The following is a 922,746-nucleotide window of genomic DNA, read 5'->3' on the forward strand; positions in this document are numbered from 1 at the left end:
TTCGTGTAAGATCTTCGCTTTCGGCTTGCTAAATAACCTAGACAAAGAAGCGACACTAGCCTGCTTTGGCCGTTTTTATCGTGAAGATGTATTGCAGCATCCAGAGAATAGCGATCACCAGAATATTCGTAATTTTATGGTAACAGGGTGGGATGGTATTAAGTTTGAAGCACCCGCTTTAACCGCTAAATAAACACCAGTCAGAAAACGCAGAACAGTAAGCCAGTCGTATTATGCGACTGGCTTTTTTTCTAGACATTTTCGGCACAAACACAGCTGGTTGGCGCTTGGCTTGGGTAAATCACGGGTTTCAATAGTAAAGCACCAACAGGTTTCTTTGCCTGCGGCGATATCACAATGGGCTTGAGTCCCGCACTCAGGACAATTGTGCGTTGAATCTTCCCCTGCGATTTGTTCGATAATCGTATCTCGTTGGAGATCGGTTTTGTCTTTCCATTGGATGATTTCATCCATCGTTCGGTGACAACCAGAGCATATTCCGGCGTTATTTTTACATGCTGCTCGACAAGGTGACTTCATTGCTTTCTCGTTCTCATTTTTTATGCCGCGTACTCTAGCACAAAGCGAGTCAAAGCCGCCAAAATAAACGTGAGTGCGATTTGCTGGTGAGGAGAGGGCGGCAGTGATATTCTTGGACGAGTTACCTCAAATCTTTGTCACTTATGTTAGAAAAAGAAAACCTCATTAAACTCGCTAGAATGCAAATGCCATTTGGGAAATATGCAGGGCGAGTGTTAATCGACCTACCTGAAGAATACTTACTGTGGTTCGATAAAAAGGGCTGGCCAAGCGGCGAACTAGGGGATTTGCTCAAGCTGTGTTTAGCGCTCAAAATTGAAGGCTTAGATAGTGTCGTGAAGCCTTTGAAGCGTATGTAACTAGCCACAGAAACTCCCACTTTTAATGAAAAGACTTATTATGAATTTTGATATCGATGCACTGAAACACCACCAATTGGTCGAAGATGGTAAATTAGAGGGATGTTACATTCATCAGCCAGCTCAAGGTAGCCAGCAAGATGACAAAGCTGTTTTGGCAGAGCGCCAAGCGTTGGAAAAAATGGGGTATAAGGTAATACAGGTGAAAGCTAAAGGCGGGACAACAACGTTTGCCGAGGCGATGCAAAAGCTTGCGAAGGAAACTGGTCACCTGCCTAAGGAGTAAGTGAGTGTAACCTGCCACAGCCTCCCTAGTTATTCCACGATACCATGTGTTTTCATCAAAAGAGCCAGACCGTTAGGCTGACTCTTTTTTGCTCCAAACCCGTTGAGAGCTTAAACATTTATCGTATCAATAAAGTCCGTCAGTAGAGAAACCAGTTAGTTGCATAAATAACGAGAAGGACTAGAAGACCTAGAAGGAATGGGAAGGTTAGCATCATTGCGAACTTTTTCTTGAAGCTTGGTTTATCGAATACCACGCCTTCGGCTTCCCTTACTCTTCGCTCTTCATCAAAATGCCATTTAATAGCTAAGTAAGCTCCAATACCTAATACAATAAGCTTAAAAGCTCCAGCAAAGTACGGAAAGAAGTTAGCCCAACTGTCGTTCATTATCCATCTCTCTCAAATTAAATATGGGCTTTACGGTAGCAGAATCCAAGGCTCATGTTTAGTGCGCTCCCAAAGTCAGGTGCCCTGACTGGCACAAGCCTACTGATACTGCTAACTGTCCACAACTCTCTTTGCAATATCCTTGGTTATTAATGATTTAATAGAAAAGGACTCGAACATTTATATCCAGAGGCGTGTCGGTATGGTTTGTAACGTTTTTACCCCATTCCAATTTAGCTCGTTTGATCGTCTCTTTGCCTAATAGTTCCCATTTATAATGATCTTGCGTGGTTCAAGGCCCATTTCATCCAATGTTACCGTTGCCAGCCCATCAACATGTGCAGTATAGGGTCTGAGTTTTGAGTGGATACAACCTTCTCGGATTAGCCACTATATCGTTCACGATGATCAACAGCCAAGGTCAGGTCACGCGTTTGTCTCACAGCCTAAAATTGCAAGTGAGAACCGCGGTCACAGTAAAGAATTTGTTTTGAATCATCTTGGGTTTGCCATCATGCCAAGATTTATGATGGAGAAAGAGTTAGCTCGATGAGATCAAGTTCGCATCCTATTTGATGTACACGACTTGGAGAACCCGACTTATGCGGTGTACTAATAGAAAGCTTCGATGCCGCTTCGAGTTGAGTTCTTGAAGAAAAAGGCCGGTGCGTTTGAATAGCATCGAACGCCACCTATTAAACTCAGTATTCCCAAAGCAAAGCCCACCGACAAGTGGGCTTTGTTCTCTTTCAATAACGAAAATAATAACTAGTAGCTCGCTTGAATGCTGACACCGCTATAGTTTGAGTAACCTTGAATCATGACGTGGTAACGTCCACTTTGTGTCGCGCTGACCGTACATGTTTCATTGTTACCGTATTTGAAAGGTCGGCAGTCCCATGCGTTCAGTGCTGGTTTTGCACCAAAACGGAGATACAGGTCCGCATCACCGCTGCCACCATACATTTGTACGGTTAAGCGCTGCCCAGCTTCTACATCAACATAGTAATACGCGACTTGACCGGTTGAGCCACTTAAACCGCTCACTGGCACACCCGAGGTTAACTTACCTTCTGGATCCGGTGTTGGATCTGGGCCACCACAGTCTTGGCCACAATCAGCATCCGTTAAGCTATAAAGTAGCTTGTTCACGCTGCCTCTTGTGTCCGTCACCTTTCCGCTAGTTGCGCGACTAACGATCAAGGCCTCTACTTGGCTTGGAGATAACGAACTGTTTTCTTGAAGATACAGTGCTGCTACACCCGCTACATGTGGCGTCGCCATCGATGTACCACTAATGGTTTTGTAACCACCGTCATACCACGCAGATTTGATTTGTGAGCCTGGCGCAAACACATCCACACAACTGCCCCAGTTTGAAAAACTCGAACGTGCATCCGTGCTGGTGGTCGAGCCGACAGTTACACCAGTAGCAACGCGCGCTGGAGAGTAGTTACACGCATCGGCATTGGAGTTACCTGCTGCAAGCATAAAGCTGACACCTGACTGAACCGCACTTTGCACCGCGCTATCGAGAGCTACAGATTGACCGCCACCTAAACTCATATTGGCAACTGAAGGTCCGGAAGCGTTCGCAGCCACCCAATCCACACCGGCGATAACACCAGACGTAGACCCCGATCCGCTACAGCTCAATACTCTCACGCCGACAAGGTTGACGTTTTTCGCAACACCATACAAGCTGCCGCCAATGGTGCCCGCCACGTGTGTGCCGTGTCCATTACAGTCACTTGCATCTGCATCGTTATCGACAAAGTCATACCCTGAGACCGAGCGCCCACCAAACTCAACGTGTGCATTGCTCACACCAGTATCGATAACATAAGCCGTTACACCAGTTCCATCAAAGTTGGCACTGTAGTTGTTATCGAGTGGCAAGTTACGTTGGTCGATTCGGTCTAATCCCCAAATGGCATTGGTCTGATTTGCGTCTGCCGAGACTATTGGGTCAAGTGATAGGATTCTGTCTTGCTCAATGTAGTCCACACGAGGATCAGAACGCAGATCTTTCAGTTGCTCAGGACTCAAGTTAGCGACAAATCCACTTATCGAGTGGTCAAAAACCGACTCCACTTGTATCGAATACAAACCAGACATGCGGTCTACAGACTGTTGCGTGAATTGCTCGAATTCTGTTGAGTTGCTCGCCATCATTTGCGGTTGTTGAAATACCACTATGTAGCGATCTGCAATGGCGATGTCGTCCGGTGCAAGCATCAAAGTGGCAGGCAATGTGTCGGGAGCTTGTTGTAACTCTGCACTGTCCGCAATCTCATTGGGTTGCGAAAAAGCGAGAGAAGAATGAAAACAGAGCGCGGAGGTGATACAACAACTTAGTAGTTTCTTTAACATAAAATGTTCCTTGAAATCATAGTCTTGTTGATTTTACCTAGTACCAAACTGTCAACACGAAAACACAGACAATCAGCGTAGTACGCTCAATACGTGCTGCAGTGACGTTACACAAATCAAACTAGACAATGAGTAACCATATGCATAATTGATAATAATTCGCATACTCAGAAACATGATCAATAACTAAGCTTTATTGAAATTGAAATGCAAAGATTCATTTAGATTTAGAGCAAAATCCCTAAAATAGAATAATTCTACACACCTAGCTTATTGCCTGTTATATGCACTATTCTTACCGATAATTTACGCAATAAAAACCTAACTATCCTTTCATTGGTCATGACTCAAATTGGTTGATAGATGTTAATATAGCCACCTGGTTTCTGATGTTTTTTAACTCATGGCTACTATCTAAGTTCAATGTCGTTTCTGTAATAAAACAGAGCCCGTCCGTGAACATGGAAAAGGGCATTCTGGCTTTCCTCGTTTCAGGTGTATCGAATGTCGAAAGGGCTTTCAACTCGATTAAGTTTACGAAGCCCGCAAGCCAGATGTAAAAGAAAAAATTGTCGATATGTCAATGAATAGCTCTGGAGTTAGGGAAACAGCACAAGTGTTGAATGTCGCATACAACACGGTATTGAGCACTTTAAAAAATCTCGCCAAGGTAAGTAACCTCAATACCTTTCGATAGAGCAAATATCAGACTAATTTGTAAACTTGAAAGGCTAGCTGCATTGGTTGAGGAATATGAGGAAAACACTTCCCCATTTAAGAACTGCAACACACCTTTGCCCCAAAGTGAGTTGCGACCAAAATCTAAGTGGACGAAACATACTAATTAACTTCCTGCTAACAAAAAGTCCGTCATTGCAAAAAAATTGTTCTGATTTGCTGTATCTCCAAGCTAAATTGAATATTAAAACAGGCCCAGATAGATGGCTCACTTTAAATTTTCTAGTCGTTATTCATGTCTTTGACGTTAAATATTGCGTTATCACTTCCGCCTTTTCTCAAAAGATTACCGTCCTTTAAGTATAAATTATAAGTAATAGATTGTTTATATTGTGACTGGAAATTGCTCTAACTTATTTTTTATGTAAGAGATTGTTATGGGCTTTAATTAATTCACTAACAAATAATAAGACGTTACGGCTAGTAAATGAAAAAATCGACTCAAGAAACTATACAGAAAATAAAGGAAAGTTATATCAACTATCGGAGTGTATTTATTCCAGGAACACAATTATTAAATATTTTGGTAGAGCTTGGGGCAAATCCAGCTCATGTGGAGGAAATGAAAGTAATTAGTGAGCAGCTATTTAATGATCCAACGTTGGCATTTAGACGTTCAAGAAATGGAAGGTTTTGCTATAACTTGGAAAAGCAATGTTGTTATCGAACAGAGTTTCAACCATTTGTTCTATCTTTTGATGAGGACTTTGTTCGCCATGATTCGGGGGATATTAGACATTTTCGAGGCTTAAATGACCGACTACAACATAATTCTATCTTCCAATCTTTACTCTTATTTAAGCACCTTGTTTGCCATGATGTCGCAACGGCTCCACGAAAGTATTTGAACTACGATTCTCCAAATTGGGTGTCGACAGTTTTCCATCTGCGTACAGTTACTTCTCCAAGCTTGGTCGGTGAGCCTGCTCTAGAGGGAGTACATACTGATGGTGTTGACCACACAATGACAACATTATTGGGGGCACAAAAATATGACAGACCATAGCGCCAAAACCTTTATTCATCATATGAAAGAAAAAAACGTATTAAAATGGCACGAAGCTGATCCGACATTTATATTGGATGAGAAACAACATTTGAACTTCCTTGATACTTTGTTGATTTGCGATAATGAGAGAAAACATAGCTTGACGGCAGTAGAAGCATCCAATCCTGCTAAAGATGCAACAAGAGATATGTTGATTTTTTTCACTCGGAAACCAGCATTGGAGGGGCACGTCTCATTTCCTTATGATTCTTTAAAAGCGCATCCAGACTACCCGATAAGCTTTAATCTTAACGTTTAAGCTGATGAGTTTGATTATGAATAAGTTAGCTCCTTTCCTATTTCTTTTTATCTGGAGTAGTGGTGCGGTGGTGGTTAAGTTCGGGCTTCAATACGCATCAGTTTGGAGCTTCCTAGCAGCCCGATCTTTGGTTTCCATGTGTTGCTTAATAATGTTGTTTTGGCTTTACTCTTACCGTAAACCATCATTGATTCGTAGCCCTTCAAAAGCTGAGCTACGAAGAATTTTGGTGGTAGGGGCACTTCTTCAAGTTTGTTATCTGTCATTTTATTTTTTGGCGATTGATACCGGAATTTCTCCGGGGTTGGTGACACTAATTCTGGGCTTACAACCGCTGCTAACCCCATTTTTATGTAAGCAACAAGTCAGTCGTCGTCAATTGGCACTTTTGCTGTTGGGTTTTCTCGGGTTAGTGATTTCGATTTATGGCGCGAAAGACCTCACGCAATTAGCGGCATATGGAGTGGTATTTGGCATTGCTGCTCTTTTTTCTATAACGTTTGGTACGGTGTTGCAAGCGAGTATTGTCAGTCATGTGTTATTGAGTGCAATGTGCCAGAGTGTACTAGCTACCCCCATTCTTATGGGGATCAACGTTCTGGTTGGGGGGAGTATTATTTGGACGCCAGGATTTTTGATATCACTTGTTTGGATGTCTGTGGGGGTTTCAGTAGGGGCATTGTTGTTGCTGATGCACATGACCAAGCAAGATGGGGCATCATCAGTTAGCGTGTTATTTTATGCGATACCGTTATTGGCATATTTTTTTGATTATGCGCTATTTGGCACTCAAATCAGTCTGCTCACTATAGTCGGGATGTTTGTTGTTGCGTTGGCCATTGTCTTCTATCGTCGTTTTCCTGCTGAAAAAGTTCAACGCTTGGCACGATAATGTTTCGGTGATTGAGAAAAATGATTACTGAAGCAACGGGTGAATGAAGACTGACAAGTGAAGCCCACTTTCTCTGAAATTATTGATATTGGCAGGTCAGTATTGTTGAGCAATACTCTAGCATTCTCCATGCGTAATTTCGTAAGATACTTGAAAGGCGTCTGCCCCATATTTTTTCGAAAAACCACTTTGAATTGTGTGTGGCTTAAGCATGCTACTGCCGACAAGTCTTCAATAGAGTAGTTCTTGGATAAATCTTGATTGATATACTGGATGACTTTTTTGATCCGATAATCGATTTTATTCCCGAGATCTTGTTTAGCAAGGATAGCGAATAGTAGTGACAAAATAGATTCTTCTAATTCTTCGATAGAATCCACCTCAAGTTGTTTTTCAACATATCGAACAAACGTATTGGCTGACTCATCAAGCCGGATAACGGTACTTTGAATGTGACTTAGAAAGTCGGGAAGTTCATAAATATCGATGACTAGAAATCGGAAATCTTCTCGTGCTTTAAATTCATGGTAGCAACCGGATCTAATGATTATGCAGTCACCATAAGCGGTAGTACAAACTTCTCCATCTAAGATTAAATCAATGTACCCTTTGGTAGGGAGCACGATTTGATGATATTTGTGAGAATGTCCTTTCGAGTACTTGTTATAAGTTCTCATGGTTATTTTTGAACTCATTATTTTCCTTAAATAACATGCAGATAGGGCTTGTTGGCGTTGTTTTTAGTATATGATGATAGCAATAACTCTTTGATCTGAAGAGATTGGGTGCTTTATGGACTGTAACTCAGTATTGCCCCAAACAGTGTTAAGTCAGTTAATGATCATTAAAGCGGTTTCTATTAGTTTCCCTCAATTTATCTAATAACAACCAATACCAAGGATAAGTTTTGTCCCAATAGTATCCTTATGTGTCCTTTAAGCCACTTTTGAGCGTCTATCCTATTGCATAAAATGACTCCATTACAGCAAAGCACAGCAATACTGGAGCACAATTATGAAAATCACACAAATTCGCAATGCAACACAAATCATCGATTATGCAGGTAAAACATTTCTTATTGACCCAATGTTAGCGCCAAAAGGCACTTACCCTGGATTTGAAGGAACAGCAAATTCACACTTACGCAATCCAACAGTTGAATTGCCTTTGCCTATTGAAAGCATCATCAATGTGGACGCAGTTTTGCTAACTCATACTCACCCAGACCACTGGGATGAAACAGCAGTAAATGTGATACCTAAAGATAAATTGATTTTTGTACAACACGAAGGTGATGAAGCTATTCTTCTATCACAAGGTTTTACCAACGTTAAAATTTTCTCTGAAGAGACTGAATATCACGGTATTTCATTTACACGTACAGTCTGCCAGCATGGCCCAGAAGCTGCTTTCCAGCATGAACAAATGGCAGAAATTTTGGGTGAAGTGACGGGCGTTATCTTCTCTCATGCCGATGAAGAAAAATTGTACGTGGTTGGTGATACGATTTGGATCCCAAGTGTAGAAGAAACCATGAAAAAAGAACAACCTGGTGTCGTTATTCTCAATACTGGCTGGGCGCATGTACTGGGCTTTGGACCTATTATCATGGGTAAAGAAGATGTACTAAAAACACACCAAGTACTTCCTAAAGCAAAAATCGTTGCGACTCATATGGGCGCAGTTAACCATGTATTGGTAACGACTCAAGAAATGCGCGAATACGCAGTTGCAAATATGATTAGCGATTTTGTGTTTGTTCCAGAAGATGGTGAAACAGTAACACTTTAGTTTGATGTTAGGAGTATGCTGGTAATGACATCTGAGACAAATATTGAGCTAGTGAAGTCTTTCTACAGGGCTATAGAGGGCAATGATTATGATGCAGTAGCTTCAATGTGCCATGAGCAATTTACTTTCTACTCACAAGTAGATACACCATTAGATATCAACGGTTTCCTTACTCAGGAAAAGGGAAATATGGACGGTTTTCCTGGCTTTGTTTTCCGTATACATGACATCTTCGCTCATGATGATAAAGTAGCTTGTTATATGATATTTGAAGGCGTTCATTCGGCACCTATGCATAATTTGAAGCCAACAGGGAAGAAGGTTCGATTTTCATTGATGATGCAGCTAAAGATTAAAGACGGCAAAATCATCGAAAAACGAGCGCACTTCAATGAGGTTGATATTATGAAGCAACTACAGAGTTAGAGTTGATAACGGCACAGAGTGATTCATTGACATTGCTCTGTGCATTTTACTTTGGAAATGAACTATGTATCTCAATGAAAACCATAAAATTCCTTCCGTTGCTGTTGTTGTTTTCAATCGCTTTAGCCCGTTTCATATTTCTGTCCCTAGCATTGTGTTTGGAAGAGATACCCTTAATGAAGCTTTTTTCGAGCTTAAATTTGTCGCTGGAGAGGAAGGACCGATTTTATCTGATATCGGTATGGAAATTCATACCGAGGCGCAGCTTGATTTCTTAGAGTATTGCGACATCATCGTTGTACCTTATTGGAGAACAATTGACGAGCGCCCTAATGAAAAGTTGCTCAATGCTCTCTGTCGTGCTCATGCCCGAGGCGCATTGGTTGTCGGTTTATGTCTTGGTGGTTATGTTCTCGCTTATGCTGGCTTATTAGCGGGGAAACGAGCTGCGACACATTGGGAATTAGAACAGGATTTTAGTCAACGCTTTCCAGAAGTTTCGCTCGATACGAATGCCTTATATGTTGAAGATAGCGGGGTGATAACCTCAGCAGGTACTGCCGCAGGTATCGATTGCTGTCTGTATGTTTTCCGAAAATACTACAGCAGTACGATTGCGAACCGAGTAGCAAGAAGAATGGTTGTGCCTCCATACAGAGATGGTGGGCAAGCTCAGTTTATCGATCAACCTATACCTGTGACGACATCTGATTCACGTATCAATGCATTAATGGACAATATCAGGCGTGATATCAATCAAAAATATTCACTGGATGAGCTAGCAGATTCAGTGATGATGTCCCGCCGAACTTTTACGAGAAAATTTAATAGAGCTACAGGTATGTCATTTGGAGAATGGCTGACGGCTGAGCGACTAAACTTGGCTCAGGATCTACTTGAATCTACAGATTTGTCTATTGAACAGATTGTTGCAAAAACAGGGTTTAGCTCAGTTCTCATTTTCAGAGATAAATTTAAAGAGCGTTATGAGGTAACCCCTAACCGATGGAGGAAAACGTTCCACCAACAGCCTTAGACAAATATTCAGCGTTCCAACTAAGGTTTGCCATACATTTCCTCATGTCAATTCCGATTATTAGGGAGGTTAGCGTAGCTCATTAATGTCCAACGGCTTGCTGACGGGGTAGATCATCGTAACGCAGAACTGCCCCAAAACCATTTAGATCTTATGCCCATTACACCTTCTGAAAATTGTACATGCCCCAGTTTTTATAATGAGTCAGAAATAGAAGGACATTGAATGTGAAAGGCTGCTAGCTAGACACATATAGTCATCACGCTATCGAGTCGCGACGGCATTGTCCTGGTGTTACGCCAAATCTTTTCTTGAAAATCTTGCATAGATAGCTGATGTCCCGAACGCCCACTTCATCTCCAAGTTGGGCAAGGTCATGATTAGAATGCTTCAATCGCCAGTAAACATGTTGTAAACGTAACTCTTGCCAATAATGACGCGCTGAGATGCTGAGCTTTTGCTGAAATAAGCGGTCTAATTGTCGTCGACTAATCCCGATGAGCGCAGCAACCTGTTCTACGCTTATTCTCTGTTCTAAGTTTTCTTGCATCAAAGAAATCGCTCTGTCCATATGACGATTCCCGTATAGTCTTTGCTCTGACGACTTCAGGCGGTGTTGCATACTGCGATTTTCATCAACCAGCATATCCGCTAGCCCTTTTTCTGCCTTCGTTTGCCCGACATGCTTTTGCAAAATTGCCACCGCAAGGTCGATAGTGGCACTTCGGCCAGTGCAACTGATTAGCTTTTTATCAAAATGATAAAGCTGTTCATCTCTTACGATCACTTTAGGGTAGGTTGCTTTGAACTCACTATGATGCCGCCAATGAACCACAGTTTGATGACGGTTAAGTAGCCCTAACTCAGCTAAAGTAAAGCAAGCGTTATCAATGCTGACGATTGGTATTCCATTGGCAACGACATTTCGAACAAAAGAGCGGTAATAAGCGGCTTGCTGCTGAGATTCAGATGCAGTGCGGCTACCAAAGAAAACCACATAGTCAAAATCCGCAGGTTTAACGTCACTAAAATCGATATCTACTCTAATGGGGATCCCACTACTAGAAATGACTAATCCTTTGTTGTGCGACAAAACTTTCCATGAGCAATATCGTTGTTGACTGTGATCCGCTTCATCTGCCGAGAATCGGAGCTTATCTAAGAAGCCACCAAACGGAAGCATGTTGAAGTTATTTAGAGGTATCAATAAAAATCGGACACCATTATTTTCATTCATTTGTATTGAACCTTTGTCTAAATATTCATGTTTTACGTCCAGAATATACCATAGATAAATTGAGAACTGAGAGATACTAATCTCCCTTGAGTTCTCAATTTTCTGGTTGGTTATGACGTTTGAAATTTGGTGTGTCTTTGCTTTGTCTGCACTGGGTCTTGCTTGTGTTCCCGGTCCTAACTCGCTTTTAGCTCTTAGCCACGGTGCACGATATGGCTATAAGAAGACAATTTGGACAATATGCGGTGGCGTGAGTGGCTTTTTCATCTTGATTACGGTAGCTATGCTGGGGTTAGGTACCATCCTAGAAGCAAAACCTGAGTTGATGATTGGTCTTCAATGGTTGGGGGCTTTATATCTTGCATGGCTGGGTTTCAAACTGTTCTTCGCGTCTGCAATTAGTATTGAGCAAACAACAACTGTAGTGTCTGTTTTGCCTAAAGAACTATTTAAGCAAGGTTATTTCGCTGCTTTGTCTAACCCGAAAGTCTTACTATTTTTCACTGCTTTTTTAGCTCAGTTTATTAACCCCAACGAGGGGTTTATCCCCCAATTTCTGGTGATAACATTCAGCTTTCTTTGTATTGAATTCGCCGTAGAGTATATCGTGGCCAGATTGGCTGATAAGGTTAAAACAGTGCTTTTAGCCAATGGGCGAATTTTCAATCAATGTTGTGGTACAGTTTTTTTGCTGTTAGCTGCGGTAGCTGTTGTAAAAAGCCTAGTCTAACTGAATAACTAAGCTGTTCTTTGGGACCTTAATATTGGGGGGAATGCGCTTACTTAAATCGTAACACCTTTGCCTGCTTCTCTTTCTGTCTGACTATACTTCCCACTAACAGGTATATTAGGCAATGACCATATCGGGCTGTGGCAGCAGTACTTTGCCCAAATTCATATTATCCGAAGTTGATGACTTCGAGCATTAGCTCTAACACATCCATGTCCAAAAGCTTGCTGGCTCAGCTCAAAGCAGACACTTGCTTTGGGTTACTCGACTCCAAGTAACTTTATTGCTATGTTTCGCAAAATATATGGAGAATCTCCTGCGCGTTATTTTTCCAGATGCCGTGCAGAGTAATGTATTGATCGGCTGGGGTAAAAATGAAAACCAAAATAATAATGTCGTTTCTACTCGCTTCATTGTGTGTCAGTGTCAGCGCCAGTACGAATGAGCCGAAATACCATTCTGCGCTAACAATCAAAACGGTATTCAGTGAAGACAGAGATAAGCCAGTAGAAGTCTATTATTGGTATCCCACAACGAACGGAAAAACCAACTTCACGTTTGGTATGGGTAACATTTTTAAATCAGTCGAAACGCAGTTAGATGCCCCGTTAGCAAGTGGAAAATTTCCCGTTGTGCTTTTGTCGCAGGGCGGAACACGGTCAGCATTTTCCCATAGTGGTTGGATAGCTTCAGGCCTAGCGAAACAAGGTTATGTCGTTGTTGCACCAAAGCCTCCTGCACCAAACGAAATCAATGCAGAAATGGCTGTTGATGAAATCACATTCAGAACCAGTGATTTGGTGCTCGGGCTGAATGAGTTAAGTTCGGTCGGGATACTGTCCGGAGGTGTAGATACTGATGAAGTGCAGGGGGTCGGCTTTTTTCTGGGTGGCACATCTATGCTGATGCTCTCCGGAGCGCAAATAAGCCCGGAAAAATATCGAACATCATGTCACGACGCCACCAATGTAGACTGTCATTGGTTACGTGAAAATAACGTTGATATTACCAGCATCCCAGATCAAAAATTCCCCCGATTTCAGTCTGAAAACAAACTGAAATCGGTCGTCGTTGTCAACCCTGAGCTAACGAAAACTTTTGTCCCTGAAACTCTGGCCTTGATGAACAATGCTATCACCGTGGTGACGCTTTCTGATCGGCTACATCCCGCACTGACACCAGCCGAATCACTTGTTGCTCTTCCCAATGTGACATTTCAAGAGATCCCCAGTGCGAGTCAGTTTAGTGCGTTCGCAGAATGTACTGAGCGTGGCATTAAAATTCTCGCATCAGAAGGGGAGGAAGCACTTTGCCAGGAGCGTGACGAGGTTTCCAGAAAGGACAATCACCAGCAAATTTTGGATGTAATTCTGGCTGGTTTAACAAAGTCATAAGAATAACAACAATGCGGAGCTTTCTTACACATTGTGTGCCTGGACCTGCAAAGCGAGAAGTAAGTTTTTCAGGCTTGTCCCCACAACATATTGCAAGACATACTGATGACTGTATTACTTGCCCTAATTAAGTACTTGTCCCAGCATTTTAAAACTTAGAAGAACACACAAAATACCAACGATTTTCTTAAGAACTTTATTTGGGAAATACTCTGCGCAACGCACTCCGAGGCTAGTAGTTAAGTAGCTGCTAATGGAGAAGCTGATCATTGCAGGAAGGTATATGTATCCTAATACTAAGTTGTTCCAATCTGTATTTTCCCATCCGTTTAACATGTAACCGAGGCTTCCTGATAGCGCTACAGGGAAACCTATCGCAGCAGAGGTGCCAATAGCTCGTTTTACCTCAAAATTTTGCTGGACAAGATAGGGGATGATCAGCCCCGCACCGCTTATAGAGACAAGTGCTGATACAGAGCCAATCACCGAGCCTACAGTCATATTACCGATAGCCCCGTGTGGGTTCGGGTTGTACTCATTTTCAGTGTTGAGAAACATCTTATAAGCTACATACAACATGAATACGCTGAAAAACCCTGCCAGATAGATCCCCTGTAGATACGATGCTACGAATGTGGCGCAAAATGTTCCGACTAGAACTCCGCTCAACATTTTTACTACCATTGTCCAGTCTACATTCTCTTTTTTGTAGTGAGCGCGCATGCTGCCTAATGTTGTAATAATCATCGAAGCCATTGATGTCCCTAAGGCAAGGTGGACAACTTCTGTATCAGCTATTCCCTGTAGTGAAAACAGAAACGCAAAAATAGGGACGGCCATTCCACCACCACCCACACCAACGAGTCCAGCGAGAAAGCCAATGCCCAAGCCTGCTGTAATGTAATAGATAATAAAGATAGGTTCGTTCATGATGGTTCTGCCTTCGATAAAAATGGTCGTTGTTAAAATGTTACTCGAACGCTAACTTGCTATGGTAACGTTAAGAGGACAGAAAATAATGAATAATGGCCAAAATGGAATTGAGTAAATAAAGTGACAAACTCTGATTACAGCGAATGGAAAAATGGCGCCGCACTGATCGCTAAGGAGTGGCAGCATGAAAGGAGCGACTTCAACAATTTGGATCAACGGCCACATAATTGGCACAGTCATCATCGAGGCCAGTTACTGTGTATAGATGAAGGGCTAATTCAGGTCAAAACCGATGAAGGAACGTGGATACTACCACCTCACCGAGCTGGTTGGATCCCCCCGGGTGCGATGCACAGTGTTTATTTTTGTGGTTCTCTGAAAGGTCGTTCATTACTGTTTACTCCAGAGAGTTGTGAGCGGTTTCCAATGAGACCTTGTGTGATCCAAATGAGCGATGTGTTGAAAGCCCTATCGGTTAGAGCATCGATATGGAGCAAAACAGACGATCTATCCATACAGTTTTTACGTATTCTTGCCGTAATATCCGATGAAATCGTCAATAGCCCTCATGAGTCACTCCACATCCCACTGCCCAGAGATCCGAGACTGCAAAAAGTTACTCAAGCGATTTTAATAGACCCAAACAGCAAACATTCTGTGGAGCATTGGGCAAAGATCGGGGCAGTCTCATCTCGGACATTAAGACGATTGATTCGAAGTGAGTTAAACATGAGTTTTAGTGAATGGCGGCAACAAGCACTGCTAATACATTCGTTAGAAATGATGGCTCGCGGAGAGTCCGTAGGAGCGGTTGCACATGCTTTGGGTTATTCGACGCCCAGTAACTTTATCGCTATGTTTCGTCGGGTCTATGGCGATTCACCCACGCGTTACTTTTCGAGTCGTGGCATATAGTTGCCAAGAGCTTACCTAAATTAGGTTCGTTTTTATGTACTGAGGTTTTGCATACATTTACTCACCCAACATAAGCAAGTGCTTCTAGCTTCTTTCTGCCCAAATGAGCTGAAATCAATTTCGAAGTGGATAATAGATTTCAAGATTTCAAGATTTTAAAATATTTAATCTAATGGAAGGCAAGACCACATTCCTACGGTTATTGACAACATAAAGGGGGGAGAATGTTCATTCCTTTGCTTTAAATGTACTTCAAAATTACCCGTTCAACTTGTGCCATACAGGCTCTTTATCGTCTCCCTCAACCACACGATTTTAGGGTTTTGGTTATTGCGCTTGTGCCAAATCATAGTAAATGGAATCAGTAGCTTGTGCTGATAATCTTCCGCAATGGGGATAGGCAACGCTATTAAGTTGGGGTGAAGCTGTTCGCAGTATCGCTGACAATATTTTGGTGCTGTGGTTAACATTTGATGATCGGGCTTTTCTGCAACAAATAAAGCTTGCTCGAAACTCGCCATCGTTAGGCTAACGTTTCGAGTGTGTCCCTGCTCAGCCAAGATCTCATCCAATGCCCAACTGTCATTTTTCTCCCATGCTACATTGATGTGGGCATAGCTTAAGAAAGTATCTAAATTCCACTTTTGCTTGAGTGCAGGATGATCCTTGCGGACATACACCATAGGTAAATCCGAGAACAGCACTTCGAAATTAATAAAATACGGGAGCAGTTCTAACGACTCTTTGGAGCGAGGATGGCTTTCACGGCCAGTAAAACCAATATCCACTTCACCGCTGGTAATGGCATCTAACGAGTCGTAATCCCAGTTATGGAACTTTACCGTTGAGTCTGGGTAAAAATCATGGATTCGTTTGGTCAGTTCATCCGCCATGATGAGTGACAATGGCGACTCTACTCCAAGATGAAATTTAACCCCGCTTGGCGCATCATCACCTCGGTGTGAAACAATCTGGTTACCGATCTGCATCCAGTCTGAAAAAAGCACTTGCACGTTTGTCGCGAGATTTGTTGGCTTTAGGCCTTGCGGCGTATTCACAAAAAGCGGGTCATCAAACCAAGCGCGCAATTTGCCTAAAGACTTACTCACGGTTGAGGGAGTTACATTAAGTTTTTTCGCCGTTTTAGTAACACTCTGCTCTTGCAGTAGCAATTGCAGAGTGAGCAGTAAATTAAGATCAAGTCGGGCAAGAGATTTCTTCATGAGGCTCACTAACGTTCTGATTTGGAAATAATAATATTATGGAGAGTCCAATAACGCCACTAGCAACCAACGCTATCATTAACATCATCACGGCCGACACACCTAACGTCGCCATCAACCAAATGTAAAGTGCAGACCAAGAAACCTGACCTATGCCAAGCATAGAGCTTGCAAGTCCAGCTTTGCGTGAGAACTGGCTTAACGCTTGACTCATCGCCACACCAAACCCCATTGGAAAACTCATGCTGAGCAGAGTGAATCCTACCATATAAAGTGTCGGACTATCGCTATTCAAGTGAGCCGCGAGAATAACGATAGCCGACAGAAAATTGGTCATTTGTGCAGCGAACATCAATGTGGTTTGTTTGAAGCAAGAAAGAGCAAATGGAACTGAAAACGATGTCGTCATACCTACCATCGCGAGTAGTGCCATCGTTGTTGAATATTCGCCTCGAGTAAAACCAATTGAATCCATTATTATCATTGGTGACGTATTTACATAAGAGAGAATCGCTGTGACGCCTAAAGATGTATAAATAACGCGCGATATGAAAAAGCGGTTAGATAGTGATTCGTTCGAAGCTTCACTCACATTTAAAGTTGTGCGCTTGGTTTTAGGCAAGGTTTCTTTTAAGACAAAGCAAGCAATTAAGCTTATCGTAATACCCATCATCGCCATGGCAGTGAATAACACGGGCCACGGAAACTTGATCATAATCAGATTGCCGATCACGGGGGCAAGTACTGGGATAGAACAGATAATTCCATTAAGCATCGATAGAACCTTAGCTCGCTTTGGGTCATCTAAAGTGTCGCGCAAAATGGCAAAGGCCACTACATAGCAACATGCGGCACCTACGCCTTGGAAAAAGCGCATTATTAGGAAGCTATTACTGGTCTCAGCAGAGCCCGCGAACATTGATGCAAGGGTAAAAATCACTGCACCGCAAATGGCAACAGGTTTGCGTCCAAAACAATCAGCAGCTCGCCCAACAAAAACCATCGTCGATGCTAGACCAGCGAGGTAAATAGAAAAGGCAATATGAAGTTGTGATTCGCTCGCAGACAGGTCATTGGCGATTTGTGGTAAAGCAACCAAGTAGAGATCTATTGCCGTAGGATAAAGCAACACAAAGGCGAAGCTACATATCAGATATCGGGGTAAATTAATTTGTTCCATTACTACCTCGTGAAGAAATTGGGCTTACGAGGATGATATGCAACATTACTCATCTTGGCGCGTTACCTTTCTGACAACAGGTATTTCCATATACGACATCAGCAACGATTGTGGCTACAGCAGTCAAACGTACACTGAGAAGAACCTGGTATCGGGCGAAAGTAATCTATACAACCGAGTCCACAACATTAGCTAAATAGATAACGATGGACATTGGTGAGCTGGAGTTTTCTCAAACTATATTAAGCTCTCAACACCGAAGGTTTAGATAGTATGATTAAGCCTTTCAAGCGGAGTTGGTCTGTCTCTGCAACCTTAATTTTTCCAAGATACAATGTGTTTTGGCTTTACAGGAGTCAGACTGGCCTGGCTCCTTTTTCCAGTGTTCGTCGCGAACGCTACCATCGTGAGGGTTATAGAAACCATTAACTCATTTTAGTGAAAGGAAATTCCTGCTCCCTACAGTGCTTCTCTCACCAGTCTTCTGTTTGGCTCATTATCTCTAACATCCAGACGTGAAATAGCATAAGATACACGGCCTTTACTAGCACTGAGCCACTCATCGTAATGACAGATAAAACACAGCAAGCGACATTTGCCGATCTTGGCCTGATTCCAACCTTAGTCGAGCGACTAGAAGCGTTAGAATACAGCCAACCGACGCCCATTCAATCTCATACCATTCCTTATATCCTTGAAGGGAAAGACATTGTTGGCGGTGCCAATACGGGCTCTGGTAAAACCGCTGCGTTTTCGCTGCCAATTCTGCAAAAAATTGTTCAGCAAGACGAAACAAATCATCGCCGTGGTAACTTCGTTTCTCACCTGATTTTAGTACCAACTCGTGAGTTGGCATCACAGGTGGCATACAACGTCAAATCTTACTCATACCACCTTAGAGATAAGATCAAAACGGTTGCCGTATTTGGTGGTGTATCGGTGAACCCACAAATGCTGGCGCTTCGTGGTGGCTGTGACATTATCGTAGCTACGCCGGGTCGATTACTTGATCTGGTATCCAGTAACGCGATTAAGTTGGACCAAGTAAAAACGCTCGTGCTTGATGAAGCTGACCGTATGTTGAGCCTCGGATTTACCGAAGAACTCAATAAGATTCTTGCGTTACTGCCAGAGAAGAAACAGACGCTGCTATTTTCTGCTACTTTCCCTGATAAAGTCACGACGCTGTCTCAGCACTTGCTCCGCGACTCTGTTGAAGTTCAGTTGCAGAGCGCAGAAGCCAGCACTTTGGTGCAACGCGTGTTTAGTGTAAATAAAGGTGAGAAAACGGCGGTACTTGCGCACTTAATCAAACAGCATCAGTGGCGACAGACTTTGATTTTTGTGAATGCTAAGAATGCCTGTAACCATTTAGCTCAAAAGCTGTCAAAACGCGGTATTACTGCTGAAGTTTTCCATGGTGATAAAGGGCAGGGCGCTCGTACTCGTGTACTTGACGGTTTTAAGTCTGGCGAGATTCAAGTTCTTATTGCCACCGATATCGCAGCACGTGGCCTTGATATTGAAAAGCTGCCAGTGGTGATTAACTTCGATCTTCCGCGTAGTCCTGCTGACTATATGCATCGAATCGGTCGCAGTGGTCGTGCTGGTGAAGTGGGTCTAGGGCTATCCCTTATCGATTACGATGACTATCACCATTTCAAAGTGATAGAAAAGAAAAATAAGTTCCAACTTGAACGCGAGCAGGTAGTAGGTTTTGAAGTGGAAGACGATCAGAGTGAAGCCTACTTTTTACCAATGAAGCCGCGAGCAAAGCCGGCAGGTACGGGTAAAAAGAAGAAAAAGTGCAATCAATAGAAAACGTAAACTACATGTGAGTTTACTTATGGGAGGCGCTGGAGAAGGGGGCGCACTAGCTTGAGTATTTTCTTCTAGCCATTTCTTTAAAGAACAATAGAGCCTTGCTGGAGCTACCAGTAGGGCTCTATTGCTTTTCCAGGTTATGTACTATCGGCGCGTCGGACGTCCACGAGGTGAGCGTTTTTTAAATGCGGATGCAGCTTTAGCTTGTGACTTGAGGATAGAGTCAACGGTTAGCGGCATTGGCTCTTTAGGTTCAAGACCATGCGGGAACGTACGAGCTCTCGGTGGTAAATCATATTCTTCTTCACTTGCGCGTGGCATGCGCTTAAAGCGATAAAGGTAAAAGTTTTCTAATTTTTCTCTCGCCCATTCGGTCTTCTTTAAATACTTCACACTACTTGCAATCGAAGGCTTAGTGTTAAAGCAATTAAAGCGCATTGCTGTATCTAGAATGTCCCAGCCATAAAAATCCACCAACTCTTGCAACATTGTCTCTAGCTTTAACCCGTGTAGTGGGTTGTTCCGTTGCAGTTCGATTCTTTCTTCGTCAGTCATCATTTTAGGGGCCTTACTCATCAAAGGGTGGAGTTTAGCAAAGTATACATTACAGAGATATCTATAGTTAGGCAGCGATGGTTTGGGTTGCAACTCGATTTGATGTTGTTAGTGCGTACTTGCATGAGCAAAATTAACCAATTACCTGTGTGAATTCAGACATGTTTTTCTACCTTGAAAAGCACAGGTGGAGTTGCGACTGTTCCTCTTTTTGAATTGCTGTTCAAAAACTCTCACTAAAGATCAGCGTACTCTAATGCAATGTTAAATCTTTGTGTAATAAGTGAGATTTTTGTTGTTCTTTTACTAATGTCTAATATTCCTACCGATAGCAATACATGCTTAATAGGTTCAAATCAAAAATTAGCCATACCACTTTCTTGGTCTGGCCTCGATGTTTGATGTGGGTGTTGTCTCGTATTGGTCTGTATACCAAGCGAAACTCTAGTTGACATAGTTCAACGTTGAAATATAACAAAGGATAGCTCAATGTCTGACTCAAGTAAGACCTTTTACAGGGATGTGCGCAAAAAACCGCATGAATTTGAAAGTCGTGAAGACTTTCTAAACCATGATTTAACCATCATGAGCTTTCGTCGCTGGGGTATTCATTTGCCATCACGTGATTACAGTATTGAAATCGAAGACTGGGTGCCTGCATTAGCCGCAACCATTGGTAAAGTGGTGATGGTCACCGCCATGGTTGCTGCCTTTGCTGCTCAGTTCGGTTTATCTCCGGAGTTCGTTGCAGAAAACGTGCGTTACGAATTGCTTATCGCGGGTGCTCTGTTCGTTATTTTGTTTTCTGCCATCCTAAACCCGAACGCAAACCTAGCCGGTACCCACGGCCCAATGATACCGCTGATTCCCATGATTGCTGCCGCAGGAGGGCATCCTCTGGCGCTTGGCTTGATGGTATGTGCTTTTGGCTTAATTCTCGCTTTGACTAAAGGCGGTTCTAAACTCATGACCTTGACTGGCATTGGGGTTCGAGGAGGGTTATTGATCTACCTAGGCGCTGTTGGGTTGCTCGGACAGATTAATAAGACTGAGGCGTGGGCTGCAAGTACAGACCAAGGTTACATTTCGTTTGTGGTCATTGGTCTAACGGTTATGGTTTATGCCTACCTAGCTAAGATCAACAAGCGTTGGTTGGCAATCCCTCTGTGCTCTGCACTCGCGGGTATTGTTGCTTATTTGATGGGCGCTGAGTTTGCTTTTACCACAGAACCGGGCTTGCCTAATTTCAGTCCATTCTATTGGTGGGGTGAAGATACAGGCTGGCAGCTAGGCTGGCCAACCCTAGAGCACTTTATTGCCGTGACTCCATTTGCTCTGCTGGCAGTCGCTATGTGGTCCCCTGATTATCTTGGCCATCGTGTGTTTCAAGAACTTAACTACCCGAAAGAAGCGAAAGGCGTACTCATGGATGTCGACGACACGATGGTCGGAGCGTCTGTTCGTCAGGGGGTTGGCTCACTATTAGGTGGCGGAAATCTAGCTTCTTCTTGGGGAACGTACATGATTCCAGCCGCAATTGCTAAACGTCCTATTCCAGGTGGCGCACTGTTAACGGGTTTCATGTGTATTGCCGCCGCGGTAATTGGTTACCCTATGGATCTAGCGATGTGGGAACCTGTTCTGCGCGTTGCTTTGATTGTCGGTGTATTCTTACCACTTCTTGAAGCGGGTATGCAGATGATCCACAAGCATAAAGATTCACTCAGTGCAGGTATCTGTATTTTTGCCTGTGCATTCGTTAATCCAGTCTTTGGCTGGGCAATCACTATGCTACTGGATAACCTTGGACTTATCGGCGACCATGAGCGTGCCAACGAACTCTCGAGAAAAGATAAATACCTGATTCCTGGCACTGCATTTATCGTCTGTGCAGGCTCCCTTGCTGTCGTTGGTCAGCTTCCGGGCATTCCTGCTCTGATCGGTTAATCGAATTACGCTCTAAAGGCATAGTTGGAGTGGTGAGTGATAGGGCTTTCTCAAGCTATGCCTATTTCCCAAAAGTAAAAGATTTGGACTGTGTAGTTAAGCCTTTAAAGAGCATGTAGGGGAAATAAGGCGCAAACAAAAAGCTACCTAGCAATAGGTAGCTTTTTGTATAGACAGTTAGCCTACCAAACGGGGACTAAACAATTGATTCAATGCCGTATTTTGCGCCGTAGTGTTCAACGACAAAATCAATGTCTTTGTCACCGCGACCGGATAAGTTGATAAGAATTGAGCCAGTTTCTCCTTGCTTCGCGAGTTTAATCGCGTAAGCGACAGCGTGTGAAGATTCAATCGCTGGAATAATCCCCTCTTCGCGAGACAGTTCAAAGAAGGCATCAATCGCTTCGTCATCGGTGATTGAGCCGTAATTGACACGGCCAATGTCTTTTAAGTAACTATGCTGAGGCCCAACCGATGGGTAATCTAAGCCACTTGCTACAGAGTACACTTCTTGAGGTTCGCCTTGCTCATCTTTGAGCATGTAAGACTTAAATCCGTGCATAATACCTGGCTCACCAAGTGTGAGTGTTGCAGCATGCTCGCCAACCTTTTGCAAAGAGCGGCCCGCTGGCTCGACGCCGTGAATGGCGACTTGTTCATCGTCTAAGAAAGCAGTAAATAGCCCCATCGCGTTAGAACCACCTCCAACGCATGCGACGAGATTATTGGGTAACTTGCCTGTCATTTCTTTGAATTGAACACGTGCTTCGTTACCGATAATTGATTGGAAATCTCGTACCATTTTAGGGAATGGGTGAGGGCCAACGACAGAGCCTATCGCATAAAGTTGTGTGTCAGGATCTTTTAGGTAGGCTTCGAAGGCAGAATCAACCGCTTCTTTGAGAGTCTTACGCCCGTGAGTAGCAGGGATGACATTGGCACCAAGGATTCTCATACGGACGACATTCGGGTGCTCTTTGGCAATATCAACTTCACCCATGTAAATATCGCACTTCAAGCCAACCAGTGCGGCGGCTGTCGCAAGCGCGACACCATGTTGTCCTGCGCCAGTTTCAGCAATCAGTTTCTTCTTACCCATCTTTTTAGCGAGAATGGCTTCTCCTAAGCAGTGGTTAATTTTATGTGCGCCTGTATGGTTTAAGTCCTCGCGTTTTAGGTAGATGTCTGCTCCGTATTTCTTAGACAAGTTTTCTGCATGGAAGATTGGGCTAGGTCGTCCAACAAAGTGCTTATACAGGCGAGCAAGCTCCGCTTTAAATTCAGGATCTTTGCTGCATTCCTCATAAGCTGCGTTGATGTCACGCATGATTTGTTCAAGCTCCGGCGGCACGAAGCTACCACCGTATTCACCAAAGTATCCTTCTTCATTGGGCATGGTGAGATCAAACGAGTTTTTCATTATTTACATCCTAGTTAACGAAAGTATTGATACTTTTATACCCAAAATTTAGAAGTGGTTGTGTGATCAGTTGCTTAAATCAGAATTCGCGATCTAGTGAACTAGTTAAAAAGTACAATTTGTGTGGTTGGTAACGGGTTGGGTACAACATAAGGTGGGGTTTAAGAGGCGCAAAAAAGCCCCGAGAGATCCTAGGCTGTCATAAGAACCTCTCGAGGCAAACAGAGTGTTGGAAATACACTCTGCGATGGTGTCTGGAAACAAAAGTTAGATTCGTTTCCTTTGCCAGATATTAGGGTTTTAGAATGAGCTGATGTCAGCGAAATGTCACAAGTTAATCGCGGTATCTAAAGCTTATTTTTTATTTTTGAACAATGGGTTAGAAAATAGACTACAACAGACTAACCTACCGTGTGTTCTGCATCTTTTAAATTGAACATGATCTTTCTTTGTTTCGAATCGACGTCTTTAACCAACACGTGCACTTTAGTCCCTAAAGTAAACGTGGTGCTCTGGCTGGAAATTTTTTGTTTGACTGCATCAAATTCGAACTTACCATTTTGAAAACTTGATAAAGGAATGAGACCTTCGATTCGGTTTTCCTCTAACTCAACAAATACCCCGAAGTGTGTGACTCCAGACACCGTCCCCATGAAGTGTTGCCCGATAAATGGCTTCATGTAATGACATTTCAGTGCTGACTCAACCTCTCGACTCACTTCATCTGCCTGACGAGATTGATGCGAACAGTGCACGCTCAGTTGCTCGATTACTTTTGCATCGTAAGGGTAGTTGTTCGCAGCACCTGTCAATTGACGAATAGGTTTTAGTTTCATGAGCAGACTGCGTAGCTTGCCTGTTTTTTGCTCTCGAAGTTTAGCGCGAATGGCGCGGTGAACGAGTAAGTCTGGGTAACGACGAATTGGCGAAGTAAAGTGTGCGTATGCGTCATAGGCTAAACCGAAGTGACCCATATTCTTCGGCGAATACTCGGCTTGACTCTGAGAACGTAGCAGTAGGGTACGAATCACATCACACTCATCTAAATCTCGTACTTGTTCCAGTAATGCGTTGTAGTCATGAGAAGTTGGTTTATCACCACCCGCAAGCGTTAGCCCTTTGTCTGCAAGCATCATTCTTAATGAAGACAGTTTTTTCATCTGAGGACCAGAGTGCACGCGGTATAAGCTCGGTATTTTTTGTTGCTGCAAAAATTGAGCGGTGGCAACGTTGGCACACAGCATGAATTCTTCGATCATTCGGTGGGCATCATTTCGAACTACAGGAACGATGGACGCGATTTTCTTTTTATTGTTTAACGTGAATGAAAGCTCTTGCGTGTCAAAATCAATGGCACCACGGACTTGACGTTGACCAGATAGGTTCAAATACAAGCGATGGAGATTCACCAGATGCTGTTTAATGTTTTGTTTTGGGTTCTTACCTTGGTATTTTTTTGCTTCCGTTGATTGGGAAACAATGCGGTAAGCTTCGTTATAAGTTAAACGAGCATGCGAGTGAATGATCCCTTCAGAAAACTCTGAATCTAGCATGTTACCTTCGTCGTCAAAGGTCATCTCACATACCATAACCAATCTGTCTTCATTCGGGTTAAGCGAGCACAAACCGTTAGATAATGTTTCTGGTAGCATTGGTACAACGTATCCGGGGAAGTAAACGGACGTTGCACGAGATTGCGCCTCAAGATCTAAATGGTCGTTTGGCTGAACGTAGTGAGATACGTCTGCAATCGCAACGAATAACTTCCAATGCCCATTGTCCATTTGGTATGCGTAAACGGCATCATCAAAGTCTTTCGCGTCGTCCCCGTCGATAGTGACGAACGGTAAATCTCGATAATCCACTCGTGACGTTTTGTCTTTTTCTTCTACGTGATTGCCAAATGCGGAAGCAGCGTGAAGAACTTCATCATCCCAATGGTCATTGATGCCATGTCGACGTAACGCCAATTTAACTTCAATCCCTGCTTCTCCCGGACGCCCTAATACTTCAGCCACTTCAACTGTTGTTGATTGTCTGTGATCTGGATAGGCCGTGACTTTACAATGAACGAGTTTACCGGCATTTTTGGCGATAAGATCATTTGGTGTGACATGAATGGTTTGAGTCAGTTTCGTGCTTTCTGGCACTAGATAGAAGTTCGAACCTTTTCTCTTTAACAAGCCCACGATGTGGGTTGTTTTTCGTTCCACTATTTTGATGAAACGATGATTTGAGCGTCCTTGATGCTGAGCATTGCCTTTCAGAACCAGTACGATATCGCCATCAAACACATGAGTAAGTTGGTGTTTAGGTAAGAAAAGGTCTTTTTCATTACTGTCGTAAGTGACAAAACCAAAGCCGTCTGCGTGAATGCTGACCTTTCCAGAAACCAAAGCGGTTTGATCGACTTTTTTATAACCACGGCGATGCGTGAAAATCAACTGGCCATCGCGCTCCATAGCGCGTAAACGTTTTTTTAAAGCGTCTTTTTGTGGTTTCTCATCTAAGCCAGTAGAGCGAGAAATTTGCTCGTGACTTAAGTGATTTTTGACTTTATCGAATAGGCTAAGGATAACGTCTCGGCTAGGGATTATTTGCTCGTAATTATTAGAATTTATTGATTGTGCGGATATATTTAATTTCATTTTTTTCTCTTATATTCGCCAATCGCTTTTATTTTATAAACTTTATTTATATGAGCAAAGCATGAGGCGAAGTGATTCAGATATGAATCAGATTAATTTAATTCCAAACTGGAATTGCAAGGTAGGTAGTGTGATTACCTAAAGATGTATACCAAAGTGACTTTATTGAAAGTGATTAATGACGGTGTGGGAGAGGTAAGTGATTTGGGTATATAAACTTAGATAGAGAATAGTAAGGGCGGCAATAAGTGGAAGGGGATTGTGGCACCAACAACGTTGATGCCACACAAAGAATTACAGTGCTGTTACTTCAGCAGCTTGTAAACCTTTGTTACCTTGTTCAACAACGAACGATACTTTTTGGCCTTCAGTAAGAGTTTTGAAGCCTTCAGAAACAATAGAACGGAAGTGAACGAATACGTCATCACCGCCATTGTCTTGAGAAATAAAACCAAAACCTTTAGTTTCGTTGAACCATTTTACTGAACCAGTTAATTTATTAGACATAGATACCTCTATATTTGATTGTTTTAAATATTGAATTTTTAGCTAATATCAAGTGCTACTATATGATTTTAGAGATAACTATTTTGTCGCAGGAACGTAAACGAGGAATTCGATGTGGAACTGAGAGAAACTTTGATCTTTAATTACATTAATAGCTCTTTCCGTAAGAGCTGATGTGCAGTATACCGACAAAATTAATAAAGGCTAGCCTTTTCTTTTTTTATTTTTTAAGTACACCAAGCGCATTGCTTTCAAAGCATACGCTTGGTGTATAAGATGGCATGGTGTTATAGATGGTGCTGAGAGCTTAGTGTTTTCTGGTTGGGCCGTTACGAACGATGTCTTTACCATTGTCATATACGTGCTGCGAAACCCAGCGGCCAAGGAGCAATTGGTGCTTTTCTCCTAATACGGCAACAAATGGACGGCCATCGGTATTAGAGGTGGCTAGCGCAACGCCAGTGACACCTTCAAGACCCAGAGCGCCGCTTTCTACTAAATGCAGAAATGCCTCTAACTCTTCAATCGTTTCGATTACATGGTTATCAATATTCATTGTATTCAATCTCTTCGAATTGCATTGCGGTCGCGTACTCTACCTAAGTTAAGCGTGGAAACCAAGTTTCTGCGTGAGTCATGTAATGAGAGAGCCTAGCCCTGCCACTAATCATCGATAGTTAGTCTCCATAGTCCGGAACTTGTGTAGATTCAATAAAGGTGACAACCCTCGCTGGTTAGACATGAGTCACATAATGTTGTCTGGTTTATGTCAACAATACTTTTGCTATTGGATGGGGTGAAGGGGAGTGCAATAATTTGTGAAACTCTCTTTTCCTAAAGGCTGTTATGAAGAAAGTCCTGATTACCGGTTTTGAACCTTTTGGTGGTGACGCCATTAACCCCGCCTTAGAAGCGGTGAAGCGATTAGAGGCTGCGGCAATAGAAGATGCCATGATCGTTACTTGCCCAGTTCCTGTGATTCGGCATGAGTCAGTGAATACCGTTATTGATCCAATAGAAGCGCACCAGCCAGATTGTGTGATTACCGTTGGGCAAGCGGCCGGACGTGGCGTGATCACCCCAGAGCGTGTCGCAATTAATGTGGATGATTTTCGTATTCCAGATAACGCTGGTCATCAGCCGATTGATGAACCTGTAGTGGCTGATGGCCCAGATGCTTACTTCTCGACGCTGCCGATAAAGCGTATTGTTCAAACGCTGCAAAAGCAGGGGATATCTAGCCAGATTTCCAACAGTGCCGGAACATTTGTATGTAACCACCTTTTTTATGGCATCCAACATTATCTAAAAGACAAACCTATTCGTCATGGGTTTGTTCATATCCCATTATTGCCAGAACAAGCAGCAAATGGCAGTCAGCCTTCCATGTCTCTGGAGATGATAGTCGAAGGGCTAAGGCTGGTGGCTCAAGTTTGTATTGCCAATGAAAACGACATATTGGTCAGCGGCGGGTCGATTTGCTAATAAGTGTTTTACAGTCCACTAAGTGTCTGAAAGCTAGTAATAAGTTCATCGTTTGATGTTGTAATAAATGTTAGCTTTGTCAAATTTCACAAGTAGCGAAAGGAGTAGCATTGAATAGTCAGGTTGGATGTTGTTCAAACTGGCATTCCCCTAATACAGGAGGTATTAGGGGCTACCCTTACGAAAGGCGAGTTATCATGAAAAGCAACAAAAGTAAGTCTATCGCACTTATCTCTGTCGTTGTTTTCGCATTGGCTATCGCTGCGCTTAAATTCGAAAACACACTCGGAGTTCTTCCCATCGTAGTCGCTATTATCGCGTTTTTTACCTGCGTCATTTACACCAGTATGTATCTTTCTGATATGAAGCGCTCAGAGTTGATAAGTCACTCTGATCATTCTCAAAAAATGTGTACCCACGCATCACGCAATGAGTTTGATGAGCGCGATAAAAAGCGTTGAAGCGAGTCACATTCTCCGTATACTTTGCTGGAGCATTAATGCACTAACGTGTCGGAGATAAGCATGTCAAATCGAGTACCAACCAACATACTGACCGGATTTTTGGGTGTCGGTAAAACGACCACGATTTTAAATCTACTGAAGAACAAACCGGAAAACGAAAACTGGGCGGTTTTGGTTAATGAATTTGGTGAGATTGGCATCGACGGTGCATTGATGACAGACCAAGGTGCGCTTATTAAAGAAGTGCCGGGTGGCTGTATGTGTTGCACGGCGGGTGTGCCGATGTCGGTCGGTATTACCGCGTTACTGCGCCAAAAACCGGACCGTTTATTGATTGAGCCGACAGGCCTTGGTCATCCAAAACAGGTTATCGCGACGCTTACCTCAGAACAGTATGAACCTTACGTTGATCTAAAAGCGACGATCGCTCTGGTTGATCCGCGTAACTTAAGTGATGAAAAATATCTTTCTAACCAAAATTTCGTGGACCAGTTAGACAGCGCAGATGTGGTTATAGGCAGTAAGGTTGACCTTTGTACCAGTCACGACATTGATGTGTTTAATGACTGGGTGACGGACCAATCTCCCTCAAAAGTATTCAGTAAGCTTATTCATGACGGTGAGTTACCGATAGAAGTCTTGGATATCGAACGGGTTTACGGCAGCGCTTCTTCCCATATCGAGTCACATCATCATGACCATGCTCACCAAGAGCCTCAATTCCAGTTGCCGCCAGGTGAAGCCTTTGTGCGCAAAGAGAACAAAGGGCAAGGGTATTTTAGCTGCGGGTGGTTGTTTGGGGCAGAGTACACGTTTGATTTTGATAAACTTTTCTCAATGCTTTCGGACTTAACGGCGGAACGCGTTAAAGCGGTGGTCAACACGGATCAGGGGTGCTTCGCGTTTAATGTTGCCAACCGAGTCGTGTCGGTGAATGAAATCAGCTTAGAAGGGTTTGAATCACGATTAGAAGTGATAGATTCTCAGCTGTTGCCATGGGATGAACTTGAGCAAATTCTCCTTCAGTTGTCTGGCATCAAGCGTTAAATCGAACAAATGTTAAACGGAAACGGTGAACCAGCAATCTGTCTGCGTTCGCCGTTTTTGCTTTTGTAGCGTTTCAATGAGAAAAGTGAGATAAATCACTCAAATTCGGGTATAGTGCACGGCTAAATTTTTAAAGCTATTTTTAGTGGTTTGTTTAAGGAATACGCTCAATGTCATTTTCATCTCAAGGTTTTGCGCCAGAAGTGGTTAAAGCACTGGCAGAATGCGGTTATGAAAAGTTAACGCCAATTCAACAGAAGGCGATTCCAATGGCTCGCAAAGGCCATGATATTTTCGCTACAGCACAAACAGGTACTGGTAAAACGGCTGCGTTTTCTCTGCCTATGATTCAGCAGTTGTTAGACAGTAACCGTAGCGCTTCTCGTAAGACTGCTCGTGCACTTATCTTGGCTCCAACTCGCGAGCTTGCTGAACAAATTGCTGACAACATCAAAGCTTACACGAAGTACACCAATCTGTCGGTGGCGGCGATTTTCGGTGGCCGTAAAATGTCTTCTCAGGTTGCGGCACTGGAAAATGGTGTTGATATCCTTGTGGCTACACCTGGTCGATTGGAAGAGCACATCGAACAAGGTAATGTCTCTGTGGCACACTTAGAGTTTTTGGTGTTTGATGAAGCAGACCGTATCTTGGATATGGGCTTTATTCATGCAGTTCGTAAGATCATGCTGGATGTGGATACAGATCCGCAAATCATGATGTTTTCGGCAACGACTTCAAGCCAGCTAAATCTGTTAGCGAAAGACATTCTGCGTAAACCAAAACGTATCGAAGTAGAGCGTGCAAATACTACGGCACAGACAGTTGCTCACGTGCTATATCCAGTTGATCAAGAGCGAAAAACGGAACTGCTTTCAGAGCTAATTGGTCGCAAAAACTGGAAACAAGTGTTGGTATTTGTGAACTACAAAGAGACCGCAAACGAAGTGGTAAAAGAGCTGAAACTTGATGGTATCAAAGCGGTGGTTTGTCATGGTGATCGTGCTCAAAGTGCTCGTCGTCGTGCGCTAGAAGAGTTCAAGTCCGGTAAAGCACGTGTCATGGTGGCTACCGATGTCGCTGCTCGAGGTCTAGATATTGAAGACTTACCTCACGTTGTGAACTATGACATGCCTTTCCTAGCGGAAGATTACGTTCACCGAATTGGCCGTACGGGTCGTGCAGGTAAACAAGGCCATGCCGTTTCATTTGTAAACCGAGATGAAGAGCTCACGGTGGTTCAGGTTGAAAATCTAATCCAGCAACGCATTCGCCGTATTGAGCTTGCAGGCTATGAACCAAAGCAGCGTGAGTCTTACATTGAAAAGCTGCACTCAAAACCAGCATTTAAGAATCGTCAAGGTCGTCGTAATAATCCGAACCAGTCGGCAACAGACCAAGGGTCGGCAGAGCGTCGTCTTGCTATGGTGAAGCGCCTGAAAGCGCGTCGTGGCGCAAAGTAAATTACATCAGTTTGTGATGAAAAGAGCCCCTCAATTGAGGGGCTCTTTTTGTTTGCCGTTTCGCGTTAATTTAGGCCAAGCATATTGGGTTCACCACGATAAATAATGCGATCGTTTCCTCGGTGAATACCAAACGTAACAATGACGGGTGGGTTTTCCTCTTCACTTGTAGAGCTATCCCAGTCGTATTTTAGCCAAGGGATGTGATTGCCTGAGCTGTCTAAATCTAGGTGGAATTGTATTTGCTCGCGCGCTGAGTCAATTTGGCTTGCAACGATATCGGTCATCCTGCCAATACTCATCGTTCCAACGCCAGAAAGCAGGGCGTTGTTTGCTGGCGCATGCGACCAAATTGGCGTGCTGAAGTAATATTCACCATTCGCCGTTGTTGAGCTGTCATCGAAGTTAGTCGTAAATCGGCCGTCTTGCCAAATTTCCACATCAAGTGGCACTTTGATCATCATGCCTTGGTTGCCACCCACATCTTGAAAGTTCAAACGACCGAATCGAATGTCCGGTTGTTGAGTGAGCATTTCGCTGTTATCAAAGAAATTTACCTCATCAACGGCTTTAGTCGTGACTATACCTATTTTGCTGCTGTCACTGTTAGTCCCATTATTAAATGGACCATCAGGGTATTGTTTATCTGTCGTGTTCTTTTTCCAACATGGGCTATTGTTACAAGTCGCATTGGTCGAGGGCTTCTCGATAACAAACGTTCCAACACTCGCGCTACCCAGTAGTTTCCAGTCTACCTTCTTAGGCTTAGGCGGCAAAAACCGTTCGGAGTATGAGCTTAGTTCGCCTAAGTCGAAATGTTGTTGAAGGTTAGATGAAAAGTGGACGTAGTTCTTCACGTTTTCCTTATTCGCATTGAGTGCGACAACATCGTAAGTGACTTTCTCAAAAGGTTGATTCATGTAAGCAAAAGTTTGGCCATGTGGGTAGTGCCATTCTTGGTCTTGCACTTGAAAATATTTTGGGTAAAAACGACCGACGTAACGATAGCCTTCGTTCACAGTCATACCTAGATATTTACTTGCTAAGTTTGCTTTTACTCTCAAGCTCCCGACTTCTTCCCAATATAATCCATTAAAGACGAATTGATCATTCTTGGCTGAATTATGCGCCTGAGCCAGTGAGTCACTACTTTTTAGCAATTTCGAGGTTTGGTTCGCTGTCTCTGATGGCGTATGTTGCTCACTCGACAAGACAACCGATGCTGCTGGAGCGCCATCAAGCATAAAATTACGGGTGATAGAGGCATCACAATAACGTGCTGATTCAACAGGACCACTTACAGAGCCGTCAGTTTGCCAAATGATCGGCTTCACTGTTAGAGAGAAAAGTTCTCCGGCAGCAAGAAACCCTTCTCCTTGTTCAGAGGTACCAGAAGGCAAAGCACGTTGGTTGTCACAGATAGCCAGTGTCCATGGCCGCGAGTACACATTAAATGTTCCTTTCACTTCCACTTTGCCTTCTTCAGGGCACTCTTCAAATCCCTCACATTCAAAATGATCGGACAATGTCACTTCAAATATGCCGGACTCGTTCGTGATAAGACCATGTTCAGACAAGCCGTCTTTAAATTCCGCTGAATAGCTAAAGTTTCCTTCACTTCCTCCTAATGGTTGAACCAATGGATGAAAAATCTTAGGAGTACCATTGTAGTTGCTTGCGACTACAGATTCGCCGGTGGAAGCACAAGCAAGCAATCGCGTATGCACGTTTTCTGGTTTACCTGCAATAACGCGTATTTCATTTAAAGTGGCGCTTTTCGTCTTTGAGTAGGCCTCAAACATAAATGGCGTAAACATAAAGCTAACCGTTTGATGCTTGCTGGTGTCTTCTGCCATAGTGAAAGTCAGCGTGTAGTTCGTATCTAACGCGATGGTATCAATATCGTTCGGGACCACTCGAACAACGAGCTCACCATTGTCGTCAGACATAAATTGGTTTGCTTTTAATATCTGCTGACCTTTGACCACCTCTAAAGTGAACAAGTCAGGGTGTGATAGGGCTGCACTGACTTCTGCGCTTACAACTTCTCCATTATTGGTTGTCATTGCTGTAAATTGCGGAAGATCGTCGCCGCACATCAGTGCCATGTCGTCCGATGGTGTGACGCTTAGGTCGAAGTCGTTCTCTGATGGAGGTTGCATGCTGCAATTCGGAACATCTTGAGGGGTGATCGGACAGACCTGAGAGGAGTAGTGACAATCGGTGTCGCCCAGTCCACAGTATTGCGTGTATTTGTTGTCTTGTGCTTTCGTTTGTGCACTTCCTGGCGTTTGTTGGATTTCACCACAAACTTGACTTGGCTGATTTGGAGCGTTATTGAAGTTCAATGTTTGGAAGTATTTAATTGCTGTAGTAGAGCCATAGAACGAACCGTTCAATGCGGCAGATGCTCCTTTAGTCTGAGTAGTGCCGTAAACCGCCATGTCATCAATAAGCAGAGAACTGTGCGCCACAATGTCACCGACGACGAAATGTCGTTGGAAAGGGTTCTTCGTCTTGAGATGCAATTGATGGCCTTTTGATTCAATGGTGCCACAAACGTTAGCGTTGAATATATCGGTCGTACTGTGAGTCAAAATGTCACCAATAATGGTGTTGTACTCACCATCAATATGAAGGGCCTCTCCTGTTAGCTCTATATCCCCATCGATGAGAACGTTATTCAGCTTTGTTGGGTAAGCCGATAGAAGATCACCATAGATAACCGTGTGCTTGTTTTGGTAATCGTCAATGCTTGAAGCTTTCTCATTGTTAACCGTTAATCCGGTTGCGAGTGCGTGTAGAGAGATACGCTTATTGAGTTCACCAATCGTATTGTTCCCCTCTAACACAATGCCATGAGCTGCTTCTAGCGTTATCTCTTTTTCCGGTAATGAGGAGACAATTTTGTCACCTGCGGGTAGGACTAGTTTCCCTGTACAGTGATAAGTCGTACCATCACTTCCGATACTAAAGCTCTTGTGTGAGCAAAGTTGACCTAACTCAGATAGATCTTTGACGTCATAAGTGGTGGCGTGTGAGGCTAGCGGTAAAACAAGAACCGCAGCGAAAATACTGCAAAGACGCATCATCAAATGTCCTAAAAAAGTGGAACAAGATGGCATCAAGCGAGCGTGAGCAAGTGCTCACAGAAGTTGAAATGTCGGCGGTGTTTTTGGTTTTTAATCCGCTTACTTATTGAACTTTGGCTATTTTTATTTCGTATGTCATACCAAAGCATAGTGGTGTTATTAGAACGTAAGTATGTGATTAGTTCAATAGCTAAGTGTGACATGAGTCGCTTTATTCATGTAACTATTTGTTGGTAAAAGATAATAATTAACCATGTTGGTTCAGAATCAGTAGCTTGAGCGTCCTGATTCTGAACCGAACTTAATCCTAGGCTGCGTGAACAATGAGTGGGGCCATTTGATATAACTCTTCTAGTATGGCTTTCGTTTGTCTCGAATAGACCAGACGATCGCGATCGCCAACGAGTTGAATGGCTCTGACTTTACCTGCAACCAGGCATTGCCTAATGGTGCGTAGAACCATTTGGATATCAATTTCTGAGGTACCATCAAGGCTGTTTTTGGTTTTTAAGGAGCCAAGGTCGATACTGAGGATTATTTGGTCGCAATGGTCGAGGTAATTGCCGATCAACTGCTTTACATTATTGCGATGACGAAAAGAAAACTCTTTATCGGTTACCCAGTCACAACCTTGATCCTCCGCGTATTCCCACGTTTCTTGCTTTGTATCTTGTTCGCTAACACCAGCAAAAAATAATCGCACGTTTTGATAGCGAGAAAGAGCAAAATGGAATGCGGAGCCTAAACGTGGTTCAAGTGTCGGCTTCAAGTTCATGTCATGTCCAATATTTACCACACCCACTTCGTCTCGATAAGACACGACCACAGGCAACATTGACAAGATTGCCTCGGTACAGTTGGTCACTAAAACGGGAATAGAATGACGAGAAAGCGAAAGACTTAACGCTTCCTGAAACTCGCCATTTTCCAGCTTGTCGTGGTTGAAGTGACCAAAGTTTTCAGCGGTTTCATGATCATGCTGTTGGTATAGCCAATCACTAGCATTTTCCAAACTTTGATCAGCTAATTCAAACGCGCCCTTAGACATGGGTGGCAAATACTCACACACTGTCATAAAAGAAAAAGGGTAATGCTGCGGCTGTTTCACGGTGTGGTGGAGTTTATAGCGTTTGAAAAAGCTTAACATGATGAATTACCTTTCTGGTGGTAGTGCCCTTGCCGCTTGCAACACATGCAAAATAATGCGCTGCTTATCCTTTTCGACTCGGTGGGCCGGAGCCATCACCGAGACCGCGCCGATCAGTTTGCTTCCTTTCATCACTGGTGCACTGATGCCAGAAACACCCGGGTCAATTTCAGAAGTACTGACGGCATATCCGTGTTTACGGATGGTTGTGAGCTCTTGTTCCCATTCGTCTCGTCGGTGATCTTGATTAAAGTATCTCAAGATTTTCTCGCATCGACTTTGAGGCATAAAAGCGAGCATCACTTTAGATGAGGCACCACGTAGCAGAGGTTGACTTTGACCCTGGACGAAGCTGCAACGTAGCGCCTGCATACTTTCTTTTTGTCTGACACAAAGCGCGCGATACCCTGCAGGTACCATATAAGCGGCCATTTCCCCTGTTTGTTGTACCAACCGAGCCAGTATGGTTTCGACCATATCTAACCCATGCTGTGCGGTCTCATAGCTATGCATGAGCAGCAATGCTGCCGGGCCAACGACAAATGTCTTGTCGTGTACGCTTTCTTCAATCAAGTTCCACTCTTTGAGCAGCTTCAAGTGTCGGTAGAGACTGCTCAAAGGAACGTTCAATTGCTCGCTTAGCGTTTTCGCAGAGACTGGGAATGGACTAACTGCAACTTGCATTAACAACTGCAGTGCTTTTTCGTTTACCTGGTTCGCATTAGCTTTGTTTGTCGTCATGAGAGTGTTGTAACGTGTTATATGAATTACGACAAATATAATTCTTAATCACTGAGAAAAGAAAAATAATTTTAATGGGTAATTCTCGCAGGGTGAGAATTTGACGACTGAGGGCTTACCTTGGTACCGATGGGCTCAAAAATGATGTCGTATTGACGTCTCAGGTTTGAGTCGTTTGATGCTAAATTGGAACAAGAGGGATTAAGACATTGTTTAGTTTGCGGTATTACTAAGTGTTTCGCATACTGAGTTAATCTAAATAAATAATATTATAAACGAGAGTTGCTAGTGGGTATCAGAATCCAGATACCATCTCAGTAAATCGGTTTTATAAAAGGTTACTTTTATATGCTGAATAAGGCGCTTTTTAAAAAAGCCATCATTTTTTTGTTGCCCATTCCTTTGATTGTTGGCGAGGTCTTGTATTTAGCTCGTGAAAGCGTGCAAAACAACCTCAATCATCTATTAGAAAAAAACGTTCAAATCACAGACGAAATTTTATTCCAAATAGAGACCGAAAACCGCACGGCTTTGTTGCATCCTAGACGATGTGAAGAGCTTCAGCAAAACTTGATGTTTGAACGAGATATCGAAGAAATGCTGATTGTAAAAGATGGGATCATTACGTGTTCTTCTAAACTGGGCGTAATTTCTAAGCCGTTAGCCGAGCACATTACATTTCCTGAGGGACAAGCGTTAGCACTGGGAAACGTGGATAGCGTATATGACCAATTTTTGCTCGTCGTGACCGAAGGAGAGCACGGTTATCAAGCGGTGACGATTATTGATCATGACTACTTTAATGCGAAGATAGGATTTAATAACGATTTACGTTTAAAACGCTCTGCCTTATTTATCCATGACCAAGTTGCACCTGAAGAAGCGTTGAGAACGGGAAGTAATCCTATTGGCATCAAATCGTCGCAAATGTTTGAGTATGAAGCTTTGAGTGAAGCTAGCGATCTGTTCGTCAAACAGAGAACACTTTCCTATTTTTTGTATTCAATTCCAATCATTTTTGTTATCTATCTTTGCTTATATGCGTTAAATAAATTTATCGATCCTCATCGAAGCTTGGTTCTGGATTTAAAGAAAGCCATAAAGAAAGGCGAGTTGACTCTGTATTACCAGCCCCAGATTAACGTCGATACTGGTCAACTATTTGGTTTTGAAGCCCTAGTGCGATGGGAACATCAGAATAAAGGGTTCATTTCTCCTGATGAGTTTGTGCCAGCGGCGGAGCAAAGTGGATTGGTCTTTTTGCTCACGGATTACGTTCTCGATAAAGCGGCAGAAGACTTTAGTAAATTAGACTTTAATCAGTCTGTTCACCTTGGTATTAATGTGCCGCCCGGTTACTTAGTTGGGCCAAACGCGATTAGAAAGATTCAACTCATTGATAGGAAGTTAAGTCGAAATAACGTCTCATTAGGCATAGAGATAACAGAGCGTCAACTCATTGATGCTGAAGCCAGAAAGTGCATCGCAGCACTGCGAGTACATGGCATTGATGTGTTAATCGACGATTTTGGTACCGGTCAAACCTCGCTGGCGTTTCTGCAGCACATGCGTATTGATTACCTAAAAATTGATAAATGTTTTGTCGAAACTATTGGCATACCTAGCCTTAGTGCTTCTGTTTTAAAAGCTATTGTTCACTTTGCGGAAGAGCTAAAAGTACAACTCATCGCTGAAGGTGTAGAAACAACGGCGCAAGCCGACCATTTGAAAAAGATGGGAGTGCGATATCATCAAGGATATTTTTACTCCAAGCCTTTACCTTATGATCAACTTGCTCAGCGAAGTCATTATGATTGGTAAACGTTAGCCCGATAACATTGGTTATTGTCATCAAAAACAAACTCTAGCTCATTCTTGATGCTATCCAAGCGGTCTTCTTGGTAATGAGATACATACAATAGCTGGCTTAAATTCTCTCGGGCGATGAGCTCAAGTGTATTCTTAACTAAACGCCTGCCAAGAAAATCCAACCCTTGATATGGCTCGTCCAAAATCAGTAATGTTGGTTGTTTAACGATGGCTCTTGCAATCAACAACAGGCGCTGCTGACCGTACTCTAATTGCTTGAATGAGGTTTTTCGGTATTGGCTCATATGTAGGATGTCGAGCCATTCGTTTGCGATGTCCACTTCTTTACGAGTGGGTTGGTTATACAACCCTATGGAGTCGTAAAAACCGGACAAAATCACGTCTAGCGCACTGCAGTTAACTCGGTATTGAAGGTGTAACGCTGAAGATACCATGCCTATGTGCTGCTTAATTTCCCAGATTGTCTCGCCAGACCCTCGCTTTTTACCAAAGATATCAATGTCATTGCTGTAGCACTGAGGATGATCACCAAAGATTAACCCAAGCAAGGTGCTCTTCCCACAGCCATTTGGGCCTTTGACCTGCCAATGCTGACCTTTGTCTATTCGCCAGTTTAAGTCAGTAAAGATCTTCTTATCAGTGTATTCAACAGACCCATTTGTTAGTTCAAATATTGGGTTGTCGAAGTGTGTCGAGTGCTGATGCTGACGTATCAAGTTCATCATTTCTTCACTCTGTTGCTCGGACTGAGATTTAAGCTGTCCAATGATTGGATGATTATCCCAACTGGATTTATCCATTGTACTGTCCAGCTTTCCTGCACTGAAAAGCGCAACGCGATCAATCCACTCAGGCATATCAGACTCGCGAGAGAAGGTGACCAGTAGCTGTACGGTTTGAGAAAGCGAGTGTAAATAGTGAGCGAGAGCTGCTCGATGGGCAATATCTAAACCAGTAAATGGGTTATCTAGCAGTAACAAATCAGGCTGTGTTGCTAAAGCGCGAGCTAACATCACTCGTCTTGTTTCCCCTGTAGAGAGAACACGAAAGCCACTGTGTTTAAGGTGAGTTAGGTCGAGATCGGTAATCAGCTGATCTATTAAATTAGCGTCTTGGCTGCGCTCCTGAATGAGTGAGTAAACGGTACTGCCTTGATCGATACGATCAAGAAAGTCTGTATCGTCCTTTTCTAATTCTCTTTCCAGTAATCGCTGTTGCTCTGATAGCGACACTTGAGCAACGGACAGCCCATCAAGCTCAAGTTTCCCGCTTATTGGTGAAAGTTCACCACAAATAAGGTCTCCAAGTAGAGAACCAATATCCCCATCCGCGCTGAATATTCCCCAAGATTGCTGAGTGTCTATTTTCCAATCGTCAATAAATAGGTGAGCCGTGTTCCCTTGAGCGGCAAGCTGACTAAAACAAATAGTCATATGTTTGTCTTCCTTGTTTTCGTTGTAATCGTTTATTTATAACAATTTACGAACTCAGTAAGGAAGCGCTTTTGTGTATTAATTTTAATCAATGCAGCATCTTGTGCGCACTCAAGGGTAGTGCTATTTGAGAGTGAAACCGCCACTATGTTTGCAGGTAATAAATTGACCTATCAGTAATTTTATTGAATTTTACAATGAGCTTATCATTATGTGCATAAATGTTATGCTGCTACACTCATACTTGCCGTTTATTTAATTAATCAATGTAAGGACACATGTTTATGAGTGAAACGGAATATGATTACCCTTCGAGTTACAGCCTAGTTTCTATCACCGATACGTCCAGCTATATCAAATATGCCAGTGAAAACTTTAATGAAGTCGCGGGGTTTGGTGATGGTGAACTTATCGGTAAGCCTCACAATGTTGTACGCCACCCCGACATGCCGAAACAGGCTTTTAAAGATTTATGGACGCACCTAAAAGCCGGAAAACACTGGATGGGAATGGTGAAAAACCGACGTAAAAACGGAGGGTATTATTGGGTTGATGCGTTTGCTTCTCCTATCAAATCCAATGGTGAAGTTGTTGAGTACCAATCGGTTCGATTTAAACCTGAGCGTATACACGTTCAACGAGCGGAAAAAGCGTATTCAAAACTTCGGAATAACGGTAAACCATTGCAAATGTATCTTCCCCGTACGCGTTTGTGGATGAGATCAGCCTTCTTTCTTTTCATTTCCAACCTTCTTGGCTTGCTAACTCTACAAATGAATCAATCACCAGCGGTGGCCTTTGGCATCGCTGCATTACTTTCCGTTTTCTCAATTTATGTATTAACAAGGCCAGTTGAAAAGCTTGCTAGACAGGCTAGGCAAGACTTCAATAATCCGCTAATGGAGTATATTTATTGCGGAAAAATTAACGATCTGGCTGAAATTGAGCTGGGTATGAAGATGCGTAAGCAATTTGCAGATGCGCTATTAGGGCGAGTCGGGGTGTCTGTAAAAGACTCTTGCGAAGAAACGCGTGCAAGTGCCAACAGTGCTGCGACTAATAGCCAGCAAGTGACGGAAAACTTGAGTGCACAGAAAGTAGAGATCGACTCGGTCGCTACAGCGGTCAACGAGATGCAAGCCTCATCATCTGAGATATCAAATAATGCTCAAGCGACTGCCGATGCTACGCTAGAAGCGCAGAACACGATGACAGATAGCCGTAGCGTTATCGATAATGTTAACCACTCGGTACTAGAGCTGGTGGATGAGCTCGGCGAAATCTCTAAAGTGGTCATGCGTTTGAACCAACAAACCGAGCAAATAGGAACCGTTGTTGAAGTGATCAATGATATTGCTGAACAAACCAACTTATTAGCGTTGAATGCAGCAATTGAAGCGGCGAGGGCAGGCGAACAAGGGAGAGGGTTTGCAGTCGTTGCGGATGAAGTGAGAACCCTTGCTAAAAGAACACAGGAATCGACAACAGAAATTAAAGCGGCCATTGAAGGGATTCAAAAGGGCAGTAAATCAGCGGTTTCTGCGCTAGAGAAAGGCAATGAAATGTCGACCGGAACGGTAACATTATTAGGCACGGCTTTAGAGAGCATCCAACAGCTGCAATCTCTCGTTCAGGATGTAGTCGAGCGAAATCAACAAATTGCGGTAGCGATAGAAGAACAGGTTTACGTAACGGATGAGATTAACGAAAACATCCAGTCGCTTAACTTAAAGTACAGTGAATCGTATGATCTGATGACAGAAACGAATCAGATGAACTCTAAAGTGCAAAGTTGTACCAATGACCTATCTGAAATGATTAAGAAGTTTGCTTAAACACTAGAAAATAGAAATAAAGAGCCCGCTAATTTTTAGCGGGCTCTTTATTGGAATGTGGTGAAGTTCTGGGGCCGTATACGACTAGGGGTTCGAACCTCCGTCATTTTACAAGCACTAAAACGACGAAAGCTCGCAATAAATGCGAGCTTTCTAAATAAGTGGCGGAGAGATAGGGATTTGAACCCTAGATACGCTATTAACGTATGCCGGTTTTCAAGACCGGTGCTTTCAACCACTCAGCCATCTCTCCGTTGCGGAACGTATAATAGGGAGCATAGTCCGACTTGTAAAGTGCTGAATTATAATAGAAGTACTGTTTGCTCGTTTTATAGTCGCTGATGTGATGTTAAACAGTTTGAAAATGGGGTAAAAAGAGACAAATAGTAGCAATTTATAGAGTTTTTACTTTATCTTGGCGCAAGTCAATAAAATGGTGTTTTATTGTTATCTTCATGATATTTAAGAAATAACTTGCTTTTAGGGTACATGTGTTCGCCCGAAAGTATTTGCAAGACTTTGTGAACTAATTCAAAATTAACTGGTATAGCCAGTTGTGCTTAAATTTTTTAAGGGTGTTTATGAAGGTCACAAATCTATTTAAAGACAAAGTTGATGCGATTTCTGCTCATCAATCCGAGTTTATGAATTGGATGTCTCCAACGTTACGCGATTATTGGAGTGACTTTTTGGGAAAAGCTCAGAATAGCTTTCTTTTCTCAAAAGTTCGTGATCACCAACAGCCAGCTGTTAACGAAGAGGTTGCGCCTCAACCTACACCAATCGTAATGGCACCTGAGGCTCAAAAGCTGTATGACGAGTTAAGTGAAAAAATTGGTGAAGTGATTCACATTGGTGACTGGGTGCATGTATCTCAAGAACGTATCAATCAATTTGGTGCGGTAACGGAAGACATGCAGTGGATTCACACAGATCCAGAACGTGCGTCAGTTGAATCTCCATTTAAGACAACCATCGCTCATGGCTTTTTAACATTAGCATTGTTGCCTAAATTGACTGACTCAGTGGACCCTGATAAGCCAATGTTCCCAACAGCCAAAATGGTCGTTAACTTAGGCTTAAACCAAGTTCGTTTCCCTTACCCTGTTAAAGCAGGAAACAATGTTCGTGCTGTCAGCACGTTAACAAAAGTAACGCCGATCAAAAAAGGTTTGGAGATCGAGCGTGAAATTAAAGTGGAAATCGAAGGTATTCGTCGACCTGGTGCTGTTGTCGTTTCTGTTATTCAACTGCATTTCTAATTCCAGAGCCAGATAGAAAACACATAAAAAGAGAGCATTAATATGCTCTCTTTTTGGTTTTATTGATTAAAGCTTTTTACTGGAGTGTAACCGTAATCAGCAATCGCTTTTTGTCCTTGTTCTGAGCGAAGGAAGGTGACGAACCCTTTACCTGGTTCGCTAATCTTATTGACTTTGTAGAGTACTAGGAATGGCCGCGCCAAGTTATACTTGTGATTGCTAATGTTTGCCGAAGTTGGGTCAATACCATCTAATTGAATCGCTTTTATTGAGCGATCTACTGATCCCACAGAAATAAAACCAATTGCACGAGTATTATGGTTCACGATGGTTTTTACCATGCTGTTGCTATTTACAACCAAGTTGTTCGGGCTGATATCTGAGACGAGGCGATCATTTACGATTTTGGTTAGTCCTAGCAGACTTTCAAAACTGTAGCGTGAGCCTGAAGACGCCTCTCTAGTGACAACAGCGATAGGTTGATCTGCACCACCAACCTCTTTCCAATTCTTGATTTTACCTTTGTAGATATCAAATAGTTGTTGTTGAGAAAGGTTTTTTACAGAGTTTGTACGGTTTACAACAACAGCTAGGCCATCATAAGCGATAGGATATACGTTGAGATCTTCACCTTTTTCGCTTTCTGTCAGATAGCGAGAGCTCATCCCAATCTCGGCTACGCCTTTATTAACCATTGTGATACCCGCACTAGAACCAATACCTTGAACTGCAATGTAATCGTCCGGGTGTGTTTTGTTGTATTCCTCTGCAAGTACATCCATTACGCGAGCAACCGAGGTTGATCCAGATATATTAATTTCTTTTGCAATGGCGGGGAGGGAGACTGCTATGGCCAATAACGTCGCCACAGTAAAACGTAACATATTAAACTCCATATACGGTATAAAGCAGCGTTTATGATATTGCGTTCAGGTTACACTTTTGTGAACTGTCAGGTCTAAACAAGGGAATTCTTTCTAACCAAGAGGTGATGTAGGTAGCGTTTCCAAGCAAAGTGAGATGATAATCTGAGGAAATGAGAATATAGCCACCCTTTGTTTGAGGTAGGCAGATAATCAGCATCGGTGGTGGTGTAAAGGTTATATACTAGGATCGACAGCTCTAACTATCATCCATCGGGAGAACGTTGATGTCAGTGTCCCAAATGGCGACAAGTCGTTTATACAAATCAGTTCAATCGCTCTGCTCTGCGCGTAATGCTAACCTGCCTGTCGAGCAGGGTAAGTGCCTATATGAACCAGTGGAGAATGGTGTCGAGCTTCATAGAGCGCATTTTCTTCTTGATTCACAGCACAGCGAATATACCTCTCCCGTCGCGAAGATTGTGTTTGATGAGGGCAATCAGCTTTGGTATTTCTACGTCCCAACGTACCGCAACGAATTATTAAGGTGGATACCTTATAAGCCACTTCCATACAGCCAAACGCTTGAAGAACTACTCACCGAATTGGAAAGCGATCCTCAAGCGTGTTTTTGGGAATAGGGAACGCTCCAATTCTAACAGCTGCCAATGTCGCCATAATTTATGCTTTGGATTTAACGACTTGGTTTCTAAAGTCTTTCGGTGTCATGTTGTAAACCGATTTAAATGCGGTACTGAAATGCGCAGCACTTTTAAATCCGGATTCAAACGCTATTTCTGTTATAGATTTTTCTGACATGCGCAGCTGGGTTGCGGCGAAGTTGATCCGCTTCACTTTTAATATCTGTGAAAATGAAAGATCCTCTGCGGCGAGGCGGCGTTTTAAGGTCGCAATAGACATGCTCATATGAGCCGCTAAGCCTTCCAGAGTGATATCTTTCTCGATATTGTTCTCAATATACTTGATGGCCTTTTGAGAGTCGCTTAGGCTGCTCGCATCATCTATGATTGATAGGATGTTTGGCTCTACCTCCACCATTAACGACAGCAGTGCCATTGCGATATGACCTTGTGTGTAGTCTGGAGCATTGCGACTCGCTAAGTTGACCAATGTGTCTTTTAGTTGTGCTACTTCGCTGCTGGTTTGCGCTGAAAAAGGATAGAAGCGCCTTTCTTCCGTCTTGGAGCGTAGCATTGGGTGTGCTTTTTTAAAGTCACAGAATAGATTTGGGTTGAAGACTAGAGCCAGTGCTTTAAAGCCATCTTCACTAGGAATGGCTTCTGCGCTGCTCAAATCAGAGGAGTTGTAGAGAGTAAAATCTCCTGCTTTAAGTTCAAACTGTTCACCATTTGGTTGATGAACTAATAGGGCACCTTCTTCAACAACATATAAGCCATTATGTGTTGCGGTGTAACGCTCACTTTTGCGCGCAGTGAAGTGATTAAAGCGAATGATCTCAATGTTCGGCATATTCGTTCTTATCATTTTTACATAACAAATAAAAAAGGCGCTCAATAGAGCGCCTTTTAACTTCATTCGGTATTATTCACTTACAGTCTGTTCTGCTTGTGCTGCTGGTTGTTCAGCAAATACCTGGGTTGGCTTTGCAACTAAACTGCGGTTCTCTTGGTTTACGTCCGCAAGGACAATTTCCAATGTATCACCAAGTTTGTATACGACCTCTTTATCGATAGAGATGGTACCGTTGTCGCCATTGCACTCAATTCTTTCTTTATTATCAAGAATTAGTGCACCAGGAATAAAGGCTGCTGCGCCATTTTCGAGAAGTCGGACACGTGCACCTGCACGATTAATATCGAAAATCTCACCTGTGAAACAAGTTTTCTTGTTCGGCTCATCAGCAAGCGTACGTGCATATAACCAATCTGAGACATTTCGCTCAGCAATTTTATGATGTTTACGGTGCAGAGCTAGTTCTTCACCGACTTGATCATCAGGTTTTTGCACTGGCTCTTTGCCTAGGATGACGGCCTTCAACATGCGATGGTTGATCATATCGCCGTACTTACGAATTGGTGATGTCCAAGTCGCATAGATATCCAGCCCCATAGCGTAATGAGGAAGAGGCTGATTACCTACTTCACTGTAGGCTTGGAACTTACGAATACGATTATCAAGGTAAGAGGTTTCTTGCGCAGCCAACCAGCGACGCAATGCAGCAAAGCCTTCTAGTGTGGTAATTGACTCTGCTGTGAATTCCAGTTCACCTTCTGGGTTGACAAGTTGAACCACTTCTTCAACCTTCTCAGTCTTAATGCCAGCGTGAGTATTGAAAACACCTGTTTCAAATTTATCGCGCAGTGTACGACCAGCACAGATGTTTGCGGTAATCATTGACTCTTCAACCAAGCGATTTGCACTGCGGCGCATATCTGCATGGATAGCAACCACATCGTTGTCTTCACTCAGCTCAAAACGGTAGTCAGGGCGGTCTGGGAAGACCACTGCGTTTTTCTCACGCCATTCTGCGCGAGCAAGGGAAAAGTCGTAAAGGTCACGAACGATCGTCGCGATCTCTTCAGATGGTTGCCATGCTTCTGAGCTGCCGTTTTCTAGCCAATCAGACACATGATCGTATGCTAAGCGTGCGTGTGATTTGATGTTTGCTGCAAAGAACTTGATATCGTCGCCAATTACGCCGTCTTTATTTACTGTTACGGTACAGCAAATAGCAGGGCGGATTTCGCCTTCAATCAGAGAGCATAGGTTGTCTGCTAGATCGCGAGGCAGCATTGGAATATTGCGGCCCGGAAGATAAATAGTATAGCCACGTTCACGTGCTACTTTATCCATTTCATCTTCTGGTGTGATGTAGGCGGTTGGATCTGCGATAGCGATAGTCAGTTCGAAATCGCCAGATTCGGTTTTCTTCGCGTACAGCGCATCGTCCATATCTTTGGTTGATTCACCGTCGATAGTCACGAAAGGAACGTGTGTCATGTCTACGCGTTCTAGATCGGCGTCGTCTTTTAGTTCCCAGTTCTCGATGCCTGCTGGCTCAGAGTTTGGTAGATCGTTTTGAGCAAGCGTTACCCACCAAGGTGCAATTTTGTCGTTCGCGTCTGTGATTTTTTCAGAAATTTCTACGAAGAAAGAGTTATCGCCTTTTAGAGGGTGGCGAATAAGATGTGCGACAACCCAATCTCCCTCAGCGAACTCGTCAGGTTTTAGACCTTTCTTTAGTTTCGCTTTAAGAGAAAGCTTTTTAAGCTGCGGGTGATCAGGTGCTACGTTTAGCTTGCCTTTGAACATTTTGACTCGACCAATAAAGCGAGTCACGGCTTGTTCTAACAGCTCTTGTGGCTCTGCAACTTCGCGTTCATTTTCTGTGCGGATAATGGCGACGACTTTGTCACCGTGCATGCACTTTTTCATGTACGCAGGTGGGATGAAGAAGCTAGTCTTGCTGTCCACTTCCAAAAAGCCAAAGCCTTTATCTGTGGCTTTTATTGAGCCTTCTTTTTTCGGCAGGTTTTCTTGGATTTGCTGCTTAAGCTGAGCGAGTAGTGGGTTATCTTGAAACATCTTTTCTTAAATTACCTATGGAGTTGGGCACACTATAATCATTGCGAGCTATTATTACTACCTGTGGAGCGCAATTTCGCCGTGAATTTTGCTGATCGAATTGCTGGAAATCGGCTTAAATATTGATGAAAAACTCATCTGCGAGCTGCGCAAATCTACGGGGAATGGTGGGGCTGGTGGAAAAATATGCTAAAAATGCCATTATTGAGAATAAATTGTGATGTAATTCAATTTTTTCTGGCTTTTTTTATGCTTTTAAGGAATAATCCGCCTCCCTTAGTTGTCCCTAATGGCTTATCGCGGTTGTGTACTGTGCTGTGTTCCTGTCTGAATGGAATCAGTAACTGGATGAATCAGTATCGAATTGGAAGAGCATATGGGACTGTTTTTTTGTTTAATTAAGTAGGATCCCAATGCAAGATTCTGTTATTCAATTCAGCGATTTATCTCTGAATGATTCTATCCTTTCTGCTCTAGACGGAATGGGTTTCGTGTCACCAACTCCAATTCAGGCTGCGGCAATCCCACACCTGTTGGAAGGTGCTGACGCGCTGGGTAAAGCTCAAACAGGTACAGGTAAAACGGCAGCGTTCTCTCTGCCTCTTCTAAATAAGATCGATCTCAACCAACGTAAACCACAAGCTATCGTTCTTGCGCCAACGCGTGAGTTAGCGATTCAGGTTGCGGCTGAAATGAAAAACCTTGGTAAGAACATCAAGGGTCTTAAAGTTTTAGAGATTTACGGTGGTGCTTCTATCGTAGATCAGATGCGTGCTCTTAAGAGTGGTGCACAAGTTATTGTTGGTACTCCAGGTCGTGTACAAGACCTTATCAACCGTGAACGTCTACACCTAGATGAAGTAAACACGTTTGTACTAGACGAAGCTGACGAAATGCTAAACATGGGTTTCGTTGATGACGTTACTGCGATCATGGAACATGCACCAGAGTCTGCTCAACGCGTTCTATTCTCTGCAACAATGCCTCCGATGCTTAAGAAAATCGTTGAGCGTTTCCTACGTGAGCCTGTAATGGTTGACGTTGCTGGTAAGAACCACACTGTAGACAAAGTTCAACAGCAGTTCTGGGTAGTGAAGGGTGTAGAGAAAGATGAAGCGATGTCTCGTCTTCTTGAAACAGAAGAAACTGATGCATCAATCGTCTTCGTACGTACTCGTCAAGACACTGAGCGTCTAGCTGATTGGCTATCTGCACGTGGCTTTAAAGCGGCTGCTCTGCACGGTGACATTCCTCAGTCTCTACGTGAGCGTACTGTTGATCACATCAAACAAGGTGTTATCGACATCCTAGTTGCAACTGACGTTGTGGCACGTGGCCTTGACGTTCCACGTATTACGCACGTATTCAACTACGACATCCCATTCGATGTTGAGTCTTACATCCACCGTATCGGTCGTACTGGCCGTGCTGGACGTAAAGGTAAAGCGATCCTTCTTGTTCGCACTAACCAAATCCGTATGCTTCGCACTATCGAGCGCGTAACTAAGTCATCTATGGAAGAAATTCAACTTCCTCTACGTGACCAAGTTGCTGAAGCTCGTCTAGCTAAACTAGGTGCTGAGCTTGAAGCAGAGAAAGAGCACAAAGCACTAGACAAATTTGCTGAGCTGGTAGAGAAACTACAAACTTCTCTAGACATCGACCCAGCAACGCTTGCTGCTATGCTTCTTAAGCGCCAGCAAGGTAAACGTCCTCTGTTCTACATTGGCGAAGACCCAATGGTTGAAGCGATTGAGCGTGATAAGCAACGTCGTAAAGAGCGCCGTGAAGGTGGTCGTGACGGCGGTCGTAACTTCAACAACCAAGATTGGGATACTTACCAGCTTCAAGTTGGTCGCGAGCAAGGTGTTCAAGTTAAAGACATCGTTGGTGCTCTAGCGAACGAACTAGGTCTAGGTAAAGGCTCTATCGGTGCGATCAAGCTAGCACAAGGCCACACATTCGTTCAGCTACCAAAAGCAATGACTTCTGAAGCTGCGGGCAAGCTAAGCAAACTACGCATCCGTCAACAAGATGTTGGTGCTGTAGTATGTGACTTCGATGACTTCCGAGAGTCTCGTGGTGGTCGCCGTGACGGTGGTCGTCGCGATGGCGGTCGTCGTGATGGCGGCGGTTACCGTGGCAACCGCGAAGGCGGCAACCGTGGTGGTGATCGTCGTGAAGGCGGTCGTCGCGAAGGTGGCTTCCGTGGTAACCGTGACGGCAACCGCGATGGTAACCGTGAAGGTGGCGAACGTCGCTTCGATCGTAACCGTGGTGGTGATCACCGTGGTAACCACCGTGGTGAGCGTGGTCACGGCCGTGGTCGTCGCACTCAAGAAGCATAATCACGAATCAGTGATCAGAGCAATTGATTAAATTGCCGCAAGAATTGAAAGCCGAGCGAAATGCTCGGCTTTTTTATGCGCGTCGAATACGGCTTTGTTTTTCATCGTGCTCATTTACCCAGGTTATTACTTCGTTTAAGGGTAGGGCTGGGCAGAACAAGTAGCCCTGAATGATGTCGCAGCCACGACTGCGTAAAAAATGCAGTGTATCCATGTCTTGAACGCCTTCTGCGACGACTGAATACCCTAGACCATGCGCTAACGCTATTGTGTTCTCAACGATAGAGCGGGTGCCCTCTGTCCGGCTTGCGGTACAAAGAAATGATCGGTCGATTTTAATTTGATCAACTGGGAGATCTCTCAAAAGCGACAGAGATGAATACCCGGTGCCAAAGTCGTCCAAGCTGATCTTAATACCCAATCCTTTGATTTGGTGAATTAGGGGGTTGAGCTCAACAACTCTATCAATCGCCATCGTTTCAGTAATCTCTAAGCTTATAAGGTCAGCAAATTGAGGGTTTACTTTGAGCAGTGTTTCCAAGCGGTTGAACAATAAATTAGACGAGAGATCTTTTGCAGATAAGTTAACGTGGACAGGAAGCTTGATGTCTTTTTCTATAAAGGTCTGGAGATCTTTTTCAACTTGGTTGAGGACCCACATGGTGATGTTGTGCACTTGATTACTTCGCTCCGCGATGGGGATGAAGTCGTTAGGCGAAATCGTTTTACCATTTTCATCATGCCAACGGATCACGGCTTCAAAGCCGACAGCTAAGTTAGTATGTGCGTCAATCAACGGTTGGTAGTACAGCTGGAACTCCTCTTTTTCCAGCGCACATTGAATACGAGAAGAGATTTCGAGCTGGTACTTGGCCCCGACGTTCATGTCCTCATTATAAAATGCAAAGAGGTTGCCATTTCGTTTGGCGTGATACATGGCAATGTCCGCATGCTTTATCAATAGATCATTGGATAGAGCGTCATAAGGGTAGGTACTGACACCGAAAACAACGCGGGAAGAGACTTGAAACTCATCTAAATGGAAGCGATTAGACAGTGCCGAATCTAACTCTTCGATGAGACTTTTGCCTGTTTCCTCGCATGCTGACGAGGTGAGGATGACAAATTCATCGCCACCAACGCGGAAAATTTTGTCACTGCCTTTAAGTTTCTCTTGGAGACGTTGCCCAATTTGAATCAGCAGTTGGTCTCCACAAAAGTGTCCCATAGCATCGTTGACTTGTTTAAAGTTAACGACATCGAAAAGGATCACTGAGAAAGGGTCTCCAGACTGTATTCTATCTTCGATTAACTCAAAGCAGTATTTACGGTTAGGGAGTCCAGTAAGTGCGTCGTGAACGGCATTACGCTTCTCTTTTTCAGCAACGGTATGAAGTTCTAGTATGGAGTCGTTGCTCCATTTGATAACCAGCACCACAAAAATGCTGCCACCGAATAGAATAAGAGAAACTCCGGTTTCCAAGAGGGAAGCGATAGGTTTTTGCATTATAGCGTGTAAAAAAGCGGCATACGCAAAAATGAAACAGCTGATTAACAACAATAGGAAAGTCCACCCGGGTACATCAGTTCTCGAGCAGATGTTTTTTGTCATCTGCCATCCCCAGCAGAGCAAAATCAAACCTAAGATCACTAATAGAAATGCAATAGTGGGCACATTATTACCCCGATTTATTGATTGGTTTATTATTTTTGTTCACCCAATAAACAACGTAGCTCATATCTCTGAATTTGTACAAATTGACCTATTCATAAATTATGTTTAACAAGTCATATTTTTTAGTCTTCAAATAAAATCAAAACTTGCTACAGATCAACAAAATTTGTTCAATCAAATCGCTTTTACTAAAAGATTGTTGAAAGATTAAAAAATTATTGAATAATAGAGGGGCAAACAAGAAGTACGCAGCGCACAAGCGCTATTACAACCTCTGCTCTACAACAGGATAACTATTTCATGTCTAATTCGTTTGTACTGGTGATCAACTCTGGTAGCTCTTCATTAAAATTTGCTGTTATTGATTCTGAAACCGGTGAAGCTTTGGTATCAGGTATTGGTGAGTGTTTTGGCCTACCTGAAGCTGAAATCAGTTGGAAATATCAGGGAGAAAAAACCGTTGAAGCAATTCCTGCTGGCGGTAACCATCATCAGTACGCTGTTGAGCGAGTGGTAAAACTACTCGAGACTTTGGGTTTGAGCTCAAAATTTGTAGCTGTAGGCCACCGCATTGTTGCTGGTGGCGAAACCTTTAAAGGCACAGTAAAAGTCGATGAAAAAGTTATTCAAGAAGTTGAGCGTCTTGCTGAGCTAGCGCCACTTCATAACAAAGCGAATGCAGAAGGCATGCGAGCAGCAATGGCAGCATTCCCTTCACTGCCTCAATTCGCTGTGTTTGATACTGCTTTCCACCAAACAATGCCTGCAAAAGCGTTTATGTACGCGCTTCCTTACGAGCTTTACGAAGAGCATAAAGTGCGTCGTTACGGTGCTCACGGCACAAGCCACTACTACGTAAGCCGTGAAGCAGCGAAAATGCTAGATAAACCGGTTGAAGAAAGCAGCTTTATCACCGTGCACTTAGGTAACGGTGCATCAGTGAGTGCGGTTAAAAATGGCGAATGTGTTGATACAAGTATGGGTTTGACGCCGCTAGCTGGCCTAATGATGGGCACTCGTTGTGGTGACCTCGACCCAAGTGTTATCGAGTTCCTTTTCCGTAAAGGTTGGGAAAAAGACGAAGTGTTCGAGATGATGAACAAGAAGTCAGGCTTCTTAGGTGTATCCGGTGTAACAAGTGACGCACGTGGTGTACTAGAAGCCATGGAAGCGGGTAACTCACGTGCGAAGTTGGCATTTGAAATCTTCACTTACCGCGTTGCGAAATACATTACTTCTTACCTAGCTGCTCTGGACTCATTAGACGGCATCATCTTCACTGGTGGTATTGGTGAAAACTCACTACCAATTCGTCGTGAAATCTTGAAAAACCTAAAACTGCTAGGTTTTGTTGAAGATGAGAAAGGCAACGAAGATGCAAGATTTGGCAACGCAGGTGTTATTGCAACATCTGAGTTGCTCGGTGCGAAAGCACTAGTTATTCCTACCAATGAAGAGTGGGTAATTGCTCAACAGTCGGTGGAACTGCTGTAAAACGGCAAAAATTTTGGGAACTAAGTCAAAGCCCTTTCCTTTATGGAAAGGGCTTTTTTTGATCCAAATACATCCTTTCTCCATACAACTATCCGCATTAATACAGATCTCTAATAGCTGCCAATTGCCTTAATATTGATAAATATATAAACAACTTGGGCGGTGAAGAAATTCCAGTATACTGCGCTTAAGTCATACCAAAGAAAAATAGCCTTATGTCATGTCGGTATCTCAGCTCGGAGACAGGAGTTGCGTTTGAAGAACGATCAAACGAAATCGTATCTGTGCAGGCTATTGGGCATATAAATAATAAACCGTTGACTAGTTCGAAGATTAGTTAAATGAGAGAAAGTCATGTTTTTTAATAAGTCGCTTCAGCAAGAAAACCAACGATTAAAGCAGGATCTGCAACGCTTGCAGCAAATCCAACACAGTTTAGATGAAGAAATGCTTCGCTTAACGCTGGATAAGAAAGGCTGCATTACCTCTGTAAATACAAAACTTCAGCAACAACTCTTTTTCACTGATGCGGATATTTTAGCGAAACCGATTACCGAGTTGGTGCCATCAAATTCGCGCAATACAGAGCACTTTCATCGAATGAAGAGAGCCGTTCAAGACAAAGTATTTTGGAATGGCGCGATGCAAGTACTTAAAGGCAACGGCGAAGAAGCGTGGTTACGAACGGTTATCCAGCCTGTTTTAAACGAACATCAAGAAGTCGAAAGCTTTTTTGTGTTTGCTTCTGAGCTTACGCGAACGATCAAAGCATCGCGTGAGCAAGAGGACATGCTGAATGCGTTGAGCCGTTCTATGGCGGTTATTGAGTTCACGTTAGATGGTAATGTATTAAAGGCCAATGATAATTTCCTTAGTACGATGGGTTATACACTGGATCAAATTAAAGGGAAGCATCATCGTATGTTCTGCGATCAGGAAGAGGCTGGTTCTGAAGCTTATCGCGAGTTCTGGCAACGTTTGGCAAAAGGACAGTTTGCTTCAGACCGATTTAAGCGAGTTAACCGTTACGGTGAAGAGGTATGGTTAGAAGCCTCCTATAATCCTATCCATAACGATAGAGGAGAGCTCTACAAGGTCGTCAAGTTCGCGACCGACATCACCCAGCAGGTGATGCAAGAGCAGCAAATGGCTCAGGCTGCGCAATTGGCTAATGAAGTTTCTCAAGAGACCGGAACACAAACACTGCAAGGTCAGCAAGTGATAGGTTCGACGCTAGAAAAGGTGCAAACACTGTCTGACCAGATGCAGCAAGCGAATACGGCCATTGACGAGCTCAAAGCGCACTCATCACGCATTAGTGAACTGGTTAATAGCATCAGTGGTATTGCAGACCAAACTAACTTACTAGCGTTAAATGCGGCGATAGAAGCAGCTCGCGCGGGTGAGCATGGTAGAGGCTTTGCCGTTGTTGCTGACGAGGTCAGACAGCTTGCCACAAGAACCAATGCGACCACTGATGAAATTGTCACAATGGTAACTGAAAACTTAGAGCGAACCGATAATGCTGTCCAACTGATCGCCAAATGCCAAAAAGAAGCACTAGATACGCTAGAACTTTCAGAAAAAGCGGGGAATGTGATGAACGAAATACAAGATGGCGCTAGCCGTGTCGTAGAGGCTGTGGAGCAATTTAACCGCTCATTGTAGTGGGTTCTTCATGCTATCAATGGCTTTTTTCAGTTCCGATATAATCAACTTGTTTACTACTGCTGCTCATCGCCAATAAAGCGCTTTTTTTTGGTGATGAGAAAGCCAATTATTTCCCTCCTTAATATTTCGTATTTCTATCTTAACGTGTCGCTATTTTACAACACTGTTAATAAAAAGTAGCGTAATTTAATCTCCTGTTAACTTGGTTGCGAATCACAGTTGGGGGAGACCTACTTGGACTTACTAAATTTCACCATAGATAACTTAGCGCTGCTAGGTACGCTTACCATGGAGCACATCTCTTTGGTCGCTCTGGCTGTTGGGCTTGCCATCCTAACTGGCGTACCTATCGGCATTCTTATCACACAAAATGAGCGCGTTGCGAAAGTGGTGCTTTACATAGCATCCATCATTATCACCATTCCTTCAATCGCACTGTTTGGTTTGATGATTCCTCTCTTATCGACCATTGGTCATGGGATTGGCTACGTGCCCGCCGTGATTACCGTACTGCTTTATTCTCAGCTGCCTATTATTCGCAACACTTATACCGCCATTCACAACGTAGAACCGTCACTCCGAGAGGCTGCTCGCGGCATCGGGATGACGCCTTTTCAGCGTTTGAAAATGGTGGAAATTCCATTGGCGATTCCGGTGATTATGGCGGGTGTGAGAACGGCAGTAGTAATGAATATTGGCGTTATGGCGATCGCCGCGTATATCGGAGCAGGAGGGTTGGGCGTGTTTATCAGCCGCGGCATCTCGCAAAGTGATCCTCGACAACTGATCGTTGGTGCCATCGCCGTCAGCCTTCTGGCTATCATCGCGGATTATGGATTGATTCGACTACAAAAAAGATTAACGCCACCGGGCCTGACTGCAGCTCGATAAAGGACAAATAATAGGGACATTCAAATGATCAAAATTGACAAGCTAACCAAAATTTTTGAAACGCCTAATGGCCCGGTGACTGCCGCAGATCACATTGAGATGGAAGTTCCCAGTGGTGAAATTTGTGTGTTACTTGGCCCATCCGGTTGTGGCAAAACCACCACGCTGAAAATGGTCAACCGAATTATTCCCGCGACATCGGGCAAGATCTATCTTGGTGGTGAAGATACTTCTGGGATGGATACAGTCACTCTGCGCCGCAATATCGGTTATGTTATTCAGCAAATTGGGTTATTTCCCAACATGACGATCGGCGAAAACATCGCGGTGGTTCCCAAGTTATTAGGATGGGATAAGGCAAGGTACATGACGCGTGCAAAAGAGCTATTGGAGATGGTTGCTCTTGATCCTAGTGTCTTCCTTAATCGTTATCCAAATGAGTTGTCTGGCGGACAGCAGCAACGAATTGGTGTTGCCCGAGCTCTGGCTGCGGATCCTCCCGTCATGCTGATGGATGAACCATTTGGCGCGATTGACCCGATCAACCGTGAAGTAATCCAGGATGAGTTCCTTAAAATGCAGCAAGAGCTCAACAAGACCATCATGTTTGTCAGTCATGACATTGATGAAGCGGTCAAAATGGCCGATAGAATTGCGATTTTCCGTGATGGTCACCTGGTTCAGTACGATACGCCTGACGATTTGCTCGCACACCCGAAAGATGATTTCGTGAAAAACTTTGTCGGAGATGATCGCGCACTTAAACGTCTACGCTTAGTGACGGCTGAGTCCGTCATGCAGACCACTTTTGCGTACGTGAAACCTAACGATACGCTTGCCGACGCTCTAACCAAAATTGACGCGTATGGGTATCGCGACGCCGTGATATTAGTGAATGACCAACACCAACCTATCGGCTATGTGCCAAAAGCTACCGCAATCAATATGAAGGGGTACTGCGGCGAACATTATGTCGGCCTGAAAACAATCGCCCGAACCACGGATGATCTGCGTAAAGTCGCGTCGAAGATGTTCACGCACGACATTGTTTGGATGCCGTGTGTTGACGAGAATGGCCGCTTAGTGGGCGAAGTCACACAGCGCGGCATTACCCATTATCTAGGCGCAACTTATCAGCGCGATACCTCTCTTAGTGAGCCACAGCCATTGCATCAGGCTAAGGAGGCATCGTGACCAATCAGCTAAAACAAACCTACTATTTCGTTTTATTGGCGTGTGTCTTTGCGTTGGGTATTTATTTACAAGGCGCGGGTACGATCGATGATTTCCTCTACTACCAAGAAGACATTGTTTATTTGACGGTTCAGCACATTGAACTGGTGCTGCTGTCTGGTGGATTGGCGATCCTAATCGCTATTCCCGTCGGCGTATTGCTCAGCCGTCCTCGTTTTCAGAAAGTCGCAGAATCGGCGATGCAGGTTTTGAATGTGGGGACCACGATTCCTACTTTAGCTATTCTTGCGCTGGCAATGAGCTTTCTTGGCATTGGCACCGTGCCTGCGGTATTTGGGCTGACGATTGCCTCGTTGTTGCCGATTGTCAGAAACACCTACATCGGGCTGAAAGAAGTGCCCGCTCATTTAAAAGAAGCGGCGTCAGGCATTGGTATGACCGAGTTACAAATGTTATTTCAGGTTGAAATTCCTAATGCACTGTTCGTCATTTTTGCCGGTATCCGCACGGCGTTAGCTGTCAACGTGGGCACCGTTCCACTGGCCTTCTTAATTGGTGGCGGTGGGTTAGGGGAGCTCATTTTTACCGGTATTGATCTGGATGAACCCATCATGATGCTGGCAGGCGCTATTCCTACAGCGATGCTGGCTATCGCTATCGACAGTGTGGTAGGAGCCGTTTCTTATGTCACTGTACCTAAAGGCTGTAACCCTATTAGAGCTAGACAATAACAATCCTAAAAATTGAACACAGACAGGAGTCAAACATGTTGAAGCAAATTACTCGCCGCTTGCTGGCCGTTGGTGTACTGCTTTCAAGTTTTCACGCATCTGCGGAAATCGTCGTAGGTGGTAAAAACTTTACAGAACAACAGCTTTTAACGGAAATCACGTCTCAATATTTAACCAAAAAAGGCTACGACGTTGATAAACGTTCGGGCATGGGCAGTGCGGTTTTGCGTAAAGCGCAAGAAAACGGCCAGATTGATCTTTATTGGGAATACACGGGCACATCACTGATCATTTACAACAAAGTCAAAGACAAGCTCCCAGCAGAGCAAGTGTATCAACGCGTTAAGGAACTCGATGCGAAGAAAGGTCTAGTTTGGCTTAACCCTTCAAAAGCGAACAACACCTACGCGCTCGCTATGCGCAGTGACGATGCGAAACAACGTGGCATTTCAACCTTATCCGACTTCGCCGAGCAAATGCGCCAAGACCCGCCAATGACCATCGCTTTGAATGCGGAATTCTATGCACGAAAAGATGGCTTCCGACCTTTACAGAAAACCTACAAATTCAAAGCTTCACGTGACCAAGTGAAACGCATGGATACTGGGTTAACTTATGATGCGCTAAAAGGGAAAGAAGTCGATGCTGCGCTTGTATTTGCAACAGATGGTCGTATCAAAGCATTCGGTTTTACCGTTTTAACGGATGACAAACAGTTTTTCCCTGATTACGCGATCACACCTGTGGTTCGCCAAGAAACGCTAGATGCGAACCCAGAGCTTGCCGAGCAAATGAACGCGCTTTCTGCGGCGATCGATGGCGATACGATGTCGACTTTGAATCAACAAGTTGATGTGGAGCGACGTTCGATCTCAGAAGTCGCAAGCCAGTTCCTATCTGAGCATAACTTGGGGTAATACCATGACTATCCTGCAAGTCAGTGTGGCCCAAATCAACGCCCAGTTAGGCGAGGTGAATGCCAATCTGAATACTCATCAGGATTACATAAAGCAAGCTGCGGCCTTGGGGTCGCAGCTATTGCTATTTCCTGAACTCTCCTTGACCGGATACCAGCTCCAATCTTCTGTGCGTGAAGTTGCCATGAAGCGTGATGATGCTCGGCTTAAAGAGCTTGCGCAACTTGCACCTCACATGTCCGTGATTGTCGGCTTTGTTGAACAGGCCGCTCCGGGAGAGTACTACAACGCGATGGCTTGGTTGCTCGGTGGTACGGTGGTTGCTGTGCATCGCAAAATCAATTTACCAACCTATGGTGGGCTTGAAGAGGGCAAGTGGTTTCATTCGGGAGACGCAACCACCAGCGTGTCTCTTGATGATAATTGGCGAGGCTCGGTTTTAATTTGCGCCGATTTATGGAATCCACCTTTGGTTCATTGCGCGCTACTCGATAAGCCTGAAATCTTGCTCGCGCCGATCAACTCGGCCAGCAGTATTGTCAGTAAAGACTTTTCCAATGAAGACAACTGGTTAGTTAACGTTAAATTCTATGCGGTGCTCTACGGAACCCCAGTTTTGATGGCCAACCGTTACGGGCCAGAGGGCGAAGCGTGGTTTTGGGGAGGAAGCTGTATTTTGTCTGCAACGGGTGAGCTATTGGCGCAGGCAGAAGACGGTGAAACCTTGATAACTGCGACCTTGTCATTGGACGATATTGATAAAGCCAGATTCGAGCTGCCTACCATGCGAGACAGCAATACACCATTGATCACAACGCTATTGTCGAAGGCAAAACGCTAAAACTGGAGCAGTAGATGATGCAATCTATTCATCGATTTATTCACGAATTAACCTTTGAACAGCTTCCTGCTGACGTTATTGAACAAGCGAAATATTGCGTCTTGGATTTGTTAGGTGTCGCCGCAGCTGCTAAAGCGACGCAGCTGCAAAACATGGTAGCCAAACTCGCGCAGAAGCAGTTTGCCGGTGATACGCCGATGCTGTTTTCTGATCACACGGCTAGTGGTTGTGGGGCAACTCTATATGGCGGCATGTTGATTGACAGTATGGACGCGCACGACGGCCAAGTCCTGACGAAAGGTCATGTCGGCGTCGCTGTTTTGCCGGGGCTGCTCGCCAGTATGCATGATTCAGCAGTTACGGGAGAAGAGTTATTAACGTCCCTTGTCATTGGCTACGAAATAGCAACTCGCGCCGGAATCGCGCTGCATCAAACCGCTTGTGATTATCATACTTCTGGTGCTTGGAATGCGTTGGGCGTCGCTGCGGTGTCTGCAAGAAGAAAAGACTTAACGGAGGCACAAACAGAGCATGCGCTCGGCATTGCTGAGTTTTATGGTCCACGCAGCCAAATGATGCGTTGTATTGAACATCCAACCATGCTCAAAGACGGCTCTGGCTGGGGAGCAATGGCGGGCTTTGCCAGTGCAGAGCTGGCAGAAGAAGGATTTACTGGCGCGCCAGCCGTGACTCTGCTGGACCAACAAACTCACGCTTTGTGGGCAGATTTAGGGCAGCGCTGGTATATTCTGGAGCAATACTTTAAACCGTATCCGGTTTGTCGTTGGGCTCAACCCGCGGTTGAAGCGGTGAGAGCGCTGCAACAAGAAAATAAACTAAAACCTGATGAGATTGAACTTATCGAAGTTCACAGCTTTCACCAGGCGGTGTGCCTGCATACCAAGCGCCCTGAGACAACCGAGCAGGCTCAGTACAGTTTGCCATTTTCAGTCGCGAGTGTGGTCATGGATAATACGGTCACGGTAGAAGCCGTTACCAAAGGACTGAAAGATCCTGCTCGCTTGGCAATTACGGAGCGGATGAAGTTAATTGAAGAGCCTGCTTACAATGATAAGTTTCCAGCCGAACGCTGGGCGCATGTCGTGGTGACGTTGAAAAATGGCGACAAACTGACTTCGCCTCCCTGTATTGCGCGAGGTAATCCTGAAAATCCTCTCAGTCGAGACGAGATGCAAGGTAAGTTTCGCACTTTGGCAGAGAAAGAATTGTCCGCTTCGCGCGTGTCAGCGATAGAAGAGGGCTGTTTGCAACTTGATAAAGCCAGTAAAGAGCAGGTACTTGCTTGGCTATCACTGCTTTACCAAGGCACTTTGTCTGATAAGCCGTCTGACACATCACGATGAGATCGAACTTCTTTTCTCTTACTCAATCTTAAGCTAAACGTCGCTCTTCACGCGGCGTTTTTTCATAGCGTTTTTTGTAGCAGCGCGCAAAATACGATGTAGAACTGAACCCACAAGCGGTGCTGATTTGAGTGATGGACAGCATGGTTTGCAACAACAAATGTTGAGCGCGTTCTAAGCGCAATTGAAGGTAGTAATTGCCTGGTTTGTCTTGCAAGTATTGCAAAAATAATCTTTCCATCTGCCTGACCGATAATCCTACTTGTTCGCCAATTTCATAGCACTTTAGCGGCTCTTCCATGTTGGCTTCCATGATCTCTACAGCGTCGAGCAGGCGCGGGTGGCGGATGTTGTGCTTACGAATTAACGACATCCGCTGTTTATCATGCGCTGGTCGAATCGCAGGGTGAATGCATTGCTCAGCCACTTGATTCGCCAAGTCGCTCCCATGTTGGTTTGTAATTAAATGAAGCATCATATCCAAACCGGCTAAGCCGCCCGAACAAGTTGGTGTGCGTGGGTCGAATTCGTACAACTCACTGGTCACGTTAATGTTTGGAAACTCCTCTGCCAGGCTGTTGGCGGACTCCCAATGCACGGTACACGTTTTGTTTTTTAACAGGCCAGCTTTTGCTAACAACACGCTGCCTGTCGAAGTCGAGCCCACGGCGATGCCTTGACGAAGCGCCTGTTTTAACCACTGATTCACCGAGCCACTCGCAGCAGCAACATGGGCGCCAATACCTGCCACAACCAGCAGCAAGTCTAAATGAGCAATGTTGTTGATTGACTGTGTTGGCGAGAATGAAACGCCATTACTGGCCGATACTTCTTTATCTTCGAATCCATAAATATCCCACTGATACAAATCGCAACCAGCGAGGCGGTTGGCCATTCGAAGAGGTTCGATAACCGCCGAAAAAGAGAGCATCGAAAAATCAGGAATAAGGAAAAAACCAATGCGATACGTGTGTGTCGTTTTCATTCTCTGTGGTCACCAAGTGGGCAGTTCATCTATGTCGTATTTCTGGATAAGAATGTCGCAATTGTTAAATTATTGATATCAAAATTCGAACATGATGTGACTTAAGACAAGGAGTTCTTTGTCGAGCATACACATTCATTTGGACGAGATAATTATGATTGAACAAAAAGCCCCAGTAATTAGTGATGGTCTACGCCTTGATGGCGCTTTCTTTACTGACGAGAACGTTAACAACCCAGACTTACCGATCGTTATTGTCTGCTCAGGCTTTACTGGGCAAAAAAATATTCACCCAGAGCGTTACGCGAGAGCCTTAACTGCGAAGGGCTTTACGGTATTCGGATTTGACTACCGTGGCTTTGGTGAATCTGAGGGCATTCGTGAGCGAGTTATTTTGGATGAACAAGTACGCGACATCGCGAACGCGGTTGCGGTTGTGAAACAGCGCGCTGACGAGGAAGGCCGCAAAGTCGTACTGGCTGGCTGGGGCATGGCGGGGGGATTAATTCTTGATGCTTACAGAGTTTGCCAAGATGCGATTGATGGCCTTATCTCCATGAACGGCTTTTATGATGCGGTACGTGTTCAGGTTGCTCAACGTGGCGAGCACGGCTGGAAAGCGTTCCGTCAATTTATGTTAGAAGAGCGTACACGTCTTGCTCTTGGTGGAGAAAAGCAGGGGATTGATCCATTTGAAATCTACCCGCTTGATCCAGTAAGCCGCGAATATGTATTCACTGAACTGGTCAAAGCGCCGGGCTACGGCGTGACATCTGATCTGGATTTTGCGGATTCTCTCATCAATTTCAAACCGGAAGCTCTACTGGACGAGCGATTTGCAGACGCGCCAATCTTGATTGCGCACGGTGCAGAAAACGACCTTCACCCAGTGACCGAAGCAAAGTCGCTGTACGCGAAATACCCTGGGCCGAAATCTCTATTCTTACTGCCTGAAGGTGGTCACACCGAGTGGATGTTGGACGACGATCCTAAGTTTATTCAGTTCTCTGGCGTGATCGCGAACTGGTTGAGTGAGAACTTCAGTTAAGTCTTCAAGAGGTGCTTTCGTTGATGGCACCTCTACCTTTCTGACAGGATGATTTTCGATGAGCATAATTCCATTTTGTGAAGCGGCTGACCCATTTGTAAATAAACCAACAATCGCGATTGCTGAAGGCGCGGTTGATTGTCACGCCCACGTTTTTTCTTCACGTTATCCGTACTGTGAAACGCGAACCTACACGCCACCCGATGCCAGCGTCGGCGCGTACCTGCATTTGCACCAGCAATTAAACATCCGTCATGGCGTGCTGGTTCAGCCGAGTGTGTATGGCAATGACAACCAGTTGCATCTTGATACATTACGGTATTTACGCCAACAAGGTTACGACTACAAAGGCGTCGCGGTCGTGGATGCGGATGTGTCCGAGCAAACGCTGGATGAGCTACAAGAAGCCGGATTTTGTGGGGTGCGGATGAATTTGCTGTTTAAAGGTGGTATTGAGTGGCGTGATGTTGAACGTTTAGCGGCTCGCCTTGCAGAGCGACACTGGCACCTTCAATGCTTAATTGATGTTTCGCAGTTTGATGACTTATATCACCGATTAAGGGCTTTACCCGTGCCCGTCGTGATTGATCATATTGGACATATGCCAACAAACAAGCTGATTTCTCATCCTGGTTTTCAAACCTTATTGAAGCTTAAGGCCGAAGGGAAAGTGTGGACAAAATTGTCGGCACCGTATCGTTTGTCGCCTCAATCACCGCCTTATGATGACGTTTCTCCATTTGCTCAAGCTTTGTTAGAAGCGAATGAAGAGCAATGCGTCTGGGGATCGGATTGGCCTCACCCATGTTTTGCTGCTGAGATGCCAAATGATGGCCAGTTGTTAGATACCTTGTGGCACTGGACGCAAGATACGACACTGTTTAGTAAGATTCTGGTCGATAACCCCAAGCGCCTCTACCGCTTTTAACTCCACATTCATGTTATGAACCTAAAAAGACAACCGTAAGGCACTGATTCAAATTATGCTTCCTGCACTTCCGCTACAGGTTTCCTCTGATCCTGTGGTTATCAAGTTCTTTAACACCCTTAAACAGCTTGGTTTCAAGGGGGATACTGATGCTCGTTATACCACTCGATTGAGCATGGCGACTGACAACAGCGTCTACCAGCAACTTCCTTTGTCGGTCGTTTTTCCTGCCAACCATCATGATGTGGTAATACTTGGCAAGGTCAGTGCACATGATGAATTTAAGCACCTGACCTTTTCGCCCAGAGGAGGCGGAACGGGCACCAACGGACAATCATTGAACTCGGGGATCGTGGTTGATCTGTCTCGCTACATGAATCGAGTGTTAGAGATTAACGAGCAGGAAGGCTGGGTGAGAGTGGAGACTGGGATAGTCAAAGATCAACTCAACGACATCGTTCGCCCTTATGGTTATTTCTTCTCTCCAGATCTATCGACCAGCAATCGCGCAACATTGGGTGGGATGATTAATACCGATGCATCAGGCCAAGGCTCTTTGCAATATGGTAAAACCTCGGATCATGTGTTGGCGCTCAAAGCGGTATTGGCGGATGGTTCGGTGCTCGATACCGAAGCAATTCAACAAAACAAATGGTTAAACAGTGATGTAGTATCGCGAGCGTTAAAAATTACGGAGAAAGTTTGTCGAGACAAGCGTCAACAGATTCTGGATAAGTTTCCTCCTCTGAACCGATTTCATACTGGTTATGACCTAAAAAACGCCATCAACGACAAGAGTGAAGCGTTTGACGTCACGAGAATATTATGTGGCTCTGAAGGTACGTTAGCTTTTATCACTGAAGCTAAGCTCAATCTTACGCGAATACCTACCACGCGACTATTAGTGAACGTTAAATACGATAGTTTTGACTCTGCGCTACGAAATGCGTCCTTGATGGTCGAAGCAGAGGCTCTATCGGTTGAGACAGTTGATGCAAAAGTGCTCAATCTTGCAAGAGGAGACATTGTCTGGCACTCGGTAAAACACGCGATCTCAGATGTGCAGGGCAAAGAGATGCAAGGGATTAACTTTGTCGAGTTCGCAGGCAGTCACAGCGATGATATTGAAGATAAAGTTGAACGCTTACTTTCAATTCTCGATAAAGAAATGGCTCACCGACGCAGTGGTATCATCGGGTATCAAGTCTGTCGCGAACCCCAAGACATCCAGGCCATTTATGGCATGCGCAAGAAAGCGGTTGGGCTGCTTGGCGCGACCAAAGGTCAGGCAAAGCCCATTGCATTTGCGGAAGATACCTGTGTGCCGCCTGAAAATTTAGCGGACTTTATCGCGGAATTTCGTACGTTGCTAGACCGCAATAACCTGCATTATGGCATGTTTGGGCATGTGGATGCTGGCGTCCTTCACGTGCGTCCAGCGCTCGATATGTGTGACCCTGAGCAAGAAGCGTTGATGCATCAACTGTCCGATGATGTGGTCGCGCTGGTGGCAAAATACAATGGTTTAATGTGGGGAGAGCACGGTAAAGGATATCGCTCAGAATATGGACCTGCCTTCTTTGGTGATGAGCTCTTTATTGAATTAAGGCGTATTAAAGCGGCGTTTGACCCCGACAATAAAATGAACCCGGGCAAGATTTGCACGCCACTGAATAGCGACGCTGAAATGGTAAAAGTCACAGCGACTAAGCGTGGCTACTATGATCGTCAGATCCCCGTAGAAGTCCGAGAGTCGCTTAAGCCCGTGCTGTCTTGCAATGGCAATGGGCTGTGTTTTAATTACGATGCTGATAGCCCAATGTGTCCATCATTTAAAGTAACAGCCGATCGTCGCCACTCTCCGAAAGGGAGGGCAGGGATAATGCGTGAATGGCTGCGTCGTCTTAATGACAGTGGCTTCGATTTGCTCGCTAACGAACAGCAACTTCTCAATCAAACGTTATCGGTTAAGCTTTTGGCTCAGAAGCTGAGTCAACTGATATCTCGCCCCGCATCTGATGACCTATCGCATGAAGTTTATGAGGTGATGAGCGGTTGTCTAGCGTGCAAAGCGTGTGCGAGTCAGTGCCCTGTTAAAGTTGATGTACCTGATTTTAGAGCGCGTTTTTTAAACCTCTATCACTCTCGTTATCGCAGACCGCTGCGCGACTATCTGGTGTCGAATATTGAGCAACTGTTGCCGATTATGGCAAAAGCTCCCAAGTTGGTTAATCAAATTGCATCTAGTAGGCCTGTTACGCAAGTATTAGAGACATCCATCGGTTTTGTTGATTCGCCAGTGCTATCGATCCCTACGTTGCAAAGTCGATGTCAGGCACTTGGAGTGAGCCCGTTCGACTTTGCGTATCTAGAATCGCTTTCCCCAGAAGTGAAGCAAAATTACGTCTTGATTGTTCAAGATCCATTTACCAGCTTTTATGAAGCCGAGTTGGTTGCGGACTTTATTCAGTTATTGCAGCGGTTAGGGAAACACCCTGTTGTTCTGCCTTTCAAACCTAATGGGAAAGCTCAACATGTAAAAGGTTTCCTTAAGAAATTCGCCAGAAATGCACAAAACACCTCGGACTTTCTCAACCAAGTTGCTGATCTTGAAATTCCTATGATCGGTATCGATGCAGCCTTAGTGCTTTGTTATCGTGATGAATACCATCAGGTTCTAAAAGAAAAGCGAGGCGAATTTACAGTTTATACGGCTCATGAATGGCTGGTGGATACACTCGATGAATGGCCAGCTGTAAGCACATCAGATGAAGAGCCTTGGTATTTGATGGCGCATTGCACAGAAAAGACAAAAATACCGCTGACTGAGAAATCTTGGCAGTCTATTTTTTATCACTTTGGTTTAAAGCTGCATGTGATACCTACGGGATGTTGCGGTATGGCAGGGACATTCGGCCATGAAGTGGATAAGAAAAGTACGTCTGAAGCTATTTATCAGCTGAGTTGGAAACCGAATATAAAGAACCTGCCCACTGAGCGTGTGTTAGCCACGGGGTATTCCTGCCGCAGTCAAGTTAAGCGTTTTGAAGGGGAGGTAGTTCGACATCCGGTCCAAGTTTTAGCCAGTTTGTTTAATGCATAAGATGCTTAGGCAATTTAGTATACGAAAACGCTTGCCTTAAGACTTTGCCTGCCTTTAATGTATCCGACCGCAGAACTTCAATCTGCTTAACAACATAGGAGAGAGTCGGGCTTTCACTTCCGCTCGACAGAAACTCCTTTCAAATTGATACAACAGCGCAGCAAACTTCCCTTGCTGCGATACTGTGTTCCATATTTTGTGAGTACTTATGTTTAACTCAGAACGCAAAGCGACGGTTATTCTGGTTGCGACAACGATGATCGCGGCACTTGGTTGGATCTTTTCTAAGGAAACAATACAGGGTTTACCACCTTTCGGCTTTATCGGGGCGCGATTTACTATTGCATCACTCTGCCTGCTGCCGTTGTGCTATCGACCTTTGTTGAAAGCGAATTTGAGAGATGTGCTTTCTGCTGGTGGTGTCGGGCTACTGTTAGGTAGTGCCGTTATGACATGGATTTACGCCATCTCCATCAGCGACACGCTTGGGGAAGGCGCATTTATCATGAGTCTCTCCATGCTATTTGTGCCTATTGTTGCGTGGGTTATGTTTCGTCAACGACCACAACGAATTTTCTGGCTTTCTTTGCCTATCGCGGTATTAGGGCTCGCCTGTCTCTCTTTAGTTGGCGGTTGGAAGCAATCGGCCAGTCAATTTTGGTTTCTTGGGGCGGCACTTGTTCTTGCGCTTCATTTTAATGTGAACAGTAAATACTCTCAAAAATTACCTGTGTTGCTGCTTACTTGCGTGCAGCTTTTTTCTGCTGGTTGTTTAGGTTTGTTGGTTTCTTTCTTTATGGAGTCTTTTCCGGCAGAGGTTGACTCCTCCATTTGGTGGTGGTTCGCGTTGAGCACCTTGCTAGCGACGAGCTTGCGTTACGTAATGCAAACCATGGGGCAAAAATTTGTTCAGGCAGGTAATGCTGCCTTGATCATGATATTAGAGCCAGTTTGGACCGTCATTCTGAGCGTGCTGTGGTATGGCGAAGTGCTAACGGCAAATAAGCTAGTAGGCTGTGTGCTTATCTTATTTTCTCTTATTATTTACCGTACTGGCGGGCGATTTCGTTTGTCTATCCCTAGGTAGCTTCAAGAAATGTGGGTAGGGAACAATTTAGGAGTGAAGCATGGCCAATACTGAGCATAAGGAATCACTAGACTTTTTAGATATTTTAAGTGTCTGTTTATACCGTTTAGGAATTAGCGTATTTGCCTTTGGACTTATCGCGATGACGATATCGGGTTTGCACCTTATTGAAGGTTCGGCATTTTATGATCGAAATGTGTTGCTGCTCATCGCCATTGCAGGTGTATTAACTGCAGCAAATATCCATGTCTACAGTAAAACTGTGCGTACTGTCATTAGCTGGTCAACTTGGGTGGGACTGCTCTTCATGGTGAGCGATCCAGACTTATCCCGCGTGTGGCTTTCTCTTGGTTTTGTCTTTGTCACTTTTTCCGGTGTGGCGCTGAAAGAGTCCTTTTGTTTTAAAGTTCCAGGCTTGAAAGCGGTGCCAGTGCTACTTGCCATCGCAACCTTTGCGTTTTGTTTCGAAATACTGACGGTAGCGAATATTGCAACAGGGTTGTCTGGCTTAATTATGGGTTTCCTGTCTATATCAAAGTGGCGGATGCCACTTCATTTTGATATTGGTATTAAAGCAAACTACGAGGTTTAATAAACGTCTTATGTTAGAGATGTCATACGGTTACGCAAAGCTAGCGATACTTTTGACGTGGGTTCTCGATTAAGCTCTTCGCTGATCATCCAGCCAGCTTTTGCTAACAGCTCCAAGTCGATCCCCGTTTCGATCCCTAATCCTTGGCATAAATACAGTACATCCTCCGTCGCGACATTCCCCGAGGCCCCATGAGCGTATGGGCATCCACCCAGCCCAGCTACACTACTGTCGATGGTATTGATGCCCATACTTAATGCTTGATGAATATTGGCGAGCGCTTGTCCCCATGTATCGTGGAAATGGACAGCAAGCAGGGGGAGAGGTGTAACCAACATGACGGCCTCCAGCATGGCTGCAATTCGATTTGGCGTGCCTGTGCCGATTGTATCGCCTAGGGATACTTCATAGCACCCTAAATCGATGAGCGATTTGGTCACGCTCGCCACCTGTTTAGGGGCTGTTGGACCGTCGTAAGGGCAATCTGCAACGCAGGATAGATAACCTCGAACAGGGATGCTGTGTTTGGTGGCTAATCGCATTACAGGCTCGAAGCGAGTTAAACTTTCTGCAATCGAGCAATTGATATTGTGTTGGCTGAATCCTTCTGATGATGAAGTGAAAATTGCGACCTGATTGGCACCAGCCTCCAAGGCTTGTTCGAAGCCTTTTAGGTTTGGTGTCAGGGCAGAATAAGTAACATGATTTCGCCTTGTTATTGCTTTCATGACCTCTGTTGAGTCCGCCATTTGTGGCACCCATTTGGGCGAAACAAAAGAGCCCGCCTCAATATACGTTAGCCCAGTATCAGAGAGTAAGTTGATCAACCGGATTTTAGTCTGGGTCGCAACAGGAGATTCATTTTGCAATCCATCTCGTGGACCTACTTCGACAATATTTACTTTGGAAGGCAGCATTACTTGTCCTGTGATTTGGTTACCCAACTTGGGCTTCGTTTTTCAAGAAACGCTTGCAAGCCATCTTGGCCTTGTGGCGATACCCTAATGTCCGCAATGAGCTTGCTAGTATAGTGAATCAGTTGTTGATCGATGGGGTTTTGATGACATTGGTGACAGAGCGTTTTCGCTTTGCGCATCGCATCTGGGCTATTAAGTAGTAACGTCTTGATCACGCTATCGACCGCACTTTCAAGTTGTTTGGCTTCTTTCACTTCGTGCACAATACCAAACCGTTCGGCATCCTCGGCTGAAATGACTTCACCACTTAAGATATAGCGTCTAGCTTGTCGATTCCCCATCGCGCGCATGACGTAAGGCGCAATGGTTGCCGGAACTAAACCAAGCTTAACTTCACTTAAGCAAAAGTTAGCACATTGGCTCGCGATGGCGATATCACTGCAACAAATCAATCCCAGCGCGCCGCCGTAAGCGGAGCCTTGTACAACCGCGATGGTGGGTTGAGGGAACGAATCTAGTGTTTCCATGAGTCTTGCCAAGTTTTGGGCATCAACGAAATTATCTTGCCTCGTGCTGTCGGCCATCGACTGCATCCAATTCAGGTCGGCCCCGGATGAAAAGTGCTTGCCGTTACTTTTTAATACCAAGCATCGCACATCCGTTCGTAAAGCGAGATAATCTAGACGGTGGATCAGCAAGTCGATCGTACAAGCGTCAAAAGCATTGTGCTTGGCTGTTCTGTTTAGAGTGATGGTCGCTACGCCATTGTCATCGACATGCCAAAGAACATCATCTTGTCTTTGGGCGTTGGGAATAATGCTTGGTTGCATTTCCTGCATACTTACTTCCTTAATTTATCTCTGGATATTTACATTCTGAAGACGCCAAACTCGCTATCAGGAATGGGGGCATTTAATGCTGCCGTTAGCGCTTGACTCAACACCTGACGCGTTTGTTTGGGGTCAATAATTCCGTCATCCCATAGCCGAGCGCTCGCAAAATAGGGATGTCCTTGTGTTTCATACAAGTCTATGATTGATTCTCTAAAAATATGTTCTTCTTGCTCTGACCATGCTTCTCCCTGGCGTTCCTTCGCGTCTTTTCGAACTTGTGTTAAGACGCCTGCCGCTTGTTCTCCGCCCATCACAGAAATACGAGCGTTCGGCCACATCCACATCATGGTTGGATCATAAGCTCGGCCGCACATGCCATAATTGCCAGCGCCGTACGACCCACCGATGATCACGGTAAACTTCGGTACGTCAGCACAAGCGACGGCCATCACCAGCTTGGCGCCATGTTTTGCGATGCCTTCTTCTTCCACCTTTTTCCCGACCATAAATCCCGTAATGTTTTGGAGAAAGAGAAGCGGTGTTTTCCGTTTGGCGCAAAGTTCAATAAAGTGCGCGCCTTTTTGTGCCGATTCAGAAAACAAAATGCCGTTGTTTGCCACAATGCCGATCAAGTGTCCGTGAACGCGAGCAAAGCCACACACTAACGTTCTGCCGTACAAGGCTTTGAATTCGTCGAAATCAGAATCATCGACAATGCGGGCGATGATTTCTCGGACGTCGAATGATAGTCGTAAGTTGGCATTCACGATTCCGTAGATTTCTTCTGCATCGTAGCGGGGAGGTAGCACGGTGTTTTCCGGCTTAATCGGTTTTGCTCTATTGGCATTGGTAATGGCTTCTCGGGCGAGCATTAGGGCATGCTCATCATTTTCAGCGTAATAATCAGCAACACCAGATTTGCGGCAATGTACGTCTGCACCGCCGAGCTCTTCACCCGTCACGACTTCGCCAGTGGCCGCTTTAACTAGAGGCGGTCCCGCCAAAAATATGGTGCCTTGCTCTTTGACCATAATGGACACATCCGCCATGGCAGGAACATATGCGCCCCCAGCAGTGCAAAGCCCCATCACAACAGCTACCTGAGGGATGCCTTTTGCTGACATCCTCGCTTGGTTAAAGAAAATGCGACCAAAGTGTTCTTTGTCGGGGAAGACGTCGGACTGATGAGGGAGATTTGCGCCACCGGAGTCCACCAAGTACACGCAGGGGAGTTGGCAACGTTGGGCTATCTCTTGCGCTCTAAGGTGTTTTTTTACCGTGAGTGGGTAGTAGGTTCCGCCTTTTACCGAAGCATCGTTGGCGATGACCATACATTGAATCCCCGCTATGAAACCAATGCCGGCGATAACGCCAGCGCAGGGGATGGATTCGTCATACACTTGCCAGGCGGCAAACTGGCTGATTTCAAGAAAGTCAGTGTTGTCATCAAGCAAGCGCGCGATGCGTTCTCGGGCGGGGAGTTTTCCTTTTTGCCTCTGGTGCTGAATGGCTTTTTCACCGCCTCCCTGTTTGATTGTCTCGATGTGTTGATTCAGTTGAGTGACCAACGTTTCCATCGCAGCTTTATTGGAAAGAAATAACTCGTCAGTTGGCTTAGTTTTACTTTTGATAATGGCCATAATGACTTCCTTGTCGTATGTTCCTTTAGCGAGATTCTTCGAACAGTTCTCGGCCTATTAACATGCGGCGAATCTCTGAGGTACCCGCGCCGATTTCATAAAGCTTTGCATCACGTAGCAAACGACCAGCAGGGTATTCATTGATGTAGCCATTCCCACCGAGCAACTGTATTGCATCAAGTGCCATTTGTGTGGCGAGTTCTGCACTGTACAGAATCGCTCCTGCGGCATCTTTGCGTGTTGCGTTACCTCGATCACAAGCCGCTGCGACGGTATATACATACGCTTTTGCTGCACTCATTCGAGAGTACATATCGGCGATCTTGCCCTGAACTAACTGAAACTCGCCAATGGATTTTCCAAACTGCTTTCGTTCATGTATGTACGGGACCACAATGTCCATGCAAGCTTGCATTATCCCGAGTGGTCCGGCAGCGAGGACGACGCGCTCGTAATCCAGCCCACTCATTAACACCTCGACGCCTTGATTCAGATCGCCAAGAATATTCTCTTTCGGCACTACGCAATTGTTAAATACAAGTTCGCAAGTGTTCGAGCCCCTCATGCCTAGTTTGTCCAGCTTTTGAGCATGGCTGAAACCTTCGATGTTGCGTTCAACAATGAATGCGGTAATACCTCGTGAACCTGCATTGACATCCGTTTTAGCGTAAAGCACCACTATGTCAGCGTCGGGACCGTTGGTGATCCACATTTTGTTGCCATTCAGTACAAAATAGTCGCCCTTGTTCTCCGCTTTCAGTTGCATGCTTATCACGTCTGAACCGGCATTGGGCTCACTCATAGCTAGGGCGCCAACGTGCGTACCGTCGATGAGTTTGGGAAGGTATTTCTTGCGTTGAGAAGGCGTGCCATTGCGAAAAATCTGATTGACGCACAGATTAGAATGAGCGCCGTAGCTTAAAGCGACGGAGGCAGAGGCTCGGCTGATCTCTTCCATCGCCACAACGTGAGCAAGGTATCCCATGCCTGCACCACCAAGTTCTTCATCGACGGTGACACCGAGCAGCCCCATTTCTCCAAACAAAGGCCACAAATGGTTCGGAAACTGGTTATCGCGGTCTATATCTGCGGCGATGGGAGCAATATGTTCCGTAGCAAAGGCATTAACGTGGTCTCGGAGCATATCGATGGTATCACCAAGTCCGAAATTGAGTGGGGCGTAGGTGCTTTTCATAACGTCTCCCGATATCAGAGGTAAGGTGGAAAAGCCGATTGCGGTGTCGCTATTTGAGTATAGCGGTTATGTCTCTTTGCTTTTGAGTGTTTGAATACAGCGTTCTTTAGCGGCATTCAACTCTGCCATTACGACGCTGATGTCATTGAGTTGCTGTTGTAGGACGGCTTGTTTATCTTCAATGATATTGAGCATTTTCAATAACTGTCCTTCGGTTTGTTGCATGTCATAGAGCTCGAAAAGTTCACGAATTTCTGCCAGTGAAAAACCGAGCCGTTTCCCTCTTAAAATCAGTTTGAGACGAATTTTATCTCTGCGTTGATAAACGCGCATGTTGCCTTTTCGCTCTGGTTCAATCAGACCTACGTCCTCATAAAACCGGATACTGCGAGTGGTAATATCAAACTCCTTGGCGAGGTCACTGATCTTGTATTTTTCCATAACATACTTACCTCGAATAAAAATCCAGTTTCTGGAAATCGAACCTTCAACGGAAAGGCCGAACGCAAATTTTGAAAGATAAACGCCTACTTGGTGTGTTTTTTCATCTCATTGTAAAGGCTAGTGCTATGCTTACGTAAACGTCAAGAAATCGCAGTATGAAAGTTTGTCAGTGAGAAAGGGCGACAAAGACTGGCGTAGCACTTGGTAAGCAATGTCATGCAAGGGCGTCATCAGTCAGTCTAGTGTTCACATATACCTCAAGGGAATGCGAATCATGGAAAAAGACATCTGGATTGTCAGCGCGAAGAGAACGCCGATCGGGCGCTTTCAAGGAAAGTTGCAAACTTACTCCGCTCCCCAATTAGGTGCACTAGCGATAAAGGCTGCGACGCATGAAGTGAATGTGACATCTGTAGATGAAGTTTTCATGGGATGTGTGCTCCCTGCGGGTTGTGGGCAAGCCCCGGCGAGACAAGCGGCAATTGGTGCGGATTTACCCATGAATGTAGGGTGTACGACTATCAATAAAGTGTGTGGTTCCGGCATGAAGAGCGTCATGTTGGCGCACGATCTTATCAAAGCTGGAACGATTCGAACGGCCATTGCTGGTGGTATGGAGAGTATGACCAATGCGCCGTATTTATTGAAAGAGGCGAGAAAGGGAATGCGCATGGGCCACCAGTCGACGTATGACCACATGTTTCTCGATGGATTGCAAGATGCGTACGAAGGGCACTTAATGGGTGTTTATGCTCAGCACGTCGCAGACAGGCTTAAGTTTACCAGAGAGCAAATGGACGAATGGGCAGTGATGTCGGCAAAACGTGCGTTGGAAGCTCAAGAGCGAGGCTTATTTTCCGACGAGCTCTCACCGATTGAACTCAACACCAAGTCTGAACAAGGAACGCTGGATTACGATGAGCACCCGCGCTCGAATGATCTGGATAAAATCCCTCAACTCAAACCTGCATTCGATAAAAAAGGCACGGTGACCGCGGCTAATTCGAGTGCGATTTCCGATGGCGCTGCAGCGCTTGTTCTAATGGATGAAGAGACTGCGATCCACCAAGGTCTTGAGCCACACGCCGTTATCAAGTCTCACGCCACACACGCCAGAAAACCTGCTGAATATACTTTGGCTCCCGTTTATGCGATTGAACAGTTGTTGTCCCAATTGGATTGGTCAATTGACGAAGTGGATCTGTGGGAGATAAATGAAGCCTTTGCTGTCGTGACACAAATCGCGGTAGCAGAACTTGGGCTTGATATGAGTAAAGTCAATATTAAAGGCGGAGCGTGTGCACTGGGGCATCCGATAGGCGCAAGTGGCGCTCGAATTCTGGTGACATTGATTCATAGTTTGCGTCAGCTACAAGCTTTAGGTACCGACGGTGATCTAGACGCCAAAAAAGTGATGCGAGGCGTTGCGTCACTTTGTATCGGTGGTGGAGAGGCAACGGCGATAGGCATTGAAATACCGCTTTAATTGAAATCAGAAAGGAGTAAATGATGACTCGTTTAGTTCCCTTGTTTATTGGTGGAGAGTTTCGTGAATCTCAAACTTCGGATTGGGTTGAGGTGACCAATCCTGCCACTAATGATGTCATTGCGTACGTTCCCTGCTCAACGGATCACGAGATGGAAGCCGCCATTGATAATGCGAAAGAGACATTCCAATCCTGGAAGGAAGTGGCAGTATCCGAGCGTGCCAGAGTCATGCTTCGTTATCAGCACCTTCTCAAAGAACATCATGATGAGCTTGCCACACTGCTTTCTCATGAAACGGGTAAGATTTTAGCGGATGCTAAAGGCGATGTGTGGCGAGGTATAGAGGTTGTTGAGCAGGCTGCAAACATTGCCAGCAATATGATGGGCGAAACCGTCGAAAATGTTGCCACGGATATTGATAGTTACTCAATGATTCAGCCCCTAGGTGTGTGTTGCGGCATTACGCCGTTTAACTTTCCTGCCATGATTCCGTTGTGGATGTTCCCAATCGCTATCGCGGCGGGCAATACGTTTGTGCTCAAACCTTCCGAACAAGTGCCGTTGACTTCTATCCGTCTAGCCGAACTATTTGAGCAAGCTGGCGCGCCGAAAGGAGTGTTGCAAATCGTTCACGGTTGCAAAGACCAAGTCGACTTCCTACTGGCTCATCCTGACATTCGAGCGGTGTCATTTGTTGGCTCGGTTCCTGTTGCCCGTTATATCTACACCACGGGTACGAAACACTTTAAACGCGTTCAAGCTTTTGCTGGTGCTAAAAATCACATGGTGATCATGCCTGACGCGAACAAGGAACAAGTGGTGAATAACCTAGTGGGGTCCTCCGTTGGAGCGGCGGGGCAGCGTTGTATGGCGATTTCTGTTGCGGTATTTGTCGGCGATTCAAAACAATGGATTACAGACCTCAAGCAGGCGATGGCGAAAGTCCACCCAGGGCCTTGGGACGATGGGCAGGCTGCTTATGGCCCACTGATCAGTGAGCAAGCTAAACAACGCGTATTGGACCTAATTGAAGATGGCAAACAACAAGGCGCAGTGTGTGAACTGGATGGCAGTCAGTGTGAAGTGGAAGGCTTTCCCGATGGAAACTGGATTGGCCCAACCTTGTTTAGCGGTGTAACAGCGAATATGTCGATTTACACGCAAGAGATATTTGGCCCCGTTTTGGTTTGCATGGAAGCGGATACGTTACAAGAGGCCATTGAGTTAGTGAATCGCAACCCATACGGGAACGGCACTTCCATTTTTACGGCTAATGGCGCTGCTGCAAGAAAATATCAGCATGACATTCAAGTCGGTCAAGTGGGGATCAATGTGCCAATTCCAGTCCCTTTGCCATTTTTCTCTTTTACAGGCTGGAGAGGCAGTTTCTATGGCGATTTGCATGCGTATGGTAAACAAGCGGTACGTTTTTATACCGAGACTAAAACGGTGACGGCACGTTGGTTTGATGACGATATTCCAACGGGGCCTAATTTGACCATCCAACTGCGCTGAGTGAATAGAAGGAGCTTTTATGGACTTTGAACTTAATGAAGATCAACGTGCATTTGCCGATACCGCTCAGCAATTTGCCGATGAGCGTTTAGCACCGATGGCGGTGGATTGGGATGAAAAACAGATCTTCCCCAAAGACGTATTGAGAGAGGCGGGAGAACTGGGGTTTCTCAGCCTCTACACTCCAGAAGCGCAAGGTGGCCTAGGGCTGAGTCGCTTGGATGCTTCAATTATCTTTGAACAACTGGCCATGGGATGTACGTCCACTACGGCGTTTATGACGATTCACAACATGGTCAGTTGGATGATAGCCAGTTTTGCTACCGATGGAGCCAAAACGCAGTTCTGTCCGAAGTTAGTTACGGGGGAGTGGTTAGGCTCCTATTGCTTAACCGAGCCCAACGCAGGATCAGACGCCGCTGCACTGACCACTTCCGCTACAAAAAAGGGAGATAAGTATGTGCTCAACGGTGGCAAAACCTTTATATCTGGCGCAGGAGAGACAGATGTTTTGGTCGTGATGGCGAGAACCGGAGAAGCGGGTGCCAAAGGCGTGTCTGCATTTGTTGTTCCTGCTCAAACAGATGGTATCAGCTATGGGCGCAAAGAACCCAAAATGGGTTGGAACAGCCAACCAACACGAGCGGTTACTTTTGAAAATGTCGTTATTCCAGCTAGCCATTTACTGGGCGAAGAAGGGCAAGGTTTTGTCTTTGCGATGAAAGGGCTTGATGGAGGGCGTATAAATATTGCGACCTGCTCCGTCGGTACGGCGCAACAGGCCCTTAATCAGGCGGCACGGTATATTCAAGAACGTAAGCAGTTCGGCAAGCCGCTTGCGCAGTTTCAAGCCTTACAATTCAAATTGGCAGACATGGCGACAGAGCTAGTGGCTGCGCGGCAGTTGGTGCGCTATGCCGCCAGTAAGCTCGACCGAAATGACCCGGATGCCACGGCTTATTGCGCGATGGCAAAACGGTTCGCAACCGATGTAGGCTTTCAGGTTTGCGACCAAGCGCTGCAGCTTTATGGCGGCTATGGTTACATCAAAGAGTATCCAATGGAGCGTCATTTCAGAGATGTGCGTGTGCATCAAATTCTGGAGGGAACGAACGAAATTATGCGCTTGATCATCGCGCGCCGTTTGCTCTCTGAGGAATCGGCCTTGCTGTAGCGAAGTATTGGATTTGCTCATTGAGAAAGGATTCAGATATGCCATTAACCCAAGAAGCCATTCAACATACGATCACTAATCACGTTGCGGTGGTGACAATGAACAACCCGCCAGCCAATACGTGGACAGCAGAGAGTCTCAAGGCACTGAAATCGCTGATACTCACACTTAACAATGATAAGCAGGTCTACGCACTGGTTTTAACCGGCAGTGGAGAAAAGTTTTTCTCTGCAGGTGCGGATCTCAAGCTATTTTCTGATGGTGACAAAGCGGTTGCGTTAGACATGGCGCGATGCTTTGGTGAAGCTTTTGAAACGCTCTCGGAATTCCGTGGTGTTTCCATTGCCGCCATTAATGGTTACGCCATGGGCGGAGGTTTAGAAGTGGCATTAGCTTGTGATATTCGAGTAGTTGAAGAGCAAGCGGTACTTGCTTTACCTGAAGCCAAAGTCGGACTTTTGCCCTGCGCTGGCGGTACCCAAAACCTCACAGCGTTAGTAGGAGAAGGCTGGGCAAAGCGCATCATTTTATGTGGAGAACAAGTTAGCGCTGACAAAGCAAAAGAACTAGGCTTGGCTGAGGAGTTGGTTCCCAAAGGCGAAGCGTTAAGTAAAGCGTTGGAGCTTGCTGAATCTGTTGCGAACCAGTCACCATCTTCTGTCGCCGCATGTAAGGCGCTCATTCAAAATATGCGCTCTGCGCCACTTAAGCACGGCTTAATGAAAGAGCGAGAGTTGTTTCTGAATCTTTTTGATACGGAAGATCAAGTTGAGGGTGTTCGCGCCTTTTTAGAAAAACGCCCACCGCAATGGAAAAACCGATAGGAGGCCACATGGCAGGGATGGGAACCATCAGTGAAATAGAGTGCTTAGATGGCGTGCACCGCATTGGTATCGCAACGTTAGACAACACCGCTTCATTGAATGCATTGACGTATGACATGTTAGTCCAACTTAACGATCAGCTTATCAAGTGGCAAGACGATCCGCATGTGACTTGTGTGGTACTCACTGGCGCTGGTGAAAAAGCATTCTGCGCTGGTGGCGATGTTCGAGCTATGTATCACGTCATGCATAACGAGAGTAAAGAAAAAATCGTAGAGTTCTGTACGGACTATTTCTCGTTGGAGTATGGGTGTGACTATCTTATCCACACTTACAACAAACCTATTATCGGCTGGGGAGAAGGTATTGTCATGGGTGGTGGGATGGGGCTTTTTATGGGAACCAGCCATAAAGTTGTGACAACAACATCACGCCTTGCTATGCCAGAAATCAATATCGGACTGTATCCTGATGTGGGAGGTACGTGGTTTTTAAGCCAGATAGATCCGCAAGTGGGTTTATTCCTCGGATTGACAGGTTCCATGGTGAATTCAAGTGACGCTGTCACTATTGGTTTGGCCGATTGGTTACTGTTGGAAGAGCAGTATCCCACCTTACTGGATGAGCTAAAGCGGCTCCAGTGGGGCAAAGAAGATGCGAAAGAGTTGGTAACTGCGCTACTACAATTAATGGAAGAACAGGTTATTGATAGCAAACCAACCACGCAAATTTGTCCATACTTAGATCAGATAGAGGAAGCGTGCAAAGGCTTTGATCTTAATGCAATAGCACAGCGAATCATGGCTATCGAAGGGAACAGTCAGTGGATAGAAAACGCGAAACAAACGTTCGCCGCGGGCAGTCCGATCACCGCACATATTTGCTTCAGACAAGTGAAAGAATACCACAGCTTACCACTTGCAGATTGCTTCCGCTTGGAGCTGAGTTTATCGGTTCGCAGCGCCTTATTAGGTGAGTTTAAAGAGGGCGTCCGTTCTCGGCTTATTGACCGGGATGGCGAACCTAACTGGATGTTTAACAGTGTCAGTGAAGTCGATGAAGATGTCATCGATACCTTGTTTACCTCACTTTGGCCGGATGACGAACATCCGCTTGCTGATTTGGGTGAACAAACACTAGGTCAATAAGGAGAATGATCATGAGTACCATCGCATTTATCGGTTTAGGAAGAATGGGGCATCCGATGGCGCAAAACTTATTAGCGTCTGGATTTAACGTGCAAGTATTTGATGTCGATAGCGAAGCGGCAAAGCAACTTGCACCTTTTGGTGCGGTGGTGGCGAGCTCTATTGAGGAAGTCGTGGATGGTGCAAGCACAGTCATCACGATGCTACCAGCAGGTTCTCACGTTCGTTCCGTGTATCTTGGTGACTTACACGGCGGCGTAGGTGTCCTCAATCTTGTCTCGCCAAGTACCTTGATGATTGATTGTTCAACCATTGATCCGGACTCTGCGCGATTAGTCGCCAATGAAGCGGCAAATAAACGCGTGCTGTTTGTCGACGCGCCCGTTTCGGGTGGTGTTGCCGGCGCTAAAGCGGCGACATTAACCTTTATTGTTGGTGGCTCGGATGAAGCATTTTCTAAAGCCAATGCCATTTTGCAGTACATGGGGAAAAATGTTTTCCATGCCGGTAAAGCGGGCGATGGTCAAATGGCGAAAATCTGTAACAACCTTATGCTTGGCATTTTAATGTCTGGTACGTGCGAGGCGCTAAATCTAGGTATCGATCATGGGCTCGATCCCAAAGTGTTATCAAACATCATGCTGCAAAGCTCTGGCCGAAATTGGGCATTGGAGCTTTACAATCCTTGCCCAGGAGTGATGGACAGTGCACCAGCCAGCAACGATTACCAACCGGGCTTTATGAGCAAACTCATGTTGAAAGATCTCGGTTTGGGGTTAGATGCGGCGTTACAAACACACTCTTCGGTTCCGATGGGCTCACTGGCGCGTAATTTATATTCTTTCCACAACGCGAGCGGCCACGGTGAGCTCGACTTCTCAAGCTTGTTTGAGTTTTACAAGAGTAAGAAGGGCTAGACTGAGTTTTGCTACAAAGCCGTCTGAAATGGTGAAGTAAAACTCATCATTTCGGACCACCGAAACAGGCTTGAAATAGGGAACATTATTAGCGACGGAGTGCAGTAACTATGGATATTAAAAATAGTGTCATTGCCATTACAGGTGCAGGGCAGGGACTTGGGCAAATGATGGCAATTACGCTTGCTCAAGCCGGTGCAGATTTAGCGTTATTAGATGTAAACGCTAGCGGCTTAATGGAAACACAAGAGCAGTGCCGAATGCTGAGCGCAAAAGCGTTGACTTATCAAGTGGATGTAACGAGCGAAATCGATGTTGAAAACACGTTTGAAGCGGTTATCCAAGATTTTGGCCAACTCAATGGGCTAGTCAATAACGCTGGCGTGCTAAGGGATGGGTTACTTGTAAAATCAAAAGACGGCGTGATCAGTAAGATGTCTTTGGATCAATTCAATTTGGTCATGAACGTCAACGTTACGGGGACATTTTTGTGTGGGCGTGAAGCTGCCGTCAAGATGATTGAGAGCGGTTCACAAGGCGTTATCATCAATATTTCTAGTGTCGCGAGAGCAGGGAATATCGGTCAAACCAATTATTCTGCATCTAAAGCGGCGGTCGCAACCATGGCGACAACGTGGGCCCGTGAGTTAGCAAGATACGGTATCCGCGCGGCGGCGATTGCACCAGGTGTGGTACATACCGCGATGGCAGAGCAAATGAAACCAGAAGCCATAGAACGGCTAGAAAAGATGATCCCAATTGGAAGGATGGGTGAAACAAGTGAAATCGCGCATGCAGTAAAATACATTCTTGAGAGTGATTACTTTACTGGCAGAGTTTTAGAAGTGGATGGAGGCATTCGTATGTAAAAGCTCTAGGGTTAGGTCCCACAGACCGGAATGACAAGCTTCTTTCCCTTTCAACATTTCCTATTTTTCCGAGAGCCAGTTCTGGGTAACGTAAGTGTTTATTACTCATATTTGGATTCGCCCTGCGAATGGTTTGCCAAAAGTAAATAATGAGAAGTAAATACCACTCAAATACTAAGTGAAATCATTAATTTGATATTGATCGCAATTTTCCACTTTTAATTTCCCCTTCGTACTCAAGCTATCTATGTAAATGCAGTTGATAGTCAGTCTCATCAAAATTAATTTGCAACTGTCTGTTTCAAAAGACATTAACTTTGAAGCACGTGAAGTTCGTGTTGAGGTTAATGTCCTATTGAAAGAGTGTGAGTTCCATTAATGGAAGGTTAGTTTCCAGTTGTGGCTAATGAGCTTTAACTTTTTACTCCTCATAATGCGCCAAATGTAACATTGTGTTTCAAAGTGTAACAATAAACTCACGCTAATAGTGTGGTTTTGATCTCCACTCAATTCCGTTTTGTTTCGCTCTGATCCCGACGTTACTCATGCTCAACACATAAACATTCTAATGACTATAACAACTGGTTCTTAGCTTGATACCAATCGTAGCAAGTAATTGTTCATTCTAGCTGGTTAAGATGCTTGATAACGGCGCTGAAAAATTTGTAAGTAGAATCACTACTTATCAAAATTTTTGCCTTTTTATCAAACATTTCCCCTGCGCTGTTTCTGAGCTCTTATTTACTGTGATTGGCATTTGTTTTGAAACCAGACAACCATCGAGAAAGTTAATGGAAGCCTCAAGATATAAACGCATCTTGTCGAGGGGAAGTTTGGCGTCCGTCATACTTATGCTCTCAGGATGTAATTCAGCTTTACTTGACCCCAAAGGTGCCATTGGTGTGCAGGAAAAAGAGCTAATTATTACTGCTCTTTTGCTGATGTTGATCGTTGTAATCCCTGTGATTCTAATGACGATTTACTTCGCTTACCGATACCGCGCCTCTAACACTGAAGAAGAGTACGCTCCCGAGTGGTCACACTCGACCAAAATCGAAGTGGTGGTATGGACAATTCCAATCATCATCATTGCGATTCTTGCGACGATCACATGGCGTTCGACTCATGAACTAGAGCCCTCCAAACCATTGGAAAGTGATGTTAAACCAATGACCATCGAAGTGGTGTCACTCGATTGGAAATGGTTGTTCATCTATCCAGAAGAAAACATTGCGACGGTGAACTATGTGGCGTTCCCGAAAGACGTGCCAGTGCAGTTCAAACTGACTTCGGACAACATCATGAACGCGTTTTTCATCCCTCGCTTAGGTACACAGATCTACGCGATGCCAGGCATGGTTACCAAGCTCAACCTGATAGCGAACCACGAAGGTGACTACAAGGGTTTTGCATCGAACTACAGCGGCGAAGGCTTTTCGCAAATGAAGTTCACAGCTTCAGCAATGTCTGATCGTGCTGCGTTCCTAAATTGGGTGCAGAAAGTGAAGGCGAGCCCTGATCGTATTGAAGATTGGGAGCAATACAGCTCACTGGCAGCGCCAAGTATCGCAGAGCCAGTCACTTTGTTCTCTAGCGTTCCTCCGTTCTTGTTCACCGACGTTGTGACTCAGCATCCTGGTTCAATGAACTGTTTGCCTGAAAACCAAGGATAATCGTAATGTTTGGAAGATTAACTCTTGATTCAGTTCCATTCCACGAACCTATTATCGTCATCACCTTAGCGGTTGTGGCGCTGGTTGGTTTAGCCGTAGTTTACGCGGTAACTAAAGCCGGAAAGTGGCAATATTTGTGGAATGAATGGTTTACTTCAGTAGACCATAAAAAACTTGGCTTCATGTACATCGCAGTAGCGATGGTGATGCTTGTTCGTGGTTTTGCTGACGCAGTCATGATGCGTAGTCAGCAACTCCTTTCTTCTGCGGGTGAAGCAGGTTACTTGCCACCGCATCACTACGATCAAATTTTTACTGCCCATGGCGTGATCATGATCTTCTTCGTAGCGATGCCATTGGTTATTGGTCTGATGAACATCATCGTGCCATTACAGATTGGTGCGCGTGACGTAGCTTTCCCGTATCTGAATAACTTGAGCTTTTGGCTGTTTGTTGTTGGTGTCATTCTAACAAACATGTCTCTCGGCTTAGGTGAATTTGGTCGCACCGGCTGGCTAGCGTATCCGCCGCTTTCAGGTATTGAGGCCAGCCCAGGAGTCGGGGTCGACTATTGGATTTGGGCGCTGCAGATATCAGGTGTCGGTACGACGTTAACAGGCGTGAACTTCTTCGCGACCATTTTGCGTATGCGTACACCGTCTATGCCAATGATGAAGATGCCAGTTTTCACTTGGGCGTCTCTGTGTGCAAACATTTTGATCATCATTTCATTCCCAATCCTAACGGTGACTATCGCTCTGCTAACGCTGGATAGATACCTAGGCATGCACTTCTTTACCAATGATCTTGGCGGCAACGTAATGATGTACGTCAACCTGATTTGGGCTTGGGGCCACCCAGAAGTGTACATTTTGATCTTGCCAATTTTTGGTGTGTTCTCAGAGGTCACCGCAACCTTCTCACGTAAAAAGTTGTTCGGTTACACATCGCTAGTTTGGGCTACCGTAGTTATCACGATTCTTGCGTTTGTCGTTTGGCTACACCACTTCTTTACGATGGGATCTGGCGCGAACGTAAATGCCTTCTTCGGTATTGCCACGATGATTATTTCTATCCCAACAGGGGTGAAGATCTTCAACTGGCTATTCACCATGTACAAAGGCCGCATCCGCTTTACGACGCCAATGATGTGGACGGTGGGCTTCCTGATCACCTTTACTGTTGGTGGTATGACAGGCGTACTAATGGCTGTTCCGGGCGCAGATTTTGTTCTGCATAACTCAGTATTCCTGATTGCTCACTTCCACAACGTTATCATCGGTGGTGTGGTGTTTGGATGTTTCGCTGCGATCACTTACTGGTTCCCGAAAGCGACAGGTTTCACCATGAATGAAACTTGGGGCAAACGTGCGTTCTATCTTTGGATTATTGGTTTCTTAATGGCGTTCCTACCGCTTTACGCGCTGGGCTTTATGGGTATGACTCGTCGTTTAAGCCAAGACATCAACCCTGAATACTTCCCACTGTTATCGATTGCCGCAGCAGGTACGGTTGTGATTGCGCTGGGCGTATTGTCTCAGTTCATCCAAATTTACGTGAGTATCCGTGACCGCGAGCAAAACCGTGACCTAACTGGTGATCCGTGGGGGGGGCGTACTCTTGAGTGGGCAACATCGTCTCCACCGCCGTTCTACAACTTTGCACACCTACCAAAAGGTGATGTGCTGGATGCCTTCTGGTACCAGAAACAAAGTGGCGAGTTCGATCCAACTAAAGAAGTGGAATACGAACGTATTCATATGCCAAAAAACACGGCAACAGGCATCTACGTGTCGGCTTGGTCGCTCCTATTTGGCTTCGGCATGATTTGGTACATCTGGTGGCTAGCGGCGGCAAGTTTGGTCGGTATTATCGTGACGTGTATTCAGCACAGCTACAACGATGACGTGGATTACTACGTGGAAGTTGAAGAGATCAAAGCAATTGAGGCCGAACGTCGAGCTCAGCTTGAAGAAGCGAAGAAAAACTCAGTGAAAGACAGCGAAAGTAAAGATGATCTGGAGGTGACGTATGCAAACTAATATCGCAGCACATCACGACCATGATCACCACCATGACACGAATGGCAACAAGCTATTTGGCTTTTGGGTTTACCTGATGAGTGACTGCGTACTGTTTGCGACCTTGTTCGCGACTTACGCCGTGCTGTCGAGCAATTCAATTGCGGGCCCAACAGGTAAAGACATTTTCGAACTCCCATTCGTTTTTGTCGAAACCATGCTGCTGCTGTTTAGCAGTATCACATTTGGTTTTGGCATTATCGCGATGAAGCGCAACAACGTTGCTGGTCTCAAACGTTGGATGTTAGCCACGTTCGCGCTTGGTCTTGGCTTTATCTGTATGGAGGTCTATGAGTTCCATCACCTGATTGAAGAAGGCTATGGCCCACAAACAAGTGCATTCCTGTCGGCATTCTTTACTTTGGTTGGTACGCACGGCCTGCACGTAACCTTTGGTCTGATTTGGTTAGCGGTAGCGTACCATCAACTGTCGACGAAAGGTCTGAACGACAATATGGCAATGCGCTTTAACTGCTTAAGCCTATTCTGGCACTTTCTAGATATCGTCTGGATTTGTGTCTTTACCATCGTTTACTTACTGGGGGTAATGTAATGGATCAACATGTAGAAACCAGTGCGTCAGATTACGTGAAAGGCTTCATTGCCTCACTGATTCTGACGGTAATTCCGTTCTACTTTGTTTGGACGAAATCATTACCAGATACAACGACCTATGCGATTCTATTTGGATGTGCATTAGTGCAGATATTTGTTCACTTTAAATACTTCTTGCACATGGAAACAAAAACATCCGACGGACGTTGGAACCTTGTATCACTGATGTTTACCGCCATTGTTGTACTTATCCTTATCGCTGGCTCGGTATGGATCATCTACAACATGAACGTCAACATGAAGTTGTAGGCCAAGGTATGCTGAAAAGTTATTTGTCTATCACCAAACCGGGCATTATTTTCGGCAACCTGATTTCTGTTGCGGCGGGGTTCTTCCTCGCCGCAAAAACAGAACCAGCTAGTCTAATGTTGTTCGTTACAACGTTAGTTGGTGTGGGGTTAGTCATCGCTTCAGGTTGTGTGGTGAATAATATTTTCGATCGTGATATCGACCAAAAGATGGCACGTACACGAAATCGTGAAACAGTGAAAGGTAACATCAATATCGATATTGCGTTTGTTTATGCGCTTGCTTTATTGCTGGTAGGCACCGCACTGTTATTTATCCGAGTGAACCCACTATCCGCTGTCGTCGTGTTGCTTGGCTACGTGTATTACGTGTTCTTTTACACGATGTGGTACAAACGTAACTCGGTGTATGGAACCTTAGTGGGAAGTATTTCAGGCGCAGTTCCGCCATTGGTGGGTTACTTGGCGGTAACAAACTTCATTAGCTTGGAAGCGATTTTACTCTTTACCATGTTCTGTCTCTGGCAAATGCCGCACTCGTATGCCATTGCCATGTTCCGGATGCAAGACTACCGAGAAGCCGGGATTCCCGTATTACCAGTTAAAGAGGGCATTCATAAAGCGCATCGACACATGAAAGCGTATGTCGTGGCGTTTGGGGCCGTATCGTTGGGGTTATTTTTACTTGGTGAAGCCGGGTATGAATACTTAGCGGTTGCAGCGGTCGTTTGCTTTATGTGGACGAAAGTGACCTTTCGCAGCATTGATGACAGCAACTACATCGCTTGGTCAAAGTCGGTGTTTAAAGTCTCACTGCTAGTGGTGATGGGGATCAGTGGTGTACTAGGATTAGAGCTTATTCCGTTGCCGTTTATTTATTGAGTTTGAAATTCTTTAATATCACTTCCATGTAGCTCCCATTCTGAGAGCTACATGCTTTGCTAGACTCGAATTCATGCCTAAAAGAGATAATATGATTATCCCTTTTTACTATGGTCTTGGTTCATGTTTCGTCGTTTTACTCTTCTTTCAATTGTTGCAATTTCTTCATGCGTATTAGCCCAAGTTCCGTCCTCGGTTAGCTCCGTGGAAACTTATCGTATTGGAGATACTCTTGTTAGGCTTATTATCCACAACATGGAGATTAATCCAGTGATTGAAGTCGATACAATTAATCGTTCAGATTATGAAATAAATGATGTATTTCGAGTTTCCTCCATTTCTCTAGATAATGAAAAACTGGATTTCAACCAGAGTGCTGGCGTTTTTGTAGAAGAATATGGAGTGCGTGATAATAAAGTATTTTTCGTGCTTGATTACTTTTACCTACATGGGGGAGGAAGCGTTCTTGTGGATTGTGAAGTCTCATTCGAAAAAGAGAAGATCTTACCCCCAGAATGTAGAGTGAAGGTAAACTGAGAAATCGGCCGAGTTGCTTTGCTTACAAGCTTATCTCACTAAACCTTAATCCAGATTAAAGTTTTGCCACCCACGAGGCATTAAGGTGCGCCTGTAGTTTGCAGGTCTCACGGATTCAGAGAAGGAACAGCCATACGTTGTGTATCGCTGTTCCTTTTTTGTTCTTGGTTACTTGGGAAAAGATAGAACCATAAAGACAACATTGAGAGGACTGGTTTTGAGCATTTTGTTTTCCGAAGCCCGCATTGGCAACATGACCCTAAAGAACCGTTTTGTGCGCAGCGCAACGTGGGAGAACATGGCGACCGAAGATGGCCACATGACGGATAAGCTTTACGATATTTACGAAGAGTTGGCGAAAGGTGAAGTGGGTCTAATTGTTACCGGTTATGCCAATATCGTGGAAGAAGAGAAACCCAACGCTGGGATGATGGGGATCTACAACGACTCTTTTATTGAAGAATACAAAAAGCTAACAGAGCTAGTACATCAACACGATTCTAAAATCGTAATGCAAATTGCTTACGGTGGAACCAAAACCACCTACAGCGTCGGTGAGCGTGTCATCTTCGCTCCGAGTGACGTGCCTGAGCGTGGCACGAATACGCAAGGCAAAGCGATGACTAAGGACGAGATCGATTACATCGTAAAGGCATTCGCATTGGCGAGTAAACGTGCTCAAGACGCTGGTTTTGACGGCGTAGAAATTCATGCGGCACACACTTACTTAATTAACCAGTTTTTAAGCCCGTACTATAATCGTCGCGAAGACGAATACGGTGGTAGATTAGAAAATCGCATGCGTTTCCTTTTAGAAATTTTTTCTGAAACCAGAAAGCTGGTTGGGAATACTTTCCCAATCCTTGTGAAGCTTACCGCGACAGAATTCTTTGACGGCGGTTTAACGTTCGATGAAACTCGCGTCGTTTGTAAGAAACTCGAAGAAGTGGGCGTTGATGCGATCATCGTGTCTGGCAATATTCACGGCAAAGCAAACGAGCTTGTTGGTGAAACGTTCGATGGTTACACACTACAAGAAGAAGGCTATTTTCACGAATATGGACATGTGATCAGTCAAGATGTGAGCGTCCCGGTGATTACTGTCGGCGGATTGAGTGACATTGATGCGATTGAGAAAATTGCAGAAAACACAGATATCCAATTTTTCGCTGTGTCACGTCCTTTATTGGCTGAGCCTCAGTTAATAAAGCGCTGGAAAGAGGGTAACCGAGCACCAGTGGATTGCGAGCGTTGCTCAAAATGCCGAACCAAACGTGGTAACTTTTGCGTGGTGTATAAGAACCGAAATCGTCGTAAATAACCCACCTTAAGTGGCGGTATGTCATTGATAAATAGCGCAATAGTCTTCTAAAACACTAAGAAGGCTATTCAATTTAATTCAATATCACTGCCTCTAACGGCTATTCACTATTCGCAGTCCGAAATATTTTTATAATCCTATTTAATTGATAAATAAAGGTAATATAATTAATTATTAAAAATATTAATTATAAGACAAAGTTTCATATCTGAAACTAAATTGCATTCTAAACTTACAATGAACTTATTAATAATTAGGTGCGAGTGTCACGCAGGGTAAAGAATACAGAAGGTGCTTTGAGGTGCGGTATCATTGCGATAACTATCTGATTTTTATAACTGTGTTTCAGCTTTATCGAACCCAAAAGAGTAAGGGAATTTGTGACCCTACGGTATCGTTACTGTGGGGCCTTGTTTATTTTCTGAAAATAGCTACTCAAACGTCACGTTTAATTGTGAGGGACTTGTATTAGCTTGTCGTTGCATTGTGCTTTGCAAGCCTCATGTAAAACGTGAGAGGCAACTAATATGAATAGTCTAGAAAATGCAACCATTGAACACTTCAAAAATCAATTTCAGGGTGATGTTGTTTTGCCCGGAGATCCTACGTACGACGAAGTTCGTCAAATCTGGAATGGCATGATAGATCGCAGTCCCGGTGTTATCGCTCGCTGCAAGTCTGCCGATGATGTCGTGATGGCGGTTAACTTTGCTCGGGATAACAATCAGCTACTTTCGGTCCGAGGTGGTGGGCATAATATTGCGGGCAATGCGGTTTGCGATCATGGTGTGATGATCGACTTGTCGCTTTTGAATCATGTTCAAGTGGATGAAAGCGAAAGAAGGGCTTTCGTTGAACCTGGCTGTACGTTGGCTGATGTCGATGAGGCCACACAAAAATATGGATTAGCAACGCCTGTCGGCATTAATTCAACCACGGGAATTGCGGGGTTAACGCTTGGTGGTGGTTTTGGTTGGTTGAGCCGAAAATATGGTATGACGATAGACAACTTGGTCTCTGCAAATGTCGTAACTGCAGATGGTCGTCAACTGCTCGCGAATGAGACAGAAAATGCCGATTTGTTCTGGGCGTTACGTGGGGGCGGCGGTAACTTTGGTATCGTTACGCGTTTTGAATTCCAGCTACATCCTGTCGGTCCAGAGGTGTTAAGTGGTCTCATTGTCTTTCCATTTGAGCAAGCGAAATCCATTATCACCCAGTTTGCGAAATTTACTGAGTCGGCCCCTGATGACCTAAGTGTCTGGATGGTGAGTCGGAAAGCGCCGCCACTCCCATTCTTACCTGAAAGCGTTCACGGTAAAGAAGTAGTTGTACTCGCGATATGTTATGCGGGTGACCCGGCTGAAGGTGAGAAGTTAATTGCACCGTTGAGAGAGTTTGGTGATGCGCATGGTGAGCACGTTGGTGTACAGCCATTTGCGGCGTGGCAGCAAGCGTTTGATCCATTGCTTACTCCGGGCGCACGTAACTATTGGAAATCGCACAATTTTAACTCGCTAAGCGAAGGTGTGATTGATGCAGCGATAGAATACGCAGGTAAGTTACCATCGCCTCAGTGTGAGATTTTTATCGCCTCTCTTGGCTGCGCTGCCTCTAGACCTGAGCCCGAGTCTATGGCTTATTCTAGCCGTGATGCAAACTATGTATTAAATGTGCATGGAAGATGGGATTTAGCAGAAGATGATGAAGCTTGCATCAGCTGGGCAAGGGAATTTTTTGCCAAGACTAAGCCCTATGCAAGTGGCGGAGCGTATATCAATTTCCTTACACAAGACGAAGCTGAACGTACAGAGTCTGCCTACGGTCCAACCTTTGCGCGTTTACAAGCAGTGAAGAAGAAGTTTGATCCAAATAACTTGTTCAGAATGAATCAGAATATCAAGCCAGAATAAGTGCAATAAGAGCGTCGTCATTTCATATGACCGGATCTGTCACTTAATATCAAATAACAGTGGCTCTAAAATCTAATGGAGCCACTGTTAGCTAAAACCTTCGAACTACGTCTCTTCATCTTGATAGTTTAGATAACGTACACACAAATCATGAAACGCTTTTGCTTGAGGCGAGATCGTGCGGTCAGTCAACGTAAAGATACCAATTTGCCTTTCAAGGGGTGGATCGATAAGCGGGATCCAAACCAAGCGTGTTTCATTGGTTGGGAAAGCAAGCTTCGGTAGGGTCGTGACACCAATCCCAAGTTCTAAGACAGAAAACAGCGAAGTGATATTCTCGACCGAATAGAGCGCTTGCTCACTCAGCGCTCTGGCTGGGGTTGGATCGAGAAGCGTACAGGTGCCGTTACGAATAAAAGGCTGTTCGAGCAAAGTTTGCCACTCGATTCCCTCTGTTTGATTGGCAATAGGGTTATCTTTTAAACACACCACGCCAATGGGGTCGGACAACAGCGGCGTAAAGTCAATGCCGCCCTCATCAAGGTGAGAGGGGTTACCGAGCGCCAAGTCGACTTCACCGGAGAGTAAGCGAGCCTCGACGCCCGCCGCGTTATCATCGATCAAGCTTACTTCTACATTTGGATACTGCTCGCAAAAGGCACCCAACACGCTCGGGATGAGTTTCGCTGCAACAGAAGGAACGCTCGCAATTCGCACTCTCCCTTGCTGTCCGGCCGCGGCAGCTTTGAGATCGTTGTCCAGCGCACTGTAGATATTGAGAAACTGAACCACCTTGGGCAAACAAATCTCACCAAAAGGCGTTAATTTGGTTTTGTTGCCGGGTTCAAACAGCGTTTGTCCTAGCATTCTCTCTAGCTCTTTTATCGACGTGGAGAGCGCAGCCTGAGATCGATTTGCACGATGTGAAGCGGCTCGAAACCCACCTTCCTCGACTACCATCACAAAATGCATTAATTGTTGAAGCTTAATACTCATCCCTAATGCCTCTTAATCCCTTTATTTACGTTATTCTCAATGAGGTGATAAGTTTTATTTATCAAATGTAAAAAATTTACCGTTAGATTTATCGCCTGTCAATGTGCATCATTTAACCATATTGAAACAAAGCTGTTACAAAGGTTGAAAGGCACGTGAATACTCCTACTAAAAAACACCCAGTTAAAACCAGTCTATTTGCTTCTAAAGCGCCGCTTGAATGGGCGATTGTTAACAATGGAACTCTGTATACGGCTCAAATTCCTATTGATGACACAGGCGCGGTTGTGGAAGGCGGCATCGAAGCACAAACACGTCAAACCTTTAACAATCTCATTCACACCCTGGAGTGTGCAGGGGAGTCTTTGGACTCTGTATTGCAGGTCCTGATTTACGTGACCGACAGAGAATACTTAAAAACCGTTAACCAAGTGTACGCGGAATATTTTGAAGCGCCGTACCCAAATCGCGCCGCCATGGTGGTTGCAGGGTTAGCACGAGAAGAAATGTTGGTGGAGTTTGTCGTCTACGCGTCGGCAAGCCAACCAGAATAAATCCAACAAGAATAATTGAGATCAGTGAGTGGGTGGCTTGCCATCACAAATCGGAAGAACAAGGAAAGAACCATGACTTTTATTAACAATGTTCAAGCAGAAAAATCCCTCTATATAGCAGGTGAATGGCAATCTGGCATGGACACCATCGCCAATATTAACCCTTCTGATATCAGCGAAAACATTGGCGATTTCGCACAAGCGAGTGTGTCGCAAGTAGAGCAAGCGATTCAAGCGGCTAAATCAGCGCAGCTAGAGTGGGAAAAAACACCAATCGAGCGCAAACAAGCAGTGCTGCAAGCGATTGGTGACGAGCTCATTGCACGATGTGACGAATTGGGCACCTTGCTTTCGCGTGAAGAAGGCAAGCCATTTGCTGAAGGTCGAGGTGAGATTTACCGTGCCGGCCAATTCTTCCAATACTTTGCTGCTGAGGTACTGCGTCAAATTGGCGATAACGCTGCTTCCGTCCGTCCAGGTGTCTCCGTTGAAGTTACTCGCGAAGCCGTCGGCGTTATCGCCATTATCTCTCCTTGGAACTTCCCAACAGCAACAGCGGCTTGGAAAATCGCGCCAGCACTTGCGTTTGGCAACAGTGTCGTCTGGAAGCCTGCCAACCTAACTCCAGCAAGTGCCGTTGCACTGACTGAGATTATCCATCGCCAAGGTTTACCTGCTGGCACGTTTAACCTCGTTTTGGGTAGCGGTTCGCAAGTTGGTAATACCCTTATCAATTCGAAAGATGTGAACGGCGTGAGCTTCACTGGCTCTGTGGACACAGGCCGTAAAGTAGCGGCGGCAACGGCACCAAACTTTGTGCGTTGTCAGCTAGAAATGGGCAGCAAAAACGCGCTCGTAGTGGCAGATGATGCAGATATTCAAATTGCCGTTGAAGCCACAATCGCAGGCTCATTCTCGGGTGCGGGTCAAAAGTGCACCGCGTCTTCTCGTCTTGTGGTTATGGACGGAATTCACGACGCGTATGTTGAAGCGCTAATCAAACGCATGAGCGAACTTAAAGTGGGTCACGCACTGGAAGAGGGCGTATTCATGGGTCCTGTTGTTGATGGTAACCAGCTGAATGCGAACTTTGAGTGGATCGAAAACGCTCGCCAAGCGGGCGCAGAGCTGGCTTTTGGTGGCGAGCGTCTGAGCCTAGAGCATGACGGGTACTACATGTCACCGACACTGTTCTTGAACACACAAAACAGTTGGGAAGTGAACCAAGAAGAAGTTTTTGCACCAATGGCCAGCGTGATTCGCGTTTCTGATCTCGACGAAGCGATTGCGGTGGCGAACGACACGCGCTTCGGCCTGACAGGTGGCATTATCACGCAAAGCCTGCGCAACAGTGCGATCTTTAAACAGCAAGTTCAAACGGGCTGCGTCATGGTGAACTTGCCGACAGCGGGCACGGATTATCACGTTCCGTTTGGTGGCCGCAAAGAGTCAAGCTTTGGTCCTCGTGAGCAAGGTCAGTACGCAAAAGAGTTTTACACCGTGGTGAAAACCGCTTATCAGCGCCCTTACTAAGAAGAGCTGGGTAGCTGCTGGTGTCAGCTACCCACACTGAAAGGCTAAGAAATTGTTTTTTAAGGAGTGGTTATGTACCAACAACGGATTGTGATTGACGGATTGCAGTACTGCAATTGGGATCGAGAGTACTTCCAAACGCTTAAGGCGAGTGGCATTACCGCCGTTCATGCCACCATCGTTTACCATGAAAATGCACGCGAAACCTTAACGCGTTTTGCTGAGTGGAACCTACGCTTCGAGCAAAATGCTGATCTCATCATGCCTATCTACTCAATGGCGGATGTAGAAAAAGCCAAAGCTGAAGGCAAAGTCGGCATCTTCTTCGGCGCGCAGAACTGTTCACCCATCGATGATGAAATAGGCCTGATTGAAGTGATGCGCCGCCAAGGTCTGCTGATCATGCAACTGACCTACAACAACCAAAGCTTGCTAGCGACTGGTTGTTACGAACAAAACGACTCCGGCGTGACTCGCTTTGGTAAGCAAGCGATTGAAGAGATGAACCGAGTTGGGATGATCATTGACATGTCCCACAGCGCAGAGCGTTCAACGTTGGAAGCCATCGACCTTTCTTCGCGTCCAATTTGTATCAGCCATGCCAACCCGACGTTTGCGCATGATGCACTGCGTAACAAATCCAATACGGTGATCAAAGCGCTGACTGAGCGCGGTGGCTTGATTGGGTTCAGCTTATACCCGTTCCATTTGCCAAATGGCAGCCAGTGCACGTTGGATGATTTCTGCCAGATGGTCGCGAAAACCGCAGACATGTTTGGTGTCGACCATCTAGGCATTGGTAGCGATCTGTGCTTAAACCAACCACAACAAGTGTTGGAGTGGATGCGCAACGGTCGTTGGTCAAAAGCAATGGATTACGGTGAAGGTTCAGCAAGTAACTCGGGCTGGCCGGATGCGCTGCCATGGTTCTGCGGCAGTGCAGGAATGGAGAACATCTATAACGGATTAATGCGTCATGGATTCAGTGAATCCGAGGCAGCAAAAATATTGGGTGAAAACTGGTTCAACTTCCTCAAAGAAGGATTAGAGCCTATTTCATAGTACTCCCAAAATTAGGAACCGCCTGCCTACATAACAACAATACGGCAGGCGTAAAACTCACATTTGTAGCCAGTCTTTGGCAGCTGCAAAGAACCTCTGGAGCCAGAGTATGTCTGATTTAACCAATAGCATGAAAGCTTCCACGATGAGCGTGTCATCGGGCAAGTCAAAAGCAACACACAACACATCAACAACGGAAAACACGACGGACAAATTGGGACTGAATAACCCGGCCTTTTGGTATAGCGGTGGTTTTATCGCGTTGTTCGTTGCTATTGCACTTTATGACGGCGAGTTGTTATCTACGATCGTTAACGCCGGCTTTGGCTGGGCAGTTCAGGTGTTTGGTCCTTACTGGCAGTTACTGCTGCTTCTCACTTTTCTTATTGGTCTTGGCTTGGCTGCAGGGCGAACAGGCAAGGTGATGTTGGGCGGGATTGCAAAACCAGAAATGGATTCTTTCCGCTGGATGGCGATTATTTTCTGTACCTTATTGGCTGGTGGTGGTGTTTTCTGGGCCGCGGCTGAGCCTATCGCGCATTACGTTAGCCCACCCCCGTTGTACGGCGCGCAAGATAACCCGCAGCAAGGTGCGGTGAATGCGTTGTCGCAATCCTTTATGCACTGGGGCTTTCTGGCTTGGGCGATTGTAGGTAGCTTAACTTCCATCGTGGTGATGCACCTGCATTACGACAAAGGCTTACCGCTAAAACCCCGTATTTTGCTTTATCCAGTCTTGGGCGAACGAGCGCTTAAAGGCCAGCTCGGTGCATTGATTGACGCATGCTGCATTATCGCGGTAGCCGCGGGCACCATTGGTCCAATTGGGTTTCTGGGCTTGCAGGTTAGCTACGCGTTAAATGCATTGTTTGATATTCCTGATGGCTTTACCACTCAGCTTATCATCATCTTGTTTGCGATTGCGCTTTACACCTTGTCAGCACTCAGTGGATTAAGCCGAGGCATGCAACTGCTTAGTCGTTACAACGTGATTCTGGCAATGGCATTGATGGTTTACATCCTGTTTTTTGGTCCTACGAATTTTATCTTTAACGGATACATTCAAGGTGTCGGAAGCATGTTGGATAACTTTATCCCAATGGCGACCTATCGCGGTGACGAAGGTTGGCTAAGTTGGTGGACAGTGTTTTTCTGGGGCTGGTTCCTTGGTTATGGTCCGATGATGGCAATCTTTATTGCGCGTATTTCCCGTGGTCGCACTATTCGCCAAGTTATTTCCACCATCAGCATTGTGGCTCCGCTCACCACCTGTTTTTGGTTCACGATTGTAGGCGGCTCTGGCCTAGCGTTTGAAATTACTGAACCGGGTAGTGTGAGTGCGGCGTTTGAAGGCTTTAACTTGCCAGGTGCTTTGCTTGCGGTGACTCAGCAACTACCAATGCCAATGCTGACTTCAATTCTATTTCTGATTTTAACCACGATCTTCATCGTCACGACGGGCGACTCAATGACCTACACCATCAGTGTTGTGATCAGTGGTGAAACGGAGCCGAATGCGATCATCCGTACCTTCTGGGGCGTAATGATGGGTGTGACAGCTCTGATCCTGATTTCGCTTGGCTCTGGCGGCATCTCTGCACTGCAATCTTTCATTGTGATTACCGCGGTTCCGGTTTCGCTGATTCTGTTGCCGTCACTTTGGAATGCACCGCAAATCGCAATCAAAATGGCGAAAGAGCAAGGGCTATAACAAGTATCTAATTCAAACAACGTGGAGCTTGTGCGGGTGTTTTCCTCCTGCATCCGCACAAACCCTAGTATTCTTACAATAACAAATAGGTGGTGAGCAAAATGGATGCACATCGTTCTACTTATACGGAAGCAACTATGCGCGATGCAGCGATTGTCATGGCAGCCGAAAGGCTTGGCGCAATGCACCAAAACCGAATCAGCTTTGTTCGTAGTCTGATTCGTAATATGGCAAGCCAAAACTGGCAAGTAACCAAGCATGAGTGGCAACTTTGTCCGCGTGGTTATGGTCACGTTATTTACAAGTTGACCACGCCAGAGCACGTTTATCATTTGGTGGTGTTCTGTGATGAAATTGCTGATGACGAGCGTAATGACCGCGTCATTGCTGAAAAGTGGGACGTCACATTCGCACTGGTTCAAGGCGATGTTGATGTTACTTTGTTGGAAAGATTGCGAGCAAATGTACCGCTGCAAGAAGCGGGACGTAATCCAAACAACGTACTTGTTCTGGCTCGCGCAAACAAAAGCGTGCGTGTGTTTGAACACATTGTTAGCGCACTTTCTCAAGGCAAGCAGCCCGAGCCAAAAGAGCTGGCGGAAGTGGGTTATATCCTGCGTACCACAGCTGTGTATGGGAACGGCAAGTTTGGCATCGCCGATTTCAAACTGCTAGAGAACAACTCAGATTTCAGTCAGTCTTTTAGTGCGCAAATGTGTGCCGTATATATGTTGCGTGAATTCAGCCTAGACTGGGTACACTACCTGGCACTTCAGCAAGGAGGCGACAACGCGGTGGTTTTGCATCGTGGCTTGCAGCGCTACCTTGGTGTCGGCAATGCTACGGGCTTAGGCATGGCTCCATACTTGATTAATCACCCGTGCATCGTTGACCAATGGATGACCTCTCGCGAGCGTGCGGTAGCGCGAGTCTTTGCGATGCCGTGTGAAGCTTCATTCCATGCTCATTTGCAAGGATTACTGCAAAAAGCACAGCGTCATCTAGAGCAAGTCATCACCATCAATGAACATCAAGACAGGCTCAATCATCAAGCGACAGCAGACATCAAACAACTGCTATCGGAGCTAACAACGTTAATGGCATCACATCCGAACTGGGCGAGTTTGGTCGAGCATAAGAAAACAATGAGTGTGGAAGCCCAAGAAATCCTCACCTCTTGCTTGATTGAACTCTACCCATCTTTGGTGGACGAATTTGCTAGCCAAATGAATACGGATGAAACGTTATCGATTCCTGGCGGGAAAAAGATCCAAGACTTACTGGAAGTGTTGCAAAAAAAATACCGCTGGGCGATTGATGCGGATTACTCACTGGCCGAGAACAACTACTGGTTCTGGTATCGCTCGCAAGACAAAGAAGAGCCAAGGCTTGGTGTTCGTGGGGAGGAAGCAGGAGAAGAAAAAGAGCTGCCGCTTGATATCGGCAGACAAGTGAATCGCTTGTACCACGCCTTGCTTGGTTGTGATGAAGAAATGTCCGTAGCAGAGTTTCTGTTGCAAAATCCAACTTACCGTTCGATCACACGTCGCGTATGGACGTTAGGCAACCGAGCAATGGGGGATATTCAAATGAACGTGCTGCGTAAAGATGCGTTACCAATGCACTTATTGCGCTGTAAGTTGGCGATCTTTGGTGCGACTAAGTTTGATCCTCGCTCGGATCGTTGGGTTCGAGTAACTTTCTTCCAAGGTGCGCCGCTGTTAGATGAAATTCACGATCCTAAGCTGGCGGACACATGGATTTTCCCGAGCATGCCGGAACGAGAAGAAATTGCGCAAAGTGACAATCAAAAAATCAACGGAGGATTTGCATTATGATCGTCTCTCACAACGAATTGGTGGCCGCGGTTAATAAGGCATTTCTTGGCATGCGCCGTCACTGTGGTGAGGCGGATGTCATTGCGAACATGGTGGCGGACTTGCAAATGGTTGGCTTGCACGGGGTGCGTCACTTTAATAACGCCAGCCTGTTTCTTGGGTTAGATTCGGACTGCGCCGTATCGGTGACCAACAGCACGCCATCGAGTATCGAGATGGATTTACACAATGGCAGTGTGGCGTGCCACTTACCCGCCGTGTTGGATTTCGCACTTGAGAAAATGATCAACAGTAAGTCGATTACTATCACGTTGAAACAGTGTCATAACCGTTGGCTAGGTTTTAGTGAGTTGTTGAAGCTCTCTGCAAAAGGCATTGCGTGCCGTGCACAATGGGTCAATGGCTCTAGTCCCAAGCGAACGCTTTATGTGTTAAACCGTGGACGAATCGCGCCAGAAGTCTTTTTCTCGGATCAGTTTGATGGGCATGATACGGATTTGCACAGTATGGTTATCGAACTCTCTGTGAACGATTTCGATATCGAGAAAAGCGCACAAGGATACATCATTCACATTGAAGGCGATGAGTTAAGCAACACGCAACAAGCCTCTTGGCAAAATGGTATTTTTGTCGAAGACCAAGAGTGGGAAACACTGAAACAAACCGCAACCGCGTTGCTGGTGGAGAACAGTGAGCGTTCCATGCAGGGCGCTGGTGGTGTGGTTTAAGCTCTGAAGGGACGGTGATTCCAAGTTTCAAGTGATGAAGGCTGCGGTTTAGCGGCCTTTTTTGTGCGCGATGTTCGGTCACTTCTTAGGTTCTAAGGCTATGATTATCGTTAAATACCAAGTAGAGCGACATAGGGAAGAAAAATGGACCTGCAAGAGAACAAAAGAAATGCCATTGCGTTTTACGAAACCGCCTATCGAGGTAATCCAAAAAAGGCAGTTGAAGACTACGTTGGCGATGAGTACATTCAGCACAATCCATTAGTTGGAAATGGCCCTGAGGCTTTTATCGAGTATTTTGAGCGGATGCAAAACGAGTATCCCAATAAAGACATTACGTTTGTGCGAGCTATTGCTGAAGGGAATCTGGTGGCACTACACACTCACCAAACATGGCCTAATGATATTGAATACGTGACGATGGATTTCTTTCGTTTTGATCATAATGGGAAAATCGTCGAACATTGGGACGCTCTGCAAGAGATTCCTAAAGAAACATTGAATGGTCACACCATGTATTAACGAATCGTTGATTAGTCTCCCATGCCGTTTATTCAAACGGTATGGGAGGTTAAATGATTTGTGGCACTTTAAGTATTAATCATCAAAGCGCTTTTTCGATTCTCACCGCTACGTCTTCAGATACCCAACCTTTCCACAAGTCAGGGTAGGTATTAAAGAAGTAAAACATCGCTTCTTCACCATCTGCGTAGTTATCTTCCATCCAGGCCAGCATTTCACTCATTTGCTCGTTGGTAAATCCGCGTTTCTGCAAGTACGCGAATGCTTGGGGTTCTTTGTTCGCAAATGCCTCAGTTGTTACTGTGCGAACTGGAGAAGGTGGGTACATTGTTACTTTGGGAGAAGTACAATCAGGCTGGGTGGTACAGTTGCGATACTCTTCCAGATCCGTTCCGCTACCAAAATCCACTTTGACCATATCATACTTGCCCAATACGGGTGTTGGTGACCAGTAGTAACCAAACCAAGGCATTTTGCGATCATAGGCTTTGGCGATGGTGCCAGCTAATGCTGCGCCAGAGCCTGGGTCAACCATCTCAAAGCCGTGCTCACTTAACCCTAATGCATTAAACAAGTGACCGGAGGTGATTTGGCATGTCCAACCAGCAGGGCAGCTATAAAAGGCGAACTTGTCATCATCCTCAGGGTGTTCAAACAGCTTGGCGTGTTTAATGACGCCTTCTATCGTCGCGAGCTCTGGATACTGTTTTACCAGATAGGCGGGAACCCAAAACCCTTCTTCACCGCCATTGACAAGCGATTCACCAGCGATGCGCAAGCGTTTATCCGCAATGCCTTTATCAAGCGCTTCTTTAATGCCGTTTGTCCATAACTCTGGCGCAACGTCAGGTTGTCCCTTTTCAATCATAGAGGTGCCCGTAGGAACGCTATCACCAGGGATCAATTCCGCATCGCACTGGTAGCCTTCATTTAAGACAAATTGGTCGATGTGCGCCATTAAGCTGGCCGAATTCCAATTCATATCCGCGATGGTTATTTTTCCACATTCATCTGCATTTGCATGAGTTGATAATGCCGATAGCAGCAGAACAGAGAGCATTGAAGGTGTCGTCTTCATGTGACTGAATTTCCTTGTCGTTGTCATTTACTTCAGTATATACATCGGTTTATAAAGATTCAGTGAACAAGGTTTTTTCAGTGACGTTAAGCATAAAAACGGCGATTTATGAAGCGTTTAGTGAGAGTGGTAGAAAGGGAGTTAATACAGCAAGAACACCCCTTCGTAGCCGCCGATCTCAATGTGAGAAACATAGTCGCCGATGTTACCGTCTTGATCTACAGGTCGCATAGGCTCTGGAAGTGCGATAGTTATCTTCGGTGAGGAGAAATAATCGATATTCTTGCCAAAGAAATCAGTCCGATACAGCACTCGGCCTTTGGTGAATTCGCGGGCTAACACCATCTCCGTAGGGCCATGCATCACTACCGTATCTTCTGAGCGATACGCAAAGTACGTATGGGTTGGTAGCAAATCGATAGCGCCATTAGGCAAGTCAGGATGAGCCACTTTGTTCATAGAAGCATCTCCAATCACCGTGTAATCGGCGGAATAGGGCGTGCTGGTGGAGATCATTAGCGGAGTCGCCTGATACCCATCTGGGATTTGATTGGCTGGCGTACCTAAATCGATGGCAAGCAAGGTGCTAGGTTGATAAGCAATATTCTTTGGTACGCCTGCCTTCCAGAAGTTGTTACCGGTGGTGTTATTGCTTCCATATACGTAACCATTATTCCACTGACTAAAGTAACTGTGCTCAGGGTGATAGTTTAAGTAGAACACCGCTAGTGCAGAATATTGGTCCTGCTTCCAATTGTTTTGTGTGTTACCAAAGTATTGAACGCGACCATAACGCGTTGTTGCTTGATAAATCACTTTCTGGCCAACTTTGGCGAGAGCAGAGTTATCCCAAAACTTAGCCAAGCCAGCATAGCCACTAAAGCCGGTAGAAGGGAAAAGGTAGTGCTCGCGCAAGTACAAGGAGCCAGCGTTAACCAAGTGGTTTTGCCCATTACGACCGAATAAGTTGGCCGTGCCTATGTTGAGGCCAATTAACGCATCCGCATCCAGCGTCGCCAATTTGTTTAAGAACGCCGAGAATTGCGCTTTGTATGCATCATCAGCGGCTTGGCTTCCCGCCACCAAACCAAGCTCATCCACCGTACCACCGGAATAAACGTAGAACTGATTTTCTCCGAGTAACTTATTCGTATCGTCGTTGTACGCACCGTTTAAACCTTGTTTCGCCCATTCAGCTTGGTAATAGTGGTGTATTGCGTTGGCAAGATCGGGATTGCCGAGGTTGGTTAATGCCCAAGAAGAGGTTTGATTCCACATGCGACCAAATGGAATAACGCGTGACTCCCAACGAAATCGTGCGGTTGCATTCTTATTTGAGCGGCTCTTGAACTCTTGCCAAGAAAGATAATTATCTTGGTTTCGATCGGCTGATTCGTCAAAACCTCGAATTTGTCGCCAGCGCTGAATGGTTTGACCTTCAGGTGTCTCCGTTGGTGCTCCTGAGACATTGGCGACAGGGAAGCTATCTTTGAGTTGAATGTTTTCGAGGCGTGGGCGGTTTTCTATGTTGTCGTCATGCCAAGTAATTTTCGCAACGTAAAGGCGGCCGCCGTCGCGTAAAAAAGTGGACCCAAAATACTGACCGCCACCATAGGTTTGTCCGCTACCATCGTGTGTCGTAGCGCGAACCCAATCCGAAGGAACAGACCAGTTTACCGTTTGGTTTTTAGTCATGTTCTCAGTCTTGTCTTTTCTAATTGCGAAGCTTTTCCATTCTGTTACCAGACCAAACGAATCGATGGCAGAAGGGTATTCAATTATGAAGTTGCCACCTTGAGCAAACTGGGAAAACGTAAGGGTTAAGCGGTCGAACTTCTCTGAGTGATAAACATAGAGGGCACCACCATTATTCGCCTGAACGAATACATCAGCATCCCATGGCGGTGGTTGATATAGCCAAAAACCGGCGTGGTCAGCACTAGCCGTATAACCAACAATCATCGGTTTTCGATTGAGCAGAGTATTCTCGCCATGGCTTGAGTCGACTTCAGCTAGGACAGTGTCTTCCGAAAAATGAAGAAAAAAGTCCTCATAATCGATGTTATTTATTTCTGCTTGGTTACGTATATCGTTTTCCAGCCAACCTGAGTTAAGTTCCAGCTTTTGGTTGTACATGTAACCAAGCGCTTTTACACGCTCGTTATCACTCTTATTTTCGTAAGCTCCAAACACGATATCGGCATTATCCAACTCCCATTCAAGTGCAGCCGCAGCAGAGATAGGCTTATCTTGAAGATCAATACCCTGTTCATGCAATCCAGGTAACACGATTGCTGTTCTACTCCAAACGCCGGGTACAGAAAGCAAGCTCAGAGAAGCGAGTGTAACGAGAGAAAAACAATGCGACTTCAACATGGAGTTATCCCATTAATACTTAGATGACTCAAATTAAGAGTCAGATACAAAGAGAAATTATAGTCCATTCGCGAAGTCGTAATCTGGCCCCTACCATAGAGGACTTTACAGGAAAACTAACAGGGGATGCTGTGCAAAAATGAGCGGGTGTGCTTGGAATAGAGTATCCTCATCGACTCAAAACTTCCTCTACACGTCAGCACAAAAGTAACCACCATTTTAACCTTGTTTCGGTCGTCACCATGTCGTTGGATTTTCTTCAACAAATTCAGTTAAAACTCACTCTTCAAACCAGTCAGATACTCTGTCTTGGTGGTTTCTGATCATACAAAAAATTAACAAATTAAATTTTTATACATTTTTATTGCATAAAAAGTCCAGTTGAGTAATATAAATACCAAGTGACAATTAATGCGGTATGTCAGCATGACTATTCAGGTAAGCGGAATCAATAAATCCTACGGTGAGACACAAGTGCTTCACGATGTCAGCTTTAAGTGTGAAAGCGGCGAAACACTGGTGTTACTTGGTCCAAGTGGTGCAGGTAAGAGCTCTCTACTGCGTGTTCTTAACCTTCTTGAAGGGGCGGATAACGGCAAGTTAAACATCACAAATGATGTTTTTGACTTCTCTACTGAAATCAAAGAGAAACAAGGTTTAGCACTTCGTCGTAAAGTAGGTATGGTGTTCCAACAGTACAACTTATGGCCGCACATGACAGTGATGGAGAACCTGATTGAGGCTCCGGTAAAAGTATCTGGCATGGATAAAGAAGAAGCGAAGAACCAAGCAATGCAAATTCTCGCAACACTTCATTTGGCAGACAAAGCGGATGCGTGGCCGATGCTGCTTTCTGGTGGTCAGCAACAACGTGTGGCGATTGCTCGTGCATTGATGATGAAACCGGAAGTCTTGCTTTTTGATGAACCGACCGCTGCGCTTGATCCGGAAATTACTAACCAAGTCGTTAAGATTATTAAAGATTTAAGCGAAACTGGCATCACCCAAGTCGTAGTAACGCATGAGGTCGATTTTGCTAAAAAAATCGCTAGCCACGTACTGTATCTAGAAAAAGGACACATCGTCGAGCACGGCACAAATGATTCGTTTTCTAACCCGCAAACCGCCCAGTTTGCTGACTACCTAAATCACTAAATTACGTTTTTAACGTTCAGTCTATTTAACAGATAAGCTCGGCTGTCATTGCGAGTGTCAGCCCACTAAGTACACACGGAGTATTGCAATGAAAAAGATTCTACTAGCTTCACTAATCGGCCTCTCTTCTGCAACTATGGCAGCAAACGCAGCAGCACAAGAAGAGATCAAATTCGCGATGGAAGCGACGTACGCACCATTCGAATACATGGATGAAAATAACCAAATCCAAGGTTTTGACGTGGATCTGGCGAACGCACTATGTAAAGAAATGGAAGCCAAATGTACCTTCCATAACCAATCTTTTGACAGCCTGATCCCTGCATTAAAATTCAAACGTTACGATGCGGCTATCTCTGCAATGGATATTACTGAGGCGCGTTTGGAGCAAGTGAATTTCACGAATGCATACTATGAAAACTCAGCAGCGTTTGTTTCTATCAAAGAAAAAGTTGCTGATCAAAAAGCACTAGAAGGTAAGCGCGTTGGTGTTCAAAACGGTTCAACACACCAAAGTTACCTGATTGAGCAAATGCCGGGCGTAACCGCGGTTCCTTACTCTAGCTACCAAGACGCATTCATCGATATGAAGAACGGTCGTATTGATTCTGTATTCGGCGATACAGCTGTCGTAGCTGAATGGTTCAAGAAAGAAGACAATCTAGCATACGTGGGCGAGCACGTAACCAACCCTAAATACTTCGGTAACGGTTTCGGTATCGCAGTAAACAAAGGTAACGACGAGCTAGTGAACAAGCTGAACACGGCACTGAAAACAGTGAAAGCGAACGGCGAATACGACGTAATCTACAACAAGTACTTCGGTAAGTAATATGGCACTAACGGGTTACTCTTTATCGCTTGTTCAAGCTAGTTGGATGACTGTCCAGCTAGCCTTCACAAGCCTCTTAGTCGGTTTGATTCTGGCAGTGGTATTCGCCAGTGGTGAAATGTCTCGCCGCGTTTTCGTTAAATGGCCAATGACGGCGTTTGTGACGATTGTACGTGGCTTGCCAGAAATCCTTGTCGTGTTGTTCATCTATTTTGGTTCGACGCAGGTTCTGTTTTTAATCACCGGCGACTTTATTGAAGTTAGCCCGTTCTTGTCTGGCGTGGTGGCGTTGTCATTGATCTTCGCTTCCTACGCTTCTCAAACTCTACGTGGCGCATTAAAAGCCGTTGGAAGAGGGCAGAGAGAAGCAGCAAGTGCACTCGGCATCAGTCAAGCACACGCTTTCGTTCGCATTGTTTTGCCACAAGCAGTAAGACACGCGCTACCAGGTTTAACTAACCAATGGTTGGTTCTGTTGAAAGATACCGCATTAGTATCACTGATTGGCGTAACGGATTTGTTGAAACAAGCGCAGCTAACGTCTGCTGCGACGCATGAAGCGTTTACATGGTACGCAACCGCTGCGGCGATTTACCTAGGCATCACTTTGATTACACAACGTGCCGTCAAACTGATTGATAAGAAGTTCTCAATTCAAGGCATGAGCATGGGACAGGAGGCAACCGCATGAACGAACAACACGTTTGGCAAATGCTGAATGGCTTGGGCACTAGCCTCCAATTGACCGCCGCTTCCTTGGTTGTGGGCTGTCTCTTAGCTCTGATGATGACGCTGACTCTGATCCTACGTACTCCGGGTTTGCATTGGGTAAGCCGTGGCATCATCACCTTGTTTACTGGTACGCCTTTGTTGGTACAGATCTTCTTGGTTTACTACGGTCCGGGTCAGTTTGATGTAGTGAGAGAAAGTGTTTTTTGGACATGGTTAAGCCAACCTTGGTTCTGTGCGATGTTAGCGTTAGCGCTTAATACCGCGGCGTACAGCACTCAGCTGTTTAAAGGCGCGTTTAACGCGATTCCTTCTGGTCAATGGCAAGCGTGTCGTGCTCTAGGGATGAACAAAACCGCAACGCTAAAAGTGCTGCTGCCATACGCTATTCGTCGTGCCGTTCCGGCTTATTCGAACGAAGTGATTTTAGTCTTCAAAGGTACTTCACTAGCAAGCACGATTACGATCATGGATCTGATGGGTTACGCGCAGCGCATTAACGCACAAACTTACGATACGTTGACGGTATTTGGTATTGCAGGCGCATTTTATTTAACCGTAAATGGTTTGCTCACTCTTATCTTCCGTCAGGTAGAGAAGAAAGCACTAGCCTTTGAAGCCGTTTAATTATTAGTAGCTAATTTGTAAATGCCTCTGTTCAGCGTTGCCCTGAACAGAGGCATGTTTGTTGTAGTGTACTGCTACGCTGGAAAAATCATCAAGAATCACCAAACTTAAGTAAGGTAAACAATCACTGGTGATGATATGGAACGTCGACACTTCTTAGCTTTATGGTCGCTAATATTTGCGCCTTCGCTAAAATCCGCTAGCCCAATGAAGCCGACACCGCCTCAAACGGAAGGGCCATTTTATCCCGTGGTTCCAGTGCCACTTCGTCAAAATTTGATTTTGCAGTCGAAAGGTCTTATTGGTGAGCCTATTTTTCTTCAGGGTAAGGTAATGGATACAGCAGGAAACCCATTGTCTGAAATGAAAATAGAAATATGGCAATGTGATGGACAAGGCATCTATGATCACCCGAATCAACCTAACAATAATAAGTTTGATCCTCACTTTGCAGGCTTTGGTGCAGTTTTAACTGACGAAGATGGGAATTACCTTTTTCAAACGTTATTTCCGGTTCCATATAGCTCTCGACCTCCCCACATCCACGTAAAATTGTGGCGTGGAGAGAAAGAGCTGTTAACGACTCAGCTTTATTTGAAAGGGCGAACTGGTAACGAGTGGTGGGGCGGAAAAGCCCGTGATTATTTGCAGTTTGAGCCTGTCAACATTGATGGTCGTGTGGTCGGTGAGTTCAATTTTGTGCTCGCTTAGTGCGATTAAGCGTTATTTTGAAAACTCACATCGTAGATTACAAAAGTAATTAGCAAACAGAAGCTTCTAACAGATTAGTCTTGTCCGGCTCTGACTCTTAGTTTGTAGAAATCACTGTACCCAGATTTACGGAGTTGAACACCGCTTACACCTTTCGCTCTGGTGATTTTTTCTTGCCCCCAGAACAATGGTAAGATTGTTGTATCAGCTCTGAGCTCCGAGAGTATTCCCTCCAAACGTTTTTCAGGCGTGGGATCTGAGACTGCATCGTGTACGTGATTAACATGCTGTTCAAATTCATCAGAGTGAAGAGCAAATCGAATACCTGTACCTGTTAATAGCCACTCATAAATTCCATAGGTTAAAGGTGGCTCAATGACATCTTCGACAAAGAGCAAGTCGGCTTGTTCTTTTACAAGTTGAGGATTACTAGCGTCAGTTAGCTCCACAAATTCTACATGCAACCCAGTTTGACGGATTAAATCTACGATCCATTGGTTCGCTTTACTTAAATAATCAATCGTCCACTTTGGATGGGTTATGACTAACGTTCCCTCAAGCTGAGGAATATTCTCGTTGTGAGAGCTATCATCGAGAATGTGCATCGTTTCCAAGCCATTCGCTTTGGCAAATTCAAATCTACGACTCTCGATAAAAGAAAATAGGCGCTGCCAAGTTTGCTCGCTTAGTGAGCACTCGGCGCGACGGTTACGTGCTAGAAAAGAAAATGCCTGAATCATATAACATTCGGTATCGTCAGTTTCCTGATTATAACTGATGTATTGATCCAGCTCAGTCCCCTGATGAGAGAGCGTGATTTGCTCCAATAATGCCTTTTTTGCGAAATAGTTATGATGTTTTTTCAGTACTATTTTGTCGGTATCCCAATGCCTAAGTACAAACGGGCCAGTACCTATTGTGATACTGCGACCTTTAAAGCTCTTCTGACGTCGAGTAGTGATAGACGCATTTGCGGTTGCTAAGCAGTAAATGAATAAGTTATTAGGCTGCTTTAAGTCAATACGTATAGCTTGTTTGGCATTATCGAAGCTGATACGAGTGACTTGCTGAAGTAATTTTTGGACGGGACCATCTGTTGTAATGAGCTTATTTAAAGAGTGTACGACATCTTCTGCTTGTAATGTTAGCCCATCGTGACAGCAGATATCAGGGCGGAGCCAAATATATATACAACTGCCTTCATTTTTGTACTCACAAGCGAGGTGATTTTTTAATTGACCGTAGTGATCGACGGTAAATAGGGTGTCATACAAGCTGCGTATTACCTGCAGTTCTGAAAAGCGATAAGTCAGTGAAGGGGTTAGCTCATCTACCCAAGGATACTGGCTGACGATGAGTGTATTTGAATCTTTGTTTTCTTCTGAAACTTCTGCGAGTGCTTGGCTAAGTGCGCTTACAGCAGTGCTACGGTAATGCTCAAGTAACCTCGAGATGACGTCAAAGCTACCATTGTTGATTTCATTACGAATCGTAAAGTAGAGGGCTTGATGTATTGTTACCGTCACTTTTAGTGTGCTGGCTTTCCCACGGCCACGACCTGGCTCCCAGTGGATCCAATTGTAGCTGTCAAGTATTCTCAGTATATTAGATATATTGCGTCTAGAAGTTGAAAAAACCAGTTCTAAATCGTCGAGGTTTACCTGATACGTTTGAGAGTGTTTGTAATGTTTTAATAACTGGCTCAATCTACGAAGACATGTTTCTGTCATGTTTTATTATGTTTCCTCAATAGATGATTGATTTATTAAAGCTATATAATAAATTGATTTCATATTGTGGTGAAGAAAGGTGATTGCTTAAACCTCTCAGTGTTATTGATTGGCTTATCTTCTTCCCATTTAAAAGTATTGGTGGTTTTCATTTTGACTCTAATATATTACTACTAATATAGAGTAAAGGCTCACTTTTTAATTTTTACTATAATATTAGTGAGTTATGATTAATGTTAGTGTTTGTTTTATTAGTTGTGTCTAATTAGTTAGGCGTAATGACATGAAAATACCCCCACTCATCTATGCAAATAAGCAGGGGTATAAGTTTATTTTACTTCTGGGAAGGTAGTGAATATCGTCCACTCATCTTTAACCATCCCTTGCTGGCCGACAACAGTGGCAGTAACGCGGCGGTTTAATGCGTGGCTGACACGATCCATACCCGGCTCTGCTAACTGTGTGTCGCCAAAAGCAATAATTGCGAGGCGGTCACCCGGGATTCCTTTTTTTATCAATAGATTGCGTACATTCTCTGCACGATGGCGAGATAGGTTTAAATTGTATTCTGCGCGTCCTACCTTACTTGCGTATCCTTGTATCTCTATAGAAGTGGTTGGATACTTTTTAAGAAATGCAGCCAACTCATCTATCTTGTTTTTAAAAATTTGGTTAATAAGAGCAGAGTCATTATCAAACAAAATCTTAAGTTGGTATTGCTCTTCTTTATGCAAATAGGTTTCACAGCCATCATTGTCCACTTCTGCCCCTATTGGAGTGCCTGCGCAAAGATCACGAGCGTTTATCACACCATCTTTGTCCAAGTCGTTTAGGTCAGCAATCTGATTCGCCTTTGGTATAGGAATGTACGTCAGCTCATCTTGTGCGTACGCACTATGATGACTAATTATGATTAAAGCCAGAGTGATTAGAAGGTTCTTTTTCATTGTATTTAGTACTCCACCGATTGAGTCCACGCTTCCGGTATGTCGACGCGCAATGCGTCTAAAAGCTGCCCGGTTGAAGTCAGGGTCCGATATTGTGCGTATTGCTGTGCAAATTGTGTTTCTAAGTAGTTTTTGCGTGATTCAAACAACTCGTTTTCAGTGTTCAGCAGATCAAGTAGGGTGCGCTTTCCAATACGATATTGTTTTTGGTATGCAATAACGGTGTTTGACATGGAATCAACGTGTTGTATTAAAAAAGACTTTTGTTGTTTAGTCAGCTCAAGAGCGCTCCAAGAAAGGCGGAGCTCTTGCTCCACACTTCGGTATGCTCGCTCTCTGAGGTCTTTCGCTTTATTGAGTTGGTAGGCCATACTGTCACTGTTTGCAGAGTCTCGGCCACCGTTGTAAAGGTTGTATCGGACATGGAGCATTGCTTGTGTTTCAGAGTTGAGACCATTTACTCCTCCTACATCATCGTTCCAGCTTTGTTTCGCTTCAAATGAGATGACTGGGAAATAGTTTGCATCCGCTTGTTTATATTGGAACCTGGCAGAATCGACATCTGCGAGTGCTATTTTTATGACAGGATGATTGTCAAAAGCCTGCGATTGGGCCTCGTCTAGAGAATTGGGGATAAAGTTCTGGTCTGCGTGCGGAAAAATAAGGTTAGTTGGTGCCTCACCAACTAAGCGAAAGAATGCTGTTTGAGCGTCTTTATGGTTATTTTGTGCAGCTAAAACATTACTTTGAGCTTTTGCTAAACGAGCTTTAACCTGGTTAAGGTCGGCAACTGAGCCAATTCCTGACTCTGTACGCTTTTTAATATCAGTATAAATTCGCTTATGTGTGTTTAGGTTGCTAGTGGAAAGCGCAGTCAGCTTTTGTGTTTTTACTACATCCAAATAAGCTTTGATGACTTCTAACGCAACATTTTGGGCATCTGCAAGTAACTGATAACGCACAGACTCTGCATCTGCAGAGGTACGATCAATGTCATATAGGGTTTTTGAACCATCCCAGATCAACTGGGTAAGAGTAATTGCCATATCTTTGCGGGTCATCTCGGTATCACTCTTACCAGTAGAGTCGGAAGGGTGAATGCTCTCGTAACCGATACCCGCGTCAATATCGAGACTAGGTTTATATGCTCCACGTGATTTATCGATAATATAACGACTACTCATATACTCGTTAAACGCACTTTTGATATCAGGGTTCGTTGCAAATGTTGTCGCTATTGCTTGTTCTAAAGTTTGTGCGCTAGAAACCAGTGGTATTAGCAAACCAAAACACGCGATACTAATATTACTTAGCTTCACTAAAATCTCTCCAAATAATTTAACGCCAGTTATTTTTCAAAAATAAATATTAAAGATTACTAATATTACCCAAGGCAAACGTTTCCTTTTGCTTGCTTTTTTGGAATGTAAGCTGCTATTTCAATGAAAATTTAATGGCAAGTTTAAAGAATATTAAAAATAGGTCGCATAACATATGTTTTTACGGTGCAAAATAAAACAAATTTAAAACATGAAAATTATTGATAGGATAATTGCGTGTTTTAGATGGGTTAATTGATGCTAGCTTACGCCCAATTGTGTATATCGCTTCTTGAAAATAAGTCTTATTACTTTCTTAGTTTTATGGACTTTGAGATTTTTGTATTTACTAAATGAGGTATAAGCTCTTGGTTGGACCATCAAAATTAACCGCACAAACCTATGTTGTAATCGGCCTAGATGGTCAAATTAAAGCTTTTGCGTCTAAAGAAAACTTGTTACCGGGAGAAGTGGTCGTTGAATTAGTAGAGGGGAAGATCCAACCTCAGCATGTATATATTGCTGACACAGAAGGTGAAGCTCAAACTGATTCTACCGACAAGCTTGCGAAAATATTAGAGGCCATCGAAAAAGGACAAGACCCGAGCGAACTAGGTGATGAATATGCTACTGAAGCTGGTGAAGTTACGGGTTCAAGTTTGACGGCCTCTGGCACTGTTGAACGAACGGGGGCAGAAGTACTAGCAAGTACTTTTTTTGAAACCGCCGGCGTGATGACAGAGCAAAGTACAACGCTATTTAATATTTCTCGATTCACAACCTCAGAGCTTGGTGAAACTGAAGCGTTGATTGATGGTGAAGATAGAGGTGCCGTTCAAGAAGACGTGACGCTTGGAACTTCTGGCAACCTCAGTGTTACTGATCCAAATACAGGTGAAGCGTTATTCCAATCACAGAGTGAGGTTCAAGATAGTTATTGGGGCGTCTTCTCAATTGATGCTTTCGGTAACTGGAATTATCAGCTGAATAATGAGCACGAAGAAGTGCAGGCTTTGGATCATGACAGTGACCCAGTCATCAGAAGTATTACCGTTTTATCTGTAGATGGCACTGAGCATGAAGTTGTGATCTCTATTACGGGCACCGAAGACACGCCCATTGTTGACGGTACGTTTACCGGCAAGGTGACCGAAGGCAACCTCGGTGATGTCGCGACCGCAACAGGCACCATTGCTATTACTGATGTTGATAATGGCGATGAGCCAGAGTTCAGCAACACTACCGTTACAGGCACCTACGGTGAGTTGGTATTGGTGGATGGAAAGTGGACGTATACGCTGGACCAAAGCCAGGTTCAGCAGTTGGACGAGGGTGAGCAGGTGCAAGATACCATCACTCTCACGGCGACCGATGGCACCCAACAAAAGATCGTGATTGATATTACGGGCACCGAAGACATGCCAGCCGTGACGGGCACGTTCACCGGCAAGGTGACCGAAGGCAATCTCGGTGATGTCGCGACCGCAACAGGCACCATCACCATCTCTGATGTTGATAATGGTGACGATTCGATTTTTGCAAACACCACCGTTACGGGCACCTATGGTGAGCTAGCATTGGTGGACGGGAAGTGGACGTATACGCTGGACCAAAGCCAGGTCCAACAGTTGGACGAGGGTGACCGGGTGCAAGACACCATCACTCTCACGGCGACCGATGGGACCCAACAAAACATCGTGATTGATATTACGGGCACCGAAGACGCGCCAGTCGTGACGGGCACGTTCACGGGGTCGGTGACCGAAGGTAATCTCGGTGATGTCGCGACCGCAACAGGCACCATCACCATCTCTGATGTTGATAACGGCGACGATCCGATTTTTACAAACACCACCGTTACGGGCACCTATGGTGAGCTAGCATTGGTGGATGGGAAGTGGACGTATACGCTGGACCAAAGCCAGGTTCAACAGCTGGACGAGGGTGAGCAGGTGCAAGACACCATCACCCTGACGGCAACCGATGGCACCCAACAAAAGATCGTGATTGATATTACGGGCACCGAAGACACGCCTATTGTTGACGGTACGTTTACTGGCAAGGTGAGCGAAGGCAACCTCGGTGATGTCGCGACCGCAACAGGCACCATCACTATCTCTGATGTTGATAATGGCGATGAGCCAGTGTTCAGCAACACTACAGCGACGGGCACCTATGGTGAGCTGGTATTGATGGATGGGCAGTGGACGTACACGCTGGACCAAAGTCTGGTTCAAGAGTTAGATGAGGGTGAGCAGGTGCAAGACACCATCACTCTCACGGCGACCGATGGCACCCAACAAAGCATCGTGATTGATATTACGGGCACCGAAGACACGCCCATTGTTGACGGTATGTTTACCGGCAAGGTGAGCGAAGGCAATCTCGGTGATGTCGCGACCGCAACAGGCACTATTACTATTTCTGATGTTGATAATAGTGACGATCCGATTTTAGCAAACACCACCGTTACGGGCACCTATGGTGAGTTGGTATTGGTGGATGGGAAGTGGACGTATACGCTGGACCAAAGCCAGGTTCAACAGCTGGACGAGGGTGATCAGGTACAAGACACCATTACCCTGACGGCAACCGATGGCACCCAACAAAACATCGTGATTGATATTACGGGCACCGAAGACACGCCAGTCGTGGCGGGTACGTTCACCGGCAAGGTGACCGAAGGCAACCTCGGTGATGTCGCGACCGCAACAGGCACCATTGCTATTACTGATGTTGATAATGGCTATGAGCCAGAGTTCAGCAACACTACCGTTACGGGCACCTACGGTGAGCTGGTATTGGTGGATGGGAAGTGGACGTATACGCTAGACCAAAGCCAGGTTCAACAGTTGGACGAGGGTGACCAGGTGCAAGACATCATCACCCTGACGGCAACCGATGGCACCCAACAAAACATCGTGATTGATATTACGGGCACCGAAGACGCGCCAGTCGTGACGGGTAAGTTCACCGGCAAGGTGACCGAAGGCAACCTCGGTGATGTCGCGACCGCAACAGGCACCATTGCTATTACTGATGTTGATAATGGCGATGAGCCAGAGTTCAGCAACACTACCGTTACGGGCACCTACGGTGAGCTAGTATTGGTGGATGGGAAGTGGACGTATACGCTAGACCAAAGCCAGGTTCAGCAGTTGGACGAGGGTGACCAGGTGCAAGACACGATCACTCTTACGGCAACCGACGGTACCCAACAAAACATCGTGATTGATATTACGGGCACCGAAGACGCGCCAGTCGTGACGGGCACGTTCACCGGTAAGGTGACTGAAGGCAATCTCGGTGATGTCGCGACCGCAACAGGCACCATTACTATTTCTGATGTTGATAATGGCGATGAGCCAGAGTTCAGCAACACTACCGTTACGGGCACCTACGGTGAGCTAGTATTGGTGGATGGGAAGTGGACGTATACGCTAGACCAAAGCCAGGTTCAACAGTTGGACGAGGGTGACCAGGTGCAAGACACGATCACTCTTACGGCAACCGACGGTACCCAACAAAAGATCGTGATTGATATTACGGGCACTAATGATGTTCCTGAATTTGTTAGTGGGAGTAATGACAACTTTGGTCTGGATGCCCAAGGTAAAACCGACATCGATAGTTACCAGTTTAGCGTTGATGAAAACAGTCAATCGGGTGTAATTGGAAAAGTAAATGCATTCGATGTCGATCAGGACAGTCAGATTACGTATCACTTAAACGGTCATAGCGAACTGTTTGAAATCAACAGTCTTACTGGTGAGATCAGTGTCAAAAATAGTGCAAATCTGGACCATGAATCTATCGATAACTACCAGCTAGAAGTGGAAGCTCGTGACCAGTTTGGCGGTAAAGACACCGCTCAGGTCGAAGTGTTGGTTCGCGATATTAATGAAGCCCCTATTGCTGAAGATGATAAGGGCATTGAAAAAACAACCAAGACAATTGACCAGAGCAACTGGGATGATAGCACTGATATCACAGTCGATTACTATGTGATTGATACTCGATCTGGAAACAAGGTTTCTGATGCATCGAAAGCTGATTATGTTGGTGACGGCGACCACAAATATGGCGTTAGTTCTGCGCTAGACAGCGGCTCTGACCGGGTTCAAGATGGTCAGATTCGATATGATGATGCAACTGGACAAAGTGAAGCAATGCGCTTCTCCTTCGCTAATGGTCAGGTTGCCGATCATGCTGAAGTTGAAGTGAAAAACCTATGGACAGACACTTCGAACGGTAGCTGGGAGCCTGGTATTGAGCGCGGTGTTTGGAAGGCTTACTACAAAGGTGACTTGGTTGCGACAGGTGTGTTTGAAGGTACCCGTGGTGGTAATCAAGTAGTCAACATCAATGCAGATGGGCGTTTCTTCGATAGTATTGAAATGTCTACTACCAGCTATAAAGACGGTGTCATTGATCCTAAAGGCTCAGAGTACTTTATTACTCAGGTATCAGCGGACCTGACGACCTTTGATGAAGCTTACCAGACCAACGGCTCAGGCACTTTAGAGCTGGATGTTCTAGCGAATGACAGCGACCCGGATGGTGACGCTCTGACTATTATCGACTATCCATCAGAAAGTTTCCTCAGTCTGCAAGATGGTAAATTGGTCTTTGATGCGGCCAAGTACCTAGAGTCACTGCCAGCTGATCAACAAACCCTGAAAACGGGTGAAGTGAAAGGTTATACTTTCGAATACACTATCCGTGATGACGACGGCCTGACTGATAAAGCAGAAGTTACCGTTAGTGTGATGGGTGAGCCTATGTCGCTCAGTGATGCACACGCAGCATTGGATGAATCTCAAGTTGGCACGGATACTGGCGTACATGCTGAAGGCAACTTTATCGCAAACCTCGGGTCTGCAACGGAGGCTGAATATCACTTCAACGCCGAGCAAAACCTAGGTGGTTTCACCAGCGATGGTAAAGAGGTCGTGTTTGAAGTGAGTGCAGATCAGAGCACTCTAACTGGTTATACTGGAACAGGTGCCGACCGCATCAAAGTGGTTCAAGCCAACATAGATAGCAAAACGGGTCATTTCACAGTTGATCAACATATGCCTCTTGATCATGCGGAGCAGGGGGCGGACATGCTGGATATCCGCGCTAGCGTCGAGGTGGATGCCGGAGGTCAGTCTGAGAGTGCCACCTTGCATCTGAATGTAACGGATTCATTACCGTCATCGTCTTCAGCTCACTACGAAATAAATGATGTTGATTCACAAAGTAATAGTGTTGTGATTGCACTTGATGCGTCAGAATCAATGCTCGACTGGGTAACAGATGCAGACGGACAATATGTTACTCGCTGGCAACTTGCTCAAGACTCCATTAAGTCAATGTTTGAGCAATACCAAGATTTGGGTCCAGTAAGTTTTAGAATTGCAACTTACAGCGGACAACCATCTGGCCAGATTTCTGAGTGGCTAGATTCTGCCGAGGCCATTGATGCCTTTATCTCTGGTATACATCCCTATGCATCGACGCCATATAACCAGGCCGTTGACCAAATAAATGAAATACTTAGTGACCCAGAAGATGACGCATTGCTTAGTAATACCGATACCCAGCTTTACTTTATCTCAGATGGTCGACCTTCCGATTTTACCTATTGGACAAATCAAACAAACGTGGGAGAAATTCAAACCCGTGAAAACTTGATTAAGTGGTCAACATCAGATGATTTTGAAAGTGAACAGCGTTATCAGGACATAGTGAATGGTCGGGTTCAGCCTACTTCTGAAGAAGAGGGCATCATTCTGCAAAATGCGATGGAAAATAGCATCAGCAGTAGCGGTCAGGATGTTGAAAATATCTGGTCTGTTGGTATTGGTAATGGAGCGTCTCTGGAACATCTGGAGTCGATCGCGACAGATAAAGGCAGTGCTATTGTCGTTGTAGATGATTCTCAGATTGGGGATTTGCTTAGCAAAACGGTCTCAGGCCAGTTGCAAGGCAACCTTCTGGATGACAATGGCGGTGATGCTCAGTGGGTAGATCACATCACTATCGATGGCGAGATATATTACTACAACAAAGTAAACGGTGATGTCACTAACAGCGATGGCACGAAAATATCGGACCATTCTCTGGCGCAAATTGATACCAACCACGGCAAGCTGACCATTAACTTTGAAAATGGTCACTACGACTATCAAGCGAGCAATGTTGTAGGTCATCAACAAGAGAAGCTTGACGTTACGGTTATCGATGCTGACGGTGATACTACAAATAGCGAAGTTACCATTGATATCCGAGATCGCGCACCAGAATTCATCAGTGTCGGTGATACAGACCAAACCCATGGCACCGATGCCAACGGTATGCCAACAGAAGATACAGCAAGCTTTGACGTCGCTGAGCAAGAAGTTGGGGTATTAGTCGGCCAGGTGGAAGCGTTTGATCCGGATGGCAGTGACACCATAAAGTATGAATTGAGTGGTGGTGATGCTGATCTATTCCGTGTTGACTCTAATAGTGGTGAGATTTGGCTGAAAGATGGTGTAAAACTGGATCACTCGACTCAGCAAACGTATCAGTTGGAAGTGTCTGCAAGCGATGGTGTGGATACCGATACAACTCAGGTTATCCTGAATGTCACTGAGAACCATGCCCCAACCTCATCTCCAGTTCAGGGCTTTGCTCAGATGGAAGACTTACCGATCAATAAAGTGACGGTAGTGTTCGACCACTCGAACAGCATGACCCGCACCTTTGACGGTGAAAATACCGTGGGTCGTGAGGCAACCTCACCGAAAACTGAATCGAGAGCTTACAAAGCAGCAGCAGCGTTACATTCCATGGTTGAAAACATGATTGCCGATGGAGGAGAATCAAATACCTATATCCGCCTGGTACGTTTCGACGGAGATACATCCACACATAGCTGGCTGACCTTGAGTGAAGTTGAGTTGATGACACGCCCACCAGAGATGAATGGCCGTGATCCAAACGATTTAAGTTTCCAAAATGAAGTGTCAGAATATGTGCGCAACTGGTGTGACGTAGAATACGGTACCAATACGGATTACGATAAAGCTTTAGAGGCTGTAATGGAGCCTGGTGAGGCAAGTAATGCCGTTTACCCTTGGCAGGATGGTTGGGACTATTTCGGTCCAGAAAAACCGTCTGAGAGTAAGGACACCATATTCTTTATCTCAGATGGCGAACCCAACCCTAGCGAGGGCGCTGTTACTTCTCCTGATCTAGCCGAGCGCTGGGAAGATTACAAACAGACTCATGACGCCAAGGTATATGGGATTGGTATTGCTCTCTCTGATAATGTCAAAGCAGCAGAGGCTCTAGATGAGCTTAGCGACAAAGTGGTGTTTATCGACTCAGGTGAAGACTTGGGGCAGTACCTAAACCAGTTCTCTCCCGATCCAATTGCCGGTGAGTTACTGGCGGGAAGCCAGGACGCTGATGGTGATAGCATGACCGTTTCTTTGGCAGAAGGCGATTTCACTCTGTTGGGCGCAGAACTGCACGGTGTAAGCGTAAATCAGCCGTTAGTTTCTTCATCCAGTGAAGTAGATGGTCAGCTTCATATCCAGACAGCGTTTGGCACCTTGGAAGTGTCATCCAATGGCAGTTATAGCTTTACTCAAAGCGATGAGCTTACTCTACAGGGTGACCAGCAGGCGGATATGCATTTCTTGTTTAAAGTGTCTGATGGTAAAGGTGGCATAAGTGAAAACGTCTTTACACTTACATTGAACGATTCTGGCACCGATATTGCCCAAACTGAGCGCCATGCGTCGGTGGGAGATGAGTTTGCGAATAGTATCACTGGTGGCGAAAGCATTGATATTTTGCTAGGACAAGCAGGTGAAGATACGTTGAGTGGTGGCGCAGGCGATGACATTCTGGTTGGTGGGCTTGGAAACGATATCCTGACGGGAGGTCTAGGCAGTGACATCTTGACAGGTGGAGAGGGTATTGACACCTTCACCTTTACTCAAGAATCACTGGACATGACGTCATCAAGAGATGTGATTAAAGACTTTAGGCTGGATGAAGACAAGTTGGATTTGAGTGACATTCTTGAGTTTGTCGGTGACGACACAACGGATATGGATAACTTGTTGGAACACGTAAGCGCAGACTACGATAGTGCCCAAGATACTCTGAATTTGACGATTACTGGAGAAGGCAGCAACACAATGTCAGTGGCATTAGAGAACTTTGATTTATCAGGGTTGGAGCTAGGGTCGTCAGCGACATCTCATGAAATTGTTGATCAGCTGTTCCATCACCAAGTTTTTAACGTGGATTAGTATTACCTGAAGATAAAGTTATTTTAGTAAACAGCACCTGATTGAATCATCAGGTGCTGTTTTTCTTTTCTGCTGTTGTTAGTTACCGACTTTTTGCCTAACCACTTCAAAAATTGGCAGTAGTAAATGCACTGCTTCGCACTTTAAGTGGTTCTTTGGTTACATGTTTTGATAGCTTGGTCCGCCACCGCCTTCTGGCGCTTTCCATGTGATGTTTTGTGAAGGATCTTTGATGTCACAGGTTTTGCAATGCACGCAGTTGGCGGCATTTATCTGAAACTTCAACTTACTCTCAACTTCCACCACTTCGTAAACCCCAGCGGGGCAATAGCGCTGACTCGGTTCGTCATACATACCCAAATTCACATCAATTGGAATGTGAGGATAAGTCAGAACAAGGTGGCAAGGTTGGTTCTCTTCGTGCTGTGTTCCCGACAAAAATACCGACGAAGGCTTATCAAAACTGATTTCACCATCTGGATTTGGGTATGTAATTGGTTGGCACTCTTGTTTAGGTTTTAACTGCTCATGATCGTACGAATAGTCCTTGACAGTCCAAGGTAACGGCTTCTTAACCAGTGGTTGCCATAGATTATGCTCAAAGGTCGAAAGTGCACCGCCCAGTATGCTGCCAAACTTGTGGATGTTCGCACCAAAGTTACGTGTTTCGGTGAGCTCGTCATACAACCATGATGATTCAAACAATGACTGGTAGTCTGGCTCAGAAGCCCCAGTTTGTAGGGCAGTATGTACCGCTTCTGCAGCAATGATTCCGGACTTCATGGCTGTGTGGCTGCCTTTAATTTTAGCGACATTCAAAGTGCCTGCATCACAACCAATCAATAAACCGCCGGGGAATTGCTGTTTCGGCAGGGAAGAAAGCCCACCTTTTGCAATGGCTCTTGCACCATATGCGATACGTTGGGCACCTTTTAGGTGCTGCTCGATAGCTGGATGATGCTTAAAGCGTTGAAACTCGTCAAACGGGCTTAAGTAAGGGTTGCTGTAGTTTAAATCTACGATCAAACCGACCGCGATTTGGTTGTTCTCCATGTGATATAGAAAACCGCCGCCAGTGGTATTTGTCTCGCTCAAAGGCCAGCCAGCGGAGTGGATAACACTGCCAGATACATCCTTGCTGTCAGTGGGTAATTCCCATATCTCTTTTAGGCCAAGCGCGTAGTGCTGAGGTTGCTTGCCTGCGTCTAGGTCGAACCTTTGAATAAGTTCTTTACCCAGATGTCCGCGACAACCTTCAGCAAAAAGGGTGTATTTTGCCTTTAGCTCGATACCTGGCTCAAAGTTAGGTTTGGCTTGGCCGTTCTTATCTAGTCCCATATCGCTCGTATTAATGCCTGTCACGGCGCCAGTCTGATCATAATTGATGTTTGCAGCGGCAAAGCCAGGAAAAACTTCCACCCCAAGACTTTCTGCTTGGTTAGCGAGCCAACGGCAAAGGTTGGCAAGACTAATTACATAATTATTTTCGCCATTTATCATTGGACGTGGCGTAAGGAAATGAGGGACGCGAATATGGTTTTGCTCAGTAGTAAGATAAAGGAAATGGTCTTGCTGAACTGAGGCTGATAGCGGGGCATCCATTTCTTTCCAATCGGGGAAAAGTTCATCCAAGGCACTAGTTTCAAAAACAGCGCCAGATAAAATATGTGCGCCCACTTCTGAGCCTTTTTCTACAACGCAAATTGAAAGTGCGTCACCTTCACTGTCTTGGTTGAGTTGAGCTAGGCGACAAGCGGCACTTAAGCCCGCAGGTCCGGCTCCCACGATCACGACATCAAACTCCATGCATTCTCGTTCCATCTATCTGCTTCCTTTCTATTATCGTCATCTGCGTGACAGGTTTTTGGTTTCTATACAGAAAACTATAGCTCAGTTGACGTTAACGTGAAGTGAACTAAGCTCAAGTAATGGATCTGACGTGTTATATGAGGCATGACCATGGACGACCGACCATTAGCAACACTTGTCATTGCGGAACATGACAACCAGTCCTTGGCTGTAGGGACGCTGTGTGCAATTAAAGCGGCATTTGATATCAAGGATGGTGATAAATCGCTTCCTGTGTCTGTATTGCTTATTGGTTATCAGTGCCAATCGGTTTTGGATGAGTTGAAGTGTGTTAAGGGCGTTGCAGAAATTATCTGGGTTGACGCGAAGGAATACGAGCATGGGTTAGCGGAAAACATTGCGCCTTTGATTTCACGAGTAGCCAGAGATTACTCGCATATTCTTGCTCCTGCTAGTACGTTTGGTAAGAATGTGATGCCTCGCGTGGCGGCGTTGCTCGATGTAGGGCAACTTTCGGACGTGATGACAATCGAGTCTATCGATACGGTGATTCGTCCAATTTATGCCGGGAATGCATTGGCGAGAGTCACGTCGAACGACCTCTATAAAGTGATGACCATACGAATTACGGCTTTTGATGCCGTAGAGCTGTTAGACACGCCAGTTGTCCCTAAGGTTACTCAAGTCGATACGGTTGTTATCAACAAACTTAGTGAGTTTATTTCGCAGCAAACGCCAGAAAGTGAGCGACCAGAATTGCCAGCGGCTAGAGTGGTGGTATCGGGTGGTCGTGCATTCGGGAGTAAAGAGAAGTTTGCTTTAGTCGAACAATTGGCTGACAAGCTAGGTGGAGCGGTAGGCGCCTCCCGAGCGGCGGTCGATGCGGGGTATGTGTCTAATGACCATCAAGTCGGGCAAACCGGTAAAATTGTTGCACCTGAATTATACATTGCCGTCGGAATTTCTGGTGCTATTCAACATTTAGCGGGAATGAAAGACTCAAAGGTGATTGTCGCAATTAACAGCGATCCCGATGCGCCTATTTTTGACATCGCTGACTATGGGTTGGTCGGCGATTTATTTGAGGTGATGCCGGAGTTGCTAGAGAAGTTGTAGATATAATCTGTTCTCTCAAACAAAAGGCTTCCGAGCTGGAAGCCTTTATCATTTGGTTTTTACCAGTTACTTTTCGCTCGGGCGTTGAAGGTGTTCTGCAAGCACTTTAGTAAACCTTGCTGCTTCACCACCAGTACAAGCGCGATGATCAAACGTTACGGATAGCGGCATTGCTTTCACCGAAATTGCTTGACCATTTCTTATCACCACTCGGTCGAGTATTCGACCAGCACCAACAATAGCGACTTGCGGAGGTGTGACGACAGGTGTCGCGTAAATGCCGGCAATCGCTCCGAAGTTGGAAAGCGTAATCGTCGCGTGCTGTAATTGCTCTCGACCGATTTTTCTCTCTCTGATCCCTTCAACAGTTTGATCGAGCCAACGACGAACATCTTGTGGCTCGTATTCATCTGCGTGGCGCAATACGGGTACGTACAAGCCATGACGGCTATCTACAGCAATACCAAGGTTAACTGTATTGTGTACGCAACGCGTCATGGTTTCTGCATCAAACCAAGCATTTAAAGCGGGCTCTTCCTGACACGCATGAACAATCGCTTGAACCAGACGGATACTGATGTCTTCGTTCGGCAGCCAGTCTTCCAGCAACGCTTCTTCTGTAATGGTCACGGCAGCAACGTGCTCGTGTGACTCAGTCATCGACGACACCATGGTGCGTCGAGCACCTTTCAATACTTCTGTGCCCGGACGCTGTTTTCCGGCTTCGTCGTAAATGTCGGCATCAACGATAAGACCGTTTGGACCACTGCCTGACACGAGATTAAGATCTACCCCAAGTTTTTGTGCCAATAGACGAGCCGACGGTAGAGCAGTAACTAGATTACTCTCTGTCGTGTTGTGATTGCCTCCAATCCAGAAGTCATCGACGTTAACGTGATGCGCTTGATGAGAAACGTTGCCGACAACGGTCGCGGCGTCAGCAGTCTCTTTTTTCTCTACCGTAGCCCCGCGCTCTGCGCCAGTTTCGTCAATTTCGAGTAGCAATGCGCCAATATTGACGATATCACCTTCTTCCCCATGGCGGCTGACTACACGACCTGAGTAAGGGGCGGGAACGTCGACCGTCGCTTTTGCTGTCTCGACAGTTAAGATCACTTGATCCAACTTAACCATGTCACCGACATTAACGTGCCATTTTACAATTTCTGATTCAGCGAGGCCTTCGCCGAGATCGGGTAAGTTAAACGTCTTCATTTCCAATCCTCCACGAGTTCGCGCGCTGCGGTCACAATGTCTTCTTCCTGAACCATGAAATAATCTTCGTTACGGTAATAAGGCATAATGGTGTCCATTCCAGTTACTCGTTTAGGTGGGGCTTTTAGTAAGCACATGGCGTGTTCGGCTGTTCGAGCTAAAAGCTCAGAGCCCACACCACAAGTTTTACTCGCTTCATGAACAACGAGTAAACGTCCGGTTTTTTCTAGTGAGCTGAAAATCGTCGCGGTATCAATTGGCTTAATGCTCGCCAAATCAATCACCTCGACTTCAATCCCTTGACTAGATAAGGTCTGTGCGGCTTGAAGTGACTCTACGACGCATGCGCCCCAAGTAACAAGCGTGATATCGCGCCCCTTACGTAAGGTGAAGCAGGTGTCGAGTGGAAGTGCTTCGCCGTTATCAACGACTTCAGATTTTACGGTTCGATAAATGCGTTTCGGTTCGAAGAACATGACAGGATCATTACTTCGAATCGCGGCGAGAAGCAGGCCGTATGCGCGTTGAGGTGAAGAAGGAATCACTACTTTAAAGCCAGCAGTGTGCGCAAATAGCGCCTCTACACTTTCTGAGTGGTGCTCTGGAGCGTGAATACCGCCACCAAATGGCGCACGAAAAACCGCAGGGCAAGTGAGGCGACCGCGAGTTCGGTTACGCATGCGTGCCGCGTGGCACATTAAGTGCTCCATTGCAGGAAAAACGAAACCTTGAAATTGAAATTCGGCGACAGGTCGTAATCCTTGCGTTGCCATACCGACCGCAACACCGCCGATTAACGCTTCAGCGAGGGGCGTATCGATCACTCGTTTGAGACCAAACTCTTGTTTGAGCCCTACGGTGGCACGGAATACGCCACCATTATCACCTACGTCCTCACCTAACACGACAACATTTTGGTCTTGTTGCATTTCGTGGTGCAGAGCGAGGTTTACTGCTTCAACTAACGTTAGCTCAGCCATGTTTGCCTCCCTGCATTCGCATTGCTTTGTTGATGAGCTCATCTCTTTGAGCGTGAAGCTCTTGGGGAAGCGATTCATACAAATAATCGAACCCAGTTTCTGGTGCTTGTGACGGTAAGCTGAGGTAGCGTTCAACTGCCAGTTCCACTTGTTCCTTGCAGTATTCTAGCCATTGTTGCTCTTGTTCATCGCTCCAAGCACCTTGATTAAGGAGATACGTTTTAAGACGTGCTATAGGTTCGTATTGCCATGCGGTTTGAACATCGTCCTCTTTACGATAACGAGTCGCATCATCGGCAGTAGTGTGGTCACTTAATCGGTAACTGACCGCTTCGATGAGTGTTGCGCCTTTCCCTTTTCTCGCTCTCTCAAGTGCGGTCTTGGTTGCATCATAAACGGCGACGACATCGTTACCATCTACCGTAATGCCCGGTATACCAGCGCCTTGCGCTTTTTCTGATAAGAAATCGGCAGCACATTGAAGGCTACGCGGCACTGAAATTGCCCACTGGTTGTTATTCACAACGAAAACAAGTGGAATATTCCAAGCTCCCGCACAGTTTATTGACTCTAGAAAATCCCCTTTGGATGTACCGCCATCGCCACACATGACTAGCGCAGCTTCATGGTTACCTTGAATTTTCAGTGCGGAAGCGACCCCGACAGCGTGCGTACATTGCGTCGCAATGGGAACACAGAATGGAAGATCTCGGCTAGGAATTGGGCTGCCCTCAGGAGCAAAATCACTACCGCGCTCATCACCGCCCCAGTATTGAAGATTCTTCTCCATGCCAATACCACGACACCACATTGCAGGCATATCGCGATAATAAGGGACAAATACATCATCGGCTTTCAGTGCTCTGCCGACCGCAATGCCGATGGCTTCAGCACCTAGGTGCGAAGGGTAGGTCCCTAACTTGCCGGTGCGTTGCAACGCAACGGCTTTGTTGTCGTAAGTGCGAGTTAATACCATGTCTCGGTAAAACCCGACCAAAGTTTCAGTGTCAGCCCAGTTGGGTAGTTGGCCGACTAGGTCCCCATGATGGTCGATAAACCGATGCATGGGTAATGCCTGAACGTTCATCTCAAGCTCCTTTTGACGCTGCGTGTCTTTTGGACTGCAGCTGTTCATATCAAACCAGAGTTTGTATGGGTACTCAAACTCTGATATCAGCGCAAAGGCCATACCTAAGGTTGCTTGTGTTTTCTATAGCTGTAGGCATCTGTACGTCCTTTAAACTATTTTCCGATAACACCGCTGCGGCTATTTCATCGCAAGACACAGAGAAACATTTTTTCTGCATCTAACCCTCTAACTAAATCGTGGTATAGCCAGATACAATAAGTGTAAACAAATTGTTAAATTGTGCTTCATTTTGACTTTTGACCAGTAGTAAAGTTTTGCTTACACCCTGATTTTGTAGAGTAATATGCTGATTTTTAATTGCTGGAATTTTTAAACTCGAATTTAATTGCTATTGAATGAAACATATTTGCAACAAAATTTGGCTGTAAAATTTGACAAAGTGAGTCATTATTAATGAATCAACTCAAGTAGTTGTTATGTGTTGTATTGAGATTTTTTGTTGTGCCCGAAACTCCGGCCTTATGAGAATACATAACTTCTTCCCAACAGAGTGGAATCAGGGTAGGGTGACGGCATTACAAATGTATACCCTCGGCGGTCCTTGAGCTTATCAACAGTAGATGGTGCTCAAGTCGAAGTGATTATGGAGAAATTATGTATCACGCTCATGTTTATTTTCCTTTAAGAGAACAAGATAAAGCGCAAGCCTTGAACGAGATCATCCGTCAAGAGCGTCAAGATGTGCTGCGTGTGTTTCCTTTGGTTGGAAGATTGGTTGGCCCACATAAAATGCCGATGTTTGAAATTCACCTAGAGTCATTGAGTGAAGAGTTTTTGGCTTGGCTCGATACGATTCGAGGTGATTTTTCTGTGCTTATCCATCCTGTGAGTGAAGAAGAGTTGCTCGATCATACGGAACGCGCGATTTGGCTGGGTAGAGAGATTGGTGTATTTGAAGAGAAGCTAGAGAAATAGCTGTTCCTCCCGCATGTATGACCGCTTTGAATGCTTCTCCCCTCATCGCGGTCACCGTAGCAAGTTAGCGTTTTCATGTTCGTTAATAAGTCGCGGTTTCCTTTTCTCCATTCTGCAGGCCCTGTTTTTGTGTGCTAAACCTACAAGTAGGTTTTTGAGCTTAAGCATCAGTGAGACCATGTTTCTGTTTAGCATGTCGTTAAATAAGTTTTGGCAGCAATAAAATAATAAGTTCAGATAAATGAAATAGGTATAGCAGGGAAGTGCAGTTTACGACCCCAACGCCATTGGCAGTGGATCCGATAATTTCTGAGGGGGAAGGGTATGTTTTCGATACTCTTGGTCATACTTTCACTGTATATATTTTGGTTGTTGTTTCGCAACGGACCTGCATTCGCCGAGCGCGTCGCTCATCAAAAACGTAACTGGGTTGGACCTACAGCCAACAAAGAAGAATGGCGAGGATATTGTACGGATGTATTTCAGCCGTTCAGTTCTCAAACGACTTTTTACGCCATCGCTTATTTTGCGAATTATATTGCAGCAGCAAACGCGATATCTTGGTCAACAGTATATGAAGGGGATTACCCGATCATCATAAGCCGATTTGGTAGCTACTTTATTTTAAATACTCACGATTCACTAGTGGTTGCAGGGTTTATTGCGCTTGCTTTCTTTATCATCAATTGGCAGCTTGCCATGCACTGTTCTGGTATTCTTAGTCAGTATCTAGTGCGGATTCTTATTATCAATCGAACTCGCTTTGTTGCGATTAGCTTAGTGTTTTGCAGTTACTTTGCGTATCTCTTGACAGTTGGTATTTTCTGGTTGTTCCATGACGGTTATTCGATCTGGCACGGGTTAACGCTTACTCCTGTATTCTTATTATTAGCGTTATTGGTTGCGGTTTTTTTGCCATCTATGAAAAAAGAGAGCAATAAACCTTAGATAGACTTGCCACGTTAAATTACACACGATTTTAGGATAGTAATTCCTATGCCATTAAGTTAGCATTGCCGGCTTTTTAACGGTCTACAGGCCCTTATTAGTGGGAGGAACTATGTTTATCGGCTTTGACTATGGCACTGCAAACTGTTCAGTGGCAAAAATGGAATCGGGTGAGCCAGTAATGCTTAACCTAGAAGGGAACAGTCCATTTATTCCTTCCACCCTTGCTGCACCGACTCGTGAATCGGTATCCGAGCACTTATTTCGCCATCGAGATATTAAACCATTAGATCAAGTTGGTGAGCAGGTTTTACGCCGGGCAATCAATTTAAACCGAGAAGAAAGTATTGATCTCGAATCTGACGACATTGCATTTGGTCAGGCGGCGCTTAATCTCTATTTGGAAGATCCTCGTGATATCTATTACGTAAAGTCGCCGAAGTCTTTTCTTGGCGCTTCTGGCTTGCGTGACGTGCAATTGGCTTTCTTCGAAGATCTTGTCTGCGCGATGATGGACAATATTAAGTCGCAAGCCGAAAACGATGCGCAGCAAAGTATTACCGATGCTGTTATCGGCCGGCCAATTAACTTCCATGGGCGTGGCGGTGAAACGGCTAACATTCAGGCTGAACGCATTTTGTTGCGGGCAGCGAAACGTGCGGGCTTCCAAAATGTGGAGTTTCAGTTTGAGCCTGTCGCGGCGGGCCTAGAGTATGAAGCGACACTCAGCGAAGACAAAACCATTCTAGTGGTCGATATTGGCGGTGGTACAACGGACTGCTCGTTGATTCAAATGGGGCCGTCTTGGCGTGGCAAAGCGGATAGGACCGCAAGCTTGTTAGCTCATAGTGGCCAGCGCGTCGGCGGGAATGATCTTGATATCGCGTTAGCATTTAAGCAGCTCATGTTCCCGTTTGGCATGGAAAGCAAAATGGAGTCAGGTATTGTGATGCCGACCACCCAATTCTGGAACCCGATAGCAATCAACAATGTAGAAGCGCAGAGTGATTTCTATTCTCGAGAGAATCTATCCGCGTTGAAGTTGCTTCAAAAGCAGGCTCAAGAGCCAGAAAAGCTTGCTCGTTTGCTAGAGGTGTATCATGAGTCTTTAGGCTACAACATTGTTCGCCGTGCCGAAGAAGCGAAAGTGGCGCTTTCAGAACAAGCTTCTTACCGAACTTGCATCAACTTACTGTCAGAACTGATTGAAGTCGATGTGCAACGAGACGAAATGATCGAAGCGATTCAGTCGCCGAAGAATAAAATGACGGCGTTGGTGACAGAAGCGCTAGCGCAAGCTGGGGTAAAACCCGATGCTATCTTTATGACTGGTGGTTCGGCACGCTCGCCAATCTTGCGCGATGCGGTGCAAACCGTACTGCCAAATATTCCGGTTGTCAGTGGAAATTATTTTGGCTCGGTAACTGCTGGCCTAGCTCGTTGGGCTGAGGTCTGTTTCAAGTAGAAAGAAAACTAATTGCGCTATGGGCATTGTTACCAAATTTATGACTTCGTCTCGCGAAGCGCTGCTATTATTCTGAAGAATCGGGTTATGATCTATCGGAATAATGATTTCTATTAAGCTGAAATAAAAATGCCCGCTAAATCAGCGGGCATTTTTGTTTACGTCATTAATGGTGCATGTGTTTTTCCATGTGACCTTGTTTTTCAACCGCCATTTCTACTTCCACTTTACCCGCGTTTTTGAATGTTAACGTCATCGGGAAGCGGTCACCTTCTTTGAGCGCTTGTGTTGGATTGAAAATCATTAAATGGAAGCTGCCTGGCTTAAACAACACTGAGTCATTGGCGGGAACGCGCACTTCGTCAATCTTAATCATTTTCATCACACCATCTTCTTTCTTATGCGTGTGAATTTCGACATGTCCTGCGATTGGGCTTTCTGCTGCGATCAATGCATCTTCACTGTCACCGTGGTTGGTTAATTGAAAAAAACCACCGATAACAGGTGCGTTTGGTGGCGCTTCGCGGCTCCATGGATGGTCGATATGAATTTTTCCTGCTTCATAATCGTGCGCTAAACTCAGTGGGCTAGCGATGACAGCAATAAGCGCGATAGCGGCGGTTTTTAATGATTTAAGCATGTGTTTTTCCTTTTGAATGAATAGCTTCTCTGAATGGACAACAAACAGAGTCATCGTTATTTTTGAATAAAGTTGTCAATGATTAGATGCCTGTTAGGCAGGAAAAACACTCGGCGGAGAATGCTTAGGCGCGATATGTTTGTAAACGAGCTTATCGCATTTTGAAAATCGGTAAAGCGTCAGAACTTTCTTGACTCGGCGTAGCCAATGGATGGTAGTCAGGTATAGCCCAATCGAAACCAAAAGAAAGAATTGAACCGCTTGAAGAAGCGGACACTCAAACTGAAAGCCTTCATGTAAATTAAGATCTTGAATGAGCGTAGAAGAAGGTTGAGCGTTAGCTTCAATCAGCGTATTGATATCCACCCATTTGAAACCATCTGCGGTACACAGTAAGACCTTTTCACTTTGAACTTTGTTAAGCCAGGTTGTGCTGTGAACTTGTGTTGGGTTAAGAGTCGCTGTGGACGCTAAATACAACTGAAACAACACCGCGATAATAACCGCAATAGCGTGCAAGCGGTGGTGTTTATGCTGTATTAGAGTGTTTTCCATACAATTGAGTGCTTATCTTCTTCGGCGCGGGATACTAACAAATTAACCAAACAATGTAATTATCAGTTTACTAAAAGGTGATGCAAGTGTGCATTATTTGTTTTATTGCCTATTTTTAACGCTTTAATAGCTTGGCTCTTTACGATTTAAAGCAACGTGTTACGGCAGATGGCATGTCTTGATTAGGCTGGAATTCATAACCTCCAATTCAGCTTGTCTGTCTTGCCTAGTCGCTTTTGAAGATATTGAATAAATCTCTCTTATATGTCACTGAAGCTTCGGTTAGTGGGTGTCGTGGTGGTGTTTTTACGTGCTAGATTTGGCTGATATCGATTCAAAGTGCACACCGAATCTTCACTTGTTTTCCATTAACGGAATTATGACAGTAATTTAATAAAGGATACGGTATTCTGCGCTCCTTTGTACATGCCAGAACGTCCGTCCTACTTAGTCGGAGGGGCGATTAATCTTAAGAAATTTCTCAAATGAAATACGAACAACAGATTGGATATCGATACCCTAAAGGTCGATTTGCCATGGTGAGTGTATACGCATTCACTGGTGCTGCGATTTTAGCATCGACTATTTTTTCTCTATTGCTGTTTTTGTCGATCGACGAAAACCCGATGATGCAAACCTTATTTGGTGGTTTAGCGATTATTTTTGAAGCAGGTAAGTTCTACGCTTGGTATGAATACGGTGAGCGCCGAGCCCATCGCAACTATACAGGGGCGGCAACCGCTCTCGTGTTTTATTTAGTCTTAGCTGCGATCTCCATTGGCGGTAGTATTGGTGGCATTAACAGTGCAACAAACAGCGCACAAAGCCATATTTCGCTAGAGCAGGCGAAAGTGGAAGCGTTTAATCGCCAAATTGCGGCAATCGATAAACAGATTGAGCTCAACAATATGGCAGCGCAGAAATACATCGAGATGGAGCGTATCGCGACCGGTGTAACTCGCATTCAGGAGCAAAACAAAACCTTACGCGAAGAGCAGCAACGCTTGGCTATGGAACGTGATAGTTTGCCACCAGTCACGCAAGGCTCAGTGATTGGTTTGATTGATAGCCTAGCCAACGCATTTGGTACCACCTCTCAGCAAGCTCAGCTTGGCTTAGTGGTATTTCTTTCGATTCTGTTGGATTTCTTTGCTGCATTTTTTGTCGGCCTGATTGGTGAAGAGCAACGGTTCAGACATTTCTATCGCCGAAATGAGGGCATAATACTGAAAACGGTTCGCGATATCGATCCAGAGCCAGCGGGATATCTTCCTCATATCAAAGAGGAGGAAGAGCAAGAAATACCAGTAACGCCGGAGCCTGAAGAGCCAAAAGAACCGAAAACTCTGTTAGAGCAAGTGAGCGATGCACTTAAAACGCATCAAATTACGTGCACAAAAAAAGCCGTTGCCAAACAATTTAGGCTATCTGCGGAAGAGGTAGACAAGGTGTTTGAGGAATTGGCAGAGCTCGGTTTAGTGGGTAAAAAAGCCAACCACCATTATCATTGGATAGGTCAGACAGAGACAGCATAATTGGTTATCAATTAGAGATCGAAAAGAGCGTCAATCGGCGCTCTTTTTTACTGTAAGGTTTCGCTACTAAAGTGAGCCAAAAGAAGAGAGAGGATTTAAAAATAGAAAAACAAAAAAGTGCCACCGAAGTGACACTTTTTCTTTAGCGTAGAAGGGATCAGTTGTCGTAAACGTCCAACTCAACTTCAAGGGCAATATTTTGGTCGTTGATGATTACACCATCGACTTCGACACGAGCACCATTTAGGTTAAGTTCTTCGATGCCTTGGAAGCGTGTGTGTACATCAATCACAACGGTAGTGTTGTTTAGCAATTGATCTGCGTCGTTTTCGCAACTCTCGATGTTAAATGTTCTTGCTTCAGCATCGTAGTTTGATACGTATCCTTCACATTCAAATTCTTTACCTTGCCATTGGTTGTTATCGTCAAAGTCTGGTTGCTCAAACTCAATAACGGTAGCGATGCGTTTGCCATTTTTCATGACAGACGTTACTTCCACTTCTTGGCCTTGTTTTAGGTTCGCTTTGCTGCCATCTTCAAATCGTGTTGCGTTATCGATGAAGAATGCACCTCGGTAGTTTAATGAAAACTCACTGTAATCATTTGCAACCCAAGTCACGATGCCTTCCACATCGCTGTCATTGCTTATGACGTCGTAGCCTTCAACTTCTACCTCATTTGCCATGAAGATGCCGTTTTGCATTTCACCTTCTACTTCCACCCATTGGCCGATGCTAAGTTGGCTAATGTTGTCGTAAGATACGGTTATATTTGTACCAAGCTCAAACGTGCTAGCATTTTCATCGATACTAGTAATGCGACCTTCCAGTTCGTAGTAGCTTCCAAGGGCTGGGTAATCGTTATCTACGTCGATTTCGACCACAGACAACACTCGATAACCCGCATCAGCAGTCGGCAAGGATGACACCATCACCCAGTCGTTGATCTCTATATCATCACTTAAACCGTCAAACTGCAGATCTACGCCGTTTACCGTAAATGTTTTCTTCACATAATCAATTGCTGTAACACGTCCGGTAATGGTTGGCTCAAGTGTTACTAAGAAGCCATCGTCAGACGCTTTACGAACATCTGTTCCTACTTGAACCATCATTTTTGGTTCTACATCGGCCAATTGCATTGATGTATCGCCATAAACCACCCCAGACACATGGTATGTATATCCATTGACGGTTAACGTGTTTTCTTCAGCGTTGACCGCTTCAACAGAGCCAATCGCTACACTTGGTTTCACTACTGGTTGAGTTGGTGTGCTATCGCTACCACCTGAACCACCACAACCAGACAATGCCAAACCTACTACAGAAATAAGAGCGAGTTTTTTCATTGTATTAACCTCAATTTACGAGCTAGTTTAGGAAATTGCCTGTATCTTATTGGGCATATCGTGAAGAGATCGTGAAGAAATGTGATTTTTATGAAAATTTTAATTGTAGATGACAACCACAATGTCTCGGAGACGATTGCGGACTATCTTGAGCTTGAAGGCATGATTATCGATTGTGCGTATCATGGTGAGGCCGCACTGAAGCTAATCGAGGATAATCATTACGATGTAATCATCATGGATATCATGATGCCTAAGCTCGATGGCATTAGTACGGTACAGAAACTTCGACAAGATCAGCTCTGTGGAACGCCAATCCTCTTCCTAACCGCAAAAGATACGTTAGATGACAAAATCGCGGCATTTAAAGCGGGAGGCGATGACTATTTAATGAAGCCATTTGCGATGGAAGAGCTTAGTTTGCGTGTTCATGCTTTGGCTAATCGCGGTCCAAGGCAAGATATTGGCACGCTCAAGTTTGCGGACATTTGTTTAGATGCGCGCACAGGCAAAGTGACGAGAAAAGACAAAGAAATTAAGCTGAGCCGAATTCAAACCAAGATTTTAAAGTTACTTCTCCAACGTGCTCCAGCATCGGTTTCGCGCACAGAAGTGATCGATAGTGTGTGGGGAGACGAACCACCCGGAAGTGATGCACTTCGTAGCCATATTTATGGTTTAAGAACCGCGTTAGACAAAGGTTTTGAAGAATCACGATTAGAGACTATTCATGGACAAGGTTACCGACTTAAAGCATAACGAATATCCAAGTATTTATCGCAAGATCCGTTGGGGTTTTGGGGTGATGACGCTTGTGATGTTTACTCTTTTTTGGTCGCTGATTTATGTGGCAGAAAACAAACTTGAAGTGCTGAGTTTACATCACTGGCTTGATACTGAAGCTGCGCTTTATAGTGAGAATTTCGAGAAACAGGGCTGGGATGCGCCATTGCCAAACGTATTGGAGTTCAACTCATATTGGAGTGAAGCACCGACACCGGATTGGTTGCTCTCTTTTACTTCGCCCGGTTTTTACGAATATCTGCTTGGTGAAGAAGACAAACACTTTGTCGTATTGAAACACCCCTCAGGGAAGGGGCTTATGTACATTGTGTTTCAAGATGACTCCGATGATTACCTCGACGAATACGAAAGCTCGCTGCATCAGTTTACGCTACTGCTCGGTGGCTTATTTTCATTTGTTATGGTCGGGTATGGCATTTATATGGTGCGAATATTGTCTCGACCACTAGCGCAAATCGAAGACAAAATCAGCCAAATGTCACCGGATCAACCCGCTTTCCAAGTTGAAACCAAGTTCAGCGAGACACGCCAAATAGAGCAAACTTTGCTGGATAATAAAAACGATATCGCGGGCTATTTCAAACGAGAACAAGAATTTAGTCGTTTTGCATCGCATGAGTTGAGAACGCCAATCATGGTGATCAAAGGCTCAACAGACATTCTAACGCGTATCCCAGAACAACCTCGAGTCGCGCAAAAAGCCATCGCGAGAATGCAGTCAGCTTGTGAAGACATGCGCGTACTGACAGAAGCGTTTCTCTTGCTCGGTAAAGAGAAAATAGAGCCTCAGCATTACGGAGAGCATCAGCTTCTCACTTGTTTACAAAAACAGTTGGAAGAGCTAGCTCCTTTATTTGCCAAGCAAGATTCGAATTACGCTTTGCACGAGCAACATAGTGGTGTAGTGACGGCTCCAGAGAGTTTTGTGACCATTGTTATCAACAATCTGATTAAAAACGCCTTTAGCTATAGTGTAGGGGATATTGAAATTGAGTTGAAAGGTCATGCTCTTAAGATCCTGAATCGTCACGATGGTAACGAGACGTACAACGCCGGCTACGGTTGTGGGCTTGTTATCGTACAACGCATATGTGAACGGATGGGATGGGCGTTAATACTGGACGATGATGGTGTTCGATTTAGTGCGAAAGTGGAATTCTGTTCCTAGCTTTGTGCGTCTAACCCACAGTCAAACAAGAAAAAACTGGAATTTGAATTAGACTGAAGTTAGTGACGCGGAAACTTGAGGAACCGTTATGCTTTCTTATCAGGTCAGCAGAAGTATTGAAATTAATAAGAATCAAAGCGAGATTATTGGCTATCTCAAGGATTTTAATAACTGGCCTGATTGGTCACCTTGGATCATTCTTGAACCGAGTTGCGAGCTGACATTCAGCGATAATCAAGGTCACGTTGGAGCCGGTTACCAATGGAATGGTCAGCGTATTGGGACTGGTGCCATCGTATTGGAAAGCACTCAAGAACATCGGTTAGATATGGAGCTTCATTTCTTTCGTCCAATCAAGAGTCACGGAAAGGTGACTCTAATAGTGACGCCGTCACAAGATGGTTGTTTAGTCGAATGGCAAATGCAATCACGCGTTCCTTGGTATCTGTTCTTTTTGAAAAGTATGTTTAAGTCGATGATAGAGATGGATTATCAACGTGGGCTACGCATGCTTAAAAGCAAACTTGAAACCGGGCAAGTGCTCTCAGACTTGGTTGAAATTGGTAATCGAACCCTGCCTCAGGTTCACTACATCGGAATAAAAGGCGAGGCCACCATTCCAGAATTAGGCCCGGTAATAGAAGAACAAGTTCACAAGTTAAAGCAGATAGTTGATGACAAGGGCTTATCTGTGAACGGCGAGTTATTTTGTTATTACCAGTCGATGGATATGCAGAAAGGCACGTTTGAGTTTATCACTTGCTTGCCACTTGATAGCGCAGTAACTGCGCCAGAGGGAGCGGTTTCCGGTACCATACCTGAGAGTGAAACATTCGTCGTCGAGCACCGTGGGGAATATCAGTTTTTGGGAAATGCGTGGGCTTTAGCGATGAACTTGGTTCGTCAGAGTGGTATGAAAGCCAAAACCAGTCCATTAGGGATTGAGCGCTACTTAGATAACCCGCAAGAAACCACGCAGGATAAACTAAGAACCGAAGTTATTTTATTTAAGAAATGACAGGCGTTGCCGGACACGCTCCCCTAAATATCATGCTAGTTCCGTAGTAATCTACAAAAGAAAAAGAGGGTTTCTATACCCACCTATAAAAATGCCTCAGCAATTGCCGAGGCATGGTTTTATCAGCCAACTTCTCTTGCTAGAGAATTATTGTGCACGGTACTTACCGCTGTTTAGTTCAATTTTAGACGCTTTTACCCGGCTGTCTGCGTTTAGATAGTCGCTAATGCTCAGTAGATCTTGATCTTGAGATGCTTTTAACACCGCAGATTCTCCCTCTGCGAAGACAACTTCCAGCTTTAGCTCTTTGGCGACCGCTTTCGCTTCGTTAGGGTTGTTTACCGTGATGTAAACCAGTCCAGTGGCCTTGGATACATTGCTAAATGCATTCTTAAACACTTCATCACCGGCTTGAAGCTTTACTTCTTCGGATAGGCTCCTAGCTGTACCCGTTTGCACCTTGCGATAATCTTGGCCATTAATCTCAACAGCTTCTGAAGGCACAAACAGTTCAGGTGCGGGTTGTTGAGAGAGTTGTTGCTCAGCGTATGCGCTAGCCGTCATCATAGAAAGAGCCAGCATAGAAAATGATATGTATTTCATGTAATTGACTCCTTAGTGTCCAAAGATGCGCATCGACCAGTTCTTAATAACACCTGGCTGAGCGTTGTTTGCCATCGGAACGTCATAGATGGTTGAAGAGTTAAAATATGCAATGTAAGAAAAGACTTCGTCGCCATTCGTATCGATTGCTCGTAATGTCCATTCGCCTTTTGCATCTTCGCCATAGAACTGGTTAGACAACATTAGTTGGTCTTTGTAGCCAGTAATCGTTGGGTCAAGAGATTGACCAACAAGACCATTACGTGGTGTTTGCAAAACGGAACGAGTCCCTGATGGCGAAACGAGCTCGATAGCTAAGTCGGGCAGGCGAGAGTGGTCTAATGTCAATTTCACTTGAACGGATTCTACCTTCAGATCATCGGCAATAGCGATACTTGATGAACCGCCAGCCAGACTCGCATCGGGTACACTGACTTCTTTAGCATTATTAACCCAAGGCGTAATAACTTGAGGCGGTAAAACACGATTTGTCATGCGAGCACGTTGCATTGCTTCATCCAAATCGACAGCGCCGAAGCCATAAAAAGTATGGAAATCTACGCCTGCAGCGTTTTTCTGCCAAGGAGAAATAGCCTCGTAGCTAACCTGTTCACCTTTGTGGTTAGTAAATTCAAGTTGTACGCCTGGATGCGTTTTATCCGTTACTTTTGCTGTTTCTGCTAGTAAAGCACGTACATCACGAGCAGAAAGTGCATGATTTGTGGACATGATTGCCGCGATGGCACCGGACGTGTTTGGCGCAGCCGACGAGGTTCCGTTCATTGTACTGGTATAGTTACAGTTCGGGTCTAGTTCCGTACCGCCGTGTAAGCCATTGATACCAAGTCCGTCGCCGGTATTTTGCCCTTCTTCACAACCCATCAAATCGGTGGTGACCATGGCAGGGAAGTCTTGCCCATATTCACCTGCTGGTGCGGCAACCCATACGTTAGATCCCACCGATGAGTAACTCGCTCGCGTGCCATCCGCACGTAGTGCACTGGTGATTAAATTAAAATAGTTGGCGTTGTCATAAGACTGAGCGGAGTTGTGCATCGGCAAGCCTTGGTTGTCTCCACCAGCGAAGAAGTTACTTGGTAATACGAAGAATCTTCCCGCATTGAAATAGCGATAACCATTGCCGGCTGACTTAACAAATACAGCACCGCGTCCCCATGAGTTACTCTCGCTGACATTTTTTATCACGTCCATTTCAAGTTTAAGTTGAGGATCGCTTTCATCAAAAGTTATTGGGTTGATCGGGCTGAAACCATAGCTTTGGTTAAATACACGAACATCGCGTGTGGCCGGGTCCATGCCGTGAGAGATTAGCCAGCCTTCTAATGTCTGGTTGGCTAACCAGTTAAAACCAATAAGAGAAGAGTGAGAAGCAACACCGCGTCCACCTTCACCATTGTTGCCGACTGCGCTGATCAAACCGGCTACAGCAGTGCCGTGACCATTGGTATCAACCGGATAACTTAATGGGAAAGAAGAGTCTTCGACGAAGTTTCTGCTACCTGTAACTATATTACCTGCAAGATCTGGGTGATCGATCTGCACTCCAGAGTCAATGACCGCGACTTTTACACCGATACCCGCAATACCCATTGCTTGAGTGAGCTTGGTGTTTAGGTCGTTCCCAGCAACAGCTGGGTTAGCTGCAAAAGCAGTTTGCCCTGTGTTGTCTAAGTGCCATTGTTCAGAATAGAGTGGATCAAACGCCGAGACGGCAGGTGCAATGCCTACTGCCAACATAGCAGCAAATAGGCGGTTAATGCGTATTTCCATTTTTGACCTCATGTCTTTGTTTGGAATTTTTTAGCTCCTGTTTCATATTCCTCTAACAGGAATAAACAAAGCTAACGACAAAGAATAAGGACGAAAACCATTTACAACTTGTTTACATAAAAAGTTCGACGAACAACATGAGTCAGTGTTAATTCACTGAAACTATAGGGTTTTTTAATGTCGAATAGCGCACGCATGAAAAGTAAAAAGCAGAAAATACGGTCGTACTGTCTGCTTTGAGAGGAAGGATTACTTAGTTGAAGCGGGTTGAATTGTCGCCATTGGTTTCTTCGGTTTGGCCTTTTCTTTGGGTAACACGTTATCAATCCACTTTTTGATGTATAGCTTATTGAACTCACTATCACACCACTTCTTGTTTAAACCACGTCGGTTAAACTCAGCGCCAATCGCAACTTTGGTTTGGTTGGTTGCACGGTTGTAGTAGAGGGTCTCGCACAACTGAGTGTTACTCATTTGCTGGGCATATACGTTAACACTGCTGCTGCGCATTCCCAGTTGAGAGGCTTGATGGTTACTACACGCAGTGAGAAGTGCAGGCGCAAAAATAGCGATGGTTAGGATTTTTTTCATTTTGCTCTTATGACGTCGGGTGAATAACGAAGCGATTTCTTCCTGCTTGCTTTGCGTCATACAAAGCTTGATCTGCGAAGAAAAACCATTGATCCCATTCTTGTTGAATAGTTTTTACGGACAGTCTGTCGACAGCCCCGAGAGAAATTGTCGCGTTTAATGACTTAGAGTCAACCACTAGTGGCGTGTTTTCCACGATATATCTCAATCGATCCAAGAAATTAGCGCAATCTTCAGTTCTGTTTACTTCAAATAATAAGACAAACTCCTCTCCACCCCAACGGATGAGTAGGTCCCCAGAGCGAGTCGATTCATTAAATAACCTGGCAATATGAATTAACATCTTGTCGCCAATATCATGCCCATATTCATCGTTAAACGTTTTAAAATGATCGATATCTAATACGGCTAAGGCAAACGTTCTATCTGGGCTTCTACGAGCCATTTTATCCAGCCAAATGGGAAGGTAGCGACGGTTGTGCAATTGAGTTAATGGATCGGTAGTATTTTCTTGAGTGAGTGCTTTATTAATACGCCTAACGCGTAGTACGTAACGAAAGCCAACGACACCAATCGCTGCGATAGCGATAAAGTAGAACATTTCTCTATAGCGTTGTGAACGCAGCTCTGAAGCTTGCAACGCATTTTTCGTTTCTAGTAGCTTGAGTTCTTTCTGGGCTAACTTAGCTTCGAGGTCAAACTTAATGTTAATCATCTCTTCGCCGTGAATATGATGAGAAAATTCAGCTTCTAGCTCTCTTAATTGAGTTAAGTAACGAAAAGCCGCTTCAAAATTATTAAGGGTTTGATTCGCGTTTACTAGGACCGACAGCATATCAATGCGCTGTCGTATTTCTAGCTCATCGGTTGATTTAGTTTGCTCAAGTACGTTGATAGCTGTCGAAATAGCTTTATCGTATTGTTCATCTGCGAGGTATGCTTCTGCATATGCTTCATAACAAGGCATTTTCTTCGCCTCTACGTTTCCCGTGATAGGGAGAGCTACGCAACGCTGTGCAACCATCAACGCTTCATCAATTTTCCCTATCGAACTTAACATTTGTGAGAAGCTTGATAATGAATAGTGTTTGATGACGTCTGACCCCGTTTGCATTGAGAGTCGGATCGCTTCATTAAAATAGTATTCTGCCTTTTCGCTATCTCCACTGCTTAAGTGAACAATACTTAAGTTTGCGTAGATAACCCCAATGAAAAGGCTATTGTCATATTGATATTCGCTGTTTAAATAGGTATCGAGTGCTTGCGTAAGGTAGCTACTGGCGCGAGCCCAATCGGATGCATCGATATAGACGGTACCGATGTTATTCAGCGTCATGGCAACTTGCATTTCAAACACGGTTCTCTCTAGCAACTCATAGGCGGTTCGGTAATACTTGAGTCCGCTACGTAGTTGATTCCGTGAAACCTCTAAGTTCCCTAGCCAGCGATATGCTCTTCCTTCTAGCGCTAAATAGCCGAGATCGCGGGCTTCAGCGATGATGTCATGGAGTACAAGTTCTGCATTCCAATTGTCGTCTAGTTCAATCATGGTTACCGCTTTATTAAGCTGTGCTTCAGCGACTACCCACGGTAAATTATGCTCTGTCCCAAACTCAATTAAATCAGGCATATCTTTGGGCAGCGGAACGCCTTCGTAGCGCTTTAGGTATAGGCGCGCAAAGTAATAAAGCGCAAGAGATTCCGCTGACGCATTCTGTGGCGCAACTAATTCATCTTCTTCAATTGAGCGCGGCTTACCCATTGAACGAAAATAGAGATTGAGCATGGAGCTGCTTTGAGGAGAAATGTGTTCTTCCAGATAGCTCTGTTTTTCTGTGTTGGCAAGTACATGGGTTGGATGGAAGAAGAATCCAAGTACTGAGAACAGCGCGCAAGTTAGCGTTTTAATCGGAAAGTGCATGAGCTTATTAATAAAATGTGATCTCGTTTAACCCTAATACTAGGTAAGTCTATCACTTCTTATTGGCTAAGTGCGGATGGATTCCGAGTTACAAACGGCTTGTGAAGAAAGTTTCGCGAAAGGTGAGGCTAATATTATGATTTATAATGATAAATCTGTTCAAAAGTGGAAAGATTGATTTAACGACAAGATAAACAGTGCGACGAATCTAGTGTGTCGAACATTGTTAGTGGTGTAAGTTTCATCATTTAGTCGGTGCGATTCGCATCTCGAAAGATGGCTGGTTCGCTAAAAAATTATCTTTCTGTCATAAATATTTAATGTTTGTATGGGTTGTTAAAAAACTCGATATTAGACATAGTGTTATTAAGCCAATAAAAAATGGCTTTTATAATAAACAGGAGATTAACTATGCATAATGAAATGATTCAACCTTCACACTTCGGTATTATTGGCCGCACTTGTATCGCTTCAGTACTTATGATTGCGGGCGTTTTTGCTCTTATCTAAGAGTCAATGGTAACGATGGCTACCCGCTTAAGAGTAAGAAAATTCAGGGAATCACCTTAATCTCGTATAAGGTATTCCCCTGAAAATCCAACCTAATAACTACTTTTTAGCTGAAGAAGCTAAAAATCAATGCACTTACCGCTACAATGCCCGCAGTTAAAACAAAGTAAGTTGAGCCATTCCCACGATATTGTTTCAATGCATCGATTTTGTATACCGCTAACATTGGCATAATAAATAAGATCATCGCGATAACAGGCCCTGACAACGCTTCCATCATACCAAGAATGCTTGGGTTCATGATCGCTGCTGCCCAGATTGAAAAGAAAAGTACTGCAACGCTGATACGATCAACTCGCTTTTCAGACAGTTTAGAGTGTTTGGTAATTAAACCATTTAAGCTTTCGCGTGCACCTAAAAAGTGCCCAAGAAAAGAGGAAGTGATAGCAACAAAAGCCACCAAAGGACCAAGCGTTGCGATAAATGGGTTGTCTGTTGCATTGGCTAAATAAGACAGCACCGACACGTTTTGTTCTTTAGCTTGAGCCAATTGCTCTGGTGACAGCGCTAATACACACGAAAAGACAAAAATAAGCACAAACGCAATTAACATGATGCTAGTGCGTCGAAGAATTATTTCGGATTTCGCATCCGCTTGATCGCCATAATGGCGACGTTGCACATTTGCAAAGCTTGAAATCGCAGCCGCGTGACTAAACGAGAAAATAACCACAGGAACCGCTAACCACATAGTGCTAGCAAAAGCAGACGCTTCAGGGGCGTCCATGATTGGCATGGTCCAGTTTGGTATCAAGTAAAATGAAAGAAAGGCAAGAATAGCCACTAATGGGTAAACCATAATGGCAAAAGCCCGTAGCATGACTTTTTCGCCCGCCATCATAATGGCAATTAATGCAAACACTAGTGCACCTGAAAGCAGAGGGCGAGGCAAAGAAGCCATATCAGCTTGGTTAACCATAAAACTGTCTACGGTATTGGTAATACCGACACCGTAAATTAACAGGATCGGGAAGATCGAAAGAAAATACAGCAGTGAAATAGAGCGACCCGCTTTTGCGCCAAAGTGCTCTTCTACTACATCAGTAAAGTCTGCATTTTTGATCTTGGAAGACAGTACAAAGCGAGCTAAACCACGGTGGGCAAGATAAGTCATTGGGAAAGCAAGCACAGCCATTGCGACTAACGGCCAAAACCCGCCAATACCAAGGTTGATCGGCAGAAATAGAATGCCTGCACCAACGGCTGTTCCAAACAGACTAAGGACCCAATGTGTATCGTGTTTTGACCAAGATGTTGTTGTGTTTAATTCACTGGAATTTAACGTATTTCGAGATTCTTTCACTTAAAACTCGCTTTTATAAAAATAATAATGCGGAGAATGGTATAGGTTTTGGTGTTTGTTATCACATCGGAAGTGTGGTGAATCATGCTGAAGATAAGGGGTGGTTGTAACTTATCAAACTATGAATTTTTTTAAAAACTAGAATTTTAATCTGATATTTGAGTGGTTAATTGGTGTTATATTTCAAATTTTTACTAATAGGTGGTTTTTGATTTCGTGGTTAAAACTTAATCATGGATGTATATGCTAAAGAAGCGTGCTCTTACTTAATGAGCCATGGTGCATATTGGAGGGCTAGCAAGTGGCAGGTCTATGAGTCCTGCATTTAGATGAGCTTTAGGTATATACTGCCGCCACAAATGTTAAAGGAGGAATCATTGAATGGACATTCTGTCTGCACATAAAGACGACTTATTGGCTGTGTATACGCTTGAAAATACTTTATTTGGAGAACATGCCTATCCTCAATTTTTCTTTCGGCAAGCTTTTGATTGTTGGGGGGAAAGCTTACTAGTGGCGAAAGAGGGGGAGCAAGTCGCAGGGTATATTTTGCTGACGACAAGCACAAATGCACAGCAATATTGGATCATGTCACTGGCTGTCGATACTCAACATCGTGGTAAGGGTATTGCGCGTTCTCTGATTGAAAGTGCCATCGCGCCGTTGAAGTTGGGCTCAAGTGTGAAGTTGACGGTCGATCCGAATAATCAGCCTGCATTGTCTTTGTACCTGTCCCTTGGCTTCAAAGTCTTAAAAGAAGAAGCGCATTATTTCGGTGACGAAGAGTCTAGATTGGTCATGGAATTAGTAAAGTAACCCTGCACGATAATGAACGAAACTTGCACCCAATCAGTGCGCGGTATTACTTTGCAATAGTTGTTTACATTCTAACGTTTTGTAAATTAAAGATTTTCAATCTTGGCACCTCGTTTGCTTTGAGATAAATGTTCATCGTTAACTCGATGCGCCGCTCTCTATAGCAGGCGAGAGCGGGATAGGGTATTACTTTTGAAAATGTACTAACAGCGTTAAAGGCATTGCTGCCTCTCTCGATTCGGGAGAGGCTTTTTTTTTGCCTGTAATTTAGGATTAGTCGCGCAGGAGGCGTTATGTCACAAGGGTGTAGAAAGACAACTTGTCCGTATTGCGGAGTAGGCTGCGGAATTGAAATCAGCAATAACAAGATTATTGGAGATGCGCTTCATCCGGCCAATTCCGGTTCACTGTGTGTAAAGGGTGTCGCATTAGCAGAAAGCTTAAAAATGCCTTCAAGGTTGCTCTACCCCAAGCTAAGGGAAAAAGAAGTGTCATGGCATTCGGTCACAGACTTAATTGCACAAGAGAGCCATCAAGCGAAAGCGGAGTTTGGACCAGATTCTGTCGCGATGTATGTTTCAGGGCAGTTGCTTACTGAAGATTACTACGTCGCGAACAAACTCATGAAAGGTTACGTGGGTAGCGCGAACATCGATACCAATTCCCGTTTATGCATGTCTTCGGCGGTTGCTGCTCACGTACGCGCATTTGGCGAAGATGTGGTTCCTGTCAATTACGACGATATTGATAATACCGAGCTGTTGATCATCTGCGGTGCGAATACCGCTTGGACGCATCCCGTGTTATTCCGTCGTGTTCAGCAAGCGCGAGAGAATAATCCAAACCTTAAATTAGTGGTTATTGACCCGCGTGAAACGGTCACCGCGCAGCAAGCGGATTTGCATCTACCGATTAAAAACGATGGGGATGTGTCACTTTTTAATGGGCTGCTCAAGTTTATTATCGAGCAGCAATGTATTGATTCTGAATACATAAATTCCCATACCGACGGGTTTGATGCGCTTGCAGAAGAAGTTTCTGATTTGCGTTACGATGTCACTAATTTAACGTATTCCATTGGTATTTCAGAAGAAAAACTCACGACATTCTTCCAATGGTTCGCACAAAGCCCAACCGCAATCACGCTGTTTTGCCAAGGGGTTAACCAAGCCGAAAATGGTGTCGATAAAGGCAATGCAATCATTAATGCACACTTGGCGACAGGTAAAATTGCTAAGTCAGGTTGTGGGCCGTTTTCTATTACAGGTCAGCCGAATGCGATGGGTGGGCGAGAAGTCGGTGGTTTGGCAAACCAACTAGCGGTTCATCGCGCTTTTGACGCAGATTCTATAAAGCAAGTCCAAGCGTTTTGGGATTCACCCGAAATTGCCACTAAGCCTGGATTAAAAGCCGTCGAGCTGTTTGAGGCGGTAGAACGTGGTGAGATTAAAGTTCTGTGGATCATGGCAACCAATCCCGTGGTTTCTTTGCCTGATAATCAGATGGTTAAGCGCGCGTTAGAGGCTTGTCCTTTTGTGATTGTGTCTGATATTACCGCGGAGTCGGACGTTGCTAAATATGCAGATGTTCTACTGCCAGCAGCTGGTTGGGGTGAAAAGCAAGGGATGGTGACTAACTCTGAACGTAGAATGTCTCGTCAACGTCAGTTTCAAGTACCACCTGGTGAAGCAAAACCAGATTGGTGGGCGATAAGCCAAGTCGGGCAAGCTTTGTGTACATTGGAAAAGACACAAAATGGCTTTGCGTTTACTTCTGAGCGGGCGGTATTCAGGGAATATGCGGCGATGACAGGCATGAATGCTGATTCGCCATTGAAGCTCAACCTATCTGAATACGCGAACTTAACTGAGCAAGAATACGAAGAGTGGGTGCCGACACAATGGGGAGGGGAGCGCCCTTTTGCTGATGGAATCTATTCGCACCCAGATGGTAAAGCGCGTTTTGTCGTCACCAGCGAATTACCTCAACGCTTAGAGAGAACAAAAGGCTGGTGGCTCAATACGGGCAGGCAACGTGACCAATGGCATACCATGACGCGTACAGGGCATATCGCACACCTAGCCGCCTCTGAGTTAGAGCCAACCGTGTACATGAATACACTCTCCGCCACTCAAAATCGCTTAAAAGCAGGACAACTCACCAAGCTGTTTCAGTCTACTTCAAACACCGGTATTTATGCCAAAGTTGCCATTGATGAAGGTTTAGGTTTTCAGGAGCTGTTTATGTCAATGCACTGGGCGGGCCGATATGGCGGAGAAAGCAGTGTTAACGCGATAATAAACAGCGCAAAAGACCCTATTTCTGGGCAACCTGCGTTTAAGTCGTCTTATGTTGAAGTGCAAGACGCAGCGGTAAAAACCTACGGTATGTTCATCGGGACACAGTTTGATTCCGGCAAGTTTCTCTACAGCGCATTTCAAGCAGAAAGTAATTTAGGCATCTGGCGCTTCGCACACGATAAACGACCAAAAAAGCAGAGTTTTTGTCGAACGGAAAAGAGCCGCAGGATCACGATTGATATTGCCCAAGGTTGGCTAGCAGTGGATTACGAACTTGTTGGAGACGTTCGTATCATTCGTTCTGTTTTGGTGGTGTCTAGTGAACCGATTCAAACCGACTACACCAACTTTACGCACTTGATTGGCAAGCCGATGGAGTTATCGCAACTGCTTACCATCACTCAATCGCAAAGCAGCGCCAAACTGGTTTGTAGTTGTTTCCGTGTCACCGATAAACAAATACATGACGCGATGGAGAAACAAGACTGCACTTCACTGACCCAACTTCAAAACAAACTCAAATGCGGTACCAACTGTGGCTCATGCGTCTCTCAAATCAAACAAATGGTCGACAGCCATCAGCATCAAAAGGGCAAACAGCAAGCGAGCCAGCAAAGTCTGGCGATGCAAATAAAGTAAATCATAAAGAGGATAAGCACATGGAAGCGCCTTATCAAAAGTCTTGGTTTAAGAAAGGACAAGCGAGTCAGAATCAAGAACGCTCGTCTCGCTTTTCTAAGCATGACCAAGCACATGACCAAGCAAGCAAACTGAACCAACTTCTAGAAAATCACTCCGCAGATCTAGATGCGAACCACAAAGGTTTTGTCTCGATTGTCGGAGCAGGACCGCACGATCCAGACTTGTTAACCGTGAAGGCAGTGAAAGCGATTGTATCGGCAGAGGTATTGCTATACGACCGTTTGGTTAACAAAGATATTTTGGAGTTGGCTTCGCCACAAGCCGATTGGATTTACGTGGGCAAACGATGCGGACAACCTAGTATTGGTCAGGAAGAAATCTGTAATTTGTTGGTGTCGCTCGCTCTACAAGGAAAGCGAGTTGTGCGCTTAAAAGGGGGAGATCCTTTTGTATTTGGTCGTGGAGGCGAAGAAGCATTAGCACTCGTCAAACACTCTATCGCTTACGAAGTCATCCCCGGTATTACTGCAGCGATTGGTTGTTCGGCCAACAGCTTGATTCCGCTGACTCATCGTGGCGTTGCTCGCAGCGTTACCTTTGTTACAGGGCAAGTGGTAACAGGCGCATTTGAAGCGTGGAGCCAATTGATGCAAAGCGGACAAACATTGGTGTTCTACATGGGATTAGAAAAATCGGCAGACATACAAATCGATTTAATCGACGCTGGTTTGAGAGAAGATTTCCCTGTCGCGATCATCACTCATGGTTGCAGCCCTCAGCAACAAGTTCATGTTACCCAACTCAATCAGCTCAATGAGTTATCGATTACACTTAAAGGCGTGAGCCCAGCATTGATTGTGATGGGAGAAGTTGTCAAACTGCGCGAACAACTAATAGAAACCGTACAGTCAGTGACGGAATACGAGGGAATATGAGCAGCATTTTGGAATGTATCAGAACAGTCGGTCGTGGCGAGCGTGGTAGAAAACCACTGAACTTTGACCAAGCGTTTCGAGTTATGGATGAATACCTAAACGGTGAGTGCGGCGATGATCAGATGGCGATGTTATTGATGCTGATCCGCGTACAAAACGAGACTCAACAAGAAATCGCTGGCTTTGCGAAAGCATTCCAATCCCGCATGCCTGCTATTGGTGCAGACATCGACTGGCCATGTTACGCAGGCAAACGTGAAGCGGCAGGTCAGCCTTGGCACCTGTTGGCAGCGAAGATCCTTGCCGATAATGGTCATAAAGTGCTGATGCATGGTTATCACGACCGTCAATCTGGACGTTTACACGCCGAAGATTACCTCGACAAGTTTGCTATCGAGAAAGCGGAATCAGCAGAAGACGCAAAGCGTGTGTTAGAAACACAAAACATCGTTTATCTACCGCTGAGTGCGTTTGCTCCACAAGCAGAAACCATGATCGGTTGGAAGAATCGTTATGGGCTTAGAACGCCGATTAATACCGTGGTTCGTGCATTGAATCCGGGGCAGGCCACGGTTGGTATTCGTGGTAGCTTCCATCCTGGATTCCAACAACTTCATGCTGAAGTTGAATATGAAATCGGTCAAACCGCTCACGCCGTTGTGTCATTCAAAGGACAATCGGGTGAGTCAGAATACAACCCGAAAGTAAGTCAAACTGTTTGGCTAAGCCAAACAAGCGGCGTGACATCGCACTACTGGACGGAGCAAATGCTGTCTGAGGTGCCAATGCCTACGAACTGTCCGTTTGGGACGTCAGAAGATGACATGAACCAAATGGCGAATACGGTTTTGGCAACGATGACAGTTGTGCTCTTTGCTCAAGTGCACGATAGGGAACAGGCCTTTGAACGTGCGTTTGCTTATTGGGAAAACTATTGTTGTGGCAGTTAATCCTGTGACGAGCTAACCGCGAAACGTTGTTGGATCGGAATCCTTTATCTATTGTTTGTGTAAGCTTGTCAGTGATGTATTTATCACTTGAAGTGTCTCACAACTGGTTGGGGCAAACATCAGTGAGGCCTGATGAGTTTACTTTTCGATAAGAAATGAGGACAAGGATAATGGTTCTAAAGCACTCAAATTCTAACAACAAGGCGTCACATCCCATTCCACAAGAAGCTTTCGATTGGTATGACGAATACGCACATGGCAAAATCTCTCGTCGAGAGTTTCTCAACCGTCTTGGTGGCCTCGCTGTTTTAGGTTTTAGTATGACGGCCCTGGTTGATGCTCTGACTCCAAATTATGCACTCGCAGAGCAAGTTTCCTTTAATGATCCTGAGATCAAAGCAACCTATGAAACCTTTGCTTCGCCCAATGGACATGGGGAAGGTCGCGGCTATTTGGTTGTGCCACAAAAGAAGACCTTAAAATCGCCGACAGTGTTGGTGATTCATGAAAATCGAGGTCTAAACCCATACATCAAAGATGTCGCCAGACGACTCGCGAAAGACGGCTTTATTGCTTTCGCTCCTGACGCGCTTTATCCACTCGGTGGCTATCCGGGGAACGATGATGAAGGTCGCGCCATGCAGAAAGAGATGGACAGAGCCAAGATCGAACAAGATTTTATTGCTGCTGCTAATTTCATTAAACACTACGAGGGTGGGAACGGTAAATTAGGCGCTGTTGGGTTCTGTTTCGGTGGATACATCGTTAATATGCTTGCAGCGGTAATGCCAGAAGAGCTGGATGCAGGTGTGCCTTTCTACGGAACACCGGCGGCGCAAGAGATTCAAAAGCAGGTCAAAGGGCCGTTGATGATTCACTTCGCAGGGCTCGATAAGCGCGTCAACGACACATGGCCTGCCTATGAGCAGCAATTGATCGCGAACGATGCGCAATATCAGGCGTTAATGTATGAAAACGTCAACCATGGCTTCCATAACGACTCAACGGCTCGCTACGCACCAGAAGAAGCGGCGTTCGCGTGGGAACGCACACTAGGTTTCTTCAAAGAACATCTCGCCTCTAGTTAAAACGCTTCAACTTTAATTGGCACATTCCTTGTTATGTCTCTCTTAGTGAGTGAGATATAAACAAGGAATGTGCATGACTCAATCAACGTCAAAAACACCCATCATAGTATGCTGTGATAGCCTCCAAGAGCAGGCTCGACTGTCCGGCTTGTTGAGCAAAGATTACGACAACATAGTTGGCTGCCAATTGGCACAACTAGAAACTTTGATGCAGCGAGAACCATCGGCACGCGTTGTTGTTGGATGGCAGCAGCCGACGGCGGAACTGCGTTTGATTGTCGATTTCTGTCGCAGAAAATCGGCACCACTCCTTATCGTGCTGAAGCAACTATCATCCAATGATATCAATCGGTTATCAGAAAAAATGGATTATGTTCTCATGCCACATGATAGTGAGTTTGCACTTCAACCCTGGATTGAACATGCGACATTAGTGAGAGCGAAATTCGAAAGTATGCAATCGGAAATTGAATCGCTGACCCATAAGATTGAAGAGCGCAAGCTGGTGGAAAAAGCCAAAGGTCTGCTGATGAAGATGCACAGCGTTGATGAAGATCAGGCTTATAAAGCGCTTAGAAATTCAGCCATGCAATCGAGCCAAACGCTCTCACAAGTGGCGAAGAATCTGATTACGGCATTGCAGTTAATGGATTAACTTCTCTACTACTTTGGGGTTATGGCAGAAATTCTACCGTGGTGCGTGTTGCACTAACAGCAAGCAAAAACAGTTGCTTGGTTACGAGGGTAGACTCTAATGTGCTGTATTTAAAGTAGAAAATAAGTTGGCACAGTACTTGGATTAGTTAAAACGGGTTTATTGTTGAATCGCTTATCTCAATTATCAACGGCGGTAATTGTAGACTTAGCAACGGCGCTACTGCTCTTCGGAGTAGTGGCGCTTTTTTTATGGGAGCAAACCAATGAAATGGAGTTCGATGCTGAAAGTGTCAGCAATTTCGTTATCGGTATTCACCACGGTCAGCGTAAAGGCAGAGTTGGGTGAGCCAGAAATTGAAGACCTGAAGTTTGGTTTTATTAAGTTAACCGATATGGCACCGCTGGCGGTTGCTTATGAGAAAGGCTTTTTTGAAGACGAAGGCTTGTACGTCACTTTAGAAGCGCAAGCAAACTGGAAGGTGCTTTTAGACCGAGTCATTGATGGTGAGCTTGCTGGCGCGCACATGCTTGCTGGTCAGCCATTGGGCGCAACGATTGGTGTCGGCACAAAAGCAGAAGTGATTACCGCGTTCAGTATGGATTTGAACGGCAACGCAATTACGGTTTCCAATGACACTTGGGAACAGATGAAGCAGTACATTCCAAAGCAACCAGATGGCAAACCAGTTCACCCAATCAAAGCGGATGCACTTAAGCCTGTGGTCGACAGCTATCTGGATAAAGGCAAACCGTTCAACATGGGCATGGTGTTCCCTGTATCGACACACAACTATGAGTTGCGTTACTGGTTAGCGGCAGGCGGGATTCATCCAGGCTTTTACGCACCAGACTCAGGCGATAACAGTGGCCAGTTGGACGCTGACGTTCTTTTGAGTGTTACACCGCCACCACAAATGCCAGCAACAATGGAAGCGGGCACGATCAAAGGGTACTGCGTAGGCGAACCATGGAACCAACAAGCCGTATTCAAAGGCATTGGCACACCAGTCGTGACCGATTACGAGATCTGGAAGAACAACCCAGAGAAAGTGTTTGGTGTTTCCAAAGCTTGGGCTGAGAAGTATCCAAACACACACATTCGCGTAGTGAAAGCCTTGATTCGAGCGGCACATTGGTTGGATGAAAATGACAATGCCAACCGCCAAGAAGCAGTGAAGATGCTATCAAAAAGCGAATACGTTGGAGCCGATGCCGAAGTTATCGCCAACTCAATGACCGGCACGTTTGAATACGAGAAAGGCGACAAACGAGACGTACCAGATTTCAACGTGTTCTTCCGTCATAACGCCACTTATCCGTATTACAGCGATGCGATTTGGTATCTGACTCAAATGCGTCGCTGGGGGCAAATCTCAAGCGAGAAATCCGATGATTGGTACATGGATGTGGCGAAAGAGGTGTACCGTCCAGATATCTACCAACAAGCAGCTCAAGCGCTAATTGAAGATGGTGTGTTGAGCAAAAAAGACTTCCCAGATTTCAGCGCTGAAGATGGTTTCCGTGCGCCACAAACACACTTTATCGACAACATCGTTTATGACGGTCGTGAGCCAAATAAATATCTAGAGAAGTTCTCTATCGGGCTTAAAGGAAAAGACAAGGTTTAACCATAACGATAAACGCCACAGGCGAGGGGATTCGCTTGTGGCAACAAGGATGTAAATTTCTTAGGAGTGAGTATGTCTAGTAACGTCATTTCCCTTTTTCCTGCTAAGCAGGTAGTGAACCGAAGTCGGTTGGTGCTTTTACCCGTCATTGGTTTGCTGATCTTTTTGGCAATGTGGCACTTAGCGGCGAGAGAAGTGCAAACCTCATTAGGTACGCTACCGGGACCAGTGCAAACTTTTCAGCAGTTCAGCAACCTTGTCGATGATCATTGGCAAGAGCGAGAGAAGGAACAAGCGTTTATCGAGCGTCAGGAAAAGCGCAATGCTGCGAAGTTAGCCAAGAATCCAGATGCGGAAGTGAAGATTCGTCCTTACACAGGTAAGCCTACGTTCTTCGACCAAATTGTGACGAGCTTAGTGACTGTGACAGCGGGCTTTTTGCTGGCGACGGTTATCGCGATTCCACTTGGCATCGTGCTTGGTCTTAATCAAGGGCTGTATCAAGCCTTTAACCCAATCATTCAACTGCTCAAGCCCGTATCACCTTTAGCTTGGCTACCCATCGTTACCATGGTGGTGAGTGCCACTTATGTGAGTGATGACCCGATGTTTGCTAAGTCGTTCATTAACTCTCTGATCACAGTGGCGCTGTGTAGCTTATGGCCGACGCTGATTAATACCGCAGTGGGTGTAACGAGCGTTGATAAAGACTTAATCAACGTGAGTAAAGTGCTTCAACTTTCGTGGTGGCAGCACATCCGCACCATCGTATTACCTTCTGCTATTCCAATGATCTTCACCGGTTTACGTCTCTCTTTAGGTATCGCTTGGATGGTATTGATTGCAGCAGAGATGCTCGCGCAGAACCCTGGGTTAGGCAAGTTTGTTTGGGATGAGTTCCAGAACGGAAGTTCAGCATCATTGGGTCGTATTATGGTCGCCGTCATCACAATCGGCTTTATTGGATTGATGCTCGATAGAGGCATGTTGCAACTTCAAAAGTGGCTGTCTTGGAATAAACAGCAAGCGTTGAGATAAGGGAAAAGATCATGGAAAAAGCATTATTAGATCTAACGCGTTTAGGGATGCGATTCCCAACGCCAGATGGCGAGTTCATCGCGCTTAAGAACGTCGATTTACAAATCAATAAAGGCGAGTTTGTATCCCTAATTGGTCACTCTGGCTGCGGCAAATCAACGGTATTGAACTTAGTTGCAGGGCTACACATGCCAACAGACGGCGGCGTGATCGTCGATGGGCGAGAAGTAGCTGGACCGGGACCCGACCGCGCAGTGGTGTTCCAAAACCATTCATTGTTGCCTTGGCTCACCGTATATCAAAACGTTGAGCTCGCAGTGAAACAAATTGCTGGAAAAAAGGGCAAAGCGTGGATTCAGGAGCAAGTGAATCACTATTTGGAGTTGATTCAAATGCAGCATGCCGCGCACAAAAAGCCGGATGAAATCTCGGGCGGTATGAAGCAGCGAGTCGGCATCGCAAGAGCACTGGCACTTCAACCAAAGGTTTTGCTGATGGATGAACCATTTGGTGCGTTGGATGCGTTAACACGTGCGCACTTACAGGATGCACTGATGAAGATTCAAGCCGAGCTAAACAACACCGTCATCATGATTACTCACGATGTGGATGAAGCGGTGCTGCTATCTGACAAAATCGTGATGATGACTAACGGACCGGCGGCAACTATTGGTGAAGTGTTAGAAGTGAATCTACCTCGCCCTCGTGAGCGTGTCGCACTGGCGGATGATGCGCAGTATCAGAAGTGTCGACAAGCGGTGCTGAAGTTCCTTTACGAGAAGCAATCCAAAGTCGAGATTCCTGCTTCGAAAGCAGACAAACCCAAAACCGCAGCGCAAACGGCATAAGGAGGCAGCGATGAACAGTCCTTTAACGATTCCAGTAAAGAACGCATTGAGTCACATCGTTGTGGTAGGCAACGGTATGGTCGGGCAACACCTCGTCGAGCAATTAGTGCAGAAAAACGCGCATTTGGAGCGCCGAATTACCGTTATTGGTGCAGAGCGTTTTATCGCGTATGACCGTGTACAACTCTCTTCTTTATTTGCGGGTAAGTCCCATGATGATTTGATGCTGAGTAACCAAGAATGGTACGACATGCATGGCATCCAACTAGTACTTGGCAGCCAAGTAACAGGCATCGACAGAGAGCAAAAGCGTATTCTGCTTGATGGTGAAGATGTGCTGGGTTACGACCAACTTGTGCTCGCGACCGGTTCCTACCCATTTGTGCCGCCAATTGAAGGTAAAGACCGCGACAACGTGTTTGTCTACCGTACGCTTGATGACCTTTCACAAATCAAAAAAGCATGTGAAGACGCAAAAACAGGCGCAGTAATTGGCGGTGGCTTATTGGGTTTAGAGGCGGCAAATGCACTCAAACTATTGGGGCTAGAAACTCACGTTATTGAATTTGCGCATCGTCTGATGCCCGTACAGTTAGATGATGGTGCTGGCTTAGTGCTGAAAGAGAAGATTGAAGCGCTAGGGCTAACAGTACACACCTCAACGGGTACGGAACGAATCTGCGATGGTGAAACGGCTAAGCATCGTATGGTGTTTAAAGACAAAGATCCTCTCGAAGTTGATGTGATAGTCTTCTCCGCAGGCATTCGCCCTCAAGATGAGTTGGCAAGGCTGGCTGAGCTAGAAGTAGGTGAGCGAGGTGGCATTGTGATTAACAACCAATGCCAAACCAGCGATGAGAATATTTACGCGATTGGCGAATGTGCCCTTTGGGAGCAGAAGATCTTTGGTTTAGTCGCACCCGGTTACACCATGGCGAGAACCACCGCCGATGTCTTGACTGGGATGCCGAGCGAAGGTTTTAAAGGTGCAGACATGAGCACTAAACTCAAGCTGCTTGGAGTGGATGTGGCGTCTATCGGCGATGCACAAATGCAAACCGAAGGCGCACAAGAAATGGTATTGCAAGATGCGGTTGCAGGCATCTACAAAAAGCTGGTGGTTGATGCGAGTGGCACTCAATTGCTTGGTGCGATTCTCGTTGGTGACAACAGTGACTACGATGCGCTTTTGCAGTGTTATTTGAACAAAACGGTCCTGCCAGACCACGCCGCGAACCTGCTGTTTGATACCGGAATGCTGGATGGAGAGATGCCAGACAGCGCCATTATCTGTTCTTGTCACAACGTCACAAAAGGCGACTTAGTTGCCGAGATTCAAGCTGGCACTACCAACCTGACGGACCTTAAAACTAGCACCAAAGCCGGTACTGGCTGTGGTGGCTGTAGCAATATGGTGAAGTCGGTATTGGATACTCAACTGGCAGCCATGGGGGTAGAGGTTAACAACCACCTGTGTGAGCACTTTGAGTTAAGTCGCCAAGAGGTGTTCCATATTTGCCAAGTGGAACAAATCAAAGACTTCGACACCTTAATTGCACTGCATGGTAAAGGGCATGGGTGTGACATTTGTAAGCCGACAGCAGCATCTGTGTTTGCTTCTTTGTGGAATGAACACATCATGGAGCCTCAGCATCAATCTCTGCAAGATTCTAATGATGCCTTTATGGCGAACCTGCAAAAAGATGGCTCTTACTCGATTGTGCCTCGTGTTCCGGGCGGTGAAATCACACCAGACAAACTCATCGTGCTTGGCGAAGTTGCTCAGCAATACGATCTGTACACCAAGATAACTGGCGGTCAGCGAGTGGATTTATTTGGTGCGCAGTTAGAGCAGCTTCCTGAAATTTGGCAAACCTTGATTGATGCTGGTTTTGAAACAGGGCACGCCTACGGGAAGTCGGTGCGCACCGTGAAATCTTGCGTCGGTTCTACGTGGTGTCGCTATGGTGTTGATGACTCGGTCGGATTAGCCATTGAGTTAGAGAACCGCTACAAAGGATTGCGAGCGCCCCATAAGCTTAAGTTTGCCGTATCGGGCTGTACTCGCGAGTGTGCAGAAGCGCAAAGTAAAGACATTGGGGTGATCGCCACTGAAAACGGCTGGAACTTATATGTGTGCGGTAATGGCGGCATGAGACCACGACACGCTGATTTGTTTGCATCCGACTTATCCAAATCAGAGTTGATCATCATGATTGACCGAGTATTGATGTTCTACGTCAGCACAGCTGATCGCTTGCAGCGTACGTCAGTGTGGATGGAGAACATGGAAGGGGGCTTAAATTACCTTAAACAAGTTATTCTGGATGACTCTCTCAACCTATGTGATTCTTTGGATGAACAAATGGCACGAGTCGTAGATACCTATCAATGTGAGTGGAAGAGTACGTTGGATAATCCTCAAAAATTGCAACGCTTCCGTCCTTTCTTGAACAGCACGTCGGGCAGCAAAGTCTTGCCGTACCAACGTGTGCGCGGTCAGCGTATTCCAGTGAAACAGGAGGTGTAAATGGCAGCTTTAACCAAAGTGAAATTGTGTCAGCTTGATGACTTAATGCCGTTCATCGGTGCCACTGTGTTAATCGAAGGCGAGCATGTCGCGTTATTCTACATTCCTGATAGCGGTGTTTACGCCGTTCAAGATTGGGATCCAATAGGTAAGGCTTATGTGATGAGTCGAGGGATTGTCGGTGACATCGATGGTGAGATGTGTGTTGCATCACCACTGTACAAACAGCACTTCAGTTTAAAGAGTGGGCAGTGTTTGGAAGACGAAGCGCACTGTCTAAAAACGTGGCGAGTAACGGTCGACGATAATCAGGTTTGTTACTTACTCGAAGAATGATCCTCGAAGTTCTTTAGTTTGCTCGATATGAGTGAATTCTTAGCGTAAGAGATAAGCGAATAAAGCTCCAGAGGCAGCACAGTAAGGCTCTGGAGCTTTTTGCTATTTGGAAGGATTCACTTGTAATTCGGTATAGCCAGTCGAGTCGTCCATCGCTCTAGTGAACTCAAGTTCAGGATAAGAATGGATGATCAATTCTGCGGTAGTATCAATCACTGTGCCTTCCAGCAAATGTCCACCCCAAACTCGCCCTTCACGATCAGACACCGAGATATGAACGTGTTGATGTTCAGGCGTTAGGGTTCCCATCACAGAGACAATTTCAAATGGCTCTTGTTTGGTTAACGTACTCTCTGCACTAGCTAAACGAAGGTTGAGGTCAGAGACACAACCAACGCATGAGGCAATCGAACCCGCTTTAATGCTGTGCTCCTCGACCAATTTCGCAAGGCTCAGCTTTAAGTCCATGCCTTTGGTAAGGCGTACCGCTATCACTTCAATCGACATGTTACTTCCTAATCAAAACCAGCAAGCAGGATAGCGCCGTATCCAAGTCAGCATAACGTTTGGCTTTGCCAAGTACGCGCATACCTTGCATGTTGTTGAGAACAAAACGAGCGAGCTCTTCTGGTTTCAGCGTTTTTGGCACTAAGGTTTCTTTTTGCGCATTGGTCAGCGCATCCGCAATGATGTCGATAAGATGGTCAAATAAGAAATGCCCTTTACGCAGTACGTCATCGTCTTCACCTGCATGCTCAATCAATGCATTTTGAATAAAACACCCACAGTTGCGTTTGCGCTGCAGCTCAGCAAAAGATTTAAGGAACGATTCTAACTCTGGTAGAGACGCGTTGTCTTTTTCCAAATCATTCAATGACGGTAGCGAGACCTTTTTCAAGTAAGTATCGAGCGCTTCGTAGTAAAGCTGTTGCTTGTCACCATAGGTGTTGTAAAGACTGAAGCGGTTGATGTTCAACTCGTCGGTGAGATCAGAAATGGATGTATTAGCGAAACCTTTGCGCCAAAAAACGTCCATAGCGACTAATAGTTTTTCTTCTCGATCGAAGTTGGCTTTTCTTGCCATATGTGTACCTACCTGAGCGGTTTTTCTCAAACCATTCCTAAACTTATTGAACAACTTTTGGGAAATGAAGTTCTTGACTGATCGTTTATAAACTGGCTACAGTATATCCTAACCAATCGGTTAGAAAAAGAAGAAAGGATATAAAATGAAGCTCTACGAAACCGCGATAACTCCAAGTTGTAAGCGAGTTAGCATTTTTTTAAAGGAAATTGGTGGCGATGTTGAACGCATCGCTTTAAATGTGCGTGACGGCGAAAATCTAGCGGAAGATTTCAAGAAAAAAAGCGTCAATGGAAAAGTGCCATTGCTTGAGCTTGAAGATGGCACGACGATTTGTGAGAGCGTCGCAATTTGTCGTTATCTGGATGAAGCGTTTGAAAATAATTTAGCTCTGTTTGGGGCAAACCAACTTGAGCGCGCGCAAGTGGAAATGTGGCATCGCGTGGTGGAGTTTCAAGGTCTGTATGCTGCTTTTCAAGCATTTAGAAACATCACAGCTATCTATGAAGATAGAGAGCGTTGTGTTAAAGAGTGGGGTGAAGAGTCCAAGCAACGCGTGCAAGAGTTTTTACCGTTGTTAGATAAGCGACTTGGTGAAAGCGAGTTCATTGCCGCTGACCATTTTACTATCGTCGATATTACAGGCTTTATTTTGATTGGTTTTGCAATTAAAGGCCTAGAAATCGATGTGCTTACTACTGCACCAAACATTGCGCGTTGGTATGAGCAAGTTTCAGCTAGGCCTGCATTTCTAAGTTGATGTACCAGCAGCGAGTAGATCATTGCCCGCTGCTATTGCCTTTCGAATTCACAAGGATATTCAAATTCTTCAGCTTTTTTCTTATTTTGTCTCCTATCGCCTATAATTGGAAAAACAACCTCAATGGGCTTCAATGCGTTTTAGAGCCTAGCGCTCTTAGTCTGTAGACGTTCTTTTCATAGTGGGAAGTCTATTAATAGACAAGGAGAGGTCATGCGTATTCAAGTTAAAACTATCAATAATGTTCTTATTGCTCTTTTAATGGTTTCGGTCTTTGGTCTCGTCGCGCTGTACCTCAATAACACACAGCAGAATGAACAGATTGAAAAACTGCAAAGTCAGTTAATAGAGAAAGAGCATCAGATATTAATCTCCAATGAGGCGCTGTCTTACACTCGATATCAACACCAGTTATTAGCTGAAGATTATAGTCGTTTTAGAAATGAGCAATCAGTGACTAGTGTTCTGCGTTAGCGTACCCGACTATCGTCTTAAGGAGGCGAATGAAATCCATTCTTTTGGTCGATGACAGTAAAACAGTACTACTTTATATCAGCAGTGCATTAGAAAAGCAGGGCTATGAAGTTATTGCTGTTGAAGACGGACAATCCGCACTTGAAGTGCTGACTTATCGCAAAGATATTCAGTTTGTACTTAGTGACTTAATGATGCCTGGCATTAATGGTATTGAGCTGTGTCGGCAATTAAAATCGCAAGTTAGCGAACGTTACATTTTCTTTGTTTTATTGTCCTCTAGAAATGACCAAAGCTCGATCGTGAAAGGCATCGATGCTGGCGCAGATGACTTTGTGGATAAGAAAACGTCTGTAGAGGAGCTTCAGGCCAGAATCCGTGCGGGGTTTCGTACTTTAGAACTGCACAACAAACTCGTTGAGAGAAATAAAGAGCTAGATGCGGCCTATCAAACAATCCACCAAGACCTACAGTCTGCTAGTCATCTGATGGAGCAACTACTCCCCGCTGAATCAACTATTCAGAATGTAAATTTTAGCTATGTCTACAAACCATGCTCCCAGATTGGTGGTGATATGTTGGGGTATTTTGAGCTTGATGAACAACATGTCGCATTTTATGTTTTCGATGTTTCAGGTCATGGTGTTTCGTCTGCTTTGATGGCTTTTTCTATCCAACAGACGTTATCTCAAAATCTGGGACCTGATTCGATAACCATGGAGCTAAGAGATGGCGACTACTGTATCAGTGAACCAGCAACCGTTATTGATCGGCTAAACCGACGGTATCAGCAAACTAGGAACAGTCAGCTTTATTTCACCATGGTTTATGCCATTCTTAATACAGAATCAGGACAACTTCGCTATTGTACTGCTGGTCATCCTAAGTTCCTTGTTTGGCGAGCGAGCACCGAAACTACAGAGTTGGCGGGTGAAGACAACTTTATGATTGGCGCTTTGCAGCCGATGGAGTACGTTGATAATCAAATTATTCTGAGTGAGGGGGATGTAGTATGGCTTTATTCGGATGGTTTGATAGAAGCGAGGCGAGGCGAGGCGATGTTTTCAGTACAAAGGTTGGCATCAAGTATAAAAGCTGTTTGTACTTCGCAATTAGAAGCAGAAGTGCAGGCTAGATGTGTCTTTGAACAAGTACAATCGTGGCAGAACAAAGATGAGTTTGATGATGATGCGAGTCTTTTACAAGTAAGGTGGCGTGGCTGATAGCCTAGGGATAAAGGAAAAGAATGTTCCAGAGCGAGTTTAAACGAACTTACGGTGGATCCCTTACTCGCTCTCGAAGTGCGAGCAAAGAGGTTGCTAAGTTTTTAATGGATAATCAAGTATCGTTAAGTACGGCTCAGTCGTTGGAGCTTTGTGTTGTTGAGCTTATGAACAATGCTTACATCCATTCTTACAGTGAAATTGAAGGCAAGCCGATAGACGTGGAGTGTAGGATTAGATGTGACCCAATGTCAGATTTCATTGAACTTAGGGTTTCTGACTACGGAGCGTCAATCAATGAAATGACATTCAACCAACATAAAAATAAACAGATTGAGGCTCCTAACTTAATGGATGATGATAGTTGGTCTGCTTCAGGTCGTGGACTGATGTTAGTCGCTCAATTATCTGATCAGTTCAAGTTAGAAAAAGAGATTGGAAAAAACACGTTTGTTTTAGTGAAGAGGAACGGCGAAAAACTAACAACCAAGCAAGATTTATTCACCCCACCTGGTCCCTAGCGTTAATCTGACGGTTACGTTGTATGTTATTGTTATTTTGTATTTGTGGTTGGTGCAGGTGACAATAATGCTTCCAACTCTTCTGGTGTCAGTATATCACTGATGTTTAGCATATTGCTCTCATCATCTAACGCCATCTTTGTACGACTAAGCAAGTACCTCTTTTGAGTTGGCGTTAAGTCTTTGAGAGACTCAATCAGCTCCTTGAAATTGCTATTGTTCATTGCCATATTTCCCCCAGTTAAGCCTTAATTTGTTTTATTGCATATTCTTCAAGTAAGCAAAGATTTGTTGATTAATGGCAGCTAGCTCTTTAGTAACTATAGCTATATCTGAGCTATCTGGCTCGTTATCGTTTCTTGTTTCTGCTTCTATTTTTGTGAAAACAATGACAGCGGTTTCTTCACCAAAGCTTTCTAGAATGCCCTTTAGACTGTGAGCCAATAAGTAGAGTTCCGGCCAACATTTGTTTGCGTACAACTCATTGATACGCTGTATGTCATTGGCGTGGTCTTCTAAGTATGTGGAAAAAACGGTGACGATAAGATCTACGTCGTTCTCCATGTATTTATTGAGAACATCAAAATTAATCATGTTTACCTCTGACTAACCGCGAGGTAGAAAAATGTATCGGATAGGAAGGTTGAAGTGGGGGGAGTTGAGCGCTGAACAGTGTGCTTATCACTTGAGCTAGACTCATAAAAACAAAGTTATTGTTCGGTACACTTTGACTTATATACAAGTGTCTATGATCTAATCTTTTGTGCAAAGCATTTTGCACTCGTGTCGTGGCAACACAAGTTACGTGATAGTGGGTTCCAAATAAAATGCTGGGTTGGGAACAGTCTTGTCTACCTAGTTTAAAGTAATCATCAAACAAGTAAGCCAAGTGCTCGCCAACTTTGACTATTCCTTCAGTCAAGGTTAACTCTCCTAATTGAGTACAAATACAAGCTAGCAACCTAGTTGCATAATGGCAAGTAGCTTGACGCAAAAAAGGGGCCTTGCGCCCCTTTTGTACAATTAGCTTTGCTTGGAGTCCTGTTCTACCTGCCTCATTAACTCGTTCGCCTTCTTCATTGCACGTCTTGCGCTTGTGGTCCTTCTCTTATTGAGTAGTATGTCGGAGAAGCGCAGGTATTTATCTGCAGTTTTGAATCTCAAATCGTTAATATCTTGAAAACCGATAGGAAAGTTCTTCGAAAACTGATCAACATCTTTCACTAAGTTATCGAGGTGAGTTGTTGTTCTTGCCTTTTCTAGGCGGTAATAGAAGTTTTCAAATTCCTCTTGGAACAAAATTCGAGCAGCCTCGTCCGGAAATGGTAGAGGATCCTTAGAGTCTAGCGCGGTCTCATACAGTTTCATTTCGAGAACTGCATCTTTCATCGCGTTGCTTATTTTTAAGTTGTTTTGATGCTCTTCAACGTTTGAGAAGAAAGTATTCCCAACCTTAATTAGCGCAACAAGTGCTGCAGCATCTTTATTTTTGAGTGCTTCAGTTAGGTGTTTACCAAAAACATCGCTAGATAATGAGCTTGGTGTAAATGGGTAATCCTGATGAATTTGATTTAACTCATCTTTCAGTTCATAGATGGACTTACTGTCTTCTTCTTTACTGTATCGAGACTTTTCCAGTTGGCTATTGATTTGTCTGGCTATCGAAAGCAATGTTGAGTGCTTGCTTGATTGAATATCTAACGCCAGAACTTCAATTTTATGTGAGTCAGGGTAGTAGGCTTTTGCTTTGTTTAGTACAGACTCGATTTCATCATAATTTGGATAGCTGTTAGCATCAGAATTCAGAACCTGATCAATCTCAGATTCAAACTCACTTAGAAGGTAGCTCTTGTGCTGTCGTAGTAAGCCAGCTTTAATCACCGGGTGTAAGTTTTTCTCACTATTAATCAGTGACAAGCTTTTTTCTGGCGGTGTATCAAGCAACCATTCCTGCCCATTAATCTGATCATTTTGCTTGTTAATAGCTATTTCTAAATCAGAGATGGTTTCTTGTTGTTGTTGATAGCCAAATACGATTCCGGTAACCAATAGTACGCTTGCAGCTACACCGCCAACGATAGGCCAATATCGCATGTTCAACTTTTGTTTTAACTGCTCTGGGGTAAGGTCTTTAGGGATGAGGCCAGTTGAAAACACGCGTGCAAAGATAGGCCACTTAGATGCTGGCATATTAGCAGGTTTCGAGACCTTCACTTTCTTTTTGAGAGCTTCATTAACAGGAGTTCTTGAATAAGGATGCTTGCAACTCAATAACTCGTAAGCTATACAAAATAGCGCAAACATATCGTCGCTTAAGTTTGGCTCTTTACCCGACAACAAGTTGAGCGATGCGTAGTTTGGAGTATAACCAAGAGTCTCCACATTTTCGGATTTACGTTTAGCTGCGTATTGATCTTGCTTTAATTGATGAGTTTTAGATACACCAAAGTCGAGTAATTTAACATTACCTTCAGACGTTAAAATGACGTTAGCGGGCTTTAAATCGGCATGCACGACACCAAGTGAATGGGCGTAAGACAGGGCGTCAAGTACCTGATTTAGAATCGATAAAGTTGCATTAAACTTCAGCCCATGCGGCCTAGATCGTTGTATTAAATTCTCTAATGTTTCCCCATTAATATATTCCATCACTAAGAAATATATTTCGCCATCGACACCAAAATCAAAAACCCTAATAATATTAGGGTGACTTAATCTTTGTGTTTGCTGAGCTTCACGTATCAACATGCGTGCAGTCTCTGGCTGAGATGCAAACTCTTTTTGTAAAATTTTTAATGCTACGTAAGGGGTTTCTGAACCTGAAGATTCTAATATCTTATCTTTTGCCAAATAAACATCACAAAGTCCGCCATGGCCAAGAACCGACTCGATTTCATATCGATTTTTGACAGTTGTGCCTATTAAATTTTCATTAATAACATCTTTGTCATTATTTGATGTGTTATTTTTATTGTTTATTTTCTTATTAACTAACGGAGTGTTTTCTTTTTGAGACAGTTTTGTATTTGTTTCATTTTTATTTTGAACGGAGCCTTCATTGCTAGCAACTTTATTTGATTGAATTGCATTGTCTCGTTTTTGAGTCTTTACAATTTTAGTTTTGTCTCCGCTATCTTTATTATTTATAGAATTGTTTTTATTGCTGTCTTCCATCACAAGAACTCCGTATAAATGATGGGGGAATATATACCTTTCTGCTCAATGAAAAGTCATTATGTTAGAATTTCTCGGCCAAACTAACATTCGTTTTTTTATTGATGAAAGTCTAAGTGTCAAAAATTTGAACTTGGTTGGATAATTAAAATTGTTGAACAATACGTGATTGCTTTGATAAAAAAATGATTCATTATTCCGTGCATGATTTTCAATGGCAGATTTAAGGTTTTTATTAATCTTACTGTTAATAAGAAAGTGACTAATAATAAAATTAAAAATAATATTTAGCAGGTCTTTGGCGAGGTTTACATGAAGTTGGTTTTAACCATAACAAGTTTTCACAAATTTACTCCAGAGATTGAGAGTGAGTTTGTGTTTGAATCAAGTGATGAGCATGCCAAAGTTACATTTGGTCGGTCTGAACAATGTGATTGGACACTGCCAGACCCTGAAAGAGTAGTATCCGGAACTCACGGAGAGCTCATCAAGTTTGGTGATAAATACTTGATAAAAGACTTATCAACTAATGGCACGTTTGTTAATAACGCTGTGACACCTGTGGGCCAAGGAAATGAGATTGCACTAAGTGACGACGATACGGTTAGTTTAGGGGATTACCAAATTTCAGTAAGTATTCAAACTAGCACTGAGGCATTCAATAATCAGGAAAGTAACTTTCGTTCCAGTTCAGAACCTGAAGCATTCTCGAGTTCATCTGAAGCAGAGTTTGTAGACCTCGGCCTTAGTGCCAGTGAGCTTTTGAATGAGAGTGTTCCTTCGGACTTTCAACTAGATATTGGCTTAGTCGATGATTTTATTGATATCCCCAAACCAGAAAAACAGAGTGTAGATCCTACACCTGTACCGGAAACCCCACGACAGCTAGAACGTCAATCAACTCCCAAATTTGATAGTAAAGGGAGCGAGCTTGCGGCGTTCATTAAAGGAGCGGGTATTGATCCAACGATGATTCCCAGCGATAACAGAGAGCAATGGTTTGAACAACTGGGGGAATCATTTTCTTTGATGTTAGTTGGTTTAATGGAAACGCTGCACAATCGAGCGGTATTTAAACAAACAAATCGACTTAGTCATACTGCGTTTCGGAAGTCAGAAAATAATCCTCTGAAGTTCTCTGCGAATTTAGAAGATGCAATTCATAACTTATATAACCGTCAAACTGCAAGTTTCCTAAAACCAAGTGCAGCCATTAAAGAAGCGTTTAGTGATATAGAAAATCATGAACAAGCGTTAATGAAAGGTGTTGAGGGTACGGTTTCAAGTGTTATGTCGCTTGTTGAGCCTACGTCGATATACTCAGAAGCTTTAGCTAAAGACACGGTTATTAATAAGGTTATTCCAGCAAGAAAATATGCTCAAAGTTGGAAGCGGTTTGAGGATATTCATGAAAAGCTATCCGATGACATTATCAATAAAGAATCTCCATTTTATTTAGAAGATTTCGCTAAACACTATGAGTTAGCATTAAAAAATAAAAGCTAGGAAATAGGGTGATGAAAAGAGTTTATCAGTACATTTTGTTATTAATTTCAATGGTTTTATTTGGATGCTCAGCAGCCAATTTAGTTGTTGACCCATATTCAGATTTAGAAATAACAGCAAATCACAATATTAACCCTGACTCCAATGGTAGGCCATCCCCTGTAGTCGTGTATGTTTTTGAATTAACATCAAATACCCTTTTTGAAAGTCAGGATTTTTTTTCAATTTATGAAGAAAGTGAAAAAGTCTTAGGCCCTGATTTAGTGAATAAATATGAAATATCATTAACTCCAGGTCAGAAAGAAACATATCAGGCAAGTATGTCTCCAAAGACTGAATACTTAGGCATTGTCGCAGCGTTTCGAGATATTGAAAATTCAAATTGGCGACAAGTCATTGAAGTGGATAAGACCGGTTACAACACCTATCAAATTCTGTTAGAAGATCTGTCTTTGGTCGTAAAATAACGTTTAGTTGGCTAATTATAAATGACGCAATACTCCAAGACGGCTTGGTGCGAAGGGATGTTTTTACGTCCCCAGCACTTTCAACAACATGAACGCGCAACCTCTCAAGAATTCAAAGGCTTACATCAGTTTGGTGGGGCTTATAATTGGGGGGTTTGGAAATGTCGAGTAAAAGAACATGCATTAAAAGATGGTCTGATTGAATTAGATCACTTTGAGGCAGTTTTGCCAGATATGACTCTGGTTAATACCTTAACAGCCAGCGATTCGGTTGTGCCTTTATTTATTGATAAAGACGTAGAAAATACGTTAGTAAAAATCACTCTTCCCCTTTCAAATGTCAAAGGTAAAAATGTTTCTGATGTAAGTGAGGCGATCGTTTCTCGTTATGTACTTAAAGACGTTGACGTTATAGATAATCTCACTGGGCAGGATGAAGAAACGATTCAAGTCGCAGCCCTAAACCTGGAACTGAAAGCCAGCAATGACAAATTAGCGGGTTATGTTGAGTTACCGATTTTGAAAATAAAAGAGGTAACGGCAGAAGGCGAAGTAATACTAGACGATTCGTATGTTCCACCGCTTATCAATTTACTTAGCGACAAAGTTATGTCGGCTTACTTGCGTAACGTTATTGCGATGACAAAGATGCGTGCCGACGTTATTGCGCAGCGATTGATTAAGGGCAAAGCCGCATCTGCATCTGCTGTTGATTTCATCATGCTACAAATGTTGAACAGGTATGAGGCGATGTTAAAGCACTTTAGTGACCTAGACAGGCTACATCCATTGGAATTAGCGACGACCCTGAAAGGTTATATTGGTGAATTAGCTACGTTTTCTGACAAAACCAAGAGGATGCCAAGCTTACTTGCATACGATCACTTAGATGTATCAAGTGTTTATAGCGAATTGAATCAAGTTCTGAGTCAATATCTGAGCGTTGTCCTTGATCAAACAGCAAGCAAACTTCCTTTGGAGCCACGACAATATGGAATTCAAGTGACGCCACTTCCAGATAAGCGTTTACTTGAATCATGCCAGTTTGTGCTTGCAGTCAAAGCTGATACGACAACAGATGAAATCAGACGTTTAGTCCCGGCGCAGCTCAAGTTTGGACCAGCGGAGCAGATTCGTGATCTGATCAACAATCAGATTAATGGCATAAACGTAGCGCCATTGAGTGTAGTACCGAGGCAGATCCCTTACCAAACGGGTTATGTCTACTTCGAAGTAGTCAAGAAAGGCCCGTTTTGGATGAGGCTGAAAGACAGTGGTGGTATTGCGCTGCATTTATCGGGGCATTTTCCGAATGCTGACCTTGAGCTGTGGAGTATTAGTCAATAGGTGTGCTCAGTATGGAACAAACGATCGTAAAACCAACACCGGGTGGAAGAGCGCCCGCACCGAAACCACAATCAGAAAAGTCAGCAGATAATACGGTAGTTATCTCAAAAAGTCCTGAATTGGTGAATAACGATTCAGTGGTCGCTTATGGGAACAACCCTTTATTGGCAGAAGCGAATGGTCTTTTATCCATTATTGGTCAAATTCGAGCGACAGCGACTCATTCTGACCCGTTGTTTCTAAAAGAGACGTTGGCACAAAAACTTAGAGATTATGAGAACCGACTACGTCACCACGACGTTGATTTGGACACTATTGATACGGCTCGTTACTGTTTGTGTTGCTCGTTAGATGAAGCGGTGCTCAATACTAATTGGGGGGGGCATTCATTTTGGAGCCATGACTCATTGCTTAGTTCTTTCTATGCCAGCAGCCAGGGTGGGGAAGCGTTCTTTAAGTACCTTGATAAGTGCATGGCGCAACCAGATACAAATTTAGATTTGCTTGAATTGATGTACGTGTGCCTATCGCTTGGATTTCTCGGCCAATATCGTTTGGAAAAAAACGGACTGGAGTCTCACCGAAAACTGAGAAGGCAGATTATCGCTATTCTTAAGTCTTACGGAAGAGGGATACCTCAAGAGCTAAGCAATAGTATCGAACAACACATTTTGAATGGCTCTAAGGCTTCCGACAGAGTTCCTCTCTGGGTTGTGTGCTCCGTAACGGCTGCATTATTGGTTTGTATATTTATGTATTTTAGCTATGAGCTAAACAAGGCTTCCAACCGCACCTTTTCTCAATTAGTCAATTTGGTTCAACCGCAACAGCTTAACCAAGATACAACGTCAGAATCAAAATCAGCGCCAATTTCAGAAAGGATCTCTATGTATCTGGCAACCGAGATCGGGAAGGGGCTAATTAACGTCGAGCCGTTGCAAGACAGGGTAAGAATTTCGTTAAAATCGCAAGATCTATTTGAATCAGGTAGTGCTGATGTTGTTGCGTATATCCAACCCGTAATTTCTAAACTCGCTAGAACGTTGGAGTCGACCCAAGGCAAGATCATTGTAACAGGTCATACCGATGATAGGCCAATTTTCACCAGTAAATATCCTTCGAACTGGCATCTATCATTAGCTCGAGCTACTGCTATGTCTGAACAACTTATCTCGAATAGCACACTAGAAGGTCGAGTCATACCAGAAGGGCTGGGTGATGCAAGACCATTGGTTGAAAACAATAGTGACGAAAACCGAGCTATTAACCGTCGAATTGAAATCGACCTCCTTGTCGCGAATTAATAACAGGTAGATAGAGATGCGTATTAAAGAAATTGGCAGAATATTTACTCAAAGGTGGTTTCTCGGTCTTATCGGTGTCGCTGCTTGTTCAATTTTTATTTGGGTTGTTGGTCCACTTATCACGATAGCGGGATATGAGCCGCTAAAGAGCGACTTCCAACGACTCGTCACGATTTTGGTGCTGGTGTTTGTGTGGGCTTTATTCAACGTGACTAAGCAGCACAAGCAAAAAGTTAAAGAAGACGAAAGTATTCAAACGTTACTTGAGGTTGATAGTCAGTCAGATAAAGAAGCGGCGAGTGAAATTGACTTAGTGCGCGAGCGTATTGAGCAAGCTGTCAAAGTAGTAACGAAAACACATAAAGGAAAGCGAAGCTTATATGACTTGCCTTGGTATGTGTTGATCGGCCCTCCAGGGACAGGAAAAACAACAGTGTTAAAGCAGTCAGGGCTGGAGTTTCCGTTAGCGGATAGCCTTGGTTCTGACTCTATTGCTGGTGTCGGTGGAACTCGTCATTGTGATTGGTGGTTTGCAAATAAAGCAGTGCTGATTGATACGGCCGGTCGATACACGACACAAGACAGTCAAGAAAAGGTCGACTCTAAAGCATGGCACGGCTTCTTAGGGTTGTTGAAAAAATATAGAACGCAAAGGCCAATTAATGGTGCAATTGTCACGATCAGTTTAGCCAGTGTGATGTCGCAGACAAGAACCGAGCGAAGCCTTCATGCCCGAGCTATCAAGTCGCGCCTTCAAGAACTGAAGAATCAGTTAGGGATGCAATTTCCTATTTACGTACTACTGACCAAAATGGATTTAGTTGCGGGTTTCAATGAGTTCTTCTCTGATCTAAGTAAGGAAGAGCGTGAGGAATTGTTCGGTTTCATGTTTCCGCGTGAAGTGGCTGATGAAAGAGGGGTTATTTCTTTATTCAATAAAGAATTTCATGGCATGTTGGAGCGCCTTGATGCGCGAATGCTGAGAATCCTTGAAACTGAAGATGATTTAGAGAAGCGAGCACTTATTTTTGAATTTCCTAAACAGCTAAGGGTATTGCAAGCTAACCTTGATGAATTTTTAGCGGAAATATTTGCACAAAATAGTTTTGAAGAGCCAGCCTTGATTCGTGGTGTGTTTATGTTGAGCTCGGTCCAAGAAGGCTTACCAGTCGATAAGTTAATGAATGAATCGACCAATGGACTTGGACTAAATCGCCTCGCTCTAGCAAAAAGCCCAACAGGATCTCATAGTTATTTCGTGAAGAACTTGTTTGATAAGGTTATTTTCAAGGAACAACTGTTAGGAACGGTTAATCGTCACTATCAAAAGCAGTCAGGGTGGATGCGCCGAGGTGTTTACATTGGCTGTGCTTCTCTACTGCTAGGTGCGTCTGCACTTTGGCTTATGAGCTACAAGTGGAATTCTCAGTTGATTGTCGATACCAATGAGCAAGCCGGCCATATTGAAGCAATGATTGGTGCTGAGAGCCTAGATTTTGAGGCGGATATTATCTCAGCCGTAGAGACATTAGACCGATTGATGACGCTTCCTCTAGGAAAGCAAAGCAACTACGGCGATGCTGATTCCGTAAAAAGGTTTGGTCTCTATCAAGGAGATAAAGTCTCACAGGCGGCAAACAATGCATATTCTGATGCGTTGACCCAATATTACGCTCCCTTGCTTCTTGATAGCTTGGTGACGGAAATGGAAAGTAATCAACAGCATCGAGAGTATTTGTATGAAACGTTGAAAACTTATTTGATGTTATTTAATCCAGACAAATACCAACAAGATGAAGTGTTGGCTTGGTTTAACTTCTATTTTGAACGTCAATATCCGGGTGAACTAAATATAGACTTAAGAAAAGGTCTGTTACAGCACACTCAAAATTTATTAGAGAATAATGGACAAGGCTTTTCTTATAATACTGCTGCCGTGACTAATGCTCGCGAGGTTTTGACACAAATGTCTCTACCAGAACGTGCTTATCAGCGAATGAAGATACAATTTTCGAAGAGTCATGTTCCTTCATTTCGTTTGACTGATGTCTTGGGGCCTAAAGGGCTTGAGCAGTTTGAACGAGCGAGTGGAAAGCCGTTATCACAAGGCATTTCGGGCTTTTATACGTACAATGGCTTTCATAGCATTTTTCAGATTCAGATTAACCGTACAGTAAAAAGTCTAATGGAAGAGAACTGGGTTTATGGTGACGATCTTAAGGCTCATGAAATTGATCAAGATAGCGCTATTCAAGGAGTCCAATCTCGATACTATCAAGATTATGTGAATGAATGGAAAACTCTGATCGAAGATATTCAACTTAAGCAGGCTCCGAGCCTAGAGCTTGCAACAGAACAAGCTAGAGTTCTATCTGGAGTTGAAAGGCCAATCGAATCGTTGTTGAGGGCAATCCAAAAAGAAGTTGGTTTGTCGAAAGTATCATTATCAGAAAATCAGAAGGCCGCTTCTGAAGTCGCTGGTAAGGTTGCCAAAGTTAAATTTTCGAATACGGCAGATAGACTAGACATGTACTTGCCTGAAGAAAATGGTTTCAATGTTGCACTGCCAGGTAAAGAAGTCGAATCTCATTTTTCGGAGATATTACGTCTCGGCGAACAAGACTTTGATGATATTCAACAAGCTATGGTTAACTTGCGCTCGTACTTAAGCGATTTATCAAGCTCAGGTAATAATCAGAAAATTGCTTACAAAAGTATTTTAGATGGGACCGTTACACAAGATGTGGCTGCTTCCTTTGCTCGCGCTAAAGAACTTTTGCCTAGGCCATTTAATCAATGGCTAGGTGAACTTTCTCAAGAGTCAGTTAAGTTTGCGGAGAGCGGGTCGAAAGATCATCTAAATCAGCTTTGGGTTACGCAAGTGGTGCGCCCTTATCAGCGGACTATTGCGGGTAGATACCCATTCGAGCCAAATGCGAGCAGAGAAGTAAGGCTGAAGGACTTCAAACGTTTCTTTGGTTATGGAGGTACGCTTGACTCATTCTTCCAAGAGTATCTTGAACCGTTTGTCGATACGTCGAAAAGTCGTTGGCGATTAGAAAAGGAAATTGGAGTTCGTCCAGAAACGCTGATGGTCTTTCAAAGAGCGAAGCGTATCAGGCAGTCTTTCTTTGAATCTGATAATTCATTGCGCGTAGAGTTCGGTATGAAACCAGTGTATCTGGATCAGCACATTACTCGGTTTGTTCTAGAGCTAGGTAAGCAAGATTTGGTTTATAAGCATGGACCAGCACGAGCTAAATCCTTGAGCTGGCCTGCGGGTCAAGACCAGACTCGAATAGTGTTCACACCACCAGAATCTAAACGCGAAATTGCGCATACCTATGAAGGTGAGTGGGGCATATTCAAGCTTTTAGATCAATCACTTAAAGCAAGACCAGAATCACGTAAAGACAACATAGTTATGATTGATTTAAAGGGAAATAAGGTGCAACTAGAGCTTATTCCGTCTAGTGCTATTAATCCGTTTTGGTCAAATGAAATGGAGAGGTTCAGATGTCCACGAACCTTGTAACATCAGCCTGGGGTTATATCGGTAAAATGCCTGCAAAAGGAGACTTTGTGAAAGATGGCTTATCACAAGATTTTTCAGAGCGCTGGCATGACTGGCAGCAGGCTGTTATTGCAGTCAGCAGAGAACAATTGGGTGAAAGTTGGAATGAGCACTTTTTAACCGCGCCTGTGTGGCACTTTGCTCTGGATGTTAGTTACTTAGAAGACTCGACATACATTGGTAGCATGATTCCTAGTGTAGATGCATGCGGTAGATACTTTTTCTTTACTATAGCTCGTGCCGTAAAAGGTGAAGCAGCGCAATATTGGGGGGACAAAGCTTGGACCGAGGACAGTGCATCTCTTGCCCTAGCAGTACTTGAGGACGACTTTGTATTTGATGTTTGGCATAAGAGCATGGAAGAAAAAAACGATTTAGTGGCGAATGTAAAAAGTGAAGTGCGGCCTCTTAAGTTTCTTTATCAAAGCCAAATATCTACGATTTTTCATGATCAAGGTGGAGCAGATCAAAGCGCACTTTTGAATTACCTTATTAAAGAAAAATTGAGTAAGCCATGCTTTTGGTGGACTGAAGGCTCGACTCTAGTTGAACCATGTATGTTTATGACCAGCGGTTTCCCTTCTATTGGTCAATTTTCTGCCATGCTTGATGGCGGTTGGAAAAAGTGGAATTGGTAGGATAGAAGAATGAATTGGAACTATTTTACCTTTGCTAAATCGCACGCAGGAAAAGTACGCCCTTATAACGAGGATGCTCTTTTAGATATGACAGAGCAGCATATTTGGGTTGTAGCCGATGGAATGGGTGGGCATAGTGCTGGCGACATAGCAAGCCAGATGCTAGTGGATAGAATCGCGCGCCATATGCAGGATGTCCCAAATACCAATATCGATGATATCCGGAGTGTGGTTCAAGCCGCGAATTTAGAAATTTATCAATACGCACAAAATCACTTAGACGGTAAAACGATGGGAACAACTCTCGTTTTGTTGTTTATCCAGGACGGGTATTACCACTGTCTTTGGGTCGGTGATAGCCGAATTTACCAGCTTAGAAATGGTCATTTTTCTCAAAAAACACGCGATCATAGTCAAGTTATGGATTTAGTCGATCAAGGGTTATTGGCATTTGAAGATGCTGAGTCACATCCTCTCGCAAATGTTATTACCAGAGCTGTTGGGGTAGATGAGAGTATCACTATTGATCAAGTTTCAGGACAGTTGGCTGATGGAGATCAATTTCTTCTGTGTAGTGATGGGCTTTCTAAAGAATTAACGAGTGATGAAATTCACCGGACATTGTATGCGGACTCAGTAAATCAAGCAGGATTAGCACTCATGCATTCGGCGTTAGTGAGGGGTGCAAGTGATAACGTTACTTGTGCGTTAGTCAAAGTTCGCCAAGCGCAGACGGAATTTGAAGCAGTAACGAGAGAAGACGCGACGATCCCCGTTTTTCTTAGAGGGAGGTCTTATGAATAGTGAGATGTTCGATTGGTATGAACAAGCGTTGACTCCTATATCTCAAGAGAATCCTACAGGTGTTGACCCTAGAGAAGATGTATCGCCACAGTCTGCTTATTACCGATTAAAAGATCAGCGTATGGCTGCGCGAAATGCAGAGCGCAATGCACTTATAGAAGAAGAAAGTATTTATACCCACAGTAACTTATGGCGGGTATTTATAGAAGAAGTACCAGAGATACTTACGAATCAATCTAAAGATTTAGAGTTTGTTGCTTGGCTTATAGAGGCTCTAACTCGATTGTATGGTTTTCGCGGTATGGGCGTTGGGTACAAACTCGCTACTGAGTTCATCGAGAAATTTTGGGATGATCTCTATCCAATGCCTGATGAGGATGGCATTGAAACAAGAATATCGGCGATTACTGGCCTCAATGGTATCGATAGCGAAGGAACACTTATTTTCCCTATTGCTTGTATCCCGCTTACTGACATAGGCGTTGAGCAAGCGTATGCCTACTGGGAATATCAGCAAGCTATTGAGCTGGAGCGTTTAGATGAAGATAAGCGCCGAAATCGAGTCGATCTTGGCGCTACAGAGCTGTCTGATATTACAACTACAGTTAAATCTACCTCTGATGCCTTTTATCGTGAGCTAATCGCTGATCTGGAGTTCGCCACAGAGTCATTTAATGAGTTCAGTCAGCGATTAGATGAAGCGGTAGGTGATGTCACTCCTAGCTCTTATATATCAAAAAGGCTTGAATCAATACACTCGGCATTAAAGCATCTCCTTGGAGAGCGTTTTAATCAACCACAAGCTGTGTTTGAAGAACTGGAGGAGGTGGATGAATCTTCTTCTTCGGAACAACAAGTGAGTTCACAAAGTTCTGATGCACTATTAGCGACAAACATGAAATCACGAGAGCAGGCGATTAGACAATTGCAGCAAGTGGCTGATTTCTTCAGAGAGAGTGAGCCTCACTCACCAGTTTCTTACTCCATCGAACAGATCATTCGTTGGTGTGGAATGCCTCTGCCGGAGTTACTGGCGGAACTTATCTCCGACGGAGATGCAAAGAAAAGCTACTTCCGTTTGGTTGGCATAGCAGAACAAAATGAAAATTAATAAAGGGAGAATGGTATGACGAGTATCCACTCGAAACTGTCACGAGTACGGAAGCCTCGTGTCCACATTACCTATGATGTTGAAACTGAAGGTACAACTCTTAAGAAAGAGCTACCTTTTGTTGTAGGTGTAATGGGTGACTTCGCTGGTCAAAACACTGAAGCGTTGAAGCCTTTGAAAGACCGCCGTTTTATTCAGATCGATCGAGACAACTTCGATGATGTGCTCAAAAAGATGAACCCATCGGTTAAGTTCAAAGTTGCGAACAAGCTTGCGAACGACGATTCACAGTTTGAGGTGGATTTGAACTTTAAATCAATGCAAGACTTTGAGCCCGCTGCGATCGTAAATCAAGTTGATCCACTGCGCCAACTGATGGAAACGCGTAATAAACTGCGTGATTTGATGACAAAAGTTGACCGTTCTGAAGAGCTTGAAAACATCTTAGAGGATGTTTTGAACAACACAGACAATCTGGCAAAACTTGCGGGCGAGTTAGATCTTGGCAAGCAAGCGAAGTCAGACAGTACTGAAGGAGCGGAATAATGACGACTGAAGCTGAAAAGCAGTTAGATCCAACTGTTAATGAACAAACAACTTCATTTTTAGATCAAGCTATTGGTGCAACTAAGCAGACAGAAGCCTCTCGTGCTGAAGAGCTAATTAAAACGCTCACTGAAGAAGCGATGAAAGGGACGGTTACTTGGAACAAAAACCTAACGGTAACTTTTCGTGAAGCGATTAATTTACTTGATAAACAGATTTCTGATCAGTTGTCTGAAGTAATGCATCATCCTGAATTACAGAAACTTGAAGGTTCTTGGCGTGGTTTAAATTATCTAGTGATGAACTCAGAGACGAGCTCTACTCTGAAAATTCGCATGATGAGTATGACCAAGAAAGAGTTACATAAAGACTTGAGTAAAGCGGTTGAATTTGACCAAAGCCAGATCTTTAAGAAAGTTTACGAGTCTGAGTTTGGCAGTGCAGGTGGTGAACCTTATGGTGCATTAATTGGTGACTATGAGTTTACCAACCACCCAGAGGATATTGAGTCGCTGCGCCTAATGTCAAATGTAGCCGCTTCAGGCTTCTCCCCATTCTTGTCCGCGGCCTCACCAGCACTATTTGGTTTTGATGAGTGGACTGAACTGTCAAAACCACGCGATCTAGACAAGGTCTTTGAGTCGTTAGAATACGCTCAATGGCGTTCGTTCCGTGAGAGTGCTGATTCACGTTTTGTTAGCCTGACTATGCCGAAAGTTCTGGCTCGTTTGCCATACGGACAAGCCACTGCTCCAGTTGAGGAATTTGGATTTGAAGAGTTCGAAGTAGACCCAGTGTCAGGTATTGCTGTCAATGCTGAGCATAATGACTACTGTTGGATGAACTCTTCGTATGTTCTTGGTGTTAAGTTAACAGACGCCTTCTCAAAATATGGATTCTGTACAGCTATCCGTGGTGCAGAAGGTGGTGGTCGAGTGGATAATTTGCCAACACATTTCTTCATGAGTGATGATGGCGATCCTGATATGAAGTGTCCAACAGAGATTGGTATTACCGACCGACGTGAGGCAGAGCTGGGTAAACTTGGTTTCTTACCGCTTTGTCACTACAAAAACACCAACTATGCGGTTTTCTTTGGTGCGCAAACCTGTCAAAAACCGGCGAACCACGAATCTCCAGAAGCAACGGCTAATGCGGCGATTTCAGCACGTCTACCTTACATGATGGCGACATCTCGTTTTGCGCATTATTTGAAGGTAATGGCTCGAGATAAAATCGGTAGCTTTATGGAAGCAGAAGACGTTGAGTCTTGGTTGAACCGCTGGATTCTAGGCTATGTAAATGCTTCAGAGGGTGGTGGTCAAGAGATCCGAGCGAAATACCCTCTAGCAGATGCTCGTGTCCAGGTTAAGGAAATCCCTGGCGCACCAGGTTCTTACAATGCTGTAGCATGGCTTAAGCCTTGGCTGCAAATGGAAGAATTGACGACATCTTTGCGACTTGTTGCAAAGATCCCTCAGTCGGGTGGATAAGAAATGAATTGGCTGGTCGTAAGGCCAGCCATACCAAATCGTTATGTTCTAGATGGAAATAGCAGTGTCACTTAACTTTCGCGATCCCAGTAAGCTAAAGCATGAATTCAGCACAGGAGGCCATGCTGAGCTTGATAGCCCGTGGTTGACTCGATTCAATGAATCTTCTGATCTTGTAGAGGCAGCTCGAATTTGGCTAGAAGGTACGCGTTCAAGAGATTTGGACAGTTTTCGTCATAGTGTGATGAACACGATAAACCGAATTGATGAGCTATTAGAATCTCAATTAAACGAAATAATACATCATCCTGAGTTTCAACAACTCGAAAGAGGTTGGATCGGCGTGAGGTATTTATGCGAACAGGTCGACACTCGCTCATCAGACTCCGTCAAAGTCAAGGTGTTGGCGGCAACATGGAATGAAGTCAGTAAAGATGCACTAAAAGCCATCGAGTTTGACCAATCAGCACTATTTAAGCTGCTCTATCAAAATGAATATGGCATGGCCGGGGGAGAACCCTTTGGCGTGGTAGTTGGCGATTATCAACTTCGTTGTGATGCGAGTAAAAATTATTTTGATAGAGATCTGTCTGTGCTCAGCAAGATCTCTCAGTCTGCAGCGGCAGCATTCAGCCCGTTCATTATGTCAGCATCGCCGGAGATGTTTGGTGTTGACAGTTTTTCACAGCTCTCTGCGATAAGAGATATTGCGGCCCAATTTGAACAGGCAGATTACGCAAAATGGCGCAGTTTGAGAGACAACGATGATACCAAATTTATTGGCCTGACTGCGCCGAATGTTTTATTCCGTCAGCCATATAAAAGTGATGGTTCGCGCAACGATCAGTTCGACTTTCAAGAGCATGTCTACGACTCTAATCGCGATTTGCTATGGGGGAGTAGCGCGTATTGTTTTGCGGCCGTATCAATTAGAGCGTTTCAGGAGCATGGGTGGTTTACGCACATGCGAGGCATTAAGCAAGGGGATTATAGTCAGGGTATTATCGTCGCTCCTACTAGGAACAAAATGCGTGTTAATGGCAAGAATGACCGTGAAAGATGTCCTTTAAACTTAAAGATCTCTGAGAGAAAAGAACAAGAGTTGTCTGAATGCGGTTTCATTTCTATTTCTCCTGTACCTGAAACCGATATGGTAGGGATGACCTCGAATGTATCTCTCTACAAGCCTAAGCAATATGCAGAAAAACACATTTCAACGAATGCAAAGCTCACGTCGATGTTGCAATACACGTTGTGTGTGTCGCGAGTCGCACATTATCTCAAGGTTATGGGGCGTGACAAGATTGGTGGGTATCAAGATGCAGAAAGCCTAGAGCGGGACTTTCAACGATGGTTGCATCAGTACACTACCGCGTCGGATGAAGCATCTGATGAACTTAGGGCGAAGTACCCCTTAAATGAAGCGAAAATTACGGTTCGAGAGAAAAGAGAAACTCCAGGACACTATTACTCTGTTATCCATTTGCGACCGCACTTCCAGCTCGATCAAATGGTATCTAGCATTAAATTAATTACTGAATTATCACCAGAGCACTTGGTGTAAGGAAATAACAATGACCCAATGGAAAAATGCTTTGTCCCAAGGCCAATTGCAACAAGCTCTAAAGCTATTAATTGATGAAATTAAAGCGGCGCCTAAAGATGCAAGCTTGAGAAGCTCGTTCATTGAGCTGCTTTGCATTGATGGAGACTTCGAGCGTGCGGATGAGCAACTTATGCAATCGATCAAATTGTTTCCTGAGTATCTACCTGGTGCAAGTCAGTTGCGACATTTAGTGAAAGCGGCCCAGGCTAGAAAAGATTTTATCGACGGTGCGGCTAGTGCCAAGGTATTAGGTGACGAGGAATTCACTAAAGAGCTTGTTCGCTTTAACCTCGCTCTCAAAAATCAAGACTATGCAGAAGCGTCACACTTAGCGCATAGCATTGAAGAGCATCGTACTATTAAGGGCTTTAACATAAACGGTACAAACTATGAAGATGCTAGGGATATTGATGATCGTTTAGGTGGTTACATTGAACTGTTTTCCACCGCGGGTAACTATTTTCTTGTTCCAATTTCTAGCATTCAAGCGCTAGAAATAAAAGCGCCCACCTCTTTATTAGAAAGTATTTGGCGACCTGTAGAGTTTGATATTGACGGACTTGGCGAAGGAGAAGGCCATATGCCATTGACCTATGTTGACTCAGAAACTGACGCACAAAAGCTAGGTCGAGAAACAGATTGGAAACAGCTTGGTGAGCAAGAATCCTTCGTGGGTTTAGGCCAAAAATGTTGGCTAGTTGGTGATTCAGCCCTCCCAATCTGTGACTTGACTACATTGTTAGAGTCGAAACAAATAGCGTAACAATAACATGTCTTTAACCGTTTCTCTGCTGGACAAATTGATGGATAGTGATCCTTCAACTAGAGATGAAAAAGACTTCCCTACGAGCCAACAACAGATGTTGAACAGCTTGCTTAGAGATCTGGAGTCTATGTTAAATAGTCGTATCGGATGGAAAAACATTCCTGATGACCTTTTAGAGGTTCGCTATTCAATATTGAATTATGGTCTGCCAGATTTTTCCTCGATGCCTTATAGCAGCCAAGAGGGGCAGAATCAGCTTTGTGACATTGTTCATGATGCAATTAAAGAGTTCGAGCCTAGGTTAAGGAATCCTTATGTCCAGATTTCGGACGAGAAAAACGCTATTGATAGGGTGTTGAGGTTACAAATTAGCGCCACTTGCTTAATCGATAACAGCATTCATGAAGTGCGATTCAATTCTGAAGTAGAGCCGGTAAATTTAGGTATGAAACTGAGTAGAGCGAAATGAGTGAAGAGTTTCTCAAATACTATAATCGCGAGTTAGCTTATTTACGTCACAAAGGACAAGAGTTTGGGGAGCAGTATCCTAAGATCGCTGCGAGACTCCGTATCAATGAGGAGCAGGTTGACGACCCACATGTAGAAAGATTGCTAGAAGGCTGTGCATTTCTAACGGCAAGGATTAGACAAAGTTTAGACAATAGTTATCCTCAGTTCACTGAATCTTTGATGGGGCAGTTATATCCGGATTTTCACGCACCAATTCCATCAATGTCCGTCATTAAGATGAACTGCTCTAGCTCCACTTCCTCTTTTTTTGACGTAGAAGAAGGTGAGCGAGTCGTTATCGGTGCTCCTGGATACCACGAATGCGAGTTTAGAACGTGTTATCCGGTCAGAATGTACCCTGTTGATGTGACCTCTGGCGCTTTCAAAAACGCACCGCTTAAGTCGGTGGGCTCCCAATGGGAAAGCCATGCTCATTCAGTTTTGAAAATCCAGCTCACCGCCCTAGATGAAGAGACATCTCTGAGTGAAATGGGATTAGAACGGTTGCGCTTTTATTTAAACGGGCAATCTCAGTTGACGTTTAAACTTTACCAAATGCTATTTCAAAATCTAATTGGTTTATCTGTCGTTGCGGGTGGCAAAGAAGTTCGGTCTTTAACGAAAAGGCATCTTATTGAAGTGGGATTTTCAGAAGATGAGAAGGTTGTTCCATACAGTAAGAGAAGCTTTTCGGGAGCAAGATTACTTGTTGAGTATCTGCACTTTCCTGAGAAGTTCATGTTCTTTGATATCACTGAACTCGGATTATCAGAGCTAGCTCTTGGAGAGCAAGCTGAACTGTATTTTTACTTTGATACCAATGATGATTGGCTTCCTAAGCAAGTGGATGAAGAGAGCTTGATGGTTGGTTGTGTGCCAGTCGTCAACTTATTTAAAAGTGTTATGGAGCCCAAGCGTATTCTACCAACCGAGTACGATTACCACTTATCACCGCAATACCAGGAAGCCGAGAGTAACGAGGTTGTCTCTATTTCTGACGTAACATTGAGAAACTGGAACAAAACGTATCACAACCTGCCATGTTATCACGCTGGTGAGCACACGCATTATATGAACGCCAGTGAAATTTATTGGTTGATGAGACGTGAGGATAAAAACTGGGCTGGTGGATACGATGAGCCGGGCAGGGAAACTTACATTTCTTTTGTTGATAAAAGGCATCAATTGTTCAGTCCGGAGAGCCGAGAAAACTGGTTAATGTACGTTGAAGCTGAGTGCTGCAATCGTAATTTAGCGCAGAAGCTTCCATTTGGAGGCGGTCTTCCAAAAGTCTCTTTGCCGGAAGTAAATGACAACTTCGAGTCAGTTCGTTGTTTAGTTTCTATATCAGAAACCCTCCGGCCAGAAATGGATGAAAGTACACGATGGCAGCTAACTAAGCTTCTAACTTTAAACCACTTTACCGAAGAAGATGGATTAACAACTTTGAAGCAAACTCTGAATCTCTACGCGTTTTCTGGGACCGCAGAAACGAAAGCGGTAATTGATGCTTTAGCGAAGCTAGAGTTCGAGCCGACTACAGGTAGAGTCAGTCAGAAAGGTAAAGTTGGTTTTGCGCACGGTATAAAAATCATTTTGACGGTTTCTGATCAAATTTTACCTAAAGAGCAAATCTTCCTCCTAGGTAGTGTGCTATCCGTTTACTTTGCACAATATGCTGAAATTAACATTTTTACGCAGCTAGAAATAAGACTTAAGTCAACGGGAAAGCCCTTCCACTTATGGCCTGCATTAACTGGCGATAAGGTGTTGCTATGAGCGCGGAGCAATTTTATCGAGATCTAAAGCAACATCCGTTGTTTGAAGCAATTCACCTTATCGAACACGAGATTTTGCAAGCCGAGGCACAAATAGGGACAGATGCTCTACCGAAGCATGAAAAACTAAACTTAAAGGTCAATCCATCGTTAGGTTTTGAAAATGCGCAGCTTTGCGATCTAAAACATATTGATAGCCACAAGCTAGCACTTGAAACCAATTTAATAGGCCTAACGGGTGAGCAGGGGGTGCTTCCTCAGCACTATAGCGAGTTAGCTTTGCATCGTCAAAAAGAAGGCGATACGGCAATGGTGGACTTCTACGATATTTTTAACCATCGTTTACTGTCTCTTTACTATCGATGCTGGCAACTGAGTCAATTGACCGTTCAGTCTCGTGCTCATGCACAGGGATTACGTTCACCTTTAGAAGATTGTAAGTCGGCATTAACTGGCCAGGGTAGTTCGTTGTCCCTGCATTATGGTGGTGTTTTTGCTTCACCGACGAGAAGCAAAGCTGGACTAAAAAGTGTTCTTGAATGTTTATCTGGATGCCAAGTAAAGATTCATGAGTTTCAAGGGCAGTGGCTACATCTTGCAAAAGAAGAGCAAACACGTCTTTCATCTCGAACTATGCCTGAAGGGCAGTTTGCTCAACTTGGTTCCGGAGCATCCTTAGGCTCGAAAGCTTGGAATATAAACGCAGGAACAACGATCGAGTTTCTGCCAAAGCACAAAGATCTGGTTAGTAAATTACTGCCTAACCATCCAAATGTAGAAATTATTAAACGTGCGGCTTATGAATTTATTGGTAAGCATAAGCAAGTGAAATGGCAGCTCACCACCAAACATAGTTTATTACCTCAAGTTTGTTTATCAAAAAAACATGGTCAGTTAGGTGTTGGTTCTGTACTTAAAAAACATAAACGCACAAAAGATCGAACCATAACAATTACTATTTAAAGGAAACATAATGGCTTCACTCTCACTTTCAGCGTTGGTCGAAAGATTGTCTCCTCAGGCTAAGGAAACACTTGAACAAGCAGCTGCGATGGCAAGCTCTCGAACCCATCACAGTATTGAAATGTCTCACTGGTTAATGACGATTATTCAACATCCTGTCGATATTTATTCAGAAGTTTTCGACGAATTTGATGTCGATAAAATCAAGGTTGAAACTGATCTTCAAAAGACACTTGAAAAATACAAAACGGGATGTCAATCGGTCCCAGGTCTTTCAGCTCACACAGTGACTGTGATGCAAAATGCTTTGCTATCGGCAACGATTGAATTCAATCAGGAGCAGTTGGATTGCATTCATCTTTTATTTGCCTACTTGTCCGATAATACGTTAGTCAACATGGCTGGTTCGATTAGCCCTGAGCTAAACAAGATAGAACCATCTCGGTTATTGAACTTTAAAGAAAGTAATACGCGTCAACCAGGTTCGAATGACCTAGGGAAATCAAACGCGAATTCTGCGCTGAATCAATTTACAACAGATCTTACTGAGCAGGCTAGGGAAGGTAAGATAGATCCGGTTATTGGTAGAGACAATGAAATCCGTTTAATGATCGACATCTTATTAAGACGTCGACAAAACAACCCGATTCTAACTGGTGAAGCTGGCGTTGGAAAAACAGCCGTTGTTGAAGGCTTGGCGCAAAAGATTATTGATGGCGATGTACCTCCTGCTCTACAAAATGTAGCGATTAAGTCTTTGGATCTGGCGTTATTGCAAGCTGGTGCTGGCATGAAAGGTGAGTTTGAAAACAGACTTAAAAACCTTGTGAAAGAAGTTAACGACGCACCACAACCCATTATTTTGTTTATCGATGAAGCACATGGTCTGATTGGTGGTGGGGGACAAGCAGGACAAGGTGATGCAGCGAATATTCTAAAGCCAGCGTTAGCGAGAGGTGAACTCAGAACGATCGCAGCAACAACTTGGGCAGAATATAAAAAGTATTTTGAAAAAGACGCGGCTCTTACCAGACGCTTTCAAGTAGTGAAGGTCGACGAGCCAGCGCCGGAGCTAGCGATCGAGATGTTACGTGGTTTACTTGACGTAATGGCACAACACCATGACGTCCACATCACTAGCCAGGCCCTCAATGCTGCCGTTCAACTCTCAGCTCGATACATTAATGGCCGACAACTGCCAGATAAGGCTGTGTCTGTTTTAGACACAGCCTGCTCGCGAGTCGCGTTAAGTCAATCGTCTACACCGGGAGGTCTAGATGCGAAAAGGAATAAACTAAAAGCTAAGCAAGCTGAGTATGAGCACCTAAGCCAAGAAAGTCAGCTAGGAGCACCTCTTGATATGCAGTTGCAAGATATCAGAAAAGAGATTGATGTTCTATCTATTGAAATAGTTGAACTAGAGATGCTGTGGGAGAAAGAAAAAGAGTGGGTAAGTGAAGCTAAGTCACTTAGAGCTCAAATAATCAAGGAGGGTTCTGAGACTGCTAGGGACAAGTTACAAGAGCTCGAAAGTAGCCTCTCCGCTAACTCGCAGCCATTAGTATTTTCGCATGTCAATGAAGCGCTTATTGCAGAAGTAATTTCAGATTGGACCGGGATACCACTGGGCAAACTTCAGGATGATGAAATCCAAGCTGTACTGAGTTTGAAAGAGAGTTTGTGTAAACGAGTTGTCGGACAGGATCACGCTTTGGAAGTCATGTCTGAAGTGATAAAAACTGCCAGTGCACAGCTCACGGATGAGACACGACCAAATGGTGTATTTCTTCTCACGGGACCAAGTGGAGTGGGTAAAACTGAATCTGCTTTAGCTATTGCAGAGAAAGTGTACGGCAGTGAAGAGAATGTCACAACTATCAATATGTCCGAGTTTAAAGAAGAGCACAAAGTTTCCTTATTATTAGGCTCGCCTCCAGGTTATGTTGGGTATGGCGAAGGTGGTGTACTTACTGAAGCCGTCAGACGCAAACCTTATAGTGTGATTCTCTTGGATGAAATGGAAAAAGCACACCCTGGAGTTCAAGATATTTTTTATCAGGTATTCGATAAAGGCTCAATTAAAGATGGTGAAGGTCGCGATATAGATTTTAAAAACACTATTATTATTATGACCGCGAATACAGGGACCGAAACGACGATGTCTTTGTATTCTGATCCTGATTTATCTCCAGAACCTTCAGCACTAAAAGATGCTTTGCGTGACGATTTGTTGGTTGACTTTAAACCTGCATTTTTAGGACGTGTTAATGTATTACCTTATTTGCCTCTATCAAGAGAAGTATTGATAGAAATAACAAAATTAAAATTAGCCAAAGTTACGAATCGCATTCGTAAAAATTACGGCGCTGACCTATTTTTTGATGAAGAACTAATTAATGATATTGTAGACAATAGTAATGAGTCGGGGAGCGGTGCACGTGTGGTACAGACAACCATAGAAAACACATTACTTCCTAAGATTTCTCATGAAATATTGCATGCAATTCTTAATGATAAGACGTTTGATGAAATTATTGTTAAAGGTACAACTAGTGGACTTGATGTCTCAATAGTTTAACATCCTTTACACTCTCAATAATAATTGGGAGTTGGTTCATATTAACTATTATTTTTTATAAAAAACGCTTAAATTAAGTCTTATTTAAAGATATAACAGGGCGTATTTAAAATGAAGTTTTTGATACATTAATCACTAATTATCATCAAACGTCAGATAATTAAATTACTACGATATATGTCAATTAATAATGCTATAGGAGATTAGCATGCAGTCTAATACGTATCTTAAATACGCAGATATTAAGGGTGAGGCAACTGCCGAGCAATATAAAGATTTGATTACACTACTATCTGTAGATTGGAGTGTAGGTCGTGAGATCTCATCATACACTGGTACAGCGATGGACCGTGAAGCGAGCGCTACTCGTCTATATGATTTGACTATCACTAAACTTCAAGACCGTTCTTCTCCTGACTTATTTAAAGAAGCGACAATTGGTAAAGGTAAACCTGCGGTTTTCCATATTACTAAGCAGGGTGAGAAAGTTGAAGAAATCATGAAGATCGAACTGACTGATGCGATGATTTCTAACTACTCAGTTTCTATCCAGGATGATCGTCCAGTTGAAACCATCACTATTTCTTACACTGAAATGATGATGACAGTGACTCCTACTGACGATAAAAACAACACTTCTGCGCCATTGGTATACGGCTACAGCGGTGTTAAAGGTCAACAAATGTAATTTTTATGCGGGGGAATATTCCCCCGCATTTTTTGAAAGAAGTATTTAATGAAAAGAGCAACTCAAGATAACAATTTCATCCGAATTTCCTCTCCATTCGGAAAAGATGCCATCATACTAAACTCATTTGAGTATAGAGAAGAGATCTCAGAACTTTTTTCATTGCGTGCTAAAGCTTACTTTAATGATCAACGAAGTGAGTTAAACGAAATAATTGGTAAAGAAGTAACAATTACCCTTGAAAATAGTGAGGATGTTTCTTCAAAACCTCGTTATATACATGGCTATGTATCTGCTGCAAGATTGGAAGGGCAACGAGTTTCTAATGCTCATAATGGTGAGAATTATAAAAATATAGAGTTATTAATAGAGCCTAAATTACGTTTCGCCGATTATAGAAAAAATTGCAGAATATTTCAGCATAAAGATATAAAAGAAATTATCTCCGAAGTACTCTCGGAGCATAGTGTCGCCTTTAGTTTTGAGTTAACTAAGTCGTACCCTAAATACACATACAAAGTGCAATATGAAGAGTCAGACCTTGAATTTGTCCGACGCTTATTGTCAGAAGAAGGGCTATCGTTCTGTTTCACACACACTAAGTCTGTCCACACGCTTAAGATTTTTGACGACATCAGTTTCTATAAGCCGGGTACAGAGTTTTTAGTCGATTTTGATACAGGTACGGCTAAGTCTAGCCATATTTCTTCTTGGCATGAAACCCAAGTTTTGACGACTAAAGCAAGCCAAAAGTCTGGCTATAACATGCTTAAGCCTTCGTCTAATCCTAAAAATACTGCCAAGGGTGAAAGTGATTTTTTTACCGTGCCTGAAAGCGAGTATTTTGAATACATGGGTGAAACGGAAAGTGATGACCAATACGCACTTAGAAACACGCACGCTATAGAAGCACTACAGCAAAACGCATATCTGTGCCGTGGCGAGGCAACGTGTCGAACGTTCAGTGTGGGAAAGTGCTTTAAGTTTAAAAAGCATGAAGATAAGTCTCGAGTCGGCAAAGAATACGTACTGTCCTCCGTTTTTTTATCTGCGGCTGTTTATAATCAGACTGGTCAAGGTGGCACTGCTGCGCAAGGTGTTAAAGTATCATTTAGTTGTGTTGACTCAAAAACAATCCTTCGCCCTTCAGTGAACTATCCGAAACCTCAGATGAAAGGTTTGCAAACCGCAGTGGTAACGGGAAACAAAGATGGCGAAATTTACATAGACAAACACGGTCGTATTAAAGTTCAGTTTCACTGGGATCGTGTTGGTAAATACGATGTAAACAGCTCATGTTGGATTCGTGTTGCGCAAAATATCGCGGGTAACGGATGGGGCTCGGTGTTTCATCCTAGAGTAGGACAAGAGGTCATCGTCGAGTTTGTCAATGGCGATCCTGACCAGCCAATTGTTACGGGGTCACTGTACAATGGTAGTCAACTCCCTCCCTACACGTTACCAGAGCAAAGCTCTCAAAGTGGTTATAAATCGCGTTCTGTACAAAAAGGCACATCTAATTTTAATGAGTTGCGCTTTGATGACAAACCCGGTGAAGAACACATCTATCTTCATGCCGAAAAACTTTTCCAAATGCTAGTTGAAGACTGTGTTGATATTGCCGTTGAAAACAGTAAAACCGAAAAAGTGACGAATGATGTCAATCAAGAGATTGGCAAGAATGCGACCTTGAAAGTAGGTAAAAACTTTTCTAATGAAACGGGTGAAGTGTTGTCTTTTAATGCAGGAAAGAGTATCGAGATCAAAGTCGGTGGCGCTTCGATTCAGATGTCTAGTTCCGGAGAAATCAACATCAAAGGCAATAAAATATCTATTAACGGCTCTGCTATCGCTCTTAAAGCTGGGCAAATTTCATTGAACTAAGGTGATTTAAAGTGGGTAAACCAGCCGCGATATTGGGCAGCTTTCATCTTTGTCCTAAAAAAACAGGAAAAATTCCTCATGTAGGTGGCCCCGTCGTAGTTGGCTCGCCAAACGTGACAATTGGCGGCATTCCAGCGGCTAGGCAGGGAGATAAGCTTATCTGTATAGGTCCTCCGGATAGCATCTCAGCAGGCTCTTCTAGCGTTACAATCAACGGTAAGCCAGCTGCAAGGGTCGGGGATTCAACGTCTCATGGTGGTAAAATTCTGTCTGGCATGCCTACGGTTTTAATCGGAGGCTAGATGCCACTCGCATTTCAAACTCATCTTCTTGCTATTAATGGCAGGCCATACACTGTTCGTGAGATAGCTAACGAATGTTTTAGATTGCCCGCAGAAACACCAAGATCCTATCCTGATCAATCACTGTATGAGCAGATATTAAATCTTGTGCGCTCTAAGCGCGAGATACTGGAGCAAAGTGATATCAAAGGGAATATCTGCGTTCTTTTACCGTCTTCGGTAGATAAAAGCTTGCTTAAGGCATTGATAAACGAGTTTTCTCTTATCCTTGGTAACTCTGCCAATAGAGAAATTTATTTTTATCCTTATGGTCAAGCGGCGTTCTTGATGGCGCTAAATCGGATAAACCGTGAAGTTAACGAAACACAAGCAACTTGGATACTGGCTATAGAAATTGCTCGCGATGCAGAAGAGCATGCCAAATCTCAAAACTCGATCATTTTGACGAAGTGCTTTTTTCAACAGTCCGGCCTTGTTACTGATGATGTTAGAATTGATTTAGATACCAAACAACAAAGCATTGCTGTCGATAAAGTGTTTAAACAACTTGGAGTAGGGTGTGATCACTCACTTAGTGAGTTGCATTTATCCGTTGATGGAGATGAGCCTCGATGGTTAAATGCTATGCAATTCTTGTCTCCCTGGGTGACCGATCAAACTCAGTATCAATTTATTGATGTTAAACTAGGAGGGCTGGGCGCATGCGGAGGTGTTTTAAAAGTGTTAATGATTGAGGAGCATCAAAGAAGCAGCCTCAACTCAGACTTCCACGTTTTGCAAGCTGATATCGAGCCAGATGGTTATACGGTGGGAGTTCTATACAATTGGCATAACGAGTAGTTCTTGAGCTAGTTTGTCCCTTCTAAACGTTGGTTTTTAATGGTTTAAATGTGACGGTTTTTTTATTCGAGACCATCGCTTAATGTTGCTTAAAAGGTGTTTATACAACGTTCTTCTCGCTTTCCGGTGAAATAGTGAACCATAGAACATAAACTACATGAAAAGCTGTTCGACTCAAGATATCCTAACCCAAATTAAATATATTGAGCTTTGGTTTGTGCCAGATTCAGCCAGTCGCGTAATACTCTGATGTTTACACGGCTGAAATTCGGATTCTTGCAGGAGCAAACCTAGCTTAAAGATTTGGCGGAAAGTGAATTCGAATGAAGTTTATCCACACCTCAGATTGGCATCTTGGTCGACAATTCCACAATGTATCACTACTCGAAGATCAACAAGCAGTACTCGAACAACTGATTAACTATATTGAACACAATCCCGTCGATGTCGTTGTAGTGGCGGGAGATATTTATGACCGTTCGGTGCCACCAACGGTTGCAATAGAACTGCTAAATCGAGTCGTGAAGCGTATTTGTACTGAACTGAAAACACCGATGATATTGATATCTGGCAACCATGATGGTGCAGAACGATTAGGTTTTGGCTCAGAGCAAATGAAAAATGCAGGCCTTCATATTGTTAGTAACTTTGAAGATATGCTAACTCCCATCATCATAAAAACGGACTCTGCGGGTGAGGTAGCGTTTTATGGCATGCCTTATAACGACCCTGAACAGGTCAGATTTGCCTACAAAACCTCGGTATCAACTCATGATGAGGCACATCAACTGCTTGTAGAGCAAATAAGAGAGCATTTCATTTCAGAGCAAAGGCGTGTTCTCGTTAGCCACTGTTTTGTTGATGGTGCTATTGAGTCTGACTCTGAACGACCACTATCTATTGGTGGCTCTGATCGCGTAAGTCATGAGCATTTCTTAGATTTCGACTACGTCGCACTTGGTCATTTACATCAGCCTCAAAAGAAAGGCGCAGAGCATATCCGTTATTCTGGTTCGCTCATGAAGTACAGTTTTGGTGAACAGAACCAGAAGAAAGGCTTCACGTTAGTCGAACTAGACAAGAAAGGATTTGTCTCTGCTAAACATATTGAGCTAATTGCCCCTCATGAAATGCGCATTGTTGAGGGAGAGCTAGATAAAGTCATAGAGCAGGGCAAGACTGACCCTAAAAATGAAGATTATTTGTTAGTTCGTTTGATGGATAAACATGCGATTTTAAATCCAATGGAAAAGCTTCGTTCGGTGTATCCAAACGTTTTACATCTTGAGAAACCGGGTATGTTAATTGGGGTAGAGCAGGAAATGGCGCAAGCAAAGTTGGCCCGAAGCGAAATTGATATGTTCCGAGACTTTTTTATTGAGGCACAAGATAGTCAATTATCCCAAGAGCAAGAACAAGCCGTTACTGACATTATTAAGCAATTATCACAGCAATATAGGGACCAAAGATGAAACCAATCAAACTTACCATGCAAGCCTTTGGTCCGTTTGCAAAAACCGAAGTCATTGACTTTGAAAAGCTTGGCCGCAACCCTCTGTTTTTGATTAATGGTCCTACAGGCTCAGGTAAAACGTCGATCTTAGATGCCATTTGCTTTGCCCTTTACGGTGAAACTACCGGTAATGAGCGGCAAGGCATCCAGATGCGATGTGACTTATCGGCGCAAGACTTACCAACCGAAGTCGTTCTAGAATTTTCGTTACATGGCAAACAATACCGAGTTGTGCGATCTCCAGAGCAGGAAGCACCCAAAGCGCGTGGCGAAGGGATGACGGTAAAAAAGCACACTGCGGCTCTTTATGAACTCGGCGAGACCGAAAAGCTCATCACTAGCAAGACGACTCAAGTTAAAACAGAAGTGAGCAATATTATTGGTTTGAATGAAACGCAATTTCGCCAAGTAATGGTATTGCCTCAAGGGAAATTCCGGGAGCTGTTGCTTGCTAGTTCTAAAGAGCGCGAAGAAATTTTTGGTCAGCTCTTTCAAACGGACATATATAAAAAAATTGAGTACGCGCTCAAGGATAAAGCGAGCGCAATCAGTAAAGCGAAAGATGAATTTGATAATCAAATTCGAGGCGCTTTACAAGTTGCAGGAGTGAGTTCAGAGCAGGAATTATTACACCAGCTCGAACAAGCAGCTGAGCAGCTAGAGGTCGATAGAAAGAATGAACAAGCTTCGTTAGATAAGCTAAATGTTGCTAAATCTGAATTACAAAAAGCGGAAACTATTAATGGAGAGTTTTCGAAACGAGAGCAAGCAGAAAACGCACTCAAGCTGCATCTAGAACATTCAGACTCGATAAAAGCTCGTCAACAGCAATTAGAAAACGCTAAAAATGCCAATAAGATAGAATTACCCTACGTTTCATTACAGAATGCAAAAGCTCAAACTCAAGAGCTCAGACAAAAAATAGTTGCCTTGAAAGAGAGTCTTGATAAAGCCAATGCTGTTACGAAAGAAAAAGAAAACTTGCAGCAAAGTGCAAAAGAAGCCGCGGCAAAAGTCCCACAGTTAACGCAACTGCAGTATCAACTTGAAAGCATGAAAGACAAGTTGGTTGAAAAAGCCAACTTGGAAAGAAAAATAACGGCAGGTCATCAACAAAAACAACAAGTTGAAGCAACGTTAAAACAGTACATAGAGCTGAAAGACAAGTTAGCGTTTCAGGCGCAACAGGGCCAGAAAGATCTAGAGCAAGCCCGAGTAGATGTTGCGCTTGTTGGAAGCATCGATGCGGAAATAAAACAAAAACAACGACTACTACAGGATCTACAAAAGCTGCATGGTCTTACTTTGGAGCTCTCTAAACTCACGGCGTTAACCGTAAGCAAGCAGCAGTCATTACAGGAAGCCAGTCAGCGCTATATGCAGTGTCAACACGCCGCTGATACGATAGAGCTTAAGTGGCATAATGCTCAAGCGGCAGTATTAGCGCAGCGACTAAAGGCAGGTGAAGCATGTCCGGTATGTGGCAGCCAAGCGCATCCTAACCCTGCGACGTTTGTTGAAGAAGTCGTTACAAAAGAGCAAGTTCAGGCTGCCAGAGTGAAAGAAAGAGAAGCTCAAACCTCACTGAACCAGCTAAGTAATCAGCTAGAACAACATAACGTTGTCATTATTCAGCATCAGAATCAAATCGACCAGTTGAAAGAAGAGCTTGGTGAGCATGCAGCATCTGAGATCTCGACGGTTCAAACTGAGTTGCAGGCGCTTAATGATCAACTTCTACGTCTACAATCTATTGATATTGAAAAGCTAGAAAAGAACGTTGAACAGCTTAATCAACGCTGCTTAGTGGGTGAAAATAAAATTCATGAGCTGCAGAATCAAATGGCGGCAAATGAATCAACCGTTCAAGCAAACCAAGAACAATTGACTCAGTTACAAGCTTCTATTGATCCGAAATACAGTTCCGTTGGCGCGCTTGAGCTCGAAATTACGCTGACAAAAGAGCAAATTCTGACCTTGAATACAGGTTTAGAAAAGGCGCAAAACGCTTTGCAGCAAGCGGTATTAGCGCAATCGAATGCTGAAAGTCAGTTAGTGACGAACAAGCAGTGGCTATCTGAGTCAGAACAAAAGCTTAGCCAAGCAGAATTAGCGTGGAATGAGGCATTACAGGCGAGTAAATTTGAGGATGAAAGCTGTTATCTAAATAGCAGAGTGACAGATGATGAGCTTCAAGCGTGGCAGAAAGAAATAGACAACTTCAAACAGACACAAACCAAGCTTGAACAAACACTACATGATTTAAACCATGCATTGAAAGCGCTTGAAAGACCGGACTTGGATTCGCTTAACGACAGCTTAACCACTCTGCAGGCGCAGTATATTGAAATAAGGAATCAGCTCGATACCACGCGCTCAACCTTTGAGCGAATTGAAAAAGTTCGTAAAGATATTGCTACGCTGCATGAGAAAAATAGCAAGTTAGAAGAAGAGTACAAAGTGTTTGGTACGTTATACGACGTTGCCAGCGGTAAAACAGGCAGCAGGGTTAGCCTGCATCGCTTTGTTCTTGGTGTACTGTTGGATGATGTTTTAATTCAGGCCTCTCAACGTTTAAGCCTCATGAGTAAAGGGCGCTATATTCTTGCTCGAAAAACAGAGGGCTTCAAAGGCGCTGCGGGTCGCGGCTTAGATTTAATGGTTGAAGATGGCTACACAGGAAAAACACGTGATGCTGCGACACTTTCCGGTGGTGAATCGTTTATGGCAGCGCTTGCTTTGGCGCTTGGCTTGTCGGATGTTGTGCAATCCTATAGTGGTGGTATCCGTTTAGACACTTTATTCATTGATGAGGGGTTCGGTAGTTTAGACCCAGAATCTTTGGATCTCGCGATTCAAACGCTAGTGGATTTACAACAGACTGGACGCATGATCGGTGTTATTTCTCACGTTTCTGAGTTAAAAGAACAAATGGCGCAGAGGATTGATGTTGAACCATCAAGAGTCGGTTCAACGGTGTCGATTAAATCTCTATGTCGTTTCGCTGTCTAATTCAGTGACTACTGTTAGATCAAAAAGCCCCTATTGTTAGGGGCTTTCTTACTAAGTCGCTACTGTTCGCAAAAGTGGCCTTCTTTTGGCGATTGGGTAATCGCATACTCACCATCTAGGTTGCGATAAACAACCGTATTCCAAATAGAGCCATCATCCAATTCAAACTCAATGGCATAGTTGACGCCGCTAACGATTTGCGCGTGAACGTTCAGTATTTGTTTGAACGACGCTATTGTGTCCATTCTTTTCAAAACAAAAGCCATTGCCTTTTGTGCATCAGGGGTAGCATTAAACTCATTCCACCCACCTGGCATGTTTCCTTGTGTATTACATACATCTGCCGAGGTTGTTAATTGTGTCGCTTGGCTTGGGTTTTCCTGCTGGCAACCTGCAAGCAATACCAAAAGTGCACAAACTGACACTGTTTTTAATTTCATAACAATAACCTCTGTCTATATCGCGACGTATTATAGGAGGGTGATATGACAGCGTATGTCTATATTGTGCAAAGTTTCAATATGCATACGGTTAAATGCTGACAAAATATACAAGTATGACCAACTTGTAAGTAAAACATGAACAATATTGTTAGGGAATTGCTGACATAACGAGGTTTTGGTGTTCAGCATGCTATTGATAATGAAGAACTGTGATGTGTAGCTACGTACCTTTTGGACAGTGGTGCGACTTAGTGATCGATTTGCTACCTTCTACAGTAAAATCAATCACTAAATCAAATTTAGGTGTTGTATGAAATCGCTAAAAACATTATTACTTTTATCACTTGTTACTTTATTTGGCTGTACCTCTAAACCTGATGGGGTGGAGCCAGTTAACAATTTTGATTTAGAGCCTTATCTAGGCAAGTGGTACGAAATCGCACGGCTCGATCATTCGTTTGAGCGTGGTCTATCCAACGTTACGGCCGAGTATCGGTTTCGCGAGGATGGTGGGGTTAAGGTGACAAACCGCGGATATTCAGAAGAAGATCAACAATGGTCCGAAGCTGAAGGTAAAGCTTATTTTGTTGAAGACGAAACGGTTGGGCACTTAAAAGTCTCCTTTTTTGGGCCAATCTATTCTTCTTACATTGTGTTTGAGCTAGGTGAAAACTATGACTATGCGTTTGTCTCCGGTTACAACCACGACTACTTGTGGCTATTGTCTAGAACACCCAACGTTGATGAGAAAATCCTGGAGCGTTTTAAGCAGGTTGCTAAAGAGAAAGGTTTCGCGTTAGATGAGCTAATTCTCGTTGATCAAGAGAGTGGACGACAGTTTTAAGTTCATCAATGTGACTTCTAAAATCAACAGAAGCGAAGTTTCTGTCTAGCGGTTTTGAGTTTTGCTTGGAATATTTTTGTTACCTTGTAACTTAATGTGATCAAAAATATAGCCCCATCATTTGTGATTACTCGTGATGGGGCTTATATAAATTTGAGTGAGCGTCGAAAGGTTGATTTATCGACAAACGGTTATGGTTTACTTAATCAAACGAACGATCAGAGAGCCAGGCGCCCGAATAGATTCCACATTGTGGCTGAGCACTGTACCACTTGTAGGGGCGGTGTAGCGCTCAACTTCAGTGCCAAAGCTGTCGTATTGAATCGCAACCAGTTGGCCTTGCTCGACAAAATCCATCAAACCGACATGAGGTAGTACAAAGCCGCCATGTGTCGCTTTCACACTGACGATCTCGTTTCCTTCCAAGCATGAAGTGATAGGCTCTATCTCACCTTCTACGACGTTATGCTGCTTCAACACATTAAAAATGCCTGATACGGTTCGACTAATGAGTTTTTGCTCTGTGTAGCGCCCCATACCCACTTCAACCGTAATGCTTGGGACACCATGGTTATTCCAAACTGTTTCAAGGACGCCAGCATCTCCGGGATCATTTAAAATCGCATCAGGATTAATGAGACGAGCCATTTCTAATGATTGCTCAATTCGGAAGTCTGCAAACACGTATAGTGGGTAGGCCGCACCACTGGTTTGAGTGTGAAGGTCAATGGCTAAATCAGCATTTGGCTTGAGCAGATCATTCCACAATGCATATAAGTAGCGTTGTGCCTCATTGCCGTTTTGGTCACCAGGGAAAAAGCGGTTTAAGTTTGCAGGAGACGCATCCGGGTCTGCGGAATAGAAATCGCGGCTGTGGTTTAGCATACCTGGCATGTTAATGGTTGGAACAATAGTGACAGTACCAGCGACTTCAGTGCCAATGAGTTCTCTAGCGGTCTTCTGCGCTGCTAACACACCATTATATTCATCACCATGAACCCCTGCGGTGATCATGATTTTCTTGCCAGGTTTTTCACCTTTGAATACCAAAACAGGAAGATGTTGCCACTGAGAGATCGCGTTGGTCGCGATGCGGAACCAAAACTTATGCTCACCCGGACCTAGGTCTGCTACATTGAGAGATTGAATCACTTGATGACCTTGAATCATGTCATCGAGAAGTTGTGTTGCCATTAAAGTTACCACTCCAAAACCATAAGCCAATCTAAAACCTTAACGTCGCCATACGAAGAGTATTAATAAGGCGAGAACGTGTCTCGCCTTAGTGCCAATTGATTTCGTTTTACGCAAACCCCATCATATGAGCTGCGATAACGACGACACTCGACAGGGTAAAGAGTAATAGGATAAATCGCCAGCAGAATTTTGCCCAATCACCCCAGTCGATGCGGCAAACACCAAGCGTTGCCATCAAGGATGCTGAAGTAGGGACGATAACGTTGGTAAAGCCATCTCCAAGTTGGAATGACAAAACGGCAACTTGGCGCGTGACACCTGCAATATCCGCCAATGGTGCTAATAAAGGCATCGTCAGTGCCGCTTGTCCAGATCCGGAAGTAACGAAGAAGTTGAAGATAGATTGGAATACATACATTAACCATGCCGCAGCTACGTCAGGAAGCCCACTGATCACGCCGCCAGCACTGTTCAGAATAGAATTCAGTACACTCGCTTCATCAGTCGTACCGCCACCTAGGATAAGTAACACACCTTTCGCACAACCAACCAATAGAGCAGGAGCAAGCATAATAGCCGCCCCCTCCTTAAACGCATCGGCTGCGCAGTTGAGCGTCATACCGTTTAAGCGAAAAATCGTACCGATGATCGCGACAACAAAGCCCATAGTGAAGAATTGAGAAGCGATTTCTGGGATGTACCATGCGTTAGCGACCACGCCCCAAACAACCCATACTGTGGTCGCGATGACCGTAAGAATGACGAGTGTATCGCCGATATTCCAACGAGACTCTTGATTGCCAAGCTCTTGCTGACGGAAGTATTTGTCTGTGCGGTGACTGTAAGAAAGTTCTGGGTTTGACTTCACGCGAGCGGCGTAGATCATGGTGAAGGCGATACCGATTAACGTAAAGCCAGCCCATAACCCCATGCGCACAGTCATGCCGGATAAAACAGGTACACCCGCAATGCCTTGTGCAATAGCGACGGAGAAAGGGTTCATCCAAGAAGTAGCGAAGCCAATTTGAGTCGCAACATAGGTCACCATTACCGTAGTGATACCATCATAACCAAGGCGAACCATAAGCGGAGCGATAATAATCGCAAATGCTACGGCTTCTTCACCCATACCAAATACCGCACCGCCCAGAGAGAACAGCAAAAATAGCACTGGAATGAATAGCGCTTCGTTACCTTTGGTCTTATCGATAAGGCGCAAGATACCGTTGTCGATGGTGCCTGTTCGCATTACAACGCCGAAAGCACCACCGATAACCAACATGAACATAATCACGCCGATCGCGCTGCCCCATTTAGAGCCTGAAACTAGCCCTTCGAAAGGGAAGTTCATGAGACCAATGCCACCACCAGAAGCAAACAGGCCAACCTTGTTGTAAACCAATTCACCGTTTTCGTCGGTTGCATAAGAGAAAGAAGATGGATCGATAACCGTGCGAGTTTTTTCTGCACCATCGACCATATAAGTCACTTGCTGACTGTCAAAATGGCCAGCAGGAATTAAGTAGGTAAGAATCGCAGCGAGAATACCAACAATGAAGATCAAAATGAGGGTATCTGGCATCTGCCATGATTTGGGTGTAGCAACCGAGTCCGTTGGTTGCGCATGTGTGTGAGACATAACTTACTTCACGTTAAATTCAATGAAGCATGAAATATCAGTAAAACAGAATAAAAAGTCAATATTAATGGAAATATTGAACTATAAATTCATCAAATATTTGAAGTGAAGTCATTGTGATTATTTTACAAGCAAAGTTTGGTTAAATGTTTTGGCTCGGGTCGAGGGCTCACAAGCTCTTGTTGTGAGCCGAGATAAATAAATCATTTGTCTTGCGTCTGTTCTGCATAAAATGCAGCGACATCACGAAGATCCTCATCATTTAACATTCTTAATTGTGCGCCCATCATTTCGGCAAGCGGCCCTTTACGTTCGCCTGCTTGGTAAGACTTCATCGCATCGTATAGATACTGGGCATTTTGACCTGCAAGATTTGGATAGGCATCATTACCTGCGACGCCTGTTGCACCATGACAATAGACGCAGCTAGGGGATTTGATTTTACCTTTATCAGCGTCTCCAAAAGGCGCGGCATGGCTAGCGGAAGAGAAAATAAGAGAAGTTAGAAGTACAAATCTGAACATGAAGATTGTCTATTCGCTAAAAAGTCATATCGATACAATAAAGCTTCCCCTTAGGGGAAGCTCAATGATCAAAATCAAACTAAAGCAGAGATTTAATGCTTGATAAGAAATTGTCGATATCTTGCGCTGAAATGTCTTTATGAGTCACGAAACGAATAGGGTTTCCAGGTGTTATCGTGATATTTTGTTCCTTCAGTTTCGCAGCGATACTTACTATGTCCACTTGAGGATCAAGCTTCGCGAACACGATGTTCGTTTGAACAAAATCAGGGTTGACTGAAAAACCAGGCAGTTCTGCTAAACTTTCTGCTAAATTTTTTGCGTTGATATGATCTTGTTTTAGCTGTTCCACTTGTTCAGTAAGGGCAAGTTTGCCTGCTGCGGCAAGAATACCCGCTTGACGCATACCACCGCCGACCATCTTTCTTAAGCGACGTGCTTTTGCGATGTACTCTTTGCTACCAAGCAGTAACGAACCAACAGGGGCAGCCAAACCTTTCGACAGACAAATCGTCATTGAATCAAAATACTGACCGATTTCTTTTACCGGAACATCTAAAGCAACCGCTGCATTGAATACTCTTGCGCCATCTAGATGCATCTGCAAGTTATGTTTATTCACGAAGTCACGTGCTTCTGCTAAATAAGACAGAGGTAATACTTTACCATTAATCGTGTTTTCTAAGCTGAGCAGCTTGGTACGAGCAAAGTGACAATCATCTGGCTTAATCGCCGCTGCCAGTCTATCAAATGGGAGTGTGCCATCTGAGTTATTTTCGACTGGTTGAGGTTGAATTGACCCAAGTACTGCTGCGCCGCCAGCTTCGTACTTGTAGTTATGTGCTTGCTGCCCACACAGATATTCATCTCCGCGTTCACAATGCGCCATTAGGCCGAGCAGATTGGCTTGCGTGCCTGAAGTGGTAAACAAAGCCGCTTCGAATCCTGCAAGCTCTGCGGTAAACTCCTCAAGCTCATTGACCGTAGGGTCATCACCATAAACATCATCCCCAACGGGGGCCTTAAACATGGCCTCTCGCATGGCTTGGGTAGGCTGTGTAACGGTATCTGATCGAAAATCCATGAATGTCTCCTTGGTCAAAGTCCTAAATATATCCGCAAAGGCGCGCTTTGCTTAAACAAGCGATCGTTTTGGCATCGGTAATTGTGCCATCAATAATCTTGTCTTCGAGTTGTTGGAGTGACAAGGTAACAACCTCAATCACTTCATCTTCATCACATTCGTAACGGTTGGTTTGGCTGAGCTTCTCAGCAACAAATAGGTACTGTATCTCATCACAAAATCCGGCAAGGGGAGTGACTTGGCCGAGAGAGGTGAATTTTTCTGCACTATAGCCCGTTTCTTCTTCTAGCTCTCTTTTCGCGCAGCAGAGAGGGTCTTCATTGCCTTCTCTTGTACCAGCAGGAAGCTCCAAAAGCCATTTATTAAGTGAAGGGCGAAATTGATGGACAAGGACTATCTCTCCTTCCGTTGTAATCGGGAGAATCACCGCAGCGCCCGGGTGATGGATTGTGGTGTGCGTAATTGCCTGTCCTGTAGGAAGCATAACCTCTTCTTCAATCAGAGAAATTTGCTTCCATTTATGAATTATTTTGCTCATGCAGTTATTAACCCTAGCTGTTACCGCATTTTGACGTTTTTCGACATTAACCACAAATGGTGGGAAACAAAAGCAAAAAATGTTGCAACACGACGAAAGCGTTTGCACTTTCAGTGAGCTGTGTCTCATAAATGGAAACTTTGATTGCTTGCTAAAGAAGGGGGTAAGCATCTGCTATAAGGGGAATTCAACAAAATACATTTGTAACAAAGTTATAACAAGTGTATAAAAATGTTAACGCAATACCAGTTCAGCAGCCGGAGAACGTATGACACAAACCTTATTTGCCTCAAATGCCGAAAAAGCGCTTCTCTCAGAACGCATCAACAAGTTGGCTAAAGCGTTAACGGATGGCGTTTATGAACGCGAACATACCATCAAGCTCTGCCTCCTTGCGGCACTTGCTGGTGAAAGTGTTTTTCTTTTAGGCCCACCTGGCATTGCAAAAAGCTTAATTGCCAAGCGACTTATCCAAGCGTTCGATAATAGCAGTTACTTTGAATACCTGATGACTCGATTCTCAACACCTGAAGAAGTTTTTGGGCCACTGAGTATTCAAGAACTCAAAGATAACGGTCGTTATGTTCGCTTAACTAAAGGGTATTTGCCAACCGCACAAGTCGTATTTTTAGATGAAATCTGGAAGGCGGGCCCCGCCATTCTGAATACATTGCTGACAGTGGTCAATGAGAAAACGTTCAAAAATGGCAGCGATATTGAGCGTGTGCCAATGCGTTTGTTGGTATCGGCTTCCAATGAACTGCCAGATGAAGACAGCGGTTTGGATGCACTTTACGATCGCATGTTGGTGCGTGTGTTTGTGAATCGAATTCAGAATAAACAAAACTTTAAGTCGATGTTGACGGTAGGCACGTCACAAGAGGCACAAGTGCCAGAAGGGCTAGCAATAACAGATGAAGAATATCATCAATGGCAACAGCAGCTCGACAAGCTGACGTTAACCGATAATGCATTCGAGAAGCTTTTCCAGCTTAAAACGATGTTAGAAAGCAAAGTCGAAGCTCAGTTTGGCGATGTCGCTAATACCGACATGTATGTGTCTGACCGCCGCTGGAAGAAAGCCGTGAAGTTGTTAAAAGCGAGCGCGTTTTTTAATGGTCGCGATGAAATCAATCCGCTTGACCTTCTACTGTTGCAAGATTGCTTATGGAACAGTCCTGAATCGCGAGATGTGGTACGTGAAGTGGTTCAAGAGTTCGCCTTAAAACATGCATTTGATCAACAAGACGCGGAGCAGGAAATCGAGTATTGCCGTGAGTCTTTGGTTGATGTTCAACATGAACTTGAAGATGCCTACCGCATGACGTTAACGTCTGAAGCGGCAACGGGTATTTTGCGCAAAGAAACCATGCGCTTTGATACCTCTAAAGCCAAGATGTACAAAGTTGGCGCAGCCGTTAACTTAGTTAAATTGGTTGTCTTGCAAAGCAACATGTCGGTTTCAGAATCAGAGAAAGGCGATAGCCGCTGGGTTTACGTGCCAAAAGATGAACTAGACCGAGTCATCAAAGAAGGACACGGTGATGTGTATGGCTACGTCAATCAAAACACCAACATGTGTCGTTTACGATTTGATGTTGATGCCGCAAATAACCTAGTTATTCGTGATATCGCAAACCGAGGCATTCTGGTGAGCTTAGTGACTCAAGAGGGTTTGGATGTAGAGCTTTACCAAAAGTGGTTAACGCAGGGTGAAAAAGCCGTAAATCAACTCAGTGAAGCAGAGCACCATATGCGCAAGGTAAAAGCGAATTTCCATGATGCGCTTCCGCATAGCTTTGTTGATCCTGAGCTACCACGCCTAATGGAGTCGAGTCTTCAGCAGGTCAGTCAGAGACTTGAGTCTATCCAAGCTGAAAGCGAGAAAGTTATCCAACGCTTTAAAAACTTACATCAGTTTTTCTCATAAGGAGACGACATGCTAGGTGCAGACGGACTTAACCTCGCGCTGATGGTAGCCGACTCTGGCATCATCGATAGCGCAGTTAATGATTTAATGGCGCGTTCACAAGTCATGATGATGGCGGAAAACCGAGGCGTTAAATCTTCAGTCAAAGGCCACTTATTAAAGTGGCGAGGCAGTGTTAAAAAACGGATTACCAAGGTATGTGAGACAGAGCGTTTCCAACAAGAGCTGTCTTTATATCAAGAGGTCATTCACTGGGATGAAGAGGCGTTTTTCGAAAACATCGAAGATGTGATTAAAAAGCTTGAGTGGCACTCCGCTTTTTATATGCAGGCTCGCCGAATGATGGAGAAGAACAAGGGGATGAATAATCCCATGTTCCCACATTACTTCTGTGATCAATGGTACCAAAGCCTAGCCGATGCGATTAAGCAAGCGCAAGTAAGCGAGCTTGAGGCCAATAAAGAGAAAGTGCTGAATGACCTGTATCAGCGTATGGAGACCATGCGTAATATGGATAAGGTCACGGAGTCGGGTGATGCTGAAAGTGTCGGGCGTTTATGGGATATGGCATCTGCCAAGTTGAGCAAAACTGACTTAACAGTGATGAAACGCCATGCGGAGTTTCTGAAGAAGCACCAAGGCTTGCAAGAAATAGCCGAGCAACTTGGCCGTATGGCGGGGCAAGTGAATGATCCCGAACTTAACCGCGCGCCTACTGAAGAGCTACAAATGATCGAAGAGAAGAGTGATGAAGCGACAGATGATATTGTCGGCATTCACGAAAGCGATGATTTAAATAAGCTACTTCCCAACGAAACGATGTTTTTGGCGTATCCTGAACTCGAGGTCGTGTTCTATAAACACTTAGTCGATAAACGACTTATGAACTACCGTACACAGGGCAAATCGCGCACGTTACGTAAAGTTAAAGCTCACCGACCTGACAACAAAGCGGTAGATATCGAAAAAGGACCGTTTATTGTGTGTGTGGACGCGTCCGGCTCAATGAGCGGGTTTCCTGAGCAATGCGCCAAAGCCATGGCTTATGCGCTGATGCAAATTGCATTAGCGGAGCAACGTGATTGCTATGTCATTATTTTTTCGACGGAACACATTACGTACGAGCTAACCAAACAAGATGGTCTGCGCGAGGCGGCGGACTTTTTAACTTATAGCTTCCATGGTGGTACAGACTTAGAGCCAACTTTGATCAAATCTATCGACTTGATGAGCGGTGATAAGTACAAAAATGCCGATATGGTGGTCATTTCCGACTTTATCGCGCCAAAACAACAAGACGAGTTGCTTGCCAAAGTGGATGCGCTTAAAGCGAAGAAAAACCGTTTTCACGCGATCAGCCTATCTAAATACGGAAACCCGGCATTGATGTCGATGTTTGATCACACGTGGTCTTATCATCCTAATGTTGTGGGCAGGTTGCTTAAACGGGTCGGTAATTACTAAGTGACATTGAAATTCTATTGAGTAAAACGTACAGGAAGCTAGATTTATATTGCTTCGTTTTAAGCCGATAAGATCGAACTTTGGTCTAATTGGCTTAAAAGAAATCAAACAAACAGAAAATGAAAGATTTTTGTTTGACTATCTTCTCTCAATCCGTAAAGTAGCCACCAACGCAACGGGGAAGAGCCCTGAAGCGAAGTAAAAAAGGCGCCTTGGCAGAGTGGCTATGCAGCGGATTGCAAATCCGTGGACCTCGGTTCGACTCCGGGAGGCGCCTCCATTATTCTTTTGAGAGTGAATGGCTTTCGAGAATCAATGCGACACTAGCTCAGTTGGTAGAGCGCAACCTTGCCAAGGTTGAGGTCACGAGTTCGAACCTCGTGTGTCGCTCCAAATTATTCAGATATGGCAATTGCGGTATCTCGATGCCAAGTGCATCAACTTAAAACCAGCGAAAGCTGGTTTTTTTGTATCTGAATATTGATAAATTTACGCCATCTCAATTTCTTGAACTGTGGGTATAATCCTTGTTTCTGTCACCAGTTATGTTGTTAAGTGTGACCCGATATTTCGCAGATTGACCAATATCCGTTTACAATGTCGGTCTCCAAAGGATTTGACGAAGACGCATGAGAAATACCGACGATTACATCATTTTCTATCACCTGATCGAGCAAGGCTCATTCAGTGCTGCAGCAAGACACATGTCATTGACCAAATCGGTTGTCAGTAAACGCATCGCGAAGCTTGAGCAAGAGCTTGGTGTACAGCTTCTTTACCGAACAACGCGAACGTTAATGTTGACGGAGGCAGGGCGAGCGTTCTTTACTCATGCAAAAGCCGTTTATCAAGCGGTGGCAACGGCAGAAGAATCCATTGTGGGGTTAGGTGAGAATTTATCTGGAAACATTAAAGTTTCTGTACCCACTATCTCTGGTGAGTTAATTCTTCCTAAAGTGATCAATGAGTTTAATCAGAAATATCCTGATATCAATATCGATATGGATCTAGATAATCGTTTTGTCGATATCGTGAATGAACGCTTTGATTTGGCCATTCGAACGGGAGTGTTGCCAGATTCTAGCCTAATCGCAAGAAAGCTGGTGGATGCCAATTGGATTGTTTGTGCGTCACCCCAATACCTTGCTAAACATGGCATTCCTAAGCAACCTCAAGCCTTGGATAAACACAATTGTTTAGTCTATTCCTACCAAGAAACCGGAGCGCGTGAGTGGGCGTTTAAAGAGGGAGACGAGGTATATCAAATCACCGTCGACGGTAACCTCTGTACCAATAACTCTTCGGTATTGAGAAACGTCGCACTGTTGGGGCAGGGAATCATCTATGTGCCACGTGTCTTGGTTTATGAAGACTTAAAGCAAGGCCGCCTGATTCAACTGTTCAAAGACGAAACCGCCAAATGTTTGGGTATTTATGCAGTGTATCCTTACACTCGTCAACAACCAGAAAAAATTAAGATCTTCATTGATCATCTATACACCAGCTTTCAAAGTCAAAATCATCGATTTTAAGACAATAACTCAACACCAATCGTTATGTTGGTGTTGAGTTATTGTTTCCATCTTCATTTCTAATAATTCTTATAAATTTAGAAGCTTAAGCTTTCTCCTTGTTTTATCACTAATATTGATAACAAGATGCTGCGCACAACTGTTAACAAATGGTTTTGCTATTGTTTCTTTTAAGAAACGGTCTGTTTCTTGCGTTAAATTTTCCGAATGTGAAAGATAAGTGACAGAAAAATAAAAGAATTATTTTGTTTGTTGTCTATTGGTTAAGTGTTGCTCGCCTGCCTGACATAGACGCCGAGAAATGGACTGCTTATAGTGGCTCAAACGCCCATTACCGTCACTAAACGGTGATGTGAGCGAAGTACAATAACTAGAGATACGGATATGAAACAAAAGCAGCTGATTGACGAATTTAAAACTATCGTTGGGGAAGAAAATGTCCTAACCGACGAGGTTAAAACAAAATACTACCGCTCGGGTTTTCGCTCAGGTAGTGGCACTGCGCTTGCTATCGTGTTTCCTAATACTCTTGTAGAACAATGGAAGATCATTAAACAGTGCGTTGAAGCAAACTGCATTATTATTATGCAGGCTGCCAAAACAGGTTTAACAGAAGGCTCAGCTCCAAGTGGTAATGATTATGACCGTGATGTGGTTGTGATCAATATTACCAAAATCAAGAAGATTCACTTATTAGATGGCGGTAAGCAGGCAGTATGCTTGCCAGGTGCAAGTTTGCACTCATTGGAAAAAGAATTGAAGGCGGTGAACCGAGCGCCGCACTCTATCATCGGTTCTTCATCATTAGGTGCCACTGTGGTTGGTGGTATCGCCAATAACTCAGGCGGTGCGTTAGTCAAGCGTGGTCCTGCTTACACCGAACTGGCGATCTATGCGCAGGTCGATAAACAAGGCCAATTACACCTGGTTAACCACCTTGGTATTGAAGGTTTAGGTGAAACGCCAGAAGAAATTCTGACAAACCTGCAAGAAGGAAACTTTGACCCAGCGAAGATCATTCATGACGGGCGAATGGCATCAGACAAAGAATACGATGAACGTGTTCGAGACGTGACTTCTGACATTCCTTCTCGCTTTAATGCCGATGAACGTCGATTATTTGAAGCCAGTGGCTGCGCTGGTAAATTGGGTGTTTTCGCCGTTCGAGTTGATAGCTACCCAGTACCCGAAAAAGAGCAGGTTTTTTACCTTGGCACCAATGATCCTGCGAAACTGACGAAGCTGCGAAAAGATTTCTTATCTACGTTTGAGAACTTGCCTGAGATGGGAGAATACTTGCATCGAGATATCTTCAACATGGCAGAGAGGTACGGCAAAGATGTCTTCTTATCCATCGACTTATTAGGCACAGATAAGCTGCCAAAAATGTTTGCACTTAAAGCTAAAGTAGAAAATTTCTTAGAGCGCGTCCCGTTTGTTAGTAAATACCTGCCGGATACCATTTTGTACTACGCGAGTAAGTTGTTCCCACAACATTTACCAGAACGAATGCTGGATTTCCGTGACAAGTATGAGCATCACCTGGTATTGAAAATGAGTGATGGTGGTATTGCTGAAGCGCAAAAATACCTCAAAGAAGTTTGGGCTGTTGAAGATGACTGTGATTTCTTCGAGTGTACGCCGGAAGAGGGTAAAAAAGCTTATTTACATCGCTTTGCAGCAGCAGGTGCAGCAATTCGTTACGAGACGATTCACCGAAAAGACGTAGAAGACATCGTTGCACTTGATATCGCTTTGCGACGTAATGATGAAGAGTGGCTAGAAACTTTACCAGAAGAGGTGAGTAAGAACCTTGTTCAAGCGCTCTATTATGGTCACTTTATGTGTTATGTATTCCATCAAGATTACATTTTCAAAAAAGGGACCGACACGAAGTTGATGAAAAAGCTGATGCTAGAACACCTCAATAGCCGTGGTGCTAAATACCCAGCAGAACATAATGTGGGTCACTTGTACGAAGCTGAAAATTCGCTGCAGAAGTTTTACCACGAGCTAGATCCAACCAACACCTTTAACCCTGGTATTGGCAAAATGGACAAATACAAGCGCAATTGTAACTGCTGTGCGTAATTTGCTATCTCACTGTGATTAATATCGTTGATCATCGTTAAAATAATGAGCATAAGATAAGCCCTGATGACACTCGTGACATCAGGGCTTCGTGTTTTGGGGCTTTTTATTGATGACTGGTATCGGCGTTGAAACAACGGTTAAATAGCGCGTACCGCGGCGGCTGCGATGATGCCAGCTGCAATTGCAGGCAGAGGCTTTTTCACGATGAACATGACGACAGCAGTAGAAAAAAGTGCTGCTCTAGCACCGTAATCACCCTCAACCGCTAGTGGGGCTAAAAGGGCAACCAATACGGAACCTGACATCGCAGTGATGAAACGTTGAACCCGCTCGCTAATTGGAATAAATGACATAACATACACTCCGCCCCAGCGGGTTATGAGCGTGACTAACGCCATAGCGATGATGATAAGCAGTGTGCCACCTACGCTCGTTTCGATGTTCATGCTTTTTTCTCCTTCCAACAAGCACCTAAGACTCCACCAGTAATAGCGCCAACCACTACGTGGCTATTCTCTGGTAAATACCAGTACGCCAACATAGAAGAGGCTGCTGCTGTGGCCCAAATCGCAAAGATTCTTAAGTCTTTCGGCCCTGCCACCACCATAGACAGCAGGAAGCATCCCATAACCATATCGAGTCCGAGGCTCACCGGGTCTTTGATTGCGTTACCAAAATAAATGCCGATCCAGGTGCCAACAATCCAAAACGACCACATCGCTAAGCCGCCACCAACAAGCAAGCCAAAACCTGGTTCTTTTCTACCAAATGCATTGAGTGCCATTGCCCAGTTCGCGTCTGATGCTACTAGCATTACACCGTAACGTTTTTTCGGCGGGAGTTGTCGTAACCATGGATAAAGCGTAGCGCCCATCAAGAGGTGACGAGCATTAATAGCAAATACAGTAATAAGCACTGGAATCAGAGGTACTTCTGCTCCCCACATTTCTAGCGTGGCAAATTGTGAAGCACCGGCGAAGACCAGTGTGCTCATCAACATAGTGGGAAATACATCTAGTCCAGTTTGTACGGCGGCAACACCGAATGCGAGGCCAAATATGACCACAAACATGGACAGAGGTAAAAGTTGGGTGAAACCGTTCCACACGTCGACCCGAGTAAATTCGTGCAACTCAGATGAGGAACGCTGAAGATGTTGAGTATTTTCTGTCATAGAGATACCTAGCCAGCAGGCAAAAAGGGCAGTGCCATATGAATGCGTTTGTTATTCTTTTGTAAACTTCATGTTTAACATCAATTGAAAGGGCTTTCAAACACTAAGTGCTATATAAAAAACAAGTATACCTGAACGATTTTAAGATGAAGGGGTTAGAGGATTTGTCACTTGCTAGGGCTCAAGGAAAGTAACGCAACGCAAATAGCAAACTCTGTTCAATTGAGAAGAGCACGGATTGTTACAGATTAGTATATAAGTAGGAAAGCGAGCACGAGGCTCGCTTTTTCGTTCTGTTACGAACAACTGAAAGGGTTTATTTTACGTAGACACGAGGGTTCGCAGCACCCCAAACCGTGTATAGTTCTGGGAAGATGACCTCTGCATGTTTTTCCATTTCTGCTGCCGAAATCGTTTTGCCTTGCTGAGAGCCAAACAGTACAACTTCAGAACCAGGCTCAACATCTTTGATACCTGTAATATCAACCATAGTGGTGTTCATTGAAGCAACACCCGCCACTTTTGCTCGTTGGCCATTGATCAGTACTTCTGCCGTATTGCCCATTTTTCGTGGGTAGCCATCAGAGTAACCAACAGGAATGTTCGCCATTAGGCTTTCTTTGCTCGTTTTGTAGCTGCTGTCGTAACCGACAGTGCTATTTTTTGGCAGATGGTGAACGGATGCCACGCGTGTTTTGAAAGACACGATAGAAGGGTACTCAGGGTTGGTTGGCAGATCACCGTATAAAACGCCACCAGGACGAACCATATCAAGCTGTGCTTCAGGAACATTAAGTGCAGTGTAAGAGTTGGCCACGTGCAGCAAAATATCTTCGCGTTTTAGGCCCGCTTCTTTAATCAGCCATGCAGAGCTGTCTTTGAACGAAGATAACTTTTGACGAACTTCGTCTGCATTGTAGTTAGGGAAATGAGTCATGATGCCAACAATATTAACGCCAGCTTGTTGAGCGATTTCTAGCGCTTCTTGCTTGCCCGCTTTTGTTGTCATATCAACGCCATTTCGTCCCATACCACCGTCGTTAAGAGCAAGGTGAACTTTGATTTCTTTACCCGCTTTCTCTGCTAGCTTAGACAGTACTTTGGCTTGCTCTGCAGTGCCAATCAGCTCTTCAATATTTAAGTCGATTGCAGCTTCGATCTCGCCAATATCCGCCGAACGTACACGCATAAGTTGACCTTTAAAGCCACTGTCACGAACGGTCTGTGCTTCAGCGTTACTTGCAACGGCAACGCAAGGAATTTGTTGTTCGATAATGGTTGGCATCAGGCCCGCGATGCCATTACCGTATGCGTCGGCTTTCATCACGGCGCAGATTTTCGTTTTGCCATCCATGTGCGATTTAAACTGCTCAATATTATCGCGGAACTGACCTAAGTTTATTTCCAGCCAAGCGTTAGCGCCTTGAACTTGCTCTGCTTTTACTACAGTGTTGCTAATTTGAAGAGGGGCAGCAGTAGCTTGCATCGCAGGAGCAACGGTTGCAGCAGCGATAGTCAGTGATAGTAAGGTTTTATTTAAGCGCATAAAGTCTCCGTACGCGTTTTTTGTATTGGTTATGTTATTGAGTACTTGGGGAAAGTACCTGACGAAGTAAAACGCTCCAAGTAGTGCTTTGGAGCGTTTTTGAAGATCATGATTCAATATACCTCAGTGATTGCACTCAATTTGTGCAAATCGAGGTTGATTCAATATCAACTAAGGTATCCACTGAGTTTAACTCAGTTTAAAGCGGCTCATTACATCTTTAAGAGAAATTGACAGCTGGCTTAGCTCACGACAAGCCTGTGCGGTTTGCTCTGAGCCCTGTGATACTTCTTGAGATGCCAAGTGTATGTTTTCAATGCTGCGGTTAAGCTCTTCTGCAACAGAGTCTTGCTGGTTACAAGCCGTGGCGATTTGGGTGCCCATGTCTGAGATATCAGAAATCGAGTGTTCAATGTCGCTCATCAGCTGTTTTGATTGAATGCCTTGCTCTGCACATTCTGAGATACTGGTTCTAGAAAGTTCTGTCGCAGATTTCGCGTCTTTTGCAAGCGATTGTAGCTGTTCAATGATCGACGTAATTTCGCTAGTTGAATCTTGCGTACGGCCTGCAAGCGTTCGAACCTCGTCCGCAACCACGGCAAAACCGCGACCAGACTCACCAGCACGCGCAGCTTCAATGGCTGCATTAAGAGCAAGTAGGTTGGTTTGATCGGCAATGTCACGGATAACATCAACAATAACGTTAATTTTATTCGATTGCTGTTCAAGCTCTGCCACAGTATCGCCCGCAGCACCAATTACGTTTGAAACTTCATGAATCGCGTCAACCATGCCTTGCGTTTCACGAACACCGTGTTGTGTACGACGGTTTGCTTCGTTAGCTTGGTTCGCTGAATCTTCAGTATTACGTGCAACATCGGCTACTGCTGCTTTCATTTCTGTCATTGCCGTAGCAATGTGTGTGATTTGCAGTTGTTGATCTTTCATACCAGACGCAGAAATATCAGAGATTTGATTCATCTCTTCTACTGCACTGCTTAACTGTGTGACCGCAGCAATCACGTTGTCGATAACTTGGCGCAAATCATCTTGCATCTTAGTGGTCGCATCTGCCAGCTCACCTAGCTCGTCATTGCCGATGGCTTTACGATCGATGTCGTTTGATAGGTCACCTGTTGCGATGGCATTTGCTTGCTCGACAACAAGTTTTAGTGGGCCACAAATAAGGCGTGTCAGCACGTACGTCATGCCTACCATGATAAGCAGAATAATCACGTTGCTTGCAATTGACGAGTTACTCAATCCATTTACAGAAGAAAGAATATGAGTTTTGTTACTGTCCATAGCATTTTTAAGTAGACGGATCAGTTCACCGAGCTCAGAGTCAACCGCTTCGAAAGCAGGTAAAGAGTTCGCCAAAATAGGGTGGGCCTTGCTTTTGTCGTTGGCTAGCATCGCTTCGTTGTACTGATCCATAGTGACCAAGTACTTTTTCCACTGACGCATAAGGCGCTGGTAAGTTTGTTGCTCTTCTCCAGGCCAAATCGTTTCACCGTAAGAATCGAGCTCTTTGCTGATCTTTTCACGTTCGCGAATGTTGCTGGCAATTTTGTTTCTGATTTGGTCTGCGTCTTCATAAGTGTATGTCGCAAACTGAGCACGGCGCCAACGAGACAAGTGATCTCGGATCGAATCTACTCTTTCCATAGCAGGAAGCGTATCATCGGTATAGTTTAAAAGCTCAGATTTAATGCTTTTGAGCTCTGTAGATAAAAACACGCCAAACGCAATGTTGACGATGGCAATGAGTAAAAACGATAGCGATATCTTTTTCGCTATAGAAAGATTCTTGATAGACATTAGTGATATACCTTGTTTTTCTTATGGTGTGTCGCCAAAGTAAACCACGTCCTTATATGTGATATATGTCCATTAAATTACTGCAACGAGTGTAAGCTATCATTATTTATTGATATTTTCGATAATGAATTGAGCTTTTTTTGAAAATAAAAAATGTCAATGATTTTATAAAGGTACGACCACATTCGATGCAAAGTTATCGGTAACAAAATATGATATTTCGTGTGAAATAGTGCCAAGAGTAGGGACTCCAATTGTTACAGATGTTACCGAGCTGAAGAGAGTGGTGACTACGATCCGCGTTAGTCAGGCGTTTACAAGCTAAGCAGTTACGGGCATCAACATGTGTGTGATTTAAAGTTGATGAAAGCTAACGAGTGTTTCTTGGCCTAATTGAATGCCAATTGTACCGTCTGGATCGCTTTTTAAGCACTTAAATCAAAAAGATAAAATTTATTGTTGACCAGATAAATTAATCCGTTAAAGTACGCCTCGTTCTCACGGCAAAGGTCGCTGAGACAGATGGTGTCTAACCCATCGCATGATTGCGTTGCCCTGGTGGTGGAATTGGTAGACACAAGGGATTTAAAATCCCTCGGCGTTCGCGCTGTGCCGGTTCAAGTCCGGCCCGGGGCACCATCAAAATCTTTGGTAACAGAGATATAAAAATCAGAAAGGCGCCTTGGCAGAGTGGCTATGCAGCGGATTGCAAATCCGTGGACCTCGGTTCGACTCCGGGAGGCGCCTCCACTATTTCGAAAGCCAGTCTTAAATGACTGGCTTTCTTCGTTTTAAATCCATCATTCTATACTCGTTCACTCTTCTCTAAATTCCTCCCATGTTTTGATCACCATTCAATATTTTCAATGCGCTAGTTATTGATTTTATAAATGTTAAATAACTCAATAATTGTATAGGGTGATTGGTGCTAATTTCTCTTCGATTGTAATCCGAACTTTTTGTATCACAGGCAGCAACTTGGCTAGCGTGACCGTTGGCAATGCTTGGTGTGTATGAGCAGAAAAGAGGATTTTAGTCCTTAACGTGAGAGAAAAATAATGAAAACATTTAAATTAAAACGCACTATTTTACCTTTAACCTTGTTGCTAAGTTCATCTGCATTGGCTGCTGAGAATGGCACAATGATGCAGTATTTCCATTGGTATGTGCCTAACGATGGCACACTGTGGACTCAAGTGGAAAATAACGCTCCAACGCTAGCAGAAAACGGATTCACAGCGCTCTGGCTACCACCTGCATACAAAGGAGCGGGTGGCAGTAATGATGTCGGCTACGGCGTTTATGACATGTACGACTTGGGAGAGTTTGATCAAAAAGGATCAGTGCGCACCAAATACGGCACCAAAGATCAGTATCTTAGCGCTATCAATGCCGCTCACAATAACAATATCCAGGTTTATGGTGACGTGGTGTTTAACCACCGTGGTGGTGCAGATGGGAAATCTTGGGTTGATACTAAGCGGGTAGATTGGAACAACCGCAACATTGAACTTGGTGATAAATGGATTGAAGCGTGGGTGGAGTTTGATTTCCCTGGACGCAACGACAAGTACTCTAACTTCCATTGGACTTGGTACCATTTTGATGGCGTGGACTGGGACGATGCAGGTAAAGAAAAAGCCATTTTTAAATTCAAAGGTGAAGGTAAGGCATGGGATTGGGAAGTCAGTTCTGAAAAGGGGAATTACGACTACCTTATGTATGCTGACTTAGACATGGATCATCCTGAAGTTAAACAAGAACTGAAAGATTGGGGTGAGTGGTACATCAACATGACTGGTGTTGATGGCTTTAGAATGGATGCGGTGAAGCACATCAAATACCAATATCTTCAAGAATGGATTGATCACCTACGTTGGAAAACAGGGAAAGAACTATTCACGGTCGGAGAGTACTGGAACTACGATGTGAATCAGCTGCATAACTTTATCACCAAAACTTCTGGCAGCATGTCTCTGTTCGACGCACCGCTACATATGAACTTCTACAATGCGTCTAAATCGGGTGGTAGCTACGATATGCGTCAAATCATGGATGGTACGCTGATGAAGGACAATCCAGTCAAAGCGGTAACCTTAGTAGAAAACCATGATACTCAACCTTTGCAGGCGTTGGAGTCGACGGTTGATTGGTGGTTTAAGCCGCTCGCTTACGCGTTTATCTTATTGCGTGAAGAAGGTTATCCATCCGTGTTTTATGCAGATTACTACGGCGCGCAGTACAGTGATAAAGGGCATGACATCAATATGGTCAAAGTGCCTTACATCGAAGAGCTCGTAACACTGCGTAAAGACTATGCGTATGGCAAACAACATTCTTATCTCGACCATTGGGATGTAATTGGCTGGACTCGCGAGGGCGATGCAGAACATCCACATTCAATGGCAGTGATCATGAGTGATGGACCAGGTGGCTCGAAGTGGATGTTTACGGGCAAGCCAAGTACACGCTATGTCGACAAGTTGGGCATCCGAACTGAAGACATTTGGACAGATGCGAACGGGTGGGCTGAGTTCCCTGTAAATGGTGGATCTGTCTCGGTTTGGGTTAGCTTTGAGTAATCCATTCTTGTGATTTTGATACAGAACAGGCAAATTTTGATGAAACTTTGCAGTGAATCAATACGTTATTTGATATTCATATAACAAATGAGTAACTTATATTTGAGCATTATCTAGAGGAAGATGAAGAATGGAATCTATTGCTGATGTATTGGTTGTGGCTATTGTGTTCGGTGCCATATTTGGGGGCGGGATAATTAAGTTAATCTTGAATCATCGTAAAGAAGTAAGAGCTTTGGAGATATCTGAACGTAATACGATGAGCCAAGAAGAACAAGATAACCTTAACAAGCAAATTGGTGATTTGAAGCGACGCGTTGAAGTGTTAGAGCGCATAGTCACAGATAGCAAATATCAACTTGAAAAAGAAATTGCCTCTCTGTAATTCACCACAAAAACGTAAAGCCGGCTGAGTCCGGCTTTTTAGTGCCTGTACATCATAGTTTTAGGGTACTCAGCTCAGCGTTCGTCAAAGAAGTCTTTATCGCGGATGTATTTACTCATAAAGTGATAAGAGAATGGTCGCATCAACCAACTAAATAGAGAACGTCCAAGTCGAATGAACGTTGGCGTATTCTCGTATATTCTCCCGTTATACAACCATAACATTTTGCCTACATGCCAATAGAGAAAAGGCACTGGCGGCATGAATGTCACGATGTCGATGTCGCAACAAATCCGGTAAGTTTTGTGCCCCAAACGGTAGCGTTTTTTAAAGGTCCAATCTCCAACTGCGGGCTGACCGAAAGTCACGACGCGTTTAATGCTCTTTGGGTATTTTTTCTCAATATAGTCGGCAAAAACACTGCCAATCGCGCCACCTGAAGAGTGACCAGTAATGGTGATTCTTTTTCCCCTAAGAATGAGCGGTACAACGATACCTTCGAGGCGCTCGATCACGGTCAACCCCAACCGATCTTCATTTCGGCTCGGTAAACTTTCTTGAAACAGAAGATGATAGAAACCCGCGTGAATGCGGTAATTCAGTCCCAACCGTCGACAACTTCTCGTCCACATCGCGAAGTTTAACGACCAATCACTGATACTGTGTGAGCCTTTAATCACTACGACCACTTCACTCTGTTTTTTACTCCAGAGCACACGAATCATAATCTTACCGTGTTCATTTCTAATGACTCGTTGCCCATTAGGATCGAATCCGTATTGAGTTTGTCTGAAGACGCGAGGATAGGCGAGATTACAGAGTACGGCATAGCGCTCATATTGGTATCGTTTTAATGGTTTCACGTTATCTTTCTTTATGGAGCCTAACGACTGACTGTAATTAATGAATATTAAAAATACGTGAACCTAGGTTAGTGCTGGTAGAGGCTTTGTGTGTTGGTATCGTGGATGAAAGCCTCAAATTGGTCTAAGTGCGTTAAGATGGTCTGGCGCGAAGTATCGTGATGTTCACTAAGCACGTTAAGCAGCTTTTTCAGGGTCTTACGATCTTTTTTATTGAGGTTTACTGCTTCTTTGAGCTGTGTAAAAAATTCAATTTGACTTGAAGTGTCGTTAAAATCACCGAGCTTGTCTTGTAATAGTTTTAATTGTTTCACGTTGTTTTTGTGCTGTGGGGAAGGGTAGAGTGCGGAAAACCCTTCTAGCAAATAACGCAGCGCTTTGCACTTTATCCTCATCGAATGAATCACGTTGTCACAACTTTTGTCCGAGATCTTGCGCCGTGTTTTGTCGACCTTTTTAAATTGTTCGGAGACTTTTTGGCTTGCGAAGAGTAACGCTGGTACGTTGTTATCCACTCGTTCGTGTTGTGTACTTCGCAGCAGACTATTCCTGACCAAAGTGCAGTGTATAGTGTATTCTTTTGTCGCTAGCCAACGCGCAACTTTTGCCTGTTCGTAAGCACGTTCGGATTCTATAAAGCCAAAAAGCGGCTCAAGAGAGGGTTTGTGGTTTGGGAGCATTTCAATGTATTGGTTTTTGTCCAAGATAAATACGTCCAAATCACGCAGCTTATTTGTTTTCTTCATCATTATTTTTAAATGAGGTTTCAAAATACGCTGTTCAAAAGGAGGTATCAGTTCGCGAAGTAGCAAGCATAGTGAGCGTATGCGCCTCAGTGTGACGCGATACTGGTGTGTATATTCAGGATCCAAGTCTTGGACGATCCCCTGTTCCAGAGAGCGTGCATAATCAAATTCAGTAAGTAAGAAGTGGGGCACTACGAAGTCGAGTTCGGAATCAGTATGTAGCGGTAATTGAAATGATGACTTTCGAAACATGATGAGCGCTTATTTGTCCCCTGTAGTACGAGTTAAGTTTATACCCATACTGCCAATTTGTGCGACTTGTCGATTCCTCATTGACATGAAGTGATGAAGCAAAGTAAACGAGAGCAAAGCATGCTGATGTTCTTGTGAGCAAAATGATCGCCCTTTGTTCGTTTGAGTTGGCTTTTTAACCATTTGAATAAAAAAGACTAATTTTTTGTTGACCAGATAAATTAATCCGTTAAAGTACGCCTCGTTCTCACGGCTAAGGCCGCTGAGACAGATGGTGTCTAACCCATCGCATGATTGCGTTGCCCTGGTGGTGGAATTGGTAGACACAAGGGATTTAAAATCCCTCGGCGTTCGCGCTGTGCCGGTTCAAGTCCGGCCCGGGGCACCATCAAAATCTTTGGTAACAGAGATATAAAAATCAGAAAGGCGCCTTGGCAGAGTGGCTATGCAGCGGATTGCAAATCCGTGGACCTCGGTTCGACTCCGGGAGGCGCCTCCACTATTTCTAAAAACCGGCCTTGTGCCGGTTTTTTACTATCTGGTATTGTCAAACTATTCTAATACACATTTATTATTGAATAATTAATTTTTGTACAAATACCAACCTCAATTATCAGTTAATCACCCTTTAACTGGTTTTCCTGAATTGCTATTTATAGCGTTATATTATCAATGTGATTTTAGTTCAATATTGAAAATAAAGTTGCGCATATATCCTGCTTGTTTCTCTATATGTCTTTAGTTGATATTGCACTGTATCGCTCAGTCTGTCTTTTAATCGAGTATAAAACTAGGTGAGCAAAAAAATTTTCACCACTTTAATTTAACGTAAATTTAACAATTAAAGGTGAATAATATTACTCATGAGTTGTTGAGGTATATTATTAGAATGACTCGTTATTAAGTTAATGAATTTAAAGGTTATAACTTTATGCGATGAAATTGAGGTTGTTTTAGCTCAATTTCTAATTTTTTGATTTTTAATGATTTAAATTGGCTGTAGTGCAAGTGATTTATTAAAGTCATTGTTGAATACAAAGGTTGTTCATATAAAACAATCATAAGGTTATTTTAAGTAACTGACAAAAATGGATAAATTTATTATTACATAAACTTAACCTAAATCACTTAGCTCTCTGGTTGAATTTTGACCGGTTGCTTTGCTATGATTCCGGCTCTTATATTTTTGGTGGTTATATTTTTATAACCATGTTGATGTATATAGGAACATATTTAGCTTTATAGGCTAGGGCATTTTATTGCCTAAAATTTATATTATTTTACCCTGCCATTTCTGCTTATATTGGCGGGAAGGTGAACTAGTTATTAATTTAAAATTAGGTGAAGCAGTGATAAAAAATATTAAAATAAATAGAACAATCCTAAATAAAGGGTTGTCATTTTTATTAGTAATATTCGCTTGTTTACAGAGCATCCATTACGCCAGTGCAGCAGGAAGTACGACGGGACAGCAAAATACATTGGTTATCCTGCTGAACTTCAAAGAAAACCCAAATGAGCAGCCATTAACTTTGTCAGAGGCAAATAATCTAATCTTTGGCACAGTGAATGACTTCTACCGTGAAAGCTCTTTTGATCAAATGTGGCTGTCTGGGAAAGTCGTAGGTTGGTTTAATTTGCCGTTGTCTAATCAGGTTTGTGATTTTACCGCTGTTCAAGATGCAGCGGATCAAGAAGCCATCGCTGCGGGAGTGAAGCTTGAAGAGTACGATCGTATTGTTTACTTGATGACAAAAACGGCATGTGGTGTCGCTGGATCGGCAACTATTGATGGCATGCCTTCACGCGCGCACATCAATGGTGATTTTTCTCCGATGAATATCGCTCATGAGCTTGGACATAACTTTGGTTTGCATCACTCTCGTGCTCTTGATTGTGGCGAGCATACGCTTTCAGACAACTGTACGTTGCGTGAATACGGTGATACCTATGATGTAATGGGTGGTCCAGACATCGGCTATTTGAATACTTTCCAGCGCGAGCGACTAGGATGGCTAGAGGGAGAGCACGCTTCAAAGACACTGGAAGTTACTCAAAATGGTACTTACTCCATCGCGAATTACGAGACGACTAGTGATCAGCCAGTTACGATAAAAGTACCTCGTGGTACTGATCCTTCTACAGGTGCAAAAAAATGGTTTTACATTGAATACCGCCAGTCTATTGGGTTTGACGACTTTTTAGATGCTCGTTCTTACTCGTTCTATCGTGGGGACGTTACGGATGGCATCATCATTCGAAGCGCTGTAGAAGGCGATGGCCGCAGCAGTAATCTGCTTCACTTTAAAACTGATTCTGAATATCGTGCGGTTTTTGGCCGAAATGACTGGTTTGACCCATCTATGCCGGTCGGTAGTAGCTATACTGACCCAGACTCAGGTGTAACATTGAGTTTGGTGAGTGCAGCGAACGGCATCGCCGAAGTAAGCGTTGTCTTTGATGGCTCTGAAAACGGTAATATCGGGACTTGTACTGTTAATGCTCCATCAGTGACTGCGAAAGCTGCAACAAACAACTCGGTTGCAGCCGGCGATGAGGTTCAATATCAGGTCACTATTAGCAACAAAGATAGTGCAGATTGTTCTGCGAGCAGTTTTTCTGTAAACGCGTCAGTGCCAACTGGTTGGAAAGCAAGCAGCAATGCAATCACGCTAGCAGCAGGTGAAACCGGACAAGTAATGATATCAGTCGTATCTTCGGTGGACGCTAGTGATAAAGACTATGCTTTGAAGATGATCGTGACGCACGGAGAAGACTCAAGTCTGCAAACCGCAGCATCCGTGAATTACTCTGTAACCAATGAAATCTCGCCATCACCAGAGCTCGTTGCTGTTGATGATCAGGTGACTATGTCTTCGAAACAGTCGGTGATTATCGATGTGATGGCAAACGATGTTGTTGGAGAGCAAAACTCTGCAAGCGTGGTTTCTTTTACTAGACCAAGCAAGGGGCGACTAGAGCTGTTATCAGATGGCACCCTGCGTTACACACCTGAGAAGAAATTCAAAAATAACGACAGCTTTACCTATACCATAGGTGATGGTCAAAGCAGCTCGACCGCTCAGGTCTCAGTGAAGTTAGAGTCCTCATCCGGTGGCGATTCTGGCAACTCTGGTAACAATGGGAAAGGTAAGAATAAATAGAACGATAACGATATAGTTCGAAAGAAAACGCCTGGCGAGTTAACGTCAGGCGTTGTTTTATTAAGTTGTAAGAGACTTTATTCAGGGCAGCTAACTGGCTCTGGACAAGTTGGACATAGCGTACATTCTGCAGACGCTGTTATCGCTTCTACGACAACATTACCGAAGATAGTTTCACCACTCGCATCCACAGTATCTGTAAACGCTCTGACTTCTTCACCCGGTAATGGAAGGCCTTCACCATCTCCTGGGATTGGCTCGTAGTTACCAGTAAAGTCGTAACACTCAGCAGGCGCAAGCATACCAACCTGGATTGGATTCGAGTCTTTGTTGTCGATTACGACAATGCCGTCAATGGTGACATTGGAGGTATTACATACACTACCACTGTAATTGACTTGAAGACCGTATTCATTAATACCAGTATCTTCAAATCGATTCACGACGACGACACTACAGTCTTTCTCTAGAGACAATGAACCAGGGATGTTTTGGCTTGGGCATTCCCAATCTGCGTTGTCAGAAACCGCAACACCACCACCAGTTTCAAGTGCTGCGCTTACTTCTGCATAGTTAGTGATACCGTTTTGGTCAATAATAAACGAACCATTAAACTCTTGCGTTTGTCCAACGGCGAGCATCGCTAAATTGAACACATGGTCACCAGCAGCCATATCGTTGTCAACGGCTGTAGTGTCTGTTGCCACAACATCATACAATGCAAAGTCACCGGTGTTTTCTACAGTGAGTTTATAGTTGTATTTCAAAGTGTTACCATTGACAACATCACCAAATGTACAAGTTTTAGTGATTTTAATGTCTGGTACGCCTGGTGTGTAACAGAATGAAATATGACTTAAGCCATAGTATCTACCGTTTTTACCCACAGGTGCATGTAGTAAGGCATCATCTTGATACAATAATCCATCTGTAAAGTAGTTATATAGGTTTCCGTCAGGACCACCTTTCACAAAGATAGCTTGCATAATCACAGGGCTATCACCTTGATCCCAACTGAAGGTTTTTGCCCCAGGTTGTTGATCAATAACCACTTCAAGCATGCCATCACCGAAAGTGCCGTCTGTAACTGGCTCAAGCTTGTATTCTATCAAACCATCGATCCCTGGAAGTAATTGTTGACAGGTGTTATTCCCTTCAACAAATATTGGTTGCACGCCTCGGCTTGAAGGGTCGCCAGCGGATGCGTAAACAATTTGAGAGCTCAGCACTAAGCTAACCGCTATGACCCAAGTAAACAGCTTAAACATGCTGCTGATATTGATCGCTGTAAGTATATTCTGGCTACATAAAGTGGAACAACGGTAACTCTTACTGCCCCACCAAGAGTTAAATATGGTTTTCATAAAACCTCCTTGTGTAAGTGGGCTCGCTACGTCCTTGAGCCCACATACGTGATAGTTTTCTCACAGAGTTAAACTGCGCCAGTTGACTAGCATAGAGTGTTCCATGTTTAACCTTTTGTATTTGTTGATTATTTTTTATTTTTGTACAGAGGGGTGAACAGTTTGTTTATATTTTCATAAATGATTGAGCTAAAACTTATTCGCTAAACGACTGAATATGTTTTAGTTAAATGAGTATTCAATTAGATGTGTAAAGGATGTAACACTATGCAAACAGGTGTTACACATCACCTTCACATTAGTTGGGGCAGGTGAGTAAGCGTCTATTTCATATTCATAGTGGACAGTTTCAATACCGTCGCTTTTGTGCATCTGTCACAGGTGTAAACAATAAAGTGTCAATCTGTAACATTATCCTAGAACACGTATATATCTTTGTTATCGTAGGTTTTTTGTCTCTTTTGTTTTCTTTCTCTTTCTTTAAAATTGAACACTCTGTTCATTCTCTTCGCTGTTGAAAATATTTAGTTTAATAAAATCATAACCTTAAGTGGTGGCATGCTCTATGCGTTATACGAGCTCGAAACGAAAGTTGTATCTCGCTTTCACTTTTTCTTAAAAGGCAATTAATGACATAGGGACCTTCGTCTAGCTTTAGAAGCGTTCTAAGGAGTAGGTTATGAATTCTTGTAAGTCAGGTATCTGGCATACGATGAAGAGCTTTCTTTATGCAATATTTACAAGCTTGCTAATAGGTAGCTCTGCATTTGCAACACCAACAGATGGCGTGTTTGAGTTAGAAGCAAATGCTAATGCGATAGATGACTCTGGAGTAGGTGCTCCAGATGACTGGTCAACGCCGCCAAACATCGGCGGAGCACAAGTATTTAGCTTTGAAAATGACACGGCAACACCGGATACAATATTTACTGGTGGTAATAAAGACATCAAAGACATACCAGAACTCGGTTGGAAGACTGGTACGGTACTTGATAAAGGGGACATTCTTCATGCGTATGCGGCAGCATATATTATCGACAATGATCTAGTACTCACCTTTGGTGCAGACCGTTTCGGTAACAGCGGTGATGCCTTCTTAGGTTTTTGGTTTTATCAAGACTCAGTGGGTCTGAACCCTGACGGTACATTCACGGGTCAACATATTGCTGGCGACCTTTTGATTCAGGTGAATTATTTGCAAGGGGCAAACGATGGCCCTGAAATTTTGGTTCTTGAATGGGACACAACTTGTGCTAAAGCTGCTAACAATGATCCACAAGATGGTCAGTGTGCTGCGACAAACTTACGTTTGAAAGTTAAGACAAATGCACTGTGTTCACCAGGCGCGCAAGATGTGTGTGCTTCAACCAATACAACTGACTCACCTGCACCATGGGCGTATACGCCAAAAAGTGGTGTCGAAAATGTCTTCCCTCCAGAAACCTTCTTTGAAGGTGGTGTAAACCTTACTGAACTTCTACAAACAGACACCTGTTTTAGCTCATTTGCAGCCGAAACAAGAGCATCAAGCAGTATTACCGCTCAGTTGAAAGACTTTGTGGTTGGTGACTTTGAGTTGTGTAGTGTTGATATCACTAAAACATGTAATCAAGCGGTCGTGAATGAAACAGAAGATGGTTACGTTTACTCATACAGCGGCGACGTGATTAATGATGGTGTCGGTACGCTCTACGATGTTGTTGTAGAGGATTTAGAAGCAGGTACTACACATAGCTTAGGTGCCATTGCTTCAGGTGACAGTGCTTCATACAGCGGCAGTTTTGAAAGTACAAGCAATGGTCTAACTAATACGGTGAAAGTCACAGCAGCTGCGACTCCGGGTGGCCAAGCGACCATTAGTGATACCGCAAGTGATCCATGTGAGTCATTGAGCTTGTCTCCAATGATTAGTGTAACGAAATCATGTGAAAGCGGCTTCAAGCTTACTGAAAATGGTATCATTGCTGAAGTGAGCTTCTCGGGAATGGTATGTAACACAACGCCTGGACTTACTTTAGTGAATGTTTCTGTTGTGGATGACTCAGGTACGCCTGAGGATGCTTCTGATGACGTGACAGTAGTGGATAATATCGAACTCGCTTCGGATCAATGTCAGTCTTATACTGGTAGTTATATCCCAACGGCATTTAGCAATGCAGAAACGCAATCTTTCCGTGATACTGTGACAGCGGTTGGTTTCTTGAAAATCGATAATACTCAAGCGACGAATACAGCTTCTGCAGACTGTGACATTTGTCCTGCACCAAGCAACTAATTGACGTCTTGTGAATAAAAAGCCTGGAGTATTCTCCAGGCTTTTTCATATGAGTTTCGTGATTTAGTTCGGTTTCCCTTTACCGTTTCCACCACCATTCCCACCAGAAGTCGATTGTAAGGTGATGCTAATCGTCGCGGTTGAAGAAGACTGACCGTCACTGATCGTATAAGTAAATGAATCATTATTCTTAAACTTCTTCGAAGGTGTGTATTCAATGGAGCCATCACTCAGTACACGGGCGCTGCCTTTGTTTGGCTTAGCGACCGTAATGGCAAGAGAGGTCGATTGTTCAAACGAGTCATTATTTAACTGCTGGATGCGAACGACGGATTTATCACTGATCGTTACGCTATCATTCACAGCCTCAAGTGGTGACGTCGACTCAGACAACACTGTGTAAGATAGCTCGGTTTTGGCTGATTGTTCATTTTCAGCATCTATAACGTCAACGGTCATGCTGTAAGAGTTCGGTTGAGCATCGCTGTTTGACGTAACCATGACCGTCGTTTCTGCACTCATGCCGGAAGGAACCGTCAAGGCGCTTGCGTCATAATTCCATCCGTCAGGAACGCTTAAAGCCGTTGTATAGGTCGCGTCTGCACATTCTGTATTGTTCTGGTTCGTCACTTTAAGATTATACGCCAACGTTTCTCCGGCATTAGCATCAGAACCTGATAGTGGGGTTAGAGAGAGTAGAGGCGATGTCGCAACGCATTGCCCGGATTCACCACCAAATATGACACTGACCTGTGCGTTTTGACCATTAGCACTTTCCAAAGTAATCGACACGCCTGTTTTTGGATCGGTGAACGTTCCACCAATTGGAAGAGCAGGGTCTTCCCAGTCATTACTCCCAAATAATTGTTTGAAAGTGGAGTCAGGCTTCATGTGTAGCAAGCGGCTACTTTTAAGATCACCGTCTGTCGCTAGGCGCACAACTACACCTTCTGTCACATCTTGGCGGTATACAATGTACGAGCGGTCACGTAAAAAGCTGTCGTAGCCAAGAGCTTGTCGATATTCAACGTAAAACCATTGGCGCTGACCTGTAATTGGATCGGTACCTCTTGGGATCTTTAAAACTTTTGATGAAGTACTTTCAAAGTCTTCATAGGCATCAATAGAGTAAACACCATCACTAGAAATGATTTGAGCAGGGGAGGTCTGCCACCCTAAGTTTTCCAATTGGAAGGCGCTAAAGTAACCCATATCGTAGTTACCCATTGTATCGTAGCTATCACCGTACTCTATGACACGGCAATCACCAGCTAACGTACCGTCTTTACAGTCGAGTGCGGAAGCGTGATGCAATCCAAAATTATGTCCTAATTCATGGGCGATAACTCGAGGCTCGAAAACCGCATTTATTGACGCTCTAGAGGGAGTTACTCCTTGACTACCAGAGCCTTCTGATGCACATCCAGTTTTGGTTGTTAAGTAGATAAAACGGTCATAGTTTGATAGTTGATATCCCGCAGTTTCAGCCATTTTGTTGGCTTCCGCTGCTACAGCATCATCATCGCAAATTTGGTTTGATATCGGTAAGGTGAATGTTCCAGCAACATCACCAGATAGCCAAAGTTGCCCCTGGGACATTTGCGAATAGAAGTCGCTAACGGTATTAAAAACAACATGATGGGCGTCTTCTTTAGAGATCGGGATCTCTTGAGGGTTTTCTTGGAAATTGACGAGTACAACTAATGTTTTTTGTTCACCACTAGCCACTTGCTCAGCATAAGCCTCTGATGAAAAAGAATATGCTGACACGAGGGTTACAAAGCCAAGAGCTAGCAAGCGTAAATTTGACGCAACAAAGCCCAATTGAGGGAGGATGACCTTCTTCAATTTATATACCTACTTAATATTTTGATATTAAATGAAATTACAAATTCATAATGTTTTAAATAAAATAAATACCGAGCTCTACCCAAATAGAACCAGTAATTATCAAGTGTGCATTATGTTTTATAAAGTTTGTTTTATATTTGTGTGTGTTTATTACTTTTAAACACGAGGCGAGATATTAGCAGAAGGGGTGGTTAAAATTCAACCATGCATTTCGGTTTTTATAAGTTTATGAATTATAATGTTTAACTACTTTTTACTGGTGGTTTTTATAAAAATAATAAGAAATAATATTGTATGCAACAAAAGCAGTTACAAAGACAGTAATAATATTACACCGTGTAGTATGCAACACTCTTAATTGTTTGTTATTTCTTTTGTTTCCTATATAAATGACTTATTAAAAATAAGACGCTATCAATTCCATAGAGAAAATTGTCAAATTAAAGAAATATTAATTTCAAAAAACAAGAGACTTATTATATCTGGATATAGGCAACGCCATTTTTGCCATTTTTCTTTATCTCATACATTGCATGATCGGCTTTTTGATAAACTTCATTAAACTGTTGTTTTCCTTTATCAAATAGACAAACACCGATGCTCATTCCAATCGTTACTTTATTTAAGTCCTGATTTATCGCAGGAATGATGGAACTTAAGAGTCGATCACAAAGTTGAGATATTTCTTCTTGATTTGAATAAGAGCTTAAAACGACAAACTCATCTCCTCCTATGCGTCCGACTTGAGACTTGCTTGGCGCAAGCTCTGTTAAGCTATTGGCGATATTAATGAGGAGAGTATCACCAGTATGATGGCCTAGCTGGTCGTTAACTGCTTTAAAATTATCTATATCAACAAACACTAAGGCAGACTGCTGAGACGGCTTGGTTTGAGGTTGATGATTAAAGTTTTCCTCAATTGCTTTTCTATTTAACAATCCGGTCAATGGATCACTCGAAGCTAAATTAGCCAGTTGCTGCTCATATCGCTTTTCTTTTGTAATATCGATATGAGTGCCCATCATGCGTAGTGGTTCGCCATCAGAACCATACTCGACGATGCGCCCTCGATCGTAGACCCAACTATCACTGCCGTCTTTATGAATCATGCGATGAACTACCTCATAAAGGTCGGTTTTGCCAGCTAGGTGATCTTCAAATGCACCCACCGCAAGATCATAATCTTCAGGGTGGAGATTGTTTTTCCACGTTTCAACCGTCGCGGTTAACTCATGGGGCTGATAACCTAGCATTTTGCCCCACTGCATATTGAATATCGTCAAAGTACCTGAAGGAATATGCTGCTCCCACAAACACAGTCCATTACTGTCGAGTGCAGCATTCAACTTTTCTTGTAGTCGCGCATTCTTCCGCTTCAGCTCTTCATTTTCTTTTTCTAAGCAGGCAATTCGAGTTAGATATTCTTCCATTTTGCGTATAATTTACGTCGTTTTCGGAGCGACAATATACGAAAAATACTTTGCAATTTCTATGATTGAGCTTGGAGATATAAGTATTGAATATGCGGTAAATAATAAAGAATCGGTGATGTCACTTAAGAGCAGCAAAGTAAATGCTTGGAAAAACAAAGAGGGAAATAGGGGATAAGCGAGGGGCTCTCCTGGTGCAAAGTCATAAATGAGGCCTTTGCACCGGGACTACTGAGGGTTAGCGGTTTAGTGCACCACAACGCTCAGGCTGGTAGGTGATATCGACAATTTCAATTGTCTTCACTTGATTATTTGGCATTGGCCATTCAAGTTTTTGACCAACAGACAAACCGATCAGTGCGCTGCCTACGGGCGCAAAAATGGAAATATCATCACTGCTTTTCAGCTCAGATGGGTAAACCAGTGTCTTTGTCATGGTTCTATCTTCACCTGCAAATTTAAACTCTACAGTTGAGTTCATCGTGACCACATTATCTGGCATTTGTTCTGGCTCAAGAACCGTCGCACGGTCTAGCTCTGCTTCTAGCTCAACAAGCTCCGCCGCGATGTTTGGCATTTTATCCAACAAAGCCGTGATTCGGTTCATATCTAAGCTTGAAATGTAGATAGAATTGTTTTCTGACATTTTATGACTCCCAAATAAAAGGCCGCCTCACAAACATGGGACGGCACTCTATATGTCAATTACGGTATCAATCATATGGATTTTATTCCATATGAACTAAATCAGATTCTAGTCTTTATAGTGCGACTTAGCTAGTAAAAGATTTTTGTTGTGAGACTTGATTTTTCTAAAACTTTCAGTCACTTCAGTTGTTCACCTTTAATAGCCTTGAAACGGCTAGGTTAAAACGAATGCTTTGTTTTTAAACAAAGCAGGGTTTATCGTTAGCGTGGTTTAACTCGACAATCATTGCCATTCTGTAAAAGCCAAAACTGTATAGTCCTTTGTGAGCATGACTGCGGTTATCTCATTTTGTAAAAACTACCAACATCCGTTAATAAATTACCTTTTATTCTTCAATATCAAGATAAAAACGTTCATCTACCCCTTTAGGGTAGTTTGAAATTGTAATTGATTTACATCATGTATTAATTTTCTTTCACAATTAACAATGAGCTCAGTGATAAGAACCTAACCCTTAGGAATTATAATGAGCAAGTTGAAGCTAGTAGTCATCGGTAACGGTATGGTAGGGCACCGTTATATTGAAGACTTAGTCGAGAAAGCTGATATCTCTAATATGGAGATTACCGTTTTCTGTGAAGAACCTCGTGTCGCATACGACCGTGTGCACCTTTCCTCTTACTTTTCTCACCATACTGCAGATGAACTTTCTTTAGTGAAAGAAGGCTTCTACGAGAAACACGGTATTAACATGCTGATCGGTGAACGTGCGATTAACATTAACCGTGAAAACCGCATTATTTATTCAAGCACTGGTCGCGAAGTTCAATACGACAAGCTGATTCTTGCTACAGGCTCATTCCCATTTGTCCCGCCTATCAAAGGTCATGAAAGCAAAGACTGTTTTGTTTACCGCACGATCGAAGATCTAAAAGCGATTGAAGCGTGTGCGAAAAACAGCAAATCAGGCGTGGTTATCGGTGGTGGTCTTCTAGGTCTTGAAGCGGCAGGCGCACTAAAAGCATTGGGTGTAGAAACACACGTTGTTGAGTTCGCACCAAAGCTGATGGCTGAGCAACTTGACCTTGCTGGTGGTAACCAACTTCGTCAAAAAATTGAGCGTATGGGCGTGAACGTTCACACCAGCAAAAATACGCTAGAGATTGCAGCAGAAGGTAAAAATGCTCGCAACGTTATGCGTTTTGCTGACGGCACTGAGTTAGAAACAGACTTCATTGTATTTTCAGCGGGTATTCGCCCACAAGACAAACTGGCTCGTCAAATGGAGCTAGAAGTTGGCCCTCGTGGCGGTGTTGCCATCAACGACCATTGCCAGACTTCTGATGAGAACATCTACGCGATTGGTGAGTGTGCGTCTTGGAACGACATGTTCTACGGTCTTGTTGCTCCGGGTTACAAGATGGCGACGGTTGCCGTTGATCACCTACTAGGTAACACAGAAAGCAAATTCGAAGGCGCTGATATGTCTGCGAAGCTAAAACTGCTTGGTGTGAAAGTCGGCTCTATCGGTGATGCGAACGGTCGCACTGAAGGTTGTAAGAGTTACGTTTACCAGAACGAAGAGCAAGAAGTTTACAAACGTCTTATCGTTTCTGAAGACAACAAGAAACTGCTCGGTGCGGTATTGGTGGGTGATACGTCTGACTACGGCGATCTGCTTCAATTGATGTTGAACGAAATCGACCTACCAGAACACCCAGATGCGTTGATCCTTCCTGCACACGCAGGTGCTGAGAAACCAGCACTCGGTGCGGATGCACTACCAGAAAGCGCAGTGATCTGTTCATGTTTCGACGTAACCAAAGGCAAGATCGCTCAAGCGGTTGCTGATGGTCACCACACATTGGGTGACATCAAAGCAGTGACTGGCGCAGGTACAGGCTGTGGTGGCTGTATTCCTCTAGTGACCTCTGTTCTAAATGCTGAGCTTGCTAAATCGGGTATCGAAGTGAAGAACGACGTGTGTGAGCACTTTGCATACTCACGCCAAGAGTTGTTCCACTTAATCCGCATTGAAGAGATCAAAACGTTTGATGAGCTTCTAGAGAAATACGGTAAAGGTTACGGCTGTGAAGTTTGTAAACCATTGGCTGGTTCGATCTTAGCTTCTTGCTGGGGCGAGCACATTCTTAAGCCACAACTGGTTAAGCTGCACGACACGAACGACAACTTCCTAGGTAACATCCAAAAAGACGGTACTTACTCTGTGATCCCACGTATGGCGGGTGGTGAAGTAACGCCTCAAGCACTGGGTGCGCTAGCGAACGTTGCTGCTGAATACAACCTGTACACCAAAGTCACCGGTGCTCAACGTATTGGTCTGTTTGGTGCTCAAAAAGACGATCTTCCAGAGATCTGGCGCAAGCTTATCGACGCTGGTTTCGAAACAGGTCAAGCGTACGCAAAAGCACTTCGTATGGCGAAGACATGTGTTGGCTCAACATGGTGTCGTTACGGCGTTCAAGACTCTGTTGGTCTAGGTTCTTACATCGAGAACCGTTACAAAGGCATCCGTACTCCTCATAAGATGAAGTTCGGTGTTTCTGGCTGTACTCGTGAGTGTGCGGAAGCACAAGGTAAAGACCTTGGTATCATCGCGACTGACGCAGGTTGGAACATGTACGTTTGTGGTAACGGCGGCATGAAACCTCGTCACGCAGACCTACTAGCCAGCGACCTAGATAAAGAAACGCTAATCAAGTATATCGACCGCTTCATGATGTTCTACATCCGTACTGCTGCGCCACTACAACGTACATCGGTTTGGATGGAAAACATGGAAGGTGGCGTTGACTACCTACGCGAAGTGATTGTTGAAGACAAACTTGGCATTAACGCTCAACTAGAAGCAGACGTAGCGAAGCTTGTAGACGAGTACGAATGTGAGTGGACTGCAACCATCAATGACGAATCACAACTGACTCGTTTCGCACACTTCATCAACTCTGACAAGCGCGATGACAATGTCGTGTTTGTTCAAGAGCGCGAACAGCATCGTCCAGCGACCTTCACGGAGAAACATCCTGAAGCGAAAGGCGACATCCTACACGTAGCTATCACTGAAGCATAAGGGAAGGTTGAACATGTCATTTGAAAAGATTTGCCAAATCAACGACATCGTACCGGGCACTGGCGTTTGTGCACTGGTTGATGGTCAGCAAGTTGCGGTATTCCGCCCAACACAAGCAGAAGAAGTGCTGGCGATCAGCAACACAGACCCGTTCTTCCAATCAAACGTGCTTTCTCGCGGTTTGATTTGTGAGCACCAAGGCGAACTTTGGGTAGCAAGCCCACTTAAGAAGCAACGCTTTAACCTGACAACAGGTGCTTGTATGGAAGACGAGCGTTTTAACGTGAAAGCGTACAAAACGCGTGTAACCAACGGTGAAGTAGAAATTTCTGTATAAGCTTGGTTCGCACTCCCTCCTCCTTAAGGGGAGGGAATGCACTGAGTACTTAGATTCAATAGACAAAGGCTTTCCAAGCGTCATCTTGGGGGAACAGGGAAGCGAGATGATGTCGACAGCAGTGGGTGTCAACGGGAAGCCTTTCTCTATTCAATCTTTAACTTTTTAACTTTCAATTTTGAATAAGGACACATTCATGTCTACAGACTTTAAACCTGCTGAATTCGTGCAAACCATGATCAACGTGGGTGAAGCGAAAATTAATACCAGCACTCGAGATCTTCTACTTCGTGGCACGATGGCAGGCGTTATTCTGTCTCTTGCAGTGGTGGTTGCTATTACCGCGATTGTACAAACGGGCATTGGCCTTGTGGGGGCGCTTGTTTTCCCTGTGGGCTTTGTGATTCTCAGTGTGATGGGTTACGACCTTGTCACAGGTGTTTTTGGTCTTGCTCCTTTGGCTAAGTTTGCTAACCGTCCGGGTATCACTTGGGGTCGTATTTTCCGTTGCTGGGGATTGGTAGGTTTGGGTAACCTGATTGGTTCTCTAATAGTGGCTTACCTAGTGGCTATCTCTCTAACCGGTAACTTCTCTCTAGAATTGAATGCGGTAGCGAAGAAGTTTGTCGCTGTATCGACTGCCCGTAGCCTTGGTTTCGAAAACATGGGCATGGACGGATGGATCACGTGTTTTGTTCGCGCTATCTTCTGTAACCTAATGGTGTGCCTAGGCGTGATCGGCAACATGACGGCACGTTCAGTATCTGGTCGTGTAGCGATGATGTGGTTCCCAATCTTCATCTTCTTCGCGCTAGTATTCGAGCACACAGTAGTAAACATGTTCCTATTCCCACTGGGTATGATCTTAGGTGCGGATTTTGGTATCGCGACTTGGTTGAACTTCAATCTTATCCCAACCATCTTAGGTAACATCGTTGGTGGTCTCGTAATGACTTGTCTGCCACTGTATCTAACTCATGCGAAAACAGCGCCTTCTATCAACGTAGTTGAAGAAGAAGTAAAAGCAGAACCTGCAATCGCAAAATAAACTGCTTTTATCTGGCCCTAGCTATGGTAGGTAGGGCTACTCAACTCATTTAACTTTCAATAGATATTGTATTGATTTGGCTATAAAAAGTAATAACTCCTTGGAGTAGTTTGAACCTTAAGTTAATAACGTGAGTGTTACTCTTTATATCCAAATTTCCGATAGGCGTTGATATGACTACTGCGAACTCATCTTTAAACAGCGGCTTTGTTTCTCTAGTAGGTGCGGGGCCGGGCGATCCAGAATTGCTGACAGTCAAAGGTTTGAAAGCGATTCAAGCGGCTGAAGTTGTGGTGTATGACCGATTGGTGTCGAAAGACATTCTTGAACTGGCTCACGCATCTGCTGAGATGATCTATGTCGGGAAAAAGCTCGATTTTCACTGTGTACCTCAAGATCAAATAAACCAAATCTTGGTACAAAAAGCACAAGAAGGTAAACGCGTTGTGCGCCTAAAAGGTGGTGATTCTTTCATCTTTGGACGCGGCGGTGAAGAGTTAGAAGAGCTTGCAGAATATGGCATCAAATACGAAGTGGTGCCAGGGATCACCGCGGCGGCGGGTGCAACAGCTTACGCGGGTATTCCATTAACGCATCGCGACCACGCGCAAAGCGTTCAATTTATTACAGGTCACGTGCAAAAAGACGGTCGCGAAATTGAGTGGCATTCGTTAGCGCAATCTAACAACACACTTGTGTTCTACATGGGTTTGAAGCAAAGCGGTCACATCATGGATAACCTGATCACTCATGGATTAGATCCAGAGATGTCATGCGCCATTATTGAAAATGGTACGCGTCCAGAGCAGCGCGTGTTCCAAGGAAAACTGAACGAACTTTCTGAAATGGCTGAGAAGGCGATCAGTCCAGCATTGATCGTCGTTGGCTGCGTGACTCAGTTGCACAACAAACTAGACTGGTTTAGAAAATAAGTTCATCTAATGGTTAGATTTTGCAGGGGCTATGACGTCTCTGCATTTCTTGCTTACGCATTGGCATTTGATCAATCAAGTTGTTGATAAAAGGCCAATCCGTTTCTGCGCCCCATCGGTATTTCTCTTGGCCATCTTTACCCAGTAAAATTGCGGTATGTGAGCCTTTTTCAATTTCATACAGCTTGGCAAGCATTTTCAAATCAAATTCTTCTTTGAGCCAAGCTGGAGACGTATAGCCTTGTTCTGTAATGACTAATGTGACCACGTCTCTGTCTTCCAACTCGCACTCATTCATGAGTGTTTCTAGTAAGAACTGTTTAACGTATTCATCGTTTTCTGGAGCGAAGTAAAGCACACTCCGATGCGGCCAGTACTTTGAATGTGCTGGATAACCGAATGCTGTCGATGACAAGATACAAGAAAGTAGTATCACTAGTAACTTTCCGCCCATGACAGTTCCCCTAGAAACCCAAATACCGTTTATACGTTAAGTTTAGTGGAATTGGCTCATTGTGCTTTTTCCAAAACTGGCATAGGGTAGGCAGCAAATAAATTGAGCGTAGAAATAGATGAATTCGGAAAGAAAACAAAAAATCGCCATTTTGGTTGATGTACAGAATGTGTATTACACCTGTCGCGAAGCGTATCGCAGTAATTTTGATTACAACCAGTTTTGGTATGTTGCGACGCAAGGGAAAGAGGTGGTGAGTGCTCGTGCTTATGCCATCGCGAGTAACGATCCAAAACAGCGTCAGTTTCATCACATTTTACGCGGTGTTGGGTTTGAGGTAATGCTTAAACCCTATATTCAGCGTCGTGACGGCAGCTCGAAAGGCGACTGGGATGTCGGTATTACTCTTGATGCGATTGAAATTGCTCCCGAAGTTGAGGAAGTGATTCTCGTTTCTGGAGATGGGGACTTTAGTCTTCTGGTGGAACGAATTCAGCAGCGCTTCAATAAAACGGTGACCGTTTATGGTGTGCCTAAGCTAACATCCCAAACTCTGATTGATTGTGCAGATAACTTTGTCGCGATTGATGATGACTTCTTACTGTAATCACTAACGTGACAAAGAAAAGGCGAGTCATTCAGGCTGTACGCTAACGTACAATGACTCGCCTCTAATTTATTGTTGATTTGGCTAATTATGAAGGAATGATCATTTGTCCTAACAAGTAGCCCAGACAGCAAGCACCAATCACACCAATCAAACCTACCGACATAAATGAGTGGTTGAAGTACCACTTACCAATCTTAGTGGTACCTGACGTATCGAAGTTCACTGTCGCGATATCTGAAGGGTAGTTCGGAATAAAGAAGTAACCGTATACCGCAGGCATTAGGCCGATAAGCAGTGCCGGATCCAGACCCAAGCCAAGACCAACAGGTAGCATCATACGAGCCGTTGCTGCTTGAGAGTTCACCACAACCGATACAATGAACAACGCAAGCGCGAACGTCCAAGGGTAGTTGGTTACCATCTCAACGATGCCAGATTTGAACTGAGGCATTGCGTATTGGAAGTAAGTATCTGACATCCAGGCGATACCGAAGATAGCAATGGCAGCCACCATACCTGATTTGAATACTACGCCGTTTGGTACGTCACGTGGGTCAGTTTTGGTTGCAAGCAAAATGATACCGCCGAAGCAGAGCATCATCATTTGAATCACAACGGCCATGCTGATTGGTTTCGCGCCATCCACGATGGTACGAATGTCCGGCCACATCGCGATAACGACGATAACCAAGATAGACGCGATGAACAGCAACACAGAGTTACGAGCACTTGTTGGTAGCACTTCATCAAGAGACGTTGCAGTGGTGTTGAGGATCTTTTCACGCCACACCGGATCTTTTAAACGCTCTTGGTATTCTTCATCGTCTTCCAGTTCTTTACCGCGTTTTAGGCTGTAAAGTGACATCAGCAACGTACCGAATAGCGTCGCTGGAACAGTAACGAGCAAAATAGAAAGCAGAGTGATCTCGTGCTGAATATCAGAGAGTTGTGCCAAGTAGTAAACAACTGCCGCTGAAATTGGAGAGGCCGTAATCGCGATTTGCGAAGCGACGGAAGCGGCTGCCATTGGACGTTCCGGACGAATGCCGTTTTTCAGTGCAACGTCGCCAATGATTGGCATGATGGAGTAAACCGCGTGACCTGTGCCGAGCAAGAAGGTCATAAAGTAAGTAACAAAAGGAGCGATCAGGGTGACGCGTTTTGGGTTCTTACGAAGCACACGTTCGGCAACTTGCAGCATGTATTTCAAACCACCAGCCGCTTCAAGAATGGATGCACATGTTACCACTGCTAAGATGATCAACATAACGGTGACAGGAGGGGAGGTTGGCGGCATCTTAAAGATGAAGACTTCAATCACCAAACCAATACCAGATACGACCCCAAGGCCTATACCACCATAACGTGAGCCGATATACAGCATCACGAGCAAAAATAGAAACTCAAGATACAACATGTGGATTTCCTTATTCAAAACAGGGGGCTATATAGCCAAATTACTTAATTACATTGTCCCGATATTCAGAAAGAAAATACTTCATGTTGTTCACACTCCTTTGGATAAGAAACAGCAATATTCAATTATTGGCAATAACTCACGCTACACAGGGAAACTGTTAACACAGTTTTATCAGGGTGTTTTTATGCTGTGTATTTTTGCGATCATGTCAGCGCTAAATGCGAAGAGGTTTAAGAGTTTGTTGCTATTCATCGCATACGTAACCAGACCTTACGGGCGCAAAGAGCTTGAAAATAGAGACAGAGACCACAGATGAGAATAGGTTCTTGTTATGTGAACACAAAAGATAATAGTTTGCATTGCGATTAGTGCTTGGGTATAAAGGTGTCAGAATGACTACACCAACAATAAACCATCATGTCTGAGCAATTTTTCCCGCAACTATTTCAAACTTCGAGTGAGATTACGCCTTACCTTCACGGTGATATTGGCGAAATAGGGCAAGAAGTTATTCATATCGAAAATGATATCAATCCGATCATTCAAGGCCTTTACCAACAGTTGTCTGAGGCTCATCCGGAAGCGGGAAAAGCGTATTGGTTGACGAGAACGTGGGATTTGTTGTGTTGGCAGCCTGTTTATGTTGCGTTCATTTCTATTTACGGTTTCCACACGTTGCCAAACATTCGTGAGATGGCGCAGCACCTCAAGCCTTGTTTTGTGTCTGGATATCGATTCGCTGACGAAACACATATACATGGTAAGCCAGAAGAATTAATAAAAGAGGCCGGACGTCAAATTCGAGAGTTGTTCGATTTCTACCAACAAGAAATGAGTCAATGGACGCGCATTCGCCCAGGTTTCACTCATCAATTGATGTCGGATGGGATCATGGCTTGTTTGATTCGTCTTCAACAGCGTTTTCCGCAAATGACCAACACGACATTGCGTGAGCATGCCATATTGTGGTTACAGGCATTGGGTTTAGATGCCAACAGTAGTCATTCACTTTATGAGACGTCACTGGATCAGCCGCTAAAATTGGTCAGAAAAAGCTGTTGTTTAGTCTATAAGTGTGAAGGCAGAAAGCTTTGTGAAGATTGTCCTCGTTTAGAAAAAAATCGACAACTTATGAGCAAGCACAATCCTAATTAACATTTGGTTAACTTATGTAACAGTGCTCGATTTGAGAGTGAGAATAAGTATCATTGCATGCTCTTGTTGACAACAAAAAGATAAATACAATGATAAAAAGGACGTTTTCTCTTAATCTCATCGTACTTGCGATGAGCAGTGGATACGCAGTTAGCTCAATAGCTGCGGAAGAACTTCAACAAACATCAACACCAAGTGATGAACAAATGGTGGTCGTGGGCAGTGTGATGCCGAAATCGATCTCTGATATTCCAGGAACGGTTTGGTTTGTAGGGCAAGAGGAAATTGCTCAGCAATATCGCGCGGGCAAGACACTTGGTGACATTCTTTCTGCAACCATCCCTTCTCTAGACGTTGGTACGGGTGGTCGAACTAACTACGGCCAGAACCTGCGTGGCAGAGCGATGTTGGTGATGATTGATGGTGTCTCACTGCAGTCTTCTCGCCCAATTAGTCGTCAGCTTGATGCAATTGACCCATTCAACATCGAGCGAATTGAAGTACTATCTGGTGCAACCTCCATTTATGGGGCTGGCGCTACAGGTGGTGTTATCAACATTATCACCAAGAAAGCGTATTCGGATGCATTGTCATTTGAATCGTACGTGAGTGGCACTACAGGTTTTAACAGTAGCGACGATTTTGATTACAAATTAGCCCAGTCTATTTCCGGTGGTAACGATCGAGTTGCCGCTAGGGGTTCGGTTGTGTACACCGAGACACAAGGTGCATTTGACGCAAATGGCGACATTGTCACCCCAGATATTTCCCAAGGTTCTCTGCAATACAACTCGACGCTTGATGTGATGGGATCGACAGAGATTCAAATCTCCGATGCCAGCAAGTTAAACCTTGTCGCACAATACTATGACAGCCAGCAAGATTCGCCATACGGCTTGTACATTGTTAACAATAAATTTGTTGATGTACGAGAGGGATTCGATTCCGATCGTGAACACGGTACAGAGCGAGTTCTCTTAAGTGCGAACTACGCTCACGACAGCGTATTCGGCCATCAACTGATTGGCGAGTTGTCTTACCGAAGTGAAGACCAAACGTTTACTCCTTATTACCAAGGTGCTTCTCAGCAAAAGACAGAGGTTTTTGCTGGACGTTTGGCACTGGCAAAAAACTGGGAATCATTCAACCTTGTTTATGGTGTTGATACGTATTTAGACCGTTTTGAGAGCAATCAAGCTCTGTTCGATCCAAGCATTGCAAACAACTCTGGAAACTTGATTAATAAAACGTACGCCGAAGTTGGTCGTTACCCAGGTGTAGATGTAACGTCTTACGCAATGTTTGTTCAAGGTGACTATCAAATTAATCAAGAATGGTCCGTTCAAGCAGGCTACCGCTATCAATACATGGACAACAAGATTGATGACTTTGTTGCCTATAGCGTACAAAAGAAGATTGCCTCGGGTAAGGGCGTATCAGCGGATGCGGTACCAGGTGGCAGCACCGACTATTCTGTAAGTCTGTTTAATTTGGGCACCATTTATCAGCTTAATGATGAATCTCAACTTTGGGCAAATTTCTCCCAAGGTTTCGAACTTGCTGATCCTGCGAAGTACTATGGTCAAGGCAGCTATGATGCTGTAGATGCAAACGGTCACTATGCGTTGAACAACAGCATTAACGTGTCTGACTCAAAAATGTCAGGTATTAAAACGGACAGCTATGAGATCGGTTACCGTCTTGATACCAACTCTCTTGCGCTTCAGGCGGCAGGCTATTACTCGCTTTCAGACAACTCCATCAAGTATGATAGAAAAACGTTGTTGATTACGAATGTTGACGACGAGCAGCGTGTTTACGGTGCAGAAGCAAACATCAATTACTGGGTGACTCGCGATATCCTGTTAGGGGCATCAGGACACTACGTAGTTTCTGAGCTGAAAACCGATGGTAAATGGGAAGATTTGAGCGCAGGTAAAGCCAGTACGTCTAAGGCTAATGCATGGGCTGCATACTACCAAGATTCGTACTCGATTCGTCTACAAAGTCAGACGATGTTTGATTACGAAGATGACGCCAACAATAAGTTGGAGGGCTACACCACGTTTGATCTTCTGGGTAATGTAACACTACCTGTTGGGCAGTTAGGCTTTGGTATTCAAAACCTATTTGACGAAGACTACACAACCGCTTGGGGTCAACGTGCGCAGATTCTTTATGCGGCACACTACGATGCAGCAGCTTACGACTACAAAGGAAGAGGTCGCACATTCACACTGAACTACAGTGTTGAATATTAAAGTCAATTCTCTCCGTACAACAAACAAAAAAGCCGCATAAAGCGGCTTTTCTTTTAAGCTTGATCTGTCGGCACTGTGCCTACAACATTTTCCGTGCTTTCCGAAGCTTGGTTTTGCTCTTCAGCTTCCATTTTTGCACGTTCAGCTTTGGAGATATAACGCGGCTTATTGCTCTTATGTAGCTTAGCGTTATGCTTCTTCTGCTTTGCTTTTAAGATCTGATTGATTTTCTTCTTGCGGTTCATGGTGGTGGTCCTTTAATTTAGCGGGGCAGGATAGTTATTTTTTTATCAAGTTACAACTAAATAAGCCCTTACGTCGGTCGCAAGATTCAAGTACGTTTCTATGTCCAATCATCTCTCGCGTTTTAATGGAGTCAAAATGAAAACACTGATCACTGAACGTTTGATATTACGTCTTGTGAGTGTAGATGATGCACCATTCATATTAGAACTTTATAACCACCCAGACTTTTACCGTTTTGTCGGAGATAAACAAATTCGTACTGAATATGAAGCGGCGCGTTATATAAAAGAAAACATGCTACGCATGCAAAAAGTTAAAGGTGTGAGTTTACTCGTAGTAGAGAAAAAAGACGATGGACAACCGATCGGTATTTGTGGGCTAGTTAAACGTGACACATTGCAACACTACGATCTTGGGTATGGTTTTTTACCTTCTGCTTATGGTTGCGGCTACGGAGTCGAGTCGGCAACCGCGGTGCTGGAATATGCTCGAGAGAGAATGAAACTCGATAAGTTGGCTGCCATCACCAACAATGACAATATTCGTAGTATAAGTTTGCTCAAAAAACTGGGCTTTGAGTTTGAACGAGTTGAGCAGCAATACGATAATGGTCGAACGTTAGAACTTTACACAATGACGTTGTGATTTTTGGAAGATCATGAGCGATATTTTACTTGGCAAGCTCGCCACTGAATTTAAGACGGTAAAAGCCATGGTAGAGGTTTACTGTCACGATCACCATGGAACAAAAAGTGACTTGTGCTCAGAATGTCGTGAGCTGCTTGAATACGCAGAAGTTCGTCTTGACCGCTGTCCTTATGGAGAGAATAAACCTACGTGTAACAAGTGTCCGATTCACTGTTATAAACCGGACCCGAAAGAGCAAATGCGTTTGGTGATGCGTTACTCTGGCCCCAGAATGCTACTGAAACATCCCATCTTGGCGGTTCGTCATTTACTTCATGAAAAGCGCACAGTACCGGAAAAACCTGCAGCGAACGCGTCAAACCGTCACAAACGTTTATCTAAACAAAAAAGCGAAGAATAAAAACGAGGGCGACATGCCCTCGTTTTCGTTGAGTAGAAGTTGCGTGGTTAGAGGCCAGCGGCCATACGCTGCTTAGTTTTGCTCGCTGCAAGTAGCATGTATACGCCAGTCGCAACCAAAGCGGCAAACAAGTAGCCTAGTAAGCCATGTTCTTGGCCCATAAATTTATCAGCCACAACCGGGCCAGCAACAGAGCCAATGCTGTAGCTGAACAGCATGACTTGTGTGGCAGAGACAATAAAGCGCTCATCAAGTCCTTCACAACCTAAGTTGATCGCAATTGGGTACAAGGCAAAAGTAGCTGCACCTAAAAAGAATAAAGCAGCAGCTAATACCACGGCTGACGATGAAATAAAGGTCAAACCGATCGAAAAAATACCCAAAATACAGAAGAACGCCATTAGCACTGTGCGGCTCATGTATTTGTTCAATGTGGTCACCATTGGTTGAACCAACATGCCACCTAGGATCACTAGTGCCATCAATGTACCAATGTCTTGATGGTTGATTTTACGGTTAGTGAGCTCAACAGGCATTAATCCGTATATCGCGCCTAAGGTCAAACCTGATACAACACAACCAATAATTGCAGCATGGTTTAGCTTGGCGATTTGCTTAAATGACAAAGCGGTTGATTCATGGCTGTTTGGTTGTTCACACTCAATAAACATCAGCACCAACATCGCCATTAGGATCAGAGTTGTGATTGCAATGAACGGAACACCGCCACTTACGCCAAGTACACCAATGCCAAATTGGCCTAATGCAGAACCGCCATAAAGCGATAGCATGTACAAGCTCAAACGTTTTGCACGTGATGCTTCGTCGCCAGACATTAGCCAAGATTCAACAATGACAAAAACGCCCGCAACGGCAATACCTGCGATAAAACGAGCAGCAAGCCACACTAACCCATTAGCAAAAACGGGTAGCGTGACAATCGTTAGCGAGAATGCCGCTAAGCAGCCAATAAACGCTTTACGGTGACCCACTTGACGCACGACACGTTCAATAAACATCGCGCCGACCAATAAGCCGCCATAAAAAACACTCGCCAACCAACTCGCATAATCTGCTGAGATGTTGTATTCACCGAGCATGAGAGGGATCAAGCTCATTAAATAGCCCGAAGCCACCGCATAAAGAGACAGTGCGACGACTGGAACTGTAACTCGTGGTGATGCTGCAGGAACGACTGTGTTTTCCACTGTTTTGCGCCTATAAGTTAAATGAAATCTATGGGTTATTCGGCGCGAATATGAGGCTAATAGTTAGGCAAGTAAAATGATTAATTTAAGTCGTTTCGACAAATAATATTTGTTAAATAGATAGGTCGATAAGTTGCATAAAAACGCCAACCTACCAGTAAGATTGGCGTGGAGAATTACTTATTAAGTGCTTGATTTAACCATTGATCAAACTGACTTTTCGGTAGCGCACCATTGATCATATCAACACGTTGACCGTTCTTGAAAACCATGATGGTAGGAATGCTTCGAATGCCAAATTGTGCAGCGAGCGCTTGTTGTGCTTCTGTATCAATCTTTACAAAACGAGCCGTTCCTGCTTGTTCATGAGCGACATCCGAGAAAACAGGGGCAAAACCGACGCACGGATTACACCAAGGGGCCCAAAAGTCGACGACAACAGGCGTATCACTTTGTAATAGAGCAGAAAAGTTATCTTGCGTTCCTTCGACAGGCGCGCCATCAAAAAGTGCACTTTTACATTTACCGCAAGTTGCAGACTCTGCAACACGCTCATTGGGGACACGATTCAGACCGCCGCATGAAGGGCAGCGAGTTTTAAACGATGACATGACTTCTTCCTTTATTACGTATTGATGAAAACATGACTTACCAGTCAGCCTCATTATTTGTATACTTATTTTTTAACCTGCCGAAATAACGCAGAGCAGGTTTGTATTTGAGCCTAAGGTTCTAAGAAATTTTATTAAAATACAACAATAAATAGGTCTGCGATGACAAATTACTACGCTGAAATTACAGGTTGGGGGAAATGTGTTCCTCCTGCCGTGCTCTCTAACGATGATCTTAGCACTTTCCTTGATACTTCAGATGAGTGGATTCGTACCCGCACCGGTATCGAAAACCGCCGTATTAGCCATGTAAATACTTCAGACATGGCAACCGTTGCTGCCAAACACGCTTTGGCGCGCGCGGGCGTTGACGCAAGCGGCGTTGATTTAATCATTGTGGCGACTTGTTCTCCGGATTCACTTATTCCAAACATCGCATCTAAAATACAGCAGAACTTGGGCATTCGTTCTGCGGCGGCCTTTGATTTAAATGCCGCATGTACGGGATTTGTCTACGGCCTTGAAACGGGCACACGTTTGATTCAATCAGGTAACTATCGCAACGCAATCATTATTGGCGCGGAAAGATTGTCTTTCTACATCGATTGGGCCATGCGAGATACCGCAGTTCTATTTGGTGATGGCGCGGGCGCCGTTGTGTTATCAAGAACAGAAAAAGAAACGGGTCTATTGCAATCTCAAATTGGTTGTGACGCTAAAGGTCGCGATATTCTATCCGTGCCAAAGTTTGGTACTTGTATGGACCGTTTTGCGGAAGACAACGGTTACTGGGATTTCAACTTCGTAGGACAAGAAATTTTCAAACGTGCGGTAAAAGGCATGGGGCTAGCTGCGAAAACCGTGCTTAAAGCATCACAGTTAACTACCGACCAAATCGACGTTGTTATTCCCCATCAAGCGAATATTCGTATTATTCAAACCCTATGTGACCTATCTGGGATCCCACACGACAAAGCGTTTGTGAACATCCAAAACTACGGTAATACTTCTGCAGCGACGGTGCCAATTGCATTATGTGAAGCGGTAGAGCAAGGCCGAGTTAACCCAGGTGATAACATGCTTCTTGCTGCGTTTGGTGCAGGTTTGACATGGGGTGCGGCAGTATTGAAATGGGGTGACCGCGTAACGCCAATTGGTGAAAGTGATGCGGCTCTGCCTGAATGTGAGCAATCCGCGCTAGAATTGCTTGAGCGTGCCATTAAGCTGTGTAACGAGCGCCGTCGCGACGAAGCGTAACGGACACTCAGCAGAAATGATATTGAAAAGGGAGCGCAAATGCTCCCTTTTTCATGACACGTTAATTAAGAGCTCATTAAAGCAGCTTAAGCCATAAAGCCAAGGTTTGAGCTAGCAAAATTGCGGATATTCGGGAACACGTATTCCAGTGCCGCGTTATCACTCACGCCCATCCATTGCGCGAGGGTTGATCCCACTTGATCGGCTGCAATTTTGGGGATAAGTCGACCTTGAGAATAGTCATCGTTTCCACCCAATACTAGTTCAGGCCATGTACCGATAGGTCGCTGACCATTCACTGCGCCTCCAATCAATAGTTGATGACCACCCCAACCGTGATCGGTGCCGTTACCGTTGCTTGTCATCCGTCGACCAAAGTCAGACATTGTAAAAGAGGTGACTTGCTTGTTTAGCCCCAACCGCGCAATCGCACGATACATTGCTAAGAGGTTAGTTGCTAGATCTTCGAGTAGTACGGGGTGTCGAACTAATTGAGAATCGTGTAGGTCGTAGCCAGAGTGTTTAACGAAGAAGACTTGTCGTTGTTGCTTTAACACATCTTGGCTTGCGATCAATTTATAGACGGTTTGCATCTGCTTGCCGAGTGTTGATGAGGTGAACAGCGGCGCGTCATCAATATGATTGAGTTGCTTGCTTAGCACACGGCTCATCATCATCGACTCATCAACCATCAAATTAAAGTGACCACTAAACGGATTCTCTGTTTGATGAGAAAGCAGTTGGTCATAGATCCCCTTGTATAGCGAGTTATCAATCGCGGTAAGCTGAACCGCACGGTCTTTTTTCAGCACGGTTTGGCGGTGTTCCATCGCGCGTAACCAAAGCGAGTTCCCGTGCACACTGTATAGCGGGGTTATTTCTGATTCAGAAGTTAATACGTCCAACATTCTTCCTGCCCAACCCAAGTTGCTAGATTCTTGCATACCACCAAGTAACCAAGCGTCAGTTTGTGAATTGTGGGAAAACAGTTGCTCGGGAAGTGACGCTTCACCTAGCTCAATCGCTTGTTTTGTAACGGGATGGTTGAGAATGCCGCTATTGAGCACGATATTGGCATCGCCTTGTTCGAAAATTGAAGACAGCGCCTTTAGTTTGGGGTGTAAGCCAAGTTCTACCAGATTATCCGAGCTATCGGCGGTACGCAAATTGATAGGGAGTATGTCGTCTTTGGCGACAGAAAGAGCCCCTCTGACTTTGGCATATTGGTTATAGTGCGCGTCAGACAACGGCAGTACAGTGTTGAACGCATCGTTTCCACCTGCTAAATAGACACATATTAATGCTCGAAAGTCATTGGATGGCGCCGCGAGAGAATAACCCGGTAGACCAAGCGAAGCTAAAGCGCCCATCGATGCAGTGCTTTTTATAAAATGTCGTCTTGAAATATCCATAATCCACTCCTAATCCTGAATATAGAATTCATCGCCGGAAATGGCGGTAAAAATCACCAAGGCGAGCTTTGTTGTTGGCACATAGTCCTCACGATATTCATCTAACACGGTGAGCATGAGTTTTTTTAATTCCGCCGAGGCCGTTCCAGCAAAGAAGCGTGCGTTAACCAGCTCGACTAAGGCATCGTGATCATCCAAAAGAAGATAAAACTCGCCGAGATCGAGAGTGTAGGAATCACCGCCGCCTCTGCGAGTGCTGGTCAACATATAGTTGACCAAATCGGTATAAACGGACCAGTTCAGTAGCTCATACTCAGGAGAGCTAATACCAGACTCCGTAAACTCGTTAGATGGTTGGTACTCAGGAGAGTAAAAATTAAATACGGAAGGAGAACGAAGAGGTCCTTGATTGGCGATATTCATCATCGTAGTGGCGTCTTCGTAACGTGTAGATTTGATTGTAAAACCCGCTGCTCGATGAAAATTAGTTAGGACCAGTATTGGCTCTTTCACTTTTATTGGCGGGGTATCTGTCATGCCTAGAGCCTCAGAATCGAGCAAGATGGCATGAATGACCGCGTTTAAATCTCCTTTTTCTCCTTTGCCATTGTTATTGAATACCGAAGCAACACGTGCGATGTACTCCGGACTTGGATTCGAAGTTACAAAACGTTGGATAAGTAGCTTAGAAACAAACGGCGCCATGTTTGGATGAGACATCAAAATATCGATCACTTTTGAAAGCTCTTCTTGCGCAGTTAAACCAGCAGGAATTGTGTTACCAAGCAATCGTTTCTCGCCACCATCGTGTCGGTGGCTGATGACTCGCATCGGTTCGACAAACGCTAAATCGGCATTTTTCCACCCAGTTAATGCTCGAGCGAGCTCTTGAATATCCGTTTGGGTATATGTGGGGATAGGCTTACCCGTTTTACGATCAAGCTTTTTACTGCCATCGATATTCAGTTCATACAAGCCTAGGGTGAACAACTGCATCAACTCTCGAGCGAAGTTCTCATCAGGTAATGCACCCGTCGTGTTGTTCTCTTTTGCGCTACCGAGCATGGACAAATAGCTGCCCATAACAGGATGAATGGAAACGTCATATAATAAATCTCGGTAGTTGCCAAAAGCGTTAGCAATCAATACATCATAGTAGTCGACTAGACCTGTGGGCTTACTGGAAAGAACACCGCCATAGCGAGAGACCACTAAGATCTGGCTTAATGCATACGCCATGCGTTGTCTGAGTTGATCATCAGCAGTAATAACAATTTGATACCAAGCATTTTCGCGATTGGATTGTGCGCCTTTGGAAAAAGGTGTCCGATAGAGCGGTTGATGATAGGTGGCAGGAAGGTAGATTTGTTGAGATATCCAACTTTCCATCCCGACTTCTTCTACCTCATCAATTAATGTTGGTGTTGGCCCAAAAGTGCTCTGATAGAGGAAACGCGCAACGGTTTGATCGGAGGGCGTTAGTTCCATTTCTGCTGGTACTGAAGGGACGTAACTTAGTAATAAGATAATCAACCCTAGTACCCAACAAGAGATTTCATTTTGTTTCTGACGTCTCATAGTTAACTCGCTTACCCGAGGGAACGACTTAAATCCATTTAACGGGAGTGATTAAGCTCATTTGAGCTAAATAATAAATTTAGAAAAATCAAGCAGCTGCAGGAACGAGTATAGTCTCTATAAGTGACTAACAAAAAACTCAATCTATGAATTTGGTACTTTAGTGCTAGATGTTTTTGATATTTATTTAGGTAACGTACTGATATTTAATATTGCGTGAGAATAGGGTCAAACAGTGATATAGCGAGGAATGTGTGGTGATACTGCAATAATGCGGTCAACGTGAGAGTGGTGTAATCATTAAGTCTACAATACAACTTAAACTAATTTATGAGCTAATAAATAAAGTTGCTTTATTGGCACAAGAGAAAACCGCATGGGTGTTCTCTTGTACAAAGTAAAAGGATTATTTTCTAGCAAGTTTATGGTGAGCTCGGGAGAAGTGATCGGCACAAAATGCGCCGACAATTGAGAGTTCACCGGCCAGACAAAGCGCGGCCGCGACTTCGGCTAAGGCTTTCGCATTGCCGTTGCCGTGCAAACCCAAAATATCCAAACATGCCTTTTGCGTTGGAAGGCCAGTGCCCCCGCCAACCGTGCCAACCATGATGTTTGGCAAGGTCACGCACGCGTACAAGTTGCCTTGAGCGTCCACATCCATACGAGTGATACCAATGGCAGACTCTGCAACGCAAGCGGCATCTTGACCACAAGCAATGTACAGCGCGGCAAGGGCATTCGCGTAATGCGCGTTGACGCCAATCGTCCCGCTGAGTAAACCACCCACCGTGGTCATTTTGCCAAATTGAACCATAGACTCTGGCGTTGTATGTAGATATTTTTCCACCAACTCTGCAGGAATGGTCACTTCGGCGGATACTTTCTTACCGCGTACCGAGCGCAGCGTGTGCGCGTTTGGTTTTTTGTCGCCTGATAAGTTGCCATCCAAGAATGCTTGAGTTGGTTTGATTGGGCTGGTCGCCAAAATATGATGGAACACTTCGTTTGTTGCGATGGTCACCATGTTTTGTCCGGAAGCGTCACCTGTCACGTATTCAAAGACCAAATAAACGTGGTTTCCTTCGATATTTACATTGATGTCTTTGAGTTTGCCATGTGAGGTGGTGGATTCCGCTATTTGACGAAATGCGTCAAACTGGGTCACAACCCAACTGACGAACTGGCCAGCGTTGGCAAGGTTATTAAAGGCGAACACTGGTGTTCGGCTCACCCCTTCACTCAGCAACAATGCGCTCGCGCCACCAGCGGCGGTAATAAGATTTGCGCCACGGTTGTAGGAAGCGACTAACGCGGCTTCTGTCGTTGCGAGCGGAACCAAAAAGTCATCGTTCGCATACAAACCGTTGACGCGTAAAGGACCTGCGATGCCGACCGGCACATTGACAGTACCAATGAAGTGCTCGATGTTGTTGGAGTAAGCGTCGCAATGTGACTGCGTGAAAGGATCAAGAAGATGATCTTTATTGGTCACGTGTTCCAATACTTGCCAACGGCGCGCCAAATGCTTATCCGATAGACCAGGGCTTAAGCAGAGACGTTTCTCTGGCTTGTGAAACTTCGGTTCTAATGCCGATTGAATCTTACTGCTGGTTTCGATATCGGAAAGGGCGGAGCTTTGAACAGGGTTATCTTGGTTTAACTTCGGCATACAAACGTTAACTGAAAAATCGAACCAGAGATTGTAGTGATTGAGGCTTTGATTACAACGTTGATTATACGTTTTGCAACAAATACCACTGTGTGAGCGCCTTTGTTATCCAAGTAATTTGATATTGGAGCGGCGAATTTACCGGAAATAAATGAGTTTTGACAATGAATGTTGCAGTAAATGGCAGAGCCGGGAGGTTATGGCTCTTAGATAAATTGGACTGTGAGTGTTTGGAGTCGACAAGGGATAAGCATGATTGCCTTAAAAGCGGACTGGCTCAATCTATGAAAGGAATAAATTGTCTAACCCAGTCCCTTGGGTCAGACGCTAGTTTGAATCAGTTGTTCACAAACTAGTTGAAGGCGCGAGCCACACGTCCCGCACTTTGAATGCGATAATGGCCAACGTAAGCAGGAACAAATACAGATTGTCCTTTCGCTGCGGTTAACGTCTCACCGTTATCACTGATGAGTGTCAGGTCGGCATCAATCGCCATCAAAATCTCTGCGCTGTTTGCCTCAACCACTTCATTGTTCGGTTGGTTTAGAATGCAGAAACTAAAGTCTGCCACTGGAACGGGGTAAAGGTTTTGGCAACCATCGGCATTGGGTTCTAGAACAAGGCTGTTAAACGGCTTAGGCACAAAGTCTGTGCATTTAACCAGTTCTTCAACATCCATATGTTTCGGCGTGAGTCCTGCACGCAAAACGTTATCTGAGTTCGCCATGATCTCTAATCCCGTTCCTTTAATGTAAGCGTGTGGCGTTCTTGCGCTCAGGAACATCGCTTCGCCAGGTTGCAGCGTGATGACATTCAACAGCAATGGCGCAAATAAGCCGACATCGCCGGGGTATTGAGTGGATAGATCCAAGATGAGCTGGTAAACGTCGCTGTCAGTGCCTTGTTCCGATTGACGTGAAGTGTGGGCAAGAAGTTGTTTCAGTGCTCGCTCTTTTGTTTCGCCTTCCATGGTCAGAATGTGCACAAAGAAATCTCGTAAACCTTGTGAGTTGATTTCGCGTTTGAATGTGTCAAGAGGCGCGCGTAGCTCATCGATATCGCAAAGGCTAAATGCCTCAATAATCTCGGAATACGAGCGAAAACCGTTCATGGCTTGGTAACTTGTCAACGCGTACACCAACTCAGGTTTGTGGTTTGGATCCTTGTAGTTACGATGGCTCGCGTTTAGTGGAATGCCAGCACTTTGCTCTTTTTCGAAACCTATTTCGGCATCTTGTTTGCTTGGGTGAACTTGAATCGACAGTGCATGTTCGGCCGCTAAGATCTTAAACAGAAAGGGCAGGTCGCCAAATTTCGCTGCGGTTTCTGCTGATAAGTAAGCGGGTTGGTTTTGTTTGATCAGTTCAGACAAAGGCAGCGTGTTTTGCTCCACCTGAACTTCAGAGCAGCCGTTTGGGTGAGTACCCATCCATACTTCTGCTTGAGGCTCATTCGTTTCGTTAGAAAAGCCAAACAAATCGTGAATAGAAGAGGTGCTTCCCCAAGCGTAGTTTTGGATTTTGTTGTTCATTTGAAAGAAGCTATGCGATGAAATAGTGTTCAAATTCATGAATTTTTCCCATAGTTAACCCTCCGAACTGAATCGGAAGAAAAATTGAGCAGAGATACGTTAAATAAGGAGGGCGAGCGCGGTTAGGTCACTCGCCAATTTGCCCGAAAGGCGATAAGTCGATTTACAACCGAGGTTTTGGTTCGAGTGGTTTTCGTGATGGTTGCGCTTGCAAAAATGGCAGCAATAAAAGGCCAATGACGGCTGCACAAACTGAAATGGTGATGAAGAAACCCGTCCAATGATATTCTTCAAGAATTAACGCCAGTGGATAACCAGACAATGCTGCGCCCATGTAGGCGAACAAGCCCACGAATCCTGTCGCCGCGCCGGCAGAATCTTTGTGAGAGCACTCCGCCGCTGCCATACCGATCAGCATTTGTGGCCCAAAGACAAAGAAGCCGATGGAGAACAATCCCGCCGCTTGGAATGCAAAGTTGGTCAGGGGCATCAGCCAAAGCGCAGAGACAGATAAGAAAATCCCAATCGCGAACAGCAAGTTCATTGGCCCACGGTTACCGCCAAAGAGTTTGTCTGAGCCCCAACCCGCAACCAATGAACCAACAAAACCACCGATTTCAAACATCGATAGAGCAGCGTTGGCGTTAATCAGGCTATAGTGATGCTGCTCTGTTAAGTACAGGTTTCCCCAGTCGTTTATTGCGGTTCGGACGATGTAAACCAACACATAACTGAACGCGAGCAGCCAGATGTATTTGTTGTTAAATACGTACGATTTCAGAATTTCGCGGTAGGTGAGGCCACGTCCGTAATTTTCTTGCGCAAGTTCTAGTGCGTCGTTGCGCCATTGTCCGACACTTGGTAAGCCCATTGTTGTGGGTTTGTCGCGCAATCGCCAACAAACGAATAGACCGAGTAATACCCCGATGATGCCGGGTAGAATAAAGCCTTCACGCCAGCTGTAGTGCAACGTTAAATAGCCCACCCAAATAGGGATCAGCGCGCCACCAACGTTGTGTGCGGTGTTCCAAATCGCCCATAAGAAGCCACGCTCGGAGCGTGAATACCAAGTAGTTAACAGCTTGGAGCATGAAGGCCAGCCCCAGCCTTGGAACCAGGCGTTTAAGATCCACAGAGTAATGAAAGCCGCGAGTGAGCTAGAAAAACCGAACGCGATGTTGACCAGACCTGTCGCAATCAAGCCTAGCCCCATGAAATAACGAGGGTTAGAGCGATCTGAAATCGTGCCAGAAATAAACTTCGAGCAGCCGTAGGTGATGTAGAAAAGCGTACCGATTAGACCCAAATCGCCCTTATCTAAGCCAAGGTCGGTAATCATCGCTGGTGCGGCGTAGTTAAAGGTCTTACGGGTAAAGTAGAAACCTGCGTAGCCGATGTACATCCCCAACATAATGTGCAAACGCCAATGGCGGTAACGCTGGTCGATTTGCTCGTTGCTCAGACTCGGTTGAGTAAATTTAGGTGAACGTAAAAATCCAAACATCTTGAGTTACACCTTAGGTAAAGTAATGCTGATTTGTGTGCCGATCACTTGATCGCTGGTGGAGTAGATAACCATTTTTCCACCTAACGCGTGCACACGCTCTTGCATGCCGCGAACGCCCATGCCTTTCATGCTGTCCTGAACTTTGAAGCCGACACCATCATCGTGAATCATTAGTGACACCGCCGTTTCTCCGATCGTCAGTTCAATACTGATCAACTGCGCTTCTGCATATTTGGCGGCGTTATTCAATGACTCTTGGCATAAACGGAATAGGGTGACTTTGAGCGTGTCACTCAAGCTGGTGTAATCGCCTTGCCAGTTCAGTTGAACAGTCGTTCCGTGATTGGCGAATTCCATCTCTCGCGTCAGTTGCTCGACGGATTCTTTCAAGTCCAAATCATCCAGCATTTTTGGTCTTAGCTTGCTTAACAGTCGCTTAGTGGTGTCGTACACGTTGAGGGAAAGCCCTTCGATCATGTCGGCGCAACCCACGCTTGTTTCTGCGTTATTTACCCGCTTAATGATGTTGGCTTGTGTGCGGATCGCCGTGATGTTCTGGCCGATTTCGTCATGTAGCTCGCGCGCAATATCGCGTCTTACCGATTCTTCCGCTTTGATAAGCTGGCGAGACAAATTCTGATTGCGTGCAAGTTCGCCGCGCAGTTTGTGATTGAGGTCTTTTTGTTTCTGAACCCCTAAACCGAGCATAATGCCAGTGATGGTTTGCGCTGAGAGAGATAATAACAAATCGGTGATTTCTAGATTCGACACCCCGCTACGAGCCGCAATCAGCGCGATACTGTTAAGCATGGTGGCGAGTAGGGCACCTTGCCAGCCGTAACGCAGAGCAAGCACGATGATTGGAATCGCCATACAAAATGGCGCAAATCGTTTTAGCTCTTCAGGCAAACTGGTTTGCACCAAAATACTGCCGATCAAAAGCAGCGCATAAAGCACGATATGACGCACCTGAAATACAACGGCATTACTAAGTAGGAGAGAGCTAAGCGGAGACCAACGACTTTGGAACAAATAACTCCATAACAAGTAGCACATAGGCACCACGAGCAAGCCTCCAGAAATGCTAGCCAGCCATACCATGTAAACCGAAGGAACGTGAAAACCAACGGCCATCACATTAATAAACGCGCTAATAATAATGACTGCGCTCATCACGGCTAAATGGCGGTTTTGGTCTCCGTAGTAATATTTTTTCGCAATCAGAGTGACCGGGATACTGGCAATACTCGCAATCAGCACGGTAAGCCACTGCGGTTGACCCAGTAACATCGCAAGTGCGATGGAAAGCCCCCACTCCGAAAGGTAAATCGTCGGCCAATAAGCGGTGCGAGTGTGCAGGGCGACACCTAATCGTAAAGCGAAAGGAAACAATAAGATCGCTAGTTCTGGATCATTGACAAAGTAATAGGCAATCACCCATAAGCAGAACCAGGCGCAAGCCATAACAAAAAGTCCGCAAATGGTGGTAACAGCATAAGCTCGCATTAAAAGGACTCTTGAGAAAATAGTTTGGCGAGCTCAACGTTGTTTTTCACACCGAGTTTGTCGATGGCATTCGCTCGATGAACGTGTACGGTCTTGTGGCTCAAGCCAAGCTCTGCCGCGACGGATTTTACATCCAGCCCTTTGGCTAAAAGCTGGCAAACTTCATTTTCGCGTCTTGTTAGTTGGCAAAGCGATGCAGCTTTGTCACTTGGTGTTGCCAGTTTGATGGCAATGTCGGAGGTAAGATAGCAGCCGCCAGACGCACTGGTTCTCACGGCTTGAATAAGTTCGTCTGGGCTACAGCGTTTGCTTAGATAGCCTTTTGCACCAAGTTTTAGTGATTTTTCCACCATTGCAGGGGAGTCGTGCACGCTTAGCATGACACAGGCAATGCCAGTTGGAATTTCGCTCAGTAAGTTTAATCCGCTCTCATCGGGCATGGAAATATCTAGGATGACGACGTGTGGGTGTACCGCAGGCAAGCCTGTGCGTGCTTCGGCGACAGAACCAAATTCACCAACAACGGTAATATCACTTTCTAAATTTAATAATTGTGCGAAACCAGAACGCACGATGACGTGATCATCAACTAGAGCAACATGAATCATCATTACAACCAAATAGAGCAGACAACAAACAACAATAAGCCCCAAAACGGAGCTAATAGAAAAACCTTTAATGATACTGAATTGATCAACTCATTTTAATGATCTTGCGCGCTTTACCGAAGTAAAGCGCGCAGAGAAGTTAGGCTTGGTTTTGTGCAAGTTGAAGCTTCTTCGCGTGTCGAATCTTCTTCTCTTCCGCGATAGCAACGAAAGCAAGCAAAACAATACAAATCATGGCGGAGGTATCTAGGGCTGCGAAGGTACCTTTCCAGCCTGTTAGACCGAAGATTGGTGTACCGTCTGCAATCATACCGAGACCAAGTTTCGCGAAGCTGTCACCGATTAGGTAAGCGAATGTACCTTTCACACCGTCAGCCACACTGATTGCTTTTTTAGGAACAAAACCAACCGCTGCAACACCGATAAGAAGTTGCGGACCAAACACCAAGAAACCAAGTACGAATAGAGACGACAAGTACATGAATTCATTTGTTGCATGTTGGTAGAACTCAAGCGATACGATGATCAAACCAAGAGACACACAAGCAACCAATGCGCGGCGACCGTTTGCTAAGTCAGATAAGTAACCCCACATCAAAGTACCGACAAGCGCACCGACTTCGAACAGAGTAAAGCCAGAGATTGCCGTTTCTTTTGACAGACCAAGCTCTTGGTACGCGTATACCGTTGACCATTGGTCGATACCAATACGCACGATGTAAAGGAAGATGTTGGCAAAGCAAAGTAGCCAGATAACTTTGTTTTTAAGAACGTATTCAACAAAGATTTCTTTTTTGGTCATCTGGTTTTCTTCAGCAGCGGTGTCTTCTTCACTCACTGCTTCATCGAAAAGTTCTTCTACTTTACCTAGACCGTAAGCTTCTGGAGAGTCGCTACCAAAGCGCATACCGATAAAGCCAACGATGATCGCGATGATAGAAGGGAACACGAACATGCCGATTACGTGGCCGTCGAATAGGTAGTTAGCACCGAAAAGAGCAACACCCGCTGCGCCCGCACCACCAACGTTGTGTGACATGTTCCACAAGCCTAGGTAAGAGCCGCGCTTGTTACGAGGTGTCCATTTTGTAATGGTTGAGTAACTAGAAGGGCCACCAGTACTTTGGAAGAAACCACTCAGAGCGTAGAAAGCCACCATCAAGAACAGGCTTGCACTACCGCCGCCCATGCTGAAGCTGAAACCAAGCATTGCAAGACCAGAAAGGATCAGCATAAAAGGGAGGAATTGCTTGGTGTTCTTACCGTCAGCGTAGTAAGACACAACGGTTTTACCGATGCCGTATGTGATGGAGAAGCCAAGGCCAATAAGACCTAGGTCTGTCATGCTCAAACCGTAAGTTGAGATCATGTCGTTTTGCGCGACATTGAAGTTCTTACGAATCAAGTACATGGTTAGGTAGCCGATGAATACGACCAAGTAAGATTGGATGAACGGTTTAAACCACATCTTTCTTCTAACTTCGACAGGAAGATCGAGGGTCGGCTTCCGCACCTGTTCGAGGAATTTTAACATGATGAACTCTCTTGTAATTGTTTTAGAAACACAACGGAGACCGTTATGCGCTCTTGTTACCTTTGACTGAGCGGAATTCTAGAGAGTGGTTTTGTGAGGCACATGAGATGGTTGCCTAGATCGGCTAGGAAAAATTCCTAGAAATGCCTAGGAAGGCGGAAAAGCGTGAAAAGAGTCACACAAAATCCTTACTAATTTATGGGTTTTTGACAGGGTTCTTATCGGATTGGAAAGCGTTAAAATGCAAGCAGGTTAATATACGCAAGCTTAGTGCTGGCAAGGGGGGAGCACGTTTGGTTGGAGAGAATAGTGGCTGGTCGCTAAGTATCAATTGGGAATCAGAAGCAAACAACAGAGGCCCAGAGGTCTCTGTTAGAAATATTAGGAATTCGGCTAAGTTGACGTGTTAAGGCGCAGGGCTGTATAGACGCGGCGAGCCGTGTTTTGGTAAGTGAATTAGGTTCAAATGGTTTCTTCTTGCCCATTCGACGGTTAACGCTGTAGGCGCAGATAAGCAAACCAGAGTGGGGATTCGCGCGCGAACGGCTTTGTGGATCAACTCCAAGCTGCAACGGCTTGTCATGATTGCGAAGCCACTTTGAGGCTCGATGTGATTGTTGGCCAATGCGCCAATCAACTTATCTAGCGCGTTGTGACGGCCGATGTCCTCTCGGCACAACTTGATGTTGCCTTGTGAATCTGCAAATAAAGCGGCGTGTAACGCGCCAGATTCACGTGCGGCTTCTTGATGCAGTGCGACTTTGTCTCGCAGCCCTTCAAATACATCGGAGCGCGGAGGAAGAGACGGTGTCAGCGGCGCCAAATCAGGCAAAGCTTGTTCCAGAGCCTCGACACCACAAATGCCGCATCCGGTTGTGCCAGCAAGATTTCGGCGTTGTGTTTTTAACGCCCAGAAAGCGCGGTTGCTGATTTCCACTTCCGCATAGTGAGATTCGTGATCGCCGCCAATTTCAATGTCTTTAATCTCTTTGAAATCGTGGACGATGCCTGTGCTTAGGCTAAATCCTTTCACGAAGTCTTCCAGATGGCCTGGCGTCACCATCATGACCGCTTGGCTAATGCCGTTGTAGCTGATAGCTAAGGCGGATTCACTCGCCAGCGACATTTGTTGCACTGGGCGGCCATCAATCAATTCTCGGTAATTGAACGCACTTGGTTGAGGTGGTGCTTGATTGAAATCGGACAGTTCAAAATAAGATTGAGTAGTACATCTCATGAAATCACCTCATAAGCCGTTGTGTATGCCAAAAATTGACGTGTGGGTTGTTGTTATCGATTGAATATGCTTTTTGCTTCTGCGAAGCACTGATCGGTTAGCGCGGAGAAGGGTTCTTGTTTTCGCTTTAACAAACCTAGCGGGGCGTGAACGGCGGCTTCTTCGATAGGAATAATGCGAAGCGTATCGTTCAACTCTTCCAATCCACAATTCAGCGGCATAATGGCGCAACAAAGGCCACTGGTTACTGCTTGGATCAAGTGAAAGGTGGAGTTACTTTCAATGACGGTTTGTGGAACTAGCCCTTTACTCACAAAGCTAAGATCAATCGAGTGGCGATAGTGCATGCCCTTCGAAAGCAGCCCTAGCGGAATGTTATTGAGTGACTCCCACAACACTTCAGATTCGGCAAAATCAAAATGACGCTCATCGAATAAAACGCCAAGTTTGGTCGAATCTAGCTCGATAACATCGAAGTAAGCGGTGTTGACTTGATCGACATAACACATCCCCAAATCAAGCTGATTGCGATTGAGTTGGTCTATGATCTGTTCGGTCGTCATGGAGAGTATTTGAAAGCGTAACTCAGGGAACTGTTGAGCTAATGGTTTGAGCAATTGCATCGGGTTTTGGCTGGCGAGTGGCACCATTCCAAGCCGAAGTGAACCAACCAACTGACCACGGCAGTTGGCGGCTTCGGCTTGCAATCCATCATGAGCGGCTAATACGGTTTTTGCCCAAGCTAAAATGCGTTCTCCGGCTTCAGTAAATCCTTCAAATCGTTGACTTCTCTGGATTAATTCGAGGTCGAGTTCTTCCTCTAAGCTTCGGATTCTCATGGACAAGGTAGGCTGCGTAATGTGGCACAATGCGGCGGCTTGACCAAAGTGTTTGGTCTGTTCAAGTGCGATGAGATATTTCAGTTGTTTGATATCCATAATGGATTGTTCACCTTACGTTGTGAGTCACATGTACGGAGAACTCCCTAAAAAAGGGCACAGCACTACCGTACTTTTTAAGCGCTGGAGCGTTTTAACTGGGAAATGGAAAACCAAAACCAAGTCAAGAATAAAACCACACTCAAAATTGATCTGAATCAAGGCTATTCCTGATATTAATTAGGGTCAAATTTAAAGTATCTATAGTGTGATAGATACTATCTATTATCAAGAATGCCGATTTTATTGAGTTCGTTAAGCTAACTAGGTGGAATCGAATGGGGAAACGATTAACCTCATAAACTGTATTGATTAAAAATGTGATGAGCGTCAGTGGAAAAATTCGTCATAGATTTTGTTTATCACTCGGTCAGGATTATCAATTGGATGCATATTAAATAACGACTTAATCTTTGATTTAGATCAAGGCGCAACAATGCGAATTGAATCTAACAGTCTTAGAAACAGTAGGCGGGTATCCGATATCAAGAATCTAGATAAGTAAACGCTCGGACAAGCGAGAGCATGTTGAGTGGTTACTTATTTGGATTAAAAAATACATGGATTAGAAACTAAGCCCTTCAATACTTCCGCATTATCTCAATAAATAACGCGCTTGTTTTCACGGGCACCCTGCTTGCTGGTATATCTGCGAGGAGTAAAGTCGTGAGCCAAAAAGAACAAATAAAAGCATACAAAGGTCCAGCTGGTGGTTGGGGTGCACTGAAAGCCGTAACCAGAAGTTGGTGGGGCAGTGAAAATGCAGTTAAAAACATTCGCACTATGCTCAAAACCAACCAAAATGGCGGTTTCGACTGTCCGGGATGTGCATGGGGTGAGTCGCCAGATAGTGGTAAAGTCAATTTCTGTGAGAATGGCGCGAAAGCAGTAAACTGGGAAGCGACCAATCGTCTGGTTGATCCTGAGTTTTTTGCCAATCACAGCGTTTCTTCTCTCTCAACGCAAACCGATTACTGGTTGGAATACCAAGGCCGTATCACGCACCCAATGCGATATGATGCTGAATCTGATCACTATGTGCCAGTCTCTTGGGATGAGGCTTTTGCACTTGTCGCGAAACATCTCAATCAATTGGATTCACCGCATCAAGCGGAGTTTTATACCTCTGGTCGTGCAAGCAACGAAGCGGCGTTTTTGTATCAGCTATTTGTCCGTGCATTCGGTACCAACAACTTCCCAGATTGTTCCAACATGTGTCACGAAGCCAGTGCAATCGGGATGAAAGACACCATTGGTGTTGGTAAAGGCACAGTGATCTTTGATGATTTTGAAGAAGCCGACGCGATTTTCGTGATTGGTCAAAACCCGGGCACGAACCACCCACGAATGCTTGAACCTCTGCGCGAAGCGGTAAAACGTGGCGCACAGGTTATCTGTCTAAACCCGCTGAAAGAGCGCGGATTAGAGCGTTTCCAAAACCCACAAATGCCGATTGAGATGTTGAGTAACGGCTCAGAGCCTACAAACACGGCGTACCTGCGTCCTGCTTTAGGTGGAGACATGGCAGTGTTTCGTGGCATCGCGAAGTTCTTGCTGCAATGGGAACGCGAGGCATTGCAAAACGGCGGCAAAGCGGTATTTGACCGTGAATTCATCAAGCAACACACGATAGGTATTGATGAGTATTTGGCTGAAGTGGACGCAACCTCTTGGGAACACATCGCGGAACAATCGGGTCTTGATTTAAGTGAAATCGAGATGGTGGCGAGCATGTATCGACGTGCAGAACGTGTGATCATGTGTTGGGCAATGGGGTTGACTCAGCATCGTCACTCTGTGCCAACCATTAAAGAAGTCGCAAACGTGCAAATGTTACGAGGTAACGTTGGTAAGCCGGGCGCGGGTCTTTCACCAGTGCGTGGTCACAGTAACGTTCAGGGCGACCGTACGATGGGCATTGATGAAAAACCTTCAGATCTGTTGTTGGATCGCATTGAAAGTCGATTTAACTTTGCCGTCCCGCGTGGTGAAGGCCACAACACTGTGCAAGCCATTAAAGCGATGGAAGAAGGGCAAGCGAAAGTATTTATCGGTTTGGGCGGTAACTTTGCACAAGCAACGCCAGACACAGAACGTACGCACAACGCGATGCGAAACTGTAATTTAACCGTACACATTTCGACGAAGTTAAATCGTTCTCACCTTGTCACAGGTAAAGATGCGCTTATTCTTCCATGCTTAGGCCGTACTGAGATTGATCAGCAAGCGACGGGCCCACAAGGTGTGACGGTTGAAGATACTTTCAGCATGGTACATATCTCATTTGGTCAGCTAAAACCGCGTTCGGAGCATTTGCGTTCAGAACCAGCGATTATTGCCGGTATTGCCAATGCGACACTCAGGGTAAAACCAATTGATTGGTTGTGGGCGATTGAAGATTACGACCGTATTCGCGATTTGATTGCCGACACGATTCCGGGCTTTACCGACTTTAACCATAAGCTTAAACACCCGGGTGGATTCCACTTGGTAAACCCAGCTGCCGAGCGTCGATGGAATACACCAAGCGGCAAAGCACAGTTCAGCTCTAGTGAGTTGCCGAAACAGTTGATCAGCGAAGCGATACTCGAAAAAGGCCAAAAGCCAGATTTGATCTTGCAAACCATGCGCTCACACGACCAATACAATACGACACTTTACGGCTTAAATGATCGTTATCGTGGTGTATTTGGTGTGCGCGAAGTACTGTTTATCAATGAAGCGGATATTCGTAAACTCGGATTTGAACCGGGCGATAAAGTGGACATGGTGTCATTATGGGAAGATGGCGTAGAGCGTCGCGTGAGCGGATTTACGCTTGTTGCCTATGATGTGCCAGCAGGTCAGGCGGCGGCTTACTATCCAGAAACGAACCCATTGGTTCCTTTAGATAGTTATGGGGATAGAACGTTTACGCCAACCTCTAAGTTTATTGCGATCAAATTGGAAAAATCGACATCCGATAAGATCGCTTTGGTGGAAGCAGAATAGTTCCCAAACCAGTACAACGACATTCCAGATAAGCAAACGGCTGATATCAATTATCAGCCGTTTTTAATTGCTCACTTTGCCTTGAGATCATTTCGTCGAAGGCGCGTAAGGGCTGAATTTAAATAGTTATTTTCGTTAATAACGGGGTTATTGGATAGCACTCTAAAAGGCAGCAATTAAGGCGCATTGGTCCAGCTTGTGTATAATAGTAATGAAATTAGGCTATTAGACGTATAACCTGACGGATGTCTGTATTTGAGCCGAAATCTAAGCTGATGAAACTAACAAGAAGATAGATGACCTTGAAAAGTATAATTAAATTAACGTTAAGCCACTTAGTGGCTGTTGCGATTGGTATTGCGATAGGTATCTATACTTTACCGATTCTTATTGCACCGCCTGCGCCGACCGATGAGCAAGTTTCTGAGAGCATGCAAGGTGCAGAATACAGTGCAGTTGTCACGAGGGACCTCAAAGATAGCGACGCTTTTCATTGGGGAGAAGGTGAAATTCATTTGAGTTCCCAAGCTATTACGCTGGTAGGAAAACTCGCTCCCGGGCCTGACTATAAACTCTATTTATCTCCTAAATTTGTCGAGACTGAACAAGCGTTTAATGACCTTAAATCTGAGATGAGCTTGGTTGGTGATGTCAAAACATTCAATAACTTCGTTGTTGAGGTTCCTCAAGGGATTTCCATTTCTGAATATAATACTGTTGTTGTTTGGTGTGAAACATTCGGTGAGTTCATTACTTCGGCAAAATACCAATAAATCCCATCAGGAGAAAAAGTGGTTTCTTCTTAGTTAATAAAGGTTTACTGCTCACACAACAGGTGCAATACATTACGTGGTACAAATGCACTAAGTGCTGCTAATGGTTCTACAGTGGTTGATAGAACTTAAGGATATTTTGTGGAAGTTAAAATTTTTCAGGTCGACTCGTTTACATCAGATGTATTCAAAGGCAATCCTGCAGGTGTGTGTATCACAGAATCAAGCCTTGATGAGGAAATGATGTTGGCCATAGCGGCAGAGATGTCGCTATCTGAAACCGCGTTTCTGTCATTAAACACAATGCAACTTCGTTGGTTTACACCTGAAACGGAAGTCGCTTTGTGTGGACATGGCACATTGGCCACGGTGCACGTGCTGAGAGAGCAAGGGTTATATAGTACAGGTGATACCATTGAGTTTGGCACGCTATCCGGCGTTTTAACTGCACAACTTGATCATGACGACATTCATTTGGTGTTTCCTGCCCCTCTTTTAGATATGCGAGCAAGTATTAACACAGATTTGCTTCACGGCTTAGGGCTCGATGTGGCTGATGTAATTGCTTATGGTCAGTTTGATAATAAGCAGTTGATCGTCATCAATTATGAGTCTTTGATAGAGCAACTCGAACCTGATTTTAGTGCGTTACTTAAACAAAAAGGTCGTGGAGTTGTTATCACTGCTCAATCAAGCACTGACGCTGATTTTGTCTCTCGTTACTTTGCCCCTTGGGTGGGTGTTGATGAGGACCCAGTAACAGGTTCTGCTCATTGCGCTTTATGTGTTTACTGGGCCAAAGAGCTCGGTAAAGCGCAATTAAAAGGCTTCCAAGCATCCAAGAGAAGTGGAGTTGTTTATACAGAACTATTGAGTCCGGAATACGTTAAGCTTTCTGGAAGTGCGGTAACAATGTTGCGAGGAGATATGAGAATCGCGTAGTCGTCCTTTTTGGTTCTCGTTTTTTTTGATCGCAGGTTTATCCAGTTTTCACTAGTGACAAAGCTAGAAAGCTGTCTATCCACGTGGTTGATTTTGTTTGTAAAAGCACCCCTCCCATAGTGGTGTATAACGATTGGAGAGTTATATGAAAACTATCGGTCTTCTAGGCGGCATGAGTTGGGAGTCGACGCTTAGTTATTACAAATTGATCAACGAAGGGGTCAAAGAGGCGTTAGGTGGCCTAAATTCCGCAAAAGTTTGTATGTATAGCGTGAATTTTTCAGAGATAGAGAAACTTCAACACCAAGGTAAATGGGAAGAAACGGCAAGTATTCTATCTGATGCTGCATCTTCAATAGAAAAAGGGGGCGCTGATTTTATTCTTATTTGTACGAACACAATGCACAAAGTTGCTCCTCAAATTGAAGCCAGCATTAATATCCCCATACTACATATCGCAGACGCGACTGCTGAGTTACTTCGTGAGAAAGAGGTTCAAAAGGTCGGACTCCTAGGTACTCAATTCACAATGGAGCAAGACTTTTACAAAGGACGGCTTTCCGACCTCTATGGGCTGGATGTCATAACTCCTGCTCAAGATGATCGCTCTATAGTGCATAACATTATTTATAAAGAGTTATGCCAAGGTGAAATCAAAGAGGAATCGAGAACGATATACCTGAAAATCATTGAAAAACTAAAAGAGCAGGGAGCTGAAGCTGTGATTCTCGGGTGCACTGAAATTGCCTTACTTGTAAACCAAAGTCACACCGATGTTACGCTACTTGATACCACTTCTATCCATGCTCAAGCGGCAGTCCGTTTGGCGATAGAAGGTTAATGAGTTAGATTTGAGTCCATGTAAATAAACAAAAGAGAAAACCAATCCCTCGGTTTTCTCTGTTTTTATTATCCCGTTATAAGCGCGAGAATTTGAGTGTTCTGTATCCACCAATCAAGTTACGAGCTTTGTAACCATTGTTGACCAGTTGACGGTATGCCACGTTACCGCGCAAGCCTACTTGACAGTAAATCACAATCTCTTTGTCTTTTGGTAGTTCACCCATACGATGGCGTAGCTGATCAACCGGAATGTTGATTGCCCCTTCAAGATAACCAACAGACTCCAATTCACCCGGGTTACGGACGTCGAGGAGAATTTTATCTTCAGTCAGGTTGTCGATTTCATCGTAATGAATCGCCGCTGCGTCACCTTTGATGATGTTATTTGCCACAAACGCCGCTTGGTTGATCACATCTTTTGCACTGCCGTAAGGTGGCGCGTAAGTCAGTTCAAGATGCTGCAGTTGTTCAACCGTCATGCCAGCACGTTGTGCAACAGCCATAACGTCAATACGTTTGTCGATACCGTCTTTACCAACTGCTTGAGCACCTAAAATCTTGCCTGATTTTGGATCGAACAACATTTTGAACGACACCACTTCTGCACCAGGGTAGTAGCTCGCGTGGCTTGCGGTATGCACGTACACTTTTTCGTATTCAACGCCAGCGCGTTTCAATTGTTTCTCATTTTTACCTGTTGAAGCCACAGCAAGGTCGAAGATCTTACAAATCGCAGTACCTTGTGTACCTTGGTAAGTTTCTTTGCGACCTAGCATGTTATCGGCAGCCATACGACCTTGACGGTTTGCCGGGCCTGCAAGTGGCACTAGAGTTTGCTCGCCAGTCACGAAGTCTTTCTCTTCTATCGCGTCGCCGACAGCGTAGATCGAAGGATCGCTGGTTTGCATGTATTCGTTTGTGTAAATACCGCCTAGCGCGCCAATTTGAAGGCCAGCTTCTTGCGCCAGTTTTGTCTCAGGACGTACACCGATTGCCATGATCAGAATATCGGTAGTGAGTTTTTCACCGTTGTTCAGTGTTAACTCCAATTCACCTTCTAGGTGTTGGTGTTTCTCACTCTCACCAGAGTCGAAACTTGCAACGTGTTCGTTAGGTACGAATTTCACAGATTCAAGCGCGACGCCAAGTTTGAGGTCGACACCTTTGTCACGAATTTCTGCATGAGCAAAACCTGCCATTTCACGGTCTACTGGCGTCATGACTTGGTCTGCCATTTCGATCAGAGAGGTTTTAATGCCAAGTTGGTGGAAGGCTTCCATCATTTCTAAACCGATGAAACCGCCGCCAACAACTGTCGCATGCTCTGGCTTGTTCATTTGGATCGTTTCGATGATGCGATCCATATCTGGAATGTTACGTAGCGAGTGGGTGAGCGGGTTATCGAGACCTGGGATTGGCGGAACAATAGGGCCTGCACCTGGGCTAAGCAGTAGGAAGTCGTATGATTCTACGTATTCAGACTCATCCAACAGGTTTTTGATCGTAACGGTTTTGTCCTGTCGGTTAATAGAAACTACTTCATTCATCACGCGAACATCAACGTTAAAACGTGCTAAAAAGCTTTCTGGCGTTTGTAGTAGTAACTTACTGCGTTCTTGGATATCGCCGCCGATGTGATAAGGCAAGCCACAGTTGGCAAAAGTAAATTGTATGATAAGCTGCATAATCAAAAAGCATATTGAGAATCAAACATGAGCAAATACCACCTTTATCATCGTGTTAGTAAAGCCGTTCAAAGTGAACAAGGGCATGGTATTGATCGTCAGCAGCAAGGCAGTGAAATCTGGATTGAAAACCACAATAAGAAAAGAGTTGATGAGGGGTTACCAAGCTACAGCCGTGGACAAATTTATGAAGATAGAGGGCGCAGTGGGTATACATCAGCCAACTTAAAAAAAGGTGAGCTTGGTCAGCTAATGAATGACATTGAACGTGGCTTTATAGCAAAAGGTGACATTATTGTTATTGAGCTAATAGATAGATTTAGCCGAGCGAAGCCTGATTTTGTACGTAAACAGTTCGAAAAAATCCTTACAGCAGGTGTGAAAATAGCAATTACAAAATGGGATATTGTTTTTGAAGAGGATATGCAAGGGATTGAAGGAGTAAGTGCAAGAGTTTTGCTTGAGATTAGCATCTACCTTGCAAACCAAGAGTCGTCTCAGAAAAGTGCAAGGATTCGAGCAAGCAATAAAACCATGAAAGATAAGGGAATGAAGCACATAGCTAAAACTCCTATCTGGCTGGCTCGTTCACCTGACCGAAAGGGTCATGAAGTTATTCCTCAAAATGCAGAGATTATTCAGAAGATCTTTGAGCTGAAATTGGAGCGTGGATGGGGCGCTTTACGAATTATGAATGAGTTGAGAGAGTTAGAGGCGAAAGGCAACCTAAAAGGTTTTGTTTCAGTGGATGAAAAACCAAATTTAATTTTAGCCAGATATACATACAATGATGAGGGGGAGTTAGTTCAAGGGGCGTTGAATTCTCCTCTTGCTGAATCCACGGTTAATGCAATTTTGCGAAATAAGAATGTGATCGGCTCATTGAATGATCAACCAATTTACTACCCGCCAATTGTAGACGAAGCTGTATATTATGCAGTGCAAAAAACGTTTGATACCAGCACTGGTGGCGGAGGTAGCGGTCAATTCAATAATGTGTTTCGTAATATTGGAGTATGTGGTTGGCCTGACGAACGGGGTAACAAGTGTGGATACTCGTTGGCGTATGAACGAAGAACAGGAACTAAACCGCCCAAAGGAATGTATCTCAAGTGCAATAACAAGAGAAAACGTCATCGTTGCAAAGCGAAAAACGTCAACTATTTTCAAGCTCAAAACACAGTATATGCTGTATTAAAAGAGATCAAATATGAAGTGGGCAGCTCGATTGATATTTCAGCATTAGAAGCGAAAAGAGATGAAAAAATCAAACAATTAGATACTGTTAGGGAATATATGATCAAGTTCCCTTCAGATCCGAGCTGGGAAAAGGATTACGAAGAGTTGCTTGCCAAGGAAGCTTTTATCACCGAAGAAATAGAAAATGCAAAAGCAAGAGTAACAGGGACATTAAAAGACCTAAACTTAGACCTCAGTAGATCCGAAGACAGATTCAGATTTAATCAAATAATGAAAGATTATAAAATTAGAGTTGTCTTTTGCGAAATGCAGATGGTGGTTAAGATCGGGGTTTGGCACGATTTTGAAATCAGAATCCCGCATGACTATACGGAAAGAGATGTTAGCAAGTTTGTTGTAAATGTAAAAGATAACATGAAAGGCGTTGTATTGAGAAAGGGAAAAATTCCATCGCTGTTGCTATCTTCGGGAAAGCTGTAGCGTTTGAACGGTCAGGTCGTAAATTTATCTAATCTTTTATAATTAAAAGGAAATACTGAAAACAATAGAGTGTTTCAGTTACGTCTGTTTTAATATGAGTTGTTACTGTATTGAGATTTCGTGAAAGTAGCGGAAATCCTGTCTCATTTTAGTTTTATTAAACAAATTGAGTCAGTGTTCAGGGTTTTCTAGAACAGAATGAGAACTTTATTTAAAACCCGTTTAGTCAGAGTATCGTGTAAAGGTTCGTAATGTATCAAGTAATTAAAAACCCAGAAAAAAATCTAGTGGATATTCTGGTTAGTGAAAGCAATTCCAGTGCTGAAAGAGTGATTAAGTACTGTAAAAATCGCTTGATAGAAACAACAGAAAAGAACCTCGAAAAAGTAATAGATATGCACTTAGCAAAATCGAAAACCATAGGTTGCATTTATATTCCGTTTGCTAGTAAAAATGCAGAAAACCTAGCTTTGATATGTGTTAAACGTCATATATTAATTGCCGATGCGAAAACTGAAGAAAGAGTGACTTTTCAATCGAAAGATTTTCCCCAAGTAGCTTACCCTCTCGCCGTTTATCAAAAATTTCCTCATTCAAAAACCCTAAAGAAATATCTCTTTGAGGCTACGCGCAGCAAACTCAATTTATCTCAGAGAGAGCAAGCTATCTCATTTCTAGCAGATAGACTTGAGGAAACACCTCAAGAAATCCAATCATTTATTCATACATCACCATGTCCAATAAGAAAAGTCGTCAAGGAAACAGTCTCAATTAATACTGATATTGCTATTGATTCCGTAGTTTATCTACATATGGGCCCCTTCTGGCATGACAATCGAAGCGTATATGTTGTTCGTGCGGGTACTGGGGTCGGTAAAACTCACCAGGCATTAAGGATGTGTAAACGAGAAAAAACAAAAGGGAGAAAGACTGCAATCATTAGTAACTTGGTTAGTGTCGTAAAGCAACATAAACCTGAAAAGATCAAGGCAGCATTTTACGACGAGGCTATGCATGAAATAGAAAATGCTGATCATTTCAGTCTAACCATTAATGCGTTAGTGAACGACTTTCACTATTACAAGGTCGCTCAATCTGACACAATAGTGATTGATGAGAGTGAGAAAGTCCTTCAAGCGTTGTTTGATCCGAACGTCACTTACATACCGCTATCAGACAAAAAAATTATTCGCAAACGTCTCGCTGATCTACTTCAAAATAAATCGAAGAAATTAATATTTATGGATGCAGATGCCAGTGATGCTGTTACCAGTGCTTATGTTCGTGAGTATCGAAATGAGAATGAAGAAGAAGTTATAACGGTAAACTTTCCTACCACTGCTTATAACAAGATCGAGGCGTATATTGATGAACTGACGTTAGTCCAAGCAGATCTAGTTGCAAATAAATTGCTTAGTTCGAATAGGCAGTTTATTGCGTGCGATAGCCGAAAACTGATTGAACACCTGCTGAGAGAAAGCGGCTACATCGATAACAAAGGCTATGCTTGCCCAAAATCTGCACTAAAAGCAGGAATTTTGGTCGTCCATAGCAAGGTAAAAGAGTTTGAAGAGCAAGCTGCTTTTTTAGAAAAGCCTAATCAAGAAATAAGCAAATATCGAACGGTTATTGTTAGCCCAAGTTTGCGTGAAGGCTTTGATATAAGAACTCGTTACTGTGATGAAGTGATCGTACTAAGTCGTAATGTTTTACAGCCGTTACAGCTTGTTCAGTTGGCTAGGCGATTAAGAAAAGCCACTAAGATCCGATTTGCAGTGTCGCATAGTCTCGACTTCAAATATGACACATCAAAGTTGCGCTTTGAGCCTCAGGGTGATGAAGCGCTAGCTGAAAGGTTGGAGAGAGAGTTTGATAAGCGTGAAACACTACTAAAATTAAATCAACCACTAGCTTTGCAGGAGACACTAAAAGAGCTTGGTTTTGACTTAACTGTGCAACCGATCTCGTTACTTGACGTAAGTCATGTGAGCCAAAGTTCTATTAGCACGGCTAAAGAGCGATTAGAAGAAATTCCCAAATCGAGAATTTTGTCACAAGCGGAGTATTATCAGCTAAGTAGAAGCTCTGCACTAACAATTGCCGATGAAATGGCAATTGAGCGGTGGAGAATCGCAGATATGCTTAATATTTCTGTTGAAGATGTGACAAAAGATGTGGTTGGCTTCCATGATCAATTTGAATTTAAAGCGTCACAAGCATTTCTTCGTGCTGCACAGGGAAAATCAGCAAAAGATAGCCTTGAATCAAAGTTAGCTATTGTCGTATCTGCCGTAGGAGTAGAGGGGCTAAGAGTAGACGGTACATTTGAAATAGCAGACTCACTAAAAGTATATAACAGCATCATTACACATAAGGAGCTACTTAAAGGAACCTTCGACAAGAAGTACTCTGTAAAGTTCGATAGTATGGAAGTTACTGAATCAAAAAATTCTGCAACTACTCGCTTAAATGATCTGCTTAAACGCTTGGGTATCGAAAAAGGTAAACCTATCGGTAATAAGAAAAACCGACGCAGACCATACCAATTTAACTCATTGGCTAAAGCAGCGTTAACTAAGTCGGAAAGTGACCGATAGAAAATAAAATGGGTCACTAAGTTCAATTTTATTATAAATAAATACTAACTTTGTGATCTGGTTGGGTGTCGAAACTTTATAAGCAGACCATAGAGAAAGCACACTGCTAAGCAGTGTGCATTTTCTAATTTTCAGCTTAATCTATAGGATGCATTACGAATCTTAACTATGCTAATCAGGTATATATTTTCTAGCTAAGTTGAAGCTTTGCAAAAACCAAAAGGATTAAACCTTGTATACTCCGACTGACTAATACTGGCTATCTCGACTTAAAATTTTTTGCAGAACTTGATCTGTATAGCGGCTTCTATATACCTATGAGCTATACCGTTATTTATGTCAGAAATAATCAACATTGGTTGCTACTTCAGCTCGAAGGGGAAGAGCTTCAGGACTTAATTTTAAATGAAATACTCGACCGTAAGGATTATAAGAGCTGAGAGTCGTATGGTTATAGTTTTCTAAAGAAAAACGACTTAGCATTTGTCTCACCATTTTAACTACTTACATATACTCTGGTGACTAAATCAAGGGGGTTATCGTTGTCGGTGGTCTTATATGGGAAAGTAAAATGGCTGTTGTGTATGATCACAGGTAATTATAATCGGTCAATAACTTTAACGATATTGACCAACCAGCTCGGCTACCAAATACATAATCAACCAAAGTGATTTACTTTACTTATATTTGAAAAATCATTGACTTTTTATATATAAGTAATTAATGTAATTCATAAGTTAGCTGGCAATTGGTCTCCTATCGCTAACTAGACACTAAATGTATCGTTCTGATATCGGTGTCCTCAATAGATAATAACAGTATTAAGAAAAATAAAATTGCTTAAAGCAAAGTTTAAACTTACTTAATTCTAACTCTCTATGGAGGACATTATGTACAATTGTGATACTACTGACTTCGATCAATCTAATCATCCTTTAACTTCATCAAAACTTCATTTACACATATCTAATATTATTAATAATATCGGTGTTGTTAACAATATTAATCGTAAAGAATATATATGTGACATTCCATTAATTAAATCAGTGCAACTGGCACTATTAAATAGAAAGCCAGACATGTATTTAGATTGGGATATTAGTTACAGCCTCTCAAAATACAACTCAAACATAACTGAATATACTGAGTTAGAAAGCTATATTAGGCAAGTCTATCTTGGTACGGATTTTATGTACTTTCTCGAAAGTGATCTTAGCGGGGAACTTTCTGCTCTAAATGAGATTAAGCATATTTTGTTATTTCACGGTAACAATCTAATAGTCGATAATGACTGTTTTTCTGCGTTTAAGTTCAGGTTAATCACCAAGAGTGGTTCTCATTTGTCTTGCTTATTCATAAATAGAACATCTGATTTACAAAGTCATCATGTTAAAGGTGTAGATTATATTTTCTGCCAAGTTGATGATTTTCTTATACCTTTGTCAGAAGAAATAACTAAGTGGGAATATAAGCCACATCTAAAAGTTGTCACAATTGCCACATTAGTTTTGTGGCACGAGAAGAAGCTGTTTTACTAGGGAAGGGAGACTATATGATTAGATATTCTGAAACGTACTGCTTTGGTGCGCTTAGATTTGTTTATCAACTCACACCGATAGAGAGGATGTTACTGAGACAGAACCCGAGAGGTTCTCAGTTTAATAAAGAATTGATTGAATGTTGTTTAATGATAGTTGATGGAAGAACTAAGGTGTCGGATATGAGAATAAATGATGAGTATTTGCAGAAACTTTTTGAGCGATTTAGTAAGAAGCCTGTAAGTACTGAAATTGGTAACTATATAATTGACCAGGATAATGGGCGGTGCATCACGATTGATTACGATGTATATCAATTACATTTTCAAGATATAAAAACTGATTTTAATTACCAGAACCGAAACATGAGTCACGGTACTACATTATTAAACGTCAATATACCTTCGTACGGTGTCATGTCAAAGTTGAAAGTGAATGATAAGTTAGAGATGATCCCACACAACGCTGCGTCATTAGCAGTCACGTTTTCGAAATCAAAACCCTCTTGGATTTTGAAAAGTTTCGATGCAATCAGATTTTCAAATTCAGAAAAAAGTAGCGCTCTTATAGCTAAATTCCTGACTGCTGATGGTTGTGAGACTAGATTTATTTTTAGCATTTATGCATCTCACGTTAAGAGTAATCGAGAAAACTTGGATGTAATATGCTTAATCGATGACCGTGAATACGAGGTTTGTATTCACAAACAAAAGCAAATGAACGCAATCTCAATAATTGATTTGTTAGTTTAAAGGGAGCTTATTGCTTAATGTAGACAGGGCAGTATGATTCATCATACTGCTTTTTCTAGAGATGCGTTGTTCCCGAGAATCGTGGTGTTGTTCATGACTTCCTCGACTGATCTTGAGCGAAGCTTTTCCACTAATACGCTCAATGCTCATGCTTTTATTATACATAAATGCAGTGAAAATGAGATTTTGGAATTTTATTTGTTTTATAAAATGGTTTTTTCTGTTGACTTTGTATTGGATGTAGTGGTAGCTTTTATAGCGTTCCACTGAGGAAGCTCTATGGACTCAATAATAATATAACAACTTAGATAATAAAATAATACGTTTGATGTGTATTTCTATAAAAGTACTTGAAACAGCATCTAAAGATACGTGCCAAAATGACTAAAAATTAGTCAGAAAGTTTGGTGTTTGAACTAAGTTATCAAACTCAATAATGAGTTTATATTATTAATGGAGTCCATCATGGATATTTTTAACACAGAAAAACAGTTCACTTCTTTCTTCCTAGATCTTGATGGGGAGAAATTGAATTCTCTTTTAGAGTCCTCCAACGCCCATCTCATAGTTACGTCTTGCGACGGTACTCCACTCCTAGATGATGTATCAGGTCAATATCAGATAAGACTCTTTGTCGATTTAGAACTAGTTGCTATTTGTAATGCTGATGAGTGCTACGGTATTAGCGACTTAGAGCTACATCCGTCTTTTGCTAATCATAGGCAACTTATAACCCAACTTTTTTCTGGGTATTTGCTTGCTCCAGAGTTTTTGTTCGAAATCAGTGAATTTAATGCTATCTCATTGATAGTACGACAAGCATTGCGAGATGGTCAATACGCAGTTCACACTCTTAATGGTGATGAAGTTCTTCTTCTACACGATTATGGAGACATCGCTGCGTTGAGTTTTTCCGCCGAAGACCAAAAGGTATCATTTACATCTGAATTAGTCATTGGCAACGCAATTTATAGTGACAAACTAACCTCTGAAATAATCGATTCGTTTGGTGCCAAGGTTCAAGTACTGACCAAGCAAGTTAAAGCAGACCTTGTAGAAAAGGTTAAGACTCTGAATGAAGATCTTCGCTTCAATCGTGTTCCTCGTGCCATGTTGATGACTAAAGAACCGTTATTTGTATCGTCAATTCTCAAAGAAGGTCAGGTATAAGATGGTGATCAACGAGCAAAAACTTACTCTAGTGAGAGGTATCCCAGGCTCTGGGAAGTCAACGCACGCTAAGACTTTAGATGCAAAGTTGGTTGAGGCTGATCAGTTTTTCATCGATAAAGATGGTCGATATCAACACGATAGTACTTACATTAAGGATGCTCATAACTGGTGCAAGCTTGAAACTAAGCGTCTCTTGAAAGCTGGTTTCAATGTTGTTGTTGCAAACACGTTTGTGAAAAACTGGGAAATGAAATTTTATCAAAACCTAGCGAATGACATGGGACTAGCTTTTGAGGTCATTGAAATGAAGGGGAGTTATCAGAATATACATGGTGTTCCTGATTCAGTGGTTGCTCGTATGGCTTCTCAGTTTGAAACGCTTGACTCAAGCTTTGGAACTACAAAAAGAGGTTACGCAGCATGAGTAAGATTGAAGTAAGATTTAGTAACATTGAAAAAATGAATACGAAAGCTACGAAGCATTGGTATGGGCGAGTGTTGAGAGTGATGCTATCAAGTGGGAAGGTGAGCTTTCGGTTCAGTTAGTGGATGGTGAGTTTGATTGTTACTGTCAAATTCATTCTTGCGATATCAGTCATGATGACTGCCTTTGGAGTAATTACAAAGATACAGATGAATTAGGTATCTTTGAGGAAGACCTAATGAGCAGATTCTTTGAAGAGGTGGTCGCTGAAGCCGAGCAAGGCTTTTCTGAAGAATGTACCCTTGATGTACTGTTAGAGGAACGTTGTGGGTTGAAACTAAATGAATCTTCTACAAGTGCTGTTGGCTGTGGAGTCGTGGGCGGTTTCCATTTAGAAAAATACACCGAAGTCAATGGAGATAAGGTTGTGCTCGTAGCAATCGACTTTGAAGCAAACGGCGATCTCATGATCAATCGTACCAAAGTGTTTGATAGCGAGAAAGAATACGACGAATATGTAGAGGAGTGTAGTGAAATTAACGGACGTCAGCTATTTTGGAATGATGGGAATTTTGCACTACAGATGTATAAGAAAATGGTTGATTGTGAGTACGATTGATTCATTTCGCTAAGCTAATTAGATGAGATACAGAAGCGATCAAAATGATCGCTTCTTTTTGTTCTTTTTGTAGGTTAGCTTAACTAACCCCAAGCGCTTTGTACACTGCGTCGATGGGGTCACTGTAAAAGCTTACTTGGAATTTAGTAAACGTTTCAGCTGGAACTGTCGGTATATCGCTAGCAGATGACATTGGGATTAGGATCTTAGTCGCTCCAGCCTCAAGAGCGACTTGCATAGAACCAGCTAAATCCTGCACAGGATTTAGTACTCCACCTAGTGTCATAGTGCCGAGGACGACCATTGATTCCTGCATCGGCTTACCCAATAGGATAGAGCAGTTTGCTATCAGTGATGCAAGGCTAGAGCTGTGTGAATTACCAGACATTTGCAAGTCAACAAAGTGTAAGTGGAACTCATGATCAGAATACTGACTATTAGCCGCGATTCGTGACAAATTACCTTTGAAATACTCAAATCCCACTTTCACTTGCTCTTTTGCTTCGGTATCTGATCCTAAACCTGAAGTGGTTAGCTTACCATGGCCCGCCGTTTTTTGAGTTTCAATTCGGAATACGCCGAGCTTGCCAGCAGTACCAGGGCTAACGAAGTGAACAACGCCAGCATTAGGCATGCCTGGTGGGATAATCTGCGAACCACCTTGCTCTGGAACGTTTACAAAGAACTCTTCAAGCGACTCATTATCGATGTAAGAGAAGTTGACATCGAAGAACTCCATCCCACCAATTTTTTTGAGCTGTTCTTTCACTCGACGTCGCACTTCAAGGGCATACGTCAAACATGTACGTACGTCTTCTTTAGAGTACTCGCCATGAGGTACTAGAAGTTTTAATAGACCTGATGTTGTTCTACGAACGGCTATTACGTCACGTTGATTTAGGTTATTACCCAACTTAAAGAACTTATCGATAGCATCCGCAAAGCCATGTTTTCGCATCTCTCGCATGTACTCTGCGAGATAATCTGTGATTAAACCATAACGGTTGGTAAAGAACTCTGGTCTCATCTTAGGGATTTCCCAACCAGGAATATAGGCATGGAAGCGGTCAAAGAATGCTGAGTCAATCATCTCGGTAGGGAAAGGGGCCAGTAAGTGACTGGTTTTAACTAAAGTCTCAACGCTTTGGTCGATGTTGCCCACAAAAACCATAGAAGCTTTTGCCTCAATAGAGTCACGACCACGACTAAATGATCCTGAAGCCATATAGTCTTTCATGATCTGCACGCCATCTTTGTCTTTAAAACGAATCCCAGCGACTTCGTCAAAAGCGACGATATCCCACATGCCAACAAGACCGACTTGGCGGCTCGACATATTGTAGAAAAGGTTTGCCACCGTAGTTTGACCACCAGAAACGAGTAGGGAGTTTGGAGAACATTCTTTATATACGTGCGACTTACCCGTACCGCGAGGGCCAAGCTCACACACGTTGTAGTTGTTTTCGACAAAAGGAATCATTCGAGCAAGAATATGCCATTTTGCGCGTTGCTCTAAGTTAGTAGGCTCCATACCGATAGAACGAAGGAGCAAATCGAGCCATTGATCCATGGTAAAGTTACGTCGAGCATTAAACACTTCATCCATATTCATAGAAGGCATTTGAATTGCTTTTAGTCCCAGAACAGAAAATGGCGAGGTTTTCTGACCTTCTTCAAAGAAGTAGCTCAACGTTACGATACACCAGATCCCTCCAGTTAAGAGCTTTTCATTCTCTTTGACCATACTTGCAGGGATAACGGCATCTTTAATACCAAGGTTAGATAGGCTAGCCTCATATACGTCTTTCTTTTGGTTGAGCTTAACCGATATCTTATCAATGACTTTATGTGTACCGCGTTCACGTATGAGAGATTTAACTTTTTCAGCTTCATCAGGTCGAACGTAGTTATCCGTTAAGATTTTCTTAACGCGTCCCATTCCTGCTTCGATAAGATCGTCATCGGTTGCCGAACAGTACATACCAAGCAGATATTCAAGGACGTAAACGGGGACGTTTGCCCCTTCTTTAAGCTGTTTCGTTAAGTCTTTGCGAACAACGCGCCCTTTGAACTCAGTGGTCATGAGATCGTCTAAGTCGACATCTCGAACATCTTTGATTTCTTGTGCAATGACCTCTTCCTGAGAAAGGGGGCTTTCATCAGGTTGTGGAGACGTGTCATTTTCTTCATTGTCAAAATGATGGTAGTGATGAACTTCCGTTGCTTTACTATCGTTGTTATCGTCAATCATGAATAGGTTCCGTTAAAAAAGATCATCAAAATCGTCTTGGATTGCTAAGTCGATTGTTACCGAATGAGTTGCGTAGCGATCACCCTGCTCACTATCCCACATGATTAGTTTATATGGGGTAGTTCTATCGAAGTTGCTGCCGTTTAGCGTCAGTATCGCATTGCGTTTGCGTTCATCAGAATTTAAGGCTGAAGAGTCAAACAGTATCTGTGCTTTGTTTGAAACAACTGTGCCTTCAGGGTCTTCTATCCAAATATTTAGGTTACGTTCTTTAAATTGTTCGCCAACGGCATTTGTTTGTAAAAACTCAATTTTCTCACTAAGTGTAACAATACGAAGCCCATTACTAAGTGGCACTACACCTACTTTTTGTTTTGCGGTTGTCTTTTGCTTGGTCGTTTTCAAGTGCTCAATACGAAGAACTGGAACACAAATCTCTTGTGGCATTATTCCACCGTGAATGAACTTAGCACCACCCACAAAGTTAAAGCGGTTTGAGCCACGAGGAACAATAAACTCGGCTTGGTCACCATTGGCAGACAACTTAGCCGTTACGGCCATGTCACCTTTCCAGTAAAAACTGTCTTCTGGAAGCTTCTGTCCGATGAGGTAGCGCTTTTTAGCTTCAACTGTGCCATGTGGCTTTACTGATAGTGCCGTCTTATCAGATTCAACAACATCACTAGATTTAAACAAAAATCCGTGGTCGGCAGTCACAAGGATACGATTACCGTTTAGTTTATTAATAACTCTTTCTACTAGTAATCTCACTTGCTCAATTCCATCTGCACAAGCATCAAATGTCTGGTTTTCTGTTGCGGCTTTATCGCCGATTGCATCAATCTGGTCGTGGTAAATATAAACAACACGAGCGTCTGAAACAGCTTTACGTCCTTCCTCATTTGTCCAATTGAGCACATCGGATGCTTTCACTGCCATCCCGTGATACTTCTCAAGGATAGCGTTGCGATTATCCAGACCATGTACACTCATCCCATCAGCTTTGTATTTAATATCCTTACCAATATGGGCAGTGAGTTCTTGGTGGGGAAGAAGCGATGCCATTCCAAGCTGGGTATAGCTAGGAACCACACCAAGCTGAGATTTAATGACAGACTTAAACCGTTTTTCTTTGTTTATTTTTTCATGTATTTCATGGGCAACTTCATAACGAAGAGCGTCACTGACAATGACAAATACACGTTTGATCTGGCTTGATTGGAATATACGTTCCACTTCATTCTTGTAGAAATCGTATTGGTTAAAGACGCCACTAATCTTCCATGTATCTAGTAGGTTTTCTTGATCGACATGTTTGCCCCAGGCGATCGCCAAATCGTGTAAGTACCAGTTGACATATAAGTCTTCGATATCTTCAACAAGTTTTAGCTTCTTCAAAATATCTGAGCCTTGATGGGCAACATGGCTCGCATTTTCAAAGAAGCTTCGGTAAGTGGTATCGAAAAGGAAAAGCTCTTGCTCATAAGCCCTGTAAAGTTCTTTTGCTGAGCTGAAATCAAATCCATCAATATACTTAGCTCGTAAGGTATAGAACTGCTTAGCCGATTTGATAGCTAAATATACATTCTTATATTTAGTATCCACAAATTCAGGCTTAACGTGGCACCAATGCGTAGTAAGCCTATGTGATACAAGGCTGTTTATCTCTTCGCTACTTAACGATGAGATGTTGTTGACGAGTAAGATAGATAATTGTTTATCTGCAAACTCAAAGGTCTCAACAAGTTTTAGCTTTTTCGGGGTATCAATAAGTCTTAACTTGTCGGAAATCTCATAATCCCGCTCTATCTGACGAGCAAGGCGATTGTAGTTATCTTGATGAATGCGGCTTTCTCTTAGTTGAATAACGAAGCTAACAACTTGAGCACGTCTGCCTGAATTCATACCAACACGTTCTGCCGTGTACCCAGCTTCAAGCTGTTCTTGTGTTGGCATTGGTAATAGGTGTGTTGTAAAACGAGTAACTACTTCGTCGGCATTTGAGCAACCACCATTGATTAGTGACTGATAGCATTCTGTAAAAAGAAGCTTTACAGCTAATTCTTGAATCGATGGCGTTTTAGCATTTTCATCTTTTATTTCAACGATATAACCTAATTCTTCATAAGCAAACCTCCAAAATGGTTCGCTTAAATTGAATTTATCAAGTTCGGTTAACAGTTCTTTGGATTCAAAATCGTCAGCTAGTTCAGCGAGTAAAGCTTGTAAAATAGTAACAAACGTTGGCGTTTCGATTTTTAAAGTCGCGGCAATAAGTGCTAACTCTAGCTCCCTTTCGTTAGCTGAAGGTGGAAGGATCTTCTTCAATCGAGTAACACGCTGTTTATTGCCGAAAAAGGTTTTGTACTTGGCAATGACAGGTCGAAACTCCATGTTCATGCCAATATCATTCAGGATCATAGAGCTACTATCGGCATAAAACTCTTGTGCATAAAGTCGAACGTCATATAACCAGTCGCGTGTTGGTTCGTTAGGTGCTTTATTGCTATAAAGCAGAAAAGCCGTCTCTGGTTCTAGCAGTTCAATACGGTGTTTAACTTCGAGGTGTGACAACGTATCTAGATAGATTATTTTCGTACTTTCGTAAGATGAGTCTAGAGAAAGCGATCCGATAAGGTCGTTGAACTCATTGTCCGTGTCCTGCCAAAAGACAAGTCTGCTTTTTTCAAATTTGGCTATTAGCCCGCTAGTGATCTGGTCAATATTCATTGTTGTTTTGCATCGCCTAAATGTTGGCTGTGAAAAAGTGCTAACTGTTTGGGAGTTTAACACTTTATGAAGCAAAAATCGCTGAGAGCTGAAGGGGTAAAGTGAGAGATTGGTGCTTGTGTAACTGTTGTTTACGTTGAGGCTAAACAAGCACCAAATTGCTCGATTAACTCGCCAACTCCAAACATGGACTGACAAGTTGCTGGAGTAGAGCATTGTTGTTGCTAGAGTCAAATAGAGCTTTCAAGTCATTCTTTTTATCGTGGAAGGTTAATGCTATAGGGTTTACATCTCCACGGATCGTTGCTTTTGCTTTTGAGTTACACCAGTTTCTGTATTGCTGTAGCGTGTGGTTGTAGCGCTTTGTATTTTCTCGCATAAGATGTTCGGATAATTTAAATTTACCATAACGGTCACAAAGCTGACTTTCTAGATAGATTGCCTTTGGCATTATATCCAGAACCATGGTGATGAAATCTAGCATTTGATCGAGGTGACGATCGGTAAGCTGATCTGCAAACGAGATAAGGTTATCAATCAATGATAGAACCTCGTTTCTCTCAATAGAAAGTTGAGAGATAAGGTTTACGGCGATATCTTGGGTTTCAGAAACCAAAGATTTATCCAACAAAAGAACCCTTGTAGACTCTATCGCTCCAAAATACTTAGATAATTTTTCCATGTAAAACAATATATTTTGAGCGCTAATATCTGAAGAAATTAGATCCATTGTCTCTTGAAGCTTGTCTATTTTTCTTGCCAAATACATTGTTTGAACAACGATAGCACCAACAATAATAGTTGTAGACAGTCCAATAGCCGCCATTTGAGTAGCATGGCTTGCTTGTATTAGCTTACTGATCTCATTTAATTTTTCAGGATCGAATGCAACTTCTTTTAGCGGCATATGCTGCACGATCCCAGATTTTTCAGCCAGTTCTGTCCAGTAGGCGACCCCATCTCTTAGAGTTATTTTTCCGTTTTGTAGGCCTTCAAGGACTTCGGGGTAAACTTTTTCCCAGTCAAAAGTAAATATAGTTTCCATTAGAAAATAGGCTCCTCTCCATTGAGCATTTGCTGGCGCATTGCTGCAACTTGTACGACAGCGGGCAGGGTTACTCTAAAAGCTGGTCCACTAATAGCTGGTACAGTTAAAAGCACAGTAATTGCTATACCTATAGGCCCAGCTAAAACACCGATAGCACGCGCTAAACCAGCGTTGGCTGCTATGGTTAAGCCTCTTCCAAGCAGCGCTTTAGCTACTGCATTAGCAACAATCATAGCAACCTGATAGGACATAAATCCTCCCATTCGAATGGCTGCGATGATTGCAGTCAAGGCGGCACTGCTTGTTAATGACGCATCGATTTTTAACTCTTTTCGTAACTCCTCTCGCTCAGCTTCAGACATTTTTTCCCAGGAATCCGCAAATAGCTTTGCTAGAAGAGCCTGCTCAATATCAACAGCCTCAGCTTTGTAGTCTGTTTTGATGCTAAGTTTCTTGCAAACATCAATAAGAATTTCCTTATATTCAACCCCTGAACGTCTGAATAAATTAACCAACGTATCACCGCCAAAATGCTGTAGCTCACCAGCAATTTGCTGCCACACTTGTCGGTAATCGCCTTTCGCAGCTTGGAACTGCTTGTCTCCTGTTAACGTTTCGGTGTAGCGAGTTTTTCCATCTTTGTCAGTGGTAAGATAGTTAACTAAAACACCTAACATATCGTTATCTGCATAACGTAGAAGCTCTAAATCTTTATCTTGTTTGTATGTATTGCTCATTTTCTTTCTTCTAGATATTGCAAGTGAGTGCCGAGTGTATACCGTTCTTGGCTACAACTTATTGTTGCTTGGGGGATATTTTTAAGTCGTCATAAATTTAAAAGCAACCTTAGCTGCTCTTTTAAAGGTTTTAACAACAGCCAATTTTCCATCTAGAGCCACAGTTTGAGCAAGGTTGGTAGAACAAATGTTCGTCCCACTGTTCGTCAGTCATGGTCTGCTTTAGGTACGGATTTCTGTCGTTAAACTCTTTGAGAAGCTCTCCAGGGACAAGGTTCCATGCATTCGGAAGGTGAGTAACATTAGACCTTACTGCAACACCTCGATGTTCACCTTGCCCCTTCAGTACTTTTTTCCTTGCGTACCTACCGAGGTATCTTTTGTCGCTTGAAGTGCGAACTCTAAGTCGAAAATTTGTTGTGAGACTGAATGCTTTAAGTCATTCGCTTTTGCACTGACAGTTACTATGTAGTTTTCGTCTATTTCCAGAAGTACATCTATTCTTTCCTTCATTGGCGGAAAGTCTGGGTTAACAGGAACGCTAAGATTTGCATAGGTTGTACGTCGATCACTTGCTGCTGATTTTCCAACCATTTGAGGTCGCTTAAACGTTAACAATGCTTTGCCGTCTCGAGGATCTGCGCAATATAGCCCCTGAGTGATTGATTTGGTGTTTCCACGTTTTGGTAGGTCAGTACCTTCTGGAATAAGCGACAGCAGGGAGTTGCGAGCTTCAACCAATTCGAAAGGTTTGGCAAGAGTCAAGCCTAAGTCATTTTTTGCTATCCAAGCTGCACCTTCTGAGATAATTCGATCGCCTTTTGGTGATACTTCCAATACAGCGACCCCAAATATTTCTCGCAATTGTTGCTCAATAATAGGCATATTAACCATGCCACCCGTAGCTAAGCAGAGAGCGATAGTTTGATGATCCATATCCGCCTGTTCAGCACTTAAGAGTGTCTCAATCTCACTAATTCCTTGTGATACAATTGTGCTGGATATGCGGTCAAGTGTTTCTTTTGTTAGCTCAAATTCAATTTCAGATTCTTCTTCTGAGTCAGCACTATAGTAGTCAGGAACGAAGATGATGTCTTTTGAACGCTTTGATAAAGTTATCTTCGCCTTTTCACACTGTTCAAGAAGCTTGGCTTTCATACCTGGGTGACGAGGTTTTTTTGTTTCTTCAGTCCAACCAAATTTAAGTGCGTGCTGCTCTTCTACAAAGTTAAGGATTGCGTCATCTAGGTAATCTCCGCCTACTTTATTGTTACCACGGTTCATCACCTGCACAATCGTACCACTGCGTATTTGACAGAGTGTTAGATCGAGAGTACCGCCACCCCAATCAAAAACGAGTACCGTTTTCCCTTCATCTCTGAGCATCGCATTCTGGGGGTCTTCCTGATCTTGATAATAGCCATAGAGGGCAGCTAACGGTTCATGGACAAAACAGTCAACATTAATTCCCGCATCTAAAAGGGCTTCTCGCAGTGCATGTCTTGACCTGCCATCCATCGCAACTGGTATTGTTACCACGGCAGTAGATAGATCTGCAATTTCACTCGCATCATCTTCCTCTGCGTGTTCGACTAGAAACCTCATTAAATCCGCAACAACATCTTTCGGGTGTTTGATCTCACCCCCAACAGGAATATGATCTCCGCCGATGAACTTTTTGGGGCCGCGAATTGTATTACCAAATACCCCGATACCACTGTCTTCAAGCTTTTTCTTTGCTTTTGCACCACATACAACTTTCCCGTTATCATAAGAGACAACTGATGGGTGAGGGCGGTTTCTATCAGTAAATGACTTAACCATCCCTTCTTTAGTTACTACGGAAATTAAACTGTTTGTCGTACCAAAATCGATGCCTATTTTTTGAACCATCTAAGTTCCTCCTCAACGCGTTCGATCATCACATCTAAGTTATGCAGTGCCACATGTACTTTAGGGGCTTCGCGGTCCAGAGCTTTGTAAGAGTTTTCCAGCGTAGATAACACTTCTTCTTCTAAAAAGTTCAGTGCTTTTGCTTTTGCTTTAGAAGTGTCATCTTTAAGGTGAACTTTCTGAGCTTTTAGCGACTGCTCACTTTCAGAGTGCTGTTCCTTTAGAGATAAAATCTCTTCACTGAGCTGTTTAATAAGGTTGTCTTTCTTCAAACTATCTGTTTTCAAGCTTTCAATCTGCTCTAAAAGTTTACCGTGCCTTTCTTGCAAATCAGAATTCGTTCTCTTGAGGTTAGTGCTTTCACTTTGAGCAGCTTCTTGTCGAGCTTTAAAGAACGAGATAGTAGAGGAGAAGTCCTTTAGTAAGGAGCTATTAGTCTGTGAAGCTAAGAAATACACCATCCCCGTGGTTGCTTGCTTATCCACTTCTAGATTTACATGTTTTTCGATGTCATCAGGAACACGTGTAGCCAACAATCGAGTAAAGCTGTTGAGAGAAGTATCTATATCAGCTTTACCTGTTTCAAATGCCCATATGTGAGCGATAGCTAGAATGTTCGCCTCTAAGTTACGCTTTTGAGAGGGTTTGTAGTTCTCACCTTTGTATATTTCAAATCGATCTTGCAGTACTTTAACTAGTCGAGCTAAGTAGCCAGAGTTAGTCTGGGATATGTCTTTTAGCAAGAAAATATTTGTATCTGAAGTTGGGTTGAGAAACGTAATGTTATTAATGACATGACACGTAAATTCTAGGACTTCTTTTCGAACCTCAGGATGTCGAGCCTTTTCACTTGCGACTAGTAGTGAAAGAAGTGTTTTAAGTTCACAGTCGGATTTTAATACTATTTTGCTCAGAGATTCTCTCTCATTAGTGGACAGCTTTGTAGATATTGGCAAATCAACCAAAGAGTTGACGTGAGAAGCCAATAATTTTATTGGTTTCATCTTATCAGTCTTTTTATCAATCACTGGACTAAATAGGTTCTCTATCAGTCCTCTGAGGCTACTGAAGTTGATAACCTGTTTTTTTGATTTTAGTGAAAGAGTGTTACTCATAGTCAGTTTCTTCTATAAAATTAAGGTTGAATGTATCGACCGATGCAAGCCGTTTTATCAATAGCTTTATAATTGTCTTATGCCCAGTGTTGTATGCTTTTTTAACTAATAGGAATTGTAGTTTTTGTCGATCATTTAAGCTTATGTTGCGTCTAGGGAGTCGATCTAAGAACTCTTGGATTGAGTCAACAGAATGTTCATCAAAATTATTTATAACATCATCGACAAGCAAGGCTGTCATACGATCAACAGGTAATTTCTTAGTGGTTTCTTGCAAACCTTTATCAACGTATAAGGAGCTATCATTCAAAAACAGCGCCATTGCTTGTTTTAGAAAAGGAACAGATTCTAATCCAGTTGTACCAAATTGATTTTGGTTGAAATCAATGACACTTTGAATGGCTCTCGAAAGGGGGGTGTTGAACTGTTGTAGTTTAGATCTTGCTTGGTTGAAGCGTTTATCAAAATCCTCGAATGTTAACACTTGGGCTTTGCCATCCTTGGCCATGATGCCTTGTAAGTACTTTACAATTCCGTCAACGTATTCGACAGTAGTATTAAAATCAGCACAGGATTTGACGAATTGTGTTACAAGTTCTTCAGTAAAATCATCCCTACTGAGAATTACCCAGAATAAGTTGTCGACTTGTTCTAATTCATTTGAATCAGCTACATCGATATCGATCTTAAATTCTCTAGTCACACCTTGGTTAACCGCTCGTACTTCGAAAAAGTATTTATGTTTAGAAGAGAGCAATTCAGGTGCGACATCAATATCAATAGCTTCTCCATTGATAAAGATCTGATCGCAATACGTCAACTCGATATCCTCGGGAGAGAGTTTCGTATGTATAACAAGTCGAGTAGAGCCAACAGCCTTTTGGAAGATATGTAGTTGAGGGTTTTTGCTTGGATGCTCATCCCATTCATGGCTAACCCTAAGATGATCGGTAGCGAAGGTTGCACTACAAAAACGGCAAGCATACAAGGCAGTATTGGGAGTAAAAGGGATACTGGTATCTGGTGTTGGTACGGAACCTCCACTATTACCAGGGTCGATAAAATTTGTGTAGTAGTTGCTCATAAATCACCTGTGAAACACCCTTTGTGAAAGGGCTGAACACTTGCTGATACTGAGGGAGATATCCCTAACAGTACTATCTAGCCCGAAGCGAGAATGTCTATTAATCTGTTTTTGTCACTAGAATAAGGCACAGTCATCAGACTGTGCTAGCTCTAACTAAATGACTCTTAACCTTCAACTTGTATGTCAATGACTTGCTGGATCAGCTGGATGGCGTAGGGGATATCTGATAAATCAGTGATTTTATATTCCACATCACCATTGCCCCAACGACCAAGATTAGTCACGTCTCGGCATAGTTTCTTTGGATCATGAATCTCAGTGAACTTACAGTTGAGAGATAACCTTAGTCCAGAAGCCTGAGGGACAACATCGACAAAGTTGGTATCCAGTTTGAAAGCGACATAAAGCTTCAAAAACTCTTGCTTCACATTTTCGTCGAGCGACATTACTTTTTGGCTAAACACTTGGAATAGTTCTTTTGAAGAGCCAACAGCAATGTAAGGATGATCTGCAATTGTGTAAGCGGTTTTCTCGGATGGCTGGGTTTGGTATTTCTCTAAAATTTCAGCACTTAAGTTCGGGTAACGCCATACCGTCTGCATTTTGTCCGCGAGTAATTTAGAGCGAGCTTGAATTGATTCTTTGTTCCAAGTGTCATGATCTCTCAGGCTTTGATTCAATGTTAATGGACTGCTTGCGAAACCGCCTTCCATATCACGCTTTTCAGTAAAGAATCGGTCACTTAGCTCAGAGTTGTAACCTGTTAGCGTGAGATTACCAATAGTATGAACGTACTCCTCTTGGATTGATTGCCAATCATCACCAAGCGCAATTTGCCACTGAGAAGACAGGTTTTTGTTCTGAGGTAATACGTGCTCAATAGTGTAATTTTCAACGCTTATGCGCTCTTTCTTATCGTAGTTCTCTAAGCGACGCAGCCAATAGGCTCTGCTGCGAACGTTGTACATATCTTTGTGCTGTAGGCAGCGATTTAATTCAGAATCTGACGGGAAACGACGATAAGAACTTAAACTAATAAGCTCAGCCTTAAAGCTTTCCAAATAGCTGGATTTACGAATGGAGCGAGCGAAGCTAGCGAATGTTTTGTTAAGCGAGTTGGTTGGAATATCGCATACATAACGTCGGAACACATAGCTCTCAATCAGGCGCACACACTCAATGAACTCATCGAGCGTTAAAATCTGGCTATCGTAGTCATGATACAGCTCTAGTATCAAAGGATAAGATACATCGACTTTATATGCGTTTAGGTCTTGAAAGGCTTCTAGCAATTTTTGCTCTTTTTCCTGTTCTAAAGAAAAAGCGATATAGAATTGAGCGTGTTTGCGTACATCTGCCACGACATCTTCTATATCAAGATGTGAGCTACTGACGTATTTCTTGAATGCTTCGTAAACATCATTGATTCTTGGCGGCTTGTTAGTCTTAAGCGTTAAATAATCGCGCATGAACTGATTAAACAACCAACTGTACTCGCCATTTCCAAAGTCGCTTTCCATTGGGAACCAGTATCGCTCATAGAGGGTGTTTTGCTGTTTTGGTTCAAGCCCCATGAGTACGAAGTTACGGATAAGATCCGCTTGGCTTAAATCCAGACCTGTTGAGTTGAGGCTTTCAAATATAAGCTGGGGGTTGTCTCTCTCGCGATCTAAAGCGATATCGACAATAAGTAGTTTTTGCAGGCCAAGGTAGATTTCTGATACTTTCTCGTTACCAAGGCGACTCAACTTGTCTTTGAAGAATTGGTAGTTTTGAATAACACGAGACGTTGCATCATCATCGTGTTTGGTTTCATTATCGATAATGGCTCTTAGCTCTTTGTCATCAGCTTTTGTGAGCAGGAGCTTGTAATAAAGATCACCATCTTCAGCATCATTACAAAGGTAATATTTCTTCAGCTTCTTAGCATTTGTACCTTCAATGACGGATGTATTGTCTGCACTACGAGCATTCAGTTCTGAAACTAATGCAGCGATTAAGAGTGTCGTAGAGGTCAGTCTCTGTTGTCCATCAATAACTAACAACTGAGGGACATCACTATGGCTGTATAAACCTCGTTCCACATAGACTACAGACCCTATGAAATGAGCTTCAAGGTCAGTCGTACTCGCACGAACGATATCTTTCCATAGTTGCTCACATTGTTCCTGAGTCCAGCTATATTGGCGCTGGTAAATAGGAATGATGAACTGAGCTGATTTTTGTAGGAATTTAAATAACTTACTTTCTGTTGCCTTCATAGTTTACCAACTGAGTTTTTAGATATTGTCATTATTGTTAGTACTGTAGAAAAAGAGCAGCCATAAGGCTGCTCTATACTTCTGTTACTTGATTACTTCTGGGTTTTTACCGTGAATAGCTTTCACATCAGCGAGTAGGTTACCGAACTTGCCGTAGTTAACCTTAACGCCGTCATCGAGGTCTAGGCTGATCTTCATTTCAGCTAAGTGCTTTAGCTCTTCATCGAAAGTGACCAGTTCAGCTTGCTTCTTCTCAATCGTTTTCAGCTCTTTGTCGATCGCGCGTAGTTCTGCACCAGAGGCTGTTGCTTTAGAGTCTTCAAGAATGTTCTTGCGGCTCTCAAGTTTACCCATAAGTGGTGTGACATATTCCGTGCGCATACGTGATAGCGTACCTTCGTTGTAGCGGTGTAGGTATACCAAACACTCGAATGCCTTTGCTTTACCTGAGCTAAACAGCCAGTAAATAGGGCGCTTCTTGTAAGTCTTCAAATGATCTTTGTAGAACTGCGTAGAGAAGTAACGACGAATAGTATCGATCGAACTTTCACCTTTTTTAGCTTTGATTGCATCAAGGCATAAGCTTTCTGCTACAAAGTCTAAGTTTTCTTGTAGGTGCTCGTCACCCCATACGGTTTTCACAAACTCACGGAAGCGTGTAGTAGCATCATCTTCAAATACCCAATCTTCGTCTGCTAGAGGTACAATGCCGTCATCATCAGCAGGGAAGGTTTGGTATGCTCCTTCAGCGATAAGCTCTTTGAAGCCTTTATTGTCTGAGTGTGCGTAGACTAAGCCTTCGCGATCTAGCGAGTAGCGTCCCATCATAGCTCCGACTGAATAGGAAATCAGATCGCGTAGTATATGTGATTGGAACATTGTGTCGCTATTTGTGGTTTTATTGAAGCGATAAAATGGGCTGCACAGCAATGAAACGTTAGAAGGGGCGACAGTTTCTTTTCCTGTCTTTAACCCATATATTTCTGAAAAATGAATGTTGTTCTGTGTTTCAAGTGCCGCCGCTTTTTCAATGCTCTGAGTGCATTCTGCTTGAAATTTTTTATATGCAATTGAGATGAGACTATCATTTGAACAATTGTTACATACAAGCGGATTTCTTTTGTATTCCCATGACTGCTCCATGCTGTCCCAATCACCTTTGTAAATATCGATTAGCTCCTGAATGAGTTTTTGATTTCCTTTACCTTTTAACGGCAATTTTTTAATTTCCCCAACACCGTAGTGAAGAGACGGGGCAATAACATTTAGGATTGACTGAGCAACACTTGAGTTAAGAAATCCTATTAAACTCATTTTGTCAATATCCTCTGCGAAGACACACATCCCAACACTAGAGAACAAATGTCCACATCCAAAGCTTCTAGCGCCAAATTCGCTACTAGAAATATCTGACCAAGTTATGCCTTCACGGAAAAAGTAGTCTAGACTGACCAGATATCTTGACCAGTGACCTCCATTATTCTTCTGTGTGGCTACAATTTTTACTTCCTCACCATCATTTAGCCAGTTAACAACATCTTCGTTGTTTCCATACCATTTCCTAAAGCGTCCCCCATTATTATATGGGAACCATTTTTTTTGAGATTTAATAGCATCATCTCGACTTTCTGAATCAAAAGAAACTTTAGAAAGAGAGACTTCATGCCAGTTACGAACAAATTGTGCATTATCACCTGTACCCATTCCCTTTCTGGCAGTACATATATCTTCTATTGTTGGTGTATTAACGAATGCATTTTTTGTTTCTTTTGGTATCCAATAAGCAATAGGGTTGCCAGGGATTTTTTTGAAATCATCTTGTTTGGTATTAGTGAATAGATTTTGCTTCGCCAAAAGGGCTTGTTTCTTCTCTGCTTCTTTTCCATCAATTAAACGCAAAAAGGATGGTCTAAACCCATCAATATGTTTTTTATTGATAACCCATGCGGTAGTTTGTACTACTTCGCCAGAGATCTGCCCAAATGCACGAGCACCAAGATGTGCCATCGTAATAATGGTTTTGGTTTCAAGTATTGACTCGCGCATTTGTTCAAAACTAGATAGAAACATCCAAGATTGCATATTGATTTGTGCGTTATAACCATCTTCCTTTAGAAAGTTGAAAACGCGTTCCATGAAAATAGCAAAAAGGTCGGATTTAGAGTTAGGGTAGGATTTCTTAGCAAAGTCTTTCAAAGCGGCATTCATGCCTTTTGAACCCATATATGGTGGGTTTGCTACCGCTACATCGTATTTAATAGCTAAAACAATAGCTTGCTCCACAATAGGCAATAATGTTTGTGCTGCTTCTTTTGCCGTTGGTTCATTACCTAGTTCTTTCTCAGCTAGTTTTTCTTGCAACTTAGTCAGAGATTCTAGGTATTGGCTATCAATTTCTACCAATGAGCCTAAGTTTTTGGCATCAATAAATTGCTCTTTTAGGTAGCGAAGCAAATCGAGATAAACTTTGTTTTCTGTTGATGGTTCTGCCAGATCTAGCTGCGGTTCTGAAAATAGGTCTCCCATTGAACCTGTTTGCTTGTTGCCATCAAAATCCAAATCTGCCCAAAGCTGATTAATATTCAGGTTTTCAGTCGATTGAACGGAGTGGATGTTAAGCTTGATATCACGTGTGAAAATGCGCTTATCATCTTCGCGAGCTTTCATTAACACAGCAAACGCAGCCATCTGTGCCGCGCGATCATCAATATCTAGACCATAGATGTTCTTGGTCAGAATTAGTTCTGGGATCTCACGCAGGCGATAACCACGTTCAAGGTAGATTTCACGCAGCACGTCATATACTTCAACCAAGATGTGTCCACTACCACAAGCAGGATCAAGTACTTTGATTTCTTCAGGGTCAATACTGGTTGGTGTAATGGCTTTTAGTTGTTGAATTACATCATCACTTTGTTCGGCAGGAGTGATGTAATACTCCATCTTGTCTTTCAGCTCAGAGTCAGGGTAGGTCGCTAGCCACTGACGACCTAGTGAGTTTTGAACTAGGTACTTAACAATCCAGTTGGGTGTAAATAGCTGGGTGGCTGCTGGAATATCTTCGCGTTTAACCACTTTACCGATTACAGCGTCTTTGTGTTCAGAGATGTAGAACTGGTAAAGCCAACCGATAACTTCAATCTCTCGCCAATTATCTTCAGGGATATCGTTAACCAAATCCTTTAAGATTGAATCGGTTTTAGTGAGGTTATCTGGCAGCAGTAGCTCGGTTGCGTCATCCAGCTTTTCAAACATGAATGGCATGGCTTCGCTTAGCTGGTGACACTGAGCTAGAAGAAGAGTGCGGTATAGCTCTTCTTCTTTGTTACCATCAAGCACCATGTCAATGATCTGGTCTTTGTTCAATCCAAGCTCATCAGCTACGTCAGCCGCTGAGTTTAAGATCTCAAAGCCTTCACCAAACTTAGCGCCTTCGGCTTTGCTTAACACACGAAAACCGTGGTCTAGGTATTCGTTAACTTCCATATAGCGGATAGCCGTTAGACGGTTAAACCATGTAAAGGCTGTTTCGTTGATAAACTGGTTAAAGCCGTCTTTGTGTACGAACTTACCATTATGTGTGCCTAACGCTTTAATACGTTGTACTAGTTGGTTACGTTGCTGACCTTGCTTGCGAGTGTAAACTTCTTTCTCGATAATCGCGCTATCACCGTCAATCGTGATCTCGCTAATTCGGTCTTCGAAAATACCGAGCTTTGCTGCTCTGCTCTTTACTGCGTCCATAAAAGCAATACGAGCTTTTGGTGCATAAGCTTTAAGTTTATTGGTGTTCATTGAATACTCATTTCATTCGTTTAGAAATCCACGCTCAAAGAGCGTGGTTCACTATTTATCTTTATGGTTCAGCTAGGTCTTTCTCTATGTGAGAGACGCTGTTACTTACTTGATTCGAACTTTATGGTTCGAAGCAATTAAATCGGAAAGTTGAGTTTTCAATGCCGCTAAGTAGTTTTCTAGCTCTTCTTCCGTTTCTAAGTAAGTGGTATCGCCTAGCTCTTGGAAAACGGCCCCAGCTTTAATCGTCACCACTTTTTTCGCTTTAGGTTTTGTGACTACAGGTTCCGCTACTTTTAATGGCTCTTTGGTTGCGTTCATTGTTGCAGAAGATGGGCCATAACCATTAGAGTCGTTAGGTTCTAGCTCTAATGTGCCGTTACCACCTTGGAAGTCATTGCCTGTACTAGTTTCAGCTTCTTGCTTGCGGCGTTCGGCTTCTAGTGCTGCTTGGTGTTCAGCCGCTTTAATTTGCTGGTCGATAAACGCATTAATGATTTCTTCAGCTTGCTCTACTAAACTCTCTGAATTTCTAAGCTCTTCGTTGATTTCAGCAATGCTAGTAAGGTGATCTAAGCGTTTTAGAGACAGTTGTAACGGGCGAAGCGCATCATTACTGATGGTATCTGGTGCTTTAGCCTCGCTAACGTGTTGTTGAACGTCATCAATTGCAGCCTCTAGTTTGCTAGCCACCTCTTTACGGCGAGCTACCAGCATCTCATCGTTTACCGCTCTTACCGTTTCGATTAAGCCTTGCACTTGGCGGATCTTTCCGTAAGGACGCTCATCGTTATATATGGCTTCTAGTTTCTCTAATGCATTATTGGCAACTTCAGACGTTTTAAGTAGGTGACGGTTTTTCGCGAACTCGATACTCAAGGCATTCGCCAAGCTTTGCCATGTTGAGAATTGTTTTTCATAGAAGACTTCAAGCTCTTCATAATCCTCTTCAAATTTTTCTAAATCAGAACCTTGACGTAAGAATTCATCAATGAACTTATAGCTTCCTTGCTGCTCGACAAGAGATGAAATCGAGATAATGCCATCTTCGATTTCAGTTTTGCCTGGGAACTTACCTGTGGTTGATTTCGCTTTAAAATCTTTGAGCTTTGCGAGCATGCTTTTTAAAAGCTGAAGTGCTTGTTCATGAAGATCTTTTTCGGTTGTCGGTGCATTCTTATGGAATACAGACTTGTACAGCTTGGCTGCTTTCTTCAGGTTTGCTTCTGATTGTTGCTGAATGCGTCGGATTCGTAAGTTGGCACGCTTGGAATTTTTGTCTAAATGCTCAAAAGCACTACGCAACGGCACATCTTGCTGATTCGCTTGAAGCGTAATTTTGTTTGCGACGGCTAGGCGAGCAATCATCAGGATGATTTCGTAATCATTCCAACCGAATGGGCGGCGAGAAAACTTCTTCACCAAGTCACCAGCGGTCAGAGGACGCCCGTATTCATCACTGATTGAGATGTGTTGCTCTAGCTCGAACAGAGCGCGAGGGTTTGCTTCAACATCTGACAAATCAATATTCAATTGGCTCAAGTCGTCAACGATAAGAGTTTGCTGAATTTGTTGACGAATATCACCAGAATAGGGCGTCACATACTTAAGTTTACTGAAGGTGTCTTCGATAACCTGGCGGTATGCGTTGTCGATGATAGCAGTGGCTGTTGCACCTTTAGTTTTATAGCTTTGCCCTAACAAGTAAAAGTCTGATTGCTTAATAACATCTTCTAGCTCAGAGACAATCTGCTTACGTCTTGCACTGTTCTCCGCTGCTTTCGCTCGGATAAGTAGTTCCATATCTGCATCACGACCTGCATTACGTTTTGTGTACTTAGCGGTACGAATGTAGGTTCGTAGTTCCCCAAATAGACGCGCCTTGTCTTGTAGTTTAATTAAGATGGCATCTTTAGATTCATTACCGCAGACGGCATCGGTCATAGCGTCATAGCTAGCGTCAATTGGCGAAACAATCTTTAAGTGCAGATCGTTGTCAATTGAGCCTTTCTCGAACGGTTGACCATTGCAGTAGCGTGAAACTGGGAAATCTTGTTTGTTCTCAGGATAGCGATAGGTTTTGCTGCTGCGTAAAATCTCTTCAAATAGGATTTTACTTAGCTCCGCTGTTTCATCGGACGTTTCGATCTCTGTGTTTTGGATCTCTTTTTCGATTTCTTTTTCTTCGTTTGTTAAGAAGATGTACTCGTCTCCTTGACGAGCAATAAGAAGGTTATTTTCCAATGCGTCCAAGCTTTCAGTAATATCAATACGAAGTTGGCGTTTGTCTTGGTCGACTTCCGAGATACAAAGCGTCACGATGTTGTCGATGGTAGATTTCATCTCGTCTACGTAACGGATCATAAATAGCGTTTGTAAAACTTGAACCGAGAAATCGGAAATAGAGCTTTTCTCTGCCGCGTGGTTAATGTCACGCACTACAGCAGTATCAAGGAATTTCTTAATTGAAGGATAAAAACTATAAAGCGGGATTAAACGGCCTATCTCATCAGTAACGAACTGATTGGTTGCTGTTTGAAATGCTTCGATGAGAGAACGTTCACCTTTTGCTAGGTGAGTACCCGCAGCCCCAGCTTGGGAGATACCAGAAAATACTTTTTGGATTAGGTTGTACTGGTACGGTGCAAACGGGTAGCTCGATACGAAGTTGTTTGTACCTGTGAAGTTAGAAAACTCAGCCTTATTGGTTTTCTCAAAGCTAAGCTGACTTCGAATGATGTCGCCTTTTTCATTATACAAGGCTGTTAGTGCAGTTTGCGCAGGCTCTGTTTTAGCGAGTAGACGTTTCTCAATAACCTCGTTGACGTTTGAGCTTGAGAGCGAGATTCGATCAAAGCGTTGTTGGATCCGAGAAAAGTCATTTTTACGAGAACCTTGTTGCATTTGACCTAAAACAGTGTCCATGTCTTCTTGTGATGTCACTACCACCCATGCACGACCTTCACAGATTGTGCCTAAATTTTCTGTAATAGTTTGCAGCTTCAACATCATTTGAGCGTTTTGACCAATGTATTGACCAATCTCATCCACAAAGAAGCTGATGCGGCGTTCAGGACTACCATCAAGGTATTGCTTAACCCATTTACAGAAATTTTGAATGTCTAAGCTGAAGTTGTTTTCAAGTCGCTCGATAGCTTGGCGCCCCGCTTCTTCGGACTGGCCTGTTACTTTTGCAAATGCTTCAGCGAGATCGTCACGGTAAAAGTCATAAGAGTCACGCTCTTCTAACCATGATGAACCCGATAGCTCTTCAAAAGCTTGATGGAATTCTTGCAGTTTGCCACGCGCATCAAGGTCACGCTCTAGGTCAGCGATGTGTGCATGGTCGCCCGAGTAGCCCATTTTCTCATTAAAGACTTTTAGAAATACTTTTAAGATCGCATCTTCTTTGTCATCGGTGTCAGCGCGGCTATCAATGTTAAAGAGGATAACGTTGTTCTCTTTCTGGATCGCTCGACGCATATCGCCTAACAGCATTTGGTCTTCTGCTAGTTTGTCCTCAAAGAAATCAATGGCTCGCTTTGTTACGCCATCATTAGATGTCTCAACGTTTTTGAGCAAGTACGACATGATTTTAATGAAGTGAGATTTACCCGAGCCAAAGAAGCCTGATACCCAGATGCCAGATTTACCCGTTTCAGACGCCTTTTTAGGGTCATCAACAGACGGCATGTAGTATTTGAAGAATTGTTCAATGTGACCTTTAAGTTCAGCGGTGATGACATACTCATCAAGTTCGACGAAGACGGTTTCGTTTCCGACTTGGTCGGCTTTAACGACGCCGTTGATAGGGCGTGAGATATCTTTTTTAAATAGCTGCTTTAACTGCATGGTAATTCCTAGCTAACTTTCTCAATTTGTTAATGAGAATATTTCGATTCAGTATTTACTTGTTTAGCGTACGTTTTTATTAGTAACTGCATTTTCTTAGCAGCTACCTTTTCTTAACCGTCACTATGGTGCGCTATGCCAACTTAAAGGCTCGGTAATAGTTGTTTGATTCGATTCGACCAAATGGTTTAAGTGAAGCGCCATCGTATTCACCAGGGTAGAACATAACCGTCGGAACCTGGCCTACTTTAGCGTGCAACGCATTGAGTAGTCCGTGACCTCGGACAATCGGCCAAACACTTCCCATTCCGTGAAGCATGATAAAGTCACAATTTTCTATATTTGCTTCTTTCACTATGAACTCTGCAACGCGGTTTTGCTCCAATGGCCCTTTGAGAGCTTTAAACAGAGCTTCATCACCTTTGGCAAACTGCATTTTGAATGACTTATCCAATAATCGCCGTGATTCTAGTAGTTTGATGATCATTTCAAACAGGTTAATGCTGGCGAATGTATAACCACGATTTAGCAGCTTTTTTTCTAGTAGTTCGATATGCTCGCGAACCGCTAGTTCATGTTCAGGTTTGTAGTCGAAAATGTAAAAACCAATCTCACCCCCGAGTTCTTTGTTTTGAAGGAATTCGTCGCTCTCTAAACGAGATTGGATGTTATCTAGACGCTGTTGTAGCTGGAGCATTAGTAGATCTCCATAGCTTGGATGATATCGTCTCTATCCATCTCAACGAGTAGATCACGAACATCAGGAGTTATATAAATATTGGTGAGTACTTTTGTTTTTGTGCTTTCCAAGAAACCGCCATCAGTCATGACTTTAAAAGCAACTTGAGCAATTTTGTAGGTTGAGGATTCAGACATATCGGCAAAGTCAGGGTATATGCGACACTTATCTTCCCAGAAGTACTCCCAATCTTTCATGTCTATGTTTTCGCGGTACATACGTTTAGCGTCCATCACAACAGTGCGCATGAAGTCTGCAAGCAGTGGAGAGTTCATTAAGGTTGCAGCCATCATTAACTGCGCCGCTTCCTCGTGGTTAGCATTAACAAGTGCTGATAGGAATTTGTTCCCCAGATTTGCGATACGTTTTTTGATTGTAGCCGCGTTACGCTTTGCTGAAGCTGGCGAACGCTTTTGCAGAATGTTTTGTTCAACAATGGCTTCATCCCATTGTTCTTTATTTGGTTCAGAAAGGAGTAACTCAGCAATTAGCTGAGCTTCATTAATCATTAGGCTGCCACCAATTAGGTCGCCAAGGTATTTCTTATGTTCGCTCATCTTCACGTCCTATTTAATGCTGTTTGTCGGGACTGAGTGTTCTGCTGCGGGGTCGGTATAACCTGATGCAAGGTGCAAGTTTTCAACACCATATAAAGTCGGTCGGTTTGCTAACCAAAGTTGATGTTCGGGTGTTGTTTGTGTTGCATTTTCAGAGCAATCGACATTCCAACGACGCAGTAAATAACCAGTTAAAGCTGCACGAACTTCGATTGATAATTTTCCATTCTTCATAGAGTAATCAAGCTCAATCGCTTTTGGGTATTGTACGTTATTCGGGTGTGGTACTAGCTCTAATGGTACGAACCTCATCCATTGTTTATCAGCCAGCATGGTTTGAGTCTGAAGTACGGTGTTGTCCGATAGTTCAGCTTTGGTAATTCGAGAAATAACAAAGTCGCGGAATTCCTTACTCTGACAATCGTATGCACGAATATGCCAGCGTAGTCCGTTATCGACGATAGAGTGGGGGATAACAATTCGGGTGCTTTCGCCACTTCTTAGGGATACATAGCGAATTTTCACACCTTTGCTGTTTAACGCGGCTTGAGTTAGTACAGCTACGATGCTGGTGTCAGGCGCGTTAAGTTGGCTCGGTACTTCAAATGGTATGCCTAACCCATTGATGACGCTGTCTTCCCCTGAAAGTTGGTTTGCAAGCTTTCCGAGCGTGTCGTTTGTGTTGTGGTTAAACAGTGGGACAAATGCTTTTGTTTGAAAATACCGTTTCTCAGCATTGTCGTAGGTAAGGTTGTGGGCTGCTAGCTCTTTGTATAAGTTGATATCGCGAGTCGCGTTGGATAGCCCCATTTTAAAATGTTCTACAACTTCGGAACGCGTAAAGTGACCAACAAACATCAACTTAAAGTCAATGAAAGCAAGCCTTTGTTTTTGTGCGTAGTTGAGATTATCCATGGATTTCATACTATTTTTAATTTGGGCATAGTATGAACCATTTTGGGTTAGACTTCAATTTGAGATATGACTCAGGCAGACATAACTCATTAAAACTAATCCATGCACTTTTCTCAATATTATATCAGCATAGATAGTGAGATTATCGCTGAATCGCTGAGCAGATAGAAGAGGCTGTATGGCTCTGCCATACAGTATTCCTAATGTTTAGTGTTCACTTAATTGACCCTTTCACATCAAAGGGTTCCGAAAATGTGCCTGCCCGTTTGGAGAAATGAATCACACATGTACGGTGTTGTATTTGATGGATTGATTCAAATCATTAAAAATGGAACAAATGTTCCTGAGTGGAATTAACTCTCCATAAGTTCAAGGTTTTACTTGATTCTTTGTGAAAAAAATCAATGGTTTAATATTTTTATGTAATGGCATGCTAATTGTATCTAATTACTAGAAAAACAAACGAGGATAGGCAATGGCATTACTACATTATGCAAATTTAGAAGAACATCGGCCAGATATACTCCTTCAAAAAACATTTAATGGCTTGGAGGATTTTTACAAATATCTAGACACCACAAAAAGATATTTAGAAAGTTCAGGAGCGGTCAAACGCCTTCGCTGGGAGGTTGTCGACAGGGAGGTTATTCCTGTTGGAGAGCGAAAGGATGTGAAGGGAGTCTGGATACAGCTATTGGAAGTAGATAGTTCTACTCAAGAGTCAGTATTTAAGTCATTTCTTGATGAAAGTAACGAAGATATCTACGAGGCAGATAATGCAAATTGGAGATTTGTTGGCAGCCCCGCAATTGATTGCCCTGCCTGCAAAGACCGTAGTGGCAAGCCTAAAATGGCGTATCAAACAGAGGAACATGCATTAGAAGTCGCTTCATACTCGAAAAGGTCGTTAAAAGTCTATGAGTGTGAGCAAGGGTATGGTTGGCACTTAACCAAGCACTTTGATGCTGATCGAGTCTGGTTTGATAATAGAAATAAGATTTCCATTCTAGATAGAGAGCCAGAATCTGAGCAATTGTTAGTCAATAAAATGCCAAGTAAGGAATTTATTGTACTACGTCCAAATACATATACGCTTCGGTGCCAGATAAATGCGATACAGGCTTTGCAGAGTTCACCAAGCATTTTCCATCGACCTCTATTAAGGTTGTTTGAATCAAATGATCATGCTAGATGGGATAAATTCCCAAACTTAGAACAGTCTGATTTTGCAGCACTTTTCGAAGAGTTTTTAAATGTAGGCAGTAACCAAACTGCCCGAGTTGATAAATGGTATGTACTAACGGATGAAAGCCGACCTGGTACGCTTGAACAACGAAAATTCGTAGAAATTTCGCTGAACACACCTGATTTTGCATTTATGGAGGGACCTCCTGGTTCAGGTAAAACGACCGCGATATTAGAGCTTATCATTCAACTTATCTTGCGAGGTAAGCGAATCTTATTGTGTGCCTCAACTCATGTGGCCGTCGACAATGTGCTTGAGAGAATAATTGAAGAAGATAGCACAGTTCGAGATGCGATTATTGCTCTGCGAATCGGTGATAAATCGAATATTTCAGAGAAGGTTAAACCTTACCAGCTAGAAAAATTTCTCTCTACCGAAAGAAAACGGCTCTTGTCTGAACTTCATAAGGTTTCAACGTTAACGGAAGCTCAACAACAGCTCATGGTTGAACTTAATCGTGGTAACAACACTATTGAGCGAATGGCGTTGGAGTCTGCAAATCTTATTTGTGGCACGACCATCGGTATCTTAAAACATCCAGATATTAAGAATACTGACACGCCAACCGCTCAATTTGATTACATGATCATTGATGAGGCATCCAAGACCACCTTCCAAGAGTTTTTGGTACCAGCACTCTTGGCAAAGAGGTGGATTTTGGTCGGCGACAAAAAACAACTATCACCCTACGTCGATGATGAATCAACGGCGGTAAATATTGCTCCATGTTTGCCTGAAGTATATAAGCGTGAAGCATGTCTTGATGTATTTAGTGCCTCAGGTCAAGTAAGTCCTGCTCGAAGGCGAGTTTCATCCATTGTGTTAAATGGCAGCAATATCGTACAAAATTTTTATAAGAGGCAAGGGGAGGAAAATGGTGTTTTGGTAGCTACGCCAGGGGGAGATAGCAAAAGTATTCCTTATTCATCGTTGATTGTCGGAGACCAACAATTTTTAGCTGAACATCAGGAAGTTATGCCTTTGGATATTATGCGCATTCGAGGCAACCTGAAAAGTATCCCGCCTTCTGTTGTGTATCGGAAAAGAGCAATTGAGTATAAAAATCGCCATCAACACAGTAGTGACAGCAATTGGGAAAATGAGATTGCTTGGCGCATGGCTAGACAGTATGAGCAAAGGCTAAACAAAGATACCTCTGATGAAAGAATAACGACTTCAGAAAAGTTATCTCGTCAGGTAGAGGCTCTATTGCCCTTCGATGGTAAACGCGGAAAAGATTCTGTTATTGATCAAATCAACAGAGTAAAAAAAGTGGCTCTTCCTTCTATATTGGAATCTCTTCAGTCTGGTTTTCAAAGGTCGAAGCGTCAGCGGCATGGTACGGCGCTCTCTGATGGCCTACCTGATGATGTACTTAGTCAGAGATCTATAACACTAATTTATCAACATAGGATGCACCCTGACATAGCGAGTTTTTCTCACAACAGGATCTATAACCAAGATGCGTTATACACGCCAGAAGAAATGATCGAAAAAAGAGCATGGAGTTATAGACCAGACAGAAAACGCTCGGTATGGGTTGATGTACAAGGAGGACGTACGACAAGTGGTAATAGAAACCCTAAGGAAGCTGAACAACTTATAGCTGAACTAACTAACTTTGAGAAATGGGCTGTCAAAAGTCCAAAGGAAGATGGCAAACCATGGGAAGTGGCTGTGTTGTCCTTTTATCGAGGCCAGGAACGCGAACTTAGGAATCGCTTGAGAACATGGGCGATGAACCCGAGAGCATACCGTCATTTTACTAAAGATGATAAACGCTCTCCATTTATCGATGTTCAAGTCTGTACAGTCGATAAATTCCAAGGTCACGAGGCGGACCTAGTGTTACTGAGCTTTGTGAATTCACATGCTACGAGCTTTCTCGAAAGCCCAAATAGACTCAATGTTGCAGTTACGCGGGCAAAGTACGCACAAGTAATATTTGGAAACCGAAATGCAATGAAAAAGGCATCTGGCGTATTAGCGCATTTAGCGGAAGATACGGATTGGTCACGTACCATCGAGGTGGTGGAATGAAAATAATGAAAAACGACCTGATTCTCGAAAGGGAAATTCAACTAGAAACATGGGTTGTCTCCGCAACGATATCCAAAGCAGAAAAACGCCCTGAATATGATTTGATTTTGCAATGTATTCGAGATGGTGTTTGTACTGAAGAACAGGTCGCACAACACCTTTTGTTTGATGATCGAGCACGTTTGGGGATTGCGCAGCGCATGCTCAACAGAGCAATAGACTTAAATTTGGCTTTCAAAAAACGTGGGAAATACGCACTAACGGATGAAGGTTATGAGGCTATCAAAGAGCAACGAATTTTCGTTCCCGAAGAGGGGGTTTGGAAGATTACTTTTAGTAATGATCCATTGTTGCCGTTTCCCATTATGGCTATTGAAAAACACGCAGAGCCAAAGGCCATGGATGAAGCATTGCGTCGTAACAAGCACGAAACTGACAAGAGAATAGCCAATTTTAAAAAAATTCCTCATTGGATTAAAAATCGAGTACAGGACGAAGTCGGGCAGCCATGTACTGGAGGAGAAATAATTCATATTGGTGAAATCAAGTTGAAGGGGGAAACGGTTGACTCTCCATTCAAACTGTCAGTTAAGTGGAATGTGACTAAACAGTCGTTGACGTTGTACAAAGATAGTAAAGAAGTAAGTAAGTTCAAAGCTCCAAATAGATATTTAGACGAAGTTTGGTATGAACTGTTGCTAGGTGGTCGGAAAATTGACTCTTGGAGAAACGATACAGCCGAGTTCGAAGAATATTTCGATGATGTCCCTGACAGTTCTAAAAGCACAATGCGAATAAACATTGAATTTCCAAGGCCATCTCTAAATGGATTAAATCGGTTTAATTCTGTTATAGCAAAGGGAGTTCGGCTAAGACCAAAAACTGAAGTATGTGCGCAACGATGGTCTGAATGGTTACTGCTTTCATACATTGATAACTATGCGACAGTCGAAAAGTATGAAAAGTGGCTGGAGAAAGCGAAAATGCCTTTCAAAGACTTTGAAATTAATCTTCCTTCCAGGGATGAATTGGCAAACAGTGTAATCCTAGATCCGAAAGCACGCTCAAAGAGGGATTGGCATATCGTGGCTGCGGCAGATTGGGGATTATAAAAGATGAATAATATTCAAAAATATGCAAAGTACTTTAGCAAAACCGTCGACCAGTCAAATACTCGATTACCTCCAGTATGGTGTCATAACGGAGTTTCTAAGCGAGAGGCCGTGGCAGAGACTCAGAGTGATTTGTTTATCTCTGGGAAAAAACGAGAGCTAGCTAGTTACGTTGTTGACCTGATAAATAATGCCCGAGAATCCGTTGTATTAAGCAGCTTTTTGTTAGCGGATACCATTATAGAGGACGCGATTTTTGACGCAACGGAAAGAGGCGTACGTGTCTATTTGATGCTTGCTTGTGAAACGAGATTAGAAGGTGACGTCCCTGACGATGATTTTGGGAAAGATTGCTTACTTCAACATACCAAAATGCTAAAACGACTAGGTGGTAGAGTTGTGGTTCGCTCCGCACCTCATTTCCACTCTAAGATAGTTTTAGTCGATGCATTACCAGGTAACACATCGCACATTGCTAAAGGGGTATTGTTGACTGCTAATCTAACCCGCGAAGCATTTGAAAGAAATGAAGAGCTAGCGGTTTGTCTTTCATCTGAAGAGGTACAGGAAACTGTGAAGCTCTTGAAATGGGCGATGTTTGAGTACGCTGAACATGAGATGTTGGATAATTCCGAATTCTCTGCAACTAGTACGCAAAACGTCATAGCCTTTCCCAATGACCTCAAACGAATAGTTTGTACCACCAATAGTCAGCATTCTTTGAAAGCGCACGTACTGAAGTTGATTAATGAAAGTTCCCAGGAGTTGATGATTTCAAGTTTTGGTTGGCAGAAAGACCACGAAGTGATTGATGCAATTTGTGAGAAAGCCAAGCAGGGCGTTAAAGTTACTATCCTATCGCGGGTAAGACCAAGCTCAATGCCTTCTCTTATCAAATTGGCTGAAGCAGGTGCAGAGGTGTTTGGATTTAAGTGGTTGCATGCGAAAGCTATTTGGAATGAACATAATCATGGGATGATTATGTCGGCTAACTTACAGGAGCACGGACTTGATACAGGTTTTGAGGTAGGAGTGACATTAGACGGTGAACGAGCAAAGCTTATTAATCAATGTTTAGTCGGTCTATTGGGGAACTCAAACAGTGATATCAGGAAGTTGCTACTTAACAGTATGCTTTCTTCCCATGCGGGTGAAATACAGTATTGGCAAGATGGGCGGTTACAGTCTTTAGTGATATCGAGTACAGAAATCAAAGAGATCCCATCATTAACTGCTGAATGCTTGACGGACTTAGAACTAGAACCCGAGTTTCCTGTGACTAACTGGAAAAGTAGTCCTAGTTGCCTTGTCGAGTATAAATGGCAGGTTTTGCCTCCAGAGCTACCAGTAAATTGTAAGGAAGTGCTTTGGGAGGAGAAACAAGAAATCTCACATGAGAATGAAGAACAAGTAAGCACTAAAGCTAATCGCAAAAAGAAAAAGCCAAAGATGAAAGTCATCAAACACTCATACGAACCAAAAGTTTATCAAGTTGGAAATCGTAAGCTAATAGCTATATCTCAAAGCGACGATTTAGCGGGTGCTATTCGACTTAAAACGGAAAGCTTTCCTACGGCTAGTATTGTGTTAAAAAAGGCGGGCTAAGTAAATGGAGAAGGAGCATGTACTTCTATGCTGGCAAGCAGTTAGAGCTGGTGATGATGTTTTAATTAATGCTGTCAAGAAGTTGGAATCAAAGCTTCGTACTCGGATTGACAGGATCATGCTCCTTCAACAGGAGGAACAACAGCTCAACATAGATGACGATCTTAGCAAACGAGTCAATTCCGAGTTAATTGAACTTTCTGACCCGACCGAGCATAGTCTGGTATATCAGAAAATCGTGGAGCAAGTTTTACCTAAAATTAAAGGGATTACGAATCTTCATATCAATGTTTCCCCAGGTACGCCAGCAATGCATTCTGTCTGGCTAATATTGCATGCTGGTGGACGCTTTCCGCCAACGACAAAACTCTGGTCTACACAACGAAACCCTAAAACTAAACGAACCAGTCTCAAACCAGTTAATTTCAATATTTCGACTTACATGGCTGAGATTAGGGAGCAATCTTATACGACGCCAAATATGGCTATCTATGAAGTAGAGCCAGTCTCAAAAGACAGACGGGAAGCCTTTGAGCAGTTAAAGCGTTTTACCTCAATTCCACATGTACCATTACTGGTTCTTGGGGAGCGAGGTACGGGGAAAACGCGGCTAATAGAAACTTTTGTTAAAGCTACCAAGCAAAAAGAAGTTGTTACCATTGCATGCGGTGGCCTTGATTCATCTGTAGCGGAGAGCCTTATATTCGGACATACAAAAGGAGCTTTTACTGGAGCAACCTCCGATAGAGAAGGGATTCTTAAGTCAGCAGATGGAAAGGTTCTATTTTTAGATGAGATACAAGATTTACCACAAACAGTTCAGCGTAAGCTAGTGAGAGTTTTACAGGATTATCAACATCGTTATAGACCAATAGGAGCGGATAAAGAAGAAACATCAAGCTTCGAATTGATTTGTGCTTCAAATAAGAATTGCTCGGAGTTAGCAGGTGTGTTGGATGCCGATTTTCTAGATCGTATATCTATGCTAAAGGTAACTATACCAGCATTGCGCAACTGTAGGCAGGATCTAAAAAATGACTGGCAGCAGGTATGGGATGAGCTTAATGTAAATAATCTGTACTCAAAAATAGCGCCAATGAGTTCAGACCTTGAAGAGATATTCCAAACAGATGCGTTGCCTGGAAATATAAGAGATCTTCAGAAGCTAGCAGTTTTGATCATGGCCTATTGGGATGAATCAGATGCTCAAAAATGCATAAGTGTCGGTATCAAACTGTGGGAAACAGACAGAAGTTGCTTTGTTAGACCTCCTTTTAACGATGACTCGTCCTTGAGCAGAGATGAACACCTAAGCCGCTTTAAGTCGGACTTGGCTATTTGGGCAAAAGATAGGTTTGGAACATGGAAGCAGGCGGCTGAGCATTTAGATTGTTCAGACAGGATATTGCGCGATGATGCGAAAGTCTCAAGTTAAAACTTCAATGAATGGAAAGTGATGTGAAAGATACAGATAAGATCGGCCTATTTATCGATGCAGATAACGCACCAGCCACTAAAATCGATAAGATCCTATCCGAGTTAGCTCGTTATGGTGTAGTTAATATTAGGAAGGCATATGGGAACTGGAAGAGTCAAAACTTGAAGGCGTGGGAGGATGTTTTACATGAGCACGCTATTCAGCCAGTCCAGCAATTTGATCTAGTAAAAGGGAAAAACGCGACAGATATGGCACTCGTTATAGATGTGATGGATATACTCTATACCAAGGATATAGATGTCATTTGTTTGGTGTCGTCAGATTGTGATTTCACTCCACTAGTAACGAGATCACTAGCTGATGGTAAAATAGTTGTTGGCTTTGGAGAGCGAAAAGCCCCATTACCTTTCGTAAATAGTTGTTCTAAGTTTCTTTACTTAGATAAAGAGGCTGATACCCATTCTCAACCGAAAGTGACGGTCGATACGACTTTAAAAGGTGATACAAGGCTTATCAATTTGTTAAGGCAAGCGATAGAAGCGACAGAGGGAGATAATGGCTGGGCAAAGCTTGGACCTATCGGAAACCATATTTCGAATCACGCATCTTTTGATCAAAGAAATTATGGATTTAAGAAACTGAGTGATTTGTTTGCTGCTATCGATCTGTTTGATATGAAAAAAACGAATGGTTCTATCATTTGGGTACGCGATAAGAAAAGAACCAAGAAAAATGAAATTCAGATTTAAAAGCACAAGCAGTGCGCTAAAGCTGCTGGAACTGCTCTCTACACTCCTAAATAGTGTAAGCAGTATGGTAAAACCATACTGCGTCTCTAGGGTAGGCTACAGATAAGCAGTGTAGCTACCATATATAATATTAGGGTTACCCATACGTGTTCTGCGAGCTATAGTGATCCATTCACGTGATGATTTTTAAAGCTATACGTACTTAACAGAAATCAAGGGAACCTTTCGGTACTCTTAACAAGTAGTGAAATTACAGGTATTTGTTGCTACCCTGATCATATATACACTACGTTAATCAGTACTTTCGTCTAATCAAAGTTGGCTTACGATGAGAAACCCAAGCGCACATTTATCTGGAATGTTGAAGCTCATTCCTGCATCAAAAAATACGTTAGCTCCTGTTTTTGAAGCAATAACCAACTCATTGGAGTCAATTCTTGAAAGAAAAAGTGAAGAAAAGCAAGTTATTAGCATTACTTTTCGTTTTAATGATATTGATGAAGAACAGAAAAAACTTGAACAGATCGTAATTTCAGATACAGGAGCAGGTTTTAACTCAGCATCTTTTGAAAGATTCGGTTCTCTACTTGATAAATCGAAAGGCTACCACAACCGAGGTACTGGGCGTTTGCAGCTCCTACATCGCTTTTCTCACGTTAGCGTTGTGAGTCAATATTTTGAAAATAATGAACATTTTCTGAGGGCTTTCAAGAGCAGTAGTGATAATTTTATTTTCGATGACCGCTTTGAACCCACAGACTCGGATGAAGTACTGACAACAATCACTTTGCAGGGGTTTCAACCACAGAAGAGAGATTCAGCGTTCTTTAGCGCATTGAGTTTAAAAAAATTTGTATCGCTGATCCAGTCTCAATATGCTTTACGTGTTTATCTGGAAAAGCAAAAAGGTATGACTTTTCCAGATCTTAAACTTCAGTTTGAATACTCGGTAGCCTCAGATTTAGAGTGTGTAACTCTCACTCCAGATGACTTCCCTGAACCTAGTGACTCAGGTCAATTCTCAATCAATTATTGCTACCCTAAAGAAGCACATAAGGCTAAAAATGGTATCGAATGGGTGCGAGATACGAGCAAAGAACCTGAGCGTTTCAGTTGGTTAGTTTTTGAGTTTGATGCCGAGTCAATTGAAAGTCACGGGGCATTTCTCTGTAGTAAAGATATCCCAGTTGAACATATTAAAAACTCAGTTATCAATAATGCCAACTCATTGAGTGGAAAAAGAAAGTTGTAGCATTTTATGGAAACTATTTAGATATATCAGACAACGTTAATGATGCAGTAGACTCGTTTAAGATTAAATCGAAATCAGAGGTTAAGGAAATATCATCAGGTTTATTTGGTGATGATTCGTATGTGTATCTGGATGACATTAAGAAGCAAGCAAGCGTCCAACTAGAGAGCATTTACGAAGAGCTGATTGATGCAAAAGAGGCAACAACCAAGAGAGTGATGCGACTTGCCCGTGAGCTTGGTTTATCAGCCAAAGTCGCAGAACTGGCTAAAGGGAAAGTAAAGCTAAATGCCTCTGATGAAAGTATTACTAATGTACTACATATTGAGTTAGCAAAAATTATTGCGGATAAAAGCAATAAAGCAAGATGTATTGTTAAACAGCTCGACCGACTAAATCCAGCATCAGAGGATTATCAAGTTAAGATAGCTGAGAAATCTAAAGAGCTATCGTTGCTTGTTGATGAACAAAACAAAGAAGAGCTTTCAAAATACGTCGTGCGAAGAGAGCTAGTAGCAAAACTGCTAGATAAGATCGTATCTAACGATCTTGAAGCTCAAAAAATAGATATACCCAAAGGAAAAAAGAGAGACAAGGAAGGGATAATCCACGATTTGTTTTTTAAAAGAAAAACAAAGGGTGATATCAATGATCTTTGGGTGCTCGATGAAGAGTTTTTGTACTACCAAGGTTTCTCAGAAATGGAGCTGAGTAAAATGACTTTACCTGATGGTAGACCATTACTCCGAGAGGATGCATACGAGGCGATGGCAGAGTTTGGGTTCAGGCCAAATCAGAGACCTGACGTCTATTTGTATGCAGGGGAGGGTAAATGTATTTTACTTGAGTTTAAAGCACAAGATGTTGAGTTGTCAGCATATTTGCAACAAATGCCAGACTACTGCAATTTATTGGCTAATTATGCCAACGTGCCGTTAGAGAAGTTCTACTGTTACTTAATCGGTGAAAAAATATCACCAATCTCATCTTTGAATGAATACGAACAGTCCGTTTCTGGTAGTTGGTATAGGGACTCTATACCTGTAAGAAGTGCCGATTATAGGATCAGACAGACTATTGCCAATATCCGAATGGAGATTCTGACACTATCTGATATTTCTCAGCGAGCTAAGATGAGAAACCAGAGTTTTGCAGAGAAACTGGGCTTGCAAGATATGCTGTCTGACCCTTCTGATAGTTAACGCAAAGTAATTATTAGACTAGAGCTTGTGATGTACAAACCCTTCGGCGATCGATTACTGATTCCCATGCATGGGAATGAACTAGCTAGTTTCGATTATTATTCTTAAAAACGGAAGCGACCTCAAATGACTCTGCGTAAAAGTAAAAATTTCCACATACTGAGTTGTTATATCTAACTACTACAACTAGATTTTAGATCTTATACTGTTGCAAAACTACCGTTTACTTAATGTATGTCTTTGCAGTTGATCAAGGAGCGGAGGCGAACCAATTTTGTACATGGTCAACTCAGTTTAAAGAACTGTTGGAGCTGTTCCCTTTTCGGAAACAAACATGTATGGCTCATTTGCAATTTTGGCTCTATACATCGCCTTATCCGCTAACTCTATTAGTGTAGATAAACTACTTGAATCATCTGGGTATATACCGATACCGATGCTAGCTCTAGTGGTTATTTCATGACAGAGTGTACTTACGTACACTGGGGTTGAAATTAGCTGATTAAGTTTATTCGCTATCGACTTTGCTTCCGAAGTTTTGTCTGTAGTTTACAGAGAATAATGTAGGTGTTTTACATAAGGGGACTGACGTACAAAACTTTGTTTTCAACCGTTTAGACTACCTATTGTGGAAGCGTCTATCAGACAATGAGTCATTTGATGGTATAAGTAAAAAAGAACTTGGAAAACACTTTGAGGATTTCCAATTTTCATTCCGAACCTCTGTTGAACATTACTTTCCACAAACCGATCCATCGGGCGCAAGTAAGATGGAAGACGTTGATCGCTTCGGCAATCTTTGTCTTATTTCGCCAAGCAGTAACTCAAGGCTTAGTAATTACTCTCCGAAAGATAAGAAGACGTTCTATCAAGAGAACAATCGTGCAGAGAGCTTAAAGCAAGCAATTATGATGAGCTACCATAAGTGGGGTCCTGATGGAGTAGGGCGAGAAAATATCCTTAACCATGAAACTAATATGATCAAGACTCTGTGTAATCAGTAGTGTAAGTTGTAAGAGCTAATCTTGAATAAATAAAGTTAAGCGGACTTCGTAACTCTGACTCGGTTCCGCTTCCATATAAGTTAATTCAATGTTTTACTTGTACTAAATGAAAAAAGATAACTCGAATTGCTCTTATTCCGTGCTGGCAACTAGGAAGGAATCCTTCGTAGTTGCTTAAATCACCTTTGCCCCATTGTGTGTTTGAGCAAGTTGGGAAAGATGGAGGCTAATGGTCTTTTCCCATACTTGTCTTCATGTCTTGAGTTTTTCTGCGGAATTAGGGAGCATTCAGTCGTCGGATTAAAAAAGCATTACAAGCGACAATTAACTGGTATAGTCTGGTAGGTTATACCAAAAACAACTCTCGCAATCAGGATCTGTGCAGTTCAATATATGTTCGCGTCGTTCTTCTTCATATCTAGCGTTGTATTCCTCTACTTGATTGGCTTCATATTCTTTGATTTCTTTGGTGACAACTCTATAGCGAGTCTCGTACAAAAGTTCGCCGCCAACTTGCTCCCCTTCAGACGAGTAACCTACCGCTGTAGACTCTTCATGCTCGTATGACTCTACTGAAGTCTGTACGCAATCTACAACAGCAACCTGCTTTGCTTTTCGCATTGCTTCAGGGAACGTCTTCGATGATAGGCTCGTGAAGCCGTAACGCGTTTGAAGTTCGTGGACTCCCATACTTAGAATTTCAGGTTTCTTCACCGCAGTACCTCTTTCTCAACTCCATTTAGTGATTGGTAATATTGACATTCCTGACCCTATTCTTTAACTGTTTATGCCCTAATCAAGTAAGTTATCATAATCAGTAAATTGATTCTCATTTTTAATGTTTGAATTACAATACAGTTATAAGTGATTAATTCGTTGGAGAATACCAGTTTGAATCAATATTTAACTTCATTGCTCAATGCTATAGCTATCGATATAGAACACTTACAGCGTGAGTTCCTGAGCAGTAGCGAACTAGATTACCTCAACAGAACATTAAAATCGGGTAAAGATTTAGAACTTGATTTTCTTACTAGCGAGCATGGCGATAATTTGGAGTGTTTACTGCATTTCTTTACATGCCATAAAGACATAATTATTGAGATTATGCATGGAAATGCTCAAGACGAAATGTTTACTGAACTGTACACTTCAGATGTAATTTCAGGTGGTTATGATTGTTTTCGCTTTGATCTATCTAAATTCCCACAAACCTATACTCCGACTAATCAAGTCATTACATTATACAGAATAGGTAGGGAGACAGAATGTGTGGATGACCTAGGGTGTTCATGGGCAAAAAGCATTGAAGGTCTGAACGCTTATTGTGATGCATCGGGCATATCCAAAGCTATGCTTGAATCCAGACCAATCTTCGTTGCGACTATAGATGACTGCCAAGTGTTATTTCAAGGTAAAAGTATTGAAGATGAATTGGTACTAAAACACGATTTCACGCACCGTAGTTTAGATGGCGTTAGCGATTCATTGCGAAACAAAATTGGCAGATAACGCAGGAAAAACCTAACGTGTTTATGCCCAAATCTGAGCTAGCTCAAACGCCATTGAGGTAAGCTATTACACCTTGGTGTTGACAAATTACAAGTCTTGCCAGTTTTGAAATTTCATACGACCTGTGAGGCTTTTGTTACCAGCACAAGTAGCTTGGTTCTAATCCCGACACATGCGTTGACGGTACCTCAAGAAAGTCGTCAATGCCATCAGAGGCTTCCAGATCAGGATTAGCATTTAACAACCCAGCTATGGAACAAAAGCAAGTTGTGGAGGCTACTGTAAGGCCATTGACACACTTATTATCCACCTGATACCTTACAGGCTAGGTTTGACGCCACCTAGACCTGACTCGTGGTCAAGGCGCTTTCTACTTAACTAATGAATCAGTGCTCATTGGGAATAGTGCGTGAGAGTCACATTGCATGTCTTTAGCCCAATAAACGAGGATTGATGTATGTCTAAAAAAACAAGTATCCAGTTTACCCTTCACAGCTTAAACAGCTTAAAGAATCAGCTAAACAGTTCGCAGTTCTGATTTCTGATGAATCAGAAACTTCTCTAATTTCAGCTTTCAAGAGAAATGATTGGCTTTCTCACGCTTTAGGCCATAAAGGCCATAGTGACCTCACCTTTTCGCAAAGTCTTGTCATGCCTCCGATACTGCTGAAGAGCTATATTTGTTCTGTGATGATGATCAACTTCAAACTGCGATTATTGACATTTTTTCTTCAAAGCTTCCTGATGTACCTAGAGAGGTTATCGAAAGTGCAGCATTTCAAATGAAAATGGATGAGTATTTCAGAATGTTAAATACCCCGCATACAGAAGAAGAAAGCGAAGCTCTATCAAAACTTGGTGGTTACAGTATGGACGATACGTACTATGGATAGGCTTAGAGGGGATGGAGACGTCCCCTCTTTTCAATTAATCGGTGTATAGTATTACTCAGGGACAAAAGCGCCATAGAACACCCGCTCTAAAATTCGCTCATCGCCCGTTAATGGCTGTACCTGTAGTGTGGTACAGCGATGCTAGAAGGGAGGTGCGTCCATCACATCAAAGCCACCATCATACACACCAAAGCCTACCTTCTAAAGGTAGTTCGGAAACATAAAGCAGTTTGGATTTAAAGAAATCTCTGTTTTAATCCATCGTTACTGAATTCTAAGAAGGAGCCTAAAGTGGAGGAATTTGTTCGGTATATTGATAAGCTAAACTCTGAAGACAGAATGAACTTGTTTCATGTAGTAAATGCCAGCCTTGGTAAAAAAGAGTGTGAGCTAACTCTATCTATCAAATCGCCAGAACCAGAGTTATCTAGCGATTGGTTGATTTCGTGCAGGGACTGCTTGAAGGTGAACATAGATAGAACGAAGCTGCCAGCCCATGAGATCACAATCAAATATGGGATAATACTAATCGGAAGCTCTTATATAACAGGCTCTTGTTTTAAAGCTGTAAAGCTACACACATCCCACATGTGATTGGTCAGCTCTCACACCGCTTGCAATGAGAGAAAATACTCGGATAACCCTATCCGAAACTGTCGAGTCGAATTCGCCGCATTTTTGTAAATACTGCCTTTAGCGTCCAACTCCATAGCAATGCACTTTTTCCAGTAAGTTAGTTCCAGTTATTTAGTTAGCTGAAGCAGATTTGTATTGGTCGTTAAGCTCTTTCATTATCTCTGTGTCACCGCTTCTGTCAGGGTGATACGCAAGAGATAAGCTCTTGTATGCTTTTTTGAGTTGTTCTTCTGTCTTGAATGGAGTGAAGAAGTTGAAACCTTTGCTTGGTTCAGTAACCGTAACAGTTGTAGTAGGTCTATCCTTTAGCTCTTGCTTCAGGTCTACGACACTCGGTGATTTAGTCCACTCGGGGACAAAAGCGAGTTAGAACTACTAACTTAGAATGTGAAACATCTTAGACGATATAGCAGCACTTGAACCAGTGCCGCTAACAAAACAAGCGTAAGCTGAGACTACGCCAGAAACGTTATCCCCATCTACGCTCTGCAACAGTGGCTAAATCATATTCTGATTCATTATCTAAAAACCTCAATCTGCCAAAGTCTTTACACAATGTATCTATAAAAACACCACTTTCTAACACAGTCTCTAGAGGCACAGGAACTATTTTATCGTTGGGAACATTACTTAGGGCCAACTTATAACGTTCATAAGAATGACGTTCCTCGTCGCTCAAAGATGACTTCGATTTATGCTCAAAAACTCGGCCATACAGCCAGAATTTGATATTGCCGAGAGAAAACTCGATAAGTGGTTCTCCGAAGCTTGTTCCATCTTTTCTATCATCAGCCTTAAGCATCGAATGAACCGTTAGTACCAAAGCTACACTGTACGATTTACCAGTCACCTCAATTTCGGGATATCCAATCTCACATTTATGATCAGTATCAGATAATTCATACAACTTGTCTTTTCTAATTCTTGCGGCATCGATGCTTTCTTCCCGCAAATAAGGGTGAGAATGAGCGGTTCCTATATATTGATACTGGTCTCCGAACACTTTCGCGATGTCTTTTTTAATCAAAAGAGATTCAGAGCTAAATTCAACTGAAGAGCGCTTTCGCTTTGCAGACGTCTCTACAGAGACATGATTTATCGTACATTTAAATGGATGTGTTTTGTTCACGTACCCCCAAAGGTGAGCGGCGGTTTCTACAGAAATACTCTTGCTGCCCTGATGTTTTACAGCATAAGCTTCTAAACCAGCCATGATTAGCTCAAATATCGCACTTTTGCTGACTGAAATTGTCGCGGTCATTTTTTCTTTGTTCCTTTTATTGACAATTATTTGCTTAATTTTGATTAGAGATAAGACACACAAGAGTTATTGGGCGAACTCGACATGTTCTTTCAGTTTGTTTTTATAGCGCTCATAAAGCGAATCCCATACATCTTCACTTACCATGTCTAGTGGTACGTATTCTTCAAAAATGACACCACTCTCATCAGGGTAGGCAAGCTCGGTATACGCATAACGTGGGCCATCTGCATAAAGCGCTTCCCAACATTCGATGCATTCATCTTTAAACCATTCTTTTTTGATTGGCGCAGGGGTGTTATTCAGAAGATGAATTAAGTTCTTAGAATCAAAGAAACTATGCTCTTCACTTTTGACATTAAACAGGTAGCTAGAAAATAAATCGATGGCTCTTCCGTCCCATAATCTGTAGCGGTGGTAGTGAGACGTATAACGCTCCTTTACTCGATCGAGAAGGTGACGTTCACATAAAGCTCTTAAGTCGTTGTTCCTCAATGTTGGGACTTCTGGAATTGGTTCAACGTCATAAAAGCGTCTATGGCCAAACAAGTAGCGTTGAGTCAGCTTTGCGGCGATGGAATCAACGGAACCTTTAAGTGCAATGTCATTGCATGGCAGTTTTTGGGAAGAGTCTGCAATTTTGTTGGCCAGCGCCTTAACAATGTCTGTAGTGGTTGATTTGACTTTCTCAACCAATTTTATACTTAAATAGCCTTGAGCTGAGATTTTTAAAATTCCCTTTTGTGCAGGAATATAACGTGGAGAGGAAAGCGTGAGTGCTGTTGCGGTGTCTAGTGATTTAAAGGTCGCTTGCTGGTCTAAGTCAACTTTTAGGTAATCACAGAACACTGCCAACTGCTCTTTAAAGTCGTTCAGTAGCTCAAGTCTTTCGTTTTCTAGTTCTTGAAGCTCTTCTTTCGAAGCATCTTGATAATCCATAACTGACATATTATTCTCCTCATAATGCATTCAGTCGCATCAATATATACTCCCTTCAAAGAAAAATCTGATGATTTTGACGGAAACTCAAGTCGTTAGAGTGAACATGGCGTTGTTGCCTAAATCAGTTGAACCTTTTTGGAGTTCTGCGATCTTATCCCTTGTGATGGTTAGAGCGGTGATGACATAGGGGGGTTATCATTGACTTCCACTTTAGTGGGGGGATTGGTTCGGTCAGAATACATCAAGTAATGAATAGAAGGTTATTTAGAGCATCGACTCTAACTCACTTTTGTCCAGTTGTGAGCTACGATACCAGCAGGTTGATTTGTACGATCTAGCCATAACTTTTCAGAGTTAATATGACGATCAGATGTCTAATTGTATTCCCATGCATGGGAATGGGGTAGCTTGCTTAAAATAAGCGGCACTTTATTTCGTTGAACATGCTGATTTTGTTGATTCTCATGAGTGGGAATGGCTTTATTCACCATTTCTCTTCGATCCCACTGTAGGCTTTCAGTTCGATACTTTCTCCTTTCGGCACTATATGCATTTCCAGATTTAGCGATGATAAGATGCGAAATAGCGTCTGAATCCTGGTGGTCTCTGGATTAATCTCAAACTTGGAAATAGTGTCTTGTTTTAGACCCACGGGGTCGGCAGCCTTAGCTTGCGACAGGTTCTTGTGTTTTCTTTCGTCACGCAGATGTATTGCTAACTGCCTAGATGATGTTATCAACATAACAATTCCTCGTATCTACCCACGATAGAGGGTAGTTTGTGCTTTACCCGCAGTCAAGGGTAAAAAGGAAAAACAGCCCCATCGGGGCTGTTGGTTCTATTCTACTTTTTGTTTGAGTTCTTCGATTTTTCTTCTTATTGCTACTGCTTTTGTATCAGTTTTTGATGAGTCACGGTCACGAAGCTTTAGAGGGGTTAGCTTAGAAAAGACTTTAACGAATCTCATAAGGCTAGCTTTGTCTTCAAGGTTAAACTTACGCTTACTGCGCATATGCTCAACAGATTCTTTATCATCTTCTTTAAAGAGAAACTCGTTATAGTAAGTATCAGGCATTCTTGCAGCTCTGAGTCTGTTTTTCACTCGGTACAAAGCCTGATGGATTTCTTGTGCTTCAAGAACATCAATCTCATCTTCACCCTCTAGCTCGTCAAAAGCATCTGATGCTTGATGTATCAATGCAGCAATCTTGCAGACTTGCTCTTCTTTTGAATTAATAACAACGCTTTGCTTTTCATGCAGTTCTTCTTTTCTGTACTTCTTGTATAGTGCATTTGCGGGTTTGAAGTGAGACATAATTTCTTCAAAGTTGTGCTCAGTGATTTCGTACTTTCCAGATTTCGCTTCTTCAGTGCCATATTTGGCAATGAGGTGTTTTATAGAACGCGGAGAGGAGGGGGCAGTGATCGGTAGCTTTATTAATGTTATATGTGTTGCGTTGCCGCTACCATTTATTAACTCAGGATCTCGGACAATAATGTAAAGTATCTTGCCGCTTTTGTTTTTTTGAAATCGCGGTAGGGGAGATTTCTTTTGTTTTGGTGTTACTGTAACGTTATCAGTTAATTCATTATTTATTTTTTTAAAAATACTCATATTATTATCTTTTTATTATTATTTTTATATTTTAATTATAACATTTAAATTTATAATATAAACTATAATGTTATTGTTTGTATTAAATTCTTCAGTTGGTTTTTTTATTTTTAAATGATGGTGGGTTTTTCTATTTATATTACAAAAATAAAAATATAGCTTCAGCCCTCTTTTTTAAATTAATATGTATTTTCAGCGATATCTTTTGGTTTCTTCTTGATGTTGCGTCTTCTGTTCTGCTTTTTGTTGTCAGCAAAGATACCTTCGTTTTTATATGTTTTTTCTATTTGTTCAATGGCTTGGTTAATTGCCAGGTCTTGATCTTCATGCGCCGCGACAGGGGTTATTTTCAATTCCCAATGATTTTTTTTGTTCAGTTCGAAGAGGATTAGAAGCAGATGATAGAAGAATTTACTTAGCGTCTTAGATGCTGAGTATATGCCTTTTTCTTGTTCGTAAATTGCGTGAACGAAAGCTTTGTCGCGTTTGTTGATGCGCTTGCCGTGATATAACCAGAAAGCGATAGCATCCTCTACCTCTCTTTGATACTGCTTTCTGCATGAGATAATGAAGCAGTTAAGCATGTGCTTATCCCATTCTTCGGCTTGCTTCTTTACCTTATCAGCATGTGCTTCAGCGTCTTTTCTTACTGTTTCAAATCTTTGCTCTGCAAAATCTTTTTGCGATTCAAACATTTCTCTAAGGTCATAATTTTCAATTTGTGACTCATCATAACTACTTATAATGTTTGCATCACTTGTTAGAATTCCTGATTTTATCAAGCCGCCTAGCGTAAACTTGTTCCCGCTTCTAAGCTTTGATGCAGGTATGATGAAGTCATTGTATTTGTAAACAAGACCGATGAATTTTTCGTTGTTTCTGTCTTCTTTAAGTATTATCTCAACGCCGTTCCGTAGCAGTGCTATTTGATAAAGATCCAAGCTCGCTTTACTAGTGTGCTCATCGTTTACACCTAGTTTCGTTAGATTATTTGCCCTGGCTTGCACTAGCATCGGTAGCTCTTTAATGCTTGATTCAACTAAGCGTCTCATCATCAACTTCACTGAGTGAGAGTACATGTCAGAAGTGACTGCTTCACCTTTTGCTAGTACTGATGCTGAGTTTTCTAGCTGCCTTAATCCGTACTCTTTTTCTTGTTCGCGCATGATTTCTTGTGCAGCTTCAACAGACATCCAGTTGCTGATGGCTTTGTTTGTTTCCAAGTCTTGTGTTGATACTGTTATGTGTACGTGCTGAGAATCAGTATCTTCGTGTCTAAATGCGATGTAGCGTGCGTTTTTGTAACCCAGGCGGTTCATTGTCTTTCTAACTGTTTTACGCCATTGCTTGTCTGTAAGTCGCTCTCTTTCGTCTATAGAGATGACGAAGTGGCGAAAAGGGTGTTTGACGTGGGGATTATGTTTGTAGCTGCTTTGTAGTTCAGTTATAGCATCGTGCCAGTCCGCACCTGTAGCCAGTTCGCCCATCTCAACAGGGATAGAGTCTATTTCGTTAGCGCAGATGAAAAAGGAATGTCCTTCACTTGCTTGAGCATGTTTTGTTTTACCTGCGCCATATTTCACCAGGTTGTCGGCGTCTTTTTGTTTAGCGCCATATTCGACAAGATTCTGTGCGTCCCTAGCTGTCTGTTGACTTCTTGTGCATTCTAATTCTGTAAATATCATTTTATTGTCTCTTTATTATTATTGTGAGTGAGAAAGTAATAAGAAAGGGTAGATAAACCCGCCTTAAAAATAAGGCGAGAATTCAGGCTTTATAATTCAGCTTCTTCTAGTATCTTTTGTTTGCATATCTCATCTAACTGACGCGAAGATAAGTATTTTAAAGCTAGTACCTTGGCTGTTGCTGATGAGTGAGAATCTATGGCTAGCTTGCGTGTAGCATCAACGCTCTTCTTAAGCTCTTTAATGCATTTACTTAGTTTAGCTAATTTAGCGCTGTCAGCATCTTCAATGTCTTCTGCAAGCACCTGCAATGCTTTTGATAGCTCTTTAGTTTCTTTAAAGTACTGTAAATACGCTTCGTCATTGCTCGGGCGCGGCTCGATTTGGTTTGAGATAATGTCCCTCAGAAAAGCAGCATCAGAGCGGTAGTTGTAACTATTTTTGCACGCTGTAAAGCGTCTTTTGGTTTCTTTAGTTACATGTGTTTTTATTGCTACATTATATAAGTCTTCAGTTTCTTTACGCTCTTCTTTGAAGCCGTTTTCGACTGCATTCAGGATGTTATGCGAGTCAGCAACAGCATTTTCGTCATAGTTATCTGGATTATTTTTAACGTAAATACTTTTTACTATGAAGTTGCAAAAATGCGCATGAGAACTAAATGTAATTTTTGATGTGTTTGAAAATTGCGGAAGTAAAGATAGTACAATAAATTGTAACTCTTCTAGGCTGTAATCTGTCTGCTCGATAAGCGCTCTTAGTTTATCTATATTTTCTCTTTTTGTGTTAACTACTACTTCTCTTATTATTTTATTTAAGTCTTCTTTTTCTGAAATCTTCATTTTATTATTTCTTTTTTTATTATTATTTTATTTTTATTATCTAGAAAGCAACAGCGTGCGACTTAGCGATAACTGCGAAGCATGTTAGCGCAACCGACTAGCAGGAGGCTAAAGCTACAAACGACCAAATTGGAACAAATTGGGAAGAGCAGTATCCGCTTGTTAATTTCTTTTTTCTTATATTATAACCATAAATACTATGAAATTATAATTTATTTTTATTCTTTACTTTATATAACCAGGTTTAATTTGTTGGTTGTTTTAAAAGCTATCGCACTAATAAATATAAATATTTAGATTATTTAAAATGATAAAAGGTGATTTGTTTTAAATTTTAAAATAACAAAGTAAATACTATTTATATTTTTCATGCACTATTTATTATGCTATTTATTTTTTGTAAATTAAATTACCTTTCTTATGGGTGTCTATATTTTATGGTTTAACTTTTGGTTGAATGTAGGTATAAAAACCATAATTTTTAATGTTACCTTGATAAGATAATAATAAGTTTATTAACCGAGGGCTAATATGTTATTGGTTTGTTTATATGTTAAATCGTCTGTGTTGTTGGAGTTCTTTTCCTTATTGTAAACTTTTCTCGTTTAGACACATACATAGAAGAATCAGCCAGTTCAATCATATCCTGACTGGTTTTAGTTGGGTTATCAGAGTGCTTGTCGTATAAATAATATCCTGTTGAAACTGTAACTTTGATTTTTTGTGCATTGAAGCTCAGTGGGTTGGTTTGTTTAAGTAATTCATCTAGTGCCAAGCACCATTCATGTACTTGACTTTCTGTGTAATTTGGTAAGATCGCAATAAATTCGTCTCCTCCTAGACGGGATATGCAGTGTGCAGGCTTTTCTAATAATTTTAAAGTTGAACCAAAGAGTTTCAACGCCTCATCACCTAAGATATGACCACCATAATCATTGATTAATTTTAAATTATCCATATCCATAAATACTACAGCTATAGTATGAATCTCATTGTTTTTCAAAGACGAATCTATAGCGTTCAGGGCAGCTTCACGGCTCTTAAGCTTTGTTAGATAATCATGATTAAGTCGTGATTCAAGTTGCGTGATTTTTTGCATAAGTTCTTTGTTTTTTTGCTCTAAATGAAAAATCGTTTCTTGCAGCGTTTTCTCGTAGCGAGAGTTAACTCTGTCTTCGTGTCTCTCAATAGAATCAAATACCATCATTCACCCAACATCAGTTTTAACACAGGCGTTGAGAATACATAGTACTACGTCGTAATGTGTCGTATTTGTTTTGCTTATTATCCAACAGAAGTATCAATAACAGATTTTAATTTGCATAGAGAGCTGATCTAAACCTGAGCTATGTGGAGGTGATTCTTATTGTAATCCATATCGAGATATTGATTTGCGTTCATGTGACTTTTTCTGTCTTCGTTTGTTGACCATTACGCCTAATGATAGTTCAAGAGGTGAATTCGCTTGTGGTTTAATAACGTATTGATACGTGTTGAATACTGAAGAATAGACAGTTTATCTGCTTAGAAAGGGCGATATCTTTTAGGGGAACTTTATCAACCTTGAGCTTGTCATCTGCGGCCAGTACTTTGGGTGGAGAGCAATCTTCGGGGCTTCAGCATCTAGCAGTTTCTCAACCAGTAACTTTTTGAGTCTGGCATTTCTTCTTTTAGTGTTTTTAGATGAGCTTCAGAGGGCATCCAGTGCAGCGTATATAAACCATCCTAGATTCAAAGCTTGCCGCAAAGCGCTCGGGCTGAAATACCTTCTTTCGCTCCCTCTAAAATGGCAATGGTTTGCTTTTCATTGAGCGTTTTTTTTTGGATATATGCACATTGCTCGATATTAACTGAATTAGATTAAGGGGACCTAGCCAGGTTATATACGACACATTATGTCAGAAGTTGATGTACTCTTCATTTTGTTGAATTGCTAGGCGAAGTGACGAACTCATAGTTGCATAAAAAGAACAAAAAGCGTATTAATATTTAGAATTATAAATAAAAAAATCAATGTGTTGTATGAAATTTATCCGTTTCACGCGTAGTGTTCACGAACCTCACAATGAGTCGGATATCTTTTGAATCATCATATTCTATACAAGTTGGATCAGATGGCTAAGCGAGCAAGCACCCAAGAATCTTTAGTAATTGCGTTTGAAATTTTGAAACGTATTCCTAAATTTCATCAAACTACAGCAAAAGAACTACATGAACAACTGTGTCAAATAGGTTTAGTACGTGATTTGCGAAGTGTCCAACGGACGTTGGAGATGCTTTGCGAACATTTTGATATTGTGCGCGATGATCGTAGTAAGCCATATGGTTATCGGTGGGATAGAAACAGTGAAAGTCTGGCGTTACAAAACCTAACACCTCAAGAAGCGCTACTGTTGGCATTGTCCCAAGAGTATTTGACGCATCTTCTACCTGCTAACTTACTTTCGTCACTTGATGGGTTCTTCCAAGAAGCTAAATACCAACTTAATCCTAGCTTAATCAATAGTAAGGAGCGTCAGTGGTTAAAAAAGGTTGCTGTTGTTAGTGAAACTCAACCTTTACTTCCACCTAAAATTGACTCTTGTGTTTTTCAAGAAATTAGCAACGCGCTTTATCATAATCGTCTATTAAACATCGAGTACTATAATGCTCGACAAGAACATAAGTCAGGAATAGTGATGCCCTTGGGGTTAGCGCAACAAGGGCATAGACTTTACCTTGTTTGTCGTTTTGATGGATATGATAATGAGCGTAGTTTAGCCATTCATAGAATTACAAAAGCAGCTAGTTCGACGTTCACATTTGAGCGCCCCAAAACATTCAAGCTAAGTCAGTATGATGCTGATGGCAGGTTTCGTTTTGGTGAAGGGGAGAAGTGCTCTCTGTCGTTCTCTATCACAAAGGAAGCTGGTTTCCATCTTACCGAAACACCATTGTCAACAGATCAAACTATTACTGAGTCAGACAAACATTATAACGTGTTTGCGACAGTAGTTCGTTCTAAGCAACTCCAGCATTGGTTAGATGGCTTCAAAGAAAATATTTGGGATGTGAATTTGGCAAGCATTGAAAATTAACATGTTATCCCAGAGCCTAAGCCTTATAAAAACTGCGCAATAGCAGATGATTAGGTTTCGTTTTTAAAAACAACAATGTAAGAGTCGAAGCTTATCAATAGGCGGAATTGTTAAGTATTAGAAAAGAGAACAATATGTATACTAAACTAATATCTAAATGGAAAATTCCATCTGAATTGTCAGAAAAAGTCGGATTATTCGTGGAACCCAACAAAACATTTGACACTATTCTAGCGAGAGATGTGGAGCTGTTTAAAAAAGAAGCTAGTTCGTTTAGTCCTATACTTGAGCTACTAAATAGTTGCTATAGCACAGTTCAGAATGTCTTGTCAGCAGAACGTTGGGTCAGTTTAGATAATGAAATATATTTTGATAAGCGGGTAGTTGGCTTTTGGTTGATTAAGTCGCAGCCGAATTGCTTTAAAGATTATCACTCAGGAACAGAGTTAAGTTATGTCGAAGATGATATAAATAATATAATCCTTGATCCAGTTAATGAATGGTCAATTCCAAATTTAGCTGAACTAGACTCTTTGACTGAGTTAAGTAATGCTCCATTTAATACGTATAGTAAGCGACCTTTAAACTACCAGCATGCACTTTTTGATTACAATGATCTAGTGACTGGTTTTCATTTTGATAAAGAAAAAAGACATGATTGTTCCACTGGTAAAGCTTTACCATTTTTATCTTCAGATTTGAAAGAGATGTCAGATAGAGATCTGTTTATAGAAATTCTCCAGCGCGGTTTTAGGCTAGTAGAGCTAAAAAATAACGAAGATTATGAAACGCTATTAAAAATTTTCCATCTTGGGGATAAGAGCCTTTTCAACAAATATACAAATATTGCTGATGAAGTAATAGACAGAGCAGTAACACAGAAGGTAGTTAATTCGCTTCTTATTGAAGATACAATACGGGCCGATATTAGCCCTTACCATAAGAAAATCCTTGATGATACCGAGTTGGGTCATTGGTCATTGTGGCAAGATGAGCTAGATACTGATGCTTCTATTAACATCGATCTACCAACCAAACTCGTTGCACGAGATCCAAAGACAAGCATCAATGATGGTGTGGTATCAATTGACTTCGGTACAAAAAGCACAGTTGTTGTATATCAGAAAGATAACGTCAACATTCACCCGATGCGTATTGGTACTGGTGACCTTAGTAAAGAGATTGCTTCTCATCACTATGAAAACCCAACCATCATGGAGTTTATCAATCTAGAGTCATTTACGAGTGCCTATAATGCTAAAGCAAACAAACCTTATACTCGTTGGAAAGATCTAACAATATCTCACACTGCACAAAACTCAATGCAAGGTAGTGAGTCAAGCAAATTCAACACTTTCTTAGATGAAATTAAGCAGTGGGCGGGTGATAAAAACAGAAAACTTAAGATCGTAGGTCAGAATGGAAAGGTTATCGATTTACCTCCATTTCTTGAGTTAAAAGATGATGATTTCAACCCAATTGAAATCTATGCCTATTACTTAGGTTTGTATATTAACAACCTCAATAACGGTATCTTCATGAATTACATTCTCTCTTTCCCTGTTACGTATGAAATGCCAATCCGTGACAAGATTATCGAGAGTTTTGAAAAAGGTCTTAAGAAGTCGCTTCCTGCTGAACTTGGCGAAGGAACGATTAACCAGATCACTGTGACCAAAGGTGCAAGTGAACCTGCTGCTTATGCATTGACTGCTTTACAACAGTACGGTTTTGATCCAGAAGGTGATGAGCGTGTGTTCTATGGCGTATTTGATTTCGGTGGTGGCACGACAGACTTTGATTTTGGCATCTACAGCGAACCAACAGATCGCAAAGATAAAAGACGCTTTGACTACGTGATTGAACACTTTGGTGCGGGTGGTGACAAGTTCTTAGGAGGAGAAAACCTATTGGAGCTTCTTGCTTTTGAAGTATTTAAAAAGAGCAAGAACACTCTGTTTGAAAAAGGCATTCAGTTTGAAAAACATCCAGAAAGAGATGCGTTTGCAGGGAGTGAGCAGCTCCTCAGTAATTCTCAAGAAGCAAGAAGGAATACCAAGCAGCTTTGTATTGCTTTACGTCCATTCTGGGAAGAGCATGAGGACTTTTCATACGGTTCGTCTGGTAAGCTTTCGGTGACGTTGACAGACATTAATGGTGTCCAGCACGCTGCTATTGATCTAGACTTCGATGAAGAAGAGCTGAATAAAATCCTGTCGGATCGTATTGAACGAGGGGTTGAGAATTTCTTTGATGCGTTACGTTTGGCATTTAGCAACAGCCGTTTATCTCTAGCAGATATCAGTAGCGTAAAAATCTTCCTTGCTGGTAACTCTAGTCAGTCAAGCTTTGTAAATACTCTATTTGAAAAACATATAGCCTTGCAGCACCAAGAGATGGGGATGTCTGAAGGTGAAAGCCGTTTTGAGTTGTTTGCTCCTTTAGGGGCTGATAAGAATGATGTTGAAAAACCTACAGGTAAAACAGGCGTGGCGTTTGGTCTAATTGAGTCTCGAGACGGTGGAAGAATTAAAGTTGTAGACCATAACATTGCTGATGAAGATGTACGCTTCAAATACTACTTGGGTGAGAGCCGAAAGAAGAAGTTCAAACCGCTAATTGATAGAGAAGTGAAGTTTAACCAGTGGAATGACTTTATTGATGCCTACTATGACACGTTTGAAATCTTCTTTACCGATCAGCCAAGTGCAAGTACAGGTCAGGTTTCGATTGGTGATAGCAGTATTAAGAAGAAAGTGGTTAAGCTTGATATAACGGATGAGGATGCACTGGTTTACATTCGAGTCGTGTCGCCAACTGCAATTGAGTACGTTGTCGCAAATGAAGAAGATATTGCAAACGAGCAGTACCTAAATGAAATTCAACGTATTGAGCTATAAGGTAAGAAGATGATTGTTCCTCCAACCCTGATCCCAAGTATTATTACAACAATTACTAAAATTGCATCTAGCATTGGTCCCATGATTGCCAAGTATGCTCCGATGGTCATTGAGATTGTTGGTAAAAACTTGCCAAAAGTTGTCAATACAGTAGAGGCCATCAGCCTGGTGGCTGATGTATTTAAACCTAACGAAAGTGCTGACGAACTTGGCGCAAAGGCAATGGTAGCGGAAAAAACACCAGAAGATTTCGAACAGATTAATGATTACATCGATTATTTGCGAAATAATGTAGAAATTGATGAAGAAAACCTTAGCACTGATCCTGTTGATGTAATAACACGTCAAGCTGTTGGTGTTGCAATTGCCGTAAAAGGTATAGGACAAGCTTTGGAAGCAGATGTTTCGATTCCATTCTTAAACGCTATCAGTGAGCATGATATCGATCCTACAGTCGTCGTTGCCCTTGTGAAATCTTATGAATCAAGTGGTTTAAATTCAGATGATGTTCAAAAGTATTTAGGTGATTCTTTGAGTATTGAGGACACTCACCGACATAGTAATGTATTCGTTAATGCTTATCAGACTGCCAATCCGACGATGAGTGTGGAAGAAGCAGAAGACGCTGTAATGGATTTACGCTAAGGATTTATGATGTCAGACAAAGCGTTAGCAGAACTAATTCGAACAGCAGAGCATAAAGTTGAATCCAGAGAATACTTAGAGAAGCCAACCTGGCTTAATGACCATGACTTTACTTTATATCACATAAAAGAAGTCACCTTTGATGAAGACTCACCGAGAAAAGAAGCGTTTGAGAATGTATTGAGTTCACTTAGCATTGAAGGGGTTATATTCATCTATGTGCTATTAAGTGATGGTAAAAAGGTCAATTTCTTATTTGGTATAGCTAAGGATAAAAAATACAAAGGTGAATTAGTTCTTGATGTTGATGATATAGGCGAATCAATTCTAAAGCCCTCACTCGAAGGTAACTTTAGAGGTAGTGTTGTAAGGCGCCTAGATAAAGTAGAGCGTGTCGTGGTAAAAAGCACCATAGAGTCATATGCTCATATAGCAAAGTTAGACGGCGTACCGAGTGTTCATGAAGACAATGAACAATTCCAAGGCGTTGACCGCCTAGTTGACATTATGAATGGTAATAATTTCTGCTTGATGGTGATGGCAGATCCTCTATCTCTACGAGAAATCAATCAGATAGAGAGCCAGTTATATAGTATTTACAACAAGCTTTTGCCTCTATCGAAAAAAAGTGTTCAGGATGGAGATAGTTTTTCAACGACTCAAGGCACGTCGGAAGGGTCAACTGACACTACATCAACAGGGGAAAATGACGGAATTAGTATTACTAAGAATACAGGGAAATCAGTAACAATAACTACTGGAACAAGCAAAACTGGCAGTAGCGAGCAAACCTCACAAAGCGCTGCTGAAATTGACCATCATAAACATGAAAATGGTTCTGAAGCGAAAACTAAAGGGACTACGACTTCAAAATCAATTGCTAAAAATGTGGGTAGCAATACATCAAATCAAAAAGGCAGGTCATCAAGTGAGTCACGAGAGTATGGTGATAAATCAATACAAGAATGGCTTGCCTATATTGATGAGGTATTATTGAAACGCGTACAGGTTGGAAAAAATAAAGGTCTTTATTTATCGAATGTTTATCTTTTTTCTGACTCGGTAGCAAGTGTACTAAAACTTGGGAATACAGCTCGATCTATATTTTCTGGTGAGGACATAAATAAATCACCTTTAACGTTTAAGAGCGTAGCCAATCCAAATGAGCTAAATGCGGTAAAGAATTTCCAATTCCCCATGCTTAAAAGAAATTATAAGGATTCGCTTGATGGAAGTATTAGTAATGAACAGCAACTAGATTTACTTTTTTCTAGAAAGCCATTTAATCGTTATTTGTGTAACTGGTTATCGACTAATGAGCTGAGTGTCGTTGCAGGTTTGCCCCAAAAAGAGGTAGTCGGCTTAACACTAAAAGAAGAAGTCGAATTTGGTTTGAACGTGAGTTCAGAGATCGAAGAGGAGAACCAACTCTATCTAGGTAATCTAGTGAAAAGTGGTTTACACCAAAATATCGACGTCAATATAGACAAGAGAGATCTTGATAAGCACACCTTTATCGCTGGAGTTACGGGTAGTGGTAAGACAACGACTTGTCATCGTATACTTGAATCAGCAAAAATGCCATTCCTTGTAATCGAACCTGCAAAAACAGAGTATCGGGTATTAACCAAGAAGAACAAAGACATTCTTATTTTTACTCTTGGTAACGATAATGTTGCTCCCTTCAGGCTGAATCCTTTTGAGTTTCTCCCTCACGAAAACATTACTTCTCGTGTTGATATGATCAAAGCAAGTATCGAATCTGCTTTTGATATGGAAGCGGCAATACCTCAGTTAATAGAAGCTGCAATCTATAGATGCTACGAGAATAAAGGTTGGAATATTGCGACGTCTAAGAACAAGCGATTTGATGATCCGTTCGCACCAGGTGTTTATGCGTTCCCTACCTTGAGTGAACTGATGGCTATGACTGAACAAGTTGTGGTGGATCAGGGATTTGATGACAGGCTGAAACAAGATTATATCGGCTCAATTAAGGCTAGATTACAAGGTCTACTTATTGGTTCAAAAGGGCTAATGCTAGATACCCCTCGTTCTATCAACTTTAAAGATCTAGCGACTAAAAGTGTGATTTTAGAGCTTGAAGAGATCCGTAACCCAAGTGAAAAGTCATTAATTATGGGCTTTGTTCTCGCAAACCTAAATGAAGCAATTCGAGCTAATTATTATGAATATCAGAGTCAAGGTAAGAAGTTCCGTCACATAACACTCATCGAAGAGGCACACCGATTGCTATCTAAGTTTGAACCAGGTGATAGTCAGAATAAAAAGCAAGGTGTGGAAACGTTTGCTGATATGTTGGCAGAAGTTCGTAAATACGGTGAGTCACTCATTATCGTTGACCAAATTCCGAATAAACTCACACCAGAAGTGTTAAAGAATACCAATACAAAGATCATTCATAAGCTTTTCGCAAAAGATGACAAAGAAGCGGTAGGTAACACGATGGCTCTTTCTGATGAGCAGAAAGATTTTTTATCCAACCTTGAACCTGGCCGAGTGATTTTATCCAGTTCAGGCATGAGTAAACCGCTTCAAGTTCAGATCAAAGAACTTGCTAGTAAAACCAACGAAATAGACGTGTCTCCTAGTGACATTCGTCAACTTGCTCTTGCTTACTATGCTAAGAATTATAAGTCAGGTTTAATTCAGGGCTTAGAGCTATTAGATGAGCAGCCATCTAGAGATGACGTGGGTAAGTTTCTTCATGGTGAAATTGCAGACGCGTGGTATGACTCGTTAGGTAAAGAAAAAGATAAACGCAGACTTATTCAATGTTTGGATAAATTTGGATGGGAGTTTATGTATCAATATATTTCTTTATGTTGCTACAACCCAAGTAGTGCAAAAGATAAAGAGACCCGAGAAGCTACATTGTATGACTTCCTCTCATACTTAAATGAAGATAGCGAAACTCGTATTTCAATGCATCAGCGAGATGAATTCAGAAAAGACATCAAAGTGAGAGGTTAGGAATTATGGGGTTTTGGAGTAGCGTTAGCAGTTTTGTAAGTAGTGCTTGTAGTGTAATTGGTGGTGCTGTATCGAAAATAGGTTCAGAGATTGTCAAGGTTGCGACATCTATTACTAGCCTCGGGGTCAGCCTCGCTGAAAAAGTAGGAGAGGCGATAAAAAGCGTGGGTATTTCTCTAGGTATTATCCGTCCTGAAGAGAGTATGGAAGAACTTGGTGAGAAAGCGATGTTGAGTGAGAAGACACCCAATGACTTCGACTCAATAAGTGAATATATCGACCATTTAAGAAATGATGTGGTGATTGACAAAGAAAAACTCGACAGCCTTAGTGATGCTGAAAAATTAGCGAGATCATCTATTGGTGCTTCTATCACATTAGAAGGTATTAATGAAAAACTTAATACTGTTGTAAGTCCATCATTTATGGCAACAGTTGCCGCACAAGATTTAGAAGCGAAAAAAATTATTGGCATGATTAAGGCTTACAAAGAGAAAAACCTTAATACAGATGATTACAGCTTGTATTTAAAAGATGAGTTGAGCATTGATGAGAGCCATAAACACGGTAGCGCTCTAGTGGAGGCATATCAAAAGCTTGAGCCAGAATTGACTACTGAGCAAATCGAAGACAAGGTTATGGAGTTAAAATCTTAAATGTCTGATTTTATTATTCAGGCAAAGAAGAATCGAGTTAAAGCAAACCGAGTTATTGGCGGTGAGCTTGAATTAATTCTATTTGCTGGTGAAATGGCAGTTCCTCAAGAAAACTTCTGGGAGATTTTCAAGAAGAAGATTGAGTACGTTGATGGTGAAACCTTAGCTTTGGTGATTGTTTCGGACGATAACGACTTCCAGGTTGATTCTGATATAAGCATTGCAGAGAGCTTTGTTAGTTCTGTGAAAGAGATTAGTTGGTTAACAGAAGAGTTGAGCTTTTCAGGGGCTGTTATAACAAGTTATCCCCAAATTGAAACTCTAACTGCGTATACAGCATCTTATGTTTCGCTTGTAGCATCTGACATTGAAGCAGATGACATTGAAGCAGATGACTCAGTGGAGAGTGAGAAATTATCAGTTGGAACTAGCCTCCAAGCTTTTTATCGAAAAAAAACCAAAGAATACGGACGTAGGTAAGTGCTATGGATATTAATATTCAAGCCCTGTTAAAGGCTCTGGAAGACGAAACAGTGCGAGCAAAGGTACGTGAGATAGTTGTTGAAAAAAATGATTGCGTAGAGCCACCGTCAGAAAAAGAGCAAGTATCCAGGTTTGATGATTCTGAATTAGAGTGTGCGAAAGCGAGCCTACAAAAGGTTGAGAGTGAGAACGAAGATTTGAAGCAATTTATTGATAAGTTAAAGTCTTTGCTTTGTATGGAGAAAGAAGCTAAAGAAAAGGCTGGAGTTAGGGTTGGGCAACTTTCTGAACAAAATGGGGATAAGGATCTGTTGGTTGTGAAACTACAGGCTGATCTTAAACTACTAGCAGAGACGAAGAATCAGTTACAGAATGATGTGACCGAGTTAAACCAGAAGCTTGAGTATTACAGAAATAATTTCCGTGATGATCTACAAGTTCTTGAGTTATATAGCCGATTGTCAGAGCAAACACTTCAGTCTTTATCTGGAATCTTTAAAGATACAACAGTTCAAGGTTTGATTTCTTGTGGGATTCAAGAGAAAAATATTTCTAATCTATGGGATTATGCGAAGAGTGAAACAGTCAACGGAAATAATGGTGATATAGCTAATGTGATTTCGCTATTCAATCTGTTATTTAAGCGTTTTACCTTAGCTTATCCTATGTTCGCACTTCAAGAGGTTAGCTCTGGGGACTCGTTTGACACTCAGTGTCACATAAAACATAGCTCTAGCCACAACACAAGTGGCTCTATCACCCAGATCATGCTTCATGGTTACGTTAATACCAAAACAGGTAAAGTTATTAAACCATCTGTCGTGAAGTTGTAGCTTTAGCTGGATGTTCAGAAATAGAAAAGCGACATTCATAGAATGTCGCTTCGATCTATATTATTGCTCAGTAATAAAAGGATAAACAGGGTCACCCCATAGCTCACTACTACCATCCATCATAATCTTGATGATAACTGGTAGAACCTTTTCCAAGAGCACGGTGCAATCTCTTAATTGCTGTCTATTCGCAGAGCTGCTATAAGTCGCACCACCGTGAATTATTTGATTACGCAGCGTGTAAAGGCGTGAGAATACGATAGAAAGCACTGACGCTGTGTTGTTATGCCCAAGTGCTGTATTAGCTGCGACCTTAGCTTTACTGCGAGCTTCTTTCCATTCTTGTTCACTAATGCGTCCCGCATGGTAGCTCCAATAGCTTTCAAGAATAAACTCGTTATCGAGCAGTGCTCGTATTACACCTGAGTAGTTTTGCCAGACAATTTCAGCTAACAAGTTATCAGAATCTAGTTCAACAAGGCGACATAAAAACTCTTGGTACAAGCCACGCTCACCGTAGTTTGCTTTTTGTTCAAAATCTTGAGCGTAAGCAGAGTTGAAAGCTATCCAAAGGAAAGTAAATGTAGAATCATCATCTTCACATGCTTCCGCTTTCTTTAGCCAACTTAGAGAGCGATGCACACGAGTAGAAAGTGATTGCGAATAGCTATTTCGCTCACGACGGTGACGTTCTTTTAACGTATTAAAAGTAAGCATTTGTTCCTCTTAATTTTTTGTTTTTATTTTTCTCGAAGGCCAAAATCAGAAATTTAATCAAATTGCGTAAATCCAATTGGATTGGTAAAAACTGAGCTTAACAAGATTTTTTACTGACTTAAGCACTCTGCTCAATGATAACTTACAAATAGAATATATAGCTTGGTTAAGTTCAAAAAGTTAATTGTTTTGAACTCTATCTCTTGAATTTACAGAGTAGAGGTGGATCTCCTATTTATTAATAGGTCGTTAATTGCACAATTGTAAATAAATACATGTGACAAGGTAACATATCAAAAGAGTAGTTTTAATAACTGGTAAGTAAATTAGGGCGATACTTATAGTAAAATTTGGTAGATAGTCGTATGCTATTTTAACTGTAGTGTTGCTTGGTATTATAGAGAAAGCCGAGGCTTACTCGGCTTTCTACATTTCTAATTATAAATGAGCGAATTTATATGTTCTATAACCGCCAATCAAGTTACGAGCTTTAAAGCCTGAGTTCACTAATTGACGGTACGCGACGTTACCACGTAACCCAACTTGGCAATAAATCACGATTTCTTTGTCTTTTGGAAGTTCGTCCATACGATGACGTAATTGGTCGACAGGAATGTTGATTGCATCTTTAATAAAACCAACGTTTTCAAGTTCACCTGGGTTACGTACATCAAGTAGCACCTGGTCTTCGGTTAAGGAATCCATTTCATCATAGTGAATTGCTGTCGCATCCCCTTTGATGATGTTATTTGCGACAAATGCAGCTTGGTTTATTACGTCTTTTGCACTGCCGTAAGGGGGCGCGTAAGTCAACTCTAGATGTTGTAGCTGTTCAACCGTCATACCTGCACGCTGAGCAACAGCCATAACGTCGATACGCTTATCGATACCGTCTTTACCAACTGCTTGAGCACCTAAAATCTTGCCTGATTTCGGATCGAACAACATTTTGAATGAAACAATTTCAGCGCCAGGGTAGTAACTCGCGTGGCTTGCGGTGTGTACGTAAACTTTTTCGTATTCAATGCCTGAGCGTTTTAGCTGTTTCTCATTTTTACCCGTTGAAGCCACAGCAAGGTCAAAGATCTTACAAATCGCCGTACCTTGTGTACCTTGATAAGTCTCGCTACGACCAAGCATGTTATCGGCTGCCATACGACCTTGACGGTTGGCTGGACCCGCTAGAGGAACAAGTGTCTGCTCGCCAGTGACAAAATCTTTTTCTTCAACTGCATCACCAACAGCGTAAATTGAAGGATCGCTGGTTTGCATGTATTCATTAGTGTAGATACCACCAAGCGTCCCAATTTCTAATCCCGCTTCTTTTGCTAATTTAGTTTCTGGGCGAACACCAATAGCCATAATCAGGATATCGGTGGTTAGTTTTTCACCGTTATTAAGCGTAAGCTCCAATTCACCTTCTAAGTGTTGATGTTTCTCACTCTCACCTGCATCTATGCTAGCCACATGTTCATTTGGAATAAATTGTACAGACTCAAGAGCAACGCCCAATTTAAGGTCGATCCCTTTTTCACGGATTTCTGCGTGAGCAAAACCTGCCATTTCACGGTCAACAGGTGTCATGACTTGCTCTGCCATTTCAAGCAAAGTGGTTTTAATACCCAGTTGATGGAAGGCTTCCATTACTTCTAAACCAATGAAACCGCCACCTACAACCGTGGCGTGCTCTGGTTTGTTCATCTGGATCGTTTTAATGATGCGATCCATATCAGGGATATTACGTAGTGAGTGAGTCAACGGATTATCCAGACCAGGAATTGGTGGAACGATAGGGCCTGCACCTGGGCTAAGTAATAGGAAGTCGTATGTTTCTTCATATTCTGAGCCATCAAGAAGATTTTTTACTGTCACTGTTTTGTCTTGACGGTTTATCGATATCACTTCATTCATTACACGAACATCAACGTTGAAACGCGCTAAAAAGCTTTCTGGTGTTTGTAGCAATAATTTACTGCGATCTTTGATGTCGCCACCGATGTGATAGGGAAGGCCACAGTTAGCAAAAGACACGAAACTACCTCGTTCGAACATAATAATTTCTGCATTTTCACTTAAACGACGAGCGCGGGCTGCTGCTGATGCACCGCCAGCCACACCACCGACAATGAGAATTTTGGTCATATAGACACTCCAACTTAGCGAGTAAAAAACAAACAATAACACACTCAAAAACAAGTGAATTTTTGTTTGTTTTTAAGATGTTAATAAGAGCAATGTAAAACTATTTTAAATGTCGTCCATCATCTAGTTGACTAATGAAACAAACGGGCCACGTTCAAACATGATGATTTCGGCATCTTCGCTTAGACGACGAGCACGCGCCGCCGCAGATGCACCACCTGCAACACCACCGACGATTAAGATCTTAGTCATTTTTAACTCCAAGTTTTAGGGCGAACTGACCTTTCACGAATAGCCAGTGTGAAAGGTCACTACGCTCTAGATTATCTAAAACCAAATTTCTTTAAAAAATAAGCAGCAGGGCAGATTCCCGTGTAAGCACTTTGAATAAGATTAACGCCGATAAACACGGTGAACCAAATGAAGTTACTGTGAACGAACACGGTTAGTATGACCGAGATCAATACCATCGTGCCTGCAAAAATTCGTACTGCATTTTCTAACGTCATAACTCTTCTCCTTCGTACTCTCAAACTGAGAACGCCATCCTTTGATATTCATCACTATAATTATCTAAATTAGAAATGTCTAATGTTAATTTATCTAAATTTACAATTGCTAATTTAGCGTTGACTAAATGTTTTGTTTTAGTAATATCTAATTTAGTTTTTAATGTAGAGGTGAGTCATGAGCTATACAGATATGGATGTAGCAGCAATGAAAGGCAATGCCAATGAAGCTGCTGATCTCCTAAAAGTAATGGCACATCCGGAAAGGCTAATGGTGTTGTGCCAACTGACCCAAGGTGAGGTTGGTGTTGGGGAGCTGCAAAAGAACTCGTTCCTTAGCCAATCCGCCTTTTCACAGCACTTGACGGTGCTTCGCAAACACAAATTGATCAAGGCTCGTAAGGCATCACAGCAAGTGTTTTATTCGTTGTCAGAACCGAGAGTTGAGTCATTAATCAAGGCGCTTCATAGCGTTTTCTGTAACTAATTCGTAGCTAAGATTTTAGAGGTAAATAATGTTAAACGTTATTCCATGGGAATCGTTGTTTGGTGGCATTTTGTTAGGGATCTCCGCCACTATATTGTTGTTGGTTAACGGGAAAATTGCCGGAATCAGTGGAATTATGAATGGCATTATGTCACCGAAAAAAGGCGATTATTCGTGGCGATTGCTTTTTGCGGTTGGAATGATAGCTGGTGGCTTGATTAGCGTTCTGATGTTGGGCGTTGCGGTTCCTAGTACCGCGAACCTTTCTTTAGGGATGGTGATTGCCGCTGGTTTATTGGTAGGAATCGGAACCAGACTGGGTAACGGATGTACTAGTGGACACGGCATTTGTGGCATGGGCCGTTTGTCTAAGCGCTCTATTGTGGCGACCTGTGTATTTATGGCTGTCGCTGGCCTAACGGTATTCGTTCGACTTCACCTAGTTTAAGAGAGATTCCATGAACAAGACTATTTTTCGTTTTTCTGCTCTTTTGAGCGGTGTGTTATTCGGTATGGGCATGGCGGTGTCTGGTATGATCGACCCAGCTAAAGTCATTGGATTTTTAGATATTTCTGGCAGTTGGGATCCAAGTTTGGCTTTTGTGATGGGCGGCGCACTCGCGGTATTCATGCCAAGCTATTTTTTAATCATCAAGCCGAGAAAACAATCAGTTAGCGGTGAAGCGTTTTGCACACCAACCAATAAGAACATCGACGGACGTTTGTTATCTGGTGCGGCCATCTTTGGTTTAGGTTGGGGTTTGGCAGGTATTTGCCCTGGCCCTGCGGTTGCGAGTCTGGCATTAGGCAACGTGAGCATTGTAGTGTTCTTCTTTGCGATGTTAGTTGGATCTCTGTTCGCGAAAGCGATCATTACTAACCGTAACGCGAAGAAGATGAAAACCGCGAACGCGTAAACAATCAATCTGATATGGAGGGGAAAGGATGCCCGACAAACTAAAGCGAAGTTTTGTTCAATCTGTGATGAACAGCTTTTTCCCTCCGATCATGATCTTACTCGCGCTTGTGGTCGGTGCTGCGGCCTTGTGGTTGACCCCGAAAGAGGAAGACCCGCAAATCGTTGTGCCGATGGCAGATGTATTGGTTTCGGCTCCCGGACTCAGCGCTTCTCAAGTCGAAAATCAAATCACTGAACCATTAGAAAAGCTTGTTAGCCAAATTGACGGTGTGGAATATGTTTATTCCTCGTCCATGGAAGGTGCTGCGCAAGTCATCGTTCGTTTCTATGTCGGCGAAAACCGCGAAGATGCTCTGGTTAAGCTTTACAACAAACTCTATTCCAATCAAGACAAAGTTCCTCCTTCTGTCACTAACTGGCTTGTAAAGCCTGTTGAAATCGATGATGTAGCCATTGTTGTTGCCGCAATTTATTCCACCGATCCAGACATTCTCGATCGCCATCAGTTGAGACGTATTGCAGACCAAGCCACGTTAGGCATTAAATCATTGGATGCCACCAACAAGGTGGAAGTGATTGGCGGTGAGCCGAGAAAAATCCAGATAGAGCTTGATTCTGTTGCGATGGCAAACTTCAAAGTAACCATCGATGACCTCGAACAAGCCATTCAGCTCAGTAATAGTAAAACTCAAGGCAAGAACGTTCGCGTAAACGGGCAAAATTACACATTGGAATCGGGACGGTTTCTGACTAACGCCGAAGAGGTTGGCGATCTTGTTATCGCGGTGCTCAATGGTAAACCCGTTTATTTGAAAGATGTCGCGCGTATTTACGACGGTGAAGGTGAGGCAACATCCGATACTTGGTATCGCGATAAAAACCACGATGAAGCATACCCAGCGGTGTTCATTTCTGTCGCTAAACAAAAAGGCTCGAACGCGGTTAACGTCGCTCAGTCTGTTCGGGATAAACTGGCGGCGCTTCAATCCGAGCAATTTCCTCCACAAGTGCAAGTTGCAGTCATTCGTGATTATGGCGAAACGGCGAATGCGAAAGTAAACAACTTGGTATCAAGCCTTGGTATTTCGATTCTAACTGTCGTGGTGTTTGTCGGTTTGTTCTTGAACTGGCGAAGCGCATTGGTGGTTGGTATCGCGATTCCGATTAGCTATGGTGCCGCGCTCGGGATGGACTTGGCATTTGGCTATTCCATCAACCGAGTCACACTCTTTGCGTTGATTTTGGCGCTAGGTTTGATCGTGGACGATCCGATCGCCAGTATCGACAACATTGAACGCTACCTCAAACGCAAAAATCTAACACGAACCAATGCGATTGTTCTCGCCATGGCAGAAATTCGTAGCGCCTTGTTAATGTCGACGGTCGCAATCGTGATCGTGTTTACGCCGATGTTTTTTATCACTGGGATGATGGGGCCTTACATGGCGCCACTGGCGTTCAACGTTCCGATCAGCGTTATCTTTAGTACCGTTGTCGCGTTTATGATCACGCCTTGGCTTGCCAAGAAGCTACTCAAAGGTGCTGAGGAAAACGGCCACTATGACATCCAATCTTCGCCGATGTATCGTTTGTATCGTGGTGTGTTGATTCCGCTACTTGAAAGTCGCAATAAAGCATGGCTTTTCCTTGGTTTGGTTGCCTTGTTGTTCGTCTTGGCAGCATTGTTGCCAGCACTTCGCTTAGTTCCACTCAAGTTGCTGCCTTATGACAATAAAAATGAGTTCCAATTGGTATTAAACATGCCAGAGTCTTCAAGCTTTGTGGATACCTCCAACGCGCTGTCGAGCTTTACGGACTATTTAATGACGGTGCCGGAAGTGACAAGTGTGTCGGGCTTTGCAGGCACCGCTTCCCCAATGGATTTCAACGGCATGGTGCGCCACTACTTTATGCGTAGCGAACCATACCAAGGCGAGCTTCGAGTCGTTCTTGCAGAGAAGAATCGCCGCGCAATGCAATCACACGAGTTGGTGACACGACTCAGGGCGGATTTAGAGCAGATTGCAGATAAGTTTGACGCTGACGTGCAGCTAGTCGAAGTGCCGCCAGGCCCGCCTGTAATCGCCACCATTACAGCAGAAGTTTACGGTGACGAAGCGACGTCTTATGAAGATCTGATGAGCCAAGCAGAAAAAGTCGCGGATAGGCTTCGCAAAGAACAGTTGGTTTCTGAGGTGGATACCAGCATCCAAGGTGATTTAGAAACGTGGCAATTCATCGTTGATCAAGACAAAGCGGCACTGTCCGGTGTTTCTGTTGCTGATATCAATAACACGCTTATTACCGCCGCGAACGCTAAAGTGCTCGGTTATATCGCCGATCCGAGAGAAGTTGATCCACTACCTATCGAAGTGCAGCTCCGACGCGAAGACAGAGATAACCTGAATCAACTAGAGCAGCTTTATGTGCGAGGCCGTCCGGGCATTGCAAAAGTAGAATCCAATGGGGCGGTTGTGGATGCTCCTCAGCCTATCGTGCAGTTGTCTGAACTTGGCCATTTTGTAAAACGCGCAGCGGACAAACCGATTTTCCACAAAAACCTCAAGCCTGTTGTGTATGTCTACGGCGAGGTAGTTGGACGTGTTCCGGGTGAAGTGATTGCCGATGTGATGGCTGACCAAGATACAATTCACGAGGAAGAGGCGCATCGTCACTGGCAAGATCGCACGTACTTGAGCAATGGCGCTGGTGTCACTTGGAGCGTGCCAGACAACATCGAGGTGGTTTGGAGTGGCGAGGGGGAATGGAAAATCACAGTAGACGTATTCCGAGATTTAGGCATTGCTTATGGCGCTGCGCTGCTTGGCGTATTTGTGGTGATGTTGATTCAAACTGGTTTACCTGCGGTATCGGGCATCATCATGCTGGCGATACCTCTGACCGTGATTGGGATTATGCCGGGGTTCTGGATTTTGAATGTGTTAAGCAGTGATATCGGTAATTACCCGAACCCGGCTCTGTTCACGGCGACCGCGATGATCGGCATGATTGCGCTAGCAGGGATTGTGGTGCGTAACTCTCTCGTTTTGATTGAATTTGTTCAGCAATCGTTGGCTGAAGGTCGTAGCCTACATGATGCGTTGATTGAATCTGGTGTTGTTCGTATGCGGCCAATATTGCTGACCGCGGGTACAACGTTACTGGGTAACGTCGTGATTACGTTAGACCCAATTTTTAACGGTTTGGCTTGGGCAATCATATTCGGTATTGCCGCCTCAACCATCTTTACGCTGCTTGTGGTTCCGGTGGTTTACAACCTTGCATACCAAAACACCAAAGGACATGGATTACCTCAGATGGAGGAAGAGCAATGAAATTAGATACCAAATGGTTAGGCGTGATTCTGTTTGCCATACTCGTGCTTCTTTTTCTCTATATGGCTGGATTTTTTACCGAAAAGTTGCCGACAGAACATGACGCGAAAACCAACCAGGTTGATGTAAATAACGCAGAGACACATCAACTGATGTTAACCAGCGAATCGGTTGTTCGAGAGTTTCCGGGCGTCGTCGTTGCAGAGCAGCACGCCGATATCGCGGCACGGTTAACGGCATCGGTGATGGAGGTATTGGTGAAGGTTGGCGATAGAGTGAAGCAAGGAGACGTGTTGGCGCGGCTAGAAAGCGATGATCTCGACGCCCGAGTTCGTCAAAGTGAGCAGGCTTTATCCTCTGCACAAGCGCAGCTCAATGCGGCGAGAAAGGAGTTTTCTCGTGTCAGAGCGCTTTTAAACAAAAAACTGATCCCTCAATCGCAATTTGACCAAGCGGAAAGTGCGTTGCAAACCGCACAAGCCAACTTCAATAAAGCGCAAGCGGCGGTCTCTGAGGCGGAAACGACCTTTGGCTACAGCATCATTACTGCACCGTTTGATGGTTTGATCACGCAAAAGCCCATCAACAAAGGTGATACCGCGACGCCGGGGGCTTTGCTTTTATCAATGTACAATCCAAACTCGTTGGAAATAGAGGTGAACTTTGCTGAGTCTGTCATGCCTTATGTGACTTACGATAAAGAAGTGGACGTTGTTTTTCCGTCTTACAACCTCAACGCGCAAGCGGCAGTAAAAGAAGTGACGCCGTCGGCAGATGCCAACTCGCGTAGTTATACCGTAAAGCTTCAATTCGAGCCGCCAACGGCTATCTATCCAGGTACATACGCCAAAGTCGCGTTGACCTTGACCGACGATGTTGTACTTCGCGTGCCAAAAGAGGCGGTTTACCAAGTTGGCCAATTGGACTACGTAAAAGTGGTGCAAGACAGCGGTGAGGTAGAAACTCGGCTTATTCAGCTTGGAGAGTTGGGGAGAGTGCGAACGGGGTTGAAGCAAGGTGACGTAGTGCTGCTGAATCCAAGAGCGCTTTGATAGAACGGTTTCTCTTGTTAACTAGTTAAACGTCTATCTAGCAAACAACATAAAATAGCCCAGCAACATGCTGGGCTATTTTGTTCGTTTAGTTAAGCGTTACCGTTGCGTTTATAGGGCAATGGTCACTCAGTTTGTAATCCAAAACATCTTGTGAGCTGAACAGCGTTTGATGCGCGTTTTTCGCTTTTATTTGCGGGCTCACAATAATGTGATCAATCAAAGAGCGGAATTGGTGTGTTTTGCTTGGGTTCTTATTTGAGCGAACCTTGCAATCGGCTTGGGTATCTCGCGTTACCAATTGTGCATCGTTACCGAGCGTCATGATCGCCCACAACCAATCACGTTGATACGACAAGTTGTGATTGAAATCGCCCATTACAGCGTACTGCTCTTTTTTCTTTTCTCTCTCGCTCATCCATTTCGCAAGTGCTTCTCCTTGTTGACTCAGTGTCTGGCAATCACGACTGTTTTTGTACGCTCCGCTGCATCCTGCTTTTAGATGCACAGAGAGCAGGTGAAGCTCGTCCTTTTGGCTTGGGTTAACGACGATGTAACTGGCAAAGCGCAACTTGCTATTACCACGCGTGATTGAGAAGTCTGCTGGGTCAGACACTTCAATGTCTTTGCGCACAGCAAAACCAGTGTACTGATTGGTATCAGAAAACTGAAGGTGCTTATTGTTTGATTGAGCTCGATCAGAGAGATAAATCGCGTAGCCATCGCCTACAGCTTTTTGAACTGCGGCTTTGGAGTCGACCTCCTGAAAGGCGATGATGTCGGCTTGAGTTTTATCCACATATTGGTTGAGTTTGACGAAATCGTCACTGGTTCTCGAAACCTTACCTCCATTTATAGACAGCCATTCTATATTCCAACTGGTTAAGTTGATGGAGTTTTGAGCAAGTGACGTTGAACTAAAAATTAATAAGGCAGTAACAAATAGTGATCGCATATTGGCTTGTTTCACTCCTGGTTTTTAGCGTATTCCTTTCCAACCTTTATTCTATAAGACATCCCAAAAAAGCAAGTAGATTTAGTTCCAATTTTGCAATTTTCACGGTTTTCTTCGCAACTGAGATCAGTACCAATAAGATCGATTTGTTCTTGTCCGCTAGCCGATCTTTATTGATCAAAATCAATGTTTTCAAGTGGTGCTTTTCGTTAAATACGCCACAATATATTGTGTTAGCAGAATAAAAAATAACCCCATATAGTGTGTTTGTGGATAACTCTGTGAGTATGCTGGGGTAAGGAGAAGAAAGTGAAACCAATCGTAATCAAGCGTGACGGCTCAAGAGCTCCGTTCAACAGGGATCGTATCCAAGCAGCAGTTGAAGCGGCAGCGGAAAACAAAGATAAAGATGTCGCCATTTATGCTCTTAATGTCGCTCTTGCTGTCGAGTTACAGCTAAAAGATCACGATGAAGTTCACATCCATGAGATTCAAGACTTAGTCGAGAATGAGCTCATGCAAGGTCCTTACAAAGCCCTAGCACGTTCTTACATTGAATATCGCCATGACCGCGACATCGCGCGTGAAAAGCAAAGTGCACTAACTCGTGAAATCGAAGGCTTGATTGAAGAAAGTAACCTTGATTTGATCAACGAAAACGCGAATAAAGACGGCAAAGTTATCCCAACTCAGCGTGACCTTTTAGCGGGTATCGTGGCGAAGCACTACGCGAAAACGCACATCCTGCCTCGTGATGTGGTTCAAGCACACGAAGTGGGTGACATTCACTACCACGATCTGGATTACGCGCCTTTCTTCCCGATGTTTAACTGTATGCTTATCGATTTGAAAGGCATGCTAACGCACGGCTTCAAAATGGGTAATGCAGAAATCGACACGCCTAAATCGATTTCAACTGCGACTGCCGTAACGGCGCAAATTATTGCTCAAGTAGCTAGCCATATTTATGGCGGTACGACAATCAACCGTATCGACGAAGTGCTTGCTCCGTACGTTATGACAAGCTACGAGAAACATCTAGAGATCGCGAAAGAGTGGAACATTGCCGAGCCAGAAGAGTTCGCTAAAGCGCGCACTGAGAAAGAGTGTTACGACGCATTCCAATCGCTAGAGTACGAAGTAAACACACTGCACACGGCAAATGGTCAAACGCCATTCGTTACATTTGGTTTTGGTCTTGGTACAAGCTGGGCGTCTCGTCTTATTCAGCAATCGATTTTGAAAAACCGTATTGCAGGTCTAGGTAAGAACCGTAAAACAGCGGTATTCCCTAAACTTGTATTCGGCATCAAAGATGGCTTAAACCACAAATCAGAAGATCCAAACTACGACATTAAGAAGCTTGCACTTGAGTGTGCTTCAAAACGTATGTACCCAGACATTCTTAACTACGACAAAGTCGTGGAAGTAACGGGTTCATTCAAAACACCGATGGGTTGTCGTAGCTTCCTAGGTACTTACGAAGAGAATGGCGAACTTATCCATGAAGGTCGTAACAACCTTGGTGTAGTTAGCTTGAACTTGCCACGTATCGCGCTTCGCGCAAAAGGCAGCGAAGCGAAGTTCTATGAACTGCTTGATGATCGTCTACGTCTTGCTCGTAAAGCACTAGAAACACGTATTTCTCGTCTAGAGAACGTAAAAGCGCGCGTTGCACCAATTCTATATATGGAAGGTGCATGTGGTGTGCGCTTGAAAGCAGACGATTCGATTGCAGAAATCTTCAAAAACGGCCGTGCATCAATTTCTCTAGGCTACATTGGCGTGCATGAAACTATCAACGCGTTGTTTGGTACTGAAGCGCACGTTTACGATGATGCCGTATTGCGTGAAAAAGCGGTCGCGATCATCAAACATCTAAAAGATGCGGTGAATCAATGGGCTGACGAAACTGGCTATGGCTTTAGCTTGTACGCAACACCAAGTGAAAACCTATGTAGTCGTTTCTGCCGCATCGACACCAAAGAGTTTGGTTTGATTGAAGGCGTAACAGACAAAGGTTACTACACCAACAGCTTCCACTTGGATGTTGAGAAGAAGGTTAACCCTTACGACAAGATCGACTTCGAGATGCCTTACCCAGAAATCTCAAGCGGTGGCTTCATCTGTTACGGTGAATTCCCGAACATGCAACGTAACGTAGAAGCGCTAGAAAACGTGTGGGACTACAGTTACACCCGCGTTCCTTACTACGGAACCAACACTCCGATTGATGAGTGTTACGAATGTGGTTACACCGGCGAGTTTGAATGTACAAGCAAAGGCTTTACTTGCCCGAGTTGTGGCAACCACGATTCAACCAAAGTATCGGTGACACGTCGCGTATGTGGCTACTTGGGCAGCCCAGACGCACGTCCGTTTAACTTCGGCAAACAAGAAGAAGTTAAACGTCGAGTGAAACACCTATAAGGTTAATTACCACTCGATTCAACACTTTGAAAATCAACCTGCTTTAGGTTGATTTTCTTTTTCGCGATAACAAAGAGACGCATTATGAACTACCACCAATATTATCCAATTGACGTTGTTAACGGACCGGGTACGCGCTGCACATTGTTTGTGTCGGGGTGCGTACATCAGTGTCGTGGCTGTTACAACAAGTCGACGCAACGCTTGGATTCGGGTGTGTTGTTCACGCAAGAAGCGGAAGATAAGATCATCAATGACTTGAATGACACGCGCATTAAACGTCGCGGTTTGTCGTTGTCGGGCGGAGATCCGCTTCATCCTGCTAATGTACCTCATATTTTAAAGATCGTGAAAAGGGTGAGAGAAGAGTGTCCCGGTAAAGACATCTGGGTTTGGACAGGCTACACGCTGGCTGAACTGGATGACGCGCAAAGAGAAGTGGTGCAATACATCGATGTTTTGATTGATGGTAAGTTTGAACAAGACAAGAAAGACCTCAATCTCGAATGGCGTGGTAGTTCAAACCAAATCATTCATCGCTTTACAGACATCTAACCAAGTATTCTCCAAACATAAAAAGGGCTCACGCGTGCATAACGGGTGAGCCCTTTTGGTGTGAGTTCGTCAGTGCATTTACAGTTACGCTGTCACCGTTTGGTCATCTTCGACCATATTGTTTATCCAACGTTTAGATTGGATACGATAAGTCGTCAGTACGCCTTTCACAAATTCTTCAGCTAGCAGAGACATCAAGACAAAATGCAAAGGCAACCCGAGTACCATACCAGTGTAATAGGTAAGGGGAATGCCAATAGCCCACTGACCGAACGTATCAATAAAAATGCTGTAGCGAATATCCGCACCACTCTTTAGTACGCCGCCAATCCCTACCATGTTAAACACTCTCAAAATCATACCCAGCGCCATGACTAAGCATACGTTGAGTGCCATTTCTGCATCGGTTAATGGGCTAAGTACCAATAGATGATGAATCAAAGGCGAGCTCAACCACACTAGGAAAAACAGTAAGGTGGCTAAGATTGCGCTGGTTAACACATACCACCACGCCGTTTTCTCGACCCGATCATAATGTTTTGCGCCAATATCATTCCCAAGAAGGACGGATGCAGCGACCGCAAATCCCATAAAGGTTGAAATCAGTACACCTTCAATTGGCGACAAGAATGAGATGATCGCAAGTTCTGAAACGCCCAATTGACCATAGATGATGCTGTAAACGATCAGTCCACCAGTCCAGAGCGCATCGTGGACCAACATGGGTAGAGAAACCTTAAAGTATTTTTGACGATACTGCTTTAAACGGCCTTGCGCCCAATCGAATTTGGTCGGAATCAGGTACGCATAGCGTTTACAGAAAAAGTAAATCAACACTGCCGTTTGGAAAAATCGAGAAACAAAGCTGCCAACGGCTGCACCAAATACGCCCCATTGAGGGAAGCCGAATAAACCGAAAATCAAAACATAATTAAGCACGACGTTCACGACAATCGCGGAGATACTAACGTTGGTTGCCAGTTTGGTTTGGCCTAAGGAGCGCAATACCGCTTCAATAGGTACCACTATCGCCGTTGCAATGAGACTAAAGCCCGTAACCACAAGATAATCACGTGCATAAGTGACGTATTCGGGATCGTCTGACATGAAAGAGACGATCTCTTTATCAAAAATCGCATAAAGAACAATAAACGGCAGCGTCACTAAAATGGAAATAAACCAAGATTGCGCCAATGTTCTGCGGATTCCTGCCAGGTTCCCTGAGCCGTAATATTGAGAAGCCAGCACCGTTACTGCACCGCAAAGACCGAAAATGACTGCAAGGTTAAAGAAAAAAATGCGATTTCCGACACCGACTGCAGCCGTTGCGGATTCGCCGAGTTGGCTCACCATGAAAATATCCACGACGCCGAGTAACGCAAAAAGCATGGATTGAAGTGAAACAGGAAGGCCAATCGCAATCAGCTTTTGCCAAAATGCTTTATCGATGTATTCGCGTGTTAAGAGCATCGCATTTCTCCTTAAAGATTAATGCGAGTAGTTTATCCCTATGATTTGGCGGTGTATTTTTCAAAGGCATCCAAAACCTTTGTAAAACTCTCCACTAGTGTATATGTGAGCCAATAAATCATGGAAGATAAACAAGAACGCTACGCGATTTCAGAAAAAACCTATCAAGAGTTTATTGATCACAGTCGAGTACTGGCATTGGAGGAGAGAGGCATTGTGCAGTGCGGAATTGCAACCTGTCGTGACTTCTTCTCTGTTTATCGTAAAAACCAAAAAAAACACATGCTGCTTTACACCGTGCGCGGTAAAGGTTGGTTAGAAAGTGGGGCGTGTCGATATGATTTGGAGCCTGGCTCGTTGATCACGGTGCCTGCAGGTGTTGAAAACGGTTTTGGTATGGAAGAGGAACCCTGGCAGATCGCATGGCTTTTTCTTACTCCTGATAGAGCATGGCCAATGATAGAGAGTAATATTAGTTACCAGCTCACATCTGCACCTGAGGTGATGTATGCGTGTATCCAAACGTTGTTACGCAGTATTAATCTTCCTATTGATTATGGTGGTGCGGTTGGTGCACATAGCGTGGCTCAGTTAGAGCTGATGTTAAACATGCCGCCCTCAGAGTCGATATCACGCAGCCAATTGAGGCTTCGGCGCGTATTCGATCTTGTCCAGCGTCAGCTGCATAAGGATTGGAGTGTCGAGCAAGTGGCAGCTTTATATCCATGTTCGGAGCCACATTTGCACCGTCTGACTCAAAAGCAGTTTGGTCGAAGCCCGATGGCACATTTAACACGTATGCGCATGGAATACGCTGCTAGGCTACTTCGTTCAACAGAATGGCCGATTCAACATATTGGAGAGATAGTCGGATATCCAACTAGTGCCAACTTTAGTACACGTTTTAAAGCGTGGTCGAGCATGACGCCAAGAGAATTTAGGAAAAATGGAAGAGTGGATTGGTATATTGAGGAGTGAATCGTTCTTTTTATAACCGATAGAGCGCACAAAACTTATCGTAACCCAGAATTTTGTTCTCTAATTGATGAAATAAGTGAAAAATCATTTCGCCATTTTTTGCGATGGTGTTAACGTGAGGTTCGGTACTTGAATTTCAAAGGGTTATGACTTTCATGTTTTCTAATCTCCCAACTCCCGTATTAGATCCTATTTTATCTCTATCCGTTGCATACCGTAACGATGACCGTCCAAACAAGGTTGACCTTGGTATTGGCGTCTATAAGAACAGCGCAGGCGAAACGCCGATCATGAAAGCCATTCAAATGGCGCAGGATGTCGTTGTTGAAACTCAAAAAACCAAATCGTACGTTGGTCTTGCGGGTTGCGAAGAATTTAATAAAAGCATGATCGATTTGCTACTGACGGGAACGTCAGCAATGGATCGTGTTGCTGCCATTCAAACGCCAGGTGCAAGTGGTGCGCTGCGTATGTTAGGTGACCTAATGAAGGTCGCACAGCCAGATACGACGGTTTGGATTTCAAACCCTAGCTACGTAAACCATAAACCAGTGATGGAAGCGGCAGGTCTTAAAGTTAAGTTCTACCATTACTTTTCTCCAGAAACGAAACAAGTAGACACTGCAAAAATGATGGATGATCTTGCGAAAGCAGGACCTTCCGATGTTGTATTGCTGCATGGTTGTTGTCATAACCCAACAGGCGCAGATATCGATTTTTCTGCTTGGCAAGCCATTACGGAATTGTCACAGAAGAACGGTTTCACCCCATTTGTTGATATTGCCTACCAAGGCTTTGGTGATGGCTTAGAGGAAGACGCAAAAGGGCTTCGCTTCATGGCAGATAACGTTGAAGAGATGTTAATAACGACGTCATGTTCGAAGAACTTTGGCCTATATCGCGAGCGCACAGGTGCGGCGATTGTCGTTGGTAAGAACATGCAAGACGTGGCCAACGCAAAAGGCAAGCTACTTACGTTAGCGCGTTCTACTTACACGATGCCACCCGATCATGGAGCGGCTTTGGTTAAGACGATTCTTCAAGATGACAACCTGACTTCCGTTTGGAAGCAAGAGTTGAGTGAAATGCAACATCGTTTGGTTAGTCTTCGTCAAAGTTTGTGTAACGAATTGAGAAACAACCATAATACCGATCAATTTGACTTCATTGAGGGTCACAAAGGCATGTTTACTGTGCTAGGCTTTAGTGAAAACCAAATGGCGCAACTGCGTGAAGATTATGGCATTTATGGTGTTGGCGATGGTCGAATTAACATCGCTGGACTTACCGAAACTCATATTCCATACGTAGCGGACGCAATTAAGAAAGTATCTCAAGCTTAATTGGAGTGTGGATGAAAAACTGGAAACTGATTCTGCCGCTTATGATGAGCGGCAGTTTAATTGCTTGTACGTCAACTCAAACGACGCCGGAACCTGCTGAGCCTGAGTCGCCGAAGGTCGAAGAACCTGTCAAAGTAGAGCCAGAAGTGAAACCAGAGGTTGATCCAACGCCTGAGGTTGAGCCTAAGCCTGAAGTAAAACCTGAGAAAAAGCCAGAGCCAAAACCGACAAAACCAGCCAAAGTGACAAAGACACCAGACGGCATGTTGATTCTTGGCTCTGAAGAGTGGGTTTACGTTCCTGAAATTGATCAAACCTTCAAAGCTAGGGTTGATACAGGGGCGACAACATCATCAATTAGCGCGACAGACATTGTTCCGTTTGAGCGTGATGGTAAAGATTGGGTTCAGTTTAAGATCGACTTGGGCGATAAAGAAACTAAAGAGTTTAAAGTACCTGTAGAGCGCTGGGCTAAAATCAAGCAGTCATCGTCAGAAGAGGTGGATAAACGAGCGGTAGTAAAAGCGTATATTACCGTCGGTGACCACAAAGAAAAGACAGAGTTTACGTTAGCTGAACGCGGGCATATGAAGTTTCCAATTTTACTTGGTCGAAGCTTCTTTAGAGATATCGCCGTTGTGGATGTATCGAAAAAGTATGTCCAAGATAAACCTAAAAAATCCGGCAAAAATTAAAGCCTTGTTACTAGTTCCTGCTAACAATCGGTACTTAACAAAAATGGCCTCCGAAACCGGAGGCCATTTTTATTGAATCACACACTTATTAATGCAACTGCTTAGTTACTTAATTAAAATGCAAAACGAGCAGACATCACAATTTGTTGGCCATAGACACCATTATTTTTGAAATCCGCGCCAAGTGATAGTTGCTGAGTAGAGTGGAATCTTGCGCCAAAATTATAAACGGTATTGGAATCGTCGTTATCCATTATTTGACCGATACGGGCATGTAGCTCAACATTTTGCATGAACCAAATACGAGTACCAATATTCACCTCAGTGCGCCACTCGTCACCCACTTTATCACTGCCGTTTTCTTTAATGTTGTGTACCAACATTTGGCCATAAATATCTGCAAATTGGCCTGCTGGGCCGTTAAAGCCAATACCACCAGCAATGTCCCAGTCTCCGCTGAATTCACTGTCTGCGCGAGCAATGAAGTGGGTGTTTTCCGTAAAGTAGGTATTGAACTCGCCACCAAATGTACCAGGGCTAGTGCCCATGCGAAATTCCATCGTGTTGTAGTTGAAATTATTTGCATGTGCGGAAAGTGGCAAAACAGCGCACAAACCAAAGGCTGCAACCTTTAGAGCTTTACCTAGCATGGTGTCTCCGGGCAAGATGATTAAAATGAACAAAAAAATGGTCTGCAAAAAGCAGACCAAGATTGATAAAGCTATCATTTTAAGTGCTTGCCGTCACCATTTAGCTGTAATGGTTACCACATCATGCTGATATCCAAAGCAATCGGGGGTTGTTTTACATGATCACCAGTTGCTCGACTTCAATTTCTGGCTTATTTCCGCCTTCAAATTCACCAAACAGACGGACTTTAGTCGTGTGATCAATCGGAGTGTTTAGCTGAATATCGTCATCGAATTCCACCATCACTTCACCGGAACCGTCGCTAAAGACAAACTTATCCGCACGAACTTGACGTAATAAGTTACCTTCAACGACTACATCTTTTTCAGTAAACATATTGGAGTCGTTTAGCAAGGCGTCCAATTTTTCCACAGTGACAGGACCATTAAACTGCAAGTTTGATTGGTTTTTAGCGTGATCTTTCGCGAATGCGATAGAAGGAGCAATAACTAAGGCGGCGATTGTTGCGATAATTGTATTCTTTTTCATGTTACATCCTCATCGGTTTGTTTTGATGGGTTCATTAAAACAGAGCTTGTTTGAACCAATGATGATTTCAACATTCATATTCTATTCATTTGCTTGAGTAAGTGGGGACGATGACGTTATGATTGTTCATCTTCCTCTATTCCTTACAAATGTTCATGAAATCAGCGATCCCATCTTTAATGGTTCAAGGCACCACTTCGGATGCCGGAAAAAGTGTCCTTGTGGCAGGTTTATGCCGTGTATTAGCGAGAAAAGGGATAAACGTTGCCCCATTTAAGCCACAAAACATGGCACTAAATAGTGCGGTAACCAAAGATGGCGGTGAAATAGGTCGAGCTCAGGCAGTTCAGGCACAGGCGTGTAATATTGAGCCAACCGTACATATGAACCCGGTTTTAATTAAACCTAACAGTGATACAGGTGCTCAGATCATTTTGCAGGGCAAGGCGCTTTCAAATATGGATGCGGCTGGCTTTCATGATTACAAGAAAGTTGCGATGGATACGGTGTTAGATTCCTTCTCTCGTCTGACTCAAGAATTTGATTCGATCATGATCGAGGGTGCAGGGAGTCCTGCTGAAATCAATTTACGTGAAGGCGATATCGCGAACATGGGTTTTGCGGAGGCCGCTGATGTTCCGGTGATCATTGTTGCTGATATTGATCGTGGTGGTGTGTTTGCACATTTGTACGGAACACTCGCGTTACTTTCTGGATCTGAACAAGCGCGAGTAAAAGGATTTGTTATCAACCGTTTTCGAGGTGATATTCGTTTATTGCAATCGGGCCTCGAATGGCTAGAAGAAAAAACAGGCAAACCTGTACTCGGCGTGCTTCCTTTTCTTCATGGTTTGAATTTAGAAGCAGAAGACGCGATCACCGCGCAGCAAGAGTTGCACTCTGAGGTAAAACTGAATGTCGTTGTGCCTGTTTTAACCCGGATTAGTAATCATACTGATTTTGATGTGTTGCGATTGAATCCCGACATCAATCTACGTTATGTAGGCAAAGGCGAGAAAATAGATAAAGCCGACCTTGTTATTTTGCCTGGGACCAAATCAGTTAGAGACGACTTAGAGTATCTAAGAAGCCAAGGGTGGGATAAAGATATCTTACGTCATATTCGTCTTGGTGGAAAAGTGATTGGTATCTGCGGTGGCTACCAGATGCTTGGAAACTTGATTGATGACCCAAATGGCGTCGAAGGCCAGCCGGGTCAAAGCGAAGGGCTTGGCTTACTAGACATCACCACGACGCTAACTAACAGCAAACAGCTTACAAATACACAAGCGCAGCTTTCTCTTAATGGCAAAACAGCCAATGTAAAGGGTTATGAAATCCACGTAGGACAAAGTGAAGTGCAGGGCGTTCAACCTCTTACATTGAGTACCGGTGAAGCAGAGGGGGCTATCAGCAAGTGTGGCCAAATCATGGGAACCTACCTTCACGGGTTCTTTGATGAGGCAGATGTCTTAAGCCTGGTGTCAGAATGGGTAAACGGCACTCAAATCAAACAACAAGACTTTGAAGAGTTAAAGGAGCAAGGAATTAATCGTATTGCAGATGCGATAGAACAACATATGAACCTTGATTTTTTGTTTAAATAGCACATTAACTGATTGAACTTTATACCCAAATAACCAGTTCTTTCGCTTGCCTTGTATTGGAGTTTCTCTATGAAAGCATGGAAAACGCATGCTTGCCTCGCGGCAATATTAAGCATTTCATTTTCAGCTAACGCAGCTACGAACCTCAAAGTGTATGCGGCGTCTTCGATGACGAATGCGATCGACGAAATCGCACAAAACTTTGAAGAAAAGTATGACGTTTCTATCACTCCCGTTTATGGTGGTTCTTCTTCTATCGCTCGGCAAATTATCAACGGCGCACCAGCGGATATATTCATTTCTGCGAATACTAAATGGATGGATTATTTGGTCGATAAAGACGTTATTTCTCGTGACAATGTCACAAGCTTAGTGCGCAATAGCTTAGTGTTGATTGCTCCTCAGTCTTCAGAATTAACCTCATTTAACTTCTCTGATGCAACAGCATGGGAAAAGGCATTGTATGGAAATCGCCTTGCGTTAGGCAATCCGACGTCAGTGCCTGCTGGTATGTATGCGAAAGAATCACTGACTACACTGGGTGTATGGAAAGAGATTCAAACTCAAATCGCACCAGCAAAGAATGTGCGCCTAGCTTTGGCGTTGGTTGAACGTGGAGAAGCACCTTTAGGCGTGGTCTACAAAACCGATGCGCAGTTAACCGACAAAGTCAAAATTGTCGGTGAATTTTCGAGTGATACGCATGCGGCTATTGTTTATCCGGCTGCAGTTGTGAATGATTCTACTGAGTCCGAGCAGTTCTTCCAGTACCTAAAATCGGACGAAGCCGCACGCGTTTTTGCTCAATATGGCTTTCAGCAATAAACCGGCTTTCAATTATAGGAACGAAGCGTGACAGAACTGGAATACCAAGCCTTAATGTTAAGCCTCAAAGTGGGCGCGTACGCAGTACTTTGGCTCATTCCTCTCGGCGTTTTTCTTGCTTGGCTACTTTCTCGAAAAACGTTCTTCGGTAAATCGATTCTAGATAGCTTAATTCATTTACCACTGGTATTGCCGCCAGTGGTTATCGGCTATTTGTTGTTGGTTTCTCTAGGGCGGCAAGGGTTTCTTGGCAAGTGGCTTTATGAACATGTAGGGCTAGTCTTTAGCTTTAATTGGAAAGGAGCAGTAGTCGCTTGTATTGTGGTGGCCTTGCCTTTGATGGTTCGGTCTGTGCGGTTAAGTTTAGAGAACGTCGACCCAAAACTGGAACATGCCGCTTCAACGTTAGGCGCTTCTCCTTTAAAAGTTTTTCTCACCATTACGTTACCACTGACCATTCCCGGAATTATTACTGGGACGATGCTGTCCTTTGCTCGTAGTCTTGGTGAATTCGGGGCGACTATCAGTTTCGTCTCTAACATTCCGGGAGAGACCCAAACGATTCCACTGGCAATGTACAACTTTATTGAAACGCCAGGTGCGGAAATGCAGGCGGCTCGCCTATGTATCATTTCTGTCGCGCTAGCTTTGTCTACATTAATGATCTCTGAATGGCTAAATCGCAAAGCGGCAAGTCGATTGGGTGCGAAGTAATGACGATTAAAGTTCAATTTAAACAAATGCTTGGTGATACTGATTTCGATATTAAACTTGAGTTACCTTGTAACGGAATTAGCGCTTTGTTTGGGCGATCTGGTGCGGGAAAAACCACGTTAATTAATATCATCAGCGGATTAGTTGCACCAAAGCAGGGACATGTTGCGATTGGTGATCACGTTTTGTTTGATAGTGAAATGGGGATCAACTTACCAACACACAAGCGCGGCATTGGTTACGTGTTTCAGGACTCGCGTTTATTTCCTCACTATTCGGTTCAAGGCAACTTGTTGTATGGCGTTAAAGAAAAAGATGACGAGTACTTTGATGCAGTCACCGAACTCTTGTCTATCAAACCGTTACTAAAGCGCTTCCCGATCTCACTGTCTGGTGGTGAAAAGCAACGTGTTGCGATTGCGCGCGCATTACTATCAAAACCCAACTTGCTTTTGATGGATGAACCACTTGCGTCGCTTGATATGCCGAGAAAACGTGAGGTGATGCCATTTCTGGAGGAATTGTCGGATAAGGTTAATATTCCGATTATCTATGTCACGCATAGCCTGCAGGAGATCTTAAGGCTCGCTCAACACCTCGCTATTATCGATCAAGGTAGAATTACGAGTTCAGGTAAGCTTGAAGACGTGTGGGCTTCTCATGCGATGCGTCCATGGCAGTCTTTCTCGGATCAAAGCAGCTTATTTGAAGGCCGAATTGCTGAGCATCATGAGCGCTATGCGCTGACTTGTGTCAGCCTTGCACCTAATGCATCACTATGGGTGCAAAAGATTGATGGTGAGCCAGAGACGCCAATTCGCTTACAAGTGCGTGCCAACGACGTTTCTATTACGCTAGAGCAACCTAAGGCGACTTCTATTCGAAATATCCTGCCTGCGACTGTCGATTCAATCGAGGTGTTTAACGCGGCTGATGATAAACAGAGTATTAATGTATCGCTAAAGCTAGATGAGGGATGTTATTTGTGGGCAACGATAACACCTTGGGCGCTTGATGATCTCGACTTAAAGGCAGGTGATAGTGTATTCGCACAAATTAAAGGTGTCAGTGTCACGCAGAAAGACGTGGCATTAGCGCCGCATTAATCATTTAAAGCTACGCACGCTTAATGATCAAAAAAGGCCGCAAACGCGGCCTTTATTTTGTCGGAAAAACGTTATTTTGCGAACACTTCTTTGAATTCGCGTTTAAGAAGTGGGTCGCGACGTGCTTTCTTAAGTTGCTTAACCATGTCTTTCACGCAGTTGTGAAGCACATTATCAAGTAATTGAGCGCGGTATTCTTCTTTATCTTCATCTGTCATGTTTTCTGGCAGATGAAGAGTAGGGAATTCTTCCATCACGTTGATACCAGCAAATGCTTGGCCAACAGAAACTAGAGCATGAAATTGCTCGAAGTTATCTAGAATGTTCTGAGCACTTGCAGGCATTTCGTCCCAAGACTCACGCACTGCTTCTTCAGACACTTCATGGATAGAGGTAACCATTTCGAACATTTGCTCTGGAACTTCGTCAAACTCAATAACTTTACGTAGTTCAGGAGAAATGGTTGCTAGATCGATTTTTTTGCTTTCGCTGTTAGTTGCTTCTGACATGGTGTGTCTCTCATTACAAAAAGGCGGGAATATTAATACCAAATGCATCAAATAGCTATACCCATGTGTCCGTAAGATGACCAAAATACCTGAGTTTGTTGAACTAACGTTCGTTGGTCATGTTTTGGTAGGGCAATTCTCAGTGTAATCGTTATAGACAATTGATTCCGTGATATTTAAACAAAAATATAGCACTTAATTATGAGTCGAATGCAACAACTCTATGAGTATGGTATATGTTTAATAAAGACAAAATAAGAAATGGAACGCGTTATGCAACCGACAGGGACATCAATGCGAATCCTCCTGGTTGACGATGTTCAGCTAGACAGGATGCAGTTGGCTATTCGTCTTAAGCAACTTGGACATATTGTAAAAGCGGTGGGTAGTGGGCTAGAAGCACTAAACACCTACGAGAGTTTTGATCCTGAACTGGTATTACTCGATATATCGATGCCAGATATGAACGGTTTTGAAGTCTCTCTTCATATCAGAGAAACCTTTCCCGACTGGATCCCAATAATTTTCCTGAGCAGTCACGAAGAGCCAGAAATGATTGCAAAAGCCATAGAGGCCGGCGGTGATGATTATTTAATTAAACCCGTAGATAAACTCGTACTGAACTCTAAGCTTATCGCAATGCAGCGTATTGCCCATATGAGACGAGAGCTTAAACAAGCGACAGCTCAATTGGAGAAAGTGAATCAACTTTTGACCCAGCAAGCGAATGAAGATGGCTTAACCAAACTCTATAACCGTCGTTATATCGATCATAAGTTAGAATCGATGGTTGCATGGCATGGCCGTCACAACATGCCAATGGCTTTGATTTTATTGGACGTCGATTTTTTCAAACCGTTTAATGATAATTACGGTCATATAGAAGGAGATCGTTGCTTGCAAGCCATTGCGAACCAACTTAAAGCAACATTTTGTCGCTCTGGCGAATACGTAGGGCGTTATGGCGGAGAAGAGTTTGTGGTGTTACTGGGTTGCACAGACGCCCAAACCGCAGAGAGAGAAGCAGAACGTATACAAGAGGCCATGTATTTTCTGGATTACCCACATGAGTATTCTAGTGTGTCTAGTAGGGTGACAGTGTCACAAGGTGTTTTTGTTTTTCAACCGACGGGAAAAGAGCAGCAGTCTGATTTGTATGCGACGGTGGATAGAGCGCTGTATACCTCAAAATCTTTAGGAAGAAATACACATACGGTGGTAAATGCAAGTTGAAACAAGCTGTTATCAATAGTTACGCCTTAGCTACACTGTCACTTTTTTCATTATGTTCTAAGGCTAATTCGATTCAAGATCAGATACAAAAAGAGTATGAAAGGAACTTTGCTATTGGGATCGTTCTGTCAGATAGCGATGTCTTTACGGTAGGATTTCATGATTTCGATCCGAACGAATACTTCAACATAGATAACGAAGACATTGGTACTCAAGATTCGGTTGATCTCAGAAAGAAGATCGCTGTATCAACGCTACCATTTAGTTTTGATTTGTTTGAACAAGAGGGAATACAAACTCACTATCTATTAAATGGCCGAGTTTATGCCTTAAGTACAGAGCAAGATGTGTATGTAGACCAAAAAGGACAGATTCCAGATAAAAGTAAAGAGTTAGTCATGGGCGGATATATTGAGTTTGCTGGAGAAAAACACCTCACAGACAAACTAACGCTTAGTGGCGCAATCGGCTCACACTTAATGTACTATCAAAACGATTATAGTTATCGTAGTAATGCACTGAATGACCTAAAACCATTTCTAGAAGGTGTATACCTAAACACCAGTGCTTGGGCCGTTGTTGGAGAAGTCAACACAAAGCTCAAATACCTAGAGCATGAATCGTGGGGGAAATGGTACCTCTGGTCGGCTCCTCACTATTTTTATGGCACTGGCTGGGGTAAAGCAAATAATGGTGATATTGGCAATCCGGAAGGCTGGTATTGGGTCAATGGAATAAAGGTGTTTTATGATTTTACCCACATTGGAGATACTGTGCAGTCAGTGTATTCGAGCTTCAATCGAGTTGATATTGGTGGTGATACAAGAAAACCCATGAATACTGTACACTACTACGAAGCCAGTGTTGGATGGTTAATGACACCACCATTTGACTCCGATTGGATAGATAATATCGGGATCGGATTAACGATCAATTATGGCAGTGCGTTAAAAGGAGGAAGCTTAGTCTTGTTCTTTAATCAAGATTAGTCAGCTAACTTTCGCTCAGGGGTATTAATGAAGCCTCACGCAATTGCGTCCAGCTTTTTTCGCTTTGTAAAGCGCTTCGTCCGCTAACTTAATCACGTCCTGAGGTGCTTGCCCGTTTTTGCTGTCGGCCGCTCCGAAACTTGCGGTAACAAAGACCGACTTTCTCCTCGAACTGTCGTTACCACGCTTTTTTTGACCTTGTTTATGGTTATCTGGGCGGGATTCTTCATCACGTAAAATCATCTCATACTCTGCAATGGATTTACGTGCTTCTTCTAAAAACTCTTTACACTCATCTGCGTACTTGCCTTTAAAGACGATGGTAAATTCTTCTCCGCCAAATCGATATACTTTTGCGCCACCGGGAGTTTTAGTTAGACGCGAAGCGACCATTTTTAATACGTCATCACCCGTATCGTGACCGTAGGTATCGTTAAACTTTTTAAAGTGGTCAACATCAAGCATTGCGATCGTGAACTTTTTGCCCATGTGTTTTAAGTCAAGGTCGAGTGCGCGCCTACTCGGGATCCGCGTTAAGCTATCTGTGAAAGCCAATTGATGGCTGGCAGAGGCAGCATAAATAATGATAAGCAATCCCGTTAGGGTAAACATGGTGCTAGATATGTATTGCACATCAAAGAAAATGAACGTCGCGGACGCCAGCACCATTGCAGAGTAGGTCATAGCATGGATGATTTCATTCTTCTTTAAAACAAGAATTCCGAGGAAGCAGACAATACCCACACAATATAAAACTAGAATAAAAGGCAGTTTAGAAACCGTAGGTACGATAAATAAAATGCCGCTTGTCCATTGTTCAAACCCACCTTCAACGTAATACGCTAACGTAAGGTAAGACCAAAGAACGAACATCGTTAACATCAAGAGGTAAGTAAACATGGCTCTTGAGTCGAAACCGTCTTTACTAAACAAAAATACCGCAAGAAAAGAAACAGGAAGTAGCGTGGCTAAAATGGTCAACTCAAGTAAGGCTGTACCACTTTGAAGTGGGACTTGTAGCCTGTGCTGTATCACGAAATAGGCCAGTAACATCGCTAAGCACACCATTGACTCCCGACCTTGCTTAAATGAATAGCAAAGGAGCAGTGCACAGCCTAACAGTATGTACGGCAAATTTGCGGCAATACCCCAGTTTGACTGAGTCATCTGAATGATGTTGTTCATGCTCGAACTCACTAATCCCAGCAACATAAATGGGAAAAGGAATCGAAAGCCTGATGAAGTCATTGATGATGAGGACATCTATTACAAATTGCCTGAAAATAGTTGATTATATAATTGGTTAGGTTAAGCGTTTCATCAATATAGATATTAATCTGCTATCGATTTTCATGCTTCGAGAACTAGCAAGAATACGTCTATTTGCTCATTTTCCCAAGTATTTTGGGAGACATTACGACAAAAAGAGAGAGATTGATTAAATTAAGAGCAATCAATAAGTTGTTATAAACAAGTCGTTGCTATACTTGTTTTCATAGAACAAGGGAGATTTGCCAATGCAGATAAGTTCAGATGTGCATAACTACATGGAAACACTTGTTGGACAAGTGCTCAGTTTGCCTCAGTTTGTAGAGCAGTATAACAACGAGCAGCTCGCAGATATTGCGTGCCTTGCACTTATTCAGCTTAAACCTGTCTATATTCGTCATGATATTGATTTTCTATCTTCGCTTCCGGAACAAAAGCTCACCCAATTTAAGCAAAGTGCAGATATCGCGGTGAAAAACGCGGCAGAAATGGTGAAAGAAGACCGGCGTAAAAACCGAGATCATGATGTACCTGTAATTTTTACCCATACCAGTTATGATGAAGACAAAGAATTGGACTGGTATGAAAAACCAATCCTCAATGTCAATATTAAGTGATACAAGCTTAATCTATCGATGAGCTTACCCAAGGAGGAACCGTGGGATTTTTTTCGCGTTTGTTTGGTGGTAGTGAAAAGACTGCTGAAGTAAAAACTGTGGAACCAGTTGAGTACAAAGGTTTCTTTATTTATCAAGAGAGCCTTTCAGAGGGTGGGCAATACCGCATTGCTGGTCGAATAGAAAAGCAATACGACGATGAAGTGAAAACGCATCGATTTATTCGTTCAGACTTGCTCGGCTCGGAACAAGATGCCAATGAACTTATGTTGAAGAAATCTCAAATGTTTATCGATCAAATGGGCGATAAAATCTTCGACTAACAATTCACCGCAACTTGATTCCAATCATCTTAAAAAGAGCCATTAGTGTATATGCTGATGGCTCTTTCTTTTTTAGAGCTTAAATGTTTGTTAAGTCAGCATTTAATTATGATCTGGTTAGACCTCAGTCTAGTAAGGCATGGCGTTGTTATTTTTCGTGCTCAGAGCGACAATCATTCATTACTTAGCGTTATATGTAATGAAATTTAGTATTTAAATTACAAAACACTTGAAGTAATGAGACGCGTTCGATACAAACAGAATAATAACAGGGCTGTTAGTCAAGGTGTTATTGTGCAAATGGGTGGCCCCAAACACCATCTTTCGTTTGCAATTGTCTTGCGTGGTAAACAGATAGAAATAAAAAAGAGTTAGAGTAGAGCGACGCTCTGTTTTGGGACTAATTTATTGATATGTATACAAGGAGTATGCGTTTTGCAAATCGGTGTACCTAAAGAGATACTTGCGGGTGAATCGCGAGTAGCTGCATCGCCGAAGTCGGTTGAGCAGTTAATAAAGTTGGGATTCGATATCGCGATTGAATCCCAAGCGGGGGTGCTTGCGAGTTTCGATGATGCTGCTTATGAAGCTGCTGGTGCGAAAATCGTTTCTAGTGAAGAAGTTTGGGCATCTGGTCTTATTCTAAAAGTTAATGCGCCAATCGTAGATGAAGAACAAGGCATTGACGAAATCGCACTACTACAAGATGGTGCAACACTTGTTAGCTTTATTTGGCCTGCTCAAAACGCAGAGTTGATGGAACAACTTTCAAGTAAGAACATTAACGTTCTTGCCATGGATTCCGTTCCTCGTATCTCTCGTGCACAAGCCTTAGACGCGCTCTCTTCGATGGCTAACATCGCTGGGTATCGTGCGGTTGTTGAAGCAGCTCATGAGTTTGGTCGTTTCTTTACAGGTCAAATCACGGCTGCCGGTAAAGTACCACCAGCGAAAGTATTGGTCGCTGGTGCGGGTGTGGCTGGTTTGGCTGCAATCGGTGCTGCGGGTAGCCTAGGGGCTATTGTTCGTGCATTTGACGTTCGCCCAGAAGTAAAAGAACAAGTTGAGTCCATGGGAGCAGAGTTCCTGACCGTGGATTTCCAAGAAGACTCTGGTTCTGGTGACGGCTACGCAAAAGAAATGTCCGATGACTTCAACAAAAAAGCGGCAGAGTTATATGCAGAGCAAGCTAAAGATGTTGATATCATTATTACAACGGCACTAATCCCTGGCAAACCTGCTCCGAAGCTGATCACCAAGGAAATGGTCGACAGCATGAAAGCGGGCAGTGTTATTGTTGACTTGGCAGCTGCTAATGGCGGTAACTGTGAATACACAGTGAAAGACCAAGTTATCATGACAGATAATGGCGTAAAAATTGTTGGTTACACTGACATGGTCGGCCGTTTGCCAACGCAATCTTCTCAACTTTACGCGACAAACCTTGTTAACCTTCTAAAACTGCTGTGTAAAGAAAAAGACGGTAACATCAATATTGATTTCGAAGATGTTGTTATCCGTGGTGTCACCGTGGTTAAAGAAGGTGAAATTACATGGCCTGCACCACCAATTCAGGTTTCCGCTCAGCCGCAAGTGAAACAAGAGCAACCTGCGAAACCAGAGCCTAAAGTAGAAGAACCTACCTCTCCAACGAAGAAAATTATTGGTGTAGCCGCGGCAGTAGGTGCTTTTGCTTGGATTGCATCGGTTGCGCCGGCAGCGTTCCTTTCTCACTTTACTGTATTTGTTTTAGCTTGTGTTGTCGGCTACTACGTGGTTTGGAATGTTACCCATGCACTTCATACTCCGCTTATGTCGGTAACGAATGCTATCTCCGGCATTATTGTGGTTGGTGCATTACTGCAAATTGGGCAAGGTAATGGGGTCGTTTCATTCCTATCCTTTATTGCTGTATTGATCGCCAGCATCAATATCTTCGGTGGTTTCACCGTCACCAAGCGTATGCTTGAAATGTTCCGCAAAGATAAATAGGAGTTACAATGTCTGCAGGATTAGTACAAGCAGCTTACATTGTTGCTGCATTATTTTTCATCATGAGTTTGGCGGGGCTTTCAAAGCAAGAGTCCGCTCGTAATGGTAACTACTATGGTATCGTAGGTATGACGATCGCGCTGATCGCGACGATCTTCAGCCCTGATGCTCAAGGCTTTGGGTGGATAATTATTGCGATGGCGATAGGTGGGGCGATCGGTATTTTCTATGCGAAGAAAGTAGAAATGACCGAAATGCCAGAACTGGTTGCGATACTGCACAGCTTTGTAGGTTTAGCTGCGGTTTTAGTTGGCTACAACAGTTACCTTGATGCGCCAGAAGCAGCAACTCATGCTGAACATGTTATCCACCTTGTAGAAGTATTCTTGGGTGTTTTCATTGGTGCCGTAACCTTCACGGGTTCAATTGTTGCATTTGGTAAGTTACGTGGTGTGATTTCTTCTTCGCCGCTTAACCTTCCTCACAAGCACAAAATGAACCTTGCAGCGGTTGTGATTTCTACGCTTCTTATGATCTACTTCGTAAAAGCAGATGGCAGCATGTTCGCTCTGATTGTGATGACACTGATTGCGTTCGCGTTCGGTTACCACTTAGTTGCTTCAATTGGTGGTGCTGATATGCCAGTTGTCGTTTCAATGCTGAACTCATATTCAGGTTGGGCAGCAGCAGCAGCAGGTTTCATGCTCGCAAATGATCTATTAATCGTAACAGGTGCGTTGGTTGGTTCTTCAGGTGCGATTCTTTCTTACATCATGTGTAAAGCCATGAACCGTTCGTTTATCAGTGTTATTGCTGGTGGCTTTGGTCAAGAGATTGTAATTTCAGGTGACGAAGAGCAGGGCGAACACCGCGAAACAACGGCAGAAGAAGTCGCTGAAATGCTGAAGAACTCAAAATCAGTAATCATCACTCCAGGATATGGTATGGCTGTAGCGCAAGCGCAGTATCCAGTGCATGAAATTACTGACGTACTTCGTTCAAAAGGTATTGAGGTTCGCTTTGGTATTCACCCAGTAGCAGGTCGTCTTCCGGGACATATGAACGTGTTACTTGCTGAAGCGAAAGTACCGTATGATATCGTTCTTGAAATGGATGAAATCAATGATGATTTCGCTGAAACCGATACAGTACTGGTTATCGGCGCTAACGATACGGTAAACCCAGCAGCTCTTGAAGATCCGAACAGCCCGATTGCTGGTATGCCTGTACTGGAGGTTTGGAACGCGAAAAATGTAGTGGTATTCAAGCGTTCAATGAATACTGGTTACGCAGGTGTACAGAACCCACTGTTCTTCAAAGAAAATACATCAATGCTATTTGGTGATGCGAAGGAAAGTGTTGAGTCTATTTTTAAAGCACTCTAACCATTCTTGATTTAAAACTATACAGGGTCAGCAATCGCTGGCCCTTTTTTGTTCCGTTTCAATGTTATAGTAATGCAAATCCTTCTGTTAGCAGATGTCAATTGCTTGTAGATTGATGTATAGTTTTGGCTAATGTAACAAGTGACGGTAACAGTTTGATTAAAAAGTTTTTGCTCGGTTTTGCAACTGTATTGCCGCTTTTTTCGGCACCTGCATTTTCCGATTCACTACCAGAAAGAATAGATACGTTTACAGAGCTATTTAATTATGAAGTAGCTCTTAAATCGTATGATATTCGTATTCTGCAATCAAATTATCCTACCAAGTTACTTGCGCCAGATTCGCTTCTGCCGCAAACGTCTGACTATCCGTTAAAAGATATACAACAGCTTTACAGCTTAGCGAATACTTGTCGTGGTAAATTGCCACTAAGTCCTTTAATTACTGAGCCGTTAGTATTTACAAGAGCTATCTGTAAAGGGACGCAACTGACACCACGTTGGTTCTCGCGTAGTGGCCTCATTCACCCTGGTGGTGGGACTTATGCTGCACGCTATGTGGATAAGTATCCAGAACTCAAACCCAAGCTTGCTCAATACATGCATATTAAAGAGCGTGACAATGAGGAAGGGGATGAGTTGTTAGAAAGCTTGAAAAACATGGACGACGACGCCATTAATGCTTTGATTGCAGGCGCGAGCATGTTTATCGAAGGTAACGAACTTTGGTTACGACGTGGTGACCGTTACTTTGTCTTCGAGAAAGATATCTGGGAAGAAAACGTCGCTAATGCGGGTCTGTCGTACGCTCTAGCGTCTCAAAGCAAAAGTTGCTTTGTTAAACGAGGCAATATTTGTTGGGATGTAGAAGATCACTCACAAGTTTTGCGGATCAGTATGATCATACTGGTAATCGCAAATATTCTTCTAGTGATTGGTTGGGCTGTATACCGCTGGAATAGTAAGCGAGAAGAGCTCCGTAGTAGAATGCTTGTGTTGCAAATTTTAACGCATGAGCTCAGAACACCGATTGCATCTCTATCACTGACGGTTGAGGGCTTTCGCCGAGAGTTCGAGCATCTACCTGAAAGCGTATATGACGAGTTTCGCAGATTGTGTGAAGATACACGTCGTTTGCGTCAATTGGCAGAAGCGAGTAAAGATTATTTGCAATCTGATAACCAAATGCTTGCAACAGACTGGGTTCCGTCTGTCGCAGACTGGTTAGAATTTAAGATCGAAGAAGAATTTGATAGTGCCGTGCTTTTCAACATCAATGAAGATGTGGCTGCTAAAGTTAATGTGTACTGGTTAGGAACTTGTATCGATAACTTGCTTCGTAATGCGCTTAAGTACGGTATTGCACCAGTTGAATTGGATGTTTCAACTAGTGAAGAAAAAATAGTATTCCAAGTCCGAGATGCTGGTGGCCTAACGGCTAAAGATTGGGCTAATTTGAAGAAACCGTTCGTCAGTAAGAGCGGGTTAGGACTTGGGTTAACAATCGTTGAATCTATGGTAGGCCGCATGGGCGGAAAAATGTCCCTTATGGGACCACCTACAACCTTTATATTGGAGATACCTTGTGAAACAGACACTGCTTCTCGTTGAGGACGATAAAAACTTGGCTGATGGCCTGTTAGTAAGCCTGGAACAAGCAGGATATGAGTGTTTACATGTGGAACGTATTGCAGACGTAGAACCACAATGGAAAAAAGCTGACTTGGTTATTCTCGATCGCCAACTCCCAGATGGTGACTCTGTACAATGTCTCCCAGAATGGAAACAGATTAAAGACGTACCAGTTATCTTGCTAACGGCACTTGTTACCGTAAAAGATAAAGTTGCAGGCCTTGATTCCGGCGCGAACGACTACTTAACGAAGCCTTTTGCTGAAGCGGAACTCTTTGCGAGAATCCGTGCACAGCTACGAGCACCGGATTCAGCAGAGCAAAGCAGCGCTGATAAAGTGATCACAAAAGACTTAGAAATTGATCGTTCAACTCGTGAAGTTACCTATAAAGATGAGCTAATTACGTTAACTCGTACAGAGTTTGATCTACTGCTATTTTTAGCGTCGAACTTAGGTCGCGTGTTTACTCGTGATGAGCTACTTGACCACGTTTGGGGTTATAATCACTTCCCAACAACACGTACTGTGGATACGCACGTATTGCAGCTTCGTCAAAAACTGCCAGGACTGGAAATTGAAACACTTCGCGGTGTTGGCTATAAGATGAAAGCATAAGTCATAATGAAAACACTACTCCCCGTAGTTCTCTCATTAGCGTTAGTGAAACCAGTCCATGCAATGGACTGGTTTCAAACCAACACGCCTTTAACGCAGGCACATCAACACTTACTTGAAGATGATCTTGCCGGTATGTTCAACTCTCTTGTTGAACTGTGGCAAACGGAACCAAGTAAAGATTTGACTCCTCATCTCAATGACCTTCTTGGTCAGTCACTATCTAAAAACTGTGGCAAGTCTCTCACTGGTGTAACGCTACCTGAATGGATAAGTGGCGTGAACGTTATTCGTCAGACCATCCAAAGCCCTGGGCGTGATACATTTAGGTTAGTGATCAAGCTAAGAGCTACAACTGACATCGAAAATATTTCATTTAATCGATGGGTGGATGATTCTATATCCGCAGACAGTTCATTCAGTTATGAAGAACAGCCGAGCGGTACGGAATTAGCCAATGAGCGTAGTTATTCGAAACGCTATAACCTCACGGGTAAGCTTGAAGCAGGCTTGTATCACTTAACTATTGTTTCTAAAGATAAACAAGAGTATCGAACTTGGGTAATATTAGGAGATTCCAATTCTTCGCAATATGTTCGTTGGACATCTAAAGAGAATTGGAAAGTAGAAAAGAGCGCACTTCGTAATCCCCATTGTCCATTACCGCAACTTGAAGTTGGTTTATATGACTACATTGATGGTCAATACGAGCAAATGTGGAAAAAGACTTACGAGTCTAACTATCCCAATTCACTAGAGCTTGCGGGCGTCCCAAATGATAGATACGTGCTAGCAGTGAGTATCAACAGTCGTCGTTGGCAGGGCGATATAATTGTTGAGCAAGCTCAAACTATTAGCCGAACCTATGATCTTTCCCAAGAAGAATAGTTAAAGAAATACCATTTGTGCCGATAAAGGTTCAGGAAGAACCAAAATCACAAGTGTAGTATGAAAACCAAATATAAAATTCTAGCCACCTCTGTTGCCACCACACTTTTCGCAAACTTTGCTTCGGCTGCCACTTATGCGATAGAAGCTCGTAGCGATGCGATGGGTGGTGTTGGTACGGTATCAGCAACTTATCTGACTGCTCCTTTTTTCAACCCCGCACTTACTGCAATTTATCGCCGAAACGATGATGCAGGAATGATCGTGCCAAGTTTTGGTGGCAACTACGATGATCAATATGATCTTGTCGATGAAATCGAACGCATCAGCAAATTGACCGATGTCGATGAAATCAAAAAATCGATGAATGCCATAGATGGAAAAAAAACTGACTTTGATCTTGGTGGCGTTGTCGCTATAGGTATTCCTAATAAATTTTTATCTGCAACTGCATACGGTAAGTTATACACTGAATCATTCGTACAACCAAAAGTAGATACGTCAGGTACTAATCCGTTAGACGATAGCTACGTACAAGGTGTTTCTATTGGTGTTGCTGAAGCAGGTGTATCACTTGCTAAATACACCAACTTTATGAATCAACACCTTTCATTTGGTGTTACGCCTAAACTTCAGCGTATTTATACGTACTCTTACGCCACGAGTTTTCAGAATTTCGATACCAAAGACTTACGTGAACATGAGACAGCGGAAACGATGTTTAACTTGGATGCGGGCGCGCTTTGGTTCTTTGGCCCATATCGTGTCGGTATTTCAGCAAAAAACTTGATCGGAAGAGACGTTAAAACAAAATCGTTCATGTATGGCAGTGATACGATAAAATCATACGAATACAGCATGCGTCCCGTATATACGGTCGGGGCAGGGGTTGTTGCCGATTACTTTACTATGAGTGTCGACTACGATCTTAATGAAGAAAAACGTTTTTCATCCTTCGATGATAATACACAAATGATTCGAGCTGGTATTGAATTTGATATCTTGCGTCAACTGGCATTGCGAGCGGGTTATATGAAAAACTTAGCTCGAAGTAGCGACGAAGGTACCATTACTGCAGGTATTGGACTGTCTCCACTTAAGTTGATCGAATTAGATATTGCTGCTCAGTACACGAACGAGAACGCAATGGGGGCATCCATTAATTTCCTTGCGACCTATTAATTGAATCGTTATAGTCTGCTCCTCAAAATGAGGAGCTTTTTTATGTTTGACGATTTACCCCCTCTATCTCACCAAGAGCAACAACAAGCTGTAGAGAGAATTCAAGAATTGATGGCGAAGGGCACAAGTACAGCAGAAGCCATCAAAATTGTTGCCGAACAGATTCGATCTGAGTACGCAGAAAAACAACAGCAACAAAACTAATTAATTCATATCAGGGCTTTGGCCCTGTTTTTTTTGGTCTCATATTATCCTCAAATATTTTCACACCTTAACGTAGTTACGTCGTAACGTTATTTCTATACCTTTCAATTTATTCAACTTCCTCTATTCTGTACTAAGCAATTGGTAAAACTTTACTTATTTAAGTTAACCCTGATGCGTTCTGGCTTGAACGAATATGGGGTGAAATGCTATTTTTTAAATTAAAATTAATAAATTCAGTAACTTGTGTTGGTTTTTTGTCTTGTGGTTATGTTTCGAACATCTTTTTGTGTAATTAAATTACAAGATGATGATTGGGTATACTTTCAAGTAGAGGATTATGCTGTAAAGATAAAAAAGACACGTTGTAACAGAGAAATAAAATCTGAATATAGTTATATAGTTGACGTTATATAGACAGTAAGTGCTCGCAGACGTATGTCGGTCTTAGGTTGAACATAGGAGTGTTGGACTCTGTTTTAACTCTAAATCTTGTCTTTAATTCAGTGTTGTCTATGAAAATAATTCTTAATCTTGATCGATGGATTACACGAAGAAATTACTTATTGCCAAGTGGTTTTACTAAACTAGGCGACGTTGTAATTAGGAATATAAAACAAGCTGCAATAGAAATTGGCAGGGTTTAGAAGCGTCGTGACGGCGTAACGTGGGTTTGTTTGCGTTAGTTACATAGTTATGTACATCTTAAGGAGGGAGAACAAAATGGGCCACATATCAATAACTGGTTCCTAAGTCACTAGTTGACTTCACGAGCCTTCAATGGCTATTAGATAGTTGATCGCTCGGCTGTTTCCACATTCTTATATCAAACTCCCATATTTTCATGAAATATGAGTTTAGACATTGCATTCGCTCTTAGTGAACTAGACTTACTATAAGCACATGAAAACTAACTAGGAGAGAAAGAATGAGTTACAAGCACGTTTTAGTCGCTGTTGATTTATCTCAATCTAGCCAAGTCGTTATCGAAAAAGCAATAACTCAAGCAAAGAACTCGAACGCCAAACTTTCATTCGTTTATGTGGATGTTGATCGTGTGATCATGGAGCCGAAAGAAGAACAAAAGTTGCAAAAGGAGCTACAAGAACTCGCTGATAAATGCCTATATCCAGTACACGAGACGATGGCAGTTATCGGCGACCTGCATATCAAATTGTCGGGAATCGTAAAAAAAGAGGGAATAGACCTCGTAGTCTGCGGTCATCATCATAATTTATTGAGCCGTTTCTTTTCATCGGTACCAAAGGTAGCGAATGAGGTTGAAGCGGATTTATTGATTGTTTACTTGGATGAGTAACAGTAACGCAGGTTTGTGCCACATCTTCTGTAATCCCGTTTTTCGTACATTAAAAAGCCGAACGTTTGTGTTCGGCTTTACGTATGATTGACGACAAAATAATTAACCAGGAATGGCAGAAGCCTCTTGGGATAAAATAGATGCAGACTCTGCGTTTGACTGCAAATCAAAATGCACGTTAACTTGCACACCTTCTCGCTCAAAAGTGACATCATCAAAATCGGTCATAGCGATTTTGAATCCATTTCTAGCAAAAAAGCCAGTCACCATAGTTCGCTGCTTAATTTCTAGTGCAGACGCGAGTAGCTTATCCATGGCATTCTCCTTGGTTATTGTGGGGATATGGGTAGAAGATACACGCAGAACGGTATGAAATCAATTTAATATAAAGATGCTTTCGATTAAATTTTTAATGTAAGTCAATCTATCGTTTAACCCACGTGATTTATTCCACGCAAAGCCTTGATAATGAAACGGTATAGCATCTCATGTTGTGATAACAAGCATAAAGTTGGGGATTTTCATAAATGCCTAACGAGGCTCTTTGAAACAATACGTTACAAAGCTTCTCGCTAGACCTCATGAGTTATCAAAGGAAAATTATAAATCTGAAAAGCCATCCTAAAGTGATTCATTTTTCAATATTTTTGATAACTCAGACCTAATAAAAGTAGATATTTCAGCTAGCTTTCTTGGTAAAGGGTTTTGATAAGGGTAGGCGATATACATGGAGCGTTCTATATCAAAATTTTGTGAAATTTGGATATTGTTGTCTATATGGTTACCTTTTACAAGATAATTTGGGATGACGCCAACCCCAACCCCCTCAGAGACAAAGTTTATTAAAATAGAGGTGTTATCAACTTCGATAACGTCAGTATACTGCTTTTTAATTGATTCCTTATTCGAGTGATTCTTGTAGATTAATAGCGTGTTGTTATTGGCATTGTTAACTGTAGATATTAAAACATCGTTATAATCACCGATTTTATGTGCAATCAGAGTGTCATCAATAATGTTATTAAGCCTAATCGCTAAATCTACACTGCTTTCTAATAAATTCTCAACATTGTTACTTGATGATATTTCAAAGTTCACTGCTGGATATCGTTCTTGTAAGCCTTTAAGAACAGAGCCAAAAATAGAAGAGGCTATAGAGTTGGGCATTGTAATTTTAAACTTTCCATTAATGCATTCACTCAACGAGCTAGCTCTGTAATTTAACTCCTGCAAGCTCTCTAACGTTTTGATGGCAAGCTCTCTAATGCTTTCACCATGATCAGTTAAAACGAGTTTTCTTGTTGTCCTGTGGACGAGTGTTACACCAAGTTGTTTTTCTAATGCCGCTAACTGCCTGCTGACTTGAGCTTTCGACTTTCCAAGTTCTTTTGATGCCTCTGTAAGAGAGAGGTGTTTACAAATGGCTGCAAAGCAGACCAGCTCATTGTTCATCAATTCCATGATTGTTACCTTTTTGCAACTCTGAGTCACGTTGTCTTTTAACGGGAGGGAAAGTATAACTTGCATCAACGGAGGGGGACAATGATATTTAAAAGCCGTCATGAAATAATGGCAGACTACTATCTTAATAAAACCATATTGGATATTAAGTTAAACAAATATCCTGAAGAAATTAACTCAATCGACTTAAATAACGAAACGGAAAATTTAAAAATAAAAGTTCTCTCTCGTGAAATTACTAAGTTAGATTCAGGTAATTTAATTGTCGATTGCGCATCATTGATAATGACTCATTCAATATCGACAAAAGCAATAATAAAGATCGAACTTGAAAATAATTCTTTAAATTATAAAGTTAAAAATGTGAGAATATTTAAATATGAAGACTGTAATACAAAATTCGAAAAGATCTGTTTATCAGAAAGGTACATTGTATAAAATAATAAATAATATTAGTGCTTTGTATACAAAATCGTTAGTAAAATTATTTGGTGAAGAGTTGAGAATCCATCATTGCAAAAATAAAATTAATGTAAGAACCACTAGTGAGTTGAGTGAACATATGAAGAAAGATCTAGGTATAGATTGAAAAGTAGAGAGTTTACGTTCCTATAAAGCTAATGTAATACTTACACTTTTGGGATGAACAATACGTGCCCATAAGTGAGAACATTGAATTTTCTCATCCTTTCGATAGCTTAAAACATAAGTTATCGAAAGGATATAATGAGATTTGAAGACAAAGGCTTTAAGCAATCGTTAGGTTGCTTATCTGATATAACTTAAACACTAGCTCATGCCCAGCAGAGTTAGTATCGAACTTCAAGAACGCCAGCCAAAGATCTTGTTAACTCAGAAAGTTGGAGAGAAATAATGGAATATCCAATCCAACTGTTCGGTTACTTGAATGAGCAAGATGCAGAACCAACGTGCATGGTGTCGAACGTAACCCAAGATACAGTGCAGGAACTTAATCAGCTACACGGTTTTAAAGTTGATGACTGGTTCTTATCAAGTGGCCGCTGCGGTGAAATCGAAGTTCATGGCCTATACAAGACAGCCGATGAAGCCTGAAAGGCCGCAACAGCCAAATACGGTGTAACCAAGCTGACATCGCCACTGCTAATCTTCTAACTCTTAAGTTCGTATTATGTATATTATGTTAAATTTAGTATGCTCGTACGCCAAATGTTGCCAATGAGCTCTCCTATCCCCTGTGGATTTGAAATTTAAGGTCTCTAGCATAACCATTAAACATAATGGCTATTTACCATAAAATAGCTAATATCGATCTATCAATCTGCGATTGCTTGTTCTTCAATTAGCGTATTACTTACTAAAATAAAAAATGGCGTCTATTTTTAGACGCCATTCTGAGTTTTCCTGAATATAAATTAACCACCGGCTAATTTGACTGTCATGCCTTTCTTTTCAAGATGCGCTTTGATCTTGTCTCTAGCATCACCTTGAATTTCGATATTGCCATCTTTTACCGAGCCACCACAGCCGCAGACTTTTTTGAGTTCTGCAGCCAATAATTTTAAAGGTGCATCATCCAAGTCTAAACCTGTCACGATGCATACACCTTTACCTTTACGTCCTTTCGTTTGGCGCTGAATTCGTACAATACCGTCGCCTTTGGGGCGAGATGTTTTTTCTTCTTCCGGCTTAATTCGACCGGTTTCTGTTGAATATACCAAAGTCATTCTATTGTTTCTTTTGTTGTTGAGCTTGCATCGCTTTTTGCTTTGCAACTAAATAAGCTTCGATATGACGTTGAATAGCAGTTTTACTACCCTTAATCAGTTTACCATTAAACATACAGTACCAAGAGTTGGGCTGACCTGTATCATTTTGAATCGTATAACCGTTAAAGACTTCTGATTTTGCACCACCAACTTGCTGCGCTCTTTGTCCAAGGGCGGCAAACTCTTTGGGATCAATAATTGATGCGGTGTCGCACCACCAATCAATGCTTTTCTTTACCGCCGTCAAACTGCCTTGTAAGACGTGGTTCTTGATTTTAACCTTCCAAATACTGCCATCTGGTCCGCCTGACTGCAGGTTAAAACCTCTATAGTTTGAAATCGCCATACCACTGAGTCATCTGTTTAATGCGTTGATATAATCATAATTGCTACTGAGCAATATTCAAATACGGCTTGAATAAACCTTGCTCTAGAAAACAATTTCTATCATAAAACGCGCCTCGATAACGTTAATCACTTTGCACTGTTTATACAATCTTCCAAGAACTCATGGAATTTGTGCCCGTTATTTTGAAGCATTTTAGGGAACATCGAGATCGGAGTCATACCTGGGAATGTGTTTACTTCGTTTAAGTAAATCTCATCATCTTCCGTTAAGAAAAAGTCGATACGAGACAAATGGCGAAGATTCATTTGCTTAAATACCCTTTCAGATGCGTGCTGAATTGCATCTAATTGTGCTTGGGTTAGATTCTTCGCTTCAACTTCGGTGAGCGAGTGACTTGAACTGCTGTACTTTTCATCGTACGAGTAAAAAGCACCGTCAGGTGCAATAACCTCGCCTGGCTTCGTTATGTGCAGCTGGCCATTCATCTCATATGCAGCAACTTCAAGCTCTCGTGGTTTTACTGATTTTTCAACCAACACTTGGTCAGAAAACCCAAACGCATCATTTACTGCATTGGAAAGTTTATCTTTTTCTGTGACGCTGTAACATCCAACAGATGACCCTTGACGAGCGGCTTTGACAAAGACTTTTCCCCACTTTTCAAATGCTTTATGAGCTTGAGTATGAGCTTCTTCATCGTTGCGCGTTAAGAATAAGTATGGCGTATTGGGAATACCGATAGCGTCGTACCAAAGCTTAGATGTGATTTTATTGAAACTATTGCTACTCGCTTCTGGCCCGCAGCCAAGATAAGGAATACCTGCGATTTCAAACAGAGATTGAATGTCGCCTGTCTCGCCTGGAAAACCATGTATACAAGGCACAATGAAATCGATGGTTTGATTAGATTCACTTGAGCACAACTGCTTGGTATTGAGATCCAAGTAAACCAACTCACCTTGGTTGGTCATCCAACCTTCGTTTTTTATTTCTACGCGTGTAACGTGAACGTCTTCAATAAGATTTAATTGTTGTTCGACAAAGTTTGCAGACAATAATGAAATCTCGTGCTCAGAAGAGCCGCCGCCGCATAGTAGAAGAATATTTTTAATCATGAATCAATCTTTCCGTGACCTACAAAAGATACTATTTATTATGATAAACCTTTGAAGTGTGACGTACAGTAATTTTAGTGTGAGGAATTTTGTTCGAGTAGGATTTGAACAAATAAATAAGGGAGCTATTCGCTCCCTTATTTGATGTGTTAGTTTAATTTGTTAAGCGTTGGGTAAGCTGAGTTTTTAATGGCGTCAATGCTTTTAACAAATGGTCTTAACTGCTGAAATTGAGCAGGCAAAGTCGAAATCGCTTGCTTGGCTTCCGCGCTTGTTGCGTAGTCTCCGTATAAAACTGAGAACCACTTAGTACCGTTGACGACTTTATAGTTTTCCCAAATCGGCTGACCGTTTTGTGGTAGTTTATTTGCAAACTGATCGACTTTCGCTTGGCTACCCACAGCGGCGACTTGAATGGTATAGCCAAATCGTTGAATGCCAGCTTGCTTTTTACTCGGTGGTACGATCTTAACTGGCTTCGCCTGCTCTTTTGGCGTTAGCTTGACTACTTTCTTCTCTTCAGGCTTTGCCGTCATTTTCACAACAGTTGGTTGTACGTCTTTTTCTACTACAGCGTTTTCAGACGCCATAATTGGCTTAGAGATACGATCTGATTTGTAGTCCTCTCGATAACTTTCAGAAGTTACGTCTGTGATGTAAGTTTCAGATGCACAAGCAGAAAGCAGGACTGACAAGCCGATGATTGCGATTTTTTTCATGAAGTAACAAATGCTCTGGATAAATATTACGATAAATCATGCCGATAGCAGGGCCGTTTATCAAGCATCAAATACAATAATCTGTGATTTTGATGTGATGAATAACACAAACTCCATAAGCATCGCCCACATTTTATGCAATGTCTGGTCTGAAGGCGTTTTATCAATAAATTATTCGTTTATGATTGATATGAAACCGATAGGCAAACGTTACTTGCAAACGGCTAGGAGTCAGCATGAATAAACTACATAAACTCTTTAAACCCAACTCTGTGGCCGTTATTGGTGCATCTCAAAAAGCATTGCGAGCAGGGCATGTCGTTATGCGTAACCTTCTACAAAGTGGATTTGGTGGCGCGATTATGCCAGTAACGCCGCGATACAAAGCGGTATCCGGAGTTATAGCCTACCCGGATGTGGCTTCCCTACCCTATACGCCAGATATTGCGATTTTATGTACGAACGTTTCACGTAATGAGCAACTGCTTAAAGAGTTAGATGAGAGAGGCACGCCGTTTGCGATTGTTATCTCTGATGACGCTCAGCCTTTAAATATTTCATCATTGAATATTCGAGTTTTAGGACCGAACAGCTTAGGTATTATCTTGCCTTGGCACAATTTTAACTGCACGTTTTCTCCTGTTGCGGCTAAGCCCGGAAAAATTGCGTTCATCTCACAATCTGCGGCGGTTTGTACCACAGTGTTAGACTGGGCAAATGATAAGAATATTGGCTTTTCTTCGTTCATTTCGATTGGACGCGGACAGGATATCGATTTTGCAGATTTGCTTGATTACTTAAGTATGGATGGGAATACGGAAGCTATTCTGCTTTATGTGGATAACATCCAGGATGCTCGACGATTTATGTCTGCTGCGCGAGCTGCTTCACGTAACCGCCGTATATTGGTATTAAAAGCGGGCCGCTCTAAAGAGATGAATACTTTCGAACAGCAAGATGGTGATACGCTTGATGTAATTTACGATTCTGCCATCCGTCGAACTGGTATGTTACGAGTCAGCAATACGCATGAGCTCTTTGCTGCGGTAGAAACACTCACGCATTCTGTGCCACTTCGTGGGGAGCGTTTAGCGATCATCACCAATGGCGGCGGCCCTGCAGTTATGTCCGTTGATACTTTGATTGAACGTGGTGGCCAGCTCGCAACACTTGATGACGCTGCCATTGAGCAATTACAAACAGTACTCCCGTCCAACTGGCGCACTCGAAATCCGATTGATCTTTCTGGTGACGCAACAAAAAAACGCTACATTGATACCATTAACGCACTGATGAATAACGACTGTGCAGATGCGATCTTGATAATGCATAGTCCTTCTGCGGTTTCCGACCCTCTTGAAACTGCTCAAGCTGTTATTGAGGCGATCAAGGCTCACCCTCGGCATAAGCATTTTAATATCTTGACCAACTGGTCAGGTGAACAAACGTCGAGAGAGGCACGACTGGCCTTTACTCAAGCTGGCATTCCAACCTATCGAACGCCGGAAAGTGCGGTCGTTGCATACATGCACTTGGTTGAGTATCGACGAAACCAGAAGCAATTAATGGAAACGCCAACGACGGCTGAGCCATTGCACTCTGGAAGTGTGAGTTCTGCAAAAGAATGGGTAAATGAACGACTACTGGATAAAAATACAGTCACCTTGGATACGCATCAAACCAGCCCATTATTTAAGCTGTTCGGGTTTAATGTTCTGCCAACATGGATTGCATCTGACGAAATTGAAGCCGTGCATATGGCAGAAAATATCGGATACCCTGTTGCGGTTAAGTTGCGATCTCCAGACATTCCTCATAAATCGGATGTACACGGTGTCGCCCTGAATTTAAGAAACAGTCGAGAAGTTTCCAACGCAGCGCTATCCATTCTAGATACCGTAAAGCTCAGTTACCCTTCTGCCAATGTACACGGTCTGTTGGTACAAGGTATGGCAAAGCTCGGCAGCGCTGAAGAGCTACGGATTAGTATTGCAGTAGATAAGGTCTTTGGACCTGTGATCTTGCTTGGTCAAGGCGGCTCGGAGTGGAATATCGCCCAAGATGCCGTCGCTGCACTTCCTCCTTTGAACATGACGCTTGCACGCTACCTTGTCGTTGTTGCTTTAAAGTCTGGAAAGATTCGCCTGCAGAAACACAAAGATGCGCTCGATATTAGTGAGTTGTCGAAATTCTTAGTTCGTATCTCCCAAATGGCGGTTGAGTTGCCAGAAATACAAAGACTGGATATCCATCCAGTATTGGTGTCGGGAAGCGATTTAACTATCCTCGATGCGGACATCACACTGTGTAAATACGAGGGAGATGCGCAAAAACGTCTGGCGATTCGTCCTTTCCCGGCAGAATTTGTCGAAACTGTAACGCTTCGAGATGGCCAACCTATCCTGCTTCGCCCTATCCTGCCTGAAGATGAGCCGCTGCATGCTCAATTCATTAATAGCGTATCGAAAGAAGATCTGTATAAGCGTTTCTTTTCTGAGGTTGGTGAGTTCAACCATGAGGCTTTGGCAAACTTCACTCAAATCGACTATGACCGCGAAATGGCGTTTGTTGCGGTAGCGTTTAATACCGACGGACCGTCTATCATAGGCGTAGCCCGCGCATTGATTACCCCAGATAATAGTGATGCTGAGTTTGCTATTTTGGTTCGTTCAGATTTGAAAGGAAAAGGCTTAGGTAAAGTGCTGATGCAGAAAATTATCAGCTATTGCAAGATTAAAGGCACAAAGCAAATGTCTGGAATGACCATGCCTACAAACAGAGGGATGTTGATGTTAGCGCAAAACCTGGGATTTGAAGTCGATGTTCAGTTTGCCGATGGTACGGCAGATATGGTGCTTCCTTTAAATTGAAAAATAAAGCATTAGCGATAACTTTACTTCTTAGATTCGATAAGCAATGGGAACCTAAGAAGTAAAAGTTACGTTGTTACTTTAGTTTCCAATTCTTTTTCAAGTATTGAATACACCAGGATTTCGCCTCACCCATGGTATTTCGGCGCCATGCTAAGATAATATCCATCGGTTGCTCTTCTGTACCTTCGATTCGCTTCAATACGCCACTATCAATCAAAGGTTGTGCAATTTGGCTTGGTAACGTACCAATGCCTAAACCTGCAGTGAGCGCATCTACTTTTGCCGTAAAGTTGGTGACGGTCAAGCGAGGCTGTTTTTGAATGATATTAATTGAGAGCGCAGGTTGTTCGCGTGCGGTATCTGCAATAGCAATGATCCGATATTTTTCTCGGGCTGCTTCATCAAACTTACCACTACGCTTGTGCACATAGTGATCAGCTGCCGCTACCCAAAACATGCTCATTTTACCAATTTTTTCTGATTTGACTTCTTGAGGAAGTGTATCCAGTGATGGGCAAATCAGTAAATCCGCTCTACCTGTATTCAGAGATTCCCAGCTACCAGCCAAGATCTCTTCTTGCAGTCTGACTCGTGTTGAGCTTACTTCAGCCAATGCATCAACCATAGGGAAGAAATTGGATATAGGAATAATGCCATCAAAGGCAATGGTAATATCCAGTTCCCAGCCATTCGCCAATAACGTTGCATCATTCACTAACTTTTCACTGGCTTGTAAAATGGCTCGTCCTCTTTCAAGGATGAGCTTTCCTGCTTCAGTAAAATGGGCTTTGTGACCAGAGCGATCGAAGATAATGATGTCTAAGTCTTGCTCGAGTTTCTGGATCTGATAACTCAGTGATGACGGGGCTCTATCTAACTCATTCGCAGCAGCTGCAAAACTCCCTCTTCGGTCAATGGCATCCAGAATATGGAGCGCTTCTAACGTAATTGGACTCTGCACATGGCCTCTCTTAATGTGATTTTTGTCACATTGATTGTATTTGGATGATCTTATCAAGAACTAACGTTAAACAATATAACACACTGATAACTAAAGACTAGAAATGCTCATAACCTAAGAGTTCTACTCAAGATAAAAACACAAATAACAATGGTAATGATAGTAATTATTATTTAGATCTATTAATATCCCGTTTGTTGTTACCTATTATGGATCTAAGGTATTGAAGCCAATGTATAAAAAAACCATTTTGTCAGCCTCTATTCTGATTGCACTATCCCAAGGTGCCTACGCTGAAGATCATTCAACCTTCAATGAAGTGGTCGTGACTGCGACTCGTACTAATAGCCAAATCGAAGACACTGCTGCTTCTGTTGCGGTCGTTACTGATAAGAACATCGAAGAAAGCATGGTCACTGGCTTAGATGACCTCTTTGAGTACACGCCAGGAGTCACGGTTAAGACAAACTCTCGCCAAGGTGTCCAGAGTATCAATATCCGTGGTATCGAAGGCAATCGAATTAAAGTTCTTGTGGACGGCGTATCTCAAGGTAACCAGTTCGAATCAGGGAATACGTTCATTAACTCTGCTCGCGTTAACGTGGATACCGACCTAATAAAAGCGGTTGAAATTGTAAAAGGTGCAGCATCGTCTCTACATGGTTCTGACGCAATTGGTGGCATTGTTGCATTTGAAACTAAAGATCCGGCTGATTTCCTTAAGGGTCGTAACTTTGGTGGCCATGCGAAGTTCAACTACTCTTCCGAAGACAATACATTCAGTGAATCTGTGGCATTAGCGCACAAAACTGGCGACTTGGAATCTTTACTTGCTTATACGCGTCGCGACGGCAATGAACTGGATAACTTTGGAGATCTAGCAGATGCAGATACAGAAGCGAACAACTTACTGGTTAAGCTTCAGTACCAACTCAATGATGCACATCGTGTTGAGTTCAATGGGAATTATATTCACAACAAAGGCAACGGAAAGCAGTCTTACAACGGTTATACTAATGCAACAAGTGAAGATGTAACAGAACAATATCAAGTTGGTATAAAACATATTTGGGAGATGCAAACGGCCGTAGCGGACTCCCTTACCTGGCAACTAGATTGGCTTAGCAAAGAAGAAAACGGCATTACTGATCGTGTTAAAGGTCAGAATAACCAACGTAAAGACTACATCTACGAGGATGAAGGCTACCAGTTTGATTCTCAGTTCGACAAATATCTCATGCTTGGTAGTACAGAGCATTACTTTGTGTACGGTGCATCCTTCAGTGATAAAGACATTAAGAACGTTAACAAAGAGTACAACAGTGCAAGCGGAAACAAAGAAATTTTCTATATCCCTTCTGCGAGCGAGCGTCGTTACGGGCTCTTTTTACAAGACGAAATTACGGTAGGTAACTTTACGATTACCCCGGGCGTACGGTGGGATGCATTTGAAACCGATCCAGGTGACACAAGCAGCAACCCAAGTGGTAACGCGGCTAGCGACTACAAAAAGTTTTCTGATTCTGCATTTACAGGCCGCTTAGGTTCTGTTTATAAGCTTAATGAACAACATCGTTTATTCGCGCAAATCAGCCAAGGTTTCCGTGCTCCAGATTTCCAAGAGTTGTACTACTCCTTCGGCAACCCAATGCATGGCTATATTTTTAAGCCAAATCCTGATTTAAAAGCAGAAGACAGCATTTCGTACGAATTTGGTTGGCGACATAATAATGACATTTCTAGCAGTGAAGTGTCAGTTTTCTACAGCGATTACGACAACTTCATCGAACGTAAAACCGTCTCTGGCACTTGGACTCCTGTGACTGACCCTGCGATTCTGCAGTACGTAAATATTGGCAAAGCGACAATTAAAGGTATTGAGTTTTCAAACCAACTTTCGTGGAACAAGTTCATGCCAATCGAAGGCTTTAGCTCTCGTTTAGCAGCGGCGTATACGGAAGGTGAAGATGGAAACAATAATCCACTAAACAGTGTTAACCCTTGGAACCTTGTCGCTGGCTTTAATTACGATTCAGAACAAAACTGGGGAACCACGTTAACCATTAACTACACCGCATCTAAAGATAAAAGCGACATAAATGACGATAAAGTATTGCCTATCTCCGCAGCTACGGTTGTAGATGTCACCGCGTACTACAAACCTATTAAAGACCTTACGTTGCGAGCAGGTCTGTTCAACGTGACAGATGAAGAGTACTACAATTGGAATGATGTGCGTGACCTTCAGACAGAAAACAAAGATCTGACTCAAGCTGGGCGGAACTGGTCAATTACAGCTAAATACGAGTTCTAAACCTTAAAAACACAAAAGCCAGCGTAATGCTGGCTTTTTTTATGGCTTTCATTTCAAAAATGTAAAGAAAAGTATGAAAAATGAAAGTTTACTGTTTTGCCATCTCTTTTTTCACCATTACTGCTGCTGCAATGATAAAAGTGATGATCAGACCGAGTTCCATGAACTACCCCAATAGCTATGAGAAAATTTATAACCCAAATTAAGAGTCGGACATAGTTTAACAGCTCTATATAGACTTGCTACCTTTTAACCAGTAATTTACGATTTTTTCCGATTTGGATCAAAAAAGACGCAATTATGCGTCTTTTTGTTATTATTATGTAAATCAAAATTAGGCGTCTGGGTAACCTTGAGGGTTGTTAGATTGCCAACGCCATGTATCACCAGTCATTTCTTCTAGAGTGCGAGACGCTTTCCAACCTAACTCATTCATTGCTTTTGATGGATCAGCCCAGCACTCCGCAATATCGCCTGGACGACGTTCAACAAGTTGGTATGGAACATTTTTACCACTTGCGGTTTCAAATGCTTTCACCATTTCAAGCACACTGTAGCCATTGCCAGTGCCAAGGTTGTAGACATGAAGCCCAGCTTTGTTACCTACTTTTTCCAAAGCAGCGACGTGACCATCGGATAAGTCCATCACATGAATGTAGTCACGCACGCCGGTGCCATCTTTCGTTGGGTAGTCGCTACCGAATACAGAGAGGAACTCTCGGCGGCCCACCGCAACTTGAGAAACAAACGGCATTAGGTTATTTGGAATACCTTGAGGATCTTCACCTAACTCACCTGTTGGATGTGAACCTACAGGGTTAAAGTAACGAAGAAGTGTGATGCTCCAATCTGGATTCGCCTTTTGGAAGTCTGTTAAACACTCTTCCACCATTAATTTACTGCGTCCGTAAGGGTTAGTTGCGCTAGTTGGAAAGTCTTCTGTGATTGGAACAGAAGCAGGATCGCCATAGACAGTTGCTGAGGAGCTAAATACCAACGATTTAACTCCAGCTTCGCGCATTGCATCAACCAATACCAAAGTGCCATTCACATTGTTGTCATAATACTCTAGAGGTTTTGCTACGGACTCACCGACGGCCTTTAAACCTGCAAAATGGATAACCGCTTCTATATCGTTCGATTTTAGAACCTCTACCATTGTCGATTTATCTCTGATATCGGCTTGGATGAAGGTTGGCTTTACGCCACATACCTTTTCAATGCGCTCTAAGACCGTAGACTTACTGTTGTACAGGTTATCTAGAATCACTGGCGTCATACCAGCTTCGATCATTTGAATACATGTATGGCTACCGATATAGCCCATACCACCCGTAACAAGTACTTTCATTTTATCATTCCTTCTGACGCGAATGGGTTTAGTTTAAAGCTTTGACGTTACGATTTAAACTGTCTCCTGCAATTCACATCCCATTAATATTGCTTGGCCTTTTCCGGCTTTTTTAGCTTGATACATTGCAGTATCTGCACTTTTTAACACTCGAGTGGCATCTCGCTCATTAACACCGACCAATTTTACGCCGATGCTAACGCCAACCTTGAGCGAGTTACCTTTGTACTCGATTGGTGTGCATACGCTTTCGAGCAGTTGTTCTGCAATTCGGGTGACGACTTTTTGGTTGGCAGGATTAACCAACATGACAAATTCATCACCCGAAAGTCTTGCGATTAAATCACTATGTCGAGTCGCAGATGTTAGACGCTCGGCTACTTTTTTCAGAACTTCATCACCTGCGTCATGTCCATAGGTATCATTAACCTCTTTAAAACCATCGAGATCGAGGTAAAGCACCGCAAATTCGTCACGTAAGTATCCCGACCGTTGTACTAATTCTTCCAACTCTAAATGGAACTTGGAGCGATTCGCTAACCCCGTTAGTGCATCGTGATGAGCTAAGTACTCAAGTCGTTCCATCTCTTTTGCACCAGAAAGATCGGTAAGAACAATGACTAGGTCGTAGAACCCATTGTCTTCACACTTAACGATACGATTAACCCTTGCAAACATCGGCACAAACTGGCCAAGATGGTTCTGTTCAATAACTTCCCCTTGCCATACCCCGTAGTTTTCTATCGATTCAATGATGCTAGGCATCATTTCCTGCAACTTGCGCCACTTAAGTGTTTGGATAAATGACTTCCCAATAAGCTGATCCATCTCTAGTCCAACTAACTTAGTGACCGCAGGGTTAGCCATTGTGATAACACCTCGATGATTAAGAACGATGAGGCCATCTTGGCTGCTCTCAAAAACACGCCCCGCAACACGCTGCCTGCTCATGGCCTCTTCAATTTCGGTGATATCTTGAATCGAAAACAATAAGTGTCCATGTGTGGACAAACGACGACTGGTTAAACTCAACTGCTGTTCGTTGTCTGCATTTTTGAGGTGAATGTCATCGCATTCTAACCCCCTACTTAGGATTTGGCTCAGCTCATTCGGTGTTTTCGTTTTAATTAGATCACGGATATTGGCATGCTCAAGTTCCTCTGACTTTTTTTGAAATATCTGCCGAGTCGCAGTATTACAGTAAATAACACGCCCGAAGTTGTCGGTAATAACTAATGCATGTTGAATAGATTCAATGACTTCTTCTGAAAACGCCCGCTTTTGTTCTAACATTTCTAATGAATGTTGCCGCTGTTTCTCGCGTGTTGTTAACTTGTTCATCATTTGATTGAAGGAATGTGCGAGTTCTCCAATTTCATCCTTGGAGTAATAGCGAACTTGAGTATCCGTATTTTGTCCGTGTGTCACACTCTCTATCGTATGACTCAGTTCTATAACAGGTTTGAGAACAAGCCTATCGATACTTATGTAAAAGATAGTGCCACCAGCGAACAGCAACAGAAGAAGTACAGCACCATCTCGAAGTAAAGATTGTTGGGCTTCTATGATTGGACGATGGGAAAGCGTAACCCTCATACTGCCAATGACACGACCATCGTGAATAATTGGCTCTAGAACATAAAGAAATTTGGCAGATAAGGCATAACCTAGCGCGTGTAACTTGCTTCTTTCAGTTTGATTAGGGACGGGAGCTGATACCCCACCTCCTTCAAGAACAACGAAAGGTTGATCATCTTGGTCGTAAAGTTTGACCCGCGTAACATTCGGCTGGTTTAAAAAGTTGATGAGAGTAGTTTGAGCTTTTTGCTTGTTCTTTGTCGTTAGCGCATCTTTAATTGAGAAAGAAACATTGTTAATCAACTTTCTCGTTTGTTCGACCAACTCATGCTTAGACGATTGGTATGCAGTATACGAGGTATAACCTTTTGAGATAACAAAGATAGCCGTTATAAAGACCAAAATTGGCCAAATAAGCTTTGCTCGTAATGACATATGTATTCCTGTCGCAGACAACCACTAAAAATGACAGAAGCGTTGTTATGCAATCTATTACCCATTAAGGGCGACAAGATTAACACGATGCCAATGCAAAATAACCTTAAATTCTCAAAAATTGGATGGAAAAGGAACGAAATACCTTAAAATTCGGATCAACTCAAATAACGGCAACATCTTTATGGACTAAAGTGATCTTTTTCGTCAGCCATCAGATCATAAACCTCGCTTTCATGATAGAAGAATGAAGTGAGTCACTGAACCTAGATGCATTTTCCTGCATCGTGAACCCATTGCTTGTGTAGAAATAAAACGTATGACATTGAATAAACAGCAACTTACATTGAACTGTGACATGGGTGAGAGCTTTGGCTCTTGGATTATGGGGGCAGACGAAGATGTTATGCCTCATGTTGATATGGCAAACATCGCGTGCGGTTTTCATGCTTCCGATCCTAATGTCATGCACGACACTATCGCTCTCGCCAACGACAACGATGTTGATATTGGAGCACACCCGGGCTACGCCGACCTCCAAGGCTTCGGCAGGCGCAGTATAAACATGACGGGTGATGAAATTACTAACATGGTTATATACCAAGCAGGCGCTTTACAGGCACTTTGTCGGGCTCAATACACAGATATCAGCTATATAAAGCCTCATGGCGCGTTATACAACGACATGATGAAAAGTGATGCGATATTTAGATCAGTCGTAAAGGCGGCAGCTTTATTCAAAGTGCCGTTAATGATTCTAGCGTCACAGGAAAACGAAAAATACTTAGAAATCGCAGATGATTACGACGTTCCCTTGCTGTTTGAAGCATTTGCAGACCGTTTGTATCAAGATGACGGATTACTTACACCTAGGACACAGCCTAATGCCGTGTTGAAGAATGAGCATGCGATACTTGAGCAAGTCCGTACGTTAGCAGATTCTGGGCGTGTCAAAACCGCTTCTGGCGGCTACATTTTACTGGAAGCCGATACGATTTGTGTTCATGGTGACAATGAAGAGTCGATCGCTCTGATCCAAAAGATCCGTCAAAGCCTATACGCGGGAGGAAATTAATGCATAAAGAGAAATTTAGTATCTCTTTGATCTCCGAGTGCAGTATTTTCATTAAGTTTGACGAGAGTATCTCTGAAAATGCGGTCGGAGAACTTGCTCGCAACATCAAAGACACTTTAGCGTCAATCATTATGAACGTAGTCCCATCCTATCAAACCATCCTGATTGATTACTTGCCTTTTCGAATCAATGAAAAAGATTTAGTGCATAAACTGCATCAAATGATCCGTCAGTTTGATACTCAATCGCTCAGCCTTGTTCAACCTAACCACATCACTATTCCCGTATACTACTCCGAAGAAACCGCGCTAGATTTGTCCCGCTTTCAAGATCGTGGACTATCATTAGACGCGCTCATTTCTTTACATACTCAGGCCGAGTATGCGGTTTCAGCGATTGGTTTTGCTCCAGGTTTTGCATTCCTCTCCGATGCCGATACTCAATTACATATGCCAAGGTTAGCTACACCAAGAACGCGAGTACCAGCCGGAAGCGTGGGAATCGCAGACTCTAAAACGGCCGTCTATCCATCAGATAGTCCTGGCGGATGGAACATTATCGGTAGAAGCCCGCTTCCCCTTTTCTCTGATACGCCACCTTTTATACCGTTTGAAGTAGGTGACAAGGTCACGTTTAGTGCCATTTCCAAACAAAAGTTTATCGAGTTAGGAGGTGTTCTATGAGTTACGCTGGATTGCTGGTGGAAAAGTCAGGGCCACTTTCTTTGATTCAAGACTTTGGTCGTTTTGGCTTAGCGCATATTGGCGTGACTCAAGGTGGCCCCGTAGATGATTACGCCTACAGTTGGGCAAACCATTTACTTGGGAACGTAGTCAATTGTGCTGCGATTGAAATTACTTTGGGTAACGCTTGCTTTGTCGCACTACATAACTGCCATCTTGCAATATGTGGTGGTGATTTGAATGCAAAAGTAGATGGTGAGCCTATCTCAAATTGGTCTGACTTTATATTGAAGAAGGGGCAGAAGCTGCAGTTCGGAGTCGCAAAAAATGGACTTCGATCCTATCTTGCGGTTAAAGGTGGGTTCGATATTGCTCAGCACTTAGGAAGTGCCTCTACAGTCACGAGAGAATTTCTTGGTGGTTATGACTCAAATGGTGGCGCTTTAAAAGCAGGCGATATTCTTCCCTTTTTTCCTCATAACTTACCGAAACACAAACCAAGGCTGATGACATTTCGCTTTAAGCCGGATTACAACTTACCTATCAAGCTGAGAGTGATTGAAGGCTATCAAAATGAGGACTTTGATGAAGACGCTCGCCAAGCCTTTTATAGCAACGCATTCACCATATCCCCTGATTCAAATCGTATGGGCTATCGTCTTGAAGGAAACAAAATCAAACCGCCTTACGAAGGCGTACTGTCGGAAGGAATTGCGCTAGGATCGATTCAAGTTCCTAACGATGGTAATCCCATTGTGTTGCTCAACGACCATCAAACCATCGGTGGCTATCCTAAGTTTGGCTGTGTAGCACGTATTGACCTGCCAAGGTTGGCACAGGCGAAACCCGGGCAAAAAGTGAATTTTGTGAAAGGAGATAGACAAGGCTTGCAAGAAGTATGGTGCCAATGGGCTCAGTTTTTTGGATATTAATACAACCTCTGAGCCCATACGTAACTATTATGCCGGCATCCCATAACGCTCTGCTAACGCTTGCGGATAGTCTCGCTCTTGCGTGAGTTTAATCGCGTACTGCTCAATTTCTTGCTCAGACCAATGCACAGCGACTGGATGTTGGGATTCCACGTTTTGGTTAGGTTCGATATCAAACCAGAACTGAAGCATTTTTTGCGCTGCGAGTAGTGTTGATGACGCTTTTACCACTTCTATTCGTGCGTAATGGTTGTCTTCAAAGGTCACGTCGGCTGCCCTGAGTACCGGATCCGTTCCAGGAATTTGCTGGGCACCAAACAGGGCTTTTCCCCCTTTGATAGCAGAGTGATAGTCGGGAATGAACTGCGCCATGTGTTTGATAGCATTATTGGTTCGTTCTTCTAAGACTTCTTCTCGCCAACCGTTACGTATCTTTGAGAGTAAAGGAACTGGCAGTTCGGGCTGAGCCGAGGACGGCGTACTCTCAACTAAGCCATCTTCAAATAGCGTAATGCCTTTCGTCATGCCGTGAAGCTGAAAATAACCATCACCATAGGGGGTCAGTTGAGCCATTCCTTTATCAGTTCCACGCGGTCCATGGAAAATAACTTCTGGCCACAGTTGTTGGCAGTCTGCCCACTTGGTTACATAAGCGGCTTTAAACTCAACTAACCTATCACGCTTGGCACCGATGGTATTGTCAATGGATCCTGTTTCAAAACCACATGCATTGACCAAGTAGTCACATGTCATAAGATAATCAATGCCATCTCGTTCGTAACCAAGTTGCCAGTGATTACCCATCCAGTCCGCTTGTTTGAGCGTTGCTTGTGTGCATACTGAGGCGTTTGGCAGAGCGTTCAACGTTAAGTTGGCAATTGCGGCAAGGCGGAAAACACTCCAGCCATATTCCTGAACCGCCACAACTGGGTACTTTAGCGCTTCTAGATCAGCATGTTGAGCAAAAGGAATACACCACTCATCAAAGGTTGCAGGGTGACTTGGTTGAGTACATTGTGCGAGTGCTTCTAGATCCTCTTTTGAATACAATTTGTAGTATTCGCTTGGCTCGCCGAGCACTTTGTTGCTTTGATCTTTATCAACGAGCGTTTGATACGCATTTTTCACCACCTCTAGTCGAGGAATAAGTGCGGATGGGTCTCCACCATCAGAATAAGGAACTGCAATGATCGTCGGGCGAATATTCAGTGAAAGCGGATATAGGCGAACGGTATCAATGGATTGTGCTAACAAATCTAAACATTGTTGCTCAGAAATCTCTCGATATAAGTTGCCACCTGCATGTAAATGGCAAATGGGCGGACCATTTACCAGTGATACGCCCTTCTCTATTACGGAAACTTTAAAACCCAGCTCCGCAAAATGAATTGCTGCTGTTGCACCTGCGACACCGCCACCAACAACAGCGATGTGCTTATCTTTGTAATTTGGAAACTCAGACTTCATTGCTTCACTAAAAATTTTATAAGGAAAATTCTTTACTAACGGTGGATTCTACTCGTGTTTGGGCTTGATTAAAATCACAAAAAGTTCATGGGTTTGCGAAATATCCAACTGCGCCTTTATGGTGCGTTAAAGTAGAAAAAAATTGCAAAAAAAGTACTTGACGACATGGTTAGGAAGACACTTTTTTGTGCCTATGTGAATAACAATTTCACTGTAAGACCCATGGCGCAAAGCCTGCAGAAACACCCCACTTTTTACCCCATTTAGTTATCCCAAAAGTTATCCACTGTTTTTGTGGATAACTAAAATAAAAGTGTCATGGAGTGTTCCACATTTAATAACATTTGTAGTGATTAAGTGTTTACTGGCGTTAACAATCTTTTCAACAAACTCATTACGACAAGTGCCAACGTAACAAATGTTGCCAGTGGTAAAGCTATCCACAATTCGGGGTGAATTTGTGCGTTCAGATCGAAGCCATATGTCATTACCGCGGCCACACAAACTTCCGCAGCGAATACCGCAACACCGCTAGCTATCAACGCCATAATGCCGTATTCGGCCCACAGAGTCGTATTGATCCGTTTTTTACTTGAACCTAATGTGCGATACAAGCGGATCTCCTGCTGACGTTGGGATAAGCTTAATCTCAATAGCGTAAAGATAAGTAGCAACCCCGCAACCACGCCTAAAAGAGCAAGAATAGTGATTGCCGATACGATTTGTTGAATCAAGTCCTGGATTTTTTCGCCCATGGTACGAATATCTAAAACAGATACCGTTGGGTGAGATCGAGACATAGACGTTAATAGTGCTTCGTTCCCTTCATCAATTCTATAACTGATGAGGTAAGAACCCGGTAGATTAGCCATAACGTCGGATGAGAAAATAAAGTAAAAGTTAGGCTTCATATCACGCCATTCAACATAACGAATGGTATCTACTACCGCATCGTAGTTCTGGCTATTAATAACAAAGCGCAGTTTGTCACCAAGTTCGATGTCCAAGTCATTTGCTACATCGGCTTCTACGGAGACACTCCCCTTATTTGTCCATTCACCCGCAAGCACATCATTATACTCTGGCAGGCTGTCTCCCCACGTAAGGTTCAATTCACGACGTATTGCGTCAGAGCCTTCTCCTTCGTATTCAATCTCTTTGACGTTTTGACCATTAATCTCTGTCAATCGACCTCGAATAATTGGATAAGCTTGTGACCGTGTAACCCCATTTTTATCTAAGGTTTCTAGGTAGCTATCGAGTTCGTAATCACCAATATTTAATGCGAAGACATTTGGCGCGTCTGCAGGTAAGGTTCTCTCCCAATCCGCGAGAATATCGCTGCGCACAAGCCAGATAATAGATAGCAGCATCAAAGACAATGCCAAAGCACCAAACTGCAGGCCACTGGTTACTGGCGTGCGGTTGATACGACTCAACGCAAGCTTCATGGCAGGTTGTGTTGAAATACGCGCAAACAATTTTGTGAGTGCGACGCTCACTGCAGCAAGCACAACAAACAGTACTGCAATACCCATAAGAACAATCCAAACTAAGGTATTATCAGCATAAAGCAAAAGTAATGGAACAACGGGGACTAGAACGAGCAACATTCGCTTCCAAGAACGTTGTGCTTTGCCCTGCTGTAGCACTTCTAAGGCTGGAGTTTTAATCAAACCCAACAATGGTATGCCAAGGGCAGGAACGGTGATCAGGACCGCTGAGATAAACGACACTAGATATGGAGTGACGCCGTAACTAGGTAGTGGCTCTGGTAATAAGTCTTTGAGTGGAATGCGCAATAAGTACTCCAGCCCACTCCCCAACAATAACCCAACGACACTGGCGCTAATGAGCAGGATTGTGACTTGAATAAACAGCCATTTTTCAATCCATCGTCGACTTGCGCCAAGGCTTTTTAGCATCGCAATGGTTTGTGTTCGACTATTCACATAGTTTTGGCAAGTAAGAACCAATGTTGTCGCCGCCATAATGATGACAATCGCTACGGTCAACGACAGATACTGCGTCGTACGTTCAAAAACCTCATTGCTACGACTGGCAGTATCTTGCGTGCGCCAGCGATCACTAGGAGAAAGAACAGTATCTTCTTGCAGGCCTTTTAGCGTTTTATCATCGACTTGTAGAAACAGACGGTATTGAACTCGACTCCCGACTTGAATCGCTCCCGTTTTCTCAACGTCTTTTTGATGAATGTATGCAGAAGGCATTTGTTGAAATGGGTTAAAGCTTAATCCAGGTTCCATCAGCACTGCACCTGAAACCGTAAAATCGGCATCGCCTATAGTGACGCTGTCACCCGACTTGACGTCTAGTTGAGCCATAATCCGCTCATCAAGCCAGAGTTGGTTCTCTTTAACGCGACCGGATGGGTTGTTGTCTAGTACCAGTTCTCCCATTAAAGGGTAATTGTCGTCCACTGCCCTTACGGAAATCAACTGCATACCATTGTCGCTAAATGCCATCGTGGCAAATCGTGTCATCGTCGAACGTTCTAGGTTTTCAGTCGAGGCTAACAACGTGTCAGGTATAGGATTAGCAGACACAAACACCGCATCCGCTGTCAATGCATCCTTCCCCTGTTTGACGATCACCTGCTCCATTCGCTCCGCTAATGCAGAAAGCGCAAAGATGCTCGCAATCACAAGAATAAGAGCAACGCTAATAGGCCAAAGGTTCCCCTGTCTTATTTCGCCGAAACTCCAACGTATTAGGCTTTTGTTTGACGAGTGTTTTATTGCACTGCTTCTTTCTGTCGATGTTGCTTCGCTTGATGATACTGCAGACATTACACCTCCTCCTTAAGCTCACCCGCTTCCATACGATAAATACGGTCACATCGACTTGCTAGGTGACCATCGTGTGTAACTAATATCAGCGTTGTTCCATGCTGCTCATTAAGATCGAATAGCAGCTCAATCACTTTGTCTGCGGTTTGATGGTCAAGATTGCCGGTAGGCTCGTCTGCGAACAACAGTTCAGGCTGTGTCATAAAGGCACGTGCTAGCGCGACACGTTGTTGTTCACCACCAGATAATTGACTTGGAAGATGATCGACACGTTTTTCCAATCCAACAGCGGTTAATAATTCGGCTGCTCTTGCTTCATCTTCGGCTTCACCACGTAAAAGACAAGGAAGCGTAACATTGCGTAATGCACTCAAGCTCGGGATTAATAAGAAACTTTGGAAAACAAAACCTAGAGAGGCAGCGCGAATTTTTGCGCGAGCTTCATCGTCAAGTTTTGATAACTCATGACCTAACAAGGTAATTTCACCTGATGTTGGTGTATCAAGGCCAGCTAACAACGTCATCAACGTTGACTTGCCCGCACCGGAAGTACCGACGATGGCGATTTTTTCTCCTTTCCTGATGTCAACATTTACATCTTTGAGGATTGTTAATTGCTCTTGATTAGTAGAGACTTGTTTAGAAACCAAATTGGCTTGAACAATAGGTGCATTAAGTACAGGTGTTTGCATGATTCGTATACTTTCCTTAGTTCTATTTTTTTGTTTTTCCGCTACTGCACATGCGAGCGAAAAGCTACTTGTCTTAGGTGATAGCCTGAGCGCGGGCTATCAGATGCCGATCGAAAAGAGTTGGCCTAGCTTACTCCCTGATGCGTTGTCAGAACATGGTCAAGATGTAACAGTTATTAATGCCAGCATTTCTGGCGATACCACGGGCAACGGCTTAGCTCGATTACCACAGCTACTAACCCAACACAGCCCTGATATGGTGCTCATTGAGTTAGGTGCCAACGATGGCCTAAGAGGTTTCCCTCCTAAACTTATTACGTCGAATCTCTCAAAAATGATTACCATGATAAAAGATTCAGGTGCGGACGTTGTCATGATGCAAATTCGAGTGCCACCTAATTATGGTAAGCGCTATAGCGATATGTTTTACGATATCTACCCTAAGCTTGCACAACATCAACAAGTTACCTTGATGCCATTCTTCTTGGAGCATGTGGTCATCAAACCCGAGTGGATGATGGATGATGGCCTTCACCCAAAGCCTGATGCACAGCCTTGGATTGCTGACTTTGTTGCTCAAGAATTAATTAAACATCTCTAATTTTAATGGTCTAGCTCAATAAGTTTTACTTAACTTTACGTTAATCTATTTTCAATTCCACTCATCGAGGATAGATAACAACATGCGAATAGACCCTTTAATTCAAGGTGTTGTTGCTCGCTCTGCTCACCCATACGGGTGTCATGCATCCATTAAAGAGCAAATTGAATACGTAAAACATGCCCCGCAGATCAAAAGCGGTCCAAAACGGGTTTTGATTATTGGTGCTTCCTCTGGTTTCGGGTTAGCGGCTCGTATTGCCCTCACCTTCGGAGGTGCTAAAGCTGATACCATTGGTGTCTCCTTCGAGCGCGGGCCTTCAGATAAAGGCGTTGGAAGTGCGGGTTGGTATAACAACATTTTTTTTAAACAAGAAGCAAATCACGCGGGGCGTACCGCCATCAATATTGTTGGTGACGCATTCTCTGACTCTGTCCGCAATCAGGTGATTGAAGCCATTGAAACGTACTTTGAAGGTGAAGTTGATTTAGTCATCTATAGCTTAGCGACGGGTGTTCGACCTAAACCAGAGTCTGATGAGTTTTGGCGCAGCGTCATTAAGCCTATTGGTGAGCCTGTCACTGGCGCTTCAATTATGCTGGAAAACGATCAGTGGGTAGAAACCACTTTAACTCCCGCAACAGAGGAAGAGGCCGAAGCCACTATCAAAGTGATGGGCGGTGAAGACTGGGAAAGCTGGATTGATACACTGATTAATAATGACTCGATTGCACAAGGCTGCAAAACCATCGCGTTTTCTTACATGGGACCAGACGTTACGCACCCTATCTATCTCGATGGTACGTTGGGCCGAGCGAAAATCGATTTACACCAAACAAGTCACTCGTTGAACCTAAAACTTGCCAACTTTGACGGCGGTGCTTATGCGACAGTGTGTAAGGCGTTGGTGACGAAAGCCAGTGTGTTCATTCCTGCGCTAAGTCCCTACCTATTAGCGCTTTATCGAGTGATGAAGGAAAAAGGAACTCACGAACGTTGTATTGAACAAATGCAGCGACTGTTTACCACTAAATTGTACGATCAAGATAAAGTGCCTGTTGACGGCGAACGCTTAATCCGAATAGACGACTTAGAGCTTGACCCGCAAGTACAACAAGAAGTCCATGCTCTTTTAGAGCAAATGAACGCCAATAACTTTAAAGAGATTGGTGATTACCAAGGCTTTAAAGATGAGTTTATGAAGCTAAATGGCTTTAACTTTGAAGACGTCGACTATTCGCAAGACATTTCTATTGAGTCGCTAAAATCGCTTAAACCTTAATGCTTGTTATCTGTTTCAAGTATGAGATATGTGATAACTATTCCTAGTCCTGAACACTTTTCAGGACTTTTTTTTGTTTCAAGCCCCAGCCACCCTATACTTAATTAAAAACCGAGAACAAGATAGAGCAGTCTACATTTTAAATTCACAGGAAGTGAAACCACGTAAAGGATGACCTATATGGGGAGATTGCAAACATTAGATTATGAAATCCCTGAGTCTATGCAAAAAAGTTGGCAGGAAATCGTCAACTTACTGGCTCAAATAACGCACGTACCCACCACATTAATCATGCGTATCCATCCAGATCGTATTGAAGTCAACACATCCAGTGAAACTCAAGCTAACCCCTATCGTACCGGCGATGCTGAACTGCTCGGCAACGGTTTGTATTGTGAGCATGTCATTGAGCATAAGAGCGAACTCATGGTTCCTAATGCGCTCGAGGATGAAGAATGGTGCAATAACCCTGACATCAAACTAGGCATGATATCTTATTGCGGTTTACCGTTATTCTGGCCAAACGGAGAGACGTTTGGAACTATCTGCATGCTTGATTCCAAGAAGAATGAATACAGCGACACTTACCGCCAATTGCTCGGAACTTTCAAAGACTCAATCGAAGCGCAGCTCTCCGTCGTGTATCAGCAACACAAACTCCAGCGTCTTAATAATGAACTCAAAAATAGAGTTGAGAACCGTACTACGGACCTAGCGCAGTTGAGTTACTCCCTAACAAAAGAGATTGATCGTCGTAAGGCCGCAGAAAAACAAGTGAGCTACCAAAAAACACACGATCAGGGAACCGGATTCTTAAACCGCGCAGCACTGGAAAGTGTTGTCGGAGAGACACTCAGAATGTTGGATCATAGCCAGCAATCACTGCTCGTGATAAACATTGGCTTTAGTAACGCTCGCAGTATCCAAACCCGCTATGGCTTTGAGGCCTTTGACGAGATATTAAAAGAATTTCGGTATCGCCTTGGTAAACGAGAATCGAGTTATTTTGTTACCGGGAGGCCGAGCTCGAATGACCTTGTATTACTCATTTGGGGCAACGATATTGATATGAAATTGCGTAAGCTACTGGATGATATCACCAATATTGGCTTGGGAAGCTTTTATATAAAAGACACAGAGGTTCACCTCAACTCTTATATTGGTGTTGTACAAGCCCACCAAACCAGCAATGCCAAACAACTTCTTCAAAATGCATGCTATGCCATGCTGCTGTGTAAAGAGTCTGGCGAAGCGTATAGTTATTTTTGTGAAAGTCATTCGAATGAGCTAAACAACCACAATCAATTGGAAAGCTACTTGTTGCAAGCGGTAAGAAATGACGACCTGATGCTGTACTTTCAGCCCAAAGTTCATCCCCATACTCACAAATGGATTGGCGCAGAAGCATTGCTGCGCTGGAGACACCCAATACTGGGAGACGTCTCTAACGAAGCATTAATACATATGGCCGAACAAAACGGACTTATTTTTGAAGTTGGCTCTTTTGTTCTTCGTACCGCGATAGACAAAGCTAAACAGTGGTCGGAGTTAATTGATAATTTCAAAATTGCCGTTAACGTATCTCCAATTCAATTACAAAACGTGAACTTTGCGGAGCAAGTGCAACACCTACTCGAATCCTTTCACTTACCAGCACATTTTCTCGAACTCGAGGTGACCGAGAGCGCTTTAATTGCCGATGAAATCGTAGCACGCACAACTCTAAACAAATTGCACGAACTAGGTGTGACGTTGTCACTAGATGACTTCGGTACAGGGTACGCCTCTTTCAGCTATTTGAAGAAATACCCATTTGATGCCATCAAGATTGATAAGAGCTTTGTCCAGCAAATGGAAAAGTCGGACGATGATCGTGCGATCATTTGCTCTATCATACACATAGCTAAAAAACTGGACCTCCAAGTGGTTATTGAGGGCATTGAATCCCCCCAACAAGAGCAGTTTCTTATTGGTGAGGGATGTGATATTGGGCAAGGCTTTCTCTATGGTAAACCGATGCCTTGTAATGAATTTGAGCAAAGTTTGTTTAATCAGCGTCTTTCAGGCGGACAATACGCCTACTCTTCCTAAGCATTCTCTTTACTAAGGTGGCGGTGGTTTCTATAATCGCCGCCCGCTTCTATTAAAAGGCCAATATCTTCATGGATCAGTTGACTGCCACGCTTAAGAAAATTGAAAAGCAGAACTACCGCGCTTATCAGCAAATCAAAGGTCAATACGACTTCACTGATTTCACTTTGTTCATCGATCACGTACAAGGAGATCCGTATGCTTCCGCGTCACGTTTTCGTGCAACTCGCGCCTGGTCCTTGACTGGTCTGGAATGGTTAAAAGACGAGTCCCCTGCTTTTCAACGAGCAGCACGTGATTTTATTGCGCGCAGTTTTGAGCTGTTTGCTAAACAAGAAAACTCCGTATCCATTTCATTGAATGGCCAAACTGTGTTGGATAGCACCGCAGTATTGTTTACCGAGGAAGGTATTGAACTGCGTTTTCGAGTTAACTTGCCTGCTGAAGGTCGTTCAGTGTTGGGGAAAAAAGCCAACAACATACTGACTTTCCATTTGCCTAAGTTTATCCGTCGAGCGACCTTAGAACGTGAACTCGACAAAACAGCATTGATTGAGCATTGCCAAGTTGTTGAAGACCAAGATGCCCTGCGTGCACAGTTGGAAGCCAATAACCTAGTTGCGTTTGTCGCAAATGGCAGCATTCTCCCTCGAATTGCCGGTAACTGTGATCTCCCAATGAAAGAGGCGGTTGAATTCAAAGCCCCTGAATCGCTGCAAGTGACTTTACATGCGCCAAACAAAGGCCATGTCACGGGATTAGGGATTCCAAAGGGCATTACTCTTATCGTAGGTGGCGGTTTCCACGGTAAATCTACCTTACTGAATGCGATTGAGCGTTCGATTTACGATCATATTCCAGGAGATGGTCGTGAATACATCGTAGCTGATGACAAAGCAATGAAGATCCGCGCCGAAGATGGTCGATGCGTGCATCATTTGAACCTGTCGAATTACATCAACCATTTGCCAATGGGTAAAGATACAGCGGACTTTTCGACTCAAGATGCATCAGGCTCAACATCACAAGCCGCTTGGCTTCAAGAGTCTATTGAAGCGGGTGCGAGCACGTTATTGATTGATGAAGACACTTCTGCGACGAACTTCATGATTCGAGATGAACGTATGCAGGCATTGGTGGCAAAAGGTGATGAACCAATTACCCCTCTTGTCGATCGCATTGGTCAATTGCGAGATGATCTCGATATCTCTACCATTATCGTTATGGGTGGTTCAGGCGACTACTTAGACGTTGCCGACACAGTCATTCAGATGCACGACTACCAAGCGGTTGATGTGACAGAAAAAGCGAAAGAAGTGATCGCTCAGCACCCAACTCAACGTCATAACGAATCGGAAGAACGCTTACAAACCTTCCCGCCTCGCGCCCTGAATCGCGTTGCTTTGATGAATATTCTCACTGACGGTAAATTCCGTGTGAATGCGAAAGGCAAAGAGTCACTTCGATTTGGCAAAGAGTTTACTGACCTTAGCGCTTTGGAACAGATTGAGTCCGCTGATGAAGTCAACACGATTGGCTGGTTATGGTTCCAAATCGCTCAGCTTCCAGGCTGGTGTAATCATCCAGCGAAGGAAATTGAAGAAATGCTGTCTGGTGAGTGGCATGCATCGCTCCCTAAGCAAGGAGACTTAGCCAAACCACGCACACTAGACGTAATGGCTGCGCTTAACCGCATGAGAAAATCTCAGTTTAAGCCATCATGCTAGTTTTGATACGCTGATTGAGACAATCCAATGAAAAAAGGCAGCTAATAGTTAGCTGCCTTCCTTTATCTTTATTCATACCGAATCATTCGTTTCTCAGTACATTCCACGCTTCACAAAGAATTCTAAACCTTTCTGCATCACCATTCTCTCTATCTGGGTGCCAACGAAGCGCGAGTTTTCGCCACTGCTTTCTAATTTCTGCGGGTGTTGCATCAGGGTTAAGCTCAAACAGTGACAGTGCCTTTGTCTTATCTACACTTGCAACAGACGAACCACCAATGAATTTTTGATAAGTGGTCCAAAACTCATTCAACAATCGACGCACTTCATCTTCGTCCGCTTCGTAGTTGCGCCAATCCAGATAATATTCACGCAAAGGGTCGTTAATATCAACGATATGCCTCGAAGCTTCTAACGAAGACATCAGCTGGATATTCATCGCTTCAACTTGCAGCCAGGCATCTGGGTAAAGCGTTTCTTGCAGTTGGTATAGCGCGTTCATGATTAAGAAATTTCGTTTGAATAAATCCTTATCAGGAGAATCATCCAATTTCGAAATGTAGCCCTGTTCACTCAACTTGCTTGCTAAGGTGTGAACTTTCCAATCGGAAGGCTGCTTTCTAAGAATTTCTAGCATTGGCCAAAGCAACGGGTTTTCTATTGCGTGAGTCTCAATACTACTGACCGTGCGTTGTCCTTCCATTCATCCTCTCTGTTTTTAATATTGAAGCATCACACTAATCTCAGAGAAAGCTGCTCATCTGTACTGGTAAAAATGCTTGCTGACGCGTGTTTCAGGCCTAATTTCTGTGGCACCGAATGAAGCGAGGGTATCATTTTGTACCATAAACAACAAAAGGCCGATAGTCATCAACCATCGGCCTTTGTAAGGAGATCACGTAAAGGTTAAATAACCCCTAGTTCACGTAAACGTTCCATAAGGTAGCTATGTGCGGTGTAGCGCTCAGACAAAACTACTTCTGGTTTTGGATGCAAGAACAACGGCAATGAAATACGCGACTTTTCTTGACGGCCACCCGTTGGGTTAATTACCCGGTGAGTCGTTGAAGGAAAGTAACCGCCCGACGCTTCTTGAAGCATATCACCAATGTTGATGATTAAGTTTCCGAAGTCACATGGTACATCTATCCAATCACCTTCTTTGCTCTTTACCTGTAGTCCAGGCTCATTAGCAGCAGGCAAAACCGTTAACAGGTTAATGTCTTCATGCGCAGCAGCACGAATAGCGCCAGGCTCTTCTTCGCCTGTCATCGGTGGGTAGTGAAGAACGCGTAGTAATGTTTTGTCGCTGTTATTGATCATTTCTGACAACGCGATAGAGAACTTCTCTTGAACGTCCTTAGGTGCGCACGCTTCAACCCAGCCTAATAGCTCCTGAGCAAATGCATTCGCACGCTCGTAGTACTCTAAGATTTCAGCTTTAAGTTGCTCTGGGATCTGACCCCAAGGGTAAACATGAAAGTACTCTTTGATGTCTTTCACTTTGTGCCCTTTCGCTACTTCAGACACAGAAGGTGGAAAATAGCCATCTTGGGTGTCTACGTTAAAGTGAAAATCATTCTTTTGATCTGAACAGAAAAACTCATGCCAGTTTTTGTAAATTGACTCTACAAGCTCTTGTGGAATCGGGTGGTTTTTCAACACACCGAACCCTGTTTCGCGCAGAGAGGTAACGAACTGTTGAGCAGCATCGTCAGCAAGATAATCGACAGTTTCCAGTTTCATGGCTTTACTTCTTTTTTATTAGACTGAATCACGGATTCTATGGATGGCCATGTTGTAAATCAAACTTTAATGAAAGGTGCACGCGCAAACGTTTTAATGTTGAGCAGCTTGGCAATAAATCAACATTTTCAGTGATCAAAAACACCATCAAAATAACAATTGCACACCGTTCAATTAAGTGTAATCATTACCCAAGTCTATGGAGTCCCACTGTAAGATAAATTGAAGGATCAAGTAACTCTATGAAAAGCACCTCGACACTCTTAGGATTGACGATTTTTTATGCCATCGTGTTTTTATTTTCTGCGTTAGAACCTAACTCACGTGCCGTTTGGTTTGCAGAGATTATCCCAGCAATTGGTATTCTTGTTGCTATTTGGGTAATCTCGATTCGCTATCAATTCAGTAATACGGCTTACTTTTTAATGTTCATCTGGCTCTGTTTGCACACTATCGGAGCGAAATATACGTTTTCCGAAGTACCATTTGACTGGTTTAACGACATGATTGGTTCAGATAGAAACAACTTTGATCGCGTTGCGCACTTTTCGATTGGCCTTTATGCGTATCCGATAGCTGAATACTTGATACACAAGAACAAGTTCAACAAAACGTTCTCTTGCTGGTTTGCTTTGTTTGCGATCATGTCGCTTGCAGCAGGCTATGAGATTATCGAATGGTGGTATGCAGAATTGGCTGGCGGCGATGAAGGAATCGCCTTTCTGGGCTCGCAAGGTGACATATGGGACGCCCAGAAAGATATGTTGTGCGACACCGTTGGTGCAGCGTTGTCGCTGTTTTTAATGTCGGCTCAGCGTCGATTCTCTCAGCCACTCTAAATAAGGGTTAAACCCATCAACAATTGGAACCTGTACGATCTGTGCTACTTCATATTCGTGCAGGTTTTCTATTTTCTCTTCCACCAATTCATAGAGCTCTCGGCGAGTTTTGATCACCAGCAACCATTCGTTGTCAGTACAAATCTCCCCTTTCCACACATAGTGACTTTCAATAGGCATCGTTTGAATACACGCGGCTAATTGGGCATCTAGCAAACCTTTAATGATCTGATCTCGATTTTTTTCGTTGCTGGTTGTGCTTAACACCATGCAGTAGTCATGTTTTATACTCATTTTCTAGCCCTTCATTATTTCATTGTCACTTTGCCGCCAATCATTTTGTAAGCGGGCGTTCCTCTCACTAGGGTATCTCTTGCAAACTCTTGCCTGCAACTGGGACAGATGCATGGGGTTTGTGTGAAATCGTCAACAATGCGCTCTTTGAAGCACTTGACCAGTGCGCCTTTTCCGCCTTTACGGTACTTGAATAGTTGAGTTTTACACTTTGAGCAATAGATATCGACGGTTTTCGTCGGCTGTTTCTTATTCGGTTTCGCCATGATTATTTTCTATATCAGGTTTTACCCATACGTTATTAAAGTCAAACCAACCTAAGGCATTACACTTTGCATTTTGTAAGGCACCGCTGTGGTCTTTATTGACACCCAACCAGCAGTGAAACATCGGAATCACCTGACAACTTTTTACCAACTGACGTCCTAACTCACGTGCAGGGAAGTCTGGATAAACACCAGCACGCCACTGATCAACGAGCTTAGCCCATTCGCTAAAATCGTAACCAGAACTGAACTTTTCAATATCACTATAGTCTAGAAGCCACCCTGCCAAAGCATCATTTCGGTTCGTTGCAATGCCCATGGCTTTCACCCAAATATCCACTTCCTCCGGTGCGGGCGGTTGAGAATCATAACGAATAAACTCGACCTCTATACCGTGCGGTTTTAAGAGTGTCTTGATAGCCTTGGCAACTACTGGAAACATCGGATGCTTTTTCTGATACGCCACGTAAATCAACTTATCAGCCTGCGGCACGGTTCCCGCCTCTGCTGGCCTAAGGTCAATCCAACCTGGCTTAAGGCCAAAGGCTTGCAATACTCCCAGTTCCATCACTTTATCCTGAGGAACATGAGCATAAATTTGGTGACTGTTGAGAGTTTGTGATAGGAATTCTGCCCAGCGAGGGTCTTTTGCAATCCCGGTGTTTTTGTTTAGTAATAGGAATGTACAGCCAGGATCAAGCTCGACCTCATCAGATGAACCTTGTTTATCCATCTTTGGCTTAGACAAGCTTGGATAGACCATTGAAGAGTACGCTTCATCAATTACCCACACCTCAACTTGGTCCAGTAAGGGACGAAAGCCAAAGTAGCCATCAAAAGCAGTCAAAATGAGACGCTTATCATCATTCATTTTAACTTGGAACGGCCCAGTCCCTATTGGTTGTCTATCGAAGTTTTCTGAACGCAAAGCGCTTGGTAGCAAAATTTTTGCTTGCGACTCACTCAGCGCCAAAGGCAGGTAGCGATCAGGACGGACGAGTTCAATATCGACGGTCCATTCCTGTGGTGAAGATACCTTTTTTATATGAGAAAACAGGTTCAGGCTACTTAGTGCAAGCACACTTTCAAGTACACAACTGGTTGATAAGGGTTCACCATTATGAAAACGCACCCCACGACGAAGATAAAAACGCCAGTGCGTATCAGAAATGGCTTCCCATGTGTGGGCTAAATCTGGCTGAAGTTGTTCATTTTCATCAAGGCGAGTTAGCCCGCTAAAAATTTGTCTGGCGATGTGCTGTTCTGAACGCCGCATCGGTTTCTGTGGGTTTAACATCGCCAATGGTCGATAATATGGCAAACGTACCACCTGTTCGCCCTGCCGATGCTGAAGCCCTAAATAACCCTGAATAACCTGCGTTAATCGAGCCGCGTCGTTATCAAGCGCATCTAGAGCCTGGCCAATTTTCCCTTCGTCAAGATAACGTCTGGCGAGGTTTTCACTGACATCGCTACGATTACGTTTGAAAACGAGTTTTGAGAGTTTTCCTCGACCCGCCGCTGGATGCCATTCAATCCAGCCCTCCTCTTCTAATTTATTGAGAACAATACGGGCATTGCGACGTGTACAAAACAGCGCTTCGGTAATGTCTTCTAGCTGAACGTCCGTATCGTGACCGGCGAATTTTTCAAACAGTGTTTCGAACTGAACACGTAAACGAGGGCTACTCATAAAGAGGAAATTCTTATCTTATTGTTGATAAGCTAAGTTTCCTCATTTTTATCAAAAAGTGCAAACGTCACGCAGTAAATTATTGAATATCGATGCCAATTTCTCGTGCAAGATCGGCAAGTTGTTCCTCATTATCCAGCTTGATAGACCATTTACACTCTGCACCATGAGATAAAACAACGTTCGCTCCTCTACCCAGTAACTGGATAGAATCGGTTTGCGCTTGTAAGGTTACCATTGCACTGCCGGAGAGCTTAATCACGATTTCACGCTGGGTAGCAATGATTTTTCCTAATGAAAACTCAATCACCATCTTGCTTTATACCGACTTCGTTTTATGTTGCTTCACTGCGATAGTTAAGCGACTGGTACACACTAATCGGCCTCGTTCATCAGTTATGTCGATTTGCCACACTTGTGTTGAAACGCCAAGGTGTACGGGTTTTGCCGTACCAATCACATGACCACTTCGCATTGCACGTACATGGTTCGCGTTGATATCCAAACCGACACAGCAACTCCCCTCATCAACAGAGAAATTCGCAGCTAAAGAGCCTAATGTTTCTGCGAGTACAACAGAAGCGCCACCATGAAGCATTCCTAAAGGTTGATGAGTAAAACTACATACAGGCATGGTTGCTGTAAGGGAGTCATCCGTGAAATCTGTGTATTCAATTTGTAGATGCTCGATCAGGGTATTTTTTGATGTAGCATTCAGAATCTCTATGCTAACGGGCTTTTTCCATATACTCATTGTTTTACTCTTAATTTCACAAATTGGTTTGTCGGATTGTAACGATTTATTAGAGAGCTAGCATAGACTTTACTTAGGTCTAACTTCAAGGTGTAACATCTTGGCCTCCTTGCCAGTTGATGAATAATTTGATCCATGCATCGTGTTACTATTTGGGTATATACTATTGCTTCAAAACAAAAATAATTTAGATGGAGCCTATTATGAAGGTATGGATGAAAGCCTCTGCTCTTTTAACTATCGCGGGTTTAACGGCATGTAGCGCATCACCGACTGGCCGTAACCAGATCCTGATGTTTTCAGATCAGGAAATGTCATCGCTTGGCGCTAAATCTTTCGAACAAATGAAGAAAGATATCCCAATCAGCAAAGATCGCAAAACGAATGCCTACGTTCAATGCGTTGCCAAACACATCACTGACACCATTCCCGCTCAATCTGGATTTAAAGACTGGGAAGTCGTTGTTTTTGATAGTGAACAAGTCAATGCGTTTGCTCTACCAGGTGGGAAGATCGGCGTGTATACCGGGCTTTTAGATGTCGCGAAAAACCAAGATCAGTTGGCAACAGTCATTGGTCACGAAGTCGCTCACGTCCTCGCTGACCACAGTAATGAACGTCTCTCACAAAGTCAGTTAGCAAATGCAGGGTTGTCTCTAGCAAACGTTGCCATTGGAGCTTCCGAGTACAAACAGTATCAACAAATGACGATGGCGGCACTTGGTGTCGGTGTTCAATACGGTGTTATTTTACCATACGGTCGTACTCAGGAATCCGAGGCTGATATTGTCGGGCTGGAATTCATGGCAAAAGCAGGTTTCGACCCACGTCAAAGTGTCGATTTATGGAAAAATATGAGTGCTGCATCAGGTGGTTCTCAACCGCCTGAATTCTTCTCAACTCACCCATCGCACAGTACGCGTATTAAAGATTTACAAGCAACCATAAATAAGTTGCCTGCGTATAAGGCGAAAGCGCCAAAATGTGGCTAAACTTCTGCTACCAGTGTCTATTTTTCGCAAAAAAGCTCCCTAGGGAGCTTTTTTAATGGGTACAAGGAATAGTTTAAGTACCCAGTATCTGTAGTGGCAAGCTCAACAGGCTATCTCCAAGGGTAGCAAAATACCAAATGATAGCGACAAAACCACCGACAGAAACCAAGTACCAAGCAAGTGAGAAGAGTTGTCCGTAACGGGTTAACGGCAATAAATGACTATGATGTCGACCTCTCCATTCCATGACCACTTCTAGCATCCCCATTAACAATAAAAACCCTAGCAATGTCAGCCCGAAAGAATAGCTGATAAAAATACCCAACAAGGCAGCAGCTATACTGCCGACTAATCCAACCCGAGTGTTCATTGAGAAGGTAATGCTTTTGAGTACATGACCACCATCTAGTGGCAGAATAGGCAACAGATTAAACAGGTTTAGTAACGCGTTAAACACTGCTAGGCCAGCGAAGAGCACCTCTCCAGTCATCCAATAAAGCAAAGTAAACGCGATGCTAAGAACTAAACCAAAAAATGGTCCCATAATCGAGATAACCACATCTTGCCAGCGTGTGTTGATCTTTTCATCACTCAGCGCTAAACCGCCAAGAAATGGAATCAAATAGATGCCCTTGGTCTTCATTCCAAAGTACTTCATCGCTCTAATATGGCCATACTCATGGAAAACTAAACAAGCGATCAAAGCTAACGCGAACTCGATAGAAAATAGCCAAGAATATGCAGCAAGACTTGCAGATGCTAGCGCCACTTTGATGACTTTCGCACTCTTGAGTGCTTTCATTCCAAGCGATACTAGCCCTATCACACTTAAACGCTTTTCCGTTGGCGGCTCAACTTCTGGTACTTGGCGTTCGATGTCTTTTTCATTTCGGCAACCTTCGCTAATAAGCTCATCGTTAATTGTGACCTTGTAACTCAATTCAAACGGTTGCCATGTTAATGAACACTCCAAATGGCATACCAGGACTTCCTCCCCTGCAGAGAGTCTAAACTGGTGAAGACAAGTGTCTGCAACATTATCACTGGCATCTATTTGGGACACCAAGGTGTTATCCCAATATAACTGCTGCCAACCAGCCATCGATCCTTCGAGCCTTAACGAACGACCTAAAAATTCAACATTCAGTAATTCCAACACGATTCCTATTGCGTCTATTGAATAACAACAAAGCGAGGCGCGAATTATGCCTGCTAAGTACAGAAACGGCAAAGCCCGCTATCTCTCGGTTTGAATGCCATTTAACCATAAAGCCCGTAAAACAATTCTGGTCGTACCATTCTCTTAAAAAATATAACGATAATACATGCCCTTACGAATCACCGTTTGACCTATGCATCATATTTAAAACGCAAAATACGCTCAAACTTTGACAAGTTATTAAACATACAATTAACATTACATTTACATCACAGTTGTATTTCACGTATTAACAACTGGTGTAAGTATCACACAACAATTACAAGGACTTCGGTCCAACACTATGACACCCTAGGAGGGTCAAGGATGAACAAGAAGCACTGCTCTCTGCTTACAATTTCGATATTGTTTGCGTGTAATGCCCATTCAGCGGGCTTCCAGGTAGCTGAGCATTCAGCATCTGGTCTTGGTCGAGCATTTTCAGGTGAAGGAGCGGTCGCAGACAATGCCAGCGTTCTTGCACGAAACCCAGCAGCGATGACTCTTTTCAAAGAAGCTCAATTCTCGGGCGCGTTATCTATCATCGATCCTGAAGTCGATGTGTATGACACGGTTAACAAAGAACATGCGAAAGATGTTGCCCCTTTACAAGTCGTGCCAGCGGGTTATTACATCAGCCCTATCAACGATAACTGGGCTTGGGGTATCGGTATGTTCACCACATACGGTGTTGCTACTGATTATCCAGATGATATTTCTGCGGGTGACATGGCGGGTGACACTTCCCTACTTTCAGTAAACATTAATCCTAATGTCGCTTACCGTATTAACGAGTCTTTCAGTGTCGGTGGCGGTATCAACCTAGTGTACGCGGAAGCGGAGCTGACTCGTCACAAAGGCGCACTCGCCCGTATTTTAGGTGGTAATAAGTCCGATAACCTTGTCGGCATGGAAGGCGAAACTTTTGCTTGGGGTTGGAATATTGGCGCTTTGTACGAGCTAAATGAAAACAACCGTTTTGGCTTTGGTTACCGTTCTAAAGTTGATCTAGATTTTGACGACGGTGAGTTTAGTAGTTACGACTCAGGCCGAGCTCCATCACCAAAAGTGGATGGCCGTTTAAAAATCTCTCTCCCTTCAATTATCGAATTATCGGCTTTCCATCAACTGAATGAACAATGGGCAGTACATTACGGCTGGCAACAGACCGATTGGAGCACATTTAAAGAACTGAAAGCGACGAGTCCTCAATGTAATGATGGAACTGCTGGTCAATGTTTCTACAAACCAGAGAAATACGAAGACAACAATCGTTATTCTATTGGTGCCACTTACACCCTCAATGCGGATTGGACATTTCGTGCGGGCTTTGCATACGACGAACAAGCAGGTGAAGCCACATTGAGCATCCCTGACAGTGACCGTTTTTGGTACAGCGCGGGCCTAACTTACGCAATGAATGAGAATTTAACTTTCGATGCAGGCTTTGCACTTGTTAAGAGTAAATCAGGCTCTTTCACCGAGACAAATGCTCAGGATGAAGAGATCAAGTTCGACTCTGAAGGTACTGCTTACATCAGCGCGGTACAGATGAACTACACCTTCAAATAATGGGATTACGGAGTAAACCAATGAAACACACGTTTAAATTATCAATGCTTTGTTCTGCAATCCTTCTTGCTGGTTGTGGTGATAATACATCAAGCTCTGGTACTTCCGACAAAGTTCAATTTGAAGATGAAGTCCAAGCACTGCTCGACCGTGGAACATCTATCAGCTTTACGCTTCAAGGGGCGAATGCGGATGTACCTGCGCCCTCTTACTTATTAATGGACACAACAGATGGCACGCTTGGTCTGCCAACTGACGGTGATGATGCCTTAACCAACCCTAGAGCCTCGATGAATACGATGGATGGATGGTCAACGTCTATGCCAATCGTTCTGAACTTTAAAGGCGATGGTTTTGCAACGGGTATGCTGCCGTCTGGTATTAAAGTCATCAAGATTAATCAACGTTTGACCGAGTGGGATGGTAAGTCTAACCCAATCGAAGAAGTTCTCGTTCAGAACCAAGACTACGTTGTTCAAGCAAAAGGCAACTCTCTATATATCCAGTTCATGGATGCGCTTGATGAGTCAAGCGAGTACATTTTTGCAGTAACACAAGATGTTACTGACGTGAATGGTGAGCCAATCGGTACATCAGCCAGTTACGCGACAGGTAAATCGAAAGAAATCGTTTATGAAACTGGTGCTCTTGCTTCTATTCAAGCGGTGACACAAGCGGTGGAAGGCATTTTTGGTCTAGCTCAAGTTAACCCTGACGACATCGTTTACTCCTCCTGGTTCAGCACTCAGTCTGTAGGTGACACTTTGGCGGCGGTTAAAGGTGTAACTGCAACCGGTTTTTCAACGGGTGCAAATACATTAAACGCGGTTTACAAAAACGATGCGAACGAAGGTTCAGTAGATTTATCAACAGCCTACACAATGACACTTGGTGCAACCCAAGACTTTAGCACTGCGCTAGACTCTGACGATGACTTTAGTAAGTACGTTAGTGACCTAGACGCAGCTAAAACGGCAATTAAAGGCCTTTATGCGAAGTCAGGTGCCGATGTAAATGTGACTCAAGGTGTGGTCAGACTGCCTCATTATCTAGAAAAAGGGGCAAACTGGAACATGCAGCCAATGGTATCTGCGATGCCAAGCCTAGCGAAGCTAAGTGCAGCACTGGCGGATCCGAACGAGCAAGCGAACATGGTTCAGCAGCTATCAACCGGCGTTTTCGCAAATAACCCTGTTGACGTGACAAAGCTTGCAACCGATCCTACAGAGCAGCTAAAACTGGTGGGTGCTAAACTCACATTAAGCGATGGTACCCAACTCGACAGTGAACGTATTGTGACTCGCTACTCCCCAGTTCCAGTCGTTAAATCGGTAGAAGATGTCGAAGTACTTGTCTTCACACCTAAATCTGGTGTCGCGACCGACGTTGTGATTTATCAACACGGCATCACTTCAGCAAAAGAGAATGCGTACGCGTTCGCGTTCAATATGGTAAAAGCAGGTGTGGCTGTTATCGCAATTGACTTACCTATTCATGGCACACGTAGTTTAGATGAACAACGTTCCGCAAATGCAAATGTACTGGCTTACCTAAATCTTTCCAACTTAGCCGTTGCGCGTGACAATCTACGTCAAAGTGTACTGGATGTATTGGGTTTGCGCGCTAGCTTGGTAGTATCGGCGCAAGGCGGTCTTTTAGCTGGAGGTCCTCTGCAAGGCTTCAACCCAATGACGGGTTCAAAAGTCAAAATGCTAGGTCATTCACTTGGCGGTATTGTGGCTACATCTGCCGTCGCAGCAGCAAATAACACGCTAGGCAGCCCTACTGCGGATGCGCTGTACACCTTTAGCTCTGCATCAGTACAGAACTCTGGTGGTCAAATTGGTAATTTGTTACTAGGTTCAGACAATTACGGCCCTCAGATCAAACATAACCTCGCTTATGCAGCATCAAAAGACTATGCGAATTACGCTGATGCATCATGTGCGGATCTAGAAGATAAAACATGTTACGAAGCATTTGAGGCTGCGGCAACGGAAGCTCAAGTAGCAGCTTTAGAAGCAGGTTTCTCACAATTTATCTATGCAGCACAAACAACGCTAGATACAGTCGACCCGTTCACAAACGCCTCAGATTTGGTCGCTTCTGGTTCACTAACTACACCATTCTTGATGACCGAGGTTGAGGGTGATAGCACAGTGCCAAACAGCGTTCCAAATGCACCATTCGCGGGTACTGAACCACTTGCAACTAAGCTGAGGTTGAAAACGGTGAACAGCTCAGATACGGCTGTGAATGCGACTGCAAGCTTTGTTCAGTTTAATGCAACTGCATCACACAGTACCTTTGCCTCACCAAATGGCACACTTTCTGATATTGACCATCACGTTGAGATGCAAATGGAAAACACAGACTTCTTAATGGATGACACTTTAACGGGTGTGACTAATACTTCCGTTCTGAAGTAATCGTATCACCTTTCTTACCAAAGCCCAGTTTCGACTGGGCTTTTTCGTTCTCTATCATAAAAACCGTCCCGTATATCCTTTGCTATAGTTAAATCGGTGTCGTACCTAACTTACTTGTTTGAAAGGAAAACCCTATGCGCATATTCACTATAATGGCCACAGCTTTACTTCTTGCTGCATGCGGAAGTAGTCAATATCTTATGTCGACAAATGAAGGAAAAATTATTACTTCTTACGGTAAACCAGACCTTAACGAAGAAACGGGTATGTACGAGTATGAAGACATGGATGGGAAAGAAATGAGCATTTCAAAAGATCAAGTTGTGCAGATTATTGAACGCTAGCAATATGCCCTCTATATTTTTAGAGGGCTCTGCCCACACTTCTGAGCGCAGTTAATACTCCCAACGAACCTCTAACTTCCTCAAGAAATGAAGCAACCAATTCATCATTCAAAACAATCAATGCATTTTCTTATATACAGGTATTATTTGTTTAGCGAATATTTTACATCTTCACACTAATCAGGTTGGAATATTGTAAAATCTCGGCTTTAATTCGCTAACACCCTTTTATTTCTCAGGATAAAGTGGATAATACCGCCACAAAATAACATTACTAAGGTGAGTCCTTATGTCTATTGAAGCTACTCTGCTTGCGCGCTGCGAGTCAAAATGTGAACTGTGTTCTTCTGAATCTCAACTAACAGCATACGCTGTCCCACCTCACGGTAACGTGACCGTTGATACTGCTATCATGGTTTGTGATAAGTGTCTGGGTGAGATCGATGAGCCAAAAGACATTAACCACTGGCGTTGTCTAAACGAAAGCATGTGGAGCCAGGTTCCTGCAGTACAAGTGACAGCATGGCGCCAACTCACTCGCCTAAACTCTGAAAGCTGGGCTCAAGATGCTCTTGACATGATGTACATGGAAGAAGAGCAAATGAACTGGGCGATGAAGGGTATGTCTGATGATGACAAAACGCTGGATTGCAACGGCACTGAACTTAAGAAAGGTGACGATGTAACGGTAATCAAAGACCTACCAGTTAAAGGCACTAACCAAGTAATCAAACAAGGCACAGTGATCCGTGGTATCAGCCTTGGTGATGATCCGAAACTAGTTTCGGGCAAGGCAAATGGCGGTCAGTCAATGTACGTGATCGCAGAATACTGCCGTAAGAAGTAATATCGTATTACTCTACAAGTCAAAACGGGGCACTATTAGTGCCCCGTTTTCATTTCTAATGAACACCAATTTGGAATAAGCTCCTCTACTCCGGTATTGACTCTGTATAGAGTTCTAGCTCCGTTATTCGCGTTTGAGCAGCTAAAAAAATACCGGCTTATAAGCCGGTATTTTCATTCATTATTTCAAGATTAACGGTACATACCGATATCTTTTTGAATGTGAGCTGACAAATCTTCCGCATAGTAACTGCGTGGTGCAGTATTATCTACGAATAGAATGTCTAGTAAGTGAGCAATCAGTCCTTTGAAGTTAACCGCGTAGGTTTTCTTATCCATAGAGGTTGGTAAAGCTACATTTGTCATTTGCATTGCTTGTGCCATGATTGCCTCTCTTTAAAGCAGTAGTCTGTTTTGTTGGTTGTATATTAGTCAGTTTCTTATTGTTTAAGAAATGACAAATTTTACCTATTCGAATTAGATTATCTAATAAAACAAGTCCATTACAAACATCAAAAATACAAATGAATAATAACAGCATAAATAGTCATAAACTGTTTAATTATGTTGAATAACTTAACGTTACCTGCATAAAGTCATCTCAACTAACAACATATTCTTAACATTAAGTTTCGTTATTTATTTTATTTTTAGCGCTTTACTTATATTTTTTGATTAGTAATTTTAACGCTAGAGCGACTGTTCGACTTATTTTTGAGGAGCGATGCCACAACCGCTGATGTCATCACAACGATTAAGAATGTGAGTGACCACGTTGTCGGAATCTCATACTCTGTTCCCACCAATAACATCTTTACACCGATAAACATCATGATCACCGATAATGCTGGTTTTAAGTACACAAACTTGTCTAACATCGCTTGCAGAACAAAGTACAAAGATCGCAAACCCAACAGTGCAAACACGTTCGCGGCTAAGACTAAAAATGGCTCTCGTGTTACCGCGAATATGGCAGGTATAGAATCCAGTGCAAACATTACATCCATCACTGCAATTACACCGACTACGATCAGCATTGGTGTTGCCACCCACTTACCAGCTTGCTTTAAGATTAAGTGATTCCCTTGGTAATCATCCGTAACTGGCAATATTTTGCGAATAAACTGCTCAGGATATGGGTTAACCTCTTCTGCTTCACCTTTGTCGCGAGCAAGCTTAATACCTGTCCAAATAAGGAATGCGGCAAAGAGGTACAATACCCAGTGGTACTGCGCAAGTAACTGAGCACCAACCGCAATCATGATAGCCCGTAGAACTAACGCACCAATCACGCCCCAAAGCAGCGCTCGCGGACGCAAATGCTCCGGCACACTGTATTGTGCAAAGATGATGGCAAACACAAACAAGTTATCCACGCTTAGCGACTTCTCTAGTAAGTAGCCTGTTAAGAATGAAACCGTTGCTTTATCGTTCGTATAAGTGCTGTGCGGTGCGTAAAAGTCCCAGAATAAATAGATAGAACCTGCAAAAACAAAGGCAAGTAAGAACCAGAAAACACTCCAAAGGATGGCTTTTTTCATCGTTATAACGCCACCACGCGTTTGATAGATATCAAGCGTAACAAGAACAAGCGTAAAAAGACCAAAAGCACCATACATCGATAATGATTCTTGAAGTGGTGCCGATTGGCTCAATTGGGTGGTACTTTCGATAAGAGACATGCTTCCTCCCATGGCGGAAGGACATGAGTTTGGTGACCTTCCGCAGACAATAACAACAAGCAGTCACATAGTAATCATGTGCTGCCAGTCAATGAATGCGTTGGTCTCGTTGAAGTGTCGGCGTGGATGAATCACGCAACACCTTTACTTACCGGATAAGCTGATGCTTAACGAGATGACGATAAGTAAACTTGCGCTAACTACTCCCCAAACGCCGCAATGATAACGCCGAATGTAACGCTTTCCAACAAAAAAACTTTGTCTAATCGAAATAAAATTCTTATTAAAAATCAGAAAGAAATATAAAAACAAAGGAATTGGTTCAACCGCGTGAACTTTTGTTATTAGATGTAAAGATCAGAAAGTGACTCAAGGTGATACATTTAGGAGTCAGAGCGTTGTCTTTGAGAACATAGACACAAAAAAGGAGCATAACTGCTCCTTTCCTAACTTCCGTGTTATTAGCAATTCAAAAACCACTCAAAGGTACAAAGTAAACTAACGTTGACCAAATTGCGACCCAAGCAACCACCACTGCCGTATCTGTCCAATCTTTATTCCACATACTGCCACCCTCATCATCGCATGTAGCAATTGAAGGACAGCAAAATCGATACCAATATCTACTATCTGTGTTGCTGTGTATAAAGTTTGTGACTTTGATTCAAGCAGTTTGGCTCATCGGTCAGAAGTTCAATAAAACAGTCTGCCATGGATAAGTTGGTTACACGCCCCTCGCCTTTCATCTCCAGTAGCGCATCGTAACCTTCTTTCCCTTTCATGGTATAAGCGGAGGAAGTGCCTCGATACCAGGTGTCGTCTTGAATGTCGACCCATTGTTGACCATCAAAAATTGCTAATGACTGAATTCTTTCACCTTTAGGGGCATCAGCTCGGTACTCAAAGTTTAAATTGTAAGTGTATGGATAACTGCCAGAGCCAGTACCTTCCACATCATTGTTGAGTGCATTGTTTATGGCGCCTTCAAGTGCTCGGCGAATAGCACTGCCTTTTACGTCGTAAAAGCCGATCGGAACGGCAAAAGGCAACAACCGTCCGGCAATATCTGCCACTGTGATGTTGCCAGGATTCAATGATGTTCGCACGCCACCCGCATTATGAATCGCAAATTGAACCTCATGCCCGCGTTTATTTAGGCTGTACAAAAATGAACGAGCAACAGAAGAAGCCAGCTCGCTCTCACCAAACTCATCTGGGATTCGCACATGACGCTTTTTGGTGTCAATACTAGCAATGACTTGTGACTGTAACTGTCTTACCCGAGGGATGTATTTATCATTTAAGATCGCTTGCGTCTCTGGATGTTTCTTACAGACCACCACATTAGGTTGACCATGGATAAAGTCACACGCGGTTTCGAATACGCCTTGGTCAAGCTGTTGATTTAGTGTCGAGTCCCAAAAAATACGTCGGCCAAGTAACAGTTCATTTTGACCACTCAGCATGGTTGCTTTGCCGTTTTCATCAAATTCAATGACGCAGTGCCCCATGGTCAAAGCATGAAAGCCCGCTTGCACAACGTAGGTATCTTTTACTTTGACACCATAAGGGTCATCTTGCCCTAAACCTATTGATGAGAAATCGCCTTGCAGTCGGTGGCTATGTCCACCAACAATAATACCAATCCCCTCAACTTGTTCAGCCAACTCTAAATCGCCTTCATAACCTAAGTGGCTTAGAAGAATGATATTTTTAATACCAGAGTAGTGAATTTGTTTTACGGTCGCCTTAGCGGTTTCAATTGCAGACTTAAATGGCGTATCTACATCTGGGTTCGCGATATCGCTCATTTTATCAATGGATAATCCGAAAATCGCAACCTGCTCACCATGAAACTCTTTGACGATGTATTGTGCGCTTTGTGTCTCCGTTTGATAGCTATACACATTGTTGCTATCGCTGACTCGGTGAGGCTTTTGAAGCGATTCATTTGATAGATCCCAGTTACCAGCAAGCAATGGAAACTGAGTGCGTTGACAGAATAAGGCAACAGGTTCATTACCCATATCCAATTCATGGTTGCCTAACGCCATCGCATCAATCTTTAACGCATTCAACAAATCGGCGTTGGCTTTACCTTTAAATAATGAGAAATAAAGTGTGCCTTGGAAACAGTCTCCAGCATGGAGAAATAACATCCCATGCCCTTGACGTTGCGCGTCGTCTCGTAGCTGCTCTACTCGGGTTGCGATGCGAGAAAACCCGCCAGCACTCACGTATGGCTCTAGCGTGAGTTCTTTGTTGATCTTAAGCTTTAACTGTAATGACGTTGGCTCAAAGTAGGAATGTGTGTCATTGATGTGTGCCAGTTTGATTCTCACTGGCTTATGATTGTTATTCATCTTCATCTTCTCTCTTTTCATTCCTTATAATAATAAGAAGTGAATCATGACAGAATCATGAATTTTATGAAACTGTGATTTTTTGATTTCATGTTTAAGTGATCACGATGCTATCTACACTACTTTTGAAAGCAAGCGTCGCTTGTTGCGGTCTCTATTCAGTAAGGGGCTCTCGTAATTTTGTGAACTGAGCTTAACTCCAATGTTTCGAATTAATATATGCTTAGGAGTAGCAAAATAACTCTCTATAATTCAAATAATTGCAAGGAGGATTGAGATGAGACTAGAACGCATCGAAATCTCCGGGTTTAGAGGCATCAAACGCCTTTCACTCTCTTTTGACGAACTCACTACGCTCATCGGTGAGAACACGTGGGGCAAATCATCATTGCTCGATGCCCTTTCTATCGCGCTACCTGCTAATGGCTCATTATATCAATTCGAACTAAAAGATTTTCACGTTGATTACTCAATTTCTCATCCACAAACCCAACACTTGCAGATCATTGTTTGCTTTAAAGCACAAGACAAGAACGAAGTAAAAGCTGGGCGTTATCGACGGATAAAACCTGCATGGTGCACAAACGAGGATGGTGAGCAGGTCATTTACTATCGAATTAGTGCGTCTCGCGACGAGTATGATATTAAAACTGAATACGCATTTTTGGATCATAACGGCAAGCCGAAGAAACTGCACCACTCTGAGAAACTCGCTGTAGAGTTGATGACTCTTCACCCTGTTATCCGCCTACGAGACTCCCGACGCTTCCCAGATTTAAACCACGTCAACGGCGACAGCAAAAATGCTCGGATTGAAAAACGAATCAACAACACCTGCCGACGGCTATTGGCGATGCCTGGGCACGTAAACAAGGGTGAGATTCGCAGTAGTCTCGATTCAATGCAAACACTTGTCGAACACTATTTTGCGTTCCGCAGCGTCAGCAAAGGTAACCCACGAAAACCTCGTGATGGTCTTTTTTATACGAGCCCTTCCTCTGATAAAGGATTAAGTCAATTCCTTAAGGAAACAAATGACAAACAAAGCCGCTTGCTTTTAATGGGGCTTCTCAATGCTTACCTTCAAGCAAAAGGCCCTACCGATTTAAGACGCTGCGCAAGACCGATACTGATCATCGAAGACCCGGAAGGCCGACTACATCCGACTCATCTCGCTAGAGCGTGGTCATTATTGCAGTTGTTGCCAATGCAAAAGATTTTAACTACCAACAGCGGTACGTTACTTGGCTCGGTTCCACTTTATTCAATCCGACGTTTGATTCGCTTGTCAGACCGAACCATTGCCAAAAGTTTAAACTCTGCCAAGTTTGGTAGAGATGAGTTACGCCGAATTGGTTTCCACATTCGTTTTCATCGCTCAGGGGCGTTGTTTGCGCGGTGTTGGTTGCTCGTAGAGGGCGAAACTGAAGTTTGGTTATTTCATGAACTGGCTCGTCAATGCGGATATGACTTAGCTGCGGAAGGAGTTCAAATCGTTGAATTTGCACAGTCAGGACTGAAGTCACTGATCAAAGTAGCAAAAGAGTTCGGTATCGACTGGCATGTTGTTACCGATGGTGACCCGGCAGGTAAAAAGTACGCGCATGCCGTGAGAGCGCAACTCGATCATGATCAGGAAAGGCATAGACTTACAGAGTTACCTGATCGAGATATCGAACATTTTCTATATAATCATGGGTTTGAACTTTTCTTTAAGGACATCATCAAAGTTCCTCATGATCACCCTATCCCAGCTAAAAAAGTAGTAAACCGTGTTTTGAAAAAGCATGCAAAACCGGACTTAGCTTTGGCCATTGTCTCCCACTGTGAAGAGAGAGGTATGGAGTGCATTCCTGTACTTCTGCGTTGGACACTTAAGCGCGTTGTCACCATGGCAAACGGCAATACATGAGTTAGAATATTTCACACTCACACCTTGCCTTGTAATACAAAAAAAGCACACCAAATTGGTGTGCTTGTATCAAACATCATTAATTTTGATTAAAGGTATTGAGAGGGATAAAACTCAATACACAGTGGATACAAATAAGATCGGGGGTTCACTACTGTGCTTGCTCAGCAAGCGTAGAAGAAGTAGTGCTTGATTTCGTATGCAACCAAAGTCCAGTCGCTTTCATTAGATAACCAAACACACCACCTAGCAGCAAAGATGGAATGACAAGTTGCCAGTTTCCATCAGCGGCAAATGTTGCGCAGGAACCAATAAAAGTGCCTGGAATGTACGCGAGCCAAGCCTGTTTCGCTTGAATACACATGAAAAATGCCACAATAGCGGTAATCACATAACCGATAATTTCCAAACCAACGTAAGTTGAACCGTGGATAATTACCATTGCCCAGAATACACCCGTCATATTAGTGATTAAGCTGATACCAAGTCCTTTCAATCCGCTAGTTGGCGCAGCAAAGTAGCTCGTGCAACCTAAAAAACCAGCCCAAGAAAGCAAACCTAAAGAAATGGCGATCCAACCCCATACGCCAGATAAAATTCCAGTAGTGATAGAGATAGCTAAAAGTGTCGTCATGGTAGTCGTACCTGCTTGGCTATTATCGTACCCATATGGCTCAATAACTGCCTTCATACATTGAAATCAAGGACACATGTTAGATACATCAGCCTTGTTTATCGGTGATAATGATCACAATAAGGTTATAACAATTTCATGACTTGCACTAAAAGTTTGACGCAACCGATAAATCAACAGATTTAGGGAATGAGTATTTCTAGTGCTAGGTAAAAAAGGATGTGTGTTGGATAGTTCCAATAGGTCACTCCAGCAAGCTTTAACGAGACTAGGAAGCTAATATCGGCGTGCAGAATCATGGATCACCAAGTGAGTGCATAAAAGCTCCTGAATCACGCTTGTTCTTCGAAGTTCAGTATACTGTACATAGAAATATGCCACTCCCAATTAAGCGAGTGGCATTGCTGTACTTCTAGAGCTTATTTGAGTGGTAACTTACAATACCGAAGGCTTACCTTTCATCATTCGCAGACCTTCTCGTTTAATGCAGTCGACTAGTGGGTTTTCTGCCATATCAGCTCGCCATATAAATGACAGTGTCCTTTCCATTTTTAGCTCGGGCACATTTAACGCAACAAGATGACCCGCTTCTATATATCGCTCTACATCTAAATACGGTAAACAAGTAAGGTACTGGCCGTTAGCAACTAAGCTGCGTAACACCGGAACGTGCTCGTACTCTCGCCACACATCCAAATCTTCAATTAGATGATGAATAGAGCTATCAAATGTTTTTCGTGTGCCAGAGCCATGCTCTCTCAACACCCACTTCGCTTGTTCTAACTGCGCGAGGCTTACAGATTGATTGCGAGCAAAAGGATGATGAGATGCAGCGACAACAGTAAGATGGTCTCGGCACCAGATTTCTTGGTGCAAACGGTTATCGTCACAACGCCCCTCGATAATCCCTAAGTCATATTTATAATCTAATACGCCATCAATAACCCCTTTTGTACTCTGCACACCAAGGGAAATACGCATTTCTGGAAAGTCATTATCAATGATACTGATAAGGTCTGGAACCAGATGCTCTGCCGGAGTTTGACTCGCACCCATGCGAATCTCACCGCTTAACAAATGTTGCTCATAAAAGCCCATTTCAATCTGCAGTGCGTCTTGTAATAAGCGTTTTGCTTTTGGTCGTAGCCACATACCCCAATGGGTTAACGCCATTTGCTTGCCCTGCCTCTCAAATAAAGGCCTGCCAAGCATTTTTTCTAATTGCGCAAGCGACATACTTGTCGCTGATTGTGTCAAAGCCAGTTTCTCTGCGGCCTGGCTTACACTGCCGGTATCTGCAACTGCGTCAAAAACCGCTAATTGCTTAAGTGAGTAGCGCAAAGTGTCCTCCATTATTGGTGAGTATTTTTCATACCCTCACAATCGTTAAAAACATGCCCCAATAAGCAATAGAGTTCATTTTACCTAGCCGCATAAAGTTATCAATTAATTTGATGAGGTTTCTAAATATTATCAATTTTACCTACCAAACCCTTCTCCTTATTCTGACTGTGCGGTTCGGGAACACCGCAAGCCTCAATGACTTTGAGACTGAAGTCATTGAGGCTTCTAAATAAAAACAACAATTTCATTTTTGAGTTAATAACCAAGGAATTTTTATGCGATTACAAATTAAGGAGTCAATATGGCGGTGACCAGCTCTCAAAATCACCAGTACTTTTCTCCAAAAGAAATGATGGCTGAAGCGGAAAAATTTGCGTTAAGTAAAGCAAACAAAACCAGCAGTATGACACTGAGTCTTGCCATCATGGCGGGCGCGTTCATTGGATTGGCGTTCTTGTTTTACATCACGGTGACTACTGGCAGCGCTGGCGCTGGTTGGGGCTTAAGCCGTCTTGCTGGCGGATTAGCATTTAGTATGGGCTTGATCCTCATCGTGATCTGCGGTGGTGAACTATTTACCAGCTCAGTTCTTTCCAGTATCTCATGGGCCAATAAGCAAATCTCGTTCGGAAAAATGCTTTCTATTTGGGGCAAGGTTTACGTTGGCAACTTCATTGGTGCGATGTTCCTACTTGCGCTAGTTACTGCAGCTGCTCTTTATCAAATGGATAGCGGTCAATGGGGGTTAAATGCGCTTAACATCGCGCAGCACAAGCTTCATCACACTCTCATTCAAGCGTTTGCGCTCGGTATCCTTTGTAACCTATTGGTCTGCCTCGCGATTTGGTTAACGTTTAGCTCTGCAAATGCAATGACAAAAGCAGCAATGACAATTATGCCTGTGGCCATGTTTGTCAGCAGTGGTTTTGAACACTGTGTCGCGAACATGTTTATGGTTCCACTTGGCATTGTTATCGCGAACTTTGCACCTGAGTCTTTTTGGGCCTCCGTCGGTGTGCCCGCTTCACAGTACGCAGACTTAAATATTGGCCACTTTATTACCGCTAACTTAATTCCTGTCACGCTTGGCAATATCGTCGGCGGAGCGGTTTTAGTTGGTCTTGCAAACTGGTGTATTTTTCGCCGACCAGAACTAAAAGCAGCGAATATCTCTTCTATCACAACGACTACAACACTCTCGTCAGTTAAGGATTTCACCATGAAAAATGCATCTTTTGTTAAAGACATTATGAACCCAAAACCAGTTACCATCAGTGCAGAAACACCGATAGCAATCGCACTGGATGTGCTACTTGATAACAACGTAACTAGCGCACCTGTTGTAGACGTACAAAATCGATTGGTTGGCTTCTTCTCTGCTCACGATGTGATGGTAGAGCTATGGTGTGAGGACTACATTCCGGTGAAAGACCAAAAAGTCGTCGACATCATGAGCCGCGATGTTGTCGCAATTGATGCTGGTGATCGTCTCGTTGATGTTGTCGAGTTCCTATGTATCGATAAAGAGCAGTTGTACCCAACGAGCAGCATGGGCATCGCCACTCGCATGACGTCTTTATCTTTAGAAGAACGCGCAAAAAGCATCAAAGTGAGCAAGCCACAAGTACTTCCTGTACTTGAAAATGGCCAGATGGTCGGTGTTGTTACTCGTACTGAAGTATTAAAAGCACTACGCCCGATTTTTGGTGAGCGTTTAAACCTAGTAGAAAAAAACGAGTTAGAAACAGCGTAATTCATTAAACGCTTGCAACGTCTGTTGGCTTTCAATCGCTGGCACTAACTGGCTTGCCAATGTTGTCGATTGTGATTGAGGTAATAAAAAAGCGCTCTTTCGTTGAAGAGCGCTTTTACTGTATCTAAAAGAAGTTCGTTACTTCTTAACGCCTTCGATATGAAGTTCCATATCAACATAGCTTGAAGCACCCATTACTGGGATATCAAAGTCAGCAAGCTCAAGGCGAGTGTTACCAACGAAGCCAGCGCGCTCACCACCCCATGGGTCACTACCTGCGCCAACAAATTCAGCTTCGATAGTAATAGGCTTAGTAACACCGTGTAGCGTTAGATCACCAGTTACATCTAGCTTGCCATTGCCTTTATCAACCACTTTTGTGCTTTTAAAGGTCGCTTCGCTGTATTTGCCAGCATCAATGAAATCACCACTACGAATGTGCTTGTCACGTTCAGCGTGGTTGGAGTCTAAGCTAGTTGTATCAACAACAACATTCACTTTTGAATCAGCAATGTTGTTCTCATCAAAAGAAAAGTCACCAGAAAATGTATTGAAACGACCTTTGATGAAGCTGTAACCCAAGTGACTAACTTTAAAGTTAATTGAAGCGTGAGCACCTTTGGTATCGATGACATAATCTGCAGCTTGCGCACCAAATGGTAGTGCCATAGCGATAGCTAATCCTGTAGCGAAGAGTGACTTTTTCATTTTGAAGCTCCTAACATTTTTCTTAATGTGTTGTCTTTATCGATAAAGTGGTGTTTTAGCGCAGCAATAGCGTGCAAACCTGCTATCAGGATGACGGCCCAAGCTGCGTAGAAGTGAATTTCACCCGCTATGTCTGATTGTCCTGGGAATAACTCTCCCGCTCCTGGCACGGTAAACCAATTAAACACTTCGATACCGCGTCCATCAGACGTTGAAATGAGGTAACCTGAAACAAAGATGGTGACCAATAGTAGGTACATAACACCATGCGCCGCTTTAGCAGCAAGCACTTCGTAAGGTTTGCCTTCTACCTTTGGTGACGACGTAACATGTTTCCATACAATGCGTGCCAAAGTTAAAATAGCGAGTAAAATACCGACAGAGCGATGGTAATGTGGCGCAGTTCGATACCATTCGCTGTAATAGCTAAGGTCGACCATCCACAAACCCACTGCAAATAGACCAATAATGCACAGCGCAGATAACCAGTGCATCACGCGTGCAGTAAGGTTGTAATTCTTTACCAGTGTATCCATCTCAAGTTCCTAGATATATTCCTAAGTTAATGTTGAGCAAGAAACACTACATTAACCTATTTACGTCATATGAAACAGATTATTTACCATCATTTACATCCAGCCAATGGCACCGTATCTATCAAGTTGTTCGAATTTTTTGAAGGAACTTTAAATCGTTTATAAAACTGAAACTTACAGCTTAACTTCTTGTTCTATCTCATACAGCTCTTCGGACACTTCTAACATTCTACGTTCAACCAGTGATTTTGCATCTTCCACCCCCTTGTTGTAATAAATTGGCCCTAGTTTTTCTGTAATGAAATCAATAAGAAATTCACTATCGAACTGGCCAATCTCAACATCTAGTTCGTCCTGCATATAATCTTGAATGGCGGTTGCCAGCGTTTCTTTTTGCGCACGTTCTAACTTTATCATCTTTGCCCTTTTTCAGAATTTTGTTCTATGTGTGCTTCTATCGTCTTGCTCTCTTAAAGAGTAGGCGCGATCATTTGTGAGAAATTTGGTGTTTAGATCAAGAAGTTGCCGAAGTAAATTAGTCTATTCTCAAAAGACTATGCTAACCTTTTGCAGTTCGTTTTGTTAATTATTAAGGGATATTCTTTGCTACTCGACCTAGTGATTCAAAGTGTTAATGATTTTCAAGACGACTGTCTTAAGCTGTGTGAAAAGCATTACCCTGCGGTACATAACCAAGGCATGAGTGAGCATCATCTTGGTCTCGCGTTTTCAAGACGAATGGAACACACTTTCCGTCACTTCGGATACAACAGTGTGGTAAAACCAATTGAAGTTTTAAATACGCCGGATCTGCCTCATCACTATCGTATTTCATCTGAAATAGGCACGGTTTGGGTCCTGAGTCACCATATGGTCAGTGCGGGAAAATCTTGTCGAGAAAACTTACTCTCATCAATTACAGAATGGCAAAGCGAATATGGTTATGCACTGCAACCGAATGATCTACTCTTTTTAGTTTGTGATCATTGGATCAGTCGCAGCAAAACGAGCCGAGAGTTGCTTCATTGGTGGATGGGTGAACTGCCCGATCAGATCAACGAATACACGGAGCAAGGCATCACGCTGTACACCAGCGAATCGCAGCTCACGCAATCGTTAGACACTCGATTTGGCATTAGCCCTTGTTACATTAAGTTTGGTCATCCTTTGCGTCGCTCGAACAAACAACAGTTGGTCAGAAAATACTTACAACTGTATGCAGTACTACAATGGTAACATCAAATTGCATTAGGAAGATTGTCAGTCATTTCATCAATTTGTTTGATATCACTCGACAAATCTAATCATCTCTTACCATCATTCTTGCTTGAGTTCATGAGCCCACTTAGATTCACTGCCAATGAAATAAAAAATTAGCGCGATAGCGCTGATGTAGAAGCATTGATTTAGGTTGTCGTAACAATGATGAGCACCTCGCAACTTCTTAGTTGCATCCGCAAACAAGCCGACGGGCAATATATTGCGAAATACGCAAAGCTCACTCTTCGAAGTGTCTTTCAACCTATATATAAAAAAGATATTTCTATCGTTGGACTTGAGGCACTAGTAAGAATTACCAATGCTAATGGTGCCATGATCAGGCCAGATCAGTTTTTCCAATCAAAAATCATTGCCGCTCAAGACCTACTCAATGTTGAACGCTTAAGTCGCCTAATTCATATCAAAAACTTTGCCCAATCTCACTTTCACAATAAACACCTGTTTCTTAATGTATTACCAGAAGCAGCAAAAATACTAGCCAGAGACATCACGTACAATAGGCTGCTAAAACAAACCATTTATCAATCTCATTTAGTAAATGAACAAATCGTCATGGAGTTGCTTGAGTTGAACGTAGAAGACGAGTCCTCGTTGTCGCAAGCAGCTCGTGAATTAAACCAAGGCGGGTTTAAATTGGCGATCGACGATTATGGCGTCAATGCCTCAACAATTGAACGAGTGAAAGGCGTTCGTCCAGACATAATAAAGATGGATCGCTCGTTAATGCTGAGATACGAAAATGGTGACTGGAAAGCTCTAGTCGATGCATTATCACTAGCAAGAACGTTGCGCTCTAAAACCGTTATCGAAGGAATTGAAACCGAGCGTCAACTTAACTTAATGAAAAAACTCGGTTTCGATATGTATCAAGGATACCTACTCGCTATCCCGCAAACGTTAGACGTTTATGAAGAGGCAAAAACAGCCTGACTATGTAAGAACAAAAGTTTGTGCGGTTTAGCGAGAGTTACGTGATTTACCACGGCTCTTATGAATCGCTAATTTTGCTTTTAGCTTACGCTTCTCTGATGAACGGCTTCGACGGCGTCCACTACCATTTTTCTCAGGCTCGACTTCTTCTATAAGGCTTGGCTCGAAGCCTGCCAACCATTCTTGCGGTAGGCGTTGATCAAGCAAATTCTCGATAGCATGCAATAAATATTCTTCATCCCGACTCATTAGAGACACAGCTAACCCCGACTTTCCTGCACGGCCAGTACGGCCTATACGGTGGACATAATCTTCGGCTTTAAATGGCATATCAAAGTTCACCACTTGCTCTAACTCTTGAATATCCAGTCCTCGTGCTGCTACATCTGTCGCAATCAACGCACGCACCTTACCTTGTTTGAACTCATCCAACGCTCTTTGACGCGCACCCTGTGACTTATCCCCGTTAATTGAAACCGCTTTTATGCCATCTAACTTAAGCTCTTTTGCTAGCTCATCGCTACCTTGCTTAGTTTTTGTAAATACAAGCACTTGCTGCCAATTGCGCGAGCCAATCAAGTACGCCAATAATTCACGTTTACGCTTTTTGTCTACCGGATAAACCATCTGTTTTACCGTTTCAGCCGTCGTGTTTGCTGGTGACACTTCAACTTCAACCGGCGATTCCATGAGTTTGTACGCAATAGTCTTGATTCGCTTTTCAAATGTCGCAGAGAACAACAGGATCTGTTTTTCGGCGGGTAAACGTCGGAAGATGCGTTGCAAGTCAGGCCAGAATCCCATATCTAACATACGGTCGGCTTCGTCTAGAACGAGCATACTGGTTTTGGAGATGTTTACGTTGCCATTAAACAGATGATCCAAAAGGCGGCCTGGTGTTGCAATCAAAATATCAACGCCCTCTTCTAACTTCCTCTTTTGTACGCCAATGCTTGTACCACCATAAACACACACAATGCGAAGTTCGGTTTGTGCAGAGTACTGATTCAAATTATCAAATACCTGCTGCGCAAGCTCGCGTGTTGGAACCAAAACCAATGCTTGAGGCGTGCCGTTGAGTTTCTTTTGCTGAACGGTTTGTATAATAGGTAAACCAAACGCAGCCGTTTTCCCCGTACCAGTTTGTGCAGCAGCAAGTAAGTTCTTTCCTTCAAGGACATGTGGAATAGACTTTTCTTGCACTGGTGTTGGCGTCACGATATTTAGATTGCTTAGCGTCTCGATTAGCTTTTGTTCAATGCCTAAGTCAGCAAAATTAACAGACATGTGTAACCTCATTATTTTTGGAGCGCAGAGTTTACCAGAGCCCCAATAGCCATACTACTTTTCTATCTCATTGGGCTGAATCAATAAGCTGTTGCTGAAAATCATACGACTGGCGTAAAACGTCTCGATAGAGTGTCGAGAACTTCTCTTCCAATACTGTGTAATCACTCTCAATCACTTTAAATGTTGTAGTAAGGTCAGCCATTCTCGGGCTTCTTTGCGACATTCGATGTAATGCAAATTCGATACTATCCAGGTCTTGGTATGACTGAAGCCATCGACCGTGCCACATCCGGCTGTGGAGCACCAAAAAACGCGGCGGCAAATGTTCATTAACGTCACGGTTTACTCGCTCGTATGCCGAGTCGACAAAGTGTTCGAGAGATACGGCATAAAAGTCGTCCCAGTGTTTTGCAAGACAATGGTCCCAGAACATATCGAGAGCGATAGGGGCAAAGCGCCGCGCAGTACCTTTGAAGTGAGGTTTGCATTCGTTAACAATAGGATGGTGATCGGTAATGCGGTCAACAAATCTATGTAATTTAATGCCGTTCGAGATATCACGTTCATACAGCTTGCTTGGATCTCCTTTTACGAAGTCTCCAAGCAAGTTTCCCAATAAATGGCTGTTACAGTGGTCTGCGATATGCAGGTGGGCTAGAAAGTTCATCCGACGCCAGTTTTGGCCTTTAAGGCTTGGTGTGACATGAACCTAGTATAACGTCAATTACGACGAGATGAGAGTGTTCCGCTATTCGGCTTCGTTTTCTGAGCCAACGTATTCCGACAAGATAATGCCAATTTCAAGCGCATCTAGCAGCTCTAGGCTCTCATCGTTTTGGTATTGGTCGCTCATTGTGACCTCCTTTATTTTAAGCTCTCTTGCTTGTACTTGCTGACGGCTTGGCCTTGCCATTTCCACGTCAACAACTCCTTTTTATAGTCTTTATATGACACATTCATGACAGCGAGAAGTAAAGATTTAAAAACCTATGAGCAGAATCAAAAGTAAACGTTTGCAACCAGATTTCATATCTACTTAGCACTTCAGAGAAATAGCTCTTTTATCAATATTTATGTCAATTTAAAGATATAACATACCGTTATAGGCGTCCTTAGATCTCATTTCTTAAACTAAATTTAGTTTTCGTTACATATTTTGCTGATTAACTTCGCATATTTTGTTTCGATATAGCAATAGATTTGGTCAATATCTTTTATCTCTAATGGAGCTTTAAATGAGAGAAGTTGAGTTTAGAACGATAGACAGGCTGTTTATCAAGATGTCTATCAACGACAAAATGTGGGTTATATTCCTGCTGTTTTTAGTAGCCCTCACTTCTGTGGCTGGAAGCCGCTACTTCAATGAAATACAACAATTTAAACAACAAGCGATTTCTGCTAGCGAAGCGAAACTTTCTGGTATTGTTGACGCTCAACCAGGTCATGTTCCACAAATTGACGGCGTATCGAAATCAAGTCGCGTAAGCGAGAGCTCTTTTGTTGATGGCTCTGTCACCGCTTATGCAAAGTTGCATTCTGGCGAAGTGATTAAGTTGACTCAAAACGTATCCGCGCAATACGAATCTGCAAAGTCGTCAGCCTTAACCTCTCTGTTACTCAGCTTTTTATGGGTTGTTCCTTTTGCCCTTTTCTCTTACTGGGTTGCGACCTTTATAGGAGGCGCCCTGTGGGTTTTATATACGACAACCGAAAAAATTGGTGAAGGTGATTTAACCTCTCGCCTTGGTTTTCATCCTGGCCGAGACGAGTTTGGCACCATTGGTTGCGCGTTAGATAAATCTATGGACACCTTAAGTGAACTGGTTAACAGTGTGAAAAATAATGCGGCTACATTGAGTGAGACATCTTCTGCATTCGAAAAAGATATGCAGTTGAGCGAAACGCAGATATCTCATCAATATCAAACACTCGATTCCGTCGCGACAGCAATGGAAGAAATGACAGCCTCTGCAAAAGAAGTATCCAGCATTTCCCAACAAGCGACGATGCAATCCGATCAGGATGCTCAAAAGATCGAGCTAAGCAGAAATCGCGTGCAAAATGTGATTGGAGAAATTGAGACGTTATCCAGCTATATTGAACAGGCTTCCACCTCAGTAACCAATTTAAATGAAAACACGACGCAGATTAATGACGTTATCACAACGATCAATGCCATTTCAGAACAAACCAACCTATTGGCTCTGAATGCGGCAATTGAAGCAGCACGCGCTGGTGAACAAGGTCGTGGATTTGCTGTGGTTGCTGATGAGGTGCGTACATTGGCAAGCCGAACTCAACAGGCAACAGTAGAAATTCAAGCCATGATTGAGAAACTACAAACCGAGAGCCAGAACATTGCTTCAATCACTGACCGAACCGTTCAACAAGCGCAAACCAGTAGCCAGCTTATTGATGAAATTGGTCATGATGTGACGTCTATTGCTGAATCCGCACGCTCATTGATGGACATGAGTATCCAAATTTCCACCTCAGCAGAAGAACAAAGCGCAGTCGCCAACGATATTGCATCTGAGCTTTCAGAAATTCGCAGCCAGTCGAGCACAATCAGAGAAGTTGCAGAGCAATCTACCGTAGGGGTAGCTAATCTCACTCAGGCGTCAGTGTCTCTTGGTGAGGTATTACAACGCTACCGCACAGCATAACTTTGCAGCATTTATGATCAACAAGGGCTCCTCAGGAGCCCTTTTCTTTAAACCGTTTTCAGCCGTTATCGTCGATATTTTCTACTACACACAAGTGGATATTTGAAGTGAATCTCAAGTTCTCGCTGTACCTGATGAAATAATGTTCATAAACAAAGCGTTCCGCTATGCTTAATCCTGCCAATTCCAATTTGCTGCTGGAAAACAATATGAATAATTACAAAGATACAAAAGACATCGAAAACCTAAGTTGCCCTCTCTGCCAGGGGGATGAATATCTCATTTCATCGGATGGAGAGAAATTCACATGCGCTGCTTGCGGATTTCATACAAAAAGCTTCTCATCCATCCAATGCCTACATCAAACCCCTTACCTACAGTCCAAACTTAAACATATCCATAGCTTAAGTACGGTGTGCCATTAAGAGATTAAACAGAGCAGCTAAATAGCTGCTCTTTTAATTCATCTAAATGTTGAATGCGAATTACGCGTTCATCATCAACACGATTGATTGCCTCACCATTAAATAGCTGTACGGTTTTAATGCCAGCATTTAATCCCGCTTCTACGCCTTTAGGTGTGTCATCAATATAAAGGCAGTCGCTCGGTAAAAAGCCCATGCTCATTGCACTGTACATAATTAAGTCAGGTTCAGGCTTCCAACTATTCGCATCGAATGCAGAGAACACTTTCCCCTGGAAAGCATCGAGCAATCCTGTTAACTCCAATGCGTATTCTATTTTATCTTTCGGCCCATTGGACGCGACACAATATTCGATATTATGCGAATCTAAAAACTGAATTAATCGCTTTGCGCCATCCATCGGCTGTAAGTGGCGAACAAAAAGAGACTGGACTTCTTCACGGTATTGCGGCTCTAAGACATCAATAGGGACTTTGATATCTTTCAGCTCTTTAGTATCTAAAAGGATGTCAGCGAGCTTTCCTCCTTTAAAATGAGAAACGCACTCTTCCATCGTTAATTCTGCGCCATGCAGGTTAAATACATTGACGAGAGCTTGGCAACACAATCGTTCACTATCGACCAACGTACCATCACAATCAAATATCACGCACTTAATATTGGTAATTGCCATAGCCATCTCCAGACATCTTAAAGGCTAATGCCCTAGCTGATTTTAAAAATGTTGGCTTAATCTTATTTAAGTTTGGGATTGTTGAAACGACGAGCTTGGCATTTCATGGAAATAGAGGGGAGCAATTACAGTTTTTCTAAGCAAGATCACCTATCGTCATCTTGCTTTGCTTTTTATGCATTTGAGTGCGCAAATTGGCTTTCAATAATCACCGAATCTAAAAGCTTGTGTTCGGTACTTAGTCTTTTAGCAAGATCCGCCACAAACGAACTCTTGTATTTTGATTCAGAAACCGCGACATCAGAGATAAGCGTGTTTCCTTCAAGGTGGCTAATAATAGCGGCACCAATTGGAGCTCCAGATTTAAAACCAACATATAATTCAAAATCTGGCGTTAGAATTATCTGAGTGAGATATTCCACAATCATATCTTTATCGTACTGTTGATCCCAACGCTGAGACTGCAGGACAGAAAACATGATAGTAAGTCGGTGAAAATCGACCAGAAAAATATCGTCAGAGCTAAATTCAGAATTACTCTCAAGTAGCGTGTCTTTGTCGACCACTTGATAGGTTGCTTGTTCTAGTGCTTTGAAATAGACATCACGCCCTTTCAGACTCTCTGGTGTTGGAAATTCAACTTCAACCAGATCATACAGCCATGTATTTTTACGCTCGATACTGGCTAACTGTTGTTCATTCATTTTGATACCTTAGTTGCAAAACGAAATGTGCAGAGTGTTTCATTCTCACATAGAGTGAAGCTTAGACAGAGCGACAAGCGATATAAAGTCAAACATATTGGGAGAAAGTATGGTCACTCTAACTCATCATTTCGTTTAGAGCAGTACATTAGCATGAAGCCCACAACAAACCTAGCGTACGTAGACCTTTCCTTGGCTAAATTTTGTTTTAGTTGCAAACCTCTGATAGATTTCATCAATATCTTTCCTAGTTAAGGACAAAAATAATGAAAAAGATGCTGTTAAGTGCATTGCTTGCTACTACGCTGGTTGGTTGTTCAGATAACGATGTTGCTGATGTAGGACTCGGTTGGTTTACTTTGAAAGACATCAAAGTAGGTGAATTAAAAGACGAGGTAGTCACGGGGGTAACGTGTCATATAGCTTCTATCGAAGCCGATTTTAGTTTAGCGGATCCAAGTGACAGCTCAATATCATGTCGTCAGACTGGCGAAATCACGCCGGAAATGATTGCAAAAATAGATAAAAGTAAGTCTGGCGAAATTGTATTTAAGAAGTCAAAAAGTATTTTCTTCAAAACAATGAAGGTTCGCCGAATTTATGATGCAGACAACCAAACCTTACTCTACCTGTCTTACACAACAAAAGAGACAGACGGTAGCTTTAAGCACAGCCTATCGACGGTTCCACTTTGGGGCACCAAGGCTTACGTTGAGCCAACAGAAGTGAAAAAGTAACGCAGCTAATTTTGGGTAGCTCCAAGCTCGTTGTTAAAGAGAATAACCGATCAACGACCAATTGCAGTACTATAAGCATCAGTAATTTAGGCTATCTTGGTCGCAATTTCTCCAGCTCGCTGATTTTTTCAGCGGGCAAACTTCTTTGTAATAAAAGGCCACGATTTTCATTTTTTTGTGATACAATCCCGCCTCTTTTTTTCTCACTCAAGAACAAGCATGAAGTTTCCTGGTCAGCGTAAATCTAAACACTACTTCCCAACTCACGCTCGAGATCCATTAGTAAACCAAATCCGACAAGCGCCTAAGCTATATCGCCCAACTATTGTTGGTGTCGGTCAAACCATCGTAGATATCGAAGCGCGTGTAGATGATGCGTTTTTAGAAAAATACAACCTAAGTAAAGGACATTCACTCGTTCTTGAAGAAAGCAAAGCAGATGCACTTTACGAAGAACTGGTTGAGCAAGGCCTGATCACACACCAATACCCAGGTGACACGATTGGCAACACGCTCCACAATTACTCAGTATTGGCGGATAGCAAATCCGTTTTGCTCGGTGTGATGTCCAAGAACATTCAAGTTGGTTCTTTTGCTTACCGCTACCTTTGCCGCACCTCTTCACGCATGAACCTCAACCACCTACAAACGGTAGATGGTCCTATTGGTCGTTGTTATACCCTGATTTCTCAAGATGGCGAACGCACATTTGCTATCAATGAAGGTCACATGAACCAACTACTTCCGGAAAGCATTCCTGAAGAGATCTTTGAGAAAGCATCAGCTCTGGTTGTTTCTTCTTACCTAATGCGCGGTAAAGAAGAGGATCCAATGCCGAAAGCGGTACAAAAAGCGATCGACTTTGCCAAAAAGCACGATGTCCCTGTTGTACTGACTTTAGGCACAAAGTACGTTATCGAAGGTAACGCGCAATGGTGGCAAGAGTACATTCGCGAGAACATATCTGTTGTTGCAATGAATGAAGAAGAAGGCGCCGCATTAACAGGCGAGACAGAGCCGCTTGCGGCTGCTGATAAAGCACTTGAGTGGGTCGATCTTGTTCTATGTACTGCAGGGCCAAATGGCCTATACATGGCAGGTTACACCGACGAAAAAGTAAAACGAGAAACCACACACGACATTCTTGAAGGTTCAATTGAAGCCTTTAACCAATACGAATTTAGTCGTGCGATGCGTAAAGGAGATTGTGAGAAGCCAATGAAGGTATACTCTTACATTGGTCCTTACCTAGGTGGTCCACTAGAGATTAAGAACACCAACGGCGCAGGTGATGCGGCGCTTTCTGCTTTACTGCATGATATGGCTGCAAACTCTTTCCATCAAAAAGAAGTGCCTAACTCAGAAAAGCACGAAGTACGCTGTTTGACTTACTCATCACTTTCTCAGATCTGTAAATATGCAAACCGAGTAAGCTATGAAGTGTTGACGCAACACTCTCCTCGCCTATCGCGAGCACTTCCTGAACGAGAAGATAGCTTAGAAGAAACTTACTGGGATCGTTAAGATCACAGCTTTAAAGCTAAAAATACATCAAGGTCACCATTTGGTGGCCTTTTTGTTTTGATCTGGCGCAGTAAATAGTAGATTTTGTTAGTATGTAGCACAGTATAGAGCAGTAAACTCTTTACATACCGAATCGAAACCGTACTATCACCGAGCAAACGTTTGCCCAACAATAATACTTGCTCCAACTCAGATTGTTTTTCAACACTACCTGCGAGTCACTTTAGGGATTATCCATGCAGTCAGATATTGAAATTTGCCGAAACACACCACTTTCTTCTATTGATGTTATTGCGGAAAAAGTAGGGTTACTACCCGAAGAATATGACACTCACGGGAAGCACAAAGCCAAAGTCCATCCAAAATGTTTGGAGCGGCTAAAAGAGAATGATAACGGTAAGCTTGTGCTTGTTACTGCGATCACTCCTACCCCACTTGGCGAAGGAAAAACCGTTACAACTGTCGGACTGGCGCAAGGTTTAGCTAAGCTTAGACAATCCGTTATCGCATGTATTAGACAACCTTCTATGGGGCCTGTATTCGGTATTAAAGGCGGTGCTGCTGGCGGTGGTTATTCCCAAGTTGCTCCAATGGAAGAACTGAACTTACACCTTACTGGTGACATCCATGCGGTGACGGCGGCGCATAATCTAGCTTCAGCCGCGCTTGATGCTCGCTTGTATCATGAACAACGCGAAGGCTATGATGCCTTTGAAGCACGTACTGGATTAAAGGCACTTAAAATCGATACGGCAAGCATTACTTGGAAACGAGTAATGGACCATAATGATCGCGCACTACGTAAAGTCAAAATTGGGTTAAATGAGCCAGGAAAAGTCATCAATGGATACGAACGCGACGAAGGGTTCGATATTTCTGCCGCGTCTGAGTTAATGGCTATCATTGCACTGGCTAAAGATTTGAAAGATTTACGTCAGCGTATTGGGAAAATTGTCGTAGCGTACGATTTGAACGGAAACCCGGTAACCACTGAGGATCTGCAAGTTGCAGGAGCAATGGCAGTGACATTAAAAGAGGCCATTGCACCGACACTGATGCAAACTCTGGAAGGTGTTCCTACGTTGATTCACGCAGGCCCGTTTGCAAACATCGCCCATGGAAATTCATCTATTATTGCCGACGATATCGCGCTAAAACTATCAAGTTACACTGTAACAGAGGCGGGGTTTGGTTCGGACATGGGATTTGAGAAAGCGTGTAACATTAAAGCTGCCGCCGCCAGCAAGGCGCCAGATTGTGTAGTGATAGTAGCGACATTACGCGGCCTCAAAGCAAATTCTGGACACTACGATTTACGACCAGGTATGGCCATTCCAGATTCCATTTTTAATCCAGACCAAGAAGCATTGGAAGCGGGATTTGAAAACTTAAAATGGCACATTAATAACGTCCATAAATATGGCATTCCAGCTGTTGTCGCTATTAACCAGTTTCCGCAAGATTGTGAGAAAGAGCTTAAAATACTTAAAGAGCTGGTTCAGAAATTTAATCCGGAAGTTAAAGTCGCTATCAGCACCGCTTTTGCTCAAGGCGGGCAAGGCACAACTCAGTTAGCTCAACATGTTATTGACGTTTGTACCCAGCCTACAGAGTTTCGTCCCTTATACAATAAAGAACAATCGTTACACGAAAAACTTATGGCTGTGTGTGAAGCTGGCTATGGTGCCGCCAATATAGAAATGAGTTCCCTTGCTACTGAACAGCTCAACCATTTTGAAAATCTAGGTTTTAACAACTTAGCGGTTTGCATAGCGAAAACCCCACTATCAATAACAACAGATTCCGCTGTCAAAGGCGCGCCGACAGGTTTTACAGTCCCTATCCGCGAGTTACGTCTGTGTGCTGGCGCTGGGTTTGTATATGCGTTATCAGGCACGGTGATGACGATGCCAGGTTTGCCTGATAAACCTGCATTTATGAATTTAGACCTTGATGATGAAGGAAATATCATCGGTCTCTCTTAGTGTAACGTCAACGTATAGTTGACTATAAAGGAAGCACGTTTAAAGAGTGAGTGGTTTACTTCTATATCCACTCACTTTGAACAGATGAAGAGGCGTGCTTGATTATCTTTATCTTACTGTTTTATCCTCACTTTACATTGTAAATCCATACTTATTTTCTCCCCTTCCCTATAATCTTGCGCCAATTTGATGCACGGCCTACTTAGCACTTCACTAATGTGGTGCAATTACCTTGCGATGAACTTTTAACCCCTTTGATTTTTAAAGAGATATTCTATGGCTCGAATCTTGTACTAAAGTTTGCAGTAGTAAACACATCAGCACATGCACTTTCAAAACCTCTGCGCTGTACACCACTTCCTCCTGGTTAGCACCGTTTTGATGCATGCAAAAAAGGGAAAGGGAATAATATGGAAGACGCACTCGCCGTAATTTTAGCTGGGGGGATGGGGTCTAGGCTCAGCCCACTCACCGATGATAGAACCAAGCCAGCAGTACCTTTTGGCGGAAAGTATAGAATTATAGATTTCACACTAACCAACTGTTTACACTCAGGTTTACGTAAAATCCTTGTTTTGACCCAATACAAATCTCATTCACTTCAAAAACACTTGCGAGATGGTTGGTCAATATTCAATCCAGAGCTTGGCGAGTACATTACTGCGGTTCCACCTCAAATGCGCAAAGGTGGTGCATGGTATGAAGGAACCGCTGATGCTATTTATCACAACATGTGGTTACTATCGCGCAATGACGCGAAGTATGTGGTTGTGTTATCCGGCGATCATATCTATCGAATGGACTACGCCGCGATGCTTGAAGAGCATAAAGAGAAAGGTGCTAAGCTCACCGTTGCCTGTATGGATGTTCCCGTAGAGGATGCTTCAGCATTCGGGGTAATGGGCACCGCAGAAAACGGGCGAGTTACTTCATTTATAGAAAAACCAGAATGCCCACCTACCCTTCCAGGAAGCAAAACCAGAAGCCTCGTTTCCATGGGGATCTATATCTTTGATATGGATGTTTTAAAAGAAGCACTCGAAGACGACTCAAAACTCGATTCATCAAGTCATGACTTCGGAAAAGACATCATACCTAAGCTGATTGATACGGAATCCGTTTATGCTTATCAATTTTGTGGCAGTAAAGGGCGCGTTGATAAGGATTGCTACTGGCGCGACGTGGGTACCATTGATTCCTTCTATGAAGCGAATATGGATCTGCTAGAGCCAGTACCACCAATGAACCTATATCAATCCAATTGGGCGATTCGTACTTACGAGCCGCAGTTTCCACCAGCTCGTACCGTATCGTCAGCCACGGGCAATGAAGGTATTTTTATTAACTCCATCATTGCTACCGGTGTCATCAATTCTGGAGGCTCAGTACAGCATTCCATTATTTCCTCTAACGTACGCATTCAAGACAGTGCCACGGTAGTCGATTCCATCATTTTTGATGACGTAGAGGTCGGAGAAGGAAGTCAGTTGGTCAACTGCATAGTTGATAAACATGTTCGTATTCCGCCACATACTCAAATTGGCATCAACAAACTAGAAGATGCGAAGCGATTTAAAATCTCAGACAAAGGTATTGTCGTCATACCCGAAAGTTATCAATTCGATTAAACGACAAACCATCGCAACAAAAAAGCGCACGATCATCATCGTGCGCTTTTGTTTAAGAGCCTATTAACGTTAGGCTATAACAGTTAATCAAAAACGATTAGATGTTACATACCGTTGACCAACTACCATCTGTGCCCGGCTCAGCCGCTGTCCACCAATTCGCTTGGTAAACCACACCGTTGTGGATGATCTTATCACCCTGGTTTGCGTGGCTTGGGTTACCAGCCCAATCCGTTTGTGGTAAAGCTGGGTATGTCACTAAACCTGTCGTATCACACGTACCTGGTTCAGTAGTACCACCATCACCCGAGCCTGCATTTAGGTCGCCAATTGGCAGTTCTGGCTGTTCAAACTTGAACGCAAACTCTTTACCACCAGAAATCACTGAGTAGTTAGCCGGACCAGAGATTGGTAGGTAGTAAACCATATCAAGCTCGTAAGTACCGCCCGCTGGTAAATCTTTCCAAGCAGGTAGAGAGAACGATACGCGGTGCATTACGCCATCTAAGCCACCGATGTTGTTTGCTCGAGTATGTCCAGAAGCAATGACTTTCAAACCGCCACCAGATTGATCTTTCGCGTTATCAGGAGCTGATACTGGGATATCAAACTGGAATTCAGTACCACCAGGGATCGCTTGACCAGTGTTGTTCGTAAACGTGATCTTCGGATTAATTGGGTAGTTTTGGTCGCCAACCTTAAAGCCGCCAACGCTGACTGCAATGTCTACCGCTTCTGTTGGTGTCGGACCCGTCGCGACTTTATTACCGTACGGTGTTGCAGACTTAAACTTGTCGTAGATAGCTTTGGTCATAGTGTTACCCATGTGGTACTCACCATTACCAGCCGCACAAGCTTGTTCAGTTGCATCTACTGCCGTACGATTACCATTTGCATCCAGTACGTAACAGTTGTAGTCACCTGCCAGTTCCCAGAACATAATACCGCCGATTTCTTTATCGATAACGTAATCAGCTTTCACTTCGATAGAAGCTTTATCTTCCGTAGACAGGAACACGCTCTTCTCTGCGTTCCACAACCAAGGCGCTACAGCAACGCTATCGTAATGACGAGTATATGTACCAACAAGCTTATCTGAAGGATCGTTAACTGGATCCAGACCGTACGCGGCTGCGTAAGAGCCCCAGATACCATTTTCTAGGTTCTTCGCATGCCACATTGGGTTAGAGCCAGCGCCCATTTCGTTGCCTTTAGGGTCGGTATCGTGCCACATGTTGTCGATACCAATAGCACCGTGACCACAGTTGTTCTTCTCCCCTTCACCGGTACCTGGTTGACACTCAGCTTGGTTTGGCAGTGCAGCTCGGCCCCACAGACCATTTTCACCACCAGTAACACCTTGCCAACCACGGGTGTAGTAAGGAACACCGATGTTGATACGACCTGCTGGCATAGAACCACGGAAATAGTGGTAAGCCCAGTCTGTGTTCAAGTAACCGATACCACCGTATGCAGCAGTGCCGTATACGTTCCACTGCGCTAGCTCCGAGTCTTTACCTGTATCGAATAATGCTGCGTTGTGACCAACGTGATCATTCCAAGCCCCATGCAAGTCGTAAGACATGATGTTTACGTAGTCTAGGTACTTAGTTACATCGAAGGTTTCCATACCACGCAGTAGGTAACCTGAAGATGGTGCTGCGATAGTCAGCATATAATGAATGCCATCTTGCGCGGATGCCGCGTCAAGTTTCTCACGCAATACTTTCATCAGCTCTTGGTAAGACGCCCATAGATACTGACGACGTGGTTCCATGAAGTCTTTGTCGTAAGGGTTACCAGCACCAGCCATTGATGTCGGGTATTCATAGTCGATATCCAGGCCATCGAACTTGTACTGACGCATCATTTCAACGGCTGAAGTTGCGAACTTCTCGATGCCAGCATGGTTAATAGAACCGTCCGCATTCGTCGTCATGGTGTAGAAACCACCATCAGCTACACGATTGCCGTTCGTATCGAAGTGACCGCCCGTTTCAGCCCAACCACCGATAGAGATTAACGTTTTAACATCATGTATTTGCTTGTAAGTCGCGAGCGCACCAAAGTGACCTTTGAAGCCAAGAGCAGGATCTACCTCAACGCCAGGCCAAGTTTTACCCGTAGCAGGGTTGTTAGGGTCATTAACGTCACCAACGTTTACTTTACCATCAGAACCAATGCTCACAAACGCGTAGTTAATGTGAGTAAGTTGCTCCCAAGGAATATCTTTAACAAGGTAAGTAGATTGAGGGTCCTCACCTGCGCGCCAGCTAGTAAAGTAACCAATCACACGACGTGGGTGATCGGCGCCCATTTTCTCGCGACCTTCTTCGTCATAAATAGAACAGTAAGGAACGTCTACACCCGTTGTTTGATACAAGCCATCAGGGCGACAGTTAGATGTCACCGCGCCACCGTTTACCGTTAACGTCGCAAGTGCAGAATCTGCTGTTGCTCCGGCATCATCGGTTGCTCTCGCATAAACACTTAGCGAACCAGCTTGTGAAGGCGTTACATCAAGCGTGTATGGCGCAGTTGTTGCGGTGCCAGCAAGGACACCCGCCACATAGAAATCAACTTTAGCAACGGTGCCATCCGCATCTGCGGCATTCGCAGTCAGTGTGACGGAACCACCCAAGTCAATAGAAGTCGCAGAAAGTGCAACATCCACTGTCGGCGCTTCGTTACCAGGTTGTGCCGGTGCCACAGTTAACGTCACAGCGCTTGCTGTGCTTACTGCACCTGCATCATCATACGCCTTAGTAGAGAATTCGTGCTGGCCTTCAGTCGCTGTCCATGACGCAGCATAAGGCGCAGACGTTGCCTGACCAACTAATACGCCATCAACAAAGAATTCTACTTTGCTAACAGTACCATCGGTATCAGCTGCATCTGCAGCTAGGTTAACAACATCCCCTGCAGTCACAGAAGCCGACGCAGAAGGCGATGTTAGAGTAACAGTCGGGACTTCATTCTGAGGTGGATCAATCGGTCCAGTGCCATCACATGCGCCAAGTGTTTCCCACTCGCCCCACTCACCAGATTGCGCTGGGTTACTGTTTTGCGTCCAGTAACGTGCTTTGTAAGCATTACCTTCATGTTGAACTTGGTCACCACCGTTATAAACTTTTGATGATTGCCAAGTTTCTAGAGGGGCACAGTCAACCGCTGCGTAGCTATTGAAGGCCATAAGACAAGAAGCGGTGAGAGTGCTTAGTGTGAACACGCTTTTCACTGCGTTGCCGTTTTTAAGGTGCATAATCGCTCTTCCTTAAGTTATTGTTAAAACAATACTAAATGCGCTAAGCAAAGCGCACTTATACTTTTATTTCGACGTAAAATAACTTAAGTACAAGTTGGTGATTTCACACTATCTATTTACGAGTTTTCCACACCGCCTCGCAACAATCCACTAAATGCTTGCAACAACGTACCTATTATTTGGCACCAGTAACTAATTTTATAAATCAAATAAATATGTCACTCGCAAATTAATAAAAAAGGCAAAAAAAGTCGTTATTTTGAAATAAAGATCACTAAGCCTTTGTTGACCTTGGTGTTTCATTAAAATGTCGCTTGTACTCGCGACTAAACTGTGATGGGCTCGTGTACCCGACCATTCTCGCGGCATCATTAACACGTCGCCCCTCCAACTGGATTAACTCGCGCGCTTTATTAAGTCGAACTTTCTTAATGTATTGCAACGGAGATTCAAGCGTGACATTGCGAAATGCTTGATGGAAAGCAGACACACTCATGTTGGCTTCTTCAGCCAATGTTTGTACGCTCAACTGTTCATGATACGCTTGATGAACACGATTCAATGCTTTGGCCACTCTAGCGTAAGAGCCTTCTTGGTGTGCTAAGTCAAATAAAACATACCCTTCTTTGCTTACCAAAGTGCGATAAACAATTTCCTCAAGAAGTAGATCACCGAGCATGACAACATCAAGCTCATTACACAACGCGCTCATTAGTCGCTTGCATGCATCCAGCATACCTTCGCTCATGCGTACCGATTTAAGGCCGCAACGGGTAGCATCCAGACACTTATTACTGAATTTCTCAGCCTCAAGTTTTTTAACGAGCTTATGAAGAAGCGTTGGCGAAATATCTATCGAGATGCCAAGTAAAGGCTCATTGTTTGTCGCAAACGCTTCGCACTCCAGGGGCATGGGAACTCCTACGACAAGGTAATCATCGGGCCCATATTGGACAGGTGTATCACCAATATGAATGTTCTTATGTCCTTGACCTAAAACAATAATGCCAGACTGATAGACAAACGGCTGTCGATGATTTCCTTTGCTACTGCGATAAAACCATACGCCATCTATTGCGGTTTTCTTCATACCTTCTAAGTCATGCAGTCCCTGCTTTTCAACATATTGCTGCATGATATCTGCGAGAGTGTGCATTAGAGCGCTCCATCAATGACCAACGAGTTTGGTCTCTATTATTATTGTGAGCACTATACTTCCTCTCAACTTTAACTTTCTAGTTCAAGAGCATTAATTTTGTAGAAATAGGCAAATTATTTGCAGAAATCGACCTGTTAACGAACGTTAATCAGGACTAATATGCACGTATTCAATCTCCTTTACTGGAAGCAAGAGGGCTAATAATGAACTTTTCTTATGTAAACCCAACCAAGATTTTCTTTGGTCAAAAACAAATCGCTGCAATCAAAGAAGCTATCCCATCCGACCAAAAAGTTTTAGTGGTATACGGCGGTGGCTCAATTAAAAAAAATGGCGTGTACGACCAAGTCTCAGAAGCACTAGAGGGACATGAATGGCTAGAGTTTTCTGGTGTTGAACCCAACCCAACCAAAGAAACGCTCGATAAAGCGGTCGCAATGGTAAAAGAACATGGTGTTGACTTTATTCTTGCTGTAGGTGGTGGTTCAGTCATTGATGGCTCTAAATACGTAGCAGCAGCATCTAAGTATGATGGTGATGGCTGGGATATCATGATTGGTAAACACCAAGTCACTGAAGCGACGCCTCTAGCTGCAATTTTGACATTGCCAGCAACAGGCTCAGAGTCAAACATGGGCGCAGTTATCACTAAAAAAGAAACTCAAGACAAACTTCCGTTCATGTCTCCAGCAGTACAGCCTAAATTTGCTGTGTTAGACCCGGATGTAATGAAAACATTGCCAGAACGCCAGTTGATCAACGGCATTGTTGACGCGTGGGTGCACGTATGTGAGCAATACTTGACGCTTCCTACCGGCGCAATGGTTCAAGATGGTTATGCAGAAACACTGCTGAAAACCTTAAAAACACTCGGAGAACAGTTTGCCGAGCGAGACGACGATATGTGGCGCGCAAACCTAATGTGGTCTGCTAACCAAGCATTGAACGGGTTAATTGGTAGTGGCGTTCCACAAGACTGGGCGACACATATGATCGGCCATGAATTAACGGCTCTATGGGGCGTCGATCACGCACGTTCTCTTGCAATCGTCCAACCATCGCTACTTCGCAACCAAATGCAATTTAAACGTCCTAAACTAGAGCAAATGGGTCGCAACGTATTTGGACTTGAAGCTGGAGACGACCTTGCTGAACGTACCATCGAAGCGATCGAAGCGTTTTATCATCAACTTGATGTCGCAACTAAGCTAGAAAACTATGATGAAAGTCGTGAACAAGCGATCGATGCCATCATCGAACAACTCAATAAACACGGAATGACCGTTCTCGGTGAAAACCAGGCGATTACTCTTGAACGTAGTCGTGAAATTTTAGAACTCGCTGTTGCCTAACAGCAAAAACAGTTCACTGCCCTTTCTAGGGTTTAACGGTATTGTGACTTAACGGTCACAATACCGTTTTTTTATGCTATTTTGTAAGCTTCATCACGTTCAAATTCGGGAACTCCTCAAAATAACGATTAATCCCTACAAACTCATTGATCGTGTAGGTCAGTAAAGAGACAACTGTCCAGCTTTACACAAACAAAAAATAAAATTGAATTCAAAGGTCTAACTTACTCATTTAATGGACCTTTTATTTGTTGTAGTTATCCACTACATTAGCTTGTCTGTTCGAGAATCCATTTTATGTGGCTAGTTGTTGTCGTATTAGCATTCATACATATCATCAGTATCCGTAAAGGTCCTAAGTGGGTCTTCTACGTATCCAAACCATTACCAGTGCTCTGTATGTTAGGGATTTTAATCCAGTCTCCTGCCTATCATATGCCATACACGCGTTGGATTTTGGTTGGCTTATCGCTCTCGTTGCTTGGTGATCTACTATTAATGCTCCCTAGAGATAAGTTTATTACCGGATTAGTGCTCTTCTGCTCTGCCCATCTTTCCTATAGCTACGGTTTTACCATCATGTCCGCTTGGCATTTTACGCCTTGGCTCCCTATTGCTTTATTTGGACTCGGTGTATGTTTCTATTGGTTGTTTCGACCGGACCTTGGTCAAGAAAAGCTCCCGGTTGCCAGCTACATATTGGTATTGATGACCATGTGTTGGGCTGCTATCGAGTATTATTTGAGTGGAAAAACACAATCGTCCTCATTTGCAGTGCTCGGAAGCTTTATCTTCATCGTTTCTGGTACCGTCTTAGCTTTTGAACGCTTCGGGGGACGATCCGTATTTTCCCGACAAGTCGTCATGGTGACCTACTATTCCGCACAAACATTGATGGTAATGTCCGTTGTTGCCATCGTTGTTCGTTATCCGTATCTCAGTTGAACTGACTTATTAGTAATAGCTTTTGTGCCTAATTCTTAAAACATTACTTTATCAAACACTAAAGTGAGCAGGTTCTTAATCTTAGAACCTGAATATAAGCTTGTTCTTAATGAAATAATGCGTACAACTTGCTATTGTAGAAGGATATTTTTCCTTTATAGCGTGCCCCTTTGAAAGAGAACACTCCTGTTGTTGAATTTAGCAACGTAAACAAGTGGTATGGCGATTACCACGCTCTAAAAGATATCAACTTCTCCGTGCATTCTGGCGAGATCGTCGTGGTGTGTGGCCCTTCTGGTTCAGGAAAATCAACGCTCATTCGTTGCATCAACCATCTTGAATCGATTCAAGAAGGCCAACTTCATGTATTCGACCAGCCTTCTCACGCAAAATCTCTCAAGCCCGGTAAAATCGGAATGGTGTTCCAGCACTTCCACCTTTTTCCTCATTTGACTGTACTGGAAAACCTCACCTTAGCGCCTATTCGCACACTCAAATTGTCAAAACAAGAAGCTGAAAAACGCGCACGACATTACCTAAAGCGAGTCAACATTGAAGAGCAAGCGAGTAAATACCCTATCCAGCTTTCTGGCGGTCAGCAGCAACGCGTCGCGATTGCCCGCTCCTTATGTATGGAACCGGACTTGCTCCTGTTTGACGAACCAACTTCGGCACTTGATCCGGAAATGATCAATGAAGTGTTGGATGTCATGGTTGAGCTAGCACAAAGCGGAATGACGATGATTTGCGTCACGCACGAAATGGGATTTGCCAAAAAAGTAGCGAACCGCGTGGTATTTATGGATGAAGGCCAAATCGTGGAAATGAACTCACCGATCGCCTTATTTGAGACACCACAGCATCCACGAACCCAAGCATTTTTGAACCAAATTTTAAGTTACTGATGATAGTTCGCGTAATCAAACCTGTGCTTCAAGCTTTACTACAAATGACGCTCCTCTTCATCGCGATTGTGTGGGTGTTAGACTCTGGTGCCAACGCTATGGGGTATCAATGGCAATGGGAGCGCGTACCTGATTACATCGCTTTTTATGAAGATGGCGAATGGTGGCCGGCAGAACTTATTGATGGGCTGTTGGTCACGCTTAACATCTCGGCCATTAGTCTATTCTTCACCTTAGTGTTGGGGTTGGTCACCGCGTTACTAAGGCTTAGCGATTCGAAAGTCGGCAATGTTATTGGCACCACTTATGTCGAGGTAATACGTAACACGCCGTTGTTGGTGCAAATCTATTTGCTCTACTTCGTGTTTGGCCCCGTGATTGGTTTGGACCGATTCAGCACCGCCGTTTTGGCTTTGTCCCTTTTCCAAGGTGCTTACACTGCAGAAATATTCCGCGCAGGTTTAAACAGTATTCCTAAAGGGCAATTCGAAGCAGCACAAACACTCGGGTTATCACCGTTTTACACTTACAAAGACGTGATTTTGCCTCAGGTTTTACAGCGCACATTACCGCCATTGACCAATGAAGTGGTTTCTTTGATCAAAAACTCTTCCATTGTAAGCGTGATGGCGATTTTTGATTTAACAACACAGGCACGCAACATCGTCTCTGAGACGGCGATGCCGTTTGAAATTTGGTTTACCGTGGCAGCAATTTATCTTGCTCTCACTCTATCACTTTCTGGCTTGTCTGCATGGCTAGAACACAAACTCGGAGCCAGTTGGCGCAAATTATAGGGAGATAACATGAAGTTATTCAAAGCGACCATTATTGCATTATTAGGGCTAGCCATCGCTATGCCTACAATCGCGAAAGAAGATGTTGCCACACCCAATGTAGATCAAATCAAAGAACGAGGCACTTTGCGCGTTGGTATGTCAACATTTGTCCCTTGGGCAATGCGCAACAAGCAAGGTGAGTTAATCGGTTTTGAAATCGATGTTGCCAAACGCTTAGCAGAAGATTCAGGTTTGAAAGTGGAATTTGTACCGACCGCGTGGGATGGCATTATTCCCGCACTACTGGCGAAAAAGTTCGACGTGATCATCGGTGGCATGTCGGTCACGCCCGAGCGTTCCAAAAGCGTGCTGTTTACTGAACCCTATTCACACTCCGGTGTTCAAGTAGCAGCAAATAAAGAGCTGGCTTCTGGTTTTAGCGAATTCTCCGATTTTGACTCACGACGCGTAAAAATTGCGGCTCGGCGCGGCGCATTCACCGTTCAAGTCGCCAGAGAAACCTTCCCGAAAGCGAAGATTCTGCAATTTGATGACGATGTGCAAGCGTTCCAAGAGGTGCTGAATGGTAACGCCCATGCGGTTATTGCTTCTAGCCCAAAACCAGAACATGAGACAGTGAAACACAGCGACAAGCTATTCCTTCCATTCTCTGAGCGACTATCAAAAGGTAACGAAGCCTTTGCTGTTCGCTTGGGGGAAGAAGATAAAAAAGCCTTTTTCAATAAATGGATTGAAGCAAGAACCCAAGATGGATGGTTAAAACAGCGTTATGAATACTGGTTCTCGACATTAGATTGGCAAGATCAAGTCGCGCAAGGCCAGTAATCTAAATGGCTCGTGGTCTTCGCGAACCTATACTTTCCAATCATCCATTTTACTTTTTCATCATCTATCGGAGTCAAATTTTTGGGCGAACAAACCACCACTCGCACAGTATCCACTAATTCCAACACAGGTTCCTTTCTATCGCGGTTAAACACGCTAGATTGGTTACTGCTTATTATCTGGGGTATTGGTGGCGTTTGGCTGTACCATCGGTCCGCTGTTGGTGTGCATTATTTGTGGCAGTGGAAAGAGGCGCTTGAATTACTTTTCACGCCTAGAGCAGATGGTGGTTTGCCCTACTTCTTCCAAGGTTTGATTTCGACGTTAAGGCTCAGTATTTGGGGCATCAGCTTCGCGTTAGTGCTTGGCACTTTGTTAGGCTTAGCACGCATCTCTCGCTCCGTTTGGTTGCGCACACCTGCAAACACATTTATCCAGTTGGTAAGAAACATCCCACCGTTGGTTTTTGTTTTTATTTTCTACTTTTTCATTTCTAACCAGTTGATCCCGTTACTCGGTTTGGAAGATCTTCTACGAAACTATAACGGCGAACCAAATGCGCTACAGAGCTTTCTTTTTGGGCCTTATAACCTGTGGGAAAATCTTGCCTCTGGCGTGTTATGCGTCGGCCTACTCTCTTCTGCCTACGTTGCAGAAGTGGTGCGTGCAGGTTTACAAAGTATCGACCAAGGACAGTGGGAAGCGGCAGATTCATTGGGCTTGTCTCGGTGGGTGAAATACCGATTCGTTATCGCGCCGCAAGTGCTCAAAGTCATCACCCCAGCACTTGCAGGTCAAACCATCTCTCTAGTGAAAGACACCTCTATCGTTTCACTGATCTCGATACAAGAAATGACGTTTGTTGGTACCGAAATGGCAAATTCATCAGGGTATATCTTTGAAATTTGGCTCATTGTCGGCCTTGCTTACTTTTTGATTTGTTTCGGGTTGTCACTTACTTTTCGCTACATTGAAGCAAAATCGGAATCCATTTCAAATTAACTCAACCGTATATGTAATTAGACACATTTGAATCTTCAAATCAGAATTGCATCCTGTTACATTGAAAAGATGCTAAATTTTCGGCGTTTTTCATGGAGTTAAAGAATCAATCGGACTACGAGCGATACATTAAGCAAGATAATCTTGGTGAATATTACGTAGTTCTCAATCAATTCACTTTTCACAGTGTTTATCAGCCGATTTTTGATAAGCACCAGCGTATTATTGGAATGGAAGCTCTACTGCGAATTCGTGGCATTGATGGTTCGTTAATTCGTCCTGATGTATTTCTGGCCAACAATGGCCTCGATCCCTACTTTCGATTGTGTGTTGAGTTTTTATCCAGAGCAATGCACATTCGAAATTTTGCACGCTGTTTCGCAGGAACGCCTATCAAACTGTTTCTCAATGTCATGCCTCAAACCCTACTCACCCTAACCAAAGACATGGGCTTTAAAGACAACGGCCTGCTTTACAAGCGCCTTTCCGAACTTGGTATGAGCCCATCAGACGTGGTGTTTGAAGTAGTCGAAGAGTCATGCGGTGATACTGATTTACTGATCAAAGCCGTGCAGTTAATGAGAGCGAATGGCTTTATCTTTGCTATCGATGATTTTGGCGCTCAACATTCTGATATCGCACGTGTTCAGCAGCTCTGCCCTGACATCATAAAAATCGATCGCTCCTATCTACTTGATTACTGCGCCGGAGAAACCTTTTCCATACATAGCGCCGTTGAGCTCGCGGCTCATATGGGAGCAAAAGTGATCATAGAAGGGGTAGAAGAAGACGTGCAGCTGCAAGCGATGTATCAACTTGATTTGGATTATTACCAAGGCTTTTACTTAGGTAAGCCTTGCGCCATTCATCACTGGACCGATAGCCTAAACATTGAGACGACAGTGCATTGACACTACCCCCTTACGATACAGTAAAACCAAAAAAGCGCCGATATATACTCGGCGCTTTTGGGTTTTGCTTGGCGATGACATGCCTAGCTAGGTATTAATTTGCTTAGAAAAAGTCAATAGAGTTACGTCCGCTCTTCGGATCACGAGTCGCTTGCGGCTTTTCAGCTTTCTTACCTTTCTTCGCCGATTGCGACAGCGAGTTTTGTTGTGCTTTGCGCTCTTTATGCGCTGCTTTTCGGCCTGTTGACTTAGGTCCAGAGCCTTTAGCTGGCTTGCTTTGGCGAGATTTCTCTTTACGTGCAGATTGCGCTTCTTTCTTCGCTTTCTTTTCCGCTTTTTGCTCTGCCGTTTCAGGTTCAGTTACTGGCGCATCGCAAACCACAACATAATATTCCTGGTTAAACTCAAAAAAGTCACCATCATACATCTTGCGGCGCTTACGTGTTTCTAGCTCACCATTCACCGCGACGTAACCTTCTTCGATGATATGCTTTGCTTCGCCGCCACCGCTGACCAAGTTCGCGATTTTAAAAAGCTTGTACAGTTCGATCGGATGCGCATCAACGTCGATGCCAATCGCTTCGATCTCAATCTCTTCGCCTTCTAAATACTCTTCGTGGTCGTAATCTTGGGTCATGTTACTTACTCTTACTATTTGATGCCCTGAAGTTTAAACGCAATGCTTAAAAATAGAAACCTCTGCCGATGCTCAATCACCGATTAGCCTTGGCATTTGAGTACCTCTTAACCCATTTAACTTGCTGCTCGTTAGCTTGTATGTCGAGGCTTGGTTCAAACGAAGCTGCAATTACGCAGTCTGAAGGTATATACTCTTCAAGTTATTGTTGAAAAGAGCGAATACTTTGTCTCAACCAAGCAGAATTACCTTTGTCACGGCTAACTTGTTTAATTTTGTCGCACCTCCTGATGCCTACTATGATTTCGAAAACATCTACTCGTTAGAGCAATGGCAAGACAAACTTGCTTGGACGCAACGCCAAATTGAAAAACTCGAAGCTGACGTGATTGGCTTACAAGAGGTGTTCAGTATTGAGCAAACTCGCGCATTCTTTTCAACCTTCGGCTACCCCTACTTTGTGACCGTTGACACCCCACATGTTGAGGATGAGTACATTTACTCAAGCCCTGTTGTGGCAATCGCATCTCGGTTTCCAATAGAAAAAGTACAAGCGGTAGAGTTTGACTTAGCAACGCTTGAGCCTTTTGGAGTGAATATTGCTCCAGAGTTCAGTCGCAAACCTATCTATGCGCAAGTGATACATCCTGTACTCGGCCATATCGCCGTTTACGTAACGCACTTAAAATCTCAACGCCCAGCCGACTCAGAACAACCAGAAACGTCTAGCACGATTATTGGGCGCTGGTTATCCACCCAGCAAAGAGGTTGGGAAGCTGCGATGTTAAGAGACGCGATGCAAAAAAGGTATAGAAAGGAGCCAATGCCAACGGTGTTAATGGGTGATATGAATCAACCTATCACTCCAACCAGTGTTAATAGCGCATTGGTATCTAATACTAGTGACAGCGTCACTGAATTGCAACTCAAAGATGGATGGTCATTACAAAGTGACGCTCTGAAGGATGAACGCCCCGCTACGCATTATCATTTTTCCACTGGGAATGTGCTCGACTATATCTTGCTCTCTCAAGAGTTTGACACCTTATCAGATATATCGGTTGCCGAGGTTGTTGACTATCAGGTGTCTAACCAACATCTGATCAACCCGATTTATGACAGCGATAAAAACGCCAGCGACCACGCATTTGTGGCGCTGACGGCTGAAGTAAAGCTTTGAGCAACCTATTTAGTGACGTTTAACGATTTTACGTGGAATCAACTCAACGCCCGGTTTATAACGTTTGGCGGAAGCGTTGAGCGCTAACTCCATTGCGCTGTCCGCGATCAACTCAAATTGTTGAGGTAAAGAGTTGATTTTCACTGGCAAGAAGTCCAGCAGTCGATTATCACCAAACGTCGCTAGGCGAACTTTGCTCATGAGTTCTGGCTTTTCGAGCATCACATCCAACACACCTTCTAACAGTGTGTATGACGTTGTGACAATGGCATCTGGCAGCTCGTTCTCTGCTAGCCATCTCTCTAAGACTTTCTTGCCTTCTTCTCGGGAGAAGTGTTGTCCATAACCCACTGTTGCCGTTTTGCCACCTTGTTGAGAAGCGGATATAAAACCGAGCTCACGCTCTTTTGAAACTTGAAGGTCTTGCAACGCTCCAATCAAGCCTATGGACTTTATATCCTCGGACAGCACTGACTGAGTGAGTTCAAGTGCGGCGTCAAAATCTTCGCTGATGACACAACAAAAGTGCTCATCATCCATTGGGCGGTCTAGCGCGATAACTGGCGTACCAGAATTTTGCAACTTAAGATAATACTCGTTTGCAGTGGGCATACCACTTGCCACAAATAACGCATCAATGCGACGACTGACTAACGCTTCCGCCACCTTTTGCTCTGTATCAGGATCATCATCAGAGCAGCCAATTAAAATTTGGTACCCCGCTTTACGCGAGTTTTGTTCAATCAGTTTTGCAAGACGCGCATAACTGGTGTTCTCTAAGTCTGGGATGATAAGCCCAAATGAGCGTGAATTACCTGCTCGCAAAGAAGACGCCGCATGATCTGGCTTATAATTGTATTCCTCTACAACGGCCATCACTTTCTTCTGAGTCTTCTCGCTGATGCGGTATTTCTGCGCTTTTCCGTTAATCACATAGCTTGCAGTTGTCTTAGAAACACCCGCTAATTTGGCTATTTCATCCAGTGTCATATTCTAAACCTTATTCTGTGCGCGCGATCATATTAATACATCAACGATCTTTCGATAAGTTGAATTATAAGCTGAACCGATTCAGTATAAAAGCTGAAAGGATTCAGCAAAACTTAAAAATTGACGTAAATCACCTGAATACACAACAAACCAATTTGTAGGCTAGGCTATAGGACAGCGGCAAAGACTCGTTTGTTAACGTCAGTTTTTAAAATAGTTTTTCTGAGTCTTTTAAAAAATTCACCAATAAGCTGAATCGATTTAGCTTGAAAAATAGAATGGTTTGAGGAGTGATAAGCGCTCAGCAGAAGCAGCGTTCAACTTCTCACACAGAATACATTTTTAAATTTTTAAATTGATACCTTAAGGCTGGAGAAGCACCATGCTTAAGCTAAATAAGAACGACATTACCCTCTCGCAATCAGCGACAGATAAGTTTGCAGCAATCAAGAATATTGCGCAAAGCCTGACAGACAAAGGCCTTGTTGAACAAGGTTATGTGGAAGGCATGCTAAACCGTGAAAACCAAAACTCTACGTTTTTGGGGAACGGTATTGCCATCCCGCACGGCACGACTGACACTCGCTCAATGGTGAAAACAACGGGTGTTGCTGTGCACCACTTTCCACAAGGTGTCGACTGGGGTGATGGTAACACGGTATTCGTCGCTATCGGCATTGCAGCTAAATCTGATGAGCACCTTGGCATTCTTAAACAGCTAACGAAAGTGCTAGGCGCTGACGGCGTAGAAGAACGCCTACGTAATGCAAAAAATGAAGACGAGATTATTGCCCTGCTCCACGGTGATGTTCAGCTTGAAGCAGACTTTGACGCTTCTTTAATTCAACTTATGTTCCCTGCGAGCGATATGCTACAAATGAGTGCTGTTGCTGGTGGTCTTTTGAAAAACACGGGCTGTGCTGATAACGAGTTCGTCGCAGATCTCGTTACCAAAACACCAACTCACTTAGGTAATGGCCTTTGGTTAATTGGCAGTGACAAACATGTCACTCGCACAGGCGTGTCATTTGTCTCGACGGCAAACGACTGCGAATATGAAGGTCAAAAAGTGCGTGCACTTGTCGCGTTTGCGGCATGTAACAATGCTCACCAGCCTATCCTAAAAACGCTTTCTAATATCGTGTTTAACAATGAGCACGGCAAGCTTTTAGATGCATCAGTAGAACAGATTCTTGCTTTGTTTAAAGGTGAAGAAGTCACAGCCGCATCCTCAGAAGAAGGCAATACCGCTGTATTTAAAATCAAAAACTCTCATGGTTTACATGCTCGTCCGGGTGCAATGTTAGTGGCGGAAGCGAAAAAATTTGAATCCACTATTCGCGTTGCCAACCTAGACGGTGATGGCAAAACAGTAAACGCGAAGAGCCTAATGAAAGTCATTGCGCTTGGCGTTAAGCACGGTCACCAACTTCAATTTACTGCGGAAGGCCCTGATGCACCGCAAGCCTTGGAGTCTATCGGGAATGCTATCGCTTCTGGCCTTGGTGAAGGTTAAGGAGCCGATATGACGAACAAAACAAGTAAAGTTGTCACTATTACGCTCAACCCGGCATTAGATTTAACAGGTTCAGTAAATGAGCTAAACGTTGGTTCCGTGAGCCTAGTGCAGCAAAGCAATCTCCATGCTGCAGGTAAAGGTGTCAACGTAGCAAAAGTGTTGAGCGATTTAGGCGCAGATGTCACGGTTACCGGCTTTCTTGGTAAAGATAACCCTGAGCTATTCCATCAGCTTTTCAATGACATCGGCGTTAAGAATGAGTTTGTAGAAGTACAAGGTGCCACTCGTATCAACGTCAAGCTCGTTGAGGCTAGTGGCAACGTTAGTGACATTAACTTCCCTGGTGTTCAAGTAACGGCTGACGAAATTGCTCGCTTTGAGGAGACGCTATTCCGTCTCGCAGAGACTCACGATTACTTTGTGCTTGCGGGTAGCTTACCTGGAGGCGTAACCGCCGAACAATGTGCTGCGTGGATAAAAGCACTGCATCAACAAGGCAAAAAGGTGTTGTTCGACAGCAGTAAAGCCGCATTGAAATCAGGTATTGAGGCTCACCCATGGTTGATTAAGCCTAACGATGAAGAACTTGGTGATTTTGTTGGCGAACACCTAGAAACACCAGAACAATGCCAAGCCGCCGCGCAAACACTGAGTGACAAAGGCATCGAGAACATTGTTGTGTCGATGGGCGCTGACGGTGTGATGTGGCTAAACCAAGGCAAATGGCTTCGTGCACAACCCCCTCGAATGAATGTGGTAAGCACCGTTGGCGCAGGCGATACGCTAGTTGCTGGCTTGTGTTGGGGCCACATGCAACTGATGCCGAAAAACGATTTATTGCGCTTCGCTACAGCACTTTCTGCCTTGGCAGTTAGTCAAGTCGGCGTAGGGCTAACCAGTCAGGAAGAACTGGAGAACATCAAGCAGCAAACTGAAGTTAGCGAGCTTTACCCTATTACAAACTTAGAACAAAACTAAGGAACAGAAGGTTATCGTATGAATATTGCCATTATTACTGCCTGTCCGAGCGGTGTTGCAAATAGCATCCTTGCGGCAGGGTTACTAGAACAAGCAGCCGCAAAATTAACCTGGAATGCAAAAATCGAATGTCAATCAAGTGTGGTTGAACCTACACTGCTGACGGAAGCTGACGTTGAACAAGCAGAAGTCATTATCATTGCGGCAAATACTAGCGTGGATACTTCTCGTTTCGTAGGGAAAAAGGTTTACCAAGCGGAAATCAGCGAAGTAGCAAAAGACGCAACTACGTTTCTCCAGCAAGCGGTTGAAAACGCCACTTTACTTGAAAAAGCAACCACACTTGCAGCCCCTAGCACTGCTGAAGCAACATCAGCAGCGAAGAAAATTGTCGCAATCACCGCTTGTCCTACTGGCGTTGCGCATACCTTTATGGCAGCAGAAGCGCTAGAAGAAGAAGGCAAATGCCGTGGCCATCAAATCAAGGTGGAAACTCGTGGTTCAGTTGGTGCGAAAAACCAACTGACAGATCAAGACATCGCAGACGCTGATCTAGTGATCATTGCTGCAGATATCGAAGTGCCACTTGATCGCTTCAACGGCAAAAAGATGTACCGCACGAAAACAGGCCCAGCTCTGAAGAAAACAGCCGAAGAGATGGACAAAGCATTCGAGCAAGCCACGATTTACCAACATTCAGGTTCTGCAAATTCTGCTTCGGCAGCAGACGAGAAGAAAGGCGCTTACAAACACTTGATGACAGGGGTATCGCACATGCTGCCTGTGGTTGTCGCTGGTGGTTTGATCATCGCCCTATCGTTCGTGTTTGGTATTGAAGCATTTAAAGAAGAAGGCACGCTAGCAGCAGCGTTGATGAACATTGGTGGTGGCTCTGCATTCGCATTGATGATTCCTGTTCTTGCGGGTTACATCGCGTTCTCGATTGCTGACCGTCCGGGTCTGGCTCCTGGTCTTGTTGGCGGTATGCTAGCAAGTTCAACGGGTGCTGGTTTCCTAGGAGGTATCGCAGCTGGCTTCATTGCCGGTTACGCGGCGAAGCTCCTTGCGGACAAAGTAAAACTCCCACAATCGATGGAAGCGCTTAAACCAATTCTGATCATTCCATTTGTGGCAACACTGTTCACAGGCCTTGTGATGATCTACATCGTAGGTGGCCCAGTTTCAGGCATCATGAACGGCCTGACTGACTTCCTAAACAACATGGGATCTGACAGTGCAGTTCTGCTAGGTATTATCCTTGGTGCGATGATGTGTTTCGACCTAGGTGGCCCAGTAAACAAAGCCGCTTACGCATTTGGCGTCGGTCTATTGGCTTCGCAAACTTACGCGCCAATGGCAGCAATCATGGCTGCTGGTATGGTTCCTGCGCTAGGTATGGGTTTAGCGACCTTCATTGCGAAGAACAAATTTGAACAAAATGAACGTGAGGCTGGTAAAGCATCATTTGTATTGGGCCTGTGTTTCATCTCTGAAGGTGCTATTCCATTTGCCGCGAAAGATCCAATGCGTGTGATTCCATCTTGTATGGCAGGTGGCGCGCTTACTGGTGCCCTATCAATGCTGTTCGGTGCAAAATTAATGGCACCACACGGCGGTCTGTTCGTACTGTTAATCCCTAACGCCATTTCACCAGTGTTAATGTACTTAGTGGCTATCGCAGCTGGTACAGCAGTAACTGGCTTTACTTACGCTTTCTTAAAAAGCAAAGCAGAAGCCAAACAAGAAGTCGCGGCATAAACAGAATTACACCGCTTAACAATGCCACCCTCGAATTTGGCATTCAGCACCTCCCTTTAATTCCGGTTAAGGGAGGTGTTTTTTATTCCGCAGCCGGAACGGCAACAATGTCTACTTCCCCACTGTTCATATCCACGGTAGCTTTATAAGTACTATGCGGATCACCGTAATGTTTAAAGGTGAAGTGGTATACATTGGCCGGCGTCCACAAAGTTTTCGAATCAGCGGGCATAATGTCATAGCCATCTTGCTGATAAAGCTCTGTCGCCATTACATTCGCAATTGCCGCCTGCTGGTTTGAGTCACGATCCACCTTTGGCTCCAAAGAAGGGTTACTCGGGTAAGATTCACCGTTGTAACTCATGAGTCGATATGAGCCATTACTCCAAACGATGAAATCTTGCCAGCCATTGCTGTAACTATCTGCAAGTACAATAGGCGTGCGAGTGACAGATATTCGATTGATAACGTTCCCCTCGTTATCAAACATATAAGCTGCACAACCACCGCTGCCACAGAAATAACGGTCTTGTAGCAATACAATGTGTTCTGCATTGCCATCGCTGTTTAAGTCGGCGCTACCCGATATATAACGTAGATTGTCTTGTTCGAGTGAAAGCCCTTCAGGCGCTAAAACCTTGTTATCAATCCAGTTGGAGATGACTTCAGTGCTAACGCTGTTGATTTTAGGAACGGCTTGCTTAGCCTCTTCTGTAGTCATACTGTCTGTCGTAGTACAGCCGACCAAGGTGAAAGAACCGACGAAGAAGAGTCCGTGTAATACGCGCTTGTTCATGTTATCTCGCTCTTTGATCTATCGTTCCATCAGTATACGCATGATTTGCATTGCATTCGTAAGAAAATCATTAGAATCAAGTAAATGAATGGGTTGGTGTACATTGGTAAGATCAAAAAAGCCCTGAAGAAAACCTTCAGGGCTAGGCAGGAAGCTGGCAAATAGCCAGGAGTCCCTATGCAGTGGTCGGTTTTACCCTAAACAGAATCGCAAACATCACTGGCACTACAATCAGTGTCAGTACTGTAGCAAAACCAAGACCTGCCATAATCGTTATTGCCATCGATCCAAAGAAGGCATCGAAGACGAGTGGAATCATCCCCAAGATGGTCGTCAGAGCAGCCATACTTACCGGACGAACACGACTGATCGCACTATCGACAATCGCGAGGTAAGGCTCTTTCCCTGATTCCAACTCAAGGTTAATTTGATCAAGCAACACAATACCGTTTTTCAAAATCATCCCACTTAGGCTCAGCAAACCAAGGAATGCTGTAAAGCTGAACGGCATATTCGTGGTGAGCAAACCAAAGGCAACACCAATGATCGCCAACGGCACGGTGAACCAAATGACCAACGGCTTTTTAATTGAGTTAAACAGCAAAATAGTAATGATGAACATCAACAAGTAACCCATCGGCAACGAACCAAACAGACCTTCTTGCGCATCTTTCGATGATTCATACTCACCACCCCATGTGATTTCGTAACCTTCTGGAATATGCAGTGCCATCACTTTAGGCTGCACACGCGCAAACAAGCTTGCCGCCGTGTCGTCGCTCAACACATCGTGGTCAGCGAGCACAGTTAACGTGCGCTTGCGGTCACGACGCTGAATTAGCGGCTCGCTCCAATCCAATTTAACGCCATCAATCACTTGGTCGACCGGAATGTACGTTTGCAGTGATGGGCTCCAAATGGTCACGTTTTGTAGTGATTCAAAGTCCACGCGTTCTTCTTCAGGAAGGCGCGTCATAATTGGCAACGTGTGTGTACCATCACGTAAGTAACCCAACGTGCTACCACCAAACGCCATTTGCAGTGTGCTTGAAAGATCTTCTTTCGAAATGCCCAAGCGACGAGCTTTAGACTCATTGAAAACAGGCACAAGCTCCTTAGTACGCTCTCGCCAATCGTGACGAATGTTTCGGGCACCAGGGTCGGTATGAAGGATGTCTTCAACTTGCACCGCTAAATCACGTAAAACTTGTGGATCGGGACCAGTAATACGCGCTTCGATCTTAGACGCTGGTGAAGGGCCAAATTCCATCAATTTAAATTGAAATGTCGGTGCATCAAACGTCTTCGCAAGGTTAGCATCTAACTTGTGCAACAAACCGAACATGCTCTCACGATCAGTGGCGCGAACTTGGAACTGGGCGTACGCTTCGTAACTTTTCTCTGGCTGATACGTAAGAGCAAAACGCTGCAAACCCTGCCCAATTGAAGCAGAAACAAAGTCAATATCGTCTTGCTGACGAATGTAGCTTTCCACTTCTTCGGCTTTTTTGATCGTTTCGCGGATATCCGTACCTTCTGGCATCCACATATCAACGTAAAACATCGGCGTGTTCGATGGTGGGAAGAACTGCTGTTTTACATTACCAAATGCCACGACAGCACCCACTAATAGCGCGACCATGCCAGCAACCGTTAGCCAACGGAATCGCAGTGCGAATTTTAGCGATGCGCCAAATACAACAAACAGCCAACCTTTATAGGGATCTTCTTCGTTGGTATCTTGGCCCCTGTCCTCTTCTTTCAACAATAGATCTGCGAGGAATGGCGTCAGCGTAATAGCGGTAATCCAGCTCAAAAATAGTGAGAAACACAGCACCCAGAATAGAGAGCCCATGAACTCACCCGTTGCATCTTGCGACAAACCGATAGGTGCAAAAGCCGTAATCGCAATGATGGTTGCGCCAAGCAAAGGCCACTGTGTTTGCTTTACAATATCGACGGCCGCTTGAACTTTAGTGCGCCCTTTTTTTAGGCCAACCAAGATGCCTTCCACGACCACAATCGCGTTATCAACCAGCATGCCCAGAGCAATAATTAACGCGCCAAGAGAAATACGGTGCAGCTCAATATTGTTGTAATTCATCAATATGAAGGTACCGAACACCGTCAATAACAGCACGACGCCAATGATGACACCACTGCGTAAGCCCATCGTAAACAGCAGAACGATGATAACGATCGCCACTGCCTCTGCTAGGCTAATTACGAACGCTTTAACGGACTCATCCACTTCATTGGCTTGGTTGTAAAAGTAGTTCATATCGATGCCAGCAGGCTTGATAGACTCAAGGCTCGCAAGCTCCGCATCCAAACGTTCGCCAACCTCAACCACGTTCACACCTGACGCAAACGAGATACCGATATTAATCGCTTTTTGACCGTTAAAGAGTACGACGTTGCTTGGCTTCTCTTGGATACCACGAGAAATCGTTGCTACGTCTTTTAGACGAATTAGGTTCCCAGTGTCACGACCATGAATGATCAAGTTTTCTAGCGCTTCTACGGTGTTTAAGGTACCACTTGGACGAATGACAAGGCTTTCGCCATTGACCATCACTTCCCCTGCTGAAACCACATTATTTTGTTGGTTCAACAAGCTCGCAACCACATTCATGTCTAAGTTCAGCGCGGCAAGGCGGTCAAGAGAGATCTCAACAAACAGCATTTCTTGCTGATCGCCCGTGATATCCACTTTTCCTACGCCATCAACCAGCTCGATTTCACGAGTCAGGTAATCAGCATAGCGTTTTAGCTCGACATAATCGTAGTCATCGCCAGTGAGCATCAGCATCACGCCATAAACGTCACCGAAATCATCAATGATCTGCAAAGATTGTACGCCCTGAGGCAAAGTTGGTCGCAAGTCATTAATTTTACGGCGCATTTCATCCCAAATTTGCGGCAGTTCATCAGGACCATAGTCCATTTCCATACTGACCGTGATTTGAGACATACCATCAGAAGACGTAGAGGTAATTTTGTCTATATAAGGGAGTTTTCGAATCTCTTTTTCTAAAGGATACGTCAGCTCTTCTTCAACCTCTTTCGACGTCGCGCCAGGGTATGTTGAAATGATCATGGCATCTTTAATCGTAAATGCCGGGTCTTCTAGTCGTCCAAGCTCCAAAAACGACGTTAAACCACCAACAGCAAGGATAATAATAAACAACCAGCTGATGACTTTATTTTTTATTGAGTACTCAGCAATGTTCATTATTGTTTATTCTCCACAACATCCACATGTTTCCCTTCACGTAATTTACGTAGGTTTGAATTAATCAGAACGTCGCCTTGCTTAACTCCTGACGACACAATGGCTCCGTTGCCATTCACTTGGGAAATCATCACAGGCACCCGGGTGACAACGTCACCCTCTTTTTTCCATACAAAGAACTCATTCTCTTCGCTGCCCGCTTGAAGCGCCGTCACTGGAATACTGTAACCATCGATGGAGGTAATCCCCGCTTTCACCATATCGACCAGAACACTGACGCTGGTTCCCGGCAATATCTCTGGTTTTGGCTGTGGCATCGTCAAATACATTTCGTAAGTTTGAGTTTCGGAGTTAGGCTCACTTGTGTGCTCTAAATAGTCCAAAGCAAATGTGTCATTAATGCCGGAGAAGGTTGCTCTAGGCTTGTAACTCATGTTGTCTGAATTTGGGTCCACCATAGCGAGAACATTATCGGAAAGCTCAATGCGCACGTACACCAAATCGTTTTGGTATAGGTTCAACACCGGCTCTCCAACTGCCACACGTTCAAAACGCTCTTTGAAAACGTCCGACACTTTACCGGCAAACGGGGCGAATAAACGGGTGTAGTTCAATTGATTGGTGGCGTTATAGAAATTAGCCTCTGCCAACTCTTTATTAGCCGTTAGCTCATCAAGCTCGGCTTTTGAGATCATCTGACGTGCGTGTAGGTCTTCGCCGCGTTTGAGCTGACGAATCGCCAGTGTATATTGCGCTTCTGCGTCATTTACGGCTTGCTTTTCTTTGCTGTCATCCAGCTTTGCGATCATTTGGCCTTGCTTAACAACGTCGCCCGCTTTCACCAACACGTGTTGAATTTCTCCCGCGCGGCGGAATGCCATAGGCGTTTGCTCTGCTGGTACAACTATTCCTTTAAAAGCTCGATATTGGCTTTGTACCGGCGCATCCACAGAGATAGTCGACACAAAAAGCGGCTGCTCGACAACAGCTTGGTTTTCATTTTTGCAACCCGTTAAAACTGCAAGCGCAATTGCAGAGATCGTAAATAGAGATCGTTTCATTAAATGCCTCCCTCACGAACCCAAGCTTTCACGACTTGTCCTTCGACCAGTCGCTCAACGCCAGCAACAACAACGTAATCATTGTTATCAAGCCCTGCTTTCACACCTCCAGAGGCATCAAGAGACACTGTGACTTTATTAACTTGCTGTGTGTTTCTGTCCATTACCCACACTTCGCCTTGCGTCTCTTTTTTGTTTACCCAAGCGGATTGAGGCAACGTCATCGCGTCCGATAGATGTTGTTTAGCTATGTGCACCTGCCCTGTCATACCTGTTAGCAAATTGCGATCTTCTGGTCGAGTGATGGTTACGATCGCCTCATAACTGTTGGTATCGATATTTGGCTGAGTCGAAATTTCTTTAAATTTTCCAGGGATACGTTTTCCTGGCTCGCTATCCATCGTCACCCACATATCGGAGTTTTGCAGTGACTCAAGTGATACGGATTCCGCATAACTGACTGGCAGTGTGAACGACACATCTAAGGTCGTGTTATCGATAAGATTCAGGATTTCTTGCTTCTCTGCGACCACTTGAAACGGGTTAACGTAGGTGTATGACACGATGCCATCAAAAGGTGCGTGAATCTTGGTATAACTCAAATCTGTTTTGGCTTGTTCGTAGTTTGCCAATGCCGCTTTATATTGAGTTTCTTTCTGGTCGTACTCATCTGTACTAATCAGCTTTTTTCCATAAAGGTTTTTCGCGCGCTCCCATTGCGTTTTTGCTAACGCGAATTGTGCTTGAGAGGCGTCTAACGCAAGCTGAAGATCTTTAGGGTCTAACGTTGCAAGCACTTCACCTTTTTTTACCTCTTGGCCCATGCGAACAAGTAATTCATCTACCTCACCACCAACCTGAAAAGAAAGCTGTGCGCGATGTGTCGCATCAATACGCGCTAAAAAGGCATGCGAGTCTTCAACTTCTAGATCTTTCACCGCCAGTAATTTTACAGGTTTGATTAAAGGTTCAGACGGCTCGGAAATGGCTTTGTTACACCCAGTTAGCATGCCAGAGAGACTTAATGTCACCACAGCACCAACTAAAGTGCGCTTTAAATATTGTTTTCGCACCCGCTTTCTCCGTAGGTTTTATTTATTACACAGTCGTGCAGTATATGCAGAATTTGAAATCGATCAAGATATTTTCCAGGTGGAAAGCAAATTAATTAGTCAAAGCGTCCTGTTTCTGGTAAAAGTAAGCGCGTTGATCAATATTCGGGAAAATTCGAACTATGAATGAAAGAAAGCAGGGGCGTAGAAGTGCTGAAGCCGCAGAACAAACTAAGTGTCTGATCCTTAAGGTGGCAGCAGATATGTTTTGTGAACTTGGTTACGAGCGTGTCTCACTGCGCAATATCAGTGAAAAGGCTGGTGTTTCACATAGTTTGATCCGTCACCACTTCGGCAGCAAAGAAAAGATTTGGCAAGCGGTTAGCGACGCGATGGATGAATTCATGCAGTGCTATATGGCCGAATTAATCAATGAGATGCCAGAGAACACACCTTCGAATAGAAAAATTTATCTGTTCATGGTTCGCATGCTGGCATTTGCGCTCGTTAATCCTCACCCAGTACAGATGATCGCTGATGCTATTCGCCAAGGCGATGATGGTGCCCTGCTGCAGTATTTCTTAAAGTCAAAAGATGAGTTTGCTGCGATATTTACCGGAATTTTTGAGCAGTACAACAGTGAAAACCCTAACGCCCAATTTGATCAGTGGGAATCAAAGTGGCAGATGTTGATTTTTGCACATGGTGCAATCAGTCTTACTCCGATGATGCAAGAGACATGGCCTGACATCGCTGATAATCGCGAAAAAATGCTGATCAAACATTGGGAGTTGTTCAATACGATCATGGCGTCTCAGTTTGGGATTGCAAAAGAAGACATGATTCATCCGGAAAAACTTGAAGATATCGTTATCGACATGTGTTGTACAATCGACAAAGCGGTCGGATAAGGCTGCAGAAACTACGATAACTTCCAAGCGTATAAATAAAACCGATATACATAAAAATGCCGAGCTAGAAAGCTCGGCATTTTTGCTTGTTTCTTGCCTCGCGAATACGCGAAGAATGACAATAATGGGTAACCTAACCGCGGTAGTAACGTTGCGGTACAAACGGCATTTTCTCAACCGTCATTGGTAGCATTTTACCGCGTACTTCAGCGAACAATTCGGTACCAATCGCAGCAAGATCAGCACGCACATAACCCATTGAGACAGGCTTACCTGCATTTGGACCCGCAGTGCCGCTGGTGACAACGCCAATTTTAACGCCATCAGCATCAAACAATTCCGCGCCTTCACGGACTGGTGCTTTAGTTTGGCCGACCAAACCGACACGCTTGCGCGCCACATCTTTGGTCTCGATCTGCTTAAGAATAATATCCGCACCTGGGAAACCACCTTCACGTTCACCGCCGATACGACGAACCTTTTGGATGCCCCATAACAAGCTTGCTTCTACAGGCGTAGTTGTTGTGTCTAGGTCATGACCGTATAGGCAAAGACCACACTCAAGACGAAGTGAATCACGAGCACCAAGGCCAATCCATTCAACTTCCTCTTCCGCGGTCAGTTTACGTGCGAGTTCTTCTGCCTTGTCAGCAGGAACCGAGATCTCGTAACCATCTTCGCCAGTGTAGCCACTACGAGAAACAATGCATTCGGCGCTTAAAATATCGACTTTACGAATATCCATGAACAGCATGTCAGAAACTTCTGGGGCAAAACGCGCCAATACAGCTGCCGCTTTAGGGCCTTGGATCGCAAGCAGAGCACGGTCTTCAATAATTTCTAACTCAACACCAGATGGCAAATGCGATTGTAGGTGTGCAATGTCTTGTTCTTTGCATGCCGCGTTCACAACCACAAAAAGATGATCGCCTAGGTTCGCTACCATCAAGTCATCCATGATGCCGCCCTCTTCATTAGTGAAGAACGCATAACGCTGTTTACCAGACTCAAGATCCACAATATCTACTGGCACTAATGTTTCTAGGAACGCAGCTGCACCGTCACCAATTAGGCGAAGTTGTCCCATATGAGAAACATCAAACAGACCTGCCGCATCACGAGTGTGTAAGTGTTCCTTTTTTACGCCTAGAGGATACTGAACAGGCATATCGTAACCCGCGAACGGGACCATTTTGGCACCAACTTCAACGTGAAGTGCGTGTAGTGGTGTTTTCAGTAGTTCTTGAGTCATTTTCGTCTCCATTTAGATAGACCCGAGAATGCTATCGGCATTCGATGTGTTTCCAATAATAAACACGGCTCATTCTATTTTGCACGAACAAGACGTAGATCGACTTGCAAAAGTGTGACTCTTAACATTTTAATCACAACAAATCGTACAAAAAAAAGCGCTTTAATGAGTGTGTTCTCATCAAAAAAGCGCCTTTTCATCATAACGACCACCAACAGCAATCGTTTGCTTTCACTATAGGAAATTTACAATTATTTATCACTATTTGGCTGTCACCCACAAAATGTGCGCATCTTCCTCGCTAACACTGGTCAACATATGTCCCATGTTCGCATCGTAATAGACGCTGTCGCCCTCGCTTAGAACCACAGGTTCGTAGAACTCAGAATAGAACATGACCTCACCAGATAAGATAAGCAGAAATTCTTCGCCATCATGACGAACCCAGTCTTTGTATTCATCAAAACTGCGAGCACGAATTTGGCTCTTAAACGGCATCATTTTCTTATTGGAAAGTTGAGTAGCGAGCAGTTCATGTTCATAGGTTTGCGTTGGGTGTGGTTTGCCTTCATTCTTCTTGGTAACATCCCTACGCCCTGTCGCAACCTTTTTTCTAGGTGGCTCAAAGAGTTGCGGCATATCAATTTGTAAGCCAAGCGCCAATTTTTGCATTGCTTGAAATGTCGGAGAAATCTGCTCATTTTCTATTTTACTCAGTGTAGAACGAGCAAGCCCTGTTCGCTGACTGGCTTCTTCTAGTGTAATACCAAGTTTTGAGCGGATATCCTTGATACGCTGACCCAGCTTTAATGGCTCGATATTTTGATCATTTTGCTCTTTCGCTAACGTCATCGATGGGTATTCATCGTAAATACTTTCTGCCATAAATCCCTCTATAGATATCCTTATTTTTGTCCTACTAGCATTGTGCATGAAGCACATAGTGGATAAAAGTCCACCAAGTGAATTAAACCGTGCTCTTGTTAACAAATTTTGAAATCTTGTTTCCTATAGGAAATTTTTGGTTGATTGTTCCCGCCGCAGGCGCTATGTTACCAACTTGTTAGATGTAGAGATGCATATTTCCGTAAGAGATTGGTAAAGGAAACACGCAATCCGACGGAGTTTTTGCCCACATTTAGGGCCGGATGTTCACTCTGTTCTGCTATGCAGTTCAGCTGTTTTGAGGACAAATGAACCACAACCGCAAATCATAATTCATCTATTGCGGGTTCATTTTAAGATTTGGAAGGTCAACTACCATGAATAAGAGTTACCCTAACCACAGCTTGGAAAACTTTTTCTCTACCAACCTCTCTGCGACAGATGATGCTGTCTTTGCTGGAATTCAGGCGGAATCCGCTCGCCAAAACGAACAAATCGAACTTATCGCTTCTGAGAACATTGTTTCTAAAGCGGTAATGCAAGCTCAAGGCACATGCCTAACAAACAAATACGCTGAAGGTTATCCAGGTCGTCGTTACTACGGTGGTTGTGAGCACGTAGATACAGTGGAAGCCATTGCCATCGAACGCGCGAAAAAACTTTTTAATTGCGAATACGCAAACGTTCAACCTCACTCAGGCGCTCAAGCAAATGGTGCGGTGAAACTGGCTCTTCTTCAACCAGGTGACACCATTCTTGGCATGTCTTTGGACGCTGGTGGCCACCTAACACACGGTGCACGCCCAGCACTTTCTGGTAAATGGTTTAACGCAGTTCAATACGGCGTTGATCGCGAAACACTAGAAATCAACTACGACCACGTTCGTGCACTTGCAGTAGAGCACAAACCAAAGATGATCATCGCGGGTGGCAGTGCTATTCCACGCGTTATCGATTTTGCTAAGTTCCGTGAAATCGCTGACGAAGTTGGCGCAATTCTTATGGTCGATATGGCGCACATTGCTGGCCTTATCGCAACAGGTGCACACCCTAGCCCATTGCCACATGCGCATGTTGTGACAACCACAACACACAAAACATTGCGTGGCCCTCGCGGCGGTATGATCCTGACTAACCACGAAGACATCATTAAGAAAATCAACTCGGCCGTATTCCCTGGCCTACAAGGCGGCCCACTGATGCACGTTATCGCAGCAAAAGCGGTTGCATTTGGAGAAGCGCTTGGCCCTGAATTTAAAACTTATATTGATTCGGTGATCAATAACGCAAAAGTCCTAGCGGAAGTATTGCAAACTCGCGGTTGCGACATCGTAACTGGTGGCACAGACACGCACCTAATGCTGGTTGACCTTCGCCCTAAGGGCTTGAAAGGCAACAAAGCAGAAGAAGCTCTAGAACGTGCTGGGATCACATGTAACAAAAATGGCATCCCATTCGATACAGAGAAGCCTATGATTACATCGGGCATCCGTTTAGGAACGCCTGCGGGTACAAGCCGCGGCTTTGGCGCTGAAGAATTCAAACTCATCGGTAATTGGATAGGTGACGTGCTGGATGGTTTGGTGAACAACCCAGAAGGTGACGCAGACGTTGAAAAACGCGTTCGCAAAGAAGTAAAAGAACTTTGCAGTCGCTTCCCTCTTTACCAATAAACGATTTTTTAAAAATCACAATAATTCCTGACAAGTTATTTGGAGATTAAGCAATGGACAAAACACTGAAGTTTACAGATAGCCACGAGTGGGTACGTGACAACGGTGACGGCACAGTAACACTTGGTATTTCTGAGCATGCGCAAGAAATGTTGGGTGACGTAGTATTCGTTGACCTACCAGACGTAGAAGACGAAGTAGAAGCAGGTGAAAGCTTCTCTTTGGTTGAGTCTGTAAAAGCAGCGTCAGATATCTACTCTCCTGTTACCGGTGAAATCGTAGAAATCAACGAAGAACTAGAAGACAGCCCAGAGCTAATCAACGAAGAACCGTACGAAGGTGGTTGGATTGTGAAAGTGAAGCTTTCAAACCCATCTGAGTTGGATGACTTAAAAGACGCGGAAGAATACCTAAACTCTATCGAAGAAGAGTAATTAGGATGTGACGAAAGCTGTTCCCTAGCCTGTTTAGAGAGCAGCTTTTTTTCTAGGTTCGGACGTATAATTAAATGTGTCACTAACGACCATTTCCGTTACCCGAGCCAAGGAGTAGGTAAAGGACAATGACTGAATTACTTCAAAGCCTCAGCACACAAAATGAGTTCGTTGGACGCCACAACGGACCAAGCAAATCAGACCAACAAAAAATGTTGGATGCCATCAACGCGGTAAGCCTTGACGCCCTCATCGAAGAAACTGTGCCTGCACAAATTCGCCTAGAGCAACCAATGACGTTGGCAGAAGCGAAAAGCGAAGCAGACATGCTAGTGACGATGAAGCAGTTTGCTAAACAAAACCAAATTAAACGTACATTCATTGGCCAGGGCTACTACAACACGTTTACTCCAAACGTCATTCTACGTAACGTGCTAGAAAACCCTGGCTGGTATACTGCTTACACACCTTACCAACCTGAAATTTCTCAAGGTCGCTTGGAAGCCCTTTTAAACTTCCAACAAATGATCATCGACCTAACTGGTATGGAAATCGCGAACGCCTCATTGCTAGACGAAGCAACAGCGGCAGCAGAAGCAATGACTCTGTGTAAGCGCGCAGGTAAGAGCAAGAGTAACGTATTCTTTGTGGCTGACGATGTTCACCCACAAACGCTAGAAGTAGTAAAAACTCGTGCAAAATTCATCGGCTTTGAAGTTCTGGTTGGTTCGCTAGAATCCCTACCAGAGCAAGACGTGTTCGGCGCTTTAGTTCAATACCCAAGCACAACAGGTGAAGTTCGTGACCTAACGGACATCATCGCAAAAGCGCAAGCAAACAAAACGCTTGTCACTGTTGCGACTGACCTGCTTGCTTCTACCCTATTGAAGCCTGCTGGTGAAATGGGCGCAGACGTAGCAATCGGTTCTGCACAACGTTTTGGCGTTCCTATGGGTTACGGCGGTCCACACGCGGCATTCATGGCAACGCGTGACAAACACAAGCGTACCATGCCAGGTCGTGTTATCGGTGTTTCTATCGATACTAACGGTAACCAAGCACTGCGCATGGCAATGCAAACTCGTGAGCAGCATATCCGCCGCGAAAAAGCGACATCGAACATCTGTACCGCTCAAGCATTGCTAGCTAACATGGCGTCTTTCTACGCGGTTTACCACGGCGCAGAAGGTCTACGCACTATTGCTCGCCGTACACACCATATGACTGCGATTATCGCCGCTGGCCTAACCAAAGGTGGCTTTGAACTTGCTCATAACAGCTTCTTCGATACCATCACGATCAACACAGGTTCAAAAACAGAAGAGCTTTACGCAAAAGCACTTTCAGCAGACATCAACCTACGTCTACTACCAGGCAAGCTAGGTATTAGCTGTGACGAAACAACCACGGTCGCTGATGTAGAAGCACTATTTGCAGTCTTTGGTGTAAAAGAAGACGTAGCAGCACTATCGACGGAAATCGCAGGCAACGAGTTTGCGGCAATTCCAGAAGCGCTACGCCGCACAACAGAATACCTGACTCACCCTGTATTCAATACGCACCATAGCGAAACGCAAATGATGCGTTACCTGAAACAGCTAGAGAACAAAGACTTCTCGCTAACGCATGGCATGATCCCACTAGGCAGCTGTACGATGAAGCTGAACGCAGCAGCAGAGATGATCCCAATCACTTGGCCTGAGTTTGGTTCTATCCACCCATTCGCGCCAGCAGAACAAGCGGCGGGCTATGCAGCACTAGCGAAAGATCTAAAAGAGAAGCTTTGTGAGATCACAGGCTACGACGCATTCTCACTTCAGCCAAACTCTGGTGCATCTGGTGAGTATGCAGGTCTTATCGCGATTCAACGCTACCACGAAAGCCGTGGCGAAGGTCACCGCAACGTATGTTTGATCCCAAGCTCTGCGCACGGTACTAACCCTGCGACAGCATCTATGGTGTCAATGAAAGTTGTCGTGGTTAAGTGTGATGAAGAAGGCAACATCGACATCGACGACCTAGCAGCGAAAATCGAGAAGCACAAAGATAACCTATCAAGCATTATGATCACTTACCCTTCTACGCACGGCGTTTACGAAGAGAAAGTGAAAGAAGTGTGTGAAATGGTTCATGCCGCTGGCGGTCAGGTTTACCTAGACGGCGCGAATATGAACGCGCAGGTTGGTCTAACATCACCAGGCTTTATTGGTTCAGACGTTTCTCACCTAAACCTACACAAAACCTTCTGCATCCCGCACGGTGGTGGCGGTCCGGGTATGGGTCCTATCGGTGTGAAATCTCACCTAGCGCCTTTCCTACCAGGCCATATTGAAGACGGCGTAGAAGGCGAAGATTTTGCAGTATCAGCAGCAGATATGGGTAGCGCTTCTATCCTACCGATCTCTTGGGCTTACATCGCAATGATGGGCGAAGCAGGCCTAACAGATGCAACAAAAGTAGCAATTCTGAACGCAAACTACGTGATGGAAACACTTCGCCAACACTACCCTGTTCTTTATCGTGGCAAAAATGGTCGTGTAGCGCACGAATGTATTATCGACATCCGTCCACTGAAAGAAGAAACAGGCATCAGCGAAGAAGACATTGCGAAGCGTCTAATGGACTACGGTTTCCACGCACCAACTATGTCGTTCCCTGTAGCGGGCACGCTAATGGTTGAGCCAACGGAATCGGAAGATCTAGAAGAGCTAGACCGCTTCTGTGATGCGATGATCGCTATCCGCGAAGAAATGGAAAAAGTGAAAAACGGTGAATGGCCACTGGATAACAACCCACTTGTTAACGCACCACACACGCAAGTTGACCTTTCTGCTGAAGAGTGGGACCGTCCTTACTCTCGCGAGCTTGGCTGCTTCCCTTCTAAAGCGACCAAATCTTGGAAGTACTGGCCAACAGTAAACCGCGTAGATAACGTATACGGCGACCGTAACCTAATCTGCTCGTGCCCAAGCATCGATAACTACGAAGATTAATTTTTGTAGTCTCTAAATCGACAAAGGCGAACCGTTTGGTTCGCCTTTTTTATATGGGCAGCTAAGCCACCATTCCCTTCATTCTTTTAGAACTTGAACTGTATTAGTACACGTATGAGTAGTGACTGCTGTGTGAACTATGCGAACGGTGTGAGCTATGGCTGGAGTGAGAACGGTGGCTGTAATGTGCCGCTAGTAGGTTCTCACCTTCAGTCGGAGCTAGGTTGATCACACGCGCTTGGCCGTCTACTTGTAGAGTAGATAGGATAGAACTAGCTTCAGTGATTGGCGTACTCGCTGGCGCTGCTGCTGCACCAAAAGATAGTGTAGCTGCTAGAACGCTGGTAACTAGAGTTTTGATTTTATGAATAGGTGATTTATCACCACTTTTCTTTAGAGATGGTAGTTTCATTATGCCTCCACTGGCACGATATTAATTGTATCTGTTAACAAGAACTTTTCGTTCGTTGATGAGAAGAAACCGGCACATTCCAGCTTCATACTGCACAACTCACAAGATGGGTGGTACGCAGTTTTGAAATCACTAATACTTTGACGGCAATGATTCCAAATTGATGGATCGACAAGGCAAAACGGTAGGTTGAAGACAGACACGTTCATACCAAACAGAGTGAGCATCCCAACCACACGGGATAGCTTTGCTTTATACTCAACCGGATCGATCCACAAATCTTTGTAGTTCATCTTCGCAAAACCCATGTTCTCCATCCCCATTAGGGCTACGTGGTTCACGAATGGTAAGTTGCGATGAATAAACTCAACTAATAGGTCCAACTCTTCTACAGTATGTTTGTGAAGAACGACGCGCAATTCTACTTCGATGCCTTGGCGCTTACACTCATAAATACCATTGATAGTTTGCTCAAATGCGCCTTTGGCTTGAACAATGTAATCGTGGATATCTGAAGTTGCGCCGAACAGCGGGATACCTACGAACAACTTCTTAGTCGTAGCGCCCAGCTCTTTCGTGTAGTCGCGGTAAGCAAAGAAACGGCCATTTGATAGCAGTTGGATAACTGTTTCGGGAAATTTCTCTGATGCTTTGCTAATCACCTCGATCAAGCCTTCGCGAATCATTGTCGGCTCACCGCCAGTGATCCCAAGTGATTCTGGTGCATCGCATTCACGAATCAGAGATATAATCTCTAACAAGTAATCAGTACAGTGCTCAATTGAGACCGGCTTAGGTGGTTGCGGACACATGACACAATAGTTATTACACGCGTCCGTAACGAACAGCGCATTGTTGCCCGACTCTGGGTTAAACATCACGCGGATTTTACCACTTGGTGCGATCTGCAGTACTGAACCTTCTACCAAGTAATCGTAATCAATCTTTACCACAGGTAAACTTACTTCGCCTACTGGTTGTTTGGTAACAATAAGGGAAGCCTTCTCCAACATCGTTTGATCTAGCTCACCACCTTTGTAGTAGTACAGTACGTTTTTGCCCTGATAATCGTCAGACCATGAGCATACAGCTAAACCTAGTTGTTCGCCCTGGATACCAGTCGTCTCCGACTTCAGCGCTACTTTGAACTTTTCCACAATTAACCTCGCATCCAACGCAACATGATTGCTTTTGTTTCTGCATCACCATTCAGCCACAAGTTAATAATGTGCTGGATGATAGCTTTGTTACGGTAGCAATATGAATCAGTTGGACGGTGGCCAACCACATCACCTTGAGTCTGCAGGCGACGAACCGGCTCCGAACCACAAAATGGTGCGTATGCACAATCGCTACAAGCCGGCAATGCTTCGTTCAAAGCTGCTGACGCGATTAGTTGCATTGGCTCACCAAAGAACAACTGCTCGTAGCTATCTGTCAATACATTGCCTAAGCAGAAAGTATCATCGCCAGTTTCGGCCATCATGCGGGATTCATCGCTTGGGTAAACCTTACCGTTGTAGTTGTACAGCGTTACGTTGAAGCCGGTTCCTGTTGGGCTCTGCAGATCAACAAACCCAATGCTCCAAGGTGTCATAAGCTTGCGCAGAATTAGACCAGCGAAACACTCTTCAAAAGGAATGCCTTTCTTATTTATTTCAATGACACAATCCAACATTTCCTTGTAGAACTGTAGGAATTCATCTGTTGTGTAGCCGATCTTACGCGCGGCTTTCTCCGCGAAACCGTACGGGTTAAGTTCACGGATAAAGACTTGGTGTAGGCCTTGGCGAACGTACTCGTCAATAATCTCTTTCGGGTAATTGAGTGATTCTTTGGTTGTCGTCATAAGTGCAGACAAGCGAAGTTCACCATACATCTCACGAACCATATCAAAGCTACGGATCACTTTTTCGTAGCTATTGCCGCCCGACGTAGGACGGTTCAGGTTGTGTAGCGCAGCATGACCATCAAGGGAAGTAGAGATTTCTACGTTATGCTCTTTGAAGAATTCAAGGTCTTCGCGAGTAACGTTCGTAAGATTCGTGCAGATAACAAATACGATTTCTTTACCTACGTGCTCATTCTTTTCTTTCGCCAGTAGTACCGCTTTCTTAACCTGGTTTAAAGCTAGTAGAGATTCACCGCCTTGGAATTCCATAGTGACGGACATAGATGGACTCTGCAGCATGATGTCGATAGAGCGTTCGAGAACTTCATCGCTCATGTCGTAGCAACCTTTGTCCGCATTCTCTGTCTTACGGCTAACCTGGCAGTAAGAACAGCTATGGTTACAACGTAGCGTCATACAGAAGATGTGAAGTTTGCTGAAACCGACAATAAAGTCTTTCTTGGTCTTTAGCTTAGATGCCAAGATTTCCATACCTAGCGTTATGTCACCGCTGTAAATGAAGTGCTTCGATTTCAGTTCGCGGTAAAGCTTTGATGTTGGGACCAGTTGGTTATTAACCAATGCTTGTAACGCTTCGTTGCTTAGGAGCATCCATTCACCAAAGTCATTACTGATAAGGTGCTCTTCTTCCGAGAAGCGTGATAGCTTGAAAGGCATCAAGCGGTAACTTTCCGCATCAGTGAATTCGGATAATGGTAAGAACTTAGCCATGATCGATACTTAACTTTTTAATAGCCGTAGCTTGTAGAACGTAGTTAAGAAAAGAACCAATTACTTGTTGCTTCTCTTCAGGGCCGTATTCCTGGTTCACTTTGAAATCAAGAGATACAGTGCCTTGGTTTTTCTGCACATCAACCTTAGTGTGCTCTTTAAATGCTTTGCGTGCGTCGCTGATAGCTGACATGTCGCAAGTTGTCAAAGATAGTGTGAAACTCATAACTAACCTTTTTGAGCCAAGATGTTTAGCGGATCATCTTTGTACTTATAATTAACGCCAGGTACTTGAGTTGGTTTGTTATCGATGCCCTTAGCTGCTTCAGCAAACGCAGCGGATACGATAGCTTCACGAATAGCTCCAGTTTCTTTTAGAACGATCTGGCGAACTGCTTGGTCACAAACTTCATTCATGAAGCGACCACACGTAGCAACCACATCATCTGCAGATGGATTACGGTTATCAGCAAAAGCGATGTTCACTTCGTAGTTCTCACCGTTTTCACCAATATATACGTAGAATTCGCCAGTGAAGTCATACGCTACTTTTAGCAATGCTTCAATTGGGTATGCAGTTTTGGAAAGAGTAACTTTGCCAGCTACACCTAGGTCATTGTGAAGAGTTGTAATATTCATTAGTAAAGTCTTACATGTTAAAAATCGGTCGGATTATGTACAGCGCAACGACAATTTAGAGTTCACCTCTGAGCTAATTCCACCTTAGATTCCTTTGTCATCCAACCTAAAAAATCCAACCGTAAATATCGACGCGGAAACTATCATTAACACCCTAATATTAAATTGATTGATATAAAATGATGTGGCTATGCTCCCTTTAATTGTGGGTCACATTTAACCGTAGAGGCTAATCAACTAAGTTTGCTAAGTAGTGATTCACAATAATCCGCACACCATACAGATAAGTTTTAGAATCTTCAAAAACGATATTTAATTGATTGCATAGATATTTTTATTCGTCTTCTTTATGAATTCTTACTTGACATCATTTCAATGACTTCCTAAATATTTGCTCTTTTATGTAAGATCCTGACGCGTGGTAAGTAGATTCCTAGTCTCGCTTACCCTGCTGGAATGCCCCAACTGAAACATCGAGTGTAGTGATTCAGACCTTGAGTCTGAATTAGGGCTACCCCATGAATACCAAATCCTAAGATCAAAAAAGGCGAACCACTTGGCTCGCCTTTTTTGATCTTAGGATTTTTAGCTCGCTTCCGATGCCGCGTGCTGCTCTACCATAAACGCGATCACTTCTTCGTTTAAGCAGGATTTGCTGATGTATTGGCGCTGTTTACCAAGATGAAGGATAAAGCCCAAATCAGTTTGTTCCAGTTGGTCGATTTCATTCCAAGCGAGGCTGCGGTCAACTTTACCGCTTTTGTAGCGCACGCCATCTGCATTCACTTCAAAAACCACTTTACTGCCGCGACTTGAGCTGATGGTTTGACGCCACAGCCACCAAGTTCTTTTGAAGTAAACGCTGCACGCTTCAATCACACTCAATACGATAAAGAACCAACCGACATAACCGTTAGGTAGCAGTTCAAACTCTAACAAGACCACACCAAAGACAAGAAATAGTATCCCTTTTAGATACGCTTGTGGGAACTTCGTTGGCTGGCTAGTTTGATCATAACACTCAGCAAAGAAAGGTTTGTCGAGTATGTATTCTGTAGTGAATTCGAAATCTTTAGACATGTATGGTTACTTCAAGGCTTCTGTAAATGAGTAATCTTGGTTGCACTCTCACAACGCCTGCATTGTAGCGCTTCTCGGGATTTATCTTTAGTCCTTTTGATTCTGTTTTGTAAATCAATGATACCGCCACGCAAAAAAGACCTCGGTGCACTCGCCAAGATCAAACAAGGCGAACCATTTGGCTCGCCTTGTTAATTAATGGCCTGTGTTAAGTAATGACCTATGTGACTTCTTGAGTTTTCTACTTTAGAGGGTCGTTGTCTGGCAATGCACTGTGTATCCATACTGCCAGTCGGTGTTTGATGCTTGCGCCGTCTAGCTTACTTTCCGGTAGTGGCGTTATCTGTTTTGCATCGACCAAGAATAGGTAAATCGCTTTTACTCTCAGAGGTTGTGGTGACTGTGGAAGGTCAAAACCTTGTAGTTTCGCCATCTTCCCACCAATCTCTAGTGCCTTCTTGACCAGTTTGTCTTCATTGTGAAGCTTGGAGCTTTTTGACATTGATAAATCCTCTTCTTCGCTTCGGCTAAGAATACATGAAGTGTCGCCAATAACGTGTTATAAAACTCTCATATTGATTACGTAGCGTCGATTTTTTGGAATCTACATCGACAAAGATATACCAATTGGTTCGCCTTTCTTTTTCTGTCGCTTTCGATAATACTCTTGCGCAATATTACTCAGCTGGAAAATTTTATGCCTCAAGCAAACTCTGTGGTCGTACTCGACTTTGAAACCACAGGTCTCTCTCCTACTTTAGGTGATCGCGCAATAGAAATTGGTGCAGTAAAGTTAGTCGATGGCGAGGTTGTCGATAGTTTTCAGCAACTCATGAATCCCGGCTTCAGAGTGAGTTCTTTCATTGAGAACTACACCGGCATTACTAACAATATGTTGCGATCGGCACCAAGCTGCGAAGAGGTAATGGCGTCATTTAGTGAGTTCATTGCAGGCGAAAACCTTATCGCTCACAACGCGTCCTTCGATAAACGATTTTTAGATGCAGAGCTTGAACGAATCAACTGTAGTTATTCGGGTGAGTTTGCTTGCTCCTTACTGGTAGCAAGACGGCTCATTCAAGATGCCCCATCACACAAGCTAGGTGAACTTGTTCGCTATAAAAATATCGACAACGACGGTGTTTTCCACCGTGCACTAGCCGATGCGCAAATGACAGCCAAGCTTTGGCTCTTAATGGTCGAAGGGATAGAAAACTCAGGTATCGTTAAGCCAAGTTTTCAGTTGATGCAAACGGTTAGTAAAACAGCAAAAGGAAAAGTCGACCAGCTACTCGCCAAAAGCCGTGCTTAACCCCCTCCTAGCTAAAAGCTGATTCTCGTCTCTTAGACGTTTAAGTGATTTTCGATGCGATATTGGCTATCCCAGTGAACTTCCTAATCTGAATGCGGCAGTTCGCTGGTCTCACCAACCAAACTGGCTTACTATGCCAGGTACCTAAAACGCTTTGTGAGTCACTCATGAGCCGAAAAAATAACAAAAATCTCAGCATTCTTCTTAAACTCAACACCTTTATTGCACCTTATAAATGGCGGGTTGCGGCGGCTTTGGTTGCCCTTGTCGCGACGGCAAGTTTGACGTTATCCGTTGGCTATGGAGTACGTATTCTTATCGACCAAGGCTTTGCTCAGCAATCATTGCAAGAGCTTACCAATGCGATTCAGTTTATTGTCGGTGTCACATTGTGTATTGCCATTGGGACCTTCTTTCGCTTTTACCTTGTCTCTTCCGTAGGTGAGCGCGTCAGTGCGGATATTCGCCTTTCAGTGTTTAACCATGTGATTACGCTGCATCCGAGCTATTTTGAGACCAACAGTAGCGGCGATATTATGTCGCGCCTGACTACCGATACCACGTTGCTGCAAAGCATTATTGGTTCATCGTTCTCGATGGCGATGCGTAGCGCTTTGATGTGCTTTGGGGCCATCATAATGTTGTTTGCCACCAACGTTAAGCTCACGCTGATTGTGCTTGCTTCTGTGCCTTTGGTTTTGGTTCCGATTTTGTTTTATGGACGACGCGTGCGTGCGCTCTCTCGCCAAAGTCAAGACTCAATGGCCGATGTCGGCAGCTACGCAGGTGAAGCGATAGAACATATTAAAACCGTGCAAAGTTTTAGCTCAGAGCCGTACGAACGAGCGGCTTTCGCTATCGAGGTGGAAAAAGCGTATGAAGTGGGCAGACAGAGAGTAAAACAACGCGCAATCCTGATATCAGGCGTTATTGTGATTGTGTTCAGCGCAATTGCAGGCATGCTTTGGGTTGGCGGCAGCGATGTGATTCACGGAAAGATGTCTGCGGGAGACCTAGCAGCGTTTGTGTTTTACGCCATTATGGTTGCCTCATCGACTGCAACCATTTCCGAAGTCATGGGTGAACTGCAAAGAGCCGCAGGTGCTACCGAGCGACTGATTGAGATTCTTCAAGTAGACAGCGATATTAAAGCGCCAAGCAACTATTTGCCTGTCCGTCCGGACATACCTGCTGAGGTTAACTTTAATTCGGTGAGTTTCAACTACCCTTCTCGCCCAAATCAACCAGCTATCAAAGAATTAAATCTAACCGCAGAACAAGGCAAAGTATTGGCGTTGGTTGGCCCTTCTGGTGCAGGTAAAACAACACTATTCGAATTGCTGCAACGCTTTTATGACCCACAACAGGGGCAAGTGTTGTTTGGTGGCGAAGATATTCGACAGTTCGACCCAAAAGAGCTTCGACGCCAAATGGCACTCGTACCACAACAGCCAGCGCTGTTTAGCCATGATGTGTTCCACAATATTCGCTACGGCAATCCAGAAGCCACGGATGAACAAGTCATCGAAGCCGCCAAAAAAGCTCATGCCCATGAGTTTATTGAGAAGCTTCCCGAAGGCTATCACAGCTTTTTAGGCGAGCGCGGCGTTAGACTATCAGGTGGTCAAAAGCAGCGCATTGCGATTGCCCGCGCGATTCTAAAAGATCCAAAAATCTTACTACTAGACGAAGCTACCAGCGCCCTTGATAGTGAAAGTGAACATCACGTTCAGCAAGCACTTGAAGCACTGATGAAAGGACGCACAACACTTATCATTGCTCATCGTCTTTCAACTATCCAGCATGCGGATAAAATTGCGGTGCTCGACAATGGCGAGTTAGTCGATGTTGGTAACCACCAATCATTAATGCAAAGCTGTGAGTTGTATCAGCGACTTGTGGCATTGCAATTTAAGCACTTAGAGTAATGCCTAGTTAAGCCCTCAAGAATAAGCAAAAACGGACCAAGTGATTTAATGCCAATAGCTTAACGATGTTTTTGTGTCATTCCAGCGAGCCTTGGCGAGACTAGGAATCTAATAGCAACGTGCTGAGGAGTGGTTAAAGAGACAATTTTGACCATAAAGAGCTAGGATAGAAGATCCTATATCACGCACCTTCGCCGCTGTACAAGATAACGAAATACAAAAAGATGCCACTCGTAGTTAAACGAGCGGCATTAAACCAAGTGGTTCTCGTTTTAATACAGGAACTCCGGTAAGAATCCAGTAACCAGCGTACTCTCCCTTCAACTAGAAACACTCATCCCCAAGTACCATATAAAATCCAATCAACTTCATTTGTAACAAGTTAGGTTTCAAAAATAGGAAATCACCACTGTAAAAATTCACCGCGTTTTGTCTTGCTGCCTATGGTTACAATGTTCGTTAAATCAATGCCTTTAAACCAAGTTACAAGTAAGTGGCACCGAGATGAACAGTGAAGCGAAACAACTTTTTTATCATTTATGTCAGCAATACGATGCGCTTTCTCAAGAACTAGAGTCTCGCGCGTTTCCTGAGTTTTCCGAGACCATCACTCATCCGCTTGGACACTGCTTTGTCCGTTGCCCTGTTGGCAGTCAGCGCTTTTCCATTGTTGCAGTCAACTTTGCGCCCTCCGTTCGCGGGCAAGGTGTGCTTACTGCATTTATCGACTACATTAAAAGCCATCCATATCATTACCAAGGTGTTGAGGTTGCAATCATTGAAAACAAGAACTTAGCTAAACGACTTTTGTCTCTTGGCTGGAAGTACAAGTCCCTGTTTGGCAAAATTTTCTTCGCCAGCAAGCCGACCCTAGTGAAGGACTTTCAGTCCGCGTAATAGTTATTACGGCACCGCATCGGTATCCAAAGTAAAACCATCACTCAAAATCTGTAAGCATATTGAGAAAAGCTTGGCGGTCTTCCGCTGTACTACCCCGATGAGCAGTGTATTCGACGTGTTCATCCGCGCTGGCTTTTGGGGATAGATTGATGCCCCACAGCGCATTAATTTGGTTTGGCACGATGGAGTAACGCACATCAACAATTCGCATTTCGTCATCCGGGTCTTGCACTACAAAACCATTTGAAAACCAGCGGAAACGTTCAATATCTTTCGCTTGTTGCGATTGCGGGTCGAGCCATGGAAATTGTGTTTTCACATTGAGCTTTGGTGTGGATTCACCAGGATAGATTTTTATTGAGCGCCCCACTCTTACTGCATCCACATAGTAGTTATCTTCCGTTTCATAAATCACTTTCCAGACCAAAAGATTGCCGAAGGTTGGTTTTGCTTTTAGCTGCACAGCACTGTGCTGTCGCTCTTGGACGATTTTCCACCCGGCAGCTTCTGCTCTATCTCGTTGAATAACCCCAAGAGTCAGATAAGCCAGAGACCATAGAAATGCGATACGCGCATAACTTCGATTTCGCTTCAGTGCGGCAAAGAAAAGCAGGATCAAAATAGGAAGTGAGAAAGCGGGGTCGATAACCGAGATCGTGTTCCAGGCATAGCGTGTGTTGCTTATCGGCCAAAAAAGCTGAGTCCCATAGCTGGTGCAAGCATCTAACAGCGCATGGGTGCTAGAACCAAGGGCACAATAAAACCAACTCTGTTGAAAGTTTAGCTCTCGTCTTTTTGCAAACAACGGATACAGCACTAAAGTACAGAGAAAACTGCCAAAAGGGATAAACAACAATGAATGGGTAAAGTGTCGGTGATATTCCAAAAACAGCAATGGGTCAGTTGATGAACGGATAAGTACGTCCAAATCCGGCGCCATCCCTGAAACCACACCTAACACGCCAGCTGCCACAATGTGCCGCTTGTTACTCGCAGACTGTGGCAAAGCAGCGCCCAGTAAACCTTGCGTTAACGGGTCCATTATTTACGCCCGCAACGAAAATGTAGCCGAGATAGAAGGCATATGCGCTTCAAAATAGGCTCAAATTTAAAAACCAGAACGTTCTCCGACATAAATTATCCGTATTTAAGTGGATTGGAAGACACACCTTAATGACGCAGTAAAGTGTTCGAAAACAAATACTTTGGTTTTAGTGTAAGAAGGAATCGCCCTATTCGCTAGTGAGAAGCGAACCTAAAGCGAGGATAGTGGTGTACGTCAAAAGTCCAAAACTGCGGATTTTACAGATGCAAAAATAAAACAAGGCGAACCGGATGGCTCGCCTTGTTTACTGAACGATTAACGACAAAAACCTTAGTCTTGAGGGTTTTCTTTCGCGTTGATTTCAGCGTAAGTGTGCAGAAGTTCCGTCAATGTTTTTACCCAATCAAAAACATCCGAAGGTGTATTTTCGAGTAGCTTTTCCACTAGTGCACAGTGTGTTTCTAACGTGATCGCCTCTTCCAAATGGAATGAAATCGCATAGAAATGCCAAAGAACCAGTCGCGTCATTCGCTCGCTATTTTGCTTCGCATTGTCTGAGTCATCAAACGCTTGTTGAATTTCACTCAGTGCGATTGCTGTCATGCGTAACATGGCATCAAGACGTGCAGACAACATACGGTCTTCGCTATCCACTTCTTCTTGATCGAAAGTAAATAGCTCATTCATCACGTCTTCAGGCACCATTTTACTGATCATGCGAGCACTAAACTCTTCCAGTTCATGACGAGGCATGGTTACAAGACAATCGAAGGTGTAATCACGAAGCATAAAATCACTCTAGGTTGGAAATCAATTTCAGCCACGCATTCTAAATACTGAAATCTCAATTGCCAGCGTTTATTTCTATTGGGCTACCGAAAAACTACAGAACACCGTTGATCGCAATACCAACACCAATACGCTGCTGATTATGATCATAGTCAATCAAGCTCTTACCATACCCCGTCGAGTACTGTGCGTATCCCTGAAGTTTGCCCCAGATCGGAAATGACACCCCTAATTCGGCAAAGCCTTTATGCGTTTGGAAGTTCTGGCGGCCTAAGAAGGTAAACTCATAACCATTCCATTTGTACGCACTCGATAGCTCAAAGTGCCCCATGTAATCTTCGATATCCGGGTTATCATCACCTTTAGGATCATTCGGAGATGTTTTTTCATCCTCAGGTATACGCCACCACGGTTGAAGAGAAACCGCAAAATTGTCTTTCGCAAAGGTTAAGTTGGCGTAAACACGATTCCAACTGCGCGATAACTCTTGTCTCTGCCCATTCGACTCATGTTCAATACCAAAACCTAACCAAGTCGAACCATCAAGTGGCTTCCAGTCTGTCGGGGTATAATAAAAAAGCTCAGGACGATAATTGGTTTCACGAAATGGACGCGATGCTGCTCCTGTGTACACTTGCCAAAATGACTTTAGCGTCATACCAAAGAACAAACCATCCCCATCAAACAACAAATCGTCGTAGTTCATTGGCACTTTAAAACTAATTTGGAACTCCGCTTCTTCCTTACGCAACTCATCTCCGTACTTAGTGTCCGCATAAGCACGCTTATTTACGCGATCACTGTAAGTGAACGGCAAGATGTAGTTAACACGATGCGCCACCAAACTAAATGGTTCAAAGGCGTTTTCTCGTTCTGATTCCAAACGCTTGTCGACCAAGCTTTCCTGAAGCTCCTCAGGTTCTTCAATTTCTGGATCAGCGGGCACTGTACTTGTTACTGCATCGAGCTCACACTGCGCGCGAATGCTCTTTATGGTTTCCTCACCTTTGCTTTGCTTAATTTTGTCTAGCAAACATAAATCATAAGCACTGGCTGTTTCTCCCATCGCAACTGGCGCTGCCAATAAGCTCAGTATTGATATCCCTGCCACTTTTGAAGCCATCTGAAACCCTTAATATTCTTTATGTCAAACCAGATAATTTTAATTTTTCTTGGAAAACCGCTTGCCATTCTGGCGTTAAGGCAATGTTAAATGTTCGCCGACTTTACGTCTTGGATAAATACGACAGACCTCAAACATATCGGCCCACTATGAGTAACGCGCCAAAAACGACCAAGAGTTGAGCATCATAAATAAAAACAAAAAAGACTCGTTTGCATGATGCTCATATTCCCTATGCAAAATACTGGCTCGCCACTTTGATTGCAAACCCGGCTATGAATAAACCCAAGCCGTAAGCCAAATGCGCCAATGTGCTAAGAAAACGGGCTTTCCAAGGTGTTGGGGTTTTACTGGCAGCAAAACCAAATCCTAGACAAGGTTGAATGACAAAAAATGGGAAGACCAACGTTACCACACCAGTGACTAAGCCGGGCACTAGACTAGGCTCTACCAACCAATGATGCCCAAAAGCAGCAATGTGAGCCAAAGCGAAAACAACACCAATGGCATAGTGCAAAAACCAACCGAGTGCTTTTTCTCCCGACATCGGGTCTGTTGCCATAATTGGCGCATGCATAAGCCTTCCTTTGGGCATGTACAAAACCCAGCGCGCAACCAATGCATAGTTTAATGAGGGAATACCAAACACTCTCCTTTGTATCCAAGCCCATAAATCCATTATCAAAGTCGCACCAATCCCTATTAGCGCCGCTTGTAATCCTGTTAAAAACAGCATTTTTCGCTCCTCAAGTTTTTGATTTGTTAAGGTCTTAGTTGCATGCTACAACTTAAAGCCAACTTGAAGTCAATGAGGAATAATATGGATATTGCAGAAGTGGTTAAAAAATCAGGATTGCCGACCTCAACGCTCAGATACTACGAACAATTGGGGTTAATTCGCTCGATAGGAAGGAATGGATTGAGACGTCAATATTTGCCAGAGGTACTCAATAAACTCAACTTAATTAGTTTAGGGCGTATCGCTGGAATATCACTTAACGAAATGGCAGAAATGTTGAATCACTCAGAAGGTTCAAAACCATACATTGATCGTGACTTACTGGCGAAAAAGGCGCTTGAAATTGATGAGCAAATAAAACGTTTGAAAGCGGTTCGAGACAGCCTAAACCATGTTGCTTCCTGCCCTCATGAGTCACATATGGACTGTTCTTCATTTCAGCGGCTTATGAAGGTCGTAAAGCGTTATGTCCCCCACAAAGCGAGATAAAACACTCTACTTATTCTTGATTTAAAAGGAAGCAACTCGCGGTTGTGAGTTACTTCCTTTCATATTACTTAGCTTGCGCTTTTACGTACTTCTTCACTTTTTTCATCGCCATTTTTTGCTTTAGCGGTGAAAGATAATCAATGAACAAGTTACCAGATAAGTGGTCGATTTCGTGCTGCATCACAATCGCTAAAAACTCATCGCTCTCGATTGTCATCGGGTTACCATCACGGTCCAATGCAGACACAACAACTGATGTGTAACGCTCTACATCGGCGTAGTATTCGGGAACAGATAGGCACCCTTCTTGACCAAGCGCTTTGTTTTCTCCGCTCACAACTTCTGGGTTGACTAAGATTAAAGGATCATTGCGTTCGTCAGAGATATCGATGACAACAACCGCCTCTTTTCTACCAACTTGGGTTGAAGCTAAACCGATGCCATTGCCCGTTGCGTAAAGTGTTTCTAGCATATCGTCGATCAACGTTTGTACTGTCGATACATCAGTGACTTTTTCTGCTTTTACTTTAAGTCTTGGGTCTGGAATGGAGAGAATTTCGAGGACTGCCATACTTACCTTTCGTTATCTGTAAATCGTAATTTCCGGCGAATTATACACACGTTTCGGCAGACATAAACATGTTGAGTTTTCGTGGAAAGACCGTTTCGTCTAAAACATTCGATTTTGCTTGAGACCAAAGAGGCAAAAAGAAAGAGAAAACAATAACGCCAGCACGATATGGCTGGCGTCTTTTTTACGTATCTATCTTTAAGCGTTCGTTATTTGTGAGTTACGCACTCTTTTGCGCTTTTAGCAAAACCTTAATCGCCATTTTTTCACCACTCTTGAAAATAAAGTACCCGAGACAAACGGTTATTAACGTTAATACAACGATAATAATACTGAACCAGCCTAGTTCCGCTATCAGTTCAAATATAGAGATGCCCAAAAACATTAAGATGAGAGAAAACACCACTAAGCTCGATAAATTCCAAAGCAGCACTGAATACCATCTCGTTGTCGAAGGCATTATATTCCCTGTTTTATAGCCAAAATAATATCCTACACTCATCGCTGGTATTAACGTCCCAAGAAAGCCGACACCGTTCATTTCCATTCCAGAAATGTACTCAATAATAAATAGCAGTATGGCCAAACAAACTGATGCTAAACACAAAAGCGACGTTACAAAGAGCACCGAGGGAGCGTTGTTTTCTGTTGAGTAATTATTTTTCGATTCCACTTTCATTTCCTTCCATTTATTTGAATAAAATAAGCGTGTTAGATCATGCTTCCGCTTGGACAACCTAGAGAAACAACACCGCCATAACTCGTTGTGGGTGTAGCTACCATGACTAAATCAACAGGAAGAAACACAACGTCCGTTGCTAACGACAAAGGGATGTCAATCAATGAAAGTGGGTATAACGCGATGGAAGTAATATCAGATCTTAAATAGCAAGGTTGTCGTGCGACTGATAACGCTGTGCCTGAAAACGGCTTTCCGTATCCGCCACCAGCATGCGCATCTATAGACGAACACCCCACCATTAAAGATGCTGACACCACAAGAAATACAACTTGTAGCTTTTTAAATATATTTATTTTCATTTAACCTAGATTCCAACTAACTATTATTTTTTAAAACTAAACCCTCTCTCAAATTGTATATTCAATGAATTTACTCATATGGGCCTAGTGCAACCATGTTAATACGTTCTATGTATTAGAAACAATTCATTTATTTCCAATAGCACCCGTGAGTTCATGCGACGTGACTAGAATCGCACTTAATTTTTTATGCAAGCACCAAGTTAAGCTCAACCTATTCGTTTTCCCGTTGGAGTCGCGTACCTTTCATCTGATGTAAAAAAGCCGCCAGAACCATTTGGCTCTGGCGGCTTTTGTTTTTATCGAAAACTCGATTACTGCTGTAGCTTCGCTTTGGCTTCTACTACTTTGGAGAAGTCTAGGCCCAGCTCTTCCACTGCTTCTTTAATCAGTACAGGGTTTTGCATTACCTGCGCCATTAACGCTTGAAGCTGATCTTGTGGCAGACCTAGTTGGCTGATAGTTGCCATTGCAGCCAGAGGGTTTTGAGTTAACGCCTGAAATAGCTCGTTGATTTGCTCGTCGCTAATATTGTTTTCTTTCAACATCGCAAGAATCGGGTTCATCAAATTACCTTTAAATACTATGTAAAACAGACCCGCAGTTTACCATTGGGTTTTGTTAGTTTGCACGCAGACTTTAACCACCACACCACCATCGACCAAGTTATGGTCGAATATTGGTGAACGTTGCGGTAGTGACTCCATCACTTTGCGATGAAAGCGCTTTTATATCCGCGTTAAAGTAATATGGATTAAGTGGTATTTTACTCTCGGCTGGTCGCGCGTAGTAAAGCTTAGCGGGCTGTTTTGCCATTTGTTGCGCGTACAAATACCCGACCAACGCATGTTCAAACTGGTGGCAACCATTTCCCCAATGGAACGCTTTGGTTGATTTAGGATTCAGACCAACACCTCCGTATTGATGATCCACCCACACGTCCATAAAGGTGGGTAACGTGTATTGCAACGTTTCTTTCATCGAATCATCGACAAGAGAAACCGTCATCGCCGCTTGATCGAGTTCTGCCCATTCCCAAGACGAGCTATAGTGTTTGTGCGGTCTTGATTGCCAAGCAGGAATGCTCTCTTGCGTCCATTTACTCTGCCATTCTGGCGAGAAGAACGCTTTGACTTGCTCAAAGTTTTGCTGGTATTGCGCTTGTTTAAGCGTATGTTTCATTCCTTTGAAACCAAACTCTGTCCAATTGGAATTCTCCAACAACTGACCAGTGAGATACGTCATCCAATACGCTTTGATGGTGTGTCCAAAATCATTGTGCTTCGCATCTGGCATCATTACCGCTTTGTGGTGTATCGCGCCATAAAAACGCTGCTCTTTGCCGGAGTGGTAGTTATCTAGCATCACTTGCGTCAACCACTCCAGATCTTGTTTCCACTTGGCTTGCGCTGTTTCTGGTAAAAGTCGCGCCGTTAACAACAGGTAGCCATTAATTTGGTCAAGTTGAGCGACTAACTCTTGCTGCTTCTCACTTTCTCCATCACCATCTTTCAAAACCCACACCAGACCGCGATCATCGCTTCGTCGGTATTGTTTAAATATAAACGCTTGTTGGTCGATAAGTGCTTGTTCAACCTTTGGATCTTGCGTCAAGTAGTAGTACATCGCCAAGCCCACCAAGGCGTAAGCTTGGTCTTGAGAAGTTCGCTGTTGCCACTCCATCCCCGGTTTTCCACTACGCGTAAAGCTCACGAAGCCACCGTTTTTCTCATCTCGTAGATGATCAATCAGGTAATAAGCCCCTTTCTTGGCTAGCTCCAATGCTTGTTTGTCACCCGTAAGATGAAAAAGCACGCCATAAGCGTAAGTTTGACGCGATTTCATGCGTGTGTATTCGCGATCGAAGTGCGGGCTAATCCACCCTTTGTTTAATTCTTCACACGGCTTTTGTGGGTCGAGAATGACACCGTTATCACAACGAAATGTCGGAAAATTCCCCGCAGGTTGCCCATGCGCACTTTCCATCATCCAATATGGAGCTAGGCCCTTTGTCACATGGTTTAACCAATCATCCCCCGAAGGCAGGTCCACATCAGCAAAGCTGTTCATGCTCGTCGTTGCGAGCAATAAGGTAAGATATTTAAAAGACATAATACTCAATTAAGTTATTGAATTTTATCCAGTATAAATAACTCCCTTTACACATATTGTCGTCGTGGTCACAATCGCCTTACGCATTTGTTTGCATTATTCATCTGTCTGCCTTATTCGATGACTGAGTCGAGAATAAACGCCACTCTGTCTTCGACTGACATTTTGGGCACTTCGATCAATTGATAACCGAACTTGTGGTATGCATCGACCATCTGTTGATACGTGGCGACCGCTTCAGAAAAATCTTGTTTTCGCTCTTCATCGTTACTGAATATCGATGCCCACGGTGGAAAAATGAATACTTGAGGATGATAACGAAGCGTCTGGCAATGCGTGATGAGCTCATGCGAGATTGGCAGTTGTTCCAACTTGCTGTAGCCATATACGTCCACAATACTGCGATCAAAAAACACCTCCGCTTGGTGCACATTGAAAGCTCGGTAATTGCCCACTTCTTCTTTTGTCATTTCGTCTCTAAAGGCTTGTTTGTCATTCCAAGGTAATGCTGAACCGTGATTCGCAACCTGCATTTGTATCACGTGACGACCGGTTTCTGGCGCGCAGATAAAGCCTTGTGTTTTTAGTTGTTCGATAACCGAGGTTTTTCCTGCACCGGGACCACCAGTGAATACGATGAGTTTGTTCAAAATCTTTTCCTTATTTTTTGTTTGAGTGAAGTAATGCGTGTACAGCCAAGAAAATTGGCATGGCATTTGGCACGCCAGCGTTAAGCGAGATCGGCAGTCGAAAGTTTTGGGATAGAAATGAGCAGTGAAAAATATTGATGAAATGAAAGCTTAAACGGCGTGTTCAGTGTTTATAAAAACGGAGGAATTTTGAGCGAATCAAACTTGCCCAAAATATTGGGTTGGGAAATGGAGAGATTGGATCATCAGGTTAACGCGTCAATTGGCTTTCTATATCAAGAAGATGGCACCTAAGCCTAAGAACGCAAAGAAACCGACGACATCGGTAACGGTTGTCAATACTACCGAGCCAGCCACGGCAGGGTCAATGTTAAACTTCTTCAACGTGAATGGTATCAGCGTACCCGATGCCGCAGCCGCCAGACTATTGAGAAAAATTGCGCAGCAGATAATAAGCGCCAATGGCCAAGAGTCAAACACCATGTAGACGACACCCGCGATGACTAATCCCATGATCAAGCCATTAATGGTGGCGATTTTTAATTCCTTATTCACCAATAGCTTCAAGTTACTTTGGTGCAAGTGGTTCAATGCGATACCCCGAATGGCCACCGCTAAGGTTTGGCTACCTGCGATGCCGCCCATACTCGCCACGACGGGCATTAAGATCGCAAGCGCAACGACTTGCTCGACCACATTATCAAAAATACCAATGATGGCAGAGGCAACAAAAGCGGTCAGCAAGTTAATCACCAACCAAAGTGCTCTTAGCCTTGTCGCCACAGTTAATGGTGTGAACAAATCCTCTTCGCTTCGTACGTTTTCTGCCACTACAGCTTGTAAGCTGAGTTCACGCAAAGTAATCGCGATGGTCGCCATCGACAAAACACCCATAATTTTGCCACCAGCCATGATAGGAAACCAATGCGCGCCACCATCAATCGAGACCTGTTTACTGACGCTTTGAATCGTTTGGATATCTTCCAGAATTGGCGTGACCACGGTCAAGTCTGTGAGTTTGGTATGGTTCTCATGCAGCAACAGGGTTTGAGGTTCTATCGTCCCAATAACGCCTCCGACATCGCGCACAATGATCAATCGCACCGGGCTTTGTCCACGTTTTAACAACTCGGTTTTGATGCCTCCTACGCTGTTTTTAGGATTTGCGACCAAAAAATTCGGCTCGGCATATCTCCCCACTTTGTTATCTTCATACGACAGCGCTTGTTGAATGTGCGCGACCGACTCTTCACTTTGGTCGATAAGGTACTCATCCACAAACTCAGTCGGCAGAAAGTCTGCAAAGATGATCAGTTCCGAATCCGTGATGTACGCTAAGCGTTCATGTTGCAGCTCTTTGTTGAGTGATTGATGAATGTGCTTGGCAGTGTCGTATCGCAGCAAATTTAATACCGTCCAGTACTTCTCTGGCGGCACCGCTTCTATCACGCGTTTACGATAAGCAATGTTGACCGACTCCAAAATGTTCGCGATTTGCGCTTCCTGATAGTCTTTCAAAAAACTGAGGTCTTCGGTCGACTCTATCGCTTTAATGATCTCGGCAAGCAAATGAGGCACTTTGCGATTAATTTGTAATTGGCTGGAATCTATCATCATTGTCACCGATTTCCTTGGGCATCACGTTAGTGTCAACACGATGTCTATTACCTAAAGGCATGAGATCCTGATGTTAAAATTCTAGGCAATGGCGCGCACAATTGCGGAATTTATATTTTGCTCGCAGAAACAGAACGTCTTTGCATAAGGGGATGGTATAAACTTTTAGTGTGCATTAGGCGCATTTGCCTCGTTTGATAATGGAGTAATCAATGGCACCAGTATTTTTTCTGACTCAGCAAGCCGCCTTACCAAGTCGTAAGGTGCTTCGTAAAGTGATTCAGTTTGCGACAGCACTGGCTCAACCCATCGTGGTATTGGTGGAAGATCACCGCCGGAGTGAAGATCACGCGTTCGCGCATTTCCTTAGTTTCAACTCTGACCATATAGAAAAGAGACAAGCTGAGTTTGAAGCTTGGACATCAAAATTTAAAGACTTCGTTATCGAACTTTGTGAAGAAGAGGAAGTTGAAACGCCAACACTCTCTTACGAGCATTTCAAAGGGAGTCATTGGATTGTTCAAGTCGCGAAACGGCTTGTCGACGACACAGATTTACTGCTCGTGGGGCATTTTAACAAGCACGACATTCAAACCTTACTCACCGAGCTAGCAAAAAACGATTGTGATTTATTGCTATTAAGTGAGCGTTCATGGCCTTCTCACGCCAACATGCTTTGCGCGATAGATCCGCTTCATCGCGGAGATGCAAAGTCAGTCGTAGATAAAGCCATCGTATCGCGAGGCTCAAAGCTAGAAAAAACCTTGAGCGGAAAAATGACGTTAGTTTACTGCCGCTACGTTGCGCCTTATCTATCTCGCTATCGTGCAGAGATTTTGAGCAACCAAAAAGCAGGCATTACGGACTTTATTACTGCGCAAAAGTTAACACGAGTACCACTACTGCTGCCAGAAGGAAACCCTGAAACGGCGTTACCAAAAGTAGTTAAGCAATCACAAGCGGCAATTCTGATTATGGGCGCGTGTAAGCGAAGCATGTCATCCCAATTTTGGTCTGGCAGCACTGTAGACACGTTACTTGATCAACCGCCTTGTGACCTACTGTTGGTCAATAGCACGAAGGATTGATCAGACTTCCCCATTCCGCCGCATCTTAAATAATATCACGCGCAGTTATTGGCTCTTCATGGTCTCTAACTGCGCGGCTTCATGTTCCGCGTTCAAGGCTTGTTTCTGCTGCTGTTTAACCTCATCCCAACTGCGTCCCGATTCAATCGCAGATACACGCTGCTCGTATTTAGTGCAGGCTCTTTCGAGTACTTTCTCAGGATCTATGCCCTTTTCTCTTTCCAACGCTTTTAATACATTAAGATAGTTCCACAACACATCGCCTAACTCGTCTTCCAAATGACAAAGGCGATCCTCACGAATCTCTTCACGGACTTCATCGACTTCTTTGCCAATGGCCTCCAGATAAGTCTCTACGCCTTTAAACCAAGTGTTGGTTTGGTCATATTGAGATTTTCTCGTCGCAATTGCGTACAGCTCATCAAATTTCTTCATTATCTCTCCGTAGAACGAGTTTTTATTTACGCCTCTTTAGGGCGAATAAACTTCCCTTTTGCCGTCACTCTAACTTCATTATTGACCAGTAATTGAGCCACCAGTTGATATATACCGCGGCGTTCACCTTCACAGTGTGCAGTAATCGTGACGTGCTCATCTAACTCAATAGGTGCATGGTAGCGCACATCCAACTGCGCGGTAAGGGCTTGAATGTCTTTAAATAACAAACAGTGCGTCATTGCACCATCGAGCAGCGAACTCGCAATGCCACCATGCAACAGGTCGGTGTAACCTTGATGACGCGGTAAAACGTGAAACTCTCCGACAACAGAACCATCGGCTAAACACTGGTAGTTCACAGCCAAAGAGTTCGGATTCGCATCGATTGAAGAACAAACCGCACATTGATAATGAGATTCGTGAGTGGAATGAAAGTGACTGTTTGCGGACATGTTAAGTACTCAGCTTGTAAAAAGAGTAATTAGCATATGCCAATTATCAAAAAGAAACGGCGAGTAATCTTTGTTTGCACGTTGTAGGGCCAACAACCTCATTATCCATAACGTTAAATAATCATTTTCATAATTAACGATAATTTCCAGTTTATTTAGACTGGCGATAAGGTTTGCATCGTGATTACGCAACGTTATGAAAGGCGACTTATGAAGTTTCTCCACACGATGATCCGTGTTGTTGACCTAGACAAATCTATCGAATTTTATACAAACGTTCTGGGTATGAGCGTTTTGGATCGTTTTGAAAACCAAGAATACCGTTACTCACTGGTGTTTGTTGGTAGCCCTGATCAACCAGATGGCGCGACCATCGAGCTAACTTATAACTGGGATACCGGCAGTTACGACTTAGGTAACGCATTCGGACACATGGCGCTTGGGTGTGAAGACATTTACGCAGCTTGCGAAAAAATCAAAGCGCTTGGTGGCAACGTCACTCGCGAACCCGGTCCAATGAAAGGAGGAGAAACACACATCGCCTTCATTAAAGATCCCGACGGCTACCCAATCGAACTGATCCAAACTAAACAATAACGAGGTTTCCTATGACAGACGCATTATTTCAACCGATTCAACTTGGCTCTCTCTCATTAAAAAACCGCATCGTTATGCCTCCGATGACGCGCTCTCGAGCCTCTCAACCGGGTAATGTCGCTAACGACATGATGGCGACCTACTACGCTCAACGCGCCGAAGCGGGATTAATCGTTGCAGAAGGCACGCAAATTTCACCAATGGGTCAAGGCTATGCGTGGACTCCGGGTATTTATAGCCCAGAGCAAATTGCTGGCTGGAAAAAAGTAACTGATGCAGTGCACGAGAAAGGCGGCGTTATCTTCGCGCAATTATGGCACGTTGGTCGTGTGACTCATCCTGACAACATCGGCGGCGAGCAACCTATTTCTTCTTCTGCGCTCAAAGCAGAAAACGTGAAAGTATTTATCGACAATGGCACAGACGAACCTGGCTTTGTCGACGTGGTTGAGCCGCGTGAGATGACCAAACAAGACATCAAGAATGTTATTGAAGAATACCGCCAAGCCGCATTAAACGCGATAAAAGCTGGGTTTGATGGTGTCGAACTTCACGCAGCAAATGGCTACTTGGTTAACCAGTTTATCGATTCTGAAGCGAACAACCGCACCGATGAATACGGCGGCTCAATTGAAAACCGTCTGCGTTTTCTTGGTGAAGTGGTCGAAGCAATGACGCAAGCCATTGGCGCAGAGCGTGTTGGTGTTCGCCTTGCACCATTCACTTCGTTAAACGGCACCGTTGATAGCACACCTGTCGACACCTACACCGCTGCTGCTGAGCTGCTTGATAAACTCAATGTAGTTTACATTCACATTGCAGAAGTGGATTGGGACGACGCGCCAGACACTCCGCACGACTTTAAAACCGCAGTTCGTGAGGCGTATAAAGGCAAACTGATCTATGCCGGTCGTTACAACGCAGAAAAGGCGCAACACGAGATTGAAAGTGGTTTAGCCGACATGATCGGTTTTGGTCGTCCGTTTGTTGCAAACCCAGACTTACCAAGCCGCATCAAGCACGGCTATCCGCTGGCAGAACATGACCCTGCCACATTGTTCGGCGGCGGTAAAAAAGGCTTGGTGGACTACCCTGCATATCACGCGGGTTAATTTATCTGCGTAAAGCTGATTCGCAACTCGCGACAAACCAATAGCTAACCCAAAAGAACCTTGCTCTTCCCCCTGTGACGCCAAGATGCAGGGTTCTTTTTTGGGCAAGCCACCAAGAATTAACGTCTTTGACAAGATGTACAACCTCGGCACGCAGAGCGCGTCGTTTTACTTAGTAACCTGCGTTGTACTTTACAGTAGGCATTTTTGAGTGCGCGGCGGCCTGAAAACCAATCATCCGGTTTAGTGAGGATTAAGTAGCCGTTAAACCTCTTAACCAACTCGGTTCGGTTGTTTTCGATAAATCGGCTATCAAACTCGATTTCGAAGTAATCCAACGCTTCTTCGATACAAGTAAAGCTGGCGATTTTTTCCTGAATCGTATTCTCTGTCATTGTTTCTTTAGCGTTATCATTTTCAATGAAGTCTAAGAGCCTCGCGCTTTACGTTCTTTGATTTAGCGCTTCTTAACATCACTCTTTCTGGGATTTCCATATTGAAATTCAATTTGGGAATTCGCTATTCCCCCAGCCTTTTAATTTTGACAATCACCTTAAGAAACTGATTTAAAACAATATTATTTCTGGTTCATATTTTGCTCTACTTCGTTAAACGGAATGTTGGAGGGACACGATATGACTTATAGAGCGGAAGTAGACGGATTAAGGGCGATTGCTGTCACGTTGGTGATTTTGTTTCATGCAGGAGTTGAGCAGTTCGCTGGTGGCTTTATTGGCGTCGACGTATTTTTTGTTATCAGCGGCTATTTGATCACCACCATCGTGATTAACGATTTGGAAAACCAGAAGTTCAGCCTCGGTGATTTTTATGAGCGACGCATTCGCCGCATACTTCCCCTGTTACTGGTAGTGATTGCCGTCAGCTATTTGATGTCTTGGTGGCTATTTTTGCCACAAGCACACAAAGATGTTGGTCAGTTCGCAGTATCTTCTATTCTTTCTTCATCCAACATTCTTCTGTATTTAAAAGGCCACAATTACTTCGGTTTAGAAGATCAAGCCAATCCGCTGTTTCACACTTGGAGCTTGGGCGTTGAAGAACAATACTACATTGTCATTCCTTTGCTACTCATGCTACTCGCTCGTGGCAAAAACGCGTTTTTCCTGACTTTTTTTGTCGCGGTATTTGCGCTGAGTTTGATGACTATTGTCTATGCGAGCAACGATCCTGATTTCGCCTTCTACATGATCTTCTCTCGTGCTTGGGAACTGGCAACCGGTTCATTACTCGCATTAGTGATGAGAAAAGTCCAAGTTCAATCTAACGATACTCTAGCAACCATTGGCATCGTTTTGATATTGGCTTCCGCGCTTTTGTTTGAAAAATCGCAAGATGGCGCGGGTATCACTTTGCTGGTGCCGGTCATCGGTAGCGCGTTAGTGATTTTGTTTGCCTCTAAAGACAATGTCTGCGGTAAATTACTGAGCCTAAAATGGGTCGTGTTTGTCGGCTTAATCAGCTACAGCTTGTACTTGTGGCACATTCCATTATTTGTCTTTTACCGCTACGTGTTGGACGCAACACAAGACGTCAATATCCCACTTTACGTTGTCACTCTGTTTGTACTTTCTTACTTCACTTGGCGCTTTATTGAAAAGCCGTTCCGTAGCCGAAAAGCCATGAGCATGCGCACTGTGTCCGCGGTTATTGTGTTGTTGACGTTGCCCTTGCTAACGTTCGGCGTTATCGGTCATCAAAACGGTGGTTTTCCAGAAAGAAGCGCATTTTTCGAAGCCATGCGCGTTAATAACGGTTACGGTTTAAATTGCAACGGCAACACTGACGTTAACGATGTGTGCTCGTCTGCGCCGCAGCCCACCATCGCTGTGTTAGGCAATAGTCACAGCATGGTTTACGTGAAGCGTCTGTCCGAAGTAACACCAACTGGCGTGGTGCAACTTACTCAAGATTCCTGTGCAGTAGGTTATGTCGACATCATCAAAGATGCTGGATCAATTTCTTGCCGACAGTTCTTCAAACAGGCAGTCGATACTATTTTGCGTACCCCTTCTATTCGTCGCGTCGTTATCTCTTCTAATTTCAATAAAGAGCTTTCACAAGCCGATTATGAGGCATCATTAACTGGATTGTTGAATGAACTGGAAGGGAAAGAAGTGGTCGTTTTCGGCCCAACGCCTTCTGCACCTTTTGCGGTAGGAGAATGCCTCTGGAAAGCGCGTTTGTTTGGCGAGACGGAAGAGTCCGCCTGCGATTTTTCTCCTAAACAACATCACCCTCAAAACGTGGCGAAGTTAGTGAACTACTTTGAGCAATTTGAGCATGTTGAGTTTGTCGACTTGACCGAGGCCATTTGCAGAAATGGTGTATGTCGAATGAAAGTTGGTGCGAACAACGCCATGTATACCGATGACAGCCATTTATCTTACAAAGGTGCTGAGTTGGTGCTTGGGCATTACCACAGCAGTACGAATGAAGCTCAACAGTTCACTTACGACCGACAATAACCAAGAGAATAAACTTTTATGCTTCAGCGCTTATCTCAGGTAAGCGCTGAATATTTTAAAGCGAGAGAAAGCCAGCGCGTTTATTTGAAAATACGTGGATCAAACGCGAAATCGAGCTTTTCGGCTTTCTTGATGATCTCTTTCATTTTGGGATGATTTGGGTTCACCACGTAGTTTTTATCACGAGGTGAAATCGTTGAAGGCACTTGCAGTGCGGCAAACTCGGGATGAGGATCATTTAGAAACTGGTCACCAATGTACTGTGTAGACTCGCTCGCCGGTATTGCTCGCCACGTCACTGGGAGATCTTCTTCATCTAAGGTGGCGATGAGGTATTCTGGCATTTCAATACGATATAAATCGTACAGTTTGGTGATAGCTGGATCGTTATTTACGTGAACAAACACCTCCAACGAGCAGAGGGATTCCGATTCAGAGAAGTAGAGGGCTTCGGTTCCTTTTGAGTTCCATCGCCCTCCAAATAACTTTGCGCCAACTGGGCTGAATGGCGTGTCAGCGAATTTCTTTTGTGTGAGACGATAGAGCTTCATATTACGAGAACACCCCGTGCTCTAAACGGCCGATCAAATCTTTGACGATTTCAAAATCCACCGTGGTCGAGACCATGTCTAGCGGCCTTTTTCCACCTAAGCCGTACACATTCTCTCTCATCCATTTTAACGCGCGCTCTTCGTCGTCAAACAACTCTGTCGCGAGTTTCAATAACATCGCTAATCGATAGATTGCATCACTCTCTTGAGTATTAAAACGCTCATCATTTTTAAGACGACGCTTAATTGTACTAACAGGAATCAGTGTCACATGTTGGAATTCACTTTGAGAAAGCTTTACTCGATCAATAATATTCCGGTATACCTTGGGCTCAAAGCCTTTGTGAACCGCATCAATACGACCCGTTTCAGCATCTTCAATACCTAACATAAGCCAGAAATTGGCTTTATGAGATTGTTTCGGCTTAAAGCTTTTTAATGCTGCAGTTGCCATATCAAGCTCCTATGGTTCATATGGTCTAGTTATTATGGCTCAAATGAGCTTAACTTTCAATCAAAGTAACAATCAAAGTAAAAAGACAGGTAAAGAAAAAGGCGAGCTTTGCGCCCGCCTCTCTTACTTATTCATCAACTTTGTTTACGCATCTACCGATGTGCATCGTTTCACTTATTACAAGTCAAAACGGTCGGCGTTCATGACTTTCGTCCATGCAGCGATGAAGTCGTGGATGAATTTTTCCTGATTATCATCTTGCGCATACACTTCTGCGTATGAACGTAGAATCGAGTTTGAACCAAAGACAAGATCCACTCGAGTCGCCGTCCATTTCACTTGGTCTGTTTTACGATCACGAATTTCGTACTGATTAGCACTTACCGGTTGCCACGTATATGACATGTCAGTAAGGTTCACGAAGAAATCATTCGACAAAGTGCCGACTCGGTCAGTAAATACGCCCTCTTTTCCACCGCCGTAGTTACTGCCTAAAACGCGCATACCACCGATGAGTACCGTCATTTCTGGTGCTGTCAAACCCATAAGCTGCGCTCGGTCGAGCAACAACTCTTCCGGCTTAACCGCGTAGTCTTTCTTCAACCAATTTCGGAAACCGTCAGCAACAGGCTCAAGAACTTCGAACGATTCAACATCCGTCATCTCTTGAGTGGCATCACCTCGGCCTGGCGCGAATGGTACGGAAACATCATGACCTGCGGCACGCGCAGCCAGTTCAATACCTACGTTACCAGCAAGCACGATAGCGTCAGCAGCACTACAGCCCTCTTCTGCTGCTATTTTTTCTAGCACAGCAAGAACACGACTTAGACGCTCTGGCTCGTTTCCTTGCCAATCTTTTTGCGGAGCCAAACGAATTCTCGCACCATTTGCGCCACCTCGGCGGTCAGAGCCACGGTAAGTACGCGCACTATCCCAAGCCGTGCTTACTAGCTCGCTAATGGATAGGCCACTTGCTTCGATTTTTGTTTTCACTAAATCGACATCGTAGTCTGTCTTACCTGCAGGCGTTGGGTCTTGCCAAATAAGATCTTCGCTTGGCACATCAGGTCCGAAATAACATGATTTTGGTCCTAGATCGCGGTGTGTCAACTTAAACCAGGCACGAGCAAAGACGTCATCAAAGTACGCTGGGTCATTTTGGAACTTTTCTGCAATCTTGCGATATTCAGGGTCCATTTTGAGCGCCATATCGGCGTCAGTCATGATTGGATTGTAGCGCTTAGAGCCGTCTTCAACATCGACAGGCTTGTCTTCTTCTTCAATGTCGATTGGCTCCCACTGCCATGCACCTGCTGGGCTCTTCTTCAGTTCCCAATCGTACTTAAATAGTAGGTGGAAGTATCCGTAGTCCCATTGTGTAGGGTGTGTCGTCCAAGCACCTTCAATGCCGCTCGTTACCGTGTCACGGCCAATGCCACGTGTTTTGTGATTAATCCAGCCAAGACCTTGTTCATGAACGTCTGCTGCTTCGGGCTCTGGACCAAGGTTTGCGGCATCACCATTACCATGACACTTACCGACCGTGTGACCACCCGCTGTGAGCGCGACAGTTTCTTCATCGTTCATTGCCATTCGCGCAAAGGTCACGCGCATGTCATGTGCGGTTTTGAGAGGATCTGGGTTCCCGTCCACCCCTTCTGGGTTGACATAGATAAGCCCCATCATTACTGCAGCAAGTGGATTTTCTAAATCTCGCTCACCAGAATAGCGGCTGTTATCAGCGTCACTTGTGGCTAACCATTCTTGCTCGGACCCCCAGTAGGTGTCTTTTTCGGGATGCCAAATGTCTTCTCGCCCAAAGCCAAAACCAAAGGTCTTAAAGCCCATGGATTCATACGCCATGTTACCGGCAAGGACAATCAGATCGGCCCAACTTAATTTGTTGCCATATTTTTTCTTGATGGGCCATAAAAGGCGGCGAGCCTTATCGAGGTTTGCGTTATCTGGCCAAGAGTTGAGAGGAGCAAAACGCTGGTTGCCTGTCGCAGCGCCGCCACGTCCATCCGCGATACGATAACTACCCGCTGCGTGCCATGCCATTCGGATCATTAAACCGCCGTAATGTCCCCAGTCGGCAGGCCACCAGTCTTGGCTATCAGTCATTAACTCTTTTAAGTCTTTTTTAAGTGCTTCGACATCTAGCTTTTTCAGTTCTTCTTTGTAATTAAAGTCCTGACCAAATGGGTTGGTTTTGGAGTCGTGTTGATGCAGGATGTCTAAGTTTAAGGCATTCGGCCACCAATCCATCACCGACTTATCTGTAGATGTTTGCCCACCATGCATAACTGGACATTTACCTACCGAACCGCCGTTTGTGTTGCTCATATAATGCTCCTTCGTATCGTGGTTGTGGTAACCACTCTTTGTTATTCAATAAATCGAATATCCACCTCAAACAGCGTAGTTCATACACTGAATTTTTAGTTAACGCCAAGTCAAAATTTCCATATCTCGGCTAATAAATAATTGTTATCAAACATGTACCTATATGCAGAAAATATGGATAGAGATCAGTTTAAGTCCATACCTGAATACTTGATTCCAGACAGCCTCGCCATGTTGTGATCCCAGGTCGCTAAATCATGGCGACTAAATTCATTCAGAGCGTGGTGACCACATGCCCTTGCCATAACTTGCATGAGCTCGACCGAGGATTCGAAGAAATTTTTCAGTTGCTGAGATGATTTTTCGATATCGAGACGCTGCCTCAAATCGGCATTTTGCGTTGCGATCCCCGCAGGGCAATTATTGGTGTTACAAATCCTGGCCGCGACGCAACCGATCGATTGCATCGCACTGTTTGCTATCGCCACTCCGTCTGCACCAAGTGCCAACGCTTTGACAAAATCCATAGGAACTCGCAACCCACCAGTGATGATTAATGTGACGCGGTCACTTGCGCCTTTTTCATCTAAGTACTTACGCGCACGAGCTAACGCAGGAATGGTTGGCACGCTAATATGATCACGGAACATAGTTGGCGCCGCGCCCGTGCCACCACCGCGACCATCTAAGATGATGTAATCGGCACCCGCATCGAGCGCAAATTGTATGTCTTGCTCAATATGGTTTGCACTGAGTTTAAAGCCAATTGGAATGCCGCCCGTGATGCCACGGACTCTGTCAGCAAACTTTCTGAAATCGTGAGTAGTATGAAGATCTTTAAATGTTGGCGGTGAGATCGCTGGTTGCCCTTCGGGGATACCTCTCACCTGAGAGATCTTACCCACATTTTTATTTGCTGGAAGATGACCTCCCGTGCCTGTTTTGGCGCCCTGCCCACCTTTAAAATGAAAAGCCTGAACATTAAGAAGCTTAGATTCATCGTAGCCAAACTGAGCACTGGCAAGCTCATAGAAATACCGCGAATTTGCAGCTTGTTCTTCAGGTAACATCCCCCCTTCACCGGAGCAAATCCCAGTCCCTGCCAACTCAGCACCTTTTGCTAGCGCAATTTTCGCCTCTTCCGAAAGTGCGCCAAAACTCATGTCCGATACCAATAAAGGGATAGCAAGTTTGAGCGGCTTACGCGCGTTTGGCCCCACAATCAACTCAGTTGATACGGGAACGTCTTCCAACAACGGTTGTGTCGCCATTTGCGCCACCATGATTTGTATAGCATCCCAATGTGGTAGCAAATGCCTAGGAACCCCCATTGCAGCCATCGGACCATGATGATCGAGTTTAGAGAGCCCTTCTCTCGCTAACTGGTGGATAAACTCTAGGGTTGGTTCTTCTTGAGTAGCGGACGCCGTCGGTTTGTCACTTTTCTCTTGTTTTTTCTCAGGGCCTTCTTTGCCGACTTGCTCAGAAGAAAAACGCTTATGTGTTCCATCACAAAATGGGGCATTAGAGGTATGCTTGCACTGGCAGAGATACGCCTCTTCATCTTTTTCCGCAGTAAAGCTCATTGGCTTTAAGCCTGTTCCCGAATGCGACCCATCGCAATAAGGTTGATTTTTAGAACGTCCACATCGGCAAAAGTAATATTCTTGCCCTTCGGTTAGATTCACTTTAATCGGCTTATTATCGGCGATGATTGGCTTGCTCATGTTGCCCCCTGTTTATTATTGTTAACCACGCTTTCTCGCTGGCTTGCAATAAGCGTAGAACAGGAGCGGAAAGAGCGTCAGCGAAACCAGAGTAAAATACGCGATTGTCGCTTGCCTCACCTATACTCTTTATGGGTCTCATACACGTGGAGGCTATATGACGATTGCAACCCGATTAGATGAATATTTGACTGAGCATAACATTCACTTTCAAACCGTGAATCACAGCCACAGTCATAGCTCGCTACAAAGTGGTGTTGCCGCAGGTGTGCCTTTAATGAATATCGCAAAAGGCGTCATTCTTGAGGATCATGAAGGGCATCATATGATGGCAGTCTTACCTGCCAACAACAAAATCAGTTTGTCGAGATTAAACGATGAATTTAACGCTACTTTCCACTTGGTGAAAGAGCGTATGGTTTACCGACTCTTCACTGATTGTGAGCACGGCGCGATTCCACCGATTGGTAGTCCTTACCACATGTCGACCGTTTGTGATGAAAGATTAGCAAACTTGGAACATGTCTATCTTGAAGCCGGCGATCATGAAACTCTGATTAAGCTAGATAGAAAGGCATTTAAAGAGCTAATGAACGACTGCAAATACTTAAGATTCAGCAGTGAAGTTCTGCATTAAACTTCCAAAAATCTGTCGACATTTCGTGAAAAAGGCTCTTTCAAAAAGAGCCTTTCTTTCTCTATTGGCAGCGCGTGGTGGAAACTTCCCGACCTTAGGTAATCCGCAATTCAGAACACATAGAAACAAAAAACGCCCGTTTGAGCGGTTTTTAACAATCCAACCACTATCGAACAAAAATCTTTTGAATCGCTTTTATCGCCATAGCTCTGCGACGCATTAATGCCCCCGTCCTTGGTAGCCATTTCGGCGTGTGGAGTACGGTTTTCGCGTGGCTAAAGGTTCTGAATCCTTCCACTCCGTGATAATGACCAATGCCTGATTCACCAACGCCACCGAAAGGCGCATCTTCAGCGCCAACGTGTAATACCGTGTCGTTAATGCCGACGCCGCCACTGTGTGTGTTGCGTACAATATGTCTGATGGTCGATTTGTTGTCCGACATAACATACAGCGCAAGTGGTCGCTGGTGCTGATTAATGTAGTCAATCGCTTCATCTACCGCTTTGTAAGGCTTGATGGGTAGAAATGGCCCAAATATTTCCTCTTGCATGATGCGCATATCTGTCGACACGTCTGTGATCAAATGAGGATACAAAAGCCTTTCCTGTTGAGGTGACGCTTCAACAGTATGGATGCTTGCGCCCTGAGCTTTGGCGTCCTCAAGTAGCGCAGTCAAACGATCATACTGTCGTTGATTAATAATATGGGTCAGCTTTTGATTCTTGTTGGATTTCAAATAGAGTTTTTCAAAACGTTTTAAGAACAGCGTAATGAACTCTTCGACGCGTTCTTGTGGTACAAACGCGTAATCTGGCGCCACACAAATCTGGCCTGCATTGATGCATTTACCAAACAAAATCGCATCAACGGTTTTCTTCATGTCTGCATCTTCTGCAATGATCACCGGAGATTTTCCACCCAGCTCTAACGTCACTGGAGTCAGGTTATCTGCCGCTGCTTTTGCCACAGCGCGACCAACATTTGTCGAGCCTGTAAACAAAAGATGATCGAATGGCAGTTGACTGAAGGATTGGGCAACGTCCGCTTCACCTTCAAATACTTCGACATATTCAGACAACTCGCGACAAATATTGACGATGACTTTATTGGTTTTGGGCGTAAATTCGCTGAGCTTCATCATCACACGGTTACCTGCGGCCAAAGCAGTAACTAAAGGCGCAAGGCTCAAAATGACAGGAAAATTCCACGGCGAAATGATCCCGACCACGCCGAGTGGCTGATACTGAACAGTCACTTTCGACGGAGCAAGCAACAGACCGGATTCACGCTTACTTGGTTTGCACCACTTTTTTAGCTGCTTGATGGTGTAATTGATGTGCGAGACCGTCGGCAAAACGTCGGTCATGGCGGTATCAAATTCGGAACGATAACCAAAATCGTCACTCAGCGCTTCCACCAATGCTTGTTTATTCGCTATCAGAGCTTGTTTTAGCAAGACAAGGCGCTGCTTACGCTCATCCAAACTAGGATAAGGTTCGGCGGCATACGCCGCTTTTAAGCGATCAAGGCTTTGTTGTAACAGGTTGTCCACTTCAACCTCTGCGATTGCGTTCATGATGCTTCTCCTAACCTAGTTTCAACCAATGACGCTCCAAATTAACACGAGCGCAACAATGTTACTATTGTAGCGCTCGCGAAATTAGAGTTCGAACTCTGATTAAAATATCAGTGGGTTTGGAGCTAAGTCAGACGCAACTCATAAATGCCGAGCCGTTGAGAGCGGTCAAGCGTCTCGAACTCGTGATCAACATATTCTTTTAATGTGGCACCAGCACGCTCAGCAATACTGATACTGGCGATGTTGTCTTCCATACAGTGGAATTGGATGAATTGCGCGTGCCCTTTCTGCTTCAAAAAAGGAATCAACACCGCGAGTACTTGGTCGATCACTCGGTGTCCTCGCCCATTGTTGGCAAGCCAATAGCCAATCTCAGTGACGCGTGTGTGCGAATCCACACCTTTAATGCCAATAACACCCGTAAACTGCCCATCAAAATAAATAGCGCACCAGTGGGCATCTAACGCTTTGCTGTTCACGCGCTGAGATATGTAGTTCACCGCTTCTCTGCGGTTGGTCACAAAGTCCGTCCAAGGCAAATAGCCAGAGAGGCTGTTTCGATACGTGTTCACCACTTCCAGTAAAACGGTCGCATGTTTGGTGGTGAGAGGCTCAATTGAGACCCTTTCTGAAACAGAAAAACTGGCCTGCATGCTATTTCCTTGATACGCCTTTGGGCACATGACCTCATCCATCCACTTTATCCCTTTTTTCAGTAAACACTACTCACAAATCCTACCGCCTCATTGCGCTGAGAACAAACTTCCATATTCGTTATGTCAAACGTGCTTAAAAGGATGGCTATCTCGTCTAGTCTGTTTGTTCAATTAACGTAAATGGCGTCAACGACTCCACATCCACGTAATGCCTCCACACATGTTCGTAAAGGTGGTGTTGATTTGCAAACGGAGCTAGTCGTTTTGCTTCTTCAAGCGTACACCAACAATACTCTGTGTGTTCTTCGTTAAGTACAACCGATTGGTTAGGTGGACAAAACATTACGAAGCATGGAATAACCATGATGCGGTTATTTTTTGCTTCGTAGAACTGTTCTAGAAAGTCTGCAGTATGTAACTCAACATCGTCAATTTGCGTCTCCTCTTTCAGTTCTCTGAGAATAGTTTGCCATCCGGTTTCACCGGCCTCTACACCACCAGCAACATGGCACCAATAACCACCTTTAACACGTTTGAGCAACAGCATTTTATCGACGCCATCAATTTTAGAAATGACAACGCCAGAAGTATGCGTAGCTTGAACTGGGATCATGTATGCTCCTTAAATATCTAGATATTTCCTAGATGCGCTCCATGCGCGAATGAAAGATAGGGTTGCTTGAGAACCCATAGTCTACTGCTTATTCTCACTCTCGGCAGACGTGTTTAAATATCACGGATCATTTTGTGAGCTGAGTATGCTAAAGTGCGATCTGTCGCAACAAATGAGCAGTAAAATGTCTAATTCATTCAACACTCTGGTTCCCATTGGTGTGCGCTTTATGGTGCTCTCCGCATTCGGTTTCGCGCTAATGTCTGCCACAGTAAAGCATGTCAGTCTTCATGGTATCCCTGTATTTGAGATTGTTGCAGCGAGGGCACTCGTCTCACTTGTTATCAGCTATTTAGATGTTAAGCGAAAACGAATTTCTGTATGGGGCAATAATAAGCCATTACTGTTTGCGCGTGGCGCAGTGGGCACCATGGCATTGATGTGCGTATATTATTCGGTGACTACCTTACCTTTGGCAGAAGCGACCATATTCCAATACATTCACCCAGTATTTACTGCGCTCCTAGCCGTCTTTTTCTTGAAGGAACGCATTCAACCATCGACGTTCCTTTGTATTGCCTTGTGCTTACTCGGCATCTATATAATGGTAAGTCCAGAAACCGGACAAGAAGCAGAACGCACTTTACCTATGTTTAGCGTAATGATTGCAATCTTGGGCGCATTTGGTAGCTCAATTGCTTATGTCATTGTTAGAAAACTTAGCCAAACTGAAGATAGTTCAGTGATCATTTTCTATTTCCCTCTGGTTGCTCTGCCCGCTTCACTCTTACTGATTGGCGATGATTTTGTTATGCCCGACCTGTATCTGACTTTCATGTTGGTTTTGGTTGGTGTATTCACCCAAGTTGGGCAATTGGGATTAACCAAAGCAATGCAAACTCAGCAAGCGGGCAAAGCGTCTGCTTACTCGTATATTCAGATCGTATTTTCTGTGTTGTTAGGCATCATTTTCTTCGGCGAAATCCCGCTCATCTGGACGTACATCGGTGGTGCACTAATTGTAGCGGGCGCACTCATTAACGTATTTGGCCACCATTTGCGATTGCCATTTGTTAAGCGCAGCGCTTAACCCTTCAGCCCCAAAGCGAGATAACACTAAAACGTAAAAAGCCAGAGTCGACTCTGGCTTTCTTTTTATGTTTAACCTGACGTTAAGCGGATAATTTTAATCCAGCGATACCAGCTACAATAAGCAATAAACTCAGCAATTTTATCAGCGTCGCGGGCTCGTTAAATATGTAGATACTGACGATTGCTGTTCCAATCGCTCCTATACCTACCCAAACGCCGTAAGCGATACCGAGAGGTAGCGTCCTTAATGCAATTCCAAGTAACCAAAAGCTCAACACCATAAACGTAACGGTAAAGCCAGATGCCGCCAATTTGGTAAAACCTTGTGAGTATTTTAGTCCGACAGCCCATGCCACTTCGCATAAGCCAGCAATGAAGAGAATTCCCCAAGCCATGTCATATTTCCCAACGAGATGGGGTCGTCCCCGAGAAAAGATAGAGCGGTGAGGTCGTCCTCACTTCTTTGTGACTCGCTATTATATACAGAAAATTGAACGTAAAAAAATAAGGCCCTGATATTTCAGGGCCTATTTACATAAAAATCGCTAGGGCTTAGCGATGATGAATACGGTACCATCCGTCAACGTAAAGCTAACCTCACTGGTTTTCTTTCCGATACCGGATAAACTGCACTCGTTATCGTTATCACACGGCGTATTTGAAATAACATTCCACACGCCATTCATCAAGCCAGAACCAGTAATAATCGCCGTCCATGTTTTACCATTGTTGATCGATTGTGTAGTAACTTCATCAGATGGTGGTGGCGCTTCTTGTCCTACATAACTTGCTTCCACATTCAAGTTACTGTAGCTGCTGTAAGCGTACACACCAATGTGCCACGTTCCTTCATTCGGAGAAGTAATACTACATGCTTCATTACTGTTGCTACTGTATGAGCGACAATCGTAGCTGGTTAAACTTGGTTCACTTCCCAGCTTAACGTAAAGATCCGCATCGCCGTTTGCTCCCGATGTGGTAACAATAAAGTCTGAACTGTTGGTAGGCACATCAATCGTAAAACAATGCCACTCACCAGTAGATGAAGAGTCTATGTTGCTGGAAACACCATTGTTTAGGGCGATAGCCTCACACGTGCTAGATGGTGGCTCGACGACTCCGCCATCAACTGAAACACCGACCTGAGCAAAAGCGTCGGCTACATCATTCGCCGCCACGTTTAAGCTTTGGGCGGCGGCCAATACACCCGCAGCTGCAGAGTCAAACGTTTCGCTTGGCGTCCAGTAGTTCTGGTTAGCGTACGCAAAAACCTCGAACGCTTGTCGCGTTCCCCAATTGTACTCAACCGCCAATAGATAAAACGCTTTGTTAAACACACCACTTGAATAATGCACATCCATGCCACTCACATACTGAGATGCGTGATCAATTGAACGACCATCAAGGGGCGGATTATCCATATAACGCAACGCCGCATTGGCAGCCTTTCTAATATCGTACCCAACTTTCCAATCGTTAGAACCACGTGAATAGAATTCAGCCGCCTCACCTGCCATATCTGAGAAAGCCTCATTGATTCCGCCAGATTGCTCTGAATAAATCAGATCAGAGTTTTGTTCTGTAAATCCATGGCTAACTTCGTGCGCTGAGACATCTAAACTCACTAAAGGATAGAAATAACTCGCACCGTCGCCAAAAGTCATACTCGAGCCATTCCAAAAGGCGTTTTCATAGCGTTTTCGGTAATGCACTCGCATTTGAAGCTGAAACGTTAAGGGAGCGGTATTTAGCCAATCTTTGTACATGTCGTATACCACTTTGCCAAAGTAATGCGCATCGTTTAACGGGCTGTACGCTCCATTAATTTCTTTAACACTATTGGTTGGACAAACGAACGTATGTGTATTGCCAGACGTCCTACCATTCAAGTTGATGGTTTTGACCACGCCAGGAATATCCATCAAACACGTATCACCGGATTGCTGGACTAATAGAGACTCAAAGTCCACACCATAATGATAACGACCAATTTTTTGGTTTCCTCCCGGACCATTCGCTTCTACGTGCGCTAACCCTTCATATTGCAGCAAAATGTTTCCTGTTTTAGCATCAACAAGAAAGGTGGGACGCGTAGGCTTACCACCATGCTCATTATCAGCAAAAAACTGGACAATATAAGCTAAGTGCGCCACGTCACTTTTATCGACATAAATACGCAAACCTTGGCGCTGATTATCTATTTGGTATCCGTTTTCACGGTACGACTTTTGCGTTGAAGACATTACTTGAGAAAGCGACAATCTAGGCACCATATCATTGATATCTCGGGCAATATCCTTTACGAGAGTGCCGTTGATGTGCTTGATTTGGCCCTGTTTATCACGATGTACGACAATTTGCTTGCCCCAAATCGGGACGCCTTTAAACATCTGCTGATAACGACTATGCGTACCGCCGTTTTTACCTTTGTTAGTTTTCAGCTTTTGTACACGATTTCCATTTTGTAAACCTAACACACGATCTATATTTTGTGCGGCTGCAAGGTTGCGTTTTTCTAAAGCAACAACAAGACCATGGTTTTGCTCTAGCCGTTCGGACTGAGCGGCGGATAAAGATGTTGAAAAAAAAAGTGGTGAAGCAAGTATTGCCGTGACAAATAGCCTGCTCTGATAGTTTGATACTGAACCCATCGGTTAGCCCCCTATTTTGCATCAATAGCAAAGCCAAACTGACCAGTTCTTATTTGTTTGTTTCTCACCCGAAAGTAAAGTCAAACTTATCGTAATCATCCCGCTCATTGATTTTAGCACACACAATCATACAGCTTATGTTTTAGTGCCATTTCATCTATTAAAAGCGACACCGTTTTTTAACAATTTGCATATAACCTTTTGGTGTTGAAAGTGTTGCGTTTATTGCACAAATCACACAAAAACTAATTGAACATGTAAATATGAAAACGTTTGTGTGATTGATATCGCTTAAAACAATTACTGATGACTTTAATATTCAGCAGAATCAATTATAAGGTATGACGTACCCATGAAAACAATCAAAACCTCTATCGCTCTCCTGGTTGGCGCCGCTCTATTATCTGGATGTAATGACGACACTGAATACGTCAATGTTCAGCCTAAAGAAGTAAAAATAGCGACTTACAACCTCTCTTTTGACCGTGCAACTTTTGAAGCTTTAGTGAGTGAAATGCAAATTGAACCAGCGCAGCAAACTGTATTGGTTACTTCCTATTTAGACGGTTCTATCGCCGCTGAAGACAAAAACACTGCGGAAAAAGTCATTCAAATTCGTAACGTTGCAGCGATTATTCAGAAGAATCGTCCTGATGTCCTTATGATGGCGGAATACAACAACGACGGAACAGGCGAAAACAAAGCAGCCATTGAAGGCTTCCAGAAGAACTACCTGTCTGTCGCGCAAAGCATCAATGGTGCAGGCGGTGAAGCGAACCTTGAACCTATCGAATATCCTTACGCGGAGTCTTACTCTACCAACACAGGTTTGCTAAGCGAGTTTGACCTCGACAACAATGGAACAGCAGGTCAAATGCCGGGCGATGCATGGGGCTTTGGCATGTACCACGGTCAATATGCCTTTGCCCTAATGTCTAAATACAAGATTGATACGGCAAATACGCGTACGTTCCAAGCGTTTAAATGGAAAGATATGGAAGGTGCGAAGATTCCAACCATTACTATCTGTGACGGCTCACAAAAGATTCCAGATGGCATGAAGTGTGGTGATGAGTGGTACTCTGCAGAAGAATGGGATCAAGTACGCCTATCTTCTAAAAACCACGTAGATGCACCAATTATCATTCCGACTCGCAATGGCGAGGAAGTTGTGCATCTACTGATGTCGCACCCTACTCCACCAGTATTCGATCCAGGTAAAAACAAAGCGCAAAACGCAGCCGAAGTAGAGTTCTGGCATCACTACATTCAAGGTAAAGACTATTTCTACGACGATGCAGGTAAGAAAGGCGGCTTATCGAGCGGGGCTAAATTCGTAATGATGGGCGATCAAAACCTTGATCCCGTGGCCGGTGACGGTATTAGCTCTGTAATGCAAGAACTGCATAATGATCCATTGGTTAACCAAACCGTGATGAATGGCGAGCTTTATCCAACAAGCTTTGGGGCAGCCGAACACGCTGTTGACCGCAGCTCCACTCACCCATATCCAAATCGCATCACTTCGACGTTTGGCTTGGGTGTCGATTATGCCTTGCCTTCTGCAAACCTAAATGTGGTGGACTCTGGTGTATACTGGTCAGCTTCTTATGAAGAAGGTCGTAAGCTATTTAACGATGCGCGTATCGGCAAGTATGGTGATGGCAAAGATGTGTCTTCCGACCATCGCATGATCTGGATTAAAGCACAGTTCTAAACTGTGTCATTTAAATAAAAAAAAGCCAACCACAAGGATTCGTGATTGGCTGTATATATTTGTGAACAAAGTGGTTCACTAACAACGTCAGTTGGCTAGGTGACCCTCGGCTTAGAAAGGGTCACTCATACTAAAGCATGAGACGTGCCAACTTTGTAGCGCACAAAAACAGGTTGTTATTTAATCACTTTCATTAAAACTTCACCAATAGCCACTGTTTGCTCACGCAATGAATTGCAATTTGCAAATTATAATTGGCATTTCGCAATAAACCCTACCATTAACTTTTGTTCTATGGCTTCCTAGCCAAATCACGTGCGAGGATTAATGCGAGTCCGAATACTTGCAAGAAGAGCCCGATATTCTTGTACCAAGCGATCTTTTCATCTTGCTTTGCCATTACCTCATTGAGCTCTACATTCTCAATGTAATAGTCATCAATGCGATCTCTATACGAAGCTTGTGCTTGGTTTATCTTTGACATTAGCTGAGGGAGTTTATCTATTTGTATTTCATCCGATTCGTGATGAGTCCAAGAGGATAAGTGCCCTTCCAATATCTGTTCTATCTCCGAAGGTATCGCTGCGCTCTGACCTATGTGCAAGTGAAGCAGCAACGCCTCTCTTTTTCTTTCTAGAGTTTCAACGCTATTCCACGCGAGTTGGATGGAATACAAGTTTTCCGCCTTTTGCTCTGCGAGTTGCGAATACTGTTTGCCAAGCCTATCAAGGACCAAGCTAGTAAGAACGATCGCGCCAATATTCAGTACTAACCCAATCAGAACGAGTACCCATGGCGGCGGGATATAGCTACGAAGACTTACCATAACTTATCGTACGGAAGATAAATCATATTCAGCACAACCAGAGAAAGTATCACTAGGAATGTCACCTGCATGCCCCTAACACGCCTTTTTAAGTCCTCTTTCAATATACCTCTAGCATGGATAATCCGACCGATCACGAAAATAATGCCTGTGAGATGTATCCAGGTTGGATAAGCGCTATTGAATTCTAATAGTGCCATTAGAATCAGAGTAATGGGGATATATTCTGTCGCGTTACTCTGTGCACTACGAGCGATTTGGAGAGCCTCTACTCCTCCGTCAGCATAAGCAACCTGATTTAAGCGACGCTGCTTAATCACTTGAACGGCCAACCAAATAATCAGTATTGCAAGAATGCTAGCGTATAGAGCTGTGATCATATGTCGTCCTTTTTGATCCGGTTTTCATTATATAGCGTGTCACTTGGCTATAAATATAGCGGTATCCTAATGATAATGCGTCAATTAACCTCAAATTATGATTTGACTCGAATATAAGAAAACGAGCAAGAGAATACTTTATGGAACTAAAAACGCCCTCGAGTAGAGGGCGTGAGAGTGAAATCGTGAATATTCATGAATGGTGCACTATAAAGGATGATTGGCCAGCTTTTTACGCTTGTGCCCTTTGACAATACTTTCAAAGATTGTAAATAACAACCCCACCCAAATAAAGGCAAAGGTCACTGCTTTAACTTCATCAAACAGTTCACCGAAAAACATGACAGCCAAAACAAACTGCAAGCTTGGTTCAATGTATTGCATTAAACCAACTGTCGATAAGTTTGTTATACGTATCGCGATAGAATAAAAAATCAGTGGTAAAAGCGTGATCGGTGCGCTGCCAAAGTACAAAAGCAATGTTGTGATATCTACACCTGAAGCCAACTCACCCACTGTCCATTGTTTGTAGAACAAATACGCCACGGCAACTGGAGTCAATAGCAGAGCCTCAACAAATAAGGTGGTGCTCCAGTCGTATGTTATCTTCTTCTTGTACAACCCATACAAAGCAAAGAACAACCCCATCGTTAGTGCGATAACAGGCAACTGGCCATAATGAATCACTTGATACATCACGCCAATTGTTGCTAGCATAATTGCGATGAGCTTGCCTTTTGAAAGCTTATCTCCAAGAATAAACACGCCTAATGCCACTGACACTAACGGTCCAATAAAAAAGCCTAAGCTTGCATCAATGACTCGATGGTGAGTCAAGGCCCAAGTGAACGCACTCCATGAAATACACATCAAACTGCTCGCGACAAACGTGTACCACAAAGATTTTTTGTCACACCAGATTTCTTTCCAACTCGGTCCTCGACGGGTTATACCAAGCACAATTAAAAAACCGACAGGAACTGAGCCGATGATTCGCCATGCCAGCAACTCATCCATTGAAGCATTCGGTAAATAACGATAATAAATGGGCAGCAGCCCCCAAATTACAAAGGAGAATGCTGCCATAAAAGTGCCATAACGAGTGTTATTCATAAAACTATCGCTCATCTAAACGAATAAGTCAGCGCAAACAAATCGCGCTATGCATGATAAAAGGAACGCGATATCCCTGTGAATTTAAGATGCTGAGGGCATTATTGGTTCAACGCTTGTACTACTGCTGTAAACCCACTCACAAAACACAACATAAGTGCTCCAAACCGAATTTTTTCTTTTGGTAACGATTGGGTGGTTTTCATCGCGAGCCAATACCCAAGTGCTGCCGCAGGTAATAGCGGAATAGTAATCACCAAATGGTGTAATGTGAAGAAACCAGCGGGAATTTGAACAACGAGCGAAATGATGGAACTGAAAACAAAAAATGCCGACAGGTTACCGCGTAACTGATTTGCTTCTTGATGTTGCAACAACAACGCCATCGGTGGGCCTCCAATCGCCGAACTGGTACCAAACAATCCAGAAAAGAATCCTGCTAATGTCATACGCGCTGGTGTGGGTTCAACCCGAAACGGTAAAACACTCACCACAACCGCGAATAACACCAAAAAACCAATCCAAAGTGTAAGAGCTTGAGTCGAGACAAAAAAAAGTAGCAAGCCGCCCGCGACCGATCCGGGCACACGCCCAATCAATGCCATTTTTAAACCGCCGATTTCAACACTACTGCGGTGCTTCATCGCATTCATCAACGAAATAAATAACGCGACTAAACAGATTGGTGCAGGCACATACTCCGGCGCCCAAAGAATCAGTAAAGGTGCGGCAACAATTGCCAAGCCAAAGCCTATTGCGGTTTGTACATAAGAGCCAAGAAATATTAGCCCTATCGCAAGCAAGTTTATCGAATCGAATTCCATTTAGATTATTCTTATATTTGAAAGCCAAACACGAAACCAAAGCACATTCGCACGATGAATGCATCGAGTGTGTTGTGATATGAATCTCGCGTAGCATTCATCAAAGTGAACAAAAAGACAATCCATTTGTGCGGTTTGCCATCACTTCTTTTCGTCTTTCATTCAGCCGATGTTCGCGTATGCTTATATCTAGGCGAATTCATGCTCGACTGTTCATGCAGCATTTCTTCCACGGAATTAATGACTGCTCAAAAACGGCCGCATTAGATCTTTGCCCCCTCCTCCCGCTCTATGTAGGCGTAGCCGATTCTCACTACGTCGGTATAGCACTTTATGACTCATCGCTTTATACTATTGATCATTTTGTCATTACCGTGCTTATTTACACAACAACAAGTGTACGGTCAGTGTTACTTTTTCTACCTTTAACTTGCTATGAAAATAATATGAGAAAACAAACTGGATTTACTCTAATAGAGTTAGTCGTAGTTATTGTCGTGCTTGGCATTCTTGCTGTCACTGCCGCACCACGCTTTTTAAACCTTCAAAGTGATGCGCGTGAAGCGCGTTTAGAAGGCATGAAGGGCGCAATTGCATCAGCGCTTGGTGTCGGTTATGGGAAAATGCCGATTGCAGGGTTGGAGAGCAAATCTTACGTTTCAAACTTCGTAGACAGTGCTTTAATGGCCGATTTACCATTTGACGGTTGTAATATTGGTGGTTCAAAACGCTGTGTTTTCTTATATGGGTATCCTGATTCTGATAGCGAGTCGATGAAATTGCTTGTGCAAGGGCTGAACGAAGAAGGCTCAGATTGGAAAACATTTCATCACCCAGCGGGTTCAACAACACGAGAAATGGTCATTGCAGCAGTAGACGAAAAAAGAGCAAGCCTGACACAATGCGGGATTTTATATGGACCACCGCAGGCTCCAAACGAAAGTTACACCTTAAAAATTCTTCCATGCCCACAATAAGATAAGGCTGCCCATCGGCAGCCTTATTTTTAATCTTATCGGGTTTGTTTACGCAAAGTTAAATACGTATTTATCCATCATATTCACCATACGGCCAATCTCTGGCTTGGTAATCGTATCATTTGCGCCAAGAGACAGTGCTTTGGCTCGGTTATCCTCACTCATCAATGATGAGAACATAATGATCGGCATTTCATGAAACGCTTCAGTATCGCGTAGTCTCTTCACTAAGTGCATACCATCCATTCGAGGCATTTCTACGTCCGTAACCACCGCATCTAACAGCTCTTTAACTGGCAAGTTTTCTTCTTTCGCGACCTCGATTAAGCTCATTAATTTCTCATGAGCCTCACCACCGTCTTTACAAGTGATCACATTGTAACCTGAAGAAGCTAATGTATCTTGAATCAAAGAGCGAATAAATGCTGAGTCATCCACCACCATGATCGTTTTAGCATTACGCTTACCCACCATTCTCTGGTTTAGATCTACCGACTTATCTCCTTTCACATCGTATTTTTCCATACTCAGCTCTGGGTTAATATCCGCGATGATTTTTTCAAAGTCGAGAATCATGATCAGGTTGCCTTCTTTGCGAACAACGGCCACTACACAATCTTGTTCGCCCGCTTCCAAAAACTGACTTGGTGATTCCACATCATTCCAAGAGATACGATGAATACGTGAAATACTATCAATCAGAAAGCCATTGGTCATTTTGTTGAAATCAGTAACGATAACAAACTTACGCTCTAGCTCCTGGCGTGTTGGTACACCTAACCAACCAGCTAAATCTACTAAAGGCGTCAATACATCTCTGGACGAAAACACCCCGATCATGTGAGGTTGTGCGTTTGGATAATCGGTTGTCTCTGGTACGCGAATCACTTCTCGTACTTTCGCAACGTTGATGCCGTAATAACAAGTTTTTGTGCTGCCATCCGGCAATGTTTTTTCTAAATGAAACTCGATGATTTCAAGCTCATTGGTACCACTTTCTGTCAAAATGGTGCTGGTTACGTTACTCATAAAGCCAATTATCCAACCAAAATACGCATCAGAAAAAGTTTGATGCAAACGCCATGAGAAGCCATTCTCAGGCTAAAAATCCAAGCATCCTTTTTAGTCGTTACAACAAAGTTTGTAAACCACCAAAAGGACGGCCAACGCACATTTCCATATCAAACTGTGAAAAAATGTCTCATTTTTGAACAGGATAACATGAGTTAACTTAGTGCGACCTTACCTTCCCACTTTTAGCGGCCATTTCGATAAAAAGTTTAGGGTTAATATTGATGTTTTTCGTTGGCCTATCACTATTCCCACACATATGAAATCCCTCGTGTATTGGCGTATTCGGCAGTATCTTATTCAATTGTGCTCAGTGAATTTCAATTATAGAAAATGTCATTTTCCTTTCCATCAGCAAGGTTTTTCCTACAATCCCTCTTAATACAATCATATTGCGTTGGGCGGTATGACAGTTCGGATAGTAGTGAGGCTCCATTTGAATAATGTTCTTATCATTGATGACCAACCACTTTACAGCGAAGCACTGACTTCTCTTGTTGAGAGCGTAATCAACACAGCCGAAGTCATTCAGTCGAAAGACAGCGCAGAAGTAATGGACTTAGTTCGAAATACAAAAATTGATTTTATTATTCTAGACGTTGTCCTTGGTGATCGAGATGGTATGCGTTTGGCGAAGAATATTTTAGCAACGGGCTATCAAGGTAAATTACTTTTCATTTCTTCACGCGACTATTCCAGCCTTTCTAAAGCGGCTTACGAGATGGGAGCTCATGGTTTCTTGAATAAAAACGAGACAAAAGAAGCGATTGCTGACGCGATTGTGAGTGTCTCACGTGGGTACTCTATGTTTAAGTCTACTCACGCTCCTTCTACTGGTGATGTCACGCTATCCAATCGCGAAGCCATGGTGTTCCACTACTTAGCTCAGGGCTATTCAAATAAACGTATTTCAGAACAACTATCGCTCAGCGCTAAAACCATCAGCACTTACAAAACTCGTATTTTGAAAAAATACCATGCAGATTCATTGATTGAATTACTGCATACGATCCCAAGCGCTGAAAACATTCAATGCGATCGTTAGTTCTTCATATATTTTGCAATGGCATCGGTTAATATCTGGTGCATTGCGTCGTGACGATGGCTTTGCTTCATCTGAATTACAACCTTTGGCCAGCCGTTGGGGTAATAAGATTCAGGAATACGAATAAAACGGTATCCTTCGATTGGCGCCTGATACTCCAGAAAAACCGTCGCCGCCTTTTTTTGTTTGAGCAGCTTTAGCACACTGCTCACGTTATCTAGCGCTGCAATTCGATTGATCACCATACCGTGATTCTCCATTGCTCGTTTTGCAAGCTGCTCTTTCTCTTTCCAACCGATAATTTCAAGCATAATAAATGGCAGTTTGGCAGCCTCTTCAAGAGTGGTGATCCCAAGCTCTTCCGGAACAACAACCACAGCAGGCGCGTAGCCAATAAATTTCTGATGGATAGATTTTGGCAATTCATCATTGAAGTAATGAAGCTGGGCATCCACTTTGCCTAAAAGGATTTCGTCCACCGTATATTCCGTGATGGTTGCGACAGTAATATGAGCTTTAGGAAACAGCGTCATTAAATCCATCGCCAACAAGTGTCCAAATGAGTACTGAGCCGTTTGGGGTAAACAGACCGTTATATCCTTACTGTATTTTTCTGGTTTGAATTCTGATCGAACTAAGCATGTTTCTAAGTTATCTAATGCATCTGCTATTTTGGGTAACTGACGCATCAGAAAGTTGGTGGGTTCTAAATGATGTGGGTGACGAATGAATAGTTCATCACCAAGCTGGATGCGTAAGCGAGCAAGATATTTACTGATCGACGCCTCACTCTTGCCCAAGGCTTTCGCTACGGGTTTAAGCTGACGATGCTTTTCTAGCAGAACCAGTATTTTTAATAGGTTTAGATCAAGGTCTTTGTTCACGATACAGTACCAGTTGGGTCTTATGCTAATCAGCAATCAAAGGAGCATTATGCATTGCTCGACTAATATAAAAGACCAAGGGTACTGCTTGGTCAAATTTATCAAACAGTTATGTCATGGTTATGTATTGTTGTCCTCAAACACGCTGTTTTTTCATTTCATATAACTTTTCATCTGCTCTCACGATCACCTCTTGCAGCGTTTCATCCTCTTCGCGCACAGCAACACCAGTACTAACGCTGATCTATATATCTAATGTATTTAAACGATTGTGTTTAACAACGCCACGGAGCTTTTTCGCTAACATGGAAGCTTTGCTCATGCTGCATCCGGGCAAAATAATCATATTTGATAGAAATTACTATTTTTACAATCATAGCTTACCCCCATGTAAGTTTGCCTTATATCTAAGTACTTCTCATAGTAGAGGTAAGCCATTATCCTAGTTTCTGTATTAAAAATTAAGACATTTAAAGCATTTATTGAGTCATATAGTTCCTTGCCATCAACGCCAGACTCCTTATAACATTTTTTATATATATATGCTCTTTGTAAAGCTCATCCGCAACTAGTTTATTTTCCAGCCTATCTAATTTGAAATTATATTCCAGTATTTTTGTTGCATACTTTACATAGCGAGAAACAAATTCTTTATCAACCTCGCTTACCGAAAGATAACCGATAGCTTTGTCAACGTCATCACGAATACTATTTCTATCTAAGTCTATCCCGACTAAAGAATCTGACGTATCCTTAATTATACGTGTGTTATATACATATACCTCCAGTTGTTCACTCATACTTAGATTTTCTACTTTACTATAAGAATAATAAGAGTTTCCTAAAAACAAAATTAGCATTTGTAAAACATACTTAAGCTTCATTTATCAATCCGAAAATATTGTAAAAAATGTTCTATATCTAAAAATTAATCCATGTAATATTAAAGTATGATTTATACTCACCACATTAAATTACCTTCAATTCAAATAAGAAAACTTTGAGCCCAGAATAGGGCTCATATTTAATATATCGCTAGTATTTATCGCTCTACCCACTCTAAGCTTTGTTTATAATTTTTAGTATTTCCAACCTATTTCGACGCCATATAAAAATCAGCAAAGACGTTTAAACACCACATAAAATTGAGCACATAAATATTAAAATCACGACAGCAACTAGTGGATTGCACATTACTCTATAGTCAGTACAACTCGACGGTTACAGCCAGATACTTTGTTTTCATTTACCTTACAAATCGGCGCAGACTCACCGAATGCTTTTTCAACAATCCTGTTGCCTAGACCTAACCCTTGTTTCAGGTATGTTGTTGCGGCATTCGCGCGACGAGCAGACAAGCCTTTGTTATAAGCTTGAGAACCGACCTCATCAGTATGCCCTTCAACAAGAACATGAGTACCCTCGTCAACCAGTTGCAAGTATTGTGAAATCGCCTGTTTGTGAGTATCTGTTAAACGGTATTTATCAGTATCATAGTTGAGGAACAACGACATCGAGTTCTTATCAAAGGTGCAGCTGTCGGTGGCATTCCCCCCCTCAACCTTAACTACTCTTTTATCCTGTACAATAGAACGTTCTTCATTTACCGTCACCGCTAACTTACCAACAACCTGAGTGACTTTGGTTTCGGAACTTTTAAGAATTTTAGAGCTCACGTAGTTTTCATCATGATTAATACAATTAGCGAGTGCGACATTTGAGGTAAAAATAATCGCGATTGATAATAATTTTTTCATTTTAATCTTTTAATCGTCCTGTCTCTTCGTTAATCAGATTTAATATATATTTGTAGACATCTTTACCATTTTTTGCGTGATAAATATTTTTCTCGCCAACACAATCACCGAACCCATCGTCTTTTTGTACGTTGTAGTTAACACCTATAACGCCCATAGTGACTTTTGTTTTTTCACCTTCTAATTTCGCGTGTTCACTTTGAAACTTATTTTCTTTGCTAGAAATTCTTTTCTTGAGCTGTTCACAAAGGTTGTGTTCACGCACTAATGACTTCAAGAACTTGTCGTAAACTTGTTGATACTGAATATAACCGTAACTGTCTCGATAACTTTTTGTGACTACATCGTATTTGTTTCTATACGTACTATTTCTATGGAGATGGTCAGGGAATCGTACGTCTGTATCTGCACCATCAGAAAGGAAGATAAACACCTGTTCCGGGTTACGATCTTCTTTCTTCACTTTGTCCGCTTCTTTCGCTGCTGCAATCAAGCCTAACCAAGAGTCGGTACCGCCCCCTCTTGCAGGCATTATCTTGTTGGAATTCAATATATTGATAAAGTCCTGATAGTTGTCTGTTATTGAAATATCTCGTGCCTGATTATAATAACTAGAGTGGTACACGTTTTGTTCATCCACAGACTGGTCAAACATATCATCGACAATGCTTTGGAAAGATGCTTCTGTGTGAGAAAACTCACTTGCATAGTCGTAGAATTTTAGTCTGCGATCCCTTTTATCGTATTTCACGTTGTAGGCGTTGTAAGTCAACAAGGCAACGCGACTCTTCTTATTCTCACCGGTTTTGAAGTCCTTCAAATCTTCGACAACCTTGGTGATCGTTTCCTTCACCACCTGCATCTGAGTTTTGTTGTTTTGCCCATACCACAGGTTACTCATCGATTGACTGGTATCCAGTATGAAGTAGATATCCACCGGTTGAGGTAAGTATTTCCGGGTGATCGAGTCGCCAGACACTTTGAATTTTGGCTCTACGCCGATTTCATTATGTGGAATCCATGAATCATGCTCAGAGGTGGCAACCACGGTGAAGTCTGCAAATGGCGATAACTCATTGGCTTTCTGAACACAACCGTCTTTGTACTCACACTTCTTGGTCGATACATTGATCTGAATGTCGCTAATATTGTCGGTAATATATAAGTCAACAATTCTCTGCGCATAGTCTTTGTCTTCTTGATTGTCTTTGCCCGGACTTGCAATCAAGGCAAGACTTGCAACTTCAGCCGCCTCTTCTATTTTTGAGTGCGCAAGCAAACGTTGCGTATAGCCAACAGAAAACGAGAAAGTGATGATTAATATAGGGAGAAACGAAAGAAATATGATCCCAGCAACCCCTTTTTGCTTAGTGAAGCGATTCATATTAAATCCTTGCAAATGAATAGGAACTGGTCACTACTTTGATCGGCTCACCGCTCATAAGACCGATAATGTTAAACGGCGTTTTGTAGCAAAGAGACACGTGATAAAGAGGAAGGCGTCGGTTCTGCGTGGTCAAAGGCAATAGTTTTGTTGCTTTTTCCAACGTAATGTCCTCTAGATCCGGAAAATTACACCCCGCCGTCATGCCCTTTAAGGCGGTGGTTCTAACAAGCTTCTTATCTTTATCAATCAAAGATAGCTCTAAGACTCGCATCCCCAGCTCATTTTCGTCAAAATCTGGTAGTGTGCGTTTCAACATGCCTTTCGCCATATCGAACGAATTGTTCATGTGTGTCTCGCACTGCTTACCTCCTGCGCCGCAAATATCAAGTTCATTGGCAAACAACTGTCGGCGTTCACTAATAACACTGACGATCGAATACACCACCCTATCCAACTGCCCTTTTTTATTAACGGCGATGGTGTAGTTGATATGCATGGCAATAATGGAGCCAAAAAAGAGTAAGACCAATGCAAGTTCAACAATAAAAGCACCGGTTTGCTTTGACTTAGTTACCACAACTGATCTCCTCTCCTAACTTGAACGTGCAGCGCTCGTACTCCTGAACCGCGACCATCTCACGACTAATGTTCATGCTTGGCATAACAAAGTTAAACAGAGGCTGATAGGTGAAGCTCAATTGGTATATGGCAATTGGCATGTTGACAGAGTTTTCAGCAGTGTCGCCTTTCTTGATGTTTGGGCATTCACTCAACGCTTTTCCAGTGCGATTACAATGGATAAAGTCAGTTAGGTTTTTAAAGTAATAAACCGATGCCGAAACCGTTGAGTGATCAACAACTTTTGACCATAGTGCACCACCACTTGATTCAAGCTTGGTTTTTATTACGTCTTGGTAGTCGACTTTTTCAGTACTGTGAGAGCTGCCTTGCTTTTTACTGCTCATCACTGCTGTGGTTAATGCATGATCCGTCACGCCCATTGAGTACGTTAAAACCGACAAGTCAAACCAAGTAAACAGAACCATTAGTAAAACTGGCAAGCCCATTGCGGTCTCAACCGTCAAACTTCCCTTTTGAAACTTGATCATAACTCGACGTACCTTTTCTTCGTGTAATCAACAACAAAGGCACCTTTGATATCCATATTTTCAAGAAATTTCTTTGCGTCATTGATATCACTGAACTCACCAATGCAGTAACGCTTCCATAAGCCGTGCGTGTAGGAATACACACTTCCATAATTGCCTTTCAGATAGTTTAAGTAATCCGAAGGAATCACCTTATAGGTTGCCAAAACTTGAATTCGGTAAATTGAAGGTGCTTTAGGGCGTAAGTTTTTTGGATCTAGAACTGAGCGTGCTACGTACTTTGGTTTCAAATCGACTGATTTCGTTTCCATTTCCATATTTTTCTTTTCCTTTACTTTAGCGACCTGCTTTGGTGGAACTGTTTTCGTTACTTTTTTAGGAAGCGGTTTAACGCTCTGCATGAGTTTTTTCAGTTTGACTCGCGCTTCCTGTTCGCTGCTGTCGTGCTTTAACACTTCCAGTGCCACGTCAGGTCGGTGTGAGCGAGTCGAAGCTAATAGTAGATTTGAGCGGACTTTTTCATCGTTCGGATTAGCCGCAAACAAGCTGTAGAGCAGTTCCATCGCAGGTTCCGGACGACCTTGCAACATCATCACGACGGCAATATTGTTATTCGCTTCTCGGTCCGATGCGCCGTTTTTCTTGCTGTCGTTGAAGTTGACGATTGCACCGTTGTAATCTTTCTTACGCGCTAAAATCTTGCCTTTCAAAAGATAATAATTACCCTTCGGACCACCGTTTTCTAAATAGTCATCTAGATAGCGTTCACTTGCGTCATAATTACGTTTTAGATATTCCAACTTAGCTAAGATGTAAATAATCTCTGGATCTTCGAGGTCTTTCTTCTCAAGAGTATTTATGTATAACTCGGCAGACTTTTGGTCTTTATTATCGAGGTATAAATTGATCAGTTTTATCTTATAGCTTGGAACTTCAACCAAATTTGCTTTATAAAACTCGATCAGTTGTTCAGTTTGTCCAGCATTAGTTAGTAGTTTTTCTTTGGTTACTAATTCCTGATTGATGGTTGAACAACCACTTAAAAGCAGTAAAACAAAAAGGGAAATATAGTTTTTTACATTCATTATCCTAGCATCCTCATTATCCCTGGCGCTGCGATTAGAACAACAATAGGAACCATGATAAAAGCGATCATTGGTATGGACATTTTTGCCCCCATCTTTCCTATTTTTTCTTCCAAATCGAGCATGTTTATTTCTCGAATATCAGAAGCGAGGGAAGCTAATACCGCACCTACTGATGAGCCGTACTTCAAGCTTTGAGTAAGAGTCATGACAAAGCTTTGCGCTTCTGTGGTTGGAACCAGATCATAGAACTCAGTAAGCGCTCGATCCAAACCAACAATTTTGGCTCGTTCTGACGTTTTTTTAACAACATAAGCCAGGTTTTCATCGACTGTTTTTAGCTCGTTCGACAGATATTCCAAGCTCGCTTCGAGCGTCATCCCGGTATGCACACACACGTTCATTAAGTCGAGCAAGAAAGGCAGTCGACTACTGACGTGACGAACGTTCGCATTCCCTTTCGATGAAATGTACATATCTGGCGCAATCAAACACACAAGCATCGAAAGCGAGAATGAAATAAACGCAGATGAAAACTCCATATCTCCCTGCATGTAAGAATAACCAATAAATGCTAAGCAAAATAACAGTGGTATAACCTTCAGCAGGTAATAAGCTTGCGCAATAAAATCACTATGAATCCCTGCTCTAACTAAGTTGTTTTTCGTTTCTTCTTTATTAAAAGACAGGCGCGAAAGTTGTACTGCCAACTTATCCGAAAAAGGCGTCTTTTCTTGGGTTGAGTCAATGATCTTCTTTGTCGAAATATTCGCTTTGGTTTTATCAAACACTTTTAACGAGTAATACGCGACAGATAGTGAAATAAACAACCCTAATGCTAAAAAGATTAATTTTATATCGACCACTACTTCACCCCTCTTAATATCATGTAGATAAAGAAGAATCCGATAGCTTCACTGATCAACACGTAATAGAAAATAGGCTTCCCACCATCTTCAAACATCACGAAGTTATAATTTTCAGGGCTGGTTACTTTCAAAATCATGATAAAGATTACCGGCAGAGCCGCGATGATTTTTGCTGAAGCACGCGCCTCTGACGTCAGTGCGTTTTTCTTCTTCTCGATTGCCCTTGCTTCAAACATGATTCGGTTGATGCGGTTAATGACATCTTTTAGTTGGCCACCTCGACTCAAGTTGATTCGAATCGTCGCCGCAAAGAAAAAGTACTCAACATAAGGGAACGACGCAGCACTGCGCGCCAATACATCATCTGGGTCTTCACCGATAAGAAGGCGCTCTGACATCTTCTTGAACTCTTCGCCTACTTCATTATCAAGCTGAGTGCCCACGTATTCGAACGCATGGACAATACTTTGACCCGAGGAGAGCGCACCAGAAAGAATGTTCAGCGCATCCGGGAAGTTATCCTTGAATCGCTGCGCTTGGATGCCACTAAGTTTGAGAATAAACATCACAAACAATATTGGCTCCAAAGCAAGCAACACTTTCCAATACTCAAACATGAAGAACCAATCGTTAACGAAGTAAACCGCTAATGAAGATCCCGCGAAAAAGCCAATCAATTTGATTCCTGCATTAGGACTCAACAGCTTTTTCAACTGCTTAAATTTATCCTTAATCTTTTTTCGGTAGCTGATATCAAAGCTTTCTGAATCGATAACCGCTCGAGAGCCAGAAACGCCCTCGAACGTATTAGATTGCTCAATGATCGATGTGATTTCTTTCTGTTTTTTCGAATGCCCAATAAACAGAAACAACGCAACTACAACCCATAGCAAAATGACAATCAACATCATGAGAACAGCTCCTGCAGCGCCCCATCCAAGCCAAAGAACTTCGCTCGCTCATAAATTACAGAGCGCTTAGAAAGACCTGGTGTTCGAAATTCGCCTGAGATTTTGCCTTCATCACCCATTCCGTTGTTTTCAAACCGGAAGATATCTTCCATAACAACGTTGTCACCTTCGAGACCAACAATTTCACTGATAAACAAGATCTTACGACTACCATCATGGAGTCGTCGTACTTGGACTATCAGGTCAACCGCACTCACGATGGTTCGACGAATCGCCTCAAGCGGTAGACTGGCTGTCGCCATCATTACCATACTCTCCACACGAGCAATCGCATCACGAGGGGTGTTCGCGTGGAGCGTAGACATTGAGCCATCGTGACCAGTGTTCATTGCTTGAAGCATTTCAAACGCTTCACCACCACGACACTCACCAACAATGATTCTATCTGGTCGCATACGCAGAGCGTTGATTACCAAATCTCGCGCAGTGATTTCACCCGTCCCTTCAACGCTTGCTTGACGAGTTTCCAATCGAACAATGTGTGGTTGTTGCAACTGAAGTTCGGCCGCATCTTCAATGGTAACGATACGTTCACCACTACCAATGAAACCGGACAATGCGTTCAACAAGGTTGTTTTACCTGAACCCGTACCCCCAGAGATAAGGATGTTGCACTTACAATGGCTGGCAATCGAAAGCAGCTTTGCCATTTCAACCGATAGCGCGCCAAACTGAACCAAGTTTTCCAGCTTGATTTTTTGCTCTTTGAACTTACGAATAGAAATGGATGTCCCATCGATTGCAAGAGGCGGAATAACAATGTTTACACGGCTTCCATCTTCCAAACGAGCATCACAAAGCGGTTTCGATTCATCAATTCGACGCCCCACATTTGACGCAATACGCTTAGCAATGGTGTTGAGCTGTTTCTCGTTGACGAACTGAATTGGTGACTTTTCTACCTTACCGTTCAATTCGATAAAGATGTCTGAGGGACCATTGATCATGATGTCCGAGATTTCATCGTTATCAACCAACGCTTGAAGGGGTCCAAGACCTTTCAACTCGTCAAGCAGTGCTTTAACCAGCTCTAAACGCTTTAAGCTACTGATTTGAAGTTGCTTCTTCTCAATAAGAATATTAACGGAGTCTTTTAGTTGGCTCTCAAGCTCTAACGGTTCAACGTCAACTAACGAGGCTGCATCTAAAGCGTCAAAGATTTCGTCCCGGATCTCGATATAAACTTCTTTCAAGTGATTCATTTCTTAAACCACGCGAACTTTTTCTGTACTTTGACTTTTTTACCCGTCAACGAATTCACAATATTGGCAATGGCAGCTGCAAACTTAAGCTTTGCCGTATTTTGAATGCCTTGTTGAATAATGAGCTTCTCTAGATTGGCTTCATAAGCAAAATCAATCGCGTCTTTGGCTTTGATTTTCTCTTTCGCCCCTTGAAGCGGCATCATGTAGTCCTTCTGAGATCGCGTCATCGAGAAAATCACTCGATGCTCAGACTTACCCAGCTTCTTCTTGATTGAGTGGTACGCTCTTAGTGAGGCCACAGAAGGTTCACAAACAATAAAAATACGGTTGTATCGGTCACTGATGTCTTCTGCTGTCAACTCATCAATCGCACTGAGCGGCATGGAATCAATGATAAAGTTGTATTGATCAACCAGTTCATTAGAGATGCGAAACAACGAATCTACATGATCGCTCAAGCAAGCAACGTTCTTTTCTAATGTGAGGAAGTTGAGCTTATCTTTAACGGGTTTTACATAGCTTCCAGCAATCGCGGCATCCAGTTCAGACTGGTTCAAATCAATGCTGTTTTGCTGCGCTTTTAGCCCTTTTAAGCCTAGAAATATGTCTGAGTTTAGTGCGATGGTGTCATGCTCAACAAGCAAGGTTTTTAAATTAGCTTGTTGACTCAAACTGTGTGAAAGAAAGGCACTGATCGTGGACACGCCCACCCCACCTTTGCTACCAAGCATTAAGACTCGCTTGGCAATGCGAGACTTCTTCTTAACTGTTGGTGAGAATGTCGCAGCACTTGACTCTTTAAGCGCCCCTAACAAACCATCGAGTTCAGGGTCCCAAAGAATGTAGTTGGCACCCAATGACAAGACTTTATCTCGCATCAGTATTGAGTCCATGTTACTCACTACAATAAGAGAAATGCTGACGTCTAATCTTGAAGAGATCTCCGCAACTTCTGAAATCAACTCGCCACATGCTCTTAAGTCAAGAATGACATGTTTTATTTCAGCGTTAGTTTTATGCCAACTTTCGTCATCAATATCGTCGACTTTTAAAGGTGAAGCGAAACCTTCGATTGCGTAGAGCTCGTCGATTGCTTGAAGAAAAGCCAAATCATCTGAAACAACCAGATCAATGGTCTTGTTCTTCTTATCTTTGCTTGATGAAGTCGTTTTGAATAGGTTATCTAAATCCATTTTTTACTCCGCCACAGGATTCGTCATACTCAAGCGTCTGTTGTATTCCAAGCTGCACCCAAATGGATGATGTTTAAGGGTGTTGAATGAAACAGCATCACAAGTTTGCTCTTGCATCTTGTGGTATTTCGCAACGATTTTTACGCCTTTGCTTTCGCTGTTTGCGTTTAGGGTATAACGCAACTTGTTTACGCCTTTGGCTTTGATTTCTTTCACAAAGCCATCAACAAACTGACTTTCTTTGGCGTCGTAATTGATTGCAAATGTCGACTTTGGATACTGAAGATTAATTTGATTGACGAAGTTAACTGACTTATCCATCGCCACTTCTTTGTTTGTGACTCGAAACTCAAAGGTTTCTACAATTGTGTCTACGGTTGTTTTGTTTGGTGTTACCGATACCGAGCAACCCGAGAGTAATACAGAAACCACCAACAATAGGTTTGCCTTCATTAGTTAAAGCCTCCCGCCTTTATCGTATTTTCCAGCTCTTCGTCATCAACATTTGAAAGATCAAGTTTCAACAAACGCTCAAGATCACTCGTTCGTTTGAACTTCGGCAGTTTGATATCGGTTTCTTTAACAGGATCGACGAGGTTAACTGTCGCTACGATAATCAGCTCAGTCTTTCTTCTTTCAGTATTGGTTTTACTAAACAGTGCACCCAAAATCGGGATATCACCCAGGTAAGGGATTTTGGCTAATGATTCCTGTTCTTCTGATGTCAACAGACCCGCTAGAACAAAGCTTTGACCATCTTTCAATTGCACGGTCGTTTGGGCTTTGCGAGTCCTCAAAGAAGGCACACTGATGAGTCCAGAGTTCACACCATTGGTCTTATCAATAGAGCTCACTTCCGGCAGCAGTCACAAACGAATATTTTCAGAGTCTGTTACTTTAGCAACCATCGACAGCTTTACGCCGTACTCTTTGTAAGTAACAGAGATACCATCGTTATCGCGAACTGTAATAGGGATTTCACCACCGACTAGAAAGCTTGCGGACTCACCGGAAATCACTGATAAATTTGGTTCGGCAAGCACTTGTCCAATGCTGTCATTACCACTCGCTGAAATAACCGCAACGATATCCTCAGCAGTAAAATCTAAAATTTTATTGACGAACTGACCAGCACCACCAATGGACTTACCGTTTGTTTCAGCGTATGAAACCCCTAGCTCGGTCAAGAATGAACTTGAAACTTCTGCAACCGTCAGCTTTACGTTGATTTGATCAGTCGTGAGAACTTTCAGGTTGTTGATGATGTCTTCAAACACATAAGTCGCTGTGTAGTCGAGAGCATCGCCAGCTTCTCCGTTTGCATTAGTGAGCTCAAAAGTGTTCCTTTGTTTGCTCTTTTTCAGCATTTCACCTACGTGGCGATACACCTTGTTTTTGATTTCTTCGCTGCTCACGACACCATCAATGACAACCTGCTCACCAATATTGGTCAGCTTAATGTCTTCATCGGGATACCTTGCAATAAGCGTTTGTTTTAAAAGCCTTAAGCTTTTATTTACTACCACTTCTGCGTTGTAAATTTCGTTTCCTGCTCGGTCGTACGCGATAATGGAAGTGGCGCCACGGCCAATACCGTAAATCACCAATTTCCCGTTTGCGATGACCTTGTAATCCGCAATTTGGGTATCTGCGACAAACACGGTATCAATGTTGCGTTTTACATTAATCGTCTTCGCTGCACCTTTATCAAGGCTTAATAGATCCCCAGCTGACGCGGAAACCGGGAGAAGCAAAACCAATCCCAGCGTGACTGATAATATATTTTTATTGAACACCCTTAATTCCCTCTCAGCTGTCGAACGCCAAATCGATGCTCAATCAAATCGCTACTTTTTACAGATAAGTATTTATGAACCATCTTTGCTGGAACCAGAGTTATGGCTCCAATTTTCTGTGCCATTTCAAGCTTAAGTACCTGTTTAACGGTCAACGCGATAATCAAGCCATATTCTTCATTTGACGAATCATCATCTTCAGAAACGTTCATCGATTGCAAAACCAAAGCCCCGTCAATGATGACGTTGCTCGTTAAGCTATCGATATCGGAATAGCCACTTTCTAATAAATTAGATTGAGATGAGGTTGTGGCAACAAAACTGACGCGATCGCCAGGTTGAATTGGTAGCGCTTCTACAATGCTACTGCCTTGCGACAAGTAGTAGTAAGGCACTTGGTCTTTTTTAAGTGAAAGATACATGTAATCTTTTTCACCAGGATTAGAAACCAAGTCTGGTGTTAATTGCATACCTTCATTGACGTCTTTCGCCCATAGAGCACCTGAATCAATCTTGATACTCGCGTAAGGAACGTATGAATGCTGTTTTGCTTCCGACTCGGGAAACTCACGAATATCTATTGCATCGGTGTTAACCGGCTCAGCTTTGTTTACAGCTCGATTAACGAATGCGACCTCTACAAACACTTCATTTTCGACCACTGCCACTGGCTCAGGCTGATCAAAAAAATCGCTGACGTAGAAAAAAGCCAAAAACATAGTGATGGCAACAAATACAAAAACTAATGCTCTACTCATAGAATAAAAACCTTAAAAGAGAGGGTTTCCCCTCTCTAAATTTATAACTGGTTAACTTATCCTTGTTTACCGTCAGCTTTATTGCCAGAGCCAGAACCTCCAGCAGAGTTAGCACTTTCCATTGAAGTGGAAATTTTGCCCATCGCATCATTTAACGTTGTTTTCAAAGTGCCATCTTTGAATACAAATAGAATAATTGAAGACATTGCTACAGCGATGATTGCGTATTCCACAGCAGTGACACCACGTTTGTCAGAATTAAATTTATGGCGGATATTACGAAGTTTATTATTGATATTTAAAAGCATGTTTACCTCTATTTCCCTTGAATTAATCACTCGTTTCGTGAACGAATAAAATTTACATCAACAGAAACAATCACACCAATTAAGCTTTTTTATTTACATATAAGATGTTGTTATAAAATCAATGAAATCCATTACATAAATTTTTATTATCGAAAACAATTTGAATTTATAAGTGAAAAATTTAAAATAGGAAAATGAATTATATAAATTTTGCTTTGTGGCTAACTTGCCTGGTCAACGTCTTACTCATATTCTATGACGATATTCGTTATAGAATTGTGAAACATCGATTTCTTCTTATTATCTTTATTACTTCACTACTTAGCTTGTTGTTTACTCCAGAACCACTAGCTCAACTCACAGTGAGTATCTCTGTTTTTATTTGTTTCTTTATACTTTGGTTGATAAACATTGTAGGAGGCGGAGATGTAAAACTCATTGGCACACTTTTCTTAGGAGTGAATGATGAATATATGTTAGCTGCAATAGTAACTATAGGATTACTGGGTGGGATTCAAATATTGGTTATGTGGTTAATGTCTGTTTATCGTAAAAAAATACCTTTTGAGAATGGCATCCCTTACACAATACCAATTGGTATAAGTGGGCTCTTTTTCTTCTACATGTCATTAATTTAAGCATTATTAAAACAAACGCCATGTCTATTTATTCAATAGGCATGGCGTTTTTCTACATCACTTCACAACTGGTTAGTAACCGACCCGTAGGTGGTCTACCAACCACGCCTTTAGAAGTCAGTCGGAATGTTTCGGTAATCAAACTTCTCAAACGTTCTTGGTCGATTTTCTTCGCAGCAGAATCATTACACCATACGTACATCTCAATGTACTTGGATAGCGGATACTGGCTACACTTGTAATCGCCCAGTGTCCAACTAGGACAGATAACAAAAGTATTTTCCGCTTGCAGTTCATTGATCATCAATCGAGACGAAGAAGTAGTAAGCCAATGTTTTACTCTAGAAGTATCCACACCAGAAGAGTCAAGCAATACCTCAGCATCTCGCCTAGTCAAAGTATTACAAAAGACGATTCGCTCAGGGTAGCATTCCTCAGGTTTGACTGCACAGCCGCAAGCCAAAATGTATTGCTCTCTATTTAGTGGGAAAACGCGACCTTCCACGGATGTGGTGTCACCAATAGCGAAGACTAAATCGTGGTTATCTTTATCAACACAATTCATGTCGCTATAACTTGTAATAGCTAACTCGACGTCGTTATACACTCTAAAAGAGCTAATTACCTTCGCTACCAATTCAGGAGCAAATGAATCAGATATCGCAATAGAATACCGTTCAAACATATCTACTTGAGCCAATTCGTCAAATAATTGGTCATATAAAGACATTGTTCTGTCTGTATAACTAAGTAATATTTGTCCATGTTTAGTCAGATTGAATCCATCTTTTCGATCGAAGACTTCAGCCCCTATAGTACATTCAAGTTTTTTAATATGTTGTGAAACGGCTGGTTGGGTTAAATATAGACTTTCTGCTGCCGCAGTAAAACTTCTATGCCTTGCAACATGTGAAAAAGTGCGCAAGTACTTTACATCGATGGTACGTTTATTTGCTTTCATTTTAATAACACCAAGACCCAATAATTTCCGATAGTTATAATTTTTATAAATCCATAAAGCTACAGATGAAGCTAGTTAATAAATAGCTCCCCTCTATAACTCTGTCTCTTATTTTACGTCTAAGCATTAAACAGTTGTATAAGAAACCAGTTTCTTATTAACTAAGTTTTACACTGATCCGAAAAGACAAAAAACATTGCAAACACATGTTTTAATTATTATTTTACACTGAAAAATAATTGATTTAAAAAAGGTAAATTTATAATATTGTGTCTTAATCACCCCCTTTATAAGGTCTAAATCCCCCTTTTATTTTAAGTAATCACTTAATAATATTCATATTGTTTTATTTCATAACAAACTATATACATTATATGAACGACAATATTATTAATAGAAATTAAGTAATTATAAGAATACGTATATATAAGTATAAGTTACCGTTATTAATAATTAATTCAAGACTAACTCATTTATACTCGAACGAAAATAGCAAACGTTTGCCATTTTCGTTCGAACTATAATATGGATTTAAAACGAATGTAAATATGACTATTCAATTAATAATGTTGTATAGATCATAATTCTGGCCATGAGATATGCTTATCATTAAACTTTAATTTGGTTTCTTTTACGGTATTCAAGTGGAGAACAATCATTTTCTCGTTTGAATATCTGCCTGAAAAACTGTGTATCAACATAACCAGATCGACTTGCCACTTCATCAATTGACAATTTTGTTGACCTCAACAGTTCTTTTGCAAAAGATAAACGCCCTAACTGAATAAACTTTAACGGACTGATGGATGTCGCCTCTTTAAATCGGCGTTTTAACTGCCGTTCTGATAAGCAAGCTTCATTCGCTAAATCACTGATAGAAACGATGTCTAGATCCGTGGTGAGAATCCATTTTTGGATTTTTAGAATCAGCTCATCTCTGTGTTGCATGTAACGGAAAACATCACAGTATGAATGAGAGTTTCCACTGCTCTCTATTGTACTTAAAAACTGGTTACCAAGGTTTCGAGTGTGCTTTCCAAAATACTCTTCTACTATTTCCAGCATCACACTTGAGTGAGAGTAAGGTCCAGACGAAAGATAGACGTTTCCGTCAATGAGTGCTTTCTGCTCAGTCATGAGCATTATCTCAGGGAACAGTTCGCCAAAGAGGTGGGCGAAGTAAGAATGCATTACAGCTTTGTTTTGCTGCAAAAGACCGGCTTTCGCGACGACAAAAATACCAGTGTCAATTGCAACTATTTTGCTGCCTTTTAGGTGTAACTCTCTGATCCAATCGAACAATGCAGGATCGATCTTATCTAACGACTCTAAAGGATCGCCAATTGAGCCAATGATTAATATGTTTGTAAAATCAAATGATTGCCATTGTGCGGTTGGTTGAACGCTGATCCCCCCTCGACCAATTAACGGCCGATTGTTTGGCGTAACGACGTGTGTCATGAAACCTTGGAACTCTGCAAATTCAGCTGCTGTTTCCAAGATCTCTAATGAGCTTATTATTGATGCAAAATACCTCCCTGTCGGAGCAAGCGCTACGACACGGAGGTTTTTCTTATTGGTTTCCTTCAATCTTCATTCATCCTGCGAATACAAGGCGATGAATTATAATATTTTTCTACCAAATATCATTTCTTATTACGAATATATACAAATTATTAACCTTTGTTCTTAGACTAATCAGGATCATACACAGAATGACCCACAGCCCCATAGAGCCACCTTCTTCACTCTTGCCAGGATCATTTTCCACAACAACTTCTTGCTTAACAACCATAGCAACGTTCTTAGTAATAATTGCACCATCATTGTCGTTTACCGTCACTTCAAACGTCAGCTTTTCACTTTTCTCACTCACTTTTGGTAACGTCACTTCTACACTTATCGTGTCCGTGGTGGCAAACTGGGCTTTAGTCCCAGAAACTTGACGCCATTTGAATGAATGATTGGTTGAATCAACGTCTTTTAAGCCAAGTACAGATAGTGTGACTTTTTCATTTGATAGGCCTTCTTTACGACTCGCTTCGATAGAAAAGATCGGCTCATCATTAACCGCTTCGACCGAAATTACAGCCATAGCTGTATTAGATTCACGTCCGTTCTCTTTAACAATAGAAAACTCAAACTGGTCATTACCAAAGTAGTTTTCCTTGCTTTGGTAGATATTCCCATCAATCTTGCCGTGCATCGGCGGCTTTTTAATGACGATGGTGTCCCCTTTCTCTAGTCCTTGTTGCTGACGTAAGTTAAGTTCCAGTGGCGTATCTTCTAGCGCTTTGTATTGAAGACTATTGGCGGTGATTACTGGAGAATTGATCGTGATGACCACCTCACCTTCTGCTGTCGTCCCAAAATCGTCAGACACTTGATACTTCATTACTGCTCGTTGTTCTGGAATGTCCGAAACAGGAACAGAATAGTGGATTTTTTGTCCTGAGATTTCAGCGCTACCAATCGAAGGCTTTGATGTGATCTTGTCTAGCTTCAGTGTGCTATTCGCATCTGATGAGTGGTCATTCGCCAGTACATCAATCGTAATACTTTCACCGCTTAATACGGTGACGGAATCCGTTTCAACCGTAATACTAGGTTTCGCCTGAGGTTTTTCTAACAAAGCAGCAAAAGGATAGTTACGGCCACGCCCTTCGCTTAATCCGCTCGTCTTGTACGAGCTGGCATTTCCATAGAACTGCTTCTTTTTCTCTCCGTTAGACAAATAAGCGTCCAAGAATGAATAGCTGTATTCTGGCTTAGCGTTTTCTAGCTCAATGACCAACAACTGCTCACCTTCATCGATATCAAATGGCGATGCAAACATAACTCGACCACCAAACGTAGGAATCACCCCCGATGACACTTCAACTTGAGTGTCAACGTTAATAGCAGCATTCCCCCAACGGTTTGTAGTCAGGTCATATTTAAACATGCGATAACGCATCTCGGAGTTTGGTAGGATTGGCTTAGCAAATAAGTAGAAACCAACCAAAGATTGGTAACCGTCGTTGTTTTCTAACCCAAACCCTATCGTATTGTTGCGGCTGTCTTCATACACGTACGTTCTTGAAAGTGACGTTATCCAAGCCGATTTATTCGTCGATGAAGGAATAGATGCTCGTAACGTGCCGCTTTGATCTGTACTGGCGATATCATTAATCGAGATATTGGTTTCCCGGCCACCGGTGATGAGTTTTAAAGAAGGAGTTGTATCGTCCGAAATAGTGACCACATTGCTTGAGCCCGGGAACACATCACCTTGATCTGACCAACCACGAGTTTGTAGTTCATCCAGACCGTCCGCTTGGAATACCTGAACTTGCATTGGCCCTGTGTCATTGAAACGGTTGTCGATACTTACGGCCGTGATCAAAAGACCTTCACCTGACAACGCACGGTCGTATTCCGTTTTTCTTCTGTTTTCGAAGTAAGCTCTTGGACCTTGCTGTTTCAAGTACGGATCGAGATACACCACACCCTCGCCTTGACGAGTCTCGATCGTGCTAGAACCAGACGCTTCAATCACTTTCGGCTTGATGAAACCAGCAGCTTCCTTACTCCATGCCAACATATTGACCGGCGTTTCCCCTGCATACGTATCACCTTGTTTACTTGCCCAACTTCCGCCACCCATTAATCCCCATTGGCCAACAGAGCCGGAATGTTTGTAGGAGTACAAATCAGGTAGACCAAGCATCAAGTGTCCAAGTTCATGGGCAATCACGCCCATCGTAGATTGATGGTCACCTTGGAAGTCAGCAAACAAGCAGTAATCTCGAATGGTCTTTCCATCGATCTCAATCGCATTATGACTATAACGATGAGGCCAAATGTACGGCGTATTTACTGAACCGGCAGATTTATCATACCCCGCAAATACAAACATCACAGACAATTCGTCAGGCGTGATTTTGTCGTCGTTATTCAAATCGTAAGTAGACAAATCCACATAACGGTCTAACTTGTCGTAAGCGGCTTTAAAGGCTTCATTTAACTTACTGTCACAAGTCGCATCATTTTTTGAGTGGCAGTTCGGATGAGCGATATCCAACGTAAGGTCGATAACACCATCGTTCGCCGTACCTTCCGTTTCTTTCGCAGGCTCTACGATGTAACGTCCGTAGCTATTCTTACTGAAGTAGTCTTTTACACTTTGCTGATTATCACCAAAAATCACGTTGGTGAAGTCATTCACAAAGTCTTGGTTGTTAAAGCTCACCTGAACAACGAGCAAAGGTTGGTGCGTGGGCTCATTTGTTGCGTTTAGTGCCCGAATGGGAGTTTGCTCAAGATATGGCTCATTCATTGGATAAACGTGCTCAGAAGGCAATAAAGAAGACGTCGGGGTGACGCGTTCTTTTAACAGCTCTCTGACTGCTTGTGGCATTTCTAATTTGGCTTCAACCCCAAGAGAAGTGACGACAAAACGCCCATCAACAATTTCATGATTACCATAAAACCACCCTGTCTCTTCATCGTAGACATAAATAATGCCTTCTCTATCTTGATACCAGAAAGATTCTTGATCGCCATAAAGTTTTAATTCTTTCTTTGAACCATCATTTAACTGAAATTGATGCCAAGTTGGCGCAGGCAGCGTATTGGCATGAGCAAAGGAAACCATCAAAGTGCTGATGATTGGAAAATATATTTTTTTCATATACCCGTCGACTAAAATAAAAACCAAGCGTTATGTATATCAAAATCAATTTTTCCTTCCCAATTAACATTTCTACTGAATTTATAAATAATAGTTATTTGTTCAATATCACATAAAAATAGGCGTGTTGAGCATAATACATTTTTATCTAGCCATTAAATTCTATTATTTAACTATGCATCAGTAAAAATATATATTTGACGCCCATTTCAAATACAATACTAATTCTATGAAAAATATTAAAACTGCATGTCTTCTATTATCCATGCTTGGTGTTTTAACTGGATGTGGTGGTGATGATTCTTCCGGTGGAGTCAAGACTGTTCCCGTCGCTGGCGTAGATTCTGGCAACAAAAACGATGACAACGCTGACGTAGATTCAACTGTGGATGACGATACAGATACAGATACAGATGATGACAGTACCGTCGATGATGATTCCACGAAAGACGACGATACGACTGACGATGACACCGTGGTAGATGACGATACCGAGCTTTTCCCACACAAAGGAAAATGTACTGTTGAAGATTTTACGGTTGACCGAGTCAATATCGAATCAAGAGTCGCAAACAGTGACTACGAGTGCATGAGAACGTGGTTTTCTCCATCGTTAGAGCAAGCAGACGTCGTTTTCAGTACCATGAGCGTGAGTCGAATTACTGGCGGATTAAAAAATGCAATTGAAGCTTATAAAGGAACAAAAGAGCAAGCTCAGCAAATATACTATTTAGGTGAGTTCATTAAGGCAGCTTACAAAAACCGACACGATACCTTTGCTAAAAAGTTGCAACCTTTCCCATCCGAATTAAGCGTAAATATTGCCAATACCATTCAACAATTTTTGCGCTCGCCATACGCTCTAACTAGCGGCCGCGAACAGCAAGAAGCGCTCGCATCCATGTTGATTGTTGTTGATAGTATTCGTCAACTCGCCATCGCCGCACCCGATGTTTTCGCTATTCTTGATAGCTTTTCAGCGGATAAAAGCGACAGCTATTACTACCGTAAAGCCATCAACAATATCTTTGTCGCTATGGCTGGGCACTCACAAACCAAAGCGTTTTACGATGTGATTGAATCTGACTCAAGTTATATCCATCGTTTGAGTGGTTTTATTACCAACAACGAATGGGCGATAGGCACGGATTCTGAACAACTACTTGGCAATGCCGCGCGAGAGCTCGCTAGGCTGGTAAAAACTGAAGATACAGAGACCAAAAAAGTCGTTGTCGACACTTTAGATTCTTTGTTAAAGCGCTACCCGCTAGGCGGTAAGTCAGACAGAATTTGGGTTGGCATCGCCGAAATGGTTGACGCTTATGCATCAGATTATCTTGAGCAGCTAGGGCTAAGTAACTCAAAATCTGTATTAAAGCAGCGAATAATGACATTCAGTTATGATTGTCGCGGACCCGCGAGAATTCTTGCTCAAGAGATGACAGAAGCTCAAGCAATAACAAGCTGCGAAACATTAAACCTCAAAGAAGATGACTTCCACCAAACTGTTAATACCGGATATCAGCCTGTCGCTGATGATCATAGCGATAGTGTCGATGTTATTGTTTTTAAAACCAAAAGTGACTACTCGACCTACTCCAGCTTCCTTTTTGATAACACAACCAACAACGGCGGGCAGTTCCTTGAGCGAGACCCATCAAAACAAGGAAATGTACCTCGATTCGTCGCTTATCAAAACGGATGGGACGACGACTTTTCGATTCTAAACTTAGAGCACGAATATGTGCATTATTTAGACGGTCGATTCAACCAATACGGTGACTTTCATGACACAATGCGAGAAGGCAGTATCGTGTGGTGGTTGGAAGGTTTTGCTGAATACATGTATTACAAAGAGAGCTACAATGCTGCTCTAGTACTTGGCAAAGAAAAGACGCACACATTGGCAGACGTGTTCAGTACAAATTACAGCGACGGTTTAAACCGTGTGTACCGCTGGGGCTACTTAGCTGTGCGCTTCATGATAGAGAAGCATCCTGAAGACGTTACTGAACTGTTAGGTTACTCGCGTACCGGCCAATACAAAGAGTGGGTAAAACTGCTTGAACGATTAGGGCCTGCTTACAATACCGAGTTTCATTCGTGGCTGGATGAGGTGACGAAAGACATTGACGATTCGGATATTTCTCAGCCAAAACCGAAAGAGAAGCCTAAGAAAATCGAACTCAATACCAGCATCCAAGTAAGCAGTAAAAAGTTCTCTGAAACGCTCTTCTTTGTCGATGTTTCAGAAAGTTATAATCAACTAGAAGTGTCTATCTCCGGCACTGGTGATGCCGATCTATACGCTTGTTACGACAAAGTATGCCACTACTTCGAGTACGAATGGTCGAACTACACCCATGGCAGTAACGAAACGATTTCAATCCCAAAAAATGAAGACGGGTCGATCAAAATGGGACAATACTATTTCAGCATCAGTGGTCGTGAAGAATTCGACGTAGAACTCTCTGTTGTTGCGAAATAAATTTCTATCATCGTTCATTAGGCACCTGTTTTCTCGATGGTGCTTAATGAACATTAAATATTATTTATAAAGGTATTATAATTCTTAATTTCCTGACGTAATAACTTTAGATATAGAATATGAAACGATGTTTAAGTGTAAGTCAAACATAGTAATAGTAAACGGATAAAGTGGATAATATGAAAAGGAATATGCCTTACCTACCTAGCTTTAAATTGACTGACTTTGATATAAAAACGTTAGTACAACCTATCCTCTGTCCTAGAAGCCAAGAAATTCAATATTACGAAATTTTGTCTAAGATAAGCACTTTTGATAAAAGCAACATAAACAACGATGTATTCTTTTCCATTATAGACAACACGTTTATTCAAACTCTCGCTTTACAACAAATTCGATTTTCTCTTGAAAAATACCCTCACCAACTACACTCTTTTAATATTAAACTCTCTTGTTTAGCTGACGAAGATTTTGTCCGTGAGCTTTTAAGCTTCAATGGTGCTAAGTTTGCTCTTGAGATAAGCGAGCTTGATTGTTATACCGAATCAAAAGAAATACGCGAAAACTTGTCAGTGTTACAAGCGAACAATATCGAGATTTGGCTGGATGACTATCACCGTAACAACAAGCTGGCTAACATGTCACTTGGCAAAATACTTTGGGATCGTATCAAGATTGACAAAAGCTTTCTAAAACACGCCGACCAAGAGTCTATACAAGCACTAGAGTACTTCTTAGCCCCTTTCTGCTTACACGGATTGATCTTCGAGGGTGCTGAGTACATCGAACATCATAAGATGTTAAAGACAAGCCACTCATTAACTCAAGGTTATTATTACTTTAGACCGTCCCCATTAAACTCTCTCGATTCAAAACCGTGCGCTTCCGACTCCGGAAAGCTCTCGTATGTAGGATAGACAAAGAGCCCAAAACTTTCAATATAGAGGTCGCACAGGAATCAAACCTTGCATAAACACTGAACTTAAAACGTCTGAACAATGCAACCAACTGATAAATAAAAGCTTAACACTAGATATAATGACTAAAAAACGTGTTTATGAGTAGCTAAAGATAGCTAGGAAAATTTAGAGCTGATGCTTTAAAACAAGCTCTGTAAAATTGTTGATATTTAGACTTTAAAGCTTGCCTAATCACATTCTAAAAGTAGCTCTAATACTCTCCCATTTACCTTACAACTATCCGAACAGGTAGTAAGAATAATGAAACCACTCTCCTTCCAGAGTGTGCCTTATATAAAGACCAAACTGGTTATGTACTTCTTAATTAAAAATAAAGAACTAGAAAACTTTGCCAAAGTAGGACTCTCTTGTCTCTATCGATAGGGCCCTTTTAATTTTTATGCAATAAATTAGATTAGCGCTTTTTTGAGTATAGGCGGGATACGGCTTCATCTTTATAGGCGTGATGTTGCCCAGCAAGCACCTTACAGAAACTGTCTAATGCGTTATTGAATGTTGCCTCGGACTTATCTTCAGCCCATTCGCCAATTTTAGAGAGCAGATCGGATTTGAGTGTTTTCATATCCTTCGAGTCTTCAGCCATCTTGGTGAGCTCTTTTGCCGCATTGCTAGAAGGCACAATCAGTTTATTGAATACCTTCTCCAAACCTTTGTGGTGATTATCGCAATAACGTTGCCAAAGCTGTGGCTCTTGCCCCACTGACCAGCCCAGCCGTTAAACTTGGTTTGTAAGTAGGTTAACGTGTCATCACCTAACCACTCAGATAAATGCGTATTAGAAGAAACACTCACACCACCACCAAACTTAACAGCACCTGCAGTCACGGAACCTTTGCCACCTAGTGAGCTGGATTCCGTCGCGCGAATGTATTGAATATGGAATTTATTGTCTTCCCCTTTCACCATGTTTAACTCAAGTTGAGCACCGAGTCCAAGTGCACCTTCCAGCCCTAAAGTCGCGTCACTTGGCAACTGAGCTTCGATGGAATTTCTCGAAAGAAACTGACTAAGCGCCTCCCCTAAAACCGCACGAGCAAAGGTTTTCTTCGCACCTTGTGTTCCCTCTTTTGATGACGGCTCACCTAGCGGGATATTGGCAGTGAAGGCGACATTAAGGTATTCACCATCATTGTCGGGGTTGATGTCTCCTACAATATTGTTGTATTTGACGACCATTCCAACATCTTTGCTCACACCCGGAACTTGCACAGATACATTACCACTCAGTTGTACGTTGGTGCTTTGCGCCCCCGACACTAGCGTTAGCTGTTTTTCAATGTCTCGCTTTTGGTCAAGGTTCATCTGAGGGTTACTATAAGCACGGTCGATCTCGGTAAGGAATTGGCAAAAACCTGCTTCGTCTTTATTAAGATAAGGCACCTCTCCCTCAGAGAAGCTCGCCAAGTAAGCTTGGGTTAACGCGACATGACTACAGATCACCGCGCGTAAATACTCTCCTCGACCAACAGCACCGCGGTCACTTTCCATACCATGCTTAATAACGCCCATTTGCTTATCCGCATCGCGGCTTTTTTTCGAATCCTTCTGGTTAACGAGGATTGAATAGCTCTCGTACTCTTTGTACAAAGTGGTAATGACGTCTTTGATCTCAGCACGCTTTGCTTTCAAGACATCAGCATTGAGTTCGCCGGTTTTGGGGTTTTGAGCCGTTGGATCTGCTTTTACCTTTTGGGCAAGGTCACTGACCTCCAACGCCGTTTCTTTCATCCACTCTAAACCTTGTGAACCGCTTAGAGTCTGGCGACTGCCAAGAAATTCAGCGTCTTTTGCATATCCTTCAAACGGTACTGAAACAGTAAAATAGTCCGGATTACGAGCCATAAGTCGGACAGGTTGCTGACGCAGTTGTTGGAGCAAATCGGTATGCTTAGTGAAGTAAGTCTCGGTTATCGACGCAGAGCCACCACCGCTGATTTTAGAAAGATCTTTTATCCCTACACCAGCACCGCCAGAAAGACTTCCAGCAAAGGCTTCTGCTCTCACCGGAGCATCGTACTTTCTGCCTTTTACTTCTATTTTGTCGCCTTGTCCTAAGATCCCTTGCTGACGTAAGTCTTGCTGTAGTTTGTGGTTGTTTGCGACAACACATTCAAGTAATCGGTCAGCTTTACGAGCTTGATGGATACCGCCTAAATTGGTCAGTTTCTTAACACCACTTCCTGCAAGCATCGCGACCATATCATTGGCATGATAATCCACAAACGACTTAAGATTCGGGAAGCTTTGTGCTGCGCCCAGCCCCAAATTACCACCAACATGAACGTCTACAGGTACTTCGCCTCCACCCGCTGAGGCATTAGCACCAAGAGAGAAGTTATGCTTCGCGCGAATTTTTGTGTCATCACCACCAAACACTTTGAAGTCGTATTTGAGCTCAACGGTTACCGATGCGGCCTCAAGATTAAACAGACCAAGCGCAGGACCTATCTCAAAAGAGGTCGATACGGCTGACTCCGTGCCGCCTTTAGTTAATCCACTGAACTGCTCGGTTAATTGCTGTTTGAATTGATCACGTAGCTGCTCTAGCCCTCCGCTGCGTAACTGTTCTGCTAGTCCGGCAATTCGAGTGTGCTCTGGAGACCCCTTTTCCAAGTTTTCGCATATCTTTGCCAGCGCTTGATAAGCATTACTGTAATTTTCTGCGGTCTTGTCGCTCTTTAGTGTGGACACCGCATCACGGGCAGTATTGACACTTTCAGACACAGGAAGACGATCCAGCGCTTTAAGTAATAGCGAACTATCGCCAGTTTTAAATACGTTACCAAGCGCCGCGTTGGCAAACAGTTGTAGATTGCTAGAAGAAGAACCTAGATACGTTTCTAAATGTCCTGCCGCAGCAAGCACCTTTCCAAACTCTCGGTTAGATAAGGTATCGCTCTTCTCTTTTAGATAAGGCGTTTCCAATAAAGCCGTTTGGACAGACTGGGGAAAATTAGTGAAGATTTCCCGTTGACTTTGGCTAAACAAGGCTTCAACGCGGTGCGCAGATGATAAGCTAGCTTTGCCACTTAGCTGTGGATTGCTCGCTACATTTAGCGCCAACGGACTGGTGTTGTTAGTAACTTCCACTTCCTGTACAGGTTTAGTATCAAGAGAACGATCAACGAAAGACGTATTCACTGAAGTCATGGCATCACTCCTAAACAAATAAAGAACTGCGAGGAGAAGAGAAGCCACTCATATCCTGCGCATCAACTGTCGCTGGCTCCGCCTCTAATAACTTTTGCTGCCAGTAGCTAGCAGCATCGACAAACCCGGAAAGAAGTTCAGAAAAACGAAGTTTGTCTTGGTGACTCACAGACATAGCGAGCAAAACACGCTTCTCATCGAGCAATGAGAGCGTTGCACCATTGGTTGAATTCCAGAGACAGTTCCCTTCAAGAAGCCCCCGCATTTGCCTTTCTTCTATCAGCTCTCCAACCAAGGCATAAATAACAAGTTCATTTACGCGAAGTTCGAAATTGACTATCATTTTAGGCTCTTCAAACATTACCGCTGTTAATGAGAATTCGTCGAAAGAGACTGGCTGACCTACTGTGTCACCGAGCACTTTCTCCCACTGCGTTTTTTCCATAACAACTCCAAACTTTTCCGAGAGAGGTTCTGACGCCACGGTTAACAAAATACAGTTTGTTATTATGGCCTCGTTTTTAACTCATGTTAAAACTCTCAGAAAAAGGGCGTTATCAGTAACAGACTTTTTTTTTATCAGTACTCGGCGAAATTTTTTAGGCGTTAAGTTTAGAGCTCTATTTTCTCTTCGATATTTTTTAAATCGGCTTACACTAGTATTTAAGGTAACTTACTACTTTATTAATCCTTTATAATAAATATATTTACAGTATGATTACCTTGCCCAAAAAGCATTCCTATAGGAATTTATAATATAAGATATAAAAATGTTATTTATGATGGTCATTTATAAACAACATCAAGCTAACCCACCTAAAACATCAAAAATTAAGAAATTAATAGTCACTTCAAATTGAATCGATATTAGGAGTTCCCTTCGTTAATATGGATACATGATAACGATAGAGTACATATAACTTTATAGGTATTCGGAATAATTCGTTCTACAACTGTGAAATAATTACACTTGATGCATTTAAGTTTTCATCATGATATAAACATGCCTATTTTTTACGCTCACAACACCAATTACTCTGAACTTCAATAGTGCATTTACGCATCATTTTTCGTTGTTAGCAATAGAACTAGAAAGGTTGGTTTAGTAGTTATCAACATTTTAGTACCCAAAATAAAATGTTAAGATGGTCACATCGGTGCTGTTGTAGCTACAAGTGAAGAATAAAATACATTTGGTACCCCACTTGATGCCACACCAGCTTAGCCATAAAAACTAAAGGTATATTTTTCAAATGGTTAATAACTCAATCCAGTGGTTTCCTGGCCACATGCACAAAGCACGTAAAGAGATCGAAGAAGCAATCCCACAAGTGGATGTGATCATCGAAGTACTGGATGCTCGTATTCCTTTCAGTAGTGAAAACCCTTTGATTTCTCAAATCCGTGGTGACAAGCCGGTCGTTAAAGTCTTGAATAAGCGTGATTTGGCCGATCCTGAGTTAACTCAATTATGGATTGAGCACTTGGAGCAAGAGCAACACGTAAAAGCAATGGCGATCACGACGTCAGAACCGCAAGAAGTGCATCGAATCATGGAGCTTTGCCGTAAACTTGCCCCACACCGTGAAGAGATCGGTAAAAACATTCGTACCATGATCATGGGGATCCCAAACGTTGGGAAATCGACAATCATCAATACTCTAGCTGGTCGAACGATCGCGGTGACTGGTAACCAGCCCGCGGTAACACGTCGTCAGCAGCGCATCAACCTGCAAAATGGCATCGTTTTATCCGATACTCCAGGGATTCTGTGGCCAAAAGTGGAAAACCCACACAGTGGCTTCCGTTTAGCTGCTACAGGCGCTGTAAAAGATACTGCGATGGAATACGACGAGGTTGCGTTTTACACCATTGAGTACCTAGCAGCCCACTATGCAGACAAGCTTAAAGAGCGTTACCAAATCGAAGAGCTTCCTGAATCAGATATCGAGATCATGGAAGAAATTGGTCGCCGCCGTGGCGCACTACGCGCAGGTGGACGTGTGGACTTGCACAAAGTATCAGAGATTTTGTTGCACGAACTTCGCCAAGGCACACTAGGCCAAATTACACTAGAGCGCCCAGAAATGATCACTCAAGAGCTGATTGAAGTCGAGATTGAAACTGCTCGTAAAGAAGAAGAAAAAGCGAAGCGTAAAGAAGAGCGCCGCAAGCGCTATCTACGTAATAAGCGATAAACTGATATTATCTTTTCCCAATTATATTTTAAGGCGCGATTTTCGCGCCTTTTTTGTTATCTAATGCGCCCATTTTTTCACTTTTCAAACTTTATATTCCTCATACAAAATCCAGATATGAAGCACGAAAAAAACACCGCAAAATCGCCGTATAAACTTTAAGCACAAACTAGTTTAGACCCCGGGCCCCTATAGAGTTACAGCCACCATCCAACCCTCAAATGTCGAGTTTGCAAGGGTCTGCAAACTTATGCAACCTGGTTAGTGACACTCTCCCCAAAATCCGCAATATGAATAAGTGTCAGCGCTGGCGTTTTTCCATATGAAGAAGAGATTTATTATGAGTGAAACTATACAAAGCAAACCACTTCCTTCCTTTATTGAGGAACGCCTAGATTTTCATATTCAAGATCTAATTGAACCGAACGAGAACAAGAAACACCTTGTTCTTGGTAAACGTCCACCGTGTAATGCCGTTGTTATGCAAAGCAATGATTACCTTGCACTGTCCCATAACAAGGAGATTCAAAACGCGCATCGTGATGCGATTTCTCAACACGATGACAACGTCGTGATGTCCGCGATTTTCTTGCAAGATGATGAATCAAAACCTGCATTTGAAACTCAACTAGCCAGTTTTGTCGGCATGCCTAGCTGTCTGCTTTCTCAATCAGGATGGGCTGCGAATGTCGGTTTATTACAGACTATTTGTGCACCGAACATACCTGTGTATATCGACTTCTTTGCGCATATGTCTTTATGGGAAGGTGCACGTATCGCAGGAGCACAAATTCATCCGTTCATGCATAACAACACCAACCACTTGCGAAAACAGATTTCACGCCATGGTTCGGGAATTATTGTTGTGGATTCGGTTTACAGCACTATCGGAACCATTGCTCCTCTACGTGATATCTACGAAATAGCACAAGAGTTTGACTGCGGCTTAGTTGTGGATGAATCGCACTCGTTAGGTACGCACGGTACGCAAGGCGCTGGGCTACTGCAAGAGCTGGATTTGACTCATATGGTGGATTTTGTAACCGTAAGTCTTGCAAAGACATTTGCTTATCGTGCTGGCGCAATTTTAGGTGCAGAAAAGCTGGCTAAGACGCTTCCATTTGTCGCGTATCCTGCCATTTTCAGCTCCACCGTGTTACCGCAAGAAATTATTCGGTTAGAAAAAACACTAGACGTCATAAAAAAAGCCGATGACAAGCGGGAGATTTTGTTTAAAAGAGCGAAGTCTCTAGCCGTTGGTTTAAAACGTATTGGGTTTACTATTCGCAGTGAGTCGCAAATTATCGCGCTAGAATGCGGCAACGAAAGAAACACTGAGCGAGTTCGCGACTTTCTAGAAGAAAGGAATGTCTTTGGTGCAGTTTTCTGTCGCCCTGCAACAGGAAGAAACAAGAACATCATTCGTTTTTCTGTCAATGCGGACATGACTGCCGCCGAAGTCGATCACGTTCTTTCCGCCTGCCAAGAAGCGTTTGTTCATCCCGATCTAGAGTTTGTATAAGCTAGAGTGTAGGTAAAAATAAAGAGCTCAGCAGTTTTGCTGAGCTCTTTATCCGTATTCGCGTTATGATCAACTCGTCTCAAGATAACACAGTTACGAGTGATTAAATCCAGTTTGCGATTTTGTCGAATAAGCGATTTTTATCCGCTGGTTTTACGATAAAGTCAGACATGCCAGAAGAGCCTATTTTGTCCAGCGTAACAGGTGAGCTATCCCCAGTATGCGCAATAATAGGTACCGACGCATAGTTTTTATCCGAGCTTCGAATTCGCCTTGAAGCTTCTACACCATCCATGATGGGCATCTCGATATCCATAAGAATGAGGTCAACGTTCTCTTGCTCTAATGTATCCAGTGCTTGCTGCCCGTCTTCTTTCTGAATCACTTCAAAGCCCTGCTTTTCGAGTAACATCGCGGTAAATTTTCGCAAAGATTCGTTATCATCCACGACCATAATTGTCCGCTTATTTGACGTATCCAAAGCCACTGAGGCCGTTGGTGTCGACACATAGCTTGAGTCATACAAGAGACGGTCAATGGTTGGCTTAGTATTCAATAACCAGGCTTGAGTCTCGACCCAAATAGGCTCATATGCCGCTTTGCGTGCTCTCTGTGTCGGGTGATGCTCAAAAAGATAAACGATACGAGCTTCCGTGAAAGACAGAAGAGATTCTAATCTATCTAATTGGTTTGCTCTTGCGTCCAAGCTCTCAAGATCGATAAAAATCAGGTCGAATTCGAACTCATACTCTTTCTTTTTGAGCACTTGATTAACATCTAAGATCGTTGATTCAAAACCCATAAAACGGCTAATGTCCGTCACTTTCGACACAAGAATATCTTGATTAGTCACCGTTAGGATGGTTTTGAGTTTGGTCAAATCGTTTTTAATTTCAGTCACGATATCAGATGTGATCGGCGGGAAAGTTAACGTGAACTGAGACCACTCACCTAGCTGAGACTGGCATTCAATGTTACCTCCAAAAGAACGCATCACTTTTTTACAAAATGGCAAACCCAAACCATAGCTGCCTGACTTACCAGTTGTGTAAAAGTCCTGAAATATATTACGTAGGACATCAGGAGCAATACCAGCACCATTATCGGTTACAACGATTTGGTTTGAGTGCTCCGTGCTCGTCATGGACACATGTATGTGGAAATCTTCAGATGTGCGATGATGGAAGGCGTTCTTGAAAAGGTTATACATAACGTATTTGAGTAAGGTATCGCTACCAAGAAAATCAAACTCACTTCTCGCATCGAGGGATATAGCAAAGCGATCCGTCGCACGCTTATAACTAAAGCTTTCAATCGCTTTTTCAATCACAGAGTGAGCAGAATGCTTTTGAAAACTGGATCGCGAGACACGGTTTTCATCTATCGATGTCAGAAGTAAATCTATCGTCTCGTTGCCCGACTGGATGATGTTCATCGCATCCTCACTAACTTCGCGCAGCAGGGTGACATCCTCTCTGCTCATCAGATATTGGTCTTTCTCGGCTTCTTTTTTACTGGGTAAGACTGATTGGATAACATCGATTGACGTACAAAGGCCACTTAAAGGGTTACGCATTTCATGCGCAATTCCGGCCCCGAATGACTTGGCCAACGACACTTTCGCTTCGTGCTCTACTTGGTTCCGAAAGTAGAATAAATTGCCAAATACATAAATAAAGAGAAAGATTGGCACATGCGTCCAGTCCATTGTTAAATCGAGATGAAACCCTTTCGCCACCCAAGCAAAGAACGTCGCTAAACCTATTCCGGCAAAAGTTTGAGCGAACATAACTCTTGTGACATGAACCAATAGAATGTGCAAGAAAATCGCGGACATAAAGGACATGACCCAAACATTGGACCAGTCATTCATCAATAACATATAGAAAAAGAAAAACGGTAAGCAGATCGTTATCGTCACTTGGTAGTAAATATGGATATATTTTCGCCACGTTGACGACAGGCGATTTCTAAAAATGATGCCAAAGAACAATAGTGAACAAAACAATCTGAGCGGCAAGTTTTCATAAGCCTGTGGGAAAACAAAATCCCAAACAAAGTAGTACAGCGGAAAGCCAAGAAACCCCATCCAACCAACGAGAGTCAGGTTGGGTTCTGCATATTGATAAACCTTACGTATCGAGTCCATATTATCTATTTTGCCTACTCCGCCTGACGTCCCAATAGTGTGATTTGCATTCATTCTTATCGTTTTATTATTAAGTAATTATATATTACTTAACGCTTATAAGCAGCGCGAAATGGCGCAAATATTTCGCGACGCTTGTCTTTAATTTCAATCTTTTAAGATAGAGAGACTTGATTTACAACCAAATAAATGAAGTTGCATATAGTTTAGTGTAATTTTGCGATAATCGCGTTGTATCCTAAGGGATGTTAATCTCATATACGTTCGAGACATTTAAACCGCGCCTTTGGCTCGAACTTCCAAAGATTTAACGACAGCGCTCACTGTGGATGTAACGCGGTGATGAACAATTGGCTTGGGGTGTGTTATGGAACCTTTACAAATAAAAAACGTAATTTTTGATGTGGGAAATGTATTAGTACGCTGGTCTCCGGTAGAGATTGTTCGCTTAACATTTGGTCACTCAGTAGAAGCGGAAAAAATGGCCCAGTTGCTGTTTTCATCACAAATCTGGAAAGACTTAAACAAAGGAATCATTTCCGAAGAGGAAGCCAAACTTTGCTATCAACGTGAGCACAAAGTGACAGCGGAAGAAATGGACCGCTTTTTTTACTACGTCAAACATACACAAATATTACTTTACGGCAGTGTCGAACTGCTAAAAAGAGTAAAAAGTGCAGGATATCGCGTTTATGCGCTCACAGACAACGTCAACGAAATTGTCGAGCATCTTCGTGCTACCTATGAGTTCTGGCCGCTGTTTGATGGTGCAATCATCTCTTCTGAAGTGCAGTTACTAAAGCCACAACCTGAGATCTACCAAGCCCTACTTTCAACGTATCAGCTTCAGGCTGAGGAAACGGTATTTCTTGATGATATGCCATACAACGTCGAAGGGGCCCGAGCGGTAGGCATGGAAGCCATTCAATTTGAAAATGCTCAGCAATGCGAGTCAGAGCTAAAAGCCATGGGGCTTTGCTTTTAAGTCGCCCACTGAAACACAAAACTTTAGGACAGGCACAAAAAAGAGCAGCGTTGATGCTGCTCTTATTGCTAAGCTAAAACGCCAGACTAGGAGTAAATAACGTTTTCTTCTATCCCACTAACTAATGACTGAGCATTCTTCCAACGGAATACCTTCTCCAATACTTCTGTACCACCTGGCGCACGCCAAGTTCGCTCTTGACATTCTTGACCTCCAATATGGCGGTAGAATTCAATTGCAGAAATGTTTTGCGATACGACTTCTAGATAAAGACCAGTGTCTTTAAAGTACTGTTGCTGCCATTCTGCGACAGCAAGTAATAGCTGCTTGCCAATACCACGACCACGGTAACTGTCATCAACATGCAGTGCGTCAATAAAGGTTCCACGCTCGAAGTCATGGTTGCCAAACACACAAACGAAGCCGAGCAACAAACCACCCTCTTCCGCCAAGACAATGTGCTGGTTGAATGGTGGGTTGGTCAGACGGGTTTGCCAGATCAGTAGTTTGTCGTCAATCGCCTCTTTATCAAGATAGTTATCACTAAGAATGCCACGGTAATGACGCTTCCAACTATCCGCATGAAGATGCGCAATGCGCTCGTAGTCCTTATATTCCGCTAATCGTAAATCCATTACGTATTCCTATTTTCTTACATTTTTTGCTTCTTTATAGAGTCTCGGCATATTCCACCTTTATAACACTTGTTTCTTGGCAGATTTTATACACCTTAAGCCAGAGCTCATTTTTTAATACTACTCATTATTCAATTAAAAGCAAAATATCCCATCAAGTTCCTTAATGTACATCCAAAGGAACAGTCACATTTGTCTAACTTTAATTTGACTTACACATGTACGCTGATATTCTGGCGAACAACTGTTAGCTCAAAGTTAGGAATACACCTGTGACTCAAAACAAACCACCCATTATCTGGTTGAATACATTGATATTTTCTTCCAGTTTTGTTCTGACTTTTATTGTAATGCCTTGGTATGCATATCATTTTGGACTGGGTTGGGAGCATCTAGTTTGGGGAGTGATGGCATTCAGTTTTACGAATCTTTCTATTACCGCAGGCTATCACCGACTCTGGAGCCACAAAACATACGAAGCTCATCCAATTTTACGTGCTATTTTTGCGATTGGAGGAGCATTTTCTTTGCAAAATAGTGCATTACACTGGTCTTCTGATCATCGTGTACACCACAAGCATGTCGACAATAACGACAAAGATCCTTACTCAGCGAAACGTGGCTTTTGGTATTCTCACATTGGCTGGATGTTACGCGACTACAACAAATCGCAGGAAAACGAATACACCAACTGCCGCGATTTAAAGCGTGACAAAATCGTCATGTGGCAACATAAGTACTATGTTCCACTTGCTCTACTCACCAATATTGGCTTTCCGGTCGCTCTTGGTATTATCTACGGCGATATTTGGGGTATGTTATTAGTAGTTGGTGCCGCTCGACTCTTTATGAGCCACCACACGACCTTTTTCATTAACTCACTTGCGCATGTTTGGGGAAAACAGACTTTCACGGACAAAAACACCGCTCGCGACAACGGCGTGTTAGCCTTTTTCACATTTGGTGAGGGCTACCACAATTTCCATCATATCTTCGAGAATGACTATCGTAATGGTGTGTATTGGTGGCATTACGACCCAACCAAGTGGTTAATTAAGTCATGCTCTTGGCTAGGACTGACATCTAAATTACGCACAACGCCAACATTTAGAATAGAAAAAGCTCGCGCAACTCAACTCTTGAAGAAAGCAAAAGAAAAACTGGGAGCAAAACCGAATACGCAGACGATTCTCGATCAGTTACAACACGAGTTTGATGCGCTAGTTCATCACATGCAGGAATATTATGAGATGCGAAAGGAAGTGCTCGGTGCAAAAACAGCCAGTGTGGTAAAAAAATACGAGTGCTCTGTGACAAAGATAAAGTATCAGCAAATCAAAGCGGAGTTCGAACGGCAACAACGCAGTTGGAACATCATGGTGCGCCGATACGCTTAACTTAACCCATCCTTACGATTTAGCTTCGCTTCGGCGAAGCTTTTTTGTTGCAAGGATTATTACCCTCTCCCAACTCACTGAGTTGTTTCTTTTTCTCATTTTGAATCAATTCCCTCACTATTTATTCAAATTTCTGGTCATATTTTCCTTCCTGCAAACAGCTTCAAACCAGCACATAACACTTAGAAAACCAAATTCCAACAATACAATCTAACGAAATTAATTATTAAATTATTATTTGTCTCAGATCATGCAAGCCCCATATTTATCTCGTGCCACAGTTAAGAATTCTGTAAATTCCTTGTCATAAACTGAAACAGTTTCTTTCTTTTTTTCATAACATTCGGAGATCCCTATGTTAGAGCTCTTAATTGGCTTAGTTGTCACCATTGCTGTGGGTTACTTTATCGTCAAAGGCTATAAAGCAGCGGGCGTGTTACTGACGGCTGGTATTGCTTTACTTCTTATGACTGGCGTATTGGGGCATGACGTGCTGCCCTCAAAAATCACCTCAACCGGTAACATGGTGACAGACGCGCTAGAATACGTGAAATACATGCTACAATACCGCGGCGGCGGCCTTGGTATGCAAATCATGTTGCTATGTGGCTTCGCTTCCTATATGACTCACATCGGCGCGAATAACGTTGTAGTAAAACAGTTCTCTAAACCGCTTTCTGTTATCAAGTCTCCTTATGTCCTTTTGGTAGCGGCTTACATTGTGGCGTGTTTGATGTCTCTTGCGGTAAGTTCTGCAACTGGCCTTGGCGTACTATTAATGGCGACATTGTTCCCAATGATGGTCGCAATGGGGATCTCTCGTCCAGCAGCGGTTGCAGTTTGTGCCTCTCCTGCGGCAATCATTCTTTCTCCAACCTCTGGTGATGTGGTGATCGCCGCCGAAAAATCTGGCTTGGCGCTTGATGTGTTTGCGGTACAAACAGTGTTGCCTGTTTCTATCTGCGCAATCATCGTGATGGCTGCCGCGGCTTTCTTCTGGAACAAATACTTAGATAAGAAAGAAAATACGCCAATGGAAAAAATTGACGTATCAGAGATCAAAGCCGATGCACCAGCGTTTTATGCGGCACTGCCATTTCTACCTATCATCGGCGTGTTCCTATTAAACGGTCGTACCATTCCAGGACTTAGCCTAGACATTTACACTATTGTGGTCGGTTCGATTTTCCTTGGCGCTCTGATCCATTACGTTGTAAATAAGTTTGATGGTAAGAAATCACTGGAAGATTTAGATTCTTGTTACGCTGGCATGGCTGACGCGTTCAAAGGCGTTGTGATGCTTTTGGTTGCAGCGGGGGTTTTTGCGCAAGGTCTAATGTCTATCGGCGCTATCGATAACCTGATTCACCTTGCAGACAATGCAGGTGCAGGCGGTGTTGCTTTAATGCTTATCCTTACTGCATTGACAGTTGCAGCAGCAATTGCAACGGGGTCTGGTAACGCGCCTTTCTATGCATTTGTAGAGTTGGCACCATCTTTGGCTGCTAAAATGGGACTAAACCCAGCGTTCCTAATTATCCCGATGCTTCAAGCATCAAACCTAGGTCGTACTATCTCACCAGTGTCTGGCGTAATCGTTGCGACATCCGGTATGGCGAACATCAGCCCGTTTGAGGTTGTAAAACGAACATCTGTTCCGGTTCTTGCTGGTCTTATCACAGTTATAATTGGTACTATGGTGCTTGTTCCAATGAGTGCCTAACGGCATCGCCAATATTGCTTATCGACAAGGCCCGGCTTCTAGCTGGGCCTATTTCTTTCATCTCTCCAGTGCCATTATTCTTTCTGTATTGCTTTGTAAATGCATTTTAATTGTTACTCAACTCGTGACATATTTCTCGGTTATTACATCGCTTCTTCAGAAGCATTTGCTTAATATCTCAACAGTTTATATAAGAACTGAATACATTAAGAAAATGGGATTTATTATGACTGCATTTATTGTCTTTATCGTTATTGTCCTGCTCATTGTGGTGTACGCCGTCAGTATCTACAACAAGCTCGTTACTCTACAAAACCGTTTCAAAAACAGCTTCGCTCAAATAGAAGTTCAATTAAAACGTCGATACGATTTGATTCCGAACTTAGTTAATACTGCAAAAGGCTATATGGAACACGAAAAAGAAACATTTGAACGTGTCATCCAAGCTCGTAATCAAGCAATTGCTGGCCTGAAAGCAGCCAGTGACGCGCCTGGTAGTGATGCGGCAATTAGCCAACTAAACCAAGCAGAAGGCATGCTGCAAAGTGCGTTGGGCAAACTTAATGTGGTAGTGGAAGCCTACCCTGAGCTTAAAGCGAATGAAACCATGAGTCAGCTTCAAGAAGAATTAACCAGCACTGAGAACAAAGTTGCGTTTGCTCGCCAAGCATTTAATGATGCGGTAACCAGCTACAACACATACAAACAAACGTTCCCGCCAGTATTGTTTTCCAACGCATTCGGATTCCAAGATGGCAAACTGTTAGAGTTTTCTGACAGTGCTGAAATACAAGCTGCCCCGAAGGTTGAGTTCTAATGGATTTCTTTGACCATCAAGATACCGCGCGTCAACGCACTGGGCTTTTGGTGTTCCTGTTTTCCTTAGCAGTTGTCACCATCACTGGTTTGGTAAGCGTATTATCGATTGGTATCTATTACGGAGTAACAGGCGAAAGTTTTGATCAAGAAACCGCACTTACCTACGTCTTGTTGTGCTTTGCTGGTGTATTGCTGGTTGTTGCAATAAGTTCAATGGTTCGCTTATCCGCCCTTACCTCCAATGGAGGCCGAGGGGTTGCTGAGAGCATAGGTGGCAAGCTGATTTCCTCAAACACCTTAGATGCAAAACATAGACAACTGCTCAACGTTGTGGAAGAGATGGCAATTGCATCTGGTATTCCGGTTCCTCCCGTCTATGTGATGCAGGAAGAGCGTGGTATCAATGCTTTCGCAGCAGGCATGAGCATTGATGATGCCGTCATCGGCGTCACACAAGGCGCACTGGATAGCTTCACGCGAGATGAACTACAAGGTGTCATTGCTCATGAATTCAGCCATATCTTAAACGGAGATATGCGTTTGAATACGCGTCTTATCGGCGTACTGTTTGGCATCACTTGCATTGCACATTTTGGACACTTGGTCTTAGATAACACTCATCATACGAGTCGCGTATCGAGAAGTTCTTCCGATTCCAATAAAGGCTTTGCGGTTATCATGCTGATTGCGATTATCTGTTTGGTTCTAGGCTGGATTGGCACCTTGTTTGGCTCGATGATCAAAGCCGCAATCTCTCGTCAACGTGAATTTCTCGCTGATGCCAGTGCCGTTCAATTTACTCGAAACGATCAAGGCATTGCTGGTGCACTCAAGAAAATTGGTAGTCATATGGCGGGTTCTTCATTGAATACAAAAGCAAGCGATGAGATGAGCCATATGATGTTTGGTCAAAGCAAACTCTCCGGCTTTTCTGGCCTATTTGCTACTCACCCTCCACTAGAAGAACGGATTCGCCGAATTGAACCTGGCTGGGATGGAAGTTTTTCTCAAAGTTCGCATCGTCCAACGACAAGCTTTGAGAATGATAACGTTAGTGGATTCACATCAGGGACATCGACACAACCGGAGAAACCAACCACCGCAGAACTCAGCGAAGTAGGTCAACAACTACTTAACCAACTTCCTTCCGAACTTGTCGACATCGCTCGTGAACCATACAGTGCGCGCTTTATTGCTTTTGCCTTGATATTTGATGGCAGTGAACTCCAGCGAGAGATGATAAAAAGTCATATCCCAAAGGTGTCTCAAGCACAATTATTACCATGGCTGGATTATGATTTGCCTCTTCATCTACGCTTTCCATTACTCGAACTCTCCATCCCTGCCTTGAAATCGCTGAGTGAGGGTCAGAAAAACAGACTGTGCCAGGTGCTACGTGAACTCTCTCAAACTGATGACCACTACTCACTCGCAGAATGGTGTGTCATCAACTTATTGGAGAAACAACTACTCGAATCGTATGGATGTACAAAACAGATCCAGTCTTTAAAGCAATTAAAAGAGAGTGTGTTTTGGCTACTGCGCGAATTGGCTTGGGTTAGTCACTCTCAACCGGAAGACGCTCAACGTGCATTTAGCAGCGCCCTAACCTGTTTGGGCTTTAATGATGCAGAGTTACAACCCGCAAATAAGAACTGGGGCCTAAATCGCGCCGCTTTAGAGCTCCTACTACAGCTCAAACCGAAAAGTCGTCGCTTGTTCGTAAAAGCGTGTCGATTAGCGATTGAATCGGATGGAAAGGTTACCGTTGCGGAAGGAGAACTCTATAGAGTAATCGCCTGCTTCTTAGAAGTTCCAGAGCCGCCACTAACAGTATCAGTCAATACAGGACAAACCCTACCGAGCCAAACACAACAAGCTAACTGACTTAGCTTTAAACAAAAACGCCAGCACTTTTGCTGGCGTTTTTTCATTATGTGTTCTTATTTGACGATTTACGCTGACTTAAATCGATCAGGGATCTTAGTAATACTCTCTCGATAACTAAACCATAAGTAGGTCACGGCGAGGGAGAAGAATAAATACGAAAGTGCGAAGACGATTGGAGATGTAATTAATTCAGCCGACATTCCCCACATCACACCAACAACCGTTATCGTCAACTTAGAAAGCATGCCGCAAATTAGTAAGAATAAAGCAAGCTGCGGAAAGCGCGAGCTACGGAATGCAAAGAAATAACAGCTCCCTACCGCTAGAGAAGCAATAGATAGACCCAACATAAATGAATGGATGTGGTCTGCAGATGCGACACCAGCAGATACCGAAGCCATGAGTAATAGGAACAGTTTCATAAGTCACCTCACAACAAGTCTAAAAAAGCATCCCTTCATAAATGAAATCTCATTTTTCGCTATATTCTGCTCCTATAATCTGCAATTACAAGTGACTTTTTTGTTCACTTAATGCACAAAAAACCTAATCAGCTCTAGTTATTACAAAAGGTTAACAATTTAAATTTAAGAAACCCTTTACATCCAATACTTACAGCGACAAGACGATATTTCAGTCATTTTTGTTACAGGGAGTTAACACGGTAACATTTTGAAATTTTTTATATGAAATGTGAGCTGTGCACCCAACTGCGCACTGAATTCTCTGTTTTGACTAGTTCCTCGTTCCTCACAACAAAAATCATCACTTTTTGATAACACTCCAACCACATACAAAACCATGAATTCACATCCGCTTTTAATGTTTCAAATTATTTTATCAGTAACGGCAAAAAGAGATTCCAATCACATATTTATTGGTTATAATCCGCGCTCATTGCGTTAATCGTTGAAAAACGCAAACTAATTTTGAGAAAAAACATCTTTAAACCAACCCTCTTTGCGGCATTGCCAACAAGAGGAAAAACTGAGAATGAAAATGAGCAAGATTGATAAAGCTATGCGCATCCTGTTAGCAGGGTTCTGTATCAACCTTTGTCTTGGCATCCTGTATGCTTGGAGTGTATTCAACAAGGCACTGGTAACTGAATCAGGCTGGAGTGCTGCAGAAGCTTCTGCACCTTACGCAACTGCAACCATCACTTTCTCTATCTGTCTTCTTGTTGCAGGTATTCTTCAAGACCGCATGGGTCCGCGTATGATCCTTATCCTAGGTACTGTTCTTACAGGTCTAGGCATGATCGCATCTGGCTTTGTTGACACTCCACTCATGCTGAACATTACCTTCGGTGTGATCACAGGTGCAGGTATCGGTTTTGGCTACGCATGCCTATCACCTTCTGCAATGAAATGGTTCCACGCTTCGAAGAAAGGCATGGTTAACGGCATTATTGCGGCTGGTTTTGGTCTAGCGGCTATCTACCTAGCACCAGTAACATCATCATTGATCGACAGCATGGGCATTCAAACGAGCTTTATGGTTCTTGGTGTTGGTATCCTGGCAATTGCAGTTCCTCTTGCAGCAACCATCAATAACCCACCAGCAGACTACACACCTGCAGAGCCTAAAGTAAAAGAAGGTCAAGCACCTAAAGCGGTTAAAAAGTCAGATGACCTAACTTGGAAAGCAATGCTGAAGACGCCACAGTTCTACTCTCTATGGATCATGTACGCATTCGCAGCTTCTGTTGGTCTAATGATCATCGGTAACATCACGACCATCGCAAGCGTTCAAGCAAACTTACCAAACGCCGTTTACCTAGCGTCTATTCTTGCTGTATTTAACTCAGGCGGCCGTGTTGCTGCGGGTATGCTTGCAGATAAAATCGGCGGTGTTCGTACACTCCTACTTGCGTTCGTCCTACAAGGCGTAAACATGGTGCTGTTCGCAACGTTCGACTCTGAGTTCACTCTGATCATTGGTACTGCGATCGCAGCGGTAGGTTACGGTACACTTCTAGCGGTATTCCCTACTCTAACGGCCGAGTTCTACGGTTTGAAAAACTACGGTACTAACTACGGTGTGCTTTACACTGCATGGGGTATCGGTGGTGCAATCGGCGCAGCAGTTGTTGGCTTCTCTATGACGAACGGCGAAGGCTACACCTTGGCTTACACTATTTCTTCAGCAATGATGGCAGTATGTATCGTACTTGCGTTCATCACTAAGCCACTGTCTGAAGCGAAAGTAGCGCACCTAAAAAACGCATAATTGCGAATTGATTTGATAGCGAAAAGGCTTAACCTATGGGTTAAGCCTTTTTTGTTATCGGTCGTTTATGGAAAGCCCTATCGAACTTGCACCAGACTACTATCTAGAAAACTTCTTTAAGCTGACTCACCACGCAGTAACCTGGTACAGCGATTTACTGGCCGAGGAAGAACACGCTTGGCTTCGCTCGTTTAATTCTTTGAGCAAACACGCCCAGTGCCTGTTGGTGCGTTTATACAGCCGAAAAGGGTGTTGGTTTCGAAGTGATAAGCTGAGTTATCAAGAAATACCTTCAATCGATGAAGCACTGGCAGAATTGAGTCAACATGAGTTTGTGGTCCTTTCCCCAACACTCGCTCATCAAGAGTTAGCGTCTAACTTACTGACGAAACCGGAGATCTCTGCACTTTACCCAGAGCTACCGAAGTCATTAAAGAAAGATGCCCTTGTAGAGCGTTTAAGCAACACGGAATTTGATCGTTTTGAGCAGCTTGAGTTTACGATCATCAAACTCAATTCAGCTCACATGATCGACGTGTTACTCACCCTGTTTTTTGCCAACACCCATCAAGACTTAAGTCAGTTTGTGCTTGATGACTTAGGTCTACATCAGTTCGAGCAATACCAATTGAGTAAAGTGCGCCGTTTCTTTGATTCACGTGAGCAAATAGACCGCTTAATTGAACTGAGCCAACTGGCCAACCTGTACTGGCAATTTGATCGAAAAGACAAAACGAACCTCGACTTATTAATTGAGGCAATGCCTCAGCCCGTTAATCACCATTACGTAGATCGTAAGCGTGAGCACATGTTGAATGACATAGCACGTGATTACGAACGGCTTAATGATCTAGAGACCGCCCTATCTCTATTTAGCCAAACTCAGCTCGCTCCGAGCCGAGAACGACGTGCACGTATCTATGACAAACTAAACCAAGATGATTTATTTAGTGACATTGTCACAGAGATGCTACAGTCGCCAATTGATGTGTCTGAGCTCGAAGTCGCACAAAAACTTGAGCAACGGTTGAAGCGAAAACAAGGCGCGAAAGTACCAAGAGTAGCGAAGCCACTCTGCTCCGAATACCATATTGAACTGGATTTATCTCAACAACGAGTAGAACTTGCCAGTAAAGCGTATTTTGAGTCCTTAGGCTGGACAGTATTTTACGCCGAAAATGCACTGCTTAATGCATTACTTGGCCTCACTTTTTGGGATGCGATTTTTGCTCCTATTGAAGGGGCATTCATTAACGCTTATCAACACCGTCCTTTAGATTTATATCACTCGGATTTTGTTACCAAGCGCCAAGCTTTGATATACACCGCTTTTGCCGAACTAGAAGCGGGCAACACCCAGACGTTATTGACAAAATACGATGAGAAGTTTGGCATTAGTAATCCATTTGTACATTGGAATTTAATAAGTAAAGAGCTACTCGAAACAGCGCTCAACACTATCCCAACCAATATGCTGATGGCGCTGTTCAAAATACAATTGAGCGACCTTAAGCTTTACCGTAATGGGATGCCGGATCTCATTGCTTTTAAAGAAAATGAGTTCGAATGGATTGAAGTGAAAGGCCCTGGCGATAAAATCCAGGATAACCAATGGCGTTGGATCAAAGAGTTTACTCGCCTTAATGTCCCGTTTGCGGTGTGTTACGTCGCAGCAACTTAACTTACTCTATATAAAGAGCTTGGTGTTTGTTCACTCAAACCGCCCCTCGTTATCTCCCCTTGTTCTTTTTTCTAAACATTTTTTCGTTTCTTCACGATCGCTTCACGCTTCTTCACACAAAATGCGCTTCTACTCACTAAGTTGATTTGAAGAGGCAAAATAAAATGAACAAAACACTTCTTGCGTTACTTGTTACCTGCTCAGTTTCGGTATCTGCGGCTCCTTATGTAGGTCTGGAATATGGACTAGGCACCACTGACCATGATTTGGAACCTCACTTTTCAACTGACAACGTAACACTCAACCCTGAGCTTGAAGACGGTATTTTCTCAGGTTTTGTCGGTTACGCATTCAATGACAACTGGGCGCTAGAGTTGGGCTACAGCCAATTTGACCTTGATGATAATCGTTCAAAGAACCTTGGTATCAAACAAATTGATGGCAAAGATTACCATCATGAAATGGATTGGGATGCGTCAATCAAAGCCAAGCAAGTGTCGCTGTCTCCAGTGTTTAGTTATGCATTAAATGACAAATGGACAACAAAATTCAAAGCGGGTCTAACGCACACGGAATACAACGCCAAGGTTTCTAAACATCAAGAATATGAGCTTGTCGCGAATGATGATGTAGAAATGAACAACACGCTTTTCCACAACACGGAGAAAAACAACGAGCTAGGCGCAATGTTCTCAGTGGGTGCGGAATACCGAATTTTCCCGCAGCTCACCATAGGTGCAAACGCAAAATATCAACTAGACCGATACGCGAACACTGCATCCTTTAACGTAGGCACAACTTACTACTTCTAATTTAAGGAGACGATAATGAAAAAAATGATTTTAGCATCCATGTTTGCCCTACTTTCAAGCTCAGCTTTCGCCGCGTTTAATGGTCCAGAAATAAGCGTAATTAATTCGGTGAAAGAGGCGCACAACGCAACCGACGACAGCGCAGTCATGTTAACCGGGCACATTGTTCAATCTCTTGGTAACGAGACTTACTTGTTCAAAGATGAGACTGGTGAAATCGAAGTGGAAATCGACAATGAAGATTGGATGGGACTAGACGTTGGTCCAAACGATAAAGTGACGATTCGAGGCGAAGTTGACTCAGAGTGGACAACCAAGCAGATCGACGTAGAGACCATTCAAAAGCTTTAATTCGCCTGACACCTCAACACAAACAACACAGCCACATATTGGAGGCTGTGTTGTTTATGGGCCGTGAAACTACTCGTTTAGCTGACCAAGCAAGGACAATCTTGAGGCAAGACTAATCGTATACTCTTAGGCTGAACATCAAACCGTATTGTTCTCGAATGATATGGTTCACCATCTAAATTAAGCGGTAGTGGATTTGGGAAGTCTATCTCCAACCAGCTTGCTCTTGTGTGTTTTACAAACTCACCTTTCTCGCTAGGATTATTGATCTCTTCGATAACTTTCGGCAGCTCATGAGGCAAGAATGGACGCACCAGTGTTAGATCCATCAAGCCATCATTAATCATCGCTTTCGACGCTAACTCTTGCCCACCTCCAGCTAAGCGACCATTGCAAAAAGCGCCAAGCAACATTTCTCCCTGATAAGCCCCGCCTTCAATTTTTATTGTTCCGTCATAAGGTTTAAAGCCGAGCGCTTTTACAACACCGGTTAGTGTATAAGCGCCGCCACCAAGAAAGTTTTTAAGTTCAACAGGCGTTTCTGCCGTAACTTCTGCGCCAAACCCAGCTGTTGCCACGTTAATAAAGTAGCGATCGTTAGCCTTGACACAATCGACCAAAGCAGACTGCCCTTCTACGGCGAGAGATAAAGACGCCTTGATAGAAGCTGGCACTTGAATCGCGGTGGCAAAATCATTTGCGGTACCAAGAGGGATAATGGCTAACTCAGGGCGTTTTTCTTCTTCAATTTGGATAATCGCAGAAGCCGCCTCATTGACGGTCCCATCGCCACCAGCGACAACAATACGTTCAATCCCTTCATCAACCGCTTCTTTCACCAAGCGCGGCATGTCTTGAGATTCCCAAGTCACTCGCACTTGCACATCGACGCCCTTGTCTCTCATTTTCATGATTGCATCTCTTAACTCTGGGTTCCCAGCTTTTTTGCCGTTAAGGATGGCACGTATTGTCTTCTTCATTGCACTTCCTATTGGTTGATGGTTTTCCCTGCTTGTTTAATCTGTGATCGCAACCATTGATGGGCACTGTCGTTTGTCCGACTAGGATGCCATATTGTGCAGAGCTCATAGGTTTGTTCATCAAATGGCATAGATAAAGATTTAACATGATAGGTGTGGTTGAACAAGTTGATCATCGACTCGGGCATTAAACCAATATATTCACTACCGCAGATAACAGGTAGCATTTCCAACACGCCAGAAGCTCGATACTTTATCTTTCTTTTGTCCAAGTCGACAATATCATCGGCGTTTAACAAGCTCTTACGACTCTGCCACTGCGAAACCACCACATGTTCTTCTTCAAAAAATTGTTCAGCCGTAATCTCGTCCTTTAAGCGTGGGTGCTCCTCGCTAGACACCACCACCAAGCGCTCAGTAAGTACAGTTTCAACTTTTAAAACTGTTCTTGCTCTTGGCGCGATATCAATGATCAAGTCGTAACGTTGCAAACGCAGATCGCTTTCAAAATCTTCCGTAAAGAGTGGATGAACCTCTAAAGCAATATGTGGTGCTAACTCACTGATCTGTTTCATAACTTGAGGGAGCAACTCAAAACTTGCAACAGAGACACAAGCAATGGAAAACACTCGATTCGACACTTTAGGGTCAAATTCGCTAGAAGCCGTCAGAGTTGAAGTAAAGTTTTGCACCGAAGTAAGCAGCGCAGGGTAAATATCCATAGCAAAAGAGGTAGGTTCTACTCCCTTGGTACAGCGATGAAATAAAGGTTCGTCATAAATATCACGAAGACGTGCCAACGCTTTGCTGACTGCGGGCTGCGTGATACTGAGACGTGCTGCCGCTTTAGATAAATTCCCCTCTTCATAGATGGCAATAAAGATGGGGATAAGATTCAGATCGGTCGGTTTCATGCTATTAAATTTTTCGAAAATCACTTTTTCTATTTTAATCTAACAGCATGATAGTTAACGTAACCAAGTACAAGAAATGGGCGGTAAGACCTGTTTTAATGAGTTTTAACTCAATTTTGACGTACTCCATTCACCGCATAAGTGAGCAGCTAGCGTGCAAGCCAAAGCTTACATTAAGATTTGCCTAAATATGGGGTAAGAAACTCGCAGACTTCCTCGCCGCATAAACCAATTTCCACCTCAATACCCGCTTGTTCTAGAATCTCGATTCCTCGACCACTGTTGCGCGGATCTGGGTCCAACATGGCTACGACGACTTTGCCAATACCGGATTTTACTAATGTCACCGCGCACGCTGGCGTGCGACCAACAAACGAACACGGTTCGAGCGTAACGTATGCCGTCACCGATTCTAACGAGCCTTGATATGCATTCAGTGCTTCTACTTCCGCGTGATTGCCACCAATAGCTTGAGTATGACCTTCTGAAACGATTTGATTGTCTTTCACTAACACGCAGCCAACCGGCGGGTTGGGTTGACATTCAGGAAGCGCATTTTTGGACACTTCCAATGCGCGGCGCATAAACTCTTGGCTCATTTGAAATCTATTCTCTAATAAAAACGAGGCGCTATATTAGCGCCCCGCTTTATTCATTGCCATCTCTTCCAATGACTTTGTCCAGTTCTGGTAACGCTCGCGGTATACGGAATTTAAAGCGTTGTTGTTTGGTCTGGATCTTGCGCCACATCGACTTCATTAAATGAGCGCTATTTTCGCCATTTTGCATTCGCGACGCACTTTTTTGCCACGATTTACTCGTATCGGCTTTGGTCATTTCCAGCACTGCCGTATTTAAACGCAATTGTTTGTACAATACGGCCCTTGCTTCAGACCAGCGTTTAGCCTTTAACAAACGGTGGAACGTCAACCATGCTGGTGTCGGTCTGTTGCGGTAGTAACGTTTAATGGCTACCAATGAAATAATCACAAAACCCAGCAATACAAGCGTGGATACAATCCATGCAAAGTACGTTTTGATGAAGGATTTCAACGTGTGCTTCGCAACAAATGTTTTGCCCTCTAACACCACCGTTTCCACTTGTTGAGTCTTACTGTTCCACCAACGGAACTCATAATCTGGCAGAGTTAATTCACCACCTTGTTGAATCACGTACACGCTCTCTTCTGTGCGTGTTGACTGGTAATCACCACGTGTTTGCGTATCTGTAAGACGGTGCGGTTGAGGATACGCTTGGTAACGGGTTGTTGATTCTCCTTTCAACAAGTCTGGTAGCAACACAGATAGCGAATCATGAGCCAAAATGGTGATTTTACGCGTGATTGCATCCCCAACTTTAAGTGACTCAGTGGAGGTTTCCCACTCTTGTTTTACGTCTACGTGCGTTGCAGAAAACCAAGGAGTGTCACCGCTCAACAATCCCGATGGCAAGACAGTTTTGAACTTAATCGGCTGCGTGTAAAGGGTGCCTGACACCTTCTCGCCGTCCGGCGCTGACACCTGAACGCCCACTGCGACAGGTGGAATCACAAAATCACCAGATGCTTGTGGATACAAAGTCACTTCCCAGCGTTGACGCGACCAAGTTTGTCCGCCCTTGTGCTCCGTGAAGTTAGTGGCTAACTGATTACGCTGTTTGGCGATAACATTGGGCATTTCAATACTGCCAATTCGCGTCCCACCCGTAAACCAGCGCGGCGTTGCCACTTCGATGGTTAAAATGACTTGCTCGTTGACACTAAAACTTGGCGTTTTACGCTTTTCTCCAGCCGTTGGTTGTTGACCGACCCACGCTTGCAACTCAACACCATGATTGCGTTGAAGATCGTAAATATCCTGAGCGAAAACGTGACGACTTACGAACAGACTCAAACAAACCACTAACCATGCCACTATCCTTGCAGGAAGTGCAAAAGAGGTCACGCGATGGGCATTCATCATCATTGGGCAGCCTCCTCTGTATTGTGTTCCGTTGTCGTAGTTGAGCTACCCGTTGTTGGCGAGCGTAATTGAATTTGAAATTTAGCGCGTAAGAAATACTTCGGATCCGCTTCGACTCGCTTTAGCCACTTGTCGGCTAATTCTTGGCTACCTAAGATGTCGTCTGCGCTTAACGTCTCTTTAATCATCAACTCTGCTGACGTTTGTTCATCCGCTCCTTCTGCGGTTTGAGGGTTGTCGCCTAGCTCGGTTGACGCCTCTTGCTCTGTTCCTGCTTGACTCTCACTCATCTGATTTATCTCATCGACGATGCCAGCAATCACTTTCAAGTTGTGCTCAACATCAGGTCTTAACGACTCGCTCAACGTTGGCTTACTGGCTAGGGATTTTAACAAGTCACGAGCAGCCAAATATTCACGCTGACGCGCCAATGCGCTCGCCGCATTGTAAAGACCGTAATCTCTAACCTCTTCGGACGGGTCGTTTTGCATTTCCAAAAACGCACTGTGCGCGAGCTCAAACTCGCTAGCGTAGTAGTACGCCGTGCCTTTGCGTAATGGATCGACAAAGTGTTTTGCAGCTTCTAAATACGCTTGTTGGTTGAACAAACGCTGCCCTTGTTGGTCTGGCGTCAGCCACAAATCCCACCACCATTGCGCCACCTTGTCGAAGGTCGTCACTTTTTGCACAACTTGTGGCTGCTCGGCTTTAACAGAAACGTTCTCCGCCATTGCACTGGTCGGCATCAATAGTGTACCGCTCACCATTGCAATCACGCACCACTGCACTAACCACCCTTTTCTAAACCACAGCATCATGATCAACGCGATTGGGAACAGCAGTTGATAACCCATGTCTTTCCAAGGCATTGAAGATTCGCCATTAAGCTGCATATTGCGCTCAACGTATTGATTCAGTTGTTCGATATCACTGTTATCGACCGTCACTTCCACCAATCGACCGTTGGTCTGGCTGGCCAGTTTTTGCAGAGAATCCAAATCCATCGGGTTGTTACTCACGATATCTGTATTCCCCGCAGCAAGAATTAACAGTTGATAAGGTTTACCTGCAAAATACGCTTGGTATTGCTTAATCGTGGCCGGGTTCACGCCATCGCTCACCAACAAAACGGTGGAGCCTGGTTGACCTTGCAATTGTTGATCAATTAACGGCAAGGCTTTTTCAGCAAGCTTACCTTGCACGGGCATGATTTCTGGCGTAATGGCCGCCAAGAATGGGTCAAATACTTTGCTGTCTTGAGTCACAGGCATCGCCACATGAGCACTGCCCGCAAACACGACTAAACCCGTTTTTCCGCCTTTTCGCGCAACTAACAAATCGCGTATTTTCTGTTTGGAACGCTCAAGGCGGCTTGGTGGGAGATCTTTTTGCAGCATCGAGTCGCTATTATCAAGCACCACAAGCAGAGAGGCTTTATCTTCACCAAAGGGAGAAGATTCACGTTGCCACGTTGGGCCTGCACAAATCACAATGGCGATTAGCACAATCAGCATCAAGAGCTTAAGCGGCAGTTGCTTACGCCAACCTCGCTCGCCTATCGTCAAAGCATTGCGTAAATGTTCGGGCAGAATATCCTTCCAGCTTGGTTTGCTTTCTTCTCGCCAGCGCAACCACACCAAGAAAAACATAGGGATCAAAGCCAGTAACCACAGCGGTCGGATAAAATGAAACTGCGTAAAGAATTGCGTCCAACTAAGAGAATCAAACATCGCTCTCTCCTAATGATGATCGTGTTGCAGCCCTTCTTTTGAGTGTCGCGACGCTGAACGCGAGTAAATGCATGATGACCACTAACGCCATCAAGTAATGGTGAAGACTTTGTTTCGGCCGGTATGTGGTGCTTTCGTAAAGTTGAGGTTCCAGTTTGCCAATCTCGTCGTAGGCAGCCGACAGTTCATCACGGTTGAGTGCTTCAAACGCTTCACCGCCGGATTCTTTCGCAATGCGATGAATCGTGTCCATATCCAACGCGGTTTCACCTATCGTTTCAGGATCGCCCATCGCAATCACGTGTACTCGCACGCCTTTGGCTTTCGCAACTTTCGCCGCATCAATCGGTTCGACAAAGCTGCCCGTGTCGTTACCATCGGTTAATACAATCGCGACTTTTTCACGGTTTTGATCTTGTTCTAAAGCACCACGCGACTTATCGCTTTGCTCAAAAACTTTAATCGCTAAGCCAATCGCATCACCAAGATGGGTACTCTGCCCTGCCATCGCCACATCGGTTTGATTAAGCAGTTCGAGCCACACTTTTTGGTCAGCGGTAAATGGCGTTGGCACAAAAGCGGCATCACCAAAAAGAACCAAGCCTAATCGGTCACCTTTACGAGACTGAACAAACTCCGTCAGCACTTCTTTCGCCGCATCAAGGCGAGAAATTTTTTCGCCCGTACGAGAGGTGAAATCAGGCTCAGCCATGGAACCAGAAAGATCCACCACGACCATCACATCGCGCCCTAAACTCTCGCGTACTTGAGGCTCGCCTAGCACGGTGGGTTTGGCCATCGCACACACCACCAAAAGCCATGAGAGAATTAACGTTGCTCGTTGCCACCAGCTTGGGGTTAACTGGCTTGCACCCTCTAATGGCGTCTCGCCAATCGCTTCCACAAGCTGACTAAAAAACGGCACTTTGATCGCCATTTGCTTAGTGCGATATGCAGGCACCAAGTAGTACACCACCAATGGCAGCGGCAAAATCAGAAACCACATTGGGTGAGCAAATTCAAAACCAGACAAACCAGTTAGCGATACAAGAAGATCATTCATGTTGACCTCCCTGATTTGCTTTGCGTTTCAATAGTGGTGATTTCTTTGCCGCGCTTTTTTGAGCATCACAACGGTGTTCACTCACCCAGTTTTTCGCACGAGCAATAAGCGTTAATCGCTCTTCGTTGGTTAGCATAACGCTTGGGTCAACAATACTTTGTAACCAGCGCTTTGAAAGCTCATCGTTAAAGACCACTTGCGAGTTTGCTTGAGAATCTCCGGTTTGCGGATATAGCGCATCAAGCTTGCGCAAAAAGGCAGTATCAAACAATTTCGCGTTACGGCTATCAACATGAATCAGCACAATTTTAAGCACAGAGAACAATGCTTTAGGCATGCCTTTGTCGCTCGGTTTGATTTGCGAAATCGTCAACAGAGCTTCTTGTCGGTAGCGGTTACACCACCACTGTTGAGCCAAACGATACGCGACATACACCAATGCAATGAGCGCAACCGCCGCTAAAATCTTCCAGCCAATAGTTTGCGGATACCAACTCACGCTTGGTGGCACGGCCACATCATGTAGGTCTCTGAGTATGTAGGTACTCGGAGGCGTAGGAAGACCACTCATTTAACGCCCTCCTACCAGTTTTTGGAATTGTTTAATGTGCTCACCTGTCGTATCGAGTTCGATGTGCGGAAGGTGTTTCATCGCCATAAGTTGAGAGAGTGATTGACGCTGTAAGCTAGTTCGAGCCTCAAGCTTTGCGCTCGCGGCTTCTACCTTTGCTTTGCTGTCTAAATTGAGTTGATACTGCCCATCACCAACCACCCATTTCGATTTTGCCAAATCGTCTGGTAGTGCTTGTTCTAATGGGTCACTGACCATCACTGCGAGAACATCGTTGTGCTGTTGTAGCTGTTTAAGGTGGTCAAGATGGTGCTCCTCGCAGTCGCTCCAGTCGCTGATAAAAATCAAAGTGGATTGTTTGAGCTTCATGCGTTTAATGAGCTCAATCCATTGACTGAACGTCACTTTTTCGGAATTGCGGGAGTCCACATTGAGCGATTGATTGGCTTTAGCGAGACGCTTAAGTTGAGCCAGAAGATCGTTTTGCGAACGCTGCGCCTTGCTGTGAAACAACGCCTGTTGGGATGCGATGACAAAACCAACTCGGTCGCCATCTTTTAATACTCGCCACCCACACATCGCTGCGATCTCTGCCGCGACAACCGATTTCATTACTTGCGTCGAAGCAAAAAACATTGTGCTTCTCTGGTCGACACACACGATTACGTTGCGATCTTTTTCTTCTGTATAACTGCGTACGTGCGGCTTACCTGTACGCATCGTAACTTTCCAATCCAGGTTACGAATGTCGTCACCCAATTGATAATGGCGCAGCTCTTCGAAGTTCAATCCACGACCACGAAACAGCGAATTGTGGCGGCCTGAGAGTACGCTACCCGCTTTTAGGTGAGGAAGTAAACTGAATGATTCTGCTTGTGCTTGCAAGCGTACTAAGCGAGCGTAATCGCAGTACAAACGGGGATCCATCCCCTGTGATTTTGGCGCAAGAGTTGGCTTAGCCATAATGCCTCCCGCTTACCCAATTTCTACACAATCTAGCAGCTCTTGCACGACGCGTTGGTGATCGACCCCGTCTGCTAGTGCATCGTAGGTCAAAGAAAAACGGTGGCCCAGTACAGACGGAACCATGGCTCGCACATCGTCAGGAGTGACATGGTCACGTCCTTGCATCCACGCATACGCACGAGCGCATTTGTCTAGTGCGATGGAAGCACGAGGACTAGAGCCAATCTCAATCCATTTTGCTAAGTTTGAATCGGCATAACGCTCTGGCTTACGAGTCGCCATCACTAACGCAACGATGTAGTTTTCCACTAGGTCTGATACCACGATGTTTGGTAACTGACGACGCGCTTCTAGCACCACGTCTGGCTCGATGTGTTTTGGCGTAACAATTTCGCTGCTGGTTTCCGCACCCAATTCTTCACTGCGCACCAAACGAATGATGTCACGTTCGGCTTCATCTTCTGGGTAATCGACGGTAACCTTCATGATAAAACGGTCCATTTGTGCTTCTGGCAGCGGATACGTGCCCTCTTGCTCTACAGGGTTTTGCGTAGCAAGCACCATAAATAAGTCCGGCAATACGTGAGTTTTATCGCCTACCGTGATTGTGCCTTCGGCCATGGCTTCAAGCAGTGCCGCTTGTACTTTGGCTGGTGCACGGTTGACCTCATCGGCAAGCACTATGCTGTTAAAAATTGGCCCTGGCTGAAAATGGAGTTGCGGCTTGCCATCCAACTCTTGATAAACCTCGGTTCCCGTCACGTCCGATGGCAAAAGATCTGGCGTAAACTGGATTCGACCAAAACTGGTGTTTAACAAGTTGGCCAACGATTTTACAGAACGTGTTTTTGCCGTTCCCGGCAAACCTTCTAGAAGAATGTGCCCGTTCGTTAATAACCCGATGACTAAAGCTCGAACCACGTGGCTTTGTCCAATGACGCTTTTTTCTGTTTGTTCGATGAGTTCTTTTATCGCTTGTTGTGCGTGGTTCATAAGGTACCTTTTCAGTGGTTTAAGCCGTCTTTTCAATAGTTAAGTATAAGAACAAATGAAATAACTTAAGGTTATATTCACTATGTTATCTTTGCGGTTCTTCAGATTGGAGAAGCTGTGCAAGACCAACCAACATCGGTAACGCGTAATCAAAGAACATTTTGATTCCCGAACACAGATAGTTTAGTCCAGCCTCGCCATTCGGCGTTTTGATCAGACGGTTTTTCGGACACTCGCCCCAGCAATAAGTCAAGTAGGGACACTGCTTACAATACGCCGGCAAAGATTCGCGTTTTGCCATGCCAAAGGTGTATTGTCGTGTAGAGAAGGCCATATCATTCAATGAGTGTTCATGAATGTTGGCGAGTTTGTATTCTGGGTACACATAGTGGTCGCAACTGAACACGTCGCCATTGTGCTCAATCGCCAAGCCTTTGCCACAAAACTCAGCTGTCACGCAAAGCTGAGACGGTTTCCCCATTACTTGCGCTACCGCGGTTTCAAACAGGTTAACCAGTACACGGCCAAGATCGTTATTCACCCACTCTTCAAAGGTGGTCATTAAAAAGCGTCCCCAGTCTTCAGGATCGACCGACCAATCCGTCACTACAGACATTGGATGACCCGGTTTCGCCAGATCACTGCCTTTGGTTGGGATCATCTGTTCGTTCCAAAACTGCGGTGCGGTTGTTTGGAAGTCGTTCGCTTCAACCACCGGTGCAAACTGAATGTATGTCACACCCAATTCTTGGGTTAAAAATCGATACACTTCGAGCGGGTATTTCGCATTGTGTCGATTCACCGTCACCAACGCGTTGAATTTCACGCCATGCGCTTTGAGCTTATCTACCGCTTTCATAACCAGATCAAACGTCGGCTTACCGCTGCGGGTTTTGCGATATTTGTCGTGCAGCTCTCGTGGCCCATCAATCGACAAGCCAACTAGGAAGTTGTGCTCTTTTAAAAACGCACACCACTCATCGTTTAGCAAAATGCCGTTGGTCTGAAGGTCGTTTTCAATGCGAACGCCTTTCGGCTGATGTTTCCTTTGCAGAGCTACAACATTGCGGAAATAGTCCAACCCAAGTAGCGTTGGCTCCCCGCCCTGCCATGAGAATACAATTTCTTCGCCATCCTGACTTTCGATGTAGCTTTTCACGAACGCTTCCAATGTTGCGTCGTCCATTTTGGGCTGCTTTTCTTGGTGCAGTAGATTTTCTTTATGCAGATAAAAGCAGTACTGACAATCGATATTGCATTTTGCTCCGCCTGGCTTTGCCATCACATGGAATCGACGGTCGTACGCACCCGGAACCGTTGCTTTAGACGCCGTTTTAAGAGGAACAATAGGCATGGTAGTAGAATGGCGAGGGGAAATCTTACTCATACGTTTCTCACTATTTAATATACCCAAATAACCTCGTAATCACATTTCAGCAGGAATTGAAGCTATTTGGGTATATAGCGCTCCGAAAAGCGCTATATAATATTAATTACTTAGAAGACTTAGGTACGAACGAACCTGCTTCCATACGAGGTGGGAATTCTTTGAATGTACCCATCACTTCTTTCACTGTATCCATCGCTGGCATCATTAAGAATGAACGCTCGTACATCCAACGAGAGTAACCCATACCTTGGTCACCACGTTCGAATGGGTCGATACTCAAGTCGAAGATCAATGGAACACGAAGTTTAGTAAACGGCTTGCGCCATACATCCATGCCTGTTTCATTCTCTTGAATCATAAAGTGGAACTTGTACTTTCCTTGGCGTAATGCCACAAGATCACCGTCATCGCTCCAGTAAACGAATTCGTTACGAGCAGATTTGTCTGACTTACCCGTTAGATATGGCAGTTGGTTGTAACCATCTAGGTGAACTTTATAGTCCATATCACCAACTTTCTTACCTTTTAGTAATTCATCTTTAACTTTGGTGTCACCCGCTGCAGCAACCAATGTCGGGAAGAAATCCTCTAATGACATCATGCCGTTGAACGTTTTACCTGCTTCGATGTTTCCAGGCCATTTAATCAACATCGGCACACGGAAACTGCCTTCCCAGCCAGTGTTTTTCTCAGAGCGGAATGGTGTCATCCCTGCATCAGGCCACAAATCAACCATAGGGCCGTTGTCAGTGGTGTAAACAATGATTGTATTGTCATCCACACCCAACTCTTTGATCTTGTTAAGTAGTTGACCAATTTGATCATCGTGCTGCTTAACACCATCCGCGTAGAAACCAGCGCCTGTTTTACCTTGGTATTCTTCAGGAACATGCGTGAAGTTGTGCATGCGAGTGGTGTTAAACCAAGTAAAGAACGGCTTATCCGCTTTTACTTGTTTTTCTATGAAGGTTTCCGCGGCATCAAGGAATTCACCGTCAACATTTTCCATACGCTTACGCGTAAGTGGACCGGTATCTTCAATTTTGCCGTCAGCGTAAGAGTGGATTACGCCACGAGGGCCAAATTTCTTCTTGAACTCTGGATCTTTAGGATAATCCACGTTCTCTGGCTCTTCTTCCGCGTTCAAGTGATATAGGTTGCCGAAAAACTCATCAAAACCGTGGTTGGTAGGAAGGTGTTCGTCTCGGTCGCCTAAATGGTTCTTACCAAATTGTCCGGTTGCATAACCCATTTGCTTAAGCACGGTTGCAATCGTTGGATCTTTTTCCGAGATACCTTGCGGAGCGCCTGGTAAGCCCACTTTTGATAGACCAGTACGTTTTGGCATTTGACCAGTAATGAATGCAGAACGACCTGCTGTCGAACTTTGCTGTGCGTAGAAGTTAGTGAACTTCGCACCTTCTTTAGCAATGCTATCGATGTTCGGCGTGTTGTACGCCATCATGCCTTGGTTGTAGGTACTAAGGTTCCAGTAACCAACATCATCACCAAAGATGACAAGAATGTTGGGTTTGTCCGCTGCGTGTGCAACTGCAGATGCAGCGCCTAATGCTAACGTACATGCGTTAAGTACGAGTTTTTTACTGCTCGTTTTGGTCGCATTTTTCATATTATCTCCAAGAGTTCGCTAGTGCGTAAAAATGGTATTCGCTTTTCAATACCATTGTTGATATAAGATAAAGCACTAATTTCAGGCGATAAATGCAGTCAGAATTAGTTAACCTATAAATTAAATTTATGAGTAACGTTATGGACTTGAATTTGATCCAAACTTTTCTTGTTGTCGCGGAGTTCCAATCTTATACGAAAGCCGCGGAACAATTGGGGCTGACACAACCCGCTGTGAGCGCTGCAATAAAGCGTTTAGAACAAGTGGTCGATAAGCAATTATTTGTCAAAAAAGGGCGAGGTATAGCACTAACATCCACCGCCTATCAACTGCTACCACAATTCCAGCAAGCGGTTAATATCATTGACAATGCGATATCCGATAAGAATCATTTTGAAGTGTGTTGTTCCGAAATTTTATTGCACATTATGGACCCGATAAAGAACACTATTTTTTATGAATCGCCTCCTGAAAAGTTCTTATTATTTGAGCTTCTAAGACAACAAAAAGTCGATCTTGTCATTGATACTGTTATCACAAAAGATGCCGCATTTATTATTGAAGATGCCTACGAAGAAGAGGCGGTGATTATCTGTCGTGAGAATCATCCCCGCGTGCAAGGCTCGCTCTCAAAAGAGCAGTTTTATGAGGAAACTCACTGTTTGTTTTCAGGGAAATGGAACAACATGAGCGGTTTTGAACAGCTATCCCAAGAAACTATTCAAGAGAGAAAAGTCGATTTGATCACATCTTCGCTTGCTGGTATGGCGTTGTACGTCGCGCAACGCGATTGTTTAGGCTTAGTGTCTCAATCTTTTGCAAACAAATGGAGTAAAGCCCTTAAGCTTCAAGTTCTGCAATGCCCTATTTCTATATGCGCTATCCCTTACAAGTTTGTTTACCATAAGCGAGAGATGAACAACCCTGCTCATATTGCGCTACGTGAAAAAATTAAAGCGAACTTAACGGCAGCCCACTACGAGCCAGTTTCCTTGTAGGCCTTGTTGATTCGCATTTTCTTTGCCATTCGTTGCTCTGAAAGCTTTTATTAGACGGAAAAAAGAGGCTCATATGAGCCTCTTTTCTATATGGTTGCATCGTATTGCTTACGTAGCACTAGCCTACTTATTTGGGTTCTCTTTTAATTTCTCCATCACCTGATCGAGCGAGAAGCTTGCCGCTTTTTGCCTTGGTGGGAACTCTTTAAATGTTTCGAGGAATCTGCCTACGTAAGCTTGTGCAGGAACAAGCATGTAAGCACGGTCTAGCATCCAATCATAGTAGGTGTTGGAAGTGATATCTGCCACTTCGTAAGGATCCATACGTAAATTGAAGATCTTAGGAACTCGAAGTGTAGTGAATGGTTCCGCCCAAATGCGCAGCGTACCTTTTGCTCGTTGCTCCATGAAAACCAGTTTCCACTTGTTATAACGAAGTGCGGTTAAGTCTCCATCATCCGAGAAGTAAAAAATCTCTTCACGCGGTGCTTTCTCTTCTTTGCCAGTTAAATATGGCAGGAAGTTGTAACCATCGAGATGCACTTTGAATTTCTTACCATTCGCACTATAGCCTTTGAGTAATTTCTCTTTGATACTGTCATCACCCGCGGCAGCAACGAAAGTTGGCATCCAGTCCATATGGTGCATGATATCATTCGAGACAGAGCCAGCTTTAATTTTACCCGGCCAACGTACCATCGCAGGGACTCGATACGCACCTTCCCAGTTGGTATTTTTCTCTCCACGGAATGGCGTTGTACCTGCATCTGGCCATGAGTTCATGTGTGGACCATTATCGGTTGAATAAAAGACTATCGTGTTGTCTTTTATGCCCAAATCGTCCACTTTTTTCAGTAGTTGGCCGACATGATTATCATGCTCGACCATGCCATCTGCATACTCACTGATGCCTGTTTTTCCCGAATTCTCTTCTTTCACGTGGGTGCGGAAATGCATACGCGTTGCGTTCCACCAAACGAAGAAAGGTTTTTCAGCTTTGACGGCACGATCCATAAAATCGAGAGCCGCATCCAACGTCTCTTCATCCACGGTTTCCATACGCTTGCGAGTCAGAGGCCCAGTGTCCTCGATTTTGCCGTCAGCGTACGAGCGAATAACGCCTCGTGGACCAAACTTTTTACGAAACTCTGGATCTTTAGGGTAATCGACGTTTTCTGGTTCTTCCTCGGCGTTCAAGTGATAAAGGTTGCCAAAAAATTCATCGAAGCCGTGGTTAGTAGGCAAGTGTTCGTCTTTGTCGCCTAAATGATTTTTACCAAATTGACCCGTCATATAGCCCATCGGCTTCAACATTTCGGCAATGGTGGCATCTTCTTCCTTCAAGCCAAGATCCGCGCCAGGAAGCCCTACTTTACTTAAACCCGTTCTAAGGACGGTCTGGCCTGTGATAAAAGTAGAACGGCCCGCAGTACAAGATTGTTCACCGTAATAATCCGTGAACATCATGCCCTCTTTCGCGATGCTGTCTATGTTTGGTGTTTTGTATCCCATCAAGCCGAAGGTGTAAGCACTGAGATTGGACTGGCCAATATCATCACCCCAAATGACGAGAATGTTAGGTTTCTCTGCCGCGATACTGCTACTTGTCGCGCCAATTAAGGCGGCGGCAAGAATCGCTAATCGACGTTTTACGCCATATTTCGCTGTCATATAAACCTCTGTGTGTATTAGAAAAGAGCTTCCTGCAACAGAATGTATAGTCTAGAAATAGTGGATAAGCGAATCTTAGAAATAAGAACTTTAGATACATTAACAGCTGCTCTAGTCCCCAAAATAGCTGATTATTTGCTTTAGAAATTGTGGTAATACCTATTGATTTGGCGATTTAAATTGGTGCTCTTTCCGTTGTAGAGTTATTTCTTCCATATCAGAATTTTGATATGACTCAGACATATTGCATTACAAATAAAATACAGCATTGATTTCACGCCAACATTAATGATAATGGTTTTTACTATCATTAATAATTAAAATGCCAATATGTTTGAGTCTAACCTTTCGTCTGCTCCTAAGACGGCAGCTTCCGATAACGGTCTCAATAATGAATATGAGCTCGTACTGGACAAGCACAGCCATACTGTGATGATAAATCGTCCGCCAGACAAAAAGTTAGTTCAGCTTACAAGCGTTCAATTCGAGCTGCTCCGTACTCTGACTCATTATCAAGATCAAGTGCTTAGCAAACCTTTCCTTTATGAAACGGTATTGAAGCGCACGTTCTCAGAGCATGACCGCGCACTCGATATGCACATTAGTAGAATAAGAAAACGACTGGTTAGCGAAGGGATTAACGCGGATCGAATTCAGACCGTTCATCGACAAGGTTATGTATTTAAGCATGCGAAAAAGTAAAGAAATCGCGGCGAATTGCTCCAACTTTTGGTAATTGACCGCTTATTTTGCTTTAATTAATGCAAATTCTAATCACGTAAAATAACTCAATGAATTTGCGCTTAATTTTTATACTTTGCATTGCTACATTGTTTGCTGGCTGTGCAACCTATGCGGGCCTTAACTATGACCAACTGTTTGGTCCACAGCTCGTTCGTGAACGTACGGCGGACGTGGCTACACCTCAAGCAAACTTCTTCCAAAGCGAAGTCAAACCCATTATGGATAACCGCTGTGTCGTCTGTCATGCGTGCTACGATGCACCATGTCAGCTTAAGCTTTCTTCCGTTGAGGGTATTGACCGTGGCGCGAGCAAAGCACTGGTATATGAAGGAACAAGACTTACTGCCGCCGCGCCAACACGCTTATTCGAAGATGCAGAAACAACCCAAGAGTGGCGCGATGCGGGTTTTCATCCGGTACTTAACGAACGTGATCAGAGCATGGCGGCCAACATTGATGCAGGCCTCATTGCACGTTTGCTACAACAAAAAGAACGCCACCCGCTGCCTGATCAAGTCCAGTTAGAAGGTTTTGATTTTTCGATAGACCGAGAACAAACCTGTCCAACAATTGAAGAGTACGAACAGTACGAAAAAGATAACCCAACCTGGGGAATGCCTTTTGGTATGCCAAACCTATCAAACAGTGAATACCACACACTGATGACTTGGCTGGAAAACGGCGCGATAATGAACGTTCACCAACCAATTAGTGAACAAGAGCAAGCTCAAATTGACAAGTATGAAACTTTGCTCAATCGCGCTGATCTAAAAAATCAACTGATGGCTCGCTATATTTACGAGCATTTGTTTTTGTCTCACCTCTACTTTTCAGAACTCACTGAAGATCCTCGATTTTTTACGTTAGTTCGTTCTTCTACTCCACCGGGGCAACCAGTAAAACGTATTTCAACACGTCGCCCGTACGATGATCCCGGGGTTGAGCGCGTGTTTTATCGAATTATTCCAGAACAAGGGACGATTGTAGATAAAACGCACATGCCGTTCGCGTTAAACAAGCAACGTATTGAAAACTGGAACACATGGTTTATCGATGCTGATTACACGGTTAATCAACTACCGAGTTATGAACCTGAAGTTGCTGCAAACCCGATGACATCATTTATCGATCTTCCGGTTAAATCACGCTTCAAGTTTATGTTGGACAATGCGCAAAACACGATCATGGCTTACATTAAAGGGCCTGTTTGTCGTGGCCAACTTGCACTGAATGTTATCAATGATCGCTTTTGGATATTCTTTCTAGATCCAGATAAAGCAGATATCCCTGAAGTAAATGAGTTTTACCGATCTCAGGCTGATAACCTAAGACTGCCAGCAGAGCAGGAAAGCAACACGCTGCCTGTTACCAACTGGGTTAAATACGCGCGTCAGCAAGCTCGCTACCTAGAAGCCAAGTCTGAATTTACCAATAACTGGTTTAAGGAAGGCGAAAACCTATCCACCGACGTAATTTGGGACGGTAATGGCACCAACCACAATGCGGCATTAACGATTTTCCGCCACTTTGACAGCGCGTCTGTCGTACAAGGGTTAGTTGGCGAGCAGCCGAAAACGGTATGGATTCTTGACTACGCGTTACTAGAACGCATCCACTATTTGCTCGTTGCTGGGTTTGATGTGTATGGCAACTTCGGCCACCAACTCATGACACGAATGTTCATGGACTTCTTGCGTCTGGAAGGCGAAAGTAACTTTATCTCGTTGCTGCCAACCGACATGCGTCATGAACTGCAATCAAGCTGGTATAAAGATCAAAGTCCACAGTTAAGTGACTTTTTACAACGCAACGTGAAGCCATTTAACCAACCAACCAGCGTCGAGTTCAAAACTGACGATCCAAAAACAGAGTTAGTCGAGTTGCTTAGAGAACGAGTTTCAGATGTTCTTCTTCCGCGCTACGAGGTTAAAGATACTGAGCTTTCTGCTCAAAGTGAACAACAGCTCCAACGTATTGGCCAAGTTCGTGGAGAAGGCCTGAAAACCGTTCCGCAAATCACCATGCTTATGGTGAGAAGCCAGTCTGGAAAAGATGAGTTATTCACCCTACTTCACAATAATGCACACACGAATATTTCTAGCTTGTTTGATGAAGAAAGCAACCGCGACTTTGCTAACGATGATATGACCATCGTACGTGGCGTTGTTGGGAGCTACCCAGCGGCATTTTTCTCGATCAACGAAAATCAAGTAAAAGAATTTGTCGATCAATTTAGTGCCATCCAAAATGAATCCGATTACGTTAAGTTGTTGGATAATTTTGCGATTCGCAGAAGCTCAGAAAAATTCTGGCCGTTTAGCGATCGTCTGCACAATTGGTACCGTACAAAACAACCGATCGAATTTGGATTACTTGACTATAATCGTTTTGAGAATCGATGATGATTTAAGGGGGTTCTCATGGGTATCCGAGATAACATTGCCGCTCTTGAACAACAGATTTACGTTGCTTGTTCTGAGGGAGACTACGAAACGGTCAACATGCTTGAGCATCAACTCGAATACTTGCGTGGCAAAGTGGAGCATCCTTTTGATGACGACCCTTATGCCCTAGACACTCGATTCGAGTGGGAAGATGACATGACCGAATAGAAAAAACCTCCGGCTTGCCGGAGGTTTTTGTTTTTGGGATGCAATTGATTTACTTCGCCATCAACTCATCAAGAGCTTGAATTGATTCAGACACTTGAGACGCCAATTGATCTTTAGTCGCCATATAGGTATCTAAAGGTTGAGGCGCAGCTTCAATTGCTTGGCAAGAGTTCATTAATGCCGTAAGCCCTAAACTCCCTGCGCTGCCTTTTAGTTTGTGAGCAAGGTTCTTCACTTCTTTACTGTCATTACCACCAGCAGACGCTTGCAGCTTGCTTAGTACATCGGCACTGGTCGTTCTAAACAGATTAATGATGTGCAACATCTTCTCTCTGCCCAAGATTTTCATATCGGACTCAATCACGCTCGGGTTAATGATGACCACATCTGATTCCTCTGTTTTAGGGACTTGAACAACCTTTGATTGTATCGCTTGTTCTTGAGGCGAAGTTTGATCAAACGGGGTACAGTCGGCATTTTGTGGCAATAACAACGGTTTTCCATCCAGCACATCCTGAATCAATGCCGCTAGTGCTTCTTTTGCCAATGGTTTAGGTAAATACCCGTCAAAACCTGCAGCTAAATAGCGCTCAACTTCTTCGGCAAAAACGTGCGCAGACACTGCGATCATAGGCGTAGCAGCAAGGGCTTTATTGGCTGGTTTGTTACATTCAATTTGTTTTAAACGTTGGATTAACTCGGTTCCATCACAGTCTGGCAAGTTGATGTCGACTAAAGCGATATCAAAATCCTGCGTGCTGATCAGTTGCTCTGCCTGTGAACCGTTTTCTGCCATCACGACCTGGTGGCCCATGCTTTCTAAAAAGCCTTCCGCAACCACTCGGTTTACTTCATTGTCTTCTACCAACAAGACTTTCGCTTTCACTTTGCAGCGCGCGGTTGCCACTGCACCGGTTTCAACAGGCTCACTTTCCTCTAATGGAATGGAGAACCAGAATCGACTGCCATGTCCTTCTTCAGAATCGACTTCTAAAATACCGCCCATCGCTTCAATGATTCGTTTACTGATGGCAAGGCCAAGCCCCGTTCCTCCAGTTTGACTCATCCCACCTTCGGCTTGCGTGAAGGCATCAAACAACGTTCTCTGATCTTTTTTGGCAATACCTATCCCGGTATCTGATACTTCGAATAGGACTTGCGACTCATCCTCTGGGTTGAGGCTCACATAGATATCAATTTCACCTTCGTCAGTAAATTTAATCGCGTTTCCGACGAGGTTGTTCAGAACCTGACTGATTCTGGTGACATCCCCTTTCCAATAGCGACTTACATCACTTTCAATATGATAGGAAAACAACAGCTTCTTCTCTTGAGCTCGGCTGTTCATTAACTGGAAAGTGTCTTCAACCATTTGGTGTAAATCGAAGCCCATGTGGCGAATCTCTAAATGCCCTGCTTCAATCTTGGAGTAGTCCAGCACATCATTCAGAATCGCGAGCAACGTTTTACCACTGCGGTTGATGATTTCCGCATAACGCTTTTGAATAGGGTTGAGGCCTGAATCAATCAACAAACGTGCCGTTCCGAGCACTCCATTCATCGGCGTTCTGATCTCATGGCTCATGGTCGCCAAGAATGCTGATTTAGCTCGACTCGCTTGCTCTGCTTGCTTACGAGCTTTCGCGTGATTCAAAACCTCTTCATTCAAACGGCGGTTCGCTTGTTTTAACTGTGAAGTGCGTTGCTCAACGAGCTCTTCCAAATGCTCTTTGTGCTCTTCGAGCTCACGCTTGGCTTGAGCTTCTCCCTCTGCGACCACTTTTAGCGCTTGCGCTGTATTTCGAGCCGTGATGATAGCTTGCCCCATATGCGCTAGCTCATCTTTGCCTTTTACCTCCAGCTCGACGGCTAAGTTACCCTGCGCCACAGAAAGCAGCGCGGCAGAGTACTCTGCCAATCGCTTAACCACAGAAAGGTATACAACACGCCATAAAATCAGCACCAACACAATCAAACCAACAATTGAAATCACCGTTAGAGACCACTGAGCGAATTTCAGCGTGCTCGTCAATTCATCCACAGCGACGGTTGTTGTTTTGTTTGAATCATCAACCAATTTGTTTACGGTACCATTCAGCTCCGAAAACAATTCCAGTGTCTTTTGCATCAGTTGTTGAGATTGTTCGTTATTCTCATACTGCTGCATCAAAATAGTGAACACGACCTGACGCTTACCGAGCTCTGTTAGTAGTTGGCTCATTTGTTTAGAGCGAGTGGGATCTTCTACGGCAAGCACACGGCGCTTCATGATTTTGAGATTACTTTCAAAATCACTTTGCACCTGCTGGATTCGCTCAATATTGGTTAATGTGCGAGCTTCTTCAATTTGATTCAGCATTTTAAAAGCCAATAAGTGCAGCTCATGCAATCGCTCTGTCAGATCTAGATCCACTTCCACCAGCGCATCTAGTGCCTGATAAACTTGCGATTTTTTATTCGATTCTAATAAGTCATAGATATGTGTGACGTTAGCAACGGCAATGGTGCTCGTGTTCTGAACTTGCGTGCGAGTTAGCTGTTCCAACTCTTCACTCAGTAAGCGCATCTCTTCGACACGAGTATCAATCTCTTTTGCCAGCCACAGCTTTCTTTCAACCGAAACACCAAGTTCTGCCAAGTTGTCGATAACGTTCTGGACGTTATTCTCGAGATCTTCTAGCAATTGAGAATCAAACGACTCACTCCCCAGCTCTTTGATATGAGTAAGCAATGATTCGAGCTGTTCGAAAAGCACACGCCCAGACTCTTTTCTTTCCTGCTCGTTTCTTGCGTTCGATAACAGTTGTACAGACGAAATGATGCGAGTACTCAACTCAGAGACTTGCCTCGCTTCAATCATGGCGGGAATTGCAGAATCCACGACATTTCTTTCCGTCTTGGCAACTAAAGAAAATCCAGACACACCAATAAGTGCCGATAATATAACCAGCATTGCCATCGCAATGAAAGACAACAAGAGTTTACGACCGATGCTTGCGGTTGCTAGCAACATATTTTCATGACCTTAATGTTCGTGTTCAGCGACATATTACGTTATATTTTGCAGTGTTTACTTAATCTATGCCAACGAACTTCATTTCATGGTTAAAAATCAACACGCATTTCGCACAATTTTCAAACATTCTGCAGTCACATTAGCCCTTGTCGCTTCTTTACCAGTGGTTGCAGCAGAAAAAGTATGTGCCATTTACCCTCACCTAAAGGATTCATACTGGTTATCAGTAAACTATGGAATGGTGTCCGAAGCGAAAAAAGAAGGCGTCGAGCTGAGAGTCCTTGAAGCGGGTGGCTACCCAAACAAAACGCGTCAAGAGCAACAACTCGCACTGTGCAGCCAATGGGGAGCAGATGCGATTGTCCTTGGGACCGTGGACCCACAAGCCTATGAACATTCGCTTAAGAATTGGGTCGGAAACATTCCTGTCTTTGCTACTGTGAACCAACTCGATCTGGATGAAGAGCAAAGTGAGCTGTTAAAAGGTACGGTCGGTGTTGACTGGCACTGGATGGGATACGAAGCAGGAAAATATCTCGCTGCTCGCCATCCAAAGGGATCAGGAAAAACAAACATTGCCTTGCTTTTGGGGCCGCGTACTCGTGGAGGTACGAAGCCCGTGACTGCCGGATTTTATGAAGCGATCCAAGGAAGTGATATCAACATCGTTAACTCGTTTTGGGCAGACAACGACAAAGAGTTACAGCGTAACTTGGTTCAACGTGTGATTGATATGGGAAATATAGATTATATCGTTGGCAGCGCGGTTGCGATTGAAGCCGCTATCAGTGAACTGCGTAGCGCAGGCAAAGCTGATGAGATCGGTTTGGTTTCTGTGTACTTAAGTCACGGTGTTTACCGAGGCCTATTGCGTAACAAAGTGCTCTTCGCACCAACAGATAAAATGGTGCAGCAAGGCAGGCTTTCCGTCATGCAAGCAGCGCATTACTTAAGGGGCAAAGAGTATGACAAACATGCCTCACCAACGATCAAACCACTGACTCCGAAGACACTTCATGACGATACGATCGAAGAATCGTTATCTCCGTCAGAATATAGGCCGACATTCCGTATTAAGGCTGTTGATTGAAAGACAAAAAACGTGTTCTATTAAATAACAACAATTTTAAAATCATACAAACGGAAACATCTTGATGCAAAAAACCATTCGTACCATGCCAACCCACAAACATGTGGCTTTGGTTGCCCATGACAACTGCAAACCTGAGCTACTTCGCTGGGTAAAAGAAAACAAAGAAAAACTGCAGAGTCACTTTCTTTACGCGACTGGCACAACCGGACACATGTTGAGCAAAGAAACTGGACTGGCGATTAAGAGCATGATCAGTGGCCCAATGGGCGGTGACCAACAACTTGGCGCGCTCATTTCAGAAGGTAAGATCGACGTTCTCGTTTTCTTCTGGGATCCGCTAAACGCCGTACCTCACGACCCAGACGTTAAAGCGCTTCTTCGTATTGCTAGCGTTTGGAATATTCCTGTGGCAACGAACCGAGCCACCGCTAAGTTCTTGTTTAACTCCCCTCTTCTTGAACAAGAAGTGGATATTGAAGTACCGGATTACGAAGCGTATCTTGCTGAACGCATGTAAGCTTTGATGCCAACCGAATAACGTAAAGGCGATACTGAGTATCGCCTTTATTATTTCTAAAATTCAGAACTCTGCCTTCAACGCGAAGTGATGATCGGATAATCACCATTGACGAGCTCTTGAACAAATGCGGACCCAGCGCCAGTGTGCGTAATCCAAACTTTCTCTTTCGCACGCGTAATCGCCACGTAAAACAGCCTGCGCTCTTCTGCGTGAGGGAATTTGTCTTTGGGCTCGGTCAATGCGCCATCAATGTGAATTTGCTTCTTCTTCGCAGGGAATTGCCCCTCATCCACAGAAAGAATAATGACAAAATCAGCCTCTCGCCCTTTACTCGCATGGCAAGTCATAAAACGAATATCGAGATTAGGAAAACGTCGCAACCAATCGTCATACAAGTCGGGCTTATGATAATGATTACGTCCTAACAATAAGACTGACTTGGTTTGCTTGGCTTGTTGATTCAATTGATCCAAGATCTTTTCAACTTGGTTACTCGGTGCGGTATGCACACTCTTCTGCTTACGTTGCTTGTGGCTATTTAGTGTTTTCGGCAATTGCGATGGGTTTTGCTGAACAAAAGTGTTTGCCACATCACCAATCTGATTGTTGAAACGATAAGTCGTATCTAGATGATGAACGGTAGAGTGAGCAAAGCGCTCTTTAAACCCAGTGATAAGATCGACGTCCGCACCAGCAAACTGATAGATGGCCTGCCAGTCATCACCAACCGCAAACAACGTCGCACCCGCTTGTTTCTGTGTGGATTCACACAGTGCTTCAATCAGTGCTAAACGGTCTGGAGAGATATCTTGGTACTCATCGACCATAATGAAGCGCCATGGGGAGACAAATTTCCCTTTATTTACATAATCTGTTGCACGACTGATCATGGTAGGGAAATCCACTTGATTGCTTTCTTTAAGCATTTTCTGCCACGCCGTAAAACATGGCCAACACAAGGCGAGTTCGCTGTTTAAACGAGTATAGTCTTGGTGATTTACCAACTTTTCTTGCACTTGCTTTTTGGTTAGCCCTACTGCAGCTAAGTGAGACAACTGAGAGTCTAGCCACGCGATCAGTTTTGGGTTTTCTGAGTGACTTCCTAACTCATCGTCCCCTTTTAAATAGGCAATCGGCCATTTGTCTAAATGTTTTTGCCAACGTTTAAAGTTAGTAGGCGTCATCCAATGCTTTTTCAGCCAATCTACACACCATGCTGTTCGCTGGTTGTCATCTAACGCCAACGGACTGATCTCAACAGGCTGTTGCTCAACTTGATTGAGTATATATAAGCCTAGTTGATGGAACGTATTCACACGCACACCGTCTGCGGCCATGCCTACTTTATCCACTAAACGCTCTTTCATTTCAGTCGCGGCATCACGACCGAAAGCCAGCATAAGCAACTCTTCTGCTTGAGCCTGGTGGCTTTGCAACAAGTATGCAACTCGAGCCGTTAAAACACTGGTTTTGCCAGAGCCTGCGCCAGCAAGGACTAAGTTGTGATCATCGTTGAGCAACACAGCATATTGCTGGGATAAGTTTAAAGGCGAAGATTCTATGCGATTAAACAGCACTTCCCAATTCGGACGTTCTTCCTCAAGCCAATCACGATTACGCTCACCAAGCGTCGCAGACGTATCAATAAGCCAAGGTTCTATTTCCGCCATGCGATTCGGCATCCGCATTTTGGCTTCTTCTAGAGTGGTTTTCATTTCGCTTAACTCTTGGTTAAGACTTTCCACCCAGGAGACCACTTGAGAGTGCGATAGATAGGCAGGAACATGCTTAAGTTTGTAGAGCTCTTCTTCCCACTTAGGTAGATACTCAGCCAGTTTTCGGCACTGAGTATTGTGCCATTCTTGATACTGACGAACAGCTTCAAGAGCAAACTTACGGCATTGTGGCCACGGTAGCCCTTGTACTAGCCAGCTTTGTTGTTTGCCTTCGTGCTCATGAGCAAAAAACTGCAAAGAGCTCCATAACAACCCACGCTTTACGCTAACTTTGCCATTCCAGATCGTAAAAGGAATATGTTCTTCACTGCCTATTGAGCTTAATAAAACACTGTTCTCTTTTATTTCGACGTGATGGTACTCATTTTGAATAAAAAACTGTGCTTTGCTAGTGGCAGTGAGCTGCATGAAACGTGCGCCTTTTAATTTAGAAGTTGTCGATTTATATCATTTTAAGGCGCCAAATTGTAGCAATGGCGAGCACCTAAGTAAGCATCTTCTTTTATTCTTTAATAAAATTCACATTACTGTCGATTTAGTAACCTAAAGCTCATTCTATTTGAAGCTGACTTTACAATTATAGACACATTGCATGGCTGCTTTAGTATAAGTCAATGACATCCCTGTTGATTTTATCAGCAACAACGAATTTTTCTTAAAGTAAATCATAAACGCGCTATAGTGGTTTTGGTAGTATTCCCCCGTTCTTCATCGGAAACATAAGGCGCATTGTGCAAGCAACTTCTAAATTTCGGCTCTATTGGGCAAACAAGACCATAAATTACAGCGTTCTTATCCTAATCACCTTACTGGGTGTGGTTATCCCGACTTGGTACTTCGAGCAAAATACGCTGATCACGCCGCTAATATTGGGCGTTATTGCTGCTGCTTTGGCAGAGAGTGATGACAGCTTCACTGGGCGCATCAAAGCGCTGATTCTGACCTTTCTCTGTTTTGCGCTCGCCGCTTTCTCAATTGAAATCTTGTTCGACACCCCTTGGGCATTTGCATTAGGGTTATTTATCTCAACCTTTGGTTTTATCATTCTTGGGGCGATAGGTCCTAAATATGCGAGCATTGCTTTTGGCTCTTTGCTGATCGCCATTTACACCATGCTTGGCGCACATGAGAGTACCAACATTTGGTTTCAGCCACTGCTGCTTTTAACTGGTGCGGCTTGGTATTACTTCATGTCGATGATTTGGCAGATATTTTGGCCTCTTCAGCCTGTGCAACAAAGCTTAGCCAATGTGTTCTTCCAAATGGCAAATTATCTCGATGCGAAAGCCAAGCTTTTTCACCCTGTCACCAACCTAACGCCACAGCCACTTCGGATTGAAGCCGCAAAGTGCAACGCAGCGACGGTAATGGCGCTAAACGCTTGCAAAGCCACATTACTAAACCGCTCGAAACGCGGCCACATTGATGGCCCTAGTGACCGATTCTTAAATATCTACTTCATCGCTCAAGACATCCACGAACGAGTCAGCTCTAGCCATTACCGCTATCAAGATTTAGCAACTGAATTTGAACGTTCTGATGTGCTGTTTCGCTTTAAATATCTTTTGGAATCTCAAGCCCAAGCGTGTCGTGATATTGCATTAGCGATTCAGCTAGGGAATGAATACTCACATACCGATCAGTCCATCTTGGCCTTAGCTGAAGTGCAAAATTCACTTGCTTACTTAGAAGAACAAAAGCAAGGACACTGGAAACGTCTGCTAATGCAGTTAACATATTTATTCAATAACTTAGCGACGGTAGAAAAGCAACTGAATAACATTAACAACCCAGATGTTGAGGGCCTAGAGGAAGATACGCTCGCCGATACTAACCCGCACACATTAAAAGCCATGTGGCAGCGTATATCCGCGAATTTACACAAAGATTCGATGCTGTTTCGACACGCATTGCGTATGTCGATTGCCTTGACGATTGGTTATGGAATCATTCAAGTATTCAACATCGACCGAGGTTACTGGATACTCTTAACCACTCTCTTCGTGTGTCAGCCAAACTACAGTGCAACGCGTCAAAAGCTGACAGCGCGAGTCATAGGCACATTAGCCGGTTTGTTAATTGGCGTACCATTACTGACTTTCTTCCCTTCTCAAGAAAGCCAGTTAGTATTCATCGTTATTTCTGGCGTGATGTTTTTCGCCTTTCGGATGAACAATTACGGATATGCAACTGGTTTTATCACACTACTGGTCCTCTTCTTATTCAACCAGTTAGGTGAAGGTTACGCGGTTGTGCTTCCTCGACTGGCCGATACCCTCATCGGGTGTGTGCTTGCTGTAGGAGCCGTACTGGTTATTTTGCCAGATTGGCAATCGAGAAGGCTGCACAAAGTCATGTCGGATGCGATAGATGCTAACAAACAGTATCTCGATCAGATCATTGGTCAGTATCGAATTGGTAAAAAGGACAACTTGAGCTATCGCATTGCTCGTCGTCAGGCCCATAACAGTGATGCCTCACTTTCTTCTGCCATAAGTACAATGCTTGCGGAACCTGGTAAATATCGTGCTGCCGTTGATGAGAGCTTCCGCTTCTTAACGTTAAATCACGCAATGCTGAACTATATTTCTGCTCTTGGTGCGCACCGAACTCGCATTGAAGATGAGTCAATTCATAAGCTCGTTTTAGATGCGCACCGCTGTATTCATCAGCATTTAGACGTTCTCCATAAACAGCTTCACCAGCATTGCGAAGAGTGCGATTTATCTAATATTGACGACGCAGGACTTGAGCAACGCTTAAATGAGTGGCGAGATGAAGATGATAGTTCCGCTCGCATGGTATTGCAGCAACTTCACCTTATCTATCGCATGCTCCCAGAGCTACATTCACTCGCCAGTAAGTTTGCAGTGAGGGTTAACTAGTAACACACGGATAGAAAAGGGAAGCGGATTGTCGCTTCCTTTTTTCTTTCTACTTTTCTATCTACCCCAAAGTGGGTAATTATGTACCTTCATAGGAAAAATCTGACGTATCACTTAACGCACCTTGACAATATTCGGACAAAAAGCAATCGATCAAATTCTAATCTATCTAGGTTGAATAAATATGTTGTATCCAAAGGACGAAGAATTTCGGGAAATGAAGGATAAACCGAATTACAACGAGGGTATTGAGATGAACGCACAACAATTTAATGAACTTAAACAAAAGCTCAGCGATTTAACGGCGAGTCAGTTGAAATCATTACAGGGTGAGATAAGCGTAAAGTTAAACAAAACGCAAAACCCAGTACTTTCTGTTGAAGAGCGAGAAATGCTTTCTAAACTGTTTGCTTAATCAAATCATTGATATAAAACACTTGAACGTTTTATAAACTCCACCTATGCTCTCATTAGCATAGTATTGGGAGTGGTGATATGCCTGTATCAGGAATTCAATCTGGGCACCAAATTGTTCAGATGTCACAGCAGATGGCTGAAAAAGCCGCGCATGGCATTAATGATAATTTAGGTAAAGTGAAAGAAGAGATCGCTTCTCACAACATCGATTTGGCTAAAGTGGCAGATGTCGCAATAACCGCTTCAACTCCTAGCCTCCCCTCTCAAAAAGTTGAATCACTCATCAACCTTACGCAAGCTGCAGGTTACAACCGAGTGGGTGCGTCCGTCATTGAGAAAAACAATGAAGTCATTGGCAGCTTACTCGATATTCACGTCTAAAACTTCTTAGTTCCGACCTGTCACTACAAATCCGTAACAAGCCCTCTTTTGCTACCTAATGTTGTGCTATTTCGATTCAATAAGTCTCGATAAAAACCAATAACTCCCAATAAAAACGGACGCCTTGTTAAAGCCGCCCGTTTTATGTTGAATCCAAATTTATCCGTTATCAATAACACCGTGATTCAGCAATGACTCTACAATCTCATTGGAGCTAAGACCGTTGAAGTCTATCGATGTACCTAAGTTTTCCACCACAATGGTTTGCTGGACATTTGCATCCGTCGTAATGTTCAGAGAAACATTTTCTGTTGATGCGTCGTAATCGGCTTGAATGTGCGCAAGTAAATCATCAATACCCGCCGTTGGGTCATTCAAATCAGCGATCACGTCTTTGAGGTCAATGGTGTCCTCATTGACGCTAAAGTCAGTGATGGTGTCAATCGCACCATTATCCACCGTGTCTTCTGTCCATTTAAAGATATCGCTACCCGCACCACCAGTCAGAATATCAGAGCCTAGTCCGCCAATAAGCACGTCATCTCCATCTCCTCCTAGGATATAATCATCTCCCGTACCTGCTGCTAAAGTAATGCCTGCATCACTACCAATAAGATAGCTGTCTTCACTTTCAGCAGACTGATCAATATCTTGACTATTTAGCGTAACGTTTAGATTAATATCTAATGGCGTTGAATACGCTTGGTCACCATTTGATGCAGTAGAAACCGCAGTCAATGTAATATCGTAATCTCCCGGGATCGCATTATTGATGTGTAGCGTATCAATTTCATCTTCTGGAACAGTCCATGTTGTACCATCAAAGCTAATATTCGATGTTGTAGCTTCACTCGTGATCGTAGCTCCTCTTGGCACGCCTGTGAGCTCTAAGGCCAGTACTTCATCGACATCGGTCAACGCAGCCATAATACCCACCAGCGCGATGCCTTGACGGCTTGCACTTTGACTCGCACTAATTCTTTGAATGTAACTAAAGTTCTGATCAATGGCCAAGTTTGGTACGTCAGCGACAGGCGTTACGTTAATATCAAACGTTTCTGATGTTTGTAGTGAGGTACCCGTTAAGTTGTCATAGAAGATACCATTGTCATCAGCGGTAACGGTAAGCGCAATAGAATTGCTGTTCACATCACTGGCATCAATAAATACACCGACATCCGGATCCGTCGAAGCGAAAAGACTATTAAGCTGAGACAAAGTCCCCATCAGTATAGTTTCACCTGCTAAACCAACGCCTTGAGTAATGCCACTCCCCGCCGGGACAACGACACTTATATCACCCTCATCGATGCTGAGTGACACCGTCATGATTTCATTCTCATGAACACCTGCAAAATCAACATCGGTGATTTCGATACCTGAGATTTTTTGATCCGATGACTCCACAATCGTATTTGTGACCATTGAGCCATCAATCTCCGGAGCATCGTTAATCGCCTGCACTGTCATCACGGCTGAGCCACTGACGGTCTTCGGATCCGAGACGCCATTGGTCATGCCATCATCCGTAATATCGTAATTAAAGCTTACATCCCCGTAAAAATCAGGAGCAGGTTCAAAGCTCCACTCCGTTGAGCTCAGTTGAGTAAGCGTCCCTGCTGCAGGGTCGACAAGCGTAACATTGCTAACGGTTAAATTGTCCGACTCAATATCAACCGCATTAACCAGCAAGTCTGCTGCGGTAACAATAACAGCGCCGCTATCTTCATCAATACTTGTCAACGTCACTTCAGATGTTGTGGGCGCATCGTTCACCTCTGTGACTTCAATTACAAATTGGCTGCTATTTGAATTGAGTGTTTCATCGACACCGCTAATCACAATCCCTTCGTTGCCTTGGTCATCGACAGAGATGTCGACATTGACGTTACCAAAGAAGTTAAGCGCTGGGTTAAACTCCACTAAACCATCAGCGATAGCGGCGTTAAGGTCAGATACGGTTCCTTTCAGTTCAATTGAACCCGTGCCGTCTCCAGAAACCGTCAATCCGTAATTGGCAATAATCGATGGATTGAGCGCCAAGTAACCGCTATCGACAGCAATATTCAAGACATACTCTGCGGTAGGATCATCAAGTACCGCATCCACATCCGAAATACCAAATGTATCCAGCAGGATAGCGTTGTCTTCTGGTGTTTCAACGTCAATGACATTCGCGAACTCCGGTCGATCATTCACCGCTTCAACATCAACAGCTACGTCAAACTCCTCGGCTGAACCTAAACTTTGGCGACCATCGAGCCCGGTATCAACCGCTTGCACTTTGAAATGCAGTGACCCACCCCATGAGTTATCGTTGCGATCACCAGAATTAAAGACCACTTGATCCAAATCTTGAGCATCGATTTCTAATACGAAGACGCCATTTCCTTGGTCAGTAAACACCGTTCCATCAGGTAATGAAACACTCGCCCCATCAGGGACATTTGAAATCTCAACTCTCAGCGTCTCTGGATCATTTTCCTGGTAGGTTGCGCCATCTCCGATGGACTCTTTGTTATCAACCACTAACGCATTAACGTTGATAACAATATCTTCTCCCTCATTCCCCGCAGCTGAAGTATCGGGATTCACATCAACATCATCGCCAATAGGATTCACAACCAGCGTAAAGTTATTAGTTCGCTCAGTTGGTACTTGTAACAATTCTTCTTGGATGAACACGGTAATGCCAATCTCTGCCTCGCCACTGAAGTTTTTCGGCGGTTTGATTTGGATGTCACTCAAATCAACGGATGTCTGAGTAAGGTCTTTTAGCTGAATACTCCATTCTCCTCCGCCGTTGTTCTTAACAACATAATCAGAGGAATTGGATTGCACGACAAAATCATCAGGGATCCCTGTTAACTTGAGTGAAACGAAACTTTCAGAGCCATCATTATCGTTTAAGCTGATCGAAACCCCAGAGCCTGATTGATTCAACGAAATTAAAGTATCTTCGTCACCAACCACGGTAATTGGCTTCGTAGGATCGGCACCTGTAATCGTAATATCGTCCACCACTGGCGTAACTTCGAATGTCACGTCATCAGTAAAAGTTCTTATATCGATATTATCGCCAGGGTTATTTAGGATAGACTGATCAAATACAGCCTCGTCCGTGATCTCTCCTTCAATATTAATCTTGACGGTGTTTTGTCCCCCACCTACGGGATAATTTTCTTTCGGCTTAAACAGAACATTATCAAGCGCACCCGCTAAAATCTCAGCTTCATTAAACTCAATACTTGTCCCTAAGCTATTGCCATTTGCGTCAACAAACTCCCCCAGTGTTGTGTCATCGAGTGCTAACTTAATATTCGTTAGCGTTTCCTGACCACCTTGGATATTGTTATAACGGTCGGCAAAATCGACATTCAGATTAAGCTGGATTAAACCATCTTCATAACCCACACCATCCGCCGTTGGTACATCGTTATTGAGGTCATCAACGGGTTGTTTGTTCGCGTCTAAACCGAGAGTACCTGTGATATCCACTGTCACATTTGGTGTAACATCACCATCTAATGGCTGATCACCCGCCGAACTCGGAACATCTGCAATCGGTAAAACCTGAACTGGAATTCGCACGTTGTTTTCTTTTTCGTCGCCAGACTCTGTGTCTTTGGTGACAAACCTCACAGGCAATTCGAAATCACCAGCGTAATCTTCAGCCAAGTGCATCGTTAAACCGTCCAAACCTGTGATATTGCCACTAGCATCAATATCTGCTTGGAAAACGTATTTACCATTGACAAAATCGATATCAGTGCCTGTTATCACCAAGCCTGGAGGAATACCGGGTGCAGATGGATCAATAACAACAGTCAAAACATCTTCCACACCATCCGCATTAATCGCATCGACTTTCGACGTCAATTGAGTGCCAAGGTCGATCGCATTATCTTCCGATGCTTCAATTTGGACGTCATCAGCCACCTGAATTTCAGCTGCAACACTTGTTTGCGGCGTGAGAACCGTCGGAAACTCAAGTGTCACGTCAGTTTCTCTTACTACTGTTGCGTCTTTTTCAACGGCATCTTCACCTAAATCGTTGACCTCGGCATAGATGGTTAACCCAATTTGAGATAGACCGCCGTTGTCACCATCATCGCTGTCGTCGTTTGGCGTTAAATCAAGACCCGAAGGCGCTTTAATCGAGAAGTTTTCTTCGTCAATGACTGTCCATCGACCGCCGCCTTCGTTCAATGCACCAACAATGACCAATTGATTGAGAATCTCAGGGTCGACATTGTGGAACTGAACAACAAGCTGAGTCACCACTTCATCTGAAGAGGCGTCAAACTCTTGGTATTTGATGATATTCGCACCAGACTCCCCACCCGTTGAAGTATTGATCGTAAAATCAATGTTCCCTTGACCGTCTGACTTCACGATGTCAGTGACAACGCCAGTGCTTTCAGTAACAAGCAAACGTGTCTGGGCGTCTAGCGATCCTGTTGTATTTTCTGGCTCAACGATTGGATTGACTTGGACATGCACCATGCCATTGATGGTTTTTTCTGCAATTCCCTGCCCTGGATTAGAAGCATCGACATATTCGTGGTCAATCTCTTTCACCGTCACCGTAGTATTCAAATCAAAGTCAGTACTAGAGTCTTGCTCTAATTGCACCTGGACATACCCGCTTTGAGAGATTCGAGCAGAAAAGTCTTGCTCCGACTCGTTCGCTAGTGGCGAAAGTGTTAATGTTCCAGAAACCAATGTTTGTGCTACGCCATCGACATAAACCGTGCTGCCTGGAGGAAATCCAGAAATCGTCACATCACTAAAGAACTCGTCTGTATCAGGGCTTTGAGCCAACGTTGGCTTCCAATCAATATTAAAGCGTGTATCTTCATCACCTTCTGATTGAACCGTGTAGTTATCTTGCGCATCAATGACAGGAGCGACAATAATTCGGATCTCACCCGATGAGGTTCGACTGTGACCATCATTCTCTGTGACGATCGTCGTGGCTGTAATATGAATGTTCTCCGTCGATGACGCTTCCGGTTTAATAACAATTCCAGAATTAATATTCGCCGTGGTGATGTTGGCCTCATAGATTGGCTGATTTTGCGCGTCATAACCCACAAAAGTCAGATCGACGGATGCACCATCGCTATCAAATACCTCGACACCTGCCGGAATATTGGACAGCAAAACCGTAACCGACTCTGAGTGGTCATTCGGGTTATCTGGTAACTCACCAGAGATGACACTAAAGCCCAACTCTACTTGACCATTCTCATCGATATTAGTCTCAATACCTCTTGCATTGCCGTCATTAAACTCATGCCAGATCCCTGATTTATCATTCAGCTCAATAAATGGTATGTCAGCTACGCCTTTCACACCGACGATCACTGTTTTGCTGCCTAGTGACAAAATATTTTCGGCAACCCCATTAGATAACGATGCCGTGTCTTTGACGATACCTTCAACGTTGAAAGTAAAGTCATCATTGCTGTGCAACGGAGGAAGCACTTCGACGTTGGCTAACTCAGATTCTGGCACTTCGTAATAGAGTACATTGCCGCTTGAATCGGTCACTTCTACGATTTGGCTTGGGTTTGCTGAATCAAGCCACACTAACGTAACGCCATCAATTGAGAAGTCAGAAATACGCACAAACAGTGCTTCAGAACCATCTAAATCCGCAGACGGCTTTATGGTAATCACTTCACTTAACTGAAGTGGATCATGATCCGTGACAGGATTGACGGTGTCTTGAGTTCGAGCGTTATCCTCAAAGACATTGATTCGGTTGACTGTAAAACTACCTGGGTCCGCGATTGGGTTAACATCAATGATGATAGTTTCTGTCTCTGAACGTGCCGTTTCCTTCCCTGATAACGGATTATTGTTTTCTGTTGTAATCGCGGTTACATCAATCTTGATTTCGCCCGAGAAATTATCGATTGGGTCAATTTGAACGTCACCAATTCGGCTGGCATCTACGAGATAAACACCACCAGTTTGTGGAATCGCACTACCACCCGAATATACTAACTCTGCGTTACCTTCCCCTTGTGTAAAGACGAGCTCGTACACTATATCTTCAGGATTACTAGTATCCTGAGTTTCCGCCGTGATATTAAGTGCGACGTTGTTTCCGTCTTCATCGACAGAATAGTTAAACTCGCTGCTCGTCGTCCAAGTCGCAATATCTGCAACGGCAGCAACTTCAATGTCTAAACGACCATTAATCGTATGATCTGGCGTACCATTGTTAAGAATTTCCACACGGATACGAGGATCGATACCAGAAGCATCGGTTGATGTATGACGATCTGGTACGAAGTACAAGTTATCTAACGAGACAAGCTCACCACTAAATGATTGCTCGACATTCGAGGCATCGAGAACAACCGTATCGCCTACTGGTGTCAGTTCAATGAAGTTACCGCTGCCATCTCGGTAATAGAAAGTACCGTTGTGCGTGCTTGCATCTCGAATCGTGATGTCACCTAAGCTTTCGTTACGATCGATATCATGCAAATCGATAACCAAATTGACTTTCGCCGGCGTCACATCCAGCGTCGACAAGTTATCCTGAGTATTTGCAGAGTCAACGCCCACAACGACGCCATCACGCCCTTGGTCCTCGAACGCAGTAACGGTAGACGTGTCAATTTGCGCATTACGGTCTCTTATCGAGATATCCACATCGGCATCAGCAATGTCGCCATCACCATCGGTTGCAACAACGTTGATGGTGAAATCAATCGAGTCGGTTTCTGTATGGTCAAGATCGTCATTCGGACGGAATGACACACGGCCATCAGTTCGAACAACCAAACGACCGATTTCAGTATCCACTCCGTCAAGAACCTTGTGAACGTACACAACTTGGTCACTGCCGTTCAAATCGACAGAATCAGAATCAACACCGTTTTGCTTAAAGTAAATGCCTAAATCATCAGCCGAAAATGAAGTCACTTGTGCGCCGTCAGCACCAAGATCGTCATCACCTTCTACAGGGTCTTGGAATAAGTGAACCGTGCGGCTGCCTTGCCCCTCAACACGCGAAATAGATGCATCGTACAAGGTTGGAACATCATCGGTGATCGTCACTGGTAAGTTAATACCTGCCGTATCGCCATCGACATCGGTCGCAAAGACTGGAAGATCGAGTATGAGAGTATCTTCGCCTTGGGTTGAGTGGTCTAGCGCCCCCTCGAGTGTAAACTTGTAAGAGCCGTCAGCGTTCAAAACTAGCGTGAATACTGAGTTTCCATCCGGAGTCTGCCCTTGATAAGTGTAGTTGTTGTTGCTTACCGCGGTTTGAACTAACGTCACCGCAAGACCACCTGAAGTGACTCCCGGGATCGGGTTAGATGTCAGGTCCAGTTGGTAAGAGACAACGGTATCTGCCCCTTCCATCGTATCGAAATTACCCGTTGCTTCAAGGCTGTCTTTGTTGGTTGCCTGAGAGCCATTGGTGAGGTCGTCCTCATCAACAGCCAAAGCATCTGCTGATTTAATTTCGGGAATGTCATCAACCACGGTAATTGGAAGATTCAGTGATGATGACGTGTCACCATCAAAATCTGTGACTGTAATTGGGATATCAATGACAAGGTTGTTTTCACCTTGAACAGCGTCATGGTCGATTGGTCCCAACAGTTCAAATTGGTAACTGTCGTTATTCGCATCAAGAGACAGCGTGAAGATCTTGGTTGAGGTGCCCGTAATCACTGCTTCATAACCGGTTACGCCACCAACAGTACTCACCAAGTTAAGCTCAATGTTTTGACCGTTGGAAGTTAACCCTGACACAACAGAATTAAGGTCAGAAACTTGATAGCTGACAATCTCATCCGCCCCATCAACGACTTCAAATCCACCAGTTAATACCGTTGAATCGCTACTCGTCGTATCAGAGCCACCAGCAAGGTCATCTTCATCAACGGTTTGCTGGCTGGAGTCTGTCACTTTCACAATCGTTGGAACATCGTCCACCACTGTTATCGGCAAGGTGATATTATTGGACACATCGCCATCAAAATCGGTCGCGTTGACTGGGAAGTTGATGACTAACGAGTTTTCATCGTTACCCGCAGGATGATCAAGTGCACCCAACAGTTCAAAATCGTAGCTGTCTGCTGAACCATTTAGCGTCAGTTTAAAGACGGTATCCGTCGTACCTTGAACATAGGCTCGGTACTCAATCACACCATTTGAATTTGAGAACTCAACCAATTCAAGCGGCTGACCACCTGAGGTAAGGCCAGAAACAGGCGATGTTAAGCTGTCCAATTGGAAGCTAACTATAGTATCAGCACCATCGGTAACCTCAAAATTGCCACCAATGATATTGGATTCTGGCGTGTCGTCCGAACCTTGGCTTGGAATATCATCCTCATCCACAGACAAGGTACTACCAGAGCTAATAGCATCAATGGTTGGCTTGTCATCTACGATGGTCACTGGCAAGGTAGCAGTGATGGTATCGTTGTCGCCATCTGTAATCTTCACAGGTAGATTCAACAAAATCTCATCAGAGTTAACCGCGTGATCTAACTGACCAGATAACTCAAAGTCGTATTTACCATCTTGATGAAGTGTCAACGTGAACACCGTCACTCCACCCGGAGTTTGCCCTACGTAAACAAGTGCGTCAGCAGTTGAGGCACCAACGTCTTGAGAAAGTGTTACCTCTTCTCCACCCGATTTCAGATTCGGGATAGGATTTGAGCTCAGATCCAATTCGAACGCATCAATACCATCTGCGCTAGTAACGTCAAATTCACCTGATACCGTTAATGGCTCTTTAGTGCCATCAGAACCAAGAGGTAAGTCATCTTCGTCGACACGTAGACTTTCAATATTGGTAACAACTGGAACATCGTCCACAACGGTAATTGGCAATGTGAAGGCTGGTGAAGTATCACCATCATTATCTGTCGCCGTCACAGGGAGGTTAATAACAATCTCGTTTTGCTGATTACCATCTGGATGATCAAGCGGCTTCTGTAAATCGAATTCGTAGGTGTTGTTCGTTGCATCCAACGTCAGTTCGAACACCACTTCAGCAGGATTGCCAGCGACACCTTGGTAGACGTTCACGCCGTTTACGCTAGAAGACAGAACTAAGGTTATAGCTTCACCATCTGAAGTCAGTGACGTAACAGGCGTGGTCAGGTCACTGAGCTGAATAGAAGCAACTTGGTCAGCACCTTCGGTGATATCAAAAGTACCTGAAATAACAGTATCTTCTGCACTTGCAGCATCCGTACCTGCTGGTAGGTCATCTTCATCAACGGTTTGTTCGCTGCCAGCTAGCAAACCATCGATGGTCGGAACATCGTCCACAACTGTAATTGGTAGGGTGATGTTGTTCGACACGTCTCCATCAAAGTCCGTCGCGTTTATCGGCAAATTGATGATCAGTTCATTTTGGCCATCAGCATTTGGATGATCGAGAGGAGCAAGCAAGTCGAACGTGTAACTATCATCAGAGGCATCGAGGGTCACTCGGAATACTGGTGTCGTCGTGCCATCAATACGTGCTTCGTAAACTGAAACACCACCTGCGTTTGATACTTCAACCATAACCAATGATTGACCACCAGAGGCCAGGCCTTGTACTGGCGTCGTTAGGTCAGAAACGCCGTACTCCACAATGCCATCAGAGCCATCAGTCGCGATGAAGTTACCGGCAATGCTGTTCGCCTGCGTACCATCAGATCCCACTGTTGGGATATCGTCCTCGTCAACCGTTTGCACACTTGTTGCTTCGATGCCACCAAGTGTCGGCTTGTCATCAACGATCTTGACAGGAATTGTCTCAGCTGACGTGTCACCATCAAAGTCGGTCGCAACAATTGGGAAGTTGAGCGTTAACTCATCGCTATCAACAGCATGATCAATTGGCCCTTCTAGCGTGAAGTTGTAAGAGCCATCAGTATTCACCGTCAGCGTAAAGACTGCTTCTGTGCCTGCCGTTGCTTTGTAGGTAAAGCTGCCGTCGCCATTTGCGGTTTCAGTCAGCGTGACCGCCACGCCTTGTGATGTCAGACCATCCACTGGTGTTGCGGAAGCGTCGAGCTGATAGCTTACCACTCGGTCCGAGCCTTGTGTGGTGGTGAAGTTGCCATCGATTGAAATCGGGTCAGTTTGGTCTGAGCCAATCGTGCCTAAATCATCTTCATCAACGGTAATCGCATCGACATCAGTAATAGTCGGCTTGTCATCGACGATGGTGACTGGGATCGTTTCTGTGGTGGTATCACCATCAAAATCTGTCGCGATGATTGGGAAGTTCAGCGTCAGCTCATCACTACCTGTTGCATGGTCAATTGGACCTTCAAGCGTGAAGTTGTAACTGCCGTCGCTGTTCACCGTCAAGGTAAATACGGCTTCTGATCCTGCGGTAGCGGTATAGGTGAAACTGCCATCCGCATTCGCGCTTTCCGTCATTGTCACCACTACCCCGTGTGAGGTTAAGCCATTAATAGGGTTAGAGGACGCGTCTAACTGATAACGCACAACATGATCAGAACCCATCGTGACAAAGTGACCATCAATCGACACGGACTCGTTTTGATCAGAGCCAATCGTAGCCAAGTCATCTTCATCCACGCTGATCGCATCAACATTAGTGATGCTTGGCTGATCATCAACAATAGTGACAGGCAGTATTTTAGTTGAAGTGTCGCCATCAAAGTCTGTTGCGATAATCGGGAAATCGATTTGTAGGCTGTCGCTATTCATCGCATGGTCTAGTGGACCTAGCAGAGTAAAGGTGTAGCTGCCATCTGGCTTCAGCACTAATTCAAATACGGCATTGCCATCTGCTGTGGCAGTGTAAGTAAAGCTACCATCACCGTTTGCCGTCTCAGCAAGCACGACAGGCTCACCATGAGAGGTCAACCCTGCTACTGGATCCGCGGTTGCATCAAGCTGGTATTTAACAACGCTGTCCGAGCCTTCTGTCGTACTAAACGAACCAGACATAAACGCATCATCGTTTTGGTCTGAGCCAATTGTGGCGAGATCATCTTCGTCTACTGTCAGTGGAACAACGTTGTCGATGCTTGGAACGTCATCAGTAATGGTTACAGGAATGGTCGCAGTAGTCGTATCACCATCAAAATCCATCGCAATGATTGGGAAGTTCAGTACTAACTCATCGCTGTTTAACGCGTGATCTACCGGCCCTTCCAGACGGAAGTTGTATGTACCGTCTGCATTCACATTCATGGTGAAGACAGGGTTACCATCCGCGGTAGCAACGTAAGTAAAGCTGCCATCGGCATTCGCAGTCTCTACCAAGGTAACAGGCTCACCTTGCGAAGTTAACCCCGAAACAGGATCAGCCGTTGAGTCAAGTTGGTAGCTCACCACACGGTCTGACCCTTGAGTGGTCGTGAACGCACCTTCTACATAAACAGCGTCGCTTTGGTCTGAGCCAATACCTGAGAGATCATCTTCATCCACAGCCAGCGGCACGACGTTATCGATGACTGGTGCATCATCCGTGATCGTGACTGGAATAGTTGCCGTGGCCGTATCACCATCAAAATCGGTGGCAATAATCGGGAAATCAATGGTTAGACTGTCGCTGTTGGCCGCATGGTCGATTGGTCCTTGAAGCGTAAAGTCGTACGTACCATCCGTTGCGACGTTTAGGGTAAAAATAGGATTACCATCTGCGGTCGCGACATAGGTAAAGCTGCCGTCACCATTAGCCGTTTCGACCAAGGTAATCGCCTCACCTTGAGACGTCAGGCCCGCGACAGGATCAGAGGTTGAATCCAGTTGGTAGCTCACCACTCGGTCAGAGCCTTGTGTGGTGGTAAACGCGCCTTTAACGAACAGATCGCCGCCTGGGTCGGAACCTACAACGTTAAGGTCATCCTCATCAACATTCAGCGCATCAACCGCTGTAATAGTCGGTACATCATCAACAATCGTGACTGGAATGATTTCAGTTACTGTGTCGCCATCAAAGTCGGTAGCTATAATTGGGAAGTTCAGTGTCAACTCATCACTATCAACCGCGTGATCAATTGGCCCTTCTAGCGTGAAGTTGTAAGAGCCATCAGTATCTACTGTCAGAGTAAATACTGGGTTGCCACCCGCTGTCGCTTCATAAGTGAAACTGCCGTCAGCGTTTGCGATTTCTGTCAGTGTGACAGCCACGCCTTGCGACGTTAAACCGTCAACCGGTGTTGCAGAAGCATCAAGTTGGTAACTCACCACTCGGTCAGAGCCTTGTGTGGTAGTAAAGTTGCCATCAATAGAAATTGGATTGCTTTGGTCTGAGCCAATTGACGCTAGATCATCTTCATCAACCGTAATGGCATCCACGTCAGTAATAACTGGCTTGTCGTCCACGATCGTCACTGGGATCGTGGCGTTTGTGGTATCGCCATCAAAGTCTGTTGCGATGATTGGGAAGTTCAGCGTTAACTCATCGCTATCTACCGCGTGGTCGATTGGCCCTTCAAGCGTGAAGTTATAAGAGCCATCGGTATTCACTGTCAGCGTAAAGACCGCTTCAGTCCCCGCTGTCGCCTCGTAAGTAAAGCTGCCATCGCCGTTTGCGGTTTCAGTCAGCGTGACCGCCACGCCTTGTGATGTAAGGCCATCAACTGGTGTTGCAGAAGCGTCGAGCTGATAGCTCACCACTCGGTCAGAGCCTTGTGTGGTAGTGAAGGTGCCATCAATTGAAATCGGGTCAGTCTGGTCTGAGCCAATTGTTGCTAAGTCATCTTCATCAACGGTAATTGCATCGACATCGATAATGGTTGGCTTATCATCCACGATGGTAACTGGCAACACGATTTGGCTTGTATCACCATCGAAGTCTGTCGCAATAACGCTAAAATCAAGGGTTAAGCTGTCGCTATCTGCCGCATAGTCGATTGGACCTTGCAGCTCAAAACTGTACGAGCCGTCGGTATTCAAAATCAATGTGAAGACTGCACTGCCATTTGCCGTTGCGCTGTAGGTATAGCTGCCGTCTGCATTTTGAGTTTCGGCAATGGAGACGGTTTGACCTTGAGATTGCAGGCCATTTAAAGGATCAGCGTTTACATCCAACTGATACTGTACAACGCTATCAGAGCCCTGAGTTGTCGTGAACTGACCTTCAACCAACGTTGGCTGTGATTGGTCAGAGCCTACCGAACTTAAGTCATCTTCATCGATGGTAAGAGCAACAACGTCGTTAATGGTTGGCACATCATCAGTAATAGTTACCGGTAGAACAAGTGAACTGGTGTCACCGTCAAAGTCCGTTGCGACAATATTGAAGTCTAAAGTTAAGCTATCGCTACCCACAGCATGATCGATTGGACCTTCAAGGGTAAATGAATAAGAACCATCAGGGTTCACTTGTAAGGTGAAGATAGCGTCCCCTTCTGCCGTTGCAGAATAGGTAAAGCTGCCATCTGAGTTGGCTGTTTCCGTCAGAGAAATAGATCGACCCTGTGATTCCAACCCATTGAGTGGATCAGTGCCGCTCTCTAATTGATAACTTACAACACGGTCTGAGCCCTGAGTCGTCGTGAAGCTACCTTGCGCGAGCACAGAGTCGCTTTGATCGGAGCCGATGCTTGATAAATCGTCTTCATCGACGGCCAGCGCATCAACGCCATCAATCGAAGGAACGTCATCTTGAACCTGAATGACAATTTGCGCCGCTTCTGGTGTGTTCGAACCTTCGGTAATCGAGGAGCGGTCGCCATCCGCATCTACCGCGTAAACTGGCAGTGAGAAAGTTAGCGCATCATCATTAGCACCCGTATGGTCGAGTTGTTCATACAAGTTGAATTGATATTCGCCCAATGCAGGGGCATCGATCGCCACATCAAATACGGTAATACGCACGCCATCCAGTTCGATGAAGCCTTCGTAAGTGCGCACGCCGTTACTCTCGGACGCGAGTTCCAGTTGAACAACCTGCCCTTGAGATTGGAGTTCTCCACCAACGTTAAACTCTGTAGGTTCCAACTCATAGTGGTCAATGATATCACTACCGACCGATGTCGTGATCGACCCAGAGCCACTTGTTACTACCGCGCCTTCCTGTGAACCCTGGTCAACCCCCGCCTCGTCTAAAGACAATCCCGTCACGTTTTCAATCACCGGGTTATCGCCATCAAGGATGGTCATCGTAAACGTGTTACTTGCCGTATCTTGGTCGAAATCGACGATTGTGGTTGGCAAAGAGAGCTCAATCGTATCTTCACCGTTTGTTTGTTCTAACGGCTTAAATTGCTCAAATTGGTAGGTACCATCAGTATTCAGACTGATGGTTAAAACGGTTTCATTAGAGCCTGCAATGGACAGGGTGATAGTGCTGCCGTCTTCAGAGAGTACCGCCTCTGTTGCCTGATTATCACTCAATAGGCCATCAAATTGACTAAGTCCTTCTTGATTAAATGTGACCGTTGCCAATTGATCACTACCAATATCAACAAAGGTGCCAGTAATCGGAGTAGAAGAAGATTCAACGTTTTCGAAAGTAACGTTTTGCGGCGCCGGATCATCGCCATCAATAACGGTTGTCGTGAAATCGATAGGTGCTTGAATACTGTTACCACCAATATCTGCGCCTGTAATGTCAAAAGCGATATTGATTTGATCACCGGAGATGGAAACTTGACCATCAGCAACAGAAGCGACATGGTCAATGCCCTGGCTAATCGTGGTAACGACCTCTAACTCTAAATCACGGCCTAAAGATGTCGCTTCGATCTCTATACGAAGCACTTCGTTACCTTCTTGAGTGCCGATAATGACATTTTGCGCTTCGTCATAAACGAACGCCACTGGCTGACCAGCAGAGGTAATATCACTATTTAGCTCGGTTAACAGAGACTCTAATGAGGACGTTTCAGGTACAAATGAAGCGGTATCAAGTGCGAGATCCCCTGCTTCAACCAGCACACTAGAAGAAATGGTTTGCGGATAGCTTGATAGAGAAATTGAGCCTTCTGTTACGCTAGATTGCAATGATTGTCCGCCATCGGCAAAGATAGTGACATCTAAATCATCAGCTTCATCGCGTTCTTCTACACCGCTACGAGTCGCTGACGTCTCAAAAAAGGTGGAGGCAAGTACTTCCGGATTATTATATTCAACGGTCACATAGCCAGCATTGGCTGAGCCTTCAGCGCCAGCACCAGCAGCCGTTGCTTCCAAAATAGCAGTCGGGTCAGCACCATCTAAAATGGCCTGTTGGATAGCCGCGACATCATTAGCGTCAAAGTTAGCACCTTCGATAGATGTTGGATCGAAAGTAACCTGGCCATTCACTGGAGATTGCAGCAAGGTTTCTGGTTGTTCAAAAGAAGGTTCTGGAAGGCACGCGACACAATTAGCATCAACCAGATACAGCTCATTATGTATCTGTACATCAAGAGAAGCGTTATTTTCAGTAATGATCACTTCGCCAGATATTAACTCATCCCCCGCTTTTATAGACCTGACTTTTCCATCCAGACCTAAAACCAAGACTTCACCTTTGACAGCATTTACAATCGCGTTCTGCGGCACGGTTTGCGTACTCATCTGACCTCCGCTAATGGCCTACGTTTCCCATTAACCTTTTTAGATAGTTTTTAAATGATTTAGTGCGGCATACTGCACACCTTTAGACGATTAGACTAAGTATCAACTCATTAAACAATCGATAAATGGCGCACTAATGAGCAAAGTAAGTAAAACTTACTAGTAGTCACAGAAATGTGACACATGTCCTAACGCCGCAATATCGATTAATTATATGAAATTGATATCTTATTCCGTATAAGTGTAGTAGTTTTAAAAAAGAAGATAGATGAAAACGCTCAGCTAAACGCCAAACTACCGGTTGCAATCAATAATGGAAGAAAAGCAATAAGAATGTTGTATACACCTGAACGTGATGACAACTTAATCAATATTGGTGACGAGAAAAACGTGACGATTAAATATTGAATGACATAAATCGTTGGACAAAATATAACCATGAAAATGTGGCTCACAATATGAATTCCCGAGCACCACGAATTCGGCTTTGTCCTGATATACAGTAAAAAAAATACGAGCAAGCTAATAAGAAAATACATAAACATTACACTTGAAAATAATTATCATTTTCAATCATATGTAAATATTCCCCCACTTTCAATGATGTGAGAGCTATTAATACCATCGTTATTATCAATCAACACAATAAGTAAAATTATCAGTAATTCCCGTCCTAAACGTTTGCGTAATCGCTAACCTTCTCTTAACCTTGATTTGAGGCTTTTATCACGGTTTTTCCATTGATATAGTGCGTCCATACAACAAAAAAAGACCATTCGAGGCATGGAGCTTCCTCATTAATCTCAAGATGAGAAGAATTGGTACCGACAAAATTCGGCAGATTTTAAGAGGGTCAAAAAATGGACATGAATATGGTTGAGATTTTAGGTTATGCAGCTTCAATCATGGTCGCAATTTCGCTAACTATGAAAGATATTGTTAAGCTTCGTATCCTTAACTTTATTGGTTGTGCGCTATTTACTGCTTACGGACTAATGATTGATTCTTGGCCTGTAGTATTAACTAACGGCTTTATTGCTTGCGTGAATATCTACTTCCTAGCAAAAATGCAACAGGAAAAAAAAAGCCTAGAATCTAGAGCCTAAAAAGCAATAGCATTCGAACAATAAAAGCCCGCGAATGATAAGATCGCGGGCTTTTTGCTTTTAATGCGCTCTCATTTTCTGCACATTCATCAATAGCTCTAGCGAACCCAGTTAAGTGCTAATGTTTCTCTACGAGAGAACATGTCTACATGCGATGAGATTATCGCCTTCACTGTGCTCAGTTTCTCTTCGGAATCCGCCTCACAAATAATGGTCAAGCTAGACTCGCAAAGAGCAAACTCCGCTTTTCCCGTCGGGAATGTCACCAAACCGCTGTTTTCATTCCAAGTAGCAGGAACCTTTCGTCCAAAATGCCGACAAAGTGTCACTAAGTATTTGTCAGCGTGTTCGCTATCTATTCGGGTGCTTTCTTTAATCATGAATTTACTCGTGTTTTGAAGCGCCCCCTCTCGGGAGCCCTATTAGAATTGATAAGCAGCAGAAAGTTTGAAGTTGCGACCCGGCTCGTAGTCATCAAGCGTGAAGCCACGTGCCGTACCCGAACGAGACGCATGAGAGCTGTATAACTCGTCAAATACATTATCAATACCAAAGGTCACCGACAGTCCATCAATATCAGACGGCACCCATTGAGCATATAGATTATGTACATCATAACTTGCTTTCTTTGGCTGACCATCAAAGACGTTGTCTTCCTCTAGAACAAACATTGAGTTCCACCCGAAGATCGTTTCTAAAGCGTCTGACTGGTAATCCAAAGTTAGAGCAATACTATCACCCATATCAATGCTACGCCCATTACCCCCAGCAACAGGGCCACCGGTATTCTTGTTTTTGGTGTCCGACTTAGAGTAAGAAAGTTTGCTGTTAAACTTGTCGTAGCCATAAGAAGCACTTGCCTCAAAGCCTTTAATCTCAACATCACCTAAGTTGTAAATCAGGTAAGTTTGAGTCGCGTTTTGGTACTGGTCTGCAATGTAATCATCAATTTCCGTTTGGAATGCCGTAATATTCGCTCCAAAGAAATGCTTATCAAAGGTTTTATCAAAACGGACACCACCCTGTGTGTTCAACCCCGTTTCTGGCTTTAGTCCATCCTCTAAAAATGCAACGTCTTGGTAAGCAATAAAGGTTTCCATCAGCTCAGGGCCTTTGAATAGAGAGCGTGCGCTCGCAAACAACGTCCAATCCTGGGTGACTGCCCATTCTGCTGCTAGGGCCCAGGTCACATCATCATAATTACTCGTCCCCGTTTCAGCTTCACGTTTGTAATCATCAAAACGCATACCTGCGGTAACAAAGAAAGCATCAGAGAAGAAGAACTGGTCTTCTACAAACAATGCGGTTGAAATGGCCGATTCATCCATGAACTTACGACTACCGTAGTAACTTGAAGATGTCTTATCCATGTAGTCGAAACCATAGGTGATTCGATTATCAAACTCACCTAACATAACATCCGACTGGAACTTACCATTCAAACCAAAGTTTTGGTTTTTAGCGGTGTTCTTCGATAAACGGTTCGAAGGCCAGCGAGGAGCCATAACGCTCTCATCCCGTTTAATTTCTGTCTCGGTATTATAAAGTGTGACGTTACCTTTATGCTGTTCGCCTCGCAGCTCGTAACTCAAGGTAACGGTATCTCGGTCATAATCCGTAGGAATAAGTAACGTGCTCGATAAGCCATTGTTCGCACTACCCGACATATCAGGACGCGGACTGTAATCACCACTGTCTCGGTACATGTCATAAGAGAGCTCAAAACGATGGATGTCGTTTAGTTCATACCCCAACTTAGCCAGAATGTTGTAAACATCACCCGCAGCGCCATAGGTTTTGTTGCCGTCACCATCTTCGAAGTCATCACGCGTAACGTAATGGCCATAAACCATCGCATCAATGTTTTCGGACAAAAGCCCGTACAGTGTCAACGAGCCTTGTTGGTTGTCGTTGGATGCATAACCGCCATAAACACGAGCGCCAAACGTTTCATCGTAACGAAGTAAATCGCGAGCGTCTTTCGTTTCAAAATAAACCGAGCCGCCTAAGCCATTTTGAGTCACAGAGTTATTACCTACCTGGATATCGGCAGATTTGAGAATGTCAGGGTTTAGAGTTAAGTTCCCAATGTGATGGAACATGCTCGCATGCTGAGAAGCACCATCAAGACGAATGTCCAAATCGGTTTCGCTCAAACCACGAATGGTAATACGTTGATTCACAGAGTGTGTTCCACCAACATCCACACCGGGAATATCGCGCAGTAAATCAGACATATGATCCGCTTGCTTCAGTGACATGTCGTCCGCAAACATCGACTCAGTATTGCTAGAAACTTTTGTTCCCCATACAACGACTTCTTCAAAATGTGACTCGGTATCTTGAGCTAAAACAGGGTTTGATAGCGCCATTCCCACTGCAAGGCAAAGGCTTGAAAGCTTGATAGATGAACAAGCAGGGCTTTCCATAACTTCATTCCTAAATATTAATGATAATAATTCTCAGGCATAATAAGCATGAGTTTTATAAATACAAAGGCGATTTGATTATGCGAAATCGCACAAGTGTTATGAGGAAGTGTCAAATGCAGGAAGTCACACCAAAACGAACTAGAATTGCCAAGATCGCTTTAACCCAAAAACTGGAAGCCACAGGAAAGCAGTGGATCGTCACTCAAGGTCAACCTTGTCAAACTCAACTGGCAGAAGGCAAATTCCTATCATATCAGTACAATGATCAAATCTTTGTTCATGGAGGACGTTGCCTAGAGCTTGTTGATTCACATATTGTTTCTACTGCACACGCCTCACTGTTGGTCACTATTCTTTTAGAAGGTAAGCTCTCGTTTGGCTATGACGATTTGCAATTTGATTTAGACGCAAGCGACGGCCCTAAAGGTGTTGTGGTGAACCTACTCAAACCTGCAAACTTTCGTCGTTCACTGCTCAAAGATAACGTCATTAATAAGATCAACATATTGGTTAAGCCCCAGTGGCTAGAGGCTCGCCTTGACCAAACCTGTCGTCATCGGTCCTTTTTTAACTCTCATCAGGCGTTTCATCCTCTAGAGCTTAACCAGGCGTTATGCGAACTGGCTGAAACGCTGACAAGCCGAGAAACACCACAAGAATTCCAAGATAAGTTGGAAGTTGAAAGCTTGATCTATCAAATTTTGCATCAAGCGACTGAGCAAATCCCCAAAAACTTCAGTGCTAATAAAAATAACCATGAACGGCACACAGATGGTCGAATAGAGGATATTGTTAGCTATATAGAAACTCACCTTGAGCAAGAACTAGGCTTAGAAAAGTTGGCAAGCGTGTTTTCAATGAGCGTTTCAAACCTGCAGCGCCGATTTAAACAATCACTGAATATGACCGTAAATGGTTATATTCGCTTTCGTCGCCTTGAGATTGCGAGGCAACACTTGGAACGTGGCCTAGTGACGATCACGGAAGCGGCTTATGAAGCCGGATACCACCACCCTTCCAACTTCACCTGCGCTTTCAAAAAGGTATTTGGTGTACCACCGCATGAAGTGATAAAAGAGTAAAGAGGCCCCAGGTAACTGACTGTTATTTAGGAGTGTCTTATCCACAACATCGGTATATACTCGCCTTAAACGTTATGGAGGTTGAACATGAATATTGGTGCTGTCGCAAAGCTTACTGGGCTTTCATCTAAGTCGATTCGATTGTATGAAGACAAAGGGATCATATCTCCACCAGCGCGCAGCGACTCTGGCTATCGCGAATATTCAGATAATCATATTCAAGAGCTTAACTTAGTATCACGCGCAAAAAACGCTGGCTTTTCACTGCAAGAATGCAAAGAGTTTGTGCAGCTTGCCCATAATCCCAACCGAAAAAGCAGCGAAGTAAAAGCAAGAACCATGGATAAGCTGAGAGAGGTTGAAGAAAAAATCGCGCACCTTATGGAGATCAAAACGCAACTTGAAGGTTGGGTTTCTTCTTGTCCGGGAGACGCTGAAAGCCGATGTCCAATCATAGACGAGCTCACCAAGTAAACTCGCCTATCTATCCTCATTGAGGAATCGCTTTCATTAAGCCCTGAGGTTGGATTAATGGTAAGTACACATGCGCTTGCCGTTTAATTCGATAATATTAAACGGCGTTTCGTAGATATCCTCTAGCGTAGACGCCTGAATCACCTCCTCCACCGCACCACTTGCCACAACTTTGCCTTGCTTAAGCGCCAATATGACATCCGAGTAGCACGCTGCGAAATTAATATCATGAATTACCACCACCATGGCTTTGTTCATGTCATGAGCTAACCGCTGCACGACTTTCATGATCTGAAGAGAGTGTTTGATATCTAGATTGTTAAGTGGTTCATCAAGAAAAACGTAGTCTGTATCTTGTGCAATCACCATGGCAATAAACGCAAGCTGTCGCTGACCACCACTTAATTCATCCAAATATTTGTCTTGTATACCTTGTAAATCTAGATAATCGATCGCTTGTTCAATCACCGCATGATCTTCTTTGGTCAGATTTCCTTTGGAGTATGGGAAACGGCCAAAAGAGACCAACTCTTTAACGGTAAATCGCATGGTAATAGAGTTGGCTTGACGAAGTACTGCCAGCTTTTTCGCTAACTCTTTAGTGTCCCATTCCGCAATTTCCTTGCAATCAATGATAACACTACCACCATCCCGCTCCGTTAAGCGCGAAGCCATAGATAACAGCGTGCTCTTTCCCGCGCCATTCGGGCCAATAATGGACGTCACTTTGCCCTTTTCAAACTGAGTATTGGCCTCATCAACCACTTTATTTGAACCGAAGGCCTTCGTTAATTTGTCTATCACTATCATATTTATACAACTTTGTTTTTCAGTAGTAGGTATAAGAAATACGCACCACCAATAAAGTTAATAACGACACTCAACGTCGTCTCAAAACTGAACACGTTCTCGATAATCCATTGCCCAGCCAGTAACGAGCTGATGGAGAGAAACGAACAACCAACCAGTAGCGTTTTGTGTTGGTAACTTCGGAACATTTCTCGGCTTAAGTTGGTCACCAGCAAACCAAAGAACATAATTGGTCCCACTAGAGCCGTAGAAATAGCAATCAGAACCGCCGAGATAATGAATACATTTCGCGTCACCTTAGGTACGTCGACGCCCAAACTTTTCGCATTGTCTTGGTCGAGCCAAAACACATCTAAAGTGCGATGCATACTAAATAGCAACCAACATGCAAACATCAAAGTTGGTGCACTAAAGTAAACCAAATTCACTTTGACATTATTAAAGCTGGCGTAAAGTTTCGATTGAACGATTGCAAACGTATTTGGGTCCATCAGCAAAGAGAAAAATGACGCCGCATTGGAAAATAGCTGACCAAAGATCAAGCCGACCAATAGCAACGTAATCAAGTTCTTGCTTCCTTTAGAAAAGTAAAAACCAAACAACAATAACGAAAACGACACCATTACAATTACGGCAATCGTGAAATTGACGTACAAGTTAAGAACTAAAGTACTCAAACCACCAAAAATCAGCACGATCAAAATTTGCGTCAACACATACAGCGCATCAAACCCCATGATACTTGGCGTTAAAATTCGGTTGTGCGTAATGGTTTGAAATACAAGTGAAGACTGAGCAATAGCCACACCCGCTAGCACTATCGCCAATACTTTAGGAACTCTACGAGATAAAAAATACTGGTAGTTGTCAGCCGTTAGCCCAATACCAATAAACAAACATGCAAAAAGTACCGCAATGCCACCTAGCAGTAGGATTTTCGTTGAATCACGCATGTTGCTTACCTCGCAACAACATCGCGATGAATACCACACCACCCAATATGCTGATCACGATAGAGATTGGCATTTCATGAGGGAAGATAATCAAACGACTCACCAAGTCGCAACACAGCACTAAAGTCGCCCCATACATGGCCGTAAGCGGAATGTTCTTTTTGAGGTTATCACCATAAAAGTGACTAACGAGGTTCGGCACAATCAGACCAAGGAATGGCAGCTGCCCCACAATCATCACGACACTTGCTGACATGATTGACACCAATAGAACGCCAATCGTGACAACCTGCTGATAATTTAACCCCAAGTTAACCGCGAAATCTTTTCCGATACCCACGGCTGAAATCCGTGCGGCAAAAAGATAGCTGAGAATAGCCATTGGTACCGCGATGTACAGCAGTTCAAAATCACCACGCAAGATGTTGGCGAAGTTTGCAACTGTCCAAGCATTCAGACTTTGAAGTGCATCGTATTTGTAAGCGATAAACGTGGTCATGGATTGGATGACATTGCCGAAAATAATTCCGACAAGTGGCACAAAGACCACACTCTTAAATTGAATGCGTTGAATAAAGAAAATAAATGCTAACGTCCCGAACACCGAGATACCAAAGACAAGCCATAGGTGGTTGTCGTTTCCAAAGAAAACCACGCTCAGTACGTAGCCCAGCATGGCGCATTCGATCGTACCGGTTGTAGAAGGTGCAGCAAATCGGTTCTGGCTGATTTGCTGCATGACAAGACCCGCAATACTCAAGCCAGCACCAGCGAGTAATATGGCAAATAAACGTGGTATACGGCTGGTAAAGAAAAGCTCCAACGCTTTCTCATCACCCGAAAATAACTGTTGGGGCGTCATGTTTGCCACCCCAACAAACAACGAAACCGTGCTTAAAACCACAAGGGTTAGCAATAACTTTTTCAAAGTTAACCTCTGCTATCTTGGATTACAGTTCAACGGTTTGCTTGATCTCACTGACCATTTTTTCTGTTGCAGTCACACCAGACATCGACAAGTACCACGCGTCCACATCTAAATAAGTGATTTTGTGATTCTTATATGCCGCGGTTGCTTTGACTAAGTCATTATCCATGGACTTACGAATATCGTTATCTGGCGTGCCTTTTAGCGAATTGCGGTCAACTACGAGTATATTTTTCGGGTTAGCTTCACGAATAAATTCATAAGAAATAACATCTCCGTGAGTGCCCGTTTTCACGTGTTCAACCGTTTCCAAGAAACCGAAATCGTTATAAATCACACCAAATCGTGATTGAGCACCAAACGCACTGATGTTGTCACCCATGCTTAAAATCGTTAACGCATCATTGTTATTTGATTGGTTGTAGTCACGGATTGCTTTGAATTGAGCATCTAGCGCTTCAATTTTCTGCTCTACTTTTTCTTCGATATTGAAGATTTTACCAATATTGCGCCACTGTGCTTGCGTACCTTCCCAGTAACCTTGATTCTCTTTCGCAGCAAAAACGACCGTAGGAGCAATTTCACTCAGCTCTTCATATTTCGCAGACGCTCGCGGACCAACCAATATCAAATCTGGTTTTTGCATGTAAATGGTTTCAAAGTCAGGTTCAAACAAACTACCCGCAGAGGTGTAGTTATCTTTGCTGTATTTTGAAAGGTAGCTAGGCAGATTAGAAGAGTTAGAGACTGCAACAGGATCGATACCAAAGTTGTCCAGCGCATCTAGCGGTCCAAAGCCAATCACAACCACGCGTTCTGGTGATTGTTCTAGCTCGGTTTGCCCCATGTAATGGTCAATCACAACCTTAGCAGCGAAAGAAGGAGAAACAGTAAATAGCGACAGCATAGCCGCACCGACGAATTTTTTCATTTTGTTAAGCCTTAATGAGATCTATTATCATGCGCGTTCGCAATATAACGTTACTCTTTACTGCATTCAACAAAATTTAAGGTACTTTACATTAGTTACGCTTATTCGAGCTCCAACTATATCAAAGACTTATAAAAACCATTCATTGCAATATCTAGGTGTATCATTCATGCGCTTCGATAAATGCTTTGAGTGCAAGCTCATCAATAATCTCCAACCCGTTTTCCGTTTTTGCAATCAATCCCTTTTCAATCAAATCTTTAACTGCACGTCGATAAACACGACCAGAAGTACCAAATCGCTCAGCTTCTTGATTCACTTTGTCAAAGCCACCGAGCAATGTGTTGGTTTGATTACGGACGAAAAGATCATACGCAATATTATAAGTAATGGGATGCAATAACCGATTGGTATAGATATCCATAGAGTCTTGATAATCTTCGGCCAACGCTGAAGCAAAGAACACCATCATTTCTGGATGCTTTTGTAGCGCTTCAGTTAGTTTTTGGATGCAGATGACATCAACCTGCATGTGCTCGTCTGCAATCACGTTCCATTGGCAAGGAGTCTGAGTGAAGTACTCCATTTCACCATAGATATGGTAGTCGCAGTTTGCCTCTCCTAATTGAAAGCGTCGCCCATTCGCGGCCAATATGCTCATTGAAACTCGACCTACCGGCACAACATATAAGTACTGAAGTTGCTCACCTTGACGGAGAATTTCTTCCCCAGCATCAAAGTAACGCGTACTAATTTGACACTGATAGATCATCTCACGAAAGGCAACGCTCTTTTTTTCAAGGTATGTTTTGAAGCGGCCAGTTGGATACGGGCTGATTTTCATTCTCTGTTCTCTCAGAAAAGTTACTGATAACTATCTCAGATGGATTGTACCCCGTAACACCAAATAAAAAAGCGACAGTGGCCTGTCGCTTTACATTCATTGATTTATAAGAGTTACTGAAGTTAGTACGGACTATCTCTGAGCAATCAGCGCTTCTAACGCCGTCATTGCAGCAAGCTTCTCACCTTGCATCATTACTTTCGCTTCATCAACGTACTGGCCAACCCCTTCTTTCACATCTTGTTGATACAAAACGACATTATTTAAGATCGAAGCCACATGAAGGCCACGTAACCGGCCAACGGCAAGCAAAGCTGAGGTTTCCATATCAGCACCTAAGACGCCCTTCTTGTTCCAGTATTGGCATATCGCATCTTCGTCATCGGTATAGAAACTGTCGTGAGAACGTACCACACCAAAATGATAACGTGCCTCTTGTACTGACAGGTAACGCTCAACTTCCTTTAATAAGGAAAAACTTGCGTACGCCGGATAAGCCGAATCCACATACGCTTTGGAGCCGCCTTCATCTCTTACCGCACCTTCGGCAATGATTAGCTCGCCAAGCTGAATGCCTGATTGCATCGCACCTGCCGATCCAACACGTACTACATGAGTTACGCCGCACTGTTTTAGCTCTTCTACCGCAATGATCATTGATGGCGCGCCGATGCCTGTGCTGCATACTGAAACAGGCTGGTCCTTGTATTTGCCAGTAAAAACACGGTACTCGCGATTTTCCGAGATCATTTCTGCATCATCCAATAATGCGGCAATACGATTAGCTCGGTCTGGCTCACCACATACAATGACGAGAGGAGCGACTTGTGTTTCATCAACACCAATATGAGGTTGTTTCGCCATTTTTCGTTCCTTAAGCTGCAGCTTGAGCTAAGGTTTTATCGCCATTGCGCTTGGCGCTACGGGCCCATTCACGCGTACCATTGGCAGCAATGAACATCAAAATCGCATACTGAACAGACATCGCATAAACACCCTGTGTCGCGTAGATGCCAACACTGATGATGTTAATCACAACCCAAAGAATCCAGTTTTCCACATATTTACGTGTCATCAGAATTTGTGCAACAACAGAAAGTACTGTCATGGTTGCATCCCAAAACGGGAACGCATCAGGTTCAAGTACCGGATCAGCCAAACCTGCACCAAAGAGATTCAAGCTATCAACAGCAATGTTTGCTAATGCAAAGAAAAAAGGGTCGATGTAGATGGTTAACAACGCGATAGACACAACGCTAATAGAAGCAGTGGCGATGAGTTTCTGTTTGTTTAACCAGCGTACTTCCAGCGTTTCACCTTCCGCGTTTGGACGAGTCCACGCATACCAACCGTAAATGTTCGCACAGAAGAAAAACAGTTGAAGAAGTAATAATCCGTATAACTGAATTTGGAAAAAGATAACGGCAAAAAGAGTGACATTCAGCAAACCGAATAAGTAGTTGATGGTTTTTTCTTGGCTAGCAAACCAAATGCAAAGCAATCCAAAAACCGTACCGAAAGCTTCGATCCAACTCATTGCGTAACCGCCGCCTATTGGAATGTTAACCAGGGTGTTGTTTATATCGAGTAAGGCAAGTAGGTCCATGTCGATGTCCTTTATTATTTTGTTTGGGAATATGCCTATATTAGGGCGTGACACCTAACAAAAAGGAGGACATTTGTCCCCCTCTTGATGCACTCGATCATAATTCAGTTCAATATTTGCTTGAAAGCAATAAATGACTCAATTGAACCGCTTGGAAATTAACACGCCTAAGAATCCAAACCTAAATAGCGCTTTTTGAATGCGGAAGCTGATGCAAATAAAGCTGACGCCAGAAGTGTAATAACAAACCCAATGGCGTACTCGAATGCTTCATTCACCAAGAGCTGATAACAGCTCACAAAAAAAATCAGTATGACCGCAATAACATTAACTCGGTGAAACCAAGGATGCTTTACGGAGAACTTAGCGTAACCTTTTGATAACATTTAACTAATCCGCCAGACAACAATTAATATTTTTATTTATAATCAATGGTGATAGTAAGGCTTTATAGTATAAAGAGAAACGACTTTTTTGATTTTTTAGCTCAACATCACAGGTCATCTAGTGCTGCTTGACTTTAATATCTTGACACTTTTTCGTTCAACTAAGGTAGGTTCTAATTGCACGACTTGCGCTTCTGTTGATTTATCATCCAATTTTCGGACAAGCGTTTCCACGGCAGCTTGCCCAAGACGGTATTTAGGCTGGTGAATTGTGGTGAGTGATGGCGACATGAACTTCGCGATATGTATGTCATCGTAACCGATGATTGAAATCTGTTCCGGGACTTTAATATTGAGCTCATTTGCGGCGTTAATCACCCCCATCGCCATCATATCATTGGAAACGAAAATCGAGCTGGGTAAGGTGCCTCGCTGCGCCATTTTCATAAATGCTTGGTATCCGCCTTCACATTCGAAGTCCGATTCAATGATCCAGTTGGCATTAAATTCCAAGCCAGCTTCGTTCATCGCACGTTTGTAACCTTCGTATCGCATTTGTGCTTGGTGTTTAATCAAAGGGCCGGTGATACATCCTATTTCTGTGTGGCCGCAATCAATCAGGTATTTCGCCGCTAGGTAACCGCCACGAAGCGAGTTATCTTGAATTTTGTCGCTCGTAAACAGCATCGGCCCCCAATCCATCACCACGACAGGGATATCAGGATAACGCTCAAATACATCGATACGCTCCCCTTCTAGCGAGGAGCACATCAAGATCAAACCATCGACACGCTTTTGCAAAAGCGTATTAATGGATTGGCGCATGCGTTCATTATCACCTTCTGTGTTACATAGAATGAGACTATAGCCTTTGTGATAGCAACTGCGTTCGACGCCTTTTACTACTTCGCCAAAGAATGGGTTGGTTGAAGTTGTCACTAGCATACCAATGGTTTTGGTACGATTGACTTTGAGGCTACGCGCCAAAGCAGATGGCGCATAGTAGTTGAGCTCTTTTGCGGCATTATTGACGCGTTCGGAGATCTCTTCACTCACAAAACGCGTCTTGTTAATAACATGGCTCACTGTTGAAGTGGAAACCCCTGCCAGTTTTGCGATGTCTTTCATCGTCGCCATGTTATTACTCCTAATTAATGAGGCGTTTAAGCCCTATTGTGCTGCGAGAAACGCGTCCACCTCTTCGCGAGTTGGGATCGACGTCTGAGCGCCAAAGCGGGTCACAGAAATTGCAGCCGCCGCATGTGCAAACTTAATTGCTGATTCTAAAGGTAAATCCTCTAACAGGCCAGTGACGAATGCCCCATTAAACGTATCTCCTGCCGCGGTGGTATCGGTCGCTTCGACACGGAAACCGGGGATAATTTCACCTCGACCATTTTGGCTCAACCAAACGCCTTTTGCACCGAGAGTGATCATGACAATTTCGATACCTTTGCTATGAAGCACATTCGCCGCTTCTTGCGCGCTGTCATTATCCGTTACCGTTACCCCCGTCAACACTTCAGCTTCGGTTTCATTTGGTGTGATGACATCAATACAAGCAAGCAGTTCGTCTGACAGTTCACGAGCAGGGGCAGGGTTTAAAATGACGTTAGTTTTTGCATCTTTCGCCACTCGCGCGGCTTTCTCAATGCCGCACATCGGCGTTTCCAATTGCATCAGCAGGTAATCCGCTTGGCGAATGCGATCTAAATCTGGCTCAATCGCTTCTGCTGTCAATTTGGCATTCGCTTCTGCTGAAATACAAATGCTGTTTTCACCACTATCCGACACTTGAATCATCGCAATGCCAGTTGGGCAGTTTGGTTGCATCTTCACACCTGTGATTTCGATGCCGTCCATATTGAAGTTTTCACGAATATTGATGCCGAACGAGTCATCGCCTACACAAGCAATAAAGCCAATATCAGCCTTGAGTCGAGCTGCAGCAACAGCTTGGTTGGCACCTTTGCCACCTGGGATAACTTGATAGTTGCGACCATGTAGCGTTTCGCCAGGGCGAGGGAAAGAAGGCACTTGAAGAACATGGTCAGCGTTTACACTACCTAACACCACTAACTTATTCATACGGTTATCCTCGGTTCTGAATGAACCCTTTTTTTGAAAAACTATTTTGGAAAATACATTAGATGACTTTAACTTCTCTTCCTAACGAAGGAGTCACGATAAAAAGTCAAAGGCATCTATACCCTGCATTTTTAAGTCTCTTGGGTATGTTTGCCCTCTCCTCCTCAACGACAGATATAAACGGAGGAGAGAGCAAAAATTAGGACGCTTTATTGAACGTCAAACTTATTTAGTCACTACTTTTAGTGGCACCGGAATGTATTCTTCTACTTTTTCACCTTTCAAGACTTTGTCAGCCGTTTCAACACCTAAAGCACCAATAAGATCTGGTTGCTGTGCGATGGTTGCTGCTAGCTTGCCACGGTTAACTGCGGCAATGCCGTCTTCCGTGCCATCAAAACCAACGATAAGGACGTCTTTGCCAGAAGCTTGAACGGCGCGAAGTGCACCTAGCGCCATTTCATCATTCTGTGCGAACACCGCTTGTACATCAGGGTTAGCCGCGAGTAGGTTTTCCATCACGTTTAGGCCTTTAGTACGGTCAAAGTCTGCTGGCTGGCTGGCAAGAAGATCCATATCGCTGCCCTTCACGGCATTCATGAAACCTTCACCACGCTCGCGCGCCGCCGATGTGCCCGCAATACCTTCAAGCTGAATTACTTTTGCTTTTTCGCCAACTTTTTCCATGATGTAGTGGCCTGCCATTTCACCACCGATCACGTTGTCGGACGCGATGTGGCTCACGACTTCACCACGGCTTGCGCCACGGTCTAGTGTCAATACAGGGATCTTAGAACGGTTCGCCATACGAATCGCATTAGACACAGCATCAGAATCCGTTGGGTTGATAAGAATTGCTTTTACACCGCGAATACTTAAATCCTCGATGTTCGACAGCTCTTTGCTCGGGTCATTTTGCGAGTCCAGTACAATTAAGTCGTACCCCAATTCTTTCGCTTTAGCTTCCGCACCGTCTTTCATCGTTACGAAGAACGGGTTGTTTAGCGTCGAAACCACAATCGCCATCGTATCTTGGGCTTGTGCCGCTACTGATACAGTGGAAGAAAGAAGTGCAGCAGAGATAAGAGTTGCAAGTTTTTTCATCGTTCTAGTCCTTTGTGTAGGGTGAGCCAGCACACGCCCACTGGCTCGGTTTGTATTCAGGATTTAATGGTTATGGATTATTTGTTTTTGTTGTCTACCAGTACTGCGAGCAAGATAACCACTGCTTTGGCAATCATTTGGTAGTAAGAGGAAACGTCTAGTAGGTTAAGAGCGTTGTTTAAGAAACCGATGATCAGCGCACCAATTAGCGTACCCATGATGCGGCCTTTACCGCCCATCAAGCTGGTACCCCCAAGTACAACCGCAGCAATCGCATCTAACTCGTAACCCATACCCGCTGTTGGCTGCGCCGAAGACAGACGAGAAGTCACGATGATGCCTGCAAGCGCTGCCAGCATACCGCAGATGGCGTACACACCAATCTTCACTCGGTCTACATTGATACCAGATAGACGAGTCGCTGATTCGTTGCCACCTAGTGCATAAACGTAGCGACCAAAGCGAGTGTGGTTAAGTAGGTACCAAGCCGCAGCGAATACAACTACCATCAACCAAACAGGTACTGGAATACCTAGCGCGTAGCCGGTACCAAACCATGCAAACGCATCAGCTGTGTCAGTAAAACCTGTCGAGATTGGACGACCTTCGGTGTACACCATAGTCACACCGCGTAGTAACGTCATGGTAACCAGCGTAGCGATAAAGGCCTGTACTTTGCCCTTCGCAATGATGATGCCGCTAATTGCACCTAACGCCGCACCTGCGACTAAAGCAGTCGGAACCGCCACCAGCACCGGGACTTCAAGCGCAATCATGCTTGCCGCAAAGGCACCACATAGCGCCAGTACGGAACCAACACTCAAGTCGATGCCTGCGGTTAAAATAACCAGTGTCATACCTACCGCGATAATGGCATTCACGGAGGTTTGACGAAGAATGTTGAGAATGTTGTCGACCGTAAAGAAGTTCGGGTTCAAAAATGACACAACAACAATCAAAAAAATCAGTGCTATCAGTGATTTTTGCTCAATCAACCACTCTTTTGTGAACAACTTCTTGTTGCTAGCTTCGGTTGGTTTGCTCATGGTATTAGTACTCATGCTGCTTCCTCATTGATCTTTTTGCCTACGGCACAGGCGAGTAATTTTTCTTGATCGGCGTCTTTCGCATCGAATTCGCCAGTAATACGACCTTCATGCATAACCAGAATGCGGTCACTCATACCGAGCACTTCTGGCATCTCGGAAGACACCAAGATGATGCTCATGCCTTCGGCTTTGAACTTGTTGATGAGTTGATAAATTTCTTTTTTCGCACCGACATCGACGCCACGTGTTGGCTCATCGAGAATCAGAACTTTAGGTTTGGTCATTAACCCTTTCGCGATCGCCACTTTTTGCTGGTTACCGCCGGATAAGTTACCAATGATTTGGTCGCGCGTAGGGGTTTTGATATTAAATAGCTTGATAAAATCTTCCACGGCAATCACTTCGTCGCTATGTTGGATTTGGAAGCCTTTAGTCAACTGATTGAGTGAACAAAGTGACATATTCTCCTTAACCGAGAGACCTAACACCAAGCCATCGCCTTTGCGGTCTTCAGAGATATAAGCGATGCCATTTGCTAAGCCATCTTGTGGGCTAACCGGGTTAATGGTTTTGTTATCGAGGTTGATAACACCATGTTCAATTGGCAACGCGCCATAAATTACTTTCATCAGTTCGGTGCGGCCTGCCCCCATCAAACCAGAAATACCCAAAATTTCACCGCGTTTCAGCGTGAAGCTCACATCGTGAACGCCAGAGCCAGTCAGGCCAATCACTTCAAGGCAAGTTTCGCCATGTCGCACATCAATACGTGGGTATTGCTCTTCTAACTTACGACCAACCATCATTTCGATCAGGCCGTCTTCATCAGTGTCGGACACCTTGCACTCACCGATAAATTTACCGTCACGAAGCACCGTAATATCGTCACAGATTTCAAAGATTTCTTTAAGACGGTGTGAGATATAAACAATGCCGCAGCCCTGCTCTCGAAGCTCGTTGATCACTTTAAATAGTGACTCCGTCTCGGTATCAGTCAGCGCGTCAGTTGGCTCATCCATAATGATGACTTTCGATTCAAACGAAAGCGCTTTCGCGATCTCCACCATCTGCTGTTCACCTAGGCTCAAATCACCAAGCAACGTTTTCGATGAGTGCTTTACGTTAAGGCGTTGAAGCAACTTGTCTGCTTCTTCATACATCTTGCCCCACTGAATACGCCCCATCGTGCCGGTAAATTCACGACCTAGATAGATGTTTTCAGCAATCGTTAATTCAGGGATCAAGTTCAATTCTTGGTGAATGATGCTGATGCCCGCTTCCTGAGAGTCACGCGGCCCTTTAAACGCGGCAGGTTGGCCTTGATATTGGATGCTACCCGCATCCATGTGATAGATGCCAGTCAGCACCTTCATCAATGTTGACTTGCCTGCTCCATTTTCTCCCATGAGCGCCATGACACGGCCTGGGTAAACATTCAGGCTCGCTTTGTCCAGTGCTTTTACGCCCGGGAACGCTTTCTCAATGTCGCTCAGTTGTAGAATGGCTTGAGTCATAATCTGTCCTCAATATCTCTGGCTTAAAAAACCACGCCCGCTTGAAAGATAACGTTCGCGTATGGCGAGCATTCGCCAGTTCGAACGACAGCGCGGCTTTGTGCCGTGCGTGCTTTAAATGCTTCATGTGACACGTAGCTGATCTCGATAGATTTACCCGTTTCTTCGCTCTCTTTGCTCAGTTCGTTAAGCAATGCTTGATGCAAAACAGGGCTTACATCAGAAAACTCTTCCGCAATGATGACCCCTTCGATTTGCGACTCAGATAGAATCACGCGAACAGTATCAAGAAAACTTGGTACGCCATGCGTTAGCGCCAAATCAATTCGCTGTACATGCTCAGGGATTGGCAGGCCAGCGTCACATATCGTGATCTCATCGGTGTGGCCTAGCGTCGCCACCAAGTAAGAAATATCTGAGTTAATTAGGGTACTTTTTTTCATCTCATCGACCTTTCGGTTACACGTTCATACAACCATGAGCGCCTGTTTTAAAGTGTTTTCGTTATTAACAGAAAACTCATCGAAACGTTTCGATGAAATAATAATTCGTTGTGGTAATTTGACCAGAGTGAGATCGATAAGGTGTGAGAATGATCCGTAATTAGCGGGTCATCGAATAGTAAAAAGGTACATGAGTCACACTTTACCATCGAAACGTTTCGATGACAGGCTTTATCTACACTTGAAGTGAGGTTTTTAAAGACAGTTGAAAAAGAGATACGTCCCATTACTGAGAAACACTCTAGTTAATGAGATGGAAACCTTACACATCATCACAGTTCTTGGATGGTTGTCTGATTTTGGAGAACGCTCACCTTACAATCTGGTTACAATTTGCAAAACACATCATCCGTTCAGTACCTTATATGGTATGCGACGTTTGTAGGGACACAAACGGAAACTAAAAGCCATAATGAAGTTAAGCAATCGAGTCATCTTGCTTGTCGCGCCAGTGATCTTATTAAGCGCGCTGGTATCAAGTTATATTATTTACAGCATTCAAAAAGTAACGCTCATCAAGCGAGAAGACAGCTATATCCAATTGCAAATGGAAAAGCTCGCTGGGCAGTTCCGACAAGCCAACATATTCCTCAATAGTTATGCATACACATTAAGCAAAAGTGATGTATTGCAAGACTACTTGGTGAATCATAGCAATCCGTATCGTGAGCGCGTGTTATTTAACCGACTCGATGAAACCGCAGATGTGTTAAGCCATGGCTATACAGGCGATGCAAGCATGGCGATTCTCGACGGGAAACAAAACCTTCTTTATTACACAGAAAATAAATACTACGAATCTTCAGGTGTAGTCGACCCTAAGGTATTGGATTACATCTCGCGAAGCTTTAGTACGAGAGAAGCGTTTAACCATACTGGCTTTATTTACAATTCCAGCGGGCAAAGTATTCTTCTGCAATACGAACTCATCGACAAACGAACAGGGACACAACCTCTAAGTTTTGATCCGCAAAATGTCTTTTTCGTGGTGGTATCGGTATCGCTCGAAGCCTTCAATGAAATCAAGCACGAAATCGAGTTCGACACGCATAGCGTGATAACTTTTGCCGACAAGCCTATTTATCTCGATATTCCTCTCGCTCAGACGATTGAACTATTGCCACACTTTTATGCGGTACTCTCCCCCGCTGAATATTTGATGTGGAATAAAGTCGATAAAGTGTGGCTAGAACTGGCCCTTTCCTTTGGTGTGGCGGCGTTTTGCACCATCACCTTAATTGTTTTGGTTTTGTATCGTTATGTATTACACCCCGTTTCTCGCCTCGATAAACAGCTACAAGAGCTGGAAACAAATCAACGCGGCAACATTGAAAAGCTAGAAACAAACGATGAAATAGGACGCTTATCCTCACGCTTTTTTGATATGTATGAAGAGCTCAACGTCATATATAAGAAGACAAAACGCCTGGCTGAAACGGATCACCTAACGCAACTCGCTAATCGCCATCGTTTCCATGAACTTGCAACTCGTGAACTCGTCTCCCCTTCGCAGCATTTGTGGGTCATTTATGTCGATCTCGATAACTTTAAGTACGTTAATGACAAATACGGGCATGAACTGGGAGACAACTTATTAAAGGTGTTTTCATCACACATCAAAAATGTCTGTCAAAAATTCTCGCACGACTACGATAGTCCCTGTTTTGCAGCAAGATTGTCTGGTGACGAATTTGCTATTTTATTGAGCTCAAATCAGGATGCACAACGCCTACCCGACTTGCTGGCCTCAGAGTTGCTAAAACCGATTAGCAATCTCAGTCCATCTTGGAGCAATTCATTCCCCGTGACTGCGAGCGTAGGTATCGCTCAGTACCCTCAAGACGGTACAGACGTCGCGAAATTACTCTCCAGTGCCGATGCGGCAATGTATCAAGCCAAACGAGCCGGGAAAAACCAGTACGCTTATTACTCAGCAGCTCTCAATGTTGAGTCTCAAAGACGCAGTCAGCTTGAGCGAGCGCTCAGAAAAAGCAACGTGGAAGAAGAGTTCCATCTCGTTTTTCAACCCTATATGAATAATCGGGACAACGAGATTGAAGGACTAGAGGTATTATTGCGCTGGGAAGCGGAAGGCATTGGTCCCGTGCCTCCGAAAGAGTTTATCCCAATCGCGGAACAGGCGGGCTTATTTGATAAAATTGATCGCTGGGTTTTCGCCAACGCTACAGCGGAATATCACCAATTAAGAAATATTTTTGGCAAAGACATTGTCCTTTCGATCAACCTCTCTTCAGCAGAGCTTAACTCCATCGAAATGGCGAATTATATTCATGACCAAGCAAGCAAAAACGGTGTGAAACCAGAATGTATTGAATTAGAAATAACAGAAACCTTTGCCGCAGAACAACAAGGTACAGCATTACTTGATGAGCTGTCGAAGCGTGGCTATCGTCTCGCCATTGATGACTTTGGCTCTGGCTATACATCGCTGACTCAACTTGTTCAATATCCAGTTCAAAAGATCAAGTTTGACCGAGAGTTCCTCGTTACATTGATGAAAACCAACAACGGTCATGTGATCAAACCCATCATCGATCTATGCCACGCTCAAAATAAAACGGTCACCGCAGAAGGTATTGAGCACAATGTTATGCATGAATGGTTATCGGCCTACCGCTGTGACTATATGCAAGGCTATTTATTTGGTAAGCCAATGAGTAAGGAACAACTGAATTTGTGGTGGCAATCCGCAAATGACGATAGCCGCTTCGATGGTTCCATAGTTGGTTCAATTACTGTTCAAGGGACATCTTATTAAAGATTAAGTACAGAAGCCATGTATGTGGCTGCTGTACTTATATAATATAGAAACAAGACCTTACCCCTAGTTTCAATAATATAAGCAACCACATAAGTTCGTACGTTAATTTTTGGCATTATTTTTCGATGAAAGCTCTCAGTTATTTAAATATTTAATCAAAACGATAGAATTAATTTCTGGTAAGTTTAGTTCAGACTTTTATGTATTTAATTGAAAACATGAGGAAATAAGTAAAAGCTGACAAAACTTACTTTTGTACTGCTGATCACCGGCTTAGATGATTAGTGTAGAAGCTCATTTGTCGGCTCCACTTAGACTTAGCTTTATCACTTGTGAACAGGAAATGCCCTTCTTCTCGGTATTTCTCTACCTTTCTTATCCATCTTGTTGTTTACCCACTCACTTAAAATGCACTAACACACATAACGAGTTGACGTTACGATTTGTTACGAGTCAAATCACAAATCTAAACGCAGGCTGAATAGACGCACAAAAGACAAACACATTGAAATAAAAAGAGTTTCTAATCTAGAAAAAATAAAACGTCGTTTTTATAAATTCGCCATCTCACAAATATCCTTAAACACAGTTTTATTAATTACGCATATCAGATATTATTTATGCCGAAGTTTATCGAAACAATCGATTAACTTCATAATTTATTTTAGTTTCAAACAGTTAGTTTTTAACTTGAAAACTTATCGTTAACCCAATATTAAGTACCTAAGCGTACAATAAGAAACATTGGGAATAGAATTATATTGATGTGCATGTTGTTTTAACGAATGCATGAAGCAATCGGTAAATTTGTAACACCATAGAGTTTTATTTAGCCAAGATGAAAAAGTTAATTTTATTATTTATATGGACATTTCTGTCTGCCTCTCCTTTTGCCTTTGCAAAACAAGCAGATAACGAAGTCAAAAGTCACATACCACAGAATCAAATTGAACAAGTGTTCAAACAAGCAAAGTTAGATGGCGTAGTAGACTTTAAATTGTTTCGTGACGCTTATATCGCGTACCAAAAAACACCCGATAGAAAGAAATCAGTACTAACCATCATCGACTATAGTAAACCATCGACTGAAAAACGCTTTTATGTGGTTGATTTAGATAAAAAGAAGCTTATCTACAATACTTATGTTTCTCACGGTGTGAACAGTGGAAAGAAAACAGCGACGCAGTTTTCAAATGTGGTGAACTCGCGTAAAACATCGCTGGGTACGTTTTTGACTGACACTACCTACTACGGCTCAAATGGCTATTCACTTCGATTAGATGGTCTAAGCTCAGGGTTGAACGATAAAGCTCGCGAGCGTTATATCGTTGTGCACGGTGCCGACTATGCTAACCCTTCTTTTATCAAGAAGAATGGTTACCTTGGGCGCAGTTGGGGTTGCCCTGCACTGCCAAAGAAGTTGTCTCGTGAGATCATTGACACCATAAAAGGCGGCAGTGTTATTTACGCAAGCGCATAACACGGTGCAAATTATGTGGGGAAGAATGCTCTATTTCTTCCCCAACAAATAATCGGATTGACTCAAGCTTCCTTGTCTCATGACTCTCTTTACCTGTTTCTCCAGTTTTCGCTTGCTTCAACGCTAAAATTATTTAGGTATTAGCTTATACCCAAATAACATCAGAAAACTCTGTTCATCCCTCTTCCATCTCGTTAGTATACGCTGAGTTGGTCAGACACCGATTTTCATTGTTATCATAGTGTCACTAAGATTCCGTAGTCATAGTGATAGTCTATGACGTTATATGTTTAGGGTTACTTCTTGCGTTATCTACACCGTATATTATTGATGCTTTCATTGTCCCTATTTTCAGGGTTCATCGCTGCCTCATATGCGCATACGTATCACCACGCTAAACATTACACCTCTGAACGCTTGCTTAAACTCGCGCAACAAGACGACTTTGAACTAGCACACAGCGAATTCCATACATTTGCCTCTCCAAGTTCTTGGGGCTCAGAAGGTTATTATCTGCACATAAAGCGCGAGTTGTTAGCGCTGGTTTCCTGCCGCCGAACATCCGCCACTGATGGTGTTTTATCATCTGATTTTACTCCTGATTACTTTTTACTTGTTGCTTTCGCTTCCCCACCACTATTGGAATTGGCAAAACAAGCATCTCGCTTACCTCTTGATGGTTACGGCGGGCTGATGAGTAAACGCTCTCTCTATCGACTTTCAGGAAGAAAAGAAGCCAATTTAATGTACGTCTTTACTCATGGTCGCAACGCCTTCCCTGTTGTTTAACTTTTTATGACATACAGAGAACACGGAAATGTAACGATGAGAACCAATACGCTCATTGTTACTAGAACCAATTTGAGGTCCATATAATGACAAAATTCGCTACGACTATCGCACTAGCATTACTATTTGCAACGGGCTCAGCCTTCGCTAACACAGAAGCAAAGCCAGAAGAAATGAGCAATGAGACTCTGCTAGAGTGTGCCAATGTTTCTAATGCACGTATTGCGGTTCCTGAACACAGAGCGATGTTCAGACACTACCTAATGTCTGAAAGAAACTATAGTTTCAGCCAGTTATCTTCTGCTGAGCTTGAATTTAAAGCAGCAGATAAGAATGAATCCGAAGTAGAAACTATCTACAAGTCTCAGTGTAAAGAGGTTGGCGAGTACCTATATAGCATTGGCTATTAAACTCGAAACCCTAACGACACTCAAAAAGAAAGGCGCACACATTGCGCCTTTCTTTTTACTGATAAAAACCAGCCGATTAGATGTCTAATCTGTATACAAGCTTAAAAGTGCAAATCAAAGTAAACTTACTGAGAAAACTCTGACACATCCTTGGATTTACAGAACGCTCGACGTGCTTTAACAAACAAGAAACTAAGCACCCCAATCACAAGAGTAATTATTGGGGCCGCCATTAATAGCATTGTGATCGCTTTGCTCATATTCTCTGGTAGCAAAGGAAGCAATAAACCAAAACCGCATAATATCAGCGTCCATAAAATCGCACTCAACCACGCAAAGTAATGGAATTTACTAATACGTTTCACTCGCAACCCCATCATTAATGGCAATAGGGAACGAACAACCGGAATAAACCGCGCACAAAAAAGCGCGATCAATCCATGTTTACTGAGCAATACGTCGACCTGTTCCAAACGCTTTTGAGGAACCGCGCTTACCCAGCCTTGAACCTTAGGTAAGCGATTTAGCCACTTGCCTTGTAAGTAAGCCGCCCAACTTCCCAATCCCGCACTAACAGCTATCACCAACATGATCATTATTGGATCAAGGACACCAACCGCCGCCAGCGTACCGGATAATACGACGACACTGTCGCATGGGAATGGCGCAGCAGGAATAAAACCACTTTCCAAAAAGATAAGCGCAGCAACAACAAAATAAACCAATCCTGCACCGCCTGGCGCCATTAACGCCGTGAAATCTTGATGCCAAAAGGCACTCAAGACCTGAATTATCGAATCAAACATAAACCGCTCCTAAGCATAACTAACCAAAAATTGTAAAAACATGGAATGTGTTAGCGAGCATGTATAAAGCGGTATATGAGATTCGATTCTTTCCTCGCACCGATTCTGTATTTAGAATGAGTAAAAATACTTTCAACACAACGACCTAAAGCCTCATTGCCGATGCGTTTTAGCAGCCCCATCGAGTGAATTGCCGAACGATGTATCCACCATACTACAGCAAGCGTTTCAAACCATTCGAGTTCTACATCGTCGTTCGAGCTCGTTTCCTTAGAATGGCTAACCCTCAATATATTCCGGCTGTTTAAACTCGGATAGTCTTGTTGTATTGGAGAGACAGGGTGTTCTGAAAAGTGCTTCGACTTAGCGTCAACAGCAATATTCTGGTTATGAAAGGAAAGAAAATTTGGGTATGAGTGCGCCAGACTCATGCTCGGAGCCAACAAGCAGAAAAGTAGTCCGAGTAAAGCAATCAGAGTCGTACGCACAAAGGTAACCAAAACCAAAATAGTAAGTTCTTTTAACTCTGTGCGTAACGATTGGCAATTAGTATTCTTAATCGTTAAGAATACTAATTATTTTTCACCGTAAGGGTAGTTTTCAAACATTTTCGCAATTTCTTCTTCAATCAGAGACTCTCTTTTCTCAGAGCTCATAGACTCAGATAGTTTCCTGCTTGAAACACCTTTCCACACAACCTGATTAGCCTTTGCATCAACAAGTTCTACCACCAGTTTGCCATACTTACGTTCTTTGTATCGTTCCGGGCTTGAAGTGATCACGCCAAAGCTATTCCAACCATAACCGAAACTCACCGAAGACCCAGAAGAGACAAGCTCGGACTCTTCGACGATATCATGATGAACGTAAAGGTCCCCACCACTATTCACTTTAATTAAGCCCTTGTCTTCAAGCTGTTCAGCCAATCCTTGTTCAATACGTCGACCATCAATACTCGTAGGGGCTTCTGCTTGGGCACCGAAATCAAACGTTCTGTAAGCTGAAAAATCGGCTTGCTTATCGACATCCGTCGTTACGGTTGTACAAGCCGATACGAGCATCATCACCGCCCCTAATATCAAACCTTTCCACATGTTAAATCTCCTTTGGTTAAGCTGACTGTTTCAGCGGAATTACGCTAGTGCTATACATACGCTTCAGCAGTAAAAAGTAATCATTTCAATATCTAGTCTTGACCATGAAACCTGACTGTTCAATAAACGCGATTAACCTTTACACTGACAATCTTGAATATCATCAATGCCTAAACGCTAGTAGACAGTGTGTTTGCCCCTAATTAGCAGCCATCGATTTTAGAAGCGGAATCGCTGACCCTCCTGAAAAACAGAGACAATGGACACTTTAACACCAAGACGCTACTTTTTTAGGCACCTGACAAACAATTGATGAGAAAAGACTTTTCTTTTTCGTTCAGTGTGGCATATTAACTGAGTCCTATCGATGCGCGGGCATCGTATAATGGCTATTACCTCAGCCTTCCAAGCTGATGATGCGGGTTCGATTCCCGCTGCCCGCTCCAATCTCTTTTATCTCAATCTACTCAAAAGAATCCGATGGCGGAGCAAATAGACAGCGCCAACGTTGTTTCCACGTTAAATTTGGTCGTGTTACGTCATAAAACATGTCTTTCCATTCTGCAAACGTCACACGAATGGGATTAAAGCTGTTTACCGGTTTAGAAATTCCATACCTAACGGTTTCCACTTCTGGTTCAAACGTTCCAAACATCCGATCCCAGATAATCAACACTCCCGCGTAATTTTTGTCGATGTACTGACGGTTTATACCATGATGAACACGATGATGAGATGGCGTATTAAATACCCACTCTAGCGGTCCAAGCGAGCGAATTGATTGAGTATGAACAAAAAACTGTAAGCCCAGATTAAACAGCACAACGAAGACGACCCACTTGGGATCAAAGCCAATAATCACCAAAGGCAACCAGAAAATCCACATTCCCGCTAACGGATACATCAAGCTTTGACGAAACGCGGTGCTGAAATTCATTCTCTCCGAGCTGTGATGGACCACGTGCGCAGCCCACATCCAACGAATACGGTGGCTAGCTCGATGAAACCAGTAATAGAAAAAGTCTTGCAGAACGACAAGTAGCAAAAACGCTGAAACGCTCATTTCGATATCAAACAATCGCCAATCAAACCACCACAAATATAACTGAGCAATCAGTAAACCCGTGAGTATGTCTGTCGCTTGGTGTAAGCCCGCAAGTACAAAATTACATACAACTTCCGGAATATAATACATCGCGCTTTCAGGTAAACGTCCCCTTCGTTGTCCAAACCAGTACTCTGCAACCATACATAAAAAGAAAACTGGCGCCAAAATCATCAGAAGTAATTCAGGGCGTTCCATCAACTGTGTCCAATCCATTGTGTTTCTACCATTTTGCATAGTGATCTTCAGTAAGACCTATGACTTCTTCTAACTGATGTTTGATACCATTCCCATCAACGATGTAGCCAGAGAAATAGCCGATATATTGACGAAAATTGCTTTTGAGAAACCAAAAGTTCTTCTTTTCTGAACGTCGGTTTAAAGGCGTGAACACTAGGTCAATCCGTTTATCTTCCGACGTGATATGCCATCTTTGTCCTTCATCATTTCGTGAAAATTGAAACTGAACAGACTGTAAAAAATGCCGTTCACCATTAATCCAGAATACATTTTCACAGTAGCCCGTTTCATTGACGCCTGCAGCTAAGTTCAGCCCCAATCGTCTGCCGCTTTCAAAGCAATTAATACTCGCCCACCGCCAGCTTGTCTCCCGTCGCATGTACCCAGCGGAAAAGTCGTAACCAGCAGCCACTTCTGAGAGATCTTGTTCCTTTCCTAATATGAATAAATTGCCATCTACCGTTAACGCATTGTGCTTCTGCGTATAAGTCCAACCCGCATAACCGGTTGGCGTACATAACATTAATGGCAAACTCATACTTTCTGGACGTAAGTAGAGATCAGCATTGACAGACTTTGTCACAAAGTGGACGTGCCAAATACCATTCTGAATAGAAAACTGAATACTTTTGTCAGCAAGATGGGCATGACTAGACCAACTGGAAGGCTGAGTTTGATAATCAATATTAAAAGGCTTTAACCACTGCTGCTCCACTAACTCATTATTTTGAATGTCAAACAGATAGCAAAAACCAGATGCTAAATACCTAATATCCGCAATCGCAACCCCAATCACGTAGTTAGGTGTGACCAAATTAACGAACTGAAACTGCTTATAATCACAGTAACGGCGCCACTTAGACGCTGGCTTATCCATCTCATCAAGGTAGGTAAACTTATCTAACTGTAAAGATGTGGGAATCCCATCAAGATGGCCAAACACTGGTAGACCGTCTTGCTGAATAAACGAGTCCAGAGTCTTAAGCTCATGCATATTTTTATCTTTTTCGAGTCAACACGCTCAAATGTTAACACCGAGTTAACAAAAACAGTTTGCGTGACAGCACAACAATATCGACTAATTTGGCTTCTGCTCGCTATATGTGAAACCGATCACTCAACCATCCAATCATGTCACTCACTTAATCTTCCTCATCAATACGACCAGAAGTTGGAAATTGAGCGTTCTCATCCGCAGGAAAGACCATTATAGCCATTGAGAATTAGTCAAAATCACTATTTAATGGGAATAAATTCATATAAACTGATTGCTTATTCATATCAAGGAAGAGATCTATGTCACACATACACGATACTATTGTTGCGTTGCAACACAGTAGCCCGGCTCAAAAAGAGTTTTACCAAGCCGTAGAAGAAGTATTAACTTCTCTCGCTCCTGTCATAGAAAGCAATAATAAATATAAAGAACAAGCGATTATCCAAAGAATCGTAGAACCAGAACGTCAAATCATGTTTCGAGTTCCTTGGGTCGATGACGCAGGGAATGTGCAAGTAAACAAAGGCTACCGCGTCGAGTTTAACTCCGCGTTAGGTCCATACAAAGGCGGACTGAGGTTCCATCATTCAGTGAACGCGAGCATCATAAAGTTCCTCGGCTTTGAACAGATTTTTAAAAACGCGCTTACTGGCCTTCCAATTGGTGGCGGAAAAGGCGGTTCAAATTTCGATCCTAAAGGAAAATCTGACGGTGAAATCATGCGATTTTGCCAATCATTTATGAACGAGTTATACCGCCACATTGGTCCTGTTACCGATGTTCCTGCTGGCGATATCGGCGTCGGTGCGCGTGAAATTGGTTATATGTTTGGTCAATATAAGCGATTGACGGGCCGCTACGAAGGGGTACTTACAGGCAAGAGCCTTCTTTGGGGGGGCTCACTTGTTAGGAAAGAAGCAACGGGATATGGAACCGTATATTTTGCGGAATGCATGCTCAATGACCGTAATGATTCACTCAAAGGCAAAACTTGCCTCGTTTCTGGCGCAGGTAACGTCGCTATCTATGCAATTGAAAAGCTATACCACATGGGAGCAACCCCAGTAACATGCAGCGATTCTAGAGGCACGATCTATCATGAGCACGGTATTGACCTGCAGCTCCTCAAGCAACTTAAAGAAGTGAAAAGAGCAAGTTTAGAAGAGTATTTAGACACTTACCCTGAAGCAGAGTATACGCCGTTGGGTGACTATCCTAATGAAGGGCATGCTGTATGGCGATATCAAGCTGACGCCGCATTCCCTTGCGCGACCCAAAATGAACTAACGTCAAACGATGCTCTTGCTCTTATCGATAATGGGTGTGTTTTGATTAGTGAAGGCGCAAACATGCCAACCACTCGTGATGCGGCCAATATCATCGTGGATTCCGAAATGGCTTATGGGCCAGCGAAAGCAGCCAATGCAGGCGGCGTTGCAACCAGTCAGCTTGAAATGGCACAAAATGCCAGCATGCAAAACTGGACCTTTGAGCAAGTCGATAGCCAGTTACAGACCATCATGAAAAACATCTTTATTAATGCAAACGAAACCAGTCGAGAGTTTGGTCAACCTGGTAATTTAGTTTTAGGCGCAAACATTGCCGGCTTTAGAAGAGTCGCTGATGCGATGATCGAGCAAGGCATCGTTTAGTTCACAATAGCCAGCAGCCTGACTGCTGGCTTAACACTATTCGGCGATACACTGCGCTTTGACAAAGAGCTTCATTTAATCTGCAATAAGCGTCGTCACTTCAGTTTTAACCGAATTGGCGATAAAACAATTCTCATGAGCCATGTGGTGCATTTTTTCTAATTGAGATCGTGTCGGTTGATTATCACCAGCAAATGTTATCTTAGGGTTTAGTGTTACCTTAGACACCCATTCTTTTCCATTTTCACCTTTTTTCAGCTCCCCTACTGCTTCATCTAGGTAGCGATCCACAACGTAACGTCGTTTCGCCGCAATAGAAAGAAAAACAAGCATGTGACAACTGGAAAGTGCCGCAACAAATGCTTCTTCCGGATCAACGTTTTCTTCTACAGATAATGGCAACGGCACTACGTGTGGAGATGGTGACGCAGGGACTTGCAACCCGCCATCAAACTTCCAAATGTGCGCCCGACTATACTGGTTATCACTGAATACTTCGTCAGCTTCGCGATGCCATTCGATTAAAGCGGAATGCTTACTCATTCTAACTCCCTGATTTTCTCATTGACGAATCAACACATCCATTCACGTCATAGTAAACCATAACGAAACAAGGTAAGGAACGCATGAACTCAGAGAGGTTACAAAATTTGTTGAGGATCGACGTTTTTTTTCTGTATGTCATCCAGAAGTCGATTAGCCTGATGGATGTTAACTTGTAATCGGTTGATTAGCATCTGTAACCGCTCAATTTCAGGAGTTTGCTTCGCTTTGAGCGTGTTTTCTAGCGCCTCCGTTTGTCCAGCTAAAATCGGCAAACCAAGGTTCAATGCCATACCTTTTGTTTTATGTAACGTGTCTTCTAGAGACGCGAAATCTTCAGCCATAAAATAATCAATAAGTTCATCAACCGATGATTCAAAATCGACAATAATACTTTTTAGTAGCTCATCTATCGCTTCCGGCGCTTCTTGCAAAGAAATGAGCATCTCTGAACTGGATAACTCTTCTTCTGTCAGCCGTAACTTCTCTATTGGCTTGCGCTGCAACTGAAGAACGTTGTTGTCATTCGTTAATGGTAAATTCTCTTTTGGTTCGAGCCTCGCAGCAAACTGTTTAAGAGCGTCCGAAAAGCTCTCTTGCTGTAGCGGTTTTGTAAGCACATGATCCGCTCCGGCTTCAATAAAGCTATCATGCGCCTCACGAAAGACATCTGCCGTATACGCAAAGAGTAATGTTTTGATACCTAACTCTTTTCGAATCACACGCGTCGCCTCAACACCATTCATCTCAGGCATGTGATTGTCCATCAAAATCAGATCATATTCATTATCTCTCGCCTTTTTAACCGCCACCAATCCGTTTTCAGAAACATCCACCTCATGTCCCAACTTTTCGCAAAACCCTTTCGCCACAATGGCGTTCACTCGATTATCTTCAGCAAGCAATATCTGTAAATTGTGTGTTTTCTTGCGAGTTTTTGGAGGCTCTTGTGCCTTTGGAAGTTCGCATTCAACCCAAGGAATGGGCAGTTCGACGATGAATTGACTTCCGACGCCCTCCACACTTTTCAATGTAATCTTGCCATCCATCAAGCCAGTTAATTTTTTAACTATTGCCAAACCAAGCCCTGTGCCTCCAAATTTTCGGGTAGTTGAAGAATCGGCTTGCTCAAACAAATTGAAAACATGTTCTTGCTTGTCTAGCGCGATACCAATACCAGTATCACTCACAATCATCACCAAGCACTGATTTACCTTATCAAGTTCCGTTCTGATTAACACATGCCCTTCACTGGTAAACTTCACGGCGTTGCCAGCAAGATTAAACAAGATCTGTCGTAAACGTGCGCAGTCTCCGGTAAATTCAACGTATTCAGGCACTTCATTTTCCACGATCAATTCGATATTTTTTTCATCGATGAGCGGTTTTATTGCGCTACACACAGGAGAAATGACTTGGTCTAAATTGAACTTAGCCTGCTCAAATTCCAGTTTGTTTTCTTCAACTTTAGAGAAATCCAAAATATCGTTAAGAATCGTCATCAAGTGTTGGCCAGAATCAAGAATGACTTTCACGTACTCTTTAGTCGTCGGCTCTTTGGTTTCCTCTGCAATCATTTGAGAAAGGCCTAATACACCATTCATCGGCGTTCTTAATTCGTGACTCATTGCGGCGAGAAAACTTGATTTGGCTTTTGCTGCTCGCTCGGCTTTATTTCGAGCCTCCTCGATTTCGAGGTTCAATTGTTTCAAGTTGTACATTCGATATTGCGACTGATACAAAAATGCACTGACTAACAACATCACGGCAATAAAAACAAACAACCAAGTGAAACGCGCTTCACTTTGGGCAATATTGAGTAGCCGATGCTCCGCATCCTCGATAAAAACAAAGTATCCATGATCAAGCAGTTCATTCGTGAGTAGTTCTATCCTTTTATCGCTCGCTTGAAGCCGATCTAAGAAATTGGCTTCACTTTCACTCTCAACTACGTTTTGTGTCAAAAGCAGTTGGTTGAGAAACTCAAAATAGTGATGCCCACTCAACGTCTTTCCGGTATCGGTAGAAATATCTTGCTGATATAAGTTGAATAGCATTAATAACGCGTATTGATTCTCTACCTGAACGCCAATCAACATATCGAGCTTCAGCGTTGTATCAAGCACACGGTTTTTGAATAGATTGAGCGTATCCTCAACTTTTTTATGATTGGGCGTCACAGGGAACCAAACTGACTCCCTTGATGAATTTAGCAAGTTCTCAGCTGCGACTTCTATATCTACTAAAGATGTCGTCAGTTCATAATTCTTCCTATCTTCAACCGCATATCGATTCACGATAACATCGCGCTCTTCAATCAACTTGTGCCCAATATCCGTCAACTCCGCGTGGAATTCTTGTGCACTTTTTGAATTCACATGTGACATATACGCCAATACACAACACGTCAGCATGGCAATAAAAAAGCAGAGATTAACCAGTTTGAATTTACTCATTTTCCAACACCTCTAAAATCACGGGTCTGGGTGCTGTCAAGGACTGTAAGAACGCTTCAATATCAGCGACACTTTCATCGCTTATCGTAATTCCGAGCTGCGTTTTCGCCATAATCTGTATCGCCTCAGATAACTGGTCAACTCGTCCGTTATGAAAATAAGGGCTTGTTAGGGCGACATTACGTAAACTGGCGACTCTAAAATAGAATTGTTCTTCACTTTCCGTCGTAATCAGGTGCCGTCCCGAATCCTCTACTACTGGCTTATCTTTGAAATAGGCGAACCTTTGTATCATCGCTCCGCCAATATTTTTGCCCTGATGACACTGTACGCAACCTGAAGACTGAAATGTTTTCCACCCCCTAATTTGCTGCTCACTGAGGACATGGGTGTAACCCAGTAAGTAGGCATCGAATGGTGCACCTGGAGTTTGGAGCCCTTCGACAAACTCCACAATGGCGGACTTAATATTGTTAATATTAATCGGTAGCTCACCATCACGACTAAATAGCGCTTGATAACGTTCGCTTCCTTTCACGTACTGCTCTATTGTTTGCCAGTTTGAGTCCATTTCTATTGGATTGTGGATTGGCCCATCAATCTGAGCCATCAAAGTGTTTTCGGTACCATCCCATAAAAAACGATAATTTAACGCTGCATTAAACACTGTGATGGAATTTCGAGTTCCATCACCTTTCACTCCTGTAGAGACGGGGGTATTTTCAGCGCCATTGGTTTGCAAGTTGTGGCACGTCGCACAACTGATGCTACCGTTTGAAGATAGCTGAGGATCACGAAAGAGATGCCAGCCAATTCTCGCCAGCTTAATATCTACGACAGGGTCACCTTCTATCGGCTGAACTAACGAAATATCACCTAGCACCTTAGCATTTCTTGCGATTGTTGCTTGGCTCAAAATGAGTGCCACAACAACTAATGTGATTATGCTGAATTGCCTCATCAACTGCATACCTTACACTTGCCATTAGTATGAAGTTAGTTGCATTTTTAGATTTTTTCCATTAATGGAAAACGGTTACCAGAGCTGCACGCGGAGGGACTTTTATTTAAAGCTCACATAAGGAGCAAATGACGAAGGCGAGTAACGAAGAATTGACTCGCTTCGTGGAGTTATGTGTGCATATTTTAGCTTATAGAAGCCAGCAACCTTTGAACCCAAGTAATCTCACCATAGGAGATGAGATCGAAGATAGTAAAGAAAATGGCACAGATAATGGCCAGTTTGACCAAGCGTTGAACAATAAACATCATAATTACCCATCATTTTTTCGCAGTTTACTATTACAAAAGAACTTTAGATACAGAAGAAAAGCACTAGTTACACTAATAGACTGTTTTATAAAAAGATTTATACCTTTACTAGCTGCACGATTAAACCGTAATTTGAATGCGCGGTACGTTATTGAGCATTTTAATTGCAAACACGAAAATCTAGTAATTAGGGCAAACGTTTCACTTACCATATCAGCTCAGCAAATCCTTCATTTTATCTCTATAATTTGAATCTATATCAACAATTTCTGTTAGAACATGTCGTACACTTTCAGTGAATTAACATCTATAACTATTTTTTAATGAAAACACTTCGCTTGTTTAACTTGAATCTTCGCTATAAAACCGCCCTATACTTTTCATTAGGACTGCTGGGCATGGTCATCAGCTTCCTTTTTATTAGCCGTTATTTTTTCCTGTATAGCTTAGATGAGCTCGAAGACATGGAAATTAACCATGCGAATCAGCAAGCACTCGCTGTCATCGACATGATGGTGAGCCAGCAAGAAAGCGCCTCATACGACTGGGCGTACTGGGACGAAACGTACGATCTGTTTGTTGATCGTGATATTGCGAAATATACCGAGCGAAACCTTTACACAGAGAGCATTGATGCGTTAAACCTCGATATGATGGCGTTTATCACGACTAATGGGCAAACCCTGCTCTCCTTAACTCGTGAGGATAACCCCGACACTTCTTCAGAACTCACCGCTAAAATGGCGAATCAACCTACTCTTCAAGATTACATCAAGTCCATGAATCACAAGCTTGATATCCATAGAGAGAGCATCTCAGGGTTGTTTAAAATCAACGATACTATTTGGGGTCTTAGCCTCAGCCCAGTTAGAAACAGTGAAGGCGACCGCCCTTCTAACGGATGGATGCTTTGGGGAAGAAACCTATCTTTGCGCTTTCCTGGAGACTTTAAATCCATTTTAACTGCGGAAAACTCATTAGAGACGCAGATGGTAAGTGGATCAGACAGTAGTGAGATGCGGGATATAGAGAAGACCTCGCGGTCAATAACAAAATGGGCCTCACTCTCTGATTTATCTGGTGAACCAATCGCATGGCTAAAAACGAAAACACAGCGAGAGCATTATGCGAAAGGTAATACGCTATTCATGTATCTGTTTGCAACAGTTGGCGTTGTAGCATCAATCATCGCTGCCGGCACCTACATCACGTTTAAAAATAAGGTCGCCACTCGCTTTAATCATTTTGCTGAAGGAATAAGCGAAATCGCCTCTCAATACCAGCTTGAAGGCTTGCACTCTGTAAAAGTAGACGAATTAGAGTTAGCGACAAAACTGGTACAAAAGCTCTCTAAAAATACATCGTTAACCCAACTGCAATTGAAAGACTCGATGGAAAAGTTTGGTGCTCTGTACCATAGCTCCTCACTAGGCATGCTAATTGTTATCGATCGTAAAATTGTCGATGTCAACCAACGCGCGTTAGGTCTGTTGAGCTACAGCAAATCGCAATTGATAGATCGTCCTCTAGACACCTTGTGCCCATCGGAGGACGATGAATGTCGAGTTGACGCCATGTTCAGAGAGCTGAAAAACGGTAAAACACAATTCGAAGCGCAGGTGCTCGATAGCAATACAGAAGAAATCGACTGTTTGATAGAAGCCACGCTCATTCAACATCATGGTCAAAGTGCACTGATGTTATTGCTTCAGGATATGAGAGAGACAAAACAGCAAGCAGAAATGATCCAAAAACTCACCGACTTTGATCCGGTATCCGGTTTCTGTAACCGTCCTGTCATTCTCAATGCTCTGCACGAACTCGTAGAGACACGGCCAAACCATTTTTCGTTTGTGTACATTAACAGTAAGACCCTCAAACAAATTGCAGGGGTATACGGTCACCTCATTTTTGATGAAGTGATTCAATACATCGCATCCGCTATACGCGAGCAATTAGGGGCATTCCAAATAGGCCGAATTAGTGAGCATGAATTTATCGTTTTGATTCCAGATATCGAGCACCACCAAAAAGCGATAGATGCTACCAATCGATTACTGAATCATTTGTCACATAAGGTCCAGCTCTCCGGGATCATGATGTCATTAGACAGCAAAGCGGTGATGATGGACCTAAACATTACTCACCAATCTGTCGAGCATTTGCTGCTTGCAGCACGTTTCTCATCACAATCCGCTAAGGGTCGTCACTCTCACGAAGTATTAGTCATTGATGAAGAACTATCAGAGCAAGCGGAAACGTCTATGGTGATCAATCGCGATTTAGAAAATGCCATTAGACAAGATGCGATTAAACCTTTTTTCCAGCCTATCGTGGATGCTAAAACCACTGAAGTCATTAGCTTTGAAGCACTTGCTCGTTGGCAACATCCAACATTAGGGATGATTTCACCAGAAGTATTTATTCCGATGGCAGAACAAGGAAAACTTATCGTCGAATTGGGAGAGTCCATTCTCAAACAATCGTGCGAATTTATCAGTCGGCTCAATGGAGTTCGTCATGCGCAAGGTCTGTCGATGTTAAGCGTGCATGTGAACTTAAGCGCGCAGCACTTTTATCATTCAGGACTGATGCCCTACCTAAAAAAAGTGATGGCTCAATACAACCTCTCTGCGGGCCAGCTTGTGCTTGAAATTACCGAAAGTATGTTGATGGGCGGAGAAATAGAATCAATCCAAAGCATTCAAGACATCAAGCGACTTGGTGTTGGACTCGCTTTGGATGATTTTGGTACTGGATACGCATCATTCAGTAGTGTATGTAATTTTCCATTGGATATTGTGAAGCTGGATAAATCTTATATCGACGAGATTGAAACCAATGACAGAGCGAAAACACTGGTAAGAAACATTGCCAACATGTCTCAAGAGTTAGGCTTAACTATTGTCGCCGAAGGTGTTGAAACCGCGAGCCAAGTACGCAAGCTTAAAGTTTGGAATATTGATGAGTTGCAAGGTTTTTACTTCCACAAACCGATGCCTGCCGAGCAAGCACTCGTTCAATTTTCTCGCCACATAAACAGTTAGTCTCTCTCCTCTAAGACACATTAGGAAGGCAAAGTGATTACCGTCACTTTGCCTTTTTGTTGAACCTTTTCACACCAGACGCCCCACGATTCGTGACTACCGATATTCATATTAAGGCCCGTAGCCTCAGATATGCCATGATAAATGCTGATATGACTAATTCGAGTGATCAATTACTTATTTGCACTAGTATTACTGCGTATATACTTGAATTAGGTTTTCAAAAAGTCCCTGTGACCGCACAAGGAGGACTGCATGAAGCGACTATGGATATGGGTCTTACCTTTACTTTTGTTTGCTAGTCAAGCACTGGCCAATACTGTCTGGATTGTTCCCGTCAAAGGCGCTATCGGTCCTGCTACCAGCGACTACTTGTCTCGTGAGATAGAAGAGGCACAACTCAACGGTGTCAGTTTAGTGATCTTAGAGATGGACACTCCTGGCGGCTTAGACAGCGCAATGAGAGATATTATTCACGCGATTACCACCTCCTCCACTCCAGTTGCGACTTGGGTTGGCCCGTCAGGCTCAAGAGCGGCTAGCGCAGGGACATACATTTTACTCGCCAGCCACGTTGCTGCCATGGCTGAAGCCACCAACCTTGGCGCGGCAACACCCGTCGCGTTAGGTGGTGCTCCTCAGCCCCCTTCATCGGATGATGGCAAAGATCAAAACGCGGAAGAAACGTCAGAAGGAACCAACGAAAGTTCAGAGAAAGTTCCCGCGAAAACCGCGATGGAGAAAAAGGTGATTAATGATGCTAGAGCCTATATTAAAGGCTTAGCAAAGCTTCATGGCCGAAATGCAGATTGGGCAGAGAAAGCAGTGAGCGAAGCAGCGAGTTTGGACGCCACAGAGGCATTGGAGTTAAACGTTATTGATTATATAGCCAACTCACCAGAGGATTTAGTCAAAGCCATTGATGGACAAACTGTTAAAGTTAACAATCGTGATGTGACATTGTCACTAAAAGATCCCGTATGGATTGAAAGAACACCCGATTGGCGAGCAGAAATGCTAGCCGTTATCACAAACCCAAACGTCGCCTACATCCTGATGCTCATTGGTATCTACGGTTTGCTTCTTGAGTTTTACAACCCAGGCATTGGCTTACCCGGCGTGTTGGGTGGTATTTGTTTGCTCCTCGCCATGTATGCATTACAAATGATGCCTGTGAACTACGCTGGGCTTGGTCTGCTGTTACTCGGAATTGCACTGATGATCGCGGAAGCATTCAGTCCGAGCTTTGGCATTTTGGGCTTAGGTGGTGTTGTCGCCTTTGTGCTCGGTTCCATATTCCTAATGGACAGTGAGTTGCCAGGATTTCAGATCGCCCTTCCTTTAATTTTCGGTATTTCTATCTTTTCTGTCGCGCTGATCGTGTTGACGGTCGGCCTGCTGCTCAAAATACGCCGACGACGTGTGACAACAGGTTTAGAAACTTACCCTGGGAAAATCGCTGTCGTGAGCGATGACTTTATCGATGGCGAAGGGCGCGTTCAACTCGATGGTGCGCTATGGCGAGCCAAAACCAAAGACCATCAACAACTCAAACAAGGTGATCATGTCACCATTGTGAATGTGAAAGGGCTGACCTTAACCGTGATGCCTGATGACCGCCAAAATAAATAGGAGGCGCTTTATGATGCTCTATACTGTTGCGGTGATCGTGGTGCTGTTGTTCGCACTTGCGACCCAAATGTTTAAGGTTTTGAGAGAATATGAACGTGGGGTTGTATTCTTTCTTGGTCGCTTTCAAGAAGTAAAAGGCCCTGGCTTAATCATTCTTATCCCATTTATCCAACAAATGGTACGGGTGGATTTACGTACTGTCGTTTTGGATGTGCCGACACAAGACTTGATAACCAAAGATAACGTGTCTGTGCGCGTCAATGCGGTTGTTTATTTTCGCGTAGTCGATCCTCAAATGGCAATTAACAACATTGAAAGTTACAGCGATGCCACCAGCCAGTTAGCGCAAACCACGCTGCGATCAGTATTAGGCCAGCATGAACTGGATGAATTACTTTCAGAGCGCGAGCGTCTCAATAAGGATTTACAATCCATCCTCGATCAACAGACTGATGACTGGGGCATCAAGATTGCCACGGTTGAAGTCAAACATGTTGATTTAAATGACAGCATGGTCAGAGCGCTAGCGCGTCAGGCTGAGGCAGAACGTAACCGTCGTGCGAAAATCATTCACGCTACCGGTGAGTTAGAAGCTTCTAATAAATTAAAAGAGGCAGCTCAAATGCTCAACGAAGCGCCGAATGCGCTGCAATTGCGTTACATGCAGACACTCACGGAAATCACGACAGACAAAACATCGACTATTATCTTCCCTATGCCGATCAACCTTGTCGAAGCCGTCAGTGATATCGCCGAAGCGGTAAAAAAGAATAAAGAGACACAAGACAAATAAAAGCCATACTCAAGGAAGTAAGCTGTTTAACGTTACTTCCTTGCTTTAACTTGCTTGTTTTCGAAGAGCATTTAGTTTCTCTTTTAGTGTTTGGAGCACTCCCGCTTCATTACCGACAAACCTGTGTTAAAACAAGCTCTCCACGCAGTTTCGACATCATCGTCGTATTCAAAATCACACTCTTGAACCGTTTCGATAAGGCTTTCAAACCAAACATCAATATCCTGTGGTTCAATGCCAATATCGGAACTCGCATGCTTCTTACCATATTTCTCCACCATCTTGTGCGCCTCGTTAGAGGTATCGGCCATCATAAAAAACACGATAGATCCTCTAAGCATTCGCACCTGTTGGTGCATGTCGACACCATCAAACTTTTGTCTAAAGCTTGTACTTTTTGACCATAAATTCTTGTAAAACAAGTCGAAAAAGCCTTGGTTCGCGATACAACGTTCATAACTATCGTTGAAAACTTGAATCACGTTCATGTTGCTCTCCATCACTCTCTTAATATGAGTGTAATTTAATAATCATCAAAAGCATCTAAATAATGATGCCTAACCCTATGAAGCACGCCAATTTTCAATAAAAAGTAAAAAGTGATTCAAATAAACGCCCTCTTATCAATGAAAAAATATCCCGTATTATAAATCCATATTCGAGGTACGCATGGTTGTCGATGCTAAGCGCATCCTCATTTGTCACAAAAATAAAAAGGATACAAACGTGTCTCATCAAATCATTACTGATCTAAACAGCCGCTACACTGCTAAAAAATACGACGAAACTAAACGCGTTTCTCAAGAAGATATGGCAATCATCAAAGAAGCACTCCGTCTTTCAGCGTCTTCGATTAACTCGCAACCTTGGAAATTCATCGTGATTGAAAGTGATGAGGCCAAGCAACGTTTCCACGATACATTTGCAAATATGCACCAATTTAACCAGCCACATGCTAAAGCCGCGTCACATACGATTCTGTTTGCGTACGATCCAAACTTCACCAAAGAGAAGTTCGCGAAACGTGTGGATGCCGAAGTAACGTCTGGCCACCTACCGGCGGAAATGTACAACAACTTTATGGGCGCCTACGCTTTTGCCGATGCAAATACGGATGAAAATGGCTTTAACGGAAACTGGACAAAAGCACAAGTCTATTTAGCGCTAGGCAATCTACTACACACCTTGGCTCGTCTGGGTATTGACTCAACGCCGATGGAAGGTGTAGATCCAACACTGATTGGAGAAGTATTCAAAGAAGAATTAGAAGGCCATGTCTGTGAAGTTGCACTGGCGATTGGCTACCACAAAGACGGGGAAGATTATAATCATGGCCTACCAAAAGCTCGCCTTGCGATGGATGATGTAATTACGACTCTATAGTCGACCGTTTCCTTAGCTTAACTACTTAACTCATTGTTTAAACCAAAAAGAGCCGCACTAATGTGCGGCTCTTTTTTAGCTTGGCTTCAACTCTACTCTAACTTTATGCCACTTGATCAGACTTAAAGTTACCAAGCAATGCATCGTAAAGCTCGTTGTCGCTTAACACACCAACTAACTGGTTGTCCTCCACCATAAGCAGAGGCTGATTGCTGCGCTGCTTAAGCTCAATCGCTTCTCGCATACTGATTTCCGGGCTAACCTGAACCAGAGAGTTTTCGTTTACCTCATCAAGGTTCGAAGAATCACTCTTCCATTGAACCAACGACTTATCTGTATCCGCTAAGCTTAAGCCTTTGCTCTCTTGGGTCACCCAAATACCTTTGTCAGGGCAAATCAGAACACGCTCATCTTCACGAACTAAGTCGTCACGCATCAAAGAGCGTCCCTTAAGTACGTTCAATGGATTAGTGTGGGCAACAAAGTCAGCCACATAATCGTTTTCTGGAGCAAGAATGATCTGTTCTGGCTTGCCGTGTTGAATCAACTTTCCTGATTCCATAATGGCGATGTTATTACCGATTTTTAGCGCTTCATCCAAGTCGTGACTCACAAAAAGAATGGTTTTGTTTAGCTTTTCTTGAAGCAGAATCAATTCATCTTGAAGCTGAGCACGAATCAATGGGTCAAGCGCTGAAAACGGCTCATCCATTAACAAGATATCTGTGTCCATCGCGAACGCTCGCGCTAGGCCAACACGCTGCTGCATACCACCAGAGAGCTCGTGCGGGAATTTCGTTTCCCACTCAGACAAACCGACCATTTCGAGCTGTTCATGCGCTTTTTTACGGCGCTCTGCTTTGCCAATGCCTTGCATTTCTAGACCAAACGCAACGTTATCTAATACTGTTAACCATGGCATCAATGCAAACTTCTGAAACACCATGGATACGCGGTGAGTACGAAGGTGGCGCAACTTCTGTTCGTCACAGTTAGAGAGCTCAACCATGTCGTCGCCGTCTTTAATTTTCAGAGAGCCACGAGAAATTTCGTTCAACCCGTTAACTGTTCGCAGCAAACTTGATTTACCCGAGCCTGAAAGCCCCATCAAAACACAGATCTCACCCTGTTTCACGTTCAGCGAAACATTATCAACCCCAACCACTTGGCCAGTTTCGTCGATGATTTCTTGTCGAGACTTGCCTTGGTCTAGTAGTGCTAACGCTTGTGACTGCTGCTGACCAAAAACCACATCAAGATTTTGAATAGTAATAGCGTCCATGATTAAGCCTCCTTCTGGTTTGGTGCTTTACACAAGCGGTCAAGAATGATGGCGACGAGTACAATCGCTAAACCCGCTTCAAAACCTTGCGAGATGTTTACGGTATTCAGTGCACGTACGACTGGCTTACCAAGTCCATCAGCACCAACAAGTGCCGCTATGACCACCATAGAGAGAGACAACATAATACATTGCGTAACACCGGCCATAATACTTGGTAATGCCGCAGGTAACTCTACCTTAAACAGCAGCTTCATGCGGCTTGCACCAAATGCTTTGCCCGCTTCAAGTAGCTCCTCCGGCACTTTAATAATACCGAGGTACGTCAATCGAATTGGCGCTGCGATAGCGAAAATGATGGTCGAGATTAGGCCTGGGACAATACCTAAGCCAAACAGAACCAAAGTTGGAATTAGGTAAACGAATGTCGGTACGGTCTGCATCAAATCGAGGATTGGTCGCAACAAGGTGTATAACCAAGGACGGTGTGCCGCCATAATGCCCAACGGCACGCCAATTAATACGGAAATCGTTGTCGCTGCAAACACAAGGACAAAGGTTTCCAGCATTTCTTGCCAGTAACCAAGGTTGAGAATTGCGAGCAAGGCCAACACGATGAATACAACAAGCGGAATGCTGCGGTGTAAGAACCAAGCAATTGCCGCCGTCATAATGATTGGCGCTGCAGGTGGCATCCATTTAAAAATGTCCACCACGAAAAGAATGATCGTTTCAAGTGTAATAGAGATTGCATCGAAGAAACCCGATGCATTGATGGTTAACCAATCGACGCCAGTTTCCATCCATTGGCCCAACGGTAGTTTGTTGTCCGTAATAAAATTCAAAATAAAACCTTTGTGTTAATGAAGCGGGCATGACTGCCCACTTTCTTTTTCAAAAAAACGCGCTTAAAAACTGCTTAATTAAGCGTTAGTTTTTAAATAGTTTGTAATTGCTGTTACTGCGTCTTGACCATCCACCGTCTTAACGCCCTCTAGCCACGCTTCAATTTGTTCTTGGTTTGCGTTCAACCATGCTTGCGCTGCTTTCGACGGTTTCTGCTTCTGGTTGAGAATCGCTTCCATCAATTCGTTTTCCATTTCTAGGTTGAATTCTAGGTTTTTCACTAGCTGACCTACATTTGGACACTCAGCAAGGTAGTTTTTACGTACGTTTGTGTAGACATTCGCGCCGCCGTAGTTAGGGCCGAAGAAGTCGTCACCACCCGCTAGGTATTCCATTTCAACGTTGCTGTTCATTGGGTGCGGGGCCCAACCTAGGTACACAATCCATTGGTTGCGGCGCGCAGCACGTGATACTTGAGACACCATGCCAGCTTCGCTGGATTCGACTAGGCTGAAGTCTTTTAGGCCGAATGCGTTGCTATCAATCATTGACTGAATTAAGCGGTTACCATCGTTACCTGGTTCAATGCCGTAAATGCGGTCTTTAAATTTGTCGGCATGTTTTACTAGGTCAGCGAAGTTGGTCACGCCTGCGTCATAAACGTATTTTGGAACCGCGAGTGTGTATTTTGCGCCGACGAGGTTCGCTCGTACGGTTTCAACGGTACCTGCATCACGGTATTTCGCGATGTCACCTTCCATTGTTGGCATCCAGTTACCTAGGAAAATGTCGATATCGCCATTGGCCATAGAAGAGTAAGTAACGGGTACCGATAGTAGATCGGTCTTCGTTTTGTACCCCAACCCTTTTAGCAGCTCAGATGTCACGGCGGTGGTCGCCGTAATGTCGGTCCAACCTACATCTGCAAAACGTACCGTTTCACATTGGTTGGCATAAGCGCCTGTTGCTAAAGTACTTAGTGCGATTGTTGAGAAGATTTTTGTCATCTTAGACATATTGAATTCCTTGTAATGATTACTGACTTTTTTCGTTTTTATGAGATCGAATCGAGATCTCTTTTTGGCGGATGCATTCGTTGCATCTCTTGCCAGTTCGGTGCAATCCAAACTGGTGCGTTGTTCGACGTTTCCAGGGCGTTATCCAAAATCATGTCCGCGGCGCGTTCTGCCACCATAATAGTTGGCGCATTTAAATTACCGTTCGGAATGGTTGGGAAAATAGAAGAGTCCACCACACGCAAGCCTTGAATACCGCGCACTTGGCATCGCTCATTCAAAACCGCTAATGGGTCATTGTCTGCGCCCATTTTGCAGGTACAAGATGGATGGTAAGCACTCTCGACATTCTGCTTCACCCATTCATCAATTTGTTCATCCGTTGTGATATTCAGACCCGGCTGGATCTCATCACCACGAAACTCATCCATGGCTGGCTGATTGAGGATCTCGCGAGTAAGGCGAATACAATCACGCCAATCCTGCTTATCTTGTTCAGTGGAAATGTAGTTAAACTCAATCTTCGGCTTATCATTCGGATTCGCAGATACAACTTCGACCGAGCCGCGACTTTCGGGCTTGTTAGGTCCAACGTGCACTTGGAAACCATGACCGTCAAAAGCAGCTTGTCCGTCATAACGCATTGCCGCTGGCAAAAAGTGATATTGAATATTTGGCCACTTTAATCCCTCACGAGAACGGATAAACGCACATGATTCAAAGTGGTTAGTAGCCCCAAGGCCTTTGCGAGTTAATATCCACTCAGTGCCAATCAAGCCCTTGCTCACCAAACCTAATTTGCTGTTGAGCGTGATAGGTTGCTTACAGTGATATTGGAAGTACACTTCTAAGTGATCTTGCAGGTTTTTACCTACCCCTTCCAACGGATGTTTCACCTCAATGCCCGCTTTTTCTAATACTGCTGTCGGGCCAATGCCTGAAAGTTGTAGTAGCTGCACAGAGCCTACCGAGCCAGCACTCGAAATCACTTCATGATTCGCAAAACATTGCTGAACTGAACCTGACTTTTCGAATTCAACACCAACCGCTTTCTTGCCTTCTGCGCCTGTTTCTTCTAGTAAAACGCGATGAACCGTCACTCGCTTCATTAGGGTGAAGTTTTTGCGTTTTTTAGCACGGCTTAAGTATGCATTAGAGGTTGAAGCGCGTACGCCTTTGTCAACGGTCATGTGCATTGGGCCAAAGCCTTCTTGCTGATAACCGTTGTAATCTTTTGTTTCTGGGTAGCCCGCTTCTTTGCCTGCATCAATAAAAGCTTGGTACAGCGGATTGAGCTTCATATCGTTGCCATTACATGTGCCGACTGGGCCATTATCGCCTCGGTATTCATCTGCGCCACCGACCCAAGACTCTGCCTTACGGAAATAAGGCAAACACGATTGATAATTCCAGCCTTTCGCGCCTTCCTCTTCCCACTGGTCAAAGTCACAAGCGTGTCCACGAACGTAAACCATGCCGTTGATAGACGAACTACCGCCAAGAACTTTCCCGCGAGGACAATGAAGTTGGCGACCATCCAACCCTTGCTCTTCAACCGTCTCAAACTGCCACGCGTATTTTTCAGTGTTCATCGGGTAAGAAAGCGCCGTCGGCATTTGGATAAAAATACTTTTATCCGACCCACCCGCTTCGAGTAATAGGACCGAATATTGACCACTTTCACTTAAGCGATCCGCTAACACACAGCCGGCCGAACCCGCACCGACGATGATATAATCGTAGTGTTGTTGCATTTGATTCTCCTAGGAGTTAATACCAATCACAGTAGATAAGTGAACGAAATTAGCGTAGGAAAAATGCTTGAGAACAAGGCGGAAATTTTCGATAAGTAGTTAGCCTACAATCAAAATTGACAACGCAGTTATCGAGCATTTTAACAAGCTAAAGTGGTCAGTTATCTACTACGATTGGTATCATTTGTAAGGGCTTTCGAAGTCGCTTAGCTGAACCAGAATACTCTTCGTTTGCGTGTAATGTTTAAGGGTTTCGACACCGTTTTCACGGCCAACACCTGATTGTTTGTAGCCACCAACTGGCATTTCCGCAGGTGAGTCACCCCAAGTGTTCACCCAACAAATACCAGCTTGAATTTGATGGATCACACGGTGGGCACGAGATAGGTTTTGAGTAAATACACCTGCCGCTAAGCCATAATCTGTGCCATTTGCACGCGCAATCACTTCCGACTCATCGCGGAATTTCAGCACTGACATTACCGGGCCAAAGATTTCTTGTTGAACGTGGCTCATGTCATCATCGCAATCGACAAATACGGTTGGAGCAACAAAGTTACCATTGGCTAGGCCATTGTCTGTTACTTTGTAGCCGCCAGTCAGTAACGTCGCGCCACTCGCTTTCGCAGCTTCAATCGCTCCTAGTACTTTCGATTCATGATCTTTAGAGATCAGCGCGCCAATTTGCGTGTTCTCATCAAGCGGATCGCCGACAACTAACAACTCAGTGCGAGCTTTAAGTTGTGCGATGAAGTCATCATAAATACCTTCATGAACAAACACGCGTGTACCGTGCGTACAAACTTCACCTTGCGTGTAGAAGTTCGCCACCATGGCCGCAGAAACGGCATCGTTTAACTTTGCATCATCAAAAATAATCAGTGGAGACTTACCACCCAGCTCCATCGTTACTTGTTTTAGTGTCTTAGCGCTGTCACTCATGACGACTTTACCGGTGCCTGATTCGCCCGTGAACGATACTTTTGCGATGTCAGGATGCGCCGTTAGCATCTGCCCTACTCGGTAATCCCCTTGTACGACATTAAATACGCCATCTGGCATGCCCGCTTCTGAATAAATTTCTGCTAGCTTAAGCGCTGTTAATGGTGTTTCTTCTGATGGTTTGAAGATCATAGCGTTGCCCGCAGCCAGTGCTGGCGCCGATTTCCACATCGCAATTTGGATTGGATAATTCCAAGCGCCAATACCTGCACAAATGCCCAATGGCTCGCGACGTGTGTAGAAAAACTGGTCTTCGCTGAGTGGCTGCTGCTCACCTTGCAAGCTTGGAGCAAGACCCGCATAGTACTCAAGAACATCGGCACCTGTTGTTATATCAACCGCGATAGCTTCTTGAATTGGCTTACCAGTATCTGCCACTTCTAATGCAGCCAGCTCGTCATTACGCTCACGTAAAATGGCAACGGCTTTGTGTAAAATACGGCTACGCTCGATCGCAGTCATTGCTGACCATGCAGCAAAACCTTTCTTTGCCGACTCAATCGCCGCTTCGAGATCGTCTTGGTTCGCTTGTTTAATGTTGGCCAATGGCTCACCATTCGCCGGATTGTAAGTGGTGAAGTGCTCATCTGAACACCCGTTGTACATCGCACCATTGATATAGTGTGCTTTCATTTCCATTTTGAAGACCTGTGACTTTTATATTTTTTCAGAATAAAACGTAAGTTGTTTGTCGAGATAGTCGTTGATGATGATTCTCGCTCTTTCTGCATCAATACCTTGCGGGTTGAGCGTTCCGCGCAGCCAAATACCATCGATAAGTGACGCAATACCATGAGCAACCAATTCGGCCTGCTCTGCATTTAATAATGCTTTGAGTTCTTTTCTTAGGTGGGACAATAAACGTCGTTCATTGACACGCTGCAAACGCTTAAGCTGCTCGTCATGCATTGAGTACGACCAGAACGCTAGCCAAGTCTTCGCAACTTGGTTTTCTGCCTGATAGCCGACAAAGTTACCGTCAATGATGGCATTAATTCTCTGATGATGAGCATCGCTTGGCAGCTCACGCAACTTCTGCGTGATGGTGGACGAAAGCTGACGCAAGATTTCGCGCATCGTTTCCTCCAGCAATCCGTGCTTACCACCGAAATAGTGGTTGATAATCCCCGTTGATACTCCGGCTTCTTTGCTGATCAACGAAATACTCGCAGCGTGTAAACCGACTCTATCAATCACTGACATTGTCGCTTTCACCAGCTGTGGTTTTCTGATTTCAGGCATCCCCACCTTTGGCATTTTGCGTCCTTGTTATTTTTAATTGAACGGTTAGTTAAATATAAAATGCCTGAAAATTAGTTCGAACTCAAATCATTTTTTAAGAAAAAGGTTATTAACAAAGGAAGGAAAGTTGATGGTGTACGCAAATTTTCATGCGATAACTTGTCGTAAAAGTCAAAGATGCGTTTAAAAATCCAAACAAAAACACAAACAAACCAATAACTTATTGAAGTGTCAATTTTTAACACACCTTTCAGAGAATTGTTTTTCGTGCCACAAAAATCCACACCAGAAAAATTTTACATCGACCACTAATCATTTCACCTGTATCGGCTTTGTTTGTATAAAAAACAGACATACTCGTTTGTTATAGCTTCGTATACACAAGTGACATTAGTACTTTGAAAATGGGGGAGATAAAACGAGTAGAAAATACTGAACGCTATGAGTATGTAATTCGATACTCTTAAGCGATTTTGAAGTAACCAGTAGGAAGGATGAGTTCAGGCTCACCGTTTGATGAGCCTGCATTCTTGATTTTATTAGGTCAGCTTGCGCCCTTTCACGCAGTTACGTCCATCCGCTTTAGCTTGATAAAGTAATTTGTCCGCCTGATCACAGAGTGATTTAAAATTCATCTCGCTATCTTCAGTCGTCACAACACCAAAACTACAGGTCACTCTCACTTCTTCATTTTGTTCCGTGACGAACCCATGTAAGGATAAAGCGCTACGTAATCGTTCAGCGGTAATGAGAGAGTCTTCATGATCGGTATTGGGCATCACAACAACAAACTCCTCACCACCAAAGCGTGCAACAATGTCATTTTCACGCACCGTCTCTTCTAGCACTTTGGCAACGCCTGTTAGTACGGCATCACCGAACACATGTCCATAGGTATCATTTACCTGTTTAAAATAATCTACATCGATTAGTGCTACACTTACCGGCCCCGACTGCGGCTTCTTTGGCACCATTTTCTGTTTATCGAGTTTGCTATCCACCCATTTGTTTAAAGCTAGGTAGCCGTACTTAACTTGCTCGACTTGCTCAGACACAAAATGCTGCACCTTTTCTTGCTTAGATTGAGGCGTCGGCTTTTCTTTGCGTTCACGTTTCGTCTCTACGGGTTTAGTGAACCAATCTTCTAAAAAACGGCGATTGAATAACCCTGTCAACGTATCTGTCTTTGCTAGGCGGCGCATTCTTAAACGTGATCGATTCACAACAAGGAATACCACTGCCATCAAAAAGAGAACACCAATGAGTGCTAGTAGCGCTTCACCCAATAGATAAAAGGTACGACGATTATTTTCCAGTTCCATACGCTGCAACACGTTGTTCCAGTTGAGATCTTCGTTCTCATATTCAAGTCTTTCTAGCTCAAATAGCGTCTGTTGACGCTCAAGATTTTCAACTTCTCTTTGGTTGCTAAATTGGATGAATTTATCGTGATAGTTGCCGTAAGTTTTATACGCTAGTTTAAAGTCATTGCTTCCCGCGTAGGCCACGGCTGCCACTTTTAATAGTTCCATTTGCTGTTGCTTAACATATCGGCTCTCGATAATTTCCGGCAACATAGGCGCGATCATCGCTAGAAGTGTCTCAAACTGCTTCTGTTCTAGCATATATTCGGCTTGCAACAGCTTAAATGTCGCTAAGTAGGCGCTAGAGGTTTCTCTATATTGTAAGTTCTCCGCCAACTTTAAGTGGCGAACCATCTTATTTTCTTGGTTCGTCTCACGGTATAAAGCAGCAAGCTCGAGGTTAACTCGAAACCTAAAGCGCCCGTCACCGATGATTTGCGCGAGCTTTAGCGCTCTCTGATACGATACAATCGCCTCTTCGTATTGGAACTGTGCCTTATGAAGCTTTGCTATCGTTAAGACGCTCAGCAGCTCATTGAACGACATGCGTCTATCCCTAAAATAACGGTACGCTTGTTCCAACAATGCTTCTGAACGGTCATAGCCCTGAATTTTGACCAGTACGTCACCAAGCTCTAGCGCCGCCCGTTCGACCAATCCTTGAACGCCAGAGGACTCAGCCGCATCCATTGACGACATAATTGCGGCATAGGATTTTTTAAACTCGCCCTGCTCATCGTAGTAACGTCCTTTTAGTAACAGGATCTCCGACTCGAGCTGCTTATCGCCATTTTCACGCGATGTTTCCAACAAACTATCCAACGAAGAAAGCGCGGTATCGATATCGCTCTTTCCGACCATAGTTCGCATCTGAATCAACTTAAATAAGAGGTACTCATGGCTTTGTGGACGCACAAGTTCCAACCCTTTTTGTGCAACGTTTTGGCTCTCTTCCGCGCGCCCAAGTAGCTCTAGAACCGTGGACTTTGCAAGCCAATAACGTACCAGTAGCTCTGTTGGTTGATTTTGTAGTAGAGAGTCTTCTTCTAACGCCTCAATCAAAGCCAAAGAGCTCTGAGGTAATGCGTAAATTTGATTTTCAATGCCTTCTAGCGACTGTAAAAACTTACCTTCTTGTTCAACCTTTTCTGCGGATGCCTGAATAGAAAGACACAGACACCCCAATAGTAGTGGCATCGTCCTAAGCGAATGAAATAGTGACATTATTGCTCTTCCCTAATGGGTAGTTACTTCAGTGTAATAGAGAATTCTGGTTATTTTATTATTAAGGTAGCTGAAGGTTATTCAGCCAGCCTCATATTCCCATGTATTTTGCGCTGAATAATAAATCACCATCTTTAGATGTCGAAATGGTTTTCGGTCACAATATAATCAATAAGAGTATTTTTCATACCCCAAGAAGCAAAATCTCATCGATGAGACAAAAAATTGTCTTGATTGTGAATTAATGCATTTACATAAAAATTAACACGAGAGCACTTATTCACACCAAAATACAAAAGAGTTGTAAATGTAATCGGTACAGCAGCCGTTACTAAAACATCCATTAATAATTATCGATAGAAACAATATAAGAAAGGAGGAAGGAAGCGGACAATCAAGCTCGCTCCCCTTTTTAATATGAGGAGGGGCTACATTCGCATTCCGCCATCGACTTCGAATACTCTTCCAGTCACGAACTCGTTGGTTAACACATATTTGATGGTCGATGAAATTTCGTCCGCAAGCCCTAAGCGTCCCACAGGAATCATTTTCACTAAACGCTCCATCGCTTCAGGTTTTATTTGGTCCGTCATGGCAGTCTTGATGACACCCGGAGCAATCGCTACTGAGCGAATTCCGAAACGCCCTAACTCTTTCGCCCACACCGTCGCCATGGTGGCTACCGCCGCTTTGGATGCAGAATAGTTAGTTTGACCAATATTCCCCGCACGCGCGACGCTAGATATGTTGATCAGAACGCCTTTGCTATCGGTGTTCAGCATTACCTTGCTTGCTTCGCGGCCACACAGAAAAGTACCTGTCACATTCACATCCATAACAGACTGAAATTGTTCCAGCGACATCGCATTAACCTGACCATCTTTAACTTTGATGAACATACCATCGCGCATAATGCCTGCGTTATTGATCACGCCATTGAGCTGTTTGAAATCCGCTTCAATTTGCGTAAAAGCAGCGCACACTTCTTGTTCTTCCGTCACGTTCGCTACATAAAAACGAGTGGTGACGCCGAAAGATTCACACTCCGCTTTCGTTTCAGCCAGTTGGTCTGAATTGAGGTCGATAAGCGCAAGGTGAACACCGCTTTCCGCTAGCGACAGCGCCATTTGTTTACCAAGCCCCTGCCCGGCCCCCGTGATCGCAATAACCTTATTTGCTAGATCCATAAGCACTCCTTAGGCCTGATTTTGCTTTTGGTAGAACTCAAACAAGCTTGAAAAATCTTTTTGTCCGTTGCCCTGACCGTTGTGAAAATTAAACAGGTTACGAGCCAAGCTGCCCATTGGCGTTGATGTTTGACTGGCAACCGCCGCTTCCATCGCAAGACCGAGATCTTTCGCCATTAACTGGCTCATAAAGCCGCCCTGATAACCATTGCTTGCAGGCGTATTTTCCATCACACCCGGGCACGGGTTGTAAAGCTCTAGCGCCCAGTTACGGCCTGAACTTTGCAGCATGATGTCTGACAACACTTTGGGATCAAGTCCGTTTTCCATGCCTAAATTGAGTGCTTCACAAGTGCCGCTCATCAAAATGCCCAACATCATGTTATTGCAGATCTTCGCCACCTGACCGGCTCCGGCATCACCTGCATGGAAAATGTTTTTACCCATGTGGCTAAGCACCACCTTGGCTTGAACAAAGTTCTCTTGTGAGCCGCCAACAATGAAAGTCAACGTACCTGCCGCTGCGCCCGCAACGCCACCAGATACCGGTGCATCAACAAAGCTGATGCCAAGCTGCAGCGCCTTTTCGCCAACCAAACGAGCGGTCGCTGGATCGATGGTCGAAGAGTCGATTAGCAGCGTTCCAGAATCTACGCTATCTAATATCCCGTCTTGACCAAGATAAACACTTTGAACGTGTTGGCTAGCAGGTAGCATGGTGACCACCACGCTCGCACCTTGAACGGCTTGTTTTACCGAATCTGCACTCGACGCACCAAGTGCGGTAAGTTCTGCTACAGCGTTTGGATTCAAATCATACACTTCGACGTTCAAGCCCGCTGTGAGTAGGTTCTTAGCCATAGGCGCGCCCATGTTGCCAAGGCCAATAAATGCAATTTTATCCATGTCGTATTTCTTCCTTGTCTAAAGTGCCACAGTGGTAACCGAGGATGCGGTCAGTGGGTATTCTGCTGAATCAATTGGCGCGAAGAAGCGTTCCAAAACTTGTGGCGTTACGTCAGAAACCGTGCGATGTTGCCAAGTCGGTTGATTGGTTTTATCGATAATCAGCGCACGAACCCCTTCTCTAAAATCACCTTCTAAGCCGCAACGTAACGTCAGATTAAATTCCATATCAAAACACGCTTTCAAAGAGAGGTTTTGATACTGCGTTAGCTGCTGATAAGTGATATTGAGCGACAACGGACTGCCATAATTCAATGCTTTTTGCGCATTGATGAACCACTTATCATCAACGTCGGCACTGCTGATTGCGCGAACAATCGAATCTAAATCACCCGAACAAAGCTGCTCAATCAATCCCGCATATGGCATCAACATCCCTTCGCTTGGCTCGTCCACTTGTACCGAACGTAGCGTAGTGGCGATTTTTTCGTTGATGTTCGCTTCACCTTTCCAACTTACCGATGCGAGCAGATCCAACAGTGCTTGTTTGCTTTCTGGCTTTGCAATCCATTGGCTTAACCCCAACGCTTTCATGTCTGTCGCGTTGATTTGGCAAGCCGTCAAACTCAGGAAAAGTGCCAAGTGTTTTGACAGCTGATTTAGGAAGTACGTCGCGCCTACGTCTGGGTAGAGGCCAATTTTTATTTCTGGCATCGCAAAGCGTGTGGTCGTTTCTGCAACGCGATGGCTGGCGCCCATAAATAAGCCCACACCGCCGCCCATCAGATAACCATGCCCCCACGCGATGATCGGTTTTGGATAAGTGTGAATAAGATGATCACAGCGATATTCGAGGTCAAAGAAGGTTTCCATCGCTGAAAACGCAGAATCAAAGTCTTGCTCTTTGTTTTCAAGTGCACGGTAGATCGCTTGAATATCACCACCAGCACAAAACGCTTTTTCACCTTGAGCATGCAAGAATACCGCGACGACGCTGTCGTCCGTTTGCCATTCATTAAGCTGTTTGTACAACTTCTCAATCATCACGTAACTCAACGCGTTGAGAGCTACTGGATTATCAAGCTCCAGCACACCAATAACAGATCCATCAGCGCACTTAAGCTTTGAAACATTTACTGTACCTGTCATTTGGCCTCCGCTAGCTGTTTGTCCATTGTGGCTTGCGCTTTTGCAAGAACGCATTCACACCCTCAGTCTGATCTTGTGTATTGAACAGCTGTAAAAACAGTTCACGCTCTAAAACCAATCCAGCTGCGTGAGTTTGGCTGCGTCGACCTTGAATGAGCGTTTTGCACGCAGAAATGGATTTCGGTGATTGGCCCGCAACACGCTGTGCTAGCTCCATAGCCGCTTCGAGTGCTTGACCTTTCGCCACCACCTCTTCGACTAAACCAATTTTTTCCGCTCGCTCGGCCGTCACTCGTTCGCCACATAGAATCATACGCTTCGCCCAACCTTCACCTACCAACGCGGTCAGGTTTTGTGTCCCTCCCGCACACGGCAACAAACCTACCGATGCTTCAGGAAGTGCCATTTGTACTTGTTCTTCTGCGATACGAATGTCACACGCCATCGCCACTTCCAGACCGCCGCCCATCGCATAGCCATTAATCGCTGCGATAGAAACCCCATCGAATGCAGAAAGCGCTTCAAACGCTTCACCAAATGCGAACGCCATGTCTGCTGCTTGTGATTTATCACCCGATGCAAAGTTATTAAGATCTGCTCCAGCAGAGAAGAACTTCTCGCCTTCGCCTGTTAAAACCAACGCATAAATAGAGCGATCATTGCTGAGTTCAATCGCCAACTCTTTGAGCTGATTTAGGGATTCAAGCGTCCAAGTGTTCGCTGGCGGATTACTAATCGTGAGCTTGGCAATATGCGCTTCGCGCTCTAATTTGATTTGTGCCGTCATAATCTTTCAGTCCTTTTTAATTTCTTTAGGTAAGGCTGTGTCTCGCTGACTAAAGCAGCTCAACGCCTTCCGTTAGTAATCGTCTTGCGACGATCAGACGCATGATTTCGTTGGTACCTTCAAGGATTTGGTGAACACGAACGTCTCGGAAATGGCGCTCGACTGGATATTCTTTGATGTAGCCATAGCCACCGTGAATTTGCAGCGCCTGATCGCAGACTTTAAAGCCCACATCAGTAGCAAAGCGTTTTGCCATGGCACAGTACGCACTTTTTTCTGCGTGCTGGGCATCGAGTTTAGCGGCAGCGAGTCGCACCATTTGACGCGCAGCGACCAGCTCAGTCGCCATATCAGCAAGCTTGAACTGCAACGCTTGAAATTGCGCCAGTGAACGGCCGAACTGTTTGCGTTCGTTCATGTATTGCTTGGCTTCGTTCAGTGCTTGTTGCGCAGTACCGACGGAACAAGTAGCGATATTGATTCGACCACCATCAAGGCCAAGCATGGCGAACTTAAAGCCTTCTCCCTCTTCACCCAACAGATAGTCAGCCGGAACGCGGACATTTTCGAAGGTGATCATGCGCGTTGGTTGGCAGTTCCAACCCATTTTGGCTTCTTTCTTACCGTAGCTAATGCCTTCGCAATCAGCAGGAACGACGAACGCAGAAACGCCTCCCGCTCCTTCGCCGCACGAACGCGCCATCACGACGAGAACATCTGTATCACCCGCGCCAGAGATAAACACTTTTGCGCCATTGAGGACAAACTCATCGCCGTCACGCACTGCACTGGTCGTCAGTGAAGCGGCGTCAGAGCCTGCATTGGGCTCGGTTAAACAGTAGGAAGCGAGCTTTTCACCCGAAATTAGATCCGCGCTAAATTGCTGCGCCACTTCCGCTTTGGCAAAGCTGGTGATCATCCACGTCGCCATGTTGTGAATGGTCATAAACGCAGTAGTCGCGGTACAACCCATAGCCAACTGCTCGAAAATGATCGCCGCATCCAAACGAGACAATCCCAAACCACCATGCTCTGGCGGCGTATAGATGCTCAGAAAGCCAAGTTCACCAGCTTGACGCAGTACATCTTTAGGGAAATGATGGTTTTCATCCCACTCGGCCGCGTGCGGCGCTAACATTTGGTCTGCAAACTGCTTTGCTACTTCGGCGAACGCGAGTTGATCTTCGTTTAATTCAAAATCCATCTTGAAGTCCTAAGGTCTAATTCGTTGCATTTTTATCCGAGCCAAGCCCTCTAAAAGGAAGAAGGGCTTGGCTAGAGGTGTCGCTAATCCATTAATTAGCTAAGTTGAATAGTCATGTTTGGACCGCTTGGAATGTCATCTTCAAACCAACGCGCGGTGACAGTTTTCGTCTCGGTGTAGAAGCGAACCGCCTGTTTTCCATAAGCATGCAAATCGCCATAGAAGCTGCCTTTCCAACCCGTGAATGAGAAGAACGGCAATGGCACAGGAATCGGCACGTTGATGCCTACGTTACCCACTTCGATATTGTGCTGATACTTTCTCGCAGCTGCGCCGTTCGCCGTAAAAATAGACGTACCATTACCAAAGCGGTTTGCATTGATCAGTTCAATCGCTTCATCTAGGTCATCCACTTCCATAGTTAACAGTACAGGCCCGAAAATTTCTTCCTGATAAATCGACATATCGGTTGTAACATTGGTAAACAGCGTTGGCCCCACCCAGTTACCGTTCGGGAAGCCAGGTACTTGGCAATCTGTCCCGTCCAGAACACAATTCGCGCCAGACGCTTTGCCTTCATTAATCAGATTCACCACACGCTGTTTCGCTTGAGGGCTAATCAGCGGACCATAACCGGCGGTTTTATCATCCCACGCGCCAGGTTGAACCTGAGCTAACGCTTCTTTAAGCTCTGGAATCCATTCTTTGGTTTTTCCGACAAACACCGCAACCGAAATCGCCATACAGCGTTGGCCTGCGGCACCGACTGACGCGCCAACTAGGTTATTGATGACTTGCTGCTTGTTTGCATCTGGCATGATGACCATGTGGTTCTTAGCACCTGCAAATGACTGCACGCGTTTCAGGTTGTCTGTACCTGTTTTGTAGATGTACTCACCAACGGGCACTGAGCCGACAAAAGAGATCGCACGAACGACTGGATCAGTCAGAATGCGATCGACTTGCTCTTTGGTGCCGTGAACAATTTGCAAAACACCTTTTGGTGCACCTGCTTGTTCAAACAGCTCCGCCAGTTTCATTGCCGTTCGTGGCACTTGCTCTGACGGCTTCAAAATAAAGGTGTTGCCACAAGCGATCGCCATTGGGAACATCCACAATGGAATCATCGCAGGAAAGTTAAACGGTGTGATGCCAGCACAAACACCGAGCGGTTGAATGTAAGAGTAACCATCAATATTGGTTGCGACATTCTCAACCGTTTCACCCATCATTGAGCTACAAATGTTTGCAGCTTGCTCTACCACTTCAATTCCGCGCCAAATGTCGCCTTTCGCATCAGCGAGGGTTTTGCCTGTCTCACTTGAAAGCAGTATCGCCAACTCATCGTGTTGCTCTTTTAGCAAGTGTTGGTAGCGTAGCATCAATCTCGCACGCTCCGGAGCGGCAACTTCTTTCCAACGCCTAAACATCTCTGTTGCGCTGGCGATCGCCGCATTCATTTCCGATTCGGTGGCACAAGGCACTTGCGCAATCACTTCGTTGGTTGCCGGGTTGGTTACATCTAGCCATTGTTTTGAGTCGGAGATGGCAAATTCACCACCGATATACTGCTTTACTTGTTCTGTCATGATGACATCCTTGTATTTTTCAGCTTGTTACTGACTACTGTTATGTAAGTGAAACTTTGTTGAGAATGAATTAGCAGATTTCAATCGCGATGGCGGTAGCCTCGCCGCCACCAATACAAAGCGATGCAACGCCACGTTTACCGCCTGTTTGTTTAAGAGCGTGAATCAAAGTCACGAGGATTCGGTTACCACTCGCACCAATTGGGTGGCCTAAAGCACAAGCACCGCCGCGAGGGTTCACTTTGCTCTCGTCCAGTTCGAGTGTCTTCACCGCGTATTGAGTGACAACAGCAAAGGCTTCATTGATTTCCCAAATGTCCACGTCTGATTTGTCCCAGCCCGTTTTTTCCAGCAGCGTTTCAATCGCGAAGACGGGTGCGATGGTGAACTCATCAGGCTGTCTTGCATGCGTGCTGTACGCGACAATTTTCGCTAGTGGTTGAAGGTTTTCCTGACGGCCAAATTCACTATCGACCAATACCATTGCCGATGCACCATCAGAAATAGAACTGGAATTTGCTGCCGTTACGCCGCCATCTTTGGCAAACGCAGGTCGTAAGGTGGGAATTTTATTGACGTCGAGTTTGCTCGGTTGCTCATCGTCTACCACCAAGGTTTCGTCGCGTCGACTTTTTACGTTAACAGGCACGATCTCTTCTTTGAACAAACCTTGTTCGATTGCTTGCTGCGCACGAGTCACCGACTGCTGCGCCCAGATATCCATACTTTCACGGCTGAACTGATACTTTTGCGCGGTTTGTTCGGCAAAGACACCCATCAATTCGCCTTGGTAGGCATCCTGCAAACCGTCATAAAACATATGATCAAGCACTTGCTCATGGCCTAAGCGGAAACCATCACGCGCTTTCTTAAGTAGATAAGGAGAAGAGGACATGTTTTCCATACCGCCAGCGATAACCGCGTGCGCGTTACCAGATTGAATAAGATCATGTGCCAGCATGACGGTTTTCATACCCGAACCACAGACTTTATTCAGTGTCGTACAACCGATCGATTGTGGCATTTCTGCTTTAAGACTTGCTTGTCTTGCTGGCGCTTGCCCCACGCCAGCAGGTAAAACGCATCCCATTAATACTTCGTCTATTTTTTGCACATCGAGTTGGCTTTCGGCTAGTGCCCCTTGGATGGCCTTCGCACCGAGTTCCGTGACATCTGTTGAAGCTAATGCACCTTGAAAAGAGCCGATAGGCGTTCGCTTGGCGGCAACAATCCATGTTTCATCTTTCATTCCATTAACCTTTTGTTGACGTTTACGTCATAACTATACTAACATTTACGTTAACGTCAAGTTTGCGGTTATTGTTTGTTCGAGTGATTCTTTTATTTCGAGTAAATGCGAGTGATATCAAGGCTCAAGAGTGGATGTTGTTTATTTACTTTAACGTTAACGAATTGTATATTCGTATGAATGTTATACGAAAGTCGTAAGGTTAAGGAATGAACACATTTAAGATCAGCGAGCTCGCGAAAGAGTTCGACATTACTACCCGAAGTATTCGCTTCTACGAAGATTTAGGTCTCCTAACTCCGGAACGTAAAGGCAACACACGAATCTACAATGGTCGCGATCGAATTCGACTAAAACTGATTTTGCGAGGTAAGCGATTGGGCTTTTCTCTTGCAGATATCAAAGAGTTATTTGAACTCTACGATACCGATCAAAGTACTGAGCAGTTGAACTATATGATTCGGTTGATCGAAGAGAAGAAGGCAGCATTGCAACAGCAAGCAAACGACATTCAAGCGGTAATGATGGAGTTAAATGCTGCGCAGTTGCGATGCCAAAACACACTGAGATCCATGAAAGGCGAAAAAGTCACCTAACACCTCAACTCTGGGATGTAGGTGACGTAAAGGCAAGGACACGCAATGAAATCTACCTACTCTTCCCTGAACTTTGTTTATGACGAAAATACCGATTTACTTCGCGAGCAAATCAATAGTTTTGCTGCAAGAGAAATTGCGCCGCTAGCGCAATCTATCGACCAATCTAACGACTTTCCAAACCATCTTTGGTCCAAACTGGGTGACATGGGTCTTTTAGGTGTGACCACCAGCGAAGAGTTTGGTGGTGCGAACATGGGTTATCTCGCCCACGTTATCGCTATGGAAGAAATCAGTCGAGCATCCGCTTCGGTTGCGTTAAGTTACGGCGCTCACTCCAATCTTTGTGTCAACCAAATCCACCGCAACGGCACACAAGCACAAAAAGAAAAATACCTACCAAAACTCATCTCCGGTGAACATATCGGTGCCCTTGCCATGAGTGAACCCGGTGCAGGCTCAGATGTGGTCTCTATGCAGCTTAAAGCGGAACGTAAAGGCGATATATTCCTGCTAAATGGCAACAAAATGTGGATCACTAACGGTCCGGATGCACATACCTATGTTGTCTACGCCAAAACCGATCCAAGCCAGCATTCTAAAGGCATCACGGCCTTTATTGTAGAACGTGGATACCCGGGATTCACTCAAGCGCAAAAGCTCGACAAACTAGGCATGCGCGGTTCGAACACTTGTGAATTGGTATTCGAAAACTGCGAAGTCCCTGCTGAAAACATTCTTGGTGAAGAAAACCAAGGCGTGAAAGTGTTGATGAGCGGTTTGGACTACGAACGCGTTGTGCTTGCCGGCGGCCCGCTTGGCATTATGCAGGCATGTATGGATATCGTTGTGCCATATATCCACGACCGTAAACAGTTCGGCAAATCCATTGGCGAATTCCAGCTTGTGCAAGCGAAAATCGCGGATATGTACACACAAATGAATGCTGCTAAAGCCTACGTATATGCTGTGGCAGCCGCTTGTGATCGCGGTGAAACCACACGTAAAGACTCCGCTGGTGCGATTCTCTACAGCGCGGAACTGGCAACCAAAATGGCATTAGATGCCATTCAGTTACTTGGCGGTAATGGCTATATCAATGAGTTTGATACTGGTCGTTTACTACGCGATGCCAAGCTGTATGAAATTGGGGCCGGCACTTCAGAAATTCGCCGCATGCTTATTGGTCGCGAATTGTTTAACGAAAGCGCCTAATCATCATACCTAGGCGTTCTAACTCGAAACAACTTCCTTATTCAACCTAAATAAAGACGGGGGTTGTCACCCGTCTACCGAATGGAGATCGGCTATTTATGGCTTGTTTGACGACCAAAATTAATACCCATTCAGAGCAGTATCAGGAAAACTACCGCTCTATGGCGTCGCTTGTAGATCAACTCTATACTGTGACTGAACAAATCGAAGATGGCGGCGGTGAGAAAGCCCGCGAGCATCAGCAGAAGAAAGGTAAACTTCCGGTTCGTGAGCGCATTCTTGCCCTACTCGACCCCGGTTCATCTTTTTTAGAAATCGGTCAGTTTGCAGGTTGGGATGTGTATCCAGATTACGTTCCATGTGCGGGCGTAGTAGCGGGTGTTGGTGTGATTGACGGCACCGAATGCATGATCGTCGCCAACGACGTAACGGTAAAAGGCGGCAGTTACTACCCGCTCACGGTTAAAAAGCACTTACGCGCACAGGAAATCGCAGAGAAGTGTCAGTTGCCGTGTGTTTACTTAGTCGACTCTGGCGGTGCTAACCTACCCCGTCAAGATGAAGTCTTCCCTGATAAAGACCATTTTGGTCGTATTTTCTACAACCAAGCCCGTATGTCGGCCAAAGGCATTCCACAAATTGCGGTGGTCATGGGGCTATGTACCGCTGGCGGCGCTTATGTTCCTGCGATGTGCGACGTATCCATCATAGTCAAAGAACAAGGCACGATTTTTTTGGCAGGTCCACCTCTGGTAAAAGCAGCGACAGGTGAAGAAGTCAGCGCGGAAGATCTTGGTGGCGCAGACGTTCACTGCCGTACGTCTGGCGTAGCCGATTACTATGCTGAAAATGATCACCACGCGTTAGAACTGGCAAGACAAGCTGTCTCTCAAATCAACCACTTGAAACCCGTCCAACTCAAGCAAAAAGCGCCACAGGAACCACGCTTTACTGCGCAAGAGCTGTACGGCATCGTCGGAACCGATCTTAAAAAGCCGTTTGATGTCAAAGAGGTCATTGCCCGAATTGTTGATGATTCACAATTTGATGAATTTAAAGCCTTGTTCGGTGAAACCTTGGTCTGTGGCTTTGCTCATATTCACGGAATGCCGATTGGCATTGTCGCTAACAACGGCATTCTATTTTCGGAATCGGCGCAGAAAGGTGCGCATTTTATTGAGCTGTGCGCACAGCGCAAAATTCCTCTGCTATTTTTGCAGAACATCACTGGCTTTATGGTCGGCCAGAAGTACGAAGCCGAAGGCATCGCCAAGCATGGCGCGAAAATGGTGACCGCTGTTGCGTGTGCAGACGTACCGAAGTTTACCGTGGTTATAGGTGGATCGTATGGTGCAGGTAACTACGGTATGTGTGGTCGCGCTTATGATCCAACCATGATGTGGATGTGGCCAAATGCACGTATTTCCGTAATGGGTGGAGAGCAAGCGGCTGGCGTGATGGCACAAGTAACCCGCGATATTAAAACGCGTAAAGGAGAAAGCTGGAGCACTGAAGAAGAAGAAGCGTTTAAGCGTCCTATCGCGCAGCAGTACCAGACTCAAAGCCATGCGTATTACGCCAGTGCTCGCCTGTGGGACGATGGCATTATTGATCCTGCAAAAACACGTGATGTTGTCGGCATTGCTCTGTCTGCGGCGCTTAATGCGCCAATACCAGACAGCAAATTTGGCATCTTCCGTATGTAGTCGGATGCAAGGCAAACCTTAACTCCTCGCAAATACCGATGTTCGTAAAGTATATGGTTAGCGAGTATTGGAATAGAGACTGAAATGTCAGACAAAGGAAGTCACATGACCGGACTACTGCTTGAAAAAGACAGCAATGGCGTTACTTGGTTGAGCCTGAATCGGCCAGAGAAACACAACGCGTTTAATGATGAATTAATTGCTTCACTTATCGAAACCTTGGAAAAACTTGAGAGAGACGACTCTCTACGTGCATTGGTACTAACGGCACAAGGGAAACACTTTTCTGCGGGTGCGGATCTTGGCTGGATGCAGTCAATGGCCACCAAAACCGAGAGTGAAAACCTGCAAGATGCACAGCAACTAGCAAAACTTTTGCATACGCTGGATACCTTTAGCAAACCAACCATTGCTATGGTGCACGGCGCTGCATTTGGCGGCGCACTTGGGCTTATCTGCTGCTGCGATATCGCTATTGGTACACCTGAAAGCCGCTTCTGTTTGAGTGAAGTAAAGCTCGGTTTATTACCCGCTACCATCGGACCTTACGTAATCAGAGCGATTGGACAACGACAAAGCCGACGCTACTTTTTAACCGCGGAACTGATTGATGCCGAAACCGCGCTATCGATGAGTATTCTTCATCAGATAGACGCTCAACCACGTGAAGCCGTCAATCGCACCATTGATCACCTGCTCAACAACGGTCCACAAGCCATGCAGGCTGCAAAAGCACTTTGTTTACGCTGTGATAACCAACCTATCGATCATTCATTAATTGAATACACCAGCCAAGCTATTGCAACCGCTCGCGTGTCCAGTGAAGGACAAGAAGGACTAGCTGCATTTTTTGAAAAGCGCGCCGCCAATTGGAGGAATCATGTTTAAAAGAATACTGATCGCAAACCGCGGTGAAATTGCCTGCCGAATCATTAAAACCGCAAAAAGCATGGCTATCGAGACGGTAGCCGTCTATTCCGAAGCGGATCGCAGCAGCTTACATGTTAAACAAGCGGATTTCGCTGAATTCATTGGCCCCGCTCCTGCGAGTGAATCGTATCTCGATATCGATGCAATTGTCGGCGCTGCGAAAAAATGGCAAGCCGATGCTATCCACCCTGGGTATGGTTTTCTTTCCGAGAACCCGAAACTGGCGAAAGCGTGCAGCGAAAATGGCATTGTTTTTATTGGCCCTTCCACCAGCGCAATTGAAGCAATGGGTTCGAAGTCGCAAGCCAAAGCCATCATGTCTGAGGCGAACGTGCCCTTGGTTCCCGGCTATCACGGCACAGACAACAGCGTTGAGCACTTATTAGCGGAAGCGGAAAAAATCGGTTACCCAGTGATGCTTAAAGCGACACAAGGTGGCGGCGGTAAAGGCATGCGAGTGGTCAATAGCGCAGCCGAAATGCCCTTGGCCATCGACGGTGCGCAGCGTGAAGCGCTTTCAAGCTTTGGCGATAAGCAGCTTCTAATCGAAAAATGCATATTGCAGCCTCGCCACGTTGAAGTTCAGGTATTTGCTGACCAGCATGGCAACTGTGTCTATCTTTCTGATCGTGATTGTTCCATTCAGCGTCGTCATCAAAAAGTAGTCGAAGAAGCGCCAGCTCCCGGTCTTAGTGATGAACTGCGTAAACAAATGGGTAAAGCCGCGGTTCAGGCCGCGCAAGCAATAGACTACGTTGGCGCTGGTACGGTTGAATTCTTGCTCGATAGCCGAGGTCAATTCTACTTCATGGAGATGAATACCCGTCTGCAAGTTGAACACCCTGTCACTGAATTGATCACCGGCGTTGATTTGGTGGAGTGGCAATTAAAAGTCGCAGCAGGTGAGCATTTACCGATCTCGCAATCTGAAATCACCCACAACGGTCATTCAATCGAGCTACGAATTTACGCCGAAGATGCAGACAACGACTTTATGCCGTCGACGGGCCGCATTGATTACTTAAAAGAACCATTATCAGACAAGGATGTGCGCCTAGCTTGTGTACGTGTTGATAGTGGTGTTGCTCAAGGCGATACCATCAGCGAATACTACGATCCGATGATCAGCAAACTGATCGTCTGGGGCCAAACACGTGATATCGCGCTCAAACAGCTTAAACAGGCGTTAACTCAATATCACGTACGTGGAGTAACGACAAACATTGGTTATCTGCACAGCATTATTTCGCAGCCAGCCTTTGCCAATATCGAACTTGATACCGACTTCCTAGTTAAACATCAGCAAGGCATTAGCGCGCAGCAAAATGTGTCAGATTCTATCTGGCTAACGTTGGCAGCGGTCGCTCGCTGGAATGATCTCATTTCAAAATCAGACAGCTCAACGTTACCCGCGCCAACCAAACAAGGTTTTAGACTGTCGGTTGACAACGTTTATCGATTTAACTTCACGGATGCCAATGCCAACCATCAGGTACGTTTGCAACAATCATCGCAGGATACAGGTTCTCACTTCACTATCCGATGCGGCGAGGAGTTGCATCAGGTCATCCTGCTTGAAAGTGGCAACCAGTTTATCGTCGATATTGATAATGTGCGTTACACCTTTAATGTACTTAGCGACGAGCAACAGACAACGCTGTTTTATCTTGGTCAGCAGCGCACGTTTGCTCATCAACCTAACTTTGACTCTGCAAAAGATGCAGACGATGAACTAAGTCCAACCGCACCACTGAACGGCGTGATCTCGGCGGTCATGGTGAATAAAGGTGACAAAGTGGCGGCGGGCGATCCGCTGTTAGTGCTAGAAGCAATGAAAATGGAATACACCATTACCGCTCCGGTAGCTGCGACCGTTGATGAAGTGTTTTATCAACATGGAGACCAAGTACAGCATGGTTCCATCCTGCTGCATTTAATTTCTGCACTCGAAAATGTCTGTGAAGATAAGGAGCACGAATATGCTACCAGCGAAGGTTAATATCGTCGAAGTTGGTGCTCGTGATGGCTTGCAGAATGAAACGGCAGTGACGCTGATTGATAAAATCCGTTTGATTAACCAACTAAGCACCAGTGGCTTAAAACACATTGAAGCAGGCTCTTTTGTCTCGCCGAAATGGGTGCCTCAAATGGCCGATTCCGATCAAGTATTTTCAAGTATCATACAAAAGCCTGACGTGGTTTATAGTGCGCTCACACCAAACCTAGCAGGGTTAGAACGTGCGCTGGAAAGTGGCGTAAAGCAAATTGCGGTGTTTGGTTCGGCTTCGGAGGCGTTCAGCCAAAAGAACATTAACTGCAGCATTGCAGATAGCCTAGCCCGTTTTGAGCCGGTTATCGAACTGGCGAACCAGCACAACATACCTGTGCGCGGATACTTGTCTTGCACTATGGTTTGCCCCTACGAGGGAAAAATAAAACCAGAGCAAACCACCAAGGTCGCGAATGCGCTGTTTGATATGGGATGTTATGAAATATCTCTGGGCGATACTGTCGGTAAAGCAACGCCTAATCGCGTTATCGCCATGCTGGATTCGCTGTTAACGCAACTGCCAAAAGACGCGCTCGCGGTACATTTTCATGACACCTATGGACAAGCTTTGGCCAATATTTACCAAGCCTTGTTAATGGGCATCAACACCATTGATAGTGCGGTTGCTGGTTTGGGCGGCTGCCCTTACGCCAAAGGTGCCAGTGGCAATGTTGCAACGGAAGATGTGCTTTATCTTTGTGAGCAACTTGGGATTGAAACGGGGATTGATCTCAACATCATCAATGAAGCGGGTTGGCAAATTTGCCATGCATTAGGTAAACGTCCGTCTTCCAAAGTAGCACTCGCTTTGGGTGACCCAAACAGCTTGTAAATTGCTCAACCCGCGATAAACAACTACAAACGAGCATGTTTAATAACATGCTCGTTTTCTTTGAGCCGATTTAATCTAACCGAAACACTAAACAGAAGCGTGCTTTTCCTCTGCAAGGGTGTGGCACCCCCACTTCGCGATCATATTAAGCAAATCACTTTTCTGAACTGGTTTTGTCAGGTAATCATCCATACCTAATGCGATACTTTTTTGTTGCTGCTCTTGCATCGCATGTGCAGAAAACGCGACGATTGGACACCAAGGAAACGCACCACTTTCCTGTAACTCACGAATGTCTTTTGTCACGCCAAAACCATCTTTGTTTGGCATAGAAATATCGGTAATCACCAAGTCCGGAGAAATCTGTTTATAAAGTTCAACGGCTTCAACACCATCTTCCGCCAACGTCAGTTTAACACCTGTGTCTTGCAACATTTTTTCAATCAATATTCGATTGATATGGCTGTCTTCTGCGACTAATAGGTGCAGGCTAGAAAAGTCAGGGTTCTCATCTGAGGAAAGTTCTCGACGCTTTTGTGTCTTAGTAGAAAACAGAGCTTGCAGTTTATGCTGCGTGACCGGTTGCGGCAATAAACGATCCCGCTCGCACGACCATGCCTGCCCTTCCTCCATCACGCAAGGTGCAAGGAACAGTACCCGTTTGGCGGCGGATTCTGTCGCATCAAGCTCATAGAGCGCATCTCTATCTTGAGCATTGTTTACACTCGCGAGGATACGATCAAAACCATCCAATTTTTTACCCAAAGACTGCGCAGTTGACCAATCGTTGGCATGAGTAACTTCAATGCCAATCTCTTGAGCTAAATGTATCAAGTGTTGCACGCGCGGTTGATAATCATCAATCAACAATAGTCGATTTGCACTCAGCTCTATCGGATCGGCAAGAAACTGACTTTGCTTAGGCAACTGCAAACTAAAGCTAAAACACGACCCTTTGCCAAAATCCGAATGCACACAAAGCTCGCCGTTGTACATGCTGATCAAACGTTTTGAGATTGCCAACCCCAAGCCTGTACCTTCATGGCGTCTTGTCGCGGAGGTATCGACCTGCTCAAACTTATCCATAATATGAGCCAATCGATCTTCGGGAATACCAATGCCCGTATCATTCACGGAAAAATCAAAACCGTACTCACTTTCTCTGACTTTGAGTAGCACATGGCCTTCATCCGTGAATTTCACCGCATTACCGATCAAGTTAAGCAAGATTTGATTAATCCGACCTTTATCGCCGACCACGACCGTATTCATAGACAATGGCATATCAACCAACAACTTAAGGTTCTTTTTATCCGCCTGATAGGCACACAAAGCGGTGCAACTCTCGACGAGTGAACGCAAGTCAAACTCCTCTTCAACTAACGTCAACTTGCCCGCTTCTACTTTGCTGTAGTCGAGGATGTCGTTAATGATCGTCACAAGGTTGTTGGCAGATTTGTGCAGCAAGAGTAATAACTCCCTTGGCTCTCGACGGTTTTCGTTCTCAAGCAATATCTCGCTGATCCCCATGATCGCGTTCATTGGGGTGCGAATCTCATGGCTCATGTTCGCCAAAAATTCCGATTTGGCTTGCATCGCCTTTTTCGATTTATCTAAAGCAGACGACAGACGCCTCTCCATCCTGCGCCTGTCGGTGATGTCACGCTCAACCGCAATAAAACGTAACAGCCCGCCATCTTCATCAAACACAGGAGAGAGCTCCAACTCGACCCAATACGGGTGCTTCGACTTGGTATAGTTGAGTATTTCAACCCTAATAGGAGAGTGCTTACGGACACTTTTTGAGAGCAATGCCACCGTATTTGGGTCTGTGTCTGGCCCTTGGAGTAACTCGCCCGGCGATTTGCCAATAACTTCTTCCAACGTATATTCGGTTAGCTGTTCAAACGCAGGGTTTACCCATGCAATAGTGCCGTCAGGGTGAGTAATGATGATGGTATCACGCGCATGTTCAGCAACCTCAGCAAGCTGCGATATTTTGGCCGATAACTGTTGCTGGGTTTGATGCTCTTGCTGAAGTTTAGTTTGCGCTTGTGCTAAAGAGCGTGACATTTGGTTAAACGCTTCGCCAACACGTGTAACTTCGTCATTGCCTGAAATCGAAATTTGCGAACCCGGACCTTGCTGTGAAACCTTGATTACCCCAGTACGAAGAAGATCGAGCCGCTTCATCAAATAGCTACCGAGAGCATACGAAAACATGGCCACCAGCGACATTTCAATAAAGGCGATAACCAAACTTGCCTGAGTCGCAAATGAAAGTACTTGATGTACATGTTCAACATTCACCCCCATTTCAACCTTACCGAAAGTCTGCTCTCCAAGAGTAATCTCTTGCGCAACATCGTAAACTCCATCGGTCACATCAAACGGTCTCACACCAGTATCAACACCGCTGTAATCCCCTTGTAGCGTCAACTCGACGCCATCTTGATTAACAATACGAATATAAGCCAGCTCGTGCTCACTCACGACAGAACGAGCAAAACTGTCTAGGTAGGCTAAGTCCGTCGCAATCACCGCATCTCTCGACGCCTGAGCAAATACACTCACCAAGTGTTGGCTCCCAACCTCGAGGCTAGTCTCGTTGGAACTTTCCAACCAATTAAGCCCACTAATGATGAGTACACCGAGCGCAAGGGCCTCAATAAGAGCAATGCCAAGTATCGTTTTCGAACGCAGCGTCATAGGGCAACCATTTATCTTGAGATTCCCAATTGAACAACATCTTGCCAATCTTGGTCTTGTGCAAGCTGTAACCCGTCAATGTTGAGTAAAGTGAAACTCTCCTGTGCTTTTGGATCATCATTAAGTTGCGAAATTGCCTTTCGTAAGGCAAGAGTAATCTCTTCATCGACATTATTTGAAACCGCAATAGCATGAGGCGTATAACCAGCAGTTGTATAAATGATGCTAAGTTGGTCTTTTATTTCACTCGGTAAGCTCTCAAAGGTACGCTTCACGCCACCACCAGCAATGTACAAACCTTTAAGTACCCCCAAATAGACTGAGTCGTGCGAACCAACGTATTTAGGCGTAAACTTGATGCCTTTCTGCGCCAACTCTGATTGTGTGATGATAGAGGCAGCAAATGCTCGTGGAGCAGGAAAAGCGATGGTCTTTTCTTGCAGCTCATCAAGGGAAACCGACTTCCCTCGCCTTGCTACAATAATGCCTGTGATGCGCTTATTTTTCGCTCTTGCTAAAGCCGTATAACCTGGGTTTTGATTCACCAACGTAAAGTGATATGGGTTCATGTATGCAATGTCGTAGGCTCCAGCCATCAAGCGTGCTTCGAACGTGGGAATATCACGCGCCGTGGCAAACTTAATCTCAACGCCAGCAAGATCTCCCCAACGTTGCAGTAATGGCTGCCATTGTTGCACTAGTTTGGTCGCCGACTGTTGCGGTACGACACCAAAAACAATGGAAGGTTGAGCAACGACAGAAGGTGAACATGTGCATAACACCATAAGCAACGTAAATATTCGCTTGTGAAGCCGCCAAATCAACGTCTTTAATTGGGAGTTCAACAAAATCATCTCCTTAGGTTTGTCTTTCGTTAAAGATAGATAGCTATCTGAAAGATTGCGAATTATCGGATTAAATTGCCTCGTGTCTCAGATACCATTTATACTCAAATGAACACCTACAACAGGAGCAGGTAAATGCTTGTTACATTTCGTTGCCATAGCCACTCGAACGTCACTATGTTTGGCGATATTGCAATAAAGATGATCAAAATGATGGGGCATAGTGGCTCAGTACCAGGGTCAATTTCCGCTCAAGACATCCCTGATGCTCTATCTAGATTGACCTCCGCTCTCGCAGCACAAGAAGCGATAGAGAAGAACAACAGTCAAGCAATGGAAGAAGATGAGGAGCAAGAAGAACAAACGGTCAGTTTAGGACGCAGAGCATTTCCACTTATTGAGCTTTTAAAATCGGCTATTAAAGAAGAGTGCGAAGTGATGTGGGACAGCCAATAAATGCTCCAAATCAAGCTGTGGAGAGGAAAGCAACATCCAATCTATACTTTCCTCCCCTGCTAAAAGGAACTTACCCAATTCACTTCACTTCTCTATTTGAATGACTCTTAACGAGTGCTTACTCAAAACTAAACCTATTGAATATAAATCAGTGATAAACCTCTGATTTCATAATAAAAATCCCCTATTGACTGAAACACTCACTTATCATTGTGGCCTCAACTGCAAACCATTAATGGAATGATTGTTATGTCAGAACTGACTCGGATGCGCTCTGGAGAAACCTATAATTGCCTGGATGAAGAACTAAAGCTAATGCGCGCCAAAACTGCGCAGCTTGTCTTCCAATTTAACCACGAGCCAAACCCAGGTATCCGTAGACAACTATTGGCGGAGATGGGCGTCCAATTAGAAAACAGCGCCTGTATAGAGCCACCGCTTCAACTTACCTACGGTTGCCACTTGTCCATCGGGGAAAACACCTACATCAACTGGGATGCCATTATTCTGGACAATGGACAGGTTGAGATTGGTGCGAACGTCATGATTGGGCCTAGAGTGCAAATTTACACAGCCGCTCATTCACTCGATACACAAAGACGCTTAGCCGGAGATGAGATCGCCAAACCGGTCAAAATCGGCAATAACGTTTGGATTGGTGGGGGCGCAATCATACTGCCAGGCGTGACCATTTGCGATGAGGCCGTCGTCGGCGCTGGCTCTGTCGTAACCAAAGATGTTGCGCCAGGCGATCGAGTTGCTGGAAATCCGGCGCGCTCCATTAAACCAAAAAACTGAAGAAAGTCGCTATTTTGCCAAATGATCGCGAATAATGTTGGCAAGCAAATTGAGAGCATGGACGTATTTGTCATTAAGCTCAAAAGAAGCGTTAAGACGAATACAGTGATCGTATTGTTCTGTCAGGCTGAACATCTTTCCCGGTGCGATGCTGATATTATCTTTTAGCGCTTCTCGATATATCTGCAAGGCGTCGATATGCTTGGGAAGCTCTAACCAAATAAAGTACCCGCCGCTTTGGCTTAACGCTTTGACTTCTTCAGGTAACAGCTCATTAAGCAGATCCGTCATTTTACTTTTACGTTCAAACAGCTTTTTCCGTAACTGCTTCAAATGCGATTCATAATTGCGGCTTGTTAAATAGTGCACCAATGTCATTTGCACTGGTGCACTCGTCGCTAATGTACTCATTAACTGTAACTTTTGTACCTCTAGCGCCCGCTTTCCCGCCGCAACCCAACCAATACGTAGCCCTGCGATTAATGATTTTGAAAACGAGGAGCACAACATGGTATTGCCCGTGTCATCAAACATTCTTAGTGGGTAAACCGAGTCATTCCCGGCATGCAGTTCGCTGTACACATCATCTTCAATCACTGGCACGTTATATCGCTGTGTCAGTTCAATCAGCTTTTGTTTTTTCTCGTCGGAGAGCGTAAAACCCAGAGGATTTTGGAAGTTCGACATCAGCCAACATGCTTTCACATCGTGTGTTTGCAGCGCTCGTTCCAATGAATCTAGGTCAATACCCGTGACTGGGTCTGTTCTTACTGAGAGCGCTTTCAAACCTAACCGCTCTAAGGATTGCAATGCGCCATAGAATGCAGGCGACTCCACAACCACCCAATCTCCCGGTCTTGTGCAGGCTTGCAAACTGAGCGTTAACGCCTCCAGCGCGCCTGCCGTAATGACAATTTCATCGGGTGAAATTTGAATGCCTTTCGCAGCATAACGCTTCGCGATGATGGTACGTAATTGTTCGTTTCCCGGCGGTAAGTTATCAAAGGCGGTGGAAATCGGCATATTGCGAGCGGCTGCGCTCATAGCCCGATTCACGTGATAGCGTGGGTACAAACTTGGATCTGGATAGGCAAAGCCAAAATTGATCATGGATGGATTTTTACTCGCCTGCAGCACATCAAAGATAAACTCATTGATGTCTACCTGCTCTGTCCACGAAACCGCGGCTGGCGCTTGGGGTTCATTTGAACTCTTAATATTGGGAGCGACTCGATAACCAGATCGCGGCTGTGACGTTACCCAGCCTTGAGATTCCAGAATTTGATAGGCATGCAACACCGTCATCAAGCTTAAACCCGAGTGTTCAGATTGGCGACGCAGAGAAGGCAGCTTGTCACCCGGATGCCATATCCCCGATTTTATCTGCCTTTTAAGCTGTTCCACTAACTCTTGGTACTTCGCCAAACGCAAATCCCCCTCCATAAAGCCGAATTCAAAATAATAACACTTCAGTATTTAATCTGTTATAGGTTTATAGTCACTGTCTGTACCTACTTCCCTCATTCCGCTCCTTTTAAAATAGCTCTCTCATAAAACTTAAAAGATCAAAGGAAGTTTAATGTTTGGCCTCGACGCATTTATGCTTGCACGGATACAGTTCGCCTTTACGGTATCCTTTCATATTATTTTCCCCGCTATCACCATAGGTTTGGCCACCTACCTCGCCGTGCTGGAAGGTTTATGGCTAAAAACACGTAATCCCGATTACCAAAAGCTCTATCACTTCTGGTCGAAAATTTTTGCGGTTAACTTTGGAATGGGCGTTGTATCTGGTCTTGTCATGGCCTATCAATTCGGCACCAACTGGAGTGGTTTCTCCGACTTCGCTGGTTCTATCACTGGCCCATTACTGACTTATGAAGTGTTAACGGCTTTCTTTCTCGAAGCTGGATTTCTTGGCGTGATGCTATTTGGTTGGCGTCGCGTCGGCGAAAAGCTGCACTTTTTTGCAACCTCGATGGTGGCGTTAGGCACGATCATTTCGACGTTCTGGATTCTCGCCTCCAACAGTTGGATGCAAACGCCACAAGGCTATGAAATTGTCGATGGACGCGTGGTGCCAACCGACTGGTTTGCTATCGTTTTCAATCCTTCATTTCCTTATCGTTTGGCGCACATGAGCGTCGCGGCTTTCGTCAGTTCCGCACTATTTGTAGGCGCGTCAGCCGCTTGGCATTTATTGAGAGGCAATCAATCGACTGCGGTAAAAACCATGTTTTCGATGTCGCTCGGGATCTTAGTGTTCCTTGCGCCACTCCAAGCCGTGATTGGCGATATGCACGGGCTAAACACCTTGGAACACCAGCCCGCCAAAATCGCCGCCATCGAAGGACATTGGGATAACAGCGATGGCAAACCGACCCCATTGATATTGTTCGGCATGCCAAACATGGAACAAGAACGCACAGACTATGCCATAGAAATTCCTGTTCTAGGAAGTTTGATCCTACGCCACAGTTTAACTGAGCCAATCCCGGCGCTGAAAGACTTCCCGGAAGAGGAACGACCGAACTCACCTATCGTCTTTTGGTCATTTCGAATCATGGTCGGGCTAGGACTCCTGATGATTTTTCAAAGCTTATACAGCATGTGGCTACGAAAAAAGAACACGCTCTATACCTCGCGTTGGTTCCTCAAGTTTTCATTATTTATGGGGCCATCTGGTCTTATCGCGATACTCGCTGGCTGGTTTACGACAGAGGTTGGTCGGCAACCTTGGGTCGTGTATGGCGTACAAAAAACGCGTGATGCGGTTTCCGCACATGGAGACCTACAAATGAGCATCAGCCTGCTGTGTTTCCTTGTTGTGTACAGTTTGGTGTTTGGTTTTGGGTATTACTACATGATCCACCAAATCAAGAAAGGCCCCGATGCAATCGAGCACGATGAGCACGACATGACGACCGTTTCAGGCCGCATTTAGAATTTGTCACAAAGTGAAGGTAAAGAATATGCATTTTGATTTATCCGTGATTTGGTTCGCGATCATCGTTTTTGCCACTTTGATGTACATCATCATGGATGGCTTCGATTTGGGTATTGGAATACTGATGCCCTTCATCAAGGATGAAAAACAAAAAGACGTCATGGTCAACAGTGTCGCGCCAGTTTGGGACGGCAACGAAACTTGGATTGTGCTTGGAGGCGCATCTCTATTTGGCGCTTTTCCGATGGCTTACGCGGTAATTATTGAAGCGCTAACCATCCCTTTGACGTTGATGTTGATTGCTTTGATCTTTCGTGGCGTAGCGTTTGAGTTTCGCTTTAAAGCATTGGAAAACCACTTAAAGTTCTGGGATCGCTCTTTTATGGTCGGCTCGATTTTAACCACGTTTTTCCAAGGCATCGTTGTTGGCGCGGTAATTCAAGGCTTTGCGGTGGAAAACCGCGTTTTCGTAGGTAGCCAACTAGACTGGCTCACCCCTTTTCCCATCTTTTGTGGTTTGGGTTTAGTCGCAACGTACGCACTGCTTGGTAGCACATGGCTCATCATGAAAACGGAAGGTGCACTGCAAAACACGATGTACCGCTTCACTAACAAAACACTACTGGCGATGATCTCCGCATTAGTCATTGTGAGCGCTTGGACCCCACTTGCTTACCCTGCCATTGCGGAAAGATGGTTTTCTCTGCCTAATTTGTTCTACTTATTGCCCGTACCTGTCATTACTGGGCTGGTATGTTTGAAGATTGCCGACTCCGTAAAAAAGCGAAAAGAGCACAGCCCTTTCGTGATGGCATTGGTGATCGTGATTCTCGGGTTCGCTGGGCTTGGCATCAGTATCTGGCCAAATATCATTCCTCCTAGCATATCAATATGGGAAGCAGCGGCTCCTGCAAGCAGTCAGCGCTTTATGCTCGTTGGAGCGGTGATCATCATCCCGATAATTCTGGCTTACACCTTTTGGAGTTACTACGTCTTCTCTGGAAAAGTGAAAGAAGACGAAGCGTACCATTAACGAGTTGATAAGGAGTGAGTATGAAAGTCAAAAATTGGTGCCGCCAATGGGCGTGGATGGTTGGAATTTGGGTCGCTAGCGTCGCTGCATTAGGGTTAGTGTCTATGTTATTTCGCGTCATGATGACCGCTGCAGGATTAAAATCTTAGCTCGGCACTTTTAAATGGATGCCTCTAGAGCTTGTGTAAGAGCTAGAGGCGTTGAACCTAATACTCAATCTTAATGATAAAGCCAAGTGTTAAGAATCTACTCAAAACACTCTTTCATAAGTCTACATTGCCTGCAGTCGTTCATGCATGCTTACGAGATCAAAAGGTTCAAGCTTTTTCGCAAGGTTCAGTAATGCTTCCTTTTTATCTTGCGGTAAACTTTGAAGCTTCGACTCTAAACGTAAATCCACTTTGCTAAAAAGTAGCTTTCTAATTTGACTAGCTTTTGCCTTTGATAATTGCAATCCATCATTATCGGAGGTTTCAATTATCATGATAATCCTTGCTAACTCACTGAATTCATTATCAGAGCATAAATAAAGTGATTGTTTGTATAAATAGCCAACAGAAATTTCAAAATCAATATTAAGCGCTTGAATCTTATCGACAATGTTTTCACTCACATCATTTTGAGAAGAAGAGTTGATACAATCATCAAATCGCCTTTCAAATGTAACAAATCGATTATTGAGCTCGTCCAACATAGTCGTATCTTTTGCGAATGATTCTATAGGTAAAACCAATAAGAACATTGGCAGTAGGTATTTTTTCAGCGACCGACTGTTCACAATCAAGTCCTTTTTCTAAAAACTTTCATACGGTGTTGGTGCAATTGTTGCTCTCAAACTCAAGTCCATTAAACTCGCCAAATGGCTTTCATTAAACTCTGATAGCTTTTGCAGCTTTAGACTGGCTTCATTAAACTCTTGGTAGAACTTATCAGGTTGAGGTATCACGACTGTTTTTATGTTTGCTCGTGTTGCCGCAAGCATACCCGAATAAGAGTCTTCAAAGGCAATACAGTTACTTGAATCTACACCTAGTTTATTGATTGTTGAAAGGTAGACATCTGGCTCTGGCTTGCCCTTTTCTACATCGTCTGACGATGATATCGCGTCAAAGTAACTGGCAATACCGAGTTTGTTCAAAATGGTGGGAATGAGTTGATAAGGTGAATTAGTAGACAGCCCTATCTTAAACCCTTTTTCCTTAAGCAATTTGAGTGTTTCTGTAACACCCTCTAATTCGCATCCTTTTTCAATTATTAATGCCTCCACTTTATCCACAACAGCATTCTCTACTTCCTCTAGGCTCTTTTCTTGCCAAGGATTACGTTCATACCAAAACCTTGTTACTTCACCTGTCGTCATCGTCGCAGTCTGCTTTGATAATACTTCGGTCACTTGGACGCCAACTGATGAAAACACCTGCTTTTCCGCTTCCTTCCACAAAGGTTCTGAATCAATCAGCAACCCGTCCATATCAAAGACCGCAGCGTATATCATTGGTACACCCTCAGTAAGTTCTATTCGTTGAGTAAGATTTGTCTATTCAACCAAAGCATAGCTTTGCATATAACGAGGGAGAGTATCACATTTGCCTGGGGCTATCAGAGCCAGTTCGATAACTCATCTTTAAGCCTCAACATGACTGATGTTCATGGCTACTTTCAACGCTTGTTTATTGAGATTAGATGCCTCCCAAGCAACGACAACACGACTGGTGAGAGGGATATCATCAATCTCGGCGACTGTCGCGGAATCATCGAGATGTTCAGCCAGTGAGCACGGAACGAGAGCAATACCTAGCCCTGCCTGCGCCATGGCGATCGTCGTACGAAGTTGCGGTGCTGCGAACTGTGGTTCGAGCCTTACTCCTGCGTCGGCAAAAAGTGTGCTCATGCCATCAAACAATGCAGGTCCAGTCTCTCGTGGAAACAGTAAAATTTTATGGCCTCTCAACTGTTTCATCTGGATACAGGGATATTTTGCCAATTCGTGCCCCGCCGGAATCACCGCGACAAACGGGTCGTTAAACAACACCTTGTGCTCAAAAGGCTCACTGGCGTAACAGGGTAGCCGCATGATTGCGAGATCAAGTTGTTTGCTTTTTAACTGAGCGGCAAGCTCTGGCATTGACAGTTCCGCCGCCTGTAAATGAACCCCATTCTCTTGAATACGCCCTACCCTCTCTAATACCTCAATGCAGGTTGATGTTGACGTCGCGAACCCAATTTTAACCTGCGTATTTTCACCACGGGCAATCTGTCGGGCTTTTGCTTTAGCGCGTTCCACATCAGCAAGAATATTTACCGCATCCGTATAAAAGACTTGCCCAGCATGGGTCAGTTCTACCCCTCTAGACAAGCGCTTAAATAGGTCCACACCAAGCTCGTGCTCTAACTTTTTGATTTGTTGACTTAAAGGAGGTTGCGCAATCCCTAACTGTTCAGCGGCTCGGGTAAAGTGACGAGTCTCGGCGACCGCGACAAAATACTTCAGGTAGCGAAATTCCATATATTTTCCATATCAAAATAAATCTTTTTTATATTGGATTTAGCACCGTGTAGAAGTCAATCTAAATATACTCTTCATTGCATAACTGGTCTTACTCATGCGTGGATTTTATAACCCTCTATGTGCTTGTTCGCTTGAAGTAGCGAAAGAATTTTCTGAATACCATCACGTTACCGGAGATGGTGAGATTTATCAGACTTCGTTGATGAGTGCTTTGATCGCTGGTGTTTACGAAGGCTCAACAACCATAGAAGAACTGCTGAAACATGGGGATTTTGGTTTAGGTACGTTCAATGAATTGGATGGTGAGTTGATTGCTTTTGATAAGGAAGTTTTTCAACTCAAGTCGGATGGCTCCGCAAACCCGGCAGACCTGGCGCAAAAAACGCCCTTTGCTGTCATGACTTTTTTTAAGCCTGATATCGAGCTGCCACTAACATCGCGCATGTCACGTCATGAAGTCCATAGCCTCATAGACGACATGGTTCCAAGCGATAACCTATTTTGCGCAGTGCGCATTGATGGCGTTTTCGATTCAGTTCGTACTCGCACCGTACCTAAACAAACACGCCCTTATCGACCAATGCTTGAAGTGGTCAAAGAACAACCAACATTCCGCTTCACGCATAAGCAAGGCGTGGTCGCCGGCTTTCGCAGTCCTAAATATACGACTGGCATCAATGTACCCGGCTATCACGAACATTTTATTACCGATGATCGCCAAGGAGGTGGTCATATCCAGGATTACAGCATTTCGTCAGGGTTCCTCCAGATTGGCAAAGTCTCGCGGCTAGTGATTGATACCCCGGTATCGACAGACTTCCTCAGTGCCAATTTGGCTCCGGAAGATATAAATACCGCCATAGAAAAGGCGGAAAAGTAACAAAGTCAGGCAAATAATAAGGACAACAAATGCAATCCAAACCTTCAAATAAGAATGGAGCTCAGTTGATCGCTCAACAGCTAGAGTCTCTCGGCATTAAGTACATATTCGGTATTCCCGGTGCAAAAATCGATCGACTGTTCGATGCGATTGAAGACACTAACATCCAAATGATTCCGGTACGCCACGAGGCTAACGGCGCATTTATGGCGGGCGTTATGGGAAGACTAACCGGCAAAGCAGGCGTCACAATGGTTACGTCAGGTCCAGGCTGTGGCAATCTAGTTACGGGGGTTGCAACAGCAAACTCCGAAGGCGATCCGCTGATTGCTATCGGTGGTGCGGTGAAACGAACTGACCAGCAAAAACAAACACACCAGAGCATGGATACCGTCAGTATTTTTCGCTCTATAACCAAGTTCAGTGCTGAAGTGCAGCATGTGGACGCCACAAGCGAGATCATGGCGAACGCATTTCGTATCGCAGAGTCAGGTCGTCCTGGGGCTTGCTTTTTGAGTCTCCCCCAAGATGTTTTATCCGAGCAAACCCAAACGGACATTATTGTCCCCTCGCCTTACACACAGCCTGGTTGCGCAGACATCGCAGCAATCGAAGAAGCGGTCAGTCGAATCAGTAAAGCAAAGCGCTGTGTAGTTTTACTTGGCCTTCACGCGAGCCGCAGTCAAAACGCTGCTGCTATCGCCCGATTTCTTCAAAATACGCAGCTACCCGTTGTCGGCACTTACCAGGCCGCCGGCACGGTAGACATCAATTACTATCACCACTTTGCTGGGCGTGTCGGTTTATTTAATAACCAACCTGGCGATGTTTTACTGCGGGACGCCGATTTAATTCTCACCATCGGCTTTAGCCCAATAGAGTATGACCCTGAGCTTTGGAACAGCCACCGTAACCCAGTGATTCACCTCGATATTGAACCGGCTGAGTACCAACTTAATTATCAGCCTTGTGTTGAAATCGTCGGAAACATTGCGCAGTCATTAGACAAAATGGGCAGCTATATCTCTGAATATGCTCGCCTTTCCCCAACAGCACTTTCAGTACTGGAAGAGGTAGCACTGCAACGGCAAGTGATCAAGACCTATCCCAATGTCTATAACAAGCAAGGGTTTCATCCACTGGCACTGATTAAAGCCATGCAATCTATCATCACACCAGATACCACGTTATGTCTTGATATGGGGAGCTTCCACATCTGGATCGCTCGTTACTTAAGTTGTTTTCGAGCTCGCCAAATGCTGGTGTCTAACGGCCAACAAACGATGGGCGTTGCACTGCCATGGGCCATTGGTGTCAGCCTACTAAAACCTGGTAGTAAAGTGGTATCGATATCGGGAGACGGCGGTTTTATGCAATCGAGCATGGAGTTAGAAACCGCGGTTAGACTGAACTGCAATATCGTCCATATTGTTTGGGTTGATAACGCCTACAACATGGTAGAAATGCAAGAGATCAACAAATATCAGCGCTGCTCTGGTGTGAAATTTGGACCAATTGATTTCAAGGCGTACGCCGAATCATTTGGCGCGAAAGGCTTCGCAGTGACTAGTCAACACGAATTGCTACCGACATTGAATAAAGCCATGGACGTTGAAGGACCAGCAGTGGTGGCTATCCCCGTAGATTACAGCGACAACGACAAACTGATGTTGCCGCGCACAGAGAAAAATCAAGATCCCGTTTTTGTAAGTTTCGAAGGAGAAATCGCATGAGAGGATTAAAAAATAAAGTCGCACTCGTCACTGGTTCTGCCAATGGTATTGGTTTGGCCATCGCAAAACGTCTGTATGAAGAAGGCGCAAACGTCGCTCTTGCCGATTGGAATGAAGAGCAGTTGGCAAACGCCGTTGAGGGCTTTGATAAACAGCGCGTGTCTGCGCATTCCATTGATGTTTCTGATCCAGACAAAGTCGCAGCACTGATTTCTGATGTTGTTACCCGTTTCGGTAAACTGGATATTTTAGTAAACAATGCTGGCGTACATGTCCCAGGTTCCGTGATTGAAGGTAGTGTGGAAGACTGGAAGAAGATCTCTGGTGTAAACATTGATGGTGTTGTTTATTGCGCGAAGTTTGCGTTACCTGAACTCTTAAAAACGAAAGGTTGTATGGTGAATACCGCGTCCGTTTCTGGTTTGGGTGGTGACTGGGGTGCCGCATTCTATTGCGCGAGTAAAGGCGCTGTGGTCAACCTGACTAGAGCGATGGCATTGGACCATGGTGCGGAGGGTGTAAGAATTAACGCCGTATGCCCAAGCTTAGTAAAAACCAACATGACGAACGGCTGGCCGCAGGAAATCCGCGATAAATTCAATGAGCGCATTGCGCTTGGCCGAGCCGCCGAACCTGAAGAAATTGCGTCCGTCGTGACTTTCTTGGCAAGTGATGACGCATCTTTCATTAATGGCGTAAACCTACCTGTAGACGGCGGTGCCACCGCATCAGATGGTCAACCTAAAATAGTATAAGCATTAACACTGACTGAGCAGAATTTTTAACTGTAAGGTATCCACGCCAAAAAAAGAGCCGAGTTTGTACTCGGCTCTTGTGTGTCTGTTCTTAAGCCTGCGACGTTGCTAAACCTGCCGACGCGCCGCCTAATAACACATGATTAAATTCCATTCGAGATTCTTGGGCTTGTTCAGACAGTTCTTGTTTCTTCTGTTGAGCCAACTCAAGCGCTTCGGTTAGTTGCTGTAGCTCTGTTTGCATCTCTTCTGGTAAATGATGGTCCGAAAACCCAGATTCACAGCTGTGCTCTAAGGCAAATGCGCGAATTCTCTTACGCATGCTCATCAGGGCCGCCATTGCTTCGCGCTCTTCTTCAGCCGCCTGTTGAGCTAAGTCTTTAAAGCGCTCAAATTTCGCCAAGGCCATTCCCTCTGTTGACCAAGGGTCAATTTCCGGCAGTTCTTCAATGTTAATGGTTGGCTCTTCGTATTCTGCTTGATGTTTAATATCTAGGCTCGCCGCGCGAACAAAGGACACCATCAACATCACCGAGATAACTAACAACGGTAAACCTCCCACGATCGCAGCGGTTTGTAATGTCGATAAACCTCCCATGAACATTAGGACGGTTGGCAGAAAAGACAAAGTAAACGCCCAGAACAAACGGTTCCAGCGCATCGGTTCTTCCGTCACATCATTTTGAACCACAGACGCAAGAATGTACGAGATAGAGTCAAACGACGTCGCCGTAAAAATAATACACAACAGTGTAAAAACACCAATAACGATTGACCCTAACGGTAATGTGTCTAACGTTGCAAAAATAGCCGCTGGTGCGCCTGATTCGTTAAGGATTGCGATGACATCAAGCTCACCCGTCAATTGCAACGATAAACCATAGTTACCTAAAACAATGAAGAATAAGAAACAACCTAAAGAACCGTAAAATATAGAACCTACGACCATCTGTTTGATCGTTCTTCCACGCGAGATACGAGCAACAAACAATCCCATGCAAGGAGCAAAGACCAACCACCATGCCCAGTAGAAAATAGTCCAGTCTTGCGGGAAGTGTGTATCCGTAAATTCACCATAACCACCAAACGGCTCCGCCCAGGTGGCCATAACAAAGAAGTTAGACAACATACGACCAATAGAATCTAAGCCTGTTTCTAACATAAACACGGTTGGCCCAACGGCGAGTACAAAGAGTAACAAGCCCATCGCACCCCAGAAGTTAATGTTACTAAGGAATTTGATCCCCTTCTCAAGCCCTGCATACGCGGAGTAACCAAAAATCGCAGTACAGAGAAGTAATACAGCCACTTGGCTGAAGGTATTGTTTGGAAGACCGAAGATATGATGTAGACCACCGTTGATAAGAGGCGCTGCTAAGCCAAGCGTAGTCGCCGCGCCACCCAACATACCAAAAATAAACAGCACATCAATAAACTTGCCAATACCACCGTTTGCGCGCTTTTCTCCTAATACAGGCATTAACGCACTAGAGATTTTCAAAACAGGTTGTTTGCGTACATAAAAGAAGTAAGCGATAGGCAGAGCAGGAATAAGGTAAATTGACCAAGCGATCGGTCCCCAGTGAAACAGACCATAAGTCGCGGCCCAGCGAATGGCTTCTTCACTGCCAGCTTCCAACTGAAATGGTGGTGATTGATAGTAGTATGCCCACTCGATACACCCCCAATACAGAATACTTGCGCCAATACCTCCACAAAATAGCATTGCAGCCCATGAGGCGTTACCAAATTCTGGTTGCTCGTCGGCTTCACCAAGTTTGATTTGGCCAAGATCGCTGAACACCGTATAAATCATAAAACACATTGCTGCGATACCCAGTGCGAGGTATAAAACACCAAGCTTATCGGTCATGAAAAATTTGGCTGAAGCTATCCAATCCGCACCTTGTGTGGGAAATAAAATTAAAGGTATAACGACGCTAAGTAAAAGAAAGAGTGAGCCTAAGAAGGTAGGCTTATCGATGAGAGAAAATGATTTGTCCATATTATATATCCTTATGTTTTCAAAGGACATGATCTACATTTCTCACAACTTCGCCAATTCACAACAATTATCGTTACCACAAGAATAATTATCTTTAAAATATGCATTATGTGACGCTGATTTTGTATTCATTATTTGATGCCATAGCGTTTAAATACGGCAGCTTTTCTGCCACACCATCCAGCGCTCTCTACCTTTAAAAACCTCAACACTGTTTGCCACCATTGAGGATTCCACAAGCTTAAACGTCGGTTCTAGATAACCCTCCAACTCCCCACTTCGCAAACAAAATGGAGGGAAGCGAGAGTGGTAATCATCATCTATAACGAAATAACCAATTAACAAACCGTCTCTTGGCAGCAATTTATCCACCATAGCAAAGTAATCTGGCCACTGGTCTCTCGGTAGTGCAGCAAGAAAGGCACGCTCGTAAATCACATCAAATGCGTACGTAGAGTCAGCGTTAAATACATCCCCCAGCACGACTTTATCTTTGTGCTTACCTAATGTCGATTGCGCCATTTTCACCGCTTGTTCACTGTAATCCATCGCGATCACGTCATGCCCATATTGAATAAAAGAGCTGAGTTCATAAGCAGCGCCACAGCCAGGGATAAATACAGACTGACCGCTATTAAGCGCTTTTTCTAGGTAAGCTTTTAGCTCTTGAGGTGTGGTTTTGGCATCCCATGGCATAGTGCCTTGGGTAAACAAATTATCCCAAAACTGTTGATTGATGGTCGGTGCCTGCTTCATTTATCGCCCTCCTGATTGTACTGGCACAAAAAAGAAAGGGATACACAGCACAATGTGGTATCCCCTCTCCTAGCCTTTGATTTTTACGTTGTTAGCTTTTTATAAATGCGTTTTACAATGATGGGTTAACTGCGCAGGTCATTGATTAACGGCTGCTCCGCTTGGTTCGGTACAAACTGGACATTGCCTTTCAGTTTAGTGACAGACTGGAGTGTTGCTTGAATGTCCTCTGCTGATACATGAACATCATGGCAGCAGAAAGTAATGGTATCGTTGAAGCCATCACGCTCAATTTTCAAGGAGCCTTTAATATCGTGGCGACGACAGACTTCTTGGATCTGATGCGGATAAACAAACAGGCCTTTCACTTTCACCGCTGAGTCCGCACGCCCCATCCAGCCTTTAATTCGCGCATTCGTGCGTGGCGAACCCGAGCCCGTTTCTAGGTATGCCGATAAATCTCCCGTTGCGTAGCGAATCAGCGGAAACTTCTCATCGAGCGATGTCACGACCACTTCGCCGACTTCTCCCGGTTGTACAGGAATGCCATCAGGATTAACGATTTCAACGATAATATCTTCGGCAATCACCAAGCCTTGCTCACCAGACACTTGATAAGCAATCAAACCAAGCTCAGCACTTGCGTAGGCTTGAGAAACTGCAATGCCTTTGTCCTCAAACATCTGTTGCATGTCTGCGGTGACCGCTTCACCAGAGACCAGCGCTTTGGTAAAACTCGGCGACTCATCGTATTTATCTTGGTACTTTTGTAACAACGTCAGCAAGTAAGAAGGCGTGCCCGTATAACCCGTTGGCTGAAGCTGTTTAATCGTTTCAATTTGTGCTTCGGTATTCCCGACACCCGCCGGAAATACCGCGCAGCCACAAGCTCTTGCGCCACCATCCATAATAAATCCACCAGGCGAGAAATGATAAGAGAGCGTGTTATGCACTAAATCGCCCGCACTAAATCCAGCCGCGTGAAACGCGCGCCCCATACGCCAGAAATCCACCTCATCCGTTTGTGCCTCATACAACGGCCCCGGTGATTGGAATACACGCGCCATCTGACCAATCGCAACACTATTTAAACCACCAAACGGCGGTTTAAGTTGCTGCTGGTTTGGAATATTGAATTTGCGCGTAATTGGAAACTGGGTAAGCCCTTCACGATTATTCGCCAATGTAGGATTTAACTCAGAAAAATGCGCCGCATAATGTTCGCTGTTGGCTTTTGCATTTTCAATCAACGTTGGCAGACGTTGAAACAGCGATTCTTCTCGTGCCTGCGGAGATAACGATTCTTTCGCATCAAATAGTTCGTTCATCCTTGCTCCTTATAACCAACGCTTACGACGTTTGTAAGATTTCAGATTCTTAAAGCTCTTGCGATCTTCATCGCCGCCGCCAAGGTAGAACTCTTTCACATCTTCATTGTTTAGCAGTTCGTGCTTGCTGCCATCCAGTACGATTTTGCCTGATTCCATGATGTAACCGTAATCGGCCGCTTGAAGGGCAAAGTTGGCATTCTGCTCAACCAAAAGCATGGTAATGCCTTGATCTTTATTAATCTTGTTAATAATGCTGAACACCTCCTTCACCAACAGCGGCGAAAGCCCCATCGACGGCTCATCCAACAAGATCATTTTCGGGCGAGCCATCAGTGCACGACCAATCGCCAGCATTTGCTGCTCACCACCTGACAAATAACCCGCTAGACCGGTGCGCTCTTTAAGGCGAGGGAAATAATCAAACACCATTTCGATGTCTTGCTCGACTTCGTTGTCCGTGCGCGTGTAAGCGCCTAAGCGAAGATTTTCTATCACCGTCATGTCTTCAACAATTCGGCGCCCTTCCATAACTTGGAAGATGCCCGAACGGACGATCTCTTCCGGGCTTTTGTTGTCTATGCGCTCGCCCATGAAGTTGATTTCGCCGCGCGTCACTTCACCATCTTCGGTTTTCAACAAACCAGAAATGGCTTTTAACGTCGTGGATTTACCCGCACCGTTGGCGCCCAGTAAGGTCACAATCTGCCCTTTTGGAACTTCTAAGCTCACACCGCGAAGTACTAGTATTACTTCGTCGTAGACGACTTCAATGTTGTTCACTGAAAGCAGTATTTCTGCCGGTTCGATATTCGTTGCTAATTCAGCCATCAAGCTACTCCTTGCTAGGGTGAGAGTGTTCTCTCACCCATCCTTATTTTCAGTAAGCTTTGTTATTAATAAGTCGTAGATTAGTAACCTAGCCAATCGTCACGACGTGACAATGTCACTTGGGACACTTTCTTAATATCGACTGCGCCGCCGTTGTTGTTACCCATAAACACGTTCACGGTTGTTGTGCCACGGTGATCTTCCGGTTTCCAGTTCGCAGGGACACAAACACCTTCTAAGCCTTGTGGTACCCAGTTGTCATGAACATACATGCCCTTCTTGATGTTTTCACCCGTGATGCCACCGTTGTCTTTCGCCCACTCCATCGCTTCTTTCATATAGAACGCAGAACAAATGCCGCGAATGTAGTGGTGAGTTCTAAACTCGCCAGGCTCTGATTCAGACTGCTTAGAAATCTCACGAACCAGTTTCATGCCTTCGTTATCGTCTCCCCAAAACGCCGTCATGCCAGGAAAAACATAATCTTTAAGGCCATCGCCCGCCGCTTCAAGTACTGGTTTGTCACCGCCCCAAATGTTCGCCATGTACTGGAACTCTGTACCAACCGTGTTACAAGACTTCACGAGTGAGATTACCGAGCTACCGATATTGGCAATGTAACCGTAGTTGGTGCCAGACTCTTTGAGTGACAGACATTGTGCTTTGAAGTCCCCTGGTTTTAGTGACACAACGACTGGGTTTTGCACCTCAAAACCAAGCTCTTCAGCATATTCTGCACACGCTTCTTTTGGCGCATTCGGGAATGGGTGGTTATCGCCAATATGGGTAAATTTCGGCGCACCTTGGTTGCCCTTTGATTCCCAATCTTCTTTCGCCCACTTCACTAGTGCACGACACGCATCTGAGTACGACGCACCATAGAAGAAGTTATAAGGCGCTGGTTTCGCGGTTTTTGGGTTCTTGCCGGTTGGGTCCGTTAAGTGACCTGAATAAGAGGCAGAGAACACTGGGACTTTGTCTTTGGTCACAAACGAGATGAGTGCTTCGGTATCTGCCGTGCCCCAGCCTTGTAGCGCAACCATGTCTTTACGCGCCACCCAACGTTTGTAGTTGGAAATGGCTACTGGAACTTTATACGCCATGTCTACCGTTTCAAATTCGAGCTCAGTACCGTTAATGCCACCGTTTTGGTTGATCCAGCGTAATGCGTCTCGCACACCAGAACCATAAGGCTTACTCACGTAGGCTGTTGGTCCAGAAAAGTCGACCAATTGCCCGACAAATACAGAGTCTTTTGCCCAAGTGGCGGTAGTAAACAGTGCCGAAGATAGCACCAACGTTGTCGCTAAATGTCCTTTGTTCATAACTCGTTGTCCTTGTTATTGAGGTATATTCCACTTAATTCCACGTTAATATGAGAACGGATAGTGTTTCCAATATGCTCGAATCTGTTGCCAGCGATGCGATAACCCTTGAGGTTCGAAAATAAGGAACAGCATGATGACCAAGCCGATCGCCATTTCTTTGAAGTAAGCAAGCCCATCAATGAACGAAGTGTTATTGCTAAACTCAGCCAACCCCGTCACGCCAAACTCCAAAACTTCAGGCAGCAATACGATAAATATCGTACCCATCAATGTGCCTTTGACTGAACCCAAGCCACCAATGATGATCATTGCCAAGAACTGGATAGACATCATGATGGTGAAACCTTCTGCTGATACAAAACCTAGATAATGTCCGTAGAGTGCGCCCCCGATGCCCGCATAGAATGCGCACACTCCAAATGAGAGCAGACGATACTTGGTTAGGTTGATACCCATGATTTCTGCCGACAGGTAGTGATCTCGTACCGAGACAAACGCGCGACCATCACGAGAACGGATCAAGTTTGATGCCCACATGTACATAAAGATCAACGCAAACAGAGCAATGTAGAAGAAGCTTTCATCGGTCGTAAACTCAAAGCCAAACAGATTGATAGGGTTTGCACCAGCACCATATGAGCCGCCACTGAACCAGTCTGCACGAGCAAAGAAGTCCTCTAAAATAAACTGCGCAGCCAAAGTCGCAATCGCGAGATATAAGCCTTTAATTCGCGCAGCCGGCAGACCAAACAGCATCCCCACAATCATGGTTAAGTAACCCGCAAGCGGAATCGCAAACACGACTGGAATGTTGAACTGGTTATTCAGCCAAGCCGATGCAAAGGCACCAAAGCCAAAAAACGCACCATGGCCGAGGGAGATTTGTCCTGTAAAACCAACCAGAATGTTTAAACCCAGCGCCGCGATACCGAGATACGCAATCTGAATAAACAGGTTAAGAAAATAGATATCCAATACCAAAGGCGCAGCCAACATGGCGATCACACCTGCAATCGCTAGGCTTCTAATGGTTTTGGTTTCAAAAATTGGCGTATCACTTTTGTATGTGGTTCGAAAATCCCCACATGGGCGCATGCTAAGTTGAGCCATGTTATTTCTCCTTAAATACGCTCGATATCTTTGGTACCAAACAGGCCGTATGGCTTGAAGGCAAGAATGATTAACAGCACATAGAATGGTGCGATGTTGTACAGGTTACCCACTTGCAGGTATTGGCTATCAAAAAACTCAGCTAAGTTCTCTAGCACCCCGATGGTGATACCACCGACAATTGCGCCGACTACAGAATCTAAGCCACCTAAAATAACGGCTGGGAAAACTTTGATACCAATAATGGATAGCGCGTCAGATACGCCGTTAACGATCCCGATAACAATCCCTGCTGTTGCAGATACCATGGCCGAAATAGCCCAACTGATGGCGAACACTTTCTTGATGGAAATGCCAAGACTCTGGGCGACTTGCTGGTTAAATGCCGTTGCGCGCATTGCCAGACCCATTTTGCTGAATTTGAAGAACCAGTAGAACGCCCCCATGATGAACATCGAGAAGATCAAACTCAGAATGTAAGCGAACTCAACGTTCAAACCACCGATATTCACCACATTTGTTTCGAACACTTGCGGATACGACACAGCCGAGACACCAAATATCCATTTCATCAATGCTTGGAAGAACATAGACAGACCGATGGTCACCATAATCACCGAGATAATCGGCTCACCAATTAACGGTCTGAGCACAATGGTTTGCACGGCGATACCGAACACCATCATGAACGCGAGCGTGAGTAAAAAGCCGATAAAAAATGGCAGTTGCAGATGAACAAGCGCCGCCCAACATACCCACGCACCAATCAGAAGAAACTCCCCCTGAGCGAAGTTCACCACCTGGGTCGATTTGTATATCAGTACAAAGCACATGGCGACAACGCCATACAACATGCCAACGATCACGCCATTAATGACGAGTTGCAGTAATAAATCCGTATTCACTATGCGATCCTCCGTTGTTCGCTATCCACCAGCGTTGGCTCATGTTCAATAAGCGTTTCAATCACTAGCGACGTTTGAATGCGTGTTTTGGTGCCATCCTGATAAGTGATCACCGTATCCACATCGACTTTTGGATCGTCGCTGTAGATGGTTTCGATGATGTCTCCGTATTTCTCCGCAACCACACCACGGCGCACTTTACGCGTACGAGTTAGCTCGCCATCGTCGGCATCTAGCTCTTTGTAAAGTAGAATGAATTTGCTGATCTTCTGTGCATCCGGTAGGGATTCGTTCACTTTCAGCACTTCTTCACGAATCGCTTGATACACTTCTGGTTGAGCAGATAAGTTGGTGTAGTTGGTAAATGCCAAGCCGCGTTGCTCTGCCCACTTCGCAACAATCGCGTAGCGAATACAGATGATGGCAGACAGCCAAGGTCGACCTTTGCCCACCACTACGGCTTCTGCAATAAACGGCGAGAACTTGAGTTTGTTTTCAATGAACTGCGGAGAGTAGCGGTCGCCATGGCTGGTTTCCGACATATCTTTCAGACGATCAATCACCACCAAGTGACCGGAATCTTTAAAATAGCCCGCATCGCCTGTGTGCATCCAACCATCTTGAACATCTTCATCATATGCTGCTTGGTTGTTTAAGTAGCCAGTAAACATGCCTGTACTTTTCGCGATGATTTCACCAACGCCATTGCTGTCCGGGTTGATGACTTTCACATCTGCATTATCAAACGCAACACCAACGGAATCGTAATCCACATCATCGGCTTGGTGGACGGTGTACGCACCACACATTTCGGTTTGACCGTAAAGCTGCTTGAGTGGTACACCGATCGCTTGCAAGTAACGGAAAGTATCCGGTCCCATCGCCGCACCGCCGGTTGCCGCAGATGTCAGGTTCGAAAACCCTAAACGGTCACGCAGAGCACGCAGAAGAATCCATTCAGCCAACTTAGAGCGTTTACCCTGCTCCAGCGCTTTGTTGGCTAAGCTCATGCCCAGCTTGTACATCTTCTGCTTAAACGGTGTGGAATCCATCATTCGTGCAGACACGTCTGCCACAATGTTTTCCCACACTCGCGGCGCAAGCAGCACGAAGTTCGGGCCAATTTCGCGCAAGTCAGACATCATGGTTTCTTGTTCTTCCACGAAGTTAACGATTTGACGAGAAATCAACGCCTGACCAACCACATACACCTGCTCCATAATCCAAGGCAAAGGCAGAACAGAAACGTAGTTGTCGCCTGGAGAGCGCGGGTCGGCACGCAGATAAGCTGCACAGTGATCTAAGAAAGTGCCGCTGTGTAGCTGAGCCAACTTTGGTTTGGAAGTCGTACCCGACGTGGTACAAAGAATCGAAAGATCGCTGCCTTTGGTTGCCGCAACCATATTGAGATATTTATCCGGATCCGCTTTGTCGATCAGTTGACCTTTTTTATAGACCTGCTCAACGTCAATCAGTCGCGGGTCGTCGTACTTGCGCATTCCACGCGGGTCACAATAGATAATGAATTCTACGCTTGGGATCTCATCACCGAGCTCAAGTAGCTTATCGCATTGCTCTTCATCTTCCGCAACCACGACTTTTGCTTTGGCATAGTTGATGAGGTACGCCACTTCTTCGTGCATGGAATCTTGATAGATGCCCAGCGAGAAACCTTTGATCGCATGTGCGGCCAACTCGCCCCATACCCATTCCGGGCGGTTATCACCCAGCAAACCAACAACGTCTTGCTCACCAACACCTAAATCTTGAAGTGCCAGAGCCATCCACTTCACTCGATTTTCATAATCTTGCCAAGTGAACTCTCGCCAAATACCAAACTCCTTTTCACGCATTGCGACTTGCTCGGGCCAGTGCTTGGCATTATGCTGCAACACTTTTGGAAAGGTATCTAAGCGGGTTATATCTGCCCAATCATTATGTTGCTGTGCCATTATGCACTCTCCTCTAATGTCGGTAGCTCTTCGCCTAAGTACGCTTGTTTCACATGTGGGTTGGCCATCACTTCTTCTGGCTCGCCCATCGCAATGTGTTTACCAAAATCCAACACCAATACGCGGTTAGAGATATCCATCACCACGCCCATATCGTGCTCGATCATGATGATGGTGATGTCTAACTCTTCGTTTAAATCCATGATGTAACGCGCCATGTCTTCCTTTTCTTCCAAGTTCATGCCTGCCATCGGTTCATCAAGCAGCAACAACTTAGGTTTTAAGGCAATGGCACGAGCAAGTTCTACACGTTTACGTAAACCGTAAGAAAGTGTGCCAGCGGTGGCTTTGCGAATGTGCTGGATTTCTAGAAAATCGATCACGTCTTCCACGTACTTGCGGTGCGCCATCTCTTCTTTCTGTGCGTTAGAGAACCAATACAGTGGCCCCGTGACGAAGTTGTTTTTTAGTAGGTGATGTCGACCAACCATAATGTTGTCGAGTACCGACATATGAGAAAAGAGTGCTAAGTTCTGGAAGGTCCTTCCCAACCCTAACTCAGCTCGTTGGCTAGGTGTTCGTTTGGTTACATCATCTCCAGCGAAGATTACAGAGCCTTTGTTTGGTGTGTATCGACCAGAGATGCAATTGAGCATTGAGGTTTTACCTGCACCGTTTGGACCAATGATTGAAAAAATTTCCTTTTCATTCACATGGAAGCTCACGTCAGTTAGAGCTTTCACCCCACCAAAAGCCAATGAAATATCGTTTACCTGCAATAGAGGCGATTCCGATACCATAGTTGATCTCCCTTTCGTTATTTAAGTGCGTTCCATTGAGCACTATTTGATCAAACCTAACTTTGATACTGGTAACCGCTTTTACACCTATGCATCAACTTTGTATTCAGTTTACGTAAACGTCAATTTAAAATCAGAATAGTGCTTGAAAGATTAAGTTGCAATCGAGTTCATCGAGAAAGATTTGAACTAACGCAAACTTTAAGTAAATAAATTGTTAATAAAAATTATTCTCAGACGACTACATATTCGGATAGTTAGGGCCACCACCACCTTCCGGCGGTGTCCAGGTAATATTTTGACTTGGATCTTTGATGTCGCAGGTCTTACAGTGGATACAGTTCGCCGCATTTATTTGCAGCTCTGGCTGCTGATCCCCCTGTACGATTTCATAAACGCCAGCCGGGCAATAGCGCTGTGCTGGCTCTGCATATAACTCAAGATTCTGCTCGATGGGAATGCGCTGGTTCGCCAAACGTAAGTGGCACGGCTGATCCTCTTCATGGAAGATATTGGATAGATAAACAGAAGAGAGGCGATCGAAACTTAACACGCCATCAGGCTTCGGATAGACAATTTTATTGCTGTTTTCCGCCAATAACAGAGACTGATGATCAGGCTTATCACAGCGGATATGCCACTTAGCTTTACCTTTTAACACGTTATGTTCCAGCAGCGCTAAGCCACCGCCCAGCCACGATCCAAAGCGGTGGATTCCACTTGAGAAGTTACGTGCTTGATAAAGCTCTTCATACAGCCAAGACTGTTTGAAATGCTTTTGATAATCAGCAGTAACTGACTGACTCTCAAGGGCTTCACATACTGCTTCGGCGGCAAGCATGCCAGATTTCATTGCGGTGTGCGTGCCTTTGATTTTAGCGCCGTTAAGCGTTCCTGCATCACAGCCAATCAACAAGCCACCAGCAAACTGTTGCGTGGGAAGCGAATGGAAACCGCCCTTGGTGATCGCTCTTGCGCCATAACTAATTCGTTTACCATTTTTGAGGTATTGCTCAATCATCGGGTGATGTTTAAAACGCTGAAATTCATCGAATGGACTCAAGTACGGATTCTTATAATTCAAGTCAACAATCAACCCGACGGCAACTTGGTTTCCCTCTAAATGGTAGAGGTAGCTGCCACCTGTGGCTTCGTTCGCTAACGGCCAGCCTAAGCCGTGAACCACTAACCCTTGTTGATGCTGCTCTGGTGGTATTTCCCACAGCTCTTTAAAGCCGATAGCGTAATGTTGAGGCGTTTTATCTTCAGCGAGATTAAATCGATTAATCAACTGCTTACCAATATGACCCCGCGCGCCTTCAGCAAATAAAGTAAACTTCGCTCGCAGTTCAATACCAGGTTCGAAATTTCCTTTTTGTTCACCATTTTTGTCTAATCCCATATCGCCCGTGATCACGCCACAAACGCGGTTGTCTTCATCGATGATGGCTTGACTGGCGGTAAAACCTGGGTAGATCTCCACCCCTAAGTTCTCAGCCTGCAACGCCATCCATCGGCATAGACTGCCCAAACTTATTATGTAATTACCTTTGTTATGTAACGTATTAGGCACCGCCCAAGAAGGTAGTTCATGACCATTGATTTCATTGCCTAGATAGTAGGTTTTATCTTGGTTTACTTTGGTATTGAGCGGTGCGCCCTTCTCTTCCCAGTCGGGAAACAGTTCATCCAAACTGCGCGTTTCAAACACCGCACCCGATAAAATATGCGCTCCAACTTCAGAGCCTTTTTCTACCACGCAAACAGAGAGGTCTTGTTCTTTTTCTGCTGCTAATTGTTTGATTCGGCATGCCGCAGACAAACCTGCGGGACCAGCGCCTACAATCAGAACATCAAATTCCATGCAGTCTCTTTCCATGATTGCATTCCTTTTTCTTTGCATGTTGCCAACTTGTTAAGCAACAATATATTTAAAGTTGACGCAAACGTAAAGGTAAATTAACATCATTTTAAAGATGTCATCACATCGTCTTCACTGTAAACACATAGTCTTCACTGTAAAAAGGAATCTAACGTGAAAATACTAGTGCCAATCAAAAGGGTCATTGATCCCTACGTTAAAGTTCGTGTGAAAGCGGACCATAGCGATGTTGAAACCAATAACGTCAAGATGACGATTAATCCATTTTGCGAAATAGCCGTTGAAGAAGCCGTACGACTAAAAGAGCAAGGTATTGCAGATGAAGTCATCGTTGTCAGTGCTGGCGGTAGCCAATGTCAGGAGCAACTACGTACTGCGCTTGCGTTAGGTGCTGATCGCGCTATTCATGTCGATACTGAAGACAAAATAGAGCCATTGGTCGTCGCTAAGCTGCTCAAAGCTCTGGTTGAGCAAGAACAAGCACAGCTTGTGATTACGGGTAAACAATCCATTGATACCGACAACAACCAAGTGGCTCAGATGCTGGCAGCCCTACTTGACTGGCCTCAAGCAACTTTCGCTTCAGACGTGAAGATAGAAGATCAAAAAGTTCAGGTCGTGAGAGAAGTGGATGGCGGCTTGATGACGGTCGCGATGAACCTACCTGCTGTGGTCAGTACTGACTTACGCCTGAATGAACCGCGTTTTGCCTCTTTGCCTAATATAATGAAAGCCAAGCGCAAGCCGTTAGATACAATCACACCTGACACTCTGGGTGTTGAAGTGGTATTTAGCCAAACCATTCAAGAAGTCACACCACCAGCGCAGAGAAAAGGTGGCATCAAGGTTGAATCTGTCTCAGAGCTTCTCGATAAGCTGCGTAACGAAGCGAAGGTGATTTCATGAAGAACTTAATCATAGCAGAACATGACAATAACCAATTGCATGCGGACACACTCAAAGTAGTTAATGCAGCAAAACAAGTCAGCCAAGACAATGTTTTGATCGTAGTGGGCCACCAGTGTGAAGAAGTCGCTCAGCAAGCCTGTCGTGTTGATGGTATTTCAAACGTCATTTGTATCGATGACGAGCAACTCAAGCACCAATTTGCCGAGAGTATCGCACCTATCGTGGTCGGTTTTTCTGAAGGTTTTGACGCCATCTGGGCTAGCTCATCATCAAAAGGAAAAGATCTTGCACCGCGAATTGCAGCGAAGTTCGGCGTTGGGCAAATCTCCGATATTGTCCAAGTTATCGATGAAAACACCTTTATTCGTCCTATTTACGCAGGGAATGCATTTGCCAAAGTGACCACCAGCGACAAGGTTCGCGTCGTCACAGTGCGCGCGTCTGCGTTTGAGCCGGTTACTTGTCACAATCAAGCTGACATTGAGCATCAGCAAGTCACCATCTCAGCTCCAATGGTTGAATTGGTTTCTGTCGATAAAACCGTGTCAGAGCGTCCTGAATTAAGCGCGGCAGAGGTGGTTGTGTCAGGTGGACGCGGAGTCGGTAGCAAAGAGAACTTCGCATTGATCGAACAAGTCGCCGATAAACTGGGGGCCGCCATTGGCGCTTCTCGCGCGGCGGTTGATGCTGGGTTTGTTGCCAACGATTTACAAGTGGGTCAAACCGGTAAAATCGTTGCGCCTAAGCTTTATATTGCAGTTGGGATCTCCGGTGCCATCCAACACCTTGCAGGAATGAAGGAATCCAAAGTGATTGTCGCGATCAACAAAGATCCAGAATCTCCTATATTTGAAGTTGCCGACTATGGATTGGTTGGTGATTTATTTGAGGTACTACCTCAGCTTGCCGAACAACTTTAAACAATCAGATAAGGGGCGAACACTGCTATGTTCGCCCCTTTATTTTTTGTTTTGGTCATATTCAAAAAGAATCGAAATTAGAGGGACCTATGCAAAATTCTGCACCTATTTGGTCACCATCTGCTGAGCGCATCAGCAATAGCAACTTGCAACGATTTATCGAGACGGTTAATGCGCACCAAACCGAAGATATCTCAATCAATAATTACACGTCTTTACACCAGTGGTCCATTGACCACAATGACGAATTTTGGCGACATACCTGGCATTTCTGTAACGTCATTGGAAATATTGGCTTGCAAGTCAAAAGCCTTGGTGCTCCCAAGTGGACACAGACAGATACTGCTTATAACCATGTAAATAGAGACACAGTATGGTTTGCAGATGCCACGCTTAACTACGCAGAGAACCTCCTATCTCAGGCCGAACAAACACCTGAGCGTGAGTTTATCGTTTTTACCAATGAAAGCGGTGAACACAGGCAGCTCACTGGTAAACAGTTACTGGAACAGGTGTCTGTCGTTCAGCAATGGCTACTCACTTGTGATGTTGGTAAAGGCGATGTCGTTGCGGGTTATTTGCCCTACCTTCCAGAAACCGTTATTGCCATGCTAGCCACCACCAGCCTTGGTGCCATTTGGACTTCAACCTCGCCTGATTTTGGTATCGATAGCGTCGTAGAGCGTTTTGGCCAGGTCAAGCCGAAAGTTCTTTTTTGCTGTGATGGCTACCAGTTCGGAGGCAAAGCTTTCGATATGACGGACAAAAACACGACTCTTAGTAGTAAGCTAAGCAGTGTCTCCGAATACGCCACTATTAGCGTATGCCAAATCGAATATATACAAAACGCTAAGAGTGCTAGCACTTCTGACTTTGTGTATTGGTCTGATATTGCTCACCACTTTTCTCCACTATCAATTCAATATCAACCAATACTGTTTAATGACCCGTTATTCATTTTGTATTCTTCTGGCACAACGGGGCAACCTAAGTGTATTGTCCATTCCGTGGGCGGTACCTTGCTCAATCACCTCAAAGAACATCAACTACATTGCGATATCAAACCACAAGACAAGGTTTTCTACTACACAACATGTGGCTGGATGATGTGGAACTGGCATGTTTCAGCACTTGCGAGTGGTGCTACCTTAGTGATTTACGATGGGAGCCCGGTTTACCCTGATCACTCCGTCTTATGGCGATTAGCAGAAGAACATAGCGTGTCACTGTTTGGTACGTCAGCGAAATATTTAGAGGCGCTAGAGCAAGCGAATTACTCTCCCAAGTCAGAACACGACCTGAAGTCACTCACAACCCTGTGTTCGACCGGCTCAGTGCTTTACCCAGAACAATTTAATTATGTCTATCAGCACATCAAGCAGGATTTACATTTGGCTTCCATTGCTGGCGGCACGGATATTTGTGGGTGTTTTGTACTTGGAAACCCTATTTCACCGGTGTACAAAGGCGAATGCCAAGGTTCAGGGCTTGGAATCGACGTGCGTGTTTTGGACGACGAGGGAAAAACCATTACACAGCAACGCGGCGAACTGACTTGCAATAACTCACTACCTAACTTCCCTATCGGTTTTTGGCACGACAACGGCGAACGCTATCACAACGCTTATTGGAGCAAGTTTACCGATATCTGGCACCATGGCGACGATGTGATGCAAACCGAACATGGCGGCTTTATTTTTTATGGCCGTAGCGATGCGACATTGAATCCAGGCGGCGTACGAATCGGCACCGCTGAGATCTATCAGCAAGTGAACGCGTTACCCGAGGTCGAGGACTCCATCGCCGTCGGCAAGTTAAACCAGCAGTCTGAAGAAATCTGGTTACTAGTAAAACTCGCTCACGAGGTCGAGTTAACCCAACAACTCACCGATTCAATTCGCCAAACATTAAAAACAAAATGTTCACCGCGCCATGTACCACGCCAAATTTTTGCTATCAGTGATATTCCTAAAACGCGCTCAGGCAAACTGGTTGAACTAGCAGTGAAACAATTGGTCAACGGGCAAGCTGTAAAAAACATTGGTGCTATTGCTAACCCAGAAGTGCTGGAAGAAATTAGCCAGCTTAATCAATAGTGACAATTGGTTAAACAAGAAAAAACTTAATCATTGCGCCAAATCTTATATCCGACCTCTCGCATTGCTCTGCCGAGCAAGTGGGAGGCGACTGGCGCCGTGAGAACGATAAACAACATCGTACCGATAACTCGGGAGATCACGGTGACTTCAGGAATTGAGAAGGCAACCGCTAGTAGTAAGCAACTAACTCCAACGGTACCGGCTTTGGTTGCGGCATGCATTCGGGTGTATAGATCTGGTAACCGCAACACACCTAAACTAGCGCTTAGGATCAATAACGTCCCTAAACATAAAAACAGCCCAATCAACACATCCATTATTCTCTCTCCTTCCTTTTAACGATCAAACGCGCAAATGCGATTGTGCCAAGAAATGCGACCAAACCTAATGTAATGGCGATATCTAACAAAGCATCCTCACCACTGTCTAAGGTGTAAACCGTAATAAAACCGATGGTGATAAATGAAATCAAATCTAACGCCACAACTCGGTCAGCCAGCGTTGGTCCTAAAATTAAACGGAAGAAAGCCATAACAAAACTGAGTAATAGCCCTGCATAGGCAAAAGTGACACTTATTTGCAGCCAACTATCCACGCGTCACCTCCAAAATTCGATGCTCTAATCCGTTTTTAATTCCACGAATAACTGCTTCATGCTCAGGCGCAAACATTGCATGAACGATAAGATGCTTTTTATCAGGCGTAACGTCCAAACTGAGTGTGCCCGGTGTTAAAGAAACCATATTCGCAAGTAAGGTGATTTCAAGGTCGGAATCGACGTCCAAAGGAACATAGACGATATCTGGCTGGCTCAAATGCGTTGGCGTCACGACATCCCACACGACTCTTGCAACCGATATGATCATTTCATAAGCGAAGTACACCAGTAACTTTAATGCCGACGCAAAACGTCTAAAGTAGCTGGTTTTTAATCCAAATGGTTGGCTCAACCGTAAGGCAAAAAAACCGACCGTAAATCCGACGACAAAATTCAGACTCGAATAACTGCCGTTTAACATCATCCACGCTAATACTAAGAAAAGATTGAGGAATAGATAGATCATGGATTTCCTCCCAATACCGCCCGAATGTATTCATTCGGATTTAACAGTTGTTCCGCGGCTTGAACAGAAAACTGATAAAAAGGCTCCGCCACCAAGCCTATGACCAACGTGAACATGGTCAATACGGCAATTGGAACGCAATACAACCAATGTACTTTGACCTGCAGAGTCTGTTCTGTTTTTTCCCTAACCGGCTTTTTCCAGAATGCCTCACTCCAAATTTTCGTCATCGAATAGACAGTAAGCAGCCCCACCAATAGCGCGGTACCGGCTAACCAGTAATATTCAGCCTGTATGCTCGATTTGATGACCAAGAATTTGCCCCAGAAACCAGAGAGCGGCGGAAATCCTGCCAGAGAAAACGCAGGGACAAGAAACAAGAACGCTAACCAAGGCATTGCTTTATATACCCCGCCCAAATGTTCAAGTTGACTAGACCCATATTTGCGCTCAATAAAGCCACCGATTAAGAACAAATTCGCTTTTACAATGATGTGATGAACAATGTAGAAAATAGCGCCAGCCAAAGCTAAAGGAGTGTAAATCGCTAATCCCATTATCATGTAACCTATTTGGCTAATGATGTGAAAAGAAAGAATTTTCTTAATGTCGAATTGACTTGCCGCCCCCAAAACGCCCGTTAACATGGTGAGGCCAGCAATCCAAATCAACGTCGGCTGCCAACCACTCTCGGCGAGCGGAAATACTAATGTGAAGACTCGTATTAACGCGTATACGCCGACTTTAGTAAGCAACGCAGCAAACAGCGCAACCACACCACTTGGTAAGGTGTGATAAGAAGCTGGCAACCAAGCAAATAAAGGAAATAGTGCAGCTTTGATAGAAAAGGCAAACAAAAACAAGGCGGACAACATCATGTTGATGCTCAATTCGCTCTCTCCCGCTTTGGTATAGAGATCGGCCAAGTTCAAGGTGCCCGTTGCGCCATACAACAAACCGATGGCAAGTAAGAACACTAGCGTCGAAATCAGGTTCAACATCACATACTTCACTGCCCCATCAATTTGAGTTTTCGTTGCATCTAATACCATTAAACCAAATGACGCGATGAGCATGACCTCGAACCAAACATACAGATTAAAAATATCTCCGGTGAGGAACGCGCCATAAACACCAGCAAGCAACACGTGCGTCAACGCATGGTAATTGCTATAGGAAGGTTTTCGGTGAAGGTCCGCCATGGCATAGAAAACACATATCGCACCAATCACTGCCGTAATCATCACCATGGCAACGCTGAAGTAATCTGCGACAAAAACGATACCAAACGGTGCTTGCCACTGGCCAAAAGCAACGGCTTGAATACCATTACTTATGATATTTTCTGTAAGAAGGCCTGCGACGACAAGGTTCAAAATCGCACTCGCGCCACTTAACCACTCAACACTTTTTGTTGAGCGACGTACAAAGAAAATGGTCAGCGCCGTACTCAATGAAAGAACAACAGGTAACGTCAGCAAAATCGAACTCATTGACCCTCCTCAGAACGTTGCATTTCATCGACGTCTGCGGTTCCAGAATCTTTATAAGCTCGATAGAGCAACATTAAAGCAAAAATAAGTAGCCCAAAACCGATGACTATCGCAGTTAAAATTAGCGCTTGAGGTAATGGGTTTGCTGCGCCATCTGGTGGCAAAAGAGCATTATCGCCAATCAGTGGCGGCTCTCCAGGAGTCAGCCTTCCCGCTGTAAAAATAGCAAGGTTAACCGCACTGCTGAGTAACATGATACCGAACAAGAGACGCAAGATATGTTTTTCTAGCATTAAGTAAATGCCTGCGGCGACAAATACTCCAACGACAACACTCCAGACTATTTCCATCACTCTAGCTCCTCATTAATACGAAGCAGCATCCCCATCACGCCACCTATAACGGCAAGATAAACACCAACATCAAAAACCAACGGCGTACCTAGTGGTATCACATCTTTCCACCACAATCCGGTTAAAAACGGTTTATCAAACACAAAGCTCAAAGCGCCAGATACCAAGCTCAATGCGATGCCAAATAACGCAATGAAAAACGGCTTGAAATACAATCTAGAACGAACGTATTTCGGTGATTCCGCGAACATGAGAAGCGATAAGCCAATAACGGCAATCAGTGCACCAATGAAGCCACCACCCGGTTCGTTATGACCACGTAATAACAGATACACTGAGAACACGAGCATGAGCGCCGCGACGATATGTGCCGTGGTTGCAAAAATTAATGATTGAATACGGTTTTGCTTTTTCGCTCTTGTCTTAAGCAAGCTCACTGCTGCAATCCCAGCAATGACAACGACGACAACCTCTCCCAATGTATCGAACGCACGAAAGTCGACGAGAATGACGTTGACAATATTGCGCCCATGCCCGCCTGGGACACTATTTTCCGCAAAGAAATCCGACACCGATGAATCCATCGGCTGGGACGTGATTCCTAACAAGAGGAAAGTAATCGAAACACCTATCACGCCCGCTATACAAACATTAGCCAATTTGCGTTTTATTGAATGCTTGGGCACGGTGGTTAAACGCGGCATATGACGCATTAACAATGCTAAAAAGACCACCATTAATGTTTCCACTAACAGTAGAGTCTTCGCGACGTCCGGAGCACTGTAGATCATAAAAACAAGCGTGGTCATAAAACCAATCATACCTAGCGCAGAAATCGCAAGAAGCCTTGAGTGAGACAACGTACATACGATCGCTGCACCAATCAGCAATAAGGCAATGCCAATTTCATAGAAAGCCACGTTTGAAAGCTGTTCAAACAAAGGCAGAGGAATAAATGCTACCTGACCAAGCAAAGCGACGGCGAGTACCGTGAAAAATAGCAGAACATAACGACTCAACTTCTTTTGCTGCAACAGCGCCGTTTGCCACTGCGCCAGTGTCATCATGTCATCTAATAGTCGTTCAAAAACATTCTCCGCTTTGGGGACGAATAGATGTAACCGCTGAAAAAATGCAGACACAGTAGGATAAACACGGTACACCACATACCCCAATACTAGCGTGATAACGCTTAGGGCCAGCGGTACATTCACACCATGCCATAATGATGTCACTTTAATATCGGCTGTAGGCAGAATGTCAGCAGAGCCAGGAAAGATGATGTGGTGATCTAACCAATTTAAACCGACTAACGGAACGATGAGACTGCCAAGTGCCAGGAGCAAAGGCGAGATCCACATGGCTTTTTTTGTCTCAACTGGCTTCGTTTCAATTGGCACGAGATCACGGCGAGCAAAGAATGGTCTCGCAATAAGCATAATGGTTAGCGCAACCATCAATATATTGACCATTAAAAGTACAAAGGCGATCCAGTTATTGAGCTCTACTGCGGATTTGTACATGTATTCTTTGCTCAAAAAGCCTAACAACGGCGGGAATCCCGCTTTAGACAATGCAGCCAAACTCCCCGCAACCATGCTGATGACGAGCACTGACTTCAAGCCGTACAGTTGATCAATATCTCGTGTTCCTGTCGCTTTGTCGATATTGCCCACCACCATAAACAGCGCTGCTTTATAGAAAGAGTGAGCGAGAATAAACATCAATACTGCACTCACGGCCAAATCTGTGCCCATACCTAGTAATAATGTTAATTTACCCAAAGCAACATTCGTGCTGTAGGCTAGCATCAGCTTCAAGTCAGTTTGTTTTAATGCGACAAACGTGCACCAAACGGCGGTGATACTCCCTGTGATCACTAGGGCATAAAACCAAACCTCGCTATGAGCATAAACTGGCGATAAACGCGCTAACAAGTAAATGCCCGCCTTTACCATTGTTGCCGAGTGTAAATACGCACTGACTGGAGTGGGCGCTGCCATCGCGTTAGGTAGCCAAAAATGAAACGGGAACTGCGCAGATTTAGTAAATGCACCAAGTAGTATGAGCACTAGAGATGGCATAAACCATTCGTGCTGCGCAATCGTGTCCGCCTGAGCGATGATCGTATGTAACTCATAACTCCCTGCCATCGCTCCCAACAAGATAAGGCCAGCTAACAACGCTAATCCACCAGCACCTGTAACGATCAACGACTGCAGTGCATTTTTTCGTGACGTTTTGTTTTCGTGATTAAAACCAATCAGCAAGTAAGAAGTGATGGTGGTGAGTTCCCAGAAAACGAACAACAATAGGATGTTATCGCTCATCACAATCCCTAGCATGGCAAGCATGAATAGGGTTAGGTATAAATGAAAGGAAAATCGGCTATCACTCTCTCGTAAGTAAGCCAAAGCGTATATTTGGATCAGTGCGCCAATCCCGCTGATCAGCCCGGCAAAAAGGAATGACAGACCATCTAACCTAAAGCTGAAGTTAATATCGAGGCCAGGTATCCATTCCGCATTCCAGCTTACGCCTGCGGGTGTATAGATGTAAAAAAGAAAAGAGAAGATTAAAATTGGCAGCACAGGAAAAATCAGTAAGACCAACTGATTATCGGGATTTTTCGGCAGGTTTTCTTTACCCGTTATGCTATTCAACATCGCAGCCCATTCATTTTTATAAGAAAGTTCGCCTTATCTGGCGCAAAGATAAAAAGCTCCACTTGATTGTTTTAGCCCAAGCATTTCAAAAAAGATCATAAAACTAAGGGATAAGTAGCAATCAGCAATCACTGAATGCTACTTAAAGGAACGTTAATACAAACAGCTACTTACTGTCCGCTACGGTGTAAGAACGTAGATCACTACTTACGTGTTCTCGACTGAATGTGTATGGATTATCGTCATCAGTTAACTCGAACGCATCGTAGGTGCAGTCACCGATATCATTTCTCGGACAAACATAAACGTTCGAACGTTCTATCATTTCTGTGTGGCATTTCGGGCATAGGTTTTTCATGTCACTCTCCTCTGATAACTTATTGATACACTGATAATTCCATGTTCTAGAACTCCGTCTCCCTCCTTTACCTAAAACAACCACTTAAACCCAGGTTTGTTACACACCAATTACTGAATCGGCGATACAAAACCATCGGGCTTAAGAGCGACCAAACTACAGTTTATAGATTGCAAAATGTTTTCAGCCGTATTACCAATGACGTAGCCAGATATCCCTGTTCTCGCTAAGGTACCCATGACTAGAACGTCCACTTCTATGCTTTCTACGTAATCCGGGATTTTTTCATCAGGCTTTCCGTGTAAATGATGAATCACAATTTCACCCGTAATCCCCGACTCTTCCAGCAGTTGTTGTAGAGCTTGTTTATGATCGGCTTTTGCTTTGTCGAGTTCATGTTTCAACTCAGCATCGTCGACTTGAATCCAAGCATTGTCATGTAGGTAATTCTCTAAGTAATATTCCCAGCAAGAAATCACATGTAAACGACTGTCACAGGTGTCGGCTATTGAACGAGATAATTCAAGTAAACGCACCGCTAATGAGTGCTGTTCATCGCTCGCCGTTAACGGATCTATAGCAACAGCCACACGGCGTTTGTCTCTCGGCTTATCAATCGGTCGGTGTAACCATAATGGACAAGGACATTTGCGTAACAGTGTCATATCAATGGCTTTGAAGCCTTCAGCACCTTCACCGAGTGGTTCAGCTTCTTTGATGATAAGATCTTTGTTGTCAGCTAATGCTTCTTTAATGATACAGACAGCGGGTTTTTCACTGCTTTTCACAGTAAGAGGAAATGCCAGATCATCTTCAGAAAGATCGAGCTTCTGTCTGTATTCCTGAATGCTTTGTTTGAGGGAGTCTTGTAGCGATTGCTCATAACTTTGCTGATACTGGAGCATATCCGCGGGGAAATCGGGGCACGCAATTAGCCCTGAAACAGGTACTTTGTTGCTGGATGCGATCCTCATCGCTTGTTCGAGCGCCTCACTATGACCAGGCAATCCTTGTGTTGCAAAAAGTATGTTCGCGAATCGTTTCATACACACCTCCTTGTTTGGTTAAATATTAACCACCCACAAAGTATAATACCTAACGGATAATTGTAACGGCTTGTGACGTTGATGAAATCAATTCTCATTAAGCTATGGATATTGCTTCATTTTGCTTTACGTCACCTTCTCCTTTTCTTTACGACTGTGGCCCGCTGACCCCAATAGAGCGACATACTAAAAATTGAGACCAAATAAAAACCCAAATTACTCAAAGTTTTTTCTCACCTTGAGTAACTTGGGTATAAGCAATAACACACTTAGGCTACGGACTTAAATGGGTAACCTAAATTTTCATACGACTTAGTTGAAAGATGCCATATCAATCACGAATCGGTGTGCAAATATTCACAGCCCTAATGATCCAGAAGTCGCTGTAAATTAATGTTAAGGTTGCTGTTTTGTCGGTGCCAAAGCAATTTCGCGAACACATACACCTTGCGGTTGCTGATAAGCAAACAGCACTGCTCGTGCAATATCGTCGGCTGCCAACACGCCCCCCATATCCTCTTTCCAAGCATCATAGCCATCTTTAATATCTTGAGACGTAGTATGTGAAAGTAATTCCGTTTCCACTGCGCCAGGTGCAATAGTCGTAACGCGAACATTCGATGATGCGACTTCTTCACGTACGTTTTCAGAAATCGCATGAACCGCAAATTTGGTACCACAGTAAGCGGCATGATCAGGAAATGTTTTCTTGCCCGCAATAGAGCTGATATTGATGATCGTACCACTGTTACGCGCTTTCATCGGTGCTAAAACGGACTGCATGCCATTTAGCAAGCCAAGTACGTTCACATCAAACATGCGCTTCCACTCAGATGCGTCCTGAGTATCTATCTGGCCTAGAAGCATAACGCCTGCGTTATTTACAAGTGCATCTACCGGACCATACAACGCTTCAGCTTTCTCAATTGCCGCTTCAAAAGAAGCTTTGTCGGTCACATCTACCTTTTCACAAAGCGTATTTGGTAAGTTTAATGCTTCTAAACGTTCTACACGTCTTGCTAACAAAAGAAGAGCATGGCCCTGTTCACTGAAGTGACGTGCAATCGCTTCACCAATGCCTGAACTAGCGCCTGTAATAACAATTAACTTTTTCATTTTGAATCCTTAATAGAACGGTTTACATCAGTGGCGATAAGTTTAAGAAAACTTTGTTTGTTGATATATACCGACCTAGTTGAAACACTGTTGTTATACTGCAACAATACTTTTTTGAATTACGCAGAAGTCATCATGCAAACACACATCAACCTTGCGGATATTCGCTCTTTCGTCCTAATCGCTCAACTAGGAAACTTCACGAAAGCAGCAGAGCAACTTGGCGTTTCTCGCTCACACGTTTCACGTCAAATAACAAATCTGGAACAACAGATTGGTGTTACTTTGCTACAAAGGACCACTCGAACACTGAACCTCACCGAAGCAGGCAAGGTTCTGTATAAACAGTGTGAAACTGCCCTTCACAATATTGATCAAGCTGTTATGGCAGTGGTTGATGATGTAGAAGACTTAAGAGGTGAAATTCGTATCAACTGCGTGGGGGGCTATTTAGGAGAAGACGTTGTCGCAGATATCGTTTCTCAGTTTCTAATCCAACACCCACAGGTGAGCATTAACTTAGATTTCAGCAGCCATCGTGTCGATTTAATCGCGGATGAATTCGACATCGCTTTTCGAATGGGAAAGTTAGAAGACTCCAACTTTATCGCTCGCAAACTGATCGATGTGGAAATGGGGACGTACGCAAGCCCAAGCTATTTAGAAACACATGGCTACCCTTCGCATCCAAAAGACTTAGAAAATCACGTTTGTTTGACAGGCAGTGTGACTCGGTGGGCATTTGAGGATACGAATACAAAGCAGTCGACGGAGCACCAAATACGTGGGCAGTTACGATGTAAAAGCGGCAGAGTAATGATAAAAGCAGCGTTGGCGGGAAATGGTATCATCCGTGTACCAGCACTTTATTGCCAACAAGAACTCCAGACAGGCAAGCTAAAAGAAGTGTTTACCGACTGGAGCATTCCGAGTGTGGAGTTTTCACTCCTTTACCATCACGACCGACATCAACCAAAACGCATCCGAGCCTTTATTGACTTTGCTACTCAATATTTTCGTCAGCTGCCGAGTAAACACAAGTAACGTGCACGTTGGTATCTCTCTATGTACGCTTCATAGGCTGAGCCTATGAACCTAGGATTTGTTCTAGAAAGAGTGTGAGTATTTTGATGCTTAGGGCTTGGTTTTCATAAACGTCAGAGGTGTTTGCCCAGTTTGCTTTTTGAAAAATGCAATAAAAGCACTGTCTGACGAAAACGCCAGCCAATCAGCAACGGCGCTAACTTGCATTCCCGTTGATAACAATTCAACTGCTTTTAAGAGCCTCCACTGTTGACGCCAATCTTGATAATTCATACCCGTTTCCGACTTAAATAATCGTGTTACCGTCTTGGTACTTGCCCCCACTTTGCTTGCAAGAGTAGTAAGCGAAGGAGCGAGAAATGAAGGTTCAACCAATTCCCGGCGAAATGTTGTTAAGCGCCGATGTGATGGCAAAGGCAACTGAAACGAATAACGTTTCGCAGCATAAAACTCCTCCCAAAAAAGCGCCGTCGTATTTACCATCTCGCTGCTAGGCTTATCCCACTCCCAAAATGACATTTTATCAATAAGAGCTTGGAGTAAATTATTCACTTCTATCATCGTGATCTTACTCGGACACGCAAACACCTCACAATCAAAATACAAAGATCGATACGCAACCACATTCGTCATCAGTGCGCGATGCGGCGTATTAGGTGGGATCCAAACCGCCTTTGTCGGGGGCAGAATACAAATCGAATCTTTCAGAGCAAAACTCATACAACCTTGAGATGCGTACAACAATTGCCCTTTCTTGTGCTGATGCATACCCGAGTCGTGCTTGCCAATATCCGCAGCAATTCCCACTACACAATTAGAAATTTTGTCTGCGTCAAACTGTGTTTCTTCGTCAATAAGTGCCATTTTGTCCGAATGTTGATGTATTTGGTTTTTATGTTGTTATTGGCTCAATCATAGCCTCATTTATACTGCCCGCCAACTTCATTAACAATGGGTAACAATATGAATACTAAGCCCTCTTTATGGCTCATGCTGGTTATGTTGATGTTTCCGCAAATTGTAGAAACCATCTATAGCCCAGCGTTGAGCTCAATCGCTCTATCATTTGATGTAAACCACGCACAAGCAGCACAAACACTGTCGATTTACTTCCTAGCTTTTGCCATTGGCGTTGTAGTTTGGGGAGTGCTCGCAGATAAACTGGGAAGAAGGCCCACCATGCTTATTGGGCTCTTTATCTATGGTTTTGCGTCTTTACTCGCAACTCAAACCGAGAGTTTTTCTGTTGTCATGGCTGCGCGAGCCCTGAGCGCATTTGGTATCGCGGTAGGTTCCGTTGTCACACAGACCATGCTTCGTGACGCATTTGATGGTCAAGAACTGAGTAAAGTCTTCAGCTTAATGGGGATGGGTATATCAATCAGCCCGGTAGTTGGCATGCTATTAGGCGGGCAGCTTACAGCGCTTGGTGGATACCGTTATGTGTTTTTTGCCTTGTTTTTAATCGCGTTATTATTGCTCGCTTATAACGTTATTAAGCTTCCTGAAACACAGAAAGAACAGACACCAGTACGGTTGCGTCAACTTAGCTGGAAAATGGTAAGAGACGAGCGAATTTGGCGCTCAGGATTACTGGTTGCTTTGTATAACATTGCTCTATTTTCTTATTACCAGCTTGGCGCATTTACTTTCTCAGCACTTGGGTATAGCTCCGAACAATTTGGATACAGTGGCATGGTACTGGGGTTAGGCACTCTGCTTGGGAGTTATTTAAACAAATCCCTAGTGTCTAAAAATGTTCGAAAAAGCCAACTACTTTGGCTCTCAGCAGTATTGCTTAGTTTGGGATCAGTCGGTGTGTTGATTCTGAGCCAATCAATCTGGTTTGTTGCTCCAATGATGTTAGTTGTCATGTCGTATGGGATTGCGATACCCAATATACTCAGTGACGCACTCGTTGATTATAAACAACAGGTAGGTAGCGCAGGCGCTTTATTTGGGCTCATGTACTACATCATGATCGGGACGGGATTAGCGATGGCTGGAACAGTACAAAACTTAGGTGTCGTTCTATTAGCATGTAGCTGTTTAGCGATTTTATTAGCGTTTTCTACAAAACAAGTTCATACCGACTTGTGAGTATAATAATGAAATACTCTCCGTAATGGTTCACCGAGAATCTAGAGAATTTTTCAATCAATAGGAACTGAGGAGCACAATAGTAACCGCTCCTCAGTTGTCTTCTAGAGGGCGATCTAAACTAAATTAACCTTAAAGAAGCTCTCTAATTTATCAAATGGGATCACATCTAATTGATCGTAGAGATCCGTATGATTCGCATTTGGAATGATCATCAATTCTTTAGGCTCTGCCGCCGCTTCATACGCCGTTTCACTGAAATAGCGAGAGTGCGCCTTTTCGCCATGAATGAACAACACTGGGCGTGGAGATATCTCTTCAATGTAGGTCAGAATTGGCATATTCATAAACGACAGCGGCGTTGTGAGTGTCCATGCAGCATTTGAGTTAATCGCTCGTGGATGAAAGCCACGTTCAGGAGACTTGTAATAGGCTGCATACTCAATAACAAATTGGGGCTCACCTCCAACTAACTCAAGCGATACTGGCCCGTAAGTAGGTGTTCCATTTTCGGCGTCTTCCCATCGTTGCAGGCTTAGCTGCTCTAACGTTTGCGTGCGCTGTTCAAACGTCGTACTGTCGTTATAGCCTTTAGACATTACACGGGTCATATCATACATCGTACTGGTTGCGACTGCTTTGACGCGTTTATCTGCAGCAACTGCGTTTAACGCCATGCCGCCCCAACCACATATGCCTATCACACCAATTTTCTGACGATCAACGTCTTTCTGTAGGCCAATAAAGTCCACAGCTGCGCTAAAGTCCTCTGTATTGATATCAGGTGATGCAACGTTTCTTGGTTCACCACCACTCTCTCCGGTATACGACGGATCAAACGCTAAAGTAATGAAGCCTCGCTCGGCTAATGTTTGAGCATATAACCCTGAAGACTGCTCTTTCACAGCGCCAAATGGACCACTAATGACGATAGCCGCAAGCTTGCCACTTTTATTTTTAGGTTGATAAAGATCCGCTGCCAACGTGATGCCATAACGGTTTTTAAAACTCACTTTGCGATGTTGAACTTGGTTACTTTTCGTAAATGTTTTATCCCAGGTGTCACCAAGATTTATTTGCGTCTCAGCTTGAACGGAACTCGTTGAGAGCGATCCGACTCCCATAGCAACCACGCTGGCACCCGTCATTTTCATCATATTGCGACGACCTTCATCAGGTTCATCTTGGTAACTTGCTTGATTGTCGTTCTGGCTTTTCATGGTAGACACTCCTAATTAACGTAACACACGATGAGTACAGTACGCGGAGGCTTTATCGCTCCTACTTTACTGACACGTACATTGTTGCAACTTTCGTATTTTTTCGTTAACCAGATACTACGCATTGCTTGCCTAATCTTCCGAAGATTGGTCTAAACCTCTTCTAACGTTAATTAAGGCGTAAATAAAAAGCGCCTGTCGGCGCTTTAATTATCTATAGCTCTTATTGCCATGTTGGCTCGCCAAACTCTTCACAACGTTGCTTGTCGTAATTTTCAATGCGCCCGCGTTTACCTACAAACTGAACCTGAACAACCATTCCAGCTTCAACATATTCACTGAAATAATCGCAAGAAACACGAAAACTAGTATCGCGTATCACAATTGGTACCCATTCATAGCCGCCGCTGCGTGGTAAGTAAGACTTGAAGGTAATGACCCCATCATCTGAAACGTTGATTTCTTCATCATATTCATTCAACTTATAAAAGCGTTGTCCATCAAACTCTGCCTTTGCTTTTTCAATTATTTCCTTCGTTGCTGTCGATTGCATCGGCGTATTTGACACCAGTTGACACCCAACAACAGATGTCAATACGGACAAAGCCAAAGCGAGTTTAGTTATTTTATTCATTTACCTAACCACTGTAGAATTATTCAACACTTATCATTTTAAAAGGAGGGAGACCATACTTTATTTTAAAGAAAATAAAAAGCGCCTTTCGGCGCTTTTTATCTGAACATTTCTTATCCAAACGTCTCGAGTAAATTTTCTAGAAAAGCTAACTCTTTATTACAATGAATTTTATTTAGGCTCTCACTGGAATCTATTGCTATTTAATCCCAAGCTTCAAACTCATTGGGCTTTACGTGTTTTATTTTTAATCTAACGCTAGGAGCCAGAGCTGTTTCAGTTCCCAATTCACAGTAGTACTCAACAGCATTTTCATCTTCAATCATGTCAACGGAGTTAGCAACGACACTCAACCGTCCACCACCTCTTGTCAATGAAAAGTACGCATTCTTGTTTTCATTTACTTCAAATTTCAAAGGAATGTATTCAGGTTCTTTAAGAGAAATATCTACCCATTTATAGCTATCTAAACTCTTCCCTTGTCGTGGGGCATAAACTGTTTTCAACCCATTTTCGTCAACAACGAAGTACATCGAATTCTCGGCTTGATTAAAACAAGCTTTCAAGCCACCACCTTGATTTTCCAAATCACATGTAAATACAACAGAGTCTTGTTCGCAGCATGCATTTACAAAAAATGGTAATGGCAAAATAAATAAAAAACTCACTACCTTAATAAATTTATAAACCATATTAAACTTAAGTGTATCGACTGCATTTAAAAATAAAGACAATACAGAGCCTTGTCAAAATAGAGATCGCGAATATACATCGGACATTCCAAAAATGAAACATTCATCAACATCTACTCTAGTCTTCTATACTGTTCATAAGTTAATGTCGATCGTCATATCTTGTACAGATTTATATAAATTGTTAACTATAAAATCAGAGAGTGCTCTTCTATCATAATTTTCCAAATTAATAATACTCTCTGGAGACTGTACATTGACTTTATATATCGTGTTTTCACCTTCTCTTTTATCAAAATTCTCTTCGAGATATAAAACATCGGTTAGAACAATTTTATTATTTTTGTAAGAATAAACCAAAATAAAACTATAATTAGAATTATCTTCCTGTGTTGTTGTTAATATAATATTATTTCCAACATTTTGGTTGGCTGAATAACCCAATTTCTTCACTAGAGTATTTGATATAATCAATTTGTAATTAATATCATTTTCTAACACATCAGGATAATTACTCTCATTGCCTGAAATCGTTGATATTTGATTATCACCAAGCAATATATCTTGACCTAAAAAACGTTGCTCAGATTTTGAAAAGTAATAATCTCCATCAATTTTATTTACCTCAATTTCAACTTTTTTATTTTTAAGATCTATTAAAAATAAATCTTCAACTTGAGAAAAAGAACTAAAGCTCAATAAAGCTGAAGATATAAACACGATCAACCTTACTAAAAATTTATTCATTACATAAAACCTCATATATATCCAAAAAATACTTTGTTCTTTTTTCTTTGTGAGAACGTGGAAGGCGTGAGTTAACAACATTAGTGATACTATTTGTACTAGCTATACTTCCGGACACTTTCTCATTCAAATTATTAACATCCCAAAAGCCAAGAGCAGCTAAAAACCCTTCTTTGGTTTTCAAAACCGAGTAAGGGTCATCTGAAATATTAAAACCCAAGTCTTGAATTTTATTTTCCAATCTAGTTTGAACAGCGTCATAGTTATATTTCCAAGTTAACTGTATAAACCCCTTCCCCTTATACCTCAATCCAGAAACGTCTCCTCCCTTGACGAGTACAAAATGGCCATCTGGTGAGTCACAAGAATACACACGTTTCGCTATCTCATCTTCCTGAGGAAGCTGGCTATAATAATAGCTTCTTCTTCTCACATACTTTTTCTTATCCGCCTGTGAAAGTGCTTTGTATTCACTTTCATCAATTCGTATGTAGCCAAGACTAGCTGCTTCTTCAGGGTATTTATTGAAGTAACGCTTAAACATTTCTTTTAACCTATCGACAGAATACCATAAGTCCTCTTCATTACCTTCTAGTTTCGAACCAACTTCAGCTCTTATCTGAGCAAAAAATTGTGCTGCTCGTTCATTGGTATTTATTTCAAAGCTACTGGCATATTTATTAAATAAGTCACGCACTTCTTCTCTTTTACTGAGGGAAGAATCTGGAAACATCAGATTCATTTGCTTTTGAGTCACGTAGTAACCCGAAACAAAAGAATTAACAAAAGGCCAATAATGCCAAAGACTCTTGTCACCGCTTAGTTGCAAATCACCTTGTAAATCCTGCATCCATGAGAACTTATCTGCTCTTTCCAGTTCGAATTGCGAGAAAAGATCAAAGCTATCCATCACTTGATCGCGCCATGGGGAGTTGCGGTAGTCTTCTTCAGTCACAAAACCAGCGGAGCACTTAATATCTAGAGCTTCCTTCGCGGTCTGATGGATTGATTCATAAAGACTTTGTGACGATTCTGTATGCCAATCTGTAGGGTGTTTCACAATAAATCGCTCAAAGTGTTTACGCTTACCGTCTAAGTATACTTTGGCGTCGCGAGCAGTGAACGAGGAGAAGTCCGTTACTTGATCTTCTGTCACAGATTCAAGTAATTGCTGAATAAACGAATTACTCATATCAACGGCACCGCTACTATCGGCCCCATCGATAACAACGAGTGGATTTTCTTCCGCATTTTTGGGAGAAATCTGTTTTTTGAAAAATTCGGGCGGCTCCTCATAAGAGAACATCTCGATATGCACGCGATTGTCGTCTTTCTTAGTTCCAATTGCATCGTTACTGTACTCATGCAGTCCCATGTAGCCGATATCTTCCCCAGTTGAAACTTTTATTCCCTCTCTAAATAAGATCGAGAGTAAACAAACCACACTACCGTCCCTAATCATTGCCGCGTTGTCCGACATCCATTTAGGTTCTGAAACTGGTTCTGATAGGACAGCAGAGGAATCTTCTAAAATGTCAAAGTCACTATTGAGACCCGAAGCAAACCAAACAATCTTGTTTAACAGTGCTTTTTCGCTACCACTTGCCGATTCACCATTCTCTACCACACGGCACTTTATCATTTTGTAGGTATTTTTGCCGATCTGGTATGGGTGGGTTTCCTTCTCTTCAGCATACAAGTATTCAAGTAATGTCCCTTTAGACATCGACCGTTTTTTTACTTTTACGCTAGAGTTAGTAGGCACATCACTATGTTCGAAAATGCGTACATTACGCCTTTCTTGTAAGCGATAACGCGTGTTTATTGATGAATTAGCGCCAATATCTGAAGGTGGCGCAAGGTGCATATAAAGTGTATAGAATTTAAATACATCTTCACTATCTTCGGGGTTTACAGCCTCATGCTCGATAAGCACAAAGTTATTACTGTATTTAAACTCTTGCTCTTGGTACGTTGATGTTAGGTAATCAGGATTTATGCGAAATGCCACTATTTTTCCATCAAGCATCGCTTGAATAGGTCTGAGCCCTTTCCCCCACGGTAACATTTTTGATGTTAAGTGAACACCACTATGCCAACCATATCCTTGTCCTATTAAATAACGACCACTCTTAGCTTGAGCAAACAATTTCGTAAAATCACTGAGCGTGTAGTAAGCGTCACCTTCTCGTTGCGCTATCGGAAAAACTGCATCCATGATTTAAATGTCCTAGTCAGAAAAGTTATCGTCAAAAGTGACAAATGATGGGCGGTTCAAATTGTTTGACTTCGTGTACACCACCGCATTAACCCTACCTAAATTAGTAGCAAAGCTAGATTGGCTCGCTATGTTAACGGTACTCCCAAGGGCCATTGCCGATATAGAGATTAGGGTGTCATTTTTGGTCTCGAAAATTTGGCTAATGACGTCAGGAAGTGCTTGTTTGAAGTGGTTAAGTGCTTTTTTATAACCGTTTATACCCTCTTCAACAGAACTCAACGATCTTGCAGAAGCTTGGCTTTGTATGAAATCTAAACGACCGATGATTTCACTGTTTAGCTCATCGATGTATGAACAGATTTGATTGTTTATCAACGTCCATAAAACAAACTGCAAATACTTCACAGTATTCCCAGTCCCTAAAGAGCGAAGCTTCGCTAATAATTCATAGGGAGGCTCAAACACATCAGCTTGATATAAGACTCTCAATATATCGCCATTTTCGTGCACTTGCTCCAAGAGCAGTTCAACTAAAGGCTCATATTTCTCTAGCGTAGTTGTATCAGTTTGGATGTGATAAAGTGCCGAAACATAAGCATCAGAAAAGTCTTTAGAGTGATTTTGACTAATCGCATGAGGAGACAATATACGGCTTTGCTCTAACACAATATCTTTAAAGTCATCATCACTGAAGGATGGGGACATTAATATGCCCCAGTCATTAGCAACCCCAACACGATCTTCCCAAAATGGCGAGCGGCGACCTGCGACAAACGTACAAAAATCATTCGGATCAGGGTAAGTTTCCGTCACAATATTTTCAGCTAAAGATTGGTTCGGAGTGTAAGAGTCTTGAGTTTCGCTGAGCACTAACTTACATTCTTTTAGAGCGAGACCATTAACAGATGCTTTTCCGCTAGAATCCAGCACTCCACTCCCAATGACAGCACCTGAAGGTTCGACTAAAGAAAATTGTGCATTAGAGTAAGGGAGCCCATTTGGATATTTGCATTCTATATCCAGCGTATACGTCCCTTCCTGGTCTTCCGTAACAGAAACCGATGGGTTTTGTGCGCCGCCAAGACACATGGTATTGGCTTTATTCATGGTCATTTGATCGGACAGGCGACATACGCCCTTACCTTCAAACTTAACCGTTGGTGAAGCTGAAATGAATTTTGCTTCGGCTTCTATCGTGCCTGAGGCAATGCCTTTTCTGTCACCGCCCGCATCGCCAGTACTTTTTGAGAACGTACTGCCCTTGATAGCGACACTGTTACCGCCATCCATAGAGACCGTCGTAGTCCCACCAGCAAGGTCTGCTGATTTAGCATTGTTGCCATAAGGGATAGGAACGACTGGCTTGCCGACCTTAGTTAAACAAACATCTGGGAGCGTTGCATTCGCTTCACCACCTGAGCCTTTATGAACTATCGAAAGTCCATTCGCACCAACTGTTACGCCCATAACCAATCCATTTGAATTTTATTGATTGAATGATAAAAGAGATCGCACATTGCAATCTCTCTAAATGACTAGTGAATTTCACTAAAAGACCAGTGATATTCACAGCAAACCTTAAAACTGGCAGAAGATCTCATTTTTAGATTTCTGGTTATCTATACACTTCAAGCAGTTGCTGGAATTTTAAGTCTATGACGATGTAGGTTGCCGCATACATAAGCGCAAACGTAATCGCACTAAGACTCAAGATCAGCTTGGGTGAAATTACCCTTTTTAACGGCTTCTTTAGGTATTTAGCTTTAAGGTTGATTAAAGAAACTTTTTCTTGTTCTGCTAGGCGGTCATCTCGCACTAATCGATAAATGGTGCTGCCAATTTCCGCTAACTTTTCGTTACCACGCTCTTCACGGCCGTACTTGCCTTGGAAACCAAGTTGAAGCAATAAATAGAGAAACTCTATAACGTGACGGTATTTGCGAGGGTCGGCTTTTAAGCGGTCGAGAATAACGAAAAACTTGTCACCACCAGATGTTTCGTTATGGAATTCAGACAGTAAGCTGTTCTGGCTCCAGTGACTATTTGCCCCCCATTCTTGCCGACAAACAGATTCATCAATCGCCGCACACAAGCAGTAACGAATAACAAGAACCGAAGCACGATCGAGCTCCATTTCATTAAGTTTTCGTTCACCTTTTCGAATCTCACGTGCCACTTGTTCACGAAATGGCATCGGGTCATCAAGCCAAGGGATCGAAGACATACAAGACAGACTGGCGATCAACCATGAGAATTGATCCACCAGCGGGTTAATACCCATGTTGTCGATAGATAGATCTTGTACTGCGATGTTTCTCGATAAGTCAGGCGCTGGCATTACCTCCATTGGTTTGCCAGGCTCTGGTTGGAATAAGACTACGGTGACGTCTGTTTCTGCGTAACTCATAGACGAACGGCCCAAAGTTGCAATGATAAGTTAGCGAAATCGCCCGCAACGTGAATCGCAATCGCAGCAGTGTTCTTCAATGCCATCCACTCTTCACCCGTTTTATCGAGCTCGAAATAGGTATAGCCAGCGTGATACGGCAGCGCGCGTGGCACAACTGGCATTGGTTTGATCTCAATCCCTGGCAGTTGAAGGTTAATCAAGTCGCGAATGTTATCGATTGAACCGATCTTCGTTTGGCTGACAAACTGCGTATGCAGGACATCCAAGGTAACGTCGGCTTTAACTGCAAGAATAAAGGTCGTCGTATCAATGATCTTATTGTCAGGGATCGCTGCCGTTCTGATGCCATAGTTCTGATCTTTTAAGGTCAGTGGAATTGCTCTTTGTTCAGACATCACGCTCAATGTCATTTTCGCACTGTCTAGAACGCGAGAAAGACAGCTAGTAAGATCACCATGATTGTATTTAGTAAACTCAATAGGTCGGCGTGTCGTCGAGCACAGCGTCGAAAGCTCGCCCTCTGCCTGAAGAAGAATTCGATACAAAGACTCAGGGTGTACAGCTTCTGTGTTTGCAAAATGCCAAAACAAGGGTTCGTATCTATTGAGCGCTTGCAATAGCATAAAGTCAGAAACTGATGATACGCCTTGTTGATCCACCACTCCCAGTCGCTGAACTATGGATTCTGCGCGGTGCTTGAGCATAGAAGCAAACTCCGTCGCGAACTTATTAAGTACCGTAGATGCGTGAATATCAATACAGGTAGGAATGAAACTATCATCTAAGATCACGCTGCCATCTGGCTTCACTTCCGAGATCTTGAGGATCGGAATAGACGTGTAAGCACTTTTATCTTCATGGTCGTACATTAAGCAAAAGTTAAGCTTACCGACGACGATATTTGCCATGTCTTCCGAATCATAACAAGCATCAACCGCTTCTTGAGATTCCATCGTATAACGTGCACCGTCTTTTTTAGTGCCAAATAACTCAGAACGTTCCGATGGTAACGGACAGCACAAATAAACCACTTTATCGGCAATCGAAGGATCCACATCTTTCACTTCTGGTAGTTCAGCGATCAGTGGAAGCTCAAATGGCGTGCGGTCCTGTAGGATGCCTTCTGCACGCGTAATACCAATTTTACCGAGGGCTAGCAGTTGTGAATTTATTTCCAAACGCTTAATCCCCCAATGTAAAGGAGATGCGTTGTTGCTCAACATGCTCGACAGTTTACTTTGCGAACGATCGAGTTGTTGAAAATGCTGCGGCTTCATGAACATTCCATCTTGCCAAACAACTGGATTGTATAAAGACATGTTTCTATCCCTTAAAAGTAAACCTGTTCAATGCCGCGAGTATTATCAGAAATTAACTCACTGCCTTCTAACTTGAGCTTGATGTAGTACTCGCTCTTCTCTTCAATGACTTCAACTTTACGCCATGACGAACCATCAATATCACGAAAGGCCACAGAAAAACCGACGGCACGAGTGTCAGGGTCTAGCGTTAGCATTTCATGAACTTTTCCACCTGGCTGTATTTGATATTCATAACGTTTGATGTACTCATCACCCAACGACGCTTTATCGTTTTCAAACAGCGCAAAAAAATCTAAGCTTCGGAATAAAACTGGCGAATTTAATTCGTGAAGGCGGAGAATGACCGGAGATGACTGCCCCCCATCTCTCACATTGAGTACAGGTGAGGCCTCAATAACCAATTCAATGGACGAAGTTTCTGGTGTGATACCCGTGGACTCTTTAAATTGATCCCACATGGAACAACCGGACAACATGGCAAATCCGAGTAATACGGCGATACTACGCATGGTTTCCCTTAATCACTTTGTTATAGTTTTTCTTAATCAGCCCTTTTAAGGATGTTTCGTTGAGCAGGCGACGATTGTTAGAGTAGAAATCTAAATATTCGCCCCACAGTTTTGACTTCGTTGAGAACAAAGATTGACTCGCCACTTTGTTAGCAAATGCAACGGGATCGTTCGTCTCTGATTGTTCTAAAATGAGCTCATTCAGCGCTTTATTAAACGTGACTTGGTGGTCATTCAACTCATCCAGCATTTGTTCTACCAGTTCATTTGGAGCCAGTAGATGTTGGCTATTGAGAGTCAGCATCAGCTCCGCAATGTTAGAGTTAGACTCACTCGTACTCTGCTCTTCTTTCAAGGACTCTACTTCGTGTAATTCTTTCTGCAGGTTATCAATACATAAGCGCAAACAAGTGCCCATTTGTTTGAACAACTGAGCTTCATTCGTCATTAGCTCAGGATTTCGAATACCCAAACCATCAAAAAACGCTTGTGCTATATCTTGAGAACAGGCGGTTGCTTCGATACCCGCTTGCTCTTTAGTCGTACTGTTTATCTTAGGTTCTGCAGCAGGCATTTGAAGTTGCGGATTAGTTTGAGAAGAAGGGGTAAATGACTGTGTCATCTCTTCCCATTTTGAGCCCGTAGCAGTATGTTCGACGATCGCCTCTGTGGAGTTAGGTGCACGATGTTGTCTTTGAACTGCCCTATCTAGAATCGTCGTTTGGGGTTGAACCGTCTCTTCTGAGACAATATCTTCTCTATGTGGCGTACCGTTCTCTACCTCTATCCCTAACGAACCATTTATTGATGCGTTACTCTTGGTCTCCGTAGCCATCCAATCTTCAGGTATGAGGCTTGGCTGATCAAACTCGGAGTATATGCTGAAACTGTCATCGACCACCTGACGTGTGCTTTCCACCGTTTTAGGCTGTTCAGGTTCTGGATGCTCATCGTCACGAATTAAATAATCATCATCTCGCTGCATTGAAAAGTTAAGATGCGCAACAGGATCATGACAATCAATGTCATCCTGTTTAGTCTCCATAAACAAATCTTCTAAAGCGCCTACTTTTTCTTCTTCTTCGACAACTGCGTCTCCGAGGCTAACCAAAGGATCATTGGATACTCGCTCAGGGGCTATATCAGCGGCAATGTCTTGTGTCGAGGTAACATGCTCCAGAGAAACGCCTATTTCATATTGTCCTAAAGAAATAATATCGCCATCGACTATCGCAACAGGTTGATTTTTGAGTATTTTGTTTCCGTTAACCATAGTGCCATTAGTGGATACGTCACTAATATAGTAGGTATCTCCATACACACTGATCAGGCAATGAGTGCCTGATATAAAGCGGTTGTGATCGGTTAAAGACACACTACAACTTGGTGAACGCCCCATTGAACCACCATTCTCGGGCATTTCAATGTGCTTTACACCTGTGTATTCCTCTGGGCATTTAGAAATAAATAGAACTAGCTGATTTGAGTGCATCTATATACCTCAAAATAGCATAGAAACAGACAGTTCAAGCCCACCTATCCCATCATTGATAACTGGGAGAATATAAGAGGCTTGAGGAATGATTTGTATATGAGCATCTGGGTTACTACCTAGCTTAATGACTGTACCAACGGCGATAACTGCACCCAGCTCGAACTGCTCGATGTCCTCGACACTCTTATAGCGGTAACCTTCTGGGTCAACTTGCCAACGGTTTGAATATTGTGAGTAACCTGCAGATAAACCAGCACCTACGTACGGTGTGAAAACGCTCCAAGAAGCCAGCGCATATTGCGGTACAACACGAAGTTCATAGTTAGTTACTTCTTGATATAGACCGCTAGCTGGCGCTTCGATATCTTCTGCTAGGTAGTTAAGCCCTAACCACCAGCGCCAACGGTTATTATTTTCATCAATAGGGCGAGAATGAACCAAGCCAAACCTCAGAGTGTCTTGTTCACCACTGTTACCTTCTTCGTAATTAATGCTATCGATAGTCAACATACTGGCAGAGAGTCCATAACGCTCTCCCTTTGCGACTGCAAAAGAAGAAAATAGACACATGGCTGAAATCAGCCCGATTTGACTTGGTTTTAGCATTTCGTCCCTCTAGGAAAACCGATATTCTACTTAGAGGCGAAAGATATCAATTATATTCTCTTTTTCAATAAGCCTAAAAAAACACCTATAACTTAATACATTTCAACTACAGGGTTGGTTATTTTACCTACAAACAAAAACTAATGGACCGAACTGAGTTAAAGCAATGAGCCTGTAAACCTATTTAATTAAATAAAAATTAAGAAGGCTCTATCACCAATTTAAGAGGGCTATTTTAAAGAACACAGACGAACAAAAAACAGACAAAATTAACAATTTAATCACATTTATTAACTCAAAAGATCGACTTCGTCATATATAAGGCTCTCCTTAAAAACAAATCGAACTATTGACATTAATATTATGAACAAAGATCACACTAAGGATAATTTAATTTATTTTTTAAGTGTTTTTATTATCTAAACAACTTCTTTTGTCTATAGAATCACTTCGGTAATGCACTGCTTACAATTTAATATAACAGCAGTGGAGTCCTATATACCTTAATACTTCTATATGATCAGTTGGAATTTGCCTTATGTTTTTTAGCGACTTCGCTCGAAGACCAATCGATGAAAATAACCCAAGCGGCTCTAACCCTAATGGCTCTGAAGACTTTGACGAAATAAAACGTCAAATAAATAATCTTAATAAAGTCACCGGAAGAGTCTCTTGGAAAACGGTTCAAACACTCTCAAAAAAAATCTTGAGCACTCACGCAAAAGACTTACGTTGTTGCTGCTACTTCACGGTCGCATCAACATATAACGATGGTCTAAGAGGCCTTGTTGAAGGGTTAAATTCATTGCTTGATGTGTGTGTCGTCTATTGGAACACCGCATACCCTGAACATTCAAAGTCAAAAGCACGAATGAGCGCAATTGAATGGATGGTGGAGCATACTGAAAAACGTATTAATAAGCACCGTGCGTTGCCGGAAGAACTTCCACTGATTGAAGCTGCGCACCAGTTGTGTTTAAGAATAGAGGAAGAGGTTCGCCTTCATTACGGTATTCAAGCGCCTTCATTTGGTCGCATTCGTCGTATCTTAAATCAATGGGCTGAACAGATACAAGAACAACAACATGCCATAGAGTTACGTGAGAAAAAACAAGCAAATACTAACGCTTCAGCTTCCGCACAGGCAACACCTGAAATTAAAGTGAATGTATCTCCCTCTCCTGCCCCGGACTCGCCATCCCCCCTCAATAACAGTGAAAAAACGAACCCAACAAAGTCCGGCCGATTTATGATCTACTTCATCATTGGCTTGATTGTTACGGCGATATGTTCACATTTTGTGTACGAACAACAACGCTATCGAACGCTGGAGCAAAAAATTAGTCAAGCTTCACTTAATGAACTTGTAAAGTTGGTCGCCTCGTTAGATTACGAAAATAAAAAATATGCCCAGTCACTGAAAACACCAACTATTAATCGCGTAGATATTATGATGAATAACTGGTTTTTAGACTCGGCCAAAGTAAGTAACGTCAGCGAGCTCGATAGCTTGACCAATGAATTAATCGCAATCTATCCAGATTCATCTTCTGCCCAGCAGTTACGTCAAAACTTTTTGACACAGAGCGCCCATTTAGAAGACCAGTTTATGGATGTGTATAAGCGATTTTCAGACGCAAGAACGGTGTTTGCCAACGTAGCTAGACAGAATGTAGATAAGAACTCTAAAACGGCGTACGAATATAGTAACTCACTATTCCCGCTTCTAGGTCGTATTGAATACGCTGAAAAGTATTCACAGCAAAAGGAAATTGACCGCGCAACCCTTTTACTGAACATCTACCTATATAAATTGAGTCAGCTACAAGCTGAAAAAACTGACAATAAATAACAATACAATTAAAGAAGTTTTAGGCTTATGTTCAAACAAAAACTGTTTAGAAATCCAGTTGTGATTTCTACTATATTAACGCTTTTAGTGGCGATAACCATTACCGCTATTTATCTTCTTTTTCTAAAAGATGCAGATAGACTGTATCTTTGGCTGAGCCTTGGTGTTATCGCCATTTTCTACGTCACTTTTCAATTAACACTATGGTTGAAAAAAAAGAACAGCGCTAAAGCTCAAAATTTGGAAACTGAGGAAGAAGCTCTTTCTATGGTTATCCAACCTCTTCTTGCTAACTCAGGTAAGAAACCAATTTATCTGATGCTTGGTAATAAAGGGTCAGGGCGACGTCAATTTTTATTTAATTCTAGTGCAATTAAACCAATGGATCGCACGAGAACCGCTAAGAATGATTTTTTTGAATGGTACGAATCTGACAGCGCTGTATACATCAAACCTGACCAACGCTTAGTGTTTCAAGAAATATCAAGCAGTGATGCTTCTTTATGGAATACATTCATCGAAGAAGTAATTCGCCACCGACCTAGAAAACCATTTTCTGGCTGTTTATTCTTCATCGACTTCGAGTTCATGATCGTCTCTGAGTCAGAACAAAAAGAGTACACTATTTCGTCGTTATTGGAGCGCTTGAGCACTATCAACTCTAAAACGTCGTCAGCATTACCCATTTATCTAATTATGTCGAAGCTAGACAAGTTAGATGGATTTAAAGAATACATGCACTTTAGCTCTCTTAAGACACGTGTAGAGTTCCTTTCTATCCCGCTGAAAGAGGCCAAAGGTGTTTTTTCAGAATACTACCGTGATAGCTACCGAAATCTAGTTAAAGTGCTTGAAAGTAACGCGCTAGATGCATCAGCTAACTCAACAGATATCGACGAGAAACAGGCAATTCTCGCTTTCCCTAAGCAGTTTGAGCTATGTCAGTCTGAAGTCAGCTATGTTCTTGAGCGTCTGTGTGATGTTAACAACGGTGTTTATTCGCTAGATATCCGTGAAATTTTCTTTAGCTCAAGTTTACAAGGCGGTCGTAAATACAATTTACTAGCAAAAAGTTGTAGTAACTACTTCAACTTACCAATTATCGCCTCTGAGCATACCCAGTTGACGGAAACACCGTATTTTTCTCGCTTTCTGATTGATTCGCAAATATTGCCTGAAAGCGATTTTGCGGGAGAAAACAAGACGTATCTTCGTCTAATTCAGAGACAAAGCCGTTTAGCCATACTCGGCTCCATTATTCTGCTTGCTGGCGGTAGTTACTTTTTTGCAACTACGTTAGACAGTAACTTACATGTGATGAATCAACTACTAAGTATTGATGACAAATCACAAGCAGAGCACGATGCAAGATTTAGTGAGCTTTTAGAGAATGCAACCAAAGCGATAGAACCGTCTTATGGGGCATGGCTTAAAGGTTCTAAGGCTTTAGATGAGGAAATATTACCACTCAATATTAGCCGTTTGGATCAAAGCACTCGCATTGCCTACGAAGCGTTACTTAAGGAAGTCGCTCAGCAGCTAATACCTCTGATTGAGAAAGGTTACCACCTACAATTGGCACAAAATCAAAACGCTTTCACGCGCGCTTTACCTCTATTGAAGGGGTATTTAATGCTTAATGATCCATCTAAGCGTGATATCCGTTTTTTACGTCATCAAACACTCCAAATGATGAGTGATTTGAGTAACCAAAGTGACGTCGTTGATCAGGCCATGCGCTACTTAGACGCCTACTTTCGCACACAATTTGCTCCAATCGATATCAATATGGATCTTGTTCGTGCAACACGTCGTTCATTACTTGCAAATTCGAATGTCGACCTCGTGTATGCAGGCATTTTAAACGAAGCAAGCTCTATTGATTTAGGAACATTAGATCTGCAACGAGCCGTCGGTTTTGAGTTTAGCAATGTATTTAATACGCCAATCGATAGCGAACGCTTAATCGTCGATAAGATCTATACCTCCACTGGTTTTAGCACCTTTTATCGACCACGCGTGGACTTAATGTCACAACGAGTAATCAGCGACAACTGGGTTCTAGGTCTATCGCAACATGTCATCCCTACCAACGAAGAGCAAGAAGCCTTTAAAGAAGAAGTGCGAAAAAAATATACTGATGACTACATCAATAACTGGCGTAATGCGCTGAGTGAGCTCAAAGTCCAAAACTATGACAACGTTGGTGACCTGACCAACGCGATAGACTTAATCTCTGGCCCTTCTTCACCAATGACAACGGTATTGAAGCAGGTCTATGCCAACACGCAATTTTCACCCGTTGGCGAAAAAAGCGTTCTAATTTCAAAACTTGACCCGAAACTCGCGGCAGCAGCAGATTCTGCATCAGATGCCGTAGAAGAAGTGGTAAAGCCTGATTACTTGCTAATGCAACGTGTTGAGCAAGCCTTTCACTTATTAAACCAGCTTCAAGTGAGTGAGACACCAAACTCCCCTACTCCTTGGGATGAGACCGTTGCAGCGTTGAGTCGTGTTCGCACCTACATGAAAGACATCGCCGACGCGCCAGATCCACAAATGGCGGCGCTAGCAGCAGCACAGCATCGAATGAACAGTACTGAGGCGGACCCATTAATCAAGCTTAAACAGATTGCACAAAAATCACCAGAACCCGTTCGCAGCTGGTTACTAGATGTGGTTCAGCAAAGCTGGTCAGTAATGATTACAGAGTCCGCAAAAGGCATCCAAACTCAGTGGTACAGTGAAATTTATACCAAGTTTAAAGAGATTGGATTGGGGAAATATCCATTTGACCTAACAGCGACCGAGGAAATCTCAATTGAAGATTTCGAATTGCTATTTGCTTCAGGTGGTTTGTTAGACACATTTATTCAGAAAAACTTTGCACCGTTCTACGATACGAACTTGTGGACGCCAAAGCAGGTAGATGGTGAGACGATGCCAATCTCTCCAGCTCTGCTAGTGCAACTACGCAACTATAATGTCATTCGAGATACATTAATTAATAAAAGCACCAACCGAGTTCATATTCCGTTTAGTGCAAGAGTACTCGACCTTGACTCTAGTGCAATTAGAGCCAGTTTAAAAATTGCGGATACCAATATGAGTTACTACCACGGTCCAAGCCGAATTCGTGAAATGGCCTGGCCACCGCAAAATGGTGACTTCAATATTAGTATCACACTCCAGGATGTAACCGACGAAGGTAGACAGCACGTTTTAAATAAGAGTGGTCAATGGGCGATATACAGATTGCTAGGTGACTCGACCTTGACAAACACTCATAACGGCAGCTTTGTCAGTGACATAAAAGTGTCAGGGAGGGACTTAAGCTTACGCATCACTCCATTGACGCAGAAAAACCCATTCACTCTTGCTGAGCTATATAACTTTACGCTCCCAGAGTCGATTAAATAACAATATAAAAACAAAATAGGCAGAACACATGATTTCAAACATGACTTTACAAGGTTTAGATAAATTAGATCGAAAAATACTTTCAAGTCTATTGTCAAACGGGCGTGAGTCTATTGCGAATCTATCTCGAAACATTGGTTTGTCTCGTACAGCAGTAGCAGAAAGGATTAATCGTTTAGAAAAGACCGGTATTATCAAAGGCTATACCGCACAAATTCGTGTAGAAAACGAAGGGCGCAAAGCCGCAAGCTATCTATTGATATCTTGTGAAAAGGGTAAGAAAAATGATGTAACAAATGCGCTTAAAGAAATCCCTGAGGTTCGCTTAACAAGCGTTGTTGGTGGCAACTTTGATATTATTGCCCTAATTGAAGCGCCCGATCTGCAGTCTATTCATCATCTTTGTAACGAAATTGAGTCATTTAACGGGATTCAAAGGCTTGATACTACCGTCGTACTTCACCAGCCGATCAGCCGTTAAGCTTTTCTGACCTTTTTGATGACAACATAAAAAGCCGCTCGTAGAGCGGCTTTCTTATATGCTTCCGATAACTCGGATTTTGGCATCTTTATCACTTGGGTTACCTAACCAGAATGTTTGTCCTAAGTGGTTCCCTTCCCCATTACCTAGCTTATTCTCTGGTATACTATCCAAGTTAACTGTCAACTTTAAGTCCCACGACATCGGGTCACGCAAAATGAAACGCATTAGGCCGACCAGTGTTTTGTGTAACTCACCATCGTAGGAAAACTGCTTAAATGTTTCAAAATCGATGCTGTCGATGCAAAGATTAAATTTGCCGTTTAAGTCCGCAATACTTTGTCCTAAGTGCAAATTTTGCCCTAATATGCAATTAGCACGGTTGAGTTTATTCCGTTGGCTTTCTGCGATTTCTACGCGGCGATATACCCACTCTTCAATGCGCACGCTAGGCAACGAGAAGTAATGCGAAACAATACCGGAAATCAGCTTTGGAGAGCGTGTACGCGTAGAAAGTTGGTTTACATAAGACAGTATTTTCGCTCGATCTAACTCTGCGACCTTACTATCTTGCATTACGCTAGATAGGCCCGCCAAGTGCAGAATACGTCCAGAGAAGGCATCACTTGCCCCGCTTTGGTACTGCACGTGATATCGGTATTTCTTCCAAACCCGGTACAACAAACTGGTGTACCGATTATGGAAAAAATCAAAGAAATCTTTTACCGGATTGTCTTCAGGATCTCGCCCTGCCAGTTTCTCAGTATAAGAAGCAGGAAGTGGTGAGCTTGAACCATGCAAGCCAAGAAAGTTGGTTTCGACTCTAGAATACTGCTGGCCATTTCTCTCCATATGAGCAATAAAGTCCATATCGCTCTTTGGAAAAGATAAGTTTGGCGAAACGCTGAACTCAATACGTTCTTGGTGGAAGTACTTGTTCTCACCGACGGCGACAAAGTTAGAGTTCGGCTCTAGTTGATAATGCTTCTCTAGCAGCAAGACTGCTTGATAGAAACTAAACTCATTCGACTTATCAGAAAGTGTATTAATCATAGTATCGTCTGCTGTCCGATAAGACTTGCCCAGTTATAAACCTCGCCTGTCGCTTCATCAAACACTTCCAGTTCGGTAAAGGAGTTCACACTCGAATACAAACGGATGAATTCGTTAAGCACCGTCGCCATCAAGAACATGTCGCCTTCATTGACAAAAAATTTGGAATTGGTGACCAACTTAAACTGATTGCCGCGTACCGAAACGCCACGAAACACACGGTCGATTGGTTTCATTTCCGAAGAGATAACCCCATCAAGTCGATGAATTGATGCACGGTGCGCTTGTCTGTCAACTCGAGAGTGGAAATCATAGGTAGAGAGAAGTACTTTAAGTACATCAATATTTGCCAGCGATAAATAGTTGAGTGACATATTCGCAATTAGCTGCCACTGAAGCTCACCATTCACTTGCGGACTGACCGATTGAGTGGGCTTGGTAATATTCCTAAACGTCGCATAGGTCGGTGATTTATGAGTCGCGTAAGTGATATCCCCCACTGACAAACGTTCCGCCAAATCTGCGTTACTACATTGCAGTTTCATGAGTACCGTTTCTGTCCCCAGTTCCGCAATATCCCCATTATGAGTATGAAATGATATGTAGCGTTCAAGGCCTCTACCGCTTACACGCTCAGCAACTTTAGATTTGTAGAACTCGCGCTTATCTCGTTGGTTAATTTGATGCTCAAATGATTCAAATTCAATCAGAGACTTTCGACGACGCTCGTCTTTACTCCAGCTTTCCACTTGCTCAATGGAATAGACTTCGTAATGCTCCTGAGTGTTGCTTTGCGGACGTACCTTGTACTCGTTACGTCGGTGCTCTAAACGAATTGGATCGCCATCTTTTTCAAATAAATTAACGGCAGGCGTACAGTGCAACTTCAAGTGTTTATCTTTAAGCACCACTTCTGACGGTAATGCACGCTTAAAGTGGAATTTGATTTTGACCGTGCTACGTTGTGGAATGCCTTTTAGCCACTCTAAGCCTTTAATGTCGAAGAACATGAACTTATCTGGCAAAGAGAAGAATTCTTGCAGCAAACGATAGCCTGCAAATGAATTTTTGCTGTAAGGCAGGAGCGCTTCGTCCTCTTCATGCCCAACTGGCTTAACGTATTCTGGCCCTAAGCGATGTTTGTAACCACCACCAACATCTAATTCGACATAATCTAGGTAACGGAACAGCCATAAAAAGACAGTTCGAGTAATATGAATCTCGCCATGCAGGTGTAATCGCAGCGTGTCTAAACCGATCCGAGACAGTTCAAGACCATGCTCCGTCGATAAAGTCACATCAATCATCGAACTGGTGCGGCTGTTGGTCTGTTCGATGTTAGTGATCGTAATTGGGTATAGATTGACGTCGTAACAAGTACGGAACAAACATTGCGTGCCCTCTACCTGTTCACTCGCCATTTCTGCGCCACGTTTCACCACGGTTTTCTCAGTAACACTTCCGGTATGCGGTTTTAGTTCGCTAATGCACAAAGACGGAATCGAACGCATGTAATGTGGCCACAGCAAAGTCATCAGAGATTGCGTCAGCTCAGGCAGTTCATCATCAATCTTCTCGCGGATTCGACCTGTCAGAAAGGCAAAACCTTCGAGCAGTCGTTCGACATCTGGGTCAAAGGTTCCCTCAGAGAGAAAGTGAGTTAACTTCGGATGATATTTGGCAAACTCACTACCCGACTCACGCAAATACGTGAGTTCATCTTGAAAGTATTTACTGTTACTCAAGTGGCACCTACTAAACGTTAAATTGGCCGTCGGTTCCCATGTAGACGTCTATCGACATTGGGACTTTACCGCCGTTATGGGAAACTTCGCCGCGAATACCAAAGCCGAGTTGTAGCGGGTTATGGTGATCTTCACGGTAATTAACCTCGACATTCAACAGTCGCGGTTCAAAGCGTTCTATGGTTGACGTGATATTTTTTTGAATGTGGCGAACTAGGTTCGTGTTGTTAGAAAGTACGTCATTAAAATCTGGTAAACCATACTCATTGTCGATCATTGCATTCCCAGAATGGGTATTCAGCAAGTCTGCGAGATGAGAATGAATAGATTCAATCAAATGCTTGTGAGAAACGACTTTCTCGTAACAGTTTTTGGGTTCACCAAGCTCAATCCGCTCTAAAAGACGATAGCCTTTTTCCATCTTCACTCCTACGAAAAAAGCAGCCAGTCTTTACTGGCTGCTTTATGGTTTCAGCAATGGGTTATTGGTCTAACTTACCAACTAGAGACAAGTCGAAGCTTGCACCCATGTACTTGAAGTGAGGACGTACAGACATTGATACTTTGTACCAACCTGGATCGCCTTCTACGTCTGATACTTCAACCTTAGCAGCACGTAGTGGACGACGACCACGGACTTCTGCTGGCGGGTTTTCCTGGTCAGAAACGTATTGACGAATCCACTTGTTCAGTTCAATTTCTAGGTCTGAACGCTCTTTCCACGAACCGATTTGCTCACGCTGTAGCACTTTGATGTAGTGTGCTAGACGGTTGATGATGAACATGTAAGGAAGCTGAGTACCTAGCTTGTAGTTCATCTCTGCTTGTTTGCCTTCTGGCGTGTTCGCAAATACTTTCGGTTTTTGAACTGAGTTTGCAGAGAAGAACGCCGCATTGTCAGAACCTTTACGCATGGTTAGCGCAATGAAGCCTTCTTCTGCTAGCTCGTACTCACGACGGTCAGAAACCAGGATCTCTGTTGGGATCTTAGTCTCGATTTGACCCATGGCTTCAAAGTTGTAAACCGGTAAGTCATGCACAGTACCACCGCTTTGAGGACCAATGATGTTTGGACACCAACGGTACTTAGCGAAAGACTCACTAATTTTTGATGCCATCGCGTACGCAGAGTTACCCCATAGGTAGTTGTCATGGCTGTCTGTTACTTGCTCATCGTAGTCAAACGCCTTAATTGGGTTATCTTCTACAGAGTAAGGTGTACGTAGCATAAAGCGAGACGTACATAGACCTAAGTAACGCGCATCTTCGTGTTCACGTAGACTACGCCATTTAGTGTATTGTGGGCCTTCAAATACTGACTTAAGATCTTTTAGATTCGGTAGCTCTTCATAGCTATCTAGACCAAAGAACTTCGCAGACGCCGATGTAATAAATGGAGCATGAGACATTGCACCCACGTTTGCCATGTACTCCATCAGTTTGATGTCTGGAGACGAAGCCGACATATCGTAGTCACAAATGACTGCGCCAACAGGTTTACCACCAAATTGGCCATATTCACGCGTATAGATTTGTTTGTACAAACCAGACTTCACCACTTCTGGCGCGTCTTCGAAGTCATCAAGAACTTCATCTTTCTTCGCAGAGATCAATTCAATTTGAATGTTCTCACGGAAGTCAGTGTGGTCAACCAGATACTTAAGGCCACGCCACGTTGATTCAATCGCTTGAACTTCTTCGTTGTGAAGAATTGCATCAACTTGCTTAGACAGTTTTTGGTCGATTTCAGAGATCATCAGATCAACCAGAGATTGGTCGACTTTCTCTGTGTTCGAACTGCTTAGTAACTCACTGATGAATGCTTCTACGCCACGTTTTGCAACGTCAAAACCTTCATCACTTGGCTTTAAACGAGTTTCGTTAAGAATGCTATCCAGAAGTGAGCCTGATTCAACTAAGGCTGCTTCTTGTTCTGGCGCTTGTGCTTCTGCAGACATGATATCCCTTACTCTTCTTTCGCGTCTTGGTCGTTGCCAATGCTTAGTTCATCCAACAGTTTCTTTCTCGCTTCTTCATCTTGAAGAACCGATGCGATCTTCTTACGGAACGCAGGAACGTTTCCTAGAGGGCCTTTCAGCGCCACCAAGGCTTCGCGAAGCTCAAGTAGGCTGTTTAATTCAGGTACACTTTTCGCGATCGCTTCTGGAGAGAAGTCCTTCATGTTTTGGAACGTTAGATCAACACCGATTTGGCCGCCTTCTTCATCAGAAAGACGGTTTTCAACGTTCACTTTAACGTTTGGAGACATGCCTTCTAGCACTTCGTTAAAGTTGTCTTTATCGATATTGATTGGAGTGCGTTCTTCAATTGGCGTTTCATCTGCACGTGCAGTAAAGTCGCCAACCACCATCATGCTTAGCGGCAGTTCTACGTCTTCTTGCGTATCGCCAGTTGCTGGAACATAACGGATATTAATTCGCTCTTTAGGAGCCACCGAGCCGTCACGTGACATAATTCGTTCCTTATCTAACTCTTTAATTAGTCATAAATTGCTTTCCACTCTTCATACTTCTCAGGTAAAAGATCCTTACTTCTGAATAACTGATGGAGTGTTTTTCGAATCAGGTCTTCTAACTGCGACGATAAGTGGGGTTCCCAGCTCGCGAGATTAAACGCATTTTGTACTTCCCACCCCTTCTCAAGATACGGCAAACACAACGGGTATAATCCAACAGACTGGTAAGCTGCTATCAATTGTAAATACAGCATGAACTGTCCACGCCCTGAGCCATCCAGCTCAAGCTTGCGGGCAAGTTCTGCGGCATATTCCCCTAGATTTTCTAGAGTGATATCCTCCACCAGCAATGAATCTTCTTCAGCGATCACAACCGTCTGTACGACAGTTTGTGCTGCCGATGAAGTAGCATCTTGAGTAGACAACCAACTCAATGTTGCTTCATCTGCAAATGGTATAGAATTCTTAAAAGAGAGGCGTTCAATGCCCTCCAGTGACTCAACAAACCGCTTTACTTCTTGTTTCACGGCAAGTGCTGCGTCATCAAAACCTAAGTTAGTAAGCATCAAATACACGAAATGGTGGCCTGTGAGCCAAAATGGCGCGTCAGTTAGCGTGCGCTCCAAACGTTTAATCGTGTCGATGTCACTTTCCTGATTGGCTTTGTCGCGGTATTCCGCTTGTTGATCGGACGATACCGCCAAGCTCAATGGCGTTTGATCGTTTTGGTGGTCAGGTAGACCATCAATGTCATCCCAAGTCAGATGACGATAAATTCGGTAAGCCAGCGGATCACTTGGGTTCGCATGAAGCATGACTTCCGCAACCTTCTTCAAGGTTCGCTTAGAAGCCGTCGGCGAAGAGAAGTCCGTATCGACATCGACTTCTTTTACTACGGCTTTCTTAACTGGCGCAGGTTTAGGGGCCGGCGGAACCGTCTTCACTGGTGTGGTTTGAACATCGTTCTGTGCTGGCGTTTCTACCGCAGCTGGTGCAGGTGCCGCTTGTTCGATGTTTGCGACTGACTCATCGCTCTGGTCATCGGCCGCTGCTTGTTGAGATAAAACATTGAGCTGCGTGCGAATCTCAAAGAAGTCAGCTTCGGAGTCTTGGTAAACATCGTCGTACTGACGCTGCACTTCTTCAATCGCCGAAATACAGCCTGAAACTAATTCCCAAGATTGCGCACTGTCCGCAAGCTTAGTGCTCATCAATTTAAATTGATGATTCAACCACTCCACCGCACCGTCTCTACCGCGTTTCCGTGTCGGGTAAAGATCACTACCGAAGCAAGCTAACGCCTCATTAAGCAGTTTCAGACCTTGTTCAAAACCTTTGAGCCCGGATTCCTCTGCAAGCGCTCGTACTAAATAGCAAAGTGCTTTTAAATCTTTACTATGATGCTCGAGCACTTCCATCGCATTGGTTTTTACTACATTCCAGTCGACCGTTTCGCCAAATAGTGAGCCGAACTTTTTTACCTCGGCTTCCATCATTTCATAGCAAAACTCGTAACGAGCATCGTTACCCGCAGGAGATTCATCAGAAATCGGTTTAAGAAGGTGATCAGTATCAATGTTGGACAAAATTCGCATCTCCTTCAGTCAAGTAGTCTCTCAATGCACGAGCTACGGCGATGGCACCATTTGCAGGCTTAGAAAACTGATGACTCTGATTAATCGCATCCGACGCCATGCTATCTAGAATTTTTGTGATCTCTGTAAATTTTCTTGGCGCATTTCGTTCTAAATCAGCAAGGGACTCATGCAATTTCTGTTTGTCGAAAATGGATTGCTCCATCACCGTACTAAACAAAATAAATTCGCTTCTTGCGATGATTAAGTCTGTTATTTTTTTTTCTAGTTCTGGCGTATTACCAAAGTAGTCTTTGGCTAATTCAGCTTCTTCAATCGCTTTGGTATAAAAGTGCGCTTCTGCATGTTTATCAATGGAGTCATTAATATTTTCCATCACTCTCTTTGGTAAGATTTGGCTATAGAAATATGCCTGTGACTGGTTTAATAACCATGCTTCTTTCACTTCTTCTTCTGCGAGCTTAGCTTCACCGCTTAAAATTAAGCGAGCAATCTGCTTATCTCGACTGCCAGCTATGGCAGATACTTTCATGGAATCGATAGAAGCGACATTTAACCCAGACATCACTTTAGTCAGTGTTTCGTCCGCATAGGGAAACAATGCACCATCACGAACGAGTTCCTCTCGCAACGTGACAAGCTCCTTCCGTAAATCCACTAATGTTTGTGGTAGTCCATCAGCTAAAGCTTGGTAAGACTTCAACTGAGTCTGTTTTTCATTATATAAACCCGAAAGGCTTAGTTGCTGAACTCGATACGCTTCTCGGTAGGCTTCAGTCGTATCAACGCTCTGCTCAGTTTTTGCTAATACTTCTTTGATTTTCCATGGCGGCTCAGCCAAAAAAGAAGCAGTATCTGTGGGCGTGATTGTGTGACTTAAAGGTGTCGTTTCTTGGGCAAAAATAGCATCCAATGCATCCGAATTTTGCTGATACAAATAACTTCCTGTCATTGCCGCCACACTCAACACTAAACTCGCCTCCAATAGCTTGAAGCGTCCGTACGCTGTTTTATCATTCGACTTACAGTGTGTAAGCAGAAGATCCGCATTACGCAAGCTACTGAAAATTGGTGCGTTAGAATTTGAGTTAATTGATTGCGTATCGATTCGCGCTAACTGTTGAGCAAAAGAAATAGCGGTATAGCCATGCCCTCTTGGTTTATTGATGACTTGTTTCAGCAACTTCCAAATATGAGCCGGGATCAATGCAGGACGCTTTCGGTCTTTTAATTGCTTATTCCAAGTATCACCAAATATTGAACCCAAAAATAAATGTCCAGCGAGCAAAGCAAGGGAGTAAACATCATCTTGCGGTTCCGCGATGCCAGTTTCGATATAAAGAGGCGAAGCGTAGTTCAAGCTTGCTTCTGCGTAAGGTTCCGTTTCTCCAATATAACGAGCAGCACCGAAATCGATGAGTTTAACGTAATCGCCTTCACTCACTAGCACGTTGGATGGCTTAATATCAAGATGGCAGATGCCTCTTGTGTGCATAAACTCTAAGGCACCAGCGAGTTGATATACCAACCAAGCGATATGGTCGTGGCGGAAACCTTTAGAAGAGTGACGCTCCATCTTTTCTGCCAGTGATTCACCTTGGATCCACTCGTACATCAAATATGGGCGTTCGAATTCGTTGCCGATTTTTATGAAGTTAGCCACGCTAGGATGTTGGGAAAGCTCTAATCGACTCGCTTCGTTAACCAACATTTTACTCGCAAATTCTGGCGAGTCATCATTGATAACTTTGCAACAGATCTGCTTTTCTGGCTGCCCTTTTTTTGCGAGATGATAAACGGTTGTTTTACCATTTTTAGAGGGAAGCTTGTCTAATACATCAAATTGTGAAAAAAGCACGTACTCAAGCTTTGGCTTATTTTTTTCTGCTAGCCTTTGCTCATTCAGTTTCTTTTTCTCAATAGCTTTCACAACCAACTGATCGATATATCCTTTGGCTGTACTCTGATTATTAGACACTTAGTACTCTTTCATAGAATAAATATTATTAGAGTTGAATAATATTTTCTTGAACATACTTGTATCAAGGCTAGTATTTAAAACAAACAGTAAGCCTATTATTTTAGTTATTATTACTAACTTATTAGAGTTTTTTACTTACGCTTTCACTGCATCAGTTATACGCTTTTTCATGATACAAACGTAAACCTAATAATATGAGTGTATTTTCATTGCCATTTGATCGATGAGTGCCTACTAACATTGCAGCAACTGGAGAATCCCCTTGTCACCATGAAAGTCAAACATTAACAACGTGGTTGGTTGCCTAAAATGGTGATCTCTGACCGCAAAGGCGATTAAGGCTAGAGAAGAGCAACTGCCCATCGTGCCCCACAACTCATTGATAAGCTGCGGTTGTTCTGGGTTCGTGAATCGTTCTGCTTTAGCCCCCAGAGCAAAGCCGTAATCTTCCGAGTGCATGCGAAGGTTCGTCATATCGGAATACACTTCACCAAATGAATCGAGCTTTTTACTCGCACGTTGAACAAGTCGAAACATGCCTCTTCGGTCTGAAGTGTTTAATTCCGTATCAATGTAGCCAAGCTGCGCTTGAGGCTTAAGTTTCAATGTCTCTATGGTATTTCTGCGACAAAGAATTAAACCTGCCCCACCCTCGCTCGGAATAACGCCCCATGGATTATTCGTACTCATTACCATCGCATCGTCGATGAGTGTTTGCATCGAATTCACCAAGGAATCGACACTGATACACATCATGGCATCATATTTATCCAATGATTTCATGGCCTGGAGAACGAAACTAGGCCCACTGGCATGAACTGCATTCACCACAGAGAGAAAGTCAGCGTAGTGACTTTCACCAAGCCATTCTTGCACCTTTACTAGTGAAACAGACGCAGGCACCGCTATAAGCAAAGGTATTGGTCTCAATGAACGTGGTAACTGCGCTAACAATGAATCAAGCAAGTGGGTTATTAACTCACACGTTTTCTCAAACTGCTCAATTTCTTTGGTGTATTCGATTTTTGCGTAAGTAAACCGCTCGATACCATCATCCCCTACACATTGGTCGAATCTTCCTAAATCAGCATACGAAACTGCACTGGCAATATCTAAGTTCATACCAGTTGGTGTCATCACTTCCATACCCAACACATAGCGACCTGTTGAATTATGCATGCTCGCTTACCTCTTCCAACTTAGTGATCGATGTCGACACCAACAAATGCTCTTTACCCTGACAAGGAAACGCAGCGGTGTAACTGATTGATATGGTTTTCTTTTCAGCATCAACGAATAAGGTGTACATCGCCATATCAACTTGATAGCTATCGTTATTAAAAACGGCAGTTGCTCGATATTTCTCTTTAGGAATGCGGAATGAAAGCGTGTCATCATGACAAAAGCCACTCATCATCAAACGCTCCCCCCCACGAAGAAAGCCTTTGCACTGCTGATCAATAGGCGCGCTTTGGAAGAACCGCTTATCAAAATCGAGTGGCAACATTGGCTTGCGGTTCTCAATCCAATCGTCATCGAACGTGCCGGCCAGCTTCTGGCGCGACTCAAAGAACGGAGGGACTGGCCCGAACCCCGCAACGCGTAGTTTTTTCGCGGCGGCACTCCAGTCCTCTCGAGGATAAAAAACCGAGGGTACTTTCTGTTCAAGCAATTCTTTGTTGGAGTCAGCAACCCCACCACCTATTCGGTTACGTAAATCACCGCCTACCGCGCAAGTGTAATCAATGTCTTTTTCAATAAATGGGATTGGATTACTCAGCGTGATACTGCCAGCATGCTCAACCCATACGCGTTCCCCGTGAATAGCGAGAGTCTTATCGATATGACCATCAATCAGCACACGACACTCTTGGTATGTCACTGGCTTTTTCGCGTAGCTGCGCGCTTTGCCGTAAACAAGTACATCTGTGTTTTCTTTGGTATACGCGAACTCGTGGTCAACTTTCATCGCAGAGAAGCCTTCTTCGCCCAAATATTGGGGGTCATCGAAGATTTCACTTTCACCTAATTCGTGCCAAACCACACCATCGAATTGCCATGTGCGTTTGGCGACCACAACCCAGACTTCATCGCCGTTTTCGTCACGTTGAAAACGACCTTTAAGTGATAGCTCAGGGTGCGCCTCAATATCCCATAACTGCATTGCTATTCCTTAAGTTGAATCGTTCGCTCGCAGAAGGTGCGGCCTTTAAATTGTTAAAGTTCCAGTCTTGTTGATGAATCGGCATTGCCATATCCCAAGGCACGTAGGCTCTGGATTGAATACAGAGTTGACGCCATAGCCAATCGCGGAACAGCACATCAACGTTAGCATCTTGCATCGCAGCTAACGTAGACTCGAAGCTCAATGCGTAACCCAAGCGGCTTGGTAGATTTTGGATATATTTTTCATCTTCCACCCACTCATTGAGAAGATCGACGATCTCTTCCCATTCATACTCGACACCAACATCTTGCGGAGTCAGAGGAAGAAGTTTTCCGTAGACGACATACAAGGCTTGAAGCCAAATTTCACCCTCTGCTTCCTCTAGGCTTTCCAAGTGCTCGATGATTTGGGGCATCAACTTCCAATCACCACTCAGAGCATAATCAACAGGTGCTAATGGAGAAGAGATATCAAACGCCTCAAACTCTTTTAACTCAAGCAACTTGGCATAAGTGAGCACTTGCGCTGATGGTAATCCACTTGGTTCGATGCCAAAGCACTGACGGAACCAAGTACCTCTGTCACGTTTGGTAATCAAACGTTCAAATAGGTATTGTTCGCTGCCTGCATTGTCATTGAGCCAATCAATCCCCTCTTTTACGTCTTGTAAAGCGAGCAGTGGCAAAGCAACTTGAGAGCTAATGATGCTGGCTTTGTGCCAGCGCTTGATGAGAGAAACACCTAATGTTTGACGTACACGTAAGCATTCAAAGTAAAACACACCGGATGCCGCATTACCCTCAATAAGCTCCGAAAGCGTGCTATCCATAGATTCAACCGGAGATTGCACGGCAACGACCATTGCAGTTTTAGCGTCAATATCTTCGAGTAAACTCAATCCGCACAAAAGGTTATCCAACTCTGAGCCCAACTCGCCCTGTAGCATCAGCCAGCTGTAGATTTCTGGCTCCTGGCCTCTTAACTGATGAATCAACCCCGGTGCTAACCGATAAAACGACAAGTACACCTCCTTCAGTTCTTCAATTTGGCGTTCGATCAGTTTGAGATACTCCAACTCACGACTTGGATAACCCCTTTTGTGAATTTGAACTCGCTGCCTGATTAAAAACCCGATACTTTCAGAAGCAATGGACAGCTTTTCATTACAGAAATCCAGCCATGTTACTGGCAACTGGGAAAGATCGTTCACAGCACGCTCAGCTTTTGCTAACGCGCCTTCGACTTCTTGATTGGTTATGGGTGCCTTTAGGTGCTCGACACCGATTCTTTGTCGCATCTAGTTATCCGTTATTAGCGTGCCATAACGCGATTGCAATTAGTTAACTCGAAGTAATTAGCTCACTCGGCGTGACTTGTTAACACAAAACCATTAGCTAACGCGATGTAACTAGTTAATTGCGATCGTTCCGCCTTGAATTTTTTGTGCTTTTTCTGCTTGAGAAGTGACGTACTTCGCTTTAGTGGTAATTCGTCCATCACGCCCGCTATAGCGAGTTTCTGTCTCACCACTTTTGACTATCAACTCTTGTTCTGTCTCGATCACCATCTTCTTCGCTCGCAGTACAAACTCATCAGAGTCATCCAGAATAGAGAAGAAAATGTCCGTCACAAGAGGCAAGCTTAAGTCGTCGTTCAAAAACTCAACTCGACAACTTAATCGATTATCGATAGCCATTTGCAGTTCAGAACGACGAAAGCCACGTCCTAGTCTCGCAGTGAGTGGCTGCTTAAATGGGTTACCATCAAAATCAACTCGCACACTGCCCGTAGACTCATTGATAGCCACTATTCTTCCAAAACGCGAAAAGCAAGCCGTTGATTCGGCTTGCTGCTCTGATATTACTTCTGTTGTAAGAGGTTGTTTTTCCATTGTTAGTTAACCACTACGTTGCCACCTTTCACGACGACTTTGTCACTGCCTTCGATCGTAATAGCCGAGCCTGATAACTTTATTGAACCATCACTGTTCATCACTAAAGAGGAACCACCCGTTTTCAATACAATCTTGTCGCCACTGATAATTTGCGTCGCACCATCGGCTTTATAAGCGGTGTTACCTTTCACTGATACCGTTAAGTTGCCACCAACCGTCTGGTTATCATCCGCACCAATATCTGAACTCTTGGACGCACCGATAGTAAGGTTACTGTTTTCACCAATATCTAAGTCATCATTTTTGCCGATCTTAGTCGTACGGTTATCACCAATTTCTAAGTCAGAATTGTTTTTCACATACTGGGCTTCGTTCGCGTTGTATGTGACGGTAACGTCTTGCTCGACTGTCTCGGTAAACGTACTGTTTACTTGTGTCGTTTTATGCCCATGAATGGTTTCTTTATGGTCACCATGAACTTCATTCGTTTGGTGACGTGCAACCTTCAAGAATTCATCTTGACCGATATCACGGTAACGGTTGTTGAGCACCTTGGTCGACATGTCTTTTTGAGCGTGAATATAGACTTCTTCTTGGTTCGCTTCGTCTTCAAAACTCAACTCGTTGTAACCTGTTCCTTTGTGCGTTTGCGTGCGGAACGTGGTACGAGTTTTGTTTTCTGGCAAAGAGTACGGTGGGAAATGCAAACCGTTGTAAACTGCGCCCGTAACTAACGGACGATCTGGATCCCCCTCAAGGAAAGTCACTACGACTTCATGGCCAATACGCGGCAAGTACACTGCGCCCCAAGTTGGCGCCGCCATGGATTGGCTTACGCGGATCCAGCAACTTGAATGTTCATCGTTATCGCCATAGCGATCCCAATGGAACTGTACTTTCACTCGACCAAGTTTGTCGGTGTAAATCTCTTCACCTTCTGGTCCTACAACGACCGCCGTTTGAGGGCCATCAACCACTGGTGCTGCTAGTTTAGGCGCTTTAAAAACCACATCACGTGGAATACATGAGAACTGGTTGTAGTAAGTGGTTGGCATACCACTCGCTTCATCTTCATGCACTTGCGGATCTTGCCCTGTGTGCATTACAGACAACATGAGGTAATCGCGGTTAATCTCAGAACGTGGGTGGTCACTGACGTTAAAGCTGTAACCAGATGCTAAGCGCATTACGTCACTCGTTGCTTCCACTTGTTGATTATCGACTATGTGTTCCGACATCCACTCCGTGGTTCTCACTTGGCCCATCAGCGGGTCAACGTATCGTCCAGGATAATCAAACTGCTTGAGATCTTGGTCGAGCTCGCCAGCCTGTGTCATCTCTTGTGGAATTTTAGGGTGTTCGTAGTTGTAATCTGTGTACGTAACCTGTCCCGTTCTAACGCGGTTAACTAACTCGAGATCAGAGATATGTTCGCGATCGGCAACACCGCCACCATCGGCATGATAAACAATCGGCCCAATGTATGAAGCATTTAGTGGTGAGCTTATCAAAGGTGCAATCGCGTCATTACTGTCGACAATGACCATCGTATGATTTGAATCGCTATGGTCAAAGTAATACCACATACCGTGTTCAGCCATCATGCGCTGCACGAAGTGCAAGTCAGACTCACGATATTGCAGAACGTATTCTTTTGGAGGATAAGTACCCGACACTTCAAATCGGTAATCGGTGACTGCCCCATCATCGAGTACTTCTGTGATGATGTCTTGCGCTGACTTTTGCTGGAAAATACGACAATCTTGGCGCTGAGATAAGAACCAAGCTTGAGGAACTAAAACTAATTGATAACGAGAAAAACGACGTCCAGTCCCTAAGTAACGAACTTCATTCACCACGCCGTTGAATACGCGCGCAGCACCTACACCTTGTCCATAAAGTGTCAGTGTTCCTGCTTTACGTATTAACTCATCAAACGAGATATCTGGATCAAGTGAAAGTAATGAGAGATTGATGTGGAAAGGCTTAGATAACTCTTCATGAACATGAAAGCTCTCGACCCGAAATTCATGCCCACATCCAGGCACTTCAAATTTAAATTCTACGTCATTCACCATATCTTTTACCTGATACAAATAATCGAATTAGGGCCAACAATCGTTGGCCCTGAATCTTTACGCGACGAGCAATTAAGCTTCGCGTGGAGCACGCCAGTCGTCGTTACCCGCAGTACCACAGTTTTCGTGAGTTACTTCGATCGCACGGTAAGTGAACTTAAGCACTTCTTCTGTCACGCGGTCAGCTGTTGCTGCGTCTTGACAGTGGTTCATACGAGTTTGGATATCGACAAGTAGCGCATCAATCAATTTGATTGAGTAGTAGTGCTCTTGTTTACCTTGAACTGAAGTACGGTAGAAGCGGATCACACACTCAGGAAGTTTTTCGCCAGATACTAGTGCGTTGAATAGTAGTGGAGATGAGCGATCTTGAACTTTAGTTACAACAAGTGGACGGTGTACACGTTGACCAGTTGGCTGACCACTTTGTGGATCACGTGGAACTGTTAGCACGTGATCAAGTTCTTGTACTAGGAACTCATCAACGTGAGCTTCTTGCCATGTGTTACCTACTGAATCTGCAGAGTAAGTATCTTTAGTAATATGGCCTTGAGTCTCACCTTGGATAGACATATATGCTGGAGTTGGCATCGCTATTTCCTTTTCTAAAATCTGTTTTGTTTAAATCACCAAATCGCTTATCACCGCGACTACTTGCTATAATCAAAGTCCGTGCCAACTTTAAAAAACACAATAAAAACAACAATTTAGACAAATTAAGACATTATTCACTAATATATTGAGTACAATTTATTGGATAAAAAACCAAAAAGTTGGATTAAGATAATAATAAATTGTTCTAATTTTAAAAAGTGAAAATAACCATATAAAACTGTGTAAATAAAGTCATTAAAACTAATAAATCCGACACTTTTACTATCAATTAATTTAGAATAACAACGTCATTAAAATAACCACAAACATTAATGTCACAATAATCATTAAAAATAACCAACAAACGATAGTCAAAATATCTTGATAAAAAAAGAACGCAATCACTTTTAGTATAATAGCCGCTACCTCTTTTCCTCTAAAGAATAAAATGGCTATGATAAATATAAACCTTTCTTCATTAATTCAGCGTCTACACCCTATTGCAAAAGTAGCATTAGAAGACGCCGCTGCACTTGCAGTCTCTGAAAAAGCAAACGAAGTTCAAATTGAGCATTATTTACTGAGTCTATTAGAAAGGCCAAATAGTGATTTTGACGTCTTATTAAGTCATTTTGATTGTTCTGAGAACTTATTAAGACAATCGGTTCGATCCACGCTCGACACCAACGCCAAAGGAAATGGCAGCAAACCTGTTTTTTCTGCTTTATTAATCGAATGGTTGCAAGAAAGCTGGCTGGTTTCTTCTTTAGATCTATCCGAAATACAAATCCGCTCTGGCGCCCTACTCCTTACTCTTGTTAGCAACCCTCTCCGTTACGGCCAACATGGTTACGCCTCTATCCTTGAAGCGGTAAACCCTGACAGCCTTAAGCGTAACTTTGCAGAGCTAACAAGCCACTCTATTGAGGCGCAAGTCGCGACTTCAGAGAAAACACAAGCTCGTGAAGATGGTTCAGCACTGAGCAAGTTCACAACCGACTTCACTGGTAAAGCACGCAAAGGCGAAATCGATCCTGTTTTCTGCCGCGACCAAGAAATTCGCCAAATCGTGGACATTCTTGCTCGTCGCCGGAAAAACAACCCTATTGCTGTTGGTGAACCGGGCGTTGGTAAAACAGCGGTAGTAGAAGGCTTGGCACTTAAGATTGTACAAGGTGACGTACCAGACAACCTTAAAGGTGTTGAGCTTTACGGCCTGGACATGGGTCTTCTGCAAGCTGGTGCGAGCGTAAAAGGTGAATTCGAAAAACGCCTAAACGCGGTATTGGATGAAGTGAAAAACTCGCCAACTCCAATCATTCTATTCATCGATGAAGCACACACCCTTGTTGGCGGTGGTAACCAAGCAGGCGGCAGCGACGCGGCAAACTTGCTAAAACCAGCCCTAGCGCGTGGTGAAGTGAAAACCATCGCTGCGACAACATGGTCGGAATACAAGAAGTACTTCGAGAAAGATCCTGCCCTTGCACGTCGTTTCCAATTGGTGAAACTCGACGAACCATCTCCGGAACAAGCAGCATTGATCATTCGTGGTCTGCGCCCTGCTTATGAAAAATCACATAACGTTTACGTGCGTGACGATGCTATCACTGCTGCGGCAGCACTTTCTGCTCGTTACATCTCTGGTCGTCAACTGCCAGACAAAGCGATCGATGTACTAGATACGGCGTGTGCACGAGTGAACATCAGCCTTAATGCCATTCCTGCTTCTGTAGAGACACTGCAACAAGAACTTGCAGCCCAACAGCGCGAGCTTGAAGCACTTGAGCGTGATGCTCTGCAGCAAACTGGCGACAAGCACAGCCTTGCTAACATTCCAGACCTAAAACTGGCAATGGAAACAACGAAAGAAGAGCTAGCAGAACAAGAAGCGCAATGGCACAAAGAAAAAGAGCAGATCCAAGAGATGATTGCTCTACGCTCTCGCTTGCATGAACTGGTCTTTGGCGAAACAAATGAAGAGGAGCTTGTTGCAGAAGAAGATTCAGAACAAGAGCAAGACGTTTCTCCATATGCAGAAATGGATGAAGAAGCCGTTCGCATTGCAATTTCGGCCTGCCAAGAACAGCTAGATGCAATCCGCAATGGCAACCCACTAGTTCACTTTGAAGTGGGCCCAGATGAAGTCAGCCACGTGATCTCGGACTGGACTGGTATTCCTATGGGTAAGATGCTTCAAGACGAAGCAGAAACCACGCTAAAACTGAAAGAAAGCCTAACACAAAATATCAAAGGCCAAGAATACGCTATCGATGCACTGTCTGAAGGCATTCAAACCGCAAAAGCCGGCCTAGGTAACCCAGACGCACCGACAGGCGTATTCCTGCTGGTTGGCCCAAGTGGTGTGGGTAAAACCGAGACAGCTCGTGCGATTGCTGATCAAATGTTTGGTGGTGAGCGCTTTATGACGACCATTAACATGTCTGAGTTCCAAGAGAAGCACACCGTATCTCGCCTAATTGGTTCACCTCCGGGTTACGTAGGTTACGGTGAAGGCGGCATGCTGACAGAAGCAGTTCGTCAACGTCCATATTCTGTTGTTCTTCTTGATGAAGTGGAAAAAGCCGACCCTGAAGTGTTGAACCTGTTCTACCAAGTGTTCGACAAAGGCACGCTGAACGACGGCGAAGGTCGCACCATCGACTTCAAGAACACGCTGATCATCATGACCAGTAACCTTGCAACGCATGAGATCGAATCTTTGGTTCATCAATCAAAAGACATCGATGCAAACATCATCGCAGAAGCTATCCGCCCTACTTTGAACCAACACTTCAAACCGGCGCTATTGGCACGTATGTCTGTGCTTCCGTTTGTTCCGCTGTCTGATGAAGCAATGACAGAAATTATTCACCACAAGCTGAACAAAGTTTCTCAGCGTCTACAGAGCCATCACAAGTTGTCGCTAAGCTACGAAGAAAGCTTGGTTGAGTTCGTACTAGGTAACTGTCGCCTTGCTGAAACAGGCGCGCGTAATATCGACGCGGTCATCAACCGTCAGTTGCTGCCGCAACTATCGACTCAGCTATTAGTGCATGACAAGGATGATTCACATACGCAAATCGAAGTGTCTGTCGATGAGCAAGGAACACTAACCTATGCGTTCAGCTAACCATAGCGAACTTAGTAACGCCCTACTTGCGATCAGTCAGTCTTTGGCTGATCGCAGCCAGCTTACCCAAACGTTGGATGCTGTGTTGACCGCTGCGAGACAAATGACCCTCGCAAAGCACGGCATCATTTATGTTTTGGACCAGACTGGCCAGGCGTTGATTCCAAGTACCGCTCACCATAACGATAAAACAATCGTTTCCCACCCTTGGGAAGCGTTGCAGTTAGACTCAGCCAGTGAAAACGACCCATTTAACTTTGCCATTCGTAATGGTGAAGTGGTGTTGATTAACGAGTTGTATAAGTACAACGGCTATGACTGCGAAAGCATCTATCAAACTGAGCAGACACTGGGATTAAAAAGCGAGAACTTACTGGCTTGGCCTTTGATTGATAGCGAAAGCAAAACCATTGGGCTGTTAGTCTTACTCGATTTGAACGTCATCGACAACGAGGCAGCCTTGACGGAGTTTTGTCGAATGGCCGCGAGTAATATTCGCCAAGCTGTGTGGTTAGAGCAATATGGGCAAGTGATTAAAAATCTCAATGCCGACAATCAAGCCCTAGTGCGCGAGAACACTCAGCTCAAAAAACGTACCCAGAAAGCCTATCAAGGTCCTATTGCAGAGAGCGAAGAAATGCTCAATGTCTTGAATCGTCTTGATAAGGTGTTATCTCTTCCTGTCGACGTTCTATTGCGTGGTGAAACAGGCGCTGGTAAAGAGGTGATCGCTAAATACATTCACGAAAACTCTAATCGTTCAGAACAACCTTTGATCGTACAGAACTGTGCCGCAATCCCAGAGCAGTTATTAGAGTCAGAACTCTTTGGCCATAAGAAAGGCTCATTCACTGGCGCGGACAAAGACAAAGTCGGTTTGTTTGAAGCAGCCAACGGCGGCACGCTTTTCCTAGATGAAATTGGCGATATGCCAATGCTACTGCAGGCAAAGTTACTGCGTGTACTGCAAGAACGCAAAGTTCGCCCTATCGGTACCAGCAAAGAGATTGAAGTGGACGTTCGCGTTATCGCGGCAACACACTGTAACCTTATGCAGCAAATCAAAGATGGCGGATTCCGTGCCGACTTGTTCTATCGCTTGAATGTATTCCCGATTACATTGCCGCCCCTGAGAGCCCGTAAGTCGGACATTATTCCCCTTGCTGAACATTTCGTGCAACACACAACCAACACGCTAGGTTTGCCGCAAGCGCCAGGGTTAAGTGCCAACGTACGTAAACAGCTCCTTGCCTACCAATACCCCGGGAACGTTCGTGAGCTTAAGAACATCATCGAGCGCTCGGTGCTACTGTCCGATTTTGAAACCATTACTCACATTGAGTTTGGCGAACAAATCCCAGAAGATGTACCAAATATCGACATGAAAGCAGCCTCACCTACCCCAGACCAACCTGCTTACGAGCAGCAAGCACAAGCGGATTTAGAAGACGTTTCAAAGAGCCTTAAGGACGTCGTTAGCCAATACGAGCGTACAGTGATCATCGATTGCTTAAATGCCTGCAATTGGCACACCAAGAAGGCCGCTGAGCAATTGGCACTTCCAATGAGCACTCTCAACCATAAGATGAAGAAATACGACATTTCTGCTGCGGGTTAAGCGAGAAGCGAGAAGCGAGAAGCGAGAAGCGAGAAGCGAGAAGCGAGAAAATCTTACTTCAGTTTCCATTGATAAGGAAAGAAAAACCGCCCGAAGGCGGTTTTTTTATTTTCCATCAAACAACCACTTTTTGAGTATTTGCTCTCGTTGTGCAGATAGTGGAAGCTCCTTAGCTACTGAGTAATCTTTCATGATTGGCTCCGCATTCATCCAAACACTTAAAGGGGTAGCCTTATGGGACATCTTACTACGATTTAAACTTGCTAAGTTGGAATCAGCATTGTCAGTCGTTCCTGCAGTATATTCAGAAATAGCTTTAAACTCCTTCTCACTCATCTCATACCAACTCTGGTTGTAATGGGTTTTTCGCGAGTTGAACAAAGTTGGCGCCGTTGTATCTATAGCTCGAACAGGGAGCCTTTGTGATGAAGCGTTTAAAGATAGTCCAGCTTTCCCATCAATATCGAGCATGATGTATGGGGCATCGTTTCCTCTAGTAATAAACGGGCGTAAGCCAGTCATCTCTTTCCCGGTTGCATTAGTGTACTTCAGTGATATCTCGACTGCGTATAGATCAGTGTCCACAAAGTCTGGTGATAAATCGAATAGCCCTCCTTCCTTGACTACCAGGTCCTTTACAAGCTTACTTAGGTTGCTAGAAAGATGATCCGATACCTCGTTCAGGCTTTGCGGTATTGATTTAGGTTTGAATGACACCTCTTTCTTCTCGAGATTCACTTCTACCTTTCCTAATGGATACAAATCTACATCTTGATGTTCAAAATTGTAGAGACCTCTTGCATCGTTTGCTTTCAAACGAATGTCCACAGGTAAGCGGTGACGATCAAACCCTCCTCGTTCAAGTATTTGTTCAACATTTTCAACAGATTTTGTACTGACGATGAGCAACAGCTTCGTTGCTTTTTCAGAAGTATCATAGGATGGCTGCTTCTTCGTCCAACCGATCGCTTCCATTATATCGTCGTGCTTACTTCCGGGAATAAGGTTCTTCACACTAGCATCATAAATGTACAAGTTTGCCTTAGCATCTGAGAATAATTCTGGATACTCGACTGCTTTTTTCCCTGCTCTTGCTAAGAAGGTTTTCTCATATAAGAATTCATGCTCTTTCGACATTGTTAAATTAAAGATGGAAGCCTTATCCGTACTAGAAGTTAGCTCCTTACCATCTTGTGTTTTAAATACGAGCTCTCTTTTATATGTTAGCTTTGTTTCTGTTTTAGCAACGTTAGGCACACCAACTTCTAAAAGGTAACGCATCACATAAGCCGCTGAGTGCTGTTCATCTACCTGACCAAACACCGACTTCCATTCTTTGCTACCGTAGTCATCAGCAATAGGCTTGATGCCACTCATGATGTTGCATCCAAAGTAATAAGTAGGACTTACAACAACACCGTATAGTGTCGTATCTGTCTCTAACATTTGCTTCTCTGTTAAATACGCCCTCTCAGTTTCAACTAGTGATTCCAGTGCAATTTCACGAACATATTCAGTAGTGTAAGAGCCAAAATCATCAAAGAACCTATTTTGCCTCACAGGTCTAACACCCACAGGCACAAGATTAAGCAAACCTTCTTCTTTGAACTTGGTCAGCGTTTCGTCCTTCATATCAAGAATAATAAGTACTCTAATTGGCATAGTCGGCGTAATAGCTTCACCGCTGTTAACCCTGTCTTCGAGTGGGAGCCACTCGTCATTGACTTTTACGGAAACCATATGCCCAGCAAACATGGAGTCATCAAGCTTAGATAAATCTGGCGCTTTTAATAGAGATCTAAGCTTAGTTAAACTAGGGTCCGCAATAGTATGTATAGGACAGAATTTTTGATATACCTGCGATTGTTCAAGCGCTTTTATCCCAGTCTGAGATTGCTTCGCTCGGTATGTTACGTAACTCGTCATTGCAGCAAAACTCAGCACACTTTCCGAAGCACTACGGTAAATATTCTTTGTTTCTAGCCACGCTTCATCAAGGTGGAAAGAAGGAAGCCAAGTTCCCCCCAAATCCCATTCATCACTTAAAAGATAGGTCTTTATATAGCCTTCAATATCAAGATCTCTTTGCCCAGACGTCAAGTGATTAACCGCGTAATATTCCGAAACGTAATTCGTTGTTTTGTTCTCTTCTTTTATTTGAGATTCAAGTAGAAGCAATCGCAGCAGCCCATTGAGCGCTATAGCGCGTTTTATATATGCCTTGCCAACAACACTCAGTTCATCGAACGCAGGTAAACCGCGATACAGTAACGCCTGTCCTACCACATCAAATTCAGAAAAACGTTTCTGCTTCTCTTTGTATTCTTCTAATTCTTTATTAAGAATTTTGGCTGCACCATCCAAAGTAGAAACCAAGGTTTCACCTGACCAATACAACCCATATGCTAACGCAGCACCTGGACCAAGCATTGGCGCAGCAAAGCCTAATGCAATATCAAAGGCTTGGCCGGAAAATTTCCAAATTTCCTCATGGACTTTCATCTCTGCTAAAACCGCTTTCTGTCGATTTTTCTCCAGAGCTAGCAGCCAACTTCTACAAGCAGGATATTCAAAAGCAGAGTTGAGGTAGAACTTCATCTCCGCTCGACGACTTAAGCGCCTATTACTCGTATCATTATCGGCATAAACGCCTTTACCAAGCGCAGATATTCGATGGTCCCACTTAATAGCATCAGTGCCAAGATCTTCTAAAATTGAAGATTTCAGCGCCGAAGCACGTTTTTTCGACAGTTTAGTGTTGTATTCCACCGAGCCAATATCACACGTATATCCTTCAATGTTCAGCAACATTTCTGATTCTGTATTACGCAGATATTCAGCCACTTTAGAAACGAGCTTCTTATCAGAATTGGTAAGTTCATCATTTGCGCTATCAAATTCAAAAAACAGCGTGAGATAGCTTGCCTCACCTTCTTTTGCCCGTTTTTTCTCTAACAGCGGCCTACCATTTAACAGCACTTTATGACTTACACTTTTATCAGAGAATGCTTCAAGGAGCGCTTTTTTATGTTCCGCTTCAGACTCAAGCAGTGCCTGACGATCTTTTTCATCGCTCAATAAAAGTGTTGATATTACCGATTGTGTTTTCTGGCCATATTCCTTCGACTTATCAATATAGGCATTAAACGCCGCCTCGGAATTCTCGATACCTTTCGGAATTTCAAGACCGCTAGAAACAAACTCAGCAAAGCCAAAAGGCTTATCAAGTGCATATTCAATAGCCCGAACGGCGGGCTTTAAAGGAGTTACGATCTTATCGTCCACCTTATGCCAAAAATGCTGTAACGCTGGTGGAATTGTATAAACGCTCGGTAACGCGCTCCCAAAGTGATTTGACCAGTTAAGTGCTTTTGCTAAATCTTCAACAGATCCAAGCGTATCTTGAGCCGGTGGCTTCAGCTTTTGCGCAAAATCTAAGAAACCCTTTGCTTTTGCATCAATACCGACCGCGAGTTTTAAAGCATTTAAGAGCTTATCTTCAGCTTGCTCTCGATTCAAACCTGCGCTAAATGCTTTATGAACCGTCGTCATACTGAATGGATCCATCACGCCAGACGCTGAAGCCTCGATAACGGCTTTATAGTTACCGATGGAATTTAGAATATTAATCGACGGTTGCACACCAGTAGCAGGTTTGTTTTCGCTTGTATAGGGGAGACTTTTACTCCAATCGAGCCAGCCTTTAAATGTTTCTGGCGCATGTTGGAACAGTGACTCCTCAACAGAGATGGGATCACCAGAAAGGATGATGCTGCGCCCTGCTATTGAATAAATAGGCAGGTGTAAGACTTGCTCAGATAATGAGTAACAATTGTTTGGGATATTTAACTTAGCAACCTGAGCCATCTGGCTATCTGAAGGTTTAAGTAATGCATCCCAATATCGCTTAATTCCCTCTAAATCTATATCAAAGCGGACTAATTGCTTGATTTGATCATCCTCATCCAGATGACCGCCAGTTATCCAAAATGTGGCGACATATTGGGTTACTTCCTTTGCAACGTCAGAGTCACTGGCCTGATTAGCAATATCAAAGTATGTAACCGGCCTTACTCGGCTAGTGATTTTATTGCCTATATCCTTAGCATCCCCTTGGATGATCAAGTTTTCTGGTTGTCCGGACAAAGTAACTTCTGCCCCCTCAAAATAGTCGGCAGAGAAGAATAAATTGATGGTCCAAACTTGAGGAATACGCAGATAATAAAAATTATGATTATAGTTTTTGCTATAAATTTTTTCATACAGGCGTTTATACGCGCCTTTATTTTGCCCAAACTGCGCCTCTGCTGCTTCAGCTTTATGGATAAAAAACTCGGCTAATTCGGGCGCTAAAAATCGCCTCTCGGCAGGGTCTTTGCTTAGCTTTTGGTCCTGTTCAATATCTCTGTTAGTTACTACGCCAACTTCAATGCTTTCATCACTAGAACTTACAACATCCTTGGCCAAGGCTGCTAAGCGTTCCGTCCAAGCAGTATCTTCAGACATAACCGCAGCGGGAATTAAGTAAGGTGGGATATAGACGGGTTTTAGCTTATCTGTCGTGCTAGAAATCGTTAGTGGTGAAGAAGAAGAAAGCTTATTCCCATCAAGCTCTTTAACTGATTGAACCTTGGTATTCCAACCTTGTAGCCGACCTGATGAATCACTGAAGTATAGTGGTGACGCATTCTTACTATTGCTACCATCCACAGCTTGACCAACTGTTAACTCTGGAAGGGCTAACGCAAAACCGGGCAATGGATAGAGCCCGTTGCCAGTAATGGCCTCCCCGCCTGGTCCGACCAATTGTCCCATCAAGTAGAGAGAGTGCTGTTCAATCTTAGCCCTAGCCATGATTACGCTCCTCTAGAACGGTTCTTGCTTTTTCGATGTCAGCATAACTTGGTAGCGGATAGAGTGACTCGCTCCAATTATCCGCTTCTTTATGTTCAATCACATTACGGCTAAAGCCAAAGCCATAGGCGGATTTTTTAACTCGTTCTCCATCTCTAAAACCTACGAACCCATATATCATTTCTGTAGTAGGGCTATTATCGGTGGGCTGGTGTAATACGCGGGTTATGTTTCGACCGTGAACAGGGACGAACCACATATCACTACCGTTAAAAGCCAACAAATCCACTGTAGCAGGGAAATCGCCTATTTTTTCAGAGGGCCTTCCCGAGCGGTATGCCGCACCTCCAAGGCAATAAAAACCATCTCCATACTTTCCGCCCCAGACATTACAATCGTAGCTATCCGGAGTAAAGTCACCGCGATCGACCAGTTTTAAGGTTTTTGCATCAAACACGAATGTATTACCGCATTTGGGTACATCGCTCTCCCCAAAAGTTTCAAGGTATTCGTCATTCTCCCACCCACAGCCAAACCCCGCCAAACTCGAATTAAAACTCAAATAGATCGCTTGCTCTGACTGGCTCATATAAGGCTTGGCAAAAGAGGTCATGTAACGTGCATATGAACCATTTACATCAGTAAATTTCACTACCTCTTTGGTGTCTAGCTTAACCAGAAGAAGCTCATCTCTTTTTTTCACAACAACTTGTGTGCTGTCTGTATCCCACATGATGTCGTGACGAGTTGAGCCAGACTCCTCACTAATGTTAGTTATTTCGCCATTATCTAGATCATACAGCACGGTACTATCTTTCTGAGGGACAACAAGATAGCGGCCGCTTGGCGATCGTGACATATATTTAGCATAATCAATCCCAGTATTAGGCGGGGGAGGCAATATCCCTTCAGGGATCAGCAATTGAGGGTTAGTACCATCAATATTTAATACCCAGTAACTGACCTTGGATTTATCTTCTCGGTTTTCGATAGTAAACAGGACCTGAGGGAGTGTCACATTTTCAGTATTCCAATCTGCAACCTTTGGGTTATCCGGTATTTCAAAATCGTACTGGTAAAGCCAAGTATCCGTTTTACCTTTGTACAAATCTAGGCGGTCTGCCATGCTCTCTATTCGAGCTTTCTCATCAAAATACGGCTTAGCAATGATGTAACCAACACCCGCGACAACAACAGTCGTCAAACCCAAGCCGAGTAATATTTTCTTTTTCATTCTTAATCCATTTTCTATTTAGGTTACAACGACCAATCCAGCACTAATGACTCAAAGCGTTGTTTTTCTGCTGCAGTCATATCTTTAGGCTTATCGTTTGGCTGAGCTTCGGGCGAACGTTCAGTAGCGCTCTCAGGTTCAACAAATAAATCGTTGTAAGCGACCCGATCAAAAAGTACGTGACGACTGTCTGGGTCTTGGTCATGTACCAGAGACATAGTAAAGACCCCGTCCGATGGTAGCCCACTTAACAGCGCTTGCTGCCAGTCGTGGTCTTCCCCTTCATAAAACTCTAAATCAAAGACGTCTTTATAATCGCTATTGTGATCGATTACATAGAGTGAATTCAAAGCGGTGATGCCAGACGTACCAACATCCACCCGGAATAATAGGCCACTGTTTTTTCCATCCACATAAGCGATGACCGTATTACTCTGGTCATAACTACGTACTATGGCTTGCTGGTCACTCAGCCATGGCATGTCTTCTTCGGTAACTTTGTGGATGGCTGCGCTGTCTACATCGGAGGTGAATTCTTGTGCACTGAATGACTGTGCGTCACTGTAACTGCTTAATTCATCTAATGGTGTGCTGGATTTCTCTAGCAAAGCAGCATCCGATTCTAACGCTTCAATTTGAGCAAAGCGCTTTTGCTTTGGTGAGAAAATGATCTTGAGTCCATTTTCCCCCTGTTGGATCTCACCCGATATTTTGTAAGGTGCCCAGAAATGCGCCATAGCAAAACCGCTTGCGCTTCTTTGTATTACCTGAGGTGTGTCTTTTTTCTTTTCTTCTTGCTCTAGGGTACGGTAATACTCGACGTCAACATCTTGGTAGTAACCTTTCTCGTTTATGGCCATCTCGCGCCAAAGCTTTCCTTTCCAAAAGACATAAAGAAAACCACCACGCAGATCAGAAGCTTTTGCTTTGTCGTTGCTACCATCTAAGTAAGCCAATGGTCTCACAGGCACCAACACGTTATCCCACTCATCCATCTGAGTATCTTTATCAACGGGTTGCAGGTCTTCGGCGAGTTTAAGCAAAATTGGCTGAGGCTGGTCGGAACAAGGGATTTTGATATAGAGCGTTTTACCCTCAGCTTCGAGATCTTTAAATGTCGCGAGGCTGCGGTGTTTGTTTTCTGTATCAGCCTTGCCTACAGTAACTTTTTCTTTTTGAGCTTCCGTTTTTCCCAACATCAAACATGCCGCGTTGCTAGACCACTGCCCTGCAAACTCGACAACAATTTTTTGGTCTGGGCTTGGCTCAGAAGGTACATGCGTGTAACTGCGAACTAGAGCAACATCGTCAGTAACCTGCTTGTAACCCGCTTTAAAAACTTTGCTTTCATTCGAAGCAGATACAGAGTCAACGAGCGATTTAAGTCTAGGGAAGCTTTGCAGCTGAGAGTCCGTCAATGGCGACCGACGAGCAACGGTAGATAATGACACCCAATTGCCTTTTCCCAATTCGATTCTTATAGCAGCTAGCAATGCGCTGGTCGTTTTTTTGGCAGAGATGGAAATCTTTTGCGCCAATTCTTTAGGGAGGTTTCTAAGGATGTCATCTGAATTTCGCAAACGCGAAAGCTGTCCTATACACTCGTCCGGTGTAAGAACATAAGATAGCTCGTTGGAGGATAGCTTCGAGCTAGGTATAAATTTGCAAACTAAATGCATTTGAATTCTCCACAACCAACATCGTAAATATGGCTGCGGTGACAATTAAGCTGATAAGGCTTACAAGTACGATTTGGTCTACGTATCCTACTTACTTAGCCATTTATTTTCAACGAGATAGAAAAATCGCCTAAAATCAAAAACACCATAAAAGTGGTGATTTTTACTATCAAAACGGGCAATTTAACCACAACAGAAACCAGTAACATCACCCATTTTGTCAAAATGGTAAAATCTTACTCTCTAAAAAAATTTAATTTATGGACTGAAGTTAACAAAAATCGTAATAACGTGAGCTTGAGGTAAGCGCTCGGAAAGTCAGAAGCTGATGAGATGCCCTCCTCAGCAACAAACAACAAATTGACTGTTACTGAGGAAGTTTAAATAAAAAGGTGAGCGCATTACGCACTCACAAAAGTAACTGCTCTGAAGCTTGCTAGGATTAAATTTGCTTCATCGCGAGTTAAAGAGGCGAGGTATTACCCATCGACCTCATGCAGAACACTATACCCAGAGTATAGAAACGAGCGTAAATATATAATATTTAAAAAGATTTTCAACGCGACACATTCACCACAGCATCTACCGAGCGACCATCACAATCACGTCATACACACCTAAAAGCAACATTGGCCTAGTTATTATAGTTATTCAGCCTTGTATTAAGACGATTCATTAATTCGAGTAACTTATCAATAAAGGCAATTATTTTGATAAATATCACAAAAAGTCCCAAATAAATAAAGCGAGCTAAACGCTCGCTTTATTTATGCCGCATTTTTTAAAGTTTTGTTCTCACTAAAATATCGGTTGTAGACAGCACCTAAGGAGGCTGTATTTGCGAAGCGAGCATAATTAAATGTTGCTTGAGCCTCTTCGGCAGAGGCGGAAAGCTTGTTGGTACCATTCACATAAATCGTCACCACCCCGTCCTTCAGTCCTGAAAGATCTAAATCAGTTGTCCATGAGTCTGAAAACACGGTAGCCATGCCTGTGGTTTCTGTACCATCAGCGTCGACTGCTTTGATATCTATGAACTCACTATCTTCAAATCGTTCACTACTACCACTTATTGTCACGCTTTCCACTCCAGCAACATCGTTGATAGCATCTAGATGTATTGTTGGCGTGATTGGCATGGAGTAAGCCGTGTTCTGACTACCGGTATTCCCTGATAAGTCTTGGTAGTCACGAACAAGCAACGCCACATTGAGCTCTGACGTGCTTGGTACCACCACATCACCAGTCCAAACGCTTGGGTCCGCGGTTGCCACTAATGAAGTGATCGTTGTGCCACCTAACTCTGCAACGGCAGCTTGCAATGCCTTATCGAATTCCAGCGTCACCGTCACGCTTTGGCCGATGGCTTGATGCTCAGGCGTAAACGTCACATTAGTCAGCGTTGGCAGAGACTGCGCGAGTGTAAAGCTCTGGCTTTCACTCACTTCAATGCCCGCTGAGTTCGTCCCCGTCACCATCACGATGTAAGTGCCATTGGCTTGGTGACTCATATCAATCGCGTCACTGGTCCAAATGCCACCGGCTTGTACTGTTGCGCTGCTGCTTTTCAATACCGTCGCGCTGCCTTGGGCTTTCACTTCAAGGCGCAGGGACTGATCGTCAAAGCGTGTCGACGTGCCTTCAAATTGTAGCGTGGCGGCATGCGTTTCATCCACACTGCCCACTGGAATGATGGCTAAGGTCGGCGTGATCGGCATGGAGTAAGCCGTATTCTGGCTACCCGTATTCCCTGATAAGTCTTGGAAGTCACGAACAAGCAACGCCACATTGAGCTCTGACGTGCTTGGTACCACCACATCACCAGTCCAAACGCTTGGGTCCGCGGTTGCCACTAATGAAGTGATCGTCGTGCCACCTAACTCCGCTGCGGCGGATTGCAGATCTTTATCGAATTCCAGCGTTACCGTCACGCTTTGGCCGATGGCTTGGTGCTCAGGCGTAAACGTCACGTTAGTCAGCGTTGGCAGAGATTGCGCGAGTGTAAAGCTCTGGCTTTCACTCACTTCAATGCCGGCTGAGTTCGTCCCTGTCACCATCACGGTATAAGTGCCGTTGGTTTGGTTACTCATATCAATCGCGTCACTGGTCCAATTGCCACCGGCTTGTACTGTCGCACTGCCGCTTTTTAGTACCGTCGCGTTGCCTTGGGCTTTCACGTCAAGACGCAGCGACTGACCGTCAAAACGTGTTGACGTGCCTTCGAATTGTAACGTGGCGGCATGCGTTTCATTCACACTGCCCACTGGCGTGATGGCTAAGGTCGGCGTGATCGGCATGGAGTAAGCCGTGTTCTGGCTACCGGTGTTTCCTGATAAGTCTTGGTAGTCACGAACCAGCAACGCCACATTCAGCTCTGACGTGCTTGGTACCACCACATCACCAGTCCAAACACTTGGGTCCGCGGTTGCCATTAATGAGGTGATCGTCGTGCCACCTAACTCCGCCGCTGCGGATTGCAGATCTTTATCGAATTCCAGCGTTACCGTCACGCTTTGGCCGATGGCTTGATGCTCAGGCGTAAACGTCACATTAGTCAGCGTTGGCAGAGACTGCGCGAGTGTAAAGCTCTGGCTTTCACTCACTTCAATGCCCGCTGAGTTCGTCCCCGTTACCATCACGGTGTAAGTGCCATTGATTTGATGACTCATATCCATTGCGTCACTGGTCCAAGTGCCACCGGCTTGTACTGTCGCACTGCTGCTTTTCAATACCGTCGCGCTGCCTTGGGCTTTCACTTCAAGACGCAGGGACTGACCGTCAAAACGTGTCGACGTACCTTCGAATTGTAGCGTGGCAGCATGCGTTTCATCCACATTGCCCACTGGCGTGATGACTAAGGTCGGTGTGATCGGTAATTCGTGAGCGGTGTTATCCTCACCTATGTTGCCAGTCAAATCTTTAAACTGACTAACAACCAAGTCGACACTTAACAGCGTGGTGCTCGGAACTTGTACATCACCAACCCAGACCTTTTTATCTGCCGTTGCTGACAGAGAACTAATGCGATTGCCGCCAAGCGTAGCGGTCGCCTCTTGGAGCTCTTTATCAAACTCAAGCGAGACACTCACGCTTTGCCCCACGCTCTGGTGCTCGGGGTTAAATGTCACATTGGTTAGTTTTGGTAAGGTTCCTTCAACCGCGATACTTAAGCTGCTTCCCTTTCCTGGAATGGTGTTGGTACTTTGATAGCTATTATCTTCTACCTGAATAGTGATATTTTTATCTTGTTTTTCTGGGCTGATGTAATTAACCGTCCACGTAATATTGTCTGAAGTCGACCAAGTATCTTGTTTTAACGTTCCTGTTGCACCGCTATCACTAGCGACAAGATGGACATCTGAGATATCAAAGCTCGTAACTTCTTCTGTAAAGTTAAACGCGAGCGTAATCTCTTCGCCTCCAAAAAGAGGGGCGCTTGAGGCGGTAGAGATACTTAGCCCGGGAACGGTTGCCGCTTCCACATGCGCGTCAATAGAACTTTCACTATTGTTATCCACCTTGTCTGTTGCTGCCACCGTGATCGTATGATCGCCTTTAGGTAACAAATAGCTTATGACATAAGGCCCCGCTTCGGTTGTCGGCTTAGTAATCGCTTGAGGAGCCACAGTGCTGCCATCACTCACCGCTTTTGACGTGACGAGATTTAAATTTTTATCTGTAATGTATGCACTAATTTCTAGTTGATACTTATCGTTTGTCGGTATCTTAGAGATTTGATTAGCACTTAAGCCAGAAATACTTGGAACGTCATAATCAACAATAGATTCGATAACCTTTCCATCATAACTTTTTCCTAGTAACTCAAAGCTTGTATTCTCTCTTCCAACTGAGTCCGTCACCGTCACCTTAAGGGTATATGACCCTTGGTTATCGACGGCAAAGTTCATCATTCCATTACCACTAGATGAGATAACATCACCTGAGTAACGCAAGGAATCACCGAGGCTTGGAATAAGCTCCACAGAATATTGTGAAGCTTTCACTCTTTCTCCTTCCACCGTAGATACCGTAAACGGCTGGCTCGCCTTGGTTAAAAACAGTTTCCCACCCTGCAAACTCGTAATTCCATCGAAATCAACTGTGACTTTAGGAACACTAATATCAATGACTTTTCTGATATCAGAATACAGTCCGACGCTATCTGTCGCTTTGATGTCTACTGTGATTGAACCACGCCCCTCTAACTGAGATTTCGGTAGTTCAAAGTACGTAGATGAACCATTCCCATCCTCTACTCTTTCTTCTTGATAACTCGGGTTTAAAACCGAGTAGTTTACTTTTGCGAGGCTGCTACCAGTGTCCGTTATATCAAAACGAAAACGAACATTATCAGGATTTGTTGGCGATTCGGTTACGATAATCTCATCGCCAACACTTGGAGGTGTGTTGTCAACTTTAATATCAACGGTCGCTTCACCGACTCTCGACCACACATCCGTTGCGGTAATAATTGTCCTGATCGTTTTTCCATCCGCATCGCTAGGAAGTTCACTCGTAAATGTTGAACACTTGTAGGTTGGGTCATCTGCACACACTTCCAATTGCGCAAACTTCTCCGGATTATCTTTATAGTTGTAGGATTCCGTTCCAAATCTGGCCATCACATTGTCTAGCCTAGAGTTTTCATACAACTTAATTCTGAATCTAGCGACAAGCTGCTGACCATTAATGGTTGTGTTTCCAACCGGATCAGTAATTTCAACGACTACCGAACCTTTAGGTAATTCAAGCAGCAGATCATGCTCTGGCGTCAAGTTTCCTGCTAAATCAGATACGTTCTTGATTTTGTATTCTTGAGTTGTACTCAGGCCATCAATAATATCGGCGTAGGATTCAGAATACGTACACTTGATATTTCCAACACCTTTGGCACAGGTCGTTGGTGTATAAGCTTTGTTGCCAAGATTACGAACCAACTTTGGATATTTATCTGAACTTTCAGTATTCACGCCTGACAAAGCATCATTGAAAGAGAGCTCAAATGTGAGCATCTTCTTCTTCAAAGCTTCATCAAACCAAACATCACTTCCTTTAAAACTGTATGAGTTACCATCAACGACTGTTGGTGCATCAATATCCACCATCGAAAAATTGAACTTGTTGATCGTTTCACGCCCATTTGTACCCAAGGTTTTAGTGATCAAAGTGACAGGTGCTTTCGTCATGTTTTGCCCAACATTGACACTACAACTGTAAGGTTCTTGCGATACGTTGATAACACCAGAAGTTGGTTGCTCATTAGTTGGTGGGGCATCTAGAGAGTTGTACTCTTCACGAACCCAACACTCTAACGTTTTGGCTTTGACCGCACTCAATGTAGTAAAGGTGACATCAAGAACACCATTAGATAAGTAGTTCTGGAAGTCCAGCGGACTTGCAACCGAGAGAACCACGCCTTCACGCTGTACGCTAAAGGTTTGGTTTACTTTTCCAACCTTTCTGTCTTTTTCGTCAAGGTAACGAACTTTGTTGTAAACCTTTATATCAAGTTCATAGTTACCATCTTTGGCAATTTGTGTAGAAAGCAGCGTTGCCGTCCAAGTGCCATCTGCGGTTTCTGAGAACGTAAAGTTAGTCCCGTTTTGCTCTCCAGAAAATCTATACGTTGAGTCAATTCGATCAACGCCACTGTCATCAACAATATCAAGCGTAAGTACGATATTCCCATCTTGATAGATGGTGCTGTTTGTAATTGGCGTTCCATCCGTGTAACTCATCGCTAGGGTTACCTGCGGGATGGAATTGTACACTTTAACGGTAAAATCTTGCTCACCACTGGTTAAGGTTGTGTTGCCACGAACATCAGACCCTTTTAAACGAACCTTGTGTGTACCCGTACCTAAATCACCAAGGCTCACTTTGAGATCTTCATTGATTCTTTTACCAGGAGAGCCAGGTAATGGCTCCAGATCGCTAAACGTCCAATACTCTAAGCTTTCTCGGTTTACACCATTAATTGAAATATCACCGTTGGCATTTAGGTCTAACGCCGTTAGGTCAAAGACATAGTTTCCTAAGTAGTAGTCATTCGCATTGAAACCACTTAACCCTAATGTTGGCCCATCACGATCAAGAATAACCTTGCTCGTGTTAGAACTAGATTCAAAACCGTAAATATCGGTTGCTTTTACATACAGTGACGTCGTTTTTTCATCTTCAGAAATGTCTATTTTATCTGTGTCACTCTTAATGAGAGACATTACAAACTCTTTAGATGAATCCGTTGGCACAATTGTCTTAATTGGCGAATCTTTACCATTCTGATATAGAGAGACTTGCTCAATGTCTGAATCGTCTATTACAGATTTAAATCGCACGTTGAACTCACGCCCGACAACGTAGTTCTCTTTGGACAATGTGTCTTCAACCCAAGGCGTATTTAGGATGATTTCTGGGCCTTTGTTATCGACTTGGAATGTGAATTTCCCTGTTGTACTAACATTGGCAGGATAAGCGTTGTCCGTCGCAGTGACATAAAATTCATTCCATTCATCGTAATCAAATGCTTTTGAAACCAGTTGGACTTTGACGTCAGGTTGTTCACCAACTAGGTATGGTACGTCACACGTCTCTGTTAGAGGGTCACAGCTTTCTAATGTCAGTGCCTGACCAGACCCTCGGCGAAGATCTATTTTTACATTATTGCCGGGGCTTAACGTCCCCCAATCAATAACAGGTGTCCATTGGTTGTTACCGCCTAAACGACTTTGAACCTGCTCACTTTTTACAATAGGAGCTTCAGAGTCGATACGAATATTGAATCTCGGAGCCGTGCTAGTTAACTCTGAAACGGAGTTACCTAAATTATCCTCTGCCGCTGCAACGACTAACCAATCACCATCACCCGGGTAAATCGTCGCGCCTTGATTTGAACAAAGCTCCCCAGTACATAATTTGACTTTAAAGGCGTCTTTCGAGTTATTCGCAAAGTCCTCTGGTGTGTATGTGACTTTTTCACCCGTTTGCTGGTAGAAAACAAGACCTCTTGAAGAAAGCTTGTCACCCACAACGTCTTCAACCTTGAAGGTCAATTCATGGGTATTTTTGGCATTTAAATAAATACCGTCTTCTACAGGTTTACCATCGACATCATTAGGTGGGAGGTAACTCGTTTTAGGGAAATCATTATCAATAAATACCGTTTCTATAAACGGAGCTTTGCCATCGTAACCATACGCATTACCATGTGGGTCCATGGCACTGGTTTCCACAGCAAACTCTACAATATCTTTTAGTTCACTAGACTGAGAGTTAAGGGTAAAGAGGTACTCTTTTCGATAAGCATTGCTGTTGCCAGGGTTCTCTACAATGTTGATGTCCAGCGGTATTTCAATGTTTGGCTCACTGGCTTGATACCACATCGTGCTAAACTTCGGACCATAAGCGTCGGTTTCTACAATACCAGAAGGATCGTCTAGGACAATTTTAGAAACAACTTCACCAGCAATATAAAGCTTATTGCCAACCATCGTCTCTCGACCGCTTTCAATCGTTAATTTTGGCTGTGGAGGCAAGATATCGATACTGCTACCCTCTGTATCAAAAATGTTCTTACCATTTAAGTTAGGATTAGCCATCGAAATATCATCAGCATAGAGCTGCGCGATATTGGTCTCAATACCGTATTTGCTCGCCATGATTTCGTAATACGATTGCGCTAAATCCTTTCGATAAGTATCGGAACCGAATTGATAAGAATCGAGCATAACCTGACGTCCACCAACACCAATACCATTCGCTTTTCCATCAAAGCTCAAATCATCGTAAATAGCGGAGGCAAAATCTAATGAGTTATTTCTCGGCATTCCTTGAGCAATACTATCGATGGCTTCGACAAGAAATCGATGTAGATAATCGTTTGATGGCTTTTCCGGAATCGCTTTAGTAGCAAGCATTTCGTTCGTTGCATAAGGCACAACCGTTGGATCAAACCCAAAGAATGAATTGTTGTTCGTACCTGATAACGCGTAGCGCACCTCATCAAGAATTTGAATCGCACGCTCAGAAGTTTTCTCTCCGGCAGTGACTTGATCCCACTGGAAATCAAACAAGCTAGTCTGATATGTCGATAGTTCAGTAATATAGTAAGTCTGAGAGCCATTGAGCTTAAAGTACACGCCAATATTGGCCTTGTTTAAATCAACCGTTACTTTTTTGGTTCCTGGATCTCTTTTCCATTGATAGTAGTATGGCTCGCTGCCCTCGATACCAATTAAACGAACGCGCATGAAGTCATAATTCACAACATCAGTTGTGGTTTCACAACTCGCGACGTCAAGAGCCATTGATTGATCACTTTCCAATTGTTGGATAGTGGTACAACTCGCAAGTGAAGTGAATTCACCATTTGGACTCAACCCTTCAAGTTGCGCTCGCGCACCAATAAATGGTGTCACCACTTTTATAGTTGGCAGATCAAAGCTACTTCTAAAATATACTTCTCTTGAAGTGCTTTCGTTATCAGACTCATCGACGGTTTGAATGACTAACTTTTGACTACTGTTTTCTGATACCGATTTAAAGCTGTCACCCAAAATATCTCTTACAAATGGAATGTAATAGATGACATCTTCTACACGCCCATTGCTGTCTAACAGCGTTTCGTGCGGAATTTTTGCGATGTAGTCGTCATCCGATGCGGTTGTATCAATAACCTGCTGAAGTGAGTAATTATTATCGTTATTTTGGCTGACATAATACTTGACGACGAGCTTCAGTTTATTGGCGTTGGAGCCTAAAACCGTATCAGTATTTACGTCTGATATTTTCACACGAACATAAGGGATTTTATTCTCTTTCAACAAGTTAGCGTTGAAGTTACTAAAATCTACCCCTTTTAATGAATTCTGAATCCCTATACTTGCGTACGCATAGTCAATCTTCAAGAAATCGCGGCTCGCTTGAACATTGTCTGGGGTATACGTATCTTGAGAGTAGATACCATCGTAAGTGGTTCGTTCACCATCTAAACCGACATTTACGTACGTCATTGACGCACCTTCAGGATAAGTAATCGTTTGTGCTGGCGCTTGATCGTCACGACTTACTGCATGCTGAGCGGTGCCCGTATTGCCTTTGCTATCCTTCGCTCGAACCTCAAAGACCGTCGTAGATAGGAATTCATCAGTTGGGTAAGCCTTACTAAACTCACAAGCATTTCCAGACTCTACAGTTACAGGAGAACATGTGACGTCCTCATGTAAGCCATCTTTAAATGAAATACTGACCGAACTGATCTCTTGCGAGCTTTCTTTTACAACCCCTTTCAGAACGTATTCTTTAAGTTGGTTATTAATTGCACTCGCCGATGTAATGTCGATAACAGGCGCATCGTTATCCCATTCAAAGTTGATATGAAGACCCGAATGACTGCCTGGAATTAACTCATTACCCAGTACATCCGCTGTATATAAGACTAACCGTGCTGCTGTTACGTTTGAGAGCCCTGTGGCAGGGTTCATATCTACACTATCGATCTCTTTGGTATTAATGTTAACTTTAACGTTGGTCTCTCGAAGGCCAACTTCAAAATCATCAAATTCAACCGAACAGAATGTGCTTCCAAAATCTTGTATGTCGTTACATTGAAATTCACCAGACCAAGAGCCATTAATCTGATACTGAATAAAGGCGGATACGTCTTCTACACCGATATCATCTACAATCTTTAGATCAACTTTATCGGTGCCAGCGAGCACATCACTGTCCGTACGAGTAACTATTGGCGCATCTGTATCGATATCCGTACCATCTCGCGGTGGAATGACGCCATCAGTACTGCCATATGTACCTAAGTCATTAAGCTTCTTACTAAAGTCGACATAGTCTGCGGCATCAGTACCAGAGATATTGACACTTGGATCGTTTACCACGATCAGAACATGCTGAGATAAATCACGTGTATAAATGTCGCTATTTATCTTCTTCTGTCCAAAGCTGAGGGGAGTCACTGCTCCTGAAGTCTGGCTCACTTCAAGACCATCAAGAACACCATCTGCAATAACATCCCGATATTGGATGTCAGCGAAATGCATTGAAGTGTAGACGTTATCGCTGTTGCCGTATTTTTTTATAAGATCGTAAGAGTAAGACGAGTATGCAGTTAATAAAGCGCCGTATTGATGCCCAGCACTAGCAAAACTGCTTTGCCCACCTTTGGTTATATCAATAGGTTTGGTCTCATTTACGTCAAACCCATACATGCTATTGATACTATCCAAAGCGGTTGAAAAGGCACTCTCATCTGTGGATCCTTGAGAAATTTTGTACTTTGCCAAGCCTGCTGCCAAGTTCGACAGCGGAGTAAGCATTAACTTTTGCTCACTCCCCTCTTTAAAGTTCACAACACCTTCAAATTTAAGTGTCTTCGCATTGCTCACTGATACCGTTTCATTCGTAAACGGGTCGGTATAACTCCCCTCTTTTGCAACAACAAAAAGAGGCATTGAAGACGATTCAAACTCTAGCAGATAGTTTCCGAACGCATCAGACGTCGTGTTAGCCAACTTCCGGCCTAAGTTTCCATTTTTGAACTCGAAAACCTCAATCTTTGCGCCATTTACAGGGGCGTCAAAAACCATACCGGAAATGCTTCCTTTGCTTCTAGCTGGAGGTGTGTTGTCTCCTCCATCACCACCACCACATGCACTCAATAAAAGAGATGTAAGCGTAAGACCTAATGTTAATTTCAGCGTATTTTTAGCGAACATAGTAATTTGGCAAAATATATTTTGCCGAGATTATATTATTGTAAAATATTTTCTCAACGTGACAATAACACCATTTAAAAAGCCAAAAACACCAGGCCAACCGTCACTTTTACTAAATTATTAAATTAAAATCATCACCTATAATTATTCACTTAGTTAAAACAGAGGAATTAGCCATACTTTAATGCTAGGTTTTATTTAAAATATTATACTCTACGCACAACTGTCAGCCTTGATAAACCACCAGAACTAATGACTATTTTGATAATAAAAAGGAGTGTGCGAACTCCTACCGCAACCCTTCTCACCATTGCCTTACTCATTTTTATTGGCGTGTCTCTTTCTCACCACATCCTCACTCCCATGGATAGACTGCCTACCGTTAAGCCTTTGGAGTTCAAGAATGAGGGAGTTCAAGCGCCTTTTGAGGGGGGGACTCTTAGACAAAAAATCACCATAGGTGTGGTTGAGTACTCGTTTGTCGCTTCATTGTTAAAATCAGGGATAAGTCAAAAAGAGATTAATTTACTATTGGCCCTTATTAAAAGTAACTTTAATATTATTGATTCAGTTAAGAGAGATGACCATTTTATCTTAAGAACTAAGTTAAATAGTAGAAATGAAACCTATATTAGTTCTTTTTACTATTTAGGTAGTAAAACCGATTTATTTATTATCAATGATGGGCAAGGTAACATATTTGATGAACATGGCGTGTCAATAAAAAATAAACTCCGATTTTCAGATCCCTTTGATAAAAGCTACAGAGTAAGCTCTGGCTATGACTTAAAACGAACACACCCAGTAACTAATATAACGACTCCGCACCTAGGCACTGACTATGCAACACCAGTAGGCACACCGATTCGTAGTATTGCTGATGGTATCGTTTTAAAGTCTCGTTACAACCGTTTCGCGGGCAACTACATTAATATCCGCCACACAAATGGCTCTGTATCACGCTACCTACACTTATCTCAACGCCACGTCCACGTTGGCGAGAAGATCAGCCGAGGACAAGTGATAGGAAAAACGGGTAACACAGGAAGAACAACAGGGCCGCATTTACACCTTGAACTGCACATTAATGGTATTCCGGTTGATTACGAGCGATACATTCAAAAGCACCCAAACACTGACGTTAATATAGAAATGCTGATTGCAGCGAGAAAAGAAAAAGCAGAATTAACAGCGGAATGGCAACGGTATAGGCAGTCAAATCGGCAATAAAATACTTCGGTTCGATCTTTCTTCATTTATCTGAAGCGAGTCCTCGTAACCCTCTGAGCGCTTCAAGTCCTGTCGCCACTTTCCAAGTTCAGGACAAAAAAGAGCTGCTATATGCGGCTCTTAATGATGCAAATCTTTGTTTACAGACCCATGAGTTAATATTTTTGTGGGCACAACTAAATGTAGAAAACTTACTGGCACGTAACACGCTTAAACTTCAGAAAAAGCTATCATCCTCCAGTAAGAGCTTTAATGGTTCAGCATCCAACTGCTGTTGATCGCCTCTCCCTGCTCATCAAGTTTATGAATAATATAGTCGATAAACACTTTTACTTTCGCGGGCACAAACTTACGACTTGGATAGTATATATAGACACCTTGACCATCGGTTCTTTGAGGTTCAGAAACCAACATCAATTTACCTTGCTGTACTAAGTCTCGAGCAAGATATTGGGGCATCAGTGCAATCCCTGCTCCTAAACTCGCTAAAGAGGCCATCGCATAACCATTGTCTACTGTCACTTGATGTGTAGGACTAAATTCTACTAATTGCCCATCTAAAGGCATCGTCAAGGTAAGCAAGCGCCCCGATTGTTTATAGCGGTACATTATCCATTTGTGCTGGTTAAGCGCTTCAACACTCTGAGGCCGACCAAACTTCTTTATGTACTCCGGACTGGCAAACATACCCATATCAATAGGACATAATCGCCTCGCAATTAAGTTGCTGTCATTTAGTCTCCCGCTTCGAATAGCAACGTCCATCCCACTCTCCAATATACTGGTGTATTCATCGGAAAAGCTAAGTTCCAACTTCACTTCAGGGTAACGTTCGCAAAACTCTGGAATCAGCGGAGTTATATAGTTTTGCCCGAACGATAAAGGAAGGCTGACACGAAGTGTACCAAACGGAGATGCAATACTTTGATGAAGCTGCTCTTCACTACTTTTGAGCAAGTTGATCACTTCTCTTGCCGTCTCAAGGTAGTTAAACCCCGCTTCAGTGAGCTGGAGTTGACGTGTTGTACGGTGAACTAAACGAACACCCAAATCCTGTTCTAGGCGAGCAATCGCTTTACTAACAGTAGAAGGCGACTGCCCTAATTGATTCGCGACTGCTGTAAAGTTCCCTAAGTCCACAACAGATACAAACAACTTTATTAATGACAGCTTATCCATAACGCTCACAATTAATGAAAAATAATCACATCTAATATGACAGAAAAAGTATTTTTGTGTCATGCAAACTTTTCTAGTATTTCGGAAAAGCATACCTAGCTATGGATATTTCTACTGACCTCAGAGACGACAAATAAAGCCAACACCATTAACTCTACACTCAGAATGCTCGGGCTTACGGCATTTTCTCCAACCTTTAATTCCATTGCATCTCATTAAGTGCAATGAAACATACTGAACTTGCTCTAACACGGTAAGAGGTTTTAATGACAATAATTCAACTTAAACGCGAAGTGATCTGTTTTGCTGGCGATTCTGGAGATGGTATCCAATTACTTGGAGAACGCTTTTCAGACAACTCGTCGAAACAAGGAAACGATGTCATGACGTTACCAGATTATCCAGCAGAGATACGGGCTCCGGCAGGAACCACATCTGGAGTATCGGCTTTTCAGATGCAATTTGCCTCAACAGAGATTTATACTCCTGGCGACGATTTTTCAGTCTTAATCGCTATGAATGCCGCTGCATTAAAAACCAAAATCTCACAACTCGTTGAAGGCGGTTTGGTGCTTATTGATCTCGATGGTTTTAATAAAAAAAACCTTGAGCTTGCTGGCTATGAATCTAACCCATTGAGCGATGGTAGCCTCGCAGATTATCGAGTGATTAGTGACAGTTTTACGCGTTTAACCGTTCAATCTCTTTCTGAGTTAAACATAGCGCCTAAAGTAGTGAAGCGAAGCAAAAACTTTTTTATGCTTGGTATTGTTTTATGGATTTACAGCCGTCCGCTAGAACCGACCATTGAATGGCTAAATAATAAATTCGCTGACAATTCGCAAGTGAGAGAGGCAAACACTTTAGCCATAAAGTCGGGATTTAATTATGCTGAAACAACCGAAATATTCAGCGACTGTTTTCAGATTGCTCCCGTAGCAGATAAAACTGGCTTGTATCGTACTGTTTCAGGGAACGAAGCATTATCGCTTGGGTTAATATGCGCAGCAGAAAAACTCCAACGCCAGCTATTTTTGGGCTCGTACCCCATAACACCCGCCTCAGATATTCTACACACACTATCAACCTATCAACACTTTGGGGTCACGACATTCCAAGCAGAAGATGAGATTGCAGCTGCTTGTTCAGCTTTAGGTGCATCTTATGCTGGAGGTTTAGGAGTCACATCAACGTCCGGCCCTGGATTATGTTTGAAAGCAGAGACCATTAACCTTGCCGTAATGGCGGAGTTGCCAATGGTTGTTATCAACGTACAACGTGGAGGCCCCTCCACTGGTCTACCGACTAAAACAGAGCAATCAGACTTGCTTTTGTCTTTGTATGGTAGAAATGGGGATTCACCACTCCCAGTGTTGGCTCCTGCCTCTCCTGCAGACTGCTTTGATATGGCAATCGAGGCCTGTCGAATTGCCACTACATTTATGACGCCAGTGATCTTATTGAGTGACGGTTACTTAGCAAACGGCTCCGAATCTTGGCTCGTGCCCAACCCTGATGAGATTAAGCTCACTGCCGAGGCAACAAAAGCAAACATAAGCCCGTTTTATCCCTATGCCCGTGATGAAGTGTATTACAGCAGAGAGTGGGTCACGCCTGGTACAAAAGAGAAAATACACCGCATTGGAGGATTGGAAAAGCAAGCGATTACAGGCAACCCTTCTCATGATCCTGAAAACCACCAGCGCATGACTGATGAAAGAGCAAAAAAAATAAATAACATCTGCCATTTCATCCCTAAACAAACGCTAACAGGCAGTACTCAAGACTCACTGCTAGTGCTAAGTTGGGGAGGCACGCAAGGTTCTGTGTCGACCGCAATTGAGCATCTGAGAAAGCAAGGCGCATCAGTTGCTCACGCCCATATTAAGTATCTAAACCCGTTTCCAATCAATTTGGAAGAGATCATTAGCCAATTCAAACATGTGCTTGTTTTTGAGTTGAATAACCAGCAACTCGTTAAAGTGATTCGCTCACAATATGCCATTTCGGCACGCTCCGTAACCCAAGTTAAGGGGTTACCATTCAAAGTTCACGAGGTCATTGAGTCTATCAACCACCACCTGAAGGAAATTAAAAATGACGACTAAGGTACTCAACCGCAAAGATTTCGCATCTGATGTTGAAGTCAAATGGTGTCGAGGCTGTGGTGATTTTAACGTATTAAAAACGATGCAATCCGTTCTAGCACGATTAGGTCGAACTAAAGAGAACACCGTATTCATCTCAGGGATCGGCTGCTCATCTCGTTTTCCTTATTATCTCGATACTTATGGATTTCATACGATTCACGGCCGTGCCCCTGCCATCGCTACTGGTGTAAAAGCTAGCAATCCAGAGTTAGATGTTTGGGTTGTAACTGGCGATGGTGACGCACTGAGTATTGGCGGTAATCACTTTATTCACGCGATTCGACGCAACCAAGACATTAAAATTTTGCTTTTTAATAATGCTGTCTATGGACTGACCAAAGGCCAATTTTCCCCGACAAGCGAACAAGGCTTCATTTCTAAGTCGAGTCCTGAAGGCTCTCCCGATCAAGCGCTTAAACCTCTGGCATTAGCAGCATCCGCAGGTGCTACGTTCATAGCACGAACATCAGACAATGATCCTACACACATGACGATGGTGTTAGAGGCAGCCGCCGCGCATTCGGGCACGGCTGTGGTTGAAATCCTACAAAACTGCGTCATTTTTAACGATAAAGTGCACGAACCTTACAACGGCCCAGCCAATAGAAGCGAACATCTACTTTATCTCTCAGATAATGAACCGTTATTGTTTGGTAAAACACACTCAAAAGCGTTGATCAATAAAGGGTTTGGCTTCCAGATTGTCGAATCAGAGACCCCGAACCTTTTGCTCCACTCCAGTCAATGCGAGGAGTCATACTATGCTTATGCGCTTGCTAACTTGAGCTATCCAGACTTTCCCGTACCCGTGGGCGTTTTTCGTTCAGTGACTCGACCTACTTTTGATCAGGTCATTCGACATCAAAAACACCAAGCAACTCTAAAATATGGTCAAGGCGACTTAACCGAATTACTCAAACAAAACAGTTATGAGCGTCTCTGCTAACAATTGAAAGAGCCAACTATTGAGGTAACCTTTCCTGCAAAGATGAAACTAAAAAGTTTCCGATTCTAGTTGGCGACTTGCTGAATGATGAGTTGATAAGGAAGTGTGGTGGTTGCAGATATCCATCACACTAAAAAGAGGCTCTATAATGAACCTCTTCTGTTTTTTAAAATAGTGACATCGTCACTCTACTGAATGGTTTCTATCGTATTCAGCGCTTGCCTTTTTCAGCCCTTCTAAATCGTCTGAACATAACAACCTCTTCAGGCTGTCAATTTTCTTATCAGGCCAATCATATATCCTAAGAGCGAGCAGTTCGTCTATCGTCTCTCGAGAAAAGCGATATTTGACATGCTTAGCTGGTGAGCCTGCAACCATGCTGTAAGGCTCAACATCTTTCGTCACCACACTGTTTGCCGCAACGATTGCTCCTTCTCCGATAGTCACACCCGGCATTATCATGGATCGCATACCGAGCCAGGCGCCATCGCCAATGTGAGTATCTCCTTTCCCTACGTACGCTTCTTCAATAAAGTTCATAAATGGGTACAAGGAGAACCAATCAGCTCTATGTGTACTGTTTCCCCCCATAACAATCACAACTTCCGCTGCAATGCAGACAAAGTCACCTATATGTAACTTATCAATCTTCCATTTTGGTTCCCAATCTCGGCTGAACTCATCGCCTTGTAGATATCTTACAACGGACTCCTCAAAACCGGCGTCCCAACAATCACTGTAATAACTATGTTTACCTTTAATCGTTATATTTGGATTCGTAACAACTTCATGTAGCAAAGTCACCTTAGACCAATGCTTAGTTTTCATGAATACTCCTATAAATACTATCGAATAAAACAATGCAGATAGTATGTATCTAAATAAGCGCTAATAATTACGTAGTGCCTATTACCACTAAAATTTACTTCACCACCGAGCTAATAATATTGTAAGCAGCCTCTACTCTTTCTGCATTGGGGTAGTTTTTATTCGCCAGAATCACTATGCCTATTTTTTCAGAGGGTACATATGCGATATATGCCCCAAAGCCACCTGTTGAGCCCGTTTTGTTATACCAAACGTCACGACCGAAAGTACCGGATACACTTGCTTGAACCGGTTTAGCGTTGAGAATTACGTCGCTGGAGTTCCCCTTCAATAATTGCGAAAGTGAAACGGGGTAGTCATAACCTTCCCACCCTACGGCTTGCGTAAACGTGTCGGTATCAAAATACTTAGTATGAGTTCGCTCTAGCGCATTGTCTATATCAGTATTAAGTTGCGCTTGACCCATATTTGCTTCGATATATTGAAGCATATCTAAGCTTGTTGATTTAATACCATAGGCTTGTGCATCAAGAATACCTGGATTAACTCTAACGGGTTTTCCCTCAGAACTATAACCAAAAGCATAGTTGTTAAGCTTATCCTTTGGTACATAGACAAACGTATTGGTCATACCGAGCTCAGGCAGGATGACGGTTTCCATCATTTCCGTATAGTCTGACTTCATACTCAAGGCACCGATGTAGCCAAATAGACCAATACTAGGGTTTGAGTACTTCCTCTTAGTACCGGCTTCGTACTCCGGTTTCCACGTTTTGTAGTACTGCATCATTTCAGCGTCGTTCGTTACTTCGCTAGGGAATTGTAATGGTAGACCACCTGCAGTGTAGGTTGCGACATGAACTAGCTTGGTATTACCCAGGACACTATTTTCTAATTCTGGAATATAATCTTTGACCTTGTCATCCATGTTCAACTTACCTTTTTCTTGGGCGTACCCAGTCAAAGTAGCGGCAAAAGTTTTACTGATAGAGCCGAGTTCAAAAATTGTGTCGTTAGTGACTAAACTCCCCTTACTTTCGTCAGCGAAACCGTAATTGTAAAAATAACGCTTACCATCAATCGTTACTGCAACAGCCAACCCCGGAATATCGTATTCGTTGATTAATCCTTTAGCACATTCATCAGCTACGCTCTTTAATTGACTGCTAACCGTTGACTCCGTTTTCGCAAACGTGACGAAAGAAGTGAGCGATAAAATAGCCACCAAGGCATTGTTTAATTTCATTGAACCCTCAATTTTTAATTTTCACTTATAATTAATTTCTAGTTTATTCCAAGACTTTTAGCTTTTTATATAAAAGTAATCCTGACTTGAAGAACTCCAATCGTTAACCCCCGATGAATAACACTGTATCTTCAAATTTTTAGTGCGATATAAACAGGTTTAAACCTGATCACCGTTGATAGGTAGGCCGATTAGATACGAATGTAAGTAACATCCGTTTGCAAAATGGGGAAATAGTGTACTCAATTACGCTTTCTCCATATCACGATAACGGTATACTAGGTAGATATACTTGGTATATACAGATCCACATCCTCACAACGCTTTAGAACCACTTTTCAACGTCTACAGAGAAAACGATGCCATTTTCACTACACTTCGAAACTGGAAAAGTCACCAGCCAACAGCTTTATTCCGAGATATACCAAGGGATATTAGAAGGCAGATTACGATCAAATGAGAGATTACCGTCGACTCGCATGTTGTCAAAAAAGTTAGGCATAGCAAGAAACACTGTCATTTCGGTGTATGAGCGACTTCAGTTCGAGGGGTGGATAGTAAAAAAGGCAGGGTCTGGCACGTACGTAAGTCATGCTCTAGAACAAACGGTGAATCAAGATAAGAGACCAATAAAACACTACCAACTAGGGGTGTTTGGCACTAACGCAGCGAAGAAGCCAGAGATCATCGCACCAAAGAATCTAGACTATGACTTCACTTTAGGCGTTCCTGATCATCAGAGAATAGCAAAGCATATTTGGCGACACTCAAGACTGAGTAGGCTCAATGCATTAACTCCAGAGTTTGCACATGGTGGTGATTTGCAAGGACTAGCTTGTTTACGAGAGTCTATCTGCGAGTATGTAAGACATTCGAGAGGCGTAATCTGTGATCCTGAAGACATCATCATTACGCAAGGGTGCCAGCAGGCAATAATGACGGCTCTCCTTACATTACTCTCTCCGGGGGATCTCGTGTCGACGGAAGATCCAGGATATCCTGTTTTTCGAAATCAAGCTCGATTACTTGGCGCGCAAATAGGCACCGTGCCGATGGACGACCAAGGCGTTGTCGTTGAATCAATCCCTTCTAATACCAAAATTATTTATACAACGCCTAGTCATCAGTTCCCTTTAGGCTTTAGCTACTCCGTCGAAAGAAAGTTAGAACTGTTGAGGTGGGCAGAAGTTAATAACGCAATCATTATCGAAGATGATTATGATGCGGAATATCACTATCTCAATACCAGTAAGCAAGCTCTCAAATCACAAGACAAAAATGACTGCGTCATTATGATAGGCAGTTTCTCTAAAATACTATTTCCCGGCTTACGCATTGGCTATATGATTCCGCCAAAATCTTTAATAGATCCAATTTCAAATATGTTATGGCACTTGGGACGAAGTACATCTGTGGTGTCTCAAATCCTACTTGACGAATTCATGCGTGACGGTCATTTCTCTCACCATTTACTCAATATGAATAAAATCTACAGCGAAAGGTATCATAAGCTCACTCAATTAATTGACAACGTAGATTGCTTACAACGTATTCAGAGCCAAGGTGGATTGCATATAGCAGCAGAAGTATCGGGGTGCGCGACAAAAATGGCGAATAAGCTTGCTTCATCCAATGTAGCGGTTTACCCATCATCGCATTTTTCTATCAACAATCATTCTAATGCCCTCTTATTTGGGTTTGGCATTATCCCTACCCCAAAAATAGAAAAAGCGTTTGATATTATTCAATCAGTATTGGATTAAAGCAGATATAAAATTATCGTTTTGATAGGTATCAATTTATCGTCGTGTTATCACCAGCAGAGTCAGAGCAACTGCGAGCTTGGAACGCTTTTCAACTCAATAAGGGTTCACTACGAATTGTGTCGCTCTAACCCGCTTGGTTTGCTTCAGCCCCAAAACTATATTTCTTCGACTGTAAACGTACTAGGTTCAAAGTAAAGCGACGTATCACGCTGACATTTTCAGCGCCCCCAGCAACACTATTACGTAAATCATCTTCTTTTAAGTTCACATCTAGTACTCAATGAACCTTATTTTTCTAATATCGAACGGATAGTAAGTTCTGCTTAACACTCTATCAATCACTACCTTTCCCTAGATGTTAAAGAAGAAAAGACTTCAAGATAATTAAGGATTTTTCATGGACTATTGATCTACATAATAAAGAGCACAATCACGACATTAATCTCCAGTGATTTACCATACCGCTTCATGAGCAATTGGGATATAAATTATCGAAAAATACCAAACCATAAGTTAATACGCTGCTAACGGCTCAAAAAAATAACGAAGTTGTAGCGCAATTATATCAACATCATTTTCATGTAAAAAATAACGAGCGCCTTGGACACCGATCTCCCAATTATCTGAGAGGTTGTAGCCAACTTCTGCACCAATATATCCATCAAAACCATCCACTTCCGTCGTTATCTTGCTGCCTTGATACGTACTTTCAATATCGGTATCCCAGAACAAGCCCCCCAAACTCAGTTTTGCGGACCATGAATTGTATTGCCAGAACTTATAACCTATGTCGAAGCCTATGCCCTTTACAAGGAGCGGTGCTATAGATGCGACACTGGTGTGATAGTCTTCTGGTGAAGTAGTCGCACTGCGCAATGTTGCACTGCCTTCACCCATATCAATATAACGGATAGTTCCTGACCATTGCTCAGAAAAAGCATATCCAAACCCGATAGAACGGTAGAGCCCGGTGTTGTCAGTAGAGATTACGTTATCACCTTTAACAGCATCACGCTCATCTGCATGGCTTGACCCCATTTGAACATCAACATACCAACCAGCTTGACTACTAAAACTAAACACAGCAATTAGTGCTAGAGCACTGTTTCTTCCATAACGTTTCATGGCTCCTAACAAAATCAAAAGCATCAACACCATGCCACCCAATGATCCTGCTGAAGTATTTTCAACCTTTACATCTCTTACCAACTTAACTGTCACTATAACTTTCCCTGTGTCTTGCAGGCCTTGGCTATCTTGAATGATATATGTCAACACATCATTGCCTTCAAACCCTGAGGTAGGGGTATAGGTCACGCTCTGATCTGCATTCATGACCACCTGCCCATACTGCGCTTGGACTGAAACCAACTTCAATGTGTCGTTATCCGGATCGGTATCGTTAGCAAGGACATAAACCGTGACAGGGGTACGATCATCGGTGGTAATATTATCGTCCACCGCATTCGGATTCTGACTGTTTACCACATTCACCGTTGCCTTCGCCGATCCCGTTCCACCATTACCATCCGTTACGCTATAAGTGATCAAAGCCTCCCCGTAGTACTGTGGTTGAGTGACATAACTTAGTTTGTTATCAACCACACTAACACTACCAATATCTACAGAAGCGCGACTTACCTTCAGCCCATCACCATCAGCATCGGTATCATTGCTCAATACATCGAGCGTCACCGTACCATTGAGACTAACAAACGCATTGTCGTCAATCGCTTGAGGGAGTGCATTATTGTTTACACGAGCGGCAACGACGCCAGGGTCAACGACACTGCCATTAGCCAATCCGTCATCATCGTTCGGACCACCGTCTTCAATGGTAAGTTGTACACACCAGTCACCTTCAGTCAGACCCTGTGACCATGAACTGTGCCCTGGTGGCGGACAATAACCAGCCTCGCCAGCACTAGAAGAAACTGTGTTTTGAGCATCCTCAATAAAGTCTATCCACCCCTGTTCAGCGTTATACTTTCGGTACACTGCATTTGCTGGAACAGGTAAACGCTGAGGCAAAACTAATTGATAGCTTTGGCCGGGCAGCGGCAAATTAGTTACTACAAAATCAAAGATTCCCCCTATGCTCTTCATGTTGATATCTTTAGGAAGCTCCTCATCTAGCAATAAAGCTCCTCCTGTTGTGTTAGTCAGAATGGTTATTCCTTTGCGTAAACAGACACCTGGCTGCCCCTCAATGAGGAAGCGATCTTTTTCTGACACAACCTGTTGAATTACGTTACAGTCAGAAATTGCGTCAAGATAGTCAGGAATGCCATCACCATCACTATCATTATGACCTTCTTGATCATCCGGGATTAAGTCGCCATCACTATCTTCACTTCCGAGCTTCGCCAATGTTTGTACCACTTCTAAATAGACATTCCGTGTCACTGATAATGGTGGAGTGCCATTGTCAGTAACTGTCAATTGCAAATTGTAAATCGCTGAACTCAGTAATTGCGGAGAGAAAGTCAATGTTTCGCTGTACATCTGCCCCGCAATCGCTTGGTTAAGTACATCGCTATCACTACTCCATCTGAAACTGTGTATATCTGACATATTTGCATCATTAACACTGCTTGTGATTGTGACCGGTTCAACACCATTTTCAATTTGGCTCCGCTGCTCCCCCGCCTGAGATACACTTACCGAGACCTTCGGAGCCACATTCTCTTCAAAGATTGTCAAGGTGTAACGACTCTTACTACCTAGATTAAGGGTGCTGTCCAAATCAATCACTAAGGTTTCAACGCCTTCACTTTGTCCATCATTAAGTAGTTCGAACGAAAGTTTGCCTTCGGTACCACTAGTTATCACCACTTCGCCAGAGGTCAGTGTGTGGTCATCACTGTCTGTGCTTCCTGAAACCGTGTAAGGTACGACTACTGGGTAACTCGGCGAAGGGCCGTTAAGGTGTATCGTTACGCTATGGTTGGTGCCTTCCGTGGTTTGTGCATCTTTGGAGATACTTATCAGTGGATACACTGTTACCGTTTGACTAGCCTCAGCAACGTTTCCATCAGAGTCTTGAGTGCGCCAATAGACCGTATTAGTTCCAGGTCGGAAGAAGGTTGTGCTGTCCACCAATGAAACAGGTAATAGCTTGCCTGTGCTATCTCGGGCCACGGCAGAGCCTAATGCAACTTTAGTAAAGAGCGAACTTGCGTTCACTTCAATATCTGAAGGTGCGGTTATTGTTGGTGCGTCCAATTTCGCACTTTTAATTGTCACGATTGCTTTCGCGGTGGCCTTTCCTCCATTACCATCTTTCACACTGTATTGCACTGTCACTGTACCAATTGAGGTCGTTGCCAATTGGATTTGACTGCCCACAATCGTTGCCGTTCCAGATGTAGGTTTAACCCATTCCAGTTGTAATGTGTCTAGATCAATATCGCTGTCGTTGCTGAGTACATCCAATAAGTAGCTACCATCGTTACTCTCGGTAAAGACATAGGTATCATTAACTGCCATTGGTTCATCATTGACGTTGATTACCGTGATGCTAAACGCTGCTAGAGAAGCGCTTAACTCACCGTCAGAGACACTAATAACAATATTATTGGTGCTGCCAACATGCTCATTTTCCGGCGTACCACTTAGCAACCCAGTAGCTCTATCAAAGGTTGCCCATGATGGTTTATTGCGGATTGAAAAGCTCAAGCTACTACTATCAACATCCGATGCCTGCAGCGCAAAGCGATACGTACTGCCTTCGTTGACAGTAAGAGCAGGAGTGCCACTGATCACTGGCGCGTCATTGACATTGTTAACAACAATACTGAATCTATTGAGCATTGTGGTCGTGAGACCATCAGAAACCGAGATAACAATGCCCTGATATTTGCCAACATCACCATTATCTGGTGTACCACTGAGCGTGCCTGTTGATGCATCAAAGCTAGCCCAAGATGGCTTGTTCACGATACTGAAGGTGAAGGCTTGGCTGTCAACATCTGACACTTGTGGCGTGAACAGATAGGTGCTGTCTTCATTCACTTGTGTTGCTGGTGAGCCAGATATAACGGGTGCATCGTTAACGTTATTCACAGTAATCGAAAACGCTGACAATGAGGAAGAAATTGTGCCATCGGATACGCTAATCACGATATCTGGATAAGTCCCCACATCACTGTTACTTGGCGTGCCAGAAAGTGCTCCTGTTGTCTTGTCAAATGTAGCCCAAGGTGGCTTGTTAGCTATCAAGTAGGTCAGAGTATCCGCTGGGTCATCGTCCAATGCCGCGGGCACAAACTGATACACACTATCTTCATCAACTTGCGCCGATGGGGTACCCGTAATCACTGGCGAGTCATTAACGTTATTCACCGTGATGGTCACTAACGCCACTCCAGAGGTAAGTTCTCCGTCACTTACGCTGTAAGTGAAACTGTCCTGACCAAAGAAGTTACTGTTACCCGTATAAACCGCGTGATTGCCTGTGACGGTAACATTACCGTTGACTGGCGATGTTACAATTTGATAGCTCAAAGATGAGCCTTCTGCATCGTTACCATTTAAAGTAATGGTCAGCGGTATCTCTTCCTCTCCCGTAGCACTGATATCGGTCGCGGTTGGTGTATCGTTGACTGGATTAACCGTCAAATCGACACGAACCTCTGTCGAGTCTAGATCACCGTCGTTGACCTTGAACAAGAAGAAGTCGGAGCCATTGAAGTTCGCTTCTGGTGTATAGCGCCAAACATTATTGGTCAACTGCTCTAGCACGCCATGACTGACTTGCTCAGTGATAAGATACTGCAGAGTGTCATCATCGTTATCAATATCTGAACCAACCAGCGTGATCACCAAACTATTGTCTTCATCAAGCGTTTGTGACTGTGCTTGCGCCATTGGTGCGTCGTTGACTGGTGTTACCGTCATGGTCACTGTTGCGACGTTAGATACAGCACCTGCTAAGTCTGCTACCGTATAGGTGAAGCTGTCTTCACCGAAGTAGTTTTCATTGGGGTTGTAAACAATCGCTCCAGACGCCGTCACGTTCACCCTGCCATGTGCTGGCATATCGACGACTGTGACACTAGTGAGTTCAAAACTGTCTCCAACATCGGCATCACTATCATTGCCTAATACGTTGACCTCGAAGGAGCCTCCCTCTAGTAGTTGTGCACTGTTATCAACAGCAACGGGGGCATCATTCACTGGCGTAATATTGAGCGTGACGGTTGCTGGCACGGAGACTGCTTGACCACTATCGGTTAACGTGTAGGTAAAGCTATGTTGACCATTAACGTTCGCTGTTGGCACAATCTTTAAGGTCCCATCGGCATTGACACTGACCGTGGCAAAACTGTATCCCCCCTCTCCTTGACCAAGATCTTGTAGGGTAATACTACTCGCGGTGAATGACCCATCTTCAATATCACTGTCGTTACTTAAAACATCGAGTGTCGATGTGACATCTTCATCCAAGGTAAAACTGTCTGCCTCCGCCACTGGTGAGTCATTGACGGAACCGATATTGACGCTGACCGTGGCCGCAAGAGAAACGCCGCCTTCACTGTCTGTGATCGTGTAAGTAAAACTGTCGCTACCATTTTCATTCGCATTCGGCGTATACACAAAAGTGCCTACAGTTTGATCAATGGCGACTTGTCCTTTTTGAGGCAAACTAACTAACGCTAAATCACCCGTTGGGATGCCATCTTCAACATCCTTCGCTTGACTGCGCGCGGTGACTGCTGCGCTTGCGGTATCTTCGTCAGTGTTAATGGTCAGCGCTTTCGCGACTGGCGCATCATTTATAGCCTTGATAGTGACGGTTACTGTCGCGTCTTGTGACTCCTGTAACAGGGCATCTTTCACGGTATAGGTAAAGCTATCCGTGCCTGTCTCATTACTATTTGGCGTATAGGTAACAACGCCGTTGCTGATCGACACCTGACCTTTAATTGGTTGCGTTTTAATCGTTGCAGAAGAAGCGACCATGTCATCATTGATATCGGAATCGTTGGCTAACAGATCAAATTGTTTCGCCGTATCTTCCTCAGTCGAGAAGCTATCATCAACTGCCGTTGGCGCGACATCGTAGCGTTTAGTCACCGTATCCGTCACTGCATCAGATGCATTGCCTGCGGCATCGGTTACCACCACGCTTACTGTCAGCGTCCCCTCTTGCAAACCAGTGACGTCAATGCCCGTTACTTGCATGGTCTCCGAGGAGATTGTTTGACTAGCGCCGTCAATGGTCGTGGTACCGTCGGTCACGCGATAAGTGAACATCGCGTTCACTTCAGCTGCTGCGAAGGTAAAGCTCATCGCCTGTTCGTTGGTTTTGTTAATGCTCTCCTGATCAATGCTGATGCTATGTCCAGTCGGGATCCCCGTATCCACTGAGATCAACAACTGAGTCGCTGCAGTATTGAGGTTGCCAGCTGCATCGCTAAATTGCTCTGCTGCAACATTAATAGTTGCATCCTCAGTGCTTTCTTCTGCAGGTGTAAAGGTAGCCGTGTAACTGGCGCCACTGCCCGCAAAGTTAGAAAGAGTTCCGCCAGCAACGGTCACATCGGCTTCGGAAAAATCAGTTGCGGCTTCACTCAAGGTAAACGTGAGTGTTGCCGTTTCACCCGCTTTCAGCGCAGCGCTGGAGCTAGTGATACTGACGGTTGGAAGCATAGTATCGACGCTGATGGAAAGTGGTGTTGCTGCACTATTGCTGTTACCAGAGGCATCGGTAAATGTGTCGGTGGCAACATCAATGGTGCCGCTCGCCACACTCTCTTCCGTTGGTGTAAAGGTCGCCGTGTAACTGCTACCGCTGCCCGCAAAGTTGGACAAACTGCCGCCAGTGACGGTGACATCTGACTCAGCAAAGTCACTTGATGACTCACTTAAGGTGAACGTGATACTCGCCATTTCGCCAGAGATCAAATCGAGGTCTGAGCTGCTCAAAGAAACAGTTGGCTGCACGTTATCTAACGTAAATGTTTTGCTATCTGCACTGGAGGTGTTGCCTGCAGTATCGCTCTGGCTAGCCGCGACCGTCAGGGTGCCGTTGTTAAATGCACTTACATCAAGCTCACTGCCGCTCAACGTCCAGTTGCCTGAGTTGTCGGCCGTCACCGTACGACTGGCATAATTGCTGTAGTCCGTGATGGTCACGGTCACGCTATTGCCTGCTTCCGCGCCGGAGCCAACAATCAGCACGTCGTTGTCTTCTGCCGCATTGACGATGCCATCAGTTTCAATCGGCGTAGTGATGGTCACAGCTGATGGTGCGGCGTTATCCAGGGTAATGCTCTGGGTGGCTGCGGTGGAAGTATTACCTGCGGTATCCGCTTGGGTTACAGACACCGTCAGGGTGCCGTTGTTAAACGCACTTACATCAAGCTCGCTGCCGCTCAGAGTCCAGTTGCCTGAGTTGTCGGCCGTCACCGTACGACTGACAGAGCTGTTATTGTCCGTGATAGTCACGGTCACGCTGTTGCCTGCTTCCGCGCCGGAACCGGCAATCAGCACATCATTATCTTCCGCTGCATTGACAATACCATCGGTTTCAATCGGCGTGGTGATGGTCACTGCTGATGGGGCTGCATTGTCCAGGGTAATGCTCTGTGTGGCTGCGGTGGAGATATTACCTGCTATATCAGCTTGGGTTGCAGACACCGTCAGGGTACCATTGTTCAAGCCACTGATATCCAGCTCGCTGCCGCTTAATGTCCAGTTGCCTGAGTTGTCGGCCGTCACCGTACGACTGACAGAGCTGTTATTGTCTGTGATAGTCACGGTCACGCTGTTACCTGCTTCCGCGCCGGAGCCAGCGATCAGCACATCGTTGTCTTCTGCAGCGTTGACGATACTGTCAGTCTCAATCGGCGTGGTAATGCTCACTACGGATGGTGCTATTGTATCAATGGTGACACTTAACGCGTTGGATGCCGAGCTAACATTATCATCGCTATCTGACGCTTTAGCACTTATTGCATGTGTAATACCAGACGCCAACTCATTGGTTGTTATCTGCCAGTTTCCTCCAGTAGCAGTGCCTGTGCCAATAACCGTTGCACCTCCACCGACTTGATCACTGTATAAAGTAACGATCGATCCACTCTCGGAAATCCCACTAAACGTTGGAGTAGTGTCACTGGTAATATTATCAGTATTTAATGATCCGGTATCCGAACTAGCATCTAAATCGGGTGTAGATGGCGCATTTGGCGTGGTATCGACCGTAGTAAAGTTAAATGTGGCATCATCGCTGATCCCAGCAAAGCTATTATTTGCGGTGTCAGCCACGGCACTGGATTCAATATGAATGGCGTAAGTCCGGTTTCCTATCAGATCACTGGTTGGGTTTAAGTAAACTTTATCGTTGGTAACACTGATGCGGCCAGCGCCTGGTGAAGTTGTTGTGCCATCGCTTTCGGTGGCAACATTAAATACTTCAAAATCGCGACTGTCTGTAACATTACGAATGGTAATATTGCCGCTCTTCAGCTCAATATTCTCATCAAAGGCAATCTCGATGTTTTTGCTAACAGAAACATTGGTTGCATCATCAGTGGGGGTTGAGCTCGCACTGACAAAAGTAGGCGCGGTTGAGTCTGAAACCGCAGCGTCATCAATCTTGATACTTTTGATAAGATAACGAGAGTCAGCACCCGGACTTCGGGTAAACGCCATAGTCACTGTATCAACGTCCTGCCATGCAGAATCAGTAAAGTCTGTACCACGGGTCAGGGTAAACAAATCCTGTAACCCTGAGTTTGCTTCACCACCTTTTGGCAAGGTGACAGTTTCGGTCACTGTTTGAGTATCATTAGAGAAGCCAGTTAACACAAGTTGATACGTTTTATCTGAGTCTCGGGCCGACCCCTGCATAAAGGTAATTTCGTCGAAACTGAAGTTAGTACTTGATCGCTCAAAAAAGCGGAAGCCACGATTGTTGAACTCATTAATCATGGTATTTGAGAAAAAAACACCAGCTACAAACCCGAGGTCATTTAGGCCAGTAAACGGAGTGCTATCAGTGCTATTGCCGGCATCTAATACCATAGACACAGCACCTGCACTGGTGAGAGTGACCGAGGGCATACCCCCAGTGACGCCTGTCTCCACCTCACTAAAATTGGAACCTGAGCCATTAGAGTAGTTAATCGTTTGCTGTGCGGCCCAGACTTCACCGGAAAAAAACGCTGAGGACACCCATGCTGTTGTAATTGCGATCGCTACCTGACGACGTAATCTCATTTTCCTCTCCTGAATATGACGGCCTTATCAACATAGCCGGGTTATCATAATCAACTTAAATATTTAATTTTTTATAGGAAAGGATTAGCGAAAGTTTCAGCCAATTCTTTCTTGGTTGATTAGCTGCGCGGTGGGTATACTCCAGCAGTGGCAATTAACCAATTAATCGGCAATACCGGGCTCAAAATATTAAGTGGCGCTGAACCGCCTGTTTCAGTCACAGTTACAGTACCTCCTTCCGAGCCACCACCAGACACACTTAAGCCTTCGATCTCAGCCAAATCTGGTTGCTGAAACGTCGGTTTATAGAACCCGGGGGTAGAGTTTTGCGCTATATACGAATTACTATCGGGTACCTGTGTATTTGCAGCATTGGTAGCAACCTGCATCCTGCCTGTTACAGGTGCAGCAGTGCCAAGAGGGGTAAAAATTGCCGTATGTAAGTGTGCTGGCATTTGGGTTATATCAATAGTTACCAGTTCAGTACCCAATCTTTCTCCCTGATGATAATCCATCCCCCCAGGTCGTGTGCCTACACCAACTGGACTGCGGCCACGCAAATCAGGTAAACCAAAGGTAGTTCGGGCGTCACCTCCGTATAGAGTGCTAACTAGAGAGAAGAGTGCTGGATTATCTTCAATTGCCTGCATTTGCCCCGAGCACATTGCCCAATTTCTAATTGCAAAATTGCCGCCAAATGCGGTTAGTGTCCCAAGATACGGTTCTGTAGCCATACTGCTCTTCCTTTTAACGTATACACTTAAGTTAAAACCAACCCATAACGTAATTGGTGTGGTTGGTTAAAACTTTCCAATCTCGCATTACTAAATACCGTTACGGGCTTCATTAATGCCGCAAAGAGCCGTATTGAGATATTTCTTTACTCGCAGGCCGAAGAGCGCTGAAGCAATGACATCCCAGCGTTCAGCCCAGATGTGGAAATGTACTGTCGGGTCAGTTCCTCTTGAGTGAGTTTAGCCAGAGAAAGAGATTGGCAAGCGTTGCCATACATGCTCTGAAAGGCTTGCACCAGTGTTCGGTGCTCAACTTTCGTCTCCTTCAATACGAGCTCAACTGCCGCAGCGAAACTCTCTTTCAGTTGCCGTTGGCGTTCAGCCGTGCTGAGTTGGTTTTGGAGCATAGCCTCAAGTTGAGTCCGTAATGAATACTTAAGCAGCTCATCCATTTCGGGTTCAGAAAAACCAAACTGTTGAGTTTGTTGCTGCACTTCTTCAACACCGACCGTCTCACGAGATTGAGGACGTTGCTGGTAGAATTCTATAGGTGAGCCCTTTTGCATAATTCATGAACCTCAATTGCCGCTGTAGCAGTAGTTAATGATGTAAACAAGCCTGTACTTGAGAAAAACATACGCCATGAGCTCCGCGTTACAATATCTCAGCTCCCGGCTCTAACTTATAAACCGTACTGACAAAATTGGGCAGCAAAATTGAAATAAAAACAGTTCCAATTCTGGAAATTCAGAGAGTAGTAAATAGTTAGGGTAATAGGCCTTTCGATAGGATTCTTCTAAAGCAAGCGCTTGCCAATCCCCTCGATAACAAGATCGTTTGACATGTGGCAGCCACGCAATCACCTTGATAGAGGTAAGCGAGGCATTCAAGTGTGGTGTAATATGAAATCCTTTTAACAGGCAGAAAAAGCCAATATCCATTGTATAAAGCCAACTATTTATAATATTGAAATTAAAATTATTTTTATCGGCAGTTATTTAGAAAGTGCCGATGTTTAATTTATAGACTAGAAAAACTTAACTCGCCAGAATAGGAATAAAAAAACACTAAAAATAAGATTATCAATTTATATATCTAAAATTAAAGAATTTAATTGTTAAGGTTTAATGCAGTCCAATATAAGTTTAAGGTGTGCAATCTTTTAAAAGATATACATTTAAAGATATTTCAAAAAACTTATTAATAAAAACATGAATTCACAACAATAATTATCAAAATTATTAATAACAAAAACACCACTAATACAACAATAAATTAAGGCAGTTTGAAGATTAAAATGCCCATTTCATTTTCGTATATAACATTTTAACTACTAGTATTATATGTGGTGAAATAAGATAAATTTATTCACTCAACATATCCAATCGATTCAGGTTTACTGGGAAAAGCTATACGTTACAACGGAGTGAAATATGGCAAATAGGGATGGAAGAATTCCACTCAACGTATTACGACTCAAAGAACTGAGAAAGAAATTAGGACTGAGCCAAGAAAGACTGGCGGAAGAATGCTTTCAACAGGGTTTTGTCGTATCTATTGCTTCCATAAAGCGAGCAGAGTCTGGGGCGAATGTGCTGTATCGTACCGCATCCAATCTCGCGGAATACTTTTCTGTCCCCGTAGAGGACCTCTTAATAGATCGCGCCTCAGAACCATTACTTACAAATGTGTCTTCATCACCACCATATTTTTTTATTTTTGCAATCGAAGCAAAGTGTGATTTGACCGTAAAGACTCTGCAAACATTACTTTTCAGCCAAAACACTACACCCATAATACAAAACCGGACGTTTGTTCTTACTTGGTCTTTACAGGAATCGGACGAATATGTTTTTGAACGAATTCGACAACTAGCCCTTCAATTACAGGTTGCTCTTTCGGCTTCGATTCGGTCTTTTATCAATGCGAAATACAAGCATCGAGTCACTGAGCTATCGGAACATCCGAATGCGATAACCCCAATCAATGAAATCCTAGTTAAAATCCCTTGGGGAGAAATAGCTGCTTGTCCTTGCTTTATCTCGTCCAATTGTGCCAGACCAATAAAACCGTTTCTAACAGGAGAGCCAGACTTCAAAAACTGGCATCTTGTATCCTTACACCAAAGCCATACTGACTGTTTTGTAGGGCGTAAACTTGAACTAGAAACATTGAATAGCGGAATCAAGCGATGGCAAAAACAAGAAGCAGGCCAAACGTATTGTATTACTGGTACCGCAGGGATAGGAAAGACCAGCCTACTCAACCAGGTCATTGCGTCTTTGAATCGATCTTCGTGTTTAACCACAGAGATTCAAATCCTGAATCATGGCAGTGCTGATCTCTTGTCCCCTCAAAATATATTTACTCGGGCAATTTGTTCATTTACTCGTGAAGATACCGATGATTCTATTCGTCAGCAAACTGTCGAGTCATCAATTCCGTCTTCTTTCCACCTCTGCCTTTATTGGTTAATGGGGGTAGCACTCAACGAATCAGAAAAGCAGTTGCTGAACTTAATGGAGTTCCAAACGCTGAAACAAACGATAGAGCAATCTATCCCTTTCTTAATTCAACAACGGCAGACCAGCAAACCGCACTTGATTATTGTTGAAGATGTCCATTGGGCCGACGAGGTAATGTTGGCATTTCTTGAGACACTGCTACCTCATATTACAAACACCAATATTTTGCTCTTTCTGACGTTTAGGCAGCAAAAACGACTTAGTTCCAAACAATCTTGGTTTACCAACGTGAATCTAATCGAACTTAGGGAGTTATCATCTGAAGAGTCTTACGAGTTAGCTTGCTCAATCACATGCCAACAGAATAAACATATCAATGACTGTATAAAGCTTGCGAAAGGCCATCCTCTATACTTGCGCCAAACACTGCTTTGCTCTCAGTTTGATAAAGACGTTCCGGAGTCATTGGAACATTTAGTTTCGATACAATTAGCTCAACTTCCAGCCCAAGATCGCCAAGCACTCTGTACTGCCTCTGTGTTGGGGCAGTGCTTTCAACTGGAGCAACTGCGTGAAATCACTCGAATTCCCGGCTACGTACCAGATAAGTTAGTCGACGCTGGCTTAGTAAAACTCAATGGCGATCAATACCTTTTCCATCATGATTTGATTTGTAATGCTGTTTTCCGTCAAATAGACAAGTCACAGTGTTCAAAAATACACATGGCCTGTGCAAAATGGTATGAGAACCGAGATCGATTCTTATATGCCGTCCATATTAATCATGCCAAGGTCGAAGGTGTATTTACTGTTCTTGAACAGACCGCCAAACATTACCTGAGTAATTATCAGTTTGAAAAAGCACTGACACTTATTGAGTTCGCTATTAAAGAGTCACCTAAAGAACAGATGGCGTATGCACTAAATATGAAAGGAAACTGCCTGTATTCGATGGGACGCATCAAAGAGAGTATTGAGGTTCTTGAGCAAGCGGTTCATCACACAGAAAATGATCCTGAACGTGTTCAATACTATTTAGACCTCATTAACCCCTACCGCTTAACCGACAACTTTGTACAAGCGATGTCGATTTTAGACCAAGCCCAAGCCCTGTGCGAAAAGCTGACGTTAAATAAATCTTTGTGTGAAATCCACTCGATGAGAGGTAATATGCTGTTCCCTACTGGGCAGCTAGACGAATGTGAGAAAGAACATTTACTTGCATTAGATTACAGTCAGCGAGCAAACTGTTTTCGCGCGAAAGCAAAATCGCTTGGCGGCCTCGGTGATTGTGCCTACGCACAAGGAAAAATGGCTCGCTCATACGAGCACTTAACCGAGTGTTTGCAACTGTGTGAAGAGCATCAGTTGCTTTCGATTGAAACTGCCAATCGCTACATGCTGGCAACAGTGATGATCTATCAACTGCAATCTGACGAAGCACTAAAACAGGCTCAGCATGCCTCGAATCTTGCTTATCTCACGGCAAACCGCCGAGCAGAAATTGTTTCCAGGCTTACGGCAGCATGGATCTTTCTCGACCGTAATGTATTGGTGCAAGCTGAAAACGAAATCTCGACCGCTCTGCAACTTTCAAAACAGCTTAATGCTCATCGATTTGTCGCTTTTCTTTTGGAGTCCAGTGCAAGATTGCACTGGTATCAGGGAAAAGAGGAGAAAGCCCTTTCGGACATCGACACGGCTCTAGAGCTTGTTCATATCAATAAGCTACACAATTTTATTGGTCCTTGGCTCGTATCTACCAAGGCACTTATTTGTGGCGATGAATCAACGGCCCTCTCCGCTTTGCGCACTGGTGAGGCTTGGCTAGAATCTACCTGTGTTGGTCATAACTATTTACGCTTTTACCAACAAGGAATCCAAGTAGCGTGGCAGTATAAGCAGCCTACGCTACTTCGAAAATATCACGATAAGCTTGCTAACTTCACCCGAGAAGATCCGCATCCATGGGGTGATTTTTATATTGAACAAGCGAATCTGATGCTTGCCTTACTCGACCAGTCCAGCTCCGTCTCTGAGTTGTTAAACTTCAATCAGGCCGCGCGTAAGTATCAACTGAACCAGGCTCAAATAAGTGTTGATGAGCTCGACCATTGGCTCTTCACATCTACTCAACCATGAAATATTCAATAAACGAAGAAAGTCGACTAATTGCACCGCCAAATCATCTTGTTTGCTCGATTTACCTCGTCAAACACAGATATTCGAAACCATCGAATATCTGTGTTTTGGCACAGTGTCATCGCTGATTAGATTTATGCTGGCGCAAGATCACTTTGCTCCACCTTAAAGTTTTCGATGCTAGGAACATGCTCAGGTAAAAGTAGAGTAACGCGTTGATTTGCTACTTCAATCCATTTACCTGAACTATTTTTATATCGATAGAATGCCACGCCTGACTTCCAATCATCATTAAGTAGGATGTTGAGCGTTACGTTGTGAAGATCTGCTCCTAGAGGAGCAATGCCTAGGTAAGGCTGGTAGCCCTGCAACGTCACCATGATATGACAATCACGCATCGTGCATTGATAGTTGAAACTGCCATTGAGATCAGACACCACATTTAACGGTGGGTTAATGGCCTGAAAGATATGTCCTTTACCCACTATTGATTTGTCTTCGCTGGCCACAAGTAGATTAACATCGAAGTTCACTCCTCCAGGTAAGCCGTTACCAATTTGATAATGAGCAGTAAAAATTGCTTGTGATTCTTTTGATTCCATTTTCATTGTGTTCTCCAACTGAATTTATTGTCGTTAGTGACCCATTCAATGTAGATAACACGTCATTCAAGTTCAGTATCACTTTAGGCTCAGATCTACTTGACTACATAAATTATCTACGGTCACGCAGATGCCGCTCGTTCTTTTCATCAACCAGATATTATTGCTCTCTCGCTGATGCTTTTGGCGATTTGTACAGAACAACTGATACCAAACTGATATGGCGAACATATGCATGTGAGTTAATATTTGAACAACTATTCAATACATAAGCCAAATGGAAAAAATAATGGAACAAGAATGGATGCAGGGAACTAAAGAAAACCAAGTGGTAGAACAGCACCCTAACCCTCAAATACAACGCCTCGCTGTACTTAATGCGTACTCAATCTCAATCAATAATGCCAAACTGTTTATTCAGAAAATGGATAAATGCGGTTTTCCTAAAGAGCGACTACTGACACCACTTGAAAACACGGTTTCACCGGTTCCCGGTTTGAACCAATATCAAGTCGAGTCACTCATCTTCAATACTCGCTATCAACACCAACCCTTTGTCATTGTCATGTGCGAAAGTACGCAAGAAGTTCAGCAAGCCTATCTAACAGCAACTCGATTCAGTCTCCCGATTCGTGTTCGCTCAGGAGGGCATGATCACGCAGGTGAATGCAGTGGTGACAACGTCATTTTGATTGACGTGAGCAGAATTAAGACCTTCCAATTGTGTGAAAATATTGCCACCATTGGTGCTGGCTATCGCTTCTATCAACTGACACCAAAACTTGCAGAGCATGATCGAATGATTGCACATGGAACCTGTGCCACAGTTGGGTTGACTGGCTATATTCAAGGCGGAGGATGGGGCCCTTGGACGCGAAAATACGGCATGTGTTGTGAGCACCTAGTGAGTGCAACCATGGTATTGGGTGATGGTACGATCACAGAAGTCTCAGCAGAGTCCAACCCTCACCTATTTTGGGCACTAAGAGGCGGCGGAGGCATGAGTTATGGCATTGTTACCGAGCTACGCGTAAAAACATTCCCTTTACCCAAAGAGATCCACCGCTTCGAGCTTCAGTGGAACCTCTATCCAAAAATCAACGGTATGCTTCAGCCAATACCAACGCACCCTACCATAGATGTGCTAAAAAATTGGGAGCAGGCTATAAAAAGCCTTGATACGCCTAAACTTCTTGGCACCAACTTGCAAATTGATGCTCTGCCTGAATCATCTAACCACTGTGATCTCGAAACCATCAGCCATCACTGCACCATGTATGGCTACTGGGAAGGAACAGAACAAGATCTTCACCAATTTATAGCCGTTCAATTTGGCGCTTGCTTCCCTGATTTAGCTCAAGTCTATGAAGCACATGGCACTGACTTTGACGGGAAGAAATACGATCACTCCCTGATGAGCACATGGGGGCGCGATTCTTTGTGTCAAAGCGGTTCTCCTTTCCCTCCCGATTATGACGCCCCAGCACCTCACAAAATCACTTCGCGATTGGTGTCAGAGCGAGGTCTTAAAGCAGAAGGCTATACTGCACTTTTGCAAAGCTTAACTTCACCTTTGATAAAGCCAGAAAACCGCGATCAAGGGCTATTTAGTTACGTAACCTTAGGGGCGATCACTGGCGGTTTTTATCATCACTTAGACGATCTTGAAGACATATCTTTCCCCTATCGCCAGTGTCAATATACAGTCCAATACCAAACCTGGTGGAATGAAGAGATCAAACAAAAACTAGAACTACAAAATAACCCAGTACTTGTTGATGTAAACAGAGCCATGGACTGGATTGATAAAGCCAGAGAAGCTGATATACCGGGAACCTATGGTGCCTTCATCAGCTTTAAAGATCCGGCAATTCCGACAAGCGTTTATTTTGATCGAAGCTACCGCGACTTAATCGGTATAAAAGAGAAATACGCTAAGGATAAGTTTAATCATCTTAGAACTAATAAGACCATCATTTAACATCAATATGCATCTTAAGAAGCATATATTAACAGACCGTCATTTGGCCGTTCTATCACGTATAGAAATTAAAAAAGAGGAAAAATTATGACAACTAAGGGGTCATTTTACGTTAAAAATAACTCCAGCGATAAAATCACCGGATATGTGAGATTTAAAGACTCTCCGGAAATGGAGGTCCGTTTCGACTTGAATACTGGCGAACAATCTGAATCTGCTAGTTTTGAATCCGGTGCCGCTACCCATGACTCCTGGTACTACAGTTTCAAAAAGGCAGGTGAAACCTATACTGGGGACAAGTCCTGTGCATACTATGCAAAAGACGAAAATAAAGGCCCCGTCGCTGTGGAAATCTTTAATGATAATTTAAAAATATCTCCACCACTTAGCGGTTCTTGTGAGAAAACTTTATAGCCGCTTACCCGATTCATCACTTCGCCCGAGACTGTTAAACAACTTCTCGGGCAGTTTCATTTCTCGGTATTTGGATTGAAGACTCTCCCTATTTTCAATCATAATCTGAAATTGTTAACTTTATGTTCTCACTTTATATCACCACTGCAAGATAATCGAATCAATAAAAATCACTTTTAAAACCAACTTTAAATCTAGAGTAACCAAGATTGAAAAAATAAATATATTATTGAGCTCTAAGATCAAAGAGTTTGACTTAATACATCACTTTTTATTTTAACTCTATCAACTGATACTAAACTGCTACTGACGTTTTTTGATTGAATGCTTAACTTAATAGCATGTGCTTATCTCAATGGCTAAAACCATTATTAAAGCGCAATTCTTCTATATCCACGTAATCTCTAAGCATTTGATTCAGAGAGTTTCTTGGATATGCATCATTCAAAATAAACAACGGAAAGCATGGCTATGTGTACAGATGTGAATATCAATTATGGTTGCAACAACCAAACCTTATCCGCTAGAACCATGGAGTTTGCAGTTAACCTTCAGACCGAGATTTGGTTTAGAGCCCAACAAACTTACCAAATTACGACCTTTACTTCCGACGGAAAAGCCGACCGTGTTTTCAATGGTCAGCCGCCAAAACGTCACAGTAAAGAATGTGAGTTTCGAGCAAATTGGCAGGGAGCGTTGAGCTTCATCCACTGCAACGCCATTACCCACCCTCTTTTAACAGCTGATGGCATTAATGAATCTGGCCTTTCTGTTGGGTCACTGTACTTGCCCATTCTCAATCAAAATGTATCGACCTCTCACATCCCTGATGATGCCTTTGCATTAGGCAGCGGCCTGTTTGGTACTTTTATCTTGTCTACGTTTAATACTGTGGACGAGATGGTGACGTACTTCACTACTCACCCCGTTTACGTGTTTAACTCGACTATTTCAACTGGTGAAACAGAGAGTGACAATATGACGTTGGATCAGCATTTCGTGATTCACGATGCAAATAATGACAGTGCGGTCATTGAGTTTCTTAACGGTAATATGCATATCTATCGAGCACTCAAAGAAAGCGATATGTGCAGCAAAGAGGAAAATCAGCAAGCACGCTATCAATGTACCGAATACGACTTTGATGATTATAAAGTAGTTGTGGACCACTCCTACGTTGGAGTAATGACTAACTGCCCAAATTACCATTGGCACGTCAATCACCTCTCTTATTTTTCCAATTTGCGCAACTACAACCCAGAACCGAACAATGAAGCAACCATGCAACGTCATGTCCAAGTGCCTGGCCCACTTCAATCAATCAATGGCGCTGGCTTGATGGGTCTACCCGCCGACCCAACACCGCCGTCTCGATTTGTACAAACCTATGCAATTAAGCAGTTAAGCGAACAACCAACTAACTTCGACGAAGCCTTCTCACTCGGACAAAAGCTACTTAATCGCGTTGATATACCTTTGGGCATCATGGCGAATGAGTTTGAGACATCCGATAACCCTGAAGTCTTTTTTAGTGATATCACCCAATGGAGCGTTATTAGACATAACAGTCATCAGTCACCCGCGTTCTATCTGCGTACTTACGGAGACATGACTTGGCGAGTAGCCAATGTCAAAGACTATATTGGATTAAATAGAGACTGTCAGATTTCAAGCGTTTTACAGCTCATGCCCGTTACAACATCATTACCGTTTGAACAAGTCGAATCTCGACCAACTATTAAAATCGCTTAGAGTTAATTTTGAAACGCAAACAAATGATAAGCAAAAAAGCCAGAGTAAGAAATCAATCTCACTCTGGCTCATAGCTGCATATAGTATAGTTTTATCTGCTATAGATATAACGTATGGTTGCTTTTACACTTGTTACATTCAGTCGATTTACTCTTTACCGAACACGTTGTTCTCTTGTTCTTGAACGCGGATGAATGTAGTACGCTTGGTTAGCTCTTTAAGCTTTGCTGCACCCACGTATGTACAAGTTGAGCGAACGCCGCCAAGGATGTCTTGGATAGTCCCGTGAACGCTGCCACGGTAAGGTAATAGTACGGTTTTTCCTTCAGCTGCGCGGTAGCCTGCAACACCACCTGAGTGCTTCTCCATCGCACTCTTAGAAGACATGCCGTAGAATTTCATGAACTTCTCGCCGTCTTTCTCGATCACTTCGCCGCCTGACTCTTCGTGGCCCGCTAACATGCCGCCTAACATAACAAAGTCCGCGCCGCCGCCGAATGCTTTGGATACATCACCTGCGCATGAGCAACCACCGTCACCGATGATCATGCCACCAAGGCCGTGCGCTGCATCGCCACACTCGATGATTGCAGAAAGCTGCGGGTAACCAACACCCGTTTTAACACGAGTTGTACAAACTGAGCCAGGGCCAATGCCTACTTTCACGATGTCTGCACCAGCGAGGATCAACTCTTCACACATATCACCAGTAACCACGTTACCCGCAGAAATCACCTTGTCTGGGAACTCTGCTCGCACGCGTTCAACATACTCGACTAAATGCTCTGAGTAACCATTTGCAATATCGATACAGATGAAAATAAATTCATCTGAAAGCGCCATAATATCTTTGGTTTTTTGGAAGTCTGCGTCAGATGTTCCCGTAGACACCATTACGTTATTCAGGGTTGCTTTATCAGCTGATTTAGCAAACTCAGCCCAATCTTCTACCGTGTAATGTTTGTGAACAGCAGTCATTACACCATGCTCAGCTAGCGCTTTAGCCATTGCAAAGCTACCAACCGAATCCATGTTTGCTGCGATTACAGGCACACCAGACCATTGACGACCACTATGCTTGAATGTAAAATCGCGGGTTAAATTTACTTGAGAACGGCTCTTAAGGGTAGAACGTTTCGGGCGAAACAGTACATCTTTAAAACCTAACTTAAGTTCTTGTTCGATACGCATTGTGTAATTCCTTGATTCATATGTATATGTGTCATCTCAGAGTGCGTAGTGATTTCGTTGGCAGACGAGTTCACTGTTCTTCGGACACAAAAAAACCGGAGCGTTGGCAGACGCTCCGGTTTTCAGCATTATAGGCTGTGATTTATTTCCTACAAGTCTGATATTTGAATTTTTTTTGTGATACCATCTTGATAATCGCATATCAAAAACACTCCTCAAGTCGTTATTTTTTCTCATTATTTATAATTATCAACAACTTAAGAAAACGTTTAAGTTAATCTATTGCGCAAACCTTTGCGTCATACCTTTAAAATGAAAACGCATCACCTCTCAAATCTGCCTAAAACTCAATCACCTAATACTAAGATGCGCTGCTAATTCGGAAAAAGTACTCCAAAAAAATCGATCATTTTTTCATAGTGATGGGCGAGATCTAGCTACGTCCTATCGATTTGTTGAGTAATAGCGGTACGAAGTGTGCCTATAACATCACTTGCCAAAAGACCAATTTGACCATGCTGACTCACGTTTATATCCGCAGCATGACTGTGGAGTACCACACCTAAACGTGCCGCAATGGAAATGGGTAACCCTTTAGCTAGCAACGCACCAATAACACCAGATAGCACATCTCCCATTCCGCCCGTCGCCATTCCGGCGTTACCCGCTAGGCAGACGTACATTCTCGTTCCATCGTAAATAAGTGTTCCCGCGCCTTTTAAAACCACCACACCGCCATAACGCTCTTGCAGCTGTCTTGCAGCAGAATATCGGTCATTTTCTATTTGTTGAGTGGTCACATTTAATAGTCGAGCTGCCTCTCCAGGATGCGGCGTGATCACTCGCTGGTTGTCGCACACCAAAGTGCCATCACATCGTTGGCTTAGCATCGCTAGAATATTGAGCCCATCAGCATCAACAACTTTAGGTTTCTGTTCTTGAGCCAGATATTGATAGGCTTGATAAGCCCACTCATCATCACCAAAACCTGGACCAAACACCAATACTTCAGCCCAGCGAATGCGTTTGGTTAAGTCATTCTCAGTATCCCTGAGTAAGTCGGCGGTGATGCTTTGGCTCATTACTTCTGGGCAGCCAATCTGTAGCGGAATAAGGCTACTCGGGTGAGTAATTGCGGCAGTTAAACCCGCTCCGGATCTAACCGCTGCGGAGGAACATAAACGAATCGCTCCTGACATACCTTGGTTACCACCGACACAAAGTAGTTTGCCATTATCACCTTTGTGTGCTGTCGGGTTTGGCTTGAGCATTAACCTTGAAACAACCTGATGATCAATACCTAGTGCACTTTCTACTTCGATAGAATCAAACTCAATATTTACACCCAATCCACAAAAGTGGAGTTCACCAACTCGATCTCTCGCTTGTCCGGTGCACAAGCCTTGCTTAACACCAATGAAGGTTACAGTATGCTCAGCATGAATGGCATCGCCTAAAATAGCACCTGTATTTGCACACAACCCGGAAGGAATATCGACTGCAATCACTGGGGTGTGAATTTGATTGATTTGCTCAATGTAGCGACGGTACTCCGAACGAACCTCACCACTTAAACCAGTGCCTAACATGGCATCAATGATCACATCGGCTTCTAGCAATGCGGTATTCCACTCATCCCAATCATCGTTAACACCATCGATGGACTGCCAATCTTGATATGCGCGTAAAGCATCACCTTTGAGCGCAGTCACATCACCAAGTTGGAAAACCTGTACATTGAGTTGCGCTTGTTTAGCAAGCGAGGCAAATACGTATCCGTCACCACCATTATTCCCTTTGCCACAAATGACTAAGATATTTTTTGATTTGGGATATAAGTGTAAAAAACGCTCATACACAGCCATACCTGCGCGTTGCATTAGGCTATACATAGAAACACCAGCCATTTGCGCTGCCAGCGTTTCACCGTTTTTTACTTGTTCTGCGGTGTAGAGTTTTAGGGCGAGATTAAAGTCCATCTTCACGTTCTGCGCATTAGGAAACACAATTGTAAGTATACAAAAAAGCCAAGGCGAACCTTGGCTTTTGAGAAAGTTTTTTATCGCTACTGACTCTGAGACATCAATGCTTCAGCCGTCGCGTCTTGTATAGATAAAAACAACGAATTGATTTTCCCAGTCGGGGTACGCATGGGGTTCAGCGTAACGTTCTGGTACATAAACTCCGCTTGCTGAGTAACAGGGCGTACGTTACGGCAACGGAACAAGTAAGGACGCTGGCGCCACGTAATAAAGCTGCGGCAACCTAAATCATACACGGGCTTTGTTTTTAACTTAAACCATTCCTGCGGGATTTCAGGGAAGATATCAAAGATAGAACGACCAATTGCATCATGAGATTGCAAACCACTGTGATGAGTCATAAACCCATTCCACACTTGCACATTATAATCTCGGTCAATGACGACGAGCCCCATGTCGACGTTTTGCACCATGTCGACCATCCAATGGAATTGTTCAAACTCTGCTGGCATATTCAACATTAGAACTCCTCCATTAGATATGACAGTTTGTTATCGAGCAGCGGCAAAGATTCATCGACGAACATAAACAATAAATCACAACGGATTGACGTTCCCTCAATGTTGTAGCTCACCTCGAATGTCATGGTGCGGCTGAATGCGCCCGTCGTAGACTCAATGATCGAATCAATTGATATATGCTGACCAAGAAGCACTGGAGGGCTTTGGAAGAATCGCACTTCAGATTGTTCGCCTAAGCCATTTAAGAATGACCCCACCAAGATATTGGAAATATCCATGAGCAGCTCAAGCTCTTCCAGTTCGTCGCTGTCAGCTGGCACTTTCATCAACTTCTTGAGATCCGATACGCTCGAATCGCTCAAAATCACCAGCGCTTCACCCGCAATACCTTCGCCACAAAAGCCCTGACAAACGCCCGATACGTTATCATGCGACGCTAAGTCACGGAGAGCCATGTGTAGTTCACTCACTTCGAAGATATTAACGTTCGGCAGAGGCAGTTGCACAAACACATCAAAGTGACGCGCCAATGCATCTGCGGCTCGACCAATAGAGACGTTCGCCACTTCCATGTAAATATCGCGACGACGTAAAATCGGTAACTCAATAGAAACAGGCGTGATAATTTGAGGACGAGGCTCTGGCTCAACCAACTCTTTAAGCGCATTCTTGAGTTCATCTTTGGCGATCGGTTTTTGAATAAACGCTTTTGCACCCAGTGCGAACACACGTTCTTTCGCTTTAGGTTGGATATCCCCCGACACCACAACCACGGGAGTTTTATTCCCTAACCGCTGCATGTTTTCTAGTGTTTCAAAGCCATCCATTTCTGGCATGGTCAAATCAAGAAACATCAATTTAAACTCGTTCTTTTCGAGTTCTTCTAGCGCATTTTTTCCGTGGATAGCAAACGTAATATCGGCATTCAATGTGGCTGGTAGTGATCTCGCCATCTGTTTGCGTGCTAACGCTGAATCATCACAGATGAGTACGGGAAAAGACATTCAATCACCTTTTTATATTCCACAATCTGCGCCGGAGTCTAACAGATTGTTACAGCATGTAATACGAGAAAACTGACGAGTTTTTATTTCTTTTTTATTCAATAAGCATACGCAATATGAATGGATGAGTGAACAAAATGGCGAAAAAGCAAACATCCCATTCGCTGTTTAGTGACATGAAACAAACATGGATAAAACGCCTCCATTAAAAATAAGCACAAAGTTGCATTTTAAATTAAAAATCCGTTTTTACTCCCACTCTATCTGCTCAGTATGAGTACTGGGGAAATCGGTATCGCGTAACAATAAAAAAGCACCCTTTCATAGGGTGCCTTGAATAATGTATTCATCAATAAAATGTCACTTCTATGGCACACCGTGACCTTTAGAAGCCCCCCATACGCGATACCATTGTTCACGAGTCAATTCGATATTCAGCGCATTTACTGCCGTTTGCACACGCTCAATCTTACCAGAGCCAATGATTGGAATTGGGTTAGATGGCAAACGGCGTACCCAAGCGTAAATCACTTGGTCAATGCTAGTCGCGCCCACTTCTTCTCGAATCGCTTCTAATTCGTTGCGAACACGAACGGCTTGCTCACTGTCACCACTGAAGATTGAGCCACCACCGAGGCAAGACCAAGCCATTGGTCGCGTGCGCAACATTTGCATTTGATCAAGCGTTCCATCATGTGCAACCTCAAAATTAAGCGGATTGATTTCCACTTGGTTAGTCACAAGAGGCTTACCTAAACGAGATTGCAACAGCTCAAACTGACGTGGAGTAAAGTTAGATACACCAAAGTGCTTCACTTTACCCACTTTGTGTAGCTCTGAGAATGCTTCAGCCACTTCATCGGCATCCATTAACACGTCAGGGCGATGGATTAAAAGCACATCGATTTCGTCCACATTCAAACGCTCAAGCGAGTTATTCACCGATTGGTAGATGTGAGCGGAACTCGTATCATAGTGATTGATCTTACGCTCTGGTGTTTTATCTCCGCACAGGTTGATATCACACTTTGTGACGATTTGAATCTGCTCTCGCACGCTCTTATCGAGAGCAAGTGCTTCACCAAACAACTTCTCACACTCGTAATTACCGTATATGTCTGCGTGATCGACCGTGGTAATGCCTAACTCAATATGTTGCTTGAGGAATGACAAACGCTCTTGAGCAGTCATACCCCAATCAACTGCACGCCAATATCCTTGGACCAGCTCTGAGAACTCAGGGCCTTTTGGTGCAGTCACAACTTTTGCAACCATGGTTTTTCTCCTTCAATTGATCTGCATTCATCGTAGTCTTGTTTTCACATCGGCTCAACGGGTAAACTTTGGCAATTCGAACTGGAGTACGAAATATGTCTTTTGCCCAACGCCTAGCCACCTTGATCGGAGAAGAAAGCATCAGCGGATTTGCACGACGCGTTGATGTGTCTGAAGCTTTAATACGCAAATATTTAAAAGGCAGTGAACCGAGCCTAACGAAAGCAAATCAAATTGCGATGCGAGCCAACTGCTCTCTTGAATGGTTAGCGACCGGATGTGGTTATTTATATCGCCGCGCTGAAGTCGTAGATATGGATGCGTACAAACTTGCATTTCAACACGTTATGAATCAGCCGTTGCCAGATGAGGCAGAAGAACAGCACCGTAAGCTCATCGCTGGCTATCAATACCTGCGTGCGCACAAAAAATCGGATGGATTTTTAGACGAGTCTGCGATGGCGACCTTCCTATCTCTCCATAAAGAATCTAAAAACGAGTCACTTTAACATCGATAATTTCGCCATCGCTGTGCAATTCCACATTTAAAGACGGTGATGGCGACGAAAACTCGTCCGGTTTTACCCAAAATAAGCTTCGAATCGTTTCTTGCGGATAGCGGTTTATCAACAAGATAACTTCTTTATCGACAAGCTCAGAAGATTTCTTTTCCAGCGCTTCAACGACGTCATAGTGTTCTTGTCCGATAGTTATGTTGCGTAAAACTAATCCGTCTTTTCTTAAATTGAGGATTAAGTCATTGAGACTTTGCCATTGATATTCGGTCAAAAAAGAGAACTGAGCACTGTCCTTTCCCAAAACAACTTCACCATACAGATGCTGCTGATAGTACGAAAAATCGTCCAAACAAAATGTGCTGATATACGTTGAAACATCTTGCTGCTGCACGTCACAGCGATACCAGCTTCCCCTTGTCTCTATACGCTCTTTTAAATTGGAGTACGGCATTGAAGACAACGTGTCCTGCCACCAACTCGGCGTCGAAAATGCTGGAAACGTTACCGAAAAACAACATAAAGAAAACAGGACTCGAGGATAAAAGCGCATGAATTACTCTGGTTGATTAACATCGAACCCAGACATTACCGACTAGTAGAAATTGTTCAAGATAAAAATAGTGGCAGGTAGTGCGGAAAGTTGTAGAGCAGAAATTAAGAAGGCGCACATTTGCGTGCGCCTCTACCTCGTTACTCAATCGTGAGTGTGCGAATCGAAGATGTCTATTGATGCATCCCGAACATAAAACGAGGACTTACCGTAGGGTTTGAATCCATCCAAATTGTGTGTAAAACCTCACATCCCTCCTTCTGAAGCAGTCATGTTGCTTTACACCTAAAGCATGGTTCATTTTGCTCAAAAAACAAGTTTTTTATCCCAAATTATGAGAGCAATAGCACAGTTTTGGTGAATGAATGATATCGCGACACTTCGAACACTCAATAGTGAAAAGCTAAATTGCATCTTTATTGATTAGGTCTAGACTCTGCGAAGCGTATACTTTCTCGCGTCCCTTCCACCAGCAACAGGAGAACTTGTTAATGACCAAACGAGAGAGAATTGTGAAATCTGTGTTAGCGCACGTACCGAAAGATGCGATTAACCAGTTTGTCTCTCGAGGGTCCACACCATTTTCTGTCCTGATTATGGCCGCAATCGTTGGCACACTAGCTGGTTTTGTCGGCACTTACTTCGAACTTGCGGTTCATTTTGTTTCTGAAACCCGTACCGAATGGCTGAGAAGCGAAATCGGTAGCGTACTTCCTCTTTGGCTTGCTGCTGTACTGATCAGTGCTCTACTTGCTTTTGTTGGTTACTTTCTTGTTCACCGCTTTGCTCCAGAGGCTGCGGGATCAGGCATCCCTGAAATTGAAGGCGCGATGGACAACATTCGCCCTGTGCGTTGGTGGCGAGTCCTGCCAGTAAAATTCTTCGGCGGCATGGGCGCACTTGGCTCCGGAATGGTGCTCGGTCGTGAAGGCCCAACGGTGCAAATGGGCGGTGCTGTCGGTCGAATGGTGACCGATATTTTCCGTGTGAAAGATGACGATACTCGTCATTCCCTACTCGCTTCAGGTGCCGCTGGTGGTTTGGCTGCCGCCTTTAATGCCCCACTCGCTGGCATTATGTTCGTTGTGGAGGAAATGCGACCTCAGTTTCGCTATTCTCTGATCTCAATTCGCGCGGTGATCATCTCTGCTATTATGGCCAATATTGTGTTTCGTGCCATCAACGGGCAAGACGCTGTCATCACAATGCCGCAATACCACTCTCCAGAGCTTCAGTCCCTTTGGTTATTTTTATTGCTTGGCGCATTGTTTGGCGTATTCGGAGTGATCTTCAATAAATTGATTACCGTGGCACAAGACAGTTTTGTCGCAATTCACAAAAACGATCGTAAACGCTATTTAATCGTGGGTTCACTACTTGGTGGCATTTTTGGTCTGCTTCTCTTATACGTGCCACAGCTAACTGGCGGTGGCATCGGCCTTATTCCTGATATTACCAATGGCAACTACTCGGTATCCGTTTTAGTTCTGCTTTTCTTTGGTCGCGTCATCACGACATTGCTATGCTTTGGCTCTGGTGCGCCGGGCGGTATCTTTGCACCGATGCTTGCTCTGGGGACCTTGTTTGGCTATGCATTCGGAGCGAGTGCTGATGTGTTGCTTCCTACGCTTGATATCGAACCTGGCGTATTTGCTATTGCGGGCATGGGGGCCCTGTTTGCTGCAACGGTACGCGCACCGATCACGGGCATTTTGTTGGTGATTGAAATGACCAATAACTACTACTTAATTCTACCACTTATCATTACTTGTTTAGGTGCCGTGATTATTGCTCAGTTGTTTGGCGGACAACCGATTTACAGCCAGTTGCTACATCGTACAATCAAAAACGATAAGTTACGTCAGCAGGATCTTCCTGAAAACCAATCGACATAATTCTCGCTTTGTTATTATTTCGCTCCAAACTATCGAAGGGTTTGGAGCGATAAACTCTACATTTTTACATCTTTTCCAAAATATTCGATACCAAACTCACAAAAATACCATTCTCTGATATTTCCTCACCACCTTTCATGAGTAAGCACTCTCTAAACTTGCTAGTATTCGCTACTCAAATAGAGCATTTCATCCAAATCATCACGTTTCGTTTCATTCAGGCAAAAATCAAATGGAGTAGATTTGAACTGGAGAAGACTTGTGCAGTTTTATAGCGTTCCGCCGTCTCAAGCCGCGTTAGCGCTAGGTATGATAGGTTTAGGACAAGCTTGGGCACTCTATGTCCCTGAAATTGGTGAACCAATACGCCCATTTTTAGCGTCACTCGGCGCGCTTTTACTCGCCCCTGTGCTGATAAAATATGCCACGAATCCACGATTATTTATGGTCGACATTCGTCACCCATTGAGCGGTAGCTTAATGGCCCCCATGAGTATGGCGTTACTGATCCTTGCAGATTATCTTGCTTCTGTAGCGCCAATCATTGCTTATCCACTCTGGTTTATGGCACTTTTGCTGCATTTTACTATGATGGTACTGTTTTTTAGCTTTCAGCTAATGAACTTCAAAATGTCGAATATCGTACCTAGCTGGTTTCTCTATCCAGTGGGACTGATCAGCAGCTCATTAGCAGGCTCCCAATTGGGTCACAACCTATTCTCTGAAACCTTAGCGATGATGTGCATTGGCATTTATTTCTTTATGTTACCGCTGGTACTCTATCGTTTGGTGTTTTTCGGATCTCTACCGAGACGAGCCAGGCCGACTCTCGCAATTATGGCCGCACCGGTAAACTTGTCATTGGCGGCATACTTGGTGAACTTTCCCCTTCCCGATCCGATACTGACGGGCGCATTAGCAGGGATTGCTATCACAATGACGTTATTGATCTACCTGTGTTACTTCCGCTTACTTCGATTGAAGTTTCAACCTTCTATCGCGGCGGTAACCTTTCCTTCCGTGATCAGTGCCATTGCGATGCACCGCTTAACCTCCTTTTTTGCCGAATCGCACCCACATTGGCACTGGCTACACGATTTTGGCTTTTTAGAGCTCAGCATTGCGACTGTGTTGGTGGTTTGGGTATCGGCAGGTTACATCAAAATGTATTGGCCAGAAATCGTTAAGTCGCCCTCTAAATAAGCATAAAAAAACGGCCTCATCTGAGGCCGCTGTTTATCTCTACCAATAAGACATCAACCCGCAAACTTCGCCATGAAGTTCCCAATGTTAGTCAAACTCGATGCCGCCATTACGATTACAATCGCTGCTCCAGTTAGCGTTAAGTACATTGGGTGTTGGTAGTCACCGACGATATCTTTGCGCTTTGTCGCAACCAATACAGTGCCCAAAACGATAGGAAGAATAATGCTGTTCACTAGGCCCGCTAGCATCAAAAGAAGAATTGGCATGTCCATGGTTACCGTGCCTAGCGAGGTTAGGATAATGAAACCAACACACCACGCTTTCTCGTTTCGCGCCACAACTGGGAAAAGCGTCTTAATTAATGAGATAGCCATGTAAGAGTTGCCAACCACAGACGTGATGGAAGCTACAAACAGTACTAAGCCAAAGATGAAGTAACCAAGCTGGCCAGCACCTTGACGGAAAGCATCCGCCGCAGGGTTAGCCGTATCCAGCGTTGCGCCTGTCGCGATAACGCCAAACACTGCCAAAAACAGTAGGATTCGAATAACCACTGCAATAGAAATACCAGCCCACGCTGTTGAGGTGATGGAAGGCACGTTCTCTTTGCCTTTCAAGCCGATGTCTACTAGGCGTTGTGCACCCGTGTAGTAACCGCCAACTGCGCCGCCAACGATAGTCAACGTAGGCAGAAGCAAACTACCAACATCCATAGGCATCACCGCTGCACTTAGTGTCTCTCCCATCGGAGGTAAGCTCGTCATAGCCACGTATGCGATCAGAACGATCATGAACAAGCCAAGGTAGCGGGCCATTTGGTCCATTCGTTTGGAGGCGTTATGAACCACAAACAACAAACAGCCAACGACACCGGTAAACAGTGCGCCCCATGTTGTGTCCACGCCCGTTAGCACATTGATGCCTAACGCTGCGCCACTCACGTTGCCAAAGTTAAACGCCACTGCACCAAGCGCAAGGAGAATACCAACACCATAACCCATGCCGGGTGCCACTTTGTTCGCAATGTCTTGGATTCGCATGCCAGAAACGCCGACAATACGCCACAAGTTCATCACAATACCAAACGTGATAAAAATGGAAGCCAAAACTGGAAATGCCATGTCGACTTTGTAGATATTTGTGAAGACTGCGGTTTGAGTTAAAAAGCCGGGACCCACAGAGGTTGTCGCCATCAAAAAAGCGACACTGAGCATGGCTTTCTTTTGCCAACTGCTTTCTGTAACTGGAGCTGAAATAGAGGAGGTGCTGATAGTGCTTTGTGTAGTCATGCCGAGTCCCAAATTTGTTGTCTTTCTATTATTAGAAAAAAGAAAGACAACTGACCGAGATCAGCTGAACTTAGAGAAATATCTCTTTTTAAAACAAACGATTACAAGTTGTAGTCGTTCATTGGGCGCATATATTAAGAGCAACGAATGTGACTGTCAATACACAATTGCATAATTACTATTTATTGCGACTCACTTGACTATGATTTGGATATAAAAGATATAAAAAAGGATGGCAACTCGCCATCCTCTCTCAATTTTATTTGTCGATTTGATTAACGCAGGCCATGCAGAAATTCAGCACGGGTCGCTGGGTTGCTCTTAAAAATACCACCTAACGCTGTAGTCGTGGTTTCACTGGTGGCATCCATCACACCGCGTGATTTCACACAGTAATGCGTCGCGTCGATAGTCACCGCTACATCGTCAGACTCAAGCAATGTTTGCAAAGCAACAAGGATTTGCTGGGTCATACGCTCTTGAACTTGAGGGCGTTGCGCAAAGAAACGAACAATACGGTTGATCTTAGACAGGCCAATGATCTTACCGCGAGGAATATAAGCAACAGCGGCTTTTCCGTCGATTGTCACAAGATGGTGTTCGCACGTACTGGTCACAGTAATGTCTTTCACGCGAACCATTTCGCTCACGTTCATCTTGTTTTCGATAACTGTGATCTTGGGGAAGTTGGAGTAATCCAAACCAGAGAAAATCTCGTCCACGTACATTTTTGCAATGCGGTGTGGCGTTTCCTCTAAGCTATCATCCGTAAGGTCGAGCTGAAGCAGACCAAGAATCTCACGCATGTGGTATTCAATCTTTTCCTTCTTCTCTTCACGGCTAACGGCATTAGGGCGCATTGGTGTTTCTAACCCGCGTTGCTCTAGCGCTTCTTTCACTAACTTTGCTGACTCGCTAAGACCTGACATTCCACTTCCTCTTTTGTAACTACCACTCTCGGTGTGAAATACAATTGCCGTGTTTTCATCCCGTAGCGTTAAAGTCGCTCAGTCCGATGTTTATAACGCCAAGGCACATAACAAGAATACACTGAGCTATTTTCTCATGCTCCGTAGGAACTTTACCCCTTTCGGATGGGTGACAAGGATACTCGGATTTTTGAATAATTACACCCATATTTTATAGGTGGACATTCTTACTCGGTCCCCTTTTATGGTAGAGTTGCCACAAAACAAAAGAACATAGGATTATCTCAATGGGCTGCTGCGACGCACCTGGCTTGATGCCAATTGAAGAAGCGATGGATAAGATGCTATCGCGAATCAAACCTATCCAAACGACACTTTCTCTTCCTCTTGCTGACGCTCTGGGTTTTGTGCTGGCTGAAGACATTTTATCGCCAATTCACGTGCCCCCTTTCGACAATTCAGCGATGGACGGTTATGCCATTCGTATTCAAGACCTAGAAGTGTCTACAGTGTTGCCTCTGGCAGGTAAATCCTTCGCAGGTCAGCCTTTTGAGGGTGAATGGCCGGCAGGCACTTGTGTTCGAATCATGACTGGCGCGAAAATTCCGGAAGGCTGTGATGCCGTTATCATGCAAGAAAATACGGAAGTGACCGACGCTGGTATTCAGTTCAACCAAACGGATGTGAAGCCGCAAAATAACATCCGCCCTACGGGTGACGACATCAAGCAAGGCGATATTGTATTGGCAAAAGGCGCGCGCCTGACACCGCGCGATATTCCAATGATTGCCTCTCTTGGTGTCAGCCATGTCACCGTCGTGCGTAAGCCAAAGGTGGCATTTTTCTCCACAGGTGATGAACTTAAACCATTGAGTGAGCCACTCAAGGCGGGTCAAATCTACGACAGTAATCGTTACGGTATTAAGCCGCTGATCGAAAACTTTGGTTGTGAAGCGATTGATCTTGGCATTATCCCTGACTGCCCAGAAACACTAAAAGCAACGTTTGAAAAAGCACAAACGCTTGCGGATGTGGTTGTAACGTCTGGCGGTGTCAGCGTTGGTGAAGCAGATTACACCAAAGACATTCTTGAAGAACTTGGCGAAATCGGTTTCTGGAAACTGGCAATCAAGCCGGGTAAACCTTTCGCATTTGGCAAGTTAAGTACTGCTTGGTTCTGTGGGCTACCAGGTAACCCTGTATCTGCGGTGCTAACAATGTACGTACTTGTTCAACCAATGTTGGCTAAATTGGCAGGCCACACTGAATGGAAAGCACCTGAGTCTATCCCTGCGACGACTAAAACCGCATTTAAGAAAGCGCCGGGACGTACAGACTACCAACGCGGTATCTATACTCTAGAAAACGGTAAATTTGTCGTTGAAACCACTGGCAACCAAAGTTCAGGAGCCTTCCGCTCAATGAGTTTGGCAAACTGCTTTGTTGTGTTGGAACGTGAGCGTGGCCGTGTGGAAGTTGGCGAAACGGTTCAAATCCAACTGTTTAACTCAACGTTATACTAGGAACGTACCGTGGATATTCTTTCCGATCAGGAGATGCTGCGCTATAACCGCCAGATCATTCTTCGTCAGTTCGATTTCGAAGGGCAAGAAGCACTCAAACAAAGCTCGGTGCTTATTTTGGGTGCTGGCGGTTTGGGTTGCGCTTCTAGCCAATACCTTGCCACGGCTGGTGTTGGCAATATTACGTTTATCGATGACGATATTGTTGAACTCTCTAATTTACAACGCCAAGTATTGCACCACGACGCCGATATTGGCCGTAAAAAGGTTGACTCCGCGGCGGATGCGTTGCGGGAACTTAATCCTCATATCGAAGTAAATACCGTTGCTAAACGCCTTGACGACATTCAGCTTCAGGCTTTGATTGAACAACACACTGTGGTGGTCGATGCTTCAGATAACGTCGACACTCGCAATCAACTCAACCGACTCTGCTTTGCAACAAAAACACCGCTTATTTCTGGTGCAGCCATTCGTATGGAAGGCCAAGTGAGTGTGTTTACGTACGACGACCCAACTCAACCGTGCTATCAGTGTTTGAGCGCGCTATTCGGCAGCAGTGCATTAAGTTGCGTTGAAGCTGGCGTAATGGCGCCTGTTGTGGGTATTGTTGGCGCTGTACAAGCGATGGAAACCATCAAGGTGATTGCAAATTACGGCCAACCCAAAAAAGGGAAGATCCTCATTCTCGATGCGTTTAGCATGTCCTGGCGGGAAATGAATTTGATGAAAATGCCGACCTGCCCTGTTTGTGGCTAAGTAACGCTGTCAGCTTATCAATGAAGATTCTCAAAAAGCTCAACGTAACGTTGAGCTTTTTCTTATTCTGAGATTCATATTTCGAACCAAATAACTTACCGATATAAAATTCATTATAAACAGTAATTTAAAAACTGGCACATTCCTTTCATTGCATATCATACAAACCAATGAGAGGGCGAATCATGAAAAGGACATCACTATTACTTGGATCTCTGTTCGCAAGCGCATACGTAAGCGCAGCGCCATTCGACACTTGTCCGAGCAAAGCATATTTATTCCAATCGACCCCAGTGCAAGTTTACGGCGTTAATCTGGTTACCGGATCAACCAAGTTACTGACCGACGATGTGGGCTTAGCATCTGGTATTAACGGCGTCGGTTTCAACTTCACTGATCGATACATCTATGGTTACGATACAACCAACTTGAAAATCGTACGTTTAGGCCAGGACTTTCAAGCAGAAACTCTCAACGTACAAGGGCTTCCTAGCCATACGTTTTTTGTCGGCGACGTGTACAACCACGTCTACTACTTGTATCGCAAAGGTAAAGGGCTGTTTTCCATTGATCTGTCGCCGTTAGATACGGACCCAAATGCTACCTTAACCCTGAATAAAATCACATCAAATGCAAGTGTGAGTTTAACCGATTTTGCGTTCCACCCTGGTGACGGTGCGCTCTATGGTATCGATAATGGGTCTGGCGTATTGTATAAATTCGATACAAAAACAGGCCAAGCAACCGCGATCGGCAATACAGGGGAAACGGGTACCTTTGGTGCAGGCTACTTTGATGTAAACGGAAACTACTACGTATCGCGTAATCAGGACGGCAAAATTTATCGCGTCGACTTATCAGAAAACAATGCAGCCAATATCGCTGCGGGCATTGTTCCTGCTGTAGAGTTTGTGTCTAACGGTCCAAGTTCCAGCCAAAATGACGGTGCCCGATGCGCGAACGCTCCTGTTATTGACGAAGACGAGCCAATTGACTTTGGTGATGCACCTGACACTTACGCTACCTTGCTCTCTTCTAACGGACCACGCCACGCTGTTGATGGTGTAACTTGGCTCGGCACAATTGCGCCAGATGGTGATGCCGATGGACAAGTGGCTCCGTCTGGAGATAACAAAGTTGGTACAGCAGATGAAGATGGCGTCGGCTTTGTTGCCGCACTCGACCCAGGGTTAAGTTCACTAGTGAGCGTAACTGCATCAACATCCGGCTACTTGTCAGCTTGGTTTGACTGGAACCGAGATGGTGACTTTGCTGACGAAGGTGAGCAAGTATTCACTGATGAGTTACTCTCTGCAGGCAGCAATACGCTTCCATTTGTCGTCTCTGAACTGGCAACCGCAGGTCCTAGCTGGAGCCGATTCCGCTTTAGCCAACAAACTGGTCTGAACTTCGATGGCGGATCAACATCAGGTGAAGTAGAAGATTACCCAATCACAATCACTGAAAACGGCGTATCCGTACAGCACTTCCCAAGTGCCGATTCCTACGCAACGGTCGCGTATGAAGACAACTGGCCTTACACCGCTGACTACGACATGAATGACGTTGTAATTAAGTTCCGTATGACTGAAACACGTATGGACGGCACGGTGGAAAATATCCAAATTAGCGGAGATCTGGCCGCCTATGGGGCTGGCTATAAAAATGGCTTTGCTATTCGTCTACCTGGCGTTTCGAAAGCGAGCATTGAAAACGGCTTAACAAAGCTAACGTTTAATGGCAAAGAACAACCGACCAACGGTCTAGAAGCGATATCAGAAGAAGCCATCTTTATTATCAGTGACGACCTCAGTCAGTATGCGCAAAGTCAATGTGCGTATTTTAGAACCCAAACGGGTTGTAATGATAACGTCGCGTTGTCTTTCACACTGACCATCTACTTTAAGGAAGGAGCCGACCGCTCAGCGCTACAGGCCATGCCTTATGACCCATTTATCTTTGCCACACCCAATACATATCACGGCGATGGCATCACCTTTCAACCAGGTAGAAAATGGGAAGTACATTTGCCAGACCAAGCACCAACTGAGCAGTTTGATGACGCAAACCTATATGGCGTGGGCGTAGACGCAAGTGACCCGACTCGAGGCGTGTACTTCAAAACAGCGAACAATCTTCCTTGGGCATTGCTTATCGTCGAAGAGTGGAATTGGCCGCTAGAGAAAGTTGACTTAGTTGACGCTTACCCAGAGTTTGCCACCTACGCCGAGTCTGGTGGGCGAGAAGGAGCAAACTGGCATACCCAACCTAAAGCAAACAAACGTTACATTCCATAGGAGAAGCATCATGAAAAACTTAATCACAATCATCATGGGATTAGCGTTAACAGCCTGCGGCGGTGGCGGTGGCGGCGGTGGAGACAAAAGCAACGATAGCGCTACTCCACCTCCAGCTCAAACTACCGTTATTGTTGAAGAGCCAAGCATGCAAAATTTAGACGTACCAGATGGGTTCGATTATGACCCAAGGTTAGAAAGCTCACTTGCGGTAGATATTAGTGGTTACTCTTTACAGCGCGCACATCTGAGCATTTATAAGGAGTACCGTGAAGATGCGTCTGGAACCTACCAAGCAAAATATTCGAGCAATGTTGCTTCTGCTGCGCTGACGAGTGGGAAAGCTACCTTAGACTTCTCCACCTCGGACAGCCAAGATAACCTGTTAGTCGAAATTTGGTTCTACGATGGCTCAGAACCTCTGCAAAAAGTCGTCTCAACCGGAAATACGACATGGCGCATGTAAGATGCTCTATTGGTGAGCATTGATACTCGGGACTGGCGCAAGCCACAGGTTTTAAGACAAAATCGCATCGTTCTTTGAACATGCGATTTTTTTGTTGTAAAACAAAATGATTACTTGAAACAATAGCAATGGAGCGCAAATTGGATAATCCCAAAACCTATATGTTGGTCTTCAGCGGTTTCATTGCCCTACTTGTGCTCTTGTTGCTCATTAAGCAGACGGATGAGAACACGGTTTCAGCCACCGTCATTAGCAACACTTTAACTCAGTCTCTTGATGGTCAACGTCGGTACCTCACTATTAATTCACCTGAGATAGAGCAACAACGAGTGACGGTTCCAGTGTCCGCATCTTGTCCAGTGGGCTCTATTGCGTTGTTCCACCAAGCATCCCGCTCAAGTTTTGACTCATCCCTTTCATTCATTCGCTGTGAGTAAAGATACTGTGCGGACTTCCTAAATCAGAAGGATTTAACCATGCAACAAGCATTGATCGATGCCAAAGAACTTCATGCTTTATTAGACCAAGCAAATGTAAAACTTCTAGACGCGAGTATTCGTTTTCAAATTCCTTCCGAAGGGAAAAAGATCACCAATAAGTGGATTCCAGGCTCATTGCGTTTCGACTACGACAATGACTTTTGTCTCCCAGATACCAATCTCCCTCATATGATGCCAACAGAAGAAGGATTTAATAACAGCGCTCAGAAACTTGGCCTGAACAACGAAGACCTTATTGTTGTTTATGACAACTCAGGAACACTCGCCTCTCCGCGCGCATGGTGGATGTTTAAGGCAATGGGACACGATAATGTCAAAGTGCTTAATGGTGGCCTCCCGGCTTGGATTGAGGCTGGACTGCCTGTCACGAATACCTTGTCCGAAGCTAAGCAGCTTGGAAAATTTACCGGGAAATTAAATAAACATGCTTTTTTGGACGCAAATGCAATATTAGAGTACTCAAACAATTGCAGTGCAAACATTGTTGACGCTCGCTCACGTGCACGTTTTTTAGGCGAGGTACCAGAGCCAAGAGAAGGACTGCGTTCTGGTCATATTCCTAATTCTGTTTGCCTCCCTTTCCAAACATTATTGAGTAATGGCTTTATAAAGGCAGACTCGGAATTGAAACAAGCATTTAGTGCACTAACGTTATATAATGATAAATCAATCATTTTCAGTTGTGGCTCAGGTGTAACGGCCTGTATTTTGCTGCTAGCAGCATACCAGTTAGGTTGGCGTGATTTATCGGTCTATGACGGGTCATGGACAGAATGGGGCGCAGACCACTCATTACCCATTACTCGCTAATCTAGGAGCTATCGAAGCGGCATGGTCAGGTTAAAGAAGAACATTTGGACACTATACATGGCGCTACTTACGATAAGCGCCGTGTTGTTCGTGTTGTTTGGCCGCTACCATTATGAGTCAACCCTGAATAAGTACAAAGATAAGCAGCTCCTACAATTGGAGCTGTTTGCCTCTTCTGTCGAATCACTTCTGAAAGGACAAGAATCGTTACTTGAAGTCATTGGTCATCAGTTGGTCGAGAGAAATGACTTTACTCGTACAGCAGCAGTTCAAACTCGCCCGATGCTGGACAAACTGCTCAGTATCCATCCGGCGATTATTGGGTTCGGCCTAACTAACCCCGATGGAGACTACATCGCCGTAAGCTCCAATTTGATCTTGGCAAAGCTGCATAATCTAAAACAAGATCCACTGACTCGTGATACCTTTTTGGCAGCGCTCAACTCCGACCGAATGATTATAGGTCGAACGTATTTTATGCCAGCTCAAGATTCACTTGTGATTCCGATCCGAAAAGCAATTCCAAATAAAGATGGTGTTGTACAAGCAGTGATGACGGCTGGCTTTAATATGAATTCATCTTCGGTTTTTCGTAACGATATCCATGCCAATGAGCACAACCGGGTCACATTGATCCGCAGTGATGGCTACCTTACTTTTAGCTCGTCAGAAGATACAACCCTAGAAGATTACCTAAAACCTGCCAATGATTTAGATATAAAAGCCGTTATGGCTCAAATCACAAAAGATTCAGGCTGGGATATGGCGCAACTAAAAGAGCTCACACGAGCGCTCAATATTGTTGTCGACAATTCTCGCCTGAGTGAGTTAATCACATTGAGATACCTTCCTGATTATCATCTTTGGGCCTCTTCCTCGACAGATTTGAATTTTATTAAGCGCGGATTTTACGAACAGTTTGCACTGTACTCGATTGTTTTTCTTATCGTCCAAGGTGCTTTTTACGCTTTATTTCGCTCCATTGCGAACAATGAACATAAAACAAAACTGCGTTTGCTCTATCAAGCGAACCACGATCATCTCACTGGATTACCAAACCGAGAGTACCTACGCGCAAACATTCGACACTGGCTTTCTGGGAAAGGGAACCCTTTTTCTTTGATGTTTATCGATATTGATAATTTCAAATCAGTCAACGACACACATGGTCATGACTTTGGCGACGAAGTTCTAAAACAAATATCTATCCGCTTAAACACCTTTGTTAACGATGGCCGATTAATCATCCGTGAAGCCAGTGACGAGTTTATTTTTCTAACGAATCGAATTGATGAAGTAAGCGTTAAAAGACTAGCGAGCGACTTAATAAAGGCGCTATCAGAACCCTACGAAGTCAATGACAGTCAGTTCCTGCTCAGTTGCAGTATTGGTATTGCCTGCTATCCACACCATGGTGAAACATTAGATGAACTGCTCCTGTCAGCCGATATTGCGATGTATCAAGCGAAAAAACAACGCAACGTATACAGCCTGTTCAATCAGCAGATGCAAGCTACACACCTGCGTAAAATGAAAATTGAGCAACGCCTGAGGCTCGCGATAGATAAGCAAGCGCTTCATATGGTTTATCAACCTCAGTTAAACCTAGAAGGCGATATTTATGGTGTCGAAGCGCTTATTCGTTGGAGTGATGATGAGCTCGGCTTAGTCCCACCAAGTGAATTTATTCCCGTCGCAGAAAGCACTGGGTTGATGGTTCGTATTGGTGAACAAATCATTGAAAATAGCCTGACAGATATGGCTAAACTGACTGGTAATATTGATACATCTATCCAGATGTCTATTAACATCTCGGTCAAACAGTTTGTTCACGCCAAATTCATTACTAATCTTATGAATGCTATTGAGAAACGCGGCATCGAATGTTCAAAGATTACCCTAGAGATCACCGAAAACCTGTTTATTGAAGATCTTGAAAAGTTCGCACCAATTTGCGAGCGCTTGCATGCTCTTGGCTTTAAAATCTCGCTCGATGATTTCGGGACTGGCTACTCTTCATTAAGCATGTTGCGTACGCTACCTATTGACGAGGTGAAGATTGACAAGAGCTTTGTCGATCACATTGAGCATGACAAAAAAGCGCTGAATATGGTTAAGAATATCATTTCTATCGGCAAAAACTTTGAAATGAAAGTACTAGCTGAAGGAGTAGAGACGCTGCAACAACTGAATGAGTTAAAAGCTTGCGGTTGTGATTTGATTCAGGGCTACTTCTACTCTAAACCTTTATCGCTTGAAAACTTGATCGCTTTTACGAAGCAGAACCAAAGCAAAGAAACCGTAGTTGAATAATTACGATCGCTTTGCTTAGAAGGTTTTATTTATTCATTTCTTGGTACATCACCTCCACCAAGTCGCCTTTCGGGTCGCCTGACAATTCCCAAGTAAAAATACCGCCTAAGTTCGCCTGTTTAGCCCAATTTGCTTTGGCTTTGATCGAGCGTTGATCTTCGTAAGAGATAAAGACTTTCTTTACAGGATGCCACAAGTAAGGCGCTTGAGATTGCTCATCATACTTGTACTCGTAGCCCTGCTCCGCTCCATAGTTTTTCACCAAATCCCAGAACATGAAATAGCCGTTCTCACCCGTACCAAACTGCGCTCCTTGCTCGGATACTAGATCTTGCGTTGGTAAGCCACCCGAGAAGTCTTTGGTGCCTTGCCAGCCACGCCCGTAAAATGCAGCGCCAATCACCAGTTTTTCACTTGGAATACCCAGCTCGATCATCTGGTTGATGAACACGTCTGCGCCCATGCCCCACCAGCTTCGCTCAGTCGCATGCAAGTTGGTAGTATGCCCGGTTTGCTGCCCCCAACCACCAAGGAAGTCATACGTCATTGCAAACATGTTAGTTAGGTACGGCTCCGCGGCTTTCCAATCGATACCTGCTGCTTTTGGACCAACGCCTACCGCTGTAGAGAGCTCGTATTCACGTTTGGTTTGATTTGTGAGTTCATCTAACTCTGCACGCATGGCTTTTACCAAATAGGTAAAGGCCTCACGCTCAGATGCTTTTTGTTCATCAGAAAGCTTGGTGTCAGGGTTCCAAGGCGACGTTGTTAAACCGCCACCACCTGGGTATTCCCAATCCAGATCAATACCATCAAAGAAATCATATTGAGCAATCAACTTAACGGCAGTTTTTGAGAATTGATCCATCGCTTGTTTGCTTTTCGCCATAGCATGGAACGGTTCGGACATTGTCCAACCACCAAAAGAAGGGAGAATTTTAAGATCAGGATGTTGTTTCTTCATTTCAGCAAGTTGAGCGAAGTGGCCTTTGTATGGCACGTTAACGGAGACATCGCCAAAGTCCTTTTCTAATGCTGCTTCGGTATCGACAATGATCGCTGTATACGGATATTTTCCTTCACATTGTTCGGCAACCAGTTTTTGTACCGTTTCAGAAGCACCGGCATGAGGGCCGCACATACTAAGAAACGCGTAAATCACATGCGTCAGCTTATCGGCGGGAATATCGTTCACCGTGTATGGGTTTTCTGCATTCGCGTACTGCCAATCCGCAAAGTAACCCGCCACGACTTTTTGCTCGGCGTGCGCAGCACCAGTCAGCCCCATAATCAGTGCAGCAAGAAGTGTCTTTTTCATTGTGTTCTCCAGAGTAGATGTACAAATTTAAAGCTACTCCTAGAGAATATTTTTAACTTGGAAACGAAATCAGGCTGCGAGTCATTTATAACTCCTCGCAGCCTGATTACATAAATTGCATATTATTTGTGCTAACTCTCAGATGCCGCGTTGCCGTGCATTTGCTCATCTAAGTTGAGTACCGTTAATGCGTTGCTGACGCTTGTGGCGATCACGTCTATCGCTCCGGTTCTTAATGCTCCAAGTAAGGCGAGCGGCTTACTGTTCTCCGCTGCAATCGCGATGACTTCCGATATTGGGCGAAACTCTTCAATACCAAGGCCAATCACTCGGTCACTCATTACGGTGTTGGCAACATTACCGTGAATATCAAAGAAATCATAACCTGCAAAGTCCCCGACCACGCCTTGTTGAAGTCTCGACTGAACCACTTCATCAGGCGTAAACCAACCTAAGTCCACCATGTAGCTGTTTTCGCTCATGTCACCAATACCGACCAAAGCGACATCAGCTTTACGTGCTAGGTCGAGCGTTTGTTTTACGGTTGCATTTTGCATGAAAGCCAACTTCTGTTCTCTGTTCTCTGCATAAGCCGGCGCATAGAGAGTTTCGGACGTTCCACCGTACTTTTTCGCTAACTGACGACAAATGTGATCGGCGTTATACATACCACCACGTGGGTGAATACCGCCGATACCACATACAAATTTACAGTCACGCGGCGTAATAACACCAATATGGTGAGCGACAGAAGATACGTTACGCCCTTGTCCAACGGTCACCACCATGCCGTTTTTAAGCGTGCTGGTGAGATAATTGGACACCAATCCCGACACCTGTAGTCGCTGTGCCTCTTCATTTGGCTGATCAAGAGCAACAAGCGCGCGCTTAACGCCGAATCGCTCGATCAAACGTTGTTCAATCTTGGCGCTAAACACCGGGTGGTATTTAACGGTGATTTCAACGATGCCTTCATCACGCGCCTGCTTGAGCATTCGCCCGACCTTTGCGCGTGATATGGCAAATTTTCTCGATATCTCTTCCTGAGTCGCACCGTCTTGATAATACGCGACGGAAATCTCTGTCAACAAATCCGTGTTTTCAATGGAAATATCTTGATTAGAACTGCTCATGGTTTCTCTCGCCCTTTAAGAGGATCGATATTGTATGCAATAAGTGAGCATATGCTCATTGACTTAGCATATGTTCTTTATCAATTTAAACGCTACATTTGCTCATCGCAATAACATTTTCTCACTACAATTTTTTACCCTAGCGTACAACGCTCAAGCTTTGAACAATAAGGGCAAACGTTTATTTGGGTTAACCACTAAACACACAGTAAAAAAACGTTGATGAAGTTCACTATAAGTCGATTTCAGCGATTGACTTTCAGCATAGATAGGATAAATATGGACACATCATTTACTCAGCTATCGATCAAATGTTCATTGCATTTGTTCGGTAACGAAATTTTCCGTAGTTGGCTGAGCAGATGTCTCATTAAATGCGATGAGACGATTAGCTAACTCGCTTGCAAATGCACAAGCTGTGATAACAAAAATCACGCTTAAGCCCATTTAAATAGGATGATCGATTATGAGCAACAAGTTAGAGCAACTTCGTAAACTAACGACTGTAGTAGCAGACACTGGCGAAATTGATGCAATCAAAAAGTATCAACCAGAAGACGCAACAACTAACCCTTCTCTTATCCTGAAAGCCGCTCAAATCGCAGAGTACGCACCTCTAATCGATGCTTCAATCGAATATGCTAAAGCACAGAGCAACGACAAAGCTCAACAAGTTCAAGACACTTGTGACATGCTTGCAGTAAACATCGGTAAAGAAATCCTAAAAACTATTCCAGGTCGTATCTCTACAGAAGTTGACGCGCGCCTATCTTACGATATGGAAGGCAGCGTAGCGAAAGCACGTCAACTAGTAAAAATGTACAACGATGCAGGCATCACTAACGACCGCATCCTTATCAAACTAGCGTCTACTTGGGAAGGTATCCGCGCAGCAGAAATCCTAGAGAAAGAAGGCATCAACTGTAACCTAACGCTTCTATTCTCATTCGCTCAAGCGCGTGCTTGTGCAGAAGCTGGCGTATTCCTAATCTCTCCATTCGTTGGCCGTATTATGGACTGGTACAAAGCGAAAGAAGGCCGTGACTTCGAAGCTTCAGAAGATCCAGGCGTACTGTCTGTAACTAAGATCTACAACTACTACAAAGAGTACGGCTACAAAACTGTCGTAATGGGCGCAAGCTTCCGTAACATCGGTGAGATCCTAGAACTAGCTGGCTGTGACCGTCTAACTATCGCTCCTGCTCTACTTGCAGAATTAGAAGCTGCAGAAGGTGAAGTGGTTGAGAAGCTAGTTGATTCTAAAGGCGCAGCTGAGCGTCCTGCACCAATGACTCATTCTGAGTTCCTATGGGAACACAACCAAGACCCAATGGCGGTTGAGAAACTGGCTGAAGGCATCCGCAACTTCGCCGTTGACCAAGGTAAACTAGAAGCGATGATCGAAGCTAAGCTTTAATTGCTTACCAAAAGCGAGTAGCCCGTCTACTCGCTTTTACCATCAGCGCTTATTCAAGATTTTCTATTTGAACTTGTTTCGACGAGTTCCCTCTATTTAAACCCTTATCGAGAAGTAATCACTATGGATCGTAAATATCTAGCAAATGCAATCCGTGCGCTAAGCATGGATGGTGTTCAACAAGCTAACTCTGGTCACCCAGGTGCACCTATGGGCATGGCTGATATCGCTGAAGTTCTTTGGCGTTCTCACCTAAACCACAACCCATCAAACCCTGAGTGGGCAGACCGCGACCGTTTCGTACTGTCTAACGGCCACGGCTCAATGCTAATTTACTCTCTACTGCACTTGAGCGGTTACGAGCTATCTATCGATGATCTGAAAAACTTCCGTCAGCTTCACTCTAAGACTCCTGGTCACCCAGAGTACGGCTACGCGCCTGGTATCGAGACAACAACGGGTCCTCTAGGTCAAGGCATCACTAACGCGGTTGGTATGGCTCTAGCTGAGAAAGCGCTAGCAGCACAGTTCAACAAAGAAGGCCACGACATCGTTGACCACTTCACTTACGTGTTCATGGGCGACGGCTGTCTAATGGAAGGTATCTCGCACGAGGCATGTTCTCTAGCTGGTACACTAGGTCTAGGCAAACTGATCGCATTCTGGGATGACAACGGCATCTCAATCGATGGTCACGTTGAAGGTTGGTTCTCTGACGACACGCCTAAGCGTTTTGAAGCTTACGGCTGGCACGTAATCCCAGCAGTAGACGGTCACGATTCTGAAGCGATCAACGCAGCAATCGAAGCGGCGAAAGCGGATCCTCGCCCTACACTTATCTGTACTAAGACAATCATCGGTTTTGGTTCACCAAACAAGTCTGGTTCACACGATTGTCACGGTGCACCACTAGGTGCAGAAGAAATCGCAGCAACACGCAAAGAACTAGGTTGGGAGCACGGTCCTTTTGAAATTCCGCAAGAAGTCTACGCAGAATGGTCAGCGAAAGAAACAGGCGCAGCTAAGGAAGCAGCGTGGAACGAGAAATTTGCAGCTTATGAAGCAGCGTACCCTGAGCTGGCAGCTGAATTTAAACGCCGCGTAAACGGTGAGCTTCCTGCACAGTGGGAAGAGAAAGCAAGCCAAATCATTGCTGATCTTCAAGCAAACCCAGCAAACATTGCGTCACGTAAAGCGTCTCAAAATGCTCTAGAAGCATTTGGTGCTCTACTACCTGAGTTCATGGGCGGCTCTGCTGATCTAGCGCCTTCTAACCTAACCATGTGGTCTGGTTCTAAGTCTCTAGAAGCAAGTGACTTCTCTGGTAACTACATCCACTACGGTGTACGTGAATTCGGTATGACGGCGATCATGAACGGTATTGCGCTACACGGTGGTTTCGTTCCTTACGGCGCGACATTCCTAATGTTCATGGAGTACGCTCGTAACGCTATGCGTATGGCAGCTCTGATGAAGATTCAGAACATCCAAGTATACACGCACGATTCTATCGGTCTTGGCGAAGATGGCCCAACTCACCAACCGGTTGAGCAAATGGCATCGCTACGTCTAACGCCAAACATGAGCACATGGCGTCCATGTGACCAAGTTGAATCAGCAGTGGCTTGGAAACTAGCGATTGAACGTAAAGATGCACCAACTGCGCTTATCTTCTCACGTCAAAACCTAGCGCAACAAGAGCGTGATGCTGAGCAAGTTGCGGACATCGCGAAAGGTGGTTACATCCTGAAAGATTGCGAAGGCAAGCCAGAGCTAATCCTTATCGCAACAGGTTCAGAAGTTGAGCTAGCAGTAGAAGCAGCAGCACAGCTAACTGCTGAAGGTAAGAAAGTACGCGTTGTTTCAATGCCATCAACAGATGCATTCGACAAACAAGACGCCGCTTACCGTGAAGCCGTTCTACCATCAGACGTAACAGCTCGTATCGCTATCGAAGCAGGTATTGCTGACTTCTGGTACAAGTACGTAGGCTTCGACGGTCGCATCATCGGTATGACTTCATTCGGTGAATCTGCACCTGCAGGTGAACTGTTTAAAATGTTCGGTTTCACTACTGAAAACGTAGTAAATACAGCAAAAGAACTACTAGCGTAATTGCAGTAAAAAGATAATCAGTTTTCTCTATTGCGAATGTGAAAACTGAAAAGCCCCGCCAGCAATGGCGGGGCTTTCTTTTATCTGGCCCCTATTTGTGTAAACACAGCCAGAAAGTGAACACAACGACTTTCGTTACGGCTATTTGTCTTCAAATCGAAGCGCGAGCTGATAGAAATCTTGTACTTGCTCTTTCAACTGACGGCTGTTTTGCTCTACGGAGTGCGTTGCTGCCAAGTTTTGCTCTGCCGTAGAAGCAATAGAGTGAATATGCTGATTTACATCGCTGGATAGCTTCAGCTGGTTATTCGCCGCTTCCGCCACATCGACCATCAACCCACTCATGCTTTGCATCATCTGTTCAACCTCAGACAAACGAAGCGCGCTTTGTTCGGCAACCTGAGAACATGTATCCGTTTGCTCTTTGTTTGCCAGAATGTCTTTTTGCCAACTTTGTATCGTCGCCAACATAGCAGAGATAGACGCTTGGATTTGTTCAGTTGCATTGGATGTGCGACCAGAGAGCGCGCGCACCTCATCGGCAACAACAGCAAAACCACGACCTTGCTCACCCGCCCTCGCCGCTTCAATTGCCGCGTTAAGTGCCAGTAAATTGGTTTGTTCTGCGATCCCACCAATCTCTTCCATCAAATGATTCACTTTCTGCGCCTGATCACTCAGCTGATACGTCGTTTCCGTCGCTTTTTCAGCTTGAAGGCTCAACTGCGTTAGATTGGTGTGCGTTTGATCGATGGTTTCCTTCGCCATCAAGCATGACTTCAAGGTGTCATCAATTAGCATATGGGCATCATTGGTGCTAGAAGAGACTGAATTCGCCGAAGACTCCACCTCTTGAGTCGCATCACGTACGCGATGAATATCGGTGTTTTGCTGATTTAATGCAGCCGAAACTTCTGCTGTGGTTTGGCTCAACTCTTCAGCACAATGCTGCAAAGGCAATGCGGAGTCTGTCATTCTTCCTAACACGGTTCGAATTCTTGCGGATAGCATTTTGATATGGAAATCGGCAATCGAAAATGCCGTATTACCGGAATAGATCAAGCGACTCACGCTGTCGTATTGCTTTTGTAACTTTTTCAGTTGTTGAGGCGTATCAATTAATTCTTGGCGGAATAACAACGCTAGAACACTCGCAGGTAGTGCACTTGCAAGCCAAGCTAACGGACCTTCAATAGACAATGCATATGCGGCTGCAGGTGCGGTCAATGCGCCAAGTAGAATCGCATAGCGAATGGTTTCATTGAGTTTCAACGACCAAGTACGACCTGACTTCTCGGCGGCGCGCATACTCTTGTAGGCTTTCGTGGCTATATCAACCCACTCTCGCTTTGGCTTCACGCGCACAGATTGATAACCAACAACGTGGTTATTTTCATAAATAGGGGTGACATAGGCATCAACCCAATAGTAACCGCCCGACTTAGTGGCATTCTTAACCATGCCGCGCCAGGCTTTGCCTTGCTTAAGACGTGTCCACATATCGCCAAAAGCGGCTTTAGGCATGTCATTGTGGCGAACGATATTGTGGTTCTGACCGACGAGTTCTTCGTGAGTGTACTCAGCAACACGGCAAAAGGCTTCGTTACAATACGTAATAACACCTTGTAGGTTCGTTGTTGAGACGAGTTCCTCAGACTCCCTCACGAGAGTTTCTTGAGCTTTATGAGAAATATTGGCTGACATAGACGAAACTTCTGTAGTTTTTATTGATTTTCGGCAAGATATATACAGGATTTTTATTTTTATTACAAAAAGTTAGATAAAAAGTCTTATCAAATCGACATTTTTAGTGTGGGAATTCACATTATCAATAAAAATATAAAGAAGAAGTTGTGGAGTTGAGCTAATAAACAAAACCCGACACGTTATGCCGGGCCATGTATAGAAGATCTAATCAAGCAGTTTGGGATTCCGTTTCTTTGTTCGTTTTCAAAGCAAACATCACGATGACGAGTAGCACAAAAGGAAGAACGTACAAATTAAGGTTTTGCCAACCTACGGTGGATTCGAGCCAGCCAGATAGTAATGCAGTGATAGTGACACAACTGAACACGAAGAATTCATTAAATGCCTGAGCCTTGCTCCTGTTTTTCGCTTCATAGCTTTGACTAAATAACCCAGTTGCCGCGATAAACATAAAGTTCCAACCAACGCCTAACAGAACTAAAGCAAGACTAAAGTGCCAAATGGACACTCCGTGTATGTTAATTCCAATACAAGCAACAAATAGCAATCCACCGGCTAAAATCATATTCTTCGCGCCAAACCGCTCTATCAACCGTCCCGTGACAAACGCTGGTGCAAACATGCCCAGCACATGCCATTCGATCACTCCTGCCGCTTTGTCAAAATCAAAGCCACAACCAATCATCGCCAGAGGCGTTGCTGTCATTAAAATGTTCATCACCGCATACGCAACCATTGCGGCGATAACCGCTAGCATGAAATTAGGTCGACGGATAATATGCCCCACTTTATCCGCTTTAGTATGTAGAACTTGCGTGTGTGCTGGTGGAAAACGAATCGTTTGCAGCACGATCAACGCAGTTATATAAAGTCCAATAAGCACGGCAAAAGCACTAATGTACAAACCATCATCTGACCATTGCTGTGAATACACCGCCAAATTAGGGCCAAGTATCGCCGCTAGTACCCCTCCCGCCATAGATATCGAAATCGCCCTGTGTCTTGCCGACTCTTCACACACTTCAATAGCAGCAAATCTGTATAGCGTACCGAAGCCAATACCAACACCAAGCAAAAAGGTAGAAACACAGAACAGATAGAAGTTCTGTTGACTTAACGCATACGTCGCTAGGCTGGCACCCAAAATGCCAATAACATTACCGAGACTAAACCCAAGTCGACGTCCCAACTTGCCCATAATTAGTGATGCTGGGATCGTCGCAGCCATCAGTCCTAAAAATTGCAGCGCAACGGGCAACGTAATAAAACTTGATGACGGCGCAAGTGTTTTGCCAATAAGGGCAATAACAGATATGAGTAAAATATTCCCTGTCATTAATAGGGCTTGGCAAAGGGATAATAGCCATACATTACGATTCAATTCCAAATTCCTTTTGGTTACAGCGCATACAGATAACATATAGGAAAGCAGAAACAATAGAAAGAGATGCGAGTAATTCTCAATAAAAAAGAGCCAGAAGCACAATGCCTCTGGCTCTTTAAAAAAGTTCTTTCTGTTGAGCTTATTTGTTACGGCGCGCTTTTACTGCATCTGAAAGCTGACGAAGTACGGTTTCCGTATCTTCCCAACCGATACATGCATCGGTAATCGACTGACCATAAGTGGCCGCTTTGCCATCTACTAGGTCTTGGCGACCTTCAACTAAATGAGACTCAATCATCACACCAAAAATTGCTTCTTCGCCACCAGCGATTTGCTCTGATACGTCATCAGATACCAACATTTGACGTTTGAACTGCTTCGAGCTGTTAGCGTGGCTAAAATCAATCATCACTTTTTTCGGTAGCCCTGCGCCATCTAACTCATCTTTAATTTGAGCCACATGCGCTGCACTGTAGTTTGGCTCTTTACCGCCACGGAGAATGATATGGCAATCAGGATTGCCAGCGGTTTCTACGATCGCAGAATGACCGTATTTTGTTACTGATAAGAAGTGGTGAGAAGCACTTGCAGAACGAATCGCGTCGCTCGCGATCTTAATGTTCCCGTCTGTACCATTTTTAAACCCAACAGGGCAAGAAAGACCAGAAGCAAGCTCACGGTGAACCTGAGATTCTGTCGTACGAGCACCGATAGCCCCCCAACTGATCAGATCCGCCACGTACTGAGGCGTGATCATATCTAGGAACTCACTCGCGGTCGGCAAGCCCATATCGGTAAGATCAAGAAGAAGCTTACGTCCAATACGCAGACCATCATTCAGCTTGTAGGTATCATTTAGGTAAGGGTCGTTGATCAGACCTTTCCATCCTACCGTTGTACGCGGTTTCTCAAAATAAACTCGCATCACAACTTCTAGTTGTTCACCAAGTTCATCACGCAATACTTTTAGCTTTTTACCATATTCAACCGCAGCAGCAGGATCGTGAATGGAACACGGGCCAACAATTACAAGTAATCGGTCATCTTTTCCTTCAAGAATATTGTGAATGGCATTACGGCAATCAAAAGTGGTCGAAGAAGCGGTTTCAGTCGCTGGGAACTTCTCTAATACTGCTACAGGTGGCAATAACTCTTTTACTCTATTTATTCTTACATCATCAGTTTGAAACATTACTTCTACTTCCTGGTTTTTATTTCCGACCCAATTTTTTGCCAACTGAACTCATTGCAACATTGTTCACAAAGCGAGCAGCATCAAGGGCTCTGGTCATTTTCTGTCTAGCGTTTAAGTAACTTATCGGCTTAGGCGTAGACTTGCAATCAGTTTTTGCAAATAAATGCAAATAAAAACCACCTGTTAACCACCGCGCACAATGTAAAATAAAGTTTACGAAAAAAAGTTCAAAATAATCATCAATTTTCTTATGACCCCAAAAATCTTTACTACAATGTAAGAAATATCAGAAGTTTGTGAGGTGTTATTGGTTAGTAAATGTTGATCAAGTTCAAAGATATTGTTGCTTGATATGAAATGATTAGAATATTAAACTAATTTCTTATAAACGCTGGTTTTTTCTAATTTTTTGATAAAACGAAGTAGAAGTTAATATGCAATCAATACAAGGAAACATTATGAACAAAGTAGCAATTGCAGTAGCAGCAGTGGTAGCTGGTAGTAGCGCGCTTTTAAACTCTGCTCAAGCTGAAATGTATATCGGGGGCAAAGTAGGCATGACTACACTTGACGATGCTTGCTATCTAAATAGCCCTTGTGATGATGAAGCTTTTGGTGCTGGACTACATATCGGTTATGACTTCACCGATATCATCGGGCTAGAGTATGGTGTCGACTTCTTAGGCGATTACAAAGCTAACTTTAAGTCAGGGGCTAATACAGTTAATACGATCGACGGCAATTTAACGGCTTTAACTCTCGCACCTAAATTTAACTGGCACTTGAACGATTCTTGGAACTTATTCGCTAAGATCGGTGGTGCTTACATGATGTCTGATGACGAAAAAGATTTCGTTCCAACTGGCTCGCTAGGTGCTGAATACACTATCGACAGAAACTGGAGCGTACGCGCAGAATATCAACGCTATCAAGACCTGTCTGATGACGTATGGGACGACATGGACGCTAACTTCTTCGGTATCGGCTTTAACTACAAATTTGCGGCTGCGCCAGTGGTTGCGGCAGTTGTAACAGAAGAAGTGGTTGAGCCAGATCCAGAACCAGTGATGATGAGCAAAGTGCACAAAGAAGAGTACGGTACAGGTACGTTTGAATTCGACAGTGCTAAGCTAACAGACTCTGTTTCGGAGCGTCTAGACAACTTCGTATCATTCTTGAACGAATACCCTCAAGCTCAAGTAGAGATCACTGGCTACACGGATAGCTCTGGTCCTGCGACTTACAACCAAAAACTGTCTGAGCGTCGTGCTCAATCTGTTGCGGATTACCTAACTGCTGCAGGCATTGACTCAGATCGTTTAACTGTGAAAGGCATGGGTGAAGAAAACCCAGTTGCTGACAACAGCACTCGTGAAGGTCGTGAGAAAAACCGTCGCGTAGAGGTTGTGGTTCCTTCGTTTGAATACCAAGAGCTAGTTCAACCTGAATAAACATTTATGATACTTTATCTATGATGTTGTAACAGTTAATGGGGTGCGTTTGCACCCCATTTTGATCTCGCTTTATCGCTCTTTTTACTATGGTTTTGGAAAAAAGATTAACTCGTTATCTTGCACCATAACGCAATCCATACCCGCTGCATGCGCCGCTCGTTTACCTAGCTCGGTATCCTCGAATACAAGACATTGTGACGCTTCCAACCCAAGATGCTCGGCCGCCACCAAAAAGGTATCCGGAAAAGGCTTATGGTTCTCTACATCACTTGCTGTTACCACAACATCCAACTTGTCCAATAAACCGGAGTGGCTCAATAAGCGCATGGCACTTTCTCGTTGACTGCCAGTCCCGACCGCTATTTTCTTGTGGCCTAAATATTCTTCTAACACGATATTAGTACACGGAATAACGTCACCGTGCAGCTCCATAGCAGCGAACGTTTCCATTTTAAATGTAGCGACGGTTTTAGGATCTAATGAAAGCTCATGCACACGGTTTAGCTCCTCGACAATTTTAAAGCTCGGCATGCCCCCTAAACTGTGAAACCACTCCTGACAAAACGGAAAATCAAAGCGATCTGCGGTTGCTTGCCAAGCAGCCAAATGGGCTGGCATGGTATCTATTAAAGTACCATCCATATCAAATATGAATCCCTCATAGGGCCTAAAATCAATCGTGCTCATGTCTTTTCTTCTATTTGTACATCTGTGATGTTAATTTATCAGCTCTTTCAATCGTCCTTACCGGCATTTACTTATCATGCTCAAAATTTCGAACTCCGTCACAATTCAAGAGTGGGAAATTCAATTATCCCCAATTAGAGCTCAAGGAAATGGTGGCCAGAACGTTAACAAGGTAGCGTCCGCTATACATTTACGCTTTGATATCCGACATTCCAGCTTACCTGACTTCTACAAAGAACGATTACTTGCTCTTTCTGACAGTCGTATAACTAAAGATGGCGTGATCATCATCAAAGCGCAACAATTTCGCACGCAAGAACAAAATAAGGAAGACGCCCTGAATCGGCTTCAAGCTTTAATTAAAGCTGCCGCCTTACAGGAGAAGAAGCGTATTAAAACGAAACCAACCCGCGCTTCTCAACGCCGAAGACTTGATACCAAGAACAAGCATGGAGCGAAAAAGCAGCAACGTAAGAAAGTGCTGTATTAATGCATGTCGTTTTCTCGACATGTTAGTTGAACAACGTTTGCTAGCCCTTGGGAAATCTCATTGGATTTCTCTTTTTAGTTACTTATTCAGGAAACAACAATATGACTATTAGGCAAAAACTCTACTTCCTCGGAGTTATCGCCATTTTAGGCATCGTGGCCCTTTTGGGTACGTCATCCCATTTCGCCAATAAGAGCAATGAACTTAACCACGCCATCAAACTCGTTGGCGATCTAGAAATACGTTTACTCAACTTACGCAGAAACGAGAAAGATTTCTTACTGCGTAGTAATGACAAATACTTAAACAAATTTGATGCGAATGTTGATAAGTTTCTAAATACCGAAAAAGAGCTTGCGAGCATACTCACGAGCAATGAATTACCTTCCAGTCAACGATTCAAACAAGACCTTCTTGCATACCAAAAGGGCTTTCAGAATCTGGTCAGTGCTTACCAACGCTACGGACTTGATGCAAAGAGTGGCCTTCTTTCTGGTTACGAGCAAGCACTGTTAGAAGCCAAGCAACGCTCCGACCACCAGCAATTGCTGGCGTTGGTTCGTTTTGACTCTGCGGTAAAATCAGGTCAATTCAATAGTGATTTGCTTGTTGGTCTATATGCTCCGGAGCTCATCAAAACAGGTAAGCTAGTAGCGGCACAAAAACAAGTTGTAGGGGTCGCTTACGACCAAGGCCTACTTGGTGAAACTCGCGCATTATCTCATGCCGTAGAAGAGCAATTTGAAACCTTTTCGACAGCCCTTAGCTCTGCTGCTGCAAAGCGTGATGAACAAATGTCGACCATCAAGCAAGTGATTACTGCCCTGATCTTAGGTGTTATTTTCGCATTGATTTGGCAGATCTCTCGCTCAATCAATACACGAGTAAACAGCTTGCTTGGCACCATTCGAAGCATTAGCGAAACAAACAACATGGGACTGCGCTCTGACTTGAAAGGCAAAGATGAGCTATTTGATATCAGCCACCACCTCAATGATCTGTTGGATAAGCTTGAGCAGTTAATTAGTGGCACCCAAGAAAAATCGGCGCAGTTAACAGCCAGTACCGATAATATGCATCGTGAGCTAGAAGGGGTTATGGAGCAGTTCCATACTCAAACGGACCACACTGCATCGATGGCTACTGCGGTTCAGCAAATGGTGGCAACGATAGGCGAAATATCGGAAAGCACGTCGGTTGCGGTAGAGGGTGTACATCAAGCCGCGAATAATGCCGAACAAGGCCGAAGTGTTGTTGAAACCACCGTAACCAACATTGGTCAATTGACCAGTATTTTATCGAACAGTCAGCAGTCGATTGGCTCGTTGAACCAGCATGTAGATAAAATTGGTGGTGCCGTGAACATCATCCAAGAAATTGCGGAACAAACTAACTTACTGGCTCTCAATGCAGCAATTGAAGCCGCGCGAGCAGGCGAGCAAGGTCGTGGCTTCGCCGTTGTTGCCGATGAAGTACGTGCCCTAGCTAGCCGAACTCATCAATCTACCGAGGAAATCACGCGAGTTGTTGTTGATATTCAAGCTCAAATGTCGACGGTCGTGGCGGATATTGATCAATGTAACGATCAAGGACAACAAACGCTCAATGCCTCTGAAAAACTGGATTCTAGCCTGCAGCAGATCATCACTGACATGCATGCAATTCAAGGCAATTCGGAGCGCATTGCTTCTGCGATTGAAGAGCAAGGTATCGTGATGAACCAAGTTAGTGGCTCAATCACCGAGCTTAACGCGATATCTGAAAACAACATGCAATCCGCTCAGGAATGCTTGCACGAGGTGAACTCTGTTTCTGCTCAAGCTCATGATATGGACGAAGCCGTTGCACAATTTAAAACCGCGCTAAAATAACCTTCCCTACAAATAAAAAGCCCGAGGCAATCATTGCTTCGGGCTTTTTTTCGACTTTAACTTCGTGCTCTACTGTGCACAGCGGGTGTGATTACTCATCATCAAGAGGAACCAGCTTGGTGTTGCCGCCATGAACTTTCTCACGCTGTCTTTGCACCAGAGCGTAGAAGCCTGGGATCAAGAATGTACCTGCTAGAAGCACACACAATAGACCACCAATCAGCGACACGCCGAGCGAGTTTTGGCTCACGTGCCCTGCACCTGCGGCGAAGATCAGCGGGAAGATACCCAGGATAAACGACCAAGATGTCATATTCACTGCGCGGAAACGTAACGTGCCTCCTTTAACCGCTGCACTATCGATATCAGCATCTTTTTCTTCACGTTCTTGCTTGGCGAACTCCACAATCAAAATTGCGTTTTTCGCCGCCAAGGCTATGAGCAAGACAAGGCCAATTTGCGCATACAAGTTAAGCGGTGTCCCAGTCAGATTCAACGCCAAGAAGGAGCCTAACGTTGCTACTGGCACCACCAAAATGATGGCTAATGGAATACTCCAGCTCTCATATTGTGCCACCATGAACAAGTAAATGAAGATCAAAGCCAGTGCAAACGCATAAATGGCTTGGTTACCCGCAAGTACTTCCTGATAAGCCATACCTGTCCATTCGTACGTGTAGCCCTGCGGAAGAACCTCTGCTGCAACGCGTTCCATTGCGGCAATCGCATCACCACTAGAGTAGCCCGGAGCTGGTTGGCCTTGAATGATAGCACTGCGGTACATGTTGTAACGCCATGCCACATCAGGCTCAAACACTTGCTCGTAGCTCACTAGCGTACTTAGCGGAACCATATCACCGTTCGAAGAACGAACATGGAAACGCTCTAGATCTTCCATGCTGCTACGGTGCTGGCTATCAGCTTGCATGGTTACGCGGAAGTTCTTACCAAACATGGTGAAGTCATTCACATAAAGCGAACCTAAGTTGCCTTGCAAGGTTTGGAAAATAGACGACAGTGAAATACCCAACTGCTGTGCTTTCTCACGGTCGATATCAACGTAGTAGTGCGGGACATTCGCGCGGAACGTACTAAACGTGTAGGCAATTTCAGGGGCTTGGTTGGCCGCTTGGATCATTTCTCCCATGACCATCGACAAATCGGTACGGCTTCGCCCTAGCGTATCTTCAAGCACAAACTCAAAACCAGACGCAGCGCCCATACCAGGAACCGCCGGAGGTCCCATCGCAAACACAACCGCTTGAGGCAACTCTGTCGCCGCTCGGCCATTAATACGCGCCGCGATGGCATTGGCAGAGTGTTCCCCTTGCAACGAGTTACGAGTATCCCAGTCATGCAGTTTGATAAACACAGATGCACCGTTTGATGCTGCTGCGCCTGTCATAAACGAGTAACCGTTCGCAACCGTCACGCCATCCACACCAGGCTCTTCACCAATCATGTTCATTAAATCATTGGTGACTTCTTCAGTACGAGATAAAGATGCTGAATCTGGTAGCTGAACGTTAACCAGCAAAATGCCTTTATCTTCTTGAGGAACAAACGCTGTTGAGGTAGTTTTCGCAAAGAAAGTTACCGCCGCGATAGCGACTATAAAGAACGTCACGAGCAGCAAAGATTTCTTCACCAAGAAACCAGCGACCTGACCATAACGCGTTGTGATACGCTCTAAGCCTCGGTTGAAAGCCTGGAACCAGTTAGCGGTGTTGCCCCCCCCCTGCTTCAATACCAAAGAACAAAGCGCTGGAGACAGCGTCAATGCGTTAATGGATGAGATCACAACCGAAATACAGATGGTCAAAGCGAACTGGCGATACATGATACCAGTGATACCCGGCAGCATCGCGACTGGTATGAATACCGCAAGTAGAACCAAGGTCGACGTGATGATTGGGCCCGTTACTTCTTTCATCGCTAGCAATGTCGCTTTACGCGGTGAAATGGTTGGGTCTTTCGCCATGGTGGTATCGACGTTTTCGATAACCAGAATCGCATCGTCCACCACGATACCAATCGCGAGGATCAAGCCAAACAAAGTGACCGTATTGATGGTGAAGCCCGTCGCCTGCATGATGGCAAACGTACCAATCAAAGAAACGGGGATCGCGACAACAGGAATCAATGTTGCGCGCGCACTACCCAAGAACAAGTAAGTTACAGCAATCACCAATAGAATCGCTTCAATCAGTGTTTTTACTACCCCTTTGATCGATTCAGATACGAACACGGTTGTATCGTAGCTGGTCTCGTACGCCATGCCCTCAGGGAAGTTTTTACTCAAGTCCTCAAGCAGCTCCATGACGGCCTGACCACTTTCTAACGCGTTCGCATCTGATTGAAGAGACAATGCAACAATTGACGCGTCCTGACCACGGAATTTACCGTTACCATCGTAGAACTTTTTGCCTAGCTCGACACGAGCGACATCTTTCAGATAAACCGTGGAACCATTTGGATTAGCTCGAAGGACAACGTTCTCAAACTCGCTCACGCTTTCCAAGCGACCTTTGGTCACAAGGTTAAACTGAACTTCTTGCGGATTGTTGTATGGTGCTGCACCAACACGCCCTGCCGCAACTTGAACGTTTTGTTCAGCCAAAGCGGCGTATACGTCTGACGTGGTTAGCTTAAGGTTGGCCATTTTTTCCGGATCTAACCAAACACGCATTGCGTATTCGCCACCACCAATCACGTTAACTTCACTAATGCCTTTCGCACGAGCCAGCTGATCTTTTACATTCAAGTTAATGTAGTTAATCAAGAACTGATCGTCGTATTTGCCATCAGGCGAATAGAAGTTAAGGACCATCAGCAAGTCAGGTGAGCGTTTTTTCACCGTCACACCAACCATGCGCACTTCTTGAGGCAGTTTTGACTCGATCTGTGATACACGGTTTTGCACGTTTACTTGTGCCATGTCTGGATCGGTTCCGACATCGAACGTGACATTTAGGCTGTATGAGCCATCGTTCGCGCTCTTTGAAGACATATAGATCATGTCCTCAACGCCATTGACCGACGTCTCTATGGGGTCCGCAATGGCCTGCTCGACAACTTCCGCACTCGCACCGGTGTAGTATGCCGAAACGCTGACTGATGGCGGACTTATCTGTGGGTACTCCGCCACTGGCAAAATCGCCAGTGAGATCGCGCCTGCTAGCGTTAATATGATCGAAATAACCAGCGCGAATTTAGGTCTCTGAATAAAGAAACGACTTAACATAGTGCCCCCTACTGCTTATCTTCAGCAGGTGTTTGAATGCGCACTTCTACACCATTACGCACACGCTGTAGGCCCTGTGTAATAACCGTATCTTCCTGATCGAGGCCTTCTCGAATGATAATGCCTTGTTCAACCTGAGGTCCAAGCTCGACGTTACGACGCTCTGCCACACTTCCCTCAGCCATCACCATCACAAAGTCACCTTCTAAGTCAGTCTGTACTGCACGTCGTGGGATAACAATAACGTCTTTCGTGTTCTTATCTCTCAAGTTCACTTTGATGTGCTGACCCGGAAGTAACTTCTGCTCTGGGTTTGGCACTAGCGCACGCATTGCAATCGTACCAGTTTTGGTATCAATACGATTACCTAAGAAATCGAGTTTACCGAGATGCTCAAAAAACTGACCATTTTCCAGCTCAAGCTGAACTTCAACTCTGTTTGATTCTGCTGAGCCGTCGCCTTTAACTTGATCCATACCCATGGCTAAACGCTCGCGCTCACTCACACTAAATGAAGTGTGCACTGGGTCTAAGCTCACCAATGTCGTCAGCACGCCAGATGAAGGGGAAACAAGATCACCAGTACTCACTTTGGTATCGCTAATGCGACCGCTGAACGGAGCTCGGATTTGAGTATAAGAAAGGTTAACTTCAGCAAGCTTAAGCTGAGCATTTGCTGCTTCTAGCTCGGCTTTCGCCCCAAGAAGTGCCGCAGTTAAGGCGTCAAACTCAGATTGAGAGATACTACCGCGAGGCAACAAGTTTTTACCTCGGGTGTGGTCTAGTTCCGCTTTTTTTAGCGCGGCTTTTGCTTGTGCAAGTGCCGCTTTAGCGCTCGCGACTTGTGCTTCAAAAGAAGATGGCTCGATAGAATAAAGAAGCTGCCCTTTTTCTACCATTTGCCCCTCTTCAAAGTGACGAGCTTTTAAATAGCCAGAAATCTGCGCGGTAATATTGGTATCTTCTACTGCTTCAATGCGACCGATATAAGACTTGCTCGGTTGGTAGTCGATAACCGTGACATCCTGAGTCACTACGAGAGGCGCTTGGCCTTCCCTTTGGGCATTATTAGCTTCCCCGCATCCAGCGAGGATTGCTGTAGCCGCCATTAGTGCGACAAGTGGTTTCTTTTGCATGTATTTACCGTCTTTATAGAACAGGATATTGTTGAATTCCCATCAACCTTACTCCTTGCTGCAACTGAAAACTTCACTCAAAAGCCCCCAAAATGTTTCTAAATGTAAACATGAGAAACAAAAAGAAAATAAAGTAATTTAGTTAACAGTGATATTTAACGAACAATACACAAGCAGCTCAATCATAATTATTTGATATACACTCTCAGGCATCGTGCATTTAGAGGCGCCAGGAAACACTAAGTGAGATATCGTATAAAGACAGAAAGTGAGATTCGGTGCTCAAGATAAGAACGTTTTATGGTTAAAAAGACAAAAAATGACGCCTTCATACTCAAGACCCCGATTTTGACTATTTTTTTAATATAAATGGGTTATCATTCAATTAATTCAACGCCTTCGACAGAGAGGATGACTATGATTTCTAAATGGGCAAAACGCTTTTACCAGATGGCAGAACTAGTGGCGTCATGGAGTAAGGACCCATCAACACAAGTCGGTGCAGTTATCACTAAACAGAATCGCATTGTATCTGTTGGATTTAATGGCTACCCGCACGGTGTTTCTGACAGTGTCGATACCGATGAACGCGAGTTGAAATATCTAAAAACACTGCATGCAGAAGAGAACGCAATTTTGTTCTCAAAACGTGACTTAGACGGATGTGATATTTGGGTGACGCATTTTCCATGTCCTAACTGCGCGGCAAAGATCATTCAAACAGGGATCTCACACGTGCACTGCCCTGAGCAATCTGAAGACTTTCTATCTCGCTGGGGAGATAAAATCCAAGTCAGCCAAGACATGTTCGATCAAGCGGGTGTGAAAGTCGACTGGCTACCACTAGAAGACATTGAAATTGAAGACAAAGACGTACGTTAATGTTTCGTTTTTGAATTTAAAAATAGCCCAGATGACTCTGGGCTATTTTCCCCCATTCAATCGACAAGAACCGCTCGATCTAGTCTGTTAACCGTGTTTTTTTCGCGGTGAGTTCAGCAATTTTGACGATGACAAGCACTGACTTCTCCATCATTTCAACCGAAATAAACTCATGAATCCCATGGAAGTTAAAACCACCAGTGAAGATATTCGGGCACGGCAACCCCATAAAAGATAAACGTGCGCCATCTGTACCACCACGAATAGGTTTTATAATCGGTTCAACATCACACGCTTCCATCGCTTGCTTCGCTAACTCAATGATATGCGGGTAAGGCTCAACCATTTCTCTCATATTGTAATAGCTGTCTGTTATTTTCAGTTCTACAGAACCATGACGTAAGCCCGCGTTCATGTCATCAACGAGTTTCTGCATAAAGGCTTTTCGCTCTTCAAGGCCCTGACGATCAAAGTCTCGGATAATGTAACCAAGTTCGCTTCGCGCCACGCCCATTTCTGCCGATTTTAAATGGAAGAACCCTTCGTAGCCTTCTGTTGTTTCGGGAGTTTGATCTTGAGGCATTTGAACCTGAAATTTCGCAGCCAAGTTCATCGCATTAACCATTTTACCTTTTGCAGTACCAGGGTGAACGCTGACACCATGAAAAATCACATCGGCGTTTGCCGCATTAAAATTTTCGTATTCCAGTTCACCTTGCGGGCCACCATCAATAGTGTATGCCCATTTCGCGCCAAACTTTTCAACATCAAATAAATCTGCGCCCCGGCCAATCTCTTCATCTGGTGTGAAGCCGATACGAATGTCGCCGTGTGGAATGTCTGGATTTTCTAGTAACAGCGCGACTGCAGAGAGAATCTCAGCAATACCAGCTTTGTTATCCGCGCCAAGTAATGTAGTGCCATCGGTAGTGATAAGATTGTGGCCATGTAGATGATGTAAATCTGGATATTGCACCGGAGATAGCACTTCATCCCCCAACCCTAGCGCAATATCGCCGCCTTGGTAATCTTCAATAAATTGCGGTTTTACGTTTTTTCCTGAGGCGTCAGGCGCGGTATCCATATGGGCAATAAAGCCTATAGGCGGCACCTCATAATCAACGTTAGCTGGCAGTCTAGCCATCAAGTAGCCATTTTTATCTAATGTCACATCACTTAAGCCAAGTTCAATCATCTCTTTCTTAAGCAACTCAGCAAACACAAGCTGACCAGGCGAGCTTGGGCAAAGCGTAACATGTGGATTTGATTGGGTATCGAACGTGACGTAGCGAAGAAATCTTTCAACTAAATGTTTCATATTTATTCTCATTGTTTTTATACGATGAGGCTTTATCAACCATCAATAAGCTGACCTTACCTCATCAAACCTCAAGCTATGTTACGCTCTTAGCTCAATAAGAATTTGCTTTGAATCATTTTTTCATAAGAAAGGCTACGGCACATCCCCTCGTCAATTGAAGCATGAATCTAATCTAATAATTCCTCAGCTAGTACTCGCCACTCTTTTACCTTACCGCGAAAATGAAGCCATTGTTTATCGGTCATAGATTGAGAAATATCTAATGTCAGTTGATCGACCAGCACAAAGTTAGAATCAATATTTTTAGAAAGCTGCTCACTGTAATAGCTCTCTGGCTCGAACAACAGGCGCATAAATATATCCTGATAAGTGACAGCATTGGACTTGTTGTCGAACAGATATTCGAGATCTTGATATATCGTTGCTCGATAACCTCTCCATAAAGGACTGTTAAGAGTGACTTGTTGAGAAAACGTTTGAGCTAATTGGCGCTGACTTTCTGATAGGCTTCCCAACCACTCTTCCATCCATTCTTCTGTGTTATCTAGAATAATTTCACGTATTTCATCTTCCGTTTTATCCGCATATTTTGCGTTTCGCTCTTGATAATGCTCTTGTACATTACTCAGAAATTCCCGTTCTTGATCTTTCGTTAACTGTAAACTCAAAGCAAAAAGGTCTGGTGCCGCTTTGCTTACCACTCTATCGTAATGCGCTCGCATTCTATCTCGATTTTCCTGCAAATAATTTAGGGTTATATCGCTAGCTTTTAATCTCTCAAGCTCTTTTAAATGATCGATATATAACGGTAACTCTTCTTTCTTATGCCATTCTGCTAACAATAATAAGCGTTCTTCGACCAAGACTTCTTGTTCACCTTGCAGAGAAACATAATCCTCTATGTAATCGATAACGAACCAATCGATATTGCTGTATAGAAACTTCTTCGTACATCCGGCAAGAAGAAATACGAAACAAAATAGAAGGCCATAACCAAGCACCTTATTAGATACACCCTGTAATTTAGTCACTTATTCGTATTCCCTTTTCTATTGATTAAGTTCTATACTCAACTTGTATCACTTAATATTGCGGCAAACTTACACCAGTGTGACAAATATTGATTGCCACCTTAATAATATATAGAGTTTGAAATTAACTTTTTGATCACAGCTATCCGCAAAAAAGTGAGTTAGAGCGCAATTATCGGCTAAAAAATACACCGAACGACGCTCCTTATAACGGCATATAATTTGCATGGATGTTTTTTGGATGGTTTATGGAGGCGAAGTATGGCAGCCGCTGAGCAACTTGATACCAGTGTAGAATATGAGATTCGATATTTTGAACAGGGGAAAATGCACTGCATGAGAGTCATTGCTGAAAGCAAAAAAGTGGCTTATCAGTACTATTTAGAGTGCGGTAAGCACAACAGTGACTTGTACTCTATTCGCCCAGACAAATAAAAAAACCGCCTTTAAGGCGGTTTTTTTATTATTAAAATCACGCTAAACGATTGATTCCATTGGTAGTTTGGGATTGTTCTTCAACTGTATTATTTGATGTCGCCAAAGCGCTCAAGATAAAGAACGGTTGCCGCAGTACGAGAAGGAACTTGAAGCTTTTTAAGTAAACTCTTCATATGCACTTTAACCGTGGATTCAGAAATAAAAAGACGGTCGGCAATCTGCTTGTTGCGGAAACCTCTTGCCACCTCTCTTAAGATCTGCGTTTCGCGATCCGTCAGCGTATCAAAAACGTCCTCTTGTCCTGAACGCTCACTCAAATACTTAGAAACTTCTTGGCTGTAAGCTTTGTCGCCTTGATGTGCTTGTTTTAGCAACTCAACCAACTCATCGGGCTCAGTGTCTTTCAATAAATAGCCATCGGCACCACTTCTAACTATTGCTTCTATGTCAGCTGGGCTATCCGATACGGTTAAGATAACAATTCGAGCTTCACAACCATCAGCACGTAGCGCTTGTAAGGTATCGAGGCCTGACATGCCTTTCATATTGAGATCAAGAAGTACAAGATCCAGTTCCAGCTCATGCGCTTTCGCTACCGCATCTGCGCCATTACTTGCTTCTGCAACGACTTCAAACTCAGGCTCAAAGCTTAAAAGTTGGTGAATACCTCGTCGCATGAGTGGATGATCATCCACCAGCATTACTTTACACACTGTCACTGTTTACTTCCTTACTATGTTGGAATTCTAGTTTTACGGTACAGCCTTTGTTTATCGATGCTTCAATGTGAAGATCGGCATGCAGCCTAGCGGCTCGCTCTTGCATGATACTCATACCGTAATGATTTAATTTTTCGTCTTGATGTTCAAAGCCTATTCCATCATCGGTAACGGTTACTGTGACTTTTCCATCATTATCAAGACATTGAATGTGAATATTATCTGCTTGCGCATGCTTGATGGCATTAATTGCCGCTTCTCTTATCAACTGTAGTAAATGAACCTGCTGGTGTGCATCCAGTTCAGTTGAAGAAAGTCTATTTTTTAACGTAATGTCAGCGACGGTTTGTTCGTTGAGCGTTTCGACCATATCTTGCAATGCTTGGCCAAAACTGCCCTCTTTAATCGTAAGACGAAACGTCGTCAGTAATTCGCGTAGTTGGGTATAAGCAGCAGATAAGCCCGTATCCAACTCGGCAATGACTTGATTCGCCTGAGCTATCGCTTTTTCATCAGGCAAATTCTTTACGCTTCTCTTTAATAAAGCGACCTGAATTTTTAAATAAGAGAGTGCTTGAGCTAATGAATCATGCAGTTCCCGAGCAATGGTGGCTCGCTCTTCCATCAGTAGGATTTGTTCTGCTTGGCGTTGGGCTCGATTGTAATACACGGCACGCGATAAAATCTGCACAAAGTTGTCAATCAGTGCCTCATTCGGACAAGGTAACCCGGCCTTCCAATACAAATAGCCTAAGTGCTCACCGTCTAACGTTAGAGCCTTACTATGGCAATCTTCATCACAGTCGTGGCAGCACTCTTCCCCTTCCATCAATATCCAACTCGGTTCTCCCAATTGCTCTATTTCAAGTTTGACCGCTTTAATGCCTTCAAGACTTGCAATATGTTGCAATATGGCTTGGAAGTTATCCTGATTAATACGCGAAGCCGTTAACTCTTTCGACGAGTCATACAATACTTCTAAAGACTGATTCGCATGCTGTAATTTACGCGTTTTTTCATCAACCGCTTGTTCTAGCCCTCGGTATAACTTACCAAGGTCCGTCGCCATCCGATTAAAGGTTCGAGTCAGGATCCCCATTTCATTATCGCTGGATACATCAAGCGATATATTAAATGAGCGATTCTTAATTTGCTCGCTAGCAAAAACTAAAGCACGCAAAGGCCGTACAACTTCGAGGCGCACAAAATGGACAACAAACATACTGACACAAAGGATACCGCCTAACCCTAACCCGCCAATCCAAGCTAAGTTAATCAGCTTTTGCTCCGAAAAGCTTTGCAGCTTAAATACAAACTCATCGATCTGCTTTACAAAACCAGCCACTAGGAGTTGGTACTCCGCCGGGTTGTCTCCTCTCAACACCGACTTGAGTTCATGCCATCTCATAATAAGACGGTAGTAATCATGAGTAATGTCTTCTGGCACTGACCAATGCTGGAGTGCTTTCATGGAAGGTGAGTATATCGAATGTTCAAATGCGTCAATATGTGAAGAGTAATCAACAGATTTAATCTGAATATCATGTGCCAAACGATAACTTTGCATTCGCATTGAGCCAGCAACATTGACGGCTTCTGCATCATTCAAGCTTGACGCTAACGTAAAAATTGCAAAACCAGTCGTAGCAACTGAAAGCAGCAAAATAAGAAGCATCGCGGACGCAATCGTGCGCGTCACTGACTTTTTCACATTTTTAAACAATCTGAGTTCCTCGCCCATTAACAACCCTATTTGTACGTGCAATGAACCCATTACCTTTCAACTTTATCAATATGTGATCACCTGCGACGGAATTTATTGATCCAAAACAATATTGCATCCCATTTACCTCCTAAGAGGTATTTATACAAATATGTCAAAAACTACAATTTCGTTAGTTTAAATGACAGTTTATTAATGAAAATTGTGGACTATGCTTAGTTTGGGTTCCAAGTTTCGAGGTGACTAAGTGGTAGACCTTTCCAGAAGAAGACTCTTTGCAAGAAAAGCGCACCCCGACAACGCCGTACGTTTGCCTTGGTTAGCCAAGCCAGAACAGTTTACGGACGATTGCACTCGCTGCGGTAAATGCATTGAGGCCTGCGAAACAAAGATTATAACTAAAAGTGATGGCGGATTCCCTTCGGTCGATTTTTCTATTGATGAATGCACATTTTGTTATCAGTGTGCAGACGCCTGTCCTGAGCCCCTTTTCTTGCCAAAAACAGAGCAACCTTGGCAAGCGAAAGCAAGCATCAACGATAGCTGCTTAGCAAAACAAAATGTCGAATGCCGAAGCTGTGGGGATATGTGCGACCCAATGGCAATTCAGTTCAAATTAGAGCTGGGGAAAGTAGCACAACCCAATTTAGACCTTGATGAGTGTAACGGCTGCGGCGCCTGTGTTTCAGTGTGCCCGACTTCATCCATCAATGTGAGCAATATAACAGCCTAAGCCGTATGTCGTCGGCCAAAAGGCAATAAATGAGAGAGCTATATGTCACTAAATGAAGTGCATATTTCAAGTTTGGTAGTACACGTACTGCCAGAACATCTGGACGAAATCAAACAACAGATCGAAGCACATGAAAATGCGGAAATCTATGGTGACAGTCCAGAAGGCAAGATTATCGTCGTGCTTGAAACCGAAAACCAAGGTTTTATCACAGACACTATCGATGCCATCAACAATTTACCGAATGTCTTGAGCACGGTATTGGTTTATCACCAAATCGAAACTGGGCTTGAAGAAACGGATGAAGAAGACACTGGAACACAACATTCCCAAATCGAGGGTGAAGTATGAAAATGACAAGACGTGCGTTTGTGAAAGCAAACGCGGCTGCATCAGCTGCTGCTGTCGCAGGTGTGACACTACCAGCATCTGCAGCCAACCTGATTGCAAGCTCTGATCAAACCAAAATCACATGGGACAAAGCACCTTGTCGTTTCTGTGGTACAGGCTGTTCTGTTCTTGTTGGTACTCAAAATGGTAAAGTGGTAGCAACACAGGGTGACCCAGAAGCACCAGTAAACAAAGGCCTAAACTGTATTAAAGGCTACTTCCTTTCTAAGATCATGTACGGTCAAGACCGTCTGACCCAGCCGATGCTGAGAATGAAAGATGGCAAATTCCACAAAGACGGTGAATTTACACCTATCTCTTGGGATGACGCTTTCGACATCATGGCTGAGAAATGGAAAGCTTCCCTCGAGAAAAAAGGTCCAACAAGCGTAGGTATGTTTGGCTCAGGCCAATGGACAGTAATGGAAGGCTACGCTGCGTCAAAGCTAATGAAAGCGGGCTTCCGTTCAAACAACATTGATCCAAACGCTCGTCACTGTATGGCTTCTGCTGTAGTTGGCTTTATGCGCGCATTCGGTATCGATGAGCCGATGGGTTGTTACGATGACTTTGAGAACGCAGACGCATTCGTTCTATGGGGCTCGAACATGGCAGAGATGCACCCTGTTCTATGGACTCGTATTACTGACCGTCGCCTAAGTCACCCTCACGTTAAAGTGAACGTGCTTTCTACTTACTACCACCGTTCATTTGAGTTGGCAGATCACGGCTACATTTTTAATCCACAGTCTGACCTAGCGATTGCTAACTTCATCGCGAACTACATCATCGAAAACGATGCGGTAAACTGGGACTTCGTGAACAAGCACACTAACTTCACTCAAGCAGATACCGACATCGGTTACGGCCTACGTGACGATGATCCGCTACAAAAAGCAGCGAAGAATCCTAACTCAGGCAAGCTAACGTCTATCTCTTTCGAAGAGTACAAAAAGTCTGTTGCACCTTACACCGCTGAGAAAGCCTCTGAAATCTCTGGTGTTGAAAAAGAGAAGCTTATCGAGCTTGCGAAGCAATACGCCAATCCAAATACGAAAGTAATGTCACTTTGGACAATGGGTATGAACCAACATACTCGTGGCGTGTGGATGAATAACTTGGTTTACAACATCCACCTACTAACCGGTAAGATCTCGACTCCGGGTAACAGCCCATTCTCACTAACGGGTCAACCATCTGCGTGTGGTACGGCTCGTGAGGTTGGTACGTTTGCTCACCGCCTACCAGCGGACATGGTGGTTGCTAACCCGAAACACCGTAAGATTGCAGAAGACATCTGGAAACTGCCAGAAGGTACGATTCCACCAAAACCTGGCTTCCACGCCGTATTGCAAGACCGCATGTTGAACGATGGTGTCCTGAACTGTTACTGGGTTCAATGTAACAACAACATGCAAGCAGGTCCAAACATCAACACAGAACGTCTTCCAGGTTACCGCAACCCAGAAAACTTCATCGTTGTGTCTGACCCATACCCGACGGCAACAGCGCAAGCAGCAGACCTTATTCTTCCAACAGCAATGTGGATTGAGAAAGAAGGTGCTTACGGTAACGCAGAGCGTCGTACTCAAGCTTGGTACCAACAAGTGGGCACGGTCGGTCAGGCAAAATCTGACCTATGGCAGCTAATGGAGTTCTCGAAACGCTTCAAAATGGAAGAGGTGTGGCCTGAAGAGCTACTAGCGAAAGCGCCTCAGTACCGTGGTAAAACCATGTACGACGTACTATACCGCAATGGTAATGTCGACAAGTTCCCTATCGAAGAAGCTCGCGAACTGAATGACGATGCCCACCACTTCGGTTTCTATGTTCAAAAAGGTCTGTTTGAGGAATATGCAACGTTTGGCCGTGGTCACGGGCATGATTTAGCACCATACGACCGTTACCATGAAGTGCGTGGTCTACGTTGGCCAGTTGTTGATGGTAAGGAAACACAATGGCGCTTTAAAGAAGGTTCTGATCCATACGCAAAAGAAGGTTCTGGTTGGGATTTCTACGGCAATGCTGACGGCAAAGCGAAGATTATCTCTGCACCATATGAAGCGCCACCAGAAGTGCCAAACGATGAGTTTGATATGTGGCTATGTACTGGTCGTGTTCTTGAACATTGGCACACAGGCACCATGACTCGTCGTGTACCTGAGCTATACAAAGCAGTACCAGACGCAGTGTGTTACATGCACCCTGAAGACGCAAAAGCGCGTAACGTTCGTCGTGGTGAAGAAGTACTCATGGCAAACAAACGCGGCGAAGTACGCGTTCGTGTTGAAACTCGCGGTCGTAACCGTCCGCCAAAAGGTTTGGTATTCGTACCGTTCTTTGATGCACGTATTTTGATTAACAAGCTCATCCTAGATGCGACTGACCCACTGTCTAAACAGACAGACTTTAAGAAGTGTCCAGTCAAAATCACTAAGATTGCTTAACCTTCAGATACCGAATGCTACGGCCGTCACTATGGCGGCCTAATAAAGAATTTAAGCCATAAAGGCGGAGATGAAAATGATGAAAAAATTACTTGTCGCACTTTTATCTGTAGGTGCTTTAGTGACAGGCATTGCGCAAGCTGAGTTAGATAATCCAGGTGGTATTGGCGGTCTAGAGTCTCTACGTGGAATGTCTCAATTGGAAGACACACGCCCAGCAGATGAGTTCAAAGACTTCCCAAAAGACCAGATTGTTGAAGATAGCTTTGTTTATCAACCACCGTTGATCCCACACAGCATCCGTCACTACGAAGTATCGTTAAATGCTAACAAGTGTCTTGCGTGCCACAGCTGGAAAAATGCAAAAGAGTCAGGCGCGACTAAAATTAGCGTAACGCACTATGTAAACCGAGAAGATGCTGTATTGGCGGATATGTCTCCTCGTCGTTACTTCTGTTTGCAATGCCACGTGCCACAAACTAATGCTAAGCCACTAGTTGAAAACAAGTTCGAGGCAGTTGATTCGCTTCAGTAATTGAAACGCGAGTACGAAGAGGTTATTTATGAAAATACTTAAAGCGTTTTGGAAAAGACTGAAGAACCCAAGTAAAGCTGCCGCTGGTGTGGTTTTGTTCTTAGGTTTTGCTGGCGGTCTTTTATTTTGGGGCGCATTCAACACAGGTATGGAGGCAACCAACACAGAAGAGTTCTGTTCTGGCTGTCACGCACCAATCGTTGCTGAAATTCAAGAAACAATTCACTACTCTAACCGTTCTGGTGTTCGTGCCATCTGCTCAGACTGTCACGTTCCTCATGAATGGACAGATAAGATCGTTCGTAAAGTACAAGCATCCAAAGAGCTATTCGCTCACTATGTTCTGCGTACTATCGATACACCAGAGAAGTTCCAAGAGCGTCGAGGACACCTTGCTGAGCGAGAGTGGGCGCGAATGAAAAAGAATGACTCTCTTGAGTGTCGTAACTGTCACGAGTTTGATTACATGGATTACTCTCAACAAGGCTCACGAGCAGCGGAGCAGCACTCTACTGCGCTAGCTTCTGGAGAGAAAACCTGCGTAGATTGTCACAAAGGCATCGCGCACAAACTACCAGACATGAGCGGCGTTGAAGGCTGGCACTAAGGAGACTTACCATGAGTACTTTAGAATCTGTAATTTGGCATATCCTTGGCTATAGCGCCATGCCTGTGATTATTCTTTCCGGCTTTGTGGCAGTAGCAGCAATCTCTCTCTGGCTGCTGTCATTTGGTAAGGATAAAGAGGTGTAACGTAACGCACCTCTACCCGTCAACTTGCCTATTTGTTGACACTAAGCGCTGAGTATCTACTCGGCGCTTTTTTATTCACCGTCACTTTCGGCCCAAAATGTCCTCAACCGATACATATACTCAATCGGTATAATAAGGTAGTCAGTAACGACCAAAAAAAGCGACCATAAAGGTCGCTAAAATTTACTGCTATAGGGAGTTGTTTAAGACTCTTTTACTGGCAGAACCTGCTTGACGTATTGCCCTGGCGCTTCATCGATTGCTGGGTGATCTTCCGAGCCAATAGGGAATGGTTCGACTTGCTCTTTAGGATTGAATTGAAGTAGCCATTCATTCCAATGTGTCCACCACGAGCCCTCTTTGTGCTCTGCATTATTCAACCACTCGTCAGCCGAGTCATCCAAAGTATCGTTCAACCAATAACCATACTTGTTTTTCGCTGGAGGGTTCACGATACCCGCAATATGACCCGACTCACCGAGAACAAACGTTTTGTTGCCACCAGTGTTCAGGGCACCACGATAAGTTCCCTGCCATAAAGCAATATGGTCTTCTTTCGTTGATACAAAATAGCTAGGAACTTTGATCTTATTTAGGTCAATCCATACCCCACCAATTTTGACGCCTTTGTCTTGCACTAGCTTATTCTCTAAATAGAGCTCACGAAGCAAGAAGTTATGGGAGGCAGCACTCACGTTGGTGCTGTCACTGTTCCAGTACAACAAGTCAAAATCGACTGGGCTGTTACCCTTCAAGTAGTTGTCTACATAGTAGTTCCAGTACAAGCTGTTTTCGCGCAGTAAGCTGAATGTGACGCTTAATGAACGACCGTCCATATACCCTTTTGCGTTGTTTTGCGCCTCAATTGCACTCACAATGGTGTCATTGATGTACGCGCCAACTTCGCCTGGCTGAGAAAAGTCGAGCAATGTGGTGAAGAAAGTCGCTGATTTAATACGCTTCTTCATACGTTTTGCCGCATAGTACGCAACCGTGCTCGCCAGAACCGTACCACCGATACAGTAACCAGCCGCGTTGATTTGCTCTTGGCCCGTTATATCTTCAATTGCCGCGACAGCTTTGACGACGCCTTCTGTCACATAGTCACCAAACTCTACATGCGCTTGTGCCTTGCCTGGATTGCGCCAAGACATCATAAATACGCTATGTCCCTGCTCTAGCAACCATCGAACCATTGAGTTCTTCGCTGTTAAGTCAAGGATGTAGTATTTATTAATGAAAGGCGGAACGATGAGCAGTGGCGTCGCATTCACTTTCTCTGTTAGAGGTCGATATTGAATCAACTCAAACAATTCGTTTTGAAAAACCACATCGCCCGGAGTGGTCGCAACGTCATCACCCACGCGAAACGCATTGTTGTTCGTCATACGAATTTTCAAAATGTCCGCGCTGGACTCAACGTCTTCTTTTAACTGCTCTAAGCCAGCCAGCAGGTTTTGACCGTTTTGCTCAAGTGTCAGTTTCAAGAGTTCTGGATTCGTCGCGATGAAATTCGAAGGGGAAAGTGCATTGATGGCTTGACGGGAAAAGAAAAGTATTCGCTCTTTAGATTTTTCATCCAAACCTTCGAGTGACTCAATTGTATCTAAATAAGTCTTGCTGAATAACAGGTAGGATTGCTTAATGAAGCTATACATCACCTCATTTTGCCACGCTTCATTAGAAAAACGCTTGTCCCCTTTTTCTGCTTCAATGACCTGTTTTTGGTTACCCGCCAACGCGACATTCTGCCAAATTTGTAGCTGCTGTTCCCACCATTCTGCTTGCAGTTTTAAGATCGCAGCAGGTTGATTTACAGCTTGTTCGAAGAGTTTGGCAGTGTCTTCCAAGTTCACTTCTTGCATGGCCTTATTTAAAGGAGAGTTCACGACTGCCTTGTTCACTTCGAAATCATGCCACCACTGTTGATTGGTTTGTTGAAGCTGTACAAGATAGTCCGAAAAGAAGTGCTGAAACATAGTCTTACTCCTATATTCGGAAAAAACAACGCCGCCCAAATTAGGGTCTAGAGACCCTAAGGCGGCGAGAATCGGACAAATTACGCTGGAGTAACAGTCTTTAGATTTTCCGAAGTCATTTTCTCAACGTCTTCTTTGAACTCCTTTGCAATAGCTTGAAGCTTGTTGCTGTCGTCCATCATTTGCTGAGAAAGCTTAGTAAGAACGCTTAGTTGCTGGCTGTTGAAAGCAGTCAATGACGTTACGTCTTTGATTTCTGATGCCGCTTTCATTTGGTTCAGACCCACTTCGCTGTAAGTACGAATTGCGTTCAGTTGAAGCTCAGTCAACACTTCTACGTTTTTTGTCACTAGCTTGTTGAACTTCAAGTAAGGTTCTAGATTTTTTTCAGTTTGATCGCTAAAGGTTTTGAAGAAATCTGTGTACATGGTTTATCTCCTAGAGAAAGAATTAAAAATGTCCGTTTAAATAATTACTTAACTGCTTTTATAACCACAGCCGTCCCCATGCCGCCGCCCACACAAAGTGATGCGACACCATATTGACCATTTTGCTTATGAAGCTCGTGAACAAGCGTCACTAAGATTCGGTTGCCCGATGCACCAAGTGGGTGACCTAGCGCGATAGCACCACCATTAAAGTTCGCTTTATCTTGAATCGCGTTAACGGGAACTTGGTTGGTTTCCGCCAACTGATGAATCACGCCAAGTGCTTGCGCAGCAAATGCTTCGTTTAACTCGTAAACGTCAATGTCGTTTACCGTTAATTCCGCTTTTGCTAATGCTTTATTGACTGACTCCACTGGACCTAGACCCATGATTTTCGGATCAAGTCCCGATTGCGCATAGCTTACGATCTCAGCAATAGGCGTGAGTCCATGCGCTTTAACTGCGCTCTCAGACGCGACGATAATTGCACTCGCACCATCGTTAATACCTGATGCATTCCCCGCAGTCACAGTGCCTTCACGGTCAAAAGCAGGGCGCAACTTGCTTAACGCTTCCATAGTCGCATTAGCCTTTGGGTATTCGTCGGTATCGAATAGCACCGTTTCACGGCGTTGCTTTACTTCTACGGGCACAATTTCGTCTTTGAATTTGCCCGCTTCGATTGCCGCCACCGCTTTCAGTTGGCTAGACAGCGCATACTCGTCTTGCTGTTGACGGGTTAGGCCGATTTCTTTTGCAACGTTTTCTGCCGTCACACCCATATGATATTGGTTATAAACGTCGGTTAAACCGTCCGCTACGAGCAGGTCTTTCAGCTCTAGATTGCCCATTTTGTTGCCATCACGAATACTACTTGGCGCGGCAAACGGAATCTGAGACATGACCTCAACACCTGCTGCAACAACAATCTCTGTATCGCCACTACGGATATGTGAAACCGCATCCATGACGGTTTTCATGCCACTGCCGCAAACCATGTTTACGCCATACGCAGGAACCGCGTCCGGAATCCCAGCGAACAATGCCGCCTGACGACCAACCCCCATGCCTTGACCTGCGCCGACAACGTTGCCAACAATCACCTCATCAATCTTATCACCAGTCAACTTTGCCGCTTCTAACGCGCCTTTAATCGCTACTGCTGCCAAGTTGCCAGCAGAGGTATTTTTAAGACTGCCACCAAAGGCACCAATTGGAGTGCGCTTCGCCGCTACGATAAACACTTTTTCCATCATCTTCTCTCCTTAGTGCATATATAGGCCGCCATTCACCGACAAAGTCTCACCGGTGATATAGGCTCCTGCATCGCTGACCAAGAAGCTGACTGATGCTGCAATTTCTTCTGGTGTAGCAAGGCGTTTCATTGGGATTTGATTCGTGATGGATTCCAATACTTCTGGCTTCATTTGCTCAACCATTGGTGTACCAGTGTAACCTGGCGCAATAACATTTACTGTCACACCCGAACGAGCACCTTCATACGCCAAGGCTTTAGAGAAACCTATCATCCCAGCTTTCGCCGCCGAGTAGTTTGCTTGACCAAACTGCCCTTTTAAGCCATTGACTGAGGAGATGTTAATGACACGACCACCGCCTTTTTCGCACATCGCAGCGAACAGAGGTTGCGTAACGTTGAATAGACTATTGAGGTTGGTATTAATGACGTCATTCCAAGCTTGCGCAGTCATCTTTTTAAACACGCCATCACGTGTGATACCTGCGTTGTTGATAACGACATCAATGGTCCCTTCTTCCTCAAGCAATTGCGCTAACTTTTCTGCACACTCTGCAGTGTTTGTTACGTCCAACTCAAAAAGGCGAACCTGATCTTTGGTAAACCCTTTACTGTTGAACCACTCCAACGCACATTCATAGTTTCCTGTGAAATAAGTAGCGATTACACGGTAACCATCATTCACTAATTGAGAGGAAATAGCAGAACCAATTCCGCCTTTTGATCCGGTGATCAAAGCGACTTTCTTCATCGAAGACTCCATTCTTAACGGCATTTAAAAAAGCAAACTAAATACACTGATGAAATAAATCACCAACTGACGTGTTTATTTATTCTTTTGGCTATCAATCCTGTGATGCCTTTTATTTTAAGTTAAACCAGAAATATTACATTTCAAATAAAAAACTAATCCATTTGCATAAGATTGATTTAGATCTCATTAAACATGAAATGTTATAAAATGGTTAACTCTTTATAAGTCATTGTTTTAAATAAAATAAAGTTAAACACAAGCTTATCAGAACATAAATTTAAGCATTATTTATCAATAGGTTACATACCGAACAGTGGACGTTACATCATCTCATGATTTCAGATACAACTCTCATGCTGAGAGTTGTTATCTATAAATACGATTAGAATAATAATTCAAATATCAATATGAGCAATTGTCAGTAATATCATTTAATTACTAACTTAAATGATATTACTGACAGTATAACCTTAATTTTATATTTATAGTTTTACTTATGAAAACTGGTATATTTAGAAGGTAAAAAATAGAAGAAAACGTCTCATTTTGGTGCAGTTCGCACTATTATGACGCAGCAATTAAAAAATAATTTCAGTTTTATTTTAAATATCCAAATAACATCAATTAACTAGCATTTAACGTATCGAATCACTTTTTATCTATTGAAGTACCGGTACGGTGCAATATTCGGTGGTACCATCTCCTAAAGCAATCATCTAGATTCTTTAACCCAAGTAAATTGATGTTATACCCAAATGACGTCAAGATGCAGAAATCGTGTCAGTGACATGCTCCGCAGGGCGAGTTGCCTTATCCCACAGCCTTTGTTAACGATTTTTGATTTAGAACCACTAGATCTTCAAATCGTTGCCGTGCCTGTGAGCCAAGTCATTCTCGCTGAACCTAACACCTTGAGGTTATTTGGGGATATTTGGGGATAGTATCCTTTATCAATTTGCACTATCTTTGTGGCTTCTATCAAATCACTTAGTTATCAACAAACATGAATCTTGCATTGCTCAGTATGTTCATCCCTACCTTCTTTTTTGTCTCAATTACACCAGGAATGTGCATGACGCTCGCCTTAACGCTAGGAATGAGTATCGGTTATCGCCGCACATTATGGATGATGATTGGTGAACTCGTCGGTGTCGCGCTGGTTTCAGTCTCGGCAGTACTAGGGATCGCAGCGATCATGCTCAACTATCCTTGGATGTTTATCGCACTAAAGTTTATTGGTGGCGGCTACTTACTCTATCTTGGTGTAGAAATGTGGCGATCTCGAGGTAAGTTAGCAATAAATGTCGATAATTTGGAGACACCCAGAAGTGGTAATGTCGCGCTCATCATGCAAGGCTTCGTTACCGCTATCGCAAACCCAAAAGGCTGGGCATTTATGATTTCTCTGCTGCCGCCTTTTATCGATCAAAATGCGGCTCTTGCTCCACAGCTGATCGTGCTTGTCTCCATCATCCTTCTTTTTGAGTTCATTTGTATGTCTCTGTATGCCACTGGTGGTAAAGGACTGAAACGCGTGTTGGGTCAATCAAAGAATGTGCGTCTGATGAACCGTATCGCGGGCACTTTAATGATGGGGGTTGGTGTTTGGCTATTACTGAGCTAAAGCAACGCTGGAAATGATGAAAAATATCCTAAGAAAAATTACGCGAAACATAAGTGAAGTATTAGATTTTCAGGCCCGGGTTTGGGTCGTAAACGTTTATGCTGGAGAACACAAAGGCGAATCTTACGTTGTAAACGAAGACAGCTTTTCCGAGCCATTGCAATGGATGAAAAAGAAAGGTTATCACACATCCATGTTGCGCCTGGTTGAATCGATGAAGCGCTCTCAAATCATTGAGTTCGATTTAGGTCACGTCAAACACCGCCTGATGCGTGTGAAATAGCACAAAGTAAAACGCCACTCAAACTGAGTGGCGCGAGCACTTTTTACCTTCAGCACCTCGTATTACGGCGCGGTATCAATCTCAACAGGCAAGTAATGCTTCGGTTCGAGCTTGAACAGTTCAGGTAATACGGTACCAATGGAAATGGAAGACCATGTACCTGATAGCACACCAATAAACATCGCTGTTGAGAAACCCGCTAGCGGTGCTCCCCCCATAATCCATAGTGCACCAACAGTAATCAGTGTTGTGCCTGAAGTCACCATCGTTCTAGAGAACGTCGCGATGACAGCCTGGTCATTGATGTCTTCCATTTTCCAACTTTGTTTCGCGATCAGTAGCTCACGAATTCGATCTGAAATGATGATCGAATCATTCAATGAGTAGCCTAAAATTGCCAATACGGCAGCAAAAACCGTTAAGTTGAATTCCATTTGGGTAACGGCGAAGAAGCCGAGGACGACAATTACGTCATGAGCCAGAGCAAATACAGAGCCACTCGCTAAGCGCCATTCAAAACGGAAACACAAGTAACCAAGGATGCTCAGCACACAAATCAATAGTGCTAAACCGCCTTGGTCAAACAAATCCTGGCCAACTTGAGCACCAACAATACTGTTGCTGACGACATCAACTTGATGTGAAACTGGCTTTAATACCTCTTCCACACTTGGCAGAGTTTGCCCTTCTTCAGGGGCGGAGTAGCGAATGAGCCAACGACCATCTTCACCTGTGCGGGTGACAGAGGTTGATTCACCAAGTTTTGGTTGTAGTGCATCAAGCAGATCGTGGTTGGTTAACGACTTATCGACTTTCACTTCTGTCACCATACCACCAGTGAAATCCAAGCCGAGATTCAACCCTTTAAAGCCCAGAGCACCAAGTGCGATCACCGTCAAAACGATAGAAACTAGCGTAGTGAAGTGGCGAATTTTACGAATATTTTGTTTTAGCATTTCGACCATGATTAAACCCTCACATCACGACGGGCATCTCGGCCCCAAATTAAATTGATCATTGCTCGAGAGGCAAATACGCCTGTAAACATACTGGTTAACAAACCTAATCCGAGTGTTAAGGCAAAGCCTTGGATTGGGCCGTTACCGATGGCGTATAAAATCACGGCGGTGATCATGGTAGTAATGTTGGCATCAAGGATGGTCGAGAACGCGCTATCAAAGCCCAGATCAATCGCTTGAGCGAAACTGCGGCCTTCACGCATTTTGTCCTTAATACGTTCGAAGATAATAACGTTGGTGTCCACTGCCATACCAACAGTTAACACCAACCCTGCAATACCTGGAAGCGTTAGCACCGCACCTGGTAACAAGGCAATTAAGCCAAGCAAACAAAGCATGTTGGCACAAAGCGCCACGTTCGCCACCCAACCTAAGCGGCGGTACCAAAGGGCCATAAAGGTCAGTGTTAAACCCATACCCAAAGCAAGTGCCGCAAAGCCATTTTCAATGTTTTCAGCCCCCAAAGAAGCACCAATAGTACGCTCCTCTACGATAGTAACCGGAGCTGTTAGCGAACCCGCTCGAAGTAATAGCGCTAACTGCTGCGCTTCGTCCATGCTGCCAGCGCCGGTAATACGGAACTGGCTACCAAGTTGAGATTGAATAGTCGCAACGCTGATAACGCGCTCGCTGCGCTCTGTTACGCCACGATCGTTTGTCTTGTATTCGTGATAAACCGTCGCCATTGGTTTGCCAATATGCGTTGCAGAGAAATCACTCATCTTTTTACCGCCCGCGTGGTCAAGCGAGATGTTAACTTCTGACATACCCATATTGTCGACGCCTGCACGAGCGTTAACAATGTGCTCACCCGTTAGGACTGGTCGTTTCTCCAGAATAACAGTTCGGCCATCGTTATCTTTCAGCACAAGATCTTGGCCGCTTCGCGCTTGGCCTGCATCTTTCACTTCGTAGAATGCCAAACTCGCAGTGGCACCAATAACGTTTTTCGCTTGTGCTGGGTCTTGTACACCTGGGAGCTCAATACGAATGCTGTCTTTACCCTGACGCTGAACTAATGCTTCCGTAATACCTAGCTCTTCAATACGACCACGCATAATCTTCAAGTTTTGTTGCAATGTCGTTGATTGGAACTCTTGAATATTCTGCTCACTTGGCTCAAGAACAAAACCGCGAGACGAGCTTTTCACCACCCAACCAGGATAGTTTTGACGCAAGAATTTGTTTACTTCAGCTAGGGCGGTATCACTCTCACTGTTTACCGCAATGCGGTTACCACTTTCTGCGCGAATTTGTACACCACGCACGCGCTGATCTCGCAGGCTTGCTTTGATCTCATCGATCAAAGCATTACGTTGCTCCTCAAATGCTTTATTTACGTCGACATTCAAGAGGAACTGTACCCCACCGCGAAGGTCAAGACCGAGTTTGATTGGGCTAAAACCCATCTCATTCAGCCACTCTGGAGCAACAGACACATATGAGAAGGTAATGCTGTCTTCTTTATTTAGCTCATTGTTTAGTAACGCACGAGCTTTGCTTTGCGCATTTTCATCATCGAATACAATGGTTGTTTTGCCATCTTTTTCGATGATTTTGTCTGCTGAGATGTGATTGGTTTTCAGTAGTTGATTCAACTGAACAACCGATATTTCACTGCTGTTTTGGTTTGAAAACGTTAGCTGGATCGATGGTTGCTCACCGAACCAAGTCGGAATCGCGCTTAACGTTAAGATAATGACCGTAGTGATTAATACGACATATTTCCAAGCTGAATAGTGATTCATCAGCTTTCTGTTCTTTTGCTGCTTTGCTGTTTTTTTCATGTAAACATCATCCCTTCACTACGAAGTGAAGCTTTTAATAACAAGGCTTAACACACGACAGATGCCCCCAGAAAAAAATTCAGGGTATGAAATGCTCAGGACGGTTACGCCCTGTTGAATACAATCGTCGTGTTAAGAGTGCACAATGGTGCAAATAGATGGTGTTTAGGCAGAAAATTGACTATTGAGTGCGACGTACATTGCGTTGGTCTCTTTCCAACCAGAAATGCGATGATCGCTTGTGAAATGATAAAAAGTGTACTGGTTTTGACGCCAATTGATATCCATCAGGCTGTAGGCATAACCTGCGTCAACATAGAAAGGCGTGTTTAGGTCACCAACAACGTCAACATGCTCATCATCGAGGCCTTCACGTAAGTGAGAAACCCAACGTTGAGTGTTAAATAGGGCTAGAGTGTCAAGTCTTGCGTGACTTTCAGAAATCGGAGACTGCGTCGTTTCTTCTGAGACTTCAGAAAAATCGATTGAGGTATTTGCAAAAGCAATACTCGCAACAAATGGTTGCAGCTTAGAAAAGTAAGGTAAATGAGCTTTCTGATCGATTTGCGCAGCAAAAACATGCGCTGGTAGCAACACCATCGCAAGCAGCATAAAAATCAATTTTTTCAAGAAAATCTGAGACATAAGAACTCACTAAAAACAAAACGAGTCGAGTTTTTTCACTCGACTCGATGATAGTATTCCTATTAATTATGGTTCACAACTAAAAAGTTATAAATCTCTAGAGGCTTTAAACTAAAGGCGCTCTGTTAGCGGTAAAAGATATCGCCTTTATCGACATCTAAATAGATTTTGTTTTCTTGCTCCAAACCACCACAATAAATGAAGTACACATTGCGCTTGTCATAAGTAACCGAACGAACCCAGCCACCGAGCTCTTCAAAATCACTCGGATCACAGGTTTCATCGTCTAACAATTGCTGTGTTTTCTTGCGGAAGATGTCCAAGTGAACTTTTAAATCATCCGACTTCTGCAAATATCCATCCAGTATTTCCAAACGCTCTTGTTCTTTAATAACTGGCTCTGCATCAGATAATCCTTCGGCATTCAACCACTCAGCTTTTTCTTCACCGCCCTCTTCATAAACAAGGTAACCAGAGATTCGATACCAACCATCCACTTTTTCTAACACCGATACTTTTTCTCCCTTATAGAGCGTATCGACAACCAAAGCATTAGCATTTGGCTTATTGTAAACATTGATTCGACGCTCAATGACATAGTATTCGGTCACTTCAGGGGGGGCGGTTTCTAAATCCAGAATCGGTTTGGATATTTCTTCTTCCACTGGCGCTTGCTCCACTTGCGCAGCTTTTGGCACTTCAGGTTCATCTTTTTGCATAAAGAAGAAATAGTATCCAGCACCCGCCCCACCGAGCAACAGTATGACAATCAATGCGATGAGAATTTTCTTCATGTACTTTTCCTTTTCATTCTTTGTTCTTATCTCACCGGCAACACGCATGTCGCGGAAATTTGGGTATATACTCAAAAGGGTCGGTCAACTAACGCGAGCAATAATGATCAACAAACTCAATTGGATACTGTTGTTTCTTCTGTTCCCCATTATGGGGCACGCCAATATTCAATGTAACCCATCGTCGTGGAATGACAATCTTACCCAATTCAATCGTTTAGAGTCCAATTACAATAAGCATGTTGAGGTATTCAATGCACTTTTAGCCGAACATAAGCAGCGCCAGTTATTGTCCCAAACCTTTTCCCTACATGAACTCGTGTTACTTTGGCGCGCCCGCTCGAACCAAAATGCGTTCAAAACTCAATTAAGAGCCTCCATTCAATATAAAGAAGAACTCGCGACTAAAGCTAATGAGTTGATTAAATTGAGCACACAATCTCAATGGTCAGCAAATGGATGGAAGAAACTTGCCCAAAAGTGCCGTGAGTCAAACGAAACTGCCAATCAAATCACTGCGGAGTGGTATAACACCAACGCTTTGCAACTTACCGAGGATTACAAACGCCTTTCTTCACAGTACCAAGCACTAGCGCAACTCTATGATAAAGAAGCGAGATCGCTTCAATACGCTCAAGATGTTTCGAGGTAAAAATCGAGCCCGTTTTGAAAAGACGATGTCGGGTTTTCACTCCAATATTGGACGTTATTCGTGCTTTAATTCCCTCTTTTAGAGATCCCAACGTTATATGTAAAAAATGGGACTGTTCCCTTTTACAAACTTGACTAAACCATGACCAAGAGAGGCAACTTATAGAGACATACGTCACAATAATGCTTTACTTATGGCCAATTTTTGGTTAATTTACCCATTAATAAAATTTAATAAAAAGTCACATTTGGCTGGAGATGATGCTACAACCATGGTTATCAATCGATTAAGTAACAGGGACTGTCCTAATGCTACCAAAGCCAAGTTTTTGTCAGTAGTTAGGCACGTAAAAGAGTTTGGTTCAATCAGCGATTTGGACCTTTGTAAAATCTTCGGAGAAACAATTTGGAGTGATGGGAGGGAATACCATTCAGCTGCGTTCTCATTCAAGGTTGATAGATACACAGGTAACTGTGAAATCTCACAATACAAGCACCAATAAGGCTTAAGAATTTATAAGGCGGAGTCAGGAAACTGATTCCGCTTTTTTGATCATCGCGATCGTAAAGTCGTGATCGGAATAACCCTCGATCAATTGTGCGTCTGGACATAGCCATCGGCAATAGCGTAACACCCCAACTTTATTATGCGATGCGAGCATTCTCATGCTCGGCAGCTTTTCTTCATCCAATAAGTTAAACACGCACCCTTTCTCTGCTGCCCGGTACATTTTCTCGATCATCTCAATGGTATGATTTGGATTCGCGGATTGATAGTTCAATGATCCAGAAGCAAAGACATAATCACTACGGGGCAATACCAACGTTGAAAAGTCACCGCATACGAACTCACTTTGAGTACGAAAGTCCCGCTTTCTGGCCTCAGAGATAAACTGTTTTTGCTGATCAATGCCAATATAACTTTGGGGGCGCAGATTGTTGAACTCAATAAACGCTAATAAGTCTCCGTAGCCGCACCCAATATCTAAAAGACTTGAACCGTCTAACGTTAACCCACGGCACAAAGCTTCAAATCGACTGATTTGGCTGTACTTATCTCTCCATCCCAGCGTTCGCGCTCTGTCTGTACCGAACTGTCGGTATCGCTTTCGGTGATAGTGAGCAATCTTAAGTCTATCGAGAAATTTCATCTTTCTTATGCATAAATCGGCAAGCTTCCATTTCCTTTCACTTGTCTAATCGCCAAGTGCGTATGGATATCTTTTACGTTTTCTAATCGTTGTAGCTTTCTAGTGAATGTTTCATAACCAGCGAGATCTTTGCTGACCACTTCTAACAAATAATCATAAGCCCCTGATACAACATGGCACGAGATCACTTCGTCCATTTCAACAACAGCATGTTCAAATTCATCAATCGAAGAAGCTTGGTGGTTGTTCAAACTGACTTCAACAAATACGGTCATCGCAATACCCACCGTGTCTCTGGACACAATGGCTCGATAACCGCTAATTACGCCCTCCTGCTCTAAACGCTTAATGCGTCTTGCACAAGGTGATGCCGATAATCCTACTTTGTCAGCGAGCTCTGCCGTAGTCAGGGTCGCATCCTTCTGCATCAAGTTGATCAGTTGCCTGTCAATTTTGTCCATTTGTCCTTCCATGCCAATAATCACTAACAATTAACACTTATACGCGCTTTATCACCAACATCAAGCTTAATTACGTCAAACTTTGCCTCCCTTTGGCACGAGTTTTATTCAACAATTAACACATCATTTACAAATGGACATGCCGACAATGATATTGGGATACGCAGCTATATTAACGACCTTACTGCTTTGGTCTGGTTTCTTTATTTCTTTAAAAGGGGGCGCAATTTCTAGTTTGCAGCCAGCCGATATCGCGTTAGTTCGCTTTCTAATCCCAAGTTTAATTTTATTACCATTTGTGATTAAGCATAAGCAGGCGCTTCGCGTCGTGCCTAAACGCTACCTAACTGGTGTTGTGGTAGGGAGTGGCCTGCCCTACCTGCTGGTCGTCGGCACAGCTATGCACTTCGCTCCCGTGGCGCACGGCAGTGCATTAGTACCTGGTACTTTGCCATTATTTGTTTCTGCTATCGCGGTGTTGTGCTATCAACAGTCGCTGAGTGCTCACCGCTTAATCGGGCTTTCTACGGTGCTGTTAGGGATTTTCGTATTTCTTCTTTCTAATAGCGGTGCAGAGTACAACTGGTCTCAATTACAAGGCCACATCTTGTTTCTAACCGGTAGCATTATGTGGGCTGTTTTCACCATCAGTGCTCGTGTTGCTAACCTTAATGCGCATGTCTGTGCTGGATTCGTTGCAATCGCGTCTTTGGCACTGCTCATCATTGCGGTTGGCTTCGGATGGGTAGATAGTTACCTAGCGATAACGCCGATCAGTCAGTGGCCGTGGGAAGAATTATTTGGCCACGCGATGTTGCAAGGTGTCGGCGCAGGCTTAATCGCCTCTTTTACCTTTATCTATGCAATCCGAATTATTGGCGCCGAAGCCAGTGCTGCTTTTGGGTCATTAACTCCAGTCGTCGCGACACTTCTTGCCGTTCCAATTTTTGGTGAACAACCAGATTCACTGACTTGGTTAGCGCTGATGCTGGTAACCTGCGGCAGTATTGTGGCAAGCCAAATCTTTATGAAAGATGGAATGAGCCAAACTTATCGCCCACCACTTCACAGATAGCGATAATTTTACAAAAACTTTTGTCCTACTATCTTGAATAACAAAATGGCGTTTTGATAGCCTCGATTTAACCAATAATTAAAACGCCAATGTAATGCCTGCCACTCATACTAAAGATGAACTGCATAGATTCCTCAAACCGGGAATGAAACTTTCGACTAATTTCGAGTTTGGGCCTAAGGACCAGTATACATATCCCACCACCTATCTTGGGATGAAAGAGAACGCGTATTTGATTCTTGATATACCGATGCGTTTGCTTGAAGAGCAAGTGATGAGAAAACTCCCAAACGCCGATGTCATCGTGCGTGGTGTATCAGATACGGAGTTAGGCCATGTCATTGCATTTAAATCCAGTGTTCTAACAACTGCGGTTCGTCCTTCGCCCCTTTTATTTATTCGAATTCCAGGAACATTTGCAACCAAACCAGTCCGGGAACACGAACGATATAAGCTGCAAATGGATTGTAAGATTGTTCACGCGGGGAATGTTTACGACGGTAGCCTTATCGACTTCTCACTGGCAGGTATTGGTATCTCAACCTTTATAGAGCCAGAATTCAACGTTGGTGAAAGTGTCACTATCGACTCTTCTCTAAGTCACTATATCGGAGAAGAAAATCGGTGTGTCATTGCCAACATTAAGAAGTTGGTGAAAGGCTGGGTAATAGGAATTAAGTTTGAAAGCCCAATAGCGATGAGTCACGAGCTAAAAACAGAGTTACTGGAGCAGTCCTTTCTAACCAGTAACGTCTGAACTTACTGCTGGCTAAAGCGCGTCGCCTCAAAGCTGTTGAGCACTCTGTGCACCGCATAGGTCACGAGCAGAGTGACAACAATAGCAAACAAAATACTACTCACGCGATACAGCGCGCTGAACATTAAATCGCCATCCGGAGTAAGGTATTGGCCAAATAAAATACCTAATGTAGTTAATCCGCCAAACCCAGCTCCTGACCCACTAGACTCTTTTACATGCATATAGCTGAACATCATCGCGCCAATCCACAGCAATGGGACGATAAACAGCAAGGTATCCGACCAATCGTATAGTACGAGCTGCCCAGCAATACCAAAGGTTACCCCCATCAAGGTCCCCATTGCTCTTTTGCGCGCATACCCTAAAGCACCGTTCCAATGCATAGGAAACAATAAAAGCAAGGTTGTCGCCTGAGCGGACATAGAATCACTGAGGTCAAATAGCTGGAATACAAGGAAAGACATTGTAGCGATGCTCGCCCCCATAAGGGCTTCATGACGCATGCGGTGACTCTGTTTAGGCTGAGATGGTTTTGCCGGTGGCTGACGAGGCTCTGCATCAGGGATCAAAAATGTCACGACGTAGGCCACGATCACTGAAATAACGTTCGCTTGTAAGTTGCTGAATATCAGATCATTTAAGTCGGTTGTTGGATAACTCGCAAAATGCAGCATGATGCTTAAGCTCAGCACGCTATTTGCCCCAAACAGGAATAAGCTCCCTTTTGACATACAGGCGAACTTATACAAAAACAACCCGAAGGCGATGATCGTCATCATGCCAGGATGTCCACCAAATAGCCCACCAAGAATACCGACCTCTAATCCGCATACGACCGCTGAAAAAATCAGCTGTCGTGCAGCATGCAGGCTCATGACTGGTACCATTCCAAGTAACAACATCGGTGTTACGGTAAAAAATACGCCATAATTCCAGCCAAAGACCTTACATAAGGTGAAGCCAATGGTCGCGCCAGTTGCAATGCGCAAACACTGACGGAAGTCGTTTTCCGACATGGGATGATCCCATAACTTCATATCGCCTCCCCGTTAATAAATGTAATGAAGAAGACTCAAAAATCGGATCTGACATCTCGCTAACCAGCCAGATAACGAGTTTTCTGGCAACAGTTGCACAGTCGCACGAGCCCCGGCCGGAAATGCGCGCTGTTGAGGCTCATCGATAGCTAAATGTAAACGTAAACGCTGCGCGTCTCTCACCCAACGGTTTGAGTCAGTCGGTGTCGCTAAGCGGCCATCTGCATCAAACTGGCCTGAGCTTACCCCTGCATCCACACTCGTAATACGAGCTTCAAATACGTCACCTGGCAAACTATCAAAGGCCACTAACGCCCGACTGTTCTGATTGAAGTGTCGCAGACTCTTTTCACGAAAGTCGGCAATAATATCCACGTCATCCGAGACTAAAGCCACAAGAGGCGTACCAGCTGCCGCATAGGCACCCGTTTCCAGCTGCAAGTTAGCGACAACGCCATCATGTTCAGCAATTACTTTAGTGTAAGACAGATTAAGTTCCGCTTGTTTTAGCTGGTTTTGTGCCACGCGGATATTTACATTCGTTGCACCTAAATCGCCTCGGTTTACTTCCAACTCTTTTAAACGAGCGCGCGCGGCCAGTAAGTTTGCTCTGGCTGCCGTTGCACTACTTTGTGCGTCATCACGCTGTTGTTGCGAGGTGCCATTGCGATGAAACAATGTATCAAGACGTTTGGCTTCGCGAACTTTTTGCTCGGCGACAATTTTGCTCGCTTCAACGTCCGCTTTTGCCGCTGCAATAGAGGCATCAAGCTGTTCATTATTTTGAATCACACGCTCAAGGTTAAGTTGAGCCTTTTCTACGGCGAGCTGATAAGGCTGTGGATCAATCTGGAATAGTAGATCGCCTTGGCTTATTTCTTGGTTGTTGGCAACATAAAGATGCGTAATCTGTCCGCTCACACGGGGAGCTACTTTAGTTACCACTCGCGTTGCCATTGCCTGAGGCGTCAATGGCATGGCGAGATCTGCGACTAGAAAATAGGCAAAGACAAGGACAAACGCGACGCAAGAATACTTGATCCAACGTGCGAATTTTTGATCTGGAGTCATAGGCGTTTACTTCTCTTTTAATTCGGGTTTCTGACTTATTCGCTAAGTGAATCAAGTGCATTGTGAGCAATCTGATCTAGGATCAATGAAAGCTTTTGAAGCTCTTGGTCATTGATTTCCGTCAGTAGCTTGCTCCGTACTTGAAGAATTCGAGTCTCCATTTGCTTGAGTAGGGTTTTACCTTCTTCTGTAAGGCTAACAATGCGTGCTCGCTTGTCATGCTCACTGCAATGGCGAGTGATCAGAGATTGCTCTTCTAATAGCTTTAATGTGCGCATCAGCGATGCCAACTCAATCTCAAGCGCTTCAGCCAAATGCTTCTGACTAACGTTGTCGCCCATTCGATAAAGTTTCCATAACGCAGTCCAACGCGGGTACGTCAGGTTTAAAGGCTCCAACTCGCGATCTGCAACCATTTTCCACAAACGGGCAACACGAGATAACTTTTCAGCCAGAGAAAGGTCGCGCAAACTGTTGATGTCTTGAATCATAAGATCTACTCAATTACTTAGCTTGCTAAGTAATATAAAATAGTTAGCACGCTAAGTAAATAAGTTTTTGTGATTTAAATCACATAGAATATGCCATGGGGAACAAGTTTGCGTAACGCAACGTCGTACTTGGGTTGTAATAGTGATATACGGCACTAAAAGTGATATCAGCAATCCTGGCTTATCAACAAGTGAAGCATTGAGATACAAAAAAAGCACAACCCTAAGTTATGGCGTTGTGCTTTTCGGTTTAGTGAGCGATTGAATTATCAATTAAGGCTCATAGCGAATGAGTTCATCACGTTCGTTCAATTAAGAATCGCTGCTTGAAGTCAACAAAGGCTTCATGGAGCGCATTTTCTTTAATCGGTTTGAGCAATACGTAATTCGCGCCCGCCTCCATAAACGAATCACTGGTTTCTTTCGCCGTATCGGCAGTACAAGCATAAATTGGCGTGCCTAACTTCAGCTTCTGTCGGATCTCTTTGGTTGTTTCAATTCCTCCAAGATGCGGCAGTTGGTTGTCCATCAAAATCAAATCGTAAGTATGATCTTTTAAGAACTCCATCGCTTCCAATCCATCTTTTGCCCAATCAACCTGCATTTTGTACTTGTTACAAAATGCTTTGAGAATGAAAGCATTAGTATGGTTATCTTCTACCAACAGTACTTTTAGACTCTCTGCGAATAACTCACCAGGTTTAACTCTCAAGCTTGAATCAAGAGGGGTGAGCACTCGCTCACGATCTTTCACTGGCATTGTAATAACAAAGGTCGTACCCAAACCTTTTTGACTACGTACTTGAACGTCACCTTCCAGCATATCGACGAGGCTTTTCACAATGGTCAGTCCCAAACCACTGCCACCGTATTCTCGAGTGGTCGTTGCTTCCTCTTGAACGAAAGGCTCGAACATTTGGTCAAGCTTATCGGGCTCTATGCCGATGCCCGTATCCGTAATTTCCACTACCAACACACTATTTTCAGCGCCGTAGAACTGCTCCAGTTCAGCATGCAAGCGTACGCTGCCCGAGGGGGTAAACTTAACTGAGTTACTGACTAAGTTGAATAAAATTTGGTTCAGACGAACTTGGTCAGTAAAGATTTCAACATTGGGATCAATCTTGTTTTCAATGACGAGGTTAACGCCTTTATTTTCGCAAATTGGACGATAAATGTTTTCTAACGTTCGAATCGTGTCAGTGAAAGAAAACGGGTGCTTTTGAATATTAAACTTACCCTGCTCAATCTTCGAAAAATCCAAAATATCATTCAAAACAGCAAGTAAGTGCTCACCACTATGTCGAAGTACGTCAATTTGGTTATTCTGTTCTTCCGTTTCGACAGAGTCTTTTAATAATTGAGCAACTCCTAGAATGCCATTGATTGGCGTTCGGATTTCATGGCTCATTTTAGCCAGAAAATCGGCACGTGCTTGGGCGGATTTTTCTGCCTCTTTACGTGCCAAGTTACTTTGTTTTTCCGCTTCAATAAGCGTCGTAATATCCTGACCTTGAACAATGATACCGCTGATATCACCGTCAACTCGAATCGGCGATAAGTTCCAGCGATATACCTTGTCTCCAATTGGTACATTGACGCCAGTTAGCGTGGCTCCTTGAGCTGCCATTCGCAGGTGAGGCATCAACTTTTCTTTGAAGCCTTTAAACACTGGGTGCATGGTTTCAATGTCGTTTTCCATGACCAACTCTTTGCGGGCTGCCGGATTGATTTGGATAAGTACACCAGACTCTGACCACACCATAATCGGCGATAACGCAAAGTTAAACAGATCGCGGAATGAACGCTTTTGCGCTTCCAGCTCTTCAAAGGTGTTTTCTAGTGTCGAACCAATATGATCGAACTCCTCGATATCCGATCCGCCAAATCGTTCGAACCCTTTTTCTTCACGAGCCGAACGAGTGTATGCCATCAACGAGCCAAGCTCTTCGACGACTCGATTCTCAATCCACTCTTTGGTCATCAACGCAATCATCACCATCCCGATAACCGAAGCCAGCATCGCTAAAAGGTGCTGGATTTGCAGCGTCACAACACTCTGATTGTCCTGCACGGTTAGTAAACACAAATCCGTCGTGGCAGCATTGACTTCGATAGGGGTTTTAATGATCAACAACTGGTCGAGCTTTTGCTGAGACTCTCGCCGCTTCAGAACATCAAATATCTTGTACGCTTCATCTCCGACTAGTGAGCTAGCTAGTGGCGTATCGTTGGCCACCAAAACAACATTATCAACGTTTCCTTCGTTTTTTAGTCTTTCCATCAACCCGAAGTTGTTATCTAGAACAACAACATTGTAAGAATACCCCATCACTTCACCGGTTTTAGGTTGTAAAACCGGTACACGACGCAGTAACAGGTGGCGAGTTCCCATTGGGGTATGTGAAGGAAGGTAATACCAATTGTTGCTAAAAGTCACTTGGCTCGCGAGATCATTGAGAATCAAGTTATTGATGCCATAGAAATGCGCATTCCCATCGTCCCAAATAATGCCTTGATGATCGGTGAGAAAGCGAAATTCTGGCGTATGAGAAGGATCACTCTGGTCAATACTCATGAAAAAGTAATTGAGAGCTTCTTCATCCCGTTCTGTATAAAAATCTAAAACAACATCACTCTTCGAGTTACTGTTGTGATGAATCTGAATCGCAGCAAAATGGCTATCAAAAATATTAAGAATCAGCGCTGACGTCTGTTGCTTAGTTCTATCCACTTCTTGCCAAATAATTTGCTTCGAGAAGTAATAACTCTGAACGAAGATGCCTAAAATGATCGGAGCAAGTACGAGAATGATTATTTTCGTAATAAGCGTCGACAATGAGCGACGCTTTCTTGTTTTTGATGTAGTTGTCATCAATTGTCTGAGTATCTAAATGCGCGTTTTCTTAATGCTTCAATTCTTTCTGGAGAATCAGATTTCGTGACGACTTCAAAATCACCAGAATAAACGGTTGGAACGGGTTTCCCTTCAAGATCCCACTTAATCGCTTCTGCCATTGCAATGCCAGTATCATCGTTCATACGCATAACAGTAACGTCTAACTCCCCTTTCGAAAGCGCTTCTAATTCTGCAGAGCCGCCACCCCAGCCGTTGATCATGACATCATCACGCCCTAACTCTTTCAGCGCATCAACAGCACCTAGCGCAACATCTGTAGAACACGCATAAATAAAATCGACGTCAGGGTATTTTTCCAAACTCGCTTTTGCTGCTTCATACCCAGACTGCTTTGTCGCTTTGGTATAGTAAGCAGATTGTAGTTCAAAGTTGTTATCACGGTTGACTTGATTGATAAAGGTATTACCTCTGATATCGCTGATATATCCTTCTGAAAAGTAGAGCACACTATAATGGCTCTGTTTTGGAAAACGCTTACCAAACTCCACGGCAAGCTCACGGCTGCCTTCAGCATGATCAAAACCAACATAAAGGAACGGTTGGTGATCCTCCCAATCTCTTACCGGTGTAGTGATATTTTGTAAGATCAACTTGGTTTTCTTTGAGTCTAAGACGTGTTCAACAAACTTACGATGCCTAGTGGTATCGAGAGTGAAAATCAGATAATCGGAGTTGCTCTTCAGCGCTTCCATTAAAGACAAACTTTGTTGCTTAATATCTGCGTTGGGACGGGTAAATACTTGATTAAGTTGATAGTCGATATCGAGTTTATCTAAACGCTGTTCAAATGCGTCGATATTTCGAATCCAATAATCCGAAATCTGTTGGCCTGGATAAACCACAGAAATTTTTAACGGACGCTTTTTGTCTCTTTCAACCGGAACAGGAGTCTCTCGCACGGCGTCAGCCAACGCATTCGTTAACTGCTTCTGTTCTGGAAACTGGTCTAAAAATTCTTGATATGCCCAATACCCATTGAGGACTTGAGTGGCTTGCGCTATCGGCGCGACAGTGGCCATTGACATCAGGGAGAATACTAACGCTTTTTTCATCTACTGCTCTTTTAGCTTTTTATGAGCCTTTTTCAGCTCTATTCGTTACCTAGCCGAGTCATCCTTTACTCTTGTAATCTACCTTCCTCTGAGTGCCTGTTTCAATAATAAATTGGTTCTTAGTCTGAGTTGGAACGAATAAACGTTTATTGTGTACCTAATTGCAAGGTCACAAAATATCATTTCTCCTTTTCATACTCTGAGTGTTTAAACAGAACACCAACCCATTATGCGTCAGTTTGTTCTTACATGGTACTCCAAAACTAAAAAGAAACCGCCTCAGTGGACGGTTTCTTTGTTATTCGGCATGTCGCGAACGCTTATTTCGATAAAGCCATTTCTAACATCATCTGCTGATTTTCATCAACGACAATACTTGCTTTTGACGTGACAAGCAGCTCTTTCTTAGCTTTTGTTAGTTGCTTAATATAATACTCAGCCCGCATGGCAAGCGTCTTTGAATCAAAATCCGAAGACCACTCCAATACCAAGGGACCTTTTCCTTTTAAAGCCTTCGCTCCTTTGCCCGTTTGGTGCTGATTGAATCTTCGCTCAACATTATTTGTGACACCGCAATACAGCGCATTACGGTTATTTCGTATCAAATAGACACTCCAACGCTGCGCTGTATTTTCAATCATGAAAGTAGTGACTCGACCTTAGCTTTGAGTTCATCGAGCTCTTCTTTTAGCTGAGCAACTTCGAGCTCTAGCTGGCTGACTCGATCAGAATTAGAGCCAGCCGCTGACACTGGCGCTGCAAGTTCAGAGACGTCAACGTCGCCACAGAACAAATGCATATAGCGTGACTCTCGCTTTCCGGCTTCACGCGGTAACTTGACCACTAATGGCCCTTTGTCTTCGCTTGCTAAGTGCTCCAGAACCGTTTCAACTTCTTTTACATCATGAAATGTCGCGAGACGATTGGTACGAGTGCGAATTTCCCCAGGCGTTTGAGCACCACGCAAAAGCATACAACATACGATTCCCTTCTCTTGTTCTGTCAGTTTTAAATCACCAAACTCCGTATTACAGAAACGGTGCTGATACTTGCTAACACGGCTGTTAAACGCACTTTCGTCACTGACGAGCCTACGTTCAATTAGAGCATCAACGGCATCGAGAACGTCTGACTCAGAGAGCGACATTACGGGATCACGGTTGCTTTTTTGATTACACGCGTTGGTTAATGCGTTTAGGCTGAGGGGGTAAAGATCTGGGGTGGTGACTTCTTTTTCGATCAAGCAACCAATGACTCGTGCTTCAATTGCCGTTAGCTCAACTTTCATAATGCATTTCCTTATTATTTTTGCATTTGACTTGGTACCTAAATCGCTTCGATATCATGCATCATACATTGGCAAAGAGATGCAAGAAGCGTTAGCGATTCAGGTGTCGGTGTCAGGCTAAAGCATAGCGCAAGACCTGGCACCCTTTGCGAATCGGGTCAGGTATCAATGCTCCGAGAGAATTGGCACTTTCGTCAAATTGCCATCTTGATCAACCATCATTATTTTTGAACGATTCAGCTCAACTTCGATGATTTCGAGTTGCTCGCGAGCGTTGATATACGCTGTTTTTAACTTTTCAGCCACAGAGCGAGTGGCTTGCTCATTATCTTGACTACTTACTTGCTCCGCAGTGTTCCCAGAGTCCATATCAAGTTCATCATTTTGCATTCAATGGTGTTGATAATATAGTGAAGGCCACGTTATGACAATGAATCGATGGATTCTACGATGTTGCCCAAAACTCGATTAGAGAAGCGTGATTATGTGGACACATCGCAATTGGTTGAGAAATGTTCAACTCTGCATTGTGATTGATCTAAAGACTGTTATGCCACTGGATGTTGTGCTTTAATCGAGGAAGATATTCATAAAATTAGGAAAGAGAACTATGAGTAGCGTATTTGAAATCGTTAACCAAGCTCGTCGTAAAAACAAACTAAAACGTGAGCTGCTTGATAACGAAAAGAAAGTTCGTGATAACCGCAAACGTGTTGACCTTCTAGAAAACCTTCTAGATTACATCAAACCAGAAATGACTCACGATGAAATCGTCGCAATCATCAAAAATATGAAAGCAGACTACGAAGATCGTGTTGATGACCACATCATCAAAAGTGCAGAAATCTCTAAAGCACGTCGTGACATCAGCCGTCGTATTCGCGAACTGACCGAAGAAGACAAGCAAACTAGCGGCAAAAAGTAAACACGTAAGCTAGATTTTTCAACCCCGAGTAAGGCTACCTTCCTCGGGGTTTATTTTTGTCTCTAAACTAAGCGCCGTGTACAATCAATCCAACTCTTATTCCTAACGCATTCAGCTTTCTATGTCCTCAACTACGACAAGTACACAACCAACACTTGCAAAACAATTATTTACGATGACTTGGCCAATGCTATTTGGCGTTCTATCTTTAATGAGCTTTCAGCTTGTAGATAGTGCGTTTATCGGTCAGCTCGGCGTTTTACCTTTGGCCGCTCAAGGTTTTACTCTTCCGTTGCAAATGGTCATTATCGGCATTCAAGTCGGTTTAGGTATCGCCACGACCGCTGTCATTTCTAAAGCGCTTGGTGCGAATGAAAGTCGTTATGCCAAACAGCTCGGTGGCTTAGTTTTGATGATTGGCTCAATCGGCGTAGCCGTTTTTGGAGGGCTAATTTGGCTTTTGCGCTACCCCATTTTATCTCTATTAAGTGCTCCAGAGTCTGTGATGCCGATTATCGACAGCTACTGGCCTTGGTGGCTGCTAAGTTCATGGACTGGCGCGGTTTTATATTTTTACTACAGTATTTGCCGAGCTAACGGCAACACCATGTTGCCTGGCACAATGATGATGGTGACCAGCGGTGTGAACCTTGTGCTCGATCCACTATTTATTTTCACGTTTGACTTGGGTATTAACGGAGCCGCAATAGCAACCATCGTTGCCTTTGGGTTTGGTATTTTAGTCGTCGCGCCTCGCGTAAAAAAGAATCACTGGGCAACAACGCAGTGGCAAGACCTCAACGTAACTAAAAGTGTTGCGTCTATCGGTAACATCATGGGACCTGCGATGATCAGCCAACTGCTGCCTCCGTTGTCGTCCATGTTAGCAACAAAGTTGTTGGCAAGCTTCGGGACCGCCGCAGTCGCCGCTTGGGCGCTCGGTTCACGCTACGAATTCTTTGCTATCGTTTCGGTGTTAGCGCTGACAATGTCTATGCCCCCAATGGTCGGGCGCTTACTTGGCGCAAAAAACTACCAAGATATCCAATCGCTAGTCAGTATTGCCGTAAAATTCATTCTGGGCTTTCAACTTTTGATCGCAGCCATTACGTTTGCCGTCGCAAACCCACTTGCACTACTGATGACCAGTGATGTTCAAGTAGAGCAAGTATTAGAAATGCATTTGCTGATTGTTCCTATCAGCTTAGGTTCACTAGGTGTATGTATGTTGATGGTTTCTCTTTGCAATGCATTAGGTAAGTCTTACACCGCGCTCACCATTTCAGCGCTACGCTTGTTTGTCTTTTTCCTTCCTTGCTTATGGGTTGGCGCTCAAATGGGAGGAATCCGAGGTCTACTTTTAGGCGCTTGTATCGGCAACATTCTGGCGGGCATTTCCGCTTACCTAACCTATCGACAAACCATACGTAAACTCGCTGGCGCTCAAGCAAACGCATGACAATGCATGGTTAAAATAAAGCCCCTTTGATTGGGGCTTTATCGTCTTGAAATGTTATCGATTTAGGCGAGTTTTAATTCATTGAAGAGCTCAAATAGCTGATTCGATTTATAAGGCTTAGGTAAATAAGCATCCATACCTGCAGCAAAACAGTTGTGAATGTCTTCTTCCAAAACACTCGCGGTGAGCGCAATAATGGTCGTTTTCTCACGCCCGGCTTTCTTTTCCCAACGACGAATTTCTTTCGTCGCGGTCAGTCCATCCATCACCGGCATCATACAATCCATTAAAATTGCATCGAATTCTTCTCCCTTTGTGATGGCTTCCAACGCTTCTTGTCCATTGCTTGTTATCAAATAGTCATATCCTGCTTTATCCAGAAAGAAACTCGCGATTTTCTGATTCATCAAGTTATCCTCCGCGATTAAGATCCTCCTGTGAGAGCGCGACGTTCGATATTCAGACTTTGGAATACCATTAGTGACAGCGTCACTTGAAATGTTTTTTTCTACCTTCGCTAAATCGTCAATGACATGCTTAAATCGATTGCCAAGAAAAGGCAATGTGAGCACAGCATGTACTCTTTCTGCATTATCGTAGGGAGTGGATAGATGATGCTGACAAATAATCACACGACGAAGATCATACTTGAGTGACAACTCATCTAAGGCTTCATCCGTATTGGAGTCGTCACTATGGCACAGAAATATGACATCAAAGTCATCGTTTATTGCTTTTACTTCATTAACATTATTCGCACCAAAGAGATTGATTTTCGCTAATCGACACTCTTTCAAAAGTTGATCAGCGTAATCGTAATTTGTGCAGATCAAGAGCCCCTTATTTATCACGTCCGAGCGCCAGCCAAACATCGGAATAACGTCAACCTCAATAGAGAATTCAAAGCATGTGCCCACTCCTTTGGTGGATGTCGCTATAAGCTGCCCTCCCATCATGGATACCAGTTGACGACAAATTGCCAATCCCAGTCCCGTTCCACCGAACTGCCTCGACACCCCTTCATCTTCCTGAGTAAAGGGTTCAAAAATCGTCGTTAACTTATCTTGTTCAATGCCTATCCCGGTATCTTCGACTTTAAACATCAGCGTTCCGCGCTCGTTCTCAGGTAACTCGTCATAACTGACATCAACACGTATATGACCGCTTTCGGTAAACTTGACCGCATTCGATACCAGATTCGTGATGACCTGCTTGATTCGATGATCATCAACCATCACTCGAGTTGGAATGTTTTCAGCTAAGTTAATCCCCAGCTCTAGCTGTTTAGATGTGGCTTTGGATTGAAATAAAACCATCGACTGGTACACCACCTCTCGGATATCGGCCTCGACTAACGACAACTCCAGTCGACCAGATTCGATTTTAGAAAGATCCAAAATATCGTTAAGCAAGGTAAGTAATGTTTGAGATGAAGAGTCAATGTCATCAACGACTTCTTGTTGATGGGAAGATAACTCGCTTTGAGAGAGTATCTCCGTCATGCCCATAATACCGTTTAGGGGGGTACGTATTTCATGCGACATGTTGGCAAGAAATACTGATTTAGCGCGATTAGCAGACACTGCTGACTCTTTAGCATGGAGTATTTCGTCTGTTTGTCTCTGCTTTTCTTCAACCACTCGATTCACTTGCTGAGCGAAAATCGTCAGTTCATCACTGCCATCGACTTTGACTTTCGTCTGTTTCTCTTCATCGTTGATCAGCGCCGTTAAGGTATGAATAATCGCATCTAGTTTGCTATTAACCCGAAACCAAGTGCCAAAACCAAGCCAGCAAAGCATGACGATAACCAAAATAACGCCAGAGGTAATCATCGCAATATTGGTCTTTTGTTCATGAACTTGTGTTAGGAGCGATTGCTCTGTTTGTTTCGTGAACTCATCAATGAGTACTTGCAAGCGTTGCACACGGAAATCGAGTTCTCTCAAATACGCTTCATAGTCACTACGTGACATGTCCCCTGACATTAATCGCCCACGAGATGCCAAATTTCTCTGATATCTGGGCGACGTAAACAAGCCTAGCAGTTTATCAACTTGATCGTATGACCCTCCTAAATTTAAAAACGCATCCAAATTTTGCTGCTGTCGATCAATAGCCTGAAAAAACAGACTCTGACTCAACCGACTCTTAGGATCTTGAACTAGGCGATGCGTCAACCAGGCTTCTTTCTGTGTCCAAAAAGACAGCTGAGCAAGGTAAGCAATAAAATTCTGCATTCGAATACCGTCCTCACTGCCATACCACTGATGATTTTGTAGCAAAGAGCGCGACATATTTTGAAGCAGTTGAAATGCCCAATCGCCAAGGTCATCCATCTCGTCCAACCTACCGGATAATACCGCTAGCATGGCCTCTTTCAGCTCATCAGCATATTCCGCGGTATTGGGGTTACTGACGAATTTTTGATGCATGGAAGAAATAACACCGTCTTGTTCTTCTATATTAAGTGCGGCTGATGCTTGAAGCGTAGGCTGGCGGCGTGCTTTCTCTATGGAGTATATAAAGTGAGAGGCTTGGGATATCAACTGGAAACCTTGGATATTGATTACCGTTTGATTGAGACGGCTTACGCGCAACGCATTGTCAGAAAACTGCTGAACTGCAAAAACCACTATCACCACCGTGGGTAATAGTGCGAGGAGTGCTAAGCGTGTTTTTATTGATAATCTCAACATCCATCAGCCCAATGGTTGATCTCATCCGATTATTTAATACTAGACTAGTTTCTAGCATTGAAAGGCATATACGACATGGTTACTTTAAAACAACATTCACCTACCAAAACCATGGTCATTCCGCTTATTTCGCCATCGGTCAATGAAATGGTAATTGTGACTCGAATCATACTTTTTGATCTTCAAGCTGAGTACAAACAGTGAAGTTTCACTCATACCTAAGATGCACATCACTTTTCATAAAATTCCAAACCATATGTTCACCTATTTCGTTGCCTTATCGAGGCAAATCACACAAAAATGCAAACGAATTCACAGTGACAACAAAACTAATTTGAAAACACACATTATCATCGCGAAAAAAGTGGATGACTTTTTAAATGTCAATACGTGAAAACCACCGCTTTAGTCACATTAATTCACCACTAACACGACCTTAACTAGTGTTTTACACTGGATTTAATTTTCCTAGCAGAATAAGGGCTCCGACCTTAGAATCCGCACACATAACTATTACAACCCGATTACATAACCCACCACACTCTTGCACGCTGCCGAAGAGGCAACAGCAGAGAGTATGGTTAGCCCCCAAAACGTGAAAGGTCTAATACAACAATGAGTCCAGAGAAATATCTCCAAGACTGGCAAACTAGCCAAACGATTGCTGAATCTATTTCCCCTCTAATTGGTAAGCTATATCGTCAAAAAGGAATCGAAGTGGTTCTGTTTGGTAAAACGCTTATCAATGCTACTACTATAGACATTCTCAAAACTCATCGCGTTGCAAGACGTTATACAGGCAGCCCACTCTCACTTGAGCACACGATGCCTATCATTCAAGCGCTATGTGAAATGAGCATTTCTTCGTGTCGTGTCGACGTTGGCCAATTGGCAACTAAGTACTGGAATGAGCATGACGATACTGCCTCTCTAAATGATTTCCTTATCACTGCACTTGATGGCGCACGCGATGCAGACTCTTCATTGAAAGCACGTGATGTAGTTCTTTACGGTTTTGGTCGCATTGGTCGACTACTAACTCGCCTTCTGATCGAGAAAAGTGGCCCAGGTTACCCACTACGACTGCGAGCGATTGTGGTTCGTGGCGGTAAAAAAGGCGATTTAGAGAAGCGTGCTAGCTTACTGCGTCGTGACTCAGTCCATGGTCAGTTCAACGGCAGCATCGTGATCGATGAGGAACGTAAAGCTCTGATCGTTAACGGTAACTACATCCAAATCATCTACGCAAACAATCCAAGCGAAGTGGACTACTCTGCTTACGGTATTAACAACGCGCTTGTTGTTGATAACACAGGTGTTTGGCGTGATTCTGAAGGCCTAAGCCAACACTTAGCGTGTCAAGGTGCAGAGAAAGTGCTGCTAACGGCACCAGGTAAAGGCGATATCAAAAACGTTGTATTCGGTGTAAATGAATCAGTTATTCAAGAAGATGACACCATCATCTCTGCAGCGAGCTGTACCACAAACGCAATCACGCCGGTTCTTAAAGCGCTGAATGATAAATATGGTGTCCTTTCTGGTCACATCGAAACCGTGCACTCATACACAAACGACCAAAACTTGATCGACAACTTCCACTCTGGTGACCGCCGTGGACGTAGTGCTTCTCTGAACATGGTTCTAACTTCAACTGGCGCAGCTAAAGCAGTAGCAAAAGCACTGCCAGAGCTAGCTGGTAAGCTAACAGGTAACGCAATTCGCGTACCGACACCAAACGTTTCGATGGCAGTCGCTAACCTAAACTTAGGTGAAGACGTAGACCGTGATTCACTGAACGATTACTTGCGTGAAATGGCGTTGAACTCTGAGCTTTCGGCACAGATTGACTACACCGATTCAACAGAAATTGTATCAACTGACTTAGTTGGTTCTCGCCATGCAGGCGTCGTGGATGGTCAAGCGACTATCGCACAAGACAAACGTTGCGTACTTTACATCTGGTACGACAACGAATTCGGTTACAGCTGCCAGGTTGTGCACTGTATGGAACAAATGATGGGTGTTCGTTACCAAACATTCCCTCGATAGGTGAACTTTGCTCCACAACGTTAACCACATAGCGTAACGGACAATATCTCATATTTGTTCTAAATAATAAGCGCGAAGCGCATTACTAATATTTTTCCCCGTTTATACGCCTGATCACCCTCAGGCGTTTTTTCATTTCGCTCATTTGACACTCTCCGGACAAAGTGAAGGCTATCATTCATGTTTTGTTCATGTTCACAGCATTAATCTGAACACATGAATTACAGAGAGGTCATGATTATGAATCGGATTATTGTTACCGCACTGGCACTGATTACGGGCTTTTTTACATTAGTATTTAGCTTGATCATTGCGATTCCGTTGACCATCGCAGCATTGATTACAGGCAAGCGTATTGAGAAGCGCGTGAAGAAAATGCAGAAAGAAATGCATGAAGAGTATGAATTCAATACTGGTAAAGCCGATGCTATCGAAGGTGAGTTCGAAGAGGTTCGCCGATAAGTAAATAGAATTTATATAAGTTTCTCTCCCCCGACTGCTCCTGAGAAACTTCTTGCTTTCACCCTGTCTTTACAATGGCAGGGTGCTTTTTTTGAAAAGCACAACCTCAAATAAGCAACTAGCGGCTTATTGTTTTATCTTTGTGTTGTGAGAGGCTGTGTAGCCAGCCTCCCACAAATCACCATCAACACCAGAGTATGGGTTAGATTCTTTCGGGGTCCCATTTTGGCAAGCTTCTCTGCCTTCTCTCTTTATTTCTTCTATGTGATTTAAAACGAAGTCAAAGTGCTGAGGATCAACCTTTTGTAGTAGCGCGTACAAAAGCCCAAAACCAAGCATCGTGAATACAAACAGTTCAAAAAACACCCATATGCTCTTTGTTGAAAGAAATATCCAAGCAACGCTGCAAACACTGGTCAAAATTACTACTAGAGCTAGATTTACTATTCTTTGCATATTGCTCTCTCACCTTCTAAACGGTCATGAAGTCTCTACCCCTTTCATAGGATAAGTAAGAGGAAAGTCCGTTTTACCCAATAAAGCATTCTCGACTTAATATGCGACACTGTTAGTATTAACGTTAAGTGGCTCTCGTTCTAATTATAACAGTGCGTTGGAAAGCTGCGCTTACTACAAATGATAATGTGAACCAAAGTAACACTATTGATAGTATTAACTTTAGCTGCATTTAGCGTCAAGATTACGTAAATTATATGAGGGTTTACTGAGAGCAGAAAAAGGCAGCCGTCCGGGCTGCCTTTAATATTTTGTTGTCTTTGCAAACTTATACGGTTACGACCACTCGAAGTGCCAATAGCATGAGAACAATCCCTGACAAACGATCAATTAACACTGCTTTAGAACGAATTCTGTCCACCACTTTAGAGCTTGATAACACTAGGGTGATAAAGGTATACCAAAGCCCGTCCACAACAAATGGTGTAGCAACAATGATCATTTGATTGCTCAAATCATTACCTAGCGCTACAAACTGACTGAATAATGCGATAAAAAACAAAGCAATTTTAGGACTTAAAATCGAGATAAAAAAACCTTCTCGAGCAGACTGGCTTACCGTTGTTTCCTCGCCTGACTCCAACTTCGCCGCCACACCGCCTTTCGAACGCAGCGCATTGAACCCTAAATATGCAAGATATGCCGCGCCTGCAAGGCTGATCGTCTTGAACAACATCGGGCTTTGCTGCAAAACAACAGCGAGGCCAATCAGCGTGATAAAGGCATAAACGCCAATTCCAAAAGCGTGTGCCCAAGCCGTTGCCAAACCATTGATGCGTCCACCAGCCAGGGCATGTTTTGCCACAATCGCTAGGCTAGGCCCAGGAGACATAGCACCGAGTAAACACACGGTAAAAAGTGATAACCAAACTGTTAGTGTCATAAGTAACCTCTCTCCATTTGAACTCAATCTATCAATTGAAGAGCTATAATTTGAAATCAAAGTTTCGCATAAAAGTCATGATTTAAAATCATAACCTAATGAATGGAGTATTCCGATATTTTCATCACCGCGTGGATTTGCTCTCGCACCCACTGATGAGCTGGATCATTGTCGTATTTAGGATGCCACATCAGCCAGTATTCATGGGTAGGTGTCTCAAAAGGAAGCGCTTTATGAACCAAAGGCCAGTGCTTGGCCAAATTATTTGCAATGTGCTCCGGAACTACCATCAAGTGGTCACTTGAGACCAAACGATTTACCGCCGCAGAGAAAAAAGGCACTTTAAAGGTAACATGACGCATCAGCCCCCTGTCTTTTAGTGCCATATCAGTACTTGAGTCTTTGTCTCCCCCACCCGTCACTTGAATATGCGAATGACTGATGAGGTCCTCTATAGAAATCGAAGCCTTACCAGCTAAAGGGTGAGACGCCTTCATCAAACAAACTGACTTATCAGAACCAATATTGATGCTAGATACACCTTCAGGCTGAGTGGGATACATAGAAGAAGCAAGGTGGATTCCTAACTCGTGAAGCTTATCGATAAAATCTAGTTGCCACAGTCGATACGCCAAATCCAATTGTGGTGCTTGTTCACCTAAGTGAGATGCAATATCGGGCAAAACGTATTGTGCCACGTAATCACTTGAGGCAATAACCAGCTCGCCTTGCCACAGTTGCGGCTCAAAAGGTTTGTCATCGAGTAAATGGTCAAACTCAGCCAGTAACGCATCAAGCTTTGATTTTAATGCTATTGCTCGCGGGGTTGGTATCAGCTGATTACCTTGACGAATAAGCAGTGGGTCACCACACAGATCGCGCAATTGTGCAAGCTGTCGGCTAACCGCAGACTGAGTAATGTGCAAACGTTCTGCAGTTCGGCTGACATGACACTCTTCTAAAAGTACATGCAAGGACCTAAGTAGATTCAAATTGATGTTGTTTAACATACCGGCTCAAGAAGGTTTAATAAATAATGGCACCCATGATGCTTATTTCACAAACTGGTTGCCACTCGTATTAAAGAACTCAGCTAAAACGGTATGAGTCATGAGGTGCCTTAGCTCTGGGTAACGTTGAATTTGATCTCTGATTTCGTTCAAACGAGTCATCGTAGGTACTTCGACAAAAACCATCATATCCGTTTCACCACTGATTGCATGGCACCATTTTACGCCATCGATTTTGTATAGTTCGTCGGCATATGATTCGCAATAATACGTGGATGTAGATTTATCGAACTTTAGAGCAAAATAAGCACAAATCGAGTCCCCGCCTGAAGAGGCAATTTCAGCGTGATACCCGAGAATCACTTTGTCATGTTCTAGCTTACGAATACGAGCCGTCACCGCAGAACGAGAAAGGTTCACTTTATCCGCAATTTCAGTCACCGACAGCCGAGCGTTGTGTCGGAGAAGATCCACAATCTTGTGATCAAACTTGTCCATATACTTACCAAGCTTTCCTTATTTTTCTCATTCTATACCGATTCTAACTGCATAAGAAACCAACATTTTGTTGGAAATATTTAAAACAACCGTCATATTGACGGTTCAGTAAATCATTTTGTTATTAAGATTTTGGATATGCTATTTGGTAAGCATGAGATGAGCACCGTTATCCATTCAAATAAAAGAGCGATAACGCATTGAAATCAAATACGCTTCTTATGCACTCAGCGCACTAGCGGGCTCATTAAACTCCAATAAATGAGATAATTAGAAGCCACAAGCGTTTTCGTCATAAGCCCTACAACATTGGATGAATCAATTAGCATGGAACAGCTCAAAAAAGACATTTCACTCACATCCGGTATCGCCCAACTATCCACAACATTAATGGGAACGGGTCTTTTTATGATACCAGCTATTGCAGCAGGCATAGCGGGTCATTTTTCACTATGGGCCTGGATTTTATTATTCATCGCCATTTGTCCTATTGCGCTGACTTTTGCCCAGCTAGGCAAGCGATATCCCAACGCGGGCGGAACCGCATTTTTTGTGCGTAAAGCATTTAACGCCAAGCTGGAAAGTAGTGTAGCTTGGCTATTTGTTAGTGTCATTCCGGTAGGGGTTCCGGCCGCGATTGCACTCGCCGCAGGCTTTCTACAGCAAATATTGCCAGAGCCTATTAGCAATAATCTGTTTGCACAAATTCTAACGGTATTACTTCTTGTGTTCGTCAACTTGATGGGCACTAAGTCATCAGGTCATTTACAAACTCTTATTGCTTTGAGTGTCTTTGCGCTCGTTGGCACATTTTTATGGAAAGGTGACGTTAACAGCGCCGATCTCGTGATGCCAGCTATCACACAAGAGTCAATTTGGCCTATTACCGCAGCGCTAGGCGTGATGTTCTGGTGTTTTGTTGGCATAGAGGCTTTTGCTCATATGGGGGAAGAATTCAAAAACCCTCAAAGAGACTTCCCTATTGCCATTATTGTCGGTTGTTTTGTAGCGGGAGCTACGTACTGGGCTTGCTCTGTTGTTATTTTAAAGTTTGGTGCATATGGTAATTCTCAATTCGATAATGCATCGATTCCATGGTTGAGTGCTCAACTACTTGGCGATGGGGCCAAATGGATAATCAGTTTGATCGGATTCTCCGCTTGTTTCGCGAGCGTTAACTTATACACACAAAGCCTAGCGCGAATGGTCTGGGCTCAAGCTCGGGAACATCGTCCTTACAGTCCACTAGCCAAGATTTCGCGTCGTGGTGTCCCTTTCTCAGCCACCTTATTAGTTGGCGGCGTACTGCTAATATCTTGCGTGATAGGAACGCTATCGCAGCTCGATCTGGAGTTTTTCCTAAAACTAGCAAATAGTGTATTCGTTTTGGTTTACATGTTGGCGATGTTAGCCGCTTATAAATTGCTTCGTGGGTTTGGTAAAGCGCTTGCGGGACTTTCTCTACTGCTTTGTACCGGTGTTTTTATATGTTTAGGCTGGTCAATGTTTTATGCACTTGGCATTTTCACTCTACTTTTACTGCCTTGGAAACAGTGGCGACATAAACGACAAACACGCGCAGTTGAATAGTCACTGCTTCCCATGTCGAAAAATTAGGGCTAAACGTTGGATACCAGCGTCTATGTTCTCTAACGCGATATTGCCATAACCAAGCACAGCACCATGCCAGTGACGTGCTTGGAAACCTGGATGTTCATAATAGCTCAAAGGTCGCAAGATGATCCCTTCATGTTCTGCCAGTTTTGTAAAACGCAGCTCATCCATACCGTTTTGCCATTTCAACGTAATATGAAGTCCCGCCGCTTGGCTAACGACGCAAACACTGTCGCCAAAATGCTGTTGAATGGATAAATGCACCTGTTCATGCTTGGTTTTATATAGTCGGCGCATTTTTCGGATATGGCGCAACAACCCACCCTCGGTAATAAAATCTGCCAACGCTTCTTGAGTGTGCATCGGTGAATCACCACTTAACGCATCTTTAACCACTAAGCATTGCTCTACTAAACGTTCAGGAACCACAAGGTAGCCAAGCCGCAATCCGTTAAACATCACTTTACTGAAGGAACCCACATACAACACACGATCATCTCGACCCATTTGAGCGGCTAGCCCCTGTAAGCTGGTGTAGGGACGATGAGCAAACTGAAATTCGCTGTCATAATCGTCCTCGATGATCCAACTTGATTGTTCGACCGCCCAGTTGATGATCTTTCCTCTTTGCTCGGTATTGAGTGTGGTCCCCATCGGATATTGATTACTTGGTGTGATATACAGCGCATCGGCATCGCTTGAGGTCACAGCTTCCACATCAAAACCTAATTTCTCTCTTACGAACAAAGGCTCAAATTGATAGTTTTGGAACTGAATCAACTTCCGCATTTGCGCGTAACCTGGTTGCTCCATCAGAACCTTATCACCTTGTTTTAGAGCTACCATCGTCGCGATTGACAACGCTTGCTGCGCCCCAGAGGTAATAATAATGCGCTCTGGGGAACAATTCACTGAACGACTTGATGCGAGGTAGTCAGCTAAAGCACAGCGCAATGCCCAACTACCCTGAATATCTTGATTCCCCAACAAGCAGGGGCGGGACATGTGGCGAGCAACTAGCTTTTGCCACTGTGCCATCGGGAAAGCGTCCAGATCCGGCACACCTGGTGCAAATGCAAGGTTGATATCAAAGTGAGTTTTCGGTGATGAGTCTCTCTGAACTGAATTAGGTTCAGGCAAGTACTGCTCCGGCAGTTCTACGGCAACATAAAAACCCGAACCTTTTTGGCTGTTCAAGTAACCTTCCGCCACTAACTGCTCGTAAGCAGAAATCACGGTATTCCTACTTAGATTAAGCGCTTGTGAAAGCTTCCGCGTAGAAGGCAACTTCCCATTCTTCACCCACAATCCTTGAACAATTTTCTTGCGAATAGCAAAAAACAACGCTTGCTGACGCGTTCCATCACTGTCTTTTAAATGCAGGTCACCGATATCAATCAAAGACAAACTGGATCCATCCATTAGTTAAAAGTGGCTCTCTTTAAGCTACCAGTTAAACGCTACATTGCAATCAAAGAATGAGGATCAATCGCTCGTAATCGTGAGCAAACAAGGAGAGAAAATGCTATCCAACACCAATAGAACGGAAATTAAGAAAGGCGCACATAAAGCCGTCTCTGATGTTAGCAAACTGCACGCCATCATAGATGAAAGCCTAATCGCTCATATTGCGATAACCAACGAGTCAGGCCCTGTGGTCATCCCTATGCTGGCATGGCGTGTCGATGATTACGTGTATATCCATGGTGCCAACAACAGTCGACTGTTACGCTCACTCAAACAAGGAGTGCAAACGTGCTTAACCTTTACTTTGCTTGATGGTTGGGTATTGGCTCGAAGTGCATTTCACCACAGTGCGCATTATCGTAGCGCCGTGGTCTTTGGCCAGTTTGAGATGGTGGAGAATAACCAAGAAAAAGACAGGTTGCTGAATCACTTTATCGAACAGATCGCTCCAGGGAGAACAAAACAAGTCCGTTTGAGTAATGAAAAAGAGCTCAAAGCCACCATGCTGCTGCGTATCCCACTCACAGAGGCATCTGTGAAAATCAGCAATTTTGGCGTCAACGACGATGCGGAAGACATGGATATTCCTGTTTGGGCAGGTGTCCTACCCTACCGAACCGTCGTAGGTCCGCTGCAAGCTTGTGAAGATTTGTATGAAGGTATCGCTGAACCAGACTACCGCAGTGCCTACTCTAATCGTTGGCAGGAATAAGCACCGTAAAACGTGCACCGCCTAAGTGACTCTCGCCGACGGAAAGCTCCCAACCCAGTTGCCTCGCTGCACTGGTAGCGATGGCAAGCCCTAAACCAAAGCCTTTCATGTCGGCGTTGCGGCTTTTGTCTAAACGCGAAAATGGCATAAATACTTCTTCTCGCATCGCTTCAGGGATGCCCGGACCATCGTCCTCAATATCGATGCTCCAGCAATCCGCTACCATTCGAATCGTCACCTCAACGCAGGATTCACCGTAACGCTTGGCGTTTTGCAGTAAATTATCGAGGACGAGGTTACCCAAAGTAGGCTGAAAGTGAATCAATTGGTTCGCGAGTTCATTTTCTGCTCTCAACATGGTGGACTCTAAGCCTAGGTAATTCATGCGGCTTTTACACCAAAGAGGCAGTTCCATGGTTTCAACAGAATCGCTCAAAGAATGGTTTTTCACACTCAAGCGAGACAGCATGACAATGTCGGACGTTAAATCCGTCACTACATCAACGTATCGTTCAATATCGTCATGTAACTCTGCCTGCATTTCACCACTCGTGCGCCTAGCTAAATCCGTCGCTAGCTGAATACGACTCAGCGGAGTGCGCACTTCATGAGGAATAGCTTGAGTAAAGATGTGTGTTTGGCGTACTCGTCTCTCAATCTCTTCAGACATGTTGTTGAAGCCTTGGGCGAGCTCTTTCACGGGTTGCGAAAATTGCTTTAGATCGACTCGCGTATTCAACTCACCAGAACCAAATTGTTGTTGTGCAGCCGTTAGTTGCCGAATTTGGCGGTCAAGACGTCGTACAGGTATGTAAACCATGACACCTAAACTGCACACAACAACCAAAAGTAGAGTCAGTATAAATACAATCTCAGAATCTTCATTCCAATCAACATCTGGGCTAAAGAAATCCGTTTTTTCTTTGAAAACTAAACTCTTCGAGGTGTTAGGTAAAGGGAATACCGCGGCATAGGTACTGCCATCAATAAGATAAACAGGTATCCCTTGTATTCGGTACAGCAGCTTACAATCTCGACAAGGCGGTGATCCGTCCCAGTTTTCAACCAATGTTAAATCAAAGATAAAGAAATCTTGCTTGCCGTTTTCGGTTAACTTCTTATAGAGAGAATCCGGAGTGCCTCGTTGCTCAATGTATTGATCGACAAAATAAGCACCATCACTCAAAAAAACACCGACTTCTGTTTTGCGCATGTACTCTTCCCCCATAAAGAGAAACAAAGCAACAGTCAGCGCAAGGCCAGTAACTAACCCCACATATAGACGAGTAAACAGGGAAAACATGCGTCATTTACCTGTCAGCATATAGCCGTGGTGACGTATGGTCTTAATGGTAGCAGTATGGATATGAGCCTTAGAGAATTTCTTCCTTAGTGAGGATATACGCATATCAATCGAACGATCAGTAATGCAGTATTCAATGCCTCTGGCAAGACGGCAACATGATTCACGAGATACTGGTTTATCGACATTCAGCATCAGGAGCTCTAGAATTTCAAACTCAGAGCTCGTTAAACCAATATCTTTTTGCAAATAAAATGCTTGGGAGCGACGAAGACAAAGGCTAATGCCATATCGGCTCAGCTTTTCTTCTTCAACGGTATCAACTTGACGACGATAGCGACGCAACGCCGCTTCAATACGGGCGAGAAGGATATTGCCTTTTATCGGTTTGGTAAGGTAATCATCAGCACCGAACTTAAATAAGCTCACCTCGCTCATTTCATCATCGGTTGCAGTCAAAACAATGATAATCCCATGATAAAATTTACGTGCCTCTTGGCATATTTCTGCGCCATTTTTTCCCGGCAACATCAAATCTAACAGCACTAGGTCCGGATTGAGTCCGTGAATCGTTTCTAATGCATTTTGACCGTTGTCGATAACGGTTACTGTATAGCCTTCGGCTTCGAGGTACATTTTGGTTAATCGAGCAATCTCAGAGTCGTCTTCTACCAGTAAGATTGTATTGCCCACCATGAATCATTTACTCCACCAATATGATGGAGGGAGTATATCGCTCGTCCTATACTGCGCAAACCACTTAAGTGATAATTTTAATAAAAAGCAGGCTTACATACGCTTACAAACCATACATATACGATAATCCTAATCATTCTACGCCCCTAAAACCATGCAATAACCTGATGTTTTATTTATTGGCAGAATATAGCTTCACATAAAAATAAATTTCGGAATAAAAATCCACTATATTTTTAAATATATCGAATGATAGCCCTTACCAAAAAACAACATCAATATATATGACTTAATTTGCTTATATAGACAGGACTTTATGTTGCTTCTAAGTTTCTTGCTCTAATAAAGTCTACGAGTAACATGAAATGAGATATTCCCAATTAACACCTTTAGCCATATTTTGCGCGATAAGTCTAACTGCTTGCGGCGGCAGTGAATCTAATTCGAAACCATCGACAACGACACCTCCAACACCACCAGCGCCAACATTGAGCACTGTCACAATCCCAACTGTCGTTTCTACAGAGCTTCCAGCCAAGTTAAAAGTGGCTGCTGATGCGGGCTTCACCCACTATGTGAAAATCTCCCTTTCTGAAGCAAATAATAATGATGCATTTCACATTGTGGCTGTTGATGACGGTGCGAATAATGAAAAAATCTTTCGTGCAGCCAAAATCATCCAACACCTTCTCACAAACCAACCAGACTCTAAGTACGGCGCTGACAAGTCTCGTATCGCTAAGACATTAGCCGAGCGTGATGCCACACTAATGCTGACCGAAAACGACGAACAGAATGATGAGATGCTAACCAAAATCTTTATCAACGAACTGATTCGCCAAGACAAGTTGAACGATGCAGTGACAAACTCGGGCTTAGCACACTCTTTTGATACGAGTTCTCTAGAAAAGTTTGTTGTAAGCATGATGGTACTTAACGAAGATGATATGGATACACTTGTCACATCTATCGTGGCAACATTAGTAAATAGTAAAGAAACACCAAACTGGCTAAGGAACAGCCAATCTCTGATGTATCGAGAACTGACAGTTGAAGGCGATTGCCATTACATGAGTAATTTTGCCGATTACTGTGCCAATCTTGGTAAAAAAGCCGAACGAGACGCCGCTTTTGAAGAAATTTTACACTTGGTCCAAGCGCAAGGTATTGCACCTAACACGGGGACTGCGGCACTGCAAAATGACATTCAAGCTCATGCGTTAAAAATCTATAACGATATTCAAGCGGGCAAACCGACGGTGTGGCGCCCAACTCAGTATGACTGGGACGATTGGAAATCGGACGACTTCGATCCTGAAAGTGTTAAACAAACGGGCCCTTCATATTCTCACGAATACTTTGCTGCCGCTTTTGAAGCTTACATGGGTGTAGCAAAAGCAAACGGGCAAGGTTTAGATGGCTACCAAGCGTTAACACGTGAAGAAATGCAAACTCAAGATCCACAAGCCGTTGATTGGATCAGCGGCTTATTCCACGGATACTTGCAATACACCGCGAACATCGACTCTGCGGGCGTCAAACTTTACACAGAAAAGACAAATCCAGGCACTGTGCCTACCTTCCGTATGGCTCCCAACAAAGACGGCTTGATAGAAGCATACACCTACAAATCTCAGTGGCTGACAAGAGTGAAGATCATTGGCGACGACGCAATGAATGTCATCGGTAATGACCAAAACAATACCTTTGAAGGCAACAGCAAAGACAACAGCATTTATGGTGAAGGTGGTATCAACACCTATATCGTGCCACACAAACTGGCAGAATGTACTGTTATCAAAGCAAAGAGCGTTTCTGTTAAGTGCCCGAGTACAGGCACTGACGAGTTGTACGACATTCAAAAGATCCAATTCACCGACCAAATCTTAGATGTAACCGAGCTATAAACGATGAAAAACATGAAGAAACTTACTCTATTCGCTCCCCTACTCCTTGCAGGTTGTGGTGGCCTAGCCGTCATGGATCGTACTGATGCCGTAAAAGCACAACCAGAAATGCTGATCAAAACCGACGGAGATTTTTGGGGATTCGGTGCAGATGGTCATTTTGATTTTGCTGGTAAGTACAAAGGCAACTATTCACGCAGTGCTTCTAACTCAAGTTGGTTTAACCATATCTCTTTCAAAGAAGGTACGATGGGCGCAGAAGTTACTCGTATCGACAACGGGGAAACTTGGCTTCTGAGCTGCTCTGGAGGCGGTATGTCGGTTAACTACATGGGCGTCGATTTTGGTGGGAATGATCCTTACACCTGTGATATCACCCAAGATGGCGTCAAAGTGGGAGAATTTGCTATGGAGCCAAAATCCGCTCTCATCGACATCAGCTTCGAGAAAAAAGAGACTGGCGTAGTGCGTATCGGCAGCACCCACTTTAATGTAGAAACCGTACATACTAGTCCCGACGCCATGATGGCGGTAGACATTCCATTGGGTTATAGCTTTAAGGAAGGCACACAAGAAATTGCCGCTGTACAGACGAACGGTACCATTGCGGTACAAATGCTCCCAGAACTTAGTGAACAAAAAAAGGATGTGATTGCCATCGGCGCTGTTGCAAGTGCACTAAGCTGGCGCCCTAAGAAATAGCCATTACATTAAACAACACCAAAAATAGCAAGGCCCTCTACCTTGAGGGCTTTTATTGCTTGTTTTCATAAAGACAAGTGAAGCATTACTTTTCTAATCTTCCCGCATACTGCTTGGGCGTTAATCCACGATGTTTCTTAAACATACGATTGAAGCTCGCCACATTGGTGTAACCAAGGCGCATGGCTATGTCATCAATACTCACGCGCTTACTCAATAACCCAGCCGCAACATTACTCAATACATAGCCGGATACCATCGAGAAGTTGAGGCCTAATTTGTGCAAACGACGTTGAAACTGCTGTTCAGATAAATCAAGCAGAGAAGAAACGCGCTCTAACGTTGGCAATCCATAATGACTGCTGTAGTTCACCACTTCATAAATCACTTTCAACTCATCTTCTGGGTCGGGCATATTAAGCAAATCATCCAAATCGGAAAAACTCATCGCTAGACGGCTGTCTTCGCGATGGCTCACTTGGCGGGAAGCTAATCGGTCATCTCCCGGGATCCATATTTCTGTTTTTGGCTGACTCCATTCCACCTCGCAGCCGAAATATTCCCTGTATCGCTCAGTATTTTTTCTCGACCCTGAAATCTTGACGCGCAAAGGCTGATAGTCTTTACCAAGAAATTCGCGTAGCACTTTAATCATAAATACCGCACAGCGGATACTATCGTGCACCTTTACTGACGTTTCTATAAACGGATTGTGGTAAGTCCATTTGATGATTTTGCCCGACTGTTCGCCAGCAAAAAATGCCCCAGATTGTAAGTTACTCGCACCATAATTAACGCGTCGAATCGCGCTGGCTAAATCATTCCCAGAAAATAGCCAGCGTCCCACAGGCCCAAGCTTTTGCAGTTCAATACCTCGGCTGAGACTCAAAACCACATCTGGTTCACTACTGGCTTGTTCAACACAACGATACCATTCTGCGACGGCTTTTAGCGGGATCAGTGTCATTGGGTTGTGAAATACCGACGACGGAATCCCCAGTTCATCCGAGCCCAAATTATATTTAGATAACGCGAGGTTATGCATGTTTAGAATGCCCATCGCGCGAATAAATCGAACCGTCTTCATTACCAATCACATCAAATTTAATCCTCTATTGATTGAATCTGTCACAAAGAAAGACCTAAATCAAATCCAGATCACAATACGCCAACCGTTTGATAGAGGAGTGTTTAATGAGTTTACTGAGTGTCCCATTTGTCGGAACTGGTGCAGATACAGCGTTACATGTTGTCGCTGCTGTCGTTTTAATCGCGAGTGTCGCGGGCGCGTGTTACGGCTTTTGGAAAATCCATGAATTGCCAATTAATAAGGCGCACAGCAAAGACCATCATCAGATAGGGCTCATCACTGCGCTCACCTGGATAGGGTTTGTCTGGCACTGGGTTTGGGTGCTAGCTGTTATCTTTGCATTCGTTGATATGGAAAAAGCCATCATCAATCTGCGTGATACATGGAGAAGTAAACCGCAAACAGAAACACAGCCAAAAGAGGAAGCGTAATGTTAGAAGGTTTAGCGGTATGGGCTCTCTTCATCTATCTGCTGCGTTTGGTTGGCATGCCTTGGAACAAAGCAACCAAATCGTTCGCTTATCTTGGCGGTTTGAGTTGGCTGATGTTCGTATGGGTAGGTTTGATTAACTTCACCCCGATGGATTTATCCGGTGGTTCTGTCGTGCAGTCACCACACATCCAATTGCGTCCAGATTCAACCAATGTGAAGGGTAAAGTTGACCACATTTACATTAAGCCAAATCAACAAGTTAAAGAAGGTCAGCTTATTTATGAACTTGACCCAACTCAATACGAAATCGCATTAAATCAGGCGAACGTATCCGCCGATTCTGCACGAGTCGCATTAGCTACGGCAAAAGGCGACATCGAGATTGAAGAAGCGAATCATCAAGCATTGGTGCAAGATCTAGAAACATCAAAGAGCCAATTGGAAGCGGCGAACGTTGACTACAAATTGCAGAAAAAGATGCTAGATCGTTATGTTGAGCAAAACCGAGTGGTGCAAAACACCATCACGGAAAGCGACATCGACAAACAATCGAGTGCGGTTGATATGGCACGTCACTACGTGTTGACCCTTGAGTCTCAAATTAAGAAGAAACAAGTCGATATTTCCCGCGCAAAACTGGCGATTCATAAAGCAGAGCTCGCAGTTGAAACCAAACAAGCCGAACTGCGCCAAGCTGAAGAGCAAATTGCAAAAGCGCAATGGGATTTGAACAGCACCAAAGTTCATGCCCCAACAGATGGCTTTGTCACCAACTTTATCCTGCGTGAAGGTCAGCGTGTTTCGATGATGCCACGTATTAATATGTACACTAACGAGAAGTATGTGCTGATGCGAGTCAACCACCAGGCGATTCGTAACATCAAACCGGGTCAACCTGCGGAATTCTCTTCGTCCGTTTACCCAGGCAAGATCTTCTCAGCGACCGTCGAAGGCATTGTTGAAGCAACAGGTGAGTCACAAGGTAATCTGCTGGGTTTCGATGATTCTGTTCGCGTTACAACCGGCAAGAACTTACAGAACAAACACCACTTTGTTCGTCTTAAGATTGATGAGCCAGAATGCTACGACATTCCTGTTGGCTCTGTTGGCCTCGCATGGGTCAGCGGTGAAAAACCGATAGGCTTCATGGCCTTCTTGGATGTGATTCGCGGGATCATCATTCGAATGAAGTCTCAGCTGTACTTCTTCTACTCCATCTAAACTCACAAACCGCCAGTTTCGCTGGCGGTTTTTTCATTTGTATCCAAACACATCCTTTTCCCGTATAACAATTAGTTAGTAAATAGCGGAGAAGATTCATGTCGGCAAAGGAAAGAAGCCTACCTACCCATCGCATCTCAAGATTCAGCAAATTCGCCTCACTTGCTACCCGTGTCGCAGGCAATGTGATTGCAGAAGGCACGAAGCAGATAGCCAAAGGCAACAAACCAAAAGCGAAAGACCTATTGCTGACGCCGCAAAACATCGCGCGTTTAACCGACCAACTTGCTCACCTACGTGGCGCTGCAATGAAGCTTGGTCAAATGCTCTCAATGGATGCTGGTGATGTTTTAGAACCTGAACTTGCCGATATTCTTTCCCGTCTTCGTTCCGACGCAGACCCAATGCCTGCAAAACAACTCAACGCAGTAATGGAAAGTTCGCTTGGAACGAATTGGAAAGCTGAGTTTCTATCATTTAACTTCAAACCAATCGCCAGTGCATCAATAGGACAAGTGCACCAAGCCTACAGCGATGCGGGCGATAACCTAGCCGTCAAAGTGCAATATCCGGGCATACGGAAAAGTATTGATAGCGACGTCGATAATGTCGGTACACTGCTCAAGGTCGTTGGGTTGATTCCCGAGTCTGTCGACTACAAAGGATTGCTCGAAGAAGCGAAAAAGCAACTGCATGATGAAGCCGATTACACCCGAGAAGCGCAATTTGCGATTCGTTACCATGATGCTTTGAAGGAGCATCCTCATTTTGTCGTACCAAAGATTCACACTGAAAGTTGCTCAGACTCCGTTCTCGCCATGGAGTTTATTGACGGCGTACCCATTGAACACATCGAACATTATGATCAAAGTACGCGAGATTTTGTCATGCACAGTTTGCTCGAATTGCTGTTCAGAGAGCTGTTCGAATTCAAGATGGTGCAAACCGACCCTAACTTCGCCAATTACTTGTACATTGAAAGTACTCGCCAAATCGGCTTGTTAGATTTCGGTGCAACTCGCGAATACAGCGAACGATTCAGTGCCGGCTATCGCCAAGCCTTTGCGTCCGTCATGAATAATGACGAACAAGGCTTGAATGACGCGCTTGAACAAATTGGCTTCTTCAGCCAAACCATCTTACCTGATCAGCGCCAAGCGATTCTCGATTTAGTAAAAATGGCATGTGAACCCATGTTAGTTGATGAGCCATATGATTTTAAAGCCAGTGGCTTAGCGCAAAAACTTCGCGAAGCTGGCACTATTTTGAGCATGGAACAAGAGTACTGGCATACCCCACCTGCCGATGCCCTATTTTTACATCGTAAAATTGGTGGCATGTATTTGCTCGCAGCGAGAATTGGCGCAAAAGTGAACATTCGCCAATTGGTACAGCCATATCTCACTATCAACAGCGAATAGCCTATTGTTTTTCTGTTACTTTCAAGTACCTTGAGCAAGGTTAAGATGCATAGTTGTGCATCTCAATAACATGCCATACTTCCATAAAACGAATTAACTATCGGGGTACTCGGTGAGCAAGTTTCAAGATCTCTCCACTCTAATCCAGCAAATTGGCCAAGCCGAAGAAGCGGATCAAGTCGCAACGCTCAATGAATCTATTGAAGCGGGTCTCGAACCTGGCGCAGTCGCCCTAATTCTGGAAGCCTTTCCAATCGATGATCGTGTTCGCTTATGGCGAGCTTTGCCACTAGAACTGCATATCGACGTGTTAACGGAAATGCGTGCCAACGTACGTTTTTCTATCATCAATGCATTATCTGAAGTCGAGCTAAAACTCACCCTCGCTAAACTTGATAACTTATCGCTGATCGAATGGGCGGATTCGTTGCCTGAGTCGATCATCAACGAAGCGCTCGCGTTAATCGAAAAAGATGAGTTAGAGCTTTACGATCAGGCAAACGAATATGAAGATGAAGAGCTCGGCCACTGGGCTGAGCGTAAAATCATCACCCTGCCCTTTAATATTACGATTGGAACGGCTAAGCAGTTAATGGAGCGCTATAGCTACGACACGCCTCAACAGGTCTACCTGATCAACCGTAATAAACAGTATCGAGGGACAGTCAATTACTACGAAATTTTACGTAGTGATCCTGATACTCGCTTGAAAACACTCGTTATTGAAGCGGTGACGGTGCTAGACAGTAAGATGATGCTTCCCGAAGCGGTAGAAGCATTAGAGCACAGCACACTGCCCGCTCTGCCTGTGACTGATGCAGACCAAACTCTGATTGGTGAAGTCGATTGGCAATTTGCATTAAGTACGCAACGTGAAATCTACGAAGCGCGCTTAATGGCTGGTACTGGTATGGATGAAGGCGATGACTTGTTTGCGCCAGTATTAAAAAGCTCGCAAAAACGCGGCGTGTGGCTGGGCATCAATTTGCTGACTGCGATTTTAGCGTCTGTCACTATCGGGCTATTTGAAGACGTGATTGCTCAAGTGGTGGCTTTGGCCGTACTAATGCCAATTGTTGCATCGATGGGTGGCATTGCAGGCAGCCAAACGCTGACTCTAATGGTTCGTGCGATGGCGCTTAATCAGATTACCCCAGGTAACCGATTCAAATTCTTAAAAAATGAGCTGGGTATTGGCTCACTGAACGGCATTGCTTGGGCGCTAATCATCGGCGGGTTAGCCGGATTGTGGTTCCAATCGCCAGTTTTAGGTGGAACCATCGCGCTGGCCATTATCGTCAACATTATTACCGCTGCTTTATTTGGCGTGTTGATACCCATTATTTTGGATAAGTTTAAATTGGATCCAGCCTTAGCAGGTTCGGTTATTCTAACGACGGTGACAGATGTGGTTGGTTTTTTCGCCTTTTTGGGAACGGCGAGTTTAGTCATGCTCTAAAAAGTCCACTGTTTATTAATCAATCATTAGCATAATAGAGTCAAATTGCATAACGCAGTTGCAAATTGCAAACAAACTCAAACTTTAAGCAACGCATGTCACAGAAACTACGTATTTTAGGGCATGTTAAAGTTGGCACAGTAACTGCATTATATAAATCGACCCTTCTTAAGCCGAGGGTCACCTAGCCAACTGACGTTGTTAGTGAACTTGATTTTGTTCACATGTATATAAGCCAATCGCACTCTTTGCGGTTGGCTATTTTTTTATGTGGCTATTGCTCTCTTATCCTCTGACCGAGCTCGGTTGTACTTTTCCTGCCCACAACAGATTGTTTACTGTTTATAAAATTCAAATATTCGCCCACTAAACTATTAGAAATACCAGCTTCAACAAAAACAAATTACCTACATAAAATAAAACCAAGAAAACATACCCAAAAAAGAAAAAATAACGTCCAAACCAAAACGCTCATCATGAAATCGTTTTCTTTTCATAGAAATCGACTGAACAATCTAGAGTTATAAATAAATTTAATCCATAAACATAAATAGCAATTCAAAACATTCATTTCACATAGAAAACCTGTCTATAAATCATATAAAACACGTAAAAACAAACTTTTTACCTTTATAAGTAAAAAATTAAGCCATTGTTATTAAAAGAAAAAATAGACATCAAAAACCAAGCAAACGTTTAAATTGCAATTTTATCATTGACTATTAAATTTACATCACGATAATACGCGCCGTTTGCCTGAAAACCAGGCGCTATAATTTAACATTTCAATGTGCGGAGGTAATAATGGCTGGAGACAATAACTACAGTCTTGGACCAGTTCCCGACACGGCCAGAAAAGGCGTGGCGTCACTAACCATGGTGATGTTAGGACTCACTTTTTTCTCCGCAAGTATGTGGACAGGTGGCTCTCTCGGTACTGGGCTCTCCTTTAATGATTTTTTCCTCGCTGTTCTCATCGGTAACCTAATCCTCGGTATTTACACTTCTTTCCTCGGTTACATCGGCGCTTCTACTGGTCTCTCTACTCACCTTCTTGCTCGTTTCTCTTTTGGTTCTAAAGGATCTTGGCTTCCTTCTGCTCTTCTTGGTGGTACTCAAGTTGGGTGGTTTGGAGTTGGTGTCGCGATGTTTGCGATTCCGGTGCATAAAGCAACGGGCATCGATACCAATACATTGATCCTCGTTTCCGGTTTGCTCATGACCGCGACCGTTTACTTTGGCATCTCAGCACTGATGGTGTTGTCAGCAATTGCCGTTCCTGCCATTGCGCTACTTGGCGGCTACTCTGTCATCGAGGCAGTAAATAGCGTTGGCGGTATTAGCGAACTACAACAGGTTCAACCAACCGAGCCACTCGATTTTTCAATAGCTCTCGCGATGGTTGTCGGCTCTTTTGTCAGTGCTGGTACATTAACGGCAGATTTCGTGCGCTTTGGCAAAAAGCCGCGCAGCGCTGTGATGATCACAATGGTGGCATTTTTCATCGGTAACTCGTTAATGTTTATCTTTGGCGCGGCAGGTGCGTCGGTGACTGGTCAATCAGACATCTCTGAAGTGATGATTGCGCAAGGCTTATTAATTCCCGCCATCATCGTACTTGGATTAAACATTTGGACGACTAACGACAACGCGCTCTACGCATCGGGTCTTGGATTTTCCAACATCACGGGCTTACCAAGTAAATACATCTCAATGGCGAACGGTCTTGTTGGCACACTTTGCGCTCTCTGGCTCTACAATAACTTTGTTGGCTGGCTGACCTTCTTATCTTTGGCAATTCCACCGATTGGCGGTGTGATCATCGCTGACTTCTTCACGAACCGTAAACGCTACGCAAACTTTGAAGCCGCCCAATTCCAAAACGTTAACTGGGCTGGCATTATCGCTGTCGTGATTGGCGTTGGTGCGGGACACTTCCTGCCTGGCGTAGTGCCGATTAACGCTGTACTTGGCGGCGCAATTAGCTTCCTGATTCTTAATCCTATTCTCAACAAAAAAGCACTGGCTACACAGCCAGCGTAAGGAACCATCATGACAACACTACTGATCAAAAACGTAACGCTAAAAGGACAAGAAAGTCTGCAGCAAATTTTGATTGAAGATGGTCAATTCAAGCGCATTGAAAGCAACGATGTGGAGCTTAATCATAACGGTGACACCATCGATGCTGAAAGCGGCATGGCGGTGGCGCCTTTCTGCGAGCCGCACATTCACCTAGATACAACTCAAACCGCAGGCGAGCCAAGTTGGAACATCTCTGGCACATTGTTTGAGGGTATTGAACGTTGGGCTGAGCGCAAAGAAATGCTGTCGATTGAAGACGTGAAAGCGCGCGCAAAACAAACCTTAAAATGGCAGATAGCAAACGGCGTACAACACGTTCGTACCCACGTCGATGTTTCAGACCCTACCCTAATTGCCCTAAAAGCGATGGTAGGAGTGCGTGAAGAGATGAAAGAATGGGTAGATATCCAAATCGTCGCCTTCCCGCAGGAAGGAATTCTCTCTTACCCAAATGGCAAAGAGCTGCTAGAAGAAGCCGTCAAATTAGGGGCGGACGTTATTGGCGCGATTCCACACTTTGAATTCACACGCGAATATGGCATTGAATCGCTACACTACGTATTCGAGTTAGCACAAAAATACGACCGTCTGATCGACGTGCATTGTGATGAAATCGATGACGAACAATCTCGCTTCATTGAAACACTGGCAGCATTAGCGCACAAGTTTGATATGGGGAATAAAATCACGGCCAGTCACACCACAGCGATGGGTTCCTACAACGGCGCATACGCATCTCGCCTGTTCCGTTTATTACGCATGTCCGGTATCAACTTCGTGGCAAACCCATTGGTGAACATTCACTTACAAGGCCGCTTTGATGATTACCCAAAACGTCGCGGCGTAACACGAGTGAAAGAGATGCTGAATGCCAACATCAACGTCTGCTTTGGACACGATGATGTATTTGACCCTTGGTACCCACTAGGCACTGCAAACATGCTGCAAGTGCTGCATATGGGTCTGCACGTGTGTCAGGTGATGGGTTACGACCAAATCAACAACTCACTGGATCTGATCAGCACCAATTCAGCACGTACACTGAACATTCAAGACAAGTATGGAATTGAAGAAGGCAAACCAGGTAGCCTACTGATTCTTCCTGCAGAAAATGGTTTTGACGCCGTACGTCGCCAAGTGCCGGTTCGCTACTCTGTTCGTCACGGTAAAGTGATTGCAGAAACACAGCCTGCGACGACTCATATTCATCTTGAACAAGCAGAGCAAGTGACGTTCAAGCGCTAAGGTTCGTAAAAGTACCTACTAAAACGAAAAAGGGTCTGACGAAATCTTCAGGCCCTTTTGCTATTGGCAAACGTCACTGCTGTTCTGTGTCTTACCACCTCAGTAGCCAACCGAACGCACAAAAATGCTATTTAAGATGACCCGAAACTCACCAGGTTGCATAAGGTTCTGATGGCTAAATCTCAATTACACTATTGAACTTGGAAATTCCTCTCTGCGTTCGGCATACTTCTGCCTTCACTTTAGTTGTAGATATAACTCATGACCTTATTAAGCCAGATAGAATCGCAATTTTTGGAATTTATGCAGCAAGAGATGCAAGTCGATGCGGCGCATGACATAAGCCATGTTCAACGGGTCGTAAACACTGCAAAAAAACTGGCTGTAGAAGAAGGCGCCGACTTATCTATTGTGCTTCCCGCCGCCTATTTACATGATTGTTTTACCTATCCGAAAGATCATCCTAACCGCAAGCAGAGCTCAATCATTGCAGCCAAAAAAGCGGTCGCGTTTTTAGAAAGTATCGATTATCCGCAGCAATACCATGATGCCATTGCCCATGCGATAGAAGCACACAGCTTTAGCGCTAATATCAGACCCAACACATTGGAGGCAAAAGTCGTTCAAGATGCCGATCGGCTGGATGCATTAGGTGCTATTGGCGTTACTCGCTGTATACAAGTGAGCACTGAGTTTGATGCGCAACTTTACGATGACAAAGACATCTTTGCTCAACAGCGAGAGCTCGACGATAAACAATTCACTCTGGATCACTTTCAAACCAAGTTATTCAAAATCGCTGAAACTATGAACACGGAGTCAGCGAGACGCGAAGCTCAAAAACGCAAAGCCTTTATGCAAGCGTATATAGAGCAATTACACGACGAGGTGACAGCGTAAATGTCTGAAAGCCATACGTTAATTAAAGAGCTTAAACGCCAGCTAAAGTTAGCTGGGCTGCATTATATCGATGTTGCACAACACCTTGATTTAAGTGAAGGCAGCGTCAAACGGTTACTCGCTGAAGGTCAACACATTAGCCTTGAGCGCTTAGAGCGAATTTGCCAATTGATTGGTTTAGAAATGGCGGAACTGTTTAAGCTCGCGGCTGCGCATAATAAAGGTCTGGAGTCGCTAACGTTAGAGCAAGAAAAGCAGCTGGTTGACGATAAAGCCCTGCTACTCGTGGCGATCTGTGTTGTAAATGGCTATCAGTTTGAACAAGTCGTTCAACAATACACCTTCAATGAGTTGGAACTGGTACAAAAGCTTGCTCATTTGGATCGTCTGAACATCATCGACTTGCAGCCAAATAACAAAATTCGTTTGCGTATATCTCCGACATTTAAGTGGCAGATGGGCGGCCCTATTCAACGGTTCTTCCAACAGCAAGTTCAAGACGCCTTTTTCCAAAGCTACTTTTCTGGTGAAGATGAACAGTTATCCATGGCAACAGGATTGATGAGCGTACCAACCAACAAGAAGCTGCAACAGAAACTGCAAAAGGTCATCGATGAGTTTTATCAGGCTTGCCAAAGTGATAGCTCTCTCGATATGGACGAAAAGCACGGCACCTCTCTGATTATTGCGATGCGTCGCTGGACGTTCCCTCTGTTTGAACCATGGGAAAGAAAACCTACTCAAAAGTCTCAAAATTAGTAACTCAATAAACAAATGGAGATGAAAGTAACGAATTTCGTTACTTTTGGTGACACCCAACGTCACTTGACAGAGAAAGCTGGTTTAATCGTTCATTGAGCATAAAGTGCTCCCATCTCATTCGACTTTGTTTAATCGGGGCCAGCATGTTTTTCTCAAAACGCTTTTTTCCTTACTTTGTGACGCAGTGTCTTGGCGCACTCAATGACAACATCTACAAAAACGTTCTGTTATTGATGGTGACATACAGCCAAATTGATAACTTACCAATATCCGTTAATCTATTTGTTAATTTGGCGGCAGGCTTATTCATCCTACCTTTCTTTCTATTCTCTGCGCATGCTGGTGCCGTCGCTGACAGCATGGACAAAGCCAAATTAATACGACGTCTAAAGCTCATCGAGCTGGCTATCATGTCTTGCGCAGCAACCGCTATTGCGACCCAAAGTGCTATGCTGATGCTGGTTCTGCTGTTTATGACAGGCACTCAATCGGCCTATTTTGGTCCCGTAAAATACGCCTTGCTACCACAAGCACTCAAACCAAATGAGCTTGTTAAAGGAAATGCTTGGGTTGAAATGGGCACGTTCCTTTCGATTCTTATAGGTACGCTTAGCGCAGGCCTGCTGTTAGCCATTCCTAATGGTACCTTGATTGCTTCTTGTGTCGTTATTGCCTTGTCTTTGCTCGGGTTTATGAGCAGTGTGAACATTCCAACGATGCCTAGCCAATCGACTGACAAAGCGAAGTTTGAACCGATTTCTGGTTTAAAAAACACGTTAAAAGTGGCAAAAAAACAGAGAGGCATTTGGATGTCTATTCTAGCCATCAGTTGGTTTTGGTTCATGGGTGCGACTTACCTGACTCAATTCCCTAACTTTGCGCGTGAACATTTGTTTGCAGACAGTACTGTCGTTTCTTTACTGTTGGCATTATTTTCCATTGGTATCGCGATAGGCTCTTGGTTGTGTGAAAAACTTTCTTTCAACCACGTTGAGCTTGGTATTTTGCCATTCGGTATCCTTGGTCTGACCGTCTTTGGCGTCGACTTGCTATGGGCAGTCCCAAGTTATCCATCACTTCCGGTGCACTTTTATGATGTGCAAAGCTTCGTTGCCGAATCCAAACATCTGCGCGTCATGATTGACCTGTTCCTTGTTGGTGTAAGCGGCGGTATCTTTATTGTTCCTCTTTATGCATTCATCCAATCGCGTTCAAACAAAGGGGAATGTGCACGTGCCATTGCTGCCAACAACATCATGAATGCGTTGTTTATGGTGGTGTCTGCTTTGGTTTCGATCGTTGTACTCAGCGTACTAGAGCTTTCTATTGTGGAACTGTTTGCCATGATGGCAATAGGCAACTTCTTCGTGGCAATCTATGTCTATCGTCAAGTACCGGAATTTACACAACGCTTTATCAGTTATTTACTCAGCCATTGTATGTATCGTGTGTCAGTAAAGGGGCGCCAACATATTCCTGAACAAGGTGCTGCGTTAATCGTGGCTAACCATGTTAGCTATGTCGATGCGTTGATTTTGATGGGAACCTCTACTCGCCCGGTTCGTTTTGTGATGGACAAGTCCATCAGCGAGCTGCCTGTTCTTAAATATGTTTTCCGTCATGCCGGTGTTATCCCGATCTGTTCTCCACGTAAGTGTGCCGACACTTACCGTCGAGCATTTGAACAGATTGAACAAGCGCTTAACGACGGTGAGGTTGTCTGTATCTTCCCTGAGGGTCGTTTAACGTCTAACGGTGAATTGGGTGAGTTTCGCCCTGGTGTGGAAAAAATCCTTGAACGTAATCCTGTTCCTGTCATCCCTATGGCGTTAAAGGGGCTTTGGGGTTCTTTTTTCAGCCACAAAGGCGGACATGCTCTCACAAAACGACCGACTCGTTTTTGGTCAAAAGTGGACGTTGTTATTGGTGAAGTGTTAAGCCCAGCTTCTTTAAATCGTCATCAATTGCAACAACAAGTACAGGATTTACTGGGCTAATACGCTTGCTATACCGATCAAACTTTTCAGCAAAACGTAAATATGCACCACAAAGCACAAGTAGTTCTTTGTTAATTAGAGTAGGATATCTACAACGTCATAAATCTAGGAGGTATTATGAAAATCATCATCTTACATGGTCTTTATATGCATGGGCTGGTCATGCAGCCTCTTAGCCAAAAGCTGCGAAAGCTCGGATACGAAACGCAAGTACTCAGCTATAACACTGTTGCTATCGATGAGTCTTCACTGTTTGATTCTATTGACCATTCGCTTAACCCACTGACCGCAAACGTGCTCGTGGGGCACAGCTTGGGAGGCTTGATGATTAAGCGCTATCTCGCCAACAGACAACCGAGCACCAGCTTAATCTCTCATGTTGTCGCTATCGGTTCGCCTCTTAAAGGCGCGTCCATAGTAGGTCGGATTCAAGATCTCGGATTGGGTGCAATTTTAGGCAATTCGCCACACCACGGATTAAACAAACATGATGACGCTTGGGATTTCCCTCAAAAACTCGGCAGTATCGCAGGAACGATGCCGATTGGCGCTCGCCCATTGTTGATCCGTAATGACAACACCATGTCGGACGGTACGGTTACCGTAGAAGAGACAAGACTGGACGGTATGCAAGATCATATCGAAGTGAAGCAAACGCATACGAGCCTGATTTACAACACCTTCGTGCCACAGCAGATTGATCACTTTATTCGCACAGATTATTTCCGTCGATAGCACACTTTTCCATCATACAGATGGAATCGACTTTCCAAGCTATTCAGTTCGCAGTACTATCCTAGCTCCACTTCCTCACAACTTGGATGAAGTGGCACATTTTTAATTGTTCTCAGGGCGGGGCGAAATTCCCCACCGGCGGTATACTTTTTCAAGTGAGCCCGCGAGCGCTCGATTCGTCGAGGTCAGCAGATCTGGTGAGATGCCAGAGCCGACGGTTATAGTCCGGATGAAAGAGAATAAGAATACACCAGCATAGCGAGTCAGATTGCTAAGAGTGCTGGTGCACTTCTTTTTGATCGTATTTTACGACGATCTCTCATACCGCCCTGATTCTGGTGAAATTTAGGAGTTAACCATGAATCAGTCATCACTACTTGCCGAATTCGGCGACCCAATTACTCGCGTTGAAAACGCACTTATCGCTTTAAAAGAAGGCCGTGGCGTACTTCTTCTTGATGATGAAGATCGCGAAAACGAAGGCGATATCATTTATTCAGTCGAGCACCTCACCAACGAGCAAATGGCGTTGATGATCCGCGAATGTAGCGGCATCGTTTGTTTATGTTTAACAGACGCTCAAGCAGACAAACTGGAACTGCCTCCAATGGTGGTAAACAACAACAGCGCGAATCAAACTGCATTTACGGTTTCTATTGAAGCGAAAGTTGGTGTAACAACGGGGGTTTCAGCAGCAGATCGCGTGACGACCATTAAAACGGCGGCAAACCCGCATGCGAAACCTGAAGATCTTGCTCGCCCGGGCCACGTATTCCCTCTGCGCGCACGTCCAGGTGGTGTAATGACTCGCCGTGGTCACACAGAAGGTACGATTGACCTGATGCAAATGGCAGGGCTTCAACCCGCTGGCGTACTATGTGAAGTGACCAACCCAGATGGCACGATGGCAAAAGCACCTGAGATCGTTGCGTTTGGTCGCCTGCACAACATGCCAGTGCTGACTATTGAAGACATGGTGATGTACCGCAACCAGTTCGAATTAAAACTGGCATAATTAAATCCCAGCTCTGAAAGAAGCCGCGCATTTGTGCGGCTTTTTTGATCGATTCTCTTTGCACTTGAGTAGTTATACTTGTTGAAAACAAAGGGAACAACACCATGAAAGGATTACTGAAACTCGTCGCGCTCGTTGGCTTTATCTCCATGAATTCGCTTACTCTTGCATCTGAGTGCCCTGATATTCTTCAAGGTAAGCAAAGGTTGTTAAACTCAACAGAAGAAGTCGATCTATGCGAAAGCTTTAAGGGAAAGACACTACTAGTCGTCAATACAGCAAGCCAGTGCGGCTTCACTCCTCAGTTCGAACAGTTAGAAACCCTCTATCAAACTTACAAAGAGCAAAACTTCACCGTTATCGGTTTCCCGAGTAATGACTTCCGACAGGATAGAGGAAGCGAAACAAACACAGCGAAAGTCTGTTATCTCGATTACGGGGTCACCTTTCCAATGATGGCTCGCTCCTCAGTATTAGGCGTAGATGCAAACCCCGTATTCAGCGAGATTACTAACCAAGCTGGCATCAAACCAAAATGGAACTTCTATAAGTTTCTAATTAGCTCTGAAGGCAAAGTTATTGCCACTTTTCCAAGCTCCACATCACCGACAAGTACTACGCTTACCAATATGATAGAGCAACAATTGTAAGGTGACGACCATGACAACACGCTCAACCATGCTACAACTCGGTTACTTAGGTCTGGTTCCATTTGTGTTTAGTTTAGGGCTGATTTTCACTGACATCTCACTGTTCAATTTAAGTGGCCAGCAATTTTTCATCGCATACAGCGCCGTTATATTAAGTTTTTTATCCGGCATCCTTTGGGGTAACGGCATTGAGCATTACTACCACCGCCTTAGCAGAAATATATTAATTCTCAGCAACCTTTTTGTCTTACTTGCTTGGGGCGCATTACTGCAGGGTCACAAACATTACGCGGTCGCTACCCTACTCTTAGCAATTGGGTATCTTGCTGTTTGGTATGCAGAAAAACTCGTGAGGAAAGTCGAACAAGACGCCGAGCCCAAGGGATATCAAGGAATGAGGAGCAAACTGACCTTCGGCGTAATCGTTATGCACGGATTGGCTTTAGTTTCATAACCTGGTCTGTCCAGTACTAAGATCACAAAAAAACGTCTTTTTATAAAACAATGTTCATTTCGTGAATGCACACATATTTTGAACACTGTTTTGTTTCATTTATGAAGCAATCCACATATAAGTAATTCAAAGCATTCACAAAGGATATGAATATGTTTTTTCGCAAACTTTTGTTTAGCACTGCGATGATCAATGCAACGACAGGTTGCGTGTCTTACCAGGCACAACAAGCCGCCGCTCAAACAGTAAATAATACAGGAGCCGTGCTTACCAATGTGATTAAAACTACGATTGCTCAGCCATGTAATGTTGCAATCACTGCTGCTAGCTTGTTTTATCCGCATGCCATATTTATGACTAGTGTTCCGACTCAAGCATGTACAAGCGTTCTTAGATAATACGAGTGTGATAAGCATAAAAAATGGCGACTCTACCGTCGCCATTTTTAAGCATCAATGCTATTTACAGTTACAGCGTCAATAAGTAATTAACTAATTGATTGTACTCGTCGTAAGTACGAATTTCGTTGGCCAAAACAATGTATTTATTGTTCACAACCACACCCGGAACCCCTCTCAACGTGCTAGCAGAGAATTGCTTATCAAAACCTTTCTGCATTGAGTTTACGGCGAAACTGTTGTACGCCGCATCAAACTTCTTACCTTCTACGCCATTATCAACGAAGAGCTGTTTCAGCTCAGCTTCATCTTTTGGCGCTTGTCGCTTTTGATGAATTTGGGCAAACATGGCAGGAATCATTGTATCTTCAACCCCGAGCGATACCATCGTCGCGTAGGACTTGGCCATCGGAATCGCCATATCTCCGCCCATGAATCCCACATGTACCTTTTCAAACTTTGCCTCTTTTGGCAGAGCAGGTTTTAAACGCTCAATAAGCGACTCAAACTTGTAGCAATGTGGGCAATAAAAAGAAAAGAATTCCGTCACAACAGGTTTCGATGCTTTCTTAACATCCAGAACTTTGTAGTGCTTCCCTTCTTCAAATTGCGCTGCGTGAGCGGTAAAAGTCAGTAAAAGTGCACTACATAAGGCAAGTATTTTTTTCATTGTTTATTTCCTTGTGGCATTCAAATGCCAAATCATTTCATTTGGTAAAAAGGGGGAAACCCCAAGTAATTTGAGATGAGGAATTAAACAATCGGAGGACGATAAAGCTTGGTGATCACTGTCACTACTTTTTCGACTAAAGGCCTATCAATCAATGCAAGGCTGTAAGGAAGAAGCAGTAAGTCGTTTTGAGATAAGTTGGCAGGAATTTTGACCATGCAGGAAGAGCTACAACTCGTGTGAGATTGTTGTGCCTTATTGATGGCTGACTCATCGTGATGTAATTCTACGCAGTCGTCATTGACGCCAAGTTGTTTGTGCAGAGCAGCCTGTTGAACAATAATATCGCGTACTTCAATTGTTTTCACCGGGGCTGAAGCCTTTGCCATAGGAGCGACACTGCTCAAAAGCATAGCGGCTAAACAAACTATCGCGGTCAACAATGTACGGTTAAACTTCAACATAGCTACATCAACAAAAATGGTGATTTAAGATAATACATGATAACGATTTGACTTCAAGATACGGACTCTGAGTTCCGCCTCGCCTAAAAACTTGGTACGTTAACGGTTCTATATCCTTGAGGCTTCTCAATACCGCTCCCCTCTCACAAGAACTCATAGCGATTAAGCTATTCATCATTTAGATAGTTCTTCACCTGATACCAGCGACAATTCGATAAAACTTGAAATCGTTATGAAACACGAGTAATAGTTAGAACAGTTTTTGTACGAACAAGGAAAGATCAATGCTTAAAAAGAGATTCTTTAAGACAAAAGATGAAGTTGAAGTCACGTTCGAGCTAGATAAAGACCAGTGGGACTCCATTCATATTGCTGGGGATTTTAACAACTGGCAGCCAGAACCGATGAAATTAGTGAAGAAAAGCCGTCAATTTAAATTTAAAACGCGCTTACCTAAAGAGCAGAATGTTCAGTTCCGCTACTTGCTCAATGATGCAAAGTGGGAAAACGACCCTCAAGCCGACGCTTATGTTCCCAATGCTTTTGGCAGCGACAACAGTGTCGTGTGCACCACCGAATAAAACGTAAGTTCACTCTAATATTCCATATTAAGGCGCAACAGTTGCGCCTTTTTTAGACACTTCATAATGTGATTAATGATTAAGTTTGAATCATTACTTGGGGTATTTATCGAATCAACTCATCCGATAACCTTATTCTGAGAAAGCTTTATTTGAAATAATTCGTAAATTTGTTTAAGTTCCAGTGATATTAAATATTGTATACATCACTCAAATGAACGCACAACAAGTCAAACCATCTTTAATCATTGTGGAAGACGATCCCAAATTACAAGCTATGCTGGGAGAGTATTTTGTTGAACAAGGTTTCCAGGTCAAATGTATCGACAACGGGACAGACGCACCGGAAGCGATTATTGACACACAGCCAGACGTGGTTTTGTTAGATTTGATGCTACCTGGACAAGACGGCCTGAGCGTATGTCGTCATATCCGTGAATGCTACAAAGGCAAAGTGTTGATGCTGACAGCGAGTGATGACGACTTCGATCACGTCGCCGCATTAGAAATTGGCGCCGATGACTTTGTTACCAAGCCAATCAAACCTCGCGTGCTACTGGCGCGCATTCGCATGCTATTGAGAAGAAAAGAGGCAGCCTCTACCGAGTCCGAAAACGGTCTACAAATTGGAGTGCTGTGTTTAAACCGATTACGTAAATCATGCGTCATGAACCAGGAAGAAATTGCGCTGACTGACGGTGAGTTCGATTTATTATGGGTTCTCGCAACACACGCAGAAAAAACACTCTCACGTGAGTGGTTAACGAAAACACTACGTGGTATTGAGTACGACGGTACAGATCGCACCATTGACAACCGTATTGTGACATTAAGAAAAAAATTAGGCGATGCCTCTTGCTCTCCACAAAAAATCATCACGGTTCGCGGCAAAGGCTACCTATTTATGCCTGATGCATGGAATGAATAATGAGACGGATTTATCTGGAAAGCTTTGTCGGTCTTATCATTCTATTTATGGTGAGTTTGTGGGGTTACGAATTCTTGGTCTATGAGATCAACACAGATTACGATTACCTGCTACAAGAGCAAGAAGGTCAAGCTTTCCACGATCTTATCTATCCTATCTACGAAGAGCACGGACTAGAATACACTCAACAACAGCTTGAGCAATTTGCCACGTCCAGCCATCGCTTGTTGATTCCTCACACGCTCGAAGAACTTCCAGAGGACATCAGAAAAGCATTTGAAAGTGACACCTCTGTTAACGTGGCTTACGACGAAGAAAGGGATATATGGTTCCGCCTAGATGCGGACACCCCTATTTTCAAAATGATCGATGATCCGGATAGCTCAGTTATTCAGGCGATTAACTTTGATGACAACATTGTATGGTTATTCTTTTTAGCCGGATTTGCTCTGTATTGCATACTGCTGATCTGGTTTTTGAGTCGTCGAATTCGTGAGTTAGAAAGAGTCACGGTCGAGTTTGCTTCAGGCAACTTCAAAGCACGAGCAAGCACCTCAAGCGCCAAATCCGTTGGGACACTGAACAAAAGCTTTAATACGATGGCTGACAAAGTTTCTCGCCTGATCACTAGCAATAAAATGCTGACCAATGCAGTTGCGCATGAATTACGCACTCCTATTTTTCGTTTACAGTGGCAAGCTGACTTGTTATCGGACTCTACATTAACCGAACAACAGAAAAAGCATGTACGTAGTATCGTCGAGGACATTGACGAGATGGAAGACATGGTTGAAGAGCTGCTTTATTACGCCAAAATGGAACGCCCAGATACGGCGTTGCAAACAGAAAACGTAGCACTCGCCAAGTTAGTTAATGAGTTAAAACAGAGATGGCAAAAAGAGACCAAATTATCTATCTCAGTCAATGAAACAAACTCTGAAAACGCGCGCGCATTCGCCGATCCAAAACTGCTAAAACGTGCTTTGGATAATCTGCTACGCAATGCAATGCGATACGCAAATACTCAAATTATGGTTGAGATAAAAAGTGATCAGCAAAGCTGTTTAATCCATGTACATGATGATGGTATAGGTATAGAAGAGCAGCATTGGCCTCACCTTTTTGAAGCATTTTATAGCGCGGATGAATCCCGAAACAAGAACACGAGTGGATTTGGGCTCGGTTTGGCGATCGTCAGGCAGATAATGGAACTTCAACATGGTGAGGTTTCGATTTCTCATAGCCCACTTGGTGGTGCTTGCTTCACACTTCGTCTTCCAAAATCAGACAGTTAAGTTAACGTCTTTCCTCCTTTACAGAAGACGACACTTCAATACACTCCAGCGACAGAGCTCAACAATAAAACAGTGTACATTTAATCCATAAATTCACAGAACAAATGGATAATACTCATGTACAAACCTTTTATTCTGGTTATGACGTTTGCCTCTACTCTTAGCGCTTGTACTTATAATCAAAAGCCTGTTGTCGACATGACCAATGTTGATCCTGCTAAATATGAACAAGATTTTCTTTATTGCCAAGGGTATGCGGACAACGTAGACAAAACGGAAGCTGCAAAATCTGAAGCCGCTAATGGCGCAGTTACAGGTGCACTAATTGGGGCAGCAGCTGGAGCGCTAGAAAGCGGGATAGGTGGGGCTGCTGTGGGTTCCGCTGCAGGCGGTGCTGTAGGAGCAGGGGCCGGAGCGTTGAGTGGAAGCAATGACTCCACCAAAACACAATCTCTTGTACTGCGAAAATGCCTTCAGAATAAAGGCTATACCGTCTACGACCTTGATTAATTCAACTCTTTTTTCTTATTCAAACCCTATATCGTTGTGTGATGAATGCCATTCACAAATGTTTCACGCAAGAACGATTAGTCTCTTTTCATCGTTTGGATAGATGCACAATCTAAATTATTAAGCTGTAGTAAGGTCATATTTTGAAGCCAGGAAAAACAGGTCTACGCCGTGTCATGGATGCGACCGGCTATTCATTTCAGGGATTGAAAGCCGCATGGAAATACGAAGCCGCCTTCAGACAAGAATTGATTCTAGCCTTAGTGCTTTCCGTCTGTGCTTTTTTCCTTCCAGTCACCACATTTGAAAGAGTACTGATGATCAGTAGCCTGTTATTGGTCCTGATCGTCGAACTTATTAATTCCGCCGTAGAAGCGGTTGTCGACCGTGTTAGCGATGACTGGCACGAGCTCAGTGGTAGAGCCAAAGATATCGGCTCGGCTGCAGTATTTGTTGCGCTCACTCTTGCCCTTTTTGTTTGGGCTTCGTTCTTGCTCTAATTTTGATTCAAGACATTTACTTATGAAGACACATAATTTGCAACAAAAAGGTATCTCGTACGTTACCTTTACTTTCTTGTTGGCACTCTATTTCGCGCTGGTTGTAAACATTCCTATTTACAAAGAGCTGAATGGTATTTTTTCAAGCCTAGATAATGTCAAGATTGGTTTTATTATTACGATACCCATTTTCTTTCTTGCCGCGCTCAATTTCCTTTTTAACTTATTTAGTTGGCCTTGGGTTGGAAAACCATTCTTTATTACTTTGCTCATAATTTCGAGTATGGTGAGCTACGCAAGTTACAACTATGGCACGCTTTTCGATTCTGGAATGATTGCTAATATTGCTGAAACCGATTCCAGCGAGGCAAGCTCTTACCTGAGTACTTATTCTGTCATCTGGACGCTACTTATGGGGGGCGTCCCTGCGATGATTGTCTATAAGGTCAAGTTGCAATCTCAGCGCCACCAATTGCTGTATTTTTCTCTCACGAAGTTGGTGTCGATGTTGTCATCTCTTGCAGTAATTGCTGTTATTGCCAGTGTTTACTACCAAGACTATGCATCTGTCGGTCGCAATAACAGCTATCTGAAAAAAATCATTATTCCCACTCAATTCGTTTACAGCTCGACTGGGTATGTAAAGGAGAAATACTTCACCACGCCAGAACCGTACCGCGAGATTGGAATCGATGCAAAGCAGTCAGATAGCGCAGTAAAGCAAGCACAGAACAAGCCGACACTACTGGTGTTTGTTGTCGGAGAAACCGCTCGAACGCAGAACTACCAACTCAATGGCTATAAGCGAGAGACAAACCCTTACACCAGTAAGCTGGGTGTGATTTCATTTCAAGAGGTTGCGTCTTGTGGCACTGCAACTGCAGTATCTGTGCCTTGCATGTTTTCTCAGCTCACGCGAAGCGAGTTTGAACGGACCAAGGCAGATAACCAAGATAATGCTCTCGACATCATGCAGCGCGCTGGAGTTGACCTCATCTGGAAAGAAAATGATGGCGGAGACAAAGAAGTCGCCCACAAGATCAAGAAAATTGAAGTGAACCGAAAGCAAGCAAGTCCTCTGTGTAACGGTCAAACCTGTTACGATATGGCGCTGTTAGATCACTTTGATCAAGAAGTTGCGGATATGCACGGCAATCGCGTTGTCGCCATGCATCTTATAGGAAGCCATGGTCCTACCTACTTCCAGCGTTATCCTAGAGACAAAGCGTTTTTCAAACCAGACTGCCCACGTGCAGATATAGAAAACTGTAGCGTCGAACAAATCGTGAATACGTACGACAATACGATACGCTACACTGATCTTGTGTTGGCAGAAACCATCAACAAACTCAAAGCATTAGAGTCTCAATATAATACCGCTCTCATCTACGTATCGGATCATGGTGAATCATTAGGCGAAAACGGATTGTTCTTACATGGCATGCCTTACGGCCTTGCACCAGACTTCCAAAAACGTGTTCCTTTGCTCATGTGGCTATCTTCCGGCTTTAAGCAAGTGAAACAAATCAACACCGACTGTTTGTCGAATGAAGCGCAAAAGGCAGGCCAGTACTCACATGATAACGTGTTCCACTCTTTATTAGGCGTTATGGATGTACAAACCCAAGCCTACGACGGCAAGTTAGATATATTCAAAGATTGCCGCACGACTTCCTAAGTGGACCAACAAAGCCTGACTCAAAATGTGAGTCAGGCTCTTTTCTAACAAGGCATTTAAACTCATCAACTTGCCAAGCGTTATACTACAACCTGCCATCCATACATCGAAATAAGGACTAGGATGAAAATTGGTATTATTGGTTTAGGAGATATTGCTCAGAAAGCATACCTTCCCGTTATCACTCAGCTTCCAAATATCGAACTTGTATTTTGTACACGCAACGCAAATGCACTTGAGAGTCTGGCTAAGCAATATCGAATCTCAGAGACCTGCCAAGACTACCAGCAGCTTCTGCACTTTGGCGTAGATGCTGTCATGATTCATGCGGCAACAAGCGTACATCCTCAAATCGCAGCATTCTTTTTGCAGCATGGAATCCCAACCTTTGTCGACAAACCATTAGCGGACAATGCTGATGACGTGGAAAAACTGTACGATATTGCCGAAAAAGAAAAACAACCACTTTATGTGGGCTTCAACCGACGTCATATTCCGCTTTACAACCAACACATGCCAGAGGTACAGCAAGGCAACATTTCTGACCTAAAATCGCTACGCTGGGAAAAGAACCGTCACCAACTACCAGGCGATATTCGTACCTTTATATTTGATGATTTTATTCACCCATTAGACAGTATTAACGTGACAGCCAAAACCGATTTAAAAGAGGCTTACATAACGCATCAGCTTGAGGGTGACCAATTGGCGCGTTTAGACATTCAGTGGCAACACGGAGATACTTTACTCCACGCTTCGATGAATCGTCACTTCGGTGTGACTGTGGAGCGCGTTCAAGCTTGTTATGCTAACAAAGCAGTGGAATTCGACTCTTTCGTTGAAGGGAAACGATGGCAAGCGAACCAAGAGCAAAAAATCAATTTGAAAGATTGGACGCCAATGCTGACGAGCAAAGGTTTTCATGCGATGTTGCTCGACTGGTTTAGCGTCGTTGAATCTGGAAAAATCGCTAGTGAAGTAGTGAAACGCAACATTGCTAGCCATCAGTTAGCAGAGCAAATTTGTCAATATATCGAGAAAGTTACCTCTAGGTAGCTTAATTCTTGGCTATGTGCTTAATCGAGTATTACGCTCTATACTAAAACAAACGTAGCTTCAGAGAGTCATTCATTCTCTGTTAATACTTATGCGGCTATTCTATCAAGCAAGTGAATGAGGGAACGGCTCACGTTCATTAACGGATCGGTTGGTGGTTTTAGTTTTACATTACGATCCCCTCAGGAACCAGCATCATCACATTCAAGAGTAAAGGAAATAGAATGAGAACACTCGGTAACATCATTTGGTTTGTATTTGGTGGCGTATTTATGGGGTTGCTATGGTGGTTTTTCGGTATCTTAGCCTTTATTAGCATCATCGGAATACCTTGGGGGCGTGCGTGTATCGTTATGGGTAATTTTTCCTTTTTCCCATTCGGAAAAGAAGCCATTTCACGCGATGAATTGACCAATGAAATGGACATTGGTACGAGCCCTCTAGGCGTTATCGGTAACGTCCTTTGGTTTGTCTTTGCAGGCCTTTGGTTAGCAATCGGTCACGTACTTTCCGCCGCAGCGTGTTTTGTAACCATCATTGGTATTCCGTTTGCACTCCAACACCTGAAGCTTGCGGTTATTTCACTCGCACCAATTGGTAAAACGGTTGTGTCGTCAGAAGAAGCTGCAATGGCTCGGTACAATATCAACCGCTAACAAACAGCCAATATACTTTCTATCCTCTGGGCAGTATTGCTCAGAGGGCAACTCCCGTCAAAAGTAAGCCTATTATCGCTATCGCATATTCAATAATGGTTGATTGTATATCCATACCGTCACCTTTAAGTTGAAGTTCACCCTAGCTCTGTACTACTTTACTTTTTATTAATCAATGGATTAGCTTAACCCTCCAAGCTCACCCACGCTCAAAAATCAGTATTATTTCTACTCCTCCAAATTGAGTTCATTTACGAAAAGTCGAACTATAAGCATAGTTGATATTAATGATTTTTGACGATAAATAACTCACACCAATCCAGCGATAGTTCCAGCGTTTACTTTTTCTCAGTAAACGCAAGCCGTTACGAAAGCGGGTTTCTTCCCGAGCAAAGCCACCACTTCGCATCACTATCGCTTTTCTTTAAAAGGCAACAAATATTCGTTGTTATCTTGAGTAAATTATTTTGTTTGTCGCATTTAAGTTCAATCAATATTATTCGCGACATCAGAGAAATAGATCATTGAGCTCCTTAGCATTTATCACAGACATAGAACGTAAAGCCCCTTTTTTGCTCGTTTTTCTTTTTACAAATGTTCTAACTCAACGTCTATTCAGACAGGAATACACCGTGGATAAATATCAAGCTGCTTATGCCAAACGTCTAGAGAAGTTAAAGGGTAATCAATCTCCAAAAACGATAGCCCGTCTTTCGGCTTGGGAGGCATTTCTTAACAAAGAGTACGAACTCCAAGACTTAGAATACCAACTATCAGACGCAGCACACCTACACTATGAACAATCTCATGTGAAAAATGATATTTCTTTTAAGGCGTTCAAGCGGGCGTTCTATAACGAATCCATCAAAATCTACAACCTAACCGATGGCGCCTCTATACAGAAAGTATTCACTCCGCTGCTCGCATTAACGACAGTTTGGGTGCTATTTATCTGCTTTTTTGACAAGTGATCATCACTTTTATTAGAACAATAAACTTAGGGCGCTTGCATCATGATTCCAAGCGATAACCAGACGCACAACGCCCCACTTAAATATAAAAAAGGAGTTTGATCTTGTATGTCTAAGATGACACTTCTTTTAATTACAACAACGATCAGTATCGGAATTACAGGCGCCGCTTTCTGTGTGGGAGTGACATATTTATCCAGTGCGCTTTCACTAAATGAGCTGCTCAATAACCTGTAACTCCCTAGGCTTAATATGAAAAGGGCATCCATCGATGCCCTTTTCTTTTACTTAAGGAGATGCCCTAGCACTTAGGACCACTTGGGTATAAAACTGTTATGCGTTAAGCTGCATTCTATTCATCCAATAGGTAAAGAATGGAACACAGTGATGGAACAAGTAGGAGAGCGTGCGTTGATTGTCGAAGGTGGTGCGATGCGAGGTGTATTTTCTTGCGGCATACTCGATCATTTTCTCGCTAACGATTTCTCTCCATTTGATAGCTTTTGGGGCGTATCGGCGGGCGCAAGTAACTTGGCGGCGTATTTAGCTAAAATGCCCGGGCGCAACTTAAAAATCTATCTCGATTACAGTTTAAGGAAAGAATTCATCTCACCATCTCAGATTCTACGTGGCGGCGATATGATGAACTTAGATTGGATGTGGAACGTCACTCTCGAAGAGCTTGGTATCGACAAATCCGCACTAAAAGCGGATTCGAGACCTTTCTTTTTAGGCGTAACACGTCAAGACAATGGCCAAGCCGAGTACCATACTCCTAATATCGACGAGCTCGCAGAAACAATGAAAGCCAGCAGCGCGCTTCCCGTACTTTACCGAAATGGTGTCTTACTGAACGGCACCCGATACGTTGATGGTGGGGTTTCTGATGCCCTTCCTGTCGCAGAAGCAATAAAGCGAGGAGCCAAAAAGATTATGGTTTTACGCAGCCAACCCTCCAGCTATCAAAAGCCGAAAGGAAAGTTCAGCGCGCTAACCAAACGGATGTTGAAAGAAACGCCAGGATTAATTGAGCCGATGTTGACGCGTGAAGTTCGCTACAATCAAACTTTAGCACTGATCGACAATCCACCATCGGGAGTCGAAATCATCCAAGTGTGTCCTCCCGAATCATTTAAATTAAAACGATTGAGTCGCTCGCCAGTACCATTGCGTCAAGCTTATGAGTTAGGTATTGAAGCAGGAAAAGAAGCCATCATGCGATGGAATCAGAAGTAGAAAAAAGCCACGTGGATTCGACGTGGCTAACGCAAATTCGATGGCAGTGGATTATCGTATTTGCTTCTGGTCGAGCCCAATAGTCAGGCTCAAAACTGTTGATAACTGCGCTACTCACAGAAAAGGGAGTTAGGATGCTGACGCTAGTAGGTTTCAAACAATCCTGAATTGTAGTCTTGGATTGCTTGTTCTATTTCTTCCATGCTATTCATTACAAAAGGGCCATAGTGAACCACTGGTTCATTGATTGGTTCGCCAATAAAAATCAGAGCACCACTCTCCTTTTCGGCTTGTAATTCAACCCATTCACCTTTCGATAGAATCGCCATTTCGCCTTGATTGATCTCACGATCTTTTAACTGAACACGACCTTTATAAACGTAGATCATCATGTTGTGGTCTTGCTCCGTGGTCAAATTCAAAGCGTGGCCAACCATCGCTCTCCAATCGGCCACCGTGGCAGCAACACCTGTTTCTGTTAGAGGCCCCTGAATACGTTCGTTGTTTATAGTCAGATGACCAGCAATCAAGCGCACAACGCCCGAGCTTTGAGTTTCGAATTCCGTTATCGTTTCAGGTTGAAAGTCATGATATTGAGCCGGTGCCATCTTATTTTTCGCAGGCTGGTTTATCCAAATTTGGAAACCATGCAATTCACCTTCCTGCATAATAGGCATCTCACTATGAATGACGCCTCTTCCTGCCGCCATCCATTGAGCGCCACCAGAACGAAGCTCACCAACATTATCCATGTGGTCACGATGCTGGAAATGACCTTTCAACATATAAGTAAGCGTCTCGATGCCGCGATGCGGATGAGGAGGAAAGCCACCCACATAATCAGCACGGTCGTCAGACTTAAGTTCATCCATCATCAAAAATGGAGAAAAGCTCGCATTATTAAACCCTGCTACTCGACGAATTTTCACTCCGTCACCATCAGCAGTGGGTTGTGATTGAATAAGCTGACGAATTTCTCTGAATGTGCTCATACTATTTCTCCTCGTTTACCTTTGTGGCCGCTTGCAAACCGCATGTTCAGCCATGGCTATCGATATGGTTCTATTTTAGATTGAAGAAAAATAATCATGAGCCTTGCTATTTGAGCTACTTATTCAAATTTTTCGAACAGCCCACTTATCCAAGCTGTCGACATATATTTAAAAATAAGTGTAGCTATTTCCTAAACAAGGTGTATAGTAGGCCTTGGCTCTTAGAAGAGAGCTGTTAATGCAACATTTAGTTTAAGTTTCCTCTCAGAAAAATCTTGAATCCCCCAATTCAGACACCTGCGTACAACTTCCTCTTGATTGAACATTCAATAGCTTAGAAAAGATCCACAAAACAAATTCAAATTTTAATGTTTAATTCAAAGGTATTTTTATGTCTAAAGTAAACGGCTCAGTAAAATGGTTTAACGAAACTAAAGGCTTTGGCTTCCTATCTCAAGACAACGGTGGTCAAGATGTATTCGTACACTTCAACGCTATCGTTTCTGACGGTTTCAAAACACTGACTGAAGGTCAGAAAGTAAGCTTCAACGTAGAGCAAGGTAAAAAAGGTCCTCAAGCGACTGAAGTAACTCCTCTATAAGACTGCTTTTCTTGGTGTAGCATGCCCATGCTGCACCAAATCTCTCTCCTTCAAAAATATTCTCACTTTAATCACTCAGCCTAATATCAGGCATTGCTTTGTGCTACCTAAAATAAATAGGATAGTACTGCTTAATTTATTATTTATAGGAAAAATCATGTCCTCAAAAAGAACAGGCCGTCAAAGGCATTGGTATCAATTACTTAACAAAGACAAAATCACTAAGAAACAGGAGAATAAATGTTAGAAATTGAATTTAATCTAGAACAACCTCACACCTCTTGGAACGCTAAAATACATCAATTAAATGGTGATATTTTACGAAGGCACGTATTACCTAAGCTTCATTCTCATAGCTACATTATCGATTTTGAATATTGTGAGAAAACGCAATCTGGAACTATTCTCTGTGATTCAGGTTCAAAGTTAGGAAGTTTTACTGTTAACTAATTCAGTTTTCATGCATTAATGAATGATGCAACTAATTTGGAAGGTGTCCAATGGCTAGAAAAAGTAAGAAGCAAGCAGAAAAAGACAAAAAAGAGTCTGAGCAAAACGCGGCGGCGGTAAAACAAAAAACGCGACGCCGTATAGAAGACATTATGGAACAAAGAGAATTTGACAAGTTATTTGATCTATAAGCTATCCTTGACTCTTTCAATTCTCTCTCTGCTCCATCGTTGTGCAAGGTACCGCCACCTACCTTTGCTCAAACGAAGCCTCACTCTTTTCCTCGCTTATAACAACACGATAAGCCTCGTTCACGCTCAAAAACCAATTTGCTCCTCTATACCCAAGTGACTTATACGGTTGCCAGTTACTTTTCTTAGAAAAATCCTTCGACTACTGACAACTAGGTTATTTGCGTATAGCCAAATTGAGAATTTTGCGTATAATCGCCTCGTTTGCTTCGTATAACCCCAATGATATGGTTTGGGGGTCTCTACCAGTTCCCGCAAAGTGCTGATTACGAAGAGTTGAGATCATCGTGGGTCTTACTCTTTGTGATAGCGTTCGATTTATTCTTATCTATACCTATTCTTAGAGTAACTGCATCCACAATACACATAAGGTGGAATATGAACGCATTTATTCAAGGTCTTCCAAAAGTAGAGCTGCACTTACATATCGAAGGTTCACTTGAACCAGAACTTCTCTTCAAGTTAGCACAACGAAACGGTATCGACATTCCTTACTCTTCTCCGAGTGAACTACGCAGCGCGTATCAGTTCGAAGACTTACAGTCATTCCTTGACCTTTATTACCAAGGGGCGGATGTTTTGCGTACAGAGCAAGACTTTTACGATCTCACTTGGGAATACTTACTGCACTGTAAAGCGGATAACGTTATTCATACCGAAATCTTTTTTGACCCACAAACGCATACATAGCGCGGAATTGACTTTGACACCGTTAACCACGGGATCGCTCGCGCACTAAAAGATGGGTACGAGAAGCTCGGCATTACTTCACAAATCATTGCGTGTTTCCTCCGTCACCTTTCAGAAGAAAGCGCCATGGAGACTCTGCAAGCCGTTCTGAAACACCGTGATAAGATCATTGGTGTCGGTCTAGATTCTTCAGAACAAGGCCATCCACCAGCTAAGTTCAAACGAGTATTTAAACAAGCGGTAGAAGCAGGCTTACTGACTGTTGCTCACGCAGGTGAAGAAGGCCCCGCACAAAACATTACCGATGCAATTGAAATGCTTCACGTCAGCCGCGTGGATCATGGTGTTCGCTGTGTTGAGGATGAAGCATTAGTCGAGTCGTTAATTGAAAGCAAAATGCCACTGACGGTATGTCCATTATCGAACCTTAAATTGTGTGTATTTGACGATATGAACGATCACAATATTGTCGAGCTACTGCGCAAAGGGGTCGCTGTGACAATTAATTCGGACGATCCAGTATACTTTGGTGGTTACATGACAGATAACTTTTTAGCCGTCAACAACGCACACCCAATGAGTAAGAATGAACTAGCTCAATTCACAATGAATGCGATTGATGCTAGCTTCATCGATAATGAGTTGAAAGCGAAGTATCGCCATCTCGTTAGTCAATACGTAAGTCAGCATGAAGCGTTGTAATAAAGCCATCAGTGCTACATCTTGGGTCAAACACTTAGGTGCTAAAACCTTACAAAAGCTCTGTGGTTAACCGCATTTATAAGCGCTAGACTGAGAAAGCTAAACTAGCACACAAAAAGGAATAAAATCATGATTCAACAAGGCCAAGCTCTACCAGTTGCGACTCTAAGCGAATTGACTGCCGATGGTATGGTTAACCACGACGTTACTGAGCTGTTTGCAAACAAGAAAGTCGTACTCTTCGCTGTACCTGGCGCATTCACCCCAACGTGCTCGGAAGCTCACCTACCAGGCTATGTGGTATTAGCCGACGAGTTGAAGGCAAAAGGTGTTGATTTAATTGCGTGTGTTTCTGTAAACGATGCATTTGTGATGCAAGCTTGGGGCGAAGCTCAAAACGCTTCAGAAATCCTGATGTTGGGTGATGGCGACGCAAGCTTTACTAAAGCATTGGGTCTTGAAATGGATACCGGCGGCTTTGGTGGTATTCGCTCACAACGCTACGCCATGATCATTGAAAACGGCATTGTGACCAAACTTAACGTTGAAGAACCAAAAGAGTTTGAAGCAAGCAAAGCAGAAACGATTTTAGCGGCGCTTTAAGCTTACCCTTAGATACAAAAAACGGAAGCCATCGCTTCCGTTTTTTGTTGGCTAACGCATTCTCACAACACTCGTTTGTTGCTTACGCTGCATTTCCGCAAAAGTCAGCACAAATGGGGATGATTGCTTTACGCGGCTCGGCAGTGAAGAAAGCGCATTGTAGGCATCCTGTTTCGTTTTAAAATCGCCAACAGTTACCGTATACCAACGCGTGCCTCGGCTGTTTTTCCAGTTAACCCAAACCGGATGCTTAGGATCGATATAACGAATGTAATCTTTCACATCTTTTTCTTGCTTTAGCGCGAGTACCTGCATCGTGTAATGGTTTGGGTTTAAATAACCATACGCATCCTGAGAGGTCATTACTCCAACACATTGGCCACTATCGACCTGCTGCTGGTAAGGCATAGCGCAGCCCATGAGCGATAAAATCAATGTCAAAGATAAAATCTTGTGCACGTGTCACTCCATTTTTGTTCTAGTTTCTTTTTTCTCGCACTCAAAAACACAAAAACGCTTCTAATTAGGCGAAAATAGCCCCTTACAAGAAGGTCCGATGTTTTAGCGCAACGAGTATTCCAAAAAAGTAAGGCGACCACGTTGGCCGCCTTAGTAAATTGATTTAATAGAACAATAACAAGATAGAGTGATAATGGCAGAAGTTAGCTGTTTTTTAGAGCCAACTCGCGACCAATTGTTTAAACCAGTCTAAAATTCGCTTGAATAAGCTGCCTTCTTCCACTGATTCCAACGCAACAAGTTCGGCTTCATTCACAACTTTACCTTCGACTTTGTAAAGCACTTTACCAACCACTTGTTGTTGAGAAATTGGCGCTACCAAATCGCCATTATATTCAACTTCAGCTTGTAGCTTTTTCACATCCCCTTTTGGTAAAGTGAGATAAACGTCATTGGCCACGCCTACTTTAAGCTCATCTTGTTCGCCCATCCAAACTCGAGCGTTCGCAACTTCCGTTCCTGCCTCGGTTGGCATTACCGTATCGTAAAAGCGGAAGCCATAACTTAGTAGTTGTTTGCTTTCGGATTCACGGATATTCTCACTTTTTGCTCCCATCACAACAGCAATTAAACGCATGTCACCTTGAGTCGCTGAAGTCGCTAGACTGTAACCAGCACCGCTTGTATAACCAGTTTTCATACCATCGACATTCATACTGCGATCACGAAGCAAACCATTGCGGTTATATTGCGTAATGCCGTTGTAGGTAAACGAGGTTTCGCTATACAGTGGGTAGATATCAGGTAAGTCACGAATAATAGCTTGACCCAACTTGGCAATGTCATAAGGTGTTGAATATAAACCGTCACTGTCTAGACCATGAGGGTTGGTGAAAGCCGTGTTAGTTAATTCAAGCTTAGCAGCCCAACTATTCATCAAGCTTACAAACCCTGACTCACTACCTGCGACATGTTCAGCAATGGCCACACTAGCATCATTACCTGATTGAACAACCAGGCCACGGTATAAGTCAGATAAAGAAACGGAAGTATTGACTTCAATAAACATCTTTGAGGAATCTGGGAAGTTTTTTGCCCAAGCATTTCGGCTAATGACGACCTCATCATCCAAAGTAATATTACCTGCGTTAATTTCTTGACCAGCCACATAAGCCGTCATTAACTTCGTTAAGCTCGCAGGATTTAGCCGTTTATGTGCATCACGTTCAACCAGCACTTTCCCAGTGTGAAAGTCCATCAAAACATAGCCACGAGAACTGAGTTCCGGTGCATTTGGCACAACCGTTGGTGCTGCATAAGCCAACGAAGATACAGCAGCGAACCCTGTAATTAACACTGTGTTTAATATAGTACTTTTTCTCATCATGACATCTTATCTTAGTAGCATTTAAGGCTTACAAACGGTACCCGAATGAATTCAAAGCGCAGGGTTACCTAGGTAAAGAGCGAGTATATTGAAACGGCGCTCAGTTACAGCCACCTTGTTACGATTAGTTACTTTTACTCAATGTTTGTCGAGAATAATGAGAGGTAGGTAGAGCTTTCGTCTAGAAAGATGAGACAAGAGGCGAGAAATCATGCCGTTATGCTATGTAATTAGTGTTCAGAGAAAAAACCGTACAAGCCAGATCTAAAACTAAGCTTGTACGAGAAAAGATAGCTAAAAATTTTATCACTATCTAACTAGGGGCAACTAAGAAAATCTACAATTCAATTAATAATCCGAACTAATAATTTACTAACCAATGCTTCATCTCGGTCATAACAACATAATAATTTATTGTCAGAATTTCAGATAAAAATAAAAATTTAATTTATATATAACCTAAATATTATCTATTACTAGACAGGAGAAAAGTATAATTTCCCTTTCTTAAAACTAAGGGAGGCTTTTTTCGATGCCTTTGAGTTTGTATCGTCATCAGTAAACTGAGTGTAACAATGAGGGATAAGGCATCCGGCTTTAGCACGAAAAGATAAGCCACTGTTATTTAAGTTCACTCTCTGCTTTTTTATCACTAAAGACTTTAAATTTCGGTTACCTTCAGTTTGTATAGCAATTCTTTCACGTACCCCAACCCAGTACGAATCAAACGACGACATTATACATATCCTCTTTCATGGTATAAGCAGTTGTAATTAAACATTGCTCAAAGCTAGATGTAGAATTCAGTAAATTATTTAAATTTTATTTATCTATAAATTTTAATTTAAATAGATTAACCTGCACATTCCACACAAAATAAAAGGTTATGTCAAAGATTAATTATCATTAAGTTTATTTATACTAGATATAAAATTAAGTTATAAATTTAAGGTTATCTAAAGTATAAATTTTTAGAATATCATCAGCTAATAGTTAATAGAAATGCAGAGGGCTTGTTGAATATGAAAACGACAAATAGAAGCAAAGAACTATCTATAGATTGAATAATCTTCAACGGGGTTACAATTCAAATAAAAGTAGCGCATCTAGTAAGATGCGCTATGGATTTGATCAGTTTTGGAGTATGAGTTCGGATGAAAACAAACTTACTTGAAGTGACTGAGCCAAGGTTGCTTATGGTTTAAGCTTCAATACCTTATCAATATCTTCTGCGCTGTGACGTTCAGGTAACTGCTCCCACTCTTCTCCCCATGAGCGATTCACAATACGACCACGCTGGACAGCTTCTCGCTCATCAATCGCTTTCGCCCAACGCACAACGTTTTTGTAGCTTTCTACATCTAAGAATTCAGCCGCATCGTAAGCACGACCCAGTACAAGGTTGCCGTACCATGGCCATGTTGCGATATCAGCGATACTGTACTCATCGCCACCTAGGAATTCATTGTTTGCGAGGCGCTTGTCTAATACATCTAACTGACGTTTTGCTTCCATTGTAAAACGGTTGATTGGGTACTCGAACTTCTCTGGTGCGTACGCGTAGAAGTGACCAAAACCACCGCCTAGGTATGGCGCAGAACCTTGCAGCCAGAATAACCAGTTCATTACCTCAGCACGCTTAGCGCCTTCTTTTGGTAAGAAATGATCAAACTTCTCAGCTAGATAAAACAAGATGTTGCCAGATTCAAACACGTTCACTGGCTCAGAACCCGAACGGTCAACCAATGCCGGAATTTTCGAGTTTGGGTTAACAGCTACAAAGCCAGAACCAAACTGGTCGCCGTCACCAATCTTGATCAGGTATGCATCATATTCTGCTTCTTTTACGCCTGCCGCCAGAAGCTCTTCAAACATGATCGTTACTTTCTGGCCGTTTGGAGTCCCCATGGAATAAAGTTGGAATGGGTGTTCCCCAACAGGCAATTCTTGCTCATGACGAGCGCCTGAGTCCGGGCGGTTAATGCTCGCCCACTGGCCACCGTTTTCGTTATCGTTTGTCCAAACTTTTGGTGGAATGTATTCGTTAGCCATTGTTATCCCTTATTGTGTTTGAATGCATTATCAAACTGGCAAACTCAGTGCGCCAGCAAGCATGATGAAGTAACCCACCGCATTCGATAAATGGGCATACCCAAGATATTAGGCCGGAATCTTCAAATAAAAGTCCTGACCTTTCACTTAATTAGAACCTTTGGTTATGGGATTTTCTTTCACGCTATAAGGAAAAACGTTGTGTTAATGTGAGTTAGGTTCGAGATGCTAACAATAATGAGTAAGCCCAACTCGGCGGCGCACCTCTGTTTGGTGATTTAGAACAACCGCTTAACTTTACAGTCACTAAGAGCGAAGTAGTGTTAGATACTTTGGTTCAGAAGACTTACGTACGTGAAAGATAGTTAGGTTAGATAGTTAAAAAGAAAAACGCCCTTCACTGAGTCAATGAAGGGCGTTTTAATATCTTTGTAATCGAAACCGTTACTTAGCTGATTCAAACAAACCAGTGATGCCTTTCAAAGGGAAAAGCCTTGCTTGCTCCAACCCTTTCAACGTTACCTTATTGAGGTCATCAATAAAGAAACGACTGGTCATCGTGTGTTTGCCACCATTAATAAAAATCTCGATGACAGAGTTGTCGATATATATATCAATCGTCTGCTTAGCGTCCAATCTTGGTGCTTTTCGAATGCCACCAAATTCTTCTGCGTACAAATGAGACATGTAACGACGGTCCAGCATAAACTCGTGCTCTGTCGCACTAAAGACGATGTTGTCACCTTTGAGGTTACTCAGCTCAAGTTCAAAGCCATCGCCCTCAAGGTCTAATTGAATCAAGCAACTGGTGCTTTCCAGTGTATGGGATTGTGCAAAGACCACCTCTTCTTTTCTCAAACTCTTCAGCTCAGGGAGTGGAGTTTGAACAAGAAAACCATCTTTCAACGTTAGTTCTCTAGGAAGAGACAACATTCCTGCCCACTGGTGTGTGACCGATGGCGTGTCGATTTCTGGCAACCCTATCCATGCAATAAGAATGCGACGCCCATTCTCATCTAAATAGGTTTGTGGGGCGTAGAAATCAAACCCATAATCTGGCTGCAAAATATCTTGGTGGTTTTCTAAAGTCATCGACTCTAGGTTCAACTGATCACCCACGATATACGCAACAGAATAGATGTTTTTGAAATCATAAGAATTACTACTGCTCACGCCCTGTGGAGAAAACAGCATCACCGATTGACCATTAATCTCAAAGAAATCAGGACACTCCCACATGTACCCAAGGTCAGAAAACTTGGTCTTGATAGGACCTTTATGCTGCCACGTTTTCAAATCTTTGCTTTGATAGAGCGCCATTGAGCCATGCTCGGTTTTGGTTTGAGCACCCACCACCATCAAATAGTCGTCGCCTTTCTTCCAAACTTTTGGGTCACGAAAGTGCTCCGTGTAATGTTCGTTCTCAATGACTACACCGTGCTTTTCAATGCTGCCGTCTGAATCCATGGTGGCAAAACACTGTGTTGGGATTCGATTCCAGTTTTGGTCACGCTTGTTGCCAGTAAAAAATAGCAAAACCTGGTTGTTTTCCACCAAAGCGCCGCCCGAATAGACACCATGTGAATCGTAGTCTTGGTCAGGATGAAGACCCACGCCATGATCAGTAAAATGGATGAAGTCTTTAGTAGAAAGGTGATACCAATACTTCATTCCATGGACTGGTCCCACAGGCGTCCACTGGTAAAAGATGTGGTGCTCACCATTGAAATAGCACAGCCCATTTGGGTCATTTAACAGCCCAAATTTAGGGGCGATATGAAAACTAGGAAAGCCTTTATCTTGCTGACGTGAAAGTGTCATTTCTTCGATATCACACTGAGGGATTTGCTCAAGTCGGCGATATCTTTGCTCTACAGTCCAACGGTTGTTTAAGCTCATAATTTTTCTCAACTGAAATTGGATCTGAAGATCATTGCCCAATAAATCGCAGCAATTCTGTCTGGGTCGGAAGCGCGGTCATTGCGCCTTTTTGCGTCGTCGCTAATGCACCACAGCCATTTGCCCATTGAATCGCAGAGCTAACAACAGGATGATTTTTCCAATCGGCATGCCGAGACAGACATGCAAGTAGCCCTCCGACAAAAGCATCACCAGCCCCTGTAGTATCAACCGGACTAACGACTTGACCAGTGATCAGCTCACTCTGGCTTTCAAAGACTCGCCAAACGCCTTTCGCACCTTGTGTCACCAAGACCAAAGCAATATTCAAAGCGGCTATTTGTTGTAAACCTTGTGCCATCGATGTTGAGTCAGTTAAGAACAAAAGCTCTTCTTCAGAGAACTTAACCACGTCAGCCATCGCTACAGCCTTCATCACGACAGCTTGGATTTCTGATTGATCTTGCCACACTTCATCGCGCAAGTTAGGGTCAAAGCTAATGAAACCACCAGCGGCTTTTGCTCTTTTGATCGCCTCAAATGTGCTGCTTCGACTTGGCTCATTTGCCAGTGAAATCGAGCAAACATGCAGCCAGTCACCTTGCTTAAAGTTTGGGATGTCTTCAACAGACATAAACTGATCAGCGCTCGGTTTTACCATAAACGTAAAGCTGCGTTCACCTTGATCGTCTAAATCCACCACCACTGTTGATGTTCTTTGCTCAGGGTCTTTAATGAGAAACTCCGTGCAAACGCCCTCTTGATCGAGTATTGATTGCATGAAGCGACCAAATGGGTCATCACCCACACGTCCAAAAAACGCACTCTTACCAGATAGACGAGCAATTGCTACGGCGACATTCGCTGGTGCACCTCCGGGACATTTGAGTAAAGAAGTCTCAGATTCCGGTATTAGATCGACAACAGCATCACCAGTTACCCACACTTGATTCATCTTGCTTACCTTAAAATTAAAGCCCTGATAGTCCAACGTGTTGAACACATTCACTACCAAGTAAAAATTGAAAAAGGCTAGCCAAACCATGAGTGCTTGGCTAGCACCCCAAACATTTAGGAAAAGAAGTGGACTTTGGGGGACTCCACCCTTAAGGAGTTCAGATTAAGCCGCTGCTTTTTTACCGACTTTAGCGCGGTCACGCATACCTAGAACAATGGTGAGAACAAATGCGGTCAAGAACGCGATCACCATACCCGCGATGTAGTACCCAATCTTATCTGGCGTGATGGAAATGATGCCTGGAAGACCAGCTGCACCCAATGCCTGAGCTTTCACATTAAACATTGTGATGAACGCACTTGATAACGCCGCAGCGCAAACTGCCGCAATAAATGGGTAACGTAGTTTTAAGTTAACACCAAACATGGCTGGTTCTGTAATACCCAGCAACCCCGTAACACCAGATGGAATCGCAATACCTTTCATCTTCTTATCTTTGCTCATCACGCCCACCGCCAACGCTGCCGCTCCTTGAGAAACGTTAGACATCGCCGCAATAGGAAAGATAAAGGTGCCGCCCGTCGTTGCAATATCCGCAAGAAGTTGAGTTTCAATCGCAATGAAGCTGTGATGCATACCAGTAATAACAAACGGAGCATAAATAAGACCAAATACCGCACCACCAACAAAGCCAGCTGTGTTGTATAGCCAGTTCAGACCATCACCCAATAGGAAACCGATATCACGCGTGAACGGACCGACGACAGTAAACGTCAGCAAACCCGCTATGAAAATCGCCAGTAATGGCGTTAAAAGGTTGTCTAAAACAGAAGGTATGACTTTACGTAAGCCTAGCTCAACCTTCGCAAGAATGAATGCCGATACCAAAACCGGTAACACTGAACCTTGGTAACCCACTTTTTGGATTTCAAAACCAAGAATATTCCAAACCGGAATGTTGCCAGACACAGATGCGCCGCCGAATCCCCAACCATTCAGCAAGTCAGGGTGAACCATCAACATACCTAGCGCTGCCCCTAAATATGGGTTGCCGCCAAACTTCTTGCTGGCTGAAAATGCCAGCAGAATAGGCAGGTAAACAAACGGCGCGTTTGCAAACGTGTTGATCATGTTCGCCAAGTCTGTCAGTCCTGGATTGGCCTCAATCAAGGATTTACCATCAATAAACAAGCCTTGGGCAGTCAGTAGGTTGTAAATACCCATCAACAAACCGCCAGCGACGATTGCTGGAATGATTGGGACGAAAATATCAGACAGCCCCTTCACTGCGCGCTGAACGATGTTTTGTTTCTCTGCGCCAGCAGACGCAACGTCGTTGGTGGACATTTCACTCATCCCCGTCAACTTCGCCATTTCTGCATAAACTTGGTTTACGATGCCTGATCCAAAAATGATTTGGTACTGACCCGCAACTTTGAACTGCCCTTTTACCCCTTCAAGGTTATCAATCGCTTGTTCATCTATTTTTTGCTCATCTGCAACGGCAAGGCGTAAGCGTGTCGCACAATGTGCAAGTGCGGTGATGTTGCTTTTACCACCTAATAGAGTTAACAACTCTTTTGCTACTGCCGGATAATTCATTTCATACCCCATTGGATTATTATCTGAGCTTGCGAAATCTTCGGGAACGTTTGCAAAACAGATTTTTGCTCAATAAAACCAAATGATCAAAGATAAAGCAGCGAGAATGTGAGAATGATCGTCAAATTCTCTCCCTAAGAGCAGTATAGGAAGTTAGAATCGCTACTTATCAAAGAGCTTTTCATCTTCTCTTTGCAAACAATCCCAAAAACGAAAAACAGAATGGATAGGAACAATGGCGAGTCTGCATGATGTCGCCCGTCTGGCTGGCGTATCAAAATCAACAGTGTCACGGGTTATAAACGATGAGTATGGCGTAAAAGAAGCGACAAAACAGAAGGTCCGCCAAGCAGTAGCGGAGTGTGGCTATGTGCCGAACCAAGTCGCTAAAGATCTAAAATCTCAAAAGACCAATCTGGTTGGTGTCATTGTTCCTCGGGTTTCCTCTCATGCCACATCCCAAGGTGTCGATGGATTAACCGATGTCCTTGAAAAAGCCGGGAAACATGTCTTACTTGCTAGCACTCACCAAGCCCACGAAAAAGAACTGGAATACATTCAGATCTTTAACCAAAAACGGGTTGAAGGGATCATTCTTTACGCCACCCACCTCGATTCCAAGCTGGTAAAAGCAATTCAAAACTCAGCCGTCCCAGTTGTGCTCGTCGGTCAAGATGGTTCCATGTTTAATATTCCAAGCATCATTCATGATGACGCACGAGTAGGGTTTGAAGCGGGAAATAGACTGGTTGCAAAAGGTTGCCAAACCATGGGCTTTATTGGCGTACAAGGTGACGATATCGCGGTAGATAAGCAACGCTCTGAAGGATTTGTTCAAGCGCTACAACATCATGGTTTTGAGCTCGCCTTCCATGCTCGTGGTGACTTTACAATCGATTCTGGCTATTCATTGGCAAAACAACACTTAACAAAGAACCCTAAGCTAGATGGCTTGTTCTGTGCGACAGACCGTATTGCTATCGGTGCGATGAGAGCGATTCAAGAGCTCGGGTTAACACCGGGTAAAGACGTTTTAGTGCTAGGAGTTGGTGATGATGAGCTCGCATCAGTGTGCACCCCAACCTTATCAACATTTAACTATGCATTTGATAAAGCAGGGGAAAATGGTGCGAAACTGTTACTAGATAGAATCGCCAACAGAAGTTTTGAAATGAGTAAGATGGTACTAACCTTCAAAACAATTGAGCGTCAGTCCTGTTAATGAAAAAGCGCCAACTGAAATCAGTTGGCGCTTTTCTTATTACTCTTTGTCGGTTAGAGCCCTTTAGAACCAAGTTTCCATTTGCAGTGCAAACAGAACTTCACCACCATCACCCATCGTTGCAGCGCCCGCATCCTGGCTAATCGAGTAGCCATTCAAGTCTTCGCTCCAATCAACGTAGCTAACTGCAAAACGTAGCTCCGGACGGTCAAAGAAACCTGCTGCGGTAGACATCTTAAGCGTTGGTGCAATTGTCGCTTTGTAAAAACTGCCACTTGCTTTATCAATCGCATTGTCTAGGTCCATGTATTGGTATGAGCCTTCATAAACCATCTCAAAGTTTTGCGTAAACTCTTGTGCTAAGCGGATGTTGAACGATGCCCACGTAAATTCATCATTTTTAGCA

Annotated in this window: 753 protein-coding genes, 8 tRNA genes, 7 pseudogenes and 2 riboswitches (2 of these 770 only partly in view); of the genes and pseudogenes, 380 read left to right on the top strand and 388 right to left on the bottom strand. The window is 43.8% G+C overall.

What is annotated here, in order from left to right; genetic code table 11:
• Positions 1–193: the 3' portion of a HopJ type III effector protein gene (locus tag NL644_RS02970; protein ID WP_065646937.1), read on the top strand. It extends 152 nt beyond the left edge of the window; only the last 193 of its 345 coding nucleotides appear in the window; its start codon lies beyond the left edge, outside the window; the stop codon is at positions 191–193.
• 38 nt (positions 194–231) lie between these two features.
• Here the strand turns inward: NL644_RS02970 and NL644_RS02975 are convergent, their stop codons facing one another.
• Complete coding sequence (locus NL644_RS02975) at positions 232–540, bottom strand: cysteine-rich CWC family protein (RefSeq protein WP_082244968.1); 309 nt, start codon at positions 538–540, stop codon at positions 232–234.
• 143 nt (positions 541–683) lie between these two features.
• Between NL644_RS02975 and NL644_RS02980 the strand changes: the two genes are divergently transcribed.
• Positions 684–899, top strand: coding sequence for a DUF3820 family protein (locus NL644_RS02980; protein WP_005375557.1), 216 nt, complete (start codon positions 684–686; stop codon positions 897–899).
• A gap of 40 nt (positions 900–939) precedes the next feature.
• Positions 940–1,185 carry a hypothetical protein gene (locus tag NL644_RS02985; protein ID WP_046873683.1) on the top strand — a complete coding sequence of 82 codons (246 nt, stop codon included), beginning with the start codon at positions 940–942 and terminating at the stop codon, positions 1,183–1,185.
• Between the two features lie 139 nt (positions 1,186–1,324).
• Here the strand turns inward: NL644_RS02985 and NL644_RS02990 are convergent, their stop codons facing one another.
• Together NL644_RS02990 and NL644_RS02995 are read right to left on the bottom strand one after the other, a co-directional pair.
• Positions 1,325–1,573 carry a hypothetical protein gene (locus NL644_RS02990; protein WP_046873682.1) on the bottom strand — a complete coding sequence of 83 codons (249 nt, stop codon included), beginning with the start codon at positions 1,571–1,573 and terminating at the stop codon, positions 1,325–1,327.
• Between the two features lie 768 nt (positions 1,574–2,341).
• The gene (locus tag NL644_RS02995; protein ID WP_253657966.1) at positions 2,342–3,946 is read right to left on the bottom strand and encodes a S8 family peptidase; all 1,605 of its coding nucleotides are present in this window, start codon (positions 3,944–3,946) and stop codon (positions 2,342–2,344) included.
• A gap of 403 nt (positions 3,947–4,349) precedes the next feature.
• On the opposite strand from NL644_RS02995, the pseudogene NL644_RS03000 reads away from it, so the two are divergent.
• From NL644_RS03000 to NL644_RS03015, 4 genes and pseudogenes are all read left to right on the top strand, one after another.
• A pseudogene (locus NL644_RS03000) lies at positions 4,350–4,617 on the top strand (IS1-like element transposase); the annotation flags it as partial.
• 494 nt (positions 4,618–5,111) lie between these two features.
• On the top strand, positions 5,112–5,690 hold the full coding sequence (locus NL644_RS03005; protein WP_248380077.1) for a 2OG-Fe dioxygenase family protein: 579 nt from the start codon (positions 5,112–5,114) through the stop codon (positions 5,688–5,690).
• Complete coding sequence (locus NL644_RS03010; protein ID WP_253657967.1) at positions 5,677–5,991, top strand: 2OG-Fe dioxygenase family protein; 315 nt, start codon at positions 5,677–5,679, stop codon at positions 5,989–5,991. Before NL644_RS03005 ends, NL644_RS03010 begins: the two co-directional genes overlap by 14 nt.
• Before the next feature lie 16 nt (positions 5,992–6,007).
• On the top strand, positions 6,008–6,883 hold the full coding sequence (locus NL644_RS03015) for a DMT family transporter (protein ID WP_248380075.1): 876 nt from the start codon (positions 6,008–6,010) through the stop codon (positions 6,881–6,883).
• Here NL644_RS03015 and NL644_RS03020 read toward each other — a convergent pair.
• Positions 6,865–7,578 carry an AraC family transcriptional regulator gene (locus NL644_RS03020; protein WP_253657968.1) on the bottom strand — a complete coding sequence of 238 codons (714 nt, stop codon included), beginning with the start codon at positions 7,576–7,578 and terminating at the stop codon, positions 6,865–6,867. The genes NL644_RS03015 and NL644_RS03020 overlap by 19 nt on opposite strands.
• 319 nt (positions 7,579–7,897) lie before the next feature.
• Between NL644_RS03020 and NL644_RS03025 the strand changes: the two genes are divergently transcribed.
• The 3 genes from NL644_RS03025 to NL644_RS03035 all read left to right on the top strand — a co-directional run bounded on the left by NL644_RS03025 (position 7,898) and on the right by NL644_RS03035 (position 10,136).
• A complete protein-coding gene (locus tag NL644_RS03025; protein ID WP_029843842.1) occupies positions 7,898–8,674 on the top strand; it encodes an MBL fold metallo-hydrolase in 777 nt (258 codons plus the stop codon).
• Between the two features lie 24 nt (positions 8,675–8,698).
• Positions 8,699–9,100 (top strand): ester cyclase, encoded by a 402-nt coding sequence (locus NL644_RS03030; protein WP_054867876.1) that lies wholly within the window; start codon positions 8,699–8,701, stop codon positions 9,098–9,100.
• A 64-nt stretch (positions 9,101–9,164) separates the two neighbouring features.
• The gene (locus tag NL644_RS03035; protein ID WP_047009328.1) at positions 9,165–10,136 is read left to right on the top strand and encodes a GlxA family transcriptional regulator; all 972 of its coding nucleotides are present in this window, start codon (positions 9,165–9,167) and stop codon (positions 10,134–10,136) included.
• 259 nt (positions 10,137–10,395) lie between these two features.
• Here NL644_RS03035 and NL644_RS03040 read toward each other — a convergent pair whose 3' ends face one another.
• A complete protein-coding gene (locus NL644_RS03040; protein ID WP_253657969.1) occupies positions 10,396–11,373 on the bottom strand; it encodes a GlxA family transcriptional regulator in 978 nt (325 codons plus the stop codon).
• 112 nt (positions 11,374–11,485) lie between these two features.
• Between NL644_RS03040 and NL644_RS03045 the strand changes: the two genes are divergently transcribed.
• Together NL644_RS03045 and NL644_RS03050 are read left to right on the top strand one after the other, a co-directional pair.
• The gene (locus NL644_RS03045) at positions 11,486–12,103 is read left to right on the top strand and encodes a LysE family translocator (RefSeq protein ID WP_182032901.1); all 618 of its coding nucleotides are present in this window, start codon (positions 11,486–11,488) and stop codon (positions 12,101–12,103) included.
• Between the two features lie 374 nt (positions 12,104–12,477).
• Entirely contained in the window at positions 12,478–13,497 is a 1,020-nt protein-coding gene (locus NL644_RS03050) for a hypothetical protein (RefSeq protein WP_253657970.1), read from the top strand.
• A 123-nt stretch (positions 13,498–13,620) separates the two neighbouring features.
• On the opposite strand, the gene NL644_RS03055 is transcribed toward NL644_RS03050, so the two are convergent.
• Positions 13,621–14,427 (bottom strand): sulfite exporter TauE/SafE family protein, encoded by an 807-nt coding sequence (locus NL644_RS03055; protein ID WP_048625227.1) that lies wholly within the window; start codon positions 14,425–14,427, stop codon positions 13,621–13,623.
• 123 nt (positions 14,428–14,550) lie between these two features.
• On the opposite strand from NL644_RS03055, the gene NL644_RS03060 reads away from it, so the two are divergent.
• Entirely contained in the window at positions 14,551–15,345 is a 795-nt protein-coding gene (locus NL644_RS03060; RefSeq protein ID WP_182032898.1) for a helix-turn-helix transcriptional regulator, read from the top strand.
• A gap of 266 nt (positions 15,346–15,611) precedes the next feature.
• On the opposite strand, the gene yidZ is transcribed toward NL644_RS03060, so the two are convergent.
• Positions 15,612–16,568, bottom strand: coding sequence for an HTH-type transcriptional regulator YidZ (gene yidZ / locus NL644_RS03065; RefSeq protein WP_253657972.1), 957 nt, complete (start codon positions 16,566–16,568; stop codon positions 15,612–15,614).
• Positions 16,543–17,748, bottom strand: a complete 1,206-nt coding sequence (locus tag NL644_RS03070; RefSeq protein ID WP_253657973.1) for an MFS transporter — start codon at positions 17,746–17,748, stop codon at positions 16,543–16,545. The genes yidZ and NL644_RS03070 overlap by 26 nt, the downstream gene beginning before the upstream one ends.
• Positions 17,749–17,785: 37 nt before the next feature.
• Between NL644_RS03070 and NL644_RS03075 the strand changes: the two genes are divergently transcribed.
• Together NL644_RS03075 and NL644_RS03080 are read left to right on the top strand one after the other, a co-directional pair.
• A complete protein-coding gene (locus tag NL644_RS03075; RefSeq protein WP_164665753.1) occupies positions 17,786–17,944 on the top strand; it encodes a hypothetical protein in 159 nt (52 codons plus the stop codon).
• A 371-nt stretch (positions 17,945–18,315) separates the two neighbouring features.
• A complete protein-coding gene (locus tag NL644_RS03080) occupies positions 18,316–19,566 on the top strand; it encodes a DEAD/DEAH box helicase (RefSeq protein WP_253657974.1) in 1,251 nt (416 codons plus the stop codon).
• A gap of 150 nt (positions 19,567–19,716) precedes the next feature.
• Here the strand turns inward: NL644_RS03080 and NL644_RS03085 are convergent, their stop codons facing one another.
• Positions 19,717–20,130, bottom strand: a complete 414-nt coding sequence (locus NL644_RS03085; protein WP_005391068.1) for a VF530 family DNA-binding protein — start codon at positions 20,128–20,130, stop codon at positions 19,717–19,719.
• A 486-nt stretch (positions 20,131–20,616) separates the two neighbouring features.
• Between NL644_RS03085 and NL644_RS03090 the strand changes: the two genes are divergently transcribed.
• On the top strand, positions 20,617–22,074 hold the full coding sequence (locus NL644_RS03090; RefSeq protein WP_005391067.1) for a DUF3360 domain-containing protein: 1,458 nt from the start codon (positions 20,617–20,619) through the stop codon (positions 22,072–22,074).
• Positions 22,075–22,270: 196 nt separating this feature from the next.
• Here NL644_RS03090 and trpB read toward each other — a convergent pair whose 3' ends face one another.
• The 4 genes from trpB to NL644_RS03110 all read right to left on the bottom strand — a co-directional run bounded on the left by trpB (position 22,271) and on the right by NL644_RS03110 (position 27,205).
• Complete coding sequence (gene trpB / locus NL644_RS03095; RefSeq protein ID WP_085344662.1) at positions 22,271–23,494, bottom strand: tryptophan synthase subunit beta; 1,224 nt, start codon at positions 23,492–23,494, stop codon at positions 22,271–22,273.
• 401 nt (positions 23,495–23,895) lie between these two features.
• Positions 23,896–26,142, bottom strand: a complete 2,247-nt coding sequence (rnr, locus tag NL644_RS03100) for a ribonuclease R (RefSeq protein ID WP_253657975.1) — start codon at positions 26,140–26,142, stop codon at positions 23,896–23,898.
• A gap of 294 nt (positions 26,143–26,436) precedes the next feature.
• Complete coding sequence (locus tag NL644_RS03105; RefSeq protein ID WP_005375644.1) at positions 26,437–26,649, bottom strand: cold-shock protein; 213 nt, start codon at positions 26,647–26,649, stop codon at positions 26,437–26,439.
• Positions 26,650–26,956: 307 nt separating this feature from the next.
• Complete coding sequence (locus NL644_RS03110) at positions 26,957–27,205, bottom strand: hypothetical protein (protein ID WP_005375646.1); 249 nt, start codon at positions 27,203–27,205, stop codon at positions 26,957–26,959.
• Between the two features lie 290 nt (positions 27,206–27,495).
• On the opposite strand from NL644_RS03110, the gene pcp reads away from it, so the two are divergent.
• The 4 genes from pcp (at position 27,496) to NL644_RS03130 (ending at position 31,108) form a co-directional block, all read left to right on the top strand.
• A complete protein-coding gene (pcp, locus tag NL644_RS03115) occupies positions 27,496–28,134 on the top strand; it encodes a pyroglutamyl-peptidase I (RefSeq protein WP_253657976.1) in 639 nt (212 codons plus the stop codon).
• Positions 28,135–28,331: 197 nt separating this feature from the next.
• A complete protein-coding gene (locus NL644_RS03120) occupies positions 28,332–28,595 on the top strand; it encodes a hypothetical protein (protein ID WP_253657977.1) in 264 nt (87 codons plus the stop codon).
• 63 nt (positions 28,596–28,658) lie between these two features.
• A complete protein-coding gene (locus NL644_RS03125; protein WP_253657978.1) occupies positions 28,659–29,645 on the top strand; it encodes a GTP-binding protein in 987 nt (328 codons plus the stop codon).
• Between the two features lie 170 nt (positions 29,646–29,815).
• A complete protein-coding gene (locus NL644_RS03130) occupies positions 29,816–31,108 on the top strand; it encodes a DEAD/DEAH box helicase (protein WP_005386186.1) in 1,293 nt (430 codons plus the stop codon).
• Between the two features lie 65 nt (positions 31,109–31,173).
• Here the strand turns inward: NL644_RS03130 and NL644_RS03135 are convergent, their stop codons facing one another.
• From NL644_RS03135 to NL644_RS03145, 3 genes are all read right to left on the bottom strand, one after another.
• Complete coding sequence (locus tag NL644_RS03135) at positions 31,174–34,200, bottom strand: DUF6701 domain-containing protein (protein WP_253657979.1); 3,027 nt, start codon at positions 34,198–34,200, stop codon at positions 31,174–31,176.
• A gap of 307 nt (positions 34,201–34,507) precedes the next feature.
• Positions 34,508–35,347 (bottom strand): arginase family protein, encoded by an 840-nt coding sequence (locus NL644_RS03140; protein WP_005391051.1) that lies wholly within the window; start codon positions 35,345–35,347, stop codon positions 34,508–34,510.
• Positions 35,348–35,353: 6 nt separating this feature from the next.
• Positions 35,354–36,088, bottom strand: a complete 735-nt coding sequence (locus tag NL644_RS03145) for an IclR family transcriptional regulator (RefSeq protein ID WP_005391048.1) — start codon at positions 36,086–36,088, stop codon at positions 35,354–35,356.
• 348 nt (positions 36,089–36,436) lie between these two features.
• Between NL644_RS03145 and NL644_RS03150 the strand changes: the two genes are divergently transcribed.
• Positions 36,437–37,909, top strand: a complete 1,473-nt coding sequence (locus tag NL644_RS03150; protein WP_253657980.1) for an EAL domain-containing protein — start codon at positions 36,437–36,439, stop codon at positions 37,907–37,909.
• On the opposite strand, the gene modF is transcribed toward NL644_RS03150, so the two are convergent.
• Entirely contained in the window at positions 37,897–39,351 is a 1,455-nt protein-coding gene (modF, locus tag NL644_RS03155) for a molybdate ABC transporter ATP-binding protein ModF (RefSeq protein WP_253657981.1), read from the bottom strand. The genes NL644_RS03150 and modF overlap by 13 nt on opposite strands.
• A gap of 284 nt (positions 39,352–39,635) precedes the next feature.
• On the opposite strand from modF, the gene NL644_RS03160 reads away from it, so the two are divergent.
• Positions 39,636–41,186 (top strand): PAS domain-containing methyl-accepting chemotaxis protein, encoded by a 1,551-nt coding sequence (locus NL644_RS03160; RefSeq protein WP_005391040.1) that lies wholly within the window; start codon positions 39,636–39,638, stop codon positions 41,184–41,186.
• Between the two features lie 162 nt (positions 41,187–41,348).
• Here the strand turns inward: NL644_RS03160 and NL644_RS03165 are convergent.
• A tRNA-Ser gene (locus NL644_RS03165) sits at positions 41,349–41,439 on the bottom strand.
• A 328-nt stretch (positions 41,440–41,767) separates the two neighbouring features.
• On the opposite strand from NL644_RS03165, the gene NL644_RS03170 reads away from it, so the two are divergent.
• The gene (locus NL644_RS03170) at positions 41,768–42,448 is read left to right on the top strand and encodes a MaoC family dehydratase (protein ID WP_114322926.1); all 681 of its coding nucleotides are present in this window, start codon (positions 41,768–41,770) and stop codon (positions 42,446–42,448) included.
• 59 nt (positions 42,449–42,507) lie between these two features.
• Here the strand turns inward: NL644_RS03170 and NL644_RS03175 are convergent, their stop codons facing one another.
• Entirely contained in the window at positions 42,508–43,332 is an 825-nt protein-coding gene (locus NL644_RS03175) for a phosphate ABC transporter substrate-binding protein (RefSeq protein ID WP_114322927.1), read from the bottom strand.
• Positions 43,333–43,598: 266 nt separating this feature from the next.
• Between NL644_RS03175 and NL644_RS03180 the strand changes: the two genes are divergently transcribed.
• Positions 43,599–43,952, top strand: coding sequence for a DUF3024 domain-containing protein (locus NL644_RS03180; protein WP_012842479.1), 354 nt, complete (start codon positions 43,599–43,601; stop codon positions 43,950–43,952).
• Positions 43,953–43,992: 40 nt separating this feature from the next.
• Here NL644_RS03180 and NL644_RS03185 read toward each other — a convergent pair whose 3' ends face one another.
• Both NL644_RS03185 and rnb read right to left on the bottom strand, forming a co-directional pair.
• Complete coding sequence (locus NL644_RS03185) at positions 43,993–44,802, bottom strand: AraC family transcriptional regulator (protein ID WP_083612638.1); 810 nt, start codon at positions 44,800–44,802, stop codon at positions 43,993–43,995.
• A gap of 72 nt (positions 44,803–44,874) precedes the next feature.
• A complete protein-coding gene (gene rnb, locus NL644_RS03190; protein ID WP_114322929.1) occupies positions 44,875–46,878 on the bottom strand; it encodes an exoribonuclease II in 2,004 nt (667 codons plus the stop codon).
• A gap of 413 nt (positions 46,879–47,291) precedes the next feature.
• Between rnb and NL644_RS03195 the strand changes: the two genes are divergently transcribed.
• Positions 47,292–49,226 carry a DEAD/DEAH box helicase gene (locus NL644_RS03195; RefSeq protein ID WP_012842482.1) on the top strand — a complete coding sequence of 645 codons (1,935 nt, stop codon included), beginning with the start codon at positions 47,292–47,294 and terminating at the stop codon, positions 49,224–49,226.
• A 73-nt stretch (positions 49,227–49,299) separates the two neighbouring features.
• Here the strand turns inward: NL644_RS03195 and NL644_RS03200 are convergent, their stop codons facing one another.
• Positions 49,300–50,838, bottom strand: coding sequence for a bifunctional diguanylate cyclase/phosphodiesterase (locus NL644_RS03200; protein WP_031780182.1), 1,539 nt, complete (start codon positions 50,836–50,838; stop codon positions 49,300–49,302).
• 363 nt (positions 50,839–51,201) lie between these two features.
• Between NL644_RS03200 and NL644_RS03205 the strand changes: the two genes are divergently transcribed.
• The 8 genes from NL644_RS03205 (at position 51,202) to NL644_RS03240 (ending at position 60,004) form a co-directional block, all read left to right on the top strand.
• Positions 51,202–52,395: an acetate/propionate family kinase gene (locus NL644_RS03205; protein WP_006742422.1), complete on the top strand. Its 1,194-nt coding sequence runs from the start codon at positions 51,202–51,204 to the stop codon at positions 52,393–52,395.
• Between the two features lie 354 nt (positions 52,396–52,749).
• Positions 52,750–54,063 (top strand): PAS domain-containing methyl-accepting chemotaxis protein, encoded by a 1,314-nt coding sequence (locus NL644_RS03210; RefSeq protein WP_243327731.1) that lies wholly within the window; start codon positions 52,750–52,752, stop codon positions 54,061–54,063.
• A gap of 237 nt (positions 54,064–54,300) precedes the next feature.
• Positions 54,301–54,957 carry an ABC transporter permease gene (locus NL644_RS03215; RefSeq protein ID WP_114322931.1) on the top strand — a complete coding sequence of 219 codons (657 nt, stop codon included), beginning with the start codon at positions 54,301–54,303 and terminating at the stop codon, positions 54,955–54,957.
• Between the two features lie 24 nt (positions 54,958–54,981).
• Entirely contained in the window at positions 54,982–56,151 is a 1,170-nt protein-coding gene (locus NL644_RS03220) for an ABC transporter ATP-binding protein (RefSeq protein WP_048625214.1), read from the top strand.
• Positions 56,148–56,882, top strand: a complete 735-nt coding sequence (locus tag NL644_RS03225) for an ABC transporter permease (RefSeq protein WP_006742426.1) — start codon at positions 56,148–56,150, stop codon at positions 56,880–56,882. The genes NL644_RS03220 and NL644_RS03225 overlap by 4 nt, the downstream gene beginning before the upstream one ends.
• A 35-nt stretch (positions 56,883–56,917) precedes the next feature.
• The gene (locus tag NL644_RS03230; protein WP_046873659.1) at positions 56,918–57,799 is read left to right on the top strand and encodes a glycine betaine ABC transporter substrate-binding protein; all 882 of its coding nucleotides are present in this window, start codon (positions 56,918–56,920) and stop codon (positions 57,797–57,799) included.
• Between the two features lie 4 nt (positions 57,800–57,803).
• Positions 57,804–58,640: a nitrilase-related carbon-nitrogen hydrolase gene (locus NL644_RS03235; protein ID WP_114322932.1), complete on the top strand. Its 837-nt coding sequence runs from the start codon at positions 57,804–57,806 to the stop codon at positions 58,638–58,640.
• A gap of 14 nt (positions 58,641–58,654) precedes the next feature.
• Positions 58,655–60,004: an MmgE/PrpD family protein gene (locus NL644_RS03240; RefSeq protein ID WP_114322933.1), complete on the top strand. Its 1,350-nt coding sequence runs from the start codon at positions 58,655–58,657 to the stop codon at positions 60,002–60,004.
• 28 nt (positions 60,005–60,032) lie between these two features.
• On the opposite strand, the gene NL644_RS03245 is transcribed toward NL644_RS03240, so the two are convergent.
• A complete protein-coding gene (locus NL644_RS03245) occupies positions 60,033–60,989 on the bottom strand; it encodes a GlxA family transcriptional regulator (protein WP_047009304.1) in 957 nt (318 codons plus the stop codon).
• 154 nt (positions 60,990–61,143) lie between these two features.
• On the opposite strand from NL644_RS03245, the gene NL644_RS03250 reads away from it, so the two are divergent.
• The 5 genes from NL644_RS03250 (at position 61,144) to NL644_RS03270 (ending at position 67,747) form a co-directional block, all read left to right on the top strand.
• Complete coding sequence (locus NL644_RS03250; RefSeq protein WP_005375755.1) at positions 61,144–62,037, top strand: alpha/beta hydrolase; 894 nt, start codon at positions 61,144–61,146, stop codon at positions 62,035–62,037.
• 58 nt (positions 62,038–62,095) lie between these two features.
• On the top strand, positions 62,096–62,965 hold the full coding sequence (locus NL644_RS03255; RefSeq protein ID WP_114322934.1) for an amidohydrolase: 870 nt from the start codon (positions 62,096–62,098) through the stop codon (positions 62,963–62,965).
• Positions 62,966–63,020: 55 nt separating this feature from the next.
• Positions 63,021–66,068, top strand: coding sequence for an FAD-binding and (Fe-S)-binding domain-containing protein (locus NL644_RS03260; RefSeq protein ID WP_253657982.1), 3,048 nt, complete (start codon positions 63,021–63,023; stop codon positions 66,066–66,068).
• A 208-nt stretch (positions 66,069–66,276) separates the two neighbouring features.
• Complete coding sequence (locus tag NL644_RS03265; protein WP_048625206.1) at positions 66,277–67,155, top strand: DMT family transporter; 879 nt, start codon at positions 66,277–66,279, stop codon at positions 67,153–67,155.
• A gap of 40 nt (positions 67,156–67,195) precedes the next feature.
• Positions 67,196–67,747: a DUF2301 domain-containing membrane protein gene (locus NL644_RS03270; protein ID WP_253657983.1), complete on the top strand. Its 552-nt coding sequence runs from the start codon at positions 67,196–67,198 to the stop codon at positions 67,745–67,747.
• Positions 67,748–67,755: 8 nt separating this feature from the next.
• Here NL644_RS03270 and NL644_RS03275 read toward each other — a convergent pair whose 3' ends face one another.
• The 5 genes from NL644_RS03275 to NL644_RS03295 all read right to left on the bottom strand — a co-directional run bounded on the left by NL644_RS03275 (position 67,756) and on the right by NL644_RS03295 (position 72,773).
• On the bottom strand, positions 67,756–68,664 hold the full coding sequence (locus NL644_RS03275; RefSeq protein WP_253658299.1) for a hydroxymethylglutaryl-CoA lyase: 909 nt from the start codon (positions 68,662–68,664) through the stop codon (positions 67,756–67,758).
• The gene (locus NL644_RS03280; protein WP_005390997.1) at positions 68,664–69,503 is read right to left on the bottom strand and encodes an enoyl-CoA hydratase-related protein; all 840 of its coding nucleotides are present in this window, start codon (positions 69,501–69,503) and stop codon (positions 68,664–68,666) included. The genes NL644_RS03275 and NL644_RS03280 overlap by 1 nt, the downstream gene beginning before the upstream one ends.
• Before the next feature lie 29 nt (positions 69,504–69,532).
• Positions 69,533–71,137: a carboxyl transferase domain-containing protein gene (locus NL644_RS03285; RefSeq protein WP_253657984.1), complete on the bottom strand. Its 1,605-nt coding sequence runs from the start codon at positions 71,135–71,137 to the stop codon at positions 69,533–69,535.
• Positions 71,138–71,162: 25 nt separating this feature from the next.
• The gene (locus NL644_RS03290; RefSeq protein ID WP_134645805.1) at positions 71,163–72,332 is read right to left on the bottom strand and encodes an isovaleryl-CoA dehydrogenase; all 1,170 of its coding nucleotides are present in this window, start codon (positions 72,330–72,332) and stop codon (positions 71,163–71,165) included.
• Between the two features lie 66 nt (positions 72,333–72,398).
• The gene (locus NL644_RS03295; RefSeq protein ID WP_134645803.1) at positions 72,399–72,773 is read right to left on the bottom strand and encodes a MerR family DNA-binding transcriptional regulator; all 375 of its coding nucleotides are present in this window, start codon (positions 72,771–72,773) and stop codon (positions 72,399–72,401) included.
• A gap of 277 nt (positions 72,774–73,050) precedes the next feature.
• Between NL644_RS03295 and NL644_RS03300 the strand changes: the two genes are divergently transcribed.
• The 15 genes from NL644_RS03300 to NL644_RS03370 all read left to right on the top strand — a co-directional run bounded on the left by NL644_RS03300 (position 73,051) and on the right by NL644_RS03370 (position 89,981).
• Entirely contained in the window at positions 73,051–74,262 is a 1,212-nt protein-coding gene (locus NL644_RS03300) for a thiolase family protein (protein WP_134645801.1), read from the top strand.
• A gap of 23 nt (positions 74,263–74,285) precedes the next feature.
• Positions 74,286–75,779 carry a CoA-acylating methylmalonate-semialdehyde dehydrogenase gene (locus NL644_RS03305; RefSeq protein ID WP_134646450.1) on the top strand — a complete coding sequence of 498 codons (1,494 nt, stop codon included), beginning with the start codon at positions 74,286–74,288 and terminating at the stop codon, positions 75,777–75,779.
• A 19-nt stretch (positions 75,780–75,798) separates the two neighbouring features.
• Positions 75,799–76,953, top strand: coding sequence for an acyl-CoA dehydrogenase family protein (locus NL644_RS03310; protein ID WP_134645799.1), 1,155 nt, complete (start codon positions 75,799–75,801; stop codon positions 76,951–76,953).
• Between the two features lie 38 nt (positions 76,954–76,991).
• A complete protein-coding gene (locus tag NL644_RS03315) occupies positions 76,992–77,777 on the top strand; it encodes an enoyl-CoA hydratase (protein WP_134645798.1) in 786 nt (261 codons plus the stop codon).
• Between the two features lie 8 nt (positions 77,778–77,785).
• Positions 77,786–78,925 (top strand): enoyl-CoA hydratase/isomerase family protein, encoded by a 1,140-nt coding sequence (locus NL644_RS03320; protein ID WP_253657985.1) that lies wholly within the window; start codon positions 77,786–77,788, stop codon positions 78,923–78,925.
• Positions 78,926–78,936: 11 nt separating this feature from the next.
• Positions 78,937–79,842 carry a 3-hydroxyisobutyrate dehydrogenase gene (mmsB, locus tag NL644_RS03325; protein WP_005390978.1) on the top strand — a complete coding sequence of 302 codons (906 nt, stop codon included), beginning with the start codon at positions 78,937–78,939 and terminating at the stop codon, positions 79,840–79,842.
• A 110-nt stretch (positions 79,843–79,952) separates the two neighbouring features.
• A complete protein-coding gene (locus NL644_RS03330) occupies positions 79,953–80,711 on the top strand; it encodes an SDR family oxidoreductase (protein ID WP_005390975.1) in 759 nt (252 codons plus the stop codon).
• 791 nt (positions 80,712–81,502) lie between these two features.
• Positions 81,503–82,384, top strand: coding sequence for a ubiquinol oxidase subunit II (gene cyoA / locus NL644_RS03335; RefSeq protein ID WP_005388604.1), 882 nt, complete (start codon positions 81,503–81,505; stop codon positions 82,382–82,384).
• Positions 82,385–82,389: 5 nt separating this feature from the next.
• Entirely contained in the window at positions 82,390–84,426 is a 2,037-nt protein-coding gene (gene cyoB, locus NL644_RS03340; protein ID WP_005375781.1) for a cytochrome o ubiquinol oxidase subunit I, read from the top strand.
• Positions 84,416–85,018, top strand: coding sequence for a cytochrome o ubiquinol oxidase subunit III (gene cyoC, locus NL644_RS03345; RefSeq protein WP_253657986.1), 603 nt, complete (start codon positions 84,416–84,418; stop codon positions 85,016–85,018). Before cyoB ends, cyoC begins: the two co-directional genes overlap by 11 nt.
• Positions 85,018–85,329, top strand: a complete 312-nt coding sequence (gene cyoD, locus NL644_RS03350) for a cytochrome o ubiquinol oxidase subunit IV (protein ID WP_012842490.1) — start codon at positions 85,018–85,020, stop codon at positions 85,327–85,329. The genes cyoC and cyoD overlap by 1 nt, the downstream gene beginning before the upstream one ends.
• Positions 85,290–86,210 carry a heme o synthase gene (cyoE, locus tag NL644_RS03355; protein ID WP_031780178.1) on the top strand — a complete coding sequence of 307 codons (921 nt, stop codon included), beginning with the start codon at positions 85,290–85,292 and terminating at the stop codon, positions 86,208–86,210. Before cyoD ends, cyoE begins: the two co-directional genes overlap by 40 nt.
• A gap of 123 nt (positions 86,211–86,333) precedes the next feature.
• Positions 86,334–86,747 (top strand): hypothetical protein, encoded by a 414-nt coding sequence (locus NL644_RS03360; RefSeq protein WP_253657987.1) that lies wholly within the window; start codon positions 86,334–86,336, stop codon positions 86,745–86,747.
• A 217-nt stretch (positions 86,748–86,964) separates the two neighbouring features.
• Positions 86,965–88,068 (top strand): NADH:flavin oxidoreductase, encoded by a 1,104-nt coding sequence (locus NL644_RS03365; RefSeq protein ID WP_253657988.1) that lies wholly within the window; start codon positions 86,965–86,967, stop codon positions 88,066–88,068.
• Between the two features lie 527 nt (positions 88,069–88,595).
• On the top strand, positions 88,596–89,981 hold the full coding sequence (locus tag NL644_RS03370) for an FAD-binding oxidoreductase (protein ID WP_085343642.1): 1,386 nt from the start codon (positions 88,596–88,598) through the stop codon (positions 89,979–89,981).
• 105 nt (positions 89,982–90,086) lie between these two features.
• Here NL644_RS03370 and NL644_RS03375 read toward each other — a convergent pair whose 3' ends face one another.
• The gene (locus tag NL644_RS03375; protein WP_104973784.1) at positions 90,087–90,977 is read right to left on the bottom strand and encodes a LysR family transcriptional regulator; all 891 of its coding nucleotides are present in this window, start codon (positions 90,975–90,977) and stop codon (positions 90,087–90,089) included.
• Between the two features lie 155 nt (positions 90,978–91,132).
• Here NL644_RS03375 and NL644_RS03380 point away from each other — a divergent pair, with 155 nt between their 5' ends.
• The 7 genes from NL644_RS03380 (at position 91,133) to NL644_RS03410 (ending at position 98,925) form a co-directional block, all read left to right on the top strand.
• Positions 91,133–91,531 carry a RidA family protein gene (locus tag NL644_RS03380; RefSeq protein WP_005375789.1) on the top strand — a complete coding sequence of 133 codons (399 nt, stop codon included), beginning with the start codon at positions 91,133–91,135 and terminating at the stop codon, positions 91,529–91,531.
• Between the two features lie 72 nt (positions 91,532–91,603).
• On the top strand, positions 91,604–93,064 hold the full coding sequence (locus NL644_RS03385) for an aldehyde dehydrogenase family protein (protein WP_253657989.1): 1,461 nt from the start codon (positions 91,604–91,606) through the stop codon (positions 93,062–93,064).
• 72 nt (positions 93,065–93,136) lie between these two features.
• The gene (locus tag NL644_RS03390) at positions 93,137–94,126 is read left to right on the top strand and encodes a membrane dipeptidase (protein ID WP_253657990.1); all 990 of its coding nucleotides are present in this window, start codon (positions 93,137–93,139) and stop codon (positions 94,124–94,126) included.
• Positions 94,127–94,235: 109 nt separating this feature from the next.
• A complete protein-coding gene (locus NL644_RS03395) occupies positions 94,236–95,837 on the top strand; it encodes a BCCT family transporter (protein ID WP_253657991.1) in 1,602 nt (533 codons plus the stop codon).
• A gap of 101 nt (positions 95,838–95,938) precedes the next feature.
• Entirely contained in the window at positions 95,939–97,675 is a 1,737-nt protein-coding gene (locus NL644_RS03400; protein WP_114322948.1) for a hypothetical protein, read from the top strand.
• Positions 97,672–98,403, top strand: a complete 732-nt coding sequence (locus NL644_RS03405) for a DUF3726 domain-containing protein (RefSeq protein WP_114322949.1) — start codon at positions 97,672–97,674, stop codon at positions 98,401–98,403. The genes NL644_RS03400 and NL644_RS03405 overlap by 4 nt, the downstream gene beginning before the upstream one ends.
• 144 nt (positions 98,404–98,547) lie before the next feature.
• Positions 98,548–98,925 carry a nuclear transport factor 2 family protein gene (locus NL644_RS03410; protein ID WP_048625191.1) on the top strand — a complete coding sequence of 126 codons (378 nt, stop codon included), beginning with the start codon at positions 98,548–98,550 and terminating at the stop codon, positions 98,923–98,925.
• A gap of 82 nt (positions 98,926–99,007) precedes the next feature.
• Here the strand turns inward: NL644_RS03410 and NL644_RS03415 are convergent, their stop codons facing one another.
• Positions 99,008–100,003 (bottom strand): ABC transporter substrate-binding protein, encoded by a 996-nt coding sequence (locus tag NL644_RS03415; RefSeq protein WP_114322950.1) that lies wholly within the window; start codon positions 100,001–100,003, stop codon positions 99,008–99,010.
• A gap of 141 nt (positions 100,004–100,144) precedes the next feature.
• Complete coding sequence (locus tag NL644_RS03420; RefSeq protein WP_181869479.1) at positions 100,145–102,379, bottom strand: hypothetical protein; 2,235 nt, start codon at positions 102,377–102,379, stop codon at positions 100,145–100,147.
• Between the two features lie 426 nt (positions 102,380–102,805).
• Between NL644_RS03420 and artP the strand changes: the two genes are divergently transcribed.
• The 5 genes from artP to NL644_RS03445 all read left to right on the top strand — a co-directional run bounded on the left by artP (position 102,806) and on the right by NL644_RS03445 (position 106,433).
• Positions 102,806–103,534, top strand: a complete 729-nt coding sequence (gene artP / locus NL644_RS03425) for an arginine ABC transporter ATP-binding protein ArtP (protein WP_114322951.1) — start codon at positions 102,806–102,808, stop codon at positions 103,532–103,534.
• A gap of 88 nt (positions 103,535–103,622) precedes the next feature.
• On the top strand, positions 103,623–104,366 hold the full coding sequence (locus NL644_RS03430; RefSeq protein ID WP_005390934.1) for an arginine ABC transporter substrate-binding protein: 744 nt from the start codon (positions 103,623–103,625) through the stop codon (positions 104,364–104,366).
• Between the two features lies 1 nt (position 104,367).
• The gene (artQ, locus tag NL644_RS03435) at positions 104,368–105,057 is read left to right on the top strand and encodes an arginine ABC transporter permease ArtQ (RefSeq protein ID WP_005388570.1); all 690 of its coding nucleotides are present in this window, start codon (positions 104,368–104,370) and stop codon (positions 105,055–105,057) included.
• Entirely contained in the window at positions 105,054–105,722 is a 669-nt protein-coding gene (gene artM, locus NL644_RS03440; RefSeq protein ID WP_253657992.1) for an arginine ABC transporter permease ArtM, read from the top strand. Before artQ ends, artM begins: the two co-directional genes overlap by 4 nt.
• Before the next feature lie 138 nt (positions 105,723–105,860).
• Positions 105,861–106,433, top strand: coding sequence for a protocatechuate 3,4-dioxygenase (locus tag NL644_RS03445; RefSeq protein WP_182018459.1), 573 nt, complete (start codon positions 105,861–105,863; stop codon positions 106,431–106,433).
• 74 nt (positions 106,434–106,507) lie between these two features.
• Here NL644_RS03445 and NL644_RS03450 read toward each other — a convergent pair whose 3' ends face one another.
• From NL644_RS03450 to NL644_RS03460, 3 genes are all read right to left on the bottom strand, one after another.
• A complete protein-coding gene (locus NL644_RS03450) occupies positions 106,508–108,163 on the bottom strand; it encodes an ABC transporter substrate-binding protein (protein WP_253657993.1) in 1,656 nt (551 codons plus the stop codon).
• A gap of 329 nt (positions 108,164–108,492) precedes the next feature.
• Positions 108,493–109,110 (bottom strand): OmpA family protein, encoded by a 618-nt coding sequence (locus NL644_RS03455; RefSeq protein WP_199804406.1) that lies wholly within the window; start codon positions 109,108–109,110, stop codon positions 108,493–108,495.
• Positions 109,111–109,115: 5 nt separating this feature from the next.
• Positions 109,116–110,429, bottom strand: coding sequence for a TolC family outer membrane protein (locus NL644_RS03460; protein ID WP_248380009.1), 1,314 nt, complete (start codon positions 110,427–110,429; stop codon positions 109,116–109,118).
• Between the two features lie 353 nt (positions 110,430–110,782).
• Between NL644_RS03460 and NL644_RS03465 the strand changes: the two genes are divergently transcribed.
• Positions 110,783–118,723, top strand: coding sequence for a VCBS domain-containing protein (locus NL644_RS03465; protein ID WP_301338946.1), 7,941 nt, complete (start codon positions 110,783–110,785; stop codon positions 118,721–118,723).
• A 159-nt stretch (positions 118,724–118,882) separates the two neighbouring features.
• Here the strand turns inward: NL644_RS03465 and NL644_RS03480 are convergent, their stop codons facing one another.
• The gene (locus NL644_RS03480; RefSeq protein ID WP_253657994.1) at positions 118,883–120,544 is read right to left on the bottom strand and encodes an electron transfer flavoprotein-ubiquinone oxidoreductase; all 1,662 of its coding nucleotides are present in this window, start codon (positions 120,542–120,544) and stop codon (positions 118,883–118,885) included.
• 138 nt (positions 120,545–120,682) lie between these two features.
• On the opposite strand from NL644_RS03480, the gene NL644_RS03485 reads away from it, so the two are divergent.
• On the top strand, positions 120,683–121,648 hold the full coding sequence (locus NL644_RS03485) for an electron transfer flavoprotein subunit alpha/FixB family protein (RefSeq protein WP_253657995.1): 966 nt from the start codon (positions 120,683–120,685) through the stop codon (positions 121,646–121,648).
• A gap of 66 nt (positions 121,649–121,714) precedes the next feature.
• Here NL644_RS03485 and NL644_RS03490 read toward each other — a convergent pair whose 3' ends face one another.
• The 3 genes from NL644_RS03490 to pdhA are packed head-to-tail and all read right to left on the bottom strand — an operon-like array spanning position 121,715 to position 124,930.
• Complete coding sequence (locus tag NL644_RS03490) at positions 121,715–122,863, bottom strand: dihydrolipoamide acetyltransferase family protein (RefSeq protein ID WP_047009272.1); 1,149 nt, start codon at positions 122,861–122,863, stop codon at positions 121,715–121,717.
• Positions 122,860–123,843: an alpha-ketoacid dehydrogenase subunit beta gene (locus tag NL644_RS03495; protein ID WP_005395620.1), complete on the bottom strand. Its 984-nt coding sequence runs from the start codon at positions 123,841–123,843 to the stop codon at positions 122,860–122,862. Before NL644_RS03495 ends, NL644_RS03490 begins: the two co-directional genes overlap by 4 nt.
• A complete protein-coding gene (gene pdhA / locus NL644_RS03500) occupies positions 123,836–124,930 on the bottom strand; it encodes a pyruvate dehydrogenase (acetyl-transferring) E1 component subunit alpha (RefSeq protein ID WP_012842500.1) in 1,095 nt (364 codons plus the stop codon). The genes NL644_RS03495 and pdhA overlap by 8 nt, the downstream gene beginning before the upstream one ends.
• Positions 124,931–125,587: 657 nt before the next feature.
• On the opposite strand from pdhA, the gene NL644_RS03505 reads away from it, so the two are divergent.
• The 3 genes from NL644_RS03505 (at position 125,588) to yegD (ending at position 128,321) form a co-directional block, all read left to right on the top strand.
• Positions 125,588–125,908 (top strand): DOPA 4,5-dioxygenase family protein, encoded by a 321-nt coding sequence (locus NL644_RS03505; protein WP_005375836.1) that lies wholly within the window; start codon positions 125,588–125,590, stop codon positions 125,906–125,908.
• Positions 125,909–126,232: 324 nt separating this feature from the next.
• The gene (locus tag NL644_RS03510; protein WP_253657996.1) at positions 126,233–126,856 is read left to right on the top strand and encodes a hypothetical protein; all 624 of its coding nucleotides are present in this window, start codon (positions 126,233–126,235) and stop codon (positions 126,854–126,856) included.
• Positions 126,857–126,968: 112 nt separating this feature from the next.
• On the top strand, positions 126,969–128,321 hold the full coding sequence (gene yegD / locus NL644_RS03515; RefSeq protein WP_253657997.1) for a molecular chaperone: 1,353 nt from the start codon (positions 126,969–126,971) through the stop codon (positions 128,319–128,321).
• A gap of 166 nt (positions 128,322–128,487) precedes the next feature.
• On the opposite strand, the gene NL644_RS03520 is transcribed toward yegD, so the two are convergent.
• Complete coding sequence (locus tag NL644_RS03520; protein WP_046875325.1) at positions 128,488–128,961, bottom strand: copper chaperone PCu(A)C; 474 nt, start codon at positions 128,959–128,961, stop codon at positions 128,488–128,490.
• Positions 128,962–129,054: 93 nt separating this feature from the next.
• On the bottom strand, positions 129,055–129,516 hold the full coding sequence (locus NL644_RS03525; RefSeq protein WP_253657998.1) for a hypothetical protein: 462 nt from the start codon (positions 129,514–129,516) through the stop codon (positions 129,055–129,057).
• A gap of 485 nt (positions 129,517–130,001) precedes the next feature.
• On the opposite strand from NL644_RS03525, the gene NL644_RS03530 reads away from it, so the two are divergent.
• Entirely contained in the window at positions 130,002–131,051 is a 1,050-nt protein-coding gene (locus tag NL644_RS03530; RefSeq protein ID WP_253657999.1) for a Preprotein translocase subunit SecY, read from the top strand.
• Between the two features lie 157 nt (positions 131,052–131,208).
• Here NL644_RS03530 and NL644_RS03535 read toward each other — a convergent pair whose 3' ends face one another.
• Positions 131,209–132,399, bottom strand: coding sequence for a DUF5666 domain-containing protein (locus tag NL644_RS03535; RefSeq protein WP_253658000.1), 1,191 nt, complete (start codon positions 132,397–132,399; stop codon positions 131,209–131,211).
• 90 nt (positions 132,400–132,489) lie between these two features.
• Here NL644_RS03535 and NL644_RS03540 point away from each other — a divergent pair, with 90 nt between their 5' ends.
• The 3 genes from NL644_RS03540 (at position 132,490) to NL644_RS03550 (ending at position 135,389) form a co-directional block, all read left to right on the top strand.
• On the top strand, positions 132,490–133,158 hold the full coding sequence (locus NL644_RS03540) for a response regulator transcription factor (protein ID WP_005395631.1): 669 nt from the start codon (positions 132,490–132,492) through the stop codon (positions 133,156–133,158).
• Entirely contained in the window at positions 133,130–134,371 is a 1,242-nt protein-coding gene (locus NL644_RS03545; protein WP_114322964.1) for a HAMP domain-containing sensor histidine kinase, read from the top strand. Before NL644_RS03540 ends, NL644_RS03545 begins: the two co-directional genes overlap by 29 nt.
• Positions 134,372–134,459: 88 nt before the next feature.
• Complete coding sequence (locus NL644_RS03550; RefSeq protein WP_114322965.1) at positions 134,460–135,389, top strand: SRPBCC family protein; 930 nt, start codon at positions 134,460–134,462, stop codon at positions 135,387–135,389.
• A gap of 147 nt (positions 135,390–135,536) precedes the next feature.
• Here the strand turns inward: NL644_RS03550 and NL644_RS03555 are convergent, their stop codons facing one another.
• The 5 genes from NL644_RS03555 to NL644_RS03575 all read right to left on the bottom strand — a co-directional run bounded on the left by NL644_RS03555 (position 135,537) and on the right by NL644_RS03575 (position 142,168).
• Positions 135,537–135,992 (bottom strand): hypothetical protein, encoded by a 456-nt coding sequence (locus NL644_RS03555; protein ID WP_012842506.1) that lies wholly within the window; start codon positions 135,990–135,992, stop codon positions 135,537–135,539.
• A 12-nt stretch (positions 135,993–136,004) separates the two neighbouring features.
• Positions 136,005–137,783, bottom strand: coding sequence for a S8 family peptidase (locus tag NL644_RS03560; RefSeq protein ID WP_253658001.1), 1,779 nt, complete (start codon positions 137,781–137,783; stop codon positions 136,005–136,007).
• A gap of 249 nt (positions 137,784–138,032) precedes the next feature.
• Positions 138,033–138,374, bottom strand: a complete 342-nt coding sequence (locus NL644_RS03565; RefSeq protein WP_012842508.1) for a hypothetical protein — start codon at positions 138,372–138,374, stop codon at positions 138,033–138,035.
• Positions 138,375–138,381: 7 nt separating this feature from the next.
• A complete protein-coding gene (locus NL644_RS03570; protein WP_253658002.1) occupies positions 138,382–140,295 on the bottom strand; it encodes a tetratricopeptide repeat-containing diguanylate cyclase in 1,914 nt (637 codons plus the stop codon).
• Positions 140,296–140,911: 616 nt separating this feature from the next.
• Complete coding sequence (locus NL644_RS03575; protein WP_048625130.1) at positions 140,912–142,168, bottom strand: aromatic amino acid transport family protein; 1,257 nt, start codon at positions 142,166–142,168, stop codon at positions 140,912–140,914.
• A 381-nt stretch (positions 142,169–142,549) separates the two neighbouring features.
• Between NL644_RS03575 and NL644_RS03580 the strand changes: the two genes are divergently transcribed.
• The 11 genes from NL644_RS03580 (at position 142,550) to nirD (NL644_RS03630) (ending at position 155,936) form a co-directional block, all read left to right on the top strand.
• The gene (locus tag NL644_RS03580; RefSeq protein ID WP_005395641.1) at positions 142,550–142,984 is read left to right on the top strand and encodes a GNAT family N-acetyltransferase; all 435 of its coding nucleotides are present in this window, start codon (positions 142,550–142,552) and stop codon (positions 142,982–142,984) included.
• A 293-nt stretch (positions 142,985–143,277) separates the two neighbouring features.
• A complete protein-coding gene (locus tag NL644_RS03585; RefSeq protein ID WP_253658003.1) occupies positions 143,278–145,923 on the top strand; it encodes a nitrate reductase in 2,646 nt (881 codons plus the stop codon).
• Positions 145,924–145,943: 20 nt separating this feature from the next.
• Complete coding sequence (gene cobA / locus NL644_RS03590; protein ID WP_114322968.1) at positions 145,944–146,861, top strand: uroporphyrinogen-III C-methyltransferase; 918 nt, start codon at positions 145,944–145,946, stop codon at positions 146,859–146,861.
• Positions 146,858–147,811, top strand: coding sequence for a glycosyl transferase family protein (locus NL644_RS03595; protein WP_065970740.1), 954 nt, complete (start codon positions 146,858–146,860; stop codon positions 147,809–147,811). The genes cobA (NL644_RS03590) and NL644_RS03595 overlap by 4 nt, the downstream gene beginning before the upstream one ends.
• Positions 147,812–147,981: 170 nt before the next feature.
• The gene (locus NL644_RS03600; RefSeq protein WP_181869483.1) at positions 147,982–148,899 is read left to right on the top strand and encodes a dienelactone hydrolase family protein; all 918 of its coding nucleotides are present in this window, start codon (positions 147,982–147,984) and stop codon (positions 148,897–148,899) included.
• A gap of 73 nt (positions 148,900–148,972) precedes the next feature.
• Positions 148,973–149,554 (top strand): ANTAR domain-containing response regulator, encoded by a 582-nt coding sequence (locus NL644_RS03605; protein ID WP_181869484.1) that lies wholly within the window; start codon positions 148,973–148,975, stop codon positions 149,552–149,554.
• A gap of 265 nt (positions 149,555–149,819) precedes the next feature.
• The gene (locus NL644_RS03610; RefSeq protein ID WP_005375887.1) at positions 149,820–151,184 is read left to right on the top strand and encodes a CmpA/NrtA family ABC transporter substrate-binding protein; all 1,365 of its coding nucleotides are present in this window, start codon (positions 149,820–149,822) and stop codon (positions 151,182–151,184) included.
• Between the two features lie 72 nt (positions 151,185–151,256).
• Positions 151,257–152,222, top strand: a complete 966-nt coding sequence (locus tag NL644_RS03615) for an ABC transporter permease (RefSeq protein ID WP_012842517.1) — start codon at positions 151,257–151,259, stop codon at positions 152,220–152,222.
• Positions 152,223–152,233: 11 nt separating this feature from the next.
• Positions 152,234–153,070 carry an ABC transporter ATP-binding protein gene (locus NL644_RS03620; protein ID WP_114322971.1) on the top strand — a complete coding sequence of 279 codons (837 nt, stop codon included), beginning with the start codon at positions 152,234–152,236 and terminating at the stop codon, positions 153,068–153,070.
• Between the two features lie 10 nt (positions 153,071–153,080).
• On the top strand, positions 153,081–155,600 hold the full coding sequence (gene nirB, locus NL644_RS03625; RefSeq protein WP_253658004.1) for a nitrite reductase large subunit NirB: 2,520 nt from the start codon (positions 153,081–153,083) through the stop codon (positions 155,598–155,600).
• Positions 155,601–155,936: a nitrite reductase small subunit NirD gene (gene nirD, locus NL644_RS03630; RefSeq protein ID WP_021487100.1), complete on the top strand. Its 336-nt coding sequence runs from the start codon at positions 155,601–155,603 to the stop codon at positions 155,934–155,936.
• A 102-nt stretch (positions 155,937–156,038) separates the two neighbouring features.
• On the opposite strand, the gene NL644_RS03635 is transcribed toward nirD (NL644_RS03630), so the two are convergent.
• Both NL644_RS03635 and NL644_RS03640 read right to left on the bottom strand, forming a co-directional pair.
• Positions 156,039–156,443 (bottom strand): PPC domain-containing DNA-binding protein, encoded by a 405-nt coding sequence (locus NL644_RS03635; RefSeq protein WP_114322973.1) that lies wholly within the window; start codon positions 156,441–156,443, stop codon positions 156,039–156,041.
• Between the two features lies 1 nt (position 156,444).
• On the bottom strand, positions 156,445–157,020 hold the full coding sequence (locus tag NL644_RS03640) for a TetR/AcrR family transcriptional regulator (protein ID WP_114322974.1): 576 nt from the start codon (positions 157,018–157,020) through the stop codon (positions 156,445–156,447).
• A 145-nt stretch (positions 157,021–157,165) separates the two neighbouring features.
• On the opposite strand from NL644_RS03640, the gene NL644_RS03645 reads away from it, so the two are divergent.
• The 4 genes from NL644_RS03645 to NL644_RS03660 all read left to right on the top strand — a co-directional run bounded on the left by NL644_RS03645 (position 157,166) and on the right by NL644_RS03660 (position 159,998).
• Positions 157,166–157,780, top strand: a complete 615-nt coding sequence (locus NL644_RS03645) for a glutathione S-transferase (RefSeq protein WP_114322975.1) — start codon at positions 157,166–157,168, stop codon at positions 157,778–157,780.
• A gap of 213 nt (positions 157,781–157,993) precedes the next feature.
• Complete coding sequence (locus tag NL644_RS03650) at positions 157,994–158,254, top strand: hypothetical protein (protein WP_005395662.1); 261 nt, start codon at positions 157,994–157,996, stop codon at positions 158,252–158,254.
• 29 nt (positions 158,255–158,283) lie between these two features.
• Entirely contained in the window at positions 158,284–159,477 is a 1,194-nt protein-coding gene (locus NL644_RS03655) for a PP2C family protein-serine/threonine phosphatase (RefSeq protein ID WP_114322976.1), read from the top strand.
• Positions 159,478–159,500: 23 nt separating this feature from the next.
• Positions 159,501–159,998, top strand: a complete 498-nt coding sequence (locus tag NL644_RS03660; RefSeq protein WP_005395666.1) for an ATP-binding protein — start codon at positions 159,501–159,503, stop codon at positions 159,996–159,998.
• A 32-nt stretch (positions 159,999–160,030) separates the two neighbouring features.
• Here NL644_RS03660 and NL644_RS03665 read toward each other — a convergent pair whose 3' ends face one another.
• The 3 genes from NL644_RS03665 to NL644_RS03675 all read right to left on the bottom strand — a co-directional run bounded on the left by NL644_RS03665 (position 160,031) and on the right by NL644_RS03675 (position 163,172).
• Complete coding sequence (locus tag NL644_RS03665) at positions 160,031–160,222, bottom strand: hypothetical protein (RefSeq protein ID WP_012842175.1); 192 nt, start codon at positions 160,220–160,222, stop codon at positions 160,031–160,033.
• A 34-nt stretch (positions 160,223–160,256) separates the two neighbouring features.
• Positions 160,257–160,592, bottom strand: a complete 336-nt coding sequence (locus NL644_RS03670) for an Hpt domain-containing protein (RefSeq protein ID WP_005395669.1) — start codon at positions 160,590–160,592, stop codon at positions 160,257–160,259.
• A gap of 429 nt (positions 160,593–161,021) precedes the next feature.
• On the bottom strand, positions 161,022–163,172 hold the full coding sequence (locus NL644_RS03675; RefSeq protein ID WP_253658005.1) for a serine/threonine-protein kinase: 2,151 nt from the start codon (positions 163,170–163,172) through the stop codon (positions 161,022–161,024).
• A gap of 312 nt (positions 163,173–163,484) precedes the next feature.
• Between NL644_RS03675 and tagH the strand changes: the two genes are divergently transcribed.
• The 22 genes from tagH (at position 163,485) to NL644_RS03785 (ending at position 192,402) form a co-directional block, all read left to right on the top strand.
• Positions 163,485–164,678 (top strand): type VI secretion system-associated FHA domain protein TagH, encoded by a 1,194-nt coding sequence (tagH, locus tag NL644_RS03680; RefSeq protein ID WP_012842177.1) that lies wholly within the window; start codon positions 163,485–163,487, stop codon positions 164,676–164,678.
• An 11-nt stretch (positions 164,679–164,689) separates the two neighbouring features.
• Positions 164,690–165,145: a type VI secretion system lipoprotein TssJ gene (tssJ, locus tag NL644_RS03685; RefSeq protein WP_005395676.1), complete on the top strand. Its 456-nt coding sequence runs from the start codon at positions 164,690–164,692 to the stop codon at positions 165,143–165,145.
• Between the two features lie 21 nt (positions 165,146–165,166).
• Positions 165,167–166,492 (top strand): type VI secretion system baseplate subunit TssK, encoded by a 1,326-nt coding sequence (gene tssK, locus NL644_RS03690; protein WP_085344864.1) that lies wholly within the window; start codon positions 165,167–165,169, stop codon positions 166,490–166,492.
• A gap of 11 nt (positions 166,493–166,503) precedes the next feature.
• Positions 166,504–167,796 carry a type VI secretion system protein TssL, long form gene (gene tssL, locus NL644_RS03695; RefSeq protein ID WP_181869486.1) on the top strand — a complete coding sequence of 431 codons (1,293 nt, stop codon included), beginning with the start codon at positions 166,504–166,506 and terminating at the stop codon, positions 167,794–167,796.
• Between the two features lie 16 nt (positions 167,797–167,812).
• Entirely contained in the window at positions 167,813–171,331 is a 3,519-nt protein-coding gene (gene tssM, locus NL644_RS03700; RefSeq protein ID WP_253658006.1) for a type VI secretion system membrane subunit TssM, read from the top strand.
• Positions 171,313–172,008, top strand: a complete 696-nt coding sequence (gene tagF, locus NL644_RS03705) for a type VI secretion system-associated protein TagF (protein WP_253658007.1) — start codon at positions 171,313–171,315, stop codon at positions 172,006–172,008. Before tssM (NL644_RS03700) ends, tagF begins: the two co-directional genes overlap by 19 nt.
• A gap of 9 nt (positions 172,009–172,017) precedes the next feature.
• The gene (locus NL644_RS03710; protein ID WP_005398381.1) at positions 172,018–172,812 is read left to right on the top strand and encodes a PP2C family serine/threonine-protein phosphatase; all 795 of its coding nucleotides are present in this window, start codon (positions 172,018–172,020) and stop codon (positions 172,810–172,812) included.
• Positions 172,805–173,923, top strand: coding sequence for a type VI secretion system protein TssA (gene tssA, locus NL644_RS03715; protein ID WP_114322982.1), 1,119 nt, complete (start codon positions 172,805–172,807; stop codon positions 173,921–173,923). The genes NL644_RS03710 and tssA (NL644_RS03715) overlap by 8 nt, the downstream gene beginning before the upstream one ends.
• Positions 173,924–173,938: 15 nt before the next feature.
• On the top strand, positions 173,939–174,469 hold the full coding sequence (gene tssB, locus NL644_RS03720; RefSeq protein WP_053808353.1) for a type VI secretion system contractile sheath small subunit: 531 nt from the start codon (positions 173,939–173,941) through the stop codon (positions 174,467–174,469).
• Positions 174,469–175,962, top strand: coding sequence for a type VI secretion system contractile sheath large subunit (gene tssC / locus NL644_RS03725; RefSeq protein WP_005396386.1), 1,494 nt, complete (start codon positions 174,469–174,471; stop codon positions 175,960–175,962). Before tssB (NL644_RS03720) ends, tssC (NL644_RS03725) begins: the two co-directional genes overlap by 1 nt.
• Before the next feature lie 52 nt (positions 175,963–176,014).
• Complete coding sequence (gene tssC, locus NL644_RS03730) at positions 176,015–177,526, top strand: type VI secretion system contractile sheath large subunit (RefSeq protein WP_048625110.1); 1,512 nt, start codon at positions 176,015–176,017, stop codon at positions 177,524–177,526.
• Between the two features lie 10 nt (positions 177,527–177,536).
• Entirely contained in the window at positions 177,537–178,331 is a 795-nt protein-coding gene (locus NL644_RS03735; protein ID WP_012842185.1) for a type VI secretion system accessory protein TagJ, read from the top strand.
• 7 nt (positions 178,332–178,338) lie between these two features.
• Positions 178,339–178,803: a type VI secretion system baseplate subunit TssE gene (gene tssE, locus NL644_RS03740; protein ID WP_012842186.1), complete on the top strand. Its 465-nt coding sequence runs from the start codon at positions 178,339–178,341 to the stop codon at positions 178,801–178,803.
• Positions 178,800–180,623 (top strand): type VI secretion system baseplate subunit TssF, encoded by a 1,824-nt coding sequence (tssF, locus tag NL644_RS03745; RefSeq protein ID WP_114322984.1) that lies wholly within the window; start codon positions 178,800–178,802, stop codon positions 180,621–180,623. Before tssE (NL644_RS03740) ends, tssF (NL644_RS03745) begins: the two co-directional genes overlap by 4 nt.
• Positions 180,620–181,585 carry a type VI secretion system baseplate subunit TssG gene (tssG, locus tag NL644_RS03750; protein WP_114322985.1) on the top strand — a complete coding sequence of 322 codons (966 nt, stop codon included), beginning with the start codon at positions 180,620–180,622 and terminating at the stop codon, positions 181,583–181,585. The genes tssF (NL644_RS03745) and tssG (NL644_RS03750) overlap by 4 nt, the downstream gene beginning before the upstream one ends.
• A gap of 10 nt (positions 181,586–181,595) precedes the next feature.
• Positions 181,596–184,163, top strand: coding sequence for a type VI secretion system ATPase TssH (gene tssH / locus NL644_RS03755; RefSeq protein ID WP_253658008.1), 2,568 nt, complete (start codon positions 181,596–181,598; stop codon positions 184,161–184,163).
• Positions 184,164–184,371: 208 nt separating this feature from the next.
• The gene (locus NL644_RS03760; RefSeq protein WP_005375967.1) at positions 184,372–184,851 is read left to right on the top strand and encodes a type VI secretion system tube protein Hcp; all 480 of its coding nucleotides are present in this window, start codon (positions 184,372–184,374) and stop codon (positions 184,849–184,851) included.
• A 48-nt stretch (positions 184,852–184,899) separates the two neighbouring features.
• Positions 184,900–186,735 (top strand): type VI secretion system tip protein TssI/VgrG, encoded by a 1,836-nt coding sequence (gene tssI / locus NL644_RS03765; protein WP_074189668.1) that lies wholly within the window; start codon positions 184,900–184,902, stop codon positions 186,733–186,735.
• 11 nt (positions 186,736–186,746) lie between these two features.
• Positions 186,747–187,037, top strand: coding sequence for a PAAR domain-containing protein (locus NL644_RS03770; RefSeq protein ID WP_005375969.1), 291 nt, complete (start codon positions 186,747–186,749; stop codon positions 187,035–187,037).
• The gene (locus NL644_RS03775) at positions 187,038–187,877 is read left to right on the top strand and encodes an NAD/NADP transhydrogenase subunit beta (protein ID WP_104972671.1); all 840 of its coding nucleotides are present in this window, start codon (positions 187,038–187,040) and stop codon (positions 187,875–187,877) included.
• A 323-nt stretch (positions 187,878–188,200) separates the two neighbouring features.
• On the top strand, positions 188,201–189,349 hold the full coding sequence (locus NL644_RS03780) for an exonuclease SbcCD subunit D (protein WP_114322987.1): 1,149 nt from the start codon (positions 188,201–188,203) through the stop codon (positions 189,347–189,349).
• Positions 189,346–192,402 carry an AAA family ATPase gene (locus tag NL644_RS03785; RefSeq protein ID WP_253658009.1) on the top strand — a complete coding sequence of 1,019 codons (3,057 nt, stop codon included), beginning with the start codon at positions 189,346–189,348 and terminating at the stop codon, positions 192,400–192,402. The genes NL644_RS03780 and NL644_RS03785 overlap by 4 nt, the downstream gene beginning before the upstream one ends.
• Positions 192,403–192,461: 59 nt before the next feature.
• Here the strand turns inward: NL644_RS03785 and NL644_RS03790 are convergent, their stop codons facing one another.
• Positions 192,462–192,842, bottom strand: a complete 381-nt coding sequence (locus NL644_RS03790) for a cystatin domain-containing protein (protein ID WP_005396397.1) — start codon at positions 192,840–192,842, stop codon at positions 192,462–192,464.
• A 313-nt stretch (positions 192,843–193,155) separates the two neighbouring features.
• Between NL644_RS03790 and NL644_RS03795 the strand changes: the two genes are divergently transcribed.
• Positions 193,156–193,689, top strand: coding sequence for a lipocalin family protein (locus NL644_RS03795; protein WP_114322989.1), 534 nt, complete (start codon positions 193,156–193,158; stop codon positions 193,687–193,689).
• A 198-nt stretch (positions 193,690–193,887) separates the two neighbouring features.
• Here NL644_RS03795 and NL644_RS03800 read toward each other — a convergent pair whose 3' ends face one another.
• The 5 genes from NL644_RS03800 to NL644_RS03820 form a co-directional block, all read right to left on the bottom strand.
• The gene (locus NL644_RS03800) at positions 193,888–194,883 is read right to left on the bottom strand and encodes a succinylglutamate desuccinylase/aspartoacylase family protein (RefSeq protein ID WP_048625100.1); all 996 of its coding nucleotides are present in this window, start codon (positions 194,881–194,883) and stop codon (positions 193,888–193,890) included.
• A 109-nt stretch (positions 194,884–194,992) separates the two neighbouring features.
• Positions 194,993–196,525, bottom strand: a complete 1,533-nt coding sequence (yfcC, locus tag NL644_RS03805; RefSeq protein ID WP_114322990.1) for a putative basic amino acid antiporter YfcC — start codon at positions 196,523–196,525, stop codon at positions 194,993–194,995.
• A 203-nt stretch (positions 196,526–196,728) separates the two neighbouring features.
• Positions 196,729–197,049, bottom strand: a complete 321-nt coding sequence (locus NL644_RS03810; RefSeq protein WP_005396401.1) for a cytochrome c — start codon at positions 197,047–197,049, stop codon at positions 196,729–196,731.
• A gap of 79 nt (positions 197,050–197,128) precedes the next feature.
• Positions 197,129–198,133, bottom strand: a complete 1,005-nt coding sequence (ltaE, locus tag NL644_RS03815) for a low-specificity L-threonine aldolase (RefSeq protein WP_114322991.1) — start codon at positions 198,131–198,133, stop codon at positions 197,129–197,131.
• 22 nt (positions 198,134–198,155) lie between these two features.
• A complete protein-coding gene (locus tag NL644_RS03820) occupies positions 198,156–198,671 on the bottom strand; it encodes an NUDIX hydrolase (protein WP_005396403.1) in 516 nt (171 codons plus the stop codon).
• A gap of 268 nt (positions 198,672–198,939) precedes the next feature.
• Between NL644_RS03820 and NL644_RS03825 the strand changes: the two genes are divergently transcribed.
• The 6 genes from NL644_RS03825 to dld all read left to right on the top strand — a co-directional run bounded on the left by NL644_RS03825 (position 198,940) and on the right by dld (position 205,688).
• A complete protein-coding gene (locus NL644_RS03825; protein ID WP_253658010.1) occupies positions 198,940–200,601 on the top strand; it encodes an ATPase RavA domain-containing protein in 1,662 nt (553 codons plus the stop codon).
• Positions 200,602–200,610: 9 nt separating this feature from the next.
• Positions 200,611–202,065, top strand: coding sequence for an ATPase RavA stimulator ViaA (gene viaA, locus NL644_RS03830; protein ID WP_012842207.1), 1,455 nt, complete (start codon positions 200,611–200,613; stop codon positions 202,063–202,065).
• A 206-nt stretch (positions 202,066–202,271) separates the two neighbouring features.
• Positions 202,272–202,345, top strand: a tRNA-Cys gene (locus NL644_RS03835).
• A 37-nt stretch (positions 202,346–202,382) separates the two neighbouring features.
• Positions 202,383–202,458: transfer RNA gene (locus NL644_RS03840), tRNA-Gly, on the top strand.
• A 236-nt stretch (positions 202,459–202,694) separates the two neighbouring features.
• Positions 202,695–203,597, top strand: a complete 903-nt coding sequence (locus tag NL644_RS03845) for a LysR family transcriptional regulator (protein WP_253658011.1) — start codon at positions 202,695–202,697, stop codon at positions 203,595–203,597.
• Between the two features lie 384 nt (positions 203,598–203,981).
• Complete coding sequence (gene dld / locus NL644_RS03850; protein WP_253658012.1) at positions 203,982–205,688, top strand: D-lactate dehydrogenase; 1,707 nt, start codon at positions 203,982–203,984, stop codon at positions 205,686–205,688.
• Between the two features lie 140 nt (positions 205,689–205,828).
• On the opposite strand, the gene NL644_RS03855 is transcribed toward dld, so the two are convergent.
• The 4 genes from NL644_RS03855 to NL644_RS03870 form a co-directional block, all read right to left on the bottom strand.
• Complete coding sequence (locus tag NL644_RS03855; protein WP_005396412.1) at positions 205,829–206,137, bottom strand: AzlD family protein; 309 nt, start codon at positions 206,135–206,137, stop codon at positions 205,829–205,831.
• Positions 206,134–206,865, bottom strand: coding sequence for an AzlC family ABC transporter permease (locus NL644_RS03860; protein WP_253658013.1), 732 nt, complete (start codon positions 206,863–206,865; stop codon positions 206,134–206,136). The genes NL644_RS03855 and NL644_RS03860 overlap by 4 nt, the downstream gene beginning before the upstream one ends.
• Before the next feature lie 316 nt (positions 206,866–207,181).
• Positions 207,182–208,411, bottom strand: a complete 1,230-nt coding sequence (alr, locus tag NL644_RS03865; protein WP_134645707.1) for an alanine racemase — start codon at positions 208,409–208,411, stop codon at positions 207,182–207,184.
• 189 nt (positions 208,412–208,600) lie between these two features.
• Positions 208,601–210,232, bottom strand: coding sequence for a methyl-accepting chemotaxis protein (locus NL644_RS03870; protein WP_012842212.1), 1,632 nt, complete (start codon positions 210,230–210,232; stop codon positions 208,601–208,603).
• Between the two features lie 552 nt (positions 210,233–210,784).
• Here NL644_RS03870 and NL644_RS03875 point away from each other — a divergent pair.
• The 4 genes from NL644_RS03875 to NL644_RS03890 all read left to right on the top strand — a co-directional run bounded on the left by NL644_RS03875 (position 210,785) and on the right by NL644_RS03890 (position 213,199).
• Positions 210,785–210,871: transfer RNA gene (locus NL644_RS03875), tRNA-Leu, on the top strand.
• 37 nt (positions 210,872–210,908) lie between these two features.
• Positions 210,909–210,982 (top strand) — tRNA-Cys (locus tag NL644_RS03880).
• A gap of 308 nt (positions 210,983–211,290) precedes the next feature.
• Positions 211,291–212,814, top strand: coding sequence for an alpha-amylase (gene amyS / locus NL644_RS03885; RefSeq protein WP_253658014.1), 1,524 nt, complete (start codon positions 211,291–211,293; stop codon positions 212,812–212,814).
• 130 nt (positions 212,815–212,944) lie between these two features.
• Entirely contained in the window at positions 212,945–213,199 is a 255-nt protein-coding gene (locus NL644_RS03890) for a hypothetical protein (RefSeq protein ID WP_012842214.1), read from the top strand.
• A 74-nt stretch (positions 213,200–213,273) separates the two neighbouring features.
• Here NL644_RS03890 and NL644_RS03895 read toward each other — a convergent pair whose 3' ends face one another.
• Complete coding sequence (locus NL644_RS03895) at positions 213,274–214,062, bottom strand: lipase (protein ID WP_253658015.1); 789 nt, start codon at positions 214,060–214,062, stop codon at positions 213,274–213,276.
• Positions 214,063–214,130: 68 nt separating this feature from the next.
• Positions 214,131–214,934 carry a CHAD domain-containing protein gene (locus NL644_RS03900; protein WP_253658016.1) on the bottom strand — a complete coding sequence of 268 codons (804 nt, stop codon included), beginning with the start codon at positions 214,932–214,934 and terminating at the stop codon, positions 214,131–214,133.
• A gap of 427 nt (positions 214,935–215,361) precedes the next feature.
• Between NL644_RS03900 and NL644_RS03905 the strand changes: the two genes are divergently transcribed.
• From NL644_RS03905 to NL644_RS03915, 3 genes are all read left to right on the top strand, one after another.
• Positions 215,362–215,448: transfer RNA gene (locus tag NL644_RS03905), tRNA-Leu, on the top strand.
• Positions 215,449–215,485: 37 nt separating this feature from the next.
• Positions 215,486–215,559: transfer RNA gene (locus tag NL644_RS03910), tRNA-Cys, on the top strand.
• Positions 215,560–216,541: 982 nt separating this feature from the next.
• Positions 216,542–218,224 (top strand): Ig-like domain-containing protein, encoded by a 1,683-nt coding sequence (locus NL644_RS03915; protein WP_253658300.1) that lies wholly within the window; start codon positions 216,542–216,544, stop codon positions 218,222–218,224.
• Between the two features lie 77 nt (positions 218,225–218,301).
• Here the strand turns inward: NL644_RS03915 and NL644_RS03920 are convergent, their stop codons facing one another.
• Positions 218,302–219,588 (bottom strand): hypothetical protein, encoded by a 1,287-nt coding sequence (locus NL644_RS03920; protein WP_048625091.1) that lies wholly within the window; start codon positions 219,586–219,588, stop codon positions 218,302–218,304.
• Positions 219,589–220,267: 679 nt separating this feature from the next.
• On the opposite strand from NL644_RS03920, the gene NL644_RS03925 reads away from it, so the two are divergent.
• Positions 220,268–221,863, top strand: coding sequence for a hypothetical protein (locus NL644_RS03925; RefSeq protein WP_104973722.1), 1,596 nt, complete (start codon positions 220,268–220,270; stop codon positions 221,861–221,863).
• A 63-nt stretch (positions 221,864–221,926) separates the two neighbouring features.
• Here the strand turns inward: NL644_RS03925 and NL644_RS03930 are convergent, their stop codons facing one another.
• The 3 genes from NL644_RS03930 to rnk form a co-directional block, all read right to left on the bottom strand.
• On the bottom strand, positions 221,927–223,711 hold the full coding sequence (locus NL644_RS03930) for an Ig-like domain-containing protein (RefSeq protein WP_253658017.1): 1,785 nt from the start codon (positions 223,709–223,711) through the stop codon (positions 221,927–221,929).
• Between the two features lie 479 nt (positions 223,712–224,190).
• Entirely contained in the window at positions 224,191–225,144 is a 954-nt protein-coding gene (locus tag NL644_RS03935) for a sensor domain-containing diguanylate cyclase (protein WP_253658018.1), read from the bottom strand.
• A gap of 238 nt (positions 225,145–225,382) precedes the next feature.
• Positions 225,383–225,790, bottom strand: coding sequence for a nucleoside diphosphate kinase regulator (gene rnk, locus NL644_RS03940; RefSeq protein ID WP_005394604.1), 408 nt, complete (start codon positions 225,788–225,790; stop codon positions 225,383–225,385).
• 529 nt (positions 225,791–226,319) lie between these two features.
• On the opposite strand from rnk, the gene nirB (NL644_RS03945) reads away from it, so the two are divergent.
• The 4 genes from nirB (NL644_RS03945) (at position 226,320) to cobA (NL644_RS03960) (ending at position 231,201) form a co-directional block, all read left to right on the top strand.
• Entirely contained in the window at positions 226,320–228,884 is a 2,565-nt protein-coding gene (nirB, locus tag NL644_RS03945; protein WP_253658019.1) for a nitrite reductase large subunit NirB, read from the top strand.
• Positions 228,885–228,897: 13 nt separating this feature from the next.
• Positions 228,898–229,221 (top strand): nitrite reductase small subunit NirD, encoded by a 324-nt coding sequence (nirD, locus tag NL644_RS03950; protein WP_253658020.1) that lies wholly within the window; start codon positions 228,898–228,900, stop codon positions 229,219–229,221.
• Positions 229,222–229,417: 196 nt separating this feature from the next.
• Complete coding sequence (locus tag NL644_RS03955) at positions 229,418–230,269, top strand: formate/nitrite transporter family protein (RefSeq protein WP_005394601.1); 852 nt, start codon at positions 229,418–229,420, stop codon at positions 230,267–230,269.
• Positions 230,270–230,442: 173 nt separating this feature from the next.
• A complete protein-coding gene (gene cobA / locus NL644_RS03960; protein ID WP_253658021.1) occupies positions 230,443–231,201 on the top strand; it encodes a uroporphyrinogen-III C-methyltransferase in 759 nt (252 codons plus the stop codon).
• A 13-nt stretch (positions 231,202–231,214) separates the two neighbouring features.
• Here cobA (NL644_RS03960) and NL644_RS03965 read toward each other — a convergent pair whose 3' ends face one another.
• Positions 231,215–231,655: a DUF4174 domain-containing protein gene (locus NL644_RS03965; protein WP_012842228.1), complete on the bottom strand. Its 441-nt coding sequence runs from the start codon at positions 231,653–231,655 to the stop codon at positions 231,215–231,217.
• A gap of 118 nt (positions 231,656–231,773) precedes the next feature.
• On the opposite strand from NL644_RS03965, the gene NL644_RS03970 reads away from it, so the two are divergent.
• Positions 231,774–232,262 carry an NYN domain-containing protein gene (locus tag NL644_RS03970; RefSeq protein ID WP_005394594.1) on the top strand — a complete coding sequence of 163 codons (489 nt, stop codon included), beginning with the start codon at positions 231,774–231,776 and terminating at the stop codon, positions 232,260–232,262.
• Positions 232,263–232,350: 88 nt separating this feature from the next.
• Here NL644_RS03970 and NL644_RS03975 read toward each other — a convergent pair whose 3' ends face one another.
• Positions 232,351–233,682 (bottom strand): anaerobic C4-dicarboxylate transporter, encoded by a 1,332-nt coding sequence (locus NL644_RS03975; RefSeq protein ID WP_005394592.1) that lies wholly within the window; start codon positions 233,680–233,682, stop codon positions 232,351–232,353.
• 420 nt (positions 233,683–234,102) lie between these two features.
• Between NL644_RS03975 and NL644_RS03980 the strand changes: the two genes are divergently transcribed.
• Both NL644_RS03980 and NL644_RS03985 read left to right on the top strand, forming a co-directional pair.
• The gene (locus tag NL644_RS03980; protein WP_203347404.1) at positions 234,103–234,840 is read left to right on the top strand and encodes a siderophore ferric iron reductase; all 738 of its coding nucleotides are present in this window, start codon (positions 234,103–234,105) and stop codon (positions 234,838–234,840) included.
• Positions 234,841–234,929: 89 nt separating this feature from the next.
• Complete coding sequence (locus tag NL644_RS03985; protein ID WP_253658022.1) at positions 234,930–237,101, top strand: TonB-dependent receptor; 2,172 nt, start codon at positions 234,930–234,932, stop codon at positions 237,099–237,101.
• Positions 237,102–237,154: 53 nt separating this feature from the next.
• Here NL644_RS03985 and NL644_RS03990 read toward each other — a convergent pair whose 3' ends face one another.
• Positions 237,155–237,346 carry a DUF2986 domain-containing protein gene (locus tag NL644_RS03990; protein WP_226420728.1) on the bottom strand — a complete coding sequence of 64 codons (192 nt, stop codon included), beginning with the start codon at positions 237,344–237,346 and terminating at the stop codon, positions 237,155–237,157.
• 136 nt (positions 237,347–237,482) lie between these two features.
• Here NL644_RS03990 and NL644_RS03995 point away from each other — a divergent pair, with 136 nt between their 5' ends.
• Together NL644_RS03995 and NL644_RS04000 are read left to right on the top strand one after the other, a co-directional pair.
• A complete protein-coding gene (locus NL644_RS03995) occupies positions 237,483–237,992 on the top strand; it encodes a GNAT family N-acetyltransferase (RefSeq protein ID WP_253658023.1) in 510 nt (169 codons plus the stop codon).
• A 13-nt stretch (positions 237,993–238,005) separates the two neighbouring features.
• Positions 238,006–238,395, top strand: a complete 390-nt coding sequence (locus NL644_RS04000) for a nitrous oxide-stimulated promoter family protein (protein ID WP_182036267.1) — start codon at positions 238,006–238,008, stop codon at positions 238,393–238,395.
• A gap of 47 nt (positions 238,396–238,442) precedes the next feature.
• Here NL644_RS04000 and NL644_RS04005 read toward each other — a convergent pair whose 3' ends face one another.
• Positions 238,443–239,603, bottom strand: a complete 1,161-nt coding sequence (locus tag NL644_RS04005) for an MFS transporter (protein WP_012842235.1) — start codon at positions 239,601–239,603, stop codon at positions 238,443–238,445.
• Between the two features lie 176 nt (positions 239,604–239,779).
• Entirely contained in the window at positions 239,780–240,214 is a 435-nt protein-coding gene (gene trxC, locus NL644_RS04010; protein ID WP_253658024.1) for a thioredoxin TrxC, read from the bottom strand.
• Between the two features lie 162 nt (positions 240,215–240,376).
• Between trxC and NL644_RS04015 the strand changes: the two genes are divergently transcribed.
• The gene (locus NL644_RS04015) at positions 240,377–241,471 is read left to right on the top strand and encodes a ketoacyl-ACP synthase III (RefSeq protein WP_253658025.1); all 1,095 of its coding nucleotides are present in this window, start codon (positions 240,377–240,379) and stop codon (positions 241,469–241,471) included.
• 86 nt (positions 241,472–241,557) lie between these two features.
• Here NL644_RS04015 and NL644_RS04020 read toward each other — a convergent pair whose 3' ends face one another.
• From NL644_RS04020 to NL644_RS04065, 10 genes are all read right to left on the bottom strand, one after another.
• Positions 241,558–242,883 carry a DUF1501 domain-containing protein gene (locus NL644_RS04020; RefSeq protein WP_253658026.1) on the bottom strand — a complete coding sequence of 442 codons (1,326 nt, stop codon included), beginning with the start codon at positions 242,881–242,883 and terminating at the stop codon, positions 241,558–241,560.
• Between the two features lie 9 nt (positions 242,884–242,892).
• On the bottom strand, positions 242,893–244,461 hold the full coding sequence (locus NL644_RS04025; RefSeq protein ID WP_114323765.1) for a DUF1800 family protein: 1,569 nt from the start codon (positions 244,459–244,461) through the stop codon (positions 242,893–242,895).
• A gap of 406 nt (positions 244,462–244,867) precedes the next feature.
• Positions 244,868–246,130, bottom strand: a complete 1,263-nt coding sequence (locus NL644_RS04030) for a hydroxymethylglutaryl-CoA reductase (protein WP_114323764.1) — start codon at positions 246,128–246,130, stop codon at positions 244,868–244,870.
• A 352-nt stretch (positions 246,131–246,482) separates the two neighbouring features.
• Positions 246,483–247,700 (bottom strand): mannose-6-phosphate isomerase, class I, encoded by a 1,218-nt coding sequence (gene manA, locus NL644_RS04035; RefSeq protein WP_114323762.1) that lies wholly within the window; start codon positions 247,698–247,700, stop codon positions 246,483–246,485.
• Between the two features lie 124 nt (positions 247,701–247,824).
• The gene (locus NL644_RS04040) at positions 247,825–249,165 is read right to left on the bottom strand and encodes an MFS transporter (protein ID WP_005394568.1); all 1,341 of its coding nucleotides are present in this window, start codon (positions 249,163–249,165) and stop codon (positions 247,825–247,827) included.
• 6 nt (positions 249,166–249,171) lie between these two features.
• The gene (gene uhpB / locus NL644_RS04045) at positions 249,172–250,674 is read right to left on the bottom strand and encodes a signal transduction histidine-protein kinase/phosphatase UhpB (protein WP_114323761.1); all 1,503 of its coding nucleotides are present in this window, start codon (positions 250,672–250,674) and stop codon (positions 249,172–249,174) included.
• The gene (gene uhpA / locus NL644_RS04050) at positions 250,674–251,282 is read right to left on the bottom strand and encodes a transcriptional regulator UhpA (protein ID WP_005394558.1); all 609 of its coding nucleotides are present in this window, start codon (positions 251,280–251,282) and stop codon (positions 250,674–250,676) included. The genes uhpB and uhpA overlap by 1 nt, the downstream gene beginning before the upstream one ends.
• A 139-nt stretch (positions 251,283–251,421) precedes the next feature.
• Positions 251,422–252,816 (bottom strand): hexose-6-phosphate:phosphate antiporter, encoded by a 1,395-nt coding sequence (gene uhpT, locus NL644_RS04055; protein WP_005479317.1) that lies wholly within the window; start codon positions 252,814–252,816, stop codon positions 251,422–251,424.
• A 406-nt stretch (positions 252,817–253,222) separates the two neighbouring features.
• Complete coding sequence (gene fdhD / locus NL644_RS04060) at positions 253,223–254,053, bottom strand: formate dehydrogenase accessory sulfurtransferase FdhD (RefSeq protein ID WP_025534358.1); 831 nt, start codon at positions 254,051–254,053, stop codon at positions 253,223–253,225.
• A gap of 53 nt (positions 254,054–254,106) precedes the next feature.
• Positions 254,107–254,991: a LysR family transcriptional regulator gene (locus tag NL644_RS04065; RefSeq protein ID WP_046875405.1), complete on the bottom strand. Its 885-nt coding sequence runs from the start codon at positions 254,989–254,991 to the stop codon at positions 254,107–254,109.
• 666 nt (positions 254,992–255,657) lie between these two features.
• Between NL644_RS04065 and NL644_RS04070 the strand changes: the two genes are divergently transcribed.
• The 4 genes from NL644_RS04070 (at position 255,658) to NL644_RS04085 (ending at position 260,538) form a co-directional block, all read left to right on the top strand.
• Positions 255,658–257,982 (top strand): FdhF/YdeP family oxidoreductase, encoded by a 2,325-nt coding sequence (locus tag NL644_RS04070; protein ID WP_253658027.1) that lies wholly within the window; start codon positions 255,658–255,660, stop codon positions 257,980–257,982.
• Positions 257,983–258,278: 296 nt separating this feature from the next.
• Entirely contained in the window at positions 258,279–258,755 is a 477-nt protein-coding gene (locus NL644_RS04075; RefSeq protein ID WP_041853065.1) for a DM13 domain-containing protein, read from the top strand.
• Positions 258,756–258,896: 141 nt separating this feature from the next.
• A complete protein-coding gene (locus NL644_RS04080) occupies positions 258,897–259,697 on the top strand; it encodes a PhzF family phenazine biosynthesis protein (protein ID WP_114323758.1) in 801 nt (266 codons plus the stop codon).
• Positions 259,698–259,842: 145 nt separating this feature from the next.
• The gene (locus NL644_RS04085; protein WP_048625071.1) at positions 259,843–260,538 is read left to right on the top strand and encodes an aspartate/glutamate racemase family protein; all 696 of its coding nucleotides are present in this window, start codon (positions 259,843–259,845) and stop codon (positions 260,536–260,538) included.
• Positions 260,539–260,614: 76 nt separating this feature from the next.
• Here the strand turns inward: NL644_RS04085 and NL644_RS04090 are convergent.
• Positions 260,615–262,204, bottom strand: a pseudogene (locus NL644_RS04090) (FAD-dependent oxidoreductase); the annotation flags it as partial.
• Between the two features lie 48 nt (positions 262,205–262,252).
• Between NL644_RS04090 and NL644_RS04095 the strand changes: the two are divergent.
• The 7 genes from NL644_RS04095 (at position 262,253) to NL644_RS04125 (ending at position 271,008) form a co-directional block, all read left to right on the top strand.
• Positions 262,253–263,905, top strand: coding sequence for a recombinase family protein (locus NL644_RS04095; protein ID WP_253658029.1), 1,653 nt, complete (start codon positions 262,253–262,255; stop codon positions 263,903–263,905).
• 251 nt (positions 263,906–264,156) lie between these two features.
• Positions 264,157–266,502, top strand: coding sequence for a hypothetical protein (locus NL644_RS04100; protein WP_253658030.1), 2,346 nt, complete (start codon positions 264,157–264,159; stop codon positions 266,500–266,502).
• An 890-nt stretch (positions 266,503–267,392) separates the two neighbouring features.
• The gene (locus NL644_RS04105; protein ID WP_253658031.1) at positions 267,393–268,040 is read left to right on the top strand and encodes a hypothetical protein; all 648 of its coding nucleotides are present in this window, start codon (positions 267,393–267,395) and stop codon (positions 268,038–268,040) included.
• 14 nt (positions 268,041–268,054) lie between these two features.
• Entirely contained in the window at positions 268,055–268,792 is a 738-nt protein-coding gene (locus NL644_RS04110; RefSeq protein WP_253658032.1) for a hypothetical protein, read from the top strand.
• 465 nt (positions 268,793–269,257) lie between these two features.
• Entirely contained in the window at positions 269,258–269,962 is a 705-nt protein-coding gene (locus NL644_RS04115; protein ID WP_253658033.1) for a hypothetical protein, read from the top strand.
• 7 nt (positions 269,963–269,969) lie between these two features.
• Positions 269,970–270,389: an AAA family ATPase gene (locus NL644_RS04120; RefSeq protein WP_253658301.1), complete on the top strand. Its 420-nt coding sequence runs from the start codon at positions 269,970–269,972 to the stop codon at positions 270,387–270,389.
• A 238-nt stretch (positions 270,390–270,627) separates the two neighbouring features.
• The gene (locus tag NL644_RS04125) at positions 270,628–271,008 is read left to right on the top strand and encodes a hypothetical protein (protein WP_253658034.1); all 381 of its coding nucleotides are present in this window, start codon (positions 270,628–270,630) and stop codon (positions 271,006–271,008) included.
• Between the two features lie 79 nt (positions 271,009–271,087).
• On the opposite strand, the gene brxL is transcribed toward NL644_RS04125, so the two are convergent.
• The 13 genes from brxL to NL644_RS04190 all read right to left on the bottom strand — a co-directional run bounded on the left by brxL (position 271,088) and on the right by NL644_RS04190 (position 293,988).
• A complete protein-coding gene (gene brxL, locus NL644_RS04130; RefSeq protein WP_253658302.1) occupies positions 271,088–273,127 on the bottom strand; it encodes a protease Lon-related BREX system protein BrxL in 2,040 nt (679 codons plus the stop codon).
• Positions 273,128–273,271: 144 nt separating this feature from the next.
• The gene (pglZ, locus tag NL644_RS04135) at positions 273,272–275,989 is read right to left on the bottom strand and encodes a BREX-1 system phosphatase PglZ type A (protein ID WP_253658035.1); all 2,718 of its coding nucleotides are present in this window, start codon (positions 275,987–275,989) and stop codon (positions 273,272–273,274) included.
• 166 nt (positions 275,990–276,155) lie between these two features.
• Entirely contained in the window at positions 276,156–277,034 is an 879-nt protein-coding gene (locus NL644_RS04140; protein WP_253658036.1) for a hypothetical protein, read from the bottom strand.
• The gene (locus NL644_RS04145; RefSeq protein WP_253658037.1) at positions 277,034–277,774 is read right to left on the bottom strand and encodes a DUF3944 domain-containing protein; all 741 of its coding nucleotides are present in this window, start codon (positions 277,772–277,774) and stop codon (positions 277,034–277,036) included. The genes NL644_RS04140 and NL644_RS04145 overlap by 1 nt, the downstream gene beginning before the upstream one ends.
• Before the next feature lie 342 nt (positions 277,775–278,116).
• Entirely contained in the window at positions 278,117–279,667 is a 1,551-nt protein-coding gene (locus NL644_RS04150) for an Hsp70 family protein (protein WP_253658038.1), read from the bottom strand.
• Positions 279,652–280,782, bottom strand: coding sequence for a hypothetical protein (locus tag NL644_RS04155; protein WP_253658039.1), 1,131 nt, complete (start codon positions 280,780–280,782; stop codon positions 279,652–279,654). The genes NL644_RS04150 and NL644_RS04155 overlap by 16 nt, the downstream gene beginning before the upstream one ends.
• Complete coding sequence (locus tag NL644_RS04160) at positions 280,775–281,866, bottom strand: hypothetical protein (RefSeq protein WP_253658040.1); 1,092 nt, start codon at positions 281,864–281,866, stop codon at positions 280,775–280,777. The genes NL644_RS04155 and NL644_RS04160 overlap by 8 nt, the downstream gene beginning before the upstream one ends.
• A gap of 167 nt (positions 281,867–282,033) precedes the next feature.
• The gene (locus NL644_RS04165) at positions 282,034–284,130 is read right to left on the bottom strand and encodes a DUF262 and DUF1524 domain-containing protein (RefSeq protein ID WP_253658041.1); all 2,097 of its coding nucleotides are present in this window, start codon (positions 284,128–284,130) and stop codon (positions 282,034–282,036) included.
• Positions 284,131–284,214: 84 nt separating this feature from the next.
• The gene (gene pglX, locus NL644_RS04170; protein ID WP_253658042.1) at positions 284,215–287,925 is read right to left on the bottom strand and encodes a BREX-1 system adenine-specific DNA-methyltransferase PglX; all 3,711 of its coding nucleotides are present in this window, start codon (positions 287,923–287,925) and stop codon (positions 284,215–284,217) included.
• A gap of 105 nt (positions 287,926–288,030) precedes the next feature.
• On the bottom strand, positions 288,031–291,777 hold the full coding sequence (gene brxC / locus NL644_RS04175) for a BREX system P-loop protein BrxC (protein WP_253658043.1): 3,747 nt from the start codon (positions 291,775–291,777) through the stop codon (positions 288,031–288,033).
• Positions 291,778–291,910: 133 nt separating this feature from the next.
• A complete protein-coding gene (locus NL644_RS04180; RefSeq protein ID WP_045378184.1) occupies positions 291,911–292,474 on the bottom strand; it encodes a DUF1788 domain-containing protein in 564 nt (187 codons plus the stop codon).
• A complete protein-coding gene (locus tag NL644_RS04185) occupies positions 292,474–293,073 on the bottom strand; it encodes a DUF1819 family protein (RefSeq protein ID WP_253658044.1) in 600 nt (199 codons plus the stop codon). Before NL644_RS04185 ends, NL644_RS04180 begins: the two co-directional genes overlap by 1 nt.
• A gap of 9 nt (positions 293,074–293,082) precedes the next feature.
• A complete protein-coding gene (locus NL644_RS04190) occupies positions 293,083–293,988 on the bottom strand; it encodes a YafY family protein (RefSeq protein ID WP_253658045.1) in 906 nt (301 codons plus the stop codon).
• Between the two features lie 475 nt (positions 293,989–294,463).
• Between NL644_RS04190 and NL644_RS04195 the strand changes: the two genes are divergently transcribed.
• The 7 genes from NL644_RS04195 (at position 294,464) to NL644_RS04225 (ending at position 304,632) form a co-directional block, all read left to right on the top strand.
• Entirely contained in the window at positions 294,464–297,274 is a 2,811-nt protein-coding gene (locus tag NL644_RS04195) for an AAA domain-containing protein (protein WP_253658046.1), read from the top strand.
• Positions 297,271–298,386 carry a hypothetical protein gene (locus tag NL644_RS04200; protein WP_253658047.1) on the top strand — a complete coding sequence of 372 codons (1,116 nt, stop codon included), beginning with the start codon at positions 297,271–297,273 and terminating at the stop codon, positions 298,384–298,386. Before NL644_RS04195 ends, NL644_RS04200 begins: the two co-directional genes overlap by 4 nt.
• Before the next feature lie 3 nt (positions 298,387–298,389).
• A complete protein-coding gene (locus tag NL644_RS04205) occupies positions 298,390–299,991 on the top strand; it encodes a phosphatidylserine/phosphatidylglycerophosphate/cardiolipin synthase family protein (protein WP_222133196.1) in 1,602 nt (533 codons plus the stop codon).
• 4 nt (positions 299,992–299,995) lie between these two features.
• Positions 299,996–301,426, top strand: a complete 1,431-nt coding sequence (locus tag NL644_RS04210; protein ID WP_253658048.1) for a sigma 54-interacting transcriptional regulator — start codon at positions 299,996–299,998, stop codon at positions 301,424–301,426.
• Positions 301,427–301,449: 23 nt separating this feature from the next.
• Positions 301,450–302,178 carry an NYN domain-containing protein gene (locus NL644_RS04215; protein ID WP_122016005.1) on the top strand — a complete coding sequence of 243 codons (729 nt, stop codon included), beginning with the start codon at positions 301,450–301,452 and terminating at the stop codon, positions 302,176–302,178.
• A 328-nt stretch (positions 302,179–302,506) separates the two neighbouring features.
• Positions 302,507–303,430, top strand: coding sequence for a hypothetical protein (locus NL644_RS04220; RefSeq protein WP_253658049.1), 924 nt, complete (start codon positions 302,507–302,509; stop codon positions 303,428–303,430).
• 122 nt (positions 303,431–303,552) lie between these two features.
• Positions 303,553–304,632: a hypothetical protein gene (locus tag NL644_RS04225; RefSeq protein WP_253658050.1), complete on the top strand. Its 1,080-nt coding sequence runs from the start codon at positions 303,553–303,555 to the stop codon at positions 304,630–304,632.
• A 294-nt stretch (positions 304,633–304,926) separates the two neighbouring features.
• Here NL644_RS04225 and NL644_RS23075 read toward each other — a convergent pair whose 3' ends face one another.
• Positions 304,927–305,115, bottom strand: a complete 189-nt coding sequence (locus NL644_RS23075; protein ID WP_367618265.1) for a diguanylate cyclase — start codon at positions 305,113–305,115, stop codon at positions 304,927–304,929.
• 137 nt (positions 305,116–305,252) lie between these two features.
• On the opposite strand from NL644_RS23075, the pseudogene NL644_RS04230 reads away from it, so the two are divergent.
• Positions 305,253–305,636: pseudogene (locus tag NL644_RS04230) on the top strand (HNH endonuclease family protein); the annotation flags it as partial.
• A 324-nt stretch (positions 305,637–305,960) separates the two neighbouring features.
• Here the strand turns inward: NL644_RS04230 and NL644_RS04235 are convergent.
• On the bottom strand, positions 305,961–306,350 hold the full coding sequence (locus NL644_RS04235) for a hypothetical protein (protein WP_253658052.1): 390 nt from the start codon (positions 306,348–306,350) through the stop codon (positions 305,961–305,963).
• A gap of 177 nt (positions 306,351–306,527) precedes the next feature.
• Between NL644_RS04235 and NL644_RS04240 the strand changes: the two genes are divergently transcribed.
• Together NL644_RS04240 and NL644_RS04245 are read left to right on the top strand one after the other, a co-directional pair.
• On the top strand, positions 306,528–307,148 hold the full coding sequence (locus NL644_RS04240; RefSeq protein WP_253658053.1) for a hypothetical protein: 621 nt from the start codon (positions 306,528–306,530) through the stop codon (positions 307,146–307,148).
• A 680-nt stretch (positions 307,149–307,828) separates the two neighbouring features.
• Positions 307,829–308,041 (top strand): hypothetical protein, encoded by a 213-nt coding sequence (locus NL644_RS04245; RefSeq protein ID WP_253658054.1) that lies wholly within the window; start codon positions 307,829–307,831, stop codon positions 308,039–308,041.
• Positions 308,042–308,788: 747 nt separating this feature from the next.
• On the opposite strand, the gene NL644_RS23080 is transcribed toward NL644_RS04245, so the two are convergent.
• The 8 genes from NL644_RS23080 to NL644_RS04280 form a co-directional block, all read right to left on the bottom strand.
• Entirely contained in the window at positions 308,789–308,998 is a 210-nt protein-coding gene (locus tag NL644_RS23080; RefSeq protein ID WP_367618268.1) for a DnaJ domain-containing protein, read from the bottom strand.
• Positions 308,999–309,146: 148 nt separating this feature from the next.
• Entirely contained in the window at positions 309,147–309,938 is a 792-nt protein-coding gene (locus tag NL644_RS04250) for a hypothetical protein (RefSeq protein ID WP_025576842.1), read from the bottom strand.
• Positions 309,939–310,004: 66 nt separating this feature from the next.
• Positions 310,005–310,886, bottom strand: coding sequence for a hypothetical protein (locus NL644_RS04255; RefSeq protein ID WP_253658055.1), 882 nt, complete (start codon positions 310,884–310,886; stop codon positions 310,005–310,007).
• A gap of 478 nt (positions 310,887–311,364) precedes the next feature.
• On the bottom strand, positions 311,365–311,622 hold the full coding sequence (locus NL644_RS04260; protein ID WP_226420694.1) for a helix-turn-helix domain-containing protein: 258 nt from the start codon (positions 311,620–311,622) through the stop codon (positions 311,365–311,367).
• Positions 311,623–311,718: 96 nt separating this feature from the next.
• Positions 311,719–312,495 (bottom strand): hypothetical protein, encoded by a 777-nt coding sequence (locus NL644_RS04265; protein ID WP_226420693.1) that lies wholly within the window; start codon positions 312,493–312,495, stop codon positions 311,719–311,721.
• A 179-nt stretch (positions 312,496–312,674) separates the two neighbouring features.
• Entirely contained in the window at positions 312,675–314,180 is a 1,506-nt protein-coding gene (locus NL644_RS04270) for a relaxase/mobilization nuclease domain-containing protein (protein WP_253658056.1), read from the bottom strand.
• An 89-nt stretch (positions 314,181–314,269) separates the two neighbouring features.
• Entirely contained in the window at positions 314,270–315,022 is a 753-nt protein-coding gene (locus NL644_RS04275) for a chromosome partitioning protein ParA (protein WP_253658057.1), read from the bottom strand.
• A gap of 553 nt (positions 315,023–315,575) precedes the next feature.
• The gene (locus NL644_RS04280; protein ID WP_049879076.1) at positions 315,576–316,229 is read right to left on the bottom strand and encodes a GGDEF domain-containing protein; all 654 of its coding nucleotides are present in this window, start codon (positions 316,227–316,229) and stop codon (positions 315,576–315,578) included.
• A gap of 907 nt (positions 316,230–317,136) precedes the next feature.
• Here NL644_RS04280 and NL644_RS04285 point away from each other — a divergent pair.
• From NL644_RS04285 to NL644_RS04315, 7 genes are all read left to right on the top strand, one after another.
• Positions 317,137–318,099, top strand: a complete 963-nt coding sequence (locus NL644_RS04285; RefSeq protein WP_025499140.1) for a YafY family protein — start codon at positions 317,137–317,139, stop codon at positions 318,097–318,099.
• A gap of 107 nt (positions 318,100–318,206) precedes the next feature.
• The gene (locus NL644_RS04290; RefSeq protein ID WP_253658058.1) at positions 318,207–320,999 is read left to right on the top strand and encodes a molecular chaperone DnaK; all 2,793 of its coding nucleotides are present in this window, start codon (positions 318,207–318,209) and stop codon (positions 320,997–320,999) included.
• A gap of 9 nt (positions 321,000–321,008) precedes the next feature.
• Positions 321,009–321,644 (top strand): hypothetical protein, encoded by a 636-nt coding sequence (locus NL644_RS04295; RefSeq protein WP_253658059.1) that lies wholly within the window; start codon positions 321,009–321,011, stop codon positions 321,642–321,644.
• Between the two features lie 9 nt (positions 321,645–321,653).
• Positions 321,654–324,638, top strand: a complete 2,985-nt coding sequence (locus NL644_RS04300) for an ATP-binding protein (protein WP_253658060.1) — start codon at positions 321,654–321,656, stop codon at positions 324,636–324,638.
• Between the two features lie 5 nt (positions 324,639–324,643).
• Positions 324,644–325,294, top strand: a complete 651-nt coding sequence (locus NL644_RS04305) for a hypothetical protein (protein WP_253658061.1) — start codon at positions 324,644–324,646, stop codon at positions 325,292–325,294.
• The gene (locus tag NL644_RS04310; protein ID WP_253658062.1) at positions 325,295–325,774 is read left to right on the top strand and encodes a hypothetical protein; all 480 of its coding nucleotides are present in this window, start codon (positions 325,295–325,297) and stop codon (positions 325,772–325,774) included.
• A 5-nt stretch (positions 325,775–325,779) separates the two neighbouring features.
• On the top strand, positions 325,780–326,610 hold the full coding sequence (locus NL644_RS04315) for a hypothetical protein (protein ID WP_253658063.1): 831 nt from the start codon (positions 325,780–325,782) through the stop codon (positions 326,608–326,610).
• Between the two features lie 60 nt (positions 326,611–326,670).
• On the opposite strand, the gene NL644_RS04320 is transcribed toward NL644_RS04315, so the two are convergent.
• From NL644_RS04320 to NL644_RS04335, 4 genes are all read right to left on the bottom strand, one after another.
• Complete coding sequence (locus tag NL644_RS04320) at positions 326,671–327,327, bottom strand: HEPN domain-containing protein (protein WP_253658064.1); 657 nt, start codon at positions 327,325–327,327, stop codon at positions 326,671–326,673.
• 438 nt (positions 327,328–327,765) lie between these two features.
• Positions 327,766–329,469 carry an FAD-dependent oxidoreductase gene (locus NL644_RS04325; RefSeq protein ID WP_253658065.1) on the bottom strand — a complete coding sequence of 568 codons (1,704 nt, stop codon included), beginning with the start codon at positions 329,467–329,469 and terminating at the stop codon, positions 327,766–327,768.
• 123 nt (positions 329,470–329,592) lie between these two features.
• Positions 329,593–329,721 (bottom strand): hypothetical protein, encoded by a 129-nt coding sequence (locus tag NL644_RS04330; RefSeq protein WP_046875441.1) that lies wholly within the window; start codon positions 329,719–329,721, stop codon positions 329,593–329,595.
• A gap of 71 nt (positions 329,722–329,792) precedes the next feature.
• Positions 329,793–329,978, bottom strand: a complete 186-nt coding sequence (locus NL644_RS04335; RefSeq protein WP_012842250.1) for a DUF2892 domain-containing protein — start codon at positions 329,976–329,978, stop codon at positions 329,793–329,795.
• 178 nt (positions 329,979–330,156) lie between these two features.
• On the opposite strand from NL644_RS04335, the gene NL644_RS04340 reads away from it, so the two are divergent.
• Genes NL644_RS04340 through NL644_RS04360 form a run of 5 tightly spaced genes read left to right on the top strand, consistent with a single transcriptional unit; the run spans position 330,157 to position 335,771 of the window.
• The gene (locus NL644_RS04340) at positions 330,157–330,465 is read left to right on the top strand and encodes a metalloregulator ArsR/SmtB family transcription factor (protein WP_012842251.1); all 309 of its coding nucleotides are present in this window, start codon (positions 330,157–330,159) and stop codon (positions 330,463–330,465) included.
• 28 nt (positions 330,466–330,493) lie between these two features.
• Positions 330,494–330,913, top strand: coding sequence for a YeeE/YedE family protein (locus NL644_RS04345; protein WP_005394547.1), 420 nt, complete (start codon positions 330,494–330,496; stop codon positions 330,911–330,913).
• A gap of 10 nt (positions 330,914–330,923) precedes the next feature.
• Positions 330,924–331,382 (top strand): YeeE/YedE family protein, encoded by a 459-nt coding sequence (locus tag NL644_RS04350; RefSeq protein ID WP_069488810.1) that lies wholly within the window; start codon positions 330,924–330,926, stop codon positions 331,380–331,382.
• A gap of 28 nt (positions 331,383–331,410) precedes the next feature.
• Complete coding sequence (locus NL644_RS04355) at positions 331,411–334,719, top strand: efflux RND transporter permease subunit (protein WP_253658066.1); 3,309 nt, start codon at positions 331,411–331,413, stop codon at positions 334,717–334,719.
• Positions 334,716–335,771, top strand: coding sequence for an efflux RND transporter periplasmic adaptor subunit (locus NL644_RS04360; RefSeq protein ID WP_114323755.1), 1,056 nt, complete (start codon positions 334,716–334,718; stop codon positions 335,769–335,771). The genes NL644_RS04355 and NL644_RS04360 overlap by 4 nt, the downstream gene beginning before the upstream one ends.
• Positions 335,772–335,859: 88 nt before the next feature.
• Here NL644_RS04360 and NL644_RS04365 read toward each other — a convergent pair whose 3' ends face one another.
• The gene (locus tag NL644_RS04365) at positions 335,860–336,726 is read right to left on the bottom strand and encodes an endonuclease/exonuclease/phosphatase family protein (protein WP_031855655.1); all 867 of its coding nucleotides are present in this window, start codon (positions 336,724–336,726) and stop codon (positions 335,860–335,862) included.
• Positions 336,727–337,035: 309 nt separating this feature from the next.
• Here NL644_RS04365 and nrdD point away from each other — a divergent pair, with 309 nt between their 5' ends.
• Together nrdD and nrdG are read left to right on the top strand one after the other, a co-directional pair.
• Entirely contained in the window at positions 337,036–339,156 is a 2,121-nt protein-coding gene (gene nrdD, locus NL644_RS04370) for an anaerobic ribonucleoside-triphosphate reductase (RefSeq protein ID WP_253658067.1), read from the top strand.
• 84 nt (positions 339,157–339,240) lie between these two features.
• Positions 339,241–339,711, top strand: coding sequence for an anaerobic ribonucleoside-triphosphate reductase-activating protein (nrdG, locus tag NL644_RS04375; protein ID WP_114323752.1), 471 nt, complete (start codon positions 339,241–339,243; stop codon positions 339,709–339,711).
• An 84-nt stretch (positions 339,712–339,795) separates the two neighbouring features.
• On the opposite strand, the gene NL644_RS04380 is transcribed toward nrdG, so the two are convergent.
• Positions 339,796–341,181, bottom strand: a complete 1,386-nt coding sequence (locus NL644_RS04380) for an MATE family efflux transporter (RefSeq protein ID WP_253658068.1) — start codon at positions 341,179–341,181, stop codon at positions 339,796–339,798.
• A gap of 120 nt (positions 341,182–341,301) precedes the next feature.
• Between NL644_RS04380 and NL644_RS04385 the strand changes: the two genes are divergently transcribed.
• From NL644_RS04385 to NL644_RS04395, 3 genes are all read left to right on the top strand, one after another.
• Complete coding sequence (locus NL644_RS04385; protein WP_053808398.1) at positions 341,302–342,159, top strand: AraC family transcriptional regulator; 858 nt, start codon at positions 341,302–341,304, stop codon at positions 342,157–342,159.
• A gap of 155 nt (positions 342,160–342,314) precedes the next feature.
• Positions 342,315–343,502 carry an amino acid aminotransferase gene (locus NL644_RS04390; RefSeq protein WP_048625063.1) on the top strand — a complete coding sequence of 396 codons (1,188 nt, stop codon included), beginning with the start codon at positions 342,315–342,317 and terminating at the stop codon, positions 343,500–343,502.
• Between the two features lie 11 nt (positions 343,503–343,513).
• The gene (locus tag NL644_RS04395) at positions 343,514–344,197 is read left to right on the top strand and encodes an ATP-dependent zinc protease (RefSeq protein ID WP_005394517.1); all 684 of its coding nucleotides are present in this window, start codon (positions 343,514–343,516) and stop codon (positions 344,195–344,197) included.
• 113 nt (positions 344,198–344,310) lie between these two features.
• Here NL644_RS04395 and NL644_RS04400 read toward each other — a convergent pair whose 3' ends face one another.
• Together NL644_RS04400 and NL644_RS04405 are read right to left on the bottom strand one after the other, a co-directional pair.
• A complete protein-coding gene (locus NL644_RS04400) occupies positions 344,311–344,847 on the bottom strand; it encodes a hypothetical protein (protein WP_005394515.1) in 537 nt (178 codons plus the stop codon).
• 154 nt (positions 344,848–345,001) lie between these two features.
• Positions 345,002–345,376 (bottom strand): YgiW/YdeI family stress tolerance OB fold protein, encoded by a 375-nt coding sequence (locus tag NL644_RS04405; RefSeq protein ID WP_005394506.1) that lies wholly within the window; start codon positions 345,374–345,376, stop codon positions 345,002–345,004.
• Positions 345,377–345,531: 155 nt separating this feature from the next.
• Between NL644_RS04405 and NL644_RS04410 the strand changes: the two genes are divergently transcribed.
• From NL644_RS04410 to modC, 4 genes are all read left to right on the top strand, one after another.
• Positions 345,532–346,983, top strand: a complete 1,452-nt coding sequence (locus NL644_RS04410) for a cobyric acid synthase (protein WP_253658069.1) — start codon at positions 345,532–345,534, stop codon at positions 346,981–346,983.
• A 69-nt stretch (positions 346,984–347,052) separates the two neighbouring features.
• Positions 347,053–347,808, top strand: a complete 756-nt coding sequence (modA, locus tag NL644_RS04415) for a molybdate ABC transporter substrate-binding protein (RefSeq protein ID WP_114323751.1) — start codon at positions 347,053–347,055, stop codon at positions 347,806–347,808.
• A 27-nt stretch (positions 347,809–347,835) separates the two neighbouring features.
• On the top strand, positions 347,836–348,522 hold the full coding sequence (gene modB, locus NL644_RS04420) for a molybdate ABC transporter permease subunit (RefSeq protein ID WP_012842264.1): 687 nt from the start codon (positions 347,836–347,838) through the stop codon (positions 348,520–348,522).
• The gene (gene modC, locus NL644_RS04425; RefSeq protein ID WP_253658303.1) at positions 348,522–349,628 is read left to right on the top strand and encodes a molybdenum ABC transporter ATP-binding protein ModC; all 1,107 of its coding nucleotides are present in this window, start codon (positions 348,522–348,524) and stop codon (positions 349,626–349,628) included. Before modB ends, modC begins: the two co-directional genes overlap by 1 nt.
• A gap of 71 nt (positions 349,629–349,699) precedes the next feature.
• Here the strand turns inward: modC and NL644_RS04430 are convergent, their stop codons facing one another.
• Complete coding sequence (locus NL644_RS04430; RefSeq protein ID WP_114323749.1) at positions 349,700–350,137, bottom strand: DUF3069 domain-containing protein; 438 nt, start codon at positions 350,135–350,137, stop codon at positions 349,700–349,702.
• A 273-nt stretch (positions 350,138–350,410) separates the two neighbouring features.
• On the opposite strand from NL644_RS04430, the gene NL644_RS04435 reads away from it, so the two are divergent.
• Together NL644_RS04435 and NL644_RS04440 are read left to right on the top strand one after the other, a co-directional pair.
• Positions 350,411–351,370, top strand: coding sequence for a diguanylate cyclase (locus NL644_RS04435; protein ID WP_074190148.1), 960 nt, complete (start codon positions 350,411–350,413; stop codon positions 351,368–351,370).
• Positions 351,367–352,359, top strand: coding sequence for a Solitary outer membrane autotransporter beta-barrel domain (locus NL644_RS04440; protein ID WP_047009190.1), 993 nt, complete (start codon positions 351,367–351,369; stop codon positions 352,357–352,359). Before NL644_RS04435 ends, NL644_RS04440 begins: the two co-directional genes overlap by 4 nt.
• A 24-nt stretch (positions 352,360–352,383) precedes the next feature.
• Here NL644_RS04440 and NL644_RS04445 read toward each other — a convergent pair whose 3' ends face one another.
• Positions 352,384–353,622, bottom strand: a complete 1,239-nt coding sequence (locus NL644_RS04445; RefSeq protein WP_048625059.1) for a GGDEF domain-containing protein — start codon at positions 353,620–353,622, stop codon at positions 352,384–352,386.
• Between the two features lie 254 nt (positions 353,623–353,876).
• On the opposite strand from NL644_RS04445, the gene NL644_RS04450 reads away from it, so the two are divergent.
• From NL644_RS04450 to NL644_RS04495, 10 genes are all read left to right on the top strand, one after another.
• A complete protein-coding gene (locus NL644_RS04450; protein ID WP_048625058.1) occupies positions 353,877–354,245 on the top strand; it encodes a late competence development ComFB family protein in 369 nt (122 codons plus the stop codon).
• Positions 354,246–354,286: 41 nt separating this feature from the next.
• Positions 354,287–354,568 (top strand): HlyU family transcriptional regulator, encoded by a 282-nt coding sequence (locus NL644_RS04455; protein WP_104972608.1) that lies wholly within the window; start codon positions 354,287–354,289, stop codon positions 354,566–354,568.
• A gap of 435 nt (positions 354,569–355,003) precedes the next feature.
• Positions 355,004–356,560 (top strand): Re/Si-specific NAD(P)(+) transhydrogenase subunit alpha, encoded by a 1,557-nt coding sequence (locus NL644_RS04460; RefSeq protein ID WP_005394487.1) that lies wholly within the window; start codon positions 355,004–355,006, stop codon positions 356,558–356,560.
• Positions 356,561–356,568: 8 nt separating this feature from the next.
• Positions 356,569–357,945: a Re/Si-specific NAD(P)(+) transhydrogenase subunit beta gene (pntB, locus tag NL644_RS04465; protein ID WP_114323747.1), complete on the top strand. Its 1,377-nt coding sequence runs from the start codon at positions 356,569–356,571 to the stop codon at positions 357,943–357,945.
• A gap of 155 nt (positions 357,946–358,100) precedes the next feature.
• The gene (gene vxrA, locus NL644_RS04470; RefSeq protein ID WP_005394482.1) at positions 358,101–359,555 is read left to right on the top strand and encodes a sensor histidine kinase VxrA; all 1,455 of its coding nucleotides are present in this window, start codon (positions 358,101–358,103) and stop codon (positions 359,553–359,555) included.
• On the top strand, positions 359,530–360,192 hold the full coding sequence (vxrB, locus tag NL644_RS04475; protein ID WP_005394480.1) for a response regulator transcription factor VxrB: 663 nt from the start codon (positions 359,530–359,532) through the stop codon (positions 360,190–360,192). The genes vxrA and vxrB overlap by 26 nt, the downstream gene beginning before the upstream one ends.
• Positions 360,193–360,198: 6 nt before the next feature.
• The gene (locus NL644_RS04480; protein ID WP_005394478.1) at positions 360,199–361,080 is read left to right on the top strand and encodes a DUF2861 family protein; all 882 of its coding nucleotides are present in this window, start codon (positions 360,199–360,201) and stop codon (positions 361,078–361,080) included.
• Between the two features lie 60 nt (positions 361,081–361,140).
• The gene (locus NL644_RS04485) at positions 361,141–362,262 is read left to right on the top strand and encodes a conjugal transfer protein TraF (protein WP_114323746.1); all 1,122 of its coding nucleotides are present in this window, start codon (positions 361,141–361,143) and stop codon (positions 362,260–362,262) included.
• 42 nt (positions 362,263–362,304) lie between these two features.
• A complete protein-coding gene (locus NL644_RS04490; protein ID WP_080936793.1) occupies positions 362,305–362,466 on the top strand; it encodes a YoaH family protein in 162 nt (53 codons plus the stop codon).
• Positions 362,467–363,394: 928 nt separating this feature from the next.
• Positions 363,395–363,784, top strand: coding sequence for a universal stress protein (locus NL644_RS04495; protein WP_046875460.1), 390 nt, complete (start codon positions 363,395–363,397; stop codon positions 363,782–363,784).
• A 102-nt stretch (positions 363,785–363,886) separates the two neighbouring features.
• Here NL644_RS04495 and NL644_RS04500 read toward each other — a convergent pair whose 3' ends face one another.
• Both NL644_RS04500 and NL644_RS04505 read right to left on the bottom strand, forming a co-directional pair.
• The gene (locus NL644_RS04500) at positions 363,887–364,099 is read right to left on the bottom strand and encodes a hypothetical protein (protein ID WP_012842272.1); all 213 of its coding nucleotides are present in this window, start codon (positions 364,097–364,099) and stop codon (positions 363,887–363,889) included.
• 306 nt (positions 364,100–364,405) lie between these two features.
• On the bottom strand, positions 364,406–365,245 hold the full coding sequence (locus NL644_RS04505; protein ID WP_046875461.1) for a LysR family transcriptional regulator: 840 nt from the start codon (positions 365,243–365,245) through the stop codon (positions 364,406–364,408).
• Between the two features lie 81 nt (positions 365,246–365,326).
• On the opposite strand from NL644_RS04505, the gene NL644_RS04510 reads away from it, so the two are divergent.
• Complete coding sequence (locus tag NL644_RS04510; protein ID WP_114323745.1) at positions 365,327–365,683, top strand: hypothetical protein; 357 nt, start codon at positions 365,327–365,329, stop codon at positions 365,681–365,683.
• A gap of 435 nt (positions 365,684–366,118) precedes the next feature.
• Positions 366,119–366,319 carry a hypothetical protein gene (locus NL644_RS04515; RefSeq protein WP_114323743.1) on the top strand — a complete coding sequence of 67 codons (201 nt, stop codon included), beginning with the start codon at positions 366,119–366,121 and terminating at the stop codon, positions 366,317–366,319.
• A 320-nt stretch (positions 366,320–366,639) separates the two neighbouring features.
• On the opposite strand, the gene yciH is transcribed toward NL644_RS04515, so the two are convergent.
• The 4 genes from yciH to NL644_RS04535 all read right to left on the bottom strand — a co-directional run bounded on the left by yciH (position 366,640) and on the right by NL644_RS04535 (position 369,176).
• Positions 366,640–366,951, bottom strand: coding sequence for a stress response translation initiation inhibitor YciH (gene yciH / locus NL644_RS04520; RefSeq protein WP_012842285.1), 312 nt, complete (start codon positions 366,949–366,951; stop codon positions 366,640–366,642).
• A 1-nt stretch (position 366,952) separates the two neighbouring features.
• Complete coding sequence (locus tag NL644_RS04525; RefSeq protein ID WP_005395460.1) at positions 366,953–367,339, bottom strand: DUF3319 domain-containing protein; 387 nt, start codon at positions 367,337–367,339, stop codon at positions 366,953–366,955.
• A 128-nt stretch (positions 367,340–367,467) separates the two neighbouring features.
• The gene (locus tag NL644_RS04530; RefSeq protein WP_012842287.1) at positions 367,468–368,457 is read right to left on the bottom strand and encodes a D-alanine--D-alanine ligase; all 990 of its coding nucleotides are present in this window, start codon (positions 368,455–368,457) and stop codon (positions 367,468–367,470) included.
• Between the two features lie 149 nt (positions 368,458–368,606).
• Positions 368,607–369,176, bottom strand: a complete 570-nt coding sequence (locus NL644_RS04535) for an SPOR domain-containing protein (protein ID WP_005390018.1) — start codon at positions 369,174–369,176, stop codon at positions 368,607–368,609.
• 236 nt (positions 369,177–369,412) lie between these two features.
• Between NL644_RS04535 and NL644_RS04540 the strand changes: the two genes are divergently transcribed.
• A complete protein-coding gene (locus NL644_RS04540; RefSeq protein WP_114323733.1) occupies positions 369,413–372,046 on the top strand; it encodes a bifunctional acetate--CoA ligase family protein/GNAT family N-acetyltransferase in 2,634 nt (877 codons plus the stop codon).
• A gap of 76 nt (positions 372,047–372,122) precedes the next feature.
• Here NL644_RS04540 and NL644_RS04545 read toward each other — a convergent pair whose 3' ends face one another.
• Positions 372,123–373,010, bottom strand: a complete 888-nt coding sequence (locus NL644_RS04545) for a LysR family transcriptional regulator (protein WP_005395465.1) — start codon at positions 373,008–373,010, stop codon at positions 372,123–372,125.
• A gap of 232 nt (positions 373,011–373,242) precedes the next feature.
• Here NL644_RS04545 and NL644_RS04550 point away from each other — a divergent pair, with 232 nt between their 5' ends.
• Complete coding sequence (locus NL644_RS04550; protein ID WP_114323732.1) at positions 373,243–375,324, top strand: TonB-dependent hemoglobin/transferrin/lactoferrin family receptor; 2,082 nt, start codon at positions 373,243–373,245, stop codon at positions 375,322–375,324.
• 334 nt (positions 375,325–375,658) lie between these two features.
• Here the strand turns inward: NL644_RS04550 and galE are convergent, their stop codons facing one another.
• Positions 375,659–376,675 (bottom strand): UDP-glucose 4-epimerase GalE, encoded by a 1,017-nt coding sequence (gene galE, locus NL644_RS04555; RefSeq protein ID WP_047010392.1) that lies wholly within the window; start codon positions 376,673–376,675, stop codon positions 375,659–375,661.
• Between the two features lie 54 nt (positions 376,676–376,729).
• Positions 376,730–378,688: a diguanylate cyclase gene (locus tag NL644_RS04560; protein ID WP_047010393.1), complete on the bottom strand. Its 1,959-nt coding sequence runs from the start codon at positions 378,686–378,688 to the stop codon at positions 376,730–376,732.
• Between the two features lie 319 nt (positions 378,689–379,007).
• Between NL644_RS04560 and NL644_RS04565 the strand changes: the two genes are divergently transcribed.
• From NL644_RS04565 to NL644_RS04575, 3 genes are read left to right on the top strand one after another with little or no spacing between them, the layout of a single operon-like run.
• Complete coding sequence (locus NL644_RS04565; RefSeq protein WP_005395471.1) at positions 379,008–379,763, top strand: 5-oxoprolinase subunit PxpA; 756 nt, start codon at positions 379,008–379,010, stop codon at positions 379,761–379,763.
• On the top strand, positions 379,763–380,446 hold the full coding sequence (locus NL644_RS04570; protein ID WP_114323731.1) for an allophanate hydrolase subunit 1: 684 nt from the start codon (positions 379,763–379,765) through the stop codon (positions 380,444–380,446). Before NL644_RS04565 ends, NL644_RS04570 begins: the two co-directional genes overlap by 1 nt.
• A complete protein-coding gene (locus NL644_RS04575) occupies positions 380,443–381,378 on the top strand; it encodes a biotin-dependent carboxyltransferase family protein (RefSeq protein ID WP_114323730.1) in 936 nt (311 codons plus the stop codon). The genes NL644_RS04570 and NL644_RS04575 overlap by 4 nt, the downstream gene beginning before the upstream one ends.
• A gap of 27 nt (positions 381,379–381,405) precedes the next feature.
• On the opposite strand, the gene NL644_RS04580 is transcribed toward NL644_RS04575, so the two are convergent.
• The 3 genes from NL644_RS04580 to NL644_RS04590 all read right to left on the bottom strand — a co-directional run bounded on the left by NL644_RS04580 (position 381,406) and on the right by NL644_RS04590 (position 386,347).
• On the bottom strand, positions 381,406–382,845 hold the full coding sequence (locus tag NL644_RS04580; protein WP_114323729.1) for an FAD-dependent oxidoreductase: 1,440 nt from the start codon (positions 382,843–382,845) through the stop codon (positions 381,406–381,408).
• A gap of 353 nt (positions 382,846–383,198) precedes the next feature.
• Positions 383,199–385,655, bottom strand: a complete 2,457-nt coding sequence (locus NL644_RS04585; RefSeq protein WP_253658070.1) for an ABC transporter permease — start codon at positions 385,653–385,655, stop codon at positions 383,199–383,201.
• Positions 385,655–386,347, bottom strand: a complete 693-nt coding sequence (locus tag NL644_RS04590; protein WP_253658071.1) for an ABC transporter ATP-binding protein — start codon at positions 386,345–386,347, stop codon at positions 385,655–385,657. The genes NL644_RS04585 and NL644_RS04590 overlap by 1 nt, the downstream gene beginning before the upstream one ends.
• Here NL644_RS04590 and tesA point away from each other — a divergent pair.
• The 4 genes from tesA to NL644_RS04610 all read left to right on the top strand — a co-directional run bounded on the left by tesA (position 386,346) and on the right by NL644_RS04610 (position 392,048).
• Positions 386,346–386,948 (top strand): multifunctional acyl-CoA thioesterase I/protease I/lysophospholipase L1, encoded by a 603-nt coding sequence (tesA, locus tag NL644_RS04595; RefSeq protein ID WP_005395483.1) that lies wholly within the window; start codon positions 386,346–386,348, stop codon positions 386,946–386,948. The two genes, NL644_RS04590 and tesA, sit on opposite strands and share 2 nt — an antisense overlap.
• 82 nt (positions 386,949–387,030) lie before the next feature.
• Positions 387,031–388,230, top strand: a complete 1,200-nt coding sequence (gene fabV, locus NL644_RS04600) for an enoyl-ACP reductase FabV (protein ID WP_012842298.1) — start codon at positions 387,031–387,033, stop codon at positions 388,228–388,230.
• Between the two features lie 180 nt (positions 388,231–388,410).
• Complete coding sequence (locus tag NL644_RS04605) at positions 388,411–390,321, top strand: EAL domain-containing protein (protein ID WP_253658072.1); 1,911 nt, start codon at positions 388,411–388,413, stop codon at positions 390,319–390,321.
• A 71-nt stretch (positions 390,322–390,392) separates the two neighbouring features.
• Positions 390,393–392,048, top strand: coding sequence for an ABC-ATPase domain-containing protein (locus NL644_RS04610; RefSeq protein ID WP_134645658.1), 1,656 nt, complete (start codon positions 390,393–390,395; stop codon positions 392,046–392,048).
• Positions 392,049–392,130: 82 nt separating this feature from the next.
• Here the strand turns inward: NL644_RS04610 and NL644_RS04615 are convergent, their stop codons facing one another.
• Together NL644_RS04615 and NL644_RS04620 are read right to left on the bottom strand one after the other, a co-directional pair.
• A complete protein-coding gene (locus tag NL644_RS04615; protein WP_074190661.1) occupies positions 392,131–392,751 on the bottom strand; it encodes a DNA-J related domain-containing protein in 621 nt (206 codons plus the stop codon).
• Between the two features lie 203 nt (positions 392,752–392,954).
• Positions 392,955–393,794: an isopenicillin N synthase family oxygenase gene (locus tag NL644_RS04620; protein WP_085343679.1), complete on the bottom strand. Its 840-nt coding sequence runs from the start codon at positions 393,792–393,794 to the stop codon at positions 392,955–392,957.
• A gap of 242 nt (positions 393,795–394,036) precedes the next feature.
• Here NL644_RS04620 and NL644_RS04625 point away from each other — a divergent pair, with 242 nt between their 5' ends.
• Positions 394,037–394,633, top strand: coding sequence for a DUF2238 domain-containing protein (locus tag NL644_RS04625; protein WP_193447294.1), 597 nt, complete (start codon positions 394,037–394,039; stop codon positions 394,631–394,633).
• Here the strand turns inward: NL644_RS04625 and cutA are convergent.
• The 5 genes from cutA to NL644_RS04650 form a co-directional block, all read right to left on the bottom strand.
• Positions 394,595–394,927, bottom strand: coding sequence for a divalent-cation tolerance protein CutA (gene cutA / locus NL644_RS04630; protein ID WP_031780471.1), 333 nt, complete (start codon positions 394,925–394,927; stop codon positions 394,595–394,597). The two genes, NL644_RS04625 and cutA, sit on opposite strands and share 39 nt — an antisense overlap.
• Positions 394,928–394,941: 14 nt before the next feature.
• A complete protein-coding gene (locus NL644_RS04635; RefSeq protein WP_085343680.1) occupies positions 394,942–395,193 on the bottom strand; it encodes a hypothetical protein in 252 nt (83 codons plus the stop codon).
• On the bottom strand, positions 395,177–396,886 hold the full coding sequence (locus NL644_RS04640) for an SgrR family transcriptional regulator (RefSeq protein WP_104972579.1): 1,710 nt from the start codon (positions 396,884–396,886) through the stop codon (positions 395,177–395,179). Before NL644_RS04640 ends, NL644_RS04635 begins: the two co-directional genes overlap by 17 nt.
• 79 nt (positions 396,887–396,965) lie before the next feature.
• On the bottom strand, positions 396,966–397,199 hold the full coding sequence (locus NL644_RS04645; protein ID WP_005395503.1) for a DUF3389 domain-containing protein: 234 nt from the start codon (positions 397,197–397,199) through the stop codon (positions 396,966–396,968).
• A gap of 6 nt (positions 397,200–397,205) precedes the next feature.
• The gene (locus NL644_RS04650) at positions 397,206–397,640 is read right to left on the bottom strand and encodes a hotdog fold thioesterase (protein WP_253658073.1); all 435 of its coding nucleotides are present in this window, start codon (positions 397,638–397,640) and stop codon (positions 397,206–397,208) included.
• A gap of 203 nt (positions 397,641–397,843) precedes the next feature.
• Between NL644_RS04650 and NL644_RS04655 the strand changes: the two genes are divergently transcribed.
• Positions 397,844–398,632, top strand: a complete 789-nt coding sequence (locus tag NL644_RS04655) for a M48 family metallopeptidase (protein WP_182036305.1) — start codon at positions 397,844–397,846, stop codon at positions 398,630–398,632.
• Between the two features lie 73 nt (positions 398,633–398,705).
• On the opposite strand, the gene NL644_RS04660 is transcribed toward NL644_RS04655, so the two are convergent.
• Positions 398,706–399,734, bottom strand: coding sequence for a site-2 protease family protein (locus tag NL644_RS04660; protein ID WP_253658304.1), 1,029 nt, complete (start codon positions 399,732–399,734; stop codon positions 398,706–398,708).
• A gap of 423 nt (positions 399,735–400,157) precedes the next feature.
• Between NL644_RS04660 and NL644_RS04665 the strand changes: the two genes are divergently transcribed.
• The 4 genes from NL644_RS04665 (at position 400,158) to NL644_RS04680 (ending at position 405,022) form a co-directional block, all read left to right on the top strand.
• Positions 400,158–401,402: an outer membrane protein transport protein gene (locus tag NL644_RS04665; RefSeq protein ID WP_012842310.1), complete on the top strand. Its 1,245-nt coding sequence runs from the start codon at positions 400,158–400,160 to the stop codon at positions 401,400–401,402.
• A 20-nt stretch (positions 401,403–401,422) separates the two neighbouring features.
• On the top strand, positions 401,423–403,831 hold the full coding sequence (locus NL644_RS04670; RefSeq protein ID WP_253658074.1) for a VolA/Pla-1 family phospholipase: 2,409 nt from the start codon (positions 401,423–401,425) through the stop codon (positions 403,829–403,831).
• A gap of 134 nt (positions 403,832–403,965) precedes the next feature.
• The gene (locus NL644_RS04675; protein ID WP_104973667.1) at positions 403,966–404,175 is read left to right on the top strand and encodes a YgdI/YgdR family lipoprotein; all 210 of its coding nucleotides are present in this window, start codon (positions 403,966–403,968) and stop codon (positions 404,173–404,175) included.
• Between the two features lie 289 nt (positions 404,176–404,464).
• The gene (locus NL644_RS04680) at positions 404,465–405,022 is read left to right on the top strand and encodes a PhnA domain-containing protein (RefSeq protein WP_005395511.1); all 558 of its coding nucleotides are present in this window, start codon (positions 404,465–404,467) and stop codon (positions 405,020–405,022) included.
• A gap of 191 nt (positions 405,023–405,213) precedes the next feature.
• Here NL644_RS04680 and NL644_RS04685 read toward each other — a convergent pair whose 3' ends face one another.
• The 3 genes from NL644_RS04685 to NL644_RS04695 all read right to left on the bottom strand — a co-directional run bounded on the left by NL644_RS04685 (position 405,214) and on the right by NL644_RS04695 (position 409,072).
• Positions 405,214–405,405 carry a hypothetical protein gene (locus NL644_RS04685; RefSeq protein ID WP_005376351.1) on the bottom strand — a complete coding sequence of 64 codons (192 nt, stop codon included), beginning with the start codon at positions 405,403–405,405 and terminating at the stop codon, positions 405,214–405,216.
• A 278-nt stretch (positions 405,406–405,683) separates the two neighbouring features.
• A complete protein-coding gene (locus NL644_RS04690; RefSeq protein WP_104972573.1) occupies positions 405,684–406,703 on the bottom strand; it encodes a TerC/Alx family metal homeostasis membrane protein in 1,020 nt (339 codons plus the stop codon).
• A 626-nt stretch (positions 406,704–407,329) separates the two neighbouring features.
• Positions 407,330–409,072, bottom strand: coding sequence for a bifunctional UDP-sugar hydrolase/5'-nucleotidase (locus tag NL644_RS04695; protein WP_253658075.1), 1,743 nt, complete (start codon positions 409,070–409,072; stop codon positions 407,330–407,332).
• 271 nt (positions 409,073–409,343) lie between these two features.
• Here NL644_RS04695 and NL644_RS04700 point away from each other — a divergent pair, with 271 nt between their 5' ends.
• Positions 409,344–410,978, top strand: coding sequence for an ATP-dependent endonuclease (locus NL644_RS04700; RefSeq protein WP_012842315.1), 1,635 nt, complete (start codon positions 409,344–409,346; stop codon positions 410,976–410,978).
• A 151-nt stretch (positions 410,979–411,129) separates the two neighbouring features.
• Here the strand turns inward: NL644_RS04700 and NL644_RS04705 are convergent, their stop codons facing one another.
• The gene (locus NL644_RS04705) at positions 411,130–411,612 is read right to left on the bottom strand and encodes a DUF1097 domain-containing protein (protein WP_005395520.1); all 483 of its coding nucleotides are present in this window, start codon (positions 411,610–411,612) and stop codon (positions 411,130–411,132) included.
• A gap of 435 nt (positions 411,613–412,047) precedes the next feature.
• Positions 412,048–412,953 (bottom strand): LysR substrate-binding domain-containing protein, encoded by a 906-nt coding sequence (locus NL644_RS04710; RefSeq protein WP_253658076.1) that lies wholly within the window; start codon positions 412,951–412,953, stop codon positions 412,048–412,050.
• Between the two features lie 304 nt (positions 412,954–413,257).
• Between NL644_RS04710 and focA the strand changes: the two genes are divergently transcribed.
• Entirely contained in the window at positions 413,258–414,709 is a 1,452-nt protein-coding gene (gene focA / locus NL644_RS04715) for a formate transporter FocA (protein ID WP_253658077.1), read from the top strand.
• Positions 414,710–414,847: 138 nt separating this feature from the next.
• Here focA and NL644_RS04720 read toward each other — a convergent pair whose 3' ends face one another.
• The 3 genes from NL644_RS04720 to NL644_RS04730 form a co-directional block, all read right to left on the bottom strand.
• Positions 414,848–415,417, bottom strand: a complete 570-nt coding sequence (locus NL644_RS04720) for a YceI family protein (protein ID WP_005395526.1) — start codon at positions 415,415–415,417, stop codon at positions 414,848–414,850.
• Complete coding sequence (locus tag NL644_RS04725; RefSeq protein WP_048625024.1) at positions 415,414–415,953, bottom strand: cytochrome b; 540 nt, start codon at positions 415,951–415,953, stop codon at positions 415,414–415,416. Before NL644_RS04725 ends, NL644_RS04720 begins: the two co-directional genes overlap by 4 nt.
• 174 nt (positions 415,954–416,127) lie before the next feature.
• Positions 416,128–416,370: a DUF2164 domain-containing protein gene (locus NL644_RS04730; protein WP_005395529.1), complete on the bottom strand. Its 243-nt coding sequence runs from the start codon at positions 416,368–416,370 to the stop codon at positions 416,128–416,130.
• Between the two features lie 186 nt (positions 416,371–416,556).
• On the opposite strand from NL644_RS04730, the gene NL644_RS04735 reads away from it, so the two are divergent.
• Together NL644_RS04735 and NL644_RS04740 are read left to right on the top strand one after the other, a co-directional pair.
• Positions 416,557–417,189: a hypothetical protein gene (locus tag NL644_RS04735; protein WP_005395531.1), complete on the top strand. Its 633-nt coding sequence runs from the start codon at positions 416,557–416,559 to the stop codon at positions 417,187–417,189.
• Between the two features lie 186 nt (positions 417,190–417,375).
• A complete protein-coding gene (locus tag NL644_RS04740; RefSeq protein WP_253658078.1) occupies positions 417,376–418,164 on the top strand; it encodes an EAL domain-containing protein in 789 nt (262 codons plus the stop codon).
• Positions 418,165–418,191: 27 nt separating this feature from the next.
• Here the strand turns inward: NL644_RS04740 and NL644_RS04745 are convergent, their stop codons facing one another.
• Together NL644_RS04745 and NL644_RS04750 are read right to left on the bottom strand one after the other, a co-directional pair.
• A complete protein-coding gene (locus tag NL644_RS04745) occupies positions 418,192–419,451 on the bottom strand; it encodes a DEAD/DEAH box helicase (protein WP_253658079.1) in 1,260 nt (419 codons plus the stop codon).
• 67 nt (positions 419,452–419,518) lie between these two features.
• On the bottom strand, positions 419,519–420,121 hold the full coding sequence (locus NL644_RS04750; protein WP_114323717.1) for an ACP phosphodiesterase: 603 nt from the start codon (positions 420,119–420,121) through the stop codon (positions 419,519–419,521).
• A gap of 568 nt (positions 420,122–420,689) precedes the next feature.
• Here NL644_RS04750 and NL644_RS04755 point away from each other — a divergent pair.
• Positions 420,690–422,120, top strand: coding sequence for a methyl-accepting chemotaxis protein (locus tag NL644_RS04755; RefSeq protein ID WP_085343687.1), 1,431 nt, complete (start codon positions 420,690–420,692; stop codon positions 422,118–422,120).
• A 429-nt stretch (positions 422,121–422,549) separates the two neighbouring features.
• Here the strand turns inward: NL644_RS04755 and NL644_RS04760 are convergent, their stop codons facing one another.
• Complete coding sequence (locus NL644_RS04760; RefSeq protein ID WP_005397612.1) at positions 422,550–423,218, bottom strand: HAD-IA family hydrolase; 669 nt, start codon at positions 423,216–423,218, stop codon at positions 422,550–422,552.
• A 173-nt stretch (positions 423,219–423,391) separates the two neighbouring features.
• Positions 423,392–423,922, bottom strand: a complete 531-nt coding sequence (locus tag NL644_RS04765; RefSeq protein WP_114323715.1) for a flavodoxin — start codon at positions 423,920–423,922, stop codon at positions 423,392–423,394.
• 266 nt (positions 423,923–424,188) lie between these two features.
• On the opposite strand from NL644_RS04765, the gene NL644_RS04770 reads away from it, so the two are divergent.
• The 4 genes from NL644_RS04770 (at position 424,189) to glgC (ending at position 429,796) form a co-directional block, all read left to right on the top strand.
• A complete protein-coding gene (locus NL644_RS04770; protein WP_005397614.1) occupies positions 424,189–424,659 on the top strand; it encodes a CreA family protein in 471 nt (156 codons plus the stop codon).
• A gap of 219 nt (positions 424,660–424,878) precedes the next feature.
• Positions 424,879–426,183: an inosine/guanosine kinase gene (locus tag NL644_RS04775; RefSeq protein ID WP_005397615.1), complete on the top strand. Its 1,305-nt coding sequence runs from the start codon at positions 424,879–424,881 to the stop codon at positions 426,181–426,183.
• Positions 426,184–426,419: 236 nt separating this feature from the next.
• Positions 426,420–428,168 (top strand): formate--tetrahydrofolate ligase, encoded by a 1,749-nt coding sequence (locus NL644_RS04780; RefSeq protein ID WP_114323714.1) that lies wholly within the window; start codon positions 426,420–426,422, stop codon positions 428,166–428,168.
• Positions 428,169–428,578: 410 nt separating this feature from the next.
• Positions 428,579–429,796, top strand: a complete 1,218-nt coding sequence (gene glgC / locus NL644_RS04785) for a glucose-1-phosphate adenylyltransferase (protein WP_114323713.1) — start codon at positions 428,579–428,581, stop codon at positions 429,794–429,796.
• Between the two features lie 97 nt (positions 429,797–429,893).
• Here glgC and NL644_RS04790 read toward each other — a convergent pair whose 3' ends face one another.
• Both NL644_RS04790 and NL644_RS04795 read right to left on the bottom strand, forming a co-directional pair.
• Positions 429,894–433,058: a glycosyl hydrolase family 18 protein gene (locus NL644_RS04790; RefSeq protein ID WP_114323712.1), complete on the bottom strand. Its 3,165-nt coding sequence runs from the start codon at positions 433,056–433,058 to the stop codon at positions 429,894–429,896.
• A 277-nt stretch (positions 433,059–433,335) separates the two neighbouring features.
• Positions 433,336–434,217: an AraC family transcriptional regulator gene (locus NL644_RS04795; RefSeq protein WP_124007862.1), complete on the bottom strand. Its 882-nt coding sequence runs from the start codon at positions 434,215–434,217 to the stop codon at positions 433,336–433,338.
• A gap of 206 nt (positions 434,218–434,423) precedes the next feature.
• Here NL644_RS04795 and NL644_RS04800 point away from each other — a divergent pair, with 206 nt between their 5' ends.
• From NL644_RS04800 to NL644_RS04830, 7 genes are all read left to right on the top strand, one after another.
• The gene (locus NL644_RS04800) at positions 434,424–435,572 is read left to right on the top strand and encodes an iron-containing alcohol dehydrogenase (RefSeq protein WP_104973659.1); all 1,149 of its coding nucleotides are present in this window, start codon (positions 434,424–434,426) and stop codon (positions 435,570–435,572) included.
• A 297-nt stretch (positions 435,573–435,869) separates the two neighbouring features.
• Positions 435,870–436,517 carry a lysoplasmalogenase gene (locus tag NL644_RS04805; protein WP_253658080.1) on the top strand — a complete coding sequence of 216 codons (648 nt, stop codon included), beginning with the start codon at positions 435,870–435,872 and terminating at the stop codon, positions 436,515–436,517.
• A gap of 170 nt (positions 436,518–436,687) precedes the next feature.
• The gene (locus NL644_RS04810; RefSeq protein WP_020835258.1) at positions 436,688–437,422 is read left to right on the top strand and encodes an amino acid ABC transporter ATP-binding protein; all 735 of its coding nucleotides are present in this window, start codon (positions 436,688–436,690) and stop codon (positions 437,420–437,422) included.
• A complete protein-coding gene (locus tag NL644_RS04815) occupies positions 437,422–438,219 on the top strand; it encodes an amino acid ABC transporter permease (protein WP_203347447.1) in 798 nt (265 codons plus the stop codon). The genes NL644_RS04810 and NL644_RS04815 overlap by 1 nt, the downstream gene beginning before the upstream one ends.
• Before the next feature lie 9 nt (positions 438,220–438,228).
• Positions 438,229–439,047 (top strand): transporter substrate-binding domain-containing protein, encoded by an 819-nt coding sequence (locus NL644_RS04820; protein ID WP_253658081.1) that lies wholly within the window; start codon positions 438,229–438,231, stop codon positions 439,045–439,047.
• A gap of 81 nt (positions 439,048–439,128) precedes the next feature.
• Entirely contained in the window at positions 439,129–440,049 is a 921-nt protein-coding gene (locus NL644_RS04825) for an amino acid ABC transporter permease (RefSeq protein ID WP_253658082.1), read from the top strand.
• Positions 440,050–440,141: 92 nt separating this feature from the next.
• On the top strand, positions 440,142–440,960 hold the full coding sequence (locus NL644_RS04830; protein WP_046876068.1) for an EAL domain-containing protein: 819 nt from the start codon (positions 440,142–440,144) through the stop codon (positions 440,958–440,960).
• A 103-nt stretch (positions 440,961–441,063) separates the two neighbouring features.
• Here the strand turns inward: NL644_RS04830 and NL644_RS04835 are convergent, their stop codons facing one another.
• Positions 441,064–441,597, bottom strand: a complete 534-nt coding sequence (locus NL644_RS04835) for an RNA-binding S4 domain-containing protein (protein WP_005397993.1) — start codon at positions 441,595–441,597, stop codon at positions 441,064–441,066.
• Positions 441,598–441,823: 226 nt separating this feature from the next.
• On the opposite strand from NL644_RS04835, the gene NL644_RS04840 reads away from it, so the two are divergent.
• Complete coding sequence (locus NL644_RS04840) at positions 441,824–442,777, top strand: endonuclease/exonuclease/phosphatase family protein (protein WP_253658083.1); 954 nt, start codon at positions 441,824–441,826, stop codon at positions 442,775–442,777.
• 9 nt (positions 442,778–442,786) lie between these two features.
• On the opposite strand, the gene cra is transcribed toward NL644_RS04840, so the two are convergent.
• Positions 442,787–443,767, bottom strand: a complete 981-nt coding sequence (gene cra / locus NL644_RS04845) for a catabolite repressor/activator (RefSeq protein WP_104973654.1) — start codon at positions 443,765–443,767, stop codon at positions 442,787–442,789.
• Between the two features lie 382 nt (positions 443,768–444,149).
• On the opposite strand from cra, the gene fruB reads away from it, so the two are divergent.
• Genes fruB through fruA form a run of 3 tightly spaced genes read left to right on the top strand, consistent with a single transcriptional unit; the run spans position 444,150 to position 448,022 of the window.
• On the top strand, positions 444,150–445,283 hold the full coding sequence (gene fruB / locus NL644_RS04850; protein ID WP_005397987.1) for a fused PTS fructose transporter subunit IIA/HPr protein: 1,134 nt from the start codon (positions 444,150–444,152) through the stop codon (positions 445,281–445,283).
• A gap of 9 nt (positions 445,284–445,292) precedes the next feature.
• Positions 445,293–446,264 carry a 1-phosphofructokinase gene (gene pfkB, locus NL644_RS04855; RefSeq protein ID WP_104972548.1) on the top strand — a complete coding sequence of 324 codons (972 nt, stop codon included), beginning with the start codon at positions 445,293–445,295 and terminating at the stop codon, positions 446,262–446,264.
• Positions 446,265–446,282: 18 nt separating this feature from the next.
• Entirely contained in the window at positions 446,283–448,022 is a 1,740-nt protein-coding gene (gene fruA, locus NL644_RS04860) for a PTS fructose transporter subunit IIBC (RefSeq protein WP_161445015.1), read from the top strand.
• A gap of 82 nt (positions 448,023–448,104) precedes the next feature.
• Here fruA and NL644_RS04865 read toward each other — a convergent pair whose 3' ends face one another.
• The 4 genes from NL644_RS04865 to NL644_RS04880 all read right to left on the bottom strand — a co-directional run bounded on the left by NL644_RS04865 (position 448,105) and on the right by NL644_RS04880 (position 454,187).
• Positions 448,105–448,818, bottom strand: coding sequence for a hypothetical protein (locus NL644_RS04865; RefSeq protein ID WP_253658084.1), 714 nt, complete (start codon positions 448,816–448,818; stop codon positions 448,105–448,107).
• A 175-nt stretch (positions 448,819–448,993) separates the two neighbouring features.
• Positions 448,994–452,053, bottom strand: coding sequence for an efflux RND transporter permease subunit (locus NL644_RS04870; protein ID WP_253658085.1), 3,060 nt, complete (start codon positions 452,051–452,053; stop codon positions 448,994–448,996).
• Positions 452,053–453,114 carry an efflux RND transporter periplasmic adaptor subunit gene (locus tag NL644_RS04875; RefSeq protein ID WP_109169935.1) on the bottom strand — a complete coding sequence of 354 codons (1,062 nt, stop codon included), beginning with the start codon at positions 453,112–453,114 and terminating at the stop codon, positions 452,053–452,055. The genes NL644_RS04870 and NL644_RS04875 overlap by 1 nt, the downstream gene beginning before the upstream one ends.
• On the bottom strand, positions 453,114–454,187 hold the full coding sequence (locus tag NL644_RS04880; protein ID WP_006742272.1) for an efflux RND transporter periplasmic adaptor subunit: 1,074 nt from the start codon (positions 454,185–454,187) through the stop codon (positions 453,114–453,116). The genes NL644_RS04875 and NL644_RS04880 overlap by 1 nt, the downstream gene beginning before the upstream one ends.
• 161 nt (positions 454,188–454,348) lie before the next feature.
• On the opposite strand from NL644_RS04880, the gene vdeR reads away from it, so the two are divergent.
• Positions 454,349–455,077, top strand: a complete 729-nt coding sequence (gene vdeR / locus NL644_RS04885; RefSeq protein ID WP_006742273.1) for an efflux transporter transcriptional repressor VdeR — start codon at positions 454,349–454,351, stop codon at positions 455,075–455,077.
• Between the two features lie 133 nt (positions 455,078–455,210).
• Here vdeR and gcvT read toward each other — a convergent pair whose 3' ends face one another.
• A complete protein-coding gene (gcvT, locus tag NL644_RS04890; RefSeq protein ID WP_253658086.1) occupies positions 455,211–456,329 on the bottom strand; it encodes a glycine cleavage system aminomethyltransferase GcvT in 1,119 nt (372 codons plus the stop codon).
• 261 nt (positions 456,330–456,590) lie between these two features.
• A complete protein-coding gene (locus NL644_RS04895) occupies positions 456,591–457,214 on the bottom strand; it encodes a helix-turn-helix domain-containing protein (RefSeq protein ID WP_005395176.1) in 624 nt (207 codons plus the stop codon).
• A gap of 377 nt (positions 457,215–457,591) precedes the next feature.
• On the opposite strand from NL644_RS04895, the gene NL644_RS04900 reads away from it, so the two are divergent.
• From NL644_RS04900 to gcvP, 3 genes are all read left to right on the top strand, one after another.
• Positions 457,592–458,887 (top strand): serine hydroxymethyltransferase, encoded by a 1,296-nt coding sequence (locus NL644_RS04900; protein ID WP_167427465.1) that lies wholly within the window; start codon positions 457,592–457,594, stop codon positions 458,885–458,887.
• 53 nt (positions 458,888–458,940) lie between these two features.
• Positions 458,941–459,321, top strand: a complete 381-nt coding sequence (gene gcvH / locus NL644_RS04905) for a glycine cleavage system protein GcvH (protein WP_046876056.1) — start codon at positions 458,941–458,943, stop codon at positions 459,319–459,321.
• Between the two features lie 128 nt (positions 459,322–459,449).
• A complete protein-coding gene (gene gcvP, locus NL644_RS04910) occupies positions 459,450–462,314 on the top strand; it encodes an aminomethyl-transferring glycine dehydrogenase (protein ID WP_237309288.1) in 2,865 nt (954 codons plus the stop codon).
• Between the two features lie 103 nt (positions 462,315–462,417).
• Here the strand turns inward: gcvP and NL644_RS04915 are convergent, their stop codons facing one another.
• From NL644_RS04915 to NL644_RS04945, 7 genes are all read right to left on the bottom strand, one after another.
• The gene (locus tag NL644_RS04915) at positions 462,418–462,726 is read right to left on the bottom strand and encodes a hypothetical protein (protein WP_237311001.1); all 309 of its coding nucleotides are present in this window, start codon (positions 462,724–462,726) and stop codon (positions 462,418–462,420) included.
• A complete protein-coding gene (gene hxsC, locus NL644_RS04920) occupies positions 462,726–463,883 on the bottom strand; it encodes a His-Xaa-Ser system radical SAM maturase HxsC (RefSeq protein WP_104025930.1) in 1,158 nt (385 codons plus the stop codon). Before hxsC ends, NL644_RS04915 begins: the two co-directional genes overlap by 1 nt.
• Positions 463,884–463,885: 2 nt before the next feature.
• Complete coding sequence (hxsB, locus tag NL644_RS04925) at positions 463,886–465,349, bottom strand: His-Xaa-Ser system radical SAM maturase HxsB (RefSeq protein WP_253658087.1); 1,464 nt, start codon at positions 465,347–465,349, stop codon at positions 463,886–463,888.
• A complete protein-coding gene (locus tag NL644_RS04930) occupies positions 465,342–465,575 on the bottom strand; it encodes a hypothetical protein (RefSeq protein ID WP_253658088.1) in 234 nt (77 codons plus the stop codon). Before NL644_RS04930 ends, hxsB begins: the two co-directional genes overlap by 8 nt.
• A 2-nt stretch (positions 465,576–465,577) precedes the next feature.
• Complete coding sequence (gene hxsD, locus NL644_RS04935) at positions 465,578–465,988, bottom strand: His-Xaa-Ser system protein HxsD (protein ID WP_237310999.1); 411 nt, start codon at positions 465,986–465,988, stop codon at positions 465,578–465,580.
• 585 nt (positions 465,989–466,573) lie between these two features.
• Positions 466,574–467,068, bottom strand: a complete 495-nt coding sequence (locus NL644_RS04940; RefSeq protein WP_253658089.1) for a YcxB family protein — start codon at positions 467,066–467,068, stop codon at positions 466,574–466,576.
• Positions 467,069–467,309: 241 nt separating this feature from the next.
• Positions 467,310–467,570 carry a DUF5062 family protein gene (locus NL644_RS04945; protein ID WP_005376453.1) on the bottom strand — a complete coding sequence of 87 codons (261 nt, stop codon included), beginning with the start codon at positions 467,568–467,570 and terminating at the stop codon, positions 467,310–467,312.
• Between the two features lie 195 nt (positions 467,571–467,765).
• Between NL644_RS04945 and NL644_RS04950 the strand changes: the two genes are divergently transcribed.
• The 3 genes from NL644_RS04950 (at position 467,766) to NL644_RS04960 (ending at position 471,205) form a co-directional block, all read left to right on the top strand.
• Complete coding sequence (locus NL644_RS04950; protein ID WP_170892646.1) at positions 467,766–468,380, top strand: PolC-type DNA polymerase III; 615 nt, start codon at positions 467,766–467,768, stop codon at positions 468,378–468,380.
• Positions 468,381–468,547: 167 nt separating this feature from the next.
• On the top strand, positions 468,548–470,308 hold the full coding sequence (locus NL644_RS04955) for an ABC transporter ATP-binding protein/permease (RefSeq protein WP_253658090.1): 1,761 nt from the start codon (positions 468,548–468,550) through the stop codon (positions 470,306–470,308).
• 504 nt (positions 470,309–470,812) lie between these two features.
• A complete protein-coding gene (locus NL644_RS04960; protein WP_253658091.1) occupies positions 470,813–471,205 on the top strand; it encodes a hypothetical protein in 393 nt (130 codons plus the stop codon).
• Between the two features lie 40 nt (positions 471,206–471,245).
• On the opposite strand, the gene NL644_RS04965 is transcribed toward NL644_RS04960, so the two are convergent.
• The 4 genes from NL644_RS04965 to NL644_RS04980 all read right to left on the bottom strand — a co-directional run bounded on the left by NL644_RS04965 (position 471,246) and on the right by NL644_RS04980 (position 474,901).
• Entirely contained in the window at positions 471,246–472,250 is a 1,005-nt protein-coding gene (locus NL644_RS04965; RefSeq protein WP_253658092.1) for a metal-dependent hydrolase, read from the bottom strand.
• A gap of 333 nt (positions 472,251–472,583) precedes the next feature.
• A complete protein-coding gene (locus NL644_RS04970; RefSeq protein WP_005395188.1) occupies positions 472,584–473,042 on the bottom strand; it encodes a hypothetical protein in 459 nt (152 codons plus the stop codon).
• Between the two features lie 94 nt (positions 473,043–473,136).
• The gene (locus NL644_RS04975) at positions 473,137–474,165 is read right to left on the bottom strand and encodes a phospholipase A (protein ID WP_006742284.1); all 1,029 of its coding nucleotides are present in this window, start codon (positions 474,163–474,165) and stop codon (positions 473,137–473,139) included.
• 232 nt (positions 474,166–474,397) lie between these two features.
• Entirely contained in the window at positions 474,398–474,901 is a 504-nt protein-coding gene (locus NL644_RS04980; RefSeq protein ID WP_114323692.1) for a DUF2938 domain-containing protein, read from the bottom strand.
• 84 nt (positions 474,902–474,985) lie between these two features.
• Between NL644_RS04980 and NL644_RS04985 the strand changes: the two genes are divergently transcribed.
• Positions 474,986–475,393 (top strand): helix-turn-helix domain-containing protein, encoded by a 408-nt coding sequence (locus tag NL644_RS04985; RefSeq protein WP_031828249.1) that lies wholly within the window; start codon positions 474,986–474,988, stop codon positions 475,391–475,393.
• A gap of 64 nt (positions 475,394–475,457) precedes the next feature.
• Here NL644_RS04985 and def read toward each other — a convergent pair whose 3' ends face one another.
• The 7 genes from def to NL644_RS05020 form a co-directional block, all read right to left on the bottom strand.
• The gene (gene def, locus NL644_RS04990) at positions 475,458–475,964 is read right to left on the bottom strand and encodes a peptide deformylase (RefSeq protein WP_006742287.1); all 507 of its coding nucleotides are present in this window, start codon (positions 475,962–475,964) and stop codon (positions 475,458–475,460) included.
• Between the two features lie 220 nt (positions 475,965–476,184).
• On the bottom strand, positions 476,185–476,643 hold the full coding sequence (locus NL644_RS04995) for an ABZJ_00895 family protein (RefSeq protein ID WP_029817912.1): 459 nt from the start codon (positions 476,641–476,643) through the stop codon (positions 476,185–476,187).
• Between the two features lie 32 nt (positions 476,644–476,675).
• Positions 476,676–477,005: a YceK/YidQ family lipoprotein gene (locus NL644_RS05000; protein WP_080253353.1), complete on the bottom strand. Its 330-nt coding sequence runs from the start codon at positions 477,003–477,005 to the stop codon at positions 476,676–476,678.
• 314 nt (positions 477,006–477,319) lie between these two features.
• Positions 477,320–477,571, bottom strand: a complete 252-nt coding sequence (locus NL644_RS05005) for a DUF2999 family protein (protein WP_005395194.1) — start codon at positions 477,569–477,571, stop codon at positions 477,320–477,322.
• Between the two features lie 100 nt (positions 477,572–477,671).
• Positions 477,672–479,117, bottom strand: coding sequence for an AGE family epimerase/isomerase (locus NL644_RS05010; RefSeq protein WP_253658093.1), 1,446 nt, complete (start codon positions 479,115–479,117; stop codon positions 477,672–477,674).
• 113 nt (positions 479,118–479,230) lie between these two features.
• Positions 479,231–479,767: an AAA family ATPase gene (locus NL644_RS05015; RefSeq protein ID WP_114323690.1), complete on the bottom strand. Its 537-nt coding sequence runs from the start codon at positions 479,765–479,767 to the stop codon at positions 479,231–479,233.
• A 270-nt stretch (positions 479,768–480,037) separates the two neighbouring features.
• Positions 480,038–481,384 (bottom strand): magnesium transporter, encoded by a 1,347-nt coding sequence (locus tag NL644_RS05020; protein ID WP_182018580.1) that lies wholly within the window; start codon positions 481,382–481,384, stop codon positions 480,038–480,040.
• A 212-nt stretch (positions 481,385–481,596) separates the two neighbouring features.
• Between NL644_RS05020 and NL644_RS05025 the strand changes: the two genes are divergently transcribed.
• Positions 481,597–482,472, top strand: a complete 876-nt coding sequence (locus NL644_RS05025; protein ID WP_253658094.1) for a universal stress protein — start codon at positions 481,597–481,599, stop codon at positions 482,470–482,472.
• 45 nt (positions 482,473–482,517) lie between these two features.
• Here the strand turns inward: NL644_RS05025 and NL644_RS05030 are convergent, their stop codons facing one another.
• Both NL644_RS05030 and NL644_RS05035 read right to left on the bottom strand, forming a co-directional pair.
• Positions 482,518–482,907, bottom strand: coding sequence for a MazG nucleotide pyrophosphohydrolase domain-containing protein (locus tag NL644_RS05030; protein WP_005395204.1), 390 nt, complete (start codon positions 482,905–482,907; stop codon positions 482,518–482,520).
• A 26-nt stretch (positions 482,908–482,933) separates the two neighbouring features.
• Positions 482,934–483,362, bottom strand: a complete 429-nt coding sequence (locus tag NL644_RS05035) for a PaaI family thioesterase (protein WP_045627353.1) — start codon at positions 483,360–483,362, stop codon at positions 482,934–482,936.
• A gap of 210 nt (positions 483,363–483,572) precedes the next feature.
• Between NL644_RS05035 and gloA the strand changes: the two genes are divergently transcribed.
• Positions 483,573–483,959: a lactoylglutathione lyase gene (gloA, locus tag NL644_RS05040; RefSeq protein WP_047008303.1), complete on the top strand. Its 387-nt coding sequence runs from the start codon at positions 483,573–483,575 to the stop codon at positions 483,957–483,959.
• An 11-nt stretch (positions 483,960–483,970) separates the two neighbouring features.
• On the top strand, positions 483,971–485,071 hold the full coding sequence (locus NL644_RS05045; RefSeq protein ID WP_253658095.1) for an alkene reductase: 1,101 nt from the start codon (positions 483,971–483,973) through the stop codon (positions 485,069–485,071).
• Between the two features lie 119 nt (positions 485,072–485,190).
• Here the strand turns inward: NL644_RS05045 and NL644_RS05050 are convergent, their stop codons facing one another.
• Positions 485,191–485,466, bottom strand: coding sequence for a nitrogenase-stabilizing/protective protein NifW (locus tag NL644_RS05050; protein WP_253658096.1), 276 nt, complete (start codon positions 485,464–485,466; stop codon positions 485,191–485,193).
• 240 nt (positions 485,467–485,706) lie between these two features.
• Here NL644_RS05050 and NL644_RS05055 point away from each other — a divergent pair, with 240 nt between their 5' ends.
• Entirely contained in the window at positions 485,707–487,557 is a 1,851-nt protein-coding gene (locus tag NL644_RS05055; protein ID WP_253658097.1) for an acyltransferase family protein, read from the top strand.
• 80 nt (positions 487,558–487,637) lie between these two features.
• On the opposite strand, the gene NL644_RS05060 is transcribed toward NL644_RS05055, so the two are convergent.
• The 4 genes from NL644_RS05060 to NL644_RS05075 form a co-directional block, all read right to left on the bottom strand.
• Positions 487,638–488,108, bottom strand: coding sequence for an RES family NAD+ phosphorylase (locus NL644_RS05060; protein WP_005376497.1), 471 nt, complete (start codon positions 488,106–488,108; stop codon positions 487,638–487,640).
• Position 488,109: 1 nt separating this feature from the next.
• Positions 488,110–488,562, bottom strand: coding sequence for an antitoxin Xre/MbcA/ParS toxin-binding domain-containing protein (locus NL644_RS05065; protein WP_253658098.1), 453 nt, complete (start codon positions 488,560–488,562; stop codon positions 488,110–488,112).
• A 177-nt stretch (positions 488,563–488,739) separates the two neighbouring features.
• Complete coding sequence (gene katG, locus NL644_RS05070; protein ID WP_253658099.1) at positions 488,740–490,911, bottom strand: catalase/peroxidase HPI; 2,172 nt, start codon at positions 490,909–490,911, stop codon at positions 488,740–488,742.
• A gap of 185 nt (positions 490,912–491,096) precedes the next feature.
• Complete coding sequence (locus tag NL644_RS05075) at positions 491,097–492,638, bottom strand: glutamate synthase-related protein (RefSeq protein WP_253658100.1); 1,542 nt, start codon at positions 492,636–492,638, stop codon at positions 491,097–491,099.
• A 157-nt stretch (positions 492,639–492,795) separates the two neighbouring features.
• On the opposite strand from NL644_RS05075, the gene NL644_RS05080 reads away from it, so the two are divergent.
• On the top strand, positions 492,796–493,275 hold the full coding sequence (locus NL644_RS05080) for an aminoacyl-tRNA deacylase (RefSeq protein ID WP_006742302.1): 480 nt from the start codon (positions 492,796–492,798) through the stop codon (positions 493,273–493,275).
• 166 nt (positions 493,276–493,441) lie between these two features.
• Here the strand turns inward: NL644_RS05080 and NL644_RS05085 are convergent, their stop codons facing one another.
• The 3 genes from NL644_RS05085 to NL644_RS05095 form a co-directional block, all read right to left on the bottom strand.
• Entirely contained in the window at positions 493,442–494,854 is a 1,413-nt protein-coding gene (locus tag NL644_RS05085; RefSeq protein WP_253658101.1) for a coniferyl aldehyde dehydrogenase, read from the bottom strand.
• A gap of 125 nt (positions 494,855–494,979) precedes the next feature.
• Complete coding sequence (locus NL644_RS05090) at positions 494,980–495,552, bottom strand: GNAT family N-acetyltransferase (protein WP_253658102.1); 573 nt, start codon at positions 495,550–495,552, stop codon at positions 494,980–494,982.
• A 115-nt stretch (positions 495,553–495,667) separates the two neighbouring features.
• Positions 495,668–496,126 (bottom strand): NUDIX pyrophosphatase, encoded by a 459-nt coding sequence (locus NL644_RS05095; protein ID WP_164665573.1) that lies wholly within the window; start codon positions 496,124–496,126, stop codon positions 495,668–495,670.
• A gap of 184 nt (positions 496,127–496,310) precedes the next feature.
• Here NL644_RS05095 and NL644_RS05100 point away from each other — a divergent pair, with 184 nt between their 5' ends.
• Positions 496,311–497,216 (top strand): DMT family transporter, encoded by a 906-nt coding sequence (locus NL644_RS05100; RefSeq protein WP_005395238.1) that lies wholly within the window; start codon positions 496,311–496,313, stop codon positions 497,214–497,216.
• 82 nt (positions 497,217–497,298) lie between these two features.
• Here NL644_RS05100 and NL644_RS05105 read toward each other — a convergent pair whose 3' ends face one another.
• Both NL644_RS05105 and NL644_RS05110 read right to left on the bottom strand, forming a co-directional pair.
• Positions 497,299–497,613, bottom strand: coding sequence for a multidrug efflux SMR transporter (locus NL644_RS05105; protein ID WP_005395239.1), 315 nt, complete (start codon positions 497,611–497,613; stop codon positions 497,299–497,301).
• Positions 497,614–497,763: 150 nt separating this feature from the next.
• Positions 497,764–499,869 (bottom strand): M4 family metallopeptidase, encoded by a 2,106-nt coding sequence (locus NL644_RS05110; RefSeq protein WP_253658103.1) that lies wholly within the window; start codon positions 499,867–499,869, stop codon positions 497,764–497,766.
• A gap of 352 nt (positions 499,870–500,221) precedes the next feature.
• Here NL644_RS05110 and NL644_RS05115 point away from each other — a divergent pair, with 352 nt between their 5' ends.
• Positions 500,222–501,586 carry an endonuclease/exonuclease/phosphatase family protein gene (locus NL644_RS05115; RefSeq protein WP_253658104.1) on the top strand — a complete coding sequence of 455 codons (1,365 nt, stop codon included), beginning with the start codon at positions 500,222–500,224 and terminating at the stop codon, positions 501,584–501,586.
• A gap of 292 nt (positions 501,587–501,878) precedes the next feature.
• Here the strand turns inward: NL644_RS05115 and NL644_RS05120 are convergent, their stop codons facing one another.
• The 4 genes from NL644_RS05120 to NL644_RS05135 all read right to left on the bottom strand — a co-directional run bounded on the left by NL644_RS05120 (position 501,879) and on the right by NL644_RS05135 (position 504,729).
• Positions 501,879–502,412 carry a hypothetical protein gene (locus NL644_RS05120; protein WP_047008291.1) on the bottom strand — a complete coding sequence of 178 codons (534 nt, stop codon included), beginning with the start codon at positions 502,410–502,412 and terminating at the stop codon, positions 501,879–501,881.
• Positions 502,406–502,792 (bottom strand): MAPEG family protein, encoded by a 387-nt coding sequence (locus NL644_RS05125; RefSeq protein WP_012842326.1) that lies wholly within the window; start codon positions 502,790–502,792, stop codon positions 502,406–502,408. Before NL644_RS05125 ends, NL644_RS05120 begins: the two co-directional genes overlap by 7 nt.
• Before the next feature lie 207 nt (positions 502,793–502,999).
• A complete protein-coding gene (rarD, locus tag NL644_RS05130; protein WP_253658105.1) occupies positions 503,000–503,905 on the bottom strand; it encodes an EamA family transporter RarD in 906 nt (301 codons plus the stop codon).
• Between the two features lie 101 nt (positions 503,906–504,006).
• Positions 504,007–504,729 (bottom strand): sulfite exporter TauE/SafE family protein, encoded by a 723-nt coding sequence (locus NL644_RS05135; RefSeq protein WP_005395248.1) that lies wholly within the window; start codon positions 504,727–504,729, stop codon positions 504,007–504,009.
• A gap of 446 nt (positions 504,730–505,175) precedes the next feature.
• Here NL644_RS05135 and NL644_RS05140 point away from each other — a divergent pair, with 446 nt between their 5' ends.
• Positions 505,176–505,706, top strand: a complete 531-nt coding sequence (locus NL644_RS05140) for a prepilin-type N-terminal cleavage/methylation domain-containing protein (protein WP_253658106.1) — start codon at positions 505,176–505,178, stop codon at positions 505,704–505,706.
• 48 nt (positions 505,707–505,754) lie between these two features.
• Here the strand turns inward: NL644_RS05140 and NL644_RS05145 are convergent, their stop codons facing one another.
• Complete coding sequence (locus NL644_RS05145; RefSeq protein WP_253658107.1) at positions 505,755–506,735, bottom strand: chemotaxis protein; 981 nt, start codon at positions 506,733–506,735, stop codon at positions 505,755–505,757.
• Positions 506,736–507,213: 478 nt separating this feature from the next.
• On the opposite strand from NL644_RS05145, the gene NL644_RS05150 reads away from it, so the two are divergent.
• Positions 507,214–507,822 (top strand): response regulator transcription factor, encoded by a 609-nt coding sequence (locus tag NL644_RS05150; RefSeq protein WP_005395257.1) that lies wholly within the window; start codon positions 507,214–507,216, stop codon positions 507,820–507,822.
• On the opposite strand, the gene NL644_RS05155 is transcribed toward NL644_RS05150, so the two are convergent.
• The 16 genes and pseudogenes from NL644_RS05155 to NL644_RS05230 all read right to left on the bottom strand — a co-directional run bounded on the left by NL644_RS05155 (position 507,819) and on the right by NL644_RS05230 (position 521,144).
• A complete protein-coding gene (locus NL644_RS05155) occupies positions 507,819–508,706 on the bottom strand; it encodes a LysR family transcriptional regulator (protein WP_203342551.1) in 888 nt (295 codons plus the stop codon). The two genes, NL644_RS05150 and NL644_RS05155, sit on opposite strands and share 4 nt — an antisense overlap.
• A 136-nt stretch (positions 508,707–508,842) precedes the next feature.
• Positions 508,843–509,052: pseudogene (locus NL644_RS05160) on the bottom strand (diguanylate cyclase); the annotation flags it as partial.
• A gap of 133 nt (positions 509,053–509,185) precedes the next feature.
• On the bottom strand, positions 509,186–509,590 hold the full coding sequence (locus NL644_RS05165) for a hypothetical protein (protein ID WP_253658108.1): 405 nt from the start codon (positions 509,588–509,590) through the stop codon (positions 509,186–509,188).
• A 309-nt stretch (positions 509,591–509,899) separates the two neighbouring features.
• A complete protein-coding gene (locus NL644_RS05170) occupies positions 509,900–510,463 on the bottom strand; it encodes an OmpA family protein (protein WP_253658109.1) in 564 nt (187 codons plus the stop codon).
• Position 510,464: 1 nt separating this feature from the next.
• Positions 510,465–511,847 carry a TadE/TadG family type IV pilus assembly protein gene (locus NL644_RS05175; RefSeq protein WP_253658110.1) on the bottom strand — a complete coding sequence of 461 codons (1,383 nt, stop codon included), beginning with the start codon at positions 511,845–511,847 and terminating at the stop codon, positions 510,465–510,467.
• 1 nt (position 511,848) lies between these two features.
• Positions 511,849–512,427, bottom strand: coding sequence for a tight adherence pilus pseudopilin TadF (gene tadF / locus NL644_RS05180; RefSeq protein WP_124007830.1), 579 nt, complete (start codon positions 512,425–512,427; stop codon positions 511,849–511,851).
• The gene (locus tag NL644_RS05185) at positions 512,417–512,959 is read right to left on the bottom strand and encodes a TadE family protein (RefSeq protein WP_124007829.1); all 543 of its coding nucleotides are present in this window, start codon (positions 512,957–512,959) and stop codon (positions 512,417–512,419) included. The genes tadF and NL644_RS05185 overlap by 11 nt, the downstream gene beginning before the upstream one ends.
• Positions 512,956–514,044 carry a lipopolysaccharide assembly protein LapB gene (locus NL644_RS05190; protein WP_253658111.1) on the bottom strand — a complete coding sequence of 363 codons (1,089 nt, stop codon included), beginning with the start codon at positions 514,042–514,044 and terminating at the stop codon, positions 512,956–512,958. Before NL644_RS05190 ends, NL644_RS05185 begins: the two co-directional genes overlap by 4 nt.
• Positions 514,044–514,910, bottom strand: coding sequence for a type II secretion system F family protein (locus NL644_RS05195; protein WP_253658112.1), 867 nt, complete (start codon positions 514,908–514,910; stop codon positions 514,044–514,046). Before NL644_RS05195 ends, NL644_RS05190 begins: the two co-directional genes overlap by 1 nt.
• A complete protein-coding gene (locus NL644_RS05200; RefSeq protein WP_253658113.1) occupies positions 514,910–515,824 on the bottom strand; it encodes a type II secretion system F family protein in 915 nt (304 codons plus the stop codon). The genes NL644_RS05195 and NL644_RS05200 overlap by 1 nt, the downstream gene beginning before the upstream one ends.
• Entirely contained in the window at positions 515,821–517,086 is a 1,266-nt protein-coding gene (locus NL644_RS05205; RefSeq protein ID WP_005445970.1) for a CpaF family protein, read from the bottom strand. The genes NL644_RS05200 and NL644_RS05205 overlap by 4 nt, the downstream gene beginning before the upstream one ends.
• Positions 517,083–518,282 carry a type II secretion protein gene (locus tag NL644_RS05210; protein WP_253658114.1) on the bottom strand — a complete coding sequence of 400 codons (1,200 nt, stop codon included), beginning with the start codon at positions 518,280–518,282 and terminating at the stop codon, positions 517,083–517,085. The genes NL644_RS05205 and NL644_RS05210 overlap by 4 nt, the downstream gene beginning before the upstream one ends.
• 3 nt (positions 518,283–518,285) lie before the next feature.
• Positions 518,286–518,735 carry a hypothetical protein gene (locus NL644_RS05215; protein ID WP_005445974.1) on the bottom strand — a complete coding sequence of 150 codons (450 nt, stop codon included), beginning with the start codon at positions 518,733–518,735 and terminating at the stop codon, positions 518,286–518,288.
• Positions 518,735–520,078 (bottom strand): annotated as a pseudogene (locus tag NL644_RS05220) (type II and III secretion system protein family protein). Before NL644_RS05220 ends, NL644_RS05215 begins: the two are co-directional and overlap by 1 nt.
• Before the next feature lie 2 nt (positions 520,079–520,080).
• Positions 520,081–520,836 carry a pilus assembly protein CpaB gene (locus NL644_RS05225; RefSeq protein WP_124007824.1) on the bottom strand — a complete coding sequence of 252 codons (756 nt, stop codon included), beginning with the start codon at positions 520,834–520,836 and terminating at the stop codon, positions 520,081–520,083.
• A gap of 56 nt (positions 520,837–520,892) precedes the next feature.
• A complete protein-coding gene (locus NL644_RS05230; protein ID WP_046876019.1) occupies positions 520,893–521,144 on the bottom strand; it encodes a Flp family type IVb pilin in 252 nt (83 codons plus the stop codon).
• Between the two features lie 194 nt (positions 521,145–521,338).
• Between NL644_RS05230 and NL644_RS05235 the strand changes: the two genes are divergently transcribed.
• Complete coding sequence (locus tag NL644_RS05235; protein ID WP_124007823.1) at positions 521,339–521,782, top strand: prepilin peptidase; 444 nt, start codon at positions 521,339–521,341, stop codon at positions 521,780–521,782.
• A gap of 52 nt (positions 521,783–521,834) precedes the next feature.
• Here NL644_RS05235 and NL644_RS05240 read toward each other — a convergent pair whose 3' ends face one another.
• The 3 genes from NL644_RS05240 to NL644_RS05255 form a co-directional block, all read right to left on the bottom strand.
• Complete coding sequence (locus NL644_RS05240) at positions 521,835–522,743, bottom strand: LysR family transcriptional regulator (protein ID WP_367618266.1); 909 nt, start codon at positions 522,741–522,743, stop codon at positions 521,835–521,837.
• A 609-nt stretch (positions 522,744–523,352) separates the two neighbouring features.
• Positions 523,353–524,333, bottom strand: a complete 981-nt coding sequence (locus NL644_RS05250; RefSeq protein ID WP_253658115.1) for a GlxA family transcriptional regulator — start codon at positions 524,331–524,333, stop codon at positions 523,353–523,355.
• Between the two features lie 46 nt (positions 524,334–524,379).
• Positions 524,380–527,415 (bottom strand): M6 family metalloprotease domain-containing protein, encoded by a 3,036-nt coding sequence (locus NL644_RS05255; RefSeq protein ID WP_253658116.1) that lies wholly within the window; start codon positions 527,413–527,415, stop codon positions 524,380–524,382.
• 265 nt (positions 527,416–527,680) lie between these two features.
• On the opposite strand from NL644_RS05255, the gene NL644_RS05260 reads away from it, so the two are divergent.
• A complete protein-coding gene (locus NL644_RS05260; RefSeq protein WP_253658305.1) occupies positions 527,681–529,903 on the top strand; it encodes a M9 family metallopeptidase in 2,223 nt (740 codons plus the stop codon).
• A gap of 179 nt (positions 529,904–530,082) precedes the next feature.
• Positions 530,083–530,820, top strand: coding sequence for an EAL domain-containing protein (locus NL644_RS05265; protein ID WP_253658117.1), 738 nt, complete (start codon positions 530,083–530,085; stop codon positions 530,818–530,820).
• Between the two features lie 457 nt (positions 530,821–531,277).
• Here NL644_RS05265 and NL644_RS05270 read toward each other — a convergent pair whose 3' ends face one another.
• Genes NL644_RS05270 through NL644_RS05280 form a run of 3 tightly spaced genes read right to left on the bottom strand, consistent with a single transcriptional unit; the run spans position 531,278 to position 534,478 of the window.
• Positions 531,278–531,466 (bottom strand): hypothetical protein, encoded by a 189-nt coding sequence (locus NL644_RS05270; protein ID WP_253658118.1) that lies wholly within the window; start codon positions 531,464–531,466, stop codon positions 531,278–531,280.
• A gap of 38 nt (positions 531,467–531,504) precedes the next feature.
• A complete protein-coding gene (locus NL644_RS05275) occupies positions 531,505–534,033 on the bottom strand; it encodes a hypothetical protein (protein WP_253658119.1) in 2,529 nt (842 codons plus the stop codon).
• Between the two features lie 10 nt (positions 534,034–534,043).
• Positions 534,044–534,478 (bottom strand): type III secretion system chaperone, encoded by a 435-nt coding sequence (locus NL644_RS05280; protein ID WP_253658120.1) that lies wholly within the window; start codon positions 534,476–534,478, stop codon positions 534,044–534,046.
• 808 nt (positions 534,479–535,286) lie between these two features.
• Between NL644_RS05280 and ylqF the strand changes: the two genes are divergently transcribed.
• Positions 535,287–536,231: a ribosome biogenesis GTPase YlqF gene (gene ylqF, locus NL644_RS05285; RefSeq protein WP_005376521.1), complete on the top strand. Its 945-nt coding sequence runs from the start codon at positions 535,287–535,289 to the stop codon at positions 536,229–536,231.
• A gap of 340 nt (positions 536,232–536,571) precedes the next feature.
• Positions 536,572–537,753, top strand: coding sequence for an alpha-hydroxyketone-type quorum-sensing autoinducer synthase (gene cqsA / locus NL644_RS05290; RefSeq protein WP_161444694.1), 1,182 nt, complete (start codon positions 536,572–536,574; stop codon positions 537,751–537,753).
• Between the two features lie 103 nt (positions 537,754–537,856).
• On the opposite strand, the gene NL644_RS05295 is transcribed toward cqsA, so the two are convergent.
• Positions 537,857–539,902, bottom strand: coding sequence for a response regulator (locus NL644_RS05295; protein WP_253658121.1), 2,046 nt, complete (start codon positions 539,900–539,902; stop codon positions 537,857–537,859).
• Between the two features lie 367 nt (positions 539,903–540,269).
• Here NL644_RS05295 and NL644_RS05300 point away from each other — a divergent pair, with 367 nt between their 5' ends.
• Positions 540,270–540,887: an HAD family phosphatase gene (locus NL644_RS05300; RefSeq protein ID WP_085343736.1), complete on the top strand. Its 618-nt coding sequence runs from the start codon at positions 540,270–540,272 to the stop codon at positions 540,885–540,887.
• An 86-nt stretch (positions 540,888–540,973) separates the two neighbouring features.
• Here the strand turns inward: NL644_RS05300 and NL644_RS05305 are convergent, their stop codons facing one another.
• Positions 540,974–541,522 (bottom strand): GNAT family N-acetyltransferase, encoded by a 549-nt coding sequence (locus NL644_RS05305; RefSeq protein WP_005398196.1) that lies wholly within the window; start codon positions 541,520–541,522, stop codon positions 540,974–540,976.
• Positions 541,523–541,794: 272 nt separating this feature from the next.
• Here NL644_RS05305 and NL644_RS05310 point away from each other — a divergent pair, with 272 nt between their 5' ends.
• The 4 genes from NL644_RS05310 to NL644_RS05325 all read left to right on the top strand — a co-directional run bounded on the left by NL644_RS05310 (position 541,795) and on the right by NL644_RS05325 (position 547,348).
• Positions 541,795–542,919 (top strand): fatty acid desaturase, encoded by a 1,125-nt coding sequence (locus NL644_RS05310; RefSeq protein ID WP_253658122.1) that lies wholly within the window; start codon positions 541,795–541,797, stop codon positions 542,917–542,919.
• Between the two features lie 355 nt (positions 542,920–543,274).
• Positions 543,275–544,642 (top strand): anaerobic C4-dicarboxylate transporter DcuC, encoded by a 1,368-nt coding sequence (gene dcuC / locus NL644_RS05315; protein WP_253658123.1) that lies wholly within the window; start codon positions 543,275–543,277, stop codon positions 544,640–544,642.
• 226 nt (positions 544,643–544,868) lie between these two features.
• The gene (locus NL644_RS05320; protein ID WP_005398201.1) at positions 544,869–545,459 is read left to right on the top strand and encodes a LemA family protein; all 591 of its coding nucleotides are present in this window, start codon (positions 544,869–544,871) and stop codon (positions 545,457–545,459) included.
• Positions 545,459–547,348: a M48 family metallopeptidase gene (locus tag NL644_RS05325; RefSeq protein WP_253658124.1), complete on the top strand. Its 1,890-nt coding sequence runs from the start codon at positions 545,459–545,461 to the stop codon at positions 547,346–547,348. The genes NL644_RS05320 and NL644_RS05325 overlap by 1 nt, the downstream gene beginning before the upstream one ends.
• A 68-nt stretch (positions 547,349–547,416) precedes the next feature.
• Here the strand turns inward: NL644_RS05325 and NL644_RS05330 are convergent, their stop codons facing one another.
• A complete protein-coding gene (locus tag NL644_RS05330; protein ID WP_005398137.1) occupies positions 547,417–547,773 on the bottom strand; it encodes a hypothetical protein in 357 nt (118 codons plus the stop codon).
• A 577-nt stretch (positions 547,774–548,350) separates the two neighbouring features.
• Here NL644_RS05330 and NL644_RS05335 point away from each other — a divergent pair.
• From NL644_RS05335 to NL644_RS05350, 4 genes are all read left to right on the top strand, one after another.
• Positions 548,351–549,583, top strand: coding sequence for an OFA family MFS transporter (locus tag NL644_RS05335; RefSeq protein ID WP_104970823.1), 1,233 nt, complete (start codon positions 548,351–548,353; stop codon positions 549,581–549,583).
• Positions 549,584–549,650: 67 nt separating this feature from the next.
• A complete protein-coding gene (locus NL644_RS05340; protein ID WP_114323675.1) occupies positions 549,651–551,264 on the top strand; it encodes a VRR-NUC domain-containing protein in 1,614 nt (537 codons plus the stop codon).
• A gap of 164 nt (positions 551,265–551,428) precedes the next feature.
• Positions 551,429–552,076 (top strand): AcfA family outer membrane beta-barrel protein, encoded by a 648-nt coding sequence (locus NL644_RS05345; RefSeq protein ID WP_114323674.1) that lies wholly within the window; start codon positions 551,429–551,431, stop codon positions 552,074–552,076.
• Between the two features lie 15 nt (positions 552,077–552,091).
• On the top strand, positions 552,092–552,427 hold the full coding sequence (locus NL644_RS05350) for a NirD/YgiW/YdeI family stress tolerance protein (RefSeq protein WP_053807720.1): 336 nt from the start codon (positions 552,092–552,094) through the stop codon (positions 552,425–552,427).
• Between the two features lie 77 nt (positions 552,428–552,504).
• On the opposite strand, the gene yegS is transcribed toward NL644_RS05350, so the two are convergent.
• From yegS to NL644_RS05405, 11 genes are all read right to left on the bottom strand, one after another.
• Positions 552,505–553,407 (bottom strand): lipid kinase YegS, encoded by a 903-nt coding sequence (gene yegS, locus NL644_RS05355; RefSeq protein ID WP_104973618.1) that lies wholly within the window; start codon positions 553,405–553,407, stop codon positions 552,505–552,507.
• 8 nt (positions 553,408–553,415) lie between these two features.
• On the bottom strand, positions 553,416–554,321 hold the full coding sequence (locus tag NL644_RS05360; RefSeq protein ID WP_181869539.1) for a LysR family transcriptional regulator: 906 nt from the start codon (positions 554,319–554,321) through the stop codon (positions 553,416–553,418).
• Positions 554,322–554,494: 173 nt separating this feature from the next.
• Positions 554,495–554,920 carry a bifunctional diaminohydroxyphosphoribosylaminopyrimidine deaminase/5-amino-6-(5-phosphoribosylamino)uracil reductase RibD gene (locus NL644_RS05365; protein ID WP_005398150.1) on the bottom strand — a complete coding sequence of 142 codons (426 nt, stop codon included), beginning with the start codon at positions 554,918–554,920 and terminating at the stop codon, positions 554,495–554,497.
• Positions 554,921–554,969: 49 nt separating this feature from the next.
• Positions 554,970–556,286: a BatD family protein gene (locus NL644_RS05370; RefSeq protein ID WP_114323672.1), complete on the bottom strand. Its 1,317-nt coding sequence runs from the start codon at positions 556,284–556,286 to the stop codon at positions 554,970–554,972.
• The gene (locus tag NL644_RS05375; protein WP_114323671.1) at positions 556,283–558,013 is read right to left on the bottom strand and encodes a VWA domain-containing protein; all 1,731 of its coding nucleotides are present in this window, start codon (positions 558,011–558,013) and stop codon (positions 556,283–556,285) included. Before NL644_RS05375 ends, NL644_RS05370 begins: the two co-directional genes overlap by 4 nt.
• Positions 558,006–559,076 carry a VWA domain-containing protein gene (locus NL644_RS05380; protein ID WP_253658125.1) on the bottom strand — a complete coding sequence of 357 codons (1,071 nt, stop codon included), beginning with the start codon at positions 559,074–559,076 and terminating at the stop codon, positions 558,006–558,008. The genes NL644_RS05375 and NL644_RS05380 overlap by 8 nt, the downstream gene beginning before the upstream one ends.
• Positions 559,069–559,647, bottom strand: a complete 579-nt coding sequence (locus NL644_RS05385) for a DUF4381 domain-containing protein (RefSeq protein ID WP_114323670.1) — start codon at positions 559,645–559,647, stop codon at positions 559,069–559,071. Before NL644_RS05385 ends, NL644_RS05380 begins: the two co-directional genes overlap by 8 nt.
• Entirely contained in the window at positions 559,648–560,610 is a 963-nt protein-coding gene (locus tag NL644_RS05390; protein WP_046875998.1) for a DUF58 domain-containing protein, read from the bottom strand.
• A gap of 12 nt (positions 560,611–560,622) precedes the next feature.
• A complete protein-coding gene (locus NL644_RS05395) occupies positions 560,623–561,606 on the bottom strand; it encodes a MoxR family ATPase (RefSeq protein ID WP_029862040.1) in 984 nt (327 codons plus the stop codon).
• 85 nt (positions 561,607–561,691) lie between these two features.
• Positions 561,692–562,993 carry an anaerobic sulfatase maturase gene (locus NL644_RS05400; RefSeq protein ID WP_114323668.1) on the bottom strand — a complete coding sequence of 434 codons (1,302 nt, stop codon included), beginning with the start codon at positions 562,991–562,993 and terminating at the stop codon, positions 561,692–561,694.
• A gap of 106 nt (positions 562,994–563,099) precedes the next feature.
• Entirely contained in the window at positions 563,100–564,626 is a 1,527-nt protein-coding gene (locus NL644_RS05405; protein WP_005396660.1) for an arylsulfatase, read from the bottom strand.
• A 140-nt stretch (positions 564,627–564,766) separates the two neighbouring features.
• On the opposite strand from NL644_RS05405, the gene NL644_RS05410 reads away from it, so the two are divergent.
• Positions 564,767–565,624 (top strand): LysR family transcriptional regulator, encoded by an 858-nt coding sequence (locus NL644_RS05410; protein ID WP_005396661.1) that lies wholly within the window; start codon positions 564,767–564,769, stop codon positions 565,622–565,624.
• A 123-nt stretch (positions 565,625–565,747) separates the two neighbouring features.
• Here NL644_RS05410 and NL644_RS05415 read toward each other — a convergent pair whose 3' ends face one another.
• Positions 565,748–567,295 (bottom strand): arylsulfatase, encoded by a 1,548-nt coding sequence (locus NL644_RS05415; protein WP_046875994.1) that lies wholly within the window; start codon positions 567,293–567,295, stop codon positions 565,748–565,750.
• A gap of 330 nt (positions 567,296–567,625) precedes the next feature.
• Here NL644_RS05415 and NL644_RS05420 point away from each other — a divergent pair, with 330 nt between their 5' ends.
• From NL644_RS05420 to NL644_RS05430, 3 genes are all read left to right on the top strand, one after another.
• On the top strand, positions 567,626–567,997 hold the full coding sequence (locus NL644_RS05420) for a winged helix-turn-helix domain-containing protein (RefSeq protein WP_253658126.1): 372 nt from the start codon (positions 567,626–567,628) through the stop codon (positions 567,995–567,997).
• Positions 567,998–568,086: 89 nt separating this feature from the next.
• Complete coding sequence (locus NL644_RS05425) at positions 568,087–570,441, top strand: fatty acid cis/trans isomerase (protein WP_164665550.1); 2,355 nt, start codon at positions 568,087–568,089, stop codon at positions 570,439–570,441.
• A gap of 18 nt (positions 570,442–570,459) precedes the next feature.
• Positions 570,460–570,651 (top strand): hypothetical protein, encoded by a 192-nt coding sequence (locus tag NL644_RS05430; protein WP_005376565.1) that lies wholly within the window; start codon positions 570,460–570,462, stop codon positions 570,649–570,651.
• A gap of 49 nt (positions 570,652–570,700) precedes the next feature.
• Here the strand turns inward: NL644_RS05430 and torS are convergent, their stop codons facing one another.
• Positions 570,701–573,664, bottom strand: a complete 2,964-nt coding sequence (gene torS / locus NL644_RS05435) for a TMAO reductase system sensor histidine kinase/response regulator TorS (protein WP_253658127.1) — start codon at positions 573,662–573,664, stop codon at positions 570,701–570,703.
• Positions 573,665–573,707: 43 nt separating this feature from the next.
• Here torS and torT point away from each other — a divergent pair, with 43 nt between their 5' ends.
• Positions 573,708–574,757 carry a TMAO reductase system periplasmic protein TorT gene (gene torT / locus NL644_RS05440; protein ID WP_301949525.1) on the top strand — a complete coding sequence of 350 codons (1,050 nt, stop codon included), beginning with the start codon at positions 573,708–573,710 and terminating at the stop codon, positions 574,755–574,757.
• A gap of 64 nt (positions 574,758–574,821) precedes the next feature.
• Entirely contained in the window at positions 574,822–575,277 is a 456-nt protein-coding gene (locus tag NL644_RS05445) for a methylglyoxal synthase (protein ID WP_005376571.1), read from the top strand.
• Between the two features lie 77 nt (positions 575,278–575,354).
• On the opposite strand, the gene helD is transcribed toward NL644_RS05445, so the two are convergent.
• Complete coding sequence (gene helD, locus NL644_RS05450) at positions 575,355–577,424, bottom strand: DNA helicase IV (protein WP_253658129.1); 2,070 nt, start codon at positions 577,422–577,424, stop codon at positions 575,355–575,357.
• Between the two features lie 323 nt (positions 577,425–577,747).
• Here helD and yccS point away from each other — a divergent pair, with 323 nt between their 5' ends.
• The 3 genes from yccS to NL644_RS05465 all read left to right on the top strand — a co-directional run bounded on the left by yccS (position 577,748) and on the right by NL644_RS05465 (position 580,699).
• Positions 577,748–579,901 (top strand): YccS family putative transporter, encoded by a 2,154-nt coding sequence (gene yccS, locus NL644_RS05455; RefSeq protein WP_005396670.1) that lies wholly within the window; start codon positions 577,748–577,750, stop codon positions 579,899–579,901.
• 184 nt (positions 579,902–580,085) lie between these two features.
• The gene (locus NL644_RS05460; protein WP_041853076.1) at positions 580,086–580,316 is read left to right on the top strand and encodes a hypothetical protein; all 231 of its coding nucleotides are present in this window, start codon (positions 580,086–580,088) and stop codon (positions 580,314–580,316) included.
• Positions 580,317–580,396: 80 nt separating this feature from the next.
• Positions 580,397–580,699, top strand: coding sequence for a hypothetical protein (locus NL644_RS05465; protein WP_005396673.1), 303 nt, complete (start codon positions 580,397–580,399; stop codon positions 580,697–580,699).
• 159 nt (positions 580,700–580,858) lie between these two features.
• Here the strand turns inward: NL644_RS05465 and NL644_RS05470 are convergent, their stop codons facing one another.
• On the bottom strand, positions 580,859–596,230 hold the full coding sequence (locus tag NL644_RS05470) for a retention module-containing protein (protein ID WP_253658130.1): 15,372 nt from the start codon (positions 596,228–596,230) through the stop codon (positions 580,859–580,861).
• Positions 596,231–597,090: 860 nt separating this feature from the next.
• Between NL644_RS05470 and NL644_RS05475 the strand changes: the two genes are divergently transcribed.
• Positions 597,091–597,336, top strand: coding sequence for a YgjV family protein (locus tag NL644_RS05475; RefSeq protein ID WP_005397186.1), 246 nt, complete (start codon positions 597,091–597,093; stop codon positions 597,334–597,336).
• A 98-nt stretch (positions 597,337–597,434) separates the two neighbouring features.
• On the opposite strand, the gene NL644_RS05480 is transcribed toward NL644_RS05475, so the two are convergent.
• Together NL644_RS05480 and NL644_RS05485 are read right to left on the bottom strand one after the other, a co-directional pair.
• Positions 597,435–597,716 carry a DUF2218 domain-containing protein gene (locus NL644_RS05480; RefSeq protein WP_046875989.1) on the bottom strand — a complete coding sequence of 94 codons (282 nt, stop codon included), beginning with the start codon at positions 597,714–597,716 and terminating at the stop codon, positions 597,435–597,437.
• 42 nt (positions 597,717–597,758) lie between these two features.
• Positions 597,759–599,765, bottom strand: coding sequence for a TonB-dependent siderophore receptor (locus NL644_RS05485; protein ID WP_182018612.1), 2,007 nt, complete (start codon positions 599,763–599,765; stop codon positions 597,759–597,761).
• A gap of 116 nt (positions 599,766–599,881) precedes the next feature.
• On the opposite strand from NL644_RS05485, the gene NL644_RS05490 reads away from it, so the two are divergent.
• Together NL644_RS05490 and cueR are read left to right on the top strand one after the other, a co-directional pair.
• Complete coding sequence (locus NL644_RS05490) at positions 599,882–600,850, top strand: helix-turn-helix domain-containing protein (RefSeq protein ID WP_253658131.1); 969 nt, start codon at positions 599,882–599,884, stop codon at positions 600,848–600,850.
• 87 nt (positions 600,851–600,937) lie between these two features.
• Positions 600,938–601,324 carry a Cu(I)-responsive transcriptional regulator gene (cueR, locus tag NL644_RS05495; protein ID WP_012842332.1) on the top strand — a complete coding sequence of 129 codons (387 nt, stop codon included), beginning with the start codon at positions 600,938–600,940 and terminating at the stop codon, positions 601,322–601,324.
• 54 nt (positions 601,325–601,378) lie between these two features.
• Here the strand turns inward: cueR and vctC are convergent, their stop codons facing one another.
• From vctC to rbsD, 13 genes are all read right to left on the bottom strand, one after another.
• Entirely contained in the window at positions 601,379–602,134 is a 756-nt protein-coding gene (vctC, locus tag NL644_RS05500; RefSeq protein WP_005397181.1) for an iron chelate ABC transporter ATP-binding protein VctC, read from the bottom strand.
• Positions 602,135–602,136: 2 nt separating this feature from the next.
• Positions 602,137–603,087: an iron chelate uptake ABC transporter permease subunit VctG gene (gene vctG, locus NL644_RS05505; protein ID WP_253658132.1), complete on the bottom strand. Its 951-nt coding sequence runs from the start codon at positions 603,085–603,087 to the stop codon at positions 602,137–602,139.
• The gene (gene vctD / locus NL644_RS05510) at positions 603,080–604,015 is read right to left on the bottom strand and encodes an iron chelate uptake ABC transporter permease subunit VctD (protein WP_104972467.1); all 936 of its coding nucleotides are present in this window, start codon (positions 604,013–604,015) and stop codon (positions 603,080–603,082) included. The genes vctG and vctD overlap by 8 nt, the downstream gene beginning before the upstream one ends.
• 22 nt (positions 604,016–604,037) lie before the next feature.
• On the bottom strand, positions 604,038–604,946 hold the full coding sequence (locus NL644_RS05515) for a siderophore ABC transporter substrate-binding protein (protein WP_005397174.1): 909 nt from the start codon (positions 604,944–604,946) through the stop codon (positions 604,038–604,040).
• Positions 604,947–605,109: 163 nt separating this feature from the next.
• On the bottom strand, positions 605,110–605,790 hold the full coding sequence (locus tag NL644_RS05520) for a Crp/Fnr family transcriptional regulator (protein WP_006741007.1): 681 nt from the start codon (positions 605,788–605,790) through the stop codon (positions 605,110–605,112).
• A gap of 132 nt (positions 605,791–605,922) precedes the next feature.
• Complete coding sequence (locus NL644_RS05525) at positions 605,923–606,654, bottom strand: nucleoside phosphorylase (protein ID WP_065645900.1); 732 nt, start codon at positions 606,652–606,654, stop codon at positions 605,923–605,925.
• Between the two features lie 10 nt (positions 606,655–606,664).
• Positions 606,665–607,396 carry a nicotinamide riboside transporter PnuC gene (pnuC, locus tag NL644_RS05530; RefSeq protein WP_005397168.1) on the bottom strand — a complete coding sequence of 244 codons (732 nt, stop codon included), beginning with the start codon at positions 607,394–607,396 and terminating at the stop codon, positions 606,665–606,667.
• Positions 607,397–607,896: 500 nt separating this feature from the next.
• Positions 607,897–608,919, bottom strand: coding sequence for a substrate-binding domain-containing protein (locus NL644_RS05535; protein ID WP_005397164.1), 1,023 nt, complete (start codon positions 608,917–608,919; stop codon positions 607,897–607,899).
• A gap of 33 nt (positions 608,920–608,952) precedes the next feature.
• Complete coding sequence (gene rbsK / locus NL644_RS05540) at positions 608,953–609,870, bottom strand: ribokinase (protein WP_253658133.1); 918 nt, start codon at positions 609,868–609,870, stop codon at positions 608,953–608,955.
• Positions 609,871–610,095: 225 nt separating this feature from the next.
• Entirely contained in the window at positions 610,096–610,974 is an 879-nt protein-coding gene (gene rbsB, locus NL644_RS05545) for a ribose ABC transporter substrate-binding protein RbsB (RefSeq protein WP_253658134.1), read from the bottom strand.
• 77 nt (positions 610,975–611,051) lie between these two features.
• The gene (gene rbsC, locus NL644_RS05550; protein WP_006741011.1) at positions 611,052–612,035 is read right to left on the bottom strand and encodes a ribose ABC transporter permease; all 984 of its coding nucleotides are present in this window, start codon (positions 612,033–612,035) and stop codon (positions 611,052–611,054) included.
• Complete coding sequence (gene rbsA, locus NL644_RS05555) at positions 612,032–613,537, bottom strand: ribose ABC transporter ATP-binding protein RbsA (protein ID WP_253658135.1); 1,506 nt, start codon at positions 613,535–613,537, stop codon at positions 612,032–612,034. The genes rbsC and rbsA overlap by 4 nt, the downstream gene beginning before the upstream one ends.
• Before the next feature lie 23 nt (positions 613,538–613,560).
• Positions 613,561–613,980 carry a D-ribose pyranase gene (gene rbsD / locus NL644_RS05560; protein ID WP_005397153.1) on the bottom strand — a complete coding sequence of 140 codons (420 nt, stop codon included), beginning with the start codon at positions 613,978–613,980 and terminating at the stop codon, positions 613,561–613,563.
• A gap of 472 nt (positions 613,981–614,452) precedes the next feature.
• On the opposite strand from rbsD, the gene NL644_RS05565 reads away from it, so the two are divergent.
• The 4 genes from NL644_RS05565 (at position 614,453) to NL644_RS05580 (ending at position 619,501) form a co-directional block, all read left to right on the top strand.
• Positions 614,453–616,819: an EAL domain-containing protein gene (locus NL644_RS05565; protein WP_085344715.1), complete on the top strand. Its 2,367-nt coding sequence runs from the start codon at positions 614,453–614,455 to the stop codon at positions 616,817–616,819.
• Positions 616,820–617,660: 841 nt separating this feature from the next.
• The gene (locus NL644_RS05570) at positions 617,661–618,302 is read left to right on the top strand and encodes a murein L,D-transpeptidase catalytic domain family protein (protein ID WP_006741014.1); all 642 of its coding nucleotides are present in this window, start codon (positions 617,661–617,663) and stop codon (positions 618,300–618,302) included.
• Between the two features lie 330 nt (positions 618,303–618,632).
• Positions 618,633–619,091 carry a hypothetical protein gene (locus NL644_RS05575; RefSeq protein WP_164665869.1) on the top strand — a complete coding sequence of 153 codons (459 nt, stop codon included), beginning with the start codon at positions 618,633–618,635 and terminating at the stop codon, positions 619,089–619,091.
• 86 nt (positions 619,092–619,177) lie between these two features.
• Positions 619,178–619,501, top strand: coding sequence for a hypothetical protein (locus NL644_RS05580; protein ID WP_046875977.1), 324 nt, complete (start codon positions 619,178–619,180; stop codon positions 619,499–619,501).
• Between the two features lie 125 nt (positions 619,502–619,626).
• Here NL644_RS05580 and NL644_RS05585 read toward each other — a convergent pair whose 3' ends face one another.
• Positions 619,627–620,307 carry a DedA family protein gene (locus NL644_RS05585; RefSeq protein WP_164665540.1) on the bottom strand — a complete coding sequence of 227 codons (681 nt, stop codon included), beginning with the start codon at positions 620,305–620,307 and terminating at the stop codon, positions 619,627–619,629.
• A 575-nt stretch (positions 620,308–620,882) separates the two neighbouring features.
• On the bottom strand, positions 620,883–621,401 hold the full coding sequence (locus tag NL644_RS05590; RefSeq protein WP_005397138.1) for a DUF4136 domain-containing protein: 519 nt from the start codon (positions 621,399–621,401) through the stop codon (positions 620,883–620,885).
• Positions 621,402–621,772: 371 nt separating this feature from the next.
• Between NL644_RS05590 and NL644_RS05595 the strand changes: the two genes are divergently transcribed.
• Positions 621,773–621,847: transfer RNA gene (locus tag NL644_RS05595), tRNA-Gly, on the top strand.
• 17 nt (positions 621,848–621,864) lie between these two features.
• Here NL644_RS05595 and NL644_RS05600 read toward each other — a convergent pair.
• Together NL644_RS05600 and NL644_RS05605 are read right to left on the bottom strand one after the other, a co-directional pair.
• Positions 621,865–622,722: a sterol desaturase family protein gene (locus tag NL644_RS05600; RefSeq protein WP_085344412.1), complete on the bottom strand. Its 858-nt coding sequence runs from the start codon at positions 622,720–622,722 to the stop codon at positions 621,865–621,867.
• Positions 622,723–622,729: 7 nt separating this feature from the next.
• Positions 622,730–623,740, bottom strand: a complete 1,011-nt coding sequence (locus NL644_RS05605; protein WP_253658136.1) for a DUF2804 domain-containing protein — start codon at positions 623,738–623,740, stop codon at positions 622,730–622,732.
• A 302-nt stretch (positions 623,741–624,042) separates the two neighbouring features.
• On the opposite strand from NL644_RS05605, the gene gdhA reads away from it, so the two are divergent.
• A complete protein-coding gene (gdhA, locus tag NL644_RS05610) occupies positions 624,043–625,395 on the top strand; it encodes an NADP-specific glutamate dehydrogenase (RefSeq protein WP_039437518.1) in 1,353 nt (450 codons plus the stop codon).
• A gap of 75 nt (positions 625,396–625,470) precedes the next feature.
• Here gdhA and NL644_RS05615 read toward each other — a convergent pair whose 3' ends face one another.
• The 3 genes from NL644_RS05615 to NL644_RS05625 all read right to left on the bottom strand — a co-directional run bounded on the left by NL644_RS05615 (position 625,471) and on the right by NL644_RS05625 (position 629,355).
• Entirely contained in the window at positions 625,471–625,938 is a 468-nt protein-coding gene (locus tag NL644_RS05615; RefSeq protein ID WP_005392541.1) for an OsmC family protein, read from the bottom strand.
• Between the two features lie 98 nt (positions 625,939–626,036).
• Positions 626,037–628,394, bottom strand: coding sequence for an ATP-binding protein (locus NL644_RS05620; protein ID WP_253658137.1), 2,358 nt, complete (start codon positions 628,392–628,394; stop codon positions 626,037–626,039).
• Positions 628,387–629,355 carry a cytochrome-c peroxidase gene (locus NL644_RS05625; RefSeq protein ID WP_253658138.1) on the bottom strand — a complete coding sequence of 323 codons (969 nt, stop codon included), beginning with the start codon at positions 629,353–629,355 and terminating at the stop codon, positions 628,387–628,389. Before NL644_RS05625 ends, NL644_RS05620 begins: the two co-directional genes overlap by 8 nt.
• Positions 629,356–630,064: 709 nt before the next feature.
• On the opposite strand from NL644_RS05625, the gene NL644_RS05630 reads away from it, so the two are divergent.
• The 3 genes from NL644_RS05630 (at position 630,065) to NL644_RS05640 (ending at position 635,138) form a co-directional block, all read left to right on the top strand.
• Positions 630,065–632,713: an EAL domain-containing protein gene (locus tag NL644_RS05630; RefSeq protein WP_253658139.1), complete on the top strand. Its 2,649-nt coding sequence runs from the start codon at positions 630,065–630,067 to the stop codon at positions 632,711–632,713.
• Between the two features lie 255 nt (positions 632,714–632,968).
• The gene (locus NL644_RS05635; protein ID WP_253658140.1) at positions 632,969–634,345 is read left to right on the top strand and encodes a nodulation protein NfeD; all 1,377 of its coding nucleotides are present in this window, start codon (positions 632,969–632,971) and stop codon (positions 634,343–634,345) included.
• Positions 634,346–634,355: 10 nt separating this feature from the next.
• Positions 634,356–635,138: a slipin family protein gene (locus NL644_RS05640; protein ID WP_005373196.1), complete on the top strand. Its 783-nt coding sequence runs from the start codon at positions 634,356–634,358 to the stop codon at positions 635,136–635,138.
• A gap of 83 nt (positions 635,139–635,221) precedes the next feature.
• Here the strand turns inward: NL644_RS05640 and NL644_RS05645 are convergent, their stop codons facing one another.
• A complete protein-coding gene (locus NL644_RS05645) occupies positions 635,222–635,626 on the bottom strand; it encodes a globin (protein ID WP_005392547.1) in 405 nt (134 codons plus the stop codon).
• A gap of 238 nt (positions 635,627–635,864) precedes the next feature.
• On the opposite strand from NL644_RS05645, the gene NL644_RS05650 reads away from it, so the two are divergent.
• Complete coding sequence (locus NL644_RS05650) at positions 635,865–636,521, top strand: NAD(P)H-dependent oxidoreductase (protein WP_031780265.1); 657 nt, start codon at positions 635,865–635,867, stop codon at positions 636,519–636,521.
• A gap of 103 nt (positions 636,522–636,624) precedes the next feature.
• On the opposite strand, the gene choV is transcribed toward NL644_RS05650, so the two are convergent.
• The 14 genes from choV to NL644_RS05720 form a co-directional block, all read right to left on the bottom strand.
• Positions 636,625–637,803, bottom strand: a complete 1,179-nt coding sequence (gene choV / locus NL644_RS05655) for a choline ABC transporter ATP-binding protein (protein WP_253658141.1) — start codon at positions 637,801–637,803, stop codon at positions 636,625–636,627.
• A gap of 2 nt (positions 637,804–637,805) precedes the next feature.
• Entirely contained in the window at positions 637,806–638,648 is an 843-nt protein-coding gene (gene choW / locus NL644_RS05660) for a choline ABC transporter permease subunit (RefSeq protein ID WP_005392552.1), read from the bottom strand.
• Between the two features lie 78 nt (positions 638,649–638,726).
• Positions 638,727–639,665 carry a choline ABC transporter substrate-binding protein gene (locus NL644_RS05665; RefSeq protein WP_005392553.1) on the bottom strand — a complete coding sequence of 313 codons (939 nt, stop codon included), beginning with the start codon at positions 639,663–639,665 and terminating at the stop codon, positions 638,727–638,729.
• Positions 639,666–639,703: 38 nt separating this feature from the next.
• Positions 639,704–641,419: a choline dehydrogenase gene (gene betA / locus NL644_RS05670; RefSeq protein ID WP_253658142.1), complete on the bottom strand. Its 1,716-nt coding sequence runs from the start codon at positions 641,417–641,419 to the stop codon at positions 639,704–639,706.
• Positions 641,420–641,599: 180 nt separating this feature from the next.
• Positions 641,600–643,060: a betaine-aldehyde dehydrogenase gene (betB, locus tag NL644_RS05675; RefSeq protein ID WP_253658143.1), complete on the bottom strand. Its 1,461-nt coding sequence runs from the start codon at positions 643,058–643,060 to the stop codon at positions 641,600–641,602.
• A gap of 18 nt (positions 643,061–643,078) precedes the next feature.
• Entirely contained in the window at positions 643,079–643,678 is a 600-nt protein-coding gene (betI, locus tag NL644_RS05680; RefSeq protein ID WP_005392557.1) for a transcriptional regulator BetI, read from the bottom strand.
• A 524-nt stretch (positions 643,679–644,202) separates the two neighbouring features.
• Entirely contained in the window at positions 644,203–646,251 is a 2,049-nt protein-coding gene (locus NL644_RS05685; RefSeq protein ID WP_253658144.1) for a tetratricopeptide repeat-containing diguanylate cyclase, read from the bottom strand.
• 428 nt (positions 646,252–646,679) lie between these two features.
• The gene (locus NL644_RS05690; protein ID WP_005392559.1) at positions 646,680–647,438 is read right to left on the bottom strand and encodes an SDR family oxidoreductase; all 759 of its coding nucleotides are present in this window, start codon (positions 647,436–647,438) and stop codon (positions 646,680–646,682) included.
• Positions 647,439–647,447: 9 nt separating this feature from the next.
• Positions 647,448–648,344: a 3-hydroxyisobutyrate dehydrogenase gene (mmsB, locus tag NL644_RS05695; RefSeq protein ID WP_253658145.1), complete on the bottom strand. Its 897-nt coding sequence runs from the start codon at positions 648,342–648,344 to the stop codon at positions 647,448–647,450.
• A gap of 18 nt (positions 648,345–648,362) precedes the next feature.
• Complete coding sequence (locus NL644_RS05700) at positions 648,363–649,493, bottom strand: enoyl-CoA hydratase/isomerase family protein (protein ID WP_253658146.1); 1,131 nt, start codon at positions 649,491–649,493, stop codon at positions 648,363–648,365.
• A gap of 10 nt (positions 649,494–649,503) precedes the next feature.
• Positions 649,504–650,280, bottom strand: a complete 777-nt coding sequence (locus NL644_RS05705) for an enoyl-CoA hydratase (protein WP_053809174.1) — start codon at positions 650,278–650,280, stop codon at positions 649,504–649,506.
• 49 nt (positions 650,281–650,329) lie between these two features.
• Positions 650,330–651,484 (bottom strand): acyl-CoA dehydrogenase family protein, encoded by a 1,155-nt coding sequence (locus NL644_RS05710; protein ID WP_237284996.1) that lies wholly within the window; start codon positions 651,482–651,484, stop codon positions 650,330–650,332.
• A gap of 95 nt (positions 651,485–651,579) precedes the next feature.
• On the bottom strand, positions 651,580–653,073 hold the full coding sequence (locus tag NL644_RS05715) for a CoA-acylating methylmalonate-semialdehyde dehydrogenase (protein WP_253658147.1): 1,494 nt from the start codon (positions 653,071–653,073) through the stop codon (positions 651,580–651,582).
• A 70-nt stretch (positions 653,074–653,143) separates the two neighbouring features.
• Positions 653,144–654,322, bottom strand: a complete 1,179-nt coding sequence (locus tag NL644_RS05720) for a thiolase family protein (protein WP_253658148.1) — start codon at positions 654,320–654,322, stop codon at positions 653,144–653,146.
• 209 nt (positions 654,323–654,531) lie between these two features.
• Here NL644_RS05720 and NL644_RS05725 point away from each other — a divergent pair, with 209 nt between their 5' ends.
• The 6 genes from NL644_RS05725 to NL644_RS05750 all read left to right on the top strand — a co-directional run bounded on the left by NL644_RS05725 (position 654,532) and on the right by NL644_RS05750 (position 661,651).
• Positions 654,532–654,918: a MerR family DNA-binding transcriptional regulator gene (locus NL644_RS05725; protein ID WP_005373242.1), complete on the top strand. Its 387-nt coding sequence runs from the start codon at positions 654,532–654,534 to the stop codon at positions 654,916–654,918.
• A gap of 45 nt (positions 654,919–654,963) precedes the next feature.
• Positions 654,964–656,133, top strand: a complete 1,170-nt coding sequence (locus tag NL644_RS05730) for an isovaleryl-CoA dehydrogenase (protein ID WP_253658149.1) — start codon at positions 654,964–654,966, stop codon at positions 656,131–656,133.
• Positions 656,134–656,231: 98 nt separating this feature from the next.
• Complete coding sequence (locus NL644_RS05735; RefSeq protein ID WP_237309460.1) at positions 656,232–657,839, top strand: carboxyl transferase domain-containing protein; 1,608 nt, start codon at positions 656,232–656,234, stop codon at positions 657,837–657,839.
• Positions 657,840–657,944: 105 nt separating this feature from the next.
• A complete protein-coding gene (locus NL644_RS05740) occupies positions 657,945–658,727 on the top strand; it encodes an enoyl-CoA hydratase-related protein (protein ID WP_253658150.1) in 783 nt (260 codons plus the stop codon).
• Positions 658,720–660,768 carry an acetyl/propionyl/methylcrotonyl-CoA carboxylase subunit alpha gene (locus NL644_RS05745; RefSeq protein WP_253658151.1) on the top strand — a complete coding sequence of 683 codons (2,049 nt, stop codon included), beginning with the start codon at positions 658,720–658,722 and terminating at the stop codon, positions 660,766–660,768. Before NL644_RS05740 ends, NL644_RS05745 begins: the two co-directional genes overlap by 8 nt.
• Positions 660,749–661,651, top strand: a complete 903-nt coding sequence (locus NL644_RS05750; protein ID WP_053807849.1) for a hydroxymethylglutaryl-CoA lyase — start codon at positions 660,749–660,751, stop codon at positions 661,649–661,651. The genes NL644_RS05745 and NL644_RS05750 overlap by 20 nt, the downstream gene beginning before the upstream one ends.
• Before the next feature lie 87 nt (positions 661,652–661,738).
• Here NL644_RS05750 and NL644_RS05755 read toward each other — a convergent pair whose 3' ends face one another.
• Together NL644_RS05755 and NL644_RS05760 are read right to left on the bottom strand one after the other, a co-directional pair.
• Complete coding sequence (locus NL644_RS05755; protein WP_253658152.1) at positions 661,739–664,360, bottom strand: ATP-binding protein; 2,622 nt, start codon at positions 664,358–664,360, stop codon at positions 661,739–661,741.
• Between the two features lie 11 nt (positions 664,361–664,371).
• A complete protein-coding gene (locus NL644_RS05760) occupies positions 664,372–665,208 on the bottom strand; it encodes a phosphate/phosphite/phosphonate ABC transporter substrate-binding protein (protein WP_308322569.1) in 837 nt (278 codons plus the stop codon).
• A gap of 132 nt (positions 665,209–665,340) precedes the next feature.
• Here NL644_RS05760 and NL644_RS05765 point away from each other — a divergent pair, with 132 nt between their 5' ends.
• Entirely contained in the window at positions 665,341–665,661 is a 321-nt protein-coding gene (locus tag NL644_RS05765) for a DUF1840 domain-containing protein (protein WP_225461011.1), read from the top strand.
• Between the two features lie 249 nt (positions 665,662–665,910).
• On the top strand, positions 665,911–666,459 hold the full coding sequence (locus tag NL644_RS05770) for a sugar O-acetyltransferase (RefSeq protein ID WP_139060652.1): 549 nt from the start codon (positions 665,911–665,913) through the stop codon (positions 666,457–666,459).
• Positions 666,460–666,468: 9 nt separating this feature from the next.
• Here NL644_RS05770 and NL644_RS05775 read toward each other — a convergent pair whose 3' ends face one another.
• Positions 666,469–667,902 carry a PLP-dependent aminotransferase family protein gene (locus tag NL644_RS05775; protein WP_301338949.1) on the bottom strand — a complete coding sequence of 478 codons (1,434 nt, stop codon included), beginning with the start codon at positions 667,900–667,902 and terminating at the stop codon, positions 666,469–666,471.
• 136 nt (positions 667,903–668,038) lie between these two features.
• Here NL644_RS05775 and NL644_RS05780 point away from each other — a divergent pair, with 136 nt between their 5' ends.
• Genes NL644_RS05780 through NL644_RS05790 form a run of 3 tightly spaced genes read left to right on the top strand, consistent with a single transcriptional unit; the run spans position 668,039 to position 670,588 of the window.
• Entirely contained in the window at positions 668,039–669,403 is a 1,365-nt protein-coding gene (locus NL644_RS05780) for a cytochrome ubiquinol oxidase subunit I (RefSeq protein WP_048624923.1), read from the top strand.
• 28 nt (positions 669,404–669,431) lie between these two features.
• Complete coding sequence (cydB, locus tag NL644_RS05785) at positions 669,432–670,439, top strand: cytochrome d ubiquinol oxidase subunit II (protein WP_104973568.1); 1,008 nt, start codon at positions 669,432–669,434, stop codon at positions 670,437–670,439.
• A gap of 20 nt (positions 670,440–670,459) precedes the next feature.
• Positions 670,460–670,588: a DUF2474 domain-containing protein gene (locus NL644_RS05790; RefSeq protein WP_124007763.1), complete on the top strand. Its 129-nt coding sequence runs from the start codon at positions 670,460–670,462 to the stop codon at positions 670,586–670,588.
• A gap of 122 nt (positions 670,589–670,710) precedes the next feature.
• Here NL644_RS05790 and NL644_RS05795 read toward each other — a convergent pair whose 3' ends face one another.
• The 3 genes from NL644_RS05795 to NL644_RS05805 all read right to left on the bottom strand — a co-directional run bounded on the left by NL644_RS05795 (position 670,711) and on the right by NL644_RS05805 (position 672,945).
• Complete coding sequence (locus tag NL644_RS05795; protein ID WP_253658153.1) at positions 670,711–671,217, bottom strand: hypothetical protein; 507 nt, start codon at positions 671,215–671,217, stop codon at positions 670,711–670,713.
• A 15-nt stretch (positions 671,218–671,232) separates the two neighbouring features.
• The gene (gene hxpB, locus NL644_RS05800) at positions 671,233–671,934 is read right to left on the bottom strand and encodes a hexitol phosphatase HxpB (RefSeq protein WP_253658154.1); all 702 of its coding nucleotides are present in this window, start codon (positions 671,932–671,934) and stop codon (positions 671,233–671,235) included.
• 129 nt (positions 671,935–672,063) lie between these two features.
• Positions 672,064–672,945 (bottom strand): LysR family transcriptional regulator, encoded by an 882-nt coding sequence (locus NL644_RS05805; protein ID WP_253658155.1) that lies wholly within the window; start codon positions 672,943–672,945, stop codon positions 672,064–672,066.
• A 97-nt stretch (positions 672,946–673,042) separates the two neighbouring features.
• Between NL644_RS05805 and budA the strand changes: the two genes are divergently transcribed.
• From budA to NL644_RS05820, 3 genes are read left to right on the top strand one after another with little or no spacing between them, the layout of a single operon-like run.
• The gene (budA, locus tag NL644_RS05810) at positions 673,043–673,828 is read left to right on the top strand and encodes an acetolactate decarboxylase (RefSeq protein ID WP_005392587.1); all 786 of its coding nucleotides are present in this window, start codon (positions 673,043–673,045) and stop codon (positions 673,826–673,828) included.
• Positions 673,829–673,857: 29 nt separating this feature from the next.
• Complete coding sequence (gene alsS, locus NL644_RS05815; protein ID WP_253658156.1) at positions 673,858–675,561, top strand: acetolactate synthase AlsS; 1,704 nt, start codon at positions 673,858–673,860, stop codon at positions 675,559–675,561.
• Entirely contained in the window at positions 675,558–676,316 is a 759-nt protein-coding gene (locus NL644_RS05820) for an SDR family NAD(P)-dependent oxidoreductase (RefSeq protein WP_005392589.1), read from the top strand. The genes alsS and NL644_RS05820 overlap by 4 nt, the downstream gene beginning before the upstream one ends.
• A gap of 91 nt (positions 676,317–676,407) precedes the next feature.
• Here the strand turns inward: NL644_RS05820 and NL644_RS05825 are convergent, their stop codons facing one another.
• From NL644_RS05825 to NL644_RS05870, 10 genes are all read right to left on the bottom strand, one after another.
• Positions 676,408–678,321: a BCCT family transporter gene (locus tag NL644_RS05825; RefSeq protein WP_253658157.1), complete on the bottom strand. Its 1,914-nt coding sequence runs from the start codon at positions 678,319–678,321 to the stop codon at positions 676,408–676,410.
• Between the two features lie 150 nt (positions 678,322–678,471).
• Positions 678,472–679,077: a methyltransferase domain-containing protein gene (locus NL644_RS05830; RefSeq protein WP_253658158.1), complete on the bottom strand. Its 606-nt coding sequence runs from the start codon at positions 679,075–679,077 to the stop codon at positions 678,472–678,474.
• A gap of 125 nt (positions 679,078–679,202) precedes the next feature.
• Positions 679,203–680,405 (bottom strand): phenylacetate--CoA ligase family protein, encoded by a 1,203-nt coding sequence (locus NL644_RS05835; RefSeq protein WP_253658159.1) that lies wholly within the window; start codon positions 680,403–680,405, stop codon positions 679,203–679,205.
• Positions 680,406–680,414: 9 nt separating this feature from the next.
• Positions 680,415–681,236 (bottom strand): ABC transporter ATP-binding protein, encoded by an 822-nt coding sequence (locus NL644_RS05840; RefSeq protein WP_005392594.1) that lies wholly within the window; start codon positions 681,234–681,236, stop codon positions 680,415–680,417.
• An 80-nt stretch (positions 681,237–681,316) separates the two neighbouring features.
• Entirely contained in the window at positions 681,317–682,561 is a 1,245-nt protein-coding gene (locus NL644_RS05845; RefSeq protein WP_006741059.1) for an ABC transporter substrate-binding protein, read from the bottom strand.
• 45 nt (positions 682,562–682,606) lie between these two features.
• Positions 682,607–683,674 (bottom strand): branched-chain amino acid ABC transporter permease, encoded by a 1,068-nt coding sequence (locus tag NL644_RS05850; RefSeq protein WP_104973556.1) that lies wholly within the window; start codon positions 683,672–683,674, stop codon positions 682,607–682,609.
• An 11-nt stretch (positions 683,675–683,685) separates the two neighbouring features.
• Positions 683,686–684,579, bottom strand: coding sequence for a branched-chain amino acid ABC transporter permease (locus NL644_RS05855; RefSeq protein WP_006741061.1), 894 nt, complete (start codon positions 684,577–684,579; stop codon positions 683,686–683,688).
• On the bottom strand, positions 684,579–686,531 hold the full coding sequence (locus tag NL644_RS05860) for a long-chain fatty acid--CoA ligase (protein ID WP_253658160.1): 1,953 nt from the start codon (positions 686,529–686,531) through the stop codon (positions 684,579–684,581). The genes NL644_RS05855 and NL644_RS05860 overlap by 1 nt, the downstream gene beginning before the upstream one ends.
• On the bottom strand, positions 686,531–687,331 hold the full coding sequence (locus NL644_RS05865) for an ABC transporter ATP-binding protein (protein WP_005392600.1): 801 nt from the start codon (positions 687,329–687,331) through the stop codon (positions 686,531–686,533). The genes NL644_RS05860 and NL644_RS05865 overlap by 1 nt, the downstream gene beginning before the upstream one ends.
• A 241-nt stretch (positions 687,332–687,572) precedes the next feature.
• Complete coding sequence (locus NL644_RS05870; RefSeq protein ID WP_253658161.1) at positions 687,573–689,210, bottom strand: electron transfer flavoprotein-ubiquinone oxidoreductase; 1,638 nt, start codon at positions 689,208–689,210, stop codon at positions 687,573–687,575.
• 156 nt (positions 689,211–689,366) lie between these two features.
• On the opposite strand from NL644_RS05870, the gene NL644_RS05875 reads away from it, so the two are divergent.
• The 3 genes from NL644_RS05875 (at position 689,367) to NL644_RS05885 (ending at position 693,138) form a co-directional block, all read left to right on the top strand.
• Positions 689,367–690,119, top strand: a complete 753-nt coding sequence (locus tag NL644_RS05875; protein WP_006741064.1) for an electron transfer flavoprotein subunit beta/FixA family protein — start codon at positions 689,367–689,369, stop codon at positions 690,117–690,119.
• Positions 690,116–691,042, top strand: coding sequence for an electron transfer flavoprotein subunit alpha/FixB family protein (locus tag NL644_RS05880; protein ID WP_253658162.1), 927 nt, complete (start codon positions 690,116–690,118; stop codon positions 691,040–691,042). The genes NL644_RS05875 and NL644_RS05880 overlap by 4 nt, the downstream gene beginning before the upstream one ends.
• A gap of 89 nt (positions 691,043–691,131) precedes the next feature.
• Complete coding sequence (locus NL644_RS05885; protein ID WP_253658163.1) at positions 691,132–693,138, top strand: acetoacetate--CoA ligase; 2,007 nt, start codon at positions 691,132–691,134, stop codon at positions 693,136–693,138.
• A 26-nt stretch (positions 693,139–693,164) separates the two neighbouring features.
• Here NL644_RS05885 and mnhG read toward each other — a convergent pair whose 3' ends face one another.
• From mnhG to NL644_RS05930, 9 genes are all read right to left on the bottom strand, one after another.
• Positions 693,165–693,458 (bottom strand): monovalent cation/H(+) antiporter subunit G, encoded by a 294-nt coding sequence (gene mnhG / locus NL644_RS05890; protein ID WP_104972424.1) that lies wholly within the window; start codon positions 693,456–693,458, stop codon positions 693,165–693,167.
• Positions 693,458–693,736 carry a cation:proton antiporter gene (locus NL644_RS05895; RefSeq protein WP_046875930.1) on the bottom strand — a complete coding sequence of 93 codons (279 nt, stop codon included), beginning with the start codon at positions 693,734–693,736 and terminating at the stop codon, positions 693,458–693,460. Before NL644_RS05895 ends, mnhG begins: the two co-directional genes overlap by 1 nt.
• Positions 693,729–694,205 carry a Na+/H+ antiporter subunit E gene (locus NL644_RS05900; protein WP_253658164.1) on the bottom strand — a complete coding sequence of 159 codons (477 nt, stop codon included), beginning with the start codon at positions 694,203–694,205 and terminating at the stop codon, positions 693,729–693,731. The genes NL644_RS05895 and NL644_RS05900 overlap by 8 nt, the downstream gene beginning before the upstream one ends.
• Positions 694,202–695,698: a Na+/H+ antiporter subunit D gene (locus tag NL644_RS05905; RefSeq protein WP_199804292.1), complete on the bottom strand. Its 1,497-nt coding sequence runs from the start codon at positions 695,696–695,698 to the stop codon at positions 694,202–694,204. The genes NL644_RS05900 and NL644_RS05905 overlap by 4 nt, the downstream gene beginning before the upstream one ends.
• Entirely contained in the window at positions 695,695–696,048 is a 354-nt protein-coding gene (locus tag NL644_RS05910) for a Na+/H+ antiporter subunit C (RefSeq protein WP_053807864.1), read from the bottom strand. Before NL644_RS05910 ends, NL644_RS05905 begins: the two co-directional genes overlap by 4 nt.
• Positions 696,048–698,717, bottom strand: coding sequence for a hydrogen gas-evolving membrane-bound hydrogenase subunit E (mbhE, locus tag NL644_RS05915; protein ID WP_253658165.1), 2,670 nt, complete (start codon positions 698,715–698,717; stop codon positions 696,048–696,050). The genes NL644_RS05910 and mbhE overlap by 1 nt, the downstream gene beginning before the upstream one ends.
• Positions 698,718–698,883: 166 nt before the next feature.
• Positions 698,884–699,075 carry a hypothetical protein gene (locus NL644_RS05920; protein WP_005392611.1) on the bottom strand — a complete coding sequence of 64 codons (192 nt, stop codon included), beginning with the start codon at positions 699,073–699,075 and terminating at the stop codon, positions 698,884–698,886.
• A gap of 110 nt (positions 699,076–699,185) precedes the next feature.
• Complete coding sequence (locus tag NL644_RS05925) at positions 699,186–700,121, bottom strand: universal stress protein (RefSeq protein WP_046875927.1); 936 nt, start codon at positions 700,119–700,121, stop codon at positions 699,186–699,188.
• A 396-nt stretch (positions 700,122–700,517) separates the two neighbouring features.
• Positions 700,518–701,237: an SDR family oxidoreductase gene (locus NL644_RS05930; RefSeq protein ID WP_046875926.1), complete on the bottom strand. Its 720-nt coding sequence runs from the start codon at positions 701,235–701,237 to the stop codon at positions 700,518–700,520.
• A 135-nt stretch (positions 701,238–701,372) separates the two neighbouring features.
• Here NL644_RS05930 and NL644_RS05935 point away from each other — a divergent pair, with 135 nt between their 5' ends.
• Positions 701,373–702,281 (top strand): LysR family transcriptional regulator, encoded by a 909-nt coding sequence (locus NL644_RS05935; protein ID WP_253658166.1) that lies wholly within the window; start codon positions 701,373–701,375, stop codon positions 702,279–702,281.
• Positions 702,282–702,371: 90 nt separating this feature from the next.
• Here the strand turns inward: NL644_RS05935 and NL644_RS05940 are convergent, their stop codons facing one another.
• Complete coding sequence (locus tag NL644_RS05940; protein ID WP_253658167.1) at positions 702,372–703,145, bottom strand: helix-turn-helix domain-containing protein; 774 nt, start codon at positions 703,143–703,145, stop codon at positions 702,372–702,374.
• A 99-nt stretch (positions 703,146–703,244) separates the two neighbouring features.
• Between NL644_RS05940 and NL644_RS05945 the strand changes: the two genes are divergently transcribed.
• Positions 703,245–704,381 carry a multidrug effflux MFS transporter gene (locus NL644_RS05945; protein WP_253658168.1) on the top strand — a complete coding sequence of 379 codons (1,137 nt, stop codon included), beginning with the start codon at positions 703,245–703,247 and terminating at the stop codon, positions 704,379–704,381.
• A 116-nt stretch (positions 704,382–704,497) separates the two neighbouring features.
• Here NL644_RS05945 and NL644_RS05950 read toward each other — a convergent pair whose 3' ends face one another.
• The 11 genes from NL644_RS05950 to NL644_RS06000 form a co-directional block, all read right to left on the bottom strand.
• The gene (locus tag NL644_RS05950; protein WP_176319289.1) at positions 704,498–705,601 is read right to left on the bottom strand and encodes an alpha/beta hydrolase; all 1,104 of its coding nucleotides are present in this window, start codon (positions 705,599–705,601) and stop codon (positions 704,498–704,500) included.
• 223 nt (positions 705,602–705,824) lie between these two features.
• Positions 705,825–706,235: a hypothetical protein gene (locus tag NL644_RS05955; RefSeq protein ID WP_006741077.1), complete on the bottom strand. Its 411-nt coding sequence runs from the start codon at positions 706,233–706,235 to the stop codon at positions 705,825–705,827.
• Positions 706,236–706,438: 203 nt separating this feature from the next.
• Complete coding sequence (locus NL644_RS05960) at positions 706,439–706,969, bottom strand: hypothetical protein (protein WP_253658169.1); 531 nt, start codon at positions 706,967–706,969, stop codon at positions 706,439–706,441.
• 93 nt (positions 706,970–707,062) lie between these two features.
• Positions 707,063–707,674: a hypothetical protein gene (locus NL644_RS05965; RefSeq protein ID WP_114323893.1), complete on the bottom strand. Its 612-nt coding sequence runs from the start codon at positions 707,672–707,674 to the stop codon at positions 707,063–707,065.
• Positions 707,667–709,892 (bottom strand): hypothetical protein, encoded by a 2,226-nt coding sequence (locus NL644_RS05970; RefSeq protein ID WP_253658170.1) that lies wholly within the window; start codon positions 709,890–709,892, stop codon positions 707,667–707,669. The genes NL644_RS05965 and NL644_RS05970 overlap by 8 nt, the downstream gene beginning before the upstream one ends.
• Positions 709,893–709,904: 12 nt before the next feature.
• On the bottom strand, positions 709,905–711,362 hold the full coding sequence (locus NL644_RS05975) for a DUF4150 domain-containing protein (RefSeq protein ID WP_253658171.1): 1,458 nt from the start codon (positions 711,360–711,362) through the stop codon (positions 709,905–709,907).
• A gap of 148 nt (positions 711,363–711,510) precedes the next feature.
• Positions 711,511–712,302 carry a type IVB secretion system protein IcmH/DotU gene (gene icmH / locus NL644_RS05980; RefSeq protein ID WP_006741083.1) on the bottom strand — a complete coding sequence of 264 codons (792 nt, stop codon included), beginning with the start codon at positions 712,300–712,302 and terminating at the stop codon, positions 711,511–711,513.
• Positions 712,299–713,624 carry a type VI secretion system baseplate subunit TssK gene (tssK, locus tag NL644_RS05985; protein WP_253658172.1) on the bottom strand — a complete coding sequence of 442 codons (1,326 nt, stop codon included), beginning with the start codon at positions 713,622–713,624 and terminating at the stop codon, positions 712,299–712,301. Before tssK (NL644_RS05985) ends, icmH begins: the two co-directional genes overlap by 4 nt.
• 11 nt (positions 713,625–713,635) lie before the next feature.
• Positions 713,636–714,136: a type VI secretion system lipoprotein TssJ gene (gene tssJ, locus NL644_RS05990; RefSeq protein ID WP_005392625.1), complete on the bottom strand. Its 501-nt coding sequence runs from the start codon at positions 714,134–714,136 to the stop codon at positions 713,636–713,638.
• Positions 714,129–715,628 (bottom strand): type VI secretion system-associated FHA domain protein, encoded by a 1,500-nt coding sequence (locus NL644_RS05995; protein WP_237310871.1) that lies wholly within the window; start codon positions 715,626–715,628, stop codon positions 714,129–714,131. Before NL644_RS05995 ends, tssJ (NL644_RS05990) begins: the two co-directional genes overlap by 8 nt.
• Positions 715,629–715,637: 9 nt before the next feature.
• A complete protein-coding gene (locus tag NL644_RS06000) occupies positions 715,638–716,237 on the bottom strand; it encodes a hypothetical protein (protein ID WP_253658173.1) in 600 nt (199 codons plus the stop codon).
• Between the two features lie 538 nt (positions 716,238–716,775).
• Here NL644_RS06000 and NL644_RS06005 point away from each other — a divergent pair.
• Genes NL644_RS06005 through NL644_RS06015 form a run of 3 tightly spaced genes read left to right on the top strand, consistent with a single transcriptional unit; the run spans position 716,776 to position 721,990 of the window.
• Positions 716,776–718,089 (top strand): type VI secretion system ImpA family N-terminal domain-containing protein, encoded by a 1,314-nt coding sequence (locus tag NL644_RS06005; RefSeq protein ID WP_253658174.1) that lies wholly within the window; start codon positions 716,776–716,778, stop codon positions 718,087–718,089.
• 27 nt (positions 718,090–718,116) lie between these two features.
• A complete protein-coding gene (tssM, locus tag NL644_RS06010; protein WP_253658175.1) occupies positions 718,117–721,509 on the top strand; it encodes a type VI secretion system membrane subunit TssM in 3,393 nt (1,130 codons plus the stop codon).
• 28 nt (positions 721,510–721,537) lie between these two features.
• The gene (locus NL644_RS06015) at positions 721,538–721,990 is read left to right on the top strand and encodes an Lrp/AsnC family transcriptional regulator (RefSeq protein WP_005373369.1); all 453 of its coding nucleotides are present in this window, start codon (positions 721,538–721,540) and stop codon (positions 721,988–721,990) included.
• A gap of 54 nt (positions 721,991–722,044) precedes the next feature.
• Here NL644_RS06015 and tssG (NL644_RS06020) read toward each other — a convergent pair whose 3' ends face one another.
• The 13 genes from tssG (NL644_RS06020) to NL644_RS06080 all read right to left on the bottom strand — a co-directional run bounded on the left by tssG (NL644_RS06020) (position 722,045) and on the right by NL644_RS06080 (position 737,570).
• Positions 722,045–723,043, bottom strand: a complete 999-nt coding sequence (gene tssG / locus NL644_RS06020) for a type VI secretion system baseplate subunit TssG (RefSeq protein WP_006741089.1) — start codon at positions 723,041–723,043, stop codon at positions 722,045–722,047.
• The gene (tssF, locus tag NL644_RS06025) at positions 723,040–724,788 is read right to left on the bottom strand and encodes a type VI secretion system baseplate subunit TssF (RefSeq protein WP_006741090.1); all 1,749 of its coding nucleotides are present in this window, start codon (positions 724,786–724,788) and stop codon (positions 723,040–723,042) included. Before tssF (NL644_RS06025) ends, tssG (NL644_RS06020) begins: the two co-directional genes overlap by 4 nt.
• Positions 724,789–724,798: 10 nt before the next feature.
• The gene (gene tssE / locus NL644_RS06030; RefSeq protein WP_005392634.1) at positions 724,799–725,209 is read right to left on the bottom strand and encodes a type VI secretion system baseplate subunit TssE; all 411 of its coding nucleotides are present in this window, start codon (positions 725,207–725,209) and stop codon (positions 724,799–724,801) included.
• A 61-nt stretch (positions 725,210–725,270) separates the two neighbouring features.
• A complete protein-coding gene (gene tssC, locus NL644_RS06035) occupies positions 725,271–726,746 on the bottom strand; it encodes a type VI secretion system contractile sheath large subunit (RefSeq protein WP_005392635.1) in 1,476 nt (491 codons plus the stop codon).
• A gap of 8 nt (positions 726,747–726,754) precedes the next feature.
• Positions 726,755–727,261 (bottom strand): type VI secretion system contractile sheath small subunit, encoded by a 507-nt coding sequence (tssB, locus tag NL644_RS06040; protein WP_005373381.1) that lies wholly within the window; start codon positions 727,259–727,261, stop codon positions 726,755–726,757.
• A 26-nt stretch (positions 727,262–727,287) separates the two neighbouring features.
• Complete coding sequence (gene tssA / locus NL644_RS06045; protein ID WP_253658176.1) at positions 727,288–728,850, bottom strand: type VI secretion system protein TssA; 1,563 nt, start codon at positions 728,848–728,850, stop codon at positions 727,288–727,290.
• Positions 728,837–730,837, bottom strand: coding sequence for a protein kinase (locus tag NL644_RS06050; protein ID WP_253658177.1), 2,001 nt, complete (start codon positions 730,835–730,837; stop codon positions 728,837–728,839). Before NL644_RS06050 ends, tssA (NL644_RS06045) begins: the two co-directional genes overlap by 14 nt.
• 237 nt (positions 730,838–731,074) lie before the next feature.
• Positions 731,075–732,019, bottom strand: coding sequence for a hypothetical protein (locus tag NL644_RS06055; protein WP_139060629.1), 945 nt, complete (start codon positions 732,017–732,019; stop codon positions 731,075–731,077).
• A complete protein-coding gene (locus tag NL644_RS06060; protein ID WP_253658178.1) occupies positions 732,012–733,004 on the bottom strand; it encodes a DUF2169 domain-containing protein in 993 nt (330 codons plus the stop codon). The genes NL644_RS06055 and NL644_RS06060 overlap by 8 nt, the downstream gene beginning before the upstream one ends.
• On the bottom strand, positions 732,985–734,304 hold the full coding sequence (locus NL644_RS06065; RefSeq protein WP_253658179.1) for a hypothetical protein: 1,320 nt from the start codon (positions 734,302–734,304) through the stop codon (positions 732,985–732,987). Before NL644_RS06065 ends, NL644_RS06060 begins: the two co-directional genes overlap by 20 nt.
• Positions 734,305–734,415: 111 nt before the next feature.
• Entirely contained in the window at positions 734,416–734,898 is a 483-nt protein-coding gene (locus NL644_RS06070; protein WP_182018675.1) for a hypothetical protein, read from the bottom strand.
• A gap of 2 nt (positions 734,899–734,900) precedes the next feature.
• Positions 734,901–736,979 (bottom strand): type VI secretion system tip protein VgrG, encoded by a 2,079-nt coding sequence (gene tssI / locus NL644_RS06075; RefSeq protein WP_109169809.1) that lies wholly within the window; start codon positions 736,977–736,979, stop codon positions 734,901–734,903.
• Positions 736,980–737,051: 72 nt separating this feature from the next.
• The gene (locus NL644_RS06080; protein ID WP_005373415.1) at positions 737,052–737,570 is read right to left on the bottom strand and encodes an Hcp family type VI secretion system effector; all 519 of its coding nucleotides are present in this window, start codon (positions 737,568–737,570) and stop codon (positions 737,052–737,054) included.
• A 457-nt stretch (positions 737,571–738,027) separates the two neighbouring features.
• On the opposite strand from NL644_RS06080, the gene tssH (NL644_RS06085) reads away from it, so the two are divergent.
• Positions 738,028–740,706 carry a type VI secretion system ATPase TssH gene (gene tssH, locus NL644_RS06085; RefSeq protein WP_253658180.1) on the top strand — a complete coding sequence of 893 codons (2,679 nt, stop codon included), beginning with the start codon at positions 738,028–738,030 and terminating at the stop codon, positions 740,704–740,706.
• Positions 740,693–742,324, top strand: a complete 1,632-nt coding sequence (locus NL644_RS06090; protein WP_253658181.1) for a sigma-54-dependent Fis family transcriptional regulator — start codon at positions 740,693–740,695, stop codon at positions 742,322–742,324. The genes tssH (NL644_RS06085) and NL644_RS06090 overlap by 14 nt, the downstream gene beginning before the upstream one ends.
• 105 nt (positions 742,325–742,429) lie before the next feature.
• On the opposite strand, the gene NL644_RS06095 is transcribed toward NL644_RS06090, so the two are convergent.
• From NL644_RS06095 to NL644_RS06110, 4 genes are all read right to left on the bottom strand, one after another.
• Complete coding sequence (locus NL644_RS06095) at positions 742,430–747,178, bottom strand: OmpA family protein (protein ID WP_253658182.1); 4,749 nt, start codon at positions 747,176–747,178, stop codon at positions 742,430–742,432.
• Positions 747,171–748,412 carry a hypothetical protein gene (locus tag NL644_RS06100; protein WP_114323882.1) on the bottom strand — a complete coding sequence of 414 codons (1,242 nt, stop codon included), beginning with the start codon at positions 748,410–748,412 and terminating at the stop codon, positions 747,171–747,173. The genes NL644_RS06095 and NL644_RS06100 overlap by 8 nt, the downstream gene beginning before the upstream one ends.
• 23 nt (positions 748,413–748,435) lie before the next feature.
• Positions 748,436–750,091: a hypothetical protein gene (locus NL644_RS06105; RefSeq protein ID WP_114323881.1), complete on the bottom strand. Its 1,656-nt coding sequence runs from the start codon at positions 750,089–750,091 to the stop codon at positions 748,436–748,438.
• 767 nt (positions 750,092–750,858) lie between these two features.
• Entirely contained in the window at positions 750,859–760,692 is a 9,834-nt protein-coding gene (locus tag NL644_RS06110) for a tandem large repeat (protein WP_253658183.1), read from the bottom strand.
• 381 nt (positions 760,693–761,073) lie between these two features.
• Between NL644_RS06110 and NL644_RS06115 the strand changes: the two genes are divergently transcribed.
• Positions 761,074–762,051, top strand: coding sequence for a peptidoglycan DD-metalloendopeptidase family protein (locus NL644_RS06115; protein ID WP_253658184.1), 978 nt, complete (start codon positions 761,074–761,076; stop codon positions 762,049–762,051).
• Between the two features lie 249 nt (positions 762,052–762,300).
• Here NL644_RS06115 and NL644_RS06120 read toward each other — a convergent pair whose 3' ends face one another.
• Positions 762,301–763,230 carry a LysR family transcriptional regulator gene (locus tag NL644_RS06120; protein ID WP_253658185.1) on the bottom strand — a complete coding sequence of 310 codons (930 nt, stop codon included), beginning with the start codon at positions 763,228–763,230 and terminating at the stop codon, positions 762,301–762,303.
• A gap of 266 nt (positions 763,231–763,496) precedes the next feature.
• On the opposite strand from NL644_RS06120, the gene NL644_RS06125 reads away from it, so the two are divergent.
• Positions 763,497–765,338 carry a 2-oxoacid:acceptor oxidoreductase subunit alpha gene (locus NL644_RS06125; RefSeq protein ID WP_253658186.1) on the top strand — a complete coding sequence of 614 codons (1,842 nt, stop codon included), beginning with the start codon at positions 763,497–763,499 and terminating at the stop codon, positions 765,336–765,338.
• A complete protein-coding gene (locus tag NL644_RS06130) occupies positions 765,328–766,326 on the top strand; it encodes a 2-oxoacid:ferredoxin oxidoreductase subunit beta (protein ID WP_253658187.1) in 999 nt (332 codons plus the stop codon). Before NL644_RS06125 ends, NL644_RS06130 begins: the two co-directional genes overlap by 11 nt.
• Before the next feature lie 183 nt (positions 766,327–766,509).
• On the opposite strand, the gene NL644_RS06135 is transcribed toward NL644_RS06130, so the two are convergent.
• A complete protein-coding gene (locus NL644_RS06135) occupies positions 766,510–767,154 on the bottom strand; it encodes a CatB-related O-acetyltransferase (RefSeq protein ID WP_114323342.1) in 645 nt (214 codons plus the stop codon).
• Positions 767,155–767,248: 94 nt separating this feature from the next.
• Complete coding sequence (ampC, locus tag NL644_RS06140) at positions 767,249–768,400, bottom strand: class C beta-lactamase (protein ID WP_253658188.1); 1,152 nt, start codon at positions 768,398–768,400, stop codon at positions 767,249–767,251.
• A gap of 359 nt (positions 768,401–768,759) precedes the next feature.
• On the opposite strand from ampC, the gene NL644_RS06145 reads away from it, so the two are divergent.
• On the top strand, positions 768,760–770,163 hold the full coding sequence (locus tag NL644_RS06145) for a PLP-dependent aminotransferase family protein (RefSeq protein WP_114323344.1): 1,404 nt from the start codon (positions 768,760–768,762) through the stop codon (positions 770,161–770,163).
• Positions 770,164–770,679: 516 nt separating this feature from the next.
• Here NL644_RS06145 and NL644_RS06150 read toward each other — a convergent pair.
• The 3 genes from NL644_RS06150 to NL644_RS06160 form a co-directional block, all read right to left on the bottom strand.
• Positions 770,680–779,394, bottom strand: a complete 8,715-nt coding sequence (locus NL644_RS06150) for an Ig-like domain-containing protein (RefSeq protein ID WP_253658189.1) — start codon at positions 779,392–779,394, stop codon at positions 770,680–770,682.
• 119 nt (positions 779,395–779,513) lie between these two features.
• Positions 779,514–780,128 carry a phage tail protein gene (locus tag NL644_RS06155; protein WP_114323345.1) on the bottom strand — a complete coding sequence of 205 codons (615 nt, stop codon included), beginning with the start codon at positions 780,126–780,128 and terminating at the stop codon, positions 779,514–779,516.
• 146 nt (positions 780,129–780,274) lie between these two features.
• Positions 780,275–780,694 (bottom strand): hypothetical protein, encoded by a 420-nt coding sequence (locus NL644_RS06160; RefSeq protein ID WP_114323346.1) that lies wholly within the window; start codon positions 780,692–780,694, stop codon positions 780,275–780,277.
• Positions 780,695–781,561: 867 nt separating this feature from the next.
• Here NL644_RS06160 and NL644_RS06165 point away from each other — a divergent pair.
• Entirely contained in the window at positions 781,562–784,735 is a 3,174-nt protein-coding gene (locus tag NL644_RS06165) for an AAA family ATPase (protein WP_253658190.1), read from the top strand.
• A gap of 134 nt (positions 784,736–784,869) precedes the next feature.
• On the opposite strand, the gene NL644_RS06170 is transcribed toward NL644_RS06165, so the two are convergent.
• Entirely contained in the window at positions 784,870–785,343 is a 474-nt protein-coding gene (locus tag NL644_RS06170; RefSeq protein ID WP_104970567.1) for a DUF1842 domain-containing protein, read from the bottom strand.
• Positions 785,344–785,626: 283 nt separating this feature from the next.
• On the opposite strand from NL644_RS06170, the gene NL644_RS06175 reads away from it, so the two are divergent.
• The 3 genes from NL644_RS06175 to NL644_RS06185 all read left to right on the top strand — a co-directional run bounded on the left by NL644_RS06175 (position 785,627) and on the right by NL644_RS06185 (position 789,484).
• Positions 785,627–787,318, top strand: a complete 1,692-nt coding sequence (locus NL644_RS06175; protein ID WP_253658191.1) for an FAD-binding oxidoreductase — start codon at positions 785,627–785,629, stop codon at positions 787,316–787,318.
• Positions 787,319–787,405: 87 nt separating this feature from the next.
• A complete protein-coding gene (locus tag NL644_RS06180; protein WP_047008149.1) occupies positions 787,406–787,732 on the top strand; it encodes a hypothetical protein in 327 nt (108 codons plus the stop codon).
• Positions 787,733–788,197: 465 nt separating this feature from the next.
• Complete coding sequence (locus NL644_RS06185) at positions 788,198–789,484, top strand: linear amide C-N hydrolase (protein WP_253658192.1); 1,287 nt, start codon at positions 788,198–788,200, stop codon at positions 789,482–789,484.
• 147 nt (positions 789,485–789,631) lie between these two features.
• Here the strand turns inward: NL644_RS06185 and NL644_RS06190 are convergent, their stop codons facing one another.
• The 5 genes from NL644_RS06190 to NL644_RS06210 form a co-directional block, all read right to left on the bottom strand.
• Positions 789,632–790,675, bottom strand: coding sequence for a GMP reductase (locus NL644_RS06190; protein WP_005396079.1), 1,044 nt, complete (start codon positions 790,673–790,675; stop codon positions 789,632–789,634).
• A gap of 437 nt (positions 790,676–791,112) precedes the next feature.
• Positions 791,113–792,654, bottom strand: coding sequence for an NAD(P)H-hydrate dehydratase (locus NL644_RS06195; protein WP_114323350.1), 1,542 nt, complete (start codon positions 792,652–792,654; stop codon positions 791,113–791,115).
• Positions 792,655–792,740: 86 nt separating this feature from the next.
• A complete protein-coding gene (locus NL644_RS06200) occupies positions 792,741–793,178 on the bottom strand; it encodes a PAS domain-containing protein (protein WP_005396081.1) in 438 nt (145 codons plus the stop codon).
• On the bottom strand, positions 793,178–794,182 hold the full coding sequence (locus NL644_RS06205) for a response regulator (protein ID WP_005396082.1): 1,005 nt from the start codon (positions 794,180–794,182) through the stop codon (positions 793,178–793,180). Before NL644_RS06205 ends, NL644_RS06200 begins: the two co-directional genes overlap by 1 nt.
• A 366-nt stretch (positions 794,183–794,548) precedes the next feature.
• Positions 794,549–795,457, bottom strand: a complete 909-nt coding sequence (locus tag NL644_RS06210; RefSeq protein WP_104973523.1) for an aldo/keto reductase family oxidoreductase — start codon at positions 795,455–795,457, stop codon at positions 794,549–794,551.
• A 95-nt stretch (positions 795,458–795,552) separates the two neighbouring features.
• On the opposite strand from NL644_RS06210, the gene NL644_RS06215 reads away from it, so the two are divergent.
• The gene (locus NL644_RS06215; RefSeq protein WP_005396084.1) at positions 795,553–795,966 is read left to right on the top strand and encodes a helix-turn-helix transcriptional regulator; all 414 of its coding nucleotides are present in this window, start codon (positions 795,553–795,555) and stop codon (positions 795,964–795,966) included.
• Here the strand turns inward: NL644_RS06215 and NL644_RS06220 are convergent.
• Positions 795,947–796,525: a hypothetical protein gene (locus NL644_RS06220; protein ID WP_171058475.1), complete on the bottom strand. Its 579-nt coding sequence runs from the start codon at positions 796,523–796,525 to the stop codon at positions 795,947–795,949. The genes NL644_RS06215 and NL644_RS06220 overlap by 20 nt on opposite strands.
• Positions 796,526–797,016: 491 nt before the next feature.
• On the opposite strand from NL644_RS06220, the gene clcA reads away from it, so the two are divergent.
• On the top strand, positions 797,017–798,420 hold the full coding sequence (gene clcA, locus NL644_RS06225; RefSeq protein WP_005396086.1) for a H(+)/Cl(-) exchange transporter ClcA: 1,404 nt from the start codon (positions 797,017–797,019) through the stop codon (positions 798,418–798,420).
• A gap of 261 nt (positions 798,421–798,681) precedes the next feature.
• Positions 798,682–799,623, top strand: coding sequence for a TDT family transporter (locus NL644_RS06230; protein WP_047008141.1), 942 nt, complete (start codon positions 798,682–798,684; stop codon positions 799,621–799,623).
• Positions 799,624–799,676: 53 nt separating this feature from the next.
• Here the strand turns inward: NL644_RS06230 and NL644_RS06235 are convergent, their stop codons facing one another.
• Together NL644_RS06235 and folE are read right to left on the bottom strand one after the other, a co-directional pair.
• Positions 799,677–800,915, bottom strand: a complete 1,239-nt coding sequence (locus NL644_RS06235) for an NRAMP family divalent metal transporter (protein ID WP_006741126.1) — start codon at positions 800,913–800,915, stop codon at positions 799,677–799,679.
• Between the two features lie 275 nt (positions 800,916–801,190).
• Positions 801,191–801,844: a GTP cyclohydrolase I FolE gene (gene folE, locus NL644_RS06240; RefSeq protein WP_006741127.1), complete on the bottom strand. Its 654-nt coding sequence runs from the start codon at positions 801,842–801,844 to the stop codon at positions 801,191–801,193.
• A 287-nt stretch (positions 801,845–802,131) separates the two neighbouring features.
• Between folE and moeA the strand changes: the two genes are divergently transcribed.
• From moeA to NL644_RS06275, 7 genes are all read left to right on the top strand, one after another.
• Positions 802,132–803,367, top strand: coding sequence for a molybdopterin molybdotransferase MoeA (moeA, locus tag NL644_RS06245; RefSeq protein ID WP_253658193.1), 1,236 nt, complete (start codon positions 802,132–802,134; stop codon positions 803,365–803,367).
• A gap of 9 nt (positions 803,368–803,376) precedes the next feature.
• Positions 803,377–804,126 carry a molybdopterin-synthase adenylyltransferase MoeB gene (moeB, locus tag NL644_RS06250; protein ID WP_006741129.1) on the top strand — a complete coding sequence of 250 codons (750 nt, stop codon included), beginning with the start codon at positions 803,377–803,379 and terminating at the stop codon, positions 804,124–804,126.
• Positions 804,127–804,311: 185 nt separating this feature from the next.
• A complete protein-coding gene (locus NL644_RS06255; RefSeq protein ID WP_253658194.1) occupies positions 804,312–806,423 on the top strand; it encodes an LruC domain-containing protein in 2,112 nt (703 codons plus the stop codon).
• Positions 806,424–806,433: 10 nt separating this feature from the next.
• Positions 806,434–806,889 carry a hypothetical protein gene (locus tag NL644_RS06260; protein ID WP_253658195.1) on the top strand — a complete coding sequence of 152 codons (456 nt, stop codon included), beginning with the start codon at positions 806,434–806,436 and terminating at the stop codon, positions 806,887–806,889.
• A gap of 140 nt (positions 806,890–807,029) precedes the next feature.
• Positions 807,030–807,326 carry a hypothetical protein gene (locus tag NL644_RS06265; RefSeq protein WP_005396101.1) on the top strand — a complete coding sequence of 99 codons (297 nt, stop codon included), beginning with the start codon at positions 807,030–807,032 and terminating at the stop codon, positions 807,324–807,326.
• Between the two features lie 39 nt (positions 807,327–807,365).
• Positions 807,366–808,199, top strand: coding sequence for a sulfurtransferase (locus NL644_RS06270; RefSeq protein WP_253658196.1), 834 nt, complete (start codon positions 807,366–807,368; stop codon positions 808,197–808,199).
• Positions 808,200–808,220: 21 nt separating this feature from the next.
• Positions 808,221–810,512, top strand: a complete 2,292-nt coding sequence (locus NL644_RS06275) for an EAL domain-containing protein (protein WP_253658197.1) — start codon at positions 808,221–808,223, stop codon at positions 810,510–810,512.
• A gap of 25 nt (positions 810,513–810,537) precedes the next feature.
• Here the strand turns inward: NL644_RS06275 and NL644_RS06280 are convergent, their stop codons facing one another.
• Both NL644_RS06280 and NL644_RS06285 read right to left on the bottom strand, forming a co-directional pair.
• On the bottom strand, positions 810,538–811,830 hold the full coding sequence (locus tag NL644_RS06280; RefSeq protein ID WP_253658198.1) for a glycoside hydrolase family 18 protein: 1,293 nt from the start codon (positions 811,828–811,830) through the stop codon (positions 810,538–810,540).
• Between the two features lie 131 nt (positions 811,831–811,961).
• Positions 811,962–812,963: a sugar-binding transcriptional regulator gene (locus tag NL644_RS06285; protein WP_005396112.1), complete on the bottom strand. Its 1,002-nt coding sequence runs from the start codon at positions 812,961–812,963 to the stop codon at positions 811,962–811,964.
• A 466-nt stretch (positions 812,964–813,429) separates the two neighbouring features.
• On the opposite strand from NL644_RS06285, the gene tal reads away from it, so the two are divergent.
• Together tal and tkt are read left to right on the top strand one after the other, a co-directional pair.
• On the top strand, positions 813,430–814,380 hold the full coding sequence (tal, locus tag NL644_RS06290; protein WP_005396118.1) for a transaldolase: 951 nt from the start codon (positions 813,430–813,432) through the stop codon (positions 814,378–814,380).
• Positions 814,381–814,503: 123 nt separating this feature from the next.
• Positions 814,504–816,495, top strand: coding sequence for a transketolase (gene tkt / locus NL644_RS06295; protein WP_047008133.1), 1,992 nt, complete (start codon positions 814,504–814,506; stop codon positions 816,493–816,495).
• Between the two features lie 141 nt (positions 816,496–816,636).
• On the opposite strand, the gene NL644_RS06300 is transcribed toward tkt, so the two are convergent.
• The 3 genes from NL644_RS06300 to aroG all read right to left on the bottom strand — a co-directional run bounded on the left by NL644_RS06300 (position 816,637) and on the right by aroG (position 820,778).
• A complete protein-coding gene (locus tag NL644_RS06300; protein ID WP_006741138.1) occupies positions 816,637–818,199 on the bottom strand; it encodes a PAS domain-containing methyl-accepting chemotaxis protein in 1,563 nt (520 codons plus the stop codon).
• A gap of 211 nt (positions 818,200–818,410) precedes the next feature.
• Positions 818,411–819,583: an MFS transporter gene (locus NL644_RS06305; protein ID WP_046875894.1), complete on the bottom strand. Its 1,173-nt coding sequence runs from the start codon at positions 819,581–819,583 to the stop codon at positions 818,411–818,413.
• A gap of 142 nt (positions 819,584–819,725) precedes the next feature.
• Entirely contained in the window at positions 819,726–820,778 is a 1,053-nt protein-coding gene (gene aroG / locus NL644_RS06310) for a 3-deoxy-7-phosphoheptulonate synthase AroG (protein ID WP_005396134.1), read from the bottom strand.
• A 461-nt stretch (positions 820,779–821,239) separates the two neighbouring features.
• Here aroG and NL644_RS06315 point away from each other — a divergent pair, with 461 nt between their 5' ends.
• Positions 821,240–822,232 carry an OmpA family protein gene (locus NL644_RS06315; RefSeq protein ID WP_114323356.1) on the top strand — a complete coding sequence of 331 codons (993 nt, stop codon included), beginning with the start codon at positions 821,240–821,242 and terminating at the stop codon, positions 822,230–822,232.
• 87 nt (positions 822,233–822,319) lie between these two features.
• On the opposite strand, the gene NL644_RS06320 is transcribed toward NL644_RS06315, so the two are convergent.
• Positions 822,320–822,922: a beta-phosphoglucomutase family hydrolase gene (locus NL644_RS06320; protein ID WP_031780520.1), complete on the bottom strand. Its 603-nt coding sequence runs from the start codon at positions 822,920–822,922 to the stop codon at positions 822,320–822,322.
• Positions 822,923–822,998: 76 nt separating this feature from the next.
• Here NL644_RS06320 and arfB point away from each other — a divergent pair, with 76 nt between their 5' ends.
• Entirely contained in the window at positions 822,999–823,412 is a 414-nt protein-coding gene (arfB, locus tag NL644_RS06325) for an alternative ribosome rescue aminoacyl-tRNA hydrolase ArfB (protein WP_005396137.1), read from the top strand.
• 101 nt (positions 823,413–823,513) lie between these two features.
• On the top strand, positions 823,514–825,283 hold the full coding sequence (locus NL644_RS06330; protein ID WP_074190491.1) for a methyl-accepting chemotaxis protein: 1,770 nt from the start codon (positions 823,514–823,516) through the stop codon (positions 825,281–825,283).
• Positions 825,284–825,374: 91 nt separating this feature from the next.
• Here NL644_RS06330 and vmeZ read toward each other — a convergent pair whose 3' ends face one another.
• Positions 825,375–828,527 (bottom strand): multidrug efflux RND transporter permease subunit VmeZ, encoded by a 3,153-nt coding sequence (gene vmeZ, locus NL644_RS06335; RefSeq protein ID WP_046875892.1) that lies wholly within the window; start codon positions 828,525–828,527, stop codon positions 825,375–825,377.
• Positions 828,528–828,535: 8 nt separating this feature from the next.
• On the bottom strand, positions 828,536–829,663 hold the full coding sequence (gene vmeY / locus NL644_RS06340) for a multidrug efflux RND transporter periplasmic adaptor subunit VmeY (RefSeq protein WP_134645504.1): 1,128 nt from the start codon (positions 829,661–829,663) through the stop codon (positions 828,536–828,538).
• A gap of 417 nt (positions 829,664–830,080) precedes the next feature.
• On the opposite strand from vmeY, the gene NL644_RS06345 reads away from it, so the two are divergent.
• Positions 830,081–830,545 (top strand): dCMP deaminase family protein, encoded by a 465-nt coding sequence (locus NL644_RS06345; RefSeq protein WP_005373515.1) that lies wholly within the window; start codon positions 830,081–830,083, stop codon positions 830,543–830,545.
• 79 nt (positions 830,546–830,624) lie between these two features.
• Here NL644_RS06345 and pepT read toward each other — a convergent pair whose 3' ends face one another.
• Positions 830,625–831,863, bottom strand: a complete 1,239-nt coding sequence (gene pepT / locus NL644_RS06350) for a peptidase T (RefSeq protein WP_199804267.1) — start codon at positions 831,861–831,863, stop codon at positions 830,625–830,627.
• Positions 831,864–832,033: 170 nt separating this feature from the next.
• Complete coding sequence (locus tag NL644_RS06355; protein ID WP_253658199.1) at positions 832,034–832,897, bottom strand: DUF6279 family lipoprotein; 864 nt, start codon at positions 832,895–832,897, stop codon at positions 832,034–832,036.
• A 261-nt stretch (positions 832,898–833,158) separates the two neighbouring features.
• Between NL644_RS06355 and NL644_RS06360 the strand changes: the two genes are divergently transcribed.
• Positions 833,159–833,332: a hypothetical protein gene (locus NL644_RS06360; protein WP_005373524.1), complete on the top strand. Its 174-nt coding sequence runs from the start codon at positions 833,159–833,161 to the stop codon at positions 833,330–833,332.
• Between the two features lie 89 nt (positions 833,333–833,421).
• On the opposite strand, the gene NL644_RS06365 is transcribed toward NL644_RS06360, so the two are convergent.
• Together NL644_RS06365 and narQ are read right to left on the bottom strand one after the other, a co-directional pair.
• On the bottom strand, positions 833,422–834,054 hold the full coding sequence (locus NL644_RS06365; protein ID WP_005398453.1) for a response regulator: 633 nt from the start codon (positions 834,052–834,054) through the stop codon (positions 833,422–833,424).
• Positions 834,041–835,777, bottom strand: coding sequence for a nitrate/nitrite two-component system sensor histidine kinase NarQ (narQ, locus tag NL644_RS06370; RefSeq protein WP_048625157.1), 1,737 nt, complete (start codon positions 835,775–835,777; stop codon positions 834,041–834,043). The genes NL644_RS06365 and narQ overlap by 14 nt, the downstream gene beginning before the upstream one ends.
• Before the next feature lie 247 nt (positions 835,778–836,024).
• On the opposite strand from narQ, the gene napF reads away from it, so the two are divergent.
• The 6 genes from napF (at position 836,025) to NL644_RS06400 (ending at position 840,635) form a co-directional block, all read left to right on the top strand.
• A complete protein-coding gene (gene napF / locus NL644_RS06375) occupies positions 836,025–836,510 on the top strand; it encodes a ferredoxin-type protein NapF (protein WP_176319203.1) in 486 nt (161 codons plus the stop codon).
• A 42-nt stretch (positions 836,511–836,552) separates the two neighbouring features.
• On the top strand, positions 836,553–836,861 hold the full coding sequence (locus NL644_RS06380; RefSeq protein WP_005398456.1) for a chaperone NapD: 309 nt from the start codon (positions 836,553–836,555) through the stop codon (positions 836,859–836,861).
• On the top strand, positions 836,858–839,347 hold the full coding sequence (gene napA / locus NL644_RS06385) for a periplasmic nitrate reductase subunit alpha (RefSeq protein ID WP_006741149.1): 2,490 nt from the start codon (positions 836,858–836,860) through the stop codon (positions 839,345–839,347). The genes NL644_RS06380 and napA overlap by 4 nt, the downstream gene beginning before the upstream one ends.
• 79 nt (positions 839,348–839,426) lie before the next feature.
• Positions 839,427–839,882 carry a nitrate reductase cytochrome c-type subunit gene (locus NL644_RS06390; protein WP_031780699.1) on the top strand — a complete coding sequence of 152 codons (456 nt, stop codon included), beginning with the start codon at positions 839,427–839,429 and terminating at the stop codon, positions 839,880–839,882.
• 28 nt (positions 839,883–839,910) lie between these two features.
• On the top strand, positions 839,911–840,489 hold the full coding sequence (locus tag NL644_RS06395) for a NapC/NirT family cytochrome c (protein WP_005398274.1): 579 nt from the start codon (positions 839,911–839,913) through the stop codon (positions 840,487–840,489).
• 11 nt (positions 840,490–840,500) lie between these two features.
• Complete coding sequence (locus NL644_RS06400) at positions 840,501–840,635, top strand: TIGR02808 family protein (RefSeq protein ID WP_005373546.1); 135 nt, start codon at positions 840,501–840,503, stop codon at positions 840,633–840,635.
• A gap of 203 nt (positions 840,636–840,838) precedes the next feature.
• Here NL644_RS06400 and phaC read toward each other — a convergent pair whose 3' ends face one another.
• The 4 genes from phaC to NL644_RS06420 form a co-directional block, all read right to left on the bottom strand.
• On the bottom strand, positions 840,839–842,614 hold the full coding sequence (phaC, locus tag NL644_RS06405; RefSeq protein WP_114323360.1) for a class I poly(R)-hydroxyalkanoic acid synthase: 1,776 nt from the start codon (positions 842,612–842,614) through the stop codon (positions 840,839–840,841).
• A gap of 80 nt (positions 842,615–842,694) precedes the next feature.
• On the bottom strand, positions 842,695–843,042 hold the full coding sequence (locus NL644_RS06410) for a phasin family protein (protein ID WP_005398278.1): 348 nt from the start codon (positions 843,040–843,042) through the stop codon (positions 842,695–842,697).
• Positions 843,043–843,086: 44 nt separating this feature from the next.
• Positions 843,087–844,295 (bottom strand): acetyl-CoA C-acetyltransferase, encoded by a 1,209-nt coding sequence (locus tag NL644_RS06415; protein ID WP_253658307.1) that lies wholly within the window; start codon positions 844,293–844,295, stop codon positions 843,087–843,089.
• Positions 844,296–844,307: 12 nt separating this feature from the next.
• Positions 844,308–845,048: an SDR family oxidoreductase gene (locus NL644_RS06420; protein ID WP_046875888.1), complete on the bottom strand. Its 741-nt coding sequence runs from the start codon at positions 845,046–845,048 to the stop codon at positions 844,308–844,310.
• 1,006 nt (positions 845,049–846,054) lie between these two features.
• Between NL644_RS06420 and NL644_RS06425 the strand changes: the two genes are divergently transcribed.
• Together NL644_RS06425 and NL644_RS06430 are read left to right on the top strand one after the other, a co-directional pair.
• A complete protein-coding gene (locus NL644_RS06425) occupies positions 846,055–846,675 on the top strand; it encodes a LysE family translocator (RefSeq protein WP_041853084.1) in 621 nt (206 codons plus the stop codon).
• Between the two features lie 16 nt (positions 846,676–846,691).
• Positions 846,692–846,958: a hypothetical protein gene (locus NL644_RS06430; RefSeq protein ID WP_012842361.1), complete on the top strand. Its 267-nt coding sequence runs from the start codon at positions 846,692–846,694 to the stop codon at positions 846,956–846,958.
• Between the two features lie 62 nt (positions 846,959–847,020).
• On the opposite strand, the gene secF is transcribed toward NL644_RS06430, so the two are convergent.
• The 4 genes from secF to NL644_RS06450 all read right to left on the bottom strand — a co-directional run bounded on the left by secF (position 847,021) and on the right by NL644_RS06450 (position 851,203).
• The gene (gene secF, locus NL644_RS06435) at positions 847,021–847,923 is read right to left on the bottom strand and encodes a protein translocase subunit SecF (RefSeq protein ID WP_005397711.1); all 903 of its coding nucleotides are present in this window, start codon (positions 847,921–847,923) and stop codon (positions 847,021–847,023) included.
• Positions 847,924–847,925: 2 nt separating this feature from the next.
• Entirely contained in the window at positions 847,926–849,764 is a 1,839-nt protein-coding gene (secD, locus tag NL644_RS06440) for a protein translocase subunit SecD (protein WP_253658200.1), read from the bottom strand.
• Between the two features lie 165 nt (positions 849,765–849,929).
• Positions 849,930–850,409 (bottom strand): hypothetical protein, encoded by a 480-nt coding sequence (locus tag NL644_RS06445; protein WP_253658201.1) that lies wholly within the window; start codon positions 850,407–850,409, stop codon positions 849,930–849,932.
• 125 nt (positions 850,410–850,534) lie between these two features.
• A complete protein-coding gene (locus NL644_RS06450; protein WP_114323364.1) occupies positions 850,535–851,203 on the bottom strand; it encodes an SH3 domain-containing protein in 669 nt (222 codons plus the stop codon).
• Positions 851,204–851,306: 103 nt separating this feature from the next.
• On the opposite strand from NL644_RS06450, the gene NL644_RS06455 reads away from it, so the two are divergent.
• Entirely contained in the window at positions 851,307–851,855 is a 549-nt protein-coding gene (locus NL644_RS06455) for an ATPase (protein WP_114323518.1), read from the top strand.
• Positions 851,856–852,126: 271 nt separating this feature from the next.
• A complete protein-coding gene (locus tag NL644_RS23085) occupies positions 852,127–852,357 on the top strand; it encodes a hypothetical protein (protein ID WP_031780651.1) in 231 nt (76 codons plus the stop codon).
• A gap of 24 nt (positions 852,358–852,381) precedes the next feature.
• Here NL644_RS23085 and NL644_RS06460 read toward each other — a convergent pair whose 3' ends face one another.
• Entirely contained in the window at positions 852,382–853,005 is a 624-nt protein-coding gene (locus NL644_RS06460; RefSeq protein ID WP_005397716.1) for a class I SAM-dependent methyltransferase, read from the bottom strand.
• 5 nt (positions 853,006–853,010) lie between these two features.
• Entirely contained in the window at positions 853,011–853,466 is a 456-nt protein-coding gene (locus NL644_RS06465; protein WP_031780652.1) for an Lrp/AsnC family transcriptional regulator, read from the bottom strand.
• Positions 853,467–853,614: 148 nt separating this feature from the next.
• Between NL644_RS06465 and NL644_RS06470 the strand changes: the two genes are divergently transcribed.
• Positions 853,615–854,541, top strand: a complete 927-nt coding sequence (locus NL644_RS06470) for a DMT family transporter (protein WP_005397718.1) — start codon at positions 853,615–853,617, stop codon at positions 854,539–854,541.
• Between the two features lie 94 nt (positions 854,542–854,635).
• A complete protein-coding gene (locus NL644_RS06475) occupies positions 854,636–855,298 on the top strand; it encodes a flagellar brake protein (protein WP_047008122.1) in 663 nt (220 codons plus the stop codon).
• A gap of 2 nt (positions 855,299–855,300) precedes the next feature.
• Here the strand turns inward: NL644_RS06475 and NL644_RS06480 are convergent, their stop codons facing one another.
• From NL644_RS06480 to NL644_RS06515, 8 genes are all read right to left on the bottom strand, one after another.
• Positions 855,301–856,338: a DUF2955 domain-containing protein gene (locus NL644_RS06480; RefSeq protein ID WP_046875880.1), complete on the bottom strand. Its 1,038-nt coding sequence runs from the start codon at positions 856,336–856,338 to the stop codon at positions 855,301–855,303.
• Between the two features lie 12 nt (positions 856,339–856,350).
• Positions 856,351–857,409: an HlyD family secretion protein gene (locus tag NL644_RS06485; protein ID WP_006741161.1), complete on the bottom strand. Its 1,059-nt coding sequence runs from the start codon at positions 857,407–857,409 to the stop codon at positions 856,351–856,353.
• A 35-nt stretch (positions 857,410–857,444) separates the two neighbouring features.
• Complete coding sequence (locus NL644_RS06490) at positions 857,445–857,900, bottom strand: MarR family transcriptional regulator (RefSeq protein ID WP_005397727.1); 456 nt, start codon at positions 857,898–857,900, stop codon at positions 857,445–857,447.
• A gap of 298 nt (positions 857,901–858,198) precedes the next feature.
• Positions 858,199–860,775 (bottom strand): quorum-sensing autoinducer 2 sensor kinase/phosphatase LuxQ, encoded by a 2,577-nt coding sequence (gene luxQ / locus NL644_RS06495; RefSeq protein ID WP_114323367.1) that lies wholly within the window; start codon positions 860,773–860,775, stop codon positions 858,199–858,201.
• The gene (locus NL644_RS06500; RefSeq protein WP_074190484.1) at positions 860,775–861,872 is read right to left on the bottom strand and encodes an autoinducer 2-binding periplasmic protein LuxP; all 1,098 of its coding nucleotides are present in this window, start codon (positions 861,870–861,872) and stop codon (positions 860,775–860,777) included. The genes luxQ and NL644_RS06500 overlap by 1 nt, the downstream gene beginning before the upstream one ends.
• Positions 861,873–862,192: 320 nt before the next feature.
• On the bottom strand, positions 862,193–862,513 hold the full coding sequence (locus NL644_RS06505; RefSeq protein WP_012842363.1) for a GIY-YIG nuclease family protein: 321 nt from the start codon (positions 862,511–862,513) through the stop codon (positions 862,193–862,195).
• Positions 862,510–863,160, bottom strand: a complete 651-nt coding sequence (locus NL644_RS06510; RefSeq protein WP_046875879.1) for a YceH family protein — start codon at positions 863,158–863,160, stop codon at positions 862,510–862,512. Before NL644_RS06510 ends, NL644_RS06505 begins: the two co-directional genes overlap by 4 nt.
• Positions 863,161–863,325: 165 nt before the next feature.
• Positions 863,326–863,529: a hypothetical protein gene (locus NL644_RS06515; RefSeq protein WP_031780656.1), complete on the bottom strand. Its 204-nt coding sequence runs from the start codon at positions 863,527–863,529 to the stop codon at positions 863,326–863,328.
• Between the two features lie 241 nt (positions 863,530–863,770).
• On the opposite strand from NL644_RS06515, the gene NL644_RS06520 reads away from it, so the two are divergent.
• Together NL644_RS06520 and NL644_RS06525 are read left to right on the top strand one after the other, a co-directional pair.
• Positions 863,771–864,085: a DUF496 family protein gene (locus NL644_RS06520; protein WP_005373603.1), complete on the top strand. Its 315-nt coding sequence runs from the start codon at positions 863,771–863,773 to the stop codon at positions 864,083–864,085.
• Positions 864,086–864,206: 121 nt separating this feature from the next.
• Positions 864,207–865,544, top strand: coding sequence for an MATE family efflux transporter (locus tag NL644_RS06525; RefSeq protein WP_145472762.1), 1,338 nt, complete (start codon positions 864,207–864,209; stop codon positions 865,542–865,544).
• A gap of 62 nt (positions 865,545–865,606) precedes the next feature.
• Here NL644_RS06525 and NL644_RS06530 read toward each other — a convergent pair whose 3' ends face one another.
• Positions 865,607–868,243: an ATP-binding protein gene (locus NL644_RS06530; protein WP_253658202.1), complete on the bottom strand. Its 2,637-nt coding sequence runs from the start codon at positions 868,241–868,243 to the stop codon at positions 865,607–865,609.
• Between the two features lie 615 nt (positions 868,244–868,858).
• Here NL644_RS06530 and NL644_RS06535 point away from each other — a divergent pair.
• Both NL644_RS06535 and NL644_RS06540 read left to right on the top strand, forming a co-directional pair.
• The gene (locus NL644_RS06535; RefSeq protein ID WP_006741169.1) at positions 868,859–870,292 is read left to right on the top strand and encodes a glyceraldehyde-3-phosphate dehydrogenase; all 1,434 of its coding nucleotides are present in this window, start codon (positions 868,859–868,861) and stop codon (positions 870,290–870,292) included.
• A gap of 240 nt (positions 870,293–870,532) precedes the next feature.
• Positions 870,533–870,754 carry a hypothetical protein gene (locus tag NL644_RS06540; RefSeq protein WP_005397748.1) on the top strand — a complete coding sequence of 74 codons (222 nt, stop codon included), beginning with the start codon at positions 870,533–870,535 and terminating at the stop codon, positions 870,752–870,754.
• 126 nt (positions 870,755–870,880) lie between these two features.
• On the opposite strand, the gene NL644_RS06545 is transcribed toward NL644_RS06540, so the two are convergent.
• The 4 genes from NL644_RS06545 to NL644_RS06560 all read right to left on the bottom strand — a co-directional run bounded on the left by NL644_RS06545 (position 870,881) and on the right by NL644_RS06560 (position 873,661).
• On the bottom strand, positions 870,881–871,120 hold the full coding sequence (locus NL644_RS06545) for a hypothetical protein (protein ID WP_237308774.1): 240 nt from the start codon (positions 871,118–871,120) through the stop codon (positions 870,881–870,883).
• Positions 871,121–871,538: 418 nt separating this feature from the next.
• On the bottom strand, positions 871,539–872,153 hold the full coding sequence (locus NL644_RS06550; protein ID WP_048624827.1) for a LysE family translocator: 615 nt from the start codon (positions 872,151–872,153) through the stop codon (positions 871,539–871,541).
• A gap of 95 nt (positions 872,154–872,248) precedes the next feature.
• Positions 872,249–873,163, bottom strand: a complete 915-nt coding sequence (locus NL644_RS06555) for a LysR family transcriptional regulator (protein WP_104972357.1) — start codon at positions 873,161–873,163, stop codon at positions 872,249–872,251.
• 42 nt (positions 873,164–873,205) lie between these two features.
• Entirely contained in the window at positions 873,206–873,661 is a 456-nt protein-coding gene (locus NL644_RS06560; protein ID WP_253658203.1) for an Lrp/AsnC family transcriptional regulator, read from the bottom strand.
• A 327-nt stretch (positions 873,662–873,988) separates the two neighbouring features.
• Between NL644_RS06560 and yjeH the strand changes: the two genes are divergently transcribed.
• Complete coding sequence (gene yjeH, locus NL644_RS06565) at positions 873,989–875,251, top strand: L-methionine/branched-chain amino acid transporter (protein ID WP_114323370.1); 1,263 nt, start codon at positions 873,989–873,991, stop codon at positions 875,249–875,251.
• On the opposite strand, the gene NL644_RS06570 is transcribed toward yjeH, so the two are convergent.
• Entirely contained in the window at positions 875,252–876,697 is a 1,446-nt protein-coding gene (locus NL644_RS06570; RefSeq protein ID WP_114323371.1) for a PLP-dependent aminotransferase family protein, read from the bottom strand.
• A 100-nt stretch (positions 876,698–876,797) separates the two neighbouring features.
• Here NL644_RS06570 and NL644_RS06575 point away from each other — a divergent pair, with 100 nt between their 5' ends.
• Entirely contained in the window at positions 876,798–877,454 is a 657-nt protein-coding gene (locus NL644_RS06575; protein ID WP_005396375.1) for a pyridoxamine 5'-phosphate oxidase family protein, read from the top strand.
• On the opposite strand, the gene NL644_RS06580 is transcribed toward NL644_RS06575, so the two are convergent.
• Both NL644_RS06580 and NL644_RS06585 read right to left on the bottom strand, forming a co-directional pair.
• Positions 877,435–878,757 (bottom strand): ATP-binding protein, encoded by a 1,323-nt coding sequence (locus NL644_RS06580; protein ID WP_114323372.1) that lies wholly within the window; start codon positions 878,755–878,757, stop codon positions 877,435–877,437. The two genes, NL644_RS06575 and NL644_RS06580, sit on opposite strands and share 20 nt — an antisense overlap.
• A 3-nt stretch (positions 878,758–878,760) precedes the next feature.
• The gene (locus NL644_RS06585) at positions 878,761–879,453 is read right to left on the bottom strand and encodes a response regulator transcription factor (protein ID WP_025546713.1); all 693 of its coding nucleotides are present in this window, start codon (positions 879,451–879,453) and stop codon (positions 878,761–878,763) included.
• A 365-nt stretch (positions 879,454–879,818) separates the two neighbouring features.
• Between NL644_RS06585 and NL644_RS06590 the strand changes: the two genes are divergently transcribed.
• Together NL644_RS06590 and NL644_RS06595 are read left to right on the top strand one after the other, a co-directional pair.
• Positions 879,819–881,360 carry a hypothetical protein gene (locus NL644_RS06590; RefSeq protein ID WP_114323373.1) on the top strand — a complete coding sequence of 514 codons (1,542 nt, stop codon included), beginning with the start codon at positions 879,819–879,821 and terminating at the stop codon, positions 881,358–881,360.
• A gap of 12 nt (positions 881,361–881,372) precedes the next feature.
• Positions 881,373–882,062, top strand: a complete 690-nt coding sequence (locus NL644_RS06595) for a hypothetical protein (protein WP_046876149.1) — start codon at positions 881,373–881,375, stop codon at positions 882,060–882,062.
• Between the two features lie 85 nt (positions 882,063–882,147).
• Here NL644_RS06595 and NL644_RS06600 read toward each other — a convergent pair whose 3' ends face one another.
• A complete protein-coding gene (locus tag NL644_RS06600) occupies positions 882,148–883,149 on the bottom strand; it encodes an AraC family transcriptional regulator (protein WP_114323374.1) in 1,002 nt (333 codons plus the stop codon).
• A gap of 107 nt (positions 883,150–883,256) precedes the next feature.
• Between NL644_RS06600 and NL644_RS06605 the strand changes: the two genes are divergently transcribed.
• From NL644_RS06605 to NL644_RS06670, 14 genes are all read left to right on the top strand, one after another.
• Positions 883,257–883,583, top strand: a complete 327-nt coding sequence (locus NL644_RS06605; RefSeq protein ID WP_046875867.1) for an MFS transporter — start codon at positions 883,257–883,259, stop codon at positions 883,581–883,583.
• Positions 883,583–884,806, top strand: a complete 1,224-nt coding sequence (locus NL644_RS06610; protein WP_114323375.1) for an HlyD family secretion protein — start codon at positions 883,583–883,585, stop codon at positions 884,804–884,806. The genes NL644_RS06605 and NL644_RS06610 overlap by 1 nt, the downstream gene beginning before the upstream one ends.
• A gap of 98 nt (positions 884,807–884,904) precedes the next feature.
• Entirely contained in the window at positions 884,905–886,227 is a 1,323-nt protein-coding gene (locus NL644_RS06615) for an AarF/ABC1/UbiB kinase family protein (protein ID WP_114323376.1), read from the top strand.
• Positions 886,228–886,339: 112 nt separating this feature from the next.
• Positions 886,340–887,686, top strand: a complete 1,347-nt coding sequence (locus NL644_RS06620; RefSeq protein ID WP_114323377.1) for a magnesium transporter — start codon at positions 886,340–886,342, stop codon at positions 887,684–887,686.
• An 804-nt stretch (positions 887,687–888,490) separates the two neighbouring features.
• Positions 888,491–889,729 (top strand): cytosine permease, encoded by a 1,239-nt coding sequence (codB, locus tag NL644_RS06625; RefSeq protein ID WP_114323378.1) that lies wholly within the window; start codon positions 888,491–888,493, stop codon positions 889,727–889,729.
• A 9-nt stretch (positions 889,730–889,738) separates the two neighbouring features.
• Positions 889,739–891,016 (top strand): cytosine deaminase, encoded by a 1,278-nt coding sequence (locus NL644_RS06630; protein WP_114323379.1) that lies wholly within the window; start codon positions 889,739–889,741, stop codon positions 891,014–891,016.
• A gap of 261 nt (positions 891,017–891,277) precedes the next feature.
• The gene (locus tag NL644_RS06635) at positions 891,278–891,916 is read left to right on the top strand and encodes an HD domain-containing protein (protein ID WP_031780539.1); all 639 of its coding nucleotides are present in this window, start codon (positions 891,278–891,280) and stop codon (positions 891,914–891,916) included.
• Positions 891,917–892,675 (top strand): helix-turn-helix transcriptional regulator, encoded by a 759-nt coding sequence (locus NL644_RS06640; protein ID WP_145472746.1) that lies wholly within the window; start codon positions 891,917–891,919, stop codon positions 892,673–892,675.
• A 146-nt stretch (positions 892,676–892,821) separates the two neighbouring features.
• Complete coding sequence (locus NL644_RS06645) at positions 892,822–894,675, top strand: MFS transporter (RefSeq protein WP_253658204.1); 1,854 nt, start codon at positions 892,822–892,824, stop codon at positions 894,673–894,675.
• Positions 894,676–894,792: 117 nt separating this feature from the next.
• Positions 894,793–895,410, top strand: a complete 618-nt coding sequence (locus NL644_RS06650; protein ID WP_253658205.1) for a triacylglycerol lipase — start codon at positions 894,793–894,795, stop codon at positions 895,408–895,410.
• 104 nt (positions 895,411–895,514) lie between these two features.
• Positions 895,515–895,655, top strand: a riboswitch (FMN riboswitch).
• 113 nt (positions 895,656–895,768) lie between these two features.
• A complete protein-coding gene (ribB, locus tag NL644_RS06655) occupies positions 895,769–896,425 on the top strand; it encodes a 3,4-dihydroxy-2-butanone-4-phosphate synthase (protein ID WP_006741191.1) in 657 nt (218 codons plus the stop codon).
• A gap of 104 nt (positions 896,426–896,529) precedes the next feature.
• Positions 896,530–897,075 (top strand): glutathione peroxidase, encoded by a 546-nt coding sequence (locus NL644_RS06660; protein ID WP_046875857.1) that lies wholly within the window; start codon positions 896,530–896,532, stop codon positions 897,073–897,075.
• A gap of 10 nt (positions 897,076–897,085) precedes the next feature.
• Positions 897,086–897,529: a DUF3429 domain-containing protein gene (locus NL644_RS06665; protein WP_005396352.1), complete on the top strand. Its 444-nt coding sequence runs from the start codon at positions 897,086–897,088 to the stop codon at positions 897,527–897,529.
• A gap of 152 nt (positions 897,530–897,681) precedes the next feature.
• A complete protein-coding gene (locus NL644_RS06670; RefSeq protein WP_005373664.1) occupies positions 897,682–897,927 on the top strand; it encodes a hypothetical protein in 246 nt (81 codons plus the stop codon).
• 70 nt (positions 897,928–897,997) lie between these two features.
• Here NL644_RS06670 and NL644_RS06675 read toward each other — a convergent pair whose 3' ends face one another.
• Both NL644_RS06675 and NL644_RS06680 read right to left on the bottom strand, forming a co-directional pair.
• On the bottom strand, positions 897,998–898,597 hold the full coding sequence (locus NL644_RS06675) for a thiol:disulfide interchange protein DsbA/DsbL (protein ID WP_048624810.1): 600 nt from the start codon (positions 898,595–898,597) through the stop codon (positions 897,998–898,000).
• A gap of 83 nt (positions 898,598–898,680) precedes the next feature.
• Complete coding sequence (locus NL644_RS06680; protein ID WP_074190469.1) at positions 898,681–899,061, bottom strand: hypothetical protein; 381 nt, start codon at positions 899,059–899,061, stop codon at positions 898,681–898,683.
• A gap of 284 nt (positions 899,062–899,345) precedes the next feature.
• Between NL644_RS06680 and NL644_RS06685 the strand changes: the two genes are divergently transcribed.
• From NL644_RS06685 to NL644_RS06730, 10 genes are all read left to right on the top strand, one after another.
• Entirely contained in the window at positions 899,346–899,642 is a 297-nt protein-coding gene (locus tag NL644_RS06685; protein WP_005396349.1) for an isoamylase early set domain-containing protein, read from the top strand.
• A gap of 214 nt (positions 899,643–899,856) precedes the next feature.
• Positions 899,857–900,570, top strand: coding sequence for a response regulator (locus tag NL644_RS06690; protein ID WP_253658206.1), 714 nt, complete (start codon positions 899,857–899,859; stop codon positions 900,568–900,570).
• Positions 900,570–901,865, top strand: a complete 1,296-nt coding sequence (locus tag NL644_RS06695; protein ID WP_176319179.1) for an ATP-binding protein — start codon at positions 900,570–900,572, stop codon at positions 901,863–901,865. The genes NL644_RS06690 and NL644_RS06695 overlap by 1 nt, the downstream gene beginning before the upstream one ends.
• Before the next feature lie 117 nt (positions 901,866–901,982).
• The gene (locus tag NL644_RS06700; RefSeq protein WP_253658207.1) at positions 901,983–902,375 is read left to right on the top strand and encodes a glycine zipper family protein; all 393 of its coding nucleotides are present in this window, start codon (positions 901,983–901,985) and stop codon (positions 902,373–902,375) included.
• A 143-nt stretch (positions 902,376–902,518) separates the two neighbouring features.
• A complete protein-coding gene (locus NL644_RS06705; protein ID WP_012842368.1) occupies positions 902,519–902,875 on the top strand; it encodes a diacylglycerol kinase in 357 nt (118 codons plus the stop codon).
• Positions 902,876–902,897: 22 nt separating this feature from the next.
• On the top strand, positions 902,898–904,553 hold the full coding sequence (locus tag NL644_RS06710; RefSeq protein WP_253658208.1) for a phosphoethanolamine transferase: 1,656 nt from the start codon (positions 902,898–902,900) through the stop codon (positions 904,551–904,553).
• A gap of 123 nt (positions 904,554–904,676) precedes the next feature.
• Positions 904,677–905,609 (top strand): Gfo/Idh/MocA family protein, encoded by a 933-nt coding sequence (locus tag NL644_RS06715; protein WP_193448252.1) that lies wholly within the window; start codon positions 904,677–904,679, stop codon positions 905,607–905,609.
• Between the two features lie 224 nt (positions 905,610–905,833).
• Positions 905,834–906,265: a YccF domain-containing protein gene (locus tag NL644_RS06720; protein WP_005373685.1), complete on the top strand. Its 432-nt coding sequence runs from the start codon at positions 905,834–905,836 to the stop codon at positions 906,263–906,265.
• Between the two features lie 632 nt (positions 906,266–906,897).
• A complete protein-coding gene (locus NL644_RS06725) occupies positions 906,898–907,236 on the top strand; it encodes a hypothetical protein (protein WP_006741201.1) in 339 nt (112 codons plus the stop codon).
• A gap of 387 nt (positions 907,237–907,623) precedes the next feature.
• Positions 907,624–908,472: a patatin family protein gene (locus tag NL644_RS06730; protein ID WP_114323389.1), complete on the top strand. Its 849-nt coding sequence runs from the start codon at positions 907,624–907,626 to the stop codon at positions 908,470–908,472.
• A 143-nt stretch (positions 908,473–908,615) separates the two neighbouring features.
• Here NL644_RS06730 and NL644_RS06735 read toward each other — a convergent pair whose 3' ends face one another.
• Positions 908,616–909,464, bottom strand: coding sequence for a pirin family protein (locus NL644_RS06735; RefSeq protein ID WP_114323390.1), 849 nt, complete (start codon positions 909,462–909,464; stop codon positions 908,616–908,618).
• Between the two features lie 391 nt (positions 909,465–909,855).
• Here NL644_RS06735 and NL644_RS06740 point away from each other — a divergent pair, with 391 nt between their 5' ends.
• The 5 genes and pseudogenes from NL644_RS06740 (at position 909,856) to NL644_RS06760 (ending at position 912,761) form a co-directional block, all read left to right on the top strand.
• Entirely contained in the window at positions 909,856–910,065 is a 210-nt protein-coding gene (locus NL644_RS06740) for a cold-shock protein (RefSeq protein ID WP_005396336.1), read from the top strand.
• Positions 910,066–910,305: 240 nt separating this feature from the next.
• Positions 910,306–910,515, top strand: a complete 210-nt coding sequence (locus tag NL644_RS06745) for a hypothetical protein (protein ID WP_114323391.1) — start codon at positions 910,306–910,308, stop codon at positions 910,513–910,515.
• A gap of 50 nt (positions 910,516–910,565) precedes the next feature.
• Positions 910,566–910,706, top strand: coding sequence for a PA3496 family putative envelope integrity protein (locus NL644_RS06750; RefSeq protein WP_005396335.1), 141 nt, complete (start codon positions 910,566–910,568; stop codon positions 910,704–910,706).
• A gap of 249 nt (positions 910,707–910,955) precedes the next feature.
• Positions 910,956–911,055, top strand: a riboswitch (purine riboswitch).
• An 89-nt stretch (positions 911,056–911,144) separates the two neighbouring features.
• Positions 911,145–912,158, top strand: a pseudogene (locus NL644_RS06755) (adenosine deaminase).
• 129 nt (positions 912,159–912,287) lie between these two features.
• The gene (locus NL644_RS06760) at positions 912,288–912,761 is read left to right on the top strand and encodes a peroxiredoxin (protein WP_005396331.1); all 474 of its coding nucleotides are present in this window, start codon (positions 912,288–912,290) and stop codon (positions 912,759–912,761) included.
• A gap of 51 nt (positions 912,762–912,812) precedes the next feature.
• On the opposite strand, the gene NL644_RS06765 is transcribed toward NL644_RS06760, so the two are convergent.
• The 3 genes from NL644_RS06765 to yghU all read right to left on the bottom strand — a co-directional run bounded on the left by NL644_RS06765 (position 912,813) and on the right by yghU (position 916,659).
• Positions 912,813–913,220: an SPOR domain-containing protein gene (locus NL644_RS06765; RefSeq protein ID WP_006741205.1), complete on the bottom strand. Its 408-nt coding sequence runs from the start codon at positions 913,218–913,220 to the stop codon at positions 912,813–912,815.
• 214 nt (positions 913,221–913,434) lie between these two features.
• Positions 913,435–914,604: a D-alanyl-D-alanine carboxypeptidase family protein gene (locus tag NL644_RS06770; RefSeq protein WP_053807949.1), complete on the bottom strand. Its 1,170-nt coding sequence runs from the start codon at positions 914,602–914,604 to the stop codon at positions 913,435–913,437.
• Between the two features lie 1,197 nt (positions 914,605–915,801).
• The gene (gene yghU / locus NL644_RS06775) at positions 915,802–916,659 is read right to left on the bottom strand and encodes a glutathione-dependent disulfide-bond oxidoreductase (RefSeq protein ID WP_006741427.1); all 858 of its coding nucleotides are present in this window, start codon (positions 916,657–916,659) and stop codon (positions 915,802–915,804) included.
• A gap of 254 nt (positions 916,660–916,913) precedes the next feature.
• Here yghU and NL644_RS23090 point away from each other — a divergent pair.
• Positions 916,914–917,024: pseudogene (locus NL644_RS23090) on the top strand (dihydrofolate reductase); the annotation flags it as partial.
• Between the two features lie 79 nt (positions 917,025–917,103).
• Here NL644_RS23090 and NL644_RS06780 read toward each other — a convergent pair.
• The 3 genes from NL644_RS06780 to NL644_RS06790 form a co-directional block, all read right to left on the bottom strand.
• A complete protein-coding gene (locus NL644_RS06780) occupies positions 917,104–918,558 on the bottom strand; it encodes a sucrose-6-phosphate hydrolase (RefSeq protein ID WP_114323393.1) in 1,455 nt (484 codons plus the stop codon).
• Between the two features lie 31 nt (positions 918,559–918,589).
• Positions 918,590–919,513: an aminoimidazole riboside kinase gene (locus NL644_RS06785; protein WP_104970516.1), complete on the bottom strand. Its 924-nt coding sequence runs from the start codon at positions 919,511–919,513 to the stop codon at positions 918,590–918,592.
• 165 nt (positions 919,514–919,678) lie between these two features.
• Entirely contained in the window at positions 919,679–921,118 is a 1,440-nt protein-coding gene (locus NL644_RS06790; protein WP_104973469.1) for a sucrose-specific PTS transporter subunit IIBC, read from the bottom strand.
• A 235-nt stretch (positions 921,119–921,353) separates the two neighbouring features.
• On the opposite strand from NL644_RS06790, the gene NL644_RS06795 reads away from it, so the two are divergent.
• Complete coding sequence (locus NL644_RS06795) at positions 921,354–922,340, top strand: LacI family DNA-binding transcriptional regulator (protein WP_009698245.1); 987 nt, start codon at positions 921,354–921,356, stop codon at positions 922,338–922,340.
• A gap of 63 nt (positions 922,341–922,403) precedes the next feature.
• Here NL644_RS06795 and NL644_RS06800 read toward each other — a convergent pair whose 3' ends face one another.
• Positions 922,404–922,746, bottom strand: partial view of a carbohydrate porin gene (locus NL644_RS06800; protein ID WP_167427859.1) — the final stretch only. It continues 1,031 nt past the right edge of the window; the window shows 343 of its 1,374 coding nt (coding positions 1,032–1,374); its start codon lies beyond the right edge, outside the window; the stop codon is at positions 922,404–922,406.

This window comes from Vibrio sp. Y10_XG_PY6, assembly GCF_024181795.1.
In the GTDB taxonomy this organism is placed as follows: Bacteria; Pseudomonadota; Gammaproteobacteria; order Enterobacterales; family Vibrionaceae; genus Vibrio; species Vibrio diabolicus.

What these genes read in the sequence shown, in the direction of transcription:
- fdhD (WP_025534358.1), bottom strand. Translation starts at nt 254,053, where the DNA reads ATGAGATGTACTACTCAATCTTATTTTGAACTGTCCGATTTCAATCAA.
- NL644_RS04480 (WP_005394478.1), top strand. Translation starts at nt 360,199, where the DNA reads ATGAAAACACTACTCCCCGTAGTTCTCTCATTAGCGTTAGTGAAACCA.
- NL644_RS03995 (WP_253658023.1), top strand. Translation starts at nt 237,483, where the DNA reads ATGAAAACACTGATCACTGAACGTTTGATATTACGTCTTGTGAGTGTA.
- NL644_RS02990 (WP_046873682.1), bottom strand. Translation starts at nt 1,573, where the DNA reads ATGAACGACAGTTGGGCTAACTTCTTTCCGTACTTTGCTGGAGCTTTT.
- NL644_RS05375 (WP_114323671.1), bottom strand. Translation starts at nt 558,013, where the DNA reads ATGTTTGATTCTCTTAGTTGGACGCAATTCTTTACGCAGTTTCATTTT.
- NL644_RS03535 (WP_253658000.1), bottom strand. Translation starts at nt 132,399, where the DNA reads ATGAAAAAACTCGCTCTTATTTCTGTAGTAGGTTTGGCATTGTCTGGT.
- nrdG (WP_114323752.1), top strand. Translation starts at nt 339,241, where the DNA reads ATGAACTACCACCAATATTATCCAATTGACGTTGTTAACGGACCGGGT.
- yegD (WP_253657997.1), top strand. Translation starts at nt 126,969, where the DNA reads ATGTTTATCGGCTTTGACTATGGCACTGCAAACTGTTCAGTGGCAAAA.
- NL644_RS03105 (WP_005375644.1), bottom strand. Translation starts at nt 26,649, where the DNA reads ATGTCTAATAAATTAACTGGTTCAGTAAAATGGTTCAACGAAACTAAA.
- modA (WP_114323751.1), top strand. Translation starts at nt 347,053, where the DNA reads ATGAAAGCATGGAAAACGCATGCTTGCCTCGCGGCAATATTAAGCATT.
- NL644_RS03220 (WP_048625214.1), top strand. Translation starts at nt 54,982, where the DNA reads ATGATCAAAATTGACAAGCTAACCAAAATTTTTGAAACGCCTAATGGC.
- NL644_RS03390 (WP_253657990.1), top strand. Translation starts at nt 93,137, where the DNA reads ATGTACCAACAACGGATTGTGATTGACGGATTGCAGTACTGCAATTGG.
- cyoB (WP_005375781.1), top strand. Translation starts at nt 82,390, where the DNA reads ATGTTTGGAAGATTAACTCTTGATTCAGTTCCATTCCACGAACCTATT.
- NL644_RS05030 (WP_005395204.1), bottom strand. Translation starts at nt 482,907, where the DNA reads ATGAAGAAATTTGATGAGCTGTACGCAATTGCGACGAGAAAATCTCAA.
- pnuC (WP_005397168.1), bottom strand. Translation starts at nt 607,396, where the DNA reads ATGGACCTACTTGCCTTACTCGATATAAACAACACCCTGGTTAACATT.
- NL644_RS04085 (WP_048625071.1), top strand. Translation starts at nt 259,843, where the DNA reads ATGAAAACTATCGGTCTTCTAGGCGGCATGAGTTGGGAGTCGACGCTT.
- NL644_RS06220 (WP_171058475.1), bottom strand. Translation starts at nt 796,525, where the DNA reads ATGCGCTTTTATCCTCGAGTCCTGTTTTCTTTATGTTGTTTTTCGGTA.
- NL644_RS04750 (WP_114323717.1), bottom strand. Translation starts at nt 420,121, where the DNA reads ATGAACTTTCTAGCCCACCTGCATATCGCAGACCACTGTAACAGCCAT.
- yjeH (WP_114323370.1), top strand. Translation starts at nt 873,989, where the DNA reads ATGGAACAGCTCAAAAAAGACATTTCACTCACATCCGGTATCGCCCAA.
- NL644_RS06600 (WP_114323374.1), bottom strand. Translation starts at nt 883,149, where the DNA reads ATGAAGACGGTTCGATTTATTCGCGCGATGGGCATTCTAAACATGCAT.
- NL644_RS05935 (WP_253658166.1), top strand. Translation starts at nt 701,373, where the DNA reads ATGCAAACACACATCAACCTTGCGGATATTCGCTCTTTCGTCCTAATC.
- NL644_RS03710 (WP_005398381.1), top strand. Translation starts at nt 172,018, where the DNA reads ATGAATTGGAACTATTTTACCTTTGCTAAATCGCACGCAGGAAAAGTA.
- icmH (WP_006741083.1), bottom strand. Translation starts at nt 712,302, where the DNA reads ATGAGTTACGCAGAAACAGACGTCACCGTAGTCTTATTCCAACCAGAG.
- NL644_RS04400 (WP_005394515.1), bottom strand. Translation starts at nt 344,847, where the DNA reads ATGCTAGGTAAAGCTCTAAAGGTTGCAGCCTTTGGTTTGTGCGCTGTT.
- NL644_RS03785 (WP_253658009.1), top strand. Translation starts at nt 189,346, where the DNA reads ATGAAACCAATCAAACTTACCATGCAAGCCTTTGGTCCGTTTGCAAAA.
- NL644_RS04180 (WP_045378184.1), bottom strand. Translation starts at nt 292,474, where the DNA reads ATGCTCCAGCTACAACAGCGTCTAGATAACATCCAATCTCGTTTAGAG.
- NL644_RS06575 (WP_005396375.1), top strand. Translation starts at nt 876,798, where the DNA reads ATGCTATCCAACACCAATAGAACGGAAATTAAGAAAGGCGCACATAAA.
- NL644_RS05745 (WP_253658151.1), top strand. Translation starts at nt 658,720, where the DNA reads ATGTTTAAAAGAATACTGATCGCAAACCGCGGTGAAATTGCCTGCCGA.
- NL644_RS03640 (WP_114322974.1), bottom strand. Translation starts at nt 157,020, where the DNA reads ATGGCAAGAAAAGCCAACTTCGATCGAGAAGAAAAACTATTAGTCGCT.
- NL644_RS05190 (WP_253658111.1), bottom strand. Translation starts at nt 514,044, where the DNA reads ATGAATGTAAAAAACTATATTTCCCTTTTTGTTTTACTGCTTTTAAGT.
- NL644_RS06275 (WP_253658197.1), top strand. Translation starts at nt 808,221, where the DNA reads ATGGTCAGGTTAAAGAAGAACATTTGGACACTATACATGGCGCTACTT.
- NL644_RS04560 (WP_047010393.1), bottom strand. Translation starts at nt 378,688, where the DNA reads ATGTCATTACGAGCAAAGCTTATTTGGCCAATTTTGGTCTTTATAACG.
- NL644_RS05185 (WP_124007829.1), bottom strand. Translation starts at nt 512,959, where the DNA reads ATGATCAAGTTTCAAAAGGGAAGTTTGACGGTTGAGACCGCAATGGGC.
- tal (WP_005396118.1), top strand. Translation starts at nt 813,430, where the DNA reads ATGAGCAACAAGTTAGAGCAACTTCGTAAACTAACGACTGTAGTAGCA.
- NL644_RS05465 (WP_005396673.1), top strand. Translation starts at nt 580,397, where the DNA reads ATGCCTGTATCAGGAATTCAATCTGGGCACCAAATTGTTCAGATGTCA.
- NL644_RS03285 (WP_253657984.1), bottom strand. Translation starts at nt 71,137, where the DNA reads ATGGCCATTATCAAAAGTAAAACTAAGCCAACTGACGAGTTATTTCTT.
- NL644_RS04645 (WP_005395503.1), bottom strand. Translation starts at nt 397,199, where the DNA reads ATGGTGATTGAGTTTTCATTAGGAAAAATCATTGCTACCCAGCGTGAA.
- secF (WP_005397711.1), bottom strand. Translation starts at nt 847,923, where the DNA reads ATGGTCGAAATGCTAAAACAAAATATTCGTAAAATTCGCCACTTCACT.
- NL644_RS06055 (WP_139060629.1), bottom strand. Translation starts at nt 732,019, where the DNA reads ATGCATAATTCAACAGGTCGCTATGTGTTGGGTATGGAAGTGATGACA.
- NL644_RS06430 (WP_012842361.1), top strand. Translation starts at nt 846,692, where the DNA reads ATGAAAAATATCCTAAGAAAAATTACGCGAAACATAAGTGAAGTATTA.
- NL644_RS04450 (WP_048625058.1), top strand. Translation starts at nt 353,877, where the DNA reads ATGCAGATAAGTTCAGATGTGCATAACTACATGGAAACACTTGTTGGA.
- moeA (WP_253658193.1), top strand. Translation starts at nt 802,132, where the DNA reads ATGGGCTGCTGCGACGCACCTGGCTTGATGCCAATTGAAGAAGCGATG.
- NL644_RS03410 (WP_048625191.1), top strand. Translation starts at nt 98,548, where the DNA reads ATGGACCTGCAAGAGAACAAAAGAAATGCCATTGCGTTTTACGAAACC.
- NL644_RS05640 (WP_005373196.1), top strand. Translation starts at nt 634,356, where the DNA reads ATGATGCTCTATACTGTTGCGGTGATCGTGGTGCTGTTGTTCGCACTT.
- tssJ (WP_005392625.1), bottom strand. Translation starts at nt 714,136, where the DNA reads ATGCGTAGTATCGCCGTATTACTCGGATTTGCCATGTTGTCCGGTTGT.
- nirB (WP_253658019.1), top strand. Translation starts at nt 226,320, where the DNA reads ATGAGCAAGTTGAAGCTAGTAGTCATCGGTAACGGTATGGTAGGGCAC.
- NL644_RS03125 (WP_253657978.1), top strand. Translation starts at nt 28,659, where the DNA reads ATGTCAAATCGAGTACCAACCAACATACTGACCGGATTTTTGGGTGTC.
- NL644_RS03525 (WP_253657998.1), bottom strand. Translation starts at nt 129,516, where the DNA reads ATGGAAAACACTCTAATACAGCATAAACACCACCGCTTGCACGCTATT.
- cyoC (WP_253657986.1), top strand. Translation starts at nt 84,416, where the DNA reads ATGCAAACTAATATCGCAGCACATCACGACCATGATCACCACCATGAC.
- NL644_RS04805 (WP_253658080.1), top strand. Translation starts at nt 435,870, where the DNA reads ATGTGGCTAGTTGTTGTCGTATTAGCATTCATACATATCATCAGTATC.
- gcvP (WP_237309288.1), top strand. Translation starts at nt 459,450, where the DNA reads ATGACTGAATTACTTCAAAGCCTCAGCACACAAAATGAGTTCGTTGGA.
- NL644_RS03650 (WP_005395662.1), top strand. Translation starts at nt 157,994, where the DNA reads ATGCGTATTCAAGTTAAAACTATCAATAATGTTCTTATTGCTCTTTTA.
- NL644_RS03240 (WP_114322933.1), top strand. Translation starts at nt 58,655, where the DNA reads ATGATGCAATCTATTCATCGATTTATTCACGAATTAACCTTTGAACAG.
- ylqF (WP_005376521.1), top strand. Translation starts at nt 535,287, where the DNA reads ATGGTTAATAACTCAATCCAGTGGTTTCCTGGCCACATGCACAAAGCA.
- NL644_RS06160 (WP_114323346.1), bottom strand. Translation starts at nt 780,694, where the DNA reads ATGCAAAAGGGCTCACCTATAGAATTCTACCAGCAACGTCCTCAATCT.
- NL644_RS05200 (WP_253658113.1), bottom strand. Translation starts at nt 515,824, where the DNA reads ATGATGTTGATTGTCATTTTGCTATGGGTTGTAGTTGCGTTGTTTCTG.
- NL644_RS05965 (WP_114323893.1), bottom strand. Translation starts at nt 707,674, where the DNA reads ATGAATAAATTTTTAGTAAGGTTGATCGTGTTTATATCTTCAGCTTTA.
- NL644_RS05345 (WP_114323674.1), top strand. Translation starts at nt 551,429, where the DNA reads ATGAACAAAACACTTCTTGCGTTACTTGTTACCTGCTCAGTTTCGGTA.
- rbsA (WP_253658135.1), bottom strand. Translation starts at nt 613,537, where the DNA reads ATGACTCAAGCCATTCTACAACTGAGCGACATTGAGAAAGCGTTCCCG.
- NL644_RS06445 (WP_253658201.1), bottom strand. Translation starts at nt 850,409, where the DNA reads ATGTCTCAGATTTTCTTGAAAAAATTGATTTTTATGCTGCTTGCGATG.
- NL644_RS05425 (WP_164665550.1), top strand. Translation starts at nt 568,087, where the DNA reads ATGAATTTGCGCTTAATTTTTATACTTTGCATTGCTACATTGTTTGCT.
- NL644_RS04660 (WP_253658304.1), bottom strand. Translation starts at nt 399,734, where the DNA reads ATGGCTGGTTGGCAGCAGTTATATTGGGATAACACCTTGGTGTCCCAA.
- NL644_RS04755 (WP_085343687.1), top strand. Translation starts at nt 420,690, where the DNA reads ATGAGAGAAGTTGAGTTTAGAACGATAGACAGGCTGTTTATCAAGATG.
- NL644_RS03510 (WP_253657996.1), top strand. Translation starts at nt 126,233, where the DNA reads ATGTTTTCGATACTCTTGGTCATACTTTCACTGTATATATTTTGGTTG.
- NL644_RS06470 (WP_005397718.1), top strand. Translation starts at nt 853,615, where the DNA reads ATGATATTGGGATACGCAGCTATATTAACGACCTTACTGCTTTGGTCT.
- NL644_RS04820 (WP_253658081.1), top strand. Translation starts at nt 438,229, where the DNA reads ATGAAGTTATTCAAAGCGACCATTATTGCATTATTAGGGCTAGCCATC.
- secD (WP_253658200.1), bottom strand. Translation starts at nt 849,764, where the DNA reads ATGAAAAAAACAGCAAAGCAGCAAAAGAACAGAAAGCTGATGAATCAC.
- NL644_RS04790 (WP_114323712.1), bottom strand. Translation starts at nt 433,058, where the DNA reads ATGCACCTTAAAAACGGCAACGCAGTGAAAAGCGTGTTCACACTAAGC.
- NL644_RS06360 (WP_005373524.1), top strand. Translation starts at nt 833,159, where the DNA reads ATGGCAGCCGCTGAGCAACTTGATACCAGTGTAGAATATGAGATTCGA.
- NL644_RS04285 (WP_025499140.1), top strand. Translation starts at nt 317,137, where the DNA reads ATGGCTAAGCGAGCAAGCACCCAAGAATCTTTAGTAATTGCGTTTGAA.
- NL644_RS05035 (WP_045627353.1), bottom strand. Translation starts at nt 483,362, where the DNA reads ATGTCCGCAAACAGTCACTTTCATTCCACTCACGAATCTCATTATCAA.
- NL644_RS06395 (WP_005398274.1), top strand. Translation starts at nt 839,911, where the DNA reads ATGAAAATACTTAAAGCGTTTTGGAAAAGACTGAAGAACCCAAGTAAA.
- NL644_RS02975 (WP_082244968.1), bottom strand. Translation starts at nt 540, where the DNA reads ATGAAGTCACCTTGTCGAGCAGCATGTAAAAATAACGCCGGAATATGC.
- NL644_RS04835 (WP_005397993.1), bottom strand. Translation starts at nt 441,597, where the DNA reads ATGACCCAAGATTACGACCACGAAGAGTATTTAGAAGGCGAAGAGATT.
- NL644_RS03085 (WP_005391068.1), bottom strand. Translation starts at nt 20,130, where the DNA reads ATGATGACTGACGAAGAAAGAATCGAACTGCAACGGAACAACCCACTA.
- NL644_RS06200 (WP_005396081.1), bottom strand. Translation starts at nt 793,178, where the DNA reads ATGTTGAATATGCCAGCAGAGTTTGAACAATTCCATTGGATGGTCGAC.
- NL644_RS05445 (WP_005376571.1), top strand. Translation starts at nt 574,822, where the DNA reads ATGCAAAAAACCATTCGTACCATGCCAACCCACAAACATGTGGCTTTG.
- vdeR (WP_006742273.1), top strand. Translation starts at nt 454,349, where the DNA reads ATGAATGAAAGAAAGCAGGGGCGTAGAAGTGCTGAAGCCGCAGAACAA.
- NL644_RS04815 (WP_203347447.1), top strand. Translation starts at nt 437,422, where the DNA reads ATGATAGTTCGCGTAATCAAACCTGTGCTTCAAGCTTTACTACAAATG.
- NL644_RS03300 (WP_134645801.1), top strand. Translation starts at nt 73,051, where the DNA reads ATGGAAAAAGACATCTGGATTGTCAGCGCGAAGAGAACGCCGATCGGG.
- NL644_RS05970 (WP_253658170.1), bottom strand. Translation starts at nt 709,892, where the DNA reads ATGGATGCAGTTTTTCCGATAGCGCAACGAGAAGGTGACGCTTACTAC.
- NL644_RS06485 (WP_006741161.1), bottom strand. Translation starts at nt 857,409, where the DNA reads ATGACTCCAGATCAAAAATTCGCACGTTGGATCAAGTATTCTTGCGTC.
- NL644_RS04380 (WP_253658068.1), bottom strand. Translation starts at nt 341,181, where the DNA reads ATGCTCTTAACACGCGAATACATCGATAAAGCATTTTGGCAAAAGCTG.
- NL644_RS03185 (WP_083612638.1), bottom strand. Translation starts at nt 44,802, where the DNA reads ATGCCGAACATTGAGATCATTCGCTTTAATCACTTCACTGCGCGCAAA.
- alsS (WP_253658156.1), top strand. Translation starts at nt 673,858, where the DNA reads ATGCAATCCAAACCTTCAAATAAGAATGGAGCTCAGTTGATCGCTCAA.
- NL644_RS04530 (WP_012842287.1), bottom strand. Translation starts at nt 368,457, where the DNA reads ATGATTAAAAATATTCTTCTACTATGCGGCGGCGGCTCTTCTGAGCAC.
- NL644_RS04745 (WP_253658079.1), bottom strand. Translation starts at nt 419,451, where the DNA reads ATGTCTGTTAATTTTGCTGACTTAGGCATTGAACAAAAGCTAATCGAG.
- NL644_RS04030 (WP_114323764.1), bottom strand. Translation starts at nt 246,130, where the DNA reads ATGCCGAAGTTAAACCAAGATAACCCTGTTCAAAGCTCCGCCCTTTCC.
- NL644_RS06000 (WP_253658173.1), bottom strand. Translation starts at nt 716,237, where the DNA reads ATGCTAAAACCAAGTCAAATCGGGCTGATTTCAGCCATGTGTCTATTT.
- NL644_RS03420 (WP_181869479.1), bottom strand. Translation starts at nt 102,379, where the DNA reads ATGTTGAAGTCGCATTGTTTTTCTCTCGTTACACTCGCTTCTCTGAGC.
- NL644_RS06525 (WP_145472762.1), top strand. Translation starts at nt 864,207, where the DNA reads ATGTCCTCAACTACGACAAGTACACAACCAACACTTGCAAAACAATTA.
- NL644_RS03260 (WP_253657982.1), top strand. Translation starts at nt 63,021, where the DNA reads ATGCTTCCTGCACTTCCGCTACAGGTTTCCTCTGATCCTGTGGTTATC.
- NL644_RS06500 (WP_074190484.1), bottom strand. Translation starts at nt 861,872, where the DNA reads ATGAAAAAAGCGTTAGTATTCTCCCTGATGTCAATGGCCACTGTCGCG.
- NL644_RS04895 (WP_005395176.1), bottom strand. Translation starts at nt 457,214, where the DNA reads ATGGCAGAAAGTATTTACGATGAATACCCATCGATGACGTTAGCGAAA.
- hxpB (WP_253658154.1), bottom strand. Translation starts at nt 671,934, where the DNA reads ATGATATACGCTGCGGTCTTTGATATGGACGGGTTGCTGATTGATTCA.
- NL644_RS03665 (WP_012842175.1), bottom strand. Translation starts at nt 160,222, where the DNA reads ATGAACAATAGCAATTTCAAGGAGCTGATTGAGTCTCTCAAAGACTTA.
- NL644_RS05475 (WP_005397186.1), top strand. Translation starts at nt 597,091, where the DNA reads ATGGACATGAATATGGTTGAGATTTTAGGTTATGCAGCTTCAATCATG.
- NL644_RS05955 (WP_006741077.1), bottom strand. Translation starts at nt 706,235, where the DNA reads ATGAATAAAATAACTAAACTCGCTTTGGCTTTGTCCGTATTGACATCT.
- tssK (WP_253658172.1), bottom strand. Translation starts at nt 713,624, where the DNA reads ATGTCTTTATACAATCCAGTTGTTTGGCAAGATGGAATGTTCATGAAG.
- NL644_RS06475 (WP_047008122.1), top strand. Translation starts at nt 854,636, where the DNA reads ATGCCTGCCACTCATACTAAAGATGAACTGCATAGATTCCTCAAACCG.
- NL644_RS06215 (WP_005396084.1), top strand. Translation starts at nt 795,553, where the DNA reads ATGTCTTTTGCCCAACGCCTAGCCACCTTGATCGGAGAAGAAAGCATC.
- NL644_RS04650 (WP_253658073.1), bottom strand. Translation starts at nt 397,640, where the DNA reads ATGAGTATATGGAAAAAGCCCGTTAGCATAGAGATTCTGAATGCTACA.
- tssC (WP_005396386.1), top strand. Translation starts at nt 174,469, where the DNA reads ATGACGACTGAAGCTGAAAAGCAGTTAGATCCAACTGTTAATGAACAA.
- NL644_RS06270 (WP_253658196.1), top strand. Translation starts at nt 807,366, where the DNA reads ATGCAACAAGCATTGATCGATGCCAAAGAACTTCATGCTTTATTAGAC.
- NL644_RS04105 (WP_253658031.1), top strand. Translation starts at nt 267,393, where the DNA reads ATGTACAATTGTGATACTACTGACTTCGATCAATCTAATCATCCTTTA.
- NL644_RS05880 (WP_253658162.1), top strand. Translation starts at nt 690,116, where the DNA reads ATGAAGAACTTAATCATAGCAGAACATGACAATAACCAATTGCATGCG.
- NL644_RS03920 (WP_048625091.1), bottom strand. Translation starts at nt 219,588, where the DNA reads ATGAAAACCATATTTAACTCTTGGTGGGGCAGTAAGAGTTACCGTTGT.
- NL644_RS04395 (WP_005394517.1), top strand. Translation starts at nt 343,514, where the DNA reads ATGAAAAACTGGAAACTGATTCTGCCGCTTATGATGAGCGGCAGTTTA.
- NL644_RS06145 (WP_114323344.1), top strand. Translation starts at nt 768,760, where the DNA reads ATGCCATTTTCACTACACTTCGAAACTGGAAAAGTCACCAGCCAACAG.
- NL644_RS03015 (WP_248380075.1), top strand. Translation starts at nt 6,008, where the DNA reads ATGAATAAGTTAGCTCCTTTCCTATTTCTTTTTATCTGGAGTAGTGGT.
- NL644_RS04870 (WP_253658085.1), bottom strand. Translation starts at nt 452,053, where the DNA reads ATGAACATTGCTGAGTACTCAATAAAAAATAAAGTCATCAGCTGGTTG.
- trxC (WP_253658024.1), bottom strand. Translation starts at nt 240,214, where the DNA reads ATGTCATCGTTTAAAACTCGCTGCCCTTCATGCGGCGGTCTGAATCGT.
- NL644_RS06300 (WP_006741138.1), bottom strand. Translation starts at nt 818,199, where the DNA reads ATGTCAGCCAATATTTCTCATAAAGCTCAAGAAACTCTCGTGAGGGAG.
- rbsB (WP_253658134.1), bottom strand. Translation starts at nt 610,974, where the DNA reads ATGAAAAAACTTGCAACTCTTATCTCTGCTGCACTTCTTTCTTCCACT.
- NL644_RS03610 (WP_005375887.1), top strand. Translation starts at nt 149,820, where the DNA reads ATGAAATGGAGTTCGATGCTGAAAGTGTCAGCAATTTCGTTATCGGTA.
- NL644_RS05085 (WP_253658101.1), bottom strand. Translation starts at nt 494,854, where the DNA reads ATGAACGCAATCGCAGAGGTTGAAGTGGACAACCTGTTACAACAAAGC.
- uhpA (WP_005394558.1), bottom strand. Translation starts at nt 251,282, where the DNA reads ATGATTCATGTTGCTCTAGTTGATGATCACGTCATCGTGCGTTCTGGT.
- NL644_RS05685 (WP_253658144.1), bottom strand. Translation starts at nt 646,251, where the DNA reads ATGTCACTATTTCATTCGCTTAGGACGATGCCACTACTATTGGGGTGT.
- NL644_RS03970 (WP_005394594.1), top strand. Translation starts at nt 231,774, where the DNA reads ATGAATTCGGAAAGAAAACAAAAAATCGCCATTTTGGTTGATGTACAG.
- NL644_RS05335 (WP_104970823.1), top strand. Translation starts at nt 548,351, where the DNA reads ATGAGCAAGATTGATAAAGCTATGCGCATCCTGTTAGCAGGGTTCTGT.
- NL644_RS04445 (WP_048625059.1), bottom strand. Translation starts at nt 353,622, where the DNA reads ATGTCCTCATCATCAATGACTTCATCAGGCTTTCGATTCCTTTTCCCA.
- NL644_RS06280 (WP_253658198.1), bottom strand. Translation starts at nt 811,830, where the DNA reads ATGAAAAAGACACTTCTTGCTGCACTGATTATGGGGCTGACTGGTGCT.
- NL644_RS05870 (WP_253658161.1), bottom strand. Translation starts at nt 689,210, where the DNA reads ATGGAAAGAGACTGCATGGAATTTGATGTTCTGATTGTAGGCGCTGGT.
- NL644_RS05570 (WP_006741014.1), top strand. Translation starts at nt 617,661, where the DNA reads ATGAAAAAGTTAATTTTATTATTTATATGGACATTTCTGTCTGCCTCT.
- NL644_RS03615 (WP_012842517.1), top strand. Translation starts at nt 151,257, where the DNA reads ATGTCTAGTAACGTCATTTCCCTTTTTCCTGCTAAGCAGGTAGTGAAC.
- NL644_RS06210 (WP_104973523.1), bottom strand. Translation starts at nt 795,457, where the DNA reads ATGGTTGCAAAAGTTGTGACTGCACCAAAAGGCCCTGAGTTCTCAGAG.
- NL644_RS03655 (WP_114322976.1), top strand. Translation starts at nt 158,284, where the DNA reads ATGAAATCCATTCTTTTGGTCGATGACAGTAAAACAGTACTACTTTAT.
- dcuC (WP_253658123.1), top strand. Translation starts at nt 543,275, where the DNA reads ATGTTAGAGCTCTTAATTGGCTTAGTTGTCACCATTGCTGTGGGTTAC.
- NL644_RS05620 (WP_253658137.1), bottom strand. Translation starts at nt 628,394, where the DNA reads ATGAGTAAATTCAAACTGGTTAATCTCTGCTTTTTTATTGCCATGCTG.
- NL644_RS03270 (WP_253657983.1), top strand. Translation starts at nt 67,196, where the DNA reads ATGGCCAATACTGAGCATAAGGAATCACTAGACTTTTTAGATATTTTA.
- NL644_RS03170 (WP_114322926.1), top strand. Translation starts at nt 41,768, where the DNA reads ATGAAGGTCACAAATCTATTTAAAGACAAAGTTGATGCGATTTCTGCT.
- NL644_RS04665 (WP_012842310.1), top strand. Translation starts at nt 400,158, where the DNA reads ATGAACAAGAAGCACTGCTCTCTGCTTACAATTTCGATATTGTTTGCG.
- NL644_RS06635 (WP_031780539.1), top strand. Translation starts at nt 891,278, where the DNA reads ATGACCTTATTAAGCCAGATAGAATCGCAATTTTTGGAATTTATGCAG.
- NL644_RS05045 (WP_253658095.1), top strand. Translation starts at nt 483,971, where the DNA reads ATGACAGACGCATTATTTCAACCGATTCAACTTGGCTCTCTCTCATTA.
- NL644_RS03035 (WP_047009328.1), top strand. Translation starts at nt 9,165, where the DNA reads ATGTATCTCAATGAAAACCATAAAATTCCTTCCGTTGCTGTTGTTGTT.
- NL644_RS06155 (WP_114323345.1), bottom strand. Translation starts at nt 780,128, where the DNA reads ATGGCTACAGAACCGTATCTTGGGACACTAACCGCATTTGGCGGCAAT.
- NL644_RS04955 (WP_253658090.1), top strand. Translation starts at nt 468,548, where the DNA reads ATGAGCCGAAAAAATAACAAAAATCTCAGCATTCTTCTTAAACTCAAC.
- NL644_RS06125 (WP_253658186.1), top strand. Translation starts at nt 763,497, where the DNA reads ATGACAATAATTCAACTTAAACGCGAAGTGATCTGTTTTGCTGGCGAT.
- NL644_RS05360 (WP_181869539.1), bottom strand. Translation starts at nt 554,321, where the DNA reads ATGAAACCGACCGATCTGAATCTTATCCCCATCTTTATTGCCATCTAT.
- NL644_RS06410 (WP_005398278.1), bottom strand. Translation starts at nt 843,042, where the DNA reads ATGTACACAGATTTCTTCAAAACCTTTAGCGATCAAACTGAAAAAAAT.
- brxC (WP_253658043.1), bottom strand. Translation starts at nt 291,777, where the DNA reads ATGCAGTTAAAGCAGCTATTTAAAAAAGATATCTCACGCCCTATCAAC.
- NL644_RS05330 (WP_005398137.1), bottom strand. Translation starts at nt 547,773, where the DNA reads ATGAAACTGTTCCTATTACTCATGGCTTCGGTATCTGCTGGTGTCGCA.
- katG (WP_253658099.1), bottom strand. Translation starts at nt 490,911, where the DNA reads ATGAGCAACACAAACGGCGGTTCGGTAGGTAAATGTCCAGTTATGCAT.
- NL644_RS04360 (WP_114323755.1), top strand. Translation starts at nt 334,716, where the DNA reads ATGAAATTAGATACCAAATGGTTAGGCGTGATTCTGTTTGCCATACTC.
- NL644_RS04165 (WP_253658041.1), bottom strand. Translation starts at nt 284,130, where the DNA reads ATGAAGGCAACAGAAAGTAAGTTATTTAAATTCCTACAAAAATCAGCT.
- NL644_RS05805 (WP_253658155.1), bottom strand. Translation starts at nt 672,945, where the DNA reads ATGGAATTTCGCTACCTGAAGTATTTTGTCGCGGTCGCCGAGACTCGT.
- betA (WP_253658142.1), bottom strand. Translation starts at nt 641,419, where the DNA reads ATGCAACAACACTACGATTATATCATCGTCGGTGCGGGTTCGGCCGGC.
- NL644_RS04945 (WP_005376453.1), bottom strand. Translation starts at nt 467,570, where the DNA reads ATGTCAAAAAGCTCCAAGCTTCACAATGAAGACAAACTGGTCAAGAAG.
- NL644_RS05725 (WP_005373242.1), top strand. Translation starts at nt 654,532, where the DNA reads ATGAACACATTTAAGATCAGCGAGCTCGCGAAAGAGTTCGACATTACT.
- NL644_RS05280 (WP_253658120.1), bottom strand. Translation starts at nt 534,478, where the DNA reads ATGGAAAAAACGCAGTGGGAGAAAGTGCTCGGTGACACAGTAGGTCAG.
- cutA (WP_031780471.1), bottom strand. Translation starts at nt 394,927, where the DNA reads ATGAGTATAAAACATGACTACTGCATGGTGTTAAGCACAACCAGCAAC.
- NL644_RS03305 (WP_134646450.1), top strand. Translation starts at nt 74,286, where the DNA reads ATGACTCGTTTAGTTCCCTTGTTTATTGGTGGAGAGTTTCGTGAATCT.
- tssC (WP_048625110.1), top strand. Translation starts at nt 176,015, where the DNA reads ATGGAAATAGCAGTGTCACTTAACTTTCGCGATCCCAGTAAGCTAAAG.
- NL644_RS04765 (WP_114323715.1), bottom strand. Translation starts at nt 423,922, where the DNA reads ATGAATGAACAACAGTTAGCCAGTATCGAGCGTAAAAATACATGGCTG.
- NL644_RS04670 (WP_253658074.1), top strand. Translation starts at nt 401,423, where the DNA reads ATGAAACACACGTTTAAATTATCAATGCTTTGTTCTGCAATCCTTCTT.
- NL644_RS05480 (WP_046875989.1), bottom strand. Translation starts at nt 597,716, where the DNA reads ATGATTAAAGAAAGCACCCGAATAGATAGCGAACACGCTGACAAATAC.
- NL644_RS02995 (WP_253657966.1), bottom strand. Translation starts at nt 3,946, where the DNA reads ATGTTAAAGAAACTACTAAGTTGTTGTATCACCTCCGCGCTCTGTTTT.
- NL644_RS03860 (WP_253658013.1), bottom strand. Translation starts at nt 206,865, where the DNA reads ATGACAGAAAATACTCAACATCTTCAGCGTTCCTCATCTGAGTTGCAC.
- NL644_RS06180 (WP_047008149.1), top strand. Translation starts at nt 787,406, where the DNA reads ATGACAACTAAGGGGTCATTTTACGTTAAAAATAACTCCAGCGATAAA.
- NL644_RS05765 (WP_225461011.1), top strand. Translation starts at nt 665,341, where the DNA reads ATGCTTGTTACATTTCGTTGCCATAGCCACTCGAACGTCACTATGTTT.
- NL644_RS06090 (WP_253658181.1), top strand. Translation starts at nt 740,693, where the DNA reads ATGCGTTCAGCTAACCATAGCGAACTTAGTAACGCCCTACTTGCGATC.
- NL644_RS06615 (WP_114323376.1), top strand. Translation starts at nt 884,905, where the DNA reads ATGTCGGCAAAGGAAAGAAGCCTACCTACCCATCGCATCTCAAGATTC.
- NL644_RS05925 (WP_046875927.1), bottom strand. Translation starts at nt 700,121, where the DNA reads ATGAAACGATTCGCGAACATACTTTTTGCAACACAAGGATTGCCTGGT.
- NL644_RS04020 (WP_253658026.1), bottom strand. Translation starts at nt 242,883, where the DNA reads ATGGATATTTCAAGACGACATTTTATAAAAAGCACTGCATCGATGGGC.
- NL644_RS05390 (WP_046875998.1), bottom strand. Translation starts at nt 560,610, where the DNA reads ATGGCTAAGCCAACTCTTGCGCCAAAATCACAGGGGATGGATCCCCGT.
- tssM (WP_253658006.1), top strand. Translation starts at nt 167,813, where the DNA reads ATGCGTATTAAAGAAATTGGCAGAATATTTACTCAAAGGTGGTTTCTC.
- NL644_RS06490 (WP_005397727.1), bottom strand. Translation starts at nt 857,900, where the DNA reads ATGATTCAAGACATCAACAGTTTGCGCGACCTTTCTCTGGCTGAAAAG.
- NL644_RS03505 (WP_005375836.1), top strand. Translation starts at nt 125,588, where the DNA reads ATGTATCACGCTCATGTTTATTTTCCTTTAAGAGAACAAGATAAAGCG.
- trpB (WP_085344662.1), bottom strand. Translation starts at nt 23,494, where the DNA reads ATGAAAAACTCGTTTGATCTCACCATGCCCAATGAAGAAGGATACTTT.
- NL644_RS03490 (WP_047009272.1), bottom strand. Translation starts at nt 122,863, where the DNA reads ATGAAGACGTTTAACTTACCCGATCTCGGCGAAGGCCTCGCTGAATCA.
- NL644_RS05000 (WP_080253353.1), bottom strand. Translation starts at nt 477,005, where the DNA reads ATGAAAATAAATATATTTAAAAAGCTACAAGTTGTATTTCTTGTGGTG.
- NL644_RS05020 (WP_182018580.1), bottom strand. Translation starts at nt 481,384, where the DNA reads ATGATGATAGATTCCAGCCAATTACAAATTAATCGCAAAGTGCCTCAT.
- NL644_RS06750 (WP_005396335.1), top strand. Translation starts at nt 910,566, where the DNA reads ATGGCTAGAAAAAGTAAGAAGCAAGCAGAAAAAGACAAAAAAGAGTCT.
- NL644_RS04255 (WP_253658055.1), bottom strand. Translation starts at nt 310,886, where the DNA reads ATGTCAGTTATGGATTATCAAGATGCTTCGAAAGAAGAGCTTCAAGAA.
- NL644_RS05825 (WP_253658157.1), bottom strand. Translation starts at nt 678,321, where the DNA reads ATGGACAAATCATTTTCTCTCATCGATAAGCCTACCTTCTTAGGCTCA.
- tagF (WP_253658007.1), top strand. Translation starts at nt 171,313, where the DNA reads ATGTCCACGAACCTTGTAACATCAGCCTGGGGTTATATCGGTAAAATG.
- NL644_RS04385 (WP_053808398.1), top strand. Translation starts at nt 341,302, where the DNA reads ATGGAAGATAAACAAGAACGCTACGCGATTTCAGAAAAAACCTATCAA.
- NL644_RS04325 (WP_253658065.1), bottom strand. Translation starts at nt 329,469, where the DNA reads ATGACCAAAATTCTCATTGTCGGTGGTGTGGCTGGCGGTGCATCAGCA.
- NL644_RS02980 (WP_005375557.1), top strand. Translation starts at nt 684, where the DNA reads ATGTTAGAAAAAGAAAACCTCATTAAACTCGCTAGAATGCAAATGCCA.
- luxQ (WP_114323367.1), bottom strand. Translation starts at nt 860,775, where the DNA reads ATGACAACTACATCAAAAACAAGAAAGCGTCGCTCATTGTCGACGCTT.
- NL644_RS04270 (WP_253658056.1), bottom strand. Translation starts at nt 314,180, where the DNA reads ATGATATTTACAGAATTAGAATGCACAAGAAGTCAACAGACAGCTAGG.
- fabV (WP_012842298.1), top strand. Translation starts at nt 387,031, where the DNA reads ATGCGAATAGACCCTTTAATTCAAGGTGTTGTTGCTCGCTCTGCTCAC.
- NL644_RS06515 (WP_031780656.1), bottom strand. Translation starts at nt 863,529, where the DNA reads ATGGACTCTGGGAACACTGCGGAGCAAGTAAGTAGTCAAGATAATGAG.
- folE (WP_006741127.1), bottom strand. Translation starts at nt 801,844, where the DNA reads ATGTCAGGTCTTAGCGAGTCAGCAAAGTTAGTGAAAGAAGCGCTAGAG.
- NL644_RS03620 (WP_114322971.1), top strand. Translation starts at nt 152,234, where the DNA reads ATGGAAAAAGCATTATTAGATCTAACGCGTTTAGGGATGCGATTCCCA.
- NL644_RS02985 (WP_046873683.1), top strand. Translation starts at nt 940, where the DNA reads ATGAATTTTGATATCGATGCACTGAAACACCACCAATTGGTCGAAGAT.
- NL644_RS03445 (WP_182018459.1), top strand. Translation starts at nt 105,861, where the DNA reads ATGGAACGTCGACACTTCTTAGCTTTATGGTCGCTAATATTTGCGCCT.
- rnr (WP_253657975.1), bottom strand. Translation starts at nt 26,142, where the DNA reads ATGAAATTAAATATATCCGCACAATCAATAAATTCTAATAATTACGAG.
- NL644_RS04915 (WP_237311001.1), bottom strand. Translation starts at nt 462,726, where the DNA reads ATGAAACTACCATCTCTAAAGAAAAGTGGTGATAAATCACCTATTCAT.
- NL644_RS06595 (WP_046876149.1), top strand. Translation starts at nt 881,373, where the DNA reads ATGAAGAAACTTACTCTATTCGCTCCCCTACTCCTTGCAGGTTGTGGT.
- NL644_RS03480 (WP_253657994.1), bottom strand. Translation starts at nt 120,544, where the DNA reads ATGGAACGAGAATGCATGGAGTTTGATGTCGTGATCGTGGGAGCCGGA.
- vmeY (WP_134645504.1), bottom strand. Translation starts at nt 829,663, where the DNA reads ATGCAAAAGAAACCACTTGTCGCACTAATGGCGGCTACAGCAATCCTC.
- NL644_RS03965 (WP_012842228.1), bottom strand. Translation starts at nt 231,655, where the DNA reads ATGGGCGGAAAGTTACTAGTGATACTACTTTCTTGTATCTTGTCATCG.
- NL644_RS05350 (WP_053807720.1), top strand. Translation starts at nt 552,092, where the DNA reads ATGAAAAAAATGATTTTAGCATCCATGTTTGCCCTACTTTCAAGCTCA.
- NL644_RS05575 (WP_164665869.1), top strand. Translation starts at nt 618,633, where the DNA reads ATGCTTTCATTGTCCCTATTTTCAGGGTTCATCGCTGCCTCATATGCG.
- galE (WP_047010392.1), bottom strand. Translation starts at nt 376,675, where the DNA reads ATGAAAGTACTTGTTACGGGTGGTATGGGCTATATCGGTAGCCATACA.
- NL644_RS03330 (WP_005390975.1), top strand. Translation starts at nt 79,953, where the DNA reads ATGGATATTAAAAATAGTGTCATTGCCATTACAGGTGCAGGGCAGGGA.
- NL644_RS04550 (WP_114323732.1), top strand. Translation starts at nt 373,243, where the DNA reads ATGTATAAAAAAACCATTTTGTCAGCCTCTATTCTGATTGCACTATCC.
- NL644_RS06345 (WP_005373515.1), top strand. Translation starts at nt 830,081, where the DNA reads ATGATTTCTAAATGGGCAAAACGCTTTTACCAGATGGCAGAACTAGTG.
- NL644_RS06415 (WP_253658307.1), bottom strand. Translation starts at nt 844,295, where the DNA reads ATGGAAAAAGTGTTTATCGTAGCGGCGAAGCGCACTCCAATTGGTGCC.
- NL644_RS03545 (WP_114322964.1), top strand. Translation starts at nt 133,130, where the DNA reads ATGGACAAGGTTACCGACTTAAAGCATAACGAATATCCAAGTATTTAT.
- NL644_RS04365 (WP_031855655.1), bottom strand. Translation starts at nt 336,726, where the DNA reads ATGCGATCACTATTTGTTACTGCCTTATTAATTTTTAGTTCAACGTCA.
- NL644_RS05405 (WP_005396660.1), bottom strand. Translation starts at nt 564,626, where the DNA reads ATGAAAAATGCGACCAAAACGAGCAGTAAAAAACTCGTACTTAACGCA.
- NL644_RS04685 (WP_005376351.1), bottom strand. Translation starts at nt 405,405, where the DNA reads ATGGCACAAGCAATGCAAATGACAAATGTAGCTTTACCAACCTCTATG.
- NL644_RS04960 (WP_253658091.1), top strand. Translation starts at nt 470,813, where the DNA reads ATGAACAGTGAAGCGAAACAACTTTTTTATCATTTATGTCAGCAATAC.
- NL644_RS04585 (WP_253658070.1), bottom strand. Translation starts at nt 385,655, where the DNA reads ATGTCTGCAGTATCATCAAGCGAAGCAACATCGACAGAAAGAAGCAGT.
- NL644_RS03520 (WP_046875325.1), bottom strand. Translation starts at nt 128,961, where the DNA reads ATGCTTAAATCATTAAAAACCGCCGCTATCGCGCTTATTGCTGTCATC.
- NL644_RS06380 (WP_005398456.1), top strand. Translation starts at nt 836,553, where the DNA reads ATGTCACTAAATGAAGTGCATATTTCAAGTTTGGTAGTACACGTACTG.
- NL644_RS05905 (WP_199804292.1), bottom strand. Translation starts at nt 695,698, where the DNA reads ATGAGTTCGATTTTGCTGACGTTACCTGTTGTTCTTTCATTGAGTACG.
- hxsB (WP_253658087.1), bottom strand. Translation starts at nt 465,349, where the DNA reads ATGGCTAAGTTCTTACCATTATCCGAATTCACTGATGCGGAAAGTTAC.
- NL644_RS04875 (WP_109169935.1), bottom strand. Translation starts at nt 453,114, where the DNA reads ATGAAACGATCTCTATTTACGATCTCTGCAATTGCGCTTGCAGTTTTA.
- NL644_RS05860 (WP_253658160.1), bottom strand. Translation starts at nt 686,531, where the DNA reads ATGGCACAGCAACATAATGATTGGGCAGATATAACCCGCTTAGATACC.
- NL644_RS05490 (WP_253658131.1), top strand. Translation starts at nt 599,882, where the DNA reads ATGCAGGAAGTCACACCAAAACGAACTAGAATTGCCAAGATCGCTTTA.
- NL644_RS03540 (WP_005395631.1), top strand. Translation starts at nt 132,490, where the DNA reads ATGAAAATTTTAATTGTAGATGACAACCACAATGTCTCGGAGACGATT.
- cueR (WP_012842332.1), top strand. Translation starts at nt 600,938, where the DNA reads ATGAATATTGGTGCTGTCGCAAAGCTTACTGGGCTTTCATCTAAGTCG.
- NL644_RS06175 (WP_253658191.1), top strand. Translation starts at nt 785,627, where the DNA reads ATGGAACAAGAATGGATGCAGGGAACTAAAGAAAACCAAGTGGTAGAA.
- NL644_RS04190 (WP_253658045.1), bottom strand. Translation starts at nt 293,988, where the DNA reads ATGGATAATCTCAACTACGCACAAAAACAAAGGCTTGCTTTCATTGAC.
- NL644_RS05885 (WP_253658163.1), top strand. Translation starts at nt 691,132, where the DNA reads ATGCAAAATTCTGCACCTATTTGGTCACCATCTGCTGAGCGCATCAGC.
- NL644_RS05385 (WP_114323670.1), bottom strand. Translation starts at nt 559,647, where the DNA reads ATGAGTGGTCTTCCTACGCCTCCGAGTACCTACATACTCAGAGACCTA.
- helD (WP_253658129.1), bottom strand. Translation starts at nt 577,424, where the DNA reads ATGCAGCTCACTGCCACTAGCAAAGCACAGTTTTTTATTCAAAATGAG.
- napA (WP_006741149.1), top strand. Translation starts at nt 836,858, where the DNA reads ATGAAAATGACAAGACGTGCGTTTGTGAAAGCAAACGCGGCTGCATCA.
- NL644_RS06390 (WP_031780699.1), top strand. Translation starts at nt 839,427, where the DNA reads ATGAAAAAATTACTTGTCGCACTTTTATCTGTAGGTGCTTTAGTGACA.
- NL644_RS06420 (WP_046875888.1), bottom strand. Translation starts at nt 845,048, where the DNA reads ATGAAGAAAGTCGCTTTGATCACCGGATCAAAAGGCGGAATTGGTTCT.
- artP (WP_114322951.1), top strand. Translation starts at nt 102,806, where the DNA reads ATGACTATTCAGGTAAGCGGAATCAATAAATCCTACGGTGAGACACAA.
- NL644_RS03235 (WP_114322932.1), top strand. Translation starts at nt 57,804, where the DNA reads ATGACTATCCTGCAAGTCAGTGTGGCCCAAATCAACGCCCAGTTAGGC.
- NL644_RS05840 (WP_005392594.1), bottom strand. Translation starts at nt 681,236, where the DNA reads ATGGCTGAATTAGCAACGAATATCGAACCGGCAGAAATACTGCTTTCA.
- NL644_RS05790 (WP_124007763.1), top strand. Translation starts at nt 670,460, where the DNA reads ATGAAAGTCAAAAATTGGTGCCGCCAATGGGCGTGGATGGTTGGAATT.
- NL644_RS06680 (WP_074190469.1), bottom strand. Translation starts at nt 899,061, where the DNA reads ATGTTGAAGTTTAACCGTACATTGTTGACCGCGATAGTTTGTTTAGCC.
- NL644_RS05260 (WP_253658305.1), top strand. Translation starts at nt 527,681, where the DNA reads ATGCTTGGTGTTTTAACTGGATGTGGTGGTGATGATTCTTCCGGTGGA.
- NL644_RS03890 (WP_012842214.1), top strand. Translation starts at nt 212,945, where the DNA reads ATGGAATCTATTGCTGATGTATTGGTTGTGGCTATTGTGTTCGGTGCC.
- NL644_RS04640 (WP_104972579.1), bottom strand. Translation starts at nt 396,886, where the DNA reads ATGAGTAGCCCTCGTTTACGTGTTCAGTTCGAAACACTGTTTGAAAAA.
- NL644_RS05460 (WP_041853076.1), top strand. Translation starts at nt 580,086, where the DNA reads ATGTTGTATCCAAAGGACGAAGAATTTCGGGAAATGAAGGATAAACCG.
- tssF (WP_114322984.1), top strand. Translation starts at nt 178,800, where the DNA reads ATGAGTGAAGAGTTTCTCAAATACTATAATCGCGAGTTAGCTTATTTA.
- NL644_RS05380 (WP_253658125.1), bottom strand. Translation starts at nt 559,076, where the DNA reads ATGAATGATCTTCTTGTATCGCTAACTGGTTTGTCTGGTTTTGAATTT.
- NL644_RS05395 (WP_029862040.1), bottom strand. Translation starts at nt 561,606, where the DNA reads ATGAACCACGCACAACAAGCGATAAAAGAACTCATCGAACAAACAGAA.
- NL644_RS06710 (WP_253658208.1), top strand. Translation starts at nt 902,898, where the DNA reads ATGAAGACACATAATTTGCAACAAAAAGGTATCTCGTACGTTACCTTT.
- NL644_RS06120 (WP_253658185.1), bottom strand. Translation starts at nt 763,230, where the DNA reads ATGGATAAGCTGTCATTAATAAAGTTGTTTGTATCTGTTGTGGACTTA.
- NL644_RS05175 (WP_253658110.1), bottom strand. Translation starts at nt 511,847, where the DNA reads ATGAATCGCTTCACTAAGCAAAAAGGGGTTGCTGGGATCATATTTCTT.
- gcvT (WP_253658086.1), bottom strand. Translation starts at nt 456,329, where the DNA reads ATGACTCAAGAACTACTGAAAACACCACTACACGCACTTCACGTTGAA.
- NL644_RS06150 (WP_253658189.1), bottom strand. Translation starts at nt 779,394, where the DNA reads ATGAGATTACGTCGTCAGGTAGCGATCGCAATTACAACAGCATGGGTG.
- NL644_RS05730 (WP_253658149.1), top strand. Translation starts at nt 654,964, where the DNA reads ATGAAATCTACCTACTCTTCCCTGAACTTTGTTTATGACGAAAATACC.
- NL644_RS06745 (WP_114323391.1), top strand. Translation starts at nt 910,306, where the DNA reads ATGTTAGAAATTGAATTTAATCTAGAACAACCTCACACCTCTTGGAAC.
- NL644_RS03140 (WP_005391051.1), bottom strand. Translation starts at nt 35,347, where the DNA reads ATGTTAAGCTTTTTCAAACGCTATAAACTCCACCACACCGTGAAACAG.
- NL644_RS03935 (WP_253658018.1), bottom strand. Translation starts at nt 225,144, where the DNA reads ATGGAAGAATATCTAACTCGAATTGCCTGCTTAGAAAAAGAAAATGAA.
- NL644_RS03290 (WP_134645805.1), bottom strand. Translation starts at nt 72,332, where the DNA reads ATGAAAAGCACCTACGCCCCACTCAATTTCGGACTTGGTGATACCATC.
- NL644_RS06610 (WP_114323375.1), top strand. Translation starts at nt 883,583, where the DNA reads ATGTTAGAAGGTTTAGCGGTATGGGCTCTCTTCATCTATCTGCTGCGT.
- NL644_RS03635 (WP_114322973.1), bottom strand. Translation starts at nt 156,443, where the DNA reads ATGTCGATTGAAGTGATAGCGGTACGCCTTACCAAAGGCATGGACTTA.
- NL644_RS05270 (WP_253658118.1), bottom strand. Translation starts at nt 531,466, where the DNA reads ATGGCTGAAGACTCGAAGGATATGAAAACACTCAAATCCGATCTGCTC.
- tssB (WP_053808353.1), top strand. Translation starts at nt 173,939, where the DNA reads ATGACGAGTATCCACTCGAAACTGTCACGAGTACGGAAGCCTCGTGTC.
- NL644_RS03990 (WP_226420728.1), bottom strand. Translation starts at nt 237,346, where the DNA reads ATGAACCGCAAGAAGAAAATCAATCAGATCTTAAAAGCAAAGCAGAAG.
- tssH (WP_253658008.1), top strand. Translation starts at nt 181,596, where the DNA reads ATGGCTTCACTCTCACTTTCAGCGTTGGTCGAAAGATTGTCTCCTCAG.
- NL644_RS06645 (WP_253658204.1), top strand. Translation starts at nt 892,822, where the DNA reads ATGTTTTTCTCAAAACGCTTTTTTCCTTACTTTGTGACGCAGTGTCTT.
- NL644_RS05140 (WP_253658106.1), top strand. Translation starts at nt 505,176, where the DNA reads ATGAGAAAACAAACTGGATTTACTCTAATAGAGTTAGTCGTAGTTATT.
- NL644_RS03120 (WP_253657977.1), top strand. Translation starts at nt 28,332, where the DNA reads ATGAAAAGCAACAAAAGTAAGTCTATCGCACTTATCTCTGTCGTTGTT.
- NL644_RS05400 (WP_114323668.1), bottom strand. Translation starts at nt 562,993, where the DNA reads ATGAGTAAGATTTCCCCTCGCCATTCTACTACCATGCCTATTGTTCCT.
- NL644_RS06285 (WP_005396112.1), bottom strand. Translation starts at nt 812,963, where the DNA reads ATGAGCAGTTCTAATCAAGATATTTCCATTGAAAACACGGATTTGTTG.
- NL644_RS04110 (WP_253658032.1), top strand. Translation starts at nt 268,055, where the DNA reads ATGATTAGATATTCTGAAACGTACTGCTTTGGTGCGCTTAGATTTGTT.
- NL644_RS04570 (WP_114323731.1), top strand. Translation starts at nt 379,763, where the DNA reads ATGCATAAAGAGAAATTTAGTATCTCTTTGATCTCCGAGTGCAGTATT.
- NL644_RS03135 (WP_253657979.1), bottom strand. Translation starts at nt 34,200, where the DNA reads ATGATGCGTCTTTGCAGTATTTTCGCTGCGGTTCTTGTTTTACCGCTA.
- NL644_RS04930 (WP_253658088.1), bottom strand. Translation starts at nt 465,575, where the DNA reads ATGAGTTTCACACTATCTTTGACAACTTGCGACATGTCAGCTATCAGC.
- NL644_RS04155 (WP_253658039.1), bottom strand. Translation starts at nt 280,782, where the DNA reads ATGAGTAACACTCTTTCACTAAAATCAAAAAAACAGGTTATCAACTTC.
- ltaE (WP_114322991.1), bottom strand. Translation starts at nt 198,133, where the DNA reads ATGGATTTTCGATCAGATACCGTTACACAGCCTACCCAAGCCATGCGA.
- NL644_RS05740 (WP_253658150.1), top strand. Translation starts at nt 657,945, where the DNA reads ATGACCGGACTACTGCTTGAAAAAGACAGCAATGGCGTTACTTGGTTG.
- NL644_RS06650 (WP_253658205.1), top strand. Translation starts at nt 894,793, where the DNA reads ATGAAAATCATCATCTTACATGGTCTTTATATGCATGGGCTGGTCATG.
- NL644_RS05430 (WP_005376565.1), top strand. Translation starts at nt 570,460, where the DNA reads ATGGGTATCCGAGATAACATTGCCGCTCTTGAACAACAGATTTACGTT.
- vctG (WP_253658132.1), bottom strand. Translation starts at nt 603,087, where the DNA reads ATGCGTGATTCAACGAAAATCCTACTGCTAGGTGGCATTGCGGTACTT.
- NL644_RS05215 (WP_005445974.1), bottom strand. Translation starts at nt 518,735, where the DNA reads ATGAAGGCAAACCTATTGTTGGTGGTTTCTGTATTACTCTCGGGTTGC.
- NL644_RS04995 (WP_029817912.1), bottom strand. Translation starts at nt 476,643, where the DNA reads ATGAAAGTGGAATCGAAAAATAATTACTCAACAGAAAACAACGCTCCC.
- NL644_RS05535 (WP_005397164.1), bottom strand. Translation starts at nt 608,919, where the DNA reads ATGGCGACGATGAAAGACATCGCAAAACTGGCAGGGGTTTCCACTTCA.
- NL644_RS06560 (WP_253658203.1), bottom strand. Translation starts at nt 873,661, where the DNA reads ATGGACAAGTTTGATCACAAGATTGTGGATCTTCTCCGACACAACGCT.
- NL644_RS03605 (WP_181869484.1), top strand. Translation starts at nt 148,973, where the DNA reads ATGACTCAATCAACGTCAAAAACACCCATCATAGTATGCTGTGATAGC.
- NL644_RS05485 (WP_182018612.1), bottom strand. Translation starts at nt 599,765, where the DNA reads ATGGAAAGCCCTGCTTGTTCATCTATCAAGCTTTCAAGCCTTTGCCTT.
- NL644_RS05520 (WP_006741007.1), bottom strand. Translation starts at nt 605,790, where the DNA reads ATGAAAATCAGCCCGTATCCAACTGGCCGCTTCAAAACATACCTTGAA.
- NL644_RS05240 (WP_367618266.1), bottom strand. Translation starts at nt 522,743, where the DNA reads ATGAAAGCAAATAAACGTACCATCGATGTAAAGTACTTGCGCACTTTT.
- NL644_RS05105 (WP_005395239.1), bottom strand. Translation starts at nt 497,613, where the DNA reads ATGGCTTGGGGAATTCTCTTCATTGCTGGCTTATGCGAAGTGGCATGG.
- NL644_RS06260 (WP_253658195.1), top strand. Translation starts at nt 806,434, where the DNA reads ATGAAAAACTTAATCACAATCATCATGGGATTAGCGTTAACAGCCTGC.
- NL644_RS05635 (WP_253658140.1), top strand. Translation starts at nt 632,969, where the DNA reads ATGAAGCGACTATGGATATGGGTCTTACCTTTACTTTTGTTTGCTAGT.
- NL644_RS06465 (WP_031780652.1), bottom strand. Translation starts at nt 853,466, where the DNA reads ATGGACAAAATTGACAGGCAACTGATCAACTTGATGCAGAAGGATGCG.
- NL644_RS03200 (WP_031780182.1), bottom strand. Translation starts at nt 50,838, where the DNA reads ATGACAAAAAACATCTGCTCGAGAACTGATGTACCCGGGTGGACTTTC.
- NL644_RS06135 (WP_114323342.1), bottom strand. Translation starts at nt 767,154, where the DNA reads ATGAAAACTAAGCATTGGTCTAAGGTGACTTTGCTACATGAAGTTGTT.
- NL644_RS06425 (WP_041853084.1), top strand. Translation starts at nt 846,055, where the DNA reads ATGAATCTTGCATTGCTCAGTATGTTCATCCCTACCTTCTTTTTTGTC.
- NL644_RS03320 (WP_253657985.1), top strand. Translation starts at nt 77,786, where the DNA reads ATGGCAGGGATGGGAACCATCAGTGAAATAGAGTGCTTAGATGGCGTG.
- NL644_RS03360 (WP_253657987.1), top strand. Translation starts at nt 86,334, where the DNA reads ATGTTTCGTCGTTTTACTCTTCTTTCAATTGTTGCAATTTCTTCATGC.
- NL644_RS05780 (WP_048624923.1), top strand. Translation starts at nt 668,039, where the DNA reads ATGTTTGGCCTCGACGCATTTATGCTTGCACGGATACAGTTCGCCTTT.
- NL644_RS06580 (WP_114323372.1), bottom strand. Translation starts at nt 878,757, where the DNA reads ATGTTTTCCCTGTTTACTCGTCTATATGTGGGGTTAGTTACTGGCCTT.
- NL644_RS06540 (WP_005397748.1), top strand. Translation starts at nt 870,533, where the DNA reads ATGAATCGGATTATTGTTACCGCACTGGCACTGATTACGGGCTTTTTT.
- NL644_RS03295 (WP_134645803.1), bottom strand. Translation starts at nt 72,773, where the DNA reads ATGGAAAAATACAAGATCAGTGACCTCGCCAAGGAGTTTGATATTACC.
- NL644_RS03195 (WP_012842482.1), top strand. Translation starts at nt 47,292, where the DNA reads ATGCAAGATTCTGTTATTCAATTCAGCGATTTATCTCTGAATGATTCT.
- NL644_RS03010 (WP_253657967.1), top strand. Translation starts at nt 5,677, where the DNA reads ATGACAGACCATAGCGCCAAAACCTTTATTCATCATATGAAAGAAAAA.
- NL644_RS03465 (WP_301338946.1), top strand. Translation starts at nt 110,783, where the DNA reads ATGAGGTATAAGCTCTTGGTTGGACCATCAAAATTAACCGCACAAACC.
- NL644_RS04780 (WP_114323714.1), top strand. Translation starts at nt 426,420, where the DNA reads ATGCAGTCAGATATTGAAATTTGCCGAAACACACCACTTTCTTCTATT.
- NL644_RS06780 (WP_114323393.1), bottom strand. Translation starts at nt 918,558, where the DNA reads ATGAGCTTAAACAACCGTTGGACTGTAGAGCAAAGATATCGCCGACTT.
- NL644_RS03050 (WP_253657970.1), top strand. Translation starts at nt 12,478, where the DNA reads ATGAAAACCAAAATAATAATGTCGTTTCTACTCGCTTCATTGTGTGTC.
- NL644_RS06700 (WP_253658207.1), top strand. Translation starts at nt 901,983, where the DNA reads ATGTACAAACCTTTTATTCTGGTTATGACGTTTGCCTCTACTCTTAGC.
- NL644_RS03780 (WP_114322987.1), top strand. Translation starts at nt 188,201, where the DNA reads ATGAAGTTTATCCACACCTCAGATTGGCATCTTGGTCGACAATTCCAC.
- NL644_RS04900 (WP_167427465.1), top strand. Translation starts at nt 457,592, where the DNA reads ATGAATAAGAGTTACCCTAACCACAGCTTGGAAAACTTTTTCTCTACC.
- NL644_RS05055 (WP_253658097.1), top strand. Translation starts at nt 485,707, where the DNA reads ATGACTTATAGAGCGGAAGTAGACGGATTAAGGGCGATTGCTGTCACG.
- NL644_RS03230 (WP_046873659.1), top strand. Translation starts at nt 56,918, where the DNA reads ATGTTGAAGCAAATTACTCGCCGCTTGCTGGCCGTTGGTGTACTGCTT.
- NL644_RS03845 (WP_253658011.1), top strand. Translation starts at nt 202,695, where the DNA reads ATGAGAAATACCGACGATTACATCATTTTCTATCACCTGATCGAGCAA.
- tssG (WP_114322985.1), top strand. Translation starts at nt 180,620, where the DNA reads ATGAGCGCGGAGCAATTTTATCGAGATCTAAAGCAACATCCGTTGTTT.
- NL644_RS03045 (WP_182032901.1), top strand. Translation starts at nt 11,486, where the DNA reads ATGACGTTTGAAATTTGGTGTGTCTTTGCTTTGTCTGCACTGGGTCTT.
- NL644_RS05325 (WP_253658124.1), top strand. Translation starts at nt 545,459, where the DNA reads ATGGATTTCTTTGACCATCAAGATACCGCGCGTCAACGCACTGGGCTT.
- tssE (WP_012842186.1), top strand. Translation starts at nt 178,339, where the DNA reads ATGTCTTTAACCGTTTCTCTGCTGGACAAATTGATGGATAGTGATCCT.
- NL644_RS05135 (WP_005395248.1), bottom strand. Translation starts at nt 504,729, where the DNA reads ATGGAATTCGATTCGATAAACTTGCTTGCGATAGGGCTAATATTTCTT.
- NL644_RS04025 (WP_114323765.1), bottom strand. Translation starts at nt 244,461, where the DNA reads ATGAGACGTCAGAAACAAAATGAAATCTCTTGTTGGGTACTAGGGTTG.
- NL644_RS03245 (WP_047009304.1), bottom strand. Translation starts at nt 60,989, where the DNA reads ATGAAAACGACACACACGTATCGCATTGGTTTTTTCCTTATTCCTGAT.
- NL644_RS03055 (WP_048625227.1), bottom strand. Translation starts at nt 14,427, where the DNA reads ATGAACGAACCTATCTTTATTATCTATTACATTACAGCAGGCTTGGGC.
- NL644_RS03645 (WP_114322975.1), top strand. Translation starts at nt 157,166, where the DNA reads ATGAAGCTCTACGAAACCGCGATAACTCCAAGTTGTAAGCGAGTTAGC.
- NL644_RS04730 (WP_005395529.1), bottom strand. Translation starts at nt 416,370, where the DNA reads ATGATAAAGTTAGAACGTGCGCAAAAAGAAACGCTGGCAACCGCCATT.
- NL644_RS03310 (WP_134645799.1), top strand. Translation starts at nt 75,799, where the DNA reads ATGGACTTTGAACTTAATGAAGATCAACGTGCATTTGCCGATACCGCT.
- rnb (WP_114322929.1), bottom strand. Translation starts at nt 46,878, where the DNA reads ATGTTTCAAGATAACCCACTACTCGCTCAGCTTAAGCAGCAAATCCAA.
- NL644_RS03565 (WP_012842508.1), bottom strand. Translation starts at nt 138,374, where the DNA reads ATGAAAAAAATCCTAACCATCGCTATTTTTGCGCCTGCACTTCTCACT.
- NL644_RS04525 (WP_005395460.1), bottom strand. Translation starts at nt 367,339, where the DNA reads ATGGCGATTTCAAACTATAGAGGTTTTAACCTGCAGTCAGGCGGACCA.
- artQ (WP_005388570.1), top strand. Translation starts at nt 104,368, where the DNA reads ATGGCACTAACGGGTTACTCTTTATCGCTTGTTCAAGCTAGTTGGATG.
- NL644_RS06795 (WP_009698245.1), top strand. Translation starts at nt 921,354, where the DNA reads ATGGCGAGTCTGCATGATGTCGCCCGTCTGGCTGGCGTATCAAAATCA.
- NL644_RS03315 (WP_134645798.1), top strand. Translation starts at nt 76,992, where the DNA reads ATGCCATTAACCCAAGAAGCCATTCAACATACGATCACTAATCACGTT.
- cobA (WP_114322968.1), top strand. Translation starts at nt 145,944, where the DNA reads ATGGAAGCGCCTTATCAAAAGTCTTGGTTTAAGAAAGGACAAGCGAGT.
- NL644_RS06510 (WP_046875879.1), bottom strand. Translation starts at nt 863,160, where the DNA reads ATGAAAGTTGAGCTAACGGCAATTGAAGCACGAGTCATTGGTTGCTTG.
- rnk (WP_005394604.1), bottom strand. Translation starts at nt 225,790, where the DNA reads ATGTCAGAAAACAATTCTATCTACATTTCAAGCTTAGATATGAACCGA.
- NL644_RS06505 (WP_012842363.1), bottom strand. Translation starts at nt 862,513, where the DNA reads ATGATTGAAAATACAGCGCAGCGTTGGAGTGTCTATTTGATACGAAAT.
- NL644_RS06235 (WP_006741126.1), bottom strand. Translation starts at nt 800,915, where the DNA reads ATGACTACACAAAGCACTATCAGCACCTCCTCTATTTCAGCTCCAGTT.
- NL644_RS05340 (WP_114323675.1), top strand. Translation starts at nt 549,651, where the DNA reads ATGGAAAGCCCTATCGAACTTGCACCAGACTACTATCTAGAAAACTTC.
- NL644_RS05005 (WP_005395194.1), bottom strand. Translation starts at nt 477,571, where the DNA reads ATGAACCCGATTCTTGCGATGTTGAAAGAAAACAATATTAGCGACGAG.
- NL644_RS05910 (WP_053807864.1), bottom strand. Translation starts at nt 696,048, where the DNA reads ATGGAAATAGTCTGGAGTGTTGTCGTTGGAGTATTTGTCGCCGCAGGC.
- NL644_RS04310 (WP_253658062.1), top strand. Translation starts at nt 325,295, where the DNA reads ATGTCTGATTTTATTATTCAGGCAAAGAAGAATCGAGTTAAAGCAAAC.
- NL644_RS04390 (WP_048625063.1), top strand. Translation starts at nt 342,315, where the DNA reads ATGTTTTCTAATCTCCCAACTCCCGTATTAGATCCTATTTTATCTCTA.
- NL644_RS03855 (WP_005396412.1), bottom strand. Translation starts at nt 206,137, where the DNA reads ATGAACATCGAAACGAGCGTAGGTGGCACACTGCTTATCATCATCGCT.
- NL644_RS06110 (WP_253658183.1), bottom strand. Translation starts at nt 760,692, where the DNA reads ATGGTTTTTGACGCCCCTGTAAATGGCGCAAAGATTGAGGTTTTCGAG.
- NL644_RS04680 (WP_005395511.1), top strand. Translation starts at nt 404,465, where the DNA reads ATGTCTATTGAAGCTACTCTGCTTGCGCGCTGCGAGTCAAAATGTGAA.
- NL644_RS06170 (WP_104970567.1), bottom strand. Translation starts at nt 785,343, where the DNA reads ATGAAAATGGAATCAAAAGAATCACAAGCAATTTTTACTGCTCATTAT.
- tkt (WP_047008133.1), top strand. Translation starts at nt 814,504, where the DNA reads ATGGATCGTAAATATCTAGCAAATGCAATCCGTGCGCTAAGCATGGAT.
- tssH (WP_253658180.1), top strand. Translation starts at nt 738,028, where the DNA reads ATGATAAATATAAACCTTTCTTCATTAATTCAGCGTCTACACCCTATT.
- NL644_RS04205 (WP_222133196.1), top strand. Translation starts at nt 298,390, where the DNA reads ATGAATAATATTCAAAAATATGCAAAGTACTTTAGCAAAACCGTCGAC.
- NL644_RS03160 (WP_005391040.1), top strand. Translation starts at nt 39,636, where the DNA reads ATGAGTGAAACGGAATATGATTACCCTTCGAGTTACAGCCTAGTTTCT.
- NL644_RS06015 (WP_005373369.1), top strand. Translation starts at nt 721,538, where the DNA reads ATGATTTCAAACATGACTTTACAAGGTTTAGATAAATTAGATCGAAAA.
- cobA (WP_253658021.1), top strand. Translation starts at nt 230,443, where the DNA reads ATGACTACTGCGAACTCATCTTTAAACAGCGGCTTTGTTTCTCTAGTA.
- NL644_RS03530 (WP_253657999.1), top strand. Translation starts at nt 130,002, where the DNA reads ATGAAATACGAACAACAGATTGGATATCGATACCCTAAAGGTCGATTT.
- NL644_RS05940 (WP_253658167.1), bottom strand. Translation starts at nt 703,145, where the DNA reads ATGGCACTTATTGACGAAGAAACACAGTTTGACGCAGACAAAATTTCT.
- alr (WP_134645707.1), bottom strand. Translation starts at nt 208,411, where the DNA reads ATGCGCTTAAATAAAACCTTACTATCACTGACTATCGCTGCTGCAACC.
- tssI (WP_109169809.1), bottom strand. Translation starts at nt 736,979, where the DNA reads ATGGTGAATGACGTAGAATTTAAATTTGAAGTGCCTGGATGTGGGCAT.
- nirB (WP_253658004.1), top strand. Translation starts at nt 153,081, where the DNA reads ATGAACAGTCCTTTAACGATTCCAGTAAAGAACGCATTGAGTCACATC.
- clcA (WP_005396086.1), top strand. Translation starts at nt 797,017, where the DNA reads ATGACCAAACGAGAGAGAATTGTGAAATCTGTGTTAGCGCACGTACCG.
- NL644_RS06675 (WP_048624810.1), bottom strand. Translation starts at nt 898,597, where the DNA reads ATGAAAAAAATACTTGCCTTATGTAGTGCACTTTTACTGACTTTTACC.
- NL644_RS04535 (WP_005390018.1), bottom strand. Translation starts at nt 369,176, where the DNA reads ATGAAAAAAATCGCAATCATCGGCTTGTCAGTCCTGCTTTCTGCTTGT.
- gcvH (WP_046876056.1), top strand. Translation starts at nt 458,941, where the DNA reads ATGGACAAAACACTGAAGTTTACAGATAGCCACGAGTGGGTACGTGAC.
- gdhA (WP_039437518.1), top strand. Translation starts at nt 624,043, where the DNA reads ATGTCACACATACACGATACTATTGTTGCGTTGCAACACAGTAGCCCG.
- NL644_RS04200 (WP_253658047.1), top strand. Translation starts at nt 297,271, where the DNA reads ATGAAAATAATGAAAAACGACCTGATTCTCGAAAGGGAAATTCAACTA.
- NL644_RS05320 (WP_005398201.1), top strand. Translation starts at nt 544,869, where the DNA reads ATGACTGCATTTATTGTCTTTATCGTTATTGTCCTGCTCATTGTGGTG.
- pntB (WP_114323747.1), top strand. Translation starts at nt 356,569, where the DNA reads ATGTCTGCAGGATTAGTACAAGCAGCTTACATTGTTGCTGCATTATTT.
- rbsC (WP_006741011.1), bottom strand. Translation starts at nt 612,035, where the DNA reads ATGAGTACTAATACCATGAGCAAACCAACCGAAGCTAGCAACAAGAAG.
- NL644_RS04970 (WP_005395188.1), bottom strand. Translation starts at nt 473,042, where the DNA reads ATGCTTCGTGATTACACCTTCGATTGTCTTGTAACCATGCCTCGTCAT.
- NL644_RS06080 (WP_005373415.1), bottom strand. Translation starts at nt 737,570, where the DNA reads ATGCCAACTCCAGCATATATGTCTATCCAAGGTGAGACTCAAGGCCAT.
- NL644_RS06095 (WP_253658182.1), bottom strand. Translation starts at nt 747,178, where the DNA reads ATGGCTAGGGCTAAGATTGAACAGCACTCTCTCTACTTGATGGGACAA.
- cra (WP_104973654.1), bottom strand. Translation starts at nt 443,767, where the DNA reads ATGACACTGGATGAAATAGCCAAATTAGCGGGTGTTTCTAAGACAACT.
- NL644_RS03955 (WP_005394601.1), top strand. Translation starts at nt 229,418, where the DNA reads ATGTCTACAGACTTTAAACCTGCTGAATTCGTGCAAACCATGATCAAC.
- NL644_RS05775 (WP_301338949.1), bottom strand. Translation starts at nt 667,902, where the DNA reads ATGGAGGGGGATTTGCGTTTGGCGAAGTACCAAGAGTTAGTGGAACAG.
- NL644_RS04260 (WP_226420694.1), bottom strand. Translation starts at nt 311,622, where the DNA reads ATGTTGATAACATCATCTAGGCAGTTAGCAATACATCTGCGTGACGAA.
- tssC (WP_005392635.1), bottom strand. Translation starts at nt 726,746, where the DNA reads ATGTCTGCAGAAGCACAAGCGCCAGAACAAGAAGCAGCCTTAGTTGAA.
- phaC (WP_114323360.1), bottom strand. Translation starts at nt 842,614, where the DNA reads ATGTTTCAGCACTTCTTTTCGGACTATCTTGTACAGCTTCAACAAACC.
- nirD (WP_021487100.1), top strand. Translation starts at nt 155,601, where the DNA reads ATGGCAGCTTTAACCAAAGTGAAATTGTGTCAGCTTGATGACTTAATG.
- modF (WP_253657981.1), bottom strand. Translation starts at nt 39,351, where the DNA reads ATGACTATTTGTTTTAGTCAGCTTGCCGCTCAAGGGAACACGGCTCAC.
- tesA (WP_005395483.1), top strand. Translation starts at nt 386,346, where the DNA reads ATGATTCGTATACTTTCCTTAGTTCTATTTTTTTGTTTTTCCGCTACT.
- NL644_RS05235 (WP_124007823.1), top strand. Translation starts at nt 521,339, where the DNA reads ATGAATTATATAAATTTTGCTTTGTGGCTAACTTGCCTGGTCAACGTC.
- NL644_RS06460 (WP_005397716.1), bottom strand. Translation starts at nt 853,005, where the DNA reads ATGAAATTTCTCGATAGACTTAAGATTGCTCACTATCACCGAAAGCGA.
- pglX (WP_253658042.1), bottom strand. Translation starts at nt 287,925, where the DNA reads ATGAACACCAATAAACTTAAAGCTTATGCACCAAAAGCTCGTATTGCT.
- NL644_RS04500 (WP_012842272.1), bottom strand. Translation starts at nt 364,099, where the DNA reads ATGGATAAGCTACTCGCGTCTGCACTAGAAATTAAGCAGCGAACTATG.
- NL644_RS03670 (WP_005395669.1), bottom strand. Translation starts at nt 160,592, where the DNA reads ATGATTAATTTTGATGTTCTCAATAAATACATGGAGAACGACGTAGAT.
- NL644_RS04720 (WP_005395526.1), bottom strand. Translation starts at nt 415,417, where the DNA reads ATGAAAAAGTCACTCTTCGCTACAGGATTAGCTATCGCTATGGCACTA.
- NL644_RS05865 (WP_005392600.1), bottom strand. Translation starts at nt 687,331, where the DNA reads ATGGTATCGGAATCGCCTCTATTGCAGGTAAACGATATTTCATTGGCT.
- NL644_RS04250 (WP_025576842.1), bottom strand. Translation starts at nt 309,938, where the DNA reads ATGACCGCGACAATTTCAGTCAGCAAAAGTGCGATATTTGAGCTAATC.
- NL644_RS03030 (WP_054867876.1), top strand. Translation starts at nt 8,699, where the DNA reads ATGACATCTGAGACAAATATTGAGCTAGTGAAGTCTTTCTACAGGGCT.
- NL644_RS06640 (WP_145472746.1), top strand. Translation starts at nt 891,917, where the DNA reads ATGTCTGAAAGCCATACGTTAATTAAAGAGCTTAAACGCCAGCTAAAG.
- NL644_RS03600 (WP_181869483.1), top strand. Translation starts at nt 147,982, where the DNA reads ATGGTTCTAAAGCACTCAAATTCTAACAACAAGGCGTCACATCCCATT.
- NL644_RS06570 (WP_114323371.1), bottom strand. Translation starts at nt 876,697, where the DNA reads ATGGATGGATCCAGTTTGTCTTTGATTGATATCGGTGACCTGCATTTA.
- NL644_RS04615 (WP_074190661.1), bottom strand. Translation starts at nt 392,751, where the DNA reads ATGGAAGGACAACGCACGGTCAGTAGTATTGAGACTCACGCAATAGAA.
- NL644_RS03180 (WP_012842479.1), top strand. Translation starts at nt 43,599, where the DNA reads ATGTCAGTGTCCCAAATGGCGACAAGTCGTTTATACAAATCAGTTCAA.
- NL644_RS03570 (WP_253658002.1), bottom strand. Translation starts at nt 140,295, where the DNA reads ATGCACTTTCCGATTAAAACGCTAACTTGCGCGCTGTTCTCAGTACTT.
- rarD (WP_253658105.1), bottom strand. Translation starts at nt 503,905, where the DNA reads ATGAATAACACTCGTTATGGCACTTTTATGGCAGCATTCTCCTTTGTA.
- NL644_RS06165 (WP_253658190.1), top strand. Translation starts at nt 781,562, where the DNA reads ATGGCAAATAGGGATGGAAGAATTCCACTCAACGTATTACGACTCAAA.
- NL644_RS06450 (WP_114323364.1), bottom strand. Translation starts at nt 851,203, where the DNA reads ATGAAGAAAATTCTCATCGCATTGATTGTCATACTGTTGCTCGGTGGG.
- NL644_RS05050 (WP_253658096.1), bottom strand. Translation starts at nt 485,466, where the DNA reads ATGACAGAGAATACGATTCAGGAAAAAATCGCCAGCTTTACTTGTATC.
- pglZ (WP_253658035.1), bottom strand. Translation starts at nt 275,989, where the DNA reads ATGAATATTGACCAGATCACTAGCGGGCTAATAGCCAAATTTGAAAAA.
- NL644_RS04075 (WP_041853065.1), top strand. Translation starts at nt 258,279, where the DNA reads ATGACCTTGAAAAGTATAATTAAATTAACGTTAAGCCACTTAGTGGCT.
- NL644_RS05010 (WP_253658093.1), bottom strand. Translation starts at nt 479,117, where the DNA reads ATGTCTTTTAAATATCTTACCTTATTGCTCGCAACGACGAGCATGAAC.
- NL644_RS04145 (WP_253658037.1), bottom strand. Translation starts at nt 277,774, where the DNA reads ATGAGCAATACATACAAACAAGATAAAGATTTAGAGCTTCTACGTTAT.
- NL644_RS03925 (WP_104973722.1), top strand. Translation starts at nt 220,268, where the DNA reads ATGAATTCTTGTAAGTCAGGTATCTGGCATACGATGAAGAGCTTTCTT.
- fruB (WP_005397987.1), top strand. Translation starts at nt 444,150, where the DNA reads ATGCTTAAGCTAAATAAGAACGACATTACCCTCTCGCAATCAGCGACA.
- NL644_RS06455 (WP_114323518.1), top strand. Translation starts at nt 851,307, where the DNA reads ATGATCAACAAACTCAATTGGATACTGTTGTTTCTTCTGTTCCCCATT.
- NL644_RS06665 (WP_005396352.1), top strand. Translation starts at nt 897,086, where the DNA reads ATGACAACACGCTCAACCATGCTACAACTCGGTTACTTAGGTCTGGTT.
- NL644_RS04740 (WP_253658078.1), top strand. Translation starts at nt 417,376, where the DNA reads ATGATGAGCACCTCGCAACTTCTTAGTTGCATCCGCAAACAAGCCGAC.
- NL644_RS04160 (WP_253658040.1), bottom strand. Translation starts at nt 281,866, where the DNA reads ATGAGCAACTACTACACAAATTTTATCGACCCTGGTAATAGTGGAGGT.
- cydB (WP_104973568.1), top strand. Translation starts at nt 669,432, where the DNA reads ATGCATTTTGATTTATCCGTGATTTGGTTCGCGATCATCGTTTTTGCC.
- NL644_RS04965 (WP_253658092.1), bottom strand. Translation starts at nt 472,250, where the DNA reads ATGGACCCGTTAACGCAAGGTTTACTGGGCGCTGCTTTGCCACAGTCT.
- NL644_RS06065 (WP_253658179.1), bottom strand. Translation starts at nt 734,304, where the DNA reads ATGCGACAAAGAATCGGTGTCGAGCACCTAAAGGCACCCATAACCAAT.
- NL644_RS05125 (WP_012842326.1), bottom strand. Translation starts at nt 502,792, where the DNA reads ATGATCACAGCTCTATACGCTAGCATTCTTGCAATACTGATTATTTGG.
- NL644_RS06105 (WP_114323881.1), bottom strand. Translation starts at nt 750,091, where the DNA reads ATGCATTTAGTTTGCAAATTTATACCTAGCTCGAAGCTATCCTCCAAC.
- NL644_RS04620 (WP_085343679.1), bottom strand. Translation starts at nt 393,794, where the DNA reads ATGAAACTGGAAACTGTCGATTATCTTGCTGACGATGCTGCTCAACAG.
- NL644_RS04695 (WP_253658075.1), bottom strand. Translation starts at nt 409,072, where the DNA reads ATGAAGATGAATAACAATCATAAGCCAGTGAGAATCAAACTGGCACAC.
- NL644_RS04355 (WP_253658066.1), top strand. Translation starts at nt 331,411, where the DNA reads ATGCCCGACAAACTAAAGCGAAGTTTTGTTCAATCTGTGATGAACAGC.
- def (WP_006742287.1), bottom strand. Translation starts at nt 475,964, where the DNA reads ATGGCAGTCCTCGAAATTCTCTCCATTCCAGACCCAAGACTTAAAGTA.
- NL644_RS05755 (WP_253658152.1), bottom strand. Translation starts at nt 664,360, where the DNA reads ATGACGCTGCGTTCGAAAACGATACTTGGCATTGCTCTTATTGAGGCC.
- NL644_RS04330 (WP_046875441.1), bottom strand. Translation starts at nt 329,721, where the DNA reads ATGACTAAGATCTTAATCGTCGGTGGTGTTGCAGGTGGTGCATCTGCG.
- NL644_RS05720 (WP_253658148.1), bottom strand. Translation starts at nt 654,322, where the DNA reads ATGAAAGATGAAACATGGATTGTTGCCGCCAAGCGAACGCCTATCGGC.
- viaA (WP_012842207.1), top strand. Translation starts at nt 200,611, where the DNA reads ATGCTAGGTGCAGACGGACTTAACCTCGCGCTGATGGTAGCCGACTCT.
- NL644_RS06100 (WP_114323882.1), bottom strand. Translation starts at nt 748,412, where the DNA reads ATGAAAAAGAAAATATTACTCGGCTTGGGTTTGACGACTGTTGTTGTC.
- tssM (WP_253658175.1), top strand. Translation starts at nt 718,117, where the DNA reads ATGTTCAAACAAAAACTGTTTAGAAATCCAGTTGTGATTTCTACTATA.
- NL644_RS03175 (WP_114322927.1), bottom strand. Translation starts at nt 43,332, where the DNA reads ATGTTACGTTTTACTGTGGCGACGTTATTGGCCATAGCAGTCTCCCTC.
- NL644_RS06320 (WP_031780520.1), bottom strand. Translation starts at nt 822,922, where the DNA reads ATGAGCACGATTGATTTTAGGCCCTATGAGGGATTCATATTTGATATG.
- tssB (WP_005373381.1), bottom strand. Translation starts at nt 727,261, where the DNA reads ATGTCACGTGACGGCTCGGTGGCTCCTAAAGAGCGAATTAATATCCGT.
- NL644_RS03800 (WP_048625100.1), bottom strand. Translation starts at nt 194,883, where the DNA reads ATGGCAACACAACTTCTCGATGACATGATTCAAGGTCATCAAGTGATT.
- NL644_RS03985 (WP_253658022.1), top strand. Translation starts at nt 234,930, where the DNA reads ATGATAAAAAGGACGTTTTCTCTTAATCTCATCGTACTTGCGATGAGC.
- NL644_RS05565 (WP_085344715.1), top strand. Translation starts at nt 614,453, where the DNA reads ATGAAGTTAAGCAATCGAGTCATCTTGCTTGTCGCGCCAGTGATCTTA.
- NL644_RS05415 (WP_046875994.1), bottom strand. Translation starts at nt 567,295, where the DNA reads ATGACAGCGAAATATGGCGTAAAACGTCGATTAGCGATTCTTGCCGCC.
- NL644_RS06605 (WP_046875867.1), top strand. Translation starts at nt 883,257, where the DNA reads ATGAGTTTACTGAGTGTCCCATTTGTCGGAACTGGTGCAGATACAGCG.
- NL644_RS03430 (WP_005390934.1), top strand. Translation starts at nt 103,623, where the DNA reads ATGAAAAAGATTCTACTAGCTTCACTAATCGGCCTCTCTTCTGCAACT.
- NL644_RS05615 (WP_005392541.1), bottom strand. Translation starts at nt 625,938, where the DNA reads ATGAGTAAGCATTCCGCTTTAATCGAATGGCATCGCGAAGCTGACGAA.
- NL644_RS03455 (WP_199804406.1), bottom strand. Translation starts at nt 109,110, where the DNA reads ATGAAAAAGAACCTTCTAATCACTCTGGCTTTAATCATAATTAGTCAT.
- modC (WP_253658303.1), top strand. Translation starts at nt 348,522, where the DNA reads ATGACGATTAAAGTTCAATTTAAACAAATGCTTGGTGATACTGATTTC.
- NL644_RS05075 (WP_253658100.1), bottom strand. Translation starts at nt 492,638, where the DNA reads ATGAGCAAGCCAATCATCGCCGATAATAAGCCGATTAAAGTGAATCTA.
- NL644_RS04220 (WP_253658049.1), top strand. Translation starts at nt 302,507, where the DNA reads ATGAGAAACCCAAGCGCACATTTATCTGGAATGTTGAAGCTCATTCCT.
- NL644_RS03820 (WP_005396403.1), bottom strand. Translation starts at nt 198,671, where the DNA reads ATGAGCAAAATAATTCATAAATGGAAGCAAATTTCTCTGATTGAAGAA.
- uhpB (WP_114323761.1), bottom strand. Translation starts at nt 250,674, where the DNA reads ATGCGAGCTTATGCTGTTACCACCATTTGCGGACTTTTTGTTATGGCT.
- NL644_RS06630 (WP_114323379.1), top strand. Translation starts at nt 889,739, where the DNA reads ATGACAACACTACTGATCAAAAACGTAACGCTAAAAGGACAAGAAAGT.
- NL644_RS03400 (WP_114322948.1), top strand. Translation starts at nt 95,939, where the DNA reads ATGGATGCACATCGTTCTACTTATACGGAAGCAACTATGCGCGATGCA.
- NL644_RS06060 (WP_253658178.1), bottom strand. Translation starts at nt 733,004, where the DNA reads ATGCAGTTATGGGATATTGAGGCGCACCCTGAGCTATCACTTAAAGGT.
- NL644_RS06330 (WP_074190491.1), top strand. Translation starts at nt 823,514, where the DNA reads ATGACTATTAGGCAAAAACTCTACTTCCTCGGAGTTATCGCCATTTTA.
- NL644_RS03980 (WP_203347404.1), top strand. Translation starts at nt 234,103, where the DNA reads ATGTCTGAGCAATTTTTCCCGCAACTATTTCAAACTTCGAGTGAGATT.
- NL644_RS03280 (WP_005390997.1), bottom strand. Translation starts at nt 69,503, where the DNA reads ATGCAGGAAATGCAACCAAGCATTATTCCCAACGCCCAAAGACAAGAT.
- NL644_RS04655 (WP_182036305.1), top strand. Translation starts at nt 397,844, where the DNA reads ATGAAGGTATGGATGAAAGCCTCTGCTCTTTTAACTATCGCGGGTTTA.
- NL644_RS03275 (WP_253658299.1), bottom strand. Translation starts at nt 68,664, where the DNA reads ATGCTGCCTTCCAAAGTAAATATTGTCGAAGTAGGTCCACGAGATGGA.
- NL644_RS05275 (WP_253658119.1), bottom strand. Translation starts at nt 534,033, where the DNA reads ATGACTTCAGTGAATACGTCTTTCGTTGATCGTTCTCTTGATACTAAA.
- tssJ (WP_005395676.1), top strand. Translation starts at nt 164,690, where the DNA reads ATGAAAAGAGTTTATCAGTACATTTTGTTATTAATTTCAATGGTTTTA.
- NL644_RS04575 (WP_114323730.1), top strand. Translation starts at nt 380,443, where the DNA reads ATGAGTTACGCTGGATTGCTGGTGGAAAAGTCAGGGCCACTTTCTTTG.
- NL644_RS06130 (WP_253658187.1), top strand. Translation starts at nt 765,328, where the DNA reads ATGACGACTAAGGTACTCAACCGCAAAGATTTCGCATCTGATGTTGAA.
- NL644_RS04725 (WP_048625024.1), bottom strand. Translation starts at nt 415,953, where the DNA reads ATGGATACACTGGTAAAGAATTACAACCTTACTGCACGCGTGATGCAC.
- NL644_RS05205 (WP_005445970.1), bottom strand. Translation starts at nt 517,086, where the DNA reads ATGAATCACTTGAAAGAAGTTTATATCGAGATCCGGGACGAAATCTTT.
- NL644_RS04625 (WP_193447294.1), top strand. Translation starts at nt 394,037, where the DNA reads ATGAAAAGCACCTCGACACTCTTAGGATTGACGATTTTTTATGCCATC.
- NL644_RS04635 (WP_085343680.1), bottom strand. Translation starts at nt 395,193, where the DNA reads ATGGCGAAACCGAATAAGAAACAGCCGACGAAAACCGTCGATATCTAT.
- NL644_RS03790 (WP_005396397.1), bottom strand. Translation starts at nt 192,842, where the DNA reads ATGAAATTAAAAACAGTGTCAGTTTGTGCACTTTTGGTATTGCTTGCA.
- mmsB (WP_005390978.1), top strand. Translation starts at nt 78,937, where the DNA reads ATGAGTACCATCGCATTTATCGGTTTAGGAAGAATGGGGCATCCGATG.
- NL644_RS04800 (WP_104973659.1), top strand. Translation starts at nt 434,424, where the DNA reads ATGAACTTTTCTTATGTAAACCCAACCAAGATTTTCTTTGGTCAAAAA.
- NL644_RS05420 (WP_253658126.1), top strand. Translation starts at nt 567,626, where the DNA reads ATGTTTGAGTCTAACCTTTCGTCTGCTCCTAAGACGGCAGCTTCCGAT.
- pepT (WP_199804267.1), bottom strand. Translation starts at nt 831,863, where the DNA reads ATGAAACATTTAGTTGAAAGATTTCTTCGCTACGTCACGTTCGATACC.
- mnhG (WP_104972424.1), bottom strand. Translation starts at nt 693,458, where the DNA reads ATGGATGTGTTGATTGGGCTGTTTTTATGTTTAGGGACGTTATTGATC.
- NL644_RS06670 (WP_005373664.1), top strand. Translation starts at nt 897,682, where the DNA reads ATGTTTTTTCGCAAACTTTTGTTTAGCACTGCGATGATCAATGCAACG.
- NL644_RS04950 (WP_170892646.1), top strand. Translation starts at nt 467,766, where the DNA reads ATGCCTCAAGCAAACTCTGTGGTCGTACTCGACTTTGAAACCACAGGT.
- NL644_RS05835 (WP_253658159.1), bottom strand. Translation starts at nt 680,405, where the DNA reads ATGAACGAACTATTTGATGCGAAAGAATCGTTATCTCCGCAGGCACGA.
- NL644_RS05690 (WP_005392559.1), bottom strand. Translation starts at nt 647,438, where the DNA reads ATGGATCTAGCAAATAAGGTTATTGCGATCACGGGGGCCGGGCAGGGG.
- NL644_RS04295 (WP_253658059.1), top strand. Translation starts at nt 321,009, where the DNA reads ATGATTGTTCCTCCAACCCTGATCCCAAGTATTATTACAACAATTACT.
- NL644_RS05975 (WP_253658171.1), bottom strand. Translation starts at nt 711,362, where the DNA reads ATGGGCGTAACAGTTGGTGCGAATGGACTTTCGATAGTTCATAAAGGC.
- NL644_RS05710 (WP_237284996.1), bottom strand. Translation starts at nt 651,484, where the DNA reads ATGGATTTTGAATTAAACGAAGATCAACTCGCGTTCGCCGAAGTAGCA.
- NL644_RS05255 (WP_253658116.1), bottom strand. Translation starts at nt 527,415, where the DNA reads ATGAAAAAAATATATTTTCCAATCATCAGCACTTTGATGGTTTCCTTT.
- focA (WP_253658077.1), top strand. Translation starts at nt 413,258, where the DNA reads ATGGCGGTGACCAGCTCTCAAAATCACCAGTACTTTTCTCCAAAAGAA.
- NL644_RS03555 (WP_012842506.1), bottom strand. Translation starts at nt 135,992, where the DNA reads ATGAAATACATATCATTTTCTATGCTGGCTCTTTCTATGATGACGGCT.
- NL644_RS04795 (WP_124007862.1), bottom strand. Translation starts at nt 434,217, where the DNA reads ATGCACACTCTCGCAGATATCATGCAGCAATATGTTGAAAAGCAGGGA.
- NL644_RS03395 (WP_253657991.1), top strand. Translation starts at nt 94,236, where the DNA reads ATGTCTGATTTAACCAATAGCATGAAAGCTTCCACGATGAGCGTGTCA.
- NL644_RS06790 (WP_104973469.1), bottom strand. Translation starts at nt 921,118, where the DNA reads ATGAATTATCCGGCAGTAGCAAAAGAGTTGTTAACTCTATTAGGTGGT.
- NL644_RS03560 (WP_253658001.1), bottom strand. Translation starts at nt 137,783, where the DNA reads ATGGAAATACGCATTAACCGCCTATTTGCTGCTATGTTGGCAGTAGGC.
- NL644_RS05095 (WP_164665573.1), bottom strand. Translation starts at nt 496,126, where the DNA reads ATGATCCCAGTTCAAGCTACGCATACTTCTGGCGTTGTCATTTCTAAA.
- yegS (WP_104973618.1), bottom strand. Translation starts at nt 553,407, where the DNA reads ATGAAGAAGACAATACGTGCCATCCTTAACGGCAAAAAAGCTGGGAAC.
- nirD (WP_253658020.1), top strand. Translation starts at nt 228,898, where the DNA reads ATGTCATTTGAAAAGATTTGCCAAATCAACGACATCGTACCGGGCACT.
- NL644_RS03020 (WP_253657968.1), bottom strand. Translation starts at nt 7,578, where the DNA reads ATGAGTTCAAAAATAACCATGAGAACTTATAACAAGTACTCGAAAGGA.
- NL644_RS04495 (WP_046875460.1), top strand. Translation starts at nt 363,395, where the DNA reads ATGAGTTACAAGCACGTTTTAGTCGCTGTTGATTTATCTCAATCTAGC.
- cyoA (WP_005388604.1), top strand. Translation starts at nt 81,503, where the DNA reads ATGGAAGCCTCAAGATATAAACGCATCTTGTCGAGGGGAAGTTTGGCG.
- pcp (WP_253657976.1), top strand. Translation starts at nt 27,496, where the DNA reads ATGAAGAAAGTCCTGATTACCGGTTTTGAACCTTTTGGTGGTGACGCC.
- NL644_RS04760 (WP_005397612.1), bottom strand. Translation starts at nt 423,218, where the DNA reads ATGGCAATTACCAATATTAAGTGCGTGATATTTGATTGTGATGGTACG.
- NL644_RS03405 (WP_114322949.1), top strand. Translation starts at nt 97,672, where the DNA reads ATGATCGTCTCTCACAACGAATTGGTGGCCGCGGTTAATAAGGCATTT.
- NL644_RS04565 (WP_005395471.1), top strand. Translation starts at nt 379,008, where the DNA reads ATGACATTGAATAAACAGCAACTTACATTGAACTGTGACATGGGTGAG.
- tssL (WP_181869486.1), top strand. Translation starts at nt 166,504, where the DNA reads ATGGAACAAACGATCGTAAAACCAACACCGGGTGGAAGAGCGCCCGCA.
- NL644_RS04610 (WP_134645658.1), top strand. Translation starts at nt 390,393, where the DNA reads ATGGATCAGTTGACTGCCACGCTTAAGAAAATTGAAAAGCAGAACTAC.
- NL644_RS05705 (WP_053809174.1), bottom strand. Translation starts at nt 650,280, where the DNA reads ATGACGGCACAAATCAAATTAGAGCGCGAAGCGCATATTGCCAAGCTC.
- NL644_RS03090 (WP_005391067.1), top strand. Translation starts at nt 20,617, where the DNA reads ATGTCTGACTCAAGTAAGACCTTTTACAGGGATGTGCGCAAAAAACCG.
- aroG (WP_005396134.1), bottom strand. Translation starts at nt 820,778, where the DNA reads ATGTTTCAAACTGATGATGTAAGAATAAATAGAGTAAAAGAGTTATTG.
- mbhE (WP_253658165.1), bottom strand. Translation starts at nt 698,717, where the DNA reads ATGTTGAATAGCATAACGGGTAAAGAAAACCTGCCGAAAAATCCCGAT.
- NL644_RS03370 (WP_085343642.1), top strand. Translation starts at nt 88,596, where the DNA reads ATGAATAGTCTAGAAAATGCAACCATTGAACACTTCAAAAATCAATTT.
- NL644_RS03005 (WP_248380077.1), top strand. Translation starts at nt 5,112, where the DNA reads ATGAAAAAATCGACTCAAGAAACTATACAGAAAATAAAGGAAAGTTAT.
- NL644_RS04150 (WP_253658038.1), bottom strand. Translation starts at nt 279,667, where the DNA reads ATGGTTCAAAAAATAGGCATCGATTTTGGTACGACAAACAGTTTAATT.
- NL644_RS03550 (WP_114322965.1), top strand. Translation starts at nt 134,460, where the DNA reads ATGCTTTCTTATCAGGTCAGCAGAAGTATTGAAATTAATAAGAATCAA.
- NL644_RS03660 (WP_005395666.1), top strand. Translation starts at nt 159,501, where the DNA reads ATGTTCCAGAGCGAGTTTAAACGAACTTACGGTGGATCCCTTACTCGC.
- NL644_RS06770 (WP_053807949.1), bottom strand. Translation starts at nt 914,604, where the DNA reads ATGAGAAAAAGTACTATATTAAACACAGTGTTAATTACAGGGTTCGCT.
- NL644_RS05305 (WP_005398196.1), bottom strand. Translation starts at nt 541,522, where the DNA reads ATGGATTTACGATTAGCGGAATATAAGGACTACGAGCGCATTGCGCAT.
- NL644_RS05115 (WP_253658104.1), top strand. Translation starts at nt 500,222, where the DNA reads ATGAAAACAATCAAAACCTCTATCGCTCTCCTGGTTGGCGCCGCTCTA.
- NL644_RS04605 (WP_253658072.1), top strand. Translation starts at nt 388,411, where the DNA reads ATGGGGAGATTGCAAACATTAGATTATGAAATCCCTGAGTCTATGCAA.
- NL644_RS06005 (WP_253658174.1), top strand. Translation starts at nt 716,776, where the DNA reads ATGTTTTTTAGCGACTTCGCTCGAAGACCAATCGATGAAAATAACCCA.
- ampC (WP_253658188.1), bottom strand. Translation starts at nt 768,400, where the DNA reads ATGAAATTAAACAATGCCTTGGTGGCTATTTTATCGCTCACTTCTTTC.
- NL644_RS05090 (WP_253658102.1), bottom strand. Translation starts at nt 495,552, where the DNA reads ATGGATGAGGTCATGTGCCCAAAGGCGTATCAAGGAAATAGCATGCAG.
- dld (WP_253658012.1), top strand. Translation starts at nt 203,982, where the DNA reads ATGAAACAAAAGCAGCTGATTGACGAATTTAAAACTATCGTTGGGGAA.
- NL644_RS04865 (WP_253658084.1), bottom strand. Translation starts at nt 448,818, where the DNA reads ATGAACAAGCGCGTATTACACGGACTCTTCTTCGTCGGTTCTTTCACC.
- NL644_RS04775 (WP_005397615.1), top strand. Translation starts at nt 424,879, where the DNA reads ATGAAGTTTCCTGGTCAGCGTAAATCTAAACACTACTTCCCAACTCAC.
- NL644_RS06185 (WP_253658192.1), top strand. Translation starts at nt 788,198, where the DNA reads ATGGCTATGTGTACAGATGTGAATATCAATTATGGTTGCAACAACCAA.
- NL644_RS03385 (WP_253657989.1), top strand. Translation starts at nt 91,604, where the DNA reads ATGACTTTTATTAACAATGTTCAAGCAGAAAAATCCCTCTATATAGCA.
- NL644_RS04210 (WP_253658048.1), top strand. Translation starts at nt 299,996, where the DNA reads ATGGAGAAGGAGCATGTACTTCTATGCTGGCAAGCAGTTAGAGCTGGT.
- NL644_RS03080 (WP_253657974.1), top strand. Translation starts at nt 18,316, where the DNA reads ATGACAGATAAAACACAGCAAGCGACATTTGCCGATCTTGGCCTGATT.
- NL644_RS05210 (WP_253658114.1), bottom strand. Translation starts at nt 518,282, where the DNA reads ATGGATTTAGATAACCTATTCAAAACGACTTCATCAAGCAAAGATAAG.
- NL644_RS03450 (WP_253657993.1), bottom strand. Translation starts at nt 108,163, where the DNA reads ATGACAGAAACATGTCTTCGTAGATTGAGCCAGTTATTAAAACATTAC.
- NL644_RS03150 (WP_253657980.1), top strand. Translation starts at nt 36,437, where the DNA reads ATGCTGAATAAGGCGCTTTTTAAAAAAGCCATCATTTTTTTGTTGCCC.
- yidZ (WP_253657972.1), bottom strand. Translation starts at nt 16,568, where the DNA reads ATGAAGAAATCTCTTGCCCGACTTGATCTTAATTTACTGCTCACTCTG.
- NL644_RS05230 (WP_046876019.1), bottom strand. Translation starts at nt 521,144, where the DNA reads ATGCTTTTAAATATCAATAATAAACTTCGTAATATCCGCCATAAATTT.
- NL644_RS05830 (WP_253658158.1), bottom strand. Translation starts at nt 679,077, where the DNA reads ATGAAGCAGGCACCGACCATCAATCAACAGTTTTGGGATAATTTGTTT.
- NL644_RS04100 (WP_253658030.1), top strand. Translation starts at nt 264,157, where the DNA reads ATGTATCAAGTAATTAAAAACCCAGAAAAAAATCTAGTGGATATTCTG.
- NL644_RS05365 (WP_005398150.1), bottom strand. Translation starts at nt 554,920, where the DNA reads ATGAGCCAAGAGTTTATGCGCCGCGCATTGGAAGTGTCCAAAAATGCG.
- NL644_RS04490 (WP_080936793.1), top strand. Translation starts at nt 362,305, where the DNA reads ATGTTTGACGATTTACCCCCTCTATCTCACCAAGAGCAACAACAAGCT.
- NL644_RS05665 (WP_005392553.1), bottom strand. Translation starts at nt 639,665, where the DNA reads ATGTCTAAGATGACAAAAATCTTCTCAACAATCGCACTAAGTACTTTA.
- betI (WP_005392557.1), bottom strand. Translation starts at nt 643,678, where the DNA reads ATGCCAAAGGTGGGGATGCCTGAAATCAGAAAACCACAGCTGGTGAAA.
- NL644_RS03810 (WP_005396401.1), bottom strand. Translation starts at nt 197,049, where the DNA reads ATGTTCAGATTTGTACTTCTAACTTCTCTTATTTTCTCTTCCGCTAGC.
- NL644_RS03595 (WP_065970740.1), top strand. Translation starts at nt 146,858, where the DNA reads ATGAGCAGCATTTTGGAATGTATCAGAACAGTCGGTCGTGGCGAGCGT.
- NL644_RS23085 (WP_031780651.1), top strand. Translation starts at nt 852,127, where the DNA reads ATGGTTATCAATCGATTAAGTAACAGGGACTGTCCTAATGCTACCAAA.
- NL644_RS03825 (WP_253658010.1), top strand. Translation starts at nt 198,940, where the DNA reads ATGACACAAACCTTATTTGCCTCAAATGCCGAAAAAGCGCTTCTCTCA.
- uhpT (WP_005479317.1), bottom strand. Translation starts at nt 252,816, where the DNA reads ATGTTAAAATTCCTCGAACAGGTGCGGAAGCCGACCCTCGATCTTCCT.
- NL644_RS05850 (WP_104973556.1), bottom strand. Translation starts at nt 683,674, where the DNA reads ATGGCTCAACTTAGCATGCGCCCATGTGGGGATTTTCGAACCACATAC.
- NL644_RS04980 (WP_114323692.1), bottom strand. Translation starts at nt 474,901, where the DNA reads ATGCTGTTTTTAACAGGATTACAAGCGGCGCTAATAGGGATTGGTGCG.
- NL644_RS05945 (WP_253658168.1), top strand. Translation starts at nt 703,245, where the DNA reads ATGAATACTAAGCCCTCTTTATGGCTCATGCTGGTTATGTTGATGTTT.
- NL644_RS03145 (WP_005391048.1), bottom strand. Translation starts at nt 36,088, where the DNA reads ATGACGACAAACAAAGCTAATGCGAACCAGGTAAACGAAAAAGCACTG.
- tssA (WP_114322982.1), top strand. Translation starts at nt 172,805, where the DNA reads ATGAATAGTGAGATGTTCGATTGGTATGAACAAGCGTTGACTCCTATA.
- NL644_RS04510 (WP_114323745.1), top strand. Translation starts at nt 365,327, where the DNA reads ATGATATTTAAAAGCCGTCATGAAATAATGGCAGACTACTATCTTAAT.
- NL644_RS04315 (WP_253658063.1), top strand. Translation starts at nt 325,780, where the DNA reads ATGGATATTAATATTCAAGCCCTGTTAAAGGCTCTGGAAGACGAAACA.
- mmsB (WP_253658145.1), bottom strand. Translation starts at nt 648,344, where the DNA reads ATGGATAAAATTGCATTTATTGGCCTTGGCAACATGGGCGCGCCTATG.
- NL644_RS03250 (WP_005375755.1), top strand. Translation starts at nt 61,144, where the DNA reads ATGATTGAACAAAAAGCCCCAGTAATTAGTGATGGTCTACGCCTTGAT.
- NL644_RS04350 (WP_069488810.1), top strand. Translation starts at nt 330,924, where the DNA reads ATGAACAAGACTATTTTTCGTTTTTCTGCTCTTTTGAGCGGTGTGTTA.
- NL644_RS04040 (WP_005394568.1), bottom strand. Translation starts at nt 249,165, where the DNA reads ATGTTTGGATTTTTACGTTCACCTAAATTTACTCAACCGAGTCTGAGC.
- NL644_RS05920 (WP_005392611.1), bottom strand. Translation starts at nt 699,075, where the DNA reads ATGAAAAACCTATGCCCGAAATGCCACACAGAAATGATAGAACGTTCG.
- tssE (WP_005392634.1), bottom strand. Translation starts at nt 725,209, where the DNA reads ATGGAAAAAGGCTATCGTCTTTTAGAGCGGATTGAGCTTGGTGAACCC.
- NL644_RS04275 (WP_253658057.1), bottom strand. Translation starts at nt 315,022, where the DNA reads ATGAAGATTTCAGAAAAAGAAGACTTAAATAAAATAATAAGAGAAGTA.
- NL644_RS05060 (WP_005376497.1), bottom strand. Translation starts at nt 488,108, where the DNA reads ATGAAGCTCTATCGTCTCACACAAAAGAAATTCGCTGACACGCCATTC.
- NL644_RS03495 (WP_005395620.1), bottom strand. Translation starts at nt 123,843, where the DNA reads ATGGCTGAGCTAACGTTAGTTGAAGCAGTAAACCTCGCTCTGCACCAC.
- NL644_RS06715 (WP_193448252.1), top strand. Translation starts at nt 904,677, where the DNA reads ATGAAAATTGGTATTATTGGTTTAGGAGATATTGCTCAGAAAGCATAC.
- choV (WP_253658141.1), bottom strand. Translation starts at nt 637,803, where the DNA reads ATGGACGCTATTACTATTCAAAATCTTGATGTGGTTTTTGGTCAGCAG.
- NL644_RS04140 (WP_253658036.1), bottom strand. Translation starts at nt 277,034, where the DNA reads ATGGAAACTATATTTACTTTTGACTGGGAAAAAGTTTACCCCGAAGTC.
- budA (WP_005392587.1), top strand. Translation starts at nt 673,043, where the DNA reads ATGCGTGGATTTTATAACCCTCTATGTGCTTGTTCGCTTGAAGTAGCG.
- tssI (WP_074189668.1), top strand. Translation starts at nt 184,900, where the DNA reads ATGAAAAGAGCAACTCAAGATAACAATTTCATCCGAATTTCCTCTCCA.
- NL644_RS05700 (WP_253658146.1), bottom strand. Translation starts at nt 649,493, where the DNA reads ATGACAGGTACAGTAAATGTTTCAAAGCTTAAGTGCGCTGATGGATCT.
- NL644_RS06585 (WP_025546713.1), bottom strand. Translation starts at nt 879,453, where the DNA reads ATGGTGGGCAATACAATCTTACTGGTAGAAGACGACTCTGAGATTGCT.
- NL644_RS03675 (WP_253658005.1), bottom strand. Translation starts at nt 163,172, where the DNA reads ATGGAAGACAGCAATAAAAACAATTCTATAAATAATAAAGATAGCGGA.
- NL644_RS04195 (WP_253658046.1), top strand. Translation starts at nt 294,464, where the DNA reads ATGGCATTACTACATTATGCAAATTTAGAAGAACATCGGCCAGATATA.
- NL644_RS04515 (WP_114323743.1), top strand. Translation starts at nt 366,119, where the DNA reads ATGGAATATCCAATCCAACTGTTCGGTTACTTGAATGAGCAAGATGCA.
- NL644_RS06740 (WP_005396336.1), top strand. Translation starts at nt 909,856, where the DNA reads ATGTCTAAAGTAAACGGCTCAGTAAAATGGTTTAACGAAACTAAAGGC.
- NL644_RS04590 (WP_253658071.1), bottom strand. Translation starts at nt 386,347, where the DNA reads ATGCAAACACCTGTACTTAATGCACCTATTGTTCAAGCCAATTTGGTT.
- NL644_RS04345 (WP_005394547.1), top strand. Translation starts at nt 330,494, where the DNA reads ATGTTAAACGTTATTCCATGGGAATCGTTGTTTGGTGGCATTTTGTTA.
- NL644_RS03580 (WP_005395641.1), top strand. Translation starts at nt 142,550, where the DNA reads ATGGACATTCTGTCTGCACATAAAGACGACTTATTGGCTGTGTATACG.
- NL644_RS04540 (WP_114323733.1), top strand. Translation starts at nt 369,413, where the DNA reads ATGAATAAACTACATAAACTCTTTAAACCCAACTCTGTGGCCGTTATT.
- NL644_RS05715 (WP_253658147.1), bottom strand. Translation starts at nt 653,073, where the DNA reads ATGACAGAACAAGTAAAGCAGTATATCGGTGGTGAATTTGCCATCTCC.
- NL644_RS05900 (WP_253658164.1), bottom strand. Translation starts at nt 694,205, where the DNA reads ATGATCTATCTATTCCTCAATCTTTTCTTAGTATTAGCGTGGATGATG.
- NL644_RS05585 (WP_164665540.1), bottom strand. Translation starts at nt 620,307, where the DNA reads ATGTTTGATTCGATAATTCAGGTCTTGAGTGCCTTTTGGCATCAAGAT.
- cqsA (WP_161444694.1), top strand. Translation starts at nt 536,572, where the DNA reads ATGAGTGAAACTATACAAAGCAAACCACTTCCTTCCTTTATTGAGGAA.
- NL644_RS04280 (WP_049879076.1), bottom strand. Translation starts at nt 316,229, where the DNA reads ATGATGGTATTTGATTCTATTGAGAGACACGAAGACAGAGTTAACTCT.
- NL644_RS04435 (WP_074190148.1), top strand. Translation starts at nt 350,411, where the DNA reads ATGCAACCGACAGGGACATCAATGCGAATCCTCCTGGTTGACGATGTT.
- NL644_RS04485 (WP_114323746.1), top strand. Translation starts at nt 361,141, where the DNA reads ATGAAAACCAAATATAAAATTCTAGCCACCTCTGTTGCCACCACACTT.
- NL644_RS06115 (WP_253658184.1), top strand. Translation starts at nt 761,074, where the DNA reads ATGACTATTTTGATAATAAAAAGGAGTGTGCGAACTCCTACCGCAACC.
- NL644_RS04675 (WP_104973667.1), top strand. Translation starts at nt 403,966, where the DNA reads ATGCGCATATTCACTATAATGGCCACAGCTTTACTTCTTGCTGCATGC.
- NL644_RS04300 (WP_253658060.1), top strand. Translation starts at nt 321,654, where the DNA reads ATGTCAGACAAAGCGTTAGCAGAACTAATTCGAACAGCAGAGCATAAA.
- rbsK (WP_253658133.1), bottom strand. Translation starts at nt 609,870, where the DNA reads ATGAATAAGTTAGTGGTGTTAGGTAGTGTAAACGCTGACCATGTTCTT.
- NL644_RS05080 (WP_006742302.1), top strand. Translation starts at nt 492,796, where the DNA reads ATGACGATTGCAACCCGATTAGATGAATATTTGACTGAGCATAACATT.
- NL644_RS06190 (WP_005396079.1), bottom strand. Translation starts at nt 790,675, where the DNA reads ATGCGTATCGAACAAGAACTTAAGTTAGGTTTTAAAGATGTACTGTTT.
- NL644_RS05995 (WP_237310871.1), bottom strand. Translation starts at nt 715,628, where the DNA reads ATGCACTCAAATCAGCTAGTTCTATTTATTTCTAAATGCCCAGAGGAA.
- NL644_RS03025 (WP_029843842.1), top strand. Translation starts at nt 7,898, where the DNA reads ATGAAAATCACACAAATTCGCAATGCAACACAAATCATCGATTATGCA.
- NL644_RS03585 (WP_253658003.1), top strand. Translation starts at nt 143,278, where the DNA reads ATGTCACAAGGGTGTAGAAAGACAACTTGTCCGTATTGCGGAGTAGGC.
- NL644_RS03255 (WP_114322934.1), top strand. Translation starts at nt 62,096, where the DNA reads ATGAGCATAATTCCATTTTGTGAAGCGGCTGACCCATTTGTAAATAAA.
- NL644_RS06550 (WP_048624827.1), bottom strand. Translation starts at nt 872,153, where the DNA reads ATGACACTAACAGTTTGGTTATCACTTTTTACCGTGTGTTTACTCGGT.
- NL644_RS05625 (WP_253658138.1), bottom strand. Translation starts at nt 629,355, where the DNA reads ATGAGGCAATTCAGCATAATCACATTAGTTGTTGTGGCACTCATTTTG.
- yghU (WP_006741427.1), bottom strand. Translation starts at nt 916,659, where the DNA reads ATGGCTAACGAATACATTCCACCAAAAGTTTGGACAAACGATAACGAA.
- NL644_RS05950 (WP_176319289.1), bottom strand. Translation starts at nt 705,601, where the DNA reads ATGAAAAGCCAGAACGACAATCAAGCAAGTTACCAAGATGAACCTGAT.
- NL644_RS05645 (WP_005392547.1), bottom strand. Translation starts at nt 635,626, where the DNA reads ATGAACGTGATTCAAGTTTTCAACGATAGTTATGAACGTTGTATCGCG.
- NL644_RS04185 (WP_253658044.1), bottom strand. Translation starts at nt 293,073, where the DNA reads ATGAGCGAACATAAGAAATACCTTGGCGACCTAATTGGTGGCAGCCTA.
- yfcC (WP_114322990.1), bottom strand. Translation starts at nt 196,525, where the DNA reads ATGTCTCACACACATGCGCAACCAACGGACTCGGTTGCTACACCCAAA.
- NL644_RS04975 (WP_006742284.1), bottom strand. Translation starts at nt 474,165, where the DNA reads ATGGCTTCAAAAGTGGCAGGGATATCAATACTGAGCTTATTGGCAGCG.
- NL644_RS06195 (WP_114323350.1), bottom strand. Translation starts at nt 792,654, where the DNA reads ATGGACTTTAATCTCGCCCTAAAACTCTACACCGCAGAACAAGTAAAA.
- NL644_RS03870 (WP_012842212.1), bottom strand. Translation starts at nt 210,232, where the DNA reads ATGTCTATCAAGAATCTTTCTATAGCGAAAAAGATATCGCTATCGTTT.
- NL644_RS06480 (WP_046875880.1), bottom strand. Translation starts at nt 856,338, where the DNA reads ATGAAGTTATGGGATCATCCCATGTCGGAAAACGACTTCCGTCAGTGT.
- NL644_RS04705 (WP_005395520.1), bottom strand. Translation starts at nt 411,612, where the DNA reads ATGACGACACTTTTAGCTATCTCTATCACTACTGGAATTTTATCTGGC.
- NL644_RS03735 (WP_012842185.1), top strand. Translation starts at nt 177,537, where the DNA reads ATGACCCAATGGAAAAATGCTTTGTCCCAAGGCCAATTGCAACAAGCT.
- NL644_RS05820 (WP_005392589.1), top strand. Translation starts at nt 675,558, where the DNA reads ATGAGAGGATTAAAAAATAAAGTCGCACTCGTCACTGGTTCTGCCAAT.
- NL644_RS06590 (WP_114323373.1), top strand. Translation starts at nt 879,819, where the DNA reads ATGAGATATTCCCAATTAACACCTTTAGCCATATTTTGCGCGATAAGT.
- NL644_RS03205 (WP_006742422.1), top strand. Translation starts at nt 51,202, where the DNA reads ATGTCTAATTCGTTTGTACTGGTGATCAACTCTGGTAGCTCTTCATTA.
- NL644_RS06685 (WP_005396349.1), top strand. Translation starts at nt 899,346, where the DNA reads ATGCTTAAAAAGAGATTCTTTAAGACAAAAGATGAAGTTGAAGTCACG.
- artM (WP_253657992.1), top strand. Translation starts at nt 105,054, where the DNA reads ATGAACGAACAACACGTTTGGCAAATGCTGAATGGCTTGGGCACTAGC.
- NL644_RS03130 (WP_005386186.1), top strand. Translation starts at nt 29,816, where the DNA reads ATGTCATTTTCATCTCAAGGTTTTGCGCCAGAAGTGGTTAAAGCACTG.
- NL644_RS06735 (WP_114323390.1), bottom strand. Translation starts at nt 909,464, where the DNA reads ATGAGCACATTCAGAGAAATTCGTCAGCTTATTCAATCACAACCCACT.
- NL644_RS04770 (WP_005397614.1), top strand. Translation starts at nt 424,189, where the DNA reads ATGAAAAAGATGCTGTTAAGTGCATTGCTTGCTACTACGCTGGTTGGT.
- NL644_RS04700 (WP_012842315.1), top strand. Translation starts at nt 409,344, where the DNA reads ATGAGACTAGAACGCATCGAAATCTCCGGGTTTAGAGGCATCAAACGC.
- NL644_RS05590 (WP_005397138.1), bottom strand. Translation starts at nt 621,401, where the DNA reads ATGTGGAAAGGTTTGATATTAGGGGCGGTGATGATGCTCGTATCGGCT.
- NL644_RS04690 (WP_104972573.1), bottom strand. Translation starts at nt 406,703, where the DNA reads ATGTCTCTTATCGAAAGTACCACCCAATTGAGCCAATCGGCACCACTT.
- NL644_RS06555 (WP_104972357.1), bottom strand. Translation starts at nt 873,163, where the DNA reads ATGTTAAACAACATCAATTTGAATCTACTTAGGTCCTTGCATGTACTT.
- amyS (WP_253658014.1), top strand. Translation starts at nt 211,291, where the DNA reads ATGAAAACATTTAAATTAAAACGCACTATTTTACCTTTAACCTTGTTG.
- NL644_RS03485 (WP_253657995.1), top strand. Translation starts at nt 120,683, where the DNA reads ATGGACGACCGACCATTAGCAACACTTGTCATTGCGGAACATGACAAC.
- NL644_RS06760 (WP_005396331.1), top strand. Translation starts at nt 912,288, where the DNA reads ATGATTCAACAAGGCCAAGCTCTACCAGTTGCGACTCTAAGCGAATTG.
- NL644_RS05370 (WP_114323672.1), bottom strand. Translation starts at nt 556,286, where the DNA reads ATGATGATGAATGCCCATCGCGTGACCTCTTTTGCACTTCCTGCAAGG.
- gloA (WP_047008303.1), top strand. Translation starts at nt 483,573, where the DNA reads ATGAAGTTTCTCCACACGATGATCCGTGTTGTTGACCTAGACAAATCT.
- NL644_RS05605 (WP_253658136.1), bottom strand. Translation starts at nt 623,740, where the DNA reads ATGCATGAGCTTAAGACTCTGGACTCGTTTATTCAGCAAGACGGTCTA.
- NL644_RS06315 (WP_114323356.1), top strand. Translation starts at nt 821,240, where the DNA reads ATGAACAAAGTAGCAATTGCAGTAGCAGCAGTGGTAGCTGGTAGTAGC.
- NL644_RS04405 (WP_005394506.1), bottom strand. Translation starts at nt 345,376, where the DNA reads ATGAAAAAGAATACAATTATCGCAACAATCGCCGCCTTAGTTATTGCT.
- NL644_RS03415 (WP_114322950.1), bottom strand. Translation starts at nt 100,003, where the DNA reads ATGAAGACGACACCTTCAATGCTCTCTGTTCTGCTGCTATCGGCATTA.
- NL644_RS05600 (WP_085344412.1), bottom strand. Translation starts at nt 622,722, where the DNA reads ATGGATTGGACACAGTTGATGGAACGCCCTGAATTACTTCTGATGATT.
- NL644_RS05515 (WP_005397174.1), bottom strand. Translation starts at nt 604,946, where the DNA reads ATGAAAAAATTCGTCGGTGCGGCTATGCTGTCGCTATTTACTGTTTCT.
- vctC (WP_005397181.1), bottom strand. Translation starts at nt 602,134, where the DNA reads ATGATAGTGATAGACAAATTAACGAAGGCCTTCGGTTCAAATAAAGTG.
- cyoE (WP_031780178.1), top strand. Translation starts at nt 85,290, where the DNA reads ATGGATCATCTACAACATGAACGTCAACATGAAGTTGTAGGCCAAGGT.
- betB (WP_253658143.1), bottom strand. Translation starts at nt 643,060, where the DNA reads ATGGAAATGAAAGCACACTATATCAATGGTGCGATGTACAACGGGTGT.
- NL644_RS04940 (WP_253658089.1), bottom strand. Translation starts at nt 467,068, where the DNA reads ATGTCTAAAGATTTCGAATTCACTACAGAATACATACTCGACAAACCT.
- ribB (WP_006741191.1), top strand. Translation starts at nt 895,769, where the DNA reads ATGAATCAGTCATCACTACTTGCCGAATTCGGCGACCCAATTACTCGC.
- NL644_RS05265 (WP_253658117.1), top strand. Translation starts at nt 530,083, where the DNA reads ATGAAAAGGAATATGCCTTACCTACCTAGCTTTAAATTGACTGACTTT.
- NL644_RS03975 (WP_005394592.1), bottom strand. Translation starts at nt 233,682, where the DNA reads ATGTTGTATCTTGAGTTTCTATTTTTGCTCGTGATGCTGTATATCGGC.
- NL644_RS06400 (WP_005373546.1), top strand. Translation starts at nt 840,501, where the DNA reads ATGAGTACTTTAGAATCTGTAATTTGGCATATCCTTGGCTATAGCGCC.
- NL644_RS05300 (WP_085343736.1), top strand. Translation starts at nt 540,270, where the DNA reads ATGGAACCTTTACAAATAAAAAACGTAATTTTTGATGTGGGAAATGTA.
- NL644_RS06530 (WP_253658202.1), bottom strand. Translation starts at nt 868,243, where the DNA reads ATGTTGAGATTATCAATAAAAACACGCTTAGCACTCCTCGCACTATTA.
- tagH (WP_012842177.1), top strand. Translation starts at nt 163,485, where the DNA reads ATGAAGTTGGTTTTAACCATAACAAGTTTTCACAAATTTACTCCAGAG.
- NL644_RS05845 (WP_006741059.1), bottom strand. Translation starts at nt 682,561, where the DNA reads ATGAACAAAGGACATTTAGCGACAACGTTGGTGCTATCTTCGGCACTG.
- NL644_RS04000 (WP_182036267.1), top strand. Translation starts at nt 238,006, where the DNA reads ATGAGCGATATTTTACTTGGCAAGCTCGCCACTGAATTTAAGACGGTA.
- NL644_RS05470 (WP_253658130.1), bottom strand. Translation starts at nt 596,230, where the DNA reads ATGAGTACGCAAACCGTGCCGCAGAACGCGATTGTAAATGCTGTCAAA.
- NL644_RS05750 (WP_053807849.1), top strand. Translation starts at nt 660,749, where the DNA reads ATGCTACCAGCGAAGGTTAATATCGTCGAAGTTGGTGCTCGTGATGGC.
- NL644_RS05145 (WP_253658107.1), bottom strand. Translation starts at nt 506,735, where the DNA reads ATGAGTAACGTAACCAGCACCATTTTGACAGAAAGTGGTACCAATGAG.
- NL644_RS05120 (WP_047008291.1), bottom strand. Translation starts at nt 502,412, where the DNA reads ATGGTAAGTCTTCGTAGCTATATCCCGCCGCCATGGGTACTCGTTCTG.
- NL644_RS06690 (WP_253658206.1), top strand. Translation starts at nt 899,857, where the DNA reads ATGAACGCACAACAAGTCAAACCATCTTTAATCATTGTGGAAGACGAT.
- NL644_RS03070 (WP_253657973.1), bottom strand. Translation starts at nt 17,748, where the DNA reads ATGGAACAAATTAATTTACCCCGATATCTGATATGTAGCTTCGCCTTT.
- NL644_RS04015 (WP_253658025.1), top strand. Translation starts at nt 240,377, where the DNA reads ATGACAAATTACTACGCTGAAATTACAGGTTGGGGGAAATGTGTTCCT.
- NL644_RS05065 (WP_253658098.1), bottom strand. Translation starts at nt 488,562, where the DNA reads ATGGCAACTGCAGCATTAAAAAGCTTTAAGCCGAAACAATCTCATAAA.
- arfB (WP_005396137.1), top strand. Translation starts at nt 822,999, where the DNA reads ATGCTCAAAATTTCGAACTCCGTCACAATTCAAGAGTGGGAAATTCAA.
- NL644_RS06535 (WP_006741169.1), top strand. Translation starts at nt 868,859, where the DNA reads ATGAGTCCAGAGAAATATCTCCAAGACTGGCAAACTAGCCAAACGATT.
- rbsD (WP_005397153.1), bottom strand. Translation starts at nt 613,980, where the DNA reads ATGAAAAAAAGTACCCTAATTAACTCAGATATTTCTTACTTGGTGGCG.
- fruA (WP_161445015.1), top strand. Translation starts at nt 446,283, where the DNA reads ATGAATATTGCCATTATTACTGCCTGTCCGAGCGGTGTTGCAAATAGC.
- NL644_RS03265 (WP_048625206.1), top strand. Translation starts at nt 66,277, where the DNA reads ATGTTTAACTCAGAACGCAAAGCGACGGTTATTCTGGTTGCGACAACG.
- NL644_RS04985 (WP_031828249.1), top strand. Translation starts at nt 474,986, where the DNA reads ATGGATATTGCAGAAGTGGTTAAAAAATCAGGATTGCCGACCTCAACG.
- NL644_RS04265 (WP_226420693.1), bottom strand. Translation starts at nt 312,495, where the DNA reads ATGAGTATTTTTAAAAAAATAAATAATGAATTAACTGATAACGTTACA.
- NL644_RS06660 (WP_046875857.1), top strand. Translation starts at nt 896,530, where the DNA reads ATGAAAGGATTACTGAAACTCGTCGCGCTCGTTGGCTTTATCTCCATG.
- NL644_RS06720 (WP_005373685.1), top strand. Translation starts at nt 905,834, where the DNA reads ATGAGAACACTCGGTAACATCATTTGGTTTGTATTTGGTGGCGTATTT.
- NL644_RS06730 (WP_114323389.1), top strand. Translation starts at nt 907,624, where the DNA reads ATGGAACAAGTAGGAGAGCGTGCGTTGATTGTCGAAGGTGGTGCGATG.
- NL644_RS04580 (WP_114323729.1), bottom strand. Translation starts at nt 382,845, where the DNA reads ATGAAGTCTGAGTTTCCAAATTACAAAGATAAGCACATCGCTGTTGTT.
- NL644_RS03210 (WP_243327731.1), top strand. Translation starts at nt 52,750, where the DNA reads ATGTTTTTTAATAAGTCGCTTCAGCAAGAAAACCAACGATTAAAGCAG.
- NL644_RS06785 (WP_104970516.1), bottom strand. Translation starts at nt 919,513, where the DNA reads ATGAATCAAGTGTGGGTAACTGGTGATGCTGTTGTCGATCTAATACCG.
- pdhA (WP_012842500.1), bottom strand. Translation starts at nt 124,930, where the DNA reads ATGAACGTTCAGGCATTACCCATGCATCGGTTTATCGACCATCATGGG.
- yciH (WP_012842285.1), bottom strand. Translation starts at nt 366,951, where the DNA reads ATGACTTTGGTATATTCAACAGAAACCGGTCGAATTAAGCCGGAAGAA.
- codB (WP_114323378.1), top strand. Translation starts at nt 888,491, where the DNA reads ATGGCTGGAGACAATAACTACAGTCTTGGACCAGTTCCCGACACGGCC.
- hxsD (WP_237310999.1), bottom strand. Translation starts at nt 465,988, where the DNA reads ATGAATATTACAACTCTTCACAATGACCTAGGTGTAGCTGGCAAAGTT.
- NL644_RS04410 (WP_253658069.1), top strand. Translation starts at nt 345,532, where the DNA reads ATGAAATCAGCGATCCCATCTTTAATGGTTCAAGGCACCACTTCGGAT.
- NL644_RS05170 (WP_253658109.1), bottom strand. Translation starts at nt 510,463, where the DNA reads ATGAAAAAATTATTATCAATCGCGATTATTTTTACCTCAAATGTCGCA.
- torS (WP_253658127.1), bottom strand. Translation starts at nt 573,664, where the DNA reads ATGTTGCTAGCAACCGCAAGCATCGGTCGTAAACTCTTGTTGTCTTTC.
- NL644_RS04335 (WP_012842250.1), bottom strand. Translation starts at nt 329,978, where the DNA reads ATGACGTTAGAAAATGCAGTACGAATTTTTGCAGGCACGATGGTATTG.
- NL644_RS03075 (WP_164665753.1), top strand. Translation starts at nt 17,786, where the DNA reads ATGCAACATTACTCATCTTGGCGCGTTACCTTTCTGACAACAGGTATT.
- NL644_RS05770 (WP_139060652.1), top strand. Translation starts at nt 665,911, where the DNA reads ATGTCAGAACTGACTCGGATGCGCTCTGGAGAAACCTATAATTGCCTG.
- NL644_RS06070 (WP_182018675.1), bottom strand. Translation starts at nt 734,898, where the DNA reads ATGGAAAAACAACCTCTTACAACAGAAGTAATATCAGAGCAGCAAGCC.
- NL644_RS03760 (WP_005375967.1), top strand. Translation starts at nt 184,372, where the DNA reads ATGCAGTCTAATACGTATCTTAAATACGCAGATATTAAGGGTGAGGCA.
- NL644_RS05100 (WP_005395238.1), top strand. Translation starts at nt 496,311, where the DNA reads ATGTCTAATTCATTCAACACTCTGGTTCCCATTGGTGTGCGCTTTATG.
- pfkB (WP_104972548.1), top strand. Translation starts at nt 445,293, where the DNA reads ATGACGAACAAAACAAGTAAAGTTGTCACTATTACGCTCAACCCGGCA.
- NL644_RS03375 (WP_104973784.1), bottom strand. Translation starts at nt 90,977, where the DNA reads ATGAGTATTAAGCTTCAACAATTAATGCATTTTGTGATGGTAGTCGAG.
- NL644_RS05580 (WP_046875977.1), top strand. Translation starts at nt 619,178, where the DNA reads ATGACAAAATTCGCTACGACTATCGCACTAGCATTACTATTTGCAACG.
- NL644_RS05410 (WP_005396661.1), top strand. Translation starts at nt 564,767, where the DNA reads ATGGACTTGAATTTGATCCAAACTTTTCTTGTTGTCGCGGAGTTCCAA.
- NL644_RS05025 (WP_253658094.1), top strand. Translation starts at nt 481,597, where the DNA reads ATGGCACCAGTATTTTTTCTGACTCAGCAAGCCGCCTTACCAAGTCGT.
- tssK (WP_085344864.1), top strand. Translation starts at nt 165,167, where the DNA reads ATGACGCAATACTCCAAGACGGCTTGGTGCGAAGGGATGTTTTTACGT.
- NL644_RS04305 (WP_253658061.1), top strand. Translation starts at nt 324,644, where the DNA reads ATGGGGTTTTGGAGTAGCGTTAGCAGTTTTGTAAGTAGTGCTTGTAGT.
- NL644_RS04115 (WP_253658033.1), top strand. Translation starts at nt 269,258, where the DNA reads ATGGATATTTTTAACACAGAAAAACAGTTCACTTCTTTCTTCCTAGAT.
- NL644_RS04125 (WP_253658034.1), top strand. Translation starts at nt 270,628, where the DNA reads ATGAGCAGATTCTTTGAAGAGGTGGTCGCTGAAGCCGAGCAAGGCTTT.
- NL644_RS04830 (WP_046876068.1), top strand. Translation starts at nt 440,142, where the DNA reads ATGGAGTTAAAGAATCAATCGGACTACGAGCGATACATTAAGCAAGAT.
- glgC (WP_114323713.1), top strand. Translation starts at nt 428,579, where the DNA reads ATGGAAGACGCACTCGCCGTAATTTTAGCTGGGGGGATGGGGTCTAGG.
- NL644_RS06255 (WP_253658194.1), top strand. Translation starts at nt 804,312, where the DNA reads ATGAAAAGGACATCACTATTACTTGGATCTCTGTTCGCAAGCGCATAC.
- NL644_RS04320 (WP_253658064.1), bottom strand. Translation starts at nt 327,327, where the DNA reads ATGCTTACTTTTAATACGTTAAAAGAACGTCACCGTCGTGAGCGAAAT.
- NL644_RS03040 (WP_253657969.1), bottom strand. Translation starts at nt 11,373, where the DNA reads ATGAATGAAAATAATGGTGTCCGATTTTTATTGATACCTCTAAATAAC.
- NL644_RS03110 (WP_005375646.1), bottom strand. Translation starts at nt 27,205, where the DNA reads ATGAATATTGATAACCATGTAATCGAAACGATTGAAGAGTTAGAGGCA.
- NL644_RS04505 (WP_046875461.1), bottom strand. Translation starts at nt 365,245, where the DNA reads ATGGAATTGATGAACAATGAGCTGGTCTGCTTTGCAGCCATTTGTAAA.
- NL644_RS05630 (WP_253658139.1), top strand. Translation starts at nt 630,065, where the DNA reads ATGGTCATCAGCTTCCTTTTTATTAGCCGTTATTTTTTCCTGTATAGC.
- NL644_RS05165 (WP_253658108.1), bottom strand. Translation starts at nt 509,590, where the DNA reads ATGAAGCTTAAGTATGTTTTACAAATGCTAATTTTGTTTTTAGGAAAC.
- NL644_RS04095 (WP_253658029.1), top strand. Translation starts at nt 262,253, where the DNA reads ATGAGCAAATACCACCTTTATCATCGTGTTAGTAAAGCCGTTCAAAGT.
- vmeZ (WP_046875892.1), bottom strand. Translation starts at nt 828,527, where the DNA reads ATGTTAAGTCGTTTCTTTATTCAGAGACCTAAATTCGCGCTGGTTATT.
- NL644_RS04430 (WP_114323749.1), bottom strand. Translation starts at nt 350,137, where the DNA reads ATGTCAGAAGCAACTAACAGCGAAAGCAAAAAAATCGATCTAGCAACC.
- tssG (WP_006741089.1), bottom strand. Translation starts at nt 723,043, where the DNA reads ATGATTAATACACTTTCTGATAAGTCGAATGAGTTTAGTTTCTATCAA.
- NL644_RS03795 (WP_114322989.1), top strand. Translation starts at nt 193,156, where the DNA reads ATGAAATCGCTAAAAACATTATTACTTTTATCACTTGTTACTTTATTT.
- NL644_RS06205 (WP_005396082.1), bottom strand. Translation starts at nt 794,182, where the DNA reads ATGTCTTTTCCCGTACTCATCTGTGATGATTCAGCGTTAGCACGCAAA.
- NL644_RS04340 (WP_012842251.1), top strand. Translation starts at nt 330,157, where the DNA reads ATGAGCTATACAGATATGGATGTAGCAGCAATGAAAGGCAATGCCAAT.
- NL644_RS06695 (WP_176319179.1), top strand. Translation starts at nt 900,570, where the DNA reads ATGAGACGGATTTATCTGGAAAGCTTTGTCGGTCTTATCATTCTATTT.
- NL644_RS05295 (WP_253658121.1), bottom strand. Translation starts at nt 539,902, where the DNA reads ATGGACTCGATACGTAAGGTTTATCAATATGCAGAACCCAACCTGACT.
- NL644_RS05225 (WP_124007824.1), bottom strand. Translation starts at nt 520,836, where the DNA reads ATGAGTAGAGCATTAGTTTTTGTATTTGTTGCCATCACTATGTTTTTG.
- NL644_RS05930 (WP_046875926.1), bottom strand. Translation starts at nt 701,237, where the DNA reads ATGAAAAAGTTAATTGTTATTACAGGCGCTAGTTCAGGCATTGGTGAA.
- NL644_RS03775 (WP_104972671.1), top strand. Translation starts at nt 187,038, where the DNA reads ATGCCACTCGCATTTCAAACTCATCTTCTTGCTATTAATGGCAGGCCA.
- NL644_RS05525 (WP_065645900.1), bottom strand. Translation starts at nt 606,654, where the DNA reads ATGGCGAAACAACCTCATATTGGTGTTGATGAAACACAAGTCGCTCCT.
- NL644_RS05735 (WP_237309460.1), top strand. Translation starts at nt 656,232, where the DNA reads ATGGCTTGTTTGACGACCAAAATTAATACCCATTCAGAGCAGTATCAG.
- NL644_RS04065 (WP_046875405.1), bottom strand. Translation starts at nt 254,991, where the DNA reads ATGGATATCAAACAACTGAAATATCTCATCGCACTTGAACAGACCAAA.
- cyoD (WP_012842490.1), top strand. Translation starts at nt 85,018, where the DNA reads ATGGATCAACATGTAGAAACCAGTGCGTCAGATTACGTGAAAGGCTTC.
- NL644_RS05110 (WP_253658103.1), bottom strand. Translation starts at nt 499,869, where the DNA reads ATGGGTTCAGTATCAAACTATCAGAGCAGGCTATTTGTCACGGCAATA.
- NL644_RS06520 (WP_005373603.1), top strand. Translation starts at nt 863,771, where the DNA reads ATGAGTAGCGTATTTGAAATCGTTAACCAAGCTCGTCGTAAAAACAAA.
- manA (WP_114323762.1), bottom strand. Translation starts at nt 247,700, where the DNA reads ATGAATTTGAACACTATTTCATCGCATAGCTTCTTTCAAATGAACAAC.